The organism is Streptomyces sp. CA-135486 (assembly GCF_050936555.1).
Lineage (GTDB): Bacteria > Actinomycetota > Actinomycetes > Streptomycetales > Streptomycetaceae > Streptomyces.
Genome location: NZ_JBNJMM010000001.1, coordinates 1 through 918,314, shown reverse-complemented (window position 1 = coordinate 918,314; position 918,314 = coordinate 1). Strand labels below are relative to the sequence as shown.

Annotated in this window: 786 protein-coding genes, 21 tRNA genes, 6 rRNA genes, 2 other RNA genes, 15 pseudogenes and 3 riboswitches (1 of these 833 running past the window's edge); of the genes and pseudogenes, 368 read left to right on the top strand and 462 right to left on the bottom strand. The window is 69.7% G+C overall.

The window, feature by feature from the left end; genetic code table 11:
* A protein-coding gene (locus ACQEVG_RS04150; protein WP_432977143.1) for a glycine betaine ABC transporter substrate-binding protein crosses the window boundary here: on the top strand, window positions 1-220 show its end. It extends 809 nt beyond the left edge of the window; only the last 220 of its 1,029 coding nucleotides appear in the window; the start codon falls outside the window, past its left edge; the stop codon is at window positions 218-220.
* A 281-nt stretch (window positions 221-501) separates the two neighbouring features.
* Here the strand turns inward: ACQEVG_RS04150 and ACQEVG_RS04145 are convergent, their stop codons facing one another.
* From ACQEVG_RS04145 to ACQEVG_RS04130, 4 genes are all read right to left on the bottom strand, one after another.
* Window positions 502-1,290: a S16 family serine protease gene (locus ACQEVG_RS04145; protein WP_432977140.1), complete on the bottom strand. Its 789-nt coding sequence runs from the start codon at window positions 1,288-1,290 to the stop codon at window positions 502-504.
* A gap of 150 nt (window positions 1,291-1,440) precedes the next feature.
* Window positions 1,441-2,082: an IclR family transcriptional regulator gene (locus ACQEVG_RS04140; RefSeq protein ID WP_432977137.1), complete on the bottom strand. Its 642-nt coding sequence runs from the start codon at window positions 2,080-2,082 to the stop codon at window positions 1,441-1,443.
* 331 nt (window positions 2,083-2,413) lie between these two features.
* Window positions 2,414-4,207: a DEAD/DEAH box helicase gene (locus ACQEVG_RS04135; RefSeq protein WP_432977134.1), complete on the bottom strand. Its 1,794-nt coding sequence runs from the start codon at window positions 4,205-4,207 to the stop codon at window positions 2,414-2,416.
* A gap of 738 nt (window positions 4,208-4,945) precedes the next feature.
* Entirely contained in the window at window positions 4,946-6,409 is a 1,464-nt protein-coding gene (locus ACQEVG_RS04130) for an MFS transporter (RefSeq protein ID WP_432977131.1), read from the bottom strand.
* 181 nt (window positions 6,410-6,590) lie between these two features.
* On the opposite strand from ACQEVG_RS04130, the gene ACQEVG_RS04125 reads away from it, so the two are divergent.
* Window positions 6,591-6,662, top strand: a tRNA-Cys gene (locus ACQEVG_RS04125).
* Window positions 6,663-7,228: 566 nt separating this feature from the next.
* On the opposite strand, the gene ACQEVG_RS04120 is transcribed toward ACQEVG_RS04125, so the two are convergent.
* From ACQEVG_RS04120 to ACQEVG_RS04105, 4 genes are read right to left on the bottom strand one after another with little or no spacing between them, the layout of a single operon-like run.
* Window positions 7,229-7,795, bottom strand: coding sequence for a hypothetical protein (locus ACQEVG_RS04120; protein ID WP_432977128.1), 567 nt, complete (start codon window positions 7,793-7,795; stop codon window positions 7,229-7,231).
* Window positions 7,795-8,403, bottom strand: coding sequence for a hypothetical protein (locus tag ACQEVG_RS04115; RefSeq protein WP_432977125.1), 609 nt, complete (start codon window positions 8,401-8,403; stop codon window positions 7,795-7,797). The genes ACQEVG_RS04120 and ACQEVG_RS04115 overlap by 1 nt, the downstream gene beginning before the upstream one ends.
* Before the next feature lie 39 nt (window positions 8,404-8,442).
* Window positions 8,443-10,725 carry a DUF6571 family protein gene (locus tag ACQEVG_RS04110; RefSeq protein WP_432977122.1) on the bottom strand — a complete coding sequence of 761 codons (2,283 nt, stop codon included), beginning with the start codon at window positions 10,723-10,725 and terminating at the stop codon, window positions 8,443-8,445.
* A gap of 21 nt (window positions 10,726-10,746) precedes the next feature.
* On the bottom strand, window positions 10,747-11,187 hold the full coding sequence (locus tag ACQEVG_RS04105) for a hypothetical protein (RefSeq protein WP_432977119.1): 441 nt from the start codon (window positions 11,185-11,187) through the stop codon (window positions 10,747-10,749).
* Window positions 11,188-11,770: 583 nt separating this feature from the next.
* Between ACQEVG_RS04105 and ACQEVG_RS04100 the strand changes: the two genes are divergently transcribed.
* The 3 genes from ACQEVG_RS04100 to ACQEVG_RS04090 are packed head-to-tail and all read left to right on the top strand — an operon-like array spanning window position 11,771 to window position 17,060.
* On the top strand, window positions 11,771-12,691 hold the full coding sequence (locus ACQEVG_RS04100) for a serine/threonine protein kinase (RefSeq protein WP_432977116.1): 921 nt from the start codon (window positions 11,771-11,773) through the stop codon (window positions 12,689-12,691).
* Window positions 12,692-12,694: 3 nt separating this feature from the next.
* The gene (locus ACQEVG_RS04095) at window positions 12,695-14,917 is read left to right on the top strand and encodes a protein kinase domain-containing protein (protein ID WP_432977113.1); all 2,223 of its coding nucleotides are present in this window, start codon (window positions 12,695-12,697) and stop codon (window positions 14,915-14,917) included.
* Window positions 14,918-14,939: 22 nt separating this feature from the next.
* Window positions 14,940-17,060: a protein kinase domain-containing protein gene (locus ACQEVG_RS04090; protein ID WP_432977110.1), complete on the top strand. Its 2,121-nt coding sequence runs from the start codon at window positions 14,940-14,942 to the stop codon at window positions 17,058-17,060.
* A gap of 36 nt (window positions 17,061-17,096) precedes the next feature.
* Here the strand turns inward: ACQEVG_RS04090 and ACQEVG_RS04085 are convergent, their stop codons facing one another.
* The 16 genes from ACQEVG_RS04085 to ACQEVG_RS04010 all read right to left on the bottom strand — a co-directional run bounded on the left by ACQEVG_RS04085 (window position 17,097) and on the right by ACQEVG_RS04010 (window position 35,189).
* Window positions 17,097-17,303, bottom strand: coding sequence for a DUF397 domain-containing protein (locus tag ACQEVG_RS04085; RefSeq protein WP_432977107.1), 207 nt, complete (start codon window positions 17,301-17,303; stop codon window positions 17,097-17,099).
* Between the two features lie 329 nt (window positions 17,304-17,632).
* Entirely contained in the window at window positions 17,633-18,220 is a 588-nt protein-coding gene (locus ACQEVG_RS04080) for a hypothetical protein (protein ID WP_432977104.1), read from the bottom strand.
* Window positions 18,217-19,977, bottom strand: coding sequence for an alpha/beta hydrolase (locus ACQEVG_RS04075; protein WP_432977101.1), 1,761 nt, complete (start codon window positions 19,975-19,977; stop codon window positions 18,217-18,219). Before ACQEVG_RS04075 ends, ACQEVG_RS04080 begins: the two co-directional genes overlap by 4 nt.
* Window positions 19,978-20,009: 32 nt before the next feature.
* On the bottom strand, window positions 20,010-20,387 hold the full coding sequence (locus ACQEVG_RS04070) for a hypothetical protein (protein WP_432977098.1): 378 nt from the start codon (window positions 20,385-20,387) through the stop codon (window positions 20,010-20,012).
* 283 nt (window positions 20,388-20,670) lie between these two features.
* Window positions 20,671-22,047 carry a type VII secretion-associated serine protease mycosin gene (mycP, locus tag ACQEVG_RS04065; protein ID WP_432977095.1) on the bottom strand — a complete coding sequence of 459 codons (1,377 nt, stop codon included), beginning with the start codon at window positions 22,045-22,047 and terminating at the stop codon, window positions 20,671-20,673.
* A 27-nt stretch (window positions 22,048-22,074) separates the two neighbouring features.
* Complete coding sequence (locus ACQEVG_RS04060) at window positions 22,075-23,595, bottom strand: WXG100 family type VII secretion target (RefSeq protein ID WP_432977092.1); 1,521 nt, start codon at window positions 23,593-23,595, stop codon at window positions 22,075-22,077.
* Window positions 23,596-23,634: 39 nt separating this feature from the next.
* Window positions 23,635-24,147 (bottom strand): hypothetical protein, encoded by a 513-nt coding sequence (locus ACQEVG_RS04055; protein WP_432977089.1) that lies wholly within the window; start codon window positions 24,145-24,147, stop codon window positions 23,635-23,637.
* Between the two features lie 98 nt (window positions 24,148-24,245).
* The gene (locus ACQEVG_RS04050; protein WP_432977086.1) at window positions 24,246-26,561 is read right to left on the bottom strand and encodes a xanthine dehydrogenase family protein molybdopterin-binding subunit; all 2,316 of its coding nucleotides are present in this window, start codon (window positions 26,559-26,561) and stop codon (window positions 24,246-24,248) included.
* Window positions 26,558-27,877, bottom strand: coding sequence for a 2Fe-2S iron-sulfur cluster-binding protein (locus ACQEVG_RS04045; protein WP_432977083.1), 1,320 nt, complete (start codon window positions 27,875-27,877; stop codon window positions 26,558-26,560). Before ACQEVG_RS04045 ends, ACQEVG_RS04050 begins: the two co-directional genes overlap by 4 nt.
* Window positions 27,874-28,770 carry an FAD binding domain-containing protein gene (locus tag ACQEVG_RS04040; RefSeq protein WP_360880102.1) on the bottom strand — a complete coding sequence of 299 codons (897 nt, stop codon included), beginning with the start codon at window positions 28,768-28,770 and terminating at the stop codon, window positions 27,874-27,876. The genes ACQEVG_RS04045 and ACQEVG_RS04040 overlap by 4 nt, the downstream gene beginning before the upstream one ends.
* A 292-nt stretch (window positions 28,771-29,062) precedes the next feature.
* Window positions 29,063-30,700, bottom strand: coding sequence for a beta-N-acetylhexosaminidase (locus tag ACQEVG_RS04035; RefSeq protein WP_432977079.1), 1,638 nt, complete (start codon window positions 30,698-30,700; stop codon window positions 29,063-29,065).
* Window positions 30,701-30,704: 4 nt separating this feature from the next.
* Entirely contained in the window at window positions 30,705-31,538 is an 834-nt protein-coding gene (locus ACQEVG_RS04030) for a carbohydrate ABC transporter permease (protein ID WP_432985043.1), read from the bottom strand.
* A 2-nt stretch (window positions 31,539-31,540) separates the two neighbouring features.
* On the bottom strand, window positions 31,541-32,677 hold the full coding sequence (locus tag ACQEVG_RS04025; protein ID WP_432977076.1) for a carbohydrate ABC transporter permease: 1,137 nt from the start codon (window positions 32,675-32,677) through the stop codon (window positions 31,541-31,543).
* A 5-nt stretch (window positions 32,678-32,682) separates the two neighbouring features.
* Entirely contained in the window at window positions 32,683-33,987 is a 1,305-nt protein-coding gene (locus tag ACQEVG_RS04020) for an extracellular solute-binding protein (protein ID WP_432977073.1), read from the bottom strand.
* A gap of 280 nt (window positions 33,988-34,267) precedes the next feature.
* Entirely contained in the window at window positions 34,268-34,555 is a 288-nt protein-coding gene (locus ACQEVG_RS04015) for a DUF3039 domain-containing protein (RefSeq protein WP_360880093.1), read from the bottom strand.
* 73 nt (window positions 34,556-34,628) lie between these two features.
* On the bottom strand, window positions 34,629-35,189 hold the full coding sequence (locus tag ACQEVG_RS04010) for a YqgE/AlgH family protein (RefSeq protein WP_432977069.1): 561 nt from the start codon (window positions 35,187-35,189) through the stop codon (window positions 34,629-34,631).
* Window positions 35,190-35,443: 254 nt separating this feature from the next.
* On the opposite strand from ACQEVG_RS04010, the gene murA reads away from it, so the two are divergent.
* Window positions 35,444-36,784 carry a UDP-N-acetylglucosamine 1-carboxyvinyltransferase gene (gene murA, locus ACQEVG_RS04005; protein WP_360880087.1) on the top strand — a complete coding sequence of 447 codons (1,341 nt, stop codon included), beginning with the start codon at window positions 35,444-35,446 and terminating at the stop codon, window positions 36,782-36,784.
* 141 nt (window positions 36,785-36,925) lie between these two features.
* On the opposite strand, the gene ACQEVG_RS04000 is transcribed toward murA, so the two are convergent.
* From ACQEVG_RS04000 to ACQEVG_RS03940, 13 genes are all read right to left on the bottom strand, one after another.
* Window positions 36,926-37,207, bottom strand: coding sequence for an HU family DNA-binding protein (locus ACQEVG_RS04000; RefSeq protein ID WP_004571953.1), 282 nt, complete (start codon window positions 37,205-37,207; stop codon window positions 36,926-36,928).
* Between the two features lie 304 nt (window positions 37,208-37,511).
* Window positions 37,512-38,945, bottom strand: coding sequence for an NAD-dependent malic enzyme (locus tag ACQEVG_RS03995; protein WP_432977063.1), 1,434 nt, complete (start codon window positions 38,943-38,945; stop codon window positions 37,512-37,514).
* A 398-nt stretch (window positions 38,946-39,343) separates the two neighbouring features.
* Window positions 39,344-41,761: a HelD family protein gene (locus tag ACQEVG_RS03990; protein ID WP_432977059.1), complete on the bottom strand. Its 2,418-nt coding sequence runs from the start codon at window positions 41,759-41,761 to the stop codon at window positions 39,344-39,346.
* A gap of 61 nt (window positions 41,762-41,822) precedes the next feature.
* Window positions 41,823-42,659 carry an anti-sigma factor family protein gene (locus tag ACQEVG_RS03985; RefSeq protein WP_432977056.1) on the bottom strand — a complete coding sequence of 279 codons (837 nt, stop codon included), beginning with the start codon at window positions 42,657-42,659 and terminating at the stop codon, window positions 41,823-41,825.
* On the bottom strand, window positions 42,656-43,243 hold the full coding sequence (locus ACQEVG_RS03980) for a sigma-70 family RNA polymerase sigma factor (protein WP_432977053.1): 588 nt from the start codon (window positions 43,241-43,243) through the stop codon (window positions 42,656-42,658). The genes ACQEVG_RS03985 and ACQEVG_RS03980 overlap by 4 nt, the downstream gene beginning before the upstream one ends.
* A 187-nt stretch (window positions 43,244-43,430) precedes the next feature.
* Complete coding sequence (locus ACQEVG_RS03975) at window positions 43,431-44,033, bottom strand: CGNR zinc finger domain-containing protein (protein ID WP_432977050.1); 603 nt, start codon at window positions 44,031-44,033, stop codon at window positions 43,431-43,433.
* Between the two features lie 110 nt (window positions 44,034-44,143).
* Complete coding sequence (locus ACQEVG_RS03970) at window positions 44,144-45,424, bottom strand: serine hydrolase domain-containing protein (RefSeq protein ID WP_432977047.1); 1,281 nt, start codon at window positions 45,422-45,424, stop codon at window positions 44,144-44,146.
* Between the two features lie 160 nt (window positions 45,425-45,584).
* Window positions 45,585-46,724, bottom strand: a complete 1,140-nt coding sequence (locus ACQEVG_RS03965) for a uroporphyrinogen-III synthase (protein WP_432977044.1) — start codon at window positions 46,722-46,724, stop codon at window positions 45,585-45,587.
* Between the two features lie 95 nt (window positions 46,725-46,819).
* Window positions 46,820-48,160, bottom strand: coding sequence for a nitrate/nitrite transporter (locus ACQEVG_RS03960; RefSeq protein ID WP_432977041.1), 1,341 nt, complete (start codon window positions 48,158-48,160; stop codon window positions 46,820-46,822).
* Between the two features lie 126 nt (window positions 48,161-48,286).
* A complete protein-coding gene (locus ACQEVG_RS03955; protein ID WP_432977038.1) occupies window positions 48,287-49,486 on the bottom strand; it encodes an acyltransferase family protein in 1,200 nt (399 codons plus the stop codon).
* A complete protein-coding gene (locus ACQEVG_RS03950) occupies window positions 49,483-51,606 on the bottom strand; it encodes a glycosyltransferase (RefSeq protein WP_432985040.1) in 2,124 nt (707 codons plus the stop codon). The genes ACQEVG_RS03955 and ACQEVG_RS03950 overlap by 4 nt, the downstream gene beginning before the upstream one ends.
* Window positions 51,607-51,675: 69 nt before the next feature.
* On the bottom strand, window positions 51,676-52,296 hold the full coding sequence (locus ACQEVG_RS03945) for a hypothetical protein (protein WP_432977035.1): 621 nt from the start codon (window positions 52,294-52,296) through the stop codon (window positions 51,676-51,678).
* 209 nt (window positions 52,297-52,505) lie between these two features.
* Window positions 52,506-53,471: a LysR family transcriptional regulator gene (locus ACQEVG_RS03940; RefSeq protein ID WP_432977032.1), complete on the bottom strand. Its 966-nt coding sequence runs from the start codon at window positions 53,469-53,471 to the stop codon at window positions 52,506-52,508.
* A gap of 84 nt (window positions 53,472-53,555) precedes the next feature.
* On the opposite strand from ACQEVG_RS03940, the gene ACQEVG_RS03935 reads away from it, so the two are divergent.
* Window positions 53,556-54,893, top strand: a complete 1,338-nt coding sequence (locus tag ACQEVG_RS03935) for an MFS transporter (RefSeq protein WP_432977029.1) — start codon at window positions 53,556-53,558, stop codon at window positions 54,891-54,893.
* A gap of 71 nt (window positions 54,894-54,964) precedes the next feature.
* Complete coding sequence (locus ACQEVG_RS03930) at window positions 54,965-55,387, top strand: hypothetical protein (protein WP_432977026.1); 423 nt, start codon at window positions 54,965-54,967, stop codon at window positions 55,385-55,387.
* 65 nt (window positions 55,388-55,452) lie between these two features.
* Here ACQEVG_RS03930 and ssrA read toward each other — a convergent pair.
* The 5 genes from ssrA to ftsE form a co-directional block, all read right to left on the bottom strand.
* Window positions 55,453-55,837, bottom strand: a transfer-messenger RNA (tmRNA) gene (gene ssrA, locus ACQEVG_RS03925).
* A 90-nt stretch (window positions 55,838-55,927) separates the two neighbouring features.
* A complete protein-coding gene (gene smpB, locus ACQEVG_RS03920) occupies window positions 55,928-56,407 on the bottom strand; it encodes an SsrA-binding protein SmpB (protein WP_432977023.1) in 480 nt (159 codons plus the stop codon).
* A gap of 18 nt (window positions 56,408-56,425) precedes the next feature.
* Window positions 56,426-57,580 (bottom strand): S41 family peptidase, encoded by a 1,155-nt coding sequence (locus ACQEVG_RS03915; RefSeq protein ID WP_432977020.1) that lies wholly within the window; start codon window positions 57,578-57,580, stop codon window positions 56,426-56,428.
* Between the two features lie 67 nt (window positions 57,581-57,647).
* A complete protein-coding gene (gene ftsX, locus ACQEVG_RS03910) occupies window positions 57,648-58,565 on the bottom strand; it encodes a permease-like cell division protein FtsX (protein WP_432977017.1) in 918 nt (305 codons plus the stop codon).
* A 9-nt stretch (window positions 58,566-58,574) separates the two neighbouring features.
* The gene (gene ftsE, locus ACQEVG_RS03905; RefSeq protein ID WP_266475950.1) at window positions 58,575-59,264 is read right to left on the bottom strand and encodes a cell division ATP-binding protein FtsE; all 690 of its coding nucleotides are present in this window, start codon (window positions 59,262-59,264) and stop codon (window positions 58,575-58,577) included.
* 249 nt (window positions 59,265-59,513) lie between these two features.
* On the opposite strand from ftsE, the gene ACQEVG_RS03900 reads away from it, so the two are divergent.
* On the top strand, window positions 59,514-59,717 hold the full coding sequence (locus tag ACQEVG_RS03900; RefSeq protein ID WP_432977013.1) for a hypothetical protein: 204 nt from the start codon (window positions 59,514-59,516) through the stop codon (window positions 59,715-59,717).
* A gap of 90 nt (window positions 59,718-59,807) precedes the next feature.
* Here the strand turns inward: ACQEVG_RS03900 and ACQEVG_RS03895 are convergent, their stop codons facing one another.
* The 4 genes from ACQEVG_RS03895 to ACQEVG_RS03880 form a co-directional block, all read right to left on the bottom strand.
* Entirely contained in the window at window positions 59,808-60,482 is a 675-nt protein-coding gene (locus ACQEVG_RS03895) for a hypothetical protein (RefSeq protein WP_432977010.1), read from the bottom strand.
* Between the two features lie 266 nt (window positions 60,483-60,748).
* The gene (gene prfB / locus ACQEVG_RS03890) at window positions 60,749-61,855 is read right to left on the bottom strand and encodes a peptide chain release factor 2 (protein WP_432977007.1); all 1,107 of its coding nucleotides are present in this window, start codon (window positions 61,853-61,855) and stop codon (window positions 60,749-60,751) included.
* Window positions 61,856-61,914: 59 nt separating this feature from the next.
* Window positions 61,915-63,189: a serine/threonine-protein kinase gene (locus tag ACQEVG_RS03885; RefSeq protein WP_432977004.1), complete on the bottom strand. Its 1,275-nt coding sequence runs from the start codon at window positions 63,187-63,189 to the stop codon at window positions 61,915-61,917.
* Between the two features lie 222 nt (window positions 63,190-63,411).
* The gene (locus tag ACQEVG_RS03880) at window positions 63,412-65,046 is read right to left on the bottom strand and encodes a serine/threonine-protein kinase (protein ID WP_432977001.1); all 1,635 of its coding nucleotides are present in this window, start codon (window positions 65,044-65,046) and stop codon (window positions 63,412-63,414) included.
* A 450-nt stretch (window positions 65,047-65,496) separates the two neighbouring features.
* Here ACQEVG_RS03880 and ACQEVG_RS03875 point away from each other — a divergent pair, with 450 nt between their 5' ends.
* From ACQEVG_RS03875 to ACQEVG_RS03860, 4 genes are all read left to right on the top strand, one after another.
* On the top strand, window positions 65,497-68,784 hold the full coding sequence (locus tag ACQEVG_RS03875; protein ID WP_432976998.1) for an FHA domain-containing protein: 3,288 nt from the start codon (window positions 65,497-65,499) through the stop codon (window positions 68,782-68,784).
* A gap of 162 nt (window positions 68,785-68,946) precedes the next feature.
* Entirely contained in the window at window positions 68,947-70,305 is a 1,359-nt protein-coding gene (locus ACQEVG_RS03870) for an ABC transporter substrate-binding protein (protein ID WP_432976995.1), read from the top strand.
* Window positions 70,306-70,308: 3 nt separating this feature from the next.
* Complete coding sequence (locus tag ACQEVG_RS03865) at window positions 70,309-71,658, top strand: carbohydrate ABC transporter permease (RefSeq protein ID WP_432976992.1); 1,350 nt, start codon at window positions 70,309-70,311, stop codon at window positions 71,656-71,658.
* Window positions 71,655-72,536 (top strand): carbohydrate ABC transporter permease, encoded by an 882-nt coding sequence (locus ACQEVG_RS03860; protein ID WP_432976989.1) that lies wholly within the window; start codon window positions 71,655-71,657, stop codon window positions 72,534-72,536. The genes ACQEVG_RS03865 and ACQEVG_RS03860 overlap by 4 nt, the downstream gene beginning before the upstream one ends.
* Window positions 72,537-72,588: 52 nt before the next feature.
* On the opposite strand, the gene ACQEVG_RS03855 is transcribed toward ACQEVG_RS03860, so the two are convergent.
* Entirely contained in the window at window positions 72,589-73,206 is a 618-nt protein-coding gene (locus ACQEVG_RS03855) for a TetR/AcrR family transcriptional regulator (RefSeq protein ID WP_432976986.1), read from the bottom strand.
* 186 nt (window positions 73,207-73,392) lie between these two features.
* Between ACQEVG_RS03855 and ACQEVG_RS03850 the strand changes: the two genes are divergently transcribed.
* From ACQEVG_RS03850 to ACQEVG_RS03835, 4 genes are read left to right on the top strand one after another with little or no spacing between them, the layout of a single operon-like run.
* Entirely contained in the window at window positions 73,393-74,292 is a 900-nt protein-coding gene (locus tag ACQEVG_RS03850) for an ABC transporter permease (RefSeq protein WP_432976982.1), read from the top strand.
* Window positions 74,285-75,064 (top strand): ABC transporter ATP-binding protein, encoded by a 780-nt coding sequence (locus ACQEVG_RS03845; RefSeq protein ID WP_432976979.1) that lies wholly within the window; start codon window positions 74,285-74,287, stop codon window positions 75,062-75,064. The genes ACQEVG_RS03850 and ACQEVG_RS03845 overlap by 8 nt, the downstream gene beginning before the upstream one ends.
* A gap of 47 nt (window positions 75,065-75,111) precedes the next feature.
* Window positions 75,112-76,356 carry a glycosyltransferase 87 family protein gene (locus ACQEVG_RS03840; protein WP_432976976.1) on the top strand — a complete coding sequence of 415 codons (1,245 nt, stop codon included), beginning with the start codon at window positions 75,112-75,114 and terminating at the stop codon, window positions 76,354-76,356.
* A 45-nt stretch (window positions 76,357-76,401) separates the two neighbouring features.
* Complete coding sequence (locus ACQEVG_RS03835) at window positions 76,402-77,385, top strand: serine/threonine-protein kinase (RefSeq protein ID WP_432976973.1); 984 nt, start codon at window positions 76,402-76,404, stop codon at window positions 77,383-77,385.
* Between the two features lie 45 nt (window positions 77,386-77,430).
* Here ACQEVG_RS03835 and ACQEVG_RS03830 read toward each other — a convergent pair whose 3' ends face one another.
* Window positions 77,431-82,371, bottom strand: coding sequence for an NAD-glutamate dehydrogenase (locus ACQEVG_RS03830; RefSeq protein ID WP_432976970.1), 4,941 nt, complete (start codon window positions 82,369-82,371; stop codon window positions 77,431-77,433).
* Window positions 82,372-82,825: 454 nt separating this feature from the next.
* Between ACQEVG_RS03830 and ACQEVG_RS03825 the strand changes: the two genes are divergently transcribed.
* Window positions 82,826-83,392: a DJ-1/PfpI family protein gene (locus ACQEVG_RS03825; protein ID WP_432976967.1), complete on the top strand. Its 567-nt coding sequence runs from the start codon at window positions 82,826-82,828 to the stop codon at window positions 83,390-83,392.
* A gap of 77 nt (window positions 83,393-83,469) precedes the next feature.
* On the opposite strand, the gene ACQEVG_RS03820 is transcribed toward ACQEVG_RS03825, so the two are convergent.
* Together ACQEVG_RS03820 and ACQEVG_RS03815 are read right to left on the bottom strand one after the other, a co-directional pair.
* A complete protein-coding gene (locus tag ACQEVG_RS03820) occupies window positions 83,470-84,135 on the bottom strand; it encodes an HAD family hydrolase (protein ID WP_432976964.1) in 666 nt (221 codons plus the stop codon).
* Window positions 84,136-84,190: 55 nt separating this feature from the next.
* A complete protein-coding gene (locus tag ACQEVG_RS03815) occupies window positions 84,191-84,697 on the bottom strand; it encodes a DUF6912 family protein (RefSeq protein ID WP_432976961.1) in 507 nt (168 codons plus the stop codon).
* Between the two features lie 278 nt (window positions 84,698-84,975).
* Between ACQEVG_RS03815 and ACQEVG_RS03810 the strand changes: the two genes are divergently transcribed.
* Complete coding sequence (locus ACQEVG_RS03810; RefSeq protein WP_432976958.1) at window positions 84,976-85,401, top strand: Rv3235 family protein; 426 nt, start codon at window positions 84,976-84,978, stop codon at window positions 85,399-85,401.
* Window positions 85,402-85,410: 9 nt separating this feature from the next.
* Here ACQEVG_RS03810 and ACQEVG_RS03805 read toward each other — a convergent pair whose 3' ends face one another.
* Window positions 85,411-85,872, bottom strand: a complete 462-nt coding sequence (locus ACQEVG_RS03805) for a MarR family winged helix-turn-helix transcriptional regulator (protein WP_432976955.1) — start codon at window positions 85,870-85,872, stop codon at window positions 85,411-85,413.
* Window positions 85,873-85,934: 62 nt separating this feature from the next.
* Between ACQEVG_RS03805 and ACQEVG_RS03800 the strand changes: the two genes are divergently transcribed.
* Window positions 85,935-86,438 (top strand): SgcJ/EcaC family oxidoreductase, encoded by a 504-nt coding sequence (locus ACQEVG_RS03800; protein ID WP_432976952.1) that lies wholly within the window; start codon window positions 85,935-85,937, stop codon window positions 86,436-86,438.
* 162 nt (window positions 86,439-86,600) lie between these two features.
* On the opposite strand, the gene secA is transcribed toward ACQEVG_RS03800, so the two are convergent.
* Window positions 86,601-89,414, bottom strand: coding sequence for a preprotein translocase subunit SecA (secA, locus tag ACQEVG_RS03795; RefSeq protein ID WP_432976949.1), 2,814 nt, complete (start codon window positions 89,412-89,414; stop codon window positions 86,601-86,603).
* A 240-nt stretch (window positions 89,415-89,654) separates the two neighbouring features.
* Here secA and ACQEVG_RS03790 point away from each other — a divergent pair, with 240 nt between their 5' ends.
* Window positions 89,655-90,236 (top strand): GNAT family N-acetyltransferase, encoded by a 582-nt coding sequence (locus tag ACQEVG_RS03790; RefSeq protein WP_432976946.1) that lies wholly within the window; start codon window positions 89,655-89,657, stop codon window positions 90,234-90,236.
* A gap of 69 nt (window positions 90,237-90,305) precedes the next feature.
* The gene (locus tag ACQEVG_RS03785; RefSeq protein ID WP_432976943.1) at window positions 90,306-91,475 is read left to right on the top strand and encodes a winged helix-turn-helix domain-containing protein; all 1,170 of its coding nucleotides are present in this window, start codon (window positions 90,306-90,308) and stop codon (window positions 91,473-91,475) included.
* 14 nt (window positions 91,476-91,489) lie between these two features.
* Here the strand turns inward: ACQEVG_RS03785 and ACQEVG_RS03780 are convergent, their stop codons facing one another.
* The 7 genes from ACQEVG_RS03780 to mtnA form a co-directional block, all read right to left on the bottom strand.
* Complete coding sequence (locus ACQEVG_RS03780; protein WP_360883177.1) at window positions 91,490-92,242, bottom strand: response regulator transcription factor; 753 nt, start codon at window positions 92,240-92,242, stop codon at window positions 91,490-91,492.
* 190 nt (window positions 92,243-92,432) lie between these two features.
* Window positions 92,433-93,122, bottom strand: coding sequence for a ribosome hibernation-promoting factor, HPF/YfiA family (hpf, locus tag ACQEVG_RS03775; protein WP_432976939.1), 690 nt, complete (start codon window positions 93,120-93,122; stop codon window positions 92,433-92,435).
* 265 nt (window positions 93,123-93,387) lie between these two features.
* A complete protein-coding gene (locus ACQEVG_RS03770) occupies window positions 93,388-94,179 on the bottom strand; it encodes a ComF family protein (RefSeq protein ID WP_432976936.1) in 792 nt (263 codons plus the stop codon).
* Window positions 94,180-94,297: 118 nt separating this feature from the next.
* Window positions 94,298-96,145 carry an LpqB family beta-propeller domain-containing protein gene (locus tag ACQEVG_RS03765; RefSeq protein ID WP_432976933.1) on the bottom strand — a complete coding sequence of 616 codons (1,848 nt, stop codon included), beginning with the start codon at window positions 96,143-96,145 and terminating at the stop codon, window positions 94,298-94,300.
* Window positions 96,135-98,156: an MtrAB system histidine kinase MtrB gene (gene mtrB, locus ACQEVG_RS03760; RefSeq protein ID WP_432976930.1), complete on the bottom strand. Its 2,022-nt coding sequence runs from the start codon at window positions 98,154-98,156 to the stop codon at window positions 96,135-96,137. Before mtrB ends, ACQEVG_RS03765 begins: the two co-directional genes overlap by 11 nt.
* Window position 98,157: 1 nt before the next feature.
* Window positions 98,158-98,847: a two-component system response regulator MtrA gene (gene mtrA / locus ACQEVG_RS03755; RefSeq protein WP_351232597.1), complete on the bottom strand. Its 690-nt coding sequence runs from the start codon at window positions 98,845-98,847 to the stop codon at window positions 98,158-98,160.
* 4 nt (window positions 98,848-98,851) lie between these two features.
* Complete coding sequence (mtnA, locus tag ACQEVG_RS03750; RefSeq protein WP_432976925.1) at window positions 98,852-99,994, bottom strand: S-methyl-5-thioribose-1-phosphate isomerase; 1,143 nt, start codon at window positions 99,992-99,994, stop codon at window positions 98,852-98,854.
* A 182-nt stretch (window positions 99,995-100,176) separates the two neighbouring features.
* On the opposite strand from mtnA, the gene ACQEVG_RS03745 reads away from it, so the two are divergent.
* From ACQEVG_RS03745 to ACQEVG_RS03725, 5 genes are read left to right on the top strand one after another with little or no spacing between them, the layout of a single operon-like run.
* Window positions 100,177-101,403 carry a DUF7544 domain-containing protein gene (locus ACQEVG_RS03745; protein WP_432976922.1) on the top strand — a complete coding sequence of 409 codons (1,227 nt, stop codon included), beginning with the start codon at window positions 100,177-100,179 and terminating at the stop codon, window positions 101,401-101,403.
* Window positions 101,404-101,407: 4 nt separating this feature from the next.
* Window positions 101,408-102,097: a DUF4129 domain-containing protein gene (locus ACQEVG_RS03740; RefSeq protein ID WP_432976919.1), complete on the top strand. Its 690-nt coding sequence runs from the start codon at window positions 101,408-101,410 to the stop codon at window positions 102,095-102,097.
* Window positions 102,094-103,287 (top strand): DUF4350 domain-containing protein, encoded by a 1,194-nt coding sequence (locus tag ACQEVG_RS03735; RefSeq protein ID WP_432976916.1) that lies wholly within the window; start codon window positions 102,094-102,096, stop codon window positions 103,285-103,287. The genes ACQEVG_RS03740 and ACQEVG_RS03735 overlap by 4 nt, the downstream gene beginning before the upstream one ends.
* The gene (locus ACQEVG_RS03730; protein ID WP_432976913.1) at window positions 103,284-104,267 is read left to right on the top strand and encodes an AAA family ATPase; all 984 of its coding nucleotides are present in this window, start codon (window positions 103,284-103,286) and stop codon (window positions 104,265-104,267) included. The genes ACQEVG_RS03735 and ACQEVG_RS03730 overlap by 4 nt, the downstream gene beginning before the upstream one ends.
* A gap of 11 nt (window positions 104,268-104,278) precedes the next feature.
* Window positions 104,279-105,589: a DUF58 domain-containing protein gene (locus ACQEVG_RS03725; protein WP_432976910.1), complete on the top strand. Its 1,311-nt coding sequence runs from the start codon at window positions 104,279-104,281 to the stop codon at window positions 105,587-105,589.
* A gap of 115 nt (window positions 105,590-105,704) precedes the next feature.
* On the opposite strand, the gene rrf (ACQEVG_RS03720) is transcribed toward ACQEVG_RS03725, so the two are convergent.
* From rrf (ACQEVG_RS03720) to ACQEVG_RS03705, 4 genes are all read right to left on the bottom strand, one after another.
* Window positions 105,705-105,821 (bottom strand): 5S ribosomal RNA (gene rrf, locus ACQEVG_RS03720).
* An 81-nt stretch (window positions 105,822-105,902) separates the two neighbouring features.
* Window positions 105,903-109,025: ribosomal RNA gene (locus ACQEVG_RS03715) — 23S ribosomal RNA — on the bottom strand.
* Window positions 109,026-109,326: 301 nt separating this feature from the next.
* Window positions 109,327-110,852: ribosomal RNA gene (locus ACQEVG_RS03710) — 16S ribosomal RNA — on the bottom strand.
* The 16S, 23S and 5S rRNA genes sit together here, the layout of an rRNA operon.
* Window positions 110,853-111,460: 608 nt before the next feature.
* Complete coding sequence (locus ACQEVG_RS03705; protein ID WP_432985037.1) at window positions 111,461-112,468, bottom strand: stage II sporulation protein M; 1,008 nt, start codon at window positions 112,466-112,468, stop codon at window positions 111,461-111,463.
* Window positions 112,469-112,591: 123 nt separating this feature from the next.
* Between ACQEVG_RS03705 and ACQEVG_RS03700 the strand changes: the two genes are divergently transcribed.
* Window positions 112,592-113,545: an RDD family protein gene (locus ACQEVG_RS03700; protein ID WP_432976907.1), complete on the top strand. Its 954-nt coding sequence runs from the start codon at window positions 112,592-112,594 to the stop codon at window positions 113,543-113,545.
* Window positions 113,546-113,634: 89 nt separating this feature from the next.
* Here the strand turns inward: ACQEVG_RS03700 and ACQEVG_RS03695 are convergent, their stop codons facing one another.
* Both ACQEVG_RS03695 and ahcY read right to left on the bottom strand, forming a co-directional pair.
* Window positions 113,635-114,249: a hypothetical protein gene (locus ACQEVG_RS03695; RefSeq protein WP_432976904.1), complete on the bottom strand. Its 615-nt coding sequence runs from the start codon at window positions 114,247-114,249 to the stop codon at window positions 113,635-113,637.
* Window positions 114,250-114,404: 155 nt separating this feature from the next.
* The gene (gene ahcY, locus ACQEVG_RS03690) at window positions 114,405-115,862 is read right to left on the bottom strand and encodes an adenosylhomocysteinase (protein WP_432976901.1); all 1,458 of its coding nucleotides are present in this window, start codon (window positions 115,860-115,862) and stop codon (window positions 114,405-114,407) included.
* A gap of 407 nt (window positions 115,863-116,269) precedes the next feature.
* On the opposite strand from ahcY, the gene ACQEVG_RS03685 reads away from it, so the two are divergent.
* A complete protein-coding gene (locus ACQEVG_RS03685) occupies window positions 116,270-118,321 on the top strand; it encodes a fructose-specific PTS transporter subunit EIIC (protein ID WP_432985034.1) in 2,052 nt (683 codons plus the stop codon).
* A 107-nt stretch (window positions 118,322-118,428) separates the two neighbouring features.
* Here ACQEVG_RS03685 and ACQEVG_RS03680 read toward each other — a convergent pair whose 3' ends face one another.
* The 6 genes from ACQEVG_RS03680 to ACQEVG_RS03655 all read right to left on the bottom strand — a co-directional run bounded on the left by ACQEVG_RS03680 (window position 118,429) and on the right by ACQEVG_RS03655 (window position 124,480).
* On the bottom strand, window positions 118,429-119,406 hold the full coding sequence (locus ACQEVG_RS03680) for a cation diffusion facilitator family transporter (RefSeq protein WP_432976898.1): 978 nt from the start codon (window positions 119,404-119,406) through the stop codon (window positions 118,429-118,431).
* 102 nt (window positions 119,407-119,508) lie between these two features.
* The gene (gene manA / locus ACQEVG_RS03675) at window positions 119,509-120,684 is read right to left on the bottom strand and encodes a mannose-6-phosphate isomerase, class I (protein ID WP_432976895.1); all 1,176 of its coding nucleotides are present in this window, start codon (window positions 120,682-120,684) and stop codon (window positions 119,509-119,511) included.
* Window positions 120,685-120,793: 109 nt separating this feature from the next.
* Window positions 120,794-121,930 (bottom strand): SIS domain-containing protein, encoded by a 1,137-nt coding sequence (locus tag ACQEVG_RS03670; RefSeq protein WP_432976892.1) that lies wholly within the window; start codon window positions 121,928-121,930, stop codon window positions 120,794-120,796.
* 33 nt (window positions 121,931-121,963) lie between these two features.
* Window positions 121,964-122,146, bottom strand: a complete 183-nt coding sequence (locus ACQEVG_RS03665; protein WP_432976889.1) for a Trm112 family protein — start codon at window positions 122,144-122,146, stop codon at window positions 121,964-121,966.
* Window positions 122,147-122,463: 317 nt separating this feature from the next.
* Complete coding sequence (locus ACQEVG_RS03660; protein WP_432976886.1) at window positions 122,464-123,828, bottom strand: phosphomannomutase/phosphoglucomutase; 1,365 nt, start codon at window positions 123,826-123,828, stop codon at window positions 122,464-122,466.
* 226 nt (window positions 123,829-124,054) lie between these two features.
* Window positions 124,055-124,480 carry a DUF3499 domain-containing protein gene (locus ACQEVG_RS03655; protein ID WP_432976883.1) on the bottom strand — a complete coding sequence of 142 codons (426 nt, stop codon included), beginning with the start codon at window positions 124,478-124,480 and terminating at the stop codon, window positions 124,055-124,057.
* 274 nt (window positions 124,481-124,754) lie between these two features.
* Here ACQEVG_RS03655 and ACQEVG_RS03650 point away from each other — a divergent pair, with 274 nt between their 5' ends.
* On the top strand, window positions 124,755-125,183 hold the full coding sequence (locus ACQEVG_RS03650) for a metallopeptidase family protein (protein WP_432976880.1): 429 nt from the start codon (window positions 124,755-124,757) through the stop codon (window positions 125,181-125,183).
* 144 nt (window positions 125,184-125,327) lie between these two features.
* On the opposite strand, the gene ACQEVG_RS03645 is transcribed toward ACQEVG_RS03650, so the two are convergent.
* From ACQEVG_RS03645 to ACQEVG_RS03635, 3 genes are all read right to left on the bottom strand, one after another.
* Window positions 125,328-126,878 (bottom strand): DUF5719 family protein, encoded by a 1,551-nt coding sequence (locus ACQEVG_RS03645; RefSeq protein WP_432976877.1) that lies wholly within the window; start codon window positions 126,876-126,878, stop codon window positions 125,328-125,330.
* Window positions 126,875-130,588 (bottom strand): glycosyltransferase, encoded by a 3,714-nt coding sequence (locus ACQEVG_RS03640; RefSeq protein WP_432976874.1) that lies wholly within the window; start codon window positions 130,586-130,588, stop codon window positions 126,875-126,877. Before ACQEVG_RS03640 ends, ACQEVG_RS03645 begins: the two co-directional genes overlap by 4 nt.
* Window positions 130,589-130,770: 182 nt before the next feature.
* Window positions 130,771-131,034 (bottom strand): WhiB family transcriptional regulator, encoded by a 264-nt coding sequence (locus tag ACQEVG_RS03635; protein ID WP_023541320.1) that lies wholly within the window; start codon window positions 131,032-131,034, stop codon window positions 130,771-130,773.
* Window positions 131,035-131,698: 664 nt separating this feature from the next.
* On the opposite strand from ACQEVG_RS03635, the gene ACQEVG_RS03630 reads away from it, so the two are divergent.
* From ACQEVG_RS03630 to ACQEVG_RS03620, 3 genes are all read left to right on the top strand, one after another.
* Complete coding sequence (locus ACQEVG_RS03630; protein WP_432976869.1) at window positions 131,699-132,199, top strand: cysteine dioxygenase; 501 nt, start codon at window positions 131,699-131,701, stop codon at window positions 132,197-132,199.
* Window positions 132,200-132,369: 170 nt separating this feature from the next.
* Complete coding sequence (gene cofD, locus ACQEVG_RS03625) at window positions 132,370-133,338, top strand: 2-phospho-L-lactate transferase (RefSeq protein WP_432976866.1); 969 nt, start codon at window positions 132,370-132,372, stop codon at window positions 133,336-133,338.
* The gene (locus ACQEVG_RS03620; RefSeq protein ID WP_432976863.1) at window positions 133,335-134,648 is read left to right on the top strand and encodes a coenzyme F420-0:L-glutamate ligase; all 1,314 of its coding nucleotides are present in this window, start codon (window positions 133,335-133,337) and stop codon (window positions 134,646-134,648) included. Before cofD ends, ACQEVG_RS03620 begins: the two co-directional genes overlap by 4 nt.
* Before the next feature lie 10 nt (window positions 134,649-134,658).
* On the opposite strand, the gene ACQEVG_RS03615 is transcribed toward ACQEVG_RS03620, so the two are convergent.
* The 3 genes from ACQEVG_RS03615 to ACQEVG_RS03605 form a co-directional block, all read right to left on the bottom strand.
* Entirely contained in the window at window positions 134,659-135,702 is a 1,044-nt protein-coding gene (locus ACQEVG_RS03615) for a DNA-3-methyladenine glycosylase family protein (RefSeq protein WP_432976860.1), read from the bottom strand.
* A 156-nt stretch (window positions 135,703-135,858) separates the two neighbouring features.
* Complete coding sequence (locus tag ACQEVG_RS03610; protein ID WP_432976857.1) at window positions 135,859-136,941, bottom strand: sugar phosphate nucleotidyltransferase; 1,083 nt, start codon at window positions 136,939-136,941, stop codon at window positions 135,859-135,861.
* A gap of 107 nt (window positions 136,942-137,048) precedes the next feature.
* Window positions 137,049-138,308, bottom strand: a complete 1,260-nt coding sequence (locus ACQEVG_RS03605; RefSeq protein ID WP_432976854.1) for a peptidoglycan recognition protein family protein — start codon at window positions 138,306-138,308, stop codon at window positions 137,049-137,051.
* A gap of 127 nt (window positions 138,309-138,435) precedes the next feature.
* Here ACQEVG_RS03605 and ACQEVG_RS03600 point away from each other — a divergent pair, with 127 nt between their 5' ends.
* The 4 genes from ACQEVG_RS03600 to ACQEVG_RS03585 all read left to right on the top strand — a co-directional run bounded on the left by ACQEVG_RS03600 (window position 138,436) and on the right by ACQEVG_RS03585 (window position 144,731).
* Window positions 138,436-139,188, top strand: coding sequence for a TIGR03089 family protein (locus ACQEVG_RS03600; RefSeq protein WP_432976851.1), 753 nt, complete (start codon window positions 138,436-138,438; stop codon window positions 139,186-139,188).
* 183 nt (window positions 139,189-139,371) lie between these two features.
* Window positions 139,372-140,964, top strand: a complete 1,593-nt coding sequence (locus tag ACQEVG_RS03595; protein ID WP_432976848.1) for an LCP family protein — start codon at window positions 139,372-139,374, stop codon at window positions 140,962-140,964.
* 221 nt (window positions 140,965-141,185) lie between these two features.
* Window positions 141,186-142,940, top strand: coding sequence for an LCP family protein (locus ACQEVG_RS03590; RefSeq protein ID WP_432976845.1), 1,755 nt, complete (start codon window positions 141,186-141,188; stop codon window positions 142,938-142,940).
* Between the two features lie 51 nt (window positions 142,941-142,991).
* On the top strand, window positions 142,992-144,731 hold the full coding sequence (locus ACQEVG_RS03585; RefSeq protein ID WP_432976842.1) for an LCP family protein: 1,740 nt from the start codon (window positions 142,992-142,994) through the stop codon (window positions 144,729-144,731).
* 63 nt (window positions 144,732-144,794) lie between these two features.
* Here ACQEVG_RS03585 and ACQEVG_RS03580 read toward each other — a convergent pair whose 3' ends face one another.
* The gene (locus tag ACQEVG_RS03580; RefSeq protein ID WP_432976839.1) at window positions 144,795-145,805 is read right to left on the bottom strand and encodes a glycosyltransferase family 2 protein; all 1,011 of its coding nucleotides are present in this window, start codon (window positions 145,803-145,805) and stop codon (window positions 144,795-144,797) included.
* A 233-nt stretch (window positions 145,806-146,038) separates the two neighbouring features.
* Between ACQEVG_RS03580 and ACQEVG_RS03575 the strand changes: the two genes are divergently transcribed.
* Entirely contained in the window at window positions 146,039-147,403 is a 1,365-nt protein-coding gene (locus ACQEVG_RS03575; RefSeq protein WP_432985031.1) for an LCP family protein, read from the top strand.
* A gap of 45 nt (window positions 147,404-147,448) precedes the next feature.
* Here ACQEVG_RS03575 and ACQEVG_RS03570 read toward each other — a convergent pair whose 3' ends face one another.
* Complete coding sequence (locus tag ACQEVG_RS03570) at window positions 147,449-147,997, bottom strand: acyl-CoA thioesterase (protein ID WP_432976836.1); 549 nt, start codon at window positions 147,995-147,997, stop codon at window positions 147,449-147,451.
* Between the two features lie 106 nt (window positions 147,998-148,103).
* On the opposite strand from ACQEVG_RS03570, the gene ACQEVG_RS03565 reads away from it, so the two are divergent.
* Both ACQEVG_RS03565 and ACQEVG_RS03560 read left to right on the top strand, forming a co-directional pair.
* Entirely contained in the window at window positions 148,104-149,318 is a 1,215-nt protein-coding gene (locus tag ACQEVG_RS03565) for an LCP family protein (RefSeq protein WP_432976833.1), read from the top strand.
* A 112-nt stretch (window positions 149,319-149,430) separates the two neighbouring features.
* A complete protein-coding gene (locus ACQEVG_RS03560; RefSeq protein WP_432976830.1) occupies window positions 149,431-149,739 on the top strand; it encodes an antibiotic biosynthesis monooxygenase family protein in 309 nt (102 codons plus the stop codon).
* A gap of 267 nt (window positions 149,740-150,006) precedes the next feature.
* On the opposite strand, the gene ACQEVG_RS03555 is transcribed toward ACQEVG_RS03560, so the two are convergent.
* A complete protein-coding gene (locus tag ACQEVG_RS03555; protein ID WP_432976827.1) occupies window positions 150,007-151,188 on the bottom strand; it encodes a helix-turn-helix domain-containing protein in 1,182 nt (393 codons plus the stop codon).
* Window positions 151,189-151,346: 158 nt separating this feature from the next.
* Between ACQEVG_RS03555 and ACQEVG_RS03550 the strand changes: the two genes are divergently transcribed.
* The 3 genes from ACQEVG_RS03550 to ACQEVG_RS03540 all read left to right on the top strand — a co-directional run bounded on the left by ACQEVG_RS03550 (window position 151,347) and on the right by ACQEVG_RS03540 (window position 153,233).
* A complete protein-coding gene (locus ACQEVG_RS03550) occupies window positions 151,347-151,589 on the top strand; it encodes a hypothetical protein (RefSeq protein WP_432976824.1) in 243 nt (80 codons plus the stop codon).
* Window positions 151,590-151,834: 245 nt separating this feature from the next.
* Window positions 151,835-152,317 carry a hypothetical protein gene (locus tag ACQEVG_RS03545; protein ID WP_432976821.1) on the top strand — a complete coding sequence of 161 codons (483 nt, stop codon included), beginning with the start codon at window positions 151,835-151,837 and terminating at the stop codon, window positions 152,315-152,317.
* Between the two features lie 253 nt (window positions 152,318-152,570).
* A complete protein-coding gene (locus ACQEVG_RS03540; protein WP_432976818.1) occupies window positions 152,571-153,233 on the top strand; it encodes a class I SAM-dependent methyltransferase in 663 nt (220 codons plus the stop codon).
* An 88-nt stretch (window positions 153,234-153,321) separates the two neighbouring features.
* On the opposite strand, the gene ACQEVG_RS03535 is transcribed toward ACQEVG_RS03540, so the two are convergent.
* From ACQEVG_RS03535 to ACQEVG_RS03495, 9 genes are all read right to left on the bottom strand, one after another.
* Window positions 153,322-154,671, bottom strand: a complete 1,350-nt coding sequence (locus tag ACQEVG_RS03535) for a DUF3987 domain-containing protein (RefSeq protein ID WP_432976815.1) — start codon at window positions 154,669-154,671, stop codon at window positions 153,322-153,324.
* 88 nt (window positions 154,672-154,759) lie between these two features.
* On the bottom strand, window positions 154,760-155,491 hold the full coding sequence (locus ACQEVG_RS03530; protein ID WP_432976812.1) for an Lsr2 family DNA-binding protein: 732 nt from the start codon (window positions 155,489-155,491) through the stop codon (window positions 154,760-154,762).
* Window positions 155,492-155,988: 497 nt separating this feature from the next.
* Window positions 155,989-156,333 carry a hypothetical protein gene (locus ACQEVG_RS03525; protein ID WP_432976809.1) on the bottom strand — a complete coding sequence of 115 codons (345 nt, stop codon included), beginning with the start codon at window positions 156,331-156,333 and terminating at the stop codon, window positions 155,989-155,991.
* Window positions 156,334-156,498: 165 nt separating this feature from the next.
* Window positions 156,499-157,410, bottom strand: a complete 912-nt coding sequence (locus ACQEVG_RS03520) for a hypothetical protein (RefSeq protein ID WP_432976806.1) — start codon at window positions 157,408-157,410, stop codon at window positions 156,499-156,501.
* A gap of 15 nt (window positions 157,411-157,425) precedes the next feature.
* Complete coding sequence (locus tag ACQEVG_RS03515; RefSeq protein WP_432976803.1) at window positions 157,426-157,782, bottom strand: hypothetical protein; 357 nt, start codon at window positions 157,780-157,782, stop codon at window positions 157,426-157,428.
* Entirely contained in the window at window positions 157,779-158,051 is a 273-nt protein-coding gene (locus ACQEVG_RS03510) for a helix-turn-helix domain-containing protein (protein ID WP_432976800.1), read from the bottom strand. The genes ACQEVG_RS03515 and ACQEVG_RS03510 overlap by 4 nt, the downstream gene beginning before the upstream one ends.
* 347 nt (window positions 158,052-158,398) lie before the next feature.
* Window positions 158,399-158,923, bottom strand: coding sequence for a hypothetical protein (locus ACQEVG_RS03505; protein WP_432976797.1), 525 nt, complete (start codon window positions 158,921-158,923; stop codon window positions 158,399-158,401).
* 20 nt (window positions 158,924-158,943) lie between these two features.
* Window positions 158,944-159,102: a helix-turn-helix domain-containing protein gene (locus tag ACQEVG_RS03500; RefSeq protein ID WP_432985028.1), complete on the bottom strand. Its 159-nt coding sequence runs from the start codon at window positions 159,100-159,102 to the stop codon at window positions 158,944-158,946.
* Between the two features lie 84 nt (window positions 159,103-159,186).
* Entirely contained in the window at window positions 159,187-159,729 is a 543-nt protein-coding gene (locus tag ACQEVG_RS03495; RefSeq protein ID WP_432976794.1) for a hypothetical protein, read from the bottom strand.
* A gap of 123 nt (window positions 159,730-159,852) precedes the next feature.
* On the opposite strand from ACQEVG_RS03495, the gene ACQEVG_RS03490 reads away from it, so the two are divergent.
* Complete coding sequence (locus tag ACQEVG_RS03490) at window positions 159,853-161,028, top strand: tyrosine-type recombinase/integrase (RefSeq protein WP_432976791.1); 1,176 nt, start codon at window positions 159,853-159,855, stop codon at window positions 161,026-161,028.
* 200 nt (window positions 161,029-161,228) lie between these two features.
* On the opposite strand, the gene ACQEVG_RS03485 is transcribed toward ACQEVG_RS03490, so the two are convergent.
* Window positions 161,229-162,395 (bottom strand): acyl-CoA dehydrogenase, encoded by a 1,167-nt coding sequence (locus tag ACQEVG_RS03485; protein WP_432976788.1) that lies wholly within the window; start codon window positions 162,393-162,395, stop codon window positions 161,229-161,231.
* A gap of 166 nt (window positions 162,396-162,561) precedes the next feature.
* On the opposite strand from ACQEVG_RS03485, the gene ACQEVG_RS03480 reads away from it, so the two are divergent.
* Complete coding sequence (locus ACQEVG_RS03480) at window positions 162,562-163,905, top strand: UDP-glucose dehydrogenase family protein (protein ID WP_432976785.1); 1,344 nt, start codon at window positions 162,562-162,564, stop codon at window positions 163,903-163,905.
* A gap of 28 nt (window positions 163,906-163,933) precedes the next feature.
* Here ACQEVG_RS03480 and ACQEVG_RS03475 read toward each other — a convergent pair whose 3' ends face one another.
* Window positions 163,934-164,449, bottom strand: a complete 516-nt coding sequence (locus ACQEVG_RS03475) for a CGNR zinc finger domain-containing protein (RefSeq protein ID WP_432976782.1) — start codon at window positions 164,447-164,449, stop codon at window positions 163,934-163,936.
* Window positions 164,450-164,543: 94 nt separating this feature from the next.
* Here ACQEVG_RS03475 and ACQEVG_RS03470 point away from each other — a divergent pair, with 94 nt between their 5' ends.
* Window positions 164,544-164,906 (top strand): VOC family protein, encoded by a 363-nt coding sequence (locus ACQEVG_RS03470; RefSeq protein WP_432976779.1) that lies wholly within the window; start codon window positions 164,544-164,546, stop codon window positions 164,904-164,906.
* A gap of 35 nt (window positions 164,907-164,941) precedes the next feature.
* Here the strand turns inward: ACQEVG_RS03470 and ACQEVG_RS03465 are convergent, their stop codons facing one another.
* The 4 genes from ACQEVG_RS03465 to ACQEVG_RS03450 form a co-directional block, all read right to left on the bottom strand.
* Entirely contained in the window at window positions 164,942-166,042 is a 1,101-nt protein-coding gene (locus ACQEVG_RS03465; RefSeq protein ID WP_432976776.1) for a dipeptidase, read from the bottom strand.
* 143 nt (window positions 166,043-166,185) lie between these two features.
* Entirely contained in the window at window positions 166,186-167,370 is a 1,185-nt protein-coding gene (locus ACQEVG_RS03460; RefSeq protein ID WP_432976773.1) for a dipeptidase, read from the bottom strand.
* A 21-nt stretch (window positions 167,371-167,391) separates the two neighbouring features.
* Window positions 167,392-167,928 (bottom strand): 5-(carboxyamino)imidazole ribonucleotide mutase, encoded by a 537-nt coding sequence (gene purE, locus ACQEVG_RS03455; RefSeq protein WP_432976770.1) that lies wholly within the window; start codon window positions 167,926-167,928, stop codon window positions 167,392-167,394.
* The gene (locus tag ACQEVG_RS03450) at window positions 167,925-169,043 is read right to left on the bottom strand and encodes a 5-(carboxyamino)imidazole ribonucleotide synthase (RefSeq protein WP_432985025.1); all 1,119 of its coding nucleotides are present in this window, start codon (window positions 169,041-169,043) and stop codon (window positions 167,925-167,927) included. Before ACQEVG_RS03450 ends, purE begins: the two co-directional genes overlap by 4 nt.
* A 192-nt stretch (window positions 169,044-169,235) precedes the next feature.
* On the opposite strand from ACQEVG_RS03450, the gene ACQEVG_RS03445 reads away from it, so the two are divergent.
* The gene (locus ACQEVG_RS03445) at window positions 169,236-169,745 is read left to right on the top strand and encodes a GtrA family protein (protein WP_432976767.1); all 510 of its coding nucleotides are present in this window, start codon (window positions 169,236-169,238) and stop codon (window positions 169,743-169,745) included.
* A gap of 16 nt (window positions 169,746-169,761) precedes the next feature.
* Here ACQEVG_RS03445 and ACQEVG_RS03440 read toward each other — a convergent pair whose 3' ends face one another.
* Complete coding sequence (locus ACQEVG_RS03440; protein ID WP_432985022.1) at window positions 169,762-171,027, bottom strand: ATP-binding protein; 1,266 nt, start codon at window positions 171,025-171,027, stop codon at window positions 169,762-169,764.
* Window positions 171,028-171,452: 425 nt separating this feature from the next.
* On the bottom strand, window positions 171,453-172,130 hold the full coding sequence (locus ACQEVG_RS03435) for a response regulator transcription factor (RefSeq protein ID WP_432976764.1): 678 nt from the start codon (window positions 172,128-172,130) through the stop codon (window positions 171,453-171,455).
* 460 nt (window positions 172,131-172,590) lie between these two features.
* Here ACQEVG_RS03435 and ACQEVG_RS03430 point away from each other — a divergent pair, with 460 nt between their 5' ends.
* On the top strand, window positions 172,591-174,102 hold the full coding sequence (locus ACQEVG_RS03430) for a peptide MFS transporter (protein WP_432976761.1): 1,512 nt from the start codon (window positions 172,591-172,593) through the stop codon (window positions 174,100-174,102).
* A 71-nt stretch (window positions 174,103-174,173) separates the two neighbouring features.
* Here ACQEVG_RS03430 and ACQEVG_RS03425 read toward each other — a convergent pair whose 3' ends face one another.
* The 6 genes from ACQEVG_RS03425 to ACQEVG_RS03400 all read right to left on the bottom strand — a co-directional run bounded on the left by ACQEVG_RS03425 (window position 174,174) and on the right by ACQEVG_RS03400 (window position 179,621).
* On the bottom strand, window positions 174,174-175,523 hold the full coding sequence (locus ACQEVG_RS03425; RefSeq protein WP_432985019.1) for a hypothetical protein: 1,350 nt from the start codon (window positions 175,521-175,523) through the stop codon (window positions 174,174-174,176).
* Window positions 175,524-175,537: 14 nt separating this feature from the next.
* Window positions 175,538-176,671: a hypothetical protein gene (locus ACQEVG_RS03420; RefSeq protein ID WP_432976758.1), complete on the bottom strand. Its 1,134-nt coding sequence runs from the start codon at window positions 176,669-176,671 to the stop codon at window positions 175,538-175,540.
* 170 nt (window positions 176,672-176,841) lie between these two features.
* Complete coding sequence (locus ACQEVG_RS03415; protein WP_432976755.1) at window positions 176,842-177,747, bottom strand: COG1470 family protein; 906 nt, start codon at window positions 177,745-177,747, stop codon at window positions 176,842-176,844.
* A gap of 9 nt (window positions 177,748-177,756) precedes the next feature.
* Window positions 177,757-178,422, bottom strand: a complete 666-nt coding sequence (locus ACQEVG_RS03410) for a peptidase (RefSeq protein WP_432976752.1) — start codon at window positions 178,420-178,422, stop codon at window positions 177,757-177,759.
* 184 nt (window positions 178,423-178,606) lie between these two features.
* The gene (locus tag ACQEVG_RS03405) at window positions 178,607-179,095 is read right to left on the bottom strand and encodes an ATP-binding protein (protein WP_432976749.1); all 489 of its coding nucleotides are present in this window, start codon (window positions 179,093-179,095) and stop codon (window positions 178,607-178,609) included.
* A 157-nt stretch (window positions 179,096-179,252) separates the two neighbouring features.
* On the bottom strand, window positions 179,253-179,621 hold the full coding sequence (locus tag ACQEVG_RS03400) for an STAS domain-containing protein (RefSeq protein ID WP_432976746.1): 369 nt from the start codon (window positions 179,619-179,621) through the stop codon (window positions 179,253-179,255).
* Window positions 179,622-179,948: 327 nt separating this feature from the next.
* On the opposite strand from ACQEVG_RS03400, the gene ACQEVG_RS03395 reads away from it, so the two are divergent.
* From ACQEVG_RS03395 to ACQEVG_RS03370, 6 genes are all read left to right on the top strand, one after another.
* The gene (locus ACQEVG_RS03395) at window positions 179,949-180,842 is read left to right on the top strand and encodes an RNA polymerase sigma factor SigF (protein ID WP_432976743.1); all 894 of its coding nucleotides are present in this window, start codon (window positions 179,949-179,951) and stop codon (window positions 180,840-180,842) included.
* Between the two features lie 182 nt (window positions 180,843-181,024).
* Window positions 181,025-182,236 carry a DegT/DnrJ/EryC1/StrS family aminotransferase gene (locus tag ACQEVG_RS03390; protein ID WP_432985016.1) on the top strand — a complete coding sequence of 404 codons (1,212 nt, stop codon included), beginning with the start codon at window positions 181,025-181,027 and terminating at the stop codon, window positions 182,234-182,236.
* On the top strand, window positions 182,229-184,433 hold the full coding sequence (locus ACQEVG_RS03385; RefSeq protein WP_432976740.1) for a lipopolysaccharide biosynthesis protein: 2,205 nt from the start codon (window positions 182,229-182,231) through the stop codon (window positions 184,431-184,433). The genes ACQEVG_RS03390 and ACQEVG_RS03385 overlap by 8 nt, the downstream gene beginning before the upstream one ends.
* A 52-nt stretch (window positions 184,434-184,485) precedes the next feature.
* The gene (locus ACQEVG_RS03380; protein WP_432976737.1) at window positions 184,486-186,348 is read left to right on the top strand and encodes a glycosyltransferase; all 1,863 of its coding nucleotides are present in this window, start codon (window positions 184,486-184,488) and stop codon (window positions 186,346-186,348) included.
* On the top strand, window positions 186,345-186,791 hold the full coding sequence (locus ACQEVG_RS03375) for a hypothetical protein (protein WP_432976734.1): 447 nt from the start codon (window positions 186,345-186,347) through the stop codon (window positions 186,789-186,791). Before ACQEVG_RS03380 ends, ACQEVG_RS03375 begins: the two co-directional genes overlap by 4 nt.
* Entirely contained in the window at window positions 186,788-187,879 is a 1,092-nt protein-coding gene (locus tag ACQEVG_RS03370; protein WP_432976731.1) for a glycoside hydrolase family 26 protein, read from the top strand. Before ACQEVG_RS03375 ends, ACQEVG_RS03370 begins: the two co-directional genes overlap by 4 nt.
* Window positions 187,880-187,883: 4 nt before the next feature.
* Here ACQEVG_RS03370 and ACQEVG_RS03365 read toward each other — a convergent pair whose 3' ends face one another.
* From ACQEVG_RS03365 to ACQEVG_RS03350, 4 genes are all read right to left on the bottom strand, one after another.
* The gene (locus ACQEVG_RS03365; RefSeq protein ID WP_432976728.1) at window positions 187,884-188,681 is read right to left on the bottom strand and encodes a polysaccharide deacetylase family protein; all 798 of its coding nucleotides are present in this window, start codon (window positions 188,679-188,681) and stop codon (window positions 187,884-187,886) included.
* A complete protein-coding gene (locus ACQEVG_RS03360; protein ID WP_432976725.1) occupies window positions 188,678-190,018 on the bottom strand; it encodes a glycosyltransferase in 1,341 nt (446 codons plus the stop codon). The genes ACQEVG_RS03365 and ACQEVG_RS03360 overlap by 4 nt, the downstream gene beginning before the upstream one ends.
* Window positions 190,019-190,030: 12 nt before the next feature.
* Complete coding sequence (locus tag ACQEVG_RS03355; RefSeq protein ID WP_432976722.1) at window positions 190,031-191,128, bottom strand: GNAT family N-acetyltransferase; 1,098 nt, start codon at window positions 191,126-191,128, stop codon at window positions 190,031-190,033.
* A gap of 205 nt (window positions 191,129-191,333) precedes the next feature.
* Window positions 191,334-192,029: an aspartate/glutamate racemase family protein gene (locus ACQEVG_RS03350; protein ID WP_432976719.1), complete on the bottom strand. Its 696-nt coding sequence runs from the start codon at window positions 192,027-192,029 to the stop codon at window positions 191,334-191,336.
* 102 nt (window positions 192,030-192,131) lie between these two features.
* Here ACQEVG_RS03350 and ACQEVG_RS03345 point away from each other — a divergent pair, with 102 nt between their 5' ends.
* Window positions 192,132-192,869: a hypothetical protein gene (locus ACQEVG_RS03345; RefSeq protein WP_432976716.1), complete on the top strand. Its 738-nt coding sequence runs from the start codon at window positions 192,132-192,134 to the stop codon at window positions 192,867-192,869.
* Between the two features lie 66 nt (window positions 192,870-192,935).
* Window positions 192,936-193,805 carry an NAD(P)H-binding protein gene (locus tag ACQEVG_RS03340; protein WP_432976713.1) on the top strand — a complete coding sequence of 290 codons (870 nt, stop codon included), beginning with the start codon at window positions 192,936-192,938 and terminating at the stop codon, window positions 193,803-193,805.
* Here the strand turns inward: ACQEVG_RS03340 and hutI are convergent.
* The 4 genes from hutI to hutU all read right to left on the bottom strand — a co-directional run bounded on the left by hutI (window position 193,784) and on the right by hutU (window position 199,323).
* Entirely contained in the window at window positions 193,784-194,950 is a 1,167-nt protein-coding gene (hutI, locus tag ACQEVG_RS03335) for an imidazolonepropionase (protein WP_432976710.1), read from the bottom strand. The genes ACQEVG_RS03340 and hutI overlap by 22 nt on opposite strands.
* Before the next feature lie 97 nt (window positions 194,951-195,047).
* The gene (locus tag ACQEVG_RS03330) at window positions 195,048-196,397 is read right to left on the bottom strand and encodes a formimidoylglutamate deiminase (protein ID WP_432976707.1); all 1,350 of its coding nucleotides are present in this window, start codon (window positions 196,395-196,397) and stop codon (window positions 195,048-195,050) included.
* Window positions 196,388-197,578, bottom strand: coding sequence for an allantoate amidohydrolase (locus ACQEVG_RS03325; protein WP_432985013.1), 1,191 nt, complete (start codon window positions 197,576-197,578; stop codon window positions 196,388-196,390). The genes ACQEVG_RS03330 and ACQEVG_RS03325 overlap by 10 nt, the downstream gene beginning before the upstream one ends.
* A gap of 83 nt (window positions 197,579-197,661) precedes the next feature.
* Entirely contained in the window at window positions 197,662-199,323 is a 1,662-nt protein-coding gene (gene hutU / locus ACQEVG_RS03320; protein ID WP_432976704.1) for a urocanate hydratase, read from the bottom strand.
* 118 nt (window positions 199,324-199,441) lie between these two features.
* Between hutU and ACQEVG_RS03315 the strand changes: the two genes are divergently transcribed.
* From ACQEVG_RS03315 to ACQEVG_RS03295, 5 genes are all read left to right on the top strand, one after another.
* A complete protein-coding gene (locus ACQEVG_RS03315) occupies window positions 199,442-200,770 on the top strand; it encodes a diaminopimelate decarboxylase (protein ID WP_432976701.1) in 1,329 nt (442 codons plus the stop codon).
* Between the two features lie 160 nt (window positions 200,771-200,930).
* Window positions 200,931-201,311, top strand: coding sequence for a hypothetical protein (locus ACQEVG_RS03310; protein ID WP_432976698.1), 381 nt, complete (start codon window positions 200,931-200,933; stop codon window positions 201,309-201,311).
* Window positions 201,308-202,087, top strand: coding sequence for a transcriptional regulator (locus ACQEVG_RS03305; protein WP_432976695.1), 780 nt, complete (start codon window positions 201,308-201,310; stop codon window positions 202,085-202,087). Before ACQEVG_RS03310 ends, ACQEVG_RS03305 begins: the two co-directional genes overlap by 4 nt.
* 78 nt (window positions 202,088-202,165) lie before the next feature.
* The gene (locus ACQEVG_RS03300) at window positions 202,166-202,552 is read left to right on the top strand and encodes a roadblock/LC7 domain-containing protein (RefSeq protein ID WP_432976692.1); all 387 of its coding nucleotides are present in this window, start codon (window positions 202,166-202,168) and stop codon (window positions 202,550-202,552) included.
* 57 nt (window positions 202,553-202,609) lie between these two features.
* Window positions 202,610-202,984, top strand: a complete 375-nt coding sequence (locus ACQEVG_RS03295) for a hypothetical protein (protein WP_432976689.1) — start codon at window positions 202,610-202,612, stop codon at window positions 202,982-202,984.
* An 87-nt stretch (window positions 202,985-203,071) separates the two neighbouring features.
* Here ACQEVG_RS03295 and ACQEVG_RS03290 read toward each other — a convergent pair whose 3' ends face one another.
* Both ACQEVG_RS03290 and ACQEVG_RS03285 read right to left on the bottom strand, forming a co-directional pair.
* On the bottom strand, window positions 203,072-203,908 hold the full coding sequence (locus ACQEVG_RS03290) for a MurR/RpiR family transcriptional regulator (RefSeq protein WP_432976686.1): 837 nt from the start codon (window positions 203,906-203,908) through the stop codon (window positions 203,072-203,074).
* Window positions 203,905-204,663 (bottom strand): aromatic amino acid lyase, encoded by a 759-nt coding sequence (locus ACQEVG_RS03285; protein ID WP_432985010.1) that lies wholly within the window; start codon window positions 204,661-204,663, stop codon window positions 203,905-203,907. Before ACQEVG_RS03285 ends, ACQEVG_RS03290 begins: the two co-directional genes overlap by 4 nt.
* 155 nt (window positions 204,664-204,818) lie before the next feature.
* Here ACQEVG_RS03285 and ACQEVG_RS03280 point away from each other — a divergent pair.
* A pseudogene (locus ACQEVG_RS03280) lies at window positions 204,819-205,375 on the top strand (ABC transporter substrate-binding protein); the annotation flags it as partial.
* 78 nt (window positions 205,376-205,453) lie between these two features.
* On the top strand, window positions 205,454-205,870 hold the full coding sequence (locus ACQEVG_RS03275; RefSeq protein WP_432976683.1) for a hypothetical protein: 417 nt from the start codon (window positions 205,454-205,456) through the stop codon (window positions 205,868-205,870).
* A gap of 379 nt (window positions 205,871-206,249) precedes the next feature.
* Here ACQEVG_RS03275 and ACQEVG_RS03270 read toward each other — a convergent pair whose 3' ends face one another.
* On the bottom strand, window positions 206,250-207,638 hold the full coding sequence (locus ACQEVG_RS03270) for a cystathionine beta-synthase (RefSeq protein ID WP_432976680.1): 1,389 nt from the start codon (window positions 207,636-207,638) through the stop codon (window positions 206,250-206,252).
* An 89-nt stretch (window positions 207,639-207,727) separates the two neighbouring features.
* Between ACQEVG_RS03270 and ACQEVG_RS03265 the strand changes: the two genes are divergently transcribed.
* From ACQEVG_RS03265 to ACQEVG_RS03255, 3 genes are all read left to right on the top strand, one after another.
* Window positions 207,728-208,780 (top strand): SGNH/GDSL hydrolase family protein, encoded by a 1,053-nt coding sequence (locus ACQEVG_RS03265; RefSeq protein ID WP_432976677.1) that lies wholly within the window; start codon window positions 207,728-207,730, stop codon window positions 208,778-208,780.
* A 229-nt stretch (window positions 208,781-209,009) separates the two neighbouring features.
* Window positions 209,010-210,230, top strand: a complete 1,221-nt coding sequence (locus tag ACQEVG_RS03260; protein WP_432976674.1) for an acetyl-CoA C-acetyltransferase — start codon at window positions 209,010-209,012, stop codon at window positions 210,228-210,230.
* Between the two features lie 288 nt (window positions 210,231-210,518).
* Entirely contained in the window at window positions 210,519-211,334 is an 816-nt protein-coding gene (locus ACQEVG_RS03255; RefSeq protein ID WP_432985007.1) for a hypothetical protein, read from the top strand.
* A 193-nt stretch (window positions 211,335-211,527) separates the two neighbouring features.
* Here ACQEVG_RS03255 and ACQEVG_RS03250 read toward each other — a convergent pair whose 3' ends face one another.
* Window positions 211,528-211,866 carry a hypothetical protein gene (locus ACQEVG_RS03250; protein WP_432976671.1) on the bottom strand — a complete coding sequence of 113 codons (339 nt, stop codon included), beginning with the start codon at window positions 211,864-211,866 and terminating at the stop codon, window positions 211,528-211,530.
* Window positions 211,867-211,965: 99 nt separating this feature from the next.
* Between ACQEVG_RS03250 and ACQEVG_RS03245 the strand changes: the two genes are divergently transcribed.
* Window positions 211,966-212,196 carry a DUF4287 domain-containing protein gene (locus ACQEVG_RS03245; protein ID WP_360883100.1) on the top strand — a complete coding sequence of 77 codons (231 nt, stop codon included), beginning with the start codon at window positions 211,966-211,968 and terminating at the stop codon, window positions 212,194-212,196.
* 83 nt (window positions 212,197-212,279) lie between these two features.
* On the opposite strand, the gene ACQEVG_RS03240 is transcribed toward ACQEVG_RS03245, so the two are convergent.
* Both ACQEVG_RS03240 and ACQEVG_RS03235 read right to left on the bottom strand, forming a co-directional pair.
* Entirely contained in the window at window positions 212,280-213,149 is an 870-nt protein-coding gene (locus tag ACQEVG_RS03240; protein ID WP_432976668.1) for a Bax inhibitor-1/YccA family protein, read from the bottom strand.
* Window positions 213,150-213,315: 166 nt separating this feature from the next.
* A tRNA-Leu gene (locus tag ACQEVG_RS03235) sits at window positions 213,316-213,398 on the bottom strand.
* A 432-nt stretch (window positions 213,399-213,830) separates the two neighbouring features.
* Here ACQEVG_RS03235 and ACQEVG_RS03230 point away from each other — a divergent pair.
* A complete protein-coding gene (locus tag ACQEVG_RS03230; protein ID WP_432976665.1) occupies window positions 213,831-214,601 on the top strand; it encodes an ABC transporter ATP-binding protein in 771 nt (256 codons plus the stop codon).
* A 51-nt stretch (window positions 214,602-214,652) separates the two neighbouring features.
* Window positions 214,653-217,202: an ABC transporter permease gene (locus ACQEVG_RS03225; protein ID WP_432976662.1), complete on the top strand. Its 2,550-nt coding sequence runs from the start codon at window positions 214,653-214,655 to the stop codon at window positions 217,200-217,202.
* 62 nt (window positions 217,203-217,264) lie between these two features.
* Here ACQEVG_RS03225 and ACQEVG_RS03220 read toward each other — a convergent pair whose 3' ends face one another.
* The 13 genes from ACQEVG_RS03220 to ACQEVG_RS03160 form a co-directional block, all read right to left on the bottom strand.
* A complete protein-coding gene (locus ACQEVG_RS03220) occupies window positions 217,265-218,563 on the bottom strand; it encodes a class I SAM-dependent methyltransferase (RefSeq protein ID WP_432985004.1) in 1,299 nt (432 codons plus the stop codon).
* Window positions 218,564-219,016: 453 nt separating this feature from the next.
* Window positions 219,017-220,396: an NAD(P)/FAD-dependent oxidoreductase gene (locus tag ACQEVG_RS03215; RefSeq protein WP_432976659.1), complete on the bottom strand. Its 1,380-nt coding sequence runs from the start codon at window positions 220,394-220,396 to the stop codon at window positions 219,017-219,019.
* 356 nt (window positions 220,397-220,752) lie between these two features.
* Window positions 220,753-221,667, bottom strand: a complete 915-nt coding sequence (locus tag ACQEVG_RS03210) for an exopolyphosphatase (RefSeq protein WP_432976656.1) — start codon at window positions 221,665-221,667, stop codon at window positions 220,753-220,755.
* Complete coding sequence (locus ACQEVG_RS03205; protein WP_432976653.1) at window positions 221,664-222,197, bottom strand: DUF501 domain-containing protein; 534 nt, start codon at window positions 222,195-222,197, stop codon at window positions 221,664-221,666. The genes ACQEVG_RS03210 and ACQEVG_RS03205 overlap by 4 nt, the downstream gene beginning before the upstream one ends.
* A 101-nt stretch (window positions 222,198-222,298) precedes the next feature.
* The gene (locus ACQEVG_RS03200) at window positions 222,299-222,775 is read right to left on the bottom strand and encodes an FtsB family cell division protein (protein WP_432976650.1); all 477 of its coding nucleotides are present in this window, start codon (window positions 222,773-222,775) and stop codon (window positions 222,299-222,301) included.
* A 145-nt stretch (window positions 222,776-222,920) separates the two neighbouring features.
* Window positions 222,921-224,207: a phosphopyruvate hydratase gene (gene eno, locus ACQEVG_RS03195; protein ID WP_360884865.1), complete on the bottom strand. Its 1,287-nt coding sequence runs from the start codon at window positions 224,205-224,207 to the stop codon at window positions 222,921-222,923.
* A 387-nt stretch (window positions 224,208-224,594) separates the two neighbouring features.
* Entirely contained in the window at window positions 224,595-225,263 is a 669-nt protein-coding gene (locus ACQEVG_RS03190; protein WP_432976646.1) for a transglycosylase family protein, read from the bottom strand.
* A 3-nt stretch (window positions 225,264-225,266) separates the two neighbouring features.
* Window positions 225,267-225,438, bottom strand: a riboswitch (cyclic di-AMP (ydaO/yuaA leader).
* Between the two features lie 265 nt (window positions 225,439-225,703).
* The gene (locus ACQEVG_RS03185) at window positions 225,704-226,591 is read right to left on the bottom strand and encodes a transglycosylase family protein (RefSeq protein WP_432976643.1); all 888 of its coding nucleotides are present in this window, start codon (window positions 226,589-226,591) and stop codon (window positions 225,704-225,706) included.
* Window positions 226,592-226,703: 112 nt separating this feature from the next.
* Window positions 226,704-227,963, bottom strand: a complete 1,260-nt coding sequence (locus ACQEVG_RS03180) for a cytochrome P450 family protein (protein ID WP_432976640.1) — start codon at window positions 227,961-227,963, stop codon at window positions 226,704-226,706.
* A gap of 60 nt (window positions 227,964-228,023) precedes the next feature.
* Window positions 228,024-229,010 carry a nucleoside triphosphate pyrophosphohydrolase gene (locus ACQEVG_RS03175; RefSeq protein ID WP_432976638.1) on the bottom strand — a complete coding sequence of 329 codons (987 nt, stop codon included), beginning with the start codon at window positions 229,008-229,010 and terminating at the stop codon, window positions 228,024-228,026.
* A 19-nt stretch (window positions 229,011-229,029) separates the two neighbouring features.
* The gene (locus tag ACQEVG_RS03170; protein ID WP_432976636.1) at window positions 229,030-229,680 is read right to left on the bottom strand and encodes a SurA N-terminal domain-containing protein; all 651 of its coding nucleotides are present in this window, start codon (window positions 229,678-229,680) and stop codon (window positions 229,030-229,032) included.
* A gap of 130 nt (window positions 229,681-229,810) precedes the next feature.
* Window positions 229,811-230,260 (bottom strand): hypothetical protein, encoded by a 450-nt coding sequence (locus tag ACQEVG_RS03165; protein ID WP_432976633.1) that lies wholly within the window; start codon window positions 230,258-230,260, stop codon window positions 229,811-229,813.
* Window positions 230,257-239,925: a polymorphic toxin-type HINT domain-containing protein gene (locus tag ACQEVG_RS03160; protein ID WP_432976630.1), complete on the bottom strand. Its 9,669-nt coding sequence runs from the start codon at window positions 239,923-239,925 to the stop codon at window positions 230,257-230,259. The genes ACQEVG_RS03165 and ACQEVG_RS03160 overlap by 4 nt, the downstream gene beginning before the upstream one ends.
* 241 nt (window positions 239,926-240,166) lie before the next feature.
* Here ACQEVG_RS03160 and ACQEVG_RS03155 point away from each other — a divergent pair, with 241 nt between their 5' ends.
* The 3 genes from ACQEVG_RS03155 to ACQEVG_RS03145 all read left to right on the top strand — a co-directional run bounded on the left by ACQEVG_RS03155 (window position 240,167) and on the right by ACQEVG_RS03145 (window position 245,614).
* Complete coding sequence (locus ACQEVG_RS03155) at window positions 240,167-242,095, top strand: tachylectin-related carbohydrate-binding protein (RefSeq protein ID WP_432976627.1); 1,929 nt, start codon at window positions 240,167-240,169, stop codon at window positions 242,093-242,095.
* 26 nt (window positions 242,096-242,121) lie between these two features.
* Window positions 242,122-244,050, top strand: a complete 1,929-nt coding sequence (locus ACQEVG_RS03150; RefSeq protein WP_432976624.1) for a tachylectin-related carbohydrate-binding protein — start codon at window positions 242,122-242,124, stop codon at window positions 244,048-244,050.
* 70 nt (window positions 244,051-244,120) lie between these two features.
* Window positions 244,121-245,614, top strand: coding sequence for a D-glucuronyl C5-epimerase family protein (locus ACQEVG_RS03145; RefSeq protein WP_432976621.1), 1,494 nt, complete (start codon window positions 244,121-244,123; stop codon window positions 245,612-245,614).
* On the opposite strand, the gene ACQEVG_RS03140 is transcribed toward ACQEVG_RS03145, so the two are convergent.
* Window positions 245,598-246,029, bottom strand: coding sequence for a GtrA family protein (locus ACQEVG_RS03140; protein WP_432976618.1), 432 nt, complete (start codon window positions 246,027-246,029; stop codon window positions 245,598-245,600). The two genes, ACQEVG_RS03145 and ACQEVG_RS03140, sit on opposite strands and share 17 nt — an antisense overlap.
* Window positions 246,026-247,003, bottom strand: a complete 978-nt coding sequence (locus ACQEVG_RS03135) for a glycosyltransferase family 2 protein (RefSeq protein WP_432976615.1) — start codon at window positions 247,001-247,003, stop codon at window positions 246,026-246,028. Before ACQEVG_RS03135 ends, ACQEVG_RS03140 begins: the two co-directional genes overlap by 4 nt.
* A 124-nt stretch (window positions 247,004-247,127) precedes the next feature.
* Here ACQEVG_RS03135 and ACQEVG_RS03130 point away from each other — a divergent pair, with 124 nt between their 5' ends.
* From ACQEVG_RS03130 to ACQEVG_RS03120, 3 genes are all read left to right on the top strand, one after another.
* Entirely contained in the window at window positions 247,128-249,548 is a 2,421-nt protein-coding gene (locus tag ACQEVG_RS03130) for a YfhO family protein (protein WP_432976612.1), read from the top strand.
* Window positions 249,549-249,635: 87 nt separating this feature from the next.
* On the top strand, window positions 249,636-251,603 hold the full coding sequence (locus ACQEVG_RS03125; RefSeq protein WP_432976609.1) for a tachylectin-related carbohydrate-binding protein: 1,968 nt from the start codon (window positions 249,636-249,638) through the stop codon (window positions 251,601-251,603).
* Between the two features lie 94 nt (window positions 251,604-251,697).
* On the top strand, window positions 251,698-255,087 hold the full coding sequence (locus ACQEVG_RS03120; RefSeq protein WP_432976606.1) for a LamG-like jellyroll fold domain-containing protein: 3,390 nt from the start codon (window positions 251,698-251,700) through the stop codon (window positions 255,085-255,087).
* Here the strand turns inward: ACQEVG_RS03120 and ACQEVG_RS03115 are convergent.
* From ACQEVG_RS03115 to ACQEVG_RS03105, 3 genes are all read right to left on the bottom strand, one after another.
* On the bottom strand, window positions 255,061-256,617 hold the full coding sequence (locus ACQEVG_RS03115) for a protein kinase domain-containing protein (protein ID WP_432976603.1): 1,557 nt from the start codon (window positions 256,615-256,617) through the stop codon (window positions 255,061-255,063). The two genes, ACQEVG_RS03120 and ACQEVG_RS03115, sit on opposite strands and share 27 nt — an antisense overlap.
* Complete coding sequence (locus tag ACQEVG_RS03110) at window positions 256,614-257,204, bottom strand: hypothetical protein (RefSeq protein WP_432976600.1); 591 nt, start codon at window positions 257,202-257,204, stop codon at window positions 256,614-256,616. The genes ACQEVG_RS03115 and ACQEVG_RS03110 overlap by 4 nt, the downstream gene beginning before the upstream one ends.
* Window positions 257,205-257,318: 114 nt before the next feature.
* Complete coding sequence (locus tag ACQEVG_RS03105; RefSeq protein ID WP_432976597.1) at window positions 257,319-259,481, bottom strand: N-6 DNA methylase; 2,163 nt, start codon at window positions 259,479-259,481, stop codon at window positions 257,319-257,321.
* Window positions 259,482-259,704: 223 nt separating this feature from the next.
* On the opposite strand from ACQEVG_RS03105, the gene ACQEVG_RS03100 reads away from it, so the two are divergent.
* The gene (locus ACQEVG_RS03100) at window positions 259,705-260,559 is read left to right on the top strand and encodes a DUF4352 domain-containing protein (protein ID WP_432976594.1); all 855 of its coding nucleotides are present in this window, start codon (window positions 259,705-259,707) and stop codon (window positions 260,557-260,559) included.
* 108 nt (window positions 260,560-260,667) lie between these two features.
* Here the strand turns inward: ACQEVG_RS03100 and ACQEVG_RS03095 are convergent, their stop codons facing one another.
* The 5 genes and pseudogenes from ACQEVG_RS03095 to ACQEVG_RS03075 all read right to left on the bottom strand — a co-directional run bounded on the left by ACQEVG_RS03095 (window position 260,668) and on the right by ACQEVG_RS03075 (window position 269,142).
* The gene (locus ACQEVG_RS03095; protein ID WP_432976591.1) at window positions 260,668-261,453 is read right to left on the bottom strand and encodes an HNH endonuclease family protein; all 786 of its coding nucleotides are present in this window, start codon (window positions 261,451-261,453) and stop codon (window positions 260,668-260,670) included.
* A 217-nt stretch (window positions 261,454-261,670) separates the two neighbouring features.
* Window positions 261,671-261,934: pseudogene (locus tag ACQEVG_RS03090) on the bottom strand (helix-turn-helix domain-containing protein); the annotation flags it as partial.
* Window positions 261,935-262,022: 88 nt separating this feature from the next.
* The gene (gene mfd / locus ACQEVG_RS03085; RefSeq protein WP_432976588.1) at window positions 262,023-265,553 is read right to left on the bottom strand and encodes a transcription-repair coupling factor; all 3,531 of its coding nucleotides are present in this window, start codon (window positions 265,551-265,553) and stop codon (window positions 262,023-262,025) included.
* A gap of 230 nt (window positions 265,554-265,783) precedes the next feature.
* Window positions 265,784-268,357, bottom strand: a complete 2,574-nt coding sequence (locus tag ACQEVG_RS03080) for an ABC transporter permease (protein WP_432976585.1) — start codon at window positions 268,355-268,357, stop codon at window positions 265,784-265,786.
* A complete protein-coding gene (locus ACQEVG_RS03075; RefSeq protein ID WP_432976581.1) occupies window positions 268,354-269,142 on the bottom strand; it encodes an ABC transporter ATP-binding protein in 789 nt (262 codons plus the stop codon). The genes ACQEVG_RS03080 and ACQEVG_RS03075 overlap by 4 nt, the downstream gene beginning before the upstream one ends.
* Window positions 269,143-269,528: 386 nt before the next feature.
* Here ACQEVG_RS03075 and ACQEVG_RS03070 point away from each other — a divergent pair, with 386 nt between their 5' ends.
* On the top strand, window positions 269,529-271,121 hold the full coding sequence (locus ACQEVG_RS03070; RefSeq protein ID WP_432985001.1) for an MFS transporter: 1,593 nt from the start codon (window positions 269,529-269,531) through the stop codon (window positions 271,119-271,121).
* 45 nt (window positions 271,122-271,166) lie between these two features.
* Here the strand turns inward: ACQEVG_RS03070 and ACQEVG_RS03065 are convergent, their stop codons facing one another.
* The 3 genes from ACQEVG_RS03065 to ACQEVG_RS03055 form a co-directional block, all read right to left on the bottom strand.
* Window positions 271,167-272,057 carry a cellulose-binding protein gene (locus ACQEVG_RS03065; RefSeq protein WP_432976578.1) on the bottom strand — a complete coding sequence of 297 codons (891 nt, stop codon included), beginning with the start codon at window positions 272,055-272,057 and terminating at the stop codon, window positions 271,167-271,169.
* 221 nt (window positions 272,058-272,278) lie between these two features.
* Window positions 272,279-274,867, bottom strand: coding sequence for an SUKH-4 family immunity protein (locus ACQEVG_RS03060; RefSeq protein WP_432976575.1), 2,589 nt, complete (start codon window positions 274,865-274,867; stop codon window positions 272,279-272,281).
* Between the two features lie 7 nt (window positions 274,868-274,874).
* On the bottom strand, window positions 274,875-275,861 hold the full coding sequence (locus tag ACQEVG_RS03055) for an SMI1/KNR4 family protein (RefSeq protein ID WP_432976572.1): 987 nt from the start codon (window positions 275,859-275,861) through the stop codon (window positions 274,875-274,877).
* A gap of 229 nt (window positions 275,862-276,090) precedes the next feature.
* Between ACQEVG_RS03055 and ACQEVG_RS03050 the strand changes: the two genes are divergently transcribed.
* The gene (locus ACQEVG_RS03050; RefSeq protein WP_432976569.1) at window positions 276,091-276,606 is read left to right on the top strand and encodes a YwqJ-related putative deaminase; all 516 of its coding nucleotides are present in this window, start codon (window positions 276,091-276,093) and stop codon (window positions 276,604-276,606) included.
* Between the two features lie 10 nt (window positions 276,607-276,616).
* A complete protein-coding gene (locus ACQEVG_RS03045; protein ID WP_432976566.1) occupies window positions 276,617-277,108 on the top strand; it encodes an SUKH-3 domain-containing protein in 492 nt (163 codons plus the stop codon).
* Window positions 277,109-277,256: 148 nt separating this feature from the next.
* On the opposite strand, the gene ACQEVG_RS03040 is transcribed toward ACQEVG_RS03045, so the two are convergent.
* A complete protein-coding gene (locus ACQEVG_RS03040) occupies window positions 277,257-278,591 on the bottom strand; it encodes a sensor histidine kinase (RefSeq protein WP_432976563.1) in 1,335 nt (444 codons plus the stop codon).
* A gap of 156 nt (window positions 278,592-278,747) precedes the next feature.
* Here ACQEVG_RS03040 and ACQEVG_RS03035 point away from each other — a divergent pair, with 156 nt between their 5' ends.
* From ACQEVG_RS03035 to ACQEVG_RS03000, 8 genes are all read left to right on the top strand, one after another.
* The gene (locus ACQEVG_RS03035) at window positions 278,748-279,632 is read left to right on the top strand and encodes a hypothetical protein (protein WP_432976560.1); all 885 of its coding nucleotides are present in this window, start codon (window positions 278,748-278,750) and stop codon (window positions 279,630-279,632) included.
* A gap of 8 nt (window positions 279,633-279,640) precedes the next feature.
* A tRNA-Gln gene (locus tag ACQEVG_RS03030) sits at window positions 279,641-279,715 on the top strand.
* A gap of 105 nt (window positions 279,716-279,820) precedes the next feature.
* Window positions 279,821-281,269: a bifunctional UDP-N-acetylglucosamine diphosphorylase/glucosamine-1-phosphate N-acetyltransferase GlmU gene (glmU, locus tag ACQEVG_RS03025; protein ID WP_432976557.1), complete on the top strand. Its 1,449-nt coding sequence runs from the start codon at window positions 279,821-279,823 to the stop codon at window positions 281,267-281,269.
* A 109-nt stretch (window positions 281,270-281,378) separates the two neighbouring features.
* Entirely contained in the window at window positions 281,379-282,353 is a 975-nt protein-coding gene (locus ACQEVG_RS03020; RefSeq protein WP_432984998.1) for a ribose-phosphate diphosphokinase, read from the top strand.
* Window positions 282,354-282,531: 178 nt separating this feature from the next.
* On the top strand, window positions 282,532-283,128 hold the full coding sequence (locus ACQEVG_RS03015) for a 50S ribosomal protein L25/general stress protein Ctc (protein ID WP_432976554.1): 597 nt from the start codon (window positions 282,532-282,534) through the stop codon (window positions 283,126-283,128).
* 111 nt (window positions 283,129-283,239) lie between these two features.
* A complete protein-coding gene (gene pth / locus ACQEVG_RS03010; protein WP_432976551.1) occupies window positions 283,240-283,836 on the top strand; it encodes an aminoacyl-tRNA hydrolase in 597 nt (198 codons plus the stop codon).
* Window positions 283,837-283,891: 55 nt separating this feature from the next.
* The gene (locus tag ACQEVG_RS03005) at window positions 283,892-284,362 is read left to right on the top strand and encodes a hypothetical protein (protein WP_432976548.1); all 471 of its coding nucleotides are present in this window, start codon (window positions 283,892-283,894) and stop codon (window positions 284,360-284,362) included.
* 186 nt (window positions 284,363-284,548) lie between these two features.
* Window positions 284,549-285,232, top strand: a complete 684-nt coding sequence (locus ACQEVG_RS03000; RefSeq protein ID WP_432976545.1) for a hypothetical protein — start codon at window positions 284,549-284,551, stop codon at window positions 285,230-285,232.
* Window positions 285,233-285,326: 94 nt separating this feature from the next.
* On the opposite strand, the gene ppc is transcribed toward ACQEVG_RS03000, so the two are convergent.
* Entirely contained in the window at window positions 285,327-288,056 is a 2,730-nt protein-coding gene (gene ppc / locus ACQEVG_RS02995; RefSeq protein ID WP_432976542.1) for a phosphoenolpyruvate carboxylase, read from the bottom strand.
* Window positions 288,057-288,278: 222 nt separating this feature from the next.
* Between ppc and ACQEVG_RS02990 the strand changes: the two genes are divergently transcribed.
* The 3 genes from ACQEVG_RS02990 (at window position 288,279) to ACQEVG_RS02980 (ending at window position 291,841) form a co-directional block, all read left to right on the top strand.
* Window positions 288,279-289,259, top strand: a complete 981-nt coding sequence (locus tag ACQEVG_RS02990; RefSeq protein ID WP_432976539.1) for an acyl-CoA desaturase — start codon at window positions 288,279-288,281, stop codon at window positions 289,257-289,259.
* Window positions 289,256-289,927 (top strand): TetR family transcriptional regulator, encoded by a 672-nt coding sequence (locus tag ACQEVG_RS02985; RefSeq protein WP_432976536.1) that lies wholly within the window; start codon window positions 289,256-289,258, stop codon window positions 289,925-289,927. The genes ACQEVG_RS02990 and ACQEVG_RS02985 overlap by 4 nt, the downstream gene beginning before the upstream one ends.
* 237 nt (window positions 289,928-290,164) lie before the next feature.
* Window positions 290,165-291,841 carry an FG-GAP repeat domain-containing protein gene (locus ACQEVG_RS02980; RefSeq protein WP_432984995.1) on the top strand — a complete coding sequence of 559 codons (1,677 nt, stop codon included), beginning with the start codon at window positions 290,165-290,167 and terminating at the stop codon, window positions 291,839-291,841.
* 97 nt (window positions 291,842-291,938) lie between these two features.
* Here ACQEVG_RS02980 and ACQEVG_RS02975 read toward each other — a convergent pair whose 3' ends face one another.
* Together ACQEVG_RS02975 and ACQEVG_RS02970 are read right to left on the bottom strand one after the other, a co-directional pair.
* Entirely contained in the window at window positions 291,939-292,319 is a 381-nt protein-coding gene (locus ACQEVG_RS02975; protein WP_432976533.1) for a VOC family protein, read from the bottom strand.
* A complete protein-coding gene (locus tag ACQEVG_RS02970; protein ID WP_432976530.1) occupies window positions 292,319-293,140 on the bottom strand; it encodes a trans-aconitate 2-methyltransferase in 822 nt (273 codons plus the stop codon). The genes ACQEVG_RS02975 and ACQEVG_RS02970 overlap by 1 nt, the downstream gene beginning before the upstream one ends.
* A 131-nt stretch (window positions 293,141-293,271) precedes the next feature.
* Here ACQEVG_RS02970 and tamR point away from each other — a divergent pair, with 131 nt between their 5' ends.
* Window positions 293,272-293,769, top strand: a complete 498-nt coding sequence (tamR, locus tag ACQEVG_RS02965) for a MarR family transcriptional regulator TamR (RefSeq protein WP_360881784.1) — start codon at window positions 293,272-293,274, stop codon at window positions 293,767-293,769.
* On the opposite strand, the gene ACQEVG_RS02960 is transcribed toward tamR, so the two are convergent.
* The 5 genes from ACQEVG_RS02960 to ACQEVG_RS02940 all read right to left on the bottom strand — a co-directional run bounded on the left by ACQEVG_RS02960 (window position 293,728) and on the right by ACQEVG_RS02940 (window position 298,860).
* Window positions 293,728-294,504 carry a LuxR C-terminal-related transcriptional regulator gene (locus ACQEVG_RS02960; RefSeq protein ID WP_432976527.1) on the bottom strand — a complete coding sequence of 259 codons (777 nt, stop codon included), beginning with the start codon at window positions 294,502-294,504 and terminating at the stop codon, window positions 293,728-293,730. The two genes, tamR and ACQEVG_RS02960, sit on opposite strands and share 42 nt — an antisense overlap.
* 315 nt (window positions 294,505-294,819) lie before the next feature.
* Window positions 294,820-295,926: a galactokinase gene (galK, locus tag ACQEVG_RS02955; protein ID WP_432976524.1), complete on the bottom strand. Its 1,107-nt coding sequence runs from the start codon at window positions 295,924-295,926 to the stop codon at window positions 294,820-294,822.
* Window positions 295,919-296,890: a UDP-glucose 4-epimerase GalE gene (gene galE, locus ACQEVG_RS02950; protein ID WP_432976521.1), complete on the bottom strand. Its 972-nt coding sequence runs from the start codon at window positions 296,888-296,890 to the stop codon at window positions 295,919-295,921. Before galE ends, galK begins: the two co-directional genes overlap by 8 nt.
* The gene (galT, locus tag ACQEVG_RS02945; protein ID WP_432976518.1) at window positions 296,887-297,930 is read right to left on the bottom strand and encodes a galactose-1-phosphate uridylyltransferase; all 1,044 of its coding nucleotides are present in this window, start codon (window positions 297,928-297,930) and stop codon (window positions 296,887-296,889) included. Before galT ends, galE begins: the two co-directional genes overlap by 4 nt.
* 234 nt (window positions 297,931-298,164) lie before the next feature.
* The gene (locus ACQEVG_RS02940) at window positions 298,165-298,860 is read right to left on the bottom strand and encodes a helix-turn-helix transcriptional regulator (RefSeq protein ID WP_432976515.1); all 696 of its coding nucleotides are present in this window, start codon (window positions 298,858-298,860) and stop codon (window positions 298,165-298,167) included.
* A 223-nt stretch (window positions 298,861-299,083) separates the two neighbouring features.
* Between ACQEVG_RS02940 and ACQEVG_RS02935 the strand changes: the two genes are divergently transcribed.
* The gene (locus tag ACQEVG_RS02935; protein ID WP_432976512.1) at window positions 299,084-299,524 is read left to right on the top strand and encodes a hypothetical protein; all 441 of its coding nucleotides are present in this window, start codon (window positions 299,084-299,086) and stop codon (window positions 299,522-299,524) included.
* 64 nt (window positions 299,525-299,588) lie between these two features.
* Here ACQEVG_RS02935 and ACQEVG_RS02930 read toward each other — a convergent pair whose 3' ends face one another.
* The 10 genes from ACQEVG_RS02930 to rsmI form a co-directional block, all read right to left on the bottom strand.
* A complete protein-coding gene (locus tag ACQEVG_RS02930; RefSeq protein WP_432976509.1) occupies window positions 299,589-301,463 on the bottom strand; it encodes a PQQ-binding-like beta-propeller repeat protein in 1,875 nt (624 codons plus the stop codon).
* An 85-nt stretch (window positions 301,464-301,548) separates the two neighbouring features.
* Window positions 301,549-303,354, bottom strand: a complete 1,806-nt coding sequence (locus ACQEVG_RS02925) for a PQQ-binding-like beta-propeller repeat protein (protein WP_432976506.1) — start codon at window positions 303,352-303,354, stop codon at window positions 301,549-301,551.
* A gap of 265 nt (window positions 303,355-303,619) precedes the next feature.
* The gene (locus tag ACQEVG_RS02920; RefSeq protein ID WP_432976503.1) at window positions 303,620-305,425 is read right to left on the bottom strand and encodes an ABC-F family ATP-binding cassette domain-containing protein; all 1,806 of its coding nucleotides are present in this window, start codon (window positions 305,423-305,425) and stop codon (window positions 303,620-303,622) included.
* 131 nt (window positions 305,426-305,556) lie between these two features.
* Window positions 305,557-306,864: an acyltransferase family protein gene (locus tag ACQEVG_RS02915; protein WP_432976500.1), complete on the bottom strand. Its 1,308-nt coding sequence runs from the start codon at window positions 306,862-306,864 to the stop codon at window positions 305,557-305,559.
* Window positions 306,865-306,931: 67 nt separating this feature from the next.
* Window positions 306,932-307,825 carry a 4-(cytidine 5'-diphospho)-2-C-methyl-D-erythritol kinase gene (locus ACQEVG_RS02910; RefSeq protein ID WP_432976497.1) on the bottom strand — a complete coding sequence of 298 codons (894 nt, stop codon included), beginning with the start codon at window positions 307,823-307,825 and terminating at the stop codon, window positions 306,932-306,934.
* A complete protein-coding gene (gene rsmA, locus ACQEVG_RS02905) occupies window positions 307,822-308,682 on the bottom strand; it encodes a 16S rRNA (adenine(1518)-N(6)/adenine(1519)-N(6))-dimethyltransferase RsmA (protein ID WP_432976494.1) in 861 nt (286 codons plus the stop codon). The genes ACQEVG_RS02910 and rsmA overlap by 4 nt, the downstream gene beginning before the upstream one ends.
* A complete protein-coding gene (locus ACQEVG_RS02900) occupies window positions 308,679-310,304 on the bottom strand; it encodes a ubiquitin-like domain-containing protein (protein WP_432976491.1) in 1,626 nt (541 codons plus the stop codon). The genes rsmA and ACQEVG_RS02900 overlap by 4 nt, the downstream gene beginning before the upstream one ends.
* A 139-nt stretch (window positions 310,305-310,443) precedes the next feature.
* Window positions 310,444-311,343: a TatD family hydrolase gene (locus ACQEVG_RS02895; protein WP_432976488.1), complete on the bottom strand. Its 900-nt coding sequence runs from the start codon at window positions 311,341-311,343 to the stop codon at window positions 310,444-310,446.
* Between the two features lie 33 nt (window positions 311,344-311,376).
* Window positions 311,377-311,793 (bottom strand): hypothetical protein, encoded by a 417-nt coding sequence (locus tag ACQEVG_RS02890; RefSeq protein ID WP_432976485.1) that lies wholly within the window; start codon window positions 311,791-311,793, stop codon window positions 311,377-311,379.
* A gap of 127 nt (window positions 311,794-311,920) precedes the next feature.
* Window positions 311,921-312,808, bottom strand: coding sequence for a 16S rRNA (cytidine(1402)-2'-O)-methyltransferase (rsmI, locus tag ACQEVG_RS02885; RefSeq protein WP_432976482.1), 888 nt, complete (start codon window positions 312,806-312,808; stop codon window positions 311,921-311,923).
* A 53-nt stretch (window positions 312,809-312,861) separates the two neighbouring features.
* Here rsmI and ACQEVG_RS02880 point away from each other — a divergent pair, with 53 nt between their 5' ends.
* Window positions 312,862-314,583, top strand: coding sequence for a dolichyl-phosphate-mannose--protein mannosyltransferase (locus ACQEVG_RS02880; RefSeq protein ID WP_432976479.1), 1,722 nt, complete (start codon window positions 312,862-312,864; stop codon window positions 314,581-314,583).
* Between the two features lie 125 nt (window positions 314,584-314,708).
* Here the strand turns inward: ACQEVG_RS02880 and ACQEVG_RS02875 are convergent, their stop codons facing one another.
* The 4 genes from ACQEVG_RS02875 to ACQEVG_RS02860 form a co-directional block, all read right to left on the bottom strand.
* The gene (locus tag ACQEVG_RS02875) at window positions 314,709-315,341 is read right to left on the bottom strand and encodes a hypothetical protein (RefSeq protein ID WP_432976476.1); all 633 of its coding nucleotides are present in this window, start codon (window positions 315,339-315,341) and stop codon (window positions 314,709-314,711) included.
* Window positions 315,342-315,862: 521 nt separating this feature from the next.
* A complete protein-coding gene (locus ACQEVG_RS02870; RefSeq protein ID WP_432976473.1) occupies window positions 315,863-316,945 on the bottom strand; it encodes a toll/interleukin-1 receptor domain-containing protein in 1,083 nt (360 codons plus the stop codon).
* A 224-nt stretch (window positions 316,946-317,169) separates the two neighbouring features.
* Window positions 317,170-317,826: a YdcF family protein gene (locus ACQEVG_RS02865; protein ID WP_432976470.1), complete on the bottom strand. Its 657-nt coding sequence runs from the start codon at window positions 317,824-317,826 to the stop codon at window positions 317,170-317,172.
* Window positions 317,823-318,557, bottom strand: coding sequence for a GntR family transcriptional regulator (locus ACQEVG_RS02860; RefSeq protein WP_432976467.1), 735 nt, complete (start codon window positions 318,555-318,557; stop codon window positions 317,823-317,825). The genes ACQEVG_RS02865 and ACQEVG_RS02860 overlap by 4 nt, the downstream gene beginning before the upstream one ends.
* A gap of 1 nt (window position 318,558) precedes the next feature.
* Between ACQEVG_RS02860 and ACQEVG_RS02855 the strand changes: the two genes are divergently transcribed.
* Window positions 318,559-319,197 carry a tyrosine-type recombinase/integrase gene (locus ACQEVG_RS02855; RefSeq protein WP_432976464.1) on the top strand — a complete coding sequence of 213 codons (639 nt, stop codon included), beginning with the start codon at window positions 318,559-318,561 and terminating at the stop codon, window positions 319,195-319,197.
* 467 nt (window positions 319,198-319,664) lie between these two features.
* Here ACQEVG_RS02855 and ACQEVG_RS02850 read toward each other — a convergent pair whose 3' ends face one another.
* Window positions 319,665-319,874: a hypothetical protein gene (locus ACQEVG_RS02850; protein WP_432976461.1), complete on the bottom strand. Its 210-nt coding sequence runs from the start codon at window positions 319,872-319,874 to the stop codon at window positions 319,665-319,667.
* A gap of 382 nt (window positions 319,875-320,256) precedes the next feature.
* Entirely contained in the window at window positions 320,257-320,580 is a 324-nt protein-coding gene (locus ACQEVG_RS02845; protein ID WP_432976458.1) for a hypothetical protein, read from the bottom strand.
* A gap of 893 nt (window positions 320,581-321,473) precedes the next feature.
* On the opposite strand from ACQEVG_RS02845, the gene ACQEVG_RS02840 reads away from it, so the two are divergent.
* Entirely contained in the window at window positions 321,474-322,712 is a 1,239-nt protein-coding gene (locus tag ACQEVG_RS02840; protein ID WP_432976455.1) for an LPXTG cell wall anchor domain-containing protein, read from the top strand.
* A 110-nt stretch (window positions 322,713-322,822) separates the two neighbouring features.
* Here ACQEVG_RS02840 and ACQEVG_RS02835 read toward each other — a convergent pair whose 3' ends face one another.
* Both ACQEVG_RS02835 and ACQEVG_RS02830 read right to left on the bottom strand, forming a co-directional pair.
* Complete coding sequence (locus tag ACQEVG_RS02835; protein ID WP_432976452.1) at window positions 322,823-323,746, bottom strand: RNA polymerase sigma-70 factor; 924 nt, start codon at window positions 323,744-323,746, stop codon at window positions 322,823-322,825.
* Window positions 323,743-324,678, bottom strand: a complete 936-nt coding sequence (locus ACQEVG_RS02830; protein ID WP_432984992.1) for an NAD-dependent epimerase/dehydratase family protein — start codon at window positions 324,676-324,678, stop codon at window positions 323,743-323,745. Before ACQEVG_RS02830 ends, ACQEVG_RS02835 begins: the two co-directional genes overlap by 4 nt.
* A 322-nt stretch (window positions 324,679-325,000) precedes the next feature.
* Here ACQEVG_RS02830 and ACQEVG_RS02825 point away from each other — a divergent pair, with 322 nt between their 5' ends.
* The 9 genes and pseudogenes from ACQEVG_RS02825 (at window position 325,001) to ACQEVG_RS02785 (ending at window position 337,705) form a co-directional block, all read left to right on the top strand.
* On the top strand, window positions 325,001-326,638 hold the full coding sequence (locus ACQEVG_RS02825) for a penicillin-binding transpeptidase domain-containing protein (RefSeq protein ID WP_432976449.1): 1,638 nt from the start codon (window positions 325,001-325,003) through the stop codon (window positions 326,636-326,638).
* A gap of 125 nt (window positions 326,639-326,763) precedes the next feature.
* Window positions 326,764-327,252 (top strand): YbaK/EbsC family protein, encoded by a 489-nt coding sequence (locus ACQEVG_RS02820; protein ID WP_432976446.1) that lies wholly within the window; start codon window positions 326,764-326,766, stop codon window positions 327,250-327,252.
* The gene (locus ACQEVG_RS02815) at window positions 327,249-328,103 is read left to right on the top strand and encodes an EamA family transporter (protein ID WP_432976443.1); all 855 of its coding nucleotides are present in this window, start codon (window positions 327,249-327,251) and stop codon (window positions 328,101-328,103) included. The genes ACQEVG_RS02820 and ACQEVG_RS02815 overlap by 4 nt, the downstream gene beginning before the upstream one ends.
* 200 nt (window positions 328,104-328,303) lie before the next feature.
* Complete coding sequence (locus ACQEVG_RS02810; RefSeq protein WP_355829128.1) at window positions 328,304-328,555, top strand: hypothetical protein; 252 nt, start codon at window positions 328,304-328,306, stop codon at window positions 328,553-328,555.
* An 11-nt stretch (window positions 328,556-328,566) separates the two neighbouring features.
* Window positions 328,567-329,769 (top strand): SPFH domain-containing protein, encoded by a 1,203-nt coding sequence (locus ACQEVG_RS02805; protein ID WP_432976439.1) that lies wholly within the window; start codon window positions 328,567-328,569, stop codon window positions 329,767-329,769.
* Between the two features lie 220 nt (window positions 329,770-329,989).
* On the top strand, window positions 329,990-330,568 hold the full coding sequence (locus ACQEVG_RS02800; RefSeq protein WP_432976436.1) for a TIR domain-containing protein: 579 nt from the start codon (window positions 329,990-329,992) through the stop codon (window positions 330,566-330,568).
* On the top strand, window positions 330,565-336,606 hold the full coding sequence (locus tag ACQEVG_RS02795; protein WP_432976433.1) for a tetratricopeptide repeat protein: 6,042 nt from the start codon (window positions 330,565-330,567) through the stop codon (window positions 336,604-336,606). The genes ACQEVG_RS02800 and ACQEVG_RS02795 overlap by 4 nt, the downstream gene beginning before the upstream one ends.
* 156 nt (window positions 336,607-336,762) lie before the next feature.
* Window positions 336,763-336,885: pseudogene (locus tag ACQEVG_RS02790) on the top strand (EamA family transporter); the annotation flags it as partial.
* Between the two features lie 43 nt (window positions 336,886-336,928).
* A complete protein-coding gene (locus tag ACQEVG_RS02785; protein ID WP_432976430.1) occupies window positions 336,929-337,705 on the top strand; it encodes a DUF817 domain-containing protein in 777 nt (258 codons plus the stop codon).
* Window positions 337,706-338,080: 375 nt separating this feature from the next.
* On the opposite strand, the pseudogene ACQEVG_RS02780 reads toward ACQEVG_RS02785, so the two are convergent.
* The 5 genes and pseudogenes from ACQEVG_RS02780 to ACQEVG_RS02760 form a co-directional block, all read right to left on the bottom strand.
* Window positions 338,081-338,194: pseudogene (locus ACQEVG_RS02780) on the bottom strand (SDR family NAD(P)-dependent oxidoreductase); the annotation flags it as partial.
* A gap of 35 nt (window positions 338,195-338,229) precedes the next feature.
* Complete coding sequence (locus ACQEVG_RS02775; RefSeq protein ID WP_432984989.1) at window positions 338,230-339,393, bottom strand: serine hydrolase domain-containing protein; 1,164 nt, start codon at window positions 339,391-339,393, stop codon at window positions 338,230-338,232.
* 151 nt (window positions 339,394-339,544) lie between these two features.
* A complete protein-coding gene (locus ACQEVG_RS02770; RefSeq protein WP_432976427.1) occupies window positions 339,545-340,300 on the bottom strand; it encodes an energy-coupling factor ABC transporter ATP-binding protein in 756 nt (251 codons plus the stop codon).
* Complete coding sequence (cbiQ, locus tag ACQEVG_RS02765) at window positions 340,288-341,049, bottom strand: cobalt ECF transporter T component CbiQ (protein WP_432976424.1); 762 nt, start codon at window positions 341,047-341,049, stop codon at window positions 340,288-340,290. Before cbiQ ends, ACQEVG_RS02770 begins: the two co-directional genes overlap by 13 nt.
* Window position 341,050: 1 nt before the next feature.
* Window positions 341,051-342,124: an energy-coupling factor ABC transporter permease gene (locus ACQEVG_RS02760; protein WP_432976421.1), complete on the bottom strand. Its 1,074-nt coding sequence runs from the start codon at window positions 342,122-342,124 to the stop codon at window positions 341,051-341,053.
* Window positions 342,125-342,278: 154 nt separating this feature from the next.
* Here ACQEVG_RS02760 and ACQEVG_RS02755 point away from each other — a divergent pair, with 154 nt between their 5' ends.
* Window positions 342,279-342,626, top strand: coding sequence for an SsgA family sporulation/cell division regulator (locus ACQEVG_RS02755; protein WP_432976418.1), 348 nt, complete (start codon window positions 342,279-342,281; stop codon window positions 342,624-342,626).
* A gap of 102 nt (window positions 342,627-342,728) precedes the next feature.
* On the opposite strand, the gene ACQEVG_RS02750 is transcribed toward ACQEVG_RS02755, so the two are convergent.
* Complete coding sequence (locus ACQEVG_RS02750; RefSeq protein WP_432976415.1) at window positions 342,729-344,909, bottom strand: MMPL family transporter; 2,181 nt, start codon at window positions 344,907-344,909, stop codon at window positions 342,729-342,731.
* Window positions 344,910-345,027: 118 nt separating this feature from the next.
* Window positions 345,028-345,600, bottom strand: coding sequence for a TetR/AcrR family transcriptional regulator (locus ACQEVG_RS02745; protein ID WP_432976412.1), 573 nt, complete (start codon window positions 345,598-345,600; stop codon window positions 345,028-345,030).
* A gap of 168 nt (window positions 345,601-345,768) precedes the next feature.
* Here ACQEVG_RS02745 and ACQEVG_RS02740 point away from each other — a divergent pair, with 168 nt between their 5' ends.
* On the top strand, window positions 345,769-349,095 hold the full coding sequence (locus tag ACQEVG_RS02740; protein WP_432976409.1) for a S41 family peptidase: 3,327 nt from the start codon (window positions 345,769-345,771) through the stop codon (window positions 349,093-349,095).
* A gap of 11 nt (window positions 349,096-349,106) precedes the next feature.
* Here the strand turns inward: ACQEVG_RS02740 and ACQEVG_RS02735 are convergent, their stop codons facing one another.
* Window positions 349,107-349,721 (bottom strand): MerR family transcriptional regulator, encoded by a 615-nt coding sequence (locus tag ACQEVG_RS02735; RefSeq protein WP_432984985.1) that lies wholly within the window; start codon window positions 349,719-349,721, stop codon window positions 349,107-349,109.
* Between the two features lie 156 nt (window positions 349,722-349,877).
* Between ACQEVG_RS02735 and ACQEVG_RS02730 the strand changes: the two genes are divergently transcribed.
* From ACQEVG_RS02730 to ACQEVG_RS02715, 4 genes are all read left to right on the top strand, one after another.
* Window positions 349,878-351,470 (top strand): flavin-containing monooxygenase, encoded by a 1,593-nt coding sequence (locus ACQEVG_RS02730; protein WP_432976406.1) that lies wholly within the window; start codon window positions 349,878-349,880, stop codon window positions 351,468-351,470.
* Window positions 351,467-352,336 (top strand): alpha/beta fold hydrolase, encoded by an 870-nt coding sequence (locus tag ACQEVG_RS02725; protein ID WP_432976403.1) that lies wholly within the window; start codon window positions 351,467-351,469, stop codon window positions 352,334-352,336. The genes ACQEVG_RS02730 and ACQEVG_RS02725 overlap by 4 nt, the downstream gene beginning before the upstream one ends.
* Window positions 352,333-353,214 (top strand): SDR family oxidoreductase, encoded by an 882-nt coding sequence (locus tag ACQEVG_RS02720; protein WP_432976400.1) that lies wholly within the window; start codon window positions 352,333-352,335, stop codon window positions 353,212-353,214. The genes ACQEVG_RS02725 and ACQEVG_RS02720 overlap by 4 nt, the downstream gene beginning before the upstream one ends.
* A gap of 91 nt (window positions 353,215-353,305) precedes the next feature.
* Window positions 353,306-353,488 carry a hypothetical protein gene (locus ACQEVG_RS02715; RefSeq protein ID WP_432976397.1) on the top strand — a complete coding sequence of 61 codons (183 nt, stop codon included), beginning with the start codon at window positions 353,306-353,308 and terminating at the stop codon, window positions 353,486-353,488.
* 494 nt (window positions 353,489-353,982) lie between these two features.
* Here the strand turns inward: ACQEVG_RS02715 and ACQEVG_RS02710 are convergent, their stop codons facing one another.
* Window positions 353,983-354,780 carry an exodeoxyribonuclease III gene (locus tag ACQEVG_RS02710; protein WP_432976394.1) on the bottom strand — a complete coding sequence of 266 codons (798 nt, stop codon included), beginning with the start codon at window positions 354,778-354,780 and terminating at the stop codon, window positions 353,983-353,985.
* Between the two features lie 62 nt (window positions 354,781-354,842).
* On the opposite strand from ACQEVG_RS02710, the gene ACQEVG_RS02705 reads away from it, so the two are divergent.
* A complete protein-coding gene (locus tag ACQEVG_RS02705) occupies window positions 354,843-355,328 on the top strand; it encodes a GNAT family N-acetyltransferase (protein ID WP_432976391.1) in 486 nt (161 codons plus the stop codon).
* Between the two features lie 110 nt (window positions 355,329-355,438).
* Window positions 355,439-356,401 (top strand): trypsin-like serine peptidase, encoded by a 963-nt coding sequence (locus tag ACQEVG_RS02700; RefSeq protein ID WP_432976388.1) that lies wholly within the window; start codon window positions 355,439-355,441, stop codon window positions 356,399-356,401.
* Window positions 356,402-356,501: 100 nt separating this feature from the next.
* Here the strand turns inward: ACQEVG_RS02700 and ACQEVG_RS02695 are convergent, their stop codons facing one another.
* From ACQEVG_RS02695 to galU, 8 genes are all read right to left on the bottom strand, one after another.
* The gene (locus ACQEVG_RS02695) at window positions 356,502-358,733 is read right to left on the bottom strand and encodes an MMPL family transporter (RefSeq protein ID WP_432976385.1); all 2,232 of its coding nucleotides are present in this window, start codon (window positions 358,731-358,733) and stop codon (window positions 356,502-356,504) included.
* Between the two features lie 140 nt (window positions 358,734-358,873).
* Window positions 358,874-358,947: transfer RNA gene (locus tag ACQEVG_RS02690), tRNA-Ala, on the bottom strand.
* Between the two features lie 80 nt (window positions 358,948-359,027).
* On the bottom strand, window positions 359,028-360,194 hold the full coding sequence (gene sepX / locus ACQEVG_RS02685; protein WP_432976382.1) for a divisome protein SepX/GlpR: 1,167 nt from the start codon (window positions 360,192-360,194) through the stop codon (window positions 359,028-359,030).
* 136 nt (window positions 360,195-360,330) lie between these two features.
* Window positions 360,331-360,942, bottom strand: a complete 612-nt coding sequence (locus ACQEVG_RS02680; protein WP_432976379.1) for a GNAT family N-acetyltransferase — start codon at window positions 360,940-360,942, stop codon at window positions 360,331-360,333.
* Between the two features lie 14 nt (window positions 360,943-360,956).
* Window positions 360,957-361,511, bottom strand: coding sequence for a MogA/MoaB family molybdenum cofactor biosynthesis protein (locus tag ACQEVG_RS02675; protein ID WP_432976376.1), 555 nt, complete (start codon window positions 361,509-361,511; stop codon window positions 360,957-360,959).
* A complete protein-coding gene (gene moaC, locus ACQEVG_RS02670) occupies window positions 361,508-361,987 on the bottom strand; it encodes a cyclic pyranopterin monophosphate synthase MoaC (protein WP_432976373.1) in 480 nt (159 codons plus the stop codon). Before moaC ends, ACQEVG_RS02675 begins: the two co-directional genes overlap by 4 nt.
* A 72-nt stretch (window positions 361,988-362,059) precedes the next feature.
* Window positions 362,060-363,361: a molybdotransferase-like divisome protein Glp gene (glp, locus tag ACQEVG_RS02665; RefSeq protein ID WP_432976370.1), complete on the bottom strand. Its 1,302-nt coding sequence runs from the start codon at window positions 363,359-363,361 to the stop codon at window positions 362,060-362,062.
* Window positions 363,362-363,365: 4 nt separating this feature from the next.
* A complete protein-coding gene (galU, locus tag ACQEVG_RS02660; protein ID WP_432976367.1) occupies window positions 363,366-364,268 on the bottom strand; it encodes a UTP--glucose-1-phosphate uridylyltransferase GalU in 903 nt (300 codons plus the stop codon).
* 94 nt (window positions 364,269-364,362) lie between these two features.
* On the opposite strand from galU, the gene ACQEVG_RS02655 reads away from it, so the two are divergent.
* Entirely contained in the window at window positions 364,363-364,956 is a 594-nt protein-coding gene (locus tag ACQEVG_RS02655; protein ID WP_432976364.1) for a 5-formyltetrahydrofolate cyclo-ligase, read from the top strand.
* On the opposite strand, the gene ACQEVG_RS02650 is transcribed toward ACQEVG_RS02655, so the two are convergent.
* Window positions 364,946-367,675, bottom strand: coding sequence for a penicillin acylase family protein (locus tag ACQEVG_RS02650; RefSeq protein ID WP_432976361.1), 2,730 nt, complete (start codon window positions 367,673-367,675; stop codon window positions 364,946-364,948). The two genes, ACQEVG_RS02655 and ACQEVG_RS02650, sit on opposite strands and share 11 nt — an antisense overlap.
* A gap of 221 nt (window positions 367,676-367,896) precedes the next feature.
* Between ACQEVG_RS02650 and ACQEVG_RS02645 the strand changes: the two genes are divergently transcribed.
* From ACQEVG_RS02645 to mscL, 6 genes are all read left to right on the top strand, one after another.
* Window positions 367,897-369,411, top strand: coding sequence for a potassium/proton antiporter (locus tag ACQEVG_RS02645; protein ID WP_432984982.1), 1,515 nt, complete (start codon window positions 367,897-367,899; stop codon window positions 369,409-369,411).
* 338 nt (window positions 369,412-369,749) lie between these two features.
* On the top strand, window positions 369,750-371,012 hold the full coding sequence (locus ACQEVG_RS02640; protein WP_432976358.1) for an MFS transporter: 1,263 nt from the start codon (window positions 369,750-369,752) through the stop codon (window positions 371,010-371,012).
* Between the two features lie 68 nt (window positions 371,013-371,080).
* The gene (locus ACQEVG_RS02635) at window positions 371,081-371,416 is read left to right on the top strand and encodes an FmdB family zinc ribbon protein (protein ID WP_432976355.1); all 336 of its coding nucleotides are present in this window, start codon (window positions 371,081-371,083) and stop codon (window positions 371,414-371,416) included.
* A 146-nt stretch (window positions 371,417-371,562) separates the two neighbouring features.
* Window positions 371,563-372,420, top strand: a complete 858-nt coding sequence (locus ACQEVG_RS02630; RefSeq protein ID WP_432976352.1) for an S-methyl-5'-thioadenosine phosphorylase — start codon at window positions 371,563-371,565, stop codon at window positions 372,418-372,420.
* A 163-nt stretch (window positions 372,421-372,583) separates the two neighbouring features.
* A complete protein-coding gene (locus ACQEVG_RS02625) occupies window positions 372,584-373,120 on the top strand; it encodes a hypothetical protein (protein ID WP_432976349.1) in 537 nt (178 codons plus the stop codon).
* A gap of 123 nt (window positions 373,121-373,243) precedes the next feature.
* A complete protein-coding gene (gene mscL, locus ACQEVG_RS02620) occupies window positions 373,244-373,717 on the top strand; it encodes a large conductance mechanosensitive channel protein MscL (protein WP_432976346.1) in 474 nt (157 codons plus the stop codon).
* Window positions 373,718-373,724: 7 nt separating this feature from the next.
* On the opposite strand, the gene ACQEVG_RS02615 is transcribed toward mscL, so the two are convergent.
* The gene (locus tag ACQEVG_RS02615; RefSeq protein ID WP_432976343.1) at window positions 373,725-373,931 is read right to left on the bottom strand and encodes a hypothetical protein; all 207 of its coding nucleotides are present in this window, start codon (window positions 373,929-373,931) and stop codon (window positions 373,725-373,727) included.
* A gap of 637 nt (window positions 373,932-374,568) precedes the next feature.
* Between ACQEVG_RS02615 and ACQEVG_RS02610 the strand changes: the two genes are divergently transcribed.
* The 3 genes from ACQEVG_RS02610 to ACQEVG_RS02600 all read left to right on the top strand — a co-directional run bounded on the left by ACQEVG_RS02610 (window position 374,569) and on the right by ACQEVG_RS02600 (window position 377,828).
* Window positions 374,569-375,783, top strand: a complete 1,215-nt coding sequence (locus ACQEVG_RS02610) for a low temperature requirement protein A (protein ID WP_432976340.1) — start codon at window positions 374,569-374,571, stop codon at window positions 375,781-375,783.
* Window positions 375,784-375,852: 69 nt separating this feature from the next.
* Entirely contained in the window at window positions 375,853-376,920 is a 1,068-nt protein-coding gene (locus ACQEVG_RS02605) for a P1 family peptidase (RefSeq protein ID WP_432976337.1), read from the top strand.
* 143 nt (window positions 376,921-377,063) lie between these two features.
* Window positions 377,064-377,828 (top strand): DUF6227 family protein, encoded by a 765-nt coding sequence (locus tag ACQEVG_RS02600; RefSeq protein WP_432976334.1) that lies wholly within the window; start codon window positions 377,064-377,066, stop codon window positions 377,826-377,828.
* Between the two features lie 94 nt (window positions 377,829-377,922).
* Here the strand turns inward: ACQEVG_RS02600 and ACQEVG_RS02595 are convergent, their stop codons facing one another.
* Window positions 377,923-379,428 carry an MFS transporter gene (locus ACQEVG_RS02595; protein WP_432976331.1) on the bottom strand — a complete coding sequence of 502 codons (1,506 nt, stop codon included), beginning with the start codon at window positions 379,426-379,428 and terminating at the stop codon, window positions 377,923-377,925.
* A gap of 62 nt (window positions 379,429-379,490) precedes the next feature.
* On the opposite strand from ACQEVG_RS02595, the gene ACQEVG_RS02590 reads away from it, so the two are divergent.
* The gene (locus ACQEVG_RS02590; protein WP_432976328.1) at window positions 379,491-380,447 is read left to right on the top strand and encodes a helix-turn-helix transcriptional regulator; all 957 of its coding nucleotides are present in this window, start codon (window positions 379,491-379,493) and stop codon (window positions 380,445-380,447) included.
* A 110-nt stretch (window positions 380,448-380,557) separates the two neighbouring features.
* On the opposite strand, the gene ACQEVG_RS02585 is transcribed toward ACQEVG_RS02590, so the two are convergent.
* Window positions 380,558-381,556 carry a sigma-70 family RNA polymerase sigma factor gene (locus tag ACQEVG_RS02585; RefSeq protein ID WP_432976325.1) on the bottom strand — a complete coding sequence of 333 codons (999 nt, stop codon included), beginning with the start codon at window positions 381,554-381,556 and terminating at the stop codon, window positions 380,558-380,560.
* A 148-nt stretch (window positions 381,557-381,704) separates the two neighbouring features.
* On the opposite strand from ACQEVG_RS02585, the gene ACQEVG_RS02580 reads away from it, so the two are divergent.
* Window positions 381,705-382,253 carry an N-acetyltransferase family protein gene (locus ACQEVG_RS02580; protein ID WP_432976322.1) on the top strand — a complete coding sequence of 183 codons (549 nt, stop codon included), beginning with the start codon at window positions 381,705-381,707 and terminating at the stop codon, window positions 382,251-382,253.
* A gap of 67 nt (window positions 382,254-382,320) precedes the next feature.
* Here ACQEVG_RS02580 and ACQEVG_RS02575 read toward each other — a convergent pair whose 3' ends face one another.
* Window positions 382,321-383,103, bottom strand: coding sequence for a dioxygenase family protein (locus ACQEVG_RS02575; RefSeq protein ID WP_432976319.1), 783 nt, complete (start codon window positions 383,101-383,103; stop codon window positions 382,321-382,323).
* Window positions 383,104-383,185: 82 nt separating this feature from the next.
* Here ACQEVG_RS02575 and ACQEVG_RS02570 point away from each other — a divergent pair, with 82 nt between their 5' ends.
* Window positions 383,186-383,710 (top strand): MarR family winged helix-turn-helix transcriptional regulator, encoded by a 525-nt coding sequence (locus tag ACQEVG_RS02570; RefSeq protein ID WP_432976316.1) that lies wholly within the window; start codon window positions 383,186-383,188, stop codon window positions 383,708-383,710.
* Window positions 383,711-383,839: 129 nt separating this feature from the next.
* Here ACQEVG_RS02570 and ACQEVG_RS02565 read toward each other — a convergent pair whose 3' ends face one another.
* Window positions 383,840-385,366 carry an MFS transporter gene (locus tag ACQEVG_RS02565; protein ID WP_432976313.1) on the bottom strand — a complete coding sequence of 509 codons (1,527 nt, stop codon included), beginning with the start codon at window positions 385,364-385,366 and terminating at the stop codon, window positions 383,840-383,842.
* A 137-nt stretch (window positions 385,367-385,503) separates the two neighbouring features.
* Window positions 385,504-386,151: a TetR/AcrR family transcriptional regulator gene (locus tag ACQEVG_RS02560; RefSeq protein ID WP_432976310.1), complete on the bottom strand. Its 648-nt coding sequence runs from the start codon at window positions 386,149-386,151 to the stop codon at window positions 385,504-385,506.
* A 275-nt stretch (window positions 386,152-386,426) separates the two neighbouring features.
* On the opposite strand from ACQEVG_RS02560, the gene ACQEVG_RS02555 reads away from it, so the two are divergent.
* Window positions 386,427-387,719: a M6 family metalloprotease domain-containing protein gene (locus tag ACQEVG_RS02555; protein WP_432976307.1), complete on the top strand. Its 1,293-nt coding sequence runs from the start codon at window positions 386,427-386,429 to the stop codon at window positions 387,717-387,719.
* On the opposite strand, the gene ACQEVG_RS02550 is transcribed toward ACQEVG_RS02555, so the two are convergent.
* Window positions 387,706-389,400 carry a class I adenylate-forming enzyme family protein gene (locus tag ACQEVG_RS02550; protein WP_432984979.1) on the bottom strand — a complete coding sequence of 565 codons (1,695 nt, stop codon included), beginning with the start codon at window positions 389,398-389,400 and terminating at the stop codon, window positions 387,706-387,708. The genes ACQEVG_RS02555 and ACQEVG_RS02550 overlap by 14 nt on opposite strands.
* Window positions 389,401-389,470: 70 nt before the next feature.
* A complete protein-coding gene (locus tag ACQEVG_RS02545; protein WP_432976304.1) occupies window positions 389,471-390,583 on the bottom strand; it encodes a CapA family protein in 1,113 nt (370 codons plus the stop codon).
* Window positions 390,584-390,740: 157 nt separating this feature from the next.
* Between ACQEVG_RS02545 and ACQEVG_RS02540 the strand changes: the two genes are divergently transcribed.
* A tRNA-Arg gene (locus ACQEVG_RS02540) sits at window positions 390,741-390,816 on the top strand.
* Window positions 390,817-391,589: 773 nt separating this feature from the next.
* Entirely contained in the window at window positions 391,590-393,041 is a 1,452-nt protein-coding gene (locus ACQEVG_RS02535; protein WP_432984976.1) for an AAA family ATPase, read from the top strand.
* Window positions 393,042-393,353: 312 nt separating this feature from the next.
* Here ACQEVG_RS02535 and ACQEVG_RS02530 read toward each other — a convergent pair whose 3' ends face one another.
* Entirely contained in the window at window positions 393,354-395,240 is a 1,887-nt protein-coding gene (locus ACQEVG_RS02530; protein WP_432976301.1) for an AMP-dependent synthetase/ligase, read from the bottom strand.
* 403 nt (window positions 395,241-395,643) lie between these two features.
* On the opposite strand from ACQEVG_RS02530, the gene ACQEVG_RS02525 reads away from it, so the two are divergent.
* From ACQEVG_RS02525 to ACQEVG_RS02510, 4 genes are all read left to right on the top strand, one after another.
* Window positions 395,644-396,045 (top strand): TetR family transcriptional regulator C-terminal domain-containing protein, encoded by a 402-nt coding sequence (locus tag ACQEVG_RS02525; protein WP_432976298.1) that lies wholly within the window; start codon window positions 395,644-395,646, stop codon window positions 396,043-396,045.
* 284 nt (window positions 396,046-396,329) lie between these two features.
* Window positions 396,330-396,587 (top strand): PAS domain-containing protein, encoded by a 258-nt coding sequence (locus ACQEVG_RS02520; protein WP_432976295.1) that lies wholly within the window; start codon window positions 396,330-396,332, stop codon window positions 396,585-396,587.
* An 80-nt stretch (window positions 396,588-396,667) separates the two neighbouring features.
* Window positions 396,668-396,868 (top strand): PAS domain-containing protein, encoded by a 201-nt coding sequence (locus tag ACQEVG_RS02515; RefSeq protein WP_432976292.1) that lies wholly within the window; start codon window positions 396,668-396,670, stop codon window positions 396,866-396,868.
* A gap of 1,162 nt (window positions 396,869-398,030) precedes the next feature.
* Entirely contained in the window at window positions 398,031-400,811 is a 2,781-nt protein-coding gene (locus ACQEVG_RS02510; RefSeq protein ID WP_432976289.1) for a helix-turn-helix transcriptional regulator, read from the top strand.
* Between the two features lie 59 nt (window positions 400,812-400,870).
* Here the strand turns inward: ACQEVG_RS02510 and ACQEVG_RS02505 are convergent, their stop codons facing one another.
* Window positions 400,871-401,044, bottom strand: a complete 174-nt coding sequence (locus ACQEVG_RS02505) for a hypothetical protein (RefSeq protein ID WP_432976286.1) — start codon at window positions 401,042-401,044, stop codon at window positions 400,871-400,873.
* Between the two features lie 630 nt (window positions 401,045-401,674).
* On the opposite strand from ACQEVG_RS02505, the gene ACQEVG_RS02500 reads away from it, so the two are divergent.
* From ACQEVG_RS02500 to ACQEVG_RS02490, 3 genes are all read left to right on the top strand, one after another.
* The gene (locus ACQEVG_RS02500; protein WP_432976283.1) at window positions 401,675-401,854 is read left to right on the top strand and encodes a hypothetical protein; all 180 of its coding nucleotides are present in this window, start codon (window positions 401,675-401,677) and stop codon (window positions 401,852-401,854) included.
* Between the two features lie 312 nt (window positions 401,855-402,166).
* The gene (locus ACQEVG_RS02495) at window positions 402,167-402,580 is read left to right on the top strand and encodes a DUF6069 family protein (protein WP_432976280.1); all 414 of its coding nucleotides are present in this window, start codon (window positions 402,167-402,169) and stop codon (window positions 402,578-402,580) included.
* A 141-nt stretch (window positions 402,581-402,721) separates the two neighbouring features.
* Complete coding sequence (locus ACQEVG_RS02490; RefSeq protein WP_432976277.1) at window positions 402,722-402,982, top strand: hypothetical protein; 261 nt, start codon at window positions 402,722-402,724, stop codon at window positions 402,980-402,982.
* A 1,599-nt stretch (window positions 402,983-404,581) separates the two neighbouring features.
* On the opposite strand, the gene ACQEVG_RS02485 is transcribed toward ACQEVG_RS02490, so the two are convergent.
* Both ACQEVG_RS02485 and ACQEVG_RS02480 read right to left on the bottom strand, forming a co-directional pair.
* Window positions 404,582-404,818: a DUF397 domain-containing protein gene (locus ACQEVG_RS02485; protein ID WP_432976274.1), complete on the bottom strand. Its 237-nt coding sequence runs from the start codon at window positions 404,816-404,818 to the stop codon at window positions 404,582-404,584.
* Window positions 404,819-405,679: a helix-turn-helix domain-containing protein gene (locus tag ACQEVG_RS02480; RefSeq protein ID WP_432976271.1), complete on the bottom strand. Its 861-nt coding sequence runs from the start codon at window positions 405,677-405,679 to the stop codon at window positions 404,819-404,821.
* 193 nt (window positions 405,680-405,872) lie between these two features.
* Here ACQEVG_RS02480 and ACQEVG_RS02475 point away from each other — a divergent pair, with 193 nt between their 5' ends.
* Window positions 405,873-406,139, top strand: coding sequence for a hypothetical protein (locus ACQEVG_RS02475; RefSeq protein WP_432976268.1), 267 nt, complete (start codon window positions 405,873-405,875; stop codon window positions 406,137-406,139).
* A gap of 304 nt (window positions 406,140-406,443) precedes the next feature.
* Here the strand turns inward: ACQEVG_RS02475 and ACQEVG_RS02470 are convergent, their stop codons facing one another.
* Entirely contained in the window at window positions 406,444-407,766 is a 1,323-nt protein-coding gene (locus ACQEVG_RS02470; protein WP_432976265.1) for a hypothetical protein, read from the bottom strand.
* Between the two features lie 244 nt (window positions 407,767-408,010).
* On the opposite strand from ACQEVG_RS02470, the gene ACQEVG_RS02465 reads away from it, so the two are divergent.
* From ACQEVG_RS02465 to ACQEVG_RS02455, 3 genes are read left to right on the top strand one after another with little or no spacing between them, the layout of a single operon-like run.
* Window positions 408,011-408,226, top strand: a complete 216-nt coding sequence (locus ACQEVG_RS02465) for a cold shock domain-containing protein (protein WP_432976262.1) — start codon at window positions 408,011-408,013, stop codon at window positions 408,224-408,226.
* Between the two features lie 8 nt (window positions 408,227-408,234).
* Entirely contained in the window at window positions 408,235-409,005 is a 771-nt protein-coding gene (locus ACQEVG_RS02460; RefSeq protein ID WP_432976259.1) for an aminoglycoside phosphotransferase family protein, read from the top strand.
* Between the two features lie 56 nt (window positions 409,006-409,061).
* Window positions 409,062-409,349: a hypothetical protein gene (locus ACQEVG_RS02455; RefSeq protein ID WP_432976256.1), complete on the top strand. Its 288-nt coding sequence runs from the start codon at window positions 409,062-409,064 to the stop codon at window positions 409,347-409,349.
* Between the two features lie 26 nt (window positions 409,350-409,375).
* On the opposite strand, the gene ACQEVG_RS02450 is transcribed toward ACQEVG_RS02455, so the two are convergent.
* The 3 genes from ACQEVG_RS02450 to ACQEVG_RS02440 all read right to left on the bottom strand — a co-directional run bounded on the left by ACQEVG_RS02450 (window position 409,376) and on the right by ACQEVG_RS02440 (window position 414,962).
* Complete coding sequence (locus ACQEVG_RS02450; RefSeq protein WP_432976253.1) at window positions 409,376-410,077, bottom strand: adhesin; 702 nt, start codon at window positions 410,075-410,077, stop codon at window positions 409,376-409,378.
* Window positions 410,078-410,324: 247 nt separating this feature from the next.
* Window positions 410,325-412,139, bottom strand: a complete 1,815-nt coding sequence (locus ACQEVG_RS02445) for an MFS transporter (RefSeq protein WP_432976250.1) — start codon at window positions 412,137-412,139, stop codon at window positions 410,325-410,327.
* Window positions 412,140-412,334: 195 nt separating this feature from the next.
* On the bottom strand, window positions 412,335-414,962 hold the full coding sequence (locus tag ACQEVG_RS02440) for a serine hydrolase (protein ID WP_432976247.1): 2,628 nt from the start codon (window positions 414,960-414,962) through the stop codon (window positions 412,335-412,337).
* A gap of 221 nt (window positions 414,963-415,183) precedes the next feature.
* On the opposite strand from ACQEVG_RS02440, the gene ACQEVG_RS02435 reads away from it, so the two are divergent.
* The 3 genes from ACQEVG_RS02435 to ACQEVG_RS02425 all read left to right on the top strand — a co-directional run bounded on the left by ACQEVG_RS02435 (window position 415,184) and on the right by ACQEVG_RS02425 (window position 417,499).
* On the top strand, window positions 415,184-415,918 hold the full coding sequence (locus ACQEVG_RS02435; RefSeq protein ID WP_432976244.1) for a GOLPH3/VPS74 family protein: 735 nt from the start codon (window positions 415,184-415,186) through the stop codon (window positions 415,916-415,918).
* A 246-nt stretch (window positions 415,919-416,164) separates the two neighbouring features.
* Window positions 416,165-417,022, top strand: coding sequence for a helix-turn-helix domain-containing protein (locus tag ACQEVG_RS02430; protein WP_360867632.1), 858 nt, complete (start codon window positions 416,165-416,167; stop codon window positions 417,020-417,022).
* Window positions 417,023-417,289: 267 nt separating this feature from the next.
* Complete coding sequence (locus ACQEVG_RS02425; protein WP_360867635.1) at window positions 417,290-417,499, top strand: DUF397 domain-containing protein; 210 nt, start codon at window positions 417,290-417,292, stop codon at window positions 417,497-417,499.
* Between the two features lie 222 nt (window positions 417,500-417,721).
* Here ACQEVG_RS02425 and ACQEVG_RS02420 read toward each other — a convergent pair whose 3' ends face one another.
* The gene (locus ACQEVG_RS02420; protein ID WP_432976240.1) at window positions 417,722-418,561 is read right to left on the bottom strand and encodes a hypothetical protein; all 840 of its coding nucleotides are present in this window, start codon (window positions 418,559-418,561) and stop codon (window positions 417,722-417,724) included.
* Between the two features lie 265 nt (window positions 418,562-418,826).
* Between ACQEVG_RS02420 and ACQEVG_RS02415 the strand changes: the two genes are divergently transcribed.
* Together ACQEVG_RS02415 and ACQEVG_RS02410 are read left to right on the top strand one after the other, a co-directional pair.
* Window positions 418,827-419,609 carry an SDR family oxidoreductase gene (locus ACQEVG_RS02415; RefSeq protein ID WP_432976237.1) on the top strand — a complete coding sequence of 261 codons (783 nt, stop codon included), beginning with the start codon at window positions 418,827-418,829 and terminating at the stop codon, window positions 419,607-419,609.
* Between the two features lie 226 nt (window positions 419,610-419,835).
* Window positions 419,836-421,434 carry a sodium:solute symporter family protein gene (locus tag ACQEVG_RS02410; protein WP_432976234.1) on the top strand — a complete coding sequence of 533 codons (1,599 nt, stop codon included), beginning with the start codon at window positions 419,836-419,838 and terminating at the stop codon, window positions 421,432-421,434.
* A gap of 67 nt (window positions 421,435-421,501) precedes the next feature.
* Here ACQEVG_RS02410 and ACQEVG_RS02405 read toward each other — a convergent pair whose 3' ends face one another.
* The 3 genes from ACQEVG_RS02405 to ACQEVG_RS02395 all read right to left on the bottom strand — a co-directional run bounded on the left by ACQEVG_RS02405 (window position 421,502) and on the right by ACQEVG_RS02395 (window position 427,756).
* The gene (locus ACQEVG_RS02405) at window positions 421,502-422,617 is read right to left on the bottom strand and encodes an ADP-ribosylglycohydrolase family protein (protein WP_432976231.1); all 1,116 of its coding nucleotides are present in this window, start codon (window positions 422,615-422,617) and stop codon (window positions 421,502-421,504) included.
* A 108-nt stretch (window positions 422,618-422,725) separates the two neighbouring features.
* Window positions 422,726-425,131: a tetratricopeptide repeat protein gene (locus ACQEVG_RS02400; protein WP_432976228.1), complete on the bottom strand. Its 2,406-nt coding sequence runs from the start codon at window positions 425,129-425,131 to the stop codon at window positions 422,726-422,728.
* A 36-nt stretch (window positions 425,132-425,167) separates the two neighbouring features.
* Window positions 425,168-427,756, bottom strand: a complete 2,589-nt coding sequence (locus tag ACQEVG_RS02395) for a bifunctional FO biosynthesis protein CofGH (protein ID WP_432976225.1) — start codon at window positions 427,754-427,756, stop codon at window positions 425,168-425,170.
* A 259-nt stretch (window positions 427,757-428,015) separates the two neighbouring features.
* On the opposite strand from ACQEVG_RS02395, the gene ACQEVG_RS02390 reads away from it, so the two are divergent.
* The 4 genes from ACQEVG_RS02390 to ACQEVG_RS02375 are packed head-to-tail and all read left to right on the top strand — an operon-like array spanning window position 428,016 to window position 434,279.
* Entirely contained in the window at window positions 428,016-428,498 is a 483-nt protein-coding gene (locus ACQEVG_RS02390; RefSeq protein WP_432976222.1) for an SseB family protein, read from the top strand.
* Window positions 428,495-429,142 (top strand): hypothetical protein, encoded by a 648-nt coding sequence (locus tag ACQEVG_RS02385; RefSeq protein ID WP_432976219.1) that lies wholly within the window; start codon window positions 428,495-428,497, stop codon window positions 429,140-429,142. Before ACQEVG_RS02390 ends, ACQEVG_RS02385 begins: the two co-directional genes overlap by 4 nt.
* The gene (locus ACQEVG_RS02380; RefSeq protein ID WP_432976216.1) at window positions 429,142-433,851 is read left to right on the top strand and encodes a putative T7SS-secreted protein; all 4,710 of its coding nucleotides are present in this window, start codon (window positions 429,142-429,144) and stop codon (window positions 433,849-433,851) included. Before ACQEVG_RS02385 ends, ACQEVG_RS02380 begins: the two co-directional genes overlap by 1 nt.
* On the top strand, window positions 433,851-434,279 hold the full coding sequence (locus tag ACQEVG_RS02375) for a hypothetical protein (RefSeq protein ID WP_432976213.1): 429 nt from the start codon (window positions 433,851-433,853) through the stop codon (window positions 434,277-434,279). The genes ACQEVG_RS02380 and ACQEVG_RS02375 overlap by 1 nt, the downstream gene beginning before the upstream one ends.
* Here ACQEVG_RS02375 and ACQEVG_RS02370 read toward each other — a convergent pair.
* Window positions 434,276-434,704, bottom strand: a complete 429-nt coding sequence (locus tag ACQEVG_RS02370) for an ATP-binding protein (RefSeq protein WP_432976210.1) — start codon at window positions 434,702-434,704, stop codon at window positions 434,276-434,278. The genes ACQEVG_RS02375 and ACQEVG_RS02370 overlap by 4 nt on opposite strands.
* Window positions 434,705-434,827: 123 nt before the next feature.
* Here ACQEVG_RS02370 and ACQEVG_RS02365 point away from each other — a divergent pair, with 123 nt between their 5' ends.
* The gene (locus ACQEVG_RS02365; RefSeq protein WP_432976207.1) at window positions 434,828-435,682 is read left to right on the top strand and encodes a helix-turn-helix domain-containing protein; all 855 of its coding nucleotides are present in this window, start codon (window positions 434,828-434,830) and stop codon (window positions 435,680-435,682) included.
* A complete protein-coding gene (locus ACQEVG_RS02360; protein WP_432976204.1) occupies window positions 435,679-435,873 on the top strand; it encodes a DUF397 domain-containing protein in 195 nt (64 codons plus the stop codon). Before ACQEVG_RS02365 ends, ACQEVG_RS02360 begins: the two co-directional genes overlap by 4 nt.
* A gap of 151 nt (window positions 435,874-436,024) precedes the next feature.
* Here the strand turns inward: ACQEVG_RS02360 and ACQEVG_RS02355 are convergent, their stop codons facing one another.
* Window positions 436,025-436,852 carry an LLM class F420-dependent oxidoreductase gene (locus tag ACQEVG_RS02355; protein ID WP_432976201.1) on the bottom strand — a complete coding sequence of 276 codons (828 nt, stop codon included), beginning with the start codon at window positions 436,850-436,852 and terminating at the stop codon, window positions 436,025-436,027.
* 95 nt (window positions 436,853-436,947) lie between these two features.
* On the opposite strand from ACQEVG_RS02355, the gene ACQEVG_RS02350 reads away from it, so the two are divergent.
* The 5 genes from ACQEVG_RS02350 (at window position 436,948) to ACQEVG_RS02330 (ending at window position 442,353) form a co-directional block, all read left to right on the top strand.
* Window positions 436,948-437,268: a hypothetical protein gene (locus ACQEVG_RS02350; protein WP_432976198.1), complete on the top strand. Its 321-nt coding sequence runs from the start codon at window positions 436,948-436,950 to the stop codon at window positions 437,266-437,268.
* 102 nt (window positions 437,269-437,370) lie between these two features.
* Window positions 437,371-438,660: a PucR family transcriptional regulator gene (locus ACQEVG_RS02345; protein ID WP_432976195.1), complete on the top strand. Its 1,290-nt coding sequence runs from the start codon at window positions 437,371-437,373 to the stop codon at window positions 438,658-438,660.
* A 109-nt stretch (window positions 438,661-438,769) separates the two neighbouring features.
* Window positions 438,770-439,042 carry a hypothetical protein gene (locus tag ACQEVG_RS02340; RefSeq protein ID WP_432976192.1) on the top strand — a complete coding sequence of 91 codons (273 nt, stop codon included), beginning with the start codon at window positions 438,770-438,772 and terminating at the stop codon, window positions 439,040-439,042.
* Window positions 439,042-440,655: a cation acetate symporter gene (locus ACQEVG_RS02335; RefSeq protein ID WP_432976189.1), complete on the top strand. Its 1,614-nt coding sequence runs from the start codon at window positions 439,042-439,044 to the stop codon at window positions 440,653-440,655. Before ACQEVG_RS02340 ends, ACQEVG_RS02335 begins: the two co-directional genes overlap by 1 nt.
* Window positions 440,656-440,802: 147 nt before the next feature.
* Entirely contained in the window at window positions 440,803-442,353 is a 1,551-nt protein-coding gene (locus tag ACQEVG_RS02330; RefSeq protein ID WP_432976186.1) for a CehA/McbA family metallohydrolase, read from the top strand.
* Between the two features lie 98 nt (window positions 442,354-442,451).
* On the opposite strand, the gene ACQEVG_RS02325 is transcribed toward ACQEVG_RS02330, so the two are convergent.
* The 8 genes from ACQEVG_RS02325 to ACQEVG_RS02290 form a co-directional block, all read right to left on the bottom strand.
* Entirely contained in the window at window positions 442,452-443,909 is a 1,458-nt protein-coding gene (locus tag ACQEVG_RS02325) for an aldehyde dehydrogenase family protein (protein ID WP_432976183.1), read from the bottom strand.
* A gap of 8 nt (window positions 443,910-443,917) precedes the next feature.
* The gene (locus ACQEVG_RS02320; protein ID WP_432976180.1) at window positions 443,918-445,657 is read right to left on the bottom strand and encodes an N-acyl-D-amino-acid deacylase family protein; all 1,740 of its coding nucleotides are present in this window, start codon (window positions 445,655-445,657) and stop codon (window positions 443,918-443,920) included.
* A 521-nt stretch (window positions 445,658-446,178) separates the two neighbouring features.
* Window positions 446,179-447,303: an LLM class flavin-dependent oxidoreductase gene (locus ACQEVG_RS02315; protein ID WP_432976177.1), complete on the bottom strand. Its 1,125-nt coding sequence runs from the start codon at window positions 447,301-447,303 to the stop codon at window positions 446,179-446,181.
* Window positions 447,304-447,402: 99 nt separating this feature from the next.
* A complete protein-coding gene (locus ACQEVG_RS02310) occupies window positions 447,403-448,164 on the bottom strand; it encodes an SDR family NAD(P)-dependent oxidoreductase (protein ID WP_432976174.1) in 762 nt (253 codons plus the stop codon).
* Window position 448,165: 1 nt separating this feature from the next.
* The gene (locus ACQEVG_RS02305; protein WP_432984971.1) at window positions 448,166-449,080 is read right to left on the bottom strand and encodes an LLM class F420-dependent oxidoreductase; all 915 of its coding nucleotides are present in this window, start codon (window positions 449,078-449,080) and stop codon (window positions 448,166-448,168) included.
* A 150-nt stretch (window positions 449,081-449,230) separates the two neighbouring features.
* Entirely contained in the window at window positions 449,231-449,872 is a 642-nt protein-coding gene (locus tag ACQEVG_RS02300) for a pentapeptide repeat-containing protein (protein ID WP_432976171.1), read from the bottom strand.
* A 57-nt stretch (window positions 449,873-449,929) separates the two neighbouring features.
* Complete coding sequence (locus ACQEVG_RS02295; protein WP_432976168.1) at window positions 449,930-450,343, bottom strand: PaaI family thioesterase; 414 nt, start codon at window positions 450,341-450,343, stop codon at window positions 449,930-449,932.
* Window positions 450,344-450,398: 55 nt separating this feature from the next.
* Window positions 450,399-451,625, bottom strand: a complete 1,227-nt coding sequence (locus ACQEVG_RS02290; RefSeq protein ID WP_432976165.1) for an amidohydrolase family protein — start codon at window positions 451,623-451,625, stop codon at window positions 450,399-450,401.
* A gap of 165 nt (window positions 451,626-451,790) precedes the next feature.
* On the opposite strand from ACQEVG_RS02290, the pseudogene ACQEVG_RS02285 reads away from it, so the two are divergent.
* From ACQEVG_RS02285 to ACQEVG_RS02275, 3 genes and pseudogenes are all read left to right on the top strand, one after another.
* A pseudogene (locus ACQEVG_RS02285) lies at window positions 451,791-452,164 on the top strand (polysaccharide deacetylase family protein); the annotation flags it as partial.
* Window positions 452,165-452,334: 170 nt separating this feature from the next.
* The gene (locus tag ACQEVG_RS02280; protein ID WP_432976162.1) at window positions 452,335-455,280 is read left to right on the top strand and encodes an AfsR/SARP family transcriptional regulator; all 2,946 of its coding nucleotides are present in this window, start codon (window positions 452,335-452,337) and stop codon (window positions 455,278-455,280) included.
* Between the two features lie 217 nt (window positions 455,281-455,497).
* Window positions 455,498-455,764: a hypothetical protein gene (locus ACQEVG_RS02275; protein WP_432976159.1), complete on the top strand. Its 267-nt coding sequence runs from the start codon at window positions 455,498-455,500 to the stop codon at window positions 455,762-455,764.
* 222 nt (window positions 455,765-455,986) lie between these two features.
* Here the strand turns inward: ACQEVG_RS02275 and ACQEVG_RS02270 are convergent, their stop codons facing one another.
* Window positions 455,987-457,549: a FadD3 family acyl-CoA ligase gene (locus ACQEVG_RS02270; protein ID WP_432976156.1), complete on the bottom strand. Its 1,563-nt coding sequence runs from the start codon at window positions 457,547-457,549 to the stop codon at window positions 455,987-455,989.
* 77 nt (window positions 457,550-457,626) lie between these two features.
* Between ACQEVG_RS02270 and ACQEVG_RS02265 the strand changes: the two genes are divergently transcribed.
* From ACQEVG_RS02265 to ACQEVG_RS02255, 3 genes are read left to right on the top strand one after another with little or no spacing between them, the layout of a single operon-like run.
* A complete protein-coding gene (locus ACQEVG_RS02265; RefSeq protein ID WP_432976153.1) occupies window positions 457,627-458,775 on the top strand; it encodes a lipid-transfer protein in 1,149 nt (382 codons plus the stop codon).
* A 1-nt stretch (window position 458,776) separates the two neighbouring features.
* The gene (locus ACQEVG_RS02260) at window positions 458,777-459,208 is read left to right on the top strand and encodes a Zn-ribbon domain-containing OB-fold protein (protein WP_432976150.1); all 432 of its coding nucleotides are present in this window, start codon (window positions 458,777-458,779) and stop codon (window positions 459,206-459,208) included.
* Window positions 459,205-459,975: an enoyl-CoA hydratase/isomerase family protein gene (locus ACQEVG_RS02255; protein WP_432976147.1), complete on the top strand. Its 771-nt coding sequence runs from the start codon at window positions 459,205-459,207 to the stop codon at window positions 459,973-459,975. The genes ACQEVG_RS02260 and ACQEVG_RS02255 overlap by 4 nt, the downstream gene beginning before the upstream one ends.
* 87 nt (window positions 459,976-460,062) lie before the next feature.
* Here ACQEVG_RS02255 and ACQEVG_RS02250 read toward each other — a convergent pair whose 3' ends face one another.
* From ACQEVG_RS02250 to ACQEVG_RS02240, 3 genes are all read right to left on the bottom strand, one after another.
* Window positions 460,063-460,578, bottom strand: coding sequence for a hypothetical protein (locus ACQEVG_RS02250; protein ID WP_432976144.1), 516 nt, complete (start codon window positions 460,576-460,578; stop codon window positions 460,063-460,065).
* Window positions 460,579-460,905: 327 nt separating this feature from the next.
* Complete coding sequence (locus ACQEVG_RS02245; RefSeq protein ID WP_432976141.1) at window positions 460,906-463,362, bottom strand: PQQ-binding-like beta-propeller repeat protein; 2,457 nt, start codon at window positions 463,360-463,362, stop codon at window positions 460,906-460,908.
* 230 nt (window positions 463,363-463,592) lie between these two features.
* Window positions 463,593-464,474 (bottom strand): VOC family protein, encoded by an 882-nt coding sequence (locus tag ACQEVG_RS02240; RefSeq protein WP_432976138.1) that lies wholly within the window; start codon window positions 464,472-464,474, stop codon window positions 463,593-463,595.
* A gap of 263 nt (window positions 464,475-464,737) precedes the next feature.
* Here ACQEVG_RS02240 and ACQEVG_RS02235 point away from each other — a divergent pair, with 263 nt between their 5' ends.
* Entirely contained in the window at window positions 464,738-465,385 is a 648-nt protein-coding gene (locus tag ACQEVG_RS02235; RefSeq protein WP_432976135.1) for a TetR family transcriptional regulator, read from the top strand.
* Between the two features lie 223 nt (window positions 465,386-465,608).
* Here ACQEVG_RS02235 and ACQEVG_RS02230 read toward each other — a convergent pair whose 3' ends face one another.
* From ACQEVG_RS02230 to ACQEVG_RS02215, 4 genes are all read right to left on the bottom strand, one after another.
* Window positions 465,609-466,217 carry a GOLPH3/VPS74 family protein gene (locus tag ACQEVG_RS02230; RefSeq protein ID WP_432976132.1) on the bottom strand — a complete coding sequence of 203 codons (609 nt, stop codon included), beginning with the start codon at window positions 466,215-466,217 and terminating at the stop codon, window positions 465,609-465,611.
* 173 nt (window positions 466,218-466,390) lie between these two features.
* Window positions 466,391-466,858, bottom strand: a complete 468-nt coding sequence (locus tag ACQEVG_RS02225) for a nitroreductase family deazaflavin-dependent oxidoreductase (protein ID WP_432976129.1) — start codon at window positions 466,856-466,858, stop codon at window positions 466,391-466,393.
* The gene (locus tag ACQEVG_RS02220; protein ID WP_432976126.1) at window positions 466,858-468,045 is read right to left on the bottom strand and encodes an acyl-CoA dehydrogenase family protein; all 1,188 of its coding nucleotides are present in this window, start codon (window positions 468,043-468,045) and stop codon (window positions 466,858-466,860) included. The genes ACQEVG_RS02225 and ACQEVG_RS02220 overlap by 1 nt, the downstream gene beginning before the upstream one ends.
* Window positions 468,046-468,111: 66 nt before the next feature.
* Complete coding sequence (locus tag ACQEVG_RS02215; RefSeq protein ID WP_432976123.1) at window positions 468,112-468,483, bottom strand: iron chaperone; 372 nt, start codon at window positions 468,481-468,483, stop codon at window positions 468,112-468,114.
* Between the two features lie 33 nt (window positions 468,484-468,516).
* Here ACQEVG_RS02215 and ACQEVG_RS02210 point away from each other — a divergent pair, with 33 nt between their 5' ends.
* Window positions 468,517-469,686 carry a thiolase C-terminal domain-containing protein gene (locus ACQEVG_RS02210; protein WP_432976120.1) on the top strand — a complete coding sequence of 390 codons (1,170 nt, stop codon included), beginning with the start codon at window positions 468,517-468,519 and terminating at the stop codon, window positions 469,684-469,686.
* Window positions 469,687-469,893: 207 nt separating this feature from the next.
* Here the strand turns inward: ACQEVG_RS02210 and ACQEVG_RS02205 are convergent, their stop codons facing one another.
* Window positions 469,894-470,472 carry a TetR/AcrR family transcriptional regulator gene (locus tag ACQEVG_RS02205; RefSeq protein WP_432984968.1) on the bottom strand — a complete coding sequence of 193 codons (579 nt, stop codon included), beginning with the start codon at window positions 470,470-470,472 and terminating at the stop codon, window positions 469,894-469,896.
* A gap of 80 nt (window positions 470,473-470,552) precedes the next feature.
* Between ACQEVG_RS02205 and ACQEVG_RS02200 the strand changes: the two genes are divergently transcribed.
* A complete protein-coding gene (locus ACQEVG_RS02200; protein ID WP_432976116.1) occupies window positions 470,553-471,221 on the top strand; it encodes a pyridoxine/pyridoxamine 5'-phosphate oxidase in 669 nt (222 codons plus the stop codon).
* Here ACQEVG_RS02200 and ACQEVG_RS02195 read toward each other — a convergent pair.
* Window positions 471,173-471,616, bottom strand: a complete 444-nt coding sequence (locus ACQEVG_RS02195; RefSeq protein WP_432976113.1) for a Zn-ribbon domain-containing OB-fold protein — start codon at window positions 471,614-471,616, stop codon at window positions 471,173-471,175. The genes ACQEVG_RS02200 and ACQEVG_RS02195 overlap by 49 nt on opposite strands.
* Window positions 471,616-472,065, bottom strand: coding sequence for a DoxX family protein (locus tag ACQEVG_RS02190; protein ID WP_432976110.1), 450 nt, complete (start codon window positions 472,063-472,065; stop codon window positions 471,616-471,618). The genes ACQEVG_RS02195 and ACQEVG_RS02190 overlap by 1 nt, the downstream gene beginning before the upstream one ends.
* 150 nt (window positions 472,066-472,215) lie before the next feature.
* On the opposite strand from ACQEVG_RS02190, the gene ACQEVG_RS02185 reads away from it, so the two are divergent.
* The 4 genes from ACQEVG_RS02185 to ACQEVG_RS02170 all read left to right on the top strand — a co-directional run bounded on the left by ACQEVG_RS02185 (window position 472,216) and on the right by ACQEVG_RS02170 (window position 477,275).
* Complete coding sequence (locus ACQEVG_RS02185; RefSeq protein WP_432976107.1) at window positions 472,216-473,367, top strand: flavin-containing monooxygenase; 1,152 nt, start codon at window positions 472,216-472,218, stop codon at window positions 473,365-473,367.
* Between the two features lie 183 nt (window positions 473,368-473,550).
* Window positions 473,551-475,782: an acetate--CoA ligase family protein gene (locus ACQEVG_RS02180; protein WP_432976104.1), complete on the top strand. Its 2,232-nt coding sequence runs from the start codon at window positions 473,551-473,553 to the stop codon at window positions 475,780-475,782.
* Entirely contained in the window at window positions 475,779-476,567 is a 789-nt protein-coding gene (locus ACQEVG_RS02175) for an enoyl-CoA hydratase/isomerase family protein (protein WP_432976101.1), read from the top strand. The genes ACQEVG_RS02180 and ACQEVG_RS02175 overlap by 4 nt, the downstream gene beginning before the upstream one ends.
* 90 nt (window positions 476,568-476,657) lie before the next feature.
* Complete coding sequence (locus ACQEVG_RS02170; protein WP_432984965.1) at window positions 476,658-477,275, top strand: flavin reductase family protein; 618 nt, start codon at window positions 476,658-476,660, stop codon at window positions 477,273-477,275.
* A gap of 8 nt (window positions 477,276-477,283) precedes the next feature.
* On the opposite strand, the gene ACQEVG_RS02165 is transcribed toward ACQEVG_RS02170, so the two are convergent.
* Both ACQEVG_RS02165 and ACQEVG_RS02160 read right to left on the bottom strand, forming a co-directional pair.
* Window positions 477,284-477,946, bottom strand: a complete 663-nt coding sequence (locus tag ACQEVG_RS02165; RefSeq protein WP_432976098.1) for a hypothetical protein — start codon at window positions 477,944-477,946, stop codon at window positions 477,284-477,286.
* Window positions 477,947-478,007: 61 nt separating this feature from the next.
* Complete coding sequence (locus ACQEVG_RS02160) at window positions 478,008-479,420, bottom strand: MFS transporter (protein WP_432976095.1); 1,413 nt, start codon at window positions 479,418-479,420, stop codon at window positions 478,008-478,010.
* A 59-nt stretch (window positions 479,421-479,479) separates the two neighbouring features.
* Here ACQEVG_RS02160 and ACQEVG_RS02155 point away from each other — a divergent pair, with 59 nt between their 5' ends.
* Window positions 479,480-480,466: a GlxA family transcriptional regulator gene (locus tag ACQEVG_RS02155; protein ID WP_432976092.1), complete on the top strand. Its 987-nt coding sequence runs from the start codon at window positions 479,480-479,482 to the stop codon at window positions 480,464-480,466.
* Window positions 480,467-480,473: 7 nt separating this feature from the next.
* Here the strand turns inward: ACQEVG_RS02155 and ACQEVG_RS02150 are convergent, their stop codons facing one another.
* The 3 genes from ACQEVG_RS02150 to ACQEVG_RS02140 all read right to left on the bottom strand — a co-directional run bounded on the left by ACQEVG_RS02150 (window position 480,474) and on the right by ACQEVG_RS02140 (window position 483,824).
* Window positions 480,474-481,523 (bottom strand): Zn-dependent alcohol dehydrogenase, encoded by a 1,050-nt coding sequence (locus ACQEVG_RS02150; RefSeq protein WP_432976089.1) that lies wholly within the window; start codon window positions 481,521-481,523, stop codon window positions 480,474-480,476.
* Window positions 481,520-482,662 (bottom strand): acyl-CoA dehydrogenase family protein, encoded by a 1,143-nt coding sequence (locus ACQEVG_RS02145; protein ID WP_432976086.1) that lies wholly within the window; start codon window positions 482,660-482,662, stop codon window positions 481,520-481,522. The genes ACQEVG_RS02150 and ACQEVG_RS02145 overlap by 4 nt, the downstream gene beginning before the upstream one ends.
* Window positions 482,663-482,912: 250 nt before the next feature.
* Window positions 482,913-483,824 carry an SDR family oxidoreductase gene (locus ACQEVG_RS02140; RefSeq protein WP_432976083.1) on the bottom strand — a complete coding sequence of 304 codons (912 nt, stop codon included), beginning with the start codon at window positions 483,822-483,824 and terminating at the stop codon, window positions 482,913-482,915.
* Between the two features lie 83 nt (window positions 483,825-483,907).
* Between ACQEVG_RS02140 and ACQEVG_RS02135 the strand changes: the two genes are divergently transcribed.
* Window positions 483,908-484,834, top strand: a complete 927-nt coding sequence (locus tag ACQEVG_RS02135; RefSeq protein WP_432976080.1) for a cyclase family protein — start codon at window positions 483,908-483,910, stop codon at window positions 484,832-484,834.
* Between the two features lie 36 nt (window positions 484,835-484,870).
* On the opposite strand, the gene ACQEVG_RS02130 is transcribed toward ACQEVG_RS02135, so the two are convergent.
* The 4 genes from ACQEVG_RS02130 to ACQEVG_RS02115 all read right to left on the bottom strand — a co-directional run bounded on the left by ACQEVG_RS02130 (window position 484,871) and on the right by ACQEVG_RS02115 (window position 488,959).
* Window positions 484,871-485,323, bottom strand: coding sequence for an ATP-binding protein (locus ACQEVG_RS02130; RefSeq protein ID WP_432976077.1), 453 nt, complete (start codon window positions 485,321-485,323; stop codon window positions 484,871-484,873).
* A 389-nt stretch (window positions 485,324-485,712) separates the two neighbouring features.
* Entirely contained in the window at window positions 485,713-486,633 is a 921-nt protein-coding gene (locus ACQEVG_RS02125; protein ID WP_432976074.1) for an acyl-CoA dehydrogenase family protein, read from the bottom strand.
* A complete protein-coding gene (locus tag ACQEVG_RS02120; RefSeq protein ID WP_432976071.1) occupies window positions 486,633-487,766 on the bottom strand; it encodes an acyl-CoA dehydrogenase family protein in 1,134 nt (377 codons plus the stop codon). Before ACQEVG_RS02120 ends, ACQEVG_RS02125 begins: the two co-directional genes overlap by 1 nt.
* Window positions 487,766-488,959, bottom strand: coding sequence for an amidohydrolase family protein (locus tag ACQEVG_RS02115; RefSeq protein ID WP_432976068.1), 1,194 nt, complete (start codon window positions 488,957-488,959; stop codon window positions 487,766-487,768). Before ACQEVG_RS02115 ends, ACQEVG_RS02120 begins: the two co-directional genes overlap by 1 nt.
* 160 nt (window positions 488,960-489,119) lie before the next feature.
* Between ACQEVG_RS02115 and ACQEVG_RS02110 the strand changes: the two genes are divergently transcribed.
* Both ACQEVG_RS02110 and ACQEVG_RS02105 read left to right on the top strand, forming a co-directional pair.
* Window positions 489,120-490,631 carry a class I adenylate-forming enzyme family protein gene (locus tag ACQEVG_RS02110; RefSeq protein WP_432976065.1) on the top strand — a complete coding sequence of 504 codons (1,512 nt, stop codon included), beginning with the start codon at window positions 489,120-489,122 and terminating at the stop codon, window positions 490,629-490,631.
* A gap of 125 nt (window positions 490,632-490,756) precedes the next feature.
* Complete coding sequence (locus ACQEVG_RS02105; protein ID WP_432976062.1) at window positions 490,757-491,119, top strand: MerR family transcriptional regulator; 363 nt, start codon at window positions 490,757-490,759, stop codon at window positions 491,117-491,119.
* 269 nt (window positions 491,120-491,388) lie between these two features.
* Here the strand turns inward: ACQEVG_RS02105 and ACQEVG_RS02100 are convergent, their stop codons facing one another.
* From ACQEVG_RS02100 to ACQEVG_RS02080, 5 genes are all read right to left on the bottom strand, one after another.
* Entirely contained in the window at window positions 491,389-491,730 is a 342-nt protein-coding gene (locus ACQEVG_RS02100) for a VOC family protein (RefSeq protein WP_399400465.1), read from the bottom strand.
* A 276-nt stretch (window positions 491,731-492,006) separates the two neighbouring features.
* Complete coding sequence (locus ACQEVG_RS02095) at window positions 492,007-492,576, bottom strand: hypothetical protein (RefSeq protein WP_432976058.1); 570 nt, start codon at window positions 492,574-492,576, stop codon at window positions 492,007-492,009.
* A 69-nt stretch (window positions 492,577-492,645) separates the two neighbouring features.
* Window positions 492,646-493,632 carry a helix-turn-helix domain-containing protein gene (locus tag ACQEVG_RS02090; RefSeq protein WP_432976055.1) on the bottom strand — a complete coding sequence of 329 codons (987 nt, stop codon included), beginning with the start codon at window positions 493,630-493,632 and terminating at the stop codon, window positions 492,646-492,648.
* Window positions 493,633-493,880: 248 nt separating this feature from the next.
* Window positions 493,881-494,393 (bottom strand): EF-hand domain-containing protein, encoded by a 513-nt coding sequence (locus tag ACQEVG_RS02085; protein ID WP_432976052.1) that lies wholly within the window; start codon window positions 494,391-494,393, stop codon window positions 493,881-493,883.
* 113 nt (window positions 494,394-494,506) lie between these two features.
* Entirely contained in the window at window positions 494,507-494,881 is a 375-nt protein-coding gene (locus ACQEVG_RS02080; protein WP_432976049.1) for an STAS domain-containing protein, read from the bottom strand.
* Between the two features lie 247 nt (window positions 494,882-495,128).
* Between ACQEVG_RS02080 and ACQEVG_RS02075 the strand changes: the two genes are divergently transcribed.
* The 3 genes from ACQEVG_RS02075 to ACQEVG_RS02065 all read left to right on the top strand — a co-directional run bounded on the left by ACQEVG_RS02075 (window position 495,129) and on the right by ACQEVG_RS02065 (window position 497,545).
* On the top strand, window positions 495,129-495,710 hold the full coding sequence (locus ACQEVG_RS02075; protein WP_432976046.1) for a sigma-70 family RNA polymerase sigma factor: 582 nt from the start codon (window positions 495,129-495,131) through the stop codon (window positions 495,708-495,710).
* Window positions 495,707-497,008, top strand: coding sequence for a zf-HC2 domain-containing protein (locus ACQEVG_RS02070; protein ID WP_432976043.1), 1,302 nt, complete (start codon window positions 495,707-495,709; stop codon window positions 497,006-497,008). Before ACQEVG_RS02075 ends, ACQEVG_RS02070 begins: the two co-directional genes overlap by 4 nt.
* Window positions 497,009-497,104: 96 nt before the next feature.
* Window positions 497,105-497,545 carry a GNAT family N-acetyltransferase gene (locus tag ACQEVG_RS02065; protein WP_432984962.1) on the top strand — a complete coding sequence of 147 codons (441 nt, stop codon included), beginning with the start codon at window positions 497,105-497,107 and terminating at the stop codon, window positions 497,543-497,545.
* A 38-nt stretch (window positions 497,546-497,583) separates the two neighbouring features.
* Here the strand turns inward: ACQEVG_RS02065 and ACQEVG_RS02060 are convergent, their stop codons facing one another.
* On the bottom strand, window positions 497,584-497,889 hold the full coding sequence (locus ACQEVG_RS02060) for a trypco2 family protein (RefSeq protein ID WP_432976040.1): 306 nt from the start codon (window positions 497,887-497,889) through the stop codon (window positions 497,584-497,586).
* A 36-nt stretch (window positions 497,890-497,925) separates the two neighbouring features.
* On the opposite strand from ACQEVG_RS02060, the gene ACQEVG_RS02055 reads away from it, so the two are divergent.
* Genes ACQEVG_RS02055 through ACQEVG_RS02045 form a run of 3 tightly spaced genes read left to right on the top strand, consistent with a single transcriptional unit; the run spans window position 497,926 to window position 504,148 of the window.
* Window positions 497,926-501,606 (top strand): tetratricopeptide repeat protein, encoded by a 3,681-nt coding sequence (locus ACQEVG_RS02055; RefSeq protein ID WP_432976037.1) that lies wholly within the window; start codon window positions 497,926-497,928, stop codon window positions 501,604-501,606.
* Window positions 501,603-502,868, top strand: coding sequence for a hypothetical protein (locus ACQEVG_RS02050; RefSeq protein ID WP_432976034.1), 1,266 nt, complete (start codon window positions 501,603-501,605; stop codon window positions 502,866-502,868). Before ACQEVG_RS02055 ends, ACQEVG_RS02050 begins: the two co-directional genes overlap by 4 nt.
* Window positions 502,865-504,148 (top strand): extracellular solute-binding protein, encoded by a 1,284-nt coding sequence (locus ACQEVG_RS02045; protein ID WP_432976031.1) that lies wholly within the window; start codon window positions 502,865-502,867, stop codon window positions 504,146-504,148. Before ACQEVG_RS02050 ends, ACQEVG_RS02045 begins: the two co-directional genes overlap by 4 nt.
* Window positions 504,149-504,193: 45 nt before the next feature.
* Here the strand turns inward: ACQEVG_RS02045 and purU are convergent, their stop codons facing one another.
* A complete protein-coding gene (purU, locus tag ACQEVG_RS02040; protein ID WP_432976028.1) occupies window positions 504,194-505,045 on the bottom strand; it encodes a formyltetrahydrofolate deformylase in 852 nt (283 codons plus the stop codon).
* A gap of 45 nt (window positions 505,046-505,090) precedes the next feature.
* The gene (locus tag ACQEVG_RS02035) at window positions 505,091-505,537 is read right to left on the bottom strand and encodes an SCO4402 family protein (RefSeq protein ID WP_432984959.1); all 447 of its coding nucleotides are present in this window, start codon (window positions 505,535-505,537) and stop codon (window positions 505,091-505,093) included.
* Between the two features lie 173 nt (window positions 505,538-505,710).
* Between ACQEVG_RS02035 and ACQEVG_RS02030 the strand changes: the two genes are divergently transcribed.
* Window positions 505,711-507,054, top strand: coding sequence for an ABC transporter substrate-binding protein (locus tag ACQEVG_RS02030; RefSeq protein ID WP_432976025.1), 1,344 nt, complete (start codon window positions 505,711-505,713; stop codon window positions 507,052-507,054).
* A gap of 26 nt (window positions 507,055-507,080) precedes the next feature.
* Here the strand turns inward: ACQEVG_RS02030 and ACQEVG_RS02025 are convergent, their stop codons facing one another.
* Window positions 507,081-508,796: a hypothetical protein gene (locus tag ACQEVG_RS02025; RefSeq protein ID WP_432976022.1), complete on the bottom strand. Its 1,716-nt coding sequence runs from the start codon at window positions 508,794-508,796 to the stop codon at window positions 507,081-507,083.
* A 187-nt stretch (window positions 508,797-508,983) separates the two neighbouring features.
* Window positions 508,984-510,366, bottom strand: coding sequence for a transcriptional regulator (locus ACQEVG_RS02020; RefSeq protein WP_432976019.1), 1,383 nt, complete (start codon window positions 510,364-510,366; stop codon window positions 508,984-508,986).
* A 291-nt stretch (window positions 510,367-510,657) separates the two neighbouring features.
* On the opposite strand from ACQEVG_RS02020, the gene ACQEVG_RS02015 reads away from it, so the two are divergent.
* The 5 genes from ACQEVG_RS02015 (at window position 510,658) to ACQEVG_RS01995 (ending at window position 515,608) form a co-directional block, all read left to right on the top strand.
* Window positions 510,658-511,353: a bifunctional DNA primase/polymerase gene (locus ACQEVG_RS02015; RefSeq protein ID WP_432976016.1), complete on the top strand. Its 696-nt coding sequence runs from the start codon at window positions 510,658-510,660 to the stop codon at window positions 511,351-511,353.
* A gap of 65 nt (window positions 511,354-511,418) precedes the next feature.
* Window positions 511,419-512,237 (top strand): ABC transporter ATP-binding protein, encoded by an 819-nt coding sequence (locus ACQEVG_RS02010; RefSeq protein WP_432976013.1) that lies wholly within the window; start codon window positions 511,419-511,421, stop codon window positions 512,235-512,237.
* Window positions 512,234-513,832: a transporter gene (locus ACQEVG_RS02005; protein WP_432976010.1), complete on the top strand. Its 1,599-nt coding sequence runs from the start codon at window positions 512,234-512,236 to the stop codon at window positions 513,830-513,832. The genes ACQEVG_RS02010 and ACQEVG_RS02005 overlap by 4 nt, the downstream gene beginning before the upstream one ends.
* 53 nt (window positions 513,833-513,885) lie before the next feature.
* Complete coding sequence (locus ACQEVG_RS02000) at window positions 513,886-514,695, top strand: hypothetical protein (RefSeq protein ID WP_432976007.1); 810 nt, start codon at window positions 513,886-513,888, stop codon at window positions 514,693-514,695.
* A gap of 457 nt (window positions 514,696-515,152) precedes the next feature.
* Window positions 515,153-515,608: a subtilase-type protease inhibitor gene (locus tag ACQEVG_RS01995; protein ID WP_432976004.1), complete on the top strand. Its 456-nt coding sequence runs from the start codon at window positions 515,153-515,155 to the stop codon at window positions 515,606-515,608.
* A gap of 13 nt (window positions 515,609-515,621) precedes the next feature.
* Here ACQEVG_RS01995 and ACQEVG_RS01990 read toward each other — a convergent pair whose 3' ends face one another.
* The 3 genes from ACQEVG_RS01990 to ACQEVG_RS01980 form a co-directional block, all read right to left on the bottom strand.
* Window positions 515,622-516,131, bottom strand: a complete 510-nt coding sequence (locus tag ACQEVG_RS01990; RefSeq protein ID WP_432976001.1) for a hypothetical protein — start codon at window positions 516,129-516,131, stop codon at window positions 515,622-515,624.
* Between the two features lie 30 nt (window positions 516,132-516,161).
* A complete protein-coding gene (locus ACQEVG_RS01985; protein ID WP_432984956.1) occupies window positions 516,162-517,022 on the bottom strand; it encodes an alpha/beta fold hydrolase in 861 nt (286 codons plus the stop codon).
* 469 nt (window positions 517,023-517,491) lie between these two features.
* The gene (locus tag ACQEVG_RS01980) at window positions 517,492-518,184 is read right to left on the bottom strand and encodes a metal-dependent transcriptional regulator (RefSeq protein ID WP_432975998.1); all 693 of its coding nucleotides are present in this window, start codon (window positions 518,182-518,184) and stop codon (window positions 517,492-517,494) included.
* A gap of 280 nt (window positions 518,185-518,464) precedes the next feature.
* Between ACQEVG_RS01980 and ACQEVG_RS01975 the strand changes: the two genes are divergently transcribed.
* On the top strand, window positions 518,465-519,220 hold the full coding sequence (locus tag ACQEVG_RS01975; protein ID WP_432975995.1) for an SIS domain-containing protein: 756 nt from the start codon (window positions 518,465-518,467) through the stop codon (window positions 519,218-519,220).
* Between the two features lie 65 nt (window positions 519,221-519,285).
* On the opposite strand, the gene ACQEVG_RS01970 is transcribed toward ACQEVG_RS01975, so the two are convergent.
* Window positions 519,286-520,680 carry a PAS domain-containing protein gene (locus tag ACQEVG_RS01970; RefSeq protein ID WP_432975992.1) on the bottom strand — a complete coding sequence of 465 codons (1,395 nt, stop codon included), beginning with the start codon at window positions 520,678-520,680 and terminating at the stop codon, window positions 519,286-519,288.
* A gap of 232 nt (window positions 520,681-520,912) precedes the next feature.
* Here ACQEVG_RS01970 and ACQEVG_RS01965 point away from each other — a divergent pair, with 232 nt between their 5' ends.
* Window positions 520,913-521,587: an RRXRR domain-containing protein gene (locus tag ACQEVG_RS01965; RefSeq protein WP_432984953.1), complete on the top strand. Its 675-nt coding sequence runs from the start codon at window positions 520,913-520,915 to the stop codon at window positions 521,585-521,587.
* Between the two features lie 229 nt (window positions 521,588-521,816).
* Here ACQEVG_RS01965 and pdxH read toward each other — a convergent pair whose 3' ends face one another.
* Window positions 521,817-522,440, bottom strand: coding sequence for a pyridoxamine 5'-phosphate oxidase (gene pdxH / locus ACQEVG_RS01960; protein WP_432984950.1), 624 nt, complete (start codon window positions 522,438-522,440; stop codon window positions 521,817-521,819).
* 334 nt (window positions 522,441-522,774) lie between these two features.
* Between pdxH and ACQEVG_RS01955 the strand changes: the two genes are divergently transcribed.
* Window positions 522,775-523,884, top strand: coding sequence for a citrate synthase 2 (locus ACQEVG_RS01955; protein ID WP_432975989.1), 1,110 nt, complete (start codon window positions 522,775-522,777; stop codon window positions 523,882-523,884).
* A gap of 47 nt (window positions 523,885-523,931) precedes the next feature.
* Here ACQEVG_RS01955 and ACQEVG_RS01950 read toward each other — a convergent pair whose 3' ends face one another.
* From ACQEVG_RS01950 to ACQEVG_RS01910, 9 genes are all read right to left on the bottom strand, one after another.
* Window positions 523,932-524,537: a TetR/AcrR family transcriptional regulator gene (locus ACQEVG_RS01950; protein WP_432975986.1), complete on the bottom strand. Its 606-nt coding sequence runs from the start codon at window positions 524,535-524,537 to the stop codon at window positions 523,932-523,934.
* Entirely contained in the window at window positions 524,525-525,259 is a 735-nt protein-coding gene (locus ACQEVG_RS01945) for an enoyl-CoA hydratase family protein (RefSeq protein ID WP_432975983.1), read from the bottom strand. Before ACQEVG_RS01945 ends, ACQEVG_RS01950 begins: the two co-directional genes overlap by 13 nt.
* Window positions 525,256-526,857 carry a 4-coumarate--CoA ligase family protein gene (locus tag ACQEVG_RS01940; RefSeq protein ID WP_432975980.1) on the bottom strand — a complete coding sequence of 534 codons (1,602 nt, stop codon included), beginning with the start codon at window positions 526,855-526,857 and terminating at the stop codon, window positions 525,256-525,258. The genes ACQEVG_RS01945 and ACQEVG_RS01940 overlap by 4 nt, the downstream gene beginning before the upstream one ends.
* A gap of 42 nt (window positions 526,858-526,899) precedes the next feature.
* Window positions 526,900-528,057: an acyl-CoA dehydrogenase family protein gene (locus tag ACQEVG_RS01935; protein ID WP_432975977.1), complete on the bottom strand. Its 1,158-nt coding sequence runs from the start codon at window positions 528,055-528,057 to the stop codon at window positions 526,900-526,902.
* Window positions 528,054-529,958: a biotin carboxylase N-terminal domain-containing protein gene (locus ACQEVG_RS01930; RefSeq protein ID WP_432975974.1), complete on the bottom strand. Its 1,905-nt coding sequence runs from the start codon at window positions 529,956-529,958 to the stop codon at window positions 528,054-528,056. The genes ACQEVG_RS01935 and ACQEVG_RS01930 overlap by 4 nt, the downstream gene beginning before the upstream one ends.
* A 10-nt stretch (window positions 529,959-529,968) precedes the next feature.
* Window positions 529,969-531,567 carry an acyl-CoA carboxylase subunit beta gene (locus ACQEVG_RS01925; protein ID WP_432975971.1) on the bottom strand — a complete coding sequence of 533 codons (1,599 nt, stop codon included), beginning with the start codon at window positions 531,565-531,567 and terminating at the stop codon, window positions 529,969-529,971.
* Window positions 531,564-533,237 (bottom strand): acyclic terpene utilization AtuA family protein, encoded by a 1,674-nt coding sequence (locus ACQEVG_RS01920; RefSeq protein WP_432975968.1) that lies wholly within the window; start codon window positions 533,235-533,237, stop codon window positions 531,564-531,566. The genes ACQEVG_RS01925 and ACQEVG_RS01920 overlap by 4 nt, the downstream gene beginning before the upstream one ends.
* Before the next feature lie 2 nt (window positions 533,238-533,239).
* On the bottom strand, window positions 533,240-534,028 hold the full coding sequence (locus ACQEVG_RS01915; RefSeq protein WP_432975965.1) for a TIGR03084 family metal-binding protein: 789 nt from the start codon (window positions 534,026-534,028) through the stop codon (window positions 533,240-533,242).
* A 77-nt stretch (window positions 534,029-534,105) separates the two neighbouring features.
* A complete protein-coding gene (locus tag ACQEVG_RS01910) occupies window positions 534,106-535,002 on the bottom strand; it encodes an EamA family transporter (protein ID WP_432984947.1) in 897 nt (298 codons plus the stop codon).
* A 175-nt stretch (window positions 535,003-535,177) separates the two neighbouring features.
* Between ACQEVG_RS01910 and ACQEVG_RS01905 the strand changes: the two are divergent.
* The 3 genes and pseudogenes from ACQEVG_RS01905 to ACQEVG_RS01895 all read left to right on the top strand — a co-directional run.
* A pseudogene (locus ACQEVG_RS01905) lies at window positions 535,178-535,438 on the top strand (LysR family transcriptional regulator); the annotation flags it as partial.
* Window positions 535,439-535,617: 179 nt separating this feature from the next.
* Entirely contained in the window at window positions 535,618-535,830 is a 213-nt protein-coding gene (locus ACQEVG_RS01900) for a hypothetical protein (protein ID WP_432975962.1), read from the top strand.
* Window positions 535,814-536,122: pseudogene (locus ACQEVG_RS01895) on the top strand (DUF6879 family protein); the annotation flags it as partial. The gene ACQEVG_RS01900 and the pseudogene ACQEVG_RS01895, both read left to right, overlap by 17 nt.
* Window position 536,123: 1 nt before the next feature.
* Here ACQEVG_RS01895 and ACQEVG_RS01890 read toward each other — a convergent pair.
* Together ACQEVG_RS01890 and ACQEVG_RS01885 are read right to left on the bottom strand one after the other, a co-directional pair.
* Window positions 536,124-536,240: pseudogene (locus ACQEVG_RS01890) on the bottom strand (VOC family protein); the annotation flags it as partial.
* 6 nt (window positions 536,241-536,246) lie between these two features.
* Window positions 536,247-537,212, bottom strand: a complete 966-nt coding sequence (locus ACQEVG_RS01885) for an alpha/beta hydrolase family protein (protein ID WP_432975959.1) — start codon at window positions 537,210-537,212, stop codon at window positions 536,247-536,249.
* A 189-nt stretch (window positions 537,213-537,401) separates the two neighbouring features.
* Here ACQEVG_RS01885 and ACQEVG_RS01880 point away from each other — a divergent pair, with 189 nt between their 5' ends.
* Together ACQEVG_RS01880 and ACQEVG_RS01875 are read left to right on the top strand one after the other, a co-directional pair.
* Window positions 537,402-537,998 (top strand): TetR/AcrR family transcriptional regulator, encoded by a 597-nt coding sequence (locus tag ACQEVG_RS01880; RefSeq protein ID WP_432975956.1) that lies wholly within the window; start codon window positions 537,402-537,404, stop codon window positions 537,996-537,998.
* Between the two features lie 143 nt (window positions 537,999-538,141).
* The gene (locus ACQEVG_RS01875; protein ID WP_432975953.1) at window positions 538,142-538,561 is read left to right on the top strand and encodes a pyridoxamine 5'-phosphate oxidase family protein; all 420 of its coding nucleotides are present in this window, start codon (window positions 538,142-538,144) and stop codon (window positions 538,559-538,561) included.
* 1 nt (window position 538,562) lies between these two features.
* Here the strand turns inward: ACQEVG_RS01875 and ACQEVG_RS01870 are convergent, their stop codons facing one another.
* The gene (locus ACQEVG_RS01870) at window positions 538,563-541,511 is read right to left on the bottom strand and encodes an FAD-binding and (Fe-S)-binding domain-containing protein (RefSeq protein WP_432975950.1); all 2,949 of its coding nucleotides are present in this window, start codon (window positions 541,509-541,511) and stop codon (window positions 538,563-538,565) included.
* Window positions 541,512-541,742: 231 nt separating this feature from the next.
* On the opposite strand from ACQEVG_RS01870, the gene ACQEVG_RS01865 reads away from it, so the two are divergent.
* From ACQEVG_RS01865 to ACQEVG_RS01855, 3 genes and pseudogenes are all read left to right on the top strand, one after another.
* Window positions 541,743-542,354: a GTP-binding protein gene (locus tag ACQEVG_RS01865; RefSeq protein ID WP_432975947.1), complete on the top strand. Its 612-nt coding sequence runs from the start codon at window positions 541,743-541,745 to the stop codon at window positions 542,352-542,354.
* Window positions 542,355-542,452: 98 nt separating this feature from the next.
* Window positions 542,453-543,571, top strand: coding sequence for a phosphoserine transaminase (serC, locus tag ACQEVG_RS01860; RefSeq protein WP_432975944.1), 1,119 nt, complete (start codon window positions 542,453-542,455; stop codon window positions 543,569-543,571).
* Window positions 543,572-543,701: 130 nt separating this feature from the next.
* Window positions 543,702-543,914 (top strand): annotated as a pseudogene (locus tag ACQEVG_RS01855) (Uma2 family endonuclease); the annotation flags it as partial.
* On the opposite strand, the gene ACQEVG_RS01850 reads toward ACQEVG_RS01855, so the two are convergent.
* Complete coding sequence (locus ACQEVG_RS01850; protein WP_432975941.1) at window positions 543,911-544,885, bottom strand: WD40 repeat domain-containing protein; 975 nt, start codon at window positions 544,883-544,885, stop codon at window positions 543,911-543,913. The pseudogene ACQEVG_RS01855 and the gene ACQEVG_RS01850 overlap by 4 nt on opposite strands.
* A 98-nt stretch (window positions 544,886-544,983) precedes the next feature.
* Here ACQEVG_RS01850 and ACQEVG_RS01845 point away from each other — a divergent pair, with 98 nt between their 5' ends.
* A complete protein-coding gene (locus ACQEVG_RS01845; protein ID WP_432975938.1) occupies window positions 544,984-545,670 on the top strand; it encodes a GDSL-type esterase/lipase family protein in 687 nt (228 codons plus the stop codon).
* Between the two features lie 72 nt (window positions 545,671-545,742).
* Here the strand turns inward: ACQEVG_RS01845 and ACQEVG_RS01840 are convergent, their stop codons facing one another.
* On the bottom strand, window positions 545,743-546,420 hold the full coding sequence (locus ACQEVG_RS01840; RefSeq protein WP_432975935.1) for a response regulator: 678 nt from the start codon (window positions 546,418-546,420) through the stop codon (window positions 545,743-545,745).
* The gene (locus ACQEVG_RS01835; protein WP_432975932.1) at window positions 546,417-547,586 is read right to left on the bottom strand and encodes a sensor histidine kinase; all 1,170 of its coding nucleotides are present in this window, start codon (window positions 547,584-547,586) and stop codon (window positions 546,417-546,419) included. Before ACQEVG_RS01835 ends, ACQEVG_RS01840 begins: the two co-directional genes overlap by 4 nt.
* 260 nt (window positions 547,587-547,846) lie before the next feature.
* Between ACQEVG_RS01835 and ACQEVG_RS01830 the strand changes: the two genes are divergently transcribed.
* Both ACQEVG_RS01830 and ACQEVG_RS01825 read left to right on the top strand, forming a co-directional pair.
* A complete protein-coding gene (locus ACQEVG_RS01830) occupies window positions 547,847-548,311 on the top strand; it encodes a hypothetical protein (RefSeq protein WP_432975929.1) in 465 nt (154 codons plus the stop codon).
* Window positions 548,312-548,588: 277 nt separating this feature from the next.
* On the top strand, window positions 548,589-549,029 hold the full coding sequence (locus ACQEVG_RS01825; RefSeq protein ID WP_432975926.1) for a CBS domain-containing protein: 441 nt from the start codon (window positions 548,589-548,591) through the stop codon (window positions 549,027-549,029).
* A 77-nt stretch (window positions 549,030-549,106) separates the two neighbouring features.
* On the opposite strand, the gene ACQEVG_RS01820 is transcribed toward ACQEVG_RS01825, so the two are convergent.
* Window positions 549,107-549,505 (bottom strand): hypothetical protein, encoded by a 399-nt coding sequence (locus ACQEVG_RS01820; RefSeq protein ID WP_432975923.1) that lies wholly within the window; start codon window positions 549,503-549,505, stop codon window positions 549,107-549,109.
* Between the two features lie 83 nt (window positions 549,506-549,588).
* On the opposite strand from ACQEVG_RS01820, the gene ACQEVG_RS01815 reads away from it, so the two are divergent.
* The 3 genes from ACQEVG_RS01815 to ACQEVG_RS01805 are packed head-to-tail and all read left to right on the top strand — an operon-like array spanning window position 549,589 to window position 552,622.
* Window positions 549,589-550,398, top strand: coding sequence for a helix-turn-helix domain-containing protein (locus ACQEVG_RS01815; protein WP_432975920.1), 810 nt, complete (start codon window positions 549,589-549,591; stop codon window positions 550,396-550,398).
* Window positions 550,395-550,568, top strand: coding sequence for a DUF397 domain-containing protein (locus ACQEVG_RS01810; protein WP_432975917.1), 174 nt, complete (start codon window positions 550,395-550,397; stop codon window positions 550,566-550,568). The genes ACQEVG_RS01815 and ACQEVG_RS01810 overlap by 4 nt, the downstream gene beginning before the upstream one ends.
* 5 nt (window positions 550,569-550,573) lie before the next feature.
* Window positions 550,574-552,622 (top strand): tetratricopeptide repeat protein, encoded by a 2,049-nt coding sequence (locus ACQEVG_RS01805; RefSeq protein ID WP_432975914.1) that lies wholly within the window; start codon window positions 550,574-550,576, stop codon window positions 552,620-552,622.
* Between the two features lie 81 nt (window positions 552,623-552,703).
* On the opposite strand, the gene ACQEVG_RS01800 is transcribed toward ACQEVG_RS01805, so the two are convergent.
* Window positions 552,704-553,171, bottom strand: a complete 468-nt coding sequence (locus ACQEVG_RS01800; protein WP_432975911.1) for a hypothetical protein — start codon at window positions 553,169-553,171, stop codon at window positions 552,704-552,706.
* A 298-nt stretch (window positions 553,172-553,469) separates the two neighbouring features.
* On the bottom strand, window positions 553,470-554,018 hold the full coding sequence (locus tag ACQEVG_RS01795; protein ID WP_432975908.1) for a carboxymuconolactone decarboxylase family protein: 549 nt from the start codon (window positions 554,016-554,018) through the stop codon (window positions 553,470-553,472).
* 14 nt (window positions 554,019-554,032) lie between these two features.
* On the opposite strand from ACQEVG_RS01795, the gene ACQEVG_RS01790 reads away from it, so the two are divergent.
* From ACQEVG_RS01790 to ACQEVG_RS01780, 3 genes are all read left to right on the top strand, one after another.
* Window positions 554,033-554,557, top strand: coding sequence for a MarR family winged helix-turn-helix transcriptional regulator (locus tag ACQEVG_RS01790; protein ID WP_432975905.1), 525 nt, complete (start codon window positions 554,033-554,035; stop codon window positions 554,555-554,557).
* Between the two features lie 92 nt (window positions 554,558-554,649).
* Window positions 554,650-555,240, top strand: coding sequence for a Uma2 family endonuclease (locus ACQEVG_RS01785; RefSeq protein WP_432975902.1), 591 nt, complete (start codon window positions 554,650-554,652; stop codon window positions 555,238-555,240).
* Window positions 555,241-555,292: 52 nt separating this feature from the next.
* The gene (locus ACQEVG_RS01780; protein WP_432975899.1) at window positions 555,293-556,282 is read left to right on the top strand and encodes an aldo/keto reductase; all 990 of its coding nucleotides are present in this window, start codon (window positions 555,293-555,295) and stop codon (window positions 556,280-556,282) included.
* A 133-nt stretch (window positions 556,283-556,415) separates the two neighbouring features.
* Here the strand turns inward: ACQEVG_RS01780 and thpR are convergent, their stop codons facing one another.
* The 3 genes from thpR to ACQEVG_RS01765 form a co-directional block, all read right to left on the bottom strand.
* The gene (gene thpR, locus ACQEVG_RS01775) at window positions 556,416-556,985 is read right to left on the bottom strand and encodes an RNA 2',3'-cyclic phosphodiesterase (protein ID WP_432975896.1); all 570 of its coding nucleotides are present in this window, start codon (window positions 556,983-556,985) and stop codon (window positions 556,416-556,418) included.
* A 123-nt stretch (window positions 556,986-557,108) separates the two neighbouring features.
* Window positions 557,109-558,425 carry an MFS transporter gene (locus tag ACQEVG_RS01770; protein ID WP_432975893.1) on the bottom strand — a complete coding sequence of 439 codons (1,317 nt, stop codon included), beginning with the start codon at window positions 558,423-558,425 and terminating at the stop codon, window positions 557,109-557,111.
* A 40-nt stretch (window positions 558,426-558,465) separates the two neighbouring features.
* On the bottom strand, window positions 558,466-558,927 hold the full coding sequence (locus ACQEVG_RS01765; RefSeq protein ID WP_432975890.1) for a MarR family winged helix-turn-helix transcriptional regulator: 462 nt from the start codon (window positions 558,925-558,927) through the stop codon (window positions 558,466-558,468).
* Window positions 558,928-559,081: 154 nt separating this feature from the next.
* Between ACQEVG_RS01765 and ACQEVG_RS01760 the strand changes: the two genes are divergently transcribed.
* From ACQEVG_RS01760 to ACQEVG_RS01750, 3 genes are all read left to right on the top strand, one after another.
* Entirely contained in the window at window positions 559,082-559,264 is a 183-nt protein-coding gene (locus tag ACQEVG_RS01760) for a ribbon-helix-helix protein, CopG family (RefSeq protein ID WP_432975887.1), read from the top strand.
* Window positions 559,265-559,500: 236 nt separating this feature from the next.
* Window positions 559,501-559,812: a DUF2530 domain-containing protein gene (locus ACQEVG_RS01755; protein ID WP_432975884.1), complete on the top strand. Its 312-nt coding sequence runs from the start codon at window positions 559,501-559,503 to the stop codon at window positions 559,810-559,812.
* A gap of 109 nt (window positions 559,813-559,921) precedes the next feature.
* Entirely contained in the window at window positions 559,922-562,378 is a 2,457-nt protein-coding gene (locus ACQEVG_RS01750; RefSeq protein ID WP_432975881.1) for an HAD-IC family P-type ATPase, read from the top strand.
* A gap of 395 nt (window positions 562,379-562,773) precedes the next feature.
* Here the strand turns inward: ACQEVG_RS01750 and ACQEVG_RS01745 are convergent, their stop codons facing one another.
* Both ACQEVG_RS01745 and ACQEVG_RS01740 read right to left on the bottom strand, forming a co-directional pair.
* Entirely contained in the window at window positions 562,774-565,932 is a 3,159-nt protein-coding gene (locus tag ACQEVG_RS01745) for a sacsin N-terminal ATP-binding-like domain-containing protein (protein WP_432975878.1), read from the bottom strand.
* 181 nt (window positions 565,933-566,113) lie between these two features.
* The gene (locus ACQEVG_RS01740; RefSeq protein WP_432975875.1) at window positions 566,114-567,049 is read right to left on the bottom strand and encodes a DUF3027 domain-containing protein; all 936 of its coding nucleotides are present in this window, start codon (window positions 567,047-567,049) and stop codon (window positions 566,114-566,116) included.
* A 302-nt stretch (window positions 567,050-567,351) separates the two neighbouring features.
* Between ACQEVG_RS01740 and ACQEVG_RS01735 the strand changes: the two genes are divergently transcribed.
* The 4 genes from ACQEVG_RS01735 to ACQEVG_RS01720 all read left to right on the top strand — a co-directional run bounded on the left by ACQEVG_RS01735 (window position 567,352) and on the right by ACQEVG_RS01720 (window position 570,884).
* Entirely contained in the window at window positions 567,352-568,701 is a 1,350-nt protein-coding gene (locus ACQEVG_RS01735) for an MFS transporter (RefSeq protein WP_432975872.1), read from the top strand.
* A 170-nt stretch (window positions 568,702-568,871) separates the two neighbouring features.
* Window positions 568,872-569,348: a DUF2771 domain-containing protein gene (locus ACQEVG_RS01730; RefSeq protein ID WP_360868051.1), complete on the top strand. Its 477-nt coding sequence runs from the start codon at window positions 568,872-568,874 to the stop codon at window positions 569,346-569,348.
* A 16-nt stretch (window positions 569,349-569,364) separates the two neighbouring features.
* Window positions 569,365-570,048, top strand: coding sequence for a futalosine hydrolase (locus ACQEVG_RS01725; protein ID WP_432975869.1), 684 nt, complete (start codon window positions 569,365-569,367; stop codon window positions 570,046-570,048).
* Window positions 570,045-570,884 carry a 1,4-dihydroxy-6-naphthoate synthase gene (locus ACQEVG_RS01720; RefSeq protein ID WP_432975866.1) on the top strand — a complete coding sequence of 280 codons (840 nt, stop codon included), beginning with the start codon at window positions 570,045-570,047 and terminating at the stop codon, window positions 570,882-570,884. The genes ACQEVG_RS01725 and ACQEVG_RS01720 overlap by 4 nt, the downstream gene beginning before the upstream one ends.
* A gap of 24 nt (window positions 570,885-570,908) precedes the next feature.
* On the opposite strand, the gene ACQEVG_RS01715 is transcribed toward ACQEVG_RS01720, so the two are convergent.
* Window positions 570,909-571,292, bottom strand: coding sequence for a cold-shock protein (locus ACQEVG_RS01715; RefSeq protein WP_432975863.1), 384 nt, complete (start codon window positions 571,290-571,292; stop codon window positions 570,909-570,911).
* A 181-nt stretch (window positions 571,293-571,473) separates the two neighbouring features.
* Between ACQEVG_RS01715 and ACQEVG_RS01710 the strand changes: the two genes are divergently transcribed.
* Entirely contained in the window at window positions 571,474-571,710 is a 237-nt protein-coding gene (locus ACQEVG_RS01710) for a hypothetical protein (RefSeq protein ID WP_432975860.1), read from the top strand.
* A 28-nt stretch (window positions 571,711-571,738) separates the two neighbouring features.
* Here the strand turns inward: ACQEVG_RS01710 and ACQEVG_RS01705 are convergent, their stop codons facing one another.
* Together ACQEVG_RS01705 and ACQEVG_RS01700 are read right to left on the bottom strand one after the other, a co-directional pair.
* Window positions 571,739-572,377 (bottom strand): HAD family hydrolase, encoded by a 639-nt coding sequence (locus tag ACQEVG_RS01705; protein WP_432975857.1) that lies wholly within the window; start codon window positions 572,375-572,377, stop codon window positions 571,739-571,741.
* 41 nt (window positions 572,378-572,418) lie between these two features.
* The gene (locus ACQEVG_RS01700) at window positions 572,419-573,453 is read right to left on the bottom strand and encodes a hypothetical protein (RefSeq protein ID WP_432975854.1); all 1,035 of its coding nucleotides are present in this window, start codon (window positions 573,451-573,453) and stop codon (window positions 572,419-572,421) included.
* A 93-nt stretch (window positions 573,454-573,546) separates the two neighbouring features.
* Between ACQEVG_RS01700 and ACQEVG_RS01695 the strand changes: the two genes are divergently transcribed.
* Window positions 573,547-576,159, top strand: a complete 2,613-nt coding sequence (locus ACQEVG_RS01695; protein WP_432975851.1) for a helicase-associated domain-containing protein — start codon at window positions 573,547-573,549, stop codon at window positions 576,157-576,159.
* Here the strand turns inward: ACQEVG_RS01695 and ACQEVG_RS01690 are convergent.
* Entirely contained in the window at window positions 576,122-576,700 is a 579-nt protein-coding gene (locus ACQEVG_RS01690; RefSeq protein ID WP_432984944.1) for a VanZ family protein, read from the bottom strand. The genes ACQEVG_RS01695 and ACQEVG_RS01690 overlap by 38 nt on opposite strands.
* A 200-nt stretch (window positions 576,701-576,900) precedes the next feature.
* On the opposite strand from ACQEVG_RS01690, the gene ACQEVG_RS01685 reads away from it, so the two are divergent.
* Complete coding sequence (locus ACQEVG_RS01685; protein WP_432975848.1) at window positions 576,901-578,538, top strand: DNA repair helicase XPB; 1,638 nt, start codon at window positions 576,901-576,903, stop codon at window positions 578,536-578,538.
* A 28-nt stretch (window positions 578,539-578,566) separates the two neighbouring features.
* Here the strand turns inward: ACQEVG_RS01685 and ACQEVG_RS01680 are convergent, their stop codons facing one another.
* Window positions 578,567-579,739: a glycosyltransferase 87 family protein gene (locus ACQEVG_RS01680; protein WP_432975845.1), complete on the bottom strand. Its 1,173-nt coding sequence runs from the start codon at window positions 579,737-579,739 to the stop codon at window positions 578,567-578,569.
* Between the two features lie 41 nt (window positions 579,740-579,780).
* Window positions 579,781-579,975, bottom strand: a complete 195-nt coding sequence (locus ACQEVG_RS01675) for a hypothetical protein (protein WP_432975842.1) — start codon at window positions 579,973-579,975, stop codon at window positions 579,781-579,783.
* Window positions 579,976-580,288: 313 nt separating this feature from the next.
* Between ACQEVG_RS01675 and ACQEVG_RS01670 the strand changes: the two genes are divergently transcribed.
* Window positions 580,289-582,325 (top strand): HelD family protein, encoded by a 2,037-nt coding sequence (locus ACQEVG_RS01670; RefSeq protein WP_432975839.1) that lies wholly within the window; start codon window positions 580,289-580,291, stop codon window positions 582,323-582,325.
* A 108-nt stretch (window positions 582,326-582,433) separates the two neighbouring features.
* Here ACQEVG_RS01670 and ACQEVG_RS01665 read toward each other — a convergent pair whose 3' ends face one another.
* The 3 genes and pseudogenes from ACQEVG_RS01665 to ACQEVG_RS01655 all read right to left on the bottom strand — a co-directional run bounded on the left by ACQEVG_RS01665 (window position 582,434) and on the right by ACQEVG_RS01655 (window position 584,542).
* Window positions 582,434-583,123: a copper homeostasis protein CutC gene (locus tag ACQEVG_RS01665; RefSeq protein ID WP_432975836.1), complete on the bottom strand. Its 690-nt coding sequence runs from the start codon at window positions 583,121-583,123 to the stop codon at window positions 582,434-582,436.
* A gap of 360 nt (window positions 583,124-583,483) precedes the next feature.
* Window positions 583,484-583,807, bottom strand: a pseudogene (locus tag ACQEVG_RS01660) (DUF6479 family protein); the annotation flags it as partial.
* A gap of 81 nt (window positions 583,808-583,888) precedes the next feature.
* Window positions 583,889-584,542, bottom strand: coding sequence for a maleylpyruvate isomerase family mycothiol-dependent enzyme (locus tag ACQEVG_RS01655; protein ID WP_432975833.1), 654 nt, complete (start codon window positions 584,540-584,542; stop codon window positions 583,889-583,891).
* Between the two features lie 46 nt (window positions 584,543-584,588).
* Here ACQEVG_RS01655 and ACQEVG_RS01650 point away from each other — a divergent pair, with 46 nt between their 5' ends.
* Window positions 584,589-585,233 (top strand): HD domain-containing protein, encoded by a 645-nt coding sequence (locus ACQEVG_RS01650; protein WP_432975830.1) that lies wholly within the window; start codon window positions 584,589-584,591, stop codon window positions 585,231-585,233.
* A 22-nt stretch (window positions 585,234-585,255) separates the two neighbouring features.
* Here ACQEVG_RS01650 and ACQEVG_RS01645 read toward each other — a convergent pair whose 3' ends face one another.
* Window positions 585,256-585,522, bottom strand: coding sequence for a DUF4031 domain-containing protein (locus ACQEVG_RS01645; protein ID WP_432975827.1), 267 nt, complete (start codon window positions 585,520-585,522; stop codon window positions 585,256-585,258).
* A complete protein-coding gene (locus tag ACQEVG_RS01640; RefSeq protein WP_432975824.1) occupies window positions 585,519-585,875 on the bottom strand; it encodes a hypothetical protein in 357 nt (118 codons plus the stop codon). Before ACQEVG_RS01640 ends, ACQEVG_RS01645 begins: the two co-directional genes overlap by 4 nt.
* 86 nt (window positions 585,876-585,961) lie before the next feature.
* On the opposite strand from ACQEVG_RS01640, the gene ACQEVG_RS01635 reads away from it, so the two are divergent.
* The 3 genes from ACQEVG_RS01635 to ACQEVG_RS01625 are packed head-to-tail and all read left to right on the top strand — an operon-like array spanning window position 585,962 to window position 589,415.
* Window positions 585,962-586,879: a MurR/RpiR family transcriptional regulator gene (locus tag ACQEVG_RS01635; protein ID WP_432975821.1), complete on the top strand. Its 918-nt coding sequence runs from the start codon at window positions 585,962-585,964 to the stop codon at window positions 586,877-586,879.
* A gap of 58 nt (window positions 586,880-586,937) precedes the next feature.
* Window positions 586,938-587,903 (top strand): N-acetylmuramic acid 6-phosphate etherase, encoded by a 966-nt coding sequence (gene murQ / locus ACQEVG_RS01630; RefSeq protein WP_432984941.1) that lies wholly within the window; start codon window positions 586,938-586,940, stop codon window positions 587,901-587,903.
* A 48-nt stretch (window positions 587,904-587,951) separates the two neighbouring features.
* Window positions 587,952-589,415 carry a PTS transporter subunit EIIC gene (locus ACQEVG_RS01625; protein ID WP_432975818.1) on the top strand — a complete coding sequence of 488 codons (1,464 nt, stop codon included), beginning with the start codon at window positions 587,952-587,954 and terminating at the stop codon, window positions 589,413-589,415.
* A gap of 109 nt (window positions 589,416-589,524) precedes the next feature.
* Here ACQEVG_RS01625 and ACQEVG_RS01620 read toward each other — a convergent pair whose 3' ends face one another.
* Both ACQEVG_RS01620 and ACQEVG_RS01615 read right to left on the bottom strand, forming a co-directional pair.
* The gene (locus ACQEVG_RS01620) at window positions 589,525-590,562 is read right to left on the bottom strand and encodes a hypothetical protein (RefSeq protein ID WP_432975815.1); all 1,038 of its coding nucleotides are present in this window, start codon (window positions 590,560-590,562) and stop codon (window positions 589,525-589,527) included.
* Window positions 590,559-591,581, bottom strand: coding sequence for a hypothetical protein (locus ACQEVG_RS01615; protein WP_432975812.1), 1,023 nt, complete (start codon window positions 591,579-591,581; stop codon window positions 590,559-590,561). Before ACQEVG_RS01615 ends, ACQEVG_RS01620 begins: the two co-directional genes overlap by 4 nt.
* Window positions 591,582-591,796: 215 nt before the next feature.
* Here ACQEVG_RS01615 and ACQEVG_RS01610 point away from each other — a divergent pair, with 215 nt between their 5' ends.
* Genes ACQEVG_RS01610 through ACQEVG_RS01600 form a run of 3 tightly spaced genes read left to right on the top strand, consistent with a single transcriptional unit; the run spans window position 591,797 to window position 592,626 of the window.
* Window positions 591,797-592,006 (top strand): hypothetical protein, encoded by a 210-nt coding sequence (locus ACQEVG_RS01610; RefSeq protein WP_432975809.1) that lies wholly within the window; start codon window positions 591,797-591,799, stop codon window positions 592,004-592,006.
* 4 nt (window positions 592,007-592,010) lie between these two features.
* Window positions 592,011-592,361 (top strand): DUF1036 domain-containing protein, encoded by a 351-nt coding sequence (locus ACQEVG_RS01605; protein ID WP_432975806.1) that lies wholly within the window; start codon window positions 592,011-592,013, stop codon window positions 592,359-592,361.
* Window positions 592,362-592,374: 13 nt separating this feature from the next.
* Window positions 592,375-592,626 carry a DUF397 domain-containing protein gene (locus ACQEVG_RS01600; RefSeq protein WP_432975803.1) on the top strand — a complete coding sequence of 84 codons (252 nt, stop codon included), beginning with the start codon at window positions 592,375-592,377 and terminating at the stop codon, window positions 592,624-592,626.
* A gap of 23 nt (window positions 592,627-592,649) precedes the next feature.
* On the opposite strand, the gene groL is transcribed toward ACQEVG_RS01600, so the two are convergent.
* From groL to thrC, 4 genes are all read right to left on the bottom strand, one after another.
* Window positions 592,650-594,272, bottom strand: a complete 1,623-nt coding sequence (groL, locus tag ACQEVG_RS01595) for a chaperonin GroEL (protein ID WP_360868123.1) — start codon at window positions 594,270-594,272, stop codon at window positions 592,650-592,652.
* Window positions 594,273-594,642: 370 nt separating this feature from the next.
* Entirely contained in the window at window positions 594,643-594,846 is a 204-nt protein-coding gene (locus tag ACQEVG_RS01590) for a cold-shock protein (protein WP_005315736.1), read from the bottom strand.
* Between the two features lie 430 nt (window positions 594,847-595,276).
* Window positions 595,277-595,552 (bottom strand): MoaD/ThiS family protein, encoded by a 276-nt coding sequence (locus ACQEVG_RS01585; RefSeq protein ID WP_360868126.1) that lies wholly within the window; start codon window positions 595,550-595,552, stop codon window positions 595,277-595,279.
* A 26-nt stretch (window positions 595,553-595,578) separates the two neighbouring features.
* A complete protein-coding gene (gene thrC / locus ACQEVG_RS01580) occupies window positions 595,579-596,859 on the bottom strand; it encodes a threonine synthase (protein WP_432975798.1) in 1,281 nt (426 codons plus the stop codon).
* A 17-nt stretch (window positions 596,860-596,876) separates the two neighbouring features.
* A riboswitch (SAM riboswitch) is annotated at window positions 596,877-597,004 on the bottom strand.
* Between the two features lie 144 nt (window positions 597,005-597,148).
* Here thrC and ACQEVG_RS01575 point away from each other — a divergent pair.
* The 3 genes from ACQEVG_RS01575 to ACQEVG_RS01565 are packed head-to-tail and all read left to right on the top strand — an operon-like array spanning window position 597,149 to window position 599,786.
* Window positions 597,149-598,114 (top strand): glucosyl-3-phosphoglycerate synthase, encoded by a 966-nt coding sequence (locus ACQEVG_RS01575; RefSeq protein ID WP_432975795.1) that lies wholly within the window; start codon window positions 597,149-597,151, stop codon window positions 598,112-598,114.
* A gap of 38 nt (window positions 598,115-598,152) precedes the next feature.
* A complete protein-coding gene (locus ACQEVG_RS01570) occupies window positions 598,153-598,329 on the top strand; it encodes a hypothetical protein (RefSeq protein ID WP_432975792.1) in 177 nt (58 codons plus the stop codon).
* 53 nt (window positions 598,330-598,382) lie between these two features.
* Window positions 598,383-599,786 (top strand): alpha,alpha-trehalose-phosphate synthase (UDP-forming), encoded by a 1,404-nt coding sequence (locus tag ACQEVG_RS01565; RefSeq protein WP_432975789.1) that lies wholly within the window; start codon window positions 598,383-598,385, stop codon window positions 599,784-599,786.
* A 44-nt stretch (window positions 599,787-599,830) separates the two neighbouring features.
* Here the strand turns inward: ACQEVG_RS01565 and otsB are convergent, their stop codons facing one another.
* The 3 genes from otsB to ACQEVG_RS01550 all read right to left on the bottom strand — a co-directional run bounded on the left by otsB (window position 599,831) and on the right by ACQEVG_RS01550 (window position 602,273).
* Complete coding sequence (gene otsB, locus ACQEVG_RS01560; protein ID WP_432975786.1) at window positions 599,831-600,691, bottom strand: trehalose-phosphatase; 861 nt, start codon at window positions 600,689-600,691, stop codon at window positions 599,831-599,833.
* 9 nt (window positions 600,692-600,700) lie between these two features.
* A complete protein-coding gene (locus ACQEVG_RS01555) occupies window positions 600,701-600,949 on the bottom strand; it encodes a DUF3263 domain-containing protein (RefSeq protein ID WP_360868143.1) in 249 nt (82 codons plus the stop codon).
* Between the two features lie 97 nt (window positions 600,950-601,046).
* Window positions 601,047-602,273: an extracellular solute-binding protein gene (locus tag ACQEVG_RS01550; protein WP_432984938.1), complete on the bottom strand. Its 1,227-nt coding sequence runs from the start codon at window positions 602,271-602,273 to the stop codon at window positions 601,047-601,049.
* A 284-nt stretch (window positions 602,274-602,557) separates the two neighbouring features.
* On the opposite strand from ACQEVG_RS01550, the gene ACQEVG_RS01545 reads away from it, so the two are divergent.
* From ACQEVG_RS01545 to ACQEVG_RS01525, 5 genes are all read left to right on the top strand, one after another.
* Complete coding sequence (locus ACQEVG_RS01545; RefSeq protein WP_432975782.1) at window positions 602,558-603,451, top strand: SIS domain-containing protein; 894 nt, start codon at window positions 602,558-602,560, stop codon at window positions 603,449-603,451.
* Between the two features lie 216 nt (window positions 603,452-603,667).
* Window positions 603,668-604,582, top strand: a complete 915-nt coding sequence (locus ACQEVG_RS01540; RefSeq protein ID WP_432984935.1) for an ROK family protein — start codon at window positions 603,668-603,670, stop codon at window positions 604,580-604,582.
* Window positions 604,582-605,727, top strand: coding sequence for an N-acetylglucosamine-6-phosphate deacetylase (gene nagA, locus ACQEVG_RS01535; protein WP_432975779.1), 1,146 nt, complete (start codon window positions 604,582-604,584; stop codon window positions 605,725-605,727). Before ACQEVG_RS01540 ends, nagA begins: the two co-directional genes overlap by 1 nt.
* A 126-nt stretch (window positions 605,728-605,853) precedes the next feature.
* The gene (locus tag ACQEVG_RS01530; RefSeq protein ID WP_432975776.1) at window positions 605,854-606,780 is read left to right on the top strand and encodes a 1-phosphofructokinase family hexose kinase; all 927 of its coding nucleotides are present in this window, start codon (window positions 605,854-605,856) and stop codon (window positions 606,778-606,780) included.
* Between the two features lie 75 nt (window positions 606,781-606,855).
* A complete protein-coding gene (locus ACQEVG_RS01525; protein WP_432975773.1) occupies window positions 606,856-607,725 on the top strand; it encodes a class II fructose-bisphosphate aldolase in 870 nt (289 codons plus the stop codon).
* Window positions 607,726-607,866: 141 nt separating this feature from the next.
* Here ACQEVG_RS01525 and ACQEVG_RS01520 read toward each other — a convergent pair whose 3' ends face one another.
* Together ACQEVG_RS01520 and cdgB are read right to left on the bottom strand one after the other, a co-directional pair.
* Window positions 607,867-608,838, bottom strand: coding sequence for a CBM35 domain-containing protein (locus tag ACQEVG_RS01520; protein WP_432975770.1), 972 nt, complete (start codon window positions 608,836-608,838; stop codon window positions 607,867-607,869).
* Between the two features lie 88 nt (window positions 608,839-608,926).
* A complete protein-coding gene (cdgB, locus tag ACQEVG_RS01515) occupies window positions 608,927-610,567 on the bottom strand; it encodes a diguanylate cyclase CdgB (RefSeq protein WP_432975767.1) in 1,641 nt (546 codons plus the stop codon).
* A gap of 283 nt (window positions 610,568-610,850) precedes the next feature.
* Here cdgB and ACQEVG_RS01510 point away from each other — a divergent pair, with 283 nt between their 5' ends.
* A complete protein-coding gene (locus tag ACQEVG_RS01510; RefSeq protein ID WP_432975764.1) occupies window positions 610,851-611,405 on the top strand; it encodes a flavin reductase family protein in 555 nt (184 codons plus the stop codon).
* 73 nt (window positions 611,406-611,478) lie between these two features.
* On the opposite strand, the gene arfB is transcribed toward ACQEVG_RS01510, so the two are convergent.
* Window positions 611,479-611,904 carry an alternative ribosome rescue aminoacyl-tRNA hydrolase ArfB gene (arfB, locus tag ACQEVG_RS01505; RefSeq protein WP_360868170.1) on the bottom strand — a complete coding sequence of 142 codons (426 nt, stop codon included), beginning with the start codon at window positions 611,902-611,904 and terminating at the stop codon, window positions 611,479-611,481.
* Between the two features lie 152 nt (window positions 611,905-612,056).
* On the opposite strand from arfB, the gene ACQEVG_RS01500 reads away from it, so the two are divergent.
* Window positions 612,057-612,632 (top strand): TerD family protein, encoded by a 576-nt coding sequence (locus ACQEVG_RS01500; protein WP_432975760.1) that lies wholly within the window; start codon window positions 612,057-612,059, stop codon window positions 612,630-612,632.
* 57 nt (window positions 612,633-612,689) lie between these two features.
* Here ACQEVG_RS01500 and ACQEVG_RS01495 read toward each other — a convergent pair whose 3' ends face one another.
* Window positions 612,690-614,084 carry a M1 family metallopeptidase gene (locus ACQEVG_RS01495; RefSeq protein WP_432975757.1) on the bottom strand — a complete coding sequence of 465 codons (1,395 nt, stop codon included), beginning with the start codon at window positions 614,082-614,084 and terminating at the stop codon, window positions 612,690-612,692.
* A gap of 227 nt (window positions 614,085-614,311) precedes the next feature.
* Here ACQEVG_RS01495 and ACQEVG_RS01490 point away from each other — a divergent pair, with 227 nt between their 5' ends.
* Together ACQEVG_RS01490 and ACQEVG_RS01485 are read left to right on the top strand one after the other, a co-directional pair.
* The gene (locus ACQEVG_RS01490; protein ID WP_432984932.1) at window positions 614,312-614,809 is read left to right on the top strand and encodes a hypothetical protein; all 498 of its coding nucleotides are present in this window, start codon (window positions 614,312-614,314) and stop codon (window positions 614,807-614,809) included.
* 108 nt (window positions 614,810-614,917) lie between these two features.
* Entirely contained in the window at window positions 614,918-615,916 is a 999-nt protein-coding gene (locus ACQEVG_RS01485) for a zinc-binding dehydrogenase (RefSeq protein WP_432975754.1), read from the top strand.
* A 6-nt stretch (window positions 615,917-615,922) separates the two neighbouring features.
* Here ACQEVG_RS01485 and ACQEVG_RS01480 read toward each other — a convergent pair whose 3' ends face one another.
* Window positions 615,923-616,396, bottom strand: a complete 474-nt coding sequence (locus tag ACQEVG_RS01480; protein WP_432975751.1) for an N-acetyltransferase family protein — start codon at window positions 616,394-616,396, stop codon at window positions 615,923-615,925.
* Window positions 616,397-616,588: 192 nt separating this feature from the next.
* Here ACQEVG_RS01480 and ACQEVG_RS01475 point away from each other — a divergent pair, with 192 nt between their 5' ends.
* Complete coding sequence (locus ACQEVG_RS01475; protein WP_432975748.1) at window positions 616,589-617,986, top strand: NAD(P)/FAD-dependent oxidoreductase; 1,398 nt, start codon at window positions 616,589-616,591, stop codon at window positions 617,984-617,986.
* Window positions 617,987-618,012: 26 nt separating this feature from the next.
* Here the strand turns inward: ACQEVG_RS01475 and ACQEVG_RS01470 are convergent, their stop codons facing one another.
* The 4 genes from ACQEVG_RS01470 to ACQEVG_RS01455 all read right to left on the bottom strand — a co-directional run bounded on the left by ACQEVG_RS01470 (window position 618,013) and on the right by ACQEVG_RS01455 (window position 621,416).
* Complete coding sequence (locus ACQEVG_RS01470; RefSeq protein WP_432975745.1) at window positions 618,013-619,221, bottom strand: serine hydrolase domain-containing protein; 1,209 nt, start codon at window positions 619,219-619,221, stop codon at window positions 618,013-618,015.
* 124 nt (window positions 619,222-619,345) lie between these two features.
* Window positions 619,346-619,870 (bottom strand): hypothetical protein, encoded by a 525-nt coding sequence (locus ACQEVG_RS01465; protein WP_432975742.1) that lies wholly within the window; start codon window positions 619,868-619,870, stop codon window positions 619,346-619,348.
* 44 nt (window positions 619,871-619,914) lie between these two features.
* On the bottom strand, window positions 619,915-620,685 hold the full coding sequence (locus tag ACQEVG_RS01460; RefSeq protein ID WP_432975739.1) for an FG-GAP repeat domain-containing protein: 771 nt from the start codon (window positions 620,683-620,685) through the stop codon (window positions 619,915-619,917).
* 654 nt (window positions 620,686-621,339) lie between these two features.
* Window positions 621,340-621,416: transfer RNA gene (locus ACQEVG_RS01455), tRNA-Thr, on the bottom strand.
* 179 nt (window positions 621,417-621,595) lie between these two features.
* On the opposite strand from ACQEVG_RS01455, the gene ACQEVG_RS01450 reads away from it, so the two are divergent.
* The 3 genes from ACQEVG_RS01450 (at window position 621,596) to ACQEVG_RS01440 (ending at window position 624,176) form a co-directional block, all read left to right on the top strand.
* Window positions 621,596-622,732: an ABC transporter ATP-binding protein gene (locus ACQEVG_RS01450; RefSeq protein WP_432975736.1), complete on the top strand. Its 1,137-nt coding sequence runs from the start codon at window positions 621,596-621,598 to the stop codon at window positions 622,730-622,732.
* Between the two features lie 260 nt (window positions 622,733-622,992).
* Window positions 622,993-623,415 carry a hypothetical protein gene (locus tag ACQEVG_RS01445; protein WP_432975733.1) on the top strand — a complete coding sequence of 141 codons (423 nt, stop codon included), beginning with the start codon at window positions 622,993-622,995 and terminating at the stop codon, window positions 623,413-623,415.
* Between the two features lie 38 nt (window positions 623,416-623,453).
* Window positions 623,454-624,176, top strand: a complete 723-nt coding sequence (locus tag ACQEVG_RS01440) for a nucleotidyltransferase family protein (RefSeq protein WP_432975730.1) — start codon at window positions 623,454-623,456, stop codon at window positions 624,174-624,176.
* Between the two features lie 108 nt (window positions 624,177-624,284).
* On the opposite strand, the gene ACQEVG_RS01435 is transcribed toward ACQEVG_RS01440, so the two are convergent.
* The 6 genes from ACQEVG_RS01435 to ACQEVG_RS01410 all read right to left on the bottom strand — a co-directional run bounded on the left by ACQEVG_RS01435 (window position 624,285) and on the right by ACQEVG_RS01410 (window position 630,848).
* Window positions 624,285-625,976, bottom strand: coding sequence for a DoxX family membrane protein (locus ACQEVG_RS01435; protein WP_432975727.1), 1,692 nt, complete (start codon window positions 625,974-625,976; stop codon window positions 624,285-624,287).
* A gap of 216 nt (window positions 625,977-626,192) precedes the next feature.
* Window positions 626,193-627,143: a 23S rRNA (guanosine(2251)-2'-O)-methyltransferase RlmB gene (gene rlmB, locus ACQEVG_RS01430; protein WP_432975724.1), complete on the bottom strand. Its 951-nt coding sequence runs from the start codon at window positions 627,141-627,143 to the stop codon at window positions 626,193-626,195.
* Window positions 627,144-627,283: 140 nt separating this feature from the next.
* Window positions 627,284-628,684, bottom strand: a complete 1,401-nt coding sequence (cysS, locus tag ACQEVG_RS01425; protein ID WP_432975721.1) for a cysteine--tRNA ligase — start codon at window positions 628,682-628,684, stop codon at window positions 627,284-627,286.
* A 137-nt stretch (window positions 628,685-628,821) separates the two neighbouring features.
* Window positions 628,822-629,343: a 2-C-methyl-D-erythritol 2,4-cyclodiphosphate synthase gene (gene ispF / locus ACQEVG_RS01420; RefSeq protein WP_432975718.1), complete on the bottom strand. Its 522-nt coding sequence runs from the start codon at window positions 629,341-629,343 to the stop codon at window positions 628,822-628,824.
* Window positions 629,333-630,079, bottom strand: coding sequence for a 2-C-methyl-D-erythritol 4-phosphate cytidylyltransferase (gene ispD, locus ACQEVG_RS01415; protein ID WP_432975715.1), 747 nt, complete (start codon window positions 630,077-630,079; stop codon window positions 629,333-629,335). The genes ispF and ispD overlap by 11 nt, the downstream gene beginning before the upstream one ends.
* Before the next feature lie 286 nt (window positions 630,080-630,365).
* Window positions 630,366-630,848 carry a CarD family transcriptional regulator gene (locus ACQEVG_RS01410; RefSeq protein ID WP_003953493.1) on the bottom strand — a complete coding sequence of 161 codons (483 nt, stop codon included), beginning with the start codon at window positions 630,846-630,848 and terminating at the stop codon, window positions 630,366-630,368.
* A gap of 652 nt (window positions 630,849-631,500) precedes the next feature.
* On the opposite strand from ACQEVG_RS01410, the gene ACQEVG_RS01405 reads away from it, so the two are divergent.
* Complete coding sequence (locus ACQEVG_RS01405; RefSeq protein WP_432975712.1) at window positions 631,501-632,172, top strand: DUF461 domain-containing protein; 672 nt, start codon at window positions 631,501-631,503, stop codon at window positions 632,170-632,172.
* Between the two features lie 73 nt (window positions 632,173-632,245).
* On the opposite strand, the gene ACQEVG_RS01400 is transcribed toward ACQEVG_RS01405, so the two are convergent.
* Both ACQEVG_RS01400 and ACQEVG_RS01395 read right to left on the bottom strand, forming a co-directional pair.
* Window positions 632,246-632,926, bottom strand: coding sequence for a response regulator transcription factor (locus ACQEVG_RS01400; RefSeq protein ID WP_108149499.1), 681 nt, complete (start codon window positions 632,924-632,926; stop codon window positions 632,246-632,248).
* Complete coding sequence (locus ACQEVG_RS01395) at window positions 632,923-634,179, bottom strand: sensor histidine kinase (RefSeq protein ID WP_432975708.1); 1,257 nt, start codon at window positions 634,177-634,179, stop codon at window positions 632,923-632,925. Before ACQEVG_RS01395 ends, ACQEVG_RS01400 begins: the two co-directional genes overlap by 4 nt.
* A 199-nt stretch (window positions 634,180-634,378) precedes the next feature.
* On the opposite strand from ACQEVG_RS01395, the gene phoU reads away from it, so the two are divergent.
* From phoU to ACQEVG_RS01375, 4 genes are all read left to right on the top strand, one after another.
* Entirely contained in the window at window positions 634,379-635,056 is a 678-nt protein-coding gene (gene phoU / locus ACQEVG_RS01390; RefSeq protein ID WP_432975705.1) for a phosphate signaling complex protein PhoU, read from the top strand.
* Window positions 635,057-635,222: 166 nt separating this feature from the next.
* Complete coding sequence (locus tag ACQEVG_RS01385) at window positions 635,223-635,372, top strand: hypothetical protein (RefSeq protein ID WP_360878024.1); 150 nt, start codon at window positions 635,223-635,225, stop codon at window positions 635,370-635,372.
* Window positions 635,373-636,287: 915 nt separating this feature from the next.
* On the top strand, window positions 636,288-642,530 hold the full coding sequence (locus tag ACQEVG_RS01380; protein WP_432975702.1) for a DNRLRE domain-containing protein: 6,243 nt from the start codon (window positions 636,288-636,290) through the stop codon (window positions 642,528-642,530).
* Between the two features lie 32 nt (window positions 642,531-642,562).
* On the top strand, window positions 642,563-643,141 hold the full coding sequence (locus ACQEVG_RS01375; protein WP_432975699.1) for a hypothetical protein: 579 nt from the start codon (window positions 642,563-642,565) through the stop codon (window positions 643,139-643,141).
* A 287-nt stretch (window positions 643,142-643,428) separates the two neighbouring features.
* Here the strand turns inward: ACQEVG_RS01375 and ACQEVG_RS01370 are convergent, their stop codons facing one another.
* Window positions 643,429-644,190, bottom strand: coding sequence for a phosphoglyceromutase (locus ACQEVG_RS01370; protein WP_432975696.1), 762 nt, complete (start codon window positions 644,188-644,190; stop codon window positions 643,429-643,431).
* Window positions 644,191-644,358: 168 nt separating this feature from the next.
* Here ACQEVG_RS01370 and ACQEVG_RS01365 point away from each other — a divergent pair, with 168 nt between their 5' ends.
* Entirely contained in the window at window positions 644,359-645,621 is a 1,263-nt protein-coding gene (locus ACQEVG_RS01365) for an MDR family MFS transporter (RefSeq protein WP_432975693.1), read from the top strand.
* A gap of 7 nt (window positions 645,622-645,628) precedes the next feature.
* On the opposite strand, the gene ACQEVG_RS01360 is transcribed toward ACQEVG_RS01365, so the two are convergent.
* From ACQEVG_RS01360 to mshA, 4 genes are all read right to left on the bottom strand, one after another.
* Window positions 645,629-647,242: an MFS transporter gene (locus tag ACQEVG_RS01360; RefSeq protein WP_432975690.1), complete on the bottom strand. Its 1,614-nt coding sequence runs from the start codon at window positions 647,240-647,242 to the stop codon at window positions 645,629-645,631.
* Window positions 647,243-647,292: 50 nt separating this feature from the next.
* On the bottom strand, window positions 647,293-648,963 hold the full coding sequence (locus tag ACQEVG_RS01355) for a glycosyl hydrolase family 28-related protein (RefSeq protein ID WP_432975687.1): 1,671 nt from the start codon (window positions 648,961-648,963) through the stop codon (window positions 647,293-647,295).
* A gap of 405 nt (window positions 648,964-649,368) precedes the next feature.
* Window positions 649,369-649,869 (bottom strand): YbjN domain-containing protein, encoded by a 501-nt coding sequence (locus ACQEVG_RS01350; RefSeq protein ID WP_432975684.1) that lies wholly within the window; start codon window positions 649,867-649,869, stop codon window positions 649,369-649,371.
* Entirely contained in the window at window positions 649,862-651,232 is a 1,371-nt protein-coding gene (gene mshA / locus ACQEVG_RS01345) for a D-inositol-3-phosphate glycosyltransferase (protein ID WP_432975681.1), read from the bottom strand. The genes ACQEVG_RS01350 and mshA overlap by 8 nt, the downstream gene beginning before the upstream one ends.
* A 180-nt stretch (window positions 651,233-651,412) precedes the next feature.
* On the opposite strand from mshA, the gene ACQEVG_RS01340 reads away from it, so the two are divergent.
* The 3 genes from ACQEVG_RS01340 to ACQEVG_RS01330 all read left to right on the top strand — a co-directional run bounded on the left by ACQEVG_RS01340 (window position 651,413) and on the right by ACQEVG_RS01330 (window position 655,005).
* Complete coding sequence (locus ACQEVG_RS01340) at window positions 651,413-652,195, top strand: class I SAM-dependent methyltransferase (protein WP_432975678.1); 783 nt, start codon at window positions 651,413-651,415, stop codon at window positions 652,193-652,195.
* A 199-nt stretch (window positions 652,196-652,394) separates the two neighbouring features.
* Window positions 652,395-653,474 (top strand): NlpC/P60 family protein, encoded by a 1,080-nt coding sequence (locus tag ACQEVG_RS01335; RefSeq protein ID WP_432975675.1) that lies wholly within the window; start codon window positions 652,395-652,397, stop codon window positions 653,472-653,474.
* A 214-nt stretch (window positions 653,475-653,688) separates the two neighbouring features.
* Complete coding sequence (locus ACQEVG_RS01330; protein ID WP_432975672.1) at window positions 653,689-655,005, top strand: PP2C family protein-serine/threonine phosphatase; 1,317 nt, start codon at window positions 653,689-653,691, stop codon at window positions 655,003-655,005.
* Between the two features lie 104 nt (window positions 655,006-655,109).
* Here the strand turns inward: ACQEVG_RS01330 and ACQEVG_RS01325 are convergent, their stop codons facing one another.
* The 3 genes from ACQEVG_RS01325 to ACQEVG_RS01315 form a co-directional block, all read right to left on the bottom strand.
* Window positions 655,110-655,445: a DUF2516 family protein gene (locus tag ACQEVG_RS01325; RefSeq protein ID WP_432975669.1), complete on the bottom strand. Its 336-nt coding sequence runs from the start codon at window positions 655,443-655,445 to the stop codon at window positions 655,110-655,112.
* A gap of 128 nt (window positions 655,446-655,573) precedes the next feature.
* Window positions 655,574-656,158 (bottom strand): hypothetical protein, encoded by a 585-nt coding sequence (locus tag ACQEVG_RS01320; RefSeq protein WP_432975666.1) that lies wholly within the window; start codon window positions 656,156-656,158, stop codon window positions 655,574-655,576.
* A gap of 44 nt (window positions 656,159-656,202) precedes the next feature.
* Complete coding sequence (locus ACQEVG_RS01315) at window positions 656,203-656,610, bottom strand: helix-turn-helix domain-containing protein (RefSeq protein WP_432975663.1); 408 nt, start codon at window positions 656,608-656,610, stop codon at window positions 656,203-656,205.
* A 489-nt stretch (window positions 656,611-657,099) separates the two neighbouring features.
* Between ACQEVG_RS01315 and ACQEVG_RS01310 the strand changes: the two genes are divergently transcribed.
* A complete protein-coding gene (locus ACQEVG_RS01310; protein ID WP_432975660.1) occupies window positions 657,100-659,493 on the top strand; it encodes an ATP-binding cassette domain-containing protein in 2,394 nt (797 codons plus the stop codon).
* A 70-nt stretch (window positions 659,494-659,563) separates the two neighbouring features.
* Here the strand turns inward: ACQEVG_RS01310 and ACQEVG_RS01305 are convergent, their stop codons facing one another.
* On the bottom strand, window positions 659,564-661,921 hold the full coding sequence (locus tag ACQEVG_RS01305) for a putative bifunctional diguanylate cyclase/phosphodiesterase (protein WP_432975657.1): 2,358 nt from the start codon (window positions 661,919-661,921) through the stop codon (window positions 659,564-659,566).
* A 313-nt stretch (window positions 661,922-662,234) separates the two neighbouring features.
* Between ACQEVG_RS01305 and ACQEVG_RS01300 the strand changes: the two genes are divergently transcribed.
* Both ACQEVG_RS01300 and ACQEVG_RS01295 read left to right on the top strand, forming a co-directional pair.
* The gene (locus ACQEVG_RS01300) at window positions 662,235-663,809 is read left to right on the top strand and encodes a PAS domain-containing sensor histidine kinase (RefSeq protein WP_432975654.1); all 1,575 of its coding nucleotides are present in this window, start codon (window positions 662,235-662,237) and stop codon (window positions 663,807-663,809) included.
* Complete coding sequence (locus ACQEVG_RS01295) at window positions 663,806-664,786, top strand: response regulator (RefSeq protein ID WP_432975651.1); 981 nt, start codon at window positions 663,806-663,808, stop codon at window positions 664,784-664,786. Before ACQEVG_RS01300 ends, ACQEVG_RS01295 begins: the two co-directional genes overlap by 4 nt.
* A 51-nt stretch (window positions 664,787-664,837) precedes the next feature.
* On the opposite strand, the gene ACQEVG_RS01290 is transcribed toward ACQEVG_RS01295, so the two are convergent.
* Window positions 664,838-665,695: an NAD(P)H-binding protein gene (locus tag ACQEVG_RS01290; protein WP_432975648.1), complete on the bottom strand. Its 858-nt coding sequence runs from the start codon at window positions 665,693-665,695 to the stop codon at window positions 664,838-664,840.
* A gap of 88 nt (window positions 665,696-665,783) precedes the next feature.
* Between ACQEVG_RS01290 and ACQEVG_RS01285 the strand changes: the two genes are divergently transcribed.
* Both ACQEVG_RS01285 and ACQEVG_RS01280 read left to right on the top strand, forming a co-directional pair.
* Window positions 665,784-666,791 carry a helix-turn-helix transcriptional regulator gene (locus ACQEVG_RS01285; protein ID WP_432975645.1) on the top strand — a complete coding sequence of 336 codons (1,008 nt, stop codon included), beginning with the start codon at window positions 665,784-665,786 and terminating at the stop codon, window positions 666,789-666,791.
* Between the two features lie 59 nt (window positions 666,792-666,850).
* Complete coding sequence (locus ACQEVG_RS01280; RefSeq protein ID WP_432975642.1) at window positions 666,851-667,357, top strand: DinB family protein; 507 nt, start codon at window positions 666,851-666,853, stop codon at window positions 667,355-667,357.
* Window positions 667,358-667,402: 45 nt separating this feature from the next.
* Here the strand turns inward: ACQEVG_RS01280 and ACQEVG_RS01275 are convergent, their stop codons facing one another.
* The 3 genes from ACQEVG_RS01275 to ACQEVG_RS01265 all read right to left on the bottom strand — a co-directional run bounded on the left by ACQEVG_RS01275 (window position 667,403) and on the right by ACQEVG_RS01265 (window position 670,256).
* Window positions 667,403-668,503: a phosphotransferase family protein gene (locus ACQEVG_RS01275; protein WP_432975639.1), complete on the bottom strand. Its 1,101-nt coding sequence runs from the start codon at window positions 668,501-668,503 to the stop codon at window positions 667,403-667,405.
* 162 nt (window positions 668,504-668,665) lie between these two features.
* Window positions 668,666-669,367 carry an HAD family hydrolase gene (locus ACQEVG_RS01270; RefSeq protein ID WP_432975636.1) on the bottom strand — a complete coding sequence of 234 codons (702 nt, stop codon included), beginning with the start codon at window positions 669,365-669,367 and terminating at the stop codon, window positions 668,666-668,668.
* A gap of 1 nt (window position 669,368) precedes the next feature.
* A complete protein-coding gene (locus tag ACQEVG_RS01265) occupies window positions 669,369-670,256 on the bottom strand; it encodes a GntR family transcriptional regulator (protein WP_432975633.1) in 888 nt (295 codons plus the stop codon).
* A gap of 278 nt (window positions 670,257-670,534) precedes the next feature.
* Here ACQEVG_RS01265 and ACQEVG_RS01260 point away from each other — a divergent pair, with 278 nt between their 5' ends.
* A complete protein-coding gene (locus ACQEVG_RS01260) occupies window positions 670,535-670,702 on the top strand; it encodes a hypothetical protein (protein WP_432975630.1) in 168 nt (55 codons plus the stop codon).
* Window positions 670,703-670,763: 61 nt separating this feature from the next.
* Here ACQEVG_RS01260 and ACQEVG_RS01255 read toward each other — a convergent pair whose 3' ends face one another.
* Entirely contained in the window at window positions 670,764-672,008 is a 1,245-nt protein-coding gene (locus ACQEVG_RS01255) for a GNAT family N-acetyltransferase (protein ID WP_432975627.1), read from the bottom strand.
* A gap of 106 nt (window positions 672,009-672,114) precedes the next feature.
* Window positions 672,115-672,834, bottom strand: coding sequence for an RsiG family protein (locus ACQEVG_RS01250; RefSeq protein ID WP_432975624.1), 720 nt, complete (start codon window positions 672,832-672,834; stop codon window positions 672,115-672,117).
* 148 nt (window positions 672,835-672,982) lie between these two features.
* Between ACQEVG_RS01250 and dtd the strand changes: the two genes are divergently transcribed.
* Complete coding sequence (gene dtd, locus ACQEVG_RS01245) at window positions 672,983-673,408, top strand: D-aminoacyl-tRNA deacylase (protein WP_432975621.1); 426 nt, start codon at window positions 672,983-672,985, stop codon at window positions 673,406-673,408.
* Between the two features lie 65 nt (window positions 673,409-673,473).
* Here dtd and ACQEVG_RS01240 read toward each other — a convergent pair whose 3' ends face one another.
* From ACQEVG_RS01240 to ACQEVG_RS01230, 3 genes are all read right to left on the bottom strand, one after another.
* Window positions 673,474-674,454, bottom strand: a complete 981-nt coding sequence (locus tag ACQEVG_RS01240; protein WP_432975618.1) for a YgfZ/GcvT domain-containing protein — start codon at window positions 674,452-674,454, stop codon at window positions 673,474-673,476.
* A 10-nt stretch (window positions 674,455-674,464) separates the two neighbouring features.
* The gene (locus ACQEVG_RS01235; RefSeq protein ID WP_432975615.1) at window positions 674,465-674,902 is read right to left on the bottom strand and encodes a Fur family transcriptional regulator; all 438 of its coding nucleotides are present in this window, start codon (window positions 674,900-674,902) and stop codon (window positions 674,465-674,467) included.
* A gap of 87 nt (window positions 674,903-674,989) precedes the next feature.
* Complete coding sequence (locus ACQEVG_RS01230; RefSeq protein ID WP_432975612.1) at window positions 674,990-675,562, bottom strand: FABP family protein; 573 nt, start codon at window positions 675,560-675,562, stop codon at window positions 674,990-674,992.
* 286 nt (window positions 675,563-675,848) lie between these two features.
* Between ACQEVG_RS01230 and ACQEVG_RS01225 the strand changes: the two genes are divergently transcribed.
* Window positions 675,849-676,211, top strand: coding sequence for a DsrE family protein (locus ACQEVG_RS01225; protein WP_432975609.1), 363 nt, complete (start codon window positions 675,849-675,851; stop codon window positions 676,209-676,211).
* A 20-nt stretch (window positions 676,212-676,231) separates the two neighbouring features.
* On the opposite strand, the gene ACQEVG_RS01220 is transcribed toward ACQEVG_RS01225, so the two are convergent.
* The 8 genes from ACQEVG_RS01220 to ACQEVG_RS01185 form a co-directional block, all read right to left on the bottom strand.
* Window positions 676,232-676,543 (bottom strand): DUF3099 domain-containing protein, encoded by a 312-nt coding sequence (locus tag ACQEVG_RS01220; protein ID WP_432984929.1) that lies wholly within the window; start codon window positions 676,541-676,543, stop codon window positions 676,232-676,234.
* Between the two features lie 78 nt (window positions 676,544-676,621).
* Window positions 676,622-676,909 (bottom strand): DUF1416 domain-containing protein, encoded by a 288-nt coding sequence (locus ACQEVG_RS01215; protein WP_142217934.1) that lies wholly within the window; start codon window positions 676,907-676,909, stop codon window positions 676,622-676,624.
* A 30-nt stretch (window positions 676,910-676,939) separates the two neighbouring features.
* The gene (locus ACQEVG_RS01210) at window positions 676,940-677,785 is read right to left on the bottom strand and encodes a sulfurtransferase (protein WP_432975606.1); all 846 of its coding nucleotides are present in this window, start codon (window positions 677,783-677,785) and stop codon (window positions 676,940-676,942) included.
* Between the two features lie 142 nt (window positions 677,786-677,927).
* Window positions 677,928-678,011, bottom strand: a complete 84-nt coding sequence (locus ACQEVG_RS01205) for a putative leader peptide (RefSeq protein WP_352376456.1) — start codon at window positions 678,009-678,011, stop codon at window positions 677,928-677,930.
* A gap of 368 nt (window positions 678,012-678,379) precedes the next feature.
* Window positions 678,380-679,126, bottom strand: a complete 747-nt coding sequence (locus ACQEVG_RS01200) for an LmeA family phospholipid-binding protein (protein WP_432975603.1) — start codon at window positions 679,124-679,126, stop codon at window positions 678,380-678,382.
* Between the two features lie 145 nt (window positions 679,127-679,271).
* Window positions 679,272-680,441, bottom strand: a complete 1,170-nt coding sequence (locus ACQEVG_RS01195; RefSeq protein ID WP_432984926.1) for a hypothetical protein — start codon at window positions 680,439-680,441, stop codon at window positions 679,272-679,274.
* Entirely contained in the window at window positions 680,377-680,631 is a 255-nt protein-coding gene (locus tag ACQEVG_RS01190) for a MoaD/ThiS family protein (RefSeq protein WP_360878129.1), read from the bottom strand. The genes ACQEVG_RS01195 and ACQEVG_RS01190 overlap by 65 nt, the downstream gene beginning before the upstream one ends.
* A gap of 74 nt (window positions 680,632-680,705) precedes the next feature.
* On the bottom strand, window positions 680,706-681,545 hold the full coding sequence (locus ACQEVG_RS01185; protein WP_432975600.1) for an alpha/beta hydrolase family protein: 840 nt from the start codon (window positions 681,543-681,545) through the stop codon (window positions 680,706-680,708).
* A gap of 218 nt (window positions 681,546-681,763) precedes the next feature.
* Between ACQEVG_RS01185 and ACQEVG_RS01180 the strand changes: the two genes are divergently transcribed.
* The 5 genes from ACQEVG_RS01180 to ACQEVG_RS01160 all read left to right on the top strand — a co-directional run bounded on the left by ACQEVG_RS01180 (window position 681,764) and on the right by ACQEVG_RS01160 (window position 686,983).
* Window positions 681,764-682,579, top strand: coding sequence for a response regulator transcription factor (locus ACQEVG_RS01180; protein ID WP_432975597.1), 816 nt, complete (start codon window positions 681,764-681,766; stop codon window positions 682,577-682,579).
* Between the two features lie 23 nt (window positions 682,580-682,602).
* Window positions 682,603-683,625, top strand: a complete 1,023-nt coding sequence (locus tag ACQEVG_RS01175; RefSeq protein ID WP_432975594.1) for a LacI family DNA-binding transcriptional regulator — start codon at window positions 682,603-682,605, stop codon at window positions 683,623-683,625.
* A gap of 174 nt (window positions 683,626-683,799) precedes the next feature.
* A complete protein-coding gene (locus ACQEVG_RS01170; protein WP_432975591.1) occupies window positions 683,800-684,807 on the top strand; it encodes a S1C family serine protease in 1,008 nt (335 codons plus the stop codon).
* Between the two features lie 20 nt (window positions 684,808-684,827).
* Window positions 684,828-685,550: a response regulator transcription factor gene (locus ACQEVG_RS01165; protein ID WP_432975588.1), complete on the top strand. Its 723-nt coding sequence runs from the start codon at window positions 684,828-684,830 to the stop codon at window positions 685,548-685,550.
* Entirely contained in the window at window positions 685,547-686,983 is a 1,437-nt protein-coding gene (locus tag ACQEVG_RS01160) for a sensor histidine kinase (RefSeq protein ID WP_432975585.1), read from the top strand. Before ACQEVG_RS01165 ends, ACQEVG_RS01160 begins: the two co-directional genes overlap by 4 nt.
* A 124-nt stretch (window positions 686,984-687,107) precedes the next feature.
* Here ACQEVG_RS01160 and ACQEVG_RS01155 read toward each other — a convergent pair whose 3' ends face one another.
* Both ACQEVG_RS01155 and ACQEVG_RS01150 read right to left on the bottom strand, forming a co-directional pair.
* A complete protein-coding gene (locus ACQEVG_RS01155; protein ID WP_432975582.1) occupies window positions 687,108-687,977 on the bottom strand; it encodes a phosphatidylinositol-specific phospholipase C domain-containing protein in 870 nt (289 codons plus the stop codon).
* Between the two features lie 159 nt (window positions 687,978-688,136).
* Window positions 688,137-689,936, bottom strand: a complete 1,800-nt coding sequence (locus tag ACQEVG_RS01150) for a bifunctional metallophosphatase/5'-nucleotidase (protein ID WP_432975579.1) — start codon at window positions 689,934-689,936, stop codon at window positions 688,137-688,139.
* A 262-nt stretch (window positions 689,937-690,198) separates the two neighbouring features.
* On the opposite strand from ACQEVG_RS01150, the gene mshD reads away from it, so the two are divergent.
* From mshD to pstB, 8 genes are all read left to right on the top strand, one after another.
* Complete coding sequence (mshD, locus tag ACQEVG_RS01145; RefSeq protein WP_432975576.1) at window positions 690,199-691,122, top strand: mycothiol synthase; 924 nt, start codon at window positions 690,199-690,201, stop codon at window positions 691,120-691,122.
* A gap of 443 nt (window positions 691,123-691,565) precedes the next feature.
* On the top strand, window positions 691,566-693,791 hold the full coding sequence (locus ACQEVG_RS01140; protein WP_432975573.1) for an RNA degradosome polyphosphate kinase: 2,226 nt from the start codon (window positions 691,566-691,568) through the stop codon (window positions 693,789-693,791).
* Window positions 693,778-694,893, top strand: coding sequence for a CHAD domain-containing protein (locus tag ACQEVG_RS01135; protein ID WP_432975570.1), 1,116 nt, complete (start codon window positions 693,778-693,780; stop codon window positions 694,891-694,893). Before ACQEVG_RS01140 ends, ACQEVG_RS01135 begins: the two co-directional genes overlap by 14 nt.
* Before the next feature lie 19 nt (window positions 694,894-694,912).
* On the top strand, window positions 694,913-695,326 hold the full coding sequence (locus ACQEVG_RS01130; protein WP_432984923.1) for an NUDIX hydrolase: 414 nt from the start codon (window positions 694,913-694,915) through the stop codon (window positions 695,324-695,326).
* 188 nt (window positions 695,327-695,514) lie between these two features.
* Window positions 695,515-696,648: a phosphate ABC transporter substrate-binding protein PstS gene (gene pstS / locus ACQEVG_RS01125; RefSeq protein WP_432975567.1), complete on the top strand. Its 1,134-nt coding sequence runs from the start codon at window positions 695,515-695,517 to the stop codon at window positions 696,646-696,648.
* Between the two features lie 103 nt (window positions 696,649-696,751).
* Window positions 696,752-697,750: a phosphate ABC transporter permease subunit PstC gene (gene pstC / locus ACQEVG_RS01120; RefSeq protein WP_432975564.1), complete on the top strand. Its 999-nt coding sequence runs from the start codon at window positions 696,752-696,754 to the stop codon at window positions 697,748-697,750.
* A complete protein-coding gene (gene pstA / locus ACQEVG_RS01115) occupies window positions 697,747-698,823 on the top strand; it encodes a phosphate ABC transporter permease PstA (RefSeq protein ID WP_432975561.1) in 1,077 nt (358 codons plus the stop codon). Before pstC ends, pstA begins: the two co-directional genes overlap by 4 nt.
* Window positions 698,824-698,873: 50 nt before the next feature.
* A complete protein-coding gene (pstB, locus tag ACQEVG_RS01110; RefSeq protein ID WP_432975558.1) occupies window positions 698,874-699,650 on the top strand; it encodes a phosphate ABC transporter ATP-binding protein PstB in 777 nt (258 codons plus the stop codon).
* 187 nt (window positions 699,651-699,837) lie between these two features.
* Here pstB and ACQEVG_RS01105 read toward each other — a convergent pair whose 3' ends face one another.
* Window positions 699,838-700,836: an anion permease gene (locus ACQEVG_RS01105; protein ID WP_432975555.1), complete on the bottom strand. Its 999-nt coding sequence runs from the start codon at window positions 700,834-700,836 to the stop codon at window positions 699,838-699,840.
* Window positions 700,837-700,841: 5 nt separating this feature from the next.
* A complete protein-coding gene (locus tag ACQEVG_RS01100) occupies window positions 700,842-701,462 on the bottom strand; it encodes a DUF47 domain-containing protein (protein WP_307662564.1) in 621 nt (206 codons plus the stop codon).
* 197 nt (window positions 701,463-701,659) lie between these two features.
* Here ACQEVG_RS01100 and ACQEVG_RS01095 point away from each other — a divergent pair, with 197 nt between their 5' ends.
* Window positions 701,660-701,992 (top strand): metal-sensitive transcriptional regulator, encoded by a 333-nt coding sequence (locus tag ACQEVG_RS01095; protein WP_432975550.1) that lies wholly within the window; start codon window positions 701,660-701,662, stop codon window positions 701,990-701,992.
* Between the two features lie 90 nt (window positions 701,993-702,082).
* Here the strand turns inward: ACQEVG_RS01095 and ACQEVG_RS01090 are convergent, their stop codons facing one another.
* Both ACQEVG_RS01090 and ACQEVG_RS01085 read right to left on the bottom strand, forming a co-directional pair.
* Window positions 702,083-702,265: a hypothetical protein gene (locus tag ACQEVG_RS01090; protein ID WP_360878184.1), complete on the bottom strand. Its 183-nt coding sequence runs from the start codon at window positions 702,263-702,265 to the stop codon at window positions 702,083-702,085.
* A gap of 75 nt (window positions 702,266-702,340) precedes the next feature.
* On the bottom strand, window positions 702,341-703,171 hold the full coding sequence (locus ACQEVG_RS01085) for a hypothetical protein (protein WP_432975547.1): 831 nt from the start codon (window positions 703,169-703,171) through the stop codon (window positions 702,341-702,343).
* 121 nt (window positions 703,172-703,292) lie between these two features.
* On the opposite strand from ACQEVG_RS01085, the gene ACQEVG_RS01080 reads away from it, so the two are divergent.
* Window positions 703,293-703,469, top strand: coding sequence for a hypothetical protein (locus ACQEVG_RS01080; protein WP_432975544.1), 177 nt, complete (start codon window positions 703,293-703,295; stop codon window positions 703,467-703,469).
* A gap of 46 nt (window positions 703,470-703,515) precedes the next feature.
* Window positions 703,516-705,069, top strand: a complete 1,554-nt coding sequence (locus ACQEVG_RS01075; RefSeq protein ID WP_432975541.1) for an FAD-binding oxidoreductase — start codon at window positions 703,516-703,518, stop codon at window positions 705,067-705,069.
* A 68-nt stretch (window positions 705,070-705,137) separates the two neighbouring features.
* On the opposite strand, the gene ACQEVG_RS01070 is transcribed toward ACQEVG_RS01075, so the two are convergent.
* The 3 genes from ACQEVG_RS01070 to ACQEVG_RS01060 all read right to left on the bottom strand — a co-directional run bounded on the left by ACQEVG_RS01070 (window position 705,138) and on the right by ACQEVG_RS01060 (window position 708,038).
* Window positions 705,138-705,869: a phosphatase PAP2 family protein gene (locus tag ACQEVG_RS01070; RefSeq protein ID WP_432984920.1), complete on the bottom strand. Its 732-nt coding sequence runs from the start codon at window positions 705,867-705,869 to the stop codon at window positions 705,138-705,140.
* A gap of 288 nt (window positions 705,870-706,157) precedes the next feature.
* The gene (locus ACQEVG_RS01065) at window positions 706,158-707,162 is read right to left on the bottom strand and encodes an NlpC/P60 family protein (protein ID WP_432975538.1); all 1,005 of its coding nucleotides are present in this window, start codon (window positions 707,160-707,162) and stop codon (window positions 706,158-706,160) included.
* A gap of 69 nt (window positions 707,163-707,231) precedes the next feature.
* Complete coding sequence (locus tag ACQEVG_RS01060) at window positions 707,232-708,038, bottom strand: SAM-dependent methyltransferase (RefSeq protein WP_432975535.1); 807 nt, start codon at window positions 708,036-708,038, stop codon at window positions 707,232-707,234.
* Window positions 708,039-708,598: 560 nt separating this feature from the next.
* On the opposite strand from ACQEVG_RS01060, the gene ACQEVG_RS01055 reads away from it, so the two are divergent.
* The 6 genes from ACQEVG_RS01055 (at window position 708,599) to ACQEVG_RS01030 (ending at window position 715,989) form a co-directional block, all read left to right on the top strand.
* A complete protein-coding gene (locus ACQEVG_RS01055) occupies window positions 708,599-708,907 on the top strand; it encodes a hypothetical protein (protein WP_142217964.1) in 309 nt (102 codons plus the stop codon).
* A 161-nt stretch (window positions 708,908-709,068) separates the two neighbouring features.
* Complete coding sequence (locus tag ACQEVG_RS01050; protein ID WP_432975531.1) at window positions 709,069-709,923, top strand: hypothetical protein; 855 nt, start codon at window positions 709,069-709,071, stop codon at window positions 709,921-709,923.
* Window positions 709,913-711,238, top strand: coding sequence for a hypothetical protein (locus ACQEVG_RS01045; protein WP_432975528.1), 1,326 nt, complete (start codon window positions 709,913-709,915; stop codon window positions 711,236-711,238). Before ACQEVG_RS01050 ends, ACQEVG_RS01045 begins: the two co-directional genes overlap by 11 nt.
* Entirely contained in the window at window positions 711,235-712,803 is a 1,569-nt protein-coding gene (locus ACQEVG_RS01040; protein WP_432975525.1) for an SCO6880 family protein, read from the top strand. Before ACQEVG_RS01045 ends, ACQEVG_RS01040 begins: the two co-directional genes overlap by 4 nt.
* 17 nt (window positions 712,804-712,820) lie before the next feature.
* Complete coding sequence (locus ACQEVG_RS01035; protein WP_432975522.1) at window positions 712,821-714,233, top strand: ATP-binding protein; 1,413 nt, start codon at window positions 712,821-712,823, stop codon at window positions 714,231-714,233.
* Between the two features lies 1 nt (window position 714,234).
* Window positions 714,235-715,989: a type VI secretion protein gene (locus tag ACQEVG_RS01030; protein ID WP_432975519.1), complete on the top strand. Its 1,755-nt coding sequence runs from the start codon at window positions 714,235-714,237 to the stop codon at window positions 715,987-715,989.
* Between the two features lie 202 nt (window positions 715,990-716,191).
* Here the strand turns inward: ACQEVG_RS01030 and ACQEVG_RS01025 are convergent, their stop codons facing one another.
* From ACQEVG_RS01025 to ACQEVG_RS01005, 5 genes are all read right to left on the bottom strand, one after another.
* Window positions 716,192-716,740, bottom strand: coding sequence for a GNAT family N-acetyltransferase (locus ACQEVG_RS01025; RefSeq protein ID WP_432975516.1), 549 nt, complete (start codon window positions 716,738-716,740; stop codon window positions 716,192-716,194).
* 114 nt (window positions 716,741-716,854) lie between these two features.
* A 5S ribosomal RNA gene (gene rrf, locus ACQEVG_RS01020) occupies window positions 716,855-716,971 on the bottom strand.
* 81 nt (window positions 716,972-717,052) lie between these two features.
* A 23S ribosomal RNA gene (locus ACQEVG_RS01015) occupies window positions 717,053-720,175 on the bottom strand.
* Window positions 720,176-720,479: 304 nt separating this feature from the next.
* Window positions 720,480-722,005 (bottom strand): 16S ribosomal RNA (locus ACQEVG_RS01010).
* A gap of 699 nt (window positions 722,006-722,704) precedes the next feature.
* Entirely contained in the window at window positions 722,705-723,319 is a 615-nt protein-coding gene (locus ACQEVG_RS01005; RefSeq protein WP_432975513.1) for a MarR family winged helix-turn-helix transcriptional regulator, read from the bottom strand.
* A gap of 144 nt (window positions 723,320-723,463) precedes the next feature.
* On the opposite strand from ACQEVG_RS01005, the gene ACQEVG_RS01000 reads away from it, so the two are divergent.
* Entirely contained in the window at window positions 723,464-724,738 is a 1,275-nt protein-coding gene (locus ACQEVG_RS01000) for an MFS transporter (protein ID WP_432984917.1), read from the top strand.
* Between the two features lie 47 nt (window positions 724,739-724,785).
* On the opposite strand, the gene ACQEVG_RS00995 is transcribed toward ACQEVG_RS01000, so the two are convergent.
* Together ACQEVG_RS00995 and ACQEVG_RS00990 are read right to left on the bottom strand one after the other, a co-directional pair.
* Window positions 724,786-726,471, bottom strand: coding sequence for an ATP-binding SpoIIE family protein phosphatase (locus ACQEVG_RS00995; RefSeq protein ID WP_432975510.1), 1,686 nt, complete (start codon window positions 726,469-726,471; stop codon window positions 724,786-724,788).
* A gap of 107 nt (window positions 726,472-726,578) precedes the next feature.
* On the bottom strand, window positions 726,579-728,048 hold the full coding sequence (locus tag ACQEVG_RS00990) for an NAD(P)/FAD-dependent oxidoreductase (protein ID WP_432975507.1): 1,470 nt from the start codon (window positions 728,046-728,048) through the stop codon (window positions 726,579-726,581).
* 354 nt (window positions 728,049-728,402) lie between these two features.
* Here ACQEVG_RS00990 and ACQEVG_RS00985 point away from each other — a divergent pair, with 354 nt between their 5' ends.
* On the top strand, window positions 728,403-729,161 hold the full coding sequence (locus ACQEVG_RS00985) for a TetR/AcrR family transcriptional regulator (RefSeq protein WP_432975504.1): 759 nt from the start codon (window positions 728,403-728,405) through the stop codon (window positions 729,159-729,161).
* A 224-nt stretch (window positions 729,162-729,385) separates the two neighbouring features.
* Complete coding sequence (locus ACQEVG_RS00980; protein WP_432975501.1) at window positions 729,386-731,377, top strand: sigma-70 family RNA polymerase sigma factor; 1,992 nt, start codon at window positions 729,386-729,388, stop codon at window positions 731,375-731,377.
* A 55-nt stretch (window positions 731,378-731,432) separates the two neighbouring features.
* On the opposite strand, the gene ACQEVG_RS00975 is transcribed toward ACQEVG_RS00980, so the two are convergent.
* The gene (locus ACQEVG_RS00975; protein WP_432975498.1) at window positions 731,433-734,606 is read right to left on the bottom strand and encodes an ATP-binding protein; all 3,174 of its coding nucleotides are present in this window, start codon (window positions 734,604-734,606) and stop codon (window positions 731,433-731,435) included.
* Window positions 734,607-734,787: 181 nt separating this feature from the next.
* Window positions 734,788-736,911 (bottom strand): asparagine synthase-related protein, encoded by a 2,124-nt coding sequence (locus ACQEVG_RS00970; protein ID WP_432975495.1) that lies wholly within the window; start codon window positions 736,909-736,911, stop codon window positions 734,788-734,790.
* A 738-nt stretch (window positions 736,912-737,649) separates the two neighbouring features.
* Here ACQEVG_RS00970 and ACQEVG_RS00965 point away from each other — a divergent pair.
* From ACQEVG_RS00965 to ACQEVG_RS00950, 4 genes are all read left to right on the top strand, one after another.
* Window positions 737,650-739,074 carry an MFS transporter gene (locus tag ACQEVG_RS00965; RefSeq protein WP_432975492.1) on the top strand — a complete coding sequence of 475 codons (1,425 nt, stop codon included), beginning with the start codon at window positions 737,650-737,652 and terminating at the stop codon, window positions 739,072-739,074.
* A gap of 88 nt (window positions 739,075-739,162) precedes the next feature.
* Window positions 739,163-740,398, top strand: coding sequence for an L-2-hydroxyglutarate oxidase (lhgO, locus tag ACQEVG_RS00960; protein WP_432975489.1), 1,236 nt, complete (start codon window positions 739,163-739,165; stop codon window positions 740,396-740,398).
* A gap of 123 nt (window positions 740,399-740,521) precedes the next feature.
* The gene (gene trmB, locus ACQEVG_RS00955) at window positions 740,522-741,310 is read left to right on the top strand and encodes a tRNA (guanosine(46)-N7)-methyltransferase TrmB (RefSeq protein WP_432975486.1); all 789 of its coding nucleotides are present in this window, start codon (window positions 740,522-740,524) and stop codon (window positions 741,308-741,310) included.
* A 70-nt stretch (window positions 741,311-741,380) separates the two neighbouring features.
* Window positions 741,381-742,718, top strand: a complete 1,338-nt coding sequence (locus ACQEVG_RS00950) for a PrsW family intramembrane metalloprotease (protein WP_432975483.1) — start codon at window positions 741,381-741,383, stop codon at window positions 742,716-742,718.
* 91 nt (window positions 742,719-742,809) lie between these two features.
* Here the strand turns inward: ACQEVG_RS00950 and ACQEVG_RS00945 are convergent.
* The 5 genes and pseudogenes from ACQEVG_RS00945 to ACQEVG_RS00925 form a co-directional block, all read right to left on the bottom strand.
* Window positions 742,810-743,016, bottom strand: a pseudogene (locus tag ACQEVG_RS00945) (aldo/keto reductase); the annotation flags it as partial.
* Window positions 743,017-743,154: 138 nt separating this feature from the next.
* The gene (locus ACQEVG_RS00940; RefSeq protein WP_432975480.1) at window positions 743,155-744,207 is read right to left on the bottom strand and encodes a M23 family metallopeptidase; all 1,053 of its coding nucleotides are present in this window, start codon (window positions 744,205-744,207) and stop codon (window positions 743,155-743,157) included.
* An 11-nt stretch (window positions 744,208-744,218) separates the two neighbouring features.
* Window positions 744,219-744,375: riboswitch (cyclic di-AMP (ydaO/yuaA leader) on the bottom strand.
* A 244-nt stretch (window positions 744,376-744,619) separates the two neighbouring features.
* Entirely contained in the window at window positions 744,620-745,765 is a 1,146-nt protein-coding gene (locus ACQEVG_RS00935) for a PP2C family protein-serine/threonine phosphatase (RefSeq protein ID WP_432975477.1), read from the bottom strand.
* Between the two features lie 170 nt (window positions 745,766-745,935).
* Window positions 745,936-746,009 (bottom strand) — tRNA-Met (locus ACQEVG_RS00930).
* A gap of 35 nt (window positions 746,010-746,044) precedes the next feature.
* Window positions 746,045-746,275 carry a hypothetical protein gene (locus tag ACQEVG_RS00925; RefSeq protein ID WP_432975474.1) on the bottom strand — a complete coding sequence of 77 codons (231 nt, stop codon included), beginning with the start codon at window positions 746,273-746,275 and terminating at the stop codon, window positions 746,045-746,047.
* Between the two features lie 81 nt (window positions 746,276-746,356).
* Here ACQEVG_RS00925 and ACQEVG_RS00920 point away from each other — a divergent pair, with 81 nt between their 5' ends.
* Window positions 746,357-746,686 carry a TfoX/Sxy family protein gene (locus ACQEVG_RS00920; RefSeq protein ID WP_432975471.1) on the top strand — a complete coding sequence of 110 codons (330 nt, stop codon included), beginning with the start codon at window positions 746,357-746,359 and terminating at the stop codon, window positions 746,684-746,686.
* Between the two features lie 15 nt (window positions 746,687-746,701).
* On the opposite strand, the gene ACQEVG_RS00915 is transcribed toward ACQEVG_RS00920, so the two are convergent.
* Entirely contained in the window at window positions 746,702-747,934 is a 1,233-nt protein-coding gene (locus ACQEVG_RS00915) for an RNA polymerase sigma factor (protein WP_432975468.1), read from the bottom strand.
* On the bottom strand, window positions 747,931-748,341 hold the full coding sequence (locus ACQEVG_RS00910) for a YciI family protein (RefSeq protein WP_432975465.1): 411 nt from the start codon (window positions 748,339-748,341) through the stop codon (window positions 747,931-747,933). The genes ACQEVG_RS00915 and ACQEVG_RS00910 overlap by 4 nt, the downstream gene beginning before the upstream one ends.
* Window positions 748,342-748,642: 301 nt before the next feature.
* On the opposite strand from ACQEVG_RS00910, the gene ACQEVG_RS00905 reads away from it, so the two are divergent.
* Window positions 748,643-749,518, top strand: a complete 876-nt coding sequence (locus ACQEVG_RS00905) for a peptidoglycan recognition protein family protein (RefSeq protein ID WP_432975462.1) — start codon at window positions 748,643-748,645, stop codon at window positions 749,516-749,518.
* Between the two features lie 113 nt (window positions 749,519-749,631).
* On the opposite strand, the gene ACQEVG_RS00900 is transcribed toward ACQEVG_RS00905, so the two are convergent.
* On the bottom strand, window positions 749,632-750,939 hold the full coding sequence (locus tag ACQEVG_RS00900) for a diacylglycerol/lipid kinase family protein (protein ID WP_432975459.1): 1,308 nt from the start codon (window positions 750,937-750,939) through the stop codon (window positions 749,632-749,634).
* A 359-nt stretch (window positions 750,940-751,298) separates the two neighbouring features.
* Between ACQEVG_RS00900 and ACQEVG_RS00895 the strand changes: the two genes are divergently transcribed.
* The 4 genes from ACQEVG_RS00895 (at window position 751,299) to ACQEVG_RS00880 (ending at window position 755,210) form a co-directional block, all read left to right on the top strand.
* Window positions 751,299-752,888, top strand: a complete 1,590-nt coding sequence (locus ACQEVG_RS00895; protein WP_432975456.1) for a LuxR C-terminal-related transcriptional regulator — start codon at window positions 751,299-751,301, stop codon at window positions 752,886-752,888.
* 175 nt (window positions 752,889-753,063) lie between these two features.
* Window positions 753,064-753,261 carry a hypothetical protein gene (locus ACQEVG_RS00890; RefSeq protein WP_432975453.1) on the top strand — a complete coding sequence of 66 codons (198 nt, stop codon included), beginning with the start codon at window positions 753,064-753,066 and terminating at the stop codon, window positions 753,259-753,261.
* Between the two features lie 30 nt (window positions 753,262-753,291).
* On the top strand, window positions 753,292-754,698 hold the full coding sequence (locus ACQEVG_RS00885; protein ID WP_432975450.1) for a DUF2252 domain-containing protein: 1,407 nt from the start codon (window positions 753,292-753,294) through the stop codon (window positions 754,696-754,698).
* Between the two features lie 104 nt (window positions 754,699-754,802).
* Entirely contained in the window at window positions 754,803-755,210 is a 408-nt protein-coding gene (locus ACQEVG_RS00880; RefSeq protein ID WP_432975447.1) for an SHOCT domain-containing protein, read from the top strand.
* 288 nt (window positions 755,211-755,498) lie between these two features.
* On the opposite strand, the gene dhaL is transcribed toward ACQEVG_RS00880, so the two are convergent.
* The 4 genes from dhaL to ACQEVG_RS00860 all read right to left on the bottom strand — a co-directional run bounded on the left by dhaL (window position 755,499) and on the right by ACQEVG_RS00860 (window position 759,127).
* Entirely contained in the window at window positions 755,499-756,125 is a 627-nt protein-coding gene (gene dhaL / locus ACQEVG_RS00875) for a dihydroxyacetone kinase subunit DhaL (RefSeq protein WP_432975444.1), read from the bottom strand.
* Window positions 756,126-756,207: 82 nt separating this feature from the next.
* A complete protein-coding gene (dhaK, locus tag ACQEVG_RS00870) occupies window positions 756,208-757,206 on the bottom strand; it encodes a dihydroxyacetone kinase subunit DhaK (RefSeq protein ID WP_432975441.1) in 999 nt (332 codons plus the stop codon).
* Window positions 757,203-757,970: an MIP/aquaporin family protein gene (locus ACQEVG_RS00865; RefSeq protein WP_432975438.1), complete on the bottom strand. Its 768-nt coding sequence runs from the start codon at window positions 757,968-757,970 to the stop codon at window positions 757,203-757,205. The genes dhaK and ACQEVG_RS00865 overlap by 4 nt, the downstream gene beginning before the upstream one ends.
* A 380-nt stretch (window positions 757,971-758,350) precedes the next feature.
* On the bottom strand, window positions 758,351-759,127 hold the full coding sequence (locus ACQEVG_RS00860; protein WP_432975435.1) for an IclR family transcriptional regulator: 777 nt from the start codon (window positions 759,125-759,127) through the stop codon (window positions 758,351-758,353).
* Between the two features lie 58 nt (window positions 759,128-759,185).
* Here ACQEVG_RS00860 and dhaM point away from each other — a divergent pair, with 58 nt between their 5' ends.
* The 3 genes from dhaM to ACQEVG_RS00845 are packed head-to-tail and all read left to right on the top strand — an operon-like array spanning window position 759,186 to window position 760,929.
* Window positions 759,186-759,578 (top strand): dihydroxyacetone kinase phosphoryl donor subunit DhaM, encoded by a 393-nt coding sequence (dhaM, locus tag ACQEVG_RS00855; RefSeq protein ID WP_432975432.1) that lies wholly within the window; start codon window positions 759,186-759,188, stop codon window positions 759,576-759,578.
* Window positions 759,562-759,915, top strand: coding sequence for an HPr family phosphocarrier protein (locus tag ACQEVG_RS00850; RefSeq protein ID WP_432975429.1), 354 nt, complete (start codon window positions 759,562-759,564; stop codon window positions 759,913-759,915). Before dhaM ends, ACQEVG_RS00850 begins: the two co-directional genes overlap by 17 nt.
* Window positions 759,916-759,954: 39 nt before the next feature.
* The gene (locus ACQEVG_RS00845; protein WP_432975426.1) at window positions 759,955-760,929 is read left to right on the top strand and encodes an aldo/keto reductase; all 975 of its coding nucleotides are present in this window, start codon (window positions 759,955-759,957) and stop codon (window positions 760,927-760,929) included.
* Window positions 760,930-761,105: 176 nt separating this feature from the next.
* Here the strand turns inward: ACQEVG_RS00845 and ACQEVG_RS00840 are convergent.
* Window positions 761,106-761,554 (bottom strand): annotated as a pseudogene (locus ACQEVG_RS00840) (HD domain-containing protein).
* A 172-nt stretch (window positions 761,555-761,726) separates the two neighbouring features.
* Between ACQEVG_RS00840 and ACQEVG_RS00835 the strand changes: the two are divergent.
* Window positions 761,727-762,190 (top strand): annotated as a pseudogene (locus tag ACQEVG_RS00835) (class I SAM-dependent methyltransferase); the annotation flags it as partial.
* Window positions 762,191-762,238: 48 nt separating this feature from the next.
* Here ACQEVG_RS00835 and ACQEVG_RS00830 read toward each other — a convergent pair.
* The 7 genes from ACQEVG_RS00830 to ACQEVG_RS00800 form a co-directional block, all read right to left on the bottom strand.
* Window positions 762,239-762,311 (bottom strand) — tRNA-Lys (locus ACQEVG_RS00830).
* Window positions 762,312-762,385: 74 nt separating this feature from the next.
* Complete coding sequence (locus ACQEVG_RS00825; protein ID WP_432975423.1) at window positions 762,386-763,930, bottom strand: FG-GAP-like repeat-containing protein; 1,545 nt, start codon at window positions 763,928-763,930, stop codon at window positions 762,386-762,388.
* A 385-nt stretch (window positions 763,931-764,315) separates the two neighbouring features.
* Window positions 764,316-766,463 (bottom strand): DEAD/DEAH box helicase, encoded by a 2,148-nt coding sequence (locus tag ACQEVG_RS00820; RefSeq protein WP_432975420.1) that lies wholly within the window; start codon window positions 766,461-766,463, stop codon window positions 764,316-764,318.
* Between the two features lie 230 nt (window positions 766,464-766,693).
* The gene (locus ACQEVG_RS00815; protein ID WP_432975417.1) at window positions 766,694-766,843 is read right to left on the bottom strand and encodes a hypothetical protein; all 150 of its coding nucleotides are present in this window, start codon (window positions 766,841-766,843) and stop codon (window positions 766,694-766,696) included.
* A gap of 521 nt (window positions 766,844-767,364) precedes the next feature.
* Window positions 767,365-767,727, bottom strand: coding sequence for a fluoride efflux transporter FluC (locus tag ACQEVG_RS00810; RefSeq protein ID WP_432975415.1), 363 nt, complete (start codon window positions 767,725-767,727; stop codon window positions 767,365-767,367).
* Window positions 767,724-768,218 carry a fluoride efflux transporter CrcB gene (gene crcB / locus ACQEVG_RS00805; RefSeq protein ID WP_432975412.1) on the bottom strand — a complete coding sequence of 165 codons (495 nt, stop codon included), beginning with the start codon at window positions 768,216-768,218 and terminating at the stop codon, window positions 767,724-767,726. Before crcB ends, ACQEVG_RS00810 begins: the two co-directional genes overlap by 4 nt.
* On the bottom strand, window positions 768,215-768,565 hold the full coding sequence (locus tag ACQEVG_RS00800; RefSeq protein WP_432975409.1) for a metallopeptidase family protein: 351 nt from the start codon (window positions 768,563-768,565) through the stop codon (window positions 768,215-768,217). Before ACQEVG_RS00800 ends, crcB begins: the two co-directional genes overlap by 4 nt.
* A 74-nt stretch (window positions 768,566-768,639) precedes the next feature.
* Here ACQEVG_RS00800 and ACQEVG_RS00795 point away from each other — a divergent pair, with 74 nt between their 5' ends.
* The 7 genes from ACQEVG_RS00795 (at window position 768,640) to ACQEVG_RS00765 (ending at window position 775,374) form a co-directional block, all read left to right on the top strand.
* Entirely contained in the window at window positions 768,640-770,238 is a 1,599-nt protein-coding gene (locus ACQEVG_RS00795; RefSeq protein ID WP_432975406.1) for a metallophosphoesterase family protein, read from the top strand.
* Window positions 770,239-770,318: 80 nt separating this feature from the next.
* Window positions 770,319-770,391, top strand: a tRNA-Glu gene (locus ACQEVG_RS00790).
* Between the two features lie 38 nt (window positions 770,392-770,429).
* A tRNA-Asp gene (locus tag ACQEVG_RS00785) sits at window positions 770,430-770,504 on the top strand.
* Between the two features lie 22 nt (window positions 770,505-770,526).
* A tRNA-Phe gene (locus tag ACQEVG_RS00780) sits at window positions 770,527-770,603 on the top strand.
* 238 nt (window positions 770,604-770,841) lie between these two features.
* Window positions 770,842-774,771, top strand: coding sequence for an ATP-dependent RNA helicase HrpA (gene hrpA / locus ACQEVG_RS00775; protein WP_432975403.1), 3,930 nt, complete (start codon window positions 770,842-770,844; stop codon window positions 774,769-774,771).
* A gap of 92 nt (window positions 774,772-774,863) precedes the next feature.
* Window positions 774,864-774,938: transfer RNA gene (locus ACQEVG_RS00770), tRNA-Asp, on the top strand.
* Between the two features lie 253 nt (window positions 774,939-775,191).
* Window positions 775,192-775,374 carry a DUF6274 family protein gene (locus tag ACQEVG_RS00765; protein ID WP_432975400.1) on the top strand — a complete coding sequence of 61 codons (183 nt, stop codon included), beginning with the start codon at window positions 775,192-775,194 and terminating at the stop codon, window positions 775,372-775,374.
* Window positions 775,375-775,709: 335 nt separating this feature from the next.
* Here the strand turns inward: ACQEVG_RS00765 and bldC are convergent, their stop codons facing one another.
* Both bldC and ACQEVG_RS00755 read right to left on the bottom strand, forming a co-directional pair.
* Window positions 775,710-775,916 carry a developmental transcriptional regulator BldC gene (gene bldC, locus ACQEVG_RS00760; protein WP_003949541.1) on the bottom strand — a complete coding sequence of 69 codons (207 nt, stop codon included), beginning with the start codon at window positions 775,914-775,916 and terminating at the stop codon, window positions 775,710-775,712.
* A gap of 487 nt (window positions 775,917-776,403) precedes the next feature.
* Window positions 776,404-777,243 (bottom strand): hypothetical protein, encoded by an 840-nt coding sequence (locus ACQEVG_RS00755; protein ID WP_432975397.1) that lies wholly within the window; start codon window positions 777,241-777,243, stop codon window positions 776,404-776,406.
* A gap of 155 nt (window positions 777,244-777,398) precedes the next feature.
* Here ACQEVG_RS00755 and ACQEVG_RS00750 point away from each other — a divergent pair, with 155 nt between their 5' ends.
* Together ACQEVG_RS00750 and ACQEVG_RS00745 are read left to right on the top strand one after the other, a co-directional pair.
* Window positions 777,399-778,481 carry a Leu/Phe/Val dehydrogenase gene (locus tag ACQEVG_RS00750; protein WP_432975394.1) on the top strand — a complete coding sequence of 361 codons (1,083 nt, stop codon included), beginning with the start codon at window positions 777,399-777,401 and terminating at the stop codon, window positions 778,479-778,481.
* Between the two features lie 279 nt (window positions 778,482-778,760).
* On the top strand, window positions 778,761-779,012 hold the full coding sequence (locus tag ACQEVG_RS00745; protein WP_360873139.1) for a DUF3073 domain-containing protein: 252 nt from the start codon (window positions 778,761-778,763) through the stop codon (window positions 779,010-779,012).
* A 75-nt stretch (window positions 779,013-779,087) separates the two neighbouring features.
* Here ACQEVG_RS00745 and purM read toward each other — a convergent pair whose 3' ends face one another.
* Together purM and purF are read right to left on the bottom strand one after the other, a co-directional pair.
* On the bottom strand, window positions 779,088-780,182 hold the full coding sequence (gene purM, locus ACQEVG_RS00740) for a phosphoribosylformylglycinamidine cyclo-ligase (RefSeq protein WP_432975390.1): 1,095 nt from the start codon (window positions 780,180-780,182) through the stop codon (window positions 779,088-779,090).
* 31 nt (window positions 780,183-780,213) lie between these two features.
* Complete coding sequence (gene purF / locus ACQEVG_RS00735; RefSeq protein ID WP_432975387.1) at window positions 780,214-781,731, bottom strand: amidophosphoribosyltransferase; 1,518 nt, start codon at window positions 781,729-781,731, stop codon at window positions 780,214-780,216.
* Window positions 781,732-781,912: 181 nt separating this feature from the next.
* Between purF and ACQEVG_RS00730 the strand changes: the two genes are divergently transcribed.
* Window positions 781,913-782,005, top strand: a complete 93-nt coding sequence (locus tag ACQEVG_RS00730; protein WP_432975384.1) for a putative leader peptide — start codon at window positions 781,913-781,915, stop codon at window positions 782,003-782,005.
* Window positions 782,006-782,249: 244 nt separating this feature from the next.
* Here the strand turns inward: ACQEVG_RS00730 and ACQEVG_RS00725 are convergent, their stop codons facing one another.
* The 7 genes from ACQEVG_RS00725 to purS all read right to left on the bottom strand — a co-directional run bounded on the left by ACQEVG_RS00725 (window position 782,250) and on the right by purS (window position 788,719).
* Entirely contained in the window at window positions 782,250-783,080 is an 831-nt protein-coding gene (locus ACQEVG_RS00725; protein ID WP_432984914.1) for an META domain-containing protein, read from the bottom strand.
* A gap of 43 nt (window positions 783,081-783,123) precedes the next feature.
* Complete coding sequence (locus tag ACQEVG_RS00720; RefSeq protein WP_432975381.1) at window positions 783,124-783,915, bottom strand: sterol carrier family protein; 792 nt, start codon at window positions 783,913-783,915, stop codon at window positions 783,124-783,126.
* 66 nt (window positions 783,916-783,981) lie between these two features.
* The gene (locus ACQEVG_RS00715; protein WP_432975378.1) at window positions 783,982-784,806 is read right to left on the bottom strand and encodes a M23 family metallopeptidase; all 825 of its coding nucleotides are present in this window, start codon (window positions 784,804-784,806) and stop codon (window positions 783,982-783,984) included.
* 69 nt (window positions 784,807-784,875) lie between these two features.
* Entirely contained in the window at window positions 784,876-785,364 is a 489-nt protein-coding gene (locus ACQEVG_RS00710; protein ID WP_432975375.1) for an ArsR/SmtB family transcription factor, read from the bottom strand.
* A 97-nt stretch (window positions 785,365-785,461) separates the two neighbouring features.
* A complete protein-coding gene (gene purL / locus ACQEVG_RS00705) occupies window positions 785,462-787,711 on the bottom strand; it encodes a phosphoribosylformylglycinamidine synthase subunit PurL (RefSeq protein WP_432975372.1) in 2,250 nt (749 codons plus the stop codon).
* An 85-nt stretch (window positions 787,712-787,796) separates the two neighbouring features.
* A complete protein-coding gene (gene purQ, locus ACQEVG_RS00700) occupies window positions 787,797-788,477 on the bottom strand; it encodes a phosphoribosylformylglycinamidine synthase subunit PurQ (protein WP_432975369.1) in 681 nt (226 codons plus the stop codon).
* Window positions 788,474-788,719 carry a phosphoribosylformylglycinamidine synthase subunit PurS gene (gene purS / locus ACQEVG_RS00695; protein ID WP_215092426.1) on the bottom strand — a complete coding sequence of 82 codons (246 nt, stop codon included), beginning with the start codon at window positions 788,717-788,719 and terminating at the stop codon, window positions 788,474-788,476. Before purS ends, purQ begins: the two co-directional genes overlap by 4 nt.
* A 315-nt stretch (window positions 788,720-789,034) precedes the next feature.
* Here purS and ACQEVG_RS00690 point away from each other — a divergent pair, with 315 nt between their 5' ends.
* The 8 genes from ACQEVG_RS00690 (at window position 789,035) to ACQEVG_RS00655 (ending at window position 793,520) form a co-directional block, all read left to right on the top strand.
* A complete protein-coding gene (locus ACQEVG_RS00690) occupies window positions 789,035-789,370 on the top strand; it encodes a histone-like nucleoid-structuring protein Lsr2 (RefSeq protein WP_432975366.1) in 336 nt (111 codons plus the stop codon).
* Window positions 789,371-789,470: 100 nt separating this feature from the next.
* Window positions 789,471-789,542, top strand: a tRNA-Gly gene (locus ACQEVG_RS00685).
* A 78-nt stretch (window positions 789,543-789,620) separates the two neighbouring features.
* Window positions 789,621-789,693: transfer RNA gene (locus tag ACQEVG_RS00680), tRNA-Gly, on the top strand.
* 133 nt (window positions 789,694-789,826) lie between these two features.
* Window positions 789,827-790,780, top strand: a complete 954-nt coding sequence (locus tag ACQEVG_RS00675; RefSeq protein ID WP_432975363.1) for an ABC transporter ATP-binding protein — start codon at window positions 789,827-789,829, stop codon at window positions 790,778-790,780.
* A gap of 1 nt (window position 790,781) precedes the next feature.
* On the top strand, window positions 790,782-791,546 hold the full coding sequence (locus ACQEVG_RS00670) for an ABC transporter permease (protein ID WP_432975360.1): 765 nt from the start codon (window positions 790,782-790,784) through the stop codon (window positions 791,544-791,546).
* 20 nt (window positions 791,547-791,566) lie between these two features.
* On the top strand, window positions 791,567-792,820 hold the full coding sequence (locus tag ACQEVG_RS00665; protein WP_432975357.1) for a sensor histidine kinase: 1,254 nt from the start codon (window positions 791,567-791,569) through the stop codon (window positions 792,818-792,820).
* Window positions 792,817-793,425 (top strand): response regulator, encoded by a 609-nt coding sequence (locus tag ACQEVG_RS00660; protein WP_432975354.1) that lies wholly within the window; start codon window positions 792,817-792,819, stop codon window positions 793,423-793,425. The genes ACQEVG_RS00665 and ACQEVG_RS00660 overlap by 4 nt, the downstream gene beginning before the upstream one ends.
* Window positions 793,426-793,447: 22 nt before the next feature.
* A tRNA-Gly gene (locus tag ACQEVG_RS00655) sits at window positions 793,448-793,520 on the top strand.
* A 58-nt stretch (window positions 793,521-793,578) separates the two neighbouring features.
* On the opposite strand, the gene ACQEVG_RS00650 is transcribed toward ACQEVG_RS00655, so the two are convergent.
* The 6 genes from ACQEVG_RS00650 to ffs form a co-directional block, all read right to left on the bottom strand.
* A complete protein-coding gene (locus ACQEVG_RS00650; RefSeq protein WP_432975351.1) occupies window positions 793,579-794,478 on the bottom strand; it encodes a phosphoribosylaminoimidazolesuccinocarboxamide synthase in 900 nt (299 codons plus the stop codon).
* Window positions 794,479-794,584: 106 nt separating this feature from the next.
* On the bottom strand, window positions 794,585-796,042 hold the full coding sequence (locus ACQEVG_RS00645; protein ID WP_432975348.1) for a N,N-dimethylformamidase beta subunit family domain-containing protein: 1,458 nt from the start codon (window positions 796,040-796,042) through the stop codon (window positions 794,585-794,587).
* A 224-nt stretch (window positions 796,043-796,266) separates the two neighbouring features.
* Window positions 796,267-797,901, bottom strand: coding sequence for a hypothetical protein (locus tag ACQEVG_RS00640; protein ID WP_432975345.1), 1,635 nt, complete (start codon window positions 797,899-797,901; stop codon window positions 796,267-796,269).
* Window positions 797,902-798,113: 212 nt separating this feature from the next.
* Window positions 798,114-799,364, bottom strand: coding sequence for a phosphoribosylamine--glycine ligase (purD, locus tag ACQEVG_RS00635; protein WP_432975342.1), 1,251 nt, complete (start codon window positions 799,362-799,364; stop codon window positions 798,114-798,116).
* A 60-nt stretch (window positions 799,365-799,424) separates the two neighbouring features.
* Entirely contained in the window at window positions 799,425-801,659 is a 2,235-nt protein-coding gene (locus tag ACQEVG_RS00630) for a DNA polymerase III subunit gamma and tau (RefSeq protein WP_432975339.1), read from the bottom strand.
* Window positions 801,660-801,755: 96 nt separating this feature from the next.
* Window positions 801,756-801,854, bottom strand: an RNA gene (gene ffs / locus ACQEVG_RS00625) — signal recognition particle sRNA small type.
* A gap of 72 nt (window positions 801,855-801,926) precedes the next feature.
* On the opposite strand from ffs, the gene ACQEVG_RS00620 reads away from it, so the two are divergent.
* The 4 genes from ACQEVG_RS00620 (at window position 801,927) to ACQEVG_RS00605 (ending at window position 804,901) form a co-directional block, all read left to right on the top strand.
* Window positions 801,927-802,014: transfer RNA gene (locus ACQEVG_RS00620), tRNA-Ser, on the top strand.
* 617 nt (window positions 802,015-802,631) lie between these two features.
* Complete coding sequence (locus tag ACQEVG_RS00615) at window positions 802,632-802,901, top strand: hypothetical protein (protein ID WP_432975336.1); 270 nt, start codon at window positions 802,632-802,634, stop codon at window positions 802,899-802,901.
* A gap of 452 nt (window positions 802,902-803,353) precedes the next feature.
* Window positions 803,354-803,539, top strand: coding sequence for a hypothetical protein (locus ACQEVG_RS00610; protein ID WP_432975333.1), 186 nt, complete (start codon window positions 803,354-803,356; stop codon window positions 803,537-803,539).
* Window positions 803,540-803,812: 273 nt separating this feature from the next.
* Entirely contained in the window at window positions 803,813-804,901 is a 1,089-nt protein-coding gene (locus tag ACQEVG_RS00605; RefSeq protein ID WP_432975330.1) for a DUF1152 domain-containing protein, read from the top strand.
* A gap of 102 nt (window positions 804,902-805,003) precedes the next feature.
* Here the strand turns inward: ACQEVG_RS00605 and ACQEVG_RS00600 are convergent, their stop codons facing one another.
* Both ACQEVG_RS00600 and ACQEVG_RS00595 read right to left on the bottom strand, forming a co-directional pair.
* Window positions 805,004-806,122, bottom strand: coding sequence for a haloacid dehalogenase-like hydrolase (locus tag ACQEVG_RS00600; protein ID WP_432975327.1), 1,119 nt, complete (start codon window positions 806,120-806,122; stop codon window positions 805,004-805,006).
* A gap of 313 nt (window positions 806,123-806,435) precedes the next feature.
* On the bottom strand, window positions 806,436-806,969 hold the full coding sequence (locus ACQEVG_RS00595) for a DUF5994 family protein (RefSeq protein ID WP_432984911.1): 534 nt from the start codon (window positions 806,967-806,969) through the stop codon (window positions 806,436-806,438).
* 310 nt (window positions 806,970-807,279) lie between these two features.
* Between ACQEVG_RS00595 and ACQEVG_RS00590 the strand changes: the two genes are divergently transcribed.
* The 6 genes and pseudogenes from ACQEVG_RS00590 (at window position 807,280) to ACQEVG_RS00565 (ending at window position 809,598) form a co-directional block, all read left to right on the top strand.
* Window positions 807,280-807,876 carry a DUF5994 family protein gene (locus ACQEVG_RS00590; protein WP_432975324.1) on the top strand — a complete coding sequence of 199 codons (597 nt, stop codon included), beginning with the start codon at window positions 807,280-807,282 and terminating at the stop codon, window positions 807,874-807,876.
* A 4-nt stretch (window positions 807,877-807,880) separates the two neighbouring features.
* Window positions 807,881-808,111: a hypothetical protein gene (locus ACQEVG_RS00585; protein WP_432975321.1), complete on the top strand. Its 231-nt coding sequence runs from the start codon at window positions 807,881-807,883 to the stop codon at window positions 808,109-808,111.
* Window positions 808,112-808,197: 86 nt separating this feature from the next.
* Window positions 808,198-808,458 (top strand): hypothetical protein, encoded by a 261-nt coding sequence (locus ACQEVG_RS00580; RefSeq protein WP_432975318.1) that lies wholly within the window; start codon window positions 808,198-808,200, stop codon window positions 808,456-808,458.
* 105 nt (window positions 808,459-808,563) lie between these two features.
* Window positions 808,564-808,835: pseudogene (locus ACQEVG_RS00575) on the top strand (hypothetical protein).
* 189 nt (window positions 808,836-809,024) lie between these two features.
* On the top strand, window positions 809,025-809,381 hold the full coding sequence (locus ACQEVG_RS00570) for a PRC-barrel domain-containing protein (RefSeq protein WP_432975315.1): 357 nt from the start codon (window positions 809,025-809,027) through the stop codon (window positions 809,379-809,381).
* Window positions 809,382-809,427: 46 nt separating this feature from the next.
* Window positions 809,428-809,598, top strand: coding sequence for a hypothetical protein (locus ACQEVG_RS00565; RefSeq protein ID WP_432975312.1), 171 nt, complete (start codon window positions 809,428-809,430; stop codon window positions 809,596-809,598).
* Window positions 809,599-809,758: 160 nt separating this feature from the next.
* Here the strand turns inward: ACQEVG_RS00565 and ACQEVG_RS00560 are convergent, their stop codons facing one another.
* A complete protein-coding gene (locus ACQEVG_RS00560) occupies window positions 809,759-810,370 on the bottom strand; it encodes a sigma-70 family RNA polymerase sigma factor (protein ID WP_432984908.1) in 612 nt (203 codons plus the stop codon).
* 158 nt (window positions 810,371-810,528) lie between these two features.
* Window positions 810,529-811,161: a hypothetical protein gene (locus tag ACQEVG_RS00555; RefSeq protein WP_432975309.1), complete on the bottom strand. Its 633-nt coding sequence runs from the start codon at window positions 811,159-811,161 to the stop codon at window positions 810,529-810,531.
* Window positions 811,162-811,466: 305 nt separating this feature from the next.
* Here ACQEVG_RS00555 and ACQEVG_RS00550 point away from each other — a divergent pair, with 305 nt between their 5' ends.
* Both ACQEVG_RS00550 and ACQEVG_RS00545 read left to right on the top strand, forming a co-directional pair.
* Entirely contained in the window at window positions 811,467-812,618 is a 1,152-nt protein-coding gene (locus ACQEVG_RS00550; RefSeq protein WP_432984905.1) for an MFS transporter, read from the top strand.
* Complete coding sequence (locus ACQEVG_RS00545; RefSeq protein WP_432975306.1) at window positions 812,615-813,529, top strand: sugar ABC transporter permease; 915 nt, start codon at window positions 812,615-812,617, stop codon at window positions 813,527-813,529. Before ACQEVG_RS00550 ends, ACQEVG_RS00545 begins: the two co-directional genes overlap by 4 nt.
* Here the strand turns inward: ACQEVG_RS00545 and ACQEVG_RS00540 are convergent.
* On the bottom strand, window positions 813,526-814,710 hold the full coding sequence (locus ACQEVG_RS00540) for an acyl-CoA dehydrogenase family protein (RefSeq protein WP_432984902.1): 1,185 nt from the start codon (window positions 814,708-814,710) through the stop codon (window positions 813,526-813,528). The genes ACQEVG_RS00545 and ACQEVG_RS00540 overlap by 4 nt on opposite strands.
* 113 nt (window positions 814,711-814,823) lie before the next feature.
* Here ACQEVG_RS00540 and ACQEVG_RS00535 point away from each other — a divergent pair, with 113 nt between their 5' ends.
* Together ACQEVG_RS00535 and ACQEVG_RS00530 are read left to right on the top strand one after the other, a co-directional pair.
* Window positions 814,824-816,578: a CoA transferase gene (locus ACQEVG_RS00535; protein WP_432975303.1), complete on the top strand. Its 1,755-nt coding sequence runs from the start codon at window positions 814,824-814,826 to the stop codon at window positions 816,576-816,578.
* A complete protein-coding gene (locus ACQEVG_RS00530; protein ID WP_432975300.1) occupies window positions 816,575-818,233 on the top strand; it encodes a class I adenylate-forming enzyme family protein in 1,659 nt (552 codons plus the stop codon). The genes ACQEVG_RS00535 and ACQEVG_RS00530 overlap by 4 nt, the downstream gene beginning before the upstream one ends.
* A gap of 43 nt (window positions 818,234-818,276) precedes the next feature.
* Here ACQEVG_RS00530 and ACQEVG_RS00525 read toward each other — a convergent pair whose 3' ends face one another.
* From ACQEVG_RS00525 to ACQEVG_RS00500, 6 genes are all read right to left on the bottom strand, one after another.
* Window positions 818,277-819,080, bottom strand: coding sequence for a metal ABC transporter solute-binding protein, Zn/Mn family (locus ACQEVG_RS00525; protein WP_432975297.1), 804 nt, complete (start codon window positions 819,078-819,080; stop codon window positions 818,277-818,279).
* A complete protein-coding gene (locus ACQEVG_RS00520; protein ID WP_432975294.1) occupies window positions 819,035-819,904 on the bottom strand; it encodes a metal ABC transporter permease in 870 nt (289 codons plus the stop codon). Before ACQEVG_RS00520 ends, ACQEVG_RS00525 begins: the two co-directional genes overlap by 46 nt.
* On the bottom strand, window positions 819,901-820,536 hold the full coding sequence (locus ACQEVG_RS00515; RefSeq protein WP_432975291.1) for a metal ABC transporter ATP-binding protein: 636 nt from the start codon (window positions 820,534-820,536) through the stop codon (window positions 819,901-819,903). Before ACQEVG_RS00515 ends, ACQEVG_RS00520 begins: the two co-directional genes overlap by 4 nt.
* 190 nt (window positions 820,537-820,726) lie before the next feature.
* Window positions 820,727-821,230: a copper chaperone PCu(A)C gene (locus ACQEVG_RS00510; RefSeq protein ID WP_432975288.1), complete on the bottom strand. Its 504-nt coding sequence runs from the start codon at window positions 821,228-821,230 to the stop codon at window positions 820,727-820,729.
* Window positions 821,211-823,484 (bottom strand): heavy metal translocating P-type ATPase, encoded by a 2,274-nt coding sequence (locus tag ACQEVG_RS00505; protein WP_432984899.1) that lies wholly within the window; start codon window positions 823,482-823,484, stop codon window positions 821,211-821,213. The genes ACQEVG_RS00510 and ACQEVG_RS00505 overlap by 20 nt, the downstream gene beginning before the upstream one ends.
* Before the next feature lie 20 nt (window positions 823,485-823,504).
* A complete protein-coding gene (locus ACQEVG_RS00500; RefSeq protein ID WP_432975285.1) occupies window positions 823,505-823,708 on the bottom strand; it encodes a hypothetical protein in 204 nt (67 codons plus the stop codon).
* Window positions 823,709-824,048: 340 nt separating this feature from the next.
* Between ACQEVG_RS00500 and ACQEVG_RS00495 the strand changes: the two genes are divergently transcribed.
* The gene (locus ACQEVG_RS00495) at window positions 824,049-824,636 is read left to right on the top strand and encodes an HhH-GPD-type base excision DNA repair protein (RefSeq protein WP_432975282.1); all 588 of its coding nucleotides are present in this window, start codon (window positions 824,049-824,051) and stop codon (window positions 824,634-824,636) included.
* Between the two features lie 164 nt (window positions 824,637-824,800).
* Window positions 824,801-826,333 carry a M28 family metallopeptidase gene (locus ACQEVG_RS00490; protein WP_432984895.1) on the top strand — a complete coding sequence of 511 codons (1,533 nt, stop codon included), beginning with the start codon at window positions 824,801-824,803 and terminating at the stop codon, window positions 826,331-826,333.
* Between the two features lie 83 nt (window positions 826,334-826,416).
* Here the strand turns inward: ACQEVG_RS00490 and ACQEVG_RS00485 are convergent.
* A pseudogene (locus ACQEVG_RS00485) lies at window positions 826,417-827,404 on the bottom strand (helicase HerA-like domain-containing protein); the annotation flags it as partial.
* 251 nt (window positions 827,405-827,655) lie between these two features.
* Between ACQEVG_RS00485 and ACQEVG_RS00480 the strand changes: the two are divergent.
* A complete protein-coding gene (locus ACQEVG_RS00480; protein WP_003955420.1) occupies window positions 827,656-827,952 on the top strand; it encodes a type II toxin-antitoxin system VapB family antitoxin in 297 nt (98 codons plus the stop codon).
* Between the two features lie 144 nt (window positions 827,953-828,096).
* Window positions 828,097-828,723 carry a LytR C-terminal domain-containing protein gene (locus ACQEVG_RS00475; protein ID WP_432975278.1) on the top strand — a complete coding sequence of 209 codons (627 nt, stop codon included), beginning with the start codon at window positions 828,097-828,099 and terminating at the stop codon, window positions 828,721-828,723.
* A 67-nt stretch (window positions 828,724-828,790) separates the two neighbouring features.
* Here ACQEVG_RS00475 and upp read toward each other — a convergent pair whose 3' ends face one another.
* Window positions 828,791-829,426, bottom strand: a complete 636-nt coding sequence (upp, locus tag ACQEVG_RS00470; protein ID WP_432975275.1) for a uracil phosphoribosyltransferase — start codon at window positions 829,424-829,426, stop codon at window positions 828,791-828,793.
* Between the two features lie 120 nt (window positions 829,427-829,546).
* Between upp and ACQEVG_RS00465 the strand changes: the two genes are divergently transcribed.
* The 4 genes from ACQEVG_RS00465 to ACQEVG_RS00450 all read left to right on the top strand — a co-directional run bounded on the left by ACQEVG_RS00465 (window position 829,547) and on the right by ACQEVG_RS00450 (window position 831,119).
* The gene (locus ACQEVG_RS00465) at window positions 829,547-829,732 is read left to right on the top strand and encodes a hypothetical protein (protein WP_432975272.1); all 186 of its coding nucleotides are present in this window, start codon (window positions 829,547-829,549) and stop codon (window positions 829,730-829,732) included.
* A 170-nt stretch (window positions 829,733-829,902) separates the two neighbouring features.
* Window positions 829,903-830,436 carry a hypothetical protein gene (locus ACQEVG_RS00460; protein ID WP_432975269.1) on the top strand — a complete coding sequence of 178 codons (534 nt, stop codon included), beginning with the start codon at window positions 829,903-829,905 and terminating at the stop codon, window positions 830,434-830,436.
* A 29-nt stretch (window positions 830,437-830,465) separates the two neighbouring features.
* Entirely contained in the window at window positions 830,466-830,942 is a 477-nt protein-coding gene (gene tadA / locus ACQEVG_RS00455; protein ID WP_432975266.1) for a tRNA adenosine(34) deaminase TadA, read from the top strand.
* A gap of 92 nt (window positions 830,943-831,034) precedes the next feature.
* A tRNA-Ser gene (locus tag ACQEVG_RS00450) sits at window positions 831,035-831,119 on the top strand.
* A gap of 276 nt (window positions 831,120-831,395) precedes the next feature.
* On the opposite strand, the gene ACQEVG_RS00445 is transcribed toward ACQEVG_RS00450, so the two are convergent.
* The 14 genes from ACQEVG_RS00445 to ACQEVG_RS00380 all read right to left on the bottom strand — a co-directional run bounded on the left by ACQEVG_RS00445 (window position 831,396) and on the right by ACQEVG_RS00380 (window position 844,452).
* Entirely contained in the window at window positions 831,396-832,355 is a 960-nt protein-coding gene (locus tag ACQEVG_RS00445; protein WP_432975263.1) for a helix-turn-helix domain-containing protein, read from the bottom strand.
* Between the two features lie 1,521 nt (window positions 832,356-833,876).
* Window positions 833,877-835,121 carry a tyrosine-type recombinase/integrase gene (locus tag ACQEVG_RS00440; protein WP_432975260.1) on the bottom strand — a complete coding sequence of 415 codons (1,245 nt, stop codon included), beginning with the start codon at window positions 835,119-835,121 and terminating at the stop codon, window positions 833,877-833,879.
* An 84-nt stretch (window positions 835,122-835,205) separates the two neighbouring features.
* Window positions 835,206-835,433 (bottom strand): helix-turn-helix domain-containing protein, encoded by a 228-nt coding sequence (locus ACQEVG_RS00435; RefSeq protein ID WP_432975257.1) that lies wholly within the window; start codon window positions 835,431-835,433, stop codon window positions 835,206-835,208.
* A gap of 343 nt (window positions 835,434-835,776) precedes the next feature.
* Window positions 835,777-837,324, bottom strand: a complete 1,548-nt coding sequence (locus tag ACQEVG_RS00430; protein ID WP_432984892.1) for a YfjI family protein — start codon at window positions 837,322-837,324, stop codon at window positions 835,777-835,779.
* A gap of 199 nt (window positions 837,325-837,523) precedes the next feature.
* The gene (locus ACQEVG_RS00425) at window positions 837,524-838,441 is read right to left on the bottom strand and encodes a DNA primase (protein ID WP_432975254.1); all 918 of its coding nucleotides are present in this window, start codon (window positions 838,439-838,441) and stop codon (window positions 837,524-837,526) included.
* Window positions 838,442-838,532: 91 nt separating this feature from the next.
* The gene (locus ACQEVG_RS00420; RefSeq protein ID WP_432975251.1) at window positions 838,533-839,003 is read right to left on the bottom strand and encodes a hypothetical protein; all 471 of its coding nucleotides are present in this window, start codon (window positions 839,001-839,003) and stop codon (window positions 838,533-838,535) included.
* Between the two features lie 15 nt (window positions 839,004-839,018).
* Complete coding sequence (locus ACQEVG_RS00415) at window positions 839,019-839,213, bottom strand: hypothetical protein (RefSeq protein ID WP_432975248.1); 195 nt, start codon at window positions 839,211-839,213, stop codon at window positions 839,019-839,021.
* A 17-nt stretch (window positions 839,214-839,230) separates the two neighbouring features.
* Window positions 839,231-839,482: a hypothetical protein gene (locus ACQEVG_RS00410; protein WP_432975245.1), complete on the bottom strand. Its 252-nt coding sequence runs from the start codon at window positions 839,480-839,482 to the stop codon at window positions 839,231-839,233.
* Between the two features lie 141 nt (window positions 839,483-839,623).
* On the bottom strand, window positions 839,624-841,858 hold the full coding sequence (locus ACQEVG_RS00405) for a cell division protein FtsK (RefSeq protein ID WP_432975242.1): 2,235 nt from the start codon (window positions 841,856-841,858) through the stop codon (window positions 839,624-839,626).
* Window positions 841,859-841,939: 81 nt separating this feature from the next.
* The gene (locus ACQEVG_RS00400) at window positions 841,940-842,323 is read right to left on the bottom strand and encodes an RRQRL motif-containing zinc-binding protein (RefSeq protein ID WP_432975239.1); all 384 of its coding nucleotides are present in this window, start codon (window positions 842,321-842,323) and stop codon (window positions 841,940-841,942) included.
* Complete coding sequence (locus tag ACQEVG_RS00395) at window positions 842,320-843,387, bottom strand: conjugal transfer protein (RefSeq protein ID WP_432975236.1); 1,068 nt, start codon at window positions 843,385-843,387, stop codon at window positions 842,320-842,322. Before ACQEVG_RS00395 ends, ACQEVG_RS00400 begins: the two co-directional genes overlap by 4 nt.
* Window positions 843,384-843,674: a hypothetical protein gene (locus ACQEVG_RS00390; RefSeq protein ID WP_432984889.1), complete on the bottom strand. Its 291-nt coding sequence runs from the start codon at window positions 843,672-843,674 to the stop codon at window positions 843,384-843,386. The genes ACQEVG_RS00395 and ACQEVG_RS00390 overlap by 4 nt, the downstream gene beginning before the upstream one ends.
* A 92-nt stretch (window positions 843,675-843,766) precedes the next feature.
* Complete coding sequence (locus ACQEVG_RS00385) at window positions 843,767-844,216, bottom strand: transcriptional regulator (protein WP_432984886.1); 450 nt, start codon at window positions 844,214-844,216, stop codon at window positions 843,767-843,769.
* 5 nt (window positions 844,217-844,221) lie between these two features.
* The gene (locus ACQEVG_RS00380; RefSeq protein WP_432975233.1) at window positions 844,222-844,452 is read right to left on the bottom strand and encodes a hypothetical protein; all 231 of its coding nucleotides are present in this window, start codon (window positions 844,450-844,452) and stop codon (window positions 844,222-844,224) included.
* A gap of 577 nt (window positions 844,453-845,029) precedes the next feature.
* Between ACQEVG_RS00380 and ACQEVG_RS00375 the strand changes: the two genes are divergently transcribed.
* Together ACQEVG_RS00375 and ACQEVG_RS00370 are read left to right on the top strand one after the other, a co-directional pair.
* Entirely contained in the window at window positions 845,030-845,818 is a 789-nt protein-coding gene (locus ACQEVG_RS00375) for a GntR family transcriptional regulator (RefSeq protein ID WP_432975230.1), read from the top strand.
* Between the two features lie 2 nt (window positions 845,819-845,820).
* Window positions 845,821-846,579, top strand: a complete 759-nt coding sequence (locus tag ACQEVG_RS00370; protein ID WP_432975227.1) for a glycosyltransferase family 2 protein — start codon at window positions 845,821-845,823, stop codon at window positions 846,577-846,579.
* Here ACQEVG_RS00370 and ACQEVG_RS00365 read toward each other — a convergent pair whose 3' ends face one another.
* Window positions 846,580-847,137, bottom strand: a complete 558-nt coding sequence (locus ACQEVG_RS00365) for a hypothetical protein (protein WP_432975224.1) — start codon at window positions 847,135-847,137, stop codon at window positions 846,580-846,582. It abuts the gene before it with no gap.
* A 273-nt stretch (window positions 847,138-847,410) separates the two neighbouring features.
* Here ACQEVG_RS00365 and ACQEVG_RS00360 point away from each other — a divergent pair, with 273 nt between their 5' ends.
* The 6 genes from ACQEVG_RS00360 (at window position 847,411) to ACQEVG_RS00335 (ending at window position 851,676) form a co-directional block, all read left to right on the top strand.
* Complete coding sequence (locus ACQEVG_RS00360; protein ID WP_432975221.1) at window positions 847,411-847,764, top strand: hypothetical protein; 354 nt, start codon at window positions 847,411-847,413, stop codon at window positions 847,762-847,764.
* A gap of 410 nt (window positions 847,765-848,174) precedes the next feature.
* Window positions 848,175-848,339 (top strand): hypothetical protein, encoded by a 165-nt coding sequence (locus ACQEVG_RS00355; protein ID WP_432975218.1) that lies wholly within the window; start codon window positions 848,175-848,177, stop codon window positions 848,337-848,339.
* Between the two features lie 8 nt (window positions 848,340-848,347).
* On the top strand, window positions 848,348-848,641 hold the full coding sequence (locus ACQEVG_RS00350; protein ID WP_432975215.1) for a Dabb family protein: 294 nt from the start codon (window positions 848,348-848,350) through the stop codon (window positions 848,639-848,641).
* Between the two features lie 178 nt (window positions 848,642-848,819).
* A complete protein-coding gene (locus ACQEVG_RS00345; protein ID WP_432975212.1) occupies window positions 848,820-849,662 on the top strand; it encodes an RNA polymerase sigma factor SigF in 843 nt (280 codons plus the stop codon).
* A gap of 234 nt (window positions 849,663-849,896) precedes the next feature.
* Window positions 849,897-850,751, top strand: a complete 855-nt coding sequence (locus ACQEVG_RS00340) for an RNA polymerase sigma factor SigF (RefSeq protein ID WP_432975209.1) — start codon at window positions 849,897-849,899, stop codon at window positions 850,749-850,751.
* Window positions 850,752-850,875: 124 nt separating this feature from the next.
* Window positions 850,876-851,676, top strand: coding sequence for a hypothetical protein (locus tag ACQEVG_RS00335; protein ID WP_432975206.1), 801 nt, complete (start codon window positions 850,876-850,878; stop codon window positions 851,674-851,676).
* Between the two features lie 40 nt (window positions 851,677-851,716).
* Here ACQEVG_RS00335 and ACQEVG_RS00330 read toward each other — a convergent pair whose 3' ends face one another.
* Window positions 851,717-851,938, bottom strand: a complete 222-nt coding sequence (locus ACQEVG_RS00330; RefSeq protein WP_432975203.1) for a hypothetical protein — start codon at window positions 851,936-851,938, stop codon at window positions 851,717-851,719.
* A gap of 196 nt (window positions 851,939-852,134) precedes the next feature.
* On the opposite strand from ACQEVG_RS00330, the gene ACQEVG_RS00325 reads away from it, so the two are divergent.
* From ACQEVG_RS00325 to ACQEVG_RS00315, 3 genes are all read left to right on the top strand, one after another.
* The gene (locus tag ACQEVG_RS00325) at window positions 852,135-852,608 is read left to right on the top strand and encodes a MarR family winged helix-turn-helix transcriptional regulator (protein WP_432975200.1); all 474 of its coding nucleotides are present in this window, start codon (window positions 852,135-852,137) and stop codon (window positions 852,606-852,608) included.
* Window positions 852,609-852,628: 20 nt separating this feature from the next.
* The gene (locus ACQEVG_RS00320; RefSeq protein WP_432975197.1) at window positions 852,629-855,049 is read left to right on the top strand and encodes an MFS transporter; all 2,421 of its coding nucleotides are present in this window, start codon (window positions 852,629-852,631) and stop codon (window positions 855,047-855,049) included.
* Between the two features lie 188 nt (window positions 855,050-855,237).
* Entirely contained in the window at window positions 855,238-855,705 is a 468-nt protein-coding gene (locus ACQEVG_RS00315) for a PPOX class F420-dependent oxidoreductase (protein WP_432975194.1), read from the top strand.
* Between the two features lie 27 nt (window positions 855,706-855,732).
* Here ACQEVG_RS00315 and ACQEVG_RS00310 read toward each other — a convergent pair whose 3' ends face one another.
* The 12 genes from ACQEVG_RS00310 to ACQEVG_RS00255 all read right to left on the bottom strand — a co-directional run bounded on the left by ACQEVG_RS00310 (window position 855,733) and on the right by ACQEVG_RS00255 (window position 867,751).
* On the bottom strand, window positions 855,733-856,509 hold the full coding sequence (locus ACQEVG_RS00310) for a TetR/AcrR family transcriptional regulator (protein ID WP_432975191.1): 777 nt from the start codon (window positions 856,507-856,509) through the stop codon (window positions 855,733-855,735).
* Between the two features lie 36 nt (window positions 856,510-856,545).
* Entirely contained in the window at window positions 856,546-858,057 is a 1,512-nt protein-coding gene (locus ACQEVG_RS00305; protein ID WP_432975188.1) for an MFS transporter, read from the bottom strand.
* Window positions 858,058-858,127: 70 nt separating this feature from the next.
* Window positions 858,128-860,308, bottom strand: coding sequence for an ArnT family glycosyltransferase (locus ACQEVG_RS00300; protein WP_432975185.1), 2,181 nt, complete (start codon window positions 860,306-860,308; stop codon window positions 858,128-858,130).
* Complete coding sequence (locus ACQEVG_RS00295; RefSeq protein WP_432975182.1) at window positions 860,305-861,615, bottom strand: glycosyltransferase; 1,311 nt, start codon at window positions 861,613-861,615, stop codon at window positions 860,305-860,307. The genes ACQEVG_RS00300 and ACQEVG_RS00295 overlap by 4 nt, the downstream gene beginning before the upstream one ends.
* A 26-nt stretch (window positions 861,616-861,641) precedes the next feature.
* Window positions 861,642-863,261: a sensor histidine kinase gene (locus ACQEVG_RS00290; RefSeq protein ID WP_432975179.1), complete on the bottom strand. Its 1,620-nt coding sequence runs from the start codon at window positions 863,259-863,261 to the stop codon at window positions 861,642-861,644.
* Window positions 863,261-863,998 (bottom strand): response regulator transcription factor, encoded by a 738-nt coding sequence (locus tag ACQEVG_RS00285; RefSeq protein WP_432975176.1) that lies wholly within the window; start codon window positions 863,996-863,998, stop codon window positions 863,261-863,263. The genes ACQEVG_RS00290 and ACQEVG_RS00285 overlap by 1 nt, the downstream gene beginning before the upstream one ends.
* A gap of 67 nt (window positions 863,999-864,065) precedes the next feature.
* A complete protein-coding gene (locus tag ACQEVG_RS00280; RefSeq protein ID WP_432975173.1) occupies window positions 864,066-864,947 on the bottom strand; it encodes an amidohydrolase family protein in 882 nt (293 codons plus the stop codon).
* On the bottom strand, window positions 864,934-865,278 hold the full coding sequence (locus ACQEVG_RS00275; protein WP_432975170.1) for an antibiotic biosynthesis monooxygenase family protein: 345 nt from the start codon (window positions 865,276-865,278) through the stop codon (window positions 864,934-864,936). The genes ACQEVG_RS00280 and ACQEVG_RS00275 overlap by 14 nt, the downstream gene beginning before the upstream one ends.
* Window positions 865,279-865,375: 97 nt before the next feature.
* The gene (locus ACQEVG_RS00270) at window positions 865,376-866,248 is read right to left on the bottom strand and encodes a DUF2797 domain-containing protein (protein WP_432975167.1); all 873 of its coding nucleotides are present in this window, start codon (window positions 866,246-866,248) and stop codon (window positions 865,376-865,378) included.
* Window positions 866,249-866,380: 132 nt separating this feature from the next.
* The gene (locus ACQEVG_RS00265; protein WP_432975164.1) at window positions 866,381-867,259 is read right to left on the bottom strand and encodes an arginase family protein; all 879 of its coding nucleotides are present in this window, start codon (window positions 867,257-867,259) and stop codon (window positions 866,381-866,383) included.
* A gap of 142 nt (window positions 867,260-867,401) precedes the next feature.
* A tRNA-Arg gene (locus ACQEVG_RS00260) sits at window positions 867,402-867,474 on the bottom strand.
* 183 nt (window positions 867,475-867,657) lie between these two features.
* Window positions 867,658-867,751, bottom strand: a tRNA-Ser gene (locus tag ACQEVG_RS00255).
* A gap of 268 nt (window positions 867,752-868,019) precedes the next feature.
* On the opposite strand from ACQEVG_RS00255, the gene ACQEVG_RS00250 reads away from it, so the two are divergent.
* Both ACQEVG_RS00250 and ACQEVG_RS00245 read left to right on the top strand, forming a co-directional pair.
* Window positions 868,020-868,463, top strand: coding sequence for an SSI family serine proteinase inhibitor (locus ACQEVG_RS00250; protein WP_432975161.1), 444 nt, complete (start codon window positions 868,020-868,022; stop codon window positions 868,461-868,463).
* Window positions 868,464-868,631: 168 nt separating this feature from the next.
* The gene (locus ACQEVG_RS00245; RefSeq protein WP_432975158.1) at window positions 868,632-872,417 is read left to right on the top strand and encodes a PAS domain-containing protein; all 3,786 of its coding nucleotides are present in this window, start codon (window positions 868,632-868,634) and stop codon (window positions 872,415-872,417) included.
* An 86-nt stretch (window positions 872,418-872,503) separates the two neighbouring features.
* Here ACQEVG_RS00245 and ACQEVG_RS00240 read toward each other — a convergent pair whose 3' ends face one another.
* The 8 genes from ACQEVG_RS00240 to ACQEVG_RS00205 form a co-directional block, all read right to left on the bottom strand.
* On the bottom strand, window positions 872,504-874,150 hold the full coding sequence (locus tag ACQEVG_RS00240; protein ID WP_432975155.1) for a long-chain fatty acid--CoA ligase: 1,647 nt from the start codon (window positions 874,148-874,150) through the stop codon (window positions 872,504-872,506).
* A 179-nt stretch (window positions 874,151-874,329) separates the two neighbouring features.
* The gene (locus ACQEVG_RS00235; protein ID WP_432975152.1) at window positions 874,330-874,902 is read right to left on the bottom strand and encodes a SigE family RNA polymerase sigma factor; all 573 of its coding nucleotides are present in this window, start codon (window positions 874,900-874,902) and stop codon (window positions 874,330-874,332) included.
* A gap of 229 nt (window positions 874,903-875,131) precedes the next feature.
* Window positions 875,132-876,298: a lipid-transfer protein gene (locus tag ACQEVG_RS00230; RefSeq protein ID WP_432975149.1), complete on the bottom strand. Its 1,167-nt coding sequence runs from the start codon at window positions 876,296-876,298 to the stop codon at window positions 875,132-875,134.
* The gene (locus ACQEVG_RS00225; RefSeq protein ID WP_432975146.1) at window positions 876,295-876,696 is read right to left on the bottom strand and encodes a MaoC family dehydratase; all 402 of its coding nucleotides are present in this window, start codon (window positions 876,694-876,696) and stop codon (window positions 876,295-876,297) included. Before ACQEVG_RS00225 ends, ACQEVG_RS00230 begins: the two co-directional genes overlap by 4 nt.
* The gene (locus ACQEVG_RS00220; protein ID WP_432975143.1) at window positions 876,683-877,903 is read right to left on the bottom strand and encodes an acyl-CoA dehydrogenase family protein; all 1,221 of its coding nucleotides are present in this window, start codon (window positions 877,901-877,903) and stop codon (window positions 876,683-876,685) included. Before ACQEVG_RS00220 ends, ACQEVG_RS00225 begins: the two co-directional genes overlap by 14 nt.
* A gap of 2 nt (window positions 877,904-877,905) precedes the next feature.
* A complete protein-coding gene (locus ACQEVG_RS00215) occupies window positions 877,906-878,865 on the bottom strand; it encodes a bifunctional MaoC family dehydratase N-terminal/OB-fold nucleic acid binding domain-containing protein (protein ID WP_432975140.1) in 960 nt (319 codons plus the stop codon).
* Complete coding sequence (locus tag ACQEVG_RS00210; protein ID WP_432975137.1) at window positions 878,862-880,040, bottom strand: acyl-CoA dehydrogenase family protein; 1,179 nt, start codon at window positions 880,038-880,040, stop codon at window positions 878,862-878,864. The genes ACQEVG_RS00215 and ACQEVG_RS00210 overlap by 4 nt, the downstream gene beginning before the upstream one ends.
* A 221-nt stretch (window positions 880,041-880,261) precedes the next feature.
* Window positions 880,262-880,570 carry a hypothetical protein gene (locus ACQEVG_RS00205; protein WP_432975134.1) on the bottom strand — a complete coding sequence of 103 codons (309 nt, stop codon included), beginning with the start codon at window positions 880,568-880,570 and terminating at the stop codon, window positions 880,262-880,264.
* A gap of 310 nt (window positions 880,571-880,880) precedes the next feature.
* Here ACQEVG_RS00205 and ACQEVG_RS00200 point away from each other — a divergent pair, with 310 nt between their 5' ends.
* The 3 genes from ACQEVG_RS00200 (at window position 880,881) to ACQEVG_RS00190 (ending at window position 884,272) form a co-directional block, all read left to right on the top strand.
* Complete coding sequence (locus tag ACQEVG_RS00200; RefSeq protein ID WP_432975131.1) at window positions 880,881-881,762, top strand: bifunctional DNA primase/polymerase; 882 nt, start codon at window positions 880,881-880,883, stop codon at window positions 881,760-881,762.
* A 277-nt stretch (window positions 881,763-882,039) separates the two neighbouring features.
* Complete coding sequence (locus ACQEVG_RS00195) at window positions 882,040-883,569, top strand: hypothetical protein (RefSeq protein ID WP_432975128.1); 1,530 nt, start codon at window positions 882,040-882,042, stop codon at window positions 883,567-883,569.
* Between the two features lie 19 nt (window positions 883,570-883,588).
* Complete coding sequence (locus ACQEVG_RS00190) at window positions 883,589-884,272, top strand: NUDIX hydrolase (RefSeq protein ID WP_432975125.1); 684 nt, start codon at window positions 883,589-883,591, stop codon at window positions 884,270-884,272.
* A 186-nt stretch (window positions 884,273-884,458) separates the two neighbouring features.
* Here the strand turns inward: ACQEVG_RS00190 and ACQEVG_RS00185 are convergent, their stop codons facing one another.
* From ACQEVG_RS00185 to ACQEVG_RS00170, 4 genes are all read right to left on the bottom strand, one after another.
* Window positions 884,459-884,680: a hypothetical protein gene (locus ACQEVG_RS00185; protein WP_432975122.1), complete on the bottom strand. Its 222-nt coding sequence runs from the start codon at window positions 884,678-884,680 to the stop codon at window positions 884,459-884,461.
* A 26-nt stretch (window positions 884,681-884,706) separates the two neighbouring features.
* On the bottom strand, window positions 884,707-885,033 hold the full coding sequence (locus ACQEVG_RS00180; RefSeq protein ID WP_432975119.1) for a DUF6233 domain-containing protein: 327 nt from the start codon (window positions 885,031-885,033) through the stop codon (window positions 884,707-884,709).
* Window positions 885,034-885,038: 5 nt separating this feature from the next.
* Window positions 885,039-885,389, bottom strand: a complete 351-nt coding sequence (locus tag ACQEVG_RS00175) for a hypothetical protein (protein WP_432975116.1) — start codon at window positions 885,387-885,389, stop codon at window positions 885,039-885,041.
* Between the two features lie 161 nt (window positions 885,390-885,550).
* Window positions 885,551-885,697, bottom strand: coding sequence for a hypothetical protein (locus tag ACQEVG_RS00170; protein ID WP_326625350.1), 147 nt, complete (start codon window positions 885,695-885,697; stop codon window positions 885,551-885,553).
* A gap of 115 nt (window positions 885,698-885,812) precedes the next feature.
* Here ACQEVG_RS00170 and ACQEVG_RS00165 point away from each other — a divergent pair, with 115 nt between their 5' ends.
* Window positions 885,813-885,947, top strand: a complete 135-nt coding sequence (locus ACQEVG_RS00165; RefSeq protein WP_432975113.1) for a hypothetical protein — start codon at window positions 885,813-885,815, stop codon at window positions 885,945-885,947.
* Between the two features lie 109 nt (window positions 885,948-886,056).
* Here the strand turns inward: ACQEVG_RS00165 and ACQEVG_RS00160 are convergent, their stop codons facing one another.
* The 4 genes from ACQEVG_RS00160 to ACQEVG_RS00145 form a co-directional block, all read right to left on the bottom strand.
* Window positions 886,057-887,277, bottom strand: coding sequence for an FG-GAP-like repeat-containing protein (locus tag ACQEVG_RS00160; RefSeq protein WP_432975110.1), 1,221 nt, complete (start codon window positions 887,275-887,277; stop codon window positions 886,057-886,059).
* 251 nt (window positions 887,278-887,528) lie between these two features.
* Complete coding sequence (locus tag ACQEVG_RS00155) at window positions 887,529-887,765, bottom strand: tetratricopeptide repeat protein (RefSeq protein ID WP_432975107.1); 237 nt, start codon at window positions 887,763-887,765, stop codon at window positions 887,529-887,531.
* Window positions 887,726-888,250 carry a hypothetical protein gene (locus ACQEVG_RS00150; protein ID WP_432975104.1) on the bottom strand — a complete coding sequence of 175 codons (525 nt, stop codon included), beginning with the start codon at window positions 888,248-888,250 and terminating at the stop codon, window positions 887,726-887,728. The genes ACQEVG_RS00155 and ACQEVG_RS00150 overlap by 40 nt, the downstream gene beginning before the upstream one ends.
* 13 nt (window positions 888,251-888,263) lie before the next feature.
* The gene (locus ACQEVG_RS00145) at window positions 888,264-888,698 is read right to left on the bottom strand and encodes a hypothetical protein (protein ID WP_432975101.1); all 435 of its coding nucleotides are present in this window, start codon (window positions 888,696-888,698) and stop codon (window positions 888,264-888,266) included.
* A gap of 350 nt (window positions 888,699-889,048) precedes the next feature.
* Here ACQEVG_RS00145 and ACQEVG_RS00140 point away from each other — a divergent pair, with 350 nt between their 5' ends.
* The gene (locus tag ACQEVG_RS00140) at window positions 889,049-889,225 is read left to right on the top strand and encodes a hypothetical protein (protein ID WP_432975098.1); all 177 of its coding nucleotides are present in this window, start codon (window positions 889,049-889,051) and stop codon (window positions 889,223-889,225) included.
* 1,182 nt (window positions 889,226-890,407) lie between these two features.
* On the opposite strand, the gene ACQEVG_RS00135 is transcribed toward ACQEVG_RS00140, so the two are convergent.
* Together ACQEVG_RS00135 and ACQEVG_RS00130 are read right to left on the bottom strand one after the other, a co-directional pair.
* A tRNA-Ser gene (locus ACQEVG_RS00135) sits at window positions 890,408-890,494 on the bottom strand.
* Between the two features lie 139 nt (window positions 890,495-890,633).
* Window positions 890,634-892,193, bottom strand: coding sequence for a trypsin-like peptidase domain-containing protein (locus ACQEVG_RS00130; protein WP_432975095.1), 1,560 nt, complete (start codon window positions 892,191-892,193; stop codon window positions 890,634-890,636).
* Between the two features lie 246 nt (window positions 892,194-892,439).
* Between ACQEVG_RS00130 and ACQEVG_RS00125 the strand changes: the two genes are divergently transcribed.
* From ACQEVG_RS00125 to ACQEVG_RS00115, 3 genes are all read left to right on the top strand, one after another.
* Entirely contained in the window at window positions 892,440-893,240 is an 801-nt protein-coding gene (locus tag ACQEVG_RS00125; protein WP_432975092.1) for a glycerophosphodiester phosphodiesterase, read from the top strand.
* Window positions 893,241-893,293: 53 nt separating this feature from the next.
* Window positions 893,294-893,893: an ATP-binding protein gene (locus ACQEVG_RS00120; RefSeq protein ID WP_432975089.1), complete on the top strand. Its 600-nt coding sequence runs from the start codon at window positions 893,294-893,296 to the stop codon at window positions 893,891-893,893.
* A gap of 176 nt (window positions 893,894-894,069) precedes the next feature.
* Window positions 894,070-895,062, top strand: a complete 993-nt coding sequence (locus ACQEVG_RS00115; protein ID WP_432975086.1) for a DUF5926 family protein — start codon at window positions 894,070-894,072, stop codon at window positions 895,060-895,062.
* 195 nt (window positions 895,063-895,257) lie between these two features.
* Here ACQEVG_RS00115 and ACQEVG_RS00110 read toward each other — a convergent pair whose 3' ends face one another.
* Window positions 895,258-895,863, bottom strand: a complete 606-nt coding sequence (locus ACQEVG_RS00110) for a hypothetical protein (RefSeq protein ID WP_432975083.1) — start codon at window positions 895,861-895,863, stop codon at window positions 895,258-895,260.
* 192 nt (window positions 895,864-896,055) lie between these two features.
* The gene (locus tag ACQEVG_RS00105; protein ID WP_432975080.1) at window positions 896,056-896,739 is read right to left on the bottom strand and encodes a bifunctional DNA primase/polymerase; all 684 of its coding nucleotides are present in this window, start codon (window positions 896,737-896,739) and stop codon (window positions 896,056-896,058) included.
* Between the two features lie 456 nt (window positions 896,740-897,195).
* On the opposite strand from ACQEVG_RS00105, the gene ACQEVG_RS00100 reads away from it, so the two are divergent.
* On the top strand, window positions 897,196-898,746 hold the full coding sequence (locus ACQEVG_RS00100) for a PP2C family protein-serine/threonine phosphatase (RefSeq protein WP_432975077.1): 1,551 nt from the start codon (window positions 897,196-897,198) through the stop codon (window positions 898,744-898,746).
* 87 nt (window positions 898,747-898,833) lie between these two features.
* Entirely contained in the window at window positions 898,834-900,318 is a 1,485-nt protein-coding gene (locus ACQEVG_RS00095; protein ID WP_432975074.1) for an aminopeptidase P family protein, read from the top strand.
* A 58-nt stretch (window positions 900,319-900,376) separates the two neighbouring features.
* Here the strand turns inward: ACQEVG_RS00095 and ACQEVG_RS00090 are convergent, their stop codons facing one another.
* Window positions 900,377-900,859, bottom strand: a complete 483-nt coding sequence (locus ACQEVG_RS00090) for an ATP-binding protein (RefSeq protein WP_432975071.1) — start codon at window positions 900,857-900,859, stop codon at window positions 900,377-900,379.
* Between the two features lie 234 nt (window positions 900,860-901,093).
* Between ACQEVG_RS00090 and ACQEVG_RS00085 the strand changes: the two genes are divergently transcribed.
* The 9 genes from ACQEVG_RS00085 to ACQEVG_RS00045 all read left to right on the top strand — a co-directional run bounded on the left by ACQEVG_RS00085 (window position 901,094) and on the right by ACQEVG_RS00045 (window position 910,748).
* Window positions 901,094-901,879 carry a hypothetical protein gene (locus ACQEVG_RS00085; RefSeq protein ID WP_432975068.1) on the top strand — a complete coding sequence of 262 codons (786 nt, stop codon included), beginning with the start codon at window positions 901,094-901,096 and terminating at the stop codon, window positions 901,877-901,879.
* 95 nt (window positions 901,880-901,974) lie between these two features.
* Window positions 901,975-902,718 (top strand): YcnI family copper-binding membrane protein, encoded by a 744-nt coding sequence (locus ACQEVG_RS00080; protein WP_432975065.1) that lies wholly within the window; start codon window positions 901,975-901,977, stop codon window positions 902,716-902,718.
* A 68-nt stretch (window positions 902,719-902,786) separates the two neighbouring features.
* Window positions 902,787-903,434: an SCO family protein gene (locus ACQEVG_RS00075; protein WP_432975062.1), complete on the top strand. Its 648-nt coding sequence runs from the start codon at window positions 902,787-902,789 to the stop codon at window positions 903,432-903,434.
* A complete protein-coding gene (locus ACQEVG_RS00070; RefSeq protein ID WP_432975059.1) occupies window positions 903,431-903,889 on the top strand; it encodes a copper chaperone PCu(A)C in 459 nt (152 codons plus the stop codon). Before ACQEVG_RS00075 ends, ACQEVG_RS00070 begins: the two co-directional genes overlap by 4 nt.
* 22 nt (window positions 903,890-903,911) lie before the next feature.
* Window positions 903,912-905,846: a copper resistance CopC/CopD family protein gene (locus ACQEVG_RS00065; RefSeq protein ID WP_432975056.1), complete on the top strand. Its 1,935-nt coding sequence runs from the start codon at window positions 903,912-903,914 to the stop codon at window positions 905,844-905,846.
* 7 nt (window positions 905,847-905,853) lie between these two features.
* Window positions 905,854-907,101 (top strand): iron uptake transporter deferrochelatase/peroxidase subunit, encoded by a 1,248-nt coding sequence (efeB, locus tag ACQEVG_RS00060; protein WP_432975053.1) that lies wholly within the window; start codon window positions 905,854-905,856, stop codon window positions 907,099-907,101.
* 43 nt (window positions 907,102-907,144) lie between these two features.
* On the top strand, window positions 907,145-908,080 hold the full coding sequence (gene pheA / locus ACQEVG_RS00055; RefSeq protein ID WP_432975050.1) for a prephenate dehydratase: 936 nt from the start codon (window positions 907,145-907,147) through the stop codon (window positions 908,078-908,080).
* 584 nt (window positions 908,081-908,664) lie between these two features.
* Complete coding sequence (gene serS, locus ACQEVG_RS00050) at window positions 908,665-909,942, top strand: serine--tRNA ligase (protein WP_432975047.1); 1,278 nt, start codon at window positions 908,665-908,667, stop codon at window positions 909,940-909,942.
* Window positions 909,939-910,748: an HAD family hydrolase gene (locus ACQEVG_RS00045; protein ID WP_432975044.1), complete on the top strand. Its 810-nt coding sequence runs from the start codon at window positions 909,939-909,941 to the stop codon at window positions 910,746-910,748. Before serS ends, ACQEVG_RS00045 begins: the two co-directional genes overlap by 4 nt.
* Before the next feature lie 44 nt (window positions 910,749-910,792).
* Here ACQEVG_RS00045 and ACQEVG_RS00040 read toward each other — a convergent pair.
* The 6 genes from ACQEVG_RS00040 to ACQEVG_RS00015 form a co-directional block, all read right to left on the bottom strand.
* Window positions 910,793-910,879: transfer RNA gene (locus ACQEVG_RS00040), tRNA-Ser, on the bottom strand.
* A 449-nt stretch (window positions 910,880-911,328) separates the two neighbouring features.
* On the bottom strand, window positions 911,329-912,042 hold the full coding sequence (locus ACQEVG_RS00035) for a hypothetical protein (protein ID WP_432975041.1): 714 nt from the start codon (window positions 912,040-912,042) through the stop codon (window positions 911,329-911,331).
* Window positions 912,043-912,311: 269 nt separating this feature from the next.
* Window positions 912,312-913,031, bottom strand: a complete 720-nt coding sequence (locus tag ACQEVG_RS00030; RefSeq protein WP_432975038.1) for an ABC transporter permease — start codon at window positions 913,029-913,031, stop codon at window positions 912,312-912,314.
* Between the two features lie 17 nt (window positions 913,032-913,048).
* Window positions 913,049-913,960 carry an ABC transporter ATP-binding protein gene (locus tag ACQEVG_RS00025; RefSeq protein WP_432975035.1) on the bottom strand — a complete coding sequence of 304 codons (912 nt, stop codon included), beginning with the start codon at window positions 913,958-913,960 and terminating at the stop codon, window positions 913,049-913,051.
* Window positions 913,957-914,859 (bottom strand): ABC transporter permease, encoded by a 903-nt coding sequence (locus ACQEVG_RS00020; protein ID WP_432975032.1) that lies wholly within the window; start codon window positions 914,857-914,859, stop codon window positions 913,957-913,959. Before ACQEVG_RS00020 ends, ACQEVG_RS00025 begins: the two co-directional genes overlap by 4 nt.
* The gene (locus tag ACQEVG_RS00015) at window positions 914,856-915,821 is read right to left on the bottom strand and encodes an ABC transporter ATP-binding protein (protein WP_432984884.1); all 966 of its coding nucleotides are present in this window, start codon (window positions 915,819-915,821) and stop codon (window positions 914,856-914,858) included. Before ACQEVG_RS00015 ends, ACQEVG_RS00020 begins: the two co-directional genes overlap by 4 nt.
* A gap of 237 nt (window positions 915,822-916,058) precedes the next feature.
* Here ACQEVG_RS00015 and ACQEVG_RS00010 point away from each other — a divergent pair, with 237 nt between their 5' ends.
* Window positions 916,059-916,946, top strand: a complete 888-nt coding sequence (locus ACQEVG_RS00010; RefSeq protein WP_432975029.1) for a M24 family metallopeptidase — start codon at window positions 916,059-916,061, stop codon at window positions 916,944-916,946.
* Window positions 916,943-918,314, top strand: a 1,372-nt coding sequence (locus ACQEVG_RS00005) for an SDR family oxidoreductase (RefSeq protein ID WP_432975026.1), incomplete at its 3' end; no start/stop codon positions are given. The genes ACQEVG_RS00010 and ACQEVG_RS00005, both read left to right, overlap by 4 nt.

Here is a 918,314-nt window from a genome sequence, read left to right as displayed (position 1 = left end):
CGACAGGCACTTCTTCCCGAACTACAACGCGGCGCCCCAGATCCACAGCAGGACGATCGACAAGTGGCCCGCGATCGCGGGGCTGTTGAACCCGCTGAGCGCGCGGCTGACGCCGCGGATCGCACAGGAGCTGAACGCGAAGGTCGATGTGGAGGGTGAGGACCCGCACAAGGTGGCGAAGGACTGGCTGATCCAGGAGGGCTTCATCAGGGAGGGCTGAGCGCGGACTGCGGCTGCACGAGCTGCGCGCGGCCCAACTGGAGCGTGCGGTCCGCGCGCATCGCATGCCACGCAAGGACCTCCGTACCCAACTGGGCTGGACGCTGGTCGAGTTGGGCCTTCGCCTGGTGCAACAGCCGCCCGCACGGGTCGCCCGTATGGCGTGAGCGGATTGGCGGGGCGGATCCGGCGCATTGAGCGCGGGCACTGGGACCGGCGCGGGCAGCGAGTCCGACGCAGGCTTCGGGACCCGGCGCGGGCAGCGAGTCCGGGGCCGGCAGGTCAGCAGCCCGGGACCTTCCCGCCCTTCTCCAGGGCGCGAAGCGAGTCCACCGCGCCCCGCAGGGTCGTCACCGGAATCAGCCGCAGCCCCTTGGGGAGCTCGGCCTTCGCGTCGGAGCACTCCCCCTTGGGCACGAGAAAAACGCTCGCGCCGTCCCGCTTGGCGGCCTGAGTCTTGAGCGACACCCCACCGACCGCGCCCACCTTGCCGTCCGTGCCGATCGTCCCCGTACCGGCAATGATCCGGCCACCGGTCAGATCGCCGCCCGCGCCGTCGCCGTCGAGCTTGTCGACGATCCCGAGCGAGAAGAGCAGCCCCGCGCTGGGCCCGCCGATGTCGGCGAGGTGCAGGGTCACCTTCACCTTCGCCGGGTCCTCACCGAGGTAGGCGAGCGCGGCGCTGGTGGCGGCGTCCTGCGACTTCGCCATGTCCTTGAGGTTGTGCTCTTCGACTTCCCTGTCCGATTTGCCCGGCGGATAGACGGAGTCACGCGGCAGGACCGCGCTGTCCGTCCTGAACCAGGCGTCGACCACATCACCGAGATCGACATCGGCGGACGGCCCGGTCGCCACGATGGTCGTCATCCGCAGCTCCCCCGTGGTCCTACGGGTGGGCGCGCCGGCGACGGTGATGACCGGTGTGCCCTTGTCCTCGCCGAGCACGTTCGCGGTGGTCCCGGGCTGAGCGATGGAGTACGGCAGCGGCGCGAGCCCGGCGGCGGCGAAGAGGGCGAGGACGGGGAGAGCGCACAGGGCGATGGCGCGGGTGCGCGTGAGACGGGAGAGCACGGTGCTCAATGTATCGGGGGCGAGGGCGAGAGGGTTGAGGTGCGGGTACGGGGATCCCGGGTCCGCTGACCGGCCGGGTCCGGCGTGGGGGACAAAACCCCCACGCCCCGGACCTGGTGACCGCAAACCGCACCCCAGACGGGCCCCGCTTCAGCGCAACGCGTCAGCGACCTCGCGGGCCGCGTCCATCACCCGCGGCCCCACCCTCTCCGGCACCGAGTCCGCCAGCATCACCACACCCACGCTCCCCTCCAGCCCGGTCACCCCGACCAGCGCCGCGGCCGCCCCGCTCGCGCCCGCCTCCAGCTCGCCGTGGGTGAGCGTGTACCCGGGTTCGTTCGACTTGCCCTGGCGTGCCGCGAGGATCGCCTTGCCGGCCGCGCCCCGGTCCAGCGGATGCCGGAAGCCCGCGCGGTACGCCACGTGGTAGTCCGTCCAGGTCGGCTCGACGACCGCGACCGCAAGGGCCTCCGAGCCGTCGACAAGAGTGAGATGCGCGGTCGCCCCTATGTCCTCCGCGAGCGAGCGCAACGCCGGCATCGCGGCCTCGCGCACCAGCGGATGCACCTGTCGGCCGAGCCGCAGCACGCCGAGCCCGACGCGGGCGCGGCCGCCCAGGTCGCGGCGTACCAGCGCATGCTGTTCGAGCGTGGCCAGCAGACGGTAGACGACGGTGCGGTTGACGCCGAGTTTGTTGGACAACTCGGTGACGGTCAGCCCGTGGTCGGTGTCGGCGAGCAGTTTGAGGACTCTTAGTCCCCGGTCGAGCGTCTGGGAGGTTTCCGCGGTCACGACGCCCTCTCCTTCGGAGTGAGAGACGGCGGTCCTCCACGGATACAGCGACACCAGTCCCATCGGCGACGCACCCAGAGGCCGCCGGCAGTTCATGGCACAAGGCACACCGGCTGCGCTCCGCGGCGGCGCTGCCACGGGGCGTATGCATTGCGGGGACAGTAGCGACCTGGTCCGCTCAGCGGAAGACCTCGTCCAGAATCCGGGCGCTTCCACGATGGCCGGCTTCTCCGCGCCGGCCCCTGCCCGGGGAAGGGCCCACGTCGCCGCGGGATGAGCGGGGCCCGGGGCGTACACACGCACCCGGGCCCGTTCGGCATCCGTACACGCCTCACCGCATACGGGTCGCCCACTCCTGGACCTTCTTGATCCGCTCCCGGATCTGCCCGGCGGTCGCCTCGGCACTCGGCGGCCCACCGCACACCCGCCGGAGCTCGGTGTGGATGACGCCGTGCGGCTTGCCGCTCTGGTGGACGTACGCGCCGACCATCGTGTTGAGCTGCTTCCTGAGCTCCAGCAGCTCCTTGTGCGAGACGACCGGCCGCCGCTCGGCCGGCAGCTCCAGCAGATCGGCGTCCTCGTCCGGCTTCTTGCGGCTGTGCGCGATCTGCCGGGCCTGCCGCTTCTGCAGGAGCAGTTGCACCTGGTCGGGCTCGAGAAGCCCCGGGATCCCCAGGTAGTCCTGCTCCTCCTCGCTTCCCGGGTGCGCCTGCATGCCGAACTCGGCGCCGTCGTACAGCACTCGGTCGAAGACGGCGTCGGACTCGAGCGCCTCGAAGGGGAGCATGTCCTGCTCGCCGGTGTCCTCGTCCTGCTGCTTCTCCGCCTCCGCCATCTCCTTCTCGGATTCGGCGTACGGGTCCTCGTCCCCGTCCTTCTTCGGCCTGTCGAGAACGTGGTCGCGCTCGACCTCCATCTCGCCTGCGAAACCAAGGAGGTTGGGGATGGTCGGCAGGAAGACGGACGCGGTCTCGCCGCGACGGCGGGAGCGTACGAAACGTCCCACCGCCTGCGCGAAGAAGAGCGGCGTCGAGATGGTGGTGGCGTACACACCCACCGCGAGCCGCGGCACGTCGACGCCCTCGGACACCATGCGGACCGCGACCATCCAGCGGTCCTCGTTCTCGCTGAACTCCTCGATCCGCTTGGAAGCGGCGGCCTCGTCGGAGAGGACGACGGTCGCCTTGGTGCCGGTGATCTCACGGATGAGCTTGGCGTACGCGCGGGCCGAGTCCTGGTCGGACGCGATGACGAGACCGCCGGCGTCCGGGATGCCCTTCCGCACCTCGGTCAGCCGCTTGTCGGCGGCGCGCAGCACATTTGGCATCCAGTCACCGCGCGGGTCGAGCGCGGTGCGCCAGGCCTGCGAGATGGCGTCCTTGGTCATGGGCTCGCCGAGGCGGGCGGCGATCTCGTCACCGGCCTTGGTGCGCCACCGCATATTGCCGCTGTAACTGAGAAAGATCACGGGCCGGACGACGCCGTCCCCGAGAGCATTGCCGTATCCGTACGTATAGTCCGCGGCGGACCGCCGAATCCCGTCGTTCCCCTCCTCGTACTGCACAAAGGGGATGGGATTGGTGTCGGACCGGAAGGGCGTACCGGTGAGCGCGAGCCGCCGGGTCGCCGGATCGAAGGCCTCGAGGCAGGCCTCGCCCCACGACTTCGAGTCACCGGCGTGATGGATCTCATCGAGGATGACGAGGGTCTTGCGCTGCTCACAACGGTTGCGGTGCAGCATGGGCCGCACGCCGACGCCCGCGTATGTGACGGCGACCCCGTGGTACTCCTTGCTCAGCGGCCCGGCGCTGTACTCCGGGTCAAGCTTGATCCCGACCCGCGCGGCCGCGGCCGCCCACTGCTTCTTGAGGTGCTCGGTGGGGGCGACGACGGTCACCTGCTGCACGATGTGGTGGTGCAGCAGCCAGGAGGCGAGGGTGAGCGCGAAGGTGGTCTTGCCGGCGCCGGGGGTGGCGACGGCGAGGAAGTCCCGCGGCTGCTCCTGGAGATACCGCTCCATGGCGCCTTGCTGCCAGGCCCGCAGCTTGTTGGCCGTACCCCAGGGGGCGCGGCCGGGGAAGGCGGGTGAGAGGTGGTGGGAGTGGGAGGCGGTAGTAGTACTCACGGTCTCCGGGTTCGACGCTCGTCCAAGTCTGACAGTCCAGGTATGACAACCGGGCCACCCTACCGGTGTGACTGCGGGGGCTGGGGCGGACGGGCCGGGTCGATGGAGGGTGAGACGTGCCTCACAGGGCGGGGGCGGGTCTTGGGGTGGGGTGCGGGGGTCCGGGGAGCGCGTCTTGGGCTCGTCCGGGGTGCCCGGGTCCGCGGGTGCGGGCGTTCGGGGCGCGGGTCCTGGGCCGTCGGCGTGCCCGGGTCCGCGGGTGCGGGCGTTCGGGGCGCGGGTCCTGGGCCGTCGGCGTGCCCGGGTCCGCGGGTGCGGGCGTCCGGGGCGCGGGTCCTGGGCCGTCGGCGTGCCCGGGTCCGCGGGTGCGGGCGTCCGGGGCGCGGGTCCTGGGCCGTCGGCGTGCCCGGGTCCGCGGGTGCGGGTCCGAGGCGCGGGTCCTGGGCCGTCGGCGTGCCCGGGTCCGCGGGTGTGGCTTGGTGGCCGCTACGGGGCTCGAATTCTGGACTGCGCTGCGCTCAATGTGCGGCTCCGCCGCGTGGTCACCGCGCTTCGCGCGAGCTGCGCCGCTTTACGTCCAGAACACGACCCCTACGCGTCCCCCTGCACCCCAAGGCTCACTGGGCACCCCGTGTCCAGCTGTGCCGCGAGGCCACCGCAAGGGCGGGCAACTCCCCCCAGGGGTCCGGGGCGAAGCCCCGGTTCGGGAAGGGGCGGGTCAGGGGAAAGGGCCCCCGGTCACCGCGTCCGCAGCCGCGTCGACACCCACGCCCCCGCCAACGCCACCCCCGCCATCGGAAGAAACACCGCCGCGAACGCCCCCGGGTGCGAGCCCGACGAGCCCACCGCACCCGACGCCGCGTGCGCCGCACCCACCGCTCCCCCGCCCAGCGCAGCGAACGCCGCACCCCCCGCCGCCAGCAGCAGCACATTCGACAGCCCGTCCGAGATCTGCAGCGCCGCCGAGTTCGCGCCCGCCTCCCCTGGCGCGGACAGCTTCAGCAGCAGCACGCTCGTCGAGGAGATCACCATGCCCATGCCCAAGCAGCCCACGCCCCACGCGACCCCCACGATCCACACCGGCACCCACGCGACCAGCACGCTCGGCGCCGCCGCGATCGCCGCAGCGACCAGCACCATCCCCAGCGCCATCAGCCACTCCCGGTACGGCTCGACCCGCGGCCGGGACTGTACGTAGGACCCCAGCGTCCACGTCGCCCCGCCGACCGCCAGCGACAGCCCGGCCATCGTCGGCGACAACCCCCGCTGGGTGACCAGCATCAGCGGTATGAAGGACTCCGCCGCGATGAAGGACCCGGCCGCGACGCCCCGGAGCAGTACGACGGACGGCAGCCCCCGCGCCGCCCGGTACGTGCCCCGCGGCAGCAGCCCGAGCGCGGCGGGCACCAGCAGCGCCGTACCGGCCAGCGCCGGGATCACCGACAACCACCTCAGCTCCTGTGCCGCGTACTGCAGCAACCCCGCCCCCACCGAGATCCCGAGCGCCAGCCGGATCCGCCGCCCGTCGAAGGACTGCCGCGGCGCGTCGGGATCGGCGGGCCCGGCCGCCATCCGCCGGATCGCGGGCAGGGCGAGCGCCAGCGGGAACACCACAAGCACCGGAATGCCGATGAAGACCCAGCGCCAGCCGAGCTGTTCGGTGACGGTCCCGGACGCGAGCGGCCCCACGACCGACGGGATCACCCAGCTCGCGGCGAACGCGGCCATGATCGAGGGCCGCAGCCGCTCCGAGTACGCGCGGCTGACGACCACGTACAAAGCAACGATCACCAGCCCGCCGCCGAGCCCCTGCACCGCCCGCCCGACGATGAACAGCCACATCGCACCCGCGGTCCCGGACAGCAGCAGCCCCGCCCCGAACGCCGCGATCCCGGTGGCGAGCGGCCACAGCGGCCCGTCCCGGTCGGCCCACTGCCCGGAGAGGACCATCGCGAAGAGGCTGGTCGTGAAGTACGCGGAGAAGGCGAAGGCGTACAGAGAAACACCGTTCAGCTCCCGCGCCGCGACCGGCATCGCGGTACCGACGGCGGTCGCCTCGAAGGCGATCAGCAGGACGACGGAGACGATCCCGACACTGAGCGCACGATGCGTCCTGCCGAGGACGCCTTGGCCATCGGGGACCACGTCTGTGTCGACGGACGACGGCGTGACCTCGGCGTCACGGGGTTCGAGGGCGGTCATGGCCCCCAGAGTAAGGGCCATGATCCGCAATGGCCCCTGTCGCTGGAGGGAGGCCGGCTGGTCCCTTGGTCGTACGACCCGCGTACGAGCATGAACGCCGTATGGCAGTCGCATTGCAGCCGGCGCCGGACCCTTGAGCGGCGCCGAAGCCGCGCCTACGGTCGAGGCATTGGAGACACACGGCCGTGTGCCCGAGTGGTTGAGGGACTCGCCTGCAAAGCGGGTTACGCCGGTTCGATTCCGGTCACGGCCTCTATTGCCTGACCAGGCAAAACGAAAGGGCGGCACCTCGGAGGGGTGCCGCCCTTTTGGTCGTCCGTCTCAGATTCCGTCTCAGTTGGCAGGTACGAGCGCGCCACCGGAAGCTGCCGCCGACCTCCGGCGTTACGGCTTGATGACCCTATATGTCCCGGAATCGTCGACGCCAAACATCGGCTCAGGTAGGCGCTGTCCACGCTCCCTAGAAATCCAGTGGGTGCGCTCCCGAGATGGTTGCACCCGGAAGATCATGCTTCGCGACCCGCTCCCGTCGGCGCGGTCGTCGCGGGTGACATGCCAGACGCTTCCTCGGGTTCCGTGAGGCTGCACCGGCCAGCCAGTCAACTCCACTTTCCAAGTGTCAGCGACGCCGTTGTCACGGCCATCGTGGGCGGTGATGGTGCCCACCACTCGATGGGGAAGTGGCTGGCCCGCCTGGTGCGCTTCGTAGTTCTCACATGGCCGCCACGGGCAACCGCGTTTTCTTTCTGAACGCCGGACCACGACAGCGGCCGCCCCCGTGGTGCGGGGACGGCCGCTCTCGTACGCGAGCAGCGACGTTCAGCAGAAGCCCTCGTCGACGGTGGCGGTCAGTTCGTACTCGGGCACCACCGTGCTCGACCCGTCCGCTCCCGGAACAGCGAACCCGCCCTCCTCGCTCTGCGAGACGTGCATGCAGAAGACGAAGTCCTCACCGCGCGCGGTGATTTCGTAGTCATCACTCTCACCGACGGCTTTGGCCTCGACCGCGTACGACGGCCCCTTGCCCTCACCCGCGTCACCGACCTTCGACTCGATCAGCGAGGCATAGCCACCGGCCGACGAGTCGACGTGCGAGTCCTCCCCCAAAGAGACGGCCGCGCTCTGGACAGCCTCTTTGAACTCGCTTTTGCTCCAGGAGGTTTCATCGGCGAAGCTCATGGCCGAGCATCCCTGAAACAACATGATCCCTGCTGCGGCGAAGACGACGACGCGCCCGATGGTGTACGCGGTGTCGGAGGGCTCATTGGCCTCAGGATTGCGATACCGCCAGGACGACAGCTTCCAGTAGAGCTTGCGCTGGTCGGCAAGCCCGAGGGCGACGAAGAGGGCGGCCGCGACGAAGAAGAAGATGACGACGCCGGTCATTACTTCAGGCCCTTCTGACGCTCGGGCGGATCGGGAAACGTTAGCTGGTTCTCACACTTCAAGCCCTCCGCCACCTTCCGGGCCGAGGCGATGAGGAGCTTGGCGCTTGCGTTGCTGCTCAGGCCGAGGCGGTCGACGATGGTGCCGCGAAGCACGGCCGGCTTCTTCCCCGGCTTGACCAGGTCCGGGCGCCGGCAGTCAACGAACAGAAATGGCATGTTTTCGTCGGCCTCGAAGACAGCCGACTTGCCCCGCTGGGGTCCGTTCCTCGAGAAGGGCCCGGGCCACCACGAGAAATAGATCTGGATCTCCGCGGCACCGCCGGATTCACCGTCGACAAAGCAAGTGGTTTTGGTGGGCCCGGTCGAATCCATTTCCTCGCCGAGAAATCGCCCCACCTCAGCTCCTCTGTCGACAGCGCCTGCGACCTGCGCCCCTTGCTTCAGACCCTTACCGCGGAGGGTTCCCAGCACTTCGGCAAGCGTCTCCTTGTCGAAGATCCCCCCACATGCCCGACTCAAGGGCGTCAGCGCGACCTTGGGTTTCTCCGGCCCCTTGTCGCTCCCGCCGCACGCGGTGCTCGCCAGGAGCAGGCACGCCAGCAGCACGACCGTAGGAGACCGACGGGAAAACAAGTGCTCCATCACTCAGTCCGCATCTATCTGGTCGGCCTCGTTATCACCGTTGTTGTAGCCGCTTTCGATAATCCGCTTCGTCTCCCTGGACCACTCGGTTCCGTCAAGCTCGGGATGGACCGCAAGGTACGCGTCGAGCGGATCGGCTGCACGACGCTGGCCCAAATCGGCGAACTTCCACTTGTCCATTTCTTCCTTGCGGTCGAAATCGGCTTCCTTCTCAGCCAGTTCACGGTCGATCTGGATGCCCTGTTCCGTCTCCATTGCCCCACCCACGCCCTCGATAACGGCGGGCACAGCGAAGGCGACAGCTGCCGCGGTAGTGGGTCCGCCGAACGGCAGCGTGGCCAGACCGACCCCCAGGCCGATGCCCTGGCTGACCCCGAACTTCTTCCACTCCGCTGCTTCGGCCATCTTGCGATTGGCTTCATCAGTGGCTTCGCCGTACGCGTGGTTGATCTCGGTCACCCGAGCCTGATCAAGGATTCCGTGCGTCTTGGCGCCTGTTTCCAGCATTGCTGACAGAGCCGGGTCGGGCTGACGATGTGCCACCAGCGCATTTGAGGTGTATTCATACTGTGCCGCTGAAAGAATCTCGTAGCTCCCCTCGTGCTTGCCCACGGAGGCCAGGAAACCGGAAGCCGTTTGATGCTTGAGATTGATGTGGCCCGGGCCTTTGTGATTGAAGGCTTCGTCACGGAGCGCCTGGTCAGCGTCAGCGTTTCCAAAATTCCCCACTGCCCAGTCCAGATCGTCGATATAGCCCGCACCCATCTTGGCGAGACTGTTTCCGATCCCGGGTTTGTCCGCCACATACCCTTGGTCGTTGGCTACCGTCTGGACGACTTGCGACATGATGTTGGCCGTCGTGTCGTCGCGGCGTAGTCCGAGTTCCGGCTGGTCGTACGGCACACCGAGCGTCGCGGCTTCCAGCGCATGCCCCAGCTCGTCGTACCCGTAACCCCGCTTGTCCTCCGCGAACGGATTTCCGTCGGGCCACTTGCGATCGGACATGAGGTACTTCAGCTCGGGATCGACCTTTGAATCGGCCTCCCAGTCCTTCGAGTAGAACATCTCCTTCGCCGCGTCCGGATTGTGCCCCAACGCCTCCATGTAGCCGGCCATGGGGTCCAGTCCGTGGTCAGAGCCGGCACCGAAGCTCAGGAACGGGTCGATCGAGCCGTCCGGACGGTACAGCCGCTTCAGCTCCGTCTTACTGTGATCCTTCTCGAAGTCGATCAGGCCCGTGCCGTAGTCCTTCAGGAAGTCCTTGTCGTACACACCGTTCCGTATGAGGCTGCTCATCACCTGGAAGCCGTACGGACCCTTGTGACTGGTGCCGGCATTCATGTCCAGGAACTCGACCTGCTTGCTCCCCAGGCCCACCATGTCCTTCTTCCAGCGCTCCATGGCGTCGCTGTCGGAGTGGGAGGCGAGGGCGAGGGTGTAGCCGAGCGACTTCTGAATGCTTTCCGATGCCTTCGACTGATCGCCGCCGGTCTGCGTCCGGTCCGCGATTCGCGTCCAGAGCTCGAGAGTCCCCTTGGGCCCCATGTTCGTGGCGAACTTCTCGGCGAAGTACGGGTCTCCCTCGTGCTTGGCGATGAGAGCGTTGATCCGCTGAAGGGTCTTGGGATCCAAGTTGTCCGAGAGGCCGGCCAGCCTGAGATCGCTCTTGTCCCCGGTCAGCTTCTCGAGTTCCTTGAGGTCCTTGTCGGCCTGCTCCCGGCCCTTCTGGGCTTCCTTGATGCTGTTGTACGTGTCGGAATCGAAGCCGCGCTGGCGACCGTTGTAATCCTGGCTGAGGGCCCAGTGGAGAGTGTCGTCCGCTTCCTGTGCCGCGGTCACATGGCTCTGGATGCTGCTCCGGTAGGCCTGGATCGACTCCTGATATGCCTTGTTGAGCTGCGCCTGGTTCTCGGTGCCCTCCGGAGGGTCGAACCAGACCTCGCCGTCGGGCTTGATCGAGAGGTACTTGTCCTTCTCGATGTCGGCCGTCAGGGTCTTCAGCTTCCGCTGCGCCTCCGTGAAGATGTCATGCGCATCGGAGAGCAGCTTGTGGACGTCAGCGGCCTCGTCGCCCGCAGCCACCATCTGCTTGTCCACCATGGAGAGCTTTTCATAGGCTGCGGTGGCTGCCTCGCCCGTCCAGTCGGATCCGTAGATGTCCTTGACCACCGTGTTCCAGTAGAGCGTGTTGGCCTTCTGGAACTTTTCAGGAAGCTTGCCCCATTGGGTCACCGCCTCTGACAGTTCCGTGAAGTCGGCATGGAGGAGTGTCTTGTAGTCGAGCATGTCCGTGATCTCCTCAGCCTCTTACTTCAGGTCCGGCTTGTCGTCGGCGCCGCCGTTCTTGCCCTTGTGAGCATTCTTGTAGCGGTCTGCTTCGTCCTTGTCGCGTACCTCGAAATCAGCTGCGGACGCCCGAAGCTGCCCCGCCACGTCGTTCTTGAGCAAGCCCTCTACGTAAGACACCTGCTTCTTCCACCGGGAGATGAAGGTGGCGAAGGCAGGTCCCGACTTGAAGCCCTTGAGGCTCGCGCCCACCTGGCCGGTCTCTGTCATCACTTTGTCGTCGGCTTCGACGAAGTCACCGCGGGCGATATCGGCTTTGTCTGCGCGGCCCATCAGCACGCTGTACGTCACGTGAAGCCTCTGCCCGCCTCCACGCCCGCCGTCCCCGGGGTCAACGTGGTTGAGCTGCATTCGGGTTGTGGCCTCGCTCTTGTGCTGCGCCCACTCTTCTTCGAACGACATGTCTCCCTCAGGACTGCGGTTGGATCGTTGCCCTTGCCCGGACTGGTTCGCTGCGACTCACAGGAATGCTGTGACTCACAGGAATTACGGAGACCTGATCGATGAGAGGTGGCGGAGCTTGCGGCGGGCCGCCGTATGACGGACCAGAGCGCGGGGCGTGAACTCCGCCCTCACCACCACACCGCTCGTCGCCCGTCCTCCGAGCCAGCCTCGCACCATCGCGTCCTGGGCAGCCCCGAGCAGGACCAGTAGGGGGCCACGACGCCTGGCCCCTGACCTACCGTTGCTCGGCAGCAACGTGCCCTCCCCCGTTACCCACTGCTTCAAGGCAACTGTAGCGAGCGTTTGAGACAGGGAACACCCCCGAATTGCGCTTGCAATTAGCTACAAATAGCCACGAGTGGGGGCGGTTAAGGCGCTTGGGGCCAATCGCTTGCTCAGCGGTTTCGCCATGCGAATGTACGAAACGTCTGAAGATGGCCGACGAGCAAAGGCACAGCGCATCCATCCACCTCCCGGCGAACCCGCGCTCGGGCACTCGGTAGGCTCTGCCGATGTTGTCTTGCCGACGGGGGCTTAGCAGATGGAACGAGCACACACGGAACGGCCGCAGGGGCACAGTCCGCGCCAGATCGGGCCGTACTACCTCATCACGCGACTCGATCCGGCCGGTCCGGGCTTTCCCCCGACCCCCGAGCGCCGCTTCATCGCGCGCAGCGCGGACGGCGATCGTACGGTGCTGGTCAGGACACCGGGGGAAGGTGTGGATCCCGAACGTTTCCTCGTCGAGGCGGACGCCGCTCGCCGGCTGCTCGGCCCCTGGGTCTCCCCCGTCGCCGAACTGTCGCCGCCGTCCGACTCCCCCTGGTACGCGTCCCCGTACCTCCCCTCGCTCCCGCTTCCCGTGGCCCTCGCCGTCCACGGCGGGCCCCTGCCGGAGCGCACGGTGCGGGCCATCGGGGCTGCTCTCGCCGAGACGCTGGCAGGCGCGCACGCGACGGGCATCACGCACGCCGGCCTGTCACCGGCGGCCGTACTGCTGGCGGGCGACGGCCCGCGTCTGACCTGCTTCGGCGCCGTACGCGCCGCCGCCCCGGACGGCGAACAGCGCTCCGGCCTGCCCGGCCTGGAGTCCGGCAGCCTCGCCCCGGAGCAGGCATCGGGCGGCCGCCCGCGCCCGCCGGGGGACGTCTACGCCCTGGGCGCGGTCCTCGCGTACGTCGCCGCCGGCCACACGGTCCCGGACAATGGCGATCTCCCCGAATCCCTTCGCTCCTTGATCTCCCGCTGCCTCACCCGCGACCCGGCGGCCCGCCCGACGGCGGCCGAAGTCCTGCACGCATTGCCTCCCGCGTCACCGGCGCCCGCGTCCACGGTTCTCGACTCGAGCAGCTCGCTGTTGACGCCCGGCTGGCTGCCGGGCCGTGTGGTGGCGGCCGTGGCCCGCCAGTCCGCCGAAGTGCTCGCCGCGGAGCTCCGTGTTCCGCCCACCCACGGGGTCTGACCTGTGCTCTCCCCTCTGACGCATGACGATCCCGCCGGTTTCGGTGCGTACCGTCTGATCGCCCGCCTCGGCAGCGGCGGCATGGGCACCGTCTACCTGGCACGCTCGGCCGGCGGCCGGACCGTCGCGCTCAAGACCATGCACGCGGCCATCGCCACCGACCCAGGATTCCGGACCCGCTTCCGGCTGGAGACCGACGCGGCCCGGATCATCGGCGGCCATCACGGCGCGACCGTGGTCGACGCCGACCCGCAGGCCGAAACACCTTGGCTGGCCACCGAGTACGTCCTCGGCCCGCCGCTGGACGACGCGGTCGCCCTGGCCGGGCCGCTGCCGGAGACGTCGATGCGTGCGCTGGGGGCGGCGCTCGCAGGCGCGCTGGCTCAGCTCCACGCGTCGGACGTCGTCCACCGCGACTTGAAGCCGTCGAATGTCATGATCACGGCGTATGGCCCCAAAATCATCGACTTCGGCATCGCCAGGGCGGCGGGCGACGACCGCCTTACTCGTACCGGAGCGGCGGCGGGCACCCCCGCCTTCATGTCACCGGAGCAGGCAACCGGCCAAGAACACACGCCCGCCGGTGACGTCTTTGCCCTGGCAGGCGTCCTGGTCTTCGCCCTGACAGGCCACGGCCCCTTCGGCGCGGGCCAAGCCGCAGACCTCCTCTACCGCGTCCGGTATGCGGAACCAGACCTCACGGGCGTACCCACTGCGTTGGTCCCGGTCCTCACGCGCTGCCTGTCAAAGGACCCGGCGCAGCGGCCGACCACCACGGAGCTGGCGGCCCACCTCCACGACGGCCGCGGCCAATTCGCCGACCACCTCCCGGACATGCTCCTCGCGGAGATTGCCCGTCGTGCTACAGAGGCCTGGCAGCACCAGCCGCACCGCCTCCCAGCGCCGGCCGAGGATTCACTCGCGTCGACAGCGCAGAACACGTCTAAGGTGTCCCGCCGGAAGCTTCTGACAATAGGCGGGGGTTCAGTTCTCGGCGTGGCGTCCGCCGGGGTCGGTGCCTGGTCATGGTTCACCCCCGAGAGTCCTGGCAGGAAGAGCCCCCAGAAGAACCTGGGCATCTCATCACCTTCCCCGAAGAGCCCTGACGCGGACTACGTCTGGCAAGTCGAGGTGACCAAGCCCCCGGGCGATCTGTGGCCCGCAACGGCATCGATTCCCTTTCCCGTCGGTGACCTGCTCGCCCTGGTCGTCAGCAGCGGTCTGGCGGCGGTCGACCCCCGTACCGGGCAGACCGCGTGGATGAGCGGCGGACGCGAGCACTACTGGCAGATCGCTTCTGACGGCGAGGAGATCTACCGCCTCGGCAAGCCCAGAGAGGCAGCAACGGGAGCCGGCGCCAAGCCGCTCCTCATCGAGACAATTGACCTCACCAACGGCAAGCTGAAGAAGAGCTTTCCTCCGTTGAATGGCCTCAACGGAGCCGTCACGGAGAACCAGTTGGTGTGCGTCTCGGGCGGGGTCGTCTACCTGGCCGCCGGCCAGGGCGCCGACACAAAGGCCGGCATCCAGCGTGATCAGCCCTGGTTCCTGACAGCCGTGGACACGCTCGTTGGCAGGGAGCTGTGGAGACAACGTCTCCCAGCCCGACGGGAAGGGTCCAAGCGACTGCACTTCCTCGCGGGCCGGGTGATTGGCGAACGGCTCGTCCTGATCCAGGAGACCGCGGAGGGTGCTGTCCGTGTCGTGGCACGCAATACACGTACCGGAAAGGTCCTTTGGGACAAGCCGATGTACGGCGCCAAGCCGGGCCAGGCGCGCGGAATGCTGTCGACGGACGACACGCACGTCTATTTGGGTCTGGGACCACTACGCGCTCTGCGGCTGAGCGACGGCGGCGAAGCATGGAATTTCCAGAAGAAGAGCCGCGGCCAATTCAACTACTACAACGGCCCACCGGCTGTCGCAAATGGTGTTGTCTACGCCGCGCAGCAGCGTCTCCACCTCATCGGGCTCGAAGCGGCGAGCGGAGGCATTGATTGGCTGAACAAGGACGGCGATGGAACGGATGATCTCACCGCCCCTCCTGTCATCGGCGTAGAGCACATCTACGTCAAAGACGCATCGGGCCTCCGCGGCGTCTCACTCACCGCCCAGACGACAACTCACACATACGAGACCACCGGCACGCGCTTCGTTGCACATCCGCGTGCGCAGATCGTGATCGCCTTGGGCGGCAATTCCCTAACCGCGTTCCCACTCCAGTGAACTCCACAGAAAGCCTCGCCCCATGAACCCGCTCGGCACCGGTGACCCGCTCCGCCTCGGCCCGTACCGCCTTCTCGGCGTGCTCGGCGAAGGCGGGATGGGCAAGGTCTACTTCGGCCAGGACAGCGCGGGCCAGACCGCTGCCGTCAAGGTGCTGCGTCCCGAACTCGCCCACGACCAGCACCTCGCGCAGCGCTTCGTGCGTGAGGCGCAGATGGCCCAGGCCGTGACCAGCAAGGGTGTGGCTCATGTATTGGGGTCGCAGATGGAAGGCGGCCGCCCGTGGATCGCCACCGAGTTCCTGGCGGGACCGACGCTGGACGAGGCGATCCGCTCATACGGGCCCATGGACGACATGACCGTACGAGCTCTCGGCGAAGCCCTCGCCCGCACACTTCACGACATCCATGTCGCAGGGCTTGTCCATCGCGACCTCAAGCCGCCGAACATCGTCATGACGTCTGCCGGACCGCGCGTCATCGACTTCGGCATCGCCCGCCCCGAGCACGGCCTGACGCTCACCACGACAGGCCAGATCCCCGTGACGCCCGGATACGGCGCCCCGGAGCAGATCCTCGGGCAGCGGGTCGGCCCGCCCGCCGACGTGTTCTCTCTCGGAGCCGTACTCGCCTATGCGTCGAGCGGCCGCCGCGCGTTCGACGCCAGCCATGTAGCCGCTGTGCAGTACGAGGTGGTGCACGGCGACCCGGACCTCGCCCTGGTCTCACCGGCACTCCAACCGTTGATCGGGCCGTGTCTCGCCAAGGACGCCGGACTGCGCCCCGCACCGAGCCAGATCGCCACGGCATTCGCACCGCCTCGCCGCGCGGAACGCGCCTGGCGGCAGGGCGCGTTGGCCGACGACATCAAGGCTCGGGAGACGGGAGTCCACCAGCTCACCACCCGGTCCGGCTCGGACACGGAAGGCGCAGTATCCCGCCGTCGGCTTCTGACCACACTCGCGGCTGGCGGAACTGTGCTGGCGGCCGGCGGTGGCGGGGTCGCCTGGTGGCTGCGGCGCGGCGGCAAGAGTTCGAACTCCGGTGCGGAGAGCAAAGCCGCATCCGGTCCCTTCGACATCCCACCTGCGGTGGATACTCCGAAAGCGGGCATCTTGAACCAGAGCAAGGCAGAGGTCAATGGCTTCGGAGAGCGGGAGCTCGCGCCCCTGTGGGGCCCATTGGAAGTGAACGCTGACGACTCGCCGCCGCCCAGGCCTGTGCGCGACGTCATTGTTTTCGGCGCACGTAACGGCGGCCTGGCGGCACATAGCGTCGTCGACGGAACGTTGCGCTGGAGCGCTCCGGAAGTTGTTACTTCCGGCGGGTACGTTTCCCTGTCCGACCAGCTGATTGCCGCCGTCGGCCTCGGAGGCAAGCTGGTGACCTTCGTCGCCTCCACAGGAGAACGCAAGTGGACGGCCCCTGCCGAAGCGCGATACGTCCTCGCCGCCGACAAGGACTCGGTGTACGTGGTGACGACGGACGGCCGAGTGCGGGCCATCGGGCGCTCCGATGCCAAAATCCGTTGGACTGTCGGCAGCCCGGCTGACGTCGTCAAAGCCCCTAGACCTGGTGCAGCCGCCGCCCAGGGCCGCCTCATCTTCGGTGGTAAGGGCGGACTCGTCGCGGCACTCGACACGAGCAACGGCAAGAAGGCATGGACACACGCCACTGAGGCTGAAACCGCCCACACGCCAGCCGTTCATGGAAAGACCGTCTACCTCGGCGGCAAGAACCTGACCGCACGCCGCATCAGCGACGGCATGGAGATCTGGACCAACAAGCCGTACAAGGACTACACCGGCGAACTCTTGCCGTGGTCCACGCCGGAGGTGCTCGGCGACTTCGTATACGCCATGCGCGGCAGATGGGCCCGGTGCGTGAAGCTGACCAACGGAAGCGCCGTCTGGGACGACCGTTTCGATACGGCAAGGGGTGACTTCAACAGCCCCGTCCTGGTCCAGGGCAGCTTCGCCTGGATCGTGCACTACCCCTGGGTGAAAGGGGTAGATCTGGACCAAGGCGAGTCCGCCGCGGTTTACGACCTGACCGAAATTTCCGACCCCCTGGGTTTCGCTGCCGACGGCAACCGCGTGTTCCTGATGACCGAGAAGTCGCTCACAGCACTACCGGTGTTCTAAGCCTCGCGTCGGACCCAGGTGCGGCGTCGGCCAGGCTCAGCTACCCGTGGCGCAAGCGATGAATTCGGCCCAGGTGGCGGGCCCGAACGAGAGCTGGGGACCGTGGGTGTTCTTGGAGCCGCGGACGTGGATCGTGCCGGGGGTGGTGGCGATCTCGACGCAAGCGGGACCATCGTCCGTGCTGTAGCTGCTCTTGTACCACTCCAGCACGGAACCGTCTCCGGCAGAGGGCCTGAGGATCATGTCTGTCCCAGCACTTTCTCGATGCGCCGCCTCGCCCCCGCCGTCGACGCCTGGCTGGAGGGCGGCATCGCCCCGGAGGCCGTACGCCGCACCCTCACCGCAGACCTCCCTACGGAACCGATCCACCACCCGGCAGCCCGGCTGGTCCACCGCCTCACCGATCTGCTGCCGCCACCACTCCCGGCAGTCCCGGAACAGGCCCGCCCGGCCCCGCTCCAGAACTGCGCCCAGTGCGACCGCGCCTTCCGAGCCCCAGAGCCCGGGCAGTGCAGGGACTGCTGCCCACCCACCGAGGTCGCAGCACGCGCTGAACTGCGCCTGAGGAGCGATCAGCTGCTGGGAGATGCTCCCGAGACAGGTGTGCCCGCGGACCAGAAGTCCGACTTTTCGCTAGGCAGAGGAGCCTTCCCACCGTCGTAGGTGGGCCCACCCGGCACCTGCTTCGGCGGCTCGACGTCGGACTTCTCCACACAGGGCGTCGCCACCTCGAAGTGCGCCTGCCCCTGGTAGCCGAACAGCACCCTGATCTGAAAACCGTCCGGCGTCAGGAAGTATGTCGCCGGAGTCTTCTCGCTCTTGTTCGTTCCCCGGTGCGTGAATCCGCTCTTTTCCCACTGGCGCTCCACCACCCCGAGGAAACTCCCCCTTCGTTCAGGGGAGATGACAGTGGTCACGGAGATCCTCCGGGACACCTCGCAGCCGCCGTCCGTGGAAATGCCGTAGGCCCACTTCACTGGCGGCTTGATCGAGTTGATGGTGTCGATCAGCAGCGCGTCGGCGCGTTCTGCCGCCTCTTGCATGTTCATTTCCGGAGCCTTTCGCTCTTCCCCGCTTCCTGACGATCCCGACGTTCCCGTGAGGCCACAGCCAGTGGCGAGCAGTGCCAGCACGGCGGCTGCAGTGAGACGTGCCTTCATCGTCGGGCCTCCGGGGTGATGCCGCCGGGATTGCCGGCCACAATATTGGCGATGCTGTCCGCGGACATCTGATCCTTGTCGGGGTTGAAGTAGTTCGAGTGTGCTTCCAGGGTGAGGTGCCGGACAGGGTTCGGTCCGTCTTCCGTCCTGAACCGGGTGGCACCGAAGCTCTCACTGGCCGGGTCCTTGCCGAACCAGTTGTCATCGTCGCCCGGGTCGCCCAGATCCGCGCCGATGCCCGCACCGGCAACCGCTCCTCCGGGACCTCCAACGGCGAACCCGGTCGCTCCTCCAATGATTCCGCCGACGACCGAGCCACCGGACGGCGCCTTGGTGACAGGATCGTTCTCCGCGGCGCCGACGAAGACATGGTTCTTGGGGACACCCAGGTCCTCCGCGTGATCCACGCCGACACCGGGGCTGCCGACGAGGATGATGTCGTCGACGTCAGGCATGCCACCCGGCTGCTGAGTGGCCGTACCGACGGTCAGTGAGCCGTACGAGTGGCCAATGGCGGTGAGATGCGGGTCGGCGTTCTCGTTGGTCGCCGCCAGCCCGCCCATGAAGCTCTGATAGGCGGGGGCGCCATTCTTGGCGTCCTCGTTGGTCGCGACGTCCACGCTCAACGGTGCGTCGTAGCCGAGCCAGACGATCGAGGCGCTGGACGGATCGATTTCCTGAGCACCGACCGCTGTGTCTTTCGCGCGCTTCAGCGTGCCGCCAGCGAACTCCTCGTCGAGCTTGGTGCTCAGCCCTGGGACATACGCCGACACGTTCTTCGACGTATCCGGGTTTCCGTACGAGACGATCGCGCGGCCGTTTCCTTGATCGCCGACACCCAGGAGATACATGGGAGGCTGACTTCCCTCCCTGAGCTGCTCGTCGATCTTCCGCAGGCCTGCCAGCTTGGTCTGGGATGCCTCGTCGCCCTGCTCCGAAAGCCGGCCCATCAGCTGTGGCATGTAGCTGCGATTGGCTTCGTCACGCGCCCCGGCCGGGATTCCGTCGAGATTGCCGACGGTGTCGGGGTAGACGGCCAGATACTCGATCCGCTGCTCCTCGGTGAGCCCGTCCCACCACGCTTTGCGCTCCGCCGGGGTCTTGCCCGTCGGGATGGCGTCCTTCAGGACGTCGTCCGCCGCTCCATGGACAGCCTTCGCGTCACCGCTGACGTCGGCCCAGGTGTTGTCGGTGACCTCGAGGCCCTGTTCCGCCTTGAGCCTTCGCACAGCCGCGGCGTACTCGCCGTCTATCTCGGTCGCTTCACTGAGAGCGCTTGCTATGTCGTCGGCGATGTCCTGTGCCTTCGCGGCGTTCGGGTTGGGGTTCATCATTGCGACGGGTGCCTTGAGCGCCCGCCCGAAGAAGCCGTGGGCTCCTGTGGCCGTGTCGCCCTGAGGCTGCTGGCCGTCGATCTCCTCCCCCGCCGCCGGGTAACTCACCGAACCATCGTCATGCACCGTGAATTTGTAGTGATCGGCTTCGGCCAGTGCGGTGAGGAGACGGCGTTGGGGAGCGGCCAGTTCCTGGGCCAGACCGCTCAGCGAGGCCTCGAGCAGTCCGCATTCAGTGTGGATGTACTGATAGTTACGGCTGAGACGACCCAGCCGGTACGTGGCGAACATGGCCGCCATGCCCTTCTGAGTGTCGGTCAGCTTGGCAACTACTTCGTTGTCGACTCTCTTACGAGACGTATACGCCCGGTTGCTCACATCGGCCCAGCCTTGGGCCGCCTCGACGAGCTCCGACAGCTTCATATCCTTCAGCTCCTGCAAGGACACCATCGCCGTCACCGCCCGCCCTTGTCCTGGCCCTCAGCGGGCACAGCCTGAGTGAATTTGCCAGCGGTGTACCTCTCGAATTCCCCCTGGTCCTTGGCCACAAGGCGAAGGGGAGTCTCCAGGTTTCCGCACTCGTCTCGGACGGTCTTCAGCCGTTGCTGCCACGAGTAGAGGACGGCGCTGAGCGCAGCGGTGGTCTCCAGTCCCTCGGTGCCGGTGGAGACTCCCTCGTGCCCTTGGCCAAGCTTGGTCAAGCCGGTATCGGTGTCTGTCTTCAGCTCACCGACGACCGTGGCACCGTGCGTCCAAGGGCCCTCCGTGTGCTTCAGCCCGTCGCCACCCTCGCCGCCTCCGCCACCGTCCGGCCCTGCCGAGGCAAGCGTCATTGCACCGCTCGCAGAACCTGGATCAGGCCGGCTCCCCGATGTCTGCTGCCCTTCCAGCTCAACCAGGTGTTGCAGGCTTTGCGGTTGCGTCTCGCTCACCACAACCGTCCCCCCGTCTCATCGCGTTCATCCGCCACAGCTGTTCCGTGCGCATGAAACGCTATCGGACGCGGCATTGCCGTGCGCAAGTGCAATGCGGAATCTCGGAGCATGCACAGCCCACGGCCATACCATCCGAGCCCCCCTGCCACAAGAGCGGCCAGGCTCAGTGGAGACGGGTATGTCAGCCAGGCTGACCCGGTCCCTGATGGCCGCCGTATGGAGAGTTGGCGTCAGGTGCGCCGCCATGAGGGGAACCGTAGGACGGGGGGAATTGCGGCTGATACGGATATGGTGCGGGTGCCACAGCGGGAGCAGGCAGAAGTGCCGCATTGCGACGGCGGGAGCGAATGAGCGTGACGGCGACAGCGGCGCCGATGAGGGCAGCCGCGCCGACGCCCAGGGCGATCCAAAGACCGGTATTGCTGTCGTCCTTGGACGCGTTAGCTGCGGCATCAGGCTGCATCTTGTCGGTCTCGGTGCCACCCGTGGTCTTGGAGGCGCCCGGGGAAGGTGACTTGGGGGCAGCGGCCGCGAGGTCGGGAAGCGGGTACTCGTCGGCGGGGCCGGGGTCGCCGGGGGTCTTCAGGGCAATGCGGGGACGTACGGCTCCATACCCGCCGGCGTCAGTACGGGCTTTGCCGCTCTTTGCTTTTCCAGCCGTGTTGATCAGGACGCGGAGGACCTGGTTATTGGTCCATTGCGGGTACTTGGACCAGATCAGCGCGGCAGAGGCGGATGTGAGAGCGGTGGCATCGCTCGTGCCGTGGCTCTTGCAGATCTGTGTCCCTCCAGGGCACGCGGCGAAGATGTCTTCACCGGGTGCCACAAGGTCCACCTGCGGTCCTCGCTCCGATTCGTTCGTTGTCCGGCCGTTTCTATCGAACGCGGCTACTCCCACGACGCCCGGGACCGCCGCCGGGTACATAACCGGGTTCCCCTTTTCGCCGTCGTTGCCCACGCCTGCAAAAATCAACGATCCCTTACCCAGGGCATACTTCACTGCCTCAGCAACTTCGTCTGACGTCTCTTCATTAGAAGCCAGCGAGATATTGATGACTCGAGCGCCGGAGTCGGAAGCGTGGCGAATCCCCTTACTGAGCGAGCTATTCCACAGCTCAGGGTTAAACCCCAGCTTTGTTCCTTCGTTTCCCTTGGGCATCCTGATCGGCAGGATCTTGGCCCCGGGAGCCAGACCGAATGAGCCCTTCCCACCAGGCCGCTTTCCTGTACCTGCGATCATGGCGGCCATTCCCGAGCCATGCCCCTCGTAGTCCGAGTTCTCATCACCCGGTTGCTTCGAGAGGTCAAGTCCTGGAAGTACCTGCCCGTGCAGATCAGGCAGACGATCGTCGACACCTGAGTCGATGACGGCGACTGTGACGCCCTTGCCTGTGCTGGTTCGCCACATCTCGTCGGCATGCATCGTGTCCAGGTGCCACTGCTGATCGCGGATTGTCTCCGCGTGGGCAGGAGTTGCGGCGATGCCCACCAACAGCATGCCCAAGGCAGCGGATACTGCGCGGCCATGCTTGGCTACTGGACGGCTGCTGGTGTGCATCAGTTCCCTCTCCCCGTCTTGCACGGGTTAGTCAATGACCGGCGGCACAACGCGGCGACCGCCCTGCTGCCAGGTTTCTTCGTCTTCCGACAGGTAGTCCGGGCGCTCGCCGCCCTGCTCATCACGACGAGAGTTGGCACCGTGCGTCCCAGGAGGGATCGCTCCAGCCCGGCCTGCCTGTCCGGGGTGCGTACCCTCGGCAGAGTTCGGGTTAGCACCTCGGACCAGACCCGAGCCCCCTGGCGTGAAGGGCTTAGCGCTGTTCTTTCCGGGCTGCTGAGGCCGACCTCCGACAACACCGCCGGTTTCGGACGCCAGCCGACGGCCACCGGAAATGCCGTTCTGACCGGCGCCTCCTCCGGAATGTCCGCCATGCATGCCGCCCGTGCCCGTGCGACCCATCGGTCCGCGGCCGTTCCCTTCCTGGCCGATCACCGTGCCTCGGGGAAGCCCAGTGGGACGACCCGTGTTTGGCGCGACCTGACGGCCACCGACGATGCCTTCACGCGGCATTCGTGAGTTGATTCCCGCCTGTCCCGGCGGGACGATACCCCGAGCGCTGGGAAAGCCCCTCCCGGGCGCAGTGGTGCTGGGCATGGCTGTCTTGCTGCCACCGAACGTGGGCGGGATCAACCCTGGCGGCGGGACGCCCGGACCCTCATGGCCACTGGGCGGCGGAGTGAGACCCGGCGTAACCGGCGGCGTAGTCGACACCGGCGGAGGCAAAGTCGCGACGCCATCGATTTCCATGCCGACAGGGCGCTCGGGCACGGCGGTATGAGGTGAGACGGTAGCCGGAGGCAGGTGAGTCTTTGCTGAGGTCTCAGTGGGTGCAGAGACCGATCGCTCCGACAGCGAGTGTGAATCGGGAGACGAACGCTGTCTCTGGGCGGTCCCAGAACTGCCAACGTATTCTGCGTCGTGAACGCCCTGGGTAGCGGGCGGCACGAACCGCCCCGGTGGCGGCGGGAACTCCGGCGGATGCAGACTCATGATCTGCTCCCCGGAGTGGGTGTACGTCTGCGCCAGCTTCCTCATTTGATCGGCGGCTTCCAGGCGCCGCTGTTCCATCCCGGCCTGGGCAGCTGAAAGCTGCTTGCTGTACTCAGACGTGTCACCCGCGCCGGGATCGTTACGCGCAGCCCTGAGGACCTCTTTCGCTTCGTTCGCCTGTGTCTCGAGAGACCCGTCCTTCTTCGGCATCGCGCTGTGAGCGGTGGCGATGGCCGTGGCAACATCCTGCAGCCACGACGAAGCCTCCTTGCTGTACTTACCGAGCTCCAAAGTGGCCATGGCCGCCTCGTGACCCCAGTTCCGGAATGCCGTGCCGCCTTCGCCCTCCCAAATGACACGCGTCATATGGGACTTGAGGCCTTCACCAACCTGCGTGATCTTCGAAGCAGCCTTGGACAACTTCTTGGCAAGTTCGGCTGCCGACTCGGCCTTTGTTCCCTCGATCATGGCCAGCAGCTCGTCGTGCGTCTTGGAGTGGAAGTCTGTCTCCACAAGTTCCGGCGTCTTGCGCCCGGTCTGCGCATCGTCAGCCATGGCGAACCACCATTCCTACCTTCCCCGTCCCCGTGTTCATCAGGCTTCGTACTGTTCGGCGCCAGACTGCGAACCGCCGCCACCCGCCTGGTTGGCTCCGCTCTGCTGCGCCTGGCCCTGTTGCTGCTGCGACATCTCGCTGGCGAGCCGCCGCATGCGCTGCCGGATGTCGTAGTCGATGTTCTCGTAGCCCTCCTGAGAAGCCTGCACCGCGATACTCAGACCGTCGATCTGCAACGCCAGAATCTTGGAGAGCTTCTCGAGCTCGTCATGGACGATCGAGTAGGCGCCGTACAGGTATGCGCTCTCCCTGAACTCGGGCTTGCCCAGGTGGCTCTGCTGCAGCCGCTCAGCCGAGACCTTCTCCGGTGCCGCCTCGGAGTCTTCAAGGTCGGCGAGAATTTTGTGGACTTCTGTCCTGAATTCCTTCATCGACTCCATGTCGGTGACCATCTTCGCCACCGCCGCTGCGCTACTCGCCAGAGGGATCAAACCGAACGCGCCGAGCGCCCCCGCCGCCGCTACCGCCCCTGTGCCGTCGTCCTCTGCCACGAACGCCTCCCCGTTTACACACGTCTACAGGGATCACTGTACCGAGCAACACTGACACCTCGCACCCCTGGATTGCACATGCAATGCGCATCACACAGTTACGAGTTGGGAACAGCCACCGCCGCCTGAGCCCTGATCGGGAGCCTGTTGATCGGCCGTCCCGTCGCCGCGCGCACCGCTGAAGCCACCGCCGCCGGGGACGTGACCACCGGGATCGCGCTCGCCGGCTTCGCGCCGAAGGGGGCCACCACGTCGCGTTCTTCGACCAGTTTCACGATGCGAATGTCCGGGGCGTCCAAGGATGTCGGGAGTGCGTAGCCCGTCAGGTCCGGGTGGCGGACCAGGCCGCGGGAGGTGCGGAGGTTCTCTGTCAGGGCCGTGCCGACGCCCTGGGTCACGCCCGCCTCGATGCGGGAAGCCAGTTGGGCCGGGTTGAGGACGCGGCCGACGTCCTGGGCCACCGCCATTTCGACCACGCGGATCGAGCCGAGTTCGATGTCCACGTCGACCACCGCGCGGATGGCGCAGAAGGCGAGGCCCACGAAGGCGTCGCCCTGGCCGGAGTCGTCGAGGGGCTCGGTGGGGTGCGGGCGGCACTGGGCCGTTGCCCACAGTTCCTTGCCGTCCATCGCCTCCGTGACCGTCGTCGACAGCACGCCGTCGTACGACGTGATCTTGCCGTCGGTGATCTGGAGCAGCTCCGTCGACATCCCGAACTTGTGGGCCAGGGGCTGGAGAAGCTGCGTACGGACCATCTTCGCCGCGCGCTCGACCGCGCCGCCCGAGACCCAGGTGTGCCGGCCGTGGGCCGCCGGGCCGGCCGGGGGCTGGTCCGTGTCGACCGAGGCCACGTGGACCTCTTCGATGCCCAGCGTCTCCTGGACGATCTGGCGGGCGAGCGTGGAGAAGCCCTGGCCGGTTTCGACGGCTGCGCAGATGACCGTGGCAACGCCGTCGTGGACCTTGACCGTTGCGGTGGAGACTTCGTCGGTGCCTTCGGCTCCCAGCATGTGGACCATGCCCAGTGCATAGCCGACGCCTCGGCGCACGGCTCCGGGTTCGCCCGCGCCCTCCGGGCCGCCGGGGAGGAGCCAGGCCGCCTCCGGGGTGTCCTTGGGGAGGGTGGGGAGGGGGAAGTCCCGTACGGACTGGAGGAGTTCCGCGACGGGCGCGGGGCAGGTGACCGTCTGGCCGGTGGGGAGGATGTCTCCGGTCGCCAGCGCGTTGCGCAGGCGCAGGTCCACCGGGTCGACGCCCAGCTTCATCGCGAGCTTGTCCATCTGGGCCTCGTAGGCCGCGCACACCTGCATTGCTCCCTCGCCGCGCACATGGCCGGAGGGAGGGTTGTTCGTACGGACCGCCCAGCCTTCGATGAACGCGTGCGGGACTACGTAGGGGCCGCAGGCGAAGGCGACCGCGGCCGCGAGTGATTCGGAGGAGGCGTCGGCGTATGCGCCTGCGTCCAGGAGCAGTTGGGCCTCGACCTTGACCAGGTGGCCCTCAGCGTCCGCGTGGTGGCGGTAGCGCAGCAGCGTCGGGTGGCGGTGGGCGTGGCCGAGGAAGGACTCCTCGCGGGTCGCCGTCAGCTTGACCGGGCAGCCGGTCTTCAACGCCAGTAGGCCCAGCGGGAGTTGGAAGCCAGGATCCTCGCGGTCGCCCGTCGCGCCCGGGACGCCCGTGACCACGACCTTCACCCGGTCGGGCTCCAGACCGAAGCACGCGGCCGCCAGATCGCGGTCGGTGTGGGGGTCGGTGGATGCGACGTACAGTTCCACGCCGCCGTCCGGGCGCGGCACGGCGAGGCCCGCCTCGGCGCCGATGGGGGCGGGGTCCTGGCGGCCGATGCGATACAGGCCCTCGACGATCACCTCGCCCGTCACATCCGGGTCGCCGTAGCGCAGCGGGATGTGGCGGATGAGGTTGCCGTCGGGGTGGAGCGGCTCGGCGGCGAAGGCCTTCTCGGGGTCGGTGACCGGCTCCAGTACCTCGTACTCGACAGCGATGGCCGCCGCCGCGAGGCGGGCCGTGTCGGGGTGGTCCGCGGCGACTGCCGCGATCGCCTCGCCGTGGTGGCGTACGAGCTCGGAGGCGAAGACCGGACGGTCGGCGATTTGTCTGCCGTACGACGAATCACCTGGAATGTCCTGATGTGTCACTACGGCTCGTACGCCGGGCATCTCCAGCGCCGCAGAGGTGTCGATCGAGCCGATACGCGCGTGCGGGTGCGGGGAGCGCAGGATCGCCGCCCACAACAGGCCCTCGGCCCACAGGTCGGCGGCGTACGGAAACGTGCCCTCGGTCTTCGCCCTCGCATCGGCCGGAGGGAGAGAAGCACCGAGGCCGAGAGCCGGCGGCTCCGTCTGGGGAGCGCCGGCCGACTGGGGCGTCGCGGTGGTGGCCGCGTCGTTGCTCACGCCATGCCTCCGTCGTGCGGGTGGTGCTGCACACTACCTGCGCCGGGGGGCGCCTGGTGCGGGATGCGGACTTCCTCACTGGCCTCGTTGGCGGCCGCGGCGCTCGCCGCGCGCTCGGCGACCACTTCGCGTACGGCGTCGAGGACGCCCCGGTAGCCGGAGCAGCGGCAGAGATTGCCGCACAGAGCCTGGCGCGTCTCGAGCTCGGAGGGCGCGTGGTTGCCCTCCAGGAGGTCGTGGACGGTCATGGCCATGCCGGGGACGCAGAAGCCGCACTGGACCGCGCCGCAGGCCGCGAGAGCGCGCTGTACGTCGGAGGGTTCGCCGTCGGTGGCCAGGCCCTCGACCGTACGGACCTCGGAGCCGGCGGCGGTCGCCGCGGGGACCAGGCAGGAGGCGACGAGACGGCCGTCGACCTGGACGTTGCACGCGCCGCACTCGCCCTGCGAGCAGCCGTCCTTGGCACCGGCGAGGCCGAGGCGCTCGCGCAGTACGTACAGGAGCGACTCGCCGATCCAGGCGTCGGTGACGGGGCGGTCGGTGCCGTTGACGCGCAGGACGTAGGAGGTGGGCGGGTGTTCGTCCGTGCCGGTGTGGCCTTCCGCGGCGCCCTCTTCCGACGGGGCGGCATCAGGTGCGGCATCGTGTGCGGTTTCCGGAGCCGCCTCAGGGGTCTCGTCCGCGGTCTGCTCCGGGTCGGCCGCCTCGACCGCCTCCGGCTCCTCGACCGTCTCCGGCTCCGGCGCCCAGGGAGCGCGCGCACCGCCCGGCAGCGTGGCCGGGGCGTCGGGTGAGGGCGCCCACGGGGCCGGCGCACCGCCCGGCGGGGTTACGGGCGGGGTACTCCACTGGGACTGCAGCGCCGTCGTCGTGAACTCGCCGGACTCCTCCGGCAGATCTCCTTGCGCCACCGGGATGGTCCACTGGCCGGTCAGCTCCGAGGCGGCCGCGACCGGCGCGGGCTCCTGCTCCGTGAAGGTCCACTGGCCGGTGGCACGCGGGTCCACGGCTTCTCCGCGCGCGGACTCGGGCTCGGGCCACCGCGCCGCCCCCGGCTCCCCCGTCCCCCGGTGCGCCTCCCAGTTGTCCGTCGCTCCAGGATCGGCCGCGGACGGCGGCAGGGGCGTGATCATCGGCGGTACGTAACCGTGTCCCGGCGCCGCCAGCGGCGCCGCGTCCAGCATGCCCTCGGGCGGCAGCTGCAGGAAGGCCGTGGCCTCGGCGTCGTACTCACCGCCCTGCGGAATCGGCTGCCAGCCCCCGTGCTCCGGCGGGAGCTCGTGCGGCAGTTCGTGCGGGTTCTCCTCATTGCTCACGACAGCGCCCTCCCCAGTGCACGTCGGGCCAGTGCGGCGACGGTGCGCCGCAGATGCAGTACGGCGGGCGGCAGCACGGCCTGCTCCTCGCCCTGCGCGGCCGGCGCCGGGTCCGGGATGCACGCCGCGGCGACGTACTCGCCGAAGGCGGCCAGCGCCTCGACCGCGAGCCCCCGCTCGCCATCCCAGTCGATCAGCGACGCGATCCACCGCTCCGCCTCCAGCGGCCGCAGCGGCATCGGCGCGATGGCGCCCACCGCGCAGCGCACGCCGCGCCGCGCCGGGTCGAGCACGACCGCCACGGAGGCACCGGCGCGACCGGGGCCGGTCCGTCCCGTGGCCTTCAGGAAGACCTGTGGGGCGTGCAGCAGGGGGACGCGTACGAAGCCGATGAGCTCGGCGGGGCCGAGCATCTCTCTGCCCGCCAGCAGGTGCGACACGGGGATCTCACGGCGTGCGCCGCCGGGTCCCGCGATCACCAGGTCCGCCTCCAGGGCGGCCAGCACGGGCAGGGAGTCGCCGGTCGGTGCGGCGGTGGCGATATTGCCGCCGAGGGTGCCGGCGTTGCGGATCTGGGGTGGTCCTGCCGCGCGCGCGGAGGCGGCCAGCGCGGGGATGAGGGCCGCGAAGTCGGGCCGTCCCATCCGGGCATGGGTGAGTCCGGCGCCGAGCAGCGCATGCCCGTCCTGGTAGCGCCAGCCGCGGATCTCGCTGATACGGCCGAGGCCGACGAGTCCGGCGGGGCGCAGCAGGCCCTTGTTGACGGCGGCCATGAGGTCCGTGCCGCCCGCGACGGGCACGGCAGCGGGCATGGCGGTGAGAGCCGCCACGGCCTCGTCGAGCGAAGCCGGCAGCGTCACCGACTGCGCCGTCTGCGGTGCGTGCGTGGTCACCCAGATGCCCCTTCCCGGTGTCCCGGCTGTCCCGCCTCTGTTGCCGTACCGTACGTGCTCACAGCCCGGACGTGGCAACTCTGGCACATCTTCCGAGCCGACCGACGTGAGGGTCCACGAAGGGTGCATCTGCACCTAATGCACTCGCTCGTAACGATGGTCCGTTTTGGAACACCGTCGCCGCCACACGCGGATTGCCACTCTTCGGCGATCCATGTACGACTTGTTCCTTACGGCGGCCTCCTAACGTTCCCAGGGTCCCGGGCGCGGGAGATATGACTTCGAGCCGGGCTCACACGTTTGGGGGCGCACCCTCGATCGGGCGTCCGAGCACACCTGGTCGCTTCTGCCACGGCAACGGGCCGTCGGACGGCCGGTAGCCGACGCCGAGCGCGTCAAGGCGCCTGTAGTGGGCGGTCATTCGCCGCTCGAAGTCGGCGAAGTCGCGCTCTGCGGGGGCGGGCAGGGCGGACCAGGCCACCTCGGCGAAGGCCGCGAGGCGCGGAAAGACCTGGTAGTCGACGCGGGAACGGTCCTGCATCACCTCGGTCCAGACATTGGCCTGGGTGCCGAGAATGTGCGCGGCGGCCTCGGTGGACAGCTGCGGCGGTACGGGCTCGAAGCGGTAGACGTCCTCCAGGGTGCGTACGTATCCGATGGGCATCGGCTCGTCCGGGCCGCCGTGCTGGCGGTGGTCGAAGTACACGTACTGCTCGGGGCACATGACGACGTCGTGGCCGGCCTCGGCGGCGGCGATTCCCCCGGCGTATCCACGCCAGGAGGAGACGGCGGCGCCCGAGGGCAGACCGCCCTCCAGGATCTCGTCCCAGCCGATGAGGCGGCGGCCGCGGTCGGTGAGCCAGTGGTCGAAGTGCCGGATGAACCAGGACTGGAGTTCGTCCTCGTCCTTCAGGCCCAGCTCCTTGATCCGGGCCTGGACGGCCGGGGAGGCCTTCCACTGGTCCTTCGGGCACTCGTCGCCGCCGATGTGGACGAACGGCGAGGTGGCTGCCGGGAAGAGGTCGAGGATCTCCTCCAGCACGCCCTCGTAGAAGCGGAGGGTGTTGTCAGTGGGGGCGAGTACGTTCGCTGTGATGCCCCAGTTGTCCCAGACGGTGAGGAAGGACGTGTCGATGACGTCGGTGTTGCCGAGTTCCGGGTATGCGGCGATGGCGGCCTGCGAGTGGCCGGGGATGTCGATCTCGGGGACGACGCTGATATGCCGCTCGGCGGCGTACGCCACGATCTCGCGGATGTCGTCCTGGGTGTAGTAACCGCCGTGCGGCTTCTCGTCCCAGAGCTCTGATGCGCGGTGGCCGTATTTGGTGCGTGCGCGCCAGGCGCCGATCTCGGTGAGCCGGGGATGGCGCTTGATCTCGATGCGCCAGCCCTGGTCGTCGGTGAGGTGGAAGTGGAAGACGTTCAGCTTGTGGGCGGCGAGGAGGTCGAGGTAGCGCAGGACGTCGTCCTTGGGCAGGAAGTGCCGTGAGACGTCGAGCATGAGGCCGCGCCAACGGAAGCGGGGGGCGTCCTCGATGACCTGGTGGGGAATGCCGTACGTCCCGTCGGGCCGGACGGGGGCGCGACGAAAGGCGTCGAGGCCCAGCAGTTGACGCAGCGTCTGGGCGCCCCAGAAGACGCCCGCGCCGCTGCCGCCCCGGATCTCGGCGCCCCCGCTCCGGACCACGCTCAGGCGGTACGCCTCGGGCTCCAGGCCGTCGTCGACCAACAGCCTGACCGAGTTCCGGGCATCCTCCTCACCCGGCGCGAGCGGAAGGCCGAGGGCCGCGCCGACCGTGGAGCGCAGCCAGCGCTCGGTGGTTTGTGCGCCGGGTCCCGCGTACAGCGTGGTGTTGCGGTCCAGCAGGAGCCCGTCGCGGTACGGGCCCTCGATGGCGCGCGGCGCGGGGATCAGATCCGTCAGGGTCATTGCCTCAGTCCTTCACCGCGCCGCCCAGGCCGGAGACCAGGCGTCGCTGTACGAGTACGAAGAAGACCAGCACCGGCACGGTCATCACGGTAGACGCCGCCATGATCCCGCCCCAGTCGTTCTCGTCCGGCTTGAAGAAGACGAGAAGAGCCATCGGCAGCGTCGACTGGGAGGTGTCGCTGATGATGAAGGACTTGGCGAACAGGAAGTCGTTCCACGTCGAGATGAACGAGAACACGCTGGTCGCCACCAGTCCGGGGAACACCAGCGGGAACAGGATCTGCCAGAGGAAGCGGGTGCGGCTCGCGCCGTCGATGTACGCCGCCTCCTCCAGGGCGTCGGGAACCGCCTTCACAAAGCCGCGCAGCATCCAGATCGCGAACGGCAACGAGAAGGCGATGTGCGGCAGGATCAGCGAGCCGAGGGTGTTCAGCTGGCCGAAGTCACGCATCAGGAAGAAGAGCGGAATCGTCAGCGCTTCGATCGGCACCATCTGCGCGACCAGGAACATGATCAGGAGGGTCGTGCGGAACCTGAAACGGAACCGCGTCACGGCCGTCGCCGCGAGGAAGGCGATCAGCGCGGAGGCGACGACGACCACGCCCGCGACAAGCAGGCTGTTGAGGAAATAGCGGCCGAATTCCTGCTGTTCGAAGACGCGGCGGAACGAGTCGAGAGAAGGGGATAGCGTCCAGGGGCGTGCTTCGGTGGACTGGATCTCGCCCGCCGGCTTGAACGCGGAAAGCGCCATCCAGTAGAGCGGGAAGGCCACCACGACCGCGATGACGAGCGCGGATGCCTCGGCGGCGAGCCGCCAGGGGCGGTGGATGCGGAGCATGCTCACAGTTCTTCTCCCTGGCGTCGCAGCAGTCGCAGATAGACGAGGGTGACGGCCAGCAGAATCAGCAGCATGACGACGCCGATGGCGGAACCCAGGCTGTACTGGGAGGACGCGAAGGCCTTCTGATAGGCGTACACATTGAGCACGAGATTCTGTCCGGCGATGCCGCCGCCGTTCGTCATCACATAGATCTGCGTGAAGACCTTGAAGTCCCAGATGATCGACTGGATGGTGACGACGACGAGAATGGGGCGCAGCATCGGCGCGGTGACGGAGCGCCAGATCCGCCACTGGGATGCGCCGTCGAGGGAGGCGGCCTCCAGGACTTCGGACGGGATCGCCTTGATGCCCGCGTAGACGGTGACCATCACGAACGGGAACGAGCACCAGACGACTTCGAGGAGTACGAGGGCGAAGGCGCTGTAGCGGCCGTACGTCCAGGAGAAGTCGCCGAGGCCGAGAAGCCGGTTGACGGGTCCGTAGTCCGGGTCGAAGAGGAAGACCCAGACGGTGGAGCCGGTGATGGCGGGGGTGGCCCAGGCACCGAGCGCGGCGAGCATCAGGGCGAGACGGGGCAGGGCGCGGACGCGCGTGAGCAGGACGGCGAGGGCGCAGCCGACGGCGAGGGTGGCGAGCACGCAGGAGGCGGCGAAGGTCACGGTGGCGAGCAGGACCTGCCAGAACTGGCTGTCGGCGAAGAGGGTTCGGTAGTTGCCGAGGCCCTGGAAGGTGGTGGGCTCTCCGCCGCTGACCTGGGCCTGGGTGTATTCGAGGAAGGAGATGAGGCCGAGCTGGTAGATGGGGTAGACGAGGAGCGCGGCGATCACGAGGAGCGCGGGCGCGAGATATATCCACGGGGTCCAGCCCCCGCGGCCCGGGTGCCGCCGGGAAGCCGCGGACGCCTTTGGGTGGTCGCCCCCACGCCGATGCCGGGGACGGGGGCCGGCAACGCCCGACGCGATGGGGTGAGTGGCCCTGTCGGTGACCGGAGCGGCCCCGGCGGACGTGACGGCCTCCGCCTGCTCCTCAAGCTCGGTGCCCGCGGCCGCAGGCTCAGCCCCCGCAGCCGCGGCGGACTCCGTCGTACTCGCGGGCCCCGGCCACGACGCCGGGGCCCCGTTCGTGCTGTGCGGCATGGCGGTCAGCCCGCCGCGGTGAAGGACGCGTCCATCTTCTTTGCCGCGTCGGTCGACGCCGCCGCCACGTCCTTCTTGCCGCTCACGATCTCCTGGAACATCGTCGGCAGCACCAGCGCCGCGTCGATCTGACCCCAGCCCGCGGATGCCGGGACGAACTTCGTGCCCGAAGCCAGTGTCGTGACGAACGGCGCGACGAACGGCTCCTTCTTCGCCACCTCCGACCGCACGTCCGTGTACGTCGGCAGGAAGCCCATCGCGTCGAACAGCTTGCGCTGCGTCTCCTTGCCCGTGAACTGCTTCATCAGGTCGACCGCCAGCGTGCGGTGCGAACTGCTCTTCAGTACGCCGATGTTGTTGCCGCCCGCGAAGGCCGGCGCGATCGAGCCCGCCTTCAGACCCGGCAGCGGCACCACCGCGTACTTGCCCTTCGCCGCACCCGCCTCCACCGCCTGGTGGCTGAAGTCGCCGCCGATCGCCATCGCGGCCTTGCCGGAGGCGAAGGCCGTGACCGTGGCGTTGCCGCCCATCGAGGCGCACTTCGCGGCCGGACAGTTGTCGCCGCCGAAGAGGGAGGTGTACGCCGTGATGCCCTTCTGCGCGGCCGCGCTGTTGATCGCGGCCTTGTACGAACCGCCGCTCTTCTGCGCCAGTTCGCCGCCGTTGGCCCAGATGAAGGGCATCGCGCCATAGGTGTACGCACCGCCCACCGCGAGCCCGTACAGCTCCGGCTTCGACTTGTGGATCTTCCTCGCGGTGGCGATGAGCTCGTCCTGCGTCTTGGGCGGCGCGATCCCCAACTCCTTGAAGATGTCCGTGCGGTAGTACAGCGCGCGTACACCGACGAAGAAGGGTGCGCCGTAGATCTTGTCGGCGACCGTGACCGACTGCGTCGCCGTCGGGTCGAGGTCCTGCGCCTCGTCCCAGGCGTCGAACTCCTTGCTGACGTCGGCGAGTCCGCCGTCCTTGACGTATCCCGCGGTGTCGGTGTTGCCGTACTCGATCACGTCCGGCGCGCTCTTCGGATCGTTGAACGCGGCCTTGATGCGCTGGGCGCGGGTCTCGACGGGTATGTACTCGACCTTGACCTCGGTGTCCTTGTGCGCCTTGCGGAACGCCGCGACGGCCTCGTCGACGACCTTCTCCTTGGGCTTGTTGCCTACCTCCTGGAAGAGCCAGACGCGCAGGGTGCCGCTCTTGTCGTCCTTCTCCGCACTGTTGTCGGAGGTCTGGGGGGCGCAGGCGGTGGCGGTGAGGCCTGCCAGCACAAGCACCGCTGCGGGGGCGACCGTTCGGGCGATGAGCTTCATGCGTGATCCCCTACGAGTAAGCATTGCAACATATGCAACGCACGTTTCGTACTGCACAACACGCAGGAGGCTAAGGCCGCGCCAACAGCCGGACAAGAGGTCTCAACCACTCTGTGACCGGCAGACGCACCCCGTGCAACGGCAACGCAAACGACGAACGGCCCCCGGGGCGCGCACGCATGCGCGCCCCGGGGGCCGTCCCCACGGAAGGACTGGAGTTACTGGAGCTGCCGGAGCAGCTGGAGTTCCCAGAGCTCAGGAGCTACAGGAACAACTGGAGCTACTTCTTGTCCTTGCCGCCCTTGTCCTTGTCCCCGCCAGAGCCCATGGACTCGTAGATCTCCTTGCACATCGGACAGACCGGGTACTTCTTGGGGTCGCGCCCCGGCACCCAGACCTTCCCGCACAGTGCCACCACGGGAGTGCCGTCGAGGGCACTCGCCATGATCTTGTCCTTCTGGACGTAATGGGCGAAGCGCTCGTGGTCGCCGTCGCCGTGCGACACCTGTGGCGTCGGCTCTACGAGGGTCCCCGTGCCTGTCCCGCGCTCGGGCTCAAGAGTGCTCATAACTGCCAAGGGTACCCACCCCGGGGCCGTTCGGTTCAGGCCTCCCCGCGCCGCGGCGCCGACAACCCGCCCGTCAGTTCAGCGAAGGGTCGTCCGGGTACGTCGCGAACATCGCGAGCTCGTTGCGCTGGCGCCGCAGCACCGCCCGCCACAGGCTCTCCGGCTCCGGCGACGACACATCGCCGGGCTCGGACTCGACGACGTACCAGGCGCCTTCGTTCAGTTCGTCCTCCAGCTGACCGGGGCCCCATCCGGCGTACCCCGCGAAGATCCGCAGGGACCCCAGCGCCGCTCCGAGCAGCTCCGGCGGGGCCTCCAGGTCGACCAGTCCGATCGCCCCGTACACCCGCCGCCAGCCGAGCGGGCCCTCGTCGCCGGGGATCACGGCGACGCCGAGCGCCGAGTCGAGGGAGACCGGACCGCCCTGGAAGACCACGCCCGGCTCGCCCGTGAGAGTGGCCCAGGCCTCCAGGATGTCGCTGACGACCACCGGCGTGGGCCGGTTGAGGACCACGCCGAGCGAGCCCTCGTCGTCATGGTCGAGCAGCAGAACCACCGCCCGGTCGAAGTTCGGGTCGGCGAGGGCGGGAGTGGCGACGAGCAGCCGCCCTGTGAGCGAGGACACCTCGGTCATGCGAGACATGATCCCGCATCTTCGCCCTCCGCGGGGGCCGTGCGGCGGAGTGTGAGCCAGCGCAGCTCAGGACGCGACGAGGGCCTCCCGCGGCCGAAACAAGGGCCGTGACGCAGCGCAATGATTGATGAACCGAACGTGTTGTACCGAATTCATTACGCACACGGAGCGTCCCTGGCCCTACGGGACAGGGGTGGAAGCCCCTTACCCTTTGTCTCTGGCCCCCTGCCCGACCACTCCGGAACGCGAGATTCATGACCGGCACAGACGATGTACTGCTTGTCCACGGCGGAACCCCGCTGGAGGGCGAGATCCGCGTCCGCGGCGCGAAGAACCTCGTGCCCAAGGCGATGGTCGCCGCCCTTCTCGGCAGCGAGCCGAGCCGGCTGCGCAATGTGCCCGACATCCGCGATGTGCGCGTCGTACGCGGACTCCTGCAGCTGCACGGCGTGACCGTGCGCCCCGGCGACGAGCCGGGCGAGCTGGTGCTCGACCCGTCGCACGTGGAGAGCGCGAACGTCGCTGACATCGATGCCCACGCGGGCTCTTCGCGCATCCCGATCCTCTTCTGCGGCCCGCTGCTGCACCGGCTCGGGCATGCCTTCATTCCGGGCCTGGGCGGCTGTGACATCGGCGGCCGGCCGATCGACTTCCACTTCGAGGTGCTGCGCCAGTTCGGCGCGACGATCGAGAAGCGGGCGGACGGCCAGTATCTGGAGGCCCCGCAGCGGCTGCGCGGCACCAAGATCCGGCTGCCGTACCCCTCCGTCGGCTCGACGGAGCAGGTGCTGCTGACGGCCGTTCTGGCGGAGGGCGTCACCGAGCTCACCAACGCCGCGGTGGAGCCGGAGATCGAGGACCTCATCTGCGTACTGCAGAAGATGGGCGCGATCATCTCCATGGACACCGACCGGACGATCCGGATCACCGGCGTGGACAAGCTCGGCGGCTACACGCACCGGGCGCTCCCGGACCGCCTGGAGGCGGCCTCCTGGGCGTCGGCGGCGCTGGCGACCGAGGGCAACATCTATGTGCGCGGGGCGCAGCAGCGCTCGATGATGACGTTCCTGAACACCTACCGGAAGGTGGGTGGCGCCTTCGAGATCGACGACGAGGGCATTCGCTTCTGGCACCCGGGCGGCGCGCTGAACGCGATCGCGCTGGAGACGGACGTGCACCCCGGCTTCCAGACCGACTGGCAGCAGCCGCTGGTGGTGGCCCTGACCCAGGCGGCGGGCCTGTCCATCGTCCACGAGACGGTGTACGAGTCGCGGCTCGGCTTCACCTCGGCGCTCAACCAGATGGGTGCGCACATTCAGCTGTACCGGGAGTGCCTGGGCGGCTCGGACTGCCGCTTCGGCCAGCGCAACTTCCTGCACTCGGCGGTCGTCTCGGGCCCGACGAAGCTTCAGGGCGCGGACCTGGTCATCCCGGACCTGCGCGGCGGTTTCTCGTACCTGATCGCGGCGCTCGCGGCGCAGGGGACGTCGAGGGTGCACGGGATCGGCCTGATCAACCGGGGGTACGAGAACTTCATGGAGAAGCTGGAGAAGCTCGGCGCGAAGGTCGAACTCCCGGGCGGGGCGCTGGTCTAGCGAGACCCGCGCCTCAAACCCCCGCCGGCGATTGAGGCCCGCGGGTCCGGGGCCGCGGCCCCGGCAAAGGCCCTGTGCGGGCCGTACACGTACGAAGGGCGGCCACCCCGATGGGGTGGCCGCCCTTCGCGTGCTGAAGGCTTACTTGCCCTTCGCGGCTTCCTTGAGCTTGGAGCCCGCGGAGACCTTCACGCTGTAGCCGGCCGGGATCTGGATCGGGTCGCCGGTCTGCGGGTTACGAGCGGTGCGAGCGGCACGGTGGGTGCGCTCGAAGGTCAGAAAGCCGGGGATGGTGACCTTCTCGTCGCCCTTGGCGACGACCTCACCGACGGTCTCGGCGAGAGCGGCCAGCACGGCGTCGGCGTCCTTGCGGGTCACCTCGGCGCGGTCGGCCAGCGCGGCCACCAGCTCACTGCGGTTCATGTTGTTACTCCCGTGTTCTTCTTGCCTGTGAGGCGTGAGATCGAAGCCGATGCTGCCAGGGCCCTAGGACAGTCCCCGGACCCGGGTCTGCCGTCAGACCCTCGCGCCCGAATACGCATCCTGCCCCCACCAGCGGCGGGAAAGCCAATCCGGCACCCTCCGGAGTCACACGAAAAGCGCCACGGCCTCGTCGTGGTGACGTTCCGTCCACTCGGTGGAGACTCATAGGAGCCGCGCGTGCGGGCTCATGGTCCGCCACCCTAGAGCGGCAGTCACGGCCCCGCGACTCGCGACGCGCCGGGTGTCAGCCCGACGTGGGGCCCGTCACAGCCGCCCCGGCCGCCTTCGCGGCGTTGCGGACGGCTCCCGCGACCGCTCCGGCGACCTTGTCGTTGAAGACGGACGGGATGATGTAGTTCGGGTTCAGCTCGTCTTCGGTGACGACGTCCGCGAGCGCCTGGGCGGCCGCGAGCATCATCTCGGTGTTGACCGTGCGGGACTGCGCGTCCAGCAGACCGCGGAACACACCCGGGAAGACCAGCACATTGTTGATCTGGTTGGGGAAGTCCGAGCGGCCTGTGGCCACAACTGCCGCCGTCTGGCGGGCGATTGCCGGGTCGACCTCGGGGTCCGGGTTCGCGAGCGCGAACACGATCGCGCCGTCCGCCATGGCCGCCACGTCCTCGCTGCCCAGCACGTTCGGGGCGGAGACGCCGATGAAGACGTCCGCGCCGACGACTGCTTCCTTCAGTGTGCCTGTCACCCCCTCGGGGTTGGTGTTGTCGGCGATCCAGCGGAGCGGCGAGTCGAGGTCGGCGGAGACGAGGTCTTCGCGGCCCGCATGCACGACACCGTGGATGTCGGCGACGACGGCGTGTTTGACACCCGCCGCGATCAGCAGTTTCAGGATGGCCGTACCGGCCGCGCCCGCGCCGGACATGACGACCCGTACGTCCGGGGCTGCCTTGCCGACCACACGCAGCGCATTGGTCAGCGAGGCGAGGACGACGATCGCCGTGCCGTGCTGGTCGTCGTGGAAGACCGGGATGTCCAGGGCCTCGCGCAGCCGCGCCTCGATCTCGAAGCAGCGGGGCGCGGAGATGTCCTCGAGGTTGATGCCGGCGAAGCCGGGGGCGATCGCCTTGACGATCGCGACGATCTCGTCGGTGTCCTGGGTGTCCAGGCAGAGCGGCCAGGCGTCGATGCCGGCGAACCGCTTGAACAGGGCCGCCTTGCCCTCCATCACCGGGAGCGCGGCCATGGGGCCGATATTGCCGAGGCCGAGCACGGCGGAGCCGTCGGTCACCACGGCCACGGAGTTGCGCTTGATGGTGAGGCGACGGGCGTCCTCGGGGTTCTCGGCGATGGCCATGCAGACCCGCGCCACGCCCGGCGTGTAGATCATCGAGAGATCGTCACGGTTGCGGATGGGGTGCTTGGACTGCATCTCGATCTTGCCGCCGAGGTGCATCAGGAACGTACGGTCGGAGACCTTGCCGAGGACAACGCCCTCGATCTTGCGCAGTTCCTCGACGATCTCATCGGCGTGCGTGGTCGAGGTCGCTGCGACCGTGACGTCGATCCTCAGCTTCTCGTGGCCGGAGGCGGTCACGTCCAGGCCGGTCACGTGGCCGCCGGAGGACTCCACGGCCGTGGTGAGCTGGGAGACCGCGGTTCCGCTCGCGGGCACCTCCAGCCGGACCGTCATCGAGTACGAGACGCTGGGCGCCGTTGCCATGACCGGGTTCCTCTGCTTTCGCTAGCTTCATTGCCATGCGGCCGTGGCAGGTGCCCGGCAACGCCTTCCGATGGTCGCACCTACCTGCGGGTAGCAGGTAATAGTGGTCATTTAGTTCTCGGAAAACGCTTTCCACCATACGAGATGCGACGGTTTCGGTGGAAGCCTCCAACGAAAACAGGTCCGCGCCACCATCCGGTGACGCGGACCTGTCTCTCCCACGAAAAGGTGGCACCGACCCGCCATGCTCGCCTCGCGGCAAGTGGTCGCTCGTAGCGACGAAGGTTGGGCCCGGGGGCTTGGATCGAGCCGGTGCCACACCCAGGCTAACAAACCACTCTGGTACGTGATTCCCGCATCGCGGGTTGACTCCCCGTCAGTCCCGGAGCGGGACCGGTTCAGTCCCTGAGCAGGTCCGGCACACCGTCCTCGTCCGGCTGGTCGCGCCGGTCCGAGACCACCGTCAGCTGCTGGGTCGCCCGGGTGAGCGCCACGTACAGCACGCGCAGTCCGGCCGGCGACTCGTCCGCGATCTCCGCCGGGGAAACGACGACCGTCGCGTCGTACTCCAGGCCCTTTGCCTCCAGGGACCCGAGCGCGACGGCCCGGTCGCCGAGCCCGGCCAGCCAACGCGCCGCCTGCTCACGCCGGTTCATCGCGACCACGACACCGACCGTGCCGTCGACGCGGTCCAGCAGCCGCTGCGTCTCGCTCCGTACGGTCCCGGCCAGATCCCCGTCCGGTACGACACTGAAACGCGGCTCCACGCCCGTGGAGCGGACCGCCGACGGAGACTGGGTACCGGGCATGGCCAGTGCGAGCACCTTGGCCGCCAGCTCGGCGATCTCGGCCGGGTTGCGGTAGTTGACGGTGAGCTGGAAGCGACGGCGCGGGCGGCTGCCCAGCGCCTCGTCGCGGGCCTCGGCCGCCTCGTCCGGGGACGACCAGGACGACTGCGCCGGGTCGCCCACGACCGTCCAGGTGGCGTGCCGCCCACGGCGGCCGACCATCCGCCACTGCATCGGGGTCAGGTCCTGCGCCTCGTCGACGATGACATGCGCGTACTCGGTGCGCTCCTGTGCCAGCCGCTCGGCGCGCTCGCGCTGCGACTCCTGGCGCTGCGGCATCAGCTCCTCCAGACCGGTGAGCTGGTCCAGCGGATCGAGCTCGCGCTTGCGTCTGGGGCGCGCCGGGGTGCCGAGCAGCAGCTGCAGCTCGTCGAGGAGCGCCACATCGTGCACGGACAGGGCTTCGCGGCGCAGTGCGCGGGCCAGGCGGCGCACCTCGCCCGGGTTGAGGATCCGCCGCGCCCAGCGGCCGAGCCGCCTCTCGTCGGCCATCGCGGTGAGCACCTGGCGCGGGGTGAGCTCGGGCCACCAGGCGTCCAGGAAGCCGATGAAGGCGTCCTCGGACGCCACGTCCTCGTCGAAGGAGGACCGCAGCTCGGCCGCGAGCCCCGGGTCGGTGTGCCGGGTCCCGGCGCCGGACTTGGCGTACAGGGCGTCGAGCAGCAGCCTGCGCGCACGTGGGCGCAGCAGATTGACGGGCGCGGTGCCGCCGAGGACGTTGTGCCGGATGCGCTGGAGTTCGTCGGCCGTCAGCTCCACACGGCGTCCGAAGGCGACGACGCGCAGCCGCGTGGGCGTCGCGGCGGGGGCCTCCCGGCCCTCGTCGGGCTCCTCGCCGAACTCGAGCTGCCCGTCGGGCTGGGCGCCTCGCGCTCCGCGCCCGGAGCGCGAGGAGCGACCGGAGCGCGCGGATGCCGCCGGGCCTCCCGGGAGCTCCAGCGCGCCCCGAGCAGCGTTGCGAAGCACCTTCAGCATCCGCGAGGAGCCCTTGATGCGGGCCACGGCCGGTTCGTCGTACGCCGTCGCCTCCACGCCGTCGACCAGATTGCCGACCGCACGGATCGCGACCTGCCCCTCCTCGCCCAGCGACGGCAGCACGCCCTCGGTGTACGCCACGAGCAGCGGCGTCGGCGAGACGATCAGGATGCCGCCCGCGTACCGCCGGCGGTCCTGGTAGAGCAGATACGCCGCCCGGTGCAGCGCCACCGCGGTCTTGCCGGTGCCGGGACCGCCCTCCACATACGTCACGGACGCGGCCGGGGCCCGGATCACCAGATCCTGTTCCGCCTGAATGGAGGCGACGATGTCCCGCATGGTGTGGCTGCGGGCCTGCCCGAGCGCCGCCATCAGCGCGCCGTCCCCGATGACCGGCAGCTCGGCGCCGTCGAGCACAGCGGTCAGCTCCGGGCGCATCAGGTCGTCCTCGACCCCGAGGACCCTGCGGCCCTTGGAGCGGATGACCCGCCGGCGTACCACCCGGCCGGGATCGACCGGGGTCGATCGGTAGAAGGGCGCGGCGGCCGGGGCGCGCCAGTCGATGACGAGCGGCGCGTAGTCGGAGTCGAGGACCCCGATCCGGCCGATGTGCAGGGTCTCCCCGATGTCGGCCGTGTTGTCCGCCGCCACGGCGTCGTCGGCGGGCTCGACCGAGGTGTACGCGCCGTCCGGGCCCTTCTTGCCGTCCTTGCCGCGCAGCAGGTCGATGCGCCCGAAGAGGAAGTCCTCGAACTCGTTGTTCAGCCGGTTCAGGTGGATGCCCGCCCGGAACACCTGGGCGTCCCGCTCGGCGAGCGCGCCCGGGGTGCCGACCTGGCCGCGTTTGGCGGCGTCGTGCATCAGGAACTCCGCCTCGTGGATCTTCTCCTCGAGGCGGCGGTACACCCGGTCCAGATGTTCCTGCTCGACACCGATCTCTCTGTCCCGGACGGAGTCCTGGACAGAGTCGACAGCGGCTTCCTGCGCGGCCACCGAGGCCCCCTTCTGACGTGCACTGGGCAGCCGTCAACCGTACGCGAAGGGGGCGAATCTGTCAGGCGTCGACCTCCACGAGCCGCTTTCCGTCGAAGGTGCGGACCTCGAAGTGATCGATGTCGCTGCGGTTCATCGCCGCTCCGCCGTGGACATAAAGCGGCTTCCTGCCCATTTTGTCGGGGCTGTCCGGGATGCCGTAACCCCACTTCGGGACGGCCCAGGAGGTCACGACCTCTTCCTCGCCGGACTTGGAGACGACGATCAGATTGCACTTGAGCGGACCCTTGACGTTCTTCAGCTCCAGAACGGTGTGGGTGCCGTAGGGCTTCGTCTCCATGCCGACGGTCGCGCTGACCTTGGTGGTCGCGTCCGTGGCCTGCACCTTCGTTTCCATGTGGTTGAAGAAGGCGTCCTCGGCCGGAGAGGTGGGGTGCGGAGTCGTGGCTGCCTGGTTGCTGCCGGTGTCATCCGCCGTGACCACGACCGCGACGGCCGGACCGCCGATGATCAGGGCCGCGGCGGCCGCGACCAGATACATCCCGCGCCGGCGCCTGGCCGCGCGCTTGGCCGCGACCTCGTCGAGCAGTCCGCCGAGCAGCTTGGGGCTCGGGGCGGTGGGCACCACGGGGACGGGCCGCGGCGGTGAGTACTCCCAGTCGGACGCCGACCGCGCGCCGGGCAGCAGGTTCAGCACGTTCGACTGCTGGGGCGGTGCCGGAGCCTCGGCCAGCATGGCCAGCATCGGCTCCATCCCCGAAAACTCCTCGAGGTGGGCGGCGCAGATGTCGCAGCCCGCCAGATGCGCCTCGAAGGCGGAGGCGTCCGCGTCGTCCAGGATGCCGAGCACATACGCAGCGGCGGCGTCGTGTACGGACTCCTGCTCGTACATGGTCATGCCGTGACCCCCCTCTCCTCCAGAGCGAGCTTCATGGAACGGAGTGCGTAGAACACCCGGGACCGCACCGTCCCACTGGGTATGCCGAGCGTCTCGGCCGCCTCATTGACCGTGCGCCCCTTGAAATACGTCTCGACAAGAACTTCCCTGTGGGCGGGCGTCAAATCATCGAGTGCATCTGAGAGCGTCATCAGCCACAACGCCTTGTCGATCTCGTCCTCCGCGGGCATGACCTCCAGCGGCGACGGATCGACCTCCTGCGGCCGGGCCTGCCGGCTGCGGTGACCGTCGATGACGATGCGGCGTGCAACCGTCACCAGCCAGGGTCGGACAGAGCCAGTTGCTCGGTTGAGCTGACCGGCGTTCTTCCAGGCACGGATGAGCGTCTCCTGCACCACGTCCTCGGCACGCTGGCGATCGCCGGCGACGAGGCGCAGTACATAAGCAAGCAGAGGTCCCGCATGTTCGCGATACAGCGCGCGCATCAGCTCCTCGTCAGGTGCTGAGGAGTCGGTGCGTGGCTTCTCGCTGCGATGGCGGGCCCTCTGCGGACGGTCATCGGCCACGGCGGCATCCTTGCGCACCTGAACCTCCCGGTCGAGACCCTGTTTTGGCTGACTGCTTCTCCCCCATCACTACGGAGGCCACAGGCGTATCACTCAACGTCCGCCGGAAAATCTTTCAAGATCTTTTACGGGGTGCACCGGGCGGGCTCCCGGCCGGGTCTCAGACGAGTCTCGGCCCGGGTCTCGGGCGGGTCTCGGGCGGGTCTCAGGCCCTTGCCACGGCCGCCCTGCGCCGGTGTCTGGCGACCCGCTCGCGGTTCCCGCACACCTCGCTGGAACACCAGCGCCGCCGCCGTCCCCGGGACGTGTCCAGATAGACCCGGCGGCAGTTGTCGCCCTCGCACTGCCGCAGCCGGGCCCTGGCCACCGGGTCGGTCAGCAGCTCAACGGCGTCGCGGGCGATCGCCGCCAGCAGCGCCCCGCACTCGGGCGCGGCGCTCAGCGCCCGTACGAGAAAGCCCTCTTCGTCGCGTACGGCTCTGATGCCGGGCGGCGCCCCCGCGGCGAGGGCGTTCACTCGCTCCAGCGCGTACTCGACGCTCCGGCCGTCGATCTCGGCCCGCACCAACTGGGCGATCCAGTCCCGCAGTTCGACGAAACGGTCCACCCACTGGCCCTCCGCGCCCGCCGACTGAGTGTCCGCCGGCACCAGGCCGGCGCCCACCAGCCACAGCCCGAGCCGCCCGGCCCCGTTCAGCGTCTCGCGTCCGCCGGGCGCCGCCTCCGCGGTCGCCACCAGGTCCAGGCAGATCCGCCCGGAGTCGAACCTCCAGTCGTAGGAGGCTGCACCCGCCGCGCCTGCCACCATGCGCCTTGTCACCGCCCTCGGGGTCACCGCCGGGTCTTTCCACCAGAGTGCCCTGAGGAACGTGCGGCCGGAACCCCTCCTTCTGCGCGGTCCGGCCGCACGCGGGTGCGTCAGTCGCGGGCGATGCCCGGCGCGATGTCCTCGTACTGCTTCTCGTGCTGCTTCCCGGACTTCTCGTACTGCTGCGAGGGCGCGGTGCTGCGGGCGCCGGTCGCGGGCGCCGGCTTGCCGCAGAAGGCCGCGTCCAGCGTCTTGGCCATGACGCCCAGCACCTCACCGTTGTTGGAGGTGTTGGCGACCGCGGTGATGCTGCGCTTCCCGCCCTTGGAGGTGAAGGAGTACGTGTAGTAGCCCTGGACGGTGCCCGTGTGCCCGTACACCGAGACGCCGCACGACAGATCGCGGCGGCGCAGGCCGAGTCCGTAGCCCTGGGTGCTGTTGACCGCTGTCCACTGCTGCATCTGCGCCAGCCGGTCGGCCGAGAGCAGCCTGCCGCCCAGCAGTGCGGAGAAGAACGTGTCCAGGTTCTTGGTGCTGGAGATCACCGCACCGGCGCTCTGTGCCCAGGAGACGGTCTGCCGGGTGGAGTCGACGAGCGGAGCGCCCGCCTCGTCGGGCGTGAGATAGCCCTTGGTGTGCCGGCCCGGGAGCGCGGTGTCGGGGTGCACGTAGAAGGTGTCGCGCAGCTTCAGCGGCTCGATGATCCGGTTGCGGTACTCGGTGCTCAGGGAGTGTCCGGTGAGCTTCCCGATGAGCATGCCGACGACGACGAAGTTGGTGTTGGAGTACGAATAGGCCGCGCCCGGCTGGTTGTTCAGCGGCTTGGCCAGCGACAGGTCCACCAACTCCTGGAGGGTGAACACCCTGTTGCGTACGGACTCGAAGCCCGGGACCGTCTGCGCGAACATGTCGTTCGTGTAGTCGTACAGACCGCTGCGGTGGCTCAGCAGATGGCGCACCGTGATCCGGTCGTCGGGCAGCAGCCCGGGCAGATAGGTGTTGACCGAGGTGTCCAGGTCGAGCCTGCCCTCGTCGACGAGTTGCAGCAGCACCACCGAGGAGAAGCTCTTGCTGACGCTGCCGACCCGGAAGCGGTCCTCGGTGCTGATGGCCCGTCCGGTGGCCCGGTCGGCGACGCCCTCGGTGGCCTTGTACACCGTGCCGTTGTCGTCGATCCGCGCCATCGCGCCGGGCGCGCCCTTTGCCAGCGCCGACCGCAACACCTCACGCAGTCCCGCCAGATCGGGCGCCGGCATCCCCTCGGCGGCTGCCGACGGGGTGCTTTCGGCGGCGGATGCGGCCTGTGCGGGAACTGCCAGCAGCGACAGCAGAACCGCGCCCAGCGCCGTGCCCCTGCCCACCATGCCTGAGACCATCTGGTTCTTCTCCATTCGCGTACGAGCCGCGCCGCGGATGCGGACTCCGGCAACAGCTATACGCGTTGGAGCTCATGCAGGTTGCATCGAGAGGTGAACTCCGGGGCCGTGGACGGCTGGAGCGTGGGGGGAGGCTGGGCCTTGGGGACGCGACGCGGGCAGGTGCGCTACCGCGTCACGCGTCCGCGTACTTCGTGTCCGCGGCCGGGTCCAGGGCCAGCCGGTAGCCCCGCTTGACGACGGTCTGGATGAGTTTGGGCACGCCGAGTGCCGTACGCAGCCGGGCCATGGCGGTCTCGACGGCGTGCTCGTCGCGGCCCGCGCCGGGCAGCGCACCCAGCAGATCGGCGCGCGAGACGACCCAGCCGGGGCGCCGTGACAGGGCGCGCATCAGGGCCATCCCGGCGGGCGGCACCGGCCGCAGCTCATGGTCGACGATGACCGCGTGACCGCGGATCTCGATCCGGCGGCCCGCGACCGGGAGCGTACGGGCGCGGCCGGGCAGCTCAAGACCGAGCAGCTGCACCAGCGGCCCCAGCCGGAAGCGTTCCGGCTGCACCGTGGTGACGCCAAGGGCCTGCAGCGGCAGCGCTGTGACCGGCCCCACACAGGCGGCCAGCACATCGTGGTCGAGTGCCTCCAGCAACTCGCGGAGCAGGCCACGGGACTCGGCGCGGGAGAGCAGCGACGCGGCGGCCGGGGCGCTGGTGAAGGTGATGGCGTCCAAGCCTCGCGAGACGGTCGCGTCGAGAAGCCGGTCCACGGGGGCGAGGTCCTCCGGCGGCATCCACCGGTAGACGGGCACGAGGACGACGTCGGCGCCCGCGGCCCGTAGCGACTCGACGAACCCGGGCAGTGGCTCGCCGTGCAGCTGAAGCGCGATACGACGGCCCGCGACCCCTTCGGCGAGCAGCCGGTCGAGGACCTCGGCCATGGACTCGGAGGCCGGGGACCACTCCTCGGTGAGCCCGGCGGCACGGATCGCGCCCTTCACCTTCGGCCCGCGGGCCAGCATTTCCACGCCGCGCAGCCGCGCGAGCAGTTCCTCCCCGCACCCCCAGCCGTCCGCGGCCTCCACCCAGCCGCGGAAGCCTATTGCGGTGGTGGCGACGACCACGTCGGGCGCGTGGCCGATGATCTCCTTGGTGGCGGCGAGCAGGTCGGCGTCGTCGGCGAGCGGAACGATACGCAGGGCGGGTGCGTGCATGACGGCGGCGCCGCGCCGACACAGCAGCGCGCCGAGCTCGTCGGCGCGCCGGGCAGCGGTGACTCCTACGGTGAACCCGGCGAGCGGCCCGTGCTGAAGGTCTTGCATGTGATCGTCCCTACTCTGTCCCACCCTGTACGGATGTGACGACCGAGCCTGCCAACGGTGCGTGACAGGCTCGGTTCGCCAATATTTCTCCGGTGTTACACCTCTGCGTAGCTGAGCTGCGGCTTCGCTTCGGCAACCGGCTGCGCGGCGGTGACGGGCCGGCGAAGGTATACCCCCCAGGTCACCGCGAAACAGGCGGCGTAGAAGACGAGGAAGGCGACGAACGCCGAAGTGCCGGTGTGCGCCGTCAGGAAGGACTGGCGGAAGGCGAGGTTGATGCCGAGCCCGCCGAGCGCACCCACCGCGCCGATCAGCCCCATGGACGCGCCGGACAGCCGCCGCCCGTACGCGGCCGCCTCCTCGCCGGTCATGCCCTTGGCGATCGCCTTCGCCTGGAAGATGCCGGGGATCATCTTGTACGTGGAGCCGTTGCCGACCCCGGTCAGCACGAACAGCACGATGAACGATCCGGTGAACAGCGCCAGCGACTTCTCCACGGAGGCGAGTACGACGACCCCGGTGGCCGCCCCCATGCCGAGGAAGTTCCACAGGGTGATGCGCGCGCCGCCGTAACGGTCGGCGAGCCAGCCGCCGAGCGGCCTGATGAGCGAGCCGAGCAGCGGCCCGATGAAGGTGATGGACGCGGCTTGCAGCGGCGTACGTCCGAACTGCGTCTGGAGGACCAGGCCGAAGGCGAAGCTGTAGCCGATGAACGACCCGAAGGTGCCGATGTAGAGGAAGGACATGATCCAGGTGTGCGGATCGCGCACGGCTTCCTTGGAGGCGCCGGTGTCGTTCTTGACCGGGGCGAGGTTGTTCATGAAGAGCGCGGCACAGACCGCGGAGACCAGGATGAGCGGGATGTAGATCCCGAGCAGCAGGCGCGGTCCGGCGGCCGCTCCGATGACCGCGAGCCCGACCAGCTGCACGACCGGCACGCCGATGTTGCCGCCGCCCGCGTTCAGACCGAGCGCCCATCCCTTCTTCCGCAGCGGGAAGTAAGAGTTGATGTTGGTCATGGAGGAGGCGAAGTTACCGCCGCCCACGCCTGTGAGCATCGCGACCAGCATGAATGTGGTGTACGTGGTCCCGGGTTCCATCACCACAAAAGCCGCGACCGTGGGCAGCAGCAGCATCGACGCGGCGATGATCGTCCAATTGCGTCCGCCGAAGCGGGCGACGGCAAAGGTGTACGGAACCCGGATGAAGGCCCCCACCAGCGTGGCCATGGCCACCAGGAAGAACTTGCCGGCCGGGTCGATGCCGTACTCGGGCCCCATGAACAGGACCATCACGGACCACAGGGTCCAGATGGAGAAACCGATGTGCTCACTGAGCACGGAAAAGGCGAGATTGCGCCGGGCGATCTTCTCCCCCTTCGCTCGCCAGAAGGTCTCGTCCTCGGGGTCCCACTCTTCGATCCAGCGGCCTGCCATCACACGCCTCCACGGGTGTCGGGTCGTGTAAGCGAAGTTATGGACGGCTCGTTTCGGCTCCGGTGGCCTGAGGTGACCGGTGCGAAACCTTGCTCTCACCCGGGCGTCACCGCCGGTGTGAGCCGGTCACCTCTCGCGCGACTCCTCGCGGCTCCCCGGGGACGCCTTGCGGACGCCATTTGGCCATAGCCTGGGCCTTCGCTTGGCCGCCAGATCCTCGATCCAGCCCGTGGCCACGATCATCAGCCCGATGAGCGGCCAGACCAGCAGGAACATCCAGATCGAATACGTTGTCTCCAGCGCGCCGCTCAGGTGCTCGTCCACGTAGGGGACCTCCCACAGCAGGTCGAGCAGTGGGATCGTCGCCATGATCAGGGCGTTGTGCCAGAGGTAGATCGTCACCGCGCGGTTGTTGGAGAGCGTGACGTACTTGTCGAAGCGGGCGAGCTTTCCGGGCAGCTCCTGCCAGGACGGGGAGTACTGGAGCAGGATCATCACAAAGCCGAGCGACCAGGTGGCCTGGGCCAGCGGGATGTCGTTCAGGTCCCAGCCGTCCTCGGTCTGGTGGCCCGAGGCCCACCACAGGCCGAAGGCCATCACCAGGGTGGAGCAGGAGATCGCGAGATAGCGCGGGATCTTCTGCAGCAGCCCCTCGTGGTGGGCGAAGCCGAGGACCCAGCAGGAGCCGAAGACGGCGAAGTCGGAGACCGCGTTGCCCGTCTCGCCGGGGATGTTCACCAGCCCGGTGCCGACGACCGCGGTGAGGCCGAGCGGCGCGAGCAGCGTAACCCAGGGCAACCTGCGGAAGGCCAGGAGCAGCAGCGGCGAGGCGATCACGAACCAGAGATAGGCGCGCAGATACCAGAGCGGACCCACCGCCTGGACCGCCCAGGTGTCCTCCAGGAGACCGGCCTTGTCACCGATGCTCCAGGGGAACTCGGGGGCGCCGACCGGGACGATGTAGCAGAACAGCCTGGCGAACCACCACAGCCCCTCCTCCTTGACCGGCTTCCAGCCGGCCGCGAAGAGCATGGCGAGCATGATGGCGCTGAAGGCCCACAGCGGCGGCAGCAGCCGGCGGATACGGCCGCGGATCACCCCGAGCGCGGGCCGCGACAGCGAGCGCGCCATCAGCGAGCCCGCCAGCGCGAACATCACGCCCATGGACGGGAAGAGGATCGTCAGCCAGGCCCAGCCGAATATGTGGTAGACGACGACACGGACCAGCGCGAGGGAGCGCAGCAGGTCGAGATAGCGGTCGCGGCCCGGCCGCGCGGCCTGTGCCGCCGGCGCCGGGGCCGGTGCGGCCGTGGAAACGTGACTCATGCGACGGGCCTCCGGTCCTCACTGCTGCGGCGCTGGCCCGGTATGACGCCGGGCGCCTCCACCGCTCCCGTACGCCGCAGCTTCTGCCAGCGCAGCCGACCGCCGGTCAGCGCGGTGATCCAGGACTGCAGCAGCACGACGTACATCAACTGCCGGTACAGAAGCTGCTGAAGGGGCAGCGACACCAGATGGACCATGCTTTCGCCGTCCAGCCGGAAGGCGTACGCAGCGCATACGAGCTGCACGGCGAGGACTCCCAGCCAGGCGGCGATCGTCTTCTCGGTGGGCCCGAAGACCAGTCCGTACAGCAGGAAGACGTCGATCAGCGGGGCCAGCAGTGGAGCCAGCACCATGAAGAGGGAGACGAGCGGCAGACCCACCCGGCCGAAGCGGCCCGACGGCCCGCGCTCCACGAGCGCACCGCGGTGCTTCCAGATCGCCTGCATGGTGCCGTACGACCACCGGTAGCGCTGCGACCACAGCTGCTGCACGCTCTCCGGGGCCTCGGTCCATGCCCGCGCCCGCTCGGCGTAGACGACGCGCCAGCCGTCGCGGTGCATGGCCATGGTGACGTCGGTGTCCTCGGCGAGGGTGTCCTCGCTCATACCGCCGACCCGTTCCAGGGCCTGGCGGCGGAAGGCTCCGATCGCTCCGGGGATGGTGGGCATGCAGCCCAGCACGTCATACATCCGGCGGTCGAGGTTGAAGCCCATCACATACTCGATGTGCTGCCAGGCCCCGATCAGGCTGTCGCGGTTGCCGACCTTGGCATTGCCCGCGACCGCGCCGACGCGCATGTCGCCGAACGGCTGGACCAGCTCGCGGACGGTGGACGGCTCGAAGACGGTGTCGCCGTCCATCATCACGACGATCTCGTAGCGGGCGTGCCGTATGCCGTTGTTGAGGGCCGCGGGCTTGCCCGCGTTGGCCTGCCGTACGACGCGGACACCGGGCAGCCGCAGCGCCTCGACGATGTCCGCGGTGCCGTCCGTGGAGCCGTCGTCGATGACGATGATCTCGATGGGGTGGTCGCTCGCCATCAGTGAGCGGACGGTGTTGGCTATGCACTCGCGTTCGTTGTACGCGGGGACCAGCACGGACACCGGGCCGGTGATCGGCGTGCCCCAGCTGAAACCGGGCCTGCGCACCTTGCGGGCGTGCGCGAAGGACAGGATCAGCATCAGCCCGAAGCGCGCCATCACCAGCACGCCGATGGCGGCGAGACCGACGACGAGGACCTCCGTGGTGTGCTCGGAGAAGGCGACGGCGGTGACGAAGGCCTTCCCCTTCCACAGCTCGGGTCCGGTGACCTTGGTGTGGGCGCTGGGCGCGCCGAGCGCCTCGGTGAGGTTGGTGAAGCGGTAGCCGCGGCTCTTCATCTCCGGCAGGAAGCGGTCGAGGGCCGCGACGGTCTGCGAGCGGTCGCCGCCGGAGTCGTGCATCAGCACGATCGAGCCCTGGGTGCCCTTGGGCGTGGCCCGCTTGATGATCGCGTCGACGCCGGGGCGCTGCCAGTCCTCGGAGTCGGTGTTGTTGAGGGCTGTGATGTAGCCGCGGCTGCCGATGTACTGCGTGACCGGCCAGGACTTGTTGTCCAGGGCGTCGGAGAACGAGGAGTACGGCGGGCGGAACAAGGAGGTGCGGATGCCGGCCGCGCCCGCCAGCGCCAGCTGGTTCTCCGAGAGCTCCCAGTCGATGCGCGCGGTGGACTGGTAGGAGAGATCGGGGTGGTTGAAGGTGTGCAGTCCGACCTCGTGCCCTTCGCGCACCATCCGCTCCACCAGCTCGGGGTGGCGTGAGGCCATGGTGCCGGTCACGAAGAAAACGCCGTGCGCGTCGTACTTCTTCAGCTTGTCGAGGACCTTCGGCGTCCAGACGGGGTCGGGCCCGTCGTCGAAGGTCAGCACCAGCCTGCGTTCCGGGATACTCAGGGTCTTGGGATCGGCCTTGTCGCGCGCGTCGATGACCGGTCCGCCCTCGAGGATCTTCTCGGGGACGTGGTCGGTCGGGGCCGGGGGCCGGATGCGGTGGTCGGCGAGGATCTCGCTGTGCACATACCCGCGCAGCATCAGCATGGCGAGCAGCGCGACCAGGACGAGCACGGGCAGCAGATACCGCATGGGCATTCTGCGTACGGTCGGCCGAGACCTGGGCCGCCGGTGAGCGGCCCTGCGGTCGGGGGTTGTCATCTAGAGCGCGCCTTCTTGCACTGGTGGCTCGGTGGGGTTGCCGCTGGGTCCGGGATCGGACGGCGTGGCTCCGGAGGGGCTGGTTTCCGGCTCGGGGCCGGGGTCGCTGCTGCCGCCGCCCGGCGGTGTGGAGACCGAAGTACCGCCGCCGGGCCGGGTACCTCCGCCGGTGGGCTTGGGGGCTGCGGAGCCGGAGACGCCCGGTCCCGGGGCGGCCGAGGCCCCGCCCGCGATACCGGTGGACGCACCGACAGAGGGTTGCGGCAGCAGTGCGCCGGTGGAGTCGGTGGGCGTGGGTGCGCCGGGTACGGAGCCGGGGGTGGCCCCAGCGGTGGCGCCACCGCTGGGGTCGGGCTGGATCTGGACGGTGTCGGTCCGCTCCTCGTCGTCCTGGCCGAGACCGGGGAGCAGGGGCGCGGCGGAGTTGCCGCCGAGGAGGGCGGCGACCAGCGTGATGGCGTAGCAGGCACAGGCGACGGCCAGCAGCCAGCCGACGCGGCGGAACTTCTTGCTGCGACGGCCGCTCTCGTCGACGAACACCGGGCCGTCGGAACTCTCCTGAGGAACAGAGGCGGCCGGCTCCCCCAACGTCCTGCCTCGGACGTCGAGTTGTACCGTCACCTCGCTCGGCTCATACGCATGCCCTATATGAGCATCCTCACGCCAATTTTTCACAGTTGTACGCACACCCCCCACAGACCTGAAATAGCGGGTGCGCTTTCAATTGGCCTGATCTCGACGAGCTGGGTCCCCACCCAACCCGAGCGCCCCCTACCACACCCACCCGGACACTGAATGTAGCGCACGCCGGTGACACACGTGCCCGTGTGTCAGTTGTTGTCACACATCAGCGACATATCGGCTTCGGGCAGCCAGTCGTCAGGGTCATGTTCCAGCCACCCCTCCTCCGTCGCGAGCCGCGCCGCCGCTGACCGCAGCGCGTCCAGGCCCGGATGAGAGATCCCTTTACGCCACACCATGGAAAGTGGCGACAGCGGTACGGGATCGACGATCGGGCGCAGCACGCAGTCCGGCATCGCGGGGAAATCCACGACCGCCAGGACCGGGTTGCGGGTCTTCGCCATCACCCGCCGGAACTCCTCGACGCCCACGGCCACGGGCGCGGGCGGCGCGATCTCGATGCCCCGCCCGGCGAACAGCCGCCGCGCCAGGTCCGTCCACTCCAGGGTTCGCGGATTTCCTGCACCGGCATATACGCACTCACCCGCGAGCGCGTTCAACGGAATCCGCTCGCGGGCGGCGAGCGGGTGGTCCTGGGGCAGCAGCACGGCCATCGGCTCGTACCGCACCGGCTGCTGGGACAGCAGCGCCTGTACGGCGGGGTCGAGTCCCGCGAAGCGCCCGAAGGAGACATCGAGCCGCCCGCCGACGATCTCGGCGGCGGCTCCGGTAAGACCACTCTCGAAGCGGGCCATCAGCTCGCACTCCGGCGCGAGTTCACGCGCCCGGGCCAGCACGCGGCCCGAGGCCATGCCCGCGCTGTTGAGGTCGACGAGCAGGGGCCGTGAGGCGCCTGAGGCGGCCGCGAGGAGATCGTCCTGCGCCTCGAGCACCCGCCGGGCGTACGGCAGCAGCCGCTCGCCGTCGCCGGTGAGGGTCACCTGCCGGGTGGTCCGCACAAACAGCTCGACGCCCAGCTCCCGCTCCAGCCGCCGGATATCGCGGCTGAGGGCCTGCTGCGCGACGTAGAGGCGGGCGGCGGCCCGGGTGAAGTGCAGTTCGCCGGCGGCGACGACGAAGGCGCGGAGCAGACGGGGGTCGATGTCTCGGGGCACGCGGCCGAATTTACAACGCGGGTGCGTCAATGGGGGTTGAGCAGGTGTTGGACGGTGTGGGAGGGCCGCGGCGAGGGTTGCCCCATGCCGCAATCAACCGACGCCCCGCAGCCGCCCACTGCCGCCTGCGGCGGGCCTGTTCCCCACCCTCCGGCGGAAAATCAAGCCCCGCCGGCGTTTGAGGCGCGGGGCCCGGGGCGGAGCCCCGGTTACGGGAAGAGGCGGGGTGGGGGCAGGCCCCGCAGGCCCGGACGCCTCGCACCCTACCGCCGGCTCTTCGAGCCGCACGGCGCCGCCGCGTTCACCCTCGGCAACCTCATCGCCCGCCTCCCCATGGGCATGTTCAGCGTCAGCGCCGTCATCATGATCGCCGGGTCCCGCGGCTCGTACGCCCTCGCCGGGGCCGTCACCGCGACCGGGCTCGCCGCCACCGCGCTCGTCGCGCCGTGGACCGCGCGGCTCGTGGACCGGTACGGGCAGGCCCGGATCGCCGTGCCCGCCACCGCGACCGCCGCGCTCGGCTCGCTCGCGCTGCTGCTGTGCGTTCGCCTCGGCACGCCCGACTGGACCCTCTTCGCCGCGTACGCGGCCACCGCCACCACCCCCAACACCGGCGGCATGTCCCGGGCCCGCTGGGCCCACCTCCACAAGGGCGACCCGGCCGCCCTGCACACCGCGAACTCCTTCGAACAGGCCGCCGACGAGCTCTGCTTCATGCTCGGGCCGGTGCTCGCGGCCTTCCTTTGCTCCGCGCTCTTTCCGGAGGCGGGCACCCTGACGGGCGCGATCCTGATGATGACCGGCGTGCTGATCTTCGCGGCCCAGCGTTTCACCGAGCCCCCGGCCGGCCCGCGCCGGGCCGGTGCCCGCTCCCCGCTGCGTACGCAGGGCATGGCGCCGCTGCTCGCGGTCTTCCTCGTCACGGGCGCGGTCTTCGGTGCGCTGGAGGTCACGACACTCGCCCAGCTGGACGGTCCTGTAGCGGGGCTGCTGCTCGCGTTGCAGGCCGCCGGGTCGTGCGCGGCCGGCCTGCTGTACGGATCGGTCCGCCCCGCCCGCAGCCTGCCCGGCCGGCTGACCGGCTGTCTCGGCGCCATGACCGCCCTGATGACGCTGCCCCTGCTCGCGGCCGGCACGGGCTCGGTGCCCGTCCTGGCCCTCGCCCTCCTGCTGGCGGGGGCGGCGACGGCGCCGACCATGGTGACGGGCATGACCCTGGTGCAGCGGCTGACCCCGCAGGACAGCCTGAACGAGGGCATGACGCTCGCCGTCACCGCGATCCTCGGCGGCATCGCGGCCGGCTCGGCGACGGGCGGCGCGGCGGTGGACCGGCTGGGCGCGGCGTACGGCTACCTGGTGCCGGTCTCGGCGGCGGCGGCAGCGCTGCTGGTCGCGTCGGCAGTCAGAGCCCGGCTGTCATGAGCACGGGCCCGAGGCGGTACGCTGCACCGCCCCCGGAAGCGGGGGCCTACGTTCCGCTCAGGGGAGGGCCCATGGCCATCAAGAAGGCAACCATCCAGCAGCAGGTGGCTGCTGCGATTGCACAGGCCAATCCGGCCGACCGGCCGATCGTCACCATCCAGGCCATAGCGGGCCCCAGCGTGTGGCTGATGAGCATGCTCGGCCTGATCGGGCAGGCCTTTCTGACGTACTACTTCATCACCGTGACCGAGCAGGCCGTGGTGGTCCACAAGGCGGCCAGGATGAGCAACCGCCCGCAGGAAATCGCCTTTGCCCTGACGCCGGCCGAGGTCACGGGAATGATCGGTGAGATCAAGCGCAACGCCGTCTGGAGTTCGTTCCGCTTCCAGCTGCCCGGCCAGCCGCAGCCGACCCGGATGAATGTGCACCGCATCTGGCGCACCGAGATGGATCAGCTGCTCGGCGTGCTGACCGGCTACCAGCCCACGGCCTGACCAGCGCGTTCTCCATGACAAAGGCCCGGCTGTCGTGACAGCCGGGCCGTTGTCTCACATGGGATGAGTGGAGATGGCGGGAATCGAACCCGCGTCCAACGGTGCAGAATCAGGGCTTCTCCGAGCGCAGTCCGCTTCGATTTTCTCGGCCCCGGAGATCTCGCGGACAAGTCTCCGACGGGCTCAGTCACTGTTTGATTTCCCTCTACGCCCCGTGACCGGGCTTAGAGGTTTAGTTCCCTAGCTGATGCCAGGATCCGGGTCGGGAACAGCCCCGGGCTGACACCCGAAGGCCTTCGCTAGCTGCTAATTAGGCAGCGAGCGCGAAGGCGCGGGAATCGCTCTTGGAAGTGGCGATTATTGGTTGCGACATATGGTTAACGAGATCATTGCCGCTTCCTCGGCTCGCTTCCCCTGCTTCGACATCCGCTGTCGAAACCGATCATCCCCATGTTGATTTTTCAAAACACGCACCCGCTGTGAGGTGCAGGTGCCATCGTACGTGACCAACGCACGACGGTGCCAGCCTATTCCTGCCGATCAGGCCCGCTGGCGCTTCTTCGCAGCCGAGACGGCACGGTCCGTCTCGCGCCGGTCCTGCTTCTCGCGAAGCGTCTGCCGCTTGTCGTACTCCTTCTTGCCCTTCGCCAGCGCGATCTCGACCTTCGCCCGGCCGTCCTTGAAGTACAGCACCAGCGGCACGATGGTGTGGCCGGTCTCCTGCGACTTCGACTCAAGCTTGTCGATCTCGGCGCGGTGCATCAGCAGCTTCCGCTTGCGCCGCGCGCTGTGGTTGGTCCACGTCCCCTGCGTGTACTCCGGGACGTGCACGTTGTGCAGCCACGCCTCGTGGGCGTCGATCTGGACGAAGCCGTCCACCAGCGAGGCCCGCCCCTGACGCAGCGACTTCACCTCGGTACCTGTCAGCACGAGACCGCACTCGTAGGTGTCGAGGATGGTGTAGTCGTGCCGCGCCTTCTTGTTCTGCGCGATCAGCTTGCGCCCTGTTTCCTTAGCCATAGTGCGGTCATTTTCGCACTAAGACCCGCCCCCGAGGCCACTCAATACCGTCTCGGCCCTCTTCTCGGCCCCCTCGCTCGCCGCGAGGTCCGGAGTGATGCCCCGGCCGTCGACGCTGTGGCCCGCCGGAGTGCGGTAGTGGCCCACGGTCAGCTCGGCGACCGAGCCGTCGGGCAGCGGGCTGGGCATCTGCACCGAGCCCTTGCCGAAAGTGCGCGAGCCGACCGTGATCGCCCGGCCGCGGTCCTGCAGCGCCCCGGTGACCAGCTCCGCCGCGCTCATGGTGCCGCTGTCGACGAGGGCGACGACGGGTCTGGCGGTGTCCCCGCCGGGTGTCGCGTACAGGGCGCGCTGCTCGCCCCTCATGTCGTACGTCGCGACCAGACCGCCGTCCAGGAAGGCCGATGCGGCGGTGACGGCCTCGGCGACCAGGCCGCCCGCGTTGCCGCGCAGATCGAGCAGGACGCCGGCGCCCACGGGGGCGTCCCGGACCGCGTCCTGCACCCGCGCGCCCGAGCCCTTGGTGAAGGAGGCGACCTTGATCACGACGGCCCCGCCCGCCAGCTGCCGAACGGTGACCGCCTCGGTGGTGAGCGTGGTGCGCAACAGCCGCTCCGTCCATCCGCGGCCGTCCCGCTCCAGGCCCAGCGTGACGCGGGTCCCCTTGCCGCCGCGGAGCAGCGCCACCACGTCGGTCACGGGCCGGTTGTCGACCCGGAGGCCGTCGACCGTACGCAGCCGGTCGCCAGCCCTGATGCCCGCCTTGTCGGCGGGGCCGCCGCGCTGGACCCGGGCGACCTCCACCCGACCGTCGGCCGCGCGTCTCGCCGTCAGGCCGACGCCGATGTACTCGCCGTCGAGGGCCTGCTCGAACTCCTCGTACTCGCTCTTGTCGTACACCGCGCCCCAGCGGTCCCCGCTGCGGCTGACGACGGCCTCGGCCGCTTCCGTACCGGACTTGCCGTCGGCCATCGCCTCGGCCGCGGCACGGACGACATCGTCGCGGTCGACGGTCGCGGCTGCGGAACCGGCGGCAAGGGGGGGCGATTTCTCGTCCTCGTGCGGCAGGGAGTTGGTGGCTGCCCCGGTGGCGAGCACGCTTGCAAAGACCAATGCCAGGGCCGCCCCGCCGCGGATGCGGCGGGGCCGAGAACAGAACTCCGGGCCCGGCATGGCGACCACTCTAGGACAAGCAAACGGCGCCGTACGGCCGTTGACCGGACGGCGCCAGGGGTGCTTGTCACACCTTGAGGTACTTGCGCAATGCGATGAAAGCCGCAACAGCGGGCATCAGGAGGCCGATCGCGAGCACCAGCGGCAGCTTGGTGAGAACCGCGTCCCAGCCGATGAAGTTGACCAACTGCATCTTCTGGGAGAGCGCGAGGCCATGGTCGATCATGAAGTACCGGCCGACCAGCAGCATGATGCAGGCCACACCGCCGCCGAGCAGCCCGGCGAAGGCGGCCTCCATGATGAACGGCATCTGGATGTAGAAGCTGGAGGCTCCCACCAGCCGCATGATTCCGGTCTCACGCCTACGGCTGAACGCCGAAACCCGCACGGTGTTGACGATCAGCATCATGGCGATCACCAGCATGAGGCCCATCACGCACAGGGCGGCGATTCTCATGCCGTTCATCAGGTCGAAGAGGTTCTGCAGGATGTTCCGCTGGTCCTGGACGGATTGCACCCCGTCCCGACCGGCGAAGGCCGTTGCGACGACCTTGTACTTCTCCGGGTTGTCCAGCTTGACCCGGAACGACTCCTGCATCTGGTCCGGCGTGATGGTGGAGGCGATGGGTGTGTCGCCGTACTGCTCCTTGTAGTGCTTGTACGCCTCTTCGGCCGACTCGCGCTCGACGGACGCGACGACGTCCATCTTGTTGAGATCGGCCTCGATCTGCTGCTTCTGCTGCGCGGTGACAGCTCCCTTGGCGCACTTGGGAGAGGTCGCCGCGTCGTTCTTGTTGCAGAGGAAGATCGAGACGTTGACCTTGTCGTACCAGTAGTCCTTCATCGTGCTGACCTGCTCACGCATGAGCAGCGCACCGCCGAAAAGGGCGAGCGAGAGGGCTACGGAGACGATGACGGCGAAGGTCATCGTGAGATTGCGGCGGAGACCGACGCCGATCTCCGACAGGACGAACTGGGCGCGCATGGCGTCCTTTCAGTGCTGGTAGCCGTAGACGCCGCGTGCCTGGTCGCGTACGAGACGGCCCTTTTCGAGCTCGATGACGCGCTTGCGCATCTGGTCGACGATGTTCTGGTCGTGGGTCGCCATGATCACTGTCGTACCGGTCCTGTTGATGCGGTCCAGCAGCTTCATGATGCCGACGGAGGTCTGCGGGTCGAGGTTGCCGGTGGGCTCGTCCGCGATCAGCAGCATGGGCCGGTTGACGAAGGCCCGCGCGATGGCGACGCGCTGCTGCTCACCACCGGAGAGCTCACCGGGCATCCGGTCCTCCTTGCCGCCGAGGCCGACGAGGTCGAGGACCTGGGGCACGGCCTTGCGGATCTCGCCGCGCGGCTTGCCGATGACCTCCTGTGCGAACGCCACGTTCTCCGCGACGGTCTTGTTGGGCAGCAGCCGGAAGTCCTGGAAGACCGTCCCGAGCTGGCGGCGCATGTGCGGCACCTTCCAGTTGGACAGCCGGGCGAGGTCCTTGCCGAGGACATGCACCAGGCCCTGGCTGGCGCGCTCCTCGCGCAGCACCAGCCGCAGGAAGGTCGACTTTCCAGAACCGGACGAGCCGACGAGGAAGACGAACTCCCCCTTCGCGATGTCGAGTGAGACATCGCGCAGCGCGGGGCGGCTCTGCTTGGGGTAGGTCTTGGAGACGTTGTCGAATCGGATCACGGGTGCACCACGGTCGGCCGGGAGTAGGTGTGCGAGACATTACGCGAAGCGGGCTGGCACGTGCAGTCAGCGTCGTGGATTGCGCGTTTTGTCGGGTCGTGGAACGGGTGCAACCCGACGGGGCGCGCCGAAAAGCGCGGGAGCTGGCACAGTGGTACGGGAACAGTTGCGTTTTCCTGAGCGTTGTCGGTAGAGAACTGTGCTTACGGTCCGCATGTGCGGCTCCGACGCGCGGGAGGAGAAGAGCGCATGACCTACGACCGACTGGTGTGCGCCAACTGCGCGGCCCCCGTCATCGAGGGCCGATGCCCGGTCTGCCGGGCCAACCGCGAGCGGCTGCAGCAGGAGGGCCCCTTCGGCGGCCTGAGCCCGGCGGCTCTGCTGACCCTGCTGGTGGTGCTGATAGCGGCGGTGGTGCTGCTGGCCACGCACCAGACCGCTTGGGCGGCATAGACCACGCAGGACGTACGGCGTACGGCGTACGCAAAGGAGGGCCCGGGGTGCTGAAGCGCACCCCGGGCCCTCCTTTGCGAGCTATCTCACTCAGGCGATGGTGCGACCGCCACCGACGAGGCGCGGCAGCATACGGAAGCCGATGCCACCGGCGATCATCGTCGCGGCACCGATGAGCAGGAAGGTGGTCTCGGCGGCGCCGGTCTCCGCCAGCTCCTCCTTGGCCTTGCCCTGCTCGACCGGCTTGGAGCCGGCGCTGTCGGTGTCGGTGTTGTCGGCGCACTTGGCACCGTCGAGGTCGACGGTGCAGGTGCCGGCGTCGCCGTCGTCACCGTTGTTGCCGCCGTTGACGTTGCCCGGGTCCGTCGGGTCCTCGGACGGGTCGGCCGTGGGCTTGCCGGGCTTGTCGGGCTTGCCGGTGGGCTTGCCCGTCGGCTTGTCCGTGGGCTTGCCGGTCGGCTTGTCCGTGGGGAGATCCGTCGGGACATCGGTGGGAACGTCAGTGGGGAGATCCGTCGGGACGTCGGTGGGGACGTCGGTCGGAATGTCCGTCGGGATCGTCGTCGGGTCCTCGGTGGGGTCCTCGTCGATGCCGATACCGGCGTCGATGCTGTTCCCGTCGGCGTTCGCCGACACTCCGAGGGGACCGACGTTGATGTCGACACCGACGGCCGAGGCGGCGCCCGCGGCGGTCAGCGACGCACCGGCGGCGATCACCGCGCCGGCGGCTATTCGCGCCACACGGATCCGCGTCTTCTTGGTCATCTGGCTGCTACCCCCAGTAGCTAATTGTCAATGGAGCAGCGTCCGGGGCAGCCGTTGCTGGGGAGTTGAGTTCTCCCCCGTTCACACGCGCCCCAGAGATACGCATGCCGCGGGCCACCTTTCCCACTTTTCGCGGACGCGTCAAGCTGGTTGCGCGTGCGATGTCCGGTATGAGGGCGGTTGCCTGACCTGCGAGGATGCAACTGTGACATACAAGGGAACTGCCGCCCCCGGGGCGGCAGTTCCCTTGTCGACAAAGCGTCCTGCTACTTCTCCGTCTGCTTGCGCCAGCGAATTCCGGCTTCCAGGAAGCCGTCGATCTCACCGTCAAGTACCGACTGCGGGTTGCCCACTTCGAACTCCGTACGCAGGTCCTTGACCATTTGGTACGGGTGCAGGACGTACGAACGCATCTGGTTTCCCCAGGAGTTGCCGCCGTCACCCTTGAGGGCGTCCATCTTGGCCTGCTCCTCCTGGCGGCGGCGCTCGAGGAGCTTGGCCTGCAGGACGTTCATCGCGCTCGCCTTGTTCTGGATCTGCGAGCGCTCGTTCTGACAGGAGACGACGATGCCGGTCGGGATGTGCGTGATGCGGACCGCGGAGTCGGTGGTGTTGACACCCTGACCGCCGGGGCCGGAGGCGCGGTAGACGTCGATGCGCAGCTCGGTCTCGTCGATCTCGACGTGGTCGCTCTGCTCGACGACCGGCAGCACCTCGACACCCGCGAAGGAGGTCTGGCGGCGGCCCTGGTTGTCGAACGGCGAGATGCGCACCAGGCGGTGGGTGCCCTGCTCGACGGAGAGCGTGCCGTAGGCGTACGGCGCCTTCACCACGAAGGTGGTCGACTTGATGCCGGCCTCTTCCGCGTACGACGTCTCGTACACCTCGGTCGAGTAGCCATGGCGCTCGGCCCAGCGCAGATACATGCGCTGCAGCCGCTCCGCGAAGTCGGAGGCGTCGACGCCGCCGGCCTCGGCGCGGATGTTGACCAGCGCCTCGCGCTCGTCGTACTCGCCGGACAGCAGCGTGCGCACTTCCATCTCGTCCAGCGCCTTGCGGACGTCGGTGAGCTCGGACTCGGCCTCGGCGAGGGTGTCCGCGTCGTCCTCCGCCTCGGCGAGCTCGAAGAGCACGGCGAGGTCGTCGATCCGGCTGCGCAGTGCCTCCGTCTTGCGGAGCTCGGCCTGGAGGTGCGACAGCTTGCTGGTGATCTTCTGCGCCGCGTCCGGGTCGTCCCAGAGAGACGGGGCCGCGGCCTGCTCCTCGAGCAGGGCGATATCTGCCCTCATCTTCTCGAGGTCCAGGACGGCCTCGATCGACCCCATGGTCGAGGAGAGGGACTTCAGCTCTTCGGATACATCGACGACTGCCACGCCCCCCAGCGTAACGGCATGCAGCGACACCCCGACCCGTCAGGCCCTGCCCGGCCGGCCTACGGTTCCGCCGGACTGGACTGCTTCGAGTCCTGCGGGGGCGCGTCCCCGCCGTCGTCGCTCGTGGCCAGCCAGCCGCCGACGCCCACCGCCGCCGCCACGGCGAGGGCCGCGACGCCCAGGGTGATACGGCGCTTGCGCACCGCTTCGGACTTGTGGCGGGCCGAACCCGGGCGGCGCTGGCCGGGGGCGCGGGGGGCGCGGGCCGTGCCGCGGGCGCCGCCTGCGAGCTCGTCCGGGGCCGGGACCCGCATCGAGGTGTGGGTGTCACGGTTGGAGTCGGCGGGGGCGCCGCCGGGGACCAGCGGCACGGCGCCGCGGCGGCGGGGTTCGCCGGGGACCGCGGGGGCCACGTCCTCGTACGGCTGCTCCGCGGGCGGCTCGGCGTCCGGCTCGTCGACGTCCAGGGGCGGCATGCCCGCGAGCAGCGGGAGCAGGTCGTGCAGCCGGGCGCCGAGCTCCGAGGCGCGGAGCCGGGAGGCCGGGGCCTTGGCCAGGCACTGGACGATGAGCTGCCACAGCTCGTCGGGGATGCCCGGGAGCGGGACCACGGTCTCGGTGACATGGCGGCGAAGTACCGCGCCGGGGTGGCCGCCGCCGAAGGGCGTGAAGCCCGCGAGGAGCTCGTACAGAACGGTCGTGAGGGCGTAGATGTCGACCGCGGCCCGGGGCGGCAGCCCTTCGACGATCTCGGGGGCGACGTAGTCCGGCGTACCGATGATCCCCGAGGTGTTCGGGGACTGTCCCCCCGTGGGGCGCAGTGCCTTCGTGCGGCGCGGGGTGTCGATCAGTTTGGCGACGCCGAAGTCGGTGAGCACCGCCGGGTGGGATCCGGCGGGGCCGAGCGGGCCCTCCATGTCGAGGAGGATGTTCTCCGGCTTGACGTCGCGGTGGACGACTCCGGCGGCGTGGGCGGCCGCCAGGCCCTCGGCGACGTCGGCGATGATCGCGACCGCCGCCTCGGGGGCGAGGCGTCGCTCCCGGTCGAGGCGGGTGCGCAGATCGGTGCCGCGTACGAGGTCCATGACGAGCGCGAGGTCGTTGCCGTCGACGACGAGGTCGCGGACCGCCACGACTTTGGGGTGCTCGAGGCCGAGCAGGGCGGTGCGCTCCTGTACGAAGCGTCCGACCAGTTCCTGGTCGGACGCCAGGTCCTCGCGCAACAGCTTGATGGCGACGGGCCCTTCGGGTCCCTCGCCGAGCCACACCGTGCCGGCGCTGCCCCGTCCAAGGATCTGGTGGGCCGTGTACCGGCTGCCGATATTCCGTGCCAAGACTGCTCCCTCAGCGGCTGGCGTTGCCCGCTGTGTCTACCCGGGGGACAACCCCCGGACCCCCGGCCCGAAAAGCAGGCCGGGCACCGTGACCGACGGGGACACGCGAGGCGCACCTGAGTAACGTACGCGGGCATCCGGTGGCTGTGTGCCCCGGATGACGCCAACCTTCACTTCTGCGGGGGAAATCACGCCGAAGAAGTCGACAAATCCGCAGAGTCGCTACTGCCCGGTCTTCGGCGGGTCCGAACTGCCTCCGAGGTCCGAGATCCAGCCCGACACCTTCGAAATGCCGTCGCCGATGGCCTCCCAGTAGCTCTTGCCCTGGGCGATCCAGCCCTGGAGCGGGGTCAGCTCCCAGACCAGCCAGCCCGCGACGAAGATCAGGACCAGCGTGAACAGACAGCCCTTGAGGCAGCCGAGGCCCGGGATCCGCATCCTGTTGGGGTTGCGCTGCCTGGGCTGACGCGGCACGGGCTGCTGGGGCGGCGGCTGCGGGGGCGCGTACTGCTGTTGCTGCGGCGGTGGCGGGGCGTACCGCTGCGGCTGGGGGCGCTGCGGCTGCGGCGGGTACTGCTGCTGGTGCGGACGCTGCGGCGGCTGCTGCTGGGGCCGCTGCTGCTGGCGCTGCGGACGGCGGCGCAACGGGTCCTGGCTCGGGTCGAGGTACTGGACCTGAGTCTGTTCGTTGCGGTCGCGGGCCGCCTGCAGCTGCGACTGCCAGGGGTGCGGGTCCTCGGGGCGCGGGGCGTTGTCGGGACGCGGCTGGCCCGGGGGTACGGGGGGCATCACCGAGGTCGGGTCGGCGGCGCCGCGTGGCGCACCGGACTGCGGGAGGCCGGTCTGCGGCATGACGCTGGTCGCGGCGTTGGCGTCGTACGAACCGGCGTTGCTTTGCAGCACCTGCGTCGCGTCGGCCGAGCCGGGGGCCCCCGGGACCGGCGACGGGTCGGGCGCGAGCAGCGCGGCGACTCCGAGCGCGGCCTCCACCTGCGCGCTGGAGGAGTGCACGCCGATGCCGGCCGCCACGGTGCGCAGCCCGCGGGCGAGGTTCTCGGCGCTGGGCCGCTGGGCCGGCTCCTTGCGCAGGCACCGCTCTATGACCGTCCACAGCGGCTCGGGGACCGTGGTGGGGCGGCGCGGCTCCTCGCTCAGGTGGCGGTGGAGCACTTCGAGCGCGGTGCCGCCGGCGAACGGGGGCCTGCCGGTGACCAGTTCGTACAGCAGGATGCCCGCGCCGTAGATGTCGACGGCGGAGGTCTGCGGGCGGCCCTCGGCGGATTCGGGCGCGACATACGCGGGCGTGCCGACGAATTCATGCGTACGCGTCAGGCCCGGGGAGTCCGCGAGGCGCGCGATGCCGAAGTCGGTCAGCATCGGGTGCATCTGGCCGTCGGCGTCCGTCTTGAGCAGTACGTTCGCGGGCTTGAGGTCGCGGTGGACGACACCGTCGGCGTGGCTGGCGGCGAGCGCGTCCGCGATCTGGGCGGTCAGCAGAGAGGCGGCGACCGGTGTGAGGGGGCCGTTCTCGCGGAGGTAGCGGTGCAGGTCGGGGCCGTCGACCAGGTCCATGACGAGGGCGAGGAGATCGCCTTCGACGACGAGGTCGCGGGTGCGCACGATGTTCGGGTGGGTCAGGCGCAGCAGGACGGAGCGTTCGCGCAGGAAGCGCATCACCACGTCCGCGTCGTTCGCCAGCTCCTCCTTGAGGACCTTGATCGCGACGGTCTCGCCGGGCTGGCCCGCGACGGCCGCCTCGGCGCCCGCGGTCTCCCTCTGGCTCGCTCGCCAGACGGTGCCCGTGGCGCCGCGCCCGAGGGGCTCCTCGAGCAGGTACTTGCTGCCTACCGGCCGCACGTCATGTGCTCCCTGCTGATCGTGGTCCTTGCCCGGTCCGGAACCACTGTGCCCGGCCCGGGTGTCCGACCCACTTTAGTGCCGCCCTGCGGGCACCGGCGGGTCGTCGCCATGTCCCCTCTTCCGGCGGTGTTCGAAAAGAAGACGCGGGCATCGTACGGATGGTTGCCGCACTGTCGTGCAGCGAACGTCACTGTCGTTCCGGATCGGACCCCAACCAGGCATTTTTACGCCCAGAGCCGACCAATCAAGATCACTTAATCGCTGCTCCCGGGCGTGTTGTCAGTGTCAGGTGCGAGGATGCCCTCAAGCACGGAGTCGTGTGGGGGTGCCCTCTGGCGCGTCGGCGTTCAGGGGGGTGAACCGCGCGCGCCGTGCCGACCTACCGGGTGGGGGCGATCACAGGGCGGCTCCCGCCGGGTACCCGCGCAGAAGGGATTGCTGACGGCGATGCAGATCCGGCTGACCGTCCTCGCGCCGCGCGGCGGGCAATCCGCGGCGGGCTCCGCGGGGCGCGCCTCTGCGGTCGGGCGCGCGTGCGACGTACTGATCACCGCGCCTGCCGGGACGGCGCTGGCCGCGGTGGCATCCGGTCTGGCGGCGGCCGTCTCCGGGCCGGACGCCTCGGGAGCCGTCGTGCTCTACGCGGGCCAGGAGCGCCTCGACGCACAGCGCCGCACACTGGGCGAGCCGCCACTGGTGGACGGCGCGGTGCTCTCGCTGCAGTTCCCGGGCGAGGACGAGTCCCCGTGGACCGATGCGTGTGCGCAGCTCCATGTCGTGGCGGGCCCGGACGCGGGCGGGGTCCACCTGCTCCACGGCGGCCGGATCGACATCGGCCGCTCCGCCGAGGCGGACGTCCCCCTGGACGACCCGGACGTCTCCCGCCTGCACTGCGCGGTGACGGTGGCCGAGGACGGCCGGGTGACGGTGGCGGACCTCGACTCGACGAACGGCACGACCCTGGACGGCACAGCGGTGGGCCCGCGCCCGGTCCGGCTGCCCGCGGGAGCCTTGCTGCGCCTCGGGGAATCGACGCTGCGGCTGACGCAGGGCGCGAGGACGGCGGCGCTTGCGACGACGCCGGACGGCGAGGGGCATCTGCGGATAGACAGGGGAGACGGGGCGGACCCCGAGGGGGGCGCTCCGGGCGGGCACGCCTCCGCGCGCTCCGCCGCCGGTGGAACGCTCCCGGGCGGACTGACCCCTGGCGGGTCGGCCCCCGCCGGGTCATGGCACGGCGGCCCGAGCACCACCCCCAGCGGGTACGTCCCCGAGGGACCCGCCCAGCACGGCCCGGGGCCCGACGGCAGCGTCCCCGACGGGTACGTCCGCGGCGGCTCCGCCTCGGGCGCCCCGCAGGGCTCCACCCCCGGCGGGAGGCACCCGGCAGACAAATCCGGCGCTCAGCCCCGCGTGCCCGCCCAGTACGACCCCACCGCGCCCAGCGCGCCGACCAGTGCCGGGCACGGTGACTCCGGGACGCTCTATGCGTACGACTCCGACGCGACGCACTCCAGGGCCGCCGACAACCAGGAGCAGCCGGCCGAGGGCCACACCGGGGGCACGCCCGCCCGCGGGACCCGGCTGCCCGGCAGCGGGAGCCGCCGGCGGGGCATAGGTGCCTGGGCGCGACGGCTCGCCGGAGGGCGGGACGAAGGTGTGCCCGTGCTTCCGGCTCAGCCCGAGCAGGCGGCCCTCGCCGCGCCCGTCGCCGAGCGCTGGCCCGATCCCGCCGCGGTGCTGCTCACGGCGCTCGGGCCGGGGCCCCGGCTCTGGGAGCGGGGCCCGGCGCACCCCGAGTCGCTCGTCATACGGCTGGGCACCGCGGACCGGGCCGAGCTGCCCTCCGTGCCGGTGACCGTCGGATTGCGCGAGGCCGGTGCGCTCGGGCTCGCCGGGCCGCGGGCACGGCTGGCCGGGCTCGCCAGGTCCGCCGTCGCCCAGCTGGCCGCGCTGCACTCACCCGTGGACCTGGAGATCGTGCTGATCTCCACCGACCGGACCCGGAGCCTGGAGGAGCGCAGGGCGGAGTGGGCCTGGCTCGGCTGGCTGCCTCATCTGCGTCCCGCCCACGGCCAGGACTGCCGGCTGCTGCTGGCGTACGACCGGGACCAGGCCACCGCCCGCACCGCGGAGCTCACCCGCCGCCTCGACGACGGCCCGCTCGGCCCCGGCTGGCCGTCCGCCGACCGCAGATCGGTCGCCGACGCCGCCGCGGCGTACGAAGGGGCACGGACCGTCGTCATCGTCGACGGCGACCCCGGCTCGGCCGTGCTGCGCGAGACGACGGCCCGGCTGGCCGGAGCGGGCTGGGCCGCCGGGATCCATCTGATCTGCCTGGCCGAGACTCCGGCCGCCTCCCCGCTCTCCCCCGTCGACGCGACGTACGAGACCGCGTGCGCGGCCTCGCTCGCCTTCCGCGAGTGCGGAGCGGTCGCCCTGCTGAGCGGCGATGTGGCGACCGCGCTGCGCCTGATGCGTACGGCCGGCGGCCGGCCCGCTGGCCATGGCACGGTCGGCGCGGTGGATGCCGTCTCCGCGGCCTGGGCGGAGCGCTTCGGGCGCGCGCTCGCGCCGCTGCGCGCCGAGGGCACGGGCACGCACTTGAGCCGGGCCGCGGCACTGCCCCGGTCCGCGCGGCTGCTCGACGAGCTGGGTCTTGCCCGCGCCACCCCCGCCTCCCTGATGGCGCGCTGGGCCTCGGCCGGCGACGGCACGGTCGTGTTCGGCGCGGGCCCGCGCGGCCCCCTCGCCGTCGATCTGACCGACGAGGGCCCGCATCTGCTGATCGAGGGTCCGGCGGGCAGCGGCCGCACCGAGCTGCTGCGTTCCGTCGCGGCCTCACTCGCCGCCGCGGGCCGCCCCGACCGGCTCGGCCTGCTGCTGGTCGACGGCGCGGGCGGCGAGCGCGGCGAAGGACTCGCGGTCTGTACGGAACTCCCGCATGTCACCGATCACTTGGTGGCCAGCGACCCGGTCCGGATGCGGGCCTTCGCCCAGGCCCTGGGAGCCGAGCTGAAGCGACGGGCCGAAATGCTGGCCGGTCTGGGCTTCGCCGAGTGGCACAACCAGCGCGAGGTCGCGGACCGGATGGTCGGCCAGCGCCCGCCGAGCGCCGCCGAGCAGCGCGGCGACCTGGACTCCTCCTCCAGCGGCACGCTTCGGCTGCGCCCCGGATCCCGTACGACGGCCCAGGAGCCCGCCCCCCTGCCCCGCCTCGTGGTCCTGGTGGACGACTTCGACGCGCTGGTCGCTCCTGCGCTCGGCAGCCCCGGGCGCCCCGCGGCCGGTTCGGTCGTACGGGCGCTGGACGCCGTGGCCCGGGACGGCGAGCGGCTGGGCGTCCATCTGGTGGCGACGTCCGCCCGCCCCGACCGCACCGCTGATACGGAGATCGCACAGGGCGCGCGGCTGCGTGCCGTGCTGGACGCGCCGCCCGCGTCGCCGGGACCGGAGGCCCCCGCTCCGGGGCGCGGCAGGCTGGGGCATCCGGACGGCCGGGTGACACCGTTCCAGAGCGGCCGGGTGACCGGACGCATTCCGCGTACGGCGACCTTGCGTCCCACTGTGGTGCCGCTCGAGTGGGACCGGATGGGTGATCCGCCCACCCGTCGGCCCGTGCGTGAACTGGGCAACGGGCCGACGGACTTGGCGCTTTTGGCCAGTGCCCTGGAGCGAGCTGCACGATCCGTGGACGCCGCGCCGCTGCCTCCGCTCTCGCCGGCCCACCCCTGACCGACGGCCCACTGCCGCCAATTGACCTGACATCACGTCACAAGGCCATCACGAAAGGCTTGTTGACGGCTGGTGCGGTATTGCGACACCCGGAGACCGGGCGTACACCTGTCGGTCAGTGGGAACGCGCACGGGACAGCGCACGGAAGAGACGGGGCAGTGATGCGCACAACTCTTCGTACGGGCAGGGCCGCAGTGGTGTTCGCGGCCGTCGGCGCACTCGCCATGACCGGCTGTGGCGACAACAAGGACGACAAGGCGAAACCGGGCGGGGTCAAGGGCAAGGAGTCCGCCTCGACCGTCCAACTCCCCAAGCTGAACGGCGAGAAGATAGAAGTATCCGCCGTCTGGAGCGGCCCTGAGCAGGAGAACTTCACCAAGGTCCTCAAGGAGTTCGAGAAGCGGACCGGCGCCACGGTCACCTTCGTCCCGGCGCAGGACCCGATCGTCAACTTCCTCGGTACGAAGATCGCGGGCGGCGCTCCCCCCGATGTGGCGATGCTCCCCCAGGTCGGCGCGATCCAGCAGGCCGTACAGCGCAAATGGGCCAAGCCCGTCGGCGCGGAGGCGAAGGCGCAGCTGGCGAAGAACTACTCCAAGGGCTGGCAGGACCTCGGAGCGGTGAACGGGACGCAGTACGGCGTCTACTACAAGGCCGCCAACAAGTCCCTGATCTGGTACAACAACGCCGCCTTCGAGAACGCGGGCGCGAAGGAGCCGAAGACCTGGAAGGACTTCCTGTCGACCGCCGAGGCAATCTCCGCCTCGGGCGTCACACCCGTCTCGGTCGCAGGCGCGGACGGCTGGACGCTCACCGACTGGTTCGAGAACATCTATCTCTCCCAGGCCGGCCCCGAGAAGTACGACCAGCTCGCCCAGCACAAGATCAAGTGGACCGATCCGTCCGTGAAGAGCGCGCTGACCACGCTCGGCGAGCTCTTCGGCAAGCCGGCGCTGATCGCGGGCGGCGCGGACGGCGCGCTGCAGACGGAGTTCCCGGCCTCGGTCACCCAGACCTTCACCGGGGGCGACCAGCCCAAGGGCGCGATGGTCTTCGAGGGCGACTTCGTGACCGTCAACATCGCCCAGACCGACGCCGAGATCGGTACGGACGCGAAGTTCTTCCCCTTCCCCGCGGTCGGCGCGCAGCCGCCGGTGGTGACGGGCGGGGACGCGGCCGTGGCGCTGAAGGACAGCAAGGGCGCGCAGGCGCTGCTGACCTTCCTCGCATCCCCGGACGCGGCCAGGATCTCCGCGCAGTCGGGTGGCTTCCTGTCCCCGAACAAGGCCCTGGACCTCGCCGCATATCCCAATGATGTGCAGCGCGGTATCGCCAAGGCACTGATCGCGGCGGGCGACGACTTCCGCTTCGACATGTCGGACCAGATGCCGCAGTCGTTCGGCGGCACGCCCGGCAAGGGTGAGTGGAAGGCTCTGCAGGACTTCCTGAAGAGCCCGAAGGACGTCGCGGGGGCCCAGCAGAAGCTGGAGTCGGACGCGGCCAAGGCGTACAAGAGCTGACGGGTGACGACCGCGGCGGCAGCGGGGGGCCCGGCGAGTCCGGGACCCCCCGCCGACAAGCGCAAGAGCGTGACAGGCACACGTAAAATCGTCGCGGCCGGCTTTCTGCTGCCCGCGCTGGTGCTGCTGGGCGCGCTCGTGGTCTACCCGATCGGGTACTCGCTCTACCGGTCCTTCTTCGACCAGTCCGGCAGCTCTTTCGCCGGGCTCGACAACTACAAGGAGATCTTCACGGAGGACACCATCCTGACCGCGGTCAAGAACAACGCGATCTGGGTGGTCGTGGCGCCGACCGTTTCGACGGCGCTCGGTCTGATCTTCGCCGTGCTCACCGAACGGGTGCGCTGGGGCACGGCCTTCAAGCTGATCGTCTTCATGCCGATGGCGATCTCGATGCTCGCCGCGGGCATCATCTTCCGGCTGGTGTACGAGAAGGATCCGGAGCGGGGGGTCGCCAACGCGGTCTGGGTGGGCGTCCATGACACCTTCGCCGAGTCGGCGGGCTTCCCCAAGGCGCATCCGATGCCGGTGCACCCGCTGCGGGCGGGCGGCGGCGGATCGTTCGTCACCAAGGAGCCGGTCAGCGCGGGCAAGGAAGCACTGCTGCCGCTGGTCGGGGTCGCGCCGGCGAAGATGCCGTCCGACGCGAAGCCCGCGAAACCTGCGAAGCCGGCGGACGGGAAGATCACTGGAACCGCCTGGCTGGACTTCACCAAGGGGGGCGGCGGCAAGCCCAACTCCATCGACGCGAAGGAGCTCGGCCTCAAGGGCATCAAGGTGGAGGCGGTCAAGGACGGCAAGGTGGTCGCATCGGCCAGGGCAGCCGCTGACGGCACGTTCACACTGCCCGCGTCCGCCGACGGGGCCCGCCTGCGGCTGCCCGCCGAGAACTTCAGGGAGCCGTACAACGGCGTCAACTGGCTCGGCCCGTCGCTCGTCACACCGGCGATCATCGGCAGTTACGTATGGATGTGGGCGGGCTTCGCGATGGTGCTGATCGCGGCGGGGCTCGCGAGCGTGCCGCGCGAACTGCTCGAGGCGGCGCGGGTGGACGGCGCGAACGAATGGCAGGTCTTCCGCCGGGTGACCGTCCCGCTGCTCGCACCGGTCCTCGCGGTCGTCCTCGTCACCCTGATGATCAATGTGCTGAAGATCTTCGACCTGGTCTTCATCATCGCGCCCGGGTCCGCGCAGGACGACGCCAACGTCCTGGCTCTCCAGCTCTACCGGTCCTCGTTCGGCACGGACTCGAATCTGGGGCTGGGCAGCGCGATCGCCGTACTCCTGCTGCTGCTGGTGATCCCGGTGATGCTGTTCAACATCCGGCGCATGCGAAGGGAGGCCCGCCGATGACCACGAACGACGGTGTGGTGAAGGCGAAGCAGTCCCTCGCCGCACGGATCGCCGCGGGCGCGGGCGGTGGCGTGATGCGCGTCTTCCTCGTGCTGGTGGGCCTGTTCTGGCTGCTGCCGACCTTCGGGCTGCTGCTCTCCTCACTGCGGGGGCCGGCGGACATCGGTGAGAGCGGCTGGTGGAAGGTGTTCAGCGCGCCCGCGCAACTCACCTTCGACAACTACTCACGTCTGCTGGACAACAAGGCGATCACCGACTCGCTGCTGTCCAGCGTGCTGATCACGGTCCCGGCGACACTGCTGGTGGTGGTGATCGGCGCCCTGGCCGGTTACGCCTTCGCCTGGATGGATTTCCCCGGCCGCGACTGGTGGTTCATCGCGGTGGTGGCCCTCCTGGTGGTCCCGGTCCAGGTCGCGCTGGTGCCGGTCTCGAAGTTGTTCGGCGCGATCGGCATCTTCGAGACGACGATCGGCGTGATCGTCTTCCATGTGGCGTTCGGCCTGCCGTTCGCGATCTTCCTGCTGCGGAACTTCTTCGCCGAGATCCCGAGAGAGCTGCTGGAGGCGGCGAGGCTGGACGGGGCGGGTGAGATCCGGCTGTTCACCCGCGTCGTGATGCCCCTGGGCGGCCCGGCGATCGCATCGCTGGGCATCTTCCAGTTCCTGTGGGTGTGGAACGACATGCTGGTGGCGCTGATCTTCGCGGACTCGGAGAGCGCGCCGATCACGGTGGCGCTCCAGCGCCAGGTGAGGCAGTTCGGCAACAACATCGACGTGCTGGCGCCCGGCGCGTTCGTCTCGATGATCATCCCACTGGTGGTGTTCTTCGCGTTCCAGCGCCAGTTCGTGACGGGAGTCATGGCCGGCGCGGTGAAGTGACCTACGGCTGAGGAGTGTTGGCGGGTGCGCGCACGCGTGGCCCGCCAACACCTCATGCCTTGAGCGCGGCCACCGCCGCCGCGGCCAGTTCGTCCAGGTATCCCTCGGGCACGTCCGATCTGACCACCACCAGCCGCCAGTACAGCGGCCCCACCATCAGATCCAGCGCCCTGTCCGGATCTGTCGACTCAGGCAGCTCGCCCCGCGCCACCGCCTCGCGTACCACCACTGCCGCCACCCCCTGCTGGCTGTCCAGCAGCGCCGTCTTGATCGCGTCCGAGATTTCCGGGTGGCGGGCCGCCTCCACCAGCAGGTCCGGGATGACCTGGGACGCCACCGGGTGGCGCAGAGCGTGCGAGGCCACCTCGAGCAGCGCCCGTACATCTCCGTACAGAGAACCCGTCGCCGGCGCCGGCAGTCCCCGCGCGGCAAACGCCGAGACCAGGTCGAGCACCAGGGACAGCTTCGACTTCCAGCGCCGGTAGACCGCCGTCTTGCCGACGCCCGCCCGCCGCGCGATCCCCTCGATCGACATGCGCGCGAAGCCGACCGCCGCCAGTTCCTCGAAGACGGCGGCGCGAATGGCGTCGGTCACGTCCTCCCGGAGCACTGCGGCTCCGGCCGGCGCGCGACGCGGGGTTCCCGGATCCGTGGTCATGCCCAGGAGCATAGCGGGACGACGAGACGGTTGCGTTGCGACGTAACTCCGCCCTACCCTTCCCGTAGCGACGATACGGGACCGTCCCGTCGCCAGCCATGGGTCGATCCGTCGGCCAGAGCCAATCCGTCAGTCAGAGCCGATCCGCCCTCCCCGAAAGCGGCCGCCCCTGTGAGTACCCAGACGATTGACCCTCCCATGTCCCTGGAGAAACCGGCGGAACCGGTGGAGGACCTCACCGCACTCGCCCTGCGCCACGGTCTGACCGTCAGCGGCGCGCGCCCCAGCCTGCGCAGCTACACCCGCCAGATCTTCTCCCGCCGCCATTTCATCGTCGCCTTCGCCACCGCGCGGCTGACCGCCCAGTACAGCCAGGCCAAGCTGGGCCAGATCTGGCAGGTCATGACCCCGCTGCTGAACGCGGCGGTCTACTACTTCATCTTCGGCGAACTGCTCGACACCAAGAGCGGTGTCCCCGACTTCATCCCGTTCCTCGTCACCGGGGTCTTCATCTGGACCTTCACCTCCAGCTCGATCATGGCCGGCACCCGCGCGATCTCCGGCAATATCGGTCTCGTACGGGCCCTGCACTTCCCCCGCGCCAGCCTGCCCATCGCCATCGCGCTCCAGCAGCTCCAGCAGCTGCTCTTCTCGCTCGCCGCGCTGGTCATGATCCTGCTCGCAGTCGGCGAGTTCCCGAGCGTCAACTGGCTGCTCGCACTCCCCGCGCTGCTCCTTCAGGCCGGCTTCAACACCGGGCTGTCCATGATCATGGCGCGGCTGGCCAGCCGTACCCCGGACATCGCCCAGCTGATGCCGTTCATCCTGCGCACCTGGATGTATGCCTCGGGCGTGATGTGGTCCATCGACAAGGTGCTCAGCCACCACGACAAGCTGCCCCACTTCGTGATGCTCGCGCTGGAGAGCAACCCAGCCGCCGTCTATATCGACCTGGTGCGCTTCGCCCTCATCGACAGCTTCACCGCCGCCCAGCTCCCCCCGCACGTCTGGGCCCTGGCCCTGTTCTGGGCGGTGCTCTTCGGGGCCGGCGGCTTCGTCTACTTCTGGCAGGCAGAGGAGAAGTACGGCCGTGGCTGAGCAGACCGACCGGACCCCGACCGTCGTTGTCGACGGTGTCCACATCAAGTACCAGGTGAACGGCGCCCGCACCGGCCGGGGCAGCGCCACCACCGCCCTCAGCCGGATCGTCTCCCGCCGGGCGGCTCCCGGCGTGCGCGAGGTGCACGCCGTCAAGGGCGTCAGCTTCGCCGCGTACAAGGGCGAGGCGATCGGCCTGATCGGCTCCAACGGCTCCGGGAAGTCAACCCTGCTCAAGGCGATCGCGGGCCTGCTGCCGCCCTCCGAGGGCAAGGTCTTCACCCAGGGCCAGCCCTCGCTGCTCGGCGTCAACGCCGCCCTGATGGCCGATCTGACCGGCGAGCGCAATGTCATCCTCGGCGGGCTCGCGATGGGCATGACCCGCGAACAGATCCAGGAGCGCTACGACGGCATCGTCGACTTCTCCGGGATCAACGACAAGGGCGACTTCATCTCGCTGCCGATGCGTACGTACTCCTCCGGCATGGGTGCCCGCCTGCGGTTCTCGATCGCCGCCGCCAAGAGCCATGACGTCCTGCTGATCGACGAGGCACTGTCCACCGGCGACGCCCGCTTCCGGCGGCGCAGCCAGGAGCGGATCGACGAGCTGCGCGCGGAGGCGGGCACGGTCTTCCTGGTCAGCCACAGCAACGGGACCATCACTGAGACCTGCGACCGCGCCATCTGGCTGGAGGCAGGTGTGCTGCGCATGGACGGCCCGGCGAAGGAAGTCGTCGCCGCATACGAGGCGTTCACCGGTGGCAAGAAGTAGTACGAAATAGCTGGAAAATTATCAAAAGCGGGCTAAAGTACCCGCCGATGACGACCCATCGGATCGGTCCGCCCCCGCCCTCCTTCGATCTCCCCCCGGTGCCGGGGATCACCCTCCCCGGCACCGCGCACCGCCGCGCCCGCCCCCGGCACCCCGCCGCGCTCGCCGCCGTCTGGGCGGCCACCCGCCTCGGCATGCTCGGTCTGCTCCTCGTCGACCACGTCGGCGACACCGGCGTTGCCGGCGAGGTGTACAACCTCTACCGGCACTGGTACGAACAGCTCCTCCAGGGCGCGTTCCCCATGGGCGACATCACCTGGCAGTACCCGCCCGGTGCCGCGCTCGTCTTCCTCGCCCCCGGTGCGCTGCCCTGGCTGACGTACTTCCAGGCCTTCGTCGCCCTCACTCTCGCCGCCGACGCGGTCATCACGCTGGCCCTCGCCCGCGCGGGTGTGCGCGGCGCGTGGCTGTGGGTGTGTGGACTGCCGCTGCTGCTGCATCTCCCCTACGCGCGCTACGACGTCCAGGTCACCGCCGTCGCCGTACTCGCGCTGCTGGCCGTGCAGCGCAGGCCCGGCACCGCAGGGGCGCTCGCCGGACTCGGCGCAATGATCAAGGTGTGGCCGGTGCTGACCGTGCTGGGCACGCCCCCGGGACGTACGACACGCAGGGCCTGGCTCTCGGCCGTCGTGTGCGCCGCGGCGCTGCTCGCCGTCCTCATGTCCAGCTTCTCGCACAGCCTGGACTTTGTGCGGCAACAGGGCGCCAGGGGCGTGCAGATCGAATCGCTCGGCGGGACCGTCCTCCAACTCGCACGCAAGATGGGCTGGTCGGGCACGGTCCGGTACCAGTACGGGGCATTCGAGTTCGTCGGCCCCCATGTGCCGAGCGTGGCGGGTCTCTCCCTGCTGCTGAGCGTCGCCGCGCTGTGCTGGTTGCTGCTGTGGCGGGTGCGGGCGCTGCGCTGGACGCCGGCCACGCCCTTCGACGCCGCGTTCGCCGCCGTACTGCTCTTCACCGTCACCAGCCGCGTCATCAGCCCGCAGTATCTGGTCTGGCTGCTCGGTCTGGCCGCCGTGTGCCTCACCTCCCGGCACACCACCCAGCGCACGGTCGCGCTGCTGATGCTGCCCGCCGCCGCACTGAGCGCGCTCGCCTACCCGGTCTGCTACGACGATGTGCTGGCCGGCACCCCACTCGGCCTGCTGCTCATGGTCGTACGGAACGGGCTGCTGCTCTTCGCCGCGCTGCTCTCCTGCCGACGGCTGTGGGCGGCGACGGCCGCGCGATAGGCTCCCGTCTCGCCGAACGGCAGGGGCACGCCAAGGGAGTCGGGCATGGGGAACGGGGGGCCTGAACCGCTGCGCGCGGACGACCCGCGAGAGATCGCGGGCTATGTGCTCGAGGCACGGATCGGCGAGGGCGGCATGGGCACCGTCTTTCTCACCCGCACCGCCGAGGGCCGGCCCGTCGCGCTGAAGCTGATCCGCCGCGAGCACGCGCAGAGCGAAAGCTTCCGCAGGCGCTTCGCCCGCGAGGTCGAGGCGGCCCGCCGGGTGCACGGCCACCATGTCGTGCCGGTCGTCGACCATGACGCGGAAGGCCCGCGGCCCTGGCTCGCCACCCGTTACGTACCGGGGCTGCCGCTCGACGACGCGCTGGCCGCACACGGGCCGCTGCCGCCGGTCTGCGTACTCCGGCTGACGGCCGCGGCGGCGCTCGCGCTCGACGCCGTACACACCGCCGGAGTCATACACCGCGACGTCAAGCCGGGAAATCTGCTGCTGACCGCCGAGGGGCCCTGGCTGCTCGACTTCGGCATCGCGCGGGCCGTCGGAACGTCCTCGCTGACCACCGTCGGCCGGATGGTCGGCACCCCCAAGTACATGTCGCCCGAGCACGCGCTGGGCAAGCAACTCACGCCCGCGTCCGATGTGTTCACCCTCGGGCTGCTCGCCGCCGAGGCCGCCTCCGGGAGCCATCCGTACGGAGAGGGCGGCGGGCTGGTGGTCGCCACCCGGATCGCGGGCACCGACCGCGAGCCCCCGGACCTCGGCGGGCACCCTCCGGCGCTGCGCGAGGTGCTGAACGCCTGCCTCGCCGCCCGCCCCGAGGACCGGCCGAGTGCGGCGGAGGTGGCCGAGCTGTGCCGTAGCGCGGCGGGACGCGACGTACGCGACTTCACCGGCTGGCTGCCGAAGCCGCTGACCGCGACGGTGTCACGCATCGAACGCGCCGCGAAGGACCCGAGGTCGTCGGGCTGGCTGGGCAGAACGCTCAGTCGCCGGGCGGGCTCGGCATCGAGCCCGCCCGGCGACTGAGGACACAGCAGTTCAAGCCGGCCCGGCTACGGACCGGTCACCGCCTCAGCTGTGCGTCCGCAGCAGCTGCCGCATCGTCCGCATCGCCACCGACAGGTTCGCCAGGTCGAACTGGTCCGAGCCCTGGATCTCCTCCAGCGTCGTGCGCGCCCGGCTCAGGATCGCCGCGTTCTTCTGCTCCCACGCCGTGAACCGCTCCTCGGGCGTCGCGCTGCCGTTGCCCACCGAGAGCACGTCCGCGGTCAGCGCCGCGTGCGCCGCGTACAGGTCCTCGCGGATCGACGCGCGGGCCATGGACTGCCAGCGGTCCGCCCGCGGCAGCTCGATGATCCGGTCCATCAGCTGGGTGATCCCCAGCCGGTCCGCGAGGTCGTAGTACACCTCGGCGACCGCCATCGGCTCCTTCTTGGTGCGGTCCGCGATCGCGACGATGTCGAGCGTCGGGAAGGCGGACGAGAAGCCTGCGACACGTACGGCGAGCTCCTCGGGAACGCCCGCCTCGGTCAGCTCGTCCAGCACCTTCTGGTACCACTCCAGGTCCCCGCCGCGCAGCATCTTCGGCAGCTCGGCCCAGACCTGCTCCACCCGGTCGGCGAAGAAGTCGATGGTGCCGGCGAGCTCCAGCGGCTGCGGGCGGTTGCCGAGCAGCCAGCGCGTACCCCGCTCGACGAGGCGGCGCGAGTGCAGCCGGACACGGGTCTGGACATCGGCCGCGACCTTGTTGTCGAGAGCCTCGACGGCGTCCCACACCGCGCCGAGACCGAAGATCTCGCGGGCCGCGGTCTGGGCCCGCACGACCTCCTCGATCGACGCGCCGGTCTCTTCCCGCAGCCGGTGCAGGAAGGTCGAACCACCGGTGTTCACCGTGTCGTTGACCAGCACCGTCGTGACGATCTCGCGACGCAGCGCGTGCGTGTCGATCGCCTCGGGGAACCTCTCGCGCAGCGGCTTGGGGAAGTACGCGTGCAGCAGCCGGCGCAGATACGGGTCGTCCGGCAGCTCGGTCCCGATCAGCTCGTCCGCCACCGTGATCTTGGTATAGGCGAGCAGAACGGCCAGCTCCGGCTGGCTGAGCCCCTTGCCGGCGTTCAGCAGCTCGCGGATCTGCCGGTCGGTCGGCAGGAACTCCAGCGCCCGGTCCAGATGCCCGTCCCGGCCGAGGCGCCGCATGAAGCGCTGGTGGGCGTGGAGCAGCGAGGGGGACTGGGCGACGGCGTTCGCCAGGGCGACGTTCTGCGCGTAGTTGTTGCGCAGCACCAGCTGGCCGACCTCGTCGGTCATCTCGGCGAGCAGCTTGTTGCGCTGCTTGACGGTCAGGTCGCCGTCCGACACCAGGCCGTTGAGCAGGATCTTGATGTTCACCTCGTGGTCGGAGGTGTCCACACCGGCGCTGTTGTCGATGGCGTCGGTGTTGATCTTGCCGCCGTTGCGGTCGAACTCGATACGGCCGAGCTGGGTCAGACCCAGGTTGCCGCCCTCGCCGACGACCTTGACCCGCAGGTCCACGCCGTCGACCCGGATCGCGTCGTTGGCCTTGTCGCCGACGTCCGCGTTGGACTCGGTGGAGGCCTTGACGTACGTACCGATGCCGCCGTTCCACAGCAGGTCCACCGGGGCCTTGAGGATCGCCTTCATCAGATCGGCGGGCGTCATCTTGGAGACACCGGCCTCGATGCCGAGCGCCGCGCGCATATGCACGTTGATCGGGATCGACTTGGCTGTACGCGGGTGGATGCCGCCGCCCGCGGACAGCAGCTCCTTGTTGTAGTCGGCCCAGGAGGAGCGGGGCAGCTCGAACAGGCGGCGCCGCTCGGCGTACGAGAGTGCCGCGTCCGGGTTCGGGTCGATGAAGATGTGCCGGTGGTCGAAGGCCGCGACCAGGCGGATGTGCTCGGAGAGCAGCATGCCGTTGCCGAACACGTCACCGGACATGTCGCCGACACCGACGACCGTGAAGTCCTGGGTCTGGGTGTCGTGGCCGAGCTCGCGGAAGTGCCGCTCGACGGACTCCCACGCGCCACGGGCGGTGATGCCCATCTTCTTGTGGTCGTAGCCGGCCGAGCCGCCCGAGGCGAAGGCGTCGCCGAGCCAGAAGTTGTACGAGAGCGCGACCTCGTTGGCGATGTCGGAGAACGTCGCGGTGCCCTTGTCCGCGGCGACGACCAGGTAGGTGTCGTCCCCGTCGTGGCGCACGACGTCGAACGGCGGCACGACCTCACCGCCGACCAGGTTGTCGGTGATGTCCAGCAGCGCCGAGATGAAGGTCTTGTAGCAGGCGATGCCCTCGGCCAGCCACGCGTCCCGGTCCACCGACGGGTCGGGCAGCTGCTTGGCGACGAAGCCGCCCTTCGCGCCGACCGGCACGATCACGGTGTTCTTGACCATCTGCGCCTTGACCAGGCCCAGGATCTCCGTACGGAAGTCCTCACGCCGGTCGGACCAGCGCAGACCACCGCGGGCGACCTTGCCGAAGCGCAGGTGCACACCCTCGACGCGCGGGGAGTAGACCCAGATCTCGTACGCCGGGCGGGGCGCCGGCAGATCCGGGATGGCCTGCGGGTCGAACTTCATCGACACATAGCTGTGGTGCGCGAAGCCCGCCGCCTCCTGGAAGAAATTGGTGCGCAGCGTCGCCTTGATGACGGTGAGGAAGGAACGCAGGATCCGGTCCTCGTCCAGGCTCGCGACCTGGTCCAGGGCAGCGTCGAGCTCCTCCAGCAGGGCGTCGGTCAGCTCGATGCCGGCCCGTTGGCGTTCCGGGGACATCCTGGCCTCGAAGAGGGAGACCAGCAGCCGGGTGGTGTGGACGTTGTTGCTGAGGGTGTCCTCCATGTAGTCCTGGCTGAAGGTCGAGCCGGCCTGACGCATGTACTTGGCGTACGCCCGCAGCACCATCGCCTGCCGCCAGGTCAGACCGGCGCGCAGCACCAGGGAGTTGAAGCCGTCGTTCTCGGCCTCGCCGGTCCAGACGGCGGCGAAGGCCTCCTGGAAGCGCTCGCGGGCGTCGTCGGCGAGGTAGTCGCCGTTGCCCGTGGCCAGCGGCATGCGCAGGCCGAAGTCGTAGATCCAGGCGGTCGTACGGTCCGAGCAGCGCAGCTCGTACGGACGCTCGTCGACGACCTCGACACCGAGCCGGTTGAGCGCCGGCAGCACGGCGGAGAGGGAGACCTGCTCACCCGTGCGGTAGATCTTGAAGCGGCGCTCGCCGGGGGCCGCGCCGACCGGCTCGTACAGGGAGAGCGAGAAGTCCTTGCCGCTCTCGGTCAGCCGGTCCAGGTGCACCAGGTCGGCGACGGCGGCGCGCGGGGAGTGGTCGGCCTTGTAGCCCTCGGGGAAGCCGGAGCCGTAGCGGCGCAGCAGCTCGGCGGCGCGCTCCTCGCCGACCTCGGCGTTCAGCGCCTCGGCGAAGCCGTCGGCCCAGGAGCGGGCGGCCTCGACGAGCCGGGCCTCGAGGCGATCGACGTCGGCGTCGGTGAGCTCGGGCAGCTCGGTGCCGGCCGGGACGCGGACCACGAAGTGCAGCCGGGAGAGGATCGACTCGGTGTTCCAGGCGGTGAAGTCGACGCTGGTGCCGCCCAGTTCCTCCTTGAGGATGTCGATGATCCGCAGCCGGACGCCGGTGGTGTAGCGGTCGCGGGGCAGGTAGACGAGCGCCGAGTAGTAGCGGCCGTACTCGTCCTGGCGCAGGTAGAGCCGCAGCCGACGGCGCTCTTGGAGGTAGAGGACGCTGGTGACGATGGAGCGCAGCTGGTCGACGGGCGTCTGGAAGAGCTCGTCGCGCGGGTAGGTCTCCAGGATCTGCAGCAGGTCGCGGCCGTCGTGGCTGTGGGCCGAGAAGCCGGCGCCCTCCAGGACCTCGGCGACCTTGCGCCGGATGACCGGGACGCGGCGGACGGACTCGGTGTACGCGGCGGAGGAGAACAGGCCGAGGAAGCGGCGCTCCCCGATGACGTTGCCGTTCTCGTCGAACCTCTTGACGCCGACGTAGTCCAGGTAGCTGGGCCGGTGCACGGTGGAGCGGCTGTTGGCCTTGGTGAGGATCAGCAGCTTGTGCTCGCGGGCCTTGGCGCGGGCGTCGGCGGGCAGCCGGTTGAAGGAGGGGCTCACCGGGTGGCCGTGGGCGTCGTCGCCGCTGTGGTGCGGGTCGGAGCGGAGGATGCCGAGGCCGGTGCCGGGGACGGCGGCGAGGGAGTCTCCGTCGACGAGGTTGTACTCCCGGAAGCCGAGGAAGGTGAAGTGGTCGTCGGCGAGCCAGCGCAGCAGCTCGCGCGCCTCCTCGACCTCCTCCTCGCGCAGATCGTTGGGGATCGGCTCCTTCGGGAGCACTTCGGAGATGCGCAGCGCGGCGTCGCGCATCTTCTCCCAGTCCTCGACCGCCTCGCGGACGTCGGACAGGACACGCAGCAGGTCGGCGGTGATCTGCTTCAGATCGGCACGGTCGGTCTCGCGGTCGATCTCGACATGGATCCAGGACTCGACGAGCGCGTCGTGGGGCAGCGGCTTTCCGTTGGACTCGCTCGGCAGCACCTCGATGAGCTTGCCCGTCACATCCCGGCGGACGACGATCTGCGGGTGGATCACCAGGTGGATGCCGCGGCCCTGCCGGGAGAGCTCATTGGTGACCGAGTCGACGAGGAAGGGCATGTCGTCGGTGACGACCTCGACCACGGAGTGGCTGCACGTCCAGCCGTTCTCCTCGACGGTCGGCGTGTGGACACGCACATTGGCCGTGCCCTGCGGGCGGTTCTCGGCGAGCCGGTAGTGGGAGAGTGCTGCGCCGAAGATGTCGACCGGGTCCCGGTCTGCCAGGTCCTCGGGAGCGGTGTGCAGGTAGTAGCGCTGGAGGTACGAGAGCAGGGTGTCCTGGTCCGGACGCTCCCCTTGCTCGGCCCCAGTCGGAAGGTTCCCCCCGACCGGGCCGTTCTCAGCTACCCGGGCGGCCCGTGCGAGCAGCTCGGCCTTGGCTTCGTCCAGCTTGGTCTGCATGTCCTCTGGCTCCTGTCGCGCGCCGTTGCGTGACGTAGGTGAAAGAAGCGACGCAACGCCACGACGCGGGGTGTCCGGTCGGAGTCGACGCTATGCCGCGATGAGAGATGTCCGGGCCGTTATGGGCCAATGTTGGCAACGGGGCCGGAACGGGAAGATCAACGACCGCCCGGGCGCTGTGGCGCTCCGGGCGCAGGCCGGGGGCTTCGCTGCCCCCACGGCATATAGCGCTGATCACGGGTCAAGGCTATCGCTCCTGCCCCCCGACCCGTCATGAGCCGTATGTGTACAAAAGACGGGCCGGAAGTTTGACACTCTGGACAGCGACACAGGGGCACTCTTGGCAAACCGCCCGCCGGGGTGCAGGTTGGCCATGACGACACGGACACCGTCGACAGCCGCCCCGCACCCCACCGGCCTGGGCACCGTCGACAGCCCGACACCGGGAGCAGTCATGACAGTGAAGATCCTGATCGTCACCGGCGACGCAGCCGAGTCCCTCGAAGTCCTCTACCCGTACCAGCGGCTGCGGGAGGAGGGGTACGAGGTCGACATCGCGGCCCCCTCGCGCAAGCAGTTGCGGTTCGTCGTGCACGACTTCGAGCCGGGTTTCGACACCTACACCGAGAAGCCGGGCTACACCTGGCCCGCCGACCTGGCCTTCTCGGAGGTCGACCCCGGCCAGTACGCAGCAGTGGTGATCCCGGGCGGTCGCGCCCCGGAGTATCTGCGCAACGACCCCGAGCTCCGCAAGATCCTCAAGTCCTTCTTCGACTCCGACAAGCCGGTGGCCCAGATCTGCCACGGCCCCCTGCTGACGGCAGCGATCGGCGGCCTGGAGGGCCGCCGGGTCACGGCCTACCCCGCGCTGGAACTGGACATGCAGGCGGCGGGAGCCAGCTTCCAGGACACGGAGGCGGTGGTGGACGGCACGCTGGTGTCCTCACGGGCGTGGCCCGACCACTCGGCGTGGATGCGGGAGTTCCTGAAGATCCTGCGGGCGAAGGCGCCGCTGGGCTGAGACAGGCGGAACGGGCCGCCACGGGGCGGGCTCAGCCCCGGGCGGCCACCCGCCGCTCCCGGCTCAGCGCCTCTCCCTCATGCCACGAGCCACGTCGCCACCTCCACCGCCTCCTCCAGCGTGTCCACCACCGGCACACCCACCGACTCCAGACTCGCCCTGCTGTGCGACCCGCCCGTATAGAGCACCGCACGCGCCCCCACATGCGCCGCCGCCACCGCATCGTCGACCGCGTCGCCGATCACCACCGTGTGCTCCGGCGCCGCTGCCCCGCCCAGCGCCACGAGATGCCGCTCCATGTGGAGCGCCTTCCCGCCACCGGACGGCCCCGTCCGTCCGTCGACGCGTATGAAGTGGCTCTCGATGCCATAGCCCCGCACGACCGGGACCAGTTCCTCGTGCCCGTACATGCTCAGCAATGACTGGCTGCGCCCCGCCAGCCCCCACTCCCGCAGCAGCTCCTCGACCCCCTCGGTCAGACCGCAGCCGATCCGCTGCTCGCTGTAGTGCCGGTGGAAGATCTCGTCCATGACCGCCCACTCCTCGTCCGAGGGCAGCCGGCCCATCAGCCGCTCGTAGAACAGAGGAACCGGCACGCAGTACAGCTCGCGGTACCGCTCGAGCGTGATCGGCTCCAGGCCGATCTCCACGAAGGCGGCGTTCGTCGCCCCGATGACCGCCGTGATGTCGTCGAGCAGTGTGCCGTTCCAGTCCCAGACCAGGTGCGTGCTGTGCTTCCCCATGCGAAAACGGTACCGGCCGGGTCGGACAATCGGCCGCGCCCGCCGGGATCCCGGATCAGCCGATGAGGTTCGGGATCTCCTGCACCCCGTACCAGAGCAGCTCGTGGTCCTCCGCACCGTCCACCGTGAACTGCGCGTCGTCGTCGCCCTGGTCCGCCGCCCCCAGCGCGTCCGCCGCCGCGGCAACGTCGCCGATCGCGTCGTCGGCGTCGATATGCACGGCCGCCGCCTTGGCCAGCGGCACCACGGTCACGACCCGGACCTCCCCGAGCGCGCCCGGGGCGAGCACCAGGTCGGGGTCGGCGACCGCGTCCTGGTCCCGTACGTCGACGGCGACGACGACCCGGCGCCTGGGCGCATCGGGGTCACCCGCGAGCAGCCGCAACGAGGCGCCCGCGGCGCGGCTCAGTGCGGCGTACTCGAGCTCCTCGATGTCGTCGGAGACGTACCACTCACGCAGTCCAGGAGTGACGGCATAGGCGGTCAGCGGACCGGGGCCCAGATCACCCGTCTTGTGCGCCTCTGCGAGACCGGGAAGGGTCAGGGGGACGTAGACGCGCATGGCTGGCCGCTTTCGTAGTCGGGAACGCCCTCAGGATACGTGCGAGGTCCCCCTTCGGGCTGCCTCTCCCGGCCCAGCGCACCGTCCACCGAGGACACACCGCGCACCCGCCCACGACGGCCCGAGACTGCCCCTCGTCACTCTGATAGGTGAATCACCGCGGCGGCCCGGCGCGGGGGTCGTCGGCGTTGCGGCCCCCCGAGCCGACCCCGTAGAAGATCACCCACGAAGTTACCGTCCGGTATCAAGCCGGGCCCGGCACATCGGGGGCGATCCGCATGGACAGGACCAGGCCCGCGGGACGGCGCGACCAGCGCCGCCCCGCCGTGGTGGCGGCTGCGACGGCACGCGCACGACGGCAGAACAAACCGCACTACTGGTTCGCCGACCGCCTGCTGGCGGTACTCAGCGGACAGCGCCCGGTGCACTGGATGCTCGGGCACACGATCGGCGAGGCGTACGAGCAGCTGGTGCGGCTCGCCCCGGGAGCCCCGCTGCGCCCGGCGGAACGGGTGATGCCAGTCGTACGGCACTGCGGTGAGTACCACCCGGGCCCGGGCGTGATCGAGGCCTTCGCCAGGATCGGCTCGGGCGACCGGGTCAGCGCGATGGCCTTCCGCCTGGAGCAGGGCGCGGACCAGCGCTGGCGCTGCGCCGCGGTGGAACTGGGCGGCGAACGTGTCCCCAGCCGGGCGGCGGACTGACGCCGCCACTCATTCCGATGAGACTCCCAGCCGCGCCGCCTGGCCCTCCTGGACCTGGCGGGCCACCCGGAGGAAGTCCAGGATCGTGGTCAGCTGCTCCTCGTCGTAGCGGCTCAGCGCCTGCGCCGCCGCCGCGCCGACGGGCAGATAGACCTCCGCCTCGGCCGCCCCCGCCGCCTCCGTCGCGGTGACCAGCACCCGGCGACGGTTCGTCTCGTCGCGCGTGCGGGCGACGAGACCGGCGCGCTCCAGCCGGTCGATGACCGTCGTCGTCGCGGCCGGACTGAGCTTCAGCGCCGTGCTCAGCTCACCGGCCGACAACGACCCCGTCCCCAACACCAGGTCGAGACAGCGCAGATCGGTGCGGTTCACCCCAAGCCGCGCCGCGGCCGCCTCGTCGAACGCGTCGAAGCTCTGCTGCAGCGACCGAAGCTGCTGGGCGACATCCTCTATGAACGCTTCTTTCGACATTCGAATCTTTCTGGTATCGTAAGTTTCGTTGGTCGTAAGGATAACACCCGAAGGGCAGAGCCATGATTACTCAGCAGCACCTGAGCGACGGTCGCATCCAGGATCTCTTCGAGCGCTTCATGCAGGCCTGGACCGAGGGCGACGCGGTCGCCTTCGGTGCCTGCTTCACCGAGGACTCCGACTACGTCTCGTACGACGGCACCCGCGCCGTGGGACGCGTCGCCCACCAGGCCAACCACGACAAGCTGTTCCGCGGCGTCCTCACCGGCTCCGCACTCGTCGGGGAGATCGAGGCCATCCGCCACCTCACCCCCGACGTCGCGATCGTCCATGGCACGGCATCCGTACTGATGCCCTGGCGCTCGCGGCTCCCCAAACGCCGACTGTCCCGTCAGACGATCATCGTCGTGAACACCGACGACGGCTGGCGGATCAGTGCCATCCACAACGGCCGGGTGCGCCCCGTCACCGTCCCCGCACCCGACTCGATGCCGTCGAGGATGTCCCAGGCAATGACGAGGACGGCCCGCCGTCTCGGTCTGGGCCGGGCCACCGCCGGCCCTTGAGAACGACCGGGGCGGGCGCGGACGGCACGGAAACGGCCGGGGCCGGACACCGCAATCGGTGTCCGGCCCCGGCCGTCGGCTCTGCGCGCAGCTGCCCGGGAGGGCAGGCGCGCGGGAGGGCAGGCGCGCGGGAGGGCGGGCGCGCGGGAGAGTCGGCGCGCGCTACTTCTTGCGGCGCCGCCCGCCGCCCTTCTGCGCCTTGCGCCGCTCCGCACGGGTCAGGCCGTCCCCGTCCGCGTGGGCCTGCCCGTCGTCGCTGACGAAGTCGCCCTCGACAATGCCGCCCTCTCCGTCCACCTTCGGCGCGGAGAAGTGCAGCCGGTCCGGCCGCTGCGGCGCGTCGAGCCCCTTCGCGCGGATCTCGGGACGGGAAGCCCCCGCGGGCACCGCGTCCTCCTTGGCGAGCGAAGGTGCCGCGTCCTGCACCGGGATCTCCTCGACCTGCTGCTCGACCTGGACCTCCAGGTTGAACAGATAGCCGACGGACTCCTCCTTGATGCCCTCCATCATGGCGGTGAACATGTCGAAGCCCTCGCGCTGGTACTCCACGAGCGGGTCCTTCTGCGCCATCGCGCGCAGGCCGATGCCCTCCTGGAGGTAGTCCATCTCGTAGAGGTGCTCGCGCCACTTGCGGTCCAGTACGGACAGCACCACGCGCCGCTCCAGCTCACGCATGATGTCCGAGCCGAGCTGCTTCTCCCGCTCGTCGTACTGCTCGTGGATGTCGTCCTTGATGGACTCGGCGATGAACTCGGCGGTGATTCCGGCCCGGTCGCCAGCCGCCTCCTCCAGCTCCTCGACCGTGATCTTCACCGGGTAGAGCTGCTTGAAGGCACCCCACAGCCGGTCCAGATCCCACTCCTCGGCGAAGCCCTCGACGGTCTCCGCCTGGATGTACGCGTCGATGGTGTCGTCCATGAAGTGGCGCACCTGCTCGTGCAGGTCCTCGCCCTCCAGAACGCGGCGGCGCTCGCCGTAGATGACCTCGCGCTGGCGGTTGAGGACCTCGTCGTACTTCAGGACGTTCTTACGCGTCTCGAAGTTCTGCTGCTCGACCTGCGACTGGGCCGACGCGATCGCGCGCGTGACCATCTTGTTCTCGATCGGGACATCGTCGGGGACGTTCGCCATCGCCATCACGCGCTCGACCATCTGCGCCTTGAACAGCCGCATCAGGTCGTCGCCCAGGGAGAGGTAGAAACGGGACTCGCCCGGGTCGCCCTGACGGCCGGAACGACCGCGCAGCTGGTTGTCGATACGACGCGACTCGTGCCGCTCGGTGCCCAGCACATAGAGGCCGCCGATGTTGGTGACCTCGTCGTGCTCGGCCTTGACGGCCGCCTCGGCGCGCTCCAGCGCGGCGGGCAGGGCCGCGGCCCACTCCTCGACGTGCTCGACCGGGTCCAGGCCGCGCTGGCGCAGCTCCGCCTCGGCGAGGTCGTCGGGGTTGCCGCCGAGCTTGATGTCCGTGCCGCGGCCGGCCATGTTCGTCGCGACCGTGACCGCGCCCTTGCGGCCCGCCTGAGCGACGATCGTCGCCTCCCGGTCGTGCTGCTTGGCGTTGAGGACCTCGTGCTGGATGCCGCGCTTGTTGAGCTGCTGCGAGAGGTACTCGGACTTCTCGACCGAGGTGGTGCCGACGAGGATCGGCTGGCCCTTCTCGTGCTTCTCGGCGATGTCGTCGACGACCGCCGCGAACTTGGCGACCTCGGTCCGGTAGATCAGGTCGGACTGGTCCTTGCGGACCATCGGCTTGTTCGTCGGGATCGGCACGACGCCCAGCTTGTAGATCTGGTGGAACTCGGCGGCCTCGGTCATGGCCGTACCGGTCATGCCGGAGAGCTTGCCGTAGAGGCGGAAGAAGTTCTGCAGGGTGATCGTGGCGAGCGTCTGGTTCTCGTCCTTGATGTCCACCCCTTCCTTCGCCTCGATCGCCTGGTGCATGCCCTCGTTGTAGCGGCGGCCGGCGAGGATACGGCCGGTGTGCTCGTCGACGATCATGACTTCGCCGTCGATGACGACGTAGTCCTTGTCCTTCTTGAACAGTTCCTTGGCCTTGATGGCGTTGTTCAGATAGCCGACGAGGGGGGTGTTCACCGACTCGTAGAGGTTGTCGATGCCCAGCCAGTCCTCGACCTTGGCGACACCCGGCTCATGGATGGCCACGGTCCGCTTCTTCTCGTCGACCTCGTAGTCGCCGGTCTCCTCGATGCCCTTGAGCGGGTTGCCCGCCTCGCCCTTGGTGAGGCGCGTCACCAGCTTGGCGAAGTCGCCGTACCACTTGGTGGCCTGGTCGGCGGGGCCGGAGATGATCAGCGGCGTACGGGCCTCGTCGACAAGGATCGAGTCGACCTCGTCGACGATGGCGTAGTTGTGGCCGCGCTGGACGAGCTCGTCCTTGGACCACGCCATGTTGTCGCGCAGGTAGTCGAAGCCGAACTCGTTGTTCGTTCCGTACGTAATGTCGCAGTTGTACTGCTCGCGGCGCTGCGCAGGGGTCATGTTGGCGAGAATGCAGCCGACAGCAAGGCCCAGGAACTTGTGGACCCGGCCCATCATCTCGGAGTCACGCTCGGCCAGATAGTCATTGACCGTGATCAGGTGGACGCCCTTGCCCGACAGCGCGTTGAGGTATGCGGGCAGCGTGCCGACGAGGGTCTTTCCCTCACCGGTCTTCATCTCGGCGACGTAACCGAGGTGCAGCGCGGCGCCGCCCATCATCTGTACGTCGTAATGGCGCTGGCCGAGGACGCGCTTGGCGGCCTCACGGACGGTCGCGAACGCCTCGGGGAGCAGGTCGTCCAGGCTCTCACCGTCGGCGTAGCGCTCCTTGTACTCATCGGTGAGAGCCCGCAACTCGGCGTCGGAGAGGTTGATGAAGTCCTCTTCGATGGAGTTGACCTGGTCCGCGATGCGGTGCAGTTTGCGCAGGATCTTGCCTTCGCCTGCACGCATGAGCTTGTTGAAGACGGACACTGAGGTTGGTCTCCTTGCCGATCGGGCCTGGCACTGGGTCGTGTTATGGACACTGGCGCGGGCACGGCAGGTGGGCCCCACCGCAACGGCCATCGTAAGCGAGGACCCCACCGGGTCGGGAGGTCCGCCGTCAGCCAGGGCTGCCGTACCCGAAAAAGAGAACGCACGGGACGCGCGGAAGGTGCCGGTGAGGTACGAAAAGTGCTCGCATCCCTGCCCGTACCTGACCACAATCCGGGCATGGAGCCCATCACCCTCACCACCGAGCGCCTGCTGCTGCGTACTTTCTCGCCCGACGATACGGAGGCGGTCTCTCAGGCTTGTCAGGACCCCGACATCCAGCGGTGGACGACGGTCCCCTCGCCGTACGAGCGACGGCACGCGGAGGAGTTCACCGGGCAGATAGTGCCGGACGGCTGGCGTGCGGGCACGATGTGCACCTTCGCGGTGCTGCCGCGGGCGGGCGGCCCGCTGATGGCGTCGGTCGCGGTCAGCCTGCGCACCCTCTCGGGCACCTGGGAAATCGGCTTCTGGACGGCGAAGGAGTACCGGGGCCGCGGCATCATGGCGGAGACCGTGGGGGCGGTGGCCCACTGGACCTTCACCAGGCTGGGCGGGACGCGTCTGGAGTGGCGTGCCGAGGTCGGCAACGAGGGCTCGCGGGCCGTCGCCGAGAAGGCGGGCTTCGTGGTCGAAGGGGCGCTGCGCGCGGCCCTGCTCAACAAGGACACACTCAGGGACGCCTGGGTGGGCGCGCTGCTCCCGTCGGACCTGGGGCTGCCGAGCCCGCACCCGTATCTCCCGGCGCGGAGCACCTCGTGAGCTGCGGCTGAGGGTCCCCGGTCCGGCGGCCCGGACCGATTGTCAGTGTCGCCGTCTAGGGTGCGGACCATGACCACCGTGCCGCCGCCCGCCGCCGAACTGTCCGCCGACGAAGCCCGCCGCATAGCGCTGCGCGCCCAGGGATTCCTGGGCGCGCCGGACCGGCGGGGCGGGGTGCGCGGTGTGCTGCGGCACCTCGGCGCCGTACAGCTGGACACGATCTCGGTGCTGGCGCGCTCGCACGAGCTGATTCCGTACGCGCGGCTGGGCGCCGTGGGCCGCCGGACGGTCGAGGACGCGTACTGGACCGAGGGGCACAGCTTTGAGTACTGGTCGCACGCGGCCTGCATCCTGCCCGTCGAGGAATGGCCGCACTTCGCCTTCCGGCGCCGCGCCTACCGCTCCCGCCCGCACTGGTCCCACGACCTGCCGGACGGCGCGTACGAGAAGGTGATCAAGCAGCTGCGCGCCGAAGGCCCGCTCACCGCGACGGAGTTGGGCGGCGCGAAGAACGGCGGCGAGTGGTGGGACTGGTCGGCCTCGAAAGTCGCCGTGGAGCGCGCCCTGATGTACGGCGAGGTGGTGTGCACCGAGCGGCGCAGCTGGAAGCGGGTGTACGACCTCGCCGAGCGGGCCGTCCCCGGCCACCTTCTGCACGCCGAGCTGGACGACGCGGAGTGCATGCGCCGACTGGTCCGGCTGGCCGGCGAGGCGCTCGGTGTCGGCACCCGGGCGGACATCGCGGACTACCACCGCCTCAAGGGCGAGCAGTTCGACGCGGTGGTGGCCGACTCCGGGCTGGTGCCGGTCAGCGTCGAGGGCTGGTCCAAGCCCGCCTGGGCGGATCCCGAGGCACTCGCGAGCGTGCCTCGCGGCCGCCACCGCACGACCCTTCTCTCGCCCTTCGACTCACTTATCTGGGAGCGGGCACGCACCGAGCGGATCTTCGGCTTCACGCACCGCCTCGAGGCGTATGTCCCCAAGCAGAAGCGGGTGTACGGCTACTTCGCGATGCCGGTCCTCGCCGGGGGCAGACTGGTCGGCCGCGTCGACCCCGCACGCGAAGGCAGCACACTGGTGGCCAAGCAGGTGTCGCTGGAGGGCGCCAAGGCCGTGCCCGCCGTGGCCCAGGCCCTGTCCGAGGCCGCGACCTGGGTCGGCTGCACGGACGTACGCGTGGAACGCGTGAGCCCGCCGGAACTGCAGGGCTCCCTGGCCCAGGCCGTCAAGGCGCTCTGAGCGCGCCCAGGGCCTCACCGGATCTCGAGGATCTTCTCCCGCATCGCATAGACCACCGCCTCCATCCTGGAGTGGAGCTGCAGCTTCTCCAGGATGTTCCGGACGTGGTTCTTCACGGTGTTCTCCGAGATGAACAACTCCTTGGCAATGTCGCGGTTGTTCATCCCGGTGGCGACGAGCTTGAGCACTTCGAGCTCGCGCTCGGTCAGCCGGGGCGCGGGCACCAGACGCCGCTCGTCCGTGCGCTGGATCATCGACTTGAACTCGGTGAGCAGCTTGGACGCCATCGACGGGCTGATCTGCGACTGCCCGTCGGCCACCGCGCGGATCGCCGTGGCCACCTCGTCGGTGGAGATCTCCTTGAGGAGATAGCCGGTGGCGCCCGCCTTGATCGCGTCGTAGAGGTCGGCCTCCTCGTCGCTGATCGTCAGCATGATGATCTTCGCGCTGGGGGCCACCTCCTTGATCGAGGTGCACGCCTCGATGCCGCCGCGCCGGGGCATCCGCACGTCCATGAGCACGATGTCGGGCAGCAGATCGGCAGCCTTGTCGACGGCCTCCGCCCCGTCTCCTGCCTCGCCGACGACCTGGATGTCCTCCTCCTGCGCGAGGACGATCTCGAGCCCTCGCCTGAACAGGGCGTGGTCGTCCACCACCAGAACCCGGATCGGCTCCTTGCGGGAGCCGCCGTGGTCCGCGCCGGTTTCGGCGACCGCGGCAGTGGCGTCGCCCGCGTCGTCGTGAACCGGCCCGAAGCTGTCCGCCATCGTTCCTCCCCCTGAAGGCCGTGAGCCTGAAGATCATGAGTGGTCCGCCAACATCAGCACACAGCGCATCCGTTGGCCAGCGACCATGCTTTCATGCCCGACCGACAGCGCGGTGATCCTGTGGTCGCACGGTGGTGCCCCTGGGGGCGCAGAGGGCGCACCAGGGGCACCACCGACCTGCTGACGGCGGTCAGCCGCCGAGCGCACCTCCGGCCCCGCCCGCCTCGGATCCGGCCAGCGGGTCGGTCTCCAGATGGATGACGCCATAGTCGTAGGCGTGCCGTCGGTAGACGACACTGGGCTGCTTCGTCTCGGAGTCGACGAAGAGGTAGAAGTCGTGCCCGACCAGCTCCATCTCGTAGAGCGCCTGGTCGAGTGTCATCGGTGCTGCGGTGTGGACCTTCTCGCGGACCACCAGCGGTCCCTCGCCCTGCACTTCGAGCGAGCCGATCCTGGTGGTGGGAATGGATTCCGGCGCCTCTTCGACGTGCGGCCGGCCGTTGGCGTTCAACTCGGCGACGCCGGGAACGACATCGGCCACCTCGGATGCCGAAATGCGGCCGTTGCCACGGCGGTTGTGGCGCTTCTCGTGCTGCTTGCGCAGGCGCGCCTCCAGTTTGCCGGTGGCCAGGTCGAGCGCTGCGTACGGGTCGGCGGCCGCGGCCTCCGCCCGGATCACCGGGCCGCGGGAGTGAAGTGTGATCTCCACCCGGTCGGAACGGTCGGCCTGCCGCGGGTTGTGCTCCTTGGACACCTCGACGTCCAGGCTGATCACCTTGCCGTCGAGCTTCTGGATCTTCTCCAGCTTCAGCTTCTCGGCCACGTGCTTGCGGAACCGCTCGGGCACCTCGGTCTTGCGGCCCTTGACGACGATGTCCACGCAGAACTCCGTTCCCGGATAGCCCCGCCCGCTCGCTGGCTGCGGAGCGTCTCCCTGTTGCACCAGGCTCCGATGATCACCGGAGCCTCGGACTTGGCGACTTTCACCTCCTCCTCCCCAGTCGACAAGGTCCCCACCCCACCAACTTTCGAGGTTTCGCGTCCTCGAATCCCTGGCCGGGAGCACGGCAGTGCATTCGGTGAGGTACAGCTATCGCCATTCCTCACAACCGAACATAGCTCGCTCGGACGGGTGTCGGCACCCGCTACCAGCGCGTACTTCCATTCAGGGGTTTTTCGTCTCTCATTACCTGCAACGATGCAAGTTCCCGCTCAGTTCCGGTTCTTTCGAAGGAGAGCGGCGGCACGGCGACAACCGCCGCGCTCAGTCGTAGGGATCCGGGAAATCGCAGCCCGGCGGCCGCGCGGACCGCCCGCGCCGCCTCGACCAGTGAGGCCCCCGTCGTCATGAGATCGTCCACCAGCACCGCCCGGCCGCCCTCCAGAAGCCGTCCGCCGCCGGCCGTGACCTCCAGGGCCCCCGCCAGATTCACCACCCGCTGGTGGGCCGTGAGGCCCGACTGATCGGCCACCTCCCGCCGCTGCCGCAGCACTGGGAGCGCCCTGGCCTGCGTCCCCGTCCGCCTCAGCTCGCCCGCGGCGGCCAGCGCCATCCGGCGCGCCGCATCATGCCCGCGCGCCCTGACCGCACGCCTCGCCGACGGCATGGGTACGAGCAGCAGCGGACCCGATCCCGGTGCGGCTCCGGGCATTGCGGCCCGCACCGCCCCGGCGAGCGCGACGCCCAGGGGCCGGGCCAGCCCCAGCGCGCCCCGCTCCTTGTGGGCCAGCAGCAGGGCACGTACCGCATCGGCATACGGTGCGGCGGCATGCACCTGAGGCAGGCCCGCGGGCTCGGGCACCGGCCTGGCCCGCCGCGCCCCGGTGCCGTACAGCGCCCACGCGCACTCCTCGCACAGCGGCGTACGAGGAGTGCCGCAGCCGCCACAGGCGACCGGCAGCACCAGACCGGAGATTTCCCTCCACCAGCCCCGCATGGCAACCACTGTGCCAACCGCTGAAGCGGCGTGCCACCCCTGTGGACAACTCCCCGAGGCGGCCGCCGGGCGGCGCCCCGCATCGCTGCTTCCGGGGCGCACCGACGCGCTGTCCGGACTACCCCGGGTAGACCGGCGACGAGCCGTTCTTGACCAGCGTCTGCCAGTTGGCACCGGCCGGCAGCCGCACGATGCCGTCCTCCTCGGAGTACGCCACCAGCGGGCGGGTCTCGTCGTCCGACGCGGCGACCGCCGAGACCCGGTTCAGGCCCGGCAGAACGCTCGTGTCAGAGGTCGAGCCGTCCGTCTGGATATAGCGCACCTGCTGGACCCCGCCGGACTCCTTGCCGACCACCACAAGCCTGCTGGGGCCCGCCCAGGAAACGGCCGTCACCGTCTCCATCTGCGGTGCTGCGGGCCGCAGCTCCGCGACGGACACCACCGCGTTGTCCTTCGGCCCCTGGCGCTCCACGCGGCCGATCTTCAGCGTGGTCTTCCCGTCCTTGGTCAGCAGCAGCGCGATCCGTGCACCGTCCGCCGAGACCTTGAGCGCCTCGATCCGCTCGCGGTCCAGACCCGGGACGATTCTGACGACCTGGGGTTTGCCCGTGCCGCCCACCAGTCGCAGCAGCGCCGGACGGTTCGGGTCACGGTCGGCGACCCACAGATCGCCCCGGCCGTCCCAGCTCGGCGCCGAAAGGCGGTTGGCGGGGACGTTGCCCCTGCTCTGCACCACCGCGCCGCCCAGCTCGCCCTCCGCGATAATGGACGATACATACAGGTGGCTGTAGTCCTTCGAGACCGCCGCCGCGGTGCGCTCGTCACGGGCCACACCGACCACGCTCATCGGCAGCCCGCCGTTTCCGAACGGCCCCGGCACGTACTCCGGCACGGTTATGTCCTTCGCGCCGCCCGCCAGCAGCGCCAGCCGGTTCTTGCTGTCGACGAAGTACTGGTTGATCGGCCTGCCCGAGACATGATCCTGCGCGTAACCCTCCGCCTGGCCGCTGTTGAGGACACACAGCTGCGAGCCGTTCGCGCGCTGCAGCTCCACCTGCTCTACCCGGGTGGAAGACAGCTCCCTCAGGGTGAAGAGGATCTGTGCCGCCATCTTCGTGCACTGCGGGCGGCCCACATTCGACGCTTTCTCATTGAGCGGCACCTTCAGCCCGTTCCGGTCGTCGAACGTCAGCGACTTGGTGCCCTCCTTCAGCGCCGTACCGGTCGGGAGAGGGGACTCGACCACGGGCTTCAGCCAGTTCGTCGGCCCGTCGAGCAGTGCCTTGACCGACTGGGTCACGGGATCCATCCGGGTCACCGGATCGAGGCGCTGCCGTATGTAGACCGGGTCGGCCACCAGGGTGTTCCGCCCGGAGGCGAAGTAGTACTTGTTGACCGAGAGGTAGTTGCGCTGGAAGTCGGACGCGCCGAGCACCAGCCCCGGCGGCAGATTGTCGATACGCCACTCCTTGCCGTCCGGGCCGCTCTGCTGCGACAGATGGATCGTCCGGTGGTAGTCGGTGGGCGTGACCGGCTGATAGGCGTGCTGGGAGTCCACCATGGCGATCTGCTTGCCGACCAGCGGATAGTCCATCCCCGGGTTGTCTCTGCTGCCAAGACCGGCCTGTCCCGGGTCCGGCGCCGCCGACAGCACGGTGGTGCTCGCCTCCGGCCGCCACTTCTGCGACGTCTCCGGCGTCAGATACGTCCGGGCGGTGGCGAAATTGGAATCGTCGCTGGTCATCGCCTCCAGGAAGCCCGTGACGATCTCGTTGGGCGTCGCTCCCTTGCGCGGTGGCACCGCATACACCCGCACCTGGGAGTCCGCGCGCGGGGACGCCTTCACGGCGCGGATGTCACCGCTGTCGGGCATCGACGCACACCCTGCCAGCACACCGGTGCAACCGAGCAGCGCGAATGCGGTGAGCGCGCCTCGGCGTCCGCCGCGACGGGGATCAGCGCCCACGAGTCGTGTCCTCCCGGTCCAAAGAAACCTGCTGTGCCGATTCGTCGTGCCGCTCCCCCACCGGACGCGCCACCACCCGGGCGCCACTGCCCGGCAGCGCCGCCGGATTCACACCCGTGGGGGCCTTGCGGGGCGGCACCGGAGCAGCCGGCGGCACAGGCAGCCGCGAGCGGTCCGTCACCGGCTGAGCGGGGACAGACGCCAGCCGGTGCCCGTTCGCCTGCGGAACCACGGACTGGGCGCGCTCCCGGTTCTGCCGGGAGTCCTCCGGCTCCAGCGGTATCGGCGAGCCGCGCAGCGGCTCGTCCGCCGTACGCGGCAGGGTCAGCCGGAACTGCGAACCCCCACCGGGCTCGCCCCACGCCTGCAGCCAGCCGCCGTGCAGCCGGGCGTCCTCGACCGCGATCGACAGACCGAGGCCGGTGCCTCCGGTGGTACGAGCGCGCGCCGGGTCGGCACGCCAGAAGCGGTTGAAGACCCGGGTCGCCTCGCCCGGCTTCAGCCCCACCCCGTAGTCGCGCACGGCGACCGCGACGGCCCCACCGGCCGCTGCCATCCGCACCACCACGTCCCGGCCCTCGCCGTGCTCGACCGCGTTGACGACCAGGTTGCGCAGCACGCGCTCCACGCGCCGGGCGTCGGCCTCGGCCACGACCGGCTGCTCGTCGCCGATCACCCGTATCCGGGTGCCCTTGCGCTCGGCCAGCGGCTCGGCACCGCCGATCACCCGCCGTACGACCTCACGCAGATCTATCGGCTCGGCTTCCAGCGCCGCCGCACCGGCGTCGAAGCGACTGATCTCGAGCAGATCGGAGAGCAGCGACTCGAAGCGGTCGAGCTGATCCCCGAGGAGCTCGGCGGAGCGTGCCGTCACCGGATCGAAGTCGCTGCGCGCCTCATGAATGACATCGGCGGCCATCCGTACGGTCGTCAGCGGCGTACGCAGCTCGTGCGAGACGTCCGAGACGAAGCGCCGCTGCATGCGGGAGAGCTCCTCCAGCTGCTGGATCTTGAGCTGGAGGTTCTGCGCCATCTTGTTGAAGGCCTCGCCGAGCCTCGCGATGTCGTCCTCGCCGGTGACCTTCATCCGCTCCTGGAGGCGGCCCGCGGAGAGCCGCTCGGCGATCCCCGCGGCCATCCGTACGGGCGTGACGATCTGCCGCACCACCAGCCAGGCAATGGCTCCCAGCAGAACCACCACGAACAGCCCTGCCGTGGCGAGGGTGCCCCTGACCAGACTGAGCGACTGCTCCTCCTGAGCCAGCGGGAAGAGGTAGTACAGCTCGTAGGGATTGCCCTCGATGTCGTTCAGCCGCGTACCGACGACCAGCCCGGGCTCCGGCTCGTGCTCATCGTTGTTGTACTTGATCCGGATGTACGTCTCATACGTCCCGGTCCCCTGGTCGACCGCGTCCCGCAGGTCCTCGGGGATGCTCGCGAAGTCCACGCTCCCCGAGGTCCGGGGGCCGCGGCTGGAGCCCGCGTCCTCCGAGTCGGCGCTCAGCGCCACCACGTTGAACGCACCCTGGCCACCACTGGCGAGCTGCTCCACGAGATCGGACCGCCAGGAGCTCCGGGCCGTCCTGACGTCCGTGGCGGCACCGTCCTGGCCGCCGGGCCGGGTGGGCGCGTTCGCCTTCTCCCGCGCCACGGCGAAGCCACCGGCGGCCTGGCTCTGGGCGGCCCTGCCCTTGGCGTCGAGCAGCCCGTTGCGCACCTGGCCGATGACGACAAGGCCGAGCAGCAGCACTACACCGAGCGACATCAGCAGGGTGGTCGCGACCACCCTGAGCTGGATGTTCCGCCGCCACAGCCGGATTCCCGGCAGCAGCGGGCGGCGCACCCAGCGCACGACGAGCCGCAGAATCGGGCCCCCCGGCGCACTGTCCTGAAGCTGCCGTCCGCCCTGGAGCAGACGGCCGAATCGTGAGTGCTCATGTCCCGGTCCGGCAGCCCGCCCCGTACGGACTCCCGGTTCTCCGGGCTTCGGAGCAACGCTGCTTCGGGTCATGTCAGCTCGGCCCGGCCTTGTACCCGACACCACGGACGGTCACCACGATCTCCGGGCGCTCCGGGTCCTTCTCGACCTTGGACCGCAACCGCTGCACATGCACATTGACCAGCCTGGTGTCCGCGGCGTGGCGGTAACCCCACACCTGCTCGAGCAGCACCTCGCGGGTGAACACCTGCCAGGGCTTGCGGGCGAGCGCGACCAGCAGGTCGAACTCGAGCGGGGTCAGGGCGATCGACTGCCCGTCCCGCTTCACGGAGTGACCGGCCACATCGATGACCAGGTCCCCGATCGCCAGCTGCTCCGGCGCCGGCTCCTCCGACCTCCTCAGCCGTGCCCGGATCCGGGCGACCAGCTCCTTCGGCTTGAACGGCTTGACGATGTAGTCATCGGCCCCGGACTCCAGGCCGACCACCACATCCACGGTGTCGCTCTTGGCGGTGAGCATCACGATGGGCACGCCGGACTCGGCCCTGATCAGCCGGCACACCTCGATGCCGTCCCGTCCGGGCAGCATGAGATCCAGCAGTACAAGATCCGGCTTGGCCTCCCGGAAAGCGGCAAGTGCCTTGTCACCGTCCGCTACGAACGACGGCTCGAAACCTTCACCACGCAGCACAATCCCGAGCATCTCGGCCAGTGCGGTGTCGTCGTCGACGACAAGGACTCGTCCCTTCATATTCGACATCATCCCATTAGCTAATCGTTACCTGGCGTGACCTGGCACACAGCTCCGCTATTCCACCCCCGGTGACCGGGGACAACGCTCCCTGCTCGGTGACTATCGCCGTCACCAGATCCGGGGGAGTGACATCAAAAGCCGGGTTGTACGCCTGCGTGCCCAACGGCGCAACCTGCAGCCCTCCACTCACTCCTCCAGCCGCCGTCTGCGGCGCAGAGACCTCCGTGACCTCCTGTCCAGGCCGTTGCTCCACCTCTATCGACGCTCCGTTCGGCGTGCTCAGGTCCATCGTCGTCGTCGGCGCGACCACGATGAACGGCACACGGTGGTACCTCGCCAGCACCGCGAGCGGGTAGCTGCCCACCTTGTTCGCCACCGAGCCGTCCGCGGCGATCCGGTCGGCCCCGATCAGTACCGCGTCCACCTCTCCCGCGGCGAAGAGGGATCCCGCAGCATTGTCCGTGAGCAATGTGTACGGCATTCCGCTCCGCGCCGCCTCATAAGCGGTCAGCCTCGCACCTTGCAGCAAGGGCCGCGTCTCGTCCACCCACAGCCTCCGCAGCCGGCCCGCGCGGTGCGCCGTGAGCGCGACGGCGAACGCGGTGCCCTCCCCGCCGGAGACCAGCGCTCCGGTGTTGCAGTGGGTGAGAATCCGGTGCCCGCCGCCCGGCAGCAGTTCGTCGAGCAGCATCAGACCCTGCTCGGCCATCCGGGCGCTGGCGTCGGCATCCTCCCGATGCAGTGCCTTGGCCGCGGCGAGCGCCGCCTGTGACGCCTGCTCCAGGTCCCCGTCCTTGCCCACCGCCGCCCGGTAGGCGGCCGCCGCCCGCCGCACCCCGTACCCAAGGTTCACCGCGGTGGGCCGCGCTCCCTCCAGCAGCGCCACCGCCTCGTCCACGTCGTAACCCCGCTCGGCGGCGAGAGCCACCCCATAGGCGCCGGCAATGCCCAGCAGTGGCGCCCCGCGCACGGCGAGCGTCTGGATCGCCCGCACCAGGGCAGGCACATCAGTGCAGACCAGCTCGACCTCCTCGGCAGGCAGCCGGGTCTGGTCCAGAAGCACCAGCACGGGCCCTTCCGGCGGCTCGTCCCAGCGCAGTGCCGGAAGCGTGGGAGGTTCGATCCCGACCGGGTTTTGTACGAACTGATCAGCCATCCGCCCAGTCTGCCCGGTGAGCGACCGACAATGAAGGTGCGAAGGAGATACAGGCCCCCGCCCACCAGCGGGTCACGCGTGGCACGATGGCTGCCAACCTGCCGCCCCGCCACGGGGACGGGCACCGTGAACGTGCTGGTTCGCCGAGCCGGCCCCGCGACCAATCCATGAGGTGGACGACCGTGAATGACACTCCGGGCTGGGCCTCGCCCGGATCTGCTCCCTCCGACGGTCAGGACGCAGGTGTGCCCCGGCCCACCGAGCCCGCCGACGGGAGCGGCCCCGCCTCGAAGTGGTCCAAGGAGCAGCCGCCCCCAGGACAGTGGTCCCCGCCGACCGCCCCCGGTGCGAACCGCGCACCTGCGCCACCTCCCGCCCCCGGCTGGGGCGGCGGTCAGCCGAACAGCAACTGGGGCCGACCACCGGCCGCCAAGCCCGGTGTCATCCCGCTCCGGCCCCTGGGCGTCGGGGAGATCCTCGACGGCGCGGTGTCGACGCTGCGCGCCCACTGGCGGCCGGTGCTGGGCGTCACGATCACCGTTTCGGTGATCTCCCAGATCTGCAACATCCTCGTCGAGCGCTACCTGCTCCCCGACCCGCCCGAGGTCGACCCGGACGCGACACCCTCGGAAGCGCTGCGGCAGTCCGTGGACTCGCTGCAGTCCAGCCTGCTCGCCATGGGCCCGTCCCTGATCATCACTCTGATCGCCACACTCTTCACGACGGCCCTTCTCACGGTGGTGATCAGCCGTTCGGTACTGGGCCGCCCGGTAACGCTCTCCGACGCCTGGCACGAGGCACGGCCCCGGCTCCCCCAACTGCTTGGCCTGACCGTGCTGTTGCCCCTCATGAGCGCAGCCATCATGACCGTGGCGATTCTGCCCGGTCTGCTGCTGGGCACCAGCGCGGGAATCGCTCTGTCCGTGCTCCTGGGCCTCGTGGCCTGCGTCGTCATCCTCTGGCTGATGATCCGGTTCGCCCTCGCCTCTCCCGCCCTGATGCTGGAGCGCCAGAGTGTCATCGCCTCCCTGCGCCGCTCCGCCAAACTGGTCCAGGGTGCCTGGTGGCGGACCTTCGGCATCGTGGCGCTGACGCTGCTGCTGACCCTGCTGGTTTCGATGATCATCGCGGTGCCGTTCAGCCTGATCGCGTTCGCGGTGGACGGCAGCGCATTCAGCGACCTGTTCTCCGGAAACAACCCCGACTTCGGCTGGCCGTTCCTGATCATCACGGGTATCGGCTCGGTGATCGCGTCGTCCATCACGTACCCCATCTCCGCCGGCGTGACCGTCCTCCTCTACATCGACCAGCGCATCCGCCGCGAGGCCCTCGACCTGGAACTCGCGCGGGCCGCGGGCGTCCCCGGCTACGGCTCCCAGCGGCCGGGCGACAGCTCCGCCAGGAGCTGATGCGGTGTCCACCACGGGGGGCGTGATGACAGCGCGGCTGCTGATCCGCACGAGCGACGACGTACCGGTGGACACTCCCCGCATCCCCGCCCGGGAGGCGGCGGAGCGGGAGCTGTCCAAGCCGATGTACCACGAGAACGACCCGAGCCTCCTCCAGCGCGCGCTCGACCGCTTCTGGGACTGGGTCGGCGGCCTCTTCGACTCCGCATCCGGGGCCACCCCAGGCGGCCCACTCGGCCTCGTCGTCATCGTCCTGCTGGTCATCGGCCTGGTCGCCGCCCTCTGGTGGCGCCTCGGCACACCGCGGCGCACTCCTGGCTCCGCCGACTCCCTCTTCGACGACAGCCCGCGCAGCGCATCCGAACACCGCGCCGCCGCCGAAGACCATGCCGCCGCCGGACGCTGGAACCAGGCCGTCCAAGAACGCATGCGAGCCATCGTCCGCGCTCTGGAGGAGCGAACCCTCCTCGATCCGAGGCCCGGTCGCACCGCCGACGAGGCAGCTGCCGAAGCAGGCCGCTCCCTGCCGGACCACGCCGACGGACTGCGCGCCTCCGCCAGGGAGTTCGACGACGTCACATACGGCGGCCGCACCGCCGACCGGCAGGCATATCTGCGCCTGCGGGATCTCGACCTTGAACTGGAGCGCGCCAAGCCCCAACTGAGCGACGCGGCCCAAGGAGCAGGGCAATGACCGGGGCCACCGTCAGCGCGACCTCTATGGCTCCCACCAGCCGCCAGGTGTGGACCCGCACCCGCGGTCTGCTGCTCGCCCTCATCATCCTCGTCGCAGCCGGGATCGCCATGGCCGCGCTTCGCTCCGGAGACCAGCACGGCCGCCTCGACCCCCGCTCCGCCGACCTCTACGGCAGCCGCGCCGTCGCCGAACTCCTCAAGGACCGTGGTGTCTCCACCCGCGTCGTCACCACTCTCGGCGAGGCCGCCACGGCGACAGGCCCCGATGTCACCCTTCTCGTCGCCGACCCCGGCCTGCTGACGGAACGCCAGCAACAGACTCTCCGCACCGCGACGGCCAACTCCGGCGGACGCACGGTCCTCCTCTCCGCCGACAGCGCCTCGCTCGGCACACTGGCCCCCGGCGTCCGCAGCGAAGCCCCGGCCCCGGTCGCGGCACGCGCCCCCCAGTGCTCCCTCCCCGCGGCCCGGCGGGCCGGCAGTGCCGAACTCGGCGGTGAGCGGTACTCCACGGCGAAGCCCGGCGCCGACAGCTGCTACCCGAGCAACGGCCTGCCCACCCTCCTGAGGATCGACGACCCCGGCAACGGGGACACCGTCCTGCTCGGTTCCCCCGGCATCCTCTACAACGAACGTCTGGACAAGCACGGCAACGCCTCCCTCGCCCTCCAACTCCTCGGTTCGCGCACCCATCTGGTCTGGTACCTCCCTTCACTCAGCGACACTTCCGCCGCACAGGACGGCACCGACGGCGAGAGCTCATTCCTCGACTTGATCCCGGCAGGCTGGCTCTGGGGGTCGCTCCAGCTCGCCATCGCCGCCGTCCTGGCCGCCATGTGGCGCGCCCGCCGACTGGGCCCCCTGGTCACCGAACGGCTGCCCGTGGCCATCCGCGCATCCGAGTCCACCGAGGGCCGCGCCCGCCTCTACCGCAAGGTGAACGCCCGCGACCGCGCGGCTGCGACCTTGCGCTCGGCCACCCGCACCCGCCTCGCCCCCCTCCTCGGCGTCCCACCTGCCGACGCCCATTCCCCCGAAGCCCTGCTCCCGGCCGTCTCGGCCCACCTCCCCACCAACGACCGGGACCTCAAAAACCTGCTCTTCGGCCCGGCACCCGCCGACGACACTGTTCTCATCCGCCTGGCTGACCAACTCGACGCCCTCGAAAGAGAGGTACGCACTTCATGAGCGCCCCGACCCCCGAGAAGGCTGAGAACTCGGACCGCGCCCGGACCTCCCTGGAGGCCCTGCGCACCGAGATCGCCAAGGCCGTGGTCGGCCAGGACCCCGCTGTCACCGGGCTCGTCGTGGCCCTGCTCTGCCGTGGCCATGTTCTGCTCGAAGGAGTACCGGGCGTCGCCAAGACACTCCTGGTTCGCACCCTCGCGGCCTCCCTCGAACTCGACACCAAGCGCGTCCAGTTCACCCCCGATCTCATGCCGAGCGATGTCACCGGCTCGCTCGTCTACGACGCACGCACCGCCGAGTTTTCGTTCCAACCCGGCCCCGTCTTCACCAACTTGCTGCTCGCCGACGAGATCAACCGCACGCCGCCCAAGACCCAGTCATCGCTTCTGGAGGCGATGGAGGAGCGCCAGGTCACGGTCGACGGCACGCCCCGCCCGCTGCCCGAACCGTTCCTGGTCGCCGCAACTCAGAACCCGGTTGAGTACGAAGGCACTTACCCCCTGCCGGAAGCCCAACTGGATCGCTTCCTCCTCAAGCTGACGGTCCCGCTGCCCAGCCGCGAGGACGAGATCAACGTCCTGACCCGGCACGCCGAGGGCTTCAATCCCCGCGACCTGCAGGCTGCGGGCGTGCGCCCCGTCGCCGGACCGGCCGACCTGGAAGCGGCGCGTGCCGCTGTCGCCAAGACCTCGGTCTCCGCCGAAATCGCCGGCTACGTCGTCGATATCTGCCGTGCCACGCGTGAATCCCCCTCACTCACCCTCGGTGTGTCCCCCCGAGGCGCAACAGCCCTGCTCTCCACCGCCCGAGCGTGGGCCTGGCTCACCGGCCGCGACTACGTCATCCCCGACGATGTGAAGGCCTTGGCCCTGCCCACCCTGCGCCACCGGATCCAGCTCCGGCCCGAAGCGGAGATGGAAGGAGTCACCCCCGACTCCGTCATCACCGCGATCCTCACCCACGTGCCCGTCCCCCGCTGAGGAGCTGCCCCATGGCCCTCACCGGACGAACCGCACTCCTCGCCGCTCTCGGCTCTCTCCCCGTGGGCATCCTGGCCCCGAGCTGGACCGGGATGCTCGCTGTCAATGCGCCTCTCTCCCTAGCAATCTTGTGCGACTACGTCCTCGCCGCGCCAGTGCGAACGCTCCGATTCACCCGAAGCGGTGACACATCAGTTCGACTGGGTGACAGTGCCGAAGTCCAACTGGCCGTCACCAACCCGTCCAACCGCCGCCTGCGCGCCCATCTTCGCGACGCGTGGCCTCCGAGCAGCTGGCACACCGGCACCGAACAGGCCGCCTCCCGCCACAAGCTGACCGTCCCCGCCGGCGAACGCCGTCGGCTCACCACGGTTCTGCGCCCCACACGTCGCGGCGACCGCCACGCGGAACGGGTCACCGTCCGCTCGTACGGCCCCCTCGGTCTCGCCGCCCGCCAGGGCAACCACAGAGTCCCCTGGACCGTTCGTGTCCTGCCGCCCTTCACCAGTCGCAAGCATCTGCCCTCCAGACTGGCCAGGCTGCGCGAGCTCGACGGCCGCACCAGCGTCCTCATCCGCGGCCAAGGCACCGAATTCGACAGCCTTCGCGACTACGTCCCCGGCGACGACACCCGCTCCATCGACTGGCGCGCCACCGCCCGCCGGACCACAGTCGCCGTGCGCACCTGGCGACCCGAACGCGACCGCCACATCCTCGTCGTACTCGACACCGGCCGCACCTCGGCCGGCCGCGTCGGAGATGTCCCTCGCCTCGACGCGGCCATGGACGCCGCGCTGCTCCTCACAGCGCTGGCCTCACGCGCAGGCGACCGCGTGGACCTCCTCGCCTACGACCGCCGCATCCGCGCCCAGGTCCAGGGCCGCTCCGCCGGTGACCTGCTGCCCGCCCTGGTCAACGCGCTCGCTCCGCTGGAACCCGAACTCGTCGAAACCGACGCCCGCGGTCTCAGCGCCGCCGCGCTCACCAGCGCCCCGCGCCGATCCCTGATCGTGCTGCTCACCAGCCTCGACGCCGCGCCCATCGAAGAGGGGCTGCTGCCTGTCCTCCCACAGCTCACACAACGGCACACCGTGCTCGTGGCGTCGGTGGCAGACCCTCATATCCAGCAGATGTCCACGTCTCGCGGCACTGTCGAGGCGGTGTACGACGCGGCGGCCGGCACCCAGGCTCAGGCCCAGCGCCGCCGAACAGCAGAACAGCTTCAACGGCATGGCGTGACCGTCGTCGACGCCACCCCGGACAACCTCGCGCCGGCCCTCGCGGATGCTTACCTCGCGCTGAAGGCTGCTGGTCGCCTCTGAGAGGGCCGGGTATTGGATTCAGGTAATGGATTTCGGAATGGGAGGGCCGAGCTGTTTGTCCCCTGAACGCAGAAAAGCCCCGCACCAGAAGGTGCGGGGCTTCCCCACAATAATTGTTCGGCGGCGTCCTACTCTCCCACAGGGTCCCCCCTGCAGTACCATCGGCGCTGAAAGGCTTAGCTTCCGGGTTCGGAATGTAACCGGGCGTTTCCCTAACGCAATGACCACCGAAACTCTATGAAAATAGTGAACTCCAGCCGGCCAAAAGGGCGAGTTCGTTACTTCAGAACATACACAGTGGACGCGAGCAACTGAGGACAAGCCCTCGGCCTATTAGTACCAGTCAGCTCCACCCCTTACAGGGCTTCCACATCTGGCCTATCAACCCAGTCGTCTACTGGGAGCCTTAACCCCTCAAAGGGGGTGGGAGTCCTCATCTCGAAGCAGGCTTCCCGCTTAGATGCTTTCAGCGGTTATCCTTTCCGAACGTAGCCAACCAGCCATGCCCTTGGCAGGACAACTGGCACACCAGAGGTTCGTCCGTCCCGGTCCTCTCGTACTAGGGACAGCCCTTCTCAAGACTCCTACGCGCACAGCGGATAGGGACCGAACTGTCTCACGACGTTCTAAACCCAGCTCGCGTACCGCTTTAATGGGCGAACAGCCCAACCCTTGGGACCGACTCCAGCCCCAGGATGCGACGAGCCGACATCGAGGTGCCAAACCATCCCGTCGATATGGACTCTTGGGGAAGATCAGCCTGTTATCCCCGGGGTACCTTTTATCCGTTGAGCGACGGCGCTTCCACAAGCCACCGCCGGATCACTAGTCCCGACTTTCGTCCCTGCTCGACCCGTCGGTCTCACAGTCAAGCTCCCTTGTGCACTTACACTCAACACCTGATTGCCAACCAGGCTGAGGGAACCTTTGGGCGCCTCCGTTACCCTTTGGGAGGCAACCGCCCCAGTTAAACTACCCATCAGACACTGTCCCTGATCCGGATCACGGACCCAGGTTAGACATCCAGCACGACCAGAGTGGTATTTCAACGACGACTCCACCTGAACTGGCGTCCAAGCTTCACAGTCTCCCACCTATCCTACACAAGCCGAACCGAACACCAATATCAAACTGTAGTAAAGGTCCCGGGGTCTTTCCGTCCTGCTGCGCGAAACGAGCATCTTTACTCGTAGTGCAATTTCACCGGGCCTATGGTTGAGACAGTCGAGAAGTCGTTACGCCATTCGTGCAGGTCGGAACTTACCCGACAAGGAATTTCGCTACCTTAGGATGGTTATAGTTACCACCGCCGTTTACTGGCGCTTAAGTTCTCAGCTTCGCCACACCGAAATGTGACTAACCGGTCCCCTTAACGTTCCAGCACCGGGCAGGCGTCAGTCCGTATACATCGCCTTACGGCTTCGCACGGACCTGTGTTTTTAGTAAACAGTCGCTTCTCGCTGGTCTCTGCGGCCACCCCCAGCTCACCGAGTAAACCGGATCACCAGTGATGGCCCCCTTCTCCCGAAGTTACGGGGGCATTTTGCCGAGTTCCTTAACCATAGTTCACCCGAACGCCTCGGTATTCTCTACCTGACCACCTGAGTCGGTTTAGGGTACGGGCCGCCATGAAACTCGCTAGAGGCTTTTCTCGACAGCATAGGATCATCCACTTCACCACAATCGGCTCGGCATCAGGTCTCAGACTATGTGCAGGGCGGATTTGCCTACCCTGCGTCCTACACCCTTACCCCGGGACAACCACCGCCCGGGCTGGACTACCTTCCTGCGTCACCCCATCGCTTACCTACTACCACCTTGGACCGGCGGCTCCACCACTCCCCTTCACCCGAAGGCTCCAGGACGGCTTCACGGCCTTAGCATTAATGGGCTCGATACTGGGCGTTTCAAAGCGGGTACCGGAATATCAACCGGTTGTCCATCGACTACGCCTGTCGGCCTCGCCTTAGGTCCCGACTTACCCTGGGCAGATCAGCTTGACCCAGGAACCCTTAGTCAATCGGCGCACACGTTTCTCACGTGTGTATCGCTACTCATGCCTGCATTCTCACTCGTGAACCGTCCACAACTCGCTTCCGCGGCTGCTTCACCCGGCACACGACGCTCCCCTACCCATCCCAGCGGGCGTTGGCCCTCATGCTGGAATGACACGACTTCGGCGGTACGCTTGAGCCCCGCTACATTGTCGGCGCGGAATCACTTGACCAGTGAGCTATTACGCACTCTTTCAAGGGTGGCTGCTTCTAAGCCAACCTCCTGGTTGTCTCTGCGACTCCACATCCTTTCCCACTTAGCGTACGCTTAGGGGCCTTAGTCGATGCTCTGGGCTGTTTCCCTCTCGACCATGGAGCTTATCCCCCACAGTCTCACTGCCGCGCTCTCACTTACCGGCATTCGGAGTTTGGCTAAGGTCAGTAACCCGGTAGGGCCCATCGCCTATCCAGTGCTCTACCTCCGGCAAGAAACACACGACGCTGCACCTAAATGCATTTCGGGGAGAACCAGCTATCACGGAGTTTGATTGGCCTTTCACCCCTAACCACAGGTCATCCCCCAGGTTTTCAACCCTGGTGGGTTCGGTCCTCCACGAAGTCTTACCTCCGCTTCAACCTGCCCATGGCTAGATCACTCCGCTTCGGGTCTTGAGCGCGCTACTGTACCGCCCTGTTCGGACTCGCTTTCGCTACGGCTTCCCCACACGGGTTAACCTCGCAACACACCGCAAACTCGCAGGCTCATTCTTCAAAAGGCACGCAGTCACGACTGTTGCTCCGAAGAACAACAGCGACGCTCCCACGGCTTGTAGGCACACGGTTTCAGGTACTATTTCACTCCGCTCCCGCGGTACTTTTCACCATTCCCTCACGGTACTATCCGCTATCGGTCACCAGGGAATATTTAGGCTTAACGGGTGGTCCCGCCAGATTCACACGGGATTTCTCGGGCCCCGTGCTACTTGGGTGTCTCTCAAACGAGCCGCTGATGTTTCAGCTACGGGGGTCTTACCCTCTACGCCGGACCTTTCGCATGTCCTTCGCCTACATCAACGGTTTCTGACTCGTCTCACAGCCGGCAGACCGTGAAAGAGAGATCCCACAACCCCGCATGCGCAACCCCTGCCGGGTATCACACGCATACGGTTTGGCCTCATCCGGTTTCGCTCGCCACTACTCCCGGAATCACGGTTGTTTTCTCTTCCTGAGGGTACTGAGATGTTTCACTTCCCCTCGTTCCCTCCACACTGCCTATGTGTTCAGCAGCGGGTGACAGCCCATGACGACTGCCGGGTTTCCCCATTCGGAAACCCCCGGATCAAAGCCTGGTTGACGGCTCCCCGGGGACTATCGTGGCCTCCCACGTCCTTCATCGGTTCCTGGTGCCAAGGCATCCACCGTGCGCCCTTAAAAACTTGGCCACAGATGCTCGCGTCCACTGTGCAGTTCTCAAGCAACGACCAGCCACCCACCACCCCACCCCCTTACAGGGCGAGTTCACTGGGGCCGGCATCACGAAGGCAGGGACCGCAGTCCGTACCCTCAGATACCCAACAGCGCGCCCGGCACGATCCCCTGACTCTCACGTTCCACGCCGAAGCAGTACTAGTGAAGCCCTGAAACCGTGCCGAATAGTCAACGTTCCACCCATGAGCTGACCACCGCAGGACATTCGCCTGCGTTGTGGCTCTGGATTCCTTGCGGAATCTAGATGCTCCTTAGAAAGGAGGTGATCCAGCCGCACCTTCCGGTACGGCTACCTTGTTACGACTTCGTCCCAATCGCCAGTCCCACCTTCGACAGCTCCCTCCCACAAGGGGTTGGGCCACCGGCTTCGGGTGTTACCGACTTTCGTGACGTGACGGGCGGTGTGTACAAGGCCCGGGAACGTATTCACCGCAGCAATGCTGATCTGCGATTACTAGCAACTCCGACTTCATGGGGTCGAGTTGCAGACCCCAATCCGAACTGAGACCGGCTTTTTGAGATTCGCTCCGCCTCGCGGCATCGCAGCTCATTGTACCGGCCATTGTAGCACGTGTGCAGCCCAAGACATAAGGGGCATGATGACTTGACGTCGTCCCCACCTTCCTCCGAGTTGACCCCGGCAGTCTCCTGTGAGTCCCCATCACCCCGAAGGGCATGCTGGCAACACAGAACAAGGGTTGCGCTCGTTGCGGGACTTAACCCAACATCTCACGACACGAGCTGACGACAGCCATGCACCACCTGTATACCGACCACAAGGGGGGCACTATCTCTAATGCTTTCCGGTATATGTCAAGCCTTGGTAAGGTTCTTCGCGTTGCGTCGAATTAAGCCACATGCTCCGCTGCTTGTGCGGGCCCCCGTCAATTCCTTTGAGTTTTAGCCTTGCGGCCGTACTCCCCAGGCGGGGAACTTAATGCGTTAGCTGCGGCACCGACGACGTGGAATGTCGCCAACACCTAGTTCCCAACGTTTACGGCGTGGACTACCAGGGTATCTAATCCTGTTCGCTCCCCACGCTTTCGCTCCTCAGCGTCAGTAATGGCCCAGAGATCCGCCTTCGCCACCGGTGTTCCTCCTGATATCTGCGCATTTCACCGCTACACCAGGAATTCCGATCTCCCCTACCACACTCTAGCTAGCCCGTATCGACTGCAGACCCGGGGTTAAGCCCCGGGCTTTCACAACCGACGTGACAAGCCGCCTACGAGCTCTTTACGCCCAATAATTCCGGACAACGCTTGCGCCCTACGTATTACCGCGGCTGCTGGCACGTAGTTAGCCGGCGCTTCTTCTGCAGGTACCGTCACTTTCGCTTCTTCCCTGCTGAAAGAGGTTTACAACCCGAAGGCCGTCATCCCTCACGCGGCGTCGCTGCATCAGGCTTTCGCCCATTGTGCAATATTCCCCACTGCTGCCTCCCGTAGGAGTCTGGGCCGTGTCTCAGTCCCAGTGTGGCCGGTCGCCCTCTCAGGCCGGCTACCCGTCGTCGCCTTGGTAGGCCATCACCCCACCAACAAGCTGATAGGCCGCGGGCTCATCCTTCACCGCCGGAGCTTTCAACCCCCCGAGATGCCTCGGAAGGTGGTATCCGGTATTAGACCCCGTTTCCAGGGCTTGTCCCAGAGTGAAGGGCAGATTGCCCACGTGTTACTCACCCGTTCGCCACTAATCCACCCCGAAGGGCTTCATCGTTCGACTTGCATGTGTTAAGCACGCCGCCAGCGTTCGTCCTGAGCCAGGATCAAACTCTCCATGAATGTTTTCCCGTCATCGGGATGAACACCACAAGAGCGGAACAACCAGTCGGAATAAGACCGGTCGTTCACAGCGTCCTCGCTGTGTCAATGCCTACCCGCCACACAGGCCGGTAGGACTTTCAAAGGAACCTCGAACCTGCCGAAACAGGCCGGGGTATCAACATATCTGGCGTTGACTTTTGGCACGCTGTTGAGTTCTCAAGGAACGGACGCTTCCTTCGTACTCACCCACAGAACACTCTCTGGGGCTTTCCTCCGGGCGCTTCCCTTCGGTCTTGCGTTTCCAACCTTACCAGACTCTTTTTCCGTGTCCGTTTCCGGTGTGGAATTCGAATCCAGTGGCCGCTGGAAGGGCCTTTTTGTCTTTCGACGGACCCGACTTTATCAGAAGCATTTCGGCCGACCTAATCGACCTACGTGATCCGGATTGAAGAATCGGGAGGCTCCGCGGAAATTCAATTTCCGGCGAGAGCGAGAGAGACATTATCGGTCGCACTCGCACTTGTCCAGTTCGAGGCAACCGTTAAAATCTACCTCCCCACACCAGCCGTGTCAACGGTGTTGCGGGGCGGAGAGGAGACTAGCAGGTCAGGACGGGTGCTCGCACATCAGGCCGCGGCCGGGAGCTCGGCACTGCGGTCTGCCTCCTCCACGTCGCCCATGTCGCCCATTCGGGCTGCTCGGCCGCCCAGGATGTAGACGTAAGCCAGGAAGGCCAGCTCGGCGGCGATGCCAATGGCGATGCGCGCCCAGGTCGGGAGTCCCGAGGGGGTGACGAAACCTTCGATCACCCCGGACACGAACAGGACCAGAGCCAGGCCGATGGCCATACCGATGGCGGCGCGGCCTTGTCGAGCGAGGGCTGTGCGGCGGGAGTACGGGCCGGGGTCGATGACCGTCCAGCCGAGGCGGAGGCCCGTGCCCGCGGCGACGAACACGGCGGTCAGTTCGAGGAGGCCGTGCGGGAGGACAAGGCCCAGGAAGGTGTCGAGGCGGCCCGCCGACGACATCAGGCCGATGCCGACGCCGAGGTTCAGCACATTGACGAACAGGATCCAGATCACCGGGAGGCACAGGAAGGCGCCCAGAGTCAGGCACATGGCGGCGGCCTGGGCGTTGTTCGTCCAGACCTGGGCGGCGAAGGAGGCCGCGGGGTGGCTGGAGTAGTACGTCTCGTACTCACCGCCGGGGCGGGTGAGCTGTCGGAGTTCGTCCGGGGCCGCGATCGTCGCCTGGACCTCGGGGTGGGTGCCGATCCACCAGCCGATGATCGCGGCGAGAACCGTGGAGAGCACCGCTGTGGGTATCCACCAGTGTCGGGAGCGGTAGACGGCCGCGGGGAATCCGGCGGTCAGGAAACGGACGGCATCACGCCAGGTGGCGCGGCGGGTCCCGGTGACGGTGGAGCGGGCGCGGGCGACGAGTTGGGTGAGCCGCCCTGTGAGCATCGGATCGGGAGCGCTCGATTGAATGAGGGAGAGGTGGGTGGCCGTGCGCTGGTAGAGGGCGACGAGTTCGTCGGCCTCGGCGCCGGTGAGACGTCGTCCCCGGTGCAGAAGGTGGTCCAGGCGGTCCCACTCGGCGCGGTGGGCGGTCACGAAGACGTCGAGGTCCATGGTCGGCTGCTGCTCCAGGCACTGGGTGCGTACGGTCCGTACTACTGCGGCGCGCTGCGGGCCAGCTTGGCAGACTGAGACAGACAAGGGGCGGGGAAGGTCGATGGCGAAGGGCGGGCAGCGGTGAGTGCGCTTGTGACGGGGGATGCGGTCGTCCTGGGACTGCAACCGGCCAAACTGCCGAGTCGGGCGCTCGCTGTGGTCATCGATCTTGCGGTCGTCTGGACCGTCTACCTTCTGGTGTCGATCGGGCTTGGGGTGGCGACTGCCTCATTGGACGAGGCGGCGGTCATGGCGGTGTCGATCGCAACGTTTCTGCTCGTTCTGGTGGGGGCTCCCATAGCCGTGGAGACGTTCAGCCACGGGCGCTCGCTGGGGAAGCTCGCTTGTGGGCTGCGGGTCGTCCGGGACGACGGGGGGCCGATCCGGTTCCGGCATGCGCTGGTGCGCGGGGCGATAGGTGTGGTCGAGATCCTGATGACGTTCGGTGTCATCGCCTGTATCGCCTCGCTGGTGTCGGCGCGGGGGCGGCGGATCGGGGATGTGTTCGCGGGGACGCTGGTGGTCCGGGAGAGGGTGCCGGCCGCGCGGGGAATGATGATGCCTCCTCCGCCGCCATGGCTTGTGGGGCGGTTCTCCGAGCTTGATCTGTCGGGGGTGCCGGACGACCTGTGGCTCGCCATACGTCAGTACCTGACGCGGATGAGGCAGCTGGATCCGGCGGTGAGCTGGTCAATGGCTGTGCGGCTGGCCGGTGATCTGGCGGCGTGCACAGGGGCGCCTGCGCCGGAGGGAGTGCCGCCGGCCGCGTATCTGGCGGCCGTGGTCAATGAGCGGCAGGCACGCGATGCGCGGAAGGCGTTCGGGGCGGCGGTTCAGGGCGCGGGGTCCGCGGGGGCCGCTCAAAGCGGTGGGGAGATGGGCGCTCGTGGGATGGCCGTGCCGTTTGAGGTGACGGCAGGAGCCGGGCCGGCGTCGGGGACCTCGGCGTCCGCGAAGTCCTCGGGCTCGTCGGGGTCCATGTCCGAGGCCGCGGCTCAGACGCCGCCCGCCACGGGGTTCGCGCCCCCCGCATAGTCGGGCGCCCAAGACGGCCGCCGGGCGACAGCTGGGACAGCGGGACAGCTCGCGAAGCCGGCGACCGACGGTCACCGGGCGACAGACAGTCAGGGGAAGACGGAGGGCGGGGACTCCAGGCCTTCGAGTTCGATGCCGGGTGCTGCCAGGACCACGTCGCCGGCGATGTGCACGATGTGCTGCTCACCCGTGTCCAGTGCGCTGACCTGGTATTCGTCCACCATCAAGGGGCCATTGTCAGTGGCATGCGCTTCACTCTTCATCAGGGCCCAGGACTGATCGAGAGTGCGGGGGGCGAGGACGGGATCCGTGAAGGCGACGAGGCGGACTCGCGTCGCGGGGGAACCGGGGGTGAGGCGCAGGAGACGTGCGGTGGCGATGAGGAAAGCGGGGGATGTGCCGGTGAAGGCGTGGGCGCGGACATTGCCTTCGGTGGCATGAGTGCCGGTGGGGTCGGTACGGACCCAGGTGACGCCGTCGAGGGCGGCACCGCGGACCTGCCAGCTCGCGGCGTGAAGTTCGAGGCGGATGGGGCGGCCGAGTTCGTCGATGGCCAGGTCGACGGAGCCGGCGTGGTCGCCGGAGGGGGTGGTGATCTGCGAGACATAACGCCAGCCGGAGGGGCCGGGGGCGCACTGGAAGTGTTCTTCGCCGAGGGGGGTGTGATCGTGCGGATCGTGGAGCGAATAGCGGCCGCGGGGCATGGGGGCGTAAGTGTCCTTGTGCGGTGAGGCTCTTGCCGTGGAGCCGGAGCCGTTCGGGGAGGGTATGGGGCAGGCCCCCGACACGGGGGTGCGGGGGCCTGCCTTGTTACCGCTGCTATCTGCTGCTGAGCGGCTGCCGAGTGTTTCAGTAGCCGTCAGTAGCGGTAGTGGTCGGACTTGTACGGGCCTTCGACCTCGACACCGATGTAGGCGGCCTGCTCCGGGCGCAGTTCGGTCAGCTTCACGCCGAGCGCGTCCAGGTGGAGCCGGGCGACCTTCTCGTCCAGGTGCTTGGGCAGCACATAGACGTCGGTCGGGTACTCCTCGGGCTTGGTGAACAGCTCGATCTGGGCCAGCGTCTGGTCCGCGAAGCTGTTCGACATCACGAACGAGGGGTGACCGGTCGCGTTGCCCAGGTTCAGCAGACGGCCCTCGGACAGCACGATCAGGACCTTGCCGTCGGGGAAGGTCCAGGTGTGCACCTGCGGCTTGACCTCATCCTTGACGATGCCCTCGATCTGCGCCAGACCGGCCATGTCGATCTCGTTGTCGAAGTGGCCGATATTGCCCACGATCGCCTGGTGCTTCATCCTGGCCATGTCCGCGGCCATGATGATGTCCTTGTTCCCCGTGGTCGTCACGAAGATGTCGGCCTTGTCCACGACCTCGTCCAGCGTGGTCACCTGGTAACCGTCCATCGCCGCCTGCAGCGCGCAGATCGGGTCGATCTCCGTGACGATCACCCGCGCGCCCTGACCACGCAGCGACTCCGCGCAGCCCTTGCCCACATCGCCATAACCGCACACCACCGCGGTCTTGCCACCGATCAGCACATCGGTGGCCCGGTTGATGCCGTCGATCAGCGAGTGACGGCAGCCGTACTTGTTGTCGAACTTCGACTTGGTGACAGCATCGTTCACATTGATCGCCGGGAACAGCAGAGTGCCGTCCCGGTGCATCTCGTACAACCGGTGCACACCCGTCGTGGTCTCCTCCGTCACACCACGGATCTCCGAGGCCAGCTGGGTCCACTTCTGCGGGGACTCACCCAGGGTGCGGTTCAGCAGGGTGAGGATGTGGCCGTACTCCTCGCTGTCCGCCGTCGAGGGGTCCGGGGCCGCGCCGGCCTTCTCGAACTCGACGCCCTTGTGTACCAGGAGCGTGGCGTCACCGCCGTCGTCGAGGATCATGTTCGGGCCGCCGGTAGGGGTGTTGGGCCAGGTCAGCGCCTGCTCCGTGCACCACCAGTACTCCTCCAGTGTCTCGCCCTTCCAGGCGAAGACCGGGACGCCCCGGGGCGCCTCGGGCGTGCCGTTCGGGCCGACGGCAATGGCGGCCGCGGCGTGGTCCTGGGTGGAGAAGATGTTGCAGGACGCCCAGCGCACCTCGGCACCGAGGGCGACCAGGGTCTCGATCAGCACGGCCGTCTGCACGGTCATGTGCAGCGAACCGGTGATCCGGGCACCGGCCAGCGGCTGCTGCTCGGCGTACTCCTTGCGGATCGACATCAGGCCGGGCATCTCGTGCTCGGCGAGGGTGATCTCCTTGCGCCCGAAGGCGGCGAGGGAGAGGTCGGCGACCTTGAAGTCCTGTCCAGTGACGACAGTCGACATTGCGAGCTGCTCCTCGTGGTGTGGGTCGAGGGTGGGTACGGCTGGCTCTGCGGCGGCGGACACAGGAATGCCCGGGCGCTCGCAGTGCAGTCCGTCGGAGGCCCTCTCTCCCTCGGCCGGTCCCGGAAACGGAACCGCCCGACCGCCATCAGCAGCGACGTCTGGCTCTGGTCACGAATCTACACCGGTCGACGGGTTGGGCCCCAGCCCGCCCATGGCTGGGATCCGGCCACATCCAGAGTCAGGGGGAGACCCTGTGAAGTTGGGTCACCTGGGCTTTTGATGTCGTATCCCCGTGCTGCACCATGCTCGGGGATCGGGAACATCAGCACGATCTGCGCCACAAGCGTTAGGAGAACCACGTGACAAATCCGGTGAGTGAGCAGCGGCCATTGAAGCTGCTCGCAGTGACCGCCTGTCCGACCGGCATCGCCCACACCTATATGGCGGCGGAGAAGCTGGCGCAGGCTGCACAGGCCCTCGGCATCGAGATGAAGGTGGAGACTCAAGGCTCCATCGGCGCCGAAAACGTACTCTCTGACAACGATGTCACAAACGCCGACGGCGTCATCATCGCCGCCGACAAGGACGTCGACCGCAGTCGGTTCGTGGGGAAGAAGGTGCTGGTTGTCGGCGTCGCCGAGGGCATCCACCACCCGGAGCGGCTGATCGAGCAGGTGCAGAGCGCGCCCGTGCACGGTGCGGGCGGCGGGGGCGGGGGCGCGAACGGAGACGCCACGCCGCTGACCACCGGGGGTGGCGGCGGCAAGGAGCGCAGCGCCGTGTACAAGGCGCTGATGAACGGCGTCTCGTACATGATCCCGTTCGTGGTCGTGGGCGGGTTGCTGATCGCCATCTCGCTCGCGCTGGGCGGCGATGCCACGGCCAAGGGCTATGCGATCCCGGAAGGAACGTTCTGGGCGCGCGTCTTTGCCATCGGTGTCGTCGGCTTCACGTTGATGATCCCGATCCTGTCCGGCTATATCGCCTATGCGATCGGCGACCGGCCCGCGCTGGTGCCGGGCATGATCGGCGGCTGGATCGCCAACACCGGTGAGTTGTACGACTCCAAGGCGGGCGCCGGGTTCATCGGGGCCATCGTCACCGGGTTCCTGGCCGGGTATCTGGTGTTGTGGATCAAGAAGGTCAAGGTCCCCAAGTTCGCCCGGCCGATCATGCCGATCATCGTGATCCCGATCGTTGCGACGACAACGCTGGGGCTGTTCTTCATCTACGTCATCGGCAAGCCGATCTCGTGGGTCTTCACGCACCTCACCGACTGGCTCAGCGGGATGACCGGGACGAGCGCGATTCTGCTGGGCGCGATTCTCGGGTTGATGATCGCGTTCGACATGGGCGGGCCGGTCAACAAGACTGCCTTCCTCTTCGGTGCCGGGCTCATAGCCACCGGCAACCAGACCGTGATGGGTATGTGCGCGGCCGCGATTCCGGTCATGCCGCTCGGGCAGGGACTCGCGACGCTGCTGAGGCGGCGGCTCTACTCGGAGCAGGAGCGGGAGACCGGTATGGCCGCCCTGTTCATGGGGATGTTCGGCATCTCGGAGGGTGCGATTCCGTTCGCGGCGGCCAGGCCGGCGCAGGTCATTCCGGCGAACATGCTCGGTGGTGCTGTAGCCGGTGCGTTCGCCGGTCTGACCAGCGTGCAGGACGCGGTTCCGCACGGTGGGCCGATCGTGGCCGTCCTCGGTGCGGTGGGTGGCGTGCCGATGTTCTTCCTCGCGGTTGTCATCGGCACCGTCGTCACCGCGATCACCACGAATGCGCTGATCGACATCAAGGAGCGGAGGAACCGCGGGGCGGCGGCGCTTGTGCCTGCGGCCGCCGGTGCGAGTGCAGGTGCGGGTGCGGTGGTTGCCGAGCCGGTGCTCGCTGGAGTCGGTGCCGGTAGCGGGGCCGGTGCGGGTACCGAGGTCGCGGGCTCCGGTGCCGTACCTGCCGAGACGTCGCCCACTCCCCCTGCGGTGACCGAGACCACCGAGGACGAGGCGCTGTCCGGGTATCTCACCGCGCAGACCGTGAAGGTGCAGCTCGCCGCCGACAGTAAGGACGCCGCCATCCGCGAGATGGCCGCCATGCTCGCCACCACCGGCAAGGTCGCCGACCCCGACGCGCTCGTGGCGGCCGCGTTCGCCCGTGAGGACCAGGGCACCACCGGGCTCGGCGAGGAGATCGCCATCCCCCACGCCAAGACCGACGCCGTCACCGCGCCGATCGTCGGGTTCGCGCGGTCGGCGGAGGGCGTCGAGTGGGGCTCGCTCGACGGTACGAAGGCCAAGTTGATCTTCATGATCACGGTGCCGGAGGCCGCCGCGGGCGATGAGCACCTGCGGATCCTGGCGCTGCTCTCGCGCAAGCTCATGGACACCGAGTTCCGGGACCGGCTCTCGGCCGCGCCGGACGAGGCGGCGATTCTCCAGGTGCTGGGCGAGATCCAGTAGGGAGTACGTACGACCGGGGGCAGCTGCCCCCGGTCGTACGCGTAGGGCATGAGAAGGCCCCCTGCCGGGCGGCAGGGGGCCTTCTTCATACGGGATACGGGCGAGGGTCAGTGCTCCGCGCCCGGGCCCGGGCCGCCCGGGGACTTTGCCGGGCTGCTGCCCGCCGCGGCCGCCGACTCGCTGTAGATGTCCGGCTCCAGGTAGATCACGCGCGCAATGGGAACGGCGTTGCGGATGCGGTCCTCGGCGGCGTTGATCGCATCCGCGACCTCACTCGCCGTGTCGTCGTGCCTGACCGCGATCTTGGCCGCGACCAGCAGTTCCTCCGGCCCCAGGTGGAGCGTACGCATGTGGATGATGCCGGTGACGGTGTCGTTGTCGACGACCGCCGCCTTGATCTTCTCGACGTCGTCGGCGCCGGCCGACTCGCCCAGGAGGAGCGACTTGGTCTCGGCCGCCAGGATGAGTGCGATCAGGATCAGCAGGACGCCGATGCAGAGCGTGCCGATGCCGTCCCACACCCCGTTACCCGTGGCCAGGGCGATGCTCACGCCGCCGAGCGCCAGGACCAGACCGATCAGCGCGCCCAGGTCCTCCAGCAGGACGACCGGGAGTTCGGGCGCCTTCGCGTGGCGGACGAACTCCGTCCAGGAGAGCTGGCCGCGCGTCTCGTTCGACTCCTTGATGGCCGTACGGAAGGAGAAGGACTCGGCGATGATCGCGAAGGCGAGGACGCCGACCGGCCAGTACCAGGCCTCGATCTCGTGCGGGTGCTTGATCTTCTCGTAGCCCTCGTAGATCGCGAACATGCCGCCGACCGAGAAGAGCACGATGGAGACGAGGAAGGCGTAGATGTAGCGCTCGCGGCCGTAGCCGAAGGGGTGCTGGGGAGTCGCCTCGCGCTGGGCCTTCTTGCCGCCGAGGAGCAGCAGCCCCTGGTTGCCGGAGTCGGCGACCGAGTGGACGCTCTCCGCGAGCATCGACGACGAGCCGCTGAACAGGAACGCGACGAACTTCGCTGCCGCGATTGCGAGATTGGCGGCGAGTGCCGCCACGATCGCCTTGGTTCCGCCTGACGCGCTCATGAGTGCCGGATGTCCCTTCGTACCTACGTCGGTCGCCGCTGACCGGGCTTTGCCCGGTCTTTGCGATGCGCCATTGTTGCAGCCGCCTTTGGTGGCGTTGCGTCAGGCCACCACGGTGGCTCGGAAGACTGTGCCGGGGCCGCCGCCCGTGCCCGAGATCTCCGCCTTGTCCCCTGCCGGTACGAACGCCGACTCGCCGGCAGCGAGAGTCAGGCCGCCCGCTGTCACGCGGCCCGCCGTGCAGAGCAGGATCTGCGGGGTGGGTGCGGTCAGGTCGCGGGGCGCCGCGCCGGGGGCCAGGACATGGCGGGAGAGACGGAATTCGTCGATCGGGGTGTCGTAGACCTCTTCGCCCAAGGGCGAGGCCTCGGGGCGCAGAACGCCCGGGTCGCTCGCTTCGAAGCGGACGATACGCAGCAGCTCGGGGACGTCCACATGCTTGGGGGTCAGTCCGCAGCGCAGCACGTTGTCGGAGTTGGCCATGATCTCCACTCCGAGGCCGTTCAGATACGCGTGCGGAACGCCGGCGCCGAGGAACAGTGCCTCGCCGGGCTGCAGTTGGACGTAGTTGAGCAGCATCGCCGCGATGACGCCGGGGTCGCCGGGGAAGTGGTGCGCGATCGAGGTGTACGGGGCGTATGCGCCGCCGAGCCGTTCGCAGGCGGCCGCGGCGTCCGTGACGGTGGCCGCCATCTCCTCGGGGTCGGCCGTCAGCACCGCCGTCAGCACTTCGCGGAGTGCGGCCTCCTCCGGGTGGGCGTGCAGCAGGTCGACGTACGGCTTGAGCGAGTTCACGTTGAGACCCGCGAGGAGATCGGCGGCTTCGAGGGGCGTACGGAAGCCGCACAGGCCGTCGAAGGGCGTGAGCGCGCAGATCAGTTCGGGCTTGTGGTTGGCGTCCTTGTAGTTGCGGTGCGGGGCGTCGATGGGGACACCCGCGCGCTCCTCGGCCTCGTAACCCTCGTGCGCCTGCGCGAGGTTCGGGTGGACCTGGAGGGAGAGGGGGGCGCCGGCCGCGAGGATCTTGAGGAGGAAGGGGAGGCGGGGGCCGAACTTCTCGACGGTCGCGGGGCCGAGTTCGCGTACGGGGTCGGCGGCGATGAGGTCGGAGAGCGGCTGTGGGTCGGTGTCACGGGTGACGCGCGAGGGAGCTCCCGGGTGGGCGCCCATCCACATCTCGGCCTGGGGCTCGCCGGTGGGGGCGATGCCGAGCAGTTCCGGGATGGCGGTCGTGGAGCCCCAGGCGTAGGGGCGCACGGTGTTGGAGAGGCGGTCCATTTTCTTCCTGGTCCGTTCGGGATTCTTTCAGTTGCTGCCCGGCCCTTGCCGGTTCGCTTCGGTTCTTTGTGCTTCGCGCCGGTTCTTTGCGTCTCGTGCCGGTGTTTTGTTACGTGGGGATACCGGAGGCCGCCAGGGCCAGATAAATGGCGGCGAAGTCGGTCACGGCGACGAGTTCGGCGATCGACTCCAGCTCGGTGCCGTCCTCCGGTTCGAGCTCGCTGATCGCGGTGTCGTGACTGAGCGCCAGTTCGCGGGCGGCGGGCGCGGCGGTCAGACTGCCGGCGGCGCTGTCACGCAGCAGTACGACACGGGTCCGGAGCGCCTGCTGCTCCTCCACGCGGTCGCGGAAGAAATCGTCCGGGTCGGCACCGGCCGCGAAGTCGCCCGCGAGGAGCACGCCGTGGGCGGGGAGCGCCTCGGGGAGCGTGGCGGCGAGGGCGGGGAGACCGGCCAGCTCGGCCAGTACGGCGGCGAAGCGGCGGCCCGCCGGGGCGGCACCGTCGCCCTCCGTCCAGATGAGCGGAAGGCTGTCGGCGAGCTCGGCGGCGAGGGTCTTGGCCGGATTGCTGTATGTCGCGATGGCCGGGCCGCACCGTTCGGCGGCGAGGTCGAGGCGGTCGGCGACCTTGGCGAGGGTCTCCGGGGACGCTTCGAGCAGGCCGACCCGGTCGAGGAGGACGAGGAGCGGCGTGAGCAGGGCCCACAACGCGCCCGGGCTCGCCGACTGCGTCTCCTCGTACATCTCGTGCGGCGCGGTGGCCATGGGGACGACCATGCCGTGTGTGCCGTCGACGGCCTCGGAGAGCGGGGAGCGCTGGGGGGCGACGGCGACGACGGTGCAGCCGCGGCGGTACGCCTGCTCGGCGAGGAGGGCGAGGCCGGGTTCGCTGCCGTCGACGGTGGCGATGAGGAGGAGGTCCACGGAGCCCGCCCAGCCGGGGAGCGCCCAGCGCAGGGCGCCGGCCGCGGGGGCGACGCCGGTGGGGTGGAGCCGGGTCACTGGGGCGGAGGCGCCGGCCAGGGCGCCGATCAGATCGGCGACGCCGGTGGCTGCGGTGCCGGGGCCCGCGACGAGGACGGCGCGGGGGCGGCCCTCGGGTTTGAGCTCGGCGATACCGGCCTCGGCGGCGTGCCGGGCGGCGGTGCGTACACGCGCCCCGGCTTCGGCGGCGCCTCGGAGCAGTCCTCGCCGATCGGCGCGGGCGAGGGCTTCCGGGGCGTCGAGGAGCGACTCGTCGAGCATGGGATTTGGCCTCCGATGCCGTGCGGTGGTGGGTCAGGCGGGGCGGCGTGCCTCGTCGACGAGGAGGACGGGGATGCCGTCCCTTACCGGGTAGGCCAGGCCGCAGTCCTTGCCGGTGCAGATCAGCTCGGGCGTGTCGGCCGCCGTGCGGTCGGCGAGCGGGGCGTGGCAGGCCGGGCAGGCGAGGATCTCGAGGAGGCCGGCTTCGAGCGGCATGTGCGGGGTGTCCCTTCGGGGGCGTGGCGGGTCGTACGTCGCGTGTCGAACGGGGGGTCGCGGCGTGGTGGATTGGGCCACGTCAGCGTACCGCTGGGGGGCGAGGTGCGGCGCGTTCTGGGGGTACGCGGGGCCTGTTCCCCCCACCCCGCCCCTCCCCGAACCGGGGCTCCGCCCCGGACCCCGGGGGGCCGGGGCGGAGCGGCGGGGACAGGGGCTGCTGCCCGCATCGGAAGGCCGGGCGGGGCGCAGGGATGCCTGCCCGCCGCCGCACCGCTCGCTGGGCCGGACCGTCCGGCCCTGCCCAGCGCGGCCCCTCACGCCCCCCGCACCAACCCCAGCACCTCATCCCGCGCCTTCGCCATCGTCGGCTCGTCCCGTGCCTCCACGTTCAGGCGCAGCAGCGGTTCCGTGTTCGACGGGCGGAGGTTGAACCACCAGTCCTCGGTCGCGACCGTCAGGCCGTCCAGTTCGTCGATCGTCACGCCCTCGCGCGAGGCGAACGCCGCCTTCACCGCGGCCATGCGGCCCGCCTGGTCGTCGACCGTGGAGTTGATCTCGCCCGAGCTCTTGTACCGGTCGTACTGCGCGACCAGCGCCGACAGCGGGCCGTCCTGCGAGCCCAGGGCCGACAGGACGTGGAGGGCCGCGAGCATGCCCGTGTCCGCGTTCCAGAAGTCGCGGAAGTAGTAGTGCGCCGAGTGCTCACCGCCGAAGATCGCTCCCGTACGGGCCATCTCCTCCTTGATGAAGGAGTGGCCGACCCGCGTACGGACCGGGGTGCCGTCGTTCTCGCGTACGACCTCCGGGACCGACCATGACGTGATCAGGTTGTGGATCACCGTGCCGCCGGGGTGCTTCGCCAGTTCGCGCGCCGCGACCAGCGCCGTGATCGCCGACGGGGAGATGCCCTCGCCCCGCTCGTCCACGACGAAGCAGCGGTCCGCGTCCCCGTCGAAGGCCAGGCCCAGGTCCGCGGCCTCGGACCGGACACGGGCCTGCAGGTCGACGATGTTCGCCGGGTCCAGCGGGTTGGCCTCGTGGTTGGGAAAGGTGCCGTCCAGCTCGAAGTACATCGGTACGAGCGTGATGGGGAGGGACTGGAAGACGGTCGGGACGGTGTGGCCGCCCATTCCGTTGCCCGCGTCCACCACCACCTTCAGCGGACGCATCCGCGACAGATCCACCAGGGACAGCAGGTACGCGGCGTAGTCCATCAGCGTGTCGCGCTCGGTCACGGCGCCCCGCTCGGCCGCGGGCTCCGGCGCCCCCTGCTCGGACCAGGACTCGACCAGCGCGCGGATGTCCGCGAGGCCCGTGTCCTGGCCCACCGGCGCCGCGCCGGCCCGGCACATCTTGATGCCGTTGTACTGCGCCGGGTTGTGCGAGGCCGTGAACATCGCGCCCGGCAGGCCCAAGTGCCCCGACGCGAAGTACAGCTGGTCGGTCGAGCACAGCCCGATCAGCGTCACATCCGCGCCCCTGGCCGCCGCCCCGCGGGCGAACGCGCCCGAGAGCCCCGGCGACGAAGGCCTCATGTCATGGCCGACGACGATCGCCTCGGCTCCCGTCACCTGGACGAACGCCGCCCCGAACAGCTCGGCCAGCGCCTCGTCCCACTGATCCGGCACCACCCCGCGGACGTCGTACGCCTTCACGATCTGCGACAGATCAGCAGTCACGGGCCCAACCCTCCTGAAGTCTCCTGAGGTCACTGCGGTCACCTCAAAGTATCCGTCCAAACTAAGGGAGCATCCCGCCCGATGCCGGTTGTGCCGAGTAGCACCGGGAGAGGACGGCGGGGCCCGCGTGCGTCACGGCCGCGAAATGGCCGACGGCTGCCGTCTGCCTGGTCAACGCCGCCTCGATGGACGCGAGTTGGACCGGGACACGGTCCGGGGAACGCGCTCAGGAGTCCGGGGAACGCAGCACCCGCAGATGGCCGCGGCGCGCGACCTCCCTCGGGTCCGCCCGGCGGCCGTTCGGCGCACCGGCCTCGGCAGTCCGCCCCTGGGGGCGCGCCGCCTCACGTACCGCGTTGGCGAGCGCCTCGAGGTCGTCACCGCTGGGGCGGGCCGGGGCGGAGCCGTCGGTGAGCCGCACGACCTCCCAGCCGCGGGGGGCGGTCAGCCGCTCACCGTGCTCGGCGCACAGGTCGTAGCAGTGGGGCTCGGCATAGGTGGCGAGGGGGCCGAGGACCGCGGTCGAATCGGCATAGACGTACGTCAGTGTCGCGACGGCAGGGCGGCCGCACGCGGTGCGCGAACAGCGACGTACAGGGCTCACGACGTTGGACGGTACCGCACTCTTGAGCGGGCTGCGACGACTCTCCACCAGGTCACTCCACCGTGTCGTGGCGCGAGGTCCCCCCTGACCGCTCCCTGAGCAACTGCCCTGACCTGCACGGAAAGAGAAGCGCGCGAACGACGACCGCCAGTGATTCGGTCATGACTTGGCGTAAATGAGGTCATTCACGATGAGATCGGCGATCGCGGGGAGACATTCAATCGGGCCCAAGCTTGGCCGGAATGTTCAATAAACGACAACCTTTCAACCCGGCGCGCGCAGTCGATCGCCGCGCCCCCTGGAGAGCTACGCTGCCTCAGTGATGGACAGTCCTGTACCGCCCCCGCCGTCCGGGCCGCGGCCCCGCCGCCGAGACCGCCATGGCCGCGGCATGCGCGGGCCCGTCGCCCCTCCCCAGGTACCCCTTGCCGCGAGCCGGGCCGAGTCCTTCCGCGACCTCGTGCAGGACTCGGTGGAACGACTGGAACGGCGCTGGCCGCAACTGGCCGACGTGGACTTTCTTGTGCTGGACGTGCCGGGCGCGCCGGAGGAGACGGTGCCGCTGGGCGACTCGCTCCCGGCGAACAAGGGGCGGCCCGCCCAGATCGTGGTCTACCGGCGGCCTGTGGAGATTCGCACGAAGACCCGCGACGAACGGGCGATGCTGGTGCACGAGGTGGTCGTGGAGCAGGTCGCGGAGCTGCTGGGGCTGGCGCCGGAGTCGGTGGATCCGCGATACGGCCAGGACTGATCACAGGCCGCAGGTCCCTGGACGCGCTGGACGACCGACTGATTACGGCTGGTGACAGATTACGGCTGACAGATTTCGGCATCTGTCAGCCGGACGACCACCGCCGTAAGCCGTCAGTCCCCGGTCGGTCAGCCAGTCAGCCGGTCAGTCGTCCAGTACCGACAGATCCTGCTCGGCCTCCGGCACCGCCACCGACCCCCGGTCGTCCGGCAGCGTCTGCACCGTGAACATCGGGATGCCGTCCTGCGGCAGCGCCAGCATGCGAGACGCGTGCACCGGGCCGCCCGACTGCGTCTCGACGGTCAGCGCGTACGAACCCTTCAGCCCGGCCGGCACCGGCGGGGTGACGGCCAGCGTCGTACCTGCCTTGACCGTGTACGTCTTGACGACCGGGGTGCCGCCCCCGGTGCCCGCCGACGCCGTGACCTTCACCTGCGCGGTCGTGCCGGGCGCGGTCAACGCGAGCGTCGAGCCCTTGGCCCGGTTGTCGGCCGCGGTCGCCCGCGCCCCCACCGGCGCGGTCGCCGGGATGAACGCGACCTCCTGCTTGTCGCCCTTGCCGCGCACGACGCGCAGCGCCGCGACCACCGGGGTGGCCCGGCCGGTCTGGGACGGGCTGAGGATCAGGGATCCGGCCTCGCCCTTGGTGACGTCCTGGAGGTCGACGCTCGCGGTCATCCCCGACTTGACGTGCACCGTCTCGTGTCCGGCCGGGGTGATCCTGCCGGTGGCGCCCGCGAGTTGCACCTTCAGATCGGCGTCGTCGTCGCCCGGCGCGAAGACCACCAGGCGTACCGAGGTGGCGTCCGCCGGGATGCCGGGCAGCACCGCCGTGCCCGACGGATCGGCCGACGCGGTCAGCCAATCGCTGCCGGTCTTGTCCTCGGCCGCTCGGACCACCGCGCCCACGCGGCCCGTACGGGTGGTGACATGGACCGTCACATCCGCGGCCGCCTCGGAGGTCAGCGTGGAGAGCAGAACCGGGACGCTGGATCCGGCGGGGACCGGGATGCCCTCGGTCAGCGTGGTCTTGAGGGCCCCGTCCTTGCTGTAGAGCTCGATGTCGGCAACGGCCGCGCCGGCGTCCGGGTTGGTGAGGTGGACATAGTCCTGGCGGTTCTCGGCCGTGGACACGCCGGGGAACCAGAAGTCGGTGTCCGGGCCGGTGCAGCTGACTCCCAGCACGCCGCGCGCGCTGCCCGCGGTCACCGTGGTGGTCTGCTGGGCGGTCCAGCCCGGGGCGAGGCGCCCGGTGGCGGTGCCGACGAGGGCGGGAGCGTCGCCGCCGCCGGCATCGGCCCCGACAGGCTTGCCGGGCTCCTTCAGCGCGAGCACCGCCTTGTCCGGCGCCGGCTTCTTCGGCCCCTTCGCCGCGTCGGTGCCCTGCTTGGCCCCGTCCTTCTTGGGCGTCGCAGAGCCGGGGTCGGTCAACACCGCCGTGGACTGCTTCAGTTCGGCCGTTCCGTCCTTCGCGTCGGCCGACTTCCCGGCCGGGGTGAAGGAGGTGTACTGCGTCTGAGCGAGCTCGGAGCTGCTCGGCGCGGGGCAGAGCAGGCTGGAACGTTCGACAGGCAGCCGCGTCGGGGCCTTCGCCTCCGTGACCGCCCCGCCGTCCGGTGCGGTCAGCGCGGCAATTCCGGTCACGGCGGCGAGTGCGGTGGTGGCGGCGAGCAGGGAGATGGTGGTGCGGTTCACTCTGACTCGCCTCGCGTTGCGTTGCCGGGGTTGCCGTTCGGGTCGGGGTGCTGGTCGGTCTCGCCGTAGGAGTAGGGGTCGTACTGCCCGTCTCCGTACGACGCCGTCTGATACGGGTCCTGGTACTGGCCGGCCTGATACGGCTGTTGCCGGTACTGATCACCGCCGTACTGCTCGGCGCCGTACTGCTCCCCTGCGTGCTGCTCACCTGCGTACTGCCCATTGCCGTACTGGTACTGCTCGTTGGTGTACGGGGCGGCATATCCGGCATCCGCGTACGACTGTGCGTCCCACTCGCCGTACTGCGGCTGCTGCGGCACCGCCGCGTACGGCGACTGCGGTTCCAGCGGTTGTTGTTGCTGTTGCGCGAAGGCGTCCTGTTCGGCGGAAAGTTGGGCGTACGGGTCGGCTGCCACGGCAGCGTCCGCAGCACCCGCATCCGTTTCCAGCTCCGCCTCCGCCTCTGCCTGAGCGCGCAGCCTGCGTGCCCGGCGCCCTTCGCCCGCCACCGGCTGCGCCGGTACCGCGATCTCCTCTTCCGGCAGGTCGTCGTCGAACTCCCGCCGCCTGCCCGGCAGTGCGAGCACCACCAGCACCAGCGCGAGCCCGCCCTGCGCCCAGATCCAGCCGGTGTGGGTGGCGGGGTCCTCGTACGTCAGGTCCAGCCGGCCACCCCCGGCGGGGAGTTCGAAGCCCTGGGCCCAGCCGTCGACGACCGTCTTGTTCAGCTCACGGCCGTCGAGAGTGGCCCGCCAGCCTTCGTCCGCGCGGTCCGCGATGCGCAGCACCCGCCCGGATCCACCGGCCGGGACCTTGGCGTGGGCCTCGACGGCGTCGGACGCGACGGGCAGCGGATCGCCCTTGCCGGTGACGATGGTGGCCCGGGCGACCTGGCGGTCGACGCTCCACAGTGCGCTGCCGTCGAGCTGGCTGAGGCGGCTCAGGCCGGGCGTCGCGTCCAGGACGCGGCTGGTCTGGCGGGGCGCTCCGTCGCGTACGAGTACGTAACGGATGGCAAAGCCGCTGAGCTGGCTGGTCTGGTCGGCGCCGGAGCCCGCGACGAGGTTGGCGACGATCTTGTCGAGCCGGGCGTCGCTGCCTCCCGCCTCGGCGAGCTCGGCGTCGCCGAGGCGGCCGCCGGAGCCGCGGACGAGGGTGTACGAGACCTTGGCCGGGGAGGAACCGCCGAGCACGAGGGTGCGCGGCTGGTCGCGGGTGTCGCTCTCCTCGGCGACGAAGGCGGGGACCTGAACCGGGTCGCGCCGCGACAGGGGGCCCGTCGCCCCGCTGAGCATCCAGTTGCCCGCGGCGAGGAGGGGCGCGAGGCCGGCCGCGAGCGCGATGAGCCCGGCGACCGGCTGGCGCCAGCCGAAGCTCTGGGCGGCGACGCGCTCGCGGCCGCCTTCGGCGCCGAGTACGGCCGCGGTGAGGAGGGCGATTCCGTAGACGAGGGTGGCGGGTCCCGCCCACGCCGAGCCGTTGGCGATCACCGCGAAGACCAGCGCGATGAGGGCGACGGCCCAGGCGGTGCGGATCGCGAACTGCCGCTCACCGCGCAGCAGGGCGGCGAGTGCCGCGAGCACGATGCCGATGAGCAGGACGCCGCCCGCGGCCTTGGGGCCGCCCGGGCTGATGCCGAGGAGGTCGAGCGCGCTCGCCGACCCGGCGCCGAATTCGAGTCCGGCCTCACGGAAGAAGGCGGAAGGGCTGGTCAGCAGGGTGAGCGACCAGGGTGCGAGGACAAGCAGCGGGGTACCGAGGGCGGCGATGAAGCGCAGCCCGTACGCCCTGATGTCGTCGCGGCGCAGTACGAGGACGGCGATGCCCAGCACGAGCGCGAGCGGCCACACGATGGGCGTGAACGCCATGGTGAAGCTGAGCAGGAGGGCGTATGCCCAGGTGGCTCGCCAGCTCGGGCGTCCGCTGCCGCTGCTGCGCAGTCCGTGGGCCGCGGCGCCCGCGCGGGCGATGAGCGGCAGCAGGATCGCGAGGACGGCCGTGCCGAGCCGGCCGCCGGCGAGTGCGCCGGTCGCGGCGGGCAGGAAGGCGTACGCGACGCTCGCCCAGGCCCGCAGCAGCCGGGATTCCACGAGGGGGCGGGATGCGAAGTAGGCGGTGAGCCCGGCGAGCGGGACCGAGCAGACGAGCAGCACGGTGAGCGCGAAGCCGGTGGAGCCGAGGAAGAGCGTGGCCAGGATCGCGAGCAGCGCGAGGTAGGGGGGTGCGGTCTGGGTGCCGCCGGTGCCGAGGGGGTGCCAGCTGTCGGCGTAGCGGGACCAGAGGCCCAAGACGTCGGCGGGGGCCGGCAGCAGTGCGCCGCCGGCCAGCGATCCGCCGCCGAACAGGCCACGGCAGGCGACGAGCGAGACGAGGAGCAGTACGGCGAAGAGGAGAGGACCCGGCTTGCGGGCGATCTTCTTGAGCCGCGCGAACTGCTCGATCTCCAGGAAGTCCGCGTCGTCCCCGCCGGGTCCCGATTCGACGGCGCCGTGCCGGGAGCCGCCCGATTCGGAGTCGGAACCGGCACCGAAGTGGCCGGCGACCTGTTCGACAGTGGCGCGGACGGTCGCGCCGGGCGGCGGGAAGAGCGGTCGCAGGTCGCTCGCCTCGACCGCTCGCCGCGATCGTCTGCGGCGTCCCGCGATGATCCGCTCCGGCCTCAGCAGAACGCCGAAGAGTCCCATGACTTCGTCGACGGCCTGACCGGGTGCCTTGCCGACGAGATACGCGAGCGTGCGCAGCAGGGTGCCGAAGACGATGCGCAGCAGTACGTAGGGGAAGACGGCGCCGCGAGCGTTGGTCAGGAGGGTGTAGACGGCGCCCGCCTTGTCGACGCGGTGCGGGCTGGCTACGGAGCGGCCGGCGCAGTCGACGGTGCGGCGTTCGCGGGCGGCGGCCTCGGCGTGCCGCATGACGGCGTCGGGGGCGATGAGGACGCGGTGCCCCGCGGAGTGGGCGCGCCAGCACAGGTCGACGTCGTCGCGCATGAGGGGCAGTCGCCGGTCGAAGCCGCCGAGCTGGTCGAAGACGTCGCGGCGGATCAGCATGCCGGCGGAGGAGACGGACAGGACGGAGCGGATCTGGTCGTGCTGTCCCTGGTCCTGTTCGCGGCGGTCGAGTCCGGTCCAGCGGCGGCCGCTGTTGGCGATGGAGACGCCTGCTTCGAGGAGTTGTTTGCGGTCGTACCAGCCGCGGAGCTTGGGTCCTACGACGGCCGCGTACTCGTCGGAGTCGGCGACGCGCAGCAGTTCGGCGAGAGCGTCGGGGGCGGGCGCGCAGTCGTCGTGGAGCAGCCACAGCCACTGGACGGGTTCGCCGTGGGGGAGTTCGGGCATGTCGTACGCGTCGTCGCGCCATGTCCTGCTGACGGGGTCCCAGCCGCTGGGCCGCTTCAGATAGGGCAGATCGTCGGGGGTGAGGACGCCGGCCGTGCGGGCTGCCTCGTCGACGGCGGCGCCGAAGCCGGTGCGGCGGGCGAGGTGCAGTACGCGTTCGGCGCCGAGTGCCTCGGTGATCAGCCGCGCGGAGTCGTCGGCACTGCCGGTGTCGGCGGCGATGACGTTCTGTACGGGGCGTTCCTGGCCGAGAAGTCCGGCGAGGGCGTCGGGGAGCCAGCGCGCGCCGTCGTGGGAGACGAGCACGGCGGTGACGACATGCCGCGGGAACTCGGGCGGCTGTGCGGGGGCGAACGCGGCTGTGGTGGCGGACATTGAGGTACGGGCCCTCCGGCCGGGGGTCGCCCCGTAGGGGCGTTGGAGCGTCTTTGACGGGGCCCCACACTAACGGCTGGCACAAGAGCGGTCCGCCGACTGCGGTGAGGATGCAGTCGGCGGACCGTGGTTTACGTACGTGGTTGTGGTGTTTGGTCGGGCCGCGGGTGCCGGGTCGGGCTTCAGACGGCGGCCTTCTTCAGCCGGCGGCGTTCGCGCTCGGACAGGCCGCCCCAGATGCCGAATCGCTCGTCGTTGGCGAGGGCGTACTCGAGGCATTCGGAGCGGACTTCGCAGGCGAGGCAGACCTTCTTGGCCTCGCGGGTGGATCCGCCCTTCTCGGGGAAGAAGGACTCGGGATCGGTCTGGGCGCACAACGCGCGCTCCTGCCAGCCGAGTTCCTCGTCCGCGTCCTCGACCAGCAGTTGTTCGAACAGCTCGGTCATGTGCGCCCCTCGTCTGTCTTTATCGCGTCCCCGTGATGTCGCAGCTATCGATTTCGGCCGAACGACACGAGTGAAATTACAAGTGTGTGGATACGGGCCAGTCAAGCCGAGATCTGCTATTGGGCCCGGTATTCACTCTGTGGAACCAAGGCTATGCGGAAAGTGTTCAAATCATCAAAAACCTGACACATGCCAGCGGCCAGCCCGCGCTCCCCCCTCACCAGCCACTCATCAGCGGCTCACGAGGAAAGACGTCGCAGGGTTCGATCTTGTTGCGATCGAGCCACTGAAGCGATCCGGATCACAATCCGATCACGGGAGCGCGGCGGCGTTTACGGAGCGCGGTTGCAGCGCCATGTCTCCGCGACCACCGCCGCACAAACCTTTCTCCAGACGCCGTAACCGGATGAGGTGAAACATTGCCACCAAATCGGTCATTGAGTTGACAAGCAAAGCGGCCAACCGTCACCTTTGATGACATGCCAGCGACCTCAGTGCACTCCGCGACGCCCCTCCGTGGGTTCCGCAGCGCTGTCCAGGCCCGCTGTTGCTGTTCCAGCTGTTGATGCGCCGTAGCGCTCCAGCATCTCTTCGCATGTAGATCAACCCGCGAGTCTGCGACACCCCAGCACTGCACGTTCTCTGCCGAGGAACCACCGCACCCATGAACAGCGACAGCGACCTCCAGATCGCCGGCGACATCCTCGCCGTACAGCACCTTCTCCAGCCCGCCCGCGAGCACCCGGCGACCGTCGCCGACTTCGTCGGTCTGGCCCGCGCCATCGCCGACGACCGCGCGCAATGGGCCCACCTCGTCCAGTACGACACCACCACCCGCTGGTACCACCGGCTGCACACCGGCCCCGGCTACGAGGTGTGGCTGCTGTCCTGGGTCCCGGGGCAGGGCAGCGGACTGCACGACCACGGCCTCTCCTCCGGGGTGCTGACCGTCCTCGACGGCCAGCTCACCGAGCGCACCGAGCAGACGTCGCGGTCGCTCGCGGCGGGCTCGCAGCGCGTGTTCGCGCCCGGCTATGTGCACGAAGTGGTCAACGATTCGCTCGAGCCCGCGGTCAGCCTGCACATCTACTACCCGGGTCTGACCGATATGCCGATGCACAGCTCCCAGTGCTCCCCGGCCGACCGGGATGTCGTATCCGCCTGACAGGCCCACCCGTCGCCCGACCACCACCCCTCAAACGATCAGGCTGCGCTGACAGGCCCACCCGTCGCCCGACCACCACCCCTCAAACGATCAGGCTGCGCCTGACAGGCCCACCCGTCGCCCGACCACCACCCCTCAAACGATCAGGCTGCGCCTGACAGACTGTCTGTATGCGCATTGTGGTTCTGGCCGGCGGCATCGGCGGCGCCCGTTTCCTCCGCGGTCTCAAGCAGGCCGTGGGCGGCGACGCCGCAGACACAGCCGTCACGGTGATCGGCAACACCGGTGACGACATCCATCTGTTCGGACTCAAGGTCTGCCCGGACCTCGACACCGTGATGTACACCCTCGGCGGTGGCATCAACGAGGAGCAGGGCTGGGGGCGTAGGGACGAGAGCTTCAGCGTCAAGGAGGAGCTCGCGGCGTACGGCGTGGGCCCCGAGTGGTTCGGGCTCGGCGACCGCGACTTCGCCACGCACATCGTCCGTACGCAGATGCTCGCCGCGGGCTATCCGCTCAGCGCCGTCACGGAGGCGCTCTGCGCCCGCTGGAACCCGGGCGTGCGGCTGCTGCCGATGTCCGACGACCGCGTCGAGACGCATGTGGCCGTCGAGATCGAGGGCGAGAAGAAGGTCATCCACTTCCAGGAGTACTGGGTGAAGCTGCAGGCGTCGGTGGCCGCGGAGGCGGTCGTGCCCGTCGGCGCGGACCAGGCGAAGCCCGCGCCCGGCGTGCTGGAGGCGATCGCCGCCGCGGACGTCATACTCTTCCCGCCGTCCAACCCCGTCGTCAGTGTCGGCACGATCCTGGCGGTGCCAGGGATCCGCGAGGCCATCGCCGACGCGGGCGTACCGGTCGTGGGCCTGTCCCCCATCGTCGGGGACGCGCCGGTGCGCGGCATGGCGGACAAGGTGCTCGCGGCGGTGGGCGTGGAGTCGACGGCCGCGGCCGTCGCCCAGCACTACGGCTCCGGACTGCTGGACGGCTGGCTCGTCGACACCGTCGACGAGGGCGCGGTCTCCGAGGTCGAGGCGGCGGGAATCCGCTGCCGGTCCGTGCCGCTGCTGATGACGGACGTGGACGCGGCCGCCGAGATGGCGCGGCAGGCACTGGCACTGGCCGAAGAGGTACGGGCGTGAGCTCGCCGCCGGCCGTGAACGCGCCCGGCTACCGGGTCTGGGCGCTGCCCGGCCTCGGCGAGGTCCGCCCCGGCGACGACATCGCCAAACTGATCGCCGCCACCGAGCCGGGCCTGGTGGACGGGGACGTCCTGCTCGTCACCTCGAAGATCGTGAGCAAGGCGGAGGGGCGGGTCGTCGCCGCGACGGACCGTGAGGCGGCCATCGACGCGGAGACGGTGCGGGTGGTGGCGCGGCGCGGCACCCTTCGTATCGTCGAGAACCGGCAGGGCCTGGTGATGGCGGCCGCCGGCGTCGACGCCTCCAACACCGCTGCCGGGACAGTGCTGTTGCTGCCCGACGACCCCGATGCCTCGGCGCGGGCGATCCGTACGGGGCTGCGGGAGACGCTCGGCGTGGACGTCGGCGTGGTCGTCACGGACACCTTCGGGCGGCCCTGGCGCAACGGTCTGACCGATGTGGCGATCGGCGCGGCTGGGGTGCGGGTCCTGGATGATCTGCGCGGCGGCGTCGACGCGCACGGCAATCCGCTGAGCGCGACGGTCGTGGCCGTCGCCGACGAACTCGCCGCGGCGGGCGACCTGGTGAAGGGCAAGGCCGAAGGGCTGCCGGTCGCGGTGGTGCGCGGGCTGCCGCAGCTGGTCGGCTCCGGTGACGCCGCCCGGGCGATCGTGCGGGTTGCGGCCGACGACATGTTCCGGCTGGGGACCTCCGAGGCGGTACGGGAGGCGGTCACCCAGCGCCGTACCGTGCGGGAGTTCACCGACGAGCCGGTGGATCCGGGCGCCGTGCGGCGCGCGGTCGCGGCCGCCGTGACGGCTCCGGCGCCGCATCACACGACGCCGTGGCGGTTCGTACTGCTCGAATCCGCGGCTTCGCGCACCGGGCTGCTGGACGCGATGCGGGACGCGTGGATCTCGGATCTGCGGCGCGACGGCAAGAGCGAGGAGTCCATCGCGAAGCGGGTGCGGCGCGGCGAGGTGCTGCGGCGCGCGCCCTATCTGGTCGTGCCCTGCATGGTGATGGAGGGCTCGCACAGGTACGGGGACCCGCGCCGCGACGGCGCCGAACGCGAGATGTTCGTGGTCGCGGCGGGCGCCGCCGTGCAGAACTTCCTGGTGGCACTGGCCGGCGAGCAGCTGGGGTCGGCGTGGGTGTCGTCGACGATGTTCTGCCGCGATGTCGTACGGGACGTGCTGGGGCTGCCGGCCGGGTGGGAGCCGATGGGAGCGGTGGCGGTGGGGCATGCGGCCGGAGAGCCGCGGCCGCGGCCGACGCGGGAGGCTTCCGCGTTCATCGAGGTCCGCTGACGCTTGTCCGCTAGAGCTTGCCGATGTCGCCGCGGGGCATCTTCGGCTTGCGGCGGGCCGGGGTACGGCCGCTGAGCAGGATGAGACGGGCGGCGCGGTGGCGCTGGCCGGCGTAGGGGGCGAGGAGTTCGAGCATGGCCGCGTCGTCGGCGTTGCGGTCGCCCGCGAGGGCGTAGCCGACGATGCCGGGCAGATGCAGGTCGCCGACAGTGACGGCGTCCGGGGCGCCGTTGCTGCGCTGGATGGTCTCGGCGGAGGTCCACGGGCCGATGCCGGGGATCAACTCGAGCCGTTCCTGGGCCTGTTCGGGCTCCATGGCCGCGGCCTCCTCCAGTCGGCGGGCGACGCGGACAGCGCGCAGGATGGTGGAGGCGCGCTTGTTGTCGACGCCGGCGCGGTGCCATTCCCAGGAGGGGATCAGGGACCAGGTGCGGGGGTCGGGCATCACGTGCAGGCGGGCGTCCGGACCCGGGGCGGCCTCTCCGTACTTCCGTACGAGGAGCCGCCAGGCGCGGTATGCCTCGTCCGTGGTGACCTTCTGCTCCAGGATCGAGGGGATCAGGGACTCGAGGACGAGCGCGGTACGGGTCAGCCGCAGGCCGGGGCGGCGGTGCTGGGAGGCAGCGACGAGGCGGTGGCGGGGGGTGAAGGCGTCGGGGTCGTCGCCCTCACCGAGCAGCGCGGGGAGCTGCTCAAGCAGCCATTCCGCGCCGGGGCCCCAGGCCTCGGCCTCTGCGGTGCCGCCGCGCATCGCTACGCGGAGGGTGCCGGGGCCTGCGGGGGTGCGGGTGGCGCGCCAGACGGAGCCGTCGGGGGTGATACGGAAGGTGGGATCGGCGGGTCCGCGGCGGAGGGGGCCGAGGACGAGGCCGAGGTCCAGGGGACCGGGGGGAGTCCACCGCCGCGTCCGGGCGGCGGCCCGGGCGCCGTTCGGAGCGCCGGGCCGGGCGGCGGCCCTGTGGGTGGTGGCCTGCCGTGGGACGCCTGTGGGCACGACGGTCTCGCCGCCGCGGATGGTGGTCCCGGTGGGGCGGGGGGTGAAGCGTGCTGACACGGCGGGGGTCCTTGGGGGTCGGGGTGCGCCCTCTGAGGGTAGGCGGTGTTGTTTCCGCCGCCCCGCCCTTTCCCGTAACCGGGGCTCCGCCCCGGACCGCGCACCTCCATCGCCGGACGGGCGGGAAAACAAGCCCGTCCGGCGATGGGGGCCTACCTACTGGTCCGAGGAGAAGCGAACCGACGAGCCCGGCAGCACCGCGTCGCACCACACCCTCGCCCCGTCGCGCAGTTCGTTGTCCGCGCCCACCACCGCGCCGTCGCCGATGACCACCCCCGACAGCACCGTGCGTGCTCCGATCCGTGCGCCCGCGCCGATCAGGGAGGACGAGATCACCGCGCCCTCCTCCACGATCGCGCCGTCCAGGAGCGCGCTGCCGTCGATGCGGGCGCCCGAGGAGACCACCGCGTTCGCGCCGACGACCGTGCCGCCCGAGAGTTTGGCGTCGGGGGCCACCGAGGCCGAGGGGAGGATCAGGCGGTCGCCGCAGCGGCCCGGGACGGCCGGGGAGGGCGCGCGGCCGAGCACCAGGTCCGCCGAGCCGCGGACGAAGGCCTGGGGGGTGCCCAGGTCCAGCCAGTAAGTGGAGTCGACCATGCCCTGGAGATGGGCGCCGGAGGAGAGAAGTTCGGGGAACGTCTCGCGTTCGACCGAGACCGGGCGGCCCGTCGGGATCGAATCGATGACCGAGCGGCGGAACACATACGCCCCCGCGTTGATCTGGTCGGTGACGATCTCCTCGGGGGTCTGGGGCTTCTCCAGGAAGGCCCGGACCCGGCCCGTCGCGTCCGTCGGCACCAGGCCGAAGGCCCTCGGGTCCTCGACCCGGGTCAGGTGGAGCGACACATCCGCGCCCGACGACCGGTGTGTGGCGACCAGCGCCTCGATGTCCAGGCCCGTCAGGATGTCCCCGTTGAAGATCAGCACCGGGTCCTCGGGGCCCGACCGCAGCCGTGACGCGACGTTGCGGATCGCGCCGCCCGTGCCGAGCGGCTCCTCCTCGGTGACGTACTCCAGGTGCAGGCCGAGCTCGGAACCGTCACCGAAGTACGGCTCGAACACCTCGGCCAGATACGACGTCGCGAGCACGATGTGCTCGACCCCCGCCGCCCTGGCCCGCGCCAGTTGATGCGTGAGGAACGGGACGCCCGCCGCCGGGACCATCGGCTTCGGTGTGTTGACGGTGAGCGGGCGCAGCCGGGTGCCCTTGCCGCCGACCAGGAGGATCGCTTCTGTCACCTTGTCGTCTCTGCTTCCTGCTGGGGCCGGCGTGGTCGCTCGTCGGGGTCAACGCGTACGAGACCGGCAGTGTAGGCAGTGGGTCGATGCATTCCCCGTCACCGACGTCAGTCACGTCCCTGGTACGTGGCCGCGGCGCTCCGGACGGTGCCGAGCTTGCTGTAGAGGAGGCCTCCCGGACACTCGGTGAAAAACCCGTCCCGATGTCCGGAAATGACATTGAAGTTGACCTTCACGCCCTTCGCGTACTTGCCGCTCCCTCCTGACGTCAGCACCACCTTGCCGCTCGGATTGGCTCCGAACAGCCCGAGCTTCCAGGCGGTGAGCTTGGCAATGGCGGTCACCGCTGCCGCCGGCGGAGTGGAGAGACTGTACGTGCCGAGCACGGCGATACCCATGCTGTCTTTGTTAAATCCCAGCGTGTGTGCGCCGAGTACCGCCCTATCCACGCCTCCCGCGCGTCCTTCGTAGATGTTTCCGCACTTGTCGATGGCGAAGTTGTAGCCGATGTCGCGCCAGCCACTGCTCACGACGTGGTAGCGGTAAATACTGCGCAGGACGGAGGGCGCCTGCGCGCAGGTATAGCTGTTGCCGGTGGCGGTGTGGTGCACGAAGGCGGCCTTCACGGTCGTCGTGTAGGCGAACTCCTTCTCGCGCAGCGACTCGTCGGCGCCCCATCCCTTGCGCGTGATGATGCTCGGGCGCGGGCCGATGTACGGCTTCTCGGCCGTCTCGGGGACAGCTGCCTGTGCCTTGGTCTCCTCCGGGGAGAGGGCCGGGAGTACGTCCGGCTCCTCGAGCGCGTCCGCGGGCGCGTCCTCGGGCGTCCGGTCGGCCGGGTCGGGCGCGGCGCCCGGGTCCACGAGTTCGAGGCGCAAGCCCTGAGGCAACGGGGCACGTTCGGTCCGGCCCGCCTGTACCCGTACCTCGACACCGTCCGACTCCCCCACCCACAGTGGGGCCGTCGACCCGCGCACCTTCCCCGAGTCGCTCTCCTCGGTGCCGCGGTCGGCCCGGTGCTCCTCGTTGTGCGTCTCCACGTCGCGCCAGCCCGACCACCGTGCCGATCCGACTGCCCGGGTGCGGACCTGGACCGTGGCGTGCAGTTCGGTGTCCACGTCGTCCCAGACGACGCCGACGAGCGAGAAGGGTCTGACGTCACGCTCGGTCAACCCCTGTTCCGCCGCACGGCCGAGAGGCTCGTCCGTCGCCCGGGGCCCGATCACCTCCAGAGGCAGCGACTGGGTGGAGCCGGGTACATCCGGCACCTGCGGGGACGCGGCATGAGCGCCGGAGGACAACGAGAACGGAAGAACCAGCGCGGCTGTGCACGCGACGCCGGTCGAGTAAGCAAGAAATCCACGCATGAACAAGATCCTGGGCCGGTACCGCCGACTCCGCTCGACGGAAAACTGACTGCTCATCGGTCCGACCGGTGGAACCCGTCACCGGTACGGAGGTCGCGGCCCCGCCCCGCCGCGTACGCTTGCGCGGGTGAACGCCAGCGACCGCACCCCTGCCGACCTGCTGCGATCCGCGCTCGCCGCGGACCCGGCCCGCCCCTTGGTCACTTTCTACGACGACGCCACCGGTGAGCGCGTCGAATTGTCCGTCGCCACCTTCGCCAATTGGGTGGCCAAGACGGCGAATCTGCTCCAGGGCGACCTCGCCGCCGCGCCCGGCGACCGGCTCGCGCTGCTGCTTCCGGCGCACTGGCAGAGCGCGGTCTGGCTGCTCGCCTGCGCCTCGGTCGGGGTGACGGCGGAGGTGGGCGGCGATCCGGCCGATGCCGATCTGGTCGTCGCCGGACCCGGGCAGTTCGACGCCGGGCTCGCCTGCGGCGGCGAGCGGATTGCCCTGTCGCTCGCGCCGCTCGGCCGCCGCTTCCCCGCCCCTCCCGCCGGGTACGCCGACTACGCGGTCGAGGTGCCGAGCCAGGGCGACCGTTTCGCTGCGTACGCGCCGGTGGATCCGGACGCGCCCGCGATCAGTGTCGGCGGCAGCGAACTGACCGGTGCCCAGCTCGTCGAGCGGGCCCGCGCCGACGCCGGCGAACTGGGGCTCACGCCCGGCTCCCGGCTGCTCACGGGGCGCGGATACGACACGTGGGAGGGGCTGTCCACCGGTCTGTACGCGCCGCTCGCCGCCGGCGGGTCGGTCGTCCTGTGCCGGCACCTCGACACGTTGTCCCAGGAAGGCCTCGAGAAGCGGATCGAAAGCGAGCGCGTCACCAACACCGCGGTATGACAAGCCTCTGAGGTCCACCCGCTTGGCGCACACCCGGGCCGAGCCCCCGGGCTCCAGCCTCAACTCCGGTGGATGATCGGCGATACGCGTGCTTCAACGCACAACCAAGCGCGAGGTTCAGCCGTCTAGTCCTGCGATCGGCGACCCAGCGCGCCGCCGACGCCATGAAGGATGGACGCAGAAGTGACGGAGAGTGCTGGCACGCCCGCCGAACCGGACGGCCCGGCCGAGGACGAGCCGGCGAAGCCCGACGCGGGTACCGGCGCCGAGCCGCCGAGAGCCGCCCCGGGCACTGCCGGTACGGACGCGGAGGGTACGGCGGCCGGGAAGGCCGCCGCCACGAATGCCGACTCCGACTCGGACGCGGACCCCGGCACGGGCGCGGGCTCCGGCACGGACGCGGGAAAGGCCGGCGAGGCCGGTACGGGCGCGGACTCCGGCACGGACACGGTCGGCGAGGCCGGCACGGACGCGGGGGGAAAGGCCGGCAAGAACACGGACCCCGCGGACGCGCGCGGGAAGGCCGGTAAGGACGCCGACAGCACGCCGTCGGGCATGGAAGCGGAGACGAAGCCGGCCACGGACGCGGCCACCGACGCCGGTACGGACGGCGAGGCCGCAGCCGGACCCGGGGCCCAGACCCCCAACCGCAAGCACCACTGGCTTCGTTGGGCCGCCCTCGGTACCTCGGTCGTCGTCCTCGCCGCCGCCGGTGTCGGCTGGTGGTTCTACCGCAAGCTCGACGCCAACATCACCACCGACACCACCGCCGCCGCCGAGCTCGAGACGTACGAGAAGGAGCGCCCCACGCCCGTCGCGCTCGGCGCGCAGAACATCCTGCTCCTCGGCTCCGACACCCGCTCCGGCAAGGGCAACAGCAAGTACGGCCGCGACGACGGCGGCAGCCAGCGCTCCGACACCACGATCCTGCTGCATATCGCGGCCAACCGGCAGAGCGCTACGGCGATGTCCATTCCGCGCGACCTGATGGTCGACATTCCTAGCTGCCGCCAGCCCGACCGCACCCGGACGAGAGAGCAGTTCGCTCAGTTCAACTGGGCGTTCGAGTTCGGCGGCGCGGCATGCACGATCCGTACCGTCGAGCGCTTCACCGGCATCCGCATCGACCACCACATGGTGGTGGACTTCAGCGGCTTCAAGGGCATGGTCAACGCCGTGCACGGGGTCGAGATCTGCCTCAAGGAACCGATCGACGACGCCGACGCGCATCTCAGGCTGCCCGCCGGCAAGCAGACGCTGAGCGGCGAGGAGGCGCTCGGTTACGTACGGGCCCGAAAGTCCATCGGCAACGGCAGCGACACAGAACGTATGGAACGCCAGCAACAGTTCCTGGGCGCGCTCGTCAAGAAGGTGCAGAGCAATGGCGTACTCCTCAATCCGACCCGGCTCTACCCGGTGCTCGACGCGGCGACGAAGTCGCTGACCACCGACCCGGGCCTGGATTCCTTGAAAGATCTGTATGACCTGACCCGCTCCATTCGCAGTATCCCGACCGAAAAGGTGCAATTCCTGACAGTTCCGCGACAGCCGTACAGCGCCGATCCGAACCGCGACGAACTCGTCCAGCCCGAGGCGAGTCAGCTCTTCAAGCGGCTTCGCGAGGACACGCCTGTCGCGGTCGTCCCCGTGGGCAAGGAGGGCAAGAGCGACAAGAAGACGTCGACCGACGGGAGGCCGGACGACACCGGCACCGCGAGCCCCACTCCGGCGCCCACTTTCTCCGGCACGAATGCCGCTGTGGGCACGTGTGAGTAAAGCGATGACCAAGTCAGGGGCCGCGGTCCATGAAGATTGGGCGGATTGCCCGGTTGTAAGGGCCGAGGAATTTGTCACGGACGTCGCTCGACGTTGAACTGGGCGGATAGTGTGACGCGATCCGGTGCATCCGACCTTGGGTCGCGCACTGCTGCATCGAAAGACCGAGCGCCCTTCGGGGGAGGCGCCTCGCGTGGCACCGACGGAGGACTCAGGCAACCGTGGATGCGCAAAGCCGTGGGCGGGCGGACGAGATCGACCCCGCCGACCAGTGGGTATTCAACCCGCAGACCGGCAATTACGAATTGCGACTGGACCAATCCGCACAGCAGTCGTCTCCGCCGAGAGGTAGCGCTGCGAGAGGCAGCGCCTCGAACAGCGCCGCCTCGGGAACGCCCGCGCCCGGAAGCCGCCAGGCCCGCCGGACCGCGGCCCCCGGCCGCGAGGTGCCCGGCCGGGAGGTGCCGGGGCAGCGCTCCCGCCGCGCGGGCAGTGCCTCCGGCGGTACGAATCCCCCCACCGCCGGCCGCCGCAAGCGCAAGCAGCCCGCGTCGCGCAAGAAGAAGGCGCTGCTGTGGACGGGCGGTGTGATGGCCTTCATCGTCGTCGCCGGCTCCGTCGGCGCGTACCTCGTCTACCAGCACTTCGACTCGAACCTGAACACGGTCGACGTCGCGGGCGCGGGCTCCGGCGGCTTCAACAAGAACCAGGCCATCAACATCCTGCTCATCGGCACGGACAAACGGTCCGGCGAGGGCAATGACGGCTACGGCGACAAGAACAGCGTCGGGCACGCCGACACCACGATCCTCTTCCATGTCTCCAAGGACCGGACGAACGCGACGGCGCTGTCCATCCCGCGCGACCTGATCACCGACATCCCCACCTGCGAGACCAAGACCGCAGAGGGGACCAAGGACATCGGCGGTACGCGCAAGACGCGGTTCAACGAGAGCCTCGGCCAGGAGGGCCGCGACCCCGGCTGCACCATGCGCACGGTGCAAAAGATCACCGGAGTCACCGTCGACCACTTCATGATGGCCGACTTCAACGCAGTGAAGTCCATGACGACCGCGGTCGGTGGTGTCGAGGTCTGCCTCGCCAAGGACATCAACGACAAGGACTCCAAACTGAACCTCCCGGCGGGCAAGCACGTCATTAAGGGTGAGCAGGCGCTGGCGTTCGTGCGCACACGGCACTCGGTGGGCTTCGGCGGCGACCTCAGCCGGATCGAGATCCAGCAGCAGTTCCTGAGCTCGCTGATCCGGAAGATGAAGTCGAGCGACACCCTCTCCAGCCCCAGCAAGATGTGGGACCTGGCCGACGCCGCCACCAAGGCACTCACGGTCGACAGCGGGATAGGCAAGATCTCGCGGCTGCGCGATCTCGGCATGGAGCTGGCAAAGGTGAACCCGAAGAACATCACTTTCGCGACCGTGCCGGTGGTCGACAACACCGACAAGGCGACCGTGCTGCTCAACGAGAGCAAGGCACAGCCGCTGTTCTCGATGATCCAGAACGACACCTCGCTCACCGAGGTCAAGCAGAAGGAGCAGGACGCCAAGAACCAGCAGGCCGCCCTGCTCAAGGGGCCGCGGGCAGCCGCGGCCGACGTGCGGGTCGCCGTCTTCAACGGCAGCGAGACGCAAGGGGCGGCGCTGTCGACCCTCACCTGGCTGCAGAACGAGGAAGGCGTACTGAAGTCGAGCAACGAGGGAAACGCGCCCGCCAAGCTCGCCAGGACGACGCTGGTGTACGCGCCGAACCAGGCCGATCAGGCCCGCAAGCTCGCGGACTTGATGGGTCTGCCTGCCACGGCGCTGCAGCCGGGCACGAAGGACGCCGTGGGACGTGAGGCGATGACGCTGACCCTCGGATCCGATTTCAAGGGCGCTGGTGTGCCCATCACCGGTCCGGCGAAAGCGCCGGAGGGTGTGCAGAAGGTCGAAGCGGACAAACAGGTGTGCGCCAAGTGACCCCGTGACACCGGGTCATGAGGAGCACCTGAACAACAGGGGGGACCCGGGGTGGGAAAGAACAGCGTGCGGGGAGAGGGGACGCGTGACCGCGTCCCGCACGCCCGCGATCTGGGCTGGGACGACAGCCTGTACGGCGAGGGGGGCGACGACCACGCCGCCCGTGGCCGTCGCGGCAGGACCGGCCGTCAGGCCCGTACGGCGGAGCAGCACGGCAGCCCGCAGGCCGAGGGCTCAGGGGCCTTTGGGGACGGCCGCGCGCCCGGTCGCCGGCACAGCAGCCCCCACAGACACGGAAAACGCGGCAAGCGACGCGTTCTGCGCTGGGTCGCGTCCGTGCTGTCGCTGCTGATACTCGGCACGGCCGGCGCCGGATATCTGTACTACGAGCACCTCAACAGCAAGCTCAAGAAGGACGAGCTGAACCTCGGCGGCAAGATGCGCGACCATCAGGCCAACGCCGCCGGTCAGGTCCCGCTGAACATCCTGCTCATCGGCTCGGACGCGCGGGACTCCAAGAAGAACCAGGAGCTCGGCGGCGCCAGGAAGACGTTCGGCGGCACGCCGCTGGCGGACGTACAGATGCTGGTGCACGTCTCCGCCGACCGCAGCAATATCTCGGTGATCAGTATGCCGCGCGACACCCTGGTCAAGATCCCCGAGTGCACGGACAGCAAGGGCAAGACATTTGCGGCCACCGGCTTGAGGCCGACGAACGAGTCGCTCGGCCGCGGCGGCCCCGGCTGCACGGTGGCCACCTGGTACAACCTCACCGGCATCACCATCGACCACTTCATGATGATCGACTTCGCCGGTGTGGTCTCCATGGCGGACGCCATCGGCGGCGTGCCTGTCTGCGTCAGGCAGAACGTCAACTCGCGCAACAGGCAGGGCCAGGGCTCCGGCCTCAAGATGGAAGAGGGCACGCACCCGGTCAAGGGCGAGCAGGCGCTGCAGTGGCTGCGGACGCGCTACGGCTTCGAGGACGGCACCGACCTGGCCCGTACGCACGCTCAGCACATGTACATGAACTCGATGGTCCGTGAGCTGCGCAAGAACACCAAGCTGACCGACCCGGCCAAGCTGCGCAATCTCGCCGAGGCCGCGATCGACGCGCTCACCGTCGACAAGGGCATCGGCAGCGTCAAGGAGCTCTACGACCTGGGCGAGGAGCTCAAGAGCGTCCCGACCGACCGGATCACCATGACGACCATGCCGAACTTCTACACCCAGCGGCAGGGCTTCAGCGGCAAGGTCGAGCCGAAGCCGGTCGACGCCGAGCAGCTGTTCCGGATGGTCCGTGAGGACATTCCGCTGGACGGCAAGGCGCCGAAGAAGAAGCCGGCGGCTCCGGCCGTCTCCAAGGACCCGGCCGCCGCGCCCGGTGAGACCGCGGTGATGGTGCAGAACGGCACGGGCGGCGACGGCCGGATCGCCGAGAAGGGCCGGGCGACGGCGGTCGCCGGGATCCTCTCCGGCAAGGGCTTCACACGGGCGCAGGCCGACGCCACGACCAACCCGCAGGAGAGCACGGTCATCCGCTTCTCCAACGCCGAGCTGGAGGGCGATGCGCAGGCGGTCGCCAAGTCCCTCGGGATTCCGCTGACTTCGGTGAAAAAGTCGACGGACGTCACCGGCATCGCGCTGATCGTGGGCGCGGACTGGCGGCAGGGCGACACCTACCCGAAGACGGCGGCGAAGGACGACAACAAGACGCCGACGTCGGCGCGGCCGCTGAACGGCGGCAACGACAAGGAGTGCATGGCGATCCAGCCCGGTTTCACCTGGTAGTTCACGCGTACGCGAAGGAGCCCCGGTGCGGATGCCCGGGGCTCCTTCGCGTACGTGGCTTGATCAGGCGGTCTTCACGGCCGGCCGACGGCTCGCGATGACCCTCTTCGCCAGAGCGCGCGGGCTGGTCAGGAAGCCGTAACCCCAGGACATGTGCATGGTGGCCAGCGCGACAGGGATCTGCAGGCGCGCCTTGAGCGGCAGGCCGTTGCCGGCGGGGAGGGATCCGACGACGATCGCGGCCAGATAGCCCGCCGGGACGACGAAGCCGACCGGGGTGAGGGCCACGCCGGCCACCAAGCCCGCCACTATGGCGCAGACGGCCGTCGGCGGGGCGAGATAGCGCACATTGATGGAGCCCTGGTGGTAGCGGGCGACGACATGGCGCCAGCGGCCGTAGTCCTTGTACTGCTTGGCGAGCGCCCTGACGGAGGGCCGCGGCCGGTACTGCACCCTGAGCTCCGGCGAGAACCAGATCATTCCGCCCGCCTCGCGGATGCGGAAGTTCAGCTCCCAGTCCTGGGCGCGGATGAACTCCTCGTTGTAGCCGCCCTGCTGCTCCAGCGCCTCGCGGCGGAAGACACCCAGATACACGGTTTCGGCCGGGCCTGCCTGACCGCCGGTGTGAAATGCGGCATTTCCCACGCCGATCTTCGACGTCATGGCGGCGGCGACGGCGTGCTCCCAGTCGTTCTCGCCCTCGGCGTGCATGATGCCGCCGACGTTCTGCGCGCCGGTCTCCTCAAGGAGACGGACAGCGGTGGCGATGTAGTTCGCGGACAGCATGCCGTGGCCGTCGACGCGTACCACGATCGGGTGGCGGGAGGCCTTGATGGCTGCGTTGAGCGCGGCGGGAGTGCGGCCGGTGGGGTTCGGGACGGTGTGGACGCGGGGGTCTTCGCGTACCAGCTCGGCGGCGATCTCGTCGGTGCGGTCCGTGGACGGCCCGAGCGCGATCACCACCTCCATCTCGCCGTCGTAGTCCTGCTCGAGGATGTGACGGACCGAGTTGCGCAGATGCCGCTCCTCATTGAGGACCGGCATGATCACGGAGACAGGGGGCGTGGCGTTCATCGGGCGCCACGTTACCGCGAATGGGGGACACGGAGGCGCGGCGGCCGGGTCGGTGCCGGTGGCCGCAGATCGTATCGGCCTACGGTGTGCGCGATCCCCCCTGTCACTCACGGAGGTATCCCCTCTGTCACCCGCGGAGGTATCCCCTCGTGCCCACGCCGCCCCGCTCCGCCCGTCCCCGGCCGAACGCCCAGTACCGGACCAGACGGCCGGTCCAGCGGCCGCGCTGGGGGGTGCGGGTGGCGACGACGCTCTCGGTCCTGGTGCTCGGCGCGGGCGGCATCGGGCACGCGGTGGTGACCAGCCTGGACACCGGCATCAGCCGGGTGGATCCGTTCAAGGACATGAAGAACCGGCCCGAGGCGGGGCACGGCATGAATCTCCTGCTGGTCGGCACGGACGGCCGCGACAAGATCACGCGGGAGGAGAAGCGCAAGTACCGGCTGGGGGGAGCGCCCTGCCACTGCACCGACACGATCATGCTGGTGCACATCTCCCAGGACCGGGAGCGGGCGAGTGTGGTGAGCCTGCCGCGGGACAGTTACGCGGAGATCCCGGAGCACACCGACGAGACCACCGGCAGTCACCACGGGGCGCATCCGGTGAAGCTCAACGCGGCGTACGCGGAGGGCGGGCCGGCACTGACGGTGCGGACCGTCGAGCAGATGACGAAGGTCAAGATCGACCACTATCTGGAGGTCGACTTCACCAGCTTCATGAAGACGGTGGACGCGCTGGGCGGGGTGGAGGTGTGCACGGCGCGGCGGATGAAGGACTCATACACCGGCCTGGACCTCGGTATCGGCACACACAAGCTCGGCGGTGGACAGGCGTTGCAGTATGTGCGCTCGCGCCATATCGACGGAGCGGCGGATCTGGGGCGGATGCAGCGCCAGCAGCGCTTCGTCGCGGCACTGATCAACCAGGCGACGAGCAGTGGGGTGCTGCTGAACCCGGTGAAGTTCCGTGAGGTCGCGTCGACGATGCTCAACTCCGTACGGGCGGATCAGGGCTTCGGGACGGAGGAGATGCTCGCCCTGGGGCGGGCGATGCGGGGCTTCACGGCGGCGTCGTCGGAGTTCACGTCCGTGCCGGTGAGCGGTGGGGGCCACCCGGTGAAGGGCCTTGGCTCCACCCTGAAGTGGGACGAGCCGAAGTCGTCGAAGCTCTTCCGGATGCTCCGCGAGGACAAGCCGCTCGCACCGCACCGCCCGCAGCAGCCGAAGGCGACGCTGGTCGATGTGTCGCCGCGGCAGATCCGGGTCCAGGTCTACAACGGCACGCGCACGGACGGTCTTGGCCGGAAGGTCGACGACGCGCTGCGGGCGACCGGCTTCAATACGACGCGTACGCCGGAGAGCAGGGCCGGCGCGGAGGTGCGGCGTACCTATGTGAGATACGACCCACGCTGGGACCGCTCGGCGAGATCACTGGCGGCGGCGCTGCCGGGCTGCGAACTGCGGGCGGTGAAGCGCCAGGGCCCGACGCTGAAGGTGACGGTGGGGACGAGGTACAAGGGGGTGACGCCGGTCCGCGCGGAGAATGCGCTCGAGGGGGAATTCGGAGTGGTGACGGGTGACCAGGTGGTGTGCCCGTAGCTCGTGACTGGGGGCAAGCCTCCAGTGCCCCAGGCCCCCAGACCCCTAGTCCTCCATGCCCTCCGCCGCGCGCTTCGCGCGCAGCTCCAGGATCGCCCGGCGTCGGGCCAGCCGGTGCGTGCGGCGGATCTGTGCCTCCTGGTAGCGGCGCTTGTCCCGCTCCGTCTCCGGGATCACCGGCGGTACGGGACGCGGCTTGCCGTCCCCGTCGACCGCCGCGAAGACCAGGTACGCGCTGCCGACCTGGGTCGCCGGCGTCGACTCGTTCCAGCGCTCGGCCAGCACCCGCACGCCGACCTCCATGGAGGACCGGCCGGTCCAGTTGACCTGCGCCTTCACATGCACCAGGTCGCCGACCCTGACCGGCTCCAGGAAAGCCATCTCGTCCATGGAGGCGGTGACGGCCGGTCCGCCCGAGTGACGGCCCGCGACCGCGCCCGCCGCGTCGTCCACCAGCTTCATGATCACGCCGCCGTGCACCGTGCCGAGAAGGTTGGTGTCACTGCCGGTCATGATGTGACTCAAGGTGGTACGGGATGCCGAAGTGGGCTTGCCCGGAATCTCTGACTCCGGTCGCTGAGCCTGGTCTGTCATGCCCTCCACCATATGCCGGGCCGCATTGCATCAGAATCGCAACAGCCCTGGTGCGATTCCTCACCACCCCTGTGAGGCACGAGCCCCGGCCTGCACACTGGTCCGCATGAACGATTGGCCCGAAGGATACGGACGCGGCAGCCAGGGCGCGCAGCCCGAAAGCGCTCGCGTGATGCGCCATGTGCAGCGACGACCGGTCCCCCAGCAGCAGTCGCATGGATACGACGACGGTTATGACACCGCCTACGACAGCGGCTACAACACGGGCCAGGTCTACGGAGGCCAGGGCGGAGGAAACGGCGCCCCGCCGCATTCCGGCGGGCCCTACGCCCGCCCCGCCCCCAACTGGCGCCGCCGCCTCAAGATCGGCTCGCTGGTCCTGATAGTGGCGCTGCTCGCCGTCTCCATAGGCACGTACTTCTGGGCCGACTCGAAGCTCAAGCGCGAGGTCGACCTCTCGAAGGTAATCGAGCGCCCGGGCGCGGGCGAGGGCACGAACTATCTGATCGTCGGCTCCGACAGCCGTGAGGGCATGTCGGCCGAGGAGAAGAAGAAGCTCCACACGGGCTCGGCCGAGGGCAAGCGGACCGACTCGATGATGATCCTGCACGACGGCTCCAACGGCCCGACGCTGATCTCGCTGCCGCGTGACTCGGACGTGGAGATACCGTCGTTCAAGGGCTCCCAGTCCGGCAAGCTCTTCCCGGCGAAGGGCCGCCACACCAAGCTGAACGCCGCGTACGCGGAGGACGGCCCGGAGCTCCTTGTCCGTACGGTCGAGCACAACACCGGCCTGCACATCGACCACTATGTCGAGATCGGCTTCGCGGGCTTCGCGAACATCGTGGACGCGATCGGCGGCGTGGAGATCGACATCCCGAAGGCCTTCAAGGACAAGAACTCGGGCGCCGACTTCCAGGCGGGCAAGCAGACACTGGACGGCGAGCAGTCCCTGGCCTTCGTGCGCACGCGGTACGCCTTCGCGCAGAGCGACCTGGACCGTACGAAGAACCAGCAGAAGTTCCTCGCGGCCCTGGCGAGCCAGTCGGCGACGCCGGGCACGATCCTCAACCCGTTCAAGCTCTACCCGACGATGGGCGCGGGCCTGGACACGCTGATCGTCGACAAGGACATGAGCCTGTTCTCGCTGGGCCAGATGTTCTTCGCGATGAAGGGCGTGACGGGCGGCGAGGGCACGTCGATGAACATGCCGATCTCGGGCAGCAGGGGCGGGAACCTGGTCTGGGACAAGACGAAGGTGAAGCAGCTCGTCGACCAGTTGAAGAACGACGAGAAGGTCACGGTCACCTCGGACCGCTGACACCTTATCTCCCGGGCGGACGCTTTTCTCCCGGACGCTCCACTGCGATCGCGGACTTCGTGAGGCGGCCATAGGCTGCCTCACGAAGCGATCAAGGAACGAGGTGCGCGTCATGGCGGAGGACACCCGGTACTGGGCCTCGGGCAGCTGGCATGTGACCGACGGGAAGGCCGACGAGTTCGTCGAGCGCTGGACCGAGTTCCTGACCTGGACCAAGAAGGCCAACGAGGGTTTTCTGACGGCCCGGCTGGTGCACGACCTGGCGGACCCGAACCACTTCGTGTCCTTCGCGGCCTGGCGGGACCTCGACTCCCTGGGCGCGTGGCGGGACAAGCCCGAGTTCGAAAAGCTCTTCGGGGGCTGCCGGGCCCTCTGTACGAACATGCACGGCAGTAACTACGAGGTCGCCGTGGTGGTCTGAGCGCGAACTGGCAGAGGCACCCCGGAGGGTGCCTCTGACGTGGGTTTACAGCGTGCTTTTCAGGTTACGGAAGGTTCCGCGCCATCACGATCCGCTGCACCTGGTTCGTGCCCTCGTAAATCTGCGTGCTTTACGGCCCGTAAGCCCCTGGCCTGTACAGATGCCCCCTTCAGAGGTGGCTTCCCCAGGATTCCCCCATGATCATCGGTGCGTCAGCGCTGCTTCGGACCGCTGTTGGTCACCGTTGGTCACGTGACCAACGGTGGATCAGAGTGCGATCCCAGAGAGCTTGGACAGCCGGGCCAGCTCCGAGTTACTGCGCCTGTGCAGCGACGACACCACCCGGAACACTTCCCGCCCCATGGGGTGGATGCGGGCCATCTGGGGAGCCACATCGAATGCCATTCCCAGACTCTCCAGCGCTCCATCCCGATCACCTACGTCCAACTGCGCCCTGGCCGTGTTGATGTAGGTCGGCGCGACCCTGGTAGGCGGCAGGCCGTCAAGAGCGGTAGCTAGATCGTCTGTCAGTGCTAGTGCGTCATGAGGCCTGCCAAGGTCCACATTCGTGGCCAGTTCGTGGGTGAACGTGTTCTGTGGACCCACCGTGAGGCCGTGCACGTCCATGTCATGCCCGATACCGACGTTGGCGCTATGCGCGGATTCGATATGCCTCTGAGCTTCCCTCTTGGCCTCACGCTTGTCTGTGAGCCGTCCGGCAAGGGTCATGCCTCGCAGGTTCAGGATGCACACGGCAATATCGCGCTCCTGGCCCGACATGTGGGCTTGCGCGTCGGCCATGGCACGGTCAACGACCATGAGGCCCCGCTCAATATCCCCGAAGTTCAGGTACGTACCCGCCCGATCCCGAGCAGCGACAGCCACCGCGAGGGGGTTCGGCTTCTGTTCTGCGGCCCACCTTTGGCGCGTAACGGACAGCTCTGCCATGTCCATCCACCGATGCCGCGCAGCGAGCCAATAGACGGTGCTGTAGACCTCCGCCAGGGCCATCCAAGCTTCTACCGTGTTGGCGGTGTGAGCGTGCACTGTGGCGTCCCTGAGCAGCCTCGGGAGCATCGCGAGGAGGCGGGTTACGTCAACCCTGTCGCGGTACCGTCCAGCCGTCTCCAGGGCGGCCCCAATCTGCACTTCGTGGACTTCCTGGCCGCCTGGTAGGTCGTAGTCCCGGATGGCCGACCGAAGAGCCGACAACTGTTCCTCGGCGTCCTGGGCCACACCAGCCCGGCCCATTACTTCAGCCATGGTCAATCCCATGGGCTTGCCGACGGCGGCAGCGACGGCCGGGGTCAGGGCCCGGTCTCCTACCTCGATCTTGGACAGGAGAGAGACAGAGATGTTGGCTTTCCTGGCTAGCTGCGCCTGAGACAGGCCGCGCTCTTTCCGCAGCGCTGCCAGGTTCGCTCCGGGTGCAAGTTCGGTCGTGCTCATGGGCTCAGTCTTCCTCAGAGAGTCATCGCATATCCATGGTCACAGGTTGTACGTGTGCCCGCACCCCCCGTGTGCAAACTCTGTGCAAGTTCCGTACAGCGCAGACGAGTTGACTGTGTGTAGAGGCCAGTCACCGACGATGCGACAGGGCGGAAGCGATGAGACAGGCGACAGAGTGGGAGCCCGGTACTGCTGTGTTCGACAGCGGCTCTCAGATGGTCGGCGTGGTCCGGCAGCAGAAGGGAACCAGGCTGACCCTGAAACGGCCCTCCGGGCTGAGCTGGGAGACCCGCACCGTAGCCGTCCGCAAGGCGAATGACAGGGAGCTGATGCAGCTCAGAGCCCTGGCCAGACACAACCGCAATGTGAGCGGCCTCGCGATGCTGAGGGGCAAGAGATGAGCCGCCGATTAGAGGGCTGGAAGGTCACCCAAGACGGGTCGTTCTGGGGCGGGATCTTTCTCCTCATCACTTGGGGGTCGGCCCTCTGTGTCGTAGCGGCCTACGTCGCGCTCGGCCTATAGGTTCCCGGCCCGACAGGGAGCGGGGTAACGCCCGGCCGGTCGCATGCCACCGTGAAGAGGAGTCGGCCGACCGGGTCAGCAAGTGCAGTGCACCACTCCGACAGCAGCAGGAGGAGACGCACGATGGGCACAGCAGTCCAGACGCGGACCCGTGATCCGCGCATCATCCTCAACGCAGTACAGGAGCGCGTCCCACACCTTGTCACTGACGTGGGCGTCGCTGACCTGTGGGAGCGGGAAATAGCGCTCTTGCTCCGAGACAGCGTGGCCGTTCCCAGCCTCGCCGAGCGGATCCTCGGCCAGGGCATCGCCTACCTGATCACCGCCATGGAATGCCCCGGCGTGGACATGGGCGTCGGTAAGACCGTGGACATAGGTGTTCATCAGCTCATCCTCGATACGCCGCTCTACTTCGCACTGTGCGAGGAGTACAACGGCGGGCGGTACAAGCACCATGCGCCGCTGATCGAGCGCCGCCAAGACGGCACTGTGATGCGCACGGCCGAGTTGCTGCGCAAGAACGGGTTCACCGTCGATGACGAGCTGTGGTCGGTGGATGCCTCCGACTGCTCGCCGTGTGACAACAAGGTCCCCGACAGCCACTGACACGGCACTAGACCCGTACTTCGCAGGTCGCCGAAAAGATTCGCCGCAGCGGCCTCCCAGCGTCCGATCTCGACCGGGCCGGATCGGGACAGCCATAGCCGCTACGGTTCCGATCGGCGAGCGATCAGCTACGACCGCTTGATCTTCACGATCGGGTGACCTGCGAAGTCCGGGACTAGAGTGCCCCCGCCCCCAGACTCCGAACGGGGGGCGGGGGCACCCCCTTGCCCGCCCCGATACAGAGGAAAACCCGTTGCCCGCACGACACAACATCGACAGCGAACGCGAACTCTGGGACACCTTCGCAGAGAGCACCAAAGACAAGGTGTTCGACTCCGACCCCGTCTTCTGCTGGACGCAGTACGCCGGGCACGGACCCGGCCCCGAACTGCTGGGCGACCCGGCAACCGTGCTGGAAATTGGCTGCGGCACGGGGCGAGCCCTCGCTTACCTCGCACAGCAAGGAGTGAAGGCAACGGGCGTGGACCTCTCGCCCATCATGGTCGCCAACACCACTGAACGATGGGGTCCGTTGGGAGCACGGTTCGTCTGCGCCGATGTGCTGGACCATCTGAGCACCAGCATGGAGACCTACGACGCCGTTTACTCGATCTTCGGGGCGGCCTGGTTCACCGACCCGCTCAAACTGCTTCCTTTGATTGCCGAGCGGTTGAATCCCGGCGGCGTACTCACGTTCTCCCAACCCCCTGCCATCCCCGGCGCGTACGGGCCGCAGGGCATGTACAAGGGCGGATTCGCAGGAAAGGCCATGTACACGTACCGATACAGCTACACGCCCCGGAAGTGGGAAAGCCTCCTCCTCAAGGCCGGATTCAAAGAGGCGGAAGTGCGGGTTCTAGAAGCTCCGGAGCAAGACCACATCGGGACTTTGATCGCTCGCGCTGTGGTGAACTGAGCAGCGGTGTACCGGTCTCCCCAAGAGGTCGTCGAAACAAAGCAAGAACGCCCCGGCCCATGACGGGCCGGGGCGTTTCTATAGTTGGTTAGAGCAGTGCGCGGAAGGGGTTGTGGTCAGTGACCGGTTCCGGCTGCTTCACCGGCTCGGGCCCCGGGGCTTTGGGGGCCAGGCGATAGGCATCGAGACGGACAACCTTGGTTCCGTTGCTTTCCATTACGGCCCGCTTCGCCGGCCCTGACTCCTCGCGCTGGGAATCGTTCCCGCCGAGTGTGAATACGGTGGCCGGTCGGCCGGTCTTCCCCGACCGTTCCACCGTGACAACGACTCCGGGCAGTTCCTTGACCTCCGCTGCGGTTGCTCCCACATACGGGAGGATCTGAGACGACGTGGCCCGACCGCCGTGCAATTCGATGCGCGCCCGTACCTTGTCCGCGAGGCCGAGCGGCTGACGCTTCACCTTCGGAGCGTCAGCCCCTTTAGTGATCCGTACCGCGTCCTGGACGGAGCGGCGTACAAGAGTGAACGAGGCCGACAGCATCTCTTCCGTGATGGTCTCGGAGCACTCGGAGGCGGCCAGGCAGGCCGCGACACGGAGCGTCTGCTCTGCTGTCCGCTCGATGAACACGGCCTGGCCCTCCGGCAGCGTCTCCCCCAGAATGCGCGCGTAGCGCCGTACGATCCGCCACAACGGCCGAGCGTCCTCCCCAAGCGTGATCACACGGGGGCGGGCAGTGGCCCAGCCGTAGGCATCCGATAGCTCCCAACCCTCTACCTCCGGCAGGGCCACCCTGTCGTCATCGAGCATCGGAACAGAGCCCAGTAGGAACGGCAGGATGCGGTTGTAGGAGCCTCCGGCCGCCTCCGACTCGCCCACGTACTTGGCCCAGTCGGACGGAGTGATGTGCGCGTGCAGGACCATGGCCGGGTCGCGGACTTCCTGAGCCTCATCCTTGGTGGTGTTGCGGAGAGTTGTGCCGTCCCAGGCAGCGCGGAGTTTGGTGGTGAACGACGGGTCGCGCTTGACCCGCTTGAGTACCTCGGTCCATTCCTCTTCCACCACCAGCGTGCGGACATCGCGCCCGTGTTCGGTCTCGGCAGTGGCCTCCTGCTGCTCCCACAGATGGTTGACCATGCTCGCACCGGAGGTGATCCCGGACGTGGTGTGTGTGGCCAGGAAGCGGCCAAGGGACTTGTCCAGGACGTGAAGCGCTGCCCGGAGCGCGGTTCCCTTCCCGCGCCCCGTTCCAGCGACGAGAGCCGACCACAGGAGCACGGGGCGAGCGTTGCCACGAGATGACACCTTGACCGTGCCACCGATGGCGGCCGACCACATCGACAGGGCGGCCACGTACACCGCCAATGCGTCCGCTTCCAGGAACGGGGCGATCTTGCGGACGGCGCGGCCGATCGGACCGTACAGAACGGGCGTGCTCATGCTGCCTCTATCTCAAGAAGGGTTAGTTGGGTGGCCACTGGCCGGGGGTGCCGGGCGCACTCAGCGCCCGGCACGGTGGGTGCGGCACTCAGGCCGCTGCCGCTTTTCCCTCGGATGCGTCCCTGTGGGCCAGTTCGTATGCATGGCGCACGTTCATCGGGACACGTCCTTGGACAGGGAGGCTCGGCCAACCGTTCTCCCTGGCCCATGCCCGGATCACCCGGTTGCGCTCCCGGTCACTCATCCCGGAGCGGTCCACCTTGGCAGGCTTCGGAAGCGGGTCACCACCGACCAACTCACCCGCACGGACAGCAGCCTTGAACCTGCCAGGCTCCCGCACGTCCATGCACTGGATGCCATGCTCGGCAGCGTCTGTCAGCTTGGCTGCGTTGCGCTCCCCGCCCTCACCCAGGATGAGCAGGACCGTGCTGTCATCTGCGCGGCCGACCACTTCATAGCCAAGGTTCCGCACAGCCTCACGGGCCGTGTCCCAGTCGTACCCCGGTACCTCACCGGCCAGCATCACGGACGGAACAGGCTCAGGCTCCGCCTCTTCCACGCTCACCGCTACCGGCTCCGGCTCCGGCTCCGGCTGGGCAACGACAGGCAAGGGCTCATCGTTGGACTCGTCAGCGTCAGTCAGACCTACACCAAGTGCGTCCACCAGGTACCGACCGAAGGTGACGTTGTGTTCAAGGCAGAGATCCCAGGTGTGCCGTCCGAGGGTCAGTGTCTCTACGGCCTCTACCTCGCTGCCATCACGCGCGATGTGAGCATCGCAAAAGGTGTGCTGAACGGGGACGAGAACCGTCTTACGCATCGCTGGGAATCCTTTGATTCGTTCGGGCAGTCGGAAGTCTCAGTGAGTGGCTGGAGCGTTGCTCTTACAGCCGCCGCATGGTGTGATGCGAACTGATCAACATCCTGCCCGTTCCCTATCACGAAACGGTAACGTAAGCATAACTAAACGATAATGAAGGTGAATGCAATAGCGGGGGTAATGGGAAATAGAAAAGAAATGGGGACCGCCGGGGGCGCGTTCCTTCCATCGTGTTTGCCAATCAAATCCCCAGCGCTAGTGGCCATCTCAGACTTCGCGATCCGATCACCCTCTCTTGCAGGAATGGCAATGCTCGGGAATGTGCCGCAAACCGTCACCCCAAGGCCGTTTCCTGTCCGTCAGTTGGCATGCAATGTGGATCGCAGACTCTTGTACGCAAGCACTGCACTGAGGTTCAGCCCAGGGGCATTCGAAGCCGGGGCGGTGCACACCATCATGAGTTCCTGCGGCTCCGGCCTTGGCCGCTCGACGGGCGCTCACTGCGCATCACCCTGGAAGGCCCAGCCCAGACGCTTCATGCCCTCGGCAGTCAGGCCGAGAGCCCCGGCAAGCTGCCGGTACTCGGTCAGGTGATCCCGTGTCGCGGTACCGTCAAGGATTTTGCCGTAGTAGGTCAGCATCACGGCCACGCTCGGCACGAAAGACTCATCCCACATCGCGGCCTGCGGACTTCTCCACCACTGCCGCCACTGTTCGCCCTCGGCCTCCGACCATTCGCGCCCCAATGGCATGTCGGGCACCGGTAGCCCGTGCTCCCAGGGCAGTTCGACCAAGCCCTTGTATCGGCTGTGCGGTGAATCGGGGTTCCGGGCTTTGGGCATCACTGTCCTCCAAATGGTTCGGTCCGTTGGTTTCCATTACTGTCTGCCTGGGCCGGCCCCGGCCCGTTGTGGACGCTGAGTGACACAGACCGTCTCGGGTACGTGCTCACAAACAAAAAGAACGGGGCCTCCACCATTTCGGCAGAGGCCCCATTCTTGGGCGCGTCAGGCAGGCCACTCGACCGCAGCCTTGACGATTCCCTTCGTGGGCTTGGTCTCGTCAAAGGTGTTGTCGGTCTTCTTGGTGTCCATGCCCGGGAACCGTACGATCTTTCCGCCGTACAGGTGCAGGGTGTCGATGTAGTCAGCCCGGTACTTCTCACTCTGCCCCTCACGGAACCCCGTGAACTGGGATGCATACGTAGCGAATTCGCTGTGCCCGGCCACGATGTCCACGCCGGTCGGCATGGCAGTAGTGGAGGCAACCGTGAACCCAGCGAGCCGTGCCACAACGCCGTTGGAGGTCACACCGCCCTCACCGTAGGCCGCAGCGTTCGCAATGGAAGGGTGCTCAATGAGGTACCGCTTGACCTTCGGAGAGACGACCACGTAACGGGCGTCCTCCGGAACGTCGTTGTCATCCAGGGCGAGCATCGTGTCAAGGATCGCCGAGTAGAGAGCCTGGGGGATGCTTCCCGCAACGGGAACGATGTCCGCGAGCGCCGTAGCAGCAGAAGCAATCACATTGCCCATGAACGTGTCAGCCTGCCGGGCGAGAGCGCGAATCATCTGCTTGTTGATCGGAGAGTTGAAGTCGTCCGAAGCAAGCTGCACCCGCTCCGCATCCTCAATGAGAATCTGAAGATACTTGGCCTCGGTAATCGAAAGTTCCTGGTCTACAGTCTCAGGCCGCTGTGCGGTCATGCCGTCAGGCAACTTGTAGTCGCCAACGGTCGGACGAAGAAGCGAGTTGATGTGTACAACGTCGCCCTGCTTCCTGATTGTGCCCTCATACTTCCGGTTGCTCACAAGGCGAGAGCCCCAGACAAGCAGCGGATCGAACTGGGTCAGAAGCTCGGCATCCCAGATCTCGGGAACAAAGGTATTCGTAGAGGCATTCTGATACGTGAAAGCCATAGAGATATCTCCTTTTTACTTTCGGCGTCGTGCGTCTAGAGAGACATGGCGGACAAGCGGGGCGGCGTCACGGCTACGTCCAGTCCCGGCCAATTGCGGAAATTTCGGCTCGGGCTGGAACGATTCCAGCAACTTGGCTACCGCCTCGGAAGACGGCTGTCCGTCCTCCCCGAGCAGCTTGGAAGTATCGAGGTAATCGGCGAATCCTTCCGGCAGAGCGATACCGGCCTTGGCTGCCTGAGTCTTCATTTCTGCCTGTGCCAGCTTCCCGGCGTACTCGCGGTGAATCTCAGTTCGGATAGCCTCTGTCGGGTCAGGGGCAGTCTTTGTCTGCTCTTCCCGCGGCTTCGGACTAGTGTCGTTTTCGCTCATGCTGCAATCTCCTTGTGCATGTCAGTACGAAGCAACGAATCAACAGCCTCGGCAATGCGCCGATTCTCTGAACCGTCGTCCTCGATCAGAGCCAGTAGAGGGACACTCAGAATGCGGGTAACAGCTACGAGCATCCGCAGGCTAGGGCAGGTAGCCCCGGACTCCCACCGGTAGACGGTTGACGGGGATGCCTGAAGCTCACTGGCCAGTTCCTCAACTGACAGGCCCAGAGCAATGCGACGGGCCGTGAAGTGGTGTCGGTTGAACATGCTTCTCCTTGCGAGCCGTTGCCCGAATGCGAATCTGTGACCAAAAGAGAAAGCCCCAGCCTCCCAAGGTAGGAGGAGGCCAGGGCAGAAGTCCTTGAAAAGATCTCTCACTATGTATGTACGTGTCCTCTGAGCCGAAACAGGACACCAAGGCCGACGGTGAGATGCGGATCACGCGATCCGGGGGCGGAACAAAAACTGTGGTGTCGTTGGTACCCAACTCCACTTGCCTGGGCTGGTTCAGGACCCCTAAAGGTCCTGGACCTGATCTCACAAATGAGAGGAGGCCCCGGCGGAGGGGCCTCCTTCTCACTACTACCTACGCTCTATGAGCTACCAACTACTAACTAAGTCCCCGTTCCACCGGGGAAATGTGAGCCCCCAAAGGGCTTGTCCTGTCGCCAGGGAGGCAAAGGCACGTCCCATGGGGCTGTTTTGGGTGTCTTGGCCACAACTTGCTGTTGGTTCCTGCCCCTTGTCAGGCTGGTGTCCGAGACGGTGATTACGTCGCCATGGGCCGAGTCCGCCAAGGTCGGGTAGTCCGTCAGGATGCCCGTGGGGGCAGAGAGGAGCAGATTGGCGGCTCTCCCCTTCTTGCCGTGCTGAGTGAAGAATCCCAACCGTGTCAGCACGTCCCGGCATTGCTTCCCTGGGTGATCCTTGGTGTTGTAGCCGAGCCGTTGAGCTATCTCCGTATCTCCGGTGAACATCGCTCCGGTGCGACCATTCACACATCGGAGCTGAACCAGGGACCAAAGCAAATGCTCCCGCCGGAAATCGTCCGCCTCCGTGGCGATGAGCCCACCGGGGCCGAACGCTTCGATGAGCGCACGACTCCATTCCTCTTTCACGTCGTAGGTGGCGGTGAGCAACCGGCGAGGCTTCGGCTCATTCACTCCGCCCCCCGGTCATCAAGCCAGCGGTCAAGGTCACTCGGTCGGCACCGCAGCGCCTGCCCCACCTTTCGGAAGGGAATGCCGCACTGCTTCCAGTTCTCGTAAACCCAACTGCGAGGCTTAGCCAGGTAAGCGGCCACGTCATCTACGGTCATCAGCTTGGTCATCTGCCCTCCGGGAAAAGAAAACCCCCGAGTCGCCTCGGGGGTCATTGGATGTGAAGTTCGGGAAGAGTCTTACTAACCGTCCGCGCTCGCCATGTCGTCCAGCACTGCCTTGGACTTCTCCGTCAGCTCGCCTCCGGCCTTTCCAGCCAGCGTGCTCAGGAACCCGTCCCGGCGCGCCTTCTTCAAGTGGTCTTTGACCGTCTCGGGGCGACGCCCGATCAATCGAGCCAGCCACGGAACAGGGGCCGGAGCACCACTGTCCGCCATGCCTGTGTACGTGACAGCCAGCATCGCCAAGTACCGCTCAGACACTCCCTCATTGGCCAGAAGCAGACCGGCCGCCTCTCCCGACTCGTTGAGCTTCCGCGCAACCTCGTCCAACGTGCGCTGAGCCTCGGGGGCCACCTTGGCCACGTTCATCGCTGCCGCGATGTCCAGCCTGCGGAGCACGGTCGTAGAGATACCCCGGACCACGTCACGAGGGGTCGCGTCGTCGGCGGGCTCCACGGTCATACGCTGCGGCCCCCCCGTCACCGGACCAGTCGGCCACCACATCCGGACCACCCAGCTTCCTTGCTGCTGACTGATCTCGAACCCGCTTTCATCTGCTTCCATGCCTCTCACTGTAGCACCACACAGGGTGGTCCACCCTGGGTTGACAATCTAGGGTGGTTGTGACGCAGACTGGGCATCGGGCCCCGCTGGTGGGGCTCAGGATCAGAAGGGGTGGGCACGCCAGTGGCAAGGGCTTGGGTAGCGAGATCGAAGGACGACCCGAAGAAGTGGACGGCCTTTTGGTACGACCCTGACGGCAAGCAGCGGCAGAAGTCGTTCGAGACCAAGAAACGCGCAGACGACCACCGCAAGCGCAAGGAACAAGAACTCGACGCTGGCACCTACCTGGACGACCGGTTGGGCAAGCAACCGGTGACGGCCGTCTGGCAGCAGTGGACGAACCAAAGGAAGTTGGAGAACAGCACCAAGAAGCAGTACCGGTCGATCCAGACGACGACCATTGAGCCGTTCTTCAAGGCCCGTTCCATCGTGTCCCTGAAGGTGGCGGACGTTGAGCAGTGGCTCTTGTGGATGGAGCAGGACCGCAAGCTGTCGGCCCGTACTCGCCGTCAGCGCTTCTCGTTCTTCTCCGGGATGATGGATTGGGCCGTGGTCAACGAGATTATCGGCCGCAACCCGTGCAAGAAGATCAGGCACGCTGGCAGCCGTGCCAAGGAGATACGCGAGCACAAGACCACGGCCCGGCGGCTGACAACTCGGGAAGTCCTGGCGATGCTCGACGGCGCTCCGCCCCGGTACAGGGCCATGCTCTGGCTGATGGCGGGCTGCGGTCTCCGCCTCGGGGAAGCTATGGCCGTCTCACGCGATCAGATCGACTTCAAGGCAGAGGTCCTACGCGTCGATTTCCAGATCGCGGAGGATGGCGAATCCGAGTCCGGCAAGAACAGCGCACTACAGCGACGCCACATCAAGGCACGCGATGCAGAGGAGCCGGGGCGCGTCGTTCCACTGCCGCCCAACGTGGCCTTCGAACTGCGGAGACACATCAAGAACCAGGGCGTGTGGGGAGCGGAACGCTTGCTCTTCCCCAACGTGACCCGCACCGGGTACCTATACGCCTCGTACTTCTACCGACAGATCTGGATGGTGGCCCTGTCCAAGGGAGGAGTGGCGTACTGCAAGCCCCACTCCATGCGGCACTACTACGGGTCGCGTCTGCTGTACGCAGGCGTCCCTGAGAACGACGTAGCGGACTGGATGGGACACAGCAGCACTGACGTACTGCGGGAGCACTACCACTACATCTTCGAAGGGGCCGAGCAGCGCGGCCGGGCCGCCATCGCAACGATGCTGACGCCCGGCGCCGACGACCCCACGGAGACGTCAGAGGTCGCCTGATCCACGTACGACAACAGCCCCCGACATCACGCCGGGGGCTGTGTTGTTTGTGCAGGTCAGCGGACGTTTTCAGCCCTGCATCCGCCCAGGATTCCCCCAGCATGACGCCCAGGAATGGCCTTGATCAGGCCGCAACGGGCAGAAAAGCCGAGAGCGCCCCTCCGGGCCTCCAAACCGCCTCTGACCTGCAAAAAACCCTGCTAGGGCAGGTTCCTTGCCATGACTATCCGCTGCACCTGATTCGTACCTTCATAAATCTGCGTGATCTTGGCGTCGCGCATCATGCGCTCGACCGGGTAGTCACGGGTGTAGCCGTAGCCGCCGAGCAGCTGGACGGCGTCCGTGGTGACCTCCATGGCCACGTCCGACGCGAAGCACTTCGCGGCGGCGCCCTGGAAGGTCAGGTCCGCGTCCCCGCGCTCCGACTTGGCGGCGGCCGCGTACGTCAGCTGGCGGGCGGCCTCGATCTTCATCGCCATGTCGGCGAGCATGAACTGGATGCCCTGGAAGTCCGCGATCGGCTTGCCGAACTGCTTGCGCTCCTGGACGTAGCCCTTGGCGTAGTCCAGCGCGCCCTGGGCGATGCCGAGGGCCTGGGCCGCGATCGTGATGCGGGTGTGGTCCAGGGTCTGCATCGCGGTGGCGAAGCCGGTGCCCTCCGCGCCGATCATGCGGTCGGCGGGGATGCGGACGTTGTCGAGGTAGACCTCGCGGGTCGGCGAGCCCTTGATGCCGAGCTTCTTCTCCGGGGCGCCGAAGGAGACACCCTCGTCGGACTTCTCGACGACGAAGGCGCTGATGCCCTTGGAGCGCTTCTCGGGGTCGGTGACGGCCATCACCGTGTAGTACTCGGAGACGCCGGCGTTGGTGATCCAGCGCTTCACGCCGTTGAGCACCCAGAAGTCACCGTCGCGGACGGCCTTCGTCTTCATGCCCGCCGCGTCGGAGCCCGCGTCCGGCTCGGAGAGGCAGTACGAGAACATCCCGTCGCCCTGGGCGAGCGGGCTCAGGTACTTCTTCTTCAGGTCCTCGGAGCCGGAGAGGATCACCGGAAGCGAGCCGAGCTTGTTCACGGCCGGGATCAGGGACGAGGAGGCGCAGACGCGCGCGACCTCTTCGATGACTATCACGGTCGCGAGCGCGTCGGCGCCCGCGCCGCCGTACTCCTCGGGGACGTGGACCGAGTGCAGGTCGGCGGAGACCAGGGCGTCCAGCGCCTCCTGCGGGAAGCGGGCCTCTTCGTCGACCTCGGCCGCGAACGGAGCGATCTTTGCCTCGGAGAGCGAGCGGATGGCGTCGCGCAGCATGTCGTGTTCTTCGGACGGGCGGTACAGGTCAAACGCCGAGTTACCGGTCGATCCGGACAAGGTCTCTCACTCCCCAAGGAACGCTAACTACCGTTAAGTAACGTAATTTTAAAGGGCCCGTCGCCCCCGGGCATACGTGACCTTGGCGACAGCGGAAAAGTGCCCGCGCCGAGGCCCGACTATGCTCAGGCTCGCATTCCCTGCCCGCGATTCACTGGAGCACCGCATGGCCCTCAAGATCACCGTGATCGGCACCGGATATCTCGGCGCCACACACGCCGCGGCCATGGCGGAACTGGGCTTCGAAGTGCTCGGCCTCGATGTCGTGCCCGAGAAAATCGAGATGCTCTCGGCCGGCAAGGTCCCGATGTACGAGCCGGGTCTCGAGGAGCTCCTCGCCAAGCATGTCGCGGGGATCGAGGGCTCGAGCGGGCGGCTGCGGTTCACGACCTCCTGGGAGGAGATCGGGGAATTCGGCGACGTTCATTTTGTGTGTGTGAACACTCCGCAGAAGCACGGCGAGTACGCGTGTGACATGTCGTACGTCGACCGTGCCTTCAGCTCTCTCGCGCCGCAGCTGAAGCGGCCCGCGCTGGTGGTCGGGAAGTCGACCGTGCCGGTCGGCAGCGCGGCCCGGCTGGCGGCGCTGCTCACGGAGCTCGCCCCGGTGGGCCCGGACGCGGAGCTGGCGTGGAACCCCGAGTTCCTGCGCGAGGGCTTCGCCGTGCAGGACACGCTGCACCCCGACCGGATCGTCGTGGGTGTGGAGAGCGAGCGCGCGGAGAAGCTGCTGCGCGAGGTGTACGCGACGCCGGTCGGCGAAGGGTCGCCGTTCGTCGTGACGGGCTTCCCGACGGCCGAGCTCGTGAAGACCTCCGCGAACTCCTTCCTCGCGACGAAGATCTCGTTCATCAACGCGATGGCGGAGGTCTGCGAGGCCGCGGACGGCGATGTCGTCAAGCTCGCCGAGGCGATCGGGTACGACGAGCGGATCGGCGCGAAGTTCCTGCGGGCCGGGATCGGCTTCGGCGGCGGCTGTCTGCCGAAGGACATCCGCGCTTTCATGGCGCGCGCCGGTGAGCTGGGCGCCGACCAGGCGCTGACCTTCCTGCGGGAGGTCGACTCGATCAATATGCGCCGGCGCGGCCACATGGTGGAGCTGGCGCGGGACGCGGTCGGCGGCGATTCCTTCCTGGGCAAGCGGGTGGCCGTACTGGGCGCGACGTTCAAGCCGGACTCGGACGACGTACGGGACTCTCCGGCGCTGAATGTCGCGGGGCAGATTCACCTCCAGGGCGGCCAGGTCACGGTGTACGACCCGAAGGGCATGGTGAACGCGCGGCGGCTCTTCCCGACGCTGGGGTACGCGGACTCGGCGCTGGAGGCGGTGCGGGGCGCGGATGTGGTGCTGCACCTGACGGAGTGGCGGGAGTTCCGCGAGCTGGACCCGGTGGCGCTGGGCGAGGTCACGTCGAGCCGGACAGTGCTGGACGGCCGGAACGCGCTGGACGGCGCGAAGTGGCGCGAGGCGGGCTGGACGTACCGGGCGATGGGCCGCCCGCGGGCCTGAATTTCCGGGGCGCGGGCCTGCTGAGGCCTCAGCCCGTGCTCGTGCGGCGCGCCCGGTATGTACGCATCTTGGCACGCGCCCCGCACACCGACATCGAGCACCAGCGGCGACGGCCCGCCGGGCTGCGGTCGTAGTACGCCCACCGGCAGTCCTCCGCCTCGCAGGCCTTCAGACGCGCCCAGGTCCCGTCCAACGCCGCGGCGGCGAGTGCGTGCGCGATACGGGAGACCAGGGCGTCCGGGTCCGCGGGGCGGAGCGCGGCGGAGCCGTCCTGGGCGACGGTGACATGGAGCGGGGCCCTGGCCAGCAGCTCGTCGAGCGCGACGGGCGAGCGGCCCGGCGCGCGGTGTCCGGCGTGCGCGAGACAGGCGGCGCGCAGGGCCTCGCGCAGCTCACGGGCGGCAGGCACGTCCCGCTCGGCGAGGCCGAAGGCGGCGCGGCCGTCCGTCGTGTCGAGGGAGTCGGCGCCGGTCTCGATGTCCAGCGTGTTCACCAGGGCCTCGACCAGCGCGAGGCCGCCGGGTGCCGGTGCACTGTCATTCATGGTTGCGACGTTACCGCTGATGGGGGAGCATGGGGTAACCGTTACCTGTTGAATCGCTTTAACGGTAACTCTCGCTCCGGATCGAGGAGGAACCATGGCCATCGCCACCCTGGGGACCGTCGTGCTGGACTGTCCCGACCCCGTCGCACTCGGCCGCTTCTACGCAGATGTGCTGGGCGGTGAGGCCGAGGCCGACGGCGAGGGCTGGGTCGCCCTGAAGGGGGTGCCGGGCACCGCGCTGGCGTTCCAGGCCGCGCCCGGCTTCGTACCGCCGCAGTGGCCGGCGCCCGAGGCCTCGCAGCAGTTCCATCTGGACCTGACCGTGGAGGACCTGGACACGGCGGAGAAGGGGGTGCTTGCCCTGGGCGCCAAGCCGCTGGACGCGGATGACAGGTCGAGGTCGTGGCGGGTGTACGCGGATCCGGCAGGGCACCCCTTCTGCCTGTGCGCGTGCTGAGGTCCTGCCTGTGCGCGTGCTGAGGCCGGCGCCGCTCAGGCGTCCAGCGGCGTCAGTACCGGGCGAGGGCGGCGGGGCTTCGCCGATCGGGCGGTGAACTCCGCCGCCCGCAGCACCTGCGATACGTTCCCCCACGTCAGCGCCTCGATGTCCGTCTCCGGCCAGCCGCGGTCCAGGAGTTCGGCGATCAGGCGGGGGAAGCAGGACACATCGCCCAGGGCGGGGGCGTGCGGGGTCCCCGTGTCGTAGGCGCCGGTGAGCGCCACCGACTGGGGACCGGCCGTGTCGCGTACATGGGTCAGGCGGTCCGCCGCCTCGTGGAGTGTGGCCGCCGTGCAGGCGACCATGCAGACGCCGCCGTTGGCACGGAGCCGCAGCAGGACCTCGTCCGGGACCTCTTCCGGATGGTGCGAGATGATGACCGGGGCCTTGGCCACCACCAGCGTCCGGCGCATCGTCTCCGGCGTGCAGCCGGACAGATCGACGAGGACGCCCAGGCGGTTCATCTCGCGGACGACTTCCCAGCCGGCGGACGTCAGGCCGGTTCGCTGCGTCCAGCGGGTGCCCGCCAGGGTCAGGCTGCGAACGCCCAGCGCGTGATACGCCCGCAGGGTGGCGAGCGAGTCGCCGAGCGCCGTGCCGGAGACCGGGCCGAGCAGCACGGCCGTCCGCCCGCAGTTGCGCGCGTCGGCCATCTCGTCGGCGCTCAGGGCGAGGCGCAGGCCCTCGGGGCACTCGGCCACCAGGGTGCGGACCAGGTCGAGTTGTTCCAGCGTCGCCGTCACCGCACGGTCACCCGTGAGCTCGGGCGGCACATGCAGGGACCAGAACTGCGCACCGACACCACCGACCCGCAGCCGCGGTATGTCCGTCTCCAGCTGCCCCTCGCCGTGTTCGATGTCGTACGACGAGATGTCCCGCAGCGCCCCCGCGAGCCCGCTCCGGCCGTCGGCTACGGGATGCGTGACGAGGAGCTCCCGGGCGCGCTCCATGCTCTCGGCCGCGGGCGCGGGCGGCTCCTGCTGCTCGGCCGGCTCGGGCGGCTCCGACGACTGCTCACTGCTCGGCGGCGCCGGGCCGTCGAGGTCGCCGACCGCGACGGCGGGGTCGGGGTCGTCCTGCTGCAGATCTGCCATGGCGTCCTCCGAGCTTCGACGGCGGTGCCGTACGCCCACCGTGGCACGGGAGTCGCGAGGGTTCGCGGCAGCGTGGTGCGTTCGGGGGTACGGGGCCCGAGCCCGTACCCACCCGAAGCGCACTCGGCCGCACTCCACCCCACTCAGCCGTCGAGCTGCCCGATCGTCGCGTTGGACGGACCGCGCCGCGACTGCAGATCGCGCGCCACGTCCTCCGCCGCCCGCAGTACCCGCACCGCGTTCTGCCAGGTCAGCTTTGCCAGATCGGACCCCGACCAGCCGCGCCGCAGCAGCTCCGCGATCAGGTTCGGGTACCCCGCGACGTCCTCGAGACCGGCCGGGGTGAAGGCCGTGCCGTCGAAATCGCCACCGATGCCGATGTGGTCGACGCCGGCCACCTCGCGCATATGGTCCAGATGGTCCGCGACTGTGGACACGGTCGCCACCGGCCGCGGGTTCGCCGCCTCGAAGGCCGCATGGACCTTCATCGCCTCCGGCGTGGTGTCCAGGTGGTGCAGGCCGTGCGCCTCCATGTTCTCGTCCGCGGCCCGGGTCCAGTCGACCGCCGCCGGGAGGATGAACTTCGGCACGAAGGTGGCCATCGCCACGCCGCCGTTGGCGGGCAGCTGTGCCAACACGTCGTCGGGGATGTTGCGTACGTGGTCGCAGATCGCCCGGGACGAGGAGTGCGAGAAGACCACCGGCGCGACCGAGGTGGCGAGCGCGTCCCGCATCGTCGGCACCGCGACGTGCGAGAGGTCGACGAGCATGCCGATGCGGTTCATCTCCCGTACGACCTCTTCGCCGAAGGCCGAGAGACCGCCGACGGCCACCTCGTCGGTCGCCGAGTCCGCCCACGCGATGTTGTCGTTGTGGGTCAGCGTCATATAGCGCACGCCCAGTGCGTACAGCGCGCGCAGCGTGCCCAGGGAGTTGTTGATGGAGTGGCCGCCCTCGGCGCCCATCAGCGAGGCGATACGGCCCTCGCCGCGCGCCTTCTCCATGTCGTCCGCGCTCAGCGCGCCGGCCAGGTCCGCCGGGTGGCGCGCCAGCATCTGGCGCACCCCGTCGATCTGCTCCAGCGTCGCGCTGACCGCGTCGTCCCCGGCCAGGTCGCTGCGGACGTACACGGACCAGAACTGCGCACCGACCCCGCCGGAGCGCAGCCGGGGGATGTCGGTGTGCAGCCGGCCGGTCTGGTCGGCGGCGATGTCGAGCCGGTCCAGGTCGTAACGGACGCGCTGGCGCAGCGCCCAGGGCAGGTCGTTGTGTCCGTCGACGACGGGGTGGGACGCAAGGTGCTCGTGTGCCCGGGTGAGGAAGTCCATGTCTGTGTTACTTCCCGGAGGTCACTTCCCGAAGCCGAAGGACTCCACGCCCCCCACCTTGGCGCGCAGCCGCTTGCCCTTCTCCGTGGCCTGGTCGTTCAGCTCCTGCTGGAACTCCCGCATACGGGCGAGGAGTTCGGCGTCCTGCGTGGCAAGGATGCGGGCCGCGAGCAGGCCCGCGTTACGCGCGCCGCCGACCGAGACCGTGGCGACGGGTACGCCCGCGGGCATCTGCACGATGGACAGCAGCGAGTCCATCCCGTCGAGGTACTTCAGCGGTACGGGAACGCCGATCACCGGCAGCGGGGTGACGGAGGCGAGCATGCCCGGCAGATGGGCCGCTCCCCCGGCGCCCGCGATGATCGCCTTGAGGCCGCGGCCCGCCGCTGCCTCTCCGTACGCGATCATTTCGCGCGGCATCCGGTGCGCGGACACGACGTCGACCTCGAAGGAGATCTCGAACTCGTCGAGGACCTGCGCGGCGGCCTCCATCACAGGCCAGTCGGAGTCCGAGCCCATGACGATGCCGACGAGGGGGCGCGGTGCGGGGCTGGTCATTCGGTGATCGTTCCTCTGAGGTAGCCGGCTGCGTGACGGGCGCGCTCCAGCACGTCGTCCAGATCGTCGCCGTAGGTGTTGACGTGACCCACCTTGCGGCCGGGCTTTACGTCCTTGCCATACATATGGATCTTCAGCTGCGGGTCGCGGGCCATGCAGTGCAGATACGCCGCGTACATGTCGGGGTAGTCACCGCCGAGCACATTCGCCATGACCGTCCAGGTGGCGCGCGGGCGCGGGTCCCCGAGGGGGAGGTCGAGCACGGCACGTACGTGATTGGCGAACTGGGAGGTCACGGCCCCGTCCTGGGTCCAGTGGCCGGAGTTGTGCGGGCGCATGGCGAGCTCGTTGACGAGGATGCGGCCGTCGGCCGTCTCGAAGAGTTCGACCGCGAGATGGCCGACGACGCCGAGCTCCTTGGCGATCCGCAGGGCGAGCTGCTGGGCCTGGCCGGCCACTTCCTCGTCCAGACCGGGCGCGGGCGCGATCACGGTGTCGCAGACGCCGTCGACCTGCTGCGACTCGACGACGGGGTAGGCGACGGCCTGGCCGTGCGGGGAGCGGACGATGTTCGCCGCGAGCTCGCGGGTGAAGTCGACCTTCTCCTCGGCGAGGACGGGGACGCCTGCCTTGAACGGGGCCTCGGCGTCCGCCTGCGTACGCACGAACCAGACGCCCTTGCCGTCGTAGCCGCCGCGGACCGTCTTGAGGATGACGGGGAAGCCGTCCCCCTCCTCGGCGAAGGCCGTCACATCGGCGGGGTCCGTCACGATGCGGTGGCGCGGGCAGGGCGCGCCGAGCTCGTCGAGCTTGGCGCGCATCACGCCCTTGTCCTGCGCATGCACCAGGGCGTCCGGGCCCGGGCGGACGGGAATGCCGTCCGCCTCCAGGGCATGCAGGTGCTCGATCGGGACATGCTCATGATCGAAAGTGATCACGTCGCAGCCCCGCGCGAACTCACGCAGCGTGTCCAGGTCGCGATAGTCGCCGATGACGACATCGTTGACCACCTGGGCCGCGGAGTCCTGCGGGGTGTCACTGAGAAGCTTGAATCTGATGCCGAGGGGGATGCCCGCCTCGTGGGTCATACGGGCGAGCTGGCCGCCGCCGACCATGCCGACTACCGGGAACGTCACCCACCTAGGGTATCCGCCGTCCCGGCACCCCCTGTCGCCCGCGGCACCCGGCCGCCGTCGCCCTGGTCACGGCCGCGCCACACCATTGTCGATGTCGCCGGGCAGCAACGAGGCTCACTGGTTAGCATGAGCGGGTTGACGCTGCCGAAACGATGGGGCTGAACTCTCACTATGAGTCACCGAGGCGGAGCGCTGCGCGGACAGCTCGACCAGCTCATGCGCGAGATCGCCAAATTCGGAGCGGTGGGGGGCATGGGCCTGCTCGTCAATCTGGCGGTGTTCAACCTCGTACGGCACACCACCGAGGTCCCCGTGGTCCGGGCGTCCATCCTGGCCACCGTCATCGCGATCGCCTTCAACTATGTGGGCTTCCGCTATTTCACCTACCGCGACCGCGACAAGAGCGGCCGGACCAAGGAACTCACGCTCTTTCTGCTGTTCAGCGTGGTCGGCCTGGTGATCGAGAACGGGATTCTGTACGCGGCGACATACGGCTTCGGCTGGGACAGCCCGCTGCAGAGCAATGTCTTCAAGTTCCTCGGCATCGGCATCGCGACGCTGTTCCGCTTCTGGTCCTACCGGAGCTGGGTGTTCCGGGCCCTGCCGGTGCGGGAGGCGGTGCACACCGCGGAATCGTTCCTGGGCCCGCAGCGTGCGGAGCCGGACCGGGTCAGCCGCTGAGCACCGCTGAGCCGCCTCATCTGACCGTCGGCGGGTTGTTCTTGCGGCCGCGCGCGACCCGGCTCAGGAACAGCGCGAAGACCGGCGGATGCTGTTGGAGCAGTTCGAGGCGGCCGCCGTCCGCCTCGGCGAGATCGCGGGCCACGGCCAGTCCGATGCCGGTGGAGTTGCGGCCGCTGATGGTCCGCTCGAAGATCCGCGCGCCGAGGTCGGCCGGTACGCCCGGGCCCTCGTCGGTCACCTCGACCACGGCCTGATTGCCGGTGACGCGGGTGCGCAGGGCGACGGTGCCGCCGCCGTGCATCAGGGAGTTCTCGATCAGCGCGGCAAGCACCTGGGCGACCGCGCCCGGGGTGCCGACGGCTTGCATGCCCTGCCGTCCTGAACAGACGATGGCGCGGCCCGCGCTGCGGTAGGCCGGGCGCCACTCCTCCAGCTGCTGCTTGACGACCTCGTCCAGGTCGAAGACGACGGCGGAACCGGTGCGGGGGTCGCGGGAGTTGGTGAGCAGCCGCTGCACGACGTCGGTGAGCCGCTCCACCTGGGCGAGCGCGATGCTCGCCTCCTCCTTCACCGTGTCCAGGTCGTCGGTGACCGTGATCTCCTCCAGCCGCATGGAGAGCGCGGTCAGTGGAGTACGGAGCTGATGCGAGGCGTCCGCGGCGAGCCTGCGCTCGGCGGTGAGCATCCGTGCGATGCGCTCGGCGCTGGCGTCGAGGACATCCGCGACCCGGTCGAGCTCCGGCACGCCGTACCGCTTGTGGCGGGGGCGCGGGTCGCCGGAGCCGAGGCGTTCGGCGGTCTCGGCGAGGTCGGTGAGCGGGGAGCCGAGGCGGTTCGCCTGGCGCACGGCGAGCAGGACGGCGGCGACGACCGCGAGCAGGGCGACGGCACCGATGATCATCAGGGTCCGGCCGAGCTCACGGGTGACGGACGAGCGGGACTCCTCGACGGTGACGCTCTCCTTGCGCTCGCCGTACGCGACACCGCGGATGACGCTGCCGGTGGGGCGCTTGCCGATCTCGATGGGGTCGCGGCCGGGGATCTCGACGAGGGCGTACCGCTTGGCCCCGCTCTGCTCGGCGAGGATGTCGGGGTTGACGGGCTCACGGCCGATGAGCCGGCTGTCGACGATGCTGACGAGCCGGAGGGCTTCGGAGTCGACGCTTTCCTGGGCGGAATTGGAGATGGTGCGGGTCTCGACGAGGACGAGGGAGACGCCGAAGACGGCGATGACGACGAGCACGACGGCGAGGGTTGAACTGATCAGTCGTCGACGCAAGGTGGCCGCCTCCTGGGTGGTGCGCTTCTGGTGCGGGGTGCCGTTGCGCGGCCGGGCGGTCCACGGTGCGGGCATCCGAGGGGTGCGTGCTCCATTGTGCGACCTCCGCGGGGGTCCGGCTGCGGGGTCCGCGGTGCGGGCGTCCGCAGGGTGCGGGCTCCGGGCCCCCTCCGGGCTCGACTCCTCGGGGTCGGCGGCCTACGGCGGTGCGCATTGATCACCGGGTCCCGCCGCCGATCCCCTGCGGGGACGACCCTGCACGGCCCCTCCCCACCCGGAGGTGCCACCCCGCAGGCGCGTTCGCCCGCGAAACCCACCACCGGGCAGCAACCGCCAACGCCCCCCGGCCCACGGCAACCACGAACCTGGGTGACTTCCACCAACGCCCCCCGGCCCACGGCAACCGCGGACCCGGGTGACTGGGATCAGCTTTTTTCGAAGCGGAAGCCGACCCCGCGCACCGTCGCGATGTACCGCGGGTTCGCCGCGTCGTCACCCAGCTTCTTACGCAGCCATGAGATGTGCATGTCCAGCGTCTTCGTGGACGACCACCACGTCGTGTCCCACACCTCGCGCATCAGCTGGTCCCGCGTGACCACCCGGCCCGCGTCCCGGACCAGGACCCGCAGCAGGTCGAACTCCTTCGCCGTGAGCTGCAGTTCCTCGTCGCCCATCCACGCGCGGTGCGATTCGACATCGATCCGCACGCCGTGCGTGGCCGGCGCCGCCGCCGGTTCCGTCGCGCCGCGGCGGAGCAGCGCCCGGACCCGGGCGAGCAGTTCGGCGAGTCGGAACGGCTTGGTCACATAGTCGTCCGCGCCGGCGTCGAGACCGACCACGGTGTCCACCTCGTCCGCGCGCGCGGTCAGCACCAGGATCGGCACGGTGTGGCCTTCGGCGCGCAGCCGTCTCGCCACCTCCAGGCCGTCCATGCCAGGCAGCCCCAGGTCGAGTACGACGAGATCCACGCCTCCGGCCAGTCCCGCGTCGAGTGCGGTCGGGCCGTCCTGCCGCACCTCCACCTCGTAACCCTCCCGGCGCAGGGCGCGGGCCAGCGGCTCCGAGATGGACGCGTCGTCCTCGGCGAGCAGTACACGGGTCATGGGGTGATGGTAGTCCGCAACACGTACGCACTGGTGCTTGATCGTCAAGCCCTGTGGCTTTGGGATGCGATCATGAGTACGACCTTCGATTCAGGGCAGCTGGTTCCAAGAAAACCTGTGATCCATCTCTCAAGTCCTTCCATATGCCGCAGTGTCGTGTCGTATGGTGGCGAGACGCCTGTAGCACGACACGGGACCTTTGGCCTGCACACGAGCCAAGGGTCTCTTTTCTGTGCGAGGTTGGCTCGCCAGCCTCGACGACAGTGAATGACCTGTGGGCCGGGCCCCGAGCGCGACATAGCGCGAGGGGCGTGGATCCCGGTGCGGACTGTCCCCCTCTGCGACCGCGGAGCGACCCCTCAGGCGTGGGGTGGGGCACGTCCCTTGCCGGTGCCGGCCTCCCCCCGCAGGGCGCGTACCCGCTCACGAAGCACCGCGTCCCGAGCTAGCAAGGATCGACATGGCGTCCAGCCTGACGAAGGACTCGGTTGCCACCGAGAAGACCTTCCTCGGCCACCCCCGCGGCCTGGCCACACTCTTCATGACCGAGATGTGGGAGCGCTTCAGCTACTACGGCATGCGCGCCCTTCTCGTGCTCTACCTGGTCTCCGGCGGTGCCGACGCGGCAACCGGCTCCCAGGGCGGCGGCCTCGCCATGACCGCGGCCACAGCGTCGGCGATCTACGCCGTCTACGTCTCGATGGTCTACCTCATGGCCATGCCCGGCGGCTGGTTCGGTGACCGCGTCTGGGGCGCCCGCAAGACCGTCACCATCGCCGGCTTCGTGATCATGGCGGGCCACCTCTCGCTCGCCGTCCCCGGCCAGGCGATGTTCTTCGTCGGCCTGATCCTCGTCGCGGTCGGCTCCGGTCTGCTGAAGGCCAACATCTCCACCATGGTGGGTCACCTCTACGACGGTCCCGACGACCCGCGTCGTGACGGTGGCTTCACGGTCTTCTACATGGGCATCAACCTCGGTGCGTTCGCCGCGCCGTTGGTGATCGGCACCGTCGGTGAGAAACACAACTGGCACCTCGGCTTCGCGCTTGCCGCGGTCGGCATGGCCCTGGGTCTGGCCCAGTTCCTGATCGGCACCCGGCACCTGAGCGAGAAGAGCAGCGTCGTCCCGAACCCGCTCTCCGTCGAGGAGCGCAACGGCATCCTGGTCAAGGCCGCCATCGGCGCCGTCGTGATCGCCGGCTTCTACGGCGCCGTGGTCACTGCGGGCATGTACACCCTGAACTGGGCGCTGGTGCCGCTCACCCTGGCCGGTCTGATCATCCCGATCGCCGTGCTCGTTCGCATCAAGCTCGACAAGAGCCTGGACAGGGCCGAGCAGTCGAAGATGAGCGGCTACATCTGGTTCTTCGTGGCCGCGGCCGTCTTCTGGATGATCTACGACCAGGGCGGCTCCACGCTGTCCCTGTTCGCGGACAGCAAGACCGGCGACAGCCTGCTCGGCTTCGGCTTCCCGGCCACCTGGTTCCAGTCGCTGAACCCGCTGTTCGTCATGGCGCTCGCCCCGGTCTTCGCCTGGATGTGGCTGTGGCTGGCCCGCAGGAACCAGGAGCCCAGCACCATCGTGAAGTTCGCGATGGCTCTGGTACTCGTCGGCGGTTCGTTCTTCGTCTTCGTCGTGCCGATGGGCATGGCCGGTGACGGCACGAAGGTCAGCCCGATGTGGCTGGTCTCGATCTACATGATCCAGACGATCGCCGAGCTGTGCCTCTCCCCGGTCGGTCTCTCGGTCACCACGAAGATGGCGCCCAAGAAGTACGCCAGCCAGATGATGGGTGTCTGGTTCCTCTCCGTCACCTCCGGTGACTGCATCACGGGTCTGCTCTCGCTCGCGGGTGTCGACCTGAACGGAACCGCGATCATCGCCATGCAGGCGTTGCTCGCCGCCGTGGCCGGCTTCGCGATCTACATGTACCGCAAGAGGGTCGAGACGCTGATGGGCGACGTCCACTGACGTAGCTCCTGCGCATACGAAGGGCCGGCGCACCGGATCCGGTGCGACGGCCCTTCGCCGTACCGGGACCGCTAGCGCGTGCCGCGCAGCCGACGCCACGGGGTGAACGTGAACACCGCACCGCCCAGCAGGATCACGGTGCCCGCGATCAGGGCGAGGGCGCGCAGGGCGCCGTTGTCCTCGGCTCCGGTCTGGGCGAGGCCGCCGCTGGTGCCCGCGGAGCCGCCGGAGGAGCTGCCGGAGGACGCGCCGCCGGAGCTGGAGCCGCCCGACGCGCCGCCCGGCTGGGCGGAGGTGTCGAGCTCCAGGGAGACGGCCGCCGTGCCCTTGACCGTGCACGGGATGCTGATCTTCTGGCCGCCCAGGGTGACGTCGATCGTCAGCGTACCCGGGCTGAGCGTGGACTTGCCGCCGGCGCCCGGCCTGTAGGTACCGGCCATGTCGGGCAGGTCCACCGGCTTGCCCTGCTCCAGCGGATCCTTGTTGGCGGGGCCCGTGACGGGGACGGTGCCCTTGTCCGCGCCGCCGAGAAGGACGGCCATGGAGGGCTTGAGCGCGCCCGCGGGGAGTGCCGCCGGGCTGTTCATCACGCCCTTGGCCGTCTTGACGACGAGGTCGTAACTGCCGCCGTTCTTCTTGGCGTTGATCGTGACCTTGGAGTTGATGCTCGCCGGTCCCGGCGACTTGCACGCGAAGGTGACTGCGACCTCCTTGCCGGGGAAGTCGCTCTGGCCGCCGTCGCCCCCGCCCGAGGTGGTCCCGCCCGAAGTAGTCCCGCCCGAAGTAGTCCCGCCGGATGTGGTCCCGCCCGAAGTGGTCGTACCGCCGGAGGCAGTGGTGCCGCCGGACGTGGTCGTGCCGCCGGAGCCCGTCGTACCGCCCGATGTGCCGCCGCCGTCCGACACCTTGATCGTCGCCGCGGCCTTGACCGTCTCCTTCGGCGTGCACTTCGTGTCGGTGGACATCGGCTTGGAGACGTTGATGTTGTACGCGCCGGGCGTGAGCGTGACCTCGCCCGCCGTGGTCAGCTTGATCCTGCCCTTCATGTCGGACAGCTTCATCGGGCTGTTCTTCGGGATCGGCGGGTTCGTCCGCGGCCCCTCCATGGCGACGTCCGAGGTCTGCGCGCCGGCCGCCTTGAGCGTGCCGGTCGGCTTCACCGTGTCCTTCTCCAGATCGATGATGTCGGGGTTCTTGGAAGCCGCCTCGACGAACTTCCACACCACTTCGACCTCGTCGCCGACCTTGGCCTCGGCGGGCGCGGTGATCTGCACCTTGGTGGTGCCCTGCACGGGCGGCAGACCCGAGATCGGCGGTGGAATGCACTCCGTCCTGTACGAGACCTCGGCTGCCTGGGCGGGGCCGGCGGCCAGCAGGATCCCCGCACCGCCGAGCATCAGCGCGACTCCGGCCGCGCTCATCCTCCGTTGCGTGCTCACGAATGTCCCTTCGTCGTGGATCGGTTCTCTGACGGTGCGGAGTCAGGCGTGAACCACGGCAGAGCCGTGGTGGTCGCGGTGCTCTTCGGCGCGGACGGTTCGGTACGGGCCGGAAGTGGGCCGGAGCGGCGGAATGCGGGCAGCCGGACCGTACGGTGGCGTCCGTTGCCGTGGGGGCGGACGCCGGGGCGGACGCGGTCCACGATCGCCATGCCGATACGGAACACCGCGGCGGGCACGACGACCGCGAGCAGTATCCAGAAGATCGTGATGCCCCAGGGGCGGCCGACGCCCCACGGCTGCTCGGCCAGCACCTTGGTGCCGTACTTCACGGAGACCTGATAGTCCCCGTGCGCCCCGGCCGAGAGCTGGACGGGCAGCTTGACCAGCGCCTTCTGGCCGGGCGCAAGGGTGCCGCGCCACTGCTGCTCCTCCCACTGCGGGGCGAAGACGCCGTGTGCGGTGCCGATCTGGAAGACGGGATCCTTGACGGGCGCGGCGCCGAGGTTGCCGACGGTGATTTCGAGGCGGCGGGACGGCGGGGCGCCGAAGAAGACGAGGATGCCGGAGTCCCCTTCGAGCCGGGTGGCGGCGAGCACGGCGAGTTTGCCGCCGGTGGGCTCCGGGAGGGGAGCGGTGGGATGCCCGGCGACGGTGAACGGGGCGTCCACGAGCGCCTGTTCACCGGTGACGGTCGCGACGTGCACCACGCAGGGGCAGGGCTTGGGCGGCTCGACGACCGGCAGCTTCTTGCTGAAGGCGCCCAAGGTGTCGGCGGTGACGGCGCGGCCGTCGGAGTTGGCGCAGGAGTTGGTGCCGCCGATCACGCCTCGCTCGGGCACGGCGTGCCCGCAGATGAGCATCATGAGGAGGGCGCCCGGCCGCCACCCGGTGCCGCTGACCGTGATGTCGCCACCCTTGCCGGCCTGCGCCTGGGAGAGCTTGACCTGGGGTTTCGGCTCGGCCGCGGCGGCGGGGGATGCGGGGAGGAGAAGGAGGAGGGGGAGCAGGGCGAGGAGGAGAGCGAGGGCGTTGGGGCGGCGGGCGTTGACGTCTCCCCCACCCCGCCCTCCCCCAGAGCTTCGCCTGGGTGGGGGTGCCCCCGGCGCAGCCAGGGGGAGTACCCCCACCCCGTGACCGGGGGCAAGCCCCCGGACCCCCGGGCGGTGGTGGGCACGCGGGGGCCGGCGCCCCTCGACCTCTGAGGCGTCAGCTTCGCGACGCCCGGCAATCCCCCCGGCGTCAGCTTCGCGACGCCGACCGTGCCGGTCGGCTCCGGACACTCCGGCTTCGTGCATCGTCATGCTCCTGCCCTCGCCAAGTGCCGTTCCCCGCCGGGCTGTTCAGAGTGCGGACCGGGATCCGGGGGATGCCGCCTTCGGCGTACGAACCACAGCGCCGCGCCACCCGCCGCCAGCACTCCCGCGACCGCTGCCGCCACCGTCCCCCAGGGGACGAAGGCAGCCGACGCCGACGCCTCGGCCCTCGCGTCGCCCGAGGCCGTCGCCTCGATGTGGACCGTCACCGAGTCCAGAGCGGGAGGATCGGGCCACTTCTCGGCGAGGCCGACGCGCCGACCCGGGAGCAGTTCCACCGGCAGCGTCCGCGGCGCCCGGCGCAGCACCTGCCCGAACAGGCCGTCCGCGCGGAACGCGACCCGCGGGCTCAGGACCGTGTTGCCGCGGTTTACCAGGGTGTAGTGGATCGCCCCGGTAAGGATCCGTACGTCCTCGACCGTGAACGCCGCCAGCGTCGGGCCGCTGACCCGCAGATGGATCCGTACGCCCGACTCGCGGCCGTCCGACGCCGCCATGATCGCGCCCGGGTGGTCGCCCGGAAGCGCCCCGGACGGCACCGTGACCGAGAAGGGGATCTCGGCGCGGGTGCGCGGCGGGACCGTCAGGGTTTCGGAGGCGAGGGTGATCCAGGTGCCGGCGCCTGTGGACGTCCGGTCGCCGCGGACCGCGAGGGCGCCCGACGGCTTGTTGTACGCGTCCGCCGGGCGCAGCCGTACGGTGAGCGGCTTCGCGCCCGGGTTCGTCACGGACACCGTGTCCTCGAGCACCGTGCCGGGCACGCCCTCCAGATAGACGTACGCCCTGCCGCCGCCGGGCTCGACCGTCCAGGCCGCCGAGGCCGCCCGCGCCGCGGGCATGCACAGAGCGGACATCAGCGCGGCGACGACGAGTGTGCGGAGCGGGCGCATCCGCACGGGTCAGCTCGCGGTCCGCTGACCGCGCCGGGTCAGCCAGAGCACCCCGGCGGCCCCGGCCAGCAGCACCGTGCCGCCGAGCGTGCCGAGCGCCGTCGCCGAGTCGAGCGGGCCGGTCCTGGGCAGTTCGCCGCCGCCGGACGGCGTGGTCCGGGAGCCCGTCGCCCCCGTGACAGCCAGTTCCAGTGACGGCTTCGGATTGTTCTTGGGCGTGCAGGTGGTCGTCGTACCGAGCGCCTTGATCGTCAGCACCCCGGCGGTGAAGGTGACCTTGCCGTTCCTCTTGGGGGTGTACGTACCCGCCAAGTCACTTATCTTGATAGGGGTGTTGGCGGGGATCGCCGCCGCGTTCGGCGGCCCGGACACCGTGACCGTGCCCTCGCCGGCCCCGCCCAGCTTGATCAGCGCGCTCGGCTTCATCGCGCCCTTGCCGAGCTCGACCGGGCTGGACGAGACGCCCTTCTGGAACGACATGGTCAGCTGGTAGCCGCTGCCGCTCTTGACGGCCTTGATGTCGATCGGCGAAACCGCGCCCTTGGGCCCGATCGGCGTCTGACACTGGTAGTCGACGTCTACGACGCCGGCATGGGCAGCAGGGGCGGCCATCAGCACCACCGAGCCCGCCACCGCGGCCGCCAGCGCGAGAGCTGTCCGCTTCTGGTACGACACCTCGAGTTCCCCTCATGCCGGAAGTCGCCACAAGTCACTGATGAGACAAACTGACGACACATCAGATCGGGCGCTCAAGGTACGCCGGGGACCTTGGGGAGGGAAGACAAAGAGCACGCCGTATTGGCGTGCTCCACAAGAGCTTCAAAACCTTTTCCACACCCTGCGAGCGGGGCGCGAGGTGCTACGAGGGGGCGGCGAGCTCCGCCCACACTGTCTTGCCGGGAGCCCCGGGCACCCGTACAACTCCCCAGTCCATACAGAGCCGTTGGACGATGAACATGCCGTGTCCGCCGGGCCGTCCCGCTCGATGCGGGGTGCGCGGCGCGGGCTGCCCGGCGCCCCGGTCCGAGACCTCCAGGCGCAGCACCTTGCCGTCGCAGCCGACTTTCAGCTCCTCCGGACCCTCCGCGTGCAGACAGGCGTTGGTGACCAGTTCCGAGACGACGAGCAGCACATCCTCGGCCGCCGCCCGGCGGTCGGCCGTGGCGGCGGGCAGCCACCCCCAGTCGTACAGCGCCTGGCGGGTGAAGTCTCGGGCGAGCGGAACGATGCCGCTGGCACTGCCCAGGGCAAGGCTGCGCACCGCCCCGCCGGAAACCCCGGAGGAGGCGGTGGCGCCGGGCGGCTCGGAGCCGCGGTCGCCCGGCGGCTGCTGCCGGGTGGTGCTCATCAGCGCTTCACCTCACCGATTCACCAATTCGCCATTACGTCGATACTGAGAGTTCCGGGCTGTCATCGCTCTGCGGGGTTCTCCTGCCCTGCCGAATCGTGACAACACCCACTACGCCGCCGTTGCGCGTGGCGCGAACAACAACAGAGGGGGCCTGTCAGCCGGAGAGAGCCGCTTCGAGGGAATCGTGCACGGTGAAGACCGCCTCCGCCCCGGTGATCTCGAAGACTCTCGCCACTACGGGCAGCATCCCTGCCAAATGGACCCCTCCCCCGGCGGCCTCCGCCTTCAGCCTCGCGCTGAGCAGCACATTGAGGCCGGTGGAGTCGCAGAACTCGAGCTGTGAGCAGTCGATGACCAGGCGTGCACACCCCCGTTCGAGCGCATGCTCGAGCGGCGCGCTGAGCAATTCGGCGGTGTGGTGATCCAACTCACCCGCCGGTTTCACGATCTCACTGAGGCCCTCGGTCCGGACCTCGACCTGAAGCCGGCCCCGATTCGCGCTGCCGACCGTGCCGCGGTCCATGCCGTCCCTCTTCGCCGTGTCGTTTGCTGCGTCATCACTGCGTACTTGCCGATTGTCGTCACATCGTCCGCCGGGTCGCCCGGTGCGCCCGGCACCGTCGATCGACAGCGCCGACGTCCGTCGAACATTACGCCCTCCACGCGCAGACCTGCTAGCCGAACTCCCGGCCAAAACGGACATATCGAACATATGGCACTTGCAACGGCCAGTGGGAAGCGGGTAGGCCTAGATAAGACACAACCAACCACGACCGGCTTTGGAGGCGCCGCTCACCGCAGCGCATGTATTGGCATCGGCAGCCATATGCCGAGAACGATGGAGGACACCATGTCACCGCGGCTCGACGAATCGCGTACCCCCACCGCGCCGTCGACACTGCCCACCCCCGCCACCGTCCCTTACGAGGGCCCGGAAGGCCTGGAAGGGCTGCCTGAGATTCCCCCCTTCGACGAGGTGGCTGCGCTGGACGCCCGCGCCCTGTCGAAAACCCTCTTCGGACGGCTGGAGTCGCTCGAGGAAGGTACCCACGAGTACGCCTACGTACGCAACACACTCGTCGAACTCAACCTGGCACTGGTCAAGTTCGCCGCCTCCCGCTTCCGCACCCGCAGCGAGCCGATGGAGGACATCATCCAGGTCGGCACCATCGGCCTGATCAAGGCGATCGACCGCTTCGAGCTCAGCAGAGGCGTGGAGTTCCCGACCTTCGCGATGCCGACCATCATCGGCGAGATCAAGCGCTTCTTCCGCGACACCTCCTGGTCGGTGCGGGTACCGCGCCGGCTCCAGGAGCTGCGGATCGACCTCGCCAAGGCGGGCGACGAACTCTCCCAGCAGCTCGACCGCGCACCCACCATGGGCGAGCTGGCGCAGAAGCTCGGCATCAGCAGGGACCAGGTCGTCGAGGGCATGGCGGCGAGCAACGCGTACACCGCGAGCTCGCTGGACGCGCAGCCCGAGGAGGACGACTCGGAGGCCGCGCTCGCGGACCGCATCGGCTACGAGGACCACGGTCTCGAGGGCATCGAGTACGTCGAGTCGCTGAAGCCGCTGATTGCAAGCCTTCCGCCACGGGACCGTAAAATTCTCTCCCTGCGTTTCGTCGCCAACATGACCCAGGCGGAGATCGGCGAGGAGCTCGGGATCTCGCAGATGCATGTGTCCCGGCTGCTGTCCCGCACCCTGATCAGCCTCAGGAAGGCCCTGACGCTCGAGGAGTGAGCAGGATCTGCCGGGGACGCGCCGCACAGGCCGTTCGAAGGGCCCATTCCGTCAAGGAATGGGCCCTTCCCCGTTATTGACGGGGCAGTCCCGTTTGGTCCACATTGAGCGGGGGTTAGTGGGGGGACAACATGGCTCTTGGGGAGGGCTGCCCGGCGGCGTACGCACCACTGGAAGCGCTGATGCGCAACCGCCTGGGCAGGGAATGTCTGTATGTGCCGTCATGCCGTCTCGGGCTCTATGTGGCGCTGCGCCACTGGTGCCCGCCCGGCGGCCGGGTGCTGATGTCCCCGGTCAACGACGACGTCATCTTCTTCGTGGTGCTCGCCGCCGGGCTGCGTCCCGTACAGGCGCCGCTCAGGCCCGAGGACGGCTCCATCGACATGGCGGCCGTGCCCGAGTCCGTATGGCGCGGCCTCGGTGCCGTGCTCACCACCAATCTGTACGGAAATCCCGACCCGGCTCCCGAACTGCGCGCCCGCTGCGACCAGTTGGGGATACCGCTCATCGAGGACGCCGCGCACGCGATCGGCAGCGAGACGGCCGGGCAGCCGGTCGGGAGCTTCGGCGACGCGTCCGTCTTCAGCCTCTCCAAACACACCGGGGCCAAGACCGGCGGATTCCTCGCTGTCGCCGACCCGGCGCTGCGGGCGGGGCTGGAGCGGGCACGGGACGAGCTCCTCGAACCGGCACGGCTGGCGGCGGAGCTCGGCTACGGCCTGCGACCGTACGCCGAGGCGGGCGTGCGGGGGCTGCGACTGGTGGCGGCGGCCCGCGCCACCCTGCGGCTGCTCGGCCTCGAGGAGCGCCAGGACATCCGGATGGAGCTGCGGCCCGGCGAGCTGAAGGAGGCGCTGTCCGCCGCGCCGCCCGCGAGCCCGGCAAGATCCGGCAGACAGGCCTTGGCGGACTTCCACTCCTGGATACGCGTGGACATGCACGACTACCGGCTCAGACCCGGCGGGCTGCGGCTGCGGCGCACCGGGCGGCTGCTGAGGCACCTGGAGAGCCGGCTGGCGGCCCATCGCGCCGGGGCGCTGCGGCTGTCGGCCACCCGATGGGCGCTGCCGGGGCCCGGCCCCGTGCAGCCGCTGTTCCGGGTGCCGCTGCTGGTGGAGGACCGCGACGCCGCCATCGCGGCGCTCGCCCGGCGCCGAATAACGACCGGCTATCTCTACGACCCGCCGCTGGACACCTACGCCGGCGAGGTCTTCACCGATCCGTCGCCCGCACCGGAGGCGGCCGCCTGGTTCGCCCGGCACGCCCTGCCCGTCGACCCGCTGCGGGCGGACGCGGCGATATCCGTACTCACCGAGCTGGGCGCCCGGCCCGCAGTGCCGCCGTCCGGGGCCACGGCCGCACCGCCGCCCGTGCGGGGCGACCGCGGTGTCTGACACCACCCGGCTGCGCAAGCCGTCGGACGCCGCGCCGCCGCCCGCGCCGTCCGCCCCGGACGTGACCGGGGCGGACGGCGCGGCGAAGCCCGCCAGCGGCGACTCGATGTTCCGCAACGCCTACGCGCTGATGCTCTCCACCGGCGTCTCCGCGGCCCTGGGCCTCGGCTTCTGGCTGGTCGCCGCCCGCTACTACACGGAAGAGGCCGTCGGCGAGGGCTCAGCGGCCATCGCCGCCATGCGGCTGCTGGCCTCCATCACCGCCACCACCATGATCGGAGCGGTCGTACGGTACGTCCCGCGCGCGGGACGGGCGACCGGACCGCTCGTGTGGCGCGCCTACGCGGCCAGCTCGCTGGTGGTCTGTGCCGCGAGCGCCGCCTTCCTCTTCACGCTCGATCTGTGGGGCGCCTCGTTCGCGCCGCTGCACGGACTGACCGCCGGGCTCTTCTTCACCGTCGCCTGTGTCGCCTGGGCGCTGCTCACGCTCCAGGACGGCGTACTGACCGGTCTGCGCAAGGCGGTCTGGGTGCCTGTCGGCAACGCCGTCTTCTCGACCGGCAAGCTGCTGCTGCTCGTCGTCTTCGCCACCACCATGCCGGTGCTCGGCATCTTCGTGTCCTGGGCGCTGGCCATCGCCCTGTCGGTGCTGCCGCTCGCCTGGCTGATCTTCCGCCGCCTCATCCCCCGCCAGGAGGCAGCCGACCGCAACCGCGAGCCGCCCGGCATGCGGGAGCTGGGCCGGTTCCTCGCCGGGGACTCGGTCGGCGCACTGTTCAGCCTCGCGATGATCAACCTGCTGCCGGTGATCGTCGCGGTCCGCTTCGACGCCGCGCACAACGGTTTCTTCTACACGGCGTACACCGTCGGCGGAACGATGGAGTTCATGGCCATCAACATGGCCTCGTCGCTCACCGCGCACGCCTCGCACAGCCCGGAGAGCCTCGCCGACGGCGTGCGCGGCGCGCTGCGCCGCATGGCGATCCTGCTGGTGCCCGTCGTCCTGATCCTGATCCTCTTCGCCCCGCAGATCCTCACGCCGTTCGGCGCCCACTACGCCGAGCACGGCACCACCGTGCTGCGGCTGCTGGCCGCCGCAGCCCTGCCGCGGGTCGCCGTCGAGCTGTACATCGGGGTGCTGCGCGTCCAGGGACGTACGGGTGTGCTCGCCGTTCTCCAGGGCACGATGTGCGCGCTGGTGCTCGGCAGTGCGGCCGTGCTGCTCGGCCGCACCGGGATCTCCGGCGCGGGCTGGGCGATGCTGCTGTCGATGACCTTCATGGCCGCGGTCTCGGCGCCGGGACTGCGTGCCGCGCTGTCGGGCCGCGAGCCGCGGCCCTCCCGGCTGGCCCGGCTGCTGTACCGGGGGCGCGAGGAGGAGATCGAGTACGGCACGACCTGGGCCCGGAAGGCCGCCGACCGGCGCCGGCAGGCGGCGGCCGAGTACGCGAAGGAGTACGGGACGGACTGGGCGCGGCAGACCGCGTATCTGCGCGGCGCCCACGACGACACCGCCACGCCCGCCTTCGGCATCGTCCACGTACAGGATCCGGCGGCCCGGGCCACCGCCGGGCGCCCGGAGGCCGACCCCGGCGAGGAGCGCCTCGCCCTCGTGCTCTGGGCTCTTCTCGGGCTCGCGGCCGTGCTCTTCTGGGGCCCGATGTTCCACGCCCCGGACATCACGATGGGCCGGCTCTCGGGTACCCGGCTGCTGGCGGCGCTGCCGCCGGTCACGCTCACCGCGGGCATCCTGCTGATCGTCGTGTACTGCGCCGCGCTCTCGCTGCTGCGACCGCGCCCCGTGCTGCTCGGCGCCTCAATGCTGGTCACCTGTGCCGCGCTGCACACGGCGCCCGCCGTGCTCGGCTGGGAACCGGAGCCCGCCGAGGGCGCGTGGTACGAGACACTGGCCGGCTTCCTCGCGTCGGCCGCCGGCCTCGACAGCCCCGAGCCGCTGCTGCGCTGGCTGCCCACCGTCTGCCAACTCCTGTGTCTGGTCGCCGTGCTGGCGATGGTGCGGGCGGCCGGAGTGCCGGTCGCGGCGCAGTGGGGGGCGCTGTGGCTGCTCGCGGTGTGCGGCTGGGCGCTGCAGAGACCTCTCGCGCCCTTCGCGCTCCCGCTCCAACTGCTACTGACCTGTGCGGCGTTGGCACTGATCTGGATACGCGCGGCGCGTTCGGCGCCGGCTCGGAACTGAACCACCAGGGGGACAAAGCGTGCACCAGCCAGCCACCGACGCCGGGAGACCTGTGGCCGCCCCCCACCACCGGGCCGGGAACGGCTCAGCAATGGATCTCGCCGATCTGCCCGTTGCCGACCACGCACGCTGGGCGGCCCCGCTGCGCCTGGCCGCCCCGCTCGCCGGTGCGCTCGCGCTGTGGGCGTTCGCCGTGGCCCGCACCGACACCTCACGGCTCGGCGACTTCGGTCTTGTCGGGGCGCTGCCCGCTGCCTTCTGGATCGCCCTGGCGCTGCTGACGGCGGGCTTCTGGATCTGCGTACGGGATCCGCTGCGCGCCAACCGGTGGTCACTCGCGTACACGGTGGGCCTGATCGTGCTGGAGCGCGCCACCCAGGCGCTCGTCTACCCCACCCCGCTCTACTCCTGGGCGTGGAAGCACGACGCGGTCATCGAGCATCTGCTCACGGCGGGCGGTCTGCAACGCGGCGGCCGGCTCGGCGACATGGCGGTGTACGACCAGTGGCCGGGCTTCTTCGCCGCGCAGGCCGCGCTCGTGCGGCTGACCGGCGTGGAGAACGCCGCGATGTACATGGCCTGGTGGCCGCTTCTCTCCAGCCTGCTGCTGCTCGCGCCACTGCTGCTGATCTACCGCACCTTCACCCAGGACCGCCGGCTGATCTGGACCGCGGTCTGGCTCTTCTACGTCGCCAACTGGGTGGGCCAGGACTACTTCTCGCCGCAGTCGCTGGCGCTCGCCCTGCATCTCGGCGTGATCGCGATCGCGCTGAGGCGCGGCGAGCGGCCGACGCGCGGCCGCAGATCGCGGCAGGTGCTGTGGACCGCACTGCTCATCCCGCTGATCACCGCCATCGTCATCTCGCACCAGCTCACCCCGGTGATGCTGGTGGCGTCTCTCGCCGTGCTCTGTGTGACCCGGCGCTACCGGGACTGGACCCTGCTGATCACTCTGCTGCTGGTGTTCCTGGCCTGGAATCTCACCGCCTCGCTGCCGTTCCTGCGCGAGGCGGTGCCCGAGATGGTGAGCTCCTTCGGCGATGTGAGCCACAACCTGGAGACGGGGTACGGGTCGACGCCGACCGGCACCGGACCGGTGATCGTCTCCTGGGTCTCCCGGTTCCTTTCGGCCTCCGTACTGCTGCTGGCACTGATCGGCGTGCTGCGCAGAAGGGTGCTGCGACATCGCGCGCGGCCGCTGCTGCTGCTCGGCGCGGTCCCGCTGCTGATGCTGGTGGCCAATGACTACGGCAGCGAAATGATCTTCCGGGTGCTGTTGTTCATGCTGCCCGGCGCCTGCTTCTTCGCGGCGTCCGCGCTGCTGCCCGACGTACGGCCGCTGGCCGCCGAGCCCGGCGGGCACGGTGCGCCGCGGCCCGTGACGGGCCTGCGCGCCGTGCTGCCCGGCGTCGCCCTGCTCGCGCTCACGGCGGCGTTCGTACCCAGCTACTCGGGCAAGGACCGGCTCAGTTACTTCCCGCCGCAGGAGGTCGCGCTGGTCCGGCAGGTCCTCGACGTCGCGCCCAAGGGCTCTCTTGTCGTTGCCGCCCACCGCAACTACCCGCTCGCATACGCTTCGTACTGGAATGTGCAGCACTACTGGTTTCTCGACGATGCCAAGAGCCATGTCGAGGAGATCCTGAGGGACCCGGCCGCAACCCTCGCCCGCGACATGGCCTCCGTCGAGCCGCCCGGCCGGGCGTACTTCCTGCTCACGCAGGGCCAGATCGCCAACTCCGAGATGAACGGCATGCTCACCGGCGAACAGCTGCGGAGCATCCAGAAGTCCGTCGCGGCCTCGCCGCTCTTCGCGCAGGTGGGCCGCAACAGCGCAGGTGTCGTCTACGAACTCAGGCGCACGGAAGCCACGAAAGCGACCAAAGACACCGACAGCTCGGCGGGGAGGACCCCATGAGACCTCAGACGCTCGCGATCCGGCTGCTGCCGCCGTTCGTGGGCTGGTGCGCCATCGGCGCCACCGCCCTCCCCGCCGGATCCCCGCTGCGGGCCGCGCCCGTCGCCGTGTTCCTGCTCGCCGGTCCCGGAGCCGCCGCCCTGCGCGTCTGCGGACCCGCCCTGACGCGTCATCGGGCGATAGGACCGGTGGAGAGCTTCGACCACGGCTTCGAACGGGACTCCGACCGTCTTGAGCAGCTCGTCCTGGTGGCCCTGCTGAGCGTGAGCGCCGCGGCCATCAGCGCCACGGCGCTGATGGCCGCGCACGCGTTCAGCGGCCAACGGGTCCTGGTGCTGCTCACCCTGCTGACGATGCTCGCCGCCTGCTGTCCGCAGCTGCGCTCCAGCCGGACCAGTACCGCGCGGGCATCGTCACCGCCGCAGAAAGGCGCACCTCTGTGACGTTACCCCGACGCCCCTTCCACGGGGCGCCAGGCATCCATCGAAGGCCGCACGACCGACGACGGCTGTGGGCCGTTTCCACGGCTCTCGTCGGTGTGCTGCTGGCGGGAGTACTCGCCCTGAAGACTTCCGGAACATCCGGCTCCAACGCCTCGGAGCACAGCGCGGAGTGCCGCCCGACCATGCTTCTGGTGCCGCGCTGCGGCGCCTGGTTCGGCGCCTATGTACGGCACAGCAAGCCCGACCTCGAACAGAACGTCCTCGCCTACGAGAAGCGCATCGGCCGCACGCTGGACATCGTGTACACGTACCACGACATGTCCGTCGGCGGCCTGGAAGGACAGCTGCTGACCGAGCAGGAGCAGCGCGTCGGCAGGAAGCGGATGCTGCTGCTGTCCTGGGAGAGCAAGCGGTGGAGCGGCAGCCCGGCCGAGCAGCCGCGGTGGAGTCAGATCGCCTCGGGGGCGCTGGACAAGAGCGTGATCGACGTCCAGGCCAGGCGCATCAAGGCGTACGGGAAGCCGCTCTTCCTCTCCTTCGACCTGGAGATGGACACCCGAACCCCGGCCAGCGGCACACCCGCCGAGTACGTCGCCGCCTACCGGCACATCCATGACCGGTTCCGCGAGCTGGGTGTGACCAATGTGGTGTGGACCTGGATCATCACGGGCTACACCGGCCACAGCGAGCTGTTCCGGGGGCTGTATCCGGGCGACGCGTACGTCGACTGGATCGGCTACAACCAGTACAACTACTACCGCTGCCACAAGGCGCAGTGGCAGAGCTTCGCGCAGACCCAGACGGCCTCGCACGACTGGATCCGCGAGCACATCTCCGCCGGCAAACCGCTGATGCTCTCGGAGTTCGGCACGGCGGACGAGCCGTCGAAGCCGTCCGCGCAGGCCGAGTGGTACGAGCAGGTGCCGCGTGTGGTGAAGCGTCTTGAGGGCGTGCACGCCGCGCTCCAGTGGAACTTCCGCGACCCGGGTCCCGGCTGCGATCTCTCCCTGGCCAGGGACGAGTCCTGGGAGAGCCTGCGCAAGGCGGTCGCCGACCCGTACTTCAACCAGGTCAGACCCGGATCCTGAGGCGTCAGCCCGCGAAGACCGGGCCCTTGACGGCGGCGCGGGCGCGCCGGAAGAGCCGGTACCCGATCGTCGGAAACGAGTCGGGATACGGCGCGACCGGCGCGCCACGCCCGTCCATCCACGCCTCGATGTCCGCCACCGTGTGGCCACGTCGCAGGATGAGGCGGGCGATGCGGTACGACTCGTCGGTCTCGGAGCTGAGCGCGTGCCGTACGGCCACGGCCGAGGCATAGCCCGCGTCGAGAGCGGCCTTGCGCACCGCCCGGCTGTTGTAGCCGTGCGGATAGGCCAGATGCGCCACCTCATGGCCGAGCAGGTCCTGGAGCACCGCCTTGGGCTCACGCAGTTCGCGACGAAGGGCCTGGGGCGGGAGCGTGTCCAGCTGCGGATGGGTGACGGTGTGGGCCCCGACCTCCAGGCCGTACTGCTCGAGCAGCGGGGCCTGCGAGAGTGTCATCATCGGCGCGGGCGGCAGCAGACTGCGCCCGCCCGGCGTGATCGCTCCGGTGGTGAGGTACGCGGTTGCCGGCAGTGAACGGCGGGCGAGCGCCTCGGCGGTGGGGCCGGGCAGATCGGCGAAGCCGTCGTCGAAGGTGAGCACGACGGGCCGGTCCGGAAGCGGTGAGTTGCCCGCGAAGTGGCCGGCGAGCGCGCTGATCCCGACCGGTGTGCGGCCGCTGTCCACGATCGCGTCGAGCTGCGCGCCGAAGTCCTTGGGCGTGACGGTGAATTCGGCGATCCAGTCGGGCGGGTCGTCCATCACGGCGTGGTAGAGCAGTACGGGAATCCGGGGTGTCGTCATCCGTCCCCCAGCGATATGGCCCGTTGGTCCCAGGGAAGCGGCAGGCCCCGGACCCGGCGGCGTGCCTTCGCGTACCCGAGGGGCCCTGCGAGCATGCCGCGGCGCTCGAGCCGGGAGAGATGACGCGGCCATGGATAGTCCTGCGCGCCGTGCCCGCCCGGCACCGCCGCCCCTGCCGCGTCGCGGTGGGCGGTGATGGTACGGGCGTGGGCCATTCCCCGGGGGAGCTTGCGCAGCAGCGCGGGCAGCATGGCGGGATGGCGGGCGAGTACGGCGGTGAGATACGCGGTCAGGCCCGCGCCGTAGCCGTACGCCTGGTTCTTCAGGTCCTGCCAGGTCTCCCGGTGGTGGTGCCAGACCAGTGCGTCGGGTGTGTAGCGCAGCCGGTGCCCGGCGACGAGGACGCTGACGAAGGCATAGAGATCGTCGCCGCCCCTGGCGGGGGTGCCGGTGCCGGTGGCGGGGTCGAAGCCGCCGATGTCGCGCAGCGCCGTGGCCCTGAAGGCCATGTTGGCGCCGGAGCCGAAGCTGCCCGCGGTGAACGGGAAGAGCGGTTCGCCCGCGGGCGGGCGCGCCGGATCGTACTCGCGCGCCGCGAAGCCCTTGGCGAAGCCGCCGTGGCTCTCCAGGAGGATCTGCGCGGGCGTGCGCAGCCGGGCGGGAAGGATCAGGCCGGTGGCGCAGCCCAGCCCCGGATCGGCGGCGAAGGGCGCGGTGAGCGCGGTGAGCCAGTGCGGGTCGGCCACCACGTCGTCGTCGGTGAAGGCGATGACCGCGCCGTCGGCGACGGCGATGCCGCGGTTGTGGGCGACCGCGAGACCGGGTACGGACTCGCGGGCATACCGGACGCGCTCGCCGTATTTGCGCTCGACGAGGTCCTGAGTGGCGCTGGTCGCGGGCGCGTTGTCGACGACGACGATCTCGAAGTCCGGGTGGTCCTGGGCGAGCAGCGAGTCCAGCGCGCGGGCCAGCTGGTCGGCGCGCTCGCGGGTGGCCACGACGACGCTGGTGCGCGGCAGATCGCCCTCGGGGCGCCCGGCGTCCCGTGGTGGCCGCGCGCCGGGGGCGTCGTCTCCGTGCGCGTAGTCTCCCGCGAGTTTCGCGCGGGCCGCGGCGGCCACGGCGTCCGCGGGCTGCTTGCCGGGCGGGACTCGGCAGACGACGGTGGCGACGGGACGGCCGCGCAGGCGTACGAGGGCGTAGACGTCACCGCCGCGGACGGCCGGTCCGCCCGGCAGGGCGGGGCCGAATCTCAGGACGGCGCCGTCGGGCCCGTCCAGGTCGAGCTCGGTGACCTGGAGCTCGGCCGGCCGCGCTCCGTGCGGTGTGCTTTCCATGGCTCTCCCCCGTCAGTGGCCGCGGAGGCGGCCGACCTGCTTCAGCGTCTGCTGCGCGTACCCGGCGAGCCGCGGCCGGTTGCGTACGAAGCTGTGCGCGAGGCGCGAGGGCTCACGGCTCATCCAGTACAGGGCCGCCCCCGCCCCCGGCCGTACCGAGGAGCCTTCGTGCACCCGCAGCTCGCCGGTCTTCAGCGAGTCCTTGTACTCCGAGGACCCGCGCCCCAGGTCGAGCATCCCGATGCCGTCCGCGGCGGCGGACTCGGCCATCCGCAGATGCAGGATCAGGCCCGGTGAGTACTTGGCGAACTCCGGGTCGTACGCGGGAAACCAGCAGGACAGGACGGTGCGCGAGCGCAGCCCGAAGTGCGCGGCGACGGGCCGGTCGGCGACGTACAGCACGGAGAGCACTCCGGTGCAGCCGGGCGTGCGCGTCTCGTGCAGCAGCCGGACCAGGGTGTTGATCCACTCCTTGGCGAAGCGGTCCCTGCGGCCGGTCCTGCGGTACTGCGCGGACTTCCACCCCATGAGCGTGCGCAGCGCGGCCGGGTCGCGCTCGTCGAACACGAACCGTATCTCGCCGGCCTGCCGCCCCAGTTTGCGCTCCTTGGCGAGGGTCGTCCTGAGGAACTTGGGCGACTGGGCGCGCAGAATCTCTTCGTAGGCCGCGTATCCCGCGCCGACGTCGATGACGGGCGAGGTGAACTCCTCGGCGACGGAGGGGACGAACAGTGCCTGGTCGGCTTCGAGGTTGTCGAACTCCCAGGCGGAGAGCGCGCAGGCGCGCAGCAGCTCGCGGGGCGCGATGCGCACACCGGGGCGCAGAACCGCGCCCTGGCAGTCGGAGACGCCGAGGCCTATCGCCCTCCCCCGGCCGAGCGGCCCGCGTTCGTACGGGAAGAAGCCGGCCGGCTGTCCGTCCTCCCAGAGCACGGCCACTCTGGCGGCGGGCCGCACGCGGCCGACGGCCAGGGTGAACTCGGGCTCCATGAACGGGTTGGCGGGCGCGCCGCTCTTCGCGCGCAGCTCTCGCCAGGCCTCTATCTCCGCCTCGGCAAGATCGTCGGGTTTCACCACATCTATACGTACGGCACTGCGGACACCGCTCAACTCGACCCCCCGGTCCTCCCCCTTGAGCCATTCCCCGGTACAGGACGGTACCGGTCCATATACCGACAGGGTAGGGAGCGTCACCCTTTTTGTGACGGATCCGTGAAGGAGTCGAGAAGGGGGGATACGGATGATGTTCGAGTGACGGAGGGGGGTGGCACTCCGACCGCGATCCGGCCTTCGGCGGCCGCGCACCGGATGGGCGTCAGCGCCCGCCCAGAGCGGCGTTCACGGCGGCCTCGGCATGCAGCCGGGTCGTCGGGAACACGGGCACCGGGCTGTCCTTCTCGCCGATGAGCAACTCGATCTCGGTGCACCCGAGTACGACGCCTTCCGCCCCCGCGGCGACGAGCTTGCCGATGACGTCCTGGTACGCGGAGCGGGACTCCTCCCGTACGACTCCGCGGCACAGCTCCTCGTAGATCACCCGGTGCACCAGCGCCCGCCCGTCGGCGCCGGGTGTGAGCACCTCGAGACCGTGCCCGGCCAGCCGGTCCCGGTAGAAGGCCTGCTCCATGGTGAAGGCGGTCCCGAGCAGCCCGACCCGGGTGAGCCCCTCGGCGCGTACGGCATCGGCGGTGGCATCCGCGAGATGCAGCAGCGGCACGGAGACGGCCGCCTCCACCTGGCCCGCGACCTTGTGCATGGTGTTGGTGCAGATCAGCAGCAGGTCCGCGCCCGCCGCCTGAAGGCCCCGGGCGGCGTCGGCGAGGATCTCACCGGCGCGCTCCCAGTCGCCCGCGACCTGGAGCTCCTCGATCTCCGCGAAGTCGAGGGAGTGCAGGATGCAGGGGGCGGAGTGGAGACCACCGAGCCGCTCCCGTACGAGTTCGTTGAGAAGCCGGTAGTACTCCGCACTGGATTCCCAGCTCATGCCGCCGATCAGCCCGATGGTCTTCATCGCCCCACTGTGCCACCCGGCTCGGCCGCCCTTGTGGCAATTAACAAAATATAATGAAAGCGACAAAAGAACCTTCTCGGGGACACTCCCGCGGGAGGCACCATGATGGCGTCGCACAACGCAGAACCCGCCCAGCCCCTCCAGCACCGAGACCTCTGGCCGGGGATAGCCGGTCTTGCGGCAGCGGGGCTGCTGATCGCCGGGTATGTGCTGTGGTGGCGCACACCGGATGTCGGAGGGAGCGGCGCGCTCAGGAGAGTCCTGTTCTTCTACCTCAAGGAGAGCAACCGGGACGCCTCCGAAGCCACGGCGCTGGTCCTGCTCGCGGCAGGCCTGCTGTTCCTGTTCTTCCTGGTCGCCCTCTCCCGCCTGGCCGGGAACCGCTCGCACCTGGTGCTGGTGGGAGGCACGGTCTTCACGTCATTCCTCATGGTCGCCGCGATCGCGGGGAACATCTTCGCGATCACGGTGGAGCACACCGATGTGTTCCCGGTGCTCCCGGGGACCTCGCTGATCGCGATCCTGCTGCTGAACGCGGCGTACGCCGCGATCGTCGCGGCGATGGCGGGAGCGGCGGTGATGCTGTTCGCGGTCTGGCGCGCGGCCCAGGACAGCCATGGCATCCCGCCCTGGCTCGGCTGGTCCGGCCTGGTGGTGGCGGTGCTGTCGCTGGCCGGACCGTTCAGCGCGTGGCTGACGCCGGTGCTGCTGGCGGCGTGGGTGCTGGGGGCGAGCGTGGTGCTGATTCTGAACGCGCTCGAGAGCAGGCGCGAGGGAACGAAGAGGAAGGGGGAGGGGGAGACTCCCGCGGTCCCGCCGCCCGGGCAGGCTGCCCCTTAGCCTTCGATCCGAGGGGGACTTGGCGCCGTAGCCTCGGAGCAAGCAGCCCGACGAGAGGACGCGCCCATGCCCCCAGTCATCGCGGTCACCGGAGCGAGCGGCCAGATCGGCGGGCGTCTCGCGCGGCGGCTCTCCGGGCAAGGGGTGGGGGCGCGGCTGCTGGGGCGTGATCCCGGACGGCTGCCGGAGCTCGCCGGGTGCGTCAAGGCACCGCCCGCGGCCTACGGGGACGGCGAGGCCATGCGGCGGGCGGTCGACGGGGCCGGCGTTCTCTTCCTGGTGTCGGCGCACGAGTCGGCCGACCGGGTGCGGGAACACATCACCGCCGTGGACGCGGCCGTCGCGGCGGGGGTCGAGCGGATTGTGTACGTCTCGTTCATGGGGGCCGCGCCGGACGCCACGTTCACCTTCGCGCGCGACCACTGGCACACCGAGCAGCACATCCGCGGCACGGGTCTCGCGTACACCTTCCTGCGGGACAACCTCTATCTGGCCGCGCTGCCCGCCATGACCGGCGCGGAGGACGGGGTCATCCGCGGTCCTGCCGGGGACGGGAGGCTCGCGGCGGTGGCGCACGAGGACATCGCCGATGCGGCCGCTGCCGCACTGCTCGGGGACGGGCACGACGGAACGACGTACGACATCACCGGGCCCGAGGCGCTCACCCTCGCGGAGGCCGCCGCCGAGCTGAGCCGCGCCACCGGGCGCGACATCCGCTATGTGCCGCAGACCCGCGAGGAGGCGTACGCCTCACGTGCCGGATACGGAGCCCCGGAGTGGGAGGTCGCCGGATGGGTGTCCTCGTACGAGGCGATCGCCGCCGGTGAGCTGGCCACGGTGTCCGATGCGGTACCGCGGCTCACCGGGCATCCGGCGATGTCGTTCGCCGAGTTCCTGACGCTGAATCCGGGCAGTTACCGGCACCTCTTGCCCTGACGCCACACGTGCGACACGAGCGGCACGCCCGGCCGGTACGCGAGGTGGACATGGCTCGGCGCGTCGAGCAGTACGAGGTCGGCGCGGGCGCCGGGGCTGATGCGGCCGACGTCGTCCCGGCGCAGGGCCGCCGCGCCGCCCGCCGTTGCCGACCAGATCGCCTCGTCCGGGGTCATCCCCATGTCCCGTACGGCCAGGGCGATGCAGAAAGGCACCGAGGACGTGAAGGACGAGCCCGGGTTGCAGTCCGTGGACAGCGCGACGGTCGCGCCCGCGTCGAGGAGTCGGCGGGCGTTCGGCCACTCGGCGCGGGTGGAGAACTCCGCGCCGGGGAGCAGGGTGGCGACGGTCGCGCTGCCGGCCAGGGCGTCGACGTCCGCGTCCGTGAGATGCGTGCAGTGGTCGGCGGACGCGGCGTCGAGCTCGACGGCGAGCTGCACGCCGGGGCCGTGGCCGAGCTGGTTGGCGTGCACGCGGGGGTGCAGGCCCTTGGCCCTGCCGGCGGTGAGGATCGCGCGGGCCTGGTCGCCGTCGAAGGCGCCCTTCTCGCAGAAGACATCGACCCAACGGGCGTACGGAGCACAGGCGTCGAGCATCTCGCCGGTCACGAGGGCGACATAGCCGGCGGGGTCGTCGGCGTAGTCGGGCGGGACGATGTGGGCGCCGAGGTAGGTGACCTCGTCGGTGTGCTCCGCGGCGATCCGCAGGGCACGGGCCTCGTCCTCGACGGTCAGCCCGTAGCCGGACTTGGTCTCGAAGGTCGTGGTGCCCTGGCGCAGTGCCTCGTCGAGGTAGCGCGTGAGGTTCGCTTCGAGCGCCTCGTCGGTGGCGGCGCGGGTGGCGGCGACAGTGGTGCGGATACCGCCGGCGGAGTAGGCGCGGCCGGACATCCGGGCGTTGAACTCCTCGGTGCGGTCGCCCGCGAAGACGAGGTGCGAGTGCGAGTCGACGAACCCGGGGATGGCGGCGCGGCCGCCGGCGTCGACGGCGTCGTCGGCTGCCGGGGCGTCGGCGGTGGGCCCGACCCAGGCGACGCGGGTGCCGTCGAGGACGACGGCGGCGTCGTGGATGAGGCCGAGGGGGCCTTCGCCCAGGGCGGGGTCGTTGGTGACGAGGCTGCGGATGTTGGTGACAACGGTGCTCATGGGTTCCTCTCCAGGGGGTGACCGGGGCTCCGCCCCGGACCCCGCGCCTCAATCGCCGGCGAGGCTGATTCCGGCGCGGGGTGGCGGAAACGCAGCATCACGAACGCAGGGCCGCGATCGACGTGGCCAGCGCCCGCGTCACGTCCGGGATCAGCGTGTGCACCCCGTCCCGCACAACCTGCCGGCCTCCCACAATCGTGTGGCGTACATCCGCCGACGTCGCCGCGAACACCGCCGTCTCGACCGCCAGCCGCGGCAGCGGACCCGCCGTACGGACCGAGTCCAGGGCCACCGTCGTGAAGTCCGCCAGCGCGCCGGGCTCGATGCGGCCCGCGTCCGGGCGGCCCAGCGCGGTGTGGCCGTCCGAGGTCGCCGCGCGGAGCAGGGCCGCCGCCGTCCAGTGGCCCCGGGTCCGGGTGCGCAGGCGTTCGTTCAGTTCCATCGCGCGGGCCTCCTCGAGGAGGTCGATCACCGCGTGGCTGTCGGAGCCGAGGGAGAGCGGGGAGCCCGCGTGCTGCAGGGCGACCGCCGGGCCGATGCCGTCCGCCAGGTCGCGTTCCGTCGTCGGGCACATGCACGTACCCGTGCCGGAGGAGCCCAGCAGCGCGATGTCCTCGTCCGTCAGGTGCGTGTTGTGGACGCCCGTCGTCCGCGGGCCCAGCACGCCGTAGTCGGCGAGCAGCCTCGTGGGGGTGCAGCCGTGCGCCGCGAGGCAGGCGTCGTTCTCCGCCCTCTGCTCGGAGAGGTGGACATGGAGCGGGGCCCGGCGGGCGGTGGCCCATTCCGCGACCGTGCTCAGCTGCGCGGCCGGGACGGCCCGGACGGAGTGGATCGCGGCGCCGATCAGCGCATGGTCGCTCCCCTTCAGCGCCGAGACCCGCTCCGCCCATGCCTCTGCCGTGCCGTCGGAGAAGCGCAACTGGTGCTTGTTCGGCGCCTCGCCACTGTGCTTGTTCCTGATGGCTGACGACAGATACGCCGTGTCGAGCAGCGTGATCCGGATCCCCGCGTCCGCCGCCGCCGCGATCAGCGCCTCGCCCATCGCGTTCGGGGCGGCGTACGAGAGGCCCCCGGGCGCGTGGTGCAGATAGTGGAACTCGCCGACGTTCGTGATCCCCGCCAGCGCCATCTCCGCGTACACCGCTCGCGCGAGCTCGAAGTACGTCTCCGGGGTGAGCCGCGAGGCCACCTGGTACATCACCTCGCGCCACGTCCAGAACGTGCCGGAGCCCACCTGCACGGTGCCGCGCAGGGCCCGGTGGAAGGCGTGGCTGTGCGCGTTCGCGAGGCCGGGGATCGTCAGGCCGCGCAGGACCTGGGCCCCCGGCGGCGGGGCCTGTGCACCCTTGCCTACGGCCGTGATCCGGCCGTCAGCCACCTCCAGGGCCACGCCCGGCTCGACGTTCGTGTCCAGCCAGGCGTGCTCCGCCCAGTACGTCAGCTGCACGCCAGGCCCTCCAATACGTCGGCGAGTGCGAGCACTCCGGCCACGCAGTCGTCCTCGGCGGCGAACTCCGCCGGGGAGTGCGAGACGCCCGTCGGGTTCCGTACGAACAGCATGGCCGTCGGGATCGAGCCGGACAGAATGCCCGCGTCATGGCCCGCGCCCGTGCCGAGCACGGGGACCGCACCGCCCAGGATCTTGTTCAGCTCGTCGCGCAGGGCGTGCTCGAACTCGACCACGGGCGTGAAGGACTCCCGTACGACTCTCAGATCGATGCCGTCCCGCTCGGCCCGTTCCTTCGCGGCCCGCTCGATCGCGGTGACGACCGTGTCCAGCGTGGCCTGGTCGGCGGCGCGCGAGTCGAGCCAGCCGCGTACGAGGGACGGGATCGCGTTGACGCCGTTCGGCTCGACGGCGATCTTGCCGAACGTGGCGACCGCGCCCGCGAGTTCGGCCTCGCGGCGGGCGGCGAGGACCGTCTCGGCGTAGGTCAGCATCGGGTCGCGGCGGTCCACGAGCCGGGTGGTGCCCGCGTGGTTGGCCTCGCCGTGGAAGTCGAACCGCCAGCGGCCGTGCGGCCAGATCGCGGAGGCGATGCCGACGCGGTCCCCGGACAGGTCCAGCGCCCGGCCCTGTTCGACATGGAGCTCGACGAACGCGCCGATGCGGGCGAGGCGTTCGGGGTCGGGTCCGATGCGTGACGGGTCGTACCCGGCGCGCTCCATGGCCTGCGGGAGGGTGATCCCGGCGCCGTCGCGCAGCTCGTACGCCGCCTCGCGGGTCAGCTGTCCGGAGGTGAGCCGGGAGCCCACGCAGGCGAGCCCGAAGCGGGCGCCTTCCTCGTCACCGAAGTTGGTGATGGCGAGGGGGCGGCTGAACTGCACGTCCCTGCCGCGGAGTTCGTCGAGGGCGGCGAAGGAGGAGACGACGCCGAGGGGACCGTCGAACGCGCCGCCGTCGGGGACGGAGTCGAGGTGGGAGCCGGTGACGACGGCGTCACCGGCACAGGGGTCACCGAGCCAGGCCCACTGGTTGCCGTTGTGGTCGACCTCGAAGGTGAGGCCGCGGGACTCGGCCTGCGCCTGGAACCAGGCACGGCAGTCACGGTCGGCCTCGGTCCACGCGTACCTCCGGTACCCGCGGGTGTCGGCGTCGCGCCCGATCGGGGCAAGGTCGCCCCACATCCGGTGGAACGAGTCCCCGGCCCGGCCCCTCGGGCCGGTGCCGCCCGATGCGGCGGAACCGGCTGGATTGCCCGCGTCCGACGTCACGCGTCGCCCTCCCGCATCGGGACCCGCACGCCGCGCTCGTCCGCGACCGACTCCGCGATGTCGTAGCCCGCGTCCACATGCCGGATGACACCCATGCCCGGGTCGTTGGTCAGCACCCGGCGGATCTTCTCGCCCGCGAGCTTCGTGCCGTCCGCCACGGAGACCTGGCCCGCGTGGATGGAGCGGCCCATGCCGACGCCGCCGCCGTGGTGGATCGAGACCCAGCTCGCGCCCGACGCGACGTTGACCATCGCGTTCAGCAGCGGCCAGTCGGCGATCGCGTCGGAGCCGTCGAGCATCGCCTCGGTCTCGCGGTACGGGGAGGCGACCGAGCCGCAGTCCAGGTGGTCGCGGCCGATGGCCAGGGGGGCGGCCAGTTCGCCGGACGCCACCATGTCGTTGAAGCGCTCGCCCGCGCGGTCCCGCTCGCCGTAGCCCAGCCAGCAGATACGCGCCGGCAGGCCCTGGAAGTGGACGCGCTCGCCGGCCATCTTGATCCAGCGGTGCAGGGACTCGTTCTCCGGGAAGAGCTCGAGCATCGCCTTGTCGGTCTTGTGGATGTCCGACGCCTCGCCGGACAGGGCCGCCCAGCGGAACGGGCCCTTGCCCTCGCAGAAGAGCGGCCGGATGTAGGCGGGTACGAAGCCGGGGAAGGCGAACGCCCGGTCGTAGCCGGCCAGTTGGGCCTCGCCGCGGATCGAGTTTCCGTAGTCGAAGACCTCCGCGCCCGCGTCCATGAAGCCGACCATCGCCTCGACGTGCTTGGCCATCGACTCCCGCGCGCGCTGGGTGAAGTCCGCGGGCTTCTCCGTCGCGTACGACGCCATGTCGTCGAAGTCGACGCCGATCGGCAGGTAGGCGAGCGGGTCGTGGGCCGAGGTCTGGTCGGTCACGATGTCGATGGGCGCGCCCTCGGCGAGCATCCGCGGCAGCAGCTCCGCGGCGTTGCCGAGCAGGCCGATGGAGAGCGGCTTGCGGGCGTCGCGGGCCTCGACGGCGAGCTGGAGCGCGTGCTCCAGCGAGTTCGCGCGCACATCCAGGTACCGGTGCTCGATACGGCGCTCGATCGCGCGCGGGTCGACGTCGATACAGAGCGCGACGCCGTCGTTCATCGTCACGGCGAGCGGCTGCGCGCCGCCCATGCCACCGAGGCCGGCGGTCAGGGTGATCGTCCCGGCGAGCGTGCCGCCGAACTTCTTCGCCGCCACCGCCGCGAACGTCTCGTACGTGCCCTGCAGGATGCCCTGCGTGCCGATGTAGATCCAGGACCCGGCCGTCATCTGGCCGTACATGGTGAGGCCGAGGGCCTCCAGCCGCCGGAACTCCTCCCAGTTCGCCCAGTCGCCGACCAGGTTGGAGTTGGCGATGAGCACGCGCGGCGCCCACTCGTGCGTCTGCATGACGCCGACCGGACGGCCGGACTGGACGAGCATGGTCTCGTCCTGCTTCAGCGTCTGCAGCGTGCGCACCATCGCGTCAAAGGAGCGCCAGTCACGCGCGGCCTTGCCCGTGCCGCCGTAGACCACGAGCTTGTCGGGGTGCTCGGCGACCTCGGGGTCGAGGTTGTTCTGGAGCATGCGGAGGGCGGCTTCCTGCTGCCATCCCAGGGCGCTCAGTTCCGTACCGCGCGGTGCCCGTACGGGGCGGGGTCCTGACATGGCAAAGCCTCCTCGCGACTGCGACCATCACTGTTGGCGGTTCTATTCACATCCTGAGGCTCTGAATAGTCTTAGTCAACAGCTGCGGTGCGGCCGCTCGGATGATTGGCTGGCCGACATGCCTTTCGACCGCCGGGACCAGGCCGTACGCGCAGCAGTCGAGCAAGGGCTTCTCAGCGAGGCTCAGCCCGTCGTCGCCCTCCTCGACGTGGCCGGAATCCGCGCCTCGGCCGCCGCGCTGCGGGCCGCTTTCGCCGCCGTCACCGACGCCCCCGTGCTGCACGCCTTCGCCGTGAAGGCCGCCCCTCTCGTGCCCGTACTCGCGCTGCTGCGGGCCGAGGGCATCGGGGCCGAGGTGGCGAGCCCCGGCGAGCTGGCCCTGGCCACCGCGGCCGGCGTCCCGCCGTCCCGTACCGTCCTCGACTCCCCCGCCAAGACCCCCGCCGAGCTGCGCGAGGCCCTCGCGCTCGGCATCGCGGTCAACGCCGACAACCTCTCGGAGCTCGAGCGCGTCGACGCCCTTGTCGCCGCGACGCCCACCACGTCACCGCTCGGGCTGCGCGTCAATCCACAGGTCGGCAGCGGCGCGATCGGGGCGCTGTCCACGGCCACGCCGACGTCGAAGTTCGGTGTCGCCCTGCGCGACGAGGGAGCCCGCGACCTGGTCGTACGGGCCTATATCGACCGCCCCTGGCTGACCCGGCTGCACGCCCACTCCGGCTCCCAGGGCATGCCGCTGACCCTGATGGCGCAGGGCATCCGGGCCGTGTACGAACTCGCCGAGGAGATCAACACGGCGGCCGGGCGGCAGCAGATCGACACCGTCGACATCGGCGGCGGCCTCCCGGTCAACTTCGCGTCGGACGAGCAGACCCCGACCTTCGCCCAGTACGCGCGGCTGCTGGCGGAGCTGGTCCCGGGGCTGCTCGACGGGCGCTACGGCCTGGTCACCGAGTTCGGCCGCGCCCTGCTCGCCAAGCACGGCACGGTGCTGGCGCGAGTGGAGTACGCCAAGAGCGCGGGCGGCCGCCCCATCGCGGTGACCCACGCCGGCGTCCAGGTCGCGACGCGTACCGTCTACGACCCGGTCTCCTGGCCGCTGCGCATCGCCGCGTACGACTCGGCGGGACACCCGAAGGCCGGTCCGGCCGTCAAGCAGGACATCGCGGGGCCGGCCTGTTTCGCGGGCGACCTGCTCGCGGAGGCGCGGCCGCTGCCGCTGCTCGAACAGGGCGATGCGATCGCGGCGCTGGACACCGGCGCGTACTACTTCTCGAACCACTACGGCTACAACAGCCTTCCGCGGCCCGGGGTTTACGGCTTCCTCGAAGACGGTGACGCGGCGGTGCGGTTCGCGACCGTACGGGCCCCGCAGAGCATGGCGGAGATCGTCGCCGAGTCGGGCGGCGCACAGCCCGGCGCACTGGTCACACCCGGACACGCCTGAGGGGCGCACCCGGACACGCCTGAGCCCGTACGCTAGCGGTGCCGGGGCATGTTCCGATGGAAAATGCCACAACTCCCCTCATCCGCAGCCACGTTGCGTAACCTTCCCGTCACTGCCGCACAACAGTGCGTGGAACGCCGTAGCGGGGAGGGGAGTCGGCGTGCGCGGAATCGACGAGTGTCTGCTGGAAGCCATGCTGGTGCCGGGCGCGCGCGGTGCAGCCATCGTGGACTGGATCAGCGGCCTCGCGCTCGGCACGGTCGGTGAGGCGCCGGGCAGCGACCACGAGGCCACCGCCGCGGAGACGGCCGAACTGGCCAGGAGGGCCAACGAGTACACCGCGTGCACGCCCGAGGAGTCCGGGCCCACGGTCGAGGACCTCATCGTCACCACCCGCACCAACTATCACGTGGTGCGTTTCGTCGAGACCAGCTTCGACAGCAGCGTGTTCCTGCATCTCTGGCTCGACCGGGACCTGGGCAACCTCGCACTGGCCCGGCTGCGCCTCCAGAATCTCGCCGAAGGGCTGGTGCTCCAATGAGAGCGGCCGTCTCCCCGATGCTCGTCCGACTCGCGGACGAGCGGGCCACGGGCGTGCTGGTACGTGACCGCGGCACCCTCTATCTGGCCGACGGCGAGGTCGTGCACGCCGAGAGCCCCGATGCGCCCGGACTCGACGTCCTGCTGACCGCGAGCGGCCGGCTGCGGCCCGACAGCTGGGCGGACGCGGTCGCCCAGGCGGCCTCGCGCCGCGAGGTCGGCCGCTATCTGGTCGACAGCGGCCAGGTGGCCGGCGGCGAGCTGGAGATCTGCCACCTCGGTGCGCTGTTCGACGCGGCCTTCTTCGCGCTGGCGCGCGCGAGCGGGCCCACCCGCTTCCGCTACGGGGTCGCCCACTGGATGGGCCGGGTGCGGCCGGTACCCACCCGGGCCGTCGAACGCGAGTCGCTGCGGCGCAGCCGGCTGCTGGACTCCATATGGCCCCACCCCGCGGTCGACACCGCGCCGGTGGAGCGCCGCCTCGACCCCGCGGGGCGTGGCCTCAGCCCCCGCCGGCAGTCGCTGCTGAACCTCGCCGACGGTGTGCGCACCCCGGCAGCCATCGCTCGGGAGCTGGGACGCCCCGCCTTCAACACCCTGATCGAGGTACGGAGGCTGGCCGCCGCCGGGCTCATCGCCACGCCCGACGGGTCCGCAACCCCGGCGCCCACCGGGCCCGCCGCTGCCGCAGCCGCTGCCGAAGCCACCGAGCCGCCGTCCGTCCTGGACTCCGCCCTGCTCCGCCGGCTCCGCGACGCACTGGAGGCAACCCTGTGAGGCAGCGCACCGTCCACCAAATCCCTTTCCCCCCGTCATGAGGCGCGCGATGAGGTGCGCGCCGAGAGGAGAGCGCTCATGACGACCGAGGCCGACGTGCTCGCCGAACTGAAACGGCTGCGCGTGCACGTGCCGCAGCTCACCGGCGCACTCGCCGCCAGCTCGGACGGTCTTGTGCTGGCGGCGGACACCGCGGAGGCGGAGAGCGTCGCCGCGCTGACGGCCGCCGCCCTCGGCGTCGCGGTGCGGCTGACCGAGGCGACCGGACAAGGAGGCTTCCGCGAGCTGCTGGTCCAGGGTGAACGGGGGTACGTCGCGACCTACGCGGCGGGCTCCTCGGCCGTCCTCACCCTCCTGGCCGAGCCACGCATCAACGTGGGTCGGCTCCACCTCGAGGCCCGCCGCTCCGGCACGCGCATCGGCGAACTGGTCGACGGCGCCCTCGAACGACCGGAGAACACCTGACCCATGACCGACACACCATCGCGAACACCCAGTAGACGGAAAGGAAGTGCGCATCTCATGGCCAACACGGAAAGCGCCCTCAAGGAAGCCATCACTGTCATCGACGGGGCGATCGGAGCCGCGCTCGTCGACTACAGCAGCGGAATGGCCCTCGGCACCGTGGGCGGCGGAAAGGACCTGGATCTCTCGGTGGCTGCGGCGGGCAACACCGATGTGGTGCGTGCCAAGGTGCGCACCATGGAGCAGCTCGGGCTCAAGGACGGGATCGAGGACATCCTGATCACGCTCGGCACCCAGTACCACCTGATCCGCCTGATGAAGGGCCGCGGGGCCAACGGCCTGTTCCTCTATCTGGCACTCGACAAGGACCGCGCGAACCTCGCGATGGCCCGCCACCAGCTGAAGAAGATCGAGGCCGAACTGGAGGTCTGACCGCCCGCGGCCCCGAAAGGCCCGGCCGTCCGCCCCCGAGGCCGGACGGCCGGGCCTTTCGGGGCGGCGGGAGCGGGGGCGCAGGACCTAATCCGCGAACAGGCCCCGCGCAGCCGCCTTCGCGTCGAAGTCCTCGAGCCGCGCCTGCGCGTCCGGCAGGTCGTCGCACATCGCCTCCAGCAGCACCCGGCCCAGCAGCATCGGTGCGCACGCCGTGTCGAAGGCCAGGCCCGTGCCGACCGCCGCCGGGATCAGCAGGTCGCTGTGGGCCGCCACCGGGGCGAAGGCCGAGTCCGCGACCGTCACCACCTTCAGGCCCGCCGTGCGTGCGTACGCCAGGGCCTCGACGACCTCCTTCGGATGGCGCGGCAGCGCAAAGCACATCAGCGCGCTCGCACCGGCGCGGCGGGCCGCGTCGATGCGGTCGGCGAGCATCGTGCCGCCCTCGTCGAGAAGGCGTACGTCCGGGTGGACCTTGGCCGCGAAGTACGCGAAGCCGCGCGCCTGCGAGGACGCGGCGCGCAGGCCGAGCACCGGAAGCGGGCGCGACGCGGCCAGCAGCCGGCCGGCGCGCTCCACCGGCGTCAGGTCGGCGAGCAGCTCGGACAGCTGGCGCAGGTTCTCGATCTCGGCCTGCACCGCCTGCTGATACTCGTTGAGGCCGCCCTGGTCCGGCTCGCTCTCGGCGGGCGCGACCTCCCGCAGATGCTTGCGCAGCGCCGGATACCCGTCGAAGCCGAGCGCGACGGCGAAGCGGGTGACGGACGGCTGGCTCACCCCGGCCAGCTCGGCGAGCTCCACGCTGGACAGGAACGGCACATCGCCCGCCCGGCGCACCATGCTGTGCGCGATCCGCCGTTGCGTCGGGGTGAGCCGATGGCCCTCGAAGAGCTGCTGCAGTCGTGCGGCAGGGCTGTCGTTCATACCGTCCCCCTCGTCAGTTCGGTCATCAGGCCGGTGAACCGGTCGAGCAGCGCCGCCGCCCCCGTCACATCATCGGTCAGCGGCCGGTCGGCCAGTTCCTCGTCGAGGACCGTCTCGGCCAGCTCGAAGGCCCGGCCGACCGGGAGTTCCGGGTCGGGCCGCAGTCCGCGCTGACGCAACGCCCGTACCGCGGGAACGAGTTCACAGCCGACGACGAGCCGGTAGGCGCGCCCCGCCCGCAGTGTCTGCCGCGCCGCCAGCGAGGCGAAGCTGGCCTGCTCCTCGACGCCACGGGACAGTACCGCGTGGCCGAGCGAGAATTCGTTGACGAGGGGGTGGGCGCCGGTCGCCAGTGCCTCGCAGAGCGCGGTGATGACGCCGGGCCGCAGCCCGGCGCCGCCCGCAAGGAGCTGGTTGGCCCGTACCGCGAGCATGGCCCGGACCTCGCGGGCGGGCAGCGGTTCGCCGATCGCCCCGGCGTGGGAGCGCAGCAGACGCAGGCCGTGGTCGGCGGCGGTCCCGGTGGGCACGTCCTCGTTCCGGTTCGCGCCGACGCCGGTGGAGCGCCCGTAGACGCGGCCGCACGCGGCGAGCTCCCGCGCGACGCCCCAGGCGACCTCGACGCGCTTCATCGCCTCGGTTCCGGGGACGGGACGGGCCGTGCCATCGGCCAGCCGGACGACGTCCGCGACCGGGAGGCTCTGTCCGTCGAGGACCACGATGCCGGTGGATGAGTCCACCATGTGGGACGACATCATGCGTAAATCCTCTATGTCGGATGGAACATCTCGCCTTCCGGGCTTCCGCAACCAGCGATTTACCCTGGGCATTGACAACCTATTCAGGTACCGAGAACTCTGCATGACTATATGCAGGCCGGGCAAGGGTCCGCTGATGATCCAATTCGAAGCTCCCGGCGGGCCTTCAGGTCCTCCCGTACGGCATGGCCGAGGATTCCGACGCCTTCGCCCTCACCCGCGAGACCGCCGACAAGTACGGCCTGAAGACGCTCGGCGACCTCGCCAAGCAGAACGGCAGGCTGGTCATCGGCGCGGCCCCCGAGGTCAAGAAGCGGGTCGTCGGCGTCATTGGCCTGAAGGACGAATACGGCGTGGAATTCAAGGAGTTCAAGTCGCTGGACTCCTCCGGCCCGCTGGTCAAGGGCGCGTTGAAGAAGGGCGACGTCGACGTCGCCAACCTCTTCACCACCGACACGGACATCGTCGCGGAGGGCTGGGTGGCACTCGCCGACCCAAGAACCTGATCCCCGGTCAGCATGTCGTTCCGCTGATCGCCGACCGCAAGGCCGACTCCACCGTACGCAAGGCGCTGGCCCGGCTCGGTGCCGTACTGACGACGGAGCAGCTGACCGAACTCAACCGCCAGGTCGACAAGGACAAGAAGGACCCCGAGGACGTGGCGAACACCTGGGCCGAGCAGCACGGTCTCGCCAAGAAGGGTGCCTGACTCCCGGCTCCCCCTAGGGGAAGACGGTGGGGCTACCCCCACTGACGGGGTGGCCCCCCGTCCGTAGCGTGAACGGATATGGAAGCCCACGACCCTGAGCTCAAGAAGGAGCTCGACGCCACCCTGCATGCCCGCCGTGAGCTGGGCGAAGAGTACGAGTCCGCGCTCGTCGACTCCTTTCTGGAGAAGGTCGGGCAGCGCCTCGACACCGTGGTGGACCGACGTGTCCGCCGAAGGCTCGCCGAACAGCAGACGGTGCTGGCCCGCGGCGCCCGCCCGCGGCAGTCCGCCGAAGCGAACTTCGGCGAGCGCTTCGGCTTCGGGATCATCTCGCTGGTGCTCGCCGTCCCGCTGTCGGCGATCGCCGTGGTCAACGCCGACCTGGTGGGCCTGACCGTGACCTGGCTCGGCATCGTCGGCGTGAACGCGGCGCACGCGGCGCGGGGGTGGCCGTGGCTGCGGGGACGGGGGGAGACGTCCGACTGGGAGGACTGACCCTCCCGTACGAAGGGTTGGCGACCGCGGACAGCCTTGCGCTGCGGGCCAGTTGACGCCCCGCCCCGGCCGCCTGGCGAACCGAGCCCCAGAAAAGAGATAGCGCGGGGACCGCCGCACCCCCGGGTTTCCCCGGGGGGCGGGACGACGGCGGTCCCCGCGTGGGACACGGTCCCGGGTCAGGGCCGGTCTCCGCGTCCAGGGCGTCTTGGGAGGTCCGGGAGCCGCTCCGGAGGTCCTAGACGCCGCTGTGGGTGCCGACTGGGATCCCTGCCCGGTTCCCCTGCCGACATCCACCAATGTGCCGGACGCGTGTTAAGCGGGTGCTGCGTGGACGTGACGCGCGCGTACCGATTGCGCGAAACCGCGTCCGTACGGGCTACTTGGCGCCCTTGGCCAGGAACGCCAGCAGGTCCTGACGGCTCACCACACCCGTCGGTTTGCCCTCGACCAGCACAATCGCCGCGTCAGCCGCACCGAGCACAGACATCAGGTCGCCGACCGGCTCGCCCGAGCCGACCTGCGGCAGCGGTGCGCTCATGTGCTTCTCCAGCGGGTCGCCCAGCGAGGCTCGCTGCGCGAAGAGCGCGTCCAGGAGCTCGCGTTCCACGACCGAGCCGATGACCTCCGCGGCCATCACGTCCGGGTGACCGGCGCCGGGCTTCACGATCGGCATCTGCGAGACCTCGTACTCCCGCAGCACCTCGATCGCTTCGCCGACCGTCTCCTCCGGGTGCATGTGCACCAGGCTGGGGATCTTGCCGCCCTCCTTGTGGCGCAGCACATCGGCGACGCTCGCGGACGGGCCGGCGTCCTCCAGGAAGCCGTAGTCCGCCATCCACTCGTCGTTGAAGATCTTGGAGAGATAGCCGCGGCCGCTGTCCGGCAGCAGTACGACGACCACGTCGTCCGGGCCGAGCCCCTCGGCCACGCGCAGTGCCGCGACCACCGCCATGCCGCAGGAGCCGCCGACGAGCAGGCCCTCCTCCTTGGCGAGACGGCGCGTCATCTGGAAGGAGTCCTTGTCGGACACGGCGACGATCTCGTCGGTCACGGTCCGGTCGTACGCACTTGGCCAGAAGTCCTCGCCGACGCCCTCGACGAGGTACGGCCGGCCGGAGCCGCCGGAGTACACCGAGCCCTCCGGGTCAGCACCGATGATCTTGACCTTGCCGTCGCTGGCGTCCTTCAGATAACGGCCGGTACCGGAAATCGTGCCGCCGGTGCCGACGCCCGCGACGAAATGGGTGATCTTTCCGTCCGTCTGCTCCCACAGCTCGGGGCCGGTGCTCTCGTAGTGCGAGCGCGGGTTGTTCGGGTTGGAGTACTGGTCGGGCTTCCAGGCGCCCGGGGTCTCCCGTACGAGCCGGTCCGAGACGTTGTAGTACGAGTCGGGGTGCTCGGGATCGACGGCGGTGGGGCAGACGACCACCTCGGCGCCGTACGCCCGGAGCACATTGATCTTGTCCGTGGACACCTTGTCCGGGCAGACGAAGATGCACTTGTAGCCCTTCTGCTGGGCCACGATCGCAAGGCCGACACCGGTGTTGCCGCTGGTCGGCTCGACGATGGTGCCGCCCGGCTGCAGCGCGCCGCTCTGCTCGGCCGCTTCGATCATGCGCAGCGCGATCCGGTCCTTGACCGACCCGCCGGGGTTGAAGTACTCGACCTTGGCCAGGACGGTCGCCTGGATGCCTGCGGTAACACTGTTCAGCCGTACCAGCGGGGTATTGCCGACGAGACTGATCATCGAGTCGTGGATGCGCACAATGTTCTCCGGGATCTCCGTAGTGATGCGGCCAGCGTAAGCCGGACCGGCTCGTGATTGGGCGACGGCTGCGACGGGGCAGTTAGCTGATGACCGAAGTAGCGCGGTTGGAGGTGGCTCGGACTGTGTCGAGGGCGAGGGTGGCACGGCGCATCGCCGCGGGTGCGGCGTACGGCGGCGGCAGCATCGGCCTGCTCGGAGCGGCGGCCGTCGGAGTGGTGCTGGCGGAGGTCCAGCTGGCGAAACGCTCGGTGGGCGGGGGGACGGCTCCGGTCCCGCCGCGCGGCGACGGTCTGTACGGGCTGGCCTTCGGGCGCATCGATCCACTGCACCTGTGCGTGCTCGGGGACTCGACGGCGGCGGGGCAGGGGGTGCGCCGCGCGGGCCAGACGCCGGGGGCGCTGCTCGCGTCCGGGCTGGCCGCGGTGGCGGAGCGGCCGGTGGAAGTACGCAATGTGGCGCTGCCGGGGGCGCAGTCGGACGATCTGGACCGCCAGGTGACGCTGCTGCTGGCGGGCCGGGGGCGGCCGCCGGACGTCTGCGTGATCATGATTGGCGCGAATGACGTCACTCATCGGATGCCGCCCACGCAGTCCGTCCGCCATCTCGCCTCCGCGGTGCGCAGGCTGCGTACGGCTGGCGCGGAGGTGGTGGTGGGGACGTGCCCTGATCTGGGCACGATCGAGCCGGTGTACCAGCCGCTGCGATGGCTGGCCCGCCGGGTCTCACGCCAGCTCGCGGCCGCGCAGACGATCGTTGCCGTCGAACAGGGCGGACGGACGGTGTCGCTGGGCGACCTGCTGGGGCCCGAGTTCGCGGCGAACCCGCGGGAGATGTTCGGGGCGGACAACTACCACCCGTCGGCGGAGGGCTACGCGACGGCGGCGATGGCGGTGCTGCCCACGCTGTGCGCGGTACTGGGCCTGTGGCCGGAGTCGGACCGGCTGGAGCCGGAGCGGGACGAGGACATGCTGCCGGTGGCGAGGGCGGCGGCCACGGCGGCGGCGGAGGCGGGCACGGAGGTCACGGGTGCGCGTGCGCCCTGGGCGCTCCTGAAGCACCGCAGGCGTCGTCGCCTGCCTCCGACGACCGCCCCGTCGGAGACGCCGGCACCGTCTCCGACGGAGGTGCGGCGGTCGTAGGGGCGCGGTGTCTCGGCGGGCGAGGGTGGGGCTCGGGCCGACGTGGCCCGGGCGGGAGGCTTTCCCCCACCCCGCCGGTGTTTGAGGCGCGGGGTCCGGGGCACCAACTGAGCGCTCGCTTAGAAAAGAGGTCCTCATCACACGCCTCTCCCCGTGACCCGAGCCATACGTACCGGTAACTTCCCAACCAGCCCCCTCAACCCAACTTGCCTCGCCCTCTGGAGCCGTGATGCCCGAAGCCGTGATCGTGTCTGCCGCCCGCTCCCCCATCGGCCGCGCCTTCAAGGGCTCCCTCAAGGACCTGCGGCCCGACGACCTGACCGCCACCATCGTGCAGGCCGCCCTCGCCAAGGTCCCCGAGCTGGACCCGCGCGACATCGACGACCTGATGCTCGGCTGCGGCGGCCCCGGTGGCGAGCAGGGTTACAACCTGGGCCGCGTCGTCGCCGTGCAGATGGGCATGGACCACCTCCCGGGCTGCACCATCACCCGCTACTGTTCCTCGTCGCTGCAGACCTCCCGCATGGCGCTGCACGCCATCAAGGCGGGCGAGGGCGACGTCTTCATCTCCGCCGGTGTCGAGACGGTGTCCCGCACCGTGAAGGGCTCCTCCGACGGGCTCCCCGACACCCGCAACCCGCTCTTCGCCGAGGCCGAGGCCCGCACCGCCGCTGTCGCGCAGAGCGAGGGCGCGGGCTGGCAGGACCCGCGCGAAGACGGCCTGCTCCCGGACGTCTACATCGCGATGGGACAGACCGCCGAGAACCTGGCCCGCCTCAAGGGCGTCACCCGCCAGGAGATGGACGAGTTCGGCGTCCGCTCCCAGAACCTCGCCGAGGAAGCCATCAAGAACGGCTTCTGGGAGCGCGAGATCACCACCGTGACGACCCCGGACGGCACGGTCGTCGCCAAGGACGACGGCCCGCGCGCCGGCGTCACCCTGGAGGGCGTCCAGGGCCTCAAGCCCGTCTTCCGCCCCGACGGCCTCGTCACCGCCGGCAACTGCTGCCCCCTCAACGACGGCGCCGCCGCGCTCGTCATCATGAGCGACACCAAGGCCCGTGAGCTCGGTCTGACCCCGCTCGCCCGGATCGTCTCCACCGGCGTCTCCGGCCTCTCCCCCGAGATCATGGGCTACGGACCTGTCGAGGCCAGCAAGCAGGCGCTGTCCCGCGCCGGGCTGACCGTCGACGACATCGACCTGTTCGAGATCAACGAGGCCTTCGCCGCCCAGGTGATCCCCTCGTACAAGGACCTCGGCATCCCGCTGGACAAGCTGAACGTCAACGGTGGCGCCATCGCCGTCGGCCACCCCTTCGGCATGACCGGCGCGCGGATCACCGGCACGCTGATCAACGGCCTGCAGTTCCACGACAAGCAGTTCGGTCTGGAGACCATGTGCGTGGGTGGTGGCCAGGGCATGGCCATGGTCATCGAGCGCCTCAGCTGAGTCCCGGCCGGGCTCCGGCGGAGCCTCGGCCGGGCACGGGAAGAGCGCTGACCGACCCCTTTCGGGCCCCCGCGGAACTCAAGTCGTGACTGAATCTCCCCCAGGATGTGACCTATCTCCTGGGGGAGAGCCATTTACGCAGGTCACAGTGGTGATGCGGCTAAACGCCAAGCCCAAACTTCTGTCCAATTCGTGACGTAATGCACTGACAGGGGGAGCGGGCTCACCGCAAGCTGTTGTAGGAAGTCCGGGGGATCGATTGAAACCGGGAGTACGTCAGTGAGCGCCATGTCTCTTGCCCTGCTGCTGACCACCGCCGCCGCGACGGCTGTGGGCGCGGCTGCGCTGCACGCCGCGCACGGGCTCCGCAAGCAGGTCACAGCGCTTCGCGCGGAGCTGTCGACCTCGCACGGGGCCGGCCGCATCGCCACCGTGCCGCAGGCCCGTCAGACCCCCGCCGCCGAGATACGGGCCGCGGTCGCCGAGGCGCTCGCCGAGGAGCGCGAGCGGGAGCTGGCGGAGGCACGCGCCTTCTGGGCCGCGCAGGAGACCCGCGACGTCGCCGACGCGCCGTCGCTGCTCGGCGGCCTGGCCGCGCCGGGCGAGGAGCTTCCCTTCTACGTTCCGCGCCAGTCCGACTTCGTGGGCCTGGAGGCGATGGACTTCGAGGCGGTCGAGGCGCTCGACGACCTGGCGGACCTGCCCGAGGTGACGGAGTTCGCCGAGGACTCCCCCGAACTGGCGGCGGCCCGCCGCCGGCACCCCTCGCACCCCGACTTCGTACCGGTCCAGACCCCGGTGGTCACCGACCACGAGCGCACGGTCGCCCGCCTGGAAGAGCTCGCGGATACGCGCACGGAACTCGCCGACGTACGCCCCGGGCCGCTCGGCACGCTGGATGTGTACGTCTTCGCGGACGGTACGACCCTGTGTATGACCCCCGGCCACCGCGAGACCGCCGAGCGGCTCGCCGAGGCCCTGCGTACCGGCGACATCCCCGTCCTGCTGGGCGGCTCCAGCATCTCGGGCGCGTACGCGCTGACCTTCGCGTGCGGCGAGGAGAGCGTCTACATCCTCGCGGACCGCGTCATCGCCTCGCTGTAGCCCCGACCGGCGGTACGAGCACGGCCCGCACCGCCTGCGCCTTGCCGCATGGCCCCGGGCCTCGCGGGACGCCGTACCGGCCCAGCCAGCTCCGTCGCAGGCACAGCGCCCCCTCAGGCCCCCGTCGCAGGCGGGGCCCACCCCGCACCGCAGAACGGCCGCACCGGCCCTGCACGGCGCCGCGCAGGGCGCGCTACAGCCCCGCCCGTCCCTCCGCCGCCCGCACCAGGGCCACCGCCTCGGACATCTCCTCCACGGAATCGGGGCTGGAACCGGGACGGGCCTCCCGAAGCGCTTCGGCCAAATCGTGGCCCGCGACCATCAGCTGATCCGCGATCGCGAACAAACCCCCGTCCGGCATGATCCTCGGAGTGCTCCCCGGAGCCTCGATCCGCTGGGCACGCAGTGCCAATTCCCTGGCCAGCGCCAGCCCCTCCGCCGCCGCACCTCGCTGCAGGCGGCTCTGCGGGGCGGCCCGCAGACGATCGGCGAAACGCTCCACCGTGGCCGTAAACTCAGTCGTATCCAGCACCCCGCGACCCTATGCGCCGCCCCCTGACTGTTGCCAATACGCGAACGCTCAGGCACGGTGGCGTGAAGGAGCACACGCGCAACGCGTCCGGAGGCGCCGATGTCCCAAGTCTTCTCCGAAGAGACCCATCGAAATCTGCTCTCCCGAATCCCCCACTGCACCGGTCGTGATATTTCCGACTGGCTTCGCACGGTCGATGAAGGCCCGTCCCTCTTCCGCTTCGAGGAAAAGGTCAGCTGGCTCCGGAGCGAACACAACCTCGCTTACGGACATGCCAAAGCGATCATTCATGAGTACGACCTGAGGCGGGCAGCGCGCAAACTGCTCTAGCTAGGTCCCAAGACGCCGAAGGGCCCGGCCGGCAGTGCCGTACGGGCCCTTCGTCACGCCCGGTCGAGCCGGACGCAGGACGACTAGTCGTCGCCGCTGAAGATCGCCACCAGTCGCAGCATCTCCATGTAGATCCACACCAGCGTCACGGTCAGACCGAAGGCCGCGAGCCAGGACTCCTCGCGCGGCGCGCCGTAGGCGATGCCGTCCTCGATCTCCTTGAAGTTGAGCGTCAGGAAGAAGCAGCCGATCAGGATCGCGAGGATGCCAACGATGGCACCGAGCGGGCCCATGCTGCGCAGACCGCCGTCCTCGACGCCGCCGAAGACCACCAGCAGGAGGTTCACGGCCATCACGACGATGAAGGCGATCGCGATGGTCATGCCGATCCGGGCATACCGTGCGGTGACCCGGATCCAGCGCTGCTTGTACATGATCAGCGTGGCGCCACTGACCGCCATCGTGCCCAGCACCGCCTGGAAGGGCGCACCCGACCAGACGCTGTTGTACATCTCGCTGATGACGCCGAGGAAGATGCCCTCGAACGCGGCATAGCCGATGATCAACGCGGGCGACGGCGTCCGCTTGAAGGACTGGACGATCGCGAGGACGAAGGCCACCAGGGCCGCCCCGATGGCCAGCCCGTAGCTGGTCGAGGAGACGGGCAGCACCGCCCAGGCGAGAACGGCGCCGACGGCGACGGTGCCCAGGGTGATCGCGGTGCGCGAGACGACGTCGTCCATCGTCATGGCGTTCGTACGGACCGGCGCCGGGGCGCCGTACTGCGTGTCAGCGGGTGCGTACGGGTTGGTCGCGTACGGGTTCGCCGCACCCTGTGCGTAGGGGTTTCCGACGGCGGGGCCCCCGGCCTGCGGCTGCTGCGCGTTGAAGCCGGCGTAGCCGTTGTCGCGGCTGAACCCCCGTCGCGAGAAGACCGGGTTGCTGCTCCTCATCTCACTCCTCCATGGCCACCCTGCGCGGCCTTGGGGTCAAGAGTAATGCGGAAGCAAAAGGAGCACCCTAGTGCTCGGGGAGGATCTTTCCACGATCGTGACCGGCGGGCGGCGGGACCAAGACCGCTACCGGCCCCGGTGAACAGTGGGGGGTGGGCGGTCAAAGTGCCCGGAACCGGACTTGAACCGGTACGCCCCCGAGGGGCAGCGAGGTTTAAGCTCGCCGTGTCTGCTTTCCACCATCCGGGCGTGACGCGCGGCTCCGCGTTGGTACACGAGCCTATCCGGGTGGATCACCTCGCCCGCGGGCCCCTGGCCCGATGTTGTCTTATTTTATTGGCTTCTGAGGGTGCGTCAGTGCAGGTAAGAGCGCATTCGTACCCGCCGCGCGCTGCCCCCGGCCGCCCCCGCGTCCACATGGGATTGACGGAAACTCGCCTCCTCACGCCCCAGGTCACCTCTCTGTTCTCATCTCTGGTCGCGTCTCAGGTCCCGTCTCGCTCGTCTCAGCTCTCGGCTGCTCCCGTCTCAGGGACGCCGTCATACCAAAGGAGGAGGAACGGGCCGGGCGGTCCGACCCAAGAGGGCCTCAGGAACGGGCACCGGGACTGACGATCCGTAACCGGGCGGCGGACAGGATGGGGTGGTTCCCAACGACCACCCCGACAGGAGAGTTCCCTCGTGACGACCACCCCCATCGCTCACCGCGCCACCGCAGTGGCAGCCCGCGCCACGGATCTGTCCAAGGTGTACGGACAGGGCGAGACCCAGGTGGTCGCGCTGGACCGGGTCACCGTGGACTTCCGGCAGGCGGAGTTCACCGCGATCATGGGCCCGTCCGGCTCCGGCAAGTCCACGCTGATGCACTGCGTGGCCGGCCTGGACAGCTTCAGCTCCGGGTCCGCACGGATCGGTGAGACCGAGCTCGGGTCGCTCAAGGACAAGCAGCTCACCCAGCTGCGCCGGGACAAGATCGGCTTCATCTTCCAGGCGTTCAACCTGCTGCCCACGCTGACCGCGCTGGAGAACATCACGCTCCCGATGGACATCGCGGGACGCAAGCCCGACAAGCAGTGGCTGCAGCAGGTCATCGACATGGTGGGCCTCAAGGACCGGCTCAGCCACCGCCCCACCCAGCTCTCCGGCGGCCAGCAGCAGCGCGTCGCCGTCGCCCGCGCCCTCGCCTCGCAGCCGGACATCATCTTCGGTGACGAGCCGACCGGAAACCTGGACTCGCGCTCGGGCGCGGAGGTACTGGGCTTCCTGCGCAATTCGGTACGGGAGTTGGGGCAGACCGTCGTGATGGTCACCCACGACCCGGTGGCCGCCTCCTACGCCGACCGGGTGATCTTCCTGGCGGACGGCCGGATCGTCGACGAGATGATCCATCCCAGTGCCGACGGCGTCCTCGACCGGATGAAGGAGTTCGACTCCAAGGGCCGGACCAGCTGACCGACCGCTGCTCCGCAGACCCCTCCGGCTCTCACCCCAGGACTGACAGACATGTTCCGTACCGCCCTGCGCAATGTGCTCGCGCACAAGGCCAGGTTGCTGATGACCGTGCTCGCCGTGATGCTCGGCGTGGCCTTCGTCTCCGGCACCCTGGTCTTCACCGACACCCTCGGCAACGCCTACCGCAAGCAGTCGGCCAAGAGCTACGACAACGTCGCCGTGGCCGTCACCACCTTCGCCGACCAGGGCGACGGCAAGAAGAACGCCGGCATCGACACCAAGACCCTGGAGAAGATACGGGCTCTGGACGGCGTCGCCGGCGCCACCGGCCGGGTCTCCGGCTTCGCCGGGGTCGCCGACCAGGACGGCAAGCTGATCGGCAACGGCTGGTCCAACACCGGCGCGAACTTCGCCCCCGGCAAGGACGGCAAGGACGCCTCGTACACCTTCACCGACGGCTCGGGCCCGGTGAAGGACAGTCAGATCGCCCTCGACGCGGACTCCGCCGCCGAGGGCAAGTACCGGGTCGGCGACACCGTACGGGTCGCCACCAACGGGCCGGTGAAGGAGTACACCCTCGCCGGCGTCTTCACCACCGAGGACGGCGCCGTGAACGCGGGCGGCAGCCTCGTGCTCTTCGACACGTCCGTCGCGCAGAAGCTGTATCTGCAGCCCGGGTACTTCAAGGACGTCACCATCACCGCCGCGGCCGGCGCCTCCGACCAGAAGATCCTGGACGGGGTCAAGCCGCTGCTGCCCAAGGACGCCGACGCGCAGACCGGCAAGCAGCTCGCCGACGAGCAGGCCCGGCAGATCGAGCAGGGCCTGTCCAACCTGAACACGATGCTGCTGGCCTTCGCGGCCATCGCCCTCTTCGTCGGCGTCTTCCTGATCGCCAACACCTTCACCATGCTGGTCGCCCAGCGCACCAAGGAGCTGGCGCTGATGCGCGCCGTCGGCGCGTCCCGCCGCCAGGTGAAGCGTTCGGTGATCCTGGAGGCGGCGGTGGTCGGCGCGATCGCCTCCGTGGTCGGCTTCGCGCTCGGTCTCGGGCTTGCCACCGGGCTGCGCTCCGCGATGACCGCGTTCGGCGCGAAGGTGCCGGCCGGACCCCTGATCGTCTCGCCCACCGCGGTCGCCGCGGCGTTCGGCGTCGGTGTGCTGATCACCGTGCTCGCCGCGTGGCTGCCCGCCCGCCGGGCCGCGAAGATCCCGCCGGTTGCAGCGATGGGCAGCGCCCACCTCCCCGCGACCACCAAGTCCCTGGTCGTACGCAACTCCATCGGCGGCGTCATCACGCTGGCCGGTGTGGGCGCGATCGCCGCCGGTGCGGCGGTCGGCAAGGACAGCGGCCGGATGATCATCGGGGTCGGCGCGTTCCTGTCGCTGATCGGCATCATCGTGCTGATCCCCCTGCTGTCCCGTCCGGTCATCGCGCTGGCACGACCGCTGCTGAACCGGGTGTTCGGCGTGTCCGGGAAGCTGGCCGGCCAGAACGCGGTCCGCAACCCGCGCCGCACCGGCGCCACCGCCTCGGCGCTGGCGATCGGTCTCACCCTGGTCACCGGGCTCACGGTGCTCGGCGTCACGATGGGCCGGGCCGTGGACAAGATGACGACGGACAACCTCCGGGCCGACTACATGGTGGAGATGGCCGGCGGCGGCGCGCTCGACAGGTCGGCGGTCACCGCGCTGGAGAAGGCGAAGGGCGTCAGCGCGGTCTCCCCGCAGCAGGCCACCTCGCTGGAGATCAAGGGCACCTGGCATTCCGTGTCCGCGGTCACCCCGGGCGCCGTGGAGAAGGTCATCGACCTCAAGACGGTCGCCGGTTCGCTGGCCACTCTCGGCAAGGGCCAGCTCGCGGTTGCGGAGAAGGAGGCGAAGTCGAACGGCTGGAAGGCCGGCGACGTGGTGCCGGTGACGTTCGGCGACACCCGCGACGGCGGCAAGCCGGAGACGAAGAACCTCACCGTCGGCGCGGTCTACGAGGACAACGAGTTCCTCTCGCCGGTGCTGGTGTCCACGGCCGTTCTCGCGCCGTACGAGGCGAAGCCGTACATCCCCGAGATCTGGGTGAAGATGGACGGCGGCGCCACCAAGGCGAACGAGCAGGCGCTGGTGGACGCGCTGGGCGACAGCCCGGCGATGAGCATCATGGACAAGCAGGACATCCGCAACAAGTTCGGCGGCATGATCAACACCATGCTGAACATCATGTACGGACTGCTGGCGATGGCCCTGATCATCGCGGTGCTCGGCGTCATCAACACCCTCGCGATGTCTGTCTTCGAGCGTCAGCAGGAGATCGGCATGCTGCGGGCGATCGGCCTGGACCGCCGCAAGGTCAAGCGCATGATCCGCCTGGAGGCGGTGGTGATCTCGGTCTTCGGCGCGGTGATCGGTGTCGGGCTCGGATCCTTCCTGGCCTGGGCGATCGGCGAGACGATCAGGTCGAGCATCCCCGGTTACGCGCTGGTCGTGCCGTGGGACCGGATCGGGATCTTCCTGCTGCTGGCCGGCGTGGTCGGCGTGCTGGCGGCGCTGTGGCCGGCGCGCAGCGCGGCGAGGCTGAACATGCTGACGGCGATCAAGACGGAGTAGTTGCCGCTGCCGGTGTGGCGGACCCCCGGCCCGGCGGGGCCGGGGGTCCGCCACGTCTGTTCTCAGCGCCAGTCGCGGGCGCGCAGGGGCAGTCCGGAGGCTCTGCCGTCCGGGGTCTTCACCGCCAGGATCTGGTTGACGCCGATCCGGTTGCGCTCGAAGGACAGCGCGCAGGCGGCCATGTAAAGCCGCCAGACACGGGCCCGGCCCGGGGAGCTGTGGCCCACCGCCTGACGCCAGTTCGCCTCCAGATTGGCGACCCAGCGGCGCAGGGTCAGGGCGTAGTGCTCGCGGATGGCCTCCAGGTCCCGCACCTCGAACCCGGCCTGCTCGAGGAGCGCGACCGTACTGCCCACGGGTGCGAGCTCGCCGTCGGGGAAGACGTAACGGTCGATGAACTCATCCACGTGGTAGGCGGATTCGTCCTTCTCGGGGCGGCGGGCGATCTGGTGGTTGAGGAGCCGGCCGCCGGGCCTGAGGAGGGAGAGGAGCTGGGTGGCGTACTCGTGGTAGCGGACCGCCCCGACGTGTTCGGCCATACCGATGGAGGAAATGGCGTCGAACGGACCGTCCCTGACGTCCCGGTAGTCCTGAACGCGGATCTCGATCCGGTCGGTGAGGCCCTCTTCGGCGATGCGCTTGCGGGCGTAGGCGGCCTGCTCCCGGGAGAGGGTGACGCCGGTGACCTGGACGCCGTACTCACGGGCGGCTTGGATGGCCATGGAGCCCCAGCCGCAGCCGACGTCGAGGAGCCGGTCGCCCTCCTTGAGGGCGAGCTTGCGGCAGACGAGGTCGAGCTTGTCGCGCTGCGCGTCTTCGAGGCTGCCGCCGTCCGTCCAGTACGCGCACGAATAGACCATCGACGGCCCGAGGACGAGCTCGTAGAAGCCGTTGCCGACGTCGTAGTGGTGGCTGATGGCCTTCTTGTCGCGGCGCTTGGTGTGCAACGGGCCGCCCCTGCGCCGGCGGACTTCCTCGACGGGTGGGGGCGGGGGCGGGAGCACGCCGCCGATCTTCAGCAGGCCACGGGCGGCGGCGCGCAGGCGGGGGTCGCGCAGGGGGTGGACGGCGCGTCTTTCCTCGCCGCGCTCGTCGCGCTCCCAGACGATCCCGGCGAGCAGGTCGAGGGCGGCGTACAGATCTCCGTCGACATCGATCTCCCCGGCGACCCAGGCCCGGGCGAGCCCGAGTTCCCCCGGCCGCCACAACAGCCGCCGCAGGGCACGCCGGTGCCGTACGACGAGCACGGGCGCGCCCGGCGGCCCGGCCTCACTGCCGTCCCAGGCCCGCACCCGGACCGGGAACGGGGCTCCCAGCAACTCCTCGGCAAGAGTGATCAGCCGCATCGCGGCGTCGCCCATGGCGTACTCCTCCGTGACGATGGATCCCAGAACTGCTCCAGCGCGCACTTCAGTGAACAATCCGACCACATTGGGTGCTTCCCGCGCAGTTGCAATACGCGGGCAAAATGCCGTGACCTGGCGCGGGGCACGGTACGCAGCACGGCGCCGCGGCCCGGGGGCCGCCGTCACAAGGCCGCGCCTCCGGGGAGCCGCCCCCCGGCGCGAAGGAGCGTGCACCGGCGCACGGGCAACTCCGCGCCCCAGGTGGGAGCCGTGCGGAAAGTCAGCGCCCAACGCGGGGCGGGCGACGCGAAGCTGCCGAGCCGGGGAACGGGGGGCCGTGCCCCCGGTCAACGGCGGGCGGGTGGGCAAACGCGGCGTCCGGGCGCGCCCAGCGCCACGTCACCCGGCCCGGGCGTGCCGAAGGGGCCGCCCGCACCACGGATGGCGGGCGGCCCCTTCGGGGTGGACTTAGGAGGCCTTCGCCTTTTCCGGGGTCGGCGCGGACGCCGACGGCGCCGGCTTCGCCGCCTCGTAGAACTCCTCGCGCGGCGTCTCCATCGCGCCGAGCGAGACGACCTCACGCTTCAGGAACATCGCCAGCGTCCAGTCCGCGAAGACCCGGATCTTGCGGTTCCAGGTCGGCATCGCCATGCCGTGGTAGCCACGGTGCATGTACCACGCCAGCCGGCCCTTGAGCTTGATCTTCACCTTGCCCATGACGATCATCGCGACGCCCTTGTGCAGACCGAGACCGGCCACCGCACCCTTGTTGGCGTGGCTGTACTCCTTCTGCGGGAAGCCCCGCATACCGGAGATGACGTTGTCGCCGAGGACCCGCGCCTGACGCAGCGCGTGCTGGGCGTTCGGCGGGCACCAGGCGTTCTCGACGCCGGCCTTGCGGGCCGCCATGTCCGGAACCTGCGCGTTGTCGCCCGCGGCCCAGATGTAGTCGGTGCCCTGCACCTGAAGCGTCGTCGCGGTGTCGACGTGACCCCGCGGGCCCAGCGGCAGGCCGTAGCGGGCCAGCGCCGGGTTGGGCTTCACACCGGCCGTCCACACGATGGTGCTGGAGTCGACCTCGAGGCCGTTCTTCAGCACCACGTGGCCGTCCACGCAGGAGTCCATCGACGTCGACAGGTAGATCTCGATGCCGCGGGCCTCGAGGTGCTCCTTGCCGTACTTGCCCAGCTTCGGGCCCACCTCGGGAAGGATCTTGTCCGCCGCGTCGACCAGGATGAAGCGCATGTCCTCGCGCTCGACGCTCGCGTAGTACTTGGCCGCGTCGCGCGCCAGGTCCTCCACCTCGCCGATGGTCTCCGCGCCGGCGAAGCCGCCTCCCACGAAGACGAAGGTCAGCGCCTTGCGGCGGACGTCCTCATCCGTCGTGGAGTCGGCCTTGTCGAGCTGCTCGAGCACGTGGTTGCGCAGGCCGATGGCCTCCTCGATGCCCTTCATACCGATGCCCTGTTCGGCGAGGCCGGGGATCGGGAAGGTGCGGGAGACCGCGCCGAGCGCGACGACCAGGTAGTCGAAGGGCAGCTCGTACGCCTCGCCGACCAGCGGCGAGATCGTCGCGACCTTGCGGTCCTGATCGATGGTGGTGACTCGGCCGGTGAGCACCTCCGCCTTGGGCAGCACGCGTCGCAGCGGGACGACGACATGCCGAGGCGAGATGCTGCCGGCAGCAGCTTCGGGGAGGAAGGGCTGGTACGTCATGTACGAGCGCGGGTCGACGACCGTGACGGTCGCCTCGCCATAACGCATCTTCTTCAGAATGCGTCGAGCTGCGTACAGGCCTACGTACCCACCGCCTACTACGAGGATCCTGGGACGCTCCGTGGTGCTCATGGCATCGAGTATCCACCCCCCTCGGAGGGGGTGCTCGTGAGCCCCTTCACAAGCTAAGGACTCACCTCTGCTACACTGCGCGGCCCACGTGACCGAGGTCATGGCGCCGCAGGGGAACCACGGTATAGGAGGAGACGTTGTTCACCCCTCGTGAGCTGCCCCTACGCGGCCGCCCCGGCGTGGACCACGGGTCCGCTTCACATCCCCGCAACGCGCCCCGCGCGGCCCGAAATACGCGCCCGAGGACCTCATCGACAGGCCGGAGGGGCCTTTCACCTCTCTTAGGTGCCCTTCAGGGCCCCATCAGGGCACTTTTCCTTGTGAAGAACTTCACGAAGTTCGTTCCAGGACCGGCCCTACGCGATCGACGAGCCGATCCCGTCCAGGATGTCGTGCTCGCTGACGACCACTTCCCGCGCCCCGGTCCGCTCCATGATCGCGAGCAGCACGAGCGCCCCGGCACCGATGACATCCACCCGTCCGGGGTGCATCACGGAGATCCGTGTGCGCTCCTCATGGGTGGACTTCAGCAGCGCCTCGGTGACGTCCCGTACCTGCTCGTAGGAGATCCGCGAGTGGTGGATCGCCGCCGAGTCGTACATGTCGAGGCCCAGCGCGATGCCGGCCACCGTCGTCACCGAACCGGCCAGGCCGACCAGCATGCGGGCCTCGCGCAGCGGGACGGTCTCCTCCGCCAGGTCGAGCGCCGCCTCGATGTCCGCGCGGACGGCCGCGATCTGCTCCGGCGTCGCCGGGTCGCTCAGCGTGTGCCGCTCGGTCAGCCGTACGCAGCCGATGTCGACAGACCGCGCGGCCAGCACATGTTCCTCGCCGACGACGAACTCCGTCGAGCCGCCGCCGATGTCCACCACCAGGCGCTCCTCATGTCCCGGCAGGCCCCCGGTGGCGCCGATGAAGGAGAGCTCCGCCTCCTCGTCCCCGGTGATCACCTCGGGCTCCACGCCCAGGACGTCGAGCACCCCGCGTACGAAGTCGTCGCGGTTCTCCGCGTCGCGCGAGGCGGAAGTGGCCACGAAGCGGAGCTTCTCGGCGCCGTACTCCTTGATCAGCGCGGCGTACTCGCGGCATGCGGCGAACGTCCGCTCCAGCGCCTCGGGCGCGAGCCGGCCGGTCTTGTCGACGCCCTGCCCGAGCCTGACGATGATCATCCGCCGTTCCAGGTCGACGAGTTCACCCGTCTCCCCGTCCACGTCGGCGATCAGCAGCCGGATGGAGTTCGTACCGCAGTCGATGGCGGCGACCCGGGTCACTTCTCGTCCTCCTCTTCACAAGGGCTCACACACGGACCCTTGCTCCACCACTGGGGCAGCATCGCGATCGCCTCGTCGCCCAGCGGATTGACGCCGGGCCCGGCCGCGAGCGAGTGCCCGACCAGCACATGCAGGCACTTCACCCGGTCGGGCATGCCGCCCGCGCTGGGGAAGCCCTCCAGCACCTCGATCGCGTCACGTCGCGCGATGTAGTCCTCGTGCGCCGCGCGGTACGCGGCCGCCAGCTCCGGGTCCCCGGCGAGGCGCTCGGTCATCTCCTTCATCACGCCGTTCGCCTCCAGCGTGCCGATCGCCGACGCGGCCCGCGGGCAGGTCAGGTAGTACAGCGTCGGGAAGGGCGTGCCGTCGGGCAGCCGGGGCGCGGTCTCGACGACATCCGGCTGTCCGCACGGGCAGCGGTGCGCGATCGCGCGCAGCCCGCGCGGCGGGCGGCCGAGCTGCTCCTTGAACGCGGCGATGTCCGCGTCGGTCGGCTCGGTCGGTGCAGTGGTGGGTGGAGGGGTTTCCATGCCTGCGTCTGTCTTCTCGTTCGGTTCGTGGTCGGGCGGCCCGGCGGGTCCGCCGCCGTGCGGTACGGCTGGGACCCGGGCCCCATGATTGCGGTGCCGCGCTAGCGGCGCGTGTCGGCGTTGTCGACGCCGTCCCAGACGTTGGAGTACCAGGGGCGGTCGGCCGCCTCCTCTTCGGTGCGGCGCTGCTCGGCGGCGTCGGGGTCGATCATGGTGTAGCCGGTCTCGCCCGGCAGCACCAGATGCAGATGCTCGCGGGCGAGGCGCTGGATGTACTTGTCGTCCTGGAGGCGCGCCTTCTCGTCCCGGAGCCGTTCGACCTGCTGCCGGGCGTCCGCCATCCGGCGCTGCTGGTCGCTGATGTCGGCGCGCTGGGACACGTACTGCCGCATCGGATACGCGAGCGCGACGACCAGCGAGCAGACCACCAGTGCCAGAAAGGCCGCGCGGCCGGTGAGCCGGGAGCGGCGGGCCTGGCGGCGGCTCTGCGAACGGTAGACGCGAGCGGCGGTCTGTTCGCCGAGCAGTCGCAGCCGTGTCGCGGTGGAGAACCGGTCCTGGTCCCCTTTGCGTGCCATGATCTCGCCTCCCCGTTACGCGCGTACGTCCCCGGACACGGTACGGGACCGCGACCGGGGACGTATGCAGGCGGGAGCCTCAGCCCCGCACGGGCGTCAGCCCCTTTGGGGCATCAGCCTTTGGGGCATCAGCGCCTTACGGGCCTCAGCCCTTGAAGCGCGGGAACGCCGAGCGGCCCGCGTACACCGCCGCGTCGTCGAGGATCTCCTCGATGCGCAGCAGCTGGTTGTACTTGGCGACGCGCTCGGAGCGGGCCGGGGCACCGGTCTTGATCTGGCCGCAGTTGGTGGCGACGGCGAGGTCGGCGATGGTGACGTCCTCGGTCTCGCCGGAGCGGTGGGACATCATGCACTTGAAGCCGTTGCGCTGGGCGAGCTCCACGGCGTCCAGGGTCTCGGTCAGCGAACCGATCTGGTTGACCTTGACGAGCAGAGCGTTCGCGGCGCCGTCCTCGATACCGCGGGCCAGGCGCTCCGGGTTGGTGACGAAGAGGTCGTCGCCGACGATCTGGACCTTGGTGCCCAGCTTGTCCGTGAGGACCTTCCAGCCGGCCCAGTCGTCCTCGAAGAGCGGGTCCTCGATGGAGACGAGCGGGTAGGCCGCCACGAGCTCCTCGTAGTACTCGGTCATCTCGGCGGCCGAGCGGGACTTGCCCTCGAACTCGTAGAGGCCGTCCTTGTAGAACTCGGACGCGGCGACGTCGAGCGCCAGCGCGATGTCCTTGCCCGGGGCGTAACCGGCCTGCTTGATGGCCTCGAGGATGAGGTCCAGGGCGGCGCGGTTGGAGTCCAGGTTCGGCGCGAAGCCGCCCTCGTCGCCGAGGCCGGTGGAGAGGCCCTTGGTCTTCAGGACGGACTTGAGGGTGTGGTAGACCTCGGCGCCCCAGCGCAGAGCCTCGGAGAAGGACTCGGCGCCGATCGGCGCGATCATGAACTCCTGGATGTCCACGTTGGAGTCGGCGTGCGAGCCGCCGTTCAGGATGTTCATCATCGGAACGGGCAGCAGGTGCGCGTTCGGGCCGCCGAGGTAGCGGAACAGCGGCAGGTCGGAGGCCTCGGAGGCGGCGTGCGCCACGGCGAGGGAGACGCCGAGGATGGCGTTGGCGCCGAGGGAGGACTTGTCCGGGGTGGCGTCCAGGTCGAACATCGCCTGGTCGATCAGGCGCTGCTCGGTGGCGTCGTAGCCGACGAGCTCCGGGCCGATCTGCTCGATGACGGCGAGGACGGCCTTCTCCACGCCCTTGCCCTGGTAGCGGTTCTGGTCACCGTCGCGGAGCTCAAGAGCCTCGAACGCACCGGTGGAGGCGCCGGACGGAACAGCAGCACGACCCGTGCTGCCGTCGTCGAGGCCAACCTCGACCTCGACCGTGGGGTTGCCTCGGGAGTCCAGGATTTCCCGGGCTACGACGACGTCGATGGACGGCACGAGCATCTCCTTCTGGGATGTGACGCTTGAAGTGCAGGGTCTCTTTGGCCTTGCGACATGAGCCTAACCGGCTCCAGGGCTGTGGCCAGCCGATGCCCGCCCGCTGGGACAAAAAAGGGCCTCAAGGCTCGCGACAGGGGACAAAGGGGTACGAGATCTACCTGCGGGTAACAGTCTGCGGCCGCAAGTGGGGGTGACAGACAGAACCCCGGCCCGGCGCGTACGGGGGAAAACGCGCCGAGCCGGGGTGGCTGGGGGGACGGGGGTCCCCCGCTTCCGGTGGGCCGCCGGGTCCACCGGATCCGGGGGCCGGATGTCCGGTCCCGGACGACTGATGTCAGAAGTCCGGGGGCGGGGCCGGCTCAGGTCGAGCTGCCGGCCCGGATCCTCGGGTCAGCTCAGGTGGAGCTGCTGGCCCGGGTAGATCACATCGGCGTCGCTGATGATGTCCTTGTTCAGCTCGAACAGCTTCGTCCAGCCGCCCTTGACCTTCTCGGCCTGGGCGATCTTGCCGAGCGTGTCGCCGGCCTTGACCTTGTACTCGCCGTCGCCCTTCTTGAAACCCGTGGCCTTGGCGGCGGGCTTCGGGGCGGCGGGGCGCGCGGAGCGGGTGGTGGGGGCCTCGGCGCGCTTCGGGGCGGGCTTCGCCTGCTGCGTGGTGCCGGAGTCGGCGGAGCCGCCGTCGTACGAGGCGTTGGACAGGCCCACACCGCAGTTCGGCCATGCGCCCTTGCCCTGGCCCGCGAGGACCTTCTCGGCGACGGCTATCTGCTGCTCCTTGGAGGCCAGGTCGGCGCGCGAGGCGTAGGAGGTGCCACCGAAGGCGGCCCAGGTGGAGTTGGTGAACTGCAGGCCACCGTAGAAGCCGTTGCCGGTGTTGATGGACCAGTTGCCGCCGGACTCGCACTGGGCGACCTGGTCCCACTCGGCGGCGGTGGCGGCGGAGGCCGAGGTCGCGCCCAGCAGCGGGACCGCGACGGCGGCGCTGGTAACGCCGGCGAGCGTGGCGATGCGAGTGGTCTTCGACGGGCGGCGGTGCTTGCCCTTGCTGGAAAACAGCATGGAACGTCTCCTCACCGACGCCTACGAGGTGAGCTGTCGGGTTCGGGCCTGTGAGTTGCCCGGTCGTGCGTCCTAGCGCGCGACTTCACCCCTAGCCGGTTGGTGACCACCTCTCAGTGGCCGGGGCCGGCGCTTACCTTGGGTCCCCCGCTCCTGCCTTCGGCGCTCTACGCGACGACTGCTCCCCCCGACCGACGGCAGGATTCGGCGTGACGGTCAGTGGTGCCCGCGATGGCGAGCGGTCAGACCGTAAACACACCTCTCCCCGATGTTCAAAAGATGAACATCGGGGAGAAATCGCCCATCTCGCCTCTCCGGTAACACTCGTTTCCGCAGGTAGCGGGCGGAATGAGCGATTCCGCCCGACGAGTCATGCCAGTTGGGACAAAGAGACTCATGTCTCACTTGCGCAGACTCGGACATAAGCCCGCGAACTGCCGCTACTTCGCGTCCAGATCGAGGCTCTGGCCAGGAAGGATGAGGTCGGGGTTGTCGCCCACGGTCTGCCGGTTCGCCTCATAGAGCGCGGTCCAGCCGCCGGACAGGTTCTCCTTGTTGACGATCGCGGACAGGCTGTCGCCGGTCTGGACGGTGTACTCGCCCTGCGCGACGTCCGAAGTATCACTCTTGTCCGCTTCGGCGCGAGCCGGGCCGTCACTTCGCGAGGCATGACGCCCCGCTTCGCGCGTGTTGTCTGTATTGCCCGACTCGGTCTCTTCCGGGGCGGACTCCCCGCGGTGCTTGCCGCTTCCGCTGTCGGCGCCCGCGTCCGCACTCGGGGAGGCATCGGGCGTCGCCGGCGCCGTAGCGTCCGCGGACGGTTCGGCGGACGGCTCGGCAGCCGGCTCCGCGGTCTCGGACGGCGCGGTCGACTTCGCCGACGTATCCGGCGCCGCCGGGGCGCTCTGCCCGGGCAGGGGCAGGACGCCCGGATCCACGCCGGTCGCGGCGCCGTCGTTCTCCAGCCCCGCGATCGCCGCGCAGCCGGGCCAGGCCGCCGGGCCCTGCGCCTCCAGGACCTTCTCCGCCACCGCGATCTGCTGGGAACGGCTGGCGAGATCGGCGCGCTCCGCGTACGCGGAGCCGCCGAAGCTCTGCCAGGTCTCCTGCGAGAACTGCAGCCCGCCGTAGAAACCGTTGCCGAGGTCCGCGCTCCAGATGCCGCCGCTCTCGCACTCCGCGACCCGGTCCCACATGGAGGCGTCGGCGGCGGAGGCCGAACCGGCACCGAGGAGGGGGATCGCGATGGCCGATCCGGTCACACCTGCCGCGACGACGATGGCCGGAGCCTGACGGGGTCGGCGGTGTCGACCATTACCGGAGAGCATGCGGTTGCCTTTCGCGTGACTGCCGAGACGGCAGTGAAAGTAGCCGCATACGAAGGCATGTCACAAGTCGATGCAGCGGAGATCACGTGAAAGTCACAGTCTTGACAGATCGTCAGATCTGTCGAGCTGTGAACTCAACGGGCAGGGTGCGCAATCCACGCATAATGAGCCCCCCACGCCACCGCAAATCGGCTGGATCGCCCGCAAGCCGCAAGTCCGGCATTCTCCTGAGCAGTGTGGCGAGCGCGGTCTGCCCCTCGAGGCGGGCGAGCGGCGCACCGAGGCAGTAGTGGATGCCGTGCCCGTATCCCAGATGCTTGTTGTCGCGCCGCGACAGGTCGAGGGTGTCCGGTTCGGCGAACCGCTCCGGGTCCCGGTCCGCGGCCGCGAGCACGACGAGTACGGGATCTCCCGCCGCGATCTGCTGGCCGCCGATGGCGAGCGGCTCGGTGGCGAACCGCCAGGTCGCGAGCTCCACGGGCCCGTCGTACCGCAGCAGTTCCTCGACCCCGGTCTCCAGCAGACCGGTCTCACCCGCGTCGAGTGAGGCCTGGAGCCTGTGGCGCTGGTCCGGGTTGCACAGCAGGGCGTACACCCCGTTGCCGATGAGATTGACCGTCGTCTCGAAACCCGCGAAGAGAAGAATGAAGGCCATCGCGGCGGCTTCGTTCTCGGTGAGGTGCTCGCCGTGGTCGCTGGCGTGGATGAGGCCCGAGATGAGGTCATCACCCGGATTCTCCCGTTTGCGGTGGATGAGTTCGGCGAGATAACCGCGCATCTTCTTCACGGAACGGGCCACGCCCCCGCGCGGCCCACCGCCGTGCCGGATCATCATCCCCGCCCAGTCACGGAAGTCGTCCTGGTCCTCGCGCGGGACGCCGAGCATGTCGCAGATGGCGTAGATGGGAAGTGGGAACGCGAACTCATGAATGAGGTCCGCGGTCCCCTTCTCCACGCTGTGCTGATTTTCGAGGATCGTGTCAATGAGACGGTCCGTCAACTCCTGCACCCGCGGCGCGAATTCGGCTACCCGGCGCGGGGTGAACGCCTTCGACACGAGTCGACGCAGCCGGGTGTGGTCGGGCGGGTCGATGTTCAGCAGATGCGTCATCAGCTCTGCCTTGCGCTCGCCCGGGATGCCCGTTCTGCCCTTGGCGTGCGCGGGCTCGTCATGATGTGCGGGGTTCTTCGAAAGCCGCTGGTCGGCAAGCGCCTGCCGCGCGTCTCCGTACCGGGTCACCAGCCACGCCTCGACCCCGCTGGGCAGCCGGGTGCGGTGCACGGGGGCGTGCTCGCGCAGCCAGGCGTAGGCCGGGTAGGGGTCGGTGGCGAACTCCCAGGTGAAGAGTTCCGGTGCGGGTGTGTTGCTCACTCCTCGACGTTATCGGGCTGCCCGTCGAGCGCCTTCCCGGCACCGGGGCACCACAAGGTACTAACCGGCGTGCCGCTCAACGGCCCGGATCGCATCCCGGTAGGCCCGGGCAGCAGCCCGCAGCGCGGCCTCCGGGTCGGTGCCGGACGCCTCGGCACGGGCGGCGAGGGCGAGCAGTTCGTACCCGATGCCCTCGCCGGCGGGCAGCGGCACGGTCAGTCCCGCGGTACGGACCCTGCCCGCGAGCTTCGCGGCCAGCGCGAGGCCGGGCTGGCCGAGCGGCACGCCGTCCGTCACCGAGTCACGCTGCTTCTCTATCGCCTTCGTGCGGAGCCAGTGCTCCTTGACGTCGTCAGGGGTCTCGGCGCTCTCGCCGCCGAAGACATGCGGGTGGCGGTGGATCAGCTTCTCGACGATCGTCCCGGCGACGTCGTCGACGGAGAACGGCTCCGCACCGTCTTCCTCGCGGCCCTCCTCGGCAATGCGCGCGTGGAAGACGACCTGGAGCAGTACGTCCCCGAGCTCTTCGCGCAGCTCGTCACGGTCGCCGTCCTCGATCGCCTCGACGAGTTCGTACGCCTCCTCGATGCCGTACTTGGCGAGGCCCTTGTGGGTCTGCTGCGAGGACCACGGGCATTCGAGCCGGATCCGGTCCATGACCTGCACGAGGTCGAGGAGGCGGGCGCCGGGCAGATCGTACGAGCCCGGCAGCAGCTCCAGATCCGGCATCTGCACCCGCCCGGACCCGGCGAGCCGGGCGAGCCCGTCGGTCAGGGCCTGGTCGCCCTCACCCGAGGGCAGGACCACGACGGTCCGGCTGCCGACGCAGGCGTCGACCAGCTCCTGGGCGGTGGGCGCGGTGATCTCGACCCCGATGCCCGCCTCGCGCAGATACGGCAGCTGCGGGTGCCCCTCGTCGGCGCACAGCACCCGGTCCGCTGCGTGCAGTGTCTGCCACGCGGGCCAGGACAGCAGTCCGGGGGCCACGCGGTGGCTGGCGGTGAGCAGGACGATACGGCCGGGGGCGACGGGTGCTTCTGTGGTCACCCCTCGAACCTACCCCGGGCTACGCACCGGCCTCGACGGGCTCCTGCTCCTTGCTGACCTGGCTGATCCAGGGGGCCTTGTAGCTGCCGAGCTCCAGCTTGTTGTCGTCCCAGACGCCGAAGCGGGGGTTGACGTCGATGTGCAGCGACTTCGCGGCGGCGGTGAAGGCCTGGTTGAGCTTCTGCTGCCCCTCGGGGGTGTTGGTGGCACCGAGGGCGGTGGCGAGCTTGCTGACCAGGATGTCGCGGCGTACGACGTCGTTGAGCTGGTCCGGGGCGACGCCGCGCTGCTGCAGATACATGGCGGTCAGCTGCTCCTCACCGCCCGACTGCTGCACGAGCGCGGCCCGCGCGTCCAGGATCTCCTTGCGGTTGACCTTGACCCCGGCGTCGTCGGCGGCCCGCTGCACGACCTCCTCGACGATGAGGTCGTACAGCTTGGCGCGGCTGAGCTGCCCGCTGTCCTTGATCAGCTGGGCGGACTGGGGCGAGCGCTGCTGTGCGGCGCGCACGTCCTTCACCTTCGCCTGGACGGTGGCCACCTCGATCCGCTCCCCTCCGACGACGGCGGCGGCGCCCGGGTGGGCCTCGCTGCCGCAGGCGGCGAGGAGGGGCGCGGCGGAAAGGAGAGCGGCGGAGACGGCGAGCGCGGTGCGACGGCGGCGGTGCAAAGGAGCCTCCCGGCGTGATTGTGCTTCGGTGCACAAGACCCTGCGGTGATCGATGGTAGGCAGTCCCCGGGGCCGGGGCCACTGATTCGCCGAACGATTCCCCCGCAGTTGCGGATGCGCGAAGCTGCCGTCAGCCGGCCGACTGCACGGCGCCCCCCAGCGGGGGATACTCCTCGGCCTCCTCCGTGTTCGCCGTGTCCAGCGGGCTGGGCGTGTTGAAGCGGAGCCGGAACTCCGCCCAATAGACCTTGCCCGCGATCACATAGCTCTCGATGGAACCGGGCTCCAGCAGGAAGACGGACGTGTCCTCCTCGATCGGCCCGATACGCCCCTCCAGGACGGACCGCTCCGCCTCGTCCGCGATGCGGAGATGGAGCGGCCCCATGTCCTTCCAGCAGGAGATCCTGTCGACCCCGGCGAAGTAGACGTCGAGGACGGTCCCGTCGAAGTCGTCCTCCGGCTCCGGGTCGAGCTCGGGGAAGCCGCGGAGGATCGCATGCGTGTGACCGTGCCGGTAGTCGATCAGGCTGAAACTCCGCCGGTCGGTGAATCCGAGTTCGCCCGGCACCACAGCGGTCACTTCACCTTCCCCCATCCGTCCAGTCGCCGGTTCCAGCGATAGAAGTCGACCTTGTCCATCATCCCGGCCTTGTCCACCTCGAGCAGCTCCCACTGGGTCGCCATGGGGCCGCCCTTGGCCTTGGCGTCTTCCTTCGCCCTCTTCAGGGCGCCCGCCGGACCCTTGTTCGCGCCGGGCAGTCCGTCCAGCATGAAGGAGATACGCGCCTCTCCGCGGCTCAGGCGGTCGATGGACCTGGTCACATCACCCTGCCAGTCCTTGGACTCCATGAAGTGCCGGGCGTCCATGTCCTTGGCGAACTTCTTGACCGTGAGGTCACCGCCGCCCCTCGGCTGCCGTCCGAGCGCGACATGGTCGACCGGGCCGGCCTTGCGACCGACGCCGCAGTTGTGAACAAGCGCGGTCGTCGCGCCCGCCGCCACGAAGTACGTGTGCGCGCTGTCGACGCTCAGGTTGTGGACGGTCGCCTGCTGCGTCCAGGCACGGACCGCAGCAACCTGGACCCAGCTGCCTGCGCCCGTCTGCAGCCACTGGCCCGGCTTCAGCTCGCCGGCCTTCAGCCACTTGCCGAGCGAGGGGACCCAGAAGGGGTGGCCCTCGGTGGCGGTGATCGTGTCGGTCGCTTCGCCCTTGTCGCCGTCCGTGTCGACCGTCAGCTCGACCAGGTGCTTCGCGCCCTTGCCCACGATGGTGCCGGTGACCTCCTGCTGAGAGGTCTTGCCGGTCGTCGGATCGGTGGCCATCACCTCGTCACCGGTCTCGACCTGCTCGATCGGTTTACGGGTGCCGTCGGCCATCACCACTTCGGTGCCCGGCACAAAGCTGTTCCCGACCAGGTCCTTGGCGAACTCCACGCACTCGACCGCCGACTCGACCCGGTCGACCGCATCGTCGACCTTCTCGGCCGCCTTCGCGATGTCGTCCGCGTACTTCGCCGCCTTCGACGCCATCCGCCCGGCCTTCGCCGCCCGGACCAGGCCCGCTCCCGCGCCGCCCAGCGCCACGCCCGCGACCGTCGCGACCGCCCAGGCGCAGGCCTCCATGTCGCCCTTGGTGACGCAGTTCTTGATGTCGTTGAAGCCGGTGACTTCGCCGACCACGTTGCCGACCGTCTTGACGCCTTCCCAGACCTCGCCCCAGTCGACCGCGTTCTTGACGTCCTCGACGACCGCGCCGACCTGTTCGACGACCGCCTGGCGGATCGAGTCCGCCGCCTTGGCGGCGTCCACGATCACATTGCGGGCCGAGCTGAGCAGCAGCGCCGGGAGTCTGGGGTCGCCGGTCACCACCATCGTGGCGACCGTGATCAGCGGTTTCGCCGCGGCGATGATCTCCGGGATCGGGTTGTGCTTGGCCGCGTAGGCCACCGCTTCCTTGGCCTTGCGGGTGATCGCCGCTCTCGCCTCGTGGTACGCCCGGCGTGCCTGCTCGGCCTTCTCCTTGGCCCATTCGGTGATGCCGGTTCTGCGCCCGATGTCCTTCGCGATCCTGATGCCCGCGTCGACCACGTGCTTCAGGCCCGACTTCTCATAGGCCCACGACGCGGCCTTGCCCAGGGCCCGGCCGGCGATCCGCAGCGCCGAGAGCGGGTGGCGCACCGTGTAGACCACCGCGTTCACGACGGCCTTGGCGCCCTTGTACGCCGCGCGGACGTACTTGTTCTTCTTGACCTTGTTCCACGTCTTCTTGCACCAGCCACAGCTCGGCCAGTGGCCGTCCGGGTCGGAGTAGTCCATCGGTGCGCCGGCGCCGTAGGTGTACCGGTTGGCCAGGATCGACGCGCCCGAGGCGTAGTTGTACGAGTCGCGCGAGTCGAACGCGCCCGTGCCCGGGTCGTACCAGCGCGCCCCCATGTTCACCTGGTCGGTGTCCGGGTCCGTGTAGTCGCCCTGGAAGCCCGCGTTGCCCGCCACGTCCGTCGTGCCCAGCGTCTGGCCGAAGGGGTCGTACGCCGTCGACTTCGTCAGCGACGTCGCGGCCCCGTCCGTCGCCGACATATTGCCGACCACGTCGCCGTGCTTGTCCTCGACCGTCAGCTGCGCCGGGCCGCCGCCCTCGGCGACCGCGAGCAGTTCGTCCGCCGCGCCCCGGCCATAGGTGGCCGTCTGGTCCTTGACCGGGTCCGGGGCCAGGCCCGCGTAGCTGAAGTCCACGCCGTTGCGCGACGACACCCGGTCCAGGGAGTCGTACGTGTACTGCGTGCCGGACTCGCCCGCCTTCGTCATACGGTCGAAGGCGTCGAAGGTGAAGTTCTCCGTCAGACCTGAGCTGGTACGGGTGGCCAGCGTGCCGCGCGGGGTGTGGTCGTAGGTGTAGTCCCCGTCGGACAGCAGCCGGTTGCGCTCGTCGTATGTGGCGGTCTTGTCGCCGTTCTTGATCCGGTTGCCGCTGTCGTCCCAGCCGTACGCCGTTGTTCTGCCGTCGCCCGTCCAGGACGTGAGCCGGCCCGCGTCGTCATAGGCGTAGCTGTTGTCGCCCGCCTTCGCGGTCCCGGCGGTCTTCTTCGAGGTGAGGTGGTCGTCGCTGTCGTAGCCGTAGTCGGTCGAGGCGACCGTGCCGCCGCCGCTGCTCTTGACCGTGTCCGTGTCGAGACGCCCGAGATCGTCGTAGGTGAAGGAACGCGACTGTCCCGCACCGTAGGTGATCTGCTTGACAGCGCCGGACGCGTCGTAGCCGTAGCTCTGTGCCGTGCCGGTGAGCGGGTCCTTGGCGGTGTTCAGCTGCTGCTTGACATAGCCGAAGGTCGCGGTGCCCGCCGCGTCGGTGCGGCTGGTGAGCTGGCCGTCGTTGTTGTACTCGTACGCGGCCGTGCCCGACGGTCCGTCGGCCTTCAGCAGCGAGCCGCGGTCGTTGTACTCATAGGTGTTGTCGCCCTTCGGGGACGACGCCTTGGTGAGGCGGCCCGCCGGGTCGTACTGGAACCTCTTCTCCGGGGTCGCGACCTCGGCGCCCGTGCCGGTCTCGCGGACCAGCTCCCCGGCCCTGTCGTACTCGCGCTCGCGCACCACGCCGCCCGGCGCGGTCAGCTTCACGGACTGGCCGGCCTTGTCGTACGCGGTGGTCCAGGTGCGGGCCTCGGGCGACGGATCGCGCTGCGTCGACGGCTCGATCACCGACTCGGCCAGGCCGAGCGAATTGACCGTGTAGATCGTCTTGTTGCCGCGGCCGTCGGTGTAGCGGGTGCGGTTGCCCACCGCGTCGTACCCGAAGGACGTGGTGATGGACTTGCCCGCCTCGACCGGTTCGACCTGGCTGCTGAGCCGGCCGAGCGCGTCGTACGCATAGGTCGTGACGCGGTTCAGCGGGTCCGTCGACGTGGTGAGGTTGCCGGCCTTGTCGTAGCCGTAACCCACCTTGCGCAGCTGACTGTTGGTCGCGTCCAGGTCGGCGTCCTGGACCAGCTGGCCGAGGCCGTCGTACAGCTTGGACGAGGTGCGGCCCATGCCGTCGGTCTGGCGCACCTCACGGCCGGTCATGTCGTAGCCGAGTTGCGTGAGCACCCCGGACGGGTCGACCGTCCGCGTCATCTGCCCGAGGGCGTCATAGGTGAACTGGCTGACACCACCGCCCGGCGCGGTCTGCTTCACCACATTGCCCGCGTCGTCGTACTCGTTGCGGGTGGTGAAGGCCGCGGGCACCGGCTTGCGCTCGATCTGTGTGGTGGTGACCGGGCGGTCCAGGTCGTCGTACGTGGTCTCGGCGCGCGACCCGTTCGGGTCGGTGACCGTGAGCACCTCGCCGGTGCGGGTGTAGGTGTACTTCCACTGGGCGCGGTCGTCACCGGTGCCGACCGGTACGTCCTTGACGGTCATCCGGTTCTGGCGGTCGTAGCTGAACTTGGTGACGCGTCCCAGTGGGTCGGTCGACTCCACGACATTGCCCAGCGCGTCGTATGTGTTGCTCGTGCTCGGCGTGAAGCTCTCGGTCGAGCCCGGGGGCGTGTACGAGGGCGCGGAACTGGTGAGCACCCGCCCGAGCCGGTCGTACGTGGTGCGGTTGGTGTTGCCGAGCGCGTCCACCGACTCGGTCACGGCCCCGAAGGTGTCGTACCCGGTGTAGGTGGTGGGGCGCGAGGAGACGGGCGCGGAGCCGTTCGACTCGGTCTGGACGGCGGGCGAGGTGACGGACAGAGGCCGGCCCAGCTCGTCGTAGGCGTACTCCGTCTTGTTGCCCGCCGCGTCCGTCCTGGCCTTCATCAGGCCACGCTGGTCGTAGTCGTACGTGGTGGTGCGGGATTCCGCGCCGTTCTCGATGGTCTCCGTCCTGGCGTTGCCCGCGTCGTCGTAGACATAGCGGACGGTCTCGGGCGTGATGCTGGTCGGCCACGGCACATTGGAGGCCGCGCCGTTGGAGGCGGAGGTCTCCACATTGCCGGCGAGGTCGTAGGTGAAGCTGGTGCGGCGGGCGAGCCCGTTCGGGTCGGTGACGGTCGACTTCTCGCGGCCCACGGCGTCGTAGGTGTGCTCGGTGACGAGCTTGCCGTTGTTGGCCGTCTCGCTGAGGACGTTTCCGGCGCCGTCGTACGTGTTGGACTCGACGAGAATGTCGCGCTTGCTGCCGTCGGGGTTGTGGAAGTCCTTCATGGTGATCGACTTGATGAGGTCGTCGCCGTAGTACTCGTAGACGAGGGTCCGGCCCATGGTGTCGGTGTGCCGGGCGACCCGGCCGCCCATGTCGTACGCGTACGACTGGAGCACCGTGTAGTCGTCGTCACCGCCGTCGTCGTCCCAGTCGTGCAGCCGCGTCTCGGCCATCATGTTCCGCGCGGTGTACAGGTAGGAGAACTTGTTGCCGCCTGCGTCGACCATCGAGGTCTTGTTGCCGAGCGCGTCGTAGGTGTACGTCGTCTCGCTGCCCTCGGCGTCGATCGCCTTCTCCGGGCGGCCGTGCTCATCCAGCTCGAACGTCATCACGCGTGGGGCGTCGCCGCCCAGCACATCGCTGACCTCCGTGCGCACCACCTTGCCGTCGGCGTCGTACGTCGTGACGGTCTTCTGCTGATGCTTGCCGAGCGTGACGACGTTGGTCGCCGCCGGGTCGGTGGTGGAGGCGACGCGGGAGAGCTTGTCGTAGGTGTAGGTCGAGGTGACGCCGGCCGGCTGGGCGTCCGAGACCGCGGTCTCGGTGATCTTCCGGCCGAGCGCGTCGTAGGTGAACTTGGAGATCACGCCGGACCGCTCGGTCACCTGCGCCAGGTCACCGCTCTTGAAGTACTGGTAGCGGGTGACCTTGCCGCGCGGGTCGGTCGTCGTCAGCGGCAGCCCGGTGGGCGTGTTGCCGCCGCCGACGGCCGGTTCGACGCCGGTGGTGTACGTGTGCTTGACCGTTCCGCCGTCGGCCGTGGTCTGCTGGGTCAGCGCGCCACTGGTGTTGTACTGGTACTGCGTGCGGAAACGGTTGTCCGTCGGTCCCGAGGAGCGGCCGTCACGGGACTCGGACGGCTGGTCGGCCCTGAGGTCGAAGTCGCCCGAGGCCACCGGATAGGTGGTGTACGAGGTCTGGCAGTTGTCCTTGGCCCGGCAGGTCGTACGGCTGGTCACATTGCCGCGGTCGTCGTACCCGAGGGTGACCTTGTCGCCGTTCTCGCTGGTGATTCCGGTCTGGAAGCCGTTGTCGCTGTACTCGAAGAGGCGGATCGCGACGCCGTCGGCGGGGTGCCTGATGAAGTCGGGTTCGCTGCCGCCGTCACCGGGCGGGTTGGTGCAGAAGGCCGGGTCGCCCGGGTCGGGCTGGGTGCAGATCTGATCGGGCGGGTTGCTGCCGGACGGGGACGGCGAGGGGGTGGCGCTCTCGCGGGCGCCGAGGGCCATCGGCTCGCCGTAGCGCAGCATCCGCGCGGTCATGCCGTCGTACTCGTAGAAGTACGGGGCGTCCATCTGGTCGTGGACCTCGACGGTGCGCCGCAGGTCCCTGTCGTTGCCGAAGACCGCGGGGGTGCCGATCTTCCAGGTGCCGCCGTTGCTGTCGGTGTACTCCTCGACGCGGTCGCGGGAGGTGTCGTACTGCACCTCGGAGGCGATACGGCCGGACGGCAGCGTCGTCTTCGTCAGTACGTCCGCGGTGCGGGTGCCTTCGCGGTAGTGGCCGGCGACGGCGGCGGAGCCGAGGGGGTGGTGGTAGACGGCGACGTCGTCGATGGTGCCGGCGAAGGACCTGGCGCCGGTGGTGCCCCAGCCGGGCCAGGAGGCGGGGGTGGTGGCGTTGGCCGCACCGATCTGGTTGTACGTCAGATCGCCCTGCACCAGCTGCTTGCCGGTGATGGTGCCGGACAGCTTGCCGTCCAGGTAGAGGCTCTGGGTGGAGCCGGAGGCCGACAGGATGGCGTGGTGCCACTTGCCGTCGTTGACGTTCTTGGTGATGTCGGTGATCGGGGCGACGGTGCCGGTCGAGAACTGGCCGCGCAGCTTGCCGTCCGTGCCGACGTACAGCGTCGGGACGCCGGTGGTGGGCGCGGTGCCCCAGGCCTTGTTCTGGTAGCCGACGAGCGGTCCGCCGACGCCGGTGGCGATGGTCTTGAACCACACCTCGACGGCCGCGTCACGGCTCTTCTTCAGGGTGCCGGCGGGCAGGTCGACGCGTGAGGTGGTGCCGTTGAAGGTGGCGGCGGTGCCGGGGTCGCCGGTGATGGCGCCGGCCGCTCCCAGGGTGACGTTGGAGTAGGTGCCGCGGTCCTTGCCGAGATTGGCCTCGATGGTGCTGTTCGCCGCCGCGCCCTCGTCCTCGCCGAGCCGCCAGTAGGACTCGGGGCGGGAGTCGAGGACCGTGGTCCCGTAGTGGCTGCCGGAGCCGTGGGTGTACTGCGTGCAGCCGCCGTTCGGGTCGCAGACCTTGTCCAGCAGATCGCCGGTGTAGGTGTACGACCAGCTCAGCGGGGCGCCGTCGACGGCGGTCGTCGACACCTTGGTGACGTGCGCGCCGGTCCAGGTGAACGTCAGCGAGCGGTTGCTCCGGGCGTTGACCGCGGTCGAGAGCTTGCCGCCGCTGTAGGTGTAGGTGACGGCGTTGGAGTACTGGTCGGTGACCTTGCTCAGCAGACCGCCGGTGCTGAAGTCGTACGTCGTGCCCGACTTGTCCTGGAGCTTGTAGGTGGTGGCCGTGGCGTCGTACGTCAGCTTGGCGAACCGGCCCGGCGGCGGCGCGAAGGTGCCGTCGGAGTTCTTGCCGAAGCGGACGTCCTGGCCGTCCGGGTAGCGGATGACGACATTGCCGGTGCCGTCGTCGTCCGGCGTGAGCCGCATGTCGTAGCGGGTCGACCAGCCGGCACCGAAGGCGAGGTCACGCCGCGGGTCGAGGCTGTTGTACGTCCGCACGAGCGTGAGCTCGGGACCCACGCCGGTGATGGACGCGTCGATGGCGGCCGAGGTGAAGTTGCCGACGTTCGGGTCGAACTCCTTGCCCTGCGCCTCGGAGAGCCGCGAGGTGATCTCGGGCTGCGGGACCGCGGCCACCAGGGCGATCTGCGCGGTGGGCACCTCGTTGGAGGCGTCCTTGACGAAGCCGCGCCACAGATAGGTCTTGCCCCACTTCAGCCGCCCAGCCGGGACCGGATACGCGGATGCGGTCTGGTAGGCGGAGGTGGTGCAGCCGGTCGGCTTGCCGTCCTTGTCCGCCTCACAGATCTCGTACTTGTACTGGAGAGCGGAGCCGGGAGGGGCGTCGATGTCCACACCGCTCGCCCACAGCTGCGGGGTCAGCGTCTGCGCCTGGTAACCGTTGGGCGGGGACTGCTCCTTGACCACCGGAGCGATGTCGAAGACCTGGAGGGTCAGCCGGCCGGGCGGCACCTGCTCGTCGGTGAAGACCTTGCCGCCCTGGCGCACCATCGTGAAGTCGAGCAGGTACGTGCCGGGGGGCAGCGCCTTGATGGTCGCGTCCAGGGTGGTCTTCGCGCCGAACGCCACATTGCCGGTGAGATTGGCCGCGCGCTGCTGGGTGACCAGCTTGCCCTTGGAGTTGTAGGCCCGGTACGCGAGGTAGTAGCTGCCCGGCGTCCAGGTCTCCGCGCCCTTGTTGGTGACGGTGACCTTGACCTTGCCGGCCTGGTTCTGCAGGACCGGCGGGTCGGGGACGGGCTTGGGGAAGGAGTAGGTCGCGCTGTACGGGGAGTGCGTGACGAACAGCTTCGGCGGGTTGGCCGTCGAGTGGCCGGTCAGCTTCTTGAACGCGAGCGAGTCGGAGGCCGAGGCACGCAGGGACAGACCGTAGTTGGGCTGGGTGCCGTCCACCCAGCGCTGCACCAGGTCGCGGCCGCCCTTGCCGAGGTCGAAGAGCTCACCGGCGGCGGGGCAGGCGGACTGGGACTGGCCGAAGCCGACGTAGCCGTACGCGAAGGACCTCGAGGCGAGCGCGCCCCCCACCGCAGGACCGGGGTAGGAGGTGCCGGTGCCCGCCGTCCAGGACTCGGTCACCGGGTGCACGGAGACCGGACGCGGCTTGCAGGATGCCGAGTCGAAGTTCACGATCTGGAGCTGCGCGCCGAAGATGCGGTGGCGCTTCAGCTCCTCGTCGAGGCCCGGGAAGCCGAGGAAGGAGTAGGTGGCGCCGGTCGGGCCCTTGCCGACCTGGAGTTCGCTGGAGCCGACGACGGACGCGCCGCCGTTCCTGACGTACATCGAGGTGGAGGCCGCGGTGGTGTCGACGGAGGGGTCGATACGGACCGGGAAGGCGCGGGCCGGGTCGGCCAGCCAGGCGGCGTCGGCGCTCACCTTCAGGGCCTGGCCGCCGCCCTGCTCGATCAGTTCGTAGCGGACGGCGTGCGAGACGGCGCCCTTGGCGTCCTCCATGAAGCCGGCCGGGATCACGGCCTTGGTGCGGCCCGCCGAGTCGGCGAGGACGATCGTCCCGTCACCCGCGCGTGCGGTGAGTCCGCTGAGGCTCAGCGGGAAGACAAAGCCCGCGGGGGCGTCGGCGGAGCGCAGAACGAGGGTCTCCTTGACCCCGCCCGTCTGCGAGTCGAGCCACAGGTCGGTGCCGGGCAGGACCTTCTCGTACACGACCCGGTTGCCCTCGGCGCTGCCCTTGGCGGCGGCCGCGCCGCTCAGCCCGTAGGCGAAGGACTCACCGGAGGGGAGGGTGAGCGCGGCGAGCCGCTGTGCGTCGGCGCGCTCGGCGATGCGCAGGTCGACGGAGTCGGCGGCGTTGGCCCAGCCGCCGTTCTGCTCCACCACGTCCGCGTTGATGGGCCGCCAGACACCGCGCTCGTCCTGGTAGTTGATAGGGGTGGTGGAGAGCTCGCTGGTGCGGGTGCCGTCCTCGTTGGCGTAGGTGCGGCTGCGCGCATCGCGCTCGGAGACGATCTCCTGGCTGGTCCTGCGGTCGAAGCCCTTGAGCTTCGGGGCGGGCGGCGTGGAGACCTCGGCGGTGTTGCGCCCGGCGGCGGGCCTGGCCGAAGCGGGGCTCCTCAGCGGGTACTTGGAGCGCAGCGACTCGGGGGCCTCGGTGTTGCCGGGGCCGCCCACGCCGTGGCTGCGGCCCTCGGCGCTGCCCCAGCGCTGGCCGGGGCCCTTCGCGGCGGCGGGCGCCTCGGGGAATAACGGGAAGCCGACGCCGGCCACGGCGAGTGAGCCGAGGGCCAGCACCAGAGCGACGGAGACGCCAATCGCCTTGGACCATCTGCTGCGGCGCAGCCTGGTCAGCAGGAAATTGCGCGCGAGTCTCCGGTACACCGGCGGTTCCCCCAGAAGCCGAAAGCGAATGTGCACACAGAGCCTGACTGTTTGTGATGACCACGTCGACTACTTGTGTGGACCATTCACCTGAGCGTTATCGTGTCGTGATCATCAAGGCGGCATCCGCCCGTAATGTTCAAGGTCGCCGAGGACAGCCCAGCTGACGGGGGGGCTTCCGCTCGGAGCCTCAAGAGGCAGCCGTACAGGCTCATTTGACGGAAGGACAGCGAGAACTCACATGGCATTAACCTTTCACCACAAGCGGCGCACTCTGACGGCAGCGGCCACGGCCGTCGCCGCGGCACTGCCCCTGCTCATCGCGGCGCCCGGCACGGCGCAGGCCGCCGAGTCGGCGGCCTGCCCGCCCAACGGCAAGACATATGTGGTCAATTCATCGGGCTCTTTGCTTCAGTACACGATGGCGGCCCCGCTCTCCGGCTCCACCTTCTCGGCGTACAGCACGGCCGGCACGAACTGGGGGGCGTACGGCAAGGTGCTCGCCGGGCCGAACGGCGAGTTCTACGCCTTCAAGTCGGACGGCACGTACTACGCCCACCGCACCGACAGCGGCACCTGGGACATAGCCCCCAAGAGGATCAGCACCGCCCTGGGCTGGCTCGGGAACGCCGCGGACCACGAGCAGGCCACCGTCGACCGTGACGGCTGGCTGTGGGTGGCCGACAACCTCGGTCAGCTGTACGCCTACCGGTACGACTCGACGATCGGGACGAGCGGCGGACTGAAGTCGCTCAAGATCCTGGACAAGGGCTGGGACCGCTACAACCTGATCACCGCGGGCGACAAGGGCGTTCTGTACGGGCGCGCCACCGACGGCAGGCTCTACCGCTCCCGCTACGACGTCACCAGCCAGCGCTGGATCGAGCGTCATGTCCTGGTCGGCTCCGCGGCCTGGGGCAACTTCAAGACCATCACCGCGGGCGGCGGCGACACCCTGGTGGCCGTGCAGACCAGCGGTGAGGCGCTGTACTACCGCTACGACGAGAACACCCGCACCTGGCCGGTCCTGGCCAAGCAGGTGGCCGCGGGCGGCTGGCAGAACTTCCCCAACGTCACCTCCAGGCCCGACAACTGCAGCCTGGTCGCCAACCACACCCCGGCGGCGCCCTCGGTCCCGCTGGAGAACTACAGCCGCGCCTCGGTCATCCAGTCCTCCGCCGGTTCGCTGGAGTTCGCGTACACCGACAACATCGGGCGACTCGTCCACGGCCGGATGCCGGACGCGTCCAACACCAACAACGTGCTGTGGACCACGATCTCGGGGACCGAGGCCTTCGCCGGTACGCCGTGGCTCGCCGAGCAGGCCGACGGCCGGGTCTCCGTCACCGCGCACAACACCTCGGGCAGCGTCTGGCAGCGCAACCAGACCGCCAAGACCAGTGCGGACTGGGCGAACTGGACCGACCTGGCAGGCGCGATGGCGCAGCACGCGGTGACCGCGAAGACGTCCGCCGGTCTCCTGGTGCAGTTCTCCGTCGACGCCGGGGGCAGGCCCTGGTACCGCATCCAGACCGCGGCGAACGCCGACTCCATGGGCTGGATGCCGCTGACCGGCTCCGGCTTCGCCGGGTCCTTCACCACCGTGCCCGTGCGCGACGGCATCCAGCTGTTCGGCAAGGGCGCCGACGGCACGCTGTCCACCGCCCTGTTCAAGGACGACGGGACCCTGTCGGCCTGGACCTCGCTGGGCAGCCAGACGGTCACCGGCACCCCGGCCGTGGTCGTCTACCCCGGCTTCCGTATCCGCGTCTTCGCGACGGACACCGCGGGCAGCGTCGTGACGGCGACCCAGTCCGCCGAGGGCGGGGCGTACGGAGCGTGGACCCAGGTCGACACGGTCGCCGCGGCCGGCTCCCCCAGCGCCGTGATCTCCCCGCTGACCGGCCTCACCGAGCTCGTCGTGCGCGGCACGGACGGCTACATCCACAGCACCGGCGAGACCACCCAGGGCTCGGGCGTCTGGCGCGCCTGGAAGTCGGAGAGCTTCGAGACCTCCGCGACCGAACCGACGGCCTTCACCTACACCAACAGCACGGGTCCGACCTGGGCCTTCTCCTTCCGCACGGCGGACAACCAGACCAGGGTCTACCAGGTCCAGCCGAGCTCGGCGTTCGCCGCGCGCTCGTTGCCCACGCCGCCCGCCACATGATCCGCTCGCTGACCGGAAAGACAGATATGACGTACACCTCCACGCACAGATCCCGGCGCTGGGCGGCGATCGCGACCGCCGCTGCCGCCACCCTCCCGCTGCTGGTCGCCGTGCCGGGCACCGCGCACGCGGCCGATGCGGCGAGCTGCGACGCCAACGGCCCCACCTTCGCCGTCACCGCGGCGGGCGCGCTTCAGCAGTACACGATGAAGACGCCGCTGAGCGGCACCTTCTACGCCGGTCCGACCACCATCGGCTCCGGCTGGCAGAACTTCGGCCGGGTGTTCGCCGGTCCCGACGGCTCGTTCTACGGGGTCAAGTCGGACGGCCTGTACTACGGCCACCGCACTTCTGCCGGCACCTGGGACATCCAGCCGAAGAAGGTCAGCAGCAGCTTCGGCTGGCTGGTCAACACGGCCGACCACGACCAGGCGACGGTCGACCGCAACGGCTGGTTCTGGGTGGCCGAGAACACGGGCGCGCTGCGCGCGTACAAGTACAACGCCGCCGCGGGCGGCTGGGACGTCGGCACCAGCAAGGCGCACGACGACGGCTGGAACCGCTACAACCTGATCACCGCGGCCGACGCGGGTGTCATCTACGGCCGGGCGGCGGCGGACGGCAAGCTCTACCGCTCCCGCTACGACCTCACCAGCCAGCGCTGGATCGAGCGCCATGTGCTGGTGAGCGGGAGTGACTGGAACCAGTTCAAGTCCATCTCCTCGGGCGGCGGCGACACCCTGGTGGCGACCGTGAAGAGCACCGGCGAGGCGTACTACTACCGCTTCGACGAGAACACCCGCACCTGGCCGGTCAACCGGGTGGAGGTGGGCAGCAGCGGCTGGCAGAACTTCCGGGACGTCGCGGCGGCGCCCGACAACTGCCGGATCCTGGCGAACCACACGCCCGCAGCGCCCGCGCTCACCCAGGAGCAGTACAGCCGCACCTCGGTGATCCAGTCCTCGGCCGGCTCGCTGGAGTTCGCGTACACCGACAACATCGGCCGCCTGGTGCACGGCCGGATGCCGGACGCCTCCAACACCAACAACGTGCAGTGGACCACGCTCTCCGGCAATGAGGCCTTCACCGGGCAGCCCTCGCTCGCCGAGCAGGCCGATGGCCGGGTCTCCGTCACCGCGCGCAACGCCTCCGGCAGCATCTGGCAGCGCAACCAGACCGCCAAGACCAGTGCGGACTGGGCGAACTGGACCGACCTGGCAGGCGCGATGGCGCAGCACGCGGTCACCGCGAAAACCTCCTCCGGTCTCCTGGTGCAGTTCGCCGCCGACGCGAACGGCAAGCCCTGGTACCGCATCCAGACCGCGGCCAACGGCGACCTCAAGGGCTGGATGCCGCTGACCGGCTCGGGCTTCACCGGGTCGTTCACCACCGTGCCGGTACGGGACGGCATCCAGCTCTTCGGCAAGGACGGCTCCGGTGTCCTGAGCACCGCCCTGTTCAAGGCCGACGGCAGCATCTCCGCCTGGACCACGCTGGGCGCGCAGGCGATCACCGGCACGCCGTCCGCGGTCGTCTACCCGGGCTACCGCATCCGGGTCTTCGCCACCGACGGGAACGGCAAGGTCGTCACCGCGGCCCAGTCCACCGAGGGCGGGGCGTACGGCGGCTGGAGCCAGGTCGGCGACCTCACGGCCAAGGGCTCGCCCAGCGCCGTGATCTCCCCGCTGACGGGCCTCACCGAGATCGTCGTCCGCGGTGGCGCGGACGACTTCGTCCACAACACCGGTGAGACCACCCAGGGTTCCGGTGTCTGGCGCACCTGGCAGCAGGCCTCCTTCGAGACCTCCGCCACCGAGCCCACCGCGGTGGCGTACACCAACGCGACCGGCCCGACCTGGGCGTACTCCTTCCGTACGGCCGACAACCAGACGCGTTTCTACGCCGCCCAGCAGACGTCGTCGTTCAGCGCGCGCTCGCTGCCGGCGCCCGAGTAGCACCGACCGGCCAAGCACGACCGCGGGGGCGGCCCCTCCGGCCGCCCCCGCATTTTCAAGGGGAGAATCCATGACCGAGGCGAGGCATGACCACCTCAGCCGCAGGACCTTCATACGGCTTACCGGAGGTGCCGCGGCCGTCGCCGCCGTGGGGATCGGCGGGCCCTTCGCCGGGCCCGCGCACGCCGACGGCGTACCCACCGCCCTGCCCTTCGAGTTCAGGACCAGCGGCTACACCTGCGCGAGCGATGTGCCGGACGCGATGCAGCCGTGGCGGGACCGCAAGGCGGAACGGGTGGACACCGCTCCGCACGACGCCGAGGGCATCCGGATGTTCGAGGTGGACGGGAAGCTGTACGACCACCCGGTCGGCCAGATCCAGTTCGGCCTGCAGAACATCTGCAGCTACCGCCAGACCAAGGACAGCTTCTACCTCGACCGGGCCAGGGCCCAGGCCAAGCGGCTGACCGACCGGCACGTGGAGGCGCGCGGCGCCTGGTACTTCCCGTACCCCTTCGACTATGCCCATGCCGTGCACACCGGGATCACCTACAAGGCCCCGTGGTACTCCGGCATGGCCCAGGGCGAGGCGCTGAGCCTGTTCGCACAGCTGGCACAACTGGACGGGGTCTCGGCCGAGGAGCGGGCCGGCTACCGAGCCGCGGCCGACGGGGCGTTCGCGTCACTGCTGCGCGCGGACGACGCCAAGCCCTGGGTGGTCGCCAAGGACGGCGCGGGTTACCTGTGGATCCACGAGTACCCGATGGACGCGCCGGGCACGTCGGACTACACGTACAACGGCTTCATGTTCGCCACGCTCGGCCTGTGGGACTACCACCGGCTGACCGGGAATCCGCTGGCCGAGCAGCTCTTCGACGGCGCGCTGACCACCTTCAACGCGTACTTCCCGAGCATGCGCAACAAGGGCTGGCTGTCCCACTACTGCCTGACCCACAGCATCGCGACCTCGTCCTACCACCCGGTGCACATCAATCTGCTCCGCCAGCTGCACTGGCTCTCCGGCAGCGTGCGGCACGCCTATCTGTCGGATGTGCTGATGGACGACTATCCGCACCCGCATCTGGGCGCGGACGGCGGCACCGTCGCCATCGGCGCGGGCGCCTACACCTTCTACAAGTTCGACGGCACGGGAGCGGTCACCGCGACCAAGGACGTGTCCTTCACGCGTGACACCCAGGCGCCCGCCTCCCAACGGGTGCGCATCGAGGGACGCGGCATCCACTATCTGATCAAGGAAGGTGCCTACACGGGCTGGTACCTGCCCGAGTACTTCCCGAAGGTGTATCTGCTGGGCGAGTGGTTCCGGTCCCTGTACCGGCCGCAGCGGGTCGCCACCTTCCCCGCGAACCTCAGCATCACCTGCACCAAGGTGGCCTCCGACGGCACCGTCGAGGCGACGAGGACGGTCGAGTTCGCCAAGGACTCGAACGCGCCCTTCGACCGCAGGTCGATCGTCAACGGCCGGCCTATGGTACAGATCACCGCGGGCGCGCTCACCGGCTTCTGGGCACCCTGCGCCCAGGTCCTCACCGACGGGCGCTGACCGGTGCCGGCCCCTCGCGGGCCGGCTCCGGCTCCCGCCGCACCCGCTCCGGCCGCAGCATGATCGCCCGCGAGACGACAAAGGTGATCGGGACCGCGGCACCTGCCGCGATCAGCGGGGCATAACGGCTGCCGAAGTGCAGCACGTCCACCAGCAGATAGACGCCGCTCGTGGTGACGACGAAGTTCGCGGCGTTGGTGAGCGGGAACAGCAGGAACTTCCGCCAGGTGGGCCGGGTCCGGTAGGTGAAGTACGAGGTCAGGAAGAAGGACCCGACCATGCTGAGCGCGAAGGCGACGACATGGGCCGCGACATAGGGCAGCCAGGTCAGCAGGGCCAGATACAGGCCGTAGTACGTCCCGGTGTTCACGAGCCCCACCAGGGCGAATCTGACCATCTGGACCTGGACTGTCATCGTCTTACGAGCTCCCCCGTGCGTTTGTGCCGGTCCGCTTCCCGCTGCCCGGGAAGACCGGCGTTGGTGGCCTTCACCAGGAAGTGCGGTCGCCGCTTCACCTCGTAGTAGATACGGCCGACGTACTCGCCGACCACCCCCAGCATCAGCATCTGGACGCCGGCGAGTGCGGTGACCGCCACCAGAAGGGTGACATACCCGGGGGTGTCCACGCCGTTCACCAGGGCGACACCGACGATCCAGGCGGCATACGCCATGGCGACGGTGACCAGGAGAAGCCCGAGATAGACGGCCGCGCGCAGCGGCTTGTTGTTGAAGGAGAGCAGTCCGTCGAGCCCGTAGTTGAGCAGTTTTCCGAAGCTCCATTTGGAACGGCCCTGCTCACGCACCGCATTCTCGTACTCAAAGGTCGTGGTGCGGAATCCGACCCAGGCGAAGATGCCCTTCGAGAAGCGGTTGTACTCGGTGAGTTCGAGGATCGCGTCCACGGTACGGCGCGACAGCAGCCGGAAATCGCCCACGCCGTCGACGAGCTCGACATCGACAAGGCGGTTGATCAGCCAGTAATAGGCCCGCGCGGTGACCGTGCGAGTGACCCGGTCCCCTTTGCGGGTGCGCCGCGCGATGACCTGGTCGAAGCCCTCCTCGTGCAGCTGCAGCATGCGCCTGACCAGCTCCGGAGGGTGCTGGAGGTCGGCGTCCATGATGACCACGGCGTCGCCGTCGGCATGCTGGAGACCGGCGAGCATCGCCGCCTCCTTGCCGAAGTTGCGGCTGAAGGAGACATAGCGGGTACGAGGGTCGGCCCCGGCGATCTCCTCGAGGAGAGGCAGGGTTCGGTCCTGGCTTCCGTCGTCCACATAGACCAGCTCGAATTCCTGCCCGAGCAGGGAGAGTTCCGCGGTCACATGGTCGTGGAAGCGGCCGATGATCTCCTCTTCGTTGAAGCAGGGAACGACTATCGAGATCAGCACGGAAGAACGACATCCCACCCGAATGTCCGAGGTGGATTCCTCACATGACGCGTAGGCGACCATCCAGTGAACTGGGCTTCCCGCGGCCTGTTTTCACGATCGGCGCTGGCATATTCGAGTAATCATGACTCTGCAATCCGCGCGCGGCCGTGCCGCCGCCATCGCCGCGCTGATCACCGTGGGGACTGTCTGCGCCGGTGACGCCGTAGCCCGCAGCTTCCCTTTCGGGCCGAAGACCCGCAGCGTGAACGACCTCGGGAATCAGTTCGTGCCGTTCCACGCCCATCTGTGGGACCTGCTGCACGGCCGGGCGGACGGCGGGCTGCTGCTCAACTGGCAGTCCGGGTACGGCACCAGCTTTCTGCCGGACCTCGGGACCTATCTGACCAGCCCCTACTCGGTACTGGTCGGGCTCTTTCCGCGTGACGGGATCGACCTCGCCGTGTATGTCATCACGCTGCTGAAGATGGCGACGGCGGCCGCGGCCATGACCTGGCTGCTGTTCCATCTGCACCGAGGCGGACGAGAGAGCGGACGCTGGTGGATGGCGGCGGTGCTCGGCGGCTCGTACGCACTGTGCGGCTGGTCGGTCGTCGAGGCCTCGTACAACCCCATGTGGATGGACGGCCTGGTCGCCTTCCCTCTGCTGTGCCTGGCCGGTGAGTGGGCGCGCACGGGACGGCGGCCGCTGCTCGGCCCGGTGATCGTCGCGGTGGCGTGGATCGCCAACTTCTACACCGCCTACATGGCGACCATCGGGGCCGCGCTGGTGCTCGCGGTGCGGCTGCTGCTCGCGGATACGGACGTACGGGAGCGGATGCGGGCGCTGCTGCGGGCCGCCCGGACCGTGCTGCTCGGGATCGCGCTGGCCGGGCCCGTGCTCATCCCCGTCTTCCTCGGCTCCCGGCACGCCTATCCGGGGTGGACGAAGCAGTTCGCGCCGGCCGGCTGGGCCGATGTGTTCGCGCGCACGCTGCCCGCGACGTACAGCTTCTTCACTCCAGCCGTCTTCCTGGGCAGCGGTGCGCTGCTGCTGGCGTGCACGCTCGTCTTCAACGGCGCGGTCCCGCGCCGCGAGCGCTGGGTGTGGACGGGGCTGGCCATGGCGGTCGCGCTGTCCCTCCAGTGGGCGCCGACGCATCTGGTGTGGCATGTCTTCGCGACGCCCAATGGCAGCCCGTACCGGCAGACCTTCGTCTTCGCCGGAATCCTGGTGATCGCCGCATGGGTCTGTCTCTCCTACGACTGGCCGGGGCGGCGCGCCCTGCTCGGCGGCGGCGCCGTGGTGACGGTGATCGCCCTCGGGGGCGCCACCAGTGCGCTGGTCACGGTCTGGACGTTTCCGCTGTTCGCGGCCGGGTTCGCGGCGGTCGTCGGCGGTCTGGTCCTGGCCGGGCGGGGCAGGTACGCCCCTCTCGCCGCGTTGCTGCTCAGCGGCGCTCTGATCGGGCAGGCCGCGGCGACCACCGCATACGCCGACCGGATGCGGCTCGGCAGGCTGGACGACTACCCGGCCTGGGGCGAGCCCCACAGCGAGCGTGCGGCGGCCGTGGCGAAGGCCGACGGCTGGCCGCGCTACCGCACCGACCCGGGCCGCGACCAGCTCACCGGGAACGATCCGGTCCTGGTGGGCGGCCAGGGCGGCTCGTACTACAGCAGCCACACCCCCGATGTGTACACGCGCACGCTGGCCGCACTCGGCGCGGGCTGGACGTCCAACGGCCGCAGTGTGCAGTCGCTCGACAACCCGGTCACGGACGCGATCTTCGCCGTCGGCGCACGGGTGCGCACCACGCCCGGCGCGCACCCGGACGTGATCCGGGCCGACCGGACGCCACCACTGGTGACCGCGCGGCCGCCCGGGGCCGAGCCGCGGTACGACTGGAACCCCTTCCGCAACCAGGAGAGGCTTCTCGGCTCGCCGGTCTACAGCGCCCCCGCGGGCGGCTCCTGCCCGGTCGGCAGCGAGGTCTTCCTCTGGGCGCCCCACTACACCGGCAGGGCCGGGCTGGGCGACTCGCCCTGGGTGACGCTGCGCGGCGGACAGCCCAAGCGGCGTGCCGCGCTCACCTCGCTCGGGACGGTGAACTCGCCCGGCGAGAAGGTCCGTTACAGCAGGGACCCGCACCGCACCACTCTCGGCTGTCTGGACCGGGCGAAGCTGACCGCCGCCGTGAACCGGCTGAAGAGGACGGGCGCGGTCTCGGTAGAGGTCACCGACAGCGGCGTACGGGCCGAGCTCCCGCCCGGCACCAGGGGGACGGCCGTCCTCGCCGCGCCCCGGATCGCGGGCTGGAACTGCAACGGCAAGCCCGCCGGCTCCTACCTGGGGCTCGTCGCCGTACCGCTGGACGGATCGTCGAGGACAGTGGACTGCTCCTTCCGCCCGCCCGGCCTGAAGGCGGGCGCGGCACTGGGTGCCGCGGGCCTGCTGGGGCTCGTACTGCTCGCGCTGCCCAGGCTGGGGAAGCGCTCGCGCCGCGCTCCAGGGGCCCCCGATACCACTGGCATCACGAGCAACAGCCAACTACAGCAAGCACATTGACTGTTCATCAACTCGTGATCTTCCAGTGGATCTTGTTCATCCGAAGGCCACCGCACCGTTCACCTGTCGACGCCTAACGTCCAGACCATGACAAGGACTTCACCTGGTTCACACATAAGGCGCACGGCACTCACCGCCGCCCTTGCCGTGGCTCTTCCGGTGCTCGTGGCGCTGCCCGCAGGCACCGCACAGGCGGCCAACGCGCCGGTGACCTGCGCCGCCACCGGCCCCACGTACACGCTCGATTCGGCGGGCAAGCTGTACCGGCAGGACATGCCGACCCCGCTGACCGGCGCCGCCGTGCCGACCGGCAGCGCGATCGACACCACGTGGACCGGCTACGGGCAGATGATGGCCGGACCCGGCGCCACGTTCTACGGGATCAAGTCGGACGGCCTCTACTACTCCCACCGCATCAGCTCGTCGGCGACGTGGGACGTGCACCACAAGAAGATCAGCTCCGGCTTCACGGAGTTCAAGGCCGCAGGCAGGACCGATGAGATCACCATCGACCGCGGCGGCTACATCTGGACGCTGGCCGGCACCACCGGCGGTCTGCGCTGGTACAAGTACGACGCCGCCGCCGGGGACTTCATCACCGGCAGCGGAAAGATCGTCGACATGGGCTGGGACCGCTACGACGCGATCTACGCCGGCGACAAGGGCGTGCTGTACGGCCGCTCGGCGACCGACGGCAAGCTCTACCGCTCCCGCTACGACGTGACCAGCCAGCGCTGGATCGAGCGGCACGTCCTGGAGTCCGCGGCCGACTGGAGCGACTCCAAGGCGATCACCTCCTTCGGCGGCGACACCCTCTTCCGGGTCAAGGGCAACGGCGCGGTCACGTACTACCGCTTCGACGAGGGCATCCGCGACTTCCCGGTCTACAACAAGCAGATCGAGTCGAGCGGCTGGGCCGCGTTCACCTCGGTGTCCGGCGCGCCCGACGCCTGCCGGATCGATGTCAACCACACCCCGGCCTCGCCGTCCATGCCGCTGGAGAACTACAGCCGCGCCTCGGTGATGCAGTCGTCCGCCGGTTCGCTGGAGTTCGCGTACACCGACAACATCGGCCGCCTCGTGCACGGCCGGATGGCGGACGCCTCCAACATCAACGATGTGCTGTGGACGACCATCTCCGGCAATGAGGCCTTCAGCGGGCAGCCCTCGCTCGCCGAGCACACCGACGGCCGCGTCGTCGTCTCCGCGCACAACACGTCCGGCAGCGTCTGGCAGCGCAACCAGGCCGCCAAGTCCAGTTCCGACTGGGGCAGCTGGATCAATCTGGCGGGCGCGATGGCGCAGCACGTCGTCACCGCGAAGACCCCCTCCGGTCTCCTGGTGCAGTTCGCCGTGGACGCGGACGGCAAGCCCTGGTACCGCATCCAGCAGCGCGCCAATGTGGACTTCATGGGGTGGACGCCGCTGGCCGGCTCCGGCTTCAGCGGTCCCTTCACCGCCGTGACCGTACGGGACGGCATTCAGCTCTTCGGCAAGAACGCGTCCGGCGTGCTGAGCACGGCGCTGTTCAAGGAGGCCGGAACCCTCTCCGCCTGGTCGGCGCTGGGCGCGCAGGCCATCACGGGCACGCCGACTGCTGTCGTCTACCCGGGCTACCGCATCCGGCTCTTCGCGACGGACGGCCTCGGCAAGGTCGTGACCGCGTCCCAGTCCGCCGAGGGCAGCACCTACAGCGAGTGGACCGTCCTCGACGGGCTCACCGCCAAAGGTTCCCCCAGCGCCGTGATCTCCCCGCTCACCGGCCTCACCGAGATCGTCGTACGCGGCGAGGACGGCTACACCTACAGCACCGGTGAGACCACCCAGGGCAGCGGCACCTGGCGCGCCTGGCAGCAGGCCTCCTTCGAGGCCTCCGCCACCGAGCCCACCGCGTTCACCTACACCAACGCGACCGGGCCGACCTGGGCGTACTCGTTCCGCACGGCCGACAACCAGACCCGCATCTACCAGGTGCAGCAGACCGCCTCGCTCAGCGCGATGCGCGCCGGGGACAAGGCACCGGCCTTCACCGGCCGCGCGCTGCCCCGTCCATAACCGGTACACCACACCGGCCGCCGTCCGGTCCTTGGGGGACCGGACGGCGGTCGGCATCCTGCCCGAGGTCGTACCGAGAAAGGCCCGAAATCCCTTGGCTCACACACGAACCCGGCTCAGCACCGCCCTCGCGGGGCTGAGCCTGCTGCTCGCGGCCACCGCCGCCCCGTTGATCACCGCACCGCCCGCCGCCGCCAGCGGCACCCAGAAGTCCACCGACGCGCTGACCGGCACCGAGCAGATCCTCTTCCGCTCCGGCACCGCGGGCTACGGCTGCTTCCGCATCCCGACCCTCGTCCGCACCAAGGCGGGCACCCTGCTCGCCTTCGCCGAGGGCCGCAGATCCCCGTCCTGCGCCGATCGCGGCCCCATCGACATCGTTGCCCGCCGCTCCACCAACGACGGGCGCACCTGGAGCCCGATCCGTGGGGTGCTCTCCGGCAGCGAGAGCGACCCCCATGCCCCCTACACCCGCGGCAACCCGTCGCCCGTCGCCGACGAGATCACCGGCGACGTCTTTCTGCTCTCCACCTCGGAGCCCGCCACCGCCGAGCCCGGCGGCAAGCGGCTGCCGTGGGTGCAGCGCAGCACCGACGAGGGCATCGGCTTCGGGGCGCCCGTGCCGCTGCCCCGGTTCAGCGGTGCCGACAAGGGCTGGTTCGGCACCGGGCCCACGCACGGCATCCAGCTGAGGCAGGGCGAGGCCAAGGGCCGGCTGGTGGTCGGGGCGTACGAGAGCCCGACGCCCACCACGCAGTACGTCGGCCTCATCTACAGCGACGACCACGGCGAGAACTGGAAGACCAGCCAGAGCGCGAACTCGTACGAGAAGGACGTACTGCTGCCCGGCGAGCCCGCGGTCGCCGAACTCGACGACGGCGGCATCTACATCGCCGCCCGCAACAACACCGACGCCGGGCACCGCACCCACGCGGTGAGCACCGACCAGGGCGCCACCGTGCCCGCGCAGCGGCTCGTGCCCGGGCTTGTCACCCCGCAGGTGCAGGGCTCGGTGCTCGCGCTGCGCCAGACCTACCGCAGCACGCCGGGCGACACCCTCGTCCTCGCCGCGCCCTCGCACCCCACCGACCGGCAGAGCATGCGCATCCGCTACTCGACGGACCGGGGCGCCACCTGGCGCGACGCGTCGGGCGGCCAGATCAACAGCAGGCGCGCGGGCTACTCGGACCTGGCCGAGCTCGGCGACGGCCAGCTCGGGCTCGTCTACGAGGGCGGCGCCGACTTCTCCGCGGCGAACATCTACTTCAACCGCTTCACCCCGTCCGCTGTCGGGGTGCCCGGCACCTTCACCGGCGCCCTGAATCCGCAGCCTTCACCGCCCGCCGGGCGCACCACACCCGACGCGGGCCCCGAGGCCAACGACGCCTATCTGGGCGGCAGTGCGACGCTGGGTGCCGGCCGGTTCGGCCAGGGCCTGGTCCTCGGCGGAACCGGCGACCTGGCCGATCTGCCGTACACACCGTCCCTCGATCCGGGCGCGTCGGACGTCACGTACTCCCTCTTCTTCCGCTACTCCGCCACCGCGAGCAGCCCGCAGCAGGCGCTGATGTGGGCGTACGGATTCGGCGCGGGCAAGCCCCAGCTGTGGGTACGCGCACAGCCCGCGCAGGACCGGCTGTTCGCCTGGGCCGAGACCGACTCGGGCTCGGTGCAGCTTCCGCTGCCCGACCCGGGGGCGTCCGTCGCCTACGGCGACGGCGCATGGCACCAGCTGTCGCTGGTGCGCTCGGCCGGGCAGTTCCGGCTCTCGGTGGACGGCGGGGTGCCCGCGCTCGGCGCGGGTGTGACCGGCTCGCTGACCGACTCCCGCGCCAACGGCGTCGACGGCATCCGGCTCGGCGCCAAGCCGGACGCGGGCGCCGGCGAGTACTTCACCGGATCGATCGACGAATTCCGGCTCCACCGCACTGCTCTGACGGATGCCCAGCTCGCCGGGCTGCGTACCGCCAACAGCGCGCCGGACGCCGCGGCCACCCAGTCCGTGCGGCTGCCCTTCCAGGTGACGGACACGGCCGAAGTGCCCGCGCTCACCCCGGTCGCCGTCGAGGACGACGTCTCCGGCCACTGCGCCGACGGCACCCTGCTCGGCGGGCTGCCCACGAAGACCTCCGGCCGCATCGGCAAGGGCGCGATCGGCGTCTCGGCCACCCGGCCGGGCGTCGAGGTGCCGTACGTCCCCGCGCTGGGGGTCGGTGCGGACGACTTCACCTACACCCTGTGGTTCTCGCACTCGGCGACCGCGTCGAGCGCGAACTCGGCGCTGCTGTGGGCCTACGGCTCCACCTCCGGGCAACCTGCCCTGTGGGTGCGCGCCCAGCCCGCCCAGGACCGGCTGTTCGCCTGGGCCGAGACCGCGGCGGGCCCGGTCCGGATCGCGCTGCCCGACGCGGGAAGCTCGGTCGCGTACGGAGACGGCCGATGGCATCTGCTGGCGCTCAGCCGCAGCGGCGGCACGCTGCGGCTGAGCGTGGACGGGGGCGCGGCGGCCGAGGCGGGCGGTCTTTCGGGATCGCTGACCGCCGCCGCGAACCCGGAGGGCGTCCGGGTCGGCTCCAAGCCGGGCGGCACCGACATCCTCACCGGCCAGCTTGACGACCTCCGGCTCTACGGGCGGCCGCTGACACCGGCAGAGGTGCAGAAGGTGGCGGCCTCCGCGACGGGTTCGACGGGTGGCTATCCCGCCGACCGGCCGGATCTGTGGTGGTCCATGGAGGCCGGGAACACCGAGGTCCATTCGGTGGCGCGGCCCGCCGCAGGGCCCGCGACACCCGACTCGTCGGCGCACTGCAACCACGCCCATGTGCGCGGCGGCGCGCTGCCGTCGTCCTGGGCGGGCAGCGGGCGGTTCGGCTCCGGGCTGGCGCTGGACGGCACGGACGACGGGGTCGAGCTGCCCTACGGCGCCGACGAGGCACTGGGCGGAGCCGACTTCACCGTCGCGACCTGGCTGAAGTACACCGCGGGACCCACCACGGGCAGCCAGGTGATCGCGTGGTCGTACGGAATGGGCGGTACGGAACGGCAGTTGTGGCTGCGCGCCCAGCCCGCCCAGGACCGGCTCACCGCGCTCCTGCAGACGGACACCGCCACCGTCCAGCTGTACGGAGCCGACAGCGGCAGCGCGTCGGGCTTCGGCGACGGCGCCTGGCACCATGTCGTGCTCAGGCGCTCCGGCACTGTGCTGAGCCTGTCGGTGGACGGGAAGGTGCTGGACGACGCCACGGTCCCGGCCGGTTCGGTGACGTACGGGGACAGCTTCGCCGTCTCCGGGATCCAGTTGGGCGCCAGGCCGGACGGCGTGGAGCACTTCAAGGGCTCGCTGGACGAATTCCGGCTGGTGCGGCGGGCATTGAGCGACACGGAGCTGACCGCGCTCAGGTCGTCGAACGCGGACACCGGGACGGCCACCACGGTCCGGCTGCCGTTCGAGACGCTGTCAGCGCAGGGGTACGCCCGGATGTGATCCGCCGCCGTTGAACTGCTGCTGCCTCTCGAGCGCGCGACGCAGCTCGACCGGCAGCGGGTGGTACGGGCCGTACGCACGATCCGCGTCGTGGAGCAGCCCCTGAAGCTGCCGCCGAGCCGCCGTGTGATCACCCACCGCGAGCAGCAGATTCCCGATGCGGTGGCGCACATCGAAGGCGCGGGCGGGGTCGGCGGCCTGCTGGTTCTCGTAGTACGGCAGCACGGCCCGGTACTCCGCGAGCGCGGCGGCCGCCTCACCCAGCTGTTCCAGGCACTGCGCCGCGTCGTAGCGGTAGTGCAGTGTCTGCGGGTCGGCCGGGCCCGCCTCGGCACTCCGGTCGTCGGCGAGCCGTCGCAGCTCGGGCAGCGCACGCCGGTACTGCCCGTCGTCCAGCAGCGTCGCCGCGTACTGCTTGCGCAGGATCCGTACGACCGGGGAGTGCTCGCCGTGCTCGGCGGCGGCCGCCGGGAGGATGCCACCGAGGATGTCCACGGCCCGGGTGATGCTGCCCTCGCCGAGGAGGCGCTTGGCCTCGTCGACGGCGGCCGCGACATCCGGGCGGGGAGCGGGCGGCTCCGGGGGCGCGGCGGGCGGCGGGGTCGCCACCCGGTCCGGCCAGGGGGCCTGCGGGCGCAGGAAGGGGCGGGTCGGATCGAGCGGCCCTCCCCCGGGACTCCACCCGGGCGCACCACGGCTCGGCAGCAGCGGCACCAGGGCCTCGTACACCTCCTGTGCGCCGGACGGGCGGTGCTGCGGGTCCTTGGCGAGCAGCCGCAGGACGAGCGCTTCGAGCGGCTCGGGTACCTCTGGGCGCAGCTGGCGGACCGGGAGCGGCGGCTCGTAGAGATGGCGGTGCAGCACACCGAGGGCGGTGGAGCCCGCGAACGGGACGTTCCCGCTCAGCAGTTCGTGCATCAGCACGCCGAGTGCGTAGAGGTCGGTGTACGGGCCGACCGCGCCGCCCATCGCCTGCTCGGGGGCCATATAGGCGGGGCTGCCGATGGGTGATCCGGTGTGGGTGAGGCGGGTGGTGTCCACGTCGATGACGGACGCGACGCCGAGGTCGAGGACGGTGAGGGTGCCGTCGGGCTTGACCATCACATTCCGCGGCTTGAGGTCGCGGTGGACGATCGGCACGGCGTGCACGGCAGCGAGCACCGCGCACAGCTGGGCGGCGACGGAGACGGCCCACGGCCAGGGGTACGGCTCGTGCTCGGCGAGATGGTCGGCGAGGTCCGCGCCCTCGACGTACTGCATGACGAGATAGAGGTCGTCCCCGTCACTGCCCGCGTCGTGGACGGTCACCAGGCCCGGGTGCGAGACCTGCGCGGTGACCCGGCACTCGCGCACGAACCGGCGGCGCATCTCGTCGGCGGCGGTGGCGGCGGCCATGCGGTCGGGGCGGAGCAGCTTGACGGCGACACGGCGGTCGAGGCGGCTGTCGTATCCGGTCCAGACCTGGCCCATGCCGCCCTGGCCGATGACGGTCGAGAGCTCGTAACGGTTCGCTATGACGCGTCCGTTCACCGGCCCTGCCCCCGGTCCTTCTCCTTGCGGAGGTAGTCACTGAGCTCGTCGAGCTCGGCGCGGACCTGGTCGATGCGGGGCTTGTCCGGTGCCGGTGCCGGTGGTTGGGGTTGGGGTTGGGGCTGCACGGGCGGATAGGTGTAGGTGGGCTGGGGCTGGGGCGGCAGGCCGTAGGGGGCGGTCGGCGCGGCGTACGGCGGGGGCGGCGTGCCCCAGGCCCGGGGCTCCTGGTAGTGGCGGATGTCGGCCACCAGATAGTGAATGGGCACCCCGATGGCGAGCCCGAGCAGAATCGGCAGGAACACATAGTCGAGGGCGGTCATCTCGTCCTGCTTGGACGCATCGATCTCGGCGTCGGAACCGAATGCACCGATGACGACGAACGCGGTGATCGCGAGGGCGAGGCCGACCCAGAACAGCAGCCAGTCGAGCCGCCGGCGGCGCATGATCGCTATTCGTAGCATCGTGCCCCAGGCGAGGATGCCGAAGCTGAGCAGCGCGAGCGCCACGAAGAGCACGCGCATGGCGACGAGCAGCGCGGTGGGCGGTCGCTTGGGCTGCGGCGGCGCATAGCCGTGGCCGTGCATTACTGCTCCTGAAGGCCTGGGGACGAGGCAGATAGAGGATGAGCGTATACACCGACACGGACAAGGGGTCCCGGGTTGTACCGACCCGTTGTCCGATGCGTCACGCTCCGGCTCTCACTCCGGTGTGACCGTGCCGTCCGTCAGCCCGTCGTACAGCCCCTGTACGAGCTGCTCGCCGAGCCGCCCGGCCTGCCTGAGCGCGTCCTCGAACTCGGCGAGCGCCCGGAAACGTTCGCCGTAGCGCTGCTGGTCGGCGAGCGGCAGCCGGGGCAGCTGGAGCCGGCGCACATCGAGCCGGGTCGCCGTGGAGGCATAGCTGCTGGCCTGCCGGTTGTTGGCGGTGCCGCGCAGGAAGCCGGCGAGGAACCAGGGGTCGAGCGCGGCCGGATCGGGGTGCAGCAGCTGGAGGTTACGGCCCAGGGCCGCTCCCGCGGTGGCCTCGTCGATGACGCGTACGACGGATCCGCCGCCGAGTACGGGCACGACGACATCGCCCTCTTCGACGCGTACGGGCTCCTCGTCGGGGCCCTCGGGGAGCGTGCCCGAGGGCGCGGTGCCGGCGAGCACGTCCTGCTCGGTGAGTACGGGCACGGGCCCGGTACTCGTACTCCTCCTCCTGCCCGTGCTGCCCATACTGCCCGTGCTGCCCGTGCTGCTCGTACTGCCTGTGCCGCCGGCGCTGAGCACCAGCGCGCCCGCGCGGGCCAGTTCGCCGACGGTGGTGGCGGGCCAGGGCGCGGGTTCCGCGTGGGCGGCGGGCGCGGGGGTGAGTTCTCCGGTCAGCCGGAGGGTGTCGGTGAGCCGGTCCCGCACCCGCAGCAGCTCGTCCGCGCCGCCGCCCGCCGCGGGGGGCGGCAGGTGCCGGGCGGGGGCCAGGTCCACGTCGTCGTCGAGGAGTTCGATGACGGGGACCGAGCGGCTGACGCCCGGCTGCTCCTCGGCCGTGCCGTGCTTCTCGAAGGGCTGCCAGGCGTCGAGTACGGCGTTGTGGACGGACTGCCAGTCGAGCTTGTCGCGGCCGCCGCCCGCCCCGGCGTGCTCCGCGGTGTCGACGAACAGCAGCTCGGGCGGGGCCGGCCGGCCCGGGTCGGGCTTGCGCAGCACCCAGATGTGCAGGGGGATGCCGTACGGGGGCGCGGCGCCGGCGGGCAGGGCGACGACGGCCCGCAGCGCACCGCGGCGCAGCAGCCCGGCGCGGATCCGGCGGCCGGAACGGCGGGACGCGGCGGCGGGCGGCATCAGCAGGACGGCGGCGCCGCCGGGGCGCAGCCGGGCGAGCGCGTGCTGGACCCAGGCCAGTTCGGACTCGGTACGGGCCGGGAAGCCGTACTCCCAGCGGGGGTCGTAGGCCAGCTCGTCGTGACCCCAGTTGCGTTCGTTGAACGGCGGGTGGCAGAGCACAGCGTCGAAGGCGGGCTTCGGGAACGCGTCGCCGCGCAGGGTGTCGCCCGCGCGGGCGCGCACGGTGGCGTCGCAGTGCAGGGCGAGCCGCAGTCCGGTGAGCGCGGCGAGGTCGGGGTCGGCGTCCTGCGCGTACAGCCCGGCGGGTCGCTCGACGGCCCGCAGCAGCGTCCCGGTCCCGGCAGCGGGGTCGAGCACCTCGCGGGCGCCGGCCCCGGCAAGCGCGGCCATGAGCGCGGCGGGCCCGGGCGGAGTGAGGGTGTACTGCCGCGGGTTGGCATCGAGGTAACGCCCCAGCAGAAACTCGAAGGCCTGGCGTGCGCCGAGTTCGGCGGCCAGCTCGGCGACACCACGCAGGAAGGGGACGGACGCCGGCAGCGAGGCCTCCGGCCGGGAGGCCGCCGCCTCTGTGAACAGTTCCGGGCGGGTCACCGAGCCCGCGTGCGCTGTGAACACCTCCGTGAAGAGCCCGACCGCATACTCGCCGAAGCGGGCCGTGAGCACCTGCTCCAGCGCGGCGGGCAGCAGCTTCGCCAGGCGCTCGTCCGAGACCGCCGTCAGCTCCAGCCAGTCCGGGTGACGGTCCCTCACGAGCAGCAGCGTGCAGCCCGCCTGCACCAACGCCGGTACAGGGCCCACGAGATGGCCCGACAGTTGTTGCCAAACCCTTTCACGGAGCGGGACTTCGGCGAGTTTTCCCTGGTCGCGGAGCCACTGCTCGACCTCGGCGAGTGCGAACGACGGGCTTGTCTCCGTGCCGCCGACCGGCTTCGGGAAGTCGGCGTGACGGCGCCGCCAGTTGCTGACCGCCGCGCGTCCGACTCCCGCCAGCCGGGCGATTCCGGCCGCGGTCACCTCGCTCGATTTCTCCGGCACCTGGCTGGCTCCCTCGCGTAAGCGCTGATCTGCACTTGCCTGTTGTGGCCGAGCATAGCGGCGTACCTGCGAGAAACCCCTTCACAGTGTGAGCAAATCACGATTCCGTGACGCACGTTGACTCGGTTCACAGCCTCTGCTCTTATTGACCCGTCGCCGCACGGCGCGCTGAACGGGGCTCATGACACGGTCCCGACCACACTCCATGTCCGGGAGGGCACCCATGTCCCACTCCACGCAGCAGCCCCAGTACGACCCGCAGCAGCCGCCCGGCGCGGGCCCCTACGCCCCGGCCCCGCAGCAGCTGCGCAACGGGCTCGGCACGGCCGCGCTGGTGCTCGGGATCATCGGCACCATCTCCGGCCTGATCCCCTTCTTCTTCTGGCTGGCCGGCATCCTCGGCCTGATCGCCCTGATCCTGGGCCTGGCGGGCCGCGGCCGCGTCAAGCGCGGCGAGGCCGCCAACAAGGGTGTGACCACGACCGGCGCGATCCTCGGACTGGTCGCGCTGATCCTCTCGATCGTCGGCGCGGTCATCACCTTCAAGGCCGTGGGCGACGCGGTGGACGAGATCAACAAGGCCACCTCGGGCACCACGGCGTCGAAGGCGCCGGCCGCCGCAAAGGGCGACACGGGCAAGGACGGCACGGCCGACAAGCCCAAGAGCGACGACAAGGCCGACCCGGCCGAAACCCTCGCGGCGGGCGACACGTCGATCTACGACGACGACCTGCAGGTCACCGTCTCCGCGCCCAAGGACTTCACGCCCAGCGAGTTCGCCGTCGGGCACACCAAGGGCCACAAGGCCTACGTGGTGACCGTCGTCATCGAGAACGCCGGCAAGGAGAAGTTCGACGCCACCCTGGCGACCGCCGAGGCGCGCGCCGGCAAGGACGGCGTCAAGGCCGAGCAGATCTTCGACGAAAACGTCGGCGACGGCTTCAACGGCAAGATCCTGCCCGGGAAGAAGGCCACGGTGAAGTTCGCCTTCGACGCCCCGGCCGACGCCAAGATCCTCACGGTCGAGATCAGCCCCGGCATCTCGTACGACGCCTCCCAGTGGGAGCTGACGCTCTGACCCCCCGCCGCCCCTCGGGCGAAGAGGCCGCCTCCCAGGCGGCCTCTTCTCGTTTCCCCGGCGCGGCTCGTTCCCCCGGCAGGGCTCGTCCCCCCGGCACGGCCTGGTTCAGCCGCCGCACTGCGTCAGCATCGCCCTCTTGTCCGCCGCCGTCACCGGCAGGTCGTACTTGAGCGCCACCTGCGAGAGCCGTACCGCGTACGAGCAGCGGATCCGCTTGTTGGGTGGCAGCCAGGACGCCGGACCCGAGTCGCTCTTCGAGCTGTTGGCGGAGCCCTCGACGGGCAGCAGATTCAGCGGATCGTTGGCGAGCTGCTGCCGCTTCGCCTTGCCCCAGCGGGCCGCGCCCATCTGCCAGCCGTAGGAGAGCGGAACGACATGGTCGATCTGGACCGCCGACGCCTGCTGCTTCTTCCAGTCGATGACGGTGCCGGTGTACGGATCGTTGAGCGTCATCGCGATGACCACGCAGTCCGAGCCCGAGCGGTAGCGCAGCCCGCGGCCGTCGCGGGCGAGCAGATCGTTCCTGGTGTCACAACCATTGCGTGCCAGCGGAACGCCGTCGGCCGAGTCCATCCAGGCGTAGCCGAAGCGGTCGCGTGCGTAACCGGTCTTGGGACCACGCCCCTTGGTGGCCACCTTCTCGATCAGCCGGCGGGCGGCGGCCCGGTCCTGCTCGGAGGTGAGGGCCCCGAGGCCGGGCTTCGTACCGTCGGGGTTGGCCAAGGGGGAGGTGCCGGTGGTGGCGGGGTCACCGGGCTTCGAGCTGTCCGGGAGTCCGCTTCCGCCGAGACCGTCTCCGTCGAGTCCGGTTCCGTCGCAACCGGTGAGCACGGCGACGGCGACCAGCGCGGCCGGGAGGGCGCGCGATATTCGTACCCCGAGTCTGTCCACCGTCGTACCTTACTGAGCCCAAGTCCGTTGCCGGCGCGCGGGATGCGCGGGTCGGGCGTAGCGTCGAAAACGTACAGGCCCGAGCAGAGGCCTCCCACCCCACCGGAGGCGACATCAGCAGACGGACACATCAGATACATACGCACACGCACCGCCCGCGGAGCCGAGCCGGCCCCCGCGGGCGGTGTGGCGTTCGGGGCCCCCGCCTGCCCGGGCCTCACACCGTGCCGATGCCGAGGGTCGTCTCGGCGGGCAGCACACCGGCGCTCAGCACCTCGACCCACAGCGTCCCGAGCAGCTCCGTGAGCCGGTCCCGGTCCTCGGCGCCGAGCGCCGCCCAGGGCGCGGCGGCCAGCTCGTCCGTACGCCGCTCGACCTCGGCCCGCAGTTCGCGCCCGGCCGGTGTGGCCGTGCGGCCGGTGGGCGACCGCGACCCCGAGGAGGTCTTCCGCGCTCTGACGGGCCTGACGTTCAGGTCCGGCTCCCACTCCGGGGACGACCCCCGGCCCCGGCGCGCCCCGGCAGCCGCCGAGGACGAGGCGTAGGTTGCCCGTAGGAGTTCTGTCGCGCTACGACCCCAGGATCGTGGTCAGGAACTCCCCCGTCCACGCCAGCAGTTCACGCCCCACCACCGGCTTCCCGCCGATCTTCCCCGCCGTCGGGCGCGGCACCAGCACCTGGTGCAGCGCCGGCTTGATCACCGTACGCGGATACAGGCGCTTCAGCCGCAGCTCCTGCGACTCCCTCAACTCCACCGGTGCGAAGCGGATGTTCGGCCCCTGGAGCACGATCTCGCCGACTCCGCAGGCGCGGGCCAGCATCCGCAGGCCCGCCACCAGCAGCAGGTTCTCGACGGGCTCCGGAAGCTTGCCGTAGCGGTCGGTGAGTTCCTCGCGGACCGCCTTGATGTCCTCCTCGCTGTTCGCCGAGGCGATCGCGCGGTAGGCCTGCAGGCGCAGCCGCTCGCCCGGCGCGTAGTCGTGCGGGACATGCGCGTCGACCGGGAGCTCGATCTTGACCTCGAGCGGGGGCTCCTCCTCCACTCCGCCGTCGACCGCGGCGCGGTAGTCCGCCACCGCCTCCCCCACCATGCGGATGTACAGGTCGAAGCCGACGCCCGCGATATGGCCGGACTGCTCGCCGCCCAGCAGATTGCCCGCGCCGCGGATCTCCAGGTCCTTCATCGCGACATACATGCCCGCGCCCATCTCGGTGTGCTGGGCGATCGTCGCGAGGCGCTCGTGGGCGGTCTCGGTGAGCGGCTTCTCCGGCGGATACAGGAAGTAGGCGTAGCCGCGCTCGCGGCCCCGGCCCACCCGGCCACGCAGCTGATGCAGCTGCGAGAGACCGAAATTGTCGCCGCGCTCCACGATCAGAGTGTTCGCGTTGGAGATGTCGATGCCGGACTCGACGATCGTCGTGGAGACAAGGACGTCGAACTTCTTCTCCCAGAAGTCCACCACGACCTGCTCGAGCGCCGACTCGGGCATCTGGCCGTGCGCGGTCGCGATACGGGCCTCGGGCACGATGTCGCGCAGCCGGGCAGCCGCCCGGTCGATCGACTCCACGCGGTTGTGGATGTAGAAGACCTGGCCCTCGCGCAGCAGTTCACGGCGGATGGCCGCGCCGAGCTGCTTCTCCTCGTAGGGTCCCACGAAGGTGAGCACCGGGTGGCGCTCCTCCGGCGGGGTGGTGATCGTCGACATCTCGCGGATGCCGGTGACCGCCATCTCCAAAGTACGGGGGATCGGGGTCGCGGACATCGTCAGTACGTCGACGTTGGCGCGCAGCTTCTTCAGCTGCTCCTTGTGCTCGACGCCGAAGCGCTGCTCCTCGTCGACGACGACCAGTCCCAGGTCCTTGAACTTTGTCTCGGCGGAGAAGAGGCGGTGCGTGCCGATCACGATGTCGACCGCGCCGTCCCGCAGCCCCTGAAGGGTCGCCTTCGCCTCCGCGTCGGACTGGAAGCGCGACAACGCCCTCACATTCACCGGGAATTGGGAGTAGCGCTCGGAGAACGTGCCGAAGTGCTGCTGTACGAGCAGGGTCGTCGGGACCAGGACCGCGACCTGCTTGCCGTCCTGGACGGCCTTGAACGCGGCCCGTACCGCGATCTCCGTCTTTCCGTAACCGACGTCGCCGCAGACCAGGCGGTCCATGGGGACCGTCTTCTCCATGTCCTCCTTGACCTCGGCGATGGTGCTCAGCTGGTCGGGGGTCTCCACGTACGGGAAGGCGTCCTCCAGCTCCCGCTGCCAGGGGGTGTCCGCACCGAAGGCATGGCCGGGCGCCGCCATCCGGGCGGAGTACAGCTTGATCAGGTCGGCCGCGATCTCCTTCACGGCCTTCTTGGCACGCGCCTTGGTCTTCGTCCAGTCCGCGCCGCCGAGCCGGTGCAGCGTCGGAGCCTCGCCGCCGACGTACTTGGTGACCTGCTCCAGCTGGTCCGTGGGGATGTACAGCCGGTCGCCGGGCTGGCCGCGCTTCGCCGGCGCGTACTCCACCAGCAGGTATTCCCGCGTGGCGCCCTGGACAGTGCGCTGCACCATCTCGATGTAGTGGCCCACGCCGTGCTGCTCGTGCACGATGTAGTCGCCCGTCTCCAGGGTGAGCGGGTCGATCGTCTTGCGGCGCCGGGTGGGCATCCGCTGGCCGTCCTTGCCGGCCGCCTTCTGGCCGGAGAGGTCCGTCTCCGTGAGAACGGCCAGCTTGAGCGCCGGGTCCACGAAGCCGTAGTCGATGGAGCCGCACGCGACATGGACGACGGACGGCGAGATTTCGCCGAGCTCCGCCTCCAGGCGGGCCGGGATGCCCTCGCCGCCCAGCACCTCGACAGTGCGGGCCGCGGGGCCGTGCGCCTCCGTCACGAACACCGTCCGCCAGCCGTCCGCCAGCCAGCCCTTGGTGTCGGCGAGCGCCCGCGCGGTGTCGCCGCGGTACACCTCCGGGGCGTGCATCCCCAGCTTGATCGTGTCGTCCGCCAGCTCCTCGTCCGCCGCGAAGGGGGACACGGACCACCACATCATGCCCAGCTCGCGCGCCCGGTCCCGGACATCGGCCATCCCCCACAGGGAGGCCGCGCCGACATCGATCGGGGCCACGCCCCCGCCGGCGGTCGCGGCCCAGGACGCCAGCAGGAACTCCTGGCTGGTGGCCACCAGGTCCGCGGCCCGGGTGCGGACCCGCTCCGGGTCGCAGACCACGGCCATGGACCTCTCGGGCAGCACATCGAGCAGCAGCTCCATGTCGTCGACGAGGACCGGTGCGAGGGACTCCATGCCCTCGACCGCGATGCCCTCGGCGATCTTGCCGAGCAGCTCGCCCAGCTCGGGGTGCGCTTCGGCGAGGGCCGCGGCCCTCTGCCGTACGTCCTCGGTCAGCAGCAGCTCGCGGCAGGGCGGCGCCCACAGCCCGTGCTCGGCGACCTCCAGCGAACGCTGGTCCGCGACCTTGAAATAGCGGATCTCTTCGACGTCGTCGCCCCAGAACTCCACCCGAAGGGGGTGCTCCTCGGTCGGCGGGAAGACATCGAGGATGCCGCCGCGGACGGCGAACTCGCCGCGCTTCTCGACCAGTTCGACCCGGGAGTACGCGGCGGCCGCGAGGCCGTCCACGACCTCGTTCAGATCGGCCTGCTGCCCGGTGCGCAATGCCACGGGCTCCAGCTCCCCGAGCCCCTTGACCTGCGGCTGCAGTACGGAACGGATCGGCGCGACGACGACCGAGACCGGTCCGGCGCTCGGGTCGTCCTTCGACGGGTGGGTCAGCCGGCGCAGCACGGCCAGCCGGCGGCCCACGGTGTCGGAGCGGGGCGAGAGCCGCTCGTGCGGCAGGGTCTCCCAGGAGGGGTACTCGGCGATGCCCTCCTCCGGCAGCAGCGAACGCAGCGCGGCCGCAAGATCCTCGGCCTCCCGCCCGGTCGCCGTGACGGCCAGCACCGGCCGGCCGGTCTCGCGGGCGAGCGCGGCCACCGCGAAGGGGCGCGCGGCGGGCGGGCCGACCAGATCGACATGCATCCGGTGACCGTCGCCCGCCGTCTTCACCGCTTCGGCTAGCGACGGGTCACGTACGACGGCATCGAGCAGACCGTGCAGGCTCATGAAGGGCTTCCATCCGAGGGCGAGACTGGGGCGGGGGGTGGGCAACGCGAACCGCCCGACACGTCGAACGGGCCGGGGGTCTCCAGCGTACGACGTGGGTGCGACACCCGCCGTCCGCTTCCGCGCCCCCGCACGCTCCGGCGTCCGCCACCCCGCTCGCGCGGTGGCGGAACCGGCAGGTCAGATGCGGTCGCCCGCCGGTCACCGGCCGGACAGAACCTCCCCCGCCCCTACTCCGTGGCGATCGCGTTCAGTACGTTCATCCGGCCCGCCCTGAAGGCCGGGACCAGGGCCGCGAACAGGCCCACGAACGCCGAGGCCACGAAGACCGTGATGATCGTCGACCACGGGATCTGCAGGACCCCCAGACCCTCCAGCGCCAGCAGCTTCTGGGCCGCCGTGCCCCAGCCCATGCCCAGACCGAGGCCGAGCAGGGCGCCGAAGAGGGCGATGACCACCGACTCCAGGCGGATCATCCGGCGCAGCTGGCGGCGCGATAGGCCGATCGCCCGCATCAGGCCGATCTCCCGGGTCCGCTCGACCACCGACAGGGCCAGCGTGTTCACCACGCCCAGCACCGCGACGATGATCGCGAGCGCCAGCAGGCCGTAGACGATGTTGAGCAGCTGGCCGACCTGGTCCTTCAGCTCCTGCTTGAAGTCGGCCTGGTTCTGCACCTTGTACTGCGGATACTTGGCGACCGACGCCTTGAGCGCCGCGTACGCCTCCTTCTCCTTGCCGTCCTGCGCCGACGCGAACATGATCACGTTCTTCGGCATCCTGTCGGCGGGCACGTACTGCGCGGCGGTCGTGATGTTGAGGTACATCGCGCCCTTGTCGACGTTCGTGTCGTCGGACGTGATCGCCGCGACCTTCAGTTCGGCGGTCCGGCCGTTCTTGAACGCGACCTTGATCTTGTCGCCGACCTTGACGCCGTGCTCCTTGGCGTACGCGTCACCGACCGACATGGCGTTCTTGCCGTACGCCGCCGAGAGCTCGCCCGCGACCATCTCGCGGCGCAGGTCCTGCGCGTACGTCGGGTCGGCGGCGATCAGACCTTCGTCCTCGGTCCTGCCGTCCGGGGCGGTCAGCTTGGTCATGACCTCCTTGTAGTTGGTGACATGGTCGATGTACCGGGTCTTGTTCAGGGCCTTCTCGACCTGCGGCATGATCGGCTGCCCCTTGGGGGACGAGATGATGAAGTCCGCGCCGACCGACTTGTCGAGCTCCTGTGTCGCCGAGGCGACCATCGAGGAACCGACCACCGACAGGCACGCCACCAGGGCGAGGCCGATCATCAGGGCCGCGCCCGTGGCTCCCGTACGGCGAGGGTTGCGCAGGGCGTTGCGCTCGGCGAGCCGCCCGACCGAGCCGAACATCCGCAGTACGACGGCGCTGAGCGCCCGCACCACGACACCGGCGAGCAGCGGGCCGATGACCACGAAGCCGATGAGCGAGAGGACCACGCCGAGTCCGAGGAACATCGAGCCCTCGCTCGCCTTGTCGGCCTGGGTGGCGACCAGCAGCGCGGCCGCGCCACCGCCCGTGAGGACCAGGCCGATCGCGGCCCGGATCCAGCCCGCCTTGCCGTCGGCCGGCGTACCGGATTCGCGCAGGGCCGCCATCGGGGAGACCTTGCCGGCCCGGCGCGCCGGGACGTACGCGGCGACAACGGTGACGACAATGCCGAGGACGAGGCCGACCGCCGGGGTCGTCCACTTCACGGTCAGGTCCCTGGTGGACAGCTCCATGCCCATGGAACCCATCAGCTTCATCAGCCCCACGGCCAGGCCCACTCCGGCGGCGACGCCCGCGATGGATCCGACGATGCCGAGCAGCAGCGCCTCGACCAGGACGGAGCGGTTGACCTGCTTGCGGCTGGAGCCGATCGCCCGCATCAGGCCGATCTCGCGGGTGCGCTGGGCGACCAGCATCGAGAAGGTGTTGACGATCAGGAAGATGCCGACGAGGAGGGCGATACCGGCGAAGCCGAGCATCGCGTACTTCATCACCTTGAGGAAGGAGCCGACGTCCTCACGGTTGGAGTCGGCGGACTCCTTCGCCGTCTGCAGCTTGTATGTGCCGCTGCCGAGCACCTCGGCGACGTTCTGCTTGAGCTGCTCGTCGCTGATACCCGCCGCGGCGGTGACCGAGACACCTGTGAACAGGCCTTCCTTGCCGAGCAGTTCACGCTGGGCGGTGGCGGTGTCGAAGTAGACGACCGCCGCACCGGGGTTGGTGACCTTGAAGGAGGCGATGCCGGAGATCTTGGCGGTGAGGTCGCCGGTGACGGAGATGGTGCGCAGTTCGTCGCCGAGCTTCAGATCGTGCTTCTCGGCGGTGTCGGCGTCGACCATCACCTCGGTGGGGCCGCGCGGCGCGTGGCCGGAGCTGATCTCCATCGCCTTGAGGTCGTTCTGGTTCCAGTTGCCGGCGATCGTCGGAGCACCGGTGCTGGAACCCATGTCCTTGTTCCGCGAGTTGACGACGGTCACGCTCATGCTGGTGACCGAGCCCTCGGCGGACTTCACGCCCTTGGCGCCCGCCACCTTCTGGACGAGCGAGGCGGGCAGCGACTCGGGCTTGCCGGTCTGCGGGGCGTCGTCGTCGCCGGCGCCCTTGGGGCTGACGGTGACGTCGGACGCGGTCGCGGCGAAGAGCTTGTCGAACGTCGCGTTCATCGTGTCGGTGAAAACGAGCGTCCCCGACACAAAGGCGACGGACAGCAGCACCGCCACCGCCGAGAGCGCCATTCTCCCCTTGTGCGCGAAGAAGTTGCGCAGGGAGGTCCTGAGTACGGTCACGACGTCCGCCCCCGCGCGTCGAAGTCCTTCATCCGGTCCAGTACGGCGTCGGCGGTCGGCCGGAACATCTCGTCGACTATCCGGCCGTCGGCGAGATAGAGGACCCGGTCCGCGTACGAGGCGGCCACCGGGTCGTGTGTGACCATCACGATGGTCTGGCCCAGCTCGTCGACCGAACGGCGCAGAAAGCCCAGCACCTCTGCGCCCGCGCGGGAGTCGAGGTTTCCGGTCGGCTCGTCGCCGAAGATGATCTCGGGTCGGGCGGCGAGCGCCCTGGCCACCGCGACACGCTGCTGCTGGCCGCCGGAGAGCTGGGTGGGCCTGTGCTTGAGGCGCTCGGACAGGCCCACGGTCTCGACGACCCGGTTCAGCCAGGCGGCGTCCGGCTTACGGCCGGCGATGTCCATGGGAAGGGTGATGTTCTCCAGGGCGTTGAGCGTCGGCAGCAGATTGAAGGCCTGGAAGATGAAGCCGATACGGTCCCGGCGCAGCTGCGTGAGCTTCTTGTCCTTGAGCCCGGTGATCTCGGTCTCGTCGAGGTAGATCTTGCCCGAGGTGACGGTGTCGAGGCCCGCCAGGCAGTGCATCAGCGTCGACTTGCCGGACCCGGAGGGGCCCATGATCGCGGTGAACTGCCCGCGGGCGATGTCGACATCGACGTGGTCGAGGGCGACGACTCGGGTCTCCCCGGAGCCGTATGCCTTGACGACCTGCCGCCCACGCGCGGCCACGGCCGTACTCCCTCCGGTGCCCCCGTGCCGAGGAATGGTCACAGCCGTTGTCACGGTATTTCTCCTATGTCGGTGATGATCGAGTGTCGCCGCGTACGGTTTGAGTCTGTCGGCGAAGACGCCCCGGGTCGCTGGTGCGCAGCGCAGTCTTGAGCCGGGGGTTTTCCCCACCCCCCTGGTGGTGCGGGCCCTCAGCTGCGGCCGTAAGACCAACCTAAGGAATCGATCTCCGCCTCTCCTCGTCCCCCGGGACGAACCTCCCCTGGCCATCAGTAAGGAGGAGCCCCTAGGGGGACTCCACCTCCGGGTGGATCCGCACGGCTTGAGCCTGCACCCTCCCCCTGCGTGAGGCTCAAGTGAGATGGTGTCCCGGGAAAATACATGCAGGGGGAAAGGATCCTGGGGTGAGCGCGGAGGGAAGCACGGACGATCCGGAGGACATACGGGCGAGGCGACCGGCGGCCCCTGGTGCCGCGACCGGGTCGGGAACCGGCACCCGGCCCGCCACCCACACGAAACCAGCGACCGACACACCCGGCACCGACGCCCCGCGCCGTGGGCCCGTCGTCGCCGCGCTCATGCTCGGGATGGCGCTCGCCGCGCTCGACGGAACCATCGTCTCCACCGTCGTCCCCCAAATCGTCGGCGACCTCGGCGGCTTCACCGTCTTCTCCTGGCTCTTCTCCGGCTATCTCCTCGCTGTGACCGTCACGCTCCCCGTGTACGGAAAGCTCTCCGACACCTTCGGCCGCAAGCCGGTCCTGATCGCCGGCATCGCCCTCTTCCTCGCCGGCTCGGTGCTGTGCGCCGCCGCCTGGAACATGGCCGCGCTGATCGCCTTCCGTGTGGTCCAGGGACTGGGCGGCGGGGCGCTGCAGGGCACCGTCCAGACCATCGCGGCCGACCTCTACCCGCTGAAGGAACGCCCCAGGATCCAGGCCAGGCTGTCGACCGTGTGGGCGGTCTCGGCCGTCGCCGGGCCCGCGGTCGGCGGGCTGCTCGCCTCGTACGCCGACTGGCGCTGGATCTTCCTGATCAACCTCCCCGTGGGCGCGGTCGCGCTCTGGCTGATCGCCCGTCATCTGCGTGAGCCGTCCCGTACGCGACCGGCCGCCCGCCCCCGTATCGACTGGCCGGGCGCACTGGCCATCTTCGCGGCGGGCACACTCCTGCTCACCGCACTCGTCCAGGGCGGCATCGCCTGGCCGTGGCTGTCCGCGCCGTCACTCGCGCTGTTCGGCGCGAGCGCGGTCCTCGTCGCCGTCATCGTTGTCATCGAACGGCGGGCCGCGGAGCCGATCATCCCCGGCTGGGTCTGGCGGCGGCGCACCATCGCCGCGGTGAACCTGGCACTCGGCGCGCTGGGCCTGCTGATGGTGGCCCCCACCGTCTTCCTCCCGACGTACGCGCAATCGGTGCTCGGCCTCGGCCCGATAGCGGCGGGCTTCGTGCTGTCGGTAATGACGCTGAGCTGGCCCGTCAGCGCGGCACTGGCGAACCGGGTCTACACCCGGATCGGCTTCCGCCGGACCGCGATCATCGGCATCACGCTGGCCGGCCTGATCCTCGCGGCCTTCCCTCTCCTCCCCTTCCCCGGCGAACCCTGGCAGCCGGCCCTGATCATGCTGCTGCTCGGCGCGGCGCTCGGCCTCTTCCAGCTGCCGCTGATCGTCGGCGTCCAGTCGACGGTCGGCTGGTCGCAGCGCGGCACGACGACCGCGTCCGTACTCTTCTGCCGCCAGGTCGGCCAGAGCGTGGGCGCGGCGCTGTTCGGTGCCGTGGCCAACGCCGTCCTCGCCGACCGCCTGGGCGGCACGGGCGACCTGGACTCGGTCGCGCACGCGCTCGCCGACCCGTCGTCGATGACGGCCGCGGCGACGGACCAGCTGCGGCGGGCCGTGGACGCGGCGGTGGACTACGTGTACGTGGGCGCCGCGGCGGCGGCCGGCGTCGCTCTGCTGATCCTGATCTTCGTGGCCCCGCGCCGCTTCCCCGTACTCGACGAGCCGAAGCCGGTTGCCCCTGTGCGGTAGGGGATTGTGCGATCGCCGGCGACACCGGTGCCCGCGAGGGCTCGGTCAGCCCTCCGCCGCCGCACGGCCCGTCAGTGCCGCCAGGCTGTTGCGGATGTGCGCCATATGCGCCTGCATCTCCTCGCGCGACTCCTCGTGCTGCCGCAACGCCCGCTCCACGTCCCGCCCGATCCGCTCCTCGTGGACCCGGGCCTCGGCAATCAGCTCCGCGGCCCGCGCCTCCGCGTCCTCCTGGCCGTGGCGGGCACACTCCTGCGCCTCCGCGAAGGTTCGCTCGGCCGCCGAGAGGCCGGCCTCGGCGCAGGCCGTGAGCTCGGCGTGGTGGGCGTCCAACGCGGCCTCGCAGTCCGCCAGTTCACGCTCCATCACTTCCCGGCGTTCGGCCTGCTCCTGCTCCAGCTCGGCCAGCATGCCCTCGGCCCGGCGGCGCATCTCCTTCCAGGCGGCCACCGCCTCGCCGCGCAGCTCCTTCACCTGGCGGCGGGCCTCGACACGGGTCTCGTCGGCCTCCGCCTGCGCCGCGAGCAGGATCTGCTGGACCCGCGCGTCGGCGTCCGCCCGTACCGTCTCGGCCTGTGCGCGGGCCGCGTCACGCGTCTGCCGGGCCGCCGCGTCGGCCGCCTCGATCAGACCCTGCGCCGCTTCCCCGGCCGCGGTGCGCACTTCCTCGGCCTCCTCCTCGGCGACCGCCAGCAGGTACTGGGCGCGCGTGCCGAGCGTCTCGTACGTCTGCGGGACGAGGACGGAGACCACCTCGCGCAGGCCGGCCGCCTCAGCCTCCATGTCCCGCGCGAGCACGGTGAGGCGTGCGGCACGTTCCCACGCGTCGTCGCGGTTCTGGGACAGCGCGGTGACATAGGCGTCGGCCTCCTCCATGCGGTAGCCACGGCCACGCACGGCGACGAAGCCGTGAGGTGACACCGATGCAGCACCCATCCTTCAAGCCCCTCTCCGACAGACAACGCGATTGGCGCACATACTGCTCGATCGCAGCGAAGTACCCATAACCGACACTCCACCAGCCGCGGCGGTCAGAGGTACGCCATTTCTCAAAAGAAGGAAGAAGGAAGTCGGAATCAGACCTGTCGGGGGCAAAAGCCAGGGGCGCCCGGCCTGCCGCAGCAGGCCGGACGCCCCGGTGATCTACGAGTGCCGGACTACAACAGTCCGTCCCACATCTGCTCGAGCAGCACCGACCACCAGCTCTCCGGCGAAGCCAGCGCAGCCGGGTCCAGCGCCGCGAGCTGCGCCTGGAAGTCGACCGTCCAACGGCCGGCCTGCTCCGGGTTGAGGTTGAACCGCAGCCGCCACATCCGGCCGAGCAGCGCCAGGCAGCGTACGAACTCCGGCAGCCCGCTGTTCACGAACTGCGGCGCCACCGGCTGACCGCCCGGGCCCGCCTCCACCGGCACCGCCACGATGTGCGCCGTGCCGTACTGAACGCAGATCGCCCGGCCGAAGTCGCTGCCCACCACCAGATACGAACCCGCGTCGGCCGCGGGCTGCACCTGCCGCTGCGCCGCCAGCTCCGCCAGCGTCGGGACGACCGGCTGCGCGGGCTGCGCCCAGAAGAACGGGTTGAAGTCACCCGGCAGCCCCGCCCACACCAGCGTGGCCGCGACGATCTCCGGCACGCCCTGACGCGAAACGGCCCGCTGGTCGAACCGGCAGATGCCCTGCGGCCCGAACGCGGCCACCAGCTCCTGCGCGATCCCCTCCGGGGGAATCGGCGGCGCCGGCGGCAGCTGCGGCAGCGGCGCCCGCACCGGCGCGGGGCGCGCCGGGCCGTCCGCGACCTGGTGCAACTCGCCCTGGTGGGTGAGCAGATGCTGCATGCCCTGCTGCCGGCTGGCGTGGTCCCTGCCGTACGGCGCGACGGAGGTGATCCGCACCTGCGGCCAGGTCTCCCGGATCATCCGGGCGCAGTAGCCGCCGGGCAGCTCGCACGACGCCAGCTCGGTGTGCAGCTCGAGCACCTGCTGCGGCGGCACGTTCATGGCACGCAGCTCATGCAGGATCTGCCACTCCGGATGCGGAGTACCCGGCGCCGAGCGGCGGATCAGCTGGGCCTCGGAGCCGTCGGGCGCGCGGTAGCGCAGCACGGCCTGGTAGCCGGGGCCGACGGTCGGCTGACCGGTCGGCTGCTGCGGATAGCCGTACGCGGGCGGCTGACCGCCGTGCGGGGGCTGCGGCGCATGCGGTACGGGACCGGGCGGCGGGCCAGGAGGCGCACCGGGCGGGCCGGGCGGCTGGGGCGCGCCGGGGCCCATCTGGGCGGGGCCGGCGAGCATCGTCGCGGCATGGTGCACGCCACCACCCGGCGGTGGCGTGGAACCAGGCGGCGGACCGGGCGGACCCGGAGGCTGCGGAGCCCCGGGCGGACCGGGGGGCTGCGGCGCACCCGGACCCATCTGACTCGGGTCCGCGAGCATCGTCGCGGCATGGTGCACGCCACCACCCGGCGGCGGCGTGGAACCAGGCGGCGGACCGGGCGGACCGGGCGGCTGCGGAGCCCCGGGCGGACCGGGGGGCTGCGGGCCCTCGCCGAGCTGCGAGACAAGCTGCGTCGGCAGATAGCCGGCCGCCGCACCGGGAGCACCCGGAGCCCCGGGCGGGCCCGGCGGAGTCGCACCCGGCCGCGCACCCGGAATACCGGGGGCGCCTGGCGGCGGCGGAGTCGTGGAACCGCTGCCGCGCGAACCGCGCGGCGGCACCGCCGCCTTGCTCGTCGCCGCGTCCGCGATGTCACTGGCCCCGGGCGCACCCGGACCGGGCGGCACAGCCGGGCCGGACGGCACACCCGGGCCGGACGGCACACCCGGGCCGGACGGCGCGCCAGGACCCGGCTGGTTCAGCGCCGGGGAAACCGTCGTCCGCGGCAGACCACTGCCACCCGACATCAACGCCGTCGGCGCGTCCGCGCCCACCACGGGCGGCGGAGTGTCATCGTCGTCGGCCCCGGAGATCGGCGGCGCGAACACCGTCGCCGGCAACGGCACTGACCCATCGCCGGAACCGGCCGCGCTGGTGTCCGTCCACGGCGTGGCCCCGGACGGTGCCGGAGGAACCCCGTCGGAAGCCGTCGGCTCGTAGTCGCCACCACCGGCGCTGGGCCACCCGGCCCCGCCCTGCGAGGCGCCGCCACCCAAAGAACCGGCATCGGGCCACACCGGCCCCGACGCGGACGAACTCCCGCCAGCCTGCGAGGCGTTGGGGCCCGTGGTGCCCGAAGCGGCAGCGGCTGCCGACCAGTCGGCCCCGGACGAAGGCGCAGAAGAGGGCGCCGAGGACGGCGCGGACGACGGCGCAGCCGCAGCCGCGGACGCCCCCGAAGCCGCCACAGACTCCCCGGACTGCGGCGAACGCCGGTCCGGGATCCCCAGCTTGTCCGCCGCGTCCTGGAGCCACTCCGGCGGGCTCAACAGGAACGACGTCTGGTTCAGATCGATCCGCTGCGGCGGCTCCGGCGCCGCCGGAGCCTCCTCCTGCGCCCCGTACTCCTCCTCGTACCGGCGGATCACCTCACCCACCGGCAGCCCCGGCCACAGCGTCGCCTCACCACTGTCCCGGGCGATCACCAGACGCTGCTGCCCGCCGTCCGAGCGCACACCGCCCTCGCGGTCCTCCGCCCACACCACGAAGCCCAGCTCGAACTCCCGCACCCGCACCTCGCGGTGCTGATAGGCGGGCACATCGCCGTTGACCCACTCTTCCGCGCGCTCCTGCGCCTGCGCGAAGGTCACCATCGGACCGTCACCCCTCGTCCGAAATCGGGACGGCGCGCGCGAAGCCGCCGTCCACCATCAGGTTCGCCACGGTCTCCAGCTCCGGCGGATTGCCCGCAAGACGCTGCAGAAAACCGTCGAAGTCGTCGCCGCACGGCAGCAACAGCCGCTCCACACGCTCCTGCACGTTCCACCCGTCCTGGTCCCGCGCGTCGTCGTACGCGCAGAACCACACCGAGCCGGCCGCCGAACCCCTGACCTTCACGGCCAGGATCCCGCCCTGAACGAACGCAACACCCAGGTAGTCCTTGGTGAGATGGTCCCGCAGGCACTTGTTGACGTACACCAGATCATTGACCGCGGCCTCGTCCCGCACCGTGAAGAACGGCTGGTCGACCAGCAGCCCCGAGTCGGCGTCGAGCGCCGCCCCGACCGGGGCACACCCACCGGCCGCCTTCAGGAACGTGCGGTACGCGCCGGGCAGCCGATAGCCCAAGTCCTCCTCGACGCCCAGCAGCTGCTGCTCGGTCACCGAGACCGCACCCTTGGGCAGCCCGAAGTGCGTGGGCCGGGTCTCCTGCAACGGCCGCGTGCCCCGCTTGCCCTGGTCCACCGGCGCCGTCGCCAGACCCCCGTGATGCCGCAGCAGCGCCTTCACCTCGACCGGCACCAGCTCAAGACGGCGAGTGCCCGGCACATGGTGCCAGGTCCAGCCGTGCGGAGTGGCGACCGAGGCAATCGTGTCCCACAACGCATGGCCGTCGGCGTGCAGCGCCGCGTTCGCCGACACATAGTCGGTGAGCCGCAGCTCGTCGATGCCGAAGCCCTGCGGGGGTTCGGCGATCTCCGCGGCCGCGCGCGCGTACGGCGAGAAGTCCGGATAGCCGTGCTCGTCCACGCGCACGCCCCTGGGGTGGCGGGAAGCCCGGACCGGGTCCGGGAAATTCACGACCTGCCCGGCGTAGGCCGCGTTCGGTGGCGCGGCATGCTGCTGCCCGAGCCGACCTGTCGTCATGGCGGTTGCCCCCTGCTGCTTCTGACTGGTTCAGCACAGCCTAAGCGGTGGGGCAATAGAGGGAACCAGCGCTCCACTTCGATCACGATCAGTCACATACGAGTGACCGAAAGCGGAAGCATCGACGACACGTCGACACGTTTCAGTGCCCCAGCTTCCACACCACCCGCCCCATTTGGCAGGCTGTCCCCTCAACTGGGGGGCGTGCACGGGAGGGGACCACAGCACCATGCACACAGCGCAACCAAGCGCGTCGGGCACCTCGGGTGATCCACGCCTCAGCTGGAGCAGCACCGAGGCCCATCACCCGCCCGCACTGAACCACCGCCGCGACGGCATCCTGCCCGCCGTCGCCGCAGCACTCTCCGTACGCGGCGAAACCCTCACCTGCACCGCGGGGAAGGGCGACCAGCCACCCGTACTCCACCCACTCGTCCAGGATTTCCTCGACACCCTCACCAGCGGCCAGCGCGAACGCTTCACCGGCCGCTGCCCCGAGGCGATCCTGCTCTCACGGCATCTGACCGCGGCGGAGACCGCGCGCTCGAAGCGGGCACAACGCAAACCACTGACACACAGCGAGGCAAAGCGGTCCCTCAAACAGGCGAAACTGACCGCGCGCCGCATCCGCGAGGACGGCGACCCGCTGCACGGCAGCTACGCACCACCCTGCCGCTCCTGTACGGAGATGCTCGACCACTTCGGGGTACGCCCCGTCGACCCGACCACACCCCAGAACGGCTGACCCCGCACCAATGCGCGACCACCTCAGCACCACCCGATTCCCGGTCGCGGTCGACGCCGCGCTGCGCGAGGCGGGCTGGCAGCCCGGCCGCTGGGACATAAAGCAGGCCGAACACTGGGCCGACACGCTGCGCGCGTACGCCTCCCCAGCGGGCCACCGGCACATCGTCTTCCCAGCAGCCGTCGAGGCGTGGGCGGAGTTCGGCGGCCTGCGCATCACATCCCCCGGCCCCGGCCGCCAGACCGCCCCCACCCCGGTGCGCTTCGACCCGCTGGCCGGGCTCCACCTCGCCCGTACGCTGGCCGACCTCGGCCGGGCGCTCAACACCGAGATCTCCCCGCTCGGCGAGGAGGGCGACAACCAGGCGGTGCTGGCAATCGACACCGAGGGCCGCGTCTACAGCCTGGACCACACGGGCGACTGGTACCTGGGCCCGGACCTCGACCACGCCCTGACAACCCTGGTCACAGGCATCCAGCCGGCCCGCCTGACCCTGGACTGAGAACACCGGAGCGGGCGGGCCCGCAGGAGCGCGCCCGCACCCGGGCGGCCACGCACAACCGGGCCACGCACAACCGAGCCACGCACAACCGAGCCGCACCCGAGCCGCGTACAACCGAGCCGCACCAGGCCCGCACCCGGCCGGTCGCTCAGGCCGGCTCCGCGACCCCGACCCGGTCCGGCAACACCGCCGAGACCCGGAAACCGCCCGCGTCGGTCGGACCCGACACAAAGACCCCACCCAGCGCCAGCACCCGCTCCCGCATGCCGACCAGGCCGTTGCCACCGCTCGGCAGACCCGCCGCCGCGGCCGCGCCACCCGCGTCCGGCGCGCCGTTCTCCACCTGCATCGCGACCTCGGACTCACGGTGCGCGAGGCGCACCATCACCTTCGCCCCCGCCGCATGCTTGTGGACGTTCGTCAGAGCCTCCTGAACCACCCGGTACGCGGTCTGCTCGACCTCCGGCGCATACACCTTCGCCTCGCCGTGCACAGCCAGCTCCACGACCATCCCGGCCTGCCGGGACTGCCCGACAAGCGCGTCGATGTCCGCCAGACACGGCCCGTCGTCCGCGGCGGCCGCAGCAGCCGCGGCAGCAGCCGCACCCACCGCCGCCAACGGCACCGGCGCCGCCCGCCGCTGCTCGCTCTCGCCCGCCCGCAGCACCCCGAGCATCTCCCGCAGCTCCGTCAGCGCCTGCCGCCCCATGTCGCCCACCAGCGCCGCGTTCTTCACAGCCTTCTGCGGGTCCTTCAAGGCCACCGCCTGCAGCGCGGCCGCATGCACCACCATCAGGCTCACCCGGTGCGCCACGACGTCGTGCATCTCGCGCGCGATCCGGGTCCGCTCCTCCGTACGCGCCCACTGGGCCCGCTGCTCCGCCCGGTCGGCCAGCAGCGACAGCTCCTGCTCCAGGCTGTCGGCGCGGTCCCGCAGACTCTCCATCAGCCGGCGCCTGGCCCCTATGTAGAGGCCGAGCAGCACCGGCGGCGCGGTCAGCCCGACCGACATGAAGCCCACCATCGTCGGCACGTACCACGCGCCCGGCTCCGGATCGAAGTCCGCGGACTGCACGTCCTGCCGCACCCGTACGAACGTCACGATCAACGTCGCGGCCAGCGACATCCCCGCGAGCGCCGCGGTGATCCGGCGCGGAACGTCGGACGCGGCGAGCGTGTACAGCCCGACGACGCCCATCAGATAGCCCATCTCCGCGGGCGTGGTCGCGATCGACACCAGCACCACGGCAATCGGCCACCGCCGCCGCAGCACCAGCACTCCCCCGACAATCAGCCCGAACAACACCCCGAACGGCACGGGCAGCGCGGCCTTGTCCGCGAACCCGACACCTTCCAGAGCGCACTCAAAAGCAGAGACGAGCCCGAGCCCCGCGTCCAGCACGACACTGCGCCGCCGCCCCCACCACAGCCAGGTACGGGCTGGCCTGCCCGTGGCGTCCTGGTGTGCCCCCGTTGTGGTCATGTCGTCCAGCCTAAGGGCGGGCGCGACTCATTTTCCTGGGAGTTTCGACAGCACGGAACGCGATCGAACACGTACGAAACGTGCATGGATCGCACGATCTCGTGAATCGAGCGGGCTTTCGACCCGGACGTCCGTATTCCGGATGACGATCACCGTATGACAGAGATCCTCGGCAAGTACGCCGACTTCGAGGGCCTGCGCGAACAGGCGATCACCCTGCGCCGGGAAGGCCTCAGCCGCCGCCAGATCCGCGACCGCCTCCACATCGACAACAACGACATCCTGAACCGGCTGCTGGAGGGCGAACCGCCACCGGCGTGGACGAAGCGCCCGAACGCGAAGGACGACCTGCGAGCGAAGGCGAGGGAGCTGCGGCTCCAGGGCCTGACCTACGACCAGATACAGGTGGAGCTGGGCTGCTCGAAAGGCTCGATTTCGTTGTGGGTGCGGGACCTGCCGAAGCCGGAGCGTCGTGACCCCTCCCAACAAGCGAAGCTCGCCGCGCGGAAACGCTGGGAGCACGAGCTGGCAGTTCGGGATGGCAAGCGCCAACAGACCAAAGCCGCAGCCGCACGAGAGGTCGGCTCCGTGACGGACCGGGACCTCTTCGTCGTTGGTGTCGCGCTCTACTGGGCAGAGGGCTCGAAGGACAAGCCGTACGACCGCCGCGAAAACGTCACGTTCATCAACAGCGACACGGACGTGATCGAGGTCTACCTCGCCTGGCTGGACCTCCTCGGAGTAAAGCCGGAGCACCTGCGTTACCGCGTGATGATCCACGAGTCCGCCGACACAGAAGCGGCAGAGCGCTACTGGGCCGAACTGGTCGGCGTCGATGTCTCCACCTTCCAGAAGACGACCCTGAAGAAGCACAACCCAAAGACTGTTCGGAAGAACATCGGGGAGAATTACCGAGGCTGCCTGGTCGTCCGAGTGGCACAGGGCGCCGACTTGTACCGCCGCATCGAAGGGTGGTGGTCCGGTATGGCCACCGTTGCTACCGCCCGACGCAAGCCCGGTGATCGCTCCGGTAAGGTTTGAGGGAGCCATCCGCCGTGGGGTAGCGGCATCCCGCAGGCCTTTGGAGCCTTGAGACGCTGGTTCGAATCCAGCCGGCGGAGCCACAAGTTCGGGTCCTGACCTCCTCGGTCAGGACCCGCCCTTATTTCACCCCTGAATCCCCCCGGTATCCTTCGGATGTCCACCACCCGAAGCCGAAGGGCATTCCCGTGAGCGCCAACCGCCCGGCAGCCGTCGTCGTCCTCGCAGCGGGTGAGGGCACCCGCATGAAGTCGAAGACCCCCAAGGTCCTGCACGAGATCTGCGGGCGCTCGCTCGTCGGACATGTCGTCTCCGCAGCCCGCGAGCTGGACCCCGAGCACCTCGTCGTCGTTGTGGGTCATGCGAGTGAGCGGGTCAAGGGGCATCTCGCGGAGCAGTACGCCGGCACCCGCACCGCCTACCAGGCCGAGCAGAACGGCACCGGGCACGCCGTCCGGATGGCGCTCGAAGAGCTCGGCCAGACCCCCGAGGGCACCGTTGTCGTCGTGTGCGGCGACACCCCGCTGCTGTCCGGCGAGACCCTCACCGCGCTCGCCGCGACGCACACGGCCGACGGCAATGCCGTCACCGTACTGACCGCCGAGGTGCCGGACTCGACCGGCTACGGGCGGATCGTGCGGGACAGCGTCACCGGCGCGGTCACCGCGATCGTCGAGCACAAGGACGCCACCGAGGAGCAGCGCGCCGTCCGGGAGATCAACTCCGGGGTTTTCGCCTTCGACGGGCAGCTGCTCGCGGATGCGCTGGGCAAGGTGCGTACGGACAACAGCCAGGGCGAGGAGTACCTCACCGATGTGCTGGGGATACTGCGCGAGGCCGGTCATCGGGTCGGTGCGTCCGTCGCCGCCGATCACCGCGAGATTCTGGGCATCAACAACCGTGTGCAGTTGGCGGAGGCGCGTCGGCTGCTCAATGAGCGGCTGCTGGAGCGAGCGATGACGGCGGGCGTCACGATCGTCGACCCGGCTTCCGTCATTGTCGATGTGACGGTCACCTTCGAGCGGGATGCGATTGTTCACCCGGGCACGCAGCTGCTGGGTTCGACGCATCTCGCGGAGGATGCGGAGGTCGGCCCGAACAGCCGGCTGAAGGACACTGTCGTGGGCAGCGGGGCGCGCGTGGACAACACGGTCGCGGATTCTGCCGAGATCGGCGAGGGCGCTTCGGTGGGTCCGTACGCGTATCTCCGTCCCGGTACGAGACTTGGCGCGAAGGCCAAGGCCGGTACGTATGTGGAGATGAAGAACGCGACGGTCGGTGAGGGTACGAAGGTGCCGCATCTGTCGTATGTCGGTGATGCGACGATCGGCGAGTACACGAACATCGGCGCGGCGAGCGTGTTTGTGAACTACGACGGTGAGGCCAAGCACCACACGACGATCGGTTCGCACTGCAAGACGGGCTCGGACAACATGTTTGTGGCGCCTGTCACGGTCGGGGACGGCGCGTACACGGCGGCGGGCTCGGTCATCACGAAGGATGTGCCGGCTGGTTCGCTGGCTGTCGCCCGGGGCCAGCAACGGAATATCGAGGGTTGGGTGGCCCGTAAGCGGCCGGGGAGCGCGTCCGCGCAGGCGGCTGCCGCGGCCGCGGAGCAGGGCGAAGGCGAAAACTGACCGGAAACGGGTGCGTCCAAGTCGGCGTACCGTGATACGTGCACATAAATTCGGCTGGTTCGCGCACGTCCAGATCGCGGCCAGAGAACCCCTCTTAGGAGACAGTGCTGTGACCGGGATCAAGACGACCGGCGAGAAGAAGCTGATGTTCTTCTCCGGCCGCGCCCACCCCGAGCTGGCCGAGGAGGTCGCGCACCAGCTGGGTGTGGGCCTCGTGCCGACGAAGGCTTTCGACTTCGCGAACGGCGAGATCTATGTCCGCTTCCAGGAGTCGGCGCGTGGCGCGGACTGCTTCTTGATCCAGAGCCACACGGCTCCGATCAATAAGTGGATCATGGAACAGCTCATCATGATCGATGCTCTGAAGCGGGCGTCCGCCCGGAGCATCACGGTGATCGTTCCGTTTTACGGCTATGCGCGTCAGGACAAGAAGCACCGTGGTCGTGAGCCGATCTCGGCTCGTCTGGTGGCCGATCTGATGAAGACCGCGGGCGCCGACCGCATTCTCACGGTCGATCTGCACACGGACCAGATCCAGGGCTTCTTCGACGGCCCGGTCGACCATCTCTTCGCGCTGCCGATTCTCGCCGACTATGTCGCGACGAAGGTCGACAAGTCGAAGCTGACGGTTGTTTCTCCGGACGCCGGCCGGGTGCGGGTGGCGGACCGCTGGTGCGACCGGCTGGACGCGCCGCTGGCGATCGTTCACAAGCGTCGTGACAAGGATGTGGCCAATCAGGTCACGGTTCACGAGGTTGTCGGCAATGTCGAGGGCCGGGTCTGTGTCCTGGTCGACGACATGATCGACACCGGCGGCACGATCTGTGCCGCTGCCGACGCGCTGTTCGCGCACGGTGCGGAGGACGTCATCGTGACGGCGACGCATGGTGTGCTGTCGGGCCCGGCGGCGGACCGTCTGAAGAACTCGAAGGTCAGTGAGTTCATCTTTACGAACACGCTGCCCGATCCGGGTGATCTGGAGCTCGACAAGATCACGGTGCTGTCGATCGCGCCGACGATCGCGCGCGCGGTGCGTGAGGTCTTCGAGGACGGTTCGGTGACGAGCCTCTTCGAGGAGCAGTAGATCTTCGCGTAGAGATCCTTTTGGGGCACGGCCTCCCCGCCGGGTAGACTCGCAGAGTTGCTCGGCGAGGGAGGCCGTACTCATCTGTACGGCGGTCCGTTATCGACGCGCTCTTCGTAGCAGGCCTGTCGTGGCCGGGTGACCGCCACCAGATTTTTCTGCAATACGAGGAGTGCACATGTCCGAGGTGAAGCTCGCCGCCGGGATTCGTTCCGAGTTCGGCAAGGGTGCGGCGCGTCGCGTCCGCCGCGAGAACAAGGTTCCCGGTGTTCTGTACGGTCACGGTTCCGACCCGGTCCACATCACGCTGCCGGGTCACGAGTTGCTGCTCGCCCTGCGTACGCCGAACGTCCTGATCTCCCTGGACATCGAGGGCCGCACTGAGCTGGCCATCCCGAAGTCGGTGCAGCGCGACGCGATCAAGGGCTTCCTGGAGCACGTCGACCTGCTCATCGTGAAGCGCGGCGAGAAGGTCAACGTCGAGATCCCCGTGCACACCGAGGGCGAACTGGCCCCGGGTGCGTACCTGGTCGAGCACGTGCTGAACGCCCTGCCGGTCGAGGCCGAGGCCACGCACATTCCCGAGTCCGTCACGGTCTCCATCGCCGGCCTGGAGGCCGGTGACTCCATCCTCGCCAAGGACGTGCCGCTGCCGTCCGGCACGACCCTGGCCGTCGAGGACGACACCGTCGTCCTCCAGGTCCTGGCCGCGCAGGCCGAGGAGCCGACCGCCGAGGGTGCCGAGGGCGAGGCGGAAGAGACCGCCGAGGTCTGAGCCGTACGCTCTGCTTGACGCGGACGGGGTGGTGGGCTTCGGCCCGCCACCCCGTTTCCCTGTTCCCGAACTCCCCGAACTCCCTGTACGTACGCGAGGAGACGCCGCGAGATGACGACCGACGCCAACGCTCCCTGGCTCATCGTGGGCCTGGGCAATCCCGGGCCCGGTTATGCCGCGAACCGGCACAACGTGGGGTTCATGGTGGCCGACCTGCTGGCGGAGCGCATCGGCGGCTCGTTCAAGCGGGCGCCGAAGGCGCAGGCTCAGGTGCTGGAGGGGCGGATCGGACCGCCGGGTCCGGCGAGCCGGCGGGTGATTCTCGCCAAGCCGATGTCGTACATGAATCTTTCGGGCGGCCCGGTGACGGCGTTGCGCGATTTCTACAAGGTGCCGGTCGCCAACATTGTTGCGATTCATGACGAGTTGGACATCGATTACGGCATGCTGCGGCTGAAGCTGGGTGGTGGCGACAACGGGCACAACGGTCTGAAGTCGATGACCAAGGCGATGGGTCCGGATTATCACCGGGTGCGTTTCGGGATCGGCCGTCCGCCGGGCCGGATGCAGGTCGCGGACTTCGTTCTCAAGGACTTCTCGTCGGCGGAGCGCAAGGAGCTCGGATACTTCGTGGATCGGGCGGCGGATGCGGTGGAGGCTCTGGCGATCGATGGCCTGGAGCGGGCTCAAAGTACCTATAACTCCTGATAAGGCGGGGGCATAAGTTGACCGAGCGCGGTTACATGGCCAAGGATCGCGCCCCATGAAGCGGAGTTCCCCCCACCGCCTACTGGTCCACGCCCGCCACGCGGCGACGGCCTTCGTCGCCCTGCTGCTCCTTGTGGCCGGCTTCTGGTCGTCGTGGGGCACGGCGCAGCACGTTCTGCTCGCGAAGGGCCGCGAGCACGGCACGATCACGGTCGCGAGCTGCGACGAGAAGACCTGCACGGGCCCGTACGACCCGGAGGGCTCGCCGGGGCCCCGCAAGGGCATGACGATCGAGAAGTCGGTCGGCGTGAAGAAGGGTGCGAAGCTTCCGGTGGTGGTGAAGCCGGACACGGACGAGGTGGTCCGCACGGGCACGGCGGGCGCCCTGCACGCCTGGCTGCCGATGGGAGGCGCGCTGCTTCTTGCGGCCCTGGTCGTCGGCGGTGGGATGAGACTGACGCGGACGGCGTGGGCGATGGCGGCGGCGGGCGGTGCTCTGCTGGTCGGGGCGTTCTTCGCGCTCTGAGCCGCTGGACTCCTTGCCGGAACGCCGTACCGGAACGTCACATTCACCTGATCGTTATCCGGGACTATTGGGACAAGGCGCGGCTCTTGGGGCGGATGCGTCACCGCGCATCTTGACCTGCTCACGGGTTCACAGGACGCTGAGCCGCCCCCCACGGCATCCGCCCTCTCTCACGTTGGATTGCCCATGCGCACCCTCACGTCCACCGGCGCCCTGGTGACGGCAGCGGCGCTCTCGCTGCTGGCCGCTCCGGCCGCGCACGCCACCCCTCCCGGCGACAACGGCACCGTGAAGATCCACGACGCCAAGACCGGTGAAGAACTCCGCAAGAACGAGCCGCACGTCTGCTCCTTCTATCTCGACGCCTTCGGTTTCGACGGCGGTCAGCAGGTCGACTGGCACATCGAGGCCTGGGCCCCGACGGCCGGGGTCAAGGGCGGGACGGTCACGTCCGGTTCGCTGACGCTCGACGGGGCCGGTCATGGCAGGACCTCGGATCTGAACCTGCCCGACGGTCACTACAAGCTGTTCTGGAACTTCGACGGCGAGCACGGCAGGGCCAAGCACAAGGTCTTCTGGACCGACTGCGAGGCCGACGACTCAAAGCCGAGTGACAAGCCCAGCGACAAGCCGAGTGACAAGCCCAGCGAGAACCCGTCCGACAAGCCGTCCGACAAGCCGTCCACTCCCGCGGACGACCAGTCGACCTCCCCGGCCGACACGAAGCCCACCTCGGCCCCGAGCCCGGGCGGTGACCTCGCCGAGACGGGCAACGGCGCCCCCGTCGGCGTGCTCGCCTCCCTCGCGGCCGCTCTGGTGGCGGTCGGCGGCTACCTGCTGGCCCGCCGCCGCACCGGTCGCCAGCACTGACACAAGGGGCGCCCTCCCGCCGGAAGACTCCGGCGGGAGGCGCCCCTTTTTGTGCTTCGGCTTTGTGCTTCGGCTTTGTGCTTCGGCGTGGACGTCAGCCCGTGTTGCGCAGGCCCGCCGCCACGCCGTTGACCGTCAGCAGCAGCGCCCGTGACAGCAACGGGTCCGCCTCCTCGCCCCGTTCCGCCGCCGCACGCTGGCGGGCCAGCAGCGAGACCTGGAGGTAGGAGATCGGGTCCAGATACACGTCACGGATCCCGAACGTCTGCTGCAGCGCCGGGTTCGAGCTGAGCAGCCGCTCCCCGCCCGTCACCTTCAAAACCTCGCTCACCGTCAGCGCGTGCTCCGCCTCGATCGCGGCGAAGACGTGCTTGAGGTGTTCGGGGACGAGCGTGTCGACGTAGTGACGCGCGATCCGCAGGTCCGTCTTGGCCAGGGTCATCTCGACGTTCGCGATGAAGTTCCGGAAGAAGTGCCACTGCTCGTGCATCTCGCCCAGGACCGTGTCCAGACCCGCCTCGCGCAGCGCCTTGAGGCCCGAGCCGACGCCGAACCAGCCCGGCACGATCTGCCGCGACTGCGTCCAGCCGAAGACCCACGGGATGGCGCGGAGCCCGTCGAGACCGGCCCCGCTGTCCGGGCGGCGGGACGGGCGCGAGCCGAGGTGGAGCTCGGCGAGCTGGTCCACCGGCGTGGAGGCGAAGAAGTACGCGGGCAGGTCCGGGTCCTCGACCAGGCGCCGGTAGGCGTCGTGCGCCGCGTCGGAGACGGTGTCCATCGCCGCGTCCCAGCGGGCGAGTGCCTCGTCCGATTGGCGCGGGGCGGTGTGCAGCGCGGACGCCTGGAGCGTGGCCGCGACCGTCAGCTCCAGGTTCTGCCTGGCCAGGGACGGGATCAGATACTTGTCGGAGATGACCTCGCCCTGCTCGGTCACCTTGATCTCGCCCTCCAGCGTGCCCCACGGCTGCGCGAGGATCGCGTCGTGCGAGGGGCCGCCGCCGCGGCCGACCGTGCCGCCGCGGCCGTGGAAGAGCCGCAGCCGTACGCCGTACCGGTGCGCGACGTCACGCAGCCGCCGCTGGGCGCGGTGGATCTCCCACTGCGAGGTGGTGATGCCGCCGAACTTCGAGGAGTCCGAGTAGCCGAGCATGACTTCCTGGACGTCTCCGCGCAGGGAGACGAGACGGCGGTACGAGGGGTCCGCCAGCATCTCGTCCAGGATCACGTCCGCGGCCCGCAGCTCGTCGGTCGTCTCCAGCAGCGGCACGATGCCGATCTTCGCCCAGCCCGCGTGCAGATCGATCAGACCGGCTTCCCGCGCGAGCACCGCGGCCGCGAAGACGTCGTCCGCGCCCTGGCACATCGAGATGATGTACGACTCGATGACCTCGGGGCCGAACCGCTCGAAGGCTTCCTTGACGGTGTGGAAGACCCCCAGCGTCTTCTGTCCCGCGGCGTCCAGCGGGGCGGGCGTCGGCGCGAGCGGCCGCCGTGAGCGCAGTTCCTTGGCAAGCAGCTTCTGCCGGTAGTCGCGCGGCATGTCCGTGTACCGCCAGGACTCCTCGCCGAGCCGGTCGAAGAGCTGCCCGAGAGCGTGGTGGTGCGCGTCCGCGTGCTCGCGTACGTCCATGGTCGCCAGCTGCAGCCCGAAGGCGGAGAGGGTGCGGATCGTACGGTCCAGGCGGCCGTCGGCGAAGAGCCCGCCGCGGTGCGCGCGCAACGATGTCTGGATCAGGGTCAGGTCCTGCAGCAGCTCGGCCGTGCCGAGGTAGTCGCGGCCCGGCTCGTGCGGCGTGCCCTTGGCGAGCCGTTCGCGGGTGTTGACGAGCTTCTGCCGGATGCAGGTGGCCTTGAGGCGGTACGGCTCCTCGGCGTTCAGCCGCTTGTAGCGGGGGCTGATCTCCGGAAGGCGCTCCAGGTCGCTCTGGAGGGAGGTCAGCAGCTCTTCGGTCGCGCCGGTGTAGCGGATGGAGTTGGACAGCAGTGCGCGCAGGGCGTCGATGGACTCCAGCGCGTCGGTGATGCCGTGCTCGTGCTGGAGGATCAGCACCTCCCAGGTCACGGCGGGGGTGACGTTGGGGTTGCCGTCGCGGTCACCGCCGATCCAGGTGCCGAAGGTGAGCGGCCTGGTGCCTGCGGGCAGTTCCACGCCGACCCGTTCCAGCTCGGCGGCGAGGTCCTCCAGGACGTCGCCGACGGCGTTCGCGTGCAGCTCGTCCAGGTAGTAGATCGCGTTGCGCGCCTCGTCAGCGGGCTCGGGGCGGACGACCCGCAGCTCGTCGGTCTGCCAGATCAGGTCGATGCTCTCGGCGAGCCGCAGATCGTGCCGGCGCCGGTCGGCGGGGCTGACGGGGGCCTCCAGCAGCTCGGCGATCCGGCGGAGCTTGTTCAGTACGGAACGCCGCGCCGCCTCGGTGGGGTGCGCGGTGAAGACGGGCCGCACGTTCAGGTTCTTCACGGTTTCGCGCAGATGCTCGGGGTCGGCGTCCTTGAGCATGTCCGCGGTGCGGGCGAGCAGCCCGCCCTCGGCGGCCCGCCGCTCGCGCATCTCGTGGCCGCGGTGCACCTGCTCGGTGACGTTGGCCAGATGGAAGTAGGTGGAGAAGGCCCGCACCAGCTTGGCTGCGGTCTCCAGGTCGGTGTCGCCGAGCAGCTCGGCTGCGGCCTCACCGTCGCTGCGCGTCAGGGCCCTGACCCGCTCGACGAGCTCGAGGAGCTCGGGGCCCTCCTGCCGGACGAGGGTCTCGCCCAGCAGGTCGCCCAGTCGGCGGATGTCGGCACGCAGTTCGGCGCTGGCGGTGGGGGTCTGGTCGGCACTGCTCACAGGTGCGGCTCCTTGCAGTGTTTGAGCACGTCTGGAGGGGTCTGGAGGCTGCGGACCGCGCTGTCCGACGACACCCAGGATAGGTGGCCTTTTCTTTGACGTTCGCCGCCGTTATCCACAGGTCTCTTGCTGCGGGGCCGCACGCTGCCATACTTACGTTGCCGTAGGTTACGGATCCGTAGCGCGGCTTCGGTTCTACCTCTCACCCCACAGGGGACCCTCATGACGACAAGCCCCGATCTGCTGGACGACGTCCCGAAGGCGTCGTCGGCCGACCTCCCCTATGCCACGCTCAGCGGGGACAGCAAGCGGTCGATCGAGCAGATCGCCCTGCTGCTGTTCATCACGGTGCCCTTCGTCGCCCTGCTCGCGGCGGTGCCGCTGGCCTGGGGCTGGGGGGTGAGCTGGCTCGATCTGGGCCTGCTGGTGGCGATGTACTACATCGGCTGCCACGGCATCACGATCGGCTTCCACCGGTACTTCACCCATGGCTCCTTCAAGGCGAAGCGCCCGCTGCGGATCGCGCTCGCGGTCATGGGTTCGCTGGCCGTGGAGGGCCCGCTGGTGCGCTGGGTCGCAGACCACCGCAAGCACCACAAGTTCTCCGACGCGGAGGGCGACCCTCACTCACCGTGGCGCTTCGGTGACACGCTCCCCGCGCTGATGAAGGGCCTGTGGTGGGCGCACATCGGCTGGATGTTCGACGAGGAGCGGACGCCGCAGCACAAGTACGCGCCCGATCTGATCAAGGACCCGGCGCTGCGCCGTATCTCCCGTGACTTCATCTACTGGACGATCCTCTCGCTCGCGATCCCGCCGCTGGTGGGCGGTCTGGTGACGATGTCGTGGTGGGGCGCGTTCACCGCCTTCTTCTGGGGCTCGCTGGTCCGGGTCGCGCTGCTGCACCATGTGACCTGGTCGATCAACTCCATCTGCCATGCGGTCGGCAAGCGGCCCTTCAAGTCCCGCGACCGCTCGGGCAACGTGTGGTGGCTGGCTGTGCTGTCCTGCGGCGAGTCCTGGCACAACCTGCACCACGCCGACCCGACCAGCGCACGGCACGGCGTGCTGCGGGGCCAGGTCGACTCCAGCGCCCGGCTGATCCGCTGGTTCGAGCAGCTGGGCTGGGCCTATGACGTCCGCTGGCCGAATGCCTCCCGTATCGAAGCCCGACGCAAGGAGGAGGCGGCGGAAGCGGCATGATTGACAACGTGGCGACCGAAGGAAGTACCAGCAGCGACAGGCCCCGCCGGGGGCGCAGAGTCCGGATGACCGGCGCGGAACGCCGCGAGCAGCTGCTGGACATCGGCCGTACCTTGTTCGCCGAGAAGGGCTTCGAGGGCACGTCCGTCGAGGAGATCGCCGCGAAGGCGGGGGTCTCCAAGCCGGTGGTGTACGAGCACTTCGGCGGCAAGGAGGGTCTGTACGCCGTCGTGGTCGACCGCGAGATGCGCCAGCTGCTCGACAGTGTGACGGGGGCGCTGACCGCGGGACATCCGCGTGAGCTCCTTGAGCAGGCGGCGTTCGCGCTGCTCGACTACATCGAGACATACACGGACGGTTTCCGCATTCTGGTGCGAGACTCCCCGGTCGCCCAGTCGACGGGCACCTTCGCCTCGCTGATCAGCGATATCGCCACCCAGGTCGAGGACATTCTGGGCCTGGAATTCAAGGCCCGCGGCTTCGACCCGAAGCTCGCCCCGCTGTATGCGCAGGCGCTGGTCGGCATGGTGGCGCTGACCGGCCAGTGGTGGGTGGACGCCCGCCGTCCGAAGAAGGCGGAGGTCGCGGCCCATCTGGTGAACCTGGCATGGCATGGACTTGACGGTCTGGAGCAGAAGCCGAGGCTGATAGGTCACCGCAGGAACTGACGCCTCCTCGGCCCCGGACATGTCTACCGGCCCTGATTTCTCAGTTGTAGAATTCGGGCTCATCCGGGAAACGGTTCGCCACTCAAAGAGAGCAACTGCGAACGTCTTCAACCCGGTTCCACCATTTTCCCCAGGGGGGGACCTTTGTCTTCTGTGGAACCCGGCCGCCCTGCCGGCGTGCGTTTCAGACGTGCCCGCCGGATCGCGGCCTGCACGGCCCTGGCCGTCTCGGCGGGCATGCTGCTCGCCGTCCCGGCCGCGGCCGACGGCACGCCGGCGCCGCACCACGGGGTCGAGCAGACCAGGCCCACCGCCCAGCAGCCGAAGCTGGCGCTTCCCGCGCCCACGTCCACGGGTGCCAAGCAGCGCGCCGCGGCGCAGGCGGACGACGTCCCGGTCGCCAAGACGCGCGCCGACATCGACGGCGACGGCTTCAGCGACCTCATCTACCGCGCGGTCAACGGCAAGATCTATGTGGCGCCGTACAGCGGCACCGGGGCGTACGAGTACCCCTTCGACGCCGGCGTCTACCAGGACCTCAACGAGACCTACAAGGATGTCTTCTCGGTCGGAGGACTCCAGGCGAACCCGGTCCACTTCACCCTGTCGGCGAACGGCCGCCTCAACGCGTACGCGAGCTCCGTCAACGGGGCGAGCATCTTCTGGTCCGGCACGGGCTGGCAGGCGTACAACAAGGTCTTCTCGCCCGGCGACCTGACCGGTGACGGCAGCGGTGACATTCTCGCGCGCACGCCGTCCGGCGATCTCTACCTGTACCGCACCACGCCGGGCGCGGCCGCCCCGATGGCCGCCAGGGTCAAGATCGGCTCCGGCTGGGGCGCGTACGACCAGATCGTCGGCGTGAACGACGTCAACAGCGACGCCATCGCGGACCTGTTCGCCCGTACGCCGGGCGGCGACCTGTACTTCTACTCGGGCAACCCGAACCCCACGTCCCCGTTCAAGCCCCGGGTCAAGGTCGGGTCCGGCTGGAACGGCTACAACCAGCTCTTCAGCCTCGACGACACGAGCGGCGACGGTCTCGGTGACCTCGTGGCCCGTACGCCGTCGGGCGCGCTGTGGACGTACGAGTCCAGCGGCACGGGCGCGTTCCTTCCCCGGGTCCAGGGCGGTTCGGGCTGGAATGTGGCCTCGCAGTTCTCCGGGGCGGGCAACAATCCGCACTGGGGGAAGGACGAGGTCCTCGGCCTGGACACCCAGGGGACGCTGTTCACGTACTACTCGCTGAACAACGGCCTGCTGAGCGCCCGTGACCAGGCGAGCCAGGTCGGCGGCTTCAAGGGAGCGAAGCTCACCTTCGCCTCCTCGCTCGACACCAACGGCTTCGGTGACGTGCTGGAGCTCTACAACGGCACGCTCTACAACCTGAGCCACACCTCGGGCAATGCGCAGACCATCGGCAGCGGCTGGGGCATCTACAACCTGCTCACCGGCCCCGGCGACCTGGACGGCGACGGCAAGGGCGATCTGCTGGCGCGGGACGGCTCCGGCGCGCTGTATCTGTACCGCGGCAACGGCCAGGGCACGGCGTTCGCCGCCCGTATCAAGGTCGGCAGCGGCTGGAACACCTTCAACAAGCTGGTCGGCGCCGGTGACGTCAACGGCGACGGCCGCGGCGACCTGCTGGCCCGCGCCACCGACGGCAACCTGTACCTGTACGCGGGCACGGGCGTGTCCTCCGCGCCGTTCAAGGCGAAGTCGCTGATCGGCTCCGGCTGGAACACGTACAACAAGCTGGCGGCGCCCGGCGACCTCAACGGTGACGGGCGGGCGGACCTGCTCGGCGCGAACTCGGCGGGCGAGCTGTACCGCTACACCTCCAACGGCACCGGCGGACTGAGCGCCAAGGCCAAGCTCGGCAACGGCTGGAACACGTACAGCACGCTGTACTGATCCGGATCCCGATCCGACGTCACAGAACGCCCCGTTGCCGGTCACCCGGCGGCGGGGCGCTTCTGTGTGCCCAGCCCGCTCGCCTCCGATGCCAACGTCACCTGGTACCGCTGACCTCAGGTGAGGGCTCCAGGAACTCCAGCCGGTTGCCCACCGGATCCTCGGAGTAGAAGCGGAGATGACCGGGGAGGTCGTCGTCCCAGACCACTTTCGCACCGCGCTCCTCCAGCCGTGCGGCGTACGCCTCGATGTCCGTGACCCGAAGCCCCGGGTGGGCCTTCTTCGCCGGCCGGAAGTTCTCCTCGACGCCCAGATGGAGCTGGACGGGCCCTGCCCCGAACCAGCAGCCGCCGCGGGCGGCCAGGACCGGGGGCTTGGGGATCTCCGACATGCCCAGCACGTCCGCGTAGTACGCGCGCAGGGTGTCCTCCGATCCGGGAGGTGCGGCCAGTTGGACGTGGTCGACGGCGGCGAGCATCAGAACCCCTTTCGTGCGACGGCGAATATCCGGCGGAACGGGAAGACCGTGCCGTGCGGGCCGCGTGGATATGCCTTGCGGAGCAGGTCGCGGTACTGGCCGAGGAATTCGTTCGTGGCCTCGTGATCGTCGGCGAGTTCCGTGAGGACCGGGCGCAGGGCCGTGCCCTTGACCCAGTCGAGCACCGGGTCCTCACCGCCCAGGAGTTGGAGGTAGGTGGTCTCCCAGACGTCCGTCTCGCAGCCGAGGTCGACAAGCCGGCCGAGGTAGTCGGCCGGCTCGAGTATGTGCACAAAGCGGCGTCCGTGGTCGCCCAGGCGGCCGCGCCACTGCGGCCTCTCGCAGAGCTCGCCGAGGATGGCGTGGCTGGGTGAGGTGAAGTTGCCGGGGACCTGGAAGGCGAAGGTGCCGCCGGGGGCGAGGCCGTCGATCCAGACGGGGAAGGACTCGGGGTGATTGGGCACCCATTGCAGTGCGGCGTTGGAGACGATGAAGTCGTACGGCTCGTCGGGCGTCCAGTGCGCGGCATCGGCGAGCCTGAACTCCAGCCAGCCGCCGCCCGCCGTGGTTCCGGCGTGCTCCTTCTCGGCGATGGCGAGCATCTCGGGCGACAGGTCGAAGCCGGTGATGTGCGCGGTGTGCCAGCGGTCGGCGAGGAGAGCGGTGACATTTCCCGGGCCGCAGCCGATGTCCGCGATACGGGCGGGCCGTTCCCCGTTCGGCAGCCGCGGGATCCGGCTGAGCAGATCCAGGAACGGCCGGGTCCGGTGACCGGCGTGGCGCAGGTACTGGTGCGGGTCCCAGGTTGGTTCGGAATGCATGTTCGAGCCCCCTTGCAGGAACGGTGTGCCGAAGCGGAACGAGGTTCCGGCCCGACCATGCCCAAGCCTGCGCCCGAATATATCTTGATGTCAAGAGACTTCACGTCGACAGACCCTTTACACTGATCGACATGGAGGACGAGGTCGATCGACTGGTCGCAGCATGGCGCCGTGAGCGCCCCGACCTCGATGTGGAACCGCTCGAGGTGCTCAGCCGTGTCTCCAGGCTCGCCCGCCATCTCGACCGGGCCCGCCGGCTCGCGTTCTCCGAGCACAATCTGGAGCCGTGGGAGTTCGACGTGCTGACCTCGCTGCGGCGCGCGGGGGCTCCGTACCAGCTCTCGCCGGGGCAGCTGCTGACCCAGACGCTGGTCACCTCGGGCACCATGACCAACCGTATCGACCGCCTGGCCAAGAAGGACCTCGTCGAACGGCTGCCGGACCCCAGCGACCGCCGGGGGGTGCTGGTGCGCCTCACCCCCGAGGGGCGGGATCGCGCCGATCAGGCGCTGGCCGGGCTGCTCGCACAGGAGCGCGCGATCCTCGCCGAGCTGTCTCGGGCGCAGCGGGCGGAACTGGCCGCCCTGCTACGCCAGTTGACCGCCCCGTTCGACAACATCCCCGGCTAGGTCGACCGGGCCGACGCCCGCCCGGCGCGCGAGGGCGACGGCGGCGAGCGTGGAGTGGACGCCCAGTTTCCCCAGCACGTTCTGCATATGCGTGCGGACGGTGTGCGGGGACAGGAACAGGCGCTCGGCCACGGCTTTGCGCCCCAGGCCCGCGACCATACAGCGCAGCACCTCCCGCTCGCGCGGCGTGAGCGACTCCACCAGCCGCTCGCTCTCGGTGCGGTGCTTGCGGGCCGCGGTCAACTCCCGCAGTACGCCGGTGAGCAGGGCGGGCGGCAGGTGTGTCTCGTCCCGCAGCACTCCCCGTATCACCGCGAGCAGCCGTTGCAGAGAGCAGTCCTTGGCGACCCAGCCGGAGGCGCCGGCCCCCAGTGCGAGGGCGGCGCGGCGGGGGTCGTCCTTCTCGGCGAGCACGACGGTACGCACCGCGCTCTGGCCGGAACGGACGCCGGCGACCAGCGAAATGCCGTCGACGAGACCGTCCTCGCCGTTGTCCGGCACCGCACGGGCGACGACCGGGCGGGCGCCGGGCACCACCTGCGCACCGAGGTCGGCGTCGACGAGCATGACGTCGAATCTGCGCCCCTCGGTGGCCGCCCGCTCCAGGCACCGCAGCGCGGCGGGACCGCTGCCTGCTGCCGCGACGTCGACGTCGGGCTCGGCCGCGAGCGCGGCGGCGAGCGACTCGGCGAAGATTCGGTGGTCGTCCACGACCAGGACCCGGATACGAACCACAGACACCCCCAGTGTCGGAGGACGGACCGGCGCAGGTACGGCGCCCGGAGAAATGGGGTAATACAGCGGTCGCTCGGCCGCCGCCGTGCTGTGACTGATACCCCACCCCGGGCGTCGTACCCGACTGTCTCGCCCCCTGATCAACACCGGCCCCCACCGGTGCTGAGCATCAGCGTACGGCTGGGGGGCTGGAGCGGAAGCCTATTTGCAGAACTGATTGGCCAGGCTGTTTACGGTGTGCCAGATGTTTCGTATTGAGACGGAAGTCGACCAAGATCGACGCCGGTTGCCCGGCGAAGGGCCCGAATCGCTCCGTCAGGACACGCGCGCAGCGCCTCGCGAAGGGGTCGCTGTGAAGATCCGGGGAGCCTTGTGGCCCGCCGACGCGAACGACTCCGACAGACACGTGCGTACCGTCCCGGACTGCGACATGTCCGTCAGGACGATCGCCGAGCCGCCGAAACCGCCCCCCGTCATCCTCGCCCCCAGTGCCCCCGCCTCCAGCGCCGTCTCGACCACCAGGTCCAGCTCCGGGCAGGAGACACGGAAGTCGTCCCGCAGAGATGCGTGGCCCTGCGTCAGGACCGGGCCTATCGCGTGGACCTCGCCCGCCTCCAGCAGAGTGATCACCCGCTCGACGCGGTGGTTCTCGGTCACGATGTGCCTGACCAGGGGCCTCAGCCCGGGGTCGGCCAGCCGGTCGAGGGCCGCCACAAGTCCCTCGTACGGGATGTCCCGGAGCGCCGGGACACCCAGTGCGGCCGCAGCCGACTCGCAGCCCGCCCGGCGCTTGCCGTACTCCCCGTCGCTGTGCGCGTGCTTGACGCGGGTGTCGACCACCAGCAGTTCGAGGCCGCTCGCCGCCAGGTCGAAGGGGATCTGGCGCTGCGCGAGGTCCCGCGTGTCCAGGTGCAGCGCATGGCCCTCGGTGCAGCACGCCGACGCCGTCTGGTCCATGATCCCGGTGGGCGCACCGACGTACACGTTCTCGGCACGCTGGCACAGCCGCGCCATCCGCCACCGCTCAAGACCCAGTGCGTACAGGTCGTTCAGCGCCAGCGCGGTGACGACCTCCAGCGCCGCCGAGGAGGAGAGGCCGGCCCCCGTCGGCACCGTCGACGCGTAGTGGATGTCCGCCCCGCCCACCGCATGGCCCGCGTCCCGCAGCGCCCAGACCACGCCCGCCGGGTAGTCGGTCCAGCCGCCGGGGCCGCGGCCCGGCGCGAGATCGTCGACGCGCAGTTCGACCGCGCCGCCCGCGACGTTTGCCGAGTGCAGCCGCAGCACACCGTCGTCCCGTCGGGAAACGGTCGCGACGGTGGTGTGCGGCAGCGCGAAGGGCATCACAAAGCCGTCGTTGTAGTCGGTGTGTTCACCGATCAGATTCACCCGGCCCGGTGCCGCCCACACTCCGTCACTCATGCGCGCTCTCCCTCGCCCGGGCGAACTCCCATGCGTCCGCCACGATCCCCGCCAGATCCGCGCGGGACGGGTTCCAGCCGAGCCGCTCGCGCGCGGTCGCGGCTGATGCGACGAGCACCGCGGGGTCGCCGCCCCGGCGATCGGCCACGACCTCCGGGACCGGATGCCCGGTGACCTCCCGTACCGTCTCGATGACCTCCCGCACCGAGAAGCCGTTGCCGTTGCCGAGGTTGCAGATCAGATGCTCGCCCGCGACCGCCGCGTCCAGCGCCAGCAGATGCGCCTGAGCCAGGTCCGCGACATGGATGTAGTCCCGTACGCAGGTCCCGTCCGACGTCGGATAGTCGTCGCCGAAGACGGAGATCGACTCCCGCCGGCCCAGGGCGACCTGGAGCACCAGGGGAATGAGGTGCGACTCGGGGTCATGGCGCTCGCCGCAACCGCCGTACGCCCCCGCCACGTTGAAGTACCGCAGGGACACCGCCGCCAGACCGTGCGCCGCCGCCTCTCCCGTGATCATGTGGTCGACGGCCAGCTTCGACGCGCCGTACGGGCTGGTCGGCGCGGTCGGGTCGGACTCGGTGATCGGCGTCGAGACCGGTTCGCCGTACGCCGCCGCGGTGGAGGAGAAGACCAGCGTGCGCACCCCCGCCGAACGCATCGCCGCCAGCAGCGCCATCGTCCCGCCGACGTTGTTGTCCCAGTACTTCTCGGGCTTCAGCACGGACTCGCCGACCTGCGAGAACGCGGCGAAGTGCAGCACCGCGTCGTATGTGGAGTCCAGCCATTCGGTGGCGTCGCGGATGTCTCCCTCGATGAAGTCCGCGCCCGCGGGCACGCCCTCCCGGAAGCCGGTGGAGAGGTTGTCGAGGACGGTCACCTGGCGGCCCGCCTCCAGCAGGTGCTGGGCGACCACGCTGCCGACATAGCCCGCACCGCCGGTGACCAGGTACTTCCCACTCATGTACTCGCTACCTCTCGCAGTCGCTCGGCCGCGGTTTCCGGCGGCACATCATTGATGAACACGCTCATACCGGACTCCGAACCCGCGAGGAACTTCAGCTTGCCGGAAGTGCGGCGGATGGTGAAAAGCTCGAGATGCAGCCCGAAGTCACCTCGGCCGGCCTCCTCGAAGGGGGCCTGGTGCCAGGCCGCGATGTACGGCGTCGGCGGTTCGCCCTCCCCGAAGATCCGGTCGAAGCGCCTCAAGAGTTCCAGATAGATCTGTGGGAACTCTGTGCGTGCCGCGCCGCCCAGCGCCCGCAGATCCGGCACGCGCCGGCGCGGGTACAGATGCACCTCGTACGGCCAGTGCGCCGCGTACGGCACAAAGGCGAGCCAGTGCTCGCCCTCCAGCACCACACGCGAGCCCGCCAGGCGCTCCCGCTCGACGATGTCGTCGAAGAGATTGCGGCCGGTCCTCGCCCGGTGCTCGGCGGCCGAGCGGAGCATGAGCGAGGTCCGCGGCGTCACGAAGGGGTACGCGTAGATCTGGCCGTGCGGATGCCCCAGCGTCACGCCGATCTCCGCGCCCCGGTTCTCGAAGCAGAAGACCTGCTTCACCTGCGGGAGTTCGGCGAGCTCGGCGGTGCGGTCGGTCCAGACGTCGAGGACCAGCGCGGCCCGCTCCTCGCCGAGGTCGGCGAAGGAGGCGGCGTGGTCGGAGGTGAAGCAGACGACCTCGCAGCGGCCCCGGGCGCCGGCGAGTGAGGGGAAACGGTTCTCGAAGACGGCGACGTCGTAGTCGGCGGCCGGGATCTCGCTGAGGCGTCCGTTGCGGGAGGGGCAGAGCGGGCATTCGTCGGCCGGCGGATGGTAGGTGCGGCCCTGGCGGTGCGACGCGATGGTGACCGAGTCGCCGAGCAGCGGGTCGTGACGGATCTCGGAGGTGGTGGCGATGGGATCGAGCGGGCGCCGGTCGACGGCGTCGCGTACGGCGTCATCGCGGGAGTCGTAGTAGAGCAGCTCACGACCGTCGGCTAGCCGGGTCGAAGTCTTCTTCACTATGGGGCTCCCTCAGCCTCCCAACAAACAGAACCGCACACAACAAACCACAAGCCAACAGGCGGCGTCAATGGGCACGCCCGGCGCCATAGAGAGCGCTTACAGACACCCCGGACAGGCGGTCCTGACCAGGCGGTATACGGCGCGCGAACAGCGCAGCCAGGTGCGCGGGCCGAAGCTGCGCCCGACGAAACGGCGCGCGGCGGGCACACCCTGTCCGACGATGTGTGGTCGCTACTGCGCTGCCGGTCCGGGCGACGCCGAGACGATCGCGGCCCGGTCGAGCAGCCCGGTGCGCGCGGCCAGTGCCGCCGCCTCGAGCCGGGAGCCGACGCCCAACTTCATCAGCACCCGCTGCACATGCGTACGGGCCGTGCTCGGTGCTATCCCCATGCCGGCCGCGATCAGCCGGGTGTCCTCACCCTCGGCGACCCGGACCAGCACCTCGACCTCGCGCGGGGTGAGCATCTGAAGCAGCCGCTGACCCTCGTCGTCCGGCTGGGCGGCCGGGTTGAGCAGCTCGGCGAACGCACCCTGCAGCAGCTGCGGAGCCACCACCGCCTCGCCCGCGCGCGCCTTGACCATGGCGCGTTCGACGCCCTCGATGCGCTCGTCGTGCCGTACATAGCCGGAGGCGCCGGCGGCGAAGGCCGCGGCTATCCCGCGCGGGCTCGGCACCGGGCCGAGCACCACCACGGCGACCTGCGGCCGCTCCCGCTTGATCTTGACGATCGGGTCGAAAGCACCCGGCTCGGCGGGCGTCGCCGTGCCCAGCAGGCACACCTCGGGCGCCCTGCTGATCACCAGCTCGGCCGCGCCGGCCGCGGGGGCCGCCGCGGCGAGAACCCGGTGCCCGCGCAGCTTCAAGGCCGAGGCGAGCGCCTCGGCGAGCAGTCGATGATCGTCCACCACCATGAGCCGCACGCCCATCGAGCAACCCCAATCCCCGCTGGTGCTGGCCCCCCGGCCCTCTGCCCCGGCAAGCTACACGCTTGGTCTGCCGTGCGCGCCCCTTATGGGCCAGAAACCCTCGGACCACCGAAATACACATGGTCCAGGGCAAGTTGCCCAACAACCCAGAACCCTAGGCCAAAGGTGTTGCCCTAGGATGTTGCGGCTCGACCAAGTGGATCATTCAAACGGGAGAAAATACATGCGCGTTCGTCGTGTTTCTGTCGCTCTGGCGTCAGTAATCGCTGCTCTCGCCATACCCACCCTCGCAGCGCCCGCACACGCCGCGGCCAACAGCGAGGTGCGCCTGACAACTACGTGGGCCAAGGCAGTCGCAGGCTGGACATGGCGCAACGACCGGCTCGACCCCGTCGGTCTCTCCATCCAGGACACCAGGGCCGACGGTTACCCCGTAGGCATCCAGCTTGTGACCGAGTCCTCGGCCGAAGGCAGGCACGTCTGGCCCCTGCACACGGTCACCACCGGATCGGGCACCGGGCTGAACCATCAGACCTTCGCGATCACCGGCCGCGGTCCCCTCAACGCGTGGATCCGCATCTGCAAGGTCAAGGGGGGCTCCATCTACACCTGCCTGGACTCAGAGGTCAAGAGGAACCCGATTGACGACTCGCGCACCAGCTGAGTGCAGAGCGAAGGAGGGCCCCGCCGGCTGATCGGCGGGGCCCTCCTTACGTGTGCCTGCGCGATCAGTCCGCCGTGCTGAAGGCGACAGCGAGGTACCTCTTCCCGAAGGACGAAGAGGACGACGGCTTGCTCATCAGAACCGCACCGATGTACAACCGGCCGTTCACATAGCGGTATTCGGCGTAGTCCGTGGTGAAGCTGGTCTCCGCCTCCCGTACGGCCTTGTCGGCCGGGTTCTCCACCAGCACCGTCTGCTTGAAGGTGCTGCCGTCGATGCTGATGACCTGGCCGCCCTTGTCGTAGGGGGGCCACTTGTACGCGATGATGTTGCCGCCGTCCATGCGGATGGGGAACATCGTGTACCGGTCGCCCGCGTCCGCGCGGTCGCTGGTGGGCTTTCCGGTGGCGAGGTCGAAGGAGACGATCTCATTGGTGTCGCCGTACTCACCGGAGCCCTCGTGGTCCGCGGTCGGCAGATAGATCCGGCCGTTTCCGACGACGACCTTCTGGCACTGCTCGACCTCGGTGGAGTCGCAGCGCGCCTGGAACTTGTCACCCGTGGCCGAGATCTTGGCCTTCAGCGCACCCGTCTTCTCGTCGAGCGAGAAGAAGTCCGAGATACCCTCCGAGCCGGTGTCGCCGACGTCGGCGGCGACGACCAGCGGCTTGGTGGAGACGATGCTCGCGTACCCGACGCCGGCCGGCAGCTTGTACGAGAACGTCGGGGTGCCGTTGTCCGGATTCAGGCCCTGGATGGTGACCTGCGGGTTGTCGTACGTACCGCACCTGCGGGCCGTGACGAGCGCCGGGCCGCCGCCGTACCCCATGTCGTAGCAGCCCTCGGCATTGACCGTGGGCTTCCAGCGGACCGCGCCGCTGTTGAGGTCGAAGGCCGCGCCACCGTCGGTGCCGCCCGCGGCGACCGTGCTGCCGCTCTGGGTGACCTCTCTGAATTCGGCCTTGTCGTCACCGGACTTGTCGCCCTTGACGGACTTGCTCCACAGCAGCTTGCCGGTGCCGAGGTCGACGACGCCGACCTCGGTGCACGGCTGGTAGTTCTTCGGCGGAAGCCGCTTGGCGGCTTCGAAGATGATCGCGGCCTTGTTGTCCTCGGAGACATGGCGGGAGGCCGCGCAGATCTGGCCGGGGAGCGGGAGGGTCCACAGCGGGGTGCCCTTGGCCGCGTCGTGGCCGACGAGGGAGTTGATGCCGGGCTTGACGTAGGCCTTGTCCGTGACCCAGGAGCCCTTGACGCTGGTGATGTCGGTGCGGGCGGGCTCCGGCAGCTGGAAGGCCACCTTGGAGTGGATGTTCGCGGGCGCCTTCTCCTTGCCGGGGCCGTCGGCGGCCTTGCCGCCGTTCTTGTCGCCGCCCGTGGAGCCCTCGGATCCGCCGCCCGAACTGCTCTTGCTCTCGTCCTTCCTGCTGTCGCCGCCGTTGGAGGAGGCGAACCAGATGCCGCCGCCGACGATCAGCACCACGGCGAGGGACGCCGCGATGATGATCTGCATCTGCGTGCTCAGCTTCTTGCCGCCGCTGCCGCCGGGCTGGGGCGGCATGTACTGCGGCTGCATGGGCTGCGTCGGGTAGCCGTAGCCCGGCTGTCCCGGCGGCTGACCGGGCTGACCGGGCTGACCGGGCTGAGTCTGGGGAAAGCCGTAGCCCGGCGCCTGGCCCGGAGCCTGCGGGTGGCCGTAGCCGGGCTGCCCGGGGGCCTGGGGGTAGCCGTAACCGGGCTGCCCCGGCGGCGCCTGCGGAGGCTGAGCGGGCGGCGGCGCCTGCGGAGGCTGGGCGGGCGGCGGCGTCTGCGGATAGCCGTACGAAGGGTCCTGCGGGGGCGGCGTCGGGGCTCCGAAACCTCCTGGCGGAGGGTCCTGGGGCGCGCCGAACCCGCCTCCCTGCGGGGGCTGGTTGGGCGGCGGGGGCGGCTGCGTCATGGCGTACGTACCTCGAAAGGATGCTGGCGAAAGGGAGTTGGGGCGGAATGACTCAGTGCGAGCTCAGTGCGCGGTCAGTGCGCGGTCACTTGCCGAAGGCCATCATGGTCTTCGTCTCCTTCTCCTCCGCGTCATTGCTGGCGCTGACGCGGCCGCTGGCGAGGAAGAACCGGCCGTCCGCGTACGCCATGTGCGCGGAGAAGAAGGAGCTCTCGATCTCGGCGGTCGAGGCCGGGTGCTGGAGCAGCACCTTCGGCGCGCCACCCGTCGGAGCGATCGCGGCGACCGCGCCGCCCGCGTCGTACTTCGCGTCCATGTAGACGAGGACGTTCCCGCCCTCCATGCGCAGCGGCGTCATCTTGCGCTCGCCACCGGCGGGCGAACGCCACTTCTCCTTGCCGGTGTCCAGGCTGAACGCCACGACCTCATTGGCCGTGCCGTACGCGGTCTCGGTCGCCATGTAGAAGTTCGAGGCGTCGGCGGCGACACCGGTGCAGCCCTCGAGGTTCCGGCCGAAGACCACCAATCCGCCACCGCAGCGCGGCTGGAACTTGTCCTTGCCGCCCGCGATCTGCGAGCGCAGTGTGCCGTTGTCCTTGAGGGCGATGATGGCCCACTTCTTCGGCTCACGCTGCGTGATGGAGACGACGAGCGGGCTGGCCGAGTAGACCTTGTCGATCTCCCAGCCGACGGGGGTCTTGTACGTCCACTTGGCCTTGCCCGTGGCCGGGTCGACCTCCGACAGCTGCTGCTTGGGCTTGTCGTAGTCCGAGGTGGGGCAGCTCGCTGCGGCGAACAGCTTGGGGCCGCCGGCGAAGGCGAACGGCTTGCAGCCTTCCGTGGGGCCCTTGAAGAGCTGCCTGCCGTCGGTCATCGAGAAGCCGTAGGAGTTGCCGGAGCCGCCCGCCGCGAGGGTGTTGCCGCTGATCGACAGGGTGAAGTCGGAGAGCGCGGAGAAGCCGCTGCCCTCCGGGATCGACTTCTTCCAGCCCGCCTTGCCGGTCTTCAGGTCGATCTGCTGGAGCACCAGGCACTTGGCCTTCTCCGTGAGACCGTCCTTGATCCCCACGACGATCTTGCCGTCGGTCGTGGTCTGGCTCGGCGCGGAGCAGATCTGGGCAGCGAGCGGCAGCGTCCACTTCTTCTTGCCGTCGGCGGCCGAGTAGCCGACGACCTCCTTGTACATGCCCTTGGCCACGATGTCGCCGGCCGTCCACGGCCCGAACACCTCGGCGCCGTTGCGCGGCAGGTCGACGTCGTTCTTCGTCAGGAACAGCACCTTCGCCTCGCCCGGCTTGCGCCCGGCGTTGAGGTCGTCGTCACCGTCCCGGCCGGTACCGCTGCCGTCGCCCTGGTCGACGGACTGCGAGCCGGACGGCTTGGGGCCGTCGCTCTTGCCGACGTTCTGCTTGTCGTCCTTCTTGTCGTCACCGCCGCTGACCGCCAGGTAGGTCCCGCCGCCTATCACCAGCAGTCCGGCCACCGCTGCGGCGATGATGATGCCGGGCTTCTTCGTGAAGAAGTTGCCGCCTCCGCCGCCGGGCGGGGTGGGTGCGCCCGGGTACTGCGGCTGCGTCGGGTAGCCGCCGTAGGGCCCCGGCTGCTGGCCGTACGGGCCCGGCTGCTGGCTGTACGGCCCGGGCTGATGACCGTAGGGACCCGGCTGGCCGGGTGCCTGCTGCGGGTAGCCGTAACCCGGCTGAGCGGGCGGCTGCTGCGGATAGCCGTAGCCAGGTGCGCCGGGAGGGGCCGCGGGCGGCGGAGTCTGCGGCGGTCCCTGCGGGACGGGCGGCATCTGGGGCGGCTGCGCGGGCGGCTGAGGAACCCCGTGCTGAGGGTCCTGCGGAGCTCCGAAGCCCCCCGGCGGTTGCTGGCTGGGCGGCTGAGTCATCAGCGCTTCCCCCTTCGTACGGTCCGCTGCCCGGCCGGACTCCCCCGCTATTCCGGCGAGCACTCGACCCGGAAAGGAGTGTTTCGGACATGGATTCCGCTGTTTTACGTCAGTCGAGCGGGAGTTCTTTGTATCACTCGGGCACTCTCGAACGACGGGCCGGTGCACCCCTGTTCCCAAGGGAGGACCGGCCCGTGATGCTGCTGTTACGCCCGGGGCTCGGCCTCTGCCCGCCGATCAGCCCGGCGAAATCGCCACGGATTCTCTACGCCTCTTCGGCGAGCTCCAGCCAGCGCAGTTCCAACTCCTCGCGCTCGCCCGCCAGTTCCCGAAGCTCCGCGTCCAGTTTCGCCACCTTCTCGAAGTCCGTGGCATTGTCGGCGATTTGGCCGTGCAGCTTGGACTCCTTCTCGGAGACCTTGTCGAGCTGCCGCTCGATCTTCTGCAACTCCTTCTTCGCCGCACGGGCATCGGCCGCCGACCTCTCCTTGACGGCGGGAGCGGGAGCCGCGACGGCCGCCGGGGCGGCGGTCTGAAGCATCCGCTGGCGGCGCTCCAGGTACTCGTCGATGCCGCGCGGCAGCATCCGCAGGGTCGCGTCGCCGAGCAGCGCGAACGTCTTGTCCGTCGTCCGCTCGATGAAGAACCGGTCGTGGGAGATGACGACCATCGAGCCCGGCCAGCCGTCGAGCAGGTCCTCCAGCTGGGTCAGGGTCTCGATGTCGAGGTCGTTGGTGGGCTCGTCGAGGAAGAGGACGTTCGGCTCGTCCATCAGCAGCCGCAGCAGCTGGAGCCGGCGGCGCTCACCGCCGGACAGATCACCGACGGGCGTCCACTGCTTCTCCTTGGTGAAGCCGAACTGCTCGCACAGCTGACCCGCCGTCATCTCCCGGCCCTTGCCGAGATCGACGCGGTCGCGCACTCGCTGGACGGCCTCCAGCACGCGCAGATCCGGGTCGAGTTCGGAGACCTCCTGCGAGAGGTAGGCCAGGCGGACGGTCTTTCCGACGACGACCCGGCCGGCCGCGGGCTGTGCGTCGCCCTGCGTACGGGCGGCATCGGCGAGCGCGCGCAGCAGCGAGGTCTTGCCCGCGCCGTTCACGCCGACCAGGCCGACGCGGTCGCCGGGACCGAGCTGCCAGGTCAGATGCTTCAGCAGCACCTTGGGTCCGGCCTGGACCGTCACGTTCTCCAGGTCGAAGACGGTCTTGCCGAGGCGGGCGCCGGCGAACTTCCTCAGCTCGCTGGTGTCCCGGGGCGGCGGCACATCGGCGATCAGCTCGTTGGCGGCCTCGATGCGGTACCGCGGCTTGGAGGTACGGGCGGGGGCGCCGCGCCGCAGCCAGGCCAGCTCCTTGCGCACCAGGTTCTGCCGCTTGGTCTCCTCGGTGGCCGCGATGCGCTCGCGCTCGGCGCGCGCGAAGACGTAGTCGCTGTAGCCGCCCTCGTACTCGTACACCGAGCCGCGCTGGACGTCCCACATCCGCGTACAGACCTGGTCGAGGAACCAGCGGTCGTGGGTGACGCAGACAAGCGCGGAGCGGCGCGCCTGCAGATGCTTGGCCAGCCAGGCGATGCCCTCCACGTCGAGGTGGTTGGTGGGCTCGTCGAGGACGATCAGGTCCTGCTCGGCGATGAGCAGCTTGGCGAGCGCGATACGGCGGCGCTCGCCGCCGGAGAGCGGGCCGATGACGGTGTCAAGGCCCTGCTCGAAGCCGGGCAGGTGCAGATCGCCGAAGAGCCCGGTGAGGATGTCGCGGATGCGTGCGTTACCCGCCCACTCGTGGTCGGCCAGGTCGCCGATGACCTCGTGCCGGACGGTCGCGGCGGGGTCGAGCGAGTCGTGCTGCGTGAGCACGCCGAGCCGCAGGCCGCCGCTCTGGGTGACCCGCCCGGTGTCGGGATCCTCCAGCTTGGCAAGCATGCGGATGAGGGTCGTCTTGCCGTCGCCGTTGCGGCCGACGACGCCGATGCGATCCCCCTCGGAGACGCCGAGGGAGACTCCGTCGAGCAGGGCACGGGTTCCGTACACCTTGCTGACTGCCTCGACATTGACCAGATTGGTCGCCATTTCACTCCTGTACCGGGGGATGGATCGACGTCCCAGCCTAGTCGCCGCAGGGCGTGCGAATATCGTGCGGCCGTCGATCAAGGTCGAGGGGCACGGGGTGGGCCGGCTCCGGGTCCCGCGAGCTGACGGGCCTAAGCCTGGCGACGGCCCGCGCGTTCGACGAGCAGCCAGCCGACAAGGGCCATGGCGACGGCGACGGGGGCCGTGACGCGTACGGCGACGAGCATCGCGGTCTTGCCCTCCAGCATTCCGCCGAAGCCGACCATCGACAGGCCGAGGACGCCGAAGAGGCAGAGCGTGATCCCCAGCGCCGCGACGGGTCCGCCGGAGCCCGAGCCGGGTTTGGCGGACGCGGGTCGCTCGAAGGAACGGAACGCCGCGACCAGGAGCGCCGTGAGGACGAGCGCGGCGGCGATACGGACCGGGACCTGGGCCCACCACGCGGCGGTGGCGGGCGCGGGCAGCGTGACGTCGAGGGCGAGCATCGTGCCGTACACCCCGAGCATCGCGGTGAGGTGCCACAGGAACGCGGTCATGGCGACCCCGTTGGCCGCGACGACACCGCGCCAGACCTTCGGGCGGGCGGCCAGCCGTGCGCCGGGCGAACGGAGCAGCTCCACCGCGCCGACGAGCCACAGCCCGTGGCACAGGAGCGCGAGGGTGGGCGGGGCCATGTTGGAGACCTTCTCGCCGGGCATCCCGACCATCGACAGGGGGTACGGCCCGAACGCGACGAGCGCGGCGGCCCCGGCCAGCCCGGCGGCGGCGAGGGCCGCGGGCCTCCGTATGCGGCCGTCGGCGCGGAGGAAGCCGAGCTGGTGGACGGCGAGCCAGACGAAGGCGAAGTTCAGGAACTCCACGAAGGGCACGTGGGCGAAGAACCTCAACAGGTCGACTGCCACCGCGCCGCCGATCAGCAGACCGAAGGCCCCCCAGCCGTACCGCTCGTGGAGCTTCAGCAGCGGCGGGGTGAAGGCGACCATCGCGAGGTAGATCCCGATGAACCAGAGCGGCTGCGCGACGAGCCGCATGGCGACGCCGGTCAATCCGCTGTCGCCGCCGAGGAGTTGAACGGTCAGCGCGGCGGCGCCCCACACAAGGATGAACACCACGGTCGGCCGCAGGAGCCGCTGGAGGCGGGCCCGCAGAAAGGCGGAGTAGACCGAGCCGTCGGGCTGCTTGCGGCGCAGGGAGCGGTACGAGAGAGCGTGCGAGAAGCCGCCGACGAAGAAGAAGACGGGCATGATCTGCAGCACCCAGGTGAGCAGTTGCAGCCCCGGCACCACGGCGAGGAGATTGCCGACCCCGTCGCCGGTGACGACGGCCATCAGCCAGTGCCCGAGCACGACGGTCCCCAGCGAGGCGACCCGCAGGAGGTCGACATACCTGTCCCGCGTCCCGGGTGTTGCGGCGGCGAGCTCACGAACACTTGATCCCATGGGGGTACGGTGCCGCGGGGGCGAGGGGGTGCGTGAGGGTGCGCGTACTCAACCGGTGTCTGAGTACCTACAGGACGGTCGCGCCCCCGGCGGGGGACGACGCCACCCTCGCCGCCCGGCAGGTGCCCGAGCCCAGCAGCGCCTCCGCCACCGACCGCGCCGACTCCTCGTCCTTCGTCAGGAACGCCGTCGTCGGACCCGAGCCCGAGACCAGGGATGCCAGCGCGCCCGCCGCCATCCCCGCCTCCAGCGTCGCCGACAGCGAAGGACGCAGCGAAAACGCCGCGGGCTGGAGGTCGTTCGCCAGCGCACCCGCCAGGGCCGTCGCGTCGCCCGTGCGCAGGGCGTCGAGGAGGGCCGGAGACGCGACCGGGTCCGGGACCGCGACGCCCTCGTTCAGGCGGTCGAACTCCCCGTACACCGCCGGCGTCGACAGACCGCCGTCCGCCACCGCGAACACCCAGTGGAAGTCGCCGCCCACCTCGAGCTCGGTCAGCCGCTCGCCACGGCCCGTGCCCAGCGCCGCGCCCCCCACCAGGCTGAAGGGCACATCGCTGCCCAACTCCGCGCAGATGGAAAGGAGTTCGGACCGCGAGGAACCCAGGCCCCACAGCACGTCGCACGCGAGCAGCGCACCCGCTCCGTCGGCGCTGCCGCCCGCCATGCCTCCCGCCACCGGGATGTCCTTGGCGATGTGGATGTGCACGTCGGGGGCGAGACCGTGCCGCGCCGCCAGGAGCTCCGCCGCCCGCGCCGCCAGGTTCGTACGGTCCAGCGGGACCTGTGCCGCGTCCGGGCCCGAGCAGCTGATCGTCAGCGACGACGCGGGGCTCACCGTCACCTCGTCGTACAGGGACACCGCCAGGAAGACATTGGCGAGGTCGTGGAAGCCGTCGGCCCGCGCACCCCCCACCGCCAGCTGGACATTGACCTTCGCCGGCACCCGTACGGTCACGCTCACGCCTTGGCCTCCGCGATCCGTGCGAACTCCTCGACCGTGAGGGACTCGCCCCGGGCCTGCGGAGAGACCCCCGCGGCCACCAGCGCCGCCTCGGCCGCCGCGGGCGATCCCGCCCACCCCGCCAGCGCCGCCCGCAGCGTCTTGCGCCGCTGCGCGAACGCCGCGTCGACCACCGCGAAGACCTCCTTCTTCGAGGCCGTCGTCTTCACCGGCTCGGACCGGCGCACCAGCGACACCAGACCCGAGTCCACATTCGGCGCGGGCCAGAAGACATTGCGGCCGATCGACCCGGCCCGCTTCACCTCGGCGTACCAGTTCGCCTTCACCGACGGGACGCCGTAGACCTTGTTGCCGGGCGAGGCCGCCAGCCGGTCCGCGACCTCCGCCTGCACCATCACCAGCGTGCGCTCGATCGTCGGGAAGCGGTCCAGCATGTGGAGCAGGACCGGCACGGCCACGTTGTACGGCAGGTTCGCCACCAGCGCCGTCGGCGCGGGCCCCGGCAGCTCCTGCACCAGCATCGCGTCGGAGTGGACCAGCGAGAAGTGCGTGGCCCGCTCCGGCAGCCGCGCCAGAATCGTGGACGGCAGCGCCCCCGCCAGCACGTCGTCGATCTCGACCGCGACGACCCGGTCCGCCGCCTCCAGCAGGGCCAGGGTCAGCGACCCGAGCCCCGGGCCGACCTCGACGACCACGTCGTCCTCGCGCACCTCGGCCGTGCGCACGATCCTGCGGACGGTGTTGGCGTCGATGACGAAGTTCTGGCCGCGCTGCTTGGTGGGGCGTACGCCCAGCGCTGCGGCCAGTTCACGGATGTCGGCGGGGCCGAGGAGTGCGTCGGGCTCAGTGGTGCTCACCGATACAGCCTACGGCCGCAGTGCGGCCACGGACTCGCCCCCCGCTGCACGTAGAGCTTCTTCGCCCGGTACGTCTGTTCCGCCGGGGGTGCGTCCTGCGGCCGCCCGCCGCCGCCCAGGGAGTGCCAGGTCCCGGTGTCGAACTGGTACAGCCCGCCGTAGTTCCCCGACGGGTCGACCGCGTCGGGACGCCCGCCGGACTCGCAGTGCGCGAGGGCGCTCCAGTTCAGTCCGTCCGCGCCCTCCACCGAGGTCGGCAGCGGCTTGGTGCCCACGATCACCCGCTCGGTGACCGGCTCCCGCAGCACCCTCTCGGCGATCTTCCTCGGCTTCTGCCGCACCCCGTTGACCGTCCGCAGGGCGTAGGTGACCTGGCGCGCGCCCGCTCTGCCCTGCTGTACGACCACCTCCGTGCCGACGAAGAGCGAGCTGTCGCGGGTCCTCTCGGTCTCGTAGTCGATGGGCTCCTCGCGCACCTGTCTGGTGCGTGTGATGCGCATGACGGTGACGGTCTGGCCGTCGCGCGGGAAGCTGCCGGGCGGTACGGACGTGGTGTCCTCGTCGCGCAGTTCGATCCCCGCCTCGTCCAGCGCCTCGCGCAGGGTCGCCGCGTTGGTGCGGATCGTGTGCTCACGCCCGTCGGCCATGAAGGTCACGGTGCGTTCGGTCCGTACGTCAAGCGCCAGGCCATGGCGGGAGATCGCCTGGGAGCGGGACGCGGACACATACGCGCCGTCGGCCCGCACCCCGAGCTGCCGCAACGCCTCGTCGACCGTGCGCCCCGTGGTCCACACCTGGCGGCGCTGGCCGTCCAGGGTGAGCACGACGGGCCGGCCGTAGCGGACAACGACCTCGTCACCGCTGGCGAGGACCGAGCCGGGGCCCGGGGCGACGATGTCGTGCGCGCTGACGGCCAGACCCTCGTCCTGCAGGAGCTCGTGCACATCGTCGGCGAAGGTGTGCATGGTGCGCGGCACGCCGTCGACGGTGAGCCGCACCGCCTTGTCGCTGGCGACGAAGGCCGAGGTGCCGCCGGCCAGGAAGGCGACGACGAGGGCCTGCGGGATGAGCCGGCGCAGAGCGTCGGGCTTGCCGCCGGATCTGCGACGTCGAGCGGCGCGACGTGCTTCGGCGCGACCGGCGGCCGACGCAGGGGCGGGGACGGGCACGGGAGCGGGAGCGGGCACGCGCACCGGGACGGGCACAGGAGCCGGGGCAGGGGCGGGCGCGGGCGCGGACCAGGCGTGGTCGCCGGCAACAAGGCCCTGACGCGGCAGCGCCGGCACGGTCGGGGCGTACGCCGACAGGTACGGCTCGTTCGGCAGGGTGGGCGCTTCAGGCCCCTCGTACGCCAGGGTCGGCACATCGTGCCGCTCGTGCGCCAGGGTCGGCGCTTCACGCCCCCGTTCGTACGACAACGTCGGCGCTTCATGCCACTCGTACGCCCGGGTGGACGCTTCGCACGCCGCTGCCACCCGGTTGGCGGCGGTACGGCCGTGCAACTCCGCAACCGACGCGTACCGCTCGTACCACTCGTACGACGGAGTCCCGTACGACCCCGCAGGCACTTCGTACGGCTCTGCCGCCCCCGCGACACGATGACTGCCCTGCGAATTGCTCACGACGCTCCGTAGGTCCGGTCCGGTCCGCCCGATGGCGTTGCGGGCCGGGACCTTATCGGAGCTGTGGTCACTCTCCAAAGCGATTCGACTACGCAGTGTCGCGCCGCTGCCCTTCGCGTGCGTCGACCCTTGTTATCGCTCAGTAATCAAAGGCGTTGGCCGTATTAGCCGAAATCGCCGCGGCCAGCGTGTCCTCGTCGACGCCCCGCACCGCCGCCATCGCCCGCACCGTGACCGGAATGAGATACGGCGCATTGGGCCGTCCGCGGTACGGCGCCGGAGTCAGAAAGGGTGCGTCCGTTTCGACGAGTACGAGTTCCTGCGGGGCGACGGCGAGTGCGTCCCGCAGCGGCTGGGCGTTCTTGAAGGTCACATTGCCGGCGAAGGACATGAAGTAGCCCGCGGCCGCGCACACTTGTGCCATTTCCGCGTCACCGGAATAGCAGTGGAAGACGGTGCGCTCGGGAGCGCCCTCCTCGGCAAGAATCCGCAGCACGTCGGCGTGCGCCTCGCGGTCGTGAATGACCAGCGCCTTGCCGTGCCGTTTGGCGATCTCGATGTGCGCGCGGAAGGAACGCTCCTGGGCGGCCATGCCCTCGGGGCCCGTACGGAAGTAGTCCAGGCCCGTCTCACCGACGGCCCGCACCTGGTCCAGGGCGGCCAGCCGGTCGATCTCGGCGAGCGCGTCGTCGAGCGCGGCATCGCCACCCGCCTCCCGCGCGCCCTGCCGCGACCAGCCTCCCCCAGCCCCAGGGGGCTGGGAGGTGCCCCCATGATCACCCAGCACGATGCGCGGGGCCTCGTTGGGATGCAGGGCGACCGCGGCCCACACGCTGTCGTGGGCCGCTGCCGTCTCCGCGGCCCAGCGCGAACCCTTGATGTCGCAGCCCACCTGCACCACCGTGGTCACGCCCACCGCGGACGCCCTGGCCAGCGCCTCCTCGACGGTGCCCTCCTGCATGTCCAGGTGGGTGTGCGAATCGGCGACCGCCACCCGGAGCGGTTCGGGCAGCGGCGGTGGTGCGGACTTCGAACTCATGGGCGCGATCCTACGAGGCTCGCGCCCGTGACTTCATTTGCGGTGGAAGGGGTGCAGGAGATCAGAGAGGTGCCAGTGATGGCCAGGTTCCGCAGGCTCTGCCTTTTCCGGCTTTTCGGTCTTCTCAGGCTTTTTGATCTGCTCGGGCTGTCGGGGCCCCTCGCTCGGCCACGGCCCCGCGATCGACCCGGCCTGCGCCATCAGGCCATGCAGTGAGGAGACCTGCCCCGACCGCATGATCCGTACGACATGTCCCCCGCAGGTCGGGCAGCTCGGGCTCGAGAGCGGGGACGGCACCCGCAGACCGCCGGCCTTGTAGATGACGAATTCGCGCCCGGACGTGTCGACGTGGTGCTCTATCTCGTACGACTCTTCCCAGCCGTGCCCGCAGCGCATGCAAGCGAAGGCGTATGCCTCGTGGACCTTGGCGGCGCCTGTGATCTCACTCATGCCAGCTCCTCTCCACCGACCAGTGGACGCCCATTCCGGCGGGAGCGCACCAGCGCCTGTCGATTAATGGTGTGGTCTTTGGCCTTCCCATGCAGAAACGCTCAGGACACGGTCTGCGCTTTGCTTTTTACGATAGTCCTTTACCGTCCGCGGGGACCGGCCGATCCGCGTTCTTTGCCGCGACCACGGCATCGAACACCTCTCTTTTGGGAAGCCCGGCCTCAGCGGCGACCGCGGCGATGGCCTCCTTGCGCCGCTCCCCCGCCTCCTCGCGCACCCGCACCCTGCGCACCAGCTCGGCGGGGTCCAGCTCACCGGGCCCGGTCTCGGGCGCGCCCTCGACGACGACAGTGATCTCCCCGCGAACGCCCTCGGCCGCCCACGCCGCGAGCTCGCCGAGGCCGCCGCGCTTGACCTCCTCGTACGTCTTCGTCAGCTCGCGGCACACCGCGGCCCGGCGCTCGGCGCCGAAGACCTCGGCCATCGCGGCGAGGGTGTCGTCGAGCCGGTGCGGCGCCTCGAAGTACACCAGGGTCCGCCGCTCGTCCCTGACCTCGCGCAGCCTGCCGAGACGCTCGCCCGCCTTGCGCGGCAGAAAGCCCTCGAAGCAGAAACGGTCCACGGGCAGCCCGGACAGGGCGAGCGCGGTCAGCACGGCGGACGGCCCCGGCACCGCCGTGACCTTGATGTCCTTCTCGACGGCCGCGGCGACAAGCCGGTAGCCGGGGTCGGACACGGACGGCATTCCGGCGTCGGTGACCAGCAGCACCCGGGCGCCGCCGGCCAGCGCCTCGACCAGCTCCGGCGTACGGGCGGTCTCATTGCCCTCGAAGTACGACACGACCCTGCCCCGGGTGTGCACCCCGAGCGCCTGGGTGAGCCGGCGCAACCGCCGGGTGTCCTCGGCGGCCACGATGTCGGCGCCCTCCAGCTCGGCGGCGAGCCGCGGAGGCGCGTCCGCGACATCGCCGATGGGCGTCCCTGCGAGTACCAGCGTTCCTGTCACACAGGCCATCCTCGCAGGACCGCTCGCACCACTCGCACAGTCGCGTTCCCTACGATGGCGCGGTGACCAGTACCGCGCCACACACCTTGCAGGGCAAGGACGCCGATCAGCAGCCGCCAGGCTGGCAGCAGCGACTGCGCAGATTCGGCTACGCGCCCCGGCCCGTGATCGGGCTGCGCGACCGCCTGGTGCCGCCCTACACCCGCCCCTCCGAGCGGCTGTGGCAGGTGTTCGGCATCCCTCCGGCGACTGCGAACTCCCTGCTGCGCTGGGCGGCCTGGGGCGGGCCGATGATGGTGGCGTACGTCGCGGGCCAGCTGCGGTTCTGGAACCTCCGCAAGCCGGACGCCGTGATATTCGACGAGACCTACTACGCCAAGGACGCCTGGGCCCTGATCAATCAGGGGTACGAGGGGAGCTGGCCGAAGGACGTCGACAAGCGGATCCTGATCGATCCCTCCAGCGTCCCGGTCCCCACCGACCCCGGCTATGTGGTGCATCCGCCGGTCGGCAAGTGGGTCATCGGCCTCGGCGAGCACTTCTACGGGTTCACGCCGTTCGGCTGGCGGTTCATGGTCTTCGTACTCGGCACGCTGTCGGTACTGATGCTCTGCCGGATCGGCAGAAGGCTGTTCCGCTCGACGTTCCTGGGCTGCCTGGCGGGCACGCTGCTCACCTTCGACGGCCTGCACTTCGTGATGAGCCGCACGGCGCTGCTCGACCAGGTGCTGATGTTCTTCGTGCTCGCGGCCTTCGGGTGTCTGGTCATCGACCGGGACTGGGCGCGCAGAAAGCTTGCGGCAGCGCTGCCGACCGACGAGGAGGGGATCCTGCGGCCGGACGCCACGGTCGCGGAGACGCTGCGTCTCGGCTGGCGGCCCTGGCGGCTGGCGGCCGGTCTGATGCTGGGCCTGGCCGCGGGCACCAAGTGGAACGGCCTCTATGTGATGGTCGCGTTCTGCCTGATGACGGTCCTCTGGGACGTCGGCGCCCGCCGGACAGCGGGCGCGGTGCAGCCGTACAAGGCGGTGCTGCTGAAGGACGTCGTACCGGCCTTCGTCTCGACGGTGCCGGTCGCGATCGCCACATACATCGCCTCGTGGACCGGCTGGATCGTCACCGACAAGGGCTACTTCAGGGACTGGGCCCAGAAGGACGGCAGGGGCGGCAGCTGGACCTGGCTGCCGGACTGGCTGCGCAGCCTGTGGCACTACGAGAACGAGGTCTACGAGTTCCACGTCAATCTGACCTCCGGCCACACCTACCAGTCGAACCCGTGGAGCTGGATCGTGCTGGGCCGCCCGGTCTCGTACTACTACGAGGACCCGAAGGCGGGCACCGGAGGCTGCCCGGCCGACGCCGGGGACAAGTGCGCGAGCGAGGTGCTGGCGCTCGGCACACCGCTGCTGTGGTGGGCGGCCTGCTTCGCGATCTGCTACATCCTGTGGCGCTGGCTGTTCCGCCGCGACTGGCGCGCGGGCGCGATCGCCTGCGGCATCGCGGCCGGGTGGGTGCCCTGGTTCTTCTACCAGGAGCGCACGATCTTCCTGTTCTACGCGGTGGTGTTCGTGCCGTTCCTGTGCCTGGCGGTGGCGATGATGCTGGGCGCGATGCTGGGGCCACCGGGCTCGGACGAACGCAGGCGGGCGATCGGGGCGATCGGCACGGGGGTGCTCGTGCTGCTGATCATCTGGAACTTCGTCTACTTCTATCCGCTGTACACGGGGATCCCGATTCCGGTGGAACAGTGGCGGAACAGGATGTGGCTGGATACGTGGGTCTAGCTGGGCAGACACATCACGAGGGTGCGCCACTCGGCCGCGCCCTCGTGGTCGTTGGGGGTCGTTAGTGGCTGTCGTCAGTCCCCCTTGGACGGCCCGGAGACGGCCCAACACAACGGAGTGGTTGGCTATAGGCGACGGGTGCCGTGTCCCCGCGACGGGGTGATGAGCCCGTCAGCTTCACTACTCGATGGGCGCGAGACTGGCGAGCGCCGGCTCGGGTTCATGTGGCACAGCTCACACTGGTCACGCCGCGCATCCGTCAGGCGAATCCAGCTCCACATCCTTCTACTTTCCTTGACACCATGTGCATTTGTTTGGGCAGGCGCGAGATGCGTCTCGTTGATCTGGCGCATCTCCGACGCAATCGCAGCCTCCTCGTCGTCCGCAGCGCTCACCAGAATGGACACCTTTTCGCGGAGATATTGGACAATTCCTCCGGAGCCGGAGGCGCCAACCTTGTCAATCACGGCGGATTTCACTTCCGCAGAGATTGGGAGACCGTTAATGAACTCCAAGTATTGGTCGTCAAAGGAACCTTGGCCGTTAGTAGCTTCCAAGAGCCATTGACAGTCGCCCGAAGCATCGAGAAGTAGCTTCCGAATGTCGATTGCCAGAGAGCGTAGAGAAACGACATCGTCTTTCGAGATCTCGCCCGTCGCCTTGCTCAGGTAATCTTCCCAAGCATTTACCAGAGATGCCAGATGTGCGAGGTTCGATGAGACGTGAGCCGCCTTAACGTTCCTTTGGATTTCTAGCAATCATCTCTCACCACTCCTTTAACCATTGCTCGGGTTGGACCGGATCAATTCACCGTGCCCTGGCAGGGGAGACCCGTCAATCCGGTGCAGGCCGAACGGGTGACGCAGACGCTCTAGGACTAGGAGGCTTCGAGAATGTCGACGGCCCGCACCGAACGGTGCGGGCCGTCGATATGCGCGCGGATTAGCTGATGGGCGGGCTGTAGCGCAGAACCCAACCCGGGCCAGGACGGTGCACGGTGACCTCAACAGCGCGACCGGTATTCGTGTAACCGGTGTGCGTGATCCGTAGGCGCGTGCACCGTGGCAGGAGGAGTCTGGATGACGAGCCGACCGCCTGGCGTACGGGTCCTTCCCCGGAAGGGAGAAGTGCGCCCAGGTGCGCAGTTGTACGCCACTGTTGATGTCAGCTACTGATGTCAGGGGCCACTGACGGATGGGAGGGTAGGCGAGTGCGACCGGTTAGGCGGTGCGAACGACGTCACCCGGCTGCCGGAGAGAACGGGGTTCAGGATTCCGACTTACCAGCCGAGGCGCCGCGTGGCCTGCTTCAATTTCTTGGATTGGTTTTTCAGCGCTGCACTATCCATGGTCAAGATTAGCTCCATCGTAATCTGTGGCGCTTCGCCGCGAGCGATTTTTTCTGGAACGGCATCCAATTCAGCCACGACTTGATCAATAAAAGCTCGGATCTCCCGCAGAGGGCAGTCTGCTAGCTGAGCTGTCGCCTCCATGACTTCGCTCATCGCTCCCGAGACGCCTGCACCTCGTAGCGCAGCCGCTACATCCATCATTTGCTCATAGATGCCTACGAAGCGTGTGGCAATGTGCTCGATTAGATCTGCGTTACCCGGTTCCCCCGGGGCCCCAAAAGCGCGTTCCTGGACTTCAGGGCTCACCATCTTGAGAACGTTCGGGGGGCAAGCCGACAAGTCACTAAGCGAGTTCTGAAGAAAGGTGACTGCTTGCTGGTTGTCGTAGTGCTGGCCCGTCCGACTCGCATAGCCCAACTCATGGTCCCGCCACTTTGCTTCCAAGGTATCGCGACGCTGCCAAAGCACGCCACCCCAGAGAAGATACTCCCATGCCGGGGGCCGTTGAGCGAGAAGCTCTCGGTGCTGATCAGGCGTACGCGGAACGCGGAGAGTGGGTGGTTTGGGATTCGTCGCTCCGGGCGCACCCGAAAGCTTTTGCCAAATCAGGTCAACTAATTGCTCTCGAGACGTCGTTTGAGCGTCAATGTGGCCGATAGTGGGGCGGAGGCCTGGCAGTTCGCTGCCGTCAAGCCTTACAGGGAGGAAGTAGGGGCTCACTTCGTTCAGCGCCCGCGCCTGAGCACTCATGCGCTCGTGTTGCGTCCAGGGCTTACTGACATAATGGCGAGACACGAAAACGATGGCGAATCGTGCACGTTTTCTGTACACCTCATCGAGGACAGTATACAGATCGCTTCCCCACAATTCGGCAGCAGCATATTCGTCATAGAAGATCCGCACTCCTCTTTCCTGGAGGAGCCCGGCAACGGCTTGGACGTATTTGCGGTCTTCTCCAGCATAAGAAAGGGCGACATCAAAGTCGAATGTCTCAACAGGGGAAGTAGTCATTGATACACCTATCCCAGCATGTGTTTACGAGCGTAGGGATCCAAGCGCATTTCTGACCACTGGGCGCTTGACCGTCCCATCTCCACCGACAGGGTGCGCTCTACGGGTCGCACCGGAACTGGCCAGTAGCGAATGTCGTCCCGAAGGCTAGAACTGGTCAGTTGAGCGGCTCGTCGACTTGTCGGAGGGCCAAACTACAGAACTCCGGAGCCTCGCGTGTGAATCTAAGCCGTCTCGGTGGCAAGTCGGCTGGTGAAGCCCGCACGGCACAGCCTGTCGTACGCCGTTGCTACCTCCCCAGGCACCGTCTGACTGATCATGAATCCCTGCTCGGGGTAGATCAACAGCCTCTGTAGCGCGCCGACAAGCATGTCGATCACCAGGCGCGCATCCTGGATGGAGTCCACGTACTCCTCCAGGGTCATCGGCGTGGACGCGCTCACGATCTCAACCTCGGGCCACAGTTTGCGCGCCGTGGCATACGCGCGCCGTTCCTCGTACGGCTTGCTGATCAGCAGCACGGACGAGACCTCGACGCCGGCAGTTTCCAGGATCGCCCGGGAGAAGCGGATGTTCTCGCCCGTGTTGCCGGCGCGCGGCTCGACCAGCACCGCGTCGCCGGGAACGCCCAGCTCCAGCGCGCGGTCGCGGTAGTGGACCGCCTCGCCGCGTGGCATGCGGTGCTGCGTCGTGCGGCTCGTAGCCCCCGTAAAGACGATGAGCGGCGCCAAGCCTCGCTTGTATAGGTCCACCGTGGTGTCGGCGACGCCGAGGTCGTGGCTGCCGAGACCGATCGCGACCGAGCACGCCCGCAGCTCGTGGTGCATCTGGTGGTAGTCCCAGAGGAGTTGGGCATCCGCCCATGACTGCTCCGAGATCACTGCTCCGCCTCCTGGGCCGGCGCTGAGTCGGGCACCTTGAAGTCGTACTCCCACGCGAAGCGTGAGGCCGCGTGGAGTCCGATGGCGAACTCAACCACGGTGCCGTCAGCGGTGAACGTGGTCCGGTGCAGTTCGACGACCCATTCTCCGGGGGTCAGTTGAAGGAGCTTCGCCTCTTCTGCCGTGGGGACGCGGGCGAAGAGCTGTTCCTTCATATGGTCGATCTCGTATCCCGCGTCATACAGAACCCGGAAGCCTCCACCACGGCCGGCCGGGCCGGGCGTCGGGTCGACGATGCGCGTCCCCTCGACGTGCTCGGGACGGTAGTAGCTGGTCAGAGTATGCGTGGGCTGGTCGCCCTCCTTCACCAGGCGGGCGCGCGCGTATACCTCGGCACCAACAGACAGGCCGTGCGCCTCAGCGACAGCCGGCGGGGCTTCGACGCGGGAGACCGTCTGGGTCTGTTCGCCACGATGGTAGGCGCGGCCCGACGCCACACGGTCCGCGATAAACGCCACCTCGTCACCGTCGCGCCACTTCGCCTTGTCGTACCGCGCGATGCCGAGACGCTTAAGCGGGGACTGCTGCCGCACGACCGTGCCGTGCCCGCGCGACGAAGTCACCAGCCCTTCCGCCTCCAGCGCCTTGTAGGCCGCATGGACCGTGGACTTTGAGCCCTCACCGGCCTCGACGAGAGTACGTGAGGCACTGCCCGAGCAACTGCGTGCCACAGTGGACGCTGCTGGGGGATGCGGGCTGCGGCAGGGCGAAGTGTTCGGCCTCTCCGATGACGAGCTGGACTATGCCGGCGCCTGGGTCGCCGTCCGGCACCAGCTCAAGCGCATTCGGGGAACCTTCGTCTTCGCCCCGCCCAAGGGCGGCAAGGTGCGAGATGTGCCGCTCCCTCATGCCGTGGCAGATGCGCTTCGCGCGCACTCGAAGGCGCACCCACCGATCGAAGTGACGCTGCCGTGGCGTACTCCGGACGGCGCTCGGGTGACCAAGTCGCTACTGTTCAGCGGCAACACCGGGGATTTCGTGCGCGTGAGCCACTTCGATGACTTCATGTGGAAGCCCGCCCTTGCTGCGGCCGGCATTCTTCCCGAGCCCGAAGAGGGGGAGCGTTACGCAGCAGCGCGAGAGCACGGAATGCACGCGCTGCGGCACTTCTACGCCTCGGTGCTCCTGGACGCAGGCGAGAACATTCGGGCCCTGAGTCAGTACCTCGGTCACGCTGACCCGGGCTTCACACTGCGGACGTACACGCACCTGATGCCAACCAGCGAGGGACGTACCCGCAAGGCCGTGGACGCCTTCTACCGTGCATCTGGCAAGCAAGAACTCTCCCAAGAGGCAGCCAAGGCAGCCTGACGTGGCACTCGGCCAGGAGCGAAGGCCCCTGGCCGGGCACTCAAAGCGGCGAGACCGCGGGGCGGATGTTGTTCCGGATGCTGCTATATCCGGAACAACATCCGCTCGTGAAGCTATTTGATGCGGCGAGGCGGGTGAGGCATATTGGGCTCAGTAACTCTCGTGTGCCACCACTCGATAATGTTGACTTTCACCATCAGGGCGAACCAGGAGTGGGCATCAGATGATGCTTGAGGCGCAGCGGCCACGGCATCCTCTGGCGGAAAGTCGAGAGTAACATTCCACCGTTCCTCACGCGCATCTTCCGGAGCGATATCCACCGTTGCGACCAAGCGAAGTCCGCTTGCCACGGGGGTGAGCCCCGCGTGAGAGATCCTGAACGCCGGCCCTCCAGGATCTCCAAAAGTCTCCAATATGCTTCTACGGAGACCGTCAGGGATATCGCTTTCCTCTTCCACGCTCACACTCTAGCAGTCCGCATCCGCGCTCTCCGGAGCAATCGCAGGGATATGACCCGCTTGGTAGTAGGCGGTGATAATCCCTTGTGGCCTCACGCCAGTTCCACCGAGTGGACCGTCGTTGAAGACGACTTTGTACGTCACTGGAGGACACTGAGCCAGGTTCTGGTAGTAGAAACCGAAGCTCTGCTTACCCCGCGCGACCGTGTTCGCGATCATGCTCGGATTGTATCCATGCTTCGCCGCCAGGTGCCGGTATCCTCACGTTTCCGTCCCGCAGCGCAGGGGCACATTGACGAAACTTCGCGTGAAGTTCTTCACTATGTATGTGTATGCTCTTCCAGCACACGGGTCGGCAGTCGGTGCGGCAGTAGCTGGTGCGGCCGAGGTAATCGCACCTATTGATGCAGCCACGGTCAGCGTGGCACCAATTAACGAGCCAGGTCTTGCGAGTTTCATTTCCCCGCTTTTCTCTTTCTAGACGAGCTATTAGGCCTGCCCACTGGTCACCAGTGACTCTACGAACATAAAGGGAAAATCAACACCCTTGACGAATCTTTGACTCAAAACGGCGACGTTTGACTAGAAACGGTCGAGGCGGTCACCTGCGCCAGGAGGCATCCGTCGCCCTCGCTCTGCTGACCTTGACCAGAGCGCCAAGATTGTCGTAGAACCACGCAAGCTGGCGCACCTGAGAGCGCTTTTCTTCTGGCAGGGCGGCTAGCCCTTGCGTCAGGTCGTATGTAGACAGCTCTTTGTAGACGAAGTCCTGTGTATCGGCGAGACGATCGCTACGGTGCTCGGTGAAGAAGTCGACGAGGACTGGGAGCGTGTTGGCGTGCCGCGCCAGGATTTCTCGCCGGTAGGAGAAGAGGATAGAAACCGCGACAGCCACGATCGACATGACGAGCGCTGCAACGTTCACTCTGACCTCCCGTAGCAGAGAGCACTTGACGCTACGGCGTTGGTTAGCGCCACCGCTAGTCGTCGTGTGGAGCTACTGCGGAGCACAGATGGCCCCGCTCTCCGAGCATCCCGCCTGTAGTGGCAACAGCCACTTGGTCCGGTCGGCACGGCCCAAGGACGGCCCCAGCAAGGGGCGCAGAGGGCGCCGCGGGGAAACTCCCTGTTCAGGGCGCATATGGCTGTGGGGAACGGAACTTCATCTACTTCTATCCGCTGTACACGGGGATCCCGATTCCGGTGGAACAGTGGCGGAACAGGATGTGGCTGGACACCTGGGTCTAGCAGCAACGACGGCGGGTGCAGCGCCGATGGGTGCGGCGCCCGTCGTGGTCGTTGTCGGTGGTCGCCGGTCGTCTCGGGCCGCCCCTTGAACGGCCAAGTCCCGGCTGTCCGTTGCCCCCGCGGCGGATGGCTGGGGCTCTGCCGCGACTGCGCGGCTCACACGGCCCGGCTGTTTTCCCCGGCGTAGCGACCGCCCGGCCCCGCCGCGTTCCCGTCCGGCCCGGCCAACGCCCAGGTCAACGGTGAGTTCTGGCGGACGGGCGCTGTTGCAGAGTGGTGACAGTACGAGGATTGTCCGGCCGATCTTGATGGGTGAGGATGAGCACATCGCCGCACAGCCGGAACCGAACAGGGCCGTACGGAAGGCGAGTTCACGCACCATCCGGTAAGCCTCTCCGCGCTGCCCGATCAGTTCCACCCCGTACCGCCTCGTTCCTTTTGCTGTCTCTTACCACCTCTCATCTGCTTCACCGTGCCGCGGCACTTCGCCGCGCTGCTCCTGCGTTCGGCCGACGCCCGCCCATCCAGCGGAAGCCCGGCCCCTAGTCGATTCCTTGGGGGGAGTCCACCATGTCCGCTCGCATCGTCTCCGCCGCCGCTCTGACCGTCGCCGCCGCCGTCGGCACCACCCTCGTCCCGCTCACCGCGTATGCCGCGCCGGTGGCCTCCGGCAAGCCCCTCACGATTGAGCTGGGCACCCCGGCGCCGGCCGGACCGCTGACCCGTGGCGGGGCCACCGAGACGTTCACGTTCACCGTGAAGAACTCCTCGGACAAGGCGGTCGACTTCCTGCCGTGGATGGTCGCCGACTCGGACGGTGCGAGCCCCGTGGCGTCCTCCCACATCGTCTTCGACGTGGAGCCGGTGAACGCCCCGGCGACGGACGACTACGTCATGCAGCAGGACGGCTCTGCGCAGGGCCTCTTCTACCCGGCCGGAAAGCCCAAGGGCGACCCGTTCTCGGTGCCCGCCAAGGGCGAGCTGAGCTGGAAGGTGTCCGTCGGCCTCGGCAAGAAGTACCCCTCCAACAACGGCAACCTGAAGCTGGACGCGGCCGACCTGCTCAACCACGCCCAGCGCGAGAAGGACGACACCCTCGTCTTCGAGACCAGCCCGAAGGTCGAGTCCGGTCCGGCCAGTCTGCGCCTGCTGTCCGACCCGAAGACGCCCATCAAGCCCGGCACGTACGGCCAGGTCTCCCTGATCCACCAGCTCAAGGGCACGGCGACGTTCGACGCCGACCTGGCGACGACGCTGGAGGTCGAGCAGGGCCCCGACGACACGCAGTTCGTCCCCCAGCTCGTGGTCGAGGAGCTCGCGGCCGACGGCAGCTACATCAGGGCCACCCGGATCGACGGCCAGAACAAGTGGCAGCTGTCGGACATCGGCAAGAACTTCATCATGCACCGCGCCACCCTCCGCGTGAGCGTGGTCGACTTCAAGGGCATCCAGAAGCCGCTCAAGCTGAAGCTGCACGCGTCGAGCTCGCTGACCGAGGGCAACACGACGCCGTTCCTGGGCGCGGACGGCGCGATCACCATCGCCCCCGAGCGCGGCACCACGACGCCGGGCGGAACGCCGTCGGCGACCCCGTCCGCCACGCCGTCGCCCACGGCCTCGGCGTCCGCGTCCCCGACTCCGTCCGCCTCGGCCACGGACACGGCGACGACCGGCGCGAACACCCCCGACACCACCACCGGTGCGCTCGCCTCCACGGGCTCCTCCGACACCACCTGGTACGCGGCCCTGGCCGCCGCTCTGATCGGCGCCGGCGGCGTGCTCACCGCGCTGCGTCTGCGCCGCCGCTGAGGCGATACGTAGGTCCAGCTTCGCGGACGGTGGGCCCGGCGCCGGGAGGTGCCGGGCCCACCGTTGTCATGGCGGTTCGAGAGTGAGGCCGGTCTCGGCCTTGAAGCCGTCTAGCGGGCGGGCCGACGAGCCTGGTTCGCCTCGCGGATGACCGCCCAGGCGTCCGCCACGGGTCCCACGTGCCCGAGCTTGTCGGGGTTGATCACCGAGCGGATCGTCTGGATCCGTCCGTCGAGTATGTCGAGCGCCAAGGTGCTGATGACCTTGCCGTCCCGGTCGCGGAAGATCGCGCCCGGCTGGCCGTTCACCTGGTGCGGCTCCACTACGACGCCGATCCGGACGAACGGCGGGACGATCGCGGCGAGCACCCGGGCCACGTTCTCGGCGCCGATGATGCCCCTCGCCCATTGCGGGGCCTTGCCGCCGCCGTCGCCGAGCATCTGAACGTCGGCGGCGAGCAGTTCCCGCAGCCCGTCGACGTCCCCCTCCTTGAAGGCGTCGAAGAATCGCTCGGCGAGTTCCTCGCGCTCCCTTCGGTCGGCCTCGAACCGGGGCCGGCCCGCGTCCATGTGGCGGCGCGCCCGCACCGCAAGCTGGCGGCACGCCGCCTCCGAGCGCCCCACGGCCGACGCGATCTCCGGGAAGCCGAACCCGAACACCTCCCGCAGCACGAAGACCGCACGCTCGAGCGGGGTCAGCCGCTCGAGCAGCAACAGGGCCGCCATCGACAACGAGTCGGCCAACTCCGCCGAGTGCTCCGGATCCTCGTAGGGATCGGTCAGCAGCGGCTCGGGGAACCACGGCCCGACGTACTCCTCACGCCGGAAGCGGGCCGAGCGCAGCACGTCGATCGAGATCCGGGTCACCACGGCCGAGAGGAAGGCCTTGGTCGACGTGGGTTGTGTCGGGGAGGCCTCGTAGCGCAGCCAGGTCTCCTGGACCGCGTCCTCAGCCTCACTCACGCTGCCGAGGATCCGGTAGGCGATCGCGAACAGCAGCGGCCGCAGCTCCTCGAACTCCTCGGTCCGGGTCACGCCAGCTCTTCCTTGAAGCCCTGGCGCCACGAGGGGTAGCGCAGCTCCCAGCCGAGCTCCCGTTTGGCCTTGGCGTTGGAGAAGCCGCGCCCCTCGGTCATCATCGTCACCACCAGTTCCCCGGCCAGCAGCCGGGCCAGCCACTTGGGGGCCCGCATCGGTGGCTTCGCCCCCGCGCACGCAGCCAGATGAGGCAGCCACTCGCTGGCCGGGGCCGGTTCGTCGTCGACGATGTTGAACACGCCCCTCGCCCGCTGCTCTACGGCCAGGACGGTGGCGCTCGCGGCGTCGTCGAGATGCACCCATGACATGTAGCCGGTGCCGCCCCCGACGAGCGGGAACTGCCGCTTGCGCACGAGCTCGACCTGGTCGTCGGTGGCGCCCGGCCCGTAGAGCCCGCCGTAGCGCAGGGCCGCGCCACCAGCCTTGACGACCGCGTCCTCGAGGTGGCGGATCGCCGCCGCCGCCGTGCGGAACTTCCCCGTCTCCTGGGGCAGCGGGTCCTCCTCGGTCTTCACCCATCCTCCCTCGCGGTTGCCGTTCCAGATGCCGGCGCTCTGCGCGACGACGTGGGACACGCCGGTCGCCTCGGCGGCGGCCAGGAGGTGGTCCGTCCCCTCGGAGCGCAGCCGATTGGTGGTGGCGAAAAACCGGTCGAAGTGCCTCATATCGGGCTTGCCGGCGTGTGCCGCGGAAATTGCGGTCATCTGGTTCACGATCACGTCCGGCCGGGCAGCGGCCACCGCCTCACCGACCGACACCGCATCCAGCCCGTCCATCACGACGCCATCTGCGCCCAGCCGCGCCAGCAAGGCCAGCTTGGCTGCGCTCGTCGTCGTGGCCGTCACCTGGTGGCCCCGTGCCGCGAGCTGCGGCACCAGCCGCCGCCCCATGACCCCGGTCCCGCCTGCCACGAACACCCGCATGACCATCACCTTCCTGATTCCAGAGTCTCTCTGAGACCTGAGACGAGACAGCCCGACCGGCTGTGACATGGGAGGGAAGACAGGTGGGAGGAGATCGTTGGCGGCTGTTGGTCGATGCGCCCACAGTCTGCGACCGGGCCTTCCGCGCGCCGAAGGCAGGAGGCTGCCCCGCCTGCCGGACCGCCGGCCAACGCCCCCCGACTGATCCCGGCCAGATCGTCGCGGTCTCGTAACAGCCGCGACCCGAGTCACTCCTGTCCCGTAGAGTGCATGCGATGCCGATCTTGAACATGTTCAAGATCGGCGCTCCTGGGAGGGGAACGCAGCAATGCGCAGTGGAGCGAAAGTCGCCGTCGTCGGCGGCGTTTTTCTAGTGGTCGCCGGTGGCGTCGGCTACGGGGGATACAACCTGTACAGCGGACTGACCGGCGGCGGTGGGACGAACACCAAGTCCGCCGAGACCAAGAAGTCCGGGCCGCCGAGCGCGGACGAGGTCGAGGCGGCCGCGAAGGACTTCCTGGCGGCCTGGGCCGGCGGCAAGGCGTCCGAGGCCGCGCAGTTGACCAACAACGCGGCCGAGGCCGAGCCGTTGCTCGCCGGATACCGGGAGCAGGCGCATGTCTCCGCGGCCGTGATCACGCCGGGGAAGCCCGTCGGCGCCAAGGTGCCGTTCACGGTGAAGGCGACGGTGTCGTACGAGGGCCGGACCAAGCCCTGGTCGTACACCTCCGAGCTGACCGTGGTGCGCGGGCTGACCAGCGGCAGGGCACTCGTCGACTGGGCGCCGCGCGTTGTGCATCCCAAGCTGACGAAGGGCACGACGCTCAAGACGGACCAGGCGTCGGCCCCGCCGATCAAGGCCGTCGACCGCAAGGACCGGGAGCTGACGAAGGAGAAGTACCCGTCGCTCGGGCCCGTTCTGGATGCGCTGCGCAAGAAGTACGGCGAGAAGGCGGGCGGCACGGCGGGCATCGAGCTGGTCGTCGCGTCGAGCGACCAGAATGTGGCCGATCAGAGCCTGCTGACCCTCACCAAGGGCAAGGAAGGCACGCTGAAGACCACGCTGGACGCGGATGTGCAGGCGGCCGCGGAGAAGGCCGTGAAGCAGTACAGCCAGGCGTCGGTGGTCGCGATCAAGCCGAGCACGGGTGAGATCCGGGCCGTCGCCAACAGCCCGGCGGGCGGCTACAACACGGCGATGATGGGCGCGCAGGCGCCGGGCTCCACGTTGAAGATCGTGTCGTCGGCGATGATGATGGACAACGGTGTCGTCAAGGGCCCGGGCGCCAAGGTGGAGTGTCCGCCGGATGTGACGTGGGAAGGCGTGAAGTTCCAGAATCTCGACCGGTTCGAGATCAAGAACGGCACCTTCAAGGACAGCTTCCGGCGCTCCTGCAACACCGCCTTCATCAAGGCCGTCAAGCCGCTCAACAAGAAGGGCATCGCCGGAACGGCACTGGGTGAGACGGCCCGTAAGTACTTCGGCATCGGCCTCGACTGGCAGACGGGCGTCGTCAGCGTCGACGGCAGCGTGCCCGAGTCGTCGGGCGCGGAGACCGCCGCCTCGTACATCGGGCAGGGCAAGGTCACCATGAACGCGCTCAACATGGCGTCGGTCACCGCCACCGCGAAGAGCGGCGGCTTCCACCAGCCCGTGATCGTTCCGCAGTCCCTCGACAACCGTGAACTGGCCACCGCGCAGCCGCTGCCAGGCTCCATCGCGCAGGCGCTGCGCGAGATGATGCGGGCCACCGCGCAGTACGGCACGGGCCAGGCCGCGATGGCGGGTGTCGGCGGCGACAAGGGCGCGAAGACCGGCTCCGCGGAGGTCGACGGACAGGGCAAGTCCAACAGCTGGTTCACCGGGTTCGCCGACGATCTGGCCGCGGCCGCGGTCGTGCAGTCCGGCGGGCACGGCGGCGACGCGGCGGGTCCGGTGGTGGCGTCGGTGCTGCGCGCACGGTGAGGGTGAGGGTCCGGGTGGTTCCGCGGGCTCGCGGTTGCCCGGGCCCGCATGAGTCCCGCCGGCCCGGGCCATGGCGCGGGAAAGCCACTCGCATGGCCCGTACAGCTACCGCTAGCGTGCGTGCCATGAGCACTCACGACACCGACGCCCACCCCCGTTTCGCCGAGGCTCTGCGCGAGCTGGCGCTCGAGGTCCCGGTCCGCCGCTTCCCCGACGCCACTCGCACCGCCGCCGAGGCCGCCGCCGCGATCGGCTGTGACGTCAGCGAGATCGTCAAGTCGCTGATCTTCGAGGCGGACGGGGTGCCGGTCCTGGTGCTGATGGACGGCTCCTCACGGGTGGACGTCGAGCGCGTACGGGAGGAGCTGGGCGCCGAGTCCGTCAAGCGGGCGAACGCCGATCTCGTACGGGAGACCACCGGCTACGCGATCGGCGGCGTACCGCCCTTCGGGCATGCCACCAGGACCCGGGTGCTTGCCGACCGTGCCCTGCTCGACCACGACGTGGTGTGGGCGGCGGCCGGGACCCCGCACGCCGTCTTCCCGCTCGACCCCAAGACGCTGATCGCGCACGCGGGCGGCGCGCTGGTGGACGTGCGCGAGCGCACGGCGTGACGGTTCTCGTCGCCACGGCCGTCCTGATAGCCGCGATCACGCACGCCACTTGGAACGCGCTCGCGCACACCATCAAAGATCAGCTGCTCGCCTTCACACTGATAGCGGGCGGCGGCACGGTCATCGGGGCGGTACTCGCCTGCTTCTTCCCGCTGCCAGCGGCCGCCGCCTGGCCGTATCTGATCGCCTCCGCGCTGCTCCACATCGGCTACCAGGCCCTGCTGATGCGGTCGTTCACTCTGGGCGACTTCGGCCAGATGTATCCCATCGCCCGGGGTACGGCGCCGCTGGTGGTGACCGTGCTCGCGGCGCTGTTCGTCGGCGAGAGCCTGAACGGCTGGCAGTTGGCGGGCGTGGTGATCGCCTCGGCGGGCCTGGTGGGCGTGGCCCTGTGGGGCATCAGGGGCGGCTCGGACGCCCATCCTCACTGGCCGGCGCTGCTTGCCGCTCTGGCGACCGGTCTGTCCATCGCCGCGTACACGGTGGTCGACGGTGTCGGCGTACGCGCCTCGGGCACGCCGCTCGGCTATATCGCCTGGCTGATGATCCTGGAGGGGGCGCTGATCCCGGCGTACACGCTGTACGTCCATCGGGGCGGTCTGCTCGCCCAGTTGCGCCCGTACGCGGCCCGCGGGCTGCTCGGCGCGATGCTGTCGATATCGGCGTACGGCCTGGTGCTGTGGGCGCAGACCAAGGCGCCGCTGGCGCCGATCGCGGCGCTGCGCGAGTCGTCGATCATCGTGGGCGCGGCGATCGGGGCGGTGTTCTTCAAGGAGAAGTTCGGCGCTCCGAGGATCGCGGCGGCGGGGCTGATGGTGGTGGGCATCGGTCTGATGCTGCGGGCGAGTTGACGATCATCGCTGCGGTTGCGCAAGCCCGAACATCAGCCGACGCGATGCAGGCGGGTCCGAGGCCACCGACCAGCGGTCCCCCTGGTGATCGGGGTCGGGCGGGTCCTGTTGGATCAAGGTAGGACCCCCCGAGGATAGGCCGCTGATCCCAGCAGGACTAAGGTCTGAAACAGGGAACAGAACGAGGGAGGCGGCCGCCAGTGGCACAGGACGAGGCCGTGATCGGCTGTCCGGGAGAGCTGCTTATCGGCACACGTGGTTCGGCCGGTCCCGGCGAGATCCTGGTGCGGGTCAGAGGCGGATCCGAGACATTCCTCGCCTGGTCCGAAGAACCCCTGCCGAGGGGCGCGACCGTGCTCGTGATCGGATCCCGTGGCAATCGCCAGGTAGACGTCATCGAGTGGGCCGATCCGTTGGATGCGCTGGGCGGCGGCGCCGTCGGCGCTGGTTAAGGAGACGAACGATGTTCGGTTACCGAGTTCCCGCGCCCGACGAGGCGATGTTGATCTCGGGAGGCAGGCGGGGTCTTGGGGGTGCGCCGTTCCGTGTGGTGACAGGCCACGGCAAGTTCGTGCTCCCTGTCTTCCGCAAGACGCGCTTCCTCACACTGTCGATGTGCGAGTCCGAGGTCACCGAGACGTGTGTCACCCGGCAGGGCATCGCACTTCACGTCCGCGCCGTGATCGCTTTCAAGGTCGGCAATGACCACGAGAGCATCATCAACGCGGGCCAGCGATTTCTCTCCGACCAGGACCAGATGTCGGTGCTGACCGGGCGGATCTTCGCCGGCCACCTGCGCGCCATCATCGGCTCGATGACGGTCGAGGAGATCGTCACCGAACGGCAGAAGCTCGCGGCCGAGGTCCTGGACACCTCGAAGACCGAGATGGCCAAGATCGGTCTGATCGTGGACTCGCTGCAGATCCAGTCGATCGACGACGGCGACACCGGCTACATCGACGCGATGTCGGCCCCGCACAAGGCAGCCATCCAGCGGCAGGCACAGATCGCCCAGGCCCAGGCCACCCAGGCATCGGTCGAGGCGCAGCAGGTGGCCGCGCGGAACCAGGCCGAGTACGCGCGGCAGACCGCGGTGGTGAAGGCGGAGTACTCCGCGGAGGTGGAACGCGCAGAGGCCAAGGCGGCGCAGGCCGGGCCGCTGGCGAAGGCGCACGCGCAGCAGGAGGTGCTCGCCGCGCAGACTGAGCTGGCGCAGCGCGCGGCCCAGCTCCGCCAGCAGCAGCTGGTGGCCGAGATCGTCAAGCCGGCCGAGGCCGAAGCCGAACGGATCAAGGTGCTGGCTGTGGCCGAGGCGGAGCGGATGAAGATCCAGGCCGAGGCCGCCGCCTCCTACGACCGGGTGGCGCTGGACCGGATGCTGATTGACCAGCTGCCGCAGATCGTGAAGGAGGCCGCGGGCGGCCTCGCCGGCGCCAATGTCAATGTGCTCAACGGCGCCGACGGCCTCGGCGAGATCGCGGCAGGCCTGGTCGGCCAGGGGCTGACGATCCTGGACTCGGTGAGGAAGAACCTGAGCGGTCCCGACAACCACCCGGAAAAGGGCAACGGTCCGCTCGGTCTTCCACGCCTGGCTGCACCCGAGAAGGGCGCGGAGAAGAAGGACGGCCCGGGCAAGCCGGCCCACGGCCAGGTCGTGATCGACTAGGTCGGCAGCGACGCGGTGCACAGCCAGGTCGGTCGCTCCGCAGCAGGTTGACACGCCTGACACCGTCGATCGGGGGCGAGGGCTGTGAGAGCTCAGTAGGGCAGACATCCTCGGAGTCGCGCGAGGCCCCCGCCTCGAGCTGTCCAGTCGATACACTCCCGCCCATCCGGTCCTGGCGATGAAACGGGGAACCGGAGTGCGCGTCTGAAACGGGGCAGGGGTGGACTACAACATCGATGTGTTCGTGAGCTACAGCAGAAGAGCCGGGTGGGTCAAGCAATGGATCGACAACCACTTCTACCCGAACCTCAAGAAGTGCCTCGAAGACGAGATCGGCAGCACCAGTGTCTTCATTGACAAGCAGATGAAGGAGAAGGTCGGGTTGCCCTGGCCTGATCTTCTTGCCGAGCGGCTCGGGGAAAGTCGCCTGATGATCCCGGTGCTCTCACCTCCGTATTTCGAATCCGAATGGTGCGTTGCAGAATGGCACACCATGGAAAAGAGGGAGAAGGAAGAGGAAACCCCCGGCCTGATCTATCCGATAGTTTTCTCGGACGGCAAGAAATTTCCCGAGAGTGTGCGAAATCGGCAGCTGTGCAAATTCAAGAAGTACAACAATCCTCACCTCAGCTTCAAGGACACCGAGCCGTACAACCACTTCTACCGTGAGGTGAAGCGGCTGGCTCGACGGGTGTCCAAGCGCCTCGACAGCGTTCCCCCATGGCGTGAGGACTGGCCGGTACTGAAGCCCGAGGCTGAAAAGCCGCACATCGCTCGAATTCCCAGGTACGGCGTATGACGGAGCGTGCGGCAAAAGAGCCCGGGCAGATCATCACCTTCTATTCGTACAAGGGTGGCGTAGGGCGCAGCTTCGCTCTGGCCAACACCGCCGCGCTGCTCGCCCAGTGGGGCTACAGAGTCCTGTGTGTCGACTGGGATCTGGAAGCACCTGGTCTGACGTATTTCTTCGAATCCCACATGGATCGACCTACCGCGGGACTCCTGGAAATGGTCGAGGGGATCCGCCCGGGAGCCCGCATGCCCCCGGACGCGCTCAAGAATCGCACCAAGGTCGAATTACCGAATGGCGCCCGACTCGACCTCATAGCCTCCGGCAAGGCAGACGAGACCTATATTTCCCGCCTCCAGCGAATCGACTGGGAGCGGCTCTACGACGAGTGCGATTTCGGCAGAGTGCTGGAAAGCTGGCGCGAGCAGTGGATGAAGGAATACGACCTCATCCTGGTCGACAGCCGGACCGGCATCACCGACGCGGGCGGCATCTGCACCGCCCAGGTGCCCGATGTCCTGGTCTTCGCCTTTACCGCCAACCAACAGAACATCGACGGTGTCCTGGACATCGTCCAGCGTTCCATGGCAGCCAGGGACGATCTTCCCTACGATCGGCCACGCCTGCTAACGATTCCACTGCTCAGCAGGTTCGATGCTCAGACCGAGTACGAACTCGGTGAAATGTGGCGCCGCAAGCTGGCCAAGAACAAGATTCTCAAGAAGCGCTTGCGCGACTGGATTCCGAAAGGAACTCCGATCGATGAAATGTTGCAGCGCCTGACGATTCCCTACTTTCCGATCTGGTCGTTCGGAGAATCTCTTCCGGTCATCACGGAAACTCACAGCTACCCGGACCAGGTGAGCTACAGCATCGCTACCCTGGCCGCGCTGCTGGCCCGCCGTCTCCATGATGTACGGCTCTTTCTGGAGAACCGCGACTCGTATGTGGCGACCGCCGTGCAGGGGGCAAAACGGGACTACGCGTCGGACGTGTTTCTGAGTTACAGCAGCACGACCGCCGAACTGGCTCGTCGGCTGATCCCCATGCTGAGCGAAAGGCAGATCACGACGTACCCGAAGAGCGTCGGGGAGGTCGGCCAACACCGTTATCCTCAGAGTGAGTTCATCGACGCGAGCCATCATTTCGTGCTGCTGGCCGACGAATCCCTCGACACCGAACAGCGACAGGATCTCCAGTACTTTCTGCGACAGTCCGTCAACTCTGCCACGGAGCGGCGCACTCTGCCCGTCGTGGTGTCGGCGCAAGCCCTGCGGGCCCTGCCGCCAGTGGTCCGAAACATCCAGAGTTTCAACCTCGCACGCGCCGATCTGGCGGACGCGGCCGACCACATCGCGGCCCAGGTCAACGACACTACGGGCGAGTTCGAGTTCGGGGCGGCCCGCTCCACGCCGGTCGCGCACTACGACGTGTTCGTCTCCTACACCTACGCAGACCGCGAGTGGGCCGTAGCGCTCGCGGAAAACCTGCATCTGCTTGGCCTCGACGTCTGGCTCGATCAGGTGGAGGCGGTCGGCGGACAGCGGCTGCTCTCGCGGCTCATGGACGGCTCGGCCAGAGCTGACGCGGTGGTGGTCGTGGTGAGTCCGCACTCGGCGGCCTCCGGCTGGGCCAACGACGAGTTGGCAGCGGCCGTCACCACTACGGACCGTGTGATCCCGGTGCTGCTGGGTGACGTCGACCTGCCGCCGTTCATCACTTCACGACTCTTCTTTGACTTCCGTCGTGTGGCCTCACTCTCGGAATACACACACCTGGTCCGGCAACTGGCTCGTGCGGTGAGCGGTCGCCCCGCGAACACGAACGTGGCGCTCAGTGCGCCGCCCGCCGTGACCGGCTCGGTCCACGCCGTACTGAGGATCAACGCGGACTCCGTGGTGCTCGCCACGCCGACGACCGAGACGTCGTTCACGCCCCTCAGTGTGGACCACGAGCTGGAGCAACTGCTCTGGGCTCTGTCGCGCGAACGGGTCCGAGCCGGCCACCCGGTCGTCACCCGCGATGTGCACCCTCGACTGCTCCCCACACTGGGGGACGGGATGCCGAAGGCTCTCGCCGCCGTCGGGGCGGCGCTGGGAGAGCGGTTCGCGGGAGGCGAGGTCGCGGTCGCGCTGCGAGACGAGATCCGGGCAGCGCAGGAACGAAACGCGAAGCTGCGGCTAGGTCTCCAGGTGGACGAGTCGCGGTGGCAGAACCTGCCGTGGGAGACACTTGTGGTTCCCGGCACGGACGAACCGCTCGCTCTGTCTTCGGCGCTTGAGATGTATCACGTCACGGGCCGACAGGACAGTTCGCTCGTGCCGTTGGTTCCAGGACCACTGCGGGTCCTGGCGGTGGTCGCCAACCCCAGTGTCGACGCGGCTGAACTTCTTGACTCCGAACGCGAACTGGCCAGGATCCTGGACGCGGTCGATCGAAGTCGGACCGGGCACGGCGCGTACGTACGCGTTCTGAACTGGGGAACTCTCGCCGATATCCGAGCCGCTCTGGAGGAGGAGCGCTTCCACGTACTTCATCTGTCCTGTCATGCCGGCCCCGGCACGCTGACCCTGGAGGACGAAGCCGGACGGCCCCACGAGGTGGACGCGCAACAGTTCGCCGAGACGCTGCCGCCGGGGCGGGGCGTCCCTCTCATGGTCCTTGCGGCCTGCTCCACCGCCCGTGTCCCGAAGCGTTGGGACGAGCCGGACGCCAGTGATGGTTCGCGGACGAGGCCGGAGCAGTCCGCCACCTCTGTGGCATGGGGCCTGATAAGCCGGGGCGTGCCGGCGGTTCTCGCCATGACAGATATTGTCAGCGACGCGTATGCCACGGAGCTGACGTCTCTCTTGTACGAGGAGCTGGCGCGGGCCGAACGCCCCGATCCGCTCTCCGCGCTGTCCCGAGCACGCCGCAGCCTGGAGACCGTGCGGCAAAGGCTTCCGGTCGGCGATCCGCGCGCGGCTTTTCCCGAGTGGCCGGTCCCGGCTCTGTTTCTAGCTGGAAAGCCCTTGCCTCTGTTCGAGCACGGGTACGAGACCAGCGAAGAGATCCTGTTCAGGGAACCGGTTCTGGACGAGGGCATGGTGGTGCACAAAGTCGGTGACTTCGTGGGCCGCCGCACCGAGTTGCGCCGGCTCCGGGCAGCGCTGCGCGACCCCGGCCGAGCGGGAGTGCTGGTCCACGGGATCGGCGGGGTCGGAAAATCCACGCTGGCCGCCGAACTGCTGCACCATCTCGGTGCCGACGCGGGACTCGTCGTGTCGGTCCCGGCGGCCACCACCCGCACCGTCGACGCCTTCCTGGAGACACTGCGGCAACGCCTGACCGCATACTGCCTGGCCGAGGATCTGTCGGAGAATGACCAGCTCCGACGCGTCGCGGTGGCGCTGACGGACGCCAGATCGCCCTGGCGGGACCGCTGGGAACTCATCCGCCAGCTCGTGCTGCCAAGGCTCACGGTCCTGCTGATCCTGGACAACGCCGAAGACCTCCTGACTCGTTCCGGTGACGGCCGGCAGCTGTCCGACCCGGCGCTGGCGGATCTCCTGGCCGCGTGGACGGCGGCAAGCCCGAGAACGCGACTGCTCATCACCAGCCGCTACCCCTTCAGCCTCCCCCAGCGCGCCCACAAGCGGCTGACCACCCATCACCTGGGGCCGCTGTCACTCGCGGAGACCCGCAAACTGATCTGGCGACTGCCCGGCCTGGACGCCCTCGGCCCAGCCGACCAGCACCGTGCCTACACCGACGTCGGGGGCCACCCACGCGCCCTGGAATACCTCGACGCCCTGCTACGCGGCGGCCCGGCCCGCTTCCCCGACATCGCCGACCGCATGGAAACCGCACTGGAACGACGCGGCATCAACGACCCCGAACGCTGGCTGGCAGGCGTCCGGGGAGACCTGGACACGGCCCTGGCCGAGACGGTCACCCTGGCCGTGGACGACATCCTCCTCGACACACTGCTGGACCAGCTGACTGAGGTGCCTGAGGCACGACGCCTGCTGGAGGGCTTGGCGGTCTACCGGACTCCGGTCGACCGCATTGGGGCGGCCTGGCAACTGTCGGAGTTCGCGGCTCCGCCAGAACCGGACCCTGCGCTGGTGCAGCGCATCCACGCTGTGAACCTGCAGATTTCCGAGGCCCGCACCGCCGGTGCCGAAGCCGCGGAAGGCTACGGCCTTTCACCTGAAACCATCGCCCAGTACCAACGCGATTGGGAAGGACGGCAACGTCCCCCGGTCGAACTGGACGACCACGCCGAGAACGCCTTGAAGCTGCTGCTGGAACTGGGCCTGGTCAGCCCGGCCCTCGCGCCGCAGGACGACTCAGGCACGCTGCCGAGCGGACTGGTGGTACATCCCTGGACCGCTGGTGCCCTCCACCAACGCACCCACCCGGGTAGCCTCGCGGGTGCCCACAACCGGGCTGCCGCCTACTGGCGCTGGCGAGTCGATGTATGGCCCCAGGACCGTGTCTCGGACATCACCCAGCTCATCGAGGCCCGATACCACCATCACCAGGCCGACGACATTGACCAAGCCGACATCGTCACGCGGCATGTGTGCTCGCAACTGCACACCTGGGGAGCCTGGGACTGGGAACAACGCCTGCTCGAGGAGACCCTCACCTGGGTCCCCGCCCGCTCCCGTCCTGCTGCCGCCTACATCCACCAGTTGGGCCTGATCGCGCAGTTGCGGGGTGAGTACGGGCAGGCCGAGGAGCACTACCGGGCGGCTCTGTCGATCTCGGAGGAGCTGGGCGACCGGTCCGGCATTGCCGGCGTCTACCACCAGCTGGGCATGATCGCGCAGTTGCGGGGTGAGTACGGGCAGGCCGAGGAGCACTACCGGGCGGCTCTGTCGATCTCGGAGGAGCTGGGCGACCGGTCCGGCATTGCCGGCGTCTACCACCAGCTGGGCATGATCGCGCAGGACCGGGGCATGTACGGCGAGGCTGAGGAGCACTACCGGGCGGCTCTGTCGATCTCGGAGGAGCTGGGCGACCGGTCCGGCCTCGCCGGTGGTTACCACCAGTTGGGCCTGATCGCGCAGTTGCGGGGTGAGTACGGCGAGGCTGAGGAGCACTACCGGGCGGCTCTGTCGATCTCGGAGGAGCTGGGCGACCGGTCCGGCCTCGCCGGTGGTTACCACCAGTTGGGCCTGATCGCGCAGTTGCGGGGTGAGTACGGGCAGGCCGAGGAGCACTACCGGGCGGCTCTGTCGATCTCGGAGGAGCTGGGCGACCGGTCGGGCCTCGCCGGTGGTTACCACCAGCTGGGCAGAATCGCGCAGGAGAGGGGGGATTTCCAGCAGGCCGAGGAGCACTACCGCAGGGCCCTCGCCATCAAGGAGGAGCTGGGCAACCGTTCCGGCCTCGCCACCAGCTATCACCAGCTGGGCGTCATCGCGCAGGAGAGGGGGGATTTCCAGCAGGCCGAGGAGCACTACCGCAGGGCCCTCGCCATCAAGGAGGAGCTGGGCAACCGTTCCGGCCTCGCCACCAGCTATCACCAGCTGGGCGTCATCGCGCAGGAGAGGGGGGATTTCCAGCAGGCCGAGGAGCACTACCGCAGGGCCCTCGCCATCAAGGAGGAGCTTGGCGACCGGTCCGGCATTGCCGGCGTCTACCACCAGCTGGGCTTGATCGCGCAGGAACGGGGGGAGTACGGGGACGCCGAGGAACGCTACCGGGCTTCCCTGTCGATCTCGGAGGAGCTGGGCGACCGGTCCGGCCTCGCCACCAGCTACGGTCAACTGGGCGCGCTGCGTACCGTGCAGCACCGCCCTGACGAGGGTGTGCCTTACACGCTCCAGGCTCTGGCGATCTGTATGGAGATCGGAGTTGCTCCTTACACGTTTCTCTACTGGCTCGCCCAGCAGAGAGCTCTCATAGGCGACGATGCCTTCGGGGCTCTCATCGGCGACTTGTTGCCGGATGACATGGCTGCTGCGGTCATGAACACCACACCACCTCAGGCCGAGCCTTCTTCCGACGAGGCGTCGATCGACCAGGACGGTCCCACGAACACGGTTCAGGCGTGAGCCGGATTCAACGGCTGGGTGACGAGCACGCGACGAACGGCCGGAGTAGTTCAGGCCGTCGGGCGAAGCCTCATGCATCCGTTGGCCCCGCCGCCGACCGACGGGCGTTCAACCTCGCGGTGACCAGGGCACAGACTACTGCTTCAGCAAGAGTTGACTTCGATCACCGTGGGCGCGGCGATCGGGGCGGTGTTCTTCAAGGAGAAGCTCGGCGGTCCGAGGATCGCGGCGGCGGGGCTGATGGTGGTGGGCATCGGTCTGATGCTGCGGGCCAGTTGACGATCATCGAACCGCGCGGGGTGTTCCAGGCGTCTCTCCCGGCATGGGGATGATCTCGCGCTGCGCTCATCAGCTACTGCGCTTCGGCTGGCTGCAGGCTCGCTGCTGCGCCTTCGCGGTCGCGCTCGTCGGCGGCATCGCGGTCTCGCGCCTCCTTCCCGACGACCTGCCGATCGCCCGCTACGACCTGGTGCTGGTGTACGGGGTCCTCCTCGCGGTGCTGGCCAGAAGGGTCGGCTGGGACAGCGCCCGCGACACGGCCGTCATCGCCGGATGCCATCTGATCGGGCTGCTCTTCGAGCTGGTCAAGGTACGGATGGGGTCCTGGAGTTACCCGGAGGAGGCCCTGACGAAGGTCGCGGGCGTGCCGCTGTACGGCGGGTTTCTGTACGCGGCCGTGGGCAGTTACGTCTGCCGTGCCTGGCACCTGTTCGCACTGCGCCTGGACGGGTACCGGCCGCGGATCATGACCGCACTCGCCGCTGCGGTCTATCTGAACTTCTTCAGCCACCACTGGCTGCCCGACTTCCGCTGGGCGCTGGCCGCGCTGCTGCTGTGCGCGACCGCCGGGACGTTCGTGCGCTTCCGCGTGGGGGCGCACAGCTATCGCATGCCGCTCGCCCTGTCGTTCGTGCTCATCGGGTTCTTCCTCTGGGTCGCGGAGAACATAGCGACGTACGCGGGCGCCTGGAGCTATCCGGACCAGCTCGGCGGCTGGCAGCCGGTGTCGGTGGCGAAGTTCGGGGCGTGGGCGCTGCTGATCACCGTGACCTTCGTGCTGGCGGCCGGGCAGCGCCGCCAGACACCCCGACCGGCATAGGCGCACTGTCACCTTCCGGACGGTCCGACCGCCCTGCCATCCGCATCGGCAACCTCGCCGCCGCCGACCTCGACCACCTGGCCACGATGCGGCCGGGCAGCCACACCACTCGGGTGACAGCCCGGCCGACAGGCTGCCCGAGGGCTGCGCGGCTGCTGCGGTCTGGCTCTCAGCGATGGGTCACGGGAGTCCGATGGCTTCGTCAGAGTTGACCTCGAAGTACTCGTTGACGGAGATGCCGACGGTCGCGGGATCGATGAGATTGCGCACATCGTCGATTGACGCTGCCTCCCACAGGCAGTGGGCCCGCGTCCCGTCCGCCGCGGGCAGTACCTGGTGGACCGTCAGGCCGTCCGGGGATTTTCGGCCGTGTCTTGCGGTCTTCGCGGCGCGCTCGGCGTCCACGTCGGTGACCAGGACACGGGCCCCTTCCGAGGCCAGCCGCCGGGCGGTCGCCTCGCCGATGCCGCGCGCCGCGCCCGTGATCAGTACGCCCTACCCCTCGAAACGTCTCGTCGCGCCGCTCATAGCGCTGAACGTACCGCCCTGATCAGCGCCTGGGCCCGTGGATCCGCCGTAACCCCCTTGCGCAGACCGTTGGTTACGTAACCGAGCGCGATGCCCGACTCGGGGTCGGCGAAGCCGAGCGAGCCGCCGCGGCCGGGGTGGCCGAAGGAGCCCGGGCCGAACAGCGGGGAGGCCGGACCGTGCAGCATGAAGCCGAGGCCGAAGCGGGTGGGCACGACCAGCACGCGGTCCGCTCCGGCCGACTCCTCGGTGCGGGCGAGGGTGAGCGTGGCGGGGGCGAAGAGCCGACGTCCGCCGTCGACCTCGCCGATGGTGGATGCGTAGAAGCGGGCGAGCGCGCGGGCGGTGGAGATGCCGTTGGACGCGGGGAGTTCGGCTGCGCGGTAGGCGGGGTCGTTCTCGTCGGGGGCCGGGTCGATCGCCCCGAAGGCGCGCCGGGTGAGGGATTCGGGGTCGCTGTAGGCCGCGGAGACGGCGGGCTTGGGACGCAGCTTGAGGCCGCCGCCGTCCGCCGCCGGGGGCTCGCCGACCGGGCCGATCCGGCCCACCCGGTGTGCCTCGTCCTGCGGCAGCCCGATCCAGAAGTCCAGGTCGAGCGGGCGGGCGATCTCCTCGGCGACCCAGCGGCCGATGGTGCGGCCGGTGACGCGGCGCACCAGTTCGCCGAGCAGCCAGCTGTAGGTCTGGGCGTGGTAGCCGTGCGCCGTGCCCGGCTCCCAGGCGGGGCGCTGGGCGGCGAGCGCGGCCGGACCGCTCACGCCGTCGGCGGCCTCGGCCGGGGTGAGAGGGCGGTCCAGCACGGGCAACGCGGCGCGGTGCGTCAGCAGTTGGCGTACGACGACGCGCTCCTTGCCCGCCGCCTTGAACTCCGGCCAGTACGTGCCGACGGGGGCGTCCAGGTCGATCTGGCCGCGCTGGTGGAGCAGAAGGACGACGGCCGCGGCGATGCCTTTGGTCGCGGAGCGGACGATCTGCGCGGTGTCCACGGCCCAGGGCTCATGGCCGTCGACGTCCCTGGTGCCGGCCCACAGGTCGACGACCTTGCGCCCCTCCCGGTAGACGGCGACGGCGGCGCCGCGTTCGCCGCGCTGCTCGAAGTTGCGTATGAAGGCGTCCTGGACCGGCTCGAAGCCCTCCGCCACCGTGCCCCGGACGTCCACCGCGCCTGCCCTTCCGCTCCCGCTCATCCCCCCATGGTGCAACGGGCCCCGCCGCTCTTGACTCGCGGGTCAGCTCAGCGGGAGGAATCAAGCTCGGCGAGAGGGATCACGAGAAGGATCACGAGAGGGTTCAAAGGGAACACGAGACGGTTCAAAGGGAAACGGATGCGGGGTCGAAGCCGAACGGGAGCTCCAGACGGTGCGCCCGCATCAGTTCCTCGTCGCCCAGCAACTTCTGCGTCGCGCCGTCCGCCGCGATCACGCCCTCACTGAGGATCACCGATCGCGGGCACAGCTCCAGCGCATAGGGAAGGTCGTGCGTCACCATCAGCACGGTCACGTCCAACGACCGCAGGATGTCGGCCAGTTCACGCCGCGACGCCGGGTCCAGGTTGGACGAGGGCTCGTCCAGCACCAGGATCTCCGGCTCCATCGCCAGCACCGTGGCGACCGCGACCCGGCGGCGCTGGCCGAAGGAGAGGTGGTGCGGGGGCCGGTCCGCGTACTGCTCCATGCCCACCCGGGTCAGCGCCGAGACGACCCGCGCCTCCAGCTCCGCGCCGCGCAGCCCCGACGCAGCCGGACCGAAGGCCACGTCCTCCCTGACCGTCGGCATGAAGAGCTGGTCGTCCGGGTCCTGGAAGACGATGCCCACCCGGCGGCGGATCTCCGCGAGGTTCGCCTTGGCGACCGGCAGGCCCGCGACCGCGACCGAGCCGACGCCGCCCGCGAGGATGCCGTTGAGATGCAGGACGAGCGTGGTCTTGCCGGCACCGTTGGGGCCGAGCAGAGCGACCCGCTCGCCGCGCCCGACCGTCAGGTCGACGCCGAAGAGCGCCTGGTGGCCGTCGGGGTAGGCGTAGGCGAGGCCGCTGACCTGAAGAGATGCGGTGGTCATAGGGTCCATCCCAGCAGACAGACGGCGAGAGCCGGGAGGGGGAGTGCGGCGGCGTACGTCCACTGCGCCCGGGTCGCGGTCACTTCGTCGATGACCGGCATGGTCCCGGCGTACCCGCGGCTGACCATCGCCAGATGGACCCGCTCACCGCGCTCGTAGGAGCGGATGAAGAGCGCACCGGCGGACTTGCCGAGGACTCCCCAGTGCCGCACGCCCTTCGCCTCGAAACCGCGCGACCTGCGCGCGATCGACATACGGCGCATCTCGTCGGTGACGACATCGCCGTAACGGATCATGAAGGACGCGATCTGGACCAGCATCGGCGGCAGCTTGAGCCGTTGCAGGCCGAGCATCAGGGAGCGCAGCTCGGTCGTCGAGGCGAGGATCACGGAGGCGGCGACGCCGAGTGTGCCCTTGGCGAGGACGTTCCAGGCGCCCCACAGACCGGGGACGCTCACCGAGAGACCGAGCACCTGGACCTGCTCGCCGGGAACCACGAAGGGCATCAGGACCGCGAAGGCCACGAACGGGATCTCGATGAGCAGGCGCCGCAGCAGAAATCCGGCAGGGATCTCGGCGAGCGCCGCGACCGCGGCGAGCAGCACGGCGTACAGACCGAAGGCCCACATCGCCTCGCGCGGCGTGCAGACCACGACGAGTACGAAGGCGAAGACGGCCGCGAGCTTGCAGTGCGGCGGCAGTGCGTGGACCGGCGAGTGCCCGTGCCGGTAGAGCTTGTGCGTGTGGCCCGCGCCCATGTCAGACGGCGTCCGGTACGCGTGCGGGCCCCGCGTCCTTCGTCTGTCGGCGGCGCACCGACCAGAAGACGCCGGTGCCCGCGACGACCGTGATGCCGACGCCGATCACACCCGCGAGGCCGCCGGAGATCCGGGCGTCGGCGATGTCCTTGACGCCGTAGTCGGCGAGTGGGGAGTCCTTCGCCGCGTGGTCCTCGGCCTTCTTGTCGATGCCCTTGTCGGCGGCGACCTTCTCCAGGCCGTCGGGGCTCGCGGAGGCGTAGTAGGAGACGAAGCCCGCCAGCACGAGGGCGGTGGCCAGGCCGGTCGCCCAGACGGCCCGCGGGGACCGGGCGGCGACGGGGGCGGCCGCGGGGGCGTCGACGAGCTCGCCGCCGACGCGCAGCTTCAGCGGGGCGGCCAGTCCCCGGGCCCCGTGAACGAGGTCCGGGCGTACGGCGATGACCGCGCCGACCGTCAGCATGGTGATCGCGGCCTCGCCGATCCCGATCAGGACATGGACGCCGACCATCGCGGTGAGGACCTTGCCCACCGGGACTTCGGTGGTCCCGCCGACGGCATAGATCGCGGTGAAGACGGTGGCCGCGGCCGGCACGGAGACGAGGGCGGCGACGAAGGAGGCGACGGCCACCGAGCGGCGTCCCCGGGGCAGCACCGTGACCAGGCCACGGAAGAGCGCGTACGAGACGACGACCGTGACCACGCCCATGACGGTGATGTTCACGCCGAGCGCGGTGAGGCCGCCGTCGGCGAAGAGGATGCCCTGCATCAGCAGCACGACGGATATGCAGAGCACTCCGGTGTACGGACCGACGAGGATCGCGGCGAGCGCTCCGCCCAGCAGATGTCCGCTGGTGCCGGCGGCGACGGGGAAGTTCAGCATCTGCACGGCGAAGATGAACGCGGCGACGAGTCCCGCCAGCGGCGCTGTCTTCTCTCCCCCATGGCCTTCGGCAGGGGAGGCACCCCCGAGCTCACGGCGGGCGCCGCGGAGGCTGACGGCGACGGCGCCGGCGGCAACAGCACCGGCGGCCACCGATACCGGCGCGTTGATGAATCCGTCGGGGACATGCATGGCGGGCTCCCGCTTCGGACAGATGAATAACTGTTCAATGATAGAGCCTTGTTGCAAACCATGTGCAAGAGCAAGTCTGTCACAGATGGAGTCGAGCATCTGGCCGAAAATATGGGACATTAGGGACAAAGAAGACGAAAGTGAGGAGCGGCCGATGTCACCCGTCGTCGAGAATCATGCATTGGCCAGAATCATTACCGACGCTCCCCAGTACCGATCCGTCGAGGTCATCCTGGGTTACGACCCGGACGAGGATCCGCAGGCAGTGCGCTTCGGGTTCCCCAGCGGCCGTGCCTGGACGTTCCCCCGCGAACTGCTGGAGAAGGGGCTGCGCGCGCCCGCCCGCAGCGGCGACGTCGGGATCTGGCCGTGCGGCCGGGTGTTGGCCATCCTCGAGTTCCATACGCCGGACGGCGTAGCGGTGGTCCAGTTCGACACGAAGACCCTGATCCGCTTCCTGGGGGAGACATACGAGATGGCCGCACCCGCCACCCGTAGGTGACGAGCGCGGCCATCGGGTCGCGCGACGGTCCCCGTCCCCACGGCGCCGTCGCGCTGCCGGAAGCGCGCCCGCTCACAGCGCGTCCCGGGGTCTCACGCCGACTCAGACGCGCACCAACGCGCGCTCGTCGTCAGGGTCCTGAGGACCGCCGTCCGCCGCGTCGCCCGCCAGTTCCTTGCGCAGCTTCTCGCCCTCCACGTCCACGTTGGGCAGCACCCGGTCGAGCCAGCGCGGCAGCCACCACGCCTTGTGACCGAGCAGCGCGAGCACGGCAGGCACGATCGCCATCCGGACCACGAAGGCGTCGAAGAAGACCGCGATCGCGAGACCGAAGCCGATCATCTTGATCATCTGCTCGCTCGAGCCGATGAAGCCGGAGAAGACCGCGATCATGATGACGGCCGCGGCCGTGACCACCCGGGCCCCGTGCTTGAAGCCGGTGACGATCGCCTCGCCGGGCCGCTCGCCGTGGACGTACGCCTCACGCATCCGCGTGACCAGGAAGACCTCGTAGTCCATGGCCAGGCCGAACACGACGCCCACCATGAAGATCGGCATCATCGACATGATCGGGCCGGTCTGCTCCACCCCGAAGAGCGAGCCCAGCCAGCCCCACTGGAAGACCGCGACGACCGCGCCCAGCGCCGCGACGACGGAGAGCAGGAAGCCGAGAGCCGCCTTCAACGGCACCAGCACCGAGCGGAAGACCAGCATCAGCAGCAGGAAGGCGAGACCGACGACGAGCGCGAGATAGGGCAGCAGCGCGTCGTTCATCTTCTGCGAGAAGTCGATGTTCATCGCGGTGGCGCCGGTGACCAGCACATTGTCACCGCTGTCGGCCCGGATGGAGTGGACGAGCTCCTCGGTCTCGACCGAGGAGGGACGGTCCTTGGGGATGACCGTGATCATCGAGGTGTCGCCGGCCTTGTTCACGGTCGGCGGCGTGACGGCCACGACGCCGTCGAGGCCCCGGATCTCCTTGACCGTACGTTCGGCCGCGCTCTTGTCGCCGTCGACGACCACCAGCAGCGGACCGCTGAAGCCGGGGCCGAAGCCGTCGGACAGCAGGTCGTACGCCTTGCGCTGGGTGGTCGAGACCGGCTGGGAGCCGTCGTCCGGCAGACCCATCTCCAGTGAAGCGGCCGGGACCGCGATGGCGCCGAGGCCGACAACTCCGGCGAGCAGCACGGTGACCGGGCGGCGCAGTACGAGGCGCGACCAGCGGGTGCCCATGTTCGGCTTCTCGCTCGTCTGCTTGCCCTTGCGGACCTTGCGGCCCAGCACCCGCTTGCCGGCGAAGCCGAGCAGCGCGGGGATCAGGGTGAGCGCGATGAGGACCGCGATGACGACGGTGCCCGCGGCGGCGAAGCCCATCTTGGTGAGCATCGGGATGTTGACGACGGCGAGGCCGACCAGCGCGATGACCACGGTCAGACCCGCGAAGACGACCGCGGAGCCGGCGGTGCCGACGGCCCGGCCGGCCGCCTCCTCGCGCTCGCGGCCCTCGGCCAGCTCGGCGCGGTAGCGGGAGACGATGAACAGCGCGTAGTCGATGCCGACCGCGAGGCCGATCATCGTCGCGAGCGTCGAGGTGGTGGAGCCCAGGTCGAGCACGTTCGCCAGCGCGGTGATGGTGGAGATGCCGATGCCGACGCCGATGATCGCGGTGAGCAGCGGAAGTCCGGCGGCGACCAGCGAGCCGAAGGTGATGACCAGCACCACGGCGGCGATGGCGACACCGATGATCTCGCCGGGGCCGGTCTCCGGGACGGCCTGCAGCGCGTCGCCGCCGATCTCCACGGTCAGCCCGGAGTCACGGGCCTCGGTGCCGGTCTTCTCCAGCGCCGTGCGGGTCTCCTTGGTCAGCTCCATCGAGCTGACCTTGTAGGTGACGGCCACGTATGCCGTACGGCCGTCCTTGGAGACCGCCTTGGCGGTGTACGGGTCGGCGACGGTGGCGACCTGATCGCTGCCGTCCTTCAGCGCGGCGACCGCCTTGTTCACCTCGGCCTTGTTGGCCGCGTCGGTCATCTTGCCGCCGTCGGGCGCCTTGAAGACGACGCGGGCGGTGGCGCCGTCGGGGCTGGCCCCGGGGAAGCGCTCTTCCAGCAGGTCGAAGGCCTTCTGCGCCTCCGTGCCCGGTATCGAGAAGGACGACGAGGTGGCGGTGGACGCGGAGGCCGCGCCGACCCCGGCGAGCGCCAGCAGCGCCACCCACAGCAGGGCGACGAGGCGGCGGCGCCGGAAGGCGGACCGCCCGAGTTTGTAGAGAAACGTGGCCACGAGGGCGTACTCCCGTGTGTGAGGTGAACAGGGCATGGGGAGCCGGCCCGACGACGAGAGCGGCGCGCGTCAGGGTGGTGCGGGGAGGGATCAGCCGTACGGGGAGGTACGGAGGAGGTCAGACGCCGAGGGCGGGGAGAACCACGGCGTCCAGGTAGTCGGTGAGGAAGGTCCGGTCGGGGGTCCGGTCCTCGATCAGCTGCCGGGCGACGAACGCGCCGACCAGCATGTGCGGGACGAAGTCCAGCGCGCGGTTGTCCACGCTGACCTCGCCCCTTTCCACGGCCCGCCGCAGCAGCGTGTCGAGTCCGGTGATCTCGGGCTCGATCAGCAGCTCCCGCAGGGCCTGGTGGAGATCGGGGTTGCCGTGGATGGCCTGGGCCAGACCCCGCATCAGCGCGGAGTCCTTCTCCATCTGGCAGTCGTCGGTGCGCTCCAGCATCGTGTGGAAGTCGCCGCGCAGGGTGCCGGTGTCGATGTCGGCGACGCTCACCGGCTTGTTGTGCCGCAGCGCCCTGGCGACCAGCTCCGGCTTGCTCCGCCACTGGCGGTAGAGCGTGGCCTTGCTGGACCGGGTCCGGGCGGCGACGGCGTCCATCGTCAGGGCGTCGTAGCCGACCTCGCGCAGCAGGTCGAGCACGGCTTCGTACAGCTCTGCCTCGCGCTCGGGCGTGAGCCGGCTGCGCGTCATGGTCGACCCCCTGTCGCTGTCGCTGCCGAACGAAACGGTTTCGTACACCTCGTACGCTATCCCAGCCCGTCAGCGAAACGAAACCGTTTCGCTTGTGTCGTGAGTCACGGCGGGGACTCACCCCCTCCACAAGTTGCCGCGCCCCCGGAGCGCGGAAAGCATTGGGGGGTGAGTGACGACGTCGCGTATCTCCGTTTCCCTCATCTGCACGACGACGTGCTGTGCTTCGCCGCCGAGGACGATCTCTGGATCGCCCCGCTGGTACCGGCCGGGCACCGGCCGGAACGCGCCTGGCGGCTCACCGTCGACCGCACCAGAGTCGGCCATCCGCGGTTCTCCCCCGACGGCAGCGAGATCGCGTACACGAGCTGGCGCAGCCTCGACCCGGAGATCCACCTGGCACCGGTGGCCGGCGGGCCCGCGCGGCGGCTGAGCTACTGGGGCTCGACCGACACCCGGGTGTGCGGCTGGGACCCGGACGGCCACATCCTCGCCGTCTCCTCGCACGGCCAGCCGTTCTCGTACTTCTCCTGGGCCTACAAGGTGGACACCGACGGCTCCCCGGGCCGGCGGCTCCCCTGGGGCCCGGCCTCCGACATCCAGGTCATGGACACCGAGGGAGAACACCGCACGCTGCTGCTCACCGGCAAACCGCCGCACGAGCCGGCCGCCTGGAAGCGGTACCGCGGTGGGGCGACGGGCCGGCTCTGGCTGCACGGCGAGCGGCTGCTCGCCGATCTGAACGGCCATCTGGACTGCCCGATGTTCGTCTCGGGCCGCATCGCGTTCCTCTCCGACCACGAGGGCATCGGCAATCTCTACTCCTGCCGGCCCGACGGGACCGATCTCCAGCGGCACACCGATCATGACGCCTTCTATGCCCGGCACGCCTCGAGCGACGGTCGCAGGGTTGTCTACCAGTGCGCGGGCGACCTGTGGATCGTCGACGGACTGACGCCGGACGCCGAGCCGCGCAAGCTGGCGGTACGGCTCGGCGGGCCGCGCGCCGGACGGCGCAGGTACCAGGTGCCGGCCGCCAGTCATGTGAACGCGATCGCGGTGGACACGACGGGCCGGGCCAGCGCCGTCTCCGTACGAGGCAGCCTGTACTGGCTCACGCACCGCGACGGTCCGGCGCGGACGATCACGGACACCCCGGGCGTACGGGTCCGGAGGCCGGAGATGCTCGGCAGCAGCGGCCAGGTCGCGTATGTCACCGACGCGGACGGCGAGGACGCGATCGAGATCGCCTGGCTGCCGCGGGCGAGCGGCGACCGGGAGCCGCGGCGGCTGGCCTCCGGAGAGCTGGGCCGGGTCCAGGAGCTGGTCTCGGACCCGGACGGGGAGCGGCTCGCGATCGCCTCGCACGACGGTCGCCTGCTGCTGATCGACGCGAGCGAGGAGGCCGAGGAAGGTGCGGACTCCGAGGGGGGTGAGGACTCCGGGGCCGGTGAAAACTCCCGGGAAGGTGAGGTCACCGAACTGATCCGTTCCGACAACGGCCCGGTCCGCGATCTGGCCTTCTCGCCCGACGGTCACTGGCTGACCTGGTCGCACCCGGGCATCGGCCGCTCGCTGCGGCAGATCAAGATGGCGCGCATCAACGACCGTACGATCGTCGACGTCACCAACGGCCGCTTCGAGGACGAGAATCCGGTCTTCACGCGCGACGGCCGCTACCTCGCGTTTCTGTCCTGGCGGGGCTTCGACCCGGTGTACGACGTGCACACCGGGGACCTGTCCTTCCCGCTGGGCTGCCGCCCCTATCTCGTACCGCTGTCCTCGGCCACCCCCTCGCCCTTCGCGCTGCTGCCGGACGGACGGCCCGCGGCGGGCGGGCTCGACCCGCTGGACGAGCCCGCCAACGGGGGCGGCGACGGAACGGTGACGGTCGAGGTCGAGGGGCTGGAGAGCCGGGTGACACCCCTCCCGGTGTCGGCCTCCAAGTACTCGGCGCTCCATCCCGTCAGCGGCGGCGGTCTGGTCTGGCTGCGCTGGCCGATCTCCGGGGCGCTCGGCGAGACCTTCGCCAACCCGGCGGACACGTCCGGCCGCCCCGCCCTCGAACATTTCGACATCACCAAGGCGCGGCGGACCGAACTGGTCGGCCATGTCGACTGGTTCTCCGTCAGCGGCGACGGCAGCCGGCTGGTGGTCGTGGACGAAGGGGAGCTGCGGGCGGTCCCGGCGACCGAGTCCGGGGACAGCGACTCGACGGTCTATCTGGACCTGCGCCGGATCCTGCACGAGGTGGACCCGGCGTCCGAATGGCGCCAGGCGTACGACGAGGCGGGCCGGATCACCCGCGCGTACTTCTGGGAGCCCGACATGTGCGGGATCGACTGGGAGGCGGTGCTCGATCAGTACCGTCCGCTGGTCGAACGGGTCGCGGCGCCGGACGAGTTCGCGGATCTGCTGCGCGAGGTACTGGGCGAACTGGGCACGTCCCATGCGTACGTCACGCCCGCGCGGCGCAACGAGGGCCCGCCGCACTACCAGCGGGCGATGGGGCTGCTGGGCGCGAATCTGGTCCGCCGCAACGGCGACTGGGTGGTCGCCAGGATCCTGCCCGGCGACTCGTCCGACTCCAAGGCGCGCTCGCCGCTGGCGGGCACGGGCATCCGCGACGGCGCGATCCTCACGCATGTGGACGGCCGGCGGGTGGACCCGGTGACGGGCCCGTACCCGATGCTCTCGGCGGCCGGCGGCACGACGGTCGAGCTGACCTTCCGGCCACCGGAGGGCGACGGGCCCTCCAGGCGGGTCGCCGTCGTCCCGCTGGTCGACGAGCGGCCGCTCCGTTACCAGGACTGGGTGGCCAAACGCCGTGAGGTGGTACGGGAGTTGAGCGGCGACGCATGCGGCTATCTGCACATCCCGGACATGGGCGGCTCGGGCTGGGCGCAGTTCAACCGCGATCTGCGGATGGAGATGTCGCGCCCGGCGCTGATCGTGGACGTGCGGGGCAACGCGGGCGGCCACATCAGCGAGCTGGTGATCGAGAAACTGACCCGCAAGATCGTCGGCTGGGACCTGACGCGGGACGCCCAGCCCGTCTCGTACGCCTCCAACGCGCCACGCGGCCCGATCGTCGCGCTGGCCGACGAGGCGACGTCCTCCGACGGCGACATGATCACGGCGGCGTTCAAACTGCTGGGCCTGGGCCCGGTAGTGGGCAGCCGGACATGGGGCGGCGTGGTGGGCATGACGGGCCGCCACCGCCTGGCCGACGGCACGGTGATCACCGTCCCGATGAACGCGGCATGGTTCGACGCATACGGCTGGTCCGTCGAGAACCACGGCGTCGACCCGGACGTGGACGCGCTGCGCACCCCCCTGGACTGGGCGGAGGGCCGCCATGTGCAGCTGGACGACGCGATCCAACTGGCGCTGGAGCTGCTGAAGACGCACCCCGCGGCGACCCCGCCGGACTACGAGGGAACGCCGGATCTCCGCCGACCGGATCTCCCGCCCCGGCACAGGCCTCAGGCGTAGGCGGCTCCCGGCTACTTCCTCAGCCGGCGGTCCATGGCCATCGAGAGTTCCGCCTCCACCACGCTCTTCGCCAGCGGGCGCAGCCTCTCCACCTCACCCTCCGCCGTGTGGGCCTGCAGGGTCTCGACGAAGAGATCCGCCAGGGCATCGGCGTGGGCGCGGACCTTGCGGCCCACCTCAAGGACCTCCGAGAGCGGCACGCCCTCCCGTACCAGTGCCGAGGAGACCTCCAGCAGGCGGCGGCTGATGTGGACGATCTCGTCGCCGTCCGTCGCCAGATAGCCGAGGTCCAGGGCGGCCGCCAGGTTCTCGGGGGTGACCTCGCCCTCGAAGTAGTCGGCCAGTTCCTGGGGGGTGAGCCGGATCGGCTCCTCCTCGGTCGGGGCGCCCAGTCCCAGGACGTCGCCGACGTCCCGGCCGCTCTCGAACGCCGTGGCCAGATCCGCGATCCCGTTCAGCGTATGGCCCCGCTCCAGCAGGGCGGCGATCGTACGCAGTCTGGCCAGGTGGTGGTCGTCGTACCACGCGATACGGCCCTCCCGGCGAGGCGGCTGTATCAGCCCGCGCTCGCGGTAGAAGCGCAACGTGCGCACCGTGATGCCGGCCTCCTTGGCCAGCTCTTCCATGCGGTATTCGCGTACGTCTGCCACAGCGGAAGCCTATGTTGTACCCCAGGTAACTTGTCGCGCCCTACCCCTACCGCAAGGTATGCCGCTGCTCTACTCTCCCAACCATGCCAGTGATTGCTGGCATGGTTGGGACGTTCAGCGGGAGGCGGCGGCATGGGCCAGCGCGAGCACTCACGACACGAGCACGTACGGGTGGCAGTGATCGGATCCGGCTTCGGCGGCCTGGGCGCCGCGGTCCGGCTGCGCCGCGAAGGGATCACCGACTTCGTCGTCCTGGAGCGGGCGGACTCGGTCGGCGGGACCTGGCGGGACAACAGCTACCCCGGGTGCGCCTGTGACGTGCCCTCGCACCTCTACTCGTTCTCCTTCGCGCCCAACCCCGACTGGCCCCGTACCTTCTCCGGCCAGGAGCACATCCGCGCCTATCTGGAGCATGTCGCGGACACCTTCCGGCTCCGCTCCCACATCCGCTTCAACCACGAAGTCCTGATGATGCGCTGGGACCGCGACGAACTGCGCTGGGAGATCGAGACCTCTCAGGGAACGCTCACCGCGGATGTGGTCGTCTCCGCGACCGGACCGCTGTCCGACCCCAAGATCCCGGAGATCCCCGGTCTCGCCGAATTCCCCGGCAAGGTCTTCCACTCCTCCCGCTGGGACCACGACTACGACCTGCGCGGCAAGCGCGTCGCCATGATCGGCACCGGCGCGTCCGCGATCCAGATCGTGCCCGCGATCCAGCCGCGGGCCGGGAAGCTGACCCTCTTCCAGCGCACCCCGCCGTGGGTGATGCCGCGGATGGACCGGCGGATCACCGGAGTCGAGCGCTGGCTGCACCGGCAGCTGCCGTTCACCGGGGCCGCGCGGCGCGGACTGCTGTGGGGCATCAGGGAGTTGCAGGTCCAGGCCTTCACCAAGCGGCCGAACGAGCTCGGGCTCATCGAGGCGATGGCCAGGGCGAATATCGCGAAGACCATCAAGGACCCGGCCCTGCGGGCCACGTTGACGCCCTCGTACCGCATCGGCTGCAAGCGGATCCTGCTGTCGAGCGAGTACTACCCGGCGCTCGCCAGGAGCAATGTCGATGTGGTGGCCTCCGGACTGGCGGAGGTACGCGGATCGACGCTCGTCGCCGCCGACGGCAGCGAGACCGAGGCCGACGCGATCATCTTCGGTACCGGATTCCATGTGACGGACATGCCGATCGCCGACCGCGTGGTCGGGGCGGACGGGATCACCCTCGCCGAGTCGTGGAAGGACGGCATGCAGTCGCTGCGCGGCGCGACCGCGGCCGGTTTCCCCAACTGGATGACGATCATCGGCCCCAACACGGGCCTCGGGAACTCCTCGATGATCCTGATGATCGAGTCGCAGCTGAACTACATGGCCGACTACATGCGGCAGTTGACCGTCCTGGGCGGGCGCGCGGCGCTGGCGGCCCGGCCGTCCGCCGTGGGGGCGTGGAACCGGCGGGTGCAGGAGCGGATGAAGCGGACCGTGTGGAAGACCGGCGGCTGCACCAGCTGGTATCTGGACGCGAACGGCCGCAACACGACGATCTGGCCGGGGACGACGCAGGAGTTCCGGAACGCGACGCGTGCGGTGCACCTCGCGGAGTACGAGGTCGTACGCGTGCCCGCGAAGGATGCCCGGCCTGTGCCTGTGGTGAGGGCCGTGGAGACCGGGGAGACCGGGAAGGCCGCGGAGGCCGCGGAGGCCGCGGAGGCCGCGGAGGTTTCGCGATGAGCCGGACACTGACCGCCGTCTCCGCCGACGGATCGCAGATCCATGTCGAGGTGCACGGCCCGGACGGCGCGCCCGCCGTCGTACTGGCCCACGGCTGGACCTGCTCGACCGAGTTCTGGGCCGCGCAGATCCGGGAACTGGCGGGCGATCACCGGGTCGTCGTCTACGACCAGCGGGGTCACGGCCGCACACCGGCCGCCGCGGTCGGCACCGACGTACTCGCCGACGACCTGGAGGCGGTGCTCGGCACCGTACTGGCGCCGGGCGAGAAGGCCGTGCTCGCCGGGCACTCGATGGGCGGGATGACGCTGATGGCGGCGTCCGGGCGGGCCGCGTTCACGGAGCACGCGGCGGCGGTGCTGCTGTGCAGCACGGGCAGTTCACGGCTCATCGACGAGTCCCTGATCCTGCCCATGCGCGCCGGGCGGCTGCGCACCAGGCTCACCCGGCTGATCCTCGGCGCGCGAGCCCCGCTCGGCCCCGTGACACCGCTCTCCAAGCGCATCCTCAAGTACGCGACGATGGGCCCCGGTTCGGCGCCGGAGCGGGTCGCGGAGTGCGCCCGTATCGTGCACGCCTGCCCGCGGACGTCCCGAGTGGTCTGGTCGCAGGTGCTCGCCGGGCTCGATCTCGACCCGGGCATACGGGAGTTGAGGGCGCCCACGGTCGTGCTGGCGGGCACCGCGGACCGGCTCACTCCGATCGTGCACGCGCGGCGTCTTGCCGCGGCGCTGCCCGAGTGCCTGGAGCTCGTGGAGCTCGCCGGGATGGGACACATGACGCCCGTGGAGGCGCCGGAGGCCATCACCGCGAAGATCCGTGAGCTGGCGACTACGTTTGTGAACGCGAAGAAGGAGGCCGCATGAGCAGGGTGAGCCTGGAGGGGCAGGTCGCGGTCGTCACCGGCGCGGCACGGGGCGTGGGCGAGCTGCTGGCCCGCAAGCTCTCGGCGCGCGGCGCGAAGGTGGCACTGGTCGGCCTGGAGCCGGACGAGCTGAAGCGGGTCTCGGGCAGGCTGCACGCCGAGAGCGACTGGTGGCATGCCGATGTCACGGACCACGAGGCGATGACGCAGGTCGCGCAGGAGGTCAAGGAGCGCTTCGGCAAGGTCGACATCGTGGTCGCGAACGCGGGCGTGGCCTCGGGCGGCCCGTTCCTGGACTCGGACCCGGTGGCGTGGCGGCGGGTGATCGAGGTCAATCTGATCGGGAGCGCGGTGACGGGGCGCGCGTTCCTGCCGGTCCTGGGGGAGAGCCGGGGGTACTTCCTGCAGATCGCGTCGCTGGCGGCGATCACACCGGCACCGATGATGACGGCGTACTGCGCGTCGAAGTCAGGCGCGGAGGCGTTCGCGCACAGCCTGCGGGCGGAGGTCGGTTACCGGGGTGTGCGGGTCGGTGTCGGCTATCTGTCCTGGACGGACACGGACATGGTGCGGGGCGCGGACCAGGACGAGGCGATGCGGGAACTGCGGCAGCGGCTGCCGTGGCCGACGAACCGTACATACCCGCTGGGTCCGGCGGTGGACCGCATCGTGGCGGGGATCGAACGGCGTTCCCCCCATGTGTACGCGCAGTGGTGGCTGCGGGGGATGCAGTCGGTGCGGGGGTATCTGCCGTCGCTCATCGGCGTGGTGGGCCAGCGCGAGATGAGGCGCTTCGAGCCGCGGCTCGGCGGGGTCGGGAAGGGGCTCGTGGGCGCGGGCGGGGCGGCGGACGAGGCGGAGCGTACGCAGCGGCATTGATCGAAATGCACGGAATGTTCCTGCGTGCCAGGCTGGTCGGGGGCCCGGGGGCGTTCGTCCCCGCCCCTCACACCCCGAGGAGTGAACTTCCATGGGCAGGAAAGACCGGTCCCAGGACAAGAAGAAGCTCAAGGAACAGCCGAAGCCGACGCCTAGCAGCAGGCATGACGAGGCGTGGGAGCGGACTGCGCAGGGGGATGAGCTGGTGCGATCGACGGACGAGATGATGCGCGAGGCGGAGGACAAGTTCCGCCAGGATTACAGGGACGACTGAACGCTGCGGGTGATGTGAGGGGCGCGCCTGTGACGACGGGGGCGCCTTTCGCATGCGGGGCGTGTTTTCCCCACCCGCCCGCCCTGACATGTGGGGGGTAGGAAGTACCCCCCACCCCCACGCCCCCTGACCGCCGCTGGGGCGCGAAACTGCCGCAGACCCGGGTCACAGAGCCACCCCGCGGCGCGAAGCTGCCGCACCAGGGTGCGGGGCGTCAGCCCCGCGAACCCCTCCCCACGGGGTCCGGGGCGCAGCCCCGGCTTCGGGAAGGGGCGGGGTAGGGGAAACAACCCCCGCCCGAGCCACGGCCCCCCGCGCGAACCCGCCACCCCCAAGAACGCGCGCCTCCCCGGCGCGAAGCTGCCTGCCCCCAGCGGCGCGGGGGCGTCTGCCCCCGCGAACCCCTCCCACGGGGTCCGGGGCGCAGCCCCGGTTTCGGGAAGGGGCGGGGTGGGGGAACAGCCCCGGCCCAAGTCACGGCCCCCCGCGCCCCCCTACAACTCATACACCGCACTGACCGGCGCATGATCACTCCACCGCTCCCCATGCGTCGCCGCCCGCTCCACCCACGCCTTCACCGCACGCCCCGCCAGCCCCGCCGTCGCCACCTGGTAGTCGATCCGCCAGCCCGTGTCGTTGTCGAAGGCCCGCCCGCGGTACGACCACCACGAGTACGGCCCCTCCATATCCCGATGCAGGGCCCGCACCACGTCCACGTACTCCGCCTCGTCGAAGACCCGGGACATCCACTCCCGCTCCTCCGGCAGGAAGCCGGAGTTCTTCTTGTTGCCCCGCCAGTTCTTGAGGTCCGCCTCGCGGTGCGCGATGTTCCAGTCGCCGCACACCACCACCTCACGGCCGTCCGCCGCCGCCCGCGCCTTCAGTTCGCGCAGATACGGCAGGAACTCCGCCATGAATCGCGTCTTCTCGTCCTGCTTCTCCGTCCCCACTTCCCCCGACGGCAGGTACAGGCTCGCGACCGTGACGCCGGGCAGGTCCGCCTCGACGTACCGCCCACTCGCGTCGAACTCGCTCGACCCGAAGCCGATCCGCACCCGGTCCGGCTCACGCCGCGTATAGAGGGAGACGCCCGCGCGCCCCTTCGCCAGGGCCGGGGCGTGCACCGTGTGCCAGCCGGCCGGTTCGCGGACCTCGGCCGGGAGCTGATGTGCCTCGGCCCGTACCTCCTGGAGGCAGATCACATCCGCGGCAGTGCCGGCAAGCCACTCCACGAAGCCCTTCTTGGCCGCGGCGCGCAGCCCATTCACATTCACGGTTGTCACGGTGAGCATCCCGGCACCCTACCGAGCACCACACCGGCAGCCCGCATTCGCATACACGTACCCTCGTACGCATGCATTTCCGCCGGCTGCCCTTCGATCACCCCGATGCCGTCAAGCTCAATGACGAGGTCCAGCTCGAATACGCCCTGAGGTACGGGGACGGGGGCGATGCCACCCCTCTCGACCCGTCGATGTTCCTGCCGCCGCTCGGGCTCTACCTCCTGGCGTACGACGATCAGGACCGCCCCGTGGCGACCGGCGGCTGGCGCTGCCAGGACGAGAACGACGAGGGCTACAGCGACGGCGACGCCGAACTCAAGCGCATGTATGTGACCCCCGGGGCACGCGGTCTCGGTCTCGCCCGCCGGATTCTCGCCGCCCTGGAGGACGACGCCCGCGCCGCCGGCCGTATCCGGATGGTGCTGGAGACCGGCGACAAGCAGCCCGAGGCGATCGCGCTCTACACCTCTGCCGGCTATGAGCCGTGCGCCAAATTCGGCCACTACCGCGCGTACGAGAACAGCCGCTGCTTCGCGAAGCCTTTGTCGCGCCCCTGACATAATCGCGTTTCCCGTGGCACTCTGCCTCACGCACGCCGATCCGCACCGCCTCATTCCCCACCCTGCCCGCGCGACACCACGCGCGGGCACGGCAGAAGGAGATATGCGTGAGACGCCATCGCACTGCCGCAGCGATCCTGTTGGCCGTCGGCACCCTGCTCGCCGGCGCACTGTCGGCCACCGCCGCCGGCGCCGCCCCCGCACCCTCCCCCACCCCCACGGTCTTCAAGCAGCAGCACACGAAGGGCTTTTGGACCGCCGAGCGGATGCGCCACGCGGCCCCGCTCGATCTGCCGCCGCTGACCCGGGACGGGCTCAAGGCACTCAAGGCCCCGAAGCGCGGGGGCAGTGAGACCGTCATATCCCCCACCGGCGTCTCGATCATGTCCTTCCCGCAGGCGGGCGGAGCATGGACGGGCGGCGGCGCGGTGGTCAAGACGTCCGGCCGGGTCTTCTTCACCTTCCAGGGGCGTACGGCCTCCTGCTCGGGCGACTCGGTCACCAGTCAGAACGGCAGCACGGTGATCACCGCGGGACACTGCGTGAAGTACCAGGGCGCCTGGCACACCAATTGGGTCTTCGTGCCCGCCTACAGCAACGGCCAGGCGCCGTACGGCCAGTGGAGCGCCACCAAGACGCTGACCACCCCGCAGTGGCAGGCGAGCGAGGACATCAACTACGACGTCGGCGCGGCGGTCGTCGCCCCGCTGAACGGCCAGAAGCTCGCCTCGGTCGTCGGTGCGCAGGGCCTGTCCTTCAACGGCGGCTACAACAAGCCGATGTACGCCTTCGGCTTCCCCGCGGCCGCTCCGTACGACGGGACCAAGCTGGTCTACTGCAGCGGGAACTCCTCGAAGGACTTCCTCTTCTCGCAGGACCACAGCCTGGGCTGCAATATGACGGGCGGCTCCAGCGGCGGCCCCTGGTTCACGTCCTTCAGCGAGTCCACCGGCACCGGCCTGCAGGCATCGGTGAACAGCTTCGGCTACACCTTCCTGCCGAACCGGATGTTCGGCCCGTACTTCGGCAATGACGCGAAGGCGCTGTACGACAAGGCCCAGGTCTCCTGAGGCACCCGGCGGTCGGCGGGGGCGGCTCGGCCCCCGCCGGTCTCCCCCCGGCGCTGACCAACCCCGGGATCCCTCCCGGACGTTGCGATCTGAGCCCGCGTCAGCGCGGCGCCTCGACCTTTCGCGGCTCGGCGGCGCCGGCCTCGGCCTCACCCTCGGTGTCCACATGCGGCAGGATCCGGTCCAGCCACCGCGGCGTCCACCACGCGGCCTTGCCGAGCAGCGTCATCACCGCCGGGACCAGCAGCAGCCGCACCACGGTCGCGTCGATCAGCACACTCACGGCCAGACCGAGCCCCAGCATCTTCACGACGATGTTGTCGCTGATGATGAAGGCGGCGAAGACGCTGACCATGATCAGGGCCGCACAGGTGATCACCCGTGCGGTGATCTCCAGCGCATGCGCCACGCTCCCCTTCGGGTCGCCCGTGCGCAGCCAGGCCTCATGGACGCGGGAGAGCAGGAAGATCTCGTAGTCCATACTCAGGCCGAAGACGATCGCGAACATCATCATCGGCACATAGCTCTCGATGGGCACATCGCCCGACACTCCCAGCGCCGGGCCGCCCCAGCCCCACTGGAAGACGGCGACGACGACTCCGTAAGAAGCGGCGATCGACAGGACGTTGAGCACGGCGGCCTTGAGGGCGACCAGCACCCCGCGGAAGACGATCAGGATGATGAGGAAGGCGAGCGCGACCACCACCAGGATGATCAGGAGCAGCCGGCTGGAGACGATGTCCAGGAAGTCGACCTGGGCGGCCGTCGTGCCCGTCACATATCCCTTGGCGGAGGTGCCCTTGACGGCATCGGGCAGGACGTCGTCCACCATGTGGTTGACCAGCTGTGTGGTCTTCTCGTCCTGCGGAGCCTTCGTCGAGTAGGCCGTGCCGACCAGCACGTCCCCGTCCTGAGTGGGTTTCAGCGGAGTGATCGCGGCGGTGTTCGGCACATCGGTGAGCGCCTTCTGTGCCTGTGTGGCGAGCGCCGACCGGTCGGCCGCGGGCACCGAGGTCTGGTCGATGACGAGGGTCAGCGGCCCGTTGGAGCCGGGCCCGAAGGCGTCGGACATCAGGTCGTACGCGCGCCGGTCCGTGAAGGACTTGGGGTCCGCGCCGTCCCCGATGTGGCCGAGCTGGATGGAGAAGAGCGGGATGGCAAGTACGGCGACGACGATCACGCCGCCGGTCAGGAACGACCACGGGCGGCGCTCGACGCGCATCGCGTAGCGGTGCCAGGTGCCGTGTTCCTCGGCACCGGGCTCGGTCTCCGTCTCCGCGATCGGCTTGCGTACGTGGTACTTGTCGATCCGCCGGCCGATCAGCCCCAGCAGGGCGGGCACCAGGGTGAGCGCTCCCACGACCGCCGTGACCACGGTGACGGCGGCGGCCACGCCGAGTTTGCCGATGAAGCTGATCCCGGAGACCCAGAGGCCGGACAGGGCGATGATGACCGTGCAGCCGGAGACGAGCACTGCCCGCCCGCTGGTGGACACCGCGTGCCCGGCGGCCCGCACCGGATCGCGGCCGTCCATGATGTTCTGCCGGTGCCGGGTGAGCAGGAACAGCGCGTAGTCGATCCCCACACCGAGACCGATCATGGTGGCAAGGGTGGGTGAGACCGTGGCGAAGGTGAATGCGGCGGCGAGCAGGGCCAGACAGGCGAGCCCGCAGATCACGCTGATCAGCGCCGTCAGCAGTGGCACCCCGGCGGCGAGCACACTGCCGAACCCGACCAGCAGCACCACGATCGCCACCGCGAACCCGATCAGCTCGCTGGTCCGGTCGTTGGCCTCGGGCCGGGCCAGCTCCCCGAGCGGACCGCCGTACTCCACATCCACCCCGGCGTCCCGCAGCGGCTTGACGGCCTGATCCACCCCGTCGAGGTACGACTCCCCCAGAGTGGAGGGCTGAACGTCGAAGCGGACGGTGATGTAGGCGGTTGCGCCATCCGTGGACAGCGGCCCGACGTTCTGCCCGGACGGCGGCGGGGGCGGAGTCGTGCCCGCGGGCGGCAGCGGGCTCTGCGCGGAAAGCACGTGCGGCAGTTTCTGGAGGCTGGCGACCGCCGTGGACATCTGCGAGCCGAAGTCGGTGAGCGGCTTCGCGGTGTCGTGCAGCACGATCTGGCTGCCGTAACCGCCGGCTGCCGGATCGTGCTTCTTGAGTACGTCCAGCCCTTCCTGCGACTGGGTGCCCGGCAGTGCGAAGTCGTCGGAGTAGTCGCCACCGTATGTGTGATTCAGCACCTGAAGACCCGCCAGCGCGACCAGCCAGGCCACGATGACCAACACACAGCGCCGAGCGCACCATTCACCGAGACGACGCAGCATGCGATTCTCCCGACGGAAGCCGAAGCGGACATTCAGCATTAAAAGCTGATTCCGCCGGGACGGCATGCGGAGCGACGCACAAGCACAACGACGAGGTCCCGCCCGATCGTGATGATCGGACGGGACCTCGTCAGTTGTTGTGGACCTGTGGGGATTTGAACCCCAGACCCCCTCGATGCGAACGAGGTGCGCTACCAGACTGCGCCACAGGCCCTTGCAACGAGTGAAACTCTAGCATCCCGCTCGGGGTGCTTGGAAATCCGTTCCCTCGCTGGTCACGCCCTGGTCACCGGCTCACTCGTTGGCGGCGCGCGGCCGGTCCTCGTCCGCGTACTGATCGAAGAGCGGCGTGCGACCGCGCTCGCGCGTGCGGCGCTGCGGGGCCTGCCGCTGACGCGGCGGTTCGGCCGCCGGGGACGGCGTCGGAGTCGGCTCGGCCGTCGACGAGCGGGCCGCGCTCCAGGTCTCCGGGTCGCCGACCTCGACTCCGCCCGTGGCCCGCGGGGCGACCGGCGCCGTGACATATGTCGGCAGCGGGACCGGGACCGGATCCCAGCTGTCGCCGCGCGCCGGTCCTCGCTCGCGCTGCTGGTCGACCCACTCCGCGTGGTCCGTCTGCTCGACGAGCGCGCGTCGGCCGGCCTCCTGCGGGGAGAGCCTGGATGGGGGTCCCTCCGGACGAAGTCCGGGGGAGGGTTCGGCCTCGGGCCCCGCTTCGGGCTCCTCGTCGGGGTCGGCGGCCGAGGCCGCGGCCTGCGGCCGGCGGGGCCGGTTCTCGCGCAGCCGCTGCGCCGCGGCCTCCGCCCGGCGCCGGTCCATGGTGAACACGAAGCGCCGTCGCTCCTGGACGCGCAGATGCACGATGTACGCGCTGAGCAGTATGGCCGGGACGCCCGGGGCCCACAGGAAGCCCAGTCCGCCGACCGCGGCCACGATCGCGCCGAGCGTGAACGCGAGGAAGAGGACCACGGTGGTGCGTCTGCGGCGGGCCAGGACCTTGCTGCGCCGGGCGCGCTCGGCGGCGGGGCCGCCCGGCCGGGGGCGCGGGCGCCGCGTCCGGTCCGGACCCCCCTGCTCGGGCACGTGCCGGGCCTGGGCCGCCGGATCCGAGGCCGGGCGGGGCTGGGGGGCCCTGTCCGGCGCCGGGCGGGCCGGTACGTCCATCCGGGCTTCGGTATGTGCCGGGGGCGCGGCGAAGGCCCGGACGTCCACGGAACTCAAACGGTCCGTGACGGCATCCGGGTCCACGCCGGGCCGGCCCTGCTCCGCGTTGCGCTCCCGCAGCTCCTTGGCGTATCGGCGCTCCATCGCCCCGCGTCCGGACAGCAGCCGGATGGCGGTGGAGAAGCGTTCCGTCGGACGGGCTTCATTGAGCTCGTCCTGCCTGCGGAGCCACATCGGCACCAAGTAGGCGGCCCAGGCCCCGACGATGACTGCGTAGATGAGGCCGCTGCTGCTCACGCTTCACACGGTAGAGGTGTTCTCGCAAGGGCATCCGCCAATTGGCCCGGTGTGTCGCACGATCCGGCTGATATCACGGACTTTTTTTGCGATTGTTCAGATCAGCGCATGGTCGACAGCGAGCAATTTCGAACACTTATTTTATTTCCCGGTGCGTTCCGGGTCGTGCCTGGTGCCAGCGGCGGAGCAGACCTTCGGGCACCTCTTCGGACGTGAGCGCGAACACCAGATGGTCCCGCCACGCGCCGTCGATGTGGAGATAACGCGGGCGCAGTCCCTCTTCGCGGAATCCGAGTTTCTCCACGACCCGGCGGCTGGGGCCGTTCTCGGGCCGAATACAGACCTCGATGCGGTGCAGTCCGACGACACGGAAACAGTGGTCGACGGCGAGCGCGACGGCGGTCGGCATCACTCCGCGGCCCGCGACCTCCCGGTCCACCCAGTAGCCGACATGGCCCGAGCACATCGAGCCCCAGGTGATCCCTGCGACCGTCAACTGGCCCACCAGAGCGCCCTGGTACTCGATGACGAAGGGCAGTATCCGGCCCGCGTTGGCCTCGACGCGCAGATGGCGGACCATCTGCCGGTAGGTGGGGCGCTGGGTGTGCGGGGCGCCGGGCGCGGGCGGCGGAACGGTCGCCTCCCAGGGCCTGAGCCAGTCCCGGTTGCGCCGGTTGACCTCGCGCCAGTTGCGCTGGTCGCGCAGCTTTATGGGGCGGAGGACCACATCGCCGTCCGCCAGGACCACGGGCCAGGAGGCGTTCAGCTCGGGCTCCCGGCAGGTCTTGGGTGGTCGCCGCCGCGGATCTGGTCCACGGCGTGCACCAGCAGCTGCTCCAGTACGGCAAGGCCGTCGCGCACCCCGCCGGTGGAACCGGGGAGGTTGACGATCAGGGTGCGGCCGGCCACCCCGGCGAGCCCCCGGGACAGCGCGGCGGCGGGCACCTTCTCGCGTCCGTACGCGCGGATCGCCTCGGGGATGCCGGGGATCTCGTGGTCCAGGACGCTGCGGGTGACCTCGGGCGTCCTGTCGGTGGGCGAGATACCGGTGCCGCCGGTGGTGAGGATGACGTCGTACGCGGCGGCCACCCCCTCCCGCAGGGCCTGCTCGACCGGGTCACCGTCCGGGACCACGCGCGGGCCGTCCACCTGGAAGCCCAGCGCGGCAAGGCCCTCGGCGAGGATCGGGCCGCCCTTGTCCTCGTACACACCGGCGGCGGCGCGGTTGGACGCGGTGACGACCAGGGCCCTCCGGGCCGCTTCGGGGCCCGGCCCGTGACTGTGGCTGTAGACCTCACCGGCGCGCGGCGGGTTCACGGCCGGCTCCAGTCGCCGGACTTGCCGCCCGTCTTCTCCTCGACCCGGATGTCGGTGATCACCGCGCCCTTGTCGACGGCCTTCACCATGTCGACGACGGTGAGCGCGGCGACCGAGACCGCGGTGAGGGCCTCCATCTCGACACCCGTACGGTCGGTGGTCTTCACCGTGGCGGTGATCTCTACGGCGTCGTCGGCGACCGAGAGATCCAGCGTCACGCCGGAGACAGCGAGCGGGTGGCAGAGCGGGATCAGATCGGGTGTGCGCTTGGCGCCCATGATGCCCGCGATCCGGGCCGTGGCGAGTGCATCGCCCTTCGGGACGCCCTCACCCCGCAGCAGCTCCACGACCTGCGCGGAGACCAGCACCCGGCCACTGGCGCGGGCGGTGCGTGCGGTGACGTCCTTTCCCGAGACGTCGACCATACGGGCCGCCCCCGCCTCGTCGATGTGGGTCAGCCTGCCTTGGGTACTCATCTGCTGTGACGCTCCCGGTCAGGGCCCTGCGGGGCCTGTGTGGGCAGACACGGTACCGCCACCGTAAGCAGGTCAGCCGAGGAGGACCACTTCCACGTCCGCGCCGGGCTCCACCGAGGTGTCCGCCTCGGGGACGACGATCAGGCAGTCGGCATGGGCGAGGGCGGCGATCAGATGGGAGCCGGAGCCGCCGACCGGGGAGACGGTGCCCGACGCGGGGTCGTACGCACCGCGCAGGAACTGCCGCTTGCCCTCGGGTGACGACAGCGCCTTGTCGGCCTTCAGCGCGGCCCGCACCTTCGGGCGGTGCACATCCTTCAGCCCCATCAGGGCCTTGATCGCGGGTCGTACGAACAGCTCGAAGGAGACGTACGAGGAGACGGGATTGCCCGGCAGGGCCAGCAGCGGCGTGTGCTCCGGGCCGATCGAGCCGAAGCCCTGCGGCTTGCCGGGCTGCATGGCGAGCTTGCGGAAGTCGACGCCACTGCCCGGTACGTCCTCGTCACCCACCGAGGAGAGCGCCTCCTTGACGACGTCGTACGCACCGACGCTGACGCCACCCGTCGTGACCAGCAGATCGGCGCGGATCAGCTGGTCCTCGATGGTGGCGCGCAGGATCTCCGCATCGTCGGTGACCGCGCCGACCCGGTAGGACAGAGCGCCCGCGTCCCGCGCGGCGGCGCACAGGGCGAAGCTGTTGGAGTCGTAGATCTGCCCCTCGGCCAACCTCTCGCCGGGCTGGACCAGTTCGCTGCCGGTGGAGAGCACGACGACGCGCGGCCGGGGCCTCACCCGCACGGTGCCGCGGCCGATGGCCGCGAGCAGCCCGATCTGGGGCGGGCCGAGCACCGTGCCCGCCTCCAGCGCCAGGTCACCGGCCTGGACGTCGCTGCCACGCGAGCGCACATGGGCACGGGCCTCGACCGGGCGGTGGACGCGGACCTCACCGCTCGCGCCCTGCGGGGCCTCGCCCGCCGGACGCATCGTGGTGGCCGATCCCCCGCCGGTGCCGCCGTCGGTCCACTCGACCGGGACGACCGCCTCGGCTCCGGGCGGCAGCGGGGCGCCGGTCATGATCCGGGCGGCCTCGCCGGGTCCGACCGTGGGCAGCCCGCCGCTGCCCGCCGCCACATCGCCGATCACCGTGAGGACCGCGGGGAACTCCTCGCTGGCGCCCGCGACGTCGGCGGTGCGGACCGCGTAACCGTCCATGGAGCTGTTGTCGAAGGGCGGCAGCGCGACCGGCACCGTGACGTCCTCGACCAGGACGCAGCCCTGGGCGTCGGGCAACTGCAGCTCGATCGGATCGAGCGGGCGGATCGCGCCGAGGATGTCCTCAAGGTGGTCGTCCACCGACCAGATCGTGCTGCTCACGGTGCTACATCTCCTCGGTCACATAACTGCGAAGCCAGGACCGGAACTCCGGGCCCAGGTCTTCACGTTCGCACGCGAGTCTGACAATTGCTCGCAGATAGTCCCCGCGGTCGCCTGTGTCATACCGGCGGCCCTTGAAGATCACCCCATGCACCGGACCGCCCACCTTCTCGTCCTCGGCGAGCTTCTCCAGGGCGTCGGTCAGCTGGATCTCGTTGCCGCGGCCCGGCTCGGTCTGGCGCAGTATCTCGAAGACGGCCGGGTTCAGGACATAGCGGCCGATGATGGCGAGATTGCTCGGGGCCTCGGACGGGTCGGGCTTCTCGACCAGCTTGGTCACCCTGACCACGTCGAACTCGCCGGTGGCCTCGACGGCCGCGCAGCCGTACAGATGGATCTGGGCGGGGTCGACCTCCATCAGCGCGATGACGCTGCCGCCCTCCCGCTCCTGGATCTCGACCATACGGGCGAGCAGCGGGTCGCGCGGGTCGATCAGGTCGTCGCCGAGGAGGACCGCGAAGGGCTGGTCGCCGACGTGCGGGGCGGCGCACAGGACGGCGTGGCCGAGGCCGCGCGGGTCGCCCTGGCGGACGTAGTGCATGGTGGCGAGGTCGCTCGACTCCTGGACCTTCGCGAGCCGGCCGGCGTCGCCCTTGCTCTTGAGCGCCTCCTCCAGCTCGTAATTGCGGTCGAAGTGGTCCTCGAGCGGGCGCTTGTTGCGGCCTGTGATCATGAGCACGTCGGAGAGCCCGGCCGAGACCGCCTCTTCGACGACGTACTGGATCGCGGGCTTGTCGACCACAGGCAGCATCTCTTTGGGAGTGGCTTTCGTGGCCGGCAGGAATCGGGTGCCGAGGCCGGCGGCGGGGATGACAGCCTTGCTGATCCTGGGGTGCGACTGAGTCATGCGGATCACCCTATCCGGTGACTATGGGCTGAAGATGAGCCTCCGGTTAACTTCCTTCGCATAAAGGCGCGTACGAGAGGTTTGTGAACAAGCAATGTGTGGCGACTTGTCCGGAAAGAGTGCGGTACGACGCGAACTCCTCGCGGCCCGGGGCCTGATGTCCACTGAAGACGTCGAACAGGCCGCCGCGGTTCTCGCCCGACAGGCCCTGGGCCTTGCGGAATTGACCGAAGCGGGCACAGTCGCGGCGTATGTCTCCATCGGGCGCGAGCCCGGCACGCGCGCGCTGCTCGACGCGCTGCGCGCGCGGGGCGTACGCGTCCTGCTACCGGTCCTGAAGCCGGACAACGATCTGGACTGGGGCGTGTACGAGGGCCCGGAGCATCTGGTGCGCGCCGGCCGCGGCCTGCTGGAGCCGGACGGCGAGCGACTCGGCGTGGACGCCGTACTCGAAGCGGATGCCGTGCTCCTTCCCGGGCTCGCGGTGGACTCGCGCGGCATGCGCCTGGGCCGCGGGGGCGGCTCGTACGACCGGGTGCTCGCGCGCCTGGCGGCGGCCGGCGCCGACCCGGCGCTGGTGGTGCTGCTGTACGCGAATGAGGTGGTCGAGCGGGTCCCGCAGGAGCCGCACGACCACCCCGTGCACGCGGTGGTCACACCCGGGTCGATCAGACGCTTTACCGCGTGAGCTTGAGGGTGTCGACGGTCTTCGCCTTCACCGCCTGCTCGCCGTAGGCCCAGTCGAGGAGTTCGCCCTTGGCCCACTTGTCGGTCTGGTCGGTGTAGTGCGCGCTGTACGCGTGCCCCGAGGCGCCGCTCAGATTGATCCAGCGGGACTTGTCCCAGTCGCCGACGTTGACGACCATCCGCATCGACGGCACCCAGATCACGCCGTACCCGCCCGCCGCGTTCCAGCCGGTCGCATTGACCGCCGCCTCGCCGCCGCCCAGATTCCACGGCCCGCGGTTGAGCACGAACTGCAGGAAGCCGGGACCGTCGGTGCCGAGCGTCTGGTTCTTCAGGGTCAGCTGGTGCAGCCTGCCCCAGCTCCAGCTGGAGGCGTCCTTGCCGAGCTTGGCGGTCAGCTCCCAGCGGGCGTCATCCATGGCCCGGGCGAGCAGCTGGTCGCGCGTGGTCGCCGCCTTCTCCGTACGGCCGGCCGGTGCCCGCCACCACTCGTTCTTCTCGTCCTTGAGAATCCTGCGTACGACCTCGAACCAGCGGTCGCCGCCGTCCGGCTGCGCCGAGTCCGTGTCGCGCCGGCCGCACTCGCGCACCCGCTCGCTGAGCTCGTCGTCCGGGGCCGAGCTGTCGGCCGGGCGGACGTTCAGGCACTCGCCGTCGACCCGCAGCTCCTTGGGCAGCTTGTTGCCGAAGGCGAGCTTGAGGACATTGCGCCAGACCGCGTTGAAGTACGCGGCCGCGCCGGAGTCCGGCTCCTGGGTGTAGTCCCAGCCCTCCAGCAGCTTCTGCGCCTCACGGACGTACGAGTCCGAAATGTCGATCTTCAGCAGATACGGCGTCAGGAGCTTGGCGATCTCGCTGCTGTTGTCCATCTGCATGGTGCGCATGTCTTCGGTCGAGATCTTGCCGCCGCCCTGGATCTTCGACTCGATGAGGTCGTTGATCCGCTGGCTGCGGGTTCCGTAGCCGTAGTCCTTGGTGAGCAGATACGGGTACTTCTTGGCGTCCACGACCGCCTGGTTGGCGGTGACGATGTAGCCGCGCTCGGGGTCGAACTCGTACGGCAGCTCGTCGAAGGGGATGAAGCCCTTCCACTTGTACCCGGGGTCCCAGCCGGGCGCGGGGATCGAGCCGTCGCCCTTGGCGCGCACGGGGATCTTGCCGGGGGCCTGGTAGCCGATGTGGCCTTCGGTGTCGGCGTAGACGAGGTTCTGCGAGGGAACCTCGAAGTTCTCGGCGGCCGCACGGAAGGACTGGAAGTCCTTGGCGCGGTTGAGCTCGAAGACAGCGTCCATGGACCTGCCGGGCTGGAGCGCGGTCCACTGCAGGGCGACCGCGTATCCGGCGCCGCGGTCGGGGGCGGCGTTGGACACGGGGGCCTGCCGGCCGACCGTCTCCAGCTCACTGCTGCGGTCGGAGACCAGCGGGCCGTGCCCGGTGGAGCGGACGGTGATCGTCTTGCTGGACTCGCCCGCGACCTTGATGACCTCCTTGCGGGCGGTCAGCTTCTTCTCCTCGCCGCCCACCTGGTAGCTGTCGCCGGACAGCTTCTCCAGATAGAGGTCGGTGACGTCCGCGCCGAGGTTGGTGAAGCCCCAGGCGATGTTCTGGTTGTGGCCGATTATCACGCCCGGCGTGCCGGAGAAGGTGTAGCCGGCGGTGTCGTACCGGCAGGAGGGGGAGACCGTACGGCAGTGCAGCCCCATCTGGTACCAGACGGAGGGCAGCTGCGGCGCGAGATGCGGGTCATTGGCCAACAGCGGCTTGTCGGTCGTCGTGTACCTGCCGGAGACGACCCAGGAATTGGAGCCGATGCCGCTGCCGCTCGGGCCCAGCAGCGACGGGATCGTGTCGAGCGTCTTCGAGAGCGCGGCGAGCTGGGAGTTGAGGCCCTGGGCCGCGCCCGCCGCGCTGCCCTGGCCGCCGTTGCCCGACACCTCGGACGGTTTGGCGTCCGGATCGAACTTCCCGGTGGCGGGGCTGATGCCGCCTTCCTGGACGATCGGCTTGTTCCTGTCGTACGGATACGCCGGGTAGAGGTCCTTGATCTGCTTCTCGGTCAGCCTGCTGGTCAGCAGCGAGCGGTCGATCTCGTCCTGCATATTGCCGCGCAGGTCCCAGGCCATCGCCTTGAGCCAGGCCACCGAGTCGACCGGAGTCCACTGTTCGGGCTTGTAGTCGTTCACGAAGGACAGGGCCGCGTACTCGACGGAGAGTTCCTTGCCGTCCTTGTCCTTGAGGTACGCGTTGACGCCCTCCGCGTACGCCTGGAGGTACTTCTTGGTGTCCGGCGAGAGTTTGGTCTCGTACTCCCGCTCGGCAACCTGGCGCCAGCCGAGGGTGCGCAGGAAGGCATCCGTCTCGACCTGTCCGGAGCCGAACATCTCGGAGAGCCGGCCGGCCGTCATATGGCGGCGGACGTCCATCTCCCAGAAGCGGTCCTGCGCCTGGACGAAGCCCTGGGCGCGGAACAGGTCTTCGTCACTGTCCGCATAGATCTGCGGAATGCCGAAGCTGTCGCGCCTGACCTCGACCTGGCCCTTCAGGCCCGCGAGTTTGATCGTCCCGTTGGTCTGCGGATACGAGGCGCGCACCGTGCTGATGCTCCAGTACGTGCCATATCCGACACCCGCGACAAGCGCCAGCACCAGGAAGAACACGAGCAGGCGGGCGCGTCGCCCCTTCTTCTTCTTGGGGGAAGAGGCGGTTGTGTTGGCGGGCATCGCTGTCCTTCGAGGCGCAGGCTGGTCCTGGAGTGCTGGAGCAACCATAGGCGCAGCGTTCCACCGGCCCTGACGCGGTATCCGTAAGGCGGTCCCCGGCCGCCGGCGCTCGCACAAATGATCTACCACGGCAAGGAAATGTTAAAGATTAGGTAAGGTAACGATGTGTCGCCCGTCGGAGGAACGATCCGACACGCAGGCGCGAGGGGAAGGATCGGCCACTGACTGTCCACCGGCTCAATGAACTCCTGCTCATCTGCTCGCTCGTTCTGCTCATCGCCGTCGCGGCCGTGCGCATCTCCTCCCGCAGCGGGCTTCCCAGCCTGCTCCTGTATCTCGGTATAGGGATCGCGATCGGCCAGGACGGCATCTTCCACGTCCAGTTCAACGACGCCGAACTGACGCAGGTGATCGGCTATGCCGCGCTTGTGGTGATCCTGGCCGAAGGTGGACTTGGCACCAAGTGGAAGCAGGTCAAACCCGCGTTGCCCGCGGCGGTCGCACTGTCGACCGTCGGCGTCGCCGTGAGCGTGGGCATCACGGCCGCAGGAGCTCATTATCTGGTCGGACTTGAGTGGCGACAGGCCCTCATCATCGGTGCGGTGGTCTCCTCGACGGACGCCGCCGCGGTCTTCTCCGTACTGCGCAGGGTGCCGCTGCCGTCCCGGGTGACCGGTGTACTGGAGGCCGAGTCGGGCTTCAACGACGCCCCCGTGGTGATCCTGGTGGTGGCCTTCTCGACGGCCGGGCCCATCGACGACTGGTACGTACTGGTCGGGAAGATCGCGCTGGAGCTGCTGATCGGTGCGGCAATCGGACTCGCGGCGGGCTGGCTGGGCGCCTTCGGGCTACGGCATGTGGCGCTGCCCGCATCAGGCCTGTATCCGATCGCGGTGATGGCGATCGCGGTCGTCGCGTACGCCGCCGGCGCCATGGCACACGGCAGTGGCTTCCTCGCCGTCTATCTCGCCTCGATGGTGCTCGGGAACTCCAAGCTCCCGCACTCCCCCGCGAACCGCGGATTCGCCGAAGGGCTCGGCTGGATCGCGCAGATCGGCATGTTCGTCCTGCTCGGCCTGCTGGTGACCCCGCACGAACTCGGCGACGACATCCTGCCCGCCGTCGTCGTGGGTCTGGTGCTGACCGTGGTGGCGCGGCCGTTGGAAGTGTTCGCCAGTCTGCTGCCCTTCCGCATTCCCTGGCGGGAGCAGGTGCTGATGTCGTGGGCAGGCCTGCGCGGCGCCGTGCCCATCATTCTCGCCACCATCCCGATGGTGTACGGCATCGAGGGCAGCGACCGGGTCTTCAACATCGTCTTCGTCCTGGTCGTCGTCTACACCCTGGTGCAGGGACCGACGCTGCCCTGGGTGGCGAAGGCACTGCGGCTCGGCGACCGGGCGGAGGCCGCCGACCTCGGCATCGAGTCGGCGCCGCTGGAGCGGCTGCGCGGACATCTGCTCTCGGTGGCGATCCCCGAGGAGTCCAAGATGCACGGAGTGGAGGTCGCGGAGCTGCGGCTGCCGCCCGGGTCGGCGGTCACCCTTGTCGTACGGGAGGGGAAGAGCTTCGTACCGCTGCCGTCGACAGTGCTGCGGCGGGGCGACGAGCTGCTGGTGGTGGCGACGGATCCGGTGCGGGACGCGGCTGAGCGGCGACTGCGGGCCGTCGGCCAGGGCGGAAAGCTGGCCGACTGGCTGGGGACGGGCGGAAACGGGGGAGTCGGCGGGGCCGCCTGAGACGCCGGGAGCCCTCCTGGCTGCCCCGGAACGCGGCCGGAAACCGCCCGGACCCGGAATTCGCCCTGCCCCTGGAACCGCGGACGAAGATCCGGTTAATCACAGGCGGATCGATGACTGTGTGACCCATTTCCCAGGGGCGATCGCAAGATTCCCTGTAGCATGAAGGCACACTGATCGACCAACTCTGCCTGACGCAGAGCTGGCGCGACCGTATGGCGGCCGCGGAGCCCTCGCTGTAGGCCCCGGTATCTACCGCAGATCCGCGCAAGAGGACAGCTCTCGGCGGCTCCCGTACACCCAGGGGAGCGCTACCAGGCGGCAGAAAGGCACGGACCGTGGCATCCACGGTCGAGAACCGTCCTGGCTACGGGCAGCTCCTGAGCACCCCGGGCGCCTGGACCTTCCTGCTTCCCGGCTTCCTGGCACGCCAGCCCTTCGCGATGCTGACCATCGGCATCGTCCTGCTGGTCCAGCACACCACCGGTTCGTACGGCAGCGCCGGCGCGGTCGCCGCCGTCACCGGCGTCTCCATGGCCCTGTTCGCACCGCAGAGCGGCAAGCTCGCCGACCGCTTCGGACAGCGGGCCGTACTGCTGCCGGGCGTGCTGGCGCACGCCGCTTCCGGCGCCGCCCTCACCTCGCTCGCGCTGGCGCACGCGCCCCTGTGGGCACTGTTCGCCGCGGCCGTCCCCACGGGTGCTTCCGTACCGCAGATCGGCCCGATGGTGCGCGCCCGCTGGGCCGCCAAGCTGGAGGGCTCGCCGCTGATGTCGACGGCGGCGGCCTTCGAGTCCGTGACGGACGAGTTCACCTTTGTCGTCGGGCCGGTGCTCGCGACCGCGCTCGCCACGGGCGTCCACCCGGCGGCCGGACTGATCGCCGAGGCCGGACTGACCCTGGCCGGCGGTCTGCTCTTCGCGGCCCAGAGCCGTACGCAGCCGCCGGTCCGGCCCGCCGCGACGGCCGACCGGCCGCATGCGTCCGCCCTCTCCGTCCCCGGCGTCCGGGTGCTGGCCGTGGCCTTTCTCGGCATCGGCTCGGTCTTCGGTGGAATGCAGGTCTCGCTGACCGCCTTCGCCGAGGAGATCGGCAACCCCGGGGCCAACGGTCTGCTGTACGGCATCTTCGCGGCCGGCAACATGCTGGCCGGCATCGCGTGCGGCGCGATCGCGTGGAAGAGCGGGCCGCGGCGGCGAATGGTGCTCGGCTACGCCGGGCTGACGCTGGCGGCCTCCGCGCTCTGGACGGTGCACTCGGTGGCACTCCTCGCGGGTCTCGGGCTGCTGGTCGGCCTCTGCATCGCACCCGCCCTGATCAGCGGCTACACGCTGGTGGAGTCGCTGGTGCCCGCCTCGGCCCGCACCGAGGCCTTCACCTGGCTGACGGGCGCGGTGGCGCTGGGCCAGGCGGCGGCCGTGACGGTCGCCGGACGGCTGGCCGACGAGAGGGGCGCGAGCGCCGGATTCGTGGTCCCGCTGGTCGGCACCGTGCTGGCGCTGGCCACCCTGCTGGCCCTGTGCTCGAGGCTCTCGCGGAGGGCTTCGGGGCGGATCGCGGCACGTGGCATGGGTCACCGCGTGCCTGTGGCGGTGGACTGATCCAGCGGAATACGTCACTATGGACCGTCGTTAGCACTCATAGAGTGAGAGTGCCAGGAGGAAGACAAGTGCCTACGTACCAGTACCAGTGCACCGAATGCGGCGAGGGCCTCGAGGCGGTGCAGAAGTTCACCGATGACGCCCTGACCGTATGCCCGAGCTGCGACGGACGCCTGAAGAAGGTGTTCTCGGCGGTCGGCATTGTCTTCAAGGGCTCCGGCTTCTACCGCAATGACAGCCGTGGGTCGTCGTCGAGCAGCTCGCCTGCGGCGTCGGGCTCGTCCACGAACGCGAAGTCGTCGGACGCGAAGTCGTCGGACTCGAAGCCTGCGACGTCGACCTCGTCGTCCTCCTCTTCGTCGAGCACGTCCTCGTCCAGCGGCAGCAGCAGCTCGGCCGCCTGACGTCCGCTTGCACTCGCCTGTTGCACTCGGTCCGCTTGCACTCGGTCTGCTTGAACTTGTCTGCTTGATCTCTCTGCCTCTGCAGGACCCTGTCGTTTCGTACGGCGGGGTCCTCGGCGTTTTTGCGTACGGATACTGTGATCGCCATGGCGACCAACGCGAACGCACTGTCGGACTCCGCCGAGATCGGTGTGATCGGCGGCTCGGGCTTCTACTCGTTCCTCGACGACGTCACCGAGATCCAGGTGGAGACGCCGTACGGCCCGCCCAGCGACTCGCTGTTCCTCGGCGAGATCGCTGGACGACGGGTCGCCTTTCTGCCCCGGCACGGACGCGGCCACCATCTGCCGCCGCACCGCATCAACTACCGCGCCAATCTGTGGGCGCTGAGGTCCGTGGGCGTACGACAGGTGCTGGGACCGTGCGCGGTGGGCGGGCTGCGGCCGGAGTACGGGCCGGGAACGCTGCTCGTACCGGATCAGTTCGTGGACCGTACGCAGGCGCGGGCGCAGACGTATTTCGACGGGCTGCCGCTCCCGGACGGGAGCATTCCGAACGTGGTGCATGTGTCGCCGGCCGATCCCTACTGCCCCGAGGGGCGCAAGGCCGCGCTTGCCGCTGCGCGCGGGCGCGACTGGGAGCCGGTGGACGGCGGAACCCTGGTCGTCGTCGAGGGGCCGCGCTTCTCGACCCGGGCGGAGTCCCGCTGGTACGCGGCGATGGGCTGGTCGGTGATCGGCATGACCGGGCACCCCGAGGCGATGCTCGCCCGTGAACTGGAGCTCTGCTACGCGTCGATGACCCTGGTGACGGACCTGGACGCGGGGGCCGAATCGGGCGAGGGCGTCTCCCACGAGGAGGTGCTGAAGGTCTTCGCCGCCAATGTGGACCGGCTGCGTACGGTGCTCTTCGACGCGGTGGCGGGGCTGCCGGCGGACGGGGCGCGGGACTGTCTGTGCAGGAGAGCGCTGGGCGGCATCGATCCGGGGATCGAACTGCCGTAGTCGTGCCGTAGTCCTGCCGTAATCGCTCGCCCGGGTGAGGGAGTTGTCCACAAGACGGGGGTCGTCCACAGGCGTCTGCGGGATGCGGGCGGACGGTGGATCGTGAGGGGTGCTTGGTCCGGCTCCACTCCTGCTCCACTCTTCACGACAGGCGGTGCGTGTCATGTCGCTTCTCCCTTCCCTCCCTCCCCTCCCTTCTTCTCCCGCGCCTGAACCTCTTGGTGTGCCGCCGTTCACGCCGGTGCGGGTGCGCGGCGGGGCCCACCGGCTGCGGCGGGCGATGCGCCGGCGACGGCGTGCCCTGGCGGCCGGTCTCGCCATGACGGCGGCGGCGCTTGCCGCTTCGGGTGCGCGTGGGGCGGACGGCGCGGAGGCCGGGGCGGCGCCCACTGCGGCGCAGCGCGAGCGTCGGCCCGCCGCCGAGATGGTCTCCGCTCCGGTGCGCATCGCGGACGCCGCGACGGTCCGGCTGCTGCGCCCGGGAGACCGGGTCGATGTGATCGCTGCCGCCGACTCCCCTGCTGGGGAGGCCTCCGAGGCGCGGGTGGTGGCGTCCGGGGCGCGGGTCGCCCAAGTACCCATGGCCCGGGAGCCGGTGGGGGACGGCGGAGCGCTGGTGGTGCTGTCCGTTCCACGGGCCACCGCAGCGGCGCTGGCGGGCGCGGGGGCGACGTCCCGGCTGGCGGTGACGGTGTGCTGACTCTCACAGACGTGTCGTCAGGTCATCTCCTCACGTGTACGGACTGGACAACGCGGTCAGGCGCTGACGTAGGTTTCGGAACGTTTGACTCCGCGTCCTGTACATACGAAGAGAGGATCAGTGGTGGACGAGAAGAAGGTCAGCGTCCTGGAGGGCTTCAAGACCTTCCTGATGCGTGGCAATGTGATCGACCTGGCCGTCGCAGTCGTCATCGGCGCGGCCTTCACCCAGATCGTGAACTCCGTGGTGAAGGGCGTCATCAGCCCGCTGGTCGGCGCGTTCGGCACGAAGGACCTCACCCAGTACTCCTCGTGTCTGAAGAGTCCGTGTGTCGTCGACGCCAAGACCGGCGAGGCCACGAGCGGCATTCAGATCATGTGGGGCTCGGTGCTCAGCGCCACGCTCACCTTTCTGATCACCGCGGCCGTCGTCTATTTCCTGATGGTCCTGCCGATGTCGAAGTACCTGGCGAGGCGGGCGGACCGGCAGGCGGCCAAGGAGGGCGCGAAGGAAGTGGTCGAGCTGACCGAGCTCGAAGTACTGAAGGAGATCCGGGACGCGGTGGTGGCCCAGCGGGACGCGGGGCACGACCGGTAGCGAAGGCTCAGATGTGGTGGGGCGGCTTCTCGTCGAGGAAGCGCGCGAGATCGGATGCACTGTCGCCACCCGCGAGAGGCCGCTCGCCCCACCCACGGTCCGTATCGTCCGAGGATTGCTGGTCCAGCGGATCGTCAAAGATCAGCTTCGGCTTCGGGGCCTGCTGCCGTGGCTGCTTCGCATCACGCGGTCCGGGGGTGGGGGCGGTGCTCATGCCTCCAGGGTACGGCGGCAACGACGAGCGCGGCCCACGGGTGGGGACGCGCCAGGCCCACCGGGCACTGTCGGTGGGCGCGCCCAGCGGGACGGGCGGCAGCCCTTCGACTGCCGCGGCGCGGAGCCCCCGGGTCTCGGAAAGACGGCCGCAGGCGGCCCCGCCGGGCAGGGACCGACCCGAAGCCCCGGGAGGGCAGCCGCAGGGCAGCGGCCACGGGTCCGTGGCCGGCATCCACGGCGCGAAGCTGGCGTGCAGGGCCGGGGCACCACCCCGAGAAGGGGGGTCGCCAAGGCCGGGCGTGGTCCGCAGGATGTGTCCGCGGCGATGCACCGTGCGTGCGAGGTCCGGGGGCGCAGCCCCGACACCCCCGGGAGCCCGGGGGCACAGCCCCAGGGAGGCGGCCGCAGCTCCACAAACTGCATCCGCGGCGCGAGGCTGCCGTGCGGGGTCAGGGGCGGAGCCCCTGACCCCGGGGCCCGGGGGCACCGCTCCCGGTCTCGGGAAGGGGCGGGGGTGGGGAGGACAAACCGCCGACCCCAGCCGCCCGCGCCTCCCCCAGCCCCACGGCCCCGCCCGCCCCCGCCCCCTCGCGCGTCCAGGTCGCCGGCCACCCGCCCTCTGCTGTGCTTGGCCCATGACTGACACGCCCAGCGCCGGCAGCCCGCCGAATCCGTCGAACCCGCCGAGCCCGTTGCGCCCCCTCCGCCCCCTCGTCGCCCGGCAGCGCGACGAGGAGCACCGCGCCGCAACACCTCTTGAGCTCTTCTTCGACCTCTGCTTCGTCGTGGCGATCGCCCAGGCCGGTGCCCAGCTGGTGCACTCCGTCAGCGAGCACCACGCGGCGGACGGCATCCTCAGCTATCTGATGGTCTTCTTCGCCATCTGGTGGGCGTGGATGAACTTCACGTGGTTCGCGTCGGCGTACGACAACGACGACCCCCTCTACCGCGTGGTGACCCTCGTCCAGATCGCGGGAGTCCTGATCCTCGCGGCCGGTGTCTCCCCCGCCTTCCAGGACCATGACTTCCTCCTCGTGTGGCTCGGCTATCTGGTGATGCGCCTCGCGCTGACCTCGCAGTGGTTGAGGGCCGCGCGAGCCGCGTCCGGCCCCGAGCGGACCATGGCCCTGCGGTACGCGGGCGGCGTGATCCTCTGTCAGATCGGCTGGAGCGCACTGCTGTTCACGCCCGAGGCGACCCGCGGCTGGATCTTCCTGGCCATGGCGATCGCCGAGATGTGCGTACCGGTGTACGCCGAGAAGGACTTCCACACCAACTGGCACCCGCACCACATCGCCGAGCGCTACGGCCTGTTCACGATCATCGTGCTGGGCGAGACGATCGCCGCGGCCACGGTCGCCGTGAAGTCCGGTGTCGCGGAGAACGACGCGCTGGGCGATGTGCTGCCGATCGCCGCGGGCGGGCTCCTGATCGTCTTTGCCGCGTGGTGGATCTACTTCGTCGTCCCGGCCCATGACCGCCTCGCCTCCAACAAGGAAGGATTCCTGTGGGGTTACGGCCACTACGGGATCTTCGCGTCGGCCGCCGCGATCGGTGCGGGCATCGAGGTGGCGGTTGAGCAGGCCGTGGGCAAGGCGCATATCTCCACCACGGCCGCGTCGGCCGCCGTCACCGTCCCCGCCGCCGGCTTCATGCTGCTGGTGTGGGCACTGCACGCGCGCTACTTCAGGGTGGGGATCGCCCAGCAGCTCGTCCTGCCCGCCACCTCGGGGGCGATCCTGCTCTGTACGTTCGCCGGGGAGTGGGCGGTCCTCGCGGCCGGTCTCGTGGCGACGGCGGCGGTCGCGGTCGGCTTCACGCTCACCGCCCGGACGGCAGCCGCGGCGTGACCGACGCCACGGCCGTGACATGTCGAGGTCCGGGGCACTGGGCCAAGTCCCGTGGTACGCATGGGCTTCATGGCAACACATGACGCACCGACGGGCGGACTCGCGGACGAGTCGGCCGGCGGGTTGACGGACGTGACCGGCCTCCGCGTCGGCCACGCGCGCGTGCTCGGCGACCGCGCCCTCAGCGGCACCACCGTCGTCCTCGCCCCCGCGGGCGGCGCGATCGCCGCCGTGGACGTACGGGGCGGCGGCCCCGGCACCCGGGAGACCGACGCACTCGACCCCCGCAATCTCGTCCAGCGCGTCGAGGCGCTCGTGCTGACCGGCGGCAGCGCCTACGGCCTCGACAGCGCAGCCGGTGTGATGGCATGGCTGGAGGAACAGGGCCGGGGCGTGCGGGTGGGACCCGACCCGTCCCACGTCGTGCCGGTCGTCCCCGCCGCCTGCGTCTTCGACCTGGGCCGCGGCGGCGACTGGCGGGCCAGACCGGACGCCGCGACCGGACGCGCCGCCGTCGAAGCGGCAGCCCGTACGGACGAGGGCGCGCCGGTCGAGGAGGGCGGCGTCGGCGCGGGCACGGGCGCGGTCGTCGGGCAGCTCAAGGGCGGGATCGGCACCGCGAGCATCGTCCTGGACTCCGGGATCACCGTCGCCGCGCTCGTCGTGGCGAACGCCGTGGGCTCGGCGGTGGATCCGAGGACGGGCGCGCTGTACGGGCAGTACATCGGCGGCCGCATCGCCTACCCCAGTCCCGACGTGCACGCCGCGGCCCAGCTCCGGCTCACCGAGGTGCGCGAGAAGAACGGGCGTCCCCCGCTCAACACGACCCTCGCCGTCGTCGCCACCGACGCCGATCTCACCCGCGCCCAGGCGCAGAAGCTCGCGGGCACGGCACACGACGGCATCGCCCGCGCCGTACGCCCGGTGCATCTCCTCAACGACGGGGACACCGTCTTCACCCTCGCAACAGGCGCCCTCCCGCTGAACGCCGCAAGCCCGCTCGCCCTCAACGAAGTACTCGCTGCGGGCGCGGACGTGGTGACGCGGGCGATCGTACGGGCGGTCCTCGTGGCCCGGGGCGTCGAGGGTCCTGGCGGAGCCTTCCCTTCGTACCGGGACCTGTACGACATCGACTGACCTACGGGACAAGGCGGTTGGCCGGGGGCGCGGGAACTTGCCCCGCACGCCCCTCGTTTTCCCGAACCCGGACGCGTTGTCAGACCCAAGCGCTACGTTTAGCAATCACCAAGTGACTTGCGGCGACGGCCTGGAGACCCACCTTGAACGATCCGTACGAGACAACCGAGACGCACCTCGAGCGACTCCTGGGTCGGGCGCTCAACTCCTTCGACCTGCCGGATGCGACGGTCGAACGGCTCGGATCGGCGCTGGCTCACGCCAGTTCGCTGCACTCCTCGCACCACAGCGCGGCCCTGCACCGCGCGACGTACCGGCATGCCTATCTGCTCAGCGATGGCAGCTCGCTCGTGCTGTGGGAGCTGGTGCACAACACCGGCCGCGACAGCGACGAGCAGCACGAGCTGTACACCGAGGAGTCGGAGGCCCGGCTCGCCGCATCCCGGCTGCCCGCCGGTTTCCCGGGCTTCGCCGGGACCGCGGGCGGCGATCCCGACGCCATCTGTGACGCGGATCTCGACGCCGATCTGGAGCTCCTCGCCAGTGTGATGACTGCTCCTCCCGCCCCACTCCCCCGGATGTACGTCCCGGACAACTCCGCGGACCACGCGCGCCGTGTGCTGCGCCGTGCGGAGAACGCCGACCGGCCGGGTGAGGGGACCGCGCTCCGGCTGCGGGCCGCGTTCGCCCACCACATCACGCAGGTCTTCGGCCGCCAGTGCCAGGTGGAGGGCAAGGACGCGGGCTTCACGCTGTACGAGCATGCGTTCCTGCTGCTCGACGGCACCGAGACGAGCCTGTGGGAAGTGGAGCACACGGCGACGCCGGACGGCCGCCATATGTGCGAGGTGTACTGCGCCGAGCACACCGCGCGCGAAGCAATGGAGCTCCGCGCGCGGGTGCGTTGACCCCGCCACCGCCACGTCGGAGCCGTACAGGGAAGGAGCCCGGCCCCGAGGACTCCTCGGGGCCGGGCCTCCTCACTTCCCGCAGGCATACGCCTCAGTGGGCGAGCGCGGGCTCCACGGCAGCCTCGACAGCGTCCGTCTCCGCGCCTTCCACATGCTGCTTCGGCCGCGCCGGCAGCGCGAACATCACCGCGAAGATCACGGCCAGCACCGCAACCACCCACCACAGCGAGTTCTGGAACGCCTCCGCGAACACCGTCCCGACCGCGCTCGGCGCCATCCGGTCGTCGATCGAGCCGAAGAAGACCACCGAGACAAGACCCAGCCCCAGCGCATTGCCCATCTGCATGGTGGTGTTGATCAGTCCGGACGCCGAGCCGGAGTGCTCGCGCGGCACGTCCGACAGCACCGCGTCCGTCAGCGGAGCCACGATCAGACCCATGCCGACGCCCATGACCACCAACGGCAGCGCCATCTGCCAGGAGTGGATCCCGGTGCCGTAGCGCCCGGCCTCCCAGATGTAGAGCAGCAGACCCGCGGCCATCGTCACCGCGCCCGCCTGCAGTACCTTCCGGCCGAAGCGGGGCACCAGCTTCTGTACGGACATCCCGGCGGCCGTCGAGACCGCGATCGAGAACGGGACGCCGGTCAGACCCGCACGCAGCGGGCTCCAGCCCAGACCTATCTGCATGTACAGCGTCCAGACCAGGAAGAAGATCCCGCAGGCGATCCCGAAGGTGAGCTGCACGGCGATGCCGGCGGCGAAGCTCTTCACCTTGAACAGCGACAGCTCGACGAGCGGCGAGCCGTCCTTGCGCGTCTTGTGCTTCTCGTACGCCACGAACGCGGCGAAGACGACCAGGCTGCCGGCCATGCACAGATGGCCCCAGAGCGGCCAGCCCAGCTCGCGGCCGCGGGTCAGCGGGTAGATCAGCATCAGCAGACCGAGGGTGACGAGCGCGACGCCCACCAGGTCGAGCCGGAGCGCCTCCGGGGCGCGGGACTCGCTGATGAACTTCCGGCCCAGGATCAGCCCGGCGATGCCCACCGGCAGGTTGATCAGGAAGATCGGCCGCCATTCGAGGCCGAAGAGGTTCCACTGGGTCAGCAGTGCGCCGAGCAGCGGTCCCGACACCGCGCCGAGGCCGATGATCGCGCCGAACATCCCGAAGACCTTGCCGCGTTCGTGCGCCGGGAAGGTGACATGGATGATCGCGAGCACCTGCGGCACCATCATCGCGGCGGCCGCACCCTGCAGCAGGCGGGAGGCGACCAGCATCTCCTCGTTCGCGGCGAAGCCGCAGAGCGCGGAGGCGAGCGTGAAGCCGGTGATCCCTATCAGGAACAGCCGCTTGCGGCCGTAGATGTCACCGAGCCGGCCGCCCGTGATCAGACCGGCGGCGAAGGCGAGCGCGTATCCGGCGGTGATCCACTGGATCGCGCCGAAGGACGCCCCGAGATCCTTCTCGATGCTCGGGATCGCGATATTGACGATGGTGACGTCGACCAGGTCCATGAAGGCCGCGGTCATGACGATGGCGAGCGCGATCCATCGGCGGCGGTCTGAAGCCGTACTCGGTACGGCGGACTGTGAACTCATGGCAAGAAAGGTAGCGGCCATATAGGTCAGGTCACGTCCTAGTTGGCTGGCATCCTGGAAACATGACGGACACTCCGGCACGACTGCTGAATCTGCTCTCCCTCCTCCAGACTCCGCGCGAATGGCCGGGCAGCGAGCTCGCCGAGCGCCTTGAGGTGAGTCCGCGGACGATCCGGCGCGACATCGACCGGCTGCGGGACCTCGGTTATCCGGTCGAGGCGACGAAGGGCGCGGAGGGCGGCTACCGCCTGGTCGCCGGGGCCGCGATGCCGCCGCTGCTCCTCGACGACGAGGAGGCGGTCGCGATCGCGGTCGGCCTGCGGGCGGGGGCGGGCCATGCGATCGAGGGCATCGAGGAAGCCTCCGTACGGGCGCTCGCCAAGCTGGAGCAGGTGCTGCCGTCCCGGCTGCGGCACCGGGTCACCACACTGCAGGCGGCGACGATCCCGCTGACCCGCGGCGACGGCGCGACGATCGACCCTCAGACGCTGACGGTGATCGCCGGGGCGGCGACGGGACGTGAGCGGCTGCGCTTCGGCTACCGCGCGGGGGACGGCTCGGAGACGAAGCGCCAGGTGGAGCCGTACCGCCTGGTCTCGACGGGCCGCCGGTGGTATCTGGTCGCGTACGACATGGGCCGGGAGGACTGGCGTACGTTCCGGGTGGACCGGGTGTCCGAGCCGTTCGCGACGGGGGCGCGGTTCGCTCCGCGGGAGCTGCCGACGGCGAGCGCGACGGAACTGCTCGGCCACTCGATGTCCCGCCAGCCGGAACACGAGGTGGACGTGACCTTCGAGGCCCCGGCGTCCTTCGTCGCCGCGCGTCTCCCGGACCACCTGGGCGCGCCGGCCCCGGCCGGCGAGGAAACCTGCCGTCTGCGGACGAGGACGGCGGACTCGCTGGAGTGGCTGGCTCTCCGACTGGCCCTGGTGGACTGCGAGTTCACGGTCCACGGCCCGCCCGGCCTGGTGGAGTACGTGACGGACCTGGGCGCACGCCTGAGCCGCGCGACGGGGTGACGCGGCCGGGTGGGTGAGCCGTGCAGGACCGGATGGGGAGCCGCACAGGAAAGGACCCCAGCACCGGGGGGGGAGGGTGCCGGGGCCCAGCTCTGGTCGACGTGGCGGCGTTACGCCGCCGCGTCGAAGCCCGTGTCGCGTGCCATCCGCTTCAGCTCCAGCAGCGCGTGCTTCTCGATCTGGCGGATCCGCTCGCGCGTCAGGCCGTGCTCCTTGCCGACCTCCGTCAGCGTGCGCTCACGTCCGTCCTCGATGCCGTACCGCATCCGGATGATCGACGCCGTACGGTTGTCCAGCTTGCCGATCAGGTCGTCCAGCCCCTCGCTGCGCAGCAGCGAGAGCACCGACTGCTCCGGCGAGATCGCGGACGTGTCCTCCAGCAGGTCGCCGAACTGCGTCTCACCGGCGTCGTCCACCGACATGTTCAGGCTGACCGGGTCGCGCGCCCAGTCGAGCACGTCCGTCACACGCTCCGGGGTCGAGCCGAGCTCCTGCGCGATCTCCGCCGGCTCCGGGTCCCGGCCGTTCTCGCGGTTGAACTCGCGCTGGACACGGCGTATCCGTCCGAGCTCCTCCACCAGGTGGACGGGGAGCCGGATCGTGCGGGACTGGTCGGCTATGGAGCGGGTGATCGCCTGCCGGATCCACCACGTGGCGTACGTCGAGAACTTGAAGCCCTTGGCGTAGTCGAACTTCTCGACCGCGCGGACCAGACCCGCGTTGCCCTCCTGGATCAGGTCGAGGAGAGGCAGCCCGCTGCGCGGATAGCGCCGCGCCACGGCCACCACCAGGCGCAGGTTGGAGCGGATGAAGACGTCCTTCGCGCGCTCCCCCTCGGCGACCAGCGCCTCCAGCTCTTCGCGCGTCGCGCCGCCCGCGTCGCTCTCCACCTCCCCGTCGAGGATCTGCCGGGCGTACACACCCGCCTCGATCGTCTGCGACAGCTCTACTTCCTTGGCGGCATCAAGCAGCGGCGTACGCGCGATCTCGTCGAGATACATGCCGACCAGGTCGCGGTCGGCGATCTCCCCGCCCACGGCGCGAACGCTGCTTGCCCGGCCGGCCCCACTGGAGGCGGACTGACGACGGGCGACGGCACGGGTTGCCATGCGAGCTCCCTTACATGAGTACGTCGCGACACCCTCTCGGGTGCCCTGCATCCGATGGAAACAACGACTGGAATCGGGACAGAATTCCCACGCGGCTCAACGATTTTCGTGATCTTGCAGTACCCTGTCCGGCCACAGGGGAGGACGAGTGCCGCAGAAACACACAGAGGTGCAGGTCAGAGCGGGCACCGAGGCCGATCTCGAGGCCCTCACCGAGCTCTACAACCACTACGTGCGTGAGACGGCCGTCACATTCGACACCTCCGCCTTCACGCCCGAGCAGCGCCGCCCATGGCTGCACTCCTACCCAGAAGACGGCCCGCACCGCCTTCTGGTTGCTCAGGATGTCCGATTTGTGGACACATCCACGAGCGCCGGGATTCTGGGCTACGCGACGAGCAGCCCGTTCCGGCCAAAGCCCGCGTACTCGACGTCGGTCGAGGTCAGCGTCTACTGCGCGCCCGATGCGGCGGGCCGTGGCATCGGCACGCTTCTCTACGAGGCTCTCTTCAAGGCACTGGAGGGCGAGGACCTCCACCGCGCCTACGCCGGTATCGCCCAGCCGAACGAGGCCTCGGCCCGGCTGCATGCCCGCTTCGGCTTCCGCCACATCGGCACGTACGAAGAGGTGGGCAGGAAGTTCGGCCGGTACTGGGACGTCGCCTGGTACGAGAAGAAGCTGGGCCCCGAGGCCTAGGCCGGGGCCCGTTACGGTGCCCGCCGCGGCGCGCTCACCCCGCGCCGGTCAGGCTCAGCAACCTTTTCTAACCGAATTGGACGGAACGCTTCGCCAGGCCCATCCAGAAGCCGTCGATCACACTCCGCCCGCTCTTGAGCTCGTCCTGAGACGCTCCCAGCGTGACGAACAGCGGCGCGAAGTGCTCGGTCCGCGGATGAGCCAACCGTCCGGCCGGGGCCTTGTTCTCGAAGTCCAGCAGCGCGTCCACATCCGCCGTCGCGAGCGCCCGCCGCCCCCAGTCGTCGAACTCCGCCGACCAGCCGGGAGTCCCCTGATGCCGCATCGCGGCCAGATTGTGCGTGAAGAAGCCGCTGCCGACGATCAGCACGCCCTCGTCCCGCAGCGGCGCGAGCCTGCGCCCGATCTCCATCAGCTTCTGCGGGTCGAGCGTCGGCATGGAGATCTGCAGTACGGGGATGTCGGCACCCGGGAACATCTCCACCAGCGGGACGTACGCACCGTGGTCGAGCCCGCGGTCCGGGACGTCCTGCACCGGCGTATCGGCGCGGCCCAGCAACTTCCGTACGGATTCGGCCAGTTCGGGCGCGCCGGGCGCATCGTACCGTACCTGGTAGTAGTGCTCGGGGAAGCCCCAGAAGTCGTACACCAGCGGCGCGCGCTCGGTGGCGCCGATCGCGAGCGGGGCCTCCTCCCAGTGGGCGGAGACCATCAGGATCGCGCGGGGGCGCGGCAGGTCCGCGGACCAGGCGGCGAGCTCGCCGGGCCAGACGGGGTCGTCGGCGAGCGGCGGGGCGCCATGGGAGAGATAGAGGGCGGGCATGCGCCCCGCGGCTGAGGTGGCATTCATGACGGCTCCCGATCTACTTGAACTTTCAAGCTGACATCGACTATAACTCCATATAGTTCAACTTTCAAGAATAGGTCGTAGAGTGGGATACATGAATACGGCATCCAACGGCGGGAGCGAGCGCGAGCCGCGCTGGCTCAGCGAGGACGAACAGCGCGCGTGGCGCGCATATCTGCACGCCACCACCCTCCTCGAGGACCACCTCGACCGCCAGCTGCAGCGCGACGCCGGGATGCCGCACATCTACTACGGGCTGCTCGTCCAGCTCTCCCAGGCCCCGCACCGCCGCATGCGGATGACGGAGCTGGCCATCGACGCCAAGATCACCCGGTCCCGGCTCTCGCATGCCATCGCACGGCTGGAGAAGAACGGCTGGGTGCGCCGCGAGGACTGCCCCTCCGACAAGCGCGGGCAGAACGCGGTGCTGACGGACGAAGGCTTCAAGGTCCTGGAGCGTACGGCTCCCGGCCATGTCGAGGCCGTACGCCAGGCGATGTTCGACCGGCTCACGGCCGAGCAGGTCGGACAGCTCGGCGAGATCATGGGGATCCTGGCCGAGGGGCTCCAGCCGCGGGACTCCGGCGCGGACCTGCCCTGGTTGCGCTGACCCTGCCGGCGCCGGCCCTGGTCGTCGCACAGCACGCGAAGGGCCCCGCCCGGGTTCAAGGTTCCACCCGGGCGGGGCCCTGTCCGCTCAATGACCTCTCAGCGCACCTCAGCGCACCTTCAGTGCGTCTCAGTGTGCGACGACGGGGATCTTGACCTCGTCCTCGACACCGTCACCCGAGGCGGCGGTGACCGAACCGGCCCCCGGCCGGCCGGTGTTGATCAGCGTGAACGCGATCGTCCCGGCGGTCACGAGGATGCCGACCGCCCACCAGATGGCGTTCGAGTAACCGTGCACCATGGCCTGCGCCTGGAGCAGCTTCTGGTTGGTGGCGCCCGCCGCGTGCGAGGTGATGTACGCGGTCGTGGCCGAAGCGGCGATGGTGTTCAGCAACGCCGTACCGATGGCACCGCCGACCTGCTGCGAGGTGTTGACCATCGCGGACGCCACTCCGGCGTCCTCCGGACGCACGCCGTGCGTGGCCAGCGACATGGCGGGCATGAAGGCCGTACCCATGCCCAGACCCAGCAGCACCTGCGCCGGCAGGATCAGACCGGCGTACGAGCTCCCGACCTCCAGCTGGGTCAGCATCAGCATGCCGGTACCGGCGACCAGGAAGCCCGGACCCATCAGCAGCCGCGGCGCGACCCGGGTCATCAGCCGCGCACCGATCTGCGTCGAGCCGACGATCATGCCCGCGATCATCGGGAGGAACGCGAAGCCGGTCATGACGGGCGAGTAGCCCTTCACGATCTGCAGGTAGTAGGTGAGGAAGAGAAAGAGCCCGAACATCGCGATGATCGCGAGGCCCAGCGACAGATAGACACCACCGCGGTTGCGCTCGGTCAGGACGCGCAGCGGCAGCAGCGGCGACTTGACCTTGGACTCGGTGAAGACGAACGCGGCGAGCAGCACCGCGGATGCGATGAACATGCTCACGGTCAGACCGTCGGACCAGCCGGCGGACTCGGCGCGCGTGAAGCCGTAGACGAGCGTGACCAGGCCCAGGGTGGACAGGACCACGCCGGGGATGTCGAGCGTGGAGCGGTTGCGGGTGCCGGCCGGCTCACGGATGACGAAGTACGCGCCGGCAGCGGCGATGATCGCGAACGGGATGTTGACGAAGAACGTCCAGCGCCAGTTGAGGTACTCGGTCAGGACACCGCCGAGGATCAGGCCGACGGCGCCGCCACCACCGGCGATCGCGCCGTAGATGCCGAAGGCCTTGGCGCGCTCCTTGGCGTCGGTGAACATCACCGCGAGCAGCGAGAGCGCGGCAGGCGCGAGAAGCGCACCGAAGGCACCCTGCAGGGCCCGGGAGCCGAACATCATCGCCTCACCCGTGGCCGCGCCACCGAGCGCGGAAGCAGCCGCGAAGCCGAGCAGTCCGACGACGAAGGTGCGCTTACGGCCCCACAGGTCGGCGATGCGCCCGCCGAAGAGCAGGAGTCCGCCGAAAGCCAGGGCGTAGGCCGTGATGACCCACTGCTTGTTCCCGTCGGAGATGCCCAGGTCCAACTGGGCGTGAGGGAGCGCGATGTTCACGATCGTCGCGTCCAGCACCACCATCAGCTGGGCCAGGGCAATGAAGACCAGGGCTTTCCAGCGACTTGGATCCTGAAGCGATATATCGGGGTTATCGGCTGTTTTTGACATGGGAGTAGCCACCTAAGGGTGCGGAGAGGTCAGCGGGACGTGTCAGAGGGTCGTGGTCGGAGAGCCGTGGTCAAGGAGTCGCGGTCAGGGAGTCGTGGGTAAAGAGTTGTCAGGGAGGACTTGCGAAGCCAACTGAATTAATCGGTGCGCATGTCTTCCAAGGTCGCGGCCGAGCCCGGCAGTTCGGAGCGCGCGGGCGCTTCGAGGCCGTCCAGGAACAGCTCAAGATGGCGGTGTACGAACCGGTCGATGTTCAGGCACGCGGTGCCCGGCAGCGGCCGGGTGAGTTGGGAGAGGGCGACGAGCAGATCGCCGATGCCGACGTCGTCACGCATCCGGCCGGCCGACTGCGCCCGGTCCACGAGCCCCTGCACAACCCCGTCGAGACGGTCGAGGCCGGCGAGCAGTTCGGGGTGGTCCTTGTCGAAGCCGCTGGAGAGCATCGGGCACATCGCCCCGATCCGCTCGTCGGCCGCGGCGTGGACGAAGCGGCGCACGGCGCTGAAGGGGTCGGCCTCCTCGGCCGCCGCCTGCTCCGCCTGTGCGCAGGTGCGGGACATCACGGAGAGGACGACCTCACGCAGGAGCCCGGCGCGGTCCGGGAAGTGGCGGTAGAGCGTGGCGTTGCCGACACCTGCACGGCGCGCGATCTCGTCGAGCGGGACGTCGGGCCCGAACTCCACGAACATCTCGCGCGCGGCCGTCACGATGCGCTCCCGGTTCCGCAGGGCGTCGGCCCGCGGCCGGGGGGCGCGGCGCGCTTCGGGGGCGGCGGCGGTGTTCACGGCTCCACGTCCTCTCGTTCTCGTCTCGTCTCCCGCACGAACGGGTTTGTCCGGCGTAATCGGGGATCGTTTCCCCGTTTCGCCGCAGTGACTATGCAAACGGGGAAACGATCCCCGGTTATTTCCCACGCTTGATGTGACCTGCATCACACATATCGGCCCAAGAAACCCACGACCGGCCCACCCCGGCGCGCGCCCCGTCGCCGCCCGTCACAGGCTGATCGCACGGAGTGCAGACAGGGCCCAGCCTGCTGCCGCGGACCGAGGGCGGGTGCATGGAGCCACCGCAGCCGACGCGCCGCCGGATACGCAACAGCGCCAGATCCCGCCGGATCGCCGGACTCGCCGCCCTCGCAGCTCTCCCGCTCGCCGCCCTCACGACGGCGAGCGGCACTCTCCCCGCCCCGAACCGTTCCTCGGCCGGACCGGTGGCCCTCGACGAAACCGGGCTCGGGCCGTGCCGCATCGCATCGACGCTGGGCGTCCAGATGTCGGAGGGCATGCCGACCCCGCCCGGCTACTCGCACTCCACCGGCGAGATCCGCGCCCTCAACCTGATGATCGACTTCCCGGACTCGCCGGGTACCGGGCGGGCGCTCGACCGGCTCGCGGAGTTCTTCCCGCAGACCGCGGACTGGTTCCGGACCAGTTCGTACGGACGGCTCAGCTACCGCGCGCACGCCCCGATCACCGACTGGCTGCGGATGCCGATGCCGTTCGCCGCGTACGGAATAGAGCGCGGCTCTCCCTATGAACCCGGCTACCGGCAGCTCGTCCAGGACATCGCGGCCGCGGCCGATCCGAAGGTGGACTTCAGCGCGTACGACCTGGTCAACATCCTGGTCACACCCAACGCGGGACCCTCGGCGCTGGACACCGTGCTCTCCGTGACCTTCTCCGGCAACGACGACGCCCCGCTGGCGGACGGCGTTCCGCTGGCCAACACGTCCTTCGTCTACAGCCGTCAGGACGACGGTTCCGGGTCGTACTCGGAGACGGGCTATCGCGTACTGCCCCATGAGAACGGCCATGTCTTCGGCCTGCCCGACCTCTACACCGCCGAGGGCGGGGGCGCGGTCGGCCACTGGGACATCATGTCCGAGGACTGGGGCGCCAACAACGACCTGCTGGGCTGGCACAAATGGAAGCTGGGCTGGCTGGACGCCGACCAGATCGGCTGCGCGTCCGCACCGGGCACCACGGAGTACGCGCTGACGCCGCTGGCCGTCGCGGGTGGCGCGAAGATGGCGATCGTGCCGCTGACGAAGGACATGGGCTACGCGGTCGAGGTGCGCACACGGGCGGGCAACGACGAGGCCGTGTGCGAACCGGGCGTACTGATCTACCAGGTGAAGTCCGACGTGGACACCGGGCAGGGTCCGGTGACGGTCTCGGACAGCAACCGGGGCAGCGGGGGGTGCACCCGCCGCCCCAACGTGCACGCCGAGCTGTCGGACGCGCCGTACCGGCCGGGGCAGTCCTTCATCGACCGGAAGAACGGCATACGGATCACGGTGATCCGCGAGGGCAAGGGCGGCACCTACCGGGTGCGCGTCACGCGTTCCTGACCTTTTCCTGTACGGGTCCCCGCAGCTCCCGCTTGAGGATCTTCCCGGTCGGATTACGGGGCATGGGCTCGTCCCGTACGAGGACATGCGCGGGCACCTTGAAGGCGGCGAGGGTGCTGCCGACATGGGCCCGCAGCTCATCCACGGTGACCGTGGCCCCGGGGCGCAGCTGCACGACGGCCGCGACCTCCTCCCCGAGCTCCGGGTGCGGCACGCCCAGTACGGCGGCGTCCACGACGTCCGTGTGGTCGTGCAGGACGGCCTCCACCTCGACGCAGTACACGTTCTCGCCGCCGCGGATGACCATGTCCTTGAGCCGGTCGACGATGCTCACGCAGCCCTCGCGCAGGGTCGCGAGGTCGCCGGTCCTGAACCAGCCGTCGTGGAAGGCGGCGGCGGTCGCCTTCTCGTCGCGCCAGTACCCGCGCACCAGGGACTGCCCGCGCAGCCACAGCTCCCCGACCTGCCCTTCGGGCAGCGTCTCGCCGCCCGGCCCGGCGATCCGCACCTCGGTGGCCGGGGTGGCCCGGCCCACGCTGCCCGGGTTCTCCCGATATCCGGCCCCGAAGTTGGCGAGCACCCCGCCGCTGGTCTCGGTGAGACCGTAGCCATTGCGCGGCTCGATCCGCTCTCCGTACCGGGCAGTGAGCCGCGCCACGAGATCGGGCGGCGCGGCGGCTCCACCCGTGCCGAGGTGCGTGAGCGTCTCCATCTGCGCCCCGGTCCGCTCAGCGGCGTCCAGCAACTGGAGCGCGGTGGTCGGCACGCCGGAGTAGTGCGTGACGCGGTGCCGCTCGATGAGCGCGAGGGCCCGCTCGGCGTTCCACTTCCGCATCAGTACGAGCGTCCCGCCGGCGGCCATCATCGAGTACAGCGTGGTGAACGCGGCCACATGGAAGAACGGGAACGTCATCAGCGCCACCGGCGCGGGCCCCTGACCCGGTATCGCCCTGCGCGCGAGGGCGGCAGCGGCGACGTAGTACCGCGGGTTGAGCGCGGCCCCGGCCTGCGCGAGCTGGGTGGCGACGGCGCCCTTGGGCCGCCCGGTGGTCCCGGACGTATAGATGATGGTGGCGTCGTCCTCGGCGCGCACCTCTGCGTCGGGGGGCGCGGCCGTCGGATCGGGGACCTCGAAGTCCTCGTACCGCTCCACCCCCTCGCCGGGCTCACCCTCGTGATGAAACACGACGACGGGGACGCCGTGACGCCTGCGCCAGTCGTCGATACGCGGCAGCCGCTCTCCGTCGACGAGCAGCACCCGCGGGGTGCAGTCGTCGAGGGCGTACGCGAACTCGCCCTCCGTCCACCAGGCATTGAGCGGCACGGCGACCAGCCCCGCCAACTGGGTGGCCCAGAAGGCGATCTGCCACTCCGGGTGATTGCGCATGGCGACGACGGCCCGGTCGCCGGGCCGCAGCCCGTACTCCTCGACGAGCCGCCGGGCGAGCGCGGATGCGGCGGCGAAGAACTCGCTGTAGCTGTACACCCGGCTCTCGGCGACGAGGAACGGCCGGTCCCCGAAGGCCCATGTGGCCTCGACGAATTCCCGCAGGGTGCGCGGTCCGTCGGCATACAGCAGCCCGCCGTCCTCCCCACGGACGACGGCGAACGGGGCGCCGGGGGCGGCGAGGACGGCTTCAGGGGTCTCCGCGCGGCGGGCGGGCGATTCGGGGTGCGGCACGGTCGCCCTCTCTAAGCGCTTGCTCACTTATGGGCGCGACGGTATGCCCCGTTCCCCGCCCCGTCAAGATTCATGTACCGACCACGCAGAGCACCCCGTCGGTCGCCAGTCCGACGCGCGCCCCGAACCCTCTGCTGACCCGGTCGAGCGTCGCCCGCAGCCACTCGCGGTCTTCGCCCGAGGCGTGCCGGAGCCGCATTTGCCGGGACCGCATTGCCGCCATCCGTACGCCGGCGGTCCTGCCGGTGTCCGGCTCCACCGAGACGAAATACAGCAGCCGCAGATCGTCCCGGAACTGCTCGTAGCCGGTGATGCCTTCGTAGTCGTCGATGAAGTCGCCGCAGCCGTACAGGATGAGCTTCCCCCGGTACAGCTCCAGGGGGCGGGGATGGTGCGACGAGTGCCCATGCACGACATCGACACCACCGTCGATCAGCGCATGCGCGAAACGGACCTGACCTCTGGGGATTCCGTACCCCCAGTTGGATCCCCAGTGGACGGAGGCGACCGCCACGTCGCCCGGTCGCTTCACCTGCCGCACCCGGCGGACGATCGCGTCCGCCGCGGCGTCCGAGGCCGTCGCCACGAAGTCGACACCGGCCCGGTCCTCAGCGGCGGCCCAGCTCCGCGGAATACCGCTGGACGCCATCCCGAAGGACAGCACCAGCACCCGTGCACCACCGCGGACGGCGACCTCCGCGTGCCGCCGCGCCTCGTCGACATCCCGCCCCGCCCCCACCACCCGCAGACCCGCGCCGGCCAGGGAGTCGAGCGTCTCCTCAAGCCCCCGGCGGCCGAAGTCCAGCACATGGTTGTTGGCGAGCACACAAACGTCGGGCCGGGCGGCGACCAGACAGGGAAGGTTGGCCGGATGCATCCGGTAGTGCACCGCCTTGCCCGCCGCGAAGTGGTCGCTCCGCGTGACGCTCGTCTCCAGATTCACCACCCGGACATCGGCCGCGGCCTCGTCGAGCACCTCGAGGGCATCACCCCAGGGCCAGGAGTACCCGACGGGTCGCGGGACCGGCCCGTTCGCCGCCTCCGCCAGCTCCACATAGGACCGGGCGTCCGCGATGTACTGCTCCCACAGGGTCGCGTCACCGGGGTGGGGAAGGATTTGATCGACACCGCGCCCGAGCATGACGTCGCCACAGAGGAACAGCGTCACCAGGTCCCCACGCATGTGTCCACGCTAAGTCGCGGGGAAGGGGAGTGGAAACCATGCGCCAACCGTGCGGATGCTCGACCGCTGGCTGCGGCTTGACCTGCAGGAACGGAAACCTTGCAAGGTTGGAGTCCGTATCCGCTAGGCTAGTCGCCGGACCTTACCGGGGTCCTCCGCCTTCGTAGCTCAGGGGATAGAGCACCGCTCTCCTAAAGCGGGTGTCGCAGGTTCGAATCCTGCCGGGGGCACCAGAAAGTACCAGGTAATGGGACATATCGACCCTCCGTGAGCGCCACGAAGGGTCGTTTTATCCCAGATGGGAACCTGATGGGAACGGCACGATGAGTGCCTGTGGATAACTCTACGTCGACGACGCGATTCTGCTTTACGAGCCTTTGCCCGATTCAGTGACCAGCTACCGCGGCTGGCGAGCTGCTTCCGGGGCGATGCTGAGCACAATGTGGCGGCGGTGGGCGATTCGCGCATCGTCGGCCGCGAGTCGTGCGGGTTACCGGGGTACCAGGGCGCCGACGGATGAGGTCTACCCCGGCCGACCGCTGGCACCAGCTCTCCGCAAACCAGAAGGCGGTCGATGTCTCTCACGCCAACGTTCGCGCCGCGGTAGACCACCATGGCCACCCTCAAGGCTTGGCGGCTCCTGCGCAAGCTCCGTTCCAGCCCGAGCCGCATCACCGAGCTCGTCCGGGCGGCCCTCGGGGCGATGCCAGCGAGGGAGCGGTCCTTGGAGGAGCGCACCAGATCCACCGCGTCCCCTTGAACTCTGTGAGGTAACGCTTCCGCTTTACCACCATGACCACTTCCCCTGGATCGAAAAATCCAGCGTCCAGGTGTCGGAAGTTCGGGGGGCGCTCCGCTCGACCCCGCCCCTGCACCTCGGCCCCTGCCTTCGCCCCGCCCGGGGCCCACGCCGGGCACTCACGCAAAGAAAAGGATTCTTGAATAAGTCCAGATATAATAAGCCCACCTATCCATACAGAGGTGTGCTGTGGACAAACCCGCCGAGATGTTCGACCGCGACTTCGAGTGGGCCGAGCTGACCCGCTTCGCCGCCCTACCCGGCCCGCGTGCCACCCTCGGTGTGGTCTCCGGCCGCCGCCGCCAGGGCAAGACCTTCCTCCTGGACGCCGTCACGCGGGCAAGCGGCGGCTTCATGTTCACCGCCACCGAGACCACCGAAACCGACGCCTTGCGCCAGTTCGGCGAAGCCCTCGCCCGTCACCGCGACCAGCCCACCCCGTTCCGCTTCACTCATTGGGACGAGGCCGTCACGGAACTCATGCGCATCGCCGACAGGGGCGGCCCCACCATCGCGGTCATCGACGAGTTCCCCTTCCTCGCCAAGGCCTCCCCCGCCCTCCCCTCGATCATCCAGCGCGCCCTCGACCCCGCCGCCCAGCACACCAACACCCCCGTACGGCTCCTGCTGTGCGGCTCCGCCCTGTCCTTCATGGGCGGACTCCTCGCCGGCAACGCCCCGCTGCGCGGCCGCGCCGGCCTGGAACTCGTCGTCCCCACCCTGGACTTCCGCCTCGCCGCCGAATTCTGGGAGATCACCGACCCGCGCACGTCACTGCTCACCCACGCCATCGTCGGCGGCACCCCCGCCTACCGCCGCGAGTTCACCCAGGGCGACACCCCCGCCGGGCCCCACGACTTCGACGCCTGGGTCACCCGCGCCGTCCTCAATCCCGCCCGTCCGCTCTTCCGCGAGGCCCGCTACCTGCTCGCAGAGGAACCCGAACTCCACGACACCGCGCTCTACCACTCCGTCCTGGCCGCCATCGCCGCCGGAAACGCCGCACGCGGCGGCATCGCCGACTACCTCGGCCGCAAGTCCACCGACCTCGCCCACCCGCTCAGCGTCCTCCAGGACGTCGGCATGATCACCCACGAGGCCGATGCCTTCCGCCGCAACCGCTCCGCCTACCGCATCGCCGAACCTCTCATCGCCTTCTACCATGCGGTCATGCGCCCCGCCTGGGGCGATCTGGAACGCCCCGGACGCGCCCCCGCCGTCTGGCGCCGCGCCCAGTCCACCTTCCGCAGCAAGGTCGTCGGCCCGCACTTCGAACAGGTCTGCCGCGAATGGGCCCGCTGGCACGCGTCCCCCGCAACCCACGGCGGGCAGGTCACAAGGGTCGCCAGCGGGACCGTCAACGATCCTGCCGCCAAGACCAGCCACGAAGTCGACGTCGCTGTCCATGGCGAGACCGACAGCGGCCGCGAAACACTACTCGCCATCGGCGAAGCCAAATGGAACGACGTCATGGGAAAGGGCCACCTCGAACGTCTCCAGCACATCCGTGCTCTCCTCACCGCGCGCGGCACCGCCACCGACGTCACCCGGCTGCAGTGCTACAGCGGCACCGGCTTCACCGACGAACTGCGCCACCTCGCCGAGAACGACCCCGCCATCCAGCTGATCGATCCAGTTCGCCTCTACCACGGCGACTGACCCGGTCGCAGTCACCGCCCCTGTACGGGGAACATGGCCTCCGGATGGAAGCGCGCCGGAAACCGCCGTCCGGCAGCCGTCTCCTCGCCGCCCGCCGAGTTCGAACAGATCATCCAGGAAGTGCGCCGGGAGGCGACCCAGACCCCTAGATTGCATCGCGCTGCGGGTCCCGTCGGTGTTCCGCGTCGCCTGGCCGGAGGAACTCCCCGGCCAAGCAGGCCCTGCCACAACCCATTGCCACCGATGCCTACCGGACGACCACCTTGGTGTCCGGCGGGCCGAATGCGTACCGGACGGCCGCGCAGATGGAGATCAGGCCTCGCGGGAACCGTCGTACATCCCCTCGATGACCTCGGCGTACTCGCGCTCCACGACAGGCCGCTTGACCTTGAGGCTCGGGGTGAGTTCACCGTGCTCGATGTCGAGGTCGCGCGACAGCACCGAGAACTTCTTGATTGTCTGCCACCGTTGCAGGTCGCCGTTGACCCGCTGAACGAAGCCGTCGATCAGCTCGTGGACCTGTGGCGAGGAGACGACCTCGGCGTAGCTGCGGCTGCCGAGGTCGTGAGATGCCGCCCAGGGCATGATCACGGTCTCGTCCAGGGTGATCAGGGCGGTGCAGAAGTTGCGGCCGTTGCCGATGACCAGGATGTTGCTGACGAACGGGCAGATGGCCTTGAAGCGGCCTTCGATCTCGGTGGGCGCCACGTACTTGCCGCCCGAGGTCTTGAAGACGTCCTTCTTGCGGTCGGTGATCCGGACGAAGCCGTCCTTGTCCGCCTCGCCGATGTCGCCGGTGTGCAACCAGCCGTCGCTCTCCAGCACCTCCGCGGTTTTCTCGGGGAGGTTGTGGTAGCCGCGCATGATGCCGGGACCTCTCAACAGGATCTCGCCGTCCTCGGCGATGCGGACCTCGGTGCCGGGCAGCGGTGTGCCGACCGTGCCGACCCGGTTGTCGTCGGCGGGGTTGACGATGCAGCCCGCGCTGGTCTCGGTCAGACCGTAGCCCTCGAGGACGTGCACGCCGGCGCCGGAGAAGAAGTAGCCGATATCGGGGGCGAGTGCGGCACTGCCGGAAACGCTGGCGCGCAGATTGCCTCCGAAGGCCGCGCGGATCTTGCCGTACACCAGCCTGTCAGCGATGGCGTGCTGCAACACGAGCGACAGAGGGACGCTGCGTCTTCCGGTTGCCGCCATGCTCTCCTGCCCGGCCCTGGCGTAGTCGCGGGCGACCTTCGCCGCCCAGAGGAAGATCTTGTACTTGGCGCCGCCCTCGGCTCTCGCCTTTCCCGCGATGCCGTTGTAGACCTTCTCGAAGATCCGCGGGGCGGACGCCATCAGGGTGGGGCGCACGGCGGGCAGGTTGGTGATGATGTGGTCGACACGCCCGTCCACGGCCATCACATGACCGGTCCTGACCTGACCGGAGATCAGAGCCTTGCCGAAGACGTGGGACAGCGGCAGCCACAGAAACTGCACATCGTCGGAGCGCAGCAGCCCGCCGGCCTCCTGTGCGACGGCCTGGTACGACCAGCAGTCGTGCACCAGGCGCACGCCCTTCGGCCGGCCGGTGGTGCCGGAGGTGTAGATCAAGGTGGCGAGCTGCTCCGGCTCGATTGCCCGGACCGTCTCCTCGATCGCGTCCGGGTGCTCCGCCAAATACACCATGCCGCGCTTTTCCAGCTCAGCGAGGGACAGCACCTCCAGCCCCTCCACCTGAGGGATGTCCGCCTCAGGGTCGAAGAGGATCGCGTGGCCCAGCTCGGGCAGGCGGTCGACGTGGGCGACCACCTTGGCCAGCTGGGCTGCGTTCTCGACGAAGATCGCCCGGCTGCCGGAGTCGGAGAGGATGTACACCGTCTCATCGGCATTGGTGCTGGGGTAGACAGCGGTGGCGGCCGCGCCCGCGCACATGACGCCCAGGTCGGCCAGTATCCACTCCACCCGAGTGGAGGAGGAGATCGCCACCCGCTCCTCGGGCTGCATCCCTAGGGCAAGCAGGCCAGCCCCGATCGCCGTGACGCGCTCAGCGGTCTGCGCCCATGTCAGCGAGCGCCACTGCTCGCTGCCGGAAGCGCCGTCGTCGGCCGGCGCGGGATAGCGGTAAGCCTCCCGGTCGGGTGTGGCCTCGACTCTTGAGAGAAAGAGGTGCGCCACGGAAACCGGGCGATTTTCAAGAGGGGACTGCGCGGAACTCACATTGACCTCCGGGCCCGGGTGCGCCCATCAACGACTTGTTAACTGACAGGTAACTCGCAAGCACTGGTCAGAGTAGGGGGTCAGCCCACCGACACGTAAGGGAGGAAGGCGCTGCACAAACCGCTATGTCGAACCTTGGGCGCGCGCACAAGGAGCCTCCCCCGGCAGGGGCCCCGGCCTCGGCGGCGATGCGAGTGGTGCTCTTGCGTGGTAGCCGAGTACAGGGCGATGACAGGGGCCGGGGACACCTGTCCGGCATCGACAAACTGGCTTCACGCCGCCAATACACCCCCCGGACACCGTCTCGTTCGCGTTGAGGACGTGCCCGGGCGCCGGACTGCGCATTGCCGCCTCTGTGCCGGCGACGAGCTCGTCGAGGTAGGCGCGGGCGCCACGCGGCCGGGTGGGCGCCGCTTGGCGGTCGGCAGCCCGAGTTCATCGAACGGCGGAGGACCGGCTGGAACGGCTCTTCCTCGACCAGGCGGCAGCCCAACGCGCGGCGAAGACGGAGGGCGGCGCGGTCAACGGGTGCCTGTTCGGCAATCTGGCGCTGGAGATGAGCACCCAGGACGTGGTCGTCCAGGCCCGCCTGGCAGAGATCTTCGACGAGCAGATCGACCTGGTTCACGCCACGCTGACGGATGCCGCGGAGCAGGGCACCATCCCCACTCCTGCCGCGACCCGCACCACCGCCCGCGCGGTACTCGCCCAGCTGGAAGGCATGGTCATGTTCGCGAAGCTGGCAAACGACCCCTCCGTACTGGACGAGCTGTGGGCGCAGACCTCCCGGCTCCTGCGAAGCTAGGGGGGCGCGCAGCGCGCCGTGTGCGGACGCGGACGTCCTTGCGGACTTGAGGGGTGGCTGTACAGGGGGAGCATGGAGTCACCTGGAGCGTCAGGAGACCCACACGGCGCGGGTTGAAGCCGTCCAAGGCGCGTTTCCTGCTGGCAGGCGGCGGGAGCGCCCGGAATGAACCTAGTCGATTCTTCGCGGGGACTCCGGTCAGCCGCTGGCCCAGCCGCCGTCCCGGCTCGGCTGCTGGACCGCCTCAGCGTTGCCGCGATGGTTCTGACACCGAGGGGCGGATCGTGTTCTGGAGCCCGCAGGCCGAGGAGCTGTTCGGATACACCGCCGAGAAGTCCCTGGGCCGGTACGCGGGACGAGTGCTGCTCCACGAGCAGGACCTGGACCTGGTGATCCGGCTGTTCGCCGAGGTGATGGAGAGCGGGCAGAGCTGGGCGGTGCCCTCCCCGTACGGCGGACGGCAGCCCCCGGCTGGTGGAATTCCGCAACATGCGGCTGCTGGACGACCGCGGCGATGTGTACGCCCTCGGCGTCGCCGCTGATCACAGCGCCCTCGAAAGGGCAGAGGGACCTCGCCCTGTCCGAGCGGCTTGTCGCTCAGACGCGGCGGGCGGTGGCCGTCGTGGACACCGATCTGCGTTACATCCTCGCCAACCGTGCCATGAAGGTCATAGACGGGCTGCCTGCCGACGACCATCTCGGACGGCACATCCACGAGACACAGCCCTTCGCCGCCGTACGGCAGTTGGAGGAGGCGGCCCAGGCGGAGCAGTTCCGGTTCCGAAGGGGGCAAGGACGAGCTAGCCTGTCGCCAGACGGCTGACCTGCGGAAACGGCCACTGGCTCAACTCCCGGGCCAAGGGAGCAAGCCTGTAGCCCCTCCCAAAGCATCTGCGGTGCTCAACGGAACCCGACTGGGCGACAGAGCTGCGCAGACACTCCTGCCGACTCTCGAAGACCGTTCCCAAGGCCTCAGTTGGGAACCTGATGGGAACAGCAGGACAAAGAAAGCCCACGAAGGATCCTGAAAGATCACTCCCCCGCCTTTCTCCTCAGGCCGCTGACCTGCGCAAACAGCGAAGCATCAAGCCGGACAGGGAAGGATGAGTAACCTTATGATCATGCTCCTAAAGCGGGTGTCGCAGGTTCGAATCCTGCCGGGGGCACCATGTCTGACCAGGCACGATGCACCAGAAAGGCCCCTCGGAGGTGATCTCCGAGGGGTTTTTGGCCTTGCATGGGAACGAATGGGAACGCGCCGTCAGGCAGCGTCCTCCGTGGGAACGCTTGGCGTCTCCACCGGTTTCGCATCGGCCTTCGCACAGTCGGCGCAGGGGTTGCGAGCCTCCGGCCCCGAAATCTGGGGCTGGCACGGCCGCACCCTCAGCAGCCGCGTCGAACACCCTGACCGAGGCCACCTGCTGGCTCAGTTGCGTAGGTGGGCCAGGACGAGCTGGGCCTGCCGAAAGCAGCCCACCTTGCGCAAGCGGGGGTTCAGTTCCACACCTTCGGGCGTAGATGAGCCGGGAAACATACTCAACGACCTCAAGCAGGAAGTCGAGCATGGCACGATACAGGACCAACAGGGCTCCTGCGTCAAGATGTTGGCGAGTGCAATTACCAGCGAAACGATCAGGAGCCCTGCCGCGTACGGATCCTGACCACCAGCCGCCATCACCCGGGAACCACTGGATGAGAAGCGTTCAGTAACCCGGCGGGCCCTTCTACATCCCAGTCCCCGGAGCGGGGGCCGGCGGTGCGGCAAATGAGATCGGGTCAGGTGCGGCGAGGCCGCCTCCGCGAAAGCTGGAACATTAGGGGCGGTTCAGCTGCCTGTCACAGCAAGCCATCGCTTTACCATGCTGTGGATGGGATTCTGTGATCAAGGTCGCTGTCCCCGCAGCAGCCGAATACACACCAGGGCTGTGGCATTGAATTAATAACCACAGTATACTTAAGCGGCTACGTGATCTGGGAGGGTGGTCATGATAAGCAAGCCCCGTGATTTCTTCGTCGGACGGCAATCCGAGCTCGATGAACTCAATCAGTGCGCACTACAGGCGCAACAAGGGAGACCTTGGCTCATTTGGGTCCGTGGTGAATCTGGCGCAGGGAAGACAACACTTCTCCGCCATTGGCTACGCAATGACGAGGCGCAAGTATTCAGGGTTCTGACGGCACGATGCGCCTCATCCGAGCAGGAACTTCCATATGGGCTCGTCGAGCAGTTGCTGCGAAAGGTAGAGCCATCCCTTTTGCGGGGATCTTTTCTTGAGCACGGCACTGTCCCCGAGAACGCTGCCCCTTTCCGTGTCGGCGCGCAGCTTTTGGAAGTGCTGGGGCTTCTTCAATCGCAAAGTCCAGTTGCCATAGTCGCAGATGACATACAGTGGGCGGATCGCAACTCCAAAGAGGCGCTCGGGTTTGCGCTGCGCCGACTGGAGGCCGACACAGTCATCACGATCCTCTTGCTCCGAGGGGCCAGCGAAGAAAGAATCGAGGATTCTCAGGAACCCTTGATCGACGAAGGTGTTGACAGGGTATGTCACGTGCCACTTTTCGGATTCTCTATCGAAGAGGTTTCACATCTCGCCGAGCATTCACTTGACCAGGTGGATCCGCATACTGTAGAGAACCTTGTAAATCTCACTCGCGGGAACCCACTCTATGTCCAGATGCTAATCCGAGAACTTGAGCGCACGTCTGCAGTCTCACGCCCAGAGAACACCGAATTCTCCCCGTCCCTTGCTTCCGTCATAAGCCATCAATTGGCGAATGTCCCACAGGCGTCGCGTCGCCTTGCTGAAGCTCTCGCTGTTCTGAACGGTCGCATTCCTCTACTGAAGGCGGCAGCAGTCGCAGGAGTTTCCGAACCATCTATCGCCATGGGGCCTCTGCTGGCGGAAGGGCTCGTCGAATGGATTCGGGGAGACCCCGCAGCACCCGTCGCAATCCGACACGAACTGCAAAAATCGGCAATCTACGCATGCCTGTCACCGGTCCGGCGAAAAGAGCTTCACGTCAAGGCAGCAGCAGTTCTTCCCCGTGACGCTTCCTGGGAACACCGAGTAGCTGCAGCGGACTCTGTAAACGGCGCACTCAGTCATGAGCTGGAAGAGGCGGCCAACGAGCAGTTTCATCTCGGCAACGTCAACCGCGCAGCGACTCTGTGGCTATGGGCTGCAGATGTGGCAAGCTCCTGTACAGAGCACGAACACTTGCTTCAGTTGGCCGCGGCACACTTGCTGTGGATCGACGAATTCTCACGGGTAAAACCACTACTGGTCGACATACAAGCTTGCGCTCCGTCTCCCATGCGTGACCTCATATTGGGTGCCTACGCGGAGAGCCGGGGGCGTTTGAACGAGGCTGCGCCTCTGCTAGCCAATGCATTGGATGCCGAAGAACGATCAACCGGCCCTGAGCGAGTCAAAATTGCCGGCATGGCTGCCAGCTGGCTTGGTCTTCTTGAACTGCTTCGCGGAAATGGACCGGCAGCCGTAAAGGCATTCGAGCGTGTTCCGTCCATCAATGATGTCAACTCGGCGATTACATACCGAGCGAAATCTCACTTGGCCTTTGCGCATGCGTTCATTCATGGACCTCGGGCGGGGCTAAATAGCCTAACCGAATTCCTTGAGTCAGGTGACGACGCCCATCACTTTCTCTCCTTTCCTCTGATGTTCCGAGGGCTCTTGCATTCTTTCGCAGGAGAATTGAACGCGGGCATCCGTGACATTTCCCAGGCACTTCACATGTCGCGTCTGAGTGGACGACCGACGATGGACGAGTTCGGATTCGTATGCCTTTCTTCCGCCCAGTTTTTGCTCGGGAAGTGGGACGAGTCCTCAGTAAGCGCGAGAAACGCGTTGATCATTTCCTCCAAACGTGAAAAGCCGTGGGCTGCAGCCATGGGACATGCGGCGCTGTCACTCACCTTTAGCGGTCGCGGTGATTTTGCGCAGGCTCAGGAACATCTCGACATCGCACAGGCCGAACTCAGCAATTTTGCACCCAGCTGGGCAGTCCCTTTCACCCACCTTGGGAATGCAGTGCTCGCTCACGCACAATCAGACACCAAGCAGCTATTGTCAATCCTTGAGCCGCTCACCCGTCCCCCTCTGTCGGGTCCTGCTTCACACTTCCAAGCATGGTGGCGCGCGCTCTACACAGAAGCTCTTATAGAGAACGGTCGCTCATCAGAAGCAGAAACAGAACTAAGGTATGTGCAAGAACTTGCACGAACAGCACCCTACCTGAGGCTTCCAGCCGTATGGCTTCACGGTAAGTATTTGGAGTCCTGTGGCGACAAATACGGGGCCATGAAGATTTATCAGTCGAAAGTAACCCAGCCGAGGGACCCCGATGACTCATTGGTTTACATGTCCCTCATCCAGCGGTCCCTAGGAGGCTGCCTCAAATCCATAGGCCGTGTTTCAGACGGCGATGTGTGGATCGGGCGCGGAGAGGGCACGCTAAGTACGCTGGGCGCCAGGCCGTACATCGCGAGCGCTTCACAGTTGCACAAATCGGATCTGCTGGCCGACCTCACGCCGCGAGAACGGGATATAGCTCATCTCGTTGGCCGCGGAATGACCAACCGGGAAGTCGGAACAGAGCTCTTCGTAAGCGCGAAAACGGTGGAGTATCACCTGGGGCACATCTTTGCAAAACTCAACATAATTAGTCGGCGGCAACTACGTGATCTGATCTTCGATCCACCGCGCGTGTTCCGATCTTCGACTTCGGGTGGGCCTGCGTGGTGATGCTTCGGTGCCTGGGCAGCGGTCGGGGCGGCGTCGTACTGGTGGTTTTTCTACCTTGATCACGTGATGCCCAGGGCGGACGGCGGGCGAGTGGCGTCGCGGGCGGCATAGCGGAGTGCGGCGGCGAGGTTGGTGCGGTCGGCGAGGCGGAAGGTGGCCCCGAAGCCGCGGCCGCGCTCGACTTCACCCAGCTGCGCGACCGAGTCACCGCTGCGGCCGAGGGAGATGAGCACGCCGCACCGGCGAGGTGACCGGTTCTGTTGGCCTCATACTTCTCGAACGAGATGCATCCGACGTGGGCATCGGGGAATTGCGGAGGCGTGCCGGACGGAGGGTGTACGGGCTGCCGCTCACGTCGAGTACGGCAAGGCGTTCCAGGCCGAGTACCTCGCCACACAGCGGCTGCACAAACGGCGGTTCCAACTGCGTGGCGAGTCAGGTGGTCGTCGTCGCCTCCGGCAGGCCGCAGAAAAACCGCTTCCTGGCCCATCTGTGCGGCGCTGTCCGATGCCCCGGCGCGTCCCGCCTGTCCGGGCAGTGATGCTCGGGGACGCAGGCCTCACGTCGTACTCCGGCGGGGAGCGCATCGGTGGGGGCCGGGTGCTGATCAGGAACCTCGATCCTGCAGGGCCGGGCCCGGGCCTGACCGCCAAGTACTTCGCCCCGGTTCTCGCAGTCACTCGAAGTGCCCGCTGATGCCGGGACGTTCCTCTACGCGGCAGCGCAGCTTCTTCTCAATTTGGGATCCCTAGTCCGCCGGGGTGTGCGACTAGGGAGAACCCCCGATGTGCCCTTATACGCGGAACGCCTAGAAAGGAAGGCGAGGAACCGGGAACCGCTAGCCAACTCAAGGTTTGATCATCATGTACGCCTGGACCGACCCTGACAGCCACCCTCTCTTCGACGTCCGACCCATCCTGATGCTGGTCGCCTTCCGGCCGTCGTACGGCACAGCGGGCCAGCCCGGCTCGCTCGGCTGCCTACTTCCGCACCATGCCCAGACCTCCGGTACCGCCCGCCGCGTTACGGCACGGTCGCGTTGAACGCGCGCCGAGCGCGGCACCCAGGTCGCCGTCACCGACGGCTCGCGCAGCCTGCCCACCCTTGTCTCAGCCCTGCATTTCGCTCGTCTCGATCATTCCGTGGGTCCCCGGCATCAGGGACGTGACCCTGGGCATTTCAGTGCCAGCGATCACCCCTCCGGTTCGGCGTGCTCATCACCCTCGGCCGCAGCGGTGAAGCCTGCGGACAGCACGGCAGCCCACTTCCTCCCCGAACTCCCGACGGTGCACCGCGCTGTCGAATCCTGCCGCACGGCGGCGGGACCGTACTCCAACGCATGACGGAGCATTCCGATGACCACCCCGCCCACCCGCCCGGCCACCCCGGACCTGCGCCGCACCGCATACGCGATCGGCGGCGCTGTCCTGGCCACCACCCTGCTGTGGACCGTTGCCCACATCCTGGGCATCGAACTCCGCATCGGGCCCGGCGGCGGATGGCCGAACCAGGCCATCGGCCTGCCCCTCGTCGCCGGCAGCACGCTCGTCGCATCCCTGCTCGCCTCAGCGACGCGAAAGGCACTGGACCGGTTGACCGACCCGACCCCGACCATCTGGACCCGACTGGCCGTCACCGTACTGCTGGTGTCACTGGCGCCACTGACGTTCGTTCAGGCGTCCGGCGGCGCCAGGGCCACCCTGGCGCTGATGCACCTGGCCGTCGCCGCCGTACTCATTCCGCTCCTGGCCCCCAGAAACGCCGATTGACCCAGGACATGGCAACAAGCCGAAGACACCCCATCGATCCACTGACTGGCCGCGCTACCGGCCCCAAGAACCGGATGCGGAGCCCTGGGGCATTCGCTCTACGTCACGTCTACCGGCTGTCCGCCGAATCGAGGTTCCGTCATGTCTGCTGCCCGTCTGATCGGGGCTCTGGTCCCCGTGTCGCTGCTGGTGATCTCTGCCGTGGGTACCTGGTGGGTGCTGCGCCAGGAGCGTCGCCGGCCGTCGTCGTACACCCGCCGTGGGGTGCCGGTGCATCTGGGCGGTGAGCCGTCGCTGGAGGAGTGGCGGCAGATGTCCACGGAGGCGCAGGCCGCGTACGACACGGCGGTGCTGGACACTGCCGAATCCGCGGAGGCGACCGCGGCTCGGTTGGTGGATTGACACGCCCCCTCTTCCATAGGAGTGGAACACCCCCGCGTCCTGCGGCTCCCGACCACGGAGCCGCAGGACGCGGCGTTTCACAAGCCGGCCCACAGCCACCGGTCCGAACCCGCGGCAATCCTTCGAGCCGAGGAACTCGAGGCACGGCAGGCCGCAACGCTCGCCAACACGCGCCGCGCCCTGAGGAACCAGAGGGAACGACTCCAACGCGCCCAGCAACGCCTGGCCGCAGAAGTCGCCGCCGTACGGCAGTTGTGAGGAGCCGGGAGGCGGCCCAGGCGGAGCAGTTCCGGTTCCGAACGGGACGGCTGAACGAGTCGTCTGCTGTCATTGCACCTCTCTGTGGAACGCGTGGAGGGGCCCTGGTGCCGTATGGCACCAGGGCCCCGAAGGAACTGCTACACCATCTGCCGACCCTGGTACTGCGCCGACCTTCTGTGTCCGCATGCCCACCCGGGAGAGGACGGGGAATGCGGGGATCGCGGTTGCTTGACCGGAGACCACCTCACTATCGATGTCCTGCGGTACCCGGACTCAAGAGCTCCGCCCGGGCGATCCTGATGGCGCGGGGCTCCTCCGTTCTTCCCTCTTGATCAACTACTTACCAAACGGGAACTGCGGAACTGCGTACTGCTGGTACTACGAACTGCTCGTGGCCTCGAACAGCGCCACTCTTCGGCAGCCAGCCCCGTCGCCCGTCCTGCATCTGGTCTGGCTTAGAACCCCACTGCCGAACCTCCCGGCACACGCGCCCGCAGCCGACGCCTTTACCGAGGAACCACTGACAACCGCACTGCTGGTACTGCGAACTGCACTTACTGAACTGCTACTGCCGGTACTGCTCACGGCGGCCCCTGATCATTGCGGGCCACCCGGTCCGGCCGTCAGTCCCGTCGCCATCCTGCAACCGCCCTGGCTTCGGAACTCCACCACCGCACCGTCCTGCTCACTGCATGTACTGCTCCCCGCCAGTTCGTCTCTGCCGGGCCCGTACTGATCTCGGCTACGAGAGAAACCATAACCACGCCACCGCTCAATGTCTACTCCGGCCGACACAGATTTCTGTGCGTCGGCCAGAGAGATAGTCGACCTCAACCGCAGAAGGAGCACGCGGCGGCCACACTCCAGCCGGGGCACCCGCTCCAAGCAGCGCCGTTACGCCGGCCTCGACTCCGCGAACACCACAGCCTCCCCGCCTGACAGTGAGGATGTCCGTGAGCGTTCCCTGGCGGGGTCTGACCCACCGCCCGCCCTGCCGCTCGTCAGCAGATCCTGGAAGTCCTGCTGTCGAGCAGCCTCCGGCCGGAACGGATTCAGCACACATCAGAACGGGAAACCCCGCGAACATGCGAGAACCGTCAGAGAAAACTCCCAAAGCGGGTGTCGCAGGTTCGAATCCTGCCGGGGGCACCAACGCAGAGGTCCCGGACCGATCATGGTCCGGGACCTTTGCCCCCTCTCCCTGAGGCGTAGCTTGTGGGCGCTCCTCAGCCGACGGCGATTCGCAGCCGCGTGTGTCGGCCGAGGGCGCATGGGCCATATGTCCCCATCAGGCTGCTCCCGCCGGGGGCCGCGACAGACTGAGTCGCCTGAGCCGAGTCACCTGACCAGAAAGTCTGCCTGCCCGGACTTGACCCCCTGGATGAACGCCTCAATCTCATGGGTGGTGTAGATGAGGGCGGGGCCGTCCGGGTCGGCGGACTGACGCACCGCGACCCGGCCGTCGGCCAGCTTCATCGTCTCGAAGCAGTTTCCGCCGTTGCCGCCGCTCCACGGCTTGTGCCAGCCTTCTTCGCCCAGTTCGGCCGCAGGCATGCCGTTGTATATGCGGTCCATTCACAGCTCCTTGCGGAGATCCTTGAGGATCTCCTCCGTGCGTTGCGCAGTCGCGGCCTGGGCCGCCATGCGGTCCAGAACCTCCAGATGCGAGGCAATCTCGGGGCGGGCGTCCAGGTAGACGGCGCCGGTGAGGTACTCGCTGTAGACCATGTCCGGGAGCTCGGGGACGGCGAACCGGAAGAGGACGAACGGCCCGTAGGTGCCGGGGTGATGTCCGGTCGCGAACTCCGCGATCTGCAGGGTGATATGGGGCAGCCGGGCCCATTCGAGCAGCTTGTCGATCTGTGCTCGCATGACGCCGGGGCCACCGACGGGCCGGCGGAAGACCGTCTCGTCCATGATCACCCAGAAGGTGGGTGCGTCGGGTCGGGTGAGCAGAGCCTGTCGTTCCATCCGCAGCGCCACATGGCGCTCGATGTCGGCCGGGTCGGCCTGCCCGACGGCTCCGCCGATCATGATGGCCCGGGCATAGTCCTCCGTCTGCAGCAGACCGGGCACGAAGTGCGGCTCATAGGTCCGGATGAGGCCGGCGGCGCCCTCCAGACTGACGTACATGCTGAACCAGCCCGGCAGGACGTCGTGAAAGCGCTGCCACCAGCCGGGCTTGTTGGCCTCCTCGGCGAGTTCGATGAAACCTCGGGCCTCGTCGTCAGTGATCCCGTAGGCGTTCAGCAGCAGCTGGACATAGGGGATCTTCAGCGCAACCTCGGCGGTTTCCATCCGGCGGATGGTGCCTGCGGTCACGCGAAGGACCTTTGCCGCTTCCTCGCGCCTGAGCCCGGCCCGCTCCCGCAGATCCTGCAAGCGCTTGCCGAGAACGACCTGGCCCACCGTGGCGGCGGACCGAGGTTCACTCACTTCGATACCTCCCCCGTGTGCTGTTGCGAGCAGTGTGCCACGTTTTCCGCCTAGATGGATATGACACTCTGAATTTTGCAGAGTGCTCTTGCCAAGGTGACTATTGCGGCGGGAGAGTGGTCCGGTGAACCGTGAGGCGCCCGAACCCGGGGCCGTCTCCGTCGGCGACTCAGTCGCCGCGAGAAGGGTTGGCATGTCCAGTAACAACAACACGTCGGCGGCCCCCGGTACGGAGTCGCGTACCGGTGTCGGTCGCTTCGGCATTGCACACGCGGTGGTGGTGACCGCCTTTCCGCTCGCCGGCAGTGCGCTCGCCGTGACGGGGATGCCAGTCGCCGACGTCCTGCAGCTGCTGGGCGGATGCGGTGGGATCGGCGCCGGCGTCGTGCTGATCATCACCGGCGGCCGCAAGGCCGTGGTGGCGATCGCGCAAGGCGTCCTCAACGCCAACGCCAAGTAGGCCCACGGTCATTGGGCGGCTCCAGACCGATCGACATCACCCGGCCCGCCCACGGCGCTCTCGCCGCCTGCTGCGGGAACAGCGCCGCGCAGCACGCCAGGCGTATCAGATGCGCGCCGTGAACACCGGCCTGTCCGAGGCGCAGCACCCCCATCTGCGCCTCCCGAACGGTCACCCACCGCTGGAGGTCATCGCCGCCAAGGCCGGGAAGCAGCCGCCCAAGCCAGAAGGCAGCCCTCCCCGTGTCTCGCACGGCCAGGGTGAATATCGCCGAGCTCCGGCCTCGGCAGCACGCCGACCCGGCTCAGGACTTGCCGAGCTTCAGGTCCCCGATCACCCCGATCCGGATGCCCAGCCACGGATAGGTGTGGTTGTAGAAGATGTTGTCCTGCGGTTGCAGTCCGACCGCCGAGGGCCACATCTGGAAGGCCGGGGCGTTGGAGATTCCGCCGTGCAGTCGCCGCCAGACCCGCACGGAGTTCCCTCCGGTGGGGGGCGGCGTGATCGTGTCGGTCCACTCGACCGCGTTGCCGCCCTGGTCGAACGTGCCCCACGGCGAGGTGGTCCGCGCCTGGCCGACCGTGCTGAGGCTGCCCTCGTAGAGGTCGGCGTAGGTGAAGGGGTCCAGCCCGAGCGGGTTGACCGTGGCGCAGGTGTCGGGATCAAGCTGGCCCGGGCACCAGGTCGGGGCCGGCTGGTTGGTGGGGTGGTACGAGGCCAGTGGCTGGGTCGCCGCGTTGGTGACATCGCCGGTGGTGGGGTTGAGGACGGTGGGGTTCGGGGCGGTCGCGTCGCCGTCGCCGAAGACTCCCGGGTTGGTCGGGTACTTCCAGTAGGAGTAGGTGCCGCCACCGCTCGGGTCGTAGTAGGCCGCCTTGATCCACTCGTTCTGGCTCGGCACGACGAAGCCGGAATCGTGGGCTCGGGTCGCGTTCCGCCGGGCCAGGTCGTACATCCCGCGCTCGGTCCGTGTCGACAGTCTGACCCGGTAGGTGACGTAGCTGAAGCCGCCGTTGCGGCCGGTCTGCCGGGAGATCACCCGGCCGTTGTAGAGCGAGTTGACGAAGCGCGCGGCCCCCAGGAAGTTCGCGAAACCGTACGGCTTGTTCGCCCATTCCGGAAAGGCCACCGAGTAGTGGCGGCCGTTGCCGGCCCGGGCGGAGAGGTTGATCTGGCCGTACTTCGGCCATGCCGACGAGCTCTCGGTGTCGTCAAAGAGACCGAGGCGATTGCGTCCTTCGGGATCGACGGTGTTCAGGAACGCCACCCACTGTGCGACGGTGACCTCGAGCTGCCCGATCTCGTAGGGGTATCGGACACCGCCGACCGTCAGACAGGGGGTCGAGGACTGTGGAGCATCGGCGCACGACTCGTAGATGGCGTCCGTGAAGGGGACAATGCCGACCGAGGGGTTGCCGGGCTCGCCGACCTTGGCGGTCGTGAGTGTGATGACCGCGCCCTCACGGGATGGGGGCTTTCCGGGGGGATGCGGCTCGGCGGCAGCGGCACTGGAGCCGGCGATCGCGCACGGCGCGAGCAGCGCCGCTACCCCGCATGTCGCTACGACGGCCCTGCGGAGGCGAGTGCGGCGGGAAACGAAGTGCATGTGCATACCCTTTTCGGCCATGGCAGCCCGCTCCTTGGCACGGCACAGCGCGGAGCGGCCCGACGATCACACAACGGTTGACGTCACGCTAGCCCCGCCAGCCACTCTCCGCTTCCGCTGCATCACGGGAAGTCACCGTAACGCCGTACTCCCGGCAGCGGGACGCCCCGGCTCTCGGTCGCCACGGGCGCGAGAGTGAACTCCCAGGGGCCATCACGTGGAGCCGTTCGGAGTATTCGACACCGCTGCGCGTAGGGTTCCCCGCATGGCGACAGCGACGGTCCGCGAGTGGCACGAGGAAGAAGGCTGGGGCGTTCTTGACTGCCCCGAGACGCCCGGTGGTTGCTGGGCGCACTACTCAGCACTGGAGATGGACGGTTTCCGCAGCCTCACAGCAGGGCAGAGTGCCGAGCTGGAGTGGGAAGCACCCGGCTTCAAGCAGGACGGCTACGACTACCGGGCCGTACGGGTCGTCCCCTGACCGGGCACATGGCGAACGAGGACATGCTCCAGGACGGTGCACACCGACGGGTGGTGCGCGTCGGCGACACGGTCCGCAGGCCCGTCCAGCCGTGGACGTCGGCCGTTCATGAACTCCTGGGGCACTTGGCGGCGGTGGGATTCCCGTACGCGCCCCGGCCCCTGGGGTTCGACGCCGAGGGCCGGGAAGTCCTCTCGTACATTCCGGGCGAGTCCGGCCCGCACGGCTGGGCCGAGGTCGTGGACGACGAAGGCCTGTGCGCCTTCGCAAGGCTGTTGCGCGCGTACCACGATGCCGTCGCCGACTTCACGCCGTCTGCCGGCACCGCCTGGGCCGTGGGCCCGGGAGCCCCCGGCGGCAACGAGCTTGTCTGCCACGGTGATTTCGGCCCCTGGAACATCGTCTGGCACGGCAACCGGCCCGTAGGAATCATCGACTGGGACTTCGCCCGCCCGGCACCGCGGCTGCACGACGTCGCGTATGCGCTCCAGTACGTCGCCCCGTTCCGCGATGACGCGGAGTGCCTCCAGTGGCTGCGCTACCCGGCACCGCCCGATCGCCGCGAGCGCCTGGAGCGGTTCTGCACGGCCTACGGCCTGTCCTCGACCGACGGTATTCTCGATGCCGTCATCAACGGCCAGCGGGAAGCCGCAGAGCTGGTCCGCAGGCTGGCTGAGCGGGGGCATGAACCACAGGCCACGTGGGCTGCCGAGGGCTATCTGGGGGAGCTCGGCCGGCGGCTTGCCTGGAGCGAAGCCAGTCGGCACCTGTTCGAGTAACACCTCATTGCGCAAAGCCGGGGTTACGGAGCCCGCTTCGGGCCTAGGGTCTGCCCATGAGCCAGTACGCCACAGCGATACAGGACCAGGCAGAGGAACACGAGCACTTCGGGCCGAGCGGGCACGACATCCGTCAGCCTGTCCGCGTGCATGCGGTTCGCCGGCCCGATCCCGGCGGCACGGGGTGGGCAGAGGCCCGGACCATGTGCGGGCGGCCGGCGGCCGGGATGGAGAAGGCCGTGCACACCGCTCCCGATCCCACCGTATGGCACGCGCCCAGGTGGGACCTGCTGAAGTGCGGCGCCTGTGACGAGGCCGTGCGGGCCGCCGCGGCACAGCGTTAGGCCGTGCGGGCCGCCGCGGCACAGCGTCAGCGCGTGCACTCCGCCCGCATCTGCGCCACCGCGTGATGTGCCCCTTCGCGGCCGGCACCGAAGTCCTTGCCGCGGTCGACCAGCTGGACCGCCAGCTGCTGGTTGCGGACCGGGATCTTCGCCAGGGTCAGGCCGCGGCCGCGCAACAACGTCTGGTTGACCTCGAACGACCTGATCGTGCTGTCCTCGTCGTCGGGGTCCGCCAGGACGTGGTACGTCGTCGGCTCGCCCGCCACGTCCAGGTCGCGGGGGGTCTTCGGGACGACCACGGCCACCGAGCAGGTCGTATAGCCGCTGCCCACATACCAGGACCATGTCGCCCTGCCGTTGCCGTCCTTGGTCGCGCTGCCCGACATGGGGATCGCGGTGAAGCTGCCGTCGCAGCCGTCGCCCTTGTGCCCGCCTGTGCTCACCGTGTACCAGCCGTCGAAGCCGTCGCTGAAGCGGCCCGTCTCGCGGTAGCGGCCGCCGCCGGTGCAACCGGGGCCCGCCCAGGCGGAGTACTGCGGCGAATCGGACGGCGAGGTGCCGGGCGCTTCCGTGGGGGCGATGCGCCGCGGCGGGCCGCCGAGGCCGCCCGCGTCGAAGTCGGAGCCGGAGTCGTCGGACGCGTTCGCCGAGCTCGGTTCATCCCCAAGCAGCGTGACCGCCGAGACGACCAGCGCAAGGACGGCCAGCACAACCCACCCGGCCAGCATGATTTTTCCGGTACGGGAGAAAAGGGAGATGCGTCCCGAAATCGTCTCGCCGGCCACCCAACACCCGCCCTGGGATCGGTCTTTCACGACGTCGCCACCGCCCGGCGCGCTTTCCGGGCATTGCCGCCACCGCATCGTTCGCATCCCATGTCGCACCTGAACCACTAGACCAACTGCTCGGTATGCCAATCCCGTCCACTATGCAGCAGCAGCCCGGACCGAGGTAGGCGTTAACGCCGGTAACGGCTCAGCGGAGCTCATCTGGGCACGGAGTGCCACGCGGCAGCTGGTACGGAGCCGCCAGCCGGTACACCCCCGGCGCGGGCGCGAGCAGTTCGGTCCACTCGTCCCCCTCCGTGTCCTCCTTCGCCTTCAGCAGACAGCCGTGGAGATTGGTGAAGTCCTTGGGCCCGTCCTCGCGCTCCTTCGACTCCTGCGTCTCCTGCGGGCCCTTCACCTTCTTGCCCTGGTCGTCGACGATGCTCAGCCACGGCGAGTACGGCACCCGGATCAGCACCCGGCCCGCGTTCTTCACCTCGATCGTGAGCTCGCCCGCGCCCGCGTGGTCCACGGTCGCCGGCGGATCGGCCAGCGGAATCGGGTCCTTCACCGCGAACAGCTGCCAGTTCTCGTCGCCCCAGACCCGCGTCAGATACGGCTGCCCGTCACGAACAAGCTGCGCTTCCTGCTTGGCCCCGCTGGAGTCGGGCGAGCCCTTCGGCAGCACCACATAGTGGACCGCCCACCGGTCCAGCCAGGCGCGGTAGCCCGCCGAGGTCAGCGTCTGGTCGTCGTCGTAGAAGAGCGGATTGCGCTTCATGTCCGCCTGCCGGTTCCAGCCGCGGGCCAGATTGACGTACGGCGCGAGCGCGGACGCCTCGCGGTGGCTGCTGGCGGGGACCACCTCGACCCGGCCACGCTCGGCGCGCAGCTGCTGCAACCGGTTGACCAGCGGGGCGAGCTCACGGTTCCAGGACGCGGCCGGAGCCGTACGCACCATGTCGTCCACGGCCTTGAAGCCGATCCAGAAGTTCAGGCCCGCGAAGGCGATGACGAGCGCGTACCACTTACGGGACTTCGGCACGGCGTACGGCAGCGCCGCCAGCAGCACCACGCCCGCGAAGAGCATGGGCAGCCGCGAGACGTTCGAGCCGATCTGGGAGTCGATCGCCCAGGTCAGCAGGGTGCCGAGGGAGTAGACCGCCGCGGCGGTGCGGACCGTGCGCCACTGGTCCGGTACGAGTACGAGGACGAGGACGCCGAAGAGGAACGGCAGCGAGGTCGACCAGAACGACATCGGCTGCGTACCGGAGAACGGGAAGAGCCAGGCGGACAGCGCCACGACCACGACCGGGGCGAGCCCGAGGGCGTACGCACCTGGTCTGCGCCGGTTCAGGAACAGCGCCGCCGCGACGACACCGAGGAAGAGCCCGGCGACCGGACTCGCCGCGGTGGCAAGGCCGGCGAGCGGGGCGGCGGCGGCCGCCTTCGCCCAGCGTTTTGCCCTCAGGCGGTGCGGCCAGCAGAAGACCGCGGCGACCGCGCCCAGCGCGAACATCATGCCGAGGCCGAAGGTCACCCGGCCGGACAGGGCGTTGCAGAGGAAGGCGAAGACACCGGCGAGTGCGCAGGCCAGCGGGTTACGGACGGCGCGGACGCGGACCAGGATCAGCGCGGTCAGGGCGGCCGAGACCGTTCCGGCGACCATCATCGTGGAGCGGACGCCGATCAGCGACATCAGATACGGCGAGACGACGCTGTACGAGACCGGGTGCATCCCGCCGTACCAGGCGAGGTTGTACGCGGAGTCCGGGTGACGGCCGACGAACTCGGCCCAGGCGTCCTGGGCCGCGATGTCGCCGCCACTGTTCGCGAAGAAGAAGAACCAGAGCAGGTGGACGAGCGCGGCGAGAGCGGTCGCGAAGAGCACGGGGTGGCGGGTCAGGCGGTCGCGGAGGTCGGCGAGCGGACCGGGATCGGCGCGGCCGGGCACGGGCGGCCGTATTCGCAGCCCGGTGTCGGGGCTGGTGGCGCCCGCCCGTGTCGGCTCAGCGGTGGTCACTGCGGCTCTCCCCGTCTTCCCCGGCTGTGCCGTTGTCCCCCGGCCTGCCCAACCTCCGACGTGCTGCTGGCTGTTGTGCTCACACGCTCACACTGAGGTTCCACACTCGAAGACGCTGTCCCGGCGCCTTGGAGTTGCCCGGGACGCTAGCACGCGGGCGTCCCGGAGGCCCCGGGACGCCCGCGCCGTGCAGGCTCAGCCGAGCCGGGTCAGCTTGGCGCCGAATCCAGGTTCCGCCAGGTCCCGCTGGAGCGCTACCGGGGCGGTCACCTTGCCGGTGCCCGCGCCCACGGAGAGCTCGCCGACGACGGTGCCTGCCTTCGCGGAGTGCGGAACCTTCTCTGCTCCGTCCGTGAGCGCGATCGTGACGTCGAGACCGCCCCAGCCGACAGCCTTGAGGTCCTTCGTGGCGACGACGGCGGTGCGGCCGCCGAGGCCGTCGTCCACATAGCCGACGACATCGCCCTTCTTGACGACGGTCGCGGAGGTGACGCCCTTCTGGGCGGCCTTGATCATGGCGATGCTGTAGTCGATCGCCAGATTCAGCTTGTCGTCGAGAATGGTGGCCTTCTGGGCGCCCATGGCGACACCGACGATGCGGCGTACCTTGCCGTCGACCTCGACGTTGGCGGACCAGAGCAGATTGCCGCCGGCCGGGGTGGAGGAGCCGGTCTTGATGCCGCCCACTCCATCCACCAGCAGGGCCCTGTCGTTGTTGTTGCGGATCGTCCCGTCGATGCCGGGGATCGTCGTCAGCGTCGTGTCCACGATCTTCCGGAACACGTCGTTCTGCATGACCGCCTTGGCGAGCTTGAGCTGGTCCTGCGGGGTGGACACGGTGGTGGACTTCAGGCCGCTGGGGTCCGTGTAGGTGGAGTTGGTCATGCCGAGGTCCTTGGCGGCGTCGTTCATCTTCTTGACGAACTCGGCCTCGGACGTGGCGTCCCAGCGGGCGAGCAGGCGCGCGGCATTGTTGCTGGAGGGAATCATCAGCAACTGCAGCATCTGCTTCTCGGTGAACTGCTGGCCCAACGAGAAGTTCGCCCGCGACTCGTCCTTGTTGTTCGACTCGTCGGCCGCCTGCTGGTCGACGGTGATCTTCGGGCCGACTTCCTCCCCCTTGAGCGGGTGGTCCCGGAGGATCACGTACGCCGTCATCGTCTTCGCCACGCTCGCGAGCGGAGCGGGCTTCTGGGCGCCGTACGTGCCGATGCTGCCGACGCCCTCGACCTCGACGGCGCCCTGGCCCTCGTCCGGGAACGGCAGGCTGAGCTTCCCGCCCGTGAAGGTGAAGGTGGACGCGGCGGAGAGGTCGAGCTTGGGGTCGGGGAGCGGGCGCAGAACCTGTACGACCGCAAAGATGATCAGCAGCAGGAGAACGAGGGGCGTCCAGATCTTGACCCGCCGGATGACCGTGCGGACGGGGGTCTGGGGCGGGGGCGGAGTGTTGGTCAGCTCGGCGAGCAGATCGAGCGGCGGGAGCGGCGGCATGGGCTGCTGCTTGGTCCGCTCGGCCTCGGTGAGCGACGCGGGGGCCGCGGGGGCCGCGGGGGCGGCTTCGGGCTTGGCTTCGGGCTTGCTGGGGGTGGGTGTCGCTACGCCTTCGGCCCGCAGCGGTACGAAGGTGCTGCTCCGCCCGGCAGGGGCCTCGGGGCGGGATGCAGGGGGCAGCTTGAGGGCGGTCGTGGGATTGTCGACGGTGGGCCGTCGGGGGGTCTTGAAGACGGCGGTGGGCTGATCGACGGGCTTGTCCTTGGCGGACGGGGTGGGCTTTGCGTCTGCTTCCGGGGACGCGGAGGCGCTGTCCTTGGCCGCCCGGGTGGGCTTGGCGTCTGCGGACGCGGGGGCGCTGTCCTCGGCGGACGGCGGCGCGGCGGGGTTGGGCGCGTCGTCGGCTTCGTCGCGGTGCGCGGGCTCCGCTTCGGCGGAGGCCTCGTCCTTGGCCACCGCGGGAGCGTCCTCGCCGGGGGCCTTGTCGGCTTCCGCGTCTGCGTCTGCGCCCCCGTCGCCGGAGGTCTCGTCGGCCTCCTCGTCGGTGCCGGCGCCCGTCTCGCCCTCAGGCGCGGGCTCAACCTCGGAGGAGGCGTCTGCGTCTTCCTTGGCGTCGGACCCGCTCGGAGCGTCCTCGGCGTCAGGCGCCTCGGTGTCAGGCGCCTCTGGACCCTCGGAGCCTCCCGCTCCGGTCGCGGCGTCCGACGGGGCCGGAGCGGCCTCGTCAGGGGTCTCAGCGTCCGACGCAGCCGCGTCCGACGAGTCCTCCGCGTCAGGCGCGTCCGCGACCTCCGCATCCGGTGCAGCGGCACCTTCGGGCGCAACCTCCGACGCGTCGGCATCCTCAGCCGCGGCGTCAGGCGCCTCGGCGTCACGAGCCTCCGCGTCCGACGCACCCTCGACCGCCGAGTCCTCCGCGTCAGCCCCGCCCGTGTCCGTCGAGTCCGCCGAGTCGCCGGCGCCCGACGCAGCCGCGTCCGACGAGTCCCCGCCCGCGTCCGAAGAGTCCCCCGCAGCCGGCTCACCCGCAGCGTCGGGCTCCTCCGGCGTGGGCTTCGCGTCGGCGTCGCCGGGCGCGACCCACGCAGCCACCGCCGCACGCAGCCGAGCGTCGTTCTCCGCCGAGCCCGTCTCCGTGCCCGGCCCCGTGGCCGAAACCCGCTCCGCCGGAACCTTGAAGACCGCCGTCGGCTGGTCGGCCTTGGGCGGCGATGCCTGGCGAAACACGGCGAGCCGCGGGTCGCGTTCACCCGAAGTCGTCTCCCCCGACGACTTCCGCTGCTCCGACTTGTCGGGGGACTCGCCCGCCACCGTGCCTCCTCCATGAGTCATGCGCCATGCACCGTACGTACGTATCTACGCGACAACACGGGCGCCGTCACGCGACAGCCCGTGTTGTCCGAACCATCTATCAGTGTCCTGTGTGAGACCGCTGTCCCGGTGCCTAGACGAGAACGACATACCTGCCGGTTCCCATAGAAACCACCCAGGCGCTCTCGACAGACCAATGTGAGAGGGGTCACCCTGTCATTCATCCACGCGGGGAGGCATGGATGGGCAGGAGCCGCAGAACACTTCCGGAAGAGCTACTGCTGCTCGCTCTGGACCCGGCCACGGGTACCACAGCGCAGCCGCAGTCGCTCGACCTCGGCCTGGCCGGAGCCCAGCTAGTAGAGCTGGCCCTGGCAGGACGGATAGCCCCAGACGGGGATCGTATCGCCGTGGTGATGCCACGGCCGACCGGAGATCCGACACTGGACTCCGCACTGGAGCTGTTGCGCCGACGCGGCAGTCCGGTACGGGCAGTCCACTGGATTGGCGGGCCCCGACTGGGGTTGCGCCAGATTTACCTCTCGCATCTGGAGCGGTGCGGCATGGTGCATGCCGTGGCGGGCCAGATGTGCGGAGTGCTGCCGACGACTCGCTACCAGGCGACGGACACGGCGATAAGCCGGGACATCAGGGCCCGGCTGGACAGTGCGATCCGCACCGGCGTACCGCCGGACCCGCGGACCGCGGCGCTCGCCGCGCTGGCCCACGCGGTCGGACTCGGCAAGCACCTCTACCCCGGGAACGAAGGGCGTTCCTCGAGGTCCCGGCTGCGGGATCTCATCAGGCACGACCCGATGGGCGGACTCGTGGCGCACGCCGTGATGGACGTTCAGAACGGTGTGGCCGCTCAGCCCCGCCGCAATCCCACCGCAGTGAACGGCAGCCGACAGCCGGCAGCCGTGGCGGCCGCCATGCAGCCACGCCACGGAAGCATGGCCCGCGTCGCCGCGCACTGACGCAGCACCATCCGCACCAGCACCACCAGCAGCAACCGCAGAACCAGCACCACTCGCAGAACCGCCGCACCGACGTCCCCAAGGCCCGGTCCGGGAGCCGCACAGAACGCGCGGGGCAGCCTCACCGCTGCCCCGCGCGTTCGCGTATGTCGTCTGTGTAGCCATTTCGCAGCGGAGCCACGACCATTGGTGGCAGTCTGCTGAGCAGTAGATACTCTCAGCTACGCAGCCGGAGGTGCAGTTTCCGTGGCGTCCAACGTCAACCCCACCGTCAGGCGACGCCGATTGGGCCAGGAGCTGCGCCGGCTCCGCGAGCTCAAGGGCATGACGGCCGAAGAGGTGGCGGAGCGCCTGCTCGTCTCGCAGTCGAAGATCAGCCGCCTCGAGAACGGCCGTCGCTCCATCAGCCAGCGCGACGTCCGCGATCTGTGCGGGGTCTATGAGGTCGAGGACCACCGTATCGTCGATTCGCTGATGCAGATGGCCAAGGACTCCCGCCAGCAGGGCTGGTGGCACGCCTTCGGCGACATCCCGTACAGCGTCTACATCGGTCTGGAGACCGATGCCGCGAGCCTGCGGGTGTACGAACCCCAGGTCGTCCCCGGCCTGTTGCAGACCCAGCGCTATGCCGAGGCACTGATCGCCGGTGCGTTGCCCGAAAGCGGCAGCGCCGACGTAGAGAAACGGGTCAGCGTCCGGCTGCGCCGTCAGGAGCGGATCAAGGAGGCTGAACACCCGCTGCGGCTCTGGGCGGTGATCGACGAGGCGGCGCTGCACCGTCTCGTCGGCGACAAGCAGCTGATGCGCGAGCAGCTCGAGCATCTGGTGGAGTTGTCGCAATTGCCGCATGTCACCGTGCAGGTGCTGCCCTTCGACATGGGCGCCCATCCCGGCATTCTGGGCCAGTACGCGATCCTCGAGTTCCCGGACGCCTCCGACTCCAGCGTCGTCTACATCGAGGGCGTGACGAGCGATCTGTATCTGGAGAAGGCCAACGACGTGCAGAGGTACAGCGTCATGTACGAGCATCTGCGCGCCCAGGCCCTGAATGTGGACCAGACCAGGCAGTTCATCGCGGACATCGCCAAGGAGTACGCCCGCTGAGCGGCGCGCCGCCGGGCGGGCGGAACGGCCCGCGGAAGAGCCTGCGGAAAACCCAGCAAAAGGGCCCGCAGAAGGGTCCCCGGAAAGGTCCCGGCCGCGAGGGAGGCCGCACGGTACACCCGCGCCCCCTCGCGGCGGAAGACTCGTGTGGAATATGCCATCCGGTCGAGTGAACGCCCGTCTCAGGTGCCCAGGGTGACGAGTACCTTCGATCACGCCAGCAAGAACGTTGGCGCACATCACACCACTCGCCGAAGCGGAGCAGACATGGCAATCATTGAGGGTGCCACGGAATCCTGGACGAAATCCTCGTACTCCGGCGGAAACGGCGCTTGCGTAGAGGTCAAGTCCCCCGTCGTGGCGGCGATTGCCGTGCGGGACTCCAAGGTTCCCGCCGGCCCGTCGATCAAATTCGTTCCCCAGTCGTGGAACTCTTTCGTGAACGAAGTGGCGCAGGGCGCGTTCGATCTCGGCTGAACAATAAGCCGAAGAGCCCGCCAGGCAGTTCAGCGAAAAGCACCACGAACGAACGCAGCACAGAGCACCATTGAACAGCGCACCACCCACCGGAGCCCTCTCGACTGGTCCGCCGTCCCGGCCGAGGGGGCTCGGCCATGCCCCCACGGCCATCCCCCACCCGCTTCCGTCAGCCACCGTCCCGCCGCGGGATCCGCGCCCGTATCGGCGATCCGCGCCGTCTCAGCGCAGTTGATCGACGTAGCGGTCGGTTCCGGGAACCGTCGGGATGAAGGGAGCCACGAGCTCAACCCGCCCGAACCCCGATTCGACGACCGCTGCGTCGAGTCCGGCGAACGTAGACTCCCAGCGCTCCCTCGGGTCCTCCTCGAGGAACCACAGCAGCGTCAGCCGGGTGTCCACGCCCTCCACCTGCTTCACATAGCTCATCCGGTCGCCCGGCAGCGGCGTCGGTCTGAAGACGGTCACCATCGCCGCGCACGAGCCTGCCAGCCGCTTCGGCAGATGCCTCGTACGCAGCCACTCCAGCAGCTCCGCCCGCCGCTCGGGCCCCTCGGCGTCGATCACCTCGACCACCAGGCCCGCGTACGGATGGTCCAGCGCGTGGAAGTCGCGCGGGCCTGCCGCGCCGTCGCGGTAGACGGTCGCCTCGTGGTCCTGGAAGGCCGTGAACACATGCGTACGGTCCTGGTAGACGCGCCCGTCCCGGTTCAGTCGCTTGTTGATGCCGACGGTCCACTTCATATGGTCGGCGTAGCGGCCTTCGGTGATCCAGTACGTGGAGATGTAGCAGCCTGCCGTGACGGGCTGCGCCACCGCCGACTTCTCCGGGTAGCGCAGCTCCTGGAGGTCTCTGGTGGCGACCCAGCGCCGTCCCGCGTACATCCAGGGCATCGCCATCGCACCCGCGTAGTAGTGGTCGTCCTCGTACCAGCGGTTGTACGCGTACTCATGGCCGGGATGCGGTTCGACCATGGTGATCAGAGCGTGCCCGGGTCGCACGCCGTACGGCCCCACGCCCGCCAGTTCGGCGTACACCTCGCTGCGCGTGTCTTCTGTCATCCCTCCGGTGTATCTGATGATGCGTCAGTTGGGGAGGGGTGAGGACAACGGGAGGACAACCTTATTGAGCCCTCAATAGCTCTCCCGGCCGGCTGATCGGCTACCGGGGCGGCTGCACCGGAGTGTTCGGGCGCGGGCAGCAGATCGACGGCGAATGGTGGAGGCTGAACGGCGCGTACTGACGCCGGCCTTCCTTCCTCGGCACCCGGCCCGTACCCTGACGCACCGTCAGGTACGTGCCGGACCTGTGTCGAAGGAGCGCGCCATGCTGCTTCAGGGGAAGACCGTGATCGTCTCCGGCGTAGGGGCCGGACTCGGGCACCGGATCGCGGCGACGGTCGTACGGGACGGGGGCAACGCGGTCCTCGGTGCGCGCACCGAGGAGAACCTCGCCAAGTCGGCCGGCGAGATCGATCCGGACGGCTCGCGCACCGCGTACCGCGCCACCGACATCACCGACGAGGCGCAGTGCCAGGCACTGGCGGCGCTCGCGCTGGAGCGCTTCGGGCGGATCGACGCGGTGGCCCATGTCGCCGCCTGGGACAGCTACTTCGGGGGCTTGGCGGACGCGGACTTCGAGACCTGGCAGGGCGTCATCGATGTGAATCTGCTGGGCACACTGCGGATGACCCGGGCCTGTCTGCCGGCGCTGAAGGAGCGGGGCGGCTCGGTCGTCATCATCGGCACACAGTCGGCGGTGGCCGCGCCCTCGCAGGTGTGGCAGGCGGCGTACGCGGCGTCCAAGGGCGCGCTGACCTCGGCGATGTACTCGATGGCGCGAGAGCTCGGTCCGGACCGGATCCGGGTGAACACCGTGCTGCCCGGCTGGATGTGGGGGCCGCCCGTCCAGGCGTACGTCCGGTTCACCGCGCACACCGAGGGCGTACCGGAGAACGAGGTGCTCGGGCGGCTCACCGAGCGGATGGCGCTGCCCGAGCTGGCCACGGACGCGGATGTGGCGGAGGCCGTGACCTTTCTGGCCTCCGACCGGGCCCGGGCGATCACGGGTCAGTCGCTGTTGGTCAACGCCGGTGAACTGATGCGGTAGCGCCGGCGGTCCGGGCTCAACTCCCCAGTCTCCTCGGGCTTCTCCACGGCCGCACGGACAATCGCCCCGTGCGGCCCTTTTCCACCCTCGCGTTGACTACATATATGAATGGAGGTCAACAACTAGAACAATTTTACTCGCTCTTGACTCCTCGGATCGTTGTAGTGACCGCTTGCCTGGCCACACCATGAACGGCGTTCACAAGGCGGACCCCAGGAGGGGGCACATGAACAGTCTCGACTGGACCGTGCTCATCGGTTACTTCGGTGTGATGGTCGCGATCGGACTCTGGTCCCACAAGCGCGTCGACAACGTAAGCGACTTCTTCACCGCCGGCGGCAGGATGCCCTGGTGGCTGTCCGGCATCTCGCACCACATGTCCGGCTACAGCGCGGTGATGTTCACCGGCTATGCGGGCATCGCCTACAAGTACGGTGTCACGTCCTTCGTGACCTGGTCGCTCCCGATCGCCATCGGCATCTTCATCGGTGCGAAGCTCTTCGCCCCGCGGCTGAACCGGCTGCGCTCCAAGCTGCATGTCGCATCACCACTGGAGTATCTGAAGAACCGCTACAACCTGAAGACGCAGCAGGCCCTCGCCTGGTCCGGCGTGCTGCTGAAGATCGTGGACGTGGGCGCCAAGTGGGCCGCCATCGCCACCCTGCTGTCCGTCTTCACCGGCCTCTCGCTCAACCAGGGCATCCTGATCACCGGCGTCATCACCGGCGTCTACTGCACGATCGGCGGCCTGTGGGCGGACGCCCTGACCGAACTCGGGCAGTTCATCATCCAGCTCCTGGCCGGTCTCGCGATGCTGATCGCGGTCATGGGCAAGCTCGACGGCTTCAGCACCCTGTGGACGGTGTGGGACAAGCCGGAGCTGCAGGGCCACACGGACGCCACCGCCGGGCCGTACACCGTGACGTTCCTGCTCGCGTTCCTCTTCATCAAGACCTTCGAGTACAACGGCGGCATGTGGAACCAGGCGCAGCGCTATATGGCGACCGCCAACGCCCGCGAGGCCACCCGCTCGGCGCGGCTCTCCTCGATCCTGTGGTTCGTGTGGCCGCTGGTCCTCTTCTTCCCGATGTGGTGCGCCCCGCTGCTCGTCGAGGCGAAGAAGCCGGACGCCTCCGACTCGTACGCCCTGATGACCGAACAGCTGCTGCCGCACGGTCTGCTGGGCCTGGTCATCGTGGGCTTCTTCTCGCACACCATGGCCATGTGCTCCTCCGACGCCAACGCGATCGCCGCGGTCTTCACCCGGGACATCGCGCCGGTCCTCTCCAGGAAGGCGAGGGGCTGGTCGGAGCGGGTCGGTCTGATCGCCGCCCGGGTATCCACGATTTCCTTCCTGGCGCTGTCGATGGCGATCGCGACCCAGGTCAACTCGCCCACGTTCAAGGACATCATCACCGTCGTGATCAAGTGGGTGGCCGGACTGATGGGACCGATCGCGATCCCGTTCATGCTCGGCCTGCTGCGGCCGTTCCGTAAGTCGGGACCGACCGCGGCGCTCACCAGCTGGGCGGCCGGCCTGATCGCCTTCTTCTTCCTCAACTACGAGATCGACGGCACGGCCAGGACCGATGTGGCCCTGCAGTACCAGGTCTCCGTACCGCTGGCGATCTCGCTCCTGCTCTACATCCTGATCGGCGTCGTCAAGCCGGAGGACACCCCCGAGCGGGACGCGGTCATCGCCCGGATCAACTCGGACGACGACGGTCCGGGCGGGGCGGGGCTCGCCGCCGCGACCGTGCCGGCGCCTGCCGAGCCCGCGCCCGCGGAGGCGAAGGTGCTGGGCCGCGAGGGCGCGGACGGCTGAACCCTGTGCCCACACGAGGGCCCGGCTCCCCAGGGGTGGAGCCGGGCCCTCGTCGTCGTGCGCCGCGTCAGCTGCGCGGGTAGCGGGCCAGCCAGCCGGGAGAGGCGACCGTGGGGCCGTGCAGCGCCGGCCCCTGGGTCATCTCCATCGCGAAGTCGTCGGCGAGCTCCAGGATGGTCGGGCGGCCCTCCAGCTCGCAGAGCCAGGCGGGCGGCAGCGCCGTCTCGCCGTGCAGCGCGCCGAGCAGTGCGCCGGTGATGGCGCCGGTGGTCTCCGAAGGCCCGTCGTGGTTGACGGCAAGACGCAGGCCGTGCCGGATGTCCTCGCCGACGAGGGCGCAGTAGACGGCGATGCCGAGGGCGTCCTCGGCGTGATACCCCTCGCCGAGCGAGGCGATCCTGGCGGGGCTCGGAATGCCCTGGCGTACGGCGCCGAGCGCCTGCTTCAGGGCGTCCGTGACCGGCTGGTGCCCGGGGCGCGCGGCGAGCAGCGCGAGCGCCCGCTGCACGGAGCCGTCGAGCGTCTCACCGCGGGCAAGCCCGTGCACGATCACCGCGAAAGCGCCCGCCGAGAGATACGCGGTGGGATGGCCGTGCGTCTGGGCCGCGCACTCCACGGCCAGCTGGCACACCAGCTGCGGCTCCCAGCCCACCAGCAGCCCGAACGGCGCGGAGCGCACCAGCGCGCCCGCATCCCGCGCAGCGGGGTTCTTGGGCGCTTCGAGAGTGCCCATGGTCTCGTCGCCGAGCCCGATGAGGCAGGCCGGGGCGGGGTCGCGGCGGGTGTACAGCCATTCCTCACGGGCGAGCCAGCCGTTGTCCTTGCGGCGCTCGTCGGGACCCCAGTCGCGCTGGGTCGCGGCCCATCTCAGATAGGCGCGGTGCACATCGGTGGGCGGATGCCAGGCGCCGGTGTCCCGGCGGACCTGGGCGCGTATCAGCCCGTCGAGGGTGAAGAGGGTCAGCTGTGTGGCGGCGGTGACCGCGCCACGGCGCCCGTGCGCGGGCACGAGGTCGGCGAGACCGTCCGGGCCGTGGGCCGTGCGTATCTCCTCCATGGTGAGCGCCGCGACGCCGACGCCGAGCGCGTCGCCGATGGCGCCACCGAGCAGGGCGCCGCGCACGCGGGCACGGAAATCCTGCTGCTCGGCCCGGCCCCAGACGGCTGTGGCTCCTGCGCTCACCGCACGCCCTCCCTGGACGTCGAACGTATGCCTGGCGCAGCACTGTAATCGAACGTTGAGGACGGGGTCCTCCGTCGCCGGACCAGGGCCGGATCCGGCCCCGCCCGGCTACGAAGCAGGCGGGGGCGGTGCCAGACGTTCGCGATGGGCCGCCGCCCAGCTGTAGGAAGGGTTCAGGACAAGCGCCCGGTCGAGATCGGCCAGCGCCTCGGCCCGTCTGCCCAGCGCCTCGTTCGCCATCGCCCGGCTGCCCCAGGCCCAGGCATATCCGGGGTCCAGCACGAGCGCCCGGTCGTACTCGGCGACGGCCTCCTCGTACCGCTCTTCCTGCCGCAGGACCTCCCCCCGCTCCCCCACGATCCACGCGTTCCGAGGCGACAGCGTCCTCGCCCGCTCCAGATCCGTCCACGCCCCGCTCGTGTCCCCGAGCGACCGCCGCACCTGGGCGCGGCGCACCAGGGACCAGACATGGTCGGGCCGGATGTCCAGAGCGAGGTCGAGATCGGCGAGTGCCGCCGCGGACCGACCCAGCCTGTGCGCCGCCTGGCCCCGGCTCGCCAGCGACCACACATGACCGGGATCGTTGTCGAGTGCGCGGTCGAAGTCGGCGATCGCCTCCTCGGGGCGGCCCGCCAGCCGGTAGGTCTCGCCCCGGTGGAAGTAGGTCCGCACACCGTGCGGTCGCCGCTCGACGGCCCGGTCGTGATCCTCCAGCGCTTTCTCGTACTGGCCGAGTGCCCGGTGGACCAGCGCCCGGACGGAATACGCGCGCGGTTTGTCCGGGTCCAGCGTGATCGACCGGTCGAAGTCCGCGAAGGCCTCGTCGTATCTCCCCGCACCCCTGCGGGACTCGCCCCGCACCATGAAGGCGGCGGCACGCGCCTCGTCGTGGAGTTCGGTACGGGAGAGCAGCAGCCCGAGCAGTTTGTCCACGCCACGCTGCTCGTCCCGCAGCGCCGTCAGACAGTCCGCTCCCCAGTCGCGCAACCCGTCGTCCCCCGCGGCCTCGCCCGCCTCGGCGATCGCCTGGGCCCAGCGGCGGGCCGAATCGCCGCCCTTGTCGCACGCCCAGGCGCCGTCTGCCAGCGCTTCCGCAAGCTCGCGTCTCGGCTCCGCGCACAGCAGGTGGTACGTCTCCTCAAGGCGCTCCGCCCACCAGCGGTCGTCCTCCGACCGCTGGTCGCGACGCAGCCCGGCGCCTGCCGCCTCCCGCCGCCGGCCGTACGCCTCGGCCAGCCGGCCATGAGCCGCGCGCCACCGCTCCGGTGAGAGGGCACGCTGGAGTCGCAGCATCGGGGCGCGTACGACGTCGTGATACTGGGCCAGCCCACCGCGATCGCTCACGAACGGCAGCCCGCGCAGCCAGCCGAACAGCTCCGCCGCCTCCGCCGCCACGGCCGCCTTGAAGATGTCCTCGTTCAGCCGGCGCGGCAGTGCGCCGTCGAGGGCCGCCGAGCGGCGGACCGGGTCACGCTCCCACTTCAGAAAGCGCTCAACGGCGGTGGCGCTGGGGTCGTCCACACTGCCCGGCCGCCCGGCGTTCTCGGCGAGAGTCGAGACGAGGACCGGCAGCCGTCCGGAGAGCCTGAGCACGTCCCGTACCACCTCTTCGTCCACGACCCCTTTGGACGCGAGAAGCTGCCGGGCCTCGGCCTCGCTGAAGGGCGCGAGCGGGAGGTCGGTCACGAAGCCGGCGTAGTCCGCCCAGCAGTTGGGGTCGAGCGGGCCCTGCCCGGACAGGGTGACGACGACGTGCGCGGGAAGCGAGCCGTACCGCTCGGTGGTGATCAGATCGCGCAGCCAGGTGTCCAGAAAGGGCCCGGTGCGTTCGTATGTGTCGAAGAAGAGCGCGATCCACGGCGCCTGGGCCGCGACCCGTTCGATCTCGGCGACCAGGACGGGAGTGAGGACCCGGAGCGGGTCGAGGACCAGCCGCACATCCTCCAGCTTGCCGAAGCGCGCGCTGAGGACGGCCCGTACATGGTCGGCGCCACGGGCGAGTTGAGCCGGGTCGACGGCTCCGGCGAACGCGCCGACGCCCGGCACCATGCCGAGACCGATCAGCCCGGCCTGGGCCGCGGCGCGGGACCCTGCGGTGGGGCCCGTGGGCCCCGTGGGGCCCTGCTCGGGTTCTGCCGCCGACGCGGCCGACTCCGCCTCGTGCCTGCGCTGACGGTAGGTCGCGAGCAGCCGGTCCAGGGCCTTGAGCGCATGCCCCTGCTGGGCGAACTGCGCGCTCAGCGCCTCCATCGCCTCGGGCACGCTGTTCACGGACTCGTCGAGGCCGGCGGTCAGCGCCTGCCGCTCGCGCGCGCTCCGCACAAGTTCGCGTACGAGGGAGGACTTGCCGACGCCCGCGTTGCCGTGGATGTGGAAGATGAACCGGTGCCGCTCGTCCTCCGGCGGGATGTCGAAGTTCCCCTGGAACAAAGCGAGTTCATCGCGTCGACCGACGAACCCGGCGCGTCCGCGCCGCTGGATCAGCTCCTGCATCGACGGCTTCGGGGCACCCATGCGGGCCAGTCTGGCAGGCGACTTCGGGCCGCGCCGTCAGTCCGGCAGCACCGGCAGCAGCTCCGGGAGGTGTCCGTCCGACGCGGCCGCGGCCTGCTGCCGCTCCTCGGGAACCTCGCCGTACAGGGTCGTACGCGGCTTCGCCGGCCGACCTGCCGCCTCCGCGATGGCTACCAGGTCCTGCACCGAGCGGTACGAGCCGTAACTGGAGCCCGCCATACGGGAGATGGTCTCCTCCATCAGCGTGCCGCCGAGGTCGTTGGCACCGGAGCGGAGCATCTCGGCCGCGCCCTCCGCCCCCAGCTTCACCCAGCTGGTCTGGATGTTGGTGATGTGCGGGTGGAGAAGGATGCGGGCCATGGCGGTGACCGCACGGTTGTCGCGGGCGGTCGGCCCCGGGCGGGCGATGCCCGCGAGGTAGACGGGCGCATTGGTGTGGATGAAGGGCAGCGTCACGAACTCGGTGAACCCGCCGGTCTCCTGCTGGATCCGGGCCAGCGTCCGGAAGTGGCCGAGCCAGTGGCGGGGCTGGTCCACATGCCCGTACATCATCGTCGAGCTCGACCGGATGCCGAGCTCGTGCGCGGTCTTGACGACCTCGATCCAGGTGGCGGTGGGCAGCTTGCCCTTGGTGAGGATCCAGCGGACTTCGTCGTCGAGGATCTCGGCGGCCGTGCCGGGGATGGAGTCGAGCCCGGCTTCCTTGGCTGCGGTGAGCCACTCGCGGATCGAAAGCCCGGTGCGGGTCGCACCGTTGACGACCTCCATGGGCGAGAAGGCGTGCACATGCATGCCGGGGACGCGCTTCTTCACGGCGCGCGCGATGTCGAAGTAGGCGGTGCCGGGCAGATCGGGGTGGATGCCGCCCTGCATGCAGACCTCGACCGCACCGACGTCCCAGGCCTGCGCGGCCCGGTCCGCGACCTGATCGAGGGAGAGGGTGTACGCGTCGGCGTCCGTACGCCGCTGGGCGAAGGCGCAGAAGCGGCAGCCGGTGTAGCAGACGTTGGTGAAGTTGATGTTGCGCGTGACGACGTACGTGACGTCGTCGCCGACCACCGTTTTACGCAGGTCGTCCGCGATGCGGGTGAGCGCGTCCAGCGCAGGCCCGTCCGCGTGGAGGAGGGCGAGGGCTTCGTCGTCGGTGAGCCTCGTCGGATCATCCGCGGCCTGCTTGAGAGCCTGCCGTACGTCGGTCTCGATCCGGGAAGGCACCATGCCGGGCTGGGCGGCCTCGCGCAGGGCCTCCCAGTCGCCGTAGACCTCGTCGAAGTCGTCGCGCCGGTCGGAGGTGCGGCCGGTGGTGTCGATGGTCACGTGCAGATCGGTACGACCGGCGGCGGTGAACCCTTCGTCGGGCTCCTGCCAGGGCAGGCCTTCGGGCTTCACATCGCGTGCCAGTCCGGTGCCGGCGTCAGCCAGCGCACGCACATGCGGCAGCAGCCGGGGATCCAGCCAGGGCTCGCCGCGCTGTACGAACTCCGGGTAGACGCAGAGGCGTTCCTCAAGACGGAAGCCTGCCGCCGCGGACTGCTCGGCGAGCTCGTCGATCTGCGGCCAGGGCCGCTCGGGGTTCACATGATCGGGCGTGAGGGGCGAGACCCCGCCCCAGTCGTCGATCCCGGCCCCGATGAGCCGCGCGTACTCGCCCGCGACCAGGTTCGGCGGAGCCTGCAAGCAGGCGGAGGGCCCCATGATGTGCCGCGCGACGGCGACGGTGGCGACCAGCTCGTCCAGCTCGGCGTCGGGCATGCCGCGCATCGCCGTGTCCGGCTTGGCGCGGAAGTTCTGCATGATCAGTTCCTGGATCCCGTGGTACGCCCGGGAGATGCGCCGCAGCGCGAACAGCGAATCCGCGCGCTCCTCATACGTCTCGCCGATCCCGATCAGCAGGCCGGAGGTGAAGGGCACGGAGGAGCGCCCCGCGTCCTCGAGCACCCTGAGCCTGACGGCCGGCTCCTTGTCCGGCGACCCGTAGTGCGGACCGCCGGGCTCGCTCCACAGGCGGGTCGCCGTGGTCTCCAGCATCATGCCCATGGACGGGGCCACCGGCTTGAGCCGCTGGAAGTCGGTCCAGGTCATGACACCGGGGTTGAGATGCGGCAGCAGCCCGGTCTCCTCCAGGATGCGGATCGCGATGGCCCGTACGTACGCGATGGTGTCGTCGTACCCGTGCGCGTCCAGCCACTCCCGCGCCTCGGGCCAGCGGTCCTCCGGCTTGTCGCCGAGCGTGATGAGCGCTTCCTTGCAGCCGAGCGCGGCCCCGCGGCGGGCGATGTCCAGGACCTCGTCCGGCGACATGAACATCCCGTGCCCGGCGCGCCGCAGCTTGCCGGGAACGGTGACGAAGGTGCAGTAGTGGCACTTGTCACGGCAGAGCCGGGTGAGGGGGATGAAGACGCTCTTCGAGTACGTGATGACACCGGGGCGCCCGGCGGCCTCCAGCCCGGCATCCCGCACACGCGCGGCGGACAAGGTGAGGTCTTCGAGATCGTCACCCCGCGCCTGGAGCAGCACGGCGGCCTCGGTGACATCCAGCGCCACCCCGTCCCTGGCGCGCTTGAGAGCACGGCGCATGGCGTTCTCGGTGGGGCGACCGGGCCGTTCGTGCTGGTGATCCGTCATGGATCGAGCATACGAGCGCGGGGGGCGGGGAAATAGCTGGCCTCGGGGCTGAGGGGCACAGCCGAGGGCCGGTCCCCTGAGTACCTGCGCCCAGGCATGCTGGGCACAAGCACGCATGTCCGGGCCGGGGGCCGGGACTGATGTCACAGCCGTCACCATGGTCACTGGACGATGCTTCGGCAAGCGTTGGTGATATCCCACGGTTTGATCGCTTTGATTCCATTGCATTCGAAAACTGGTTCGTGGCAGCATGCGGTGCATGAGCAGCAACGGGGATGGCATACCGGGGCCCGAACAGCCTCTGAGACTAACCGATTTGGCCGATTCGGTACCTGATTCAACTGCTGTGGGAACAGCGCCGACGGTTCCCGCCGAGGATCAACTCGCTGTGGCTCGCAAAGAGTTTGCAGTGTTGCTCGGGGAATTCCGGCGCACCGCCGTGCTGGTACCGATCGACCCGCACGGGAGCCTGTGGACCGCGGACCAGGGCGGGGTTCGCTGGATCTGTGCCTTCTCGGACGAAGAGGCGCTCGCACAGTTTGCACGTGCGCAGGGGGATGCCGAGCGGGAGTGGACGTATCAGACCATCCTGGGCGCGCGGCTGCTGGATGTGATGGTGCCGATGCTGCACATGCCGGCCGGGGTGGCGCTCGACGCGGGCAGTGACGAAGGCATGTTGTTCCCGCCGGTCCAGGGCATCGTGCCGGACGCGGCGGCGGTAGATCTCGGGGGGACGGAATGAGCGGAAGCGATCCTGATCTCGCGGCGCCGGAAGCGGCGCTGGCCGAGATCGCGAAGGGCATCAACTTGGCGCATGCCGAGTTGAAGGACCTCGGGATGATCGGTGAGGCGTCGACAGGGCGAGGCTTCTCGGATCTTGCGTTGTCGGGGATGGAGTTGGGGCACAGCGGGCTGACAGCGGAGTTCCAGACGTTCTGTGATCGCTGGGAGTGGGGCGTACGGGCGCTGACCTTGCGCGGGAATGCCTTTGCGCAGGGGGTGGGTCTGTCGGCCGGCTCGTTCGCCGAGCAGGAGCAGTACATCAAGGACTCGATCAAGATCGGTGTGAACTCGGTGAACGGGAACCCGCACTTGAGCGAGGACGACGTCAAGGCGATGAGCTGGGACAAGATCAGCACCCAGTCCGCCTTCGACGGTGCGGACTGGAGCGCCGAGTCCTTCTCCGAGGCCCAGAAAGAGGTCAACCAGACCTGGAAGAACACCGGGTACGACGTGATGGACGCGCAGATGGACTCGATGGAGCGCTCGGGCCTGATCGACCCGAAGATTCGTGACGCGATGGACAAGGAGATGCGCGAGACGTTCGACCCGGACCAACAGACGATCGATCAGGCTGAGCAGCCGCGGTGGGGGGAGCACGGCTGATGCCGGACTGGGGAGGGTGGGTCGACAAGGGCGTTGATTTTGTCGACAAGGGGATCGACAAGGCCAAGGAGAAGGTCGGCGAGGGTGTCGACTGGGCAACGGACAAGGTCGGTGACGGTCTTGACCACATGGGCCAGCACAAGCTGGCGGACGTGGTCGAGGACTGGGGCGACGAGACCGCCTCATCGCTGGGAGCGGAAGTCGGTGAGCAGCAGCTCGGCCAAACCGAGGAAGCGAATGAGCTGATCCACGGCAACCCCGGGAAGATCGCCGAGTCGGTGAAGAACCTGCGGGACTTCCAGTTGGCGTTCGACCTGGTTGGCGCCGGGATGAAGAGACTCGACTCCAGCAACTGGAAGGGTGAGGCGGCCGACACCTTCCGGGAGAAGTTCCAGACACTGCCCACCGACTGGCTGCACGCGGCCGATGCCTTTGAGGACGCCGCCAAGGCTCTCGAGACGTACTCCAAGGCGATCACCGGCGCGCAGGGCAAGGCAAAGGAAGCGATCGCCCTGTATAAGGAGGGCGACGAGGACTCCAAGAAGGCCGTGGACGCGCACAACAAGAAGGTCGACGCCTACAACGCCGCACGCAACGGCGACAACCCGCTGCCCAAGCCCGATGAGTTCTCCGACCCGGGCACGGCCAAACGCGAGCGGGCGCAGGAAATCCTCAAAGAGGCCCGCAGCCACCGCAACGAAGCCGCCGAGACTGCGAAGACAGCCGTCACCGCGGCGATGGCGCACGCCCCCAAGGAACCCACCGGCCGCAAAAAGCTCGAGCTCGAGCTCATGGACTACAGCCTGGGCCAGAGCTTCGAGCTCGCGCACTTCGGCGGCGGCATCGTCAAGGGCACGGCGGGACTGCTCAACTTCGTCCGCACGGTCAACCCGATCGACCCGTACAACCTGACCCACCCGGCCGAGTACTACAAGGGCCTCAACATGACGCTCGCCGGGCTGGCGTCCACAGCCGCCAACCCGGACCGCGCGCTGAAGAACGCGTGGGATGCGGCGAAGGGCGACCCGTCCGAGTTCCTAGGAAGACTGGTCCCCGAGCTCGTCGGCTCAAAGGGCGCGGGGCTTGTGCGGGGCGGTATCCGCGCCGGGATGAGGAACGGCGTCAAGCACGGACTCGAAGAGGGCGCCGAATCGGCCGCTCGTAGAGGCGTTGAGGATCCTGCCAAGCCTTCACGTCCTCAGGAGGCGGTGGAGAGCAAGGGCACCGACCCGGTCGACCTCGCCACCGGCACCATGTATCTCCCTCAGACGGACATCACTCTGCCCGGTGTGCTTCCGCTGGCCTTCCGCCGCCGCGTGGCCTCGGACTACCGGGCGGGCCGCTGGTTCGGACCGTCCTGGTCGTCCACCGCAGACCAGCATCTGGAGATCGATTCCGAAGGCGTCGTCTTCGTGTGTGAGGACGGCCTTCTGCTGGCGTACCCGCATCCCGCTCCCGGGGTCCCGGTCCTGCCCAGCCACGGCCCGCGCTGGCTCCTGGACCGCGACACCGACGGGGACTACACGGTCACCGACCCGGACACCGGTCGGGTTTGGCACTTCACCACACGCAGCGCGGATGTTGCACTACTGGCTCAGATCGACGACCGCAACGGCAACTGGATCACCTTCGAGTACGACGAGACGGGCACGCCGACCGGAATCGTGCACCACGGTGGCTACCACCTGAAGCTCACCACCGACCAGGGCCGGATCACCGCCCTCCACCTGGCCGGCGCGGCACCGGACAGCACCGACCAGGAGATCCTGCGCTACGGCTACACCGACGGTCACCTCACCGAGGTCATCAACTCCTCGGGTCTGCCTCTCCAGTTCGCGTACGACGGGCGAGGGCGCGTCACGTCCTGGACTGACACGAACGGCAGCCGCTACGAGTACACCTACGACGACCACGACCGGTGCATAGCCGAAGGCGGCACCGAGGGCCACATGGCTCTGCGGCTGGACTATGACGGCACCGACCCCGAAACCGGTCTGCGCGTCACCACCACAACCACCAGCAGCGGAGCGGTCCACCGCTATCTGATCAACGACACCTATCAAGTCGTCGCGGAGATCAACCCATTGGGGGCGGTCACCCGCTACGAGCGCGACCGGTACAACCGGTTGCTGTCCCTGACAGACCCTCTCAGCCACACCATACGCTTTGAGTACGACGAGTCGGGCCGTCCGAGGACGATCGTCCGTCCTGACGGGCGAGAGTTGCACGCCGATTACAACGAACTTGGCCTCCCGGTACACGTCACCAACCCGGACCGGACGTCAGTGCGTCAGGAGTACGACGAGCGGGGCAACCGCGTCACGGTCATCGACCCGTCCGGGGCAACCACGCGCTACACCTACGACGAGCGCGGGCACGCGACTTCGGTCACCGATGCCCTGGGCAACACCACCCACATCCGCAGCAACGCCGCCGGCCTCCCGGTTGAGATCACTGACCCTCTGGGCGCGGTCACCCGCATCGACCGGGACGGGTTCGGACGCCCTGTCGCCCTGACCGACCCGCTCGGCAACACAACTCGTCTGGAATGGACACCGGAGAGTAAGCCGGCCCGCCGCATCGAAGCAGACGGCACCGAGCAGTCGTGGGCATACGACGGCGAGGGTAATTGCGTTGCACACACCGATGCCATGGGCGCTGTTTCCCGCTTCGAGTACACCCACTTCGACCTCATGACCGCCCGGACCGGTCCCGACGGAGTGCGCCACGAGTTCCAGCACGACACTGAGCTGCGTCTGACTCAGGTGCTCAACCCTCAGGGCTTGACCTGGACGTACGAGTACGACGTCGCAGGCCGTCTCACATCGGAAACCGACTTCGACAGCCGCGCCCTCACCTACACGCATGACGAGGCGGGCCGCCTCACAGCCCGCACAGACGCCGTGGGCCAAACCGTCCGCTACGAACGCGACGACCTCGATCGCATCGTCTCCAAGGATGCAGACGGCACTGTCACCACGTACGCGTACGACCTCTCGGACCAGCTCTCCGAGGCAATCGGCCCGGACACCAGGATCACCCGCCTTCGCGACCGCTTCGGCCGCCTCAAGTCCGAAACGGTGAACGGCCGCACTGTCACTTACGACCACGACGTGCTGGGGCGCCGAACAGGCAGAACGACGCCGTCAGGCGCGCTGAGCTCTTGGACGTACGACGCGGCAGGCCGACGGGCCACCCTGACCACCTCAGGTCGAACGCTGAGCTTCGACCGCGACGCGGCAGGCCACGAACTCGCCCGCCACATTGGCGAGACAGTCACCCTGGAGTCCAGCTTCGACACACTGGGGCGCCTGACTGGCCAGCACGTCGCCGGCGCAGACCGGAGCATCCAGCGCCGCGCCTACACGTACCGGGCCGACGGCAACCTCATCAGCATCGACGACCAACTCGCTGGCAGCCGCCACTTCGACCTGGACGCAGCCGGGCGGGTCACAGCCGTCCACGCGACCGGCTGGACCGAGCGATACGCATACGACGAGGCTGGCAACCAGACCGAAGCAACCTGGCCCACATCCCATCCGGGCCAAGAAGCCACAGGCCCGCGCAGATACAGCGGGACCACAATTTCCCGAGCGGGCAACGTTCGCTACGAACACGACGAGCTGGGCCGCATCACACTGCGTCAGAAGACGCGTCTCTCCCGCAAGCCGGACACGTGGCGATACGAATGGGATGCCGAGGATCACCTCATTGCGGTCACCACACCTGACGGCAACCGCTGGCAGTACCTATACGACCCCTGCGGCCGCCGCGTCGCCAAGCACCGGCTGGCTGATGACGGGGAAACGATCCTCGAGCAGATCGAATTCGTCTGGGACGGCACGATCCTCTGCGAACAGACCACCACGTCAGCCGAGCTTCCGAACCCTGTCACCCTCACCTGGGATCACGAAGGCTTGCGCCCCATCAGCCAGATGGAACGCATCACGGCCGCCAATGCTCCACAAGTGGAGATAGACCAGCGCTTCTTCAGCATCATCAGCGACCTGATCGGCACCCCGAACGAACTAATCGACGAACAAGGCGACATAGTCTGGCGCGCCCGCGCCACCCTATGGGGCAACACGACCTGGGCGATCTCAAGCACGGCGTACACCCCGCTCCGCTTTCCAGGCCAGTACTTCGACCCCGAAACCGGTCTCCACTACAACTTTCACCGCCACTACGACTCCGAATCGGGCCGATATCTCACCGCAGACCCCCTCGGCCTGACCCCCGCGCCAAACCCGGCTACCTATGTACAAAATCCTCACACTTGGTCTGACCACCTCGGCCTGGCCCCCGACTATCACGAATTTCACACGGTCCAGGATCGCGCGAACGCCGAACGTTTGCGCGGGGACGGCACTCCGTGGCCCACCGAAGACATTCGCGGACAGTACGGTGAGGGTGTTTACTCCTGGGGGTCAGCAGACGAAGCCGTGCGCTACGCGGAGCGCCTGCGCACTCGCGGCGCAGATGTTGAGATCCTTAAGTTCAAGGTCTCAGCGAGCGACTTCGAGGCCATGCGCAAGGCGGATGTCATCAAGATGACCCCAGACGAAGCAGAAGCCTTTGTCGATAAGTACAGTCGCCTCTACGGGGATGGAGCACCGCACAATTTTGACTATGTCCGAGGACCCACAGGCATGGGGGATGAGCATTACTTCAACAAGGCAATATTCCATCTACTGAAATTCGGCGACTGATGGAAAGAACGATCAGAACTTTCAAGTATCGCTTGCGCAGCCCGATCGGAGGGCTGGCGGCAGACCTGTCAGCCACTGCACGCCTATCGCTTCCCAGGGAGCGCGGTATCCAAATTTACCGCAGAGTTTGGCTCACCCTCCCACCGGACGGAATGCACTGGAGAGATGCCGCTTGGCTTTGCTTCGGAATCTCACTCCATTCCGAAAACCTCACCCTCAAGATTCCCGATGGACTAACCGTAGAAGTCGCCGCCTTGAAATTTCCGTTGAGCGACTACTCTTCCGAAGTGGCGGCGCTGGCAATGGATGGCTGGCTTCGGGAAGAGTTCGACCTGCCAGATGTCGGAGTCAGCGCGAAATTCACTGGAGGGGAGATGCCATATTCATTTCACTGGGGAGGGGTTGATGAGCCCTTCTCCTGCGGCTAGTCCGTAGGCTGTTGCAGCAGGCACTCAGCCCAGACCGTCTTGCCGATGATGCGGTCGGCCATACCCCAAGTCGTCGCGAGGGCATCGACCATGAGCAGGCCGCGGCCCGTCTGCGAGTCGGCGGCCGGTGACCTCGGGGTCGGTTCGCTGTCCGCGCGGGCATCCGAGACCTCGATGCGGAGCGTCGTCGGGGTGAGCACCAGGCGGAGTTCGAAGTCGCGGCCGGGGACACGGCCGTGCGTGACCGCGTTCGCCGCGAGTTCCGCGATGATCTGCGCCGCGGAGTCGGAGAGGTCGCTGCCGTACGGGACACCCCAACCGTCGAGTTGATGGACGGCCACGTGGCGGGCGAGGCGGGCGCCCCGGCGGGTAGCCGTGAAGCGCTGGGTGAACTCGGTCGTGGGGGTGGTGGTTTCTGCTTTCACGTCACTGAGCGTGGCCGGTTCGCCGTACCCTGACCAGGACTGTTTTCGCGACTCTGGGTAACTGTACGGGTACGGACGGCGTGCTGTACGGAATGTCGGCCGTGCCCGAGAAAGCGGTACGGCATGACGGAAGAGCGGCCGGAGCGGCCAGCTGAAGTGGACGGCACGGCGCATCTCTTCAGGGCTCTCGGCAAGCAGATCAAGGTCCTGCGGGAGCAGGCCGGGCTGAGCCAGCGGGAGTTGGGAGTCGCCGCGCACTGCGGTGAGGATCTGATCTCGGCGATCGAGCGGGGTGTACGGACGCCACAGCCCGACTTTCTTGAGCGGGTGGATGAGTTGCTGGCCGCCCGGGGTGTGCTCAAAGCCGCGGTGGAGGACGTACGGGAGGCTCAGTCGAAGGCACGGACTCGGCATCCGGACTGGTTCCGGGACTATGCGCGGGCTGAGGCGGAGGCCGTTGCGCTGCTCGACTACAGCAATCAGGCCATTCCGGGTCTGCTTCAGACCAAGGACTACGCACGCGCGATCTTCACCCAACGACGGCCCTTGCTAGACGAGGAGACCATCGAGAAGCGAGTGACCGACCGACTGGCCCGGCAGCAGATTTTCGAACGCTGGCCCGCTCCGACCTTCAGCTATGTACTCGAAGAGGTCGTGTTGCAACGGCCTATCGGTGGACGGACGGTCCATGCAGCGCAGTTGCGTCGACTGCTGCACACTGGACGAATGCGGACCGTAGAGCTTCAGGTCATGCCCACTGATCGCGAGGAACATCCCAGCATGGGAGGCTCGTTCATCCTGCTGACTCCCAAGGGGCGGCAGCAGGTGGCATATACAGAAATCTACGGGCACCCCCGACTGATCACCGAACCGGAGGAAGTCCGGGTCTTCATCGATCGCTATGGGATCATCCGAGCGCAGGCTCTCAGCCCACGGGAGTCGCTGGCCCTGATCGAAAAGATGCTTGGAGAGCTATGAACACCGGGCAGCTCCACTGGTTCAAGAGCAGCTACAGCGACGGCGAAGGCGGTGCCTGCATTGAGGTCGCCACCTGCCCCGCCGTCATCCGCGTCCGCGACTCCAAAGTCACCGACGGCCACCAGCTCGCCGTCACCCCCGGCGCCTGGTCCGCCTTCGTGTCGTACACCGGGCTCCTCCCTCTGGACTAGCCCCGCGCGTGTCTCCCTGGCCCGCCCCCGCCCCCTCGTCAGGCTCGGGCCGCATGAAGACGCCACGACTGATCATCCTCGCCGCCCTCTCCGCCGCCCTGCTTCCGACGGGCGGCCCGCGGACCGTGCAGGCACCGGGTGCGCCCGGGGATCACACGTACTGTGCGTACTCGTCCAGCGCCCGCAGCACCTCCGCCTCGCCCGCCGGCGGGAGCTGCAGCACGACCTCCTCCACGCCCAACGCCGCGTAGTGCGCCAGCTTCCCGGGCGACGGCAGGACCGCGTAGGGCACCACGTGCAGGCTCTCCGGGTCGCGGCCCGCCGACTCCCAGGCGGCCCGAAGCGCCGGGACCGACTCCGTGAGGCCCCGGCCGCCGATCGGGAGCCAGCCGTCCGCGTGCTCCGCGATCTGGGCGAAGAGCTTCGGGCCGGCCGCGCCGCCGATGAGGGTGCGGGGCGCGCCGCCCGCGGGCTTCGGGTGGGCGTACGACGCGCGTACGGAACCGAACTCGCCCTTGTACGCCGTCGGTTGGGGCGCCCACAGCGCCCGCATCAGCGCCATCCGGTCCCGCCCCAGCTCCCGCCGCGTCGACCACTCCACCCCGTGGTCCGCGGCCTCCTCCCTGTTCCAGCCGTAGCCGATGCCGAGCGTGAAACGCCCGCCCGACAGATGGTCGAGGGTCGCGATCTGCTTGGCGAGGTTGATCGGGTCGTGCTGGGCGACGAGTGTGATGCCGGTGCCGAGGCCGAGCCGCGAGGTGACTGCCGCGGCCTGGCCGAGTGCGACGAAGGGGTCCAGGGTGCGGCCGTACTCGGGCGGCAGTTCGCCGCCCGCGGGGTACGGGGTCGCCCGCTCCACCGGGATGTGGGTGTGCTCGGGCAGATAGAGCCCGCCGAAGCCGCGCTCCTCCAGCTCGCGGGCGAGTCGCACCGGCGTGATCGTCTCGTCCGTGAGGAAGATCGTGGTCGAGATCCGCATACGGAACCCTCCGTCATCGTCTCTGGTGACGGCCAACGGTATGCCGTACGGTGCCACATGCCGAGAGCCCGGCAACCACGGGGAGGAACCACATCATGATGCGTCTGCGCATCGCCACCACGGCACTTGTGCTGTCCGGAGCCCTGCTGGCGGGTGCGCCCGCCGCCTCGGCGTCGGCGCCCGCCCGCGCCACAGCGGTCGCCGCGGTGCACGGAGCCCCGGCCGCTGCGCCCGAGACCGGTTCGACCGTCACCCAGGCGGACGTCGCCACCGTCAGCGAGGGCAAGAAGAGCAAGAAGAAGAAAAAGAAGAAGAAGGGCTTCGGGTCCGGGCTGGTCATCGGCCTGATCATCGCCATCGCGCTGATCGTCATCGTCGTACTGCTGCTGTCCCGCCGGAAGCGGAGCAGCGACTAGGTCCTATACCAGCTGCTGCACGGAATCATCACGGTTTGGCCTAGTCACTACCAAGCACTGACCAACCGCTTAGCATGATGGCCTCCCAACGCTGGAGGGCTCATGTACACCAGTTACACCAGTCCCGTCCCTCCTCTCGAGTCGCTTGAGCCCCTCGGGCCGCTCGAGCCGCTCGAACTCTTCGACCGGGTCTGCCGCCGCCTCCTGAACCGCGGCACGGAACTCGCCGACACCGTCGTGAACCAGATCCGCGCCGAGGTGCCGTACTACGCCGACCCCGTGCTCGCGCCCCCGGACATGCGGCAGACCGTCAACCTGGGCATCCGTCTCGGGCTGGAGGTCAGCCTCGATCCGGGCAGGATGGTGGACGTCGAGCGGTACACCAGAGAGCTCGGCATAAGGCGCGCGGAACAGGGCCGCCCCCTCGACGAGGTGCTGCACGCCTACCGGGTCGCCGGCTCGGGGGTCTGGAGCGGGATCGTCAGCACGGTGGAGCGTGACGGGCTCGGCAACATGCGTCAGCTCGTGCATGTGGCCGAGCTGGTGTGGAAGCACAACGACCGCGACGCCGTCATGCTCGCCGACGCCTACCGGCAGGTCGCCAAGGGCGTCGCCAGCCGGCACGGAGAACGAGTCCGGCTGATCCTCGCCGCGCTGCTGGAGGGCCGCAACGAACCCCAGTTCACCAAGGACGCGGCGGCCATCCTCGATCTGCCGCACGACGGACGTTTCGCGGTGGCGGTGCTGAAGGCCACGCCACCGTACGGCCGTGTCCCCGAAAGCACCCCGGAGCTTCGCGGCATCCGGATCATGCGCCACAACTACGGACAGAGCGATGTGCTCGTCGCCCATCTGGGCGAGCTCCCACTGGACGCGCTCGTTTCCGGACTGGACGCCGGACCCGGGCTCCGGATCGGTATCAGCCCGGTCGTCCAGGGGCTCGACAGCCTGCCCCGAGCGCGTGACATGGCCGGCCTCGCCCTCGGCACGTGCCGCACCGACGGTGAGATCGCGCGGCTCGACGCCCGCCTGCCCGACGGGCTGCTGATCTCGCGGCCCGACCTGTCCGCCGAACTGGCCAGGCAGGTGCTCCGGCACGTGTACGACCTGGAACCCGCCGACCGCGACACACTGCTCGACACCCTCCGTATCTGGATCGAGAACGGCGGCTCCGCCGCCCGCGCCGCCCGGCGCATGTTCTGCCATCGCAACACCGTGCTCAACCGCCTGCGCCGCTTCGAGCAGATCACCGGCCTGGTGCTCTCCCGCCCCCGTGACCTGGTACAACTCACCCTCGCGCTCGATGCCCACCTGCTCCTCGGACCGGCTGTCGCATTCGGTACCAGCCGCACCGGATACGAACGATTGGGCATCAGCACACCGATCTCGTAGCGGCGTTGGGAGCGGACAACGGCGCGCGCACAGCGCATGGACGGGCCTGGTTGCACGTGCTCTGGTGAGGCCCAGCACAGGGAACCAGCCACGCCGCCAGGAGATCGCCATGGCCTACGAGCACGCCCACCACCTACATCAGCGGCCACGGCCACCCCGCCCAGGTCTGAGCTTCGCGCTTGTCAACGGCTTGCCCCTCGGCGTACATCTGATGCTCGCCTGCTCCGCCGAAGACTTCCTCGGCAACCGTGTCTGGGGAGAGCTGAACGTCGGCATGCTGGCACTGCTCCTCCAGGTTTCCCTGCTGCTGTGGACGGCGGCGCGGTACGACCGCCGCAAGGACAGACGCGCCCCGCACGAGCAGGACGTGGAGCAGTACTGATGAACACTGACATCCTGCTCGCCGCGCCCGACCTCCTGGACACCGACACCCGCGCCCTGGTCCTCGCGGGCTTTCTGGCGTTCATCGTCCCCATCCTGTTCATCTGCGTTCTCAGCGGCCCTGAGAGAGACCGGGTCAACGACTTCTACACAGCCAGTCGAAGAATGCGTCCCGTGCGGGGTGCCCTCGTGCTGTCCGGCGTCTACCTGTCCGCCGCCACGGTGCTCGGAACCACGGGAAGCGTCGCAATCTTCGGCTACGACGGCCTGCTCATTGCCCTGTGCACGGTGCTGTCACTCGGAGTGCTCCTCCTGCTCTCCACTCCCCTGCGCGAGCGCGTCGGCTACACGCTGGGAGACACATTCGCCCTGCGGACACCCGGGCCCGCCGTGAGGATCGCGGCCGCCGTCGTGACCTTGAGCGCATGCGTGCCCTATCTGGTCGTGCAGCTCTCCGGTGCGGGCGTGACCACCGCGACGCTGCTGGGACTCTCCGGTAAGGGAGCAGCACAGACAGCCGTCGTCATGATCGGTCTACTGGTCGTCTGCGCCACGGTGTTCGGCGGCATGCGCGGCACGGTCGTGATTCAGGTGATCAAGACGGTGGTGCTGCTCGGGGCGGCTCTGGCTGTGGCTGCCGTACTGCTCCATCGTTTTCACTGGAGCACCGACTCCCTGGTCGATGCCGCAGGACTGGGCAGCGGCCGTCCCGCCGGCTATACGCGTCCCGGCCTCCGGTTCGCCAGCAGCACCGATCTGGAAGGCACCCTCGACTTCATCGGCCTGATGATCACCATCGTGCTGGGAGCGGCGTGCCTGCCCCACGTCGCCCTGCAGCTCAACACTGCTCCCGACGCTGCCACCGCGCGCCGCACGGTGCGCCACACCATCGGCATCGTCGGCGGTTTCTGCCTCGCCACCGCACTGATGGGCTTCGCGGGCGCCGCGTTGATCGGCGCCCCGTCGATCCTGGCCGCGGATCCGGGTGGCAACAGTTCCCTGCTGCTGCTCACCAGCGAGCTGGCGGGCGGCCCGTCCACCAACACCGGCGGGGCAGTGCTCGTCGTCCTGGTCTCCTCCGCCGTGTTCCTCACCACGCTGGCCGTCGTAGCCAGCGTCACCCTGGCAGCCGCGGGTGCGGTCGCCCACGACCTGTACACGCACGTCCTGCGCCGTGGACGCACAACCGAGGGCCGAGAGGTGGCAGCCGCGCGACTGGCGTCCGCCGGCGTCGGACTACTGAGCATCACCCTGGCGGTCTGGGTGCAGGGGTGGAACGTAGGGTTCCTGTCGGCTCTCTCCCTGGCGGTGGCGGCCTCCTGCCTGCTGCCGGCACTGGTGTACTCCCTGTTCTGGAGCGGCTACACCCGAACCGGCCTGCTCTGGACGCTGTACGGAGGCCTGTTCAGCGCCATCGGACTCCAGATCTCCGGCCCGGTCTTCTCCGGAAGCCCCATGGCGCTCTTCCCCGACTGGGACCTCAGCTGGTTCCCCCTCCAGACGGTCGTCCTCGTGTCGATGCCCACGGCCTTCCTGCTGGGCCTGGTGGGCAGCGTCGTGGGCAAGCGGCGGGTGCCGCGGGTCCCGTCGGTCCCGGAGCCTGTCAGGGCATGAGGTTCCCGGGCGGCCGAACCACCCCGCCGCACCCGCAACGTCGGCGCAATCTGCCAACCCCCTTCCCTTGCACGGCCGTTCACGGCTCAATACCAGGGTTTGAGTGCATCAATCCTGTCCCTCTCAACACCCTGGGGAGCCGACGGCATGTGCAACGACGAACACGCGGGACAGCACGCGGGACAACACGCGATGGGTAGACGGGGACTGCTGGTGACGGGAGCCGCTGCGGCGCTTACGTTGGGCACTGTGAGCTTCGCGAACGCCGCCCCGAACCCGGGCAACGGCGAGAACACCGAGGACGAACACACCCAGGTCGTACACGGCACGCTGCCGCCCGGCTCCCCCGACTTCGTCTATCTTCCCGTCGAGATCCCGCACGGCGTACGCGAGCTCCACGTCTCGTACACCTACGAACGGCCCGTCGTCCCGGCAGGCACCCAGGGCAACGCACTCGACATCGGCATCTTCGACGAGCGCGGCACCGAGCTCGGCGGGAAGGGCTTCCGTGGCTGGTCGGGCGGCGCTCGTACGGAGTTCTTCATCCGCGCGGACGACGCCACGCCCGGCTACATCCCGGGACCGGTGCGCGCCGGCACCTGGAGCATCGCGCTGGGGCCGTACACGGTCTCGCCGCAGGGCCTCGCGTACGAAGTCACCATCACGCTGCGGTACGGCGCGCCCGGCAAGACCCCTAAGCCGGTCTATCCGCCGGAGCGGGCCAAGGGGCGCGGCCGCGACTGGTACCGCGGCGACTGCCATCTGCACTCCTGGTACTCGGACGGCAGGCGCACCCCCGCCGAGATCGCCGCGCTCGCCCGCGCCGCGGGGCTCGACTTCATCAACACCTCCGAGCACAACACACACGCCGCGCACCCGCACTGGGCCGACCAGGCGGGCGACGACCTGCTGATCCTCACGGGTGAGGAGGTCACCACGCGCAACGGGCACGTGGTCGCGCTCGGCACCGACCCGGGAACCTTCGTCGACTGGCGCTACCGGGCCCGCGACAACCGTTTCGGCTACTTCGCCCGCGAGATCCGCCGCGCGGGCGGTCTGGTCGTGCCGGCCCATCCGCACGCCACGTGCATCGGCTGCAACTGGAAGTTCGGCTTCGGCGAGGCGGACGCGGTGGAGGTGTGGAACGGTGCGTACACCCCCGACGACGAGGTCTCCCTCCAGTCCTGGGACAACACGCTGGTCGCGTCCGTACGCTCCGGACGGCGGCGCTGGACCCCGGCGATGGGCAACAGCGACGCGCACCGCCCCCCGGACCCGGTCGGCACCCCGCAGACCGTCGTCCTCGCCGCCAATCTCACCCGCGACGCGATCCTGGACGGCATCCGGGCCGGGCGCAGCTATGTCGCCGAGTCGAAGGCGGTCTCGCTCGACTTCTCGGCGGCGGGCGGGCGCGGCCAGCACGCGGGCATCGGCGAGCGACTGCACGTCGACGCCGACGACCCGGTGACGGTACGCCTGGAGGTCACCGGGGCGCCGGACTGCTCGGTGCGCTTCGTGACCGACCAGGGCGTGCTGCACACGGTGGCGCTCGCGGCGTCCGGGACAGGGACGGTGGAGTGGCGTACGACGGCCTCCTACGCGGCGTACGTACGGGCGGAGGTGCGGCACGCGGTGGTGGTCCCGGGTCTGCCGGGCCCGCTTGCGGCCTTCACCAACCCGATCTTCCTCGGTACCTGAGCGCCGGAGAAATCACCGGCACGAATCGCCGGTTCGGCTCCTCTCCGGGAGACGAACCGGCGTGCCGCCGCGGCTGTGGCTGTGGCGTGCGGAAGGCCTCAGCCCGGCCACACCACCGCCTGCAGCTCGCTGTACGCATGCAGCGCGTACGACCCCACGTCCCGGCCCACACCGCTCCTCTTGAAGCCCCCGAACGGCGCCTCCATATTGCGGCCGATGGTGTTGACCCCGACGCCCCCGGCCCGCAGCCGGGCCGCCACCCGGAACGCCCGCGCCACATCGCCGGACCAGACGTAGTCGAGCAGTCCGTAGTCGCTGTCGTTCGCCAGCGCCACACCCTCCTCCTCGTCGTCGAAGGGCACGACCACGACCACCGGGCCGAAGATCTCCTCCCGCACCACCCGCATGTCGTTCGTGCAGTCCGCGAAGAGCGTCGGGGCGACGTAGAAGCCCCTCTCGTACGCGGGACGCTCGCCGCCCGCGACCAGGCGCGCGCCCTCCTTCTTTCCCAGTTCGATGTACGACTCGACCCGGTCGCGGTGGGCCGCGGAGATCACCGGGCCGACCACGGTGCCCTGCTCCGCCGGGTCGCCGACCCTCATGTACGTCAGATAGCCGGTCAGCTTCTCGACCAGGAGGTCGTAGATGCCGCGCTGCGCGATCACGCGCGTCGGCGCCGTACAGATCTGACCGCTGTAGAAGGAGAACGTGGTCCCGATGCCCAGTACCGCGCAATCCACGTCCGCGTCGTCGAAGACGAGTGCCGCGCCCTTGCCGCCCAGCTCCATCAGCTGGCGCTTCATGCCGCGGCCGCAGACCTCGGCGATGCGCTGTCCGACGGCCGTCGAGCCGGTGAAGCTGACCATGTCGACGTCCGGGGAGTCGACCGCGGCCTCGCCGACGGCGGGCGCGGAGCCGGTCACCACGTTCACGACACCCGGCGGCGCGCCCGCTTCCGCCAGGGCCTCGGCCAGGCGGTAGACGGAGAGCGGATCCTGTGGGGCGGGCTTCACGACGACCGTGTTCCCCATCGCGAGCGCGGGCGCGACCTTGCCGGCCGGGTTGGCCCAGGGGTTGTTGTACGAGGTGATGCAGGTGACGACGCCGACCGGGCGGCGTACGGCGAGTGCGCCGAAAACGCCCGCCTTGCCCATCGGGCCCGCGGCGTTGATCTGCGGGGGCAGCGCCTGCTCCAGGGGCTCCAGCGCGCCCTTCGCATACCGCCGGAAGCGGGCCGCGCCCACCGCGATCTGCATGCCGCGCGCGGTGGCGGTGGTCGCACCGCTCTCGGCGCGGGCGAGGGCGGCGTACGGCTCGGCCTCGCGCTGGATGATGTCGGCGGTCGCGTCGAGAATCCGGGCACGCTCCTCCGGTTTCGTGCCCGACCAGTCGGTGAAGGCCTCGCGGGCGGCGGCGGCCGCGGCGTACACCTGCTCGCGGCTCGCTTCCGGGGCCGACCCGACGACGTCCTCGGTCGCCGGGTTGATCACCTCGTAGTAGCCGCCGTCCGGCTCGACCCACTCGCCCGCGATGAACAGCCGCTGTGGGTCGTTCACTTGGCCGCTCACTTGGTTGACACCGTCCTTGTGTCGCGGCCCGAGCGCAGCACCTTGCCCGGCACCGCGCCCGTCACCTGGTCGTCCCGTATCGTCTCGACGCCGTTGACCCGTACCGACACGATGCCGATCGCCTTCGCGTCCAGGCGCGGGCTGTCGCCCGGCAGATCGTGTACGAGCGTCGCCGGGCCCGCCTCGATCCGTGCCGGGTCGAACAGGACCAGGTCCGCGTGCCAGCCCTCGTGGACACGGCCGCGTTCGCGCAGGCCGAAGAGGCGCGCCGGGTCGTCGGTGAGCATCTTCACCGCCTCCTCCAGGCCGACGAGCTTGCGGCCGCGCAGACAGTCACCGATGAAGCGGGTGGTGTACGGCGCCCCGCACATCCGGTCCAGATGCGCGCCCGCGTCGGAGCCACCGAGCAGGACGTCCTCGTGCTGCCAGGTCTGGCGGCGCAGCTCCCAGGAGGCGGGATCGTTGTCGGTGGGCATGGGCCAAAGGACCGTACGCAGCTCGTCGTTGGCGCAGATGTCGACGAGGCACTGGAAGGAGTCCTGCCCGCGCTCGGCCGCGATGTCCTTCACCACCCGCCCGCTGAGGCCCTCGTTCTCCTTGGAGTACGTGTCGCCGATGACGTAGCGGCCGAAGTCGGCGAGGCGGCGGAAGACCCCGGCCTCCTTGGAGTCGGCCCGGCGCAGCAGCTCCTCCCGTACGGCGGGGTCGCGGAGTTGCCCGATCCGCTCGGGGACGGGCAGGCCGAGGATCCCGCCCCAGCCCGGGATCAGATTCAGCGCGCAGAAGGTGCCGAGCGACATGTTCATGGGCGTGAGGATCGGCATGGTGAGGGCGACGATCCGGCCGCCGCTCAGGCGGGCGCGCTCGCCGGCGATCAGCTGGCGCGGGACGCGCTCGGGAACGGAGGCGTCGATGGTGAGGACGTTCCAGTTCAGCGGCCGTCCCGCGGCCACGGTCATCCCGACGAAGAGATCGATCTCCGCGTCGCTGAACTGGCCGAGACAGCCCGCGACGATCGCTTCGAGCTGGGTGCCCTCGTGCTCGGCGACGGCGCGCGACAGTGCGAGGAGTTCTTCCGGCCCGGCATGCCGCGAGGCGACCGGTTTGCCGTCGCCGTCGGAGTGGGTGGAGGACTGGGTGGTGGACAGGCCCCACGCGCCCGCGTCCATCGCGTCGTGAAAGAGCCCGAGCATCTCCGCCAGCTGCTCGGGGGTGGGCTGACCACCGACCGCGTCCGGTCCCATGACGTACCTGCGCAGGGCGCAGTGGCCCACCATGAAGCCCGCGTTGACAGCGATGCGGCCGTCCAGGGCGTCCAGATACTCGCCGAAGCTGTGCCAGTTCCAGGGCGCTCCCTCCTCGAGGGCCACCAGGGACATGCCCTCGACCTTGGACATCATGCGGCGCGTGTAGTCGGCGTCCTCGGGCCGGGCGGGGTTCAAGGGAGCAAGCGTGAAGCCGCAGTTGCCGCCGGCGACAGTGGTCACGCCGTGGTTCATGGACGGGGTGGCGTACGGATCCCAGAACAGCTGCGCGTCGTAGTGCGTGTGCGGGTCGACGAACCCGGGCGTGAGGACGAGCCCGGACGCGTCCTCGCTCGTCACGGCCTCCTCGTCGACGGTCCCGGGGGCGGCGATGAGGGCGATGCGGCCGTCCCGTATCCCTACGTCGGCGACGTACGCGGGCGCGCCGGTCCCGTCCACGACGGTCGCCGCGCGAATGAGGTGGTCGAGCATGACGGATCCCTTCCGTACGTGGATGGTTCATGGCCCCGGCCGGGGCGCCGCCGCGGCAGGCCGCTGCCGAGGGGCGCCCCGGCCGGGGTGTGGGGCGACGGTCCGGGAGGCCGCCGCCGCTCTGTGGGCGGGGGGCTTTTCCCCTACCCGCCCCTTCCCACTGCGCCGATGTGCGGCTCCGCCGCGTGGTGGGGCTCCGCCCAGACCGCCGAACGCCCTTCGGGCGTGCCCTCAATCTCCCCCGGACTCCGTCCGGGTGGACCCCCAGACGGGCCAGTCACCGGGGGCGTGGTTGCCGTGGGCCAGGGGGCGTTGGTGGTTGCTGTCCGGTGGGTTTTCGCGGGCGGACCGTAGCGGGGTCCGGGGCCGGAGCCCCGACAATGGCCCGGGCAAATCGAGCCTCGCCGGCGTTTGAGGCGCGGGGTCCGGGGCGAAGCCCCGAGTGCGCCGCGGAGCAGGCGCCGGGGGGCTGGGGGCACGCCCCCAGTTCGGGAAGGGGCGGGGTGGGGAAAAGACAGGCCCTACGACCCCGACGCCCCGCGGAACCGCGTCGTCCTGTGCACCGGATCCGTGTCGATCTTCGGGATCACATGCTCACCGATCAGCCGGATCGACCGCAGCGTGTCCTCCCGCGAGATCCCGATCGGCAGGCCGAAGCTCAGCTGGTCCGCCCCCGCCTGTTCCCACCGCTTGCACTGGGTCAGGACCTCGTCCGGGTCGCCGCAGATCAGCAGTTCCTCGGCGATGAGGAGTTCGATGATCTCCTCGTTGAACTCGGGCAGGGTCTCCGGCCACACGGGGAACCCTTCGGGCCGCGGGAACGTGTCGTGGTAGCGGAAGACCAGCGACTGGAGATAGTGCAGCCCGCCGCCCGCGGCGACCCGCACCGCCTCCTCGTGCGTCGGCGCGCAGATCGCCGTCGATGTCACCATCACGTTGTCGTTGACGAAGTCACCGACCGGCTCCGCCTCGATGATCGCCGTCTTGTACTGCTCCAGCACCCACTCCATGTCGGAGACCTTCTGCACGCTGAAGCCGAGGACGCCGAGGCCCTTCCTCGCGGCCATGGCGTACGACGGCGGCGACCCGGCCGCGTACCACATCGCCGGGTGGGACTTCCCGTACGGCTTGGGCAGTACCTTGCGCGGCGGCAGCGACCAGTGCTTGCCCTGGAAGCCGACGTACTCCTCCTGGAGCCACATCTTGGGGAACTCGGCGATGGTCTCTTCCCAGAGTTCCTTGGTGTAGTTCATATCAGTCACGCCCGGTATGAACCCCAGGATCTCGTGCGAGCCGGCTCCCCGCCCCGACCCGAACTCGAAGCGGCCTTCGGAGAGATGGTCGAGCATCGCGACCTTCTCGGCGACCTTCACGGGGTGGTTCACGGGCGCCAGGGGGTTGAAGATGCCCGAGCCCAGATGGATCCGGTCCGTCGCGTGCGCGAGGTAGCCGAGGAACACATCGTTGGCAGAGAGGTGCGAGTACTCCTCCAGGAAGTGGTGCTCGGAGGCCCAGGCGTACTTGAATCCGGACTTGTCCGCCTGGATGACGTACTCGGTCTCCTCCATCAGCGCCTTGTGCTCGGCGAGCGGGTCGGTCTCGGCGCGCTTGCCGACGTATCCCTGTACAAAGAGCCCGAATTCCAAGGGGGTTCACCGTCCCTCACGTTTCTGACGTACCGTCAGATCTCTCGATGCCGTCGACTGTTCCACCGTGCACAGGTGCCGTCAATACCTGACGACCAGTCAGAACAGGCTGACGCCGGCCAGCCAGCCGCCGTCGATGACGAAGGGCTGCCCGGTGATGTACGAGGAGTCCTCGCTGCTCAGGAAGAGGGCCAGCCTCGCCACCTCCTCCGGCTGCCCGATCCGGCCCAGCGGCACGAGCTTCTTGTAGAGCTCGGCCACGGACTCGGGGTCCACGCCGTCCGGATGGCTCATCGGGGTGTCCACCGCGCCGGGGCAGATCGCGTTCACCCGGATCTTCCTGGCCGCCAGTTCAAGCGCGGCGACCCGGGTGAGCCCGAGGATCGCGTGCTTGGTCGCGGCGTACGCGCCCACGCCCGCCATGCCCGTCAGGGCCGTGTACGAGGCGGTGTTGACGATCGTGCCGCCGCCCGCCGCCTCGATCTCGGGCGCGACACTGCGGATGCCGAGGAAGGCGCCGACCTGGTTGACCTGCGTGATCAGCTGGAACTCCGCCAGCGGGGTGGAGACCAGCTCGTTGAAGCGGAGAATTCCCGCGTTGTTGACGAGGCCGTCGATCTTGCCGAAGGCATCCTTGGCGGCCGCGACGGCGGCGGTCCAGTCGGCCTCCCGGCTCACATCGAGACGGACGTACGCGGCAGTGCCCTCGCCCAGTTCCTTGGCCAGCGCCTCACCCTGGTCGTCCAGCACATCGGCGAGCACCACCTGCGCGCCCTCGGCCGCGAAGAGACGCGCCTCCTGCTCGCCCTGGCCGCGCGCCGCGCCCGTGATGAGGACGACGCGTCCGTCGAGCTTTCCCATGTCACTCTCCTCGGTTCAGGTGCGGAGCGACGTCCGCGGCGAAGGCCGCCATCTGGTCGGTGAGTTCGGTGCGGCTCCGGCTGCGGAACCGGATCTGGATCTGGTGCACGCCCATCGCGGCATAGGCGCGCAGCGACTCGGCGATGGCGTCGGGCTTGCCGGTCAGGGTGCGCCGCCCGATGTCCCAGCTCGCGTCTCCCACATACAGCGGCTCGGTGATGGCGCCGATCTCGATGGGTTCGGTGATGCCCGCTTCCTTGCGCAGGGCCTTCAGCCTGTCTATCCGGGCGGGGAGTTCGGTACGCGGGTCGCCCTGGGGCAGCCAGCCGTCACCCTTTACGGCGGCCCGGCGCACGGCGGCGGGCGAGGAGCCGCCCACCCAGAGGGGAATCCGCTCCTGGGCGGGCCTGGGCCGCTGCCCGAGCTCGCTGAAGGAGAACCGTTCGCCGATGAACTGCGGGTACTCCTCGGGCCCGAGGGCGGCGTTCAGCGCGTCGATGGTCTCGTCGAGCACGGGGCCACGCCCGGCGAAGTCGGCGCCCAGCGCCTCGAACTCCTCCTGCACATGCCCGGCCCCGACCCCGAGGATCAGCCGCCCGCCCGAGAGATGGTCGACGGTGGCGTACTGCTTGGCGGTCACGAGGGGGTGCCGCAGCCCCACGACGGCGACATGGCTGAGCAGCAGCACACGCTCGGTGATCCCGGCGAGGAAGGACAAGGTCGCGACCGGGTCGTACCAGACCGTCGACATGGCGCCGGCGAGCCGCCGCGGAATCGCCACATGGTCGCAGGTCGCGAGGTAGGCGAACCCGGTCCGGTCGGCGGTCCTGGCGATCTCGGCCAGATCCCCGGCGCCGGCGTCGGCCTCCCACGGCTCGGCGTAGAGGGTGCTCTGCGACTGGACCGGGAGCTGCATCCCGTACGACAGCCGCCCCTTGGGCAGTACCTGCACATGCACCCCGACGCCTCCCTGCCTGAGCTGACACTTCGTCAATTCCGACGACGGGGGCCATCGTCGTACCTGACGAACCATCAGACAAGGGGGATGCGCGCAGGGGTGCCGGAATCAGCTCACATCGAAACCCAGCGCGGTGGCGATGACGGCGGCCTGCTCCAGGTCGATCTTCGCCCCCGCGAGCTCGACGGTCAGGGGGTCGAGCGAGGACAGATCGCTGCCGCGCAGATCGGCCCCGCCGAGCCTGGCGGCGCCCAGCATCGCCCCGGACAGATCGACCCCGGCGAGAGTCGCCCCCTCCAGCCGGGCGGCCGTGAGGTCGGCCTCCCTCATCCGTACGCCCTCGAAGACCGCCTTGCGCAGATCGGCCCCCGGCAGCCCGACGAAGGACCAGTCCCCGCCGGCCACCGCGAAGAGGCTGAAGGTGCACCCCTGGAAGAGGCTGCCGACGGTCTTGCACTGCTCGAAGCGGGTGTCGAAGAAGGTGCACCCCTTGAAGGTGCAGTTGGTGAAGGCGGCATTGGTGTGCCGCGACGCGTTGAACTTGATCCCGGAGAAGGTGCACTCGTCGAAAATGCCGCCGTCGTTGACGACCTCGGTCCAGTCGGAGTCGTAGAAGGTGTGGCGCGCGAATCTCTGTCCGGACAGATCGCGTCCGTACCAGTCCTCGCCCCTGACGACGAGCTCTTTGTCGGGGACAGGAGGCTGGTGGGAGAGGGGATCGACATGGGCACGCTCACGCCTGATGGACATGCTCCGATTGAACACCCCGCCACTGACAACGGCCCTTCGAGCAGGAAACGGCCGGGCTCAGCCGAGCAGGGCGTAGACCGTGGAGGCCCGGGCCGCCACGTCCTCGGAGCCCTCCGCCGTCATCGTGATGTCCGCGAACGCCATCCGCTTGCCGAGCTTGGTGATCCGGGCGTCGACCAGCACATCGGCGCCCACCACCGCGCGCTGGAAGGTACTGGACTGCTGCACGGTGGTCATGGCGATGAAGGCACCGCGCGCCGAGGACACGGCGATCACCGTGGCGGTGTCCGCCGCAGCCATGAGGGCCTGCCCGGAGATTCCGCCGCCCTCGCGGGCAAGCCGGTCCGACCACGGCAGCCGCAGCACGGCGTGGAGTTCACCGGTCTCGACGACCGTCAGGCCCAGGTCGAGCACCCAGGGGGCGAAGTTGTCGGCGAGGATCTTCTCGGCTTCGGCGAGGGGCAGCGTCATGTGCCACATGGTGGCGGCGGCACGGACAAATGTCACGGTGAGCCCCCACGAGGGACTACGCGCCGGGGCCCGGCCAGAGCCCGTCCGCCGTAAGCCCCAGCAGCTCGATCGCATTGCCGCGCACGATGCGCTCGACCACGTCCGGCGCCAGGTGACCCATCTGTGACTGACCGACCTCCTTCGACTTCGGCCAGGTCGAGTCGGAGTGCGGGTAGTCCGTCTCGTACAGGACGTTCGCGACCCCGATCGCGTCCAGGTTCTTCAGCCCGAACGCGTCGTCGAAGAAGCAGCCGTGGACATGCTCGGCGAAGAGCTCGGACGGCGGCCGGTGGACCTTGTCCGCCACGCCGCCCCAGCCGCGGTTCTCCTCCCAGACCACGTTCGCGCGCTCCAGGATGTACGGGATCCAGCCGATCTGCCCCTCCGCGTACATGATCCTCAGGTTCGGGAAGCGCTCGAACTTGCCGCTCATCAGCCAGTCGACCATCGAGAAGCAGCAGTTGGCGAAGGTGATCGTCGAGCCGACGGCCGGTGGGGCGTCCGCCGAGGTGGACGGCATCCTCGAGGACGAGCCGATATGCATCGCGACCACCGTGCCCGTCTCGTCGCACGCCCGCAGGAACGGGTCCCACTCGTCGGTGTGGACGGAGGGGAGGCCGAGGTGCGGGGGGATTTCCGAGAAGGCCACGGCCCGCACTCCCCGCGCCGCGTTGCGGCGGACCTCGGCCGCCGCGAGCTCCGCGTCCCACAGAGGGATGAGCGTGAGCGGGATGAGGCGGCCGTGCGCCTCGGGGCCGCACCACTCCTCGACCATCCAGTCGTTGTACGCCCGCACGCCGAGCAGCCCCAGTTCGCGGTCCTTGGCCTCGGTGAAGGTCTGGCCACAGAAGCGCGGGAAGGTGGGGAAGCAGAGCGCGGACTGGACGTGGTTGACGTCCATGTCGGCGAGGCGCTCCGGCACGCTGAACGAGCCCGTACGCATCTGTTCGTACGTGATGACCTCAAGCTTGATCTCGTCGCGGGAGTAGCCGACGGCGGTGTCGAGGCGGGTCAACGGGCGGTGCAGATCCTCGTACACCCACCAGTCGCCTATCGGGCCGTCGTCCCCCTCGGCGCCCATCACCGGGGCGAACCTGCCGCCCATGAAGGTCATTTCCCTCAGCGGTGCACGGACGATGCGCGGGCCGATGTCCTGGTACCTCGACGGGAGCCGGTCCCGCCAGACGTTGGGGGGCTCAACCGTGTGGTCGTCCACCGAGATGATCTTCGGGAAGGTCTCCATGCGCTCCACCGTAGCGCCGATCTGACGGTTCGTCAGCTAGCCGGGATGCAGACAGCCGCCCCCTGAACGCCACTATAAACCCCATATATACACCGTGTGTATAGTTCGATGACGCACCACCCACGGCATCGAGGGGGATATTCGGCATGCCCGAAAACAGGACGAATACGCGACGAGCTCTCCCGTACGCAGGACGCCATCGCGAAGATCACCGGCCGCACGCCCACCCTGATGCGCCCTCCGCAGGGCCGGATCAACGACGACGTCACCAAGGTCAGCCGGGAACTCGGCCTCGCCCAGATCCTGTGGAGCGCCGCCGCCAAGGACTACTCCACCACCGACTCAAAGCTCATCAAGAGCCGGATACTCGACCAGGCCGGGCGCGACGGCATCATCCTGCTGCATGACATCTACGACGGGACCGTGCCCGCCGCCCCCGGAATCATCGACGAGCTGAAGAGGCGCTGTTACACCTTTGTCACGGTGCCGGAGCTGCTCGCGCCCGGAAGGCCAACCCCGGTGAGGTGTACCGCCCTTGAGCATGCCCGATGGAAGCCGGGGAGGAGACCGGTGAAGATCGTCAGATGTGGTTTAGCCGGCAACCGGACACGGGCAGGGGGCGAGGAGGAGGTGCCCCGCTGCTGACGGGGCCGCCCCGCACAGGGCAGACTGTCGAGGGCGATACCGGCAGTTCGGGCAGGGGGCAGCTATGGACCGTGACAGCGGGCCACGAGTACCGGAGCAGCGCGCTCCGGTGCAGGGCGGCGTCATTGACCTGCGCTTCAGTGTGCTCGGTCCGGTGCGCGCCTGGCTGGGCGGGGAAAGCCTGCCGTCCGGGTCGCCGCAGCAACGCGCCCTGCTGGCCGCGCTGCTGCTGCGCAACGGCCGTACCGCGACCGCCTCCGAGCTCATCGACGCGATCTGGGGCGAGGACCCGCCGTCCCAGGCGCTCGCCGCCATCCGTACGTACGCATCCAGGCTGCGCAAGGTCCTCTCCTCGCAGGCCCTGGTCAGCGAGTCCGGCGGCTATGCGCTCAGGGTCAGGCGCGACTCGCTCGACCTCGCGGTGGCACAGGAGCTCGCCACCGGGGCGGAGAAGGCGCGCGTCGCCGGTGACCGCGGACAGGCCCGGGTGCTGATCAACAAGTCGCTGGGGCTGTGGGACGGCGAGCCGCTGGCCAATGTGCCGGGGCCGTACGCCGAGAACGAGCGGGCCCGCCTCGAGGAGTGGCGCCTCCAACTCCTGGAGACCCGACTCGACCTGGACCTGGAGGTCGGCTGCCATGCGGAGGCGGTCTCGGAGCTGACCGCGCTCACCGCAGCGCATCCGCTGCGCGAGCGGCTGCGTGAGCTGCTGATGCTGGCCCTGTACCGCAGCGGGCGGCAGGCCGAGGCACTCGCGGTGTACGCGGACACCCGCCGGCTGCTCGCCGAGGAGCTGGGCGTCGACCCCCGGCCCGAACTCGCCCAGTTGCAGCAGCGCATTCTGCGGGCCGACGCGGAGCTGGCCCGCCCGAGCGAGGAGCGTGCCCCGGCCCCGCAGGTCACCCGGCCCGCACAACTGCCCGCCACTGTTCCGGACTTCACCGGGCGCGGCTCCTTCGTACGCGAACTGGGCGACCAGCTCGCCACCGCCGAGGGCTCCGTCATGGCCGTCTCGGCGCTCGCGGGTATCGGCGGCGTCGGCAAGACGACTCTCGCGGTCCATGTGGCACACGAGGCCCGGCCGCACTTCCCGGACGGTCAGCTGTACGTCGACCTGCAGGGCGCCGGCAACCGCGCGGCCGAACCCGAGACCGTGCTCGGTGCCTTTCTGCGCGCGCTCGGCACCGCGGACTCGGCCATTCCGGACACCCTCGACGAGCGGGCCGCGCTCTACCGCTCGACGCTGGACGGCCGTCGGATCCTCGTGCTGCTGGACAACGCCCGTGACGCCGCCCAGATCCGGCCGCTGCTGCCCGGTACGGCGGGGTGCGCGGCCCTGATCACCAGCCGGGTCAGGATGGTCGACCTGGCGGGGGCGCATCTGGTCGACCTGGATGTGATGTCGCCGGAGGAGGCGCTGCAGCTCTTCACCCGGATCGTGGGCGAGGAGCGGGTCACCTCGGAGCGGGAGGCGGCCCTTGATGTGGTCGCGGCGTGCGGTTTCCTGCCGCTCGCGATCCGTATCGCCGCGTCCCGGCTCGCCGCGCGGCGCACCTGGACGGTCTCGGTGCTGGCCGCGAAGCTGGCGGACGAGCGCCGCCGCCTCGACGAACTCCAGGCCGGAGACCTCGCGGTGAAGGCCACCTTCGAACTCGGCTACGGCCAGCTGGAACCGTGCCAGGCCCGGGCCTTCCGCCTGCTCGGCCTCGCCGACGGCCCCGACATGTCGCTCGCCGCGGCCGCGGCCGTACTGGACCGTCCGCTCCAGGAGACGGAGGATCTGCTCGAAGCCCTGGTCGACACCTCCCTGCTGGAGTCGGCGGCACCGGGCAGGTATCGCTACCACGACCTTGTCCGTCTCTACGCGCGTGCATGCGCCGACCGGGACGAACACCCGCCGGTGGAAAAGGAGTTGGCGCTTTCGCGACTTCTCGACTTCTATCTGGCGACGGCGGCGAAGGTGTACGCCATAGAGCGCCCTGGCGACCGTACAGTGGCCCATCTGGAGACGACCGGGTACCCGGGCCGGGGCTTCGGCTCGGACAGCGAGGCTCTGGACTGGCTGCACACGGAGGCGGCGTGCCTGCTGGCGTGCGCACAGCAGTCCCTGACACCCGCCACCCTGCGCCGAGGTGTCGACCTGCTGCTGGCTTGCAAGGACCTCGCCGAATCCGGGGCGAGCTCACGCCGGTACGAGACCGCCACGATCGCCGCCAGGGACGCCGCCCGGGCCGCGGGCGACGCACGCGCGGAGGGCCGCGCCCGTACGACGCTCACACAGGTGTACAGCAATGCCGGACGGTTCGACGAGGCCGATGCCGAGGCGGCCCGGGCAACGGCGCTGGGACAGGCCTCAGAGGACCCGTGGACCAGCGGTAACGCACCCAACGAGCAGGGAATCATCGCCATTTGCCGGAACCAGCACAGCACCGGCGAGGCGTTCCTGCTCACCGCGATCGACGCCTTCCGCGCCGACGGCAACCGACCGGGCGAAGCCAGCGCGCTGTGCAACCTGTCCCGGATCCTGGTGTCGATGGGCCGTACCGAGGGTGCCGTGAGGCTCGCCCAGCAGGGCATGGCCATCTATGACGAGCTGGGGCTGACGCTCCGGCTGGCCAACGCGAAGTACGCGCTTGGGATCGCCCTGTCCCACGCCGGCCGCAGGCCCGAGGCGCTTGAGCAACTGCTCCAGGCGCAGGACGTGTTCGCCGACAATCGGCAACGGCTGTGGGAGGGTACGACCTGCTACCGCATCGCCGAGGTGCACCTCTCCTCCCACCGCTCCGCCGAGGCGGCGCAGTTCGCGGAGCAGGCCCTCGCCACCGGCTGCATCGGTGGCGACTGGATGCGCGCCAACGTCCTCACGTTGCTGGGCAAAGCGCTGGCCCGGCTCGGGCAGACCGGCCGCGCTCAGGCCTGCTGGCGCGAGGCGCTGTCCCTGCACGAGCAGTCGGGTGCCGCGGAGGCCGAGGAGGTACGCGGCCTGCTTGCCCCCCTCAGCGCGGCGTGACAGCTCTCTGCCAGGCCGTTCATCGAATGTTTATGCTCGTCCGACATGCTCTATTGCAGTCGATCCGTTGCGTCGGGGGGCACACGGATCACCTGGGACCCAAACCTCAGCGGGGGGTGAGTCGGTCCCCTGGCCTTCTGTCCGGCGACCCTCGGGGGAGTCTCCGGGCAGAAGGCCTCATCTAGTTCGTGTCGGGCAACCCTATGGGGGCGGAAAAATGAGCAACACCGAGAAGAAGCCTGAAGAGCTCACCACGATGGACAGCCACGCGCCGGCCCCGCCCAAGGACGGCGGCCTCACCACCATGGACAGCCACGCGCCCGCCCCGCCCAAGGACGGCGGCCTCACCACCATGGACAGCCACGCGCCCGCCCCGCCCAAGGACGGCGGCCTCACCACCATGGACAGCCACGCGCCCGCCCCGCCCAAGGACGGCGGCCTCACCACCATGGACAGCCACGCACCTGCCCCACCCAAGGGCTGATCCGGAATCCACTCGGACGGGGTGCGGCCGCGACGGCGCGGAGGGGAGCCGTCGCGGCCGCTGTGTGCCTGCGACCATAGCTCCCAGGCACCGCAGCACACCCACTGGGGCCGAGCCACTGCTCGGCCCCAGTGGCGTTCAATACGCGGGCGACTCCGGCCCACCTGGTGCCTGCCGCGTTCCCGGGAGTCCGGGGCGGAGCCCAGGCAAAACCCTCGCCCCTCAGGACCGCGCCCGCGAGCGCAGTTCCGTCTTCAGCACCTTGCCGCTCGCATTCCTCGGCAGCTCGCTCACGAACTCGACCTCCCGCGGCACCTTGTAGTTCGCCATCTCCCGCCGCGACCACGCGATCAGATCGTCCGCCGTGAGCGTCGAGCCCCGGCGCCGTACCGCGTACGCCTTGCCCACCTCGCCCAGCCGCGCGTCCGGTATCCCGATGACCGCCACATCCGCCACGTCGGGGTGCAGGCCGAGCAGTTGCTCTATCTCCGCCGGGTAGGCGTTGAAACCGCCGGCGATGAACATGTCCTTGATCCGGTCGGTGATACGGAGATTGCCCGTCGCGTCCAGCACGCCGACGTCGCCGGTGTGCAGCCACCCCTCCTCGTCGATGACCTTCGCCGTCTCCCGCGGGTCCTCGAAGTAGCCCCGCATCACGTGGTGTCCGCGCACCAGCACCTCGCCCGGCTCGCCGGGCGGAGCCATGACGCGGACCTCCGTGTCCGGGATCGCGCGGCCCGAGGTGGCCGCGATCGTGGCGGGGGCGTCGCCGCGGCGGCACATCGTGACGATGCCGCTGGCCTCCGAGAGGCCGTACGCCGTCAGCACCGTCGCGATCCTCAGCTCGCTGCGCAGCCGCTCGACGAGCTGAAGCGGAACGACCGCCGCGCCCGTGACGACGAGACGCAGCGCGGACAGATCGTGCTGGTCACGAGCCGGATGGTCGAGCAGGGACTGGTGCAGCGTCGGCGGTCCCGGCAGCACCGAGATGCGCTCGGAGGCGATGTTCGCCAGCACGGTGTCCACGTTGAAGACCGGCTGCGGCACCATCGTCGCGCCCCGCGTGAGACACGCGATGATGCCTGCCTTGTAGCCGAAGGTGTGGAAGAACGGGTTCACGATCAGATAGCGGTCGCCCTCGCGCAGCCCCGCGAGTTCGCTCCACACGTCGTAGCAGCGCAGCGTCTGGGCGTGGGTGATGACGGCGCCCTTGGGGCTGCCGGTGGTGCCCGAGGTGAAGATGATGTCGGAGGGGGCCGAGGGGTCCCCCGAGTCCGCCCGGGTGCGTACCTCGGCCGCCGAGACTCCGTCGCCGCCCGCCAGGAAGTCTTTCCAGGTGCGGTAGTCCTCGGGCGCGCTGTCCGTGAGGACCACGACCTGTTCCAGATGCGGCAGGTTCACCTCCGCGCGGCGCAGCGAGGCGACGTACGAGGTGCCGAGGAAGGTGCCGGTGACGAAGAGGAGCCTGGCGCGGCTGCGCTGGAGTACGTACGCGGCCTCCGTGCCCTTGAAGCGGGTGTTCAGCGGCACCAGCACGGCCCCGGCCGTGACCGCGCCGAGTGCCGAGACGATCCAGTCGAGGCTGTTCGGGGCCCAGATGGCGACCCGGTCGCCCGGTTCCACTCCCGACGCCATACAGGCGGCGGTCGCGCGCTCGACGCGCTCGCCCAGTTCGCCGTACGAGACGCGGGTGCGGCCCTCGACGACGGCCTCCCTGCCCCCGTACCGCTCGGCAGCGCTCCGCACCAGCCTCGGGATGGTGCCCCACTCCAGATCGCCGCGCATCGCTAGCCCTCCTGCCGTTCCCGCAGTAGCCGACTCGATAGCTGACTACCCGTCAGATTAGCTGTACCCTCCCCCACATGGCGAGCCTCAAGGACGCAACCGCGATAGCCGGGATCGGGCAGACCGCCTTCGCGAAACAACTCCCCGAATCCGAGAAGACCCTGGCCTGCCGGGCCATCCTCACCGCGCTCGACGACGCGGGCATCGACCCCTCGGAGGTCGACGGCTTCGCCTCGTACACGATGGAGGAGACGGACGAGGTCGAGATCGCGAAGTCCATCGGCGCCGGTGATGTGACGTTCTTCGCCAAGGCCGGCTACGGCGGCGGCGGCTCCTGCGCCACGATCGCCCATCTCGCCGGGGCCATCGCGACCGGACAGGCGAGCGTGGGGGTCGCCTGGCGATCCCGTAAGAGGGGCTCGGGACCCCGCCCCTGGAAGAACACCGCCGTGCAGCTGCCCACCCCCGGCCAGTGGACCCGCCCCTTCGGACTGCTGCGCCCCGCCGACGAGATCGGCATGCTGGCGCGGCGCTATATGCACGAGTACGGCGCCACCCGCGACCATCTCTTCAATGTCGCCCTCGCCTGCCGCAACCGCGCCAACCAGAACCCGACCGCGGTGATGTACGAACGGCCGCTGACCCGCGACATGTATATGACCTCGCGCTGGATCAGCGAGCCGCTCTGCCTCTTCGACAACTGCTTGGAGACGGACGGCGCGCTGGCCTGCGTGATCGTCGGCGCCGAACGCGCCCGCGACTGCCGCCGGCCGCCGGTGTACGTCCACTCCGTCGCCCAGGGCCTGCCCGCCCAGCACCACGGAATGGTCAACTACTGGAACGACGACCCGCTCACCGGGCCCGCGTGGACGGCCGCCCGACAGCTGTGGAAACAGGCCGACTTCGGCCCGCAGGACGTGGACGTCGCCCAGATCTATGACGCGTTCACCCCGCTCATACCCCTCTCGCTGGAGGGCTACGGCTTCTGCGGGCGAGGTGAGGGCGCGGCCTTCACCGAGGGCGGCGCGCTGGAGATCGGCGGCCGGCTGCCGCTCAACACCGGCGGCGGCGGCCTGAGCGAGGCGTACGTACACGGCTTCAACCTCATCAACGAGGGCGTGAAGCAGCTGCGCGGCAGCTCCACCGGACAGGTCCCGGACGCTGCGACCTGTCTGGTCACGGCGGGCGAGGGAGTGCCCACTTCGGCCCTTCTGCTGAGGAGTTGAGATGCTGACACCGCTGGTCGACGAGGACGGCGCCCCCTTCTGGGAGTACGCCGCGCGGGGCGAACTGCGCGTCCAGGCCTGTGCGTCCTGCGGCGAGCCGCGCTTTCCGCCCCGGCCCTGCTGCCCGCACTGCCACTGCTTCGACAGCCGGTGGCGCAGGATGAGCGGCCGCGGCCGCATCTGGTCGTACGTACTCCCCCATCCGCCGCTGCTGCCCGGGTACGCCGAACAGGCCCCGTACAACGCGGTCGTCGTCGAACTCCTGGAAGCCCCCCGCATCCGGCTGGCCGGCAATGTGGTCGCGGCGCCGGACGCCCCGCTGAACTCGGTGGACCCGGCACTGCTGCGCATCGGCGCCGGGGTGAGGGTGGCGTTCACGACGCTCACGGACGGCGGCGTCACCGTCCCGCGCTGGCTGCTGGAGCGGGCATGAGTATCCGGGTGGAGGCCGTCAAGGAGACCGGGGTCGCGCTCGTCACGCTGGACCGGCCCGAGAAGCACAATGCGATCGATCTGGGGATGGCGGACGAACTGGCCGCTGTGTGGCGGGGTTTCCGCTTCGACGACACCGTACGGGCGGTGGTCGTGACGGGCGCGGGCAGCAAGGCGTTCTGCACCGGCATCGACCGCTCGGTGGACGTGCCGCAGCCCTCGTCCCCGTACACGATCGACGATCCGCTGATCGCGATCGGACCGAAGGCGAACGACCTGTGGAAGCCGGTGATCGCGGCCGTGGAGGGGATGGCCTGCGGCGGGGCCTTCTATCTGCTCGGCGAGAGCGAGTTCGTGGTGGCCTCGCGGGAGGCGACGTTCTTCGATCCGCATACGACGTACGGCATGGTCAGCGCGTACGAGACGATCTGTCTGGCGCAGCGGATGCCGTTCGGCGAGGTGGCACGGATGGCGCTGATGGGGACGGCGGAACGGATCTCCGCGCAGCGGGCATACGAGACGGGCCTGGTCTCCGAACTGACGGACCCGGGCGACGCGGCGGGGGCGGCGGTGCGGGCGGCGGAGGTGGTGGCGTCGTACCCGACGGAGGCGGTGCAGGGGACGGTACGGGCGGTGTGGGCGTCGCGGGAGGCGGCGAGGACGCAGGCGCTTGGGCTCGCGCCGCACTTGATCGCGCTCGGCAACGCGCCGCCGGAGCGGCAGGCGGAACGCTTCGCGGGACGCGGGGGCGGGTACCGGGTGCGGTGACAATCGCCGGACGGGCTGAATTCCAGCCCGTCCGGTGATTGAGGACTCAGGGTCCGGGGGCAGAGCCCCCGGTTACGGAGCCCCGGGTCAGGCCGCGGTGCGGCTCGCGCTGATGACTTCGCACTTCTTGTATTCGGAGCCGTCGCCCGACCCCGTGTACGGCGTCGTCGCCACGCTCGTCTCCGACGCACCCGCCGCGACCTTGAGGTTGTCCACCTTGGCGATCGCCAGGTCGACGCTCTCGCCGAGGTCGCCCTTGAACTGCATGCTCACGTCGTAGTCGTACGTCAGCGAGTCATTGTTCGTGACAGTGATCTTCGCGGTGAGGTTCTTGCCCGAGGCGTCGAGCTTGCACTCGTCGATCCTCACGTCCCGCTCCGCCTTGTGGGCGCTGGAGCCGCCACCGGTCAGGGAGCCGGTGGAACCGCCCGACGTGGTGGTGTCGTTGTCGTGGCTGCCACCGCTCGTGCCGCCGCTGCTGCTACTGCTGCTTCCGTGGCTGCTGCCGCCTGAGCAGCTGCCGCCGTGGGAGCCGCGGGCTCCGGTGAGCGCGACGACTGCGACACCGAAGACGGCAATGGCGCGGACATGACGGATCTTCACGTTTCAACCCCCGTTGAAAGTGTGGATGTGTGGCCCGAGTTGACGAGCACACGTCACCCTAGCAGCGCTTGATCGCCGCGCCACGTCCGTCCCAGGGCGAGGGTGAACAGATCCAGACGGGGTGGTCGCGCCCGTGACGGCCGTCGTACCAGTCACGGAAGGGGCCCGTACGGCGGCCGTCGCTCCGATGAGAGCGGGGACGGAGCCGATGATGGTGCGGGCCACCACCGACGCCTCCTCGATGTGCCGCTCTCGATCACGACGCTACGCCCGGACGGTTCGGGTCGCCATAGGGAGCGGCTCGCAGCTCGGCCACCCTCCTCTCGGCTAGCGCGCCCCGCCCCTCCCCGTCGCCGTGCCCTTCACCGCGTCCAGCGCGTACACACAGCGGTCCTTGCTGCATGCGTACACCACACCGCCCTCGGCCACCGGGGAGCCCGTGATCTCGCCGCCCGTCGCCAGCTTCCAGCGGAGCTGGCCGCCGCTCGCGTCCAGCGTGTAGAGCACATGGTCCGCGGAGCCGAAGTGCACCCGGCCGTCCGCCACCACCGGGGCGCCGATGACCTCGCCGCCCGCGGCGAAGCGCCACATCGGGGTGCCCGTCACCGCGTCCAGGGTGTAGAGCGCACTGCCGCTGCCGACATGGATGTTGCCGCCCGCGACGAGGACCGGCTCGGTGGACTGGCGCGACTCGGTGGCGATGCGCCAGCGGTCCTTGCCGGTCGTGGCGTCGAGCGCGTACACCGTGCCGAGGTAGTCGGCCAGGTAGACACCGCCGCCCGTCACCGCCGGCCCCGGTGCGAAGACCGGCGGCGAGAGGAACACCGCGGGCGACTCGAAGTGCCAGCGGACCAGGCCGTTCGCGACGTCGATGGCGAGCACCCGGGTGCCGGCCGCGACGTACACATAGCCGTCGGACGCGGGATGCACCCGGACCGGCACATTGCCGCAGGAAGCCGCGTCGCCGATGGGGTACGACCAGCGCTCGACGCCCGTACGGGCCTCCAGCGCGCGCAGCCTCGCGTCCTTCCACACGTACACCGTGTCGCCGAAGATCGCGGGCCCGGCCTCCTGGGTCTCGAAGTCCGACTGCGCCCCGGTGGTCTCCCACAGCTTCTCGCCGTTGGACGCCTCCCAGGCCTGTACGCCACCGCCGCGCGTCCCGGTCAGGACGGTGCCGCGGTCGACCTTGAGGGAGAACACCCAGGCGTCGGTCCCCAGCCGCCAGCGCTCCTGGCCGTTCGCCGCGTCGAGCGCGTACAGCGTCGGCCCGTCCGAGGCGTGGATACGGCCGGCGGCGACGGCCATCGCCCAAGCCACGTCCCTGGTCTTGAACTGGCGGCGGCCACTGCCCACGTCCAGGGCGTGCACCTCGAAGGAGGTGACGTACAGCAGATCCCCGGCGACGACGGGCGTGCCCCAGACGTCGTTCGACATCCGGAAGCGCCACGGGCGCCAGTGGCCCGCGGCCCCGTCCGGGGGAGAGGCGGGCGGCGGCACGGGCGCCTGGGCCGGGGCAGGGCCGGGCGAGGGCAGGGGGCTGGTCACGGCCCCGTCGCCGTTCAGGCCGCCGGGCGGGCGGATCCAGCCGGTCGCGGGACCGGCCTCGGCGACGGCGTTGCGGCCCGGGTCGGCGACCCGGGGGCCGGGACCGATCGGAACCTTGGCGCCGGGCAGCCGCACCGGTCCGGCGGCCGCTGCCGCGGGCGCGGCCACGGGTGAGGGCCCGGCCGCGGGTGAGGGCGCGGCCTGTCCCGTACGCGGGTCGCTGCCGCCGTGCCACGCGGAGTCCCAGTCGGCGCCGCCTGGCCGGGGCGACTGCTGCGGCGGCGCCTGGAGAGCGGGCGGGGCGGGCTCGGCGGGGCGCTGCGTGGGAGCGGGGGCGGGGGGCCGTCCGCCGCGGCGGTGCTCGATCATCGCGGTGGCCCGGTGCGGCAGCCATGCCGACGCGGTCCCGCTGTCGTCGCTGCCGGAGGAGAACAGATGCGGGGCGAGCTGCGCCTGCAGATCCTCGGGTGTGGGCCGCAGCCCGGCCTCCATCTTCATACAGGACTCGATCAGCGGCCGGAGCTCGTCGGGCAGGCCCTCCAGGTCCGGGCCCTCCCTCAGCAGCATGAAGACCGTCTCGACCGGGTTGGCGCCGTGGAAGGGGGCGTGCCCGGTCGCCGCGAAGACCAGCGTGGAGCCGAGCGAGAACACATCGCTCGCGCCGGTCACACTGCGCGAGTCGCGCGCCTGCTCCGGCGACATGTACGCGGGTGTGCCGACCGCGACATTGGTCATGGTCAGCCGGGTGTTGGAGACGCCGGACGCGATACCGAAGTCGATGACGCGCGGCCCGTCCTCCACCACCAGCACGTTCGACGGCTTGAGGTCGCGGTGGACGAGGCCCGCGCCGTGGATGGACTGCAGCGCTTCGGCGATGCCGGCCGCCAGCCAGCGCACCGCCTGGGCCGGCATCGGCCCGCACTCATTCACTATTTCCTCGAGGGAGGGGGCAGGTACATACGCGGTGGCGAGCCAGGGCACGGCCGCCCGCGGGTCGGCGTCCACCACTGCCGCCGTGTAGAAACCGCTGACGGCCCGGGCGGCTTCCACCTCACGGGTGAAGCGGACACGGAACAGCTGGTCCTCGGCGAGCTCGGTGCGCACCGTCTTGATCGCCACCCGGCGGCCGGACGCCGACCGGGCGAGATAGACCAGCCCCATGCCGCCGGCACCGAGCCGTCCCAGTACCTCGAACGGACCGATCCGTCTCGGGTCATGCTGCGTCAGCTGCTCCATACCTGCCTGCCACCTCCCCGTACGGGCCCCAGATCGAAATGGAGCCCGTCCATCACAGCCCCGTGCAGCGTCTCACCACCGAGACCCTCAGCGGTGCGCACCCTGATTCTTCCTGTCTCGGGCGACGGTTGCGAACCCGGGGGCGGATCGGGGTGTCTCACCCGGTTTCGGGCACGGGCCGGGAGGTGGAACGGTTCAGCCACGCGCCTCCGGATGCCCGGTGGCCCTTTTCACGCCGTCTTGGCCTCGGCCTCCGGTTCCGGTTCCCGCTCCGGTTCCAGTTCCGACTCCTGCCCCGGCACCGACACGGACTCCGCTTGCGGCTCGGCGAGTACGGCGAAGGAAGCCCCCTGGTTGTCGGCGACCACGGCGATACGCCCGTACGGAATATCGAAGGGCGGCGCCTGGACCCGGCCACCGAGACGGGTGACGGCGGCAGCCGTCCCGTCGCAGTCGTCGACGCAGAAGTAGATGAGGAAGTGGCCCGGCATCTCGGCCGGGAAGGCATCCGTGATCACGCTCCGGCCGCCGATGGCGGTGTCCTCCCCCGGTTCCGTACCGGCGGGCGACCACATGCGGAAGTCGACGGAGGCGTCGGAGTCGTTGGGGTCGTCGGACAGGTCCGTCCGCAGGTCCGTCCCCTGAAAGCCGAAGACGGACTCGTAGAACGGGTCGACCCGCTCCTTGTCCCGCGAATAGACCTCGGTCCAGCAGAAGGAGCCGGGCTTGCCCTGCTTCTCGAACCCGGCCCGGTCACCCGGCTGCCAGGCCCCGAAGACCGCACCACCCGGATCCGCGGCGACCACGACGGTGCCGGAGGTGCCGACGGGCTGCCGGTCGACGATCACCTGACCGCCGGCTTCCCCGATCTTCCTGACCAGGGTGGTTGCGTCGGAGGTGGCGAAGTAGACGCCCCAGACGGTGGGCATCCTGCCGTCACTCTTGGGCACCAGGGCGGCGACGAGCTTTCCGTCGCTATAGGCGTCCACCTGCAGCCCTTCGCCGTGCCGGAAGGTCCAGCCGAACAGCTCACCGTAGAACCGTTTGCCCGCCTCCACGTCAGGGAGCGCGGCATCCACCCAGCACGGCGTGCCCTCTGCGAATGCGGCCATGGACGTGGTTCCTTCCTGCGCGGGATGCGGCGGGTGTGGTGCCCGTCACACTCAAGCTAGCGGGGCGGGGCGCGGGTCGCAGGGGATCGGATCGAACGATTGTCCACTTGTCAGGACAATGAGGCATCGACTCGGTGACGGCGGGCCCAAGAATCGTTGACTTGTCCACGAAAGTTATCCACAGGCTGTTGATAACACTATTCACGCACCCCATTTGCAGTCGGCCGAATCGCGCGCCGATCACCCCTCGGTAAGCTGACGGCATGACAGGACAAGTACGCACCGTCGACGGCCGAGTGGCCGGGCGACGCGGCCAGGCGACGCGGCAGAAGCTGCTCGACTGCCTCAGCGAGATGCTCAGCTCCTCGCCGTACCGGGACGTCAAGGTCATCGACGTGGCCCGGAAGGCGGGCACTTCGCCCGCGACCTTCTACCAGTACTTCCCGGACGTCGAGGGCGCGGTCCTCGAGATCGCCGAGGAAATGGCCAAGGAGGGCGCGGGGTTGACCGAACTGGTCTCCGGCCGCTCCTGGGTGGGCAAGGCGGGCTGGCAGACGTCGGAGGAACTGGTCGAGGGCTTCCTCGACTTCTGGCGCCGCCATGACGCGATTCTGCGGGTGGTGGATCTGGGGGCCGCCGAGGGGGACAAACGGTTCTACAAGATCCGCATGAAGATCCTGAACTCGGTCACCAACTCACTTTCGGACGCGGTGAAGGACCTGCAGTCCAAGGGCAAGGTGGACAAGGACGTGAGCCCGGCGGCGGTCGCGGGGGCGCTGGTGGCGATGCTGGCGGCGGTGGCGTCGCATCAGAAGGGGTTTACGACGTGGGGCGTGAAGCAGGCTGAACTGAAGCCGAATCTGGCGCTGTTGGTGCATCTGGGGATCACCGGCAAGAAGCCGACGAAGTAGCTGCGCGCGCCTGCGCCGAGTCCTGTCATGCCGACGGCGGTCCCTGCGGGGGGCGCCGTCGGTGCTTTTTTCCCCACGCCGCCCTCCCCCCAGAGCTTCGCCCCTCCGCGAACGGGTTGGACCCCGGTGGGTGGAGGTACGCGGGGGTCGACGCCCGCCCCCCGGAGCGCCGGCTTCGCGGCGCCGCGGCGTCCAGGAGCGCCGCGCCACCGCGCGTGTGGTCTTAATCGCCTCGCCAGATGTTGTCGAAGGCCGCCTCCTCGATGGCCCGCCGTTGCCGTTCGGCCTCCAGTTCCCGCACCGCGTCATGGACGGCGGCGAGCACTGTCGCCACGGCGTCGTCGGCCACGCTCGCGGAGATTCCCGTCCGCTTGTCGTCGATCCCGACGGCCGCCGCAAGGGCGGCGAGGATGGGCTCACCCGATGTCCAGCGTTCCGCCGCCAGGCGGCGAGCGGGCGAATCGGCCAGCTCCGTCTCACCGGTTCGGGACAGCCCCCAGCGGCGGCGTCGTCCCCGCGTGAGCTGCCCTTCCGCCTCGAGGACGGCCAGATAGGCGGCGGACAGGCCCCGGCCTCTGCGCCACAGCCAGTCGCCGACCGACTCGTACGGCGCTTGCCGGACAAGCGACGACGCGGCCTCCTCCAACAGGCGATCAGCCATTGCAGGCCGATAGCCCGGCACGATGTGATCGCCTTCCAGCGCGACGGCTTGGGCGTCCAGGAGCTCGATCAGCTCGGCTCCCGCGAGCGCGAGCGACAGATCGCCTCGCTCCGGAGGGCGACTGGACGCCATGTCAATGGCAACGATCAACAGGTCCCGCGGTGTGGTCATGAATGGCTCCACGTCACCTCAAAAAGCCGGAGGCGAACGGCGTCGTGCGCCTGGTGGACCTCGGCCCGTCGGGGACACTCCCGTATACGAGCTTACGGAGCGGGAACGGCAGCGGCATCCCAAGTGATCAGGTCCCGGGGCTCGGGAGCCCCGGGCAACCCGGCGGGGAAGCGCTACCGGCGCGTGAGGCGGAACACCCGGATTTCGCGGGAGACCCGTGCCTGGTACGTCGCGTACGGCGGCCAGAACGCCAGCGCCTCCCGCCACACCGTTTCCCTTTCCCCGGATGTGAGCAGGCGCGCGTGGACCGCGATGTCCTCCCCCCTCCAGTTGACCTCCGCGTCGGGGTGCGCCAGCAGGTTCGTCGTCCAGGACGGGTGCGCCTCGCGGCCGAAGTTGGAGCCGACCAGGATCCAGCCGTCCCCCGACGGCATGCACGCCAGCGGCGTCACCCTCGGCAGGCCGCTCTTCGCGCCGCGGGCCGTCAGGACGACCCCCGGGAGCATCCGCGCGCTCAGCAGCACCCGACCCCGCGTCAGCCGGTGCACCGTACGGTCCAGCGCCGGGACGAAATGCGGCGCGAGCTTCGCGAAGGCGCGGGTCGAGGAGATCTTCTGGACGAGCCGGACGCCAGGAGCCATCAGACCCTCACCTCCGCCGCGGCGAAAAGGTCCGCCGTCTCCGCCGCCCGCCCGCGCAGCCGGTGTACGGGACCGAAGAGCAGCTCGTCCCCCGCCGCCCGTTTGAAGTAGAGATGCGCCTCGTGCTCCCACGTGAAGCCGATGCCGCCGTGCAGCTGGACCGCCTCCCCCGCGACCACCCGCAGCGCCTCCAGGCACTGGGCCAGCGCCAGGCCCCCGGCCTCGGTCGGGTCCCAGGCCGCGAAGTACGCCGCCGAGCGGGCCGCCTGGATGCGTACGTACAGATCCGCCAGCCGGTGCTTGACCGCCTGGAAGGAGCCGATCGCCCGGCCGAACTGCTCGCGCGCCCCGACGTACTCCACCGTCCGGTCCAGCGCGCTCGCCGCCGCGCCGACCGCCTCCGCCGCCAGCAGGGCCGCGGCGCCCGCCCCCGCCGAGGCCAGCGCCCCCGGCACGTCCGCCGCATCGTCCGCGCCCAGCAACTCGGCGGGGCAGTCGCGCAGTTCGACACGGGCCTGCGGCCTCGTCTCGTCCAGCGATGTCTGACGCACCCGCGAAAGCCCCACCGCGTCCGCCGCCCGGACGAGGAAGAGCAGCGTGCGGCTGCGCGCGAAGCCACCCGTGTGCGCCGCCACCACCAGCAGTCCCGCGCTGTGCCCGTCGAGGACCTGCGCGGCCTCCCCGAACAGGAGCCAGGACCCGCCCTCGCCCGGGCGCGCCTGGACTCCGCCGGCCCGGCCGCCGCCCGCCCAGGCCCCCGACGTGTTGTCGCCACTCAGCCCGAGCGCAAGCGCAAGGCTGCCGCCGGGAACGGCGAGTGCGCAGGTCAGCGAGCCGTCCGCGATACGGGGCAGCAGCTCGTCGCGCTGCCCGGCCGCCCCCAGCGCGGCGATCAGCGGTGCCGCGAGCCCCGCCGTGGCCAGCAGCGGCGACGGCAGCAGCGCCCGCCCGGTCTCCTCGCAGGCGAGCGCAAGCTCGGTGAGGCCGCAGCCCACACCCCCGTACGACTCGGGCAGTGCGAGCCCCGGCAGGCCCAGCTGCTCGGACAGCTGCGCCCACAGCTGCGGGTCGTACCCGGCGGCGGTGCGGACCGCGGCCTTGACCTCGTCCGGGCCGGACCGTTTGGCGAGCAGTTCGCGCAGGGTGCGGCGGATCTCGTCCTGCTCCGCGGTGAAGGCGGTGTCCATGCGATCCCCTCCGATCTGACGGCCCGTCATGTTAGAAGGGGGGACCCCATAAGCACAGAGGCGCGTTCAGCAAACATCTCCAGGGGCCGCCGCAGCCGCCCGCAGCAGATCCTGGACGAGCTCGTAGTCGATCGACTCCGTATGCCGGAACCGCAGACAACCTCTGCCCATGTCCTGGTCCGCCAGCCGCTCCTCGAACCCCTCTCGCACGTCCGGCCGCATCAGATAGAAGGAGACGTACTGTTTCTGATTGGCGAAGGCGATCTCCGGCTCACCGCCCTTGCGGCGATAGCAGGGCATGCCCCACGCCATCACCTCCTCGTACCCCACAAGCTCGGTCCGGCACAGCTCCCGGATCCGGATCAGGGCGGTCAGCCGGTCCTGTTCCGCCACCTCCTCGAGGTAGGCGTCAACATCTTCAGCGGCACTTCTGGGCATACGCTCCACGTTATCTGATGTACCGTCAGATCCATGCCTTCCACTCCGCGCAAGGTCGCCGTCGTCGGCATATCCCTCTCGGACTGCGGCCGCGTCGACGGACCGACGCCCCATGCCCTGCATGCCCAGGCCGCCCGCCGCGCACTCGCCGACTCCGGCCTGCACCGCTCGGTGATCGACGGCTTCGGCTCCGCCGGACTCGGCACACTCGCCCCGGTCGAGGTCGCCGAGTATCTGGGCCTCAAGCCGCGCTGGGTGGACTCGACCGCCGTCGGCGGCGCCACCTGGGAGGTCATGGCGGCGCACGCGGCCGACGCGATCGCCGCCGGGCACGCCAACGCCGTGCTCCTCGTCTACGGATCGACCGCTCGCGCCGACATCAAGGCCCGGCGGCGCACCTCCAACCTCTCCTTCGGCGGCCGCGGACCGCTCCAGTTCGAGGTCCCGTACGGGCATACGCTCATCGCCAAGTACGCGATGGCCGCCCGTCGCCATATGCATGAGTACGGCACGACGCTGGAGCAGCTCGCGGAAGTCGCCGTCCAGGCACGGGCGAACGCCGCCGCCAATCCGGACGCGATGTTCCGTGAGCCGATCACGGTCGACGAGGTGCTGGCCGGGCCGATGATCGCGGATCCGTTCACCAAGCTGCACTGCTGCATCCGCAGCGACGGCGGCTGCGCGGTGCTGCTCGCGGCGGAGGACTACGTGCCGGACACCGCGAAGGACCCGGTGTGGATCCTCGGCACCGGTGAGTACGTGTCGCACAGCACCATGTCCGAGTGGGAGGACTTCACCATCTCCCCGGCGGCGGTCTCGGGCCGCCTCGCTTTCGAGCGCGCGGGCGTCACCCCTGCCGATATGGATATCGCCGAGATCTATGACGCCTTCACCCATATGACGCTCGTGACGCTGGAGGATCTCGGCTTCTGCGCCAAGGGGGAGGGCGGCCCGTTCGTCGAGAAGGGCCGGCTCCGGCGGGACGGCGAACTGCCGGTGAATACCGACGGCGGCGGACTGTCCGCCTGTCATCCAGGCATGCGCGGGCTGTTTCTGCTGGTCGAAGCCGTACGGCAGTTGCGCGGCGAGGCCGGCGGCCACCAGGTGCACAAGCCGGACGGGAGCACGCCGCGGCTGGCGGTGGCGTCCGGCACGGGCGGCTGGTTCTGCTCGTCCGGGACGGTGGTACTGGGCCGGGACTGAGGACCCCGGGGCCGAGAGCAGACGGGCATCCCGGCCGCGGTGAACGGCGGTCATGACGTAGTACGCCGTGCCCTGGCTGCTGCGCGCCGCCGACCTGCAGGACATCGTCGACAACCTCCTCGGCCTCGCGCTCGGGCTGTTCGCGGGGCACGGTATCGGCCCGGTGGCCCGAGGAGTCGGCCCTTCCGGAGGCTCGAAATGGCCCTTCTACGGGGAGTCTTGGAGCAGCCGCTCGACCAGGGCCGTGATCAGCTCGGCCGCCTGCTCCTTCGGGAAGACGTCGGGCAGCGTGAGGCGCTCCACGACCAGCCAGTTGGCCGCCAGATAGATCATCCTGACCGCGTCGGCGTCGCCGGGCAGACCGGCGGCCAGATGGTTGGCGACATTCGCCTCGACGTCCTCGCTGACGCGCTCGGTGAGCAACGCGCGCAGCTCGGGGCGGCGGGTGGCCTCCAGGCGCAGTTCGAGCAGGGCGAGGTATCCGGTGCGGAAGGCCGTGACCCGCTCCACCACGTCACGGACCAGCTCCGCGGTCCGCGCCGGCGTGGCCGGACCGGTGAACATGGCCTCCATCGTCGCGTCGTCCGGGCGCAGCCGCTCATAGATCCGGCCGCCCGCCTGGTTGAGCAGATCGTCGCGGTTGGCGAAGTAGTTGGACGCGGTGCCCTTGGGGACCTCGGCCTCGGCGTCGACGGCCCTGAAGGTGAGGCCGCGGGCGCCCTCCCGGGCGAGCACTTCGATGGCCGCGTCCACCAGCGCCGCGCGCCGGGCCAGGTTCTGCCTCATCTGCGTCCTCTCGATCACCGCACCCAGGCTGATACCACGCACCCGGGCTGATACCACTGTGAGTGTAGTACTTTGCCCGTATGGACAACGATCGGCAGGACACCTTCCGCAAGCTCCTGCGCGCGCAGCGGGTTTGGGACACCACCCTGCCCGCCTTCGACCCGGCCTCCGCGCCCGCCGCCCCGCTGCCCCTCTTCCACCGGTGGTTCGCCGAGGCCGTGACCGCGGGCCAGGCCGAGCCGCACACCATGAGCCTGGCCACCGTGGACGAGCAGGGGCGTCCCGACGTACGCACGCTGATGCTGCACGACGCGGACGAGCGCGGCTGGCACTTCGCCTCGCACGCCACCAGCGCGAAGGGCCGGCAGCTGGCCGCGCGTCCGGAGGCCGCACTGGGCTTCTACTGGGCCGCGCAGGGCCGCCAGATCCGCGTCCGCGGCCGGGTGACGGCGGGCGGCTCCACGGAGAGCCAGGCCGATCTGCACGCCCGCTCGACGGGCGCGCTCGCCGCCGCACTCACCGGGCGGCAGAGCGAAGTCCTCGACTCCCAGGACGAGTTGGCGGCGGCATCACAGGCAGCGTGGGAGCGAGCGCAGGCCGAGCCCGACGCGCCCGTGCCGACCTGGACGTCGTATGTCCTCCAGCCGTACGAGGTGGAGTTCTTCCAGGGTGACGAGCGGCGGCAGCATGTCCGGCTGCGCTACCGGCGTGAAGAGGGCGCCTGGGTACGGGAGTTGCTCTGGCCCTGAGCCGGGCGGCGGAACACCGGGATCGCCTCCGCGCGCGCCTCGGCCCGGAAGGTGACCTCCAGCTCCATGCCGATGCTCAGCTCGCTCTCCGGGCAGCCGACGACCTCCGTCATCATCCGCGGCCCTTCGGCGAGATCGACGACCGCGGCGGTGTACGGGACGCGGTCACCGAACGGCGGCAGGTCATTGCGGTGCACGACGGACCAGGTGTAGAGCGTGGCGCGACCGCTCGCAGGCTCCCAGTCGACGTCCTCGCTCCAGCAGTGCGGGCAGAACTCGCGCGGATAGTGGTGGGCCTTCGCGCAGGCGTGGCAGCGGCGGAGCAGCAGCCGTCCATCGGCTGCGGCGTCCCAGAAGGGGCGGGTGAAGTCGTCGACTTCAGGCGTCGCGGTCATCAGAAGAGTCCGATCGCGCTGTCGAGGGACCAGGTCTGCCAGGACACGGCGACGAGGGCGACGAGGGATATGAGCGCCATCATGGCGTTCTGCCCCTGTTCCGCCCAGTCGTGGATCATGAGAATGAGATAGAGCAGATTGAGGAGCAGTCCGCCGACGAGGGCGATCGGGGTCAGAAAGCCGACGATCAGGCCGAGACCGAGGGCGAGTTCGGCGTAGACGACGATGTACGCCATCACCTTGGGGCGCGGCTCGACCACTGTCCTGAAGCCGTTCTTCACGGCCGGCCACTTGTGCCTGCCCGCGACGTCGGCCGCCCAGGCGATGCCGGTGCCGCGCTCGAACCAGCCCTTCTTGTCCTTGTGACGCCAGCTCTCCAGCCACCACAGGCCGAGACCGATGCGCAGGACGGCGAGCCATTCGGCGCCGGTGAGCCAGACGGTCTCCATCCGGAACTCCCTCTCTCCAATATCTGACGGTACGTCAGTTCAGCGGATGCGGCGGCGCGCGCGCAAGGGGTCTGCATGCGTGATCGATTCGCAACCGATTCCCGTCTTGACTGAGACCCATCAAGTAATCAGGTGATTACGCTCAGGTTCATGGCGGACGAACAGGACATCGACCTCACGAACGACCGGCCCGTGTACGTCATCGGCGGCGGCCCGGGAGGCCTCGCGGCAGCCGCGGCGCTGCGTGAGCACGGCATACGCGCCGTGGTGCTGGAGAAGTCCGAGTCCGTGGGCGCGTCCTGGCGCCGCCACTACGACCGGCTGCATCTGCACACCACCCGGAAGCTGTCCGAGCTGCCCGGGCTGGCGATGCCGCGGTCGTTCGGGCGCTGGGTGTCCCGGGACGACGTGATCCGGTATCTGGAGAAGTACGCGGAGTTCCACGAGCTGGAGATCGTCACGGGCGTCGAGGTGTCCCGTATCGAGCAGTCGGGCTCCGGCTGGCTGCTGCACGCGACGGGCGGCCGGCAGCTGACCGGGCGCGCGGTCGTGGTGGCCACCGGCTACAACCACACCCCACGGCTGCCCGACTGGCCCGGCCAGGACACGTACACCGGGGAACTGCTGCACGCGGGCGAGTACCGCAATGCCGCGCCGTACGCGGGCAAGGACGTGCTGGTCGTAGGCGTCGGCAACACGGGCGCGGAGATCGCGGTCGACCTGGTGGAGGGCGGCGCGGCGCGCGTCCGCCTCGCCGTGCGGACGATCCCGCACATCGTCCGCCGATCCACCGCGGGCTGGCCGGCCCAGCGCACGGGCATCCTGGTCCGCCGGCTGCCGGTACGGCTGGTGGACCGGGCGGGCCGGATCATAAGCCGGATCTCCGTCCCCGACCTCACCGACCGGGGCCTGCCCCGCCCGGACACGGGCCTGTACTCCCGGGTCCGCGAGGGCGCGATCCCGGTCCAGGACGTGGGCCTGATCGACGCGGTCCGCTCCGGCACGGTCGAACCGGTCGCCGCGCTGGAGTCCTTCGACGACGGCAAGGCGGTCCTGGCGGACGGCACCCGGATCTCCCCGGACACGGTGATCGCGGCGACGGGCTACCGCCGGGCACTGGAGGGCCTGGTCGGCCCCCTGAACGTCCTGGACGAGCGCGGCAGACCCCTCACCCACGGCGGCCGCACGCCGGCGCAGGCGCCGGGGCTGTACTTCACGGGGTTCACGAACCCGATCAGCGGGATGTTCCGCGAGATGGCGATCGACGCGCGCAAAATCGCCAAGGCGCTGTCCAAGGGCTGAATCGCGCCGTCTCCAGAGGTCCCCGGGCGGGTAGTCAATCAGCATGAGCCCGGTCCGCCCCGGCGCCGGATTCGCCGGTGATCGCCAGGCTTTGCGTGCAGCGCTGTTCCTGACAGGTCGTCAGGTCTGTAATCTGACTATGCGTCAGTTAACTTGGCCAACGAGCAGGAGCGGGGCTCAGCGATGCTTGGATCTACTCACGGCACCCTCACCTCCGGCCTCCGCGCGCGCGTAGTGGCCTGCGGCGAGCACCCCCGCAATGCCGTCCATGACACGACGTCGGTCACCGCGGGCGACGGCGATCTCGACGTCAGCGGGCGGCCGCTGTACGCTCCCGTGCCCGATCTGGACCGCTTCTTCCGGCCCACCTCCGTCGCCGTCGTCGGGGCCTCCGACGGTGACGGACGGCCCAATACGGGCATCACCCGGCAGCTCATCGACTGGGCCGAGCGCGTCGGGGCGCGGCTCCATCCCGTGCATCCCTCCCGCGCGAGCGTCTTCGGTCTCAGCTGCGTTCCCTCCGTCGGCGACCTGCCCGAACAGATCGATCTGGCCGTGCTGCTCGTCGCCGACCCGCTGCCCGTCATCGAGGAACTCACCGAGGCCAAGGTCAAGTTCGCCGTCGCCTTCGCCTCCGGGTACGCCGAGACCGGGGCGGAGGGCGCGGCCGCCCAGGCGCGGCTGGCGGCGGCGGTGGAGCGGGCGGGGCTGCGGCTGCTCGGGCCGAACACCAATCTCAACGCCTTCGAGAAGTTCCGGGACGACCTGGACGGCCCGGCGATCGCGCTGATCACCCAGTCGGGGCACCAGGGGCGGCCCGTCTTCACCATGCAGGAGCTGGGCGTACGGCTCTCCCACTGGGCGCCCACCGGCAACGAGGCCGATCTGGAGACCGCCGACTTCATCTCGTACTTCGCCGAGCGACCCGAGGTCGGCGCCATCGCCTGCTACGTGGAGGGGCTCAAGGACGGACGCTCCTTCCTGCTCGCCGCCGACCGCGCGGCCCGGCGCGGGGTCCCGGTCGTCGCGGTCAAGGTCGGGCGGACCGAGACCGGGGCGCGGATGGCCGCGTCGCACACCGGCAAACTCACCGGCGCGGACCAGGTCGTGGACGCGGCGATGCGGCAGTTCGGCGTGATCCGGGTGGACGGGCTCGACGAACTCCAGGACACCTCCGCCCTGCTGGCGCGAGCCCGGAGGCCCGTGGCCGACGGCGTCGTCGTCTATTCGATCTCGGGCGGCACCGGCGCGCACTTCTCGGACCTGGCGACCTCGGCGGGGCTGCGGCTGCCGCGGCTGTCCGAGGCCAGGCAGGCCGAGCTGCACGAGTGGATACCGGAGTATCTGAGCGTCGCGAACCCCGTCGACAACGGCGGGCACCCGGTGGGCGACTGGCGCGGCCGCAAGATCATCGACGCGATTCTGGCGGACCCGGCCGTCGGGGTGCTGATCTGTCCGATCACCGGCCCCTTCCCGCCGATGAGCGACAAGCTGGCGCAGGACCTGGTGGACGCGGCCGAGGCGACGGACAAGCTGATCTGCGTGGTGTGGGGGTCGCCGCTGGGCACCGAGGCGGCGTACCGCGAGACGCTGCTGGGGTCCTCGCGGGTCGCCACGTTCCGTACCTTCGGCAACTGCATCACGGCGGTACGCGCCTATCTGGACCACCACCGGTTCACGACCGGCTACCTCTCGCCCTTCGACGAGGCGCCGCGCACCCCGTCCCCCTCCTTCCGCAAGGCGCAGGCACTGATGCGTCCCGGCAAGCAGCTGAGCGAGCACGCGGCCAAGTCGCTTCTCCGGGCGTACGGAATCCGCGTGCCGCGCGAACAGCTGGTGACGAGCGCGGCGGCGGCGGTCAGGGCAGCGGGCCTGGTCGGCTACCCCGTCGTCATGAAGGCGTCGGGTACGCAGCTCGCCCACAAGACCGAACTCGGCCTGGTCAAGATCGGGCTGACCTCGGCGAGCCAGGTCCGCGACGCCTATCGCGAACTGACCGACATCGCCCGTTACGAGGGCGTCGACCTGGACGGCATCCTGGTCTGCCAGATGGTGGAGCGGGGCGTCGAGATGGTCGTCGGTGTCACCCAGGACGCGCTGTTCGGGCCGACGGTGGCGGTCGGGCTCGGCGGGGTGCTGGTGGAGGTGCTGCACGACGCGGCGGTGCGCGTTCCGCCCTTCGGCGAGGACCAGGCGCGCGCGATGCTCGGCGAACTGCGCGGCCGCGCGCTGCTGGACGGCGTACGGGGCGGGCCGCCGGTGGATGTTGACGCGCTGGTGGAGGTCGTGCTGCGGGTCCAGCGGATGGCGCTGGAGCTGGGCGACGAGCTGTCCGAGCTGGACATCAACCCCTTGATGGTGCTCCCGCGGGGGCAGGGCGCGGTGGCGCTGGACGCGCTGGCGGTGTGCCGATGAGTTCGGACGTACTCCACCGCGTGGAGAACGGCGTCTCGTGGGTCACGCTGAACCGGCCCGAGGCGATGAACGCGGTCACCCGGGACCAGCGGGAGCGGATCATCGCGCTGCTCGCGGACGCCTCCGCAGACCCTTCCCTGCGGGCGGTCGTGATCACCGCCACCGGCAAGGGATTCTGCGCGGGCGCGGATCTGCGGGGGACGACAGTGGCCGGTGAACGCGTGGCGGGAGACGTCGCCCGGACGATCCGGCTCGGCGCGCAGCGGCTGATCTCCGCCGTCCTGGACTGCGAGAAGCCGGTGATCGCGGCGGTCAACGGCACGGCGGCCGGCATCGGCGCGCATCTGGCCTTCGCCTGCGACCTCGTACTCGCCGCGGAACCTGCCTCGTTCATCGAGGTGTTCGTACGCCGGGGGCTCGTCCCGGACGGCGGCGGGGCGTATCTGCTGCCGCGGCTGGTCGGGCCGCAGCGCGCGAAGGAGCTGATGTTCTTCGGCGACGCGCTGCCGGCGTCCGATGCCGAACGGCTCGGTCTCGTCAACCGCGTCGTCCCCGCGGACGACTTGGCGAAGACGGCGCGCGAGTGGGCGCAGCGGCTGGCGGCCGGGCCGACCCGCGCGATCGGCCTCACCAAACAGCTGGTGAACGCGTCGCTGGACGCGGACCGGGCCACGGCGTTCGCGGCGGAGGCGGCGGCGCAGGAGATCAACATGACGACGCGGGACGCGAAGGAGGGGGTGGCGAGCTTCGTGGAGCGCCGTACGCCCGAGTACCGGGGGCGCTAGGGGTGTCGGCAGGTGTCCGGCAGGGTCCTTCACCCCTTCCAATCTGACGAACCGTCAGGTTCAATGGATGGCGTGATGGGACACGCAGGGATGGCCGCCACCGCCGTCCGATACCTCCGCTCGGTCGGGGCCCCCACGGCCACCGAGCCGTTCGAAGCTCCCCCAGCTACTTCTGGGAGGTACCCCCACCCGCGGCCCGAACTGCGGGCCGTCGGCGACGACGAGCGGCTGCCCGTCGAGCCGGGCGAATACCGGCGTGTGCTGGGACACTTCGCGACGGGGGTCACCGTCGTCACGGCGTACGACGAGGACGGGCCGGCCGGGTTCGCCTGCCAGTCCTTCGCCTCGCTCTCCCTCGATCCGCCGCTGGTCGCCTTCATGGTGGCCCGTACGTCGACGACCTGGCCGCGCGTCGCCCGCGCCGGGGCCTTCTGCGTCAACGTCCTGGGTGCGGAACAGGGCGAGCTGTGCCAGGGCTTCGCGGTCAGCGGTGCGGACAAGTTCGCGGGGGTCACGTACGACCGCGCGCCGGCGACCGGGGCGCCGCGCCTGGACTCCGTACCGGCCTGGATCGACTGCACGATCCAGACCGTGCACACGGGCGGCGACCATCTGATCGTGGTGGGCCGGGTCGCGGCACTGGGCGCGGTCGACGAGGGTGTGCCGCTGCTCTTCCACCGCGGGAGGTTCGGCCGCTTCACACCCTAGGCGTGCGGCTACCAGTCCTCCGTGGTGATCAGCAGGCCGCCCCCGGACTCGATCCGTACGGTGCCCCTGTCCCCGTACACGGCGTGGCGCCAGGCCGCGAACGCGGTGGCCACCCGGCGACCGCTCGGGGTGTCGTCCGCCGTGTAGGAGACGGTGACGACGGCCTGGCTGACCGCTCCCACCTTGCGGACCTTCACCACGTCGAACGCCAGGCCGTCGTCCGCCTTGGTGCCATGGGCGGCGAGGTAGTCGCGGAAGTCACGGGTCATGACGAACCATGTCGCGGACGAGCAGGGGTCGTCGGCGGTGTCGTCCGTCGTACGATCGGGCTGCTCACCGGCGTCTTCCTCGGTGGTCTCCTCCGGTACACCGGTGTCCTCGTCCGTCGGCTCCTGCGGCTCGCCCGTCTCCTCGTCCGTGGTCTCCTCCGGTACGCCCGTGTCCTCGTCCGTCGGCACCTGCGACTCGTCCCACCCGTCGTCACTCGTGTCGTCCGTCGTGCAGTCCGACCCGGCGGACGAGGACACGGACGGGGGCACGGACGGGGGCGCTGCCGCCCCCTCGGACGTCCGGCCGTCCGCCTTGTCCGTGCCGCACCCCGTCAGCACCACCCAGCACAGCCCGGCCACCGCCACCCGTGCGACGGCCCGTGTCATCGACTTCGTCTTCATTCGAGACCCCCCTTGCGTGCAAGAGGGGATCAAGCTGCCCCAGGTTGCCTCCCGGACGGGGTCAGACGGCGGCCGCGGGCGACGGGAACTCGGGCCGGCGGCGGATCACCAGCGCCATCAGCGCCGCCGCCGCGCACAGCGCGCCCGATGCGTACCAGACCATGTCGTACGAGCCGAACACGTCCCGCGCCAGGCCGCCGGCGAAGGCCACCAGCGCCGCGCCCACCTGGTGCGATGCCAGCACCCAGCCGAAGACGATCGCGCTGTCGTCGCCGTAGTGCTCGCGGCACAGGGCGATCGTCGGCGGGACCGTCGCCACCCAGTCCAGGCCGTAGAAGACGATGAAGAAGACCATCGGCGGGTGGACCGAAGGAGCCAGCAGCATCGGCAGAAAGAGCAGGCTGATGCCGCGCAGGGCGTAGTAGACCGCCAGCAGACGCCGCGGCGGGAAGCGGTCCGTGAACCAGCCCGATGCGATCGTGCCGACGACGTCGAAGACGCCGATCACCGCGAGGAGGGACGCGGCCGCCGTGATCGGCATGCCGTGGTCGTGGGCCGCGGGCACGAAGTGGGTCTGGATCAGTCCGTTCGTCGAGGCGCCGCAGATCGCGAAGGTGCCCGCGAGCAGCCAGAAGGGACCCGTGCGGGCGGCCGAGAAGAGCACCGTCACGGCGCGGCGGGCCGCCCCCGGCACCGGTGCGGGCTTCGGAGCGAACTGCTTCGCGCCGTACGGGGCGAGCCCCACGTCCGCCGGGTGGTCACGCAGCAGCAGCCAGACGAACGGCACGACGGCGAGGGCGGAGAGTGCGACCGTGATCGACGCCGGGCGCCAGCCGTGCTGCTCCACCAGCCAGGACAGCAGCGGCAGGAAGATCAGCTGGCCGGAGGCGGACGCGGCCGTCAGGATGCCGGTGACCAGACCGCGGCGTTCGGTGAACCACCGGTTGGTGACTGTCGCCGCGAAGGCGAGCGCCATCGAGCCGCTGCCGAGGCCGACCAGCACGCCCCAGTAGAGGACGAGCTGCCAGGACGAGGACATGAAGACGGTGAGGCCCGAGCCCAGGGCTATCAACGTGAGCGCGACGGCGACGACGCGCCGGATGCCGAAGCGGTCCATCAGCGCGGCGGCGAAGGGCGCCGTGAGGCCGTAGAGCGCGAGGTTCACCGAGACCGCGAAACTGATTGTGCCGTGCGACCAGTGGAACTTGCTGTGCAGCGGATCGATCAGCAGACCCGGCAGGGAGCGGAACGCGGCCGCGCCGATGATCGTCACGAAGGCCACCGCCGCGACGAACCACGCGCGGTGGACCCGGCCGGGGCGGCGGCCGGGGGCGGTCGGGGTGCTGACCCGAGCGGGGGCCTGGGCGGGTGCCTGGGCCGGGTCCTGGGCCGAGTCCTGGGCGGGTGCCTGGGCCGAGTCCTGGGCCGAGTCCTGGGCGGGGAGTCCGGTTGTCTGCGTCACGCCCCACAGCATCTGGTGCGGGCTTGGTCCGTACGAGTGGCCCGAAGGACAGGGTTCGTTAGGATCGGGCCATGGGTGAGTTCGCGAGACATCGGGTCGTCGTGCTGGCGCTGACCGGGCTGCTCCCCTTCGAGCTGGGTATCCCGCACCGGATCTTCGGTCACGCCAAGGACGCGGACGGCACTCCCCTGTACGAGATCGTCACATGCTCGGTCCGGCCCGGCCCCGTCCGTACGGACGCCGACTTCGACATCCACGTCGAGCACGGGCCTCAGGTGCTGGCCACCGCGGACACCGTCGTCGTCCCCGCCTCCTACGAGCTGGGCCCCGTCTTCGAGGAGGGCCGGCTCACCGACGAGCTGGCCGACGCGCTCGCGTACATCCGGCCCGGCACCCGCATGGTCGCCATCTGCACCGGCGGCTACGTCCTGGCCGCCGCCGGATTCCTCGACGGCCGCCCCGCCACCACCCACTGGTCGTCCGCCGAGCACTTCCAGCGGCTCTTTCCGTCCGTCAAGGTCGACGCGGACGTCCTGTTCATCGACGACGGCGACGTGCTCACCTCGGCGGGCGTCGCGGCCGGGATCGACCTCTGTCTGCACATCGTGCGCCGGGACCACGGCACGGCCGTCGCCAACGACGTCGCGCGCCGTACGGTCGTACCGCCGCACCGGGACGGCGGGCAGGCGCAGTACATCCACCGGCCCATCCCCGAACCGCAGTTGGCGACCACGGCCACCGCACGGGCCTGGGCTCTGGGCCGCCTCCACGAGCCGATCCAGCTGCGCGACATGGCGGAGCAGGAGTCGATGAGCGTACGGACGTTCACGCGCCGCTTCCGCGAGGAGGTCGGCGTCAGCCCCGGGCAGTGGCTGGCGCAGCAGCGCGTGGAGCGGGCCCGGCACCTGCTGGAGTCGAGCGACCTCTCGGTCGACCTGGTGGCGCGGGACGCGGGCTTCGGCACCGCGCAGTCGATGCGTCAGCATCTGCAGGCGGTGCTCGGTGTCCCGCCGACGGTCTACCGGCGCACGTTCCGTGCCGGCAGCGGGAATCCGTGACCGATGGTCAGAAGGTGAGGACGCCGCGCGCCACCCGCCCGTGGTGTGCGTCATCCGCAGCCTTCGCGAAGTCCTCGATCGGGTAGGTCTCGGTGACCAGTTCGTCCAGCAGCAGCCGGCCCTGCCCGTACAGCTCGGCGTAGAGCGCGATGTCGTGCTGAGGGCGCGAGGAGCCGTAGCGGCAGCCGAGGATGGACTTGTCCAGGAACATGGCCGCGGGCACGAAGGACGCCTCGGCCGTGGCGGAAGGCATGCCGAGCAGGACCGCCTGCCCGTGCCGGTCGAGCAGTTCGATCGCCTGCCGGATCAGAGCGACGTGCCCGACGCACTCGAAGACATGGTCGGCGCCGCTCGGCAGGATCTCCCGTACGCCCTCCGCCGACGCGAGGAAGTGCGTGGCCCCGAACTGCCGGGCCATCGCCTCCTTCACCGGGTTGGAGTCGACGGCGACGATCGTGGACGCGCCCGCGATCCTGGCGCCCTGCAGAACGTTCAGCCCGATGCCGCCCGTCCCGATGACGACGACACTCTCGCCGCGGTCGACCTTCGCACGGTTCAGTACCGCTCCCACACCCGTCAGCACACCACAGCCGATCAGCGCGGCGGAGGTCAGCGGCAGGTCGGCGGGGATCTTCACGGCCTGGACGGCCTGGACGAGGGTGTGTTCAGCGAAGGCGGAGTTGGAGGCGAACTGGAAGAGCGGTTCGCCGCCGCGGGAGAAGGGCTGTCCGGGCCGGCCAATCGCCTTGCGGCACATGGTGGGGCGGCCGCGGTCGCAGTCCGCGCACACGCCGCAGTTGGCGAGGGTGGAGAGCGAGACATGGTCGCCGGGCGCGACATGGCGGACGCCCGCGCCGACCGCCTCTACGACGCCCGCGCCCTCGTGCCCGAGGACGACCGGTACGGGGAAGGGGATCGTGCCGTCGATCACGGACAGATCGCTGTGGCACAGCCCGGCGGCGGCGACGGCGACCAGGACCTCGCCCGGGCCCGGGTCCCGTATCTCCAGATCGTCGACCACCTGGGGCTGTGTGCCGTCGAAGACGACGCCTCTCATCTCGGCTCCCTCGGTAGGCCGAGCACCCGCTCGGCGATGATGTTGCGCTGGATTTCGTCCGAGCCGCCGTAGATCGTGTCGGCGCGGGTGAAGAGGAACAGGCGCTGGAGGGCGTCGAGTTCGTACGGCTTCTCGCTGCTCCAGTCGCAGGGGCCTGCGGCCGCGCGCGCACCGCGTACGGCCATGGCGAGCGCGCCGAGACGCTGGTGCCAGCCGCCCCACAGCAGTTTGGCGACGCTGGGGGCGCCGGGGTCGTCGGCGGGTTCACCCAGGGTGCGCAGGGCGTTCCAGCGCATGGTGCGCAGCTCGGCCCACTGGCGGACGAGGCGCTCCTTGAGTACCGGGTCGTCGGCGGCGCCGTTCGCCGCGGCCAGGCGGATAACCCGGCTCAACTCCTCGGCGAAGCCGATCTGCTGGGCGAGAGTCGACACCCCGCGCTCGAAGGCGAGCAGGCTCATGGCGACGCGCCAGCCGTTGCCCTCGCCGCCGACGAGATGCTCGGCGCCGGCCTCGGCGCCGTCGAAGAAGACCTCGTTGAACTCGCTGGTGCCGGTCATCTGGCGGATGGGCCGTACGTCGACACGGCCGGGCTGGTCCATGGGTACGAGGAGGAAGGAGAGGCCGTGGTGGCGCCGCGAGCCGGGCTCGGTGCGCACCAGCGCGAAGCACCAGTCGGCGTCCTGCGCGAGCGAGGTCCAGATCTTCTGTCCGCTGATCCGGTACGTGTCGCCGTCGCGGACCGCGGCGGTCGAGATCCCGGCGAGATCGGACCCGGCGCCGGGCTCGCTGTAGCCCTGGCACCAGAGTTCGTCGCCGCGGGCGACGGCGGGCAGGAAGCGGTCCTTCTGCGCGGTGGTGCCGTGGGTGATGAGGGTGGGGGCGAGGAGGTTCTCGCCGATGTGGCCGAGGCGGGTGGGGGCGGCGGCACGGGCGTACTCCTCGGCCCAGACGACCTGTTGGGTGAGGGTGGCGCGGCGGTTGCCGTAGCCGGCCTCGGGCCATCCGATGCCGATCCATCCGGCGGTGCCGAGCTCGCGCTCCCACGCGCGGGGGGTGGCGCCGCCGGGGAGGTGTTCGTCGAGCCATGTGCGGGCGTCGGTGCGGAACGCTTCGTCTGCCGGGCCGAAAGCGAAGTCCACGTGTCCTCCAAGAAGTTGAAGTTCCCCCCACCCGGCCCCTTCCCCCTGTGCCGATTTGCGGCTCCGCCGCGTGGCGGGGCTCCGCCACGGACCCCGAATGCGACCTTCGGCCGCATGTCCTCAATCGCCGGACGGGCAAGTCGCCCGGGTCGTGGTTGCCGTGGGCCGGGGGGCGTTGGTGATTGCTGTCCGGTGGGTGGTTTCGCGGGCGAACCGCAACGGGGTTCGGGGTCGGAGCCCCGAGGCCGCGTCAGGCGTTCGGGCGGGCCCCCGACGCCGCAGCGCGGGCCAGTTCCTCCAGTCGCTCCAGCATCGGCATCGGGTCCACCCCCACCGTCCCCGGCAAGAAGTCCGCGATCTTCTCCGGGGTCCATGCGCCCTCCGCGTAGCCCGCCCGCAGTTCCCTCGGCTGTGCCCACACCGCGATCTTCGGGCCCGCGATCGTGTACACCTGGCCCGTGATCCGCTCCTCGCGAGCCCGGTCGGAGAGCAGATAGACGACCAGCGCCGCCACGTCCTCCGGGTCGCCGATCTCCTTCAGTTCCATCGGGACGTTCGCGGACATGCGCGTACGGGCCACCGGCGCGACCGCGTTCGCCGTTACGCCGTACTTGTTCAGGCCCAGCGCCGCGCTGCGGACGAGCGAGATGATGCCGCCCTTCGCGGCGGAGTAGTTGGCCTGCGCGACCGACCCCTGGTGGTTCCCGCTGGTGAAGCCGATCAGCGTTCCGCCGCCCTGCTTGCGCATCACCGCCGACGCCGCGCGGAAGACCGTGAACGTGCCCTTCAGATGGGTGGCGACCACCGGGTCCCACTCCTCCTCCGACATGTTGAAGAGCATCCGCTCGCGCAGGATGCCGGCCACGCACACGACCCCGTCGATCCGCCCGTACTCGGCGAGCGCGACGTCCACCAGACGCTGGCCCCCGGCCATCGTGGAGATGTCGTCGGCCACCGCCACCGCCTCGCCGCCCGCCGCGGTGACCTCCTTGACGACCGACGACGCGACCTCCGACGTCGGCTCACCGCCCTCGATGGAGACGCCGTAGTCGTTGACCACGACCCGCGCACCCTGTGCCGCCGCCGCCAGTGCCACCGCCCGGCCGATGCCGCGGCCGGCACCCGTCACGGCGACGACCTTGCCTGCCAAGAAAGTCCCCACGCCCGGCCCCTTCCCGCGGTTTCTGACGGACCGTTAGATTCTACGGTCAGTCAGATACTCGAGCACAAGCCCCAGGAGGCGCGATGTCACTCCCGGCCGAGTTCCATGAGATCGCCAAACGCGTGAACAACTGGGGGCGTTGGGGCGCGGACGACGAGATGGGGACGCTGAACCTGATCACCGACGCGGCGGTCAAGGACGCCGCCGCCTGCGTACGAAGCGGTCGCCGCGTACCCCTCGCGCTGCCCCTCCACCAGGACGGCATCCAGACCGGCCTGATCCCCGGCCGGGTCAACCCCCTCCACACCATGGTCCAGATCAACCAGGAGCTCTTCGGCCCCGGCACCGTCGCCACCAGCGACGACGCGGTGACCATGGGGCTGCAGGCGGCCACCCACTGGGACGCTCTCACCCATGTCTCGCACTCAGGGAAGATCTACAACGGCCGCCCCGCCGACACCATCACACCGCACACGCGCGCCCGGTTCAGCGGCATCGACAAGGCCCCGTACATCGTCTCGCGCGGTGTGCTGCTCGACGTCGCGCGCGCCAAGGGGCTCGACCGGCTGCCCGGCGACCACGCGGTGACGCCCGAGGATCTGGACGAGGCCGCGGAGTTCGCCGGTCTGACCATCGGGTCCGGGGACATCGTTCTCGTACGGACCGGGCAGATCCAGGTCTGCCTGGCCGGTGACAAGCACGGCTACGGATATCCGTCCCCGGGGCTGTCCGTCCGTACCCCCGAGTGGTTCCACGCCCATGATGTCGCCGCCGTCGCCAACGACACCCTCACCTTCGAGATCTTCCCGCCCGAGATCGAGGACCTCTGGCTGCCGGTGCACGCCCTCGACCTCGTCGAGATGGGCATGCTCCAGGGCCAGAACTGGAATCTGGAGAACTTGTCCACAGCCTGTGCACAGGAGAAGCGGTACGCGTTTCTGCTGTCCGCGATGCCCGAGCCGTTCGTCGGTGGAACCGGAACCCCCGTTGCCCCGGTCGCGATCCTGTGAGGGCGCACCGCCCTACGGCGCGGTGGCGGAACCGCCCTACGGCGCGGTGGCGAAACCGTGCACCACTCGCTCGTACACAACCTCAGGCGCGCCCCTGTCCACCTCGCACCAGATGGACTTGCCCGCGCCCTCCGGCTGCCAGCCCCACCGGTCGGCGAGTCCGTCGACGAGCTCAAGTCCTCGGCCGTTGGTGTCGTTGCCCTCCGCGTGCCGCGGCCTGGGCGGGCAGGCACTGATGTCGGCGACCTCCACCCGGACGGTCCCGGCCTCCGCCGCCCCCGCGCCGAACAGCATCCGCAGTACGGCCGGACAGCCGGTGTGCACGACCGCGTTGGTGACCAGTTCCGAAATCAGCAGGATCAGCGTGTCGGCCAGCGGCTCGTCGTCCCCTATCCCTGACCCGACGAGCCGTGAACGGGCCCACCTCCGGGCGCGTCCCACCTCTGCCGGGTCGGCCCCGACCTCCAACTGAACCTGAAGCACCTGCACCGCTCACACCATCCGAACCGGCGGACACATCGCCTCGCGCCTCGACAAGGTCCTCGACCAGGTCACCGAACGTGACTTCCTTGCGAGACAGCATGGTTGACGTACAGTCACCGCAACAAGCGCTTCGGGCATATTCCAGCGCGAAGGAGTACCCGTGGTGCATACTGTGCGACGCACGTTGCGGGGAGTCGAACCGATGCTCGGAACCCGTACTACCTGGGCGCGAACAGCACGCTCTCCCGGGCCTGGAGCTGCCGCACAGGCAACACCGTGAGCACCCTGCTTCGGAACCACTCGCATCCCACGGAGAGTACCGGAGCACTGCCCCGACTCCGGGCCGTGACGAGTCACTCGAAGGACACAACCCGGTATCGACGCTCAGTGACGCTTCAGAGTGCTGAGGCCAAGGCATCGGCCTGGATCTCCTCCGCCTCCGCCGCGGCCAACCACATCTGCCCGCGCAGCCATGCCCGCTTGAGATGCAGATGGACATCCGCCTCCCACGTGAAGCCCATCCCTCCGTACACCTGGAGGCAGTCGCGCGCATTGCGGACGGCCGCCTCGTCGGCGAGCAGTTTGGCGCCGGCGATCTCCGTGAAGTCCTCGGTGACGGCCGCGGCGTAAACGGCGCTGCGGGCCACCTCCGTGCGTACGAGCATCTGGGCACACAGATGCTTGACCGCCTGGAAGCCGCCGATCGGCTGCCCGAACTGCTCGCGCTCCTTGGCGTACCGCACGGCCGTCTCGGTGGTGCGGGTGGCGCTGCCGAGCTGCTCGGCGGCGGTGAGGAGGATCGTGTCCGGGCGCGGCAGCGCCTTCGGCCCCGGCGAGATGCGGTGCAGCGGGGTGAGCGGGTCGAGGGAGCGCACCGGCCGGGCGTGAGGCAGATCCTTCGGGTATCGCTCACGCACCCCGGTGCCGTGGATCACCAGGGCCGCGTCCGCGTCCGCGAAGTGCGGTACGAGAGCTCGCAGTTGGGTGGCACAGGTGACCACACACGTGCCGTCCGCCGCCTCCGGCATCCGCTCGGCTGCCACATGGGTCGCCACCAGCGGGCCGTTCAGCAGCGCCCGGCCCGCCTCCTCGAAGACGAGAACCGCCTCGGGCAGGCCGAGCCCCGCTCCGCCCTTCTTCTCGGGCAGCCGCAGCGAGAAGAACCCGGCCTCGCCGAGCTCCCGCCACAGCTGCCGGTCCACCGTGCCCTCGCGGTCCACGGCGGCCCGCAGGGCGTCCGGCCCGAAGCGCCCGTCCAGCAGGTCCCGTACACCCCTCTGCAGGGCACGTTGGTCGTCGGTCAATCGGAAGTCCATCAGCGCCCCTTGGGCAGACCGAGTATCCGCTCGGCGACGATGTTCTGCTGGATCTGCGAGGTGCCCGCGGCGATGGTGTACGAGAGCGAGGAGAGCCGGTCCGCGGACCACTGCCGGTCGAGGTCGAAGGCATCGGGTCCGAGCACTTCGGCGGCCGCCTCGTACAGCTCCTGGCGTGCGTGCGAGTAGCGGAGCTTGAACACCGAGCCGCCGATGCCGGGCACCGACCCCGTCCTCTGGGACTCGCTGACGTTCCACTGGGTCAGCCGCCACAGCGCGGAGAACTCGGCGTGCAGACGGCCCAGCCTCCGGCGCAGCACCGGGTCGTCCCAGGTGCCGTTCCCGCGGGCGGCCGCGGCCAGTTCGCCGAGCGTGCGACGGCAGGCGACGACCTCCCCGACGAAGGCCGTGCCGCGCTCGAAGGAGAGGGTGACCATCGTGACGCGCCAGCCGTCGTTCGCCGCGCCGACCCGGTTGGCGACCGGCACCCGGACCTCGTCCAGGAACATCTCGGCGAACTCCGCCGACCCGGCGAGCGTGCGCAGCGGCCGGACGGTGACGCCGGGCGCGTCCATCGGCATGGCGAGCCAGGAGATACCGCGGTGCCTCGGGGCATCCGGGTCCGTACGCACCAGCAGCTCGCACCAGTCGGCGACCTCGGCGTGCGAGGTCCAGATCTTGGCACCGGTGACGACGTACGCATCCCCGTCCCGCACGGCTTTCGTACGCAGCGATGCAAGGTCCGAGCCGGCGTCCGGCTCGCTGAAGCCCTGGCACCAGATCTCGTCCCCGCGCAGGATCGGGTCCAGCCAGCGCCCGCGCTGCCCGTCCGTGCCCTCGGCGGCGATGGTCGGGCCCGCGTGCAGCAGACCGACGAAGTTCGCGCCGACATAGGGCGCGCCCGCCCGCTCGGTCTCCTCCAGGAAGATCAGCCGCTGGGTCGGGGCCGCCTCCCAGTGGACGTCCGCGTACCCGGCGTCGTACAGCATGCGCTGCCAGCCGCTGTCGTACGCCCGGCGGCCCGGCCAGTCGAGCGGATCGGGCTTCCCGGGCAGCTTCGGCAGCGAGAGCGCCAGCCACTCGCGCAGCCGGGCCCGGAAGTCCTCTTCCTCCTCGGTGTACGTGAGGTCCATCAACGGTCCAGATCGAGATCGAGCATCCGGATCGCGTTGCCGCGCATCAGCTTGTAGACGGTCTCGTCGTCGAGGTCCTTGACGTGGTCGAGGGCGACTTCCCTGGTGTGCGGGAAGGTCGAGTCGACATGCGGATAGTCGGTCTCGAAGGTGGCGTTGTCGCGGCCGACGACGTCCAGCGAGGCGACGCCGTGCTTGTCGCGGAAGAAGCAGCAGAACATCTGCCGGTAGTAGTACGTGGACGGCGGCTCGGGGATCAGATCGCGCACCCCGCCCCAGGCCCGGTGCTCCTCCCACACGTCGTCGGCGCGCTCCAGAGCGTACGGGATCCAGCCCATCTGGCCCTCGCTGTACGCCAGCTTCAGCCGCGGGAACTTCACCAGCACACCGCTGAACAGGAAGTCCATCATCGAGGCCATGGCGTTGTTGAAGCTGAGCGCGGCCTGGACGGCGGGTGGCGCGTCCGGCGATGCGGCGGGCATCTGGGAGCTGGACCCGATGTGCATGTTGACGACCGTGCCGGTCTCCTGGCAGACCGCGAAGAACGGGTCCCAGTACCCGGAGTGGATCGACGGCAGCCCGAGATGGGTCGGGATCTCGCTGAAGGTCACGGCCCGCACGCCGCGCTCGGCGTTGCGCCTGATTTCGGCGACCGCCAGGTCGATGTCCCAGAGCGGGATGATGCACAGCGGTATGAGGCGGCCGCCGCTGTCGCCGCACCACTCCTCGACCATCCAGTCGTTGTAGGCGCGTACGCAGGCGAGGGCGACCTCCTTGTCGTGCGCCTCGGCGAAGGTCTGCCCGCAAAAGCGGGGGAAGGTGGGGAAGCAGAGGCTCGCCTCGACATGGTTGAGGTCCATGTCCTTGAGGCGTTCCCTGGGATCCCAGCAGCCGGGCCGCATCTGGGCGCGGGTGATGCCTTCGAGCGTCATGTCGTCGCGGTCGAAGCCGACGGCGGCGATATTGCGCTTGTACGGGAACGTGAGGTCCTCGTAGATCCACCAGTCGGTGGGCGGGCCGTCGGGATCCATCGTGATCCGGTACTTCCCGCCGATGTAGGCGAGCTCGCCGATTCCGGCGGTGAGCGGCTTGGGGCCGCGGTCCCGGTACTTCGCGGGCAGCCAGGTCTCGAAGAGGTGGGCCGGCTCGATCACATGGTCGTCGACGCTGACGATCCGAGGAAGTTCGGTCATGGTGTCCCCTCCGCCGTGCCCGATGCTGAATCCGGTGCGTCCGTTCGAATCTGATGACCCGTCAGAAATCAGGCTAGCCCGGCACCCCTGGACCGACAAGGCGGTGAGCCCTACGCTCTCCGCACGATCTGACTAACCGTCAGCCACTGAGGGGTACGGCATGAGCGAGACCGCACACGCCCTGGCCGAATCGCAGACGCTCTGGGAACTCGTCCTGCGCAGGGCGGCGCTCACCCCGGACCGGCCGGTGTTCCTCCAGGACGACCGCAGTCTCACCTTCGGCGCCCTGCGGGAGCGCTCCGAGCGGGTCGCGGCCGGGCTCTACGAGCTGGGCGTGCGGCCGGGCAGTGTGGTCGCCTGGCAGCTGCCGACCCGGATCGAGACGGCGCTGCTCTCCTTCGCGCTGGCCCGCATCGGAGCCGTACAGTCGCCGGTCATTCCGTTCTACCGGGACCGCGAGGTCGGCTTCGCGCTACGGGAGTCGAAGGCGTCGTTCTTCGCCGTGCCGGGCACCTGGCGGGGTTTCGACCACGCGGGCATGGCGCACCGGCTGGCGCTGGAGCTGCCGGAGCCGCCGCTGGTCCTCGACGCGTACGACAGACTGCCGGACGGCGATCCCGCGGTGCTGCCGCCACCGCCCGCCGACGGGACATCCGTCCGCTGGATATACTGGACCTCCGGCACCACCTCGGACCCCAAGGGCGTGCTGCACACGGACCGTTCGCTGATCGCGGGCGGGGCGTGTCTGGCGCACGCGCTGCATCTGTCGGCCGACGACGTCGGCTCGATGGCCTTCCCCTTCGCGCACATCGCGGGGCCCGACTACACGGTGATGCTGCTGCTCTACGGCTTCCCGGCGGTGATGTTCGAGCACTTCGCGCTGCCGGACGCGCTGGAGGGGTATCGCAGCCACGGGGTGACGGTGGCGGGCGGCTCGACCGCGTTCTACTCGATGTTCCTCACCGAGCAGCGCAAGCAGCCGGACCGACGGCTGATTCCCAGTCTGCGACTGCTGGCCGGGGGCGGGGCGCCCAAGCCGCCGGAGATCTACCACGCCGTCGTACGCGAGATGGGCTGCCAGCTCACCCACGGCTACGGCATGACCGAAGTACCCATGATCACCATGGGCGCTCCCGACGACACGGCGGCGAACCTGGCCAGCACGGAGGGGCGGCCGCCTGCGGGCATGGAGATCCGCATCGTCGACGGCGAGGTACGGCTGCGCGGCGAGGCGGTGTGCCGGGGCTATCTGGATCCGGCCCAGACGGCAGAAGCGTTCGACGGGGAGGGCTTCTTCATCACGGGCGACCTGGGGCATGTGACCGAGTCGGGCCACCTGGTCCTGACGGGACGGCTCAAGGACGTGATCATCCGCAAGGGCGAGAACATCTCGGCGAAGGAGATCGAGGACTTGCTGCACGAGCATGCGGGGGTGGCGGACGTGGCGGTGATCGGGCTGCCGGACGAGGAGAGGGGGGAGCGGGTGTGTGCGGTGGTGGAACAGGCGGAGGGGGCGGAGGAGTTGACGCTCGATGCTGTGACGGCGTATTTGCGGGGGCGGGGGTTGTCGGTGCACAAGCTGCCGGAGCGGCTGGAGGTGGTGGACGCGTTGCCGCGTAACGAGACGTTGCGGAAGGTACTGAAGTTCAAGCTCCGGGAGAGGTTTTCCTGAGGGCTGGGGATCAGATGTGGACCTGCTTCCCGCGCCCGTAGCGGACCACGCGGCACCGCCCCGCGCGCACGGCGACCGGTGGGATCACGGCATAGCGGTAACGGTCGGGGATCTCGATGTGGGCCGTGCGCTCGACCCGTGCCCTGCGTTACTACGAGGAGCAGGGCCTGCTGGAGTCCGACCGTACGCCGGCGGGTTATCGCCTGTACGAGCCCGGCGCGGTACGCCGGGTCCGCAACATCCGTGAGCTTCTGTCCTGCGGGTTCACCGTGAACGACGTGAAGTCCTTCCTGGCCTACCTCGACGCCGATCTGCCCGATGTGTTCTCCTTCTCACCGGCGTGCGCCGACAGCTACGGCGTCGGCGCACAGCGCGTGGCTGAACTGGAGGAGCGAATCGCGATCCTCACCCGGCTTCGCGACAGTCTCGTCCACCGGATGCCCTGGCTGGCAGCACCCGACGACAGCACAGACGAGCAAGCAGCCTGAATTCTGGGGGCTCCACATGCCCCGCCAGGGAAGAACGAGTACGTGACTTTGACACGCAACCAAGCGTCGCGCCATTCACGAGTTTGTTGCGCTTACGCTCGCTACCAAAGAGATGTGAAGTGCATTTCGCCGACGGGGTACTGGTTCAATCCAAAAACGTGCACCCATCGGCCATTGTCTCTGTCCTCCATACAGGGCCGTGCGGGCTTGCTTGATCTTCACCTCTCAAGACATGTCACGGCCCGCGATCAATCGCGGTGGTCGCGGGTTCAGGGACCGACGTACTCGAAGACCCCGCCGTACGGGTGCCGCAGCACGGCGCGGTGGCCATTCGGTGTTGGGGAGGTAGCAACCATCACCTCGGCGCCTGCCGCCACCGCTTCCTTCACCGCTGCGTCCAGGTCTGCGACCGCCAGGGTGGCCGCCACGCCGGCAACTCGCTGCGCGGCCTCGTCCGGACCGCTGAACAGCAGGAAGGGGCCGACGCTTGCCAGGGTGACCCCGGCGAAGGCGAAACGGGATGCGGTGCTTCCGGTCAGTTTCTCGTAGAAGGGCACAGCGGCGTCCAGGTCCTCGACGCGCTGCCGCACGACCACTGATTCGATAGCCATGACCGACATCATCACACCATCGCATCGTCCGGCCTGACTTGGGTACTGTCCGTGCTCGTGTACATCGACTCTGCGCCGACCAGGGTGCTGCTCGACGAGATGTCAACTGCTGTCGCGACCTGCGTACAAAATCAATCGCGGGTCAGCCCGTAAGCGCTCCACTATGAGTTGGCGGGCTCCGGCGCACTGGACGGCGCCGACCCTTCTGCCATGGCTGTGTGAGGAAGGGGCCCCGGTATAGCGGACCGGGACCCCTGGTTCAGGGCGGGGGCCTGGTCAGGCGGTGACGGAGTACCACCTCGAGCAGAGGGGCGCGGACTTCACCACGCAGACCCGCATGTTGTAGGTGTGGCCCTCGGGAAGGTTCTGGGTGTTGCAGTGGACTGCCGGGGCCGGGTCGCCCTTGGTGTCGGCGGAGACTCCGACGGCGAGTTCGGCGCGGATGTAGTACCCGTCGCCCGTGCCGTCCTCGGCGCAGACGGTGTCACCGGTCTGGGCGCCGGACGGGTCTTGGTGCCACTTGCCGTCGCCGGCGAACTCGCCGTTGATGTAGGCGTAGATCGTCGTGCCGTTCGCGTTGGGAGACGCGCTGAAGGTGACCGAAGCCGCGGCGCCTGCGGGCCCGGCCCCGAATCCAAGGACTGCGCCGGTGAGCAGGACCCGCCTGCGGCCATGGAAGCGATCCGCCTGGTTGTCTGCATTGGATGTTCTCCCCGGTAGTTGTGGTCCGCCTGGTCGAACCTCCGCGGGCAGCCGACTGGCTCGGCGACGGACAGCGGCGTCGCGACCTGCCGGTCGGTGGCCACGATGCCCAGGCGGCGGACGGCGTACAGCAGGGCTGGTCACGGCCGTACGCCTCCGGAAAGGATCGCGGAGTCGCGCCGCGGAGTCGTTAGCACTCGGTCCACAAGTCGCTTAGCTGTGAGTCGACTTCGGGCCATTGATCGCCTGGCACCGGTAGTCCTTCGGCGGGAGGCTGTACGCGGTGCGGAACGCGCGGCTGAAGTCGGCTGCGCGGGGGAAGCCCCAGCGAGCTGCGATGGCGTGGACGGGAGTGGAGTGCAGCGCCGGATCGGTGAGGTCGCGGCGGGCGGCCTCCAGGCGCCGCAGGCGGATCCAGGCAGCGACTGTGGCCTCTTCCTTCTCGAAGAGGCGGTGCAGATAGCTGGTGGAGATGTGGTGCGCGGAAGCGATGGCGGCCGGGGTGAGCTGCGGGTCGTGCAGGTGCTCCTGGATGAAATGCTTGATGCGCAGGATGAGGGTTCGCCGGTGGGTGTCCGTGGGGAGGATGCCCTTGGCTTCGAAGGCGTGGGCGAAGAGCGCCGCGACCAGATCGGTCAGGACCGTTCCCAGCCGTGCCCCGTCGGAGGGCTGGTAGGGGGTGGTGTCCGCGATCACTTGGGTGAGGAACTGCGCCAGCAGCGCGCCGATCCCCGTCCGGGCCGGTACCCGCCTGGGGACCGCGCGGCCGGCCACGCCGCGCGGCAGCGGCAACAGCGACTTGGGGACCTCGAGCCCGACAGCCGTCACGGGGTCTCTGCCGGTGCGGATCTCCCACGGCACCGAGGAATCGTTGATATGCAGGTCGGAGGGCCGGTAGACGGCCTCGTGGCCGTCCCAGTTGCCCACCCCCGTCCCGCCCACGACAAGCGAGAGGTGGTACAGCTCCGGGTCGGACTGACGGATCAGTTTCGGCGTGCGCCGGATGACCAGCTGCTGGAACGTGGCCGGCCACACGGACACGGCACCGAGGTCCAGCACACGCTGGGTGGCCCGGAAGTCGTGGGCATGGTCGCTGCTCATGCGCACAGGAGCATGGGTTTGCCCCACACGCTCGGCCCAGTAGGCCAACCGGTCCGCCGCCGGCACATCCTCACTCCGGAAAACCGTCTCGTTCAGCACGCGTTCTTCCCCCTGGATCGTGAGTCTCAGAAGATCACACAGGGCGCCGATAAGCGTCTGATGAACGGATGCGCGCAACGCACGCTGCGCTCGAAAGGCAGGGCGCGCTGATCAGCCGGACCTCCGTCCGCGATCGGGATGCGCTGGACGTAGCCATACGGGCGTAGGGGGCGGGTCTGGGGTGGAGCCCCAGACCGCGCCGCGACACAGCGGGAAAGGGCAGGGTGGGGGCAAACCCCCAGTCAGGCCTACGGCTCCGGCGTGACGAAATAGGACGCGAATCCCGCCAGGATCTCCTCCTCGGTGATCCTGCCGTCCCCATCCGCGTCCAGCGACGTCGACGCCGCCGCCGCAATCTCCGGATCCACCCCCAGCACCCTCAGCACCCGCTCCGCCGCGGACGGCGTCACTCCGCCGCCGTCCTCGTCGGCGATCGCGATCACCGCGTGCAGGAAGGGCCGGGCGATCTCGGCGAATCGCTGGGGGTTGTCACGCAGTCTCTTCACCGCGCCCGTGATGAACTCCTGCCGGGTGACCCGCTGGTCCCCGTCCACGTCGGCGATCCCGGCCATGCCCTGCCAGAACGCCTCCGCACCGCTGTACAGGGCCTGGCCCTTGTCGCAGCGGGCGGTCGTGGAGAACTCGGCGAGCAGCCTTGCGGCCGCCCCGCTGAAGTCCTCACGGTCGATATAGCCGTTGCCGTCCTGGTCGAAGGCGGCGAAGCGGGAAGCGATCTTGCGCTCGTACTCTGCGCTGTCCATGCGGGGAGCGTACGGCCCCGAGCGCTGACGCGTGCAAGTACTCCGCCAATTACGTGGTGACGACATTCGGAAGGCGCCCGGGTGAAGCCCCGGCGACCCCCCGGAGACGCCTGTCACGCCGACAGCGGCTGGGCCGCGTCGTCCGTGGCCGAGCCCACCTCCGCGTACACCTCGAACAGGCGCCGCACCCCGAGTGCGGCCAGTACCCGGTTGACGTGCGAGCCCTCCTCCGCGCCGTGGGCCGGGAGTATCAGCCGGAGCCTGCCCTGGCAGGAGCGCAGCAGCCGTCGGGCGGCCACCAGCACGCCGACGCCGCTGGAGTCGCAGAAGAGCACCTCGGAGAGGTCGAGCACCAGATCGCGGTGGCCGACGGCGACGGCATCGTGGACATGCTGGCGCACGACGGGCGAGGAGACGAGATCGAGCTCGCCGCAGACGTGCAGCACGGTCCACGCGCCCTGCCGGGTCGAGTCCACCTTGAGCATCACGACCGGACCTCTTCCTCCCGCGGGTCCGAAGGCGCCACGGCCATGTCGAGCGGCCGCGCAGGCACATCCGGAAGCTGTCGTTCCTCCCGCCCCTGCCCACCCTCTCGGCCATGAAACACAAACGCCCGGCCATTACCATCCGAGCCCGCCTCAGGGGGCGCACTTGACGCAAAGGGGCGTGCGTCCGTGGCCACGCGCATTACATTCGTGGGGGCGACAAGCACCGGGGACAGGCGTTGGGGGCCGTATGGCAAAGAACACACCACCGCGATGGGACCGCAGGATGCAGCAGCGGCTCGCCCGGGGAGAGGCCGCCGCGCTCGGCGAGTTCTACGACAGGTTCGCCTCTCTGGTGCACATGCTCGCCCACCGTGTGCTCGACGACGATCAGGCCGCCGACCAGGTCACCCGTGAGGTCTTCGGCTACATCTGGGAGAACCCCGACTCGTACGACCCCAAGCAGGGCTCGATGCGCTCCTGGGTGGCCAAGCTCACCAACAGCCAGGCGGTGCACCGGCTGCGCCAGGCCGAGGCCGCGGCGCTCGCGAAAGGTGGCGAGGGCACCACGGAGGAGCTGGAGCAGAAGGTGCGCAGGGCGGCGGTCGCGGCCCGTGCCGACTACATCGTCACCTCCATGCCGGCACCGCTGCGGGCCGCCCTGGAACTCGCGTACTTCCAGCGCAGGGACTACCGCCAGACCGCGGCCGACCTCGGGGTCACCGAGGACGAGGCCCGCCGCCGGCTCCGCCTCGGCCTGCAGCTCCTGTCCACCGCCAATACGCGCCCTCTGGAGGGCTCGTCCCCGCCCGGATACGGACGCTCCTTGTGAGCGGGCCCTGGGACAGCGGCCGCGGAAACGACCGCCCCGGCGATGACGACGGCCCCGACGGGGTACGCGGCACCCCGCGCATTCCGGGACCACGGTCGGCGGCGGACGATCTCGACGCCGCCCGGCTGGTCCGGCTCCCGCCGCAGCCCGCACCGGAGCCGGAGCCGCCCGTCGACCCGCCCGCCGAGCCGGCCGTCCCCGAACGCCCCTCCCACAGCGTGCTGAAGTCCCTGCTCGGCGCATGGGCCCTGTCCGCCTGCTCCGCCGACGAAACCGCGGCCGTCGAGGCGCACCTCGGCGAGTGCGCGCCCTGCGCGGAAGAGGCCCTGCGGCTGCGCGACGCGGTCGGCCTGCTGCACACCGACCGGGATCTGGACCTCGACCCGCTGCTGCGTTTCCGGGTCCTCGAGAACTGCCTGGGGCGCAGGCCCGCGCGTATCCCCGTACCGGCGTGGGCGACCGCATACGACGCCGAGACCGCGCGACTCGACGCGCTGCTGCGGGACATCGGCGAGTCGGAGTGGCACGCTCCGGTGCGTCTGAAGTGGTTCGAGGGCGAGCGGGCGGTCAGCCGCAGAACGACCGTGGCCGGGGTGATCGGCCATCTGATGACCGTCGACGGGCTGGTCGCGGGCGCGCTGGGCCTGGACGATCCGCTCGGTGCGAACGCGCCGAAACTGCCGACGGAGCGTACGGAGGCGTTCTGGGACGCCGACCTGCCGCCCACCCCGGCCGTCCACGAGCCGTGGCGCGAGCAGAGCCACACCCTCGTCCGCACGGTGTCCTTCGCCGGCCGCGGAGTCGCCGAACTGTCCGTCTCGTACGGCGACTTCGCCCTTCCACTGCAGGACTCCCTGCTCGACCGGGCCTTCGAGTGCTGGATCCACGCGGGCGACATCGCGGACGCGGTGGACTATCCGTACGAGCCACCGAGCGGCTCCAATCTGCACCGGATGATCGACCTGGCGGCCCGGCTGCTGCCTGCCGCGCTCGCGGACCGCAGACGCGCGGGCCTCGCGGGCCCCGCCAGGCATCTGGTGGTGCCCGGTACGCCGGGCCGCTCGCTGCATCTGGAGGTCGAGGGCTCGGGCGGCGGCAACTGGTACATCGCCCTGGATTCCCCGGCGGCCGTCGGATCCGCGGACGAGGCGGTGGCCCAAGTGGCGTTGGACGGCGTGGAGTTCTGCCGCCTGCTGGCGGGCCATGTCTCACCTCAGGAGGCCGCGGCGGGCCAGGACGGCGACCGGGAGGCGATCAGGGACGTGCTGTTCACGGCGGCGTCGCTGAGCAGACTGTAGAGCTGCAGGGAGCCCGGGGAGCCGCCGGCGTCACCCCTCACTCCGGTGGTGGCAATGCAGTTGACGCTCCGCGATACGCACGGGTTTGCTGTGCCAATGTCTGACCTTCGCATCGAGCAGGTGGACGGCGATGCCATGCTCAAAGACTGGCAGCACGTCCACAATCTGATCATCCCCAGTCACTTCCTGTCTCTCGACGAGGTGCGTGAGCGTGTCCGGCGCCACCACCTGGAAGTCGCGTATCTCGGTGATGTTCTTGTGGGCTGCTCGACCGTACGTCCGCCGACGGACGACACATCGACGGCGACAGTGATCGCCCGGGTGCTCCCCGCCCACCGCGGTCGGGGGTTCGGTGCGGAAATCTACGAACGAGGTCTGGCACAGGCGCGAAAGCTCGGCGCCGAGGTGATCGAGACGTGCATCCTGGCGTCCAACCTGGACGGGCTGCGATTCGCGCACAAGCATGGATTTGCCGAAATCGAAAGGTATCTGCTGCCTGGTGACCGCGTGCCCTTCATCGACATGAGGCTGGCCTGAGCCATGAGGCTGGCCTGAGCCGGGCCGGCTCAGCCGGCCTACTCCCCGCCCACCTCCACGTGCGGGTTACCGTCGCGCCCCTGTGGCTTCAGCTCGATCTGGATCGTGTGGGTCCTGTCCCGCGCCGCCGAGCCCCCGCCGCCCGCCGTCAGCACCCCGATCCGCAGCTCCGCCCGGCCGCTGCCCTCCCGTCGCACCTGCACCGCGAACTCCAGATTCACCTTCTCCACGCTGAACTTGAGGTCGCGCCCCTCGCCGGCCCGCTGCGCCCGCTCCAGCTCGTCCCGGACCTGTCCGATCACCTCGGCCAGCCCGGCCACCGGCGCCTCGTCACGCTCAGCCATCGCGTACCCCGCCTCCTGTAGTTATCGTTGTGCAGTATGAGGGAGCCGTTGCGTACGTCAAACTCGTCGTCGCACGAGGAGAGTTGGCGGGTCTGTCTGCTCCGTACGCAGGACCGGTCGAGCCGTCCGCTGGGCGCGGGAGTGCTGCTCCCCGGGGGACTGGTGCTCACCTGCGCCCACACCGTGCTCTCCCGCCCCGGCGGCGACGGCGTCCGGACTCCCTTCGACACCGTGTACGTGGACGTGCCCGGCGCGGGCGCGCTCGCCCGGAGGACGCCGGGGCCCCTGCGCGCCCGGGTGCTGGATGAGTATCTCGTCCTGCCCACCCCGCACTTCAGCGGCGATCTCGCCCTGCTCAAGCTGGACAGCGAGCCGTCGCTGCCGCATGCCGTACTGCACCGCCAGATCCCCGCGCGCAATGAGCCGGTGCACTTCACGGGCTATCCCGAGGATCTGCCGGGCGGCGAGCACCTCGACGCCCGGCTGATGGGGCGTGGCGGCCCCGCGCCCACGCCCGAGTGGGTGCAGCTGGACACGGAGGGCTCGCCGTACGTGGTGCGGCACGGTTACAGCGGCGGCGGGGTCGTGCACAGTCGCTCGCGTCGTCTCATCGGCATCGTGGCGCACCAGTTCGGGACCCCGCAGGCGCCGGTGCGCCGGGAGCACGCGTACATGATCCCGACCGAGACCGTGCTGAAGTATCTGCCGCTGGAACGGCTCGGCCTCACCGTCACCGGCCCCCGCGCCGTCTCCCGCGATGTCGCGGTCGCCCACGACAGGACCGCCTCCGGGCGGGTCCCCGGGCTGCACCGCAGGCTGACCCGCTGGCTGGACGGCGCGTCGGACACCGATCCCGTCGAGCTGGCCTTCGCGGGCGAGGGCGAGGGCGCGCTGCTGCACACCATCCGCTCGGCCCTGACCCTCGCCGACCGGGAGCAGAGCCCGCCGTCCGCGTCCGCGAGTTCGGTGGGCGAGCCGCAGGTGGGCTCCATCGACATCGCCGTCGACGCGACCAATCGCACCGCCGGGCAACTCGCCGTGCACGCCGCCGAGCGGATCGGTCTGGAGGGCCGCACGCCGCACGGCGCGCTCCTGGAGCAGATCGCCGAGGAGAGTCCGCCCCTCATCGCCGCCTTCCTCGCCATCGACAGGGCTGCATCCCCCGACGAGGAGATCATCGCCCTCCTTCACGCCCTGCTCGCCCGCGGCGACAGCCGGCTGCTGCTCGTCTTCAGCGACCCCCGCTCCCCGCTGCTCGCACGCGTACGCGCCGAGCTGCTGGAGCCCGAGTGGCCCGAGCGCCGTGCGGACCGGCTCGCTACGCGTCTGACCCGGCTCGCCGAGGCCGAGCAGCGATTGCGACAGCTGCCGGGGCATCCGGGCACGCCGGACCGTACCGTGCCCCGCCGGCCCGACGCCCGGTCCCCCCGGCTGCGCCGGGAGCTGAGGCAGCTGCGCAGCGGCGGCCCGTTGTACGCCACTCCCGCCCTGCCGCACGCGCTGTTCCGCCTCGCCGTCGATGTCGAGACTGCCCTGCTGGAGGCCGAGGCCGCAGAGCAGGCGCTGGCCGGGCCGCTGGGCCCGCGCGAGTTCGTCGTGGAGCCGCCGGGCGAAGGGCTCACCGATCTGCCGGCGGTGGCGGTGCGCGACCCGGACGCGCTGGTGACCGCGTCGACAGGGGCCCATCTGGCGGGCGGCGACCGGCTGCACCAGCAGTACGAGGTGGTGGGCCCGTTCGGCCGGGGCAGCCACGGTCAGGTGTATCTGGCGCGCGATCTGCTGCTCGACAACCGGCCGGTGGCGCTCAAGGGGATACTCGACCCGGGCAACCCGGCCGCCGTTCTGCAGGCGCACCAGGAGCGGTTGCGTCTCGTCAGCCTCAACCATCCGTCCGTCATCCGGGTGGTCAACTACGCGCGCCATCCGTCGACTTCGTCGGAATTCATCGTGATGGAGTTCGCCGACGGCGCTCCGCTGGAGTGGGTCGCGGCACGTATCGCCCAGCACCATCCGCCGTTCTCGGGGCCCCGGGTGCGGGAGTTCATCGTCGTGTACGGGCTGCTCATCCTGGACGCGCTCAGCTATCTGCACGACCAGGAGGGCCTTGTCTACGGCGACCTCTCCCTCACCAACGTCCTGCACTGCGGCAACAGCATCAAACTCATCGATGTCGCGGGCGTGCGCAAGCCGGGCGACGCCGGACCGGTCAGCCACCGGCCGCCGGAGGCGGGGCCCCTGGGCGAGATGACGACCGCGGGCGACCTCTACACCGTCGGCGCGGTCCTCGGCTCGCTGCTCGACAAGGCCCCGGCGAGCCCCGCCGACCTGGGCACCCAGTCCCTCGAGCGGGCCCTGCGGCGCGCCATGGCGCACGATCCCAAGCGGCGTTACGCCTCCGCCGACGAGATGGCCCTCCAGCTGCGTGGGGTGCTGCGCGAACTGCGCTCCCTGCGGCTCGGCGAGGAGACCTTCGAGCCGTCCCCGCTCTTCGACCCGGCCGCCACCGCCCTGGACGGGCAGCTCGGCAAGGCCCCACCGCTGGTCCGCTGGCGCACCGACGGCGCCCGGGGGCACCCGCTCGGCGCACATGTGCCGGCCCCCGCCGAGGTGGCGGTGGCCCTTCCCGTGCCCAAGCCGGACCGCAAGGACCCCAACTGGAAGGAGCTGCAGCGCACTTCGTACGCCGATCCGGCCGGTCTGCTCCAGCTCAGCGACGAGTGGCTGGCATCGCCCGAACTGCATCTGCTGCGCTGCCGGCTCCATCTGGAGCTCGCCCGCGACCAGTTGCCCCGGCGCGACCAGCAGCTGGTCGCCGCCGGCATGGAGCTCGACCGGGCCGGCCGGCTCCTCGGCGAGCGGGCGGGCTACGACTGGCGGCTCGACTGGCACGGCGGGCTGATCGAACTCGCCCACGGCCGTGTGCGCCCGGCGCTGACCTGCTTCAACGAGGTGTACGACGCCATTCCCGGCGAGTACGCGCCCAAGCTCGCCCTCGGCTACTGCCACGAGAAGCTGGCCGACTCCGCCGCCGACGCCGGGGCCCGGGAGGACCACCAGCAGCAGGCCATGCAGTTCTACGACGCGGTGTGGCGGCGCAACCATGCGCTCGGCAGCGCCGCCTTCGGCCTCGCCCGCATCCATCTCGCCCGCCGCAGCCCGGACCGGGCCCTGGCCTCGCTGGACGGCGTGCCCCCGGACTCCCGGCACCGCACCGCGGCCCGTACCGCGATGGTGCGCATTCTCGCCGGCCCGTCGGCCGACGGCAGCGCCCCGACCGTGGCATCGGCGGTGCGCGCCTACGCCGCGCTGCGCCGACTGGTCAGCCATGAAGGCCTCACCGACCGGCAGGCGTACGAACGGCTCACCGCGGAGCTGCTGGAACTCCTCCTCGAACTGGTCGGCTCCGCACGACAGACGGACCCTCTCGGGGAACTGCGCGCCTCGCTGCCGCCCGGGGTACCCGTACCGGCCACCGAGCGCCGGCTGCGCGAGCTGCTCTCGGCCTGCTACCGCAAGCTGGCCAAGCAGGTGCCGCGCACAGACCGCGCCGAGGACGCGGCGCTCGCGGAGGCGTTGCTCGACAACGCGTACCGGACCCGCCCGCTCGGTCTGACGCACTACCGGGACCGTAATCCCGACCGGGACCGCAGACCGTGGCCACTGATCGCGTGGCTGGTGCGCCGGCCGCGGCTGCGCGGCTCCGGGGAGGGCGCATGAGCGGCCCGGACCGGGCGCGTGCCGCCCTTCCCGCCGCGGACCGGCCGGCGACTGCGATTCCCGCCGACATGCCGCGTGCCGCCCCCGCGCCGAAACGACTGCGGGCCGCCGTATCCGCCCTTTTCGCGCCGCACCGGCTTCGCCCGGCTCCTGGCCGGCTGCGCCCTTTTGCGGCCCGGGCCCTGCAGGCCGTGCGGGGGCTCTTCCCCTCCCTGTGGCAGCGCGCCACGGGCCGCACCGCCGAGGGCGGCCGCCCCACCGCGGCGTTCCTGCGCCGCCGCATGCTGGTGCTGCCCGCGCTCGCCGTCGTCGCCCTCGCGCTCTCGGCGTCCGCCTACGGAGACATCCACAGCCGTACGGAGCGGCTGCGGGACCGCTGCGCGCCCGCGCTGGTGGATCTGGCGCAGGCCAGGACGTCCCTCGAACTGGCCCAGGCCCAGGCGGAGTTACGGCTGCCGCCCGGCAGGAACGTCCCCCTTGTCGAGCTCGGCGAGACGTATCGCACCCGGCTGACCGAAGCGTCCCAGAGCCTGGGCCGCGTCGCCCAGTCCCGGGCCCTGCACAAGGACCAGGAGCAGGAGCTGCGGGTGGTCTCCGGCCTGGTCGTCGCGTACGGGGACAAGATCGCCTGGGCGGACCGGCACCGCGACAGCGAGGTGCTGCGCAATGCCGGAGTCGACTACGCCGACGACATGCTGCGCGGCCGCCACACCACCGTCGCCCAGGACGCCCCGCAGGAGCCCACCTCCATACTCGACCGCATCGCGTCGCTGGAACGCCAACTGCACGGGGAGAACCACAACCTGGCGGCCTGGAGCCCGCTCACCCTGGCCGGCGCCGCGGCCGCCGTGCTCGCGGCCGCGCTCTTCGCCTTCGTACTGGTGGGCACGTCGGTCTTTCTGCACGACCGACTGCGGCTGATCAGCCTGCAGTTGGGGGCCGCGGCGGTACCGGTGCTGCTCACTCCCGTACTGCTGGGCATCGGCGGCGCCACGGAGCACGGCGCGCAGCAGCGGGTGCGTACAACAGTCGGCGCCCTGGAGACGGTGACCGCGGACCGTGCGGCCCCGCGCCGTATCGAGTCCACCGCTCGCGAGGCGGCCACGGTGATGCGTGCAGCGCACCCCGACGGCTGGTCGCTGACCGCGGGCGTCGTCGTGCCGGCGGGCGGTGTGGGCGCGCTCGCCTGCGGCGTGACGCTCTTCCTCTACGTCCGGCCCTACCCGGCCGGCCGCCCCCGACGGAAGTACACGGACGCATGAAGCGCTTGAGGGCACTGCTTGCCTGCTGTCTGCTCACCGCCACGGCCGTGACTGCGGCCGGCTGCTCGGACGCGTCCGAGGAACGCACCCTGGTCGTCCTCGGCCCGTGGACGGACGGCGAGGAGAAGCCGTTCGTGGCGGCGCTGAGACACATCGGCGAGCGCACCGGCCGCAGTTACGTCTACAAGGGCACCCGCTCGCTGCGCGAGACCCTGGTCGCCCAGCTCCAGGCGGGCGCCCCGCCGGACCTGGCGATCCTGAGCAGCCCCGGCGACCTCGCCGAGTACGCGCGCTCCGGGGACGCCCATCAGCTCCCGGAGAAGGTGGCGGGAGCCGCGGTCCCGCCCTGGGCCCCGTCCATCACCGTCGAGGACCAAGAGGGTGAGGCCCGGACCCGCCCCTACTGGGCGCCGGTGCGGGTGGACCTGAAGTCGCTGGTGTGGAGCCGCGGGGCGAGCGCGGGCAAGAAGCCGGACTGGTGCCTGGGCGTGGGCTCGGGCGCCACATCGGGCTGGCCGGGCACCGACTGGGTGGAAGATCTGCTGCTGCAGCGCGAGGGCCCCGCGGCGTACGAGAGGTGGGCGACGGGCCGGACGCCCTGGCCCCACACCAAGCCGGTCTGGCAGGAGTGGGCGGCACTGCTCGCCGCAAACGGCAAGAATGCCGGCCACCAGGGCCTCGGCGCGGAGGCGCTCGGCGCCTCCTTCGAGCTGCTCGACGACGGCCGGTACGGACTGCTGAACCGCGGCGACTGCACCCATGAGCACCAGGGCTCGTTCATCCGCCGCCACTACGGCGACGACGTACTGCCCACGCCCACGGCCACCATCCTCGGCACGCAGAAGTCCGGCGAGGGCGCGTACGAGGTCTCCGGCGACATGGCCGCGGTGTTCAAGCCGAGCGCGGCGGCCTGGGATCTGCTCGGCCGGCTCACCTCCCGCGCGGCGCGCGAGGACTGGGCGAAGGCCGCGAAGCCCGGGGAGCGGCCCTACTTCCCCGGCGGCGCGTTCGGCACCGTGCCCCCGTCGGACAGCACGCGCGCCGTCCAGAAGTTGTTCGACGAGGCCGGTCAGATCTGCCTGGACGCGTCGGACGCGATGCCGCCGACTCTGCGCGACGCGTTCTACCGAGCCGTACTGGAATTCCTCGGCGACCCGCAGAACACGCAGCTGCTGGACACGCTGCTCGACAAGCTGGAGGCGGAGCGGAACCTGCAGCAGCGCGACGGGGCGTTCGTACTGGACGACCTGTGTGACAACCCGGTCTTCCCGTCGCCGTAGCACCGCCGCGGAACGCCGTGGCGCCTTCGGAGCACCGCCGTAGGCCTAGCCGAAGACGACCGTACGGCGGCCGTTCAGCAGAATCCGGTGCTCCGCATGCCACCTCACCGCGCGCGCCAGCGCCTGGCACTCCACGTCGCGGCCGAGCGCCACCAGCTGCTCCGGGGTGGCCTCGTGGCCGACCCGCTCGACCTCCTGCTCGATGATCGGGCCCTCGTCGAGGTCGGCCGTCACATAGTGCGCGGTCGCGCCGATCAGCTTCACGCCGCGCGCGTGTGCCTGGTGGTACGGCTTCGCGCCCTTGAAGCTCGGCAGGAAGGAGTGGTGGATGTTGATGATCCGGCCGCTCAGCTGCTTGCACAGATCGTCGGAGAGCACCTGCATATAGCGCGCGAGCACCACGAGCTCGACGTTCTCGGCGCGCACCAGCTCGAGCAGCTGCGCCTCGGCCTCGGCCTTGGTGTCCTTGGTGACCGGAATGTGATGGAACGGAACCTCGTACGAGGCGACGAGCTCCGCGAAGTCCGTGTGGTTGGAGACGACGGCGGCGATCTCGACCGGCAGCGTGCCCGTCCTGGAGCGGAAGAGCAGATCGTTGAGGCAGTGGCCGAACTTGCTGACCATCAGGACGATCCGCATCTGCTGTTCGGCGCGATGCATCTGCCAGTCCATATGGAAGGCGTCCCCGACGGCGGCGAAGCTGGCCCGCAGCTTCTCCACGGTCACCGGCTGCTCGGCCGAGAAGTGGACCCGCATGAAGAACAGACCCGTGTCATGGTCGCCGAACTGCTGGCTGTCCTCGATATTGCAGCCGGTCATGAAGAGATAGCTCGACACGGCGTGCACAATGCCCTTTTTGTCCGGGCAGGAGAGCGTCAGGACGTACTGGTCGGTCATCCCCGTAGCCTGCCATATCCGCCGGGCCCGGCAGGCCCACGTCCGTCAGGCGGACCGCGTCATGATACGGAGCACATCGAGCGAGCGGGGCGCGGTGTCCGGGTCCTCGCCGTCGTTGACCGACAGCCGCACATGCGCGTCGCGGGCGGCCCGTACGGCCTCCGGCCAGCCGTGATGTTCGATATAGGTCGATACGGGAGCATCCGCACCGACTTGGTGCATGATCCGCAGCACGCGGAGCACGGCGACATCGACGAGGGCGGCCTCACCGGAGTCGCGGAAGATCGTGCCGACGTACTTCTCGGCGGACCAGTTGTCCAGCCAGGTGTCCTCGACCAGGCGATAGACGGCGTCGGTGACGTCGCCGTACTCCTCGCGTCCGGCCAGCCAGCACTCCTGATGGAAGACGGGATCGGAAAGCATGTGCAGCGCCGAGCGCACATTGCTGCGCCAGCGCCACCAGGGCATGTCATTGAGCGGCATGCCGCCCATGGTGGAGGAGCGACGGCCGCGACGGGAAGAGGGGACCGAACCTTGCTGCACGACTGCGATCGTACGTTCCCCAATCGGGCGACCGAACCGCCCCCTGGAATTCACCTTCCTGTCACTCTTCGTTGAGCAATGCTCACTGCACCGTTACCCGGGACGAGGAAGCGTGGCTGAGCATGACCGGCTGGCGACGTTCCTCCTCCCCCCGCCCTTCCAGGACCGCACGGGTTCGCGCCGTATGTATGACCATGACGGCAGCTGCGGCGGCCGGAGCGTCGCTGGTCACCGGCTGTGGCGTACTCCCTGGAGCCCCGGGGGACTCCAGGGAAACCGTCAAGGTGATGACCTTCGCCCCCCAGGAGACCCGGGCGACGAACCTGCCCGGCATGCCCGCGATGGCGAAGGCGTACGAGCGCTGGGCCAAGGCGCAGGGCGGCCTGGACGGGCACGAGTTGAAGGTGATCACCTGCAACGAGGAGAACACCTCGGCGGGCGCCGCAGCCTGTGCCAGACGTGCGGTGAAGGAAGACGTGGCCGCGGTCGTCGGCTCGTACAGCCAGCACGGCGACGCGTTCATGGCTCCGCTGGAGGCCGCGGGCATCCCCTTCATCGGCGGATACGGCATCTCCGAGGAGGAGTTCACGAGCTACCTCTCCTACCCGGTCAACGGCGGACAGGCGGCCCTCCTCGCCGGCAACGGACGGCAGCTGGCGAACGTCTGCGGACGGGTCTCGCTGGTACGCCCCAACACACTCGCGGGCGACGATCTGCCCGAGCTCCTCAACTCCGGCCTCTCGGAAGGCAATCGGCACACGTCGGCGGACATCCTCGCGGAGGAGGACGCGACGGACTACACCGCGCAGGCCAGGCAGGCCCGTAAGAAGGCGGGTTCGAAGTCCGGGTCGGCGTCCGGTTCCGGTTCCGGTTCCGGTTCCGACGACCGTCCGGGGTGCGTCACGGCTGCGCTCGGCGAGCGCACGGAGACCTTCTTCGACTCCTTCCGGCGGCTGCCCGAGGACGGCCGGAAGATCCGCGTCTCGTCCGTCATGGGCAGCGTCGGCCAGCCGCTCATCGACCGTACCGGCGGGCGCAACGGGCCCTTCGAGGGCGCCTACGTCACCGGCTGGTACCCGGACGCGGGCGATGCGCGCTGGAGCGAGATGGAGAAGGTGATCCGCACCTACGCGTTCGGCGACAACCGGATCGACCCGGCGGACGCGGGCGTGCAGACTACCTGGATCGCGTACACCGTGCTGAGGGCGGTCATCCACTCCCTCGGCACGGCCGACATCTCGCCCGGGACGATCGCGCGCGCCCTGGACGGCGGGGTGGAGGTGTCGACCGGCGGCCTGACGCCCTCGCTGCGCTGGGAGTACGAGGACATGCTCGGCACGCCCGGCTTCCCGCGCATAGTCAACAGCAGCGTGACGTACCAAGTGGTGCGCGACGGGCGGCTGGTGGCGCAGAAGCCCGGCTTTGTGGACGTGGCAAAGACGCTGGCGAACTCCGTGTCCCTGTAGCCCCTGCGCAGGGGCTGCGCCGGGGGCTACAGCTGGTCGGCGCGGCGCTCGGTGAGCTCGTACTTGCGGGCGATCGCGTTCCACAGCGCGGAGGCCTCCCGCTTGGCCTTGGTCGCCTCACCGCTGGCCCGGTTGGCCTGGGCGGTCTGCCCGGTGTTGCGGGCCTTGCCGCCCTTGCAGCCCTTCTTGTCCTTGACCTGCTGGGCCCAGGCCGCGTAGTGGTCGTCGGCGGACGCGGAGGCCTGCCAGGCCTTGGTGAGCGCCGAGGTCAGCTCGGCGTGGCCGGTCAGCTTGTCTACGGTCAGCCCCTCCAGGCGGGTCACCAGGCCGCGGCGCTGGTTCGCGGCTCCGGTCAGATCCGCGGACGCCTGGTCCAGGTTCTCGCACTGCTTGATGCTCTCGACGGACCGGATGACCGCGCCGCGGCTGTTGTTGCTGTCCGCGAGGAGCTTGTCGAGCGCCTCGGCCTGGGCCTTGGCGGGGTCGGCAGCGGCCTCGGTGCTGTTCTTGGGGGCGGCGGAGGTCGCGGCCACGTTCTTGCCGGCGCCGGGGTCGTCCTGCTTGTCGTCCCCGCCGAACATCACCATGCTGACGCCGAGCCCGAGTACGGCACAGCCGACGACGACGGCCGCGATGACAGGCACGCGGGAGGACTTGCGCTGCCGGGGCTCGGGCTCGTGCGGCTGCTGGTACTGGGCCTGCTGGTGCTGGGCCTGCTGATACTGCGGCTGCTGGTACTGCGGCCGGGTCCGCCGGGGCGTCTCGATGCGGGGCAACTGCTGCGTGGGGTCCGGAGTCTGGGCAGTGGGCCCGTCCGTGCGGAAGAGACTGTCGAACTCCGCGGGCGGCTGCCGGTCCCCCGGAGCCCCGGGCCTGATCCCGAACGGCGCGGCGGTGGGCGCGGCCGGCACGGGCGCGATGTACTGCGTCGCATCGGCATCGGCCGCCGCGCCGGGAGCGGCGCCGGGGCCGGTCCCGAGGAACTGAGTCGACTCGGCGGGAGCCTCGGGAGGCAGGGCGCCGGGTGCGACGGGAGGGATGAACTGGGTGGCGTCGGAGTCCCCCGGGCCCGCGGCCTGCATCGGCGGCAGCGCCTGCCCCGGCCGACCCTGCGGCTGACCCTGTGCGGGAAGGCCCTGTCCGTACGCGTCCTGCGGCAGCGCCTGCGGGTACGCGCCCTGGGCAGTCTGCCCGTGCTCGGGCAGAGCCTGCGGCGGAAGGGCCTGCGGCGGAAGGCCCTGCCTGTGCGCGCCCTGCGGGCCGAAGTCCTGCGGAGGCAGCCCGTGGCCCGGCAGCGCCGGCGGGAGCGCACCCGGCGGCAGCCCCTGCGTGATCCCGTCCCGAGGCGGCCCCTGCGAGTACGAAGGGCCCTGGTCGGGCAGTCCCTGCGGATACGAACCCTGAGGCAGCCCCTGCGGCGCAGACGCGCCCTGCGGGGGCAGCGCATGGCCCGGCGCGCCCTGCGGGGGCATCACGTGCCCCTGCTGCGGCTGGGCTCCGTACGACGGCTGGTCCGGCTCGGGCCAGCCCGGCTGCGCACCCGGTTCACCCGGGCCGCCCGGAGCAGTCCCGGTCGGTGGACCCCACGGCTGGCCCCACGGCTGGCCGCCCGCCGGAGCCACCTGGGCGTCGGAGACGCCCGGTATCCAGGGCTCACTTCCGTCGGCGGGCAGCACGACGCCTTCGTGCGCGGGCGGCGCAGCAGGCCGCCGCTGCTCGTCACCCTGTCCGCTTTGCGTCACCGGGACTCCTACGTGTGGACCTATGGAATCGTCGGCCCACGCTACCGGCTGCCTCAGCCGCTCCGCACACACGCGTGACAGCAGTAACAAGACTGCTGCTCAATACGCTGTTAAGGGGCGCACCAAGGGATCACCACAAACCTTCACACTCCCTTCCACGCCCCTTTCCCGCCCCTTCCGCGCCCCCTCACGCCGCCTGGAGCTCCAGGCGCGCACCGAACTCCCGCACCGCCGGCTCGTCCGCGTACGGATCCAGCCGCTGCTGCAGGTCATCCAGATACTCCACGCCCCGGCTGGAGCGCAGCCGCCCCAGCAGCTCCACCGCGCGCGTGCCCGTATGACACGCCTGCTCCACCTCGCGCTGCTGCACCTGCGCCGTCGCCAGCAGCACGAGCCCGATCGCCCGCCGCCTGGCCCGCGACTCCGGGTGGCCCTCCAGCGCGTGGGAGGCATGGTGCGCGGCCGCCTCCGCCTGGCCCAGGTCGCGGTAGCAGTGCGCCAGCTCGTCCGCGAGATAGGCATGGTCGAAGTGGGAGATCCAGGCCGGGTCGTCGCCCGCCGCAGGCTCCGCCCGCTCCAGTGAGGTGAGCGCCTTGCCCGCCACCGCGTGGCAGGTGCGGGCGTCCCCGAGCAGCGCGTGCCCGCGTGCCTCCGCGGCGAAGAACATCGCCTCGGCCCGCGGAGTGACCCGCCCCTTCGCCCCTTCCTGCGCGGCCCGCGCCAGCTGCGAGATCTCCCGCGGGTTCCCCAGCTGGGCGGCCAGATGGCTCATGGACGCGGCCAGCACATAGCCGCCGTACCCCCGGTCGCCCGCCGCCTGGGCGAGCCGCAGCGCCTGGATGTAGTAGCGCTGGGCGAGCCCCGGCTGGCCGGTGTCGACCGCCATGTACCCGGCGAGCTCCGTCAACCGCGCGACCGCCGCGAACAGTTCACGGCCGACGCTTTCGCGGTACGACCCCGAGAGCAGCCCGGAGACGACGCTGTTCAGATAGTGGACGACGACCGGCCGGACATGGCCGCTGCCGAAGCGGTGGTCCAGCTCGGTGAGCGCCGCCGTCATCGCCCGTACCGCCTCGACGTCCGAGACCCCGACCCGCGCCCCCGCCGTACGCGCCACCTGCGTGTCCGCGCCGGTGATCAGCCAGTCCCGGCTGGGCTCGACGAGCGCGGACGCGGCGACCGCGGACCCGGACAGGAAGTCGCGCCGCCCGACGTCGCTGCGCCACAGCTCGCAGACCTGCTCGATCGCGCCGAGCACGGTCGGTGAGAACTGCAGGCCCACGCCAGAGGCGAGGTTCTTGCCGTTCGCCATGCCGATCTCGTCGATCGTGACCGTACGCCCGAGCTTGCGGCCCAGCGCCTCGGCGATGATTCCCGGCGCCCGGCCGCGCGGCTGCTGCCCGCGCAGCCAGCGCGCCACCGACGTCTTGTCGTAGCGAAGATCCAATCCCCGCTCGGCACCCACCATGTTGACTCGACGGGCGAGGCCGGCGTTGGAACACCCTGCTTCCTGAATGAGCGCCTGCAACCGTTCGTTCGGCTGTCGGGCTGCGAGAGGCCTGGCTGCCATGACTACCCCCTGAGGCCGTGGTGATCCATGAAGTGATCACTGCCCGGCTGATATACGGAGAATGCAGACTTCGAACGAGTTGGACTGTTTTTCCCGGGCGACATCCACCACGACGCCCGGGCGACGCGTCCCCACGCTGACGCCCCCTGCGTGTGGCTACCCGCCCGCAGCCACCCCGCTTCATGCGCGCCCCCGTTCGTGCACCCGTGCGCCCCGCGTGCAGGATCGATGCCCCGTGTCCTCGCCGCCTCTCGCCCGTAACCCGAGGTGACGGCGGGAGTTGAGTGTGTCGTGAATGAGACCATCGGAGTCGAAGAGACCGTCGGAGTCACCGAAACCGCACACATCCCCCAGCAGCGCGGTGAGCTCCTGCTGGACAACGCCGTGCGGTATGCGGAGGAGCGGCACTGGGACGTGTTCCCCGGCACCTGGCTGGAGGCCGCGGACAGCAGGGAACGGTGCTCGTGCGGCAACGCCGACTGCGCCTCGCCCGGCGCCCACCCGACCAGGCCGGACTGGGCGAACCAGGCGACGGGCAGCGGGGCGGCGGCACACCGGCTGTGGTCGCAGCAGCCGAAGGCGTCGATCCTGCTGCCGACGGGACGCACCTTCGACGCTCTCGACGTTCCGGAGTCGGCGGGCTTTCTGGCCCTGGCGCGCCTGGAGCGTCTCGACCTGCCGCTGGGCCCGGTGACCTGCACCCCCGACCGCCGGATGCTGTTCTTCGTACTGCCCGGCGCCGCGGTCAAGGTCCCCGATCTGATCCGCACCATGGGCTGGACACCGAGCTCGATCGATCTCGTCGCACGGGGCGAGGGCCACTACGTCGCGGCCCCGCCGACCCGCATCGGCGGCCATGGCGCGGTGCAGTGGGTCCGCCGCCCCACGCACGCGAACCGGTGGCTGCCGGACGCGGACGAGTTGATCAGCCCGCTGGCGTACGCATGCGGGCGGGAGGCGGCCGCCGAACGGGCACGGCGCGCATAGCACGTGCCGTACATAAGGTGGTCCCGTACAGATGGGAATACGGGGACACCGAAGGGCAGGGCACCATGCCGGACCAGGCAGTTGGAGCCGCAGAGGCGGGCGGAGCGCACACAGCGCCGCCCGCCGTTCGTGTTGAGGGACTGTGGAAGAGGTTCGGCGAGCAGATCGCGGTCGCCGGCATCGACCTCACACTCCCCGCGGGCAAGTTCATCGGCCTGGTCGGCCCGAACGGAGCGGGAAAGACGACGACCCTGTCGATGGTGACGGGCCTGCTCCGTCCGGACCAGGGGCGGGTGGAGGTGGTCGGCCACGATGTGTGGCGCGACCCGGTCGAGGTGAAGTCCCGTATCGGTGTACTGCCGGAGGGGCTGCGCCTCTTCGAGCGCCTCTCTGGGCGCGAACTGCTCGCGTACAACGGGCGGCTGAGGGGTCTGCCGGGAGAAGAGGTCGACAAGCGTGCCGCACAGCTCCTGGACGTACTCGACCTGGCGGGCGCGCAGCACAAGCTGGTCGTCGACTACTCGACGGGCATGCGGAAGAAGATCGGGCTTGCGGCCGCCCTGCTGCACAACCCCGAAGTGCTCTTCCTGGACGAGCCGTTCGAGGGGGTCGACCCGGTCTCTGCACAGACGATCCGCGGGGTGCTCGAGCGGTACACGGCCTCGGGCGCGACGGTCGTCTTCTCCAGCCATGTGATGGAGCTGGTGGAGTCGCTGTGCGACTGGGTGGCGGTGATGGCGGCCGGCCGGATCCGCGCGCAGGGACCGCTCGCCGAGGTACGGGGCGATGCGCCGTCGCTGCAGAACGCGTTCCTGGAGTTGGTGGGGGCGAACGGCCGGGACACCGGAGCGTCGCTGGACTGGCTCGGCGGCGGTAAGCGTTGAGCACCTCATCCCTGACCCCGGTCTTCATCCGGCTCAAGCTGTCGCTGCTGCGCAACGGTCTGCGCCAGTCGTCCGGCCGCAGGGCCGCGTACATCTCGTCCGTCGTCGTCACGCTGCTGTTCGCGGCGCTCCAGCTCATCGGCCTGGTCGTGCTGCGCGGAAACGAGCACGCGGGGTCGGTGGTGGTGCTGCTGACGGCCGTACTGGCGCTGGGCTGGGCGGTCATGCCGCTGTTCTTCCCCAGCGGTGACGAGACGCTGGACCCGACGCGGCTGGTGATGCTGCCGCTGCGTCCCCACTCTCTTGTACGGGCCCTGCTCGCCGCGTCCCTGGTGGGCATCGGCCCGCTGTTCACTCTGTGTCTCGTGGTGGGCTCGGTGTTCGCGGTCACGCACGGCGTGGCGGGGATTGTGGTCGCGGTCATCGCCGTGCCGCTCACCCTGCTGGTGTGCGTGGCGCTGGCGCGCGCGGTCGCGGCGGCCAACATCCGTCTGCTGACCTCGCGCAAGGGCCGCGACCTGGCGGTGCTCAGCGGCCTGGTAATCGCGGTCGGCATCCAGGTCGTCAACTTCGGCGCGCAGCGGATCGGCGCCGCGGGGGGCCTCTCGGCGCTCGACCCGGTGGCGTCCGTGGTGCGCTGGATTCCGCCGGCGTCGGCGATCGGCGCGGCGGACTCGGCGGGCAAGGGCGCGTACGCGGTCGCCGCGGGCCAGTTGGCGCTGTCGGCGGTGGCGCTGTTCCTGCTGCTGTACTCCTGGCAGCACAGTCTGACGAAGCTGATGACGGCCCCGGACGGTTCGACGCTGGCCGCGGCCTCGGAGCCGACCCGCAAGGAGTCCGCTGCCAGCTTCCACCACCTGCTGCCGGAGGGCCGCACGGGCACGGTGATGCAGCGCAGCCTGCGCTATGTGTGGCGGGACCCGAAGACGAAGGCGGCGTGGGTGACGGCGCTGGCGATCGGCCTGATCGTGCCGCTGTTCAACGCGTTGCAGGGCACCGGCTCGATCTACTTCGCCTGCTTCGCGGCGGGGATGCTGGGCATCCAGATGTACAACCAGTTCGGCCAGGACACCTCGGCGTTCTGGATGGTGGCGCTGACGATCTCGTCCACGAAGGACGCGTACGTGGAACTGCGGGCGCGGGCACTGGCGTTGCTGGTGATCACGCTCCCGTACACGGCGCTGGTCACGGTCCTCACCGCATCGCTCCTCGGCAACTGGAAGGCCCTGCCGGAGGTGCTCGGTCTGTCCTTCGCCCTGCTGGGCGCGATGCTGGCGACGGGGGCGGTGGCGTCGGCGCGCTTCCCGTACTCGATCCCGCAGGACAGCGCGTACAAGAACGTTGCCCCCGGGCAGGGTGGCCTGGCCTGGATCTCGATCTTCGGCGGCATGATCTCGGCGGCGGTGCTGTGCGCGCCGGTGATCGCGCTGACGATCTGGCTGCACGCGGCGAACGCCGGCCAGTCGGCGCTGTGGCTGCTGTTGCCGCTGGGCGCGGCGTACGGCCTGCTGATCGGCTGGGCGGGGGTACGGGTGGCGGCACCGCAGACGGCGAACCGGCTGCCGGAGATCCTGGCGGCGGTCAGCAAGGGGTGAGGGTGGGGCCCTGGTTGTGCGGTGCCTCGCGCCCGTGACGTAGCGTCATGAGCATGTCGACGCCGCCTCCCAACCCTTATTCGCAGCCGCAGTATCCGCAGCAGCCGTATCCGCAGCAGCAGCCGCCGTATCCGCAGCAGGGGTACGCGCCTCAGCCGCCCGCCGGGTACCCGCACGCGCAGCCGCAGCAGTACGGCGGGGGTTGGGGCGCGCCGCCGCCCCCGCCGAAGAACAAGGGCCCGATGATCGCGCTCATCACGGTGGCATCCCTCGCGGGCATCTTCGCCATCTCATGGTTCGGGAACAACGTCGTGGGCGGCGGATCGAGCGGCACCGCCTTCCCGGCGGCGGAGTACGAGCTGACGCTCCCTGCGACGCTGCTCGACGGAGAGTACAAGCTGTCCGACGACCAGTCCGCCAAGCACCAGGAGAAGCTGGCCGGAACGAGCGAGGCCAACATCCGCGATGCCAAGGCCGCGGTGGGCCAGTACCTCTCCACGTCCGCGTCCGGTGTCCTGATCGTCTCGGGCATGCACGGCCGCATCAAGAACCCGGACGAGGCCCGCACCAAGATCCTTGGCGGCGCAGGGAAGTCGGACGGCTCCACCATCGTCGTACCGCCCAAGGACTTCACTCCGGCGGGCTCGGAAGTGACCATCACCTGCCAGGTACTGACGACGGAGCAGACGGGTGGCGGCACGAACACGCTCCCCATGTGCGCCTGGGCCGACGCCAACACGAATGTGGCCGTCGGCCTGACCACGGTCCGGATCTCGAAGCAGTCCCCGGAGGAGGTCGACCTCAAGTCGATGGCGGAGGCGACGGTGAAGATCCGCGCGGAGATGCGCAAACCGCTCGGCTGATGTCTCGTCGGGCCGGTCTTCCGTAGACCCGTATACACATTCGCCGGAGCGACGCCCTCCACCGGGATCCGCACACCGAACCGACACAACTCAGCGCTCTCATCGCGGCCGTGAGGGCGGGGGTCGTGGATGAGCGCCGGTAACTGCGTTCCCTCTCCGCGGGTGCCCCGATCCGGGGCAGCCACCCCTCGGAGCGACGGTTTCCAGTCGATGCGGGCCTCACAGCCAGGGCGTCGCTCCGCACATCACCGCAGCTCAGACGGTAGTTTTCCGTTGCACCACCGGAAATTGCCCACATGCTGGACACCCTCGCACACCCGTCCCGAGCTGCCCGAACGACCATTCGGTCGCCGCTACTTGGTCGTATTCGGCCGGAAAAGGGCGATCGATGTGCGCTCACTGTACGCATGGGCAAGACTCCTGACCGCAATCAACCCCCGAGTGAAGGAGTTCACAGATGCGTTACATCCGCAACACAATCGCCGCTGCCGCCACCGCCGCGGCCCTCGTTCTGACCACCCCGGCCGTCGCGGGCATCGCGCAGGCCCAACCCGCGCAGCCCGCCCAGGCGAAGAGCCTGTACGCGCCCTCCGCGCTCGTCCTGACGATCGGCAAGGGCGCGGAGGCGACGACGGCCACCGTCGTGCGCGCCGCCACCCTGACCTGCGCCCCGCGCCCCGACGGCACCCACCCCTCGGCCGCTGCCGCGTGTACGGAACTGATGTCCGTGGAAGGCAACTTCGCCGCGCTGACCACAACGCCCTCGCACAAGCCGTGCACGCGCCAGTGGGACCCGGTCGTGGTCACCGCTCAGGGCGTCTGGCAGGGCAAGCACGTCAGCTGGTCGGCCACGTACGGCAACGCGTGCGAGATGGAGGGCAGCCTGGCCCAGGGCGCGGTCTTCGCGTTCTGACCCTGCCGTCCCCTCACGCGATGTTCCACGAGGCCGGCAGCCCACCCCCGCAGAAGACGCACACGAAGTCGCCCTCCCGCACGACGTTGACCTCCCCGCAGACAACGCACCGCCGGAAGACGACCTCGTAGGTGAACCCGTCAGGCCGACCGATCCCGACCCGATCCAGCGCCTCGGCAACAGCCGGCCAGGAGTCGAGGTCGGGGCAGTAACCGGTCGACTGGTTGCTGACCTCGCTGATCGCCCAGCCGTTGCCGCCACGGCTGAAGGCGATCTCCCCGGCAGCGAGTACCAACCCGCCCCCGGCGCAGGCGACATGCTCACTCCGCCGTGGCGCAAGACGCAGATCCCCGCCGGCATCGACGACGTACGTGAACGGCTCCGCCAGCTCCTCGGCAGCCTGTTCGGCGACCCAGTCCTCGAAGCCCCCGGGCGTACGCACGACCCGGCCCCCACTCCCGGGCCGGACGGCCTCCCGAATCTCTTCGGGCCCGACGTACGCATAACTCCGCCCGCCGGCCATGCGTCCCACCTTCGATCAAGTCCAGGCCGCTCAGGGCGTCAGCACGCCGTCCAGGAACGGCTCGATGGCCGTCCGCCAGCCCTCCGGCTGGTCGTAGTGCACCAGATGGCCCGCGTCCGCCACCTCCGCATACTCCCCGCGCGGCAGAACCCTCACCATCTCCTGCGCCTCCGCGCGGCCCAGTTCGCCGTCGAGGCCGCGGACCACCAGGGTCGGGCACCGGACCTGGGCCAGTTCCTCCCAGTGGGCGTCGTAGACCCAGGTCTCGCGGGACATGAGCATCTGGCGGCGGGAGAAGACCGGGCGCCAGCCGTCCGCGCGCTCCGCCATGACTTCGGTGAAGAACTCGCCGCGGGACGGGTTGTGGCGCTCCAACCAGGGGTCGTCCTCGCCGAACCACTTGCGGACGTCCGCCAGCGTCGCGAAGGGGACGGGCCAGGAGCGGAACCAGTCGCTCCACTCGCGCTGCGAGGCCGCGCCCAGCGCCGAGGCGCGCATATCGCAGATGATCAGGGCCTGGACCAGGTCCGGGCGCTTGGCCGCGACCTGCCAGGCGGTGAGCGCGCCCATCGAGTGGCCGATCAGGGTCACCGGGGCGAGGCTCAGCTGTTCGATGGCGGACTCGGCGTCCGCGACATACGCCTCGCGGGTGAACGGACCCTCCGCCGGCTTGTCGCTGCGGCCGTGTCCGCGCTGATCGAGGGCGACCGCGCGATGGCGCTCGGCCAGCCAGCGGGCCGTGGAGGCCCAGTGCGCCGCACGGCCCATCAGCCCGTGCAGCAGTAATACCCCGGGGGCCTCCGCCTCGCCGCGCCCTTTGGGCGGGTCGGCGAACTCCCAGGCAGCCAGGCGTACGCCCTCGGCTCCGAATACGTCGATGCGCCGCACCATGTGGCCTGGCACCCCCTTCTCTCCCCCAGGTCGTCCTGCCCGATCCAGCCCTGCCAGACTATCGAACCTTTATTCGAAAATACGGTCCTGGCGCGTAACACCCCTCGTTCGAGTGACCGCGCTCAAGGATTGACTCCCGCCTCCATGGGGAGATCTTCTGCGGGAGGCGGGCCACTCGGGGATGAGGGCCCGTGGGGACTGACCCTGGGAGCTCGGGGCTCCGGGTCAGCACAGGGGAGGACAGGCCCCGGCGCCGATGGGCGCCGGGGCCCTCCTGTGGAGACATGGCTGCGCAGCTGACGTGCTGGACGCGGTGGACGCGCTCTTGCGCGCGCCGGGCGTACGACGGGCGCATCACCCTGTTCCCTCCCCGGCCGTGGGGTCATATGCCTCAGCCACAGCGTGGCACGCGAACCGCCCGGGCGCTGCCATTCCGGACGGAAATCGGTTACTGGCGGGTGGAAATTGACTACTGCTTGGCCACAAACACATGCGAGGCCACATCGGCCTCAAGCTCTGCGGCCTCCCCGCTGCTGCCCACCAGGACTCCGCCGGGGGACTCCGTCACACTCACCACCGAGCCGGGCTGCACGCCCGCCCGCCGCAGCGTGTACATCAGCTGGGCGTCCGTCTGGATCGGCTCGCCGATACGCCGTACGACCACGGTCTTGCCGTCCGTGCCCGGGTCCAGATCCGCCAGCGAGACCATGCCGTCGTCCAGGAAGGCCTCGGCCTCCGCCTTCTCGCCCAGCTCCTCGAGGCCCGGGATCGGGTTCCCGTACGGCGACTCCGTCGGGTGACGCAGCAGCTCCAGCACCCGCCGCTCCACCGCCTCGCTCATCACATGCTCCCAGCGACACGCCTCCGCGTGGACCTGCTCCCACTCCAGGCCGATCACGTCGACGAGCAGACACTCGGCGAGGCGGTGCTTGCGCATGACGCGTGTCGCGAGCCGTCGGCCCTCCTCGGTCAGCTCCAGGTGGCGGTCGCCCGCGACCGTCACCAAGCCGTCCCGTTCCATACGCGCCACGGTCTGGCTGACCGTCGGACCGCTCTGGTCGAGCCGCTCGGCGATGCGGGCGCGCATGGGCACCACACCTTCCTCTTCCAGTTCGAGGATGGTGCGGAGATACATCTCCGTCGTGTCGATCAATCCGGACATACGTGCCCCTCGATGCTCTGACTTGAAAACAGTCGTGCGCTGGCCCCGACTCAATTCTGACGCATCCCACTGACAACCGTGCCGTGCCGGGGCATGCGCTTCGATGACCAGATGTTCAGGGCTCGTCGGGGAGCCCGTATTGACAGGGCAATGGTCCAGACCGCAACGTGATCCGCGACACGCGGTATTCCCGCTGCCGTCCATCTGGTCCACCCCTGCGCACCCATACGCCATGCGCAGGTACCCCTCCGTGTTCCCCATCCCCCGAAAGGGCTCGGCGATGAGCGAGAGCAAGCTGGCCGGTCAGTTCTTCGACGCCGCGATCGGTCTGCTGCAGCGTGCGCGGGACGAAGAGGCGGCGAACATCGCGGCCGCGGGACTCGCGATCGCGGACACCGTCGCGGCGGGCGGCCGCCTCTTCGCCTTCGGCGCCGGACACTCCTCGCTGGCCGCGCAGGACGTCGTCTACCGGGCGGGCGGCCTCGCCCTGATGAACCTCCTCGCCGTTCCCGGCGCCGTCGGCGTCGACGTCATGCCGGCCACGCTCGGCTCCGCGCTGGAGCGGGTGGAGGGGCTGGCAGGGGCGGTACTCGACTCCAGCCCGGCGAAGTCCGGCGACGTGCTGGTGATCATCTCGCTCTCCGGGCGGAACGCGCTGCCGGTGGAGATGGCGATGAACGCGCGGGCGCTCGGGCTGAAGGTCATCGGGGTGACGTCGGTGGCGTACACGGAAGGGACCAGGTCGCGGCATGTGTCCGGGACCTTCCTCAAGGACCACTGCGACATCGTGCTGGACTCGAAGATCGCGGTCGGGGACGCGGAGCTGACCCACGAGGGGATCGAGGCGCCGTTCGCGCCCGCGTCGACCGTCGTCACGAGCGCGCTGATGCAGGCGACGATGGCCGCGGCGGCGGAACAGCTGGTGGAACGGGGGATCGAGCCGCCGCTGCTGCGGTCGGGGAATGTGGACGGCGGGCATGAGTGGAACAGCCGCGTGATGAGCGAGTACGGGGACCGGATCTTCTTCCATCACTAGCCGCCGCCCGGCAAGCCCCGGATCCCGGACGCCTTCGGGCGTGCCGGGAAGGGAAGGGGGGCAGCTCAGTCCCCCCGTGCCTCCCGCGCCAGATCCAGCGCCGCCCCCACAAGCACCCCCACGCTCTCCGCATACACCGCGTCCGGCCGTTCGAACGCCGGGCGGCCATGCCCGCGGAGGAAGGTGAGGACGCCCAGTGTCCGGCCGCGGCTGCGGAGCACCGTGCACAGCGCGTGCACAGCGTCCCGCGGCCACTGGCGCTCCGCCGCCCAGTCACCCTTCGTCCCGGCCGCGCCACCGGCCGGCGCACTCGCGCGGACGGAGCCGTTGCGGTCGGCCGACTGGAGCGCCGGGTGGCCCGGCGGGTAGCGCACCGGGATGCCGCCGCCCGCCACCGGCATGCACGGCCCCGGCGCACCCCGCGGCGTCGCAGCGGCGCGGATCAGCCGCTCCCCGTCCCGGTCCGTCAGATCGATCAGCGCATGGTCCGCGAAGCCCGCCAGCGCGAAGTCGAGGTAGGCCGTCGCCGCCTCCACCGGGTCCTCGCACTCCGCCGCCGCCCGCCCCGCCCGGTGCAGCTGGCTCGACCGGAAGCGCAGCCGGTCCGCCTCCTGCCCGGCCAGCTTCGACTCCGTGACGTCGTGGAACAGCCACCCCACTCCCAGCGGCACCGGCTCCTCCGCGAGCGGTGAGGCCAGCCGCAGAAAGCCGCTGCGCCAGCAGCGCCGTTGCTCTCCCTGGGACGTACTCAGCGTCACCCACATATCCGCGAGCCCTCGCGGCGCGCCCTCCGCCAGCACATGGTGGAGCGCGCCCTCCAGCTCCTCCACGCCCTGGACGACCAGCTCACCCAGCGGCCGCCCGAGCGGGGACGCACGCCCCGCGCCGAGCGCCCGTGCCGCATGGCCGTTGACGACGGTCGGCCGCAGGTCCACATCGACGAGTACGACACCCCAGGACGCGTCCTCGAACAGCGCCTCGCTCAGCGCGATCGACCGCTCCAGGTCGATCTGCGCATGCACCTCGCTGAACGCGCAGTACACCCCGGTCGGGTTGCCGTCCGCACCGAGCACCCGCGCCGACTGGGTCCGTACGAGAACCCGCCCGCCGTCCTTGCGCAGCAGCGCGAACTCGTGGACCTGCCGCCCCGGCGCATCCATCGCTGCCATCAGCCGCGCCTGCACCTCCCCGGCATCGGCGGTCCGCACCGCCCACCCGGCGAATCCCCGTCGTCCGACGGCCTCTTCGGGCGACCAGCCGAGAATCCGCTCGGCCTCGCGGTTCCAGTGCGTGATCGCACCATCGGCGTCGAACGCGCAGAGCGCCGCGTCCATCCCGTCCAGCAGCGCGGCAAGCAACTCCGCCCCGGGCACCGGCGCGGGCTCCTCGGACCCCGCGCCCTCCCGCTCCGGCTCGTCAGGCCCGAGCGCATTGGTGGTCTCACTCTTGGAAGCAGTCATCCTGGACCCCCTGCAGGACGCGTCCGCGCGAGCTTATGCACGTCAGATCATTGAACTGGAACGTGACCCAGGACACACCAGGTTCGCGGAAATCGTTGCCTTCCAGAAATCGGCCGACACTGGACTACACCAACGGCGTTCACTTGTTCGGGATTTTCGGTGCGATCACACATACGAGCGGAATCGGACGACTTCCCGGCAGCCGACGAGGTCGCCGTGGATACCGTCACTCATGGCGCACTCGGCGAAAGGAGATCACTCGCTCCCGCTCCCTCCTTCGGTGGAGGCGAGCCGAGTGAACAGCCCCAGTCATCCAGATCAGTTGATCAAAGGGAGGTGCCCTTCGATGACTACGTTTCCCGCAGGCGAGCAGACCCACCAGGCTGTGCTTCCTCAGCAGCCTGCTCTGGAATCCGTGGGAGCAGACAACCCCGGGAGCAGGGACGAAACGGCTCACGGACAGCCCGCCACCGCGCGGGGCACCGGCAGGGAACATGGGCGAGGGGAGACTGGCGGGCGCAGCACCCGGCCCCGTCGGCGTCACGCCGCACAGGCAGAGACCGGAGACGGTGACGTCCCGACACACAGCAATACGTACAAGGGTGGAGCAGGCGCGAGCAGGGCGTTCGTTCTCGCGAACGACGGCCGTCCCCTGATGCCGTGCCACCCAGCCCGAGCACGCGAACTACTCACCAAAGGCCGGGCCGTCGTCGCACGGCAGGCGCCGTTCACCATCCGGCTCAAGGACCGAAGCCGCGCCGATTCCGAAGTGGAGGGAGTACAACTTCGGATTGACCCGGGCTCCAAAGGCACCGGAATCACGATCACGGACACGAAGAAGGAGGCCGCACAGGACGGCAGGACTGTGACTAAAAATCGCTTGAGCCGCTTCCCGCGGGGTGCCTAAGGTGTGATTCACGCTTAGAGAGGAGGTGGTTCGGAAGTGATGTCTTACCGGACAAGCGAGGTGGCTGCGGGCTAACGGCCTGCCGTCGCACTCTGTGCACCTCGGCAGGCCGCCTGCCGAAATTCCCAGCAGTCACCCGACCCGTGGGCCGCCGGTAAGTCCGGCCGGCTCCCTCCGTCTCGCACGGCAGGGACCAAGGCCCACGGGTCGTCTGCGTTCCCGGGCCCGCTCAGGGAGCAAGCCGCTCGACCCGCCACCCCTCGTCCGTACGGACATACCGCAGCCGGTCGTGCAGCCGGTTCTCGTGGCCCTGCCAGAACTCCACCGTCTCCGCCTCGACCCGGTAGCCGCCCCACTCCGGCGGCACCGGGACCTGCTCGCCCTCCGGGTGGCGGGTCGCCAGCTCCTCGTATCTGCGCAGCAGATCCTCGCGCGAGCCGATCACCGACGACTGCTCGCTCGCCCATGCGCCCAGCTGCGAGCCGTGCGGACGGCTGCGGAAGTACGCCACCGTCTCGTCGCGGCCGATGCGGGCCACGGTGCCGTTGATGATGACCTGGCGGGCGAGCGGGTGCCAGGGGAAGAGCAGCGAGGCATAGGGATTGGCGTCCAGCTCCCGACCCTTGCGGGAGGCGTAGTTCGTGTAGAAGACGAAACCACGGGCGTCGAACTGCTTCAGCAGCACGGTGCGGGACGACGGGCGGCCCTCCGGAGTGGCGGTGGAGACGATCATGGCGTTCGGCTCGTGCAGACCGGCGGACGCGGCGTCCTTGAACCAGTGCGCGAACTGGTCCATGGGATCGGGAGCCAGGTCCGTCTCCAGGAGCGGGGTCGAGCGGTACTGCTCACGCATGACCGCGGGGTCGTGCGAGACCGCGGGGTCGTGGGCAGGAGCGAGATCCGGGTGCGGGGCGGCATGGTCGGTCACGGGGCCATCCTGCCTCAGCGGCCCAGTTTGCCCGGCACGGAGTGCCGCTAATCCTTCCCGCCCGAAATGGCGCAGTGTGCCGGATGTCACGCTTCCCCGCATCAGCCGGACCGGACAAAATCTTGGGTCGGGCCACTGTGGCCCCCACACAGCGGGGGATATCGTGCCTGCCTCCCGGCGATTGGGTGACCACCAGCCGCACGGGGCATCACCGGGGTGAGTGACCCACACCTGTCGTACGCATCTGAGGAGCCGCCTGATGTCCGACTTCGTACCTGGACTCGAGGGAGTCGTCGCGTTCGAAACGGAGATCGCCGAACCCGACAAGGAGGGCGGCTCACTCCGCTACCGCGGTGTCGACATCGAAGACCTGGTGGGCCATGTGTCCTTCGGGAATGTGTGGGGGCTGCTGGTCGACGGCGCGTTCAATCCCGGGCTGCCGCCCGCCGAGCCCTTCCCGATCCCGGTGCACTCCGGTGACATCCGGGTCGATGTGCAGTCGGCGCTGGCGATGCTCGCCCCGGTGTGGGGCCTGCAACCGCTGCTGGACATCGACGAGGCGCAGGCTCGCGACGATCTCGCGCGGGCCGCGGTGATGGCCCTTTCGTACGTGGCACAGAGTGCGCGCGGCCAGGGTCTGCCGATGGTCCCGCAGAAGGAGATCGACAAGGCGCAGTCCGTCGTCGAGCGGTTCATGATCCGCTGGCGCGGTGAGCCGGACCCCCGGCATGTGAAGGCCGTCGACGCCTACTGGACCTCGGCCGCCGAGCACGGCATGAATGCCTCCACCTTCACCGCCCGTGTCATCGCCTCCACGGGCGCTGATGTCGCGGCCGCTCTCTCCGGCGCCGTGGGGGCCATGTCGGGTCCGCTGCACGGCGGCGCCCCCTCCCGCGTCCTCGGCATGATCGAGGAGATCGAGCGGACCGGGGACGCGACCGCCTACGTCAAGCACGCACTGGACAAGGGCGAGCGGCTGATGGGCTTCGGGCACCGGGTCTACCGCGCGGAGGACCCGAGGGCGCGGGTGCTGCGCCGCACGGCCAAGGAGCTGGACGCGCCGCGCTTCGAGGTCGCGGAGGCACTGGAGCGGGCGGCACTCGATGAGCTGCACAACCGCCGACCGGACCGGGTCCTCGCCACGAACGTGGAGTTCTGGGCGGCGATCATCCTGGACTTCGCGGAGGTCCCGGCGCACATGTTCACGTCGATGTTCACCTGCGCGCGTACGGCGGGCTGGTCGGCGCACATCCTGGAGCAGAAGCGCACGGGACGGCTGGTGCGGCCGTCCGCGCGCTACATCGGGCCGGGGCCGCGGGAGCCGCGGGAGATCACGGGCTACCAGGACATCACGAACCTCGCGGGCTGAGCAGCCCCGCGCGACGGACCACCGGGTGTCCGGCGGTCACACGTGGCTCAGCCCAGCGCGTCGTCCAGCAGTGCCGCCCACTGCGCGACCACCCTGCGACGGCGCGCGGCGTCATCCGTGAGGAGGTTGGCGAGGCCCAGGCCGCGGGCCATGTCGAGCAGCCCCTGGACCGTTTCGCGTACGCCGGGATGCGATTCGTCCACCTCCAGCAGCTGGACCGCGATCCGATGGGTCTCGCGGCCGACCCTGGCCTCCAGCTCGGTGACGCGCGAGCGCAGCTGCTCCTCGTTCGAGGCCGCCACCCAAAGGTGCAGCGCGGCCCGGAACAGCGGCCCCGTGTAGAGGTCGACGAGGGCCGCGACGACCGCCGTACGGTCCTGGGTCGGGAGCGCCCGCAGGGCCTGCGAGCGCTCCTCCGCCACGTATTCGACCGCCGCCGTGAACAGGTCCTCCCGGGTCGGGAAGTGGTGCTGTGCCGCGCCCCGCGAGACTCCGGCCCGCTCGGCGACCACCGAGACCGTCGAGCCCGCCCAGCCGTGTTCGGCCAGGCAGGCCACCGCGGCTTCGAGCAGCCGCTGCCGGGTGGCCCGGCTGCGGTCCTGCTTGGGCTCCTTGGCCTTCGGCTCCTTGGCGGCGGAGGTCACAACACCCATGCGGGGTCCCGTCGTTCGAGGAAAGACGTCATCCCCTCGCGTGCCTCCGCGGAGGCGAAGAGCGACGCCGAGCGCTGTACAAGATCCTCCGCGTCGCGGTCGAAGGTCTCCAGCACCCTAGCCGCGAGCAGCTCTTTCGACGCGGCCAGCCCTTGCGGCGACGCCCTGCGCAGCCCGTCGAGCACCGGCGCGAGCGCCGCGTCCACATCGTCCGCGGCGAGCGTGATCAGTCCCGTACGAGCGGCCTCCGCCGCGTCGAAGCGCTCCCCCGTGAGGTAGTAGCGCTCGGCCGCGCGCGGGTCCATCCGCGGCAGCAGCGGCAGCGAGATCACGGCGGGCGCGACCCCGATCCGCACCTCCGTGAAGGCGAAGTCGGCGGCACTGGCGGCGGCCGCGATGTCGCAGGCGCCCAGCAGCCCGAGGCCGCCGGCCCGTACATGCCCGGCGACGCGTGCCACCACCGGTTTCGGCAGCGTGACGATCTGCCGCAGCAGAGCGACGAAGGTGTACGGATTGGGCGGGGCCTTCAGATCGGCGCCCGCGCTGAACGTGGAGCCGGTGTGGGTGAGCACCACGGCCCGTACGGACTCGTCCTTGGCGCACTCCCCGAGCTCCCGCCCCAGCTCGCCGACGAGCCGCGCCGACAGGGCGTTGCGGTTCTCCGGCGAGTCGAGTGTCAGGGTGGTGATGCCGCGCTCGTGCGCGGTGGCGAGAAGCGTCATGTGTTCTCCCTCTTGGTCGGCTCCCGGTCCCGCAGTTCACGCCTGAGGATCTTTCCGGAGGCGGCGCGCGGAACCACGCCCGTGAATGAGACACAGCGGATCTTCTTGTACGGCGCGACCCGCTCCGCCACGAAGGCAATCACATCGTCCTCGGTCAGCTCTTCGGCGTCCCGCTGCCGTACGACGTACGCCTTGGGAATCTCGTTCCCGTCCGCGTCGTTCACACCGATCACCGCCGCGTCCGCGATGCCCTCGTGGGTGAGCAGCAGCGCCTCCAGCTCTGCGGGGGCGACCTGGAAGCCCTTGTACTTGATGAGCTCCTTGACCCGGTCGACGACGAAGAGCCAGCCGTCGCCGTCGACGCGTCCGACGTCGCCGGTGTGCACCCAGCCGTCCGCGTCGATCATCTCGGCGGTGGCCTCGGGCCGGCCGAGGTAGCCCTTCATCACCTGCGGTCCGCGGATCGCTATCTCGCCCTCCTCGCCGACGCCGACGTCCTTGCCGGGGTCGGCGAGGGAGACGAGCCGCATCTCGGTCGAGGCGATGAGCTTGCCGACGGTGCCGGGCGGCGGGTTGCCGGCCGCCAGCGGCACCACATGCGTGCCGGGTGACAGCTCGGTCATGCCGTACGCCTGGCCGATGGGCGGGAGTCCGAGCCGCCGGGAGCAGGCCGCTGCCAGTGTGGCGTCCAGGGGAGCGGCCGAGCAGATGATGTAGGTCAGCGAGCCGAGATCGTACTCGGCGACCGCGGGGTGCTTGGCGAGCGCGAGGACGATCGGCGGGGCGACGTACAGACCGTTGATGCGGTGCTTCTCGATCGCCCCGAGGAAGGTGTCGAGCTCGAAGCGGGGCAGTACGACGACGGTGGCGCCGTTGCGCAGCGGGGCGTTCATCAGGGCGGTGAGGCCGTAGATGTGGAAGAACGGCATTACGGCGAGGATGCGGTCGCCGGGGCCCATCGGCATCAGCGGATAGAGCTGGGCGAGGTTGGTGGCGATGGATCGGTGGGTGAGCATCACGCCCTTGGGCACTCCGGTGGTGCCGGAGGAGTACGGCAGGGCGGCGATGTCCTCGGCCGGGTCGATGGCGATGTCCGGCTCCGGCGCGGTCGAGCCGAGCATGTCGAGGACGCTCGCATGCCCGTCGGCCCGGTCGCAGACGAAGATCTCCTCGATGCCGCCGACCAGTTCGGCGGCCCGGCGGGCGACTTCGAGGAGAGGTGAGACGGTGACGATCCAGCGGGCGGAGGAGTCACGGAGCTGTTTGGCGAACTCCTCCGCCGTGGAGAGCGGATGGACGGTGGTGACGGTCGCGCCGGCGCGGGTCGCCCCGTAGAAGACGAAGGGATACGCGACGGTGTTGGGGCTGTGCAGGGCCAGCACATCGCCCTTGCGCAGGCCCGCGTCGGCGAGCGAGGCGGCGACGCGCCGGTGGAAGAGGTCGAGCTGGCGGTAGGTGACGGTGGTGCCGTTCACGCCGTCGATCAGGGCGATCGTGTCGCCGTACTCGGCGGCTGCCCGCCCGAGCACGGCGTCGTGGATCGGCTCGCTGACGGCGGGGACATCTGCGTACTCGCTGCGGAACACGGTTCCAGGCATGTCGGCCCCCTCGCACTGTGTGGACGGCCAGAATCGCCTCTGTCAGTACGACTTGGGGAGACCCAGGGACTGGTGGGATACGTAATTGAGGATCATCTCGCGGCTGACCGGGGCGATCCGGGCGACGCGGGCGGCGGTGATCAGGGACGCAAGGCCGTACTCACGGGTGAGGCCGTTGCCGCCGAGGGTGTGCACGGCCTGGTCGACGGCCTTCACACAGGCCTCGCCGGCCGCGTACTTGGCCATGTTGGCGGCCTCGCCGGCACCGATGTCGTCTCCGGCGTCGTAGAGGGCGGCAGCCTTCTGCATCATCAGTCGGGCGAGTTCGAGCTCGATGTGGGCCTGGGCGAGAGGGTGCGCGATGGCCTGGTGCGCGCCGATGGGTGTTGCCCAGACCTGGCGGGTCTTCGCGTAGTCGATGGCCCTGGCCAGGGCGTAGCGGCCCATCCCGATGCCGAAGGCGGCGGTCATGATGCGTTCGGGATTGAGTCCGGCGAAAAGCTGGAGGAGCCCGGCGTCCTCTCCCCCACAGCCTTCGGCGTGGGAGGTACCCCCACCCACGAGCGCGTCGTCGGGCAGGCGCACCTCGTCCAGTACGAGCTCGAACTGCTTCTCCTGGGCGTGCAGTTCCATGTCGATCTGCGAGCGCTCGAAGCCGTCGGCGTCGCGGGGGACGATGAACAGGCACGGCTTGAGCCTGCCGGTCCTCGCGTCCTCGGTGCGGCCGACGATGAGGGTGGCGTCGGCGATGTCGACGCCGGAGATGAAGACCTTGCGCCCGCTCAGGATCCAGCCGCCGTCCTTCCTGCGCGCTGTCGTCGTGATCCGGTGGGAGTTCGACCCTGCGTCGGGCTCGGTGATGCCGAAGGCCATGGTGAGGCTGCCGTCGGCGAGGCCGGGGAGCCACTGCCGCTTCTGCTGCTGCGTGCCGAAGCGGGCGATGACGGTGCCGCAGATGGCGGGCGAGACGACCATCATGAGGAGGGGACACCCCGCGGCGCCCAACTCCTCCAGGACTATGGAGAGTTCCGCCATACCGCCGCCTCCGCCGCCGTGCTCCTCGGGAAGGTTGACGCCGAGATAGCCGAGCTTGGCGGCCTCGGCCCACAGCTGTTCGCGTTCGTATCCCCGCCCGTGGCGCTGCCCGAGCGCGGCGACGGCGGCACGCAGTGCGGTGTGTTCCTGGCTCTCGATGGTCATGACGCGGTGTCCTCCTCCTGTGTGGCTTCCGCCATTACTTCGTTGACGACGGCGAGCAGGGCGCCGACCTCGACCTGACGGCCGGGTACGGCGTGGAGCGCGGTGAGGATGCCGGAGGCGGGCGAGAGGATGCGGTGCTCCATCTTCATGGCCTCCAGCCAGACGAGCGGCTGCCCCTGGGTGACCCGGGCCCCTTCGGCGAGCCCGTCCCCGATGCGGATGACGGTCCCGGGCATGGGCGCGAGCAGGGACCCGGGCTCGTCGCGGTCCTGCGGATCGGCGAACCGGGGCCGCACGACGAGCGAGTGCGCGCCGGTGGGGCTGTCGACGTGGATGTGCCCGTCGCCGTGATCGGTGACGTGGAAGGGCCGTACGACTCCGTCGATCTCGAGGGCGACGCGATGGGCTGCCACGCTGACGACACGCACGCCGGGCTCGTCGACGAGCTCGAAACCGCCGCCCCGGGTGGGGCGATACCGGATCTCGTGCTCGCCGTACGCCTTGACCTGCGGCTGGGAGGGAAGGTTCCGCCAAGCTCCGGGCCCTGGCGCGGCATCGGCGAGCGCGGCGGCAATCGCGGCGTGCCGCTCCCCGCCGGCGGGCGCGGTGAGCGCGTCGAGGTGCCGCTCGTAGAACCCGGTGTCGAGCCGCGCGGAGGTGAAGTCGGGATGTTCCAGGGACCGTACGAGCAGTGCCCGATTGGTGACGGGCCCGTGCACGCGGGCCCGCCGCAACGCATGCGCGAGCCGGCGCACGGCCTGCTCCCGGGTGGGGGCCCAGGCGATGACCTTGGCGATCACGGGGTCGTAGTGCACGCCGATGGAGTCCCCACCGGCATACCCGGAATCGACGCGCAGGCCAGGGGCTTCCCCCGGCACGTCCAGCGCGTGCAGCACCCCCGTCTGCGGCGTCCATCCGCTCCCCGGGTCCTCCGCGTAGAGCCTCGCCTCCACCGCGTGGCCCCGCGCCCTGGGCGGCTCCGCGGGCAGGGCCGCGCCCTCCGCCACCCGCAGTTGGAGCTCGACCAGGTCGAGGCCGAACACGGCTTCCGTCACCGGGTGTTCCACCTGGAGCCGGGTGTTCATCTCCAGGAAGTGGGCCTGGTCGCCGACGACCAGGAACTCCACCGTCCCCGCGCCCCGGTAGTCCGTCGCCCGGGCCGCCCGTACCGCCATCGCGTACAGGGTCTCGGTGAGTTCAGGGCTCAGTCCCGGAGCCGGTGCCTCCTCGATCACCTTCTGGTGGCGGCGTTGCAGGGAACAGTCGCGGGTGCCCAGCGCCCAGACCGTGCCGTGCGCGTCCGCCAGGATCTGGACCTCGACATGGCGGCCGTTCTCTATGTACGGCTCCAGGAACACCTCGCCGTCGCCGAACGCCGACGCCGCTTCGGACCGGGCCGCCGCCAACTCCCCGGCCAGGGACGCCAGGGAGCGGACGATGCGCATGCCCCGGCCCCCGCCCCCCGCCGCCGCCTTCACCAGGACCGGCAGGTCGGCCTCGGTCAGGGCCGCGGGGTCGAGGGGCGCGCCGCCCATCAGTTCCTTTGCCCGGGTCTTGGACGCCATCGCTTCGATGGACGAAGGAGGCGGGCCGATCCACACCAGGCCGGCGTCCGCCACCGCCCGAGCGAACTCCGCGTTCTCCGACAGGAAGCCGTACCCCGGATGCACCGCGTCCGCCCCCGCCGCGAGCGCCGCCTTCACGATCAACTCGCCCCGCAGATACGTGTCCGCGGGCGCCGCCCCCGGCAGCCGTACCGCCGCGTCCGCCTCCCGTACATGCAGGGCAGCCGCATCCGCGTCCGAGTACACCGCGACCGTCGCGATGCCCAGCTCACGGCAGGTACGGAAGATCCGGCAGGCGATCTCGCCCCGGTTGGCGACAAGTACAGAAGAGATCATCGAAGAGTCCTCACATCCGGAAGACGCCGAAGCCGCCGCGCGCGCCTTCGACCGGGGCCGTGTGAATGGCCGACAGACACAGGCCGAGGACGGTGCGGGTGTCGCGCGGATCGATGACCCCGTCGTCGTACAGCCGTCCCGAGAGGAACATCGGCAGTGACTCCGTCTCGATCTGCTGCTCCACCATCGCCCGCAGCCCCGCGTCCGCCTCCTCGTCGTACGGCTGCCCCTTCGCGGCCGCCGACGCCCGCGCCACGATCGACAGCACGCCCGCCAGCTGCTGCGGCCCCATCACCGCCGACTTGGCACTCGGCCAGGCGAACAGGAACCGGGGGTCGTACGCCCGCCCGCACATGCCGTAGTGCCCGGCTCCGTAGGAGGCCCCCATCAGCACGGACAGGTGCGGGACGCGCGAGTTCGACACCGCGTTGATCATCATCGCGCCGTGCTTGATGATGCCGCCCTGCTCGTACTCCCTGCCGACCATGTAGCCGGTCGTGTTGTGCAGAAAGAGCAGCGGCACATCGCGCTGGTTGGCGAGCTGGATGAACTGCGCTGCCTTCTGCGACTCCGCGCTGAACAGGACGCCCTGCGCATTGGCCAGCACCCCGACCGGATACCCGTGCAGCGAGGCCCACCCAGTCACCAGGCTCGGCCCGTACAGCGGCTTGAACTCGTCGAAGTCCGAGCCGTCGACGATCCGCGCGATCACCTCGCGCGGGTCGAAGGGGGTCTTCAGGTCCTCGGGCACGATGCCGAGGAGCTCCTCCTCGTCGTACTTGGGCGGCTCGGCCGGGCCCGGCTCTGCGTGCGCCTTGCGCCAGTTGAGGCGCGCGACCACGCGCCGCGCCTGCCGCAGCGCATCCGCCTCGTCCACCGCGAAGTAGTCGGCGAGTCCCGACGTACGCGCGTGCATCTCCGCGCCGCCGAGCGACTCGTCGTCGCTCTCCTCCCCCGTCGCCATCTTCACCAGCGGCGGCCCGCCGAGGAAGACCTTCGACCGCTCCTTGATCATGACGGTGTGGTCGGACATGCCGGGGACGTACGCGCCTCCGGCGGTCGAGTTCCCGAACACGACCGCGATGGTCGGAATCCCGGCCGCCGACAGCCTGGTGAGGTCCCGGAACAGCGCCCCGCCGGGGATGAAGATCTCCTTCTGGGAGGGCAGATCCGCCCCGCCGGACTCGACGAGCGAGATGCACGGCAGCCGGTTCGCGTACGCGATCTCGTTGGCGCGCAGCGCCTTTTTCAGCGTCCAGGGGTTGGACGCCCCGCCCCGCACGGTCGGGTCGTTGGCCGTGATCAGGCACTCGACGCCCTCGACGACGCCGATGCCGGTGACCATCGACGCGCCGACCGGACAGTCGCTGCCCCACGCGGCGAGCGGGGACAGCTCCAGGAAGGGCGTGTCCGGGTCGAGCAGCAGCTCGATCCGCTCGCGCGCCAGCAGCTTTCCGCGTCCCCGGTGCCGCGCGACGTACTTCTCGCCGCCACCCGCGAGCGCCTTGGCGTGCTCGGTCTCCAGGGCGGCGAGCCTGTCGAGCATCGCCTCGCGGTGGGCCGCGTATTCCGGTCCCCCGGGATCAAGCGACGACGCGAGCACGGTCACAGCAGTACCTCCGGGATGTCGACGTACCGGCAGCGCAGCCACTCGCCGAGTGCCTTGGCCTGGGGATCGAAGCGGGCCTGCGCGGCCACGCCCTGGCCGAGGATCCCCTCGACCGTGAAGTTCAGGGCGCGCAGATTCGGCAGGACATGGCGTACGACGGGCAGTTCGGCGGTCTCCGGGAGCAGCGCGCGGAAACGGTCCACGGTCAGCTCGTGGGCGAGCCAGCGCCAGGCGTCGTCGGACCTGACCCAGACGCCGACGTTGGCGTCGCCGCCCTTGTCGCCGCTGCGGGCGCCGGCGATCAGGCCGAGGGGTGCGGGATGCCGGGGCCCGTCGGGCAGCCGCGGCGGCAGTTCACCGGCGCCGTCCGGCGGCTCGACCACCTGCGTGCGTACGGGGGTCGGCACCGCGATCTGCCGCCCGTCGGGCAGTACGGCGGTGTGCGTCACCTCGGCCGCGTCGACGTACTCGGCCTCGAAGACCCCGTACGGCGAGCCCTTCCCCGGCGGGGCGGTGACATGGAAGCCCGGGTAGCTGCCGAGCGCGAGCTCGACCGCCGCGCCGGTCACCACCCGCCCGACCTTGTCCGGGTCGCTGTCGCGCACGACGAGCCGCAGATAGGCGCTGGCCCGCTCCTCGGTGTCGCCGTCGGGCCGCTCGGTGCGGGCCAGCTCCCACCGCACCTCGGCCGGGCGGTGCTTGCCGAAGGCGTCCTCCAGCTGGTCCTGCACGAGGCGGGCCTTGGCCTCGATGTCGAGCCCCGTCAGTACGAAGACGACCTCGTTGCGCCAGCCGCCGATGCGGTTGAGCCCGACCTTCAGGGTCGGCGGCGGGGCCTCACCGCGTACGCCGGAGATCCGCACCCGGTCGTCTCCGTCCTGCGTCAGCCGTACGGTGTCGAGGCGGGTGGTCACATCCGGTCCGGCGTACCGGGCGCCCCCGGTCTCGTACAGCAGCTGCGCGGTGACCGTGCCGACGTCGACGAACCCGCCGGTGCCGTCGTGCTTGGTGATGACGCAGGTGCCGTCGGCGTGGATCTCGGCGAGGGGGAAGCCGGGGCGGCGTACGTCATGACTGCTGAAGAACGCGTAGTTGCCGCCGGTGGCCTGGGTGCCGCACTCCAGGACGTGTCCGGCGACGACGGCGCCCGCCAGCCGGTCGTAGTCCGCCGGCCCCCAGCCGAAGCGGGCGACCGCCGGTCCGGTCACCAGCGCCGCATCGGTGACCCGGCCGGTGACGACGACATCGGCGCCGGCGCGCAGGCACTCGGCGATGCCCGCACCGCCGAGGTAGGCGTTGGCGGTGAGAGCGCCGGGGAAACGGGCCGCGAGGTCGTCACCCTCGACGTGCGCGACCTTGACGGGCACTCCGACGCGTTCGGCGAGCGCGCGGACGGCGTCGGCGAGTCCGGCGGGGTTGAGCCCCCCCGCGTTGGCGACGATCTTCACGCCGCGTTCGTGGGCGAGGCCGAGGGTGTCCTCCAGCTGCCTGAGGAAGGTCTTGGCGTAGCCGAGGCGCGGGTCCTTGAGCCGGTCGCGGCCGAGGATGAGCATGGTGAGCTCGGCGAGATAGTCGCCGGTGAGTACGTCGAGGGGCCCACCGGTGAGCATCTCGCGCAGGGCGTCGAAGCGGTCGCCGTAGAACCCGGAGGCGTTTGCGATACGCAGCATCCTCAGGCTCCCCGCGGCGTGCGGCCGGGTCCCGCGGGGCCCGCGAAGGCCTGCGCGATGTCCAGCCACCGGTCGGCGTCGGCGCCCTCGGCCCGTACGGCGAGGTCGGCGCGGTGTGCGCGCTGGGTGACCAGCAGACAGAAGTCGAGGGCGGGCCCGGTCACGCGCTGCGCGGCGCCCTCGGGTCCGTACGCCCAGAGCGTCCCGTCCGGCGCGGTCAGCTCGACCCGGAAGGGCTCGGCGGGCGGCGTCAGCCCCCGTACTCCGAAGGCGTAGTCCCGCGCCCGGACCCCGATGTACGCGACGTGCCGCAGCCGCGTGGTGGGTTCGCGTACGACACCGAGCGCGTCCGCGATGTCCTGGCCGTGCGCCCAGGTCTCCATCAGCCGCCCGGTCGCCATGGACGCGGCGCTCATCGGCGGCCCGTACCAGGGGAAACGGGCACCGGCCGGGGCGGCGCGCAGGGCCTGCTGCAACTGTTCGCGCCCGTCGCGCCAGCGGGCGAGGAGCTGGGCCGGCGGCAGCGCCGCGCCCTCTTCGGCGCCCTCGTCGACGAAGGAGTCGGGCGCGGCGAGTGCCTTCTCGACCTGGGCGGCGAAGGCGTCGGCGTCGGTGACGGCGAGCAGCGCGGCGGAGTCGGTCCAGGCGAGATGGGCGATCTGGTGGGCGATGCTCCAGCGCTCGGCGGGGGTCGGCCCTGCCCACTCCTCCGCGCTCAACTCCCTTACCAACTCGTCGAGTTGATCGCTCTCACTGCGCAGGTCGTCGAGTACGACGGTGGGGTCGGACACGGTGCGCTCCCTCGGGACACGGCGTTGTGTGCCCTGGAGCATGGCAGCGCGACAGAAAACAAGCAAGCATGCTTGCTTTAGATCTGATGCCCTTCTGGCGACTTTCTGGCCACCTGGGTGCGTACGGCGCCCATGCTTGCGGCGATGACCAGCGCGATCGCCAACGCGTCGAGCGCGGAAAGGGCTTGATGCAGCACGAGGAATCCGGCCGTCGCCGCGATAGCCGGCTCCAGGCTCATCAGTACGGCGAAGGTCGGGGCGGGCAGTCGGCGCAGTGCGAGCAGTTCCAGGGTGTACGGCAGTACCGACGACATCAGCGCGACGGCGAGCCCCAGCCCGAGCGTGGCGGGCACGACCAGCTCGGCCCCGGCCTCCGCGATACCGAACGGCAGGCTCAGCACGGCGCCGACGCCCATCGCGAGCGCGAGCCCGTCGGCCTGCGGGAAGCGCCGTCCGGTGCGGGCGCTGAAGACGATGTACGCGGCCCACATCGCGCCCGCGGAGAGCGCGAAGAGCGCGCCGACCGGGTCGAGCCGGTCGAAGCCGCCGCCGCTGAGCAGGACGACGCCGCCGAGCGCGAGGCCCGCCCAGACGAGGTTGACCAGCCGCCGCGACACGATCACCGAGAGCACGAGCGGGCCGAGGACCTCGAAGGTGACCGCGGCGCCGAGCGGGATTCGGTCGGCGGCCTGGTAGAAGAGGATGTTCATTGCGGCCATGACGGTGCCGAAGGCGACGACGGTGCCCCAGTCGGCGCGCGAGTGCCCGCGGAGCGTGGGCCGGCAGACGACGAGCAGTACGAGGGCGGCGAGGACGAGCCGCAGGGTGACGACGCCGAGGGCTCCGGCGCGGGGCATGAGCAGTACGGCGATGGCCGCGCCGAACTGGACGGAGAGCCCGCCGGCGACGACGAGGGCGACGGGGCCGAGGCGGTGGCGGGTGGCGGGGCGTGGGCCGGAGCCGGCCGTGTCCAGGGCTGGGGCGCCGACCGTGTCCAGGGCAGCGGCGGCCTCCGGCTCGTTGGCGACGACAGCGGTGCGGTGCTCGTCCACCGGAAACCTCCCTGGATGCTTTTCGGCCGCCCTCCACGCTACGGGTCTTCGAGCGCTGCGTGAAATACCGACTGGGCTGCCGTTATGCTCCACGCGCATGAGCATCGAGCTACGCCACCTCCGCTGCTTCCTGGCCATCGCGGAGGAGTCCAGCGTGACCAGGGCGGCGGCCCGGCTGCACCTCACCCAGCCCGCGGTCTCCCGGTCGCTGGCCGCGCTGGAGGAACACCTCGGCACCCGGCTGGTGGACCGTTCGACCCATCATCTCGCCCTCACCGCCGAGGGCGAGATCTTCCGCACCAAGGCGGCCGCGGCGGTCGCCGCCTTCGACGAGGCGCTGGACGCGGGCCGGCTGCGCTAGCGGGGCATGGTGGACACGCCTAGCGCGGACGTGGCGGCGGGGCCGGTCATCCTGCCCCTCAAGATCGTCTATGCCGGAACAGGAATAACCTCAAGTCGGCGTGGACGGGCGAAAACAGACTCCGTAGCGTCGGCTTCGGCCGGTCCCGAACCGGGGGCCGAAGACAAGGGGGCGCCATGCCACGAGAGCAACTGACCAGGCCCACCGGCACGTTCAGCGGGCCCAACTGCGACGATGACGACTGCCCGAACATCTATCGGCACACAGACCGGGGTTCCATCGTGGTCCAGGGGGACCTCTATGCGGGCTTCGCCGTGCCCGACGGGGAAGGTCTCGTCGAGATTCCGGAGCACATTCTGAGGGAGGCTGTCCGTGCACTTGGATGGTGACAGCTGGAAGAGGACCTTCGATTCCTTCGCGCTGGATGCGTGGCGTTTCGAGGCCCAGCCCACTTACACCATGCCTCAGGAGGCCGAAAGCTTTGCCCGCTTCCTCAGAGGTGAAGCAAAGCCCGTTGACCACAATTCGCGCTGGCACGAGCGTGTGCGCGACTACGTCGCGTCAGGCAGGAGCATCGGCCGCGTACGCATCGTGCGGCAGCCCCTCACCGACTATCAGCGCTACCAGTTCGCGTGGGGTATTCCGGGCAACATTGAAGCGGGGGAAGACATCCGCGTTCTCCACCGAATTCAGCAGCGATGGCATCGACATCACGGAGGCGGAGGTAGATCAAGGTGTCGGGGCGGGCATCGTCCTTGTGCTCCGACAAGAACAGCCGCACCCGGCCCCGGGCGACCTCTTTGGCTTACTTGGATTCGACTCGTCCGAGCGGATTGGGTCCGGCCGTCAGCGCGTCACGCGCTGCCTGCCAAGCGGAATCCCCGGGGTAGAGCTCGGTGCGGAGGTAGGCCCAGGTGAGCCGCTGGACCGCAGACACTCGCTCGAGGTTCTCGTCCGTGGTCTCGGCGACGTCGTATCCAGAGACCCCGCCGAGCCCGTGCTCTGCGTCAAACAGGGTGAGCAGGGACTTGGGGCCCGGGGAGAGGAAGTAGGGATCGGTGTGCCACTCCGGGCCCCGAACCGTCAGGTGCGCAGAGTCGTCCTTGTCGCCGGCGACCACGAGCGAGGGGGTCGTCATCCTGGAGAAGTCCGTGGTCATGAAGAAGGAGTAGTTCTCGACCGTGAACTCGGTGAGGGCATCGCCGCCTCGACCGGGCGCGGCAAGCAGCACACCCGCCTTGATCCGGGGCTCGGCAAGGTTCACTTCCGTTCCGTCGTGCGGATCGGTGAGCCGGGCGCCCAGCAGCAAGCTCGCGGTGTGTCCGCCCATCGAGTGCCCGGCCACGGCGACCTTGCTTCGGTCCAGGCGCCCGAGGAGCTGCGGGACGGCGGCCTCGATCGCGTCGAGTTGGTCGAGGATGCGTTTCATGTCCTCGGCTCGTGATCGCCAGTGCGGAGGAGCCGCGGGGGTGTCGGGATCCAGGGTCCGGCTCAGCGTCTTGGAGTCCAGATGGGTGGGCTGGATCACGACGAAGCCGTGTGCCGCCCAGAAGTTGGCGAGGGGGGCGTAGCCGTTCAGTGAGGAGAGATTGTTCGAGTAGCCGAGACCGTGGGAGAGGAGGATGACCGGCAGGTCGCTCCCGGTCACCGGGGCGGAGACCCGCACCTGAAGGTCCACAGCACGGCCGGGAGCCGGTAGCACCACTGGACTGACCGAGAGGACGGGAGTGGGTGAGCTGACGGTGTCGGATGTGTAGGGCGATGCACTCATGATGGGCCTTTCCCTTCGATGGCCTCTGCCGCCGGTCGCATGCGGCTGGCGGTGGGGAGGCGGTCGGGGACGTCCGGATTCAGCTACGCTGAAAGCGGAGCGCCGTTCCACTTAATATACGGAACACTGCTCCACTTGTAAACGGAACAGCGTTCCGCTTAGTCGGCGGCCGTCGGAAGGAAGAGCGTGGTGCCTGCTGCAAGCCACTCCGGGGAGGTGCCGGCCCGAAGCAAGCGGGCCGACGCGCTGCGCAACCAGCAGACGCTGCTTGCCGCCGCTGCTGCGGTGTTCGTCACCTCCGGCGTCGATGCGCCAATCCGTGAGATCGCGGCCAGAGCGGGAGTCGGGATGGGGACGATCTACCGCAACTTCCCGACTCGGGCGGATCTCGTCGTCGCCGTCTACCGCCACCAGGTCGAGGCATGCGCCGAGGCCGGCCCGAGCCTGCTGGTCAGTGCCGACTCTCCGCTCGCAGCACTCCGTCAGTGGGCGGACCTCTTCGTTGACTTCCTGGTCACGAAGCACGGACTCGCCAACGCACTGCAATCGGACAGCAGCGGCTTCGACGCGCTGCACACCTACTTCCTCGACCGCTTGGTGCCCGTCTGCACGCAATTGCTCGACGCCGCAGTCAATGCCGGCGAAATCAGGCCCGGTACGCAGGCCTACGAACTGATGCGTGGCATCGGCAACCTCTGCATCGGACGTGACAGCGACCCTCGCTATGACCCCCGCCGATTGGTCGAACTGCTCCTTCAGGGACTACAGCGGCCGCAGTCATCCTGATGTCGACCCTGAGCCCGAATGGCGAGGGGCTGTTCGGGCAGCGTTGTGTCGTCAGGCTGCCCGGGGGCTGAACGAGTACGCGCCCGGCCCGCGCATGGAGCCGACAGCGGGCCCCCGGACATGCCCCGTGGTAGACCGGGCTCATGAAGCGCGACGAGCTCATGTGGTTCCTTCGCCGGTACAAGCTCGCCGTCCAGGCGACCGTCGCCCCGGACGGCGCCCCCCAGGCCGCCGTCGTCGGATTCGCCGTCAGTGACGAGTTGGAGATCGTCTTCGACACCGTCGAGACGACCCGCAAGTGCCTCAACCTCCACGCCGACCCCCGTATCGCGCTCGTCGTCGGCTGGGACGACGCGATCAGCGCGCAGATCGAGGGCGTCGCCGACTTCCCCACCGGCCCCGATCTCGAACGCCTTCTCGCGTCCTACTTCGCCGTGTATCCCGACGGCCGGGACCGGCTCGCATGGCCCGGGATCACGCATGTCCGGGTGCGGCCGGCCTGGGTGCGGTACAGCGACTTCACCCAGGACCCGCCGTTGATCGAGGAACTCACCTTCGGGTGACTCACAGGCCTTCCGCCAGCACCTCCGCCAGATGCCGCGCCCGCCGTCCCCCCAGCTGCTCCAGTTGCGCCAGCTGCGTACGGCACGAGAAGCCGTCCGCCAGGATCTCCGCGTCCTCCGCCGCCGCGCGGACCGATGGCAGCAGTTGGTCCTCCGCGCACGCCACCGACACCCCGTAGTGGCCCTTCTCGAAGCCGAAGTTGCCCGCGAGCCCGCAGCAGCCACCGCTCAGTTCGCCCGCCAGGCCTGCCCGTTCACGCAGCCGGCGGTCCGCCGCGTCGCCCAGGACCGCGTGCTGGTGGCAGTGGGTCTGGCCCGCGACCGGGCGGCCGACCCGGGGCGGCTCCCAGTCGGGGGCGCACTCCTCAAGGGCCTGGGCAAAGGTGCGGACGGATGCCGCAAGGAGGGCCGCTCGAGGGTCGTCGCCGAGCAGTTCCGGGAGGTCCGTCTTCAGCGCCGCCGCACAGCTCGGTTCGAGGACGACCACGGGGACGGCCAGATCCAGCAGCGGCTCCACCGTGTCCAGCGTGTGCCGCAGCACTGCCCGCGCGCGGTCGAGCTGGCCCGTCGAGACGTACGTCAGGCCGCAGCAGACCCGGCCCGGCGGGAGTGCGATGTCCATGCCCGCCGCCTCCATGACCCGTACCGCCGCGCGGCCCACGGACGGTGAGAGGTGGTCGGTGAAGGTGTCCGGCCACAGCACCGCCGTACGGCTCTTCGCGAAGACCTCGGTCCGGTCCCCCATGTGCTCCCGCAGCCAGCGCCGCAGGGTTACGGGAGCGAGCCGGGGGAGATCGCGTTCCGGGGCGATCCCGGCCACGCGCTTCGCGAGCGCCGCCAGCGGGCGCACCCGCGACACCGCGTTGACCGTTCGCGCGAAGGGCGCGGCCGCCCGCAGCCACAGCGGCAGGCGGCCCATCGCGTAGTGCGACGCGGGACGCAGCCGGCCCGCGTAGTGGTGGTGCAGGAATTCCGCCTTGTACGTGGCCATGTCGACGCCGACCGGGCAGTCACTGCGGCACCCCTTGCAGGACAGGCACAGATCGAGCGCGTCCCGCACCTCCGTCGAGCGCCAGCCGTCGCGTACGACATCGCCCGCCAGCATCTCGTGCAGCAGACGGGCCCGCCCACGCGTCGAGTGCTGCTCCTCGCCCGTCGCCCGGAACGACGGGCACATCACGTCCGGTCCCGAACTCGGTCCCGCAACACGGCACTTGGCGACGCCCACACAGCGGCGCACCGCCCCCGCGAAGTCCCCGTCGTCGTGCGGATAGCCGAACTCCACCTCCACCGGCTTGCTGGGCAGGACGGCGAAGCGGAGGTTCTCGTCCAGTCGCGCGGGCCGGGCCAGCATGCCGGGGTTCATCCCGCCCGCCGGGTCCCACAGGTCCTTGAACCGGCCGAAGAGGGTGACCAGTTCGTCGCCGTACATCTTCGGCAGCAGCTCCGCGCGGGCCTGCCCGTCGCCGTGTTCGCCCGACAGCGAGCCGCCGTGCGCGACGACGAGCTCCGCCGCCTCCTCCGAGAAGCGCCGGAAGGCCCGCACGCCCTTGGCGCTCATCAGGTCGAAGTCGATCCGGATATGGATGCAGCCGTCGCCGAAGTGTCCGTACGGCGTGCCGCGCAGGCCGTGCTCGGCGAGCAGGGCCCGGAAGTCGCGCAGATACGCCCCGAGCCGGGCGGGCGGCACCGCGCAGTCCTCCCAGCCGGGCCAGGCCTCGCCGCCGTCGGCCGTACGGGTCGCCGTGCCCGCCGCGTCCTCCCGTACCCGCCACAGCGCCCGCATGCCGGCCGCATCGTCCACCACCGTGCCGTCCAGCGCGTCCGCCGCGCGCACGACGGCGGACGCGTGGGCGCGCGCCTCGGCCGCCGTGTCGCCGCCCGTCTCCACGAAGAGCCAGGCACCGCCGCGCGGCAGTCCCCGCACGTCCGGCACCAGGTCCTCGGCCATGCCCTCGACGGTGAGCGGCCCAAAGCTGAGCAGCCCGGGGGCCGCCTCGGCGGCCGCGCTCTCGTCCGGGTATCCGAGCACCGCGAGCGCACGGGCGCGCGGCGCCTCGACCAGGCGTACGGTCGCCTCCGTCACCACCCCCAGCGTGCCCTCGCTGCCGCAGAACGCCCGCACCAGATCGGCGCCCCGCTCGGGCAGCAGGGCGTCCAGAGCATAGCCGGAGATACGGCGGGGCAGCCCGTCGGGATAGCCGGTCCGCAGCAGCGCCAGATTCCGGTCGACCAGCTCGCGCAGGCCGGTGGGCGCGCCCGCCCAGGCCCGGCCCAGCCGGAGCTCGGCGCCGCCGTACGTCACGACCGACAGTCCGCGGATGTTGTCGGCGGTCGTGCCCCACGCCACCGAGTGCGAACCGCAGGAGTTGTTGCCGATCATTCCGCCGAGCGTGCAGCGGTTGTGCGTGGACGGATCGGGCCCGAAGGTCAGCCCGTCGGGCCGTACGGCGTCACGCAGCGTGTCCAGTACGACGCCGGGCTGCACCACCGCGGTGTGCGCCTCGGTGTCCACGTGCACCACGGCGTTCATATGGCGGGTGAAATCCAGCACCACGCCGATGCCGGTGGCCTGCCCCGCGATCGACGTGCCCGCGCCGCGGGGCACCACCGGCACCCCCCGGGTCCGGCACACCTCCAGCGCGACGGCCACGTCGTCCGCGTCGCGCGGCGCGACGACGCCGACCGGCACGCGCCGGTAGTTGGACGCGTCCATGGTCATCAGTGCGCGGGCGGCCGCGGAGAAGTCCACCTCGCCGCGCACCGCCTGCGCGAGGGCGCGCGCCAGCTCGCCCGCCTCACGTGAACCCGCGTCACGCGAACCCGCCTCACGCGCCCCCGGTCCACCCGAGCCCCGACCGCCCGAACCCGCCTCGTGCGAGCCGGACCCGCCGGAATCCGACCCGCCCGGACCATCTCCGCCCCGCCGCACCTGTCGCTGTTCAGCCATGTGTCTCAGGATGCCCCTGTAGCTCTTCTCACACCGCTCGTCACACCAGCGGGATACCTGCCGGTTGCGCCCGGTGCGTCGCCCCAGCCCTTGGCAAAGCCCCCCGCGAACGCCCCAATGTGATCGCCAACTCTCCTATAGTGACGTTCACTTGATCAGGAACTAGCGGCTCCAGTTGCGCCCCGCCATCCCCGGAAGGCAACACTCGATGACCGGCACCGCCCAGAACCGATGACCCGCGTCTCGCGGGCGGTCCCCCCGGCGCAGCCCCACCCCGCGCTCGCCGGGACGGCTTCCGATGCCCTGAAGATCATCGTCGTGGGCGGGTTCGGAGTCGGCAAGACCACGATGGTCCGCTCCGTCAGCGAGATCCGCCCGCTGCACACGGAGGAGGTCACGAGCCGCGCCGGCCGCAGCCTCGACGACACCGGCCGCGCCCGCGCCAAGGGCTGCACCACCGTCGCGTTCGACTTCGGCCGGATCACGATCGACGAGCGCAGCCTGTATCTCTTCGGCGCGCCCAGCCAGGAACGCTTCGGGTTCCTGTGGGACCGCCTCTTCGAGGGCACGCTCGGCGCGGTCGTCCTGGTGGACACCCGCTCCCTGCCCGACGCCTGGTACGCGCTCGACCGCCTGGAGCACCACGGCACGCCCTTCATCGTCGCCGTCAACGACTTCGGCGGGCCGCTGCACAGCGACGAGCAGATCCGCGAGGCGCTGACGCTGGGGCCGGACGTACCGCTCGTGGAGTTCGACGCCCGGGACCACTCCTCCAGCAAGTTCGTACTGATCGCGCTGGTCGAGCATCTGCACGCGCTCGCGTCACACACGAAGGACGGTTGACGCACACCACGGCCGACGCGCAGGTCAGAGCGTCGCGGCCCGTCTCAGCCGCCGGACCGCGTACGCACCACGCCGCCGGACCGGATACGCTCCGAGACGTGGCTGAGATCCAGATTCCCGCTGACATCAAGCCCGCCGACGGCCGTTTCGGCGCGGGCCCCTCCAAGGTGCGTACGGAGGCGCTGGACGCCCTGGCCGCCACCGGCACCTCCCTCCTCGGCACGTCCCACCGACAGGCCCCGGTCAAGAACCTGGTCGGCTCGGTGCGTGACGGCGTACGCGACCTCTTCCAGCTCCCCGAGGGCTACGAGGTCATCCTGGGCAATGGCGGCTCGACCGCCTTCTGGGACATCGCGACGCACGGCCTGATCGAGAACAAGTCCCAGCACCTGACCTTCGGCGAGTTCTCCTCGAAGTTCGCGAAGGCCTCGAAGCTCGCTCCCTGGCTGGCCGAGCCGACCGTGATCGCATCCGACCCGGGTACGCACCCGGACCCGGAGGCGGAGGCGGGCGTCGATGTGTACGCCTTCACCCACAACGAGACCTCGACCGGCGTCGCGGCCCCGATCAAGCGGGTCGCGGGCGCGGACGAAGGCGCGCTGGTGCTGGTCGACGCGACGTCGGGCGCGGGCGGCCTGCCGGTCGACATCGCCGAGACGGACGTCTACTACTTCGCCCCGCAGAAGTCCTTCGCCTCCGACGGCGGCCTGTGGATCGGCGTGTTCTCCCCGGCCGCCCTGGAGCGCGCGGCGCGCATCCACGGCTCGGGCCGGCACGTCCCGGAATTCTTCAGCCTGCCGACGGCGATCGACAACTCGCTGAAGAACCAGACGTACAACACCCCGGCGCTGGCCACGCTCTTCCTGCTGAACGAGCAGCTGACCTGGCTGAACAGCCAGGGCGGCCTGGACTGGTCGGTCCGCCGCACGGCGACGAGCTCGCAGAACCTGTACGGCTGGGCCGAGGCGTCCAAGCACGCGACCCCGTTCGTGGTCGACCCCGCGAAGCGCTCGCAGGTCATCGGCACGATCGACTTCGCGGACGAGATCGACGCGGCGGCGGTCGCGAAGGTGCTGCGCGCGAACGGCATCGTCGACACCGAGCCGTACCGCAAGCTGGGCCGCAACCAGCTGCGCGTCGCGATGTTCCCGGCGATCGACCCGGCGGACGTCGAGGCGCTGACGGCCTGCATCGACTACGTGATCGAGAAGCTGTAGCACCGAGGTGTACGAGGGGCCCCGGAGACAGCGTCTCCGGGGCCCTCCTCGTACCGGCCCGATGTCACCCGCCTGGCCCACACTCACACTGCGAGTGATGGCTCGCGTACCGGACACGCCACCGCCCACCGCCTACGCCGAGGCCAAGATCCCGGTCTACGTGATCGTCGACCGCAAGCACAATCACCTCCACGTCCTGACGGACCCCGTATCCAACGGGTACGACAACCACCGCGTCCACTCGCCGGGCGAGCAGATCACGCTCCCCGAGTCCATCGGCGCAGAGGTGAAGCTCGACGTGACGGCTCTGCTGCAGGCCGCCGCGCGGCAAAGTCGCGACTAGTTGCGACGCAGCAGGCGCTTCACCCCGAGGACGAGCGCCGTCGCTCCGGCGAGCACGATGATCCCGTACGTGAAGGTGCTCTTCCCCCCGCCCTGCCCGCTCTCCGTCGAAGTCGCCCTGTCAGAGGGCGACTTGCTGCCCCCGTCCGACGCCGAGTCGTCCCCGAGGGCGACCCGCTGCACATCACTCTGCTCCCCCTCCGTGCCGAACATCAGCGCCTTGCCGTCGGCGGTGTACGTCACGGACTCGGCCTGCCCCTGGATCGGCGCCCGCACCCGGTGATCGGCCCCGAGGCGCCCCTTCTTCCACTCGTACCCCCGCGCGCTGAAGTACGAGCGCAGCACCAGCTCCTTGCCGTCCGGAGAGAACGCGCCGTCGGTCACCCACGGCACATTGCCGATCCGCCGGAAGACATTGGTCCCCGCGGAGGTGAGTGTGGCGGGCCCTTCGTACAGGCCGCCGCCGTCCTCGTTCTTCGAGGCGATGTAGACCCGCCCGGTCTTGGGATGCACCATCAGCGCCTCGGCGTTCCGTGCGCCGTCCGCGTACTTGACCGTGTACTGCGTCGCCTTGACGGTCATGTCCTTGAGCGCCTTCGGCTCGGGGAACTTGTAGATCCAGACGTGGTCCCAGCTGCCGTTGAGATTGTCGCCGATGTCCCCGACGTAGACGTTCCCGTCCGGGCCGACCGAGATCGCCTCCATGTCACGCGGCTTCCCGACCCCGCGCAGGGTGATCGTCGCCACGGTCTCGCCGGTCCGGGCGTCGACGGCGAAGACGCGCGGCTCGTCCTGGTCGTTGTGCGTCCAGTACACGCCGGGGTGCGCCCGGCTGGCGGCGAGGCCGCTGGACTCCGTGATCCTCGGGTCCTTGATCGTGAACCCGGGGTCGTCGTCGGCCGATGCGGGGGCAGCGGTGAGCACAACGGCGGCAGCAGCAGCGGCAGCGGCGACGTACGGAAGCGAACGCATTCCCCCAGCCTGCCACCTCGCGCGCGTGGACCCGGGCACAGTCCCCGTGGTCAGCCTCACATCGCAGGTGCGTGGCTTGATCGGCCATGATGACCCCCATGCGTTTCATGTTCGTCGGCGACTCCATGACCATCGGACGCGCCGGCGACTACACCTGGCGTTACCGGATGTGGCAGCACCTCGCCGCCTCTTTCGACGGCCCGTACGAGATCGTCGGCCCGCGCACCGAGCTGTACGACACCGATGCGGCCGCGCCCGTGTCCGGTGCCTACAAGGACGCCGCTTTCCCCGCCGACGCCCGTCGGCATCTCGCGGGCTGGGGCGAGGGCTGGCTCCACATGGCCCCGCTGATACGGGCGGCGGTCACCGCCGATCAGGTGGACATCCTGCTGGTCTCGCTCGGCCTGATAGACCTCGGCTTCTACACGAACAGCGTCCAAACCGCCCTGAACGCACGCCAGTTCATCGCCGAGGCCCGCGCGGCCAACCCGCGGATACGGATGGTCCTGCTGCCCGTCATCCCCAACATACGGGCTCGCTCCGACGCCCCCTTCGCCGCGGAGTGCGACCACTTCAACGAACTCCTGGCAAAGGCGGTCGCCGACCTCGACACGGCGTCCTCGCCGGTTCTGCTGGCGTCGCGCCCGGAGTCGTACGCCATCGACACGGACACGTACGACGGCACGCACCCGGGCCCGAGCGGCGAGGACAAGCTGGCGGCGGCCTTCGCCGGGGCGATGCACCAGGCGTGGGAGATGGGCGGCCCCTACCGGCCGGCGTACTAGGGTCCGTCTTCAAACGGATCTTGCCCAACCTGCGTACGCAGCGGCGCCCCGTCCCCCTGAGTCCGCGGCCGGTCAGCCCGCGCCCCCTGGAGTGACCAAACCCGTCTCGTACGCCACCACCACAGCCTGCGCCCTGCTGCCCAGGTCCAGTTTGGTCATCGTGCGATTGAGGTGCGTCTTGACAGTCGCCTCGCTGATGAACAGCTCGCCGGCGATCTCCAGGTTGGACAGACCTCTGGCGGTCAGCCTCAGCACCTCCACCTCGCGCGCGGTCAACGCCCCAAGATCGGGCGGCGGTTCGTCCGTTCTCCCGGTGTTTCCGGCCCGTTGGGCGAACGCCTCGACCAGGCGGCGCGTGACGCTGGGCGCGAAGAGCGCGTCTCCCCCGCCGACCGCCGCCACCGCGGCGAGCAGCCGCTCGGGCCCCGAGTCCTTCAGCAGAAAGCCGCAGGCACCGGCACGCAAGGCGCCGTAGACGTACTCGTCCAGGTCGAAGGTGGTCAGGACGAGGACCCGGGGCAGCGGGTCCGGCGCGTCGGCGAGGATCTTCTCCGTGGCCGCGACGCCGCTCATGCCGGGCATCCGGATGTCCATCAGGATCACGTCGGGACGGGTCTGTGCGGCCAGGGCGACGGCCTCCTCGCCGTCGCCCGCCTCGCCGACCACCTCGATGCCGGGTGCCGCGCGCAGCAGCCCCACCAGTCCGGCGCGGATCAGGAACTGGTCGTCGACGACGAGCACCCTGGTCATCCCGACGTGTCTTCTCCCTCGCGTACGGCCTGCGTGGAGGTGGGCAGGGTCAGACGCACCGCGAAACCCCCCTCACTCCGCGGGCCGATGTCGACCCGCCCGCCGTAGAGCTTGGCCCGCTCACGCATGCCGATCAACCCATGCCCGCTGCCCGGCCGAACCTTGTCCGGAATCACCCCCTGTCCGTCGTCCGCGACGGTCACCTCCAACTGGCTTGGCTCATAGCGCAGTTCCACGCTCGCGCTGGCTCCGGGCGCATGCTTCAGTACATTGGTCAGCGCCTCCTGCACGACGCGGTACGCGCACAGGTCGACGCCGGGCGCGAGCGGGCGGGCCATGCCCTCGATCCGCAGGTCGACCCACACGCCACCGGACCGTACGCGCTCGACCATCTCCCCCAGACGCGCGAGGCCCGGCATGGGCGTGTCCGGAACGCCGTCCTCGTCCGAGGCCCGCAACACCCATAGCATGCGGCGGAGTTCATCGAGGGCCTCCGCGCTGGTGCCGGAGATCGTGGAGAGCGCGGTACGCGCCGTGTCGCGGTCCGAGTCGAAGACGAATCCGGCCAGGCCCGCCTGCACCGATATGACCGACATGTGGTGAGCCACCACATCGTGCAGCTCGCGCGCGATCCTGCCGCGCTCCTCGGCCACTTCTCGGCGGGCCCGTTCGGCCTGCTCCTCGCGGAGCCTGCGGGCAAGTTCGGCGGCACGGCGGGCGGTGACGCCGAAGCGCCACAGCACGGCGGGGAAGACGAGGGCCTGGCCGACGACGGACGGCATGGAGTCGCTGTGGCTGACCACTCCCGCGTAGATCCAGATCCCGGCCATCGCGGCGGCGCAGGTGACGGATGTGCGTACGGGACGCAGCGACGCCACCGTATAGACGGCGAGCATCGGGCCGAAGGTGTTCACGACGGGCCAGTAGCCGGCGGTGACGTAGCAGAACCACACGAGGTGGACGAAGGCGCAGACGGCGACCGGCGCCCTGCTGCGCAGCGCGAGCGGCAGATTGACCAGCCCGACGAGCACGTAGGCGCGCGCGTCGAGCGCGGACCATCCCTGGCTGGCGGCCTCCTGCCCGAGGAGCACGGCCACGCTGGTGAGCGCCACGGCAATCAGCGCGTCGGCTGCCAGGCCAACACGGCCTGGGGGGCAGATCCGCATCGCCGCAGCGTAGCCGTGGGGCGGGCGGCGGGACGTCAAACTGCCGCGGTACCACGAAAGGTGCAGGAACCGTGTGCCTACTGCCGCGGGTCTGCCAGGAGTTCAACCCGTCGCCGGACGCGGCCCGGTACGGGCCGCCCGTAGCTTCTTGGACCAGCACGACGGCGCCGCGGCCGACCACGGGGCGCCACGCGGACACGGTCGACACGGGGTGCCCAACGGGGGAACCCGGCCGGTGGTCCGGGAAAGGATTCGACACGATGACGGCACGAAAGAGCCTCGCCCTGGCGACGGCCACGGTGGCGCTGGGCACCGGGCTCGCGATAGCCGCTCCGGCCGCCCAGGCAGCGCCGGCGGCGCAGAGCGCACCGGCCACCGCCGCTTCGCGGACCGAAGCTTCCGCCGCGAAGGCGGGCTGGCACCTGATCTGGGGCCCGAAGAGCCACAAGCCCACCAAGTACTGGGCCACGCCCGACTTCGTCCCGCGCAGCGGCACGCTCGGCGTCAACGCACGCTGCTGGAACGGCGGTGACGGCACCAAGTACAAGATCGACGTGGTGCGGACCCGCGACAAGAAGGTCGTCAAGAAGGGCGGCTGGGGCTACTGCAACGGCGGCTGGATGACGGTGAAGGCGAACGCGTCGTCCGGCACGTCGTACTACATGCGCATCTACCTGAAGGGCAAAGCGCACACGATCGAGGCGAAGGCCTACTACTACCGCTGAGACGGGGGACGGTCGTCGCCGACGAACCGCGTGGCGCGACCGAAGTGCGGCCCGGTCCTCCCTCAGCGGGAGGGCCGGGCCGCCCAGGGTCCGTCTTCACCGCCGCAACAGAGGCAGCCGCCCCTAGTCCTCTCGCGGCCCTCGCAGCCTTCGCGGCCTCGCGGCCTCTCGTGCGGATGCGAACCGCCCGCAGGGAGGTGACCCTGGAAGGGGGCGACCCAGGACAGGCCACTCCGGCGTGCCCGTGGCCCGCTCCCAGGAGGCGGGAGGAAAAACCATGGCTACGAAGAAGCAACTCACGGCCCGCGACATCATGACCGCCGGCGTGCAGTGCATCGGTGCACACCAGTCGCTGAAGGAAGCGGCGATCATGATGCGCGACATGAACGTCGGGGCTCTGCCCATCTGCGGCGACAACAACAGGCTCACCGGCCTGATCACCGACCGCGACATCGTCGTCCAGTGCTGCGCCGAGGGCATCGACCCGGCGACGGTACAGGCCGGCTCCCTCAGCGGGGAACTGCACTGGATCAACGCGAGCGCGGGCGCGGACGAGGCTCTGGCGACGATGGAGCAGCACCAGATCAAGCGGATGCCGGTGATCGACGTCGAGCAGGGCCATCAACTGGTCGGCATGATCACGGAGGCCAATCTCGCGAGGAACCTCACGGACGCGCAGATCGCGGAGTTCGCGACCAAGGTGTACGCGAACGCCTGACCGCTTGTGTGAAGGTCCTCGGTTGGCGTTGGCGCATCTCCCGGGGACCGCTCCGCACACAGAGCGTGATGACGCGATCACCGTACAGCACGCGCGACCACCTTGTGCAACAACCCCGGTTCTACGAACGGAACTTCGATGGACGGCCGGGACCGCCAGTCCAGCGGCCAGGTCAGCCCCTCCAGCGCGGGCACTCCCACGAACGCCGAGCCTCGCCCGCTCCGAGTGAGCGGCCGTGCCCCCGCGGGCCAAACATGCGCCCCGGCCGATTGCGGCGGCAACAGGAAGTACATGTACCGCTCGCCCGTCGCCTCGCGCACGATCGGCCCTGCGTGGAAGTCGGTGAACTGCATCAGCTCGTAAGCCACTTCCTCGGCCAGCATGCCCGCGATGCGTACGGCGTCGAAGTGGATGCCCGCGTGACGCAGGGCGTGTCCGGATGCAGGCACCCAGGTGGGGGCACTTTCTCGGTTCATGGACGAGACGATTCCGCGCCGGGGTTCAATGTGACCAGCACCACACGAGGGTCGTGCAGGTCTGTGCACTCGGGGAGGACGTCGTGCACTCCAGTGAACGGGGTTCGAGGTCGTTCGGCGCGTTACTGCGCTTCCACCGCGAACGGGCCGACATGTCGCAGGAGGCGCTGGCCGGGCGGATCGGATTCTCCAAGTCCCAGGTAGCCATGGTGGAGCGCGGAGAGCGGCGGCCGAGGGGGACGTTCGTCCCGAACGCGGACGAGGCGCTGGGTGCACAAGGCGCACTACTGGTAGTTGCGGAGAAGGAGTTCAAGAACAACGGACTCCGGCCCTGGACCGAGAACTACTTGGACGAGGAGAAGAACGCGGTCGCCCTTCACTCGTACCAGAACCATGTGATCCCCGGTGCGCTCCAGACCGAGGCATACGCCCGAGCCGTCTACAACTGCAACTACTGCCCGCCGCTGGACGACGAGGAGATCGAGAAGCGCGTTGCGGCCCGGCTGGAGCGACAGAAGCTCTTCCACCGCAAGCCCACGCCCATCATCAGTTACGTACTGGAGCAGAGCACGCTCACCCGTCCCCTCGGGGGCCCTCTGGTCCTCAAGGATCAGCTTCACCACGTCCTCGACGTTGGTCGCCTTCGCCATGTCGAGGTCCAGGTCATGCCGCATGACCGCCAGACCCACGCCGGACTCGCAGGGCCCATGATCCTTCTGGAGACAGCGGAGCGTCGGCAGCTCGCTTATGTAGAAGGACAGAACGGCGGCTACTTCGTGAGCGAACAGCCGGACCTAGGTGACATGTTCGGTCGGTATGGCATTCTGCGGGCTCAGGCACTCACCCCCGAAGAGTCCGCGAAACTGATCAAGCAGGTGGCAGAGGGACTATGAGCACGGACCTGAAGTGGTTCAAGAGCAGCTACAGCAGTGAGCAGGGCGAGTGCGTCGAGGTAGCCACCTGCCCCGCCACCGTCCACGTCCGTGACTCCAAAGACACCACCCGCCCCTCCCTCACCCTCGCCCCCACCGCCTGGTCCACCTTCATCGAGTCGGTCCGGTAAGCCAGTTGGCCCGCAACGAGATCTCCGGCGGCAGCCAGGGCGGCCCCGTCGTCCAGGCCGAGACCATCAGCAGCCTGACGATCGCGTCGGCCCCCGTTGAGATACCCCGCTATCTCCGCTCCCCCTCCCACTGGCCGCTCGCCCGCGAGTGGGAGGCCCTGAAGGCGGGCGCACACAAGGCCCGGCCCGGCGAGGACGGCAGCAAAGTCCCGCCGTACGTCGCGCGTGACGTCGACGGCGTACTGCGCGAACGCATCGCGGAGGGCGGCCTGGTCCTCGTCGTGGGCGACTCGACCGCGGGGAAGACCCGGGCCGCCTTCGAGGCGGTACGCGCGGTGGTGCCGGGCCATCGTGTGCTCGCCCCGCCGGTGGGCGGCAGCCTTGGCCCCGCCCCCGACGCGGTGGAGCGCGCCGGGGCGCCGTGCGTGGTCTGGCTCGACGACCTGGAGCGCTATCTGGGCCCGGACGGCCTGGAGCCCGACGTGCTCGACGACTTCGTCCGGCTCGACGTGCCAGTCGTGGCAACGATGCGCGTGAAGCCGTACGAGACCTTCAGCGCCGAGCGCGACGGCGGAGTCGCGTCGCAGGTGCTGCCGCTGGCGGAGGTGATCGACCTCAACCGGCTGTGGAGCGCGGACGAACTGGCTCGCGCGGCGGAGTGCGACGACTCACGCATCGTCGATGCCTTTGCCCACCACGGTCCTTACGGCATTGCCGAATACGTTGCCGCCGGGCCGGCGCTCCTTCAGGAGTGGCTGCGCGCCTGGTCGGCGAACGGGCATCCGCGCGGGGCCGCGCTGGTCGCCGCGGCCGTCGACCTCGCCCGAGCCGGGTTGCGCGGTCCGTACGGCACCGACCTGCTTGCGGAGGTGCACGAGCAGCATCTGGCAGCGGGTGGTGGACCGGTGCTGCGGCCCGAGTCCCTGGACGACGCGTTCGCCTGGGCCGCCCGGGTACGTCACGGAGTGACGAGTCTGCTGCTGCCCGCGGACGACGATCGGTGGACACCCTTCGACTATCTGGTCGACCACACGGAGTCGGAGATTCCGGCCTGGGTCTGGGAGGCGGCGATCGGTCATGCCGACGAGGATGCGGACCGCTTCGCCGTCGGTGTCAACGCCGCCCAGCACAACGCATGGACGACGGCCGAAAGGGCCTGGCTGCCCTTGGCCGACGCCGGGTCCCCGACAGCCACGCACAACCTCGGCGTCCTGCTGAGCAGGGCGGGCCGGATCGACGAGGCGGAAACGCGCTACCGCCAGGCCATGGAGACCGGCTTGCCGGAGGCCATGCACAGTCTGGCCGACCTGATGGCGGACACGGACCGGACCGACGAGGCCGAAGCGCTCTACCGCCGCGCCATCGAGGCCGGTCACGCCCCCGCCGCGTACAACCTGGCCATCATGCTCGACGACAGCCTCACCGACGAGGTGGAGGTCCTGTACCGCCGTGCCATGGAGGCCGGCATGACGGAGGCCGCGTACAACCTCGCGCGCCTGCTCACCGACGCGGGCCGCATCGACGAGGCCGAAGCCCTCTACCGCCAGGCCATCGAGGCCGGCGACTCCGAGGCCGCGTACAACCTGGCGGGGCTTCTCACGCACGCGGGCCGCATCGGCGAAGCCGAAACCCTCTACCGCCAGGCCATTGAGGCCGGCGTCCCCTTCGCCGTTCAGAACCTTGGCAACCTGCTCGTTGACGCCGGTCGAGCCGACGAAGCGGAAGCGCTCTACCGCCATGCCATCGCCAACGGCAATGAAAGCGCCTCGTTCAACCTCGGGGTCCTGCTCGCCCAGGACGGCCGCGCCGAAGAGGCCGAAAGTATCTTCCGCCGGCATCTGGAGGACGGCGATCCCGCGGCCGCCAACAACCTCGGCAACCTGTTCGCCGACACAGGACGCCACGCGGAGGCCGAGTCCTTCTACCGCGATGCCCTGGGGATGGGCTACTCGGGCGCGGCGGGCAATCTCGCCATCCTGCTGGACGAGATGGGCCGCCATGACGAGGCGGAGGAGTTCCGACGCCGGGCGGTCACGAATACGCCCACCGAGTGATCAGCCGCCGGTTCGGCAGGGGACACAGACGGGCGGCGTCACCGCGCGTGACGCCGCCCGCCCTTGATGCCTCTCCGGCCGTCAGAACAGGAACGGTCCGGGAGCCTGCGCCGACGTGGCATTGCACGTCACGGTGATGCCGAAGACCACGACGGTCAGCGACTTCGCGTCCAGGCTGTCGCCCGCGGCGACCGTGCCATTGAGCGGCCCGGTGGACACATCGCCCCCGGCGGGGATCGCCGGGTTGGAATTGCCGGTGAACGTCGATGTGCCGGAGCCGTTCTTGGTGAGCGTCAGGGTCGACTTGACCGAGTTCGCTCCGATGTTGATCGGGGATTTGATGGCCGACGTGGACACGCTGATGGTCGCGGCCGTGCCGTCCTGGGTGGCCGTGAGCGTCGCCGTGCCCGAACCGTAGGAGCCGCAGTCGAACCCGAGGGTCGCGGTCTGCGGGGTCACCGCACTCGCGGCGGGCGCCGCCACGAGCGCACCCGCGGCCGCCAGGCCGGTGCTCACTAATACGCCGATTCCGAATCTGCCGTGCTTCATGGGGTCCCGCTTTCGTGTGGGGGTGTACGGGATGCCATCGCCGACTGCCACTACGCACTGCACGGTGTCCGGGGGTGGGTGTGGGGATCCCGGGCCTGATGGGCAGTCAGTGACCATTGCATTGGGGCACGGGCTCCCTGAGAAAGCAAGCCCGATCCCCATGATTCTTGACATGCACCGGCCAGATCCGACCGGGTTTGACAGACCCGTGCGAGTGAGGGTCGCCGGCCCTCACGTCCACGAGCACGTTTGCTCGTGGACGGGGGGCCGTCGCGAAAGGTCGGGACGGGTCGTATGCCTACGACGCCTCGGCATTGCCCGTCCGGGAGGGACCTGCCTCCAACGGCGCCCGCGTCAGACGGTTGGCCAGCGTCGACATCGTGTACGTCCCGATGCCCATGACCACCTCCAGGGCGTTCTGCTCCGTGTGGCCGTGCGACAGGAACGCACGCAGCTCCTCGTCCCCCACACCCCCCGCCGTACGCAGCACCTCCAACGTGAACTGCCGTACCGCTTCCAGGCGTTCGTCGTCCAGGGGCCGCTGCTCCCGCAGCGCCGAGACGATGTCGTCGGCCGCCCCCAGCCCCGTCAGCTTCGCGCTGTGGATCGCCACGCACACATGGCACTCGTTGCGCGCCGCGACGGTCATCACGACCACCTCGCGCGCGATGGGATCCAGCGTCGTCTGCTCGAACATCGCGCTGAGTTTCAGAAAGCCGTCGAGCAGATGCGGCGAGGTGGCCAGCCGGGCCGCGGCCGGCGGCAAGTGCCCCATGCTCCGGGTCACCGCCTCCAACGAGCGGCGCGACGCGGCCGGGGCGGACTCCAAGGTGTGATCGACGAACACGACTTCCCCCTACGATGGACAATGTGGTTGACGAAAAAAAGGTAAACCAGGTTGTCGATATCCGCAAGGCCGCTGCAGACACGCCCGGTTACGAGCTGCCCCTGCTCCTCTTCGCGGGGTTCCGGTCCCTCATCGACCGGCTCCATGCCGAACTGGCCGAGCAGGGACACCCGGACGTCCGGCCCGCGCACGGCTTCGCGATGCAGGCGATCGGCGCGGGCGGCGCGACCGCGAGCGAGATCGGCCGGCGGCTCGGCGTCTCCAAGCAGGCGGCCGGCAAGACGGTCGACCGGCTCGTGGCCCTGGGTTACGCCGTACGGGCGGACGACCCGGCCGACGCGCGCCGCAAGCTCGTCCGCCTGACCCCGCACGGCCTGGACGCCCTCGCCCGCTCGGCGGCGATCTTCGACGAACTGCGGGCGGAGTGGGCCGACGCGCTGGGCACGCGGCGCGTGGCCGACATCGAGGAGGCGCTGCGTACGGTCGTCCCGGCCGATGCCTTCCGGCTGGACGCGGCGGGCTGGTTCGGCGGCGCCTGACGAGTTCTCGCCACCGGCATCTCCCGGTCACCGTGCGTATCGTTGACTGCGCGGCTGCATGCGACCCCGCTGCAGCGGGGAGGAGCGCAACGATGACCGTCGTAGAGAGCGGCAGGATCGACATGGCCGACGACAACGCCGAGCGCTTGGACGAGTGGTTCGAGAGGCTTGAGCAGATGCCCGTCCCCGAAGGAACCAAGGTTGAGATCGTCGGGGGAATCGTCTTCATGTCGCCGCAGCGGAAAGTCCATTGGGAGATCATCCGCAGGATCGCCAGAGCATTGGAAGACAAGTTCGGCATGGATGTCGAGGTGCTGTCGGACGTGCGCATCGATTTCCCCGGCCCGGAGAACGGCTTCTGCCCTGACGTGGCAAAGCTCCGCGACGGAGCGGTGGAGGACAGCCGAGGCCGCTGGCGCTTCGAGGACGTGGAGTTCATCGCCGAGGTGATTTCCAAGGGCACCGCACTCAACGACTACGGCCCGAAGAAGATCGCCTACGCCGTCGCCGAAGTCCCCGTCTTTTTGATCGTTGACCCGTACACCGGCAAATGTCTCCTCCACACCCAGCCCAAGGACGGGGACTACATGACCGAGACGAAGGTCGCCTTCGGGCAGCCGGTCGACCTCACCAACACACCCCTCGGCCTCACCCTCTCCACCGACAAATTCCCCCGCGACTGACCACGCGGCCGTCCTTGCCTGGAGCGTGCTCCAAGGCGTTGGCTTGGTACCCATGAAGTACACACAGCTCGGACGCACCGGACTCAAGGTCAGCCGACTCGTCCTCGGGACGATGAACTTCGGGCCGCAGACCGACGAGGCCGACAGCCACACCATCATGGACGCCGCGCTCGGCGCGGGGATCAACTTCTTCGACACCGCCAATGTCTACGGCTGGGGCGAGAACAAGGGCCGTACCGAAGAGATCATCGGCAGCTGGTTCGCCAACGACGGCGACCGCCGTGACAAGGTCGTCCTCGCCACCAAGGTCTACGCGAACATGGCCGCGGACGGCGAGCCCTGGCCCAATCACGACCGGCTCTCCGCACTCAACATCCGCCGCGCCGTCGAAGCCAGCCTCAAGCGGCTGCGGACGGACTACATCGATCTCTACCAGTTCCATCACGTCGACCGGCACACGCCCGTCGAGGAGATCTGGCAGGCGATCGACGTCCTCATCCAGCAGGGCAAGATCCTCTACGCGGGCTCTTCCAACTTCCCCGGATGGAAGATCGCCCAGACCAATGAGACGGCCCGCCGCCTCGGTTCGTACGGCCTCGTCAGCGAGCAGTGCCTGTACAACCTCGCCGAGCGCCGCGCCGAGATGGAGGTCATCCCGGCCGCGCAGGAGTACGGCCTCGGGGTCATCCCCTGGTCGCCGCTGCACGGCGGGCTGCTCGGCGGTGTGCTCAAGAAGGAGAGCGAGGGGGCGCGGCGGGCGAGTGGCCGCAGCGCCGACGCGCTGGCCAGCACCGCCGTTCGGGCACAGGTCCAGGCGTACGAGGATCTCCTCGACAAGCACGGGCTCGAGCCCGGCGAGGCCGCGCTGGCCTGGCTGCTCACCCGGCCGGGAGTCACCGGGCCGATCGTCGGGCCGCGTACGGCCGACCAGCTGGCGTCCGCGCTGCGCGCCGTCGAGCTCGAGCTGAGCGACGACATGCTGTCGGGTCTCGACGAGATCTTCCCCGGTCCTGGACCGGCCCCCGAGGCCTTCGCCTGGTAGCGGACGGCACAGCGGGCGTGGTGGTCGGTCAGGTCTACTGACCGACCAGGGCCGCGACGGCGATGATCGCGAACATCAGCACAAGCACGCCCGCCATGATCTGGTTTCTGGTCTTGGGGTTCACGCTTCGAGACTAACCGGCCCGCCCGAGCGGCCAGGCACCGACCGTCTCGTAGCGCGGCTCCTCGCCCTTCACCCCGCTCACCGGCAGATTGCTGCGTACGAGCACGAGCTCGGCCACCTCCCAGGGCGTGCCCTCGAAACCGCTGAGCTGCTCGACGTACGGGCGCAGATCGGCCTCGTGGCGGCTGCGGGCGAGCGTGAGATGCGCCTGGAAACGGCGGTGCTCCTCCATGCTGACCCCGGCCCGCCGGGCGGCCGCGTCCGCGCGTTCCGCGAGCAGGCGCATCTCCTCCAGGCCGCCCGCGGCGCCCGTCCACAGCGCCCGGTGCCCGAACCGGCCGCCCTGATGGAGGCGCAGCGGGAAAGGGGAGGACCGGTGGGCGGCCCGTCCGAGCCGCTCGTGCAGCTCGGGCAGCAGGCCGTCGTCGACCTCGCCCATGAAGGCGAGCGTGAAGTGCCAGCCCGCCCGGCCGGTCCAGCGCAGCTCGTCCGCGCCGGGCAGGGTTCTCAACCGGTCGACGGTACGGACGAGTTCGTCGACTGCCGGGGCGGGCGGCAGTACGGCGGCGAAGAGTCTCATGATCCGAGTCTGGCCCAAACCGGGGCCGTACGGGACCGGCGGAACAGGCCGGGGCCGGCCGGGGCTGCCCGGACCAGCCGACGAGACCGACCGGACTCCCCCGGAGACGGGCCCGGGACCGGCTCACACGGCTGTCGCCAGCTGCTCCCTCGGTACGAACTCCACATGCCGGCGTCCCCGCCGCAGATCGATTTTCAGGCGCAGCCCGCCCACCCGGGCGAGCATCACGCCGACTCCGATCGCCGCGATCAGCGCCACCGTGCCGCCCGCCGCGAAGCCGATCCGCGGTCCGTACGTGTCGGTGATCCAGCCGACGAGGGGCGCACCCAGCGGCGTACCGCCGGTGAAGACCATCATGAACAGGCTCATCACGCGGCCCCGCATCAGCGGGTCCGTCGCCATCTGGACAGTGGAGTTGGCCGTGACGTTGACCGTCAGGCCGAACATCCCGATCGGCACCAACAGCACCGCGAAGATCCAGAACTGCGGCGCGAACGCGGTCACGATCTCCAGGACGCCGAAGAGCACCGCCGAGCCCACGAGCACCCGCCGCCGCGAGGTGCCGCGCCGGGCCGCGAGCAGGGCGCCGGCCAGCGAGCCACCGGCCATGAGCGTGTTGAGCAGGCCGTATGTGCTCGCGCCCGAGTGGTAGACGTCGTCCACGAAGGCCGACAGCCAGATCGGGAAGTTGAAGCCGAAGGTGCCGATGAAGCCGACGAGGACGATCGGCCAGATCAGCTCGGGCCGGCCCGCGACATACTTCAGCCCCTCCCGCAGCTGGCCCTTTCCGCGCGGCGCGCGCTCGACCTTGTGCAGTTCGCCGGGGCGCATCAACAGCAGGCCGGCGATGGGGGCGAGAAACGACAGGCCGTTGAAGAGGAAGGCGTAGCCGCTGCCGACGACGGTGATCAGCACACCGGCGACGGCGGGGCCGACGAGGCGAGCCGACTGAAAGTTGGCGGAGTTGAGGCTGACCGCGTTGGCGAGCTGCTCGGGGCCGACCATCTCGGCGACGAAGGACTGCCGGGCCGGGTTGTCGACCACGGTGACGAGGCCGAGCAGGAAGGCCGTGAGGTAGACGTGCCAGACCTGGACGTGCCCGCTGAGGGTGAGGACGGCCAGCGCGAGACCGGTGAGGCCCATCGCGCACTGGGTGGCCAGCAGCAGCGGCCGCTTCGGGAGCCGGTCGGCGAGTACTCCGCCGTACAGACCGAAGAGCAGCATCGGCAGGAACTGCAGCGCGATGGTGATGCCGACGGCGGAGGCGGATCCCGTGAGGGTCAGCACCAGCCAGTCCTGGGCGATGCGCTGCATCCAGGTGCCGGTGTTGGAAACGACTTGCCCGGTGGCGAAGAGCCGGTAGTTACGGATCTTCAGCGAGCTGAACATGGTTGTAGGTGCGGGTGCGGGTGCGGAGTCTGCTCCGGGTCCCGAACTCAAAAGGGTTCGCCTCCTCAGTTGCGGTAAAGGGGTCAGTGGGTCACCCCCGGGAAGATGGGGGCAGGTGCGCGAGCTTCTCCAGTACGGGGGCGGCTGCGCGCAGCTTCGCCCACTCGTCCTCGTCCAGGCCCTCGGCGAGCGAGGCCAGCCAGGCGTTCCGCTTGCGGCGGCTCTGTTCGAGCATGGCCTCGGCCTGCTCGGTCTGGCTGACCACCTTCTGCCGGCGGTCATCGGGGTGCGGCTCCAGCCGGACCAGTCCCTTGGCTTCGAGCAGTGCCACGATCCGGGTCATGGACGGCGGCTGGACGTGCTCCTTGCGGGCCAGCTCACCGGGGGTGGCCGAGCCGCAGCGGGCAAGGGTGCCGAGCACCGACATCTCGGTGGGGCTCAGCGATTCGTCGACGCGCTGATGCTTCAGGCGTCGGCCCAGCCGCATCACGGCCGAGCGCAGAGAGTTCACGGCGGCGACATCGGCGTCACTGTCGTGGGACAGGTCAGGCATGTTTGTTAGCGTAACTCATTACCCAGCCTAAAGACCAGTCGTGATTCCGCGCAGGGGCCACCGACCTCGTCCTGAGATCAGTTCATCACTCATATGAGTGAGACATATCCGGAAAGTGATGCACTGGCCCTGGCCGACGGCAACGCTGGCCGGCATGGGATCGACAGTGCTCAGCCTGCGGATGGACGGTGAGCTCCTCGACCGGCTCAGGCACCATGCCGCCAGACGCGGAATGAGCGTCCAGGACTATGTGGTCCAGACGCTCATCCGCGATGACTTCGACGAACGCTTCAAGGCGGCCGTCGACGAGACGGAGAAGTTCTACGGCCGGACGTGACCGGCCGTGCGTGACGCGGCGTACGCGCCTTACGTGAGGCCCAGCGCGGGCATCGCGTAGCAGAAGACGAACACGGCGGAGACGACGTACATCGCACGCGACTTGGTGCTTTCGTACGAATAAATCCGGTCACGCGCAAACCGTTTTAGTGTGAACACGTCAGAGGGAGATCGCTGTCTCCGCGCGTAGAAGGCTGTGCCGAGTGGGCGCAGACGGCCGCCACCTACACTGTGCGCATGGCGAAGTGGACCCCCAAGCACGAGGCACCCGAGCCCCTGGAGGGGCCGGTCGTCGCCACCATCACCGGCGGCACGATCCTCTGGTTCGTCCTCTTCCTGGTCCAGATCCCCTTCTACAACTGGTTCGCCGAGCGCGATCTGATGTGGTGGGTGTGGACCTGCCTGGCCGGTGGCGGTCTTGGCCTGATCGGCATCTGGTACGTACGGGGGCGGGAGACGGCGCTCAAGCGCGCGCAGGCCGCGGAGTCGTCGCGGACCGCGGGACCGTCCGCGTCGAGCGAGGAAGGCGAGCGGGGCGCAGGCAAGTAGCCCGTACCGCGCCGCTCGTAGTGCCTCAGGACGATTCGCGTCCTACCGCGGTCTGATCCCGGGAGCACTCGGCGGGTGAACCGGCCATTCCGGCCGTACCGTCGAAACCATGACGCAGCGGTCGAGGATCGACACGGACGGCCCCGAGCCGGGCGGACCCTCCATCGACGCGGGCGCCGAACTGGATCCCGTACACCCGAGAAAGCTGCCCAAGTCCCACCTCGCGCCACGGGCCACCGGTCTGACGACGGCGGAGGTCGCCGAGCGGGTCGCCCGGGGCGAGGTCAACGACGTACCCGTCCGCTCCTCGCGCTCCCTCACCGAGATCGTCCGTGCGAACGTCTTCACCCGGTTCAACGCCATCATCGGCGTGCTGTGGCTGATCATGCTCGTCGTCGCGCCGTTCCAGGACAGCCTCTTCGGCTACGTGATCATCGCCAACACCGGTATCGGCATCATCCAGGAGCTGCGCGCCAAGAAGACGCTGGACGCGCTCGCGCTCATCGGCGAGGCCAAGCCGACGGTCCGGCGGGACGGCACGGCATCGGCGGTCTCCACCACCGAGATCGTCCTCGGGGACCTCGTCGAACTCGGGCCCGGCGACGAGGTCGTCGTGGACGGCGAGGTGGCGGAGGCGGACAGCCTGGAGATCGACGAGTCGCTGCTGACGGGCGAGGCCGACCCGGTGCCCAAACAACCCGGCGACCAGGTGATGTCGGGCAGCTTCGTGGTCGCGGGCGGCGGAGCGTTCACGGCGACGAAGGTGGGGCGCGAGGCGTATGCGGCACAGCTCGCGGAGGAGGCGTCACGCTTCACGCTCGTCAACTCCGAGCTGCGCAACGGCATCAGCACGATCCTCAAGTACGTGACCTGGATGATGATCCCGACCGCGATCGGGCTCGTCATCAGCCAGCTGGTGGTCAAGAACAACAACTTCAAGGACTCGGTGGCCAGGACCGTCGGAGGCATCGTGCCGATGATCCCCGAGGGGCTCGTGCTGCTGACGTCGGTCGCCTTCGCCATCGGCGTCATCCGGCTCGGCCGCAAGCAGTGCCTCGTGCAGGAACTGCCCGCGATCGAAGGTCTGGCGCGGGTCGACGTCGTCTGCCTCGACAAGACGGGCACGCTGACGGAGGGCGGCATGGACGTCACCGAGCTGCGCCCGCTGGGTGGCTCGGACGAGAGCCGTATACGGAAGGTCCTTGGCGCACTCGGCGAGTCCGACCCGCGGCCCAACCCCTCGTTGCAGGCGATCATCGACGCGTATCCGGACAACGAGGACTGGCGGTGCACTCAGTCGCTGCCGTTCTCCTCGGCGCGCAAGTACAGCGGCGCGAGCTTCAGCGAGGGCGACGGCGAGAGTTCCACCTGGCTTCTCGGCGCGCCTGATGTGCTCCTGCCGTCGGGCGACACCGCCCTGGCCGAGATCGACCAGCTCAACGAACGGGGCCTGCGGGTGCTGCTGCTCGCCCGGACGGCGGGCGACCTCGACGCGCCCTCGGTCGCCGCGGCGGCGCAGCCGGCCGCGCTGGTCGTCCTGGAGCAGCGGCTGCGTCCGGATGCGGCCGACACCCTCCGCTACTTCGACGAGCAGAACGTCCATGCCAAGGTCATCTCCGGCGACAACGCGGTGTCGGTGAGCGCGGTGGCCGGAAAGCTCGGCCTGCCGGGCGCGCAGAACACGGTGGACGCGCGGCGGCTCCCCACGGAGCAGGCCGCGATGGCCGCGTCGCTGGACGCGAACTCGGTCTTCGGCCGGGTCACTCCGCGGCAGAAGCGCGACATGGTCGGCGCGTTGCAGTCGCGTGGCCATGCGGTCGCCATGACCGGCGACGGCGTCAACGACGTACTGGCGCTGAAGGACGCGGACATCGGCGTGAGCATGGGCTCGGGCTCGGAGGCGACGCGGGCGGTGGCCCAGATCGTGCTCCTCAACAACAGCTTCGCGACGCTGCCTTCGGTGGTGGCGGAGGGGCGCCGGGTGATCGGCAACATCACGCGCGTCGCCACGCTCTTCCTGACGAAGACGGTCTACTCGGTGCTGCTGGCGATCCTGGTGGTGTGCAGCCAGGTCGAATACCCCTTCCTGCCACGGCACTTGACGCTGCTGTCGACGCTGACGATCGGGATCCCGGCGTTCTTCCTGGCGCTGGCGCCGAACAAGGAACGCGCGAAGCCGAACTTCGTACGCAGGGTGATGCGGTACGCGATCCCGGCGGGCACGATCGCGGCGGCGGCGACATTCTGTACGTATCTGCTGGCCCGGTCCCACTACAGCGGCCCGGGATCACTCGACGCGGAGACGAGCGCGGCGACGCTGACGCTGTTCCTGGTCTCGATGTGGGTCCTGGCGATCATCGCCCGCCCGTACACATGGTGGCGGGTCTGCCTGGTGGCGGCGATGGGGGCGTGCTTCCTGCTGGTTCTGGTGATCCCGTGGCTGCAGCACTTCTTCGCGCTGAAGCTGGTGGGGACGACGATGCCGTGGGGGGCGGTGGGGATCGCGGCGGCGGGGGCGGGGCTGCTGGAGGTGGCGTGGCGGGTGGTGGACCGGCGGTTCGCTTAGCGGCCGGGTTCGTTCCCCCACCCCGCCCCTTCCCGAAACTGGGGGCAGGCCCCCAGACCCCTGGGGAGCCGGAGCTGCGCCGGCCGCACCGGGTACCTGCCGGTGGGGAGGGGCCGTGCAGGGTCGTCCCCGTAGGGGATCGGCGGCCGGACGCGGTGATCAACACGGACCCCTTGATGCCGCCGACCCCGAGGAGTCGAGCCCGGAGGGGACCCGGAACCAGCACCCCACGGCACCGGGCACCCCACGACCCGCGCCGCGGACCCCCGCGCCCCACGGAACGGCAGCTTCGCGCCGCCCAGCCACGGAAGTCCGCGCCCGAGCTGCGCCGGCCGGCCGCACCCGCACCGGGCACCCCACGACCCGCGCCGCGGACCCCCGCGCCCCGCGAGCTCCTACGGCAGCGCGTCGAACCAGCGCGCCGTTTCCAGTTCCGATGTGCGGGACGGGTCCTCCAGCAGTGCCGCCACCTCGAAGCGGCGTGGCCACTGGCCCGTTGCCCACGCCAGCGCCGCCGCCACGCCCTCCACCGTTGCCGCGTGGATCACGCCATCGGGGGTGCGGCGCCAGTCGAGTTCCGTGCCGCCTGCGATCAGTTCCTCGTGTTCGATGTACGTCGACGGCGTGGCCGGGCCCAGGAGGACGTGGACCGATTCGGGGACCTCGTGTTCCTCGCCCGGTGTCGTCACCTCCGCCGCGACCGTCTCGCTCAGACGGCGGACCTGGAAGAGCTCCGCCAGGTCCGCGGCCCGTGAAGGGGACACCGGGAGCAGCGGCACGCCACCCGTCAGCGGGAGCAGATCGGGCGCGTCCGCGATCACCGCGTCCGATGCGTCGATCACGCGGACCTCGCCGTCCACGACCGCGCGGAGTTCGTCCGGAAGCGTGACCTGCTCCGGGTCGAGGTCCGCCAGCGCCGTGTACAGCGCGTGCAACTGGGCAGCCCGCACCGGGCGGTCCGGGTCGGCGAGGCGACCGAGGAGTTCCGCCGCGCCGCCCGGCTCGTCGAGCAGTGCGGCGACCGACGTGCGGACGCCCAGTGCCCGCAACACCTCGGTGTCCTCGAAGCCCGTCGTGTCGGCGGTCTCGTACAGGCCCTCCAGCAGCGGGTCCCCGCCCGACGCCCGCAGGCCCGCCGGGCGGCGGCCGTCCAGGACCGGATGGTCCCGCAGCCACCATGCCGTGTACGGACCAACCGTCTGCGTCGTGCCGTCCGGCAGCAGGATCCGTACGGACTGGGTCAGCGCGTCCCGCAGCGGCGGCTGCGCCAGCAGCGCCAGCGCCTGGGGCCAGCAGTCGTCGTCCACCAGGTCCAGGTCGCGGACCGCGACCAGCTCGGTGGCGACCGGCGGCACCGGCGTGTCGGGCAGCCGGTCGAGTACGTCCTCGCACCACACGTCGACCGCGTCCAGCAGACCCGGGTCGTCGGGCTCGGCGAAGTCCCCGTCGCGGGGCTCCAGTTCATCGGGGTCGAGGACGACATCCGTGGCCCGTACGAGCGCGAAGTTCGCCAGCACACCGCACGCGGCGAGCGGCTGCTCACCCCAGCGTTCGGCCAGCTCGGCGTCGCACAGCGCCAGTTCGTCCTCGCGCATCACGGAGGCGAACGGGCTGCCCGGGAGGACCAGTTCACCGGCGGGCGCGAGCTCGCCGTCCTCGTCCGGCAGCGCCAGCGCGCCCAGCCACGGCTCGTCGCCGGGCTCGATGCCCGCGTCCCGTACGAGCGCCAGCACCGTCTCCGCGAGCTCGTCCGCGTCCAGCGCGGCACCGTCCCCGACTCCGTCGTACCAGACCTCGCCTGCGTCCAGCGAGCCCGCCACCGCCGTCCGCACCTGCGGTGTCGTCAGTACGGCGCGCGGCGTCGCGGGCAGCGCGCCCAGCTTCTCGAGCAGGGGGTGGGCGGCCTCGGGATGGACCACCTTCAGGCCGAGCCGGGCCAGCTGCGGCGGAGTCTCCGCCAGCGGCAGCAGCGTCTGCCGGGGCCCGATCGTCGTACGCCCGTCGGCCAGCGGCACGGGCAGCCCGGACAGCCGGTCCGGGTCGACGCCCGCGAGGCTGTCGTACAGCCGCTGCCACCAGCCCGGTTCGCGCTCAAGACCCCCGAGCCGGTCGATCGCCTCGGTCAGCGGCACCCGCGCGACGCCGAGCGTACGCAGCTCGACCCGGCGCTCAAGACCCGCGGGCAGCAGGCTCGGCATCACCTCGGCCAGCACCTGTACGGTCTCCGCGCCCGCGCCCTCCAGCACCTCCGCCTCGATGGGCCGCAGCCCGGCGGAGATCTCGCGGTCCGGCAGACCGGTGTCCTCGCCGGACACGTCGCGCGGGGCGGCCGCCTCCAGGAACGCCGTACGGGGCAGCCGCTGCAGAATCTCCGCCCGCAGCGCGCCGTCCAGCTCGCCCTTGCCGAGCGGGCCGGGCACCAGGTCGATGGTGCCGACGCTCACCGGCTGCCAGTGGCCCAGCAGTTCGGCGTACGCGTCCGCCGCCTTGCGCACCAGGAAGCCGGTGAGCGGCCCGGGCGCCGGGTGGCGGCGGGTGGTGTCCAGCGGGAGCGAGGCGATCAACAGCGCGGGCACACCGAGAGGTTCGTCGGTGGGCGTCGGCGCATGCACCACGGGGGCCGTGCGCGGGCGGGCCGGCGCGCCCTCGTCGTCCACGGGCACGGCCCAGGTGACGGTCCAGTGCGGCCGCAGCCGCTCCTCGACGGGCCGGTCCGCAAGCAGCGCGGGCTCGATGCCGCCGCTGTGGCTGACCACCCGCCAGCGCCGGTCGCCGCCGGTGCTGTCCTCGATGTGTACGTACGCCCCGTGCACGGAGCGCCTCAACTCCCGTACGCCGTCCGGGGTCTCGATGACGATCTCGGCGAGTCCGGGCAGCGTGAGCAGCAGCGCGTCGTCGACCCCGGCGAGCAGCCGATCGACCAGATCGACCGCGGCGCCGTCGCGCAGAGGCAGGACGACCACGGTGTCGTATCCCTCGGGCGCCGTGCCCTCGGCGGGCAGCGGCAGCCGCAGCAGCGGGACATGACCGTCGCGCCGGCGCAGCTCGTCGCCGAGGCCGGGGCTCGCCTGGGCCGCCTGCTGGGCCAGTCCCCTGGCCTCCGCGAGGGACCAGCGCACGCCGCCGTGGCGGCCGACGACCGCGGGCTCGTCGCTCACCGCGAGGACGGCCGCGAAGCCGACGCCGAAGCGGCCGACGGCGGCCTCATGGCCCTCGCGCTTGGCCGAGGCACGCAGGGTGCTCAGGGACTCGACGCCGGTCGCGTCCAGCGGCGCGCCGGTGTTCGCGGCGGCGAGTACGGCCGGCTGATCGGTCGTGGCCGGCCGCAGCGTCAGCCGGAGCCGGCCCGGCACGCCTGCTCGCGCCGCGGCGTCCGCGGCGTTCTGGGCGAGCTCGACGACGAGGCGGTCCCGGTAGCCGCCGAGTACGAGGTCCTCCTCGGCGTTGGCGTCCTCCCGGAAGCGGGCGGGACTGGCCCCCCACGCGTCGAGCACCCCGCGCCGCAGCCGCGCCGTCCCGAAGGGATCGGCCCACTCGGTCGTCCTGACGCTCACGCTGTGACTCCGCTCTCTCCGGTTAACGCCGATGCCTGTGCGGCCGAAGGTACCCCCGTACCGGCGTCCGTGGTGACCGTGGGCCTCAGGCGTTGGCCGTTACCGCCCGGTGAGTGGGCTTCGCGGGCAGGCGGACGCCCGGCCCGCCCGGGCGGGCCGGCGATTCAGGACAGCGAAAAACTTACGAGTGGCCGAGATCCTCGGACTCGCCGTCCGGTTCCGGCGAGACCGAGCCGCCGTCGCGAGCCGGTCGCAGCGGGAACTCGTCCGCGCCCATCGAGTCCAGCGCCATCGGCGCAGGCTTCGGCGTCTTCGGCATCACCGCCGCCTCGGAGTGCCCTCCGCAGCCGTACGCCAACGACACCACCCGGCCGTCCGCCGGTGAGAACTCATTCGCGCACACTCCGAACGCCTGCCGCAGAGAACCCGCCAGCGGAACCAGGAAACCGCAGCTCACACACGCCGCCGGGGCCGCCTGCGCCATCGGGGTGCCGGGGCCGAAGGCGTCCTCCCAGCGCTCCGCCGCGAGCCGCAGCCCGTACCGGGAGAGCACCCTGGCCCGGCGCATACCGAGCTCTTCGGCGACCGACACGATCGAACCGCGGGCATTGTCGGCGGAGGCATCCGCGGGCCTGCGATCGGTGAGCTCCGCGTCCTCCGCCTCGACCCGCTCGACCAGGTCGTGCGACGGCTGGCCGGCGAGCACCGAGTTCGGCGGCGGCTCGTCCTCGCCGGTGAAGCCGGGCTCCAGACGCGGATCGTCCGCCTCCGTGGGCAGCAGATCGCCGGGGCCCATGTCGCCGGGCCGCAGCCGCTCGCTCCACGGCACCCACTCGGGCGCGAGGAGAGCGTCGGGACCGGGGAGCAGGACGGTTTCGTCGAGGGTGACGGCCTTGGCGCGGGAGGCCCGGGCGACGGTGACGGCCCAGCGCCAGCCGCGGTATCCCATCTCCTTGCACTCGAAGAAGTGCGTGACGACCCGGTCACCCTCCGACACCAGGGACACATGCTCGCCGACCACTCCCGGGGCCGCGGCCTCCTCGGCAGCCGCCCGGGCTAGATCTACCGCCTCGGCGCACAGGCGGTCGGGGGTACGGCTTCGCGTCGCAGCACTCACAGGTCTCGCTTCTCTCCTACGCCGTCTCACGGGTGCGCCGGCCGAGTCGTGAGGTACGGGCCGCAGGCGGAGCGGACCAAGGGGCCGCATCAACGTCCGCGCCCAGACCAAGCTGTCTCGGGCACACCTACCGTCATCCATTCTGCGGGATGCCGAAGAGGCGCGCGGCCAAGAACAACCGCCGGTGGCGCGCTACGCACGCTACCCCCTCTGCCGCTCCCCGCCCACCTGCCTGCCCCAACAAGGGGCTAACAACACCGCATCACGGTTCGCCCGGGCAGGGCTTGGGGCACTATGACGGGGTGGCAGCCGAGAGGTCGTCCGACGGAGCCGGGCAGCTCAAAAGAGCCGGCCGGTCGGTCGGCCGTGCCCTGCATCTGCCCTTTACCGGGACGGCGCGCGGCATCCGCAAGGCGACGCACGCGCATGGCGCGGGCGAGTCGGGCCTGGGCAAGCTGATCGAGCTGCACGCGGTCAACGGCGCGGGCGATGTCATGATCACCGTCGCGCTCGCGTCGACGGTTTTCTTCTCCGTACCGACGGACGAGGCGCGCGGCCGCGTCGCGCTCTACCTCGCGGTCACGATGTTGCCCTTCACCCTGCTGGCTCCCGTCATCGGACCGCTCCTGGACCGCATCCCGCACGGCCGCCGGGCAGCGATGGCGGGCTCGATGCTCACGCGCGCGGTGCTGGCGCTGACGATGTCGGGGGCCGTGGCGACGGGCAGGCTCGAGCTGTATCCGGCGGCGCTGGGGGTGCTGGTCGCGTCGAAGGCGTACGGAGTGGTGCGCAGCGCGGTCGTGCCGAGGCTGCTGCCGCCGGGGTTCTCCCTGGTGAAGGCGAACTCCCGGGTGACGCTGGCGGGGCTGGTGGCGACGGGCATCGCGGCGCCGATCGGGATCGGGCTGCAGAAGGTGGGGCCCGAGTGGCCGCTGTACGGGGCGTGCGCGCTGTTCCTGCTGGGCGGGTACTGGGCGTTCACGATGCCGCACAAGGTCGACTCGGCGAAGGGCGAGCACAAAGCGCACATGCTGACGCACGGGGAGACGAAGCCCAGTCTGCGGACGGTGGGGCCGTCCGTACTGCACGGACTCCAGGCGAATGCGGCCTTTCGCTGCCTCTCCGGCTTTCTGATCTTCTTCCTCGCCTTCCTGCTGCGGGAGCATCCGCTGGGCGGGCAGAGCGCGGCGGTCTCGCTGGGGATAGTGGGCGTGGCGGCGGGCGTGGGCAACGCCCTCGGCACGACGGTCGGGGCCTGGCTGAAGGCGCGCGGCCCGGAGGTGATCATCGCGACGGTGCAGGCGGTGGTGCTGGCGGCGGCGATCACCACGGCGGTGTTCTTCGGCGCGGGCATGGTGGCGGTCCTGGCCGCGTCGGCGGGCCTGTGCCAGGCCCTGGCGAAGCTGTCCCTGGACGCGCTGATCCAGCGCGATGTGCCGGAACAGGTCCGCACCTCGGCGTTCGCCCGCTCCGAAACACTGCTGCAGATGGCCTGGGTGGTGGGGGGCGCGATCGGCATCGCGCTCCCACTGAACGGGGTACTGGGGATGTCAGTGGCGGCGGGGATTGTGGGCGTCGGGGCGGGTGTGTCGGTCCGGGGCCTTCTGGTGGCGGCCCGCCACGGCAGCCACCCGCGCCCGCGGGTCGCGTAGCCACCGGGGGTCCGCCCGGGTCGCGTGGACACCGAGGCTCCGCCCCGGACCCCGTATGCGGCCTTCGGCCGCATGTCCTCAATCGCCGGACGGGCTTCATATGAAGGCGTGACGCGCGGCACGGTGACCCCCGCGTGGCGGGAGACCGTGCGACCGATAGCCTTCGAGCCATGACCGTTGCGTTCTTCTCGGGCAAGCGCCGCCGGGCCGCTGCCGCTCTCGGTGCCGTCTCCGCCGGGCTCCTCGTACTCTCCGCCTGCGACAAGCCGACCCCGCTCGCGACCGTGACCGTCGGCACGGACTCGGTCCACACCGAGGCGGCCTGCTACAACGACGGCAAGCCGATCAAGGAATCGCTGCTGCAGGGCTGCCTGACCGAGAAGCCCGCCAAGACCATCAAGGTCGCCCTGGACGACAAGGTCCGCATGGGCGTCGACCCGGAGATCGCGGACCACGGCTGGACGCTGCTGTTCAGCGGTCAGCCCGTCGAGCAGGAGCCGTACAAGAAGTCGTACCGCACCATCCCCGGCAACGCCTTCTTCTCCTCGCAGACCGGCGAGACCACCAGCAAGACCCCGGTCAGCATCATGGAGACCAGCGGCAAGAAGGTCATCGGCATCTGGCACTTCCAGTTCGAGAAGGAATAGTCCGGAGGCTCGTGCCGTGCGCGTACTGGTGGTGACCGCGGTGGCGGCGGAGGCCGAATCCGTCGCCGCGGGGCTCACCGCTCCCGTACCGGGGACCCGGCAGCTGCCCGGCTCGTACGCCCTCACCCGTCACGGTGACGTCGACGTACTCGCGGCCGGCGTCGGCCCCGCGGCCGCCGCCGCGGGCACCGCCACCGCGCTCGCCACCGGCGCGTACGACCTCGTCGTCTCCGCCGGGATCGGCGGCGGGTTCCAGCCGCTCGCGCCCGTCGGCGCGATCATCGTCGCCGACGCCATCGTCGCCGCGGATCTCGGCGCCGAGACCCCCGAGGGCTATCTCCCCGTCGACGAACTCGGCTTCGGACGCTGTGTCCACCTCCCGCCCCCCGAGCTCGCCGCCCGCGTCGCCAAGGTCCTCGACGCCGTGCACGCGCCCGTCCTCACGGTCTCGACCGTGACCGGCACCGCCGCCCGCGCCGCCGAGCTGACCGGGCGTCATCCCCGCGCCGCCGCCGAGGCGATGGAGGGCTTCGGAGTCGCCGAGGCCGCCGCGGCCCACTCCGTACCCGTCCTCGAAATCCGCGCGGTCTCGAACCCCGTCGGGCCGCGCGACCGCGCCGCCTGGCGCATCGGCCAGGCCCTGGACTCGCTGCGGCACGCCTTCCAGCAGCTCAACCCCGTCCTCGAGGAAACGCCGTGACCTTGCAGATCGCGTACTCGCCCTGCCCGAACGACACTTTCGTCTTCGACGCGTGGGCACACGGCCGCGTCCCCGGCGCGCCCGCCATCGATGTGACCTTCGCGGACATCGACATCACCAACGGCATGGCGGAGCGCGGGGAATGGGACGTGCTCAAGGTGTCGTACGCGGTGCTGCCGTGGGTTCTCGCCGAGTACGCCCTGCTGCCCTGCGGCGGCGCACTCGGCCGCGGCTGCGGTCCGCTGGTGCTGACGCGCGAGGCGGGCGTGGCTCTGGACGGGAAGACCATCGCGGTGCCCAGCGAGCGCTCCACCGCATATCTGCTGTTCCGGCTCTGGGCCGCGGCCACCGTCCCCGGCGCCGTCGGCGACATCGTCGTGATGCCCTTCCACGAGATCATGCCCGCGGTACGCGACGGCAAGGTGGACGCCGGACTCGTCATCCACGAGGCCCGGTTCACCTATCAGCAGTACGGACTGCACTGCCTCGCCGACATGGGCGAGCACTGGGAGTCCACGACCGGGCTCCCCATCCCGCTCGGCGCGATCATCGCCAAGCGCTCGCTGGGCGATGAGACGCTGCGGCTGCTGGCCGAATCCATCCGCACGTCGGTGCGCATGGCGTGGGACGACCCGCAGGCCTCCCGGCCGTACGTCCTGGAGCATGCCCAGGAGATGGACCCGAAGGTGGCCGACCAGCACATCGGCCTCTACGTCAATGAGTTCACCGCGGACCTCGGGGCCGACGGCTGTGCTGCGGTACGCGGACTGCTGACGCGCGCCGCGGCCGAGGGGCTCGTTCCGCCCCTCGGCCGCGATGCGCTCAGTTTCGTCTAGCCGCTGTCCGTCTTCGTCCAGGCGCTATACGTCCAACTGGTCCGCCACCGCCCGCAGCAGACCCGCGATCTTCTTGCCGTGCACCTTGTCGGGGTAGCGGCCCCGCTCCAGCATCGGCGTGATGTTCTCCAGCAGCGTCGTCAGGTCCTGCACGATGGATGCCAGCTCGTCCGGCTTGCGCCGCTGGGCCGCCGCCACCGAGGGGGTCGGGTCCAGAATCGTCACCGAAAGCGCCTGGTCACCGCGCTGGCCGGCTACCACGCCGAACTCGACGCGCTGGCCCGGCTTGAGCGAGTCCACCCCCTCGGGGAGGACCGAGGAGTGAACGAAGACGTCGCCGCCGTCGTCGCGGGAGAGAAAGCCGAAGCCCTTCTCGCTGTTGAACCACTTGACCTTGCCGGTAGGCACGTCTGTCCTCGTCCTCGTACTCGTTGGGGCGCTGGGGCACCGGAACTGGGGTACCGAAAAAACGGCTCTGGATAGCACTACAGCGGGTCGCCTGACCCGCCACCCCCAAGGCTAATGGTCCAGGGGCTGGTGACAAGACGTCGCCGAGCGGTTCCTACGCGCAGGGAACTACCCTGGCCGGATGACTGCTACTCCTCCCGCCCCGGGTGACGGGCTGGTGCGCGTCGGCGTGATCGTCTTCATCGTCGGCGCCGTGGCCACACTGGTCACCGTGGCCCCACTCTTTCTGGGGACCGAGCCGTTCCCGTCGATCGCGTACGCGGTGTGCATGCTGATGGGCGTCGGGTTCCTGATCGCCGCGGCGGGTGTGCTGCGCTCGATCGCGGCGCAGCGCCGAGAAGCCAAATCCGCTCTCTAGTTCTGGTTGTCGCCAGTTCTGGTTGTCGCTAGTTCCGGTTGCCGCTCTCGCGGTATGCGCGCAGCCAGGCCGGGAACGCGGTCAGATCGTCGATGATCACGTCTGCCCCGGCCTCCCGCAGCTCCGCCGCGTCGCACGGTCCCGTCGGCACCGCGAGCGAGAGCGCCCCGGCGGTGTGCGCTCCCCGTACGTCTCCGATGTGGTCGCCGACGTACACGCTCGCGCCGTGCTCGCGCAGCGCCTCCGCCTTGGCCTCCGCCCACAGCCAGCCGATGACCTCGTCCGGGGCTATCCCCAGGTGCGCGAGGTGCAGCTTGGCGTTCGGCTCGTGCTTGGCGGTGACGACGATCGCGCGGCCGCCGATGTCCTGGACGGCGGCGACGGCCTCGCGGGCGCCCGGCAGGGCGAGCGTCGGCTCGATCGCGTAGGCGGGATAGATCTCGCGGTAGCGGTCGGCCATCTCCTGGACCCGATCCGCGGGGAACCAGAGCGCCAGCTCCTGCTCCAAGGGCGGACCGAGCCTCGTCACGGCCTGGTCGGCGTCGATCCACACGCCTGTCTCGGCACAGAGCGCGCGGTAGGCGGCGTGGATGCCGGGTCGAGAGTCGATGAGGGTCATGTCGAGGTCGAAGCCGACGGTCAGGGGATGCGATGCCATGGGAGCCATTGTGCCCATCCGGCTGTGTGGACCCGCACGTGCGCAGCGCGTCAGCGTCGCCGGGCCCGCCACACCAGATACAGCGCGGAGGCGGCAGCCGCCCCCTTCACCACCCACGGCCAGGTGCCGGCGAGTACGTCGCGCATCCCGTCCTGCGGGATCGGCTCGCCCCAGCGGCCGTTGACCCGGCCCCACAGCCAGACCAGACCGCCCGTCACGACCGCGCCGGGCAGGCCGAAGACCGCCCACTTCGCCTCCGCGCGGGAGAGCCGGCGCGAGGCGTACGCGAGGAGCCAGCCGACACCGAGGGCGAGCCAGGAGCCGAGCACGGCTCCGGCGACCAGCAGAGCGGCGGCGAGCAGCAGGAACGGGTTGGCGAAGGTGGGCAGTCGCTCGGCTGCGGCGGTACGACGGGTGAGCCGCGGACGCGGGCGGCGCGGCGGACGGGCATCCGCCTCGACCGGATCGTCGTCCTGGCCCTCCTCGAACTCCTCTTCCTCCTCGTACTCCTCACCCTCCACGTACACGCGCTCCACAGCCGGCGCTGCCTCCGCGGCCGCCAAGTCCTCCTTGGCCGGCGGGGGTTTGAGTATTTCGGGGATCTCGACGCCGCCGACGAATCCGGCCACGCTCTCGCCCGGCCCGAACGGCCCCGGCTCGATCCGCCACCAGTCGGGCTCGCTGCCCGACGGGCCGAGTTCGTCCATCCCGGCGAGGTGCGGCGGGGAGGCGCCGAGGGAGGGCTGCGGCGGCTCGGGCTGATCGACGGCCGACTTGCGCGGTCGCGGGATCCGGCGGCGTACGCGCTGTTCCGGCACGGCGACTCGGGTTGCGGGTGGTGACCCGGCCCGGCCGCCGTCGGCCGACGCGGCCGCCACGACCTCGTCCGGCGTACCGAGCCGCCCGAGAATGCGGCGTACCGACGCGGGGGTGTCGGAACCCGACTTCGCCCGCTGCTGGTCGATCTCGTTCCGCAGACCCGACACCAGCCGCATCCGGTCGCCGGACGGCAGCTGGCACTGCTGGGCCAGGTCGCCGACCCGGCTCAGATAGTCGTAGACGAGCTGATCGCTCTCGATCCCCACCGGCGTTCCCCTGACGTTCCCTGCCCGGCCGCTCTGTCTTCCCGGGCCCGCCCTGTCCTCGACCGTAGCGCTCCAGGGACTACCGTGGGGCGGATGGGGACCATGCCCGAAGGAAGCAGTACGGCCGGCCCGAGCAGTCCGGCCGGCCGGAGCGACGCGGCCCGCCCGAGCAGCCCGCGCACCCTCGCCGAAGCCCTGCGCACCCGCGCCGACGACGAGCTGGCCGCGCTGCTGCGCGCCCGCCCCGATCTGCTGACCCCCGTGCCCAACGATCTGACGCAGCTGGCGACTCGGGCGGGCACCCGTGCCTCCGTCGTACGCGCACTGGAACGGCTCGACCGGTTCACGCTGCAGACCGCCGAGGCACTGGCAGTGGCCCCGGACCCGGCCCCGTACGAAACGCTGCGCGCGCTGCTGACCGGCGACGAGGGCGACCCCGCCATCGAGGCGGCGCTGCCGCACGCGGTGGACGTGCTGCGCGGGCAGGCGGTGCTCTGGGGCGGTGACGACCGGCTGCGGCTGGTGCGCACCGCGCGCGAACTGCTCGCCCCGTCCCCGACCCGTCCGTCCCCGACCGGTCTCGGGCCGACCGTCGCCGAGGCCACCGCGGGGATGTCGCCGACCCGGCTGCAGGAGATCCTGGCGGCGGCCGGACTGCCGACGACGCACGACCCGGTCTCCGCGGTCGCCGCGCTGACCTCGCTGTTCACCGACCGGGAGCGGATGGACGCGCTCCTCGACACCGCACCACCAGAGGCGCTGACGGTGCTTGACCGGCTGGTCTGGGGTCCGCCGTACGGAGAAGTGACGGCGACCCCCGCCCCGCCCGTGCGGTGGCTGCGCGACCGCGGGCTGCTGCTGCCCGCGTCACCGCGGACGGTCGTGCTGCCGCGCGAGGCCGCGCTGCATCTGCGGGCGGGCCGCGCGCACCGGTCACCGGAACCGGTGCCGCCGGCGGTGGTGCCCGCCGCGACCGCGTCGATGACCGCGGGCCGTCCACAGGTTGTGGACAGTGCGGCGGCGGCCCAGGCGTACACCGCTCTCACCACGGTCGAGGACCTGCTGAAGGACTGGCACGAGGGCGGGCCCGCGGTGATGCGGTCGGGCGGCCTTTCGGTACGCGACCTCAAGCGCACCGCGGCCGCCCTGGACACGACGGAGCAGATGGCCGGGTTCTGGCTCGAACTCGCTTATACGGCAGGCCTGTTGGCGTCGGACGGGGAGGCGGAGGAGAGGTATGCACCCACGCCCGCGTACGACGACTGGCTCACGCTCCCGGCGGCCGAGCGGTGGGCACGGCTGGCCACGGCGTGGCTCGGCGCGACCCGTACGCCCGGCCTGATCGGCAGCCAGGACGCCAAGGGCCGTACGCTCTCCGCGCTCGGCCCGGAGCTGGACCGCTCGTCGGCTGCCGAGGTCCGCCGCCGGGTCCTGGAACTGCTGACCGCGCTCCCTCCGGGCACGGCCCCCGCCCCCGAGACGGTGCTGGCCCGGCTGCGCTGGGAGCGCCCGCTCCGGGGCGGCGCGGCGTCCCCCGATACCAACGCGGCCCGCAATGCGGCGGGCACCCCGACGGACCTGCGCTCGCGGATCGCCGCGTGGACGCTGACGGAGGCGGAGGTGCTGGGCATCACGGGCCGGGGAGCGCTGTCGACGCACGCGCGTGCGCTGCTGGGCACCGACGCAGCCGTCCTGACGGCCACGGGCTCGCCGGCGTCACGGCCCCTTCGCGACGAGCTGGTCTCGCGGGCCGGCTCCGAGGAGCTCGCCGCGCGGGCCGCCGAAACACTCGCGCCGCTGCTGCCCGAGCCCCTCGACCATGTCCTCCTCCAGGCCGACCTCACGGCCGTCGCCCCCGGGCCCCTGGAGCGGCCGCTCGCCGAGACCCTCGCCGTGCTCGCCGACGTCGAGTCCAAGGGCGGCGCGACCGTCTACCGCTTCACGCCCGGCTCCGTACGCCGGGCACTCGACGCCGGGCGGTCCGCCTCCGAACTGCACACCTTCCTCGCCACGCACTCCCGCACCCCGGTACCGCAACCGCTCAGCTATCTGATCGACGACGTGGCCCGCCGCCACGGCCATCTGCGGATCGGCGCCGCATCCGCGTACGTACGCTGCGACGACGACGCGCTGCTCGGCGAAATCCTCGCGGACAAACGGTCCCAGGGCCTGCGCCTGCGCCGACTCGCGGCCACCGTCCTGGCCGCCCAGGCCGATTCGGCGACGCTGCTCGAGGGCCTGCGCGCCATGGGATACGCGCCCGCCGCCGAGTCGGCGGAGGGCGATGTCCTGATCACCCGCGCGCACGCCCGCCGAACCCCGCCGCGCACCCCGCCCGCCCCGGTGCCGGACGGCCCGCCGGTGCCCGACGGCACGCTGCTCGGCGCGGCGGTGAAGGCCATCCGCGCGGGCGACCTCGCGTCCACGGTCGTCCGCAAGCCCGTCCCGGAACCGGCACGCAACGGCGAGCTCCCGCGGACGACCTCCGCCGAGACGCTTGCCACGGTCCAGGCCGCGGCGATGACCGGCTCCGCGCTCTGGATCGGCTATGTCAACGCGGACGGCGCGGCCAGCCAGCGCGTCATCGCGCCCGTGCGCGTGGAGGGCGGCTTCGTCACGGCGTACGACCACACGGCGGACGAGGTCCGCACGTATCCGCTGCACCGCATCACCGGCGTCGCCGAACTCGCGGACGACCCGGCCTGAAGGACTTCACGCGGTCGACGAGCTTCACGCGCCTGGCGGGCTTCACGCGCCTGGCCCGCTTCACGCGCTTGGCGGGCCTGGCCATCTGCACGGGCTTGGCCCTCTTCACGGGCTTGGCGGGCTTCGCCGGCCTCGCCGCTGTCGCATGCGCGAACCTGCGACCCAGCAGCAGATAGCCGAGCAGCGCACCCGTCGTGTTGAGGATGACGTCGTCCACGTCGAACGCCCGCCCCTCCACCAACGCGCCCTGCGCCAGCTCGACCAGCGCCATCACCGCCACGGTGAGCGCGATCACCCGCACCATGCGCATCGAGCGCGGTACGAAGACGGGCAGCAGCACGCCGAACGGCACACCCAGCAGCAGATTGCCGCCGATCTGCTTGCACGCGGCGAGGAAGGTGTAGTTCTCGGCGTACTGCCGCAGCGACGAGCCCGGCCGGAGGTTGGACGTGGCGATGTCCGCGGAGGCGTGCGAAGGGGCGAGGGTCAGTCTGGCCAGTACGGCCGAGAAGGCCACCAGCGCCAGAAAGGCCAGCACCATGGCACACACGCGCAGTGCTGTTCTGCCCCACGATGTACGGGGCTGTGTTCCCGTTGTCGTCATGGGGGTCCGGTTACCCCCGCCGACCATGGTCAGGCCCGGACGTTAGGGGGGCCGACGGCGTCCGGCCACTCGTCCACTCCTGTCCCGGGGCTCAGTACGGCACACTGGAGGTTTGGCCTTACCGAAAGGGCTCAGGTGTGAACGGACCCCTCATCGTCCAGAGCGACAAGACGCTCCTCCTCGAAGTCGACCACGAGCTGGCGGGCGAGTGCCGTCGCGCCATCGCGCCCTTCGCGGAGCTGGAGCGCGCGCCCGAGCACATCCACACCTACCGGGTCACCCCGCTCGGCCTGTGGAACGCCCGGGCCGCCGGGCACGATGCCGAACAGGTCGTCGATGCGCTCGTGGCGTACTCCCGCTACCCCGTGCCGCACGCACTCCTCGTCGATGTCGCCGAGACGATGGCCCGCTACGGCCGGCTCACCCTCTCCAAGCACCCCGTCCACGGGCTCGTGCTCACCACCACCGACCGGCCCGTGCTCGAGGAGATCCTGCGGTCCAGGAAGGTGCAGCCGCTGGTCGGGGCCCGGATCGACCCGGACACGGTCGCCGTGCATCCCTCCGAGCGCGGACAGATCAAGCAGACGCTGCTGAAGCTGGGCTGGCCCGCCGAGGACCTCGCCGGGTACGTGGACGGCGAGGCGCACCGTATCGACCTCGACGAGAGCGGATGGGCCCTGCGCCCGTACCAGAAGCAGGCCGTGGAGGGCTTCTGGCACGGCGGCTCGGGCGTGGTCGTACTCCCCTGCGGCGCCGGAAAGACACTGGTGGGAGCCGGTGCGATGGCTCAGGCCAAGGCGACCACCCTCATCCTCGTCACCAACACGGTCTCGGCGCGGCAGTGGAAGCACGAGCTCGTCAGGCGCACCTCGCTGACCGAGGACGAGGTCGGCGAGTACAGCGGCACGAAGAAGGAGATCCGGCCCGTCACCATCGCCACCTACCAGGTGCTGACGACGAAGCGGAAGGGGATCTATCCCCACCTGGAGCTCTTCGACTCCCGGGACTGGGGCCTGATCGTCTACGACGAGGTGCATCTGCTGCCCGCGCCGGTCTTCAAGTTCACCGCGGACCTGCAGGCGCGCCGGCGGCTCGGTCTGACGGCCACGCTCGTACGGGAGGACGGCCGCGAGTCGGACGTCTTCTCGCTCATCGGGCCGAAGCGTTTCGACGCGCCGTGGAAGGAGATCGAGGCGCAGGGCTACATCGCGCCCGCGGACTGTGTGGAGGTGCGGGTCAATCTCACCGACGCCGAGCGGCTTGCGTACGCGACCGCCGAGACGGAGGAGAAGTACCGCTACTGCGCCACGACCGCGACCAAGCGGAAGGTGACGGAGGCGCTGGTACAGAGGTTCGCGGGCCAGCAGATCCTCGTCATCGGCCAGTACATCGACCAGCTCGACGAGCTGGGCGAGCATCTGAACGCGCCGGTCATCAAGGGCGAGACGTCGAACGCGCAGCGCGAGAAGCTCTTCGACGCGTTCCGGCAGGGCGAGATCTCGGTGCTCGTCGTGTCGAAGGTCGCGAACTTCTCGATCGACCTGCCGGAGGCGACGGTCGCGATCCAGGTGTCGGGCACCTTCGGCTCCCGCCAGGAGGAGGCGCAGCGGCTGGGACGTGTGCTGCGGCCGAAGGCGGACGGCCACCAGGCCCACTTCTACTCGGTGGTCGCGCGGGACACGATCGACCAGGACTTCGCGGCACACCGCCAGCGGTTCCTGGCGGAGCAGGGGTACGCGTACCGGATCGTCGACGCGGACGAGCTGCTGGCCTAAAGGTCCCGTTTCAGGGAGTGGTCCTGTTTCAGGGAGTGCGGGGATCGGGCTCCGGGCGCGGTGCCCGGGCCCGCCCCGCGGCAGGCGCCAGTGCCGGCATCGCGAGCGCCAGCGCCAGCGCCAGCAGCGGATACGGAGACGCCGGCACCTGCTGCCACCACGGGAGACGCAGATCCATGTCGCCCTCGTGCGGGACCAGCCACAGCGTGCGGGCCAGGAAGACCACGGCCACCGTCGCCGCCGTGCGCGTCCGGCCCTCCGCGAGCAGCACCGCCAGCAGCGGTACGCACCACACCCAGTGGTGCGACCAGCTGATCGGCGAGACGACCAGCCCGGTGAACGCGACGATCAGGACACCCCGGGCCGCGCTCGCCGCCCGGCGGGCGATCCACAGGCCGGCGACGGCGATGACCACGGCGGCGAGCATCCAGACCGGCCCCGGGTCGGGGGTGTGCAGCGCCCTGGCCAGCAGGCCCTGCAGGGACTGGTTGTCGATGACCCAGACCTTGCCGACCCGGTCCGTCTCGAAGATCCGCCGGGTCCAGAAGTCGAGGCTGGCCCCCGGGAGTACGAGCGCGCCCAGCAGCACGGTCCCGGCGAAGGAGGCGAGCGCGGTGAGCCCGGCCCGGACCCGGCCGGTGATCAGCAGATGGAGGATGAATACGGCGGGCGTCAGTTTGACGCCGGCGGCGACGCCGAGCGCGAAGCCCTTGCCGATGGCCTCGTCGTCCCGGGACAGGTCCCACAGCACGAGGCAGACGAGGGCGAGGTTGATCTGGCCGAAGAGGAGCGTCTGGAAGACGGGTTCGAGCCAGAGGCCCACGGCGACGGCGCCGAACACCAGCGGCCGCCGCGCGGGCAGCCCCGCGAACCGGCAGGAGAGCCGCACCAGCAGCGCGAGCAGCAGCCCGTTCCCGACGACGAAGACCACCTTGAGCGCCGGGACGGGCAGCCAGGTGGTCGGTACGAAGAGGATCGCGGCGAAGGGGGGATACGTGGCGGGCAGTCGCCACTGGGTGACGGTGAACCCGTAGAGATCGGTGCCGTTCGCGACGGCTGCTCCCTCGGCCCGGTACACGAGGGTGTCGACCATGGGGATGCGCTGCGCGATGCAGAGGGCGACGAGCGCGATGAGCGAGAGGGCGAGAGCGAGGGCGCTTACTGCCGTGAGTAAACGAGGGGTCACGTTCCGGTACGTCACGGCCGCGACCCTACTAGTGGATCAGCGGTTCTCCGCGCCGGTCAGCGGCGGTGGATGCCCGCCTCCTCGCCGTACTCCCCGAGCACGGCGACGCTGAACACGGCGCCGGCGTAGACCTTGACCGCGCGCAGGGCGTTGCCGAGGCGGTGGGGGGAGTGCGGGGTGGCGCCGGTGGCGGTCGCACCGTGGCGTGGATGGGGGACGTGGGGCGTTGGGGTGAAGGTTGCTGTGCTCATACCTCCATGATGGATCTCCGCGCCGGGGAACACATCGACCTGCGGACTGAACCGGGCGGACGCACGCGTACGACTCCAGGCAGAGGCCGTCCCCTACGGGGAGGACGCGTCGGCGTACGCCGCCCCCCGGAAATTCGGTCGCCCGCGCCACCGCCCCTGATTAGAATCGCCCGTCTTGCCCGCCTCCCTCTGCGGAGCGCCGCCGGCCGGACGGAAACCGGCCGGTCCGTCATGCCGCCCGATCCATGCCGTAGCCGCCGGAGGCAACCCCGTGCCCGCGCACGCCCCTGAACCCGTGCAACCCCTGCAGCCCTTGCAACCCCCGCAGCCCCTGCAACCCGACCCCGATCCGCTGTCGCGTGAGCGGGCCCACCTCACCGCCTCGCGTGCCGCGCTCCGTGCGATGCGCGAGGACGTCCAGGCACTCGACATCCGCGATGTCACCGCGAACTGGGTCAACGCCGCCGTTCTGGAGGCGCAGATCGAGGAGCGCATCAAGGCGCTCGCCGATCTCTCGCACACGCCGCTCTTCTTCGGCCGCCTCGACTATCTGCACACCGGGCTGGAAGGCCGGCGTTTCTACATCGGCCGCCGGCACGTCCACGACGGGGACGGCGACCCGATGGTCGTCGACTGGCGCGCTCCCGTGTCGCAGCCCTTCTACCGGGCCTCCCGCAAGGACCCACTGGACGTCGGCCTGCGCAGACGCTTCGGCTACACGGGCGGGGACCTCACGGCGTACGAGGACGAGCATCTCACCGACCCCGCCGAGGAGCAGCGGACCAGCAGGCTGCTCCAGGCGGAGATCGAACGGCCGCGCGTGGGCCCGATGCGGGACATCGTCGCCACGATCCAGCCCGAGCAGGACGAGATCGTACGGTCCGGGCTCGGCGGCACGGTGTGCGTGCAGGGCGGTCCCGGCACCGGGAAGACGGCGGTGGGCCTGCACCGGGTCGCCTATCTGCTGTACGCGCACCGCGAGCGGCTGGCCAAGACCGGCACGCTGGTCATCGGGCCGAACCGTTCCTTCCTGCACTACATCGAGCAAGTCCTGCCCGCGCTCGGCGAGTTGGAGGTCAAGCAGGCCACGGTCGACGACCTGGTGGCCCATGTGGAGGTGCAGGGCGCGGACCCGGCGGACGCAGCGGTGGTCAAGGGCGACGCCCGGATGGCGGAAGTACTGCGGCGGGCCGTCCGCTCCCATGTCACGATCCCCACGGAGCCACTGATGGTGGTGCGCGGCTCACGGCGGTGGCGCGTCCCGGCGTACGAACTCGAGGAGATCGTGCGCGAATTGCTCGACCGCGACATCCGCTACGGCGCGGCCCGCGACGCCCTTCCGCAGCGCATCGCGCACACGGTGCTGGTCCGCATGGAGCAGGCGGGTGAGGCGCCCGACGACCGGGTGCAGGACGCGGTGGCGCGCAATCCCGCGGTGAAGGCGGTCGTGAAGGCGGCATGGCCACAGGTGGATCCGGCGAAGCTGGTGCTGCGGCTGCTGTCCGACCCGGCCTTCCTCGCGTCCCACGCGGAGGGTGTGCTGAGCGAGGAGGAGCAGCGGACGATCCTGTGGGAGAAGCCGCCGCGCGGCGTGCGCTCCGCGAAGTGGTCCCTGGCGGACGCGGTGCTGATCGACGAGACGAACGATCTGGTGCAGCGTACGCACTCGCTGGGCCATGTCGTACTGGACGAGGCGCAGGACCTGTCCCCGATGCAGTACCGCGCGGTGGGCCGCCGCTGCACCACGGGCTCGGCGACGGTCCTCGGCGACCTGGCGCAGGGCACAACGCCGTGGGCGACGGTGAGTTGGGCCGACGCGCTGACGCATCTGGGCAAGCCGGACGCGGCGGTGGAGGAGCTGACGGCGGGCTTCCGCGTCCCGCGGGAGGTCATCGCGTACGCGTCCCGGCTGCTGCCGCACATGTCACCGGGCCTGACGGAGGTGACGTCGGTCCGTGAGACGCCGGGTTCGCTGTCGATCCGTGAGGTGAGGGACCTGGACGCGGCGGTGGTGTCGGCGTGCGAGGAGTCGCTGCGGCGGGAGGGCTCGATCGGCCTGATCGCGGCGGACGCGCGGATTCCGGCGCTGGCCTCGGCGTTGACGGCAGCGGGCCATGCGTATCTCTCGCCGGGCGAGGAGACGACGGCCGAGTCCCGCCTCACACTGGTCCCGGCGTCGCTCGCGAAGGGTCTGGAGTACGACTACGTCGTACTCGACGAGCCGGCCGCGGTGGTCGCCGGCGAGCCCGACGAGCGGACGGGCCTGCGCCGGCTGTATGTCGCGCTGACCCGCGCAGTGTCGGGGCTGACGGTGCTGCATGCGGGTGCGCTGCCCGCGCAACTCCGCTGACCGAGGCTCCGCCCCGGACCTCAATCGCCGGACGGGCACATCAAGCCCGTCCGGCGATTGAGGACTGGGGGTCTGGGGGCGAAGCCCCCAGTTCAGGAAGGGGAGGCGCTACCCGTCCAGCACACCCCGCCACTCCGCCACCGCCCCCGCGTCCACCGGCTCCCCCCACCCACCCGGCCGCGCCGCGCCCCCGATGTGGAAGCCGTCGATTCCCGCCGACCGCAGCACCGCCACATGCTCCAGCCGCAGGCCTCCGCCGACCAGGATCCGCGGCTCGTACGCCGGTTCACCCCGGCGCGCCGCCTCCGCCAGCAGGGTCGGCAGGCCGTCGTCGACACCGGCCGCCGAGCCGGCGGTGAGGTAGGTGTCCAGGCCGGGCAGGTCCGCGAGCTGCTTGCGCAGGGCGTCCCGGTCGGCCGCCCGGTCGATCGCCCGGTGGAACGTCCACCGGCAGCCGTCCAGTTCGGCGACGAGCCGCTCGACCGTGACGAGGTCGGGCGAGCCGTCCTCGTCCAGGAAGCCGAGTACGAATTCGTCGGCGCCCTCGGCGCGCAGCTCCCGTGCCGCACGTACCAGCGCATCGACGTCACCCGCCGCGAAGCCGTCGGCGAGTCGCAGCATCACGCGCAGCGGCATGTCGACGGCGGCGCGGATCCGGGCGAAGGTCTCCCGGGACGGCGTCAGACCGTCCGCCGCCATGTCGGTGACCAGCTCCAGTCGGTCCGCCCCTCCGGACCGGGCCGCGACCGCGTCCTCCGCGTCGAGAGCGATCACCTCCAGGACTGCACGGTTGCTCATGTGACCCCATTCCTCCAGGGAGACTGCTACGGCTCAGACAGGTCTAGTCCAATCCCAGCGTAATGCGGATGTAGCACGAACACAGCCACCCGGAGCTTCCCCGTCCGGATCACACCGCGCATTACATACAGGCAGGGGGTATACAGACCGCCCGGGAGGAACCAAGTCCCCGCACCGGGGTCGAGCTCGCCATCGGCGACATGACCTGCGCCGACTGCGCGGCGCGCAGAGGAAGAAGCCCCACCGCACAGACGAAAAGGCCGCGACGGAGGACAACTCCGTACACGACCTGATCGCGACGGTCGGGGCGGCCGAGGCGCCGGCACTCGTCCGCAACCGCCCGCAGGCGCGCGGATCGCCTCAGCCGCCCAGAGCGCCGCTCCCGAACGACCCGCCGCCCCGCTCCCCGTGCTGGGGCCGTGCCTCACGACCCTTGCCGGTGCTGTGCGTGGTGTGCGACTTCATGTTGTAGGGCAGGAGCCGCCCGCCGTCCTGCGGGAAGAGGTCCTCGTCCGACTCACGGACCTCTTCGATGTGCTCATGGGGGTGCTCGGGCGGCTTCGGCTGCTCTTCGGGGCGCGGCGGCACCTCTCGCTCTCGTCGCACTCCGTCCCACCACATGGCTGCCGCCAGGAGAGCAACGATGATGAATCCAAGGAAGAAGGCCAATGCGATCATGGTTTCTGCCTCCGCACACGGGGATAACGCAGATGCCTTGCAGCCATTATCGCCCGGTAGAGCTGTTTTACGCCCGGTAGAGCCGCTTTAGTCGAAGAAGACCAGCTCCTTCTCCTTCGCCCCGCTGAGCTCATAGCGCGTGCCGGTCAGCGGGCGGCCCGCCAGCAGCCGGATCAGGGTCGCAGCCGATCCCGTGTAGGCGGCGGGCTCGGGGCTGTCCGCGCCCAGGACGAGCGGGGCGTCATGGCCGTCAAGGCGGGCCAGCAGCGGCAGAGCCTTTCGAGCCCGGGTGATCCCTGCCAGCAGCGCGAGCGCGTGCTTCAGCCCTTCCCCCTCGTACGCACCGGGCTCCCCCCATGCCTCCCGTACATCGCCGGCATGCACCCACTCCCCGACCGCGATCGCATCGAGACGGCCGTGTCCCGCCCTCGCGATGACCGGCCCCGCCTCGGTCATGCCGCGCTCCAGCTCGTCCACCACTCGGGAGCGGGACCACTCGGCACGCTCGGCGATGTCGCGGTCGTTGGACTCGGGGCTGAACACCCCTTCCTCGAACCGCCCCTCCACCACCCGCATCAGCGCCGCGCCGCAGTGGGCGAGCACATGACGCACGGTCCAGCCGGGACAGCACGTACGGATGGCGAAGTCCTCGTCGGGACGGGCGCGCAGCAGCGGGATCAGGGCGTCGCGCTCGGTGCGGAGCAGCAGACCGGGAAGCTCGGGATCGCGTACAGATTCCATGCCAACCAGCCAACCGCACTCGAAGGCCCCGCTCTAGAGTCGCCCCATGACCGACGACTTCGGGGACCTGCGCGCACGCTGGACCCAGACCCTCCTCGCCGCCCGCCACGGCGCGGGCGGACCGGACCCGCTGCCGTACGCCGACAACCTGCTCGCCCGCTGGTCGGAGCCGCAGCGCCGCTACCACACGGTCGATCACCTGACGGCGGTGCTGAACCACATCGACGTACTGGAGGAGCACGCCACGGACCCGGAGCTGGTGCGCCTCGCGGCCTGGTTCCACGACGCGGTCTACTTCCCGGACCGCTCCGAAAACGAGGAACGATCCGCCCATCTGGCGGAACGCGCCCTCGCCGAGGCCGGGATGACTCCCGCCGCCACCGCCGAGGTCGCCCGACTGGTCCGCCTCACCGTCACCCACGCGCCCGAGGCCGACGATCTGAACGGCCAGGTCCTGTGCGACGCGGACCTGGCCATCCTTGCCGCGTCCCCGCAGCCGTACGCCGCGTACACCGCGGCCGTACGCGAGGAGTACGCCTTCGTCCCGGACGACGCCTTCCGCGAGGGCCGTGCGGCGGTGCTGCGCCAGCTGCTCGGCCTGCCGCGGCTGTTCCGTACGCCGCACGGGGAGCGGGAGTGGGAGTCGCGTGCGCGGCACAACCTGGCGACGGAGCTGAAGCTGCTGGTCTGACGGCTCGCTGCACGGGGCGTCCCTATACGGGGCGGCCCTTGCGCCTGCGCAGCCCTGCCTTCGTCAGCAGCGCGACCACCTCGCGGCTCGACACCTCCACCGCGCCCGCCGCGACCGCCTCCCCGTACCGGTGCGACGGCACGTCGTAGTGGTCCCGCTCGAAGGCCTTCGGCGGGCAGCCGATCAACGCCGCGAAGGCGTGCAGTTCCTCGTACGAGACGTCGCTGACCATGTGCGACCACATCCGACCGTGCCCCGGCCAGGTCGGCGGATCGATGTACACGGTCATGCAAGACCGCCGACCCGTGCCACCACCACGCCCGCCTTCGCGCAGACCCAGTGCGGATCCGGGCCGAGCTCCGGTTCGACATCCAGGGCGTGCGGGTCGCCCGCGTCGCAGACGGGGCAGAGCGGCCAGCGGCCGTGCCGCTCGAGCAGTGCGTCCTGGACGTCCTGGGCGACCAGGCCCGCGACGTACTCCACGCCCTCCGGCCACTGCTCCACCCACCAGCGGCGGTGCGCCACCGCCTCCTCGACCAGCGACACCACCCCGGCATCCGCCACATCGCGCGCGGCCAGGTCGGCGAGGACCAGAGCGCGCGCCGCGTGCAGTGCCTGCTCCAGGGGGTTCGGGTGCTCCATGGAGCCATTGTCGCCCCATCAGCCCCGGTGATCTCCAGGACCTGGAGGGGTTGACGACGACGGAATTTCGAAAATATCTTTCAGGTGTGACCAATCCAGTGAAGGAAATTTTCAGCGGGGCGGCCCCACCCGCCCCCGCCGCCCTCGCGGCCAAGGTACGGACCCTTGCGCCGTCCATGACCCGCTCCATGCAGCGGGTCGCCGAAGCCGTCGCCGACGACCCCGCCGGCTGCGCGGCCCTCACGGTCACCGGTCTCGCCGAGCTCACCGGCACCAGCGAGGCCACCGTGGTCCGCACCGCCCGCCTCCTCGGCTACCCCGGCTACCGCGATCTGCGCCTCGCGCTCGCCGGCCTCGCCGCCCACCAGCAGTCCGGCCGCGCCCCCGCCGTCACCGCCGACATCGCCGTCGACGACCCCCTCGCGGACGTGGTCGCCAAGCTCGCGTACGACGAACAGCAGACCCTCGCCGACACGGCATCCGGCCTCGACACCGTCCAGCTCGGCGCGGCCGTCGCCGCCGCCGCGACCGCCCGCCGCATCGACATCTACGGCGTCGGCGCATCGTCCCTCGTCGGCATGGACCTCGCGCAGAAGCTGGCGCGCATCGGACTCATCGCGCACGCCCACGCCGATCCGCATCTCGCCGTCACCAACGCCGTGCAGCTGCGCTCCGGCGACGTGGCCATCGCCATCACCCACTCGGGGTCTACCGGCGACGTCATCGAGCCGCTGCGGGTCGCCTTCGACCACGGCGCGACGACGGTCGCGATCACCGGCCGCCCGGACGGTCCCGTCTCGCAGTACGCCGACCATGTGCTGACCACGTCCACCGCCCGCGAGAGTGAGCTGCGCCCGGCCGCGATGTCGTCCCGCACGAGCCAACTCCTCGTCGTCGACTGCCTGTTCATAGGCATCGCGCAGCGTACGTACGAGACGGCGGCCCCTGCCCTCGCCGCCTCGTACGAGGCCCTGGCGCACCGGCACAGCCCCCGTACCCGCTGAACCCCGAGCTACCGGTCCCCCCACACATGAGAAAGCGGAGCCGCACTTCATGACCTCCATGTCGTCCGAGTCGTCCCGGCCGTCCGTGCCCTCCACGCCGTCCGCGTACGGTGAACTCCGCGCTCAGCTGGCCACCCTCACCACGGAGGCGTTCCGGCCCGAGCTCGCCGAGATCGACCGGCTGCCCACCCTCGAGATCGCCCGGATCATGAACGGCGAGGACCAGAGCGTCCCCGCCGCCGTCGCCGCGCAGCTGCCGCGGATCGCCGCCGCGATCGACGCCACCGCCGAGCGAATGGCCCGCGGCGGCCGGCTGATATACGCAGGAGCGGGCACGGCGGGGCGGCTCGGCGTACTGGACGCGAGCGAGTGCCCGCCCACCTTCAACACCGACCCGGCCGAGGTCGTCGGCCTGATCGCGGGCGGCCCCACCGCCATGGTCACAGCGGTCGAGGGCGCCGAGGACAGCAAGGAGCTGGCCGCCGCCGACCTGGAGGCGCTGAAGCTGACCGCGGACGACACGGTGGTCGGGATCTCCGCATCGGGCCGTACGCCGTACGCCGTCGGCGCGGTGGAGCACGCCCGTTCCCTCGGCGCGCTCACCATCGGCCTGTCGAACAACGCCGACAGCGTGCTCGGCGTGGCCGCCGAGCACGGCATCGAGGTCGTCGTCGGCCCCGAACTGCTCACCGGGTCCACGCGGTTGAAGGCCGGTACGGCGCAGAAGCTCGTCCTCAACATGATCTCGACGATCACGATGATCCGGCTCGGCAAGACGTACGGAAACCTGATGGTGGACGTCCGCGCCTCCAACGAGAAGCTGCGCGCCCGCTCGCACCGGATCGTCGCGCTGGCGACGGGTGCGTCGGACGCCGCGATCGAGACCGCCCTCACCTCGGCCGAAGGAGAGGTGAAGACCGCGATCCTCATCGTGCTGGCCGAGGTCGACGCCCCCACCGCGAACCGTCTCCTCACCGACGCGAACGGGCACCTGCGCGCCGCACTCGGCGGCGCGCACCCATAGGCGGCCCGCCCGGCCGCACCCACCCCCCACAGCAAGGCACCACGCACCATGGCACCAGAGAAGAACCACGCCGCCACCGCCGCCGAGATCCTCCCCCTCGTCGGTGGCGCCGCGAACATCTCGTCCGTCGCCCACTGCATGACCCGCCTGCGCCTCGGCCTGCACGACCGCTCCCTCGTACAGGACGAGGCGCTGAAGGCGCTCCCCGCGGTCATGGGCGTGGTCGAGGACGACACGTACCAGATCGTGCTGGGGCCGGGCACGGTCGCCCGGGTCACGCCGGAGTTCGAGGCGCTGCTGAGGGCGGCTCCCGGGCCGACCGGGGACCTGACCGCGCAGGGCGCCGCCATCAAGGCCGCCCAGAAGGCCCGGAACGCAACGCCGTTCAAGCTCTTCCTGCGCCGCATCGCGAATATCTTCGTACCGCTGATCCCTGCCCTCATCGGCTGCGGCATCATCGCCGGACTGAACGGCCTGCTCACCAACCTCGGCTGGCTGCCGTCCGTGGTCCCCGCGCTCGCCGCGATCGCGTCCGGCTTCATGTCGCTGATCGCCGTCTTCGTCGGCTACAACACCGCGAAGGAGTTCGGGGGTACGCCGATTCTGGGCGGCGCGGTCGCCGCGATCATCGTGTACGCGGGGGTCGCGAAGGTGACGGCCTTCGGCGTGACCCTCTCCCCCGGCCAGGGCGGCGTACTGGGCGCGCTGGGCGCCGCGGCTCTCGCCGTGTACGTCGAGAAGTGGTGCCGCCCCCGGGTCCCGGAGTCCCTCGACGTGCTGGTGACCCCGGCTCTCACCGTGCTGGTCTCCGGCCTGGTCACCCTCTTCGGCCTGATGGTCGTGGCCGGCGAGGTCTCCACCGCGATCGGCGACTTCGCCAACTGGCTGCTCGCCCACGGTGGCGCGGGTGCGGGCTTCGTACTCGGTGGCCTCTTCCTCCCGCTGGTGATGCTCGGCCTGCACCAGGCGCTGATCCCCATCCACACCACGCTGATCGAACAGCAGGGCCACACGGTCCTGCTCCCGATCCTCGCGATGGCGGGCGCGGGCCAGGTCGGGGCGGCGACCGCGGTCTACTTCCGTCTCCCCCGCAACACCGCGATCCGCGCCACCATCAGATCCGCCCTCCCGACAGGCCTCCTGGGCGTCGGCGAACCCCTGATTTACGGCGTCTCGCTCCCCCTGGGCCGCCCCTTCGTCACGGCCTGCGTCGGCGGCGCGTTCGGCGGCGGCTTCGTCGGCATGTTCAACATGCTAGGCGACACGGTGGGTTCAACGGCGATCGGGCCATCGGGATGGGCGCTGTTCCCGCTGCTCGACGGCAACAGGGGCCTGGGCGGGACGGTCGCGATCTACGCGGGCGGCCTGCTGACGGGCTATCTGGTGGGCTTCTTCGCCACGTACTTCTTCGGCTTCAGCAGGCAGCTGCTGGCGGACTTCAACGTGGCCCCGGAGCACGAGGCGACGCCTTCCGCGGACCCCGCGAAGGCACCGGCCACAACCCGCGTGTGACGCGTACGCCTGACAGCGCTGAGCGGCACGCACGGCATCCGGCTGAGCGGCTGGGTCGCGGAGGCGGCAGCTCTGCTTCCAGGCGAAGGGCACAAAGACCCGTTGGCCTTCATCGCGCGGGGCACTCCGCAGAGCGCGGTCCGTCCCCGCTCACGTACTCGACACGCAGTTTCTCGCTCTCCTCCACGACGAACATCGTGCCCTGGGTGGGACTCCAGCCCCGGGAGACCAGAAAGATCCGGTCGCCCGACACATGGAAGAGCCGCAGCCCTGCATAGCGGTAGCGGAAGGCACTCGCCTTGCCCGCGATGGTGAAGCGACAGCTGCTGCGGCCGTGGATGAGCAGATCGTCCTTGCTGAACACGGCGACGGCCGGCATCCCGGTATCGACGGTCCGCGCGGTCAGGGCCGCGCGGCCCCGGCCGACGATCCCCGCGTAGGAGGACACCGCCCAGAACAGCGCGAGTACGGCGACCAGCAGGCAGAGGGCCCACATGCGCAGATCCCGGCTTTCGCGCGTGCGGGCATAGCCGGTGAGCAGGAACCCGGCGATCGTCGTGAGCGGCACCAGCAGATCGAAGAGCGCGGGGTGGAGGGGGATCAGCGGGAGCAGAAGCAGCGGCGGCGCCCAGGCGTGACGCAGTACGCGCAGCGGTGTCGCCGCCGCGCCGGGGTCGCGCTGCACTCGGCGGTGCGCGGCGAGGGCGGCGAACGCGGCGGCGGCGCCGAGCAGCACCGGGAGATAGAGGGCGTCGACGCTGCGGAGCAGATAGTCGCGGGTGGAGAAGTGGAACACGGTGTCGCGGAGCCCGAGGGCTTTGGCTTCGGCGTCGGTGCTGGACCAGCCGAAGTAGAAGAGCACGGCGGTGAAGAGGGAAATGAGCGAGCCGACGGTCCCGATGAACTCGGTGAGGCCGGCGCCTCTGGGTGGTTCGGGCGCAGTCGCGGCGCCGCCGTCCGGCTCGGGTTCCGGTTCCGGGTCCGGGTCGCCGCCGGGGTCCGGTCCCGGGTCCGGGTCGCCGGGGTCCGGGTCCGGTCCCGGGTCCGGGTCGCCGGGGTCCGGGTCCGGTCCCGGGTCCGGGGCGGGATCGGCGTCAGGGCCTGTTGGACTGCCGGCGGCAGGCGGTGCCGGGTCCGGGGCGGTCACGACACCGAGACGGAGGAAGGCGAAGGGGAGTCCGTGGTCGGGGAGTCCGGGTCCGGGGATTCCCCGCCCGAACCCGGGTTCGCCGACCCGTCAATTCTGATCGCGCCACGTTTGGTCATTGAGCCGCCCCCCTCGAAATGGAGGGTCAGATCCACCAGCCCGGCTCCCGTGAAGGACTCCGGTAGCTCGAAGGCGACCGTGGCGCCCTCGCAACATTGCTTGTGGCGCGGTTCCAGCGTCAGCACTTCGCCCCCCTCAACCTCGAGATCCACGTTCATGACCTCGCTCGGCCAGGTGCCCTCCACCCGGAACCCCCAGTACGGCGGCTTCAACACGACCTCGGGCCCGGGGACCACCGCGGTGATACGCTGCGGGCATGCGGTGGTGTCACCCGAACTCCGGTGCAGCGTGACCTTCCCCTGCGGGTACTGACGATGCCAGTTCACCACCTGCTTCAGCATCCGGTACGCCGCCGTCTCGCGGCAGCCGCCGTGTGTGAACCCGGGCCCGTGCAACGAGTCGTACAGCCGCACCGCCTCATTCCACTGCGAGGTGTCACCCTTCGCCGCCAAACAGGCCAGCGTCAGCGCATGAACGAGCTTCCACGACTTGCTCCCGGTGCTGTGCTGCCTGACGGCATCGCGAGCGTCGGAACACTTGAACACCCACAACTGGTCGTAGATGTCCTCCGGGTCGATCCCGACGTTCGTATTGGGCGAGTCGGGCCCCGGCGGTAACCACGCGAACTCGGCGTCCCTGTCGTTGCCGCCGTTCCCGCCACCGTTCCCGCCACCGCCGTTCCCCGAGCCGCCGGACCCCTCGTCGTCGGAGGGATGCCACGTGGGCCCCCCGGAGTCCGGGCCCGAGCTCCACTCACCGCCGTCCGCACCCGCGCTTCCCCGCGGCGGCGCGCTCTCCCCGTCGCCTCCGCCACCGCAGCCCGTCAGTACCAAGGCCGCGGCGAGCACCCCCGACACCAGCACTCCGCAGCGCCTGCCCAGCCCAGTTCGACCAGCCATGGGACCCCCCGTACATGCCCGATGGCTACTCATCATGACCAGGCGGGCCCGCCGCGAGAAAGATGGCGCACAGGCCTCGTCCGAGAAAATTCCCCACCATTGTGCGCGGCAGTTTCCCGCGCAACCCCAGCCTCTCCGGCAGCACGCCAAACGGGCTGATGGGCCATGCTCACTGTCGCTGCACATCCCGAACTGCCGCACAGAGGAGTTGATCGATGGCGAATGAGGAAGCCGAGAACGAACCCGGGGCCGTCGAACTGCCGGACCCGTCGGGGCCCGGCGCCGATCCCCGCGTGGCGCTGGGCGAGGAGCCCGTCCGCCGCGTCGCCGCGGTATCCCCGGCACGGGCTCCAGGTCGTTCCCACGGGGAAGCGTCGCACTCGCCGGGTGTCGTGGACACTGCGGACCCGCAGTCGGAGGGGTGAGACCGTGGGCCTGACCATCCGCAACCAGTATTCGGCGCGCGTATACGTCGCGATCAGGTTCTACGACAACTCCTGCCCCCACAACACGGGGCCGCACCTCATGGGGTGGTGGGGCATGGACCCGGGCAGGAGTGCGCTGGTCTACGCGAACGATGTGAACCAGTACAGCCCCATGTGGTTCTACTTCGCCGAGGCCGCGAACAGCCCGGTCTGGGCCGGACCGCATGTCGTCCAGATTCCGAACCAGGCATTCAACCGGTGCGAGAAACCAGGGGTGTCCGGCGGGTACGCACGAGGCTTCCGCGAACTCTATGTCGGCGACAATGAGGACTTCACCCTCACCCTCACGGGGTAGCCGCGGCTGAGCGTTGCAGCAGCACCTGACGCGACGCCGGCCAGGTGCTGCCGTCGGCCGCACCGGCATCGTCCCCGTCCGCGACTCCAAGAACCCCCACGGTCCGAAGCTCGTGTTCCGGGCCTCGTCCTGGTCCGATTCACGCTCCCCGACCCGGTCAACATCACCCTCGGCACCGAAAGGCTCAAGGACTTCGCCCACTGAGCCCCGGGAACGCCCGAGGGCGGCACCCCCTGGGAGTAGGGGTGCCGCCCTCGGTACGTAACCGGGCTACCGAGCCGAAGAGGCTCAGAAGTCCATGTCACCGCCCGGCATGCCGCCCGGAGCGGCCGCAGAGGCCTTCTCCGGCTTGTCGGCGATGACGGCCTCGGTGGTCAGGAACAGCGCCGCGATGGAGGCCGCGTTCTGCAGGGCAGAGCGGGTCACCTTCGCGGGGTCGATGATGCCCTCGGCGATCATGTCGACGTACTCACCGGTCGCGGCGTTGAGGCCGTGACCCACGGTCAGGTTGCGCACCTTCTCCACAACGACGCCGCCCTCAAGGCCGGCGTTGACCGCGATCTGCTTCAGCGGGGCCTCCAGGGCCAGCTTCACAGCGGCGGCACCCGTGGCCTCGTCACCCTCGAGCTCAAGCTTCTCGAAGACGGCGGACGCCTGGATGAGCGCGACGCCACCACCGGCGACGATGCCCTCCTCGACGGCGGCCTTGGCGTTGCGCACCGCGTCCTCGATGCGGTGCTTGCGCTCCTTGAGCTCGACCTCGGTCGCGGCGCCGGCCTTGATGACGGCCACGCCGCCGGCCAGCTTCGCGAGGCGCTCCTGGAGCTTCTCGCGGTCGTAGTCCGAGTCGGAGTTCTCGATCTCGGCACGGATCTGGTTGACGCGACCGGCAACCTGGTCGCTCTCGCCCGCGCCGTCGACGATCGTGGTCTCGTCCTTGGTGATGACGACCTTGCGGGCGCGGCCCAGCAGGTCCAGGCCGGCGTTCTCGAGCTTGAGGCCGACCTCCTCGGAGATGACCGTGCCGCCGGTGAGGATGGCGATGTCGTTCAGCATCGCCTTGCGGCGGTCGCCGAAGCCCGGGGCCTTGACGGCGACGGACTTGAAGGTGCCGCGGATCTTGTTGACGACCAGGGTCGACAGGGCCTCGCCCTCGACGTCCTCGGCGATGATCAGCAGCGGCTTGCCGGACTGCATGACCTTCTCGAGGAGCGGCAGCAGGTCCTTGACCGAGCTGATCTTCGAGTTGACGATCAGGATGTACGGGTCGTCGAGCGACGCCTCCATACGCTCCATGTCGGTGGCGAAGTACGCCGAGATGTAGCCCTTGTCGAAGCGCATACCCTCGGTGAGCTCCAGCTCCAGACCGAAGGTCTGGGACTCCTCGACGGTGATGACGCCTTCCTTGCCGACCTTGTCCATGGCCTCGGCGATGAGCTCACCGATCTGGGTGTCGGCAGCGGAGATGGAGGCGGTCGAAGCGATCTGCTCCTTGGTCTCCACGTCCTTGGCCTGCTCGAGCAGGGCACCGGAGACGGCCTCGACGGCCTTCTCGATGCCACGCTTGAGGGCCATCGGGTTGGCGCCGGCGGCTACGTTGCGCAGGCCCTCGCGTACGAGCGCCTGAGCGAGAACGGTCGCGGTGGTCGTACCGTCGCCGGCGACGTCGTCCGTCTTCTTGGCGACTTCCTTGACCAGCTCGGCGCCGATCTTCTCGTACGGGTCCTCGAGCTCGATCTCCTTGGCGATGGAAACACCATCGTTGGTGATCGTGGGGGCGCCCCACTTCTTCTCGAGGACGACGTTACGGCCCTTGGGGCCAAGGGTGACCTTGACGGCGTCGGCGAGCTGGTTCATCCCGCGCTCGAGACCGCGCCGTGCCTCCTCGTCGAACGCGATGATCTTGGCCATGTGAAGTGGTCCTCCCGGACTGGGGTGGATTCTCCGGACCGCGCCTGGCGCCCGCGACGGACGGCCTGCAGGCCTTGTGGTTCCTTGCCCCACCCGGCTTGCGGACCTCACCGACCCGGTCCTCGTTGTCACTCTCACTGTCAGAGTGCTAACGCCAATGATTAGCACTCGACCCATGAGAGTGCAAGCGCCCGAAGGGCTCCGTGAGGGGTGGTGGTCGGGCGACGGGTGGGCGCAAGCGCCCGAAGGGCTCCGTGCGGGGCGCGGGGCGGGCGCAGGCGCGTGGACGCGCACGAGGGGCCCGCATCCCTCGCGGGATGCGGGCCCCTCGGCGTGAGCGTGAGTGCGTCGGTGGTCGATCGCGCCGAGATCAGACGGCGAGCTTGACCATGTCCGCCTGCGGCCCCTTCTGGCCCTGCGAGATCTCGAATTCAACTCGCTGACCCTCTTCAAGGGTGCGGTAGCCGTCCATCTGGATCGCACTGTAGTGGACGAAAACATCCGCACCACCGTCGACCGCGATGAAGCCGTACCCCTTCTCCGCGTTGAACCACTTGACGGTGCCCTGAGCCATGCCTAACTCCCCTATTACTGGCCCTTGCGCAGGACCGCACTTCGCGGACCCGGGTCAGACCTCACCCCGACAGGAGGGGTGTGCGCCGGAACGCGTCGACCGCGGCTGAATGTATCTGCCCAACTGCCCTCTGCAACAGGTCAATCGGACGAGAATTCCGAGCGCGCGCGAACGGAAAATTGACCTGAATTCAAGAAATTACGGGGCAAGTCGGGCCCGGCAAATCACACCTAAGAGAGGCAATTCGATCGACCATATTGGCTGCTTCTTGTCAGGCTCGGGCGCATTCTCATATGCGGCCGGCACACGCAGCGGAGGGGGGCTTCCCCAACTGTACCGCGCTCAACCATACAGAATTGCCCCCTCCGCTTCTCTTGCGGAGAGGGCAATACGCGTAACTCTGTGTGCCGTCCGACACGGCGTCTGACGATCAGCCTCCGGCGACGGCGGGGATGATCGAAACTCCCGCCCCGTCCGGCGTCGCCGTCTCGAGTCCCTGCTCGAAACGCACGTCGTCGTCATTCACGTACACGTTCACGAAGCGGCGCAGCTTGCCCTGGTCGTCGAGGACCCGGGCGGCGATGCCGGCGTGGTTCTTCTCCAGGTCGGCGATCACCTCGGAGAGGGTCGCGCCCTGGGCCGAGACCTCGGCCTGACCGCCCGTGTAGGTACGGAGAATGGTGGGGATGCGGACGTTGACACTCATGGTGCGTGCCTTTCTCGGGAGTCGGATCAGCCGGCCAGGCCGGCGTCGCGGAACGCGTCCAGGCTCGGGCGAATCGTCGCGGTCGGGCCGGTCGTCGGCGCCACCGCGTCCAGGGTCTTGAGGCCGTCGCCGGTGTTGAGGACGACCGTGGTGAGCGCCGGGTCGAGCACGCCCGCCTCGATCAGCTTCCGCGTCACGCCCACGGTCACGCCACCCGCGGTCTCCGCGAAGATGCCCTCCGTGCGAGCGAGCAGCTTGATCGCGTCGACGATCTGCTCGTCGTTGACGTCCTCGACCGCGCCGCCCGTGCGGCGGGCGATGTCCAGGACGTACGGGCCGTCGGCCGGGTTGCCGATCGCCAGCGACTTGGCGATGGTGTTCGGCTTCTGGGGGCGTACGACGTCGTGTCCGGCCTTGAAGGCGGTCGACACCGGCGAGCAGCCCTCGGCCTGGGCGCCGAAGATCTTGTACGGCTTGTCCTCGACCAGGCCGAGCTTGATCAGCTCCTGCAGACCCTTGTCGATCTTCGTGAGCTGCGAGCCCGAGGCGATGGGGACGACGATCTGGTCCGGCAGCCGCCAGCCGAGCTGCTCGCAGATCTCGTACGCCAGCGTCTTGGAGCCCTCGCCGTAGTACGGGCGGAGGTTGACGTTGACAAAGCCCCAGCCCTCGCCGAGCGGGTCGCCGATGAGCTCCGAGCAGAAGCGGTTGACGTCGTCGTAGTTGCCCTCGATGCCGACGAGCTCGCCGCCGTACACCGCGGCCATGACGACCTTGCCCTGTTCCAGGTCGTGCGGGATGAACACGCAGGAGCGGAAGCCGGCCCGCGCGGCGGCGGCGCCGACCGCGCCGGCGAGGTTGCCGGTGGAGGAGCAGGACAGGGTGGTGAAGCCGAAGGCGCGCGCGGCCTCGACGGCGATGGCGACAACGCGGTCCTTGAAGGAGTGCGTCGGGTTGCCGGAGTCGTCCTTGATGTACAGGCCGCCGGTGACGCCCAGCTCACGGGCGAGGTTGTCGGCCTTGACGAGCTTGGTGAAGCCGGGGTTGATGTTCGGCTTCTCGGCCACGTCGGCGGGGACGGGCAGCAGCGGGGCGTACCGCCAGATGTTGTCCGGACCCGCTTCGATCCGCTTCCTCAGCGCCTCGGGGTCGCCGACCGGCAGGTCGTACGCGACTTCCAGCGGCCCGAAACAGGAGGCACAGGCGAAGATCGGACCGAGCTCGAAACGCTCTCCGCATTCGCGACACGAGAGCGCCGCGGCGGGACCGAGGTTCACGGGGGTGGTTGCGACAGTCTGCACAGCCATGGTGGCGAGGCCCTTTCTCCTCATCTTCCTCGTGACGCATTTCGCCACAAGACGGAATTGGCACCTTCCCCACCGTGACCTCGCGGTCGGCGGGAGGGTTGCCGGGGCTTCAACGGGCCGTTCCCTCTGCCCCTCTGGATGAGCGGTATTCGATTGTCAGCGAGACGACCCCGGCATGCGACGGTCATCCGCGTTGTTCAAGACTGTAACCGAAGGCGGGGACGGTTGAGATAGTCGTCCGAACCGCGAGATGGATCACTAGCCGATCACTAGCCAGGGAGTAACGAGCGTGCTGGAAGAGGTGGAGCGCTGGCTGACCAGGCGTTCCTGGTCGGCGGCCGACCGCCCGCTCGGCAGGCTGATGGCCGCCAAGCGCGGTACGACCATCAGCGTCGTCCTGCCCGCGCTCGACGAGGAGTCGACCGTCGGCGAGATCGTCACCGTGATCCGGCGCGAGCTGATGGAGGCCACGGCGCTGGTCGACGAGCTGGTCGTGATCGACTCCGGCTCCAGCGATCGTACAGCCGAGGTGGCCGCGGCGGCCGGCGCCCGGGTGGTGCACCGGGACGCGATCCTGCCCCGGATACCGGCCGTCCCCGGCAAGGGCGAGGTGCTGTGGCGCTCGCTGATGGTGACCAGCGGCGACATCGTCTGCTTCGTCGACGCCGACCTGCGGGAGTTCTCGGCGGACTTCGTCTCCGGAATCGTCGGGCCGCTGCTGACCGACCCCGAGGTGCAGTTCGTCAAGGCGATGTACGACCGGCCGCTGGGTCCCGGGTTCGATCCGCCCGCCTCTGGCAGGACACCGGGGCAGGGCGGCAGGGTCACCGAGCTGGTGGCGCGCCCGCTGCTCAATCTGCACTGGCCGCAGCTGGCCGGTTTCGTCCAGCCGCTGGGCGGGGAGTACGCGGCACGGCGCTCGCTGCTGGAGCGGCTGCCCTTCCCCGTCGGATACGGCGTGGAGCTGGGCCTTCTCGTGGACGCACTGCACACGGTGGGCCTGGACGCACTGGCGCAGGTGGACGTCGGCTCGCGCAAACACCGTCACCAGGACGGTCAGGCGCTGGGCCGGATGGCGGCGGCGATCTACCGCACGGCTCAACTCCGGCTCTCCCGTGGCCACTTGGTGCGGCCCGCGCTGACGCAGTTCGTGCGGGGCGAGGGTGGTTTTGAACCGCGTACGTACACGGTGGACACGGATGAGCGGCCGCCGATGCGCGAGATCGGTGAGTACGCGGCGCGTCGCGCGGCATAACCACGAAGAACCGGCCATCTTGTCTAAATTTCCTATGTATGAGCTTTGTATACAGAGTGGCGTTTCTCGGGCAGGCGGTGGCCGACACCATCGCCCCCGCGCATCGTGGCAACCACAACAGCGAGCTCTTGTGGCTGCTGGGCGGCCTGGCCCTGAGCCTGACCGCGGCCGGGGTGGTCGCGGTCGCCGCGACACGGGGACGGCGTCATCATTGAAGCCGTGCCGTACTCACGTTTGAGGGTCTGAGGGACGGGCTAGGTTTCGCGACATGGTTTCCGAGCACGCTGCCGCCCAGGTACTCGTCGCGTCGAATCGCGGCCCGGTCTCGTACACCCGGAACGAGGACGGGAGCCTCGACTCCCGCCGCGGCGGGGGCGGCCTGGTCTCCGGTCTCTCGGCCATCGGCTCCGAGGCGGAGGCGCTGTGGGTCTGCGCCGCCCTCGGGGACGGCGACCGCGAGGCGGTACGGCGCGGGGTGGCCGAGCCCGGGGTACGGATGCTCGACATCGACACCACGGTGTTCGCCGAGGCGTACAACGGCATCGCGAACTCGGTGCTGTGGTTCCTCCACCACATGCTGTACCAGACGCCGCTGGAGCCGGTCTTCGACGCGGAGTTCCGCCGCCAGTGGGCGTCGTACGAGGCATACAACCGCGCCTTCGCGGACGCACTGGCCGAGGAGGCCGCGCCGGGCGCCGCCGTCCTGATACAGGACTACCACCTCGCGCTGGCGCCCCGGATGCTCCGCGCCCACCGCCCCGACCTGCTCATCGGCCACTTCTCGCACACACCGTGGGCCCCGCCGGAGTACTTCCGGCTGCTGCCCGACGACATCGCCGCCCAGCTGCTCGGCGGCATCCTCGGCGCCGACCGGGCCGCGTTCCTCACCCGTCGCTGGGCGGACGCGTTCACCGACTGCTGTCACAGCGTGCTGGGCCCCGGCATCCCGTCCGGCACCCGGATCGGGGTGCACGGCCTCGGCGCGGACGCGGACTTTCTGCGGGAGCGGTCGGACCGGCCGGACGTCCATGAGCGCCTGGTGGCACTGCGCGAGCAGGTCGGCGGGACGGACCGGAAGACGATCGTGCGGGTGGACCGCACCGAGCTGTCCAAGAACATCGTGCGCGGGCTGCTCGCCTACCGGCACCTCCTCGAGACCCGTCCCGAGTGGCGGGAGCGGGTCGTCCATGTCGCCTTCGCCTACCCGTCCCGGCAGGACCTGGCGGTCTACCGCGAGTACACGGCAGAGGTCCAGCGCGTCGCCGACGAGATCAACTCGACGTACGGGACGGCGACTTGGAGCCCTGTCGTACTCCATGTGAAGGACGACTTCGCCCGCTCGCTGGCCGCCTACCGGCTCGCGGACGTGGCACTGGTCAACCCCATCCGCGACGGCATGAACCTGGTCGCCAAGGAGATTCCGGTCGTCTCGGACGAGGGCTGCGCGCTGGTGCTTTCGCGCGAAGCGGGAGCACACGAGGAGCTGGGCGAGGATGCCGTGACGGTCAATCCGTACGACGTGACGGGCACCGCCGACGCCCTCCACGAGGCGCTGACGATGCCGGACGACGAACGGGCCCGGCGCACGAAGCGCCTGGCGGCCGCGGCGACCGCGCTGCCGCCGCAGAAGTGGTTCCTGGACCAGCTGAGGGCGCTGCGCGAGGGGGCGTAGGAACTCCGGGCCGCCCGGGCCGGCCTGCTCCGACCGGCTCCGGGCTACTCCGACCGGCTCTGCAGGCGCTGCGCGAGCGCGCCCAGGAACTCCACGACCGCCGCCGGACCCGCCAGCAGCAGGTCGGCGCGGCCCGCGACCTCCGGGACCTCCGCGCTGCCGCTGCACACCAGCAGACCGGGCACCCCGTCCGAGCGGAGCTTCTCGACGGCCGCGAAGGCGGGCAGATCGCCCAGGTCGTCGCCCGCGTACAGGACCGATTCGGCCCCCACTTCGCGTACGTACTCGGCGAGGGCCACGCCCTTGTCCATGCCCGGCGGGCGCAGCTCCAGGACCATGCGGCCCGGTTCCACGATCAGCCCATGGCGGGCGGCGAGTTCGGCAAGCGGCTCGCGCAGCGCGTCGAACGCGGCCTGCGGGTCGGTCGCACGGCGGGTGTGGACCGCGACCGCCCGGCCCTTCTCCTCGATCCAGGTGCCGTGCCAGGCGCCGATGCGGTCGAGGAATCCGGGCAGTTCGGCGCGGACGGTGGCGACGCCGGGGTGCGGGGCGGGGGCGTTGACCGTGCCGCTGACGGCGTCCCAGCGCTCGGCGCCGTAGTGGCCGAGGACGACGAGGTGGTCCAGGCCGGGCTCTCCGGCGAAGCCGCCGTAGCGAACGGCGACTCCGGCGGGCCGGCCGGTGACCACGGCGACGGAGGCGACCCGGGGCGCCAGGGCGGCGATCGCGGGGACCGCGCCGGGGTGGGCGCGGGCCTGCTCGGGGTCGGGCACGATCTCGGCGAGCGTGCCGTCGAAGTCGAGGCCTACAACGGATTTCTCGGGCCGGGCGACAAGCGCGGCCAGGCCTTCACGGCCGGCGGGGGTGGACGGCGTCGGCAGGGGGTGCGCGTACGGGAAGCCCATGACCCGACCCTATCGGCGACTGCGTTTGGCGTCCCTGACACGGCGGAGCCGGTTGACCGTGACAGGGTCGTGGGCGAGGGCGCGCTCGTCGTCGATGAGAGCGTTGAGGAGCTGGTAGTAGCGGACCGGGGAGATGCCGAGCTGCTCCCTGATGGCCCGCTCCTTGGCGCCGGGCCCCGGCCAGGAGTGGTGCTCCATGGCCAGTACGGCGCGGTCGCGCTCGGAAAGCGCCTCGTCGTGGGTCATACGATCCAACATATCGGCGAGGCGCTGTGCCCGGGTCTGCTCGCCGGCGCCGGTGCCGGTGCCGGTGCCGGCGGCCCCAGGAGCCCGCCGGTGCCGCGGCTGTTCGGCGCTATTCGCGGTGCTCGGCGACGGTGGCGTCGCGGCCTATGCGGCTGAGGACGTCCTTCGGTTCGGTGCCCTGGTTCATGGCGGTGCCGATGTTCTTCTTGATGCTCTCGCTGACCGTCGCCCACGACGTCTTGCCGACCGGCGGAAGCACCGAGGTGGGGAGCTCCTGGAGGAACTCCCTGAGGTCCTGGTGCTGGGGGTCCTGCTCCATCGCCTCGGACGCGGAGACCGTCACCGGCAGCAGGTCGTTCTGGCCGGCGAAGTCGAGAACGTTCTTGTCGCTGAAGACGAAGTCGAGGAACTTGCCGATCTCGGTGCGGTGACCGTTCTGCTTGAAGCCCATGATCCAGTCGGCGACGCCCATCGCGGACTTCGGCTTGCCGGTGGTGCCGGGCAGCGCCACCTTGCCGACCTGGATATTGGCCTTCTGGGCGGCCTGCATCAGGGACGGGTGGCCGTTGAGCATGCCGACCTCGCCGCGAGTGAAGGCGGCGAAGGCCTCCTTGCGGTTCAGCTTGCCGGGGGCGACCGGTCCGGTGAGCCCCTTCTCGACCAGGTTCTCCTTCAGCCAGTCGAAGGTGGCGATGTTCTGCTCGGAATCTATGGAGTAGCTGCCGCCCTGGTTGGTGTATCCCTCACCGCCGCCGCTGAGAAGCCACATCATGGTCTCGGCCTGGGCCTCTTCGGGACCCAGCGGCAGGGCGAAGGGGTACTTGGCGTTGGTGTTCGCCTTCAGCTTCCGCGCGTCGTCCTTGAGGTCGTCCCAGGTCTTCGGGTCCTCCTTGATGCCCGCCTCTTTGAAGAGCTTCTTGTTGTAGAAGAGCAGCCGGGTGGAGGCGACGAAGGGGAGGCCGTACTGGACGCGCTTCATCTCGCCCGCGTCGATGAGCGGGCCGAGGAAGTTGGACTGTACGGGGATGGAGAGCAACTGGTCGGCGGAGTACAGCTTGTCGGCGGCGGCGTAGTCGGCGTACGCGCCGATCTGCGCGACGTCGGGGGCCTTGCCGGCCTTGACCATCTCGGCGACCTTGCGGTCGACGTCGTTCCAGGACTCGATCTGGACGTCGATCTTGATGCCGGGGTTCTTGGCGGTGAAGGCCGCGGCGAGGTCGGACCAGTACTTCTTGCTGCTCTGGCCGCCGTCGACGTCGTAGTCGGCCGCGACGAGCTTGAGGGTGACGTCGCCGGAACCGCTGGAACTGCCACAGCCCGACAGGGCCACCGTCATGCCAAGTGCGGCGAGCGCCGCGGTCAGACCCAAGAAGCGCTGATGCACAGCTCTTCCCCCACCCTCTGCTGTTGGTTGCCAGACTTGTCCCAGTCAGTTCCCCCCGGATGTCCGCTGAGATGAGCTGCGATTTTCCCCCATGTGGCCGCCGGAGGTCTACTCCAATGCATATCACTTCCACAACGTCTGCCCCTGGGGGCTTGAGGCGTTGCCCGGGTGCGCCGATGCCTGCTAAGCACGACCCGGAGTTGTGCGTACGTCCACCTCGCTAGGAGCCATGCCGCATGTCCCGCACCGCAGCAGAGATAGCCACCCAGCCCGCTTGCTGGCGCCGAGCGGCCGAGGCCGCAGCCGCCTTCGACGGACTGCCGGAGCCGGGTGAGCGCGTGGCCGTCACCGGGTGCGGGACGTCCTGGTTCATGGCGATCGCGTACGCGGCGCTGCGGGAGGCGGCGGGGCTCGGTGAGACGGACGCGTTCGCGTCGTCCGAGTTCCCGTCGGGGCGGTCCTACGACCGCGTCGTGGCGATCACGCGCTCCGGCACCACGACGGAGGTCCTCGACCTGCTGTCCGACCTGCGCGGCAAGGTGCCGACGCTGGCCCTGACGGCGGACCCGAAGACTCCGGTGATGGAGGCGGCGGACGCGGTGGCGGTGCTGGACTGGGCGGACGAGGAGTCGGTGGTCCAGACGCGCTTCGCGACGACGGCGCTGGCGTTTCTGCGCGCGGGGCTCGGGGAGCTGCCGGGCGTCAAGTCGATCGCCGAGGCGTCGGTCGACGCGGAGCTCGCGGTGACCGAGCCGCTGCCGGAGGCGGTGGTGGGTGCGGAGCAGTGGACCTTCCTGGGCCGCGGCTGGACGTACGGTCTCGCGCTGGAGGCGGGCCTGAAGATGCGCGAGGCGGCGGGCGCGTGGACGGAGGCGTACCCGGCGATGGAGTACCGCCACGGCCCGATCTCGATCACCGGCCCGGGCCGGGTGACATGGGTCTTCGGCGGCCTGCCGGAGGGCCTGTCGCTGGACGTGTCCCGGGTGGGCGGCACGCTGGTCTCCCGCGCCGAGGCGGACCCCCTGGCAGACCTGATCCGCGCGCAGCGGCTGGCGGTGACACTGGCGGAGGCGAGGGGGTTCGACCCGGACCGCCCGAGGAACTTGTCGCGGAGCGTGATTCTGGGCTGAGGGGGGTCACCGGGGCCGCGCCCCGGCCCCCCGAGGTGCGCGGGCTTGCGCCGCACGAGACCGCCGCCGAGCCGGGTGCAGGGCTGGGGGAAACGCAACCGGTCTTTTTGTATGGCTGCGCAACAATCCGGTGTAGTGGACTAGACCTTTCGCCCGCCCACCCGCCAGACTGTCCACGTGAAACACGTCATCGCCCTCGATGTGGGCGGCACCGGCATGAAAGCCGCCCTGGTCGCGGCAGACGGCACCCTCCTCCACGAGACACGCCGCGCCACCGGGCGCGACCGTGGGCCGGATGCCGTCGTCGAGTCGATCCTCGCCTTCGCCGGCGAGCTACGCGCGTACGGCGAAACGCACCTCGGCCAGAGCGCCCTCGCCGCCGGAGTCGCCGTCCCCGGCATCGTCGACGCCGACCGCGGCATCGCCGTCTACGCCGCCAACCTCGGCTGGCGCGACGTGCCCATGCGCGAACTGCTCAGCTGCAGGCTGCACGGCGTACCCGTCGCCCTGGGCCACGACGTCCGCACCGGCGGCCTCGCCGAGGGCCGGATCGGGGCCGGCAAGGGCGCCGACCGGTTCCTGTTCGTGCCGCTCGGCACCGGGATCGCCGGAGCCATCGGCATAGACGGGTCCATCGAAGCCGGTGCCCACGGCTACGCGGGCGAGATCGGCCACATCGTCGTCCGCCCCGACGGCCCCGACTGCGGCTGCGGCCAGCGCGGCTGCCTGGAGACGCTCGCCTCCGCCGCCGCGGTGACCCGCGCCTGGGCCGAGGCGAGCGGCGACCCGGCCGCGGACGCCGCCGACTGCGCGAAGGCCGTCGAGTCGGGCGATCCGAAAGCCGTCGCCGTATGGCACAACGCCGTCGACGCCCTCGCCGCGGGACTCGTCACCGCACTCACCCTGCTGGACCCCCGCACCCTGATCATCGGTGGCGGTCTCGCCGAGGCGGGGGAAACCTTGTTCACACCACTACGGGCCGCGGTCGAGGAGCGCGTCACGTTCCAGAAGCTGCCCGTCATCGTCCCGGCAGCCCTCGGGGACACCGCCGGATGCCTGGGCGCGGGGCTGCTCGCCTGGGATCTGCTCGCCACCGACCCGCTCGCCACCGACACGGAGGTAACCGCCTGATGGCCGACCGCATGGTTCTCACGGGCGCCCGGGTGGTGCTGCCGACCGGGATCGTCGAGAACGGACGGGTGATCGTCGAGCGCGCGAAGATCAGCGGCGCCGTCGTCGCGGGCACCCCCGCCGTCGATCTGACCGGCCATTGGGTCGTGCCCGGCTTCGTCGACATCCACAACCACGGCGGCGGCGGCGCCTCCTTCACCTCCGGCAGCACCGAGGACGTACTGAGGGGCGTACGGACCCACCGCGAGCACGGCACCACCACCCTCGTCGCCTCCACCGTCACCGGCGAGATGGACTTCCTCGCCCACCGGGCCGGCTTCCTGTCCGAGCTGGTCGAGCAGGGCGAGCTCGCGGGCATCCACTTCGAGGGGCCCTTCATCTCGCCGTGCCGCAAGGGCGCGCACAGCGAGGAACTGCTGCGCGACCCGGACCCGGCCGAGGTGCGCAAGCTGATCGACGCGGCCCGCGGCACCGCGAAGATGGTCACCCTCGCCACCGAACTGCCCGGCGGCATCGACTCCGTACGCCTGCTCGCCGAGCACGGTGTGATCGCCGCGATCGGGCACACGGACGCGACGTACGAGCAGACCGTCGAGGCCATCGACGCGGGCGCGACGGTGGCGACGCATCTGTTCAACGCCATGCCCGCCCTCGGCCACCGCGCGCCGGGACCGATCGCCGCGCTCCTGGAGGACGAACGGATCACCGTCGAGCTGATCAACGACGGCACGCATCTGCACCCCGCCGCCCTGGAGCTGGCCTTCCACCGCGCGGGCGCGGCCCGGGTCGCCTTCATCACGGACGCCATGGACGCCGCCGGCTTCGGCGACGGCCGCTACCAGCTCGGCCCGCTCGCCGTCGAGGTCAAGGACGGGGTCGCGCGCCTGGTCGACGGCGGCTCGATCGCCGGCTCAACGCTCACCCTGGACACGGCTTTCCAGCGCGCGGCCACCGTCGACCGGCTGCCGGTGGAGGACATCGTCCAGGCCATCTCGGCCAATCCCGCGAAACTGCTCGGCCTGTACGACCGGGTCGGCTCGCTGGAGCCGGGCAAGGACGCGGACCTGGTGGTGCTGGACGCCGCGTTCACACTCAAGGGCGTGATGCGCAAGGGCGAATGGCTGATTGAGCCACAACTGTCCTAAGTGGCGTGATTTCTACGTAACTTGCGCAGGGCGGTTGGCCAGAGGGTCTGGGCCAACCGCCTTCCGTTTGGCATGATCGGGGCGCGTACGGGCACGGCAGGCGCGGTCTGAGGGGGGTGCGGCGGGATGATCCTTACGGTCACGCTCAACACCGCGCTCGACATCACGTACCGGGTCCCGGCCCTCACCCCGCACACCGGCCACCGCGTCATCGAGGTCCGCGAACGCCCGGGCGGCAAAGGCCTCAACGTCGCGCGCGTACTGTCCGCGCTGGGCCACGAAAGCGTCGTGACCGGCTTCGCGGGCGGCCCCGTCGGAGACGTGCTGCGCGATCTGCTCGCCCCGCTCGGCCCCCACGACGCGCTCGTGCCGATCGCCGGGACCACCCGGCGCACGATAGCCGTCGTGGACGACGCGAGCGGCGACACCACCCAGCTGAACGAGCCGGGCCCGACGGTGACCCCCGCGGAATGGGTCGCGTTCCTCTCCTCGTACGACTCCCTGCTGCGGGACGCCGACGCGGTGGCCCTGTGCGGCAGCCTGCCGCCCGGCATCCATGTGGGCGCATACGCCGAACTGGTCCGCCGGGCCCGTGCCGCGGGCGTCCCCGCGCTCCTGGACACCAGTGGTGAGCCGCTGCGCCGTGGCATCGCCGCCCGCCCCGACCTGGTCAAGCCCAACGCCGACGAACTGGCCCAGCTCACCGGCTCCCGCGAGCCGCTGCGCGCCACGCGCGACGCCCGCCGCCGGGGCGCGCACAGTGTGGTCGCCTCGCTCGGCCCGGACGGCGTACTCGCCGCAACACCGGACGGCGTGTGGCAGGCCACCCCGCCGGCGGCGTTGAAGGGCAACCCGACCGGCGCGGGCGACTCGGCGGTGGCCGGGCTGCTCTCCGGCCTGGTGGAACGGCTGCCGTGGCCGGAACGACTCGCGCGCGCGGTGGCTCTGTCGGCGGCGACGGTACTGGCCCCGACCGCGGGGGAGTTCGACGCCGCGGCGTACGAGGAGCTGCTGCCGCGCGTGGCGGTGACCGAACGCGCGACCGCGGCGTGAGCCGCCCCGGCCGCGACAACAGCACACGCGACGACCGCACAAACGGGCCTCGGAGCCCGGGAATTGGGATGCCCCATGCCACTCGTCAGCACCGGCGAACTCGTCTCGGCCGCGGCGGCCGACGGCCGTGGCATCGCCGCGTTCAACGTCATCACCCTGGAGCACGCGGAGGCGATCGCCGCGGGCGCGGAATTGGCGGGCGTCCCCGCGATCCTGCAGATATCCGAGAACGCCGTGACGTTCCACGGCGGCAACCTCGCCGCGATAGCCGCCGCGGCGTCCGCGGTCGCCCACGCCTCCACCGCCCCGCTCGCCCTCCACCTCGACCATGTCGTCTCCACGGAGCTGCTGCGTGCGGCGGCCGACGAGGACTTCAGCTCGGTGATGTTCGACGCCTCGAAGCTCCCGTACGACGAGAACGTCAAGGTCACGGCCGACGCGGTGCGCTGGGGCCACGAGCGCGGCATCTGGATCGAGGCAGAACTGGGCCGGGTGGGCGGGAAAGAAGGCGACAAGGCCGGCGGCAAGGAGGGCGAACCCCCGCTCGACGCCCACGCACCCGGCGTCCGCACCGACCCGGCCGAGGCGGCGGCCTACGTCGCCGCCACGGGCGTGGACGCGCTGGCGGTGGCGGTCGGCTCCTCCCACGCGATGACGCAGCGTACGGCGTCCCTGGACCACACCCTGATCACGCGGCTCCGGGACGCGGTCCCGGTCCCTCTGGTCCTGCACGGCTCCTCGGGCGTCCCGGACGAGGAGATCCGCGCGGCCGTCGCCGCCGGCATGACCAAAATCAACGTCGGCACGGCGCTGAACACGGCGTTCACGGGCGCGGTCCGCGCCTTCCTGGACGCGAACCCGTCGACGGTGGACCCGCGGAAATACCTGGTCCCGGCTCGCGCTGCGATGACCGCGACGGTTGCCGGATTTCTCGGGCTGCTCTGACATCACCGGGAGCCGGCCGGAAGTCGGTCGTGGGGCCGGGTCGCCCGACCTCCCGTCAGGCAGCCTGCAACAGCGGGCGCGTCACAGCGGATTCACTCTCCGCCGTGACGCGCCCGCGTCGCCGGACATCCCGGGCAGCCCTCAGAGCGCCCCTTCACTGACCTGAAGCCAGTCGAGGATGACGTTGCACTGATTGCCCTGCTCGCAGGAGATCTTGATCTCGTTGTCGCCCTTCTGCAGGGTGACCGGAGCCCAGGTGGTCTGCCAGTTCTTCTCCCACGCCGGGTCCGAGGACCCGATGAAGTTCTTCAGACCCAGCGGGTTGCTGTTCGCCTTGCCGTTGACCGTCAGGGTGGCGTTGGCGTCCTGCGCCGGGATGGCGTAGCGCACATACAGTCTGTAGTCGCCGGCCTGGGCCATGTTGGCTTTCCAGGTGACCGAGGCGCCCACCGCGTTGAAGCCGGTCACGTACGCGCCGCCCGCGCCCTTCGCGCCCTTGATGTCCTTGGCCAGGGCCGCCGGCGCACCCAACTGCAGCGTTGCCGCGTCCTGCTTGGGCAGCGGCTCCTTCGGGTCCTCCGGCGCGGACGGCTCCTCGCTCGGCTTCACCGACTGCCCCGCGCTCGCGCCACCGTTCGTGCCCGTCCTGCCGCCCGCCTTGTCGTCCTCACCGCCGCCCGTCATCAGCGCCGCCGCGATGCCGATCACCACGACCGCGACCACCGCGATCGCGCCGATCAGCAGGCCCTTGGTGTTGGGGCCGCCGCTGCGGCCGCCGCCGTGGCCGGCCGGGTGCTGGGGCGGGACCGGGCGGGTCGGGGCGCCGCCGGGGTACGTCTCCGGGGCCGCGTACTGCGCGGTCGGCTGGCCCTGCGGGGCGTACACCTGCTGCTGCGGGACCTGCTGCTGGCCGTACTGGCGCTCGCCGACCGTCCGCACCTGGTTGTACGAGGTTCTGGGGACTCCCGGCTGCGCGGGCCCAACGGGTCCGGGGTAGCCGTAGCCGCCGCCCTGGCGGGGCGGTGTGGCGCCCGCGGCCTGACCGTCGGCGTACAGGTAGCCGAACGGATCGTCGTCCTCGGGCGTGCTCGCGCCGGTGTTCGCGGCCGTCATCCCTGGTCACTCCTTACCATCTCGTCAGCACAACGCCGACGCGGGCGAGCCTACCCGGTTCGCAGTGGCCCATAGGGTGTCGTGGGCCTCAGCCGGCCCGCCGGTGCACCTTCGCGCGGGACCGCTTCTCGATGTACATCCGCTGGTCGGCGGATTGCAGGACCTCCTCGACGGACATCCCGCAGCTCGCCCAGCCGATTCCGAAGCTCGCCCCGACCCGGACCCCGCGGCCGCCGACCCGGATCGGCAGGATGATCGCGTTCCGCAGACGTACGGCCAGGTCGGCGGCGTCCGCCGCGCCCAGGCCGTCGGCGAGCACCACGAACTCGTCACCGCCGAGCCGGGCGACGGTGTCCCCCTCCCGTACCCCCGTGGTGAGCCGGCGCGCGACCTCCACCAGCACCGCGTCACCGGTCTGGTGCCCGAACCTGTCGTTGATCGACTTGAAACCGTCGAGGTCGCAGAAGAGGACCGCGAGCCCCTTCGTCCCGTCGTCCATCTCACCGTCGGGCGCGATCGTGTGCACATGGTGGTCGTACGGAACGCCGGTGCTCTCGAAGTCGAAGCCGTCGCTGCCGAAGATGTGCTCGCTGTCACTCTCGTACGCCGCGTCCAGCGCCTCGATCGCGCTCTCCCGCGCCGTCTGCGGCCGCTCGCACAGCCGCGCGCTGAGCCGGGCGCGCAGTTCGGCGCTGTTGGGCAGACCGGTCAGCGCGTCATGGCTGGCCCGGTGCGCGAGCTGCAGCTCGTTCCGCTTGCGTTCCTCGATGTCCTCGACGTGGGTGAGCAGAAACCGGGGGCCGTCCGCGGTGTCGGCGACGACGGAGTTGCGCAGCGAGACCCAGACGTACGTCCCGTCCCGGCGGCCCAGCCTGATCTCGGCGCGGCCGCCCTCGGCGGAGGTACGCAGCAGGGTGCCGACGTCCTCGGGGTGGACGAGATCGGCGAAGGAGTAACGGCGCATCGCGGACGCGGGGCGGCCGAGGAGACGGCACAGCGCGTCGTTGGTCCGCAGCAGCCGGCCGTGCTGGTCGCCGCCCATCTCGGCTATGGCCATGCCGCTGGGCGCGTACTCGAAGGCCTGCCGGAAGGACTCCTCGCTGGCCCGCAGGGCCTGCTGCTCGCGCTCCAGGCGGACCAGGGCGCGCTGCATGTTTGCTCTCAGCCGAGCGTTACTGATCGCAATCGCCGCCTGCGATGCGTACATCTGGAGTGCTTCCTGGCCCCAGGGGCCCGGCCGCCGTCCGTTGCGCGGCCGGTCGACGGAGATGACGCCGAGGAGCTCACGGCCGCCGCCCGATGCGTACATGGGGGCGTAGAGACGGTCCTGCGGGTGCCACTCGTCCTCGAAGCGCGGATCGGGTCCCTCGGTGTGCCACTGCGGGACGTCGTCCTCGATGAGCACCCAGCCCTCGGTGTGCGGTATGAAGCGGAGTTCGCCCCAGGCCTCGCCCATGGAGAGCCGGCGCTCCCAGGAGGGGCGCGAGCCGACCCGCCCGGTGATCAGGGCTTCCGCGGCGGCACTGCCGGCGAACGCGGCGACGACCAGGTCACCGTCGGGGCGTACGAGATTGACGCAGGCCAGCTCGTAGCCGAGTCCTGCGACGATTCCGTCGGCGACGGTCTGCAGGGTGTCGGCCAGGCTCCGGGCCGTGTTGAGGTCCGCGACGACCTGGTGCAGCTGCCTCAGGGTCGCAAGACGGACGTAGGGCTCCGACTCGGTCTCCATTGCTCGCTCTCCCCGAGACCTCGACAGCAAACTCCAGGGTTCTCATCGGTGTTCTTCTTGCGGTATCACGGCCACTGAATCACAGCGAGCTGTCCACTCGGTACACAGGGTCAACAAATACTGCACTCTGTGACTCAAGTCACATCAGATGATGAAAGGTTGTGGGTACCGGCGGTGGCCGGCCATAGCTTTCTTGAACGCAAATCCGCGACGTCGGTCCTAGGACTCGGCTGGTCCCCTGGCCCGATGCGGGTGCGGGACGGACGACACTAGCGTTCCTCGTGTGTTGCAGACGACCCCCGCTTCCGACCCTGTCGCCATCCCCCATCCTGAGGGGGTGAGCAACGAAGAGTTCCGCGACGCCATGTCCCGACTCGCCGCGGGTGTGGTGCTGGTGACCGCGCACGACGACGACGCCGGCCCACGCGGCGAGGACGCCGGCATGACCGCGACGGCGTTCATGTCGGTGTCGCTGGACCCTCCGCTGGTGCTGGTGAGCCTGCGCAACGGCTCACGCATGGACGATCTGCTGGCCGAACAGCCGCTGTGGGGCGTCTCGGTGCTCTCGGAGAGCCAGCGCCACATCGCGGGCCGCTTCGCGATGAAGGGGCGGGTCAGCGACCGGCTGCTGTTCGAGGACATCCCGTACACGAGGGGCGAGGTGAGCGGGGCGCTGCTGGTGCGGGGCGCGCTGGCGACGCTGGAATGCCGTACGGAACAACGGATCGAGGCCGGCGACCACACGCTGGTGATCGGCCGGGTCCTGTCGGTCGGCCTCCCGAGCGCGGACGGCGGGCCGCTGACGTACTTCCGTGGCCGCTACCGGCAGTTGGGCTGACCCGGCACCGGTGCCCTGGGCGGCGGGTGCGTGGGCCGTCTGCCCCGTGAACCCCTGTCCCGGGGCCCGGGGATTACCAGTCGCGGCCCGTGCGGCCGCGCTTCGTTTCGGCTCGTTGCTTCTTCTCCCGCAGGCGGCGCTCATTGATGCCCCGCGGAATCTTCGTCGCCCGCCGCGGCCTCGGCGGCGGCGCCGTCGCCTCCGCCAGCAGCGCCGCCAGCCGCACCGCCGCCGTCTCTCGGTTGCGCCACTGCGAGCGGTGCTCCGACGCCCGTACGGCGATCACCCCGCCCACCAGCCGCCCCGCCAGCCGCTCAAGCGCACGGTCCTTCCAGACCTGCGGCAACGCCTCCGTCTTCGCGAGGTCGAAGCGCAGCTCGACCTGCGAGTCACTGGTGTTGACGTGCTGCCCGCCCGGCCCCGACGACCGCGAGAAACGCCACATGAGCTCGGCCTCCGGAAGGGAGACCGAACCGCGGATGATGTAAGGACCGGACATGCGTCCATGGTCGCGTGCCCACCGCGCTCCCGTCACCCACTTTTCCGCTCCCTCGCATGGAACCTGACAGTCCCCTGCCTGCGTTATGACGGGTGACGGTAGTTTCGGGAGCACTCGAAGCCCGCAGACTCGACCACGAAGGGGACTTCCCAATGGCAGTAAGCCTGTCCAAGGGCGGCAACGTCTCGCTCACCAAGGAGGCACCGGGCCTGACCGCCGTCACGGTCGGCCTCGGCTGGGACGTCCGTACGACCACCGGCACCGACTTCGACCTCGACGCCTCCGCGATCGGCGTGAACCCCGGCGGCAAGGTCGCATCCGACGCGCACTTCGTCTTCTTCAACAACAAGGCGACCCCGGACCAGACCATCGTCCACACCGGTGACAACCGCACCGGCGAGGGCGGCGGCGACGACGAGCAGATCAACGTCAACCTGGCGGGTCTGCCGGCCGACGTCGACAAGATCGTCTTCCCGGTCTCGATCTACGACGCCGTCACCCGCAGCCAGAACTTCGGCCAGGTGCGCAACGCCTACATCCGCATCGTCAACCAGGCCGGCGGCGCCGAGATCGCGCGCTACGACCTGAGCGAGGACGCCGCCACCGAGACCGCGATGGTCTTCGGCGAGCTCTACCGCAACGGCGCGGAGTGGAAGTTCCGCGCGGTCGGCCAGGGTTACGCCTCGGGTCTTGAGGGCATCGCCCGCGACTTCGGCGTCAACATCTGACGTACGCCTTCCGCACCGCGAGGAGCCCCCGGCCGCCCGGCCGGGGGCTCCTCGCAGTCATGGGTTGGCCGGCTTGTCCGTGCCATACAGCCAGGTCTTCCACAGATCGGTGAGGTCCTCGCCGGACTTCTCCTCCGCGTACGAAGTGAAGTCGGCGGTCGAGGCGTTGCCGTAGCGGTGCTCGGCCGCCCAGCCCTGCATGATCTTGCCGAACGTCTCGTCGCCCACCTTCTGGCGGAGCTTGTGCAGGACCATGGCGCCCCGGTAGTAGACCGGGTCCTCGGAGACCTGCGCCGCGGACGGCGGATCGGCGGGTGCGAACTCCCAGTTCTTCTCGGTGTCAAAGGCGGCGTCGAAGCTCTCCTGGGCCGGAGTGCCCTCGAAGTCCTCCAGCCAGATCCACTCCGCGTAGGTCGCGAAGCCCTCGTTGAGCCACATGTCCTTCCACGTCGCGGGTGTCACCGAGTTGCCGTACCACTGGTGGGCGATCTCATGGACGAGCGTCTCGGTGTCGACGTACTTCTGCGGGAAGAGCGGCCTGGTCTGGGTCTCCAGGGCGTACTCGACTTCGCCGTCGGGGACGACGATCGCGCCGATGGAGGAGAAGGGGTACGTGCCGAAGTTGTCCGTCGCCCACTCCATGATCTCGGGGATCTGCGCGAGCACTTCCGCACTGTCGTCGGCGACAGTCTTGTCCACGGCGGTGAGGACGGACAGGCCGGAGGCAGTTGTCGAGTGCTTCACGTCGTACTTCCCGATCGCCAGCGTGGCGAGATAACTCGCCATCGGCTTCTTCGACTTCCACGCGAAGGTGGTGCGGTCGCCGGTCGTCCGCTCGCTCTGCAGCTCCCCGTTGGAGATCGCCTGCAGCGTCTTCGGAACGGTGACCGTGATGTCGTACGTGGCCTTGTCGCTCGGGTGGTTGTTGCCCGGGAACCAGGCCATCGACCCGGCGGGCTCGCCGACCGCGAGCGCGCCGTCCGCGGTCGTCAGCCAGCCTTCCTCGGACGTGTCCTTGTCCTTGTCGACGATCACCGTCGGGGTGCCGGCGTAGCGGACGACCGTACGGAAGGTCCTGCCCTTGTCCAGATCGCGGTGCGGCCGCACGGTCAGCTCGTCGCCCGCCCGGTTCGCCGCCGCCTTCTTGCCGTCGACGGTGGCGCTTTCGACCGTCAGCCCATGGAGGTCGAGGTTGAAGGCGCTCAAGTCCTGGGTGGCGCGGGCGGTGATCTCGGCGGTGCCCTCGAGGCGGCTCGTCGCCGGGTCGTAGTCGAGGGTCAGGGTGTAGTGCTGGACGTCGTAACCGCCGTTGCCGAGCTTGTGGAACAGCGGATCGCGTACGCCCGCGGCGCCCGGCTTGCCGTGGACGTCCACGCCGGCGCCGGTGCAGCCGCCGAGGAGGAGCAGAGCGACAGCGGGCGTCAGTATGCGTACGAGAGTTCGCCGATCCACGCAGTCGATCCTATGCGGGGCCGGCCGACTGCCCACGGTGGTTGGCTCGCGCGCCGCCCCTGCCTCTCGGCGCACCCCGCGGCCGCCCGCGGCCTGCCGGGCTCCGGCCCCGCCCGCAGCCCACCCGCGACCTGGGGCCACGGCCCCGCCCGCAGCCCACCCGCGACCTGGGGCCCGGCCCCGCCCGCGTGGCGCGAGTGCCCGCGGCCCGTGACACCATCGGGCCCGTGCTCGACATCGGCTACTCCCTCTCCCGTCGGTTCCCCGACCCCCCGCAGACCGACTACCGCCGCGCGGACGTCCAGGCCCTGCGGCACGACCTCTTCTGCGGTGACGTCTATCTCGCCGACACCAAGGAGGACCGCGAGGTATCCACAGCCTGGGGATGGGTGCCGGTGCTCGACTTCGCCTGGGCGCTGTGCGACATCGTCGAGCAGCTGGACCGCGACCCCCTCGGCAGCCGCGCCGCCAAACCCCAGTACGCCGAGCTGGACTTCACCGAGTCCGCCGACCGGATGCTCTTCGCACGCCGCTTCGGCTGGGTCGACGTCGAGGCCGACTGGATGCACGGCGACGAGCCGCCGCTCAGCTTCAACCACGCCGAACTGCGCCGCGAGGCCCGGGACTTCCTGCACGATCTGATCGCGGACCTGTCGGACATGCACGAAGGCCTCGCCGAGAACCCCGTCGTCTGGGATCTTCAGGCCCGCTTCCCCCGCCTCTAGACCTCCTCACGGTCTGGGATGTCACACAACGGGGCCCCGTCCCTTGACCTCAAGCGAACTTGAGGTTGGAGGGTGTCCCCGTAGCCCACAACCACCGGGGAGCCCACCATGCACGCCGTCCGCCTCCACGCCTTCGGCCCCGCCGAGAACCTCACGTACGAGCGGACCGAAGACCCCGTACCCGGCCCCGGCCAGGTGCGGATCGCCGTCGCCGCGGCCGGCGTGCATCTCCTCGACGCCGCCCTGCGCCAGGGCATGACCGGCCCCTACCCGGCCCCCGCCGAGCTGCCCACCATCCCCGGCCGCGAGGTCGCCGGCACCGTGGACCGGCTCGGCGACGGCACGGACCCGAGCCGGCTCGGCAAGAAGGTGGTCGTCCACCTCGGCATGGCCCCCGGAGGCTATGCCGAGCTCGCGGTGGCCGACGCCGCGAGACTTCACGAAATCCCGGCCTCTCTCGACGAGGGCGAGGCCGTCGCGATGATCGGGACGGGCCGTACGACGATGGGCATTCTGCAATTCACCGACCTGGGGCCCGACGACATCGTGATCGTCCCTGCCGCGGCCGGTGGCATCGGCACCCTCCTCGTGCAGTACGCGAAGAACGCCGGCGCGAGGGTCGTCGGCCTCGCGGGCGGCCCCGAGAAGGTTCGGCGGGTCGTCGAAAACGGCGCCGACCTGGCCGTCGACTACAAGCAGCCCGACTGGCCGGACCAGGTCCGCGGCAACCTCGGCGGCAGACGAGCCACCGTCGTCTTCGACTCGGTCGGCGGAAGCACCGCACGATCCGCCGTCGACCTGCTCGGCAAGGGCGGTCACCACCTCGTCTTCGGCTGGTCGTCCCAGGGCCTGCGGGACGGCGGCCCGCTGACCTTCACGGAGGAGGAGCTGGCGGAACGCGGCATCACCTCCGAGGGTGTACTCGGCCCGCCGATGATCCAGAAAGCGGGCGGAGACATCCGAGCACTCGAAGAGCGCGCGCTGGCCGAGGCCGCAGCCGGCCGGCTGCGCCCCGCAGTACACCGCTTCCCCCTCGCCGAGGCCGCGGCCGCACACCGCGCCCTGGAGACCCGGGGCACGGTGGGCAAGGTCGTCCTGGTCCCCTAGGGGGTGTCAGCGGGAACCGAGCTCCGTCAGCGCCTCGTCGGTCAGCCGGTACACCGTCCACTCGTCCTGCGGCTTCGCCCCCAGCGACTTGTAGAAGTTGATCGACGGGGTGTTCCAGTCCAGCACGGACCACTCCAGGCGCTCGTAACCGCGCTCCACGCAGATCCGCGCCAGCTCCGTCAGCAGCGCCTTGCCATATCCGCCGCCCCGCAGCCCGGGCCGTACATACAGATCCTCCAGATAGATGCCGTGCACCCCACGCCACGTCGAGAAGTTCAGAAACCACAGCGCGAAGCCCGCCACCTCCCCGTCACCCGTCTCCGCGATGTGCGCGAAGGCGGCGGGCCGCTCACCGAAGAGCGCCTCGTGCAGCTGCTCCTCGCTCGCGCGGGCCTCGTCCAGGGACTTCTCGTACTCGGCGAGCTCGCGGATCATGCGGTGGATCTCGGGGACATCGGCGGGAGTGGCGTGACGAATCATGGGGCCAGGGTGCCCGCTGAGCCGCCTACCGTGCCAGCAGTGCCCGGCCGATGGACACCTGCACCGCGTCGATCGACACGGACCCCACGACCGTGCGGAGACCGGTCCTGCGTACGACCATGAAAGGGCCTACGAGTACCCTCCCGCCACAACAGGCGCACAGTGGCGGCCGGATCAAGCAGCAGGGGCATCATGAGCACGAGCACCGTCAACGGCGGCATATCGTTCTGGTACGCGCAGCAGGGCACCCCCGTCCCCCGGGAGCCCCTCCCCGGCGACGCCACCGCGGACATCTGCATCGTCGGCGGCGGATACACCGGCCTCTGGACGGCGTACTACCTCAAAAAGGCCGTCCCCTTCCTGAACATCACGCTCCTCGAGGAAAGGTTCTGCGGCTACGGCGCCTCCGGCCGCAACGGCGGCTGGCTCTACAACGGCATCGCCGGCCGCGACCGGTACGCCAAGCTCCACGGCCACGACGCAGCTGTCCGCCTCCAGCAGGCCATGAACGACACCGTCGACGAAGTCGTCCGCATCGCCGCCGAAGAGAACATCGACGCCGACATTCACCAGGGCGGCGTACTCGAAGTCGCGTACACCCCCGCCCAGTTGACCCGCCTCAAGGCCTTCCACGCCGTCGAGATCGCCTTCGGCGAGAAGGACCGGGTGCTGCTCGGCGCCCGCGAAACCGCCGAGCGGATCCGCGTCAGCGGCGCCGTCGCCTCCACCTGGACCCCGCACGGCGCGCGCCTCCACCCGGCGAAGCTGGTCACAGGGCTCGCGGCAGCCGTCGAGGCACTCGGCGTGACGATCCACGAATCGACCCCCGTCACAGAGATCAAGCCCAAACACGCCATCACGCCGTACGGCACCGTCCGCGCCCCGTACATCCTGCGCTGCACCGAGGGCTTCACCGCGAACCTCAAGGGCCACAAACGCGCCTGGCTCCCGATGAACTCGTCCATGATCGTGACGGAGCCCCTCCCCCCGTCCATCTGGGACACCATCGGCTGGGAAGGCCGCGAAGCCCTCGGCGACATGGCGCACGCCTACATGTACGCCCAGCGCACCGCTGACGACCGCATCGCACTCGGCGGCCGCGGCGTCCCCTACCGCTTCGGCTCCCGCACCGACAACGACGGCCGCACCCAGCCCGCCACCATCGAGGCCCTGCGCGAGATCCTGGTCCGCTTCTTCCCGACCACCGCGGGCGTCCGTATCGACCACGCCTGGTCGGGGGTCCTCGGCGTCCCCCGCGACTGGTGCGCCACCGTCACCCTGGACCGCTCCACCGGCCTCGGCTGGGCCGGCGGCTACGTCGGCTCCGGCGTGGCCACCACCAACCTGGCGGCCCGCACCCTGCGCGACCTGATCCAACAGGACTCGGGCCAGGCGGGCGGCACCGAACTGACCGCGCTCCCCTGGGTGAACCACAAGGTCCGCCCATGGGAGCCGGAGCCGCTGCGCTGGCTGGGCGTGCAGGGCATGTACGCGGCCTACCGCGCGGCGGACCGCCGCGAGTCGGCTGCCCGCTCGGCCCAGACGGACCGCATCGCACAGATCGCGGACCGGATCGCGGGCCGCCACTGAGCCCCGCGCCGGCGGCCCGGAGGACCTCAGCCGCTGAACGGCACCGGGTGGCCGGGCGCGAGCCCCGCGGCGATCCGGTCCGTGATCGTCTCGGCGGTGTTGCCGTCCGGGGTGCTTTCGCCCTTGGTCGTCGCGACCGCGATGGCCAGCCGCTCGTCGGGCAGATAGGCCTGGACGGCGGCATAGCCGAAGAACGACGGGTTCTGCACGATCCAGTCGTGGTGGACGAGCACGCCGAGTCCGTAGTGCCTGGCCTCGGTGTTCACGAGGCAGACGGTCGGGGGACAGGTGGCCGTGGGCCCGCCCAGGCCGACCGTGCCGGGGTCCAGCTGTTCCTGGTAGGCACTCGGCGAGAGCAGGTCGCCGGAGCCGATGGCCTGCGCCGAGCGTGCCAGATCGCAGATGTGGGTGGTCAGGACCGCGCCGGGGGCGGTGGTCCACGAGGGATTCCAGGAGGTGGACTCCTCGTACGTCCCACGCTCTGCCGTGAAGGCGTGCAGGACGGGCGACGGAATCTTGTGCGTGAAGCTGTTACGGGTGTCGCGGAGCCCGAGCGGGCCCATTATGCGCCGCTTCAGCAGGATGTCGAGCCGAGTCCCGGTGATCTTCTCCAGCGCGGCGCCGAGGAGAACGAAATTGCCGTGGGAGTAACTCCAGTTGGTGCCCGGCTCGTACCAGCGGGGCAGCGCCGTCGAGATGCCCACCAACTCCTCGGCCGTCCACTGACGGAAGGGGTCGGCATAGACCGCGGCGACGAAGTCGGGATCCTTGACGTAGTCGGCGAGCCCCGTGGTGGAGCTGCCGAGCATGCGCAGCGTGATCCGGTCGGCGTCCGGGAGATCGGGCAGCCACCGCGAGACGGGGTCGTCGAGGCCGACCTTCCCCTCGTCGACGAGCTGCAACAGGGTGGTCCCCATATAGGCGATCGCCACCGACCCGGCCCGGAAGTGCATGCCGGGCTCGGCCGGTACGCCGGTCATCGACTCGCCGAGCGCAGAGGTGATGACCTCCTTGCCGTCCACGGTGACGCGCACGAGCACGGACTTGAGGTCCAGCTCACTCTTGGCACGCTGAGCGATCCGCAACACCTCACGGGCCGGGCCGCTCCTGGGCGGCGGGGAGCTGACACACGGGCGGCTCTCCGGGTGCCCTTCGGTGGCGGAGGCCGTGAACTGCGTGCTCGCGGCCATGAGCGTCGCGACGCAGAGCAGCGTCATCATGCGTGTGCGTCTCATGACCGCACTATGGGCGAGCGAGACCAGCGAACCGGCACATAACACCCCGGCCCGCAAGGGGATCACCCTTCAGGGCCCTGGACCGCGGCACCAACGACGCCGCCGTCCAGATCCTCGACCCCCGCTACATCCGGTGCAGAGCAGTTCGCGCGGCCTCAACGAAGCTCAAGACGGACTGCCAAAAAGGGGCGTAGCACTCGTTGAACGTCTCGGCCGCATCCGGATCACCCTCGATCGCGGCCAACAGCGCCCTGTACGGAGGGGTGGTCGACCGTCGAAGGCCGTCCGCGGCGTCGGCAACCTCACTCGGCCCTTCCAAAGTGACAATCCACACCAAGTGGCGCAGTTTGCTGTACTCATTCCGCAGCCGGAGGCGGAGGTCTCCCAGAACCGACAACTGCTCCTCATGGCGGCCGGTCTGGTACACGTCAGACACCTGCCAGTAGAGCTCGCCCATGCGCTGAGCCTGCTCGACAAGCTTGGCGTAAGCGCTGCGGCGCGTCTCGCGCAGCCGCTCGGTTCGCTGAGTGTTCGCGGTGGCATCAGCTTGTATCCGGGCAGCCCGAGCAGTGCCTCGACTCGTCACCCAACTGGCAAGAACGGCAGTGCCGGCGGTCAACGAAGCAATCCAGAATGCGTTGTCAGACATGGTCCTCAGTGTCTTGGATCATGGTGCTGCGCCCCCCACCGGGATCACATCACGGCGTCGTACCGACCCCAGTCCCGGTGCACCCTCACCCGCGCCTCGAACGGCAGCGCCGCCCTGCCCGAGCCCCTGTAAAGCCACATCACGCCCTTGGCGTCGCGCGCGAGCAGATCGGGATGACCATCACCGGACACATCGCCGTACGCCACCAGCGCGTTGTAGATGTTCCAGCCGGAGCCGACCTTCACACGTGGCTTGAGCGGCGCGGCCACCGTGCCCGTGCCCTCGTACAGCCACAGCCCGCCGGCAGCGTCCCGCGCCAGCAGATCCGCCCTGGCGTCGCCCGTCACATCCATGCCGCCCGTCAGCGAGCTGTAGATGTTCCAGCCGCTGCCGATCTTCGTACGCCCCACGAACGGCGCGGGGTTGCGGCCCGTGCCCGTGTACAGCCACAGGGTCCCGTCGCCGCCCCGCGCGATCAGGTCGGGCTCACCCTCACCGCTCAGATCGCCCGCGCCGCGCACGGCGGTGTAATGTCCCCAGCCGCCACCGACATCCGTGGGGTACCGGAAGCCCCCCGTGTCGCCCGGCATCGTCGGGTAGAACCAGAGATGACCGTCCTTGCGCCGGGCGACCACATCCCCGCCCCTGCCCCGCACCGTGATCGGCGCGGGCTTCGTCACCAGGTCGTACCGACCCCAGCCGTCGGCCTGGACCGGTCGGCTCCACTCGACGTCCAGCGGACCGTACTCACCGTTGTAGAAGCCGTGCGCCCGGATCCCACCCTCCGCCGTCCGCCCGTAGACCCAAAAGTCCATCGCGGGCTCCCGGTTACCGACCACGGCGAACCGGCTCCTCGCAACCGGCCTGTCCCCCGCGTCATCGAACCGGCGTCGACGTCGACCTTCCACGCCTGGGCGCCGGCGCTCGCGCGCATCGTGTACGAGATCTTGTGGTCACCCGGAGAGAGCTCGCACGACAGCGTCTCCGTGACCAGCGAGGACGGATAGCTGCACCTCGCATCCGAACCGGAGGCCTGGAACCCGAGCGTCCACTCGTCGTCGTTGTCCCACCAGCGCTGCTCCTGCGCCGCCGCGAATCGCACGCTCAGCCGGCCCTTCGCGACGGCGTGCACGGTCACCGTGTGCGTGACCTCGCCGCCCCGCCGGAACATCCGGGGTGTCCAGCGAGATCGTGCTCCCGCCCGCGGCTGCGGACGCCCCGCCCCCCGAAAAACCCACCAGCCCGGCGGCCAGCACGGCCACCACGCCCCCGATGATTCCGAGGCGCTTCCCGCCCCGCCCTAAGAAACCGCGCACGTGCGTCCCCATCCCCTGGACGGCATCTGCTGCCGCAGCAGTGCCGGGTCTCCCCCCATGGCACATCTGGAACGTACAACAGCCCCAGGGGCCCCGAAAGGCCCCGTAAACACCGGTGTCCCGGAGCTGAGAAGATCCGGGACACGGTCGCGATGGAGCCCCCTGTCGGATTCGAACCGACGACCTACGCATTACAAGTGCGTTGCTCTGGCCAGCTGAGCTAAGGAGGCAGCCGTAGCAGTGTAACCAACCCCCAACCCCGACCCGGGCGAAAATTTCATCACCGTCCACCTGCTGACAGAACAGACAACGCCAGGTAGCGTCGCGGCAGGTCCGCCCAGGGTGGACCAGACCACTCCCTTACTCGGATCGTCCGGCACGTTCCTGCCGGTGGAGGAGAAGATCAACCATGGCCACTGTCACGTTCGACAAGGCAACCCGGATCTACCCGGGCTCCGAGAAGCCCGCCGTCGACCAGCTCGAGATCGAGACCGAGGACGGCGAATTCCTCGTACTCGTCGGACCCTCCGGCTGCGGCAAGTCGACCTCCCTGCGCATGCTCGCCGGTCTCGAGGACGTCAACGGCGGTTCCATCCGCATCGGCGACCGCGACGTCACGCACCTGCCGCCCAAGGACCGGGACATCGCCATGGTGTTCCAGAACTACGCGCTCTACCCGCACATGTCCGTCGCCGACAACATGGGCTTCGCCCTCAAGATCGCCGGCGTCAACAAGAGCGAGATCCGCAGGAAGGTCGAGGAGGCCGCGAAGATCCTCGACCTCACCGAGTACCTCGACCGCAAGCCCAAGGCGCTCTCCGGCGGTCAGCGCCAGCGCGTCGCCATGGGCCGCGCCATCGTGCGTGAGCCGCAGGTCTTCCTCATGGACGAGCCGCTGTCGAACCTCGACGCCAAGCTGCGTGTCTCGACCCGTACGCAGATCGCGAGCCTGCAGCGCCGTCTCGGCATCACCACGGTGTACGTCACGCACGACCAGGTCGAGGCCATGACCATGGGCGACCGGGTGGCCGTCCTCAAGGACGGTCTGCTGCAGCAGGTCGACTCGCCGCGCAACATGTACGACCGCCCGGCCAACCTCTTCGTCGCCGGCTTCATCGGCTCCCCGGCGATGAACCTCGTCGAGGTCAAGATCACCGACGGCGGTGTGAAGTTCGGCAACAGCGTCGTGCCGGTCTCCCGCGAGGCCCTGTCCGCCGCCGCCGACCGGGGCGACACCACGGTCACGGTCGGCGTCCGCCCGGAGCACTTCGACGTGGTCGAGCTCAACGGCTCGGCGGCCAAGTCGCTCTCCAAGGACAGCGAGGACGCCCCGGCCGGCCTCGCCGTCTCGGTGAACGTCGTCGAGGAACTCGGCGCCGACGGCTATGTGTACGGCTCCGCTCAGGTCGGCGGCGAGCACAAGGACCTCGTCGTCCGCGTCGGCGGCCGCTCCGTCCCGGACAAGGGTGCCGAGCTGCATGTCGTGCCGCGTCCGGGCGAGATCCACGTCTTCTCGACCTCGACGGGCGAGCGCCTCAGCGACTGACCGGGGTCCGCAGGCCCGCACATCGCCGGCCGCGCAGGCCCGGACAGCCGCACAGGCCAGCACAGTCCCAATGCGTCGGAGCGGCCCCGCAGTTCACTGCGGGGCCGTTCCCGTATGTCGACAAATACCCCGGCACATCGGTCATTTCAGGCCCATTCGAGCCCGTACGTCAACGCCTGATTCGAAAAGCGGTATCGAACCATCCCCCGCACGAGTGACTAAATGTCGCCAAATCATCACTGACCGCTACGCTCGCTCGCGTGACCCACACAGCCCGCCGAATCGGCCGCTCTCTCGCCCTCGTTCTGCCCGTCGTCCTGGTGCTCTCCGGAACCCTCGCAGTCACCAGCGTCCCGTGGGCAGGGCACACCACCGAGTCGCAGATGCTCACCGCCTCCTCGGAGAACGTCTCCGTGCGCGCCAAGTCGCGCGCCCCGCAGGACGTGCTGCGCGACAAGCTCCTCACCGAACTCCAGGAGAAGGACCCGGGCACCGCCCTCACCCACCTCCAGCGCGCGGTCGAGGAACGCCCGTCGCTCGCCAAGCACTGCGTGTCGATCGCCCGCGCACTCGGCCGCGCCGCCGTCGACCGGTACGGCCCCACCCGCGCCCAGAGCTTCTCCCGCCCTGTCTGCGACACCTCCTTCGCAACGGGCGTCTCCCAGCAGACCCAGGGGAGCTGAGCGGCGGGCCCCGGCCTGCGCCGCATATCGTTCACGGCATGCATACGCCTACGTATCCGACGCAGGCCGTGGTCCTGGCGGGCGGCCAGGGCTCCCGGCTGCGCCCGTACACCGACGACCGCCCCAAGCCGATGGTCGAGATCCCGGGAACCGGGACCCCGATCATCGGCCATCAGCTTGCCTGGCTGGCCGCCGAGGGCGTGACGGACGCCGTCGTCTCCTGCGGCCATCTCGCCGAGGTACTCCAGCAGTGGCTGGAGAGCGCCGACCTGCCGCTGCGGGTCACTACCGTCGTCGAGACGGAACCTCTGGGCCGCGGCGGCGGCCTCAAGTACGCCGCCGCCCACCTCCCGCATCCGGACCAGCCCTGGTACGCCACCAACGGCGACATCTGGACCCGCTTCTCGCTGCGCGAGATGGCCGCCTTCCACGGCGAGCGGGACGCCACCGCCACGCTCGCCCTCGCCCGTCCGCGGATCCCCTGGGGAGCGGTTGAGACGGACACCTTCGGGCACATCACGGACTTCGTCGAGTCCCCGCCGTCGCCGTATCTCATCAACGCGGGTGTGTACGTGTTCTCCGCCGCCTTCACGGGGCTGCTGCCCGACCGGGGCGACCACGAGCGGACCACCTTCCCCCGTCTCGCACGAGAGCGCCGGCTGGCCGGTTTCCCGTTGCCGCAGGGCGCGTACTGGCGGGCGATCGACACCGCCAAGGACCTCACCGAGGCCGCCAAGGAGCTTGCCGCGCAGGCCCGTTGACGGGCCGACGTAAACGGGTCACGAACGGCTCACGACGGAAGGGGCGGCCACCGCGGTGGCCGCCCCTTCCGTCGTGGGCGCCGTCATCGGCGCCGCCGTACGCGTCACTCAGCCGAGCAGGCCGCCGATCACTCTGCCGCCGCCGGAGCTGCCGCCCGAACCCCCGCCGGAGCCGTCCCCGCCTCCGCCGCCACCGCTGGAGGAGCCACCGCTGGAACTGCCCCCGCTGCCCGTCCCGCCGCTCGACGAGGGGCCTGAGCTGCTGGACGGCGGCTGTACCGGCTCCGAGTGCCGGGGCGGCTGCTGCCCGGTGCCCTGCGTCTCGCTGGGCCGGTCGCCGATCGTGCCGCTCTGGCTGGCCGTGTCCTCGGAAGGCGTCGACTTCTCGGCCTCGGGGGAACGGCTCGCGGACGGCGACGGACTGTCGTCGTCGCCGTACGCGCCCGCGGTGCTGCGCTCGCTGCTGGGCTCGTCCGGCAGCGGGGACCCCGGCAGGTGGTTGGTCGGGTCCTGGTTCGGCCCCGGCACGGTCACCATGTCCGTGGAACGCACCGCGCCACCGAGCACCGAGCCGATCAGCAGCGTGAGGCCGACCACGACGGCGGCGACGATGCCGCCGCGCCGCAGCACGCGTCGCCGCAGTTCCCACAGCTGGGAGCGCGGCCCGAGCTTGCGCCAGGCCTCGCCCGCGAGGCGCCCGTCGATCGAGTAGACGGGGGCGCCCGCGATGATCAGCGGGGACCAGGCGGCGAGGTAGATGATGTCGGGCGCATCGTATGCGGGCACCGTCTTCCAGGTCACCGTCAGGATCAGCGCCGCCGACAGCAGTGCGCCGATGACCGCCGCGACCCGCTGCCAGAGCCCGAGCACGGTGAGCACGCCCACGACGACCTGGAGGAAGGCGACGGTGAGGCCCGCGCCCACCGGGTGGGAGAGCGCGAAGTCGCGCAACGGCTCGGCCAGGGCCCATGGGTGCAGGGAGGTGAGCCACTTCACCATCGAGCCGCGCTCGCCGCCGTCGAAGTAGACGGGGTCGCAGAGCTTGCCCATGCCCGCGTAGATGGAGATGAAGCCGAGGAACACCCGCAGCGGCAGCAGCACCACACCGAGGTTCATCCGGCGGCCGGGGTAGTAGGCGTGCCGGACGGCGTCGGCGCCGTGCCGCTGGATGTGCGCCCCGTCGCCGCCGTCATCGAACCCCTCGAACTCCTCGTCCACGGGCGGCTCTTGTCCGTACGAGCGGTACGAGTCGTAGGCGCCGACGGCCTGCCGCATCGGCGGCAGCAGCGGTCTGTCGGGGGTGCCGCCCGAGCCGGGCGGGGCGGCCAGGGGTGTCTGCGCGGTCTGGGCGGCCAGGTCGACCCGCGGGATGACCTGTGTCGCGCCGCTGTCGTAGGTACCGCGGTCGTAAGCACCACGGTCGCCGTAGGTACCACGGTCACCGTAAGTACCGCTGTCGTAGGAGCCGTTGCCGTACGAGTCACTGCCGTAGGTGTCGCTACCGTACGAGTCGTTGCCGTACGAGTCGTTGCCGTACGAGTCGTTGCCGTACGAGTCGCTCTGCGCGGTGGAATTGCGCACTGCCTGCAGCAGACCGGTCGCGCCGGCGTCCCCCGGTGCCGATCTGCCGCTCCACACAACGGGCGCCCGCCGCCGCACCGCCGTCCCGGCTCCGCCGAGGACGGGAATCCATGCGGTGTCCGGCAGGGCACGTGCGGGGCGCGAGCTCTGGGCGAGCTGCACCCGGAAGCTGGCGTGGTTGACGATGACCTGCGCGGGATCGCAGTCCACCTTGACCATGCTCAGCGCAGGCTGATCATCGAACCCGGGCCGGGGCGTTCTGGTGTCCACACTCATCTAACCGAGTGACTTGTGATTAGGACACTGCTCCGACGGGCCCTATCTGTCCGAGACCCGTCAAAGATCTTGAAACGGCCGAAAGGCGGGGTTCAAGGCGTCGGACGCCCCGCCTCGGCCCCTCTCTTCTCCCGCCCCTCCCGGCCGTCGGGCGCGGCGTCAGACGCGTCGCTTTGCCGCCTCGTACAGGACCACGCCCGCTGCCACGCCGGCGTTCAGCGACTCCGCGCCTCCCGGCATGGGAATCCGGACCAGGTAGTCGCACGTCTCGCCGACCAGGCGCGACAGGCCCTTGCCCTCGCTGCCGACCACGATGACGACCGGGCCGCCGAGCGCTTCGAGGTCGCCGACCTCGTGCTCGCCGTCCGCGGCGAGGCCGACGACCGTGAGGCCCGCCTTCTGGTACGACTCCAGGGCCCGGGTCAGGTTGGTCGCGCGGGCGACCGGGGTGCGCGCCGCCGTGCCGGCCGAGGTCTTCCAGGCGCCGGCCGTCATGCCGGCCGCGCGGCGCTCCGGGACGACCACGCCGTGGCCGCCGAAGGCGGAGACGGAGCGGACGACCGCGCCGAGGTTGCGCGGGTCGGTCACGCCGTCGAGCGCGACGATGAGCGGCTCATCGCCGTCGTCGAAGGCGGCGGCCGCGAGGTCCTCGGGGTGCGCGTACTCGTACGGCGGGACCTGGAGCACCAGGCCCTGGTGGTTGAGCCCGTTCGTCATCCGGTCGAGCTCGGGGCGCGGGGCCTCCATGATGTTGATGTTGCCGCGCCCGGTGGCGAGCTGGAGCGCCTCGCGCACCCGCTCGTCGTTGTCGATGAACTGCTGGACGTACAGCGTGGAGGCGGGCACGCCGTCACGCAGCGCCTCGAACACCGGGTTGCGGCCGACGACCATCTCGGACGTGCCCTTGCCGCCGCGGCGGGCGACGGGACGCCGTGCCGCCTGCTTCGCCTGGGCGTTGGCGACCCGGTTCTTCTTGTGTCCCTTGCGGGCGGAGGCGGGCGGCGTCGGGCCCTTGCCCTCGAGCCCGCGGCGTCGCTTGCCACCGCTGCCGACCTGCGCGCCCTTCTTGTTGGACGTGCGGCGGTTCCTGCGCTGGCTGTTCCCGGCCATGACCTACCTGTTTCGTTGCTTCAGAAGTACGTACGTAATGAAAGTGTGCCGCCCGGCGGCCCGGGCGGCACATTCCGGAGGATTCAGCGGGGTCTGCGGATTCCGCAGGGTCCGCGGGATCCGCAGGGCTCCCGGACGCGCTAGCGCGGGCCGAGAGTCCAGCGCGGCCCCTGCGGGCCGTCCTCGATGACCAGGCCGGACTGGTTGAGCTGGTCGCGGATGGCGTCCGCCGTGGCCCAGTCCTTCCGCTCCCGGGCCGCCTCACGCTGCTGCAACACGAGCCGCACCAGGGTGTCGACGACACCGTGCAGGTCCTGGCCGCGGTCGACCTCGCCCGCCCAGTGCGCATCGAGCGGGTCCAGGCCGAGGACGCCGAGCATGGCACGCACCTCGGCGAGGCGGGCGACGGCGGCTTCCTTGTCGTCGGCGGCCAGTGCGGAGTTCCCCTGGCGGACCGTGGTGTGGACGATGGCGAGCGCCTGCGGGACGCCCAGGTCGTCGTCCATCGCCTCGGCGAAGGCGGGCGGCACCTCGGGCGCGGGCTCGACGACTCCCCCCGCCTTCTCGACCACGCGCTGGATGAAGCCCTCGATCCGCGCGAACGCGGACTCGGCCTCGCGCAGGGCATCCTCGCTGTACTCGATCATCGAGCGGTAGTGCGGCGTACCGAGGTAGTAGCGCAGCACGATCGGCCGCCAGTTCTTGACCATCTCGGAGACGAGCACCGAGTTGCCGAGCGACTTCGCCATCTTCTCGCCGGCGATCGTCACCCAGGCGTTGTGCACCCAGTACTTCGCGAAGTCGTCGCCGAAGGCCTTGGCCTGGGCGATCTCGTTCTCGTGGTGCGGGAAGATCAGGTCGATGCCGCCGCCGTGGATGTCGAAGGCGGTGCCCAGGTACTTGTGGGCCATGGCCGAGCACTCCAGGTGCCAGCCGGGCCGGCCGCGGCCCCAGGGCGTCTCCCAGCTCGGCTCGCCCGGCTTCGCCGCCTTCCACATGGCGAAGTCGCGCTGGTCCCGCTTGCCGGTCTCGCCCTCGCCCGACGGCTGGCGCAGATCGTCGATGTCCTGGTTGGACAGCTCCAGATAGCCGGGGAAGGAGCGCACGTCGAAGTAGACGTTGCCGTCTGCCTCGTAGGCGTGGCCGCGCTCGATGAGGCCGCGCATCATCTCGACCATCTCGGTGATGTGGCCGGTGGCGCGCGGTTCGTACGTGGGCGGCAGGCAGCCGAGGGCGTCGTAGCCCTCGTTGAAGGCACGCTCGTTCTCGTACCCGATCGACCACCAGGGGCGGTTCTGCTCGGCCGACTTCGCGATGATCTTGTCGTCGATGTCGGTCACATTGCGGATGAAGGTCACGTCATAGCCGCGGTACTGGAACCAGCGGCGCATGATGTCGAAGTTGAGGTAGGACCTGACGTGTCCGATGTGCGGAGCGGCCTGCACGGTCGCACCACAGAGGTAGATCGAGACGCAGCCCGGCGTGAGCGGGGTGAAGTCACGGATCTGCCGGGCGCTGGTGTCGTACAGGCGAATGGTCACGCATCAAGGGTAGTGGCCCGATGCCAGTGCCCCGCGACCCTTCTTGGGCGCGGGAACAACTTTGTGACGTAGTCCGAGCGGGATACGAGCGTGACCCCGGTTTTTTTGGCGACAACTCGCCGCCGATGCCCGTGAATTCAGCCGTTCGTGCGGAACACCAGAGCGGTGGCGATGGCCGCAAGTCCTTCGGCCCTGCCCGTGAGACCGAGCCCGTCCGTCGTGGTCCCCGACACGGAGACCGGTGCGCCGACGGCGGCGCCCAGCGTCTTCTGGGCCTCGTCGCGCCGCTTGCCGATCTTCGGGCGTACGCCGATGACCTGGACGGCGACATTTCCGATCTCGAAGCCCTCGGCCCGGACGATCCGTGCCGCCTCGGCGAGCAGGGTGACACCGGAGGCGCCGGACCACTCGGGCTGGGAGGTGCCGAAGTGGGCACCGAGGTCGCCGACGCCGGCCGCGGAGAAGAGCGCGTCGCAGGCTGCGTGCGCGGCGACGTCTCCGTCGGAGTGCCCGGCGAGTCCGTCCTCGCCCTCCCACAGGAGTCCGGCGCACCACAGCTCGCGCCCCGCCTCGAAGGCGTGGACGTCCGTGCCGATGCCGATCCGGGGAAGGACCGGAGGAAGGCCCTGGGGAGAGTCCTGGGGCAGCTCAGAAGCCATCGTTGGCCCTCCTTCGGGCGAGGACCGCCTCGGCCAGTACGAGGTCGAGGGGGCGGGTCACCTTGAACGCCTCCTCGTGGCCGGGTACGACGACGACCGGCTCGCCGAGCTGCTCGACCATGCCGGCGCAGTCCGTCGCGCCGTCGCCGTCCAGCACGACCGTCTCGTGCGCGCGGACCAGGGTGTCCCGGTCGAAGCCCTGCGGGGTCTGTACGGCGCGCAGCCGGGCCCGCGCGGGTGTGGCCACGACCGGCTCGGGGGCGTCCTTGCCGGCCGGCTCGACCTCCTTGACGGTGTCCGCGAGCGGCAGCGCGGGCACGACCGCCGGGGCTCCGTCCCGTACCGCCTCGATCACGGCGTCCACGGTGTCGACGGGCACGAGCGGGCGGGCCGCGTCATGGACGAGGACGATGCCGATGTCGTCGGGGAGGGCCTTGAGGCCGAGGCGTACGGATTCCTGGCGGGTGTCGCCGCCGGGCACGACGAGGTAGTCCGTCCGCTGCGGCAGCGCGTGTTCGTCGAGGAGGTGCTTCACCTCGGGGGCGCCGTCGGGCGGGGCCACCACGATGACGAGCGAGACGGCGCGGGAGGCGGCCATGGCTCGTACGGCGTGGATGAGCATGGGCGTGCCGTTCAGGGTACGGAGCGCTTTGGGGGCGCCCGGGCCGAGCCGTACACCCCGGCCGGCCGCCGGGATCACCGCTGCGGTGCGGTACGGGCGCGATTCGTCTGACATCGGTTGCACTCCGGCAGGTTTGTTTCCTCGGCCGACATGGGTATGGCCACAGCGTGCCGGGCGCGACGCCTTGACCGGACCCTTCCGTGACAACTGGTCTGCGCCAGCCGCCCGGGCCCGGCACATCAGCAGCAGCAGGTGCTGTGCGTGCCGAGATCAAGCGCGCTGTGAGCACGTGCTGTGGTCAACAGAACGTGAACATGCCGCAGCGCCCGGCGACAGAACTGTAATCACAGCATGTCAGCGGGCACCGCGGCACTTTGTTGAATCCAACGCTGTACGTGCGTCAGGACGCGAGGACTTCGTCGAGGAGAGCCTCGGCCTTGTCTTCGTTGGTGTTCTCTGCGAGAGCGAGCTCACTCACCAGAATCTGGCGCGCCTTGGCGAGCATCCGCTTCTCACCTGCGGAAAGCCCACGCTCTCGCTCACGACGCCACAGGTCACGTACCACTTCGGCGACCTTGATGACATCGCCCGAGGCGAGTTTCTCGAGATTTGCCTTGTAGCGACGGGACCAGTTCGTCGGCTCTTCGGCATACGGTGCGCGCAGCACCTCGAAGACCCGGTCGAGCCCGTCCTGACCAACCACATCGCGAACGCCCACGAACTCCGCATTGTCCGCCGGCACGCGAACCGTCAAGTCGCCCTGGGCGACCTTGAGCACCAAGTAGGTCTTGTCCACGCCTTTGATCTGGCGAGTTTCGATGGCCTCGATCAGCGCGGCCCCGTGATGGGGATAGACCACGGTGTCGCCAACCTTGAACGTCATGTGACAGGTACCCCTTCCGTGGCTATCCAGAGTAACACGGATACGGCTTCTTCTGAATGGCGTTTTCGCAGGTCAGGGCATATCTCGGGGCTTGACAACAGCAACACGAACGTGCTGCGGGCGGCTTCCGGAGGGGGGTATTCGCAGGTCGGAGCGGCTGCGCGTGCGGACAGAAACGCGCACGTTACACCCGGCGCAACCCCCTCCGAAGAGGCCGAACGTCCCGATTTGCCCGATTCCCAGCGGTGAACTTCCCGTACTCCGTTCGGCCGTCGGTCACCCGTCCGGACGGATCCTCGTCGAATCCTGAATTGATCACCGAGAGGTATTCGGTAAGGAATGCGTGGCGGCCCGTGGAATTGATCACTGGGGTTATGTGAACGGCGTACGAAACGACATGGTCCGCAGTGCGGCGGGAGCGCGAGGGGTGCGGTGCGGGTGCGCGGTGAGGTGCGACGGGAGGGTGGCGGGACGCGGCTGCCGGTGAAGGGGCGGGTCGGGTGCGGGACCGGTGCGGGCGATCGGTAACCTAAGCGCGAACTGACGCGGGCTTGGTGATCTGTGGACTTCTGCTGCGCCTGAGCACGCCCGTTCAACAGCTGTCCGTAGACCGTCCGTAGCCAGTCCGTACGTCCAAGGAGATGCCGCCGCCGTGAGCCGCAGCCTTCGACGCGGCGCCCTCGCCGCCGTTGCCATCGTGTTCTCGATCGCCTCGCTCTCCGCCTGCGCCGCGGGCAACGACGCGCAGACCCTCGAGGTGAAGCCGGACAACGCCGCGGTGACGGTCGACGAGATCAAGATCCAGAACGCGTTGGTCATCACCCAGCCGAAGGCGGACGCGGAGGGTCCCGCGGTCGTCTCCGCCACGGTCTTCAACGCCGGCTCCACGAACCAGACGATCGAGTCGATCACGGTGGCGGGCGCCGGCGAGGTGAAGCTGACCGCGGCCGGTGGCTCCGGACCGGTGGTCGTGCCGGCGCAGGGCTCGATCATCCTCGGCGGCAAGGGCAACGCGGCCGCGGTGATCGACAGCGGCCGCGAGCTGTCGAAGAACGCGGGTGGCGTGCAGGAGGTCGCCTTCCGCCTCAGCGAGACGGGCGACGTGAAGGTGCAGGCGCTCGTGGAGCCGGCGACGAGCTACTTCGAGGGCTACGGCCCGAGCTCGCTGCCGAAGCCGCCGGCGGAGCCGTCGACCAAGCCCTCCGGCTCTCCGTCCGGGACGCCCGGCACCCCGTCGCAGTCCGCCACGGGCCAGGCGGGCAACCCGGGCGAGGGCGGCACCCCGTCCGACTCGGCCTCGGCGTCGCAGAGCGCGGACCACTGACGCATGACGCAGGCGCCCCGCCGGACGAGCCCGGCGGGGCGCCTGCGTGCGTGTACGGGTTCGGGAGGCCGGTTTACGGCTCGAACTTGTAGCCCAGGCCCCGCACCGTCACCAAATACCTCGGCGCACCCGGATCCGGCTCGATCTTGGCGCGGAGGCGCTTGACGTGGACGTCCAGGGTCTTGGTGTCGCCCACGTAGTCCGCGCCCCAGACGCGGTCGATCAGCTGCATACGGGTCAGCACCCGGCCCGCGTTGCGCAGCAGCATCTCCAGCAGGTCGAACTCCTTCAGCGGGAGGTCGACCTTGCCGCCCGAGACCGTGACGACGTGGCGGTCCACGTCCATCCGGACCGGGCCCGCCTCCAGGGCCGCGGGGGCGACCTCCTCAGGCTCGCCGCGGCGGCGCAGGACCGCGCGGATGCGGGCGACCAGCTCCCGCGAGGAGAACGGCTTGGTGACGTAGTCGTCGGCTCCTATTTCGAGCCCGACGACCTTGTCGATCTCACTGTCCTTGGCGGTCACCATGATTACCGGGACATTCGAGCGGCCGCGCAGCTGGCGGCACACCTCGGTGCCCGGCAGCCCGGGCAGCATCAGGTCGAGGAGGACGAGGTCGGCGCCATTGCGCTCGAACTCGTCGAGCCCCTCGGGCCCCGTGGTCGCGATCGCGACCTCGAAACCTTCCTTGCGGAGCATGTAGGACAGGGCGTCGCTGAATGATTCCTCATCCTCGACGACGAGCACTCGGGTCACGGAAGGACCTCCGGGGCATGGATCTCGGTGTTCGGATCGGTGTCGTAAGGCCGGTCGTCGTCCTCGTCGGCGCGATCCGGTCCGGTGGATGTACGGTCCCGTACGGCGCCCGCTTCGGGAAGCCGCAGAGTGAAGGTGGAGCCCTGTCCCTCGGAGCTCCACACCGTGACCTCCCCGCCGTGCGAGGCGGCCACGTGCTTGACGATGGCCAGTCCGAGGCCGGTGCCTCCGGTGGCCCGGGAGCGCGCGGGGTCGACGCGGTAGAACCGCTCGAAGACCCGCTCGCGGTCCTTTTCGGAGATGCCGATGCCCTGGTCGGTGACGGCGATCTCGATGAGATCCCCGCCGGGCGCGGCCACCCGGCGCGCGGATATGCCGACCCGGGTGCGGGCGGGTGAGTAGTTGACGGCGTTCTCGACCAGGTTTCCCAGGGCCGCGGCGAGCTGGCCGCGGTTGCCCCAGATGCGCAGGTCGGAGGTGCCTCCCGCGGCCATCGTGATCTGTTTGGTGGACGCCGGTTGCCGGGACCGGTCGATCGCCTCGGCGACCAGTTCGTCCACGCGTACCGGCTCCGCGTCCTCCAGCGGGTCGTCGTTCTGCACCCGGGAGAGGTCGATCAGCTCCTGTACGAGATTGGTGAGCCGGGTCGCCTCGATCTGCATCCGGCCGGCGAAGCGTTCCACCGCCTCGGGGTCGTCCGAGGCGTCCTTGACCGCCTCGGAGAGCAGGGAGAGCGCGCCGACCGGGGTCTTGAGCTCATGGCTGACGTTCGCGACGAAGTCGCGCCGTACGGCTTCGATCCGGCGGGCCTCGGTCAGGTCGTCGACCAGCAGCAGCACGAGCCTGGAGCCGAGCGGGGCGACCCGGGCGGAGACGGCGAGCGCCTCGCCGCGGCCGGTGCCGCGCCGGGGCAGGTCCAGTTCGACCTGCCGTATCTCGCCGTCGCGCCGGGTGTCGCGGGCCATGTGCAGCAGCGGCTCGACAGCGAGCTTGCCGCCGCGCACCAGACCGAGGGCATACGCCGCGGAGCTGGCCTTGACGACGGAGTCGCTCTCGTCCAGGACGACCGCGGAGGAACGCAGCACGGACAGGACCGTGTCGACACCGGGCGGCAGCACGGCAGCAATGTGCAGGGAGGTGCGGGTGGGTCTCCTCTGGTCGCGTTCGCTCCAGCGGAACGCCAGCATGGCGATGACACCGGTACACAGCCCGGCGATCGCTGCCGCTGCGGCGACAGCCGCGTTCACGTCCATGCACCCAGGTTATGCGTGGCCAGGGGCATGCTCCCAGCCTTACGGATGGCACCTCGAACACTCGTCGCCCAGAGTTCACCAAGGGGATAGGGCTGATTCACTTCCGAGGGAGGAGCCGGACGCGTAACGGACAGAACGTGGGAGCGTGGGGGTCCGAAGCCCCACCCGGACCCCGGTCGCATCAAGAGAGGGACATCCCATGCGGGACGCGTACCACGAGGAACTGGACTCGATCGGCGAGGGCCTGGTCGAGATGGCCCGGCTGGTCGGGTCGGCGATCGGGCGCGCCACCACGGCCATGCTCGACGCCGATCTGAAGCTCGCCGAGACTGTGATCGCCGCTGATCAGAAGGTCGACGATCTGCAGCACGATCTGGAGGCACGGGCGATTGCCCTGCTGGCGCGGCAGCAGCCGGTCGCGACGGATCTGCGGATCGTGGTGACCTCGCTGCGGATGAGCGCGGACCTGGAGCGCTCGGGGGACCTGGCCCAGCATGTGGCCAAGCTGGCCCGGCTGCGCTTCCCCGACACCGCGGTGCCCCACGATCTGCACGCCACCATCCTGGAGATGGGGCAGCTGGCGCAGCGGCTGATGGCGAAGGCGGCCGAGGTGATCATCACCAAGGACGTCGACCTGGCGCTGCAGCTGGAGACGGACGACGACGAGATGGACCTGCTGCACCGCACGCTGTTCCAGCACCTGATGGACGACCGCTGGAAGCACGGCATCGAGACGGCGGTGGACGTGACCCTGCTCGGCCGCTACTACGAACGCTTCGCGGACCATGCGGTGTCGGTGGCGAAGCGGGTCGTGTATCTGGTGACGGGCGAGCACGCGGACGAGATCCAGCCGCCGACGGCGGTCGAAGGCGCGTAGGGCGCCGCAGGGCAGGGGCCGGGGTGCGGACCGACCGAACCCCGGCCGGCGGCCGCCCGTCGTGGAGCGACTCGCGGTGTGCCTCAACGCGCTGTTGATGCGCCCGCACAAGCGGGCATGCAATGGGCAGAGGCGGTACATCTCGTACGCCGATGAGGAGGGACCCATGGCCGAATCCCCCACGACCGACGCCCAGCAGGAAACCCCCGTCGAGGTGGTGCTCCTGCCCGTGCTCGGCGCCTGCGGCTGCGGCTCGGGCTGTGGCTGCGGCTGCCAGTCGGGCGCGCCCTGCCAATGCGGCGGCTGCTGCGGATAGCCGATCCTTCGTACGTACGCGAAAGGACCCCGTCCACGCCGGACGGGGTCCTTTTTGATACGTACCGGATTACTTCTTCTTGCCCTGGGTCTTGCCGGGAGTCTTGGTGACCTGCGCTTTTCCTGGTCAGGCGCGGTGAGTTCATGCGCTTCGTGGTTGTTGTTGGTCGCCATTGGCCACTGTCGAGCAACGTTGGACGGCCCAGGGACGGCCCAGCCGCACTCGGCTGACGGCTGGCACCCTGGATGCGCCCCTTCTGAACCTCAGCACAGTCAGCCACGACGGCGGGTGCGCCGGCCGACCACACACGCGTATGCCTCGCTGCACCCCCACCGGCATCAGCCACGATATTGCGCTGTTTTGTCCACCAGAGCGAGCAGCGACAGCTGGTCTGTGACGACGGATGGGGCTATGGGCTTGGAAAGCGGTCATTCGCGGGCCGTTTGGGTGCCAGCCTGGGCGAATGGCCGCTCCGTGTCCTCTTCGGGTTAGCAGAAGGAGGACCGCCCCTGTTCCATCACGGAACCGAGATCAGCGCATGGCCTTCCGCGCGGGCGCGAGTGGCGGGAGCCGTCGTCCGCATCAGGACAAGAGCACCAACTCCACATCACGTTTCCATACCGACGCACCCGGCAGCTCGCGGTCAAGTCCGGCACCGACGACCGTCGGCCCTTTGCCGGAAATCGCCCCACATGCGCACGCGGGCAGCGCGACCATCGCGCGAACTCCGCCGCCGTCCCGGCGCTTATGTGACCCATACCTGTGCAGGTCAAGCGACTGACAGGCAAGATGACGTAACGATTTCGAGGGCTCCGCCCGGAGTGGCCGCATCGTTGGTGATCTTCACCGATTCCCTCCATTTACAATCACGCAGCCCATGGCGTCAGGCGTCATGGCGTGATCACAGGAGTCGTGTTGAGATTCAGACAACGGGGAAGGGCGCGAGTCGCGGGCATATCGCCAAGACGCACCGCGCTCGCCGTCGCCGCCGTACTGGTCGCCGAGGCGGCGTTGGTGTCGCTGGGGAGCGGGCAGGCCTTCGCTGCCGCGGACTCCGCCACCACGCGGGCGACGGCCGCAGGCAAGTCCGCCAAGTCGGCGGCGTCTTCGGCCGATTCGACGGCCGCCGCGTTGCTGATGGCCCGGTTGCAGGGCCGCAGGATCGAGGTGTTGGCGAAACGTTCCGCCAGCTCGACGACGTACGCGCTGCCCAACGGGCAGTTGCAGACATCCACGTACGCGGCGCCGATCCGGCAGAAGGTCGACGGCGTCTGGCGCAACATCGACACCGCTCTGGCCGACGAGGGAAGTGCGCTGGAGCCGGAGGTGGCCGCCGCCGACATCGCGGTCTCCGACGGCGGGGACACCGCGCTCGCCTCGGTCACCAAGGGCGCGAAGTCGTTCGGGATGGGCTGGGAGTCGAAACTTCCGACGCCTTCGGTGAAGGACGACACCGCCTCCTACGATCTCGGTGACGGCGAGACCCTGACGGTCACCGCGCTGTCGCAGGGGTTCAGCCAGAACGTTGTCCTGGACAAGGCGCCCGAGGGTCCGCTGGAGTACCGGATACCCATGCGGCTCAAGGGACTTGAGCTGTCGGTGGCCGAATCCGGTCACCTGCTGCTGAAGGACGGCGCAGGGAAGCTGGTCGCCGAGGCGCCCGCACCGATGATGTGGGACTCCTCCAAGGACCGTAAGTCCGGCGAGTCGAAGCACCAGGCCCCCGTCGCCACGAAGGTGGAGACGGCCGAGGACGGGTCGCAGACCCTGGTCCTCACCCCGGACGCGAGCTACTTCACCGACAACAAGCTGACCTACCCGGTCACCGTCGACCCCACCAGCACGCTCGCCGCCTCCGCGGACACCTGGGTCGCCACCAACTACCCCGACTCCCAGGTCTCCTCGGAGGAGCTGAAGTCGGGTACGTACGACGCGGGGACCACCAAGGCCCGCGCCTACCTGAAGTTCGACGTGTCGGCGTTCACGGGCAAGCACATCACCGACACCAACCTTGCCCTGTACTCGTACTACTCCTCGACCTGTGCCACCACCGGCGCGGGCACGCAGGTGCGGCGAATCACCGGGGCCTGGACCACCTCGGACATCACCTGGGGCGACCAGCCCGCCACCACCACGACCGGCGCGGTCACCAGCACGGCGGCCAAGGGCTACAACGACTCCTGCCCGGCCGGCACCGTCAACTTCGACATCGACGCCATCGTGCAGGCCTGGGCCGACGGCTCCACCAACTACGGTGTCCGTATCGCGGGTGCCTCGGAGACCGACTCCACCACCTGGCGCCGCTACCGCTCCGCCAACTACGTCTCCGGCGACGGCTCCACCGAGCCGCACCTGACCGTGACGTACAACTCCTACCCGGCGGTGCCCAGTTCGACGGCGATCGCGCCCTCGCAGGTCAACGCCTACAACGGCAAGCGCTACGTCACCTCGCTCACCCCGACCCTGTCGTCGAAGGTGACCGACCCGGACGGGGCCAACGTCCAGGCGCAGTACGAGATCACCGCCGACCCGGCGTACGCGGACACCACATACTCCCTCACGGCGTACGGCAAGACCGTGGCCTCCGGCTCCACCTCGACCTTGGCCATCCCCTCCGCCTCCGCCTTCCCCTCCGGCAGCCATGTTCGCTACCGGGCGCGGGCGTACGACGGTACGGACTTCGGGTCGTGGTCGGGCTACACGACGTTCGTGCTGAACACGGCCAAGCCGGTCGCACCGACCGTCACCTGTGACACGTACGCCCAGAACGGCTGGACCGCCAAGGCCTCCGCCGCCGTGAACTGCACCCTCGACACCTCCTCCACGGACGGTGCCGGCTACCAGTGGGGCCTGGACGACGCGTCCCTGCCGAACACGAAGCTGGACACCACCAACGGCACCGGCGGCGACGCGCAGACCATCAGCATCAACCCGGCGGGCGGCTGGCACACGCTGTACGCGCGCACCATCGACTCCGGCGGCAACCTCTCCACCGCCAGCACCGCCTACAGCTTCGGCGTCGGCGCCGACGGCGCGGCGATCCTCTCCCCGCAGGACGGCGACACCACCGCCCGCCGGGTCACCCTGGCGGCCAAGGGCCTCACCACCTACACCGGCGTGACCTGGCAGTACCGGCGCGGCGAGACCGACATCTGGCACACCGTGCCCGTCGGTGCCGTGACCGCCTCCGGCTCCGCCGTCTCCGCCTGGCCCGTCGCCGTCAGCGGCGGCACCGCGACCAAGCTGGTGTGGAACACCGTCTCCACCCTCGCCGAGGACGGCGCGATCCAGCTGCGGGCCGCGTTCACCAACGGCACCACCACCGGCTACTCGCAGACCGCCGAGGTCACCCTCGACCGGGACGCGGGCACCGCCCTCACCAATCAGATCGGCCCGGGCCAGGTCAACGAACTCACCGGTGACTTCACCCTGTCGGCCACCGACGCCTCCACCTTCGCCGCGAGCGTGGACCGTACGTTCTCCTCGCGTACCAACAGCACCGACACCGAGGGCCAGGCGCAGATCTTCGGCCCCGGCTGGACGTCGGCCGTCTCCGCCGAGTCGAGCGACTACACGCAGATCCGCGAGACCTCCGGCTCCTCTGTCGAGGTACTGGCCGGTGACGGCAGCGCGATCGCATTCACCGCGACGAGCAGCGGCGGCTGGCAGCCGGAGATCGGTGCCGAGTCCCTGACGCTGACCTACTCGACCACCACGAACATGTTCACGCTGACCGACACCGACGCCAACACGGTCGTGTTCGCGAAGGCGGACCCGGCCTCGACGACGTGGACGGTGTTCTCGTCGGCCTCGGCGGTCGACGACTCGACGGTCACGGTCTTCTCGACGACGGTGGACGTGGGCGGCAAGAAGCTGGCCCGTCCGAGGTACGTGGTCTCGCCGACGAGCGCGGCGACTGCGACGACCTGCCAGACGACGCCGTCCACGAAGGGCTGCCGGGTACTGGAGTACGTCTACGCGCCGGCCACCACGGCCACTTCCAGCACACTGGGCGACTATCTGAACCAGGTCTCGGCCGTCAAGCTGTGGGCCACCACCCCCGGTGCCTCCGCCTCGACCTCCGAGACGCTCGCCTCGTACGCCTACAACGCCTCCGGCCAGCTGCGCCAGGTGTGGGACCCGCGCATCAGCCCCTCGCTGAAGACGGAGTACACCTACGGCACCGACGGCCGCGTAGCCACGTACACCAAGCCGGGCGAGCTGCCCTGGACCTTCACCTACGGCACGGCCGGCTCGGCCCTGACCTCGGGGGCCGGCATGCTCCTCAAGGTTTCGCGTGCCGCGCTCGCCGCGGGCTCCGCGAGCACCACGTCCGGCACGGCGGCCACCACCGTCGTCTACGACGTCCCGGTCTCCGGCACCGCCGCCCCGTACCAGATGGACACCGCGACGGTCGCCACCTGGGGACAGGACGAGGCGCCCACCGACGCCACCGCGTTCTTCCCCGCCGACAGCGTTCCGGCCTCCAGCACCGGCGGCGACCTGACAGCCGGCGCCTATGCCCGGGCCACGATCAGCTACATCAACGCGAACGGAGCGGAGACCAACACCGTGAGCCCGGGTGGTGCGATCACCACCACCGAGTACGACCTGCTCGGCAACGAGTCCTCCGACCTGACCGCCGGCAACCGGGAACTCGCCCTGGGCACCTCCGCCAACGCGGCGACAGAACTGGCCGCCCTGGGCCTGACCGATCTGTCCACCGCCGAGCGCGCCCAGCAGCTGGCCACCCTGCTGGAGTACTCCGCCGACGGCACCCGTGTGACGGACGAGTACGGTCCGCTGCACCAGATCACCCTGGCCGCGGAACTCACCGGCACCACCCCCGAGTCCACCCTGGCCGCCGGCACGGTGATCCCGGCCCGTGCCCACACCTCCTACGCCTACGACGAGGGAGCCCCGGCAAACGCGGCGGTCTCCGACCTGGTCACCTCCTCCACCACGGGCGCGGCCATAGCCGGCTACGCCACCGACGCGGAGGCCAAGACCACGACCACCACCTACGACTGGTCCACGGGCTCCGAACTGGCCACCACCGGCGGCGGCGAGTCCGCGGGCCAGGTGACCAGCTACGACAGCGCGGGCCGTGTGGCCACCACCCGCACCCCGAAATCGTCCGGCTCGGACGCGGGCACGCTGGTGTACACCTACTACGACGCGCACGCCACCGGCGCCTGCGCCTCGACCGAGTGGGACGGCCTGCTCTGCAGGACCGCCCCGGCCGCGGCCATCTCGGGTGGCGGGACCAACCCCGCCGAGGCCGTCACCACCGTCTACACCTACGGTCGGTGGGGCCAGGTCGTCACCAAGGCCGAGACCGCCAACGGCGTGACCCGTACGACCACCACCGCGCCCGACGCGGCGGGCCGTCCGACCGGCACGACCGTCACCGGCGGCACCGGAACAGGCACTCCGGCCACCACCATCACCTACGACGGGGCCACCGGCCAGGTCGCCAGCACCACCGCCAACGGCAAGACGTCTACCTCGACGTACGACGCCCTGGGGCGGACACTCACCTACAGCGACGGGTCGGGCAGCACCAGCTCCTTCACCTACGACATCCTCGACCGCCCGGTGACGGCGTCCGACTCGGTGCCGTCCACCACCACCTACACCTACGACCCCACCACCGGCCAGGCCCGGTCCATCACCGACTCGGTCGCCGGGACGTTCACGGCCGGTGCCCACGACGCCGACGGCGCTCTCACCGGTGAGACCCTCCCCGGTGGCTACACCCTGGCCACGACCTACGACACGACGGGCAACCAGACGTCGGTGACCTACGCGGACTCCTCAGGCACCACCGTGCTCTCCGACTCCGCGACCTACACCATCCACGGCAAGCAGACCGGTCACACCCAGACCGACGGCGGAACCCTGTCCACCGCCTACGGCTACGACGCCTCCGGGCGCCTGGCCCTGGCCACCGACGACGACGGCACGACGACGACCTCGCGCGCCTACGCCTTCGACACGGATGACAACCGCACCTCACTGACCACCACGGTCACGGCCGCGGGCTCCGCCCCCACCACCTCCAGCACGGCGTACGCGCACGACACCGCGGGTCGCCTCATCGCCGGGGGCTACACCTACGACGCCTTCGGGCGCACCACCCAGGTGGCGGGCAAGACCCTGGCCTACTACACCAACGACCTGGTGGCCAGTGAGACCGTGGGCTCCACCCGTACCACCTGGGGTCTGGACGGTTCCGGCCGCCTGGCGTCCTCGGCCACCGCGACCACCAGCGACAGCGGCGCGACCTGGTCGACCACGAGCACCACGGTGAACCACTACAACTGTGGCTGCGACACTTCGTCCTGGACGGTCACCACCGCGGGTTCCGCCTCCACTGTCAGCCGGAATGTCCCCGACCTCTCCGGCGGCCTGGCCGCCACCACCGGTGCCACCGGCGGCGCGGTCCTCCAACTGGCCAACCTGCACGGTGACATCTCCGTCCGGCTGAACCTGGCGACGTCCGCCGCCACGGTCCAGCAATACGACGAGTACGGCAACCCGCTGGACGCCACGGCCGCCGCGGCGAAGTACGGGTCCCTGGGCGCCTACCAGAAAGCCACCGACGGCCTGGCCGGATACACCCTCATGGGCGTCCGCGTCTACGATCCGACCACCGGCCGCTTCCTCCAGAGCGACCCGGTCTACGGCGGCAACACCAGCGCCTACATCTACCCCGCCGACCCGATCGGTCAATCGGACACCAGCGGTGAGCTGAACTACCGCACTCAGACGAAGAAGACGAAGAACTACACCATCGGCATCAGCAGGAACTGCACCGGGAAGTCCAAGTGCAGCCTGACCTGGTACGTAAAGCTGAAGAGCATCTGGAAGAAGTACGGCGCTCTGAAGTTCGTGTACACCATCGTCCTTCCGCTGTACAACGCCAAGAAGAATCAGAGCTACGGCCACCTGGAGCCGGGCACCTACGTCTTCCACGGCTCCTGGGGTGTCCCGAACGGGAGAGGAAGACCGGAGTCGGACCGGGGGAAGTACAGGGCCATGGGCATGACCTTCTGGTTCGACTGGACGGACAACGTTGAATTCAGCGGAAAGTTCACCGTCATGAACATCTGCGTCAGGAACCCGACCCTGAACGTCTACGGCCTCTTCACCTGAGACCCTTCGCGTTGATCACCGCCGGGGGAGAAGTGGGCAGCCACTTCTCCCCCGGCTTTCATTGCCATCGGAAGGCAGCGATGATGTCGAATTTCTCGGACTGGCAGGACCGGATGCTGCGAGCGGTCTGGCGGCAGGGGGAGCAGCTCCCCGAGGAAGTACTGTCGTGGATGGCCGAGCTGTACGGCGAGCGTGGAGAAATTCCGGAATCGGAGTTCTGTGAATCCTGGACCGCGCGAACCTTCTCCATGGCGAGGTCGGCCTTCGAGACGGTCACCAGGTCGGCGGAGCAGGACACCGGGAAAGCGGCCACCGGCGACGACTTCTGCTACCTCGACTACGTGCGCGACCCGGACCTGGGACCGGTCGGCGTGGTCCACATCAAGTCGGCGGAGGTCTCCACACCCGATTCGGCAGAGGTTCTGGGTGCTGTGGCGGAAGGAGTGCAGGAATTCGTCATGAGCCACCATCGCGTGACCTGGCCCGTCTGCGGCGAGCACGACCGCGGTATGCATGTGGGTTACTTCCATGAGACCGCGGTCTGGAAATGCGCGGGCGGGACCACGGATGGTCACGTGGTGAGAGCGATTGATCCCGCCGTTCAGCCGTAGATCACTGCGGGCCCTTTCGCTGGGCAGTACAGCTAGCCACCCAAGGCTATGCGGCCGCTCGCGAGCACGGGATGCACGCGCTGAGGCACTTCTATGCCTCGGCCCTGCTCGACGGTGGAGAGAACATCAAGGCCGTGAGCGAACAGCCAGGAGCGGACGCGCAAGGCCATCGCGGCTGCGTACGACAAGGCCCGGAACCCGGGCTGACGGCCCACAGACGGCCCCGGGAACGACTCAAGCCCCCTACTCGCGGAATAACCGCAGGTAGGGGGCTTGATCGTGGGCTGTTACTTCTTCTTGCCCTGGTTCTTGACCGCCTCGATCGCCGCCGCGGCCGCGTCCGGGTCGAGGTAGGTGCCGCCCGGCTTGACCGGGTGGAAGTCGGCGTCGAGCTCGTAGACCAGCGGGATGCCGGTCGGGATGTTCAGGCCCGTGATGTCGGCGTCGGAGACGCCGTCGAGGTGCTTGACCAGGCCGCGCAGGCTGTTGCCGTGGGCGGCGACCAGGACGGTGCGGCCGGTCAGCAGGTCCGGGACGATGCCGTCGTACCAGTACGGCAGCATCCGCTCGACGACGTCCTTGAGGCACTCGGTGCGCGGGCGCAGCTCGCTCGGGATCGTGGCGTAGCGCGGGTCGTCGCTCTGCGAGAACTCAGCGCCGTCCTCGAGGGGCGGCGGCGGGGTGTCGTAGGAGCGGCGCCAGAGCATGAACTGCTCCTCGCCGAACTCCGCCAGCGTCTGTGCCTTGTCCTTGCCCTGCAGCGCGCCGTAGTGACGCTCGTTCAGCCGCCAGGAGCGGTGGACCGGGATCCAGTGGCGGTCCGCGGCCTCCAGCGCCAGCTGCGCCGTGCGGATGGCGCGCTTCTGCAGCGAGGTGTGCAGTACGTCGGGGAGCAGGCCGGCGTCCTTCAGCAGCTCACCGCCGCGGACTGCCTCCTTCTCGCCCTTCTCCGTCAGGTTGACGTCCACCCAACCGGTGAACAGGTTCTTCGCGTTCCATTCGCTCTCGCCGTGGCGGAGGAGGATCAGCTTGTACGGTGCGTCGGCCATGCGTACGAGACTAATCGACGTTCCCCGGGCGGCGCTCTCGTGCCCGCAGAGCGGACTCGAGCGGGCTCGATTGACAGTCGCCGTCAATTGACTGGCGGCCGGGCCCGGCCATCTGTAAGTTGCGAATGCTTGTACAGCCACTTACATGCACTCCGTGGGGGAATCCGTATGTCCACAGCCGGTCTGCGCCGTGCCGCGAGGGAGAGCGTCTCGGGGCTGCCCCGTGCGTTCTGGTGGCTGTGGACGAGCACGCTGATCAACCGGCTCGGGGCGTTCGTCGCGACGTTCATGGCGCTGTATCTGACCGCCGAGCGGGGTTACTCGGCCTCCTACGCGGGACTCGTCGCCTCACTCCACGGGCTCGGCGAGGTCGTCTCCTCGCTCGGCGCGGGCGTGATGGCCGACCGGCTCGGACGGCGGCCGACGCTGCTGATCGCCCAGAGCTCGACGGCCGTCTCCGTGGCGGTGCTCGGCTTTGTGCAGCATCCGGTGGCCATCGCCGCGGTGGCCTTCGTGGTGGGCATGACGTCGAACGCCTCCCGGCCCGCCGTGCAGGCGATGATGGCGGACATCGTCCGGCCCGAGGACCGGGTGCGGGCCTTCTCGCTCAACTACTGGGCGATCAACCTCGGGTTCGCTCTCTCCGCGGCGGGCGCGGGCTTCATCGCCGAGTACAGCTATCTCGCCGGTTTCCTGGGCGAGGCCGCGATGACGCTGATCTGCGCGGTCGTCATCTTCGTCAAGCTTCCGGAGTCGCGGCCCGAGCGGGTGGAGGCGAAGGACACGCCGGTGGAGCCCCGGATCAGCATGGGGACCGTCCTGCGCGACGGGCGGTTCATGAGCGTCGTCGGCCTCTCCTTCCTGATCGCGCTGATCTTTATGCAGGGGCATGTCGGGCTGCCGCTCGCGATGGGCGCGGACGGCTTCTCCAGCGCGGACTTCGGCCTGGCGGTCGCGGTCAACGGCGTGCTGATCGTGGCCCTGCAGATCCCCGTCACGCGCTTCATCGAACACCGCGATCCGCGCCGGCTGCTGATCATCTCCTCGGTGCTCGCGGGGTACGGGTTCGGGCTCACCGCCTTCGCGGGGTCGATCGCCGTCTACGCACTGACGGTCTGCGTCTGGACGCTGGCCGAGATCGTCAACGCGCCCACCCAGACCGGACTTGTGGTGCGGCTCTCGCCGCTGCACGGGCGCGGCCGCTACCAGGGCATGTACACGCTGTCCTGGTCGGCGGCGGCACTCGTCGCCCCGCTGCTGGCGGGCTTCGTCATCGACCGGTTCGGCGCGGAGTGGCTGTGGGGCATGTGCGCGGTGCTGGGGACGGTGGCCGGGCTCGGATACTGGCTGCTGATGCGGGGGCTGCCGACACAGGCCGTGGCGAGGGACGCCGTAACCGCGTCTTCGAACCGGGTGGAACAGGTGGCTTGATCCGGGCTCAGCGCGTCGCGGCCGCGGACTCCTGCTCCGGTGTCCCCGTCACCCGCGTCCCCGGATGCAGCACCGAGCACAGGAACGCGACGCCGAGCGCGATGGCCATCCCGTAGAAAATCCACTGGTTGGCCTCGGCGAAGTCCATCCGGATCGCTCCCATCGCATCCCGCATCGTCGAGGCGACCGGCCCGCTGCCGCTGGGCGCCTGCCCGTCGGGGTGTCCGGTGACGGCCTCCGCGATGCTCCGGGCCGTGTCGTTCGCCGCCCCTGTGGGCACGCCCTTGGACTGGAGTGTGTCGCCGACACGGTCGGTGGTGACATGGATGAGGACCGTGCCGAACACGGCCATGCCCACGCTGGCCGAGAAGTTGCGGATGGTCTGGGTGATGCCCGTGACCTCGCCGTACGAGGCGCCGATCGCCCGGTTGACGGCGTCGGTCGAGGCCGGGGCCAGCAGCAGGCCGATGCCCGCGCCGGCGAGGGCCGCGTACGGCCACTGGTCGTGTATCGAAAGATCCGTCAACTTGTTCGCCCACAGGGCGAATCCGAGCGCGCCCAGCGCGGTGCCGAGCTTCATCGCGGGCTTGGCGCCCCGCTTGTCGAGGATCCGGCCGCCCCACTGCGATGCCAGGCCGAAGCCTATGAAGAAGTAGAGAAGGAACAGCGCGGCCTGGGTCGGTGACGCGCTCAGCGAGACCTGCGCGTACACCGAGGCGAAGTAGAACACCGGGACGAAGGCCAGCATGGCGAAGAAGAGAACCACGCTGTCGGCCGTGAACGCCCGGTCGCGGAAGACCTCGAGTCTGATCAGCGGCTGCTCGACGCGGAGTTCGTACGCACAGAAGAGCGCCAGGACCAGCAGTCCGCCCACGATGCACGCCCAGGTGGCGATGGAGCTCCAGCCCCAGGCGGACGCCTGCTGGAGGCCCAGCACGCTCAGGCCCATCCCGGCTGCCACCAGCACGGCGCCGGGCACGTCGAGGCGCTCGTGGCGCGGGACGTTCGGGATGTGGGCCATCGCCGTCAGCACGAGGGCGACGATCGCGACGGGCACGTTGACCCAGAAGATCGCCCGCCACGTCCACTCCGTGAGCCAGCCGCCGAGCAGCGGGCCGACGGCCGTGAACGCGCCCGAAAGGCCGAAGAACAGGGCGAGCGCACGCCCGCGATGCTCCACCGGGAACACTGCAACGACCACGGCCAGGGCCGCGGGGAACATCAGCGCCGCGCCGAAGCCCTGGGTGGCCCGGAAGATGATCAGCCAGGCCTGTGCGAAGTCGCCGCTCGGAACGCATCCGCACAGGACCGAGGAGATCACGAAGAGCAGCGTGCCGATCAGCATGATCAGGCGGTGCCCGAAGATGTCGGCCAGCCGCCCGCCAAGGGCGAAGAACGCGGCCAGGGTGAGCAGATAGGCGTTGACCACCCACTGCATCCCGGAGGACGAGAGGTCGAGTTCGTCGATGATGCTGGGCGCGGCGATGGAGACGATCGTCTGGTCGATGAAGGTCATCGACACGGCGAAGAGCATCGCCGCGAGAGCCAGCGTCTGGTTCGGTGCGCCCGTGACGACAGTGGAGGAGGGCCCGGGGCCGGACGCGTCCCTGTGGTCGCTCATACTCCGATCTTCAGCCGCCCCGGCCCGTCGCGCATGTCCAGCGGGACTGCTCAGGTGCGCAGCGCCCGCTGGGCCTCGTACAGATTCCGGGGATGTACGGCGACAGGAGTGCCGTACGCCTCCAGGCGGGAGTTGAGCGCGCCGCCGAAGTCCGGCACGTCGGTCTGGTCGAACTCGCGGACCGTCGAGATGCCGACGGTCGCGCTGTACGGGGCGATCTCGTCGATCTTGATCAGGCCCGCGCGCTCATTGGCGACGGTGACGTTCCAGTGGGTGAATCGGGCGCCGTAGAGGGGTCCCGCACTGGCGTCGCCGCCGTGACGGCCGTTGTTGGTGACGGTGATCTCGGTGCGTACGTTCGCGAAGGGCATCCCGCGGTGGGTGTCGAAGGTGCCCATCTCCATCTGTCCGCGCGACCAGACGTTGTAGCTGGACAGGCCCTCCACATTGATGCCGTGGAGCTGGGTGTCCGCGGGGGCCGGGACGGTGCGCCGCGCGATGGTGAAGTCCTCGATGAGATTGTCGTGCGAGCCCTCGCGGCAGAAGTACGGGTGGTGGGAGCCGCGGCCCTCGACGCGGGTGCGGCGCAGGGTGCAGGCGGAGGCGGCGACCAGGCCGAAGCCGTTGTCGACATGGCGGACGGTGATGTCGTCGGCCCAGCAGTCGTACGCGCACTGGAAAGTGACGCCGTTGTAGCCCTTGTCGAGGAGGTGCTGGGACTGTGGGGTCTCCATCGCTTCGAGGGTGAGCCCCTCGACGCCGGAGCCGGTGAGCGGGGTGACGAGGGTGATGATGCGGGGGTCCCATGCGGTACGTACGTCGAGGGGAAGCGGACGCTCGAAGGTGACCCGGTTCCTCTTGATGTGGGCGATGCGTACGGGCCATTCGTACGGGACGTAGCTGGTCAGCTTGGTCTTGTCGGCCCAGACATATGCCTCGGGGCCCGCGCCGCCGCCGGCCATGTGTTCCAGCAGGGTGTGGTCGGCGTCGTCGGCGAGACGGAGCAGTACGAGGTCGCCGCGGCGGAGCTGTGAGGCGTCGGGGACGGTGACGGACCAGTCGCCGCGCTGGGCGGGCCGGACGGTGGCGAGGGTGCGCCACTCGTCGCGCTTGTTGCCGGTCCAGCCCTCGAAGGGCCAGGCCTTGGCCTTGATGGCGGTGGTGAGGCTGCTCCAACGGTCCCTCGGGCAGAGCCAGATGAGTCCGCCTGCCCAGGACCAGGAGGATTTGTCGCCTCCGTAGCGGCTGCCGTACGGGCCGACGAGCTCGGTGAGGTTCCTGGTCGCGTACAGCTTGGTGCGGGTGCTGCCGGCGCCCTTGAGCACGACGTTGCTGTGGCCGATACGGATGAGGTCGTCGATGCGGTAGGTGCCGGGGGGTATGTGGACCGTGCCGCCGCCGCGTTGGCCTACAGCGGCCACGGCACGGTTGATCGCTGGGGCGGCGTCGGCGGAGCCGTCCGGCTGTGCCCCGTAGGCAAGGACGTTGGCGCGGACGGGGCGCCGGGGGAAGTGTGCGGCGCCGCCGCGGCGGCCTGCTCGTCCGACGTACGGGATCTGGGGATGGCCGTAGGGGTTGCGGCGGAACTCGGCCCAGAGGGGGGACGCGGGGGATGTACTCGCGGCGGCGTCTGCGGTGCCGCTCGTGACGCAGACCGCCGCGACGGCTGTGGCACTGCCGAGCAGAGTGCGTCTGCTGATGGCGCGTCGACCGGTGTCCATGAGCCCGCCCCTTCCATGGATGTGAACTATGTTCAGGTGTGCGTCGCGGGCGAGCATGCCATGGGTTGCGGGGCCCGGGAAGGGTTGGTGCGGGGGTTCGTGGCGGCGGGTGAGTTTCCCCCACCCCGCCCCTTCCCGTAACCGGGGCTTCGCCCCAGACCCCGGGACGCCCTTCGGGCGTGTCCTCAATCGCCGGACGGGCTTGAATTTCCACCCGTCCGGAACATGCAGCCGGCCCGGGCAAGTCAGGCCCCACTGGCGTTTGAGGCACGGCCCGGGTACGACATTCAGCCCCGTCGGCGATTGAGGCGCGGGGGTCCCCTGACGCCCGCAGGGCGTAGGGGGCGGGTTCGGGGCGGAGTCCCGGTTGAGGGCACGGGCGGGGTTGAGGGACAGAGCCCCGGCTCAGCTACCGCCGGTCAGATTCGTGAACGCGTCCAAGTTCCGCGTGGACTCTCCCCGCGACACCCTCCACGCGTACTCCTTGCGAATCGCGCTCGCGAACCCCAGCTCCAGCAGCGTGTTGAACGACCCGTCCGCCGCCTCCAGCACCGTCCCCAGCAGGCGGTCCAGTTCCTCCGGGGTCACCACCGACAGCGGCAGGCGGCCCACCAGATAGATGTCGCCGAGGTGGTCGATCGCGTAACTCACCCCGAACAGACGCAGATTGCGCTCCAGCAGCCACCGGTGCACCGCCGCGTCGTTCTCGTCCGGGTGGCGGATGACGAAGGCGTTGAGCGACAGCGAGTGCTTGCCCACCCGCAGTGAGCAGGTCGTCGACAGCTTGCGAGTGCCGGGGAGTTTGACCACGTACGAGCCGGATTCCGGGCTCTCCCACTCGAGCTCCGCGTCCTTCAGGGTCCGCTCGATGACCTGCGCAATCTGCTGTACGTCCGGGTCAGCCATGGTGCGAGCGTACCCGGCGGCGGTGTTCGTGCATCGCGGCCGTGTAGACGTCCGCCGTCGCCGACGCCGCCGTGTCCCAGCCGAAGGATTCGGCGTGCCGGGCCGCGGCCGCGCCCATCCGGTCGGTCAGGGCGGGGTCGGCCAGGAAGCGGCGCAGCGCGTCCGCGTAGTGCGCCGGGTTGTGGCCGGGGACCAGGATGCCGGTCAGCCCGTCGCGTACCGCCACCGGAAGGCCGCCGACCGCCGCCGCCACCACCGGTGTGCCCGCCGCCTGCGCCTCGATGGCCACCAGGCCGAAGGATTCACTGTACGAGGGCATGACCAGGGTGGAGGCCGCGCGGAACCAGTCCGCGAGGCGGTCCTGGCCGACCGGCCGCTGGAAGTGGACGACGTCCGCGATGCCGAGGCGGGCGGCCAGTTTCTGCAGACCCTCCGGCTTGGCGAGGCCGCTGCCGCTCGGGCCGCCGACGATCGGCACATAGAGCCGGGAGCGCAGCGAGGGATCTTCCTCGAGGAGCAGCGCGACCGCGCGGAGCAGGATGTCGGGGGCCTTCAAGGGCTGGATGCGGCCCGCGAAGAGCGGCACGAAGGCGTCCTGGGGCACCCCGAGCCGGGTCCGCGCGGCGGCGCGGCCTCCCCCGGAGCCTCCGGTCCGCGAAAGACCCCCATCGGGCCGGAAGAGGTCCAGGTTCACGCCGGGGTGGACGACGGCGACCTTCGCCGGATCGGCGTCGTAGTGGCGTACGAGCTCGTCGGCCTCCTCGGCGGTGTTGGCGATCAGCCGGTCCGCCGCGGCGACGATCTGCATCTCGCCGATGACGCGCGACGCGGGCTCGGGCGTGTCGCCGTCGGCGAGCGCGGCGTTCTTGACCTTGGCCATGGTGTGCATGGCGTGCACGAGCGGAACGCCCCACCGCTCGGCGGCGAGCCAGCCGACATGTCCGGAGAGCCAGTAGTGGGAGTGGACCAGGTCGTAGTGGCCGGGGCGGTGGCCGGCCCAGGCCTGCATCACGCCGTGCGTGAAGGCGCACAGCTGGCCGGGGAGGTCCTCCTTGGCGAGGCCCTCGTAGGGTCCGGCGTCGACATGCCGTACGAGCACGCCGGGAGCGAGTTCCACCACCGGCGGCAGCCCACCCGCGGTCGCCCGTGTGAAGACCTCGACCTCGATGTTGATCGCCGCGAGGCGCTTGGCGAGCTCGACGATGTAGACGTTCATGCCGCCCGCGTCGCCCGTGCCCGGCTGGTGCAGCGGGGAGGTGTGGACGCTGAGCATGGCGATCCGGCGCGGCTTGCGGTGGCCGCCGGGGAACCTGAGGCGCGGAGTCACCAGACCACTGCCGAGGCGGGAGACGTATTGGCTCACGTCGAAGGTCCTCCTCGTTCCGGGCACGACAAGCTGCGGGCCTGAGCAGCCCACCAAAGCCGCAACAGCGGAGTCGCCACTTCCATTTCCACCGGACCGCCACTTTGCCAAACCATTACCGTCGGTGTGCCGTGTCACGCCCGCTCAACCGCCGCCCGGCGCTCGCATACCCTCGCTCCTATGACTCGCCCCGTCGGCACCGCGACCCGCGGGACGACCAATCCCAACCGGCTGCGCCGCATGGACCGCTGGATCGCGGCCACCCACGGCCCGGCGCTGCGCCGCGGTGACGCGCCGGTCGCCGTCGATCTCGGATACGGCGCCGCCCCCTGGACCGCCCTGGAGCTGCTGCAGCGGCTGCGCACCGCCGACCCCCGCTGCGCGGTCGTCGGCATCGAGATCGACCCGGCGCGGGTGGCGGCGGCGAAGCCGTACGAGCGCGAGGGGCTGAGCTTTCGCCACGGCGGCTTCGAGGTGCCCCTCACGACGCGGCCGGCGCTGATCCGGGCGGCCAATGTGCTGCGCCAGTACGACGAGGACGAGGTCGCGGCCGTGTGGGCGCGGCTGTGCGCGCGACTGGCCCCCGACGGGCTCCTCGTCGAGGGCACCTGTGACGAGATCGGACGGCGGCACGTCTGGGTGGCGCTCGGACCCGAGGGTCCGCGCACGGTCACCTTCGCGACCCGGCTCGGCTCCCTGGAGCGCCCCTCCGACCTGGCGGAACGGCTGCCCAAGGCGCTGATCCACCGCAATGTGCCGGGCGAGCCGGTGCACGCGTTCCTGCGGGACTTCGACCGGGCGTGGGCCGCGGCGGCTCCGTACGCCCCGCTGGGCACCCGGCAGCGCTGGATCCGGGCGGCACAGGACCTGGCGGGCGACTGGCCGCTGAGGGACGGCCGCGGCCGGTGGCGGCAGGGGGAAGTCACGGTGAACTGGGCGGCGCTCGCACCCAATTCCGTATGAACAGGTGCACACGAGGGAACGCAGAGGGCGCGTCGTTCGTCCCTGACGGGTGGGATTGATCCTCCAGTCGGCAGATCAACACCCGCTGGCCCTGTCGCTTTTGCGGACGTCGTGGCACCATCGCGACGTCACTCGTAAGTTACTGACGGTAAATCACATTTGGCGATCTGGCGTTCGCCCGGAGTCCGAAGGGGGAGTCGTGAACCGACGCCGCTGTGCCACTGCCGCGATCACTTTGGTCTGCGCTCTGACCGTGCTGGCGTCACCCGGCCAGGCATTCGCCGCCCCCGAGCCGCCGCCCGCCCGCCCCGGCGCGCTCAAGGACCCGTTCAAGGACGTGCCCAAGAAGTCGCTGGAAGAGGTGCGCCTGGAGATCGAGGCCCTCTACCGCAAGGCGGCGTCCGCGACCGACGCGTACAACCTCGCCAAGGAACAGGCCGAGCGGCAGTCGGCCGAAATCGTCAGGCTGGCGCAGGAGATAGTGAAGGGCCAGGCGCGCATCGACGCGCTCAAGAACCGCGCGGGCGCGGCCGCCCGCGCCCAGTACCGCGACGGCGGACTGCCGCCCGAGGCCCAGCTGATGCTCACCAGCGATCCACAGCTCTTCCTGGACGGCGCCGGCCGGATCCGGGAGGGCCAGAAGGCGACGAGGGATCTGCTGGGCGAACTGAGCAGGACGCAGGCCGACTTGGCTTCGTACACCAAGGACGCGAGCGCCCAGTGGCAGAAGCTCGAAGCCAACCGCGTCAAGCAGGAGAAGGCCAAGAAGGAGATCAACACCCAACTGGCCGCGGCCAAGAAGATCGAGGACCGGCTGCAGAAGGAGGAGCTCGAGCGGCTCGTCGCACTGGAACAGCAGGCGGAGTACAAGGCGCAGACGGCCTGGCTGAGCTCGGGTGTGCTGAAGGAGATCAACGGCAGGGCGAGCGTGCAGGGCAAGCGGGCGGTCCACTTCGCGACGGCCCAGCTCGGCAAGCCGTATGTGTGGGGCGCAGAGGGCCCGGAGTCGTTCGACTGCTCGGGGCTGACCTCACAGGCGTGGGCGGCCGCGGGGAAGGGCATCCCCCGTACCTCGCAGGAGCAGTGGCGGTTGCTGCCGCATATCGACATCAAGGACATGCGGCCCGGCGACCTGATCATTTACCACGCGGACGCCAGCCATGTGGGGATGTACCTCGGCGACGGCGCGATCGTGCATGCGCCGCGTCCCGGGCGCAATGTGACGATTACGGGCGCGGGTTCGATGGCGATCCTCGGAGTCGTACGCCCCGACAAGTGACCGGCCCCACAACCGGACCGGCCTGAAATACCCGCCGGGGGTGATGTTCGTCATGGCTCGGCGGGCAACTACCTCCCCATGCGCGGCATATGCCATGGGCTCTTCGTCTTTCGGCATTCCGCTACACCAGGAGCTACCGCTATGGTCCCCGTCTGGTAGGACATCGATCGGCGTCCCGCCGCGCCCTCGGGGGGGAGGGAAGGAAACCAGACGAATGCCCGTACCCGTACCGCGGCAGCGCAATGCGCCGGCCGTGGAGACCACCGGCGACGGCGCCGACGGCAACGCCGCCGGTGGCGGTGGCGTGAGCAGCGTCGGCGCTCGCGGCGTCAGCGGCGGCGTCAGCAGTGGTGATCTCACACTTCTGGTGATCGAGGACGACCCGGCGGGCACCTTCTCCGTCCCCCAGCTGCTCGACCAGCTGCTCGACGCGGCCGGGACCCGGATACGCATCCGCAGTGCCCGCAATCTCACCGAGGCGGAGCGACTGCTGACGGACGACGTCCACTGCATCCTCGTCGACCTCGCGCTGCCCGGCGCCGGGGACGAGGAGCTCGCCCCGCTCAAGCACGTACTGCGCCTTGCGCCGCGGCACGCCGTCCTCGCCCTGACGACATCCGGCGACGCCGAGCGCGCCGCGGAGGCGGTACGGGTGGGGGCCCAGGACCATCTCTTCCGCGACGAGCTCGACGGACGGCTGCTGAGCCGCGCCATCCGGTACGCCGTGGAGCGCAAGCGGGCCGACGCGGCCCAGGTGAAACTCGCCGAGTCCAAGCTGCGCGCCCAGGAGAACGCCCGTCTCGAGCGCGGCCTGCTGCCCACTCCCCTGCTCCAGGGCTCCAATCTGCGCTTCTCCGCCCGCTACCGGCCGGGCCGCTCGCGGGCGCTGCTCGGCGGCGACTTCTACGACACCGTCCGCACCCCCGACGGCACGGTCCACGCGATGATCGGCGACGTCTGCGGACACGGCCCGGACGAGGCGGCGCTCGGCGTGGAGCTGCGCATCGCCTGGCGGGCGCTGACCTTCGCGGGCCTGTGCGGTGACGAGCTGCTGTCGACGCTCCAGCGGGTCCTGGAGCACGAGCGGGAGAGCGAGGAGATCTTCGCGACGCTCTGCACGGTCGACATCGCGCCGGACGGCCGGCGGGCGGGGCTGTGCCTGGCGGGCCACCCGGCGCCGCTGCTGGCCCGGCACGGGCGGGCCGCGCAGCTGCTTCCGTACGACGAGGGCGGCCCGGCGCTTGGCCTGCTGCCGCGCGCCCGCTGGCCGCGCCGCCAGGTCGAGCTGGGCGGCGCGTGGAGCCTGATGATGTACACGGACGGGCTGATAGAGGGGCGCTCGGGACCGGATACGAGGCAGCGCCTCGGCCAGGACGGGATGGTCGAGATGATCAACCGGCAGCTGGCGGCTGGGCTCGAGGGCGAGGACCTGCTGGAGTCGGCCGTCGCGGAGGTGCGCGAGCTGAACGGCGGGGAGCTCACCGACGATGTGGCGGTGCTGCTGCTGAGCAGAAGCGGTTCCCGGAGCTAGCGGACACCGCGACGCCGGCGGACGGGGATACCGCAGCCGGGGCGCGATGCGGAGCTCGCCGAGGCGCGATGCGGAGCTCGCGGATGCCGGGGTGCCTGGAAGACCTACCGGCCGCCGTTGTACGGACCGTAGGGACCGTCGCTGCTGGAGCCGCCGCGCTTTCCGCCGCCCGACACCTGCTTGAGCGCGGGCCGTACGTCCACGAAGAAGACGATGCTGGCGATCAGCCCGGCGATCGACAGGAACAGCACGGAGACGAAGAGGTTCACGGCGACCGTGATGCCCAGGATGATCAGCCAGAAGGCCTTGGTCTGCTTGTCGGCCGCGCGGTAGGCGTCCTCGCGGGCGAACGCGGCCATGACCAGCGCGGTCACGGCGGTGACCAGGAAGACGAGGTCGAGCACCAGCCAGAGTGTGAAGTCGAATCCCGCGCGCAACATGCTGAGCACCGCCTAGTGAGTGGTTTGTAGCGCCTCGCGGCCAAGGTACCGGCCGACAAGGCACCGGGAGAACGCGCCGGGCACCCCAAAAGGTGCCCGGCTTGTCCACGGCGTGCTTGCTTGCCTGCCTACTTGGCCGGCGGGGTGGTCTTCTTCGCCACGGGCTTGCGCGCGGGGGTGGCCTTGCGGGTGGCCGGGACAGGCTTCTTCGGATCGGCCTTGGCCTCCGCCTTCGGCTCCGCCTTCTCCGCGGCCGTCGGCTCGGGCTCGACGGCAACGGCGATCTCGGCGATCTCCTCGGCCGCCTCGCCGCGCCACGCCTTCACGGTCTGCTCGCCGTGCTCGGCGACCTTCTCGTACGCCTCACGAGCCTTGACGGCGTACTCGGCGGCCACGCCGACGCCGCGCAGCGCCAGATCCTGAGCGGTCTCGCCCAGCTTCTTGAGATCGGTGTCGAGGGTCCCGATCACATCGGTGACCTTGGCCTGGACGGCGGCCTGAGCCTCCTTGGCCTGGATGGTCACCTTCTCCTGAACGGACTTGGGGTCGGTGTTGCGCACGGCCTCGATACGGCTCGGAGCCTCAGCCTTGAGCTGCTCGATCAGCGCGGGAACCTTCTTCGCCTGCTGAACGGCGAGATCGGCGGTGCCGGCCGCGAAGTAGAGGGGGGTCGGGTCGGTGAGGGTCTTGCGCAGGTCATCGGTGATGGCCATGACTGTGGTCCTCCCGGATCGCAGGTCAGAGGTGGAACTGAGGGTCACACTGAGGGTTTTCCGGCATCACTGCTGTCGGCCGTGCGGGGGCCGTCATCGTGGGTGTCCACTCCGTTTTCCTTGCGGAAGGACTCGTAGATCTGCAGCAGCACTTGCTTCTGCCGCTCGTTGATCGACGGGTCGGCGAGGATGACGGCGCGCGTCTCCAGCTCGTCCCGCTCCCGCTCGTCGAGAATCCCGGCCCGCACGTACAGCGTCTCCGCGGAGATCCGCAGGGCCTTGGCGACCTGCTGCAGAACTTCCGCGCTCGGCTTGCGAAGGCCGCGCTCGATCTGGCTCAGATACGGATTGGACACCCCGGCGGCGTCCGCGAGCTGCCGCAGCGAGAGCTGCGCGCTGCGCCGCTGCTCGCGGAGGTACTCGCCGAGATTGCCGACGTTGAGTGATGCCATGTACCGATGGTGCCCTGTCGACGCTAACTATTGCAAGCACCCGCTTGCAATAGTGTTCCACGCAACAGGGGTGCCGCCCAGCTCGTCCATCGGCGCCGCGCGATGCGCGCGAGGGCGGCGATCCCGTCGTGCGTCGCGAAACCCGTGACCAGACCGATCAGGAATCGAGAAGCGCGGCCTCCCGAGCCGCACCTAGCGTGACTGCCATGGACATCACCACGGCTGGGCCCGGTTGAGCGAACGGCCGACCGCCTGGTGGCCACCGTCACCGACCCCCACGGCAACGTCCTCGGGCCGCTTCAGGACCGATGAGTGCCGACCCCTGGGAGCGACGCGCTGCCGCAGCGGGGGCGCGCCGCGTGGCCGGGGCCAGGAGGCCTCACGGGCTGGGGCGAAGAAGAACCAGACGTACGCTCGAGACTGGTCAGATCGAGCCAGGCGACGCCGACGGAGACCGTGAAAGCGGCCCGTCCAACAGATGGAGACACGATGAGCATGGCCACGAGGACGGACACGCAGTCGCCTGCGCTGCACGTTGCCGACAGCCACGATCTGATCCGCGTGCACGGCGCGCGCGTGAACAACCTCAAGGACGTCAGCATCGAGATCCCGAAGCGGCGGCTGACGGTGTTCACCGGTGTCTCCGGCTCCGGCAAGAGCTCGCTGGTGTTCGGCACGATCGCCGCGGAGTCTCAGCGGCTGATCAACGAGACCTACAGCGCCTTCGTGCAGGGCTTCATGCCGACGCTGGCGCGGCCCGAGGTCGACGTACTCGAAGGGCTGACGACCGCGATCATCGTCGACCAGCAGCGGATGGGTGCCGACACCCGCTCCACGGTCGGTACCGCCACCGACGCCAACGCGATGCTGCGCATCCTCTTCAGCCGGCTCGGGCAGCCGCACATCGGCTCGCCCCAGGCGTTCTCCTTCAACGTCGCCTCGATCAGTGGAGCGGGTGCGGTCACCCTGGAGCGCGCCGGACGGACCGTGAAGGAGCGTCGCGACTTCAGCATCACCGGCGGCATGTGTCCGCGCTGCGAAGGCCGGGGCACCGTCTCCGACATCGACCTCACCCAGCTCTACGACGACTCCAAGTCGATCGCCGAGGGCGCGTTCACCATCCCCGGCTGGAAGTCGGACAGCTGGTGGACCGTGCGGACCTACGCCGAGTCGGGCTTCCTCGACCCGGACAAGCCGATCCGCGAGTTCACCAAGAAGGAGATGCAGGACTTCCTCCACCGGGAGCCGACCAAGGTGAAGGTCGAGGGCGTGAACCTCACCTACGAAGGGCTGATCCCCAAGATCCAGAAGTCGTTCCTCTCCAAGGACCGGGAGGCGATGCAGCCGCACATCCGGGCGTTCGTGGACCGGGCGGTCACCTTCACCACCTGCCCCGAGTGCGACGGCACCCGGCTGAGCGAGGCGGCCCGGTCGTCGCGGATCGGCAAGATCAACATCGCCGACGCCTGCGCGATGCAGATCAGCGACCTCGCCGAATGGGTCCGCGGCCTCGACGAGCCGTCGGTCGCACCGCTGCTCGTGGCGCTGCTGGGGACCCTCGACTCGTTCGTGGAGATCGGTCTCGGCTACCTCTCGCTCGACCGGCCCTCAGGCACGCTGTCGGGCGGCGAGGCGCAGCGCGTCAAGATGATCCGCCACCTCGGATCCTCGCTCACCGACACCACCTACGTCTTCGACGAGCCCACCATCGGCCTGCACCCCCACGACATCCAGCGGATGAACGACCTGCTGCTGCGGTTGCGGGACAAGGGCAACACGGTGCTCGTCGTGGAGCACAAGCCGGAGACGATCGTGATCGCCGACCACGTCGTCGATCTCGGCCCCGGTGCCGGTACGGCGGGCGGCACCGTCTGCTTCGAGGGCACTGTCGAGGGGCTGCGGGCCGGCGGCACCGTCACCGGCCGCCACTTCGACGACCGGGCCGCCCTCAAGGAGACGGTGCGGACGCCCACGGGCACGCTGGAGATCCGCGGCGCGACGGCGCACAACCTGCGTGACGTCGACGTCGACATCCCGCTCGGGGTGCTCGCCGTCGTCACCGGCGTCGCCGGCTCCGGCAAGAGCTCGCTCGTCCACGGGTCGATCCCCGCCGGCGAGGGTGTGGTGTCGATCGACCAGGGCGCGATCCGCGGCTCGCGGCGGAGCAACCCGGCGACGTACACCGGACTGCTCGACCCGATCCGCAAGGCGTTCGCGAAGGCCAACGGCGTGAAGCCGGCGCTGTTCAGCGCCAACTCCGAGGGCGCCTGCCCCAACTGCAACGGCGCCGGCGTCATCTACACCGACCTGGCGATGATGGCAGGCGTCGCCACCACCTGCGAGGAGTGCGAGGGGAAGCGGTTCCAGGCTTCGGTGCTCGACCACCACCTCGGCGGCCGCGACATCAGCGAGGTGCTCGCGATGTCGGTGACCGAGGCCGGGGAGTTCTTCGGCGCCGGCGAGGCGCACACGCCGGCCGCGCACCGCATCCTCGACCGGCTCGCCGACGTCGGGCTCGGCTACCTGAGCCTCGGCCAGCCGCTCACTACACTGTCCGGCGGCGAGCGGCAGCGGCTCAGGCTGGCCACCAAAATGGCCGAGAAGGGCGGCGTCTACGTCCTCGACGAGCCGACCACCGGCCTCCACCTCGCCGACGTCGAGCAGCTGCTCGGCCTGCTCGACCGGCTCGTCGACTCCGGCAAGTCGGTCATCGTCATCGAGCACCACCAGGCGGTCATGGCGCACGCCGACTGGATCATCGACCTCGGCCCCGGCGCCGGCCACGACGGCGGCCGGATCGTCTTCGAGGGCACACCCGCCGACCTCGTCGCCGCCCGCTCCACCCTCACCGGCGAGCATCTCGCGGCCTACGTCGGCACCTGACCGAGGCCCTCGCGGACACCGTGAGACGAGTTCTCTCATCTGTTTCGACTCGCCCCAGGCGCCGCCGCAACTAACCGGTGGGGTGACGCAGTTCCGGTGCGGGGTGGGCGGCGAGGTGATGCCCCAGTGCCGCTGCGTTCATGGGCTCCGCGTAGTAGAAGCCCTGGCCGTGGGGGCAGCCGAGGGTGCGGAGGCGGTCGGCCTGTCCCGAGGTCTCGATGCCTTCGGCGACGGTGTCCACGCCGAGGGCGTGGCTGAGGTACAGGATGGCCTGGATGATGCCGTTGTCCTTCGCGGCGGCGGTGTTGACGAAGCTCTGGTCGATCTTGACGATGTCGACGGGCAGGTTGCGCAGGTAGGAGAGCGACGAGTAGCCGGTGCCGAAGTCGTCGATGGAGATGCGGACGCCGAGACTGCGCAGGGCCGAGATGTGGGCGGTGGTGGTTTCGGCGTCGGCTATGAGCACGTTCTCGGTGATCTCCAGGACCAGGGAGGAGGCGGGGAATCCGGTCTCGAGGAGGATCCGGGTGACGGTCTCGGGAAAGTCGGGGTCCTTGAGCTGGCGGCCGGAGACGTTGACGGCGATGGTCAGCGCCCGCCGGTCCGAAGCACGGTCGTGCCACCGCCGTCCTTGTCGGCAGGCCTCGCGCAGTATCCAGGCACCGATGGGGAGGATGAGGTCGGTCTCCTCGGCAATGGGGATGAACTGCTCGGGCGGGATCGGGTCGCGGCCGCGCGGCTTCCAGCGGAGCAGAGCCTCCACTCCGGTGGTCTCGCCGGTGTCCATCTCGACCACGGGCTGGTAGTCGACGGAAAGTTCGTTCCGGGTGAGGGCGTAGCGCAGGTCCTGGGCGATGCGTGACTGGTCCTGCTGGGCGGTGCTCATGCTCGGTTCGAACATGACCGCACGGTTGCGGCCCCGGTCCTTGGCGACGTAGAGGGCGAGATCCGCGTCGCGCAGCGCTTCGGCGGGCGGCACCAGCTCCCTTATCGCAACGATGCCGGTGCTGGCCGTCACGTAGACGGAGCGCTCGCCCGAGAGCGCGAAGGGGTCCTTGAACCGGCCGAGGATGCGCTGGGCGTAGTCCCGGACGCCGTCGGACGGCAGGTCTTCCACGAGTACGGCGAACTCGTCCCCGCCCAGCCGGGCGACGGTGTCCTGCTGACGCACCCCGCCCAGCAGCCGGTGGGCGACCGCGATCAGCACTTCGTCACCGACCGGGTGGCCCAGGCTGTCGTTGATGTCCTTGAAACGGTCGAGGTCGATCAGAATCAGGCCCGTGGTACCGACCGCCGAGGGGCGGCTGAGGACGTGTTCCAGCCGTTCGGCCAGCAGTGCCCGGTTGGCCAGGCCCGTCAGCGGGTCGTGAAAGGCCTGATGGCTGAGCTGTTTCTGCAGCGACGTCTGGTCACGCAGGGACCTCTCCAGGGCTTTGGCACGCGTGCGCGCCTGGCCGGCCTGGCTCTGGGCGTACCGGGCGAGGAGGGTGACCCGCAGGACCAGCAGCAGGGTCAGACAGCCGACGACGGCGGAGATGATCCCGACGTGCACGGGCTGGTCGCGGACATGACCGGCGTCGACGATCAGCAGTACCGGCCCCATGAGGGCGAGCAGGATGAGAAGCACCAGACGGGGGCCGGACAGGGCCGCCTGGCCTCCCTCCACCAACTGTGGCGGCCTGCCGAACGACGGATGCAGGGCGGCTGCGCCCAGGAAGAGGTAGGAGGCCATCCAGACGACGTACGACACCTCCGGTGCGATCGGGGCGCCGGTTGTGGCCAGGGTGGAGTAAAAGAGGGCGTCGGCACCGAGCGTGGCGCACAACCAGGCGGTCAGCAGGAGGAAGGACGGCGTGCGTGTGCCGGTGGTGAGCACCAGCCGGGCGGCCATGCACAGCAGCACCAGGTCGGCCAGCGGATAGGCCAGGGAGACCGCCAGCGGCAGCGCGGGCAGGTGGCTGAAAAGGTAGGGGGCGATGATGAAGACCCAGGCCAGTGTGGTGGCCCCCAGGGTGATGATGCCCGCGTCCAGCAGCCCCGCCCAGCGCAGGCCACGGCTCTGCACCGTCGTCAGGGCGATCAGGCCCGCGGTGAAGAAGGGGTAGGCGGCCAGGTAGAGCGCGTCGGCCGGGGAAGGGAAGGGCACCGATGTGCCCTCGAACTGGTAAATGCCGAAGAGCGTGTCCGCTGCGGTGTACAGGCCCATCCCCGCTGCGAACAGGTACCACGGAAGGGACGGGTGCGGCCGCTTCCTGCGCAACACCACCAGGATGACGACGGTGGCCGAGGCAGACACCAGCGGGGAGAACAGGTGGCGAACGTCGGCCGAGATGAGGAGATAGACGACGATCACCGTCGCACCCGCCGCAAGGTACCGCCACCATGCGGTGTGACGACCGGCCCGTACGTGGCCGTGAACCTCTTCCATGGGCCTCCTATGCGGCGGCGCACGCGCAGCGTCGGAGCGCCACGCTCGGCCTGGGGCAAGACAGAGGATTGAGGGGTTCCAGGGCCTCAAACGGTCACTTCCAGCGAAGACCGGACCACGGAAGATCGCAAATCGACTCGGGGGCCTCGATCGGAGCCATGTTGCTGCCTCTTGCCGCCGGTCACTGCGGGTGCGAGGTGGGCGATGGAGTCGTAAAGTGGACCTGGGCGTAGTCGAAGCGGTGCGGAGGGTAACCGGGCGGCGGGTAACCGGGCGGCGGCAACAAACCACCGGACTTCATGGGGAGTTGAGCGTGGAGCCAGACCCGAAAGCGCCGACGCAGATGCGGCCGGAAGCGGAGGAGGAGCGCTTCCGCCTACTGCTGAAGAATTCCCCCGACATGGTCTTCCGCCGCAGCGTGGGCGGCACCTACCTGGATGTGTCCGCGGCCAGTTGGGCACTGCTCGGCTGCCCCTGCGAAGAAGTCGTCGGAACCTCCGCGGCCGACCGGGTCCACCCGGACGACATGGACGCATTCGGGGCTGCGGAGCGGAATCTGGTCGGCGCGGGCCGGGCGGTCGCGCGGCTGCGGCTGTGGCACAGCGACGGGCGCTGGGTGTGGACCGAGTCCACCGCCTGGGTCGTCCGCGACGACCGGGGCAAGCCGGTCGAGGTGCGCGGCTTCACCCGCGAGGCCGAGGCACCACGGCAGGGGGAGGCGCTGCGGGCGGTGCAGGAGCAGGCTCGATCGATCATCGACACGGCTCGTGACGCGTTCGTCCGTATCGACGAACAGGGTGTGGTCATCGACTGGAATCAGAGTGCCGAGAACCTGTTCGGGTGGACGCGCCAGGAAGTACTGGGACGGCCCCTGGCCGAGATCGTCATCCCGGAGCGCTACCGTGCCGCGCATCTGGCCGGTCTGCAGCGCGTGTTGGCAGGCGGGGAGCCGCATATGCTCGGCAGACAGATCGAGATCTGGGCACTGCACCGCGACGGCCACGAGTTGCCGGTCGAGTTGGGGGTGTGGCGGCTGGAGTCGGGTCCGGTCCGCGGTTTCAACGCCTTCGTGCGGGACATCACCGAGCGCAGGCAGGCCGAGCAGGCCCTGCTCCTCGAGACCGAACGCAGGCACCTGCTGGCCGAGACCATGCGCAGCCGCGAGCAAGAGCGCACCTGGCTGGCCGCAGAGCTGCACGACGGCCCGATCCAGCGTCTCACCGCCGTCGGCTACGGCTTCGAGGAAGCCTGCCTCGTCCTCGAACACGAAGGCGTGGAGGCGAGCCGGGATCTGTTCGCCCGGGCCCGCAGGCGTCTGGGCGAGGAGATCGGCGGACTGCGCACGCTCATGACCGTCCTGCGCCCGCCCGCACTCGACGAACAGGGTCTGGCGGTGGCGCTGCACGACCTCGCCGAGGAGTTCAGCCGACGGCACGGCGTGCGCTGCCCCGTGACGATGTCGGTCTCTCAGCGGCTCGAACCCGACATCGAGACCGTGCTCTACCGCATCGTCCAGGAGGCCCTGACCAACGTCGCGCGACACGCGCACGCCACCAACGCCGCCGTGACCCTGGCCGACTCCGTGCCCGGGTCCGGAGCCGATGCCGATGCCGACGCCGGGGCCGGGGCCGGGGCCGGGGCCGACCACCCGTCCGAGAACAGCGTGGTCCTGACCGTGGCCGACGACGGCGTCGGCTTCGACACGACGCGCACGCCCAGCTTCGTCGCCGGTGGGCATTTCGGCATGGCCTCGATGCGCGAACGCGTCCATATCGCCTCCGGGACCTACGTCCTCACTTCTTCCCCGGGCGCCGGTACCCGCATCGAGGTTCGCATCCCCGTCGGCCGGAACCAGCAGGCCACAGCCGAGAAGAAAGAGCAACCATGACCGTCGCAGACGCTTTCCCGGACAGCGATCCCGACCAGGCGTCCGTCATACGGACTCTCATCGTCGACGACGTCGACGATGTACGTGACGGGCTCGCCCGGCTGCTCGCCCGTATCCCCACGATCGAGGTGGTCGGCACGGCCGGCGACGGCGCGCAGGCGGTGCGGCTCGTCGACGAGTTGCGGCCCGCGGTGGTCCTCATGGACATGCGTATGCCGGTCATGGACGGGCTGGAGGCCACCGGCAGGATCGCCGCGAAGCACGACGACACCGCCGTCGTCGTGCTGTCGGCCTACGGCGACGACTCCATGGTCCTCGAAGCCCTCCTGCGCGGCGCCCGGGGCTATCTGCTCAAGGGCGCCGACGCCAACGAGTTGACCCGGGCGATCGAGGCCGCTGCCCGCGGCGAGTCCCGCGTGTCCGGATCGCTGACCAAACCCCTGCTGGACCGGCTGGTCGAAACCCTCGCCACGGAATGCCAGTTGCGCGCGGAAGCGGAAGCCCTGGTGGCCGACCTCGCCGAGCGCCACGCCGAGAGCGAGGGGCTCAGCACACGGCTGGCCGGCCTGCTCGACGCCGCGCCCGTCGGGATCGTCGAAACCGACACCTCCGGCCGGATACTGCGCTGGAACCGTGCCGCCGAGCGCATTTACGGATGGCACGCGGAGGAGGTCCTCGGCCGGCCCGACCCCAACCCCGCACCGCCGGACACCTATCCCGCACCGCCGGGCGCCGTCACCGTGACCGACCAAGCCGCCGACCCGGAGTCCTCGCGACACGTGCGAAGGGACGGCAGCACGGTGCACGTGGAGATCGTCCGCGCCGCGCTCACCGAACCCGATGGATCGACGACCGGAGCGATCAAGGTCATCACCGACGTCACGCGCCGCAAGGAACTCGAAGCCGAACAGGTCCACCGCCGGAGCGCCTGGGTGCGGCGGATGCGGCGACGGCAGCGTGGACTGCCTCGCAGATGACGAGGCAGGGTCGGGCCACCGACGTCCCTCACGCCTTACCCGAGTACTCCTTTACTCCTTGCCGAAGGCAGCGATATTGCGCGCCGCCCACTCGGCGAAGGTCCTGGGCGCACGGCCCAGGATCTGCTCCACGTCCGGGCTCACCCGCTGCTCCGCGGCCGACGGTTCACCCAGGATGGCGAGAGTGCCGTCCACGACGGCCTCCGGCATGAAGCGGACCATCTGCGATCTGGCCTCCTCGCGGCTCTGCTCGATGAACCGTACGGATGTCCCCAACGCGTCCCCGATCGCCCGGACCTGCTGCCTCGGGGAGATCGGCGCCGGCCCGGTGAGTTCGTACGTACGGCCCGCATGGCTGCCGTCGCGCAGGACCGCGGCCGCGACCTCCGCGATGTCCGCCGGGTCGACGGTCGGCAGGCCGATGTCGGCGAACGGCGCCGCGACCGAACCGTACGAGCGGATCGGCTCCGCCCACCACAGGGCGTTGGAGTCGAAGCCGCCCGGCCGCAGAACCGTCCAGTCCGGACCGGACTGCCGGACAGCGTCCTCGAACGCCCGGAGGTGGGCATGGGCAGGGGAGTCGGGTCGCGTCCCGGCACCCTGGGAGGACAGCAGCACGATCCGCCCGACCCCGCCGGCTTTCGCGACGTCGAGGATGTCGTGCGGGTTCAGGGTCTCGCCGCCGGCGGCGATGAGGAGGAAGAGCGCGTCGGCTCCGTCGAGCACGGGGGTGAGGCTTGCGGGATCGGCCAGGTCGGCCTGCCGATGGTGAACCGGCGTCTGTACGGCCGCCTGAGTCTGCACGTCCGCGGGGCGTCGGGAAACCGCCGTCACCTGCTCGCCCGCCGCGGCAAGGGCCTGCACGAGCGGCCGTCCGACGTTTCCGGTGGCTCCAGTTACTACGATCATGGTCAGCTCCCGTTCCGAGATGTCTGACCCCATGCTGGAGGCTTAACTGGCCATCTCCTGGCCAGTTTCTGGGGAAGAATGATCCGGCATGAGAGCCGATCGTCTGGTGGCGACCCTGCTGTTCCTGCAATCCCGCGGACGCGTGAGGGTGAGCGAGGTGGCCGCCGAGCTCGAAGTGTCGGAGCGCACGGCGCGACGCGACCTGGAGGCGCTGGCCACTGCCGGCATCCCCGTCTATTCGCAGCGCGGCCGCGGCGGCGGCTGGTCGTTGGTCGGCGGGGCCCGGACCGATCTCAGCGGGCTGACCGCCGGTGAGATCCGGGCACTGTTCCTCGTCGCGGGCCCCTCGTCGGCCGGCCCGGAGCTGCGGACGGCACTGCGCAAGCTGGTGAAGGCCCTGCCCGCGACGTTCCGGTCCGAGGCCGAAGCCGCGTCGCGAGCCCGCGTCACCGACGGCACGGACTGGTCACGCTCTCCCGTCACGGCCGCCACGCCCCACCTCGAAGCACTCCAGCGTGCCGTGGTGGACGGCACGCAGATCCGGCTCGGGTACGAACGGCCCGGCAGACCCACGGGCGAGCGGACGGTCCATCCGCTCGGCCTCGCGTCCAAGGCGGGCGTCGGCTATCTCGTCGCCGACACCGCCCATGGCCTGCGGACTTTCCGCCTCAGCCGCGTGACCTCGGTCGAGGCGACCGGCGAACCCGTCGTACGGCCCGAGGGTTTCGACCTCGCCACCGCCTGGCGTTCGCTCGCCGCGCGGATGGAGGACCGCCTGCTTGCCGCGACCGTACGGGCCCGGGCCGAGCGAAGCGCCGAGCCGCTCCTTCAGGGCCTGTTCGGTGGGCGGCTGCGGATCGGCCGACCGCTCGCCGCCGACTGGCTGGAGGTGACGATCGACGGCCCGTCACCGCAGATCGTGGCGGCGCAACTGGCGGGCCTTGGAGGGCGTGTCGAGATCCTGGACCCACCGGAGGCGAGGGCCCGACTGGCGGAGCTGGCCGCCGAACTGGCCGCTCTCTATGGGCCCGACCGGCCCCCTGCCGATCAGGAAGCGGAGTATGAAGGGGACCGTCAGGCCGGTCCGGACTCCTGAACCGCCCAACCGCCCAACCATCCAACCGCCCAACCACCCACCGTGGGAAGGAATCCGCAGTGACCGTCGAACGCATAGGCCCGCCCCTGACCGGAGGCGAGCGCGAGACGCTGCGTGCCTTCCTCGACTTCCACCGCGCAACGCTGGCCATGAAGGCCGAAGGCCTGTCCGACGAGGAGCTGCGCCTGCAGTCCATGCCCCCGTCGACGCTCTCCCTGCTCGGCCTGGTGCAGCACATGGCAGAGGTGGAGCGCGCCTGGTTCCGGCGGGTGATCAACGGGGAGGACATTCCGCTCGTCTGGTCGGACGAGGGCGACTATCAAGTCGCATACGACGCAAGCGGGTCCACGGGCGCCGAGGCCTTCGACGCCTGGCAGACCGAGGTCGAGCACGCCCGCCGCATCGAGGAGCAGGCGGAGTCCCTCGATGTGACGGGCCACCAGGCCAGATGGGGCGAGGACGTCTCGCTCCGGCTGGTGATGCTGCACATGATCCACGAGTACGCCCGGCACAACGGCCACGCAGACTTCCTTCGCGAGGCGATCGACGGGTCTGTCGGGGCATGACGTGACACCGCAACCCCCGTCCCGCCCCCAGCGGGCCGGCGCTGTTCAGGGTGCGTACGGCGCAGGGCACGCGGCGCGCTGCCAGGCGGCGCACGCCAGAGCTATCCGCCCGGCGTTCGGCACCCGCCGCAACCCCAGCGGCCGCCGCGCGGCCCGCAGCACCGCCTCGATCCCCGTCGCGGTCCGCTCCAGACCGGCCCGGTCGGGGTTGCGCGCGAAGGCCAGTGCGAGCCGGATCACATCGATGTGTACCGACTGCAGCCGTTCGAAGTCCAGATAGATCCGCAGCGCGCTGCGGTGTCCGGCGAGGGCAGCCGGACGGCTGTGGGCGAGTGCCGTACACCAGGCCCGCAGTGCCGCACGTCGCTCGGCGTGCTTCGCGTACCGCATCCGGGACAGATGCGAGGCGATCTCGTAGACGGGATCGCCGAAGAGGGCGAGTTCCCAGTCGATCAGGGAGAGCCGGCCGTCCGCTCCGACGATGAGGTTGCCCCGGTGGACGTCGGTGTGAAGGAGTACGAACGGCCGCTCCCCCAGCCACTGCGCGCGTTCCACCAGCCGTCCGAAGGCGTCGTACGGCACCTTCAGCTCGGCGAACAGCCTCTCGAAGCCCTTGCCGTGCCGCCCCTTCACCTCGCTCTCGGTGAAGTCGACCAGCGTACGGAGAAAGCCGGCGCAGTCGCCGTCGAGCGGCCAGTCCTTGGGGCAGGGCGGCAGCAGCCGGGACGGGACGGCTGTGGTCTGCCGGAAGAGTTCTCCCAGGGCGTGGATATAAGGCAGCCCCACCGGCCCCTCATGACCCACAAGGTCCGACAGCGAGTCGCCCTCGGCGAAGGAGTGCACGGTGAAGCCGGGCCGGTCGGCGAGGACCCGGGGGCTCTTGTCCACCCGGCCGGCGATGGCTCCGAGCAGTTCACTCTCGGGCCAGATCCGCAGATTGAACTGAACGGCATCGGTGATCGGGGCCCGCACCTTCACGGGCGTACCGGTGGGCAGGGCGACCGACGCCGCGAGCGCGTCCGGCAGCTCCACGCAGTAGTTGCGGTGGTAGTAGCCGGTGAAAGGTGCCCCCTCACCGGCCGCTCGGTACAGCGACTCCCAGCTGTCGATGTCCCGGCCGGAGGCGCTGCGGGCTACATCGGGCATGCGGCTCCTGCGCTCTAGAGGCCGAAGACACCACTGACGGGCCGTACCGGGCCGGCCGCCGATCACGTTCATACCCAAGCGTAGTGACAGCATCAAACCCCCTTGCAGAAAAGGAAAGTTGACGCTGCCCGCCTCGCCCGGCCGGGACCCTGCCTGTCATCCCTACCCGACGGCGGCCGCCTGCATGACGCCCAGATCCTCGGCAAAGCAGGTGGCGCCGGCCTCCTGGAGCCGAAGACGCTTCTCGCGGCTCGGGTGGTAGCCGATGAACGGGACGCCGGCCGCCGCTGCCGCCTCGGCGTCCGCGGGCGAGTCGCCGATCATCACGCTGTTGCCGGCTGCCGTGCCCGTGCTGTCGAGGAGTTGGTGCAGGCTGTGCGGATCGGGCTTCATCAGGCGAAGATCGTCGGGCCGGCCGGCGATCCGGTCGTTGAAGTACTTCTCCAGCCCATGGAGGTGGAGGTAGGCGCGAATCGCCGCCTCGCAGTTGTTCGAGGCGACGGCGAGCAGCTTGCCCTCGACGCGCAGCTCCGTCATGAGCGGTTCGGCCCCGGCGGTGGGTTCAGCCGTCTGCGCGGCCTCGGTCTCGGCCTCCTCAAGGTATTTGCGCATGGTTCCGACCAGACCCAGTGGGTCGGGGGCGTTGTGCACCCACCGCATCACTTGAAGGGGATCGGTCACGCCCACCCCCTTGATCCTTGCGCTCAGGAGGGCATCGGGGCGGGCGATGTCGCGCAGCGCCGCGGCGATGCGCCAAGCCGCGCGACGCGCGAAGAGATCGCATACGGGACCGTCGAAGTCCCACAGGACGAGAGAGGCGCGGGAGAGCAGATCCCGCAACTGGGTAGGGGAGGTGAGCAACACGTCAGTCGCCGAAATCCGTATCTTGGGCCAACAGGTCCCAGTAGGAGTCGAAGAACGATTGCGCTGTCTCCACCTTCAGTGCCTGGTCGGGCTTGGAGTACGGAAAGAGCGTCGCGCCGAGTCCGAGCGAGTTGAGGGTTGTGCCCTCCTGCTCCTCTCCCTCGACCGGATCCGGATCCGTGCCCTCCAGGGTGTAGTAGCCCTCGAGCAGCAGATCCTTGTTCAGGAGATACATCTTGCTGGTCGGTGTGAGGCGCACGGTCCTGATCTGGACCGACACCTCAGGAACGAGCCGCTGTCGCTTGAGGGTACGCAATTCACTGCGCAGCGACCTGGAGCACTGGATCAGGGTGTCGCGGTGCCGCTGGCGCGGCCGTTCGTCGTCGGGGTCGTGCAAGGACACGGGGAAGGCGAGCTTGATACCGGGGTCGGGCAGCATCAGGCGCAGCGAGATGCTCCGCGGCCGGATCCTGCCGTCGTGGATGCGGGTGATCTGTGCCCCCAGTTGCCGGTTCATCGTCTCCGAGGTCAGGGAGAAGACGTCCATGGTGATGTCATCGGCGTCGAAGGCTGCTTGAAGATGGGGCTGGAGCGTCTCCAGGGCGGGCCGCGCGGTGGCCGGTTCGACCGGCCCGGCGCCAGGGGTGGTCGCGCCCGGCAGCACCCACATGCCACTGCCCTGGCGTGACTCGATCAGGCCCTCGTCCTTGAGCAGGTCCAGGGCCTTCGCCACCGTCGCACGGGACACCCCGAAGATGTCCACCAACTCCCGTTGCCGGGGCAGCAGCTTGCCTGCTCTGTACTGACCGCCGCTGATGCCGTCCCTCAGCCGGGCAGCGACGTACTCGTACTTTCTGCCGTCTTCGCCTGCCGCCTCGCGAGTTGCCACCGCCCCACCGTACAACTCACCTACGCCTACGCGTAATTGGCCTGTCACATCAGATATGTTCGTTCCACTTCAGATTCACCGGACATTTTCCGGTCAAGTGGCCGATCCAATAGTCATACAAGTTTGCCAGTACCCGATGGACGGGAAGACAACAGACAGGTCAACCAGACTAATTTGTCTGCGACTTGACTGCTTGACCGACTCTCACGGGGCGTCCTGCGGGTACAGCGGCGTACGGGCACCGGCGCTCCCCGCGATTCTGAAGGAGGGGGACCTTCATGCCCTTGATCACCCTTGTTCTCGAGCAGTACGTGCAATGGCGGCTCGGCTTCATGGCCGCGCTGGGACTCACCCTCCTCACCGTCGGGGTGAAGGCCGAGAACCCCACCTGCGCAAGCATCGGTGGCCTGCTGCTGGTCGCGCCGGCCATGACCGCCGGGACCTGACCTGCGCAACGTGACCGCCGGGACCTGACCGGCGGCCCGCCCGCCCGGGCATCGCAAGTGCTCAGAAGATGTCCGGGCACCACGGCCGCCGCGACGTCCGCAGCAGGGCGTCCGCCACCCCCGCCGCCCCGGCCGTCCCCTCGTCCACCAGCCCCAGCGCAGCCAGCCGCACGGCCGACTCGTCGCCCAGGTACAGCGCGCCCAACTCCCTTACGCCCAGCGTCAGATCGGGCGACTCCTTCGACGGGACGCAGGCCGCGCCCTCCGGCGACGCGTCCAGGCGGAAGCGGCCGCCCGCGAGGCCACCCACGTCGTGGATGTCCAGGACCAGGCTTGCCGATGTCGCGTACGCACGCGCCTCCAGTGCCCGTACGACATCCAGGATCCGCAGCCACAAGAAGTCCGCCTGCGTCAGAATCCGCGCAGCGCGCGGGTCCGGCAGAAGCAGCGGCAGCAGGTCGTCCGGTGCCCGGTAGCCCGACGTGACCGTGGTTATCCAGTCGATCGAGCAGACGTAGTGCCACAGCGCGCGCTCCGCCGCCGGGGTCAGGGCGATCAGGTCGCGTACCTTCGCCGTGTTCAGCGGTTGTTTTCCGTCGCCCCACTTGTCGTCCGCCAGGTAGGCGAGCAGGCCCTCGACTTCTCCGGCCGGCGAGCGGTAGACCGCGTAGAAGGGCTCCGTCCAGGGCTGGCTGGGCAGTTGTGCCTGACCCGTGTTGAGCTGCCACCAGCGTTCGTTGCGGCTCACCACGCCCGGCTGCCTGGCCGCGAGCCGCGCATGCACTTCCGGGCCGATCTTGCGTACGTCCCCACCGTCCACCAGGTCGATACGGCCGCCGTCGTCCGGGCCCGACCAGCGGGGGTCGAGGCCGGTGCGCGGGACGTCGATCGCCCACTCGGTGGTCCAGGCGGCGGGACCGTAGCCGTACCGCCCGTAGATCGGGTACTCGGCGGCGATGAGCGTGGACACGACGTCGCCGCGTTCCTTCGCCTCCGCCAGGTCCTCGGTCATCATCCGGCTGAGCAGTCCGCGGCGGCGGTGCGTCGGCGAGACCGACACATTGGTGACGGCATGCGAGGCCAGCGGCGCGCCGCCCACCACCGTGAGCTGCTGGGCGAAGGAGCGGTACGTCGCCACACAGCGGCCGTCGTCGAAGGCGCCGCGCACCCGCGCCGGGTCGTTGTGCGCCCACCGCGCGGCGATCTCCTCGTCCGAGATGACCGGCGGCCGCAGAAATCCCGTCCACACGGCGCGCAGCCAGTCGGGGAACTCGGACTCGGTGATGATGCGGGTTTCGACGCTCATGCGCCTCACGCTAGGCCGTACGCCGACCGGCCCGCACCCGAGTTTCCGTAGGCGCTCTACGGCTCACGGAGGGCCGGCGCGGGGCCGTCCGCCGGGAACGGCCGCTTCAGGTGAGCAGGTCGTCCACCTGCGCTTCTCCATCGCGGTACCGGCGGGCGATCTCCCCACTGCAGTCGTCCGCCGTGCGCTGCAGCAGCTGGCGGCTGCGCGAGACCTGCTGCTCGTAGCGGATCAGCCGCCCCATCGCCGCGTCCAGCTCCTCGTCCGTACGGGCCTCGAGGTCCGAGAGCTCGACCTCGGCGAGCATGTCGGCCGCCACCCGCCGGTACTCCTCGCTGTGCGGCGTGGACAGCGTCACATGGCGGGCGGACGAGCGGTGCCGCGAGGGGGCGTCGGCCAGGATCTCCGAAAGACGGGCCACCACGGCGGTCCCGGCGCGGTCCGCATGAACGAGGCGGTGCGAGCCGTCCCTGCCCTCCGGGCCGTCCGGGCGGCCGAGGGACGGCGCCACGGGGTGCGTACGCCGCGCCAGCTCCGCCCGCAGGATGTCGATCCGCCCCTGCAGCAGCCGTCGTACATAGCTGAGATCCGCCTCGTCACGCTGCGAGTCGCGGCGCAGGGTGCGCAGCTCCGGCAGCCGCAGCGCGAGGAGGTCGTGCTGCGCGGGATCCGGCAGGGGGCCCGCGGTGCGCTGGTGGGGCGGGAGCGCGGGACAGGCCGCCGCCACTACCGGATACGCGGGAACCGACGCGGGAAGCGACGTGGGAATCGCCGACGTCGGAATCGATACGGGACCGGGCGACTGCCCGGCGCCAGGTGTGCTCATGTGCTTCTGTCCGTCCCCTCGACCGGTGCATCGGGTCTCCCTGGGCCCGAAGGGCCGAGGGGAAGCACCGCCTTGGTGCATCGTGCCACCCCAGAAGGTCTTGACGCAGGTGCTCTGCACCCGTTCAGCCCCCGATAGGTTGGTCTGTATGCGTGCGGTGGTGCAGAGGGTCGACGGCGCGAGCGTCGTCGTGGCGGGCGAGACCGTCGGCGAAATCGTCGGCGAAGGGCTGTGTGTGCTGGTGGGAGTCACCCACGAGGACACCCGGGAGAAAGCGGCGCAGCTGGCCCGCAAGCTCTGGTCGGTGCGGATCCTGGAGGGGGAGAAGTCGTGCTCGGACGTGAACGCGCCCCTGCTGGTGATTTCGCAGTTCACTCTCTATGGGGACGCCCGTAAGGGCCGCCGGCCCACCTGGAACGCGGCGGCGCCCGGCGATGTGGCCGAGCCACTGGTCGACGAGGTGGTGGCACAGCTGCGGGCGCTGGGCGCGACGGTGGGGACGGGCCGGTTCGGTGCGCAGATGCGGGTCTCGCTCACCAACGACGGCCCGTTCACCGTCCTGATCGAGGTCTAGGCCCTCTCCGGCCGTACGAGCCGTACCGATCGGCCGCATCGACCGGTACTGACCAGCCGTACTGATCAGGGCTCGACGACGGGTTCCTGGGCGGCCGCCGTGTCCCCCGCCAGCAGCTCCGCGTCCAGCGGCACATTCCGCTTGACCAGCGCGAGCGCGATCGGCCCGAGCTCGTGGTGGCGCGCGGACGTCGTCACAAAGCCCAGCTGACGGCCCTCCGCACCCTCCGCCGCAAGCCGGATCGGGGTGCCGTGGCCCGGCAGATGGACCTCGCTGCCGTCCAGGTGCAGAAAGACCAGCCTGCGCGGCGGCTTCCCCAGGTTGTGGACGCGCGCCACGGTCTCCTGACCGCGGTAGCAGCCCTTCTCCAGATGGACCGCGGAGCCGATCCAGCCCAGCTCGTGCGGGATGGTGCGGTGGTCGGTCTCGAAGCCGACGCGGGGGCGGTGGGACTCGATGCGCAGTGCCTCGTACGCGAGGATCCCGGCGGCCGGGCCGTTCGCGGCGGCGGACGACTCGAGGTCGGCGCGCGGCAGGAACAGATCGCGGCCGTGCGGGGTCTCCCGTACGGCAACGCCGTCCGGCGCCTCCGCGATGGAGCCGGCGGGCAGATGCACCACCGCGAACTCCTCGGTGCGGTCGGCCACTTCGACCCGGTAGAAGAACTTCATCGACTCCAGATAGCCGATCAGCGCCTCCTGCGTGCCCGGCTCGACATGCGCCCAGACCGTCTCGCCGTCGTCGACGAGATAGAGGGCGTGCTCGATGTGGCCGTGCGCGGAGAGAATCAGCGCCTCGGTGGCCTGGCCCGCGGGGAGCTCGCTCACATGCTGGGTGAGCAGCAGATGCAGCCAGCTCAGCCGGTCGTCGCCGGTGACCGTGACGACGCCGCGGTGCGAGAGGTCGACGAGGCCGGTGCCGTTCGCGAGGGCGCGCTGTTCGCGGAAGAGATCGCCGTAGTGCGCGGCGACGCCTTCGTCGGTGCCTTCGGCTGCCACGGCACCGGGAAGGGACAGCAGAGGGCTGGTCGTTGAATGTCGCTGCATGGGGGTAAGCCTACGACTCGGTGGTTGACGCCTCGGCCGCGCACTTTTTGCAGCGCCCGAAGATCGCGAAGTGCTTCATGTCCGTCTCGAAGCCGAAGGTCTCGCGCAGCTTGGCGGTGAAGTCGGCGGCGACCTCGACGTCCGCCTCGATCACATTCGTACAGTCCCGGCAGACCAGGTGGATGTGGTGGTGCCGGTCCGCGAGGTGATAGGTGGGGGCGCCGTGGCCGAGGTGGGCGTGGGAGACCAGGCCCAGCTCTTCGAGGAGCTCCAGGGTGCGGTACACGGTGGAGATGTTCACACCGGACGCGGTCTTGCGGACCTCGGAGAGGATGTCGTCGGGTGTCGCGTGCTCAAGAGTGTCGACGGCCTCGAGGACAAGCTGGCGCTGCGGAGTCAGCCGGTAGCCGCGCTGCCGCAGATCGCTCTTCCAGTCGGTGCTCACCACCCCCCCAGTGTAGGCAGGCGTCAATCTCCGTACGGGCCGAAAATCACCTTGCACAGCCCCGGAGGCCACCTGAGAGCTCTGCGGAACCTACTTGAAGAAGGCGATGCCGTCGTCCGGGAGGTCGCCGAGGTCCTTGGCCCACGCCTCGACCTGCTCGGGGCTTACGACCTTCTTCAGATGCGCCGACATGTACGGCCTCAGCGGGACCTCCGGGGTGGCCTTCTCGCCCACCCACATCAGGTCGCCCTTCACATAGCCGTAGAGCCGCTTGCCGCCGCTGTACGGGGCCGAGGCGCTGGTGCGCGCGACCGCGTCCGTCGCCAGGTCGATCTGCGGCTTCTTCTCGGCGAGCTCGCCGTACCAGACCTCGACGATGCCCTGGTCACGGGCCATGACGATCTCGAGCTTGCGCTCGGAGTCGATACGCCAGTAGCCGGACTCGGACTCCAGCGGCTTGACGTTGTTGCCCTCGGCGTCGAGGACCCAGGAGTGCGAGACGTACTCGATGAAGTCCCGGCCGTCGTGGCTGAAGGTGGCGGACTGGCCGAAGTTGCACTTCTCGGCGCCGGGGAAGTCGGACACGCCCACGCCCTCCCAGGTACCCAGGAGAAAGGCGAGCGGGACGAGGCCCGGGTTCAGGTCGGACGGAATCTCGATCATGAGCAGCTCTGGCGATCTGTAGGGATACGAGTGTGACTAGCGCTGACCCTGGTACAGCTTCTTCACGGTCAGACCGGCGAAGGCGACGACGCCGACGCAGACCAGGACCAGCAGGGCTTCGAAGAATGCCTCAAGCACGGGGAGCTCCTCGGATGAGCAGTGTGGGCGGTAACGGGCCGGGGCCCAGCCTAATGGGTGGGGGCCCGGCCCTCTCTCTGAGGTGGCTCCCTTTGCGGCGCCCTCTCTTTGAGGTGTGGGTGACCTTCCGCGCACTAGAGTTCGGTGCATGGCGAAGAAGCTCGTGATCAAGGTGACCGCCGGTGCCGATGCGCCCGAGCGCTGCTCGCAGGCCTTCACGGTGGCGGCCGTCGCCGTTGCCAGCGGTGTGGAGGTGTCCCTCTGGCTGACCGGCGAGTCCGCGTGGTTCGCGCTGCCGGGCCGCGCGGCCGAGTTCGAACTGCCGCACGCCGCGCCGCTGCCCGATCTGATCGACTCGATCCTGGCGGCCGGGCAGATCACGCTCTGCACGCAGTGCGCGGCACGGCGGGACATCACGGAGAAGGATGTGCTGGACGGCGTACGGATCGCGGGGGCCCAGGTCTTCGTGAGCGAGGTCATGCCGGACGGCGTCCAGGCGCTCGTCTACTGACGCTTCCCGTCCACTGACACTTACTGACGCTTCTTCTTGCCGTCGAGCTCGTCCCACCACTCGTCGGACTTCGGATCGCCCGACGGATCGTCCCACCAGCGGTCCTCGGGCCCGCGCGCATTGGCGACCATCGCAGCGACCGGCGGGATCACCATCGCGACGACGCACATGCCGACGGCGGCGGGGACCGACCACAGGCGTACGAAGGCCCAGGCGGACACGAACAGGGCCAGGCATCCGCCCATCAGCAGGAAGTAGGCGTGACGGCGCCGCGCGTACATACCTTCAGCGTACGACCGGGAAGGCGACCGGGAAGGCGAGCGGGAACGCAGACGACCGAAGGGCCGCACCCCGCTTCAGGAAGCGTCCAACCCCCTGGGGTGCGGCCCTTCGGCCGGTATGCAGTGCCGTCAGACGGCGATGGCGACCTCGGCGAGGCCACCGGTCTGCGCGACGACCGTACGGTCCGCCGTGGCGCCCGGGACAAGGGCGCGCACCGTCCACGTGCCCTCGGCCGCGTAGAAGCGGAACTGCCCGGTCGCCGAGGTCGGGACCTCGGCGGTGAACTCGCCGGTCGAGTCCAGCAGGCGGACGTAGCCGGTGACGGGCTCGCCGTCACGGGTCACGCTGCCCTGGATCGTCGTCTCACCGGGCTTGATCGTCGAAGCGTCGGGGCCACCGGCCTTTGCTCCACACATAGAGGTCGTCCTTCGGGTCGGGAGGAGGGGTTACTTGTTGGCGCCGAGCTCGATCGGCACGCCGACGAGGGAGCCGTACTCGGTCCACGAGCCGTCGTAGTTCTTGACGTTCTGGACGCCGAGCAGCTCGTGCAGCACGAACCAGGTGAGCGCCGAACGCTCACCGATGCGGCAGTACGCGATGGTGTCCTTCGCCAGGTCGACCTGCTCCTCGGCGTAGAGCTCCTTGAGCTCGTCGTCCGACTTGAAGGTGCCGTCGTCGTTGGCGTTCTTGGACCACGGGATGTTGCGGGCGCTCGTGATGTGGCCCGGACGCTGCGACTGCTCCTGCGGGAGGTGCGCCGGGGCGAGCAGCTTGCCGCTGAACTCGTCGGGCGAGCGCACGTCCACCAGGTTCTCGTTGCCGATCGCGGCGACGGCGTCGTCGCGGAAGGCGCGGATCGAGGTGTCCTGGGCCTTCGCCTTGTACTCGGTCGCGGGGCGCTCCGGCACCTGCGCGCCGTCGACCAGGTCGCGGGAGTCGAGCTCCCACTTCTTGCGGCCGCCGTCGAGGAGCTTGACGCTGTCGTGCCCGTAGAGCTTGAAGTACCAGTAGGCGTACGAGGCGAACCAGTTGTTGTTGCCGCCGTAGAGGACGACGGTGTCGTCGTTGGCGATGCCCTTCGCGGAGAGGAGCTTCTCGAAGCCCTCCTGGTCGACGAAGTCACGGCGGACCGGGTCCTGGAGGTCCTGCTTCCAGTCGATCCGTACAGCGTTCTTGATGTGGTTCTTGTCGTACGCGGAGGTGTCCTCGTCGACCTCGACGACAACGACCTTCGGGTCATCGATGTGGGCCTCGACCCAGTCGGCGTCTACCAGGACGTCGCTGCGGCTCATGCTCTTTCTCCTCCGGGGCAGTGTGCGGCGGGTGGTGCGAAGAGAGGGTGTGCGGGTACGCGAAGCGCGCGGTATCCGGCACGAGGGGTGGGCCCTGACAACTGTCGAAGGGCCTGAGGGATACGGGAGAGTCGGGCTCCCGCTAGAAAGTGCGACAGAGCATGGCGGCGACGCGGCACAGGTCTACTGCCCGCCGCTTCGTAAGATCCGCCTGCTGTCGCTTCATGCGTCCGATCGTAGGGACGTATCCGTGCCCCTGTCATGGGCGTGTCGCATTCTGAGACGCGATCATCCACTATGCGGGACGAGAAGCTGCGCGGGGGCGTTCGGCGCGCCCCTCGGGGAAGTTGCGCGGGTGTTCCTTCTACCCAGCGGACGGGTCCGTCTCACCATGCGGCCGGGGCCCTAACCGGGGGCTCCGCCCCCGGATCCCGAACGCGACCTTCGGCCGCGTGTCCTCCATCGCCAGACAGGCAGTCACCGTGGTCGTGGTTGCCCTGGGTCGGGGGCGTTGGTGGTCGGTGGTTGCTGTCCGGTGGATGGTTGCGCGGGCGAACCGCGGCGGGGTCCGGGCGGAGCCCCAGCGGATGCGGGCTAGCCCGCGAGGGAGACGTTCGTGCCCGTGCCGGAGAAGCGCAGGCCCGCGTCCGTCGCCGCCACCTTGTCCAGCTTGATGCTCGACGGCATTCCGTCGATCTTCATGTCGTAGTCGACGACCTTGCGCAGTTTGTCGTTGAGGCTCCCCGGCAGGCTGGGCAACGACTCGGCCTTCAGCTGGACCGTGCTGCCACCCTTGAGCGCGACCGTGCTGTAGGTGGTGACCATGCGGCCGTTGAGCATGGCCTTGAACGCTTCGGGCACCGAGATGCCCGCGCCTTCCAGCAGGTCGGCGAGCGGCCCGGTGACCTTGACCTGGCCCTTGGCGGCCCGGTCGGCGCCCGCATAGCTGACGGTGGCGCCGCTCGGCGCGGCTTTCGTCAGGTCGGCGTACGAGATCCGGGCCGAGCCGTCGGCGCGGTCCGCGACGGCGGAGGAGAAGCTGCTGTCGATCCTCACGCTGCGCAGCTCGGCCTTGACCTCGGTGACATTGACCGTGCGGCCGCCCGCGCTGGCGGTGATTCCGGCGAGGCTGACGTCGACCTCGTCCAGCTCCTTGCCCACGACCTGGGTGAGGAAGGGGAAGCCCTTGATGGAGATCTCCGGCGTCGAGCTCAGCCCCTGGCTGCTCTTGATCTTGTCGGCCGCCTCGGACTCGGCCATGTTGACCGCGATCCGGTCCGCGGCGACGAAGATGCCGCCCAGGACCACAGCGATGATCAGCAGTATTCGCAGTGCACGCATTGCGCGGTGTCCCCCACCCTGTCTCTGGCCCCCCGTGACGCCCGCGAGCCTAATCCAGTCCGGACGACGCCTTCTTGTTAATGATCGACTCAATGATCGACGTCCAGGTGGGGGCTTTTGGTTCCGCCCGGGGGAACCGCGCAGGTCACACCAGGGCCCGCCCGATCAGATAGACCGCCGGCGCCGCGGCGGTCAGCGGCAGGGCCACGCCCGCCGTCATATGGACGAACCGGGACGGGTAGTCGTAGCTCGCCACCCGCAGCCCGATCAGCGCGCACACGCCCGCCGCGAGACCGAGCAGCGCGCCCTTGGCACCGATGTCGGTGAGGCCGCCGGCCGCGATGCCCGCGCCGGTCGCGGCCAGCAGCGACAGGACCACGGAGGCGACGTCCGGCAGCGGCAGCGCACGGGCCAGGACGGCCACGGCGACCGCGACGCCGCCGACGACCACGGCGTCGTCCGCGGCCGCGAGATGTCCGGCCGCGAGGATCGCGAGGGCAGCCGATGCGACGGTCGCCATCAGGCCGTACATCCGCTCGTCCGCGCCCGCGTGGCTGCGCAGCTGCAGTACGAGGGTGAGCAGCACCCACACGCCCAGCGTGCCGATGATCGCGGCGGGGGCGTGCTCCCGGCCGACGGAGAGCAGTACGACGTCGGCGGCGAGGCCGCCCGCGAAGGCGAGGGCGATGCCCTGTCGGGCGGGCCACATGCCGTTCAGCCGGAACCACCCCGCGGCGGTGACGGCCTGCAGCAGAACGAGCGGCACGAACAGGGCGTACTGGCCGATCGCCGCGCCGGTGGCGAGCAGCAGTCCGAGGGCGGCGGTCAGACCGGCGGGCTGCATGCCGGGCGCGATGATCGGCGAGCGTCCCTCGGCGCGGGCGCGCTGGGCGTCGCTGAGTCGGCTGTGGCCCGCGACGCCGGTGGCGCTGTGCCCGGCGGCGGGCGGCTCGAACGCCATGGGTGCTGGAGCCGGAGCCGCGGCCGGTACCTCGGGCGGCAGCGGGTAGGCGGCCTGCGGCGGCAGACAGGCCGTGTCGGCTGCGGCCTGCGCGGGCGGCACGACCGGCTGGTACTGCGTGTCCCAGGTCTGGCCCTCCCACGTCTGCGCGACGTTGGGGTCCGGGTGGCTGCCCTGCGGATAGCCCTGCGCGTGGTTCTGCGGATGGCCCTGCCGGTTCTGCGCGTACGGGTCGTACGGGTCGTACGGGTCGTACGGATACTGCTGATCACTGCTCATGATGTGCGGCTCATCCTCCTGCGAACGGCGGGAGCACCTCGACCGTGCCGCCCTCGGCAAGCCGTACGGTCTCATGGCCACGGGTGCCGACGGGGTCACCGTCGATGAGGAACGAACACCGTTGCAGTACGCGCGTCAGCTCCCCGGGGTGCCGCTCGCGCACCGCTTCGAGCGCCTCGGCGAGCGTTCCCGCCGCGTACGGCTCCTCCGCGACCCCGGCCGCTGCCTTGGCCGCTGCCCAGTAGCGGATCGTTCCCGCTGCCATGACGACACTCCTTTCGTCGGCTTCCATGATGGGCCACGCGCGAGCGGGCTCCGCGAGACGGCTCACAGGTCGGTTCACCCGCCGGCCGACGCACCGGCTCGCTCGCCGGCGAGCCAGGCCGCGATGCGGGTCAGCAGCTCGTCGTCCGCGGCGTTCTCGGCGTGGCCCATGCCGGGTTCCAGCCAAAGTTCGGCCGCTCCGTCCGCGGCCGCGGCGGCGAGCATCCGCGGATGGTCGAGCGGAAAGTACGGGTCGCGGTCGCCGTGGACGATCAGCAGTGGCGTCGGCGCGATGAACGGCACGGACTCCACCGGGGAGAGCGGGACGGGGTTCCATTCCTCGGGATGGATACGGGTGCCGAGGCCATAACGGCCGACCAGGCGCCCGACCGGCCGGGTGACGACCCAGTGCAGCCGCCGCATGGGGGCCGTACCGCGGTAGTACCAGCGCGCGGGCGCACTCACCGCCGCGACCGCATCCGTGCGCGCCTCTTTGCGCCCCCCATGCATCCCCGCATGACGCAGCACGACGGAGCCGCCCATCGAGAATCCGGCCGTCACCACCCGGGTGTGACCGAATCCACGCGCCCACTCCACCGCGGCCGCGAGATCGAGCACCTCCCGGTCCCCGACGGTGGAGCGGCCGCCGGAGCCTCCGTGCCCGCGGAAAGAGAACGTGACCACGGCCGCATGCTGCGCGAAAACCCGTGCCGCACGGCGTACCGCGGGCCGGTCCACCGACCCCGTGAAGCCGTGCGCGATCACGATCGCGGTGGCACTGACGCCCGCCGTACACGGCTCGTACACAGCCTCGATACGGACGCCGTCACTGGTACGCAGGGTTGCGCGTCCGGGGCCGCGAATTGTCGACGAAGCGTCCGAAGTATGAAATGCACCCTCTGCCAGGGAACTCATGTGGGCTATTCTGCTGGCAGAGGATCCGGGCAACGAAGCCCCCGGGTCCTTTTGTGTTTTCCCGCCGTTGTTACAGGCAGGTGAACAATGGCTCTCAGGGCGCGGGAGCCACCGTATGAACCAGTGCCGCAACGTCCTCGCAGGGACCGAGGAGGAACCGACGTTATGGGCGAGCGAACCGTGCACAACCGCAGGACGACCTGGGCAGGTGGGGTGCGATGAGCTCTCTGCTGCTCCTCACCAATGCCCTTCAGCCGTCGACGGAGGTGCTTCCCGCCCTCGGCCTGCTGCTGCACAACGTGCGGGTGGCCCCCGCCGAGGGCCCGGCTCTCGTCGACACCCCCGGTGCAGACGTGATCCTCATCGACGGCCGCCGCGATCTGCCGCAGGTGCGGTCGCTGTGCCAGCTGCTGCGGTCCACCGGGCCGGGCTGTCCGCTGATCCTCGTGGTGACGGAGGGCGGGCTCGCCGCGGTCACCGCGGACTGGGGAATCGACGACGTCCTCCTCGACACCGCCGGACCCGCCGAGGTGGAGGCGCGCCTCCGGCTGGCCATGGGCCGCCAGCAGATCACCTCGGACGACTCCCCCATGGAGATCCGCAACGGCGATCTGTCGGTCGACGAGGCGACGTACAGCGCGAAGCTGAAGGGCCGGGTCCTGGACCTGACCTTCAAGGAGTTCGAGCTGCTGAAGTATCTGGCCCAGCACCCGGGACGGGTCTTCACCCGCGCCCAGCTGCTGCAGGAGGTCTGGGGCTATGACTACTTCGGCGGTACGCGGACGGTCGACGTCCATGTACGGCGGCTGCGGGCGAAACTCGGCCCGGAGCACGAGTCGCTGATCGGGACCGTACGGAACGTCGGATACCGCTTCGTCGCGCCGGAGAAGGTGGAACGCGCGGCCGAGGAGGCCAAGGCGAGGGCCGCTGCGGAGGCCGCTGCGGAGGCGTCCGCGAAGGCCGCGGCGCCGGTCGCCCGTACGGAGGACTCGACCGAGGTACAGGAAGCGGCCGTACGGCCTGCCCAGCGGTAGGTCACCCCGCGTAGACTTCGCGCGTGGCCAAGGTGACGCGGGACGATGTGGCGCGACTGGCGGGGACTTCGACCGCGGTCGTGAGCTACGTCATCAACAACGGACCCAGGCCGGTCGCCCCGGCCACGCGCGAGCGGGTACTCGCAGCGATCAAGGAGCTGGGGTACCGGCCTGACCGGGTTGCCCAGGCGATGGCATCGCGGCGCACCGACCTCATAGGCATGATCGTGCCGGACGCCCGGCAGCCGTTCTTCGCGGAGATGGCGCACGCGGTGGAACAGGCCGCGGCGGAACGCGGAAAAATGGTCCTCGTCGGCAACTCCGACTACCGCGACGAGCGCGAGGTCCACTATCTGCGGGCCTTCCTCGGGATGCGGGTGTCCGGGCTGATCCTGGTCAGCCAGGGCCCGAGCGAGCGGGCCGCCGCGGAGATCGAGGCGTGGGACGCGCGGGTGGTCCTGCTGCACGAGCGGCCCGAGGCGATCGACGACGTCGCCGTCGTGACAGACGACATCGGCGGTGCGCAGCTCGCCACGCGCCATCTGCTGGAGCACGGTCATGCGTACGTGGCGTGCCTCGGCGGAGTCGAGTCGACCCCGGCGGTCGGCGACCCGGTGGCTGACCATGTCGAGGGCTGGCGGCGGGCGATGCTGGAGTCGGGGCGCTCGGTGGAGGGCCGGCTGTTCCAGGCCCCGTACAACCGCTACGACGCTTACCTGGTCGCTTTGAAGCTGCTGTCCGGGCCCGAGCGGCCCCCGGCGATCTTCTGCTCGACGGACGACCAGGCGATAGGTGTGCTGCGGGCGGCGCGGGAGCTGCGGATCGACGTCCCGGGCGAGCTGGCGGTGGCGGGCTTCGACGACGTGAAGGAGGCGGCGCTGACGGATCCGCCGCTGACGACGATCTCGTCGGACCGCCCGGCGATGGCGCGCGCGGCGGTGGACCTGGTCCTGGACGACGGGCTACGGGTGGCGGGGTCGCGCCGGGAGCGGGTGAAGCAGTTCCCGTCAGGGTTGGTGATCCGGCGGTCCTGCGGGTGCGTGTAGGGGGTACGGGAGTTCGGCGCGCGGGTCCGGGGCGCGGGGCTTTTTCCCTCCCCGGTCCTCAAACGCCGGACCGGCTTGATCGGCCCGGAACCTTTGGATCGGGCACCACACTTCTGCCGGGCTTCTCAGCGCCGCCTCAGAAAGCTCTCATCTACAGGCCCGAGAGTCAGCTCCATGACGGACTACTACAGCCACCCGCAGCAGCCGCAGCCCCAGCCGTACGACGCGGGCGCCTACCCTCCGCCCCCGTCCCACGAGCCCGCGCCGCACGCCGTCGCGCCGCCGCGGGCCAGGGCAAAGCGGCCCGTCGCGCTCATCGCCGCCGTCGCCATCGCCGCCGCGGTCATCGGAGGCGGCGCCTCCGCGCTCGTCCAGCAGCTCACCGACAACGGCAACAGCAGCAGCTCCGGCGTCACCGGCACCACTGTGTCGCAGGGCAGCAAGGGCACCGTCGCCGGCGTCGCGCAGGCCGTCTCGCCCAGCATCGTGGAGATCAGCGCGACCTCCAACGCCGGTCAGTCCACCGGCTCCGGCGTGATCATCACCGCCGACGGTGAGATCGTCACCAACAACCACGTCGTCTCCGGCGCCGACTCCGTGAAGGTGCGGCTCAGCGACGGCAAGACGTATACCGCCAAGGTCGTGGGCACCGACCCCGACAAGGATCTCGCGCTCATCAAACTGGAGGGGGCTGGGGGTACCCCCCAGGCCGCAGGCTCTGGGGGAGGCCTCAAGGCCGCGACCCTCGGGGACTCCGGCAAGGTCGGCGTCGGCGACCAGGTCGTCGCCATCGGCTCGCCGGAGGGCCTGACCGGCACCGTCACCAGCGGCATCGTGTCCGCCCTCAACCGCGATGTCACCGTCGCGAAGGACCAGGAGCCGCAGCAACAGCAGGGGCGCGGCAGCTGGCCCTTCGAGTTCGGCGGACAGCAGTTCAACGGCGACACCGGCTCGTCGAAGACGACGTACAAGGCCATCCAGACCGACGCCTCCCTCAACCCCGGCAACTCCGGCGGCGCCCTCATCAACATGAACGGCGAGATCATCGGCATCAACTCCGCGATGTACTCGCCCAGTTCCAGCACCGGATCCACGGCCGGCAGCGTCGGCCTCGGCTTCGCCATTCCCATCGACACGGTCAAGGCCGACCTCGACGTCCTCCGCTCGGGCGGCAACAGCTGAGCGCGTGCGAGGCTGAAGCCATGACGACCCCCCGTGAAGGCGACCGCATCCTCATCGTCGACGACGAGCCCGCCGTCCGTGAGGCGCTCCAGCGCTCTCTCGCCTTCGAGGGGTACGGGACCGAGGTCGCCGTCGACGGCATCGACGCGCTGACCCGGGCCGAGGAGTACGCGCCCGATCTGATCGTGCTCGACATCCAGATGCCCCGGATGGACGGACTGACCGCGGCCCGCCGGCTGCGCGCCTCCGGATCGAGGACGCCGATCCTGATGCTGACCGCGCGGGACACGGTCGGCGACCGGGTGACGGGGCTCGACGCGGGGGCCGACGACTATCTGGTCAAGCCGTTCGAGCTGGACGAGCTGTTCGCCCGGGTACGGGCGCTGCTGCGGCGCAGCTCCTACGCGACGGCCCAGAGCGCCGCCACCGACGCCGACGTGCTGGCCTTCGCCGATCTGCGGATGGACGTGGTGACCCGCGAGGTCATGCGCGGCACCCGCCGGGTGGAGCTGACACGTACGGAGTTCACGCTGCTCGAAATGTTTCTGGCGCACCCGCGTCAGGTGCTCACCCGCGAGCAGATCCTCAAGGCGGTGTGGGGCTTCGACTTCGAGCCCAGTTCGAACTCGCTGGATGTGTATGTGATGTATCTGCGGCGCAAGACGGAGGCGGCCGGCGAGCCGCGCCTGGTCCACACGGTGCGCGGGGTGGGGTACGTGCTGCGGTCGGGCGGCGCGGAGTGATCAATAAGTTCCGTGCGCTGCCCCTGCGGTCGCGGCTCGCGCTGCTGGTGGCGGTCGCGGTGGCGGTGGCGGTCGCGGCCGTCTCCGTGACGTGCTGGTTCGTCGTGCGCGGCAAGCTGTACGACGAGATCGACGCCAAGCTGAAGTCCCAGAACGCGCCGCTGCAGCCCGACGACATCGCTCTCGCACTGCGCACCTGCTCGCAGACCCCGGCCGGCCGGGCCGGCTACGGTCCCAAGCCCGTCTACTACGTCCAGCTCGTCCGGGCCGGCAGCGACAAGCCGTGCGTCTCCGCCTACTCCGCCGGGACCGTCAAGGTCGACAGCGGCGACGAGCAGGTGGCGCGGGACGCGGACCCGACCGTCCTGACGTTCCGCGACGGCACGGACACGAACGGGAGAGCTGTCCGCGTGCTCACCGTCCCGGCCGTCGTCCAGGGTCCGGAGGGCGGCGTCGTCACGGACGCCGCGGTGACGATCGCCTACCCCCTCGAGGAGACCGAGGCCACCCTCAACGATCTGGCCCTCCTGCTGCTCATCGTGTCCGGCGTCGGTGTGGTGGGCGCGGGCGCGGCCGGGCTCTGGGTCGCGCGGGCCGGTCTCAAGCCCGTCGACCGGCTCACCGGGGCCGTAGAGCATGTCGCCCGCACCGAGGATCTGACCGTGCGCATCCCGGTCGAGGGCGAGGACGAGATCGCCCGGCTGTCCCGCTCCTTCAACTCGATGACCGCCGCGCTCGCCTCCTCCCGGGACCGGCAGGCGCAGCTGATCGCGGACGCCGGGCACGAACTGCGTACGCCGCTGACCTCGCTGCGTACGAATATCGAGCTGCTGGCGCGCAGCGACGAGACGGGCCGGGCGATCCCGCCCATGGACCGGGCCGCGCTGATGGCCTCGGTCAAGGCGCAGATGACCGAACTCGCCGCGCTCATCGGCGACCTGCAGGAACTGTCGCGGCCGGACGCCGTGGACCGCGGGCCGCTGAAGGTGGTCGCACTGCACGAGATCGCCGAGGCCGCACTGGCCCGGGCGCGGCTGCGCGGGCCCGAGCTGGCCTTCGTATCGGAGCTGACGCCCTGGTACGTACGGGCGGAGCCGGCCGCGCTGGAGCGGGCGGTGGTCAATGTGCTGGACAACGCGGTGAAGTTCTCGCCGCCGGGCAGCACGGTCGAGGTGGCTCTACAGGCCGGCGAGCTGACCGTACGGGATCATGGCCCCGGTATCCCGGCCGATGAACTCCCGCACGTCTTCGAGCGGTTCTGGCGCTCGCCGTCGGCGCGCGCGCTGCCGGGGTCGGGCCTCGGTCTGTCGATCGTGGCCCGTACGGTCCATCAGGCGGGCGGCGAGATCTCCCTCGGCCCGGCGGCGGGCGGCGGGACGTATGCCCTGATCAGCCTGCCGGGCGCGGCGACTCCGCCCCCGGTCGTCGCCTGACCGTGCCGCGGCAGCGCCTCCGGCCGGGCACGTGACCGCCAAGCCAATGGCTACAACGTCAAGAAGGACGTGACCAAGGCCCTCAGCATCTGCGACGACCTCTGACGTCCCGCCGGGACGCGCCCTAACCGTTGTGGCGGACGAGTGAGTCGACCAGGCCGGCGCGGGTGTTCGGGAAGTCGAGCGGCACGATCCCGAGCCCGCGCCACCCGCTCGCCTCGGCGCCGTTGATGAAGGTGTGCACCCTCGGGTTGAGGTTGTCGGAGTTCCAGCGCGGCGGCAGATACGCGGAGGTGCTGACGAAGTTGATGTACAGCTTGCCGGGCTGCTGGGCCGCCTTGCGGAAGTGCGCCTCGATCTTGGGGTACTTGGCGTTCGGCGGGGCGTTCCAGTCGTCCTGGATGTCGAAGAAGTTGCCGTCGCCCCAGCGGAGGCCGGGCAGCCCGCCGTTGTCGCCGATCAGCACGACCTTGCCGCGCGCCTGGCCGAGGGTCGGCAGGCCGTCCCCGATGCGGAACAGCGGGCGCCAGCCCTTGTTGTCGAGGTAGTTGTCGAAGACACGCCGGAAGGTGGCGTCGCTCTCTTCCGAGTACTCCTGTTTGACGCGCATCAGGACCGTCTCGGAGGGGTGGGCGGCGAGGAAGTCCCGGCAGGCGATGAGCACATCGCCGAACATCAGGTTCTGGTAGGCCGCCCCGTGGTGGATGGCGAAGGAGTCCCCGGTGACCCGGCACCGTACGTCCAGGAAGCGGATGCCGCTGTTCAACTGGTCGGCGATGGTGGTGTTCTGGCACTCCGCCCAGAGCCCGCCGAAGCGCGCGCCCGCGTCATGGGTGCCCGGGATCGTCAGCCGTGCCAGGGCGGTCGAGTCGCCGGCGCCCGCCATCCAGTCCTGCGCGGACAGGGTGCGCCGCGGTGCGGCGAACGCGGGTGCGCCGATGAGGGCGGTCGCGGAGACGGCTGCCGCGCCCACCAGAAAGCTCCGTCGGTCCATGGTCCGGGATTATGACGGGATCACGTCAAGAACCGCAGGGCGGGTACGCGCCAGTAATAACCGGCGCTTTCCAGCCGCGTTTCGCCACCCCGACGCCACGAACACGCGCGGGGCGGCAGGCCCTTGGCCCACCGCCCCGCCGTCGTACTGCCGGTACCGCTACTTCACGACCGTGATCCGCCCCGTCACCGGCGGCGCGAGCGGCGCGCTCGCGCTGGAGTGCGCGGCCAGATAGGCGTTGAGGACCTCCAGGTCGGAGGCGCCGACGAGCTTGTTCTTGTGCTCCTTGAGCACGGGGAAGCCGTCGCCGCCGCCCGCCAGGAACTCGTTCATCGCGACCCGGTAGGTCTTCGCCGGGTCGATCGCCTCGCCGTTCAGCTTGACCGAGCCGTCCACGATCCGGTCCGCGCCGGTCTTCGTCAGATCCAGGGTGTACGTGAAGCCCTTCGACACCTGGAGGATCTTCGGGGAGGCCTGGTTCGCGCCACTGACCTGCTGCTTGAGCGTGGTGATCAGCTGGGCGCCGGTCAGGTCGACGACGTTCATCATGTTGGTGAACGGCTGGACCGTGAACGCCTCGCCGTAGGTCACCACACCGTCGCCCTCACTGCCGGACGCCTTGTGGACCAGTCCCGCGCGGATGCCGCCCGGGTTCATGAGGGCGATCTGCGCCCCGCCCTTGTCCGCCGGGGCGAGACCCTCCAGCTGTGCGTCCGCGATCAGATCGCCCAGCGGCTTCTCGGCTGCGTCGAAGGGGTTCTCGATGTCGGCGGAGATGTAGCCGACCGGCCGGCTCGCGACCGGCGCGGCCAGCGTGTTCCACCGCTGGATCAGCCGGGTCATGTCCTCGGCCTTCGGCACATCACGGGTGACGACATGGTTCGCGGAGGCCACGGTGGTACGGACGATGTCCTTCGTACGACGGTCGTAGGTGAGCGTCGTGTCGGTGTACAGCTTGCCGAACGAGGCCGCCGAGGTGACCGTACGCGGCCTGCCGGACGGGTCCAGGATGGTGCACGCGTACGCCTGGTGGGTGTGACCGGTCACCAGGGCGTCGACCTGCGGGCTGATCTTCTTGGCGATGTCGACGATCGGGCCGGAGACACCGTCGCCGGGGCCCGGGCTGTCGCAGTTGTAGTTGTACGCGGGCGAGGCGGGCAGGCCGCCCTCGTGGATCAGGGCGACGATCGACTTGACGCCCTTGCGCTCCAGCACCTTGGTGTACTTGTTGATCGTCTCGACCTCGTCGCCGAACTTGAGGCCCTTGACCCCCGCGGCGTTGACGATGTCCGGCGTGCCCTCCAGGGTCACCCCGATGAAGCCGATCTTGACCCCGTTCTTCTTCCAGATGAAGTACGGGTCGAGCAGCGGCTTGCCGGTCTTCTCATCCGTCACATTGGCGGCGAGATACGGGAAGTCCGCGCCCCGGAACTTCTTGCCCTTCTCGTAGCAGCCGTCGGTCTGGTGACAGCCGCCGTTCTGTATCCGGGCCAGTTCCTTGGCGCCCTCGTCGAACTCGTGGTTGCCGACGGAGGTGACGTCGAGGTTCAGCTTGTTCAGCGCCTCGATGGTCGGCTCGTCGTGGAAGAGCCCGGAGAGCAGCGGCGAGGCACCGACCATGTCGCCCGCGGCGGCGGTGATCGAGTACTTGTTGGCCTTGCGGGCCTCGCGCAGATGCGTGGCGAGGTACTCGACGCCGCCCGCGTCGATCGTCCTGGTCGTGCCGTCCTCGTTCCGGTGCGTGACCCGGCCGGCCGAGCCGGCGGGCGGCTCCAGGTTTCCGTGCAGGTCGTTGAAGGACAGCAGTTGTACGTCCACGGTTCGGCCGTAACCGTGTCCGTGACCGTGGCCGCTCTCCTGGGCCCCGGCGGGCATCGCGGCGACCAGCGCGCCGACGGTGGTCAGTCCAGCGACCGCGGCGAGTAGGCGGAGGCGGTTCTTGTGCGGTGTCGCTGACATCTGTCCCCTTGTCAGTTCAGCGTGGTCCAAAGGCTGCGAGCGGCAGCCTAGAGTCAACGCGCGTAGCGCGACAGGGGGTACGGGTTACGACCTGGTTGCCATCGTTCGCCAAAGGGGTCACTCGCGCCCTCGCCCGCTCCTCTGTCCGGCCGTCGCCGACACCCTCGTACGCGATGCGGAGCTGCCTGCTCCGGACGATCGGCTGCACGCATGACCTGGCCCTTACCGCCGACAACGTGCCGCACGGCCGTACCCTCGACCCATGACCACTGATGCGGTGATTCCGGAGCCCGGCCGGCAGATTCAGACCCTTGACGAGCTCAGCCCCGGGCAGGCCCAGGACGTGCTCGACATGCTCGAGGAAGCCGCCCGTGCCGATGGGATGCAGGCCGTCTCCGAGCAGGGTCGGCTGCAGCTGAAGGGCGGCAAGCGGGAGGGCGTTCGGCATCTTCTGCTCACCGTCGGCGGCGAGCTGATCGGGTACGCGCAGCTGGAGGACACCGACCCCGTCGAGGCCCCGGCCGCCGAGTTGGTCGTGCATCCCGCGCACCGGGGGCGGGGGCACGGGCGGGCGCTCGGGAGTGCGCTGCTGGGGGCATCCGGCAAGCGGCTACGGGTGTGGGCGCATGGCGGGAAGTCCGCCGCGCGGCATCTGGCCCAGGTGCTCGGACTGACCCTTTTCCGTGAACTGCGCCAGCTGCGAAGGCCGTTGAGCCCGCTGGACATCCCCGAGCCGGTGTTCCCGGCGGGCGTGACCGTACGCACCTTTGTACCGGGGCAGGACGACGCGGCCTGGCTCGCGGTGAACGCCGCCGCCTTCGCGCACCACCCCGAGCAGGGCTCACTGATCCAGCGGGACCTCGACGACCGCAAGAGCGAGGCATGGTTCGACCCCAAAGGCTTCTTCCTGGCCGAGCGCGACGGGGAGATCATCGGCTTCCACTGGACGAAGGTGCACGCCGCGGAGCACCTCGGCGAGGTGTATGTCCTCGGCATCCGCCCCGACGCCCAGGGCGGCGGCCTCGGCAAGGCCCTCACCGCGATCGGGCTGCGCCATCTCGCCGCGCAAGGGCTGCCGACCGCGATGCTGTACGTCGACGCGGACAACCCCGCCGCGCTTGCGGTGTACGAGCGGCTGGGCTTCGTCACGCACGAGGTGGATCTGATGTACCGCACCGAATCCTGAGGCGCACGCGTACCGCACGGAGTCCCGGGTCGCTGAATGGCCGGCGGGGCGCCCCGGGCCCTGACGCACCGCACCGCACCGGAGCCTGGGGCACTGAATGGCCGCCGGGCGCCCCGGGCCCTGACGCACCCCGCACCGGACCCTGGGGCACTGAATGGCCGCCGGGCGCCCCGGGCCCTTGCCGCGGCCACCGCCGCCGCAGCATTCCGGCTGCCGCGGCGGTGCCCGGGTGGGCCCGCGCGACGCCGGACCCACCCGCCGGACCCCCCGTGGGCCCCGCCACGCTTCCCCTCACGTCATGTCGTTGTTACCGGCCATTCAGACGACCTTGCGACCCTCACTCAATGCAGCCCGCTGTGCCCGCCTCCCCGAACGGGAAGATCCCTCCGGTCCCGGCCCTCTCCGACGCGCCCATCACGCCTTCCACGCGGAAGAATGGGTTCATGAGCCAGCAGCCCGCCGAGGTCCCGGTCCAGCACCCCCAGCCGTCCGTCGGTTCCATCGCCGCGCACCGCCCGCACACCGTCGCGGCCACGGTCTCCGACCTGGAACCCGATATCGACGCCGATCTCGACGCATACGAGGAGGAACACCAGGGCGTCGGCGAATTGGCGGCGGGGCGGTTCCTGGACCGCGAGCGCAGCTGGCTCGCCTTCAACGAGCGCGTTCTGGAGCTCGCCGAGGACCCCGCGACCCCCCTGCTCGAACGGGCGAACTTCCTGGCGATCTTTGCCAGCAACCTCGACGAGTTCTTCATGGTCCGGGTCGCCGGACTCAAGCGCCGCATCGCCACCGGCGTCGCCACCCGCTCCGCCTCCGGCCTGCAGCCCCGCGAGGTCCTGGACCTGATCTGGACCCGTTCCCGCGAGCTCATGGCCCGGCACGCCGCCGCCTACCAGCAGGACATCGCCCCGGCGCTCGCCGACGAGGGCATCCATCTGATCCGCTGGCCCGACCTCACCGAGAAGGAGCAGGCGCGCCTCTTCACGCTCTTCCGCCAGCAGATCTTCCCCGTGCTGACCCCGCTGGCCGTGGACCCCGCGCACCCCTTCCCGTACATCTCCGGTCTGTCGCTCAATCTGGCCGTCGTGGTGCGGAACCCGGTCAGCGGGCACCGCCACTTCGCCCGGGTGAAGGTCCCGCCGCTGCTGTCCCGCTTCCTGGAGGCGTCCCCGCAGCGATACGTGCCGCTGGAGGACGTCATCGCGGCACATCTGGAGGAGCTCTTCCCCGGCATGGAGGTGCTCGCGCACCACATGTTCCGGGTGACCAGGAACGAGGACCTGGAGGTCGAGGAGGACGACGCCGAGAACCTCCTGAAGGCCCTGGAGAAGGAGCTCATGCGGCGCCGCTTCGGCCCGCCGGTGCGCCTCGAGGTCGAGGAGTCCATCGACCCGTACGTCCTCGACCTGCTGGTCCGCGAGCTGAAGGTGTCCGACGCGGAGGTCTACCCGCTGCCCGGGCCGCTGGACCTGACCGGACTGTTCGGCATCGCGGCGCTGGACCGGCCCGAGCTGAAGTACCCGAAGTTCGTCGCGGGCACCCACCGGGACCTCTCCGAGGTCGAGTCGGCCTCCGCGCCCGACATCTTCATGGCGCTGCGCGAGCGCGACGTGCTGCTGCACCACCCCTACGACTCGTTCTCGACGTCCGTGCAGGCCTTCCTGGAGCAGGCCGCGGCCGACCCGGACGTGCTGACCATCAAGCAGACGCTGTACCGCACCAGCGGCGAGTCCCCGATAGTGGACGCGCTGATAGACGCCGCCGAGTCGGGCAAGCAGGTCCTCGTCCTGGTCGAGATCAAGGCCCGCTTCGACGAGCAGGCCAACATCAAGTGGGCGCGGAAGCTGGAGGAGGCCGGCTGCCATGTCGTCTACGGGCTCGTCGGTCTCAAGACCCACTGCAAGCTGTCGCTGGTGGTACGCCAGGAGGGCGACACGCTGCGCCGCTACTCCCACGTCGGCACCGGCAACTACCACCCGAAGACCGCCCGCCTCTACGAGGACCTGGGGCTCCTGACCGCGGACCCGCAGGTCGGCGCCGACCTCTCGGACCTGTTCAACCGGCTGTCGGGATACTCCCGCCGCGAGACCTACCGCCGGCTCCTGGTCGCCCCCAAGTCCCTGCGCGACGGCCTCATTTCGCGCATCAACAAGGAAGTCGCGCACCACCGCGCCGGACGCCCCGCCTACGTACGCATCAAGGTCAACTCGATGGTGGACGAGGCCGTCATCGACGCCTGCTACCGGGCCGCGATGGCCGGGGTGCCGGTGGACATCTGGGTCCGCGGCATATGCGCGATACGCCCCGGGGTCCCCGGCCTCTCGGAGAACATCCGGGTGCGCTCGATACTCGGCCGCTTCCTGGAACACTCCCGGATCTTCGCCTTCGGCAACGGCGGCGAGCCCGAAGTGTGGTTCGGCAGCGCCGACATGATGCACCGCAACCTCGACCGCCGTATCGAGGCACTGGTGCGGGTCACCGACCCGTCCCACCGCGCGGCGCTGACCCGGCTGCTGGAAACCGGCATGTCCGACACCACGTCCTCCTGGCATCTGGGCCCGGACGGCGCCTGGACCCGGCATTCGACGGACCCGGACGGCCAGCCGCTGCGGCATGTACAGGAGATGCTCATAGACGCCCGGAGGCGCCGGCGTGCACAGCCCTGATCTGTCCCGGCAGGACGCTGCCCCCGTCCCGGCCGCCCTCTCCGCCGCACCCACGGCGGGCGAGGCGCTGGCCCGGTATCTGCATGCCCGGGCGGGCGACTTCCTGCGCAGTCTGCGGCTGCACAGCGAGAGCGGCGCGGACACCGCGGGCGTGGCGGAGGCCGCCCGCGCGCTGCGGCAGGCCGCCCGGCGCATCAGCGGGACGCTGCACACCTTCCGGCCGCTGCTCGACGCCTCCTGGGCGGACGGGCTGCGCACCGAACTGGCCTGGCTGTCCGCGACGTTGGCACAGGAACACGCCTGCACCTCGCGGCTCGGCCGGCTGCTCGAAGCGCTGTCGAGGCTGTCGGGGGCGAGCCCGCTGCCACCGGCGAGGGGCGAGCTTCGCCCGCGCGGGACCGATGCCCCCTCGTCCGTCGGGTCCGGCGACTCCGAAACCGCCTCCGGCAAATCCGCCGCCGACACCCCGCGCGCCACCGGCAGCCTGACCGTGGGGGCGGCGCGCGCCGGAGCCCTCCTGGAGCGGCAGCTCACCCTCGCCAGGACCCGCGCCCACTCCGCGGCCCTCCAGGCGCTCGGCTCCTCCCGCTTCCACGCGGTCGCCGACTCCGTCGCCGTGCTCGCCTCCGAGCTTCCCCTGGTCCCGGCGGCAGGCGGTCCGGCCGCCGAGACCCTGGCCCTGCCCGCCGAGCTCGCCGAGCGGCAGCTGCTCGAAGCGGTTGCCGCGCTGCCGCTGGGCCGCGCCGCGCACCCGTACAACGCGGAGGCCCTGGTGCACGGCCTCGCCACCGCGTCGGCCGAGGAGGCACAGGACGCCCCCTGGCACCAGGTCCGGCTGCTGCTGCGCATGCACCGGTACGCACAGGAAGTACTGCACCCGCAGACGGACCCGGTGCTCTGCCACGCGGGCCTCGTCCTCGACCACCACCGCGACGCCGCCGAGGCTGCCGCGGCCGCGGCCACGGCAGCCCGCACACCGCGGATCGCCCCGGCCACCGCGTACGCCCTCGGGGTGCTGCACGCCGACCAGCGGCACGAGGTGGAGGCAGCCCGGTTCGCCTTCCAGCTGGCGTGGCGGGCCACGGCGGTGACGGCCCCATGAGGGGGGCGGGGCTCCGATGATGGACGACACCGTGCCGGCCGCGGGCTGTGTGCTGTGGCGGCGTTCCCCGTACGGCGACGAGGGCATCGAGATCTGCCTCGTACACCGACCAAAATATGACGATTGGTCGCATCCGAAAGGGAAGCAGAAGCGCAACGAGGACGCGCTCGACTGCGCACTGCGCGAGGTGCTCGAAGAGACCGGCCACCACTGTGTACCGGATGCCCGGCTGCCCACCGCGCGTTACGTTGCAAACGGGCGGCCCAAGCAGGTCAGCTACTGGGCGGCCGAGGCGACGACAGGGTCCTTCGCGCCGAACGAGGAGGTGGACCGCATTCTCTGGCTGTCGCCCGTGGCGGCCCGCAACCGCCTCACCCAGCCCCGCGACCGCCTTCTGGTCGACGCCCTGCTGGATGCCCTGCACTCGGCGTGAGCGGCCGTGGCGCAGGCCACGGTCGGGCACTCAGCTGCCCGACACGGTTCACCTTCCGTTCACTCTCCCCCGTGGGCGGCTTCATCTGATCTGCCTAATTTCGGCCCTACACGGTGACCGGCACAGTGCCGGTTCCCCCACCCCCGAAACGCGCCGCGTCCCGCGGCTCCTGGAAGGAACACCCGAAAGTGAAGCTTCAGCGCAAAAACGGGCTTCGCGCCACCGCGCTCGGCGCCCTCGCCGTGACCGGCGCCCTGGTCCTCACGGCGTGCGGTTCGGACAACAACGCGGGCGGCACCGGCGGCACCGGCGAGAAGACCAACGCGGCGACGAACATCAAGTGCGACGGCGCGAAGGGCAAGCTCCTGGCCTCCGGCTCCAGCGCGCAGAAGAACGCCATGGACCTCTGGGTGAAGAACTACATGGCGACGTGCTCGGGGGTCGAGGTCAACTACAAGGCCTCCTCGTCCGGTGAGGGCATCATCGCCTTCAACCAGGGCACCGTGGGCTTCGCCGGCTCCGACTCGGCGCTCAAGCCCGAAGAGGTCGCCGAGTCGAAGAAGGTCTGCAAGAGCGGCCAGGGCATCAACCTGCCCATGGTCGGTGGCCCGATCGCCATCGGCTACAACCTGCAGGGCGTGGACAACCTGACGCTGGACGCCCCGACCCTCGCCAAGATCTTCAACGGCAAGATCAAGAAGTGGAACGACCCGGCGATCGCCCAGCTCAACAAGGGCGCGACGCTGCCGGACAAGGCGATCCAGGCCTTCCACCGCTCCGAGGACTCCGGCACCACGGCGAACCTCGGCAAGTACCTGGCCGCCACGGCCAAGGCCGACTGGCCCTACGAGCCCGAGAAGAAGTGGCCGGCCCCCGGTGGCCAGGCCGCGTCCGGCTCCTCCGGCGTCGCCGCCCAGGTCAAGCAGGTCGACGGCGCGATCGGTTACTTCGAGCTCTCCTACGCGAGCTCGCAGTCGATCCCGACCGTGAAGATCAACACCGGTGCCGCGGCCCCGGTCGAGGCCTCCTCCGAGAACGCCTCGAAGGCCATTGCCGCCGCGAAGATCAAGGGCACCGGCAAGGACCTGGCCCTCGGTCTCGACTACACCACCAAGGCCGAGGGTGCCTACCCGCTCGTCCTGGTGACCTACGAGGTCGTCTGCGACAACGGCAACAAGGCCGACACCCTGGGCACGGTCAAGTCCTTCCTGACCTACACCGCCAGTGAAGAGGGTCAGAAGATCCTCGCGGACGCCGGCTACGCCCCGATCCCGGCCGAGATCAACTCCAAGGTCCGCGAGACGATCGCGGGTCTGAAGTAACACAACAGGCCGGCGGGGGCACTCCAGCCTCCGCCGGCCAACCCATCCGGTGCACCGCCGCCAGGGGAGTCCAGCCGCTCCCCCACCACAGACCGGAAAGATCATGGCTTCCACCACATCCATAGACTCCCCGCCCCCAGCGCCGGCTCCGCCGTCCGCCAGGAAGAGCACCTCCACGGGTCGCGCAGGCGACAAGGTCTTCATCGGCCTGTCCCGCGGCTCGGGCATCCTGCTCCTGGTGATCATGGCGTCGATCGCCGCGTTCCTGACCTACCGCGCCACCATCGCCATCTCGAAGGACCAGGGCAACTTCCTCACCACCTTCGACTGGAACCCGGCGGGCAACCCGCCGGTCTTCGGCATCGCGGTCCTCCTCTTCGGCACGGTGATCAGCTCGATCATCGCGATGGTGATCGCCGTTCCGATCGCCGTCGGCATCGCGCTGTTCATCTCGCACTACGCGCCGCGCAGGCTCGCCGCGCCCATCGCCTACGTAGTGGATCTGCTGGCCGCCGTGCCGTCGATCATCTACGGCATCTGGGGCGCCCTCTTCCTGGTCCCGTACCTCGAAGGCCTCAACCTCTGGCTGGACGAGTTCTTCGGCTGGACGTACATCTTCGAGAAGACCGAGGTCGGCGTCGCCCGCTCGCTGTTCACCGTGGGCATTCTGCTCGCGATCATGATCCTGCCGATCGTGACCAGCGTCAGCCGCGAAGTCTTCCTGCAGGTCCCGCGCATGAACGAGGAGGCGGCCCTCGCCCTCGGCGCCACCCGCTGGGAGGTCATCCGGATGTCGGTCCTCCCGTTCGGCCGCTCGGGCGTGATCTCCGCCTCGATGCTGGGCCTGGGCCGCGCGCTCGGCGAGACGATGGCCGTCGCCACGGTCCTCTCCCCGAGCTTCGTGATCTCTCTGCATCTGCTCAACCCGGGCGGCGGAACCTTCGCCCAGAACATCGCGGCGAAGTTCGACGAGGCCAATGAGCTCGGGCGCGACGCCCTGATCGCCTCCGGCCTGGTCCTGTTCGTCCTGACCCTGCTGGTCAACGGCGCGGCCCGGCTGATCATCGCCCGCCGCAAGGAGTACTCGGGGGCCAACGCATGAGCCAGAGCGCCATCAAGGACAGGCCGACCCCGGCCCCCGCCGCCCGCAAGGGCGCCCTCAGCGCCCGGTCCCTGCCGCGCTGGGCCCCCATCGCATTCGCGGTCTTCTCGATCGCCCTCGGCTGCGGCATCGGCATCGTGGCCGACTGGGAGAGCCGCGTGCAGTGGGGCCTCGTCTCGGCCCTGCTCTTCCTGCTCGTCTCGTACGTCGTCACCTCGATCGTCGAGAACAAGCGCCAGGCGAAGGACCGCCTCGCCACCAGCGTCGTGTGGGTCTGCTTCATCCTCGCCGTGATCCCGCTGTTCTCGCTGATCTGGGTGACCGTCAGCCGCGGTATGAAGGTCCTCAACGGGTACTTCCTCAGTCACTCCATGGCCGGCGTCCCCGGCTTCGAGGCGGGCGGCGGCGTCTACCACGCCATCCTCGGCACCCTGGAGCAGGTCGGCCTCGCCACCCTCGTCTCGGTGCCGATCGGCCTGCTGACCGCGGTCTACCTGGTGGAGTACGGCGGGGGCGCGCTCGCCAAGGCCGTCACCTTCTTCGTCGACGTCATGACGGGCATCCCGTCGATCGTCGCCGGTCTCTTCATCCTCTCGATCATGCTGATGTTCCATCTGCAGCCGTCCGGCCTGATGGGCGCGCTGGCGCTGTCGATCCTGATGATCCCGGTCGTGGTCCGCTCCACCGAGGAGATGCTCAAGCTCGTCCCGAACGAGCTGCGCGAGGCCTCGCTGGCCCTCGGCGTACCGAAGTGGCGCACGATCCTGAAGGTGGTCATCCCGACCGCGCTCGGGGGTATCACCACTGGTGTGATGCTCGCGATCGCGCGTATCGCCGGTGAGACCGCACCGATCATGCTTCTGGTCTTCGGCAGCCAGCTGATCAACACCAACCCGTTCGAAGGCGCCCAGTCCTCGCTCCCCTTCTACATCTGGGAGCAGTACCGGGTCGGCAGCGAGGCGTCGTACGACCGCGCCTGGGCCGCCGCCCTGGTCCTGATCGCCTTCGTCATGCTCCTCAACCTGGTGGCCCGCGGCATTGCCCGCTGGAAGGCCCCCAAGACCGGCCGCTAAGCGTCAATTTGCGGCTGCCGCCGCGTGGCGGCAGATTGGAAGTGATCCCCATGGCCAAGCGAATCGACGTCAGCGGCCTGACTGCCTACTACGGCTCCCACAAGGCGATCGAGGACATCTCGATGACCGTGGAGCCTCGCTCCGTGACGGCCTTCATCGGCCCGTCCGGCTGCGGAAAGTCCACGTTTCTGCGCACCCTGAACCGTATGCACGAGGTCACGCCCGGCGGCCGCGTCGAGGGCAAGGTGCTGCTGGACGACGAGAACCTGTACGCCTCCAGCGTCGACCCCGTCGCCGTACGCCGTACGGTCGGCATGGTCTTCCAGCGGCCGAACCCCTTCCCGACGATGTCGATCTTCGACAATGTGGCGGCGGGCCTGCGGCTGAACGGCTCGTACAAGAAGAACCGGCTGGCGGACGTCGTCGAGAAGTCCCTCAGGGGCGCGAACCTCTGGAACGAGGTCAAGGACCGCCTGAACAAGCCCGGCTCCAGCCTCTCCGGCGGCCAGCAGCAGCGGCTGTGCATCGCCCGCGCGATCGCGGTCGAGCCGGACGTGCTGCTGATGGACGAGCCGTGCTCGGCGCTGGACCCGATCTCGACGCTCGCGATCGAGGACCTGATCGGGGAGCTGAAGGAGCGCTTCACGATCGTCATCGTGACCCACAACATGCAGCAGGCGGCGCGGGTCTCGGACCGTACGGCGTTCTTCAACCTCTCGGCGGTCGGGCAGCCCGGGAGGCTGATCGAGATCGACGAGACTGAGCGGATCTTCGCGAATCCGTCGGTGCAGGCGACCGAGGACTACATCTCGGGACGCTTCGGATAGTCACCGGCGCCACGAGCGTCCTGCGGTGCTGCATGGCGGTGCCACCGCAAGACGAAGGGCCCGCCCCCTCTCCCAGGGGGCGGGCCCCAGCCGTTGCGCCCCCTGGCCGGGGCCCATCGCGGCGATAGACGACCGAGGAGAGATGGCCGTCTGCTGACCTCTGCGGGGCAGGGGGCTCCTCGAGCCGTCAGCCGAACACCAGGTACACGAACCCATAGCTCAGCGCAGCGACGATCGCCGCGGCCGGCATCGTGATGAACCACCCCAGGACGATGTTCTTCGCAACCCCCCACCGCACCGCGTTCACCCGCTTCGTCGCGCCAACCCCCATGATCGCGGACGTGATCACATGCGTCGTCGAGATCGGCGCGTGGAACAGGAACGCGGAGCCGAACATGATCGACGCCCCCGTCGTCTCCGCCGCGAACCCCTGCGGCGGATCCAGCTCGATGATCTTGCGGCCGAGGGTTCGCATGATCCGCCAGCCACCCGCGTACGTCCCGAGCGACAGCATCAGCGCACATGCGATCTTCACCCAGACCGGAATCTCATCGCCCTGGCTCTGCACATCCGCGATGACGAGCGCCATCACCACGATGCCCATCGTCTTCTGCGCGTCCTGGAGACCGTGACCGAGCGCCATGCCCGCCGCCGAGACCGTCTGCGCTATGCGGAAACCGCGCTTGGTCTTGTTCGGACTGGACTTCCGGAACATCCACAGGATGGCGACCATCACCAGATAGCCGCAGATCAGGCCGACGAACGGGGAGACGAACATCGGGATGACGACCTTCTCGAGCACCCCGGTCCAGATCACCTCGGTCCCGCCCGCGAGCGCCGCGCCCACCATCCCGCCGAACAGCGCATGGGAAGAGGACGACGGCAGACCGAAGTACCAGGTGACCAGGTTCCACACGATCGCCCCGAGGAGAGCGGCGAAGAGGATGCCCATCCCCTGGTTGCCCTGGGGCGTCTCGATGAGCCCTTCGCTGACGGTCTTCGCGACGCCCTGACCTAGGAAGGCGCCGGCGAGGTTCATCACCGCGGCCATCGCCAGCGCCGCGCGTGGCGTCAGCGCACGCGTGGAGACCGAGGTCGCGATCGCGTTCGCGGAGTCGTGAAAGCCGTTGGTGTACGTGAATCCGAGCGCGACGCCAATGGTCACGATCAGGGCAAGGGTGTCCACGAGGTTCAGGACTCCTTGACCGCGATGGTCTCCACGGTGTTCGCAACATGCTCGAAGGCGTCGGCCGCCTCCTCCAGCACATCCACGATCTGCTTGAGCTTGAGCACCTCGATGGCGTCGTACTTACCGTTGAAGAGCGTGGCAAGAAGCTTGCGGTGAATCTGGTCGGCCTGGTTCTCCAGCCGGTTGACCTCGATCCAGTACTCGGTCAGGTTGTCCATGGTCCGCAGATGCGGCATGGCCTCCGCGGTCAGCTCCGCGGCCCGGGCCAGGACCTCGATCTGCTGCTCGACGCCCTTGGGGAGCTCCTCGACCTGGTAGAGCACGACCAGGTCGACGGCCTCCTCCATGAAGTCCATGATGTCGTCGAGCGACGACGCGAGCTTGTAGATGTCCTCGCGGTCGAACGGCGTGATGAACGAGGAGTTCAGCTGGTGGAAGATCGCGTGCGTGGCGTCGTCCCCAGCGTGTTCCGCTGCCCGCATCCGCTCCGCGATCTCGGCCCGGCCGGAGGCATCCGCCCCGAGCAGTTCCATGAGGAGCTTCGAGCCCGTGACGATGTTGTCCGCGGATGCGGCAAACATGTCGTAGAAGCTCGTCTCCCTGGGGGTCAGACGAAATCGCACGTGGGGTCCTCGGGGTGCTCTCGATTTGGTCAGGCTGATGCTAGGTGCATCATCCGGCCACGGCTAACCGGCGTCCATCAGTGTCGCCCATCAGACTCAGGGATCAGCACGGGGTCCCCATGCCCCGATCCGGCGCGATTCGTTACCATATACCCACGAGGGGTATCCAGGCCCTTTCTGGACAACGGGAGGACGCGATGACGACCACCGAGGCGGCCGGCCCCCCGGTCACGGACCACGACCGCGGTGTGCACGGGTACCACAAGCAGAAGGACGAACACCTCAAGCGACTGCGCCGGATCGAGGGCCAGATCCGCGGGCTGCAGCGGATGGTCGACGAGGGCGTCTACTGCATCGACATACTCACCCAGGTCTCCGCTTCCACGAAGGCGCTGCAGTCCTTCGCCCTTCAGCTCCTCGAGGAGCATCTGCGGCACTGCGTCGCGGATGCGGCGGTGAAGGGCGGCGACGAGATCGACGCGAAGGTCGAGGAGGCGACGAAGGCGATCGCGCGCCTTCTTCGTACCTGACACGCCTGTTACGCCTGTTACGCCCGATACATCCGAGCCGGATACTCCCATGGGCCGCGGCGACGGCCTCCCGGCCGCGCCGCCTCTGATTCATTCCTGCCGTGTCGCGGCAAACCGCTCGGCCGCCACTTTCAGCACCTCGTCGATACGGTCCGGGCTGAGCCGCTCCTCGTCAGCGGCGGACGCCGCAATGATCAACTCGCCACACAGCTCGATCTCGGCGAGGGCCACGTGGTCCTGGACGAGTGTCGTACTGGGGGGTGCCACGTGCAATCACCTCTTCCTGCCGGTCCCGACTTCCTAGCGTAGGGAGTGATGCACAGCGCGCGCATGGCACGTCCGGACCATTTAGGCCCTGATCCTCCCGGCGTAAATGTCCCGTTCCTCCGGCAGACGCACCACGATCGGCGCCCCGAAGTCGTACAGCAGGGTGGTCGAGGTCACGGCGACCGTGCCTCTCTCATTGGTGAAACTGAACCGGTGCCGCACCTTGCGCAGCCGCCCCTGTTCGTCGAGATACGCGTCGAAGGGCACGGTGTCCTTGGCGAACCCTTTCGCCGCGGCCGCCAGTGAGGCGCGGGCGTGCGGTTCGGCGACGCGCGCGGCCCGTGCGATATCGGTGGTGCCCCGGTAGTGCCGCACGGTCGTCCCGGCGAGCCGCTCGTCCCCGACGTAGGTCACGCCCTGTGCGCTGCGCAGCAGTTCGGCGGCGGCGAGCGGATCGGTCGCGCCCCCGGTGACCAGATTCCCGTCCGCCAGGGTGGTCGTGTCGACCCGTACCCACTTGTCGGCGGGCACGCCCGCGCCCCGGTTCTTCATGTACAGCGCACCCGGCGCCAGCAGCTCGGTGACCGGACTGTGCTCGTCCGCGCCCGAGGGGTCCTTGGGCAGTACGACGACGAGCTGCCCCATCCGCCGTCTGAAGTCGTAGCCGCCCTCACCCCGGATCGTCACCCGGGTCCCGCCGGTGGCCGTCTCCATGGACGTACGGGCCCTGGAGCTCCCGGTCGCGGCAAGCACATCCGCGGCCCTGCGCACCCGGTCGCCCGCGCCGCCGCCCCACCGGTCGTCGGCGACCGCGCCACCACCTGCGGAGCAGCCGCTGGTCGCCGCCATCCCCAGTACGGCGGCCGCCACGACGACAGCCCCGCTCCTGCGCCTGTGCTGCTGCACCACCATCGCCTGCCAACCCCCAACACCGGACCGCTGCTTCCAGGAGAGCCCACCCGTCCCGCATAACGACGGCCTGGGCCCCTCGTCACGCGAGTCGGGCGCCCGCAAGTCCCAGTACCGTGGAGTGGTGCACCCGCAGGCCCCCGGCGGCGACGCGCCGGCCCACCACACCACCACCACCGAACGCGGCTCCTTCGCCATGGCCCGATGCGTCTGCGGCTGGCTGGGGCCCGCGCGGCGTTCGCGCGAACGGGCACGTACGGACGCCGCGTTGCACATCTCGGCAGTCGACTCCGCGCCCTGACGGAACCTCTCGCTCCCCAGAGCCGTCTCGTCCCCCAGGAGGTTCCATGGACCGGCGCGCGCTGCTCACCACCGCTGTAGTTCTGACCGCTGCCGCCTGCACAGGCAAGAAGGGCGGCACTGGCACGACGGCGGCCACCACCACGACAACCACGACCACCCGGAGCAGATCCGCCACCGCTTCCGCGGCGGGCTCGGACTGGACGGCGCTTGCCCGCGGGCTCGACGGGAAGCTCGTACGGCCCGGGGACGCCGCGTATCCCGCCGCCCGGCAGCTCTACAACACGCGCTTCGACTCACTGAAGCCCGCGGCCGTCGCGTATGTCGCCGGTACTGACGACGTCAAGGAGTGCCTGGCCTGGGCCAGGGCCCACCGCACGCCCGTCTCCATCCGCAACGGCGGCCATTCCTATGCCGGTTGGTCGTCGGGCAACGGCCGTCTCGTCATCGATGTGTCGTCCCTCAACCGCGTCACGGCGGACGGTTCCATCGGTGCGGGCGCCAAGCTGATCGACGTCTACAACGCCCTCGCGCGCAGCGGCCGCACCATCCCCGCCGGCTCCTGCCCCTCCGTCGGCGTCTCCGGGCTCACCCTCGGCGGCGGGCACGGCGTCACCTCGCGTGCGTACGGACTGACCTGCGACAGCCTCGTCTCCGCGACCGTCGTCACGGCCGACGGCAAGCTGCTGACGGCGAGCGCGAAGGAGAACAAGGACCTCTTCTGGGCGCTGCGCGGCGCGGGCAACGGCAACTTCGGCGTCGTCACCGGGCTCCGGTTCCGTACGCATCCCACGCCCCCGACCGTCACCGCCTATCTCACCTGGCCCTGGTCGAAGGCCCCGGCGGTGCTTGCCGCCTGGCAGCGCTGGGGCCCGGAGCAGCCGGACGAGATCTGGTCGTCGGCGCACCTCGCCGCGGGTCCCGGCAGCACACCCACGCTGTCCGTCGCCGCGTTCTCGCTCGGTGGTGAGGGCGATCTGCGCAACGCCCTCGACCGGCTCGCCGACCGGGCGGGCTCGCCGGCGCGGTCGGTCTCGGTGCGCCGCCGCGGCTACCGCGAGGCGATGCTCGGGTACGCGGGCTGCGCCACGTTCAGTGAGGCCCAGTGCCATCTGCCGGGCACCACTCCGGGCCGTACGAAGCAGGGCGCGCTGCAGCGCGAGACGTACGCCGCGGCCTCCGACTTCTTCGACCGCGATCTCTCACCGGCCGGGCTGCGCGCGCTGATTTCCGGGGTCGAGGCGTTCACCCGGATCAAGCCCGGACAGGGCGGCGGCTCCGTCGCGCTGACCGCACTCGGCGGGGCGGTCAACCGCGTGGACCCGCTGGCGACGTCGTTCGTACACCGGCGCTCCAGGGTGCTCGCGCAGTACATCGCGTCCTGGCGCCCCGGGACAGCGGGAACGGCCCAGCAGGCCTGGCTGAAAAACACCCATGCGGGGATGCGCCGCCATGCGTCCGGCGCGGCCTATCAGAACTACATCGACCCCACACTGACCGACTGGCGCAAGGCGTACTACGGCCCGGCGGCGGACCGCCTCACCCGCCTGAAGAAGCAGTACGACCCGGACCTGATCTTCACCTTCCCGCAGGCGCTCTAGCCGACGGCCCCACCAGGCGCTGGGGCGGTCCCGCGCCGGCCGGCCGGGCTCCCTGAGCCGTCGGGCGATCACGCCGCGAGATCGTTTTCGCCGTTCCCGGAGCCCTCGGTCTTCGGCTCCGGGATGCCGAGCGTCTCCGGCCGGCCCTCAGGACCGCCCTCCGCCCGCTTCGACCGTACGAGCCACCCCACCCGCCCCGACCCGGCGACCGCCGACACCAGCGGCGTCAGCAGTGCCAGCGCGAGCGGCGCCAGCAGCAGCGCCACCGCCGTGCCGAGCGCGAAGCCGCCGACCACGTCGGTCGGGTAGTGCACGCCCATGTAGACCCGGCAGAAGCCCTCCGCGAGTGCGAGCCCGATCGCGGCGAAGCCGAACCTGCGGTGGGCGACGAAGAGCCCGGCGGCGATTGCCATCGCCAGCGTCGCGTGGTCGCTGACGAAGGAGTAGTCGGTCTTCCCCAGCACCAGGACCTCGATGCCCTGGTGCTCGACGAACGGCCGCGGTCTCTCGACGAACCCGCGGATGGGGATGTTGACCAGCAGCGCGATACCCGCGGCCAGCGGCGTCCAGATCAGCCCGGCGACCGCGGCGACCGAGTCCTCGGCGGTGCCGCGCCTGCGCACGCTCCACCAGCACCACAGCACGACCAGGACGAGCGCGAGCATGATTCCGTATTCGCCGACGAACTCCATCGTGCGGTCGAGCCACGACGGGGCGTCCTTGGCGAGACCATTGATGCCGTAGAGCAGGCTGAGGTCGGGGTCGGACCCTCCCCTTGACTGTGTCAGGGGGGACCCCATCGGCTCCGTCACGGGGAAGCCCACTGCGAGTCCGGCCATCTGCTGCAGCCCCTTGCCTTGTTGCCTGGCGCGACGCCCCTTCCGGATGCCTCGCCTCTACCAACCCCCGTGGTCAGTGCGGTGTCTGCTGCATGGTCAGTGCGGCTGTACCCGTCCAGGGAACGGCCCATTCCCTGTGTACGTTCCACTCTCCACCGAAAGATCACCATGACGTTACCGAAGAGTGATACATCGTCGCAGCTCAGGGCCTTGGCCTTGCAGACAGTTCCGGCCACGTCCGACGCTTCATCAGGCTTCCGGGACGGTCGTCGGCAGCGCTTTCGCGCCATCCTTGGTGACCCTCGTCGCGCCGAAGTAGTCCGGGGTGTCGATCTTGTCGAAACGGATCACGGCCCCGGTGTACGGAGCGTCGATCATGTACCCGCCGCCCACATAGAGCCCGACATGCCGGATCGCCCGTGAATTGGTGAGGTCGTCCGAGAAGAAGACGAGATCGCCGGGAAGCAGCTCGTCGCGCGAAGGATGCGGACCGGCGTTGTACTGATCGTTCGCGACACGTGGCAGCTCGATACCCACGGTCCGGTACGCGGCCTGCGTCAGCCCCGAACAGTCGAAACGTCCACCCTGCTCAGGCGTGCCGTTGCCGCCCCACAGATACTTCGTGCCGAGCTTCTGCTGCGCGAAGTAGATCGCCCCGGCAGCCTGCCGCGACGGCTCGACCCGCCCGATGGGCCTGGCGAAGCTCTTCTCCAGCGTGCGGATGACCTTGACGTAGTTCTGCGTCTCGCGGTACGGCGGCACGCCCCCGTACTTGATGACGGCGTAGGCGCCCGCGTTGTACGCGGCAAGCATGTTGTCGGTCTGATCGCCGGGCGCCTTCTTTACATATCCGGCCAACTCGCAGTCGTATGACGCGGCAGACGGAATCGCATCTGCCGGATCCCATACGTCCTTGTCCCCGTCCTTGTCCCCGTCGATGCCGTGCGCCGCCCAGGTGCCGGGGATGAACTGGGCGATGCCCTGCGCGGCGGCGGGACTCTGCGCCTTCGGGTTCCAGCCGCTCTCCTGGTAGAGCTGGGCGGCCAGCAGCGCCGGGTTGATGGCCGGGCAGAGGTTGCCCCACTTCTGCACGAGCGGCTGATAAAGCGCGGGCACGGCACCCTTGGCGAGCCCGACGGCCCGCCCGCCGACGCCGTTGGCACCACCGAAGAGCCCGGCGGCCGCGGAGTACGTCCCCACGACGAGCAGCGCGACGAAGCTCAGGCACAGCCCCAGCCCGATCCCACTGGCCACCCAGACTTTCCGCACGCCCTCAACCCTCCCCCATCCGCGCCGTGTTCCAGCCCGTTTCCACCCGCGCGCCTACGGCTTGCGTCCGACGCCGCCGAACATGGCCACCTCGGCGGGCTCTTCACCGTCGGCGGCCGGCGGCCGCCAGCGGGAACACGACACCAGTCCGGGCTCCAGCATGTCGAGCCCGTCAAAGTACCGGGTGAGCTGCTGCGGGGTGCGCTGGGTGAGCCGGGGCGTGCCGTGCTCGTTCCAGAACGCGACGGCCGCGTCCACATCGGGCATCGCCGGGCTGGTGATCGTGTGGGACAGCACGAGATGACTGCCCGCGGGCAGCGCCTCCATGAGGCGGCGCACGATCTCGTACGACTCCTCGTCGTCCTCGATGAAAATCACCACGCCGAGCAGCATCAGCGCGACCGGCCGGGTGAGATCGAGCGTCCCGGCGGCGCGCTCCAGGATCGTGTCCACGTCGCGCAGATCGGCGTCGAGATAGTCGGTGCGGCCCTCGGGCGTACTGGTGAGCAGGGCGCGGGCATGCGCGAGCACGAGGGGGTCGTTGTCCACGTACACGATCCGCGCGTCGGGCGCAGCACGCTGGGCGACCTCGTGAGTGTTGTCGGCACTGGGCAGCCCGGTGCCGATGTCGAGGAACTGCCGGATGCCGACACCGGCGGCCAGATGGTGCACGGACCGCCCCAGGAACAGCCGGTCGGCGATCGCGTAGTCGCCGATGCCGGGGTGGAGCCCGCGAATCTGGTCACCGGCTTCGCGATCGACCTCGTAGTTGTCCTTGCCGCCGGTCCAGTAGTTCCAGATCCGGGCGGTGTGCGGGCGCGTGGCGTCGATCCGGGCGAGTAAGTGCGCGTTGTCGGTCACAGGGACCAAGATAACCAACTCCGCCTGGCACGGGTGTTGTTGGAGGCAGGGTGCGGGGGCGCCGAACTCCTCCGCCCGGCGGAACCGTCCTCGCCCGGCCCGCCGTCCCCATGGACCACAGGAGTGGACTGCTTCCGCCACGGGGGACACGCGGATCTATATATACGGGGACGCCGGGACAGCCGCGCAGGCGGGGGCGTGAGCGCGGCCAGGCGGGCATCACCGTTTCCCCGGCGTAGGAACGGCAGTGGCCACCGCCCTACAAGCGCTGACCCGTCGGCGCCCCGCGCACTCGGCCGAGGGTGCGCCCCACAGGTGGAACAACGACAGTCATTGCCCGGGGTCACCCTCCGTGATACATAGAGTGACCATACGCACTTCTCGCATCACCCCGGCCCTCGCCGCCGCAGGTCAGGGCGGCGCGATCGGTCATACGTGCGGAGATCGGGTAAAGAGACCCGCCAAGGCGGCTTACGCGGGCGGTTTCATCAGCGAAGATAGAGCGACGGCCCATGCCGAGGGGCAGGGCACTGAACAACCCAACAGGGGCGGTGAGTTACATGATCCTGGCAGCCGAAAAGGGCGACATCACCACCATCATCGGCGGAATCGCCCCGAACTGGGGGCCTTTCGGGAGCCTGGGGAACGAGGCGCGGGTGATGATCGAGGTCGTGATGGCGGTTGCCATCCTCCTCTGCCTGGGCATCGCGATCTGGGGCGCGGCCAAACAGCGCATCGGCGCGACGGCACTGCGCGACACCTTCAGCGCGGAGCAGGGCAAGGGCCTGATCGTCGCCGGTCTTACCGGTGTCTTCATCATCGGGTCACTGGGGACCTTGTTCACCATCGTGTACGGGATGGCTGTCTAACCGCCCGTCAGACCCTCCGGGCGTGCCCGGCCCACCCTTCGAGGTTGCGTCTCCCTGATGTCGAGTCACCACACCGCGCCCGCGCGGGAAGCAGCACGACTACCGTCGTACTACGGGTCGTACTACGCGGCACTGCAAACGGTTGAGGGGGCGTACGCGAGATGAGCCTCGGGGACGAACACGGCTACGGCGGCGAGTCGGGCGGCCGCACGGACGACGACTTCGGCGGCACGGGCCAGACGCGTACCCGCCTGCCGGGCGGCACCGACACCGACGGCTACGGCGGCGCCCGCCGCCCCGTACGGAACTCACGCTCCCTGATCACCGTGGTGGGCATCGTGGTGCTGCTGATCGCGGCTATCGCCTTCGCGAACCAGGGCGGGGGCGACGACGGCACCTCGGCCGAGGGTGACAAGGGGGCGGGGGCGGCTCCGACGGCGGCGACGGGGGTGCGGCCGGTGAAGGGGGAGGCCGGGGGGATTCCGTCGGGGTTTGCGAGGGATGAGCAGGGGGCGCAGAGCGCGGCGGCGAATTATGCGGTGGCGCTGGGTTCTGACGGCATGTTCAACGAGCAGCGCCGTCAGAACATCGTGAAGTCCATCGCCGACTCCAGCACGCTGGACAAGCTCCAGTCAGGGTTCGACGCCGACTACTCCCCCGCCTTCCTCGCTCAGATCGGCCTGAGTGCCGACGGCGCTGCCCCAGGGGGCTCCACGTTCGTCAACCGGACCCTTCCGGCAGGCACCAAAGTCAAGAGCTTCTCGGGCGAGGCCGCTGATGTCGACGTCTGGTGCATGGGCCTGTTCGGGCTGACGGGTGAGAAATCCACCAAGCCGGTGACGAGCGGCTGGTTCACCGTAAGCGTCAAGCTGAAGTGGAACGGATCCGACTGGAAGGTCCTGGCTACCAGCCAGAAGACGGGGCCCACGCCAGTCACCGGTGACAATCCCGTGTCCGGGTCCGACGAAATCGCTGGAGCAGTCAAGGAATTCGGAGGGTTCACATATGCCCGCTAACCCTCACCTCCGGCTGCGCTCCATCATGACCACCGTGGCAGCCGTCCAGACGGCAGCGTTCCTGTTTGCGGTCCGGGCAGCCGCAGCACCGACGCCCACGCCCACACCGGGCAAGACCAACGATCCGTGCGAGCTCATCGCTGGGCCCGCGCGGGACTACTGCGACAACGGCGCACCCGGCGGAGCCAACCGCACCCCCCTCGACCCCACCGACGCCCTCGACCCCCTCACCTCCCTCGCCCGCGGCTGCGCCGACGCCGCCGTCTGGACCATCGACCAGCTCTCCAAGGCGGTGAACGCCACCGCCACCGTCGACTTCACCAACTCCGCCTTCCGCGCCCAGTACGCCATCGTCTTCGCCGCTTCCACCATCCTCACCCTCGTCCTCTGGCTCCTCGCCGTCGCCAAGCGCGCCGTCCGCGGTGTCCCCCTCACCACCGCCGTCTCCGAAGCCGTCGGCTTCCTCTGGCTCACCGTCCTCGCTTCCGCCTTCACCCCGCTCATCCTGTACACCCTCGTCTCCGCGACCGACGGCGTCACCGAGGTCATCGCAGGCGGCACCAGTGGGCAGACCGACCAGTTCTTCGGGAACTTCTCCGGCGCCCTGAAGAAGGGGACCGACATCGGCGGCGGGCCGATCATGCTGATCGTCGTCTCGCTCGTCACGATCCTCGCCGCCGGCGTCCTCTTTCTCGAGCTGTTCATCCGCGCGATCCTTCTCTACGTCGGCGCCCTCCTGGGCGTCGTCGTCTACTCCGGACTCGTCGACAAGAACATGTGGGGGCGTGTCCGCCGCTGGGCCGGCATCATGATCGCGATCATCATGGTCAAGCCAGTGATCGCGATCGTCCTGGGTCTCGCGGGCGCACTCTCCGCCGAGAACGGACCCGACTCCTTCTCCGCCGTCGTCTCCGGCCTCTCGATCATTCTGCTCGCCATCTTCGCCTCCGCGGTGATCTACCGTTTCGTCCCCGGCTTCGGCGACGAGATCGTCGCTTCCCGCAACAACCGCCTGCAGAACGGCGCCGAGAACGCCGCGGCCGCCGTCATCAGCTCGCCCGCCAACCTCGTCTCCCAGGGCATCAAGACCCACAGCAGCCGCGGCAACCAGCGCGGCGGAGACAGCAACGGCAGCGCCCCGCGCCCCGCCAACCCCATCAGCGGCGGCGTGGCCGCGCACAGCAGCCGCAATTCCGGCGGGGGGGCCGGCGGAGGGGGCGGATCCGTTCCCGCCGCACCCCCGCCCCGTAGCAGCGCCCCCGGCACCAGCACCCCGCACAGCAACCGCAAGAGCACAGGAGGTGGAGGGCGTTGACGACGCAGTCCCAACCCATCACGCCCCGCCGTACGTATCTGATCGGCCGGGCCCGGCCGAACGCGATCGTCGGCAAGAACCGCGAGACCGGCGAGATCGCCCTGATCATCGCCGGCGCGTTCCTCGGCATGATGAGCGGGCTGCTGGTCCCCGTCCTGTCCCTGCGGATCGTGCTGCTGATGGGTTTCCCGCTGCTCGCCCTCGCCGCCGTGTACGTCCCGTACAAGCACCGCACCTTCTACAAGTGGTTCGAGATCAACCGCAGTTACAAGCGCACCCTGCGCAGCGGCACCCTCTACCGCTCCTCCGCCACCGAGGCCGGCACCCGGCTCGACGGGCGTGAGGTCGAGGTCGGCCCGCCCCCGGGCATCGGCCGGATCAACTGGCTCGCCGCCCCCTTCGGCCCCGACGAGATCGCCGTACTGCTGCACGCCGACCGCCGTACCGTCACCGCCGCCATCGAGATCGAGGGCCCCGGCGTCGGCCTGCGCGACAGCGAGGACCAGGAGGCGCTCGTCGACCGCTTCGGCACCCTGCTCAAGCATGTGGCCAACGGCGACGGCTTTGTGACGCGCCTTCAGATGCTCGCGCGTACGCTCCCGGCCGACCCCGACGCACACGCCAAGGACGTCGCCCAGCGCGGCAACCAGCAGTCGCCCGGCTGGCTGCGCGACTCCTACGACCAGCTCCAGTCGATGGTCTCCACCTCCAGCGAGCAGCACCGCGCCTACCTCGTCGCCTGTATGCACTACTCCCGTGAACTGGCCGCCGAGGCCCACACCATGGCCCGCGCCGCCCGGCACTCCTCCGGCGGGAAGGCTTCGGGTCCGAGGAAACTCGACAAGGACGCCGGCCTCGCCGTCGTCATGGCCCGCGAGCTCACCGACATCTGCGCCCGGCTCGCCGAGGCCGACATCCGGGTCCGCCAGCCGCTCGGCCAGGGCAGGCTCGCCTCCCTGGTGCACTCGATGTACGACCCCGACCACCCCATCGACCACATCCAGGCGATGACGAAACGCAACGCCTGGCCCGCCGAGCTCGACGCCATGGAGCCCACCTACCTCCAGGCGAAGACCCGCGAGTCCTCCACCCGCGCGCCCTGGTGCCACTCCACCGCCTGGGTGAAGGAGTGGCCCATGACCCCGGTCGGCGTCAACTTCCTCGCGCCGCTGCTCGTCCACACCCCCGATGTGATCCGTACGGTCGCGGTCTGCATGGACCTGGAGCCCACCGAGGTCGCCATCGAGCGCATGCTCACCGAGAAGACGAACGACGAGGCGGACGCGAGCCGCGCCGCCAAGATGAATCGCACCGTCGACCCGCGCGACATCGCCGCGCACGGGCGGCTCGACCAGCGGGGTGAAGATCTCGCGAGCGGTGCGGCAGGGGTGAATCTTGTCGGGTACATCACCGTGTCGTCGCGTTCACCCGAGGCTCTGGCCCGGGACAAGCGCACAATCAGGGCCTCGGCCGGCAAGTCCTACCTGAAGCTGGAGTGGTGCGATCGCGAGCACCACCGGGCCTTTGTGAACACCTTGCCGTTCGCGACCGGCATCCGACGCTGAGGAGAGGGCAGTCCGCCATGCGAGATCCGCTGTCCGTCTTCACAGATGCCTTCACCTCCTTCCTGTTCGGCAAGGTGGAGACGACGCGCCTGCCCGTGCGTACCTCCACGGGGCAGGCTCAGGCCGTCTACCTGCCGACCGCCGCGCCGGGCCTCGGCGACTCGGGCGTGATCATCGGCCGCGAGGTCTACAGCGGAAAGGGCTATATCTACGACCCCTTCCAGCTGTACGGCCAGCAGCTGCCGGCCCCCCACTGGCTGGTGCTCGGGGAGTCCGGAAACGGCAAGTCGGCGCTCGAGAAGACGTACGTCCTGCGGCAGTTGCGCTTCCGCGACCGGCAGGTCGTCGTCCTGGACGCACAGGGCGAGGACGGGGTGGGCGAGTGGAATCTCGTCGCCCAGGAGCTGGGGATAACCCCCATCAGGCTCGACCCGATGACGGCGCTGGACGGCGGCATCCGCCTCAACCCACTGGACCCGGCGATCACCACGACCGGCCAGCTGGCCCTGCTCCGTACGATCATCGAGGTCGCGATGGGGCACGGCCTCGACGAGCGGTCCGGCTTCGCGCTGAAGGTGGCGCATGCCTACGTGAACGAGACGATCGTCGACCGGCAGCCGGTGCTGACGGACATCGTCGACCAGCTGCGGCATCCGGAGGCGGAGTCGGCGGAGGCGATGAACGTCGACATAGACGACGTACGGGCCTGGGGCCTCGATGTCGCGCTCGTCCTGGACCGGCTGGTCGACGGCGACCTGCGGGGCATGTTCGACGGCCCGACGACCGTCGGGATCGACCTGGACGCCCCGCTGATCGTCTTCGATCTCTCCCACATCGACCGCAACTCGATCGCCATGCCCATCCTCATGGCGATCGTCGGAGTCTGGCTCGAACACACCTGGATCCGCCCGGACCGCAAGAAGCGCATCTTCCTGGTGGAGGAGGCGTGGCACATCATCAACTCGCCCTTTGTGGCTCAGCTCTTCCAGCGGCTGCTGAAGTTCGGCCGCCGACTGGGCCTGTCCTTCGTGGCGGTGGTCCACCACCTGTCGGACGTGGTGGACGGGGCGGCCGCGCGGGAAGCGGCTGCCATCCTCAAAATGGCCTCGACGAGAACGATTTACGCCCAGAAGGCGGACGAGGCGAGGGCGACGGGACGGGTGCTGGGCCTGCCGCGATGGGCCGTCGAGATCATCCCGACGCTCACTCCGGGTATCGCTGTCTGGGACGTCAACGGCAATGTCCAGGTGGTCAAGCACCTGGTGACGGAGGCGGAGAGGCCGCTGGTCTTCACCGACCGGGCCATGACGGAGTCCTCGGGTCCGGCACTGCCGGAGGACGTACTGGCCGCGGAGTTGGAGGCGGAGCAGCGCGCGGCACTGAACGAGCGCCGACAGCTGGACGAGTCCTCCGAGTCGACGGTGGCATGACATGCGCGACCGACGTGATTTTCGGGAGGACGAACGTGGCATCCCGGACGGCCTGTTGGTGGGCCTGCTCGGCTTTCTGCTCGGCCTGACGCTCCTGGTCTGGACGGCGACGGGCCTGGCGGGCGTCCTGTCCCACGGCGCCTGGCCGAGGGGTGTGACCTTCACCCAGACCCCGATGGCGATGCGCGCGCTGGCGTCCAAACCCCACGACCTCGCGGGGGCGTGGCCGGACGCCCCACCGGCGGAGCTTTCGGGCTACGGGCTGTTCTGGGGCCTGGCCATCGGCGAGTTGATGGTCCTGCTGGTCCTGACGATCTTCGTCCTGGGCACCGCTGCCCGCTGGCGCGCGGTCCGCGCGAACCGGCCGACGGCCCCGCCCGCGGCCGCGAGCCCCCGGCCCATGGCCACAGGTCCCAACCCGCTGTCGAAGCAGAAGGCGAACGGCACCGGCACCTCCGCAGGACCCATTGCCGCGGACGCCTACCGGCCCGGCACGGACCACCGCGAAGCCGTCGGCCACCCGGCGCAGCCGGAGCACGGCACCGGCGGGTCGGAGGTTCGCGTCACGGGCGTCGGCGCAGCCACGACGCCGCCTCTCGGGGCCACAGGCCCCAACGCCCCCACAGCTCCCATCCACCCGGGCCAAGGGTCCGACACCACCGTGCAGCCGGGTGCCGTGCCCGCGGCCGCGTACGCGGGCACCCTGTACGGCCACGGAGCGCCGGGCCACAGCGGAGCCGTCGGCGAACCTACGCAGCCGGGGCACGGCTCCGGGCAACCGCAGATTGCCGACCACGGGACGGGCGGATGGGACAGAACCCTGCCCGCGCCCCGAACCCCCCGCATCCTCTACGGCGACCCCGCCACCCGCCGCCCCGCCGCCGTCCGTGCCGTCCTCGACGCCGCCGGCCCCGTCCTCCTCGTCACCTCCGACCCCGCCGTCTGGGCCGAGACCAAGGACGCCCGGGCCAAGCTCGGCCCCGTACTCCTCTACGACCCCGGGCACCTCTGCGACACCCCGGCCCGCCTCCACTGGTCCCCCACCGCGCACTGCGAGGACGCCACCACGGCCCAGGACCGCGCCACCGCCCTGCTCGCCCCCGTACGCCCCCGTGCCCTCCTCGACGCCGCAATGGCCGACACCGCCGAAACGCTCCTGCGCTGCTGGCTCCACGCCGCTGCCGTGGACGGACGCCCCTTCAAGCAGCTCCACCGGTGGGCCCAGGGCGGCAGCGCCCACGACGCCGTACGCATCCTCCGTACGCACCCCAAGGCAACCGCCGGCCTCGCCGGCCTGCTCGAGTCCGCGCTCACCGCCCACCCCGAACGCCGGGAGATCGCCCAGCAGTTGGTCGTACGCGCTCTCTCCGCCCTCTCCTCGATCCATATCCGTGAGGCTTGCACCCCGAACCGAACGGATTCGCTCACCTTGGAATCATTCATAAACGAAGGGGGCACCCTTTATCTGATGGGGGAATCCATCGAAGACCCCAGAACGCACCCCGGTGCCATGCCGCTGCTCACCGCACTGGCCTCAGACGTGGTCGAGCACGGCCGCCGCATGGCCGCACGGTCATCCGACGGTCGGCTCGACCCACCAATGACGCTCGTTCTGGACGACGTCGCGGCCGTGGCTCCGCTTCCCCGGCTTCCGGAGCTGCTGGCAACCGGTCAGGACCAGGGACTGCCGACCCTGGTCCTGCTCCGTTCCGCCGAACAGGCCCGCGCCCGCTGGCCGGAGCCACTCGGCCAGTAGGGCAAGCGTCAAAGAAGGGGCGTTGCCGGCCCCACCCCCCAACCTGCCTGCTACGCCCACTGACCCACGCCCCGTCACACGGACCGGTCCGCCACGAGTGGCGGCAGAAGGTCGACACCACCGCCGGCGCTCTCCGCCCCTGCTGCTGAGCCGGACAGCACGGCGCCCGGCACATCCGCCCGGCTCCCGCAGGCCCCTCGGCCTAACGCAGAACCTCCAGCTCCAGCTCCCGTTCCGCGGATTGTCCCGGCACCGGCACGGAGTCCCCGCTCGGCACGAACCCCATCCGCCGGTAGAACGCCGCAGCCCGAGCATTGCGCTCGTCCACATACAGCCGCACCCGCTTCACGGGCGGCCCCGGCAGCTCCCACGACCAGTCCAGGGCAGCCCGGAACAGCGCCTCGGCCACACCCGCACCACGCGCCTCGGGCCGTACGAACACCGCGACCACATGCGTCTGGTCGACCTTCGCGGCCTCCCCGAACCGCACCTCGCCGGCGGGCCGCTCGACCAGCACGGTGACGGTGCCCGCCCACTGCCCGTCCGGCGCCTCGGCAATGAACTGCCGGGCCACCACCCCCTCCGCGACTGTGGCCGCGCGGTCCTGCCAGAAGCCGTCGGGCCGCTCGACAGCCTTCTCGTATGTCTCGAGGAAGGCGATGGGCGCGGCCGGATCCCGCAGGGCGACCAACCGGAGCTCCCGGGCCTTCGCCCACTCCTCGGCCCGTACGGGTCGAATGACATAGTCCATCTGCCGATACTGGCCCCGCCCCGCGCCCCAGAGCAACGCAGTTCCGTCCGGTAAATACGTCCTGAACGCAGAAAAGCCCCGCACCAGAAGGTGCGGGGCTTCCCCACAATAATTGTTCGGCGGCGTCCTACTCTCCCACAGGGTCCCCCCTGCAGTACCATCGGCGCTGAAAGGCTTAGCTTCCGGGTTCGGAATGTAACCGGGCGTTTCCCTAACGCAATGACCACCGAAACTCTATGAAAATAGTGAACTCCAGCCGGCCAAAAGGGCGAGTTCGTTACTTCAGAACATACACAGTGGACGCGAGCAACTGAGGACAAGCCCTCGGCCTATTAGTACCAGTCAGCTCCACCCCTTACAGGGCTTCCACATCTGGCCTATCAACCCAGTCGTCTACTGGGAGCCTTAACCCCTCAAAGGGGGTGGGAGTCCTCATCTCGAAGCAGGCTTCCCGCTTAGATGCTTTCAGCGGTTATCCTTTCCGAACGTAGCCAACCAGCCATGCCCTTGGCAGGACAACTGGCACACCAGAGGTTCGTCCGTCCCGGTCCTCTCGTACTAGGGACAGCCCTTCTCAAGACTCCTACGCGCACAGCGGATAGGGACCGAACTGTCTCACGACGTTCTAAACCCAGCTCGCGTACCGCTTTAATGGGCGAACAGCCCAACCCTTGGGACCGACTCCAGCCCCAGGATGCGACGAGCCGACATCGAGGTGCCAAACCATCCCGTCGATATGGACTCTTGGGGAAGATCAGCCTGTTATCCCCGGGGTACCTTTTATCCGTTGAGCGACGGCGCTTCCACAAGCCACCGCCGGATCACTAGTCCCGACTTTCGTCCCTGCTCGACCCGTCGGTCTCACAGTCAAGCTCCCTTGTGCACTTACACTCAACACCTGATTGCCAACCAGGCTGAGGGAACCTTTGGGCGCCTCCGTTACCCTTTGGGAGGCAACCGCCCCAGTTAAACTACCCATCAGACACTGTCCCTGATCCGGATCACGGACCCAGGTTAGACATCCAGCACGACCAGAGTGGTATTTCAACGACGACTCCACCTGAACTGGCGTCCAAGCTTCACAGTCTCCCACCTATCCTACACAAGCCGAACCGAACACCAATATCAAACTGTAGTAAAGGTCCCGGGGTCTTTCCGTCCTGCTGCGCGAAACGAGCATCTTTACTCGTAGTGCAATTTCACCGGGCCTATGGTTGAGACAGTCGAGAAGTCGTTACGCCATTCGTGCAGGTCGGAACTTACCCGACAAGGAATTTCGCTACCTTAGGATGGTTATAGTTACCACCGCCGTTTACTGGCGCTTAAGTTCTCAGCTTCGCCACACCGAAATGTGACTAACCGGTCCCCTTAACGTTCCAGCACCGGGCAGGCGTCAGTCCGTATACATCGCCTTACGGCTTCGCACGGACCTGTGTTTTTAGTAAACAGTCGCTTCTCGCTGGTCTCTGCGGCCACCCCCAGCTCACCGAGTAAATCGGATCACCAGTGATGGCCCCCTTCTCCCGAAGTTACGGGGGCATTTTGCCGAGTTCCTTAACCATAGTTCACCCGAACGCCTCGGTATTCTCTACCTGACCACCTGAGTCGGTTTAGGGTACGGGCCGCCATGAAACTCGCTAGAGGCTTTTCTCGACAGCATAGGATCATCCACTTCACCACAATCGGCTCGGCATCAGGTCTCAGACTATGTGCAGGGCGGATTTGCCTACCCTGCGTCCTACACCCTTACCCCGGGACAACCACCGCCCGGGCTGGACTACCTTCCTGCGTCACCCCATCGCTTACCTACTACCACCTTGGACCGGCGGCTCCACCACTCCCCTTCACCCGAAGGCTCCAGGGCGGCTTCACGGCCTTAGCATTAATGGGCTCGATACTGGGCGTTTCAAAGCGGGTACCGGAATATCAACCGGTTGTCCATCGACTACGCCTGTCGGCCTCGCCTTAGGTCCCGACTTACCCTGGGCAGATCAGCTTGACCCAGGAACCCTTAGTCAATCGGCGCACACGTTTCTCACGTGTGTATCGCTACTCATGCCTGCATTCTCACTCGTGAACCGTCCACAACTCGCTTCCGCGGCTGCTTCACCCGGCACACGACGCTCCCCTACCCATCCCAGCGGGCGTTGGCCCTCATGCTGGAATGACACGACTTCGGCGGTACGCTTGAGCCCCGCTACATTGTCGGCGCGGAATCACTTGACCAGTGAGCTATTACGCACTCTTTCAAGGGTGGCTGCTTCTAAGCCAACCTCCTGGTTGTCTCTGCGACTCCACATCCTTTCCCACTTAGCGTACGCTTAGGGGCCTTAGTCGATGCTCTGGGCTGTTTCCCTCTCGACCATGGAGCTTATCCCCCACAGTCTCACTGCCGCGCTCTCACTTACCGGCATTCGGAGTTTGGCTAAGGTCAGTAACCCGGTAGGGCCCATCGCCTATCCAGTGCTCTACCTCCGGCAAGAAACACACGACGCTGCACCTAAATGCATTTCGGGGAGAACCAGCTATCACGGAGTTTGATTGGCCTTTCACCCCTAACCACAGGTCATCCCCCAGGTTTTCAACCCTGGTGGGTTCGGTCCTCCACGAAGTCTTACCTCCGCTTCAACCTGCCCATGGCTAGATCACTCCGCTTCGGGTCTTGAGCGCGCTACTGAATCGCCCTGTTCGGACTCGCTTTCGCTACGGCTTCCCCACACGGGTTAACCTCGCAACACACCGCAAACTCGCAGGCTCATTCTTCAAAAGGCACGCAGTCACGACTGTTGCTCCGAAGAACAACAGCGACGCTCCCACGGCTTGTAGGCACACGGTTTCAGGTACTATTTCACTCCGCTCCCGCGGTACTTTTCACCATTCCCTCACGGTACTATCCGCTATCGGTCACCAGGGAATATTTAGGCTTAACGGGTGGTCCCGCCAGATTCACACGGGATTTCTCGGGCCCCGTGCTACTTGGGTGTCTCTCAAACGAGCCGCATAGATTTCAGCTACGGGGGTCTTACCCTCTACGCCGGACCTTTCGCATGTCCTTCGCCTACCTATACGGTTTCTGACTCGTCTCACAGCCGGCAGACCGTGAAAGAGAGATCCCACAACCCCGCATGCGCAACCCCTGCCGGGTATCACACGCATACGGTTTGGCCTCATCCGGTTTCGCTCGCCACTACTCCCGGAATCACGGTTGTTTTCTCTTCCTGAGGGTACTGAGATGTTTCACTTCCCCTCGTTCCCTCCACACTGCCTATGTGTTCAGCAGCGGGTGACAGCCCATGACGACTGCCGGGTTTCCCCATTCGGAAACCCCCGGATCAAAGCCTGGTTGACGGCTCCCCGGGGACTATCGTGGCCTCCCACGTCCTTCATCGGTTCCTGGTGCCAAGGCATCCACCGTGCGCCCTTAAAAACTTGGCCACAGATGCTCGCGTCCACTGTGCAGTTCTCAAGCAACGACCAGCCACCCACCACCCCCGCCCTGAGGCAGAGTTCACTGGGGCCGGCATCACGAAGGGCAAGCTCACGCTCGCACCCTCAGACACCCAACAGCGCGCCCGGCACGACCAGTCGAAGACTCACGTTCCACGCCGAAGCAGTACTAGTGATCCCAACCAACCGTGCCGAATAGTCAACGTTCCACCCATGAGCAACCAGCACCGGACACTCGCCGGTGTTCTGGCCCCTGACCAGGCCCGAAGACCTGGTGAGAAGTGCTCCTTAGAAAGGAGGTGATCCAGCCGCACCTTCCGGTACGGCTACCTTGTTACGACTTCGTCCCAATCGCCAGTCCCACCTTCGACAGCTCCCTCCCACAAGGGGTTGGGCCACCGGCTTCGGGTGTTACCGACTTTCGTGACGTGACGGGCGGTGTGTACAAGGCCCGGGAACGTATTCACCGCAGCAATGCTGATCTGCGATTACTAGCAACTCCGACTTCATGGGGTCGAGTTGCAGACCCCAATCCGAACTGAGACCGGCTTTTTGAGATTCGCTCCGCCTCGCGGCATCGCAGCTCATTGTACCGGCCATTGTAGCACGTGTGCAGCCCAAGACATAAGGGGCATGATGACTTGACGTCGTCCCCACCTTCCTCCGAGTTGACCCCGGCAGTCTCCTGTGAGTCCCCATCACCCCGAAGGGCATGCTGGCAACACAGAACAAGGGTTGCGCTCGTTGCGGGACTTAACCCAACATCTCACGACACGAGCTGACGACAGCCATGCACCACCTGTATACCGACCACAAGGGGGGCACTATCTCTAATGCTTTCCGGTATATGTCAAGCCTTGGTAAGGTTCTTCGCGTTGCGTCGAATTAAGCCACATGCTCCGCTGCTTGTGCGGGCCCCCGTCAATTCCTTTGAGTTTTAGCCTTGCGGCCGTACTCCCCAGGCGGGGAACTTAATGCGTTAGCTGCGGCACCGACGACGTGGAATGTCGCCAACACCTAGTTCCCAACGTTTACGGCGTGGACTACCAGGGTATCTAATCCTGTTCGCTCCCCACGCTTTCGCTCCTCAGCGTCAGTAATGGCCCAGAGATCCGCCTTCGCCACCGGTGTTCCTCCTGATATCTGCGCATTTCACCGCTACACCAGGAATTCCGATCTCCCCTACCACACTCTAGCTAGCCCGTATCGACTGCAGACCCGGGGTTAAGCCCCGGGCTTTCACAACCGACGTGACAAGCCGCCTACGAGCTCTTTACGCCCAATAATTCCGGACAACGCTTGCGCCCTACGTATTACCGCGGCTGCTGGCACGTAGTTAGCCGGCGCTTCTTCTGCAGGTACCGTCACTTTCGCTTCTTCCCTGCTGAAAGAGGTTTACAACCCGAAGGCCGTCATCCCTCACGCGGCGTCGCTGCATCAGGCTTTCGCCCATTGTGCAATATTCCCCACTGCTGCCTCCCGTAGGAGTCTGGGCCGTGTCTCAGTCCCAGTGTGGCCGGTCGCCCTCTCAGGCCGGCTACCCGTCGTCGCCTTGGTAGGCCATCACCCCACCAACAAGCTGATAGGCCGCGGGCTCATCCTTCACCGCCGGAGCTTTCAACCCCCCGAGATGCCTCGGAAGGTGGTATCCGGTATTAGACCCCGTTTCCAGGGCTTGTCCCAGAGTGAAGGGCAGATTGCCCACGTGTTACTCACCCGTTCGCCACTAATCCACCCCGAAGGGCTTCATCGTTCGACTTGCATGTGTTAAGCACGCCGCCAGCGTTCGTCCTGAGCCAGGATCAAACTCTCCATGAATGTTTTCCCGTCATCGGGATGAACACCACAAGAGCGGAACAACCAGTCGGAATAAGACCGGCCGTTCACAGCGTCCTCGCTGTGTCAATGCCTACCCGCCACACAGGCCGGTAGGACTTTCAAAGGAACCTCGAACCTGCCGAAACAGGCCGGGGTATCAACATATCTGGCGTTGACTTTTGGCACGCTGTTGAGTTCTCAAGGAACGGACGCTTCCTTCGTACTCACCCTCGCAGGCTTTCCTCCGGGCGCTTCCCTTCGGTCTTGCGTTTCCGACTCTATCAGACTCTTTCGTGTCCGATTCCCCGTCGGAAGGGGCTCGCTTTCCGGCCTTTCGGCTTTCCGGCGGTTCCGACTCTATCAGATCCTTTCGGGCCTGATTCCCGGTCGAACTCGGGTTGCCTTTCCGGCCGTTGAGCCGTTCCGACGGCCAAACTCTAGCGGATTTCTCAGGCGACCCAAAATCGGGTCGTCAAAATGAATTTCGGCATGCCGAAATTCATCCCGGCTGGGAGATCGTGCTGAGTTGGTTGCCGCATTCGCGGCTGGAGTGGCTGTCGTAGAACCGTTCCGGCTCCACGACAACTCGAAGAACCTTACGGACAGATGAAGGGTGTGTCAACTCCGACCCACGCTCGTCCGGACACCCGCCCGGACACCCACCCGGGACGTCGGTCGTGGCACCTCTCCCGGCACGCCCTAGTCCAGATCGGTGAGCCGGCCGCCGGCGTCGGGCTGGGCGTGTTCCACGCGGCGCAGGACTCGGATCAGCAGCTCTCCGAGCACACCCCGCTCCTCCCCCGACAGGTCCTGCAGCAGCTCTTCCTCGAAGTGCGTGGCCATGCGCATGGCCTCCTGCCACTTCGCACGGCCCTCGTCCGTCAGCTCCACGATGACCCGCACCCGGTTGTTCTCGTCGCGGTCGCGCGTGACCAGGCCCTCGCTCGCCATGCGGTCGATGCGGTGGGTCATCGCGGCCGGGGTGAGGCCGAGTCGCTTGGCCAGCTCGCCCGGGCCCATCCGATAGGGGGAACCGGCGAGGACCAGGCTCTTGAGGACCTCCCACTCGGCGTTGCTGATGCCGAGATCGGCGATCTGGCGGCCGTACGCGACGTTCATCCGGCGGTTCAGTCGGCCCAGCGCCGAGACGACCTTCTCGACCTGAGGGTCCAGGTCGCCGAACTCGCGCTGATATGCCGCGATCTGTTCGTCGAGGCTCGGCTCCTGGAGCCCGGACTGGAGCGGCCCGGACTGGTGCTCGGGCCGGCGGCCGGGGCCGGGCGGCTCGGGGCCCTCGGGGGTCTCGGTTGGCATGCACCGAAGTATCGCATGAGCGCGTTGGCGTTGAAGTCCTTCACTATGTATTGTTGACGTTCTAACTTTAGTCTTGAAGTCTTCAGACTTCAGTCCTCTACGATCTTGAGGTAGGTGAGTGTGACCAGGGCGACGGGCGCTGCGATGCGCCGGATACAGGCGGGGAACGCGTTGGCCGCGTTCGGACTCGGCTTCACCGTTCCGTATCTCTACGTCTATGTGGCGCAGGTGCGGGACCTGGGCGCGTCGACGGCCGGTGCCGTCCTCGCGGTCTTTGCGATGGCCGCTCTCGTCGCCCTTCCCTTCACCGGGCGGGTCATCGACCGGCGCGGGCCGCTGCCCGTACTGGTCGGTGCCGCGGTTCTCGCCGCCATGGGTGCCGCGTCGATGGGGCTGTCGACGAGCGTGCCCGCCGTCGTCCTGTCCGCCGCACTGCTGGGAGCCGGTACGGCGGTGATGCAGCCGGCGCTCGCCACGATGATCGTCTGGACCTCGGACTCCTCGACCCGTACGCGCGCCTTCGCCATGCAGTTCTTTCTGCAGAATCTGGGGCTCGGCATCGGTGGGCTGATCGGCGGGCACATCGTCGACGAGAGCCGGCCGGGCAGCTTCACGCTGCTGTTCGGCATAGAGGCGGCGATGTTCCTGGTGCTTGCCGGTATTGCCATGAGTGTTCGGCTGCCGCGCTCGCTCGCCCTCCAGGAGGCACGGCCTGCGAACGCCGAGGCCAAGGCGAAGGGCGGGTTGCGTGCGCTGCTCGGGCACCGGGCGATGGTGCAGCTGTGCGTGCTCGGGTTCGTGCTCTTCTTCGCCTGCTACGGCCAGTTCGAGTCGGGGCTCGCCGCGTACGGCACCGAGGCCGCCGGGATCCAGCCCGCGACCCTCGGGACCGCGCTGGCCGCCAACACCTTGGTGATCGTGCTCGCGCAGTTCGTGGTGCTGAAGTTCGTCGAACGCCGCAGGCGCAGCCGGGTGATCGCCGGCGTGGGGCTGATCTGGGCCGTGGCCTGGATCGCGGCCGGGTACGCGGGCCTCGGGCACGGCAGCCAGGCGATGGCGACCGCCGCGTTCGTCTCCGCGTACGGGCTCTTCGGGCTCGGTGAGGCGATGCTGTCGCCGACCGTCGCGCCGCTGGTGGCCGATCTGGCGCCGGAGTCGATGGTAGGGCAGTACAACTCCGCCTTCGCGCTGGTCAAGCAGCTCGCGCTGGCCGTCGGTCCGGCCGTGGGCGGGCCGATGGGTGCCGCGCTGCACGGTCCGTACATCGTGACGTTCGTGCTCTTCTCGCTCGGCATCACCATGCTGGCGCTGCGACTGGGCAAGCGGCTCACGCCCGTACAGGACCGGCCCTCGATCGTGTCGAGGTCGCGGGTGGTGGCCCAGCACAAGCCGGCCGAGCAGATCGAGGCCGTGGCCTAGTCGAGGCCGTGGCCCGGTCGAGCCGGCCGCCCGGTCGAGGCCGCCGCCTAAGCGGGCAGCGCGAATTCGCACCAGACCGCTTTGCCGCCGCCGGGAGTGCGGCGGCACCCCCAGGACGAGGCGATCGTCGCGACGATGGAAATCCCGCGGCCCGCCTCGTCCTCCGTTTCCGCGCGGCGGCGGCGCGGCAGATGGTCGTCGCCGTCCGTCACCTCGATGATCAGGCGGCGGTCGGTGCGGCGGAGTCTGAGGCGCATCGGCGGGGTGCCGTGCTGGAGGGAGTTGGCGACCAGTTCGCTGGCGGCCAGCACTCCCAGGTCGTGGAGCTCGGGCGAGAAGCGCCAGGAGGCCAGTACGCCGGAGGCGAAGGCACGCGCGCGTGGAGCCGCTTCGATGCCGCCGAGCAGTTCGAGGGCGGCGTTGTGGAAGAGCTCGGCGGACACGCCCGTACGCGTGGGGTGCTGGACGACCAGTACGGCCACGTCGTCGTCGTGCTCCGCGGTGACTCCCAGGGAGCGGATCAGCCGGTCGCAGACCACCTGCGGGGTGCCTGTCGCGCCCTCGAGCGCACGCTCGAGGGCGGCCACTCCCTCGTCGATGTCCTCGCCGCGGCGCTCGATCAGACCGTCCGTGTAGAGGACGGCGCTGGAGCCGGGCGGCAGCGCGATGGTGCCCGAGGTGTGGAGCCAGCCGCCGGTGCCGAGCGGTGGTCCCGTCGGGTCCTCGGCGCGGCGGACCGTGCCGTCCTCGTCCCGTACGAGGACGGGGAGATGGCCGGCCGAGGCGTAGACGAGCCGGCCTTCGTTCGGATCGTGGACCGCATAGAGGCAGGTGGCGATCTGGCTGGCGTCGATCTCGGCGGCCAGGCCGTCGAGCAGCTGAAGCACCTCGTGCGGCGGCAGGTCGAGGCGGGCATAGGCCCGTACGGCGGTGCGGAGCTGGCCCATCACTGCGGCCGCGCGCACGCCACGGCCCATGACATCGCCGATGACGAGCGCGGTGCGTCCGGCTCCGAGGGTGATGACGTCGTACCAGTCGCCGCCGACCGCGGCGTCCGTGCCGCCCGGTTGGTAGGTGGCCGCGATGCGCAGGTCGTCGGGCTGTTCCAACTCCTGCGGGAGCAGGCTCCTCTGGAGGGTGACGGCGGTCTCGCGGTGACGGCGCTCGCTGGCGCGCAGCCGCTCGGCGGCCTCGGCGTGGTCGCTGACGTCGGCGGCGAAGACGAGTACTCCCCCGCCTTCCTTGGGGCTCTCGGCGGGCAGGCAGGTGACGGTGTACGAGCCGGAGCCGAGGACCTTGCGGGACTTGACCGTGCGGGGCTTGCCGCTGCGCAGCACCTGGTCCATGAGCGGCAGCAGGCCCAGTTCGGCGAGCTCGGGGCAGCTGTCGGCGGCTCTCGCACCGGCGGGTCGGTGGCCGAAGGCGGCGGCGTAGGCGTCGTTGACGTACGCGATGCGGTGCTCGGAGCCGTACACCAGGGCGACCAGGGCGGGCAGCCGGCCGAGGATCTCGCGTACGCAGAAGTCCTCGATGGCGGGGACGTCGGGCAGGGCCTCCGGCTGGTCTTCGTACTCACCGCGGGCCGCACCAGGAGCCTCGTTGCGAGCCTCATTGCGGGCTGCGGGCACCGAGCCCTCCCCCCGCTGTGCTGGGGAGATCCCGTGGCCGGTCCTCCGCGCTGCGGCGCGCCGCTGCGTACCGGGGAGCCTTGCGCTCCAACGCGTGAAGTTCACTGACTTTCTAGCCTCAATGCTTGTCGCCAAGGGTCACTCTGTGCAGGTGTGAGCCCACCTATGGTCACACGTCCAGTGTGACCGACCGGACTGACAGTCCTGGTTGTCTAGTTGCCGCCGGGGCCGCTGCGCGGCCCGCCGTCCGGTGCGGGCCTGGTCCCGTCCCCCTTGGGTTTTCCGCCCGCGGCGAGCTCGAATTCCGCCCGCGGGTGTTCCAGCGAGCCGAGGGAGACGATCTCGCGTTTGAAGAGCCCGGAGAGGGTCCACTCGGCGAGCACACGAGCCTTGCGGTTGAAGGTGGGAACGCGGCTCAGGTGGTACACGCGGTGCATCAGCCAGGCCGGATAGCCCTTGAGCTTACGGCCGTAGACATGCGCAACGCCCCTGTGGAGGCCGAGGGAGGCGACGGACCCGACGTACTTGTGGGCGTACTCCTTGACGGGCTCACCGCGCAGCGAGGCCACGATGTTCTCGGCGAGGACCTTGGTCTGACGCACGGCGTGCTGGGCGTTGGGCGCACACTCCTTGCCGGGTTCTCCCCCAGAGCCTTCGGCCTGGGAGGTACCCCCAGCGGTGACGTCCGGAACGGCCGCGGCGTCGCCCGCCGCCCAGGCGTGCTCGACGCCGGCGACGGTGAGCTGCGCGGTGCACTTCAGCCGTCCGCGCTCGTTGAGCGGCAGATCGGTGGCGGCGAGGAGGGGGGCCGGCTTGACGCCCGCGGTCCATACGACGGTGCGGGTACGGAAGCGGGTGCCGTCGCTGAGGACGGCGACACGGTCCTCACAGGAGTCCAGCCGTGTCTCGAGGCGTACGTCGATATTGCGCGAACGCAGCTCGCGGATGGCGTACTTGCCCATCTCCTCACCGACCTCGGGGAGGATGCGACTGCTGGCCTCGACGAGGATCCACTTCAGGTCCTCGGCCTTGATGTTGTGGTAGTAGCGGGTGGCGTACCGGGCCATGTCCTCCAGTTCGGCGAGGGCCTCGACGCCCGCGTAGCCGCCGCCGACGAAGACGTAGGTGAGGGCGGCGTCGCGGATCGCCGGATCGCGGGTGGAGGAGGCGATGTCCATCTGCTCGATGACGTGGTTGCGCAGGCCGATGGCTTCCTCGACGGTCTTGAAGCCGATGGCGTAGTCGGCGAGTCCGGGGATCGGAAGGGTGCGGGAGATCGACCCGGGCGCGATGACGAGTTCGTCGTACCTGACCTCGACCGGGCCGGTGCCCTCTTCCTTGGTGGCGAGGGTGGCGACGGTCGCGGTGCGCTTTGCGTGGTCGACGGCTTTGGCCTCGCCGATGAGGATCTTGCACTTGTCGAGCACACGGCGGAGGGGGACCACGACATGGCGCGGGGAGATGGAGCCGGCCGCCGCTTCGGGGAGGAAGGGTTGATAGGTCATGTACGGATCGGGCGTGACCACGACGATCTCCACCTCGCCCTGTGCCAGCTCCTGCTTCAGCTTCCGCTGGAGGCGCAGCGCGGTGTACATCCCGACGTAGCCGCCGCCGACGACGAGGATGCGCGTGCTCGGCGGGGGGCCGGGGGTCGTCCCCCGGAAGTTAGCAGCCTTCACCATCCCATGACGCAACGGCCTCAGGCGTTTGTCCACAGCCCCGGCAAATTGTGTGACCGGAGGCTTCGCGCCACTTTGGGCGGGCCGGGTGTGGCGTGGCAGAGAAGGTGCGCAGGTCAGCGCATGCGAGGGGGGTGGTGGGAGGGGGCGTAATCGGGACCGTTCCGGTCCTTGCTCCGATCGGGGGGCGCTCCGTGCGGAACTACCCTCTTCTGAATTGACCCTGGCTCAACTATGTTCGTACCTCGTCGGGGTGCTTGGCCGAGTCACGCCCGGCAGGCAGGGTGGGGAGGTCTCCGGGGGGAGGCGTCACGACCAGAGGTCTCGGGGGGAGACATCATGACCGGGGGAACGAGTATGACCATTCAGGATTCGCATTGGCAGGCTGCCGTCGCACCGGCTTCGACAGCTGACGGGAACGGACGGGCGGGATCGGGCGGGGTCAGCCGCTCGGCGCCACTCCGGGTGGACGCACAGCGCAACCTGGAACATGTGCTGAGGGCGGCTCGCGAGGTCTTCGGCGAGCTGGGGTACGGCGCGCCGATGGAGGATGTGGCGCGCCGGGCCAGGGTCGGTGTCGGGACGGTGTACCGCCGCTTCCCGAGCAAGGACGTGCTGGTGCGGCGGATAGCCGAGGAGGAGACCTCCCGGCTCACCGAGCAGGCGCGTGCCGCTCTGGGGCAGGAGGAGGAGCCGTGGTCGGCGCTCTCCCGTTTCCTGCGTACGTCGGTGGCGTCGGGTGCGGGACGGCTGCTGCCGCCGCAGGTGCTGCGGGTGGGCGTGGAGCCGGAGGAGCCGACCGCCGTCGTACGGGACGAGACGCGGGTGCCGCAGCAGCGGGTCGGCTCACAGCCCGAGCTGCGGGTGGTCGGGCCGCGTGCGGTGCCGGCGGAGGAGCAGGACGACGCGGGCGCGGCGGATCTGCTGGAGGTCGTGGGGCAGTTGGTCGACCGGGCGCGGGCGGCGGGTGAGCTGCGCGGCGATGTGACCGTGGCGGACGTGCTGCTGGTGATAGCCACGGCCGCGCCGTCACTGCCCGACGCGGCGCAGCAGGCGGCGGCTTCGGCCCGGCTGCTCGACATCCTGCTGGAGGGGCTGCGGCCGCGATCCGCATAGGCCGTGCCCCGGTCCGCGCACCTCACCGCACACGCTGCTCCGCAGCCAACTGACTTCCGGGTAAGACAGGTTGAGCCCTCCCCGAAGGAGTGATCAGTAGGGCTCGAATTCGGGAATGCCTCCCCGGACGAGTGGTTGCCCGCGCCAGGGGGTTCGGTGCGTCGGTTCTCTGTGGCAGTCTTGCCCGGTATTCGGGTCTGAGGGTGCTTTTGGGGGCTTCCGCGATGAGCGGTGACGGTCAGGACGACTCACTCGGCGGTACGAGCGGTACCAGCGGTACGGAGGCGGCTGGGTTGCCCTCTCGGCAGGTGCCGAGCCAGGGCGGGCCCAGTGGGTTCTCCGGGGTGTCGGGCGGCTCGGGCCCGGCTGGTGGGACCGAGCATGCCGTGCCGTCGCAGCGCGAGGGCGGGAGCCTTGACGGCTTACCGGCGCCGCGCGAGCTGCCGCCGTCCGACGCCGAGTTGATCGAGCGCATGCGGAGCGGCGACGACAGTGCATACGAGGAGCTCTTCCGCCGTCACTCCGGCTCCGTCCGCCGGTATGCGCGCACCTGCTGCCGGGATGCGCACACAGCCGACGACCTGACGGCCGAGGTGTTCGCCCGGACGCTGCAGGCGGTGCGCGGGGGCTCGGGTCCCAAGCACGCGGTGCGGGCGTATCTGCTCACGACGGTACGGCGCGTCGCCGCGGCCTGGACGAGGACCGCAAAGCGGGAGCAACTGGTCGACGACTTCGCGGTGTTCGCCGAGGAGGCCGCCCGCAGCTCGGACGTCGCGAGCGACGACGCCCTCGATCCGGGTGCCGATGTGCGCGCGATGCACGAAGCGGAGCAGTCGCTGGCCATGCAGGCCTTCCGCTCGCTGCCCGAGCGGTGGCAGGCGGTGCTCTGGCACACCACGGTCGAGGAGGAGTCGCCGAGCGAGGTCGCGCCGCTGTTCGGGCTGACCGCCAACGCCACGGCGGTGCTGGCAAGCCGGGCCCGCGAGGCCCTCAAGCAGGCCTATTTGCAGGCCCATGTGAGCTCGGCGCTCACCTCCGGAGGCGACTGCGCCCACTATGCCGACCGGCTGGGGGCGTATGCCCGCGGGGGACTGCGCATGCGCGCCGAGCGGGGGCTGCGCAAGCATCTGGAGGAATGCGCCAAGTGCCGGCTGGCCGCGGGCGAGCTGGCGCATGTCAACGCCGGGATTCCGGCGCTGCTGCCGGTCGCGGTCATCGGCTGGTTCGCCGCCGGGTACTCGCTCAAGGCCGCGGGGCTCGTGGCCGGCGGTGCCGCGGGCGCGGGTGCGGCCGCCGCTGCGGCAGGTGGTGCGTCGGGTGCCCCCGAGGGAGCGGGCGGCGGGGCCGCGGCCTCGGAGGGACTGGGCGCCCCGGCGAAGGCCGGGATCGCGGCGGGGCTGGCCGTCGCCGCGGCCGCCGGTCTTGTGTGGGCGTTCTCGGGCGACTCCGGGCCCGAGCCCACGGAGGCGAAGCCCCCTGCCACGCAGCCCGCCGCGCCGGAGGAGCCCACGCCGTCACCGAAGCCGGAGCGCCCGACCTCGGCCCCGCCCCAGACCCCGGCCCCGGCCCCGCCGAAGCCGACCCCACCGCCGAAGCCGCTCCCTCCCGACCCGGCCCCGAAGCCCGCGCCGCAGCCTGCCCGGCCGACGCCCACGCCCGAGGTGCCGGCCCCGTCCGCGCCCGAACCGCCCGGCGCCTCCGCGCCGCCCGAGGTGCCGGCCCCGCCCGCGCCCGAACCGCCGGCAAAGCCGAGGCCCACCCCGCCGCCGCGCTCTTCGGACCCGCTCGTCTACCTGGTCAGCCGACTGGAGTTCGGCTTGTTCGGCGACCACACCGGGCCCGAGGTGCGGCTCGCCGGGAGCAGCTGGCTCTGGCAGCGCTCGGGCATGTCGATCGCGGGCAACCGGTACGGACACGGGGCGAGCATGCACGCCAGGTCCTCCGTGACCATCGACCTCAACCGCCGCTGCTCCGCCTATGACGCGCTGGTCGGCGTCGACGACCTGACGCCGGTCCGGGGCGCGGTGCGCTTCTCCGTGTACGGGGACGGCAGTCGGCTGTGGCGGTCCCCGGTCATGCGCGGCGGGGACGCGGCCGTGCCGGTGCATGTGTCGCTCGCCGGCCGGAAGACGCTCCGGCTGGTCGTGGAGCCGCAGACGCCGTTCGACTCGGCGTTGCTCGGGGACTGGGCCCGCTCGCAGCTGACCTGCGGCTGACCGAACCCCGGCCACCAGCCACCGGCCCGCCCCGACCGACCCGCCCTGCTCCGGCCTACCCGGTCGCCTCGGCCGCCGTCTCCAGCAGGCCGACGGCCCGGGGGACGGTGAGGTCCCGGCCGGCCGCACGCTCGGCCTCGTACCGCTCGTTTCCCAGCTCCGCGCGGGCGCGCGTCCGGATCGCCTCGACCGCCTTCTCCTCGGGCACGGAGCGGGGAATGTCCCCGCGCCAGGCGTCGGCCGCGGCCATGAACCGTACGGACAGCGGGAGTCGACCGGTCAGGGGGAGTACGGCCGCGGCGCTGTCGGCGACGTGTGCCGCGACGAACTCCGCGCACCTGGCCTCCCACGCCTTGCGGAGGGCCGCCGCCAGACCCCGCACGGCGGCCGGGAGACCTGCCGGTTCGTACGCGGAGAGCCGGGCGTCGAGCACTTCGACGGCCACTTCGAAGTGCACCGGCGGGGTGTCGTGCTCCCTGAGGCCGCGGGGCTCCTCGAGCAGTCTCCGGGCCTCGGTGTACGCGCCGCGGTCCAGGGCGATGGTGGCGCGCAGGAAGCGGACGTAGGAGCGGGTGTCGTGGACCTTGTAGCGCTCCGCCTCCTCCTCCGCTTCGTCGAGACCCTTGTCGGCGGCGGCCGTGTCGCCGGCCCGGAAGGCGAGTTCGGCGAGGCGGGCGATGAGGAACGGCGCCTCCGCGTGCGCGCCGACCTCGCGGGCGAGGGCCAGTGCCTCCTGGTACGCGGCCCTTGCCTCGTCGTATCTGCCGCGCATCATCCCCGCCTCGGCCGCCGCACTCGCCGTCTGCGCGCGCATCCAGCGGTCGCCGACGCGGCGGCTCAGCGCCCGCAGCAGGACCAGGTCCTCGTCGACGCCGGGCATGCCGCCCGGCATGTCGACGACCAGGTGGGTACGGAACATCAGCATGGCGCCGTACTCCCACTCACCGCCGTATGTGAGGCAGTTGGCGACTGCGGCCTCCAGCAGCACCCGGATGCCCGCCATGTCGTCGGTCAGGAAGGACGTCAACGGCCAGATCAGTCCAGGGAAGCGGGCGGACTCGGGGCCCGGCCGGCTGAAGGCCTCCTGCACCCGGCGCAGCAGCGCCATCGTCTCCGCGTCGGTGCGCAGCCGCTCGGACCCGTGGCTCTCCGCGGCGAGGAAGAACTCCAGCATGCGCAGATGCATCCGGGGCCAGTAACGGGGGTCCTCCTCGCCCGACGGCTCCGGTCCGAGGGCCACGGTGCGCTCCACCCAGGACAGGCCCTCGGGGCGGTAGTTGCGCAGCCACCAGAACCAGCCCATCCCGAAGGTCAGCCGCAGCGCGGACTCTTCGTCGCGGGTCTCGACGACGGCGCGGTGCAGGGCTGCGCGGATGTTGTCGAGGTCGGCCTCGAGCCGGGCGATCCAGGGGAGCTGCTCGGCGGAGCGCAGGCGCGGGTCGGCCTCCTCGACGAGGGCGGCGAAGCAGGCGGTGTGTGCGCGGGCCGCGGCGTCCCGGATGTCCGGGGTCTCGGCGGCGCGCTCGGTCGCGTACTCGTGGATGGTCTCCAGCAGCCGGTAGCGCATCTCGCCGCCGTCGGTGGGTGTGGCGGTGACGAGTGACTTGTCGACGAGCGCGCCGAGGTGTTCCGCCGCGTCGCCGCAGACGGCCTCGGCGGCGGAGAAGTCCCAGCCGCCGGCGAAGACGGCGAGCTGTCGCAGCAGGGTGCGTTCGGTGTCCTCCAGGAGGTCCCAGGACCAGTCGACGACCGCCCTGAGGGTCTGCTGGCGCGGCAGTACGGTGCGGCTTCCGCTGGTCAGCAGACGGAAGCGGTCGTCGAGCCGGTCGGCGATCTGGCGGGGAGTGAACATCCGCAGCCGGGCGGCGGCGAGTTCGATGGCGAGCGGGAGCCCGTCGAGGCGGCGGCAGATCTCGGCCGCGGCGTCCGGGTCGTCCTCGATGCGGAAACCGGGCCTGGCGGCGGCCCCGCGGTCCGCGAGCAGTTGCAGGGCCATGAGGTCCGGCAGCGGATCCACCGGGCGCACCAACTCGCCCGGGACGCCCAGCGGCTCCCGGCTGGTCGCCAGGATGCGCAGATGGGGGCAGCGGGTGAGGAGCCGCTCGGCGAGTTCGGCTGCCGCGTCGATCAGGTGCTCGCAGTTGTCGAGCACGAGGAGCAGTGCGCGCCGTCCGAGGTGCTCGACCAACCGGTCTGCGGGGGAGGCGGCGGGCAGCGGCTGGCCCTCGCGGACGATGAGTGTGGTCTCGCGCAGACCGAGGGCGGAGAGTACGGCACCGGGGAGCGCGGCGGGGTCGTCGAGCGGAGCGAGCTCGACGAGCCATGCGCCTTCGGCGGCGGCGGCGGGGGCGGCCTCCTCGGCGAGGCGGGTCTTTCCGGAGCCGCCGGGGCCGGTGAGAGTGACGAGACGGGAGAGGGTCAGGTCGGCACGGATGGCAGTCAGTTCGCTGTCGCGGCCGACGAAGGAGGTGAGGCGGGGGCGGAGGTTGCCGCGCTCCCTTGCAGGAGGTGTGGTCGGGGCGGTGGGAGCCTTGAGCAACTCTGCGTACAGAGCGTTCAGTTCGGGCCCGGGGTCGGCGCCGAGGCCGTCCGCGAGTGCGCGGCGGGCGTCTTCGTACGCGACAAGGGCGTCGGCCTGGCGGCCATCGGCGCGCAGGGCTCGGATGAGCAGCGCACGGAACGGCTCGTGGTACGGGTGCGCGGCGGTGAGCTCCCGCAGCTCCGGTACGAGTGCGCTGGTCGCGTCGCGCCGGAGGTCGGCCTCGATCCGCTGCTGGACCGCGGCGAGCCGCAGGGCCTCGGGACGTGCGCCGTACTCCCCGTCGGGCAGATCGGCGAGCGCGGGGCCGCGCCAGAGGGCGAGGGCGGTACGGAGTGTGCTTGCGGCGGTCTCGGGGTCCTGGGCGGCGGCCCGGCGGGTGAGCGCCTCGAAGGCATACAGGTCGACGTCGTCCTTGGCGGCGGCGAGGCGGTAGGCGCCGGGGGCGCTTTCGACGGCGTCCTTGCCGAGGGTGCGGCGGAGGCGGGCGACGAGTGCCTGGAGTGCGGCGGGGGCGTCGTGGGGCTCGTCGCCGCCCCATACGTCTTCGACGAGCTCGCCGACCGGCACGAAGCGGCCGGCCCGCAGGGCGAGGGCGGCGAGCAGCCGGCGGAGGCGGGGGCCGCGGAGGGGGAGCTCGCCGCCGTGCTCGTCGCGGGCGGCGGTGACGCCGAGGATGAGATAGCGCACGGGGTCATTGTGGACGGGGGGCGGGGGTGGAAGTCACCAGGTTCGTGATTGCCGCGGGCCAGGGGACGTTGGTGGAAGTCACCCAGCTTCGTGGTTGCCGCGGGCGAACCCGGAACCCGCATCCCACGGACGCCCGGGCAACGGCACCCGCGACCCGTATCGCGGACCCCCACGCCAGGCGCTACGCCTGAAGCGTTTTCCTCGGTGGCACGCCTCCCGCCACCGCCCGCTGGCGCGGTGCCGCCGTGCCCGTCCAGCACGTACCACGGCGCGAGAGCAGCCTTCGCAGCCACAGTTCCGTGGAGATCAGGTCCGCCAGCCCGTCCAGCGGGACCGGTTCGCCCTCCGAGGCTGCGCGGAGGGCCTTGCGGACCACGCGGGCCTCCACCAGGCCCGCGTCCGCCAGCAAGGGCGCGTCGAACAGGGCCAACAGGGACGGCAGGGACGCCCGCAGGCCCGCCCGCGCCGCTGCCGTCGACGGGGCGTGGGTCGTCGCGCCCCAGCCCGGTGGGAGGTCGTGGATGCCCGCGCCCGCCAGGACCGTGCGGAGGATTTCCGCGCGGGCGCCCGGGCGGACCCGCAAGGATTCGGGGAGGTCGCGGCAGGCCCGTACGACCTGGTTGTCCAGAAAGGGCGCGTGCAGCCGCTGGCTGCGGACCTCCGCGGCCTGTTCCAGGATCCGCTGGTCCGACGCATGGCGGGTCAGCGCCGCACGCGCGCGGGCCTCACCGGGGCGCTGCACCGATGTGGGCCGCATCGCCGCCTCCGTCAGGCGAACCGATACTTCAGCGAGTGCCTCGCCCGTGAGCCAGCGCGCAGCAGGCCCCGGCCTGGACCACGTCAGCGCGGCCAGTGACGCACTCAACGGGCCGTCCAGCAGGCGGGCCGCCGGACGGTTCGCGTCCAGCAGCCGGTCCGCCGCCGTCTCCAGGCCGGTGCGATACGGCGTACGGGCCAGCCGCCGCGCCGCCCGGTACACCGTTACCGGGATGAACAGCGACTGCGGCGAAGGGCCCTCCGCCCGGGCCAGGGCCGCGGCCGGCCGCAGCAGATGGCGCCGCCGCCGGTCGAGGAGCAGGTCGGCGAGGCGCGCCGGATGCGCGTCCAGGACCTGTCGCGCGCCCGCCCCGGTGAAGTGGTCCGCGCTGCCCGCCGCCAGCCGGCTGCGGTGGCGTTCGGCCGTGACGAGGGACGGTGCCGGCTCGTCCGTCAGCGGCCCGGCGTCAAGGGCCGCGTACGGCAGCCCTTCCTCCCCCGCCGCGACCACCACATGGTGCAGCCGTGGATTCGCCGCGATCGTCCGCGCCCGTTCCATCTCGGCCTCGTGCCCGCGGGTCGTCAGGTCGTTGAAGGTGACCGCGAGCAGCCGCTCCCCCGCGCCCGTGCCATGGCCGAGCACCGTGCCCGGCACCCCCGGCAGCCCCGCGGCCAGCAGCGCCAGCGTGCCCGAAGCGCTGCCGCCGGAGAGGTCGGCGCCGATGCCAGGAGCCGGGGCGCCGCGGGCCGCGCGCCGTTCGGCGGGCCCCATCCCGGGGACCGGCCCGGGGTCCGGCGGCAGTGTCTCGGGCGCGTGCCGGGGAGCGGTGAGCCTGGCTCGTACCGCATCGACCAGCGCCTCCCGCACCCCGTCCACCGCGCGCTCCGCCTCGATCTGCGGCCCGGCGACGGCGAGCGATGCCACGGGCTCGTACCCGGCGATCTCGCGCGAGCCCTCGCGCAGGATCAGCGCGTGTCCCGCCGGGACGCGCTTCACACCGGCGTACGGAGTCGAGTCGTGCAGCGCCTCCGGCGTCTCCGGGCAGGCGAGCAGCGCCGCCAAGTGCCCGATGTCCAGCTGTGCTTCGATGAGATCGGCGAGCGGCAGTGCCGCGGTGGCGTACGCGGTGCCGTTCGCCCACGGCGTGTGGAAGACGGGTCTCGCCCCGGCCAGATCACCGACGATCGTGATCCGGCGGCCGACCTGCACCACGGCCGTATAGCTGCCTGCCCATGCGGTCAGATGCCGCAGCGCCCCGCCGCGGGCCGCGAAAAGACCCACCCGCAGCTCTTCGTCACTGGCCCCGCAGCAGCCCAGGACGGCGAGCCTGGTGACGGGCGTCGCCCCGGCGGAGCGAGCGGGAGAGTCGACGGTGACGACGCGCACCTCGTCGGGACGCCAGTCGCCGACGGCCCAGAGCGGATCCGGGTCGCCCCACAGGAGTTGGGAGCCGACGGGGTGAACGGTGCGGCCCTCGCCGGAGGTGCCCACGGCCCCGGCCGTACCGAAGTTTGCGGCGATACTGCTCCACCCCACCAACCACCGCATCGCCGCCTCCACAGGCTGTGGACGAACCGGGGCCCAGGCCGCCCGGATTCCCGGGCCGGCCATAGCCGCTCGGGAACATGCTGCCACGAAGGCAGCGCACAGGAGGGTCTCCGGGTAGCGCGCGCAAAAAGTGAACGCGCCCCTCGCGTTGGCGATTTGACGACGGTCCGGTAGCCGACGAGCGGGACCGCCGATGCTTACACGTACCCAAAAGGGACACCGGGGACCGTCGACATTCGGCCATTCTACGGGCCCTCCGACCGTCCTCCGCCGGGCACAACCACAGTCCGGGAGGCGCTGTTCGCCTCCCGGACCGGTCCGCCGCCCGCGGGGATTGAGGCGGCGGTGTCCCCCAGCCCACTGGTTCCAGTACGCAGTGGGCCGACCCACGCAGGACTCATGGAAGCGCTCCCCAACCTGCGAGGCCAGAGCGCACGGACGGGCGCACGGCCACATGCAGGGAGCACGCCAGGGGCCACGGCGTCGACACCCCGTCCGTCGTCCGTCTGTTCCAACGCACAACAATCTCGCCATCCGGAAGACCGCCTCTTAACGGTCGGGATGCGGCGAACTACGCTGTGTTTACTGATGTTCTCCACGGGGGGCGTATATTCCGAAGGGCTCGGCCGGACGCCTTTGCAGCCGGGACCCGGAAGCCGTTCACCGGGGGGAACACAGCACGAATGCCGTGCGCCCAGCCAGCGACGCGGCGGCCGTCTGCGTGTCGAGGGGTGGCGCATGTCCAGGGAGCAACGCGGGCCGAACGAAAAGCTCGGCACCGTTCTCGCCCTCGCGGGAATCAGCAACGCCGGCCTCGCCCGGCGGGTCAACGACCTAGGCGCGCAGCGCGGTCTGACCCTTCGCTACGACAAGACGTCGGTGGCGCGGTGGGTGTCGAAGGGCATGGTGCCCCAAGGCGCCGCGCCCCATCTCATCGCCGCCGCGATCGGCGCCAAACTGGGCCGTCCGGTGCCGCTGCACGAGATCGGTCTGGCGGACGCCGACCCGGCCCCTGAAGTCGGGCTCGCCTTCCCGCGCGACGTGGGCGAGGCGGTGAAATCGGCCACCGAGCTCTACCGCCTGGATCTTGCCGGGAGACGGGCCGGCAGCGGGGGCATCTGGCAGTCGCTGGCCGGTTCTTTCGCAGTGAGCGCTTACGCGACGCCCGCGTCCCGCTGGCTGATAACCCCCGCCGACTCCTCGGTCGAGCGATCCCTCGACACCGCCACGGCGGAGGACACACCCGCCCGCGTGGGTCACACCGATGTGGCGAAGCTGAGAGAGGCTGCCGAGGACGCACGTCGCTGGGACTCCAAGTACGGCGGCGGGGACTGGCGTTCGTCGATGGTGCCCGAGTGCCTGCGGGTGGACGCGGCTCCACTGCTCCTCGGGTCGTATTCGGACGAAGTGGGCCGGGCGCTGTTCGGTGCCACCGCCGAACTGACCAGACTGGCCGGGTGGATGGCCTTCGACACCGGGCAGCAGGAGGCGGCGCAGCGCTACTACATCCAGGCGCTGCGGCTGGCCCGGGCCGCCGCGGACGTCCCGTTGGGCGGCTATGTGCTGGCCTCGATGTCGCTGCAGGCGACCTACCGCGGCTTCGCCGACGAGGGCGTCGACCTGGCCCAGGCCGCTCTCGAACGCAATCGGGGCCTCGCCACCGCCCGCACGATGAGCTTCTTCCGGCTGGTCGAGGCGCGGGCGCACGCGAAGGCGAGCGACGCGCCGGCGGCGGGGACCGCGCTGAAGTCGGCGGAGGGCTGGCTGGAGCGCTCACGTGAGGGCGATGCCGACCCGTCCTGGCTGGGCTTCTACTCGTACGACAGATTCGCGGCCGACGCCGCCGAGTGCTACCGCGATCTGAAGGCGCCGCGCCAGGTGCGCCGCTTCACCGAGCAGGCGCTGTCCCGGCCCACGGAGGAGTTCGTGCGCTCGCACGGGCTGCGTCTGGTGGTGTCGGCCGTCGCGGAACTGGAGTCGGGGAACCTGGACGCCGCGTGCGCGGCGGGCACGCGCGCGGTGGAGGTCGCGGGCCGGATCTCGTCGGCGCGTACCACGGAGTACGTACGGGATCTGCTGCATCGCCTGGAGCCGTACGGCGACGAGCCGCGGGTCGTCGAGCTGCGGGAGCGGGCCCGGCCGCTGCTGGTGGCCCCGGCGTAGCCGGTGCCGGGGCACGGACCCCCCTGATGTACCTGGTTTAAGCGCACTGTCAGTGGGCCAGTGCACTATCGGGGTGGGAGGTGACGCGGTGACGGCGTCCGGGCAGGACTTCGACTGTGACGTGCTGGTGATCGGCGGCGGGATCGTCGGCCTGTCGACGGCGTATGCCCTCACCCGCGCGGCTCCCGGCACCCGGGTGATCGTCCTGGAGAAGGAGGCGGGACCGGCGCGGCACCAGACCGGGCGGAACAGCGGAGTGATCCACAGCGGGATCTACTACCGGCCGGGCTCGCTGAAGGCGCGGTTCGCGGTGCGGGGCGCGGCCGAGATGGTGAAGTTCTGCGCCGAGTACGGCATCGACCACCAGGTCACCGGGAAGCTGATCGTCGCCACCGGCCGGGACGAGCTGCCGCGACTGCACGCCCTGGTCCAGCGCGGCCGGGAGAACGGCATTCCGGTGCGCGAGCTGGGACCGGCGCAGATCATGGAGTACGAGCCGCAGGTGCGGGGTCTCGCGGCGATCCGGGTCGGGACGACCGGGGTGTGCGACTTCGGGGCGGTGGCGGCACAGCTGGCGGCCGCGTCCGGCGCGGACGTCCGCTGCGGCGAGGAGGTGGCCGCGATCGACCGCCGCGCCTGGGGCGTCGCGGTGCGCACCGCGTCTGGGACGGTGTTCCGGGCAAAGGTGCTGGTCAACTGCGCGGGGCTGCACTGCGACCAGGTCGCGAGGCTGGCGGGCGACGACCCGGGGATGCGGATCGTGCCCTTCCGGGGTGAGTACTACGAACTGGCGCGGCCCGATCTCGTACGGAGTCTCGTCTACCCGGTGCCGGACCCGGCCTTCCCCTTCCTGGGCGTGCATCTGACCCGCGGCGTCGAGGGCAGCGTCCATGTCGGGCCGAACGCGGTCCCGGCGCTGGCCCGCGAGGGCTACAGCTGGTCGGTGGTGCGGCCGCGGGAGCTGGCCGAGACGCTGAGCTGGCCGGGCTCCTGGCGGATAGCACGCAGGCACTGGCGGTACGGAGCGGGGGAGCTGCGCCGCTCCCTGTCGAAGCGGGCTTTCGCGACGGCCGTACGGAGGCTGCTGCCGGCCGTGACGGAGGAGGATCTGCGACCGGTCGCGGCGGGGGTGCGGGCGCAGGCGGTGCTGCGGGACGGAACGCTGGTGGACGACTTCATGATCCGCGAGGCCCCTCGGACGGTCCATGTGCTGAACGCGCCCTCCCCGGCGGCGACGGCGTCCCTGCCGATCGGCAGGGAAGTGGCGCGCAGGGCCCTGACGGCCCTGACGGACGGCCGGCTGGCCCGTGCGGGCGGCAGGTAGGGGAAACGCGGGCCGCGCCCGCGGGTCCTCCGGGTGGGGAGGGCGCCCTGAATCCGCGCCCCACGCCACCGGGGCACAGCGTGACCCGGGCCACGGATTCCGCCCCGTTAGAATTAACGCACTGTGACCGAGCTCCGTAACCTCACCCCCGACAGCCCGCCCCCCATCCGCGCCAAGAGCGAGCCGCGCTTCCCCGGGGGGCCCGTCGCCGATCCCGCCGGGTCGCACCATGAGCGGCGCATCCGCAGCTTCCAGCCGCGGCGCAGCCGGGTGACCGCCGGGCAGGGCGATGCCCTCCAGCGGCTGTGGCCCCTCTGGGGTCTCGACATCGACGGGCAGCGCGTCCTCGACCTGAACGAGATGTTCGGCCGTCTACCGGTCGTCCTGGAGATCGGGTTCGGGATGGGCGAGGCCACCGCGCAGATGGCCGCCGACGACCCGGGCACCGGGATTCTCGCCGTCGACGTGCACACCCCCGGCCAGGGCAACCTCCTCGGTCTCGCAGAGCGGAACGGACTGTCCAACATCCGGGTCGCCAACGGCGACGCGATCATCCTCCTGCGGGAGATGCTCGCGCCCGCCTCGCTCGACGGACTGCGGGTCTTCTTCCCCGACCCCTGGCCCAAGAAGCGGCACCACAAACGGCGGCTGATCCAGCCCGAGTTCCTCACTCTCGCCGCGACGTGCATGAAGCCCGGCGCGATCCTGCACTGCGCGACCGACTGGGAGGAGTACGCCGAACGGATGCTCGAAGTGCTCTCCACGCACCCGGACTTCGAGAACACCCAGGAGGACGGCGGCTACGCCCCGCGCCCCGCTTTCCGGCCACTGACCCGATTCGAGGGACAGGGCCTGGACAAGGGCCACAGGGTGCACGACCTGCTGTTCCGCCGCCCGCCGGCTCCCGCGTAACCCTCGGTAGCGCCCCGGAAGAGCCACGGGCACGTCGCCAGGTGTCAGTGCCCCTCGTTAGGGTCGTTGGGTGTCCGAGTCGTCCCCGCATCAGCATCCACCGCATCCGGCGGTCCCGGCGTTCGAGCAGCAGCCGCTGTTCAGCGCCGTGCCGGAGCGTGCCCGCTGGCGCTACAAGCCGCGCCGGGCCTCCTGGCTCTGGCACAGCAAGACCGTCCGGGCAGGGGTGCTGATCACCCTTCTCGCCCTCTCGGCCCTCTTCATCCTCGCGCTCGTACGCGAACAGACCGGCACCCATGGCTTTGTGGTCGGTCTCGGCCTCGCGACGCTGCCCGTCCCGCTCCTCACCGCGGCCTTCCGCTGGCTGGACCGGGTCGAACCGGGCCCCTGGAAGAACCTCCTCTTCGCGTTCTCCTGGGGCGCGTTCGCCGCCGCCCTCGTCGCCATCATCGCGAACTCCTTCGCGACCCGCTGGATAGCGACGGCCACCGCCGACCCGGCGAGCGCGGACACCATCGGCGCGACGGTCATAGCCCCGATCGTCGAGGAGAGCGCGAAGGCCGCCGCGATCCTGCTCCTCTTCATCTTCCGCAGACGTGACTTCACCGGGATCGTCGACGGCGTGGTGGTGGCCGGCTTCACCGCGACCGGCTTCGCCTTCACCGAGAACATCCTCTACCTGGGCAACGCCTTCGGCGAGGACCAGGAGATAGGCACATCCGGCCTCGCTTCGGTGACCGCGGCGACCTTCTTCGTACGCGTCGTCATGTCGCCGTTCGCGCATCCGCTCTTCACCGTGCTGACCGGCATCGGGTTCGGCGCCGCCGCGCTGGCCGCGCAACGCCAGAAGATACGCCGGATCGCGCTGCCGCTGCTCGGCCTCGCCCTCGCGATGTGCATGCACGCCCTGTGGAACGGCTCGTCGTCGCTCTTCGGCCCCTTCGGCTTCTACGCCGTGTACGGCGCGTTCATGGTCCCCGCCTTCGGGCTGCTGACCTGGCTGACGATCTGGACGAGGCAGCGCGAGCTGCGCACCATATCGACGGAGCTGCCCGCGTACGCCGCCGCCGGCTGGCTGATGACGGCCGAACCGCGCGCCCTGTCCTCGATGCGGGCCCGGTCGATGGCGCGCGACGTCGCCCGGCGGACGCACGGACCGGCCGCCGCGCACGCCGTTGCGGAGTACGAGCGGTTCGCGACGACTCTGGCCTTTCTGCGCCACCGGGCCCACCGCGGCGCGGCGGGCCCGGACTTCGTGGAGCGCGAGCAGGAGCTGCTGCACCACCTCTGGCAGCGCAAGCACGTCGCGGGTCCCGCGCTGACATACGCGGCGCAGGCGACGGGCCGGGTGCTCACGCCGCCGCCGTACCGCGACTACGGCGGCTACAACCCGTACCGCAATGGCTAGGCCCTGTCCGGCCGGCTGACAGCAGCCGCCGAGCGGGGCTACGCCGACGCCGCCGTCAGCTCGGCCACCTCCTCGGCCGTCAGCTCCAGCTGACGGTCTCGGACTCGCCGCCCTCGTTGCCCGGCGCCCATGCCGAGTAGGCGTCGGCGGTGTCGACGAAGTTGCCTCCGGCAGCGGCGTACGCGTCGAGCACGGCGAAGGACTGTGCCTGGTCGGCGGTCCAGCCGAAGACGTTGCCGCCGAGGGCGAGCGGGAAGACGGCGAGATCGGACGGCCCAAGCGTACGGAGAGAAGTCATGGGTTGATCAACGGCCGTACGGTGCGACCTATTCCACACCGCACCTCCCGCAGGGCCGCCGCCGCGTACGGGGGAGCGCGGCGCGCGACAGCGCCCCACGCGCCGAAGGACGCGAGGGGCGCAGAGCCGTGCGGAACGTCAGACGGTGAGGCCCTTGTCGCGCAGCCAGGTCATCGGGTCGATGCCCGTCCCGCCCGCCGTGTGGACCTCCAGGTGCAGATGCGGGCCGGTCACATTGCCGGTCGCACCCACGCGGCCGATCGTCTCGCCCGTCACCACCTTCTGGCCGGCGCTGACCGAGATCGAGGACTGGTGGGCGTACCAGATCTCCGTGCCGTCATCGAGCTCCAGCACCGTGCGGTAGCCGTAAGAGCCGGACCAGCCCGCCGACTTGACGGTGCCGCTGTGGACCGCCTTGAGCGGCGTGCCCGTCGGCGCGGCGAAGTCCAGGCCGGTGTGGTAGCCCGAGGACCACATGGAGCCGGCTTCGCCGAAGGTGGAGGTGATCGTGTACGAGGAGGTGGGCAGCGAATAGCTCGCGGCGAGCTTGGCAAGGCGCGCGGCCTCCGCCTTGGCCGCCGCGGCCTTCTCGGCCGCGAGCTTCTCCGCCTCGGCCTTGGCCTCCGCCGCGGTCTGCTGCTTCCTCGCCTCCGCCGCGGCCTTCTCGGCCGCGAGCTTCTCCGCGGCCGACTTCGCCTCGGCGTCCGCCTCCGCCTGCTGCTGCTCGGCCTGCTGGAGGATGCGGGCGCGCAGCGCCTCACCCGCGCCTGCCGCGCCATCGGCAGCGGTCTTGGAGCCCGTGTCCGAGGCGAGCGCCACCGCCGTGAGCGGGGAGGTGTTGCCGGCGTCGTCGTCCGAGGAGTCGTCGGACAGGAAGGAGCTCACGCCAGGAAGGGACTTGGCGTCGGGCAGGTTGTCCGCGATCGAGTCGGGGAGCGATATGGAGACCGGCGGCTTGCCCTGCGCGGTGGCCATGCCGCCCGCGCCGACCGCGGCGATCACGCCGACGCCGAGCACCGTGGAGCTGCGGGCGAGACCGCCGCGCTGCTTGACGACACGGTGCCGTCCGCGCACCGGACGAACGGAGTCCTCGGTGGGGTTCCATTCCTCCCACGCCCGCTCCGCCCCCTCTTCGCCGCTGAAGAAGTCGGGCCTGAAGGGTGCTTCTGGGGCAGGGGTGTTGGACGCCACTGAGGCGTACTCCTTTCCTTCCTTCTCGCCTACCGGGTTAGCTGACGGGTTCGGAGCAGGAAGGTCTCCTACGAGCGCTTCGGCCGCGGAAAAGAGCGGCAAAAGATGCCCGATTCACCCCAATTGGTGGTTCCCCGGTTCCCTTGCGGGATTCGGCGCGTGCGCACGGTGCCGTCTCTTGCGACGGCTGGGACGACCGCGCTGCGTTATCGAACGTTAATAGACGCCAGGGCCGTATTCCAAGCTGTTCCGGGTGATCGTTAACGAGTTCGTCACGGACTTAACGGGACACAAGCGGCCGGATACGGGCGACTTGATCACCTCTTCCCTCACACCCTCACCTGACGGTGATTCATCTGTTGTGCGGAGAGGTGCACTTCGACTACGCACAGTGCAGGTCCGGCGGCCGCCCTCACTGAGTCTTCGCTCGGACCACAGGCACGGTCCTGCGGCGGCCCGGCTGCCCCTTCGCGGGACGGCTGACCGCCAGCAGAGCCAGGTCGTCCGTCAAGCCGCCACCGGTATGCCGTCGTACATCGTCGACGAGCGCGTCCAGCAGCTCCTCGGGCCCGGGAAAGAGCCGGCCGTCGAGCTGCACGGCCGGGTCGTAGAAGACGCCGTCCGCGTTGCGCGCCTCGGAAAGGCCGTCCGTGTAGAGGAGCAGCGTCGCCCCGGCGGGCAGCGGAAACGAGTCCGCGCTGTCCGGCCATCCGCTCAGCTCGCCCATGCCCAGCGGCAGCGCGGCCTCGGTCGGCACAAGCGCGTGCACCTCCCCGTCGGCGTACAGCACCAGCGGTTCCGGATGGCCCCGGTTCACCACACGCACCATCTCGTCGCGGCGCGGGATCTCGGCGATCACTGCCGTGGTGAACTCCTCGAAGATCTCCAGGCTGTCCCGCCGTGTGCCCTCGCGCGCGAGGGCACGCTCCAGGCGCTTGGCGACCCCTTCGAGCGTGGCCTCCTGCTCGGCCGCCTCCCGGAACGCGCCGATCACCACGGCCACCGCCTCGACCGCCTCCATCCCCTTGCCCCGTACGTCGCCGACCACCAGGCGTACCCCGTACGGAGTGTCCTGCACGGCGAAGAGATCACCGCCGATGAAGGCGTCCGCCTGCGCCGCCTCGTACCGAGCGGCGACCTGCAGCCCGCCGATCCGTTCGGCGGGCGTGGGCAGCACGGCGCGCTGCGCGGTCTCGGCGATGACGCGGGCGGAGGCGAGGCGCTCGCCGCTGAGCCGTACGACCCGGTTGATGATGAGCGCGAGCCCGGCGACGGTGACCACGGTGAACAGCTCGGTGTTGGCCGAGACACTGTCCAGGGTGTCGTTGTACATGTGCAGACCGACCACCGCGGCGACGGCCGCGACACCCGTGAGCAGGGTGGTGAGCCAGGAGAAGAAGGGGGCCGCGATCAGCGGGGCGGCCGCGAAGAGGGGGGACGCGGTGAACTCGGACGGGGTGGAGAGATCGAAGATGACACCACCGATGATCAACAGCGTAGGCAGCGCACGGACAAAGCTGCGAGCGCTGATGCCGCCGTGCTGTCCTCGGTACCCCACGAGTGATCTCCTGCCCAGTCCGCCCAGGCTGCGGAAGGTACCGCGCCCTTCCCAGGCTGGCCGGAGCCGCGCCGCGCGGCGACTCACCGTCGGCCAACCGGGCGAAACACCGGCGGGCGGACACGACAGTGGCCCGGCACTCTCGTCGAGTGCCGGGCCACTGTTTTCAGTAGCGGGGACAGGATTTGAACCTGCGACCTCTGGGTTATGAGCCCAGCGAGCTACCGAGCTGCTCCACCCCGCGTCGGTGAACACAACCTTACGCCATTGGGAGCAAGATCAACTCCATTGTCCGAGTGGAACAGCCACGCAGCAGCTGTTCCACTCGGTGTCCGGCGTCTGATCCCGGTGCCCGGCGTCGTCGCCGGCCGGCGCGGGGGCGCCGAGCTCGATGATGAGCGGTGTGCCGGAGCCCACCGGTGCCGCATGGGCCGTCAGCGGAACAAGGGTGGCACCGACGGCGGCGGCAACGGTGAACGCGGCGGCGGAGGCAAGGCGAGTGCAACTCAAGTTCAGGCGCCCTCCACGCCCTTGCGTGACCTCTGGTCGCGGGACCGCCGCAGTGGATCGACACTGGGACGGGAGGCAGCCATGGCATACGACGAGAGACTCGCTCAGCGCGTCCGCGACCACATCGGGCCGCATCCCGGCATCGCCGAGAAGCACATGTTCGGCGGCCTGGCGTTTCTGTACCGCGGGAACATGGCCTTCGGTGTCATCGGGGACGAGCTGATCGTCCGCGTCGGGCCGGAGGCGACGGATGCCGCCCTGGCCAGGACCGGCGCACGGCTCTTCGACTTCAGCAGCCGGCCGATGCGCGGCTGGGTGACGGTCGGCGCGGCCGGGATCGCGGACGACGGCGCGCTGTGTACGTGGATCGACGAGGGCCATGCGTACGCGGGGAGCCTGCCGCCGAAGTAGCCCCTGGCAGCCCCCTCAGGGAAGCAGCCGCGCGGCGCGCATCTGGAGGTACCGGATCTCCGGCACGCTCAGGGTGCGCTGGGCCGCCAACTGATAGGCGGCGCGCGCCCCTTCCGTATCCCCCGCCTTCTCCAGCAAATGCGCGCGTACGGCATCGAGCCGATGGTGCCCCGCCAACTGCCCCTCCAGCTTGGCGACTTCGGCCAGCCCGGCCTCGGGCCCGCGCACCATCGCGACCGCCACGGCCCGCCCGAGCTCGGCCATCGGCTCGGGGGCCTGGCGTACGAGGATGTTGTACAGGGCAAGGATCTGCGGCCAGTCGGTGTCCTCGGCGTGCTTCGCCTCGTCGTGCAGCGCGGCGATCGCGGCCTGCAGCTGGTACGCACCGGCCGGCCCCTGCGACAGGGCCTCCTCGACCAGGGCCGCGCCCTCGCGGATCGCTTCCTGGTCCCAGCGGGTGCGGTCCTGCTCGTCGAGCGGGATCAGTTCGCCGTGCGGTCCGGTGCGCGCCTCGCTGCGGGCGTCGGTGAGCAGCATGAGCGCGAGCAGCCCGGTGACCGCGCCTTCGCGGGGCAGCAGACGGCGTATGGCACGGGTCAGCCGGATGGCCTCGCGGGCCAGGTCGGAGCGGTGCAGGGCAGTGCCGGAGGTTGCCGTATAGCCCTCGTTGAAGATCACGTACAGAACCTGCAGCACGGCGGCGAGCCGCTGATCACGGTCCTCGGGCCGCGGCTGCCGGAAGGGCACGCCTTTGACCTTCTGCTTCGCCCGGCTGACCCGCTGCGCCATGGTCGCCTCCGGCACCAGATGCGCACGGGCGATCTCGGCGGTCGTCAGACCGCCGACGGCCCGCAGCGTCAGCGCGATCTGCGCGGGCGGGCTCAGCTCGGGGTGGCAGCAGAGAAAGAGCAGCGTGAGCGTGTCGTCCTCGGACGGCGCGCGGCTCTCCCCCGGCGGCGGCGCGGTGAAGGCGTCCCGCGGTGTGAGCGTCGCGGCCGTCTCCTCCCGCCTGCGCCGGGCCTCCTCGCTGCGCAGCAGGTCCGTCAGCCGCCGGGACGCGACCTTGATCAGCCAGCCGCGCGGATTCTCCGGGACCCCTTTCCCCGGCCACTGCTCGGCGGCGGCGAGCAGCGCCTCCTGTACGGAGTCCTCGGCGAGGTCGAAGTGCCCGTACCGGCGCACCAGCGCGCCGAGGACCTGCGGCGCGTGCCGGCGCAGCAGGTCCTCGACGTCGTCCGTGCGTCTCACACACCGCCTCCACTGTCGATCGGCCGGATGACCACCGGGTAGGGGGGAGCCCCCTCGGGCGCCGGGCACGTCGCGATGCGCGCGGCGATCTCGGTGACCCGCTCCAGGCTCTCGCAGTCGAGCACCCAGTACCCCGCGAGCAGCTCCTTGGTCTCGCTGTACGGACCATCGGTGATCACGGGCCGCCCGTCCTCGCCCGTGCTGACGAAGCGGGTCTGCGCGGGCTCGACCAGGCCGTTCCCGTCGACCATCTCACCGGACTCGGACAGATCGTTGTTGACCTCGCCCATGAAGGCGAACATCGCCTGCACTTGCTTCTCGCTCCAGGCCGGGCTGTGGGTGGACGCCTTGCCGCGCATCGCCTCGTAGTCGGCCTGCGAGCCCTGGACCATCACCAGATACTTCATGACGTCGCTCCCTTCGGATGCGCTGTCACCCCTTGTGGGCAACTCTCACAGGGGACGTCGGAGCGGATGCGGCATTCTCGACAGCGCGCGGGGGATTTTCTGAGATTTTCTCCGGACCACCGGGTGGGCGCACGTCAGAGGCCGGATGTCGACGGTTGTCCGGCGCCGGTTGCGCGATGCGCCACCCGTACACACGTTTGACTGTGACTGGGTGGGTATCACCAGGAAGGGACCTTGGCGGCCGGCTGGCGGAGGCGTCCTCCAGCGCTACAGCGAGGTCCTGTCCATGTCTGGAGGACCGATGGCAACACCCATGTCCGCCGACCGATTACTGAAGGCGCTGCGCGACGAGCACCTGACCGTCGTCGAGGTCCGCAACTGGCGTACGCACAACCGCAATCACAAAGGCCCGTGGGGCCCCGTGCACGGCGTGATGATCCACCACACCGTGACGTCCGGCACCGCAAACTCCGTATCCATCTGTTACGACGGCTACTCCGCCCTGCCCGGCCCGCTGTGCCACGGCGTCATCGACAAGTCCGGCAGGGTCCACCTCGTCGGCAACGGCCGGGCCAACCATGCCGGTCTCGGCGACGACGACGTACTGCGGGCCGTCATCGACGAACGGGACCTGCCCCCGGACAACGAGGCCAACACCGACGGCAATCGCGCCTTCTACGGCTTCGAGTGCATCAACCTCGGCGACGGCAAGGACCCGTGGCCGGCCGCCCAGTTGGAGGCGATCGAGAAGGCGGCCGCAGCGCTCTGCCGAGTGCACGGCTGGTCGCAGCGCTCGGTGATCGGCCACCACGAGTGGCAGCCGGGGAAGGTCGACCCCCGCGGATTCAGCATGTCGTCGATGCGGGCCCGGATCGGCGAGCGGCTCGGCACCACCCAACCCCCCGAGGAGGAAGACATGACCCCCGAGCAGGCCAGGCAGCTCAAGGAACTCCACGAGCAGCGGCGGATCGCCCCCTGGACCTATCAGGGGCAACTCGACCGCGACGCCTGGGCGATACTCAACTCCACATGGACGAAGGTCGATGCCCTTGAGCCGGTGGAGCTCACCGAGGCACAGATCGCGGCGATCGCGGACAAGGTCGCGGCGCACCCCGTCCTCGCCGAAAAGATCGCGGAACAGGTGGCTGCCAAGCTCGCCGCCCGGCTCGCCCAGTAACACCGTTCCGCGTAACGCCGTTCTGCCGCCTGGGGGCACGGAAGGTATTCGGTGGGGTTCTGCTCGCATGCGCGGAGAACCCCACCGAGGCTGCTCCGTGGCAGGGGCGTCGGCTACGTGAACGCGAGCCTTCGCAGTCGCCGCCAGTCCACGGGTGGCTTCGCCCGGGGCACACCGGGCCGGCCCCGCGGTACCCGTACGCGCAGGGCTCCCGGCCGGATCACGCAGCGCACGGGTGCCGGCAGGGTGAGCGCCTCGCCGTCCACCCCGACCTGGACCTCGGGCTCGTCGGCGTCGATGACCACCTCACGGGCCGTCAGCACGGTGAGTCCGCGGGCACGTTCGCCACGGAGCATGTCGACCGCCTGCGCGGCGCTGTCGACCTTGATGCCCAGGACCCCCAGGACGCCTGAATCCAACCGGTCCCGCCGTCCCAGTCCGGCCGGGTCGCCCAGCCGGTAGGGGTTGTTGCTGACCAGTACGGCCTGGGGCTCGTCGATGGCCGCATCTGCTGCGAGCACGGCCAGACGAGGGCCGCTCCGGTGGGTCAGCAGGTCCGGAAGCATCTGCAGGATCGTGCCGACCTTGTCGTCGCGGTAGGCGGGGCTCTGCACCACCACCGCGTAGGTGCCGAAAGAGGCGTTGTTGACGAACGCATGCTCACCGATGAAGCCCAGGTCGACATGGAGTTCGACGCCGTCGGTGAGTGCGTCCAGGCTTGTCGACGGGTCGGTCCGGTCGAGGCCCAGGTCCAGGGCGAAGTGGTTGCGGGTTCCGGCCGGGACGACCAGGAAGGGAATGCCGTGTTCCGAGGCCACCCCTGCGACCAGGGCTTGTGTGCCGTCGCCGCCCGCGACGCCGAGCAGGTCGGCACCATCGGCGACGGCTCGGCGTGCGAGCTCGACGACATCGGATGGATGGCCGGTGTCCAGCAGCAGGACGCCGGCGCCGAGTGCCTCGGCCTTCTCCTTCAGGCCGAATGTCCCCACCTTTCCACCGCCCGACCTGGGATTCATGATCAGGAACGGACGCCTGGGAGGAGGGGTCCGGAATTCCGGAGTGTCCGCCGGCTCGATGTCTCTGAGCGCGGCCCAGCCCGCGGAGACCGCCACAGCCCACAGCCCGAGGGACACGATGACGACCCACAGCAGCCCGGACAGCGCGTAGAGCACGAGCACGGCCACCGGCGCGGCCGCCGCCATCACGAACGCGAGAACCCTGCCGAGTCCACGGCGGCTCAGTGCCCACCACGCGCAGGCTGCGCCGAGGACCAGTCCGGCCAGCCCGAGGCCCACCAGGGCGAGAGTCCTGATTCCCGCGAACACCAGCAGGACGAGGACGACCGCGGCCCCGGCGAAAAGTGCCAACCGCGCGAACCAGCGCCTCGCCCCGGCGCCGCGCACGCCGGAAACGACGTCCATAGGACCCTCCCGCCACTTCGTGCGCCTCATTGCACCGCTGCGGCCCGGTCGGCGCATCGCCTTCCATGGGTGAACGCCCGCCCACCACCAGAGGCTTTTTCACCCTTAGCGGGTGATGTCCGCGTTGGCGTCGACTGCTCCGCCTGGCGATCATGAACAGGCGCGGTGAAGATTGACCCGTCGGTACCAGTGTCCGTCGGTACCAGTGCCCGTCGGTACCAGTGTCCGTCGGTACCAGTGTCCGTCAGTACCAGTGCCTGTCGGTACCAGTGCCTGTCGGCACGAAGGGCCCACTGCACCGACCTGCACCTTTCGTACGGTTGGCAGGACAAGGCAGCCGACAGCCACATGGTGGTCGCATGCCCCGCACCACAGCCTCGGCGGCGCAGCCGGCTCCGACCGGTCACCCGCTACTGGCCACGAAGTTCTCCGTACCGGCCACTCCGGGGACGTTCGTACGCCGCAAGCGCCTCCTGGACCGCCTCACCGACGGAACCGCCGGACCGCTGACCCTGATCACGGGCCCCGCCGGCGCCGGGAAGACCCTGCTCGCCGCCTCGTGGGCGGTCGGTGCCCCGGCGCCGCACCCGGTCGTGTGGCTCACCCTTGAAGACGAGGACAGCGCCCCCGGCGTGTTCTGGACCTATGTACTCGAAGCCTTCCGTCACCACCGGGTGACGCTGCCCGACGACCTCGGCTCCCCCGCACGCGCCGACAGCGTCGACCATTCCTTGCTGGTCCGGCTCGCTTCCGCGCTCGCCCGCCTGCCTCAGCCGGTGGTGCTCGTACTCGACGGCCTCGACCAGGTGCCCGGCCGCGAGGTGGCCTCGGGCCTGGACTTCGTCCTGAACCACGTGGGACCGCAGCTGCGCCTGGTGCTGATCAGCCGGATCGACCCGCTGCTCCCCCTCCACCGCTACCGCGCCGAAGACCGCATCCGCGAGATCCGCAGCGCCGACCTGGCGTTCACCCGGCACGAGACCGCGACACTGCTGCGGCGACACGGCCTGGCTTCGCCGGCGGAGACCGTCGACGCCCTCACCCGCCGCAGCGAGGGGTGGGCCGCCGGACTGCGGCTGTGTGCCCTGGCCATGCAGCGGGCCGACGACCCGACCGGCTTCGCCCGGTCCTTCGCCCTTTCCCAGAGTGCCGTCGCCGACTACCTGCTTGCCGAAGTCGTCGAGGCCCAGCCCGCCGCCACCCAGGATCTGCTGATGCGCACAAGCATCCTGAACCGGGTGCACCCGCAGCTGGCGAACGTGCTGACCGGACGCGAGGACGCCGCGGAGATCCTGGCCGACCTCACCCGCGCCAACGCCTTCGTAGAACCGCTCGGTGACACGCCCTGGTGCCGCTTCCACCCGCTGTTCACCGAGGTCCTGCACGCGCACCTGCACAGCCGCCGGCCCAGCCTCGAACCACAGCTGCATCGTCTCGCGGCACGCTGGTTCGCCGACGCCGGCCTGATGAGCGAAGCCATGGAACACGCGGCCGCGGCAGGGGACTGGGAGTACGCCGCCGCCCTGATCCTCGATCGCCTTGCCCTCGGCGGTCTGCTCACCGGCCGGGACACCCACGGCCTGGAGCGGCTCTTCGCCGACATGCCGGCCGACCTGCCGGGTGCCGCGCCCTGGCTGCGGCAGCTGCTCGACCATCGGCCCGGACTCGCCGGCGACCTCCCCGGGCTCACCGAGCGCACGGCATCCGCCGGCAGCCTGCCGACCCCGGATGGCGGCCCCGCGCGCGAGATCCTCGTCGAGTCGCTCAGCGACCGCGAACGCGACGTGCTGCGGCTTGCCGCGCAGATGATGTCGACCGAGGAGATCGCCGCAGCGCTCTATGTGTCCGTCAATACGGTGAAGACACATCTGAGGAGCATCTACCGCAAGCTTTCCGTTTCGCGGCGCAGCGATGCGGTCCGCCGCGCGCGGGAGCTCCACCTGCTCTGACGGCGACATGCGGGCTCGGAGCGCGAGCTCGGCGTACGGACTCGGAATGCAGGCTCGGCGTACGGACTCACCTCATCCGGGTGATGCCGCGCCGGTCCCACGTCGGACAACATGCAAGGAAGGACGATTCCCCTGGACCATCCAGCACCAACCGGGACAATTGGGAGGTGCGGGCATGCGTTACGAGTTCCGCGTCACCGACAACCTGTCCAGGCCCGTTGCACAGGCCTTCCCCGAGTTGGAGGCAGCACCGACCACACACCAGACACTGCTCTTCGGCCCGGTCACCGACGAGGCTCACCTGTACGGACTGCTCATGCGCTTCCAGAACTTGGGCCTGCACGTGGTCGAGATGCGTCGACTGCCGGACTGATCGGTTCCGCAGCGACAAGGAGGCTTCGCGATGAACGCGACGACCCCGGGCGTACACCTGGACCGGCACGAGCGGGCCACCCGCGGCAAGGCGGCCCGCGCGCGGGTGCCACGCTCCAGCCATGCCGGGTTCGAACCGCCGGCGGACCGACCCGACCCCGTCGAGACCATCGAGCGCCAGTCGGCCTCCCGCGTGCCGGAACTCGTACCCATCCGGTACGGCCGGATGCTGGAATCCCCATTCCGCTTCTACCGGGGCGCGGCCTCGATCATGGCCACCGACCTCGGCGCCGCGCCCCACACCGGGCTCGTCGCGCAGCTCTGCGGGGACGCCCACCTGCTGAACTTCCGACTGCTCGCCTCCCCCGAACGGCGTCTGGTCTTCGACATCAACGACTTCGACGAGACCCTGCCCGGCCCATGGGAGTGGGACGTCAAGCGGCTTGCGGCGAGCCTGGTGATCGCCGGTCGCGCCAACGATTTCTCGGGGAAACAGCGCAACGCCGTGGTCCGGGGCACCGTCCGGGCCTACCGGGACGCGATGCGCGGATTCGCCGGGATGCGCAACCTCGATGTCTGGTACACCCATGGCGATACCGACCGGTTGCGTGAGCTCCTGCCCGAGGGGGTGGGCAAGAGCGCCCGCAACAGGATGTCCCGGGCGCTGGCCACGGCACGAACGCGGGACAGCCTGCAGGCGTATCAGAAACTCACGAAGGTCATCGACGGCGAGCGCCGGATCGCGCCCGACCCGCCTTTGATCGTCCCGCTGGGCGACCTGCTCCCCGGCGTCGAGCGCGAGACGCTCGAGCGGCAGATCCGTCTCCTCATCACGCGATACGGCCTCAGCCTCCCGTCCGACCGACGGCATCTGCTCGAACAGTTCCGATTGGTCGACATCGCCCGCAAGGTGGTCGGAGTCGGCAGCGTGGGCACCCGCTGCTGGGTGCTGCTCCTGCTCGGCACGGACGACCGGGACCCGCTGCTGCTGCAGGCCAAGGAGGCCGACCAGTCGGTGCTCGCCCCGTACGCCGGTGCCGGCAAGTACGACAACCAGGGCGAGCGGGTGGTGTCGGGGCAGCGGCTCATGCAGGCGACCAGCGACATCTTCCTCGGCTGGGAGCGGGCCACGGGCATCGACGGACTGCAGCGCGACTTCTACGTCCGCCAGTTGCGTGACTGGAAGGGCATCGCCCAGCCCGAGCTCATGACCCCGATGCAAATGGAGTTCTTCGGCAGCATCTGCGGCACCACACTGGCCCGCGCCCACGCCCGCTCCGGCGACCGGATCGCCATTGCCGCCTACCTCGGCAGCAACGACAGCTTCGACCGGGCACTGGCGGAGTTCGCCGAGCTCTACGCCGACCAGAACGAACGAGACTTCCAGGCCCTCGCCGAGGCGGCGCGCACGGGACGGGTCACCGCCGAGACCGCGTGAGCGCACGATTCACCCGTGACAGGTGAGGCCTCGGGCCGGGAAACGAGGAGTCTGGAAGGGAGCGGGCCCTCTGAGGTCCGAAAGCAAGTGGCAGGAGGAGAGCTATGGATGGCTACCTGGACCTGGCGTACGACTACCCCGTGCTGGGCGCCTTCTGGACCGTGATGTGGATCTTCCTCTGGATCATGTGGCTGATGCTGCTCTTCCGGATCATCATCGACATCTTCCGCGACCACGAGATGAGTGGAGGGGCCAAGGCGGCATGGCTGATCTTCGTGCTCGTCGTCCCGTTCCTCGGTGTCCTTGTGTACGTGATCGTCCGGGGCAAGGACATGGGCAGGCGCGAAATCACCGAGGCACAGAAGCAGCAGGCTGCCATGGAGTCCTACATCAGGGAGACAGCCGGTGGCGGGAGTGGGGCGGACCAGCTGGCCAAACTGTCCGAGCTCAAGGCCAAGGGCGAGATTTCGGAGCAGGAATTCGAGCGGGCCAAGCAGAAGATCCTGGCCTGAACCCCGCAGCCGATCGGGACGCAAGAGCCGGAGCGGCGAAGCGCCCCGACCGGTGAATCCGGTCAGGGCGCCACGTGGACCCGAACCCACAAGGGGTCTTCGGCTCAGGGATGACGAGGGGGTGTGCGGCGGCGGCGCCGCAAGGGCGTCGAAGGCATCGGTGACTGTTGCACCGGGTCGCCGGCGGTACGACGGGGCAGGGCGGTACGGGTGGGCGGGCGATCCGTGCGTGGCGGAAGCACAGGACTGTGCCGTGCGAGGCGGCGTGGCCGGGAAAGGCCCGACGGGTCATCGGGAGGCCATCGTTTCGGCGAGGGCGCGGAAGATCAGCGCGGTGGAGGTGGCCCCCGGGTCCTGGTGCCCGATGCTGCGGGCGCCGAGGTAGGAGGCGCGTCCCTTGCGGGCCTGCATCGGTGTGGTGGCACGCATGCCTTCCTCGGCGGCGTCGGCGGCCGCGAGGGCGGCGGCGGCGAAATCGCTGCCCGAGTCGGCCGCCAGCCGGAAGGCGGCCAGCGCGGGGGCGTAGGCGTCGATCATTGTCTTGTCCCCGGCCGCAGCCGTGCCGAGTCTCTGGACGCTGTGGAGTCCGGCCGCGAGGGCGGCCGCGAACTGTTCCGTGTCGGCGGTGGGTGTGTCCAGGGCCTTGCCCATGGCGCGGAAGGCGCTGCCGTAGAGGGGGCCGGAGGCGCCTCCGACGCTGGAGATCAGGGTGGTGCCGGTCTCGACCAGCACGGCCCCCACGGTGTCCGGCGCGAGGCCGGCGAGTGCGGTGCCGGCGGCGGAGAAGCCGCGGTGCATGTTGGTGCCGTGGTCGGCGTCGCCGATGGCCGAGTCGAGCTGGGTGAGGTGGTCCTTGTGCTGTTCCACGGCGGCGGCGATGGCCTGCACCCAGGTGCGGGCGAGGTCGATGTCCACGGAGTCTCCGTTCTTGGGGGTCGCGCATCGGGGTGGGGGCGGGTCCGGAACTCTCACGTGTGCCGGACCCGCCCGGCTCTCTCTAGACTCCCCAGCGCAGGGCGGGGGTGTTCACGGGCAGGTCCCACAGGGACAGAATGTCGGGATCGGCCTTGCACACGGTGATGGAAACACCAGCCATGTCCAGGCTGGTGACGTAGTTTCCGATCAGGTTGCGGGCGATGACGATGCCCTTGTCCGCGAGTACGGCTGCGACCTCGCCGTAGGCCACGTACAGCTCCAGCAGAGGTGTGGCGCCCAGGCCGTTGACCATGACGATGGTCTGGTCCCCCGCCCGGAGGGGCTGGTCGGCGAGGATCGCGTCCAGGGCGATGGCCACGATCTCCTTGGCCGGACGGAGCTTTTCCCTGCTGCGTCCGGGTTCGCCGTGGATGCCGACACCGACCTCGATCTCGTCCTCGGGCAGCTCGAAACCGGGCTTGCCGGAGGCGGGTGTGGTGCAGGCGGTCAGGGCGACGGCGAAGGACCGGGAGGAGGCGTTGACACGGCGGGCGGCCTTGGCGACGAGGGCGAGAGGGGCGCCCTGTTCGGCCAGGGCCCCGGCGATCTTCTCGACGAAGACGGTGGCTCCGGTGCCCCGGCGCCCGGCGGTCCAGGTGGAGTCCTGGACGGCGACGTCGTCGTCGACCAGGACGGTCTCGACCGTGATGCCTTCCTCGGTGGCCAGTTCGGCGGCCATCTGAAAATTGAGGACGTCGCCGGTGTAGTTCTTCACGATGAACAGCACACCCGCACCGCCATTGACGGCCTGGGCCGCGGCAAGCATCTGCTTGGGTACGGGCGAGGTGAACACCTCTCCGGGGCAGGCGGCGTCCAGCATGCCGCGTCCCACGAAGCCGCCGTGCAGCGGCTCGTGTCCGGAGCCGCCGCCGGAGACAAGGCCGACCTTGCCCCGTCTGATGCCGACGGCCCGGGTGATCACCTTGTTCTCCGCGTCGACACGGAGGTCGGGGCGGGCGGCGGCGATCCCGGTCAGGGCATCGTCCAGGACATCCTCGGGAGCGTTGATGAGTTTCTTCACGACAGGACTCCTTCGGCGGCCGGGACCGGCTTGGCCGGTCCCTCGGCGGTGGCGGGCAGGCGGCGGGCGTTCAAGGCGGCGTAGAGCAAACCGCCCGCGACCGCGCCGATCACCTCGGCGGTCAGATACACGGGCAGTTGGTTCCAGTGGACCGTGCCGTCGAAGAGTTGACCGATCGTCATGGGGCCGATGGCGCGGGCCGGGTTGATGGCGGCGGCGGTGGCGGGCGCGACCGGGATGATGATCGCGAACACGGCCAGACCGATGGCAAGGCCGGCGAAACCACCGGACGAGCGGCGGTCGATGGCGCCGAAGACGACGAATGCCAGGATGAGCGTGCCGATGGCTTCCGCGAAGAAGGCCTGGCCCGTACTGATGTGAGGGCCGTACGTGGCGATGCCCAGACCGACGTCCACGGCCTTGTGTCCCAGTACGCCGACGATCGCCAGGGATCCCAGGAGTGCGCCCGCCACCTGGGCGGCGACATAGCCGGGGACGTCCCGCCAGGGCATCTTCTTGGTGACGGCCAGTGCCAGGGTGATGGCCGGATTGATCTGGCAGCCGGATATGTGACCGATCGCGTAGACCATGGCAATGACGGCCGTGGCGAACGCGAGCGAGATCATCCCCAGCTCGGCCATGGTGAATGGGGCCTGGCCGCCGATGATGAGCGTGGCGGGGACCGAACCGACGCCGATGAACACCAGCGTGGCGGTGCCCAGCATCTCGGCGAGAAGCTTCTGAGGGTAAGTGTTCTCTTCCATGATGGCGCCCGGCGCCGGGCGGCGCGTTGGGCGTCTCACCTCCTCCGCGCGGAGCGGGCTGTGAAGGGAGGTGGCCGCCGGGCTGTGTCGGGGGCAGGGAGCCTGGCGGCCGGCTCAGGGGAACCGGTGAGGAACTTCCGGCAAATGCGTTCATCATTGATGAACATTGTTCGGACGTTAAGCCTGGGCTTCGCAACTGTCAAGAGGTCCGGAACCGCGACCTTCCACCACAGCGAAAAGGCCCACGGCGGGTGCCATGGGCCTTTGTCAGGGGTCCAGCGGGGCTGCAGCCCGGCTGCGGAGGGAGCCTCGCGCGCACGGGGCTGGCGGGTCGGGACGCATCCCGCGGGGCGGGCCAGGGTGTCCCCGCCCCGGGCGCGTCAGGCGTTTGCGCGACGGGCGGTTCCCCGGGGTGCGCCCAGGTCGCGGGAGAGATTGCGGGCGGTCTCCCGGACCGCGACAGCAAGCTCCTGACGTGCCGATTCGGCCAGCAGACGCTCGACCGGCCCCACAATGCCGATGGCGCCCGCCACCTCGCCCGAGCGGTCGAAGACGGGGGCCGCGATGCCCGCGTCACCGATGGCGGACTCCTGGTCCTCCAGCGCGTAACCCGTGTTGCGGACTTCGTCCAGCCGGCCTGCCAGCTCCTTCGGGTCGGTGATGCTGGTGCCGGTGAGAACCGCGAGCTCGCCGGCGAGCAGCCGCTCGCGCTCGGCCGCCGGAGCGAAGGCGACGATGGCCTTGCCGAGAGCACAGGTGCTCCACGGGATGCTGGCTCCCACTTCGAGGATCTGTACGGCGCCCTCCGGCCGGAAGGCGTGGTGCACCACCAGGATGTGGTCGTCGGTGAGCACGGCCACCCACACCGCTTCGCCCGTACGGGTGGCGAGTTGGTCCGCCCAGGTCAGCGAGCGGGTGCGCAGCTCCTGGGTGTCCAGGTAGGCGTTGCCCAGCCGTACCAGGCCGGGGCCGAGCTGGTATTTGGCGCTGTCGCGGTCCTGGACCACCATCCCCTCGGCCTCCAGCGTGCGGAGCAGGGCATGGACGGTGGGTTTGGCCACGCCCAGGCGGTCGGCCAGCTCGGTCACACCCAGCCGGGGCCCTGTGGACGCGAGCTCCCGCAGGATCTGGGCCGCCCGCTGCACCGCCTGCACCATGAAAAAACTCCTCGTTCGGTATTGCTGAATCGTGTTCTGAGAATTAGCGTATGTGTTCATGAGCAAACTTGTCGGCATCGTACTCGTGTCCCACAGCGCCGAGCTCGCCGCGGGCCTTCGCCAGCTGGTGGAGCAGATCGGCTCCGACACAGTCCCCCTCGCCACCGCCGGAGGAACCGCCGAAGGCCGGATCGGCACCAGCTACGACCTCGTCCTCGCCGCGATCCGGCACGCCGACCGCGGAGCCGGCGTCGTCGTACTTCCCGATCTCGGCAGCTCCGTCCTCACCGCCCGCACCGTTCTGGAAGACCATCCCCGCCCCGACGTGCTGATCGTCGACGCGCCCTTCGTCGAGGGAGCCGTCGCAGCCGTGGTCACCGCCGCATCCGGCGCCGACCTGGAGACCGTTTCCAACGCCGCCAAGGAGGCCCGCAATGTCCCCAAGCTCTGAGCCCACCCCCGCAGCCACGGCGACCACCGCATACGCCACGACCACCGCGTATTCCGCGACCGCCGCAGCCACTGCGCCTGCCACCCAACATGAGATCACCATTGTCCTGCCCGCCAACCTGCACGCGCGCCCGGCGGGCCGGCTCGCCCGAGCTGCTGCCGGCTTCACCAGTGCCGTACAGCTCGAGCACGCGGGCCGGACCGTCGACCCGACCGGCATCCTTGCCGTGATGGGCCTGGGCGCCACCGCCGGAAACACGGTGACCGTGCGTGCCGAAGGCCCCGACGCGGACCGGGCGGTCACCGCCCTGGCGGATATCCTCGCCACTGCCGAATAGCCCGGCCCACCCGCCGCCGCACCGGAAGAGCCGCCGACCATGCCCATGTCCCCCGTACATCCCCAGGCGTCGATCGAACGGATGGGTCTGGGCCTGGCCGCGGTCGGGCGGCCCGGCTACATCACCCTGGGCCACGAGAGCGATCTGCCGGCCGGGCGCACTGTCGCCGCGATGCGCCGCCACGCGCACGAACTGCTCGACCTCGCCTACGCCCGCGGCATCCGCTACATCGACACCGCGCGCTCCTACGGCCGGGCCGAGGAGTTCCTCGCCGACTGGCTGCGGAGCCGCGGCACCCCCCGGGAACTGCTCGTCGGCAGCAAGTGGGGCTACACGTACACCGCTGACTGGCGCGTCGACGCCCCGACCCATGAGGTCAAGGACCACAGCGCGGGCACCTACGACCGGCAGCTCGCCGAGACCCGATCCCTTCTCGGCGAACGACTCGACCTCTACCAGGTCCACTCGGTCACCCCCGACAGCACCGTCCTCACCGACACCGCCCTGCACCACCGACTCGCCGAACTGACCGCCCAGGGAGTCACCGTGGGCCTGTCCACCAGCGGCCCGAATCAGCGCGACGCCATCCGCGCCGCCCTCGACATCGCCGTCGACGGTGAACCTCTGTTCCAGAGCGTGCAGGCCACCTGGAACCTGCTGGAAACCTCCGCCGGACCGGCTCTGTCCGATGCGTACGACGCAGGCCGCACGGTCATCGTCAAGGAAGCCCTCGCCAACGGCCGGCTCGCCCAGCCAGAGCTCGCTCGTCACCCGGTCCTCGCACCGATCGCGGAAGCGACGAACGCCTCCTTCGATGCCATCGCCCTGGCGGCGGCACTCCACCAGCCCTGGGCTCGTCTCGTCCTGTCGGGGGCTGCGACAACCCGCCAGCTCACCTCCAACCTGGAGGCGACCACAGTGCACCTCGGCACCGACCAACTTGACCGGCTCGCCGACCTCGCGGAGACCCCGCAGACCTACTGGTCCCACAGGTCCCAGCTCCCCTGGACCTAGCGCTGCCGGACCCGTCCGCCCACGCATCGCTCACGCACGAGGCCGAGGAACAACAGAGCACCCCGACCGGCGGGCGGCGGCCTGCTGTCCCTCGGCCTCGACCCGCCAACGCCGCCAGTACCCGTACTGAGCTCCTCTCACCTTCGGGTGGAAGGGGCGCGTTCGTGCGTCCAACGTCAGACGTTCTTCTCGCCAAGGGCGGCGCGCAGCCAGTCCAGCGATCCCTGCGAGAGAAGCTCATCGGCGAGACGCTGCCCAGTCTCCGTCACGATTCTGCCGCGGCTGTTGTCGATCCACCGTTGCGCGTTCTCGTAGCCCTGCGCCTTGTATTCGATGCCCTGCAGCATGCACTCGAGCTTGTCCGCGTCCCGAGCGCAGACGGCCTCCGGAGTCTCTTTTGCCTCGTACTCCTCGATGAGATCGCGAACCGTCGAGGCCAGCACCTCCGGCATGCCCGCGGTCTGGTCAGCGGTCACGTCGCGCGGATCGGCCTCCAACGAGTAGTTCTTCCCGAGGTAGTTCACAGATGACGCACCCCGGCCATCCACCACCCCGTGCGGCGCGTGTGCTTGAGCGTGCCCGCCTCGTACAGGAAGTGCGCCACCCCGGACAGGTCGTCAGCCACCGTCCGTCTCCTCTCACGCCTCGGCGAGGCGGATTGCGTACCGGATGCCGTCGAGCTCGCGGCGCGCTCGCGTCGAGAGCTCTCGGCTATCCAACATCACGGGGAGGCGGTCGCGTAGGGCGCGGGCTGCTGGCACTCCGCGGCGCAGGAGGTTCGGTCGCACGGTGAGCAGGCCCAGCGCGGAGTCAAGGCCACGGGGGTGGATCTCTCGCCGGTCATGGTGAGAAGACGACGGAGCGATGGGGACCTTCGGGGGTGGAGTTCATCTGTTCCGAGGTCCTCGACCACCTGCGCGAGAGCACCGAGATCTACGACGCGATCTACTCGATCTTCGGCGCCGCCTGGTTCACCGACCCGGCCGAACTGCTGCCGCTCATCGCCGAGCGCCTGAAGCCTGGCGGCGTTCTCGCTTTCTCTCACCCGCCAGCCATCCCTGGCGCCTACGGACCGCAGGGCATGTACAAGGGCGGCTTCGCCGGCAAGGCGATGTTCACCTACCGCTACAGCTACACACCCAAGCGCTGGACCAGCATGCTCGAGCGGCACGGATTCTGCGATGTCGAGGCGCGTGTGCTTGACGCTCCGGAGCCGGGGCACATCGGCACACTCCTAGCTAACGATCTTCAAGGCCCCTAAAACGCAGTCAGCCCCAGATCAGATCCGCTCTGAGCTGGGGCTGAGGTGTAGGCCGTGTGGGACTCGAACCCACAACCAACGGATTAAAAGTCCGCTGCTCTGCCAATTGAGCTAACGGCCCTCGGCAAGACACCCCTGAGCATAGCCGGACGTTGCCCGGCAGCCGATCGGGTATCGGCTGCCGGGCACCTTCCGTCAGCTCAGGGCGACGTATCCCATGTAGCGATTGGACGTGAGCAGCTTGCCGGTGACGAAGTTGCCCCTGCCGTTGATGTTGTACAGGTAGCCCGCCCCGGCCGCAGTCCGGCCGATGACGTCCTGGCGGCCGTCGTGGTCGAAGTCGCCTGACCCGACGATGGCGTTGAACCCCTTCCAGCCCGTGGCCGCCTTCGTACGGGACAGGAAACCGCCGCGGCCATTGCCCCGGTACAGCCACATATCACCCACGGCGTCCCGGACCAGCAGGTCGGGGACCGCGTCCCCCGACAGGTCGCCGCGGCCGGCGATGGCGTTGTACTGGCCCCAGCCTGAGCCGATCAGCACCCGCGAGCCGAAGCCGCCCGCGCCGTTGCCCCGGTACAGCCACAGGTACCCGGACGGCTCCCGGCCGAGCAGGTCCGGCTGGCCGTCCCCGGTCAGGTCACGGACGACCAGCAGCTTGTTGTACCGGTTCCAGCCGGTGCCCAGGTTCACCCGTGTGCCCGTGCTGATGTCCTGTCTGATGGGGACACGCTGCAGCGAGCCACCGGTGGTGCGGACGAGCAGGTCGGCGTAGCCGTTGCGATCGAGGTCACCGGCCTGGAGGACCAGGTTGGCGCTGGGCTCGAAGAGCTGGCCCGTCTGGTCGATCGGGTCCGAAGTGATCGGCCCGTACGTCAGGTAGTCGACGATTCCCTCACCGGGCTCGCGAGCCAGGATCGAACCGGACGTCCAATAGTCGAGGTCGACATCCCTGGTCCATCCCTCGATCAGGGCGCGGTACGTGGGAACCGTCGTGTACAGCCGAATGCCGTTCTGCACGCACGCGGTGCTGCCGGTGGCGGACACCGCGATCAGCTTGCCGCCCGCGACCAGCGCGCCGCCGGAGTCGCCGAGGCACTGCTCCTGGGCGTTCGGGGGCAGGGTGCCGGGGGCGGGCCCGGTGCAGACGGTGCCCTTCGGCAGGCTGCTCACGCCGAGCGCGGTCGCGCAGTCGGCGCTGCTGCGTACGACGACCTGCTCGGCGTGGCGTACGCGCTTCGCCTTCGGGTCGCCGACGGCGGCCCAGGAGAAGAAGGTGGCGGCCGAACCTGCCGCGTAGAGGCCGGTGTCGGCGGGACCGGCGAGCACTGGCCTGCCGAACGCGCCCAGGTTCGCAGGGGTGTGGTTGGCAACACCGATCGCGGCCAGCCGGGTGGCAGCGTTGTACTGCGGATGCGTCCGGTAGTCCCACTGGTTCGACCCGCCCACGATTTCGCCGGTGGCGTCGTAATCCCAGAAGAAGTCCTTCTCGGACCGGCCGGTGAAGCAGTCGGGCGCTGCGAGGCTGCGGGTCGGCGACAGAACGATCGCGGTGCAGGCACGCTTCGTGCCGTCCGCCTGATCCTCCGCGGCGATCGGCACCAGCCACGACGGCACGGCCGGTTCGGCCGCGGCGGCGGGCTGAGCGGCGCCGGTGGTACCGGCCAGCAGCGCTCCGGCGAGCGCGGTGGTGACCAGTGCACGGACGCCCGCGCGTTGCGCCTGACGGGGTTTCCTCATCGGAGTCTGTGGGTCCCTTCGTGTCGTGGGCACGGGTCGTCCCGCGCCCCATCGCGTCGCCCGCGGTCTCCGGGCGGCGGTCACACTCTCTGCCGTCAACCGGCCGGTCATGACAGAGGCGGGCCCGGCGGTCGAGGTGAAAGCAGCGGCGGCCGCCACGGCGCCGCGCATGAGGGCACGATGGGCCACTCAGTCCCTCCCCAGGGCAAGAAGATGGCGTGGAGGGGCCAAGCACCTGTTCCGGCACCGGAATCTTGTTGAGCTGCCCCCCGGCAGAACCCCCACGCGAGTGGACGGATCGTAACAGCAGCCCCACAGCAGCAAACAGGGCCCGTACGACACTCAAGTGTCGTACGAGCCCCGCCAGTCGGACCGTCAGGTCAGGTCAGCCGTTGCGCTTCCAGCGCGGCTTGTCGTCACGGCGCCCGAAGGAGCCCGTGTTCGTGCCGGTGCTGCCACCACGGTGCTCGTCGCGGCGGCCGTACGGGCGGTCGCCGCCGGAGCGGAAGCCGCTCGAGGGGCGGTCGTCGCGGCGGTCACGGTTGAAGGGGCGGTCGCTGCCGCGGTGGCCGGACGGGCGGTCGTCGCGGCGGAAGCCGTTCGAGGGGCGGTCGTCGCGGCGCTCGAAGGAACGGCCGCCACGGTCGTCACGGTCACGGTTGAAGCCACCCGACGGGCGGTCGTCCCGGCGGAAGCCGCCGGAGGGACGGTCGTTGTCGCGGCGGAAGCCGTTCGAGGGACGGTCGTCACGACGCTCGAAGGAACGGCCACCACGGTCATCGCGACGGTCGTTGTCACGACGGAAACCACCCGACGGACGGTCGTTGTCGCGGCGGAAGCCGTTCGAGGGACGGTCGTCACGACGCTCGAAGGAACGGCCACCACGGTCGTCACGACGGTCGTTGTCACGACGGAAACCACCCGACGGACGGTCGTTGTCACGGCGGAACCCACCACGGTCGCCGCCACGGCGGTCGAAGTTGCCCCGGTCGTCCCGGCGCTCGTACGCCGGACGCTCGGTCGGCTGCTCAGGCACCGAAACCGCTGCCTCGACCTCGGCCTCCGCGGCCTCCGTCACCTCGGCCACCGCCGCCTCCGGGTCCTCGCCCCGCTCGCGAGCCGCGCGCGCCACCAGGCGGTCGGCCTCCTCGCGGAGTTCGGCCGCGCGGCGCTGCACGCGCTCCAGCTGCTTGGTGAGGTCGGCGACCTCACGCTCCGCCTGCTTGGCGGCGTTGTTCGCGGAGTCGGCCTGGACCTCGGTCAGCGAACGGGCGCCGGTGATCTCGGCGACCTCCGGGTCGAAGGCGCCGGCACCGCCGACGATGTGGCGCGAGGCGTCGACGCCCGCGTCCTCCATCAGACGGAAGATCTGGCGGCGCTGGTGCGGCAGGGACAGCGACACGACCGTGCCGGACTTGCCGGCGCGGGCGGTACGGCCCGAGCGGTGCAGATAGTCCTTGTGGTCACCGGCCGGGTCCACGTTGAGGACCAGGTCGATGCCGTCGACGTGGATGCCGCGGGCGGCGACGTCGGTCGCGACGAGCGCGTTGACGTAGCCCTTCTTGAAGTCCTCGAGGACGCGGGTACGCGCGCCCTGAGTCATGCCGCCGTGCAGCGCGTCCGCCTTCACGCCCGAATCGACGAGCTGCTCGGCGATACGGTCGGCACCCAGCTGGGTGCGTACGAAGATGATGGTGCGGCCCTTGCGGGCGGCGATCGCCGCGGTGACCGGCGCCTTGTCCTTCGGCTTCACGACGAGCACGTGGTGCGTCATGGTCGTGACGTTGCCCTGGGCGCTGTCGACCTCGTGGCTGACCGGGTTGACGAGGTAGCGGCGGACGAGCGTGCCGATCTCGTTCTCCATGGTGGCGGAGAAGAGCATCCGCTGGCCGCCGGCCGGGATCTGGTCGAAGAGCTCGGTGACCTCGGGCAGGAAGCCCAGGTCGGACATCTGGTCGGCCTCGTCGAGGACGGCGACCTGGACGTTCTCGAGCGAACAGGCGCCACGGTTGATGATGTCGCGCAGTCGGCCCGGGGTGGCGACGAGGACGTCGACGCCGCGCTCGAGCGCGTAGATCTGGTTGCCCATCGACGTACCGCCGCAGACGACCTTCATCTTGAGGCCGAGAACGTCGCCGTACGGCTGGAGGGCATCCGCGACCTGCATCGCGAGCTCACGGGTCGGGGTGAGGATGATGCCGCGGGGCTTCTTCTTCTCGGTGTGGCCGGCGGCCAGGGTGGCGAGCAGCGGGAGGCCGAAGGAGAGGGTCTTGCCGGAGCCGGTGCGGCCGCGGCCCAGGATGTCCTTGCCGGCCAGGGCGTCCGGGATGGTCGCGGCCTGGATCGGGAAGGGGACGGTCACGCCGTTCTGCGCGAGCTTGCGGACGACGCCCTCGGGCAGGCCCAGGTCGCCGAAGGTGACCTCGGGAGCGGTGTCGGCAGCGGCCTCGGCGGTCTCGGGAGACGTCTCGACGACGGCCTCGGCGGACTCGTTCTCGGGCATGACGGCGTGATCAGTACTGAAAGTGGACATGCGAAATGCGAAACCTTCCGGAGTCTCGGCACGCGCCCAAACTCCGTGATTTCGCAATTCGACCGCCTCAATGCGGTCAGCCACGGCTAGGGAGAGTACGCGCCACGCGGCGCTCTTCTGTGTCGGCGCCGGGCAATGGGATCAAACGATCTACCACCATACGCACCCTCCCCCACCCATGGCAAACCTCGCCCGAGTGACCCCCGTTACACGGGTCGTCGCACGACTCGTCACATAGGTCCTTGCTGCGGTGACGCGGCCGGTTCCGTACGCATTCCGTACCCCTGCATGTTCGTCGGCATCGCGCCCGCCCGCACCTCGGGCGCGGACGACGCCGGCGGCGGGTCGGTCGGCTCGCTCGGCGGTGGTGTGTCACTCACTGGCGGCGGCTCCGACGGCGACGGCTGTGGCTGCGGCTGCGACGGCTGCGCGGAAGGGGAAGCTCCGCCTTGCGTCGGCCCGGGCCCTCCGGGCGGCCGCGGCCGCTGGTGGCCGGGGCCCGCGCTGGGGCCCGCCGTACCGCTCGGGCTGGGCGAGGCCCCCTTGCCCTCCGCGCCCCCGTCCGGGGCGTCCGAGCCGCCGTGCCCCACACTGGCATGCCGGCCGCCCGGCACCCCCTGCCCGCCGTCGGGCTCGGCCACCGTCCCGCGCCGGTCCGTCGTCGAACGGGGCGCCGGCTTCCCGCCCTCGTCGTCGCTCACGCTTATACAGCCCGCCGAGGCTGCGACCGCCAACGCAGTGGCGATCCAGACAGCCAAACGGCCGGGGGCGGACAACTGGCGCACGGGCGGCACCTCCGGGTCACGGGAGCACAGGTTTCACTGCCCAACTCCCTGTCCCCCACAAGGGTCACGCCCCACGTCGCACAAGGGCGCGCCGCGCGCCACAAGGACCGCGGCACCTACTCCGTAAACCCCCGCGCCAACTCCGCGCCCAGGAACACCGATCCGAGCCCCACCAGCAACGACGCGCCCACATTCGCCGCCGCCAGGAACCTCCAGCCGCGCTCGGCCAGCCGCAGCGTCTCGTACGAGAACGTCGAGTACGTCGTGAGCGCCCCGCACAGGCCCGTACCGAGCAGCGCGTACGTCGCCGAGGACACCGCCGCCCCCGACAGCACGCCCAGCACCAGGCTCCCCGCCGCGTTGACCACGAAGGTCCCCCAGGGGAACACCGAGTCGTGCCGCGCCTGCACCGCACGGTCCGTCAGATACCGCAGCGGCGCACCGACCGCCGCACCCATCGCCACCAGCAGCCAGTTCATCGCGCTGCCTCCCGGGTCAGGACCGCCCTGGTCGCCGAAGCCCCCAGCCACACCGCGCCCATCGCGCCGGCGACAGTCCCGGCCGCGTACATCAGCGCGGTGATCGCCTCCGTACGCTCCAGCAGATCGGTGAAGTCCAGTGCGTACGTCGAGAAGGTCGTGAACCCGCCGAGCACGCCCACGCCGAGGAACGGCCGCACCAGCGGATGCGCGGGCCTGCCACCTCGGCCGCCCTCGCTGACCAGCACCATCAGCACTCCGATCAGCCCGCAGCCCAGCACATTGACCCAGAGGGTCGCCCACGGGAACCCGCCGTCGGCCACGGGCCACATCCGCGATGCCGCATACCGCGCCAGGGACCCGGCCACACCCCCCAGCGAGATCACCGCGAGGACCGGCCACTTGTGACGGCCCGCGGTCTCCGCGCGCTGCGCGGGCACATGCAGATCGACGTCCGGATCGATCGCCTCCGGCACGCCGGGGCCGCTCACCCGTACCCCAGCTCGTGCAGCCGCTCGTCGTCGATCCCGAAGTGGTGAGCGATCTCGTGCACCACCGTGATCTCGGTCTCCTCGACCACGTCCTCACGGGTCTCGCACATCCGCAGCGTCGGCCCGCGGTAGATCGTGATCCGGTCCGGCAGTACGCCCGCGTACCACTCGCCGCGGTCGGTCAGCGGAGTCCCCTCGTAGAGCCCGAGCAGCTCGGGGTCGTCGGTGGCGGGCTCGTCCTCGACGAACACCGCGACGTTGTCCATCAGCCGCGTCAGCTCCGGCGGGATCCTGTCCAGGGCCTCGGCGACCAGTTCCTCGAACTCCTCGCGCGTCATCTCCAGCACGTGGCCATTGTCACGTACGGCGCCCGGCCGGTCGCCCCGGCATGGCTGCCCGCCCGGGTGGGCATACGGGACCAATGGCCCGCCAAGCCCCGGAACCGAACCGATCGATACGAGCCGCGCTCACCCGGCTCCGGCGCCACTACAGCTCGCGCCGCACCGGCCCCACCAGCATCCTTGTCCACAGCCCGCATCCCTGGGTCCGTGCGCTGGGCCTCACCGCCGTGGTCCTTCTGGGCGCCTGGCTCGGCCTGCTGATCGTCGGCAGCGTCCGTGCGCCGGTCGGCCCGATGGACACCAGCATGACCCTGCGCCCCTCCCTGGCCGGCGGCACGAAGATCAACGTCTCCCCGCTCGGCGCCCTGGAGTTCGACTCCCATGTGGCGCCGATCCGCCTCGACGTCGACGTCGACCGGCTCGACCCGGCCCGCTCCGAGGCCCTGGTCCAGCATCCCGAACGCATCTCCGGGCTCCAGGACGAGATCGCCCTCGATGTGGCGGACGGCACCACCGAGCTGGCCGTACGCTCCTGCGTCGCCGTCGTCTCCGGCGCGACCGCACTCGGCCTCGCCGTCTACCGCCGCCCGCGCCGGGCACTCGCCGCCGGCGGTCTGGCGCTCGCTCTCCTCGCGGCCTCCGGCATCTCCGCCTACGCCACCTGGAACCCGAAGTCAGTCCTGGAGCCGAAGTTCTCCGGACTGCTCTCCAGCGCCCCGTCGGTCGTCGGCAACGCGCGCTCCATCGTCACCGAATTCGACGTCTACCAGCAGGAGTTGGCGCGTCTGGTCACCAATGTGACCAAGCTGTACGACGCGACATCGACGCTCCCCACGTACCAGCCGGACCCGAGCACGATGCGGGTGCTGCACGTCTCCGACATTCACCTCAACCCGGCGGCGTGGCACATCATCGGCTCGCTCGTGGAGCAGTACGGAATCGACGTGATCATCGACTCCGGCGACACGATGGACCACGGCACCGCCGCCGAGAACGGCTTCCTCGACCCGATCCCCGACCTCGGCGCGCCCTACATCTGGGTGCGCGGCAACCACGACTCCCGCACCACGCAGGCGTATATCTCGCGCATGAAGAACGTGCATGTGCTCGACGACGGCCGGGCGGTCACGGTGTCGGGGCTGCGCATCGCGGGCTTCGGCGACCCCCAGTTCACCCCCGACCGCTCGGTCGTCGCCCAGGGCGACCCGGCCGAACGCATGACGGGCATCCGCTTCGCCTCGGCCCTGCGCGACCAGGCCCGCGCGCACACGCCCGTCGACATCGCCGTCACCCACAATCCGGTCGCGGCCCGTGAGACCGACGGTGAGGTCCCGCTGGTCCTGGCGGGTCATGTCCACCACCGCGAGACGGAGGTGCTCGATCTCGGCACCCGTCTGAAGATCGAGGGCTCGACGGGCGGCGGAGGCCTGCGCGCGGTCCAGAACCAGAAGCCGGAGAAGGTGCGTGCGTCGGTCCTGTATCTGGACCGTGCGACGAGGCGGCTGCAGGCGTGGGACGAGATCACGCTGGGCGGCCTGGGCCTGACGACGGCCGAGGTCAGCCGCCATCTGCCGGAGGAGAACCACCCGGGCGCCACGCCGTCCCCGAGCCCGGGTTCCCCCACCTCCTCCCCCTCCCCCACTGCGTTGTCCTGGGGGGCGACCTCCAGACCCCAGTAAACCGTTTTGGCGATAGCTCCCCGCATCCCATATGCTTCTCACGTCCCCGACGCGCTGCGAAGCGCCCAGGTGGGCCCTTAGCCCTCATCGTCTAGTGGCCCAGGACGCCGCCCTTTCAAGGCGGTAGCACGGGTTCGAATCCCGTTGGGGGCACGCAAACCGTGTGCGAGACTTGTGCTCGCACATTGCTTGGTCCTGTGGAGCAGTTTGGAGTGCTCGCCACCCTGTCAAGGTGGAGGCCGCGGGTTCAAATCCCGTCAGGACCGCTGCGGCTCGCGAGAGCCGCGTGGCTGGGTAGCTCAGTTGGTACGAGCGATCGCCTGAAAAGCGATAGGTCGCCGGTTCGACCCCGGCCCCAGCCACCACCCGAAAGCCCCGGCCCCCCTCGCGGACCGGGGCTTTCGTCGTACCCGGGCCGAGCAGCCCGGGCCGAGCAGCCCGATGGGCCCGTCCGGTCGGCCGGGGGCGTATGGGCGTATTCGTCTTACTGTCGAAGTTTTTCGCAAGTTGCTTCGGAAGTGGACGGATCTGGTCCACACCGCACCGCTCAGGGGCTAAATGCGTTCGCCAGTGCTTTCCCGGGGGTGCGATCCTGGGGTCCGTATGTCTACTTCCTTCGCAGACCTTCAGACCCTGCTGGCCGGGGCGTCACTGCGCGACGCCCACCGGCTCGGCCGCCGTCTCGAAGGCGCCCGCCGCATCCGTAAGCCCGAGGCTCGGCAGGCCGTGCTGGACGAGATCGCCGCCGAGGCCGAGCACTCCGCCGCCCGCACGGCCACGCGCGCCACCCGGGTGCCGGAGATCACGTACCCCGAGCAGCTGCCCGTCAGCCAGAAGCGGGACGAGATTCTTGAGGCGATACGGGACCACCAGGTCGTGATCGTCGCGGGCGAGACCGGCTCGGGCAAGACGACCCAGATCCCGAAGATCGCTCTGGAGCTCGGCCGGGGCGTACGCGGCATGATCGGCCATACGCAGCCGCGCAGGATCGCCGCCCGCACCGTCGCCGAACGGGTCGCGGAAGAGCTGCGGACCCCCCTGGGCGAGGCCGTCGGCTGGAAGGTCCGCTTCACCGACCAGGTGAGCAACGACACCTTCGTCAAGCTGATGACGGACGGCATCCTGCTCGCCGAGATCCAGACGGACCGCGAGCTGCGCGCGTACGACACGATCATCATCGACGAGGCCCACGAGCGGTCCCTCAACATCGACTTCCTGCTCGGCTATCTCGCCCAGCTGCTGCCCAAGCGCCCCGATCTCAAGGTGATCATCACCTCCGCGACGATCGACCCGGAGCGCTTCTCCCGGCACTTCGGCGACGCCCCGATCGTCGAGGTCAGCGGCCGTACGTACCCCGTAGAGGTCCGCTACCGTCCGCTCCTCGAAGAGGACGGCGAGGAGTCCGACCGCGACCAGATCACTGCGATCTGCGACGCCGTCGAGGAGCTCCAGGCCGAGGGCAAGGGCGACGTCCTGGTCTTCCTCTCCGGCGAGCGCGAGATCCGCGACACCGCGGACGCGCTCAACAAGAAGCAGTACAGATTCACCGAGGTACTGCCGCTGTACGCGCGGCTCTCGCACGCCGAACAGCACCGTGTCTTCCAGCCCCACACGGGCCGCAGGATCGTCCTGGCCACCAATGTCGCCGAGACCTCGCTGACCGTCCCCGGCATCAAGTACGTGATCGACCCGGGCACCGCCCGTATCTCCCGCTACAGCCACCGCACCAAGGTGCAGCGACTCCCCATCGAGCGGATCAGCCGGGCCAGCGCCAACCAGCGCAAGGGCCGCTGCGGCCGTACGTCGGACGGCATCTGCATCCGGCTGTACGACGAGGACGACTTCCTGTCCCGCCCCGAGTTCACGGACGCCGAGATCCTGCGGACGAACCTGGCCTCCGTCATCCTTCAGATGACCGCGGCCGGCCTCGGCGACATCGAGAAGTTCCCCTTCCTCGACCCGCCGGACCACCGCAACATCCGCGACGGCGTTCAGCTGCTGCAGGAACTGGGCGCGTTCGACCCGGCGCAGAAGGACCCCAGGAAGAAGCTCACCCAGCTCGGCCGCAAGCTCTCGCAGCTGCCGGTCGACCCGCGGCTGGCCCGGATGGTCATCGAGGCCGACAAGAACGGCTGTGTACGCGAGGTCATGGTGATCGCGGCCGCGCTCTCCATCCAGGACCCGCGCGAGCGGCCCGCCGACAAGCAGACGCAGGCCGACCAGCAGCACGCCCGCTTCAAGGACGAGACCTCCGACTTCCTCGCCTATCTCAACCTCTGGCGGTACATCCGCGAGCAGCAGAAGGAGCGCGGCTCCTCCAGCTTCCGCCGGATGTGCAAGCAGGAGTATCTGAACTTCCTGCGCATCCGCGAGTGGCAGGACATCTATGCGCAGCTGCGTACGGTCGCCAAGCAGATGGGCATGCATCTCGAGGAGTCCGCGGCGGAGGCGGCTGCTCCCGAGCAGTCCGTACACACCTCGCTGCTGGCCGGTCTGCTCTCGCACATCGGCCTCAAGGACACCGACAAGAACGAGTATCTGGGCGCGCGTGGCGCCAAGTTCGCGGTCTTCCCCGGCTCGGCGCTCTTCAAGAAACCCCCGCGCTTCATCATGTCGGCGGAGCTGGTCGAGACGTCCCGGCTGTGGGCCCGCGTCAACGCCAAGGTCGAGCCCGAGTGGATCGAGCCGCTCGCCGGGCATCTGATCAAGCGCACCTACAGCGAGCCGCACTGGGAGAAGGACCAGGCGGCGGTGATGGCCTACGAGCGGGTCACGCTGTACGGCGTGCCGATCGTCGCCCAGCGCAAGGTGAACTACGGGCGCATCGACCCGGAGACCTCACGCGATCTCTTCATCCGCAACGCGCTGGTCGAGGGTGACTGGCGTACACACCACAAGTTCTTCGCGGACAACCGCAAACTCCTCACCGAGGTCGAGGAGTTGGAGCACCGCGCCCGCCGCCGCGGCATCCTGGTGGACGACGAGACGCTCTTCGACTTCTACGACCAGCGCGTTCCCGAGCATGTGGTGTCCGGCGCGCACTTCGACTCCTGGTGGAAGCACAAGCGCAAGGACTCGCCGGAACTTCTCGACTTCGAGCGCGAGATGCTCATCAACGAGAAGGCCGGGTCGGTCACCAAGGACGACTATCCGGACTCCTGGCGTCAGGGCGCGCTGAAGTTCCGTGTGACGTACCAGTTCGAGCCGGGCGCGGACGCGGACGGCGTGACCGTGCACATTCCGTTGCAGGTGCTGAACCAGGTCACCCCGGAGGGCTTCGACTGGCAGATCCCGGGTCTGCGCGAGGACGTGGTGATGGAGCTGATCCGCTCCCTCCCCAAGCCGATCCGACGGCACTACGTCCCGGCCCCGAACTACGCGAAGGCGTTCCTGGAGCGGGCGGTGCCCCTCCAGGAGCCGCTGCCCACCACGCTCGCCCGTGAGCTGCAGCGGATGGTCGGCGTCCCGGTCACGGCGGACGACTTCGATCTGAGCCGGGTCCCGGACCATCTCAAGATCACGTTCCGGATCGTGGACGAGCGCCGTAAGAAGCTCGCCGAGGGCAAGGACCTGGAGCCGCTGAAGCTCCGGCTGAAGCCGAAGGCACGGCAGGCGCTGTCCAAGGCCGCGGCGGCGACCGCGGGGCCTTCGGGCGAGTCCATCGAGCGCACGGGCCTGAAGGACTGGACGATCGGCACGCTGTCGCGCGTCTTCGAGACCCGGCGCGCCGGCCAGCCGGTCAAGGCGTACCCGGCGCTGGTCGACGACGGCGAGAGCGTCTCCGTACGCCTCTTCGACACCGAGGCCGAGCAGCAGCAGGCGATGTGGCGGGGCACCCGGCGGCTGATCCTGCTCAACATTCCGGTGAATCCAGCCAAGTTCGCCTCGGACAAGCTGACCAACCAGCAGAAGCTGGCGCTGTCCCGCAATCCGCACGGCTCGATCCAGGCACTCTTCGCCGACTGCGCGATGGCCGCGACGGACAAGCTGATCGCCGACCACGGCGGGCCCGTGTGGGACGAGGAGTCGTTCCGCAAGCTGTACGACAAGGTCCGGGCGGACCTCGTGGACGCGACCGTACGGACGGTGGACCAGGTCCAGCAGATCCTGGCCGCGTGGCAGGCGTGCGAGCGCCGTCTGAAGGCCACGAACAGCCTGACGCTGGTCAAGAACGTCCAGGATGTACGGGAGCAGCTGGCGGCCCTGATGCCGGCGGGCTTCGTCACCGCGACCGGTCTTCGCCGGCTGCCCGACCTGATGCGCTACCTGGTCGCCGTCGACCGCCGGCTGCAGCAGATGCCGACGGGTGTCCAGCGCGACACGACGCGCATGGAGAAGGTCCACGAGATGCAGGACGAATACGCCTGGCTGCTGGAGCAGCTGCCGCAGGGCCGCCCGGTTCCGCAGGAGGTCCTGGACATCCGCTGGATGATCGAGGAGCTGCGGGTGAGCTACTTCGCGCATGCGCTGGGCACGGCGCAGCCGGTCTCCGACAAGCGCATCGTGAAGGCGATCGACGCGGCGGCGCCGTGACCGGCGGGGCGGCTTGAATCGGGTTCGACCGCACGCCCTGACCTGCTGTACAGTCTCTCTCGCAGCCAACGCACATGAGGGCTGCGAAACCTGGTCCTGTGGAGCAGTTTGGAGTGCTCGCCACCCTGTCAAGGTGGAGGCCGCGGGTTCAAATCCCGTCAGGACCGCAGTGATGACGAAGGCCCGCATCCAGCAGTGGATGCGGGCCTTCGCCGTGCGCTGCCCAGGGCAGCGCCCCTTCCCGAACTGAGTGCGGGCCCCCAGAGCCCCCGTACGCCCTTCGGGCGTGTCCTCGGCGGAGCTCCGGCTCACGTGGCCCACCCGTCACACCCGCCGCACCCGTCGCCCCGCCGTCTTGACGGCGTCATCTGCCACCGGTACCCAATCCATAAGGGACGGCACACACCGGAGGTGACGTGCATGGCGGCGTCCGCAGCGAGGCAGCACGAGACCAAGGCGCTTCTGCGCGCCCATCTGAAGGCCGCATCCGGCTCTCGCCACCTCACGCCGCACTGCCCCATCTGCCATCGCCTCCAGCGGCTCGCCATGGAACCTTCCGCGAGCACCCCGCAGCCCGAGGACCGGGGCCCCTCCTCTGACTGAGCGGGCCCTGCATTGGCAAGAGTTGTGCAGTGTGACGGGTGTCACCGAATCCGTTTCCGGAACCGGGGAACTTACCCCCTTCCTACAACCAACCAATTTAATATGTGCAATTGCACCACCTGCTGAGCACCTCCCCGGGCAACCACACGCCCCTCTTCCCCACCCATCCAGACGCATCCCCACCCATCCCCGGGCACAAAGAAAAATCGCGCTGGACCCGGCGGAGTCCAGCGCGATCAATGACGAAGTGTCCGTTGGGGCAGACGCCCGTCATGTGGAGCTATAGGCGGGCTTGCCGGGATAGGGGTCCCGAAAATGCCCGATCAGTGGGATGTTCAGGCCTCGCTACGCTGCTGCGGAATACCCGCAAGCAGTGCGCGGACCTCTGCCTCGCGGTACCGACGATGTCCACCGAGCGTGCGGATGGACGTGAGCTTGCCTGCCTTGGCCCAGCGGGTGACCGTCTTCGGGTCCACGCGGAACATCGTGGCAACCTCAGCCGGGGTCAGCAGCGGCTCGGCATCAGGGGTGCGAGCGGTCATGAGCGGCCTCCTCGGGAGAACCGAACCTTCTCGGTTCTTTCCTCTAAATTCTGCACCTTGACCCGCGTTGCCCGAAATGGCGGACGCGGGTCGAGTCGGTTATAGGACGAACGGCTTGTCCTCGGCACTACAACTACACCATCCGTCCAGCCACGTCGGCCAAACCGATGGAATTGCCCTCTGAGGTGTCCATCAACGGCGGAAGTCCGATGGACCATGCCATAGCGGACAGTCACGCCACAGTGACGATCAGTCACAGAGCGATCAGGAGTCACCAGACCCCCCACAGTGCGCAATGCCGAGAATTCCGACCATAGTTGGACGGAAGGAGCCTTCTCCGGGCTCCTTGTCCTATTTTGACACGAGGGTAGGTGATGGGCGCAAGGGCCAGGTAAGTGCCGTCCGTCACGCTTGAGACAAAGGCCCGGTACGGGACCTACGTCCCGGCCCGAGGGAGTCAATGATGCTCAATGATGGCCAAAAACGCTCAGTTGGCGAACTGAAGGGCCCTCACAGCGCGCCATCGATCCACCAGACGGGCGTACGACTCGCCCGCCCCCTCGCCGTCCCCGGCCCGCAGCGCCGCGATCCCCGCGGCCAGATCCGCCGCCGAGTGATCCTCGTCGAGCTGCGCTCCGGTCAGCGCGTGCACCAGGCCGCCGTAGTCCAGCTCGACCAGGGAACGGGGATGGAAATCTTCCAGCCACCGCCCCACATCCACCAGGCCCTCGGTCAGCGGGCCCTCGTCGATCGTCTCCCGCAGCGTCTTCAGCGCCCGCGCCACCCGGCGCCTGGCCTGCACCATGGGCGTCCGGTAGCGCAGGCGCGGGGCAGCCGTCCCGGCCGGCTCGTACTCACGCTCGTCGTCCGAGAAGAGCACGAACCAGCGCACCGGCACCTGCCAGACCGCCGTCCTGATCCACGGCCGGGCGTCGGGGTTGCGCTCGCGCCACTGCTCGTAGTCCGCGGCCGCCTGCCCGCGCACCACCGGCGGCAGCACCGCGTCCAGCAGCGGCCCCGGCAGCTGCTCGGTGAGCTCCTCCAGTGCCAGCCAGCCACGCAGCCGGGTCCGCCACGGGCAGACGCACACCACCCCGTCCACCTCCGTCACAAAGGCGTCGCCGCTCTCGTGGACCGGCACGGGGACCGGCGGGGTCGGCAGCAAGTCGGCCAGCGACCGACGCAGTTCGTCCTGCGCGGTGGGTGTGCGCTCCCGGCGGGCATAGCGGGCCCAGTGGCCCCGTTCGGGCTCGGGAAAGGCCGCCAGCGGCTCGTACACCCGCAGGTAGGCCGCGTACGGGACGAGGACCGAGGACAGCGCTGGCATGCCGCGAATCCTTCCACGCCGGTACTCCGCCAGGGGGTGATCCTCGGCACTGCGTCGGATCTACGCTCGCGTAGGACTTACCCTCATCCCCAACTGGGCCTTCCCCACCCGCAGGAGGCCCTTCATCCGCCGCTTCGTACTTGGGAGTCACCACCGTGACCGATCTGACCGACGGCGTCCTGCACACCCTGTTCCGATCCGACCAGGGCGGCCACGAGCAAGTCGTGCTGTGCCAGGACCGCGCCTCCGGCCTGAAAGCCGTCATCGCCATCCACTCGACCGCCCTGGGCCCGGCCCTCGGCGGCACCCGCTTCTACCCGTACGCCACCGAGGAAGAGGCCGTCGCGGACGCGCTGAACCTCTCCCGGGGAATGTCGTACAAGAACGCCATGGCCGGACTCGATCACGGCGGCGGCAAGGCCGTGATCATCGGTGATCCCGAGCGGATCAAGACGGACGAGCTGCTGCTCGCCTACGGCCGCTTCGTGGACTCCCTCGGTGGTCGCTATGTGACGGCCTGCGACGTCGGTACGTACGTCGCCGACATGGACGTCGTGGCCCGCGAGACGCGCTGGGCCACCGGTCGCTCCCCCGAGAACGGCGGCGCCGGCGACTCGTCCGTACTGACCGCCTACGGCGTCTTCCAGGGCATGCGGGCCTCCGCCCAGCACCTGTGGGGCGACCCGACGCTGCGCGGCCGCAAGGTCGGCATCGCCGGGGTCGGCAAGGTCGGCCGCCACCTGGTCGAGCATCTGCTGCAGGACGGCGCCGAGGTCGTGATCACGGATGTGCGGGAGGAGTCCGTACGCCTGATTCTCGACAAGCACCCGCAGGTCACAGCGGTCGCGGACACCGCCGCCCTGATCCGTACGGCGGGTCTGGACGTCTACGCCCCGTGTGCGCTCGGCGGCGCGCTGAACGACGACTCCGTGCCCGCGCTCACCGCCAAGGTGGTCTGCGGCGCGGCCAACAACCAGCTCGCGCACCCGGGTGTCGAGAAGGACCTCGCGGACCGCGGGATCTGCTACGCCCCCGACTATGTGGTCAACGCCGGCGGAGTGATCCAGGTCGCCGACGAGCTGCACGGCTTCGACTTCGACCGCTGCAAGGCGAAGGCGGCGAAGATCTTCGACACCACGCTGGGGATATTCGCGCGTGCGAAGGAAGACGGCATTCCGCCGGCCGCCGCGGCGGACCGGATCGCCGAGCAGCGCATGGCGGAGGCCCGCCGGCGCTGATCCTCGCCGGGCCCGGCCCGCCGACCTGGGAGACAAGACTCACCCCGGTCGGCGGGTCGACTGCCAAGAAGAGGTTAAAATCGCAGTTGACCAGCGAGGACAGGGCTCCTCGCGGGTTCTGCGAAGTGGCGCGTCATGCGGGCGGCGTACCGTATGGCCGCGGAAGCAGGTACCGTTGAAGCCCTACGGACCGGTCTCTCCACGGAGAGCCCGTTCCGAATCATGAACGCGTGTCAAGACTCTGGGGCCGTCGAGCCCCGTCACCGAGGGGGTCGAGCCATGGGGCGCGGCCGGGCCAAGGCCAAGCAGACAAAGGTCGCCCGCCAGCTGAAGTACAACAGCGGCGGGACTGACCTGTCGCGTCTGGCCAACGAGCTGGGCGCTTCGACTTCGAGTCAGCCTCCGAACGGCGAGCCGTTCGAGGACGACGACGAGGAAGACGACCCGTACGCACAGTACGCGGACCTGTACAACGACGACGATGACGAGGACGACGAGTCCGGTCCGTCGTCACAGCGCCGCGGCGCTTGACGTTGCACTGACACACCGACCCGGTCCGGGGCTGCCCCCGGACCGGGTTCTGTGCTGTTCAGCCGACGGCCGCTCTCACTGTGCGTACGTACCCGTCAGGGTCGCGCCGGTCGCGTGGTCACCGCGCTCGGTGATCTCTCCGGCGACCCATGCGTCGACACCACGGTCCGCGAGCGTGGTCAGCGCCGCGTCCACCGACTCCTCGGGGACGACGGCGATCATGCCCACGCCCATGTTGAGGGTCTTCTCCAGCTCCAGGCCCTCGACCTGACCGGCCTTGCCGACGAGGTCGAAGACCGGGCCCGGGGTCCACGTCGAGCGGTCCACGACCGCGTGCAGCTCGTCCGGAACGACCCGGGCGAGGTTGTTGGCGAGACCGCCGCCGGTGATGTGGCTGAAGGCGTGCACCTCGGTGGTCCGGGTGAGCGCCAGGCAGTCCAGCGAGTAGATCTTGGTGGGCTCGAGCAGCTCCTCGCCCAGCGTCCGGCCGAACTCCTCGACCTGCTGGTCGAGGGACATGTTCGCCCGGTCGAACAGGACATGGCGGACCAGCGAGTACCCGTTGGAGTGAAGGCCGGAGGACGCCATGGCGATGACCGCGTCACCCGTACGGATACGATCCGCGCCCAGCAGGCGGTCGGCCTCGACCACGCCCGTACCGGCACCGGCGACATCGAAGTCGTCCTCGCCCAGCAGCCCGGGGTGCTCGGCGGTCTCGCCGCCGACCAGCGCGCAGCCGGCCAGGACGCAGCCCTCGGCGATGCCCTTGACGATGGCGGCGACCCGCTCGGGGTGCACCTTGCCGACGCAGATGTAGTCGGTCATGAAGAGCGGTTCGGCGCCGCAGACGACCAGGTCGTCGACGACCATGCCGACGAGGTCGTGGCCGATCGTGTCGTACACGCCCATCCTGCGGGCGAGGTCGACCTTGGTGCCGACGCCGTCGGTGGCGGAGGCGAGCAGCGGGCGCTCGTACCGCTTGAGGGCCGAGGCGTCGAAGAGGCCGGCGAAGCCGCCGAGGCCGCCGAGGACCTCGGGGCGCCGGGTCTTCTTCACCCACTCCTTCATCAGCTCGACGGCGCGGTCGCCCGCTTCGATGTCGACGCCCGCGGCTGCGTAGCTGGCACCAGTGCCCGCGTGCGGAGCATGCTCAAAAGACTCAGCGGACATGCGAGAACTTTCGTGTCGTTACTGCAGGGGATTACGGGCGACGGAGCGCGTCGGCGGCGTCGGCGCCGCCCGCCAGCTCGGTCTCCAGGAGCTGCTTGCCGAGCAGCTCGGGGTCGGGAAGCTCCATCGGGTACTCGCCGTCGAAGCAGGCGCGGCAGAGGTTCGGCTTGGCGATGGTGGTCGCCTCGATCATGCCGTCGAGGGAGATGTACGAGAGCGAGTCCGCGCCCAGCGAGGTGCCGATCTCTTCGATCGTCATGCCGTTGGCGATCAGTTCGGCGCGGGTCGCGAAATCTATGCCGAAGAAGCAGGGCCACTTGACCGGCGGGGACGAGATCCGGATGTGGACCTCGGCGGCGCCCGCCTCGCGGAGCATCTTGACCAGGGCGCGCTGGGTGTTGCCGCGGACGATCGAGTCGTCCACGACGACCAGGCGCTTGCCCCGGATGACTTCCTTGAGGGGGTTCAGCTTCAGGCGGATGCCGAGCTGGCGGATCGTCTGGGACGGCTGGATGAAGGTGCGGCCGACGTAGGCGTTCTTCACCAGGCCGGAGCCGTAGGGGATTCCGCTCGCCTCGGCGTAGCCGATGGCGGCGGGGGTGCCGGACTCCGGCGTCGCTATCACCAGATCGGCCTCGACGGGGGCTTCCTTGGCGAGCCTGCGGCCCATCTCCACGCGGGAGAGATAAACGTTCCGGCCCGCGATGTCGGTGTCGGGGCGCGCCAGATAGACGTACTCGAACACACAGCCCTTGGGCTTCGCTTCTGCGAAGCGGGAGGTGCGGATGCCGTTCTCGTCGATGGCGATGAGCTCGCCGGGCTCAATCTCGCGGACATAGCTGGCGCCGCAGATGTCGAGGGCGGCGGACTCGCTCGCGACGACCCAGCCGCGCTCGAGGCGGCCGAGCACCAGAGGGCGGATGCCCTGCGGGTCGCGGGCGGCGTACAGGGTGCCCTCGTCCATGAAGACGAGGGAGAACGCGCCCTTGACGTCCGGGAGCACCTTGGCGGCGGCCGCTTCAATGGTCAGCGGCTTGCCGTCGTCGTCGACCTGGCCCGCGAGGAGGGCCGTGACGAGATCGGTGTCGTTGGTGGCGGCGACCTGGGTGGTCCGGCCGTTCTCCCTGGGGAGTTCCGCGACCATCTCGGCGAGCTGGGCGGTGTTGACCAGGTTTCCGTTGTGGCCGAGCGCGATCGAGCCGTGGGCGGTGGCCCGGAACGTCGGCTGAGCGTTCTCCCACACGGAGGCGCCCGTGGTCGAGTAGCGGGCGTGACCGACCGCGATATGACCCCGGAGGGAGCCGAGGGAGGTCTCGTCGAAGACCTGCGAGACCAGGCCCATGTCCTTGAAGACGAGGATCTGTGAGCCGTTGCTCACCGCGATTCCCGCGGACTCCTGTCCTCGATGTTGGAGGGCGTAGAGCCCGAAGTACGTGAGCTTCGCGACCTCTTCACCCGGAGCCCAGACACCGAAGACGCCGCAAGCGTCCTGGGGGCCTTTCTCACCGGGGAGCAGGTCGTGGTTGAGTCGTCCGTCACCACGTGGCACGGCACCGAGTGTAGGCGAGATCGACCACTGGTCCGAATTGGGGATCCGGACATGACTCGCGCGGTTGCGGCCGGAGGCGGCCTTCGCCCGTGCGGCGGGGCCAGTTGGGGGTCCACTCGGGCGTCCGCATTGCGGGACGATCGTTGACACGTACGCGGCGTATCGGACAGTCTCCTGGCCCATGCAGCCTCTTGGTGACCGGACGGTCACGCTGGTGGAGCGCCGGCACGTTGACCTGGTCCGTGTCGCGAGCGCGATCTGTCGCTGCGTGTAGTTCCTAGCTGACCCCGGTTCGGGGGTCCCTTCGCTTCCGGTTTTGCGGTCCGGTCTGTCCATAGGGCGACCGGTCCGCCCCCGTGTTGCGCATTTCACACTGCCGCTCCCCCTTGGAGCGTGGCGACTCATGTCTGGAGACACCGTGACCTAGTGGCACTGCGGATATCTGGAGCGGACCGACGCCGGGGTGCTCCCGTACCCCGGCTGATCACGTGTCCGGGCTGCTCCCGTACCCGGACTGATCACTTGTCCGGCCCGACCGATTTCGCGGCCGGCGCCGTCGCCGACAGTCCATCGCCGTTCGCCGCGGTGAGGGTCAGGGTGCGGTGCTGCAGCTTGTACGTCACATCGCCCTTGAGGACCTTCAGCAGGTGGCTCTCCAGCATCTGCGCCGTGCCCGCGCACATCATCCGGGTGGTGGCGAGGCGGCCGAAGGTGATCGTGGTGCCGGAGATCTTCGCGGTGCCGGTGAAGTTGTTGCAGCCGAGGTTGCCGCGTACGGAACCGTCCTTGCCGAAGGTCAGGTGCGCGTTCTTCTGCGTGCCCGCGGGCAGCGAGGACGCGGTGTCGCCGGTGACGAGCGAGTTCACGGACCACTTGGTGCCGACCAGCGGGGCCGGCCACTCGCGGGTGAGGGCGATCGAGTCGCCCTTCTCGGTGGTCAGCGTGAGCCGACCGTCGGCGATCTTCGCCTTGAGCTTGCCGGAGAAGGCGGACCGCAGCGCGTCCTCGAAGCCCATGACGCCCTTGTCACAGGCCATCTCGGTCATCACTGCGTCGCCCACGGTGATCGTGTCGCCATTGACCGTGACATCGGCGCCGAAACTGTTGCAGCCGTAGCTGCCCTCGGCGCGGCCCTTGGAGGTGATCTCGACATGCGCCCCGGCCGGGGCCGCGGACTTCTTGCCGTGGACGGTCACGCTGTCGACGGCCCAGTGGATGTCAGTGAGCGGCGGCTCGGCCTTGACCGAGCCGCCTCCGTCGCCGCCGGCACCGGAACCCGATTCCGTGCCACAGGCGGCGAGCGCGAGGAGGGTCAGGGCGGTGACGGGAATGCTCAGCTGCTTTCGCATACCCATGGGACGGGGCTGCTGGGGCTCCGGTTCCCCGCGGTAATCAGCCGAGGATCGGCAGCAGCCCCGACAGGTCCGCCCGTTCCCCGCTCGCGCTGACCTTCGCCGCGTCCACTTCCTCGGCCCATCGCGTGCGTCCCGTGGCGAGCCGGATCCAGGTCAGCGGGTCGGTCTCCACGACATTGGGCGGGGTGCCGCGGGTGTGCCGCGGGCCCTCGACGCACTGCACGACGGCGAAGGGCGGCACCCGCACCTCCGTGGAGGCCCCCGGTGCCTTCACCGCGAGCGCGTCGGCGAGCAGACGGGTGCAGGCGGCGAGCGCCTGCCGGTCGTACGGGATGCCGAGCCCGGTCGCGGCGTTCAGGTCATCGGTGTGAACGATGAGTTCGACGGTGCGGGTGACCAGGTAGTCGCCCAACCGCATCGCTCCGACACGGGTGGTGAGCAGCCGTTCGTCGGAGGCGACGGGCAGCAGTTCGGCGAGCCGGGCGGCGGTTCGCGCGTACAGCTCCTCCGGCTCGGCGCCTGCCGCGAGCTCCTTGGTGTCGTCGGAGATGCCCCCCGCGTGCGCGGCGGTCGCGAACGGCCAGTCCAGCAGCTCGACTTCCTGCTGTGCGGGCGCCGGCTGCTCAAGATTCCGGCTGACCGCCCCGACCGCCATGGCGATGTGCCCGGCCAGATCGCGCACGGTCCAGTCCCCGAGCCGGGTGGGCAGGGCGAGCTGCTCGGGCGTGAGGGCGCCGGCCGCCTGGTGCACCTGCCCGAACTGGGTGAGGACGGCGGCACGGATCTTGGCGGAGTCGTAGCTGCGGGTGCGCTTCTTGGCGGGTGGCATGCGAGGAGACTAACGACCGGTCAGGACCGGATGGCGTAGTAGCCGGCGCTGCCGGGTCCGCCGAGGTCAGGGAGCCGGCTGCCGCTCGACGGTGAACGCCTCGCCGCCCGGCGGTACGCCGATCCCGCGCCACCTGAAGGGCACGCCCCGGGCCGAGTCCAGGTCCGGGCCGTCCATCAGCTGGAAGTGCACATGCGGTTCGGTGGAGTTGCCGGAGTTGCCGCAGCGGGCGATCTCCTGCCCGGCCCGCACCTTGTCCCCCGCGCGGACGGTGAGCGAACCGCGCTGGAGATGGGCGTACATGGCGTAGGTGCCGTCGCCGAGGTCGAGAACGATGTGGTTGCCCGTGACCCAGCCCGCGCCGCCCATGTCACGGATGGGCGCTTCGACCAGCATCAGACAGAACAGCGCGGGCAGGGAGTTGCGGCTGAGGTGGTCCCGCCGCCAGTCGGTGGCGTGGACGACGGTGGCGTCGGCGACCGCGATCAGCGGCTCGCCGAAGGCCGGGAAGTCCCGGTTGCGGCGTACGAGGGGCCACAGCGAGCGGAAGGCGGGCCGCCCGCCCTCCTCCGGCTCCGCCACGAGATCGATCGCGTACGTCTGACCGTAGGCGTGCGTGCCATGGCTCGGGACCTTGTCGGCGGGGCTGTTGAGTGCGGACCAGCGGCCGGTCACCGGCACTCCGACCTCCACCGGCGGCCGCGGGTCGGCACCTTGTTCGGCCGCGGTGCTACGGCCCAGCGCGACGACGATGCCGCACGAGAGCACCAGCGGCAGGAACACCCACCACCAGCTGAACGGGTAGTCGACGAAGAACTGGCCGGCCACCAGGGCGACGAAGGCCAGCTGAAGGCCCCGGTAAGAGATCATCGCGAGCTTGCGGGCGGACATGGTTCCCCCTTGGTTCGTACGGCGGTTGTTCGCACGGCGGTTTGTTCATTCGGCGGCTCGTGCGGCGGTTCACGCGGCGGACAGGACCACCAGCAGCGGCACCACCCGGCCGCCCGGCACCTCGTAACGGCCCCGCCCGGCGGTGTGCAGCCACCCGGCGGCGGTCAGTTGGCGCAGATGGTGGTAGATCTGCCCGGTCGTGCCGAGTCCTTCGAGCTCGGCCAGTTCGGCCGCGGTGCGCCGGCCGCCGAGGATCTCGCGCAGCAGCCGGAGCCGTACCGCATGACCGAGCGCGGCGAAGGAGTCGGCCGCCTCGGACCAGTCGGCGTCGAGGAGTTCCTCGGTGAGCGTGCCGTACTGCCACTCGTACTGCTCCTGCGTCGGCAGCCGCACGGCACCGGTGAACAGCACACCGCCCGCCTCCGCCCCGACGAGCTGCGACTTGAGCCCTTCGAGCGCCCAGAAGTCGCCGCCGCCCAGCCGCGGGACATCGCGGTCTCCGCTCTCCAGCGCCGCCATGCGTCTCTCCAGCTCGGCGACGCGCTCCTCCAGCTCCATGACTGAGAGATTACGTAGTTACGTAATCTCATGCAAGGGGGAACGGAAAAGCCCCCGCCCGGAGAATCCGGACGGGGGCCCGCAGAGCAGTGTGGCGTCAGACCAGCAGAGCCGGAATGGTCTCCTCGTGAGCCGTGCGCAGCTCGCTCAGCGCGATGCTGAACTCGCCCTGCACATCCACCTCGTCACCGTCCACGACCCCGATACGGGTGACGGGCAGACCCCGCGCCCCGCACATGTCGTTGAAGCGGAGCTCCTCACTGCGCGGCACCGAGACGACCGCGCGCCCCGCCGACTCGCTGAACAGGAAGGTGAAGGCGTCCAGACCGTCCGGCACGACCAGCCGGGCGCCCGCACCGCCGCGCAGACACGACTCGACGACCGCCTGGATCAGCCCGCCGTCCGACAGGTCGTGCGCCGCGTCGATCATGCCGTCGCGGGACGCCGAGATCAGGATCTCGCCGAGCAGCTTCTCGCGGTCCAGGTCCACGGCCGGCGGCAGTCCGCCGAGGTGGTCGTGGATCACCTGGGACCAGGCCGAACCGCCGAACTCCTCACGCGTGTCGCCGAGGAGGTAGAGCAGCTGCCCTTCCTCGCGGAAGGCGATCGGGGTACGGCGGTTGACGTCGTCGATCACACCGAGGACCGCCACGACGGGCGTCGGGTGGATCGCGACCTCACCGGTCTGGTTGTAGAGCGAGACATTGCCACCCGTGACCGGGGTGCCGAGCTGCAGACAGCCGTCCGCGAGACCGCGCGTGGCCTCCGCGAACTGCCACATCACGGCCGGGTCCTCGGGCGAGCCGAAGTTCAGGCAGTCCGAGATGGCCAGCGGCCTGGCGCCGGATGCGGCGACATTGCGGTACGCCTCCGCCAGCGCGAGCTGCGCGCCCGTGTACGGGTCGAGCTTCGCGTACCGGCCGTTGCCGTCGGTTGCCATGGCCACGCCCAGGTTCGACTCCGCGTCGATCCGGACCATGCCCGCGTCCTCGGGCTGGGCCAGCACGGTGTTGCCCTGCACGAAACGGTCGTACTGGTCGGTGATCCACGCCTTCGACGCCTGGTTCGGCGATGCGACCAGCTTCAGGACCTGCTCGCGCAGCTCCTCGGACGTCGCGGGCCGGGGCAGCTTGTTCGCGTCGTCGGCCTGGAGCGCGTCCTGCCACTCGGGACGGGCGTACGGACGGTGGTACGTCGGGCCCTCGTGGGCCACCGAACGCGGCGGCACATCCACGATCTGATCCCCGTGCCAGAAGATCTCCAGCCGCTCGCCTTCGGTCACCTCACCGATGACGGTGGCGATGACGTCCCACTTCTCGCAGATCTCCATGAACCGGTCGACCTTGTCCGGCTCGACGATCGCGCACATGCGCTCCTGCGACTCGCTCATGAGGATCTCCTCGGGCGAGAGGGTCGCATCACGCAGCGGGACGGTGTCGAGCTCGACACGCATACCGCCGGAACCGGCGGAGGCCAGCTCGGAGGTCGCGCAGGACAGACCCGCGCCACCGAGGTCCTGGATGCCCGCGACCAGCTTCTCCTTGAAGATCTCGAGCGTGCACTCGATGAGGAGCTTCTCCTGGAAGGGGTCACCGACCTGGACGGCGGGACGCTTGGCCGGGCCGGTGCTCTCGAAGGTCTCCGAGGCAAGGATGGAGACACCGCCGATGCCGTCGCCGCCCGTGCGGGCGCCGTACAGAATGACCTTGTTGCCGGGGCCGGACGCCTGCGCGAGGTGGATGTCCTCGTGCTTCATCACGCCGATGCAGCCCGCGTTGACCAGCGGATTGCCCTGGTAGCACGCGTCGAAGACGACCTCACCGCCGATGTTCGGCAGGCCGAGGCAGTTGCCGTAGCCGCCGACGCCAGCGACGACGCCCGGCAGGACGCGCTTGGTGTCGGGGTGGTCGGCGGCGCCGAAGCGCAGCGGGTCGACGACCGCGACCGGACGGGCGCCCATGGCGAGGATGTCGCGGACGATGCCGCCGACGCCGGTGGCCGCGCCCTGGTAGGGCTCGATGTAGCTCGGGTGGTTGTGCGACTCGACCTTGAAGGTGACCGCGTAGCCCTGGCCGACGTCGACGACGCCCGCGTTCTCGCCGATGCCGACGAGCATGGCGTCGTTCTCGGGAACCTTCTCGCCGAACTGCTTCAGATGGACCTTGCTGCTCTTGTACGAACAGTGCTCGGACCACATGACGGAGTACATGGCGAGCTCGGCGCCGGTGGGACGGCGGCCGAGGATCTCGCGGATGCGCTCGTACTCGTCCTGCTTGAGGCCGAGTTCCTTCCAGGGCTGCGCGACGTCCGGGGTCCCGGCCGCGTGCTTGACAGTGTCGAGGGTCACGCTCGGTCGCTCCTTCGCGCGATGTGGTTCTGAAGTCGCGGGCTGGGGCGCTCAGTCGCTCCCTCGGCTGCTCCGGCATCCAGGCTCATGCGTTGACCAGCTTCTTGAGGATCGAGGTGAAGAAACCGAGGCCGTCGGTGCGGCCGGTGCCGATCAGCGGCTCGACGGCGTGCTCCGGGTGCGGCATCAGACCGACGACATTGCCGGCGGCGTTGGTGATGCCCGCGATGTCACGGAGCGAGCCGTTCGGATTGCCGTCGAGATAGCGGAAGGCGACCCGGCCCTCGGCCTCGAGCTCGTCGAGGACGCGCTCGGCGGCGACGTAACGGCCGTCGATGTTCTTGAGCGGTACGGAGATCTCCTGGCCCTTGCCGTAATCGACGGTCCAGGCGGTCTCCGCGTTCTCCACCCGCAGCTTCTGGTCACGGCAGATGAAGTGGAGGTGGTTGTTGCGGAGCATTGCGCCCGGCAGCAGATGCGACTCGGTGAGGATCTGGAAGCCGTTGCAGATACCGAGAACCGGCAGTCCCGCCCTGGCCTGGTCGATGATCGTCTCCATCACCGGCGAGAACCGGGAGATGGCTCCGGCGCGCAGATAGTCGCCGTAGGAGAAACCTCCGGCGAGGACGACGGCGTCGACCTGCTTGAGGTCCTTGTCGCGGTGCCAGAGCGAAACAGGCTCGGCACCGGCGAGACGGACGGCGCGCAGGCTGTCCTTGTCGTCGAGCGTGCCGGGGAACGTGACGACTCCGATACGAGAAGTCACGACTCCACCTTTACGACGAAGTCCTCGATGACGGTGTTGGCGAGGAACGTTTCGGCCATCTCATGGATGCGGGCGAGGGCGGCGTCGTCGACCGGCCCCTCCACCTCCAGCTCGAAGCGCTTTCCCTGACGTACGTCCGCGATCCCGTCGAATCCGAGGCGGGGCAGTGCGCGCTGCACCGCCTGTCCCTGCGGGTCGAGGATCTCGGGCTTGAGCATGACGTCGACTACGACGCGTGCCACGGGCACTCCCGGTGGTGTGTTGCGAGGGCGGTTCCCTCAGCGTACCCGCCCGAAAAATCTACGCGAGTAGATATCAAGAGAACGTCCGGGGGAACGGACGGCGGAACACCCGGGGAAAATCCTGCAAAAAATCTCGCCCGCCATTGCATCTGACACGCGCATGTAATTGGCTGGGCTTCACAATGCGCGGTCCCTCGCTGTACAAAGGAATACAGAGGAAAGCTGCATTGCCCCTCACCCGCCGGAAAACCGGTATCGCCGCGCGTGGGAACCCCATGCCAGAACCGGTGATACCGCAGGAAAGGACCGATATCCGTGGCTCAGCGAGTAGTGGTCACGCTCTCCGACGACATCGACGGCGGAGATGCGGCGGAAACGGTCGCGTTCGCGCTGGACGGGAAGTCGTACGAGATCGACCTCAATCCCTCCAATGCAAAGAAACTGCGCAAGGCCCTGGCTCCGTACATGGCCGCAGGCCGAAAGCAGACAAACGCCAGGAAGCGCGACAAGTCCCGCATCACCTACCGGCACACCTCGCTCGAGCCCGCCCCGGCGGCCGTACGGGCCTGGGCGCAGTCCAACAAGATGGACGTGCCGGCTCGCGGCCGGATCCCCAAGGCGGTCTACGAGGCGTTCCGCGAAGCCAGTTGAGGGGTTCGGGCGCCAACGAGTTGCACTGCACCCCCGCCGATCGGCTAGAGTCTGCAGCACGCCGAGGGGCGAGGTCACAAGGCCCGACCCCACGCAGCGTGCGGGTGTAGTTCAGTAGCAGAACATCCCCCTTCCAGGGGGAAGGCGCAGTGTGCAATTCCTGTCACCCGCTCTCATCGTTTTACCGGCCACGGATGTGGATCAGGTAGAGTGGTGTACGCACCGCCAGTGAGAGCTGAGCGGCAGCAATGCGGACGTGGCTCAGTTGGTAGAGCATCACCTTGCCAAGGTGAGGGTCGCGAGTTCGAATCTCGTCGTCCGCTCAGAGTGAAGGCCCCGGTCTAATCGACCGGGGCCTTCGTCGTATCCGGGCGGCCCGGGCCCGATGACATTTGTCATGGGCAGTGGTGACAGCGCGCACTGCCCATTGCTCCCGCCCGGCGGAAGCCTTGAGCCATGACCACAGATCAGTACGTCATCGAGGCGGAGGGGCTGCGCCGGACCTACGCGGGCGGCTTCGAAGCTGTGACCGGGATCTCCTTCTCCGTGGCGCGCGGCGAGATCTTCGCCCTGCTCGGGACCAACGGCGCGGGCAAGACCTCGACGGTCGAGCTGCTCGAAGGCCTCGCCGCCCCCGACAGCGGGACCGTGCGCGTCTTCGGCCACGACCCGTATCGCGAGCGCGCCGCCGTCCGGCCGCGGACGGGCGTGATGCTCCAGGAGGGCGGCTTCCCTTCCGACCTGACGGCCGCCGAGACCGCCCGGATGTGGGCGGGCTGCACCAGCGGGGCCCGGCCCATCGGTGAGGCGCTGGGGCTGGTGGGGCTCGAACGGCGCGCCGGCGTGCGGGTCAAACAGCTGTCGGGCGGCGAGCGGCGGCGCCTGGATCTCGCGCTGGCCCTGCTCGGGCGGCCGGAGGTGCTCTTCCTCGACGAGCCGACGACCGGCCTTGACGCGGAAGGGCGCCGCGACACGTGGAAGTTGGTGCGGACGCTGCGGGAGGGCGGCACCACCGTGCTGCTGACGACGCACTACCTGGAGGAGGCCGAGTCGCTGGCCGACCGGCTTGCGATCATGCACCGGGGGCGGATCGTGACCGCGGGAAGCCCGGCCGAGGTGACGGCTGCCCGGCCGTCCCGCATCCGGTTCGTACTGCCCGAGGGGGTGGCCGCGGGACGGCTGCCGCTCTCGCTGCGAGCCGCCGCGGACGGCCGGCGGATCGAGATCCGTACGCACCGGTTGCAGCAGGCGCTCGAAGAACTGCTGCGGTGGGCGCGGGAGTCGGACGTACGGCTCGACGGGCTGGATGCCCGCACCGCCTCGCTCGAAGAGGCCTTCCTCGAGATCGCGCGGGGCGCGGCGCAGGACATCGCGCAGGGCAGCGCACAGACGGAAACGGCAGGTGTGTGACATGACCGCGACGGCCGGACGGCTGACCGCTCTCGGGCGGGCCGAACTGACTCTTCTGCTGCGGAACCGGACCGCACTCGCCGTGGCGCTGGTGATGCCCGTGGCAACGGTCGCGGTGATCAAGTCATCACTGGAGCAGATCGATCCCGACAAGGCCGGCATGAGCCTCGCGGAGGCGGCGATGACGGGCGGGATCGGGATCGTGCTGATCCTCGTCGTCCATCTCAACCTCGTCTCGGCGTATGTGGCGCGGCGCGAGGAGCTGGTTCTCAAGCGGCTGCGCACGGGGGAGGTGCCGGACCGCGAGATCCTCGCCGGGACGGCGCTGCCCGCTGCCGGTCTCGCGCTCGCGCAGTGCGTGCTGATCGTGGTGGCCGGCGTCGCCTTCCTGGGTGTGGGGGCGCCGAAGCGGCCCGAACTGCTCGTCCTGGGTGTGCTGCTGGGGATGGTGCTGCTGGCCGCGCTGGCGGCCGCCACGTCCGCGGTGACCCGGACCGTGGAGAGCGCTCAGCTCACCTCGCTGCCGATGCTCCTGATCTCCTATGCGGGCTCCGGCCTGTTCATACCGCTGGAAGTGCTGCCGCAGGACCTCGCGTCGGCGTGCAGGCTGCTGCCGGTGACCGGGGTGATGACGCTCGTACGGGCCGGCTGGCTGGGCGGCGCCGACGCCCATGACGTGGTCGGGGCCGCGGTGACGGCTCTGGCCTGGACCGCACTCTCGGTGTTTGCTGTGCAGCGGTGGTTCCGCTGGGAGCCCCGCCGCTGACTTCGGGAGTCTCTGTGCGAGTGAAGGGCTGGAGCGGCCGCAGCGGACTGGCGAAGGTGGACCTGTATACGCGCGGCACGGTCTATCTGATCCCGTGGGCGGGGGTCCTCGGGCTGACCTTGCTGCTGCAGGCCCGGCCGGTCCACGAGGACGGGCAGCTGATGCTGGTCATGAGCGCCTCGCTGCTCGCCGTCGCGGAGGGGGTGCTCTGCGGACGGCTGGCCCGGCACGCGATGGATGCCTATCTGGGGCAGGGGCAGGTGCCCCGGAGCATGGTCTCGCGGGCGGCGGCGGTGACGGCCGCGACGACGGCCGCCGTGGTGGCGCTGGCGGCGACGGTCGATCTGGCGGGGCTGCTGCCGACGATGCTGGCGGCGGGACTGGCGCCGTTCCTGACCGTCCACTGTCTGCTCGTACGCAACCGGACCACGGCCCTGATCCAACTGGCGGTGCTGGCCGTGGTGGGCGGGCTGGTTGCGCTGACCGGCCGCAACGCCGGTCAGGCGCTGTTCGCCGTCGTGACGACCGGCTTCGTGACCGGCTGGATGGCGTTCACGGCCCGGGCATCCATGTGGGTGCTGGCGGTGATGTGGGAGCTGCGCGAGGCGCGCGACGTACAGGCGCGGCTCGCGGTCGCCGAGGAACGGCTGCGCTTCGGCCGCGATCTGCACGACGTACTGGGCCGGAATCTCGCCGTCATCGCGCTCAAGAGCGAGCTGGCGGTGCAGCTGGCCAGGCGCGAGCGGCCAGAGGCGGTCGACCAGATGACGGAGGTCCAGCGCATCGCCCAGGAGTCGCACCGAGAGGTGCGGGACGTGGTGCGCGGCTACCGCGAGGCGGACCTGCGGGTGGAAGTGGAGGGTGCGCGGGGCGTGTTGGCGGCGGCGGGGATCGCCTGCACCGTCGAGTGGGGGGAGGCCGAACTGCCCGGCGATGTCCAGTCGGCGCTGGGCTGGGTGGTCCGGGAGGCCACGACGAACGTGCTGCGGCACGGGGACGCGCGGCGCTGCACGATCTCGGTGCGGACCGCGGACGACACCGTCGTCCTGGTCGTCGAGAACGACGGGGTGGCCGAGACGGCGTCGGGCGACGCCCCGGGCTCGGGGCTCGCGGGCCTGCGGGAGCGGTTGTCCGCGGTGGGCGGCACGCTGGAGGCCGGTCCGTGCCGGGGCGGACGCTTCCTTCTGACGGCCCGCGTTCCCTTCAAGGACGACCGAGACGGCGGGGACGACGGGGACGACCTGGTCGGGAACGACGTGAAGGAGGCGGTGTGACCGTACGCGTACTGCTCGCCGACGACGAGCATCTGATCAGAGGCGCCCTGGCCGCCCTGCTCTCGCTCGAAGACGATCTCGTGGTGGTCGCCGAGGCGGCCACGGGCGGCGAGGCCCTCGCCATGGCACGGGCGCACCGTCCCGACGTCGCCGTCCTCGATCTTCAGATGCCGGGGCCGGACGGTGTGAGCGTGGCCACATCCCTGCGGTCCGAACTGCCCGAGTGCCGGACGATGATCGTCACCGGTCATGGGCGGCCCGGTCACCTCAAAAGAGCACTGGCTGCGGGTGTGCGGGGGTTTGTCCCCAAGACGGTGAGCGCCCAGCGGCTGGCGGAGATCATCCGTACGGTGCACGCCGGAAACCGTTATGTGGACCCGGAGTTGGCGGCCGACGCGATCTCGGCGGGGGACTCGCCGCTGACCGGCAGGGAGGCTGAGGTGCTGGAACTGGCGGCGGACGGGGCACCCATCGCGGAGATCGCGGAGCGGGCCTCACTGTCGCCGGGGACCGTCCGGAACTACCTCTCGTCGGCCGCCTCCAAGCTGGGTGCCGAAAACCGGCACACGGCGGTGCGTCTCGCACGGGAGCGAGGTTGGGTATAGTGGTCTCCGCGCTACGGCGCATGCGGACGTAGCTCAGTTGGTAGAGCGCAACCTTGCCAAGGTTGAGGTCGCCAGTTCGAACCTGGTCGTCCGCTCAGTTTGAAGGCCCCGGTCCTTTCGACCGGGGCCTTCTTCGTGCCCGTCGGGTTTGATCTACGACCAGCTCAGGCCGGTCAGCAGCTCGTACGCCTCGATGTACTTCGCGCGGGTCGCGTCGACGGTCTCCTGCGGGAGGGCCGGCGGCGGCTGCTCGCCCTTGCGGTCCCAGCCGGAGGCGGGCGAGGTCAGCCAGTCGCGGACGTACTGCTTGTCGTACGAGGGCTGGGAGCGACCCGGCTGCCAGGAGGCGGCGGGCCAGAAGCGGGACGAGTCCGGGGTCAGCACCTCGTCGGCGATCACGAGGTCGTCGCCGTCGAAGCCGAACTCGAACTTGGTGTCCGCGAGGATGATGCCGCGGTCGCGGGCGATGTCGCGGGCCCTGCTGTAGACGGCCAGGGTCGCCTGGCGCAGCTGGGCGGCGGTCTCGGCGCCGACCTGGCGGGCGACTTCCTCGTACGAGACATTCTCGTCGTGGTCGCCGACTGCCGCCTTGGTGGCGGGCGTGAAGATCGGGGCCGGGAGCTCGGAGCCGTCGGAAAGCCCCTCGGGCAGCCCGAGCCCGCAGACGGTGCGGGACTGGTTGTACTCGACGAGGCCCGAGCCGGTGAGATAGCCGCGGGCGACGCACTCGACCGGGACCATGCGCAGGGACTTGCAGACGAGGGTGCGGCCCGCCCAGTCGGCGGGGGCGCCGGCGGGCAGGTCTGTGCTCAGGACGTGGTTCGGGACGAGGTCCTCAAGGCGCTCGAACCACCAGAGCGAGAGCCGGGTGAGAACCCGTCCCTTGTCGGGGATCTCGGTGGGCAGCACCCAGTCGTAGGCGGAGATGCGGTCGCTGGCGACCATCACGAGGTCGCCCGCCTCGTTCTGGTACAGATCGCGCACCTTGCCGGTGTGCAGATGTACCAGGCCCGGGACCTGAAGCGGTTCGGGCTTTTCGACGAATCCGGACACGGTTCCTCCCCGTGGTTTTGTGCAATGGCTCCGATTCTCCCGTACGACGGGAGCGGGGGCCTGGTCAGGGGTGGCTGATCGGTCCCAGTCGCGTTGTCGTCGCGTCCTAGTCGCGTTTGCAGATGCGGTCGAGGAGATTGGCGGTCGCCCGCTGGACGCGGGTGTCGACATGGCCGGGCCGGTCCAGCGCCGGGGACCAGGCGAAGGTGCCGGACGCGAAGACGAGGGCGCCGGAAGGTGCGCGGTACAGGGATGTCTCCTGGTGGCGGACGACGCCTTCGCCGTCCCGGTACGGCGAGTGGGCGAGCAGAATCCGGCTGTGGTGCTCCGGGAGCGAGGTGCGCGGGAAGTACCGGTCGGCCTCGCCGGCGACCAGGCCGGGCAGCTCGTCGCCGTCGCCCGCGCCGGTCGCCTCCCAGAGCCAGTGGTCCGCGTTCCGTACCACCAGGGGACACGGCTCGGGGACCCGGCCCGCGTACTGGATGCCCAGCATCTGCTGCTCGGCCCGGTCGATCTCGCGCCAGAGAGCCGCCTTTCCGGGGCCGCGGCGCTTGCGACAGCTGAGGAGACGGTGGGGGACGCCGGAGGGGGACGGAGCGAGCTCGACCTGCCAGTACATGGTGTTGGCGGAGAGGAAGACGAGCGAGGTGCCGTGGTCGCGGGCGCGCTCGGCGGTGCCGCGCATGGGGGCGGACCAGTACTCGTCGTGGCCGGGGAAGACCAGGCCGCGGTAGCGGGCGGGGTCGATGTGGCCGGCGTGCAGATCGCGGGTGTCGGCGTAGGCGAGGTCGTAGCCGTAGCGCTCGGCCCAGCGGATGAAGTCATAGGCGTGGCCGACGTGGAGAGGCAGGCCCGCGCCGGCGTACGGGCGGTCGAACGAGACCGTGACGGCGGCGTCATCCTCGCCAAGGAGACAGCCCTGTTCGTCCCAGGCGTGGTAGAGGCTGGCGCCGGTACGACCGTCCTCCGGGTAGAGGTTGTATGCCTGCCAGGTGATGTCCGGGAGCAGCAGGAGTAAGTCGGCCGGGTGGTCGTCGCGGACGGTGAAGGGGATGTGGGACCGGTAGCCGTCGACGGTGGTGAGCACGGCGACATAGGCGCCGACCGACCAGTACGAGGGGATCTGCAGCCGCCAGGAGAGCCACCAGTGGTGACAGGAGACGGTGCGGTTGGCCGTGAGCGGGGGCGGCTGCACGATGCCGGCGAGGCGGGGGCTGGTGGTGATCTTGGCCGCGCCGTCGCCCGCGTAGTGCCCGATGCGGTAGACGTCGACGGAGAACTGCTGGGGCGGGTCGACCGTGATGTGTAAGTCGACCGCCTCCCCGGGGGCGACGGCACCGGTGGACGCGAAGCCCTTGATCTGGCGGTGTACGTCGTCGGCGGTGCGGGGGCCGCGGACGCTTTTGCCGCGGTCGGGGTCCGCGTACCAGGGGACGACGTGGCCGGTGTCGTCGAAGTAGTTCTCGCTGCCCCGGAGCCAGGGCAGGGGGCCCTGGCCGAAAGGATCCGTCACGGCGTGGGCGAGGGCGCCCGATTCCCATCGCCGGATCTGCTCCGCCCCCATGCTGCGCCCTCCCTCGATGCGGCTGGGACAACTGTGATGCGCCGATTGCTCAGCGTCGGTCTCCAGCACATCACATAACGCACGCACTCCGTCACCCTTCGTCGCGGATTGACGGGAACGGAACGGGTGGCGGGGGCGCGGGTCGGCTGCGGCCGGGCTCTTCGACCCGTTCCGCGGGCACGCTCACGACCAGGCGGACCGTGGCAGTCCGGCGGCGGGCACGCTCATACCAAGCGGACCGGCTTCTCCGCGCGGATGCCCAGTTTGGTGAGCCAGGTGCGGAGGGGGGACACGTCGCCGTCCTCGGTGAGGCTCAGGACAGCGGCCGCAAGGTCCCCGCGGCGTTCGCCGTGGATCAGGAGGGCCGGGCCGTCGAGCCAGTCGAGGCCGGGGGCCGCGCCGGCCGTGTCGACCGCCGCGCAGCAGACCATCGCGGTGACATGGTCCGCGAGCAGCTCGCGCCCGGAGCGGGGCGGCTGGAGAGGGAAGAGGGGGAGCGGGTCCGCGCCCCAGCCGTTCAGGGCGTCGCCCGGGCTCTTGGGGACCGGCGGGGCCGCCGCCTCCTCGCGGGCAACCTCCGCGCTGATCCCGGCCGCCAGCGCCTCGCCGGGGTCCTCGCCCCGGCCGGACAGATGGTCCATCACCCGCGCGAGCGTCGGACCGTCCGGGCCGGTCGACGGTGGCACGCCCATGTCGTCGAGCACCCGGTGGAGGCGCGCCGCTTCGGTGCGCCACTTGAGGTCGACGACCTCTTCCGGATACTGCTGCCAGCCCACCGGGGACCAGTCGGGGCCCGCCTCGGCCGGACCGCCGTGGAAGAGACGCGCGGCCAGCAGCGACGCGGCCTCGTCTATCGCGCCCGGCTCTTCGAGCAGGTCGCACGCGGGGCGCTCGCCCAGACGGGAGGTGAAGCCCTCGGCCAGCCGGTCGCGGCGGGAGAGTTCGGTCAGTGCCGAGACGACGCCCGCGTCGAGCCGGGACGGCCAGCGGCCCATCCGCCATGCGGGCAGTGCGACCCGGGTCAGCAGCCGGTCCCAGCCCGCGTAGGCGAGGCCGACCTGCTCCTGGGCGACGATCCGCAGGCCGTAATCCACAGCCTGTGCACGCTCGGACGCGGCGGCCGCGACCCCACGCTCCATCTCGGCGGCGGGCGCCTGGCAGCTGCGCAGCAGCACCCGGCTGATCAGACCGACGAAGCCGAGCGCCGTCCTGCGTATCGCCCCCCGCCCAGGACCCGCCGCGACCGCGACGGCCGCGTCCAGACCCCGCACGAAACGGCGTGCTGCGGCTATGTCCGGCTGCGCCGACGGCGCGGTCCCGGCGACGACCGGCGCCAGCACCGCCCGCAGCTCGGCGACCCGCATCCACCACAGGAACGGCGAGCCGATCACCAGCACGGGCGCCTCGGCGCCGCGGCGGCGGCGCCCGCTCCGTATCGCATGGGCCGGGTGCGTGCGGTCCTCGAGCCAGCTGTCGCAGTCCGGGGTGAGGGCCAGCGCGGAGGGCGCGGGCACCTCAAGGCGCTCGGCCACGTCCCTGACCAGCCGGTACAGATCGGGGGCCGACGGCTCCGAGAGGTCGACGGTGGGGCTCAGCGCCGGACTGGCTCGTACGATCACGGCTGCGACCGCAGCCGCGAGCACCAGCACCAGCACGGCGAAGAGCGTCACGACCCAGCGCGCCGTGTCCCAACTCCCGCCGCTCATATGCCCCGTGGTACCACCGGCGAGCAGCACGACGGCGACGGCCGCGGGCAGCAGCGCCACGGCCAGCGCCCTGCTGCGGATGCGCAGCACGGCGAGGGCCCGCGAGCGCGCGGCCTGCGCACCCAGCGACTCACCGAGACCGGTACCGGACACGGCCGGACCTCACCCCCTCTGCCCTGCGACGGTGTTGCTCACTCCCCCACTGTGGCACCCACAACTGACATCGCAATGCCGGTGGGCCAAGTGCCGGAACGCTTGCGCCGCACCCTAGTTGGGGCTTCGGCGGGCGTCATCCGGATGGCTCAGCCGTCACTCGATGGAATGGCTTTGGGCAAAGGTGATGACGGTAATCAGGCCCTGGGGGTTCACTCCCCGGCGGCCTCGCGTGCGATGTCCGTACGGTGCTGCGAACCGTCGAGCCGGATCCGGGCCACGGCCTTGTACGCCCTCTCGCGCGCCTGCGACAGGTCCTTCCCGGTCGCCGTGACCGAAAGCACCCGGCCGCCGGCGCTCACGATCGCCTCGCCGTCCCGCTTGGTCCCGGCGTGCAGCACGTACGCATGGGGCGCATCCTGCTCCGCGATCTCGTCCAGGCCCTCGATCGGGTCGCCGGTGCGCGGGGTGTCCGGGTAGTTGTGCGAGGCGACGACCACGGTCACGGCGGCGTCATCACGCCACCGCAGCGGCGGCTGCATGTCGAGAGTGCCCTGCGCGGCATTGAGCAGCACGCCCGCGAGCGGGGTCTGCAGGCGGGCCAGGACCACCTGGGTCTCCGGGTCGCCGAAGCGGGCGTTGAACTCGATGACGCGTACTCCGCGCGACGTGATCGCCAGACCCGCGTACAGCAGCCCCGAGAAGGGCGTGCCACGGCGGTGCAGCTCGTCGACGGTGGGCTGGAGGACGGTTGCCATGACCTCGTCGACCAGCTTCGGGTCGGCCCAGGGGAGCGGGGAGTACGCGCCCATGCCGCCCGTGTTGGGGCCCGCGTCGCCGTCGAGCGCGCGCTTGAAGTCCTGGGCCGGGGTGAGCGGGAGGACCGTCTCGCCGTCCGTGATGGCGAAGAGGGAGACCTCGGGGCCGTCGAGGAACTCCTCGATGACCACACGACCGCAGGCCAGCGCGTGTTCGCGGGCGGCGACGAGGTCGTGGGTCACGACGACGCCCTTGCCGGCGGCGAGGCCGTCGTCCTTGACGACGTACGGAGCGCCGAAGGCGTCGAGGGCCTCGTCGATCTCCTCGGGCGTCGTACAGACATAGCTGCGGGCCGTGGGCACTCCGGCCGCCGCCATCACAGCCTTGGCGAAGGCCTTGGAGCCCTCCAGCTCGGCCGCCTCGCGGGAGGGGCCGAAGCAGGGGATGCCCACGGCCCGTACCGCGTCGGCGACACCGGCGACGAGCGGCGCCTCGGGGCCGACGACGACGAGCTCGGCCGCCAGCTCGGTGGCGAGCCGCGCCACGGCCGCGCCGTCCAGCGCGTCGACCGGGTGCAGCTCGGCGACCTCGCCGATGCCTGCGTTTCCGGGCGCGCAGTGCAGCGCGGTGACGTCGGGGTCGAGGGAGAGAGAGCGGCACAGGGCGTGTTCGCGGGCGCCGCCGCCGATGACGAGGACCTTCACGGCAGTCAGCCTAACCGCCGGGAGCGGCTGCTCCTGTACGGGCCTCCGAGGCTCCCCCCTCTATTCGTTTGTGTATTCCTCCACGACCGTGGCGCCGAGCTCGCGCACGATCAGGTCGTGGCCGGAGAGCGCGGAGTCTACGAGGTCGGGGTCGTCCGCCTCCGGCACGTCGTCCTCGGGGGCGACCGGTGGCGGAGTCTGTACGGGGGCGGCACGCGGCGGCTCGGGGGCGGAGGACCGCGGGGCGGGGGCCGACTGGGGAGTCGACTGGGCCGGTCCGGGGGCGGGGGGCGAGGGAGCTGCCGGCCCAGAGGCGGGAGCGTGGTTCTGTGCGGCGGGGGCCTGCGGGGCGGGGGCCTGTGATGCCCGACCGCCGCCATAGCCGCCACCACCGCTGCCGCCGAAGCCGCCGCCTTGACCGGACGGGGGCTGGGCGCCACCGCCCGGGCCGCCCGCGCCGCCCGACGGGTCGATGATCGCCTCGACCTTCCACTGCACGTGGAACTGCTCGGCAAGCGCCTGCTTCAGCACCTCCTCGCTACCGCTGCTCGCGAAGTTGTCCCGGGCACCGGCGTTGATGAAGCCGAGCTGGAGGGTGGTGCCGTCGAAGCCCGCCACCTGGGCGTTCTGGCTGAGCAGGATCCAGGTGAAGCGACGGCGGTTCTTCACGGCCTCCAGGATGTCCGGCCACATGTTCCGCACTTGTCCGGCGCCCTGGACCATGGCTGCGCCCGGCGCGGAGGGTCCGGGGGCGGGGGCGGCCGGAGTGGGCGAGGGTGCCGCAGGCGCGGCGCCCTGTCCCGGGGCGGACGCCGTGGGCCAGCCGCCGGGACGCCGCCCGGCCGTCTCGGCAGGGGGCGTGGCGGGGGCGGCGGATGCGGCGGGTCCGGCCGCGGCGGGCCAGGCTCCGGGACGCTGACCGGCCGACTGCGGCTGCTCGGCCGGGTCGGGAGCCGACGCGGGCACGGGCGCGGGAGCGGTGGGGGCGGCCTGAGGCACCCCGGCCGCCGCACGCGCCGCGGCCGGACCTCCGCCCTGCGGCACGTCCGCCGCGGGCGGCGGCACCGGGGCGTGAGCCTGCGCCTCCGGCCCCGGTACGTACCCCATCGCGGGCGCGGAACCCCCGGTCGAGAAGGTCGCGCCCCGCTCCAGCCTGTCCAGCCGCGCCTGCACCGAGCGCTCGTCGTCGAACGCGGCGGGCAGCAGCACCCGCGCGCAGATCAGCTCCAGCTGCAGCCGCGGCGAGGTGGCGCCACGCATCTCCGTAAGTCCCGTATTGACCAGGTCCGCGGCCCGGCTCAGCTCGGCGGCACCGAAAACGGACGCCTGCGCCTGCATCCGCTCGACCACGTCGGCGGGCGCGTCGATGAGCCCTGTCTTCCCCGCGTCGGGCACGGCGGCCAGGATCACCAGGTCCCGCAGCCGCTCCAGCAGATCGGCGACGAAGCGCCTCGGGTCGTTGCCGCCTTCGATGACGGTGTTCACGACCTGGAAGGCCGCGGCCCCGTCGCCCGCCGCGAAGGCGTCCACGATCGAGTCGAGCAACGATCCGTCCGTGTACCCGAGCAGTGCGGTCGCCATGGCATACGTCACACCCTCCTCGGTCGCACCCGCGAGCAGCTGATCCATGACGGACATCGAGTCACGCACGGACCCCGCGCCCGCCCGTACGACGAGAGGCAGCACACCCTCCGCGACCGGGATGTTCTCCTTGCCGCACACCTCGCCCAGGTAGTCGCGGAGCGTCCCCGGGGGCACCAGCCGGAACGGATAGTGGTGCGTACGCGACCGGATCGTGCCGATCACCTTCTCCGGCTCGGTGGTCGCAAAGATGAACTTGAGGTGCTCCGGGGGCTCCTCGACCACCTTCAGCAGAGCGTTGAAGCCCTGCGGGGTGACCATGTGTGCCTCGTCGATGATGTAGATCTTGTACCGGCTGCTCGCCGGCCCGAAGAATGCCTTCTCCCGAAGATCACGCGCATCGTCCACACCACCGTGTGAAGCGGCGTCGATCTCGATGACATCGATCGACCCCGGCCCGTTCCTGGCGAGGTCACGGCAGGACTGGCACTCGCCGCAGGGTGTGGGCGTGGGCCCCTGCTCACAGTTCAGACAGCGGGCGAGGATGCGGGCGCTGGTCGTCTTGCCACAACCGCGCGGACCGCTGAACAGGTACGCGTGATTGACCCGGTTGTTCCGCAGGGCCTGCTGCAGCGGGTCAGTGACATGCTCCTGCCCGATGACCTCGGCGAAGGACTCGGGGCGATAGCGGCGGTACAGCGCAAGGGACGACACGCCTACGAGGTTATCGGGGCCCACTGACAAGCGTCGCTGCCCGCCGATGCCCACCACGACCGGCCCCCGCTCGCTCCGGCACCCACAGCGCCCCCGAACGCAAGCGCCCCCCACGCACCCGCCAGAGCCGACCTACCCTTGCTGCCTTCCGGCCCTGGGGGAGTTCAGTCAGATAGCGCCACGTGAGGGGCTCCGCACAGGGTACCTGATGGCAGGGGGTGGGAACGAGTTCGCTAGCACTCCTCAACGTCTTGTATTGTTTGCGGCGGAGGATTCGCCTAGTGGCCTAGGGCGCACGCTTGGAAAGCGTGTTGGGGGCAACCCCTCACGAGTTCGAATCTCGTATCCTCCGCCATTGCTCTCACCGGGCAATACGTCGAAGGGCCCCACCGTTCGCGGTGGGGCCCTTCGGCGTAGGCCGTCTCAGTTTCCGTCTCGGTTGGCCCTCGGCAGCTCCCGGAGCGCATCGCCGCTGCCACAGCCTCCCCACCCGTGATCGCGTCCACCGCGACGCCCGGGACGCCGAGCAGCAGAAGCACCGCCGTCGCCGTGTGACGTGTGTCACGCAGCCGACCGTCCCCCGCGCCTGCGCCCCGAAGCGGCCGGCCGACCCGGGCCGGCTGCGCCGCTTCATCGGGGTTCGGCTCCTGAAGCGGGGCGGACGGGCCGGCCCTCCCGGCCTGAAAGCGAGAAGCAACATTCCGCACCGCTCGCGACCTCTGTACTTACGTAGGTCTCGGACGTCATGGGGCGTCGCGACGGCACTCACGCCTCGGAGGGAAAATGACACTTCGCCAGATTGCTCGCGGAACAGGTCTCGCCATAGCGGCCGTAACCGCTCTGGCGACGGCCACGGCACCCGCGTCCGCTGCGACAGTCAACTGGAAGGAGATAAGCCCGAACTCGAACTGGCGATGTGAGGACACCATCGCCCACGCAACGTATCCACAGGTGAAATTCCAGGGCTGCGTCGTGGCCAATCAGAACGGAGACGCGCAGGTCGTTCTCGTGGTCAACAACCAGGGCCCCAAGGGCGTCAACATCGGCGGCTGGACCTCGTCACAGTTCGGCAGCAACGTCACCTGCGCCGACTCGGTCCTCAACCCTGGCTTCCAGCGGGGCTGTTTCGGGCCCACGATCACTGTTCCCTGCAACATTACCTACCACAACTCCGTGCACCTCACGGTGAACGGATCGACCAAGATAGCCCCCGCGCCGACATTCGCGAAGATCTGCAGCTAGTACTGGCAGGCAATGAGTCGGCGGCGGTTCGTGCGAAGGGTGACGTCCGCTGCCGGCCTCGGCTGCCTGCCCGTACGAGCTTCGTCGCGGAGATCAGGACCCGCAGACCGGTGGCGCTACGATCCGGCTGGTACAAGCCGGGACGGTACGACGCAGTCCCCACACATGAAGGAAATCACTTGCACATACCGGGAGTTGGTAGGTTTGGCGCGGTCATCGCTGCCGCCGTCAGCACGGTCGCCCTTGCCTCCGGGACGGCTTCGGCCCACCCATGGTGGCAGGAGTGGGTCCCGACGCAGAATCAGCAATGCGGTCCAACCACGCACCACGAAGTTTCGACCAAGGTCCTTTTCCAGACCTGCATCGTCAGGCACCCCACAAACGGCACTGCGCAGCCCGTGCTCATCGTACGGAACAACGCGAGTGTGACTGTCGCGGTCGAAAACGCAAGCGTGTCCAGTCTGTGGTCCCACAACACGTACGACTGTGCCCTCCTACGCCTGGCCCCCGGCACGGCGTTGGCTTGCTACGGCGGAACCACCAGTCTGGTACTCGGGAAGAACAAGGCCATCGGCCAATTCACCTACAACGGCATAACGGACAACACGGCATACGCCGAGCTCGCATACGCACCGTAGGGTCCTGCGTCAATTCGACCGTCCGATGGTGACGGTGCAGTTCGAAAATGCGCCCGCAGGTGAACGAACCGTGAGGGGTCCCACCGTTCGCGGTGGGACCCTTCGGCGTTGGCCTGTCTCAGCGCATCCGCGACGCTCCCCGGGAGCGGAAGCACGATCGCGGCCGCGGGAGGTGCGTCCTGGCGGCGTCCATCCCGTAAGCACACCACGAACTCGAAGACACGTACCGGCGGGCCGGGACTGGCCAGGCAGGTAGCCCGTACGCTGACGCGGGTGACGCGTTTGATCGTGGCAGCGGGTGGAGGAGGCGACGCAGTCGCCGCGGCAATGCTCGACGCCGCCGTGTACGGCGGCGAGGGACCGGCCGTGATCCTCACCTACGCGTGGGACCGCCTCCTGATCGATCCCGTGCCCGGGCCACGAGGCCCGGCCAACTTCACCGGCCTGCGACCTCTCACCAGAAGTGTCCAGGCCGTACCCGCCGACGCAAGGCCGGTAGCCCCCGCCGGCTCGACACTCCCCCGGCTCGCCGCCGAGCTGCCGCACACCTTCGCCCTGATCGACCCGCACCACGGTGCCGAAGGCATCACCCGCCAGCTCGAAGAACTCATCCAGCACCTGGAACCCGAGTCCATCGACCTCCTGGACGTCGGGGGCGACATCCTCGCGCGGGGCAACGAACCCACCCTCCGCAGCCCGCTCGCCGACGCCCTCACCCTCGCGGCGTGCTGCCAAGTCAACGCCCCCGTACGACTCCTGGTCGCCGGCCCCGGCCTCGACGGCGAACTCCCCGCGGACGCTCTGCGCGACCGCATGGGCCCACTCGTCCTGACCTTCGCGGCCGACCACGTCGAGGCGATTGGCTCAGTCCTGGAATGGCACCCCTCGGAAGCCACGGCAATGCTCGCGGCCACCGCCCGAGGAGTCCGCGGCCAGTGCGAAGTCCGGGACGCCGGCCTGCCCGTCCCCCTCACCGACGAGGGACCCACCGTCCATGAAGCCGACCTGGACGACGCCCTCAATCGCAACGAGCTCGCCCGAGCCCTCCTCGCCACGGAAACTCTCGACGAGGCCGAGCAGCACAGCCGCGAGATCTGCGGCTACTCCGAGATCGACTACGAGCGCGACAAGGCCAGTTGGCTCGGCGACCAGCACGAACGCAAGCTCGACCCCGCTGCCGCACTCCGCCAACTCGACCAATTCGAGGCCGAAGCCCGCAACCGCGGCATCACCCACACAACGTTCCGCCGCATCACCGAGGTCCTCGGTCTCAATGGCAGACAGCGCCAGGACCTGAGAGCTCTCCTGCTCAGCAGCCGGCCGGAGCAGTACCAAGCCCCTCTCTGGCGCATCTCATCCTGACGGAGTGCCCGGCTGACACGGCATGGCCCTGGGGCCGGGCCCATCGCCCGGCCCCAGCGCCTTCATGGGCAGTGGTGCTCAGTGTGCGGTCGTGCCGCGTGTTCAGCCGCCGATCTCCGCGGGCTTGACGACGATCCAGTTGCGGTCGGCGTCGACGCGGAGTCCCGCCTTCTTCTGCTCGTCGGCCCGCTTGGCCTTCTCCGACTGCAACGCGTCGGTGTACTTCTGCTTGCGGTTGACCCAGAGCCGTTCTCCACCGGCCTGCACATCGGTGTCGAAGAGCATGAACCAGTCGCTGGGTGCGTCACCTGCGACGAGCACCGGACGCTTGTAGTGGGCGATGTACTCCTTGATACCGGCGAGCTTGCCGACGTACCACGTGCCCGGGGTCCACAGGTACGGCGTGATCTCCATCCGCATGTGCTTGCTCTTCGGGTACTCCGCGTCGAGGAAGTGCCCCTTCTCGATCTGCTTGCGTGCGGTGGTCAGTTCGCCGGTTGCGGGATCGCGCAGCAGTGTGGTGACACCGATGACGTTCTTCGGTTCGATGCCCAGGCCGTAGGCAGGGTCGGAGACCACCATGCGCACCAGCTCCTCATGAGCGGCGGTCATGACGTGGACGGTGATCCCGTGCTTGCGCAGCTCGTTGATGAGTTGGCGCTGACCGGGGTAGATGCGCGGCGGGTTGACCGTGCTGTGCACGGTTTCGTCGCCCTCGTAGTACGTGACAGGTATGGGCGTGCCGTAGGCGAAGAGATCGTCGACATGGACTTTGAGTGTCTCGAGGCTCAGCCCGGAGAAGACCTGTGCGATCCACGGGTAGCAGACCTTGTCGTCGATTTCGCACAGCCGCACGTAGTAGGAGTAGAGGCTCTCGCCGTCGCGGAAGGGAATCAGTTTCAAGGACGGATCGAGGTGGTCGCGGTCCAGCACGCCCTTCATCTCGAGGTAGGGCAGCAGTGATTCCTCGAGGTCGTAACGCCAGATGGTGTTGTCGGCGTCGAAGACGGCGTAGTCGCCGCGATCGGAGAACTTGGAGATGAGTTTCTGCAGCCGTTTTTCCTGGGCGTCCGGCCAGGAGCTCAGGTCCGTGTGACGGCTGCTCCCGGCGGCGTCGGCGGGACCGTCGGCGGCCTGTGCCAGCACGGGGCCGAGCGTCAGCGCTGCAACAGCGGTGACGGCGCTGAGGATGCTGACCAGAAAACGCCGGGCAGTGGGCATGGAACTACCGCCTCTCGGGTCGGTCACGGTTCCGCATTGCGCAATGCCGTGTGGCATGCGCAACGAGGGAAGCGGATGCGGGCGACCGGTGTCAAGAGTCAGGACGCCCCCCTTTGCGCCAGTGACCGGAAACGGGCGGCGAGTTGAGTGACCGGAAGCCCGGCGGCCACCTCCCCAAGGGCCGGGGCGTTACCGCAGGCCAGGGCGGGACCCACGCCCAGGGCCGAGAACATGAACGAATGGGTACGTGTGCGCGGGCACCCGGCCGCGCGGTGCGAAACCGGCGGGCCGCGGCCGCGGCGGCCCAAGAGCGTCAGGTCGCGTCACGACCTTGCCGGACCGTCTCGGGGTCGTCCGAGGCAGGCGGGTGTGCTCGACCGGTGCCGGTGCCGGTCTCGATGAGGATCTGTTCGGCCTGCGCATCGTTGTCCGCGCGGACGGCCCTGGCCATCGCGGCACGTGCCGCGTCGGGCGTCGCGTGCGGCGGGATCACCAGCAGGGAGAAGTGGTCTCGATCGCCTCGGGTGATGAGGACGGTGTCGTCACCGACCGGGAACGAGTCGATATGCACGACGCGGTCGTTGATGATCAGTCGTGTCGGCAGTTCTTCCCAGGCGGCGGCGTCCAGGCCGACGCGCGTGACGGGACCGATGTGCTCGGTCAGCTCGGTGATCAGGCCGGGAAGCTCGGCGCCGATGTCGCGGGAACACGGCCACCACGCACCGTCGAGAACTCCCCGACGGGAATGTGTCGTCTCCAGCCGCAGGAGTGCTGTTCCGGGTTTGACGGACTGATGGATCGCGTCCGGCAGAAGCTTCGCTGCACGCGGGGTGTCGGAGTCGGACATGGTGTCCTCGCCGTCTGCGGGATTCGTCAGTTCGCCGATCGCCTGGGACGACGCCTGCGTGGCTGCCGGGCCAACGGAGTGGTGGCGTGATTTCACCGTACTCCGCAAGCCGGCGCAGGGGTCGCTTGCGCAGCGGACCCGGACCCGGTTCTCCGGGAAAGTCGCTGGTCACGCGCAGGTTGTGCGGGCCGTGCGCGGAGTACAGTGAAAGGACCGGGAGTACTTCGCACACCTGCTCCGCGCTGGTGCCGTTCTCGGCGAGCAATAACACCGGGGACGTTGAAGACGCGCCCGGGGACAGGTCCGCGCCATGACCGCCACGATCGACCGTACGACTATCGGTGAGCGCGTCGCCTCCCCACCGGTCCGCCTGTCCCTGACCCCGGCGGGCCCGATGCCAGGTCTTCTGGACGGTGCGTGGTGGCCCCGCTCCCGCGATCTCCTTCGTAAACTCCCGGCGCTGACGGACGCGCTGGACCCGCGCTGGGGGCGGATCACTCGCGTCACCGTGAACCCCGCTCACTGGCCCGTGATCCCCCGCAAGGTGCCCGTGACCGGGCATACGGTGCACGTCGGCTGGTTCACCGACGAGCAGGACCCGCACAAGATGATTCTCCTCTCCTACGCCACGGGACGCTGGGACCTGCTGGTGATCCCGCCGGAAACCGGTGCGGCTGCCGGTGCCCGGCTGATGGCCGCCGCGGCCACCCCCGGAGGCATCCTCGCCGCCAGCAGTCTGATGGCGAGCGAGGACATCACCCGTGACGCGAGTGAGTCGCTGGGCCGGGAAGAGGAGTGGGAGACCGACGGCGGGGCCGCCTCGGCGGCGGCCGGAAACCCGAAGCCGATCGGCCCTGCCGGGCACCCGAGCCTGATCGGCCCTCTGAGCTGCGCCCAAGGGATGTGAGGACGTGGAGACCGCCATCACCGTGGCTGTGATCATCGCCATGATCGTCGTAGGAGTACTGCTGATCCATCTGCTCAATGACCAGCACGAGGAACGGATCGCGGCATTCCACTACGGCGACATCATGCCGGGAATCGGCCGCCGGCGGAGCCGGAAGAGCCGACGGCCGACAGCGCCTGCCGGACCGCCCGTCGTCACCACGCACCACGAAGACAGCCACGGGGGCCGCGGCTGACGCATGACCTTCTGCTGACCGGGGGCGGTGGGTGTGGAGCTGCGGCTCTCGCCCACCGACATGTCGTCCTGATGAATGAGGCCACCATGGAGCCACTGGAACTGCCCCTGGCCGGGTGTGCGGATGTGCGGATCATTGCCGCGTCCCCCGAGGTCGCCCGCCAGGTCGCAGAGGTTCTCCGGCGTTGCTTCGCTGCCACCGAACAGCGCAGTTACTCCGCCAGCGGCGAAGGCGGAACCCGCCTCCACCTCACCGTGGACACCACCCAAACGGCCGAACCGGCGCGGTCCTGGCTGGTGACCAGTCAGTCCTCGTCGGGGGATCGCCGACACGCGGACGAAATCTGAAGCGATGGAAATCTGAAGCGACGGCCCTCGACGGGCGCGGTCAGGGTACCGCCGCCCCGGCCTCATGAACTCCCCGTCGGTGCCCAGCACGAGTGGGCGGACGTCATGGCAACACTGCAGGAGCGGAAGCACTACCGCGAAGCGATCATCAAGACCCTGTACGAGGCCACGGAAGGCAATCGCCTCCTCGGCGTCACCGGGGCGAAGCTGCGGGACGACCTCCAGGTCCCCGAGGAGGATCTGGCCGCCGCCTGCGCATATCTGGTGGGCGAGGGGCTCATCACCGTCGACTGGGCACAGGGAAACACACCCGCGATGGTCATGCTGACGCATCAGGGATCCGGCTCGTGGAGGCCGAGGAGGAGGAACACGACTGACGCGGCGCGGGGCCGTTTCCGGACACCAGGAGTGAATTGCCCCAAGAATCCCTGATGCCGGAAGTGCGTCGCAGTCATAGCATGATGAGTGGGTCGTGCACTCTCACGTGTGGCGGCCCGGAAGGGCGGCCCCGGTGTGTATACGCCGGGGTCGTTGTGTGACCGTCGGCGCATGGCAGGGAGCAGGGAATGATTCGTTCAGCCGATATCCGCGAGTGGCGCGACCGCGACGTCGTCGACCCGAAGGGGCGCAAGATCGGCGCGCTGGAGGCGATCTACGTGGACACCGCCACCGATGAACCCGCCATGGCCACCGTCCGTACCGGCCTTCCCACCCGGCAGCGCCTGGTCTTCGTCCCCCTCGACGAGGCGATGCTGGGACCGGGATACGTCAAGGTCGCGCACGCCAAGGCCCTGGTGAGGCAGGCCCCGTCCATCGGCACGGACGACATCCTGCCCGCCGAGCGGGAGGAAGCGATCTTCAATCACTACGGCATGGCCTACCGGCCGGGCGCCAACGGCGAACGACAGCTCGCGCGCCGCTGATCTCCCGCTGATCTCCCGAGCACCGCACCCGTGGAGGTGTGAGCGTATGGCGATCTTCCTGTTCCTGCTTCTCGTCGCCGTCATTCTGGGACTCATCGGCGCCGTGGCGGAGGGCCTGTTCTACCTCCTGATCATCGGCATCGTGCTCGTCGTCGCCGACGTGATCTTCGGGGCCGCGCGATGGTCCCAGCGCTCGCACCGTCGCCCGCTCCGATGAAACCGGCTGTGTCCCGCCATGTCGCTGTCGTGCAGCGCGGCGACGGTCAGAAGCATCTCGCCGGGTGAAGCGGTAGCCGGGGTGGCCGGTCGTGGCCGGCTCGTCGAGACGGCCCGGCGGGGCCCCAGCGCCGCCCGGCGGTGGGGCCCTTCGTCGGCTGTCAGCCGCTCCAGCACGCCAGGGCGGGCCGCTCGGCGTCGTGCAGCAGGCCGATCAGGGAGCTGCGGGCGCGGGCGACGCGGGAGCGGACCGTGCCCACCGGGCAGCCGCTGACCAGGGCCGCCTCGGCGTAGGGCAGGCCCAGCAACTGCGTGAGGACGAAGGCCTCACGGCGCTCCTCGGGGAGCGTCGCCAGCAGCTCGGCGAGGGCGATGCCGTCGTCGAAACCGGGGAGGTTGCGGTGCTGGGCGCGTTCGGCGGCGGACTGCCAGTCGTCCGTGTCCGCGAGCCGCGGGCGGGCGGCGGTGTGGCGGAGGCTGTCGATCACCGCCCGGCGGGCTATCGAGAGCAGCCAGGTGCGGGCCGACGAGCGGCCCTCGAAACGGTGCAGGCTGCCCAGCGCCCTGAGGAAGGTGTCCTGGGTCAGATCGTCGGCGGCCTGCGGGTCGGCGCTGAGGTAGGCGACGTACCGGCGGACGTCGCGTTGGAGGGCGCGTACGAACTGCTCGACGGCCAGGGGGTCGCCGCCGCGGGCGGCGAGCGCCCACGCCGTGATCGCGTCGTCGTGCGGATGGGCGGTTCTGGTACATCGGGGCGTGGTCGGCCGGGGCATGGTCGGCCGGGGCATGGTCGAGGGCAGGGCAGCGTTCATCGCCTGGTGTCCTTCTCGGGAATCCGGTGGAACCGGTGAGTCGTACGGCCGCGCGAAGGCGCGACCGGAGCCCGGACCGCCGAGGTGTGAACCCCATGGCGCGGCCGGGGAGCCGGCTGTCAGCTGACAGCGGTCTCCGCGGGCGGACCCCGAGTGGTGAGAGCGTGAACGAGCAGCAGCTGCCTGGGCGTACGCACACGAGGGACGCGACGGACGCGGATGCGCGGGCGGCCGGGCAGCACGGGGGCGATGACCGGCAGACGCAACGGTGCGGACAGCCACCCTGCGACGGCGCGCAGGATCCGGAACACCGCCCGCTCGCCGTACCCGAGCCAGAGGCCGCTGAGGAGCGCGGCCAGCAGGTGGGCGGCGAGCATTCCGGAAGAGGAGGTCGGTGAGGTCGGTGGCAACGGCATGGCGCTCATGCCGTCCATGGCGTGCATCGCACCCATGTCGTGCGCCATCGAGGGCGCTGTGCCGTGGCCGTGCGTCGACGGTGACGGCTGCGCCAGCGAGAACGCGGTGTGCAGTGCCGCCTGCATGGCCATCGTGATCGCCACGACCGGGAGCAGACCGCGCTCCCGCTCGGTCACGCACCACCCCGCCCCGCCGCTCACGCCCGCCCCGGCCGCCAGCGCCCACCAGGGAACGCCCGTCTGCGACATCAGTACGTGGCCCAGGGCTGCGAGCAGCACACAGACAGCCGCGAACACCGCAGCCCGTACCGCGCGCACACCCCGTCCAGCACTCATGGCGGGCTCATCCTTGCATCCGGCTCGGGGACTTCAAGGGTGGGTACGCAACTTCCCGAGCGAGGCTCGAGGAACGGCGGGTGATTCAAGCCACAGAAATTCGCGGGAACTTGGCGGCTGCCGCGAACGACTCCTGGCACGGCCCGGGTGACCTCCGGGGGCGGCCAGGAAACGGAGACGCAGCGGTGGGGACAGCGGAGCAGCAAGGGGCGGCCGCAACTGGTGTGCCCCGCCCGACGGATGGCCCGACGGATGGTCCGAAGCGTGGACCGACCCGTACCTCGACGGCGCTGCTGACCTGTGCCATGGCCTTCTCCATGATGCAGCTGTTCCTGCTCGGAGCGCTCGGCCCACGGCTCGTGGACGAGCTCGACGTGTCGCCGACCCTGCTGGGTCTGACCACGACCATCGGCTTCGGCGCGGCCGCCGTGCTTTCGCCGGTCGGCGGCCGAGTCGTCGACCGGGTGGGCCCGCGCCGCTGTCTGGTCGCGCTGCTGCTGGTCTCCGCCGTGGCACTCGGGCTGATCGGTTCCGCGCCCGGCATCGGGCTGCTGCTGGCGGCGGTCGCGCTCGGGGGGCTGCCGCAGGCGCTCGCCAACCCGGCCACCAACAAGGCGATCCTGGCCACCGTGCCGCCCGAGCGGCGCGGCTCGGTGACCGGGATGAAGCAGTCCGGCGTGCAACTCGGGGCCTTCGCCGCCGGGCTGCCGCTCGCGGCGCTGGCCGGGGTCGCGGGGTGGCGCGTCGCGGTGTGGACGGCGGCGGGGGCGGCGGTCGTGGCGGCGGTGTGGGCGGCGCGGGTGCTGCCCGTGGACGCCGGATCCGGCGCCGGTCGGCTGTCGCCGAAGCCGGGCCAGGGGTCCGGACGGCGCGCCTCGCTGGTGCCGCGAGGTGCGATCGCCTGGCTCGCCGTCTTCTCGCTGCTGCTCGGCTGCGGTATCGCGTCCGTCAACACGTACCTGGCGCTGTACGGCGCTCAGCGGCTCGGCCTCGGCCCCACGGCCGCCGGTGCGCTCGTGGCCGTACTCGGCATCGCGGGCGTCGCGGGCCGCGTCGGCTGGTCGAAGGTGTCCGGGCAGCCCGGTCGTGCGGTCTGGCTGCCGGGCGGCCTGGCCGCGGGCTCCGTCGGTGCGGCGCTGCTTCTCGCGGGCGCGTCCTTCGTGCACCCGCTGGCATGGGTCGCGGCGGTCGCCGTCGGCGTCTTCGCGGTCGCCGCCAACGCGGTGTCGATGGTGCTGGTCATGCAGCGCGCGGCGGCGGGGCGGGCGGGAACGGACTCGGCGCTGGTGTCGGCGGGGTTCTTCGCCGGATTCGCCGTCGGACCGCCGCTGTTCGGCCTGCTGGCGGAGTCCGGGCACTACGGACCCGGGTGGCTGCTGGTCGCCGGTGAGTTCGCGGGCGCGTGTGCGGTGGCGCTGTGCTGGGCCGTACGGGACGGGCGCGAGGTGCGCGCATGAGTGCGCCGGTGTGGGCCGGGCCGGCCCTGGCCAGAGTTCTCGAACGGATCGCGGTCACCCGGACCGAAGTCGGCGACCGTTTCCCGCTGTTCGCAGATCCGGAGTCCGGGAGCTGGACGACGACCCGGCGCGGTTCCTGGACCGGCGGATTCTGGGCCGGGCTGCTGTGGCTGCGGGCGCTCCACTCCGGTGACGCATCGGACCGGCGGGCCGCGGCCGGGTGCACCGCACGGCTCACCGACTGGGTGGACACCGACACCGCCGCCCGCGGGCTGATCCTCTGGTACGGCACCGCCCTCGCGGACGACGCCGGATCCGTGGCGCTGCGAGAGCGCGCGGCACGCGCCTGCCTGGATGCGTACGACCATGAACTCGGCCTGGTTCCTTGGGGTTCCGCCTTCGGCGGCCCCCGGCTCACGGCGCTCGTGGACGGCGCACCGGGCATGGTGCCACTGCTCGCGTCGGTGAACGTGAAAGCGGCCGAATCCCATCTGCGCACGCATCTGGAACTCGGCGCGCCCGGGTGGAGCCGTGGCCGTGCCTGGTTGCTGCTCGCGGTGGCGGACGCGCCGCGGTGCCTGGATGTGCCCGATCTTCTTGCTGCGGCGGCGGAGTTGACGCCCACGTCACGTGTTCCGCTCGCCATCGAGGAGCGTCCCGACGGGCCGCTCGACACGTCCGCCGCGGCCATCAATGCGGTCGCGCTGCTCAAACTCGGGCAGCGCGACCGTGCCACCGCGGTGCTGGAGGAGCTGGTACGCGTACATCTGGCGGACGGCGGCGCACTGCTGGACGGCTGCTACGACCTTGGCAGCGGCACCGCCACCCGGCACGAGCTGGTGTGGGGCGACTTCTTCCTCGCCTTCGGTCTCGCGGTGCTGACGGGGCTCGTCGACGCCCACGCAGCCTAGGACGTACGCAGTACCCGCCGTGCCACCGAGGTGATGTGCAGTTCGTCCGGGCCGTCCAGAATCCGCGCAGTCCGGCCCGTGCGGAAGAGCGCGGGCAGCGGAGTGTCGGGCCCGAGACCGGCCGCGCCGTGCACCTGGATCGCCGCGTCCGCGACCTGCTGGAGCATCCGGGCCGTCGCCACCTTCGCCAGGCCCACCTCCACATGCGCGTCCCGTCCGGCATCGAGGTGCGCCACCGCCTCGTACACCAGCGGGCGCGTCGTACGCAGGGCGAGCAGCGACTCGAAGATATGGCGCTGGACGAGCTGGAGGTCGCCCAGCGGCCCGCGCGAGCGGGTGCGAGTGAGGGACCGCTCGCGCATCAGCTCGAAGGCGCGCCTCGCCTGGCCGAGCCAGCGCAGACAGCGGAGGGTGCGGCCGAGCTGCAGCCGTTCGCCGGCGATCGCCAGGGCGTTGCCGCGCTCGCCGAGCAGATGGTCGCCGGGCACCGCCACCTCGTCCAGCGCGATCTCCCACTGGCCGCCCGCTCCCAGCACGGGAAGTTCGCGCACCACGCGAAAGCCCGGCGCGTCCGCGGCGACGAGCAGCAGGGAAAGACCTTCGCGGTCGGGCGGTGCGCCGTCCGTGCGGGCGAGGACGGTCACCAGATCGGCGTCCGCGGCCGCGCTGGTGAACCATTTGCGGCCGCTGACCGTCCAGTTGCCGTCGTCGGACAGCGTCGCCGCGGTCTCGCTGAGGAAGGGGTCGGTACCGGGGGTTTCGGGTTCCGTCATCGCGTACGAGGTGCGCAGCTCCCCGGCGACCAGCCGCTTCAGACAGAGCTCCCGCACCTGGGCGCTTCCGTGCCGCCGCAGCATCAGCACATCCAGCAGGGGCGCGGAGCCGAGCGCGGCAGGACCGTGGTCGCTGGCGCCCTCGGCCTCGGCGACATGTGCGTACGACAGGAGTGGCAGCCCATGGCCGCCGAGTTCGACCGGGAGGGGCAGCGCCCACAGGCCCTGGTCCCTGGCCTCCCGCTGAAGGCCGCGCAGGGCGGCCGACGCCTCCGGGCCGCCGCGGTCGAGCACCGGCTCCCGGGGCATCACTCGTCGCCGTACGAAGTCCGCGACCCGGTCCCTCAACTCCCGTACATCGGACGGACATTCGGGATGCCCGGCCACCGCCTGCGTTTCGCCCTGCACCACTTTCCTCCGGCCTCCCGGGAACCCATGGGAACGACTGTCCGACTGCCTCTCACACGGAACTGTCGGGTGCGAGCGCTCCCGGGTTCCCACCGCTTCAGGAGGGGAGAGGCATGGCATCACCAGCAACCACGCGCACAGTCCGGCCATTGGACGGGCTGCGGGCGGAGGCCGCGGGGCCGCCGGACGGTCCGGGAGCCGGGCTCGTGGCCGAGCATCTGCGGCTGCTGGGCGCCGGAACGGATCACGCCGAGGGGTCCCCTTTCGTCGTCGAAGGGGCCGGATTCGCTCCTCTCGTCGCCCGGACGGCATGGGCGGATGCGGGCGCCGACCTCACCGACGAGGCCACCGTGCAGGCCGCCACCGGGATCATGGCCGTGCACGGGCGGCGCGACGGCGGGCCGCGCGGCATCGCCGCCGACTACGCCGCGACCGCCACCGGCGTACTGACCGTGCAGGGAGTGCTCGCGGGCCTGCTGGCCCAGGCGCGCGGCGGGCAGGTCGCACAGGTGTCGACCAGCGCGAGCCGGGCGGGGCTGCTGACCGTCTCGCAGTATCTGGCCGCAGCCGGCGCCGACGAGGACGAGGCGGCCGAACTTGCCCCGGGCGGGCCGCCCTTCACCTCCGCAGACGGGACCGTCTTCGAACTGGAGACGCTGGATCCGGGGGCGTGGGCGGCGTTCTGGCGGGTGCTCGGTGCTCCGGAGAAGGCGGTACGGGCGGGCTGGCGGCCCTTCCAGTTCCGGTACGCCACGGCCTGCGCGCCGTTCCCCGAGGCCCTGCACGTCACGATCCGGCGCATGGAGTGGGAGCGGATCAGGTACGCGGCCGAGGTCTCCGGCGCGCAGGTGTGCCCCCTGCGGTCCCTGTCCGATCGAGGCATCCCCGATGCGCCCCCGTGGAGCCTGGTCCCGTACGAAGCGACGTACCCATCGGGCGCCACCCAGGGCGGGCCGCCGCTCGCCGGGCTGACCGTCCTGGAGGCCGGGCGGCGCATCCAGGCACCGCTCGCCGCCCATCTGCTGGGACTGCTCGGCGCCGAGATCGTCCGGATCGAACCGCCGGGCGGCGACCCCCTGCGCGGCGTGCCGCCCGCCTGCTCCGGAATCTCCGCGCGCTGGCTCGCCCTCAACCGGGGCAAGAAGGCCGTCGAGGTCGACATCAAGTCCGACGCCGACCGGCGGCGGCTGCGCGAGATGGTGGCCGGAGCGGATGTCTTCCTGCACAACTGGGCCCCGGGGAAAGCCGCCGAACTCGGCCTGGACCACGAGCACCTGGCTGTCGTCAATCCCGCGCTCGTCTACGCCTACACCAGCGGCTGGGCGGACCGGCTGCCCGGCGCCCCCATGGGGACCGACTTCATGGTGCAGGCCCGCACCGGCGTCGGCGAGGCCGTCCGGCCGGCCGGTGAGCCGCCCGCCCCCTCGCTGATGACCCTGCTCGATGTGCTGGGCGGGTTGCTCGGCACGGAAGCCGTGCTGGCCGGGCTGCTGCTGCGGGAGCGCACCGGTCACGGCGTACGGGTCGACTCGTCCCTGCTCGGCGCGGCCGATGTCCTCACCGCGCCCGCGCTCCGCCGTCTCGCACACGGCGGGGACGCGCGCCGGCCCGCCAGCTTCCGCCGCCCCCTGCCCACCGCGGACGGCTGGATCGCGGCCACCGACACCTGCGCGCCCGCTGCCGCCGCCTACGACCTGCGCGGGCTCCCCACCGTGGAGGCCCTGGCGCAGCTGCGCACACACGGCCTGTCCGCGACCCGCGTCACGGCCGACCTGGCCGACCTGCACCACGACCCGCGCTTCGGCGGCTCGATCAGCCGCGACGCGCACGGTGCCACTGCCGTTCCCGACCCCTGGAGCTTTCTGTGACCGTCGCACTGCACGACCTGCTGCCCGCCGAACTGCGCCGTTCCTGGACCGTCGACGGCACCTGCCCCGACCTCGACGTCTACAGCCTCTTCCGGGCCCGCCAGATCGCCGATCTGCATCGCACCGCGGTGATCGACGCCAAGGGGAAGCTCTGTTACACGGCCCTCGACCGCAAGGTGCGATGTCTGGCCGCCGGCCTCACCGCGCTGGGCATACGCCCCGGCGAAGTGGTCGGCGTACAACTGCCCGGTGGGCGCAACGCCGTCATCGCCGATCTCGCGCTGGCCGCGATCGGCGCTGTGGCACTGCCCTTCCCGGTCGGCCGGGGCGGGCGCGAGGCGGCCTCGCTGCTGGGCAGATCCGAGGCGGTCGCCGTGATCGCCGCCATCGAGCACCGGGGCTGCCGGCACGCCGCCGCTCTGTTCGAGCTCGTGGGTGAACTGCCCGCGCTGCGTACGGTGATCGCTGCCGGGGCCGGCACGGCGCCCGAAGGGTCCCTGCCGCTCTCCCAGCTGCTGCGTACCGACGCGAGCGCCTTCGTGCCGGCCCGCCCGGACCCCGATTCCGCCGTACGCATCCTGGTCTCGTCGGGCTCCGAGGCCGAGCCCAAGATGATCGCGTACTCGCACAACGCGCTGGCCGGGGGCCGCGGCAACGTCCTGGCATCCCTGATGAAGGACGGGCAGCCGCCGCGCTGCCTCTTCCTGGTCCCGCTCGCCTCCGCCTTCGGCAGCAACGGCACCGCGGTCGCGCTCGCCCGGCACGGCGGAACCCTGGTGCTGCTCGACCACTTCACGCCCGCGGCCGCCCTGGACGCCATCGCCGAGCACGCGCCGACGCATGTGCTGGGCGTGCCGACGATGATCCGGATGATGCTCGACCACCTGGCCGAGCAGCCGCGCGAACTGCCGCCGCCGACCGCGCTGGTGCTGGGCGGCCAAGTCCTCGACGCAGCCACCGCGGAAGAGGCGCGCCGCGCCTTCGGCTGCCCGGTCGTCAACCTGTACGGGTCGGCGGACGGCGTCAACTGCCATACGGGGCTCGGCGATCGGCCCACGCCCGTGGAGGGGCCCGGGGTGCTCGCGGGACACCCGGACCCGCGGGTCGCGGACATCCGTATCACCGTCCCCGGCAGCCACGAGCCGGCGGAGGCACCCGCCGGCGCGGTCGGTGAGATCGTCGCCCGCGGCCCGATGACGCCGCTGTGCTACGTGGGTGCGCCCGAGCTCGACGCCCGCTACCGCACCGCCGACGGCTGGGTGCGTACGGGAGATCTCGGCATCCTGGGGGAGGACGGCGCGCTGCGGGTGGTGGGCCGGCTGAAGGACGTGGTGATCCGCGGGGGCGCGAACATCAGCCCGGCCGAGGTCGAGATCGAACTGGCCGCGCATCCGGGGGTACGGGACGTGGTCTGCGTCGGCGTCCCCGATGCGCTGATGGGGGAGCGGCTTGCCGCCTGCGTGGTCGCGCGGGACGGGCATGTCCCGCCGACGCTGGACGAACTGTGCGCCCACCTCGACGCGCGGGGTCTGGAACGCCGCAAGCACCCGGAGCGGCTGCTGGTGATGACCTCGGTGCCGCTGACTCCCGCGGGCAAACCGGACCGCGCGGCGCTTCGGGAACGGAGTGCACTGTCGAGCCCGTCCGGCGTGTGAGGACGGCCAGTGCGTGGGGCCGCCCGGGCGGCCCCACGCCGGCTCAGGCGTCGCCCATCGCCGCCCTCACCGCAGCCGCCGCAGCGCGGTACACCGGAAGCAGATCCAGGTCATCACCCGGATAGTTGACGATCTTCACCTGCTTCGCGCCCGAGTCCGGCAGCACCGTTCCCGTCGACATATGCGCGTTGTCCAGCACCAGCGCCGGCTTCTTCGCCGACAGCTCGGACAGCTGCTTCGCGGTCACCGCCTCGGGCCCGTACGTCCCGACCACCTGCGCGCCCGCCAGCTTCGCCGACCACGCGGTGAAGACCTGGGTGACGACGGACGGGGCCTTGCCGCCCGGCCATGCGGCCTTCAGCTCCCGCTGCAGCGTCGCGTACTGCGTGCCGAAGGCCTTCTGCCAGCTCGCCGCCGCGTCCGCCGTGCCGAACAGCTTGCCCAGCCGGGCGACTTCGGCCGTGGCCTTGCCGGCGTCGTTGTCGAGGTTCACCTCGACGAGTTCGGCGTCGGAGCCCGCGGCCTCCTTGATCTTCTCGGCGTACGGCTCGAAGGGCGCGTAGAGGACGAAGTCGGCGTCGGCGACCGCGGCGAGGTCCGAGGGCTTGGGGTCGTAGTCGGGCGCGTGCTGCACCGACTTGGGGACGATCACCTTCACGTCCTTCGCGCCCGCCGCCTTGGCGAAGGCGCCCTCCCAGGTCGTGGTGGCCACGACCACCGGCGCCCCGTCGTGCGCGTGCCCGCCGTCGCCGGACTTGGCGTCCGAGCTGCCGCAGCCCGCGGTCAGGAGCAGTACGGCGGTCAGTGGTGCGAAGAGGCTTGCGAGGCGGACGCGGTTGCGCGCCATGGGCGGTTTCTCCGTTCGGGTACGAGATGGACGCCGAGGGCCACGGCCCCCGCCGTCAGGACGAGGACCGGGCCTGGCGGCAGGTCCAGCCAGAGGGCGACGAGGAAGCCGGTCGCATTGACCGCGACGCCGATGGTGACGGCCCACAGGGTGATCGACTTCAGTGAGGAGCCCAGGCGGCGCGCGGCCAGCGCGGGCAGCAGGGTCAGCGCGTCGACGAGCAGCGCGCCGGTCAGCTTGATCGCGCCGGCGACCGCCACCGCGACCAGGACGAGCAGGATCAGGGTGAGCCGTTCGACCTGCACGCCTGAGCAGAGGGCGAGTTCGCGGTCGTACAGCAGCAGGGCGATGTCCCGCCGCCGCCACCGGAACAGGGCCGGGACCAGGACGGCGAGCGCCCCGAGCAGCCACAGATCGGCGGTGGTGACCGAGAGGATCGACCCCCACAGCAGGGCGAACGCGCCCGCGGCATTGACGCCCGAGACCGCGAGCACCAGCAGCGCCGCCGCGATCGCCAGGCTCATCAGGAGGCCCATCGCGCCGGAGAGTCCGTCCGGTGTGCGGGCCAGCGGCGCGACTCCGGCGCCCGCCAGCGCGCACGCGAGAAGCGCACACAGCATGGGGTCGAGGCCGGTCAGCAGCCCGACGGCGATTCCCAGCAGGGCCACATGCATCATCGCGAAACGCACCGGCATGATGTCGAGCCCGACGATCACGACGCCGACGATCGGCAGTCCGACGGCGGCCAGCAGCAGGGCCGCGCCGGCCCGTTGTACGGGGACGAGCTGCAGCAGCGCGCCGATGTCGGCGATGGCGAGAGTCATACGGCCTCCCGCAGCCGCCCGGCAGCCATCTCGAGGACCCGCTCGCAGCGGTCGGCGAGCGCCCGGTCGTGCGTCACCACGACCAACGTCACCGGCAGCGACAGCAGCAGGTCGGCCGCCTCCTCCTGACCGGCGAAGTCGAGCGCGGCAGTGGGCTCGTCGGCCAGCAGCACCCCCGCGCCGGCGGCGACACAGCCGACCGCCCGCGCCAGATGCATACGTTGCAGCTGCCCGCCGGACAGAGTGTGCAGCGGCCGGTCGGCCAGCTGCCCCACGCCCAGCTTCCCGGCCGCCTCCAGAGCATCCGCCCGCGCGCCGCTGCTCGTCAGCAACTCCCCTGCCAGCAGCGGAAACCGCCCGGCCGCGGGCTTCTGCGGAATCCAGGCACACACCCGCCGCCGCCAGGCCCACTCGGCGGCGGTGCGGGCCTGCCGCCCGCCGACGCCGATCTCACCGTCCGCCGCGCGGTGCAGGCCGAGCAGGGCCCGTAGCAGCGTGCTCTTGCCGGAGCCGTTGGTGCCGGTCAGCGCCACGTGCTCGCCTGCCGCGACATCGAGATCGACGTCGCTCACGGCATCCACGCGGCCGTGCCGGCAGCCCACCTGGCGCATCCGCACGTCCAGCCCGCCCATTCCACCTCCCGCTTCCACTCCCAGGTCACGGAGGAGGAGTCGGACGGCGGGTGCGGTCAGTTCCCGGGCCGGTCAGGATTGGCTCGGCGCCCCCGGCGGAGGAGTCAGCCACCGGTCCCGGCTCCCCAAAGGTCAGCCACCGGTCCTGGCTCCCGGAAGGGTCAGCCACCGGTCCCGGCTCCCGGAAGGGTCAGCCACCGGCCGGGACCACCACCGCCTGTGTCCGCACCGTGGTCCCGTCCTTGAAGCGCAGGACGAACTCGACCCGCTCGCCGAGCTCCAGCGGGGGCGGAGACTCGACCATCACATCACCCACGGCCGGGGACATCTTCACCTCACCGCCGGCAGGGATCCTCAGCGCGAGCACCTCCACCATCCGGCCCGTCCCGCCGGACTCGACGTCGCGGGCCAGCATGGTCGGCGAGCCGAGCAGAGGTGCCGTGACCGAGACCAGCGTGGCGTCGGAGCCACCGGTGTTGCGCAGGTCGATGTAGGCCACGGTGTCCCGGTTCGCGATCGGCTGGACGAGCCGGGCGCGGGTCACCGTGATCTCTGCCGGGGCCGCGCCGGCCGCGCCGCTCGCCACATAGGCGACGAGCAGGGCGAGCGTCACGACGCAGGCACCAACCGGAACCAGGACGGCCGCCGCCATGGCGTCCCCGGTCCCGTCGGGGTCAGCGGAGGCTGAGGTCATCGGAGCCCCTCCAGGAGCCGGTGGCGCGACGGCCGGGGAGGCCGCCAGGACGTGTCGGCCGGCTGCGCGGTCGGGTCGGTTCGGCGCGCAGCCGCAGAGAGTTGCCGACGACCAGGACAGAACTCGCGGACATCGCGAGCGCCGCGAACATCGGGGTGAGCCAGCCCGTCGCGGCCAGCGGCACGGTGACCGCGTTGTAGCCGAAGGCCCACACGAGATTGGCCCGGATGGTGGCGAGCGTGCGGCGGGTGAGACGGACCGCCGAAACGACCGCGGCCATGTCCTCCCGTACGAGAGTTATGTCGGCGGCTCCGATCGCCGCGTCCGTGCCGCTGCCCATGGCGATGCCGAGATCGGCCGAGGCGAGAGCGGCCGCGTCATTGACCCCGTCGCCGATCACCGCGACCCGGCGTCCCTCGGCACGCAGGGCGGCCACCAGTGCGGACTTGCCCTCGGGGGTGACCTCCGCATGGACCGTACGGATGCTCAGTTCGCGGGCCACCGACCGCGCCGCCGCCTGTCCGTCGCCGGTCACCAGGATCGGCTCGATGCCGAGCCGGGTCAGCTTGGTCACCGCCGCGCGGCTGGACGGCCGCAGGGTGTCCCCGACGGCGAGCAGGGCCACGGGCCGGGAGTCGATCTCGACGACGACCGCCGTGTGCCCGGCCTCCTCGGCGCGGACCAGCCCGGCCCGCAGAGCGTCCGGCAGCGTCCGGCCGGCTCGTGGACGGCGTACGGAGATCTTGTGGCCCTCGACCACGCCGTGCACGCCCTCGCCCGGCACGGCCCGGAAGTCACTCACGCCGGGCAGCCCGTCACCGAACGGCTGCCGGCGCGCGGCGGCCACCACGGCCCGCCCGATGGGGTGTTCGGAGCCGCACTCCACCGCGGCCGCGAGCCGCAGCGCACCCGCGGCACCGGGCGAGTCGTCGGCGACGACCGTCTCGAGAAGCGCCATACGGCCCGTGGTGAGCGTCCCTGTCTTGTCGAAGACCGCCGTGTCGACCCTGCGCAGCCGCTCCAGCGCCCCCGGTTCCTTGATGAGTACGCCGAGCTGCGCGCCGCGGCCCGTAGCCACCAGGAACGCGGTGGGCGTCGCCAGGCCCAGCGCGCACGGGCAGGCCACCACCAGGACGGCGACCGCCGCGGTGACGGCCGCCTCGGGGTCCGCGCCGGCCCCGAGCCAGAAGCCGAGCACGCACGCCGCCACCGTCACGACCGCCGGGACGAACACGCCCGCGATCGCATCGGCGAGCCGCTGGACGCGCGCCTTGCCCGCCTGCGCATCGGTCACCAGCCGGGTGATGCGTGCCAGTTGGGTGTCGGCGCCGACGGCGGTGGCGCGGACGACGAGCAGCCCGCCGGAGTTCACGGCCGCGCCCACCACCCGGAAGCCCGGCCTCACCTCCACCGGAGTCGACTCACCGGTGACCAGGGAGAGGTCCAGCGCGGAACTGCCCTCGGTCACCACACCGTCGGTGGCGACCTTCTCGCCCGGCCGGACCAGGAACTCCTGGCCGGTGCGCAGTTCGGACACCGGGATGCGGCGCCCCTGGGAACTGCCGTCCCCCTTCAACTCGACGTCCTTCGCGCCGAGTTCGGCGAGCGCCCGGAGCGCCGAACCGGTGCCGTGCTTGGCGCGCGCCTCCAGGTAGCGGCCCGTGAGCACGAACAGCGGGACGCCGACCGCGGCCTCCAGATACACATGCGCGGCGCCGCCCTCCGCGCTCGGCACCGGACTGAACGGCATCCGCATGCCGGGGTCGCTCGCGCCGCCGAAGTACAGGGCGTACACGGACCAGAGGTAGGACGCGATCACACCGAGAGAGACCAGGGTGTCCATGGTGGCCGTGGCATGCCGCAGGCCCCGCAGCGCCCTGGTGTGGAAGGGCTGGGAGCTCCAGACGACGACCGGCCCGGCAAGGGTGAAGCAGAGCCACTGCCAGTAGTCGAACTGCAGGGCCGGGACCATCGACAGGACCAGGACCGGCACCGCCAGCAGCGCGGTGATCAGCAGCCGCCCGCGGCTTCCGGCCTGCTCCTCCGCCGTGTCGTCGGACTCCTCCTCGACTGCGGGCGGGGGCAACTGCGCGGTGTATCCCGCCCGTTCCACCGTCGAGACCAGCATGTCAGCGCTCACCTCGGGCGGATGCGCGATGCGGGCGAGACCGGTGGCCAGATTGACCGTGGCGCTCACCCCGTCGAGGCGGTTCAGCTTCTTCTCCACGCGGGCCACGCATGCCGCGCAGGTCATGCCGCCGACCAGCAGGTCCGTCACCGGCTCTCCCCCATGCCGTGCATGCCCGGCATCCCGCCAGGGTCCTCGGGCCCCGGGCTCCCCGGCTCCTCGGTGCGGTGCAGCCCCGGCGCCACCGGGCCGACGGCGCGCCCCACGGCGTACGAGAGGGCCGTCAGGGCGAGCACCAGGAACACGAACCCCAGCAGGGCCGGGGGCACGGGTAGCCGGGAAGTCCTCATGGTCCAATACCGTACGGGGGTACTGCCGCCGGGCGAACCCCCGGGCGCTGTGAGGAAGAACGGCGCCCCGGCCGGGAACCCAGAGGGGTGGCTGCGCGACGACGTGAGGGTTGGCCCGGGCTCACCCGACGGTGGGATGCCCGGCCGGGCGGTTGCTCCCCGTCGAGTCCGCCGCGCGGCCCGCGGCTCAGGCTCACGGCTCAGGCTCACGGCTCACGGCTCACGGCTCACGGCTCACGGCTCACGGCTCACGGCCCAAGAGACCCGATCACGAGGCGAGGATTCGTCCGCACGGCCGGGCTTACTGGCCACCCATCGGCGACCGGGTGATCATCAGGTCATGAGCCCCACGATTCATCTCGCCCAGCAGCCCGAGGCCGACGAACTGCTCGGCCGCAGTCCGCTCGCCGCCCTGATCGGCATGCTGCTCGACCAGCAGGTCCCCATGGAGTGGGCCTTCTCCGGCCCGTACACCATCGCCCAGCGCCTCGGCAGCGACGACCTCGACGCCGCCCAGATCACCGCGTACGACCCCGACGCCTTCGCCGAGCTGTTGAAGCAGAAGCCCGCGGTCCACCGCTATCCCGGGAGCATGGCCAAGCGGGTGCAGCAGCTGTGCCAGTACATCGTCGACGAGTACGACGGCGATGCGAGTGCCATCTGGCGCGATGTGGAGACCGGCGAGGAGCTGCTTGCCCGGCTGAAGGCGCTGCCCGGTTTCGGCGAGCAGAAGGCGAAGATCTTCCTGGCGCTGCTCGGCAAGCAGTTCGGCGTGCAGCCCAAGGGCTGGCGCGAGGCGGCCGGTCCGTACGGCGAGAAGGGCTCGTACCGGTCGGCCGCCGACATCACCGGGCCCGATTCGCTGGCCAAGGTGCGGGCACACAAGCAGGAGATGAAACGCGCCGCGAAGGCGGCCAAAAAGGCCTGAAACTTGGCGTGTTGAAGTGGATGGGTCACGTCCTGGTGTCAATGCGCGTAAATGTGCCGTGAGTTGAGGCACATCTGTTCACAGAGCTCCCGAAGATCGCTAACTTCCCCTCAACCTCGTACACACCGGGAAGGAACTCTGTGAAGGCAACCCATCGCAGAGCCGTGGCCACCATGGCTGCCGCCGCACTCGCGACCCCGCTCCTGCTGGCATCCGCCTCCCCCTCCGCCGCCCGCCAGAACCCCGGCGAGCAGGCGACCAAGGACGCCGCGCAGCTCGCCAGGAAGCTGGTGGCGAAGTCGTCCGCAGAGGACGCGTACAAGCATCTGCAGAAGCTCCAGCAGATAGCAGACACCACGGGCGGCAACCGGGCAGCCGGCACGCTCGGGCACGACGCCTCCGCGGCGTACGTCTACCAGCAGCTCAAGAAGTACGGCTACGACGTCTCGTACCAGCGGTTCGATTTCCTCTACACCGAGACGCAGGCCGAGAAGCTCTCGGTTCTCTCGCCCGCGCCGCGCGATGTCGCGATCACGGCGATGACCTACACCCAGTCCACTCCGGTGGGCGGCATCAAGGCCGATCTGGCCGCCGTGCCGGAGGATGCGACGACGGGCTGCGAGCCCGCCGACTACGCCTCCGGAACCTTCACCGGCAAGATCGCGCTGATCAAGCGCGGCGGCTGCACCTTCGGCGCGAAGCAGGCGGCCGCTGCGGATGCGGGTGCGGTCGGCGCGGTCATCTACAACAACACCGACGGGACGCTCTCCGGCACCCTCGGCGACCCGGCCACCGGCCGGATACCGACGGGCGGTGTCACCAAGGCGGACGGCGACAAGCTCGTCGCCGACCTCGCCAAGGGCCCGGTGAACATCTCCTTCGAGATCCGCCAGCTCCAGCAGAACCGCTCCACCAACAACGTCATCGCGGAGACCCGCGGCGGCAACGCGGCCAACACCGTGATGCTCGGCTCGCACCTCGACTCGGTGGTCGCGGGCCCCGGCATCAACGACAACGGCTCGGGCTCGGCCGGACTCCTCGAAGTCGCCCAGGAGCTCGCCAAGTCCAAGTCGAAGCCCGCGAACAAGGTCCGCTTCGCCTGGTGGTCGGCGGAGGAGAACGGCCTGCTCGGCTCGGAGGCGTATGTCGCCCAGCTGAGCTCGCTGGGCAAGAAGGAGATCAAGCTCTACCTGAACTTCGACATGATCGCCTCGCCGAACTACGGGCTCTTCGTCTACGACGGCGACGACTCGGACCACGTGGGCGCGGGCCCCGGCCCGGTGGGCTCGGCCCAACTCGAACGCGACATCAACGAGTTCCTCGACAAGCGGGGCACCCCGCACGAGGGCACGGATTTCACGGGCCGCTCGGACTACGGGCCGTTCATCGAGGTCGGCATCCCCTCCGGCGGCACGTTCACGGGCGCGGAGGGCATCAAGACGTCGGGCCAGGCGGCGAAGTTCGGCGGCACGGCGGGGGTCGCGTACGACGTGAACTACCACGCGGCCGGCGACAACCTGAGCAACATCAACATGAAGGCGTTCGCCGTCAACATCGGCGTGATCGCCAACGCGGTGGGCACGTACGCCCATGACCTGAGCTCACTGCGCAAGCCGGTGACGTCGGTCCCGACGGGCGGCGACGCGGGCAGCGGCGGCGGCCTGCACGAGGGCCACGACCACGACGTGACCGAGTAACCCGACGCTGTGACGACCGCCCGCGTGGCCACCCGGCCCCGCGGGCGGCCACGTCTGTGCGGGTTGACCTCGCGCCGCGGCCACTACGACCGCCGAGACCGGCGGCGGGCCGTGCCGAAGAGGGAGCGGGAGATCTCGCGGCCCAACTGCGTGCCCACCGAGCGCGCCAGGGATCGGAAGAGCCCGCTCCCCACCACCTGCTCCACCAGCGACTCCTCCCGTTTCCGCGGCGCCGCCCGGTCCGCCTCCCGCTCTCGCGGCGCCGCCCCACCCGCTTCCCGTGCCGCCCGCTCCGCCGTCGCCTCCGCGGCCTGCTGCTCGGCCGTCAGCTTCTCGTAGGCCGACTCCCGGTCGACCGCCTCCGCATAGCGCGAGTACAGCGGCGAGCCCATCACCATCTCCTGCAGCGCCGCCGCCCGATAGGGCCCATCAGCGACCGCGGCGCGCGCAGCCGCGTCGCCGCGACCGGCGTCGGGGCGCCCTTGTCGCTCAGGACGGTGATCACCGCCTCGCCCGTACCGAGCCCGGTCAGCACCTCCTCCAGGTCGTACGGCGAGTTCGGGAACGTCGTCACGGTCGCCTTCAGCGCCTTCGCGTCGTCGGGCGTAAAGGCTCGCAGCGCGTGCTGCACCCGGTTGCCGAGTTGCGCCAGGACATCGGACGGCACGTCCTTCGGCGTCTGTGTGGCAATGAAGACCCCGACCCCTTTCGAGCGAATCAGCCGCACCGACTGGGTGATCGATTCCAGGAACGCCTTCGGCGCCCCGCTGAACAGCAGATGCGCCTCGTCGAAGAAGAAGACCAGCTTCGGCTTCTCCACATCGCCGACCTCCGGCAGATCGTGGAAGAGGTCCGCGAGCAGCCACATCAGGATGGTCGAGAACACCTGCGGCTTGTCCTGCACACGGGCAGCTCCATGACGGAGACGATCCCGCGCCCGTCCGGCGCCGCACGCAGCAGCTCACTCGTGTCGCACTCCGGCTCCCCGAAAAAGCCGCCCGCGCCCTGCTGCTCGAAGGCCGTGATCGCCCGCAGGATCACGCCCGCGGTGGCCGTGGAGAGCCCGCCGATGTTCGGGCTGCGGCAGCGCGGTGCCCCCGGCGCGAGCCGGGGCGGGGGCAGACGCGGGGGCAGACGCGGGGGCAGTCGCGGATGGGGACGCGGGTGAGGGCGTGGCGGTTGGTACCCCGGCCTCCGGCACGATCGGCGGCTGTTCGCTTGCGCTCATGGCGGCCTCAATTTCGGTTCTGCATGATTTTGTCCAGGATTGCACCGCCGTTGCTTGGCTGCGCCGAACGCCGCTTGACCGGTAGGCTCTCCGTGTGATCTTCAAGCGCATCGGTAACGGGCGGCCGTATCCCGACCACGGCCGGGAAAGCACCCGGCAGTGGGCGGATGTCGCGCCGCGCCCGGTCCGCCTCGATCAGCTCGTGACCACCAAGGGCCAACTGGACCTGGAAACGCTGCTCGCCGAGGATTCGACGTTCTACGGCGACCTGTTCGCCCACGTCGTGAAGTGGCAGGGCGACCTCTATCTGGAGGACGGCCTGCACCGCGCCGTGCGCGCGGCACTGCAGCAGCGCCAGGTTCTGCACGCCCGGGTCCTCGAGCTGGGCTGAGCCCGGGCACCGGTCCGAGGCCGACCCGGCACCGGTCCGAGACCGCCTCGACGACTGAGCCTTTCGGGCCTTTTCGGGACCCTTCGGACGCAATCGGTTGATCATTTAGTAGGCATCGGCTTCCGACCGCACTACGCTGCGCCCATGAGCATGCTCACTCCCCCCGGCATGGGCGGAAAGTACCGCATCACGGGCGACAGATACCCACGAATGCGACGCCCTCGCCGCCGAGGCAGGATCATCTTGGCGGCCGTCGCCGCGGTGGTCGCCCTCAGCCTGGCCGGATGGGGAACACTGCAGCTCATCGACGTCTTCACCGGCGACGGCACAAAGTCGTCCGCGGCCGCCCGCAAGGCGGACTGCAAAGCCGAGCCGAAGCCCGCCGCGCTGCCCCCGGTGTCGCTCAAGCCCGGCCAGATCACGGTGAACGTCTACAACGCGACCCCTCGCGGCGGACTCGCCAAGGCGGCCGCCGACGAGCTGAAGAAGCGCGGCTTCGCCATCGGCAAGGTGGGCAATGCCCCGGAGGCGTACGACAAGAAGGTTCCCGGCGCCGGGATACTGCTGGGCGGCCCCGAGGCGCAGCGGGGCGCGTTCCGCGTACTCGCCACGCAGCTCCAGGGCAGCCAGCTGAAGACCGACGCCCGCAAGACGGCGGACGTCGACCTGATTCTCGGTACGGCCTTCAAGACCCTGGCACCGAAGAAGGACTCCGACGCGGCGCTGGCCACGTTGGCCAAGCCCGCACCGGAGCCCTCCGCAAAGTGCTGACGGCCCTCCTCCATCGCCGGTCGCGCTGAATGCCGGCCCGTCCCGCGATGGAGGAGAACGGCAGGCTCTACTCCGCCGAGCCGTACATCCGGTCGCCCGCGTCCCCGAGCCCCGGCACGATGTAGCCGTGCTCGTTGAGCCGCTCGTCGACCGCCGCCGTCACCACCGTCACCGGCGTCCCCGCCAGCTCGCGCTCCATCACCTCGACGCCCTCCGGCGCCGCCAGCAGGACCACCGCGGTCACATCGTCCGCGCCCCGCTTGATCAGTTCCCGGATCGCCGCGACGAGCGTGCCGCCCGTGGCCAGCATGGGGTCGAGTACGTACACCTGGCGGCCGGAGAGGTCCTCCGGCATCCGCGTCGCGTACGTCGACGCCTCCAGCGTCTCCTCGTTCCGGATCATCCCGAGGAAGCCCACTTCGGCGGTCGGCAGCAGCCGCATCATGCCGTCGAGCATGCCGAGGCCGGCCCGCAGGATCGGCACGACCAGCGGGCGCGGGTGCGAGAGCTTGACGCCCGTCGTCCCGGTGACCGGGGTCTTGATGTCCACCTGCTCGGTGCGCACGTCCCTGGTGGCCTCGTACGCGAGCAGGGTGACCAGTTCGTCGGCCAGGCGCCGGAAGGTCGGGGAGTCGGTGCGCTGATCGCGCAGGGTGGTGAGTTTGTGCGCCACCAACGGGTGGTCGACGACATGGATCCGCATGTCGTCAACAGTAGCCGGGGGTCGCATCAAGCACGGGTCCGGAGGGAAGGTGGAGGGGGTCCCCCCAGGCCGCAGGGCCGAGGGGGAATACGGACTCAGCCGTGGGGTGGTGAGTGGCCGATGCCGAAGCCAGATGCAGAACAGTACGAACCTGAGACCGAGAGCGACGCGGACCGCAGGCGGCGACGCGCCCAGTTCCTCCGCGAACTGGGCGAGGCAAAAGCCCTGCGCGAGCGCGTCCAGCCCCGCCGGGCCCGAGCCGCCCGGATGCGCCAGCAGATGCGCATGAGGACCTTCCGCTGGTAACCGGTCCTCCGGAAAAACAGATCCTTCCAGAAGGTCCGTGGAAGAACTGATGGCCGACGCAACGACGGAAGACCTCTCGCAAAGCCCTGGTTTCTGCCACGATTCCGAGTGGGCGGGGCCGCAGGAGCGCACCGCCGGTCGTCACACCTCTGATCAGTGGGAGAGTCACGGTGTACTTCGCCGCACTGCTCGCGCGCACTCAAGACGGGTGGGAAGCGAGCGACACAGAGCTCGACGATGTGGAGACCCTGTCGGATCTGACCGACCTGGCCCGTGAGGCCTCGGTGGACGAGGACACGGTGCTCGTCTTCATCGAGCAGGAGGACGCCTGGTTCGGCATCGTCCGGGTGGAGGGCGAGGAGGACCCTCGTATCTTCGTCTCGGACGCGGCCGCGGCCGCCCGCTCCTCGTACGGGGAGATCCTCACCAATGAACTGCTCGGCGGGGAGGATGACGACCCGGCCGACGATCTCGACACGCTGGACCTCGACGGCACCGAGGACGGAGAGCCGGACGAGGACGACGAGGAGGACGCCGAGTCGCCTCCGGCCGGCGAGCTGGTGCCGGCGGGGCCCGTCGGCGACCGGGACATCCTCACGGACCTCGGACTTTCGGAGAAGGAGCTGCTGGCACTGGACACGGACGCACTGCCGGAGATCGCGGACGCGCTGGGCGCCGCCGAGGTAATGGAGACTGTCCGCTAGTGAGTGCGGCCGTACCCATGCATGTACCCATGCCTGATCCTGTCCCCGATCCCATACGGGATCCGTGGGAGGCGCCGATGCGCCTCGCCCTCGAGGAGGCGGAGCGCGCGGTGCTGTCCGGCGATGTGCCGGTCGGTGCCGTTGTGCTGGCCCCGGACGGCACGGTGCTCGCCAGCGGGCACAACGAGCGCGAGGCGACCGGCGATCCGACGGCGCATGCCGAAGTGCTGGCGATCCGCAGGGCCGCCGCGCAGCTCGGCGAGTGGCGGCTGTCCGGCTGCACGCTCGTCGTGACGCTGGAGCCGTGCACGATGTGCGCGGGCGCGATCGTGCAGTCACGGCTGGACCGGGTGGTCTACGGGGCACGTGACGAGAAGGCGGGCGCGGCCGGTTCGCTGTGGGACGTCGTACGGGACCGGAGGCTCAACCACCGGCCAGAGGTGATCCTCGGTGTGCTTGAGCAGGAGTGCGCGAAGCAGCTGACCGACTTCTTCCGCGACCGCTGATCCAGCGCTCATCCACCGCTCTTCCCTCGCTGATCCACTTGGTTCGGATACGGATTTCAGAGCACGGCCCACCTTGGGCTAAGCTCTCTCCCGGTAGCGTGTCCGAGCGGCCGAAGGAGCTCGCCTCGAAAGCGAGTGTGGCGCAAGTCACCGAGGGTTCAAATCCCTCCGCTACCGCAGGTAGACGAAGGGCCCGGTCCTATGGACCGGGCCCTTCGTGGTCTTCCGTCTCAGTTTCCGTCTCACTCGGCCGTCCTGAGCCGAGTCGCGGTGTTCGCCGCCGCGCTGCGGCGTGGCTGGAGTGGAGGCCCCGTCGTGTCAGTGCGACTACTCCGCGCCGGGGTGACCGGCTGCGGAGGGTGGGTTTCTGCTTCATACCGGCCGCGCAGCCACGAGTACCCGTATGACGCCCCGGACCGCCAGTCCGGGGCCTCCAGGTTCATCCCTGCCAGATCACCCCAGCATCTGGATGATCGCGGTCGCGGTGGCCCCCAACACACTCATCACGCTCACTATGAGGATCAGGAGCCGTCTCATGTAATCGGGACTGATCGAGGGCTCCACGGGAGTGACGGTCAGCGGGGGTGGCGTCTTCCGGTGCCGCAGATGGGCGATCTTGATGCGGGTCACCGTGTAGTGCCAGATCAGGGTCCGCTCCTGGTCCACTCCACACGCCCGCAGGAATATGTTGAGCCACTCAGTGGTCGGCAGCTCGTCCCCGTTGAGCACGTGGGCGAAGGTCGCTCCGGATATCGGATAGAAGGGGCGGCTGCGCCGTTCGAGATCCCCTATCGTCAGGCTCTTGTGCGCCACCAGCTCGCGCATGACGGACAGCACGTCCTGGGGAGTCGTGCACAGCGCCAGCGCGGTGTGCACGTGGTCGACGGTGAGGCTGCTGACCCGCTGAGGCTCGTCGGGCAGGCGGGTGTCCAGCTGCATGTGGGCGTCCATGAACTGCTGCACCAGGACCAGCAGGCCATCCGGCTGCGCGGGAATGACGTCCTCCGGCGCGGCTACGTGCTTCCGGATGGCGCCCGGCAGACGGGGCTGATGCACCTCGGGCCGCTCTTCGGCGCCGTCGGTCTCGCCGGACTCAGCCTCGGTGACGCGCACCTTGGCCTTTCCGGCTGCCTCTTCGGTCCTCGCGCGCGCTTGAGCGTTCATGTGCAGACGCCGCCAGGTGGTGAGGTCACCGGTGAAGCCGCAGCCGCGCACAAACGACTCCACGACTTCCCACTTGGGCACGGTCTTCCCGGACGCCGCAGTCGACAGCGCCGCCGCAGAGTAGTGCGACTTGCCAGCCAAGTCCTTGTAGGTCAGGCCGCGGGAGCGGCGGAGCGCCCGCAGTTCGCGGGCTAGCTCCGCCACCTCCATCGGCGCCGTTGCAGGGATGTCCTTCTCAGGACGCGCCATGTGTGCCCCCGGGCTGCGGCAGTCCGGCGTCCCGCGCGCGTGTGCGACGCGCGAACTGCTTTGCGCCTCGCTGCAGGTGACGGTGCCGCAGGTGCCGTGGCGTCACCAGCCCCTCATGCGGGGGCATCCGCGTCAAGGCAGGGCGAACATCTTGCCGGATGGGTCGGGTACAGCGCGCGTATCCGCGCCGGGTTACGCCCACCCGTGTGAGTCCGTCCTCGAGTTCACAGCGGCCGGGACGCCCGTCCTCCCCGCGCTCGTCGTCGAGTGCGTTTGGATGGGCTCCCTCTCCCACCGTGTCATTACGGGCACGCGTGACCTGCAGAAGGAGATCACCGGCGGTGCCCCCGACGAAGGTGCCTACCAATGTGCTGATGGTGGGGTCGGCGATGAGGGCCTGCATGGCGATGCCAGCGGCGGCCCCCACGCCGTTCGCCGTGAGGGCGGCGACGATGAGTCGCCTTCGTTTCTTGCGGTTGTTGCTGGAAGGGGACATCCCAACTCCCGTTACCGAGGGCTCGTCTGAGGCCCTGTGAAATAGGGATGAGTGAGGGCTGCCCCATACGGGGCAGCCCTCACTCGGACCCGCTCCGGAGAAACCGGAGCGGGCGGGGTGAGCGGCCTGAGTGCTCAATTACGTATTCAGTTAGGACGAGCCTGGCCCGAACCGAGACGGAGGAGCGCCAACTCCCGTACCTCCAGAGGTGACCCGAGGATCACCGGGGCTTCCGCGCGTGGCAAACAGTCTGCCCCATGGCCGCGTGGCGGTCATACAACGTGCCCCCCGCTCCCACTCTTGTGAACTCGTGAATAACCACTCTCGAGCGACACAAGGACTACCTAGAGGGGCGTGAAGAATCAGAATCTGATATAGCGCCAGACGATCGATCGACTCGCACGTTCATACGGTTACGCCCCGTTTGACGTACTTCATTAACGCGTGCGGGTAGAAAGTCAACAGTCTCCAAACAACCCCGGAAAGCCTCAACTTCGCAGGCCAGAGTCATGATTTGGTTGTTGGAGTTCTTCAACAGTGTTCCGCGACCGCTCCACACAGCCTTCTCGACACGACACCATGGGGCCTGCGGTCAGCGCCAACTGGCCGCACCAGGGGGACATCTCAAGGCCTGAGTGCTCCTGTAGGCCCCCCGCCGTTGCGGGGGGCCTAAAAACTGCCCCGCCCGCATGGCGCCTTTTGTCCGGCTTCGCAGCCGCCGACGGTCATCTCTGAACAACTGGCGGTCGATTCCCCTCGCGGAAGAGCAGTTGTGACCGATGTCACCGGCAGAGGACATACCGGTCTACACCACACCTGGTCTTTCCCGCGCGACAGTGATCCGTTTCTTTCGCAATCGATCAGCAACCGTCACGGGTCTGCGGAAGCTTCCGCTCACCGTTGCCAGTGCCCCGGCCGGGGACGGTGCACGGCGCCTCACAGCATGACGATGCGGAGGTCCCGGACCGGGCGGTCCGGGACCTCCGCATCGTCGCGATGGCAACTCGAAGTGATCAGAAGACGCTTTAAGGTCGTTGGCCCTCTGGAGATCCGTCGTCCGCCCAGATGAACCCGTCAACCTGCCGCGCGATGTTGCTGCGGACCGTATCGACCATGTGCTGATACCTCGCGGCCATGGCCGTTGAAGACCAGCCCATCAGACCCATCACGGCGCGCTCCGGCACTCCCAGAATGAGTAGGACCGTGGCGGCGGTGTGCCGAGCGTCGTGCAGTCGCCCGTCCCGCACCCTGGCATCGCTGAGAAGATCCTTCCAGTCGTCATAGTCGGTGCGGGGCGACGTGCCGCGGCCAGTCTCGGTCGCGAAGAGCCAACCCTCATCCGTCCATCTGTCGCCTGCATTGACTCGCTCGGCATCCTGCCTGCCCTTGTGCGTGCGGAGCAGTTCCACAAGTTGTGGGGGAAGTCCGACCGCCCTGCGTCCCGCGCGGGATTTCGTGTCGGCCGTCTCGGGATTGGTCCGCTCGCGCTGCGGGCAGTACCCGGCCTTGCGGCCGCAAGTCTCCCCGCATCCGTGGGCATAGCGTGGGCGCCGACGGCTGCGACGGACCATCAGGACTTCTCCCTGCAGGTCCACATCGGTCCACTTTAGGCCGAGCGCTTCCCCCTGTCGCAGGCCGAGCGCGAGGGCCACGGCCCACCGTGCCGAGTTACGGCGCTTGTCGGCCGCGCGCAACAGCCCGCGTACCTCATCGACGGTGTACGGCTCCACCTCTTGCTCACGCACCCTCGGCGCCCTGGCCAACTGCACCGGGTTCTTCCCGAGGTGGCCGCGCCGTACCGCCTCATTGAGCGCGGTTCTGAACGTGCGGTGCACCTGGTGGGCGGTCGCGGGCTTGCTGCCGTTGGCCTGCATGCTCGCGTAGAAGGTCTCGATGTGCTCTGGCTTGAGCCGGTCGAGACGGTGGGCACCCAGGCCAGGGATCAGGTGCTTCCGCACGGCTACGCCGTAGCCCACCATCGTGTTCTCGTTGACCCCGAGCGGGGCGATGTTCTCGATCCAGTGCGTCAGCCACGCCTTGACCGTCCAGGGCTTGCCCGGCTTGCGCACGGTCTTGGCGTCGCGCTGCTTCTCCAGCTCCCGCACGGCGTCGGTGACTTCCGCGCGGGTCTTGCGCTCGACATGGCGGCGGTCTGGGGTGCCGTCGTCGCGTACGCCGACGGTGACGCGGCCGTGCCACTTGCCGTCTTTGCCGAGGTAGATGGAGCTTCGGCCGTTCGGCTGTCGAGTGCGCTTCTCGTTCTCTGCCATCGGCAGACTCCTGATTCATGGTGTCGGGATGGAGACCGGGGCGGCGGGCTGTCCTGTCCGGGAGTGCCGCCGCCCCGGGCGGCGTCAAGCGACGCGTTGGGCGGTGCGTCGGCGAGCGACGTAGTTGGCCGGCGCGTCCACGGGGACGCGTCGGAGATGGCCGACAGGGATGGACTCCAGTTCTCCGGTGCGGATGAGGCTGTAGCACGTCGTGCGGCCGATACGGAGTCGGCGAGCGGCCTCTTCGACGGTGAGGAGGACCAGCGTGGGGTCATCGTCGGTGGGTGTCGCGGGGTGGTTGTGCTCGTTCAAGACTCACTCCTCGTGCTGAGCTGAGTTCGCGGGTAGATGCCGCCGCACAAACCGCAAAATCCGCAGAAAACCCGGGGCGTGCCGCTGATCTGCGGTGATGCGGCGCGAGGGTGGCGTCGGGCAGGGCTCCGCAGAAATCTGCGATATTCCGCAAAAATCAGCGGTGCCCGGCCGGTGCCCCCGGCACATGGGTGACGGCTCGGTTTTTTGCGGAATATCGCGGGATTGTGCGGCGGGCCCTCGCTAGGAGGTGCGGCGAGAGCCCGCCGCAGGTCAGAGGCCCTGCCGGGGGGTTATTGCGATTTTGCGGTTTGTGCGGAGGGGGTTGAGGGTGAGGGCCGGTTCACCGGCTGCCCTGCCGGAGGTGCGGGTGGACCTGCAAGCGGGGCGCGGGAGGCCTGCCTCGCTTGCCGGTGCGTTCCGGCTGATAGGACCGCAGGTATCCGTGGTCTTCCAGCAGGGCAAGGGCCGGTTCAAGGTCGGTGACGGTGGGGACCTCGGACCGGGACAGGACGGTGAATACGTCCCGGCGGCTGACGTCCTCCCATCCGTTGTCCCTCAGCGCGTCCAGCACACTGCGGGCACGGCTGAGGACCGGATCGGCGCCCATGACGTCGAACACGGCGAGGGCGTGGGCGGTGTAGTACTCCCCCAGTTCGATGGCCGCGCGCATGGTGGCCTCCGGGACCGGATGGGCGTAGCCGTGCCCCAGATGTTCGGCGAGGTGCAGCAGTGCGGCCATGCGGGCAGTCGCTCCCGCGAGTTTCCCGGCCCAATCGGTAATGTGGCCCAGCTTCCCGCCCCTTGCCTTGAGCTGCGGCTCAAGGCACTTCTGATACGCGATCAGGGCCGCGTCGGCTTCCGGGTTGAGCTGGATGACGGCCGGGTCGGTCCACTCCGCGAGCGACAAGGTCAGGTCGATGACCCTCGCGGCGTAGGTGGCGGCACTCTCTTCGGGGATCGGAGCGGTGATGATTTCCCGCTCACCGACCGTGGACACGGGCAGCGAGTACAGGAAGCGGCCCAGCAGTCCACGCCCTTTGAACCCCTTGACCTTGCCAATGTCCTGTAGCACGTCGGGCTGCACGGCCAGCCCCACGGTCAGGGCGGGGGCGTCGATGTACTCACGGCGCGTCTGCCGGTTGACCCTCAGCCGGTCCCCGGCATGGCCCTTGAGGAACACCTCCATGTTCGGGGCGCCGGAGTAGCGGCCAGCGATGATGTCGAAAATGCCGCCCTCGGCACTCATCACGGACAGTCGGCCGCCCTGTTCCGCCATAAGCGAGGTGACCGTCTCGGGGGTGGAGTCGTCCGCGAGCAGCACCGGTTCGGCGGGGACCGTGAGCGTGTCGGCGGTCTGCGCGAGGCCGACGGCGGTGGCCACCATCTCCTGCCGCTTGTCCGTGTCGGCGGACGCGGCCTTGGCGGCAGCCTTGTCGGCCGCGTCCTTGGCCAGACGCGCGGTTACTTCCGCTTCCACGATGACCGGCTTCATCGCGGCCTTGAGCTGTTCCTCAGCCTCATACAGAGGGTTGGTCAGCAGGGTGAAGACGGCGGACTTGCGGTTGCCGGGCGGGAGCGCCACCACGGTGTAGAGGTTGGTGGGCTCGCGCCAGTTGCCGCGTACGTGGACGACGGACCGGCCGCCGGCCGCCGTGGCGAGTACGGCGAGGGCGATGGACCCGGCGAGGTCCACCGGGGTCTGCGTCTCCTCGGCGACGGCCGCCACGAAGTCCCGCAGCCACGCGGGCAGCACATGGGCGGGAAACGGCGGACGCTCGCGCCGACCGGTCAGCGGGATGGGGTCTTCCCACACGTCCGGCGCGGTCTCGCCCTCGCCGGGCGGGACTTCCAGGGTGGGCAGTCCGGCCCACAGGTCGGGGCTGTCCACAGGCTGTGTGGTCACGCGACTGCCCTCCCTCCGGAGGTGGTCAACAGCGGGCATGGGGTGCGGCGTTCGGCGGTCTGCGGGTCAGTACCAAGGGCAGTGCGGACGCCTTCGGCGACGTCCTTTCGGGCGCCTACGGCCACCCGCGGTGCGGGCTGCGTGGCGTCCTGCGGCCGGTTGGCGGGGGTGCGGGGCTGTGCGGTCATGCCGCCCTCGCCTCGCTGGTGTTGATGCCGTTGTCGACGGCGCGGCGGGCGTATGCCTCGGGGACGCCGACGGAGACGGCGGCGGCGATGATCTGCCACCCGATGACGTCCAGTCCGCACGGGCCGGGGCACTGCGCGTGCTGGGTTCCCAGAAACCGTGCCACCTGGAATGCCTGCGATCCGGCGCCGGATTCGGTGTGGCTGCGCACCATGGCGAGGCCCCGTTCCAGGCCGGTGCGCACGTACCGCTCGGTGTGGCGGCATCCGGTCGCGACGGTCCAGTCCCACGTGGCGCGCCCGGGGGACGAAGAGGCCACCCGCCCGGGCGCGGGGGTGGCCTCTTCCCTCACGACCAGCGCGCGGACGGCCGACGGCAGGGCCGCCATGATGCCGGTGCCCGGTCCGAGCCAACGGGCGTAGGACATCAGCGACTTGATATCCACGCCGGATCGAACCGCGTTGGCCGACCGCACTGTCCCCCGGTAGATCCAGTGCTCTCCGCGCGTCGTCGGGACCGTCCGTGTGACCGGCAGCGTCTCGCGCGCCCAGGCGAGGGCGGCCGCGTTGTCCAGGTCGACGACGGTCAGCCCGGCCCCGCCCGGGTGATAGGCGACGGATACGGCCTGCCGCCAGGCCGGGGCCCATGCGGGGGAAGTGATGACGCGGGTGTCGGTGGTGGCGGCTGCCCAGGCGTGGCACACGGCAGGGCACTGGCAGGGGCCCGGGCTTTTCATGTGCGGCCGTCCACCGCAGGCGCCGTCCGCGCACGCGCGGCAGTTCCCGAAGGGCACCTTGCCTGCCCGCAGGGGCAGTACCGGCACTCGGGCCACGGCCAGTTCCAGCGCGGTGCGCAGGTGGTCGCGGTCCTGGTGATGCGCGGCGTGCGGGATCGGGGTCTTGTCGTCAGGTGTCATGCTGGAGGTCTCCTGTTCTGCTACGTCGGGATAGGGAGACCGGGGGCGGCGGGCTGTCCTTGTCCGGGAGTGCCGCCGCCCTCGGGCGTAGCTAGTTGAAGTGGTTGCGCTTAAAGACGGCCTTGCGGATGTTGAACGTGTTTCCGCCGCCGGAGCCGTTGCCGAAGATCTGCACGGCGATCCAGCCGCCGAAGATGACGGCGGCGAGGATGATGAGCTGATGGATGAGCGCGGCGAGTGCCGCGATGAACGTGGTGAGCAGCACGAGTCCGCCGCACACGGCGCCAAACCCGACCCCTCCGAGGGCGATGTTCACCGCCGTACGCGAGATGGCTGGCTTGGCCGCGACCGGTTCGGGCTTGGCGGGCTCGATGGCGTAGCCGGTGACGACACGGCCGTCCGGCAGGACGACCCTCGCCACCGCCGAAACGGTGCCCGGCTGCACGGGCACGAGCGGCACCGTGTGCGCGGTCGTGCCCGGGGTGGGGCGGTGGACTTCCACGGCCGCCGCGTCGGTTCCGGCCGGGCGGTGGCGGTCGTAGGGCGTGGTGGGTTCGTTCACGTCCGGGTCTCCCTTCTAGCGGCCGATTCCCGCGAGGGCACCGGTCACTGCGGTGACAAGCTGGTTGACGGTGCCGCTGGCGTCGGTGGCGGCGAGGTAGAAGCCGAAGAGCGCGGCGACGACGGCCGCGCCGAAGCCGAGCGCCTTGAAGCGCAGCAGCAGGGCGAGGCCACCGGCGAGCAGCAGCACGAGCGGGATGGTGATGGCCATGAGTCCTCCGGGAGGTGTCAGCGAGTGCCGGCGCGGTAGGTGCGCGTGGCGCGGTTGTAGATCCAGCGGCCGACGCGTATGCGCTTGCCGGTGGCGTGGCAGCGGCGGCAGTCCTTGCCTCGCTTGACGCGTCCCTTGCGGTCGGTCTTCATGGCGAAGCCCCATCCGTGGCACTTGCGGCAGTCGCCGAACGGGCTCAGCCAGCACCGCACGAAGTAACAGAGTGTGACGGCGAGTAGGAAGGTGATAGCGAGGGCGGGAGGGCTCATCACGGGCCTCTCAGACGAGGTTTCGAGGGTTTCCGCAGGTAGGCCGCTATCTGCTAGCGGCCTGATCAGGGGAGGTTTGGGTCGCTAGCAGGGTTGCTACCGGTAGCGGCTCCTGCCGCTACCGGTAACAACCTCTGGGTCCTATCCGGCGTCCCGCTTCTTGTTGCGCTCCGTAATCGCGGCGGCGAGTTCATCGCGCTTGATGCCGCGCTTGTTGACCTGCCGTCCGTCGATGCGGCGGCTGATCTGGTCGGTGGCCACGCCGAACGGCTTGAGCGCTGCGGTGAGCGCTTCGGCCTTGGGCTTGGCCTCCAACTCGGCCCACGCGCCGTAGGTCTCGGGGCGCAGGTCGGCGAGGCGGTCGACGATGGTCTCGGACCAGATCTTGGCCTCGCCCTTGCCGAGCACGGCGGCGACGTCGTCCAGGATGGTGGCGGACACCTCCGGGGCCGGTGCCTCGCCTGCCGCGTCGCCGGAGAGCGTGCCCTCGGCCTCGCGCAGCGCGGCGGCACGAGTCAGGATGCGCTCCGCGTCCTGACCGTTGGCGAGGTAGGTGCGCACGATCCCGGAGTCGTCCGACATGCCCTTGAGCAGACCCACACCCTTGTGGGACTTGAGCAGCTTGGACGCGTCCAGACCCTCCGAGTACGAGCCCGCACCAAGGATCGTGTCGGAGACCTGGTAGGCGCCGACGCGCAGCGCGAACCGGGCCTGGTGCTGGTCGCGCAGCTCCGAGGGGCACGCCTTGTCGTCCGGCTTCTGCGTGGACGTCATCACGCTCACGCCGACCGCCGGGGCGACCCGGGCGAGGTAGACCAGCAGAGACAGGATCTCCTTACCGTGCTCGGGGTGCTGCAAGTACTCCTGCACCTCATCCACGACGAACAGCGTCAGGGGCATGTTCAGCTTCTTGTCCCGGCTGATCTCCGGGGTGAGCTTGCCCTCCGGGCAGATGTGCAGCGGCAGTTCCGAGAGCCGGTGGTAACGGTCCTCAACATCCGCCTTCAGCTCCCGCAGCGACGTCAGCAGATGCACCACCGGGTCGAACCCGTTCTTCGGGACGATGCCGAACGCGATGCGGTGCGCGACCTTGGTGAATTTGCGCCAGTCCGGCGACGCCTTCCCGTCGAACACATACAGCCTCACGTACGGGTCCAGCGCGGCGGCGAGCGCGATGGTGCGGGCAGAGAATGTCTTGCCCTGCCTCGGTACGGCGCCGACCAGTAGCGACAGCCACAGCATGGTGGCCATGACCGGGTTGCCGCGCTCGTCCACGCCCCACGGGAACGGCTTCCAGAAGTCCACCCGCGTTGCCCCGAGCAGCGGGGTCTTGCCGGAGGGGACGGCGAGCGGGTCGCGGTCGGCGATCCAGTAGGACACCCGCCGGCCGCTCGTCTCGTCCTTGTCGAGGAAGAGCTGAGTCGGCGCGATGTCCATGCCGGAAGCGAGCCGCGCATGCGCGTTGAGCGCGTCCTCGAACGTCCTGCCGTACGGCAGGTCGACGATGACGCGCCAGCCGTCCCCGTCCCGGCCGATCGGCCGCGGGAACGCGATCGTCTGATCTTTGGTGGTCAGCTTGGCCGCTTCGTGGGCGCGGATGACGATGTCCGAGGACAGCTTGCGCTTGCGGAACGTCACCTTGGCCATATCGATCAGCGGCCGGTCCGCCGGGGCCCCGACCGCCCCGAGCGTCGTGGTGAGCGTGGCCAGGGCCAACAACAGCAGCCACGACGGCGCCATGACGTACAGGGTGAGCGCGGCGGCGAGGCCGACGACTCCAGCAATGAAGGCCGCGATGCCCCGCAGCCTCACGCGGTCGTTGCGCTGCCGCGACAGGCTCAGGTACTTGCCCGCGTCCTCTTCGGCGACGGCCGCGAGCCGCAGTGCCTTGCCCTCCGCATCGAACACCCACCGGCCGATCGCGGCCGACCAGCGCCACGCCCCACGCGGCGAGTACCACAGCACCTTGGGCGTGTAGATGCACGGCAGACGAACCGCGTGATAGCCGACCACGGCCGAGTAGTGGCGCACGGCCCACTTGCGCACGGCCTTGCGCTGGTCGGGCAGCTTCACCCAGTCCGGCAGAACCGGCAGGCGAGCCTTGTCCTTGGCCTCCATCCACTCGCTGACGGACGGCGGGTAGACCTCGCGGGGCGGGTCGACCGGGGCGCCCTCGGCAAGTCCTTCGGCCTCGGGGTCGTCGGTGTCGGGGAGTTCGGCCTCCCACTCCCCCGGCTTCACCTCGCCCTCGGCGGGCGCCTCGGGGACGGTGGGCGGGTTGGTGTCCTTCTGGAGCGGGAACGGGAGCACGGCGGCCGTCCGCTCGTCGGTGCCCTCCGGCTCGCCGGGGGGCGGGAACGCGGTGTTCTCGGTCACGATGTATCTGCTCCTTCACGGGAGTCGAAGGGTCCGGCCGACGCTGTAGGAGGTGGGCGGCCGGACCCGGTTTCGTGTGGTTCAGGCAGCGCGCTGTTCCTCGGGATAGGCGCAGGTCACGCACATGCCGAGCGAGGTCGGGACGACGTACCCGGCGTCCCGCTCGCACTCGGGGCACCAGCGGCGGGCGCGCATCATCGCTTCGTGCGCGCGCCACATGCCCGCCGTCATCGGGCGGACGGGCCGGGCGAGGTCGATGCGGTACAGGTAGGCGGTCAGCGGTTCGCGCCGACGGCGCGGCCGGAGGATCTGCGCGGCGACTTCCTGCCCACCGGGCCTCAGCCCCTGTCCCCGCAGTTGGCGGCGGGTGGCGTAGTCGTCAGGGGCACAGCGCCAAGGGAAGGTAGGGATGCCGAACCGCTCGCCGTCAGGGTCGAAGCAGTCGGCGAGGGCCAGCCGCTTCACGCGGCCACGGCCTCGCGCCCACCGTCAGCCTTCTCGGCGCGCTCAGCCTTGAGCGTGTCGCGCAGCCCACGGGCCTTGACCGGGGCGGTGCGGACGGCCTTGCGGATTGCTTCGGCCGTCAGCTCCGTATCCGACCAACCGGCCGTCGCCGCACGGGCTTCGGCAAGGAGTTCGTCCGCCGTGCGATTCGGTCGGGGCGATCGAGCCGCGACAGGTACCCGACCGGTCGGCCGACGAGGCGGCCGGTCGGCGGCGGGCAGTGCCTTGACCGGGGCCGGGTCGATCGGTGCCACCGCCGGTTCGGGACCGGCCGACTCAACGGCGACGGAGGTCGGGGCGGTTCGGGTCGATTCACGCAGCTCAGAGGGCGACTGATTTGCGGTATCCCGCTGCGTTTCCTCCTGGTTTTCGATTGCGGCCGTCGTGGCGCCGAACATGGCGGCCAACGCCGCGTCCGCACCGCTGGTGACCCGCTCCCGCTGGACGTCCAGCAGCCGCAGTCCAAGCGAGTGGTCACCCATCCCGACCTTGCGGGCCAACTTCCACGACGTGCGCTCCGCAGCGCCCCGCACCTTCTCGTCCGGGTGGTTCGCGGCCACGGCCCGGTGATAGGCCAGCTCTCGTACGACGGCGGCAGCGCGGGCTTCAGCCTCGGCGTCCCGGCCGTCCTGGTGGACCACGATGCGGCGGGCCAGGAACGCCATGCCCTCAGCGGACACGCACATGCCCATCGGGGTCACCGCGTAGATGACGGTGCGGCCGGGGTCGTCACCGGCCATGGCCGCCATCGCGGACGCGGCAGCGGGCAGAGCCCACAGTCCGAGGCGGATGACCTTCGGCGAGGACTGCCCCAGCATGGTCAACCCCAGCAAGACCAGGGCCAGAACGGCGGTCGCTCCCTCACCAGCAGCCACCGCCCCCAGCGCCGTTCCCTCGCCGTAGACGCGGCTGATGTTGCTGAACGTGCCGATGCCCCCGGCGACGCCAGTGGCGAGCATGGGCACGAAAGCAGCGGCCAGCACGACCGTCTGCGCCTTCGTCAACGGCGTGCGCGACTGCTTCATGCCGCTTCCCCCGTCTGAGACCGGTCGCCGCGAGCGGCGCGCAGGAACGGCACGGTGTGAGTGAGCGCGTCGGCATACAGGGCGTCCCAACCGGCGATCTCGTCACCGGCCTCGCCCATCTCCCGCAGGTCCTTCAGGATTTCGCGGGCCACGTCCGTACGGGCCTGCCGCTCCTTGGCCGTCTCCGGTTCCAGCGGGCCTCGGAACAGGTCGACGTCGATGCCGAGCGCCAGTTCCGCGAACTCCGAGTCGTCGTGGGCCTCTTGACCGGCGACGAAAGTGCGCATGCGCATGGTGGATCTCCTCTTCTGCAAGTCGGGAAGGGGCGGGGCGGTCGGCTGTCCTGTCCGGGAGTGCGACCGCCCCGCGAAGAACGAGGTCAGACGGTGGCGATGACCAGCGCGGCGACCAGCAGCCACAGGTGATGGAAGGACTGGTCAAGCGCGTACGCGCCGGTGCCGATGTGCGGGTTGTCGTCGTGGCCGGCACGCAGGGCACCGAGCCGGTAGAACTCGCCCTTGCCGGTCACCTTGGCCAGCCACGCGAGCGTGGTGCGGCGGTCGGCCCACCAGTGCGTCACGGCGTCGATGCCGAGCCCGGCGACGATGCCGAGCACCGACAGGCGCAGGTCCAGCAACCAGGCGACCGGCAGCAGGACCGCGACCTTGGTAGCGGTCAGGGTGGCGACGTGCCGGGCGTCCGCGAGACGGCCGACCCAGCCAGGACGGCCCTTGTGCGCGGACTGGTGCGAGGTCTGCACCCAGTGGTCACCCACGCTGTGAGCGACGTACAGGGCGACGAATACGGCAGCGAAGACAGCAGCATCCACAGCGGTCACCGGCTCTCGTCGCGATACTGAACGAGCTGAATGACCATCCGGGGGAAGTCCCCAATGCCGTCGAAGTGCGCGAACTGCACGCCGTGGATCTCGACCGCCTGGATCATGTCGCGCAGGATCGCGGCGGCATCCGCCACCTGACGAGCGGTCGGCCGGTGACCGGGCGTGAACTCCGTGGCCGCAGACGCGACGCGGTATGCGATGTCGTCGAGTTCGTTCTGATTCACTGCGCTTCTACTCCTTGACTGTGTCGGGATGGAGACCGGAAGCAGCGGGCTGTCCTTGTCCGGGAGTGCCGCCGCACCGGGAATGAGGGCCGACGCCGCACGAAGCGGCAGGCCAAGCGCCCCGGGCGGGATTCGGTCCCGCGCCCTCGCGGCTGAATACCGGGGCTGATGTTGGGGATACGAGGGCTTCACCGGGCGCCGTCACCACGGTCACCCGGTCCCGAGCCTCGAACTGTCGGGGCGCCCTATTCGCACTGCTCGGCGCGAGCAGAACGACCGCGAACCGGATGAGCCTCAACGGGGGCTCCGACACCGGCAACGGCCGCCGACGGTCGTCACCCGGCCCGTCGCGGGGACGGGGTCTGCCCCCGTCAATCTCAGAGCTCTGTTGAGTTCTCAAGGAACAGACGCTTCCTTCGAACCCGTTTCACGGGGCTCTCTGGGCACTCCATAAGAGATCCTGTCCTCAACTCCTCTTTAGGAGTTGCTCTGACTATGGCGGACGCGGCAGCAGTCGTCAACTCCTCTTGAGGACTTATGCTGAAACGGTCAACAGACCAGGGATGGTGGGCTCCACATGGCGAAGCAGTACGAGCGGATCGCAGACGGCCTTCGGGCACGCATCCGTGCAGGTGAACTCAAGCCCGGTCAGCGTCTGCCTGCGGAGACCGCGTTGGCCAAGGAGTACAAGACAAGCCTGCCGACCATGCGAGACGCACTTGCGTTGCTGCTCACCGAGGGTCTGATCGACAAGAAGCACGGGGTGGGGAACTTCGTGCGGAAGCCACGCCAGCTCGTACGACGGGACAACGGCCGGCACCAATGGGAGAAGGACCGGGCGAGGCTTGGGGAGGATGTGCGGCTGGAGACAGGAGCAACGGAGCATGACACGGGGCTGACTGTCTCGGATCTCGTGTTCCGCGCCGACTACCGCGATACCGAGGCCAACGAGGACCTGGCGGAGCACTTCGGCGTGCCGGTCGGCACTCGCCTTCTCGAACGCATCTACCGCACGCTCCACCGAGACGAGGACGCACCCTTCAACCTTGCCCACTCATATCTCGTCTACGACATGATCGCGAGCAACCCTGATCTGCTCGACCCCTCCAAGGAGCCGTGGCCCGGCGGGACGCAGAATCAGTTGCACACTGTCGACATCGAGCTGGATCGCATTGTGGAGCGCGTCACGGCACGCCCACCCACCTTCGAAGAGACCGAGGAACTTGGACTACAAGGTGGTGTCGCGGTAGTGGTACTGCGTAAGACTTCGATCGACACGGGCGGTCGCGTAGTGGAGGTCTCGGATGTGACGTTGCCGGGCGATCGCACAGAACTGATCTTCACGACCCCCTTGGCAAGGTGGTAACCATGTCCAAGCTCATTACCGTCCTCACGGCAGTGCATGGCCCCGGCGCGCACCACCTTCCTGACGCCTACAAATCCCTGCTCTCCCAGGACCTCCCAGACGGCTGGGACTGGGAATGGGTGATTCAGCAGGACGGCGAAACCGACGACGTATCGCCACATGTCCCTGACGATCCGCGTGTGAAGTTCGGCCAGGGGCGCGTCGGCCGCGCTGCCATGGCGCGCACCCTCGGGCTTTCGCGGGCCGAGGGCGAGTACGTCAAGGTTCTCGACGCTGACGACATGCTGACTCCCGGGGCTCTCGCGCGAGATCTGAGCGCACTGCTGAGCAATCCGGGCGTGAGCTGGGCAACGTCGCGTGTTCTCGACTACCTGCCGGACGGGTCCACCCTCGGGTTCGATCAGGACCCGGCGGAAGGAGTCATTCACCGAGGCGCAGTGCTTGACCACTGGAAGGCCCATGAATACCGCGCGCAGGTCCATCCGGCCACGCTGTTCATGCGGAGAGATCTTCTTTTGGCGCTGGGAGGGTGGATGGCTCTCCCGGCGTCCGAGGACACCGGGCTATTGCTCGCCCTGAACGCCGTGAGTCGCGGATGGTTCACCGCGGAGACGGGCTTGCTGTACCGGAAGTGGCCCGGTCAGGTGACGAACCATGCCGCGCATGTGGACCAGGGCGAGCGAGAGGCGAGGATGGCCGTCATCGAAGCGCGCGCCTCGATCCTCGCGAGCCTCGAAGGATGGCGCTTCAACACGGACTAATCAATCGGTCTCGCGGCGCTCGGGCGGGAGAAGGAGATCCCGCGAACCATGCTCTTCACCGTGGAAGTTCCCGCTCACCCCGAGGTCGTCTCGCGCCGCCTCATGGAAGCCGTTGATCGCCATAAACGCGGTCTTGTGCAGCTCACGCCATTCATCGAGTGTCCCGCCGGTCGTCCCCCTGGCGCGCCAGTCGATGGCGGCAGCCGCAGCATTCAGTCTGTGAGCCGCCTCGATCACCCCATCCTCAGCAAGCAACATGACCCGCTCGAAGGCGCGCCCGCGGGCATGATCACCGTCGCCAAGCTCTAGCTCCAGGTCGTGCTCCGTCCGCTGGGTGCTCCGCATGCCTTTCCTGACCTCATAGAGAATCACAGAGGAGTAGATGTACGTCCGCACGCGGTCGATGTACTCCGCGTAGGCGTCGAGCTTTCGGTCATCCCACCTGGTCAGCATGGTGTACTGCGTCCGCTGACGCTCCATCCGATGATTGGTGAAGTGCGTCGTTAACCCGCCCAGCAGCACAGCAGCAATGGTTACGAGCTGCCCCACGATGTCCATCGATCCCCCTACTTACGGCCTCAGGTCCAGCGGGGATCATAGAGCGATCATGAACATGCAGGCTGCACCAGGGCGGAAGGACTGCATCAGAACCTGACACATCGTCAGCTCTGACGCTAGGCTGATTTCACCTACCAGTCACCTGAGGAGTGCGCCATGGGGCCAGACGTACGCATGCTCCCACTACCCGAGGGTCCCCCGCGGTTCGTCGGGGCTTTCTACCGCCCTGAAACCGGGTGGCGAATTGCCGCCGAAGCACCCTCGCGAGAGCCGGTGGACCGCGCCATTGCCGCGATGATCGGGACGGTACAGGCGCGAGGGGAAGCTCCGCTGATCGAGATATGGGGCCCGTCGGGCGGCGGCGACGATTGGCAGCGCCTCGACACTCTTGATCCCGGTCCCGGTGCAGCCCTGTCGCGGGAGGTACCGAAGGAGCAGCGGCAGCGCAGCGCCCGCGAGGAGCGCCTCATCGACCGCCGACACCAGGTGCTGACTTCCGCTCTCGCATGCGCGGGAATCTCAATCGGACAACCAGAAGATGATGCTGCGCTCACCTGCCTGGTTGATGCCGTGGATGAGGACACGGCCCGACGCCTGGCCCACTGGCTCTCACAGGCCAATAGGTAACGCTCGGTCGCGTCGCTCCGTCTCACTTTCCGTCTCGTTCACCCCAGTCCGTCGATGTTCACGAGCGTCCGCAGGCGAGCTCAGCAGCGGGCCCGCGACCGGAGGTGCACTGGCGCGAACGACCACGAACAGCACCCTGACCAGCAAGAACAAACCTCGAAAGCGAGTGTGGCGCAAGTCACCGAGGGTTCAAATCCCTCCGCTACCGCTCTTGTCGAAGGACCCCGGCGCATCGCGTCGGGGTCCTTCGTCGTTGCCGCGGTACGGACACCGCGGCGCCGCGCGTACGGACACCGCGGCCCGGGCGGCAAAGGGCCCCGATGACCCTGTCCTTGGTCCGATAGGGCTCGGTTAGACTCACGCGACGCACGGCCAGGGGGCCAAAGGGGTCACAGGGGAGGCAGGGGCTGATGGTGCAGACGAAGAAGATCGCTCTCTATGTTGTTGTCGTCTTCGTGCTCTACACGATCATCACGTCCCCGGCCAAGGCCGCCGACCTGGTCCAGATAGGGTTCGAGGGCATTTCGAGCGCCGCGCAGAGCGTCGGAGAGTTCATGACCGAGGTCGTCAATTAGGAGTGCCCTTGATCCGCCATCTGGTCCTCTTCAAGCTCAATGAGGGTGTCGAGCGCGACGAGCCTCGTGTGGTCGCGGGTGTGAAGGCCTTCCAGGAGCTGGACGGGCAGGTGCCCGAGCTGGCGTTCTGGGAGTGCGCCTGGAACATCACCGACCGGCCGATCGCCTATGACTTCGCGATCAACTCCGCGGTCGCCGACCGCGATGCGCTGAAGCGGTACATCGAGCATCCGGCCCATCAGGCGGCCGCCGGACAGTGGCGCGAGTTCGCCACGTGGGTGATCGCCGACTACGAGTTCTGAGCCCCCCGCTCCCCAGGCCTCCCGCCATCACGACGGGGGGCCTTTTGTGGTTTAACTGCCAACTTGCCCTCAACACGGTGTTATCGGGTGCTTGCACACAGTGGACATGTCTTGTGATGCTATGACCGCTTTTGACGAATGAGTGGACCGCTGTTGACCGCAAAGGGGTGGCGTGACCGTGCCGGCCAGTACTGCGCCTCAGGTGCCACCCCAGAACGAGCGGCCGGACGATCCTCCGCCCGCCGGAAAACCGCAGACCAGGGGCGCGGACACCCGGGCACTGACCCAGGTGCTCTTCGGCGAGCTCAAGGGCCTCGAGCCGGGCACCGCGGAACACTCCCGGGTGCGCGGGGCGCTGATCGAGGCCAATCTGCCGCTCGTGCGGTACGCGGCCGCCCGTTTCCGCAGCCGCAACGAACCCATGGAGGACGTCGTCCAGGTCGGCACGATCGGGCTCATCAACGCGATCGACCGCTTCGACCCGGACCGCGGGGTGCAGTTCCCGACCTTTGCGATGCCCACGGTCGTCGGCGAGATCAAGCGGTACTTCCGTGACAACGTGCGGACCGTGCATGTGCCGCGGCGGTTGCACGAGCTATGGGTCCAGGTGAACGGCGCCACCGAGGATCTGACGACGGCTCACGGCCGCACGCCCACGACCGCCGAGATCGCCGACCGGCTGAAAATCGGCGAGGACGAGGTGCTGGCCTGTATCGAGGCCGGGCGTTCGTACCACGCGACCTCGCTGGAAGCGGCCCAGGAGGGCGACGGGCTGCCCGGGCTGCTCGACCGGCTCGGTTACGAGGATCCCGCGCTGGCGGGCGTCGAGCACCGCGACCTTGTGCGCCATCTCCTCGTACAGCTGCCCGAGCGGGAGCAGCGGATTCTGATGCTGCGTTACTACAGCAATCTGACGCAGTCACAGATCAGCCAGGAGCTCGGCGTCTCCCAGATGCATGTGTCAAGGCTGCTTGCCAGAAGCTTTGCCCGACTCAGATCCGCAAACAGGATCGAGGCGTAGCTGAAACGGGTAGACCACTTCGGGGCCACTTTGGGCTGCCCAAAAGCCGCAGACCCCCTGTTTCCTGCACAGTTTTGCCGGATACTTGTCGACATGTCACTACAGCGTGTTGCCGACATGTGACATTCTGCGGGAACCGCGTTTGCCGCAGCCCCGCCTCCGGTATTCAGGTGGAGGCTGCGTTCCTCCGATGGTCGTGGCCGCCGCGACCGTCCGCGACCTCAAGGGGGTGGCATGTCCGTAGAACAGGGCAGCTCGAAAGTGCTCACGCTCGCCAAGAGCGCACCCGCACCTGTCGTGCCTGACAGCTCGGAAGCCATCGACACCCGCACTCTGTCCCGCTCCCTGTTCCTGCGGCTGCGCGCGCTGGATTCCGAGGGCACGGGCGACACTCCGGAGCGCACCTATGTGCGCGACACACTGATCGAGCTCAATCTGCCCCTGGTGCGGTACGCCGCGGCCCGCTTCCGCAGCCGCAACGAACCGATGGAGGACATCGTCCAGGTCGGCACCATCGGCCTGATCAAGGCGATCGACCGGTTCGACTGCGAACGCGGCGTGGAATTCCCGACGTTCGCGATGCCGACGGTCGTCGGCGAGATCAAGCGCTTCTTCCGCGACACCTCGTGGTCGGTGCGGGTGCCGCGCCGGCTCCAGGAGCTGCGGCTCGCGCTCACCAAGGCCAGCGACGAGCTGGCGCAGAAACTGGACCGCTCCCCGACCGTGCCCGAACTCGCCGCGGTCCTCGGGGTGTCGGAGGAGGACGTGGTCGACGGTCTCGCCGTCGGCAATGCCTACACCGCCTCCTCGCTGGACTCGCCCTCACCCGAGGACGACGGCGGCGAGGGCTCGCTGGCGGACCGTCTGGGGTACGAGGACACGGCGCTGGAGGGCGTGGAGTACCGCGAGTCGCTCAAGCCCCTGCTGGCCAAACTCCCGCCCCGCGAGCGGCAGATCATCATGCTGCGGTTCTTCGCGAACATGACCCAGTCGCAGATCGGCGAGGAGGTCGGCATCTCGCAGATGCATGTCTCGCGACTGCTGACCCGTACGCTCGCGCAGCTGCGGGAGGGCCTGATCGGCGACTGACCGCTCTCTTTGTCCTCGATCGCCGGGCGGGCCTGTGCATCAGGCCCGCCCGGCGGTTGAGGACCGGGGGGGTGCATCCCTCCACGGGGTTCCTTATTGACGGAGCGTCAGACAAACTGGCGCGATGCGACGACGTCAGAGCACCGCTCTCGCCGCGGTCGCGCTCTGCCTCGGTGGGGTGCTGACCGCGTGCGGAAGCGGAGGCGGCGACGGCTATGTGGCGGTCGGTGCCGCCGGGTCCGGGCCCGATGAGGCGCCCACCGCGGCCGTGCCGCCGAAGGGCAGGGTCGTACTCGTACCGCTGGACGGTGCTACTGCGCCCCGCAGCCCGGCGGGCAAGCCGCCCGCGCAACCCGGGAAGCCGGGCGGTGGCGGCGCGAGCGGACCGGGACTGCCCGGCTTCCCGGGAGCCGGCCCGGATGGGGGCTCAGGCGGCACGGGAGCACCGAGCGGTAGAGGGGACACCTCGGGCGGTTCAGGCACCGGCACCGGCGGCGGGGAACCAGGCGGCACAGGTCCGGGCGGCACAGGAACACCGGGCGGCACAGGCTCCGGCGGCCCCACCACGCCCGGCACCCCCTCCACACCAACCCCGAGCCCGGCCCCGCCCCCCGCCACACCTGCCGTGCTCACGCTCGGCGAGCCCGTCCGCACCGCACTGGACAAGCGCTGGTGCGAGAAGGTGACCGTGGAGTTCCGCAACACCGGCGGCTCACCCGTGACATCGGGAACCGTCACCTTCGCGACGCACATCATCGGCGCGCTCGGGATCGACTGGGCGACCATCGAGTCGACTCGGCCGCTGCCCGCACCGATCGCGCCGAAGGCGGTACGCAAGCAGGCGTACACCGTGTGCGTGGACGCCTGGCGGGTGCCGCTGGGCATGCACATCGACACCCAGGACGTCACCGCCGTATGGAAATGACCGGGCCCAGGCCGAACGACCCGGCTGAGGGACGAACGACCTAGCCGAGGGCGAGCCAGGCCACCGCGCCGAGGATCAGGACGGCCGCGATCACGCCGACGATCAGTCCGATGCGCGAAGAGGACTGAGGGGCCGGCGCCGGCGCCCGACGGCCCTGCGGCGCGCCCTCGTCGACGAAGGCCCGGAACATCTGGGTGCTGCCCGCCGGGTCGTAATTGCCCTCGGGGCCCTGACCTTGGGGAGCGTGGGGGTTGTGTGCCATGGGGCAGGACCTTAGCGAACCCTCCGGCGAGGCCCAACCCCGGGCGGTCAGCAGACACACACCCTCCATGACCATGACTCGCGGCGTGCGCAGCCTTTGATGTTCCTTTACCACCGCAAGCCCCCATTTCGTTTGCCTGTAGCAACCAACAGCTTCTATGGTTGCCCTAAGCAACAAGATGTCGGGAGGGTCGGCCGTGGCCGCACAGAGTCAGTACGCGGAACTGGCGCGCCAGCTCAGCGCCCTCGGCGCCGTGAAGCGCGGCCTCGCGCGGATGCTTCCCGGCGAGTGCCCGTCCGGTTCGGCCGCTGTACTCACCCTGCTGGACCGGCACGGTGAGATGCGGATCAGCCGGCTCGCCGAGCTCCTCGCCGTCGACATGTCGGTGACCAGCCGGCACGTCGCCCACGTCGCCGAGCGCGGCTGGATCGAACGGCTCCCCGACCCGGGAGACCGGCGCTCCCGCATCCTGCGGCTCACCCCTGCGGGGCTGGACATGATCGACGAACTCGCCCAGCGAACCGCCGACGCGTTCGCCCGCAATCTGGACGACTGGTCCGACGACGACGTCGGACAGCTCATCGCGATGCTGGCACGCCTGCGCGACTCCTTCGGAGACTGCAGGGCGCGCCCTCACGATGAGCCGTACTCCCGTACACCCGTGTGCTGAAACAGAAGAAAAGGAAGTAAATGGCTACGACCACACCAACCGGTGTGCGGGGCGGCCACGCCAGGCACGGCGGCGGTCACGCCTCCGACGGCGGCGCGCCGATGACACACCGGCAGATCATGGAGGCGTTGTCCGGGCTGCTGCTCGGGATGTTCGTCGCCATCCTGTCGTCCACGATCGTCTCCAACGCCCTGCCGCAGATCATCTCCGACCTCGGCGGCGGGCAGAGCGCCTACACCTGGGTGGTCACGGCGGCGCTGCTGTCGATGACCGCCACCACCCCGCTGTGGGGCAAGCTCGCGGACCTGTTCAGCAAGAAACTGCTGGTCCAGATAGCCCTGATCATCTATGTGGCCGGCTCGGTGGTGGCCGGTCTCGCGCAGAGCACCGGCATGCTCATCGCCTGCCGTGTGGTCCAGGGCATCGGCGTCGGCGGTCTCACCGCCCTCGCGCAGATCGTCATGGCCGCGATGATCGCGCCGCGTGAGCGCGGCCGGTACAGCGGCTACCTGGGTGCGACCTTCGCCGTCGCCACGGTCGGCGGCCCGCTGCTCGGCGGCGTCATCACGGACACCGACTGGCTCGGCTGGCGCTGGTGCTTCTACGTCGGCGTGCCCTTCGCGCTCATCGCGCTGATCGTCCTGCAGAAGACCCTGAAGCTCCCGGTCGTGAAGCGGCAGGTCAAGGTCGACTGGGCAGGCGCGTTCTTCATCAGCGCGGCGGTCTCGCTGCTGCTGGTCTGGGTGACCTTCGCGGGCGACAAGTACGACTGGATCTCCTGGCAGACGTACGCGATGGTCGGCGGCTCGGTCGCGCTCGGCGGGCTCTTCCTCCTCGTCGAGTCGAAGGCGAGCGAGCCGATCATCCCGCTGCGCCTCTTCCGCAACCGCACGATCACGCTGGCCTCGCTGGCCTCGCTCTTCGTCGGCGTCGCGATGTTCGCGGGCACGGTCTTCTTCAGCCAGTACTTCCAGCTTGCGCGCGACGAGTCGCCGACGATGTCCGGCGTCATGACCATCCCGATGATCGGCGGCCTGTTCGTCTCGTCGACCCTGTCGGGCCAGATCATCACCAAGACGGGACGCTGGAAGGCCTGGCTGGTCAGCGGCGGCGCGCTGGTGACGGCGGGCCTCGGGCTGCTGGGCACGATCCGGTACGACACGGAGTACTGGCACATCGCGGTCTTCATGGCCGTCCTGGGTCTCGGCCTCGGCATGATGATGCAGAACCTGGTGCTGTGCACGCAGAACCAGGTCGCTGCGGAGGACCTCGGCTCCGCCTCGTCGGTCGTCACCTTCTTCCGTTCGCTGGGCGGTGCGATCGGCGTCTCGGCGCTGGGCGCGGTTCTGGCGAACCGGGTCACCCACTACGTCAAGGACGGGCTCGCCGAACTCGGCCCGCAGGGCGCGGCGCTGGGCCGCGGCGGCACGGGCGGCGGCATCCCCGACATGGACAAGCTGCCGGCTCCGATCCGCACGGTGATGGAGGGCGCGTACGGGCACGGTGTCGGCGATGTCTTCCTGTACTCGGCGCCGTTCGCGCTGCTGGCGTTCCTGGTGACGCTGTTCATCAAGGAAGTGGCGCTGAAGAGCCACGCGAAGCCGCAGGAGCCCGCTGCCGCGGCTGCCGCGGCCCCTGCAGCCGCTGACGCTCCCGGGGCTCCGGCGGCCGTCGTCACCACGGCAGTCGTACGCGGCGTGGTGCGCGGCAGCGAGGGCGCTGCGGCGCCGCAGGCCACGGTCACGCTCATCTCCCCGGCCGGACGCCAGCTCGGCCGCTCGGTCGCCCAGGCCGACGGCAGCTACGCCCTGGACGCGCCGGGCGCGGGTTCGTACGTACTGATCGCCTCCGCCGACGGCTTCCAGCCCCAGGCGTCCACGGTGGTCGTCGGCGACGAGCCGCTTGCCTACGACCTCCTCCTCGCCGGGACCAGTGGTCTCGCCGGGACCGTACGTGCCGCCGAGGGCGGAACACCGGTCGAGGGCGCGATGGTCGTCGTGACCGATGGGCGCGGCGAAGTGCTGGCGACCGGGAGGAGCGCGGAAGGTGGCGAGTTCGCGTTCGGCGAGCTGGTGCCGGGGCCGGTCACCTTCGCGGTGAGCGCAGCCGGCTTCCGGCCGCTGGCGCAGCCCGTGGAGATCGGCGGCCAGGGCGTGACCCGTATCGACACGGTCCTGCAGGCCGGCGCGCTGCTCCAGGGAACCGTCCGCAGCGCGGCACACCGGCCGCTGGCCGATGCCCGGGTGACCCTGGTGGACGCCGCGGGGAATGTGGTCGCGTCCGTGACGACCGGTGACGACGGGGCGTACGCCTTCGCCGACCTGGACGCGGGGGAGTACACGGTCGTCGCGACCGGGTACCCGCCGGTGGCGAGCGCGCTGACGGTGGCCGGTGGCGGGGTTGACGGCCACGACATCGAACTCGCCCACCCCGGCGAGTAGTTGATCCCCCGGCCGTGCTTCGAGCGGAGAGGCGGCCGGGTCCGAGGGGTGGCGGGCAGGGGACGGCCCGCCGCCCCCGCTCCGTGCGCAAGGAGAGAAAGAGAGAAACGGGATGGGACTGCACGCACAGATACGGACGCGGGAGGCGATCCAGGCGGTGCAGGGGGAACTCACCTAGGCTGCGGTGCATGGCACCCAACATCGCGAGCAACACTTCGGTGGATCTGGAGCAGTTGCTGGAGTTCGTACGCCCCCGCCACCGCGCGATCCTGCTCACGCGGCGCGCCGACGGAACCCCGCAGGGGTCCCCGCTGACGTGCGGGGTCGACGACTCGGGGCGGATCGTCGTCTCGACCTACCCGGAGCGCGCGAAGACCCGCAATGCGAAGCGGGACCCGCGGGTGAGCGTGATCGTCCTGTCGGACGACTGGGACGGCCCGTGGGTCCAGATCGACGGCACGGCGGAGGTACTCGACACACCGGATTCGGTGGAACCGCTGGTGGAGTACTTCCGGAACATCTCCGGGGAGCATCCTGACTGGGATGAGTACCGGGAGGCGATGGTGAAGCAGGGCAAGTCGCTCATCCGGGTGACACCGGAGAGGTGGGGGCCGGTGGCGACGGGCGGTTTCCCCGCGAGGCTGAGCGGGTCCTAGGCGGAGGTCTGGTCCCCCGCCCCGCCACTACCCCTTCGACCGCGCCACCATCGACTCGATCCCCGCCACCAGCAGGTCCAGCGCAAAGCTGAAGTCCCGCTCCCTCATCTCCTCCACCGTGTCCCCGCCCCGCGCCTCCATCAGTTCCGTCGCGCTCTCGAAGCTCTTCGCAAAGGCCGGCTGCTCGCTGATCGTCCCCATCGCCTCGCGGAAGTACTCGTCCTGGCTCATCCCCGCCGCCGCGCACCGCGCGATGAAGTGGCCCTCGATCGTGCCGAAGCCGTACACGAACTGGAAAACCGCCGAAAGACCACCCATCTGGCCGTGCGGCGGCAGGCCCGTGTTGCGCATGACCTGCTGCACCGCCGTCGAGAAGGCCATGGAGTGCGGGCCGATGTTGAGGAACGTGCCGATCAGCGCCGACACCCAAGGGTGGCGGACCAGCAGATCCCGGTATCCCGTGGCCAGTTCCCGCAACTGCTCGCGCCAGTCGCCCTCCGGGCTCACGTCCGGCAGCGGGAAGGTCCCGAAGACCGCGTCGAGGGCGAGCTCCAGCAGGTCGTCCTTGGTGTCCACGTACCAGTAGACCGACATCGCGGTGACGTTCAGCTCCGCGGCCAGGCGGCGCATGGAGAACTTCGCAGCGCCCTCGGAGTCCAGCAGCCGTACCGTCGCTTCGATGATCTTGTCGCGGTCCAGTCCGGCCGGCTGGCCCGACTTACGGCCCCGGTCCCGGTCCGCCTTTCCCTCCAGCCAGACGCTGGTCCGCGCGGGACCCTTCGCGCGGTCGGCCGCACTCACCATCGCGCATCCTCCTCGAACTCGCCCCCGGTCCCGATGCTATGCCGCTGCCTTGGGTGAGTCTGCCCGCTCGGCCCGCCGCAGCAGCATCGCGGCCAGCAGGCCACCGGCCAGCACCGCCACCGCGCCGACCAGCTGACTCGTCTGAAGCCCCGAGGCGAAGGCGTCGGATACGCGGACGCGTTCCGCAGGGCCGTCCGCGGCCGCCAGCGCGGCGGGCAGCGAGGCTGCGCCGACCACGGTCGGTACGAGCGCGGCGAAGCGGGAGTTCAGGACCGCGCCCAGGACGGCGACGCCAAGACCGTTGCCGAACTCGGCGAGCGTGCCGTTCACGCCCGCGCCCACCCCCGCCTTCTCGGGCGGAATCGCGCTCATGATGGCGTTGGCCATGGTCGGCATGGAGAGCGCCACGCCCGCGCCCATGACCACAAGACCGAGCAGCATCCCGCCGTACCCGTACCGCCCGCCGAGGACCGCGATCGCCGCCAGCCCACCGGCCACCAGGGTCATCCCCACCGCGATGGTCCCCGGCGTGCCGAGCTTCGGCACCAGCCGTGCCCCGACGCCCGTCAGATTGAGGGCGACGACGGTCAGCGCGAGCGGCGCCGTACGCAGACCCGCGTCCAGCGGCCCGTGTCCGAGGACGAACTGAAGGTGCTGGGTGAGCAGGAAGAGCGAGCCGCCCATGCCGAACGCGACGAGAATCGCGCCCGCCACCGCTCCGATGAAGCGCTGGTTGCGGAAGAAGTGCATGTCGAGCATCGGATACGGGATACGGAGCTCCCAGAGGACAAAGCCCCCGAGGACCAGGGCGCCGACCGCCGCCGGGGCCAGCACCTCGGTGGAGGTCCAGCCGTGCCCGGGCCCGGAGATGATCGCGTACACGACCCCCGTCATGCCGACGGTGGAGAGCAGCGCGCCGAGCAGGTCGGGACGGTCCCCCTGAGGGTTTTTGGACTCCGGTACGAGCGCGAGGACCGCGAACAGTCCGATCGCCGCGACCGGGATGTTGACCAGGAAGATCGCGCCCCACCAGAAGTGATCGAGCATCACCCCGCCGATCAGCGGCCCGGCCGCGAAGCCTAGGGAGTTGACGGTGGACCAGAGGCCGATCGCCTTGACCCGTTCGGCGTCGTCGAAGATCTGCACGACGACCGCGAGGGTCGTGGTCATGAGCAGCGCGCCGCCGACGCCCATGCCCGCGCGGGCGGCGATCAGCTGGGTCGCGGACTGCGCGAGGCCCGCGGCGAGTGAGCCCAGGCCGAAGAGTGCGAGGCCGCAGACGAGCATCTTCTTGCGGCCGTAGCGGTCGGCAGCGTTGCCCGCGGTGAGCAGGAGCCCCGACTGGACCAGCGAGTACGCGTTGATCATCCACTGGATGTCGACGGTCGACGCGTCCAGCTCCCGGGTGAGGGAGGGGATCGCAACGCTGAGCACGGTGTTGTCGAGCAGCACGGTGAGCTGGGAGAGGCAGATGACGCCGAGGATCAGCCAGCGCTGCGGATGGCGGCCCGTGGGGGCCGTGTGGTTCTCGGCGGTCGTTGCCGTCATACACACTCCTTGTACGGTGTACGGGATATCGCCGTACACCGTACAAGGAATTGCCATACACCGTATAGGGCTATTTCTTCGCGGTCAGGTCGTACAGGGTCGTGCCGTCCACGGTGACCTTGGTGAAGTTCGCCTCGATCCACCTGGTGATCGAGGAGCTGGAGTTGCCCCCGGGGCCGCCGCCCTGGCCGCCACCCGCGATGAAGTAGTGGATCTTTCCGTCCGCCACGTACTGCTTGAACTGCGCGAGCGTCGGGGAGGGGTCGCTGCCGTTGAAGCCGCCGATCGCCATCACCGGCTTCTCGGTGGCGAGCTGGTAACTGGCGGCGTTCTGGGAGCCGATGGCCGCGGCGACCCAGGTGTAGTCGCCGGCATTCTGCTTCAGCCTGGCCTCGACCTCGGCGTTGACCTTCGCGCCTCCGAGGAGGCCGCTCATGCCGCCGCCGCCCATGCCGCGCTCGCCCTGGCCGGGGAAGCCGCCGGGCATCTGACCCTGGCCCGGTGCGCCCTGGCCGCCCGGTGCGCCCTGACCTGTGCGGCCCTGACCCTGGCCCAACTGCCCGCCGTTCGGGGGCCGGCCCATGCCGCCACCGGGGCCGCCCTGCCGGCCCTGACCCTGCTGGCCCTGCTGGCCCTGCTGGCCGGGCGGCAGCATCCGGGCGCCCATACCGCCAGGACCACCCGGACCGACGCGCATACCGCCACCGCCCGGACCGCCGCGCATCGACGCCGGTCCCGCCGTCACGATCGACCCGGCATGCCCCTCGCTCACCGTCGTGAGGGAGTACGCCACCGGCCCGGCCAGCGCAGCGGTGATACCCAACGCCGCTGCCCCCAGCGCCAGTTGACGCCCGACCCGGCCCGCGAACAGCAGCCCGACCGCGGCCGCCAGACCGCCGATCAGCACGGCCCGCCCAAGCCACGGCAGATAGTCCGAGCTCCGGCCGAGGAGTGTGTACGACCAGTACGCCGTCACCGCGACCGTGCCACCCAGCGCCGCCGAGCCGAGCAGTTTCGTCCGCTCCTCCCACAGCACCGTGGCACCCATGCCGACGAGCGCCGCGATGTACGGCGCCAGCGCCACCGTGTAGTACTCGTGGAAGATCCCCGCCATGAAGCTGAAGATCCCCGCTGTCATCAGCAGCGAGCCGCCCCACACCAGGAACGCCGCCCGGGCCGTGTCCGTACGCTTGGCGCGCCAGGTGACGACGAGCCCCGCCACGAGCAGCAGCAGCGCGGCGGGCAGCAGCCAGGAGATCTGGCCGCCGATGGTGGAGTTGAACATCCGGTCGATGCCGGTCTCGCCCCAGCCGCCCCCACCACGGCCACCTCCGCCACCGCGGCCCCCGACGCTGCCGGTCTCATTGCCGTTGATACGGCCGAGGCCGTTGTAGCCGAAGGTCAGCTCCAGGAAGCTGTTGTTCTGCGAGCCGCCGATGTACGGGCGCGACGACGCCGGCCACAGTTCGACGATCGCCACCCACCAGCCTGCCGATACGATCACCGCAAGACCGGCGAGGGCGAGTTGGCCGACCCGACGCCCCAGCGTCGTCGGCGCGCACACCACGTACACCAGAGCCAGCGGCGGCAGGATCACAAACGCCTGCAGCGTCTTCGTCAGGAACGCGAAGCCGATCGCCACACCCGCCCAGAGCAGCCACTTCGTGCGTGCGCCTTCGAGTGCGCGCAGCACGCAGTACACCGTCACCGTCATCAGCAGCGTGAGCAGCGCGTCCGGGTTGTTGAAGCGGAACATCAGCGCGGCCACGGGCGTCACCGCGAGCACCGCGCCCGCGATGAGGCCCGCGGCGGGGGTGAAGCGCCGGCGTACGGCTGCGTACACCACGGCCACCGTCGCGACACCCATCAGCACCTCGGGGACGAGGATCTGCCAGGAGCCGAGCCCGAATAGCCGTACGGACAGGGCCATCGGCCAGAGCGCGGCAGGGGGCTTGTCGACGGTGATGGAGTTCGCGGCGTCGGAGGAGCCGAAGAAGAAGGCCTTCCAGCTCTCGCTGCCGGCCTGTACGGCGGCGGAGTAGAAGGAGTTGGCATAGCCGGACGCACTGAGGTCGTAGAGATAGAGCAGCGCCGTGACCAGCAGGAGGCCGAGGAAGGCGGGGCGCACCCAGGGAGCGTCGTCGGCGCGCCCGCGCCGGAGGCGGGCAAGCGGTCCGGCGTCGGGACCGGCATGCGGCCGGCCCGCCGCCCGGGCCACCGGGGACCCGTCGTGCGGAAGAGTCGTGGTCATCGGGTGTTCCTCACGTCGTAAAGAAGTTCAGGGGCGTCGGCGGCACCGGCCACGGCGGGCTCGTCGTGGCTCCGGTCGGGGAAGACCCAGGCCCGGAAGAGGAGGAACCGCAGCACCGTCGCCGCCAGGTTCGCGGCGATCAGGACCGTCAGCTCGGTGGCGTGCGACGGATTCCCCGCGGCCGCCGACAGGGCAGCCAGCGAGCCGCTCGTCAGCGCGAGACCGATGCCGAACACGACCAGGCCCTGGGCCTGATGGCGTAGGGCGCGGTCCCGGCCCCGTACCCCGAAGGTGAGCCGCCGGTTCGCGGCCGTGTTGGCGAGCGCCGACAGCAACAGCGCTCCGGCATTGGCGACCTGGGACCCGGCCCCCGCCCTGAAGAGCGAGTACAGCAGCAGATAGAACAGCGTGGAGAGCGCGCCGACGACGCAGAAGCCGACCAGCTGGCGGGCGAGTCCGCCCGGCACCCCGGTCAGCTGACGGTCGCGCGGATCGTCTCCGAAGGGCCGGGCCAGCCGGTCCAGCGGGAGCGCGCCGACCGCCAGCGCACGCCCCACCCGCCAGACGCCCTTGAGGTCGTCGGTCGCCGTGCTCACGATGTGCACGGTCGAGTCCGGGTCGTCGACCCAGTCCACGGGCACCTCGTGGATGCGCAGACCGGCGCGTTCCGCAAGCACCAGCAGCTCGGTGTCGAAGAACCAGCCGGTGTCCTCGACCATCGGCAGCAGGCGCTCGGCGACCTCGCGCCGTATCGCCTTGAATCCGCACTGGGCGTCGGAGAACCGGGCGGCGAGCGAGCCGCGCAGAATCAGGTTGTAGACGCGCGAGATGAACTCCCGCTTCGCGCCGCGCACCACCCGCGACGAGCGCGCGAGCCGGGACCCGATCGCGAGATCCGAGTGGCCCGAGATCAGCGGCGCGACCAGCGGCAGCAGGGCGTTGAGGTCGGTGGACAGATCCACGTCCATGTACGCCAGTACGGGAGCGTCGGAGTACGACCAGACGGCGCGCAGCGCCCGCCCCCGCCCCTTCTCCTCCAGCCGGTACGCCTCCACCTCGGCGATGGAGTGGGCGAGCAGGCTCGCCACCTGGGGCGTGCTGTCGGTGCTCGCGTTGTCCGCGATGGTGATCCGGAAGCCGTACGGGAAGGTCCGCAGGAGGTGGTCGTGCAGCCTGCGGACACACCGCTCGAGGTCGGCCTCCTCGTTGTAGACCGGGATCACCACATCGAGTACGGGCAGGCCGGCCGTGTCGGCGAGCAGATGCTCCCGGGCCGGCAGGGTCCCCCTTGGGGTGTCGGTTCGCATGACATCGACACTCGGGGGACACGCTGTCACGGCTGTGTGATGCGCCTGTGGCCTGTCTGTGAGTCGTGCGCGGGCGGGCCGGAAGCGTGCGCGGCGTACGCGGGCGAGGTGTGCGCGTAGGGACCGGGGACGTGCGCGGCCGGTGCGTGGACTGCGGGTGCGTGGACTGCGGGCAGGTGCACGGCGAAGACCGTGCGCCCCGGCTCGGACCGCACCGCGACCGTCCCGCCGTGCGCGGTGACGACTGCCTGCACGATCGCCAGGCCGAGCCCGGTGGATCCGGCGTGCCGGGACCTGGACGCGTCACCACGCGCGAACCGTTCGAAGATGTGCGGCACGAGTTCGGGCGGTACACCCGGACCGTCGTCCTCGACCTCCAGCACGACCTCCGGACCGCCGCACCGCACGCGCGCGGTGACCGTCGTCCCGGGTGGTGTGTGCGTCCGGGCGTTCGCCAGCAGATTGACCAGCACCTGATGGAGCCGAGCGCCGTCGCCCAGTACCGTCGCCGGTTCGACCGGCAGCTCGAGCCGCCACGTGTGGTCCTGGCCGGCCGCGCGCGCATCGCTGAGAGCGTCCACGACCAGCGGGGAAAGATCAGTGCTCTCGTACGAGAGCGGGCGTCCGGCGTCGAGGCGCGCGAGCAGCAGCAGATCCTCCACCAGGCCTGTCATCCGGGTCGCCTCGGCCTCGATCCGACCCAGGGCGTGCCGGGTGTCCGCACCGACATGCTCGTGGCCGCGCCGGGTCAGCTCCGCGTATCCGCGGATCGACGCCAGTGGCGTACGCAGCTCATGGCTTGCGTCCGCGACGAACTGCCGCACCTGAGTCTCGCTCTCCTGCCGCGCGGTGAGCGCCGAACCGACGTGTCCCAGCATCCGGTTGAGCGCCGCGCCGACCTGCCCGACCTCGGTCTGCGGATCGGCTTCGGCGTCCGGGACCCGCTCGTGCAGGGCCACTTCGCCGCTGTGCAGCGGCAGTTCGGAGACGCGTGTCGCGGTCGCGGCGACCCGCCGCAGCGGCCGCAGCGCGAAGCCGACCAGGGCGACGCCCGCGATCCCGGCGGCGACCAGTCCGGCGCCGGTGACGGAGACCTCGACCAGGATCAGGGTCCCCAGCGCGTTCTGTACGTCGCTCAACGGGACCCCGACGAGATAGGAGCCGCGGACCCCGGAGACGTACTCGACCCGGTAGTCGCCGCGGCCCGGCAGCTCAGCAGTGTGCGGGCGGCCGTCCCGCGGGACCTCGGCCAGCGCCCTGGACTGCGCCTCGTTGAGCAGGCTCCGGTGCGGCCCCAGCTCGTTCGCCTTCGGCTCGGTGCTGGCCGCGGCCTCGACGACCGCCCCGCTCTCGTCGAGCCGCGCGCCGACGGTGCCCGTCGGCGTACCGCCGCCGATGACGAAGTCGAGCGGCTCCCTGCCCGGCCCGCCCAAGAGCTGGGGCGTCTCGGCTGTGACCGGCTGGCCGGAGGCACGGTGGCCGACCGTGGCCAGCTGCCTGTCCAACTGGCCGTACAGATAGGTGCGGTAGGCGATCGTGGTGACCGTCCCGATCACCGCCGCCACCACCGCGATCAGCGTCACCGCGGAGACCACGAGCCGGGTCCGCAGCGACCATCTGCGCCGCCGTCCGCGCGCGCTACGCACTAGTCACCGGGCTTGATCAGATAGCCGGCCCCGCGCCGGGTGTGGATCATCGGCGACCGCCCCGCGTCGATCTTCTTCCGCAGATAGGAGACATACAGCTCGACGACATTGGCCTGGCCGCCGAAGTCGTACGACCAGACCCGGTCGAGGATCTGCGCCTTGCTGAGCACCCGGCGCGGATTGCGCATCAAAAAGCGCAGCAACTCGAACTCGGTCGCCGTCAGATGGATGGACTGGCCGGCCCGGCAGACCTCGTGGCTGTCCTCGTCCAGGGTCAAGTCCCCCACGACGAGCAGGGATTCACTGCGTACGGTCGCGGCCCCGGAGCGCCGGATCAGCCCGCGCAGCCTGGCCACGACCTCCTCCAGCGAGAACGGTTTGGTGACATAGTCGTCGCCGCCCGCCGTCAGCCCGGCGATCCGGTCCTCCACGGCGTCCCTGGCGGTGAGGAAGAGCACCGGCACCTCGGGCAGCTCGCGCCGCAGCCGCCCCAGCACGGCGAGCCCGTCCATGTCGGGCAGCATCACATCGAGCACCACGGCATCGGGCCGGAAGTCGCGCGCGGAACGCACCGCGCCCGCCCCGTCCCCGGCGCTGCGCACCTCCCAGCCCTCGTAACGCAGGGCCATCGACAGCAGCTCGCTCAGCGCCGCTTCGTCGTCCACGACGAGCACCCGGACGGGGCTGCCGTCCGGCCTGAGCATTTCGGTACGCCCCTGGGGCGAGGTCGTGGTCATGCTGGTCACCTTGCGACCCCGCCCTGAGAGGCACCTTTCACTTTCCTGTGAATTCCCTGAGAAAGAGCTAAGAGGAGGGGAGCGCGAACAGCCGTGCGCCGTTGTCGTGGCAGACGGCACGCAGCCAGTCGTCTCCCAGCTCCAGCCGCTCCAGCGCCTGAAGTTGATGGGCGTACGGATACGGAATGTTCGGGAAGTCCGTCCCGAGCAGCACCCGGTCCCGCACGTCCAGCAGCCGTGCCCGCTCCCTCTTCGGGAAGGGGCTGAAGCGCTCGCTGAAATCGGTGAAGGCCATCGTCGTATCCAGCATCACACCGTCGTAGGACTGCGCCAGTTCCAGGAAGTCGGTGTACTCCGGCATGCCCATGTGCGCGACGACCAGCCGCAGTCGCGGATGGCGCGCGAGCAGCCGCCCCACCGGCTCGGGCCCGGTGTGCTTGCCGGGCACGGGCCCGGACCCGCAGTGCATCACCACCGGGATACGGGCCTCGGCGAGCAGCCCCCACACGGGATCGAGCAGCGCGTCGTTGGGGTCGTACGCCCCGACCTGGAGGTGCGCCTTGAAGACCCGCGCCCCGCCCTCGACCGCCGTTCGTACGTACCGGTCCACGCCCTCCTCGGGGAAGAGCGTCGCGGTGTGCAGACACTCGGGCGTCCGCGCGGCGAAGTCCGCCGCCCAGCCGCTCAGCCAGGCGGCCATGCCCGCCTTGTGCGGATAGAGCATCGAGGTGAAGGCGCGCACCCCGAACTCCCTCAGCAGAGCGACCCTTTGCTCTTCCTCGTGGCGGTAGGCGATCGGCCACTCCATGCCGGTCAGCGGCCCGACCGCGTCGAAGTAGGCCCAGACCTTCTTCAGTACCTGCTCGGGCATGAAGTGGGTGTGTATGTCGACGAGGCCGGGCAGTCCGAGCCGCTTCCAGAACCTCCTGACGTCCTCAGCCTCGCTCAAAGCCATAACTCCGCTCGACCCTGCCCACATGGACGGTGTAGCTCTCGTACCACTCGGCGCGTCCGCGCTTCTGCGCCGCCTGGTGATCGAGGTTCCGCTGCCAGGCGGCTATGGCTTCCTCGTCTCTGAAGTAGCCGACGGTGATGCCCAGTCCGCCGGGGGTGCGGGCGGACTCGTATCCGAGGAAGCCGGGCACGTCCTGTACGAGTTCTTTCATCCGCTCGGCGGTCTCGGCGTATCCGTCGGGCCGCTCGGCCAGAACCGAGGTGAAGACGACGGTGCAGTAGGGCGGTTCATGGGCGTCGACAGGCCTGATGCTCGTGATACTCATGACGCCCACCTTCCGGTCCCGGTCAGGCGGGTGTCCACCCTCACTGCCGTAAGGGATCCGAACGGGATCCAAGACTTGACCATCGCGTCGGCGCCGGTCAGAAGAGCCCGTCCTGCACGGAGTCCGGGCCGGCGCGGAGTTCGGCGACGGGCACCGTCACCCCCGCCGCCGAGTCCGCGCCGACCAGCGCCCACCCGGTCATCAGCCGCGTATCAAGCACGACGAGCCCGTCCCCGGCCGTCCGCAGATGCAGATCGGGCCCGGCGGCGGCCAGCAGGCGCCCCGCGACCACCCCGCCGTCCACCAGCTCGCGCACCACGCCGGTCGCGGGCGGCAGCCCGTCGAGCCCGAACATCTCCCCGTGGTCGACGGCCTCGAACTCCAGCCGCTCCAGCGACTCGGCCCAGCCGGCGAGCCCGGTCGCACGCCGGTGCAGCTCCGCCAGCTCGGCGGCCCGTTCCGCCGCGCCCGGCAGCGCTGTGCGCACGGCGCGCTTGTCGGCGTACGGAATCCGGTCCGGCACCCCGAGCGCACTGCGCAGCAGCTCCTCCGTCCGCCGCGCCGCCATCAGCGGACCGCGGCCCAGCCAGCTGAAGGCGACGGCCCCCTGCTCGAGGAGCCGCGCGGGCCCGCGCTCCTCGGCGGTGATGCCGGCCTTGACCATCGCAGGACCGAACCAGGCGAGATAGACGCGGTACGTCCTGGGGTCGTCGGCGATGGTGTCGGCGGCCACCGAATGCGCCCGGTCCAGCCGCGCGCACTCGGCACACCGTGCCTGTGTCCCCCGCCCGGCGACGACGGCCACGGTCGGACAGGGATTTCCGCGCGCCCCGACACACTGCCGCTGCCCCTCGGCCCGGAACCCCAGCTCCTTTCCGCCGGTCAGCGGACTGACCGGGCCGCCCTCCCAACGGAGTACGGGCATCCGTGCCCCCTGCGGCCAGCTGAGCCCCGCGCACCGCCATGCCATACACACACCTCCGGCCGAAAACGGGGAGGTTACCCGAGCCGGCGGACAGGGGTCGCGGCCTTGTGCCCGGTTGCCGCGAACGCGCGCCGGTTACCGGCGTCGGCTGCCGTTGCCCGGCGCCGTCTGCCGGCGCTAGGTGCCACCTGTCCGCGCCGCAAGACCGCGGCGCAGACACTCGACCAGCCGAGCGGCGATGCTCCCGTCGGGATCGAGGCGGGGATTGAAGATCGTGACATCGAACCCGACGGCCCGCTCGTCGGCAAGGGCCGTCCGCAGCACGCTCTCCAACTCGGTCCAGCTCAGCCCATCGTGCAGCCGGTAGTCGACCGCGGGCATGACCGCGTCGTCCAGCACATCGACATCGAGATGCACCCAGTACTCGCCGAGCCGCCCCACCGCGTGCCGCGCCGCCGCTGCGGCCCCCACGGCCCGCACCCCGTCGAGGTCGACCGCATGCAACGCGTCCGGCAACGGCTGCATCCCGGCACCCGCCGACTCGGCTGCGTCCCGGAATCCGAGGGCGACGACATCCTCGTCCCGCACGAGCGGCCCGAGCCCTTCCAGATCACTGAGCACCCGCGGCCCACGCCCCGTCGCCAGGGCGAGCTCCATCGAGGCCACCTCCCCGGCCGGCTCGGCGTCCGGCTGATAGAAGTCGCTGTGCCCGTCCAGGAACAGCAGGCCGTAACGTCCGCGCCGCCTCAGCGCGAGCAGGTTGCCGAGCAGAATGCTGCAGTCCCCGCCGAGGACGACAGGGAAGAGCCCGCGGTCGATCACCTCGCCGACACGGTCCGCCAGCCTGCTGGAGTACTGCGCGATCCCACCCGGATTGAGCACCCCGGAGCCAGGGTCCCGCCTCGGGTCGTACGGGGGTGCGTCAACGCGCCCACCCGCCAAGGCCCCAAGGCCGTCCGCCAACCCGGCCCCGAGCAGGGCCGCGGCCATGCCCTCCACGCCGGTCGGCCGCAGCCCGAGGACTGACGGGGCCTCGATGATCGCGAGCTCTCGCACTGGACACCCCAATCGTCGGCGGGGATGCCCATTGTGGTGCGTATGCCGCATCGCCGCGCGCGGCCCGCGGTTGCCGCACTTCGCTGCCGTACGGGCAATGCAAGAGGCCCCCCGGATTTCTCCGAGGGGCCTCTCAACTGTGTGCACTCGGCAGGATTCGAACCTGCAACCTTCTGATCCGTAGTCAGATGCTCTATCCGTTAAGCTACGAGTGCTTGCGTTCCGGGCTATTCTGCCTGGTCGGCGTTGCGGGAACAACATTACATGACCCGCGCCGTCAGGTGAAATCCGTTAACCGCATCCCACCTGACCTGCGAAAACACCCCAGAAACGCCCGCACGAAGCCCCCCGCGAACGACCGAAGCCCCGGCCATCAGGACGGGGCTTCGGTGATCAACTGGCGGAGGCGGAGGGATTTGAACCCTCGATGGGCTTTAAGACCCAAACCGCATTAGCAGTGCGGCGCCATAGACCGGACTAGGCGACGCCTCCAGCACACCCGCGCGGGCGCGAGTGGTGCGTGCAGATGATGACACAGCCGAGCGGGGTGTCACCAATCGCTGTCCACGGTACTAGGCACGCGGGCCGCAGGGCAAAGTCCAGGGGCATGGGGGTGTCCCCCTCAGACCCGCGAGCCGGGCGCCGCGCGTCCCCCCGGAGGCGGCGGCCGGGTTGCGCAACGCCCGAGCGCGCGGAGCGTTAGAGATGCAGGCGCCCCGCGCCTCGCACGAAACCGTGACCTTCTGTTCAAGGAGCACCCATGCTGCGTCGCATCGTCCTGATCGCAACCGTCTCCGCCGCCGCCCTCGTCGGCGGCGTACCCGTCGCCGGAGCCTCGCCCCTTCCCCTTCCGCTGCCGCTGCTGTCGGAGCCGGCGGATCATCTGACGGTCACCGTCGCCGAGACGGGGAACACGCGGACCGACGGGAGATACGAGCTCGAGTGCGGGCCCGCCGGTGGGACGCATCCCGCGGCGGAAGGGGCCTGCGAACGGCTGGAGCAGCTCGCGCAGGAGGGTCAGGACCCCTTCGCTCCGGTGCCGGAGGACCAGATGTGTACGCAGCAGATGGGCGGGCCGGCCACCGCGCGGGTCACTGGCACCTGGCAGGGACGTGAGGTGGACGCCACGTTCCGCCGGACCAACGGCTGTGAAATCTCGCGCTGGCAGACCCTGGAACCCCTACTGCCGAACACCAGGTCATAAGCCCAAGGCGTACGCCATGTGCACACAACCTTGGTGAGAGCTCCCCCTCATCCGCCGCGCCCGCGCATCCGCTGCCTTTAGACTCCCTCCAGTGACAGGCTGGGGCCCGAGAGGCAAGATGGGACCGGCCGTCCGCAATATGCAGTAGGTCAGGGAGGAACCGTCGTCGTGAGCAGCAGGCCATCCCGAGGCGCTGCTCGCCTCGCAGCCATACTCGACGCCCTCCCGGACGGGCTTGTGCTCGTCAACTGCAACGGCACGGTCGTCAACGCCAACACCATCGCCCTCGAACTCTTCGAGACGCCCGGCACCGCGCTCGTCGGACGCGGCTTGCTCGATCTGCTTCCGTCCTTCGACTCCCGGCTGATTCCCGGCTCCATGCGACGCCCCGAGGCGGCCGACGAGCGCGGGCGCACCAAGCCCGCACGGATGATCGCGCGGCGCACGGACGGCAGTGAGTTCCCGGTCGAGGTCACGAGCGCGAGCCTGGAGGACGGGCGCGAGGCGTACGACTCGTACAGCGGCTACACCGGCGACGAGCTGCTGATGCTCGTCGTACGTGATCTGTCGGGCACCGTGGACACGGAAGCGGAGCTGGCGCGTTCGCAGCGGCAGACCGAGATGATCCTGCGGGCGGCGTCCGAGGGCGTGGTCGGCACGGACACCGACGGGCGGGTCGTGCTGGTCAATCCGGCCGCCGCGCAGATCCTCGGCTTCCGGGCGAGCGACCTCGGCGGCCAGGAGCTGCACCCGCTGATCCTGCACTCGCGGGCGGACGGTGAGCCCTTCCCGTACGAGGGGTCGCCACTCGCGGACACGCTCAAGTCCGGCCGCAAGCACCGGGTGCGCGGTCAGGTGCTGTGGTCCAAGAACGGTTCGAAAGTGGCGGTCGATCTGACGACCGCGCCGGTACGGGACGGGGAACAGCTCGTCGGCGCGGTGATGACCTTCACCGACCGGCGTCCGTACGAGGAACTGGCCGAGCAGCACGCCGCGGAGCTCGCGGAGATGACGAAGCGGCTGACGGCCGAGGTCGAGGAGACGACCGAGCGGCTGACGGCCGAGTTCGCGGACAAGTCGGAGCGGTACGCGGCCGAGATCGAGGAGCGGACGGACCGGTACGAGGAGCTGGCCGCCCGGCATGCCCAGCTGACCGCCGTCCTGGGCGAGTCGCTGCGCGGGCCGCTGGAGGAACTCCGCGCCGAACTGGGCACGCTGGCCGCTGATCCGGCCGGACAGCTGTGGCCCGAGGCCAACCAGATCCTGCACCATCTGGCCGCCGGATATGCCCGGATGACGACACTTGTCGACAATGTCCTGGGCTATCAGCGGCTCGACACGGGCGCGGAAGCCCTTCACAAGGCCAACGTGCTGCTCGACGCCGTCGTTGCGGCGGGCGTCGAGGGTGCGATCGAGCTGATCGGCCCCGGGCGGGCGCAGTTCGCGGTGCACGCGCCGCCGATAGAGGCCGAGGTGGACGCGGGACGTCTGGCGACGGCACTCGCGCATCTGGTCGCGGACGTGGCCGGGGTCGACTCCACCGGCAAGGCCCGGGTGGTGCCGGGCGGCGGATATGTGGACTCGACGGTCGTGGTCGCGGCGGCGCAGCGCGGTGATGTCGTACGGATCGAGGTACGCGGGCCGTTCGCCGGGGGAGACCCGGTGCACGAGCCGATCGTGCGCGGAATCGTACGGGCCCACGGCGGAGTGCTGCAGACGCACGAGGTGCCGGGGATGAGCGGCAGCGCGTACGTCCTGGAGCTGCCGCTCGGCGACGGCTCGGGAACGGTGACTCCTCCGGAACCGGCCGCCGGCAGTGCCCTCGCCCTGCCGGAGCAGCAGACGGGCGGCTCCCCCGGAACGTCCGGCGGCGGGCGGCGGCGCGCGCGGCGGGCCTCCACGGATGCCTTCCTGGAGAGCCCGGTGGCCATGGAGGACCCGGTGGCCACCCCGCCGACCGGGCGCCGCCGGGCCCAGACCGAGGAGCCTCGGCAGGAACTGGTCCCCGCCCAGGACCCGAGTGAGGGCAAGGGCGGCGGGACCGGACGGCGGCGCGGGCGGCCCAGCCCTGCCGACGAAGCCGTCGTGGTCGCCGCGGGAGCGGGCCGACCCGCCGAGGGCGCGGTGGTGACGGCCGCCGAGGGCGCGGCCGCGGCGAACGGGCGCGCGGCGCTCGGCGAGGCGGTGCCTCCGCAGGGTGTGCCGGTGGACGCGACGGGGCGGCGCGCACGGCGCGGCGCCGAGGGCGGGCGGCCGGAGCTGGCTGCCGCTCCTCCCGCGCTCAGTGCTCCGGTCGCTGCGCCGGTGCCGCCGGCCGGGCGGCGGGCCAGGCGAGCGCTGGCGACCGCGCCGGCCGAGGTGGAGGGCGCGCGCACGGCGTTCGCGCTTCCGCCGGCCGAGGCCGACCGGATCCCGCCGACTGCCGGTGAGGCCGATGCCTCGCTGCCGGGTCAGCACGATGCCGTACGCACCGAGCAGGGCACGCAGCACCACACGCCGCCGCAGCCGCATCCGGTGCCGACGGGCCGCCGACGGGCCCGCAAGGAGACGCAGCCGCCGCCGACCGGGACGACGCCGGACGCGTCGGCAGGCGTACAGCACGACGCGCCGGTGGACGCGCAGCCGGAGGTTCAGACCGGCGAGCAGCCTGGCGTGCAGACGGGCTGGGGGGAGAACGGCAGCGTGGGCACCGGGCTCGCCGCACTCGCCGCCGACGACTCGACCGGTCAGCACACGGCGACCGCCGACCAGGCCGCTCCGGCTCAGGGCGTGACCTCCCAGGGCACCGGCTCGACGGCCCTGCCGCAGCCGCTGCCCGCCGCCGGGCCCGCCGCGCCCCGGGCCGCGCAGCCGCTGCCCGCGGAGGCGCCGGTGCCGGCCGACTCCACGCAGGGGCGGGCGTTCAGCGTGCGCACACTCGGGCAGGGTGTGCCGTTCTCGCAGCAGATCGCCGAGAAGCAGAACCAGACGCTCGGCTCCGGCCGCCGCCGCAAGCTGGCCACGCCTCCTGAGGGCGAGCGGCCCGAGCCGAAGACCGAACCCGGCGCCCGTCCGCACCCGCAGGCCCCGGCGCAGACCGGTCCGCGGCTGCCCGCCGAACGGACCGAGGGCCGGGCATACGCGATAGGAGCCCCCGACGAGGGCGCGGAAGGCCCCGAGCCGCTGGACGGACCGGGGGGCGCCGTCGAGGTGGCCAACCGGCCGCAGCCGCAGCCCGTCGACGACGAACTGCCTCCGGAGCCGCTGGACAACCCACGCCGTCTCCTTGTCTGGCCCGCGCCCGACGTCTCGACCCAGCAGGCGCTGAGCGACCGTGGCTACCGCCCTGTGGTCGTGCACTCGCGCGAGGAGGTCGACGCGCAGATCGCTGCCTTCCCGGCGGCGCTCTTCGTCGACCCGCTGACCGGCCCGATCACCCGGACCGCGCTGCAGTCGCTGCGCCAGGCCGCGGTGGCCGCTGAGGTCCCGGTGCTGGTGACGGCCGGTCTGGGGCAGGCGACACGGGAGGCCGCCTACGGCGCCGATCCGGCCGTACTGCTCAAGGCGCTAGCGCCGCGCGACAGCGAACAGCATCCGTCACGCGTGCTGTTGATCGAGGAGCACGAGGAGATCGCGCTCGCGCTGACGGCCACGCTGGAACGCCGCGGCATGCAGGTCGCACGGGCCGGCGCGGACACGGACGCGGTCACGCTCGCCACCCAGATGCGGCCGAACCTGGTGGTGATGGACCTGATGCAGGTACGCCGCCGACGCGCCGGGATCATCGACTGGCTGCGTGCGAACGGCCAGCTGAACCGGACCCCGCTGGTCGTCTACACCTCGGCGGGCCTCGACCGGTCGGAGCTGCCGCGCCTCTCGTCGGGGGAGACGGTGCTCTTCCTCGCGGAACGCTCCACCAGCAACGAGGTCCAGGCCCGCATCGTCGATCTGCTCGCGAAGATCGGCACGAATTGATGTGAATTGAACTGATGCGAATTAAACTGACGTGAATGAGCATGAAAGGGGCGGCCGTTGTCACGGCCGCCCCTTTGCCCTCCGCACTAGAGCTGAGTGACGTCCAGCTCACCGGCCGCGTACTGCTTGCGGATCACCTTCTTGTCGAACTTGCCCACACTCGTCTTCGGCACCGCAGGGATCAGCGCCCACCGCTCGGGCAGCTGCCACTTCGCGACCCGCTCGGCGAGGAAGTCTCTCAGCGACTCGTAGTTCGCGGTCGACCCCTCCGTGAGAACCACCGTCGCCAGCGGGCGCTCGCCCCACTTGTCGTCCGGGACTGCTACCACCGCGGCCTCGGCGACCTCGGGGTGCGCCATCAGCGCGTTCTCCAGATCAACGCTGGAGATCCATTCGCCGCCGGACTTGATGACGTCCTTGGCCCGGTCGGTCAGCGTCAGAAAGCCGTCGGCGCTGATCACGCCGACGTCGCCGGTCTTCAGCCAGCCGTCCTCGCTGAACTTGTCCTCGGGCTTGAAGTTGTCGCCGCCCGCGCCGCCGTAGTACGCGCCCGCGATCCAGGTGCCGCGCACCTCCAGCTCGCCCGCCGACGCGCCGTCCCACGGCAGGATCTCGCCGCCGGGGCCGACCAGCCTTCCCTCGACGCCCGCCGGGAAACGGCCCTGGGTGACGCGGTAGGGCCACTCCTCCTCCGCGCTCAGTCCGGCCGGCGGGTGGGCCATCGTGCCGAGCGGGGAGGTCTCCGTCATGCCCCAGGCGTGGCACAGCCGCACGCCCAGCTTGTCGTACGCCTCCATCAGCGCGGGCGGGCAGGCCGCGCCGCCGATGGTGACCTGCGTCATGGAGCTCAGGTCGCGAGGGTTCGCGGTGACTTCGGCGAGCAGGCCCTGCCAGATGGTGGGGACGGCGGCGGCGTGCGAGGGCTTCTCGCGCTCGATCATCTCGGCGAGCGGCGCGGGCTGCAGGAAGCGGTCGGGCATCAGCATGTTGATGCCGGACATGAACGTGGCGTGCGGCAGGCCCCAGGCGTTCACGTGGAACTGCGGGACCACGACGAGCGTGGTGTCCCGCTCCGTGAGGCCCATCGACTCGGTCATGTTGACCTGCATGGAGTGCAGATAGATGGAGCGGTGGGAGTACACGACGCCCTTGGGGTCGCCGGTGGTGCCGGAGGTGTAACACATGGCGGCCGCGGTGCGCTCGTCCAGCTCCGGCCAGTCGAACGTGGTCGGGCGGCCGGCGATCAGCTCCTCGTACTCATGCACCTGCGCCCGGGCGTCGGCGAGCAGGCCGCGGTCGCCGGGGCCGGAGACGACGATGTGCTCGATCGTCGGCAGCTGCGGCAGGAGCGGTGCGAGCAGTGGAAGCAGTGAGCCGTTGACGATGACGGCGCGGTCGGCGGCGTGATTGACGATCCACACCAGCTGCTCCGCGGGCAGGCGGAGGTTGAGGGTGTGCAGTACGGCGCCCATGGCGGGGATCGCGAAGTACGCCTCGACATGCTCGGCGTTGTTCCACATAAGCGTGGCGACGCGCTGGTCGCCGTCGATCCCGAGCTCGTCGCGCAGGGCGTTGGCCAGCCGGGTGGCGCGCTCGCCGACCTCCGCGAAACTGCGGCGCTGCGGCTCGGCCTCCCCCGTCCAGGTGGTGATCTGCGACTTTCCGTGGATCGTCATCCCGTGGTGAAGGATGCGGGTCACAGTCAGCGGTACGTCCTGCATGGTGCTCAGCACGGCGTCCTCCCGGTGGGCGCTAGCGCTACGTGGCAGTAAAGGTGTGACGATTCTGCTCACATACCGCGCGGTATGTCACTACCCCCGGGTAGTGGGATTCGGCGAGGGACGTCGTAGGACCTTCGGCACACGGGAGGCACGGGCAGCCTTCAGCGCACGGGACGAGGCACGGGCGGCCTTCAGTGCACGGGCGACAGCTCCGGGTCCTCGCGCAGCTTGCCGAGCGCCCGGGACACCGCGCTCTTGACCGTGCCGACGGAGACGCCGAGCACCTCGGCGGTCTGGGCCTCGCTGAGGTCCTCGTAGTAACGCAGCACGACCATCGCCCGCTGCCGGTCCGGCAGCTTCATCACGGCGCGCCACATCGCGTCGTGCAGCACCTGCTGCTCGGCGAGGTCGGGCTCGGGCACGGTCTCCGGCTCGGGCAGCTCTTCGCAGGCGAACTCGTCGACCTTGCGCTTGCGCCACTGCGAGGTACGGGTGTTCAGCAGGGCTCGCCTGACATAGCCGTCGAGCGCCCGGTGGTCCTCGATCCGCTCCCACGCGACGTAGGTCTTCGCGAGCGCGGTCTGCAGCAGGTCCTCGGCATCGCTCGGGTTCGCCGTGAGCGAGCGGGCGGTTCGCAGCAGCACGGGCCCCCGCGCCCGTACGTACGACGAGAACGACGAGTAGGCGGCATGGCGCACGGTCGGCGCGTACGAAGGAAGCGGCGAGGCGGCCTTCGAAGCGCTTGTGCAGACTGGCGTGGTCATGGGTCCACGCTAGGAGCGGGTACTACTGTCGCGGATCGGCCCCAAGTCCCGAAGCAGTGTCCGCCTCAGGTTGTACTGCTGGTGCCGGCCCCACCTCCTTCAGGTGGAGGAGACCCTCAGGGAGGGATGCGGGCCAGAACGGTCGGCAGCCCTGCGCCCGGTCCGCAGCCCGATCCTCGGCCCGGTTCTCCACTCACTCCTCCGCTCAGTCCTCGGAGCCACTTTTCACTCAGTCGTCCGTGCCCAGGATCAGTCCGGATGTGGGAACGCCCGTGCCCGCCGTGACCAATGCCCTCGCCGCGCCCGGTATCTGGTTCACCGAGGTGCCGCGCAGCTGTCTGACCGCCTCTGCCATGCCGTTCATACCGTGCAGATACGCCTCCCCCAGCTGACCGCCATGGGTGTTGAGTGGCAGCACGTCCGCGGCCACGAACTCCGCGGCCTCCCCCGGCTCGCAGAACCCGAACTCCTCCAACTGCATCAGAACAAATGGGGTGAAGTGGTCGTAGATGATGCCGACGTCCATGTGGGACGGGGTGAGCCCGGAGGTCTCCCAGAGCTGCCGGGCGACCACGCCCATCTCGGGCAGGCCGGTGAGGTCGTCGCGGTAGAAGCTGGTCATCTGCTCCTGCGCCCGGCCCGCTCCCTGCGCTGCCGCGACGATCACTGCGGGCGGCCTGCGCAGATCGCGGGCACGCTCCACGCTGGTCACGACGATCGCCTGGCCGCCGTCGGTCTCCTGGCAGCAGTCGAGGAGACGCAGCGGCTCGACGATCCAGCGCGACGCGGCATGGTCGGCGAGGGTGATGGGCTTCCCGGAGAAGTACGCGGCGGGGTTGTTCGCCGCGTGACGGCGATCCGTGACGGCGACATGGCCGAACGCCTGGGGCGTCAGCCCGTACGTGTGCAGATAGCGCTGCGCCGCCATGGCGACCCAGGAGGCGGGAGTGAGCAGCCCGGACGGCAGGTTCCAGCCGAGTGCAGTGCCCTCGGCGGAGGGCTCGCGATGCTGCACCCCCGACCCGAAGCGTCGCCCGGAGCGTTCGTTGAACGCCCGGTAGCAGACAACGACTTCGGCAACATTGGCGGCGACGGCGAGGGCCGCCTGCTGCACGGTGGCGCAGGCCGCGCCGCCTCCGTAGTGGATGCGGGAGAAGAAGGACAGTTCACCGATGCCGGCCGCCTGGGCGACGGTGATCTCGGGGCTGGTGTCCATCGTGAAGGTGACCATGCCGTCGACGTCGGCGGGGGAGAGGCCGGCGTCGTCGAGGGCGGCATGCACCGCCTCGACGGCCAGTTTCAGCTCGCTGCGCCCGGAGTCCTTGGAGAACTCGGTCGCCCCGATGCCGACGACTGCCGCCCGGCCGCCGAGCGAGTCCCGGCTGCGGATGCTCATGTGGCGTCCTCCGGGCTCTTCGACAGGCTCACCGTCACCGTGCCGGTGACGTGGTTCCCGATGCCGTTGGAGCCGACCACGCGGACCTCCGCCGTGTCCCCGTGGACCGCCGCGACCGTACCGGTCAACGTCATGGTGTCCCCCGGGTAGTTGGGCGCACCCAGCCGTATCTTCACGGACCGCAGCCGGGCCTTCGGCCCGAAGTGGTCGGTGATGTACCGCCCGACCAGGCCGTTCGTCGTGAGGATGTTCATGAAGATGTCCGGTGATCCCTTCTCCTTCGCGAGCTCGGCGTCGTGGTGCACGTCCTGGTAGTCGCGGGAGGCCACGGCACCGGCGACGATCAGGGTGCGGGTGATGGGGATGGTCAGCGGCGGGAGTTCGTCACCGGCCTTCACGAGAGGGCTCCTTTGCGGGTGCGGTCGCCATGGTGGGTGCGGTCCCCATGGCGGGTGCGGTCGCCATGACGGGCGTGGGCTCCAAGGCGGATGCCGGCTCCATGGCGAGCAACTGGCCGAGTTCGGCGAGGAGTTCCGGGCCGCAGCCGAGGTAGGAGTCCAGCTGGCGTCCCCAGAGGAAGTGCCGGTGGACCGGGTGGTCCAGGTCAGCACCGGTCCCACCGTGCAGATGCTGGCCGGCGTGGACGACGCGCTTGCCCGCTTCGGAGGCCCACCAGGCCGCGGTCAGCGCCTCGGCGGCCGCGTCCATGCCTTCGTCCTGTCGCCAGGCGGCTTCGTACGCCGTGACCCGGATCGACTCGGTGTCCATGTACGCGTCGGCCGCACGCAGCAGCACGCCCTGGTTCGTGGAGAGCGGCCGCCCGAACTGCTCGCGCGTCGAGGTGTACGCGACCGCCCGGGCCAACGAGCCCGCGCACACCCCCGCCTGGAGCCCCGCGAAGGCGGTACGGGCCAGGGCCAGCACCGACTCGTATGCGTCGGGCCCGCCGAGGCGTTCGCCCGGGGTCCCGGAGAGGACGAGCCGTCCAGCCGCCCAGGGCGCGGTGGTCTCCACTTCCGTCACCTCCGCATCGGCGGTCCGTACGAGCCAGAGCGCCCCGTCGGCGTCGGGAAGCAGCACATGCGTGGCGTCCCGCAACCAGGGCACCAACGGCGACGAGCCGGTCAACTGCCCTGGTGCCATGGTCCGCACGCCCCCGCGGGCCGTGGTCCGTGCGCCCCCCTGGTCCGTGGTCCGTAGGCCGCCCGGTGTGGCCGGTACCCCTCCGCCCGCCGCCGCTCGTATGGCACCGCGCTCGGGAAACGCACCGGTCGCCACTGACGTGCCGTCGCGCAGGCCGGGCAGCAGCCGCGCCCGCTGCTCGTCCGTGCCGTGGGCTGCGACCGCCAGCAGTCCGTAGACACACGTCGCCGCGAAGGGCACCTGCGCGGTGGTCCGTCCCTGCTCCTCCAGAATCAGCACCAGTCCCAGCAGCCCTATGTCCTCGACGGCCCCGGGGAGGCCCGCCGCGCACAGCGCCTTCCACAGCTCGGCGTCCGTACCTGTGCCGGCGGCGGTCAGCCGATCGTGTGTGGAGAGATCGCCGAAGATCCGCGCCGCGAGCTCCTGCGCCGCCGTCTGCTCCTTGGTGGGTGTGAAGTCCATGGTCAGCCCGCACCCCCTGGCAGCCCCCTGAACACCGGCAGCTCCAACTCTTCATCGACGCGCAGGAATTCGAGCTGGACGGGCATCCCGATCCGCACCTTGTCGTAGGGCACGCCGACCACATCGCCGACCATCCGCACGCCCTCCGCGAGTTCGATCAACCCCACGGCGTACGGGGGATCGAAGGCGGGGAAAGGCGGGTGGTGCATCACCACGTACGAGTAGACGGTCCCCTGGCCACCTGCCTCGACCGTGTCCCACTCGGCCGATCCGCATGCATTGCACCCCGGCAGCCAAGGGAAGCGCAGTGCCCCGCACCCCTCGCACCGCTGGATCAGCAGCCGGTGCCCGGCGACCCCCTCCCAGAATCCGGCGTTGTCTCTGTTGATCACGGGCCGCGGTCTCCTGCCCTTGGAGTGCGGCTCGGGCTTCGCGGCCTGAGGCTCAAGCTGCGCGCGGCCGGTCGGGGCGTACTTCTGCCGGGCGGCCGGGGCGTACTTCAGGATCCGGAAGCGGTGCGTGCCCGCCCGCTCGCCATCCGCCCGGACATCCATACGCGTCGTGACGAAGTACCCCGTCCCCAGCTTCGTCGTCTTGCGCTCCGACACCGACTCGATCACCGCGTCGAAGGTGATCCGGTCCCCCGGCCGCAACGGCCGCAGGTACTCCTGCTCGCAGTCGGTCGCGACCACCGAGGTGAATCCCGCACCGTCGAGCAGCCCGAACAGCTCGTCCTGTGCCGCCGACCGGCCCGTGTGTCCCGAGAGGCCGCCCATGGTCCACGCCTGCAGCATCGTCGGTGGCGCTATGGCGTCCGGCCCGGTGTAGGCGGGGTTGGTGTCTCCCATTGCCTCGCACCAGTGCCTGATCATTGGCTCGTTGACCAGGTCCTTCCCCGCTCCGGCGGTCGTGGCTGCCCGCCCCTCGTACGCCTTCAGCCGTGCATGGAGGTCCTCGCTCACCTCTTCCCCCTCCTCATGCCGAGCCGCATCGTCGCGACGATCTCCCGCTGCACCTCGCTCACCCCGCCCCCGAAGGTGTTGATCTGCGCCGCTCTGTTCATCCGCTCGAGCTCCCCGTCCCCAAGAGCTCCGATGTCGAGCGAGCCGGGCGACCCGGCCCGGATCAGCGCCGCCTCCCCCGTGATTTCCTGGCACATTCGATACACCTCGACCGCGGATTCGGTTCCCGCGAATTTCACGCCGCTCGCGTCGCCGGGGGCCGGCCCGCCCGCCCCCACATCCCCCACCAAACGCCAGTTGAGCAGGCGCGTTGCCGCGATCCGGGCATGCACTTCGGCCGCTGTGGACTGCACCCACGACTCGTCAATACGACGCTCACCCGTCACCGGATCGGGTGTACGGGCCCGTGCCAGCGCCGCCTCGTAGAAGTCCTCGGCCTGCATCCCGATCGCGGCCAGCGCCACCCGCTCGTGGTTGAGCTGGTTGGTGATCAGCCCCCAGCCGCCGTTCTCCTCGCCCACGAGGTTCGCGGCAGGCACCCGTATCCCGGCGTAGTACGTCGACGTCGTGGTCAGACCGCCCACCGTCTCGATCGGCGTCCACGCGAAGCCGGCCGCGTCCGTGGGCACCAGGATGATCGAGATGCCCTTGTGCTTGGGCGCCTGCGGGTCCGTGCGGCAGGCCAGCCAGATCCAGTCCGCGTTCTGACCGTTGCTGGTGAAGATCTTCTGCCCGTCGACGACCCACGAGTCGCTGTCGCGTATGGCCCGCGTACGCAGCGACGCGAGATCCGTCCCGGCCTCGGGCTCGCTGTAACCGATCGCGAAGACGATCTCGCCACTCAGGATGCGCGGCAGGAAAAAGGCCTTCTGCTCCTCGGTCCCGTACTTCATGAGGGTCGGGCCGACGGTGTTCAGGGTCACCATGGAGACGGGCGCGCCCGCCCGGTAGGCCTCGTCGAAGAACACGAACTGCTCGTCCGGGCCGCGCCCCTGGCCGCCGTACTCGACGGGCCAGCCGAGCCCAAGCATCCCGTCCGCGCCGATCCGTCGCAGAAGCGTGCGCCGGCCCGCGTCGTCGCGGGTGGGCGGCGGCCCGTCCGGCATCAGTCCTCGGAAGTACGAGCGGAGTTCGGCGCGAAGCTGCTGCTGCCGCTCCGTAGGGGCGAGGTGCACGGTGGCCGCCTCCCGGGCGTACGGATCGTATGGATCGCACGAAGGACAGGGACAGGAACCAGAGACAGGAACCAGGTTTCTGACTGTCCGTCAGAAAGCTGGCTGCTGTCAAGGTCGCTGCCGCGCCGGGCACCCGTACGCACAACCGCCTGCGCGACGACACCGAAGTGCCGTCGCGCAGGCAGTCGTTCACCCCTTGCTTCAACCCCCCATCGGGCCGGTTACCACCACAGATCCGTGAAGTTCACCACCGCGTTGGACTGGTGGATGGCCGTGAAGCCGGAACCGTTCACGCTTGCGGTGTTGTTCTGATTGGACGCGCCTGCGCCGCTCGCCACCTGCTGGGTGGTTGTCGAATTGCCCCAGTTGCCGCCGCCGACGCCGCTGCCCCTGATCGAGGCCACCGTCGCGTTCGATCCGTCGTCCGCGAAGGCTCCGTTGTCCGCCAGGGCAACACCCGAGAAGAGGGTGGCCGCGAGGGGCAGGGCAGCGACAACGGCGAAGGCGCGGGCGGTACGGATGCTTGCCATGTCATTTCCTCCAGGTAGTGGAACTGCTGAAGAACGGCTTGCTCCAAGGCAGTTGGCCGACCGCCTCGGATCGTGGTCACGACGTCGCGGGATCAGAGTTGCCCACCGAATCCCCGGCCAACCACCCGAGGACCCCCAATTCCTCCTCAAGCGTGATGATCTATCGATAAACCCCTTCACGCCCACAGACCCCATTTCGACCTGGGGTACGCCGGGAAACCCGGCCAGGGCAAGAGATGAAGCGGTACGCCGTACTTCCGGCCGAATTTCCCCTCTTCCTTTCTTCGAACACTCGTACGAAAATAGAGCCATGGCCACCACCGACCGGCAGACCGCCACCCTGGCCCTCGCCCACGCTCTCTCCGCCGCGGAGCGCGGGCTCCCCGTCATCCCGCTGTCGCCCACGAAGCTCCCGGCCCTGCGCTCCCCCCACCGGGGCGACCCCGAGCCGGTCCTGTGCCGCGGCGAGTGCGGTCTCCCCGGCCATGGAGTCCACGACGCGACCGCCGACCCCGCCGGTGTGCGCGCCCTCTTCGCCGCCGCGCCCTGGGCCACCGGCTACGGCATCGCCTGTGGACGGCTACCGCACCATCTGATCGGCATCGACCTCGACACCAAGTCCTCGACGGACTCCGTGGCCGCGCTCCAAGATCTGGCGCTGCGGCATCTGTTCACGATCCCGGAGACGGTCACCGTCCTCACTCCGAGCGGCGGCCGCCACCTCTGGCTCACCGGCCCGCCGGACGTCGTCGTCCCGAACTCCGCGAGCCGGCTCGCCCCCGGCATCGACGTCCGCGGCGCCGGCGGCTATCTCGTCGGACCCGGCTCGGTCACCGCCCATGGCGCGTACCGCCTGGCGCCGGGCACCGCGGACCTCAACCCCGCGCCCTGCCCCCGCGCACTGCTCCGCCTCATCACACCCCCCGCGCGCCATCACCACCCCGCGCACTCCGCCCACTCCCGCCCGCCCCAGGGCCAGGGTCTGGTCCAGTTCGTACTCGCGGCACACGAGGGCCAGCGCAACACCCGCCTGTTCTGGGCGGCCTGCCGCGCGTACGAAAACGGCTTCGGCGACGAACTCGCGGACGCCCTGACGGAGGCCGCGGTCCGCGCCGGCCTGACCGAACGGGAGGCCCGAGCGACGATCGCCTCGGCGGACCGGCTGACCTCGGGGCGGGGTCGCGGCCTCTGACGGGGAGACGGGGGGAATGCCCTTTGGACGTTGAAACTGTGCGAGCCCCGTCAGCCACCCCAATGCAGAGGCGGAGGCCGCACAGCGGGAAGGTCCAACTCGCTGTCCAGCAACCCCTCCAGTGGGCAGAATGAACAGGCTCGTCACAGCCCTCAGCGGCCCGATGTACCGCTTCTCCACTCGATTCCCTCCTTCGGAGACGCTTCGTGCGTGCCTACGGGCGAAGGTGACAGCGGAACGGGGCCGCTCCGGGCTGATCAAGAGATGGGGAGGGACTATGGCTGTTACGCACGACCGCGATGACCGGGTGGTCAGGGCTCGTCCGGCGGATCTGGACCCCGGAGCGGTGATCGCGCAATCGCTGGACAACCAGTGGGTAAGTGCGGAGCTGACCCAACATATGATCAAGAAAGGGAAATCGCTGCAGGACATGGCGGACCTGCGCGGCAATGAGGTCCGCGCCGAGTACTTCCGCAGCCTCATCAATACGCGGCAGGTGGTGGCGAACCGAGTCTTCTTCTACAACAATCTCGCGGTCAGCTGCGACCTCGTCGAGGGTGGTGAGGCCCGCCGGGCACACCAGAAACTCCTGGCGGAAGGCGCCTTGGTGCCATTTCTGCTGGGCGAGCGGGAGCCTACCGACCGCCCACCAGGAGTGCATGTGGACGAGGCCGCATTCACCGCGTGGCAAGACACCGTGGAAGGCATGCCCGCTACCGAGCGGGTGACGTGTGCTCGCATGTCCTGGAATGACCAGGACAACGTGAGGGACACCAATTCGGCGCTCATCAACCCTTTTTCCGCCAAGGTGCAAGGGTTGACTGCCAAGGACATCCCCCTGCTCGCCTCCCAGGTCGGCGTACCGGAAGAGAAAGTCCCGCAGTTCGCGGAGACGATTGGCGAGGTCGTCCAGTTCAGTAACGAACGGCGGATTCGCGACGCGTTGGTCACCCGCAATCTGCTGTACGAGAAGTTCGTATCCGTCCCCGGCTCACCCGTCTCCGACGGCAGGTACGACAAGAACAAGCCATTCGCCGGGGAGATCAAACAACTTCTGGACCTCATCTACAACGTCAATCTTGCCGACGCCTTGGGGATGTACCCGCTCACTCCGATCGGGAGCCTGCGACGAGTTGCGCTTCAAGAGTGGCGGGACGTGCGCGCCACCCCGTCGAGCGAAACCATCCAGGACCCCGAACAGCTCATCCTCTTCTTACAGAAGCAAGCCTTCGCCAACGTCCAGGACCGCCTCACTCCTTCCGAGATCGACACGCTGACCCTCGAAGACATCTGGCTCCTACGCCAAAGCGCCCCCTGGAACCACTACATGAAGGCGTTCAGATCACTGACGGCTGACCCGGCATCATTCCACCACAGCGTGGGTGACGTCTTCGATCGTTACATCAAGCTCAACTCCGAGATCGTCAGCCTGGCCTCGGCACGGCCAAACCCAAGGGCCAAGGCGAATAGTTGGGTGCCGATTGTCGAGGTGGCTGTCACAGTCGGTGGGGCAGTTTTCACCGCGGTGACCGGCCACGAGGGCTGGGCCGTGGCCGGAAGCATCGGGGCGACGTCGACTGGTTCGTTCGGCGGCTCCGTACAACTCACCTTGCGCAATCGGCGGGCAGGGCGCCGCGAGCAGAAGTTCGCCCGCGAGATGGCCACCGTTCGGCTCGACAGCGAAGCCGAGTGGCGCCAGTTCCATGACTTGGTCCAGAGGCTGCCCGGGTACGAGGAGCGGGTCGGCGCACCGGCGGCCACCAGTTCCACCACCATCCAGGAACGCGAAGAGATTCCGGAGTACTGAGCGCCTTGCGAATCGTCCTGTGAATTCCTACGAGGCCCTGCGCCGGACTCGCCCCGAACTGTTCAGCAATGACCCGAGCGGCATTGAGATCCTTTTCGATCCCGACGATATCGAGGCGGCCCGACTCAGCGCCGGATCCGGAGACGCGGAGCCGGTCGGTGTGGTGTACGCCGACCAGTTCATCACCATTGTCCGCGACGCGGTGCGCTTCCCGGGCGGAGCCCTGGGCCTCTACGTGAGGATCCTGCCTACCTCGGCGGCTCCTGGTGTGGTCGTCCTGCCTCTACTCGGTTCCGCAGCCGAGGTGGTCCTGATTGAGCACTATCGGCATGCCACCCGGGCCTGGCACCTGGAGGCACCTCGTGGCATGGGGGAGGCGGAAACATCCGGGGCAGAAGACGCAGCACGCGAACTTGAGGAGGAACTGGGTACGCGGCCCGACGTGCTGATCCCCCTCGGCGAAGTGCATGCCGACAGCGGACTGCTCGGCGGCCGCGCCGAGTTGTACGCCGCGCGCATCCACAACGTGGGAAGTCTGAACACCGCCGAAGGCATTCGTCGCGCGAGAATCGTGCCCTTCACCGAGGCGGAGGACATGATTGGACGCGGAGCCATCACCGACGGCTTCACCATCGCAGTCATCACTCGAGCCCGCCTGGCCGGCCTGTTCGGCACCTGTGCGGACGACCGCCACACCACCTGATGGCTCCATCTGCGCACCGCTGCATCGAGGTCGTACGTCCAGTCACCGGACGGCAAGGGGTGCCCGGAAGCTCCGGACACCCCTTGTCAGCCGGCCCGGAGTGTCGGCCACCGGTTGGCCGCGGAGAGCCTCGCCGCACCACCGGCGGGACGGTCGTGGCGCCTGCCGCACTGCATCGCGGAGGGCTCATGGAGGACCGTCCGGCTGGTACTCGCGTGCCCTGCCGCCGACCCATTCGACCCATGCGGGGTCGTCCAGGAGGTCCTCAGCATCGGGCAGGCCTGCTTGGCGGAGGAATTCCAGCAGGTCACGGTCGGAGTGGGCCAAACCCATGTTCTGGCCCCGCACGGTGACCCGGCGGCCACTGGTTGCGGAGATCCGGTGCACGACGATCGGCGCGCCTCTCATTCCTGCGGGCTGCGGCGGGTGGCCGGTCACAGCGTGCCGAGGTCTCGGTCGGGACGGCAGATCGTGCAGGCTTCCACGTGCGCGGCGAGGGCGGCCAGTGCCTGCTCGCGGCTGATCGGTTTGGCCCGCGGTGCCCCGCCGTGCGTGCAGTCCCCCGCATGGACCGCGATGGCGTGTCGCCCGCCGCGGCTCATCTCGATCTTCCACTCCGGCGGTGGGGGCGGGACGTGGGCGGCACGCAGGGCACGGTCCTCCTCCTGCTCCAGCCAGCGTTTCGTCTGCTGGAGCTGTTGCAGCTGGACCCGCTCCAGGAAGCGCAGGAGCTCCAGTCGCGAGGGTGGGCGCTCGGCCATGACCGTCACGCCGCCTTCCCCTCGGCCTGCTCATGGACGTGTTTGAGCGCCATCCGCGCATCGACCACATCCGCCGTCAGCGTCGCCCAGTACGGATGCGTGCTCACCCTGACCGACAGATCGAGCAACCGTCGGCGCAGCCGCTCTTCCTCTGCTACCTGCTGCTCGGTGTAGCCCGGGCTGTCCGGAAAGGACACCACCCGGTCGCCGAGTACGTGCTTCTCGCTCGCCCAGCCGGGCTCCGGGGTCACCGACCACGGCAGGGCCCGGCACAGCGCCGCGTACTCAGCACGCGTCCGGTGCAGGTCGAGCTGCGCGGCACGGAGGTCGTCGGGGAAGTCGTACGTTTCAGCCACACCAGAATGGTACGTCTGTTCGATTTCGGAAGGCGAGCGCCGCACCACGTGCGCTTCACGAAGGTGGACGTCCCCTGCCTGACAGCGGACGCATGGGGCGGTCACCCACCACGCTCAGGCAGGCCGCGAGGTCTCCCGGAGCTGCCCCGGTGATCCACTTGTCACGAATTCTCGGTGAAGCGGACGGACCAGGCGTAGCCGCTCAAACTGTCGTGCGGAACCCGCCGGACTTCTCTGACCTGGCAACCGTCGTGGGCGTACTTGCGGGCGAACCGGTCGAGGCGCTGCGCGTCGGTGAGATCCTCCATGGACAGCGGTGCTCCGACGACGAGGTCTTCGTGAAGAACTGTGCCTGTCGCGGCACCGTCCGAGCAGGCCGAGCAATGATGCGTTTTGGGTAGGGCCATACGATCAGTGTCCTCCATGTGCCGCGTTCACAGCGCAAATGACGACGCTGCAGCCCGCACCCGCTCCAAGCGGGTGATGCCGACGGCCGTGCGCGAGGCGATCAGCCATATGGACCGGCTGCTCAACGGCCTGCACCGCATGGCGCCTTAGTACGTCCGCCATGACCGCGTGATTGGCCAACAGTTCCCTGCTGGGTTCCGTCTGATACGACATGGCTCCCGTCGCGCTGCCTGTTCACCGCGCCAAGCCCTCCCGTGGGTCAGAAGGTGCCGTTCAGGCCCCACCAGTTCCCGCTGCCCGCAGTGGCCGGGTCCAGCGCGCCGGTACCGCGGCCGGGGTACAGGAGCAGGCAACCGACTCCCCGGCATTCGCCGCTGACGTAACGGTTATTGGTGACGGTGGCGAGGTCGAAACGGCCGTCGCCAGTGAAGTCGCCGGCGCCGAGGAAGGAGTCCATGCCGTTCCAGCCACCGCTGCCGATCAGCACGCGGGATCCGAGGTAGCCGGCCTTGCCCGGGTAGAGCCAGAGCTTGCCGGTGGAGGCCTCGCGGGCGATCAGGTCGGCGCGGCCGTCGCCGTTCATATCGCCCGCTCCGACCAGGGCGTTCATCCCGTTCCAGCCGCCGCTGCCCGTGAGCTTGCGCGCGCCGAGGCCGCCCGTCGCGGTGCCCGGGTACAGCCACAGCTTGCCGGTGGACTTCTCGACGGTGAGCAGGTCCGCGCGGCCGTCGCCGGACAGGTCTCCGAACGCGACGATCCCGCTCATGGCGTTCCAGCCGCCGCTGCCGAGCAGCCGGCGCGTGCCGAGGCTGCCGGTCCCGGTGCCGGGGTAAAGCCAGAGCTTCCCGGTGGCCGTCTCGCGGGCGATCACGTCCTCGCGGCCGTCACGGCTGAAGTCGCCGTGACGGCTGAGGGCGTTGAAGACGTTCCAGCCGCCGCTGCCGATCAGCCGTCCCGTCTGGTCACCGGGCAGGAACCAGAGACGACCCGCCTTGTCCCGGACGAGAACGTCCGCCCGCCGGTCGGTGTTCATGTCGCCGAAGCCCGCCGCCTCGGGTGCGGTCGCCGCGTACCAGTCCGGGTAGGCGGGCAAGACGCATTCCCGCGCGGTGGGGACGAGCTTCAACGAGCTGACGGAGGGACCCGGATTGCCCCACTCGGTACCTGCGGGGTCGGGGCCCCACGTAAAGACGCTGCCCGTGACGCCGTAGTTCGGGTCGTCGTGCATGCAGGCGTACCGGGACGTACGGTTGACGGCCGACCGAAACGTGTTGTCCCAGGTCCCCAGCGTCGCCTGGTTCGCGTTCGTCTTGAACATCGCGCCCGTGCCGTTGTCGGTCTTCCAGGCACAGAAATAGCCCGCCGGGCAGTCGCTGATCGCGGCCTGCGCCGGCGCCGCGCCCGCGCCGAGGAGCCCGAGCGAGGTGAGCCCCAGCGCCGTGGCCGCCGTGGCCAGGCGCCGCAGCAATGATGTGCGCATTCTTTCCCCTCCCTGATACGGCCGCGGATACGTGATCGACGCGCCGAGAGAGGGACCGTACCTTGCGACGCGGTCACTCCACCGCACGGGTGACCATTTCGTCCTGGGCCCTACGCGCCCCCGCCGGATCGGCCTCCCCGACCGCCCGGGCCACCAGCGGCGACGAACACTCAAGTGCTCGTGACCAGGCGATCGACTGCTGATCAGGGCGTCGGGGACGCCTGGGGGCCCTCTGTTCCTCGGCAGGTCAGTCAGCCATCGTCCGGACTGTTCAGGCTGTCGAGCAGACTCGCCGTGCGCAGGGTGTCGGGATGCTCCTCACCCAGCACCCGCCGCCGTCGCCCCAGCGTGTCCTCACCCAGGGCCAGCGCCTCCTCCACGCGCCCCACATTCGCCAGCCAGATCGCCAGGTTGGACGCCGTAGCCAGGATCACCGGGTCGTCCTCACTCAGCACCTGCCGCTGCCGGTCAAATAGGTCGCTGTGCACCGCATAGGCCTGGTCATGGTTACCAACGGCAGCGTGGGCCTGGGCAGGTAGTTGGCGGCCCACCAGGTGTGCATGTGGTCGGAGTCCAGCAGCGCAGTCCACGTCTGGTGGAGTTCTCGCAGCCGGGGCAGGACCGCCTGGGCGCTACCGCGCTTCAGGAGGTACAGGCACGCTTCACATGCCGCATAGCGGGCGTCGGCGGTAACCAGGTCGGCCGGGTCGATCGCCAAGAGATGAGGCAGAAGGTCGGGCCAGCGAGGCCAGGCAACAGGGTCCATCCCGCTGCCGGGAGATGCCGCGGCCAGCAGGACGCTGGCATTGCGTGCGGCGGCGGCACGTTCCTCCGAGGAGAGCTGGTCCCTGAGAACGGCCTGGGTGAGGCGGTGCAGTTGCAGATCGCCGGCCGCCACGCGGGCCCGCCCGTGCTGGTGCAGCGTCGACAGGACGCGGTTCCTCGTGCGCAGATCCGCCAGAACCCGATCCATGGGTGACGCGTCCTCAGCCTCCTGTGCGGTGCATGCGTGCAGAGAAAAGGGCTCGGGAGCCAGCAGCGCGCAGGCATCCAACACGTCGGCCGCTTCCGGGTCCTGAGCGCGCAAACGTTGAGTGCTCAGCCGAATCTGAGCGGCCAGCGACCGCGGATAGCCCAGCGGAGTCCACGGTCATAGCCGTCAGGATTTCGGCTGCCTGGACCAGGGCCAGCGGCAGATCGTCCAAGGCCTCGGCCAGCCGCTCCGCGTCCGCTTCCGACAAGCCCGGCGTCCGGGTGCGCAGCAGGGTCACAGACTCCCGACGCGCGAGCACGTCAACGTCCAAGGGGGAGGCCAGGCCGTGCCAGCGCGGGTTGCGGGAAGTGATCAGCACATGCCCCGGCCCGGACGGCAGAAGATCGGCCAGCTCCGCCGGGTCCTCGGCGTTGTCGAAGACGACCATCACCGCCGTGTAACGCCCCCGCGCGTGCCTCGCGTCGCCTCACCCGCCGAGGCTAGAACCCGCCCGTGCTGCGCGCTCCCACTTGCCGCAAAACCACCCCGGGACGGCACGAGAGCCGGCACAAGGGCTCTGCCCACGGCAGCTTTCAAGAGCGTCGCGCCAAGGTTCTGGACGGGGAAGAGACACATATGAACGACCTCATCGACCGCGGGTTCGCGGAGCAGAATGAGCAGGAAGGGGAGCCGCCGGCCCTATTGGGACACCCTGACGGTCAGTCGAACGGATGCCGCCGTGTGCACCCTCCCTCATGCGGGTGGGCGGAGGCAGACGCGGCAACTCCGCTCGCGGAAGTGCCCTCCTCGCTCCGTCACGCCGGGGTGTCGCTCTGGATTGAGTCGGGGGTCGACCCCGTCGCCCGCCGGGCCGGCCACAGCATCGCTGTGCTGTTCCGCTTCTACGCCAAGATCCTGCGCGGCGAGCAGTCCCGTTCCAACCAGCTCATCGCGCAGGAGCTGAACAAGGATTAAGAGGAGCCAACTGGGGCGGGTCGTGGAGAAGGGGACCGGCCCGCGGTGGCTGGTGTCGGATGACCTGGGAAGGGGAGTTGCGCCTCTCTTGCCGGTGCGAACGCGTCGGCATTGCTATCCCGGCATCCGTCTTCACGCACTGCGCCAGCGCGTGGTCGCACAGCCAGGGCCGTCCAACCGTCCCGGTAGTGCGGCAGTTCCACGACCCGTGCTCCGGCCGCCTGCAAGAAGTCTTTGACGGCGCCCGCCCTACGGTCGTCGAGGGAGAACACCCATTGTCCAGGGATAAGGACCGTGTGAATGAGGCCCACCGACGCCCGGGCGAGCAGCAGCCGCAGCTGGGGCTGAACCATCCGGTGGGAGACGCCATTGTCCAGGAAAACATAGGGGGCGTGGAGTCCGAGGATGTCTGCGTGTACTTCCAGCGCTCGCACATGGAGTGTCATGCGCCAGATGTCGTAGGGGAAGCAGCGCAGGTAGGCCGCGGTGGGGGTGCCGATCTGGCAGGGGTGGGTGCTGGTCATGGGACGTTCCTAGCTGAGCGAAGAGCCGTGCCGGCCCTGCGATTCCGCTCGTTTGTGCCCGGTGCCTGAACGAGGAGGCTGGGATGGGTGCCGACGCTTGAGGGCGTGGCTGTGCGTGTCCGACGCGGTGCCGCCTGGTGGGTGGCTTGACGGGGCGGGCATAGGCCGGACCTGCAAATCGCCGCGATCGGCAGCGCTCTGCGGGGCTGCTCTCTCAGGGCTTTCCCGCAAACAGGGTTCGGCTCGGGAAGCGGGTGGCGTGGGCCGGTTGCGGCTCTGCAGTTCCCACTCTTCGGTCCACCTCTCACAATGGACCGAACCCTGCAAAATGTCTAGACCACTTTAAATACTTCACCGTCGTCGGCGCAGCCTGCGACTACTTGATGAGCAAGTAGCCCTCAGAACTGTCTGCCACAGAGGTGCAGGAGCAGTATCAGGCGATCGTCTTGACCGACGGGGCGCTCACGATGTCTGTCGCCAGTGATGTTCAGACAGGCCTCGCTCAGACGCCGCAAGCCTAGGAGGCTGGCCCACAGATGGCCCATACGCACTGGTCAAACCTGGGACACGGGCGAGTCAGGGTGAGACAGGGTGCATGAGAAGGGGTGCCACTCCGGAGAGTGGCACCCCTTCTGACCTGCAATGCTTCTGACCTGCGCGGTGGGTGTGGGATTTGAACCCACGGTGACATCGCTGCCACGACGGTTTTCAAGACCGTTCCCTTAGGCCGCTCGGGCAACCCACCCACGCCCCGGCCACCTGCCCCGGAGCGGGCTACAGACTACCGGCCCGGCGTAGTGCGCCGCAGCAGCGTTCCGCAGGCGCGCGGCCCGAGGGAGGACGCCGTCAGTGGGGCCCCGAGCCCGCCCTGGGGAGAGGCGTGGTCAGCTGTCGCCCGTGCGCTTGCCCAGGGTGACCTCCGCCGTGTGCTCCTTGCCGTCTCGCTGGTAGGTCAGCGTCACCTTGTCACCCGGCTTGTGGTTCCAGATCTCGCTGATCAGCGTCGGGCCGCTCTCCACAGGCTTGCCGTTGAACCTGGTGATGACGTCGCCCGCCTTCAGCCCCGCCTTCGCCGCCGGACCGTTCGGGGTCACCGCCGCCGTGCCGCCCGCGCCCTCGGAGGCGATCTTGGCGCCCTGGTCCTTGCCCGACATGTCGACCGTCGCGCCGATCACCGGGTAGACCGGCTTGCCCGTCTTGATCAGCTGTTCGGCGACGTTCTTCGCCTGGTTGATGGGGATGGCGAAGCCGAGGCCGATCGAGCCGGCCTGCGTCTGGCCGAAGCCGCCGGTGCCCGCCGACTGGATCGCAGAGTTGATGCCGATCACCGCGCCGCGCGAATCGAGCAGGGGGCCGCCGGAGTTGCCCGGGTTGATCGAGGCGTCGGTCTGCAGGGCGCTCATGTACGAGTTCTTGCCGCTTGAGCCGTCGCCGGAGGCGACTGGGCGGTTCTTCGCGCTGATGATGCCGGTGGTGACGGTGTTCGACAGGCCGAAGGGCGCGCCGATCGCGATGGTCGAGTCGCCGACCGCGACCCTCTCGGAGTCGCCGAGCGCCAGCGGGGTCAGCCCCGAGGGCGCGTTCTTCAGCTTCACTACGGCGACGTCGTAACCCTGCGCCCGGCCGACCACCTCGGCGTCGTACTTCTTGCCGTTGGAGAACGTCGCGGAGAGCGTCCCGCCGTCGGCCGCGGAGGCGACCACATGGTTGTTCGTGAGGATGTGGCCTTCCTTGTCGTAGACGAAGCCGGTGCCCGTGCCGCCTTCGGGGGTCTCTCCGCTGTCGCCGCCCGCCTTCGCCTCGATGGTGACGACGCTCGGCAGCGCCGCCGCCGCGACCGCGGCGACCGTGCCCGGATCACGCTTGAGGTCCCTGGGGGCGTTCGCCGCGGCGACCGTGGTCGAGCCGAACTTGTCGTCGTTGCGTTCGGCGGCCCAGTAGCCGATGCCGCCGCCGACGCCGCCCGCGACGAGTGCGGCGACGAGTACCGCTGCGACCAGTCCGCCGGAGCGTTTGCTCGGGGGCTGCGAGGCCTGGTCCGGCGCGCCCCAGGCCGGGCCGGCGCCGCTTCCCCCGTAGGAGGGGAGGGAGGGCGGGGGCGGCGGCCAGCCGGCCTGGGGCTGCTGCGCCGTGGTCGGCGCAACAGCCGGGACGGGACCAGGCAGCGGCGCGGTGGCGGGCTCGGGCCGGGGGGGATGCCCGGGCCGCTCCGCCGCGGCCGCTGCCGGCTCAGCGGGGTGTATCCCCTGATGCGTCCCGTCGTGCGGCCCCTCGCCGGTTCCGGGGTATGTGCCGTATGTCGTGTCCGATGTGCCGTCCGAACCGGACGTCTCGGCTCCCGGTGCGGACGCAGGGGTGCCCTCGGGAGCGGCGACCGGCGCAGGAGGTACGGACGGAGCGGCCGGAACCGCGGTGCCCTCGTTGCCCTCGTTCTCGGTGCTCACAGCTCTTTCTCCTCAGGTTCCGCGTCAGTCTTCGGCAAGAGTCCGCTCTTCAGCTGTCTGCCGCCAGTTTTTCCCACCGCACGTCAGGCCACTGTAAGCAGGACCTGTGCATGTCTCCGCAATCCTTTACTTCCGACAAAACGGATGCAGCTCCAACGCCACGGTACGGCCCCTCGGACGAACCTCGCACGCCCCTCGGACGGCCCCGTGCACACGCGTACCCCGTCACGGTGGCACCATGACGCGGTGACCCAAGCACGGCAGCACAACATCCAGGTCGTTGCCCACCGAGGGGCGTCCGAAGACGCCCCCGAGCACACCCTGGCCGCGTACAAGATGGCCATCGAGGACGGCGCGGACGCCCTCGAGTGCGATGTGCGGCTCACCGCAGACGGCCATCTCGTCTGCGTCCACGACCGTCGCGTCAACCGGACCTCCAACGGCCGGGGCGCGGTCTCCGCACTGGAGCTCGCGGATCTCGCCACCCTCGACTTCGGTTCCTGGAAGGACAGCGAGGAGAGCCCCGACTGGGGAGACCCGTCCTTCACCTCCGTACTCACTCTCGAACGGCTCCTGGAGCTGGTGTCCGACTCCGGCCGCCGTATCGAACTGGCCATCGAGACGAAGCACCCCACCCGCTGGGCAGGCCAGGTGGAGGAGCGGCTGATCCAGCTGCTCGGGCGCTTCGGTCTCGCCGATCCGGTGGCGGCCGACGACTCGCCCGTACGGGTCATGAGTTTCTCGGCCCGCTCCCTGCACCGGATCGCGGCGGCGGCGCCGAACATCCCCACCGTCTATCTGATGCAGTTCGTGACGCCGCGGCTGCGCGACGGACGGCTGCCCGCCGGGGCCAGGATCGCGGGCCCGGGCATGCGGATCGTACGCAACCACCCCGGCTACATCACCCGGCTGCACGCCGCGGGCCGCCGCGTCCACGTCTGGACCGTCAATGAGCCGGAGGACGTCGAGCTCTGCGCCCGCCTCGGCGTGGAAGCAATCATCACCAACCGCCCCAAACGGGTGCTGTCCCAACTGGGTCGCCTTTAACGCCAGTTACAGGGAGTGCACCGGCGCGTTCGCTCCGTACTGGAACGTTACGAGTGCGTCACTGCCCCGCGCTTGGCCGGTTTCCGGTCCAGTCCATTGGGGCATTCACACCGTGGCGTGGGGCAAAGGAGGTCTCGGGGGTGGCGTTTGTGGTGGCACAGGAAGTGCCCACGTCGTCGAGCATGGCCGTAGCCCATGGTCCTGCGGGCGTGGGTAAGGCAAGACACCGGATGCGTGAACAATTGCGCCGCAGCGGGGTCTCCGAATCGGTGGTCGACGATGCAGTTCTGATCCTTTCCGAACTCCTCAGCAACGCATGCCGACACGGCAGGCCGCTGGGTCGCGCCGATGTGGGCGACGGTGACATCCGCGCGGCCTGGTGCTTCGACCGAGCGGGCCGGCTCACCGTCGAGGTGACGGACGGAGGCGGCCCGACCCGGCCGGTTCCAGCCACGCCGTCGGTCACCGCGCGTGGTGGCCGGGGGCTCAACATCATCAGCGCGCTGGCCCAGGACTGGGGTGTCCGCGACGGCGCGACGGGTGAGGTCACGGTGTGGGTGATCGTCACCGAAGGCCACCGTCATGAGGATTTCGCTACGCGCGTCGCTGGTCCCGGCTTCGACTTCGCGGAGTCGTTCGACGATCTCGACTGATCTCGACCGAGGGGGCGCGGGAGCGTACGACAGTCTCGACCGGCGTCGGACAGGCTCGACCAACGCCGGGCCGGCTCAACCAACGCCGGACCCGCGCCACTGAGCCCCCGAAACGGCGGCGGACGGCTAGGCTCGCGCCCGACACAGCACCACCGCAGTCGGGAGAGAGCCGCACCATGGCCAAGAAGCGCCCCCAGACCAAGGCCGCCAAGTCGCAGACCGCCGGCGGAGCCCGCGCCGCAGGCGCTGATGTGAATGTCCCGGTCGTCGGAGCCCGCGAGCCCTGTCCATGCGGCTCCGGCCGCCGCTACAAGGCCTGTCACGGCCGGGCCGCCGCACACGCCGTGACCGAGCTGGTCCAGCGCCCCTTCGAAGGACTCGCCGGCGAGTCCGACTGGGTGGCCCTGCGCGAACTGGTTCCCGCCGCGACCGCCACGCTCACCCTGAAGGACGGACTGCCCGACGGCGTGCCGTCCGTGACGCTGGCGACCGTGCTGCCAATGGCCTGGCCGGCGCTGCGCCGCGAGGACGGCTCCGTCCTGATCGGCCTGCAGAACGACACATCGTCCGGTGACCTCAGCCGCGACCTCGCCGACACCCTTCAGCGGGCGCTGACGGCCAAGCCCGGCAGCCCGGTCGCAGGACAGCGCGCGGCGGCCGACGGCCCGCGGCTGCAGGACCTCCTCGACGAGAGCGCCGGATTCGAGCCGACCGTCCACTCCGGCTTCGAGTTCTGGGTCCCGGACGCGGCGGAGGGCGCCACCCCCGAGGTGTCCGCCTCGCTGGAGCGCGCGAACGCCGCTGCGATCCCGACCGTCAAGCTCTCCGGCGTCGACGCCGCCTACTGGTGCGAGACCCCGGACAAGAACCATCTGCGCTGGGTCATGCCGCACCCCGAGGAGCAGCTTCTCGACGCGCTCGCCCGTCTCCACGCCGCCGGTGCGTCCACGCTCGGCGAGGGCACCCGGCTGGTCGGCTCCTTCCGTGCGCATGGGCTGATGGTCCCGGTCTGGGACCTGCCGAGCGCGATGGGCGCCGAGGAGTGCGAGAAGCCGGCGGCCGAGCTCGCCGAGCGGCTGGCGAAGGCGCTGACGACCGACACCCCCCTCAGTGCGGAGGAGCGCCGGGCGCGCGGCGGGCTCACCAACCGCCAGGTCACCCTGAGCTGAGAGTGACGGTTTCTGTCGACCGATAGGTGACTCCAGTCACAACTCGCGCTATCGGCAGCTAAATCACTGTCCGAATACCCGAGATCGAATTTGCGAACTGCAGATCTCTTGTTACCGTTCTAGAAGCCCGGTCGCTGGTGCATCCCCCGTCGCCAGCGACCGGGCGCTTCCATTTCCGCGGAACGGTTCGTTCCGTCAATGGCCAGCAGGAGCAGCCGAGTTGCTGCCCGAGCGCAGCACCAGCGGCCCCTCGCCCGAACCGTCCGCAGTCGCGAACTCCGCCACCGCGGAATACGCCGATACAGCGCCGCGAGAAGGCATACGCGGCGTCTCACAGGCATCCGGATCATCGCCCGCGCCGACTGCGCAGTTCGTCTGCATAGTGCGCCCGCCGGGCCCCATCAGGGTGAGTACGGACGTCAATTTCCCGCCCGTCGCATTGCGGTAGTAGGTACGCGCCCAGGTGTCGCGCCCCTCGGTCAGTACGCAGGTCTGCGCCTCGACCCCGCCGGGAGAGGCGAGTTCCGGCCCACACAACGCGGAGGTCTGCGGGGCAGTGGCATCCGTCACAGGAGATGGTGCCGACGGGGCGGCGGCACCACCGAGCCCGGGCCGCGGCACCGGCTTCCGTTCACTCCTCGGCTTCGCCTCGTCCACGGGCTCGGCGGCCGATACCGGCCATTGTCCTTCCCCGGCGCCTTCGGCCGGCGAGGTACCTCCAATGGGTCCGGCCTCGGCGGCCAGCGGCAGCATCGCGGTGAACACCACGGCCACGGCGAGCCCGATCATGCGGAGATTCATGGGTCCACCTGCCGAGTGCGCGGGAATTCCTGACGGTGGGCCGAAGATATCGACGGAATGCGGGCGCCCGGGGAGCCGCGCGCCCAATTCCCGTACAACTCGGGCCGGCTGCTACCCGTACGAGTGACACAGCCGACCCGGTTCGTGATCCCTGGCTCGGTGGTCGAGATTTCTCGACTTGCTGCCCCGGACTCAGTAGGCGAGGCGGCTGCCGCCGTCCGGTGCGCTCGTGCTCGCCTCGACCAGCGCGTCCACCACCGCCTCCACATCCGGCAGCCAGGGAGCCGCGGAGCCGGGCAGCGGCGTGCGCTCCCAGCGCACCTGACCCGTCCCGGTCTCGGACGGCGGCAGCACGAGATAGCCGCCCTCGCCGTGGAAGCGCAGCGAACTGGGCACGCAGTCCTTGACGAAGAGCAGCTCACCGAGCTGTTCGAGGGTATAAGGAGCCACCAGCAGCGACCAGCGGGTGGGCGTCGCCACAACGGGGCCGAGCCGCATGCCCATCCGGTCCAGCGCGGAGAGCGCACGGGCCCCCGCGACCGCGGGCAGGCTCACCGCGCACGGTGCGCGGCCTCCGGTGGCCAGCATGATCGGAGCAGTGGGCCGGTTGGTCCACCACCAGCGCACCATCCGCCCGTCGGTGGTCGCAGCCATGATTCCGGGGTCGAAGGGGTGCGCGCCGGGTACGACGCACTCGGGGTCGGGGCAGGCGCAGCCGCGCCCGCGGTCACCGCGACTTCCGGCCGCTTTCAGTCCCACACCGGGGAGTACGGGCCATTGCCACTCGGCGGCGCAGGTGAGCGCCGCTTCAAGCTGAACAGGCCCCCTCTTGCGCCGGAACCGGAGCCTGCGTCGCCTTCCGAGGATCTCGCGCATGAGCGCTCGTTCCTTTCCGTTGAACGCCGAGGTCCACATCACACCATGTGTGCAGCTCTTCACTGTGCGTACAAATCGGCGCATCACCGCCCCTTGCCGGTGGCATGGGCGACCCCCCGCTTCGCCTGCGACAGGATCGCCGCCCGGGGGCCGAACGTGGGCTGTAGTCCATTAAACGCGTGGCGAGGGGTGGCGCGCGCCTGGCGCTTGCTGTCCCGTTGAAACTTTTTCCCCGCCACTCGGGGATGGGGCGTGGTCTCCGGATGTTAGGACGCCCGGGCCCGTCGCCAGGTTCCGGGGCGGTCCCAACTGCCCCTGGCCATCACCGTTTACGTACCCATCACGCTTGGAATGACGCTCTGCCGAACGTCCTCAGTCGACCTCAATTGGCCGCCAGGGGGCGCATTTTTCAGCCAAGTTCAAGGTCACGTAGACACCACCAATCCCACTGGTCCAATGCTGGACATCCCCTTACTTGTGCGTGTACATGTGGATGCATTGATAGCGGCGCAGAATGACATGGGGGTTTGCGATGCTATTGAGCGAAACGCACCAGTCGGAAAGCCGGCTGCCATGAGCGCCCCTCACCTGCCGAAAGTGGCTGGAATCGATTCAGCGGTTCCGGCTCACCCGCACACTGCGGCGGACCTGCCCGCCATCCCTGCCGCTCAGCCCCCGCCCGGCGCGGTAATTCAGGACCGGCTGGCCGGCTGGGTCTCCGATCTGACCACCCTCCACGAACTCACCGAGCGCCTGGCCAGAACCGGTTCTCTGGACGACGCCCTGCATGAACTGCTGCGCGCGGGAGCCGCCCTGGTCGGCGCCCGCCGCGGCCTGGTCGTCCTCGAGCCCGTGCCGGACCTCTCCAAGGCCGACTGTTTCGAACCGGACCGCGGCCCCGCCCTGACCAAGGGGCTCGGGTTCACCCATGCCGAACTGGGCCACATCGAGACGGTGCCGCGCGGTGCGACCGCATACGGCCGGATCCTCGACGGCCGGCTCCCGGACGGGCGGTCCGGTCCGGCCGGTCCTCTCCAGGCCGTCGCCCAGCCCGATCTGCTCGGGGACAAGAGCCTCGACACCCGCCACCGCGAGGTCGTCGGCCGCCTCGGCTACGCGGCCAGCTACACCGTGGCGCTCGCCTCCGAGGCGGCCGGCACGCTCGGCGCGGCCGTCTGGATGTACGACGAGCCCGCAACGCCGGTGGAGCGCCAGTGCCATCTCGTCGGGCTCTATATGCGGTACGCCACCGAGCACCTGGCCCGTCTGCTCGAGCTGGAACACGCCCGGGAGACAGTGGCCACCGTCGCCGAGGAACTGCTGCCCAGCAGGCTGCCCCGGGTGCCCGGCGTCCAGCTCGCGGCCAAGCACCGTACGACGGAGCGCGGCGGCGGCGACTGGTACGACGCGCTGCCGCTGCCCGAGGGTGCGCTGGGGCTCGCCGTCGGCTCGGTCAGCGGATCCGGGCCGAGCGCGATGGCCGCGATGGGGCGGCTGCGCGCATCGCTGCGGGCGTACGCCGTGATGGAGGGCGAGGACCCCGTCGCCGTACTCTCCGATCTGGAGCTGCTGCTGCGGCTGACCGAGCCGGCGCGCACAGCGACCGCGCTCTTCGCGTACGCCGAGCCGGCCAACAGAAAGATCGTGCTGGCCGGGGCCGGGCACACGCCGCCGCTGGTGGTCGGCGAGCGTCGCACCGAGTTCGTCGAGACGTCCCTCTCGGCGCCTCTCGGGATGCTCGCCTGCTGGGAGGCGCCCAGTGTCGAGCTGTCTCCCGAGCCTGGAGAAACGGTGCTGCTGTACACGGACGGGCTGCTGCGACGTACCGGAGATCCCATGGACCGGGCGTTCGCCAGGCTGCATGCCGCGGCCGCGAGCGTGCCGAAGTCGCTCCGCGGCGACCCGGGGGCGATCGCCGACCATGTGCTGCGCACAGTGTTGCCTGAGGGGCTCGACGATGCCGGGAGTGGTGAGGACGTCGTACTGCTCGCCGCCCGTTTTGACTGATTTCTCGCACGTTATCCACAGGACGCTGGGCCGTCTTCCCGTCGCACATACGATGGATGGCGGTCCAGTCGTAATGAGGAGGCAGACGTGGCCGAGGAGCTCACCCCGGCGGCATCCGATCCTGCTGCTGACGCAGCGGGCCCGGACGAAGAAGAGCAGCCGATCAAGCAGCGCAAGAACGGCCTGTACCCGGGCGTGTCCGACGAGCTCGCCGAGAACATGACGAGTGGCTGGGCAGACACCGAGCTGCGCGATCTGGAGCCCATCGGGCAGGCGTCGCACACCGCCGCCCGCCGTGCCGCTCTCTCGGCGCGTTTCCCCGGCGAGCGACTGGTGATTCCCGCGGGCAATCTGAAGACCCGCTCCAATGACACCGAGTACGCCTTCCGCGCCTCCACCGAGTACGCGTATCTCACCGGTGACCAGTCCGAGGACGGCGTCCTGGTCCTGGAGCCCAAGGGCGACAGGCACCGGGCCACCATCTATCTGCTGCCCCGCTCCGACCGTGCGAACGGCGAGTTCTGGCTCTCCGGCCAGGGCGAGCTCTGGGTCGGCCGTCGGCACTCTCTCGCCGAGGCCGAGCAGCTGCTCGGTCTGCCCGCCAAGGACGTGCGCGCGCTGCCGGAGCGGCTGCGCGAGGCGAGTGGACCGGTCCGCGTGGTGCGCGGACACGACGCCGGCATCGAGGCCGCGCTGACGGACAAGGTCACCGCGGAGCGCGACGAGGAGCTGCGCGTCTACCTCTCCGAGGCGCGCGCGGTGAAGGACGAGTTCGAGATCGGCGAGCTGCAGAAGGCGTGCGACTCCACCGCGCGCGGCTTCGAGGACGTCGTCCGGGTCCTGGACAAGGCCGAGGCGACCAGCGAGCGCTATATCGAGGGCACCTTCTTCCTGCGCGCCCGCGTCGAGGGCAACGACGTCGGCTACGGATCGATCTGCGCGGCCGGCCCGCACGCCACCACGCTGCACTGGGTGCGCAACGACGGCCCGGTCCGCTCCGGCGAGCTGCTGCTGCTGGACGCCGGCGTGGAGACACACTCTCTCTACACCGCGGACGTCACGCGCACGCTGCCGATCAACGGCCGTTTCAACGAGCTGCAGCGCAAGATCTACGACGCGGTGTACGAGTCGCAGGAGGCCGGCATCGCGGCCGTGCAGCCGGGCGCCAAGTTCCGCGACTTCCACGACGCCTCGCAGCACGTGCTCGCCGAGAAGCTCGTCGAGTGGGGTCTGGTCGAGGGCCCGGTGGAGCGCGTCCTCGAGCTGGGTCTGCAGCGCCGCTGGACGCTGCACGGCACCGGCCACATGCTCGGCATGGATGTCCACGACTGTGCCGCCGCGCGCACCGAGGCGTATGTCGACGGGACGCTGGAGCCGGGCATGTGCCTGACGGTGGAGCCCGGGCTCTACTTCCAGGCCGACGACCTGACGGTGCCGGAGGAGTACCGGGGCATCGGCGTCCGGATCGAGGACGACATCCTGGTGACCGAGGACGGCAACAGGAATCTGTCGGCGGCGCTGCCGCGGCAGGCCGACGAGGTCGAGGCGTGGATGGCCTCGCTCAGGGGCTGACCGTACGACGTCGGACAGCTGTGCCCAATGACGTACGGAGCGGAGGGCGGCGCGCTGCTCAGGAGACCCTGAGCAGCGCGTTCTCCCGCCATTTCAGGATCTTGTCGAAACTGACCACCGCGCCGTGGCCAGGCCGGTTGCGAAAGTCGACATGGTCGGCGAGCTGCTCGATCAGACACAGACCTCGGCCGCTCTCTGCGGTCGGCGGGGCCTGCGGCAGGGAGTGCGGGCACTGCTCGCCGTGCCGTACGGCGAAGCCCGAATCCGGCACCGGGAAGCCCGGGCCCGAATCCGCCACCTCGATACGGCACTTCTCGCCGTCCAGATAGGCGGTCACGCGGTACGCCGCCGAGGCATCGCCGGAGTCCTGGCCGCCGCCGTGCTCCACGGCGTTCGCACAGGCTTCGCCGAGTGCGACCGAGAGGTCGTAGGAGACGTCCGGATCGACCCCCGCGGTCTCCATCGTGCCGAGCAGCAGGCGACGGGCGAGCGGGACGCTCGCGGCTTCGCGCCGCAAGTGGAGAGACCACCAAATGCTCATGCTCCAGCCTCCTGGCTGCGGCTCGACATACCGATACGTATTGCCGCAAGACACGGTCCGTAAGCGCACAGTTGACGTGATTGCGCTCATTCGGCGGACGCGCGCGGCTCGCGCGGCGGTGTATGTCGCCACGCACCGTCAGGCCGCGCACTCGCCCCTGAGGATCTTCCGCAAAGGGGATCTTCCGGACCTGGCATATGGGCGGTCCCGCCGCAGTGCGATGATGACCCGGCCATGTCGTCCATCCCCGTTGCGCGCGCCGGAGCCGGTCCCCGGCTGCTGAGGGCCGCGGTGTTCACCGCGGTCTGCGTTGTGCTGTCCGCGACGGGACATGCGCTGGCCGCCTGCGCGGCGGTCCCGTGGTGGACGCTGGCCGGGGGGTTCATCGGGGTGTTCACGCTGGTCGCGCCGTTCGCGGGGCGGGTTCGCTCGCTGCCGTCGATCACCGTCGCGCTGGCCGTCGGACAGCTCGCTCTGCACGCGCTGTTCGGGCTCGGGCAGCAGCACCGGCTGCAGCTCGCCCCGACCGCCGACGACGCGCTGATCAGGATGGCCGCGAGGCTGGTGTGCGGGGCGGGCGCTGCCTCGCTGAGCCCCACGGACGCCCAGCGGGTCGTCAGCAACGCGGGCATCAGCCCACCCGGACACGCCGCCCATGCGCACATGGCCGAGGCCGCCGCATCGCCGCAGCTGCTGCCCACCCTCCCCATGCTGCTGGGGCATCTGCTGGCCGCACTCACGACCGGCTGGCTGCTGCGGCGCGGGGATCTGGCGCTCGGGCGCCTGCTCCGGCTGTCGGCGGACTCCGCCCAAGAGGTGGCCGAGGTGGCGTGGCTGCGCCCGTTGCGCGCGGCGCTCGGACTCGTACGAGCCTTGCGCGCCGGTCTGACGGGGGCACCCGCGGTGGATCCGCGCGCTCCCCGGCGCGCGTCCGGCCTTTCCGCGCCATCGGCCGGCGAGGCACTCCAGCACACGGTGATCAGGCGCGGGCCGCCCGCACAGCTCGCTCTCGCAGCCTGACGCGGCCCACTCGACGGGAGTGGTGCCGTGGTGCCCGCGCACCCCGTGTGCCCGGCACCCACCCACCTCTTCTCAACTGTGGAGTGTCTACCGCCATGAACGTTTCCCGTATCGCCCTCGCGACCGGTGTTGCCGCCTCCTCCGTGCTGCTGCTGTCCGGCACCGCCTTCGCGCACGTCAGCGTGCAGCCTCAGGGCGAGGCCGCCAAGGGCGGTTATGCGACGGTCAACTTCAAGGTCCCCAACGAGCGCGACAACGCCTCGACCGTGAAGCTCGAGGTCAACCTGCCGACCGAGCACCCGCTGGCGTCCGTGATGCCGCAGGCCGTGCCCGGCTGGAAGGTCGTGGTCACCAAGGCGAAGCTGGCCAAGCCGCTCGAGGTGCACGGCAAGCAGATCACCGAGGCCGTCTCGAAGGTCACCTGGACCGCTGACGGTTCCAAGATCGAGCCGGGCCACTTCCAGCAGTTCCCGCTCTCCCTCGGCCGGCTGCCCGAGGACACCGACCAGTTGGTCTTCAAGGCGCTGCAGACGTACGACAACAAAGAGGTCGTGCGCTGGATCGAGGAGACCAAGGAAGGTGCTCCCGAGCCCGAGTCCCCCGCGCCGGTCCTGAAGCTTTCGGCGGCGACCGAGGACGAGCACGGCGGCGGCGCGAAGGATGCATCCGCCAAGGATGGCAAGAACGCCGCGCACGGGCACGACGAGGACGCCAAGTCCCAGACGGCGTCCGACGAAAGCAGCGACACCACGGCGCGCGTCCTGGGCGGCGTCGGCATCCTCGCCGGCATTGCCGGGGTCGCCTTCGGCGTCCTGGCCGGCCGTCGCCGCTCCTCCTGACGCGGGCTCGGGCGCGCCTCGTGATGCGCCTCCTGAGGCTCCTCACACCACATTTGGGATATTTCTCCATGCGTAAGAAGACCGTGCTCGCGGCCACGCTCGTGGCCGCAGCGCTCACCCTCTCCGCCTGCTCAGACGGCGACTCCGCCAAGGGCCCCGTCACCGATGTCTCCGCGGCGGTCCAGAAGCCGGCGACCGTGCTCGACCAGCCGTTCACCAAGCCGAACCTCGTCCTCACGGACACCCACGGCAAGAAGTACGACCTGCGCGAGCAGACCAAGGGCAAGCCGACGCTGATCTACTTCGGCTACACGCACTGCCCCGACGTCTGCCCGCTGACGATGAGCAATCTCGCCATCGCCAGGAAGAAGCTCACCAAGGCCGACCAGGACAAGCTCCAGGTCGTGTTCGTCACCACCGATCCCGAGCGGGACACCCCGGCCGAACTCGCCAAGTGGCTGCCCAGCGCGGGCGACCCGTCCTTCACCGGTCTCACCGGCGACTTCGCGACCATCCAGGCGGGCGCGCGCCAGATGGGCATCGGCATCGATCCGCCGAAGAAGGAGAAGGACGGCACGATCGTCTCCATGCACGGCGCGCAGGTCATCGCCTTCTCCCCGAAGACCGACGCGGGTTATGTGCTCTACGGCGAGGACACCTCGGCGGACGAGTACGCCAAGGACCTGCCGAAGATCATCCGTGGAGAGAACCCGTGAACCGCCGTTCCACCGTCGCCTCCGTCATAGCCCTGACCGCGGGCCTTGCGCTGGCGGGCTGCTCGTCCGACGGCTCGTCCGGATCACCCGAGTTGAAGGTCAGCGGCGCGTTCATGCCACAGCCCGTCGGTGCCGACATGGCCGCCGGGTTTCTGACAGTGCTGAACACCGGAGGCGGAGCGGACAGGCTCACCTCCGTCACCAGCGACATCTCCGACGACATCACGATCCACGAGTCGAAGAACCAGAAGATGCGGAAGGTGAAGGCCTTCGACGTCCCGGCGGACGGTGAGCTCGATCTCGAACGCGGTGGAAACCACATCATGTTCATGAAGCTCAAGCAGAAGCCGAAGCAGGGCGAGAAGGTCACCGTGGAGCTGCGATTCGAGAAGTCCGACCCGATCAAGGTCGAACTTCCCGTCAAGGAGCCCACGTACAACCCGGAGAAGCACTGAGCACCGAGGGACTGATCACGCCATGACAGCCACCGCCCCGCGCTTCGGCCCATCCCCGGTCGTCCGCCTGCTGCTCGCCGCGACCGTGCTCGTCGGCACGCTCATCGGCACGCTGCTGGCCGGTGCGAGCCCCGCCTCGGCACATGCCGCACTGACCGGGAGCAACCCGAGGGACGGGGCGGTGGTCGCCACCGCCCCCAAAGACGTCACGCTCACCTTCTCCGAGCAGGTCGCCATGGGGAACGACTCGATCCGGGTCCTCGAACCCAGCGGCAAACGCGCCGACAAGGCCAAAATCCGCAACCTGAGCACCGGCGGCAAGGTCGCCTACGGCGTCGACCTGCTGCCGGGACTGCCCAACGGCACATACACGGTGGCCTGGCAGGCCGTCTCCGCCGACAGCCATCCCGTCTCCGGGGCCTTCACCTTCTCCATCGGGGCGCCCTCCGCGACCTCCGCCGCCCTGCCCGACCAGAAGGCCGGCGGAGGGGTGGTCGGCGTTCTCTACGACATCGCGCGCTACGCCGCGTACGCGGGCTTCGTGCTGCTCGTCGGCGGCGCGGCCTTCGTTCTCGCATGCTGGCAGCGCGGCGCTTCCGTACGCCCGCTGCAACGCCTCGTCGTACAGGGCTGGGTGGCGCTCACCGCGGCAACGCTCGCGATGCTGCTGCTGCGCACCCCGTACACCGGCTCCGGGAAGCTGGCGGACGCCTTCGACCTCGGCGGCCTGCGGGACGTCCTGGAGACCAAGACCGGGGCCGCGCTCATCTCGCGGCTGCTGCTGCTCGGGGCGGCCGCGCTGTTCGTCGCCGTGCTCTTCGGGGCGTACGCGAAGCGGGAGGACGAGGACAAGGGCAGGGACGAAAGCGAGAAGAAGGACCTGACCTTCGGTCTCGCCATCGGCGGCACGGTCGTCGCGGCCGGGATCGCCGGGACGTGGGCCCTGTCGGAGCATGCGTCGACCGGCATCCAGCCGCGCCTTGCCATGCCGGTGGACGTCCTGCATCTGCTGGCCGTGGCGACCTGGCTGGGCGGGCTCGCGGCGCTGCTCACGGTGCTCTACCTGGCGCCTTCGATCGAGCGGGCGGCGGTACGGCGGTTCTCCGGGGTGGCGTTCGGCAGCGTCGTCGTGCTGACCGCGACCGGGATCTACCAGTCCTGGCGTCAGGTCGGCTCCTGGTCGGCACTGACCGGGACGTCGTACGGGCAGCTGCTGCTGATCAAGGTCGCGCTGGTCGCCGTCATGGTCTGTGTGGCATGGATCTCGCGGCGGTGGACGGCGCAGCTGGGAGAGGTGACGGAGGCCGAAGACGAGGCGAAGGCGGAGGACGAGGCGGCCGAGGCGGACGCGGACCCCGAGGCGGACGACCCCGAGCGGGCGGCCCAACTCGCCCGGCAGAAGTCCGCGGTGGCCACGGCCCGGAAGAAAAAGGCCAGGGACGCCGACCCGGAGCGTTCCGGACTGCGCCGTTCCGTGCTGGCGGAGGCGGGCATCGCGGTGGTCCTGCTGGCGGTGACCACCATCCTGACGTCCACCGAACCGGGTCGTACACAGGAGGAGGCGGCCAAGTCCGTGGGGGCATCGGGCACCCAGGCGGCCACCACCGAGCCGACCGGGCCCACCGAGATCAAGCTGCCCTTCGACACGGGCGGCCAGAACGGCAAGGGCACCGTGCGGCTCAGCCTCGACCCGGCCACCCCCGGCGGCAACGAAATGCACGTCTGGATCTACAACCCGGACTTGAAGCCGATGGACGTGCCCGAGGTGAAGGTCTCCTTCACCCTCAAGGCCAAGCAGATCGGCCCGCTGCCGATCACTCCCGACCGCGTCACCGTCGGACACTGGAGCGCGGACCCGGTCCAGATCCCGATGCCCGGCGACTGGCAGGTCCAGGTGATGGTACGGACCTCCGACATCGACCAGACGACCGTGGACAAGAACATCAAGATCGGCTGAACCACCCGTGAGCGACAACCCTGTGAGCGACAAGGACATCTCCCGGCGGCGGCTGCTCGGCACCGTGGGCGCGGCGGGCGCGACCGGCCTCGTCCTGGGTGCCGCGGGCGGCGCCGCGGCCCACGCGGCCGCGGCCGGCGACACCCCGACCGCGCTGACCACGCTCGGCTCGACCGGCATCGACTTCCACGGCGTGCACCAGGCAGGCATCACCACGCCGCTGCAGGCATGCGGCCATCTGATCGCCTTCGATCTCGCGCCGGGAGCAGGCCGCAAGGAGGCCGCCGCACTGATGCGCCGCTGGTCCGCGCTCGCGGGCGATCTGATGGCGGGCCGGACGGCCGGAGACGGCGACAGCGGCGTCGCGCTCGACGCCGGGCCCTCGTCGCTGACTGTGACCTTCGGCTTCGGCCGCACCTTCTTCGACCGGACGGGGCTGACAGCGGGGCGCCCGCCGGAACTCGACCCGCTGCCCGCGTTCTCCTCCGATCAGCTGGACGGCAAGCGGTCGGACGGCGATCTGTGGGTGCAGATCGGCGCGGACGACGCGCTGGTCGCCTTCCACGCGCTGCGCGCGATCCAGAAGGCGGCGGGGGACGCGGCCCGGGTGCGGTGGCAGATGAACGGCTTCAACCGCTCGCCCGGAGCCACCGGAAAGCCGATGACCGCCCGCAATCTGATGGGCCAGATCGACGGCACCGGCAATCCGAAGCCGTCCGAGCCGGACTTCGACAAGCGGATCTTCGTGCCGTCGGGGACGGAGTACGAGTGGCTGGCGGGGGGCTCGTACGCCGTCGTACGCCGGATCCGCATGCTGCTGGACGACTGGGAGAAGCTCTCGCTGAAGAAGCAGGAGCAGGTCATCGGCCGCCGCAAGTCCGACGGCTCACCGCTGACCGGCGGCAGCGAGCTGACCGAGCCCGCGCTCGATGAGACCGGCCCGGACGGAAGGCTGGTCATCCCGGACAACGCACATGCCCGGATCTCCGCCCCGGAGCAGAACGGCGGCGCGGCGATGCTGCGGCGGCCGTTCTCCTTCCATGACGGCATCGCCGCCGACGGGACGCCGGACGCGGGGCTGCTCTTCGTCTGCTGGCAGGCCGATCCGCTGCGCGGCTTCGTTCCCGTGCAGCGCAAGCTGGACCGGGGCGACGCGCTGTCGGCGTTCATCAGGCACGAGGCGAGCGGACTGTTCGCGGTGCCGGGCGGCCCGAAGAAGGGCGAGTACGTGGGCCAGCGGCTGCTGGAGTCCTGAAGATAGCGAGTCGTCCGGTTCGCGAGCCCATTAGGGTGACGGTATGTCGGCCACGCGCTTCACCTATCTCGGTCCCGAGGGCACCTTCACCGAAGCCGCCCTGCGCACCCTTCCGGAAGCGGCCACCCGGGAGCTGGTCCCGATGCTGTCCGTGCCCGCGGCGCTCGACGCCGTACGGAACGGGGACGCCGCGGCCGCCCTCGTACCGATCGAGAACTCCGTCGAGGGCGGCGTCACCGCCACCCTCGACGAGCTGGCCTCGGGTGAACCGCTGATGATCTACCGCGAGGTGGTGCTGCCCATCGCCTTCGCGCTGCTGGTGCGTCCTGGCACCAAGCTGTCCGAGGTGAAGACGGTGACCGGCCATCCGGTCGCCCAGCCCCAGGTGCGCAACTGGCTGCGGGCCAATCTTCCGGACGCCCTGTGGGAGTCGGCCGCGTCGAACGCCGACGGCGCGCGGCTCGTCCAGGAAGGGCGCTACGACGCGGCCTTCGCGGGTGAGTTCGCGGCGGCCACCTATGGGCTTGAGCCGATGGTAACCGAGATCCATGACGCCCAGAACGCGGAGACCCGCTTCGTCCTGGTGGGCCGGCCCGCAAGGCCCGCCGCGCCGACCGGCGCGGACAAGACGTCGGTGGTCATCTGGATGGGCGAGGACCACCCGGGTGCGCTGCTCGAGCTGCTGCAGGAATTCGCCGTACGCGGGGTCAACCTGATGCTGATCCAGTCCCGGCCGACGGGCGCGGGCATCGGGAACTACTGCTTCGCCGTGGACGCCGAGGGCCATATCTCGGACCGGCGGGTGGGCGAGGCGCTGATGGGGCTGAAGCGGATCTGCCCGAACGTGCGATTCCTCGGCTCGTATCCGAGGGCGGGTGTGGCGGTCGAGGACGTACGGCAGCTGCGTGCGGGGACGTCGGACGAGGAGTTCACGGCCGCTTCGGACTGGCTGGCGCGCTGCCAGGACGGCCGGGCCTGAGCGGTGGAGCAGCGGTAGAGGGAGCGGTTCGATCCGGTCCTACCTGCAGATTTTCGTTGTCCACAGAACTTATCCACAGGCTTGCTTCTCGACCTGGGGACAAGTCGACAACACAACCCGACATGGTCGACAAATCTGCTCAGTCACCCCAACTCCGTCCACAGGGCCGCACGGTGGCCTGTGTCACCTCAATTCCATTGATCAACTCTTTAGAGCGAGGAATTCCCACCCGAATGAGCCTGCGAGGTGGGTTTGGGTGGTGAATCCTCCGGCTCACCCGCAGCACTGGAATGATCCTTTCCGTGGTCCACAGACCCACCACACAACCTGTGGATAACTTTGCGGAGGGCTGCATCTCCTGTGGACAGATAGGTTCAAGGCCCCGCCCCGCAAGGGATGCAGGTCAATACGAGCCTTCGCCGGATGCCCCATTTCGGCGAATAGCGTGGCATTTATTGACGCTTACCCTTGAGGCAATTTCCCGGGCGCTTTCTAAATTGCGACAATGCAAGCAATTCGGACAAAGTGCCACGCGAGGCTATATCGAGTGAGGTCCCACCGGTCCGCACCGGTAGCCTGGTGGGGTGATTGACCTTCGCCTGCTTCGTGAGGACCCCGACCGTGTTCGCGCCTCCCAGCGCGCCCGTGGAGAAGACGTCTCCCTCGTGGACGCCCTTCTCTTGGCCGATGAGCGGCGCAGGTCGTCCGGCCTCCGCTTCGACGAGCTGCGCTCCGAGCAGAAGCAGCTCGGCAAGCTCATCCCCAAGGCCTCTCCCGAAGAGCGCGCCGAGCTGCTGCAGAAGGCCGAACAGCTGAAGGCCGACGTGAAGGCGGCCGACGCCGCGCAGGGCGAGGCCGACGAAGAGACCAGGCGGCTGCTGCTCCAGCTCGGGAACATCGTCCACCCGGACGTCCCGGTCGGCGGCGAGGAGGACTTCGTCGTACTGGAGACGCACGGCACCATCCGCGACTTCGGCGCCGAGGGATTCGAGCCCAAGGACCACCTGGAACTCGGCGAGGCGCTCGGCGCCATCGACGTCGAGCGCGGCGCCAAGGTGTCGGGCTCGCGCTTCTACTACCTCACGGGCGTCGGCGCGCTGCTCGAGCTCGCGCTGGTCAACGCCGCGATCGCGCAGGCCACCGAGGCCGGCTTCATCCCGATGCTGACCCCGGCGCTGGTCCGCCCGCGCGCGATGGAGGGCACCGGCTTCCTCGGCCAGGCCGCGGAGAACGTGTACCACCTGGAGAAGGACGACTACTACCTGGTCGGCACCTCCGAGGTCCCGCTCGCCGCGTACCACATGGACGAGATCATCGAGGCCGAGAAGCTGCCGCTGCGGTACGCGGGCTTCTCGCCCTGCTTCCGCCGCGAGGCCGGGACGTACGGCAAGGACACCCGCGGCATCTTCCGGGTGCACCAGTTCGACAAGGTCGAGATGTTCTCGTACATCGCACCCGAGGACGCGGAGGCCGAGCACAAGCGGCTCCTCGACTGGGAGAAGCAGTGGCTGACCGGCCTGGAGCTGCCCTTCCAGGTAATCGACGTGGCGACCGGTGACCTGGGCGCATCGGCCTCGCGCAAGTACGACTGCGAGGCGTGGATCCCGACCCAGGGCAAGTACCGCGAGCTGACCTCCGCGTCGAACTGCGACAGCTTCCAGGCCCGCCGGCTGTCCGTGCGCATGCGCGACGGCAAGAAGGTGCAGCCGCTGGCGACGCTGAACGGCACGCTGTGCGCCGTACCGCGCACGATCGTGGCGATCCTGGAGAACCACCAGCTGGCCGACGGTTCGGTACGGGTGCCCGAGGTGCTCCGGCCGTACCTCGGCGGGCGCGAGGTGCTGGAGCCGGTCTCCAAGTGAGCCCCGCCTCCTTCCCGTACCGCCTGATAGCAACGGATCTCGACGGCACGCTGCTGCGGGGCGACGACACGGTCTCGCAGCGCACACGCGACGCGCTCGCCGCCGCCACGGCGGCGGGCGCCGCCCACATCATCGTCACCGGCCGCGCCGTGCCCTGGACCCGGCACATCCTGGACGACCTCGGGTACGAGGGCCTGGCCGTCTGCGGCCAGGGCGCGCAGGTCTACCACGCGGGCGAACGGCGGCTGTTGACGTCGGTGACGCTGGACCGCCAACTGGCCGGTCTGGCACTGGCCAAGCTCGAGGCGGAGATCGGCCCGCTGGCGCTGGCCGCGAGCCGCGACGGGCTCGATGGCGAGGTGCTGGTCGGCGCGGGCTACCGGGTGCAGGAGGGCCCGCTGCCGGTGGTGACCTTCGAGGACCCGTCCGAGCTGTGGTCCGCCCCGATCAACAAGCTCTACATCCAGCATCCGGGGCTGGACGACGACGCACTGACGAAGGCGGCCAGGGCGACGATCGGCGGCCTGGTGAACGTGGTGATGGCGGGTGCGGGGATCGTGGAGATCCTGCCGCTGGGGCTGAGCAAGGCGACGGGACTCTCGCTGGCGGCGCGACGGCTGGGGCTGCGGGCCTCGGACACGATCGCGTTCGGTGACATGCCGAACGACATCCCGATGTTCGGGTGGGCGGCGCACGGCGTGGCGATGGCCAACGCGCACGACGAGTTGAAGGCAGTGGCCCACGAGATCACGGCGTCGAACGACAACGACGGCATCGCGATCACACTGGAACACCTGCTGGGCTAGTCCGGCCTGTTGCACCAGTCTTGCGGCCCGCCCAAGGGCCCCTGCGGAGGATGCGCGGATCGAACGCGCGCGAGGCTTCCACCCCGACGACGGCTTAGCAAGCCGCTGCCTTACCACTCGGCCAATCCTCCGGGAGGGGGCGGCCCGCGCAGATGCGCGCTCGAAGCGGCCGCCCCCGGGCAGCTACTCGCGGGCGGCTCCGCGGAGTGTCGGTGGCTACTCCGCGTCCTGCCCGGTGCTGCCCTGCTGGGAGCTCGACGGACTCGTACTCGTACTCTCGGTCATCGCCGCGCTCCTCTCCCGGTCGGATGGCGTCGGTCGCACTGGCGTGCGCCGGCTCAACTACTCTGCCTCCGCCGACGGTTCGCTGCCACTGATTTTCCTCCCACCGGGATTCCGCGTGAGCCGCCGGCAGAGGAGGCCAAGGGCGATGGCATGCCCGAGGTGGGTGAAGGTCCCGCCGGTCGCAAGCGGCACGCCGAAGAAGGCGAGCGCGCCCGCGAGAGCCCCTCGATCATGACGCGTCTGTCCGCTCGGTGCGTCTCCCGCGGGCGGCACCTCTGTGCTTGTCAGCAGTCCGTCAGCGGCGCTTACGGCGCTGGCTGCGCTGCAGCTCTCTCAGCTGATGGGCGAAGTCGTCCATCCTCTTGTCCATCCGGCGCTCCATCCGCCGCATGTCGTCGGAGAGGTTGCAGAGCCGGTTGCTGATGGCACCGACGACTTGATTGGTGGCGTCGAGCCGCAGGTCCAGGCGATCGAGCCGTACCGAGATCCCGTTGATCACGGGACCGAGTTCCTGGAGCGCGCGCCCGACGGTGTCCAGATTCGCCTCGGCGGCGGTGACCCGGCGGTCGAGGGACGCGTACCCCTTGCGCCAGCCTTCCTCGGCGTCGAGGAGGTAGGTGCGGACGCAGCGGGCGATGTCGCTGTCGCGAAGAAGCATCGCGACGTTGAGGACGGTGCGGCGGGTGAAGAGCCTGAGCTGAGTCACCGCCTGTGGATAACTTTCGCCCTCGTTGACGTCCCATAGCGACATCATGTCGCTATGGAAGACGCGCAGCTCAGCGCCGCGCAGCACACACATCCCGTTCTCCGTGAACTCCTTGTGATGGCGGTCGGTCAACCTCCTGACGACGACTGTGGATACTTCGAAGTACCGCGCCACATCCTCTGTGCGAACGTGAACTCCGTCCGGGAGCATGACAAGAGCCTTCACCTTGTCGAGGACGTCGACACGCCCCAGATGCTCGTCGCGCATCGTGCGCGATTCGAGCAGGGCGACTTCCGATGGCATGGGGATGCCTTCCGTTCGTGAAACCGGTCATGGACGGCCCTCTCCCCGGGCACAGGGGTGGAGGTCGGCTCACGGTGCTACTCACCCAATGACCGGCGCGGCTTTCGATCCAGTACCGGCAATCCCCAACTTCACGAACTCTCGTCGCCGCGAACTCCAGTTGCCTCCACGCGCAGTGCACAACGAGCCGATAAACGTACAGTTACGCGCATATGCGTCAACCCCCGTCCATCGGACGGGGGTTGACCGGCAAAGCAGAGGTGTCCGCCTCACTCCTCGCCGACGAGCTTCAGCACCCTCAGCTTCTGCCCCGCGTACCACGTCGCCACCACCGTGACCCCCGCCAGCAGCGCCACCGCCAGCGGCAGCCCCACGTCCGATCCGATCAGGCCCTCCCCGCCGATCTTCTCGGCGAGCGACAGCGACCACTGCTGGACACTCAGCGTGCGCGCCCCCGGCACCAGGCTGCCGAACAGCGTCTCCCACACCAGCGCGTAGACGAGTCCGATGACCACCGCATGCCGGCTGACCGTCCCGAGGAGCAGGAACAACGCGCTGTAGGCGATCGACGCGACCAGCGCCGCCACGGTGTACGCCACCGCGACCTGCTGGCCGTTGCCGTTGAGGATGAACCCGGCGATCAGTGTGGGGATCGCCGAGAAGGCCATCGTGATCGCGATGGCCACGACCAGCTTGGTGACGATGATCGTCGGGCGCTTCACCGGCTTGGCGAGCAGATAGACGATCGACCCGTCGTCGATCTCGGGGCCGATCGACCCGGTGCCCGCGATCACCCCGATCAGCGGCACCATCGTGGCGATGGCGAACCCGCCCAGGACATCGGCGGCGACCTGGTCGTCGACGCCGTTGAAGCTCCGTACCGCCGCCGCGATGGCAAGCAGCAGACCGGGCAGTACGAACAGGATCGCTGCCCTGCGCCTGCCGAGCACGGCCCGGTAGGTGAGCCGGGCGACTGTGGGGTTGTACATGGACGTCACAGCTCCTTTCAGGCCGCTACGAGGTAGGAGAAGACCGACTCGAGGGACTCGTCCGAAGGCGAGACCGTCAGCAGCCGGATGGAGTGCTCGCGGGCGACCCTCGGCAGCAGTTCGGTGAACCGGCCGAAGTCGACGGCCTGGATGCGCAGCGCACCCTCGGCCAGGTCGACCTCGATACCCGCCGTCGACGGATCGGCGATCAGGGCCGCGGCGAGCGCCCGGTCGTCGCTGGACCGTACGAGGTAGCGGTGTGGCCGGTCCGTCATCAGCCTGCGGATCTTGCGGAAGTCACCGGATGCGGCATGGCGGCCGGCCACGATCACCTCGATGTGGGAGGCGAGTTGCTCGACCTCCTCCAGGATGTGCGAGGAGAACAGCACGGTCCGGCCCTCCGCGCCCATCCGCCGCAGCAGGTCCATCAGCTGCATGCGCTGGCGCGGGTCCATGCCGTTGAAGGGCTCGTCGAGCAGCAGCACGGACGGCTCGTGAACGAGGGCCGACGCCATCTTCACGCGCTGCCGCATGCCCTTGCTGTACGTCGCGATCTTGCGGTCCTGCGCGTACTCCATCTCGACCGTGGCGAGCGCCTTCTGGGCGGCCTTCCTGCCCAGGCCGTGCAACTCGGCGTTGGCGACGACGAATTCGCGGCCGGTGAGGAAGTCGTACATCGCTTCCCGCTCCGGTACGACGCCGATCTGCCGGTACACGGACTCGTTGCGCCAGATCGCGTGGCCGTCGAGCGTCACGCTTCCCGTCGAGGGGGCGAGGAAACCGCCCATCATGTTGATGAGCGTGGACTTTCCGGCGCCGTTGGGGCCGAGCAGACCGGTGACGCCCGGGCCGATCGTCATGGTCACGTCGTTGACGGCCACGACATTGCCGAACCACCGCGAGGTGTGCTCGATGTTGATGGTAGTCACAGCCCGACCTTTCGGTAGCGGCGCATCAGTACGGCGTACGAGCCGGCGACGAGCGCGAGGACGACGAGCAGATAGACCACGCCGGGCCCGGCTCCCGGGCCGGCCTCGCCGGGGAAGGCCGAGGTGGCGCCGAGGAAGGCGGTCTGCACGCCGTCAACGAGCGTGACCGGCGAGAACAGGCCCAGCCACTTGATCACCTCGGGCGACCCGGTCTCCCAGGCGATCGCCTGGACGGTGGAGACGGCGCCGTAGGTGATGGTCATCGTGGCGATCACAGCGGCGACGCCGAAGCCGCGGCGCGGTGTGAGCGCGGCCATCACCAGTCCGATGCCGCCGAAGAGTACGGAGAGAAGCGCCACGGAGACCATGCCCTGCGCGAAGCCCTTCGTCTGGTCCGCGAAGTCCATCTTGGCGAGCAGCGAGCCGATGTACAGGATGACCAGCGGCGCCGCGGTGAGCACGAACAGGGCCGAGGCCATCGCGCCGTACTTGGCGAGGACGTAGTCGATGCGCTCGATCGGCCGCGAGAAGTACAGCGGCACCGTCTTGAAGCGCAGATCGCGCGAGACGGACTGCGGAGCCTGTGCGGCCAGGAAGAGGCCGATGACCGCCTGCGTGACGATCGCATAGCGGGTGTAGTCGAGCGGGAGGTCCTTGAGCTTCGTGGCGACGGCCACCGCGACGATGATCGCCGCGGGCAGGCACATCACCGCGAAGAGGATCATCGGCAGCACCTTGGACTTGGCCGAGCGGCCGAGGCCGTAGGCGCCGCGCAGCGACTGGGAGTAGAGGGAGCGCCGCGCATACGCACGGCCGAGCCGCGGGCCCTCGTAGTTCCGGTAGCCGATGTTGTGGATCCGGGTGGTCTCGTTCTGGACCCCGGTGAGCTCTGTGCTCATCGCGCCTGCACCTCCATGGGCTGTGCCGCCGCCTCCGGACGGAAGACCTCCGCGATGTGGTGGCGGCGCTGTTCCATCCGTACGAGACCGAGGCCGAGCCCGGCGACTGTGTCGCGCACGACGTCGTACGTCTCCTCGCCCGTCGCCTCGATCAGCAGGATGTGGCCCGCTCCGGGCAAACCGTCCTCCACGCTCGCGTGCAGCGTGACTCCGGCGGCAGCCAGTGCCTTACGAAGCACAGCCGTGCCGTCGGGGTGCGTGTCCGTGTCGGTGACCTCGACCGCGAGAGTCGTGGTCGTCTGGGTGAAGTCGCTGGTGGAGCTGGAGCGCAGCAGCGAGCCGCCGTCGATGACGACGACGTGGTCGCAGGTGCGCTCGAGTTCGCCCAACAGGTGCGAGGTGACCAGGACCGAGATGCCGAAGTCGGTGTGGACGCGGCGGATCAGATTGAGCATCTCGTCGCGGCCGACCGGGTCGAGGCCGTTGGTCGGCTCGTCCAGGAGGACCAGCTTGGGGTCGTGGACCAGGGCCTGCGCGAGCTTGACGCGCTGCTTCATGCCGGTCGAGTAGCCGCCGATGGGGCGATAGCGCTCCTCGTACAGGCCGACATGGCGCAGGGTGTCGGCGGTGCGCTCACGGGCGGCCGTCGGCGGCAGCCCGGACATGCGCGCCATGTGGACGACGAACTCGGTGGCCGAGACATCGGGCGGCAGGCAGTCGTGCTCGGGCATGTACCCCACCTGCTCCCGGATGGCGGCGCCACTGGTGGCGACGTCGAGACCGAGCACGGCGGCCCGGCCCTCGGTGGCGGGAGACAGACCCAGCAGGATCTTGATCAACGTGGACTTGCCGGCTCCGTTGGCGCCCACCAGGCCGGTCACACCGGGTCCGATGTCCAACGAGAGCCGGTCAAGCGCGGTCACCCGGGGGAACCGCTTGCTCAGGCTTTCGGTCGCGATCACAGTCACATTCCGAAGGTAGTGGCGCACGACACACCGGGCGTCAGCCCTGGCGGCTGGATCGGTGTCCGACTCCAGAGGTACGGACCCGTAGGGGCTCTGCGACCAAAGTCGACCGCGCCACTGCGGCCGGTGAGTTTTCCACAGGCTGAGCACAGCCCTTGACGCAGCCGCCGGGCATTGTCACATTCATCGGTGTCAGGTTTCGAGCGAGTACCGCACACGGGACGGGCGGGTGGCATGGCCTCAGCGGTGGAGAGCGAACTGACCGCGGAACTGCGGGGGTTCAGGGAGGTGCAGCGTCTCGCGTACGCATGCGCGGAGGCAGTGGCGGCGCAGCTCAAGCCGGGTGTGACCGAGCGCGAGGCGGCCCGGATGCAACGGGAGTGGCTGCGTGAGCGTGGCGTGCGGGACTGGTTCCATCTGCCCTTCGCGTGGTTCGGGGACCGTACGGCCTTCGTGGACTTCCGGATACCGCTCCAGTTCTTCCCGACCAACCGGAAGCTGGAGGCGGGGATGCCCTTCATCCTCGACATGGCACCGGTCCACAGAGGTTTCACGGCCGACATCGGGTATTCGGGCTGCCTCGGCCTCAACCCCGTGCACGACAAGCTGCTGACCGACCTGGAGGCACACCGCGAGCTGAGCCTGCGCGAGGTGCGGGAGCGGCGCTCACTGCGCGAGATCTACGAGGACGTGGACCGGCTGATGGTCCGCCAGGGGTACGCCAACCGGCACCGCGCCTACCCCTTCGGCGTGATCGCCCACAAGATCGACCGGGTGAAGGAGCGACGCTGGTCGCCGCGTCTGTTCGGTTTCGGCATCCAGTCGCTGAAGGGCCTGGCGAGCGACGCGCTGCACGGTCACCGGGACGGCTGGTCGCCGCTGTGGAGTCCGTACGCATTCTCCGACCACCCGCCCCGGCCGGGGTTGTGGGCGGTCGAGCCGCACCTCGGGTTCCGGGGCACGGGCGCGAAGTTCGAGGAGATCCTGGTGGTCACCGACTCCAGGGACCCGGAGCAGAGCGCGTTCTGGCTGGACGACGATCTGCCGCATGTGCGGCGCTGGGCGGATGACTCGTGCGGAGCGTCGGCTCTGGGAGAGGACCATGAGAAGGAGTCGGCGTGAGTCTCAAGGGGGCGCGGGAGCGCTGGGTCCGTACCGGCGGAATCGAGCTGTGCGTCGCCGAGCTGGGTGATGCGACGCAGCCGACGGTGATGCTCGTGCACGGCTATCCGGACAGCAAGGAGGTGTGGACGGAGGTCGCCGGACGGCTCGCGAACCGCTTCCATGTGGTGCTGTACGACGTGCGGGGGCACGGCCGCTCCACCTCGCCGGCTCCACTGCGCGGCGGCTTCACCCTGGAGAAACTGACGGACGACTTCCTGGCGGTCGCTGACGCGGTGAGTCCTGACAAACCGGTGCATCTGGTCGGCCACGACTGGGGGTCGGTGCAGTCGTGGGAGTTCGTCACCGCACAGCGCACCGAGGGCCGTATCGCCTCCTTCACCTCCATGTCCGGCCCGTCCCTCGACCACTTCGGGCACTGGATCAAGAGGCGGATGAGCCGGCCGACGCCCCGCAGAGTGGGGCAGTTGCTCGGCCAGGGGGCCAAGTCCTGGTACGTGTACATGCTGCTTACGCCGGTGCTGCCGGAGCTCGCCTGGCGCGGGCCACTGGGCAAGCAGTGGCCGAAGATCCTGCAGCGGATGGAGAAAGTGCCGGCAGGCGACTACCCCACGTCGTCGCTGCCGCGGGACGCGGCGCACGGCGCACGGCTCTACCGGGACAATGTCCGGGCCAGGCTGCGCCGCCCGCGCTCCGACGCCTACGCCCACGCGCCGGTCCAGCTGATCACGCCGACCGGCGACGCCTTCCTGTCCGAGCGGCTCTATGACGAACTGGGCGAGTGGGTCCCGCAGTTGACCCGCCGGTCGCTGCCCGCCAAGCACTGGATACCGCGCACCCGGCCGGACCAGTTGTCGGCCTGGATCGGCGAGTTCGTCACGGCCAACGAGGACTTCGCGGCGGGGATGGCCGCGCGTCGGACCGTGGCCAAGGGGCCCTATGCCGAGCGGTTCGGAGGGCAGCTCGTCCTGGTGACGGGAGCGGCCAGTGGCATCGGGCGGGCCACGGCCTTCGCGTTCGCCGAGGCGGGGGCGCGGATCGTGGCGGTGGACCGGGATACCGATGGCGCGGCCAGGACCGCGGAGCTGTCCCGGCTGATAGGTGCGCCCGAGGCCTGGGGCGAGACCGTGGACGTCAGCGACGAGCAGGCGATGGAGAAGCTCGCCGAGAAGGTCGCCGCCCAGTACGGCGTGGTGGACGTCCTGGTCAACAACGCGGGCATCGGACTGTCCGGCTCCTTCCTGCAGACCACCGCTGAGGACTGGAGGAAGGTCCTCGACGTCAATCTGTGGGGTGTCATCCACGGTTGCCGGCTCTTCGGCAGGCAGATGGCCGAGCGTGGACAGGGCGGCCATATCGTCAACACCG

Bases quoted from the DNA above. Each gene is read 5' to 3' on its own strand.
- ACQEVG_RS00295 (WP_432975182.1), bottom strand. From the start codon at position 861,615: ATGCGAACCGACACCCCAAGGGGGACCCTGCCGGCCCGGGAGCATCTG.
- ACQEVG_RS04025 (WP_432977076.1), bottom strand. From the start codon at position 32,677: ATGCCGCACAGCACGAACGGGGCCCCGGCGTCGTGGCCGGGGCCCGCG.
- ACQEVG_RS01130 (WP_432984923.1), top strand. From the start codon at position 694,913: ATGGACGACACCGTGCCGGCCGCGGGCTGTGTGCTGTGGCGGCGTTCC.
- ACQEVG_RS04080 (WP_432977104.1), bottom strand. From the start codon at position 18,220: ATGAAGGCACGTCTCACTGCAGCCGCCGTGCTGGCACTGCTCGCCACT.
- ACQEVG_RS04010 (WP_432977069.1), bottom strand. From the start codon at position 35,189: ATGACCGAGGTGTCCTCGCTCACAGGGCGGCTGCTCGTCGCCACTCCC.
- galU (WP_432976367.1), bottom strand. From the start codon at position 364,268: ATGACTCAGTCGCACCCCAGGATCAGCAAGGCTGTCATCCCCGCCGCC.
- ACQEVG_RS01225 (WP_432975609.1), top strand. From the start codon at position 675,849: ATGGCGAAGAAGCTCGTGATCAAGGTGACCGCCGGTGCCGATGCGCCC.
- ACQEVG_RS02100 (WP_399400465.1), bottom strand. From the start codon at position 491,730: ATGGCTATCGAATCAGTGGTCGTGCGGCAGCGCGTCGAGGACCTGGAC.
- ACQEVG_RS03820 (WP_432976964.1), bottom strand. From the start codon at position 84,135: ATGGGGAAGCACAGCACGCACCTGGTCTGGGACTGGAACGGCACACTG.
- ACQEVG_RS00795 (WP_432975406.1), top strand. From the start codon at position 768,640: ATGGCCCGCCAAGCCCCGGAACCGAACCGATCGATACGAGCCGCGCTC.
- galK (WP_432976524.1), bottom strand. From the start codon at position 295,926: ATGAGTGACGGAGTGTGGGCGGCACCGGGCCGGGTGAATCTGATCGGT.
- purE (WP_432976770.1), bottom strand. From the start codon at position 167,928: ATGACCAGCCCCGCACCGCGCCCCCTCGTCGGCATCGTCATGGGCTCG.
- rsmI (WP_432976482.1), bottom strand. From the start codon at position 312,808: ATGGCCTGTGTGACAGGAACGCTGGTACTCGCAGGGACGCCCATCGGC.
- ACQEVG_RS03860 (WP_432976989.1), top strand. From the start codon at position 71,655: ATGACCACGAACGACGGTGTGGTGAAGGCGAAGCAGTCCCTCGCCGCA.
- ACQEVG_RS02725 (WP_432976403.1), top strand. From the start codon at position 351,467: ATGAGCCGGACACTGACCGCCGTCTCCGCCGACGGATCGCAGATCCAT.
- ACQEVG_RS02415 (WP_432976237.1), top strand. From the start codon at position 418,827: ATGCTGCTTCAGGGGAAGACCGTGATCGTCTCCGGCGTAGGGGCCGGA.
- ACQEVG_RS02930 (WP_432976509.1), bottom strand. From the start codon at position 301,463: ATGACGCAGCCGCCCCCGCCGCCCAACCAGCCCCCGCAGGGAGGCGGG.
- ACQEVG_RS03580 (WP_432976839.1), bottom strand. From the start codon at position 145,805: ATGAACGCCACGCCCCCTGTCTCCGTGATCATGCCGGTCCTCAATGAG.
- ACQEVG_RS01165 (WP_432975588.1), top strand. From the start codon at position 684,828: ATGACGACCCCCCGTGAAGGCGACCGCATCCTCATCGTCGACGACGAG.
- ACQEVG_RS02575 (WP_432976319.1), bottom strand. From the start codon at position 383,103: ATGAATGCCACCTCAGCCGCGGGGCGCATGCCCGCCCTCTATCTCTCC.
- ACQEVG_RS00390 (WP_432984889.1), bottom strand. From the start codon at position 843,674: ATGCGCACTTTCGTCGCCGGTCAAGAGGCCCACGACGACTCGGAGTTC.
- ACQEVG_RS03915 (WP_432977020.1), bottom strand. From the start codon at position 57,580: ATGCCGGGCCCGGAGTTCTGTTCTCGGCCCCGCCGCATCCGCGGCGGG.
- ACQEVG_RS01675 (WP_432975842.1), bottom strand. From the start codon at position 579,975: ATGAGCACAGCAACCTTCACCCCAACGCCCCACGTCCCCCATCCACGC.
- ACQEVG_RS02565 (WP_432976313.1), bottom strand. From the start codon at position 385,366: ATGTCAAAAACAGCCGATAACCCCGATATATCGCTTCAGGATCCAAGT.
- ACQEVG_RS01875 (WP_432975953.1), top strand. From the start codon at position 538,142: ATGAAGCGCGACGAGCTCATGTGGTTCCTTCGCCGGTACAAGCTCGCC.
- hutU (WP_432976704.1), bottom strand. From the start codon at position 199,323: ATGTCAGGACCCCGCCCCGTACGGGCACCGCGCGGTACGGAACTGAGC.
- ACQEVG_RS02720 (WP_432976400.1), top strand. From the start codon at position 352,333: ATGAGCAGGGTGAGCCTGGAGGGGCAGGTCGCGGTCGTCACCGGCGCG.
- ACQEVG_RS03015 (WP_432976554.1), top strand. From the start codon at position 282,532: ATGTCCGAGGTGAAGCTCGCCGCCGGGATTCGTTCCGAGTTCGGCAAG.
- ACQEVG_RS04085 (WP_432977107.1), bottom strand. From the start codon at position 17,303: ATGATCCTCAGGCCCTCTGCCGGAGACGGTTCCGTGCTGGAGTGGTAC.
- ACQEVG_RS00305 (WP_432975188.1), bottom strand. From the start codon at position 858,057: ATGACGGCAACGACCGCCGAGAACCACACGGCCCCCACGGGCCGCCAT.
- ACQEVG_RS01005 (WP_432975513.1), bottom strand. From the start codon at position 723,319: ATGCCAACCGAGACCCCCGAGGGCCCCGAGCCGCCCGGCCCCGGCCGC.
- ACQEVG_RS01950 (WP_432975986.1), bottom strand. From the start codon at position 524,537: ATGGGTGTTGTGACCTCCGCCGCCAAGGAGCCGAAGGCCAAGGAGCCC.
- ACQEVG_RS01870 (WP_432975950.1), bottom strand. From the start codon at position 541,511: ATGGCTGAACAGCGACAGGTGCGGCGGGGCGGAGATGGTCCGGGCGGG.
- ACQEVG_RS03955 (WP_432977038.1), bottom strand. From the start codon at position 49,486: ATGAGTCACGTTTCCACGGCCGCACCGGCCCCGGCGCCGGCGGCACAG.
- ACQEVG_RS03155 (WP_432976627.1), top strand. From the start codon at position 240,167: ATGGCATTAACCTTTCACCACAAGCGGCGCACTCTGACGGCAGCGGCC.
- ACQEVG_RS01000 (WP_432984917.1), top strand. From the start codon at position 723,464: ATGCGCCGGATACAGGCGGGGAACGCGTTGGCCGCGTTCGGACTCGGC.
- ACQEVG_RS02115 (WP_432976068.1), bottom strand. From the start codon at position 488,959: ATGACCGAACTTCCTCGGATCGTCAGCGTCGACGACCATGTGATCGAG.
- ACQEVG_RS02205 (WP_432984968.1), bottom strand. From the start codon at position 470,472: ATGAGGCAGAACCTGGCCCGGCGCGCGGCGCTGGTGGACGCGGCCATC.
- ACQEVG_RS00205 (WP_432975134.1), bottom strand. From the start codon at position 880,570: ATGGCAAGCATCCGTACCGCCCGCGCCTTCGCCGTTGTCGCTGCCCTG.
- ACQEVG_RS01475 (WP_432975748.1), top strand. From the start codon at position 616,589: ATGAGCACGAGCACCGTCAACGGCGGCATATCGTTCTGGTACGCGCAG.
- ACQEVG_RS04130 (WP_432977131.1), bottom strand. From the start codon at position 6,409: ATGACCGCCCTCGAACCCCGTGACGCCGAGGTCACGCCGTCGTCCGTC.
- ACQEVG_RS03525 (WP_432976809.1), bottom strand. From the start codon at position 156,333: ATGCCCAAAGCCCGGAACCCCGATTCACCGCACAGCCGATACAAGGGC.
- ACQEVG_RS02150 (WP_432976089.1), bottom strand. From the start codon at position 481,523: ATGAGAGGCGTCGTCTTCGACGGCACACAGCCCCAGGTGGTCGACGAT.
- ACQEVG_RS04090 (WP_432977110.1), top strand. From the start codon at position 14,940: ATGAACCCGCTCGGCACCGGTGACCCGCTCCGCCTCGGCCCGTACCGC.
- ACQEVG_RS04120 (WP_432977128.1), bottom strand. From the start codon at position 7,795: ATGACCGGCGTCGTCATCTTCTTCTTCGTCGCGGCCGCCCTCTTCGTC.
- ACQEVG_RS01140 (WP_432975573.1), top strand. From the start codon at position 691,566: ATGAGCCAGCAGCCCGCCGAGGTCCCGGTCCAGCACCCCCAGCCGTCC.
- ACQEVG_RS02110 (WP_432976065.1), top strand. From the start codon at position 489,120: ATGAGCGAGACCGCACACGCCCTGGCCGAATCGCAGACGCTCTGGGAA.
- ACQEVG_RS02830 (WP_432984992.1), bottom strand. From the start codon at position 324,678: ATGGTCATGCGGGTGTTCGTGGCAGGCGGGACCGGGGTCATGGGGCGG.
- ACQEVG_RS02555 (WP_432976307.1), top strand. From the start codon at position 386,427: ATGGAGCCACCGCAGCCGACGCGCCGCCGGATACGCAACAGCGCCAGA.
- ACQEVG_RS01485 (WP_432975754.1), top strand. From the start codon at position 614,918: ATGCACGCCGTCCGCCTCCACGCCTTCGGCCCCGCCGAGAACCTCACG.
- ACQEVG_RS03435 (WP_432976764.1), bottom strand. From the start codon at position 172,130: ATGACCCGTGTACTGCTCGCCGAGGACGACGCGTCCATCTCGGAGCCG.
- ACQEVG_RS00145 (WP_432975101.1), bottom strand. From the start codon at position 888,698: ATGGTCGTCTTCGACAACGCCGAGGACCCGGCGGAGCTGGCCGATCTT.
- ACQEVG_RS03535 (WP_432976815.1), bottom strand. From the start codon at position 154,671: ATGAGCACGCCCGTTCTGTACGGTCCGATCGGCCGCGCCGTCCGCAAG.
- ACQEVG_RS00590 (WP_432975324.1), top strand. From the start codon at position 807,280: ATGACCGCCACGATCGACCGTACGACTATCGGTGAGCGCGTCGCCTCC.
- ACQEVG_RS02280 (WP_432976162.1), top strand. From the start codon at position 452,335: ATGGACCGTGACAGCGGGCCACGAGTACCGGAGCAGCGCGCTCCGGTG.
- ACQEVG_RS04105 (WP_432977119.1), bottom strand. From the start codon at position 11,187: ATGTCGTTCGAAGAAGAGTGGGCGCAGCACAAGAGCGAGGCCACAACC.
- ACQEVG_RS01035 (WP_432975522.1), top strand. From the start codon at position 712,821: ATGCGAGATCCGCTGTCCGTCTTCACAGATGCCTTCACCTCCTTCCTG.
- ACQEVG_RS01940 (WP_432975980.1), bottom strand. From the start codon at position 526,857: ATGCCTGGAACCGTGTTCCGCAGCGAGTACGCAGATGTCCCCGCCGTC.
- ACQEVG_RS03895 (WP_432977010.1), bottom strand. From the start codon at position 60,482: ATGACCAAGAAGACGCGGATCCGTGTGGCGCGAATAGCCGCCGGCGCG.
- ACQEVG_RS01370 (WP_432975696.1), bottom strand. From the start codon at position 644,190: ATGGCCGACGCACCGTACAAGCTGATCCTCCTCCGCCACGGCGAGAGC.
- ACQEVG_RS01210 (WP_432975606.1), bottom strand. From the start codon at position 677,785: ATGAGCCGCAGCGACGTCCTGGTAGACGCCGACTGGGTCGAGGCCCAC.
- ACQEVG_RS00525 (WP_432975297.1), bottom strand. From the start codon at position 819,080: ATGGCGCGCAACCGCGTCCGCCTCGCAAGCCTCTTCGCACCACTGACC.
- ACQEVG_RS01760 (WP_432975887.1), top strand. From the start codon at position 559,082: ATGGGATCGACAGTGCTCAGCCTGCGGATGGACGGTGAGCTCCTCGAC.
- ACQEVG_RS03565 (WP_432976833.1), top strand. From the start codon at position 148,104: ATGAACGATTGGCCCGAAGGATACGGACGCGGCAGCCAGGGCGCGCAG.
- dhaM (WP_432975432.1), top strand. From the start codon at position 759,186: ATGAGCAAACTTGTCGGCATCGTACTCGTGTCCCACAGCGCCGAGCTC.
- purM (WP_432975390.1), bottom strand. From the start codon at position 780,182: ATGTCCGCTGAGTCTTTTGAGCATGCTCCGCACGCGGGCACTGGTGCC.
- ACQEVG_RS01395 (WP_432975708.1), bottom strand. From the start codon at position 634,179: ATGGACGTGAACGCGGCTGTCGCCGCAGCGGCAGCGATCGCCGGGCTG.
- ACQEVG_RS01555 (WP_360868143.1), bottom strand. From the start codon at position 600,949: ATGTTGGATCGTATGACCCACGACGAGGCGCTTTCCGAGCGCGACCGC.
- ACQEVG_RS01470 (WP_432975745.1), bottom strand. From the start codon at position 619,221: ATGAGACGCACACGCATGATGACGCTGCTCTGCGTCGCGACGCTCATG.
- ACQEVG_RS02330 (WP_432976186.1), top strand. From the start codon at position 440,803: ATGTGCAACGACGAACACGCGGGACAGCACGCGGGACAACACGCGATG.
- ACQEVG_RS01255 (WP_432975627.1), bottom strand. From the start codon at position 672,008: ATGAGCGTCGAAACCCGCATCATCACCGAGTCCGAGTTCCCCGACTGG.
- mtrA (WP_351232597.1), bottom strand. From the start codon at position 98,847: ATGATGTCGAATATGAAGGGACGAGTCCTTGTCGTCGACGACGACACC.
- ACQEVG_RS04015 (WP_360880093.1), bottom strand. From the start codon at position 34,555: ATGAGCACTCTTGAGCCCGAGCGCGGGACAGGCACGGGGACCCTCGTA.
- cdgB (WP_432975767.1), bottom strand. From the start codon at position 610,567: ATGGAGACCGAGTCGGAGCCCTACGTCCGTCTTGCGACCCTGAGGCAG.
- ACQEVG_RS02200 (WP_432976116.1), top strand. From the start codon at position 470,553: ATGGACAACGATCGGCAGGACACCTTCCGCAAGCTCCTGCGCGCGCAG.
- ACQEVG_RS00235 (WP_432975152.1), bottom strand. From the start codon at position 874,902: ATGACCACGCCAGTCTGCACAAGCGCTTCGAAGGCCGCCTCGCCGCTT.
- ACQEVG_RS02055 (WP_432976037.1), top strand. From the start codon at position 497,926: ATGAGGGAGCCGTTGCGTACGTCAAACTCGTCGTCGCACGAGGAGAGT.
- ACQEVG_RS02890 (WP_432976485.1), bottom strand. From the start codon at position 311,793: ATGAGTGAGATCACAGGCGCCGCCAAGGTCCACGAGGCATACGCCTTC.
- ACQEVG_RS01480 (WP_432975751.1), bottom strand. From the start codon at position 616,396: ATGATTCGTCACGCCACTCCCGCCGATGTCCCCGAGATCCACCGCATG.
- ACQEVG_RS02335 (WP_432976189.1), top strand. From the start codon at position 439,042: ATGAACACTGACATCCTGCTCGCCGCGCCCGACCTCCTGGACACCGAC.
- ACQEVG_RS04110 (WP_432977122.1), bottom strand. From the start codon at position 10,725: ATGCTCGACTACAAGACACTCCTCCATGCCGACTTCACGGAACTGTCA.
- cbiQ (WP_432976424.1), bottom strand. From the start codon at position 341,049: ATGGGCGCGGGCCACACGCACAAGCTCTACCGGCACGGGCACTCGCCG.
- ACQEVG_RS00900 (WP_432975459.1), bottom strand. From the start codon at position 750,939: ATGGACGTCGTTTCCGGCGTGCGCGGCGCCGGGGCGAGGCGCTGGTTC.
- ACQEVG_RS03875 (WP_432976998.1), top strand. From the start codon at position 65,497: ATGCAGATCCGGCTGACCGTCCTCGCGCCGCGCGGCGGGCAATCCGCG.
- ACQEVG_RS00415 (WP_432975248.1), bottom strand. From the start codon at position 839,213: ATGGCCATCACCATCCCGCTCGTGCTGCTGCTCGCCGGTGGCCTCGCC.
- ACQEVG_RS03830 (WP_432976970.1), bottom strand. From the start codon at position 82,371: ATGCAGACCAAGCTGGACGAAGCCAAGGCCGAGCTGCTCGCACGGGCC.
- galE (WP_432976521.1), bottom strand. From the start codon at position 296,890: ATGAGTGGGAAGTACCTGGTCACCGGCGGTGCGGGCTATGTCGGCAGC.
- ACQEVG_RS00520 (WP_432975294.1), bottom strand. From the start codon at position 819,904: ATGACTCTCGCCATCGCCGACATCGGCGCGCTGCTGCAGCTCGTCCCC.
- ACQEVG_RS03510 (WP_432976800.1), bottom strand. From the start codon at position 158,051: ATGTTCAACCGACACCACTTCACGGCCCGTCGCATTGCTCTGGGCCTG.
- ACQEVG_RS03530 (WP_432976812.1), bottom strand. From the start codon at position 155,491: ATGCGTAAGACGGTTCTCGTCCCCGTTCAGCACACCTTTTGCGATGCT.
- ACQEVG_RS01695 (WP_432975851.1), top strand. From the start codon at position 573,547: ATGGGGACCATGCCCGAAGGAAGCAGTACGGCCGGCCCGAGCAGTCCG.
- ACQEVG_RS03475 (WP_432976782.1), bottom strand. From the start codon at position 164,449: ATGAATGACAGTGCACCGGCACCCGGCGGCCTCGCGCTGGTCGAGGCC.
- ACQEVG_RS00990 (WP_432975507.1), bottom strand. From the start codon at position 728,048: ATGGTGAAGGCTGCTAACTTCCGGGGGACGACCCCCGGCCCCCCGCCG.
- ACQEVG_RS02585 (WP_432976325.1), bottom strand. From the start codon at position 381,556: ATGGCAACCCGTGCCGTCGCCCGTCGTCAGTCCGCCTCCAGTGGGGCC.
- ACQEVG_RS00355 (WP_432975218.1), top strand. From the start codon at position 848,175: ATGGTGCAGACGAAGAAGATCGCTCTCTATGTTGTTGTCGTCTTCGTG.
- ACQEVG_RS02385 (WP_432976219.1), top strand. From the start codon at position 428,495: ATGAGCGGAAGCGATCCTGATCTCGCGGCGCCGGAAGCGGCGCTGGCC.
- ACQEVG_RS00085 (WP_432975068.1), top strand. From the start codon at position 901,094: ATGTCGTCCATCCCCGTTGCGCGCGCCGGAGCCGGTCCCCGGCTGCTG.
- ACQEVG_RS00010 (WP_432975029.1), top strand. From the start codon at position 916,059: ATGGCCTCAGCGGTGGAGAGCGAACTGACCGCGGAACTGCGGGGGTTC.
- ACQEVG_RS00560 (WP_432984908.1), bottom strand. From the start codon at position 810,370: ATGCCCCGGCCGACCACGCCCCGATGTACCAGAACCGCCCATCCGCAC.
- ACQEVG_RS02990 (WP_432976539.1), top strand. From the start codon at position 288,279: ATGACGACAAGCCCCGATCTGCTGGACGACGTCCCGAAGGCGTCGTCG.
- ACQEVG_RS01655 (WP_432975833.1), bottom strand. From the start codon at position 584,542: ATGGAATCTGTACGCGATCCCGAGCTTCCCGGTCTGCTGCTCCGCACC.
- ACQEVG_RS01780 (WP_432975899.1), top strand. From the start codon at position 555,293: ATGAAGTACACACAGCTCGGACGCACCGGACTCAAGGTCAGCCGACTC.
- ACQEVG_RS00865 (WP_432975438.1), bottom strand. From the start codon at position 757,970: ATGGAAGAGAACACTTACCCTCAGAAGCTTCTCGCCGAGATGCTGGGC.
- ACQEVG_RS01055 (WP_142217964.1), top strand. From the start codon at position 708,599: ATGATCCTGGCAGCCGAAAAGGGCGACATCACCACCATCATCGGCGGA.
- ACQEVG_RS03450 (WP_432985025.1), bottom strand. From the start codon at position 169,043: ATGGTCGGCGGCGGCCAGCTCGCCCGTATGACCCACGAGGCGGGCATC.
- ACQEVG_RS00365 (WP_432975224.1), bottom strand. From the start codon at position 847,137: ATGGACATCGTGGGGCAGCTCGTAACCATTGCTGCTGTGCTGCTGGGC.
- ACQEVG_RS03785 (WP_432976943.1), top strand. From the start codon at position 90,306: ATGACCACCGTGCCGCCGCCCGCCGCCGAACTGTCCGCCGACGAAGCC.
- ACQEVG_RS02805 (WP_432976439.1), top strand. From the start codon at position 328,567: ATGTTCGGTTACCGAGTTCCCGCGCCCGACGAGGCGATGTTGATCTCG.
- ACQEVG_RS01585 (WP_360868126.1), bottom strand. From the start codon at position 595,552: ATGAGTGTCAACGTCCGCATCCCCACCATTCTCCGTACCTACACGGGC.
- ACQEVG_RS02615 (WP_432976343.1), bottom strand. From the start codon at position 373,931: ATGAGCACCGCCCCCACCCCCGGACCGCGTGATGCGAAGCAGCCACGG.
- ACQEVG_RS03780 (WP_360883177.1), bottom strand. From the start codon at position 92,242: ATGGCGGACAGCTTCGGGCCGGTTCACGACGACGCGGGCGACGCCACT.
- ACQEVG_RS03650 (WP_432976880.1), top strand. From the start codon at position 124,755: ATGGACAGTCCTGTACCGCCCCCGCCGTCCGGGCCGCGGCCCCGCCGC.
- ACQEVG_RS00880 (WP_432975447.1), top strand. From the start codon at position 754,803: ATGGATGGCTACCTGGACCTGGCGTACGACTACCCCGTGCTGGGCGCC.
- ACQEVG_RS01525 (WP_432975773.1), top strand. From the start codon at position 606,856: ATGCCACTCGTCAGCACCGGCGAACTCGTCTCGGCCGCGGCGGCCGAC.
- ACQEVG_RS00445 (WP_432975263.1), bottom strand. From the start codon at position 832,355: ATGGCGCGTCCTGAGAAGGACATCCCTGCAACGGCGCCGATGGAGGTG.
- ACQEVG_RS01830 (WP_432975929.1), top strand. From the start codon at position 547,847: ATGACGGCACGAAAGAGCCTCGCCCTGGCGACGGCCACGGTGGCGCTG.
- ACQEVG_RS01755 (WP_432975884.1), top strand. From the start codon at position 559,501: ATGGCGAAGTGGACCCCCAAGCACGAGGCACCCGAGCCCCTGGAGGGG.
- ACQEVG_RS02450 (WP_432976253.1), bottom strand. From the start codon at position 410,077: ATGCTGGCCGGGTGGGTTGTGCTGGCCGTCCTTGCGCTGGTCGTCTCG.
- ACQEVG_RS01730 (WP_360868051.1), top strand. From the start codon at position 568,872: ATGACCGTTGCGTTCTTCTCGGGCAAGCGCCGCCGGGCCGCTGCCGCT.
- otsB (WP_432975786.1), bottom strand. From the start codon at position 600,691: ATGGGCTTCCCGTACGCGCACCCCCTGCCGACGCCGTCCACCCCCGCC.
- ACQEVG_RS00500 (WP_432975285.1), bottom strand. From the start codon at position 823,708: ATGAGGACTTCCCGGCTACCCGTGCCCCCGGCCCTGCTGGGGTTCGTG.
- ACQEVG_RS01215 (WP_142217934.1), bottom strand. From the start codon at position 676,909: ATGTGTGGAGCAAAGGCCGGTGGCCCCGACGCTTCGACGATCAAGCCC.
- ACQEVG_RS03000 (WP_432976545.1), top strand. From the start codon at position 284,549: ATGCGCACCCTCACGTCCACCGGCGCCCTGGTGACGGCAGCGGCGCTC.
- ACQEVG_RS02710 (WP_432976394.1), bottom strand. From the start codon at position 354,780: ATGCTCACCGTGACAACCGTGAATGTGAATGGGCTGCGCGCCGCGGCC.
- ACQEVG_RS00080 (WP_432975065.1), top strand. From the start codon at position 901,975: ATGAACGTTTCCCGTATCGCCCTCGCGACCGGTGTTGCCGCCTCCTCC.
- ACQEVG_RS01170 (WP_432975591.1), top strand. From the start codon at position 683,800: ATGACGGACTACTACAGCCACCCGCAGCAGCCGCAGCCCCAGCCGTAC.
- ACQEVG_RS03545 (WP_432976821.1), top strand. From the start codon at position 151,835: ATGGGCACAGCAGTCCAGACGCGGACCCGTGATCCGCGCATCATCCTC.
- ACQEVG_RS03680 (WP_432976898.1), bottom strand. From the start codon at position 119,406: ATGAGCGCGTCAGGCGGAACCAAGGCGATCGTGGCGGCACTCGCCGCC.
- ACQEVG_RS02065 (WP_432984962.1), top strand. From the start codon at position 497,105: ATGTCTGACCTTCGCATCGAGCAGGTGGACGGCGATGCCATGCTCAAA.
- ACQEVG_RS03205 (WP_432976653.1), bottom strand. From the start codon at position 222,197: ATGGAAACCCCTCCACCCACCACTGCACCGACCGAGCCGACCGACGCG.
- ACQEVG_RS00715 (WP_432975378.1), bottom strand. From the start codon at position 784,806: ATGTCCGCCCGCAAGCTCGCGATGATCTCTTACCGGGGCCTTCAGCTG.
- ACQEVG_RS01570 (WP_432975792.1), top strand. From the start codon at position 598,153: ATGAGCTTTGTATACAGAGTGGCGTTTCTCGGGCAGGCGGTGGCCGAC.
- ACQEVG_RS02730 (WP_432976406.1), top strand. From the start codon at position 349,878: ATGGGCCAGCGCGAGCACTCACGACACGAGCACGTACGGGTGGCAGTG.
- ACQEVG_RS02215 (WP_432976123.1), bottom strand. From the start codon at position 468,483: ATGCCCAGAAGTGCCGCTGAAGATGTTGACGCCTACCTCGAGGAGGTG.
- ACQEVG_RS03255 (WP_432985007.1), top strand. From the start codon at position 210,519: ATGTCTCTTGCCCTGCTGCTGACCACCGCCGCCGCGACGGCTGTGGGC.
- ACQEVG_RS01205 (WP_352376456.1), bottom strand. From the start codon at position 678,011: ATGAAGCGACAGCAGGCGGATCTTACGAAGCGGCGGGCAGTAGACCTG.
- ACQEVG_RS00310 (WP_432975191.1), bottom strand. From the start codon at position 856,509: ATGGTGAGTGCGGCCGACCGCGCGAAGGGTCCCGCGCGGACCAGCGTC.
- ACQEVG_RS02755 (WP_432976418.1), top strand. From the start codon at position 342,279: ATGTCACCCGTCGTCGAGAATCATGCATTGGCCAGAATCATTACCGAC.
- mfd (WP_432976588.1), bottom strand. From the start codon at position 265,553: ATGAGCCTGCACGGTCTGCTCGATGCCGTCGTACGTGACCCGTCGCTA.
- tadA (WP_432975266.1), top strand. From the start codon at position 830,466: ATGCCTGATCCTGTCCCCGATCCCATACGGGATCCGTGGGAGGCGCCG.
- ACQEVG_RS01150 (WP_432975579.1), bottom strand. From the start codon at position 689,936: ATGTCAGCGACACCGCACAAGAACCGCCTCCGCCTACTCGCCGCGGTC.
- ACQEVG_RS00600 (WP_432975327.1), bottom strand. From the start codon at position 806,122: ATGCCCACTGCCCGGCGTTTTCTGGTCAGCATCCTCAGCGCCGTCACC.
- ACQEVG_RS02225 (WP_432976129.1), bottom strand. From the start codon at position 466,858: ATGGCTCCTGGCGTCCGGCTCGTCCAGAAGATCTCCTCGACCCGCGCC.
- ACQEVG_RS00850 (WP_432975429.1), top strand. From the start codon at position 759,562: ATGTCCCCAAGCTCTGAGCCCACCCCCGCAGCCACGGCGACCACCGCA.
- ACQEVG_RS03200 (WP_432976650.1), bottom strand. From the start codon at position 222,775: ATGGCACGCAAAGGGGACCAGGACCGGTTCTCCACCGCGACACGGCTG.
- ACQEVG_RS03400 (WP_432976746.1), bottom strand. From the start codon at position 179,621: ATGGACCGCGGCACGGTCGGCAGCGCGAATCGGGGCCGGCTTCAGGTC.
- ACQEVG_RS01565 (WP_432975789.1), top strand. From the start codon at position 598,383: ATGGTTTCCGAGCACGCTGCCGCCCAGGTACTCGTCGCGTCGAATCGC.
- ACQEVG_RS02275 (WP_432976159.1), top strand. From the start codon at position 455,498: ATGAGCAACACCGAGAAGAAGCCTGAAGAGCTCACCACGATGGACAGC.
- ACQEVG_RS02735 (WP_432984985.1), bottom strand. From the start codon at position 349,721: ATGGAAGAGCTGGCCAAGGAGGCCGGCATCACGGTGCGCACGTTGCGC.
- murQ (WP_432984941.1), top strand. From the start codon at position 586,938: ATGTCGTCCGAGTCGTCCCGGCCGTCCGTGCCCTCCACGCCGTCCGCG.
- ACQEVG_RS01350 (WP_432975684.1), bottom strand. From the start codon at position 649,869: ATGGCTGACCCGGACGTACAGCAGATTGCGCAGGTCATCGAGCGGACC.
- ACQEVG_RS01275 (WP_432975639.1), bottom strand. From the start codon at position 668,503: ATGCCCGATGTAGCCCGCAGCGCCTCCGGCCGGGACATCGACAGCTGG.
- ACQEVG_RS01410 (WP_003953493.1), bottom strand. From the start codon at position 630,848: ATGACGTTCAAGGTTGGCGACACCGTGGTCTATCCCCATCACGGGGCC.
- ACQEVG_RS03670 (WP_432976892.1), bottom strand. From the start codon at position 121,930: ATGCTCGACGAGTCGCTCCTCGACGCCCCGGAAGCCCTCGCCCGCGCC.
- ACQEVG_RS03850 (WP_432976982.1), top strand. From the start codon at position 73,393: ATGTCCCTGGAGAAACCGGCGGAACCGGTGGAGGACCTCACCGCACTC.
- ACQEVG_RS03190 (WP_432976646.1), bottom strand. From the start codon at position 225,263: ATGCTGTTTTCCAGCAAGGGCAAGCACCGCCGCCCGTCGAAGACCACT.
- ACQEVG_RS01550 (WP_432984938.1), bottom strand. From the start codon at position 602,273: ATGACGGTGGCCCTGTCGGGCTGTGGCAGTTCCAGCGGTTCCGGCGAC.
- mycP (WP_432977095.1), bottom strand. From the start codon at position 22,047: ATGCACACCAGCAGCCGTCCAGTAGCCAAGCATGGCCGCGCAGTATCC.
- ACQEVG_RS01710 (WP_432975860.1), top strand. From the start codon at position 571,474: ATGACTGCTACTCCTCCCGCCCCGGGTGACGGGCTGGTGCGCGTCGGC.
- ACQEVG_RS02235 (WP_432976135.1), top strand. From the start codon at position 464,738: ATGACAGGACAAGTACGCACCGTCGACGGCCGAGTGGCCGGGCGACGC.
- ACQEVG_RS02020 (WP_432976019.1), bottom strand. From the start codon at position 510,366: ATGGCAGCCAGGCCTCTCGCAGCCCGACAGCCGAACGAACGGTTGCAG.
- ACQEVG_RS01025 (WP_432975516.1), bottom strand. From the start codon at position 716,740: ATGGACTATGTCATTCGACCCGTACGGGCCGAGGAGTGGGCGAAGGCC.
- ACQEVG_RS03900 (WP_432977013.1), top strand. From the start codon at position 59,514: ATGACCTACGACCGACTGGTGTGCGCCAACTGCGCGGCCCCCGTCATC.
- ACQEVG_RS00320 (WP_432975197.1), top strand. From the start codon at position 852,629: ATGGCTACGACCACACCAACCGGTGTGCGGGGCGGCCACGCCAGGCAC.
- ACQEVG_RS02035 (WP_432984959.1), bottom strand. From the start codon at position 505,537: ATGGGCGGCATGCCGCTCAATGACATGCCCTGGTGGCGCTGGCGCAGC.
- ACQEVG_RS01325 (WP_432975669.1), bottom strand. From the start codon at position 655,445: ATGTTGCGCGCGGGATTCGACTTCACACTCTGGCTGGTGCTCGACCTC.
- ACQEVG_RS03800 (WP_432976952.1), top strand. From the start codon at position 85,935: ATGATTACTCAGCAGCACCTGAGCGACGGTCGCATCCAGGATCTCTTC.
- ACQEVG_RS03970 (WP_432977047.1), bottom strand. From the start codon at position 45,424: ATGGAGAAGAACCAGATGGTCTCAGGCATGGTGGGCAGGGGCACGGCG.
- ACQEVG_RS02010 (WP_432976013.1), top strand. From the start codon at position 511,419: ATGCCGGACCAGGCAGTTGGAGCCGCAGAGGCGGGCGGAGCGCACACA.
- ACQEVG_RS01260 (WP_432975630.1), top strand. From the start codon at position 670,535: ATGCCCTTGATCACCCTTGTTCTCGAGCAGTACGTGCAATGGCGGCTC.
- ACQEVG_RS01800 (WP_432975911.1), bottom strand. From the start codon at position 553,171: ATGAAGCACGGCAGATTCGGAATCGGCGTATTAGTGAGCACCGGCCTG.
- ACQEVG_RS02345 (WP_432976195.1), top strand. From the start codon at position 437,371: ATGTACACCAGTTACACCAGTCCCGTCCCTCCTCTCGAGTCGCTTGAG.
- ACQEVG_RS02470 (WP_432976265.1), bottom strand. From the start codon at position 407,766: ATGGCCGAAAAGGGTATGCACATGCACTTCGTTTCCCGCCGCACTCGC.
- ACQEVG_RS03300 (WP_432976692.1), top strand. From the start codon at position 202,166: ATGACGACCGAGGCCGACGTGCTCGCCGAACTGAAACGGCTGCGCGTG.
- ACQEVG_RS03635 (WP_023541320.1), bottom strand. From the start codon at position 131,034: ATGACCGAGCTGTTCGAACAACTGCTGGTCGAGGACGCGGACGAGGAA.
- ACQEVG_RS03035 (WP_432976560.1), top strand. From the start codon at position 278,748: ATGACAGAGATCCTCGGCAAGTACGCCGACTTCGAGGGCCTGCGCGAA.
- ACQEVG_RS03995 (WP_432977063.1), bottom strand. From the start codon at position 38,945: ATGGCAACGGCGCCCAGCGTCTCGTACTCGATGACGGTCCGGCTGGAG.
- purU (WP_432976028.1), bottom strand. From the start codon at position 505,045: ATGACCGACCAGTACGTCCTGACGCTCTCCTGCCCGGACAAAAAGGGC.
- ACQEVG_RS01365 (WP_432975693.1), top strand. From the start codon at position 644,359: ATGTCCACAGCCGGTCTGCGCCGTGCCGCGAGGGAGAGCGTCTCGGGG.
- ACQEVG_RS03840 (WP_432976976.1), top strand. From the start codon at position 75,112: ATGACGACCCATCGGATCGGTCCGCCCCCGCCCTCCTTCGATCTCCCC.
- pstC (WP_432975564.1), top strand. From the start codon at position 696,752: ATGGCTTCCACCACATCCATAGACTCCCCGCCCCCAGCGCCGGCTCCG.
- ACQEVG_RS03640 (WP_432976874.1), bottom strand. From the start codon at position 130,588: ATGTCCGCCACCACAGCCGCGTTCGCCCCCGCACAGCCGCCCGAGTTC.
- ACQEVG_RS01980 (WP_432975998.1), bottom strand. From the start codon at position 518,184: ATGTCCGGATTGATCGACACGACGGAGATGTATCTCCGCACCATCCTC.
- ACQEVG_RS02485 (WP_432976274.1), bottom strand. From the start codon at position 404,818: ATGGACCGCATATACAACGGCATGCCTGCGGCCGAACTGGGCGAAGAA.
- ACQEVG_RS02465 (WP_432976262.1), top strand. From the start codon at position 408,011: ATGGCGACAGCGACGGTCCGCGAGTGGCACGAGGAAGAAGGCTGGGGC.
- ahcY (WP_432976901.1), bottom strand. From the start codon at position 115,862: ATGTCGACTGTCGTCACTGGACAGGACTTCAAGGTCGCCGACCTCTCC.
- ACQEVG_RS03985 (WP_432977056.1), bottom strand. From the start codon at position 42,659: ATGACCATGTACGAGCAGGAGTCCGTACACGACGCCGCCGCTGCGTAT.
- ACQEVG_RS00905 (WP_432975462.1), top strand. From the start codon at position 748,643: ATGGCAACACCCATGTCCGCCGACCGATTACTGAAGGCGCTGCGCGAC.
- ACQEVG_RS04075 (WP_432977101.1), bottom strand. From the start codon at position 19,977: ATGAAGCTGTCGGAGCTCGTCGAGGCGGCCCAAGGCTGGGCCGATGTG.
- ACQEVG_RS03705 (WP_432985037.1), bottom strand. From the start codon at position 112,468: ATGGACCTCGACGTCTTCGTGACCGCCCACCGCGCCGAGTGGGACCGC.
- ACQEVG_RS00860 (WP_432975435.1), bottom strand. From the start codon at position 759,127: ATGGTGCAGGCGGTGCAGCGGGCGGCCCAGATCCTGCGGGAGCTCGCG.
- ACQEVG_RS02915 (WP_432976500.1), bottom strand. From the start codon at position 306,864: ATGGGATCAAGTGTTCGTGAGCTCGCCGCCGCAACACCCGGGACGCGG.
- ACQEVG_RS03290 (WP_432976686.1), bottom strand. From the start codon at position 203,908: ATGAACGACAGCCCTGCCGCACGACTGCAGCAGCTCTTCGAGGGCCAT.
- ACQEVG_RS02630 (WP_432976352.1), top strand. From the start codon at position 371,563: ATGGCGACCAACGCGAACGCACTGTCGGACTCCGCCGAGATCGGTGTG.
- ACQEVG_RS02705 (WP_432976391.1), top strand. From the start codon at position 354,843: ATGCATTTCCGCCGGCTGCCCTTCGATCACCCCGATGCCGTCAAGCTC.
- ACQEVG_RS02895 (WP_432976488.1), bottom strand. From the start codon at position 311,343: ATGAGTTCGAAGTCCGCACCACCGCCGCTGCCCGAACCGCTCCGGGTG.
- ACQEVG_RS02180 (WP_432976104.1), top strand. From the start codon at position 473,551: ATGCTTGGATCTACTCACGGCACCCTCACCTCCGGCCTCCGCGCGCGC.
- mshD (WP_432975576.1), top strand. From the start codon at position 690,199: ATGACCACTGATGCGGTGATTCCGGAGCCCGGCCGGCAGATTCAGACC.
- ACQEVG_RS00920 (WP_432975471.1), top strand. From the start codon at position 746,357: ATGGCATACGACGAGAGACTCGCTCAGCGCGTCCGCGACCACATCGGG.
- ACQEVG_RS03855 (WP_432976986.1), bottom strand. From the start codon at position 73,206: ATGCTCCTGGGCATGACCACGGATCCGGGAACCCCGCGTCGCGCGCCG.
- ispF (WP_432975718.1), bottom strand. From the start codon at position 629,343: ATGGCTTCTGAGCTGCCCCAGGACTCTCCCCAGGGCCTTCCTCCGGTC.
- ACQEVG_RS02795 (WP_432976433.1), top strand. From the start codon at position 330,565: ATGACGGAGCGTGCGGCAAAAGAGCCCGGGCAGATCATCACCTTCTAT.
- ACQEVG_RS00395 (WP_432975236.1), bottom strand. From the start codon at position 843,387: ATGAAGCAGTCGCGCACGCCGTTGACGAAGGCGCAGACGGTCGTGCTG.
- ACQEVG_RS00565 (WP_432975312.1), top strand. From the start codon at position 809,428: ATGGCGATCTTCCTGTTCCTGCTTCTCGTCGCCGTCATTCTGGGACTC.
- ACQEVG_RS02075 (WP_432976046.1), top strand. From the start codon at position 495,129: ATGGCAAAGAACACACCACCGCGATGGGACCGCAGGATGCAGCAGCGG.
- ACQEVG_RS02265 (WP_432976153.1), top strand. From the start codon at position 457,627: ATGGCGAGCCTCAAGGACGCAACCGCGATAGCCGGGATCGGGCAGACC.
- ACQEVG_RS02270 (WP_432976156.1), bottom strand. From the start codon at position 457,549: ATGCGCGGCGATCTGGAGTGGGGCACCATCCCGAGGCTGGTGCGGAGC.
- ACQEVG_RS03500 (WP_432985028.1), bottom strand. From the start codon at position 159,102: ATGACCGTAGATGACGTGGCCGCTTACCTGGCTAAGCCTCGCAGTTGG.
- ACQEVG_RS02610 (WP_432976340.1), top strand. From the start codon at position 374,569: ATGACTGACACGCCCAGCGCCGGCAGCCCGCCGAATCCGTCGAACCCG.
- ACQEVG_RS03145 (WP_432976621.1), top strand. From the start codon at position 244,121: ATGACCGAGGCGAGGCATGACCACCTCAGCCGCAGGACCTTCATACGG.
- ACQEVG_RS00465 (WP_432975272.1), top strand. From the start codon at position 829,547: ATGCCGAAGCCAGATGCAGAACAGTACGAACCTGAGACCGAGAGCGAC.
- ACQEVG_RS03695 (WP_432976904.1), bottom strand. From the start codon at position 114,249: ATGCCCCGCGGCCGCTATTCGCTCCACGATCCGCACGATCACACCCCC.
- ACQEVG_RS02400 (WP_432976228.1), bottom strand. From the start codon at position 425,131: ATGGGTGCCCCGAAGCCGTCGATGCAGGAGCTGATCCAGCGGCGCGGA.
- ACQEVG_RS01360 (WP_432975690.1), bottom strand. From the start codon at position 647,242: ATGAGCGACCACAGGGACGCGTCCGGCCCCGGGCCCTCCTCCACTGTC.
- ACQEVG_RS03805 (WP_432976955.1), bottom strand. From the start codon at position 85,872: ATGTCGAAAGAAGCGTTCATAGAGGATGTCGCCCAGCAGCTTCGGTCG.
- ACQEVG_RS02760 (WP_432976421.1), bottom strand. From the start codon at position 342,124: ATGCATGTCCCCGACGGATTCATCAACGCGCCGGTATCGGTGGCCGCC.
- manA (WP_432976895.1), bottom strand. From the start codon at position 120,684: ATGGACCGCCTCTCCAACACCGTGCGCCCCTACGCCTGGGGCTCCACG.
- ACQEVG_RS00720 (WP_432975381.1), bottom strand. From the start codon at position 783,915: ATGCCACCCGCCAAGAAGCGCACCCGCAGCTACGACTCCGCCAAGATC.
- ACQEVG_RS03825 (WP_432976967.1), top strand. From the start codon at position 82,826: ATGACAGTGAAGATCCTGATCGTCACCGGCGACGCAGCCGAGTCCCTC.
- ACQEVG_RS01690 (WP_432984944.1), bottom strand. From the start codon at position 576,700: ATGGTGCTGGCCTTTCTGGCGCTGGTGGCCTTCTCGGCCGTACTGGCC.
- ACQEVG_RS02365 (WP_432976207.1), top strand. From the start codon at position 434,828: ATGACGGAAGAGCGGCCGGAGCGGCCAGCTGAAGTGGACGGCACGGCG.
- ACQEVG_RS03130 (WP_432976612.1), top strand. From the start codon at position 247,128: ATGACTCTGCAATCCGCGCGCGGCCGTGCCGCCGCCATCGCCGCGCTG.
- ACQEVG_RS02355 (WP_432976201.1), bottom strand. From the start codon at position 436,852: ATGCGGATCTCGACCACGATCTTCCTCACGGACGAGACGATCACGCCG.
- ACQEVG_RS03835 (WP_432976973.1), top strand. From the start codon at position 76,402: ATGGGGAACGGGGGGCCTGAACCGCTGCGCGCGGACGACCCGCGAGAG.
- ACQEVG_RS02825 (WP_432976449.1), top strand. From the start codon at position 325,001: ATGCGCAGTGGAGCGAAAGTCGCCGTCGTCGGCGGCGTTTTTCTAGTG.
- ACQEVG_RS00670 (WP_432975360.1), top strand. From the start codon at position 790,782: ATGACCGCGACGGCCGGACGGCTGACCGCTCTCGGGCGGGCCGAACTG.
- ACQEVG_RS00965 (WP_432975492.1), top strand. From the start codon at position 737,650: ATGTCCAGGGAGCAACGCGGGCCGAACGAAAAGCTCGGCACCGTTCTC.
- ACQEVG_RS00675 (WP_432975363.1), top strand. From the start codon at position 789,827: ATGACCACAGATCAGTACGTCATCGAGGCGGAGGGGCTGCGCCGGACC.
- ACQEVG_RS03495 (WP_432976794.1), bottom strand. From the start codon at position 159,729: ATGGAAGCAGATGAAAGCGGGTTCGAGATCAGTCAGCAGCAAGGAAGC.
- ACQEVG_RS01050 (WP_432975531.1), top strand. From the start codon at position 709,069: ATGAGCCTCGGGGACGAACACGGCTACGGCGGCGAGTCGGGCGGCCGC.
- ACQEVG_RS02170 (WP_432984965.1), top strand. From the start codon at position 476,658: ATGGCCGCCACCGCCGTCCGATACCTCCGCTCGGTCGGGGCCCCCACG.
- cofD (WP_432976866.1), top strand. From the start codon at position 132,370: ATGCGCATTGTGGTTCTGGCCGGCGGCATCGGCGGCGCCCGTTTCCTC.
- ACQEVG_RS00810 (WP_432975415.1), bottom strand. From the start codon at position 767,727: ATGAACTGGCTGCTGGTGGCGATGGGTGCGGCGGTCGGTGCGCCGCTG.
- ACQEVG_RS02185 (WP_432976107.1), top strand. From the start codon at position 472,216: ATGGCGGACGAACAGGACATCGACCTCACGAACGACCGGCCCGTGTAC.
- ACQEVG_RS01330 (WP_432975672.1), top strand. From the start codon at position 653,689: ATGCCCGTACCCGTACCGCGGCAGCGCAATGCGCCGGCCGTGGAGACC.
- ACQEVG_RS00505 (WP_432984899.1), bottom strand. From the start codon at position 823,484: ATGACCTGCGCGGCATGCGTGGCCCGCGTGGAGAAGAAGCTGAACCGC.
- ACQEVG_RS03560 (WP_432976830.1), top strand. From the start codon at position 149,431: ATGGCGGAGGACACCCGGTACTGGGCCTCGGGCAGCTGGCATGTGACC.
- phoU (WP_432975705.1), top strand. From the start codon at position 634,379: ATGCGGGACGCGTACCACGAGGAACTGGACTCGATCGGCGAGGGCCTG.
- ACQEVG_RS01315 (WP_432975663.1), bottom strand. From the start codon at position 656,610: ATGGCATCACTCAACGTCGGCAATCTCGGCGAGTACCTCCGCGAGCAG.
- ACQEVG_RS00115 (WP_432975086.1), top strand. From the start codon at position 894,070: ATGGCCAAGAAGCGCCCCCAGACCAAGGCCGCCAAGTCGCAGACCGCC.
- ACQEVG_RS03365 (WP_432976728.1), bottom strand. From the start codon at position 188,681: ATGACGACACCCCGGATTCCCGTACTGCTCTACCACGCCGTGATGGAC.
- moaC (WP_432976373.1), bottom strand. From the start codon at position 361,987: ATGAGTACCCAAGGCAGGCTGACCCACATCGACGAGGCGGGGGCGGCC.
- ACQEVG_RS02925 (WP_432976506.1), bottom strand. From the start codon at position 303,354: ATGACTCAGCCGCCCAGCCAGCAACCGCCGGGGGGCTTCGGAGCTCCG.
- ACQEVG_RS03555 (WP_432976827.1), bottom strand. From the start codon at position 151,188: ATGAGCACGACCGAACTTGCACCCGGAGCGAACCTGGCAGCGCTGCGG.
- ACQEVG_RS00645 (WP_432975348.1), bottom strand. From the start codon at position 796,042: ATGGGGGCGGAGCAGATCCGGCGATGGGAATCGGGCGCCCTCGCCCAC.
- ACQEVG_RS01435 (WP_432975727.1), bottom strand. From the start codon at position 625,976: ATGGTCAAGGTGGACTGCGATCCCGCGCAGGTCATCGTCAACCACGCC.
- ACQEVG_RS01945 (WP_432975983.1), bottom strand. From the start codon at position 525,259: ATGACGCTTCTCGCCACCGCGCACGAGCGCGGCATCACCACCCTGACA.
- ACQEVG_RS03870 (WP_432976995.1), top strand. From the start codon at position 68,947: ATGCGCACAACTCTTCGTACGGGCAGGGCCGCAGTGGTGTTCGCGGCC.
- ACQEVG_RS02935 (WP_432976512.1), top strand. From the start codon at position 299,084: ATGCGCGTTCGTCGTGTTTCTGTCGCTCTGGCGTCAGTAATCGCTGCT.
- ACQEVG_RS01155 (WP_432975582.1), bottom strand. From the start codon at position 687,977: ATGGACCGACGGAGCTTTCTGGTGGGCGCGGCAGCCGTCTCCGCGACC.
- ACQEVG_RS03975 (WP_432977050.1), bottom strand. From the start codon at position 44,033: ATGGTGGCAGGCGCGGCGGGTGCAGCCTCCTACGACTGGAGGTTCGAC.
- thpR (WP_432975896.1), bottom strand. From the start codon at position 556,985: ATGAGACTCTTCGCCGCCGTACTGCCGCCCGCCCCGGCAGTCGACGAA.
- ACQEVG_RS03790 (WP_432976946.1), top strand. From the start codon at position 89,655: ATGGAGCCCATCACCCTCACCACCGAGCGCCTGCTGCTGCGTACTTTC.
- ACQEVG_RS01520 (WP_432975770.1), bottom strand. From the start codon at position 608,838: ATGACGGCCGCGAACACCGGCGCGAGCACGCCCGAGGACGACGATCCG.
- ACQEVG_RS02410 (WP_432976234.1), top strand. From the start codon at position 419,836: ATGAACAGTCTCGACTGGACCGTGCTCATCGGTTACTTCGGTGTGATG.
- ACQEVG_RS02045 (WP_432976031.1), top strand. From the start codon at position 502,865: ATGAAGCGCTTGAGGGCACTGCTTGCCTGCTGTCTGCTCACCGCCACG.
- ACQEVG_RS03040 (WP_432976563.1), bottom strand. From the start codon at position 278,591: ATGACCACAACGGGGGCACACCAGGACGCCACGGGCAGGCCAGCCCGT.
- ACQEVG_RS01075 (WP_432975541.1), top strand. From the start codon at position 703,516: ATGGACCGGCGCGCGCTGCTCACCACCGCTGTAGTTCTGACCGCTGCC.
- ACQEVG_RS02050 (WP_432976034.1), top strand. From the start codon at position 501,603: ATGAGCGGCCCGGACCGGGCGCGTGCCGCCCTTCCCGCCGCGGACCGG.
- ACQEVG_RS03125 (WP_432976609.1), top strand. From the start codon at position 249,636: ATGACAAGGACTTCACCTGGTTCACACATAAGGCGCACGGCACTCACC.
- ispD (WP_432975715.1), bottom strand. From the start codon at position 630,079: ATGTCAGACGAATCGCGCCCGTACCGCACCGCAGCGGTGATCCCGGCG.
- ACQEVG_RS02435 (WP_432976244.1), top strand. From the start codon at position 415,184: ATGGGCAGGAGCCGCAGAACACTTCCGGAAGAGCTACTGCTGCTCGCT.
- ACQEVG_RS03415 (WP_432976755.1), bottom strand. From the start codon at position 177,747: ATGCGCCCGCTCCGCACACTCGTCGTCGCCGCGCTGATGTCCGCTCTG.
- ACQEVG_RS02850 (WP_432976461.1), bottom strand. From the start codon at position 319,874: ATGATCGCGAACACGGTCGCGCGGGGTAAGCAGAGCTTCGGTTTCTAC.
- ACQEVG_RS03065 (WP_432976578.1), bottom strand. From the start codon at position 272,057: ATGGGTGCTGCATCGGTGTCACCTCACGGCTTCGTCGCCGTGCGTGGC.
- ACQEVG_RS03465 (WP_432976776.1), bottom strand. From the start codon at position 166,042: ATGGCAGATCTGCAGCAGGACGACCCCGACCCCGCCGTCGCGGTCGGC.
- ACQEVG_RS02220 (WP_432976126.1), bottom strand. From the start codon at position 468,045: ATGGACACCGCCTTCACCGCGGAGCAGGACGAGATCCGCCGCACCCTG.
- ACQEVG_RS00110 (WP_432975083.1), bottom strand. From the start codon at position 895,863: ATGAATCTCCGCATGATCGGGCTCGCCGTGGCCGTGGTGTTCACCGCG.
- ACQEVG_RS03480 (WP_432976785.1), top strand. From the start codon at position 162,562: ATGGCCCTCAAGATCACCGTGATCGGCACCGGATATCTCGGCGCCACA.
- rlmB (WP_432975724.1), bottom strand. From the start codon at position 627,143: ATGGCCGGGAACAGCCAGCGCAGGAACCGCCGCACGTCCAACAAGAAG.
- ACQEVG_RS02190 (WP_432976110.1), bottom strand. From the start codon at position 472,065: ATGGAGACCGTCTGGCTCACCGGCGCCGAATGGCTCGCCGTCCTGCGC.
- ACQEVG_RS00410 (WP_432975245.1), bottom strand. From the start codon at position 839,482: ATGAGCCCTCCCGCCCTCGCTATCACCTTCCTACTCGCCGTCACACTC.
- ACQEVG_RS02975 (WP_432976533.1), bottom strand. From the start codon at position 292,319: ATGCTCGCCGCCGTCGACCACGTCCAACTGGCCGCACCTCCCGGATCG.
- ACQEVG_RS00895 (WP_432975456.1), top strand. From the start codon at position 751,299: ATGCCCCGCACCACAGCCTCGGCGGCGCAGCCGGCTCCGACCGGTCAC.
- ACQEVG_RS02650 (WP_432976361.1), bottom strand. From the start codon at position 367,675: ATGCCCGCCAACACAACCGCCTCTTCCCCCAAGAAGAAGAAGGGGCGA.
- bldC (WP_003949541.1), bottom strand. From the start codon at position 775,916: ATGACCGCTCGCACCCCTGATGCCGAGCCGCTGCTGACCCCGGCTGAG.
- ACQEVG_RS01305 (WP_432975657.1), bottom strand. From the start codon at position 661,921: ATGGAAGAGGTTCACGGCCACGTACGGGCCGGTCGTCACACCGCATGG.
- ACQEVG_RS02295 (WP_432976168.1), bottom strand. From the start codon at position 450,343: ATGACGCTGCCCCTCGCCGAAGCCGAGAAGATCCTCGCCGACAACTTC.
- ACQEVG_RS03240 (WP_432976668.1), bottom strand. From the start codon at position 213,149: ATGAGGAGCAGCAACCCGGTCTTCTCGCGACGGGGGTTCAGCCGCGAC.
- ACQEVG_RS00170 (WP_326625350.1), bottom strand. From the start codon at position 885,697: ATGGAGGATCTCACCGACGCGCAGCGCCTCGACCGGTTCGCCCGCAAG.
- ACQEVG_RS03340 (WP_432976713.1), top strand. From the start codon at position 192,936: ATGCCCCCAGTCATCGCGGTCACCGGAGCGAGCGGCCAGATCGGCGGG.
- ACQEVG_RS03045 (WP_432976566.1), top strand. From the start codon at position 276,617: ATGCGCGACCACCTCAGCACCACCCGATTCCCGGTCGCGGTCGACGCC.
- ACQEVG_RS03315 (WP_432976701.1), top strand. From the start codon at position 199,442: ATGCCTTTCGACCGCCGGGACCAGGCCGTACGCGCAGCAGTCGAGCAA.
- ACQEVG_RS01645 (WP_432975827.1), bottom strand. From the start codon at position 585,522: ATGACCGTGTACATCGATCCGCCGACCTGGCCGGGGCACGGTCGGATG.
- ACQEVG_RS01785 (WP_432975902.1), top strand. From the start codon at position 554,650: ATGACCGTCGTAGAGAGCGGCAGGATCGACATGGCCGACGACAACGCC.
- ACQEVG_RS01530 (WP_432975776.1), top strand. From the start codon at position 605,854: ATGATCCTTACGGTCACGCTCAACACCGCGCTCGACATCACGTACCGG.
- ACQEVG_RS03285 (WP_432985010.1), bottom strand. From the start codon at position 204,663: ATGTCGTCCCACATGGTGGACTCATCCACCGGCATCGTGGTCCTCGAC.
- ACQEVG_RS02840 (WP_432976455.1), top strand. From the start codon at position 321,474: ATGTCCGCTCGCATCGTCTCCGCCGCCGCTCTGACCGTCGCCGCCGCC.
- ACQEVG_RS03570 (WP_432976836.1), bottom strand. From the start codon at position 147,997: ATGACAGACCAGGCTCAGCGACCGGAGTCAGAGATTCCGGGCAAGCCC.
- ACQEVG_RS01310 (WP_432975660.1), top strand. From the start codon at position 657,100: ATGAGCATGGCCACGAGGACGGACACGCAGTCGCCTGCGCTGCACGTT.
- ACQEVG_RS03390 (WP_432985016.1), top strand. From the start codon at position 181,025: ATGCGCAACCGCCTGGGCAGGGAATGTCTGTATGTGCCGTCATGCCGT.
- ACQEVG_RS04030 (WP_432985043.1), bottom strand. From the start codon at position 31,538: ATGCTCCGCATCCACCGCCCCTGGCGGCTCGCCGCCGAGGCATCCGCG.
- ACQEVG_RS03470 (WP_432976779.1), top strand. From the start codon at position 164,544: ATGGCCATCGCCACCCTGGGGACCGTCGTGCTGGACTGTCCCGACCCC.
- arfB (WP_360868170.1), bottom strand. From the start codon at position 611,904: ATGTCCGGTCCTTACATCATCCGCGGTTCGGTCTCCCTTCCGGAGGCC.
- ACQEVG_RS02535 (WP_432984976.1), top strand. From the start codon at position 391,590: ATGTTCGACCGCGACTTCGAGTGGGCCGAGCTGACCCGCTTCGCCGCC.
- ACQEVG_RS01190 (WP_360878129.1), bottom strand. From the start codon at position 680,631: ATGGCAGCGGGAACGATCCGCTACTGGGCAGCGGCCAAGGCAGCGGCC.
- ACQEVG_RS02745 (WP_432976412.1), bottom strand. From the start codon at position 345,600: ATGACGCGCAGCCGGCTCACGCCCGAGCGCGAGGCAGAGCTGTACGAA.
- ACQEVG_RS03950 (WP_432985040.1), bottom strand. From the start codon at position 51,606: ATGCGGTATCTGCTGCCCGTGCTCGTCCTGGTCGCGCTGCTCGCCATG.
- ACQEVG_RS02785 (WP_432976430.1), top strand. From the start codon at position 336,929: ATGGGGATGATCTCGCGCTGCGCTCATCAGCTACTGCGCTTCGGCTGG.
- ACQEVG_RS00985 (WP_432975504.1), top strand. From the start codon at position 728,403: ATGACCATTCAGGATTCGCATTGGCAGGCTGCCGTCGCACCGGCTTCG.
- ACQEVG_RS03245 (WP_360883100.1), top strand. From the start codon at position 211,966: ATGTCCCAAGTCTTCTCCGAAGAGACCCATCGAAATCTGCTCTCCCGA.
- ACQEVG_RS03060 (WP_432976575.1), bottom strand. From the start codon at position 274,867: ATGGTGACCTTCGCGCAGGCGCAGGAGCGCGCGGAAGAGTGGGTCAAC.
- ACQEVG_RS00195 (WP_432975128.1), top strand. From the start codon at position 882,040: ATGGCTGTTACGCACGACCGCGATGACCGGGTGGTCAGGGCTCGTCCG.
- ACQEVG_RS00545 (WP_432975306.1), top strand. From the start codon at position 812,615: ATGAGTGCGCCGGTGTGGGCCGGGCCGGCCCTGGCCAGAGTTCTCGAA.
- ACQEVG_RS03430 (WP_432976761.1), top strand. From the start codon at position 172,591: ATGGCGTCCAGCCTGACGAAGGACTCGGTTGCCACCGAGAAGACCTTC.
- ACQEVG_RS03520 (WP_432976806.1), bottom strand. From the start codon at position 157,410: ATGGCTTTCACGTATCAGAATGCCTCTACGAATACCTTTGTTCCCGAG.
- ACQEVG_RS00250 (WP_432975161.1), top strand. From the start codon at position 868,020: ATGCTGCGTCGCATCGTCCTGATCGCAACCGTCTCCGCCGCCGCCCTC.
- ACQEVG_RS01460 (WP_432975739.1), bottom strand. From the start codon at position 620,685: ATGGACTTTTGGGTCTACGGGCGGACGGCGGAGGGTGGGATCCGGGCG.
- ACQEVG_RS02870 (WP_432976473.1), bottom strand. From the start codon at position 316,945: ATGACTACTTCCCCTGTTGAGACATTCGACTTTGATGTCGCCCTTTCT.
- ACQEVG_RS02060 (WP_432976040.1), bottom strand. From the start codon at position 497,889: ATGGCTGAGCGTGACGAGGCGCCGGTGGCCGGGCTGGCCGAGGTGATC.
- ACQEVG_RS00510 (WP_432975288.1), bottom strand. From the start codon at position 821,230: ATGACCTCAGCCTCCGCTGACCCCGACGGGACCGGGGACGCCATGGCG.
- ACQEVG_RS01440 (WP_432975730.1), top strand. From the start codon at position 623,454: ATGCATACGCCTACGTATCCGACGCAGGCCGTGGTCCTGGCGGGCGGC.
- ACQEVG_RS01705 (WP_432975857.1), bottom strand. From the start codon at position 572,377: ATGGCTCCCATGGCATCGCATCCCCTGACCGTCGGCTTCGACCTCGAC.
- ACQEVG_RS01320 (WP_432975666.1), bottom strand. From the start codon at position 656,158: ATGGCCATCACCGATGACCTGCGCAAGACCCTCACCGACCCGACCCCC.
- ACQEVG_RS02290 (WP_432976165.1), bottom strand. From the start codon at position 451,625: ATGGAGACCTTCCCGAAGATCATCTCGGTGGACGACCACACGGTTGAG.
- ACQEVG_RS00090 (WP_432975071.1), bottom strand. From the start codon at position 900,859: ATGAGCATTTGGTGGTCTCTCCACTTGCGGCGCGAAGCCGCGAGCGTC.
- ACQEVG_RS01465 (WP_432975742.1), bottom strand. From the start codon at position 619,870: ATGTCTGACAACGCATTCTGGATTGCTTCGTTGACCGCCGGCACTGCC.
- ACQEVG_RS04000 (WP_004571953.1), bottom strand. From the start codon at position 37,207: ATGAACCGCAGTGAGCTGGTGGCCGCGCTGGCCGACCGCGCCGAGGTG.
- ACQEVG_RS00065 (WP_432975056.1), top strand. From the start codon at position 903,912: ATGACAGCCACCGCCCCGCGCTTCGGCCCATCCCCGGTCGTCCGCCTG.
- ACQEVG_RS02165 (WP_432976098.1), bottom strand. From the start codon at position 477,946: ATGAAGACGAAGTCGATGACACGGGCCGTCGCACGGGTGGCGGTGGCC.
- ACQEVG_RS03225 (WP_432976662.1), top strand. From the start codon at position 214,653: ATGTTCCGTACCGCCCTGCGCAATGTGCTCGCGCACAAGGCCAGGTTG.
- ACQEVG_RS01295 (WP_432975651.1), top strand. From the start codon at position 663,806: ATGACCGTCGCAGACGCTTTCCCGGACAGCGATCCCGACCAGGCGTCC.
- ACQEVG_RS01540 (WP_432984935.1), top strand. From the start codon at position 603,668: ATGAAAGCCGCCCTGGTCGCGGCAGACGGCACCCTCCTCCACGAGACA.
- ACQEVG_RS02455 (WP_432976256.1), top strand. From the start codon at position 409,062: ATGAGCCAGTACGCCACAGCGATACAGGACCAGGCAGAGGAACACGAG.
- ACQEVG_RS00160 (WP_432975110.1), bottom strand. From the start codon at position 887,277: ATGCGCACATCATTGCTGCGGCGCCTGGCCACGGCGGCCACGGCGCTG.
- ACQEVG_RS04035 (WP_432977079.1), bottom strand. From the start codon at position 30,700: ATGACCCTGACGGATCTGATCCCCGCGCCGCGCGCCATCGAGGGCCCG.
- ACQEVG_RS00370 (WP_432975227.1), top strand. From the start codon at position 845,821: ATGTCCAAGCTCATTACCGTCCTCACGGCAGTGCATGGCCCCGGCGCG.
- ACQEVG_RS00495 (WP_432975282.1), top strand. From the start codon at position 824,049: ATGAGCCCCACGATTCATCTCGCCCAGCAGCCCGAGGCCGACGAACTG.
- ACQEVG_RS02510 (WP_432976289.1), top strand. From the start codon at position 398,031: ATGATAAGCAAGCCCCGTGATTTCTTCGTCGGACGGCAATCCGAGCTC.
- ACQEVG_RS04100 (WP_432977116.1), top strand. From the start codon at position 11,771: ATGGAACGAGCACACACGGAACGGCCGCAGGGGCACAGTCCGCGCCAG.
- ACQEVG_RS03445 (WP_432976767.1), top strand. From the start codon at position 169,236: ATGAGTCACCGAGGCGGAGCGCTGCGCGGACAGCTCGACCAGCTCATG.
- ACQEVG_RS01640 (WP_432975824.1), bottom strand. From the start codon at position 585,875: ATGGAGCACCCGAACCCCCTGGAGCAGGCACTGCACGCGGCGCGCGCT.
- ACQEVG_RS03375 (WP_432976734.1), top strand. From the start codon at position 186,345: ATGAGACCTCAGACGCTCGCGATCCGGCTGCTGCCGCCGTTCGTGGGC.
- ACQEVG_RS02245 (WP_432976141.1), bottom strand. From the start codon at position 463,362: ATGGAGCAGCTGACGCAGCATGACCCGAGACGGATCGGTCCGTTCGAG.
- mtrB (WP_432976930.1), bottom strand. From the start codon at position 98,156: ATGACCCGAAGCAGCGTTGCTCCGAAGCCCGGAGAACCGGGAGTCCGT.
- ACQEVG_RS02715 (WP_432976397.1), top strand. From the start codon at position 353,306: ATGGGCAGGAAAGACCGGTCCCAGGACAAGAAGAAGCTCAAGGAACAG.
- ACQEVG_RS04020 (WP_432977073.1), bottom strand. From the start codon at position 33,987: ATGAAGCTCATCGCCCGAACGGTCGCCCCCGCAGCGGTGCTTGTGCTG.
- ACQEVG_RS01985 (WP_432984956.1), bottom strand. From the start codon at position 517,022: ATGGTGCGGCGCATCGACGTATTCGGAGCCGAGGGCGTACGCCTGGCT.
- ACQEVG_RS03770 (WP_432976936.1), bottom strand. From the start codon at position 94,179: ATGCGGGGCTGGTGGAGGGAAATCTCCGGTCTGGTGCTGCCGGTCGCC.
- eno (WP_360884865.1), bottom strand. From the start codon at position 224,207: ATGCTCGTGCCGTCCATCGACGTCGTCGTAGCCCGGGAAATCCTGGAC.
- ACQEVG_RS00035 (WP_432975041.1), bottom strand. From the start codon at position 912,042: ATGCCATCGGAAGTCGCCCTGCTCGAATCGCGCACGATGCGCGACGAG.
- ACQEVG_RS01825 (WP_432975926.1), top strand. From the start codon at position 548,589: ATGGCTACGAAGAAGCAACTCACGGCCCGCGACATCATGACCGCCGGC.
- ACQEVG_RS03350 (WP_432976719.1), bottom strand. From the start codon at position 192,029: ATGAAGACCATCGGGCTGATCGGCGGCATGAGCTGGGAATCCAGTGCG.
- ACQEVG_RS03005 (WP_432976548.1), top strand. From the start codon at position 283,892: ATGAAGCGGAGTTCCCCCCACCGCCTACTGGTCCACGCCCGCCACGCG.
- ACQEVG_RS01085 (WP_432975547.1), bottom strand. From the start codon at position 703,171: ATGGTGGTGCAGCAGCACAGGCGCAGGAGCGGGGCTGTCGTCGTGGCG.
- ACQEVG_RS01290 (WP_432975648.1), bottom strand. From the start codon at position 665,695: ATGATCGTAGTAACTGGAGCCACCGGAAACGTCGGACGGCCGCTCGTG.
- ACQEVG_RS01355 (WP_432975687.1), bottom strand. From the start codon at position 648,963: ATGGACACCGGTCGACGCGCCATCAGCAGACGCACTCTGCTCGGCAGT.
- ACQEVG_RS01750 (WP_432975881.1), top strand. From the start codon at position 559,922: ATGACGCAGCGGTCGAGGATCGACACGGACGGCCCCGAGCCGGGCGGA.
- ACQEVG_RS03965 (WP_432977044.1), bottom strand. From the start codon at position 46,724: ATGCAAGACCTTCAGCACGGGCCGCTCGCCGGGTTCACCGTAGGAGTC.
- ACQEVG_RS01385 (WP_360878024.1), top strand. From the start codon at position 635,223: ATGGCCGAATCCCCCACGACCGACGCCCAGCAGGAAACCCCCGTCGAG.
- ACQEVG_RS03735 (WP_432976916.1), top strand. From the start codon at position 102,094: ATGACCGGGGCCACCGTCAGCGCGACCTCTATGGCTCCCACCAGCCGC.
- ACQEVG_RS03050 (WP_432976569.1), top strand. From the start codon at position 276,091: ATGCACACAGCGCAACCAAGCGCGTCGGGCACCTCGGGTGATCCACGC.
- ACQEVG_RS03140 (WP_432976618.1), bottom strand. From the start codon at position 246,029: ATGACAGTCCAGGTCCAGATGGTCAGATTCGCCCTGGTGGGGCTCGTG.
- ACQEVG_RS02155 (WP_432976092.1), top strand. From the start codon at position 479,480: ATGGGTGAGTTCGCGAGACATCGGGTCGTCGTGCTGGCGCTGACCGGG.
- ACQEVG_RS02770 (WP_432976427.1), bottom strand. From the start codon at position 340,300: ATGGACCCTATGACCACCGCATCTCTTCAGGTCAGCGGCCTCGCCTAC.
- ACQEVG_RS00910 (WP_432975465.1), bottom strand. From the start codon at position 748,341: ATGAAGTATCTGGTGATGGTCCAGGGCTCGCAGGCCGACTACGAGGCG.
- ACQEVG_RS01990 (WP_432976001.1), bottom strand. From the start codon at position 516,131: ATGGCCGGCGGGCGGAGTTATGCGTACGTCGGGCCCGAAGAGATTCGG.
- ACQEVG_RS02460 (WP_432976259.1), top strand. From the start codon at position 408,235: ATGGCGAACGAGGACATGCTCCAGGACGGTGCACACCGACGGGTGGTG.
- ACQEVG_RS00980 (WP_432975501.1), top strand. From the start codon at position 729,386: ATGAGCGGTGACGGTCAGGACGACTCACTCGGCGGTACGAGCGGTACC.
- ACQEVG_RS01810 (WP_432975917.1), top strand. From the start codon at position 550,395: ATGAGCACGGACCTGAAGTGGTTCAAGAGCAGCTACAGCAGTGAGCAG.
- ACQEVG_RS01955 (WP_432975989.1), top strand. From the start codon at position 522,775: ATGTCCGACTTCGTACCTGGACTCGAGGGAGTCGTCGCGTTCGAAACG.
- ACQEVG_RS02085 (WP_432976052.1), bottom strand. From the start codon at position 494,393: ATGGACAGCGCAGAGTACGAGCGCAAGATCGCTTCCCGCTTCGCCGCC.
- ACQEVG_RS02340 (WP_432976192.1), top strand. From the start codon at position 438,770: ATGGCCTACGAGCACGCCCACCACCTACATCAGCGGCCACGGCCACCC.
- ACQEVG_RS03265 (WP_432976677.1), top strand. From the start codon at position 207,728: ATGACCGAAGTAGCGCGGTTGGAGGTGGCTCGGACTGTGTCGAGGGCG.
- hutI (WP_432976710.1), bottom strand. From the start codon at position 194,950: ATGAGCACCGTTGTCACCAACATCCGCAGCCTCGTCACCAACGACCCC.
- ACQEVG_RS00300 (WP_432975185.1), bottom strand. From the start codon at position 860,308: ATGACCACGACTCTTCCGCACGACGGGTCCCCGGTGGCCCGGGCGGCG.
- ACQEVG_RS01615 (WP_432975812.1), bottom strand. From the start codon at position 591,581: ATGGCTGGTCGAACTGGGCTGGGCAGGCGCTGCGGAGTGCTGGTGTCG.
- ACQEVG_RS02440 (WP_432976247.1), bottom strand. From the start codon at position 414,962: ATGACTCATGGAGGAGGCACGGTGGCGGGCGAGTCCCCCGACAAGTCG.
- ACQEVG_RS02605 (WP_432976337.1), top strand. From the start codon at position 375,853: ATGGCAACACATGACGCACCGACGGGCGGACTCGCGGACGAGTCGGCC.
- ACQEVG_RS00730 (WP_432975384.1), top strand. From the start codon at position 781,913: ATGCAGCCTCTTGGTGACCGGACGGTCACGCTGGTGGAGCGCCGGCAC.
- ACQEVG_RS01070 (WP_432984920.1), bottom strand. From the start codon at position 705,869: ATGGGGTCCCCCCTGACACAGTCAAGGGGAGGGTCCGACCCCGACCTC.
- ACQEVG_RS01885 (WP_432975959.1), bottom strand. From the start codon at position 537,212: ATGAGTGCATCGCCCTACACATCCGACACCGTCAGCTCACCCACTCCC.
- ACQEVG_RS00220 (WP_432975143.1), bottom strand. From the start codon at position 877,903: ATGGACTTCACACCCACCAAGGAGCAGACGGCGGCGCAGGAGCTCGCG.
- ACQEVG_RS00555 (WP_432975309.1), bottom strand. From the start codon at position 811,161: ATGAGTGCTGGACGGGGTGTGCGCGCGGTACGGGCTGCGGTGTTCGCG.
- ACQEVG_RS01920 (WP_432975968.1), bottom strand. From the start codon at position 533,237: ATGCTGCGTATCGCAAACGCCTCCGGGTTCTACGGCGACCGCTTCGAC.
- ACQEVG_RS02255 (WP_432976147.1), top strand. From the start codon at position 459,205: ATGAGTATCCGGGTGGAGGCCGTCAAGGAGACCGGGGTCGCGCTCGTC.
- ftsX (WP_432977017.1), bottom strand. From the start codon at position 58,565: ATGCGCGCCCAGTTCGTCCTGTCGGAGATCGGCGTCGGTCTCCGCCGC.
- ACQEVG_RS02160 (WP_432976095.1), bottom strand. From the start codon at position 479,420: ATGCTGTGGGGCGTGACGCAGACAACCGGACTCCCCGCCCAGGACTCG.
- ACQEVG_RS00820 (WP_432975420.1), bottom strand. From the start codon at position 766,463: ATGTCCACTTTCAGTACTGATCACGCCGTCATGCCCGAGAACGAGTCC.
- ACQEVG_RS01900 (WP_432975962.1), top strand. From the start codon at position 535,618: ATGCCACGAGAGCAACTGACCAGGCCCACCGGCACGTTCAGCGGGCCC.
- ACQEVG_RS01340 (WP_432975678.1), top strand. From the start codon at position 651,413: ATGACTCGCCCCGTCGGCACCGCGACCCGCGGGACGACCAATCCCAAC.
- ACQEVG_RS03810 (WP_432976958.1), top strand. From the start codon at position 84,976: ATGGACAGGACCAGGCCCGCGGGACGGCGCGACCAGCGCCGCCCCGCC.
- ACQEVG_RS00315 (WP_432975194.1), top strand. From the start codon at position 855,238: ATGGCACCCAACATCGCGAGCAACACTTCGGTGGATCTGGAGCAGTTG.
- ACQEVG_RS00335 (WP_432975206.1), top strand. From the start codon at position 850,876: ATGCGACGACGTCAGAGCACCGCTCTCGCCGCGGTCGCGCTCTGCCTC.
- ACQEVG_RS02695 (WP_432976385.1), bottom strand. From the start codon at position 358,733: ATGCTGCGTCGTCTCGGTGAATGGTGCGCTCGGCGCTGTGTGTTGGTC.
- ACQEVG_RS00550 (WP_432984905.1), top strand. From the start codon at position 811,467: ATGGCCTTCTCCATGATGCAGCTGTTCCTGCTCGGAGCGCTCGGCCCA.
- ACQEVG_RS02240 (WP_432976138.1), bottom strand. From the start codon at position 464,474: ATGGCCGCATTCGCAGAGGGCACGCCGTGCTGGGTGGATGCCGCGCTC.
- ACQEVG_RS01835 (WP_432975932.1), bottom strand. From the start codon at position 547,586: ATGCGGATCTGCCCCCCAGGCCGTGTTGGCCTGGCAGCCGACGCGCTG.
- ACQEVG_RS01450 (WP_432975736.1), top strand. From the start codon at position 621,596: ATGGCCACTGTCACGTTCGACAAGGCAACCCGGATCTACCCGGGCTCC.
- ACQEVG_RS01865 (WP_432975947.1), top strand. From the start codon at position 541,743: ATGACCCGCGTCTCGCGGGCGGTCCCCCCGGCGCAGCCCCACCCCGCG.
- ACQEVG_RS03305 (WP_432976695.1), top strand. From the start codon at position 201,308: ATGAGAGCGGCCGTCTCCCCGATGCTCGTCCGACTCGCGGACGAGCGG.
- ACQEVG_RS01790 (WP_432975905.1), top strand. From the start codon at position 554,033: ATGGACAATGTGGTTGACGAAAAAAAGGTAAACCAGGTTGTCGATATC.
- ACQEVG_RS03630 (WP_432976869.1), top strand. From the start codon at position 131,699: ATGAACAGCGACAGCGACCTCCAGATCGCCGGCGACATCCTCGCCGTA.
- thrC (WP_432975798.1), bottom strand. From the start codon at position 596,859: ATGGCTGTGCAGACTGTCGCAACCACCCCCGTGAACCTCGGTCCCGCC.
- ACQEVG_RS02655 (WP_432976364.1), top strand. From the start codon at position 364,363: ATGTGTGGCGACTTGTCCGGAAAGAGTGCGGTACGACGCGAACTCCTC.
- ACQEVG_RS01045 (WP_432975528.1), top strand. From the start codon at position 709,913: ATGCCCGCTAACCCTCACCTCCGGCTGCGCTCCATCATGACCACCGTG.
- groL (WP_360868123.1), bottom strand. From the start codon at position 594,272: ATGGCCAAGATCATCGCGTTCGACGAGGAGGCACGGCGCGGTCTCGAG.
- ACQEVG_RS00440 (WP_432975260.1), bottom strand. From the start codon at position 835,121: ATGGCAGAGAACGAGAAGCGCACTCGACAGCCGAACGGCCGAAGCTCC.
- ACQEVG_RS02305 (WP_432984971.1), bottom strand. From the start codon at position 449,080: ATGCAGCTCCCGGTCCAGTCGCAGAGCACCCTCTACGCCGAGCCGTGG.
- ACQEVG_RS02545 (WP_432976304.1), bottom strand. From the start codon at position 390,583: ATGCGTGGGGACCTGGTGACGCTGTTCCTCTGTGGCGACGTCATGCTC.
- ACQEVG_RS02260 (WP_432976150.1), top strand. From the start codon at position 458,777: ATGCTGACACCGCTGGTCGACGAGGACGGCGCCCCCTTCTGGGAGTAC.
- ACQEVG_RS02380 (WP_432976216.1), top strand. From the start codon at position 429,142: ATGCCGGACTGGGGAGGGTGGGTCGACAAGGGCGTTGATTTTGTCGAC.
- ACQEVG_RS00105 (WP_432975080.1), bottom strand. From the start codon at position 896,739: ATGCGCGAGATCCTCGGAAGGCGACGCAGGCTCCGGTTCCGGCGCAAG.
- ACQEVG_RS03665 (WP_432976889.1), bottom strand. From the start codon at position 122,146: ATGCCGCTCGAAGCCGGCCTCCTCGAGATCCTCGCCTGCCCGGCCTGC.
- ACQEVG_RS03395 (WP_432976743.1), top strand. From the start codon at position 179,949: ATGTCACCGCGGCTCGACGAATCGCGTACCCCCACCGCGCCGTCGACA.
- ACQEVG_RS00710 (WP_432975375.1), bottom strand. From the start codon at position 785,364: ATGGAGCTGGAGGAGCGCGTCGCCGAGCTGGAGAGACGCATGGCGGCG.
- ACQEVG_RS02420 (WP_432976240.1), bottom strand. From the start codon at position 418,561: ATGACAGAAGACACGCGCAGCGAGGTGTACGCCGAACTGGCGGGCGTG.
- hrpA (WP_432975403.1), top strand. From the start codon at position 770,842: ATGTCTACTTCCTTCGCAGACCTTCAGACCCTGCTGGCCGGGGCGTCA.
- ACQEVG_RS01650 (WP_432975830.1), top strand. From the start codon at position 584,589: ATGACCGACGACTTCGGGGACCTGCGCGCACGCTGGACCCAGACCCTC.
- ACQEVG_RS02940 (WP_432976515.1), bottom strand. From the start codon at position 298,860: ATGGGCGTGCGGCTCATGGTGGTGGACGATCATCGACTGCTCGCCGAG.
- ACQEVG_RS01625 (WP_432975818.1), top strand. From the start codon at position 587,952: ATGGCACCAGAGAAGAACCACGCCGCCACCGCCGCCGAGATCCTCCCC.
- ACQEVG_RS03605 (WP_432976854.1), bottom strand. From the start codon at position 138,308: ATGCGTGGATTTCTTGCTTACTCGACCGGCGTCGCGTGCACAGCCGCG.
- ACQEVG_RS00765 (WP_432975400.1), top strand. From the start codon at position 775,192: ATGGCGGCGTCCGCAGCGAGGCAGCACGAGACCAAGGCGCTTCTGCGC.
- nagA (WP_432975779.1), top strand. From the start codon at position 604,582: ATGGCCGACCGCATGGTTCTCACGGGCGCCCGGGTGGTGCTGCCGACC.
- ACQEVG_RS02490 (WP_432976277.1), top strand. From the start codon at position 402,722: ATGTCTGCTGCCCGTCTGATCGGGGCTCTGGTCCCCGTGTCGCTGCTG.
- ACQEVG_RS00745 (WP_360873139.1), top strand. From the start codon at position 778,761: ATGGGGCGCGGCCGGGCCAAGGCCAAGCAGACAAAGGTCGCCCGCCAG.
- ACQEVG_RS02210 (WP_432976120.1), top strand. From the start codon at position 468,517: ATGCCTTCCACTCCGCGCAAGGTCGCCGTCGTCGGCATATCCCTCTCG.
- ACQEVG_RS02425 (WP_360867635.1), top strand. From the start codon at position 417,290: ATGGCAATCATTGAGGGTGCCACGGAATCCTGGACGAAATCCTCGTAC.
- ACQEVG_RS02230 (WP_432976132.1), bottom strand. From the start codon at position 466,217: ATGACCACACCGCGGGACCTGTTGATCGTTGCCATTGACATGGCGTCC.
- ACQEVG_RS00570 (WP_432975315.1), top strand. From the start codon at position 809,025: ATGATTCGTTCAGCCGATATCCGCGAGTGGCGCGACCGCGACGTCGTC.
- ACQEVG_RS01975 (WP_432975995.1), top strand. From the start codon at position 518,465: ATGAGCGAGAGCAAGCTGGCCGGTCAGTTCTTCGACGCCGCGATCGGT.
- ACQEVG_RS03960 (WP_432977041.1), bottom strand. From the start codon at position 48,160: ATGGCAGGCCGCTGGATCGAAGAGTGGGACCCCGAGGACGAGACCTTC.
- ACQEVG_RS03325 (WP_432985013.1), bottom strand. From the start codon at position 197,578: ATGTGGGGCGACCTTGCCCCGATCGGGCGCGACGCCGACACCCGCGGG.
- ACQEVG_RS01230 (WP_432975612.1), bottom strand. From the start codon at position 675,562: ATGATCGAGATTCCGTCCGACCTGAACCCGGGCCTCGTCCCGCTCGCC.
- ACQEVG_RS03275 (WP_432976683.1), top strand. From the start codon at position 205,454: ATGGAAGCCCACGACCCTGAGCTCAAGAAGGAGCTCGACGCCACCCTG.
- ACQEVG_RS00285 (WP_432975176.1), bottom strand. From the start codon at position 863,998: ATGACCACGACCTCGCCCCAGGGGCGTACCGAAATGCTCAGGCCGGAC.
- ACQEVG_RS03055 (WP_432976572.1), bottom strand. From the start codon at position 275,861: ATGACGACAGGTCGGCTCGGGCAGCAGCATGCCGCGCCACCGAACGCG.
- ACQEVG_RS03550 (WP_432976824.1), top strand. From the start codon at position 151,347: ATGAGACAGGCGACAGAGTGGGAGCCCGGTACTGCTGTGTTCGACAGC.
- ACQEVG_RS01200 (WP_432975603.1), bottom strand. From the start codon at position 679,126: ATGCGTGCACTGCGAATACTGCTGATCATCGCTGTGGTCCTGGGCGGC.
- ACQEVG_RS02395 (WP_432976225.1), bottom strand. From the start codon at position 427,756: ATGACGGATCACCAGCACGAACGGCCCGGTCGCCCCACCGAGAACGCC.
- upp (WP_432975275.1), bottom strand. From the start codon at position 829,426: ATGCGGATCCATGTCGTCGACCACCCGTTGGTGGCGCACAAACTCACC.
- ACQEVG_RS00150 (WP_432975104.1), bottom strand. From the start codon at position 888,250: ATGGATCGGGTTCTGGCGGATCTGCGCACGAGGAACCGCGTCCTGTCG.
- ACQEVG_RS02135 (WP_432976080.1), top strand. From the start codon at position 483,908: ATGTCACTCCCGGCCGAGTTCCATGAGATCGCCAAACGCGTGAACAAC.
- ACQEVG_RS02595 (WP_432976331.1), bottom strand. From the start codon at position 379,428: ATGAGTTCACAGTCCGCCGTACCGAGTACGGCTTCAGACCGCCGCCGA.
- ACQEVG_RS02350 (WP_432976198.1), top strand. From the start codon at position 436,948: ATGATGCGTCTGCGCATCGCCACCACGGCACTTGTGCTGTCCGGAGCC.
- ACQEVG_RS01250 (WP_432975624.1), bottom strand. From the start codon at position 672,834: ATGAGCACACCTGGCGCCGGGCAGTCGCCCGGTCCCGTATCGATTCCG.
- ACQEVG_RS02495 (WP_432976280.1), top strand. From the start codon at position 402,167: ATGACCACCCCGCCCACCCGCCCGGCCACCCCGGACCTGCGCCGCACC.
- ACQEVG_RS03360 (WP_432976725.1), bottom strand. From the start codon at position 190,018: ATGGAAAGCACACCGCACGGAGCGCGGCCGGCCGAGCTCCAGGTCACC.
- mtnA (WP_432976925.1), bottom strand. From the start codon at position 99,994: ATGGCTGATCAGTTCGTACAAAACCCGGTCGGGATCGAACCTCCCACG.
- ACQEVG_RS00595 (WP_432984911.1), bottom strand. From the start codon at position 806,969: ATGTCCGACTCCGACACCCCGCGTGCAGCGAAGCTTCTGCCGGACGCG.
- ACQEVG_RS02980 (WP_432984995.1), top strand. From the start codon at position 290,165: ATGCTGCTCGCCGTCCCGGCCGCGGCCGACGGCACGCCGGCGCCGCAC.
- ACQEVG_RS01545 (WP_432975782.1), top strand. From the start codon at position 602,558: ATGTCCCGCACCGCAGCAGAGATAGCCACCCAGCCCGCTTGCTGGCGC.
- ACQEVG_RS02000 (WP_432976007.1), top strand. From the start codon at position 513,886: ATGTCGACGCCGCCTCCCAACCCTTATTCGCAGCCGCAGTATCCGCAG.
- ACQEVG_RS03110 (WP_432976600.1), bottom strand. From the start codon at position 257,204: ATGCACGGCCACGGCTATGCGCCGCCGCAGCCCAAGCGACCGCCCACC.
- ACQEVG_RS00755 (WP_432975397.1), bottom strand. From the start codon at position 777,243: ATGCCAGCGCTGTCCTCGGTCCTCGTCCCGTACGCGGCCTACCTGCGG.
- ACQEVG_RS01995 (WP_432976004.1), top strand. From the start codon at position 515,153: ATGCGTTACATCCGCAACACAATCGCCGCTGCCGCCACCGCCGCGGCC.
- ACQEVG_RS03730 (WP_432976913.1), top strand. From the start codon at position 103,284: ATGAGCGCCCCGACCCCCGAGAAGGCTGAGAACTCGGACCGCGCCCGG.
- ACQEVG_RS03220 (WP_432985004.1), bottom strand. From the start codon at position 218,563: ATGGGCGACGCCGCGATGCGGCTGATCACTCTTGCCGAGGAGTTGCTG.
- ACQEVG_RS00100 (WP_432975077.1), top strand. From the start codon at position 897,196: ATGCTGGACATCCCCTTACTTGTGCGTGTACATGTGGATGCATTGATA.
- ACQEVG_RS00180 (WP_432975119.1), bottom strand. From the start codon at position 885,033: ATGGCCGAGCGCCCACCCTCGCGACTGGAGCTCCTGCGCTTCCTGGAG.
- ACQEVG_RS02120 (WP_432976071.1), bottom strand. From the start codon at position 487,766: ATGGACCTCACGTACACCGAGGAGGAAGAGGACTTCCGGGCCCGGCTG.
- ACQEVG_RS01095 (WP_432975550.1), top strand. From the start codon at position 701,660: ATGACGACCACCGAGGCGGCCGGCCCCCCGGTCACGGACCACGACCGC.
- ACQEVG_RS01930 (WP_432975974.1), bottom strand. From the start codon at position 529,958: ATGATCTCTTCTGTACTTGTCGCCAACCGGGGCGAGATCGCCTGCCGG.
- ACQEVG_RS03935 (WP_432977029.1), top strand. From the start codon at position 53,556: ATGCCGCAATCAACCGACGCCCCGCAGCCGCCCACTGCCGCCTGCGGC.
- ACQEVG_RS02360 (WP_432976204.1), top strand. From the start codon at position 435,679: ATGAACACCGGGCAGCTCCACTGGTTCAAGAGCAGCTACAGCGACGGC.
- ACQEVG_RS03515 (WP_432976803.1), bottom strand. From the start codon at position 157,782: ATGAGCGAAAACGACACTAGTCCGAAGCCGCGGGAAGAGCAGACAAAG.
- ACQEVG_RS02475 (WP_432976268.1), top strand. From the start codon at position 405,873: ATGTCCAGTAACAACAACACGTCGGCGGCCCCCGGTACGGAGTCGCGT.
- ACQEVG_RS03460 (WP_432976773.1), bottom strand. From the start codon at position 167,370: ATGGACTTCCTCACCCGGGCACACGAGCACCTTGCGTCCCACCCCGTC.
- ACQEVG_RS03150 (WP_432976624.1), top strand. From the start codon at position 242,122: ATGACGTACACCTCCACGCACAGATCCCGGCGCTGGGCGGCGATCGCG.
- ACQEVG_RS02390 (WP_432976222.1), top strand. From the start codon at position 428,016: ATGAGCAGCAACGGGGATGGCATACCGGGGCCCGAACAGCCTCTGAGA.
- ACQEVG_RS01845 (WP_432975938.1), top strand. From the start codon at position 544,984: ATGCGTTTCATGTTCGTCGGCGACTCCATGACCATCGGACGCGCCGGC.
- ACQEVG_RS00200 (WP_432975131.1), top strand. From the start codon at position 880,881: ATGGCCACCACCGACCGGCAGACCGCCACCCTGGCCCTCGCCCACGCT.
- ACQEVG_RS01180 (WP_432975597.1), top strand. From the start codon at position 681,764: ATGAGCTCTCTGCTGCTCCTCACCAATGCCCTTCAGCCGTCGACGGAG.
- ACQEVG_RS00375 (WP_432975230.1), top strand. From the start codon at position 845,030: ATGGCGAAGCAGTACGAGCGGATCGCAGACGGCCTTCGGGCACGCATC.
- ACQEVG_RS02820 (WP_432976446.1), top strand. From the start codon at position 326,764: ATGAGCACTCACGACACCGACGCCCACCCCCGTTTCGCCGAGGCTCTG.
- ACQEVG_RS01590 (WP_005315736.1), bottom strand. From the start codon at position 594,846: ATGGCTCAGGGCACCGTCAAGTGGTTCAACGCGGAGAAGGGGTACGGC.
- pstA (WP_432975561.1), top strand. From the start codon at position 697,747: ATGAGCCAGAGCGCCATCAAGGACAGGCCGACCCCGGCCCCCGCCGCC.
- tamR (WP_360881784.1), top strand. From the start codon at position 293,272: ATGGAGGACGAGGTCGATCGACTGGTCGCAGCATGGCGCCGTGAGCGC.
- ACQEVG_RS00970 (WP_432975495.1), bottom strand. From the start codon at position 736,911: ATGCGGTGGTTGGTGGGGTGGAGCAGTATCGCCGCAAACTTCGGTACG.
- ACQEVG_RS00845 (WP_432975426.1), top strand. From the start codon at position 759,955: ATGCCCATGTCCCCCGTACATCCCCAGGCGTCGATCGAACGGATGGGT.
- ACQEVG_RS01820 (WP_432975923.1), bottom strand. From the start codon at position 549,505: ATGAACCGAGAAAGTGCCCCCACCTGGGTGCCTGCATCCGGACACGCC.
- ACQEVG_RS02030 (WP_432976025.1), top strand. From the start codon at position 505,711: ATGACCGGCTGGCGACGTTCCTCCTCCCCCCGCCCTTCCAGGACCGCA.
- ACQEVG_RS03260 (WP_432976674.1), top strand. From the start codon at position 209,010: ATGCCCGAAGCCGTGATCGTGTCTGCCGCCCGCTCCCCCATCGGCCGC.
- pstB (WP_432975558.1), top strand. From the start codon at position 698,874: ATGGCCAAGCGAATCGACGTCAGCGGCCTGACTGCCTACTACGGCTCC.
- ACQEVG_RS00475 (WP_432975278.1), top strand. From the start codon at position 828,097: ATGAGCATGCTCACTCCCCCCGGCATGGGCGGAAAGTACCGCATCACG.
- ACQEVG_RS03425 (WP_432985019.1), bottom strand. From the start codon at position 175,523: ATGAGCGCGGCCGGAGTCGCGCTGATGCTCGGCGGTGCGGGGATCCTG.
- ACQEVG_RS01185 (WP_432975600.1), bottom strand. From the start codon at position 681,545: ATGAGTTCCCTGGCAGAGGGTGCATTTCATACTTCGGACGCTTCGTCG.
- ACQEVG_RS04060 (WP_432977092.1), bottom strand. From the start codon at position 23,595: ATGGCTGACGATGCGCAGACCGGGCGCAAGACGCCGGAACTTGTGGAG.
- ACQEVG_RS00535 (WP_432975303.1), top strand. From the start codon at position 814,824: ATGGCATCACCAGCAACCACGCGCACAGTCCGGCCATTGGACGGGCTG.
- ACQEVG_RS04070 (WP_432977098.1), bottom strand. From the start codon at position 20,387: ATGACGCTTGCCTCGGCAGGGCCGGACGGTGGCGGAGGCGGCGAGGGT.
- ACQEVG_RS03345 (WP_432976716.1), top strand. From the start codon at position 192,132: ATGATGGCGTCGCACAACGCAGAACCCGCCCAGCCCCTCCAGCACCGA.
- ACQEVG_RS02320 (WP_432976180.1), bottom strand. From the start codon at position 445,657: ATGCTCGACCACCTCATTCGCGCGGCGACCGTCGTGGACGGGACCGGC.
- ACQEVG_RS00825 (WP_432975423.1), bottom strand. From the start codon at position 763,930: ATGAGGAAACCCCGTCAGGCGCAACGCGCGGGCGTCCGTGCACTGGTC.
- ACQEVG_RS01970 (WP_432975992.1), bottom strand. From the start codon at position 520,680: ATGACTGCTTCCAAGAGTGAGACCACCAATGCGCTCGGGCCTGACGAG.
- ACQEVG_RS02375 (WP_432976213.1), top strand. From the start codon at position 433,851: ATGGAAAGAACGATCAGAACTTTCAAGTATCGCTTGCGCAGCCCGATC.
- ACQEVG_RS01240 (WP_432975618.1), bottom strand. From the start codon at position 674,454: ATGCAGCGACATTCAACGACCAGCCCTCTGCTGTCCCTTCCCGGTGCC.
- ACQEVG_RS00340 (WP_432975209.1), top strand. From the start codon at position 849,897: ATGTCCGTAGAACAGGGCAGCTCGAAAGTGCTCACGCTCGCCAAGAGC.
- ACQEVG_RS02920 (WP_432976503.1), bottom strand. From the start codon at position 305,425: ATGGCGACCAATCTGGTCAATGTCGAGGCAGTCAGCAAGGTGTACGGA.
- ACQEVG_RS03405 (WP_432976749.1), bottom strand. From the start codon at position 179,095: ATGAGCACCACCCGGCAGCAGCCGCCGGGCGACCGCGGCTCCGAGCCG.
- dtd (WP_432975621.1), top strand. From the start codon at position 672,983: ATGCGTGCGGTGGTGCAGAGGGTCGACGGCGCGAGCGTCGTCGTGGCG.
- ACQEVG_RS02590 (WP_432976328.1), top strand. From the start codon at position 379,491: ATGACGGACACTCCGGCACGACTGCTGAATCTGCTCTCCCTCCTCCAG.
- ACQEVG_RS01935 (WP_432975977.1), bottom strand. From the start codon at position 528,057: ATGACCATCGAGAGCCAGGAACACACCGCACTGCGTGCCGCCGTCGCC.
- ACQEVG_RS03815 (WP_432976961.1), bottom strand. From the start codon at position 84,697: ATGCGCGTCTACGTCCCCCTGACCCTTCCCGGTCTCGCAGAGGCGCAC.
- murA (WP_360880087.1), top strand. From the start codon at position 35,444: ATGACCGGCACAGACGATGTACTGCTTGTCCACGGCGGAACCCCGCTG.
- ACQEVG_RS03215 (WP_432976659.1), bottom strand. From the start codon at position 220,396: ATGAGCACCACGGAGCGTCCCAGGATCCTCGTAGTAGGCGGTGGGTAC.
- ACQEVG_RS03930 (WP_432977026.1), top strand. From the start codon at position 54,965: ATGGCCATCAAGAAGGCAACCATCCAGCAGCAGGTGGCTGCTGCGATT.
- ACQEVG_RS00230 (WP_432975149.1), bottom strand. From the start codon at position 876,298: ATGAGCATCCGCAGCCGGGACTCGCTCGGCGGCCGGGCGGCAGTCGTC.
- ACQEVG_RS01765 (WP_432975890.1), bottom strand. From the start codon at position 558,927: ATGCCTGACCTGTCCCACGACAGTGACGCCGATGTCGCCGCCGTGAAC.
- ACQEVG_RS02300 (WP_432976171.1), bottom strand. From the start codon at position 449,872: ATGTCCATCAGGCGTGAGCGTGCCCATGTCGATCCCCTCTCCCACCAG.
- ACQEVG_RS02985 (WP_432976536.1), top strand. From the start codon at position 289,256: ATGATTGACAACGTGGCGACCGAAGGAAGTACCAGCAGCGACAGGCCC.
- ACQEVG_RS00020 (WP_432975032.1), bottom strand. From the start codon at position 914,859: ATGAGCACAGAGCTCACCGGGGTCCAGAACGAGACCACCCGGATCCAC.
- ACQEVG_RS00165 (WP_432975113.1), top strand. From the start codon at position 885,813: ATGTGCCGCGTTCACAGCGCAAATGACGACGCTGCAGCCCGCACCCGC.
- ACQEVG_RS01500 (WP_432975760.1), top strand. From the start codon at position 612,057: ATGGCAGTAAGCCTGTCCAAGGGCGGCAACGTCTCGCTCACCAAGGAG.
- ACQEVG_RS00030 (WP_432975038.1), bottom strand. From the start codon at position 913,031: ATGTACAACCCCACAGTCGCCCGGCTCACCTACCGGGCCGTGCTCGGC.
- ACQEVG_RS03725 (WP_432976910.1), top strand. From the start codon at position 104,279: ATGGCCCTCACCGGACGAACCGCACTCCTCGCCGCTCTCGGCTCTCTC.
- ACQEVG_RS01195 (WP_432984926.1), bottom strand. From the start codon at position 680,441: ATGAGACCGTACGGCTTGCCGAGGGCGGCACGGTCGAGGTGCTCCCGC.
- ACQEVG_RS02175 (WP_432976101.1), top strand. From the start codon at position 475,779: ATGAGTTCGGACGTACTCCACCGCGTGGAGAACGGCGTCTCGTGGGTC.
- ACQEVG_RS02625 (WP_432976349.1), top strand. From the start codon at position 372,584: ATGTCGCTTCTCCCTTCCCTCCCTCCCCTCCCTTCTTCTCCCGCGCCT.
- ACQEVG_RS00185 (WP_432975122.1), bottom strand. From the start codon at position 884,680: ATGAGAGGCGCGCCGATCGTCGTGCACCGGATCTCCGCAACCAGTGGC.
- ACQEVG_RS01850 (WP_432975941.1), bottom strand. From the start codon at position 544,885: ATGCGTTCGCTTCCGTACGTCGCCGCTGCCGCTGCTGCTGCCGCCGTT.
- smpB (WP_432977023.1), bottom strand. From the start codon at position 56,407: ATGGCTAAGGAAACAGGGCGCAAGCTGATCGCGCAGAACAAGAAGGCG.
- ACQEVG_RS02125 (WP_432976074.1), bottom strand. From the start codon at position 486,633: ATGGACTTCCGATTGACCGACGACCAACGTGCCCTGCAGAGGGGTGTA.
- ACQEVG_RS02310 (WP_432976174.1), bottom strand. From the start codon at position 448,164: ATGGGAAAGCTCGACGGACGCGTCGTCCTCATCACGGGCGCGGCGCGC.
- ACQEVG_RS03100 (WP_432976594.1), top strand. From the start codon at position 259,705: ATGTCCCACTCCACGCAGCAGCCCCAGTACGACCCGCAGCAGCCGCCC.
- ACQEVG_RS01285 (WP_432975645.1), top strand. From the start codon at position 665,784: ATGAGAGCCGATCGTCTGGTGGCGACCCTGCTGTTCCTGCAATCCCGC.
- ACQEVG_RS00270 (WP_432975167.1), bottom strand. From the start codon at position 866,248: ATGGCATGGCGGTGCGCGGGGCTCAGCTGGCCGCAGGGGGCACGGATG.
- ACQEVG_RS02500 (WP_432976283.1), top strand. From the start codon at position 401,675: ATGTACGCCTGGACCGACCCTGACAGCCACCCTCTCTTCGACGTCCGA.
- ACQEVG_RS01665 (WP_432975836.1), bottom strand. From the start codon at position 583,123: ATGAGCAACCGTGCAGTCCTGGAGGTGATCGCTCTCGACGCGGAGGAC.
- ACQEVG_RS00275 (WP_432975170.1), bottom strand. From the start codon at position 865,278: ATGAGTATCACGAGCATCAGGCCTGTCGACGCCCATGAACCGCCCTAC.
- ACQEVG_RS00580 (WP_432975318.1), top strand. From the start codon at position 808,198: ATGGAGCCACTGGAACTGCCCCTGGCCGGGTGTGCGGATGTGCGGATC.
- ACQEVG_RS02195 (WP_432976113.1), bottom strand. From the start codon at position 471,616: ATGACCGCGACGCCTGAAGTCGACGACTTCACCCGCCCCTTCTGGGAC.
- ACQEVG_RS01610 (WP_432975809.1), top strand. From the start codon at position 591,797: ATGGCGAATGAGGAAGCCGAGAACGAACCCGGGGCCGTCGAACTGCCG.
- pth (WP_432976551.1), top strand. From the start codon at position 283,240: ATGACGACCGACGCCAACGCTCCCTGGCTCATCGTGGGCCTGGGCAAT.
- ACQEVG_RS00515 (WP_432975291.1), bottom strand. From the start codon at position 820,536: ATGGGCGGGCTGGACGTGCGGATGCGCCAGGTGGGCTGCCGGCACGGC.
- ACQEVG_RS03185 (WP_432976643.1), bottom strand. From the start codon at position 226,591: ATGCTCTCCGGTAATGGTCGACACCGCCGACCCCGTCAGGCTCCGGCC.
- pheA (WP_432975050.1), top strand. From the start codon at position 907,145: ATGTCGGCCACGCGCTTCACCTATCTCGGTCCCGAGGGCACCTTCACC.
- ACQEVG_RS01840 (WP_432975935.1), bottom strand. From the start codon at position 546,420: ATGACCAGGGTGCTCGTCGTCGACGACCAGTTCCTGATCCGCGCCGGA.
- ACQEVG_RS00330 (WP_432975203.1), bottom strand. From the start codon at position 851,938: ATGGCACACAACCCCCACGCTCCCCAAGGTCAGGGCCCCGAGGGCAAT.
- ACQEVG_RS00890 (WP_432975453.1), top strand. From the start codon at position 753,064: ATGCGTTACGAGTTCCGCGTCACCGACAACCTGTCCAGGCCCGTTGCA.
- ACQEVG_RS03295 (WP_432976689.1), top strand. From the start codon at position 202,610: ATGGCCAACACGGAAAGCGCCCTCAAGGAAGCCATCACTGTCATCGAC.
- ACQEVG_RS00075 (WP_432975062.1), top strand. From the start codon at position 902,787: ATGCGTAAGAAGACCGTGCTCGCGGCCACGCTCGTGGCCGCAGCGCTC.
- ACQEVG_RS01965 (WP_432984953.1), top strand. From the start codon at position 520,913: ATGGCGCACTCGGCGAAAGGAGATCACTCGCTCCCGCTCCCTCCTTCG.
- ACQEVG_RS00425 (WP_432975254.1), bottom strand. From the start codon at position 838,441: ATGACACCTGACGACAAGACCCCGATCCCGCACGCCGCGCATCACCAG.
- ACQEVG_RS02970 (WP_432976530.1), bottom strand. From the start codon at position 293,140: ATGCATTCCGAACCAACCTGGGACCCGCACCAGTACCTGCGCCACGCC.
- ACQEVG_RS01030 (WP_432975519.1), top strand. From the start codon at position 714,235: ATGCGCGACCGACGTGATTTTCGGGAGGACGAACGTGGCATCCCGGAC.
- ACQEVG_RS00725 (WP_432984914.1), bottom strand. From the start codon at position 783,080: ATGCGAAAGCAGCTGAGCATTCCCGTCACCGCCCTGACCCTCCTCGCG.
- ACQEVG_RS00885 (WP_432975450.1), top strand. From the start codon at position 753,292: ATGAACGCGACGACCCCGGGCGTACACCTGGACCGGCACGAGCGGGCC.
- pdxH (WP_432984950.1), bottom strand. From the start codon at position 522,440: ATGCGTGAGCAGTACCGCTCGACCCCGCTCCTGGAGACGGACCTGGCT.